The organism is Variovorax sp. LjRoot130 (genome assembly GCF_964253755.1).
GTDB lineage: Bacteria > Pseudomonadota > Gammaproteobacteria > Burkholderiales > Burkholderiaceae_C > Variovorax.
Window position 1 is genome coordinate 4,065,404 of sequence record NZ_CAXURM020000001.1, and the last position, 894,424, is coordinate 4,959,827.

841 protein-coding genes, 3 tRNA genes and 15 pseudogenes (2 of these 859 cut by a window edge) are annotated in these 894,424 nt (G+C 67.1%); 362 read left to right on the top strand and 497 right to left on the bottom strand.

Annotated features, from left to right (window positions below; all coding sequences use genetic code 11):
• Window positions 1-480 carry the 3' portion of a methylated-DNA--[protein]-cysteine S-methyltransferase gene (locus tag ACSQ86_RS20325; protein WP_436304816.1) on the top strand. The gene continues 72 nt to the left of window position 1, outside the view, so only the last 480 of its 552 coding nucleotides appear in the window; the start codon falls outside the window, past its left edge; the stop codon is at window positions 478-480.
• 20 nt (window positions 481-500) lie between these two features.
• Here ACSQ86_RS20325 and ACSQ86_RS20330 read toward each other — a convergent pair whose 3' ends face one another.
• The 4 genes from ACSQ86_RS20330 to ACSQ86_RS20345 are packed head-to-tail and all read right to left on the bottom strand — an operon-like array spanning window position 501 to window position 3,565.
• Window positions 501-1,289, bottom strand: coding sequence for a molybdate ABC transporter substrate-binding protein (locus tag ACSQ86_RS20330; RefSeq protein WP_436309490.1), 789 nt, complete (start codon window positions 1,287-1,289; stop codon window positions 501-503).
• Between the two features lie 13 nt (window positions 1,290-1,302).
• The gene (locus ACSQ86_RS20335; protein ID WP_436309491.1) at window positions 1,303-2,130 is read right to left on the bottom strand and encodes a substrate-binding domain-containing protein; all 828 of its coding nucleotides are present in this window, start codon (window positions 2,128-2,130) and stop codon (window positions 1,303-1,305) included.
• Window positions 2,127-2,819, bottom strand: a complete 693-nt coding sequence (locus ACSQ86_RS20340) for an ABC transporter ATP-binding protein (RefSeq protein WP_093102995.1) — start codon at window positions 2,817-2,819, stop codon at window positions 2,127-2,129. Before ACSQ86_RS20340 ends, ACSQ86_RS20335 begins: the two co-directional genes overlap by 4 nt.
• Window positions 2,816-3,565 (bottom strand): ABC transporter permease, encoded by a 750-nt coding sequence (locus ACSQ86_RS20345; protein ID WP_436304818.1) that lies wholly within the window; start codon window positions 3,563-3,565, stop codon window positions 2,816-2,818. The genes ACSQ86_RS20340 and ACSQ86_RS20345 overlap by 4 nt, the downstream gene beginning before the upstream one ends.
• Window positions 3,566-3,694: 129 nt before the next feature.
• Here ACSQ86_RS20345 and ACSQ86_RS20350 point away from each other — a divergent pair, with 129 nt between their 5' ends.
• From ACSQ86_RS20350 to ACSQ86_RS20375, 6 genes are all read left to right on the top strand, one after another.
• A complete protein-coding gene (locus tag ACSQ86_RS20350; protein ID WP_093102992.1) occupies window positions 3,695-4,789 on the top strand; it encodes a substrate-binding domain-containing protein in 1,095 nt (364 codons plus the stop codon).
• A 212-nt stretch (window positions 4,790-5,001) separates the two neighbouring features.
• Window positions 5,002-5,916 carry a dihydrodipicolinate synthase family protein gene (locus ACSQ86_RS20355; protein ID WP_436309492.1) on the top strand — a complete coding sequence of 305 codons (915 nt, stop codon included), beginning with the start codon at window positions 5,002-5,004 and terminating at the stop codon, window positions 5,914-5,916.
• Between the two features lie 35 nt (window positions 5,917-5,951).
• Entirely contained in the window at window positions 5,952-6,566 is a 615-nt protein-coding gene (locus ACSQ86_RS20360) for a TRAP transporter small permease (protein ID WP_093102988.1), read from the top strand.
• Window position 6,567: 1 nt separating this feature from the next.
• On the top strand, window positions 6,568-7,833 hold the full coding sequence (locus tag ACSQ86_RS20365) for a TRAP transporter large permease (protein ID WP_436309493.1): 1,266 nt from the start codon (window positions 6,568-6,570) through the stop codon (window positions 7,831-7,833).
• 32 nt (window positions 7,834-7,865) lie between these two features.
• Window positions 7,866-8,861: a TRAP transporter substrate-binding protein gene (locus ACSQ86_RS20370; protein ID WP_436309494.1), complete on the top strand. Its 996-nt coding sequence runs from the start codon at window positions 7,866-7,868 to the stop codon at window positions 8,859-8,861.
• Window positions 8,862-8,940: 79 nt separating this feature from the next.
• The gene (locus ACSQ86_RS20375; protein ID WP_093102984.1) at window positions 8,941-9,612 is read left to right on the top strand and encodes a GntR family transcriptional regulator; all 672 of its coding nucleotides are present in this window, start codon (window positions 8,941-8,943) and stop codon (window positions 9,610-9,612) included.
• On the opposite strand, the gene ACSQ86_RS20380 is transcribed toward ACSQ86_RS20375, so the two are convergent.
• Window positions 9,609-10,205 (bottom strand): hypothetical protein, encoded by a 597-nt coding sequence (locus tag ACSQ86_RS20380; protein ID WP_436309495.1) that lies wholly within the window; start codon window positions 10,203-10,205, stop codon window positions 9,609-9,611. The two genes, ACSQ86_RS20375 and ACSQ86_RS20380, sit on opposite strands and share 4 nt — an antisense overlap.
• A 211-nt stretch (window positions 10,206-10,416) precedes the next feature.
• Here ACSQ86_RS20380 and ACSQ86_RS20385 point away from each other — a divergent pair, with 211 nt between their 5' ends.
• The gene (locus ACSQ86_RS20385; protein ID WP_436304822.1) at window positions 10,417-10,887 is read left to right on the top strand and encodes a (2Fe-2S)-binding protein; all 471 of its coding nucleotides are present in this window, start codon (window positions 10,417-10,419) and stop codon (window positions 10,885-10,887) included.
• Window positions 10,888-10,901: 14 nt separating this feature from the next.
• Window positions 10,902-13,097, top strand: a complete 2,196-nt coding sequence (locus ACSQ86_RS20390) for a molybdopterin cofactor-binding domain-containing protein (protein ID WP_436309496.1) — start codon at window positions 10,902-10,904, stop codon at window positions 13,095-13,097.
• Here the strand turns inward: ACSQ86_RS20390 and ACSQ86_RS20395 are convergent.
• From ACSQ86_RS20395 to ACSQ86_RS20450, 12 genes are all read right to left on the bottom strand, one after another.
• Window positions 13,094-13,831: an ABC transporter ATP-binding protein gene (locus tag ACSQ86_RS20395; RefSeq protein ID WP_436309497.1), complete on the bottom strand. Its 738-nt coding sequence runs from the start codon at window positions 13,829-13,831 to the stop codon at window positions 13,094-13,096. The two genes, ACSQ86_RS20390 and ACSQ86_RS20395, sit on opposite strands and share 4 nt — an antisense overlap.
• Window positions 13,828-15,669 carry a branched-chain amino acid ABC transporter ATP-binding protein/permease gene (locus tag ACSQ86_RS20400; protein WP_093102979.1) on the bottom strand — a complete coding sequence of 614 codons (1,842 nt, stop codon included), beginning with the start codon at window positions 15,667-15,669 and terminating at the stop codon, window positions 13,828-13,830. Before ACSQ86_RS20400 ends, ACSQ86_RS20395 begins: the two co-directional genes overlap by 4 nt.
• On the bottom strand, window positions 15,666-16,694 hold the full coding sequence (locus ACSQ86_RS20405) for a branched-chain amino acid ABC transporter permease (RefSeq protein WP_436304825.1): 1,029 nt from the start codon (window positions 16,692-16,694) through the stop codon (window positions 15,666-15,668). Before ACSQ86_RS20405 ends, ACSQ86_RS20400 begins: the two co-directional genes overlap by 4 nt.
• 72 nt (window positions 16,695-16,766) lie before the next feature.
• Entirely contained in the window at window positions 16,767-17,918 is a 1,152-nt protein-coding gene (locus ACSQ86_RS20410; RefSeq protein ID WP_093102976.1) for an ABC transporter substrate-binding protein, read from the bottom strand.
• Window positions 17,919-17,952: 34 nt separating this feature from the next.
• Window positions 17,953-19,035 carry a 1,2-phenylacetyl-CoA epoxidase subunit PaaE gene (gene paaE, locus ACSQ86_RS20415; protein ID WP_093102974.1) on the bottom strand — a complete coding sequence of 361 codons (1,083 nt, stop codon included), beginning with the start codon at window positions 19,033-19,035 and terminating at the stop codon, window positions 17,953-17,955.
• Window positions 19,032-19,556: a 1,2-phenylacetyl-CoA epoxidase subunit PaaD gene (gene paaD / locus ACSQ86_RS20420; protein WP_436304826.1), complete on the bottom strand. Its 525-nt coding sequence runs from the start codon at window positions 19,554-19,556 to the stop codon at window positions 19,032-19,034. Before paaD ends, paaE begins: the two co-directional genes overlap by 4 nt.
• Complete coding sequence (paaC, locus tag ACSQ86_RS20425) at window positions 19,550-20,323, bottom strand: 1,2-phenylacetyl-CoA epoxidase subunit PaaC (RefSeq protein ID WP_436304827.1); 774 nt, start codon at window positions 20,321-20,323, stop codon at window positions 19,550-19,552. The genes paaD and paaC overlap by 7 nt, the downstream gene beginning before the upstream one ends.
• Window positions 20,324-20,334: 11 nt before the next feature.
• The gene (paaB, locus tag ACSQ86_RS20430) at window positions 20,335-20,625 is read right to left on the bottom strand and encodes a 1,2-phenylacetyl-CoA epoxidase subunit PaaB (protein ID WP_093102970.1); all 291 of its coding nucleotides are present in this window, start codon (window positions 20,623-20,625) and stop codon (window positions 20,335-20,337) included.
• The gene (paaA, locus tag ACSQ86_RS20435) at window positions 20,622-21,632 is read right to left on the bottom strand and encodes a 1,2-phenylacetyl-CoA epoxidase subunit PaaA (protein WP_436304828.1); all 1,011 of its coding nucleotides are present in this window, start codon (window positions 21,630-21,632) and stop codon (window positions 20,622-20,624) included. Before paaA ends, paaB begins: the two co-directional genes overlap by 4 nt.
• A gap of 12 nt (window positions 21,633-21,644) precedes the next feature.
• Window positions 21,645-22,964: a phenylacetate--CoA ligase PaaK gene (gene paaK, locus ACSQ86_RS20440; RefSeq protein WP_436304829.1), complete on the bottom strand. Its 1,320-nt coding sequence runs from the start codon at window positions 22,962-22,964 to the stop codon at window positions 21,645-21,647.
• A gap of 18 nt (window positions 22,965-22,982) precedes the next feature.
• A complete protein-coding gene (gene paaI / locus ACSQ86_RS20445; protein WP_093102965.1) occupies window positions 22,983-23,420 on the bottom strand; it encodes a hydroxyphenylacetyl-CoA thioesterase PaaI in 438 nt (145 codons plus the stop codon).
• Between the two features lie 12 nt (window positions 23,421-23,432).
• Entirely contained in the window at window positions 23,433-24,236 is an 804-nt protein-coding gene (locus tag ACSQ86_RS20450; protein WP_093103265.1) for an enoyl-CoA hydratase-related protein, read from the bottom strand.
• Between the two features lie 175 nt (window positions 24,237-24,411).
• Between ACSQ86_RS20450 and paaN the strand changes: the two genes are divergently transcribed.
• On the top strand, window positions 24,412-26,070 hold the full coding sequence (gene paaN / locus ACSQ86_RS20455; RefSeq protein ID WP_436309498.1) for a phenylacetic acid degradation protein PaaN: 1,659 nt from the start codon (window positions 24,412-24,414) through the stop codon (window positions 26,068-26,070).
• A gap of 16 nt (window positions 26,071-26,086) precedes the next feature.
• Window positions 26,087-26,689, top strand: a complete 603-nt coding sequence (locus ACSQ86_RS20460; RefSeq protein WP_436304832.1) for a phenylacetic acid degradation protein PaaY — start codon at window positions 26,087-26,089, stop codon at window positions 26,687-26,689.
• Here ACSQ86_RS20460 and guaD read toward each other — a convergent pair.
• Window positions 26,686-27,966, bottom strand: coding sequence for a guanine deaminase (gene guaD, locus ACSQ86_RS20465; RefSeq protein ID WP_093102960.1), 1,281 nt, complete (start codon window positions 27,964-27,966; stop codon window positions 26,686-26,688). The two genes, ACSQ86_RS20460 and guaD, sit on opposite strands and share 4 nt — an antisense overlap.
• A 195-nt stretch (window positions 27,967-28,161) precedes the next feature.
• Between guaD and ACSQ86_RS20470 the strand changes: the two genes are divergently transcribed.
• Both ACSQ86_RS20470 and ACSQ86_RS20475 read left to right on the top strand, forming a co-directional pair.
• Window positions 28,162-29,307, top strand: coding sequence for a glycosyltransferase family 4 protein (locus tag ACSQ86_RS20470; protein WP_436304833.1), 1,146 nt, complete (start codon window positions 28,162-28,164; stop codon window positions 29,305-29,307).
• On the top strand, window positions 29,304-29,966 hold the full coding sequence (locus ACSQ86_RS20475) for an acyltransferase (protein WP_212733616.1): 663 nt from the start codon (window positions 29,304-29,306) through the stop codon (window positions 29,964-29,966). The genes ACSQ86_RS20470 and ACSQ86_RS20475 overlap by 4 nt, the downstream gene beginning before the upstream one ends.
• A gap of 53 nt (window positions 29,967-30,019) precedes the next feature.
• On the opposite strand, the gene ACSQ86_RS20480 is transcribed toward ACSQ86_RS20475, so the two are convergent.
• Window positions 30,020-30,622: a short chain dehydrogenase gene (locus ACSQ86_RS20480; protein ID WP_436309499.1), complete on the bottom strand. Its 603-nt coding sequence runs from the start codon at window positions 30,620-30,622 to the stop codon at window positions 30,020-30,022.
• A 98-nt stretch (window positions 30,623-30,720) separates the two neighbouring features.
• On the opposite strand from ACSQ86_RS20480, the gene ACSQ86_RS20485 reads away from it, so the two are divergent.
• Window positions 30,721-31,602 carry a LysR family transcriptional regulator gene (locus ACSQ86_RS20485; protein ID WP_436309500.1) on the top strand — a complete coding sequence of 294 codons (882 nt, stop codon included), beginning with the start codon at window positions 30,721-30,723 and terminating at the stop codon, window positions 31,600-31,602.
• 20 nt (window positions 31,603-31,622) lie between these two features.
• On the opposite strand, the gene ACSQ86_RS20490 is transcribed toward ACSQ86_RS20485, so the two are convergent.
• The 3 genes from ACSQ86_RS20490 to ACSQ86_RS20500 form a co-directional block, all read right to left on the bottom strand.
• On the bottom strand, window positions 31,623-32,720 hold the full coding sequence (locus ACSQ86_RS20490; protein WP_436304836.1) for a BMP family ABC transporter substrate-binding protein: 1,098 nt from the start codon (window positions 32,718-32,720) through the stop codon (window positions 31,623-31,625).
• A 78-nt stretch (window positions 32,721-32,798) separates the two neighbouring features.
• Window positions 32,799-33,194 (bottom strand): hypothetical protein, encoded by a 396-nt coding sequence (locus ACSQ86_RS20495; protein ID WP_093102954.1) that lies wholly within the window; start codon window positions 33,192-33,194, stop codon window positions 32,799-32,801.
• A gap of 82 nt (window positions 33,195-33,276) precedes the next feature.
• Complete coding sequence (locus tag ACSQ86_RS20500) at window positions 33,277-34,164, bottom strand: LysR substrate-binding domain-containing protein (RefSeq protein ID WP_436304837.1); 888 nt, start codon at window positions 34,162-34,164, stop codon at window positions 33,277-33,279.
• Between the two features lie 79 nt (window positions 34,165-34,243).
• Between ACSQ86_RS20500 and ACSQ86_RS20505 the strand changes: the two genes are divergently transcribed.
• The gene (locus ACSQ86_RS20505) at window positions 34,244-35,401 is read left to right on the top strand and encodes an MFS transporter (RefSeq protein WP_436309501.1); all 1,158 of its coding nucleotides are present in this window, start codon (window positions 34,244-34,246) and stop codon (window positions 35,399-35,401) included.
• A 5-nt stretch (window positions 35,402-35,406) separates the two neighbouring features.
• Window positions 35,407-36,027, top strand: a complete 621-nt coding sequence (locus ACSQ86_RS20510) for a pyridoxamine 5'-phosphate oxidase family protein (RefSeq protein WP_436309502.1) — start codon at window positions 35,407-35,409, stop codon at window positions 36,025-36,027.
• 5 nt (window positions 36,028-36,032) lie between these two features.
• On the opposite strand, the gene ACSQ86_RS20515 is transcribed toward ACSQ86_RS20510, so the two are convergent.
• Window positions 36,033-36,962: a LysR substrate-binding domain-containing protein gene (locus ACSQ86_RS20515; RefSeq protein WP_436304840.1), complete on the bottom strand. Its 930-nt coding sequence runs from the start codon at window positions 36,960-36,962 to the stop codon at window positions 36,033-36,035.
• 81 nt (window positions 36,963-37,043) lie between these two features.
• Here ACSQ86_RS20515 and ACSQ86_RS20520 point away from each other — a divergent pair, with 81 nt between their 5' ends.
• On the top strand, window positions 37,044-38,315 hold the full coding sequence (locus ACSQ86_RS20520; protein WP_436309503.1) for an MFS transporter: 1,272 nt from the start codon (window positions 37,044-37,046) through the stop codon (window positions 38,313-38,315).
• Window positions 38,316-38,452: 137 nt separating this feature from the next.
• Window positions 38,453-38,800, top strand: coding sequence for a hypothetical protein (locus ACSQ86_RS20525; protein ID WP_436309504.1), 348 nt, complete (start codon window positions 38,453-38,455; stop codon window positions 38,798-38,800).
• Window positions 38,801-38,823: 23 nt separating this feature from the next.
• Here the strand turns inward: ACSQ86_RS20525 and ACSQ86_RS20530 are convergent, their stop codons facing one another.
• The 10 genes from ACSQ86_RS20530 to xdhA form a co-directional block, all read right to left on the bottom strand.
• Complete coding sequence (locus ACSQ86_RS20530) at window positions 38,824-39,864, bottom strand: adenosine deaminase (protein ID WP_436309505.1); 1,041 nt, start codon at window positions 39,862-39,864, stop codon at window positions 38,824-38,826.
• On the bottom strand, window positions 39,864-40,853 hold the full coding sequence (locus ACSQ86_RS20535; protein WP_436309506.1) for a Rieske 2Fe-2S domain-containing protein: 990 nt from the start codon (window positions 40,851-40,853) through the stop codon (window positions 39,864-39,866). Before ACSQ86_RS20535 ends, ACSQ86_RS20530 begins: the two co-directional genes overlap by 1 nt.
• 66 nt (window positions 40,854-40,919) lie before the next feature.
• Window positions 40,920-42,089 (bottom strand): BMP family ABC transporter substrate-binding protein, encoded by a 1,170-nt coding sequence (locus ACSQ86_RS20540; RefSeq protein WP_093102942.1) that lies wholly within the window; start codon window positions 42,087-42,089, stop codon window positions 40,920-40,922.
• A 51-nt stretch (window positions 42,090-42,140) separates the two neighbouring features.
• Window positions 42,141-43,061 carry an ABC transporter permease gene (locus ACSQ86_RS20545; protein ID WP_093103259.1) on the bottom strand — a complete coding sequence of 307 codons (921 nt, stop codon included), beginning with the start codon at window positions 43,059-43,061 and terminating at the stop codon, window positions 42,141-42,143.
• A gap of 85 nt (window positions 43,062-43,146) precedes the next feature.
• Window positions 43,147-44,301: an ABC transporter permease gene (locus ACSQ86_RS20550; RefSeq protein ID WP_436304845.1), complete on the bottom strand. Its 1,155-nt coding sequence runs from the start codon at window positions 44,299-44,301 to the stop codon at window positions 43,147-43,149.
• Entirely contained in the window at window positions 44,294-45,826 is a 1,533-nt protein-coding gene (locus ACSQ86_RS20555) for an ABC transporter ATP-binding protein (protein WP_436304846.1), read from the bottom strand. The genes ACSQ86_RS20550 and ACSQ86_RS20555 overlap by 8 nt, the downstream gene beginning before the upstream one ends.
• Before the next feature lie 65 nt (window positions 45,827-45,891).
• Window positions 45,892-47,238 (bottom strand): NCS2 family permease, encoded by a 1,347-nt coding sequence (locus ACSQ86_RS20560; RefSeq protein WP_093103257.1) that lies wholly within the window; start codon window positions 47,236-47,238, stop codon window positions 45,892-45,894.
• Between the two features lie 92 nt (window positions 47,239-47,330).
• Complete coding sequence (locus ACSQ86_RS20565) at window positions 47,331-48,278, bottom strand: LysR family transcriptional regulator (RefSeq protein WP_093102938.1); 948 nt, start codon at window positions 48,276-48,278, stop codon at window positions 47,331-47,333.
• A 150-nt stretch (window positions 48,279-48,428) separates the two neighbouring features.
• A complete protein-coding gene (gene xdhB / locus ACSQ86_RS20570; RefSeq protein WP_436304847.1) occupies window positions 48,429-50,855 on the bottom strand; it encodes a xanthine dehydrogenase molybdopterin binding subunit in 2,427 nt (808 codons plus the stop codon).
• A 1-nt stretch (window position 50,856) separates the two neighbouring features.
• The gene (xdhA, locus tag ACSQ86_RS20575) at window positions 50,857-52,437 is read right to left on the bottom strand and encodes a xanthine dehydrogenase small subunit (protein WP_436304848.1); all 1,581 of its coding nucleotides are present in this window, start codon (window positions 52,435-52,437) and stop codon (window positions 50,857-50,859) included.
• A 239-nt stretch (window positions 52,438-52,676) separates the two neighbouring features.
• Here xdhA and ACSQ86_RS20580 point away from each other — a divergent pair, with 239 nt between their 5' ends.
• Entirely contained in the window at window positions 52,677-53,222 is a 546-nt protein-coding gene (locus ACSQ86_RS20580; protein ID WP_436304849.1) for an Rrf2 family transcriptional regulator, read from the top strand.
• Window positions 53,223-53,374: 152 nt separating this feature from the next.
• Here the strand turns inward: ACSQ86_RS20580 and ACSQ86_RS20585 are convergent, their stop codons facing one another.
• Both ACSQ86_RS20585 and ACSQ86_RS20590 read right to left on the bottom strand, forming a co-directional pair.
• The gene (locus tag ACSQ86_RS20585; protein ID WP_436304850.1) at window positions 53,375-53,974 is read right to left on the bottom strand and encodes an ORF6N domain-containing protein; all 600 of its coding nucleotides are present in this window, start codon (window positions 53,972-53,974) and stop codon (window positions 53,375-53,377) included.
• 106 nt (window positions 53,975-54,080) lie between these two features.
• Complete coding sequence (locus tag ACSQ86_RS20590) at window positions 54,081-54,992, bottom strand: LysR family transcriptional regulator (protein WP_436304851.1); 912 nt, start codon at window positions 54,990-54,992, stop codon at window positions 54,081-54,083.
• Between the two features lie 86 nt (window positions 54,993-55,078).
• Between ACSQ86_RS20590 and ACSQ86_RS20595 the strand changes: the two genes are divergently transcribed.
• From ACSQ86_RS20595 to ACSQ86_RS20625, 7 genes are all read left to right on the top strand, one after another.
• Complete coding sequence (locus tag ACSQ86_RS20595) at window positions 55,079-56,272, top strand: PQQ-dependent sugar dehydrogenase (protein WP_212733615.1); 1,194 nt, start codon at window positions 55,079-55,081, stop codon at window positions 56,270-56,272.
• A complete protein-coding gene (locus ACSQ86_RS20600) occupies window positions 56,272-56,889 on the top strand; it encodes a c-type cytochrome (RefSeq protein ID WP_436290937.1) in 618 nt (205 codons plus the stop codon). Before ACSQ86_RS20595 ends, ACSQ86_RS20600 begins: the two co-directional genes overlap by 1 nt.
• Window positions 56,890-56,908: 19 nt before the next feature.
• Complete coding sequence (locus tag ACSQ86_RS20605; protein ID WP_436290936.1) at window positions 56,909-59,062, top strand: thiamine pyrophosphate-dependent enzyme; 2,154 nt, start codon at window positions 56,909-56,911, stop codon at window positions 59,060-59,062.
• 16 nt (window positions 59,063-59,078) lie between these two features.
• Window positions 59,079-60,686 carry an indolepyruvate oxidoreductase subunit beta family protein gene (locus ACSQ86_RS20610; protein ID WP_436304852.1) on the top strand — a complete coding sequence of 536 codons (1,608 nt, stop codon included), beginning with the start codon at window positions 59,079-59,081 and terminating at the stop codon, window positions 60,684-60,686.
• Between the two features lie 20 nt (window positions 60,687-60,706).
• Window positions 60,707-61,690, top strand: a complete 984-nt coding sequence (locus tag ACSQ86_RS20615; RefSeq protein ID WP_436290934.1) for a Bug family tripartite tricarboxylate transporter substrate binding protein — start codon at window positions 60,707-60,709, stop codon at window positions 61,688-61,690.
• A gap of 23 nt (window positions 61,691-61,713) precedes the next feature.
• Complete coding sequence (locus ACSQ86_RS20620; protein WP_093102924.1) at window positions 61,714-62,127, top strand: acyl-CoA thioesterase; 414 nt, start codon at window positions 61,714-61,716, stop codon at window positions 62,125-62,127.
• Between the two features lie 297 nt (window positions 62,128-62,424).
• Window positions 62,425-62,886 carry a hypothetical protein gene (locus ACSQ86_RS20625; RefSeq protein ID WP_436304853.1) on the top strand — a complete coding sequence of 154 codons (462 nt, stop codon included), beginning with the start codon at window positions 62,425-62,427 and terminating at the stop codon, window positions 62,884-62,886.
• A gap of 46 nt (window positions 62,887-62,932) precedes the next feature.
• Here the strand turns inward: ACSQ86_RS20625 and ACSQ86_RS20630 are convergent, their stop codons facing one another.
• The 6 genes from ACSQ86_RS20630 to ACSQ86_RS20655 all read right to left on the bottom strand — a co-directional run bounded on the left by ACSQ86_RS20630 (window position 62,933) and on the right by ACSQ86_RS20655 (window position 68,719).
• Window positions 62,933-64,432, bottom strand: coding sequence for a PhoX family protein (locus ACSQ86_RS20630; protein ID WP_436304854.1), 1,500 nt, complete (start codon window positions 64,430-64,432; stop codon window positions 62,933-62,935).
• Window positions 64,433-64,544: 112 nt separating this feature from the next.
• Window positions 64,545-65,969 (bottom strand): 8-oxoguanine deaminase, encoded by a 1,425-nt coding sequence (locus ACSQ86_RS20635; RefSeq protein ID WP_436309507.1) that lies wholly within the window; start codon window positions 65,967-65,969, stop codon window positions 64,545-64,547.
• A complete protein-coding gene (locus tag ACSQ86_RS20640; RefSeq protein WP_436309508.1) occupies window positions 65,966-66,520 on the bottom strand; it encodes an N-acetyltransferase family protein in 555 nt (184 codons plus the stop codon). The genes ACSQ86_RS20635 and ACSQ86_RS20640 overlap by 4 nt, the downstream gene beginning before the upstream one ends.
• A gap of 28 nt (window positions 66,521-66,548) precedes the next feature.
• Complete coding sequence (locus ACSQ86_RS20645) at window positions 66,549-66,725, bottom strand: hypothetical protein (protein WP_436309509.1); 177 nt, start codon at window positions 66,723-66,725, stop codon at window positions 66,549-66,551.
• Between the two features lie 95 nt (window positions 66,726-66,820).
• Window positions 66,821-68,203: an amidase family protein gene (locus ACSQ86_RS20650; RefSeq protein WP_436304858.1), complete on the bottom strand. Its 1,383-nt coding sequence runs from the start codon at window positions 68,201-68,203 to the stop codon at window positions 66,821-66,823.
• Between the two features lie 114 nt (window positions 68,204-68,317).
• A complete protein-coding gene (locus ACSQ86_RS20655) occupies window positions 68,318-68,719 on the bottom strand; it encodes a surface-adhesin E family protein (RefSeq protein WP_436306330.1) in 402 nt (133 codons plus the stop codon).
• A 225-nt stretch (window positions 68,720-68,944) separates the two neighbouring features.
• Here ACSQ86_RS20655 and ACSQ86_RS20660 point away from each other — a divergent pair, with 225 nt between their 5' ends.
• Complete coding sequence (locus ACSQ86_RS20660; protein WP_436290928.1) at window positions 68,945-69,421, top strand: DUF2147 domain-containing protein; 477 nt, start codon at window positions 68,945-68,947, stop codon at window positions 69,419-69,421.
• A gap of 3 nt (window positions 69,422-69,424) precedes the next feature.
• Here ACSQ86_RS20660 and ACSQ86_RS20665 read toward each other — a convergent pair whose 3' ends face one another.
• The 3 genes from ACSQ86_RS20665 to ACSQ86_RS20675 are packed head-to-tail and all read right to left on the bottom strand — an operon-like array spanning window position 69,425 to window position 70,920.
• Window positions 69,425-70,261 (bottom strand): class I SAM-dependent methyltransferase, encoded by an 837-nt coding sequence (locus ACSQ86_RS20665; protein ID WP_436304859.1) that lies wholly within the window; start codon window positions 70,259-70,261, stop codon window positions 69,425-69,427.
• 15 nt (window positions 70,262-70,276) lie between these two features.
• A complete protein-coding gene (locus ACSQ86_RS20670; protein WP_436304860.1) occupies window positions 70,277-70,504 on the bottom strand; it encodes a hypothetical protein in 228 nt (75 codons plus the stop codon).
• Between the two features lie 29 nt (window positions 70,505-70,533).
• Window positions 70,534-70,920 (bottom strand): RidA family protein, encoded by a 387-nt coding sequence (locus tag ACSQ86_RS20675; RefSeq protein WP_436309510.1) that lies wholly within the window; start codon window positions 70,918-70,920, stop codon window positions 70,534-70,536.
• A gap of 446 nt (window positions 70,921-71,366) precedes the next feature.
• On the opposite strand from ACSQ86_RS20675, the gene ACSQ86_RS20680 reads away from it, so the two are divergent.
• On the top strand, window positions 71,367-71,690 hold the full coding sequence (locus ACSQ86_RS20680) for a hypothetical protein (RefSeq protein ID WP_436309511.1): 324 nt from the start codon (window positions 71,367-71,369) through the stop codon (window positions 71,688-71,690).
• A gap of 144 nt (window positions 71,691-71,834) precedes the next feature.
• Here the strand turns inward: ACSQ86_RS20680 and ACSQ86_RS20685 are convergent, their stop codons facing one another.
• The 4 genes from ACSQ86_RS20685 to ACSQ86_RS20700 all read right to left on the bottom strand — a co-directional run bounded on the left by ACSQ86_RS20685 (window position 71,835) and on the right by ACSQ86_RS20700 (window position 74,006).
• Complete coding sequence (locus tag ACSQ86_RS20685; RefSeq protein WP_436304864.1) at window positions 71,835-72,242, bottom strand: hypothetical protein; 408 nt, start codon at window positions 72,240-72,242, stop codon at window positions 71,835-71,837.
• Window positions 72,243-72,460: 218 nt separating this feature from the next.
• Entirely contained in the window at window positions 72,461-73,072 is a 612-nt protein-coding gene (locus tag ACSQ86_RS20690; protein WP_436309512.1) for a GNAT family N-acetyltransferase, read from the bottom strand.
• 60 nt (window positions 73,073-73,132) lie between these two features.
• Window positions 73,133-73,522, bottom strand: coding sequence for a GFA family protein (locus ACSQ86_RS20695; RefSeq protein WP_436309513.1), 390 nt, complete (start codon window positions 73,520-73,522; stop codon window positions 73,133-73,135).
• An 88-nt stretch (window positions 73,523-73,610) separates the two neighbouring features.
• Window positions 73,611-74,006: a VOC family protein gene (locus ACSQ86_RS20700; RefSeq protein WP_436309514.1), complete on the bottom strand. Its 396-nt coding sequence runs from the start codon at window positions 74,004-74,006 to the stop codon at window positions 73,611-73,613.
• 502 nt (window positions 74,007-74,508) lie between these two features.
• On the opposite strand from ACSQ86_RS20700, the gene ACSQ86_RS20705 reads away from it, so the two are divergent.
• Together ACSQ86_RS20705 and ACSQ86_RS20710 are read left to right on the top strand one after the other, a co-directional pair.
• Window positions 74,509-74,874, top strand: a complete 366-nt coding sequence (locus tag ACSQ86_RS20705) for a bleomycin resistance protein (RefSeq protein WP_436304867.1) — start codon at window positions 74,509-74,511, stop codon at window positions 74,872-74,874.
• A gap of 119 nt (window positions 74,875-74,993) precedes the next feature.
• Window positions 74,994-75,791, top strand: coding sequence for a DUF1266 domain-containing protein (locus tag ACSQ86_RS20710; protein WP_436309515.1), 798 nt, complete (start codon window positions 74,994-74,996; stop codon window positions 75,789-75,791).
• A gap of 47 nt (window positions 75,792-75,838) precedes the next feature.
• On the opposite strand, the gene ACSQ86_RS20715 is transcribed toward ACSQ86_RS20710, so the two are convergent.
• From ACSQ86_RS20715 to ACSQ86_RS20730, 4 genes are read right to left on the bottom strand one after another with little or no spacing between them, the layout of a single operon-like run.
• Entirely contained in the window at window positions 75,839-76,807 is a 969-nt protein-coding gene (locus ACSQ86_RS20715; protein WP_436304869.1) for a Bug family tripartite tricarboxylate transporter substrate binding protein, read from the bottom strand.
• Between the two features lie 44 nt (window positions 76,808-76,851).
• Window positions 76,852-77,232, bottom strand: coding sequence for a VOC family protein (locus tag ACSQ86_RS20720; RefSeq protein WP_093102899.1), 381 nt, complete (start codon window positions 77,230-77,232; stop codon window positions 76,852-76,854).
• A complete protein-coding gene (locus tag ACSQ86_RS20725; RefSeq protein WP_436309516.1) occupies window positions 77,229-78,209 on the bottom strand; it encodes a hydroxymethylglutaryl-CoA lyase in 981 nt (326 codons plus the stop codon). Before ACSQ86_RS20725 ends, ACSQ86_RS20720 begins: the two co-directional genes overlap by 4 nt.
• Window positions 78,210-78,221: 12 nt before the next feature.
• Complete coding sequence (locus ACSQ86_RS20730) at window positions 78,222-79,379, bottom strand: CaiB/BaiF CoA transferase family protein (protein WP_093102896.1); 1,158 nt, start codon at window positions 79,377-79,379, stop codon at window positions 78,222-78,224.
• Between the two features lie 121 nt (window positions 79,380-79,500).
• On the opposite strand from ACSQ86_RS20730, the gene ACSQ86_RS20735 reads away from it, so the two are divergent.
• Window positions 79,501-80,466: a LysR substrate-binding domain-containing protein gene (locus ACSQ86_RS20735; RefSeq protein ID WP_436304872.1), complete on the top strand. Its 966-nt coding sequence runs from the start codon at window positions 79,501-79,503 to the stop codon at window positions 80,464-80,466.
• Between the two features lie 40 nt (window positions 80,467-80,506).
• On the opposite strand, the gene ACSQ86_RS20740 is transcribed toward ACSQ86_RS20735, so the two are convergent.
• Window positions 80,507-81,397 (bottom strand): LysR family transcriptional regulator, encoded by an 891-nt coding sequence (locus tag ACSQ86_RS20740; protein WP_170855484.1) that lies wholly within the window; start codon window positions 81,395-81,397, stop codon window positions 80,507-80,509.
• Between the two features lie 174 nt (window positions 81,398-81,571).
• On the opposite strand from ACSQ86_RS20740, the gene ACSQ86_RS20745 reads away from it, so the two are divergent.
• The gene (locus ACSQ86_RS20745; protein WP_436304874.1) at window positions 81,572-82,921 is read left to right on the top strand and encodes a M20 metallopeptidase family protein; all 1,350 of its coding nucleotides are present in this window, start codon (window positions 81,572-81,574) and stop codon (window positions 82,919-82,921) included.
• Between the two features lie 4 nt (window positions 82,922-82,925).
• Here ACSQ86_RS20745 and ACSQ86_RS20750 read toward each other — a convergent pair whose 3' ends face one another.
• Window positions 82,926-83,795, bottom strand: a complete 870-nt coding sequence (locus tag ACSQ86_RS20750; RefSeq protein ID WP_436304875.1) for a class I SAM-dependent methyltransferase — start codon at window positions 83,793-83,795, stop codon at window positions 82,926-82,928.
• Window positions 83,796-83,905: 110 nt separating this feature from the next.
• Here ACSQ86_RS20750 and ACSQ86_RS20755 point away from each other — a divergent pair, with 110 nt between their 5' ends.
• Window positions 83,906-84,598 (top strand): winged helix-turn-helix transcriptional regulator, encoded by a 693-nt coding sequence (locus ACSQ86_RS20755; protein ID WP_436304876.1) that lies wholly within the window; start codon window positions 83,906-83,908, stop codon window positions 84,596-84,598.
• Here the strand turns inward: ACSQ86_RS20755 and ACSQ86_RS20760 are convergent.
• The 5 genes from ACSQ86_RS20760 to ACSQ86_RS20780 are packed head-to-tail and all read right to left on the bottom strand — an operon-like array spanning window position 84,595 to window position 91,140.
• Window positions 84,595-86,079, bottom strand: a complete 1,485-nt coding sequence (locus ACSQ86_RS20760; protein WP_436309517.1) for an efflux transporter outer membrane subunit — start codon at window positions 86,077-86,079, stop codon at window positions 84,595-84,597. The two genes, ACSQ86_RS20755 and ACSQ86_RS20760, sit on opposite strands and share 4 nt — an antisense overlap.
• Before the next feature lie 13 nt (window positions 86,080-86,092).
• On the bottom strand, window positions 86,093-87,223 hold the full coding sequence (locus ACSQ86_RS20765) for an ABC transporter permease (RefSeq protein ID WP_436304878.1): 1,131 nt from the start codon (window positions 87,221-87,223) through the stop codon (window positions 86,093-86,095).
• Window positions 87,224-87,233: 10 nt separating this feature from the next.
• Window positions 87,234-88,355, bottom strand: a complete 1,122-nt coding sequence (locus ACSQ86_RS20770; protein ID WP_436304879.1) for an ABC transporter permease — start codon at window positions 88,353-88,355, stop codon at window positions 87,234-87,236.
• The gene (locus ACSQ86_RS20775; RefSeq protein WP_436304880.1) at window positions 88,352-90,112 is read right to left on the bottom strand and encodes an ATP-binding cassette domain-containing protein; all 1,761 of its coding nucleotides are present in this window, start codon (window positions 90,110-90,112) and stop codon (window positions 88,352-88,354) included. Before ACSQ86_RS20775 ends, ACSQ86_RS20770 begins: the two co-directional genes overlap by 4 nt.
• Window positions 90,112-91,140 carry an HlyD family efflux transporter periplasmic adaptor subunit gene (locus ACSQ86_RS20780; RefSeq protein WP_436304881.1) on the bottom strand — a complete coding sequence of 343 codons (1,029 nt, stop codon included), beginning with the start codon at window positions 91,138-91,140 and terminating at the stop codon, window positions 90,112-90,114. Before ACSQ86_RS20780 ends, ACSQ86_RS20775 begins: the two co-directional genes overlap by 1 nt.
• 108 nt (window positions 91,141-91,248) lie before the next feature.
• On the opposite strand from ACSQ86_RS20780, the gene ACSQ86_RS20785 reads away from it, so the two are divergent.
• The gene (locus tag ACSQ86_RS20785; RefSeq protein WP_436304882.1) at window positions 91,249-91,950 is read left to right on the top strand and encodes a TetR/AcrR family transcriptional regulator; all 702 of its coding nucleotides are present in this window, start codon (window positions 91,249-91,251) and stop codon (window positions 91,948-91,950) included.
• 19 nt (window positions 91,951-91,969) lie between these two features.
• Here the strand turns inward: ACSQ86_RS20785 and ACSQ86_RS20790 are convergent.
• Window positions 91,970-92,239: pseudogene (locus ACSQ86_RS20790) on the bottom strand (alpha/beta fold hydrolase); the annotation flags it as partial.
• A gap of 318 nt (window positions 92,240-92,557) precedes the next feature.
• Here ACSQ86_RS20790 and ACSQ86_RS20795 point away from each other — a divergent pair.
• Both ACSQ86_RS20795 and ACSQ86_RS20800 read left to right on the top strand, forming a co-directional pair.
• Window positions 92,558-93,526: a hypothetical protein gene (locus ACSQ86_RS20795; protein WP_436309518.1), complete on the top strand. Its 969-nt coding sequence runs from the start codon at window positions 92,558-92,560 to the stop codon at window positions 93,524-93,526.
• 5 nt (window positions 93,527-93,531) lie between these two features.
• Entirely contained in the window at window positions 93,532-94,125 is a 594-nt protein-coding gene (locus tag ACSQ86_RS20800) for a hypothetical protein (protein ID WP_436304884.1), read from the top strand.
• Between the two features lie 42 nt (window positions 94,126-94,167).
• On the opposite strand, the gene ACSQ86_RS20805 is transcribed toward ACSQ86_RS20800, so the two are convergent.
• The 3 genes from ACSQ86_RS20805 to xdhC all read right to left on the bottom strand — a co-directional run bounded on the left by ACSQ86_RS20805 (window position 94,168) and on the right by xdhC (window position 97,714).
• Window positions 94,168-95,496, bottom strand: a complete 1,329-nt coding sequence (locus tag ACSQ86_RS20805) for a glycerate kinase type-2 family protein (protein WP_436304885.1) — start codon at window positions 95,494-95,496, stop codon at window positions 94,168-94,170.
• A gap of 34 nt (window positions 95,497-95,530) precedes the next feature.
• Window positions 95,531-96,736 (bottom strand): urate hydroxylase PuuD, encoded by a 1,206-nt coding sequence (locus ACSQ86_RS20810; RefSeq protein ID WP_436309519.1) that lies wholly within the window; start codon window positions 96,734-96,736, stop codon window positions 95,531-95,533.
• 171 nt (window positions 96,737-96,907) lie between these two features.
• A complete protein-coding gene (gene xdhC, locus ACSQ86_RS20815) occupies window positions 96,908-97,714 on the bottom strand; it encodes a xanthine dehydrogenase accessory protein XdhC (RefSeq protein WP_436304887.1) in 807 nt (268 codons plus the stop codon).
• Window positions 97,715-97,767: 53 nt separating this feature from the next.
• On the opposite strand from xdhC, the gene ACSQ86_RS20820 reads away from it, so the two are divergent.
• Window positions 97,768-98,304, top strand: coding sequence for a hypothetical protein (locus ACSQ86_RS20820; RefSeq protein WP_436309520.1), 537 nt, complete (start codon window positions 97,768-97,770; stop codon window positions 98,302-98,304).
• On the opposite strand, the gene uraH is transcribed toward ACSQ86_RS20820, so the two are convergent.
• Window positions 98,289-98,639, bottom strand: a complete 351-nt coding sequence (gene uraH / locus ACSQ86_RS20825) for a hydroxyisourate hydrolase (RefSeq protein ID WP_093102860.1) — start codon at window positions 98,637-98,639, stop codon at window positions 98,289-98,291. The genes ACSQ86_RS20820 and uraH overlap by 16 nt on opposite strands.
• 74 nt (window positions 98,640-98,713) lie before the next feature.
• Here uraH and ACSQ86_RS20830 point away from each other — a divergent pair, with 74 nt between their 5' ends.
• The 5 genes from ACSQ86_RS20830 to ACSQ86_RS20850 all read left to right on the top strand — a co-directional run bounded on the left by ACSQ86_RS20830 (window position 98,714) and on the right by ACSQ86_RS20850 (window position 103,889).
• Window positions 98,714-99,388, top strand: a complete 675-nt coding sequence (locus ACSQ86_RS20830) for a GntR family transcriptional regulator (protein WP_093102858.1) — start codon at window positions 98,714-98,716, stop codon at window positions 99,386-99,388.
• 5 nt (window positions 99,389-99,393) lie between these two features.
• The gene (gene puuE, locus ACSQ86_RS20835) at window positions 99,394-100,329 is read left to right on the top strand and encodes an allantoinase PuuE (RefSeq protein ID WP_436304889.1); all 936 of its coding nucleotides are present in this window, start codon (window positions 99,394-99,396) and stop codon (window positions 100,327-100,329) included.
• 162 nt (window positions 100,330-100,491) lie between these two features.
• The gene (gene uraD, locus ACSQ86_RS20840; protein WP_436304890.1) at window positions 100,492-102,273 is read left to right on the top strand and encodes a 2-oxo-4-hydroxy-4-carboxy-5-ureidoimidazoline decarboxylase; all 1,782 of its coding nucleotides are present in this window, start codon (window positions 100,492-100,494) and stop codon (window positions 102,271-102,273) included.
• Complete coding sequence (locus ACSQ86_RS20845) at window positions 102,270-103,496, top strand: M20 family metallopeptidase (protein WP_436309521.1); 1,227 nt, start codon at window positions 102,270-102,272, stop codon at window positions 103,494-103,496. Before uraD ends, ACSQ86_RS20845 begins: the two co-directional genes overlap by 4 nt.
• Before the next feature lie 120 nt (window positions 103,497-103,616).
• On the top strand, window positions 103,617-103,889 hold the full coding sequence (locus tag ACSQ86_RS20850; protein WP_093102851.1) for a DUF4148 domain-containing protein: 273 nt from the start codon (window positions 103,617-103,619) through the stop codon (window positions 103,887-103,889).
• A 34-nt stretch (window positions 103,890-103,923) separates the two neighbouring features.
• Here ACSQ86_RS20850 and ACSQ86_RS20855 read toward each other — a convergent pair whose 3' ends face one another.
• Entirely contained in the window at window positions 103,924-105,573 is a 1,650-nt protein-coding gene (locus ACSQ86_RS20855; protein WP_436309522.1) for a phospholipase D-like domain-containing protein, read from the bottom strand.
• 168 nt (window positions 105,574-105,741) lie between these two features.
• Between ACSQ86_RS20855 and ACSQ86_RS20860 the strand changes: the two genes are divergently transcribed.
• The gene (locus tag ACSQ86_RS20860) at window positions 105,742-106,380 is read left to right on the top strand and encodes a Crp/Fnr family transcriptional regulator (protein WP_436304894.1); all 639 of its coding nucleotides are present in this window, start codon (window positions 105,742-105,744) and stop codon (window positions 106,378-106,380) included.
• A gap of 23 nt (window positions 106,381-106,403) precedes the next feature.
• On the opposite strand, the gene ACSQ86_RS20865 is transcribed toward ACSQ86_RS20860, so the two are convergent.
• The 3 genes from ACSQ86_RS20865 to ACSQ86_RS20875 are packed head-to-tail and all read right to left on the bottom strand — an operon-like array spanning window position 106,404 to window position 110,393.
• Window positions 106,404-107,525 carry a response regulator gene (locus ACSQ86_RS20865; protein ID WP_436290901.1) on the bottom strand — a complete coding sequence of 374 codons (1,122 nt, stop codon included), beginning with the start codon at window positions 107,523-107,525 and terminating at the stop codon, window positions 106,404-106,406.
• Complete coding sequence (locus ACSQ86_RS20870; RefSeq protein WP_093102845.1) at window positions 107,522-107,899, bottom strand: response regulator; 378 nt, start codon at window positions 107,897-107,899, stop codon at window positions 107,522-107,524. Before ACSQ86_RS20870 ends, ACSQ86_RS20865 begins: the two co-directional genes overlap by 4 nt.
• A 58-nt stretch (window positions 107,900-107,957) precedes the next feature.
• A complete protein-coding gene (locus ACSQ86_RS20875; protein WP_436309523.1) occupies window positions 107,958-110,393 on the bottom strand; it encodes an ATP-binding protein in 2,436 nt (811 codons plus the stop codon).
• 192 nt (window positions 110,394-110,585) lie between these two features.
• Here ACSQ86_RS20875 and ACSQ86_RS20880 point away from each other — a divergent pair, with 192 nt between their 5' ends.
• On the top strand, window positions 110,586-111,569 hold the full coding sequence (locus tag ACSQ86_RS20880) for an ABC transporter substrate-binding protein (RefSeq protein WP_436304897.1): 984 nt from the start codon (window positions 110,586-110,588) through the stop codon (window positions 111,567-111,569).
• Window positions 111,570-111,593: 24 nt separating this feature from the next.
• Here ACSQ86_RS20880 and ACSQ86_RS20885 read toward each other — a convergent pair whose 3' ends face one another.
• Window positions 111,594-112,604, bottom strand: a complete 1,011-nt coding sequence (locus ACSQ86_RS20885) for an aldo/keto reductase (RefSeq protein ID WP_436309524.1) — start codon at window positions 112,602-112,604, stop codon at window positions 111,594-111,596.
• A 63-nt stretch (window positions 112,605-112,667) separates the two neighbouring features.
• Complete coding sequence (locus tag ACSQ86_RS20890) at window positions 112,668-113,594, bottom strand: dihydrodipicolinate synthase family protein (protein WP_436309525.1); 927 nt, start codon at window positions 113,592-113,594, stop codon at window positions 112,668-112,670.
• A gap of 118 nt (window positions 113,595-113,712) precedes the next feature.
• Between ACSQ86_RS20890 and ACSQ86_RS20895 the strand changes: the two genes are divergently transcribed.
• Window positions 113,713-114,591, top strand: coding sequence for a LysR substrate-binding domain-containing protein (locus ACSQ86_RS20895; protein WP_436304900.1), 879 nt, complete (start codon window positions 113,713-113,715; stop codon window positions 114,589-114,591).
• Here ACSQ86_RS20895 and ACSQ86_RS20900 read toward each other — a convergent pair.
• The 3 genes from ACSQ86_RS20900 to ACSQ86_RS20910 all read right to left on the bottom strand — a co-directional run bounded on the left by ACSQ86_RS20900 (window position 114,588) and on the right by ACSQ86_RS20910 (window position 117,732).
• A complete protein-coding gene (locus ACSQ86_RS20900; RefSeq protein ID WP_436290896.1) occupies window positions 114,588-116,318 on the bottom strand; it encodes an IlvD/Edd family dehydratase in 1,731 nt (576 codons plus the stop codon). The genes ACSQ86_RS20895 and ACSQ86_RS20900 overlap by 4 nt on opposite strands.
• 13 nt (window positions 116,319-116,331) lie before the next feature.
• Complete coding sequence (locus ACSQ86_RS20905; RefSeq protein WP_436309526.1) at window positions 116,332-117,330, bottom strand: Bug family tripartite tricarboxylate transporter substrate binding protein; 999 nt, start codon at window positions 117,328-117,330, stop codon at window positions 116,332-116,334.
• A 93-nt stretch (window positions 117,331-117,423) separates the two neighbouring features.
• Entirely contained in the window at window positions 117,424-117,732 is a 309-nt protein-coding gene (locus ACSQ86_RS20910; RefSeq protein WP_093102833.1) for an acylphosphatase, read from the bottom strand.
• A 179-nt stretch (window positions 117,733-117,911) separates the two neighbouring features.
• Between ACSQ86_RS20910 and ACSQ86_RS20915 the strand changes: the two genes are divergently transcribed.
• Genes ACSQ86_RS20915 through ACSQ86_RS20925 form a run of 3 tightly spaced genes read left to right on the top strand, consistent with a single transcriptional unit; the run spans window position 117,912 to window position 120,928 of the window.
• Window positions 117,912-119,372, top strand: a complete 1,461-nt coding sequence (locus tag ACSQ86_RS20915) for an NCS1 family nucleobase:cation symporter-1 (protein ID WP_436310291.1) — start codon at window positions 117,912-117,914, stop codon at window positions 119,370-119,372.
• Between the two features lie 6 nt (window positions 119,373-119,378).
• The gene (locus ACSQ86_RS20920) at window positions 119,379-120,143 is read left to right on the top strand and encodes an aspartate/glutamate racemase family protein (protein ID WP_436309527.1); all 765 of its coding nucleotides are present in this window, start codon (window positions 119,379-119,381) and stop codon (window positions 120,141-120,143) included.
• A gap of 41 nt (window positions 120,144-120,184) precedes the next feature.
• Window positions 120,185-120,928 carry a GntR family transcriptional regulator gene (locus ACSQ86_RS20925; protein ID WP_093102828.1) on the top strand — a complete coding sequence of 248 codons (744 nt, stop codon included), beginning with the start codon at window positions 120,185-120,187 and terminating at the stop codon, window positions 120,926-120,928.
• A 10-nt stretch (window positions 120,929-120,938) separates the two neighbouring features.
• On the opposite strand, the gene ACSQ86_RS20930 is transcribed toward ACSQ86_RS20925, so the two are convergent.
• The 18 genes from ACSQ86_RS20930 to ACSQ86_RS21015 all read right to left on the bottom strand — a co-directional run bounded on the left by ACSQ86_RS20930 (window position 120,939) and on the right by ACSQ86_RS21015 (window position 136,261).
• A complete protein-coding gene (locus ACSQ86_RS20930) occupies window positions 120,939-121,460 on the bottom strand; it encodes an N-acetyltransferase family protein (protein ID WP_436309528.1) in 522 nt (173 codons plus the stop codon).
• A 23-nt stretch (window positions 121,461-121,483) separates the two neighbouring features.
• The gene (locus ACSQ86_RS20935) at window positions 121,484-121,939 is read right to left on the bottom strand and encodes an N-acetyltransferase family protein (RefSeq protein ID WP_436309529.1); all 456 of its coding nucleotides are present in this window, start codon (window positions 121,937-121,939) and stop codon (window positions 121,484-121,486) included.
• A gap of 35 nt (window positions 121,940-121,974) precedes the next feature.
• Window positions 121,975-122,832, bottom strand: a complete 858-nt coding sequence (locus tag ACSQ86_RS20940) for an aldo/keto reductase (protein ID WP_093102825.1) — start codon at window positions 122,830-122,832, stop codon at window positions 121,975-121,977.
• Window positions 122,833-122,944: 112 nt separating this feature from the next.
• A complete protein-coding gene (locus tag ACSQ86_RS20945) occupies window positions 122,945-123,601 on the bottom strand; it encodes an enoyl-CoA hydratase-related protein (protein ID WP_436304904.1) in 657 nt (218 codons plus the stop codon).
• A 47-nt stretch (window positions 123,602-123,648) separates the two neighbouring features.
• Window positions 123,649-124,266 carry a response regulator transcription factor gene (locus ACSQ86_RS20950; RefSeq protein WP_093102821.1) on the bottom strand — a complete coding sequence of 206 codons (618 nt, stop codon included), beginning with the start codon at window positions 124,264-124,266 and terminating at the stop codon, window positions 123,649-123,651.
• Between the two features lie 17 nt (window positions 124,267-124,283).
• Entirely contained in the window at window positions 124,284-124,532 is a 249-nt protein-coding gene (locus tag ACSQ86_RS20955; RefSeq protein ID WP_436309530.1) for a hypothetical protein, read from the bottom strand.
• Window positions 124,533-124,569: 37 nt separating this feature from the next.
• On the bottom strand, window positions 124,570-124,950 hold the full coding sequence (locus tag ACSQ86_RS20960) for a response regulator transcription factor (protein WP_093102820.1): 381 nt from the start codon (window positions 124,948-124,950) through the stop codon (window positions 124,570-124,572).
• 107 nt (window positions 124,951-125,057) lie between these two features.
• A complete protein-coding gene (locus ACSQ86_RS20965) occupies window positions 125,058-125,684 on the bottom strand; it encodes a response regulator transcription factor (protein ID WP_093102818.1) in 627 nt (208 codons plus the stop codon).
• Window positions 125,684-129,832 carry a PAS domain S-box protein gene (locus ACSQ86_RS20970; RefSeq protein WP_436309531.1) on the bottom strand — a complete coding sequence of 1,383 codons (4,149 nt, stop codon included), beginning with the start codon at window positions 129,830-129,832 and terminating at the stop codon, window positions 125,684-125,686. Before ACSQ86_RS20970 ends, ACSQ86_RS20965 begins: the two co-directional genes overlap by 1 nt.
• 71 nt (window positions 129,833-129,903) lie before the next feature.
• Window positions 129,904-130,287 carry a hypothetical protein gene (locus ACSQ86_RS20975; RefSeq protein WP_436304906.1) on the bottom strand — a complete coding sequence of 128 codons (384 nt, stop codon included), beginning with the start codon at window positions 130,285-130,287 and terminating at the stop codon, window positions 129,904-129,906.
• A gap of 124 nt (window positions 130,288-130,411) precedes the next feature.
• Complete coding sequence (locus ACSQ86_RS20980; RefSeq protein ID WP_436304907.1) at window positions 130,412-130,666, bottom strand: hypothetical protein; 255 nt, start codon at window positions 130,664-130,666, stop codon at window positions 130,412-130,414.
• 121 nt (window positions 130,667-130,787) lie between these two features.
• The gene (dmpG, locus tag ACSQ86_RS20985) at window positions 130,788-131,840 is read right to left on the bottom strand and encodes a 4-hydroxy-2-oxovalerate aldolase (protein ID WP_436309532.1); all 1,053 of its coding nucleotides are present in this window, start codon (window positions 131,838-131,840) and stop codon (window positions 130,788-130,790) included.
• Window positions 131,837-132,796, bottom strand: a complete 960-nt coding sequence (locus ACSQ86_RS20990) for an acetaldehyde dehydrogenase (acetylating) (protein WP_436304909.1) — start codon at window positions 132,794-132,796, stop codon at window positions 131,837-131,839. The genes dmpG and ACSQ86_RS20990 overlap by 4 nt, the downstream gene beginning before the upstream one ends.
• Before the next feature lie 10 nt (window positions 132,797-132,806).
• Window positions 132,807-133,061 (bottom strand): 4-oxalocrotonate tautomerase family protein, encoded by a 255-nt coding sequence (locus ACSQ86_RS20995; RefSeq protein WP_093102809.1) that lies wholly within the window; start codon window positions 133,059-133,061, stop codon window positions 132,807-132,809.
• 3 nt (window positions 133,062-133,064) lie between these two features.
• A complete protein-coding gene (locus tag ACSQ86_RS21000) occupies window positions 133,065-133,832 on the bottom strand; it encodes a 2-keto-4-pentenoate hydratase (protein WP_436304910.1) in 768 nt (255 codons plus the stop codon).
• Window positions 133,829-134,644 (bottom strand): 2-keto-4-pentenoate hydratase, encoded by an 816-nt coding sequence (gene mhpD / locus ACSQ86_RS21005; protein ID WP_093102806.1) that lies wholly within the window; start codon window positions 134,642-134,644, stop codon window positions 133,829-133,831. The genes ACSQ86_RS21000 and mhpD overlap by 4 nt, the downstream gene beginning before the upstream one ends.
• Window positions 134,645-134,729: 85 nt before the next feature.
• Window positions 134,730-135,254, bottom strand: a complete 525-nt coding sequence (locus ACSQ86_RS21010) for a GlcG/HbpS family heme-binding protein (protein ID WP_093102805.1) — start codon at window positions 135,252-135,254, stop codon at window positions 134,730-134,732.
• Between the two features lie 32 nt (window positions 135,255-135,286).
• Window positions 135,287-136,261, bottom strand: coding sequence for a tripartite tricarboxylate transporter substrate binding protein (locus tag ACSQ86_RS21015; RefSeq protein WP_436304912.1), 975 nt, complete (start codon window positions 136,259-136,261; stop codon window positions 135,287-135,289).
• Window positions 136,262-136,383: 122 nt separating this feature from the next.
• Between ACSQ86_RS21015 and ACSQ86_RS21020 the strand changes: the two genes are divergently transcribed.
• Window positions 136,384-137,316, top strand: a complete 933-nt coding sequence (locus ACSQ86_RS21020; RefSeq protein WP_093102801.1) for a LysR family transcriptional regulator — start codon at window positions 136,384-136,386, stop codon at window positions 137,314-137,316.
• On the opposite strand, the gene ACSQ86_RS21025 is transcribed toward ACSQ86_RS21020, so the two are convergent.
• Window positions 137,313-138,566, bottom strand: a complete 1,254-nt coding sequence (locus ACSQ86_RS21025; RefSeq protein ID WP_436306331.1) for a porin — start codon at window positions 138,564-138,566, stop codon at window positions 137,313-137,315. The two genes, ACSQ86_RS21020 and ACSQ86_RS21025, sit on opposite strands and share 4 nt — an antisense overlap.
• Before the next feature lie 289 nt (window positions 138,567-138,855).
• Between ACSQ86_RS21025 and ACSQ86_RS21030 the strand changes: the two genes are divergently transcribed.
• Complete coding sequence (locus tag ACSQ86_RS21030) at window positions 138,856-139,902, top strand: LacI family DNA-binding transcriptional regulator (protein WP_436304913.1); 1,047 nt, start codon at window positions 138,856-138,858, stop codon at window positions 139,900-139,902.
• A gap of 172 nt (window positions 139,903-140,074) precedes the next feature.
• Here the strand turns inward: ACSQ86_RS21030 and ACSQ86_RS21035 are convergent, their stop codons facing one another.
• On the bottom strand, window positions 140,075-141,385 hold the full coding sequence (locus ACSQ86_RS21035) for an IS1380 family transposase (protein ID WP_436304863.1): 1,311 nt from the start codon (window positions 141,383-141,385) through the stop codon (window positions 140,075-140,077).
• 122 nt (window positions 141,386-141,507) lie between these two features.
• On the opposite strand from ACSQ86_RS21035, the gene ACSQ86_RS21040 reads away from it, so the two are divergent.
• On the top strand, window positions 141,508-142,473 hold the full coding sequence (locus ACSQ86_RS21040; protein WP_436304914.1) for a C-terminal binding protein: 966 nt from the start codon (window positions 141,508-141,510) through the stop codon (window positions 142,471-142,473).
• A 29-nt stretch (window positions 142,474-142,502) separates the two neighbouring features.
• Here ACSQ86_RS21040 and ACSQ86_RS21045 read toward each other — a convergent pair whose 3' ends face one another.
• The 11 genes from ACSQ86_RS21045 to ACSQ86_RS21095 all read right to left on the bottom strand — a co-directional run bounded on the left by ACSQ86_RS21045 (window position 142,503) and on the right by ACSQ86_RS21095 (window position 153,340).
• A complete protein-coding gene (locus ACSQ86_RS21045) occupies window positions 142,503-143,471 on the bottom strand; it encodes a phosphotransferase family protein (RefSeq protein WP_436309533.1) in 969 nt (322 codons plus the stop codon).
• Between the two features lie 32 nt (window positions 143,472-143,503).
• On the bottom strand, window positions 143,504-144,631 hold the full coding sequence (locus tag ACSQ86_RS21050; RefSeq protein WP_093102794.1) for an alcohol dehydrogenase catalytic domain-containing protein: 1,128 nt from the start codon (window positions 144,629-144,631) through the stop codon (window positions 143,504-143,506).
• A gap of 22 nt (window positions 144,632-144,653) precedes the next feature.
• Window positions 144,654-145,874 (bottom strand): amino acid ABC transporter substrate-binding protein, encoded by a 1,221-nt coding sequence (locus ACSQ86_RS21055; protein WP_436304916.1) that lies wholly within the window; start codon window positions 145,872-145,874, stop codon window positions 144,654-144,656.
• A gap of 61 nt (window positions 145,875-145,935) precedes the next feature.
• Window positions 145,936-146,466 (bottom strand): carboxymuconolactone decarboxylase family protein, encoded by a 531-nt coding sequence (locus tag ACSQ86_RS21060; RefSeq protein WP_093102792.1) that lies wholly within the window; start codon window positions 146,464-146,466, stop codon window positions 145,936-145,938.
• A gap of 20 nt (window positions 146,467-146,486) precedes the next feature.
• The gene (locus ACSQ86_RS21065; protein WP_093102791.1) at window positions 146,487-147,491 is read right to left on the bottom strand and encodes a VOC family protein; all 1,005 of its coding nucleotides are present in this window, start codon (window positions 147,489-147,491) and stop codon (window positions 146,487-146,489) included.
• Window positions 147,492-147,536: 45 nt separating this feature from the next.
• Entirely contained in the window at window positions 147,537-148,124 is a 588-nt protein-coding gene (locus ACSQ86_RS21070) for an NADPH-dependent FMN reductase (protein WP_436304917.1), read from the bottom strand.
• Between the two features lie 15 nt (window positions 148,125-148,139).
• Window positions 148,140-149,447: a phosphopyruvate hydratase gene (gene eno, locus ACSQ86_RS21075; protein ID WP_436304918.1), complete on the bottom strand. Its 1,308-nt coding sequence runs from the start codon at window positions 149,445-149,447 to the stop codon at window positions 148,140-148,142.
• Window positions 149,440-150,051, bottom strand: a complete 612-nt coding sequence (locus ACSQ86_RS21080; protein ID WP_436304919.1) for a cupin domain-containing protein — start codon at window positions 150,049-150,051, stop codon at window positions 149,440-149,442. The genes eno and ACSQ86_RS21080 overlap by 8 nt, the downstream gene beginning before the upstream one ends.
• A complete protein-coding gene (locus ACSQ86_RS21085; RefSeq protein WP_093102785.1) occupies window positions 150,041-150,748 on the bottom strand; it encodes an ABC transporter ATP-binding protein in 708 nt (235 codons plus the stop codon). The genes ACSQ86_RS21080 and ACSQ86_RS21085 overlap by 11 nt, the downstream gene beginning before the upstream one ends.
• Complete coding sequence (locus ACSQ86_RS21090; RefSeq protein WP_436309534.1) at window positions 150,738-152,501, bottom strand: branched-chain amino acid ABC transporter ATP-binding protein/permease; 1,764 nt, start codon at window positions 152,499-152,501, stop codon at window positions 150,738-150,740. The genes ACSQ86_RS21085 and ACSQ86_RS21090 overlap by 11 nt, the downstream gene beginning before the upstream one ends.
• Complete coding sequence (locus ACSQ86_RS21095) at window positions 152,492-153,340, bottom strand: branched-chain amino acid ABC transporter permease (RefSeq protein WP_093102782.1); 849 nt, start codon at window positions 153,338-153,340, stop codon at window positions 152,492-152,494. The genes ACSQ86_RS21090 and ACSQ86_RS21095 overlap by 10 nt, the downstream gene beginning before the upstream one ends.
• Before the next feature lie 265 nt (window positions 153,341-153,605).
• On the opposite strand from ACSQ86_RS21095, the gene ACSQ86_RS21100 reads away from it, so the two are divergent.
• Complete coding sequence (locus ACSQ86_RS21100) at window positions 153,606-154,400, top strand: fumarylacetoacetate hydrolase family protein (protein ID WP_436309535.1); 795 nt, start codon at window positions 153,606-153,608, stop codon at window positions 154,398-154,400.
• A 75-nt stretch (window positions 154,401-154,475) separates the two neighbouring features.
• Here the strand turns inward: ACSQ86_RS21100 and ACSQ86_RS21105 are convergent, their stop codons facing one another.
• Window positions 154,476-155,531, bottom strand: a complete 1,056-nt coding sequence (locus tag ACSQ86_RS21105; RefSeq protein WP_436309536.1) for a lysophospholipase — start codon at window positions 155,529-155,531, stop codon at window positions 154,476-154,478.
• 127 nt (window positions 155,532-155,658) lie between these two features.
• Window positions 155,659-156,627, bottom strand: coding sequence for a LysR family transcriptional regulator (locus tag ACSQ86_RS21110; RefSeq protein WP_436309537.1), 969 nt, complete (start codon window positions 156,625-156,627; stop codon window positions 155,659-155,661).
• A gap of 114 nt (window positions 156,628-156,741) precedes the next feature.
• Between ACSQ86_RS21110 and ACSQ86_RS21115 the strand changes: the two genes are divergently transcribed.
• The 5 genes from ACSQ86_RS21115 (at window position 156,742) to ACSQ86_RS21135 (ending at window position 161,071) form a co-directional block, all read left to right on the top strand.
• Entirely contained in the window at window positions 156,742-157,488 is a 747-nt protein-coding gene (locus ACSQ86_RS21115; RefSeq protein ID WP_436304924.1) for a transporter substrate-binding domain-containing protein, read from the top strand.
• 8 nt (window positions 157,489-157,496) lie between these two features.
• On the top strand, window positions 157,497-158,222 hold the full coding sequence (locus ACSQ86_RS21120; protein WP_436309538.1) for an RraA family protein: 726 nt from the start codon (window positions 157,497-157,499) through the stop codon (window positions 158,220-158,222).
• Between the two features lie 12 nt (window positions 158,223-158,234).
• Window positions 158,235-159,215: a D-2-hydroxyacid dehydrogenase family protein gene (locus ACSQ86_RS21125; protein WP_436304926.1), complete on the top strand. Its 981-nt coding sequence runs from the start codon at window positions 158,235-158,237 to the stop codon at window positions 159,213-159,215.
• Window positions 159,216-159,301: 86 nt separating this feature from the next.
• Window positions 159,302-160,231, top strand: coding sequence for a Bug family tripartite tricarboxylate transporter substrate binding protein (locus tag ACSQ86_RS21130; RefSeq protein WP_436309539.1), 930 nt, complete (start codon window positions 159,302-159,304; stop codon window positions 160,229-160,231).
• A 51-nt stretch (window positions 160,232-160,282) separates the two neighbouring features.
• A complete protein-coding gene (locus ACSQ86_RS21135) occupies window positions 160,283-161,071 on the top strand; it encodes an SDR family oxidoreductase (RefSeq protein WP_093102767.1) in 789 nt (262 codons plus the stop codon).
• Window positions 161,072-161,112: 41 nt separating this feature from the next.
• On the opposite strand, the gene ACSQ86_RS21140 is transcribed toward ACSQ86_RS21135, so the two are convergent.
• On the bottom strand, window positions 161,113-162,942 hold the full coding sequence (locus ACSQ86_RS21140; RefSeq protein ID WP_436304928.1) for a sigma 54-interacting transcriptional regulator: 1,830 nt from the start codon (window positions 162,940-162,942) through the stop codon (window positions 161,113-161,115).
• A gap of 260 nt (window positions 162,943-163,202) precedes the next feature.
• Between ACSQ86_RS21140 and ACSQ86_RS21145 the strand changes: the two genes are divergently transcribed.
• The 7 genes from ACSQ86_RS21145 to ACSQ86_RS21175 are packed head-to-tail and all read left to right on the top strand — an operon-like array spanning window position 163,203 to window position 173,137.
• Window positions 163,203-164,678: a benzaldehyde dehydrogenase gene (locus ACSQ86_RS21145; protein WP_436304929.1), complete on the top strand. Its 1,476-nt coding sequence runs from the start codon at window positions 163,203-163,205 to the stop codon at window positions 164,676-164,678.
• A gap of 33 nt (window positions 164,679-164,711) precedes the next feature.
• Window positions 164,712-165,479 carry a coniferyl-alcohol dehydrogenase gene (locus ACSQ86_RS21150; RefSeq protein ID WP_436309540.1) on the top strand — a complete coding sequence of 256 codons (768 nt, stop codon included), beginning with the start codon at window positions 164,712-164,714 and terminating at the stop codon, window positions 165,477-165,479.
• Between the two features lie 40 nt (window positions 165,480-165,519).
• On the top strand, window positions 165,520-167,208 hold the full coding sequence (locus ACSQ86_RS21155; RefSeq protein WP_436309541.1) for a DUF1302 domain-containing protein: 1,689 nt from the start codon (window positions 165,520-165,522) through the stop codon (window positions 167,206-167,208).
• A 22-nt stretch (window positions 167,209-167,230) separates the two neighbouring features.
• Window positions 167,231-168,589, top strand: coding sequence for a DUF1329 domain-containing protein (locus tag ACSQ86_RS21160; RefSeq protein ID WP_093102759.1), 1,359 nt, complete (start codon window positions 167,231-167,233; stop codon window positions 168,587-168,589).
• On the top strand, window positions 168,589-169,677 hold the full coding sequence (locus ACSQ86_RS21165) for a WD40/YVTN/BNR-like repeat-containing protein (protein ID WP_436309542.1): 1,089 nt from the start codon (window positions 168,589-168,591) through the stop codon (window positions 169,675-169,677). The genes ACSQ86_RS21160 and ACSQ86_RS21165 overlap by 1 nt, the downstream gene beginning before the upstream one ends.
• 23 nt (window positions 169,678-169,700) lie before the next feature.
• Window positions 169,701-172,118, top strand: coding sequence for an efflux RND transporter permease subunit (locus ACSQ86_RS21170; RefSeq protein WP_436309543.1), 2,418 nt, complete (start codon window positions 169,701-169,703; stop codon window positions 172,116-172,118).
• Between the two features lie 29 nt (window positions 172,119-172,147).
• Entirely contained in the window at window positions 172,148-173,137 is a 990-nt protein-coding gene (locus ACSQ86_RS21175) for an alpha/beta hydrolase (RefSeq protein WP_436304934.1), read from the top strand.
• A 21-nt stretch (window positions 173,138-173,158) separates the two neighbouring features.
• Here ACSQ86_RS21175 and ACSQ86_RS21180 read toward each other — a convergent pair whose 3' ends face one another.
• From ACSQ86_RS21180 to ACSQ86_RS21225, 10 genes are all read right to left on the bottom strand, one after another.
• Window positions 173,159-173,320, bottom strand: a complete 162-nt coding sequence (locus ACSQ86_RS21180) for an amidohydrolase family protein (RefSeq protein ID WP_436304935.1) — start codon at window positions 173,318-173,320, stop codon at window positions 173,159-173,161.
• A 67-nt stretch (window positions 173,321-173,387) separates the two neighbouring features.
• Window positions 173,388-174,308 (bottom strand): ribokinase, encoded by a 921-nt coding sequence (locus ACSQ86_RS21185; RefSeq protein ID WP_436304936.1) that lies wholly within the window; start codon window positions 174,306-174,308, stop codon window positions 173,388-173,390.
• A 4-nt stretch (window positions 174,309-174,312) separates the two neighbouring features.
• Window positions 174,313-175,230, bottom strand: coding sequence for a dihydrodipicolinate synthase family protein (locus tag ACSQ86_RS21190; protein ID WP_436304938.1), 918 nt, complete (start codon window positions 175,228-175,230; stop codon window positions 174,313-174,315).
• A 51-nt stretch (window positions 175,231-175,281) separates the two neighbouring features.
• Window positions 175,282-176,151 (bottom strand): isocitrate lyase/PEP mutase family protein, encoded by an 870-nt coding sequence (locus tag ACSQ86_RS21195; RefSeq protein WP_436304939.1) that lies wholly within the window; start codon window positions 176,149-176,151, stop codon window positions 175,282-175,284.
• 1 nt (window position 176,152) lies between these two features.
• Window positions 176,153-176,950 (bottom strand): SDR family NAD(P)-dependent oxidoreductase, encoded by a 798-nt coding sequence (locus tag ACSQ86_RS21200; protein ID WP_436304940.1) that lies wholly within the window; start codon window positions 176,948-176,950, stop codon window positions 176,153-176,155.
• Window positions 176,950-177,729 (bottom strand): SDR family oxidoreductase, encoded by a 780-nt coding sequence (locus tag ACSQ86_RS21205; protein ID WP_436309544.1) that lies wholly within the window; start codon window positions 177,727-177,729, stop codon window positions 176,950-176,952. The genes ACSQ86_RS21200 and ACSQ86_RS21205 overlap by 1 nt, the downstream gene beginning before the upstream one ends.
• Before the next feature lie 16 nt (window positions 177,730-177,745).
• Window positions 177,746-178,765 carry a TRAP transporter substrate-binding protein gene (locus ACSQ86_RS21210; RefSeq protein WP_436304942.1) on the bottom strand — a complete coding sequence of 340 codons (1,020 nt, stop codon included), beginning with the start codon at window positions 178,763-178,765 and terminating at the stop codon, window positions 177,746-177,748.
• A gap of 26 nt (window positions 178,766-178,791) precedes the next feature.
• The gene (locus tag ACSQ86_RS21215; RefSeq protein WP_093102738.1) at window positions 178,792-180,069 is read right to left on the bottom strand and encodes a TRAP transporter large permease; all 1,278 of its coding nucleotides are present in this window, start codon (window positions 180,067-180,069) and stop codon (window positions 178,792-178,794) included.
• Window positions 180,066-180,611, bottom strand: a complete 546-nt coding sequence (locus tag ACSQ86_RS21220) for a TRAP transporter small permease (RefSeq protein ID WP_093102736.1) — start codon at window positions 180,609-180,611, stop codon at window positions 180,066-180,068. The genes ACSQ86_RS21215 and ACSQ86_RS21220 overlap by 4 nt, the downstream gene beginning before the upstream one ends.
• 2 nt (window positions 180,612-180,613) lie before the next feature.
• Entirely contained in the window at window positions 180,614-182,029 is a 1,416-nt protein-coding gene (locus tag ACSQ86_RS21225; RefSeq protein WP_436309545.1) for an FAD-binding oxidoreductase, read from the bottom strand.
• Window positions 182,030-182,173: 144 nt separating this feature from the next.
• Between ACSQ86_RS21225 and ACSQ86_RS21230 the strand changes: the two genes are divergently transcribed.
• Window positions 182,174-182,857, top strand: a complete 684-nt coding sequence (locus ACSQ86_RS21230) for a GntR family transcriptional regulator (protein WP_436304943.1) — start codon at window positions 182,174-182,176, stop codon at window positions 182,855-182,857.
• A 36-nt stretch (window positions 182,858-182,893) separates the two neighbouring features.
• Here ACSQ86_RS21230 and ACSQ86_RS21235 read toward each other — a convergent pair.
• Together ACSQ86_RS21235 and ACSQ86_RS21240 are read right to left on the bottom strand one after the other, a co-directional pair.
• Window positions 182,894-183,124 (bottom strand): annotated as a pseudogene (locus ACSQ86_RS21235) (ABC transporter substrate-binding protein); the annotation flags it as partial.
• Window positions 183,125-183,137: 13 nt separating this feature from the next.
• Window positions 183,138-185,219, bottom strand: coding sequence for an LTA synthase family protein (locus ACSQ86_RS21240; RefSeq protein WP_436309546.1), 2,082 nt, complete (start codon window positions 185,217-185,219; stop codon window positions 183,138-183,140).
• A 669-nt stretch (window positions 185,220-185,888) separates the two neighbouring features.
• Here ACSQ86_RS21240 and ACSQ86_RS21245 point away from each other — a divergent pair.
• Window positions 185,889-188,075, top strand: coding sequence for a S8 family serine peptidase (locus tag ACSQ86_RS21245; RefSeq protein WP_436304945.1), 2,187 nt, complete (start codon window positions 185,889-185,891; stop codon window positions 188,073-188,075).
• Window positions 188,076-188,982: 907 nt separating this feature from the next.
• Here ACSQ86_RS21245 and ACSQ86_RS21250 read toward each other — a convergent pair.
• The 6 genes and pseudogenes from ACSQ86_RS21250 to ACSQ86_RS21275 form a co-directional block, all read right to left on the bottom strand.
• Window positions 188,983-189,168, bottom strand: a pseudogene (locus ACSQ86_RS21250) (MFS transporter); the annotation flags it as partial.
• A 204-nt stretch (window positions 189,169-189,372) separates the two neighbouring features.
• Window positions 189,373-189,843, bottom strand: a complete 471-nt coding sequence (locus ACSQ86_RS21255) for a DM13 domain-containing protein (RefSeq protein ID WP_436309547.1) — start codon at window positions 189,841-189,843, stop codon at window positions 189,373-189,375.
• Window positions 189,844-190,091: 248 nt separating this feature from the next.
• Window positions 190,092-190,298, bottom strand: coding sequence for a hypothetical protein (locus tag ACSQ86_RS21260; protein ID WP_436309548.1), 207 nt, complete (start codon window positions 190,296-190,298; stop codon window positions 190,092-190,094).
• A gap of 42 nt (window positions 190,299-190,340) precedes the next feature.
• On the bottom strand, window positions 190,341-190,544 hold the full coding sequence (locus tag ACSQ86_RS21265; protein ID WP_436304947.1) for a hypothetical protein: 204 nt from the start codon (window positions 190,542-190,544) through the stop codon (window positions 190,341-190,343).
• Window positions 190,545-191,603: a DUF3500 domain-containing protein gene (locus tag ACSQ86_RS21270; RefSeq protein ID WP_436304948.1), complete on the bottom strand. Its 1,059-nt coding sequence runs from the start codon at window positions 191,601-191,603 to the stop codon at window positions 190,545-190,547.
• A gap of 399 nt (window positions 191,604-192,002) precedes the next feature.
• Window positions 192,003-192,470, bottom strand: coding sequence for a ferritin-like domain-containing protein (locus ACSQ86_RS21275; protein ID WP_436304949.1), 468 nt, complete (start codon window positions 192,468-192,470; stop codon window positions 192,003-192,005).
• A gap of 480 nt (window positions 192,471-192,950) precedes the next feature.
• Here ACSQ86_RS21275 and ACSQ86_RS21280 point away from each other — a divergent pair, with 480 nt between their 5' ends.
• The 6 genes and pseudogenes from ACSQ86_RS21280 to ACSQ86_RS21305 all read left to right on the top strand — a co-directional run bounded on the left by ACSQ86_RS21280 (window position 192,951) and on the right by ACSQ86_RS21305 (window position 197,409).
• Window positions 192,951-193,667: an adenylate/guanylate cyclase domain-containing protein gene (locus ACSQ86_RS21280; RefSeq protein WP_436309549.1), complete on the top strand. Its 717-nt coding sequence runs from the start codon at window positions 192,951-192,953 to the stop codon at window positions 193,665-193,667.
• Between the two features lie 161 nt (window positions 193,668-193,828).
• The gene (locus ACSQ86_RS21285; RefSeq protein WP_436304951.1) at window positions 193,829-194,212 is read left to right on the top strand and encodes a hypothetical protein; all 384 of its coding nucleotides are present in this window, start codon (window positions 193,829-193,831) and stop codon (window positions 194,210-194,212) included.
• A gap of 329 nt (window positions 194,213-194,541) precedes the next feature.
• Window positions 194,542-194,928 carry an IS66-like element accessory protein TnpA gene (gene tnpA / locus ACSQ86_RS21290; protein ID WP_436304952.1) on the top strand — a complete coding sequence of 129 codons (387 nt, stop codon included), beginning with the start codon at window positions 194,542-194,544 and terminating at the stop codon, window positions 194,926-194,928.
• Window positions 194,925-195,263, top strand: coding sequence for an IS66 family insertion sequence element accessory protein TnpB (gene tnpB / locus ACSQ86_RS21295; RefSeq protein WP_436309550.1), 339 nt, complete (start codon window positions 194,925-194,927; stop codon window positions 195,261-195,263). The genes tnpA and tnpB overlap by 4 nt, the downstream gene beginning before the upstream one ends.
• 96 nt (window positions 195,264-195,359) lie before the next feature.
• Window positions 195,360-196,532, top strand: a complete 1,173-nt coding sequence (tnpC, locus tag ACSQ86_RS21300; protein WP_436304954.1) for an IS66 family transposase — start codon at window positions 195,360-195,362, stop codon at window positions 196,530-196,532.
• Window positions 196,532-197,409 (top strand): annotated as a pseudogene (locus tag ACSQ86_RS21305) (transposase). The gene tnpC and the pseudogene ACSQ86_RS21305 overlap by 1 nt, the downstream one beginning before the upstream one ends.
• Before the next feature lie 338 nt (window positions 197,410-197,747).
• On the opposite strand, the pseudogene ACSQ86_RS21310 reads toward ACSQ86_RS21305, so the two are convergent.
• From ACSQ86_RS21310 to ACSQ86_RS21330, 5 genes and pseudogenes are all read right to left on the bottom strand, one after another.
• A pseudogene (locus ACSQ86_RS21310) lies at window positions 197,748-198,047 on the bottom strand (c-type cytochrome); the annotation flags it as partial.
• Window positions 198,047-199,252, bottom strand: coding sequence for a sulfite oxidase (locus ACSQ86_RS21315; RefSeq protein ID WP_436304955.1), 1,206 nt, complete (start codon window positions 199,250-199,252; stop codon window positions 198,047-198,049). The pseudogene ACSQ86_RS21310 and the gene ACSQ86_RS21315, both read right to left, overlap by 1 nt.
• A gap of 129 nt (window positions 199,253-199,381) precedes the next feature.
• Window positions 199,382-199,597, bottom strand: a pseudogene (locus tag ACSQ86_RS21320) (integrase); the annotation flags it as partial.
• A 445-nt stretch (window positions 199,598-200,042) separates the two neighbouring features.
• Window positions 200,043-201,368, bottom strand: coding sequence for an adenylate/guanylate cyclase domain-containing protein (locus ACSQ86_RS21325; RefSeq protein WP_436304956.1), 1,326 nt, complete (start codon window positions 201,366-201,368; stop codon window positions 200,043-200,045).
• A gap of 291 nt (window positions 201,369-201,659) precedes the next feature.
• On the bottom strand, window positions 201,660-202,664 hold the full coding sequence (locus ACSQ86_RS21330) for a helix-turn-helix transcriptional regulator (protein ID WP_436310292.1): 1,005 nt from the start codon (window positions 202,662-202,664) through the stop codon (window positions 201,660-201,662).
• Between the two features lie 121 nt (window positions 202,665-202,785).
• Between ACSQ86_RS21330 and ACSQ86_RS21335 the strand changes: the two genes are divergently transcribed.
• Entirely contained in the window at window positions 202,786-203,394 is a 609-nt protein-coding gene (locus ACSQ86_RS21335; protein ID WP_436304958.1) for a glutathione S-transferase family protein, read from the top strand.
• Here ACSQ86_RS21335 and ACSQ86_RS21340 read toward each other — a convergent pair.
• Window positions 203,391-203,693, bottom strand: coding sequence for a PepSY domain-containing protein (locus tag ACSQ86_RS21340; RefSeq protein WP_436306332.1), 303 nt, complete (start codon window positions 203,691-203,693; stop codon window positions 203,391-203,393). The genes ACSQ86_RS21335 and ACSQ86_RS21340 overlap by 4 nt on opposite strands.
• Window positions 203,694-203,897: 204 nt before the next feature.
• Between ACSQ86_RS21340 and ACSQ86_RS21345 the strand changes: the two genes are divergently transcribed.
• The 6 genes from ACSQ86_RS21345 (at window position 203,898) to ACSQ86_RS21370 (ending at window position 211,103) form a co-directional block, all read left to right on the top strand.
• Entirely contained in the window at window positions 203,898-204,443 is a 546-nt protein-coding gene (locus ACSQ86_RS21345; protein WP_436304959.1) for a hypothetical protein, read from the top strand.
• Window positions 204,444-205,460: 1,017 nt separating this feature from the next.
• The gene (locus ACSQ86_RS21350) at window positions 205,461-206,381 is read left to right on the top strand and encodes an MBL fold metallo-hydrolase (RefSeq protein ID WP_436304960.1); all 921 of its coding nucleotides are present in this window, start codon (window positions 205,461-205,463) and stop codon (window positions 206,379-206,381) included.
• A gap of 611 nt (window positions 206,382-206,992) precedes the next feature.
• Window positions 206,993-207,154 carry a hypothetical protein gene (locus ACSQ86_RS21355; protein ID WP_436309551.1) on the top strand — a complete coding sequence of 54 codons (162 nt, stop codon included), beginning with the start codon at window positions 206,993-206,995 and terminating at the stop codon, window positions 207,152-207,154.
• A gap of 244 nt (window positions 207,155-207,398) precedes the next feature.
• Window positions 207,399-209,582, top strand: a complete 2,184-nt coding sequence (gene katG, locus ACSQ86_RS21360) for a catalase/peroxidase HPI (protein WP_436309552.1) — start codon at window positions 207,399-207,401, stop codon at window positions 209,580-209,582.
• Between the two features lie 287 nt (window positions 209,583-209,869).
• Entirely contained in the window at window positions 209,870-210,064 is a 195-nt protein-coding gene (locus tag ACSQ86_RS21365) for a hypothetical protein (protein ID WP_436309553.1), read from the top strand.
• Window positions 210,065-210,125: 61 nt separating this feature from the next.
• Window positions 210,126-211,103: an IS5 family transposase gene (locus ACSQ86_RS21370; protein WP_436309264.1), complete on the top strand. Its 978-nt coding sequence runs from the start codon at window positions 210,126-210,128 to the stop codon at window positions 211,101-211,103.
• Window positions 211,104-211,771: 668 nt separating this feature from the next.
• On the opposite strand, the gene argC is transcribed toward ACSQ86_RS21370, so the two are convergent.
• Window positions 211,772-212,689 carry an N-acetyl-gamma-glutamyl-phosphate reductase gene (gene argC / locus ACSQ86_RS21375; RefSeq protein WP_436309554.1) on the bottom strand — a complete coding sequence of 306 codons (918 nt, stop codon included), beginning with the start codon at window positions 212,687-212,689 and terminating at the stop codon, window positions 211,772-211,774.
• Between the two features lie 82 nt (window positions 212,690-212,771).
• Here argC and ACSQ86_RS21380 point away from each other — a divergent pair, with 82 nt between their 5' ends.
• Complete coding sequence (locus ACSQ86_RS21380; RefSeq protein WP_436304964.1) at window positions 212,772-213,662, top strand: LysR family transcriptional regulator; 891 nt, start codon at window positions 212,772-212,774, stop codon at window positions 213,660-213,662.
• Between the two features lie 698 nt (window positions 213,663-214,360).
• On the opposite strand, the gene ACSQ86_RS21385 is transcribed toward ACSQ86_RS21380, so the two are convergent.
• The 6 genes and pseudogenes from ACSQ86_RS21385 to ACSQ86_RS21410 form a co-directional block, all read right to left on the bottom strand.
• A complete protein-coding gene (locus tag ACSQ86_RS21385; RefSeq protein ID WP_436304967.1) occupies window positions 214,361-214,498 on the bottom strand; it encodes a hypothetical protein in 138 nt (45 codons plus the stop codon).
• Window positions 214,499-214,541: 43 nt separating this feature from the next.
• The gene (locus tag ACSQ86_RS21390; RefSeq protein ID WP_436304968.1) at window positions 214,542-215,516 is read right to left on the bottom strand and encodes a tripartite tricarboxylate transporter substrate-binding protein; all 975 of its coding nucleotides are present in this window, start codon (window positions 215,514-215,516) and stop codon (window positions 214,542-214,544) included.
• A 44-nt stretch (window positions 215,517-215,560) separates the two neighbouring features.
• Window positions 215,561-215,779, bottom strand: a pseudogene (locus tag ACSQ86_RS21395) (amidase family protein); the annotation flags it as partial.
• Window positions 215,728-215,913 carry an amidase family protein gene (locus ACSQ86_RS21400; protein WP_436304969.1) on the bottom strand — a complete coding sequence of 62 codons (186 nt, stop codon included), beginning with the start codon at window positions 215,911-215,913 and terminating at the stop codon, window positions 215,728-215,730. The gene ACSQ86_RS21400 and the pseudogene ACSQ86_RS21395, both read right to left, overlap by 52 nt.
• A 24-nt stretch (window positions 215,914-215,937) precedes the next feature.
• On the bottom strand, window positions 215,938-216,981 hold the full coding sequence (locus ACSQ86_RS21405; RefSeq protein WP_436304970.1) for a Bug family tripartite tricarboxylate transporter substrate binding protein: 1,044 nt from the start codon (window positions 216,979-216,981) through the stop codon (window positions 215,938-215,940).
• 69 nt (window positions 216,982-217,050) lie between these two features.
• A complete protein-coding gene (locus tag ACSQ86_RS21410) occupies window positions 217,051-218,478 on the bottom strand; it encodes an amidase (protein WP_436309555.1) in 1,428 nt (475 codons plus the stop codon).
• Between the two features lie 63 nt (window positions 218,479-218,541).
• Here ACSQ86_RS21410 and ACSQ86_RS21415 point away from each other — a divergent pair, with 63 nt between their 5' ends.
• Window positions 218,542-219,507 (top strand): LysR family transcriptional regulator, encoded by a 966-nt coding sequence (locus ACSQ86_RS21415; RefSeq protein WP_436309556.1) that lies wholly within the window; start codon window positions 218,542-218,544, stop codon window positions 219,505-219,507.
• A gap of 431 nt (window positions 219,508-219,938) precedes the next feature.
• On the opposite strand, the pseudogene ACSQ86_RS21420 reads toward ACSQ86_RS21415, so the two are convergent.
• The 3 genes and pseudogenes from ACSQ86_RS21420 to ACSQ86_RS21430 form a co-directional block, all read right to left on the bottom strand.
• Window positions 219,939-220,046 (bottom strand): annotated as a pseudogene (locus ACSQ86_RS21420) (pyrimidine utilization protein C); the annotation flags it as partial.
• Between the two features lie 76 nt (window positions 220,047-220,122).
• Complete coding sequence (locus ACSQ86_RS21425; RefSeq protein ID WP_436304973.1) at window positions 220,123-220,806, bottom strand: DUF1028 domain-containing protein; 684 nt, start codon at window positions 220,804-220,806, stop codon at window positions 220,123-220,125.
• Between the two features lie 18 nt (window positions 220,807-220,824).
• Window positions 220,825-221,793, bottom strand: a complete 969-nt coding sequence (locus ACSQ86_RS21430; protein WP_436309557.1) for a Bug family tripartite tricarboxylate transporter substrate binding protein — start codon at window positions 221,791-221,793, stop codon at window positions 220,825-220,827.
• A gap of 121 nt (window positions 221,794-221,914) precedes the next feature.
• Here ACSQ86_RS21430 and ACSQ86_RS21435 point away from each other — a divergent pair, with 121 nt between their 5' ends.
• Both ACSQ86_RS21435 and ACSQ86_RS21440 read left to right on the top strand, forming a co-directional pair.
• A complete protein-coding gene (locus ACSQ86_RS21435) occupies window positions 221,915-222,592 on the top strand; it encodes a TetR/AcrR family transcriptional regulator (RefSeq protein WP_436309558.1) in 678 nt (225 codons plus the stop codon).
• Window positions 222,593-222,672: 80 nt separating this feature from the next.
• The gene (locus tag ACSQ86_RS21440) at window positions 222,673-224,865 is read left to right on the top strand and encodes an arylsulfatase (protein WP_436304976.1); all 2,193 of its coding nucleotides are present in this window, start codon (window positions 222,673-222,675) and stop codon (window positions 224,863-224,865) included.
• A gap of 16 nt (window positions 224,866-224,881) precedes the next feature.
• Here ACSQ86_RS21440 and ACSQ86_RS21445 read toward each other — a convergent pair.
• A pseudogene (locus tag ACSQ86_RS21445) lies at window positions 224,882-225,147 on the bottom strand (HRDC domain-containing protein); the annotation flags it as partial.
• A gap of 390 nt (window positions 225,148-225,537) precedes the next feature.
• Here ACSQ86_RS21445 and ACSQ86_RS21450 point away from each other — a divergent pair.
• From ACSQ86_RS21450 to ACSQ86_RS21465, 4 genes are all read left to right on the top strand, one after another.
• Window positions 225,538-226,638 (top strand): hypothetical protein, encoded by a 1,101-nt coding sequence (locus tag ACSQ86_RS21450; protein ID WP_436304977.1) that lies wholly within the window; start codon window positions 225,538-225,540, stop codon window positions 226,636-226,638.
• Between the two features lie 179 nt (window positions 226,639-226,817).
• The gene (locus ACSQ86_RS21455; protein WP_436304978.1) at window positions 226,818-227,114 is read left to right on the top strand and encodes an immunity protein Imm33 domain-containing protein; all 297 of its coding nucleotides are present in this window, start codon (window positions 226,818-226,820) and stop codon (window positions 227,112-227,114) included.
• Window positions 227,115-227,484: 370 nt separating this feature from the next.
• Window positions 227,485-230,667, top strand: coding sequence for an adenylate/guanylate cyclase domain-containing protein (locus ACSQ86_RS21460; protein WP_436309559.1), 3,183 nt, complete (start codon window positions 227,485-227,487; stop codon window positions 230,665-230,667).
• Window positions 230,668-231,080: 413 nt separating this feature from the next.
• Window positions 231,081-231,371, top strand: coding sequence for a DUF1330 domain-containing protein (locus ACSQ86_RS21465; protein ID WP_436304980.1), 291 nt, complete (start codon window positions 231,081-231,083; stop codon window positions 231,369-231,371).
• Window positions 231,372-231,647: 276 nt separating this feature from the next.
• Here ACSQ86_RS21465 and ACSQ86_RS21470 read toward each other — a convergent pair whose 3' ends face one another.
• Window positions 231,648-232,541, bottom strand: coding sequence for a LysR substrate-binding domain-containing protein (locus tag ACSQ86_RS21470; RefSeq protein ID WP_436304981.1), 894 nt, complete (start codon window positions 232,539-232,541; stop codon window positions 231,648-231,650).
• A gap of 33 nt (window positions 232,542-232,574) precedes the next feature.
• On the opposite strand from ACSQ86_RS21470, the gene ACSQ86_RS21475 reads away from it, so the two are divergent.
• Both ACSQ86_RS21475 and ACSQ86_RS21480 read left to right on the top strand, forming a co-directional pair.
• The gene (locus ACSQ86_RS21475; protein ID WP_436304982.1) at window positions 232,575-233,444 is read left to right on the top strand and encodes a hypothetical protein; all 870 of its coding nucleotides are present in this window, start codon (window positions 232,575-232,577) and stop codon (window positions 233,442-233,444) included.
• Entirely contained in the window at window positions 233,441-233,833 is a 393-nt protein-coding gene (locus tag ACSQ86_RS21480) for a carboxymuconolactone decarboxylase family protein (protein WP_436304984.1), read from the top strand. Before ACSQ86_RS21475 ends, ACSQ86_RS21480 begins: the two co-directional genes overlap by 4 nt.
• A 137-nt stretch (window positions 233,834-233,970) precedes the next feature.
• On the opposite strand, the gene ACSQ86_RS21485 is transcribed toward ACSQ86_RS21480, so the two are convergent.
• On the bottom strand, window positions 233,971-234,771 hold the full coding sequence (locus tag ACSQ86_RS21485; protein ID WP_436309560.1) for a transporter substrate-binding domain-containing protein: 801 nt from the start codon (window positions 234,769-234,771) through the stop codon (window positions 233,971-233,973).
• 475 nt (window positions 234,772-235,246) lie between these two features.
• Between ACSQ86_RS21485 and ACSQ86_RS21490 the strand changes: the two genes are divergently transcribed.
• The 5 genes from ACSQ86_RS21490 (at window position 235,247) to ACSQ86_RS21510 (ending at window position 240,478) form a co-directional block, all read left to right on the top strand.
• Window positions 235,247-236,590 carry a C4-dicarboxylate transporter DctA gene (locus ACSQ86_RS21490; protein WP_436304986.1) on the top strand — a complete coding sequence of 448 codons (1,344 nt, stop codon included), beginning with the start codon at window positions 235,247-235,249 and terminating at the stop codon, window positions 236,588-236,590.
• A 22-nt stretch (window positions 236,591-236,612) separates the two neighbouring features.
• Entirely contained in the window at window positions 236,613-237,311 is a 699-nt protein-coding gene (locus ACSQ86_RS21495; RefSeq protein WP_436295007.1) for a GntR family transcriptional regulator, read from the top strand.
• A gap of 37 nt (window positions 237,312-237,348) precedes the next feature.
• Complete coding sequence (locus ACSQ86_RS21500) at window positions 237,349-238,416, top strand: AI-2E family transporter (RefSeq protein ID WP_436309561.1); 1,068 nt, start codon at window positions 237,349-237,351, stop codon at window positions 238,414-238,416.
• 123 nt (window positions 238,417-238,539) lie between these two features.
• Complete coding sequence (locus tag ACSQ86_RS21505; RefSeq protein ID WP_436304989.1) at window positions 238,540-238,977, top strand: DUF2141 domain-containing protein; 438 nt, start codon at window positions 238,540-238,542, stop codon at window positions 238,975-238,977.
• A gap of 7 nt (window positions 238,978-238,984) precedes the next feature.
• A complete protein-coding gene (locus ACSQ86_RS21510) occupies window positions 238,985-240,478 on the top strand; it encodes a carotenoid oxygenase family protein (protein ID WP_436309562.1) in 1,494 nt (497 codons plus the stop codon).
• Here the strand turns inward: ACSQ86_RS21510 and ACSQ86_RS21515 are convergent.
• From ACSQ86_RS21515 to ACSQ86_RS21560, 10 genes are all read right to left on the bottom strand, one after another.
• On the bottom strand, window positions 240,446-241,627 hold the full coding sequence (locus tag ACSQ86_RS21515; protein ID WP_436309563.1) for an aromatic ring-hydroxylating oxygenase subunit alpha: 1,182 nt from the start codon (window positions 241,625-241,627) through the stop codon (window positions 240,446-240,448). The genes ACSQ86_RS21510 and ACSQ86_RS21515 overlap by 33 nt on opposite strands.
• Before the next feature lie 66 nt (window positions 241,628-241,693).
• Window positions 241,694-242,494, bottom strand: a complete 801-nt coding sequence (locus ACSQ86_RS21520; protein ID WP_436309564.1) for a siderophore ferric iron reductase — start codon at window positions 242,492-242,494, stop codon at window positions 241,694-241,696.
• Window positions 242,491-244,374 carry an IucA/IucC family protein gene (locus ACSQ86_RS21525; protein WP_436309565.1) on the bottom strand — a complete coding sequence of 628 codons (1,884 nt, stop codon included), beginning with the start codon at window positions 244,372-244,374 and terminating at the stop codon, window positions 242,491-242,493. Before ACSQ86_RS21525 ends, ACSQ86_RS21520 begins: the two co-directional genes overlap by 4 nt.
• Window positions 244,371-244,976, bottom strand: coding sequence for a GNAT family N-acetyltransferase (locus tag ACSQ86_RS21530; protein ID WP_436309566.1), 606 nt, complete (start codon window positions 244,974-244,976; stop codon window positions 244,371-244,373). Before ACSQ86_RS21530 ends, ACSQ86_RS21525 begins: the two co-directional genes overlap by 4 nt.
• Window positions 244,966-246,189, bottom strand: coding sequence for an MFS transporter (locus ACSQ86_RS21535; protein ID WP_436309567.1), 1,224 nt, complete (start codon window positions 246,187-246,189; stop codon window positions 244,966-244,968). The genes ACSQ86_RS21530 and ACSQ86_RS21535 overlap by 11 nt, the downstream gene beginning before the upstream one ends.
• Window positions 246,190-246,200: 11 nt before the next feature.
• Window positions 246,201-247,514, bottom strand: a complete 1,314-nt coding sequence (locus tag ACSQ86_RS21540) for a lysine N(6)-hydroxylase/L-ornithine N(5)-oxygenase family protein (RefSeq protein WP_436304996.1) — start codon at window positions 247,512-247,514, stop codon at window positions 246,201-246,203.
• Window positions 247,515-247,537: 23 nt separating this feature from the next.
• Complete coding sequence (locus tag ACSQ86_RS21545; protein WP_436309568.1) at window positions 247,538-249,922, bottom strand: TonB-dependent siderophore receptor; 2,385 nt, start codon at window positions 249,920-249,922, stop codon at window positions 247,538-247,540.
• A 99-nt stretch (window positions 249,923-250,021) separates the two neighbouring features.
• A complete protein-coding gene (locus tag ACSQ86_RS21550) occupies window positions 250,022-251,062 on the bottom strand; it encodes a FecR family protein (protein ID WP_436309569.1) in 1,041 nt (346 codons plus the stop codon).
• 48 nt (window positions 251,063-251,110) lie between these two features.
• Window positions 251,111-251,620, bottom strand: coding sequence for a sigma-70 family RNA polymerase sigma factor (locus tag ACSQ86_RS21555; RefSeq protein WP_093111249.1), 510 nt, complete (start codon window positions 251,618-251,620; stop codon window positions 251,111-251,113).
• An 86-nt stretch (window positions 251,621-251,706) separates the two neighbouring features.
• Window positions 251,707-252,807, bottom strand: coding sequence for a GlxA family transcriptional regulator (locus ACSQ86_RS21560; protein ID WP_436304999.1), 1,101 nt, complete (start codon window positions 252,805-252,807; stop codon window positions 251,707-251,709).
• Between the two features lie 94 nt (window positions 252,808-252,901).
• Here ACSQ86_RS21560 and ACSQ86_RS21565 point away from each other — a divergent pair, with 94 nt between their 5' ends.
• Both ACSQ86_RS21565 and ACSQ86_RS21570 read left to right on the top strand, forming a co-directional pair.
• The gene (locus tag ACSQ86_RS21565) at window positions 252,902-253,516 is read left to right on the top strand and encodes a LysE family translocator (protein ID WP_436305000.1); all 615 of its coding nucleotides are present in this window, start codon (window positions 252,902-252,904) and stop codon (window positions 253,514-253,516) included.
• A 20-nt stretch (window positions 253,517-253,536) separates the two neighbouring features.
• A complete protein-coding gene (locus tag ACSQ86_RS21570) occupies window positions 253,537-253,950 on the top strand; it encodes a GFA family protein (protein ID WP_436305001.1) in 414 nt (137 codons plus the stop codon).
• A gap of 25 nt (window positions 253,951-253,975) precedes the next feature.
• On the opposite strand, the gene ACSQ86_RS21575 is transcribed toward ACSQ86_RS21570, so the two are convergent.
• Window positions 253,976-254,878, bottom strand: a complete 903-nt coding sequence (locus ACSQ86_RS21575; protein ID WP_436305002.1) for a LysR substrate-binding domain-containing protein — start codon at window positions 254,876-254,878, stop codon at window positions 253,976-253,978.
• Between the two features lie 113 nt (window positions 254,879-254,991).
• On the opposite strand from ACSQ86_RS21575, the gene gcl reads away from it, so the two are divergent.
• The 3 genes from gcl to ACSQ86_RS21590 are packed head-to-tail and all read left to right on the top strand — an operon-like array spanning window position 254,992 to window position 258,511.
• The gene (gene gcl, locus ACSQ86_RS21580) at window positions 254,992-256,785 is read left to right on the top strand and encodes a glyoxylate carboligase (RefSeq protein WP_436309570.1); all 1,794 of its coding nucleotides are present in this window, start codon (window positions 254,992-254,994) and stop codon (window positions 256,783-256,785) included.
• A gap of 20 nt (window positions 256,786-256,805) precedes the next feature.
• Window positions 256,806-257,585: a hydroxypyruvate isomerase gene (hyi, locus tag ACSQ86_RS21585; protein WP_436309571.1), complete on the top strand. Its 780-nt coding sequence runs from the start codon at window positions 256,806-256,808 to the stop codon at window positions 257,583-257,585.
• Between the two features lie 26 nt (window positions 257,586-257,611).
• A complete protein-coding gene (locus ACSQ86_RS21590) occupies window positions 257,612-258,511 on the top strand; it encodes a 2-hydroxy-3-oxopropionate reductase (protein ID WP_436305005.1) in 900 nt (299 codons plus the stop codon).
• 4 nt (window positions 258,512-258,515) lie between these two features.
• Here ACSQ86_RS21590 and ACSQ86_RS21595 read toward each other — a convergent pair whose 3' ends face one another.
• Window positions 258,516-259,859 (bottom strand): NAD(P)/FAD-dependent oxidoreductase, encoded by a 1,344-nt coding sequence (locus tag ACSQ86_RS21595; protein ID WP_436305006.1) that lies wholly within the window; start codon window positions 259,857-259,859, stop codon window positions 258,516-258,518.
• A 181-nt stretch (window positions 259,860-260,040) separates the two neighbouring features.
• On the opposite strand from ACSQ86_RS21595, the gene ACSQ86_RS21600 reads away from it, so the two are divergent.
• From ACSQ86_RS21600 to ACSQ86_RS21620, 5 genes are all read left to right on the top strand, one after another.
• Window positions 260,041-262,341, top strand: coding sequence for an NADP-dependent malic enzyme (locus tag ACSQ86_RS21600; RefSeq protein WP_093111237.1), 2,301 nt, complete (start codon window positions 260,041-260,043; stop codon window positions 262,339-262,341).
• Window positions 262,342-262,518: 177 nt separating this feature from the next.
• A complete protein-coding gene (locus ACSQ86_RS21605) occupies window positions 262,519-263,550 on the top strand; it encodes an ABC transporter substrate-binding protein (RefSeq protein WP_093111235.1) in 1,032 nt (343 codons plus the stop codon).
• A complete protein-coding gene (locus ACSQ86_RS21610; RefSeq protein WP_436306333.1) occupies window positions 263,550-264,392 on the top strand; it encodes an ABC transporter ATP-binding protein in 843 nt (280 codons plus the stop codon). The genes ACSQ86_RS21605 and ACSQ86_RS21610 overlap by 1 nt, the downstream gene beginning before the upstream one ends.
• Window positions 264,389-265,159, top strand: coding sequence for an ABC transporter permease (locus ACSQ86_RS21615; RefSeq protein WP_093111231.1), 771 nt, complete (start codon window positions 264,389-264,391; stop codon window positions 265,157-265,159). The genes ACSQ86_RS21610 and ACSQ86_RS21615 overlap by 4 nt, the downstream gene beginning before the upstream one ends.
• Window positions 265,156-265,638 (top strand): nucleoside deaminase, encoded by a 483-nt coding sequence (locus tag ACSQ86_RS21620; protein ID WP_436305008.1) that lies wholly within the window; start codon window positions 265,156-265,158, stop codon window positions 265,636-265,638. Before ACSQ86_RS21615 ends, ACSQ86_RS21620 begins: the two co-directional genes overlap by 4 nt.
• A gap of 29 nt (window positions 265,639-265,667) precedes the next feature.
• Here the strand turns inward: ACSQ86_RS21620 and ACSQ86_RS21625 are convergent, their stop codons facing one another.
• On the bottom strand, window positions 265,668-266,546 hold the full coding sequence (locus ACSQ86_RS21625; protein WP_436305009.1) for an MBL fold metallo-hydrolase: 879 nt from the start codon (window positions 266,544-266,546) through the stop codon (window positions 265,668-265,670).
• Window positions 266,547-266,620: 74 nt separating this feature from the next.
• Here ACSQ86_RS21625 and ACSQ86_RS21630 point away from each other — a divergent pair, with 74 nt between their 5' ends.
• The 6 genes from ACSQ86_RS21630 (at window position 266,621) to ACSQ86_RS21655 (ending at window position 270,450) form a co-directional block, all read left to right on the top strand.
• Window positions 266,621-267,007: an ArsR/SmtB family transcription factor gene (locus tag ACSQ86_RS21630; protein WP_436305010.1), complete on the top strand. Its 387-nt coding sequence runs from the start codon at window positions 266,621-266,623 to the stop codon at window positions 267,005-267,007.
• Window positions 267,004-267,435, top strand: coding sequence for a YeeE/YedE family protein (locus ACSQ86_RS21635; RefSeq protein WP_436305011.1), 432 nt, complete (start codon window positions 267,004-267,006; stop codon window positions 267,433-267,435). The genes ACSQ86_RS21630 and ACSQ86_RS21635 overlap by 4 nt, the downstream gene beginning before the upstream one ends.
• A gap of 3 nt (window positions 267,436-267,438) precedes the next feature.
• Window positions 267,439-267,903 carry a DUF6691 family protein gene (locus tag ACSQ86_RS21640; protein WP_436305012.1) on the top strand — a complete coding sequence of 155 codons (465 nt, stop codon included), beginning with the start codon at window positions 267,439-267,441 and terminating at the stop codon, window positions 267,901-267,903.
• 140 nt (window positions 267,904-268,043) lie between these two features.
• Window positions 268,044-269,072 (top strand): ABC transporter substrate-binding protein, encoded by a 1,029-nt coding sequence (locus tag ACSQ86_RS21645; protein WP_436305013.1) that lies wholly within the window; start codon window positions 268,044-268,046, stop codon window positions 269,070-269,072.
• Window positions 269,073-269,091: 19 nt separating this feature from the next.
• Window positions 269,092-270,063 (top strand): isopenicillin N synthase family dioxygenase, encoded by a 972-nt coding sequence (locus ACSQ86_RS21650; protein WP_436305014.1) that lies wholly within the window; start codon window positions 269,092-269,094, stop codon window positions 270,061-270,063.
• 72 nt (window positions 270,064-270,135) lie between these two features.
• Complete coding sequence (locus tag ACSQ86_RS21655) at window positions 270,136-270,450, top strand: EthD family reductase (protein WP_093111216.1); 315 nt, start codon at window positions 270,136-270,138, stop codon at window positions 270,448-270,450.
• Here the strand turns inward: ACSQ86_RS21655 and ACSQ86_RS21660 are convergent, their stop codons facing one another.
• From ACSQ86_RS21660 to ACSQ86_RS21670, 3 genes are all read right to left on the bottom strand, one after another.
• Window positions 270,451-270,849 carry an OsmC family protein gene (locus ACSQ86_RS21660; RefSeq protein ID WP_436309572.1) on the bottom strand — a complete coding sequence of 133 codons (399 nt, stop codon included), beginning with the start codon at window positions 270,847-270,849 and terminating at the stop codon, window positions 270,451-270,453.
• A 121-nt stretch (window positions 270,850-270,970) separates the two neighbouring features.
• Window positions 270,971-271,867 carry an SDR family oxidoreductase gene (locus ACSQ86_RS21665; protein ID WP_436305015.1) on the bottom strand — a complete coding sequence of 299 codons (897 nt, stop codon included), beginning with the start codon at window positions 271,865-271,867 and terminating at the stop codon, window positions 270,971-270,973.
• 43 nt (window positions 271,868-271,910) lie between these two features.
• Window positions 271,911-272,423 carry a helix-turn-helix transcriptional regulator gene (locus tag ACSQ86_RS21670; RefSeq protein ID WP_436309573.1) on the bottom strand — a complete coding sequence of 171 codons (513 nt, stop codon included), beginning with the start codon at window positions 272,421-272,423 and terminating at the stop codon, window positions 271,911-271,913.
• A 496-nt stretch (window positions 272,424-272,919) separates the two neighbouring features.
• Between ACSQ86_RS21670 and ACSQ86_RS21675 the strand changes: the two genes are divergently transcribed.
• On the top strand, window positions 272,920-274,023 hold the full coding sequence (locus ACSQ86_RS21675; protein WP_436309574.1) for a mandelate racemase/muconate lactonizing enzyme family protein: 1,104 nt from the start codon (window positions 272,920-272,922) through the stop codon (window positions 274,021-274,023).
• Between the two features lie 37 nt (window positions 274,024-274,060).
• On the opposite strand, the gene ACSQ86_RS21680 is transcribed toward ACSQ86_RS21675, so the two are convergent.
• On the bottom strand, window positions 274,061-275,137 hold the full coding sequence (locus tag ACSQ86_RS21680) for an aromatic ring-hydroxylating dioxygenase subunit alpha (RefSeq protein WP_093111208.1): 1,077 nt from the start codon (window positions 275,135-275,137) through the stop codon (window positions 274,061-274,063).
• A gap of 280 nt (window positions 275,138-275,417) precedes the next feature.
• Here ACSQ86_RS21680 and ACSQ86_RS21685 point away from each other — a divergent pair, with 280 nt between their 5' ends.
• The 4 genes from ACSQ86_RS21685 to ACSQ86_RS21700 are packed head-to-tail and all read left to right on the top strand — an operon-like array spanning window position 275,418 to window position 277,548.
• The gene (locus tag ACSQ86_RS21685; RefSeq protein WP_436309575.1) at window positions 275,418-275,930 is read left to right on the top strand and encodes a nucleoside deaminase; all 513 of its coding nucleotides are present in this window, start codon (window positions 275,418-275,420) and stop codon (window positions 275,928-275,930) included.
• A 26-nt stretch (window positions 275,931-275,956) separates the two neighbouring features.
• Complete coding sequence (locus ACSQ86_RS21690; protein ID WP_093111204.1) at window positions 275,957-276,175, top strand: SlyX family protein; 219 nt, start codon at window positions 275,957-275,959, stop codon at window positions 276,173-276,175.
• Between the two features lie 16 nt (window positions 276,176-276,191).
• The gene (locus tag ACSQ86_RS21695) at window positions 276,192-276,713 is read left to right on the top strand and encodes an AAA family ATPase (protein WP_436309576.1); all 522 of its coding nucleotides are present in this window, start codon (window positions 276,192-276,194) and stop codon (window positions 276,711-276,713) included.
• A gap of 4 nt (window positions 276,714-276,717) precedes the next feature.
• A complete protein-coding gene (locus tag ACSQ86_RS21700) occupies window positions 276,718-277,548 on the top strand; it encodes an urease accessory protein UreD (protein ID WP_436309577.1) in 831 nt (276 codons plus the stop codon).
• A gap of 211 nt (window positions 277,549-277,759) precedes the next feature.
• Here ACSQ86_RS21700 and ACSQ86_RS21705 read toward each other — a convergent pair whose 3' ends face one another.
• Window positions 277,760-279,070: an IS1380 family transposase gene (locus ACSQ86_RS21705; protein WP_436304863.1), complete on the bottom strand. Its 1,311-nt coding sequence runs from the start codon at window positions 279,068-279,070 to the stop codon at window positions 277,760-277,762.
• Window positions 279,071-279,175: 105 nt separating this feature from the next.
• On the opposite strand from ACSQ86_RS21705, the gene ACSQ86_RS21710 reads away from it, so the two are divergent.
• A complete protein-coding gene (locus tag ACSQ86_RS21710) occupies window positions 279,176-280,651 on the top strand; it encodes an MFS transporter (protein WP_436309578.1) in 1,476 nt (491 codons plus the stop codon).
• On the opposite strand, the gene ACSQ86_RS21715 is transcribed toward ACSQ86_RS21710, so the two are convergent.
• From ACSQ86_RS21715 to ACSQ86_RS21735, 5 genes are all read right to left on the bottom strand, one after another.
• The gene (locus ACSQ86_RS21715) at window positions 280,629-281,315 is read right to left on the bottom strand and encodes a GntR family transcriptional regulator (protein ID WP_436305021.1); all 687 of its coding nucleotides are present in this window, start codon (window positions 281,313-281,315) and stop codon (window positions 280,629-280,631) included. The two genes, ACSQ86_RS21710 and ACSQ86_RS21715, sit on opposite strands and share 23 nt — an antisense overlap.
• Before the next feature lie 71 nt (window positions 281,316-281,386).
• Complete coding sequence (gene hydA, locus ACSQ86_RS21720) at window positions 281,387-282,841, bottom strand: dihydropyrimidinase (RefSeq protein ID WP_436305022.1); 1,455 nt, start codon at window positions 282,839-282,841, stop codon at window positions 281,387-281,389.
• Between the two features lie 13 nt (window positions 282,842-282,854).
• Window positions 282,855-283,574 (bottom strand): amino acid ABC transporter permease, encoded by a 720-nt coding sequence (locus ACSQ86_RS21725; protein ID WP_436309579.1) that lies wholly within the window; start codon window positions 283,572-283,574, stop codon window positions 282,855-282,857.
• Window positions 283,575-283,610: 36 nt separating this feature from the next.
• Window positions 283,611-284,453, bottom strand: a complete 843-nt coding sequence (locus ACSQ86_RS21730; protein ID WP_436305023.1) for an ABC transporter substrate-binding protein — start codon at window positions 284,451-284,453, stop codon at window positions 283,611-283,613.
• A 61-nt stretch (window positions 284,454-284,514) separates the two neighbouring features.
• Window positions 284,515-285,411, bottom strand: a complete 897-nt coding sequence (locus tag ACSQ86_RS21735; RefSeq protein WP_093111188.1) for a dihydrodipicolinate synthase family protein — start codon at window positions 285,409-285,411, stop codon at window positions 284,515-284,517.
• A gap of 100 nt (window positions 285,412-285,511) precedes the next feature.
• On the opposite strand from ACSQ86_RS21735, the gene ACSQ86_RS21740 reads away from it, so the two are divergent.
• A complete protein-coding gene (locus tag ACSQ86_RS21740) occupies window positions 285,512-288,442 on the top strand; it encodes an FAD-dependent oxidoreductase (protein WP_436305024.1) in 2,931 nt (976 codons plus the stop codon).
• 10 nt (window positions 288,443-288,452) lie between these two features.
• Complete coding sequence (locus ACSQ86_RS21745) at window positions 288,453-289,700, top strand: M20/M25/M40 family metallo-hydrolase (RefSeq protein WP_436305025.1); 1,248 nt, start codon at window positions 288,453-288,455, stop codon at window positions 289,698-289,700.
• Between the two features lie 3 nt (window positions 289,701-289,703).
• Here the strand turns inward: ACSQ86_RS21745 and ACSQ86_RS21750 are convergent, their stop codons facing one another.
• The 10 genes from ACSQ86_RS21750 to ppk2 form a co-directional block, all read right to left on the bottom strand.
• On the bottom strand, window positions 289,704-290,627 hold the full coding sequence (locus ACSQ86_RS21750; RefSeq protein ID WP_436294981.1) for a rhodanese-like domain-containing protein: 924 nt from the start codon (window positions 290,625-290,627) through the stop codon (window positions 289,704-289,706).
• Between the two features lie 66 nt (window positions 290,628-290,693).
• Window positions 290,694-291,386, bottom strand: coding sequence for an urea ABC transporter ATP-binding subunit UrtE (gene urtE, locus ACSQ86_RS21755; protein WP_436305026.1), 693 nt, complete (start codon window positions 291,384-291,386; stop codon window positions 290,694-290,696).
• Window positions 291,387-291,388: 2 nt separating this feature from the next.
• On the bottom strand, window positions 291,389-292,264 hold the full coding sequence (gene urtD / locus ACSQ86_RS21760) for an urea ABC transporter ATP-binding protein UrtD (protein WP_436305027.1): 876 nt from the start codon (window positions 292,262-292,264) through the stop codon (window positions 291,389-291,391).
• Window positions 292,261-293,475 (bottom strand): urea ABC transporter permease subunit UrtC, encoded by a 1,215-nt coding sequence (urtC, locus tag ACSQ86_RS21765; protein ID WP_436294979.1) that lies wholly within the window; start codon window positions 293,473-293,475, stop codon window positions 292,261-292,263. Before urtC ends, urtD begins: the two co-directional genes overlap by 4 nt.
• The gene (urtB, locus tag ACSQ86_RS21770) at window positions 293,472-295,016 is read right to left on the bottom strand and encodes an urea ABC transporter permease subunit UrtB (RefSeq protein ID WP_436310293.1); all 1,545 of its coding nucleotides are present in this window, start codon (window positions 295,014-295,016) and stop codon (window positions 293,472-293,474) included. Before urtB ends, urtC begins: the two co-directional genes overlap by 4 nt.
• Window positions 295,017-295,173: 157 nt before the next feature.
• Window positions 295,174-296,445 carry an urea ABC transporter substrate-binding protein gene (gene urtA, locus ACSQ86_RS21775; RefSeq protein ID WP_093111174.1) on the bottom strand — a complete coding sequence of 424 codons (1,272 nt, stop codon included), beginning with the start codon at window positions 296,443-296,445 and terminating at the stop codon, window positions 295,174-295,176.
• Between the two features lie 148 nt (window positions 296,446-296,593).
• The gene (locus tag ACSQ86_RS21780; protein WP_436309580.1) at window positions 296,594-297,223 is read right to left on the bottom strand and encodes a MarR family transcriptional regulator; all 630 of its coding nucleotides are present in this window, start codon (window positions 297,221-297,223) and stop codon (window positions 296,594-296,596) included.
• Between the two features lie 51 nt (window positions 297,224-297,274).
• A complete protein-coding gene (locus tag ACSQ86_RS21785; RefSeq protein ID WP_436305030.1) occupies window positions 297,275-298,126 on the bottom strand; it encodes a lipase family protein in 852 nt (283 codons plus the stop codon).
• Window positions 298,127-298,130: 4 nt separating this feature from the next.
• A complete protein-coding gene (locus ACSQ86_RS21790) occupies window positions 298,131-299,177 on the bottom strand; it encodes an extracellular catalytic domain type 1 short-chain-length polyhydroxyalkanoate depolymerase (RefSeq protein WP_436309581.1) in 1,047 nt (348 codons plus the stop codon).
• Window positions 299,178-299,241: 64 nt separating this feature from the next.
• Window positions 299,242-300,159: a polyphosphate kinase 2 gene (gene ppk2, locus ACSQ86_RS21795; protein ID WP_093111169.1), complete on the bottom strand. Its 918-nt coding sequence runs from the start codon at window positions 300,157-300,159 to the stop codon at window positions 299,242-299,244.
• Between the two features lie 165 nt (window positions 300,160-300,324).
• Here ppk2 and ACSQ86_RS21800 point away from each other — a divergent pair, with 165 nt between their 5' ends.
• The 8 genes from ACSQ86_RS21800 to ACSQ86_RS21835 all read left to right on the top strand — a co-directional run bounded on the left by ACSQ86_RS21800 (window position 300,325) and on the right by ACSQ86_RS21835 (window position 308,047).
• Window positions 300,325-301,353 carry a transporter gene (locus ACSQ86_RS21800; RefSeq protein ID WP_093111167.1) on the top strand — a complete coding sequence of 343 codons (1,029 nt, stop codon included), beginning with the start codon at window positions 300,325-300,327 and terminating at the stop codon, window positions 301,351-301,353.
• Between the two features lie 26 nt (window positions 301,354-301,379).
• Window positions 301,380-302,234, top strand: coding sequence for a 3',5'-nucleoside bisphosphate phosphatase (locus tag ACSQ86_RS21805; protein ID WP_436305032.1), 855 nt, complete (start codon window positions 301,380-301,382; stop codon window positions 302,232-302,234).
• Window positions 302,231-303,175: a DMT family transporter gene (locus tag ACSQ86_RS21810; protein ID WP_244504086.1), complete on the top strand. Its 945-nt coding sequence runs from the start codon at window positions 302,231-302,233 to the stop codon at window positions 303,173-303,175. The genes ACSQ86_RS21805 and ACSQ86_RS21810 overlap by 4 nt, the downstream gene beginning before the upstream one ends.
• A gap of 17 nt (window positions 303,176-303,192) precedes the next feature.
• Window positions 303,193-303,828, top strand: a complete 636-nt coding sequence (locus tag ACSQ86_RS21815) for an L-threonylcarbamoyladenylate synthase (RefSeq protein ID WP_093111282.1) — start codon at window positions 303,193-303,195, stop codon at window positions 303,826-303,828.
• Between the two features lie 36 nt (window positions 303,829-303,864).
• Complete coding sequence (locus ACSQ86_RS21820) at window positions 303,865-304,536, top strand: site-2 protease family protein (protein WP_436294974.1); 672 nt, start codon at window positions 303,865-303,867, stop codon at window positions 304,534-304,536.
• A 10-nt stretch (window positions 304,537-304,546) separates the two neighbouring features.
• Window positions 304,547-305,872, top strand: coding sequence for a tryptophan--tRNA ligase (locus tag ACSQ86_RS21825; RefSeq protein WP_436309582.1), 1,326 nt, complete (start codon window positions 304,547-304,549; stop codon window positions 305,870-305,872).
• 63 nt (window positions 305,873-305,935) lie between these two features.
• Window positions 305,936-306,538: a response regulator transcription factor gene (locus ACSQ86_RS21830; protein ID WP_093111278.1), complete on the top strand. Its 603-nt coding sequence runs from the start codon at window positions 305,936-305,938 to the stop codon at window positions 306,536-306,538.
• A gap of 324 nt (window positions 306,539-306,862) precedes the next feature.
• Window positions 306,863-308,047, top strand: coding sequence for an FAD-dependent monooxygenase (locus ACSQ86_RS21835; RefSeq protein WP_436309583.1), 1,185 nt, complete (start codon window positions 306,863-306,865; stop codon window positions 308,045-308,047).
• A 165-nt stretch (window positions 308,048-308,212) separates the two neighbouring features.
• On the opposite strand, the gene ACSQ86_RS21840 is transcribed toward ACSQ86_RS21835, so the two are convergent.
• Window positions 308,213-309,346 (bottom strand): AAA family ATPase, encoded by a 1,134-nt coding sequence (locus tag ACSQ86_RS21840; protein WP_436305035.1) that lies wholly within the window; start codon window positions 309,344-309,346, stop codon window positions 308,213-308,215.
• 429 nt (window positions 309,347-309,775) lie between these two features.
• On the opposite strand from ACSQ86_RS21840, the gene ACSQ86_RS21845 reads away from it, so the two are divergent.
• A complete protein-coding gene (locus tag ACSQ86_RS21845; RefSeq protein WP_436309584.1) occupies window positions 309,776-310,753 on the top strand; it encodes a Fic family protein in 978 nt (325 codons plus the stop codon).
• A gap of 91 nt (window positions 310,754-310,844) precedes the next feature.
• On the opposite strand, the gene ACSQ86_RS21850 is transcribed toward ACSQ86_RS21845, so the two are convergent.
• From ACSQ86_RS21850 to ACSQ86_RS21880, 7 genes are all read right to left on the bottom strand, one after another.
• Window positions 310,845-311,432: a helix-turn-helix domain-containing protein gene (locus ACSQ86_RS21850; RefSeq protein WP_436305037.1), complete on the bottom strand. Its 588-nt coding sequence runs from the start codon at window positions 311,430-311,432 to the stop codon at window positions 310,845-310,847.
• A 157-nt stretch (window positions 311,433-311,589) separates the two neighbouring features.
• Window positions 311,590-313,026 (bottom strand): surface-behavior sensor histidine kinase ShkS, encoded by a 1,437-nt coding sequence (gene shkS / locus ACSQ86_RS21855; RefSeq protein ID WP_436305039.1) that lies wholly within the window; start codon window positions 313,024-313,026, stop codon window positions 311,590-311,592.
• A 125-nt stretch (window positions 313,027-313,151) separates the two neighbouring features.
• A complete protein-coding gene (locus ACSQ86_RS21860) occupies window positions 313,152-313,355 on the bottom strand; it encodes a hypothetical protein (protein WP_436305040.1) in 204 nt (67 codons plus the stop codon).
• Between the two features lie 97 nt (window positions 313,356-313,452).
• Window positions 313,453-315,303 carry an ATP-binding protein gene (locus ACSQ86_RS21865; RefSeq protein WP_436305041.1) on the bottom strand — a complete coding sequence of 617 codons (1,851 nt, stop codon included), beginning with the start codon at window positions 315,301-315,303 and terminating at the stop codon, window positions 313,453-313,455.
• A 10-nt stretch (window positions 315,304-315,313) separates the two neighbouring features.
• Entirely contained in the window at window positions 315,314-315,994 is a 681-nt protein-coding gene (locus ACSQ86_RS21870) for a response regulator transcription factor (RefSeq protein WP_436305042.1), read from the bottom strand.
• Between the two features lie 79 nt (window positions 315,995-316,073).
• Window positions 316,074-317,027, bottom strand: a complete 954-nt coding sequence (locus ACSQ86_RS21875) for an alkaline phosphatase D family protein (RefSeq protein ID WP_093106116.1) — start codon at window positions 317,025-317,027, stop codon at window positions 316,074-316,076.
• A gap of 97 nt (window positions 317,028-317,124) precedes the next feature.
• The gene (locus ACSQ86_RS21880; protein WP_436310294.1) at window positions 317,125-321,945 is read right to left on the bottom strand and encodes an NAD-glutamate dehydrogenase; all 4,821 of its coding nucleotides are present in this window, start codon (window positions 321,943-321,945) and stop codon (window positions 317,125-317,127) included.
• Window positions 321,946-322,062: 117 nt separating this feature from the next.
• Between ACSQ86_RS21880 and ACSQ86_RS21885 the strand changes: the two genes are divergently transcribed.
• A complete protein-coding gene (locus ACSQ86_RS21885) occupies window positions 322,063-323,079 on the top strand; it encodes a class I fructose-bisphosphate aldolase (RefSeq protein WP_436305043.1) in 1,017 nt (338 codons plus the stop codon).
• Here ACSQ86_RS21885 and ACSQ86_RS21890 read toward each other — a convergent pair.
• Both ACSQ86_RS21890 and ACSQ86_RS21895 read right to left on the bottom strand, forming a co-directional pair.
• Complete coding sequence (locus ACSQ86_RS21890) at window positions 323,076-323,702, bottom strand: class I SAM-dependent methyltransferase (RefSeq protein ID WP_436305044.1); 627 nt, start codon at window positions 323,700-323,702, stop codon at window positions 323,076-323,078. The two genes, ACSQ86_RS21885 and ACSQ86_RS21890, sit on opposite strands and share 4 nt — an antisense overlap.
• Before the next feature lie 22 nt (window positions 323,703-323,724).
• Window positions 323,725-324,165 (bottom strand): CBS domain-containing protein, encoded by a 441-nt coding sequence (locus ACSQ86_RS21895; protein WP_093106108.1) that lies wholly within the window; start codon window positions 324,163-324,165, stop codon window positions 323,725-323,727.
• 70 nt (window positions 324,166-324,235) lie between these two features.
• Here ACSQ86_RS21895 and ACSQ86_RS21900 point away from each other — a divergent pair, with 70 nt between their 5' ends.
• Window positions 324,236-324,523: an SDR family NAD(P)-dependent oxidoreductase gene (locus ACSQ86_RS21900; RefSeq protein WP_436309585.1), complete on the top strand. Its 288-nt coding sequence runs from the start codon at window positions 324,236-324,238 to the stop codon at window positions 324,521-324,523.
• 17 nt (window positions 324,524-324,540) lie between these two features.
• On the opposite strand, the gene ACSQ86_RS21905 is transcribed toward ACSQ86_RS21900, so the two are convergent.
• Both ACSQ86_RS21905 and ACSQ86_RS21910 read right to left on the bottom strand, forming a co-directional pair.
• The gene (locus ACSQ86_RS21905) at window positions 324,541-324,747 is read right to left on the bottom strand and encodes a hypothetical protein (protein ID WP_093106102.1); all 207 of its coding nucleotides are present in this window, start codon (window positions 324,745-324,747) and stop codon (window positions 324,541-324,543) included.
• Between the two features lie 151 nt (window positions 324,748-324,898).
• The gene (locus ACSQ86_RS21910; protein WP_436309587.1) at window positions 324,899-325,327 is read right to left on the bottom strand and encodes a hypothetical protein; all 429 of its coding nucleotides are present in this window, start codon (window positions 325,325-325,327) and stop codon (window positions 324,899-324,901) included.
• Between the two features lie 803 nt (window positions 325,328-326,130).
• Between ACSQ86_RS21910 and ACSQ86_RS21915 the strand changes: the two genes are divergently transcribed.
• Window positions 326,131-326,466, top strand: a complete 336-nt coding sequence (locus ACSQ86_RS21915) for a hypothetical protein (protein WP_436309588.1) — start codon at window positions 326,131-326,133, stop codon at window positions 326,464-326,466.
• Here ACSQ86_RS21915 and ACSQ86_RS21920 read toward each other — a convergent pair.
• Genes ACSQ86_RS21920 through ACSQ86_RS21940 form a run of 5 tightly spaced genes read right to left on the bottom strand, consistent with a single transcriptional unit; the run spans window position 326,451 to window position 330,202 of the window.
• Entirely contained in the window at window positions 326,451-327,035 is a 585-nt protein-coding gene (locus ACSQ86_RS21920; RefSeq protein WP_436309589.1) for a hypothetical protein, read from the bottom strand. The genes ACSQ86_RS21915 and ACSQ86_RS21920 overlap by 16 nt on opposite strands.
• A 13-nt stretch (window positions 327,036-327,048) precedes the next feature.
• A complete protein-coding gene (locus ACSQ86_RS21925; protein ID WP_436305048.1) occupies window positions 327,049-327,576 on the bottom strand; it encodes a carboxymuconolactone decarboxylase family protein in 528 nt (175 codons plus the stop codon).
• Window positions 327,576-328,535: a Bug family tripartite tricarboxylate transporter substrate binding protein gene (locus ACSQ86_RS21930; protein WP_436294956.1), complete on the bottom strand. Its 960-nt coding sequence runs from the start codon at window positions 328,533-328,535 to the stop codon at window positions 327,576-327,578. Before ACSQ86_RS21930 ends, ACSQ86_RS21925 begins: the two co-directional genes overlap by 1 nt.
• Window positions 328,536-328,565: 30 nt before the next feature.
• Window positions 328,566-329,366, bottom strand: a complete 801-nt coding sequence (locus ACSQ86_RS21935; protein WP_093106084.1) for an SDR family NAD(P)-dependent oxidoreductase — start codon at window positions 329,364-329,366, stop codon at window positions 328,566-328,568.
• The gene (locus tag ACSQ86_RS21940) at window positions 329,363-330,202 is read right to left on the bottom strand and encodes an amidohydrolase family protein (RefSeq protein ID WP_436305049.1); all 840 of its coding nucleotides are present in this window, start codon (window positions 330,200-330,202) and stop codon (window positions 329,363-329,365) included. The genes ACSQ86_RS21935 and ACSQ86_RS21940 overlap by 4 nt, the downstream gene beginning before the upstream one ends.
• Before the next feature lie 70 nt (window positions 330,203-330,272).
• Here ACSQ86_RS21940 and ACSQ86_RS21945 point away from each other — a divergent pair, with 70 nt between their 5' ends.
• Both ACSQ86_RS21945 and ACSQ86_RS21950 read left to right on the top strand, forming a co-directional pair.
• Entirely contained in the window at window positions 330,273-331,157 is an 885-nt protein-coding gene (locus ACSQ86_RS21945) for a LysR substrate-binding domain-containing protein (RefSeq protein ID WP_436294953.1), read from the top strand.
• A 148-nt stretch (window positions 331,158-331,305) separates the two neighbouring features.
• Complete coding sequence (locus tag ACSQ86_RS21950; protein WP_436305050.1) at window positions 331,306-331,611, top strand: NIPSNAP family protein; 306 nt, start codon at window positions 331,306-331,308, stop codon at window positions 331,609-331,611.
• A gap of 75 nt (window positions 331,612-331,686) precedes the next feature.
• Here ACSQ86_RS21950 and ACSQ86_RS21955 read toward each other — a convergent pair.
• Together ACSQ86_RS21955 and ACSQ86_RS21960 are read right to left on the bottom strand one after the other, a co-directional pair.
• Window positions 331,687-331,851, bottom strand: a pseudogene (locus tag ACSQ86_RS21955) (transposase); the annotation flags it as partial.
• A gap of 99 nt (window positions 331,852-331,950) precedes the next feature.
• Window positions 331,951-334,011, bottom strand: a complete 2,061-nt coding sequence (locus ACSQ86_RS21960; RefSeq protein WP_436305052.1) for an FAD-dependent oxidoreductase — start codon at window positions 334,009-334,011, stop codon at window positions 331,951-331,953.
• A 107-nt stretch (window positions 334,012-334,118) separates the two neighbouring features.
• Between ACSQ86_RS21960 and ACSQ86_RS21965 the strand changes: the two genes are divergently transcribed.
• Entirely contained in the window at window positions 334,119-335,054 is a 936-nt protein-coding gene (locus tag ACSQ86_RS21965) for a LysR substrate-binding domain-containing protein (protein ID WP_436305053.1), read from the top strand.
• 54 nt (window positions 335,055-335,108) lie between these two features.
• On the opposite strand, the gene ACSQ86_RS21970 is transcribed toward ACSQ86_RS21965, so the two are convergent.
• Window positions 335,109-336,143 (bottom strand): RNA methyltransferase, encoded by a 1,035-nt coding sequence (locus tag ACSQ86_RS21970; protein WP_436305055.1) that lies wholly within the window; start codon window positions 336,141-336,143, stop codon window positions 335,109-335,111.
• 120 nt (window positions 336,144-336,263) lie between these two features.
• Entirely contained in the window at window positions 336,264-336,503 is a 240-nt protein-coding gene (locus ACSQ86_RS21975; RefSeq protein WP_436309590.1) for a hypothetical protein, read from the bottom strand.
• Between the two features lie 270 nt (window positions 336,504-336,773).
• Between ACSQ86_RS21975 and ACSQ86_RS21980 the strand changes: the two genes are divergently transcribed.
• The 5 genes from ACSQ86_RS21980 (at window position 336,774) to ACSQ86_RS22000 (ending at window position 343,014) form a co-directional block, all read left to right on the top strand.
• Window positions 336,774-337,043 (top strand): helix-turn-helix domain-containing protein, encoded by a 270-nt coding sequence (locus tag ACSQ86_RS21980; protein WP_093106066.1) that lies wholly within the window; start codon window positions 336,774-336,776, stop codon window positions 337,041-337,043.
• Between the two features lie 132 nt (window positions 337,044-337,175).
• Entirely contained in the window at window positions 337,176-338,759 is a 1,584-nt protein-coding gene (locus ACSQ86_RS21985; protein WP_436309591.1) for an MFS transporter, read from the top strand.
• A gap of 191 nt (window positions 338,760-338,950) precedes the next feature.
• Window positions 338,951-339,331 (top strand): cupin domain-containing protein, encoded by a 381-nt coding sequence (locus ACSQ86_RS21990; protein WP_214697029.1) that lies wholly within the window; start codon window positions 338,951-338,953, stop codon window positions 339,329-339,331.
• 208 nt (window positions 339,332-339,539) lie between these two features.
• Window positions 339,540-341,345 carry an adenylate/guanylate cyclase domain-containing protein gene (locus ACSQ86_RS21995; RefSeq protein ID WP_436305059.1) on the top strand — a complete coding sequence of 602 codons (1,806 nt, stop codon included), beginning with the start codon at window positions 339,540-339,542 and terminating at the stop codon, window positions 341,343-341,345.
• A gap of 376 nt (window positions 341,346-341,721) precedes the next feature.
• Window positions 341,722-343,014 (top strand): NAD(P)/FAD-dependent oxidoreductase, encoded by a 1,293-nt coding sequence (locus tag ACSQ86_RS22000; protein ID WP_436305060.1) that lies wholly within the window; start codon window positions 341,722-341,724, stop codon window positions 343,012-343,014.
• 40 nt (window positions 343,015-343,054) lie between these two features.
• On the opposite strand, the gene ACSQ86_RS22005 is transcribed toward ACSQ86_RS22000, so the two are convergent.
• Together ACSQ86_RS22005 and ACSQ86_RS22010 are read right to left on the bottom strand one after the other, a co-directional pair.
• The gene (locus tag ACSQ86_RS22005; RefSeq protein WP_436309592.1) at window positions 343,055-343,933 is read right to left on the bottom strand and encodes a hypothetical protein; all 879 of its coding nucleotides are present in this window, start codon (window positions 343,931-343,933) and stop codon (window positions 343,055-343,057) included.
• A 280-nt stretch (window positions 343,934-344,213) separates the two neighbouring features.
• Window positions 344,214-344,405, bottom strand: a complete 192-nt coding sequence (locus ACSQ86_RS22010) for a hypothetical protein (RefSeq protein WP_093106038.1) — start codon at window positions 344,403-344,405, stop codon at window positions 344,214-344,216.
• Window positions 344,406-344,562: 157 nt separating this feature from the next.
• On the opposite strand from ACSQ86_RS22010, the gene ACSQ86_RS22015 reads away from it, so the two are divergent.
• Both ACSQ86_RS22015 and ACSQ86_RS22020 read left to right on the top strand, forming a co-directional pair.
• Window positions 344,563-345,393: an FkbM family methyltransferase gene (locus tag ACSQ86_RS22015; RefSeq protein WP_436305062.1), complete on the top strand. Its 831-nt coding sequence runs from the start codon at window positions 344,563-344,565 to the stop codon at window positions 345,391-345,393.
• A 352-nt stretch (window positions 345,394-345,745) separates the two neighbouring features.
• Entirely contained in the window at window positions 345,746-347,875 is a 2,130-nt protein-coding gene (locus ACSQ86_RS22020) for an alpha/beta hydrolase domain-containing protein (protein WP_436309593.1), read from the top strand.
• 40 nt (window positions 347,876-347,915) lie between these two features.
• Here the strand turns inward: ACSQ86_RS22020 and ACSQ86_RS22025 are convergent, their stop codons facing one another.
• From ACSQ86_RS22025 to serS, 3 genes are all read right to left on the bottom strand, one after another.
• Window positions 347,916-348,845, bottom strand: a complete 930-nt coding sequence (locus tag ACSQ86_RS22025) for a LysR family transcriptional regulator (RefSeq protein WP_093106030.1) — start codon at window positions 348,843-348,845, stop codon at window positions 347,916-347,918.
• Between the two features lie 263 nt (window positions 348,846-349,108).
• Window positions 349,109-349,198: transfer RNA gene (locus ACSQ86_RS22030), tRNA-Ser, on the bottom strand.
• Window positions 349,199-349,243: 45 nt separating this feature from the next.
• Entirely contained in the window at window positions 349,244-350,575 is a 1,332-nt protein-coding gene (serS, locus tag ACSQ86_RS22035) for a serine--tRNA ligase (RefSeq protein ID WP_436305064.1), read from the bottom strand.
• A 62-nt stretch (window positions 350,576-350,637) separates the two neighbouring features.
• Here serS and ACSQ86_RS22040 point away from each other — a divergent pair, with 62 nt between their 5' ends.
• A complete protein-coding gene (locus tag ACSQ86_RS22040) occupies window positions 350,638-351,048 on the top strand; it encodes a VOC family protein (protein ID WP_093106022.1) in 411 nt (136 codons plus the stop codon).
• A gap of 15 nt (window positions 351,049-351,063) precedes the next feature.
• Here ACSQ86_RS22040 and ACSQ86_RS22045 read toward each other — a convergent pair whose 3' ends face one another.
• The 3 genes from ACSQ86_RS22045 to ACSQ86_RS22055 all read right to left on the bottom strand — a co-directional run bounded on the left by ACSQ86_RS22045 (window position 351,064) and on the right by ACSQ86_RS22055 (window position 353,524).
• On the bottom strand, window positions 351,064-352,029 hold the full coding sequence (locus tag ACSQ86_RS22045; protein ID WP_436309594.1) for a threonine/serine dehydratase: 966 nt from the start codon (window positions 352,027-352,029) through the stop codon (window positions 351,064-351,066).
• Window positions 352,026-353,003: a 4-hydroxy-3-methylbut-2-enyl diphosphate reductase gene (gene ispH, locus ACSQ86_RS22050; protein WP_436293404.1), complete on the bottom strand. Its 978-nt coding sequence runs from the start codon at window positions 353,001-353,003 to the stop codon at window positions 352,026-352,028. Before ispH ends, ACSQ86_RS22045 begins: the two co-directional genes overlap by 4 nt.
• A 68-nt stretch (window positions 353,004-353,071) precedes the next feature.
• The gene (locus ACSQ86_RS22055) at window positions 353,072-353,524 is read right to left on the bottom strand and encodes an FKBP-type peptidyl-prolyl cis-trans isomerase (protein WP_436305066.1); all 453 of its coding nucleotides are present in this window, start codon (window positions 353,522-353,524) and stop codon (window positions 353,072-353,074) included.
• Between the two features lie 63 nt (window positions 353,525-353,587).
• Between ACSQ86_RS22055 and ACSQ86_RS22060 the strand changes: the two are divergent.
• A pseudogene (locus ACSQ86_RS22060) lies at window positions 353,588-353,755 on the top strand (UPF0758 domain-containing protein); the annotation flags it as partial.
• Between the two features lie 132 nt (window positions 353,756-353,887).
• Entirely contained in the window at window positions 353,888-354,544 is a 657-nt protein-coding gene (locus tag ACSQ86_RS22065; protein ID WP_436293393.1) for a Smr/MutS family protein, read from the top strand.
• Here the strand turns inward: ACSQ86_RS22065 and ACSQ86_RS22070 are convergent.
• The gene (locus tag ACSQ86_RS22070) at window positions 354,541-354,960 is read right to left on the bottom strand and encodes a group II truncated hemoglobin (protein ID WP_093106012.1); all 420 of its coding nucleotides are present in this window, start codon (window positions 354,958-354,960) and stop codon (window positions 354,541-354,543) included. The genes ACSQ86_RS22065 and ACSQ86_RS22070 overlap by 4 nt on opposite strands.
• An 88-nt stretch (window positions 354,961-355,048) precedes the next feature.
• On the opposite strand from ACSQ86_RS22070, the gene ACSQ86_RS22075 reads away from it, so the two are divergent.
• The 5 genes from ACSQ86_RS22075 (at window position 355,049) to ACSQ86_RS22095 (ending at window position 359,114) form a co-directional block, all read left to right on the top strand.
• Window positions 355,049-355,879 (top strand): ABC transporter substrate-binding protein, encoded by an 831-nt coding sequence (locus ACSQ86_RS22075; RefSeq protein ID WP_436305067.1) that lies wholly within the window; start codon window positions 355,049-355,051, stop codon window positions 355,877-355,879.
• An 80-nt stretch (window positions 355,880-355,959) separates the two neighbouring features.
• Window positions 355,960-356,655 carry an amino acid ABC transporter permease gene (locus ACSQ86_RS22080; RefSeq protein WP_436306336.1) on the top strand — a complete coding sequence of 232 codons (696 nt, stop codon included), beginning with the start codon at window positions 355,960-355,962 and terminating at the stop codon, window positions 356,653-356,655.
• A complete protein-coding gene (locus tag ACSQ86_RS22085) occupies window positions 356,652-357,362 on the top strand; it encodes an amino acid ABC transporter permease (RefSeq protein ID WP_093106007.1) in 711 nt (236 codons plus the stop codon). Before ACSQ86_RS22080 ends, ACSQ86_RS22085 begins: the two co-directional genes overlap by 4 nt.
• Window positions 357,359-358,102: an amino acid ABC transporter ATP-binding protein gene (locus tag ACSQ86_RS22090; RefSeq protein WP_436293392.1), complete on the top strand. Its 744-nt coding sequence runs from the start codon at window positions 357,359-357,361 to the stop codon at window positions 358,100-358,102. The genes ACSQ86_RS22085 and ACSQ86_RS22090 overlap by 4 nt, the downstream gene beginning before the upstream one ends.
• Before the next feature lie 16 nt (window positions 358,103-358,118).
• Window positions 358,119-359,114: an isopenicillin N synthase family dioxygenase gene (locus ACSQ86_RS22095; RefSeq protein WP_436305068.1), complete on the top strand. Its 996-nt coding sequence runs from the start codon at window positions 358,119-358,121 to the stop codon at window positions 359,112-359,114.
• An 18-nt stretch (window positions 359,115-359,132) separates the two neighbouring features.
• Here ACSQ86_RS22095 and ACSQ86_RS22100 read toward each other — a convergent pair whose 3' ends face one another.
• The 18 genes from ACSQ86_RS22100 to ACSQ86_RS22185 all read right to left on the bottom strand — a co-directional run bounded on the left by ACSQ86_RS22100 (window position 359,133) and on the right by ACSQ86_RS22185 (window position 383,346).
• Window positions 359,133-360,320 carry a trans-sulfuration enzyme family protein gene (locus ACSQ86_RS22100; protein ID WP_093105999.1) on the bottom strand — a complete coding sequence of 396 codons (1,188 nt, stop codon included), beginning with the start codon at window positions 360,318-360,320 and terminating at the stop codon, window positions 359,133-359,135.
• Window positions 360,317-361,690, bottom strand: a complete 1,374-nt coding sequence (locus ACSQ86_RS22105) for a pyridoxal-phosphate dependent enzyme (RefSeq protein ID WP_436305069.1) — start codon at window positions 361,688-361,690, stop codon at window positions 360,317-360,319. The genes ACSQ86_RS22100 and ACSQ86_RS22105 overlap by 4 nt, the downstream gene beginning before the upstream one ends.
• Window positions 361,691-361,734: 44 nt before the next feature.
• Window positions 361,735-364,251, bottom strand: a complete 2,517-nt coding sequence (locus ACSQ86_RS22110; RefSeq protein ID WP_436305070.1) for an ABC transporter permease — start codon at window positions 364,249-364,251, stop codon at window positions 361,735-361,737.
• Window positions 364,252-364,297: 46 nt separating this feature from the next.
• Window positions 364,298-365,158 (bottom strand): formate dehydrogenase accessory sulfurtransferase FdhD, encoded by an 861-nt coding sequence (locus tag ACSQ86_RS22115; protein ID WP_436305071.1) that lies wholly within the window; start codon window positions 365,156-365,158, stop codon window positions 364,298-364,300.
• 8 nt (window positions 365,159-365,166) lie between these two features.
• Window positions 365,167-365,565, bottom strand: coding sequence for a hypothetical protein (locus tag ACSQ86_RS22120; protein WP_436309595.1), 399 nt, complete (start codon window positions 365,563-365,565; stop codon window positions 365,167-365,169).
• Window positions 365,562-366,782: a formate dehydrogenase subunit gamma gene (locus ACSQ86_RS22125; protein ID WP_436309596.1), complete on the bottom strand. Its 1,221-nt coding sequence runs from the start codon at window positions 366,780-366,782 to the stop codon at window positions 365,562-365,564. Before ACSQ86_RS22125 ends, ACSQ86_RS22120 begins: the two co-directional genes overlap by 4 nt.
• A 16-nt stretch (window positions 366,783-366,798) precedes the next feature.
• The gene (locus ACSQ86_RS22130; protein WP_436305073.1) at window positions 366,799-367,053 is read right to left on the bottom strand and encodes a hypothetical protein; all 255 of its coding nucleotides are present in this window, start codon (window positions 367,051-367,053) and stop codon (window positions 366,799-366,801) included.
• The gene (gene fdh3B, locus ACSQ86_RS22135) at window positions 367,050-367,670 is read right to left on the bottom strand and encodes a formate dehydrogenase FDH3 subunit beta (protein ID WP_436305074.1); all 621 of its coding nucleotides are present in this window, start codon (window positions 367,668-367,670) and stop codon (window positions 367,050-367,052) included. The genes ACSQ86_RS22130 and fdh3B overlap by 4 nt, the downstream gene beginning before the upstream one ends.
• 12 nt (window positions 367,671-367,682) lie before the next feature.
• Entirely contained in the window at window positions 367,683-370,676 is a 2,994-nt protein-coding gene (locus ACSQ86_RS22140) for a formate dehydrogenase subunit alpha (protein WP_436309597.1), read from the bottom strand.
• Between the two features lie 14 nt (window positions 370,677-370,690).
• Complete coding sequence (locus ACSQ86_RS22145) at window positions 370,691-370,915, bottom strand: formate dehydrogenase (RefSeq protein ID WP_093105975.1); 225 nt, start codon at window positions 370,913-370,915, stop codon at window positions 370,691-370,693.
• 104 nt (window positions 370,916-371,019) lie between these two features.
• Window positions 371,020-371,637: a TorD/DmsD family molecular chaperone gene (locus tag ACSQ86_RS22150; RefSeq protein WP_436305076.1), complete on the bottom strand. Its 618-nt coding sequence runs from the start codon at window positions 371,635-371,637 to the stop codon at window positions 371,020-371,022.
• On the bottom strand, window positions 371,634-373,712 hold the full coding sequence (locus tag ACSQ86_RS22155) for a 4Fe-4S dicluster domain-containing protein (RefSeq protein WP_436310295.1): 2,079 nt from the start codon (window positions 373,710-373,712) through the stop codon (window positions 371,634-371,636). The genes ACSQ86_RS22150 and ACSQ86_RS22155 overlap by 4 nt, the downstream gene beginning before the upstream one ends.
• Entirely contained in the window at window positions 373,672-374,274 is a 603-nt protein-coding gene (locus tag ACSQ86_RS22160; protein ID WP_436305077.1) for a DUF3306 domain-containing protein, read from the bottom strand. The genes ACSQ86_RS22155 and ACSQ86_RS22160 overlap by 41 nt, the downstream gene beginning before the upstream one ends.
• Entirely contained in the window at window positions 374,267-374,851 is a 585-nt protein-coding gene (locus ACSQ86_RS22165) for a DUF3305 domain-containing protein (RefSeq protein ID WP_436309598.1), read from the bottom strand. Before ACSQ86_RS22165 ends, ACSQ86_RS22160 begins: the two co-directional genes overlap by 8 nt.
• Window positions 374,852-374,925: 74 nt before the next feature.
• The gene (locus tag ACSQ86_RS22170; RefSeq protein WP_436309599.1) at window positions 374,926-376,062 is read right to left on the bottom strand and encodes an ABC transporter substrate-binding protein; all 1,137 of its coding nucleotides are present in this window, start codon (window positions 376,060-376,062) and stop codon (window positions 374,926-374,928) included.
• 108 nt (window positions 376,063-376,170) lie between these two features.
• Window positions 376,171-378,387, bottom strand: coding sequence for a LamG-like jellyroll fold domain-containing protein (locus tag ACSQ86_RS22175; RefSeq protein WP_436309600.1), 2,217 nt, complete (start codon window positions 378,385-378,387; stop codon window positions 376,171-376,173).
• Between the two features lie 172 nt (window positions 378,388-378,559).
• Window positions 378,560-381,541, bottom strand: coding sequence for a formate dehydrogenase subunit alpha (fdhF, locus tag ACSQ86_RS22180; RefSeq protein ID WP_436305081.1), 2,982 nt, complete (start codon window positions 381,539-381,541; stop codon window positions 378,560-378,562).
• A complete protein-coding gene (locus ACSQ86_RS22185; protein ID WP_436309601.1) occupies window positions 381,538-383,346 on the bottom strand; it encodes an NADH-ubiquinone oxidoreductase-F iron-sulfur binding region domain-containing protein in 1,809 nt (602 codons plus the stop codon). The genes fdhF and ACSQ86_RS22185 overlap by 4 nt, the downstream gene beginning before the upstream one ends.
• Window positions 383,347-383,629: 283 nt before the next feature.
• Here ACSQ86_RS22185 and ACSQ86_RS22190 point away from each other — a divergent pair, with 283 nt between their 5' ends.
• Window positions 383,630-384,760 (top strand): IS110 family transposase, encoded by a 1,131-nt coding sequence (locus tag ACSQ86_RS22190; protein WP_436305038.1) that lies wholly within the window; start codon window positions 383,630-383,632, stop codon window positions 384,758-384,760.
• Window positions 384,761-385,090: 330 nt separating this feature from the next.
• On the opposite strand, the gene ACSQ86_RS22195 is transcribed toward ACSQ86_RS22190, so the two are convergent.
• Genes ACSQ86_RS22195 through ACSQ86_RS22220 form a run of 6 tightly spaced genes read right to left on the bottom strand, consistent with a single transcriptional unit; the run spans window position 385,091 to window position 391,186 of the window.
• Window positions 385,091-386,035, bottom strand: a complete 945-nt coding sequence (locus tag ACSQ86_RS22195; RefSeq protein WP_436305083.1) for a LysR family transcriptional regulator — start codon at window positions 386,033-386,035, stop codon at window positions 385,091-385,093.
• 10 nt (window positions 386,036-386,045) lie between these two features.
• The gene (gene apbC, locus ACSQ86_RS22200) at window positions 386,046-387,137 is read right to left on the bottom strand and encodes an iron-sulfur cluster carrier protein ApbC (RefSeq protein ID WP_436305084.1); all 1,092 of its coding nucleotides are present in this window, start codon (window positions 387,135-387,137) and stop codon (window positions 386,046-386,048) included.
• A gap of 50 nt (window positions 387,138-387,187) precedes the next feature.
• Complete coding sequence (locus ACSQ86_RS22205; RefSeq protein WP_436305085.1) at window positions 387,188-388,432, bottom strand: rhodanese-like domain-containing protein; 1,245 nt, start codon at window positions 388,430-388,432, stop codon at window positions 387,188-387,190.
• Window positions 388,429-389,025 (bottom strand): cysteine dioxygenase, encoded by a 597-nt coding sequence (locus ACSQ86_RS22210; RefSeq protein ID WP_436305086.1) that lies wholly within the window; start codon window positions 389,023-389,025, stop codon window positions 388,429-388,431. The genes ACSQ86_RS22205 and ACSQ86_RS22210 overlap by 4 nt, the downstream gene beginning before the upstream one ends.
• Window positions 389,022-389,981 carry an ABC transporter substrate-binding protein gene (locus ACSQ86_RS22215; protein ID WP_436305087.1) on the bottom strand — a complete coding sequence of 320 codons (960 nt, stop codon included), beginning with the start codon at window positions 389,979-389,981 and terminating at the stop codon, window positions 389,022-389,024. Before ACSQ86_RS22215 ends, ACSQ86_RS22210 begins: the two co-directional genes overlap by 4 nt.
• On the bottom strand, window positions 389,978-391,186 hold the full coding sequence (locus ACSQ86_RS22220; protein WP_436305088.1) for an acyl-CoA dehydrogenase family protein: 1,209 nt from the start codon (window positions 391,184-391,186) through the stop codon (window positions 389,978-389,980). Before ACSQ86_RS22220 ends, ACSQ86_RS22215 begins: the two co-directional genes overlap by 4 nt.
• Before the next feature lie 138 nt (window positions 391,187-391,324).
• On the opposite strand from ACSQ86_RS22220, the gene ACSQ86_RS22225 reads away from it, so the two are divergent.
• The 10 genes and pseudogenes from ACSQ86_RS22225 to ACSQ86_RS22270 all read left to right on the top strand — a co-directional run bounded on the left by ACSQ86_RS22225 (window position 391,325) and on the right by ACSQ86_RS22270 (window position 401,581).
• Complete coding sequence (locus ACSQ86_RS22225; RefSeq protein WP_436305089.1) at window positions 391,325-392,335, top strand: ABC transporter substrate-binding protein; 1,011 nt, start codon at window positions 391,325-391,327, stop codon at window positions 392,333-392,335.
• Window positions 392,336-392,365: 30 nt separating this feature from the next.
• On the top strand, window positions 392,366-393,472 hold the full coding sequence (locus ACSQ86_RS22230; RefSeq protein WP_436305090.1) for an LLM class flavin-dependent oxidoreductase: 1,107 nt from the start codon (window positions 392,366-392,368) through the stop codon (window positions 393,470-393,472).
• 3 nt (window positions 393,473-393,475) lie between these two features.
• On the top strand, window positions 393,476-394,306 hold the full coding sequence (locus tag ACSQ86_RS22235) for a class II aldolase/adducin family protein (RefSeq protein WP_436305091.1): 831 nt from the start codon (window positions 393,476-393,478) through the stop codon (window positions 394,304-394,306).
• A gap of 16 nt (window positions 394,307-394,322) precedes the next feature.
• The gene (locus tag ACSQ86_RS22240; protein WP_436305092.1) at window positions 394,323-395,321 is read left to right on the top strand and encodes an ABC transporter substrate-binding protein; all 999 of its coding nucleotides are present in this window, start codon (window positions 394,323-394,325) and stop codon (window positions 395,319-395,321) included.
• Complete coding sequence (locus ACSQ86_RS22245; protein ID WP_436309602.1) at window positions 395,318-396,343, top strand: ABC transporter permease; 1,026 nt, start codon at window positions 395,318-395,320, stop codon at window positions 396,341-396,343. Before ACSQ86_RS22240 ends, ACSQ86_RS22245 begins: the two co-directional genes overlap by 4 nt.
• Complete coding sequence (locus ACSQ86_RS22250; protein ID WP_093105932.1) at window positions 396,337-397,116, top strand: ABC transporter ATP-binding protein; 780 nt, start codon at window positions 396,337-396,339, stop codon at window positions 397,114-397,116. The genes ACSQ86_RS22245 and ACSQ86_RS22250 overlap by 7 nt, the downstream gene beginning before the upstream one ends.
• Window positions 397,117-397,122: 6 nt before the next feature.
• The gene (locus ACSQ86_RS22255) at window positions 397,123-398,280 is read left to right on the top strand and encodes a c-type cytochrome (protein WP_436305095.1); all 1,158 of its coding nucleotides are present in this window, start codon (window positions 397,123-397,125) and stop codon (window positions 398,278-398,280) included.
• Between the two features lie 37 nt (window positions 398,281-398,317).
• Window positions 398,318-399,274, top strand: coding sequence for an ABC transporter substrate-binding protein (locus ACSQ86_RS22260; RefSeq protein WP_436309603.1), 957 nt, complete (start codon window positions 398,318-398,320; stop codon window positions 399,272-399,274).
• Window positions 399,275-399,380: 106 nt separating this feature from the next.
• Window positions 399,381-400,322 carry a CysB family HTH-type transcriptional regulator gene (locus tag ACSQ86_RS22265; RefSeq protein WP_436305098.1) on the top strand — a complete coding sequence of 314 codons (942 nt, stop codon included), beginning with the start codon at window positions 399,381-399,383 and terminating at the stop codon, window positions 400,320-400,322.
• Between the two features lie 45 nt (window positions 400,323-400,367).
• Window positions 400,368-401,581, top strand: a pseudogene (locus ACSQ86_RS22270) (patatin-like phospholipase family protein).
• Here the strand turns inward: ACSQ86_RS22270 and ACSQ86_RS22275 are convergent.
• The 4 genes from ACSQ86_RS22275 to ACSQ86_RS22290 all read right to left on the bottom strand — a co-directional run bounded on the left by ACSQ86_RS22275 (window position 401,582) and on the right by ACSQ86_RS22290 (window position 403,478).
• Window positions 401,582-402,253: a YceH family protein gene (locus ACSQ86_RS22275; protein WP_436305100.1), complete on the bottom strand. Its 672-nt coding sequence runs from the start codon at window positions 402,251-402,253 to the stop codon at window positions 401,582-401,584. It abuts the pseudogene before it with no gap.
• A 7-nt stretch (window positions 402,254-402,260) separates the two neighbouring features.
• Window positions 402,261-402,590 carry a hypothetical protein gene (locus tag ACSQ86_RS22280; protein ID WP_093105917.1) on the bottom strand — a complete coding sequence of 110 codons (330 nt, stop codon included), beginning with the start codon at window positions 402,588-402,590 and terminating at the stop codon, window positions 402,261-402,263.
• Window positions 402,577-402,870 carry a hypothetical protein gene (locus tag ACSQ86_RS22285; RefSeq protein ID WP_436305102.1) on the bottom strand — a complete coding sequence of 98 codons (294 nt, stop codon included), beginning with the start codon at window positions 402,868-402,870 and terminating at the stop codon, window positions 402,577-402,579. Before ACSQ86_RS22285 ends, ACSQ86_RS22280 begins: the two co-directional genes overlap by 14 nt.
• A 68-nt stretch (window positions 402,871-402,938) precedes the next feature.
• Window positions 402,939-403,478: a DUF1697 domain-containing protein gene (locus ACSQ86_RS22290; RefSeq protein ID WP_436305103.1), complete on the bottom strand. Its 540-nt coding sequence runs from the start codon at window positions 403,476-403,478 to the stop codon at window positions 402,939-402,941.
• A gap of 84 nt (window positions 403,479-403,562) precedes the next feature.
• Between ACSQ86_RS22290 and metG the strand changes: the two genes are divergently transcribed.
• Genes metG through ACSQ86_RS22305 form a run of 3 tightly spaced genes read left to right on the top strand, consistent with a single transcriptional unit; the run spans window position 403,563 to window position 407,567 of the window.
• Complete coding sequence (gene metG / locus ACSQ86_RS22295) at window positions 403,563-405,641, top strand: methionine--tRNA ligase (protein WP_436305104.1); 2,079 nt, start codon at window positions 403,563-403,565, stop codon at window positions 405,639-405,641.
• A gap of 8 nt (window positions 405,642-405,649) precedes the next feature.
• A complete protein-coding gene (locus tag ACSQ86_RS22300) occupies window positions 405,650-405,862 on the top strand; it encodes a hypothetical protein (protein WP_436305105.1) in 213 nt (70 codons plus the stop codon).
• 28 nt (window positions 405,863-405,890) lie between these two features.
• A complete protein-coding gene (locus ACSQ86_RS22305) occupies window positions 405,891-407,567 on the top strand; it encodes a SulP family inorganic anion transporter (RefSeq protein ID WP_436305107.1) in 1,677 nt (558 codons plus the stop codon).
• Here ACSQ86_RS22305 and ACSQ86_RS22310 read toward each other — a convergent pair.
• On the bottom strand, window positions 407,564-408,064 hold the full coding sequence (locus tag ACSQ86_RS22310) for an outer membrane protein assembly factor BamE (RefSeq protein ID WP_093105902.1): 501 nt from the start codon (window positions 408,062-408,064) through the stop codon (window positions 407,564-407,566). The genes ACSQ86_RS22305 and ACSQ86_RS22310 overlap by 4 nt on opposite strands.
• Window positions 408,065-408,730, bottom strand: a complete 666-nt coding sequence (locus tag ACSQ86_RS22315; RefSeq protein ID WP_436305109.1) for a hypothetical protein — start codon at window positions 408,728-408,730, stop codon at window positions 408,065-408,067. It abuts the gene before it with no gap.
• Between the two features lie 132 nt (window positions 408,731-408,862).
• On the opposite strand from ACSQ86_RS22315, the gene ACSQ86_RS22320 reads away from it, so the two are divergent.
• The 7 genes from ACSQ86_RS22320 to ACSQ86_RS22350 all read left to right on the top strand — a co-directional run bounded on the left by ACSQ86_RS22320 (window position 408,863) and on the right by ACSQ86_RS22350 (window position 414,641).
• Window positions 408,863-409,069, top strand: coding sequence for a DUF3460 family protein (locus ACSQ86_RS22320; RefSeq protein ID WP_093105897.1), 207 nt, complete (start codon window positions 408,863-408,865; stop codon window positions 409,067-409,069).
• A 111-nt stretch (window positions 409,070-409,180) separates the two neighbouring features.
• On the top strand, window positions 409,181-409,978 hold the full coding sequence (locus ACSQ86_RS22325) for a segregation and condensation protein A (protein ID WP_093106164.1): 798 nt from the start codon (window positions 409,181-409,183) through the stop codon (window positions 409,976-409,978).
• Window positions 409,979-410,158: 180 nt separating this feature from the next.
• A complete protein-coding gene (gene nadB, locus ACSQ86_RS22330; protein WP_436305110.1) occupies window positions 410,159-411,730 on the top strand; it encodes an L-aspartate oxidase in 1,572 nt (523 codons plus the stop codon).
• A gap of 55 nt (window positions 411,731-411,785) precedes the next feature.
• Entirely contained in the window at window positions 411,786-412,664 is an 879-nt protein-coding gene (gene panB / locus ACSQ86_RS22335; protein WP_436309604.1) for a 3-methyl-2-oxobutanoate hydroxymethyltransferase, read from the top strand.
• 13 nt (window positions 412,665-412,677) lie between these two features.
• Entirely contained in the window at window positions 412,678-413,508 is an 831-nt protein-coding gene (panC, locus tag ACSQ86_RS22340) for a pantoate--beta-alanine ligase (RefSeq protein ID WP_436309605.1), read from the top strand.
• Between the two features lie 6 nt (window positions 413,509-413,514).
• Window positions 413,515-414,153, top strand: coding sequence for a 7-carboxy-7-deazaguanine synthase (gene queE / locus ACSQ86_RS22345; protein WP_436309606.1), 639 nt, complete (start codon window positions 413,515-413,517; stop codon window positions 414,151-414,153).
• Window positions 414,154-414,266: 113 nt separating this feature from the next.
• A complete protein-coding gene (locus ACSQ86_RS22350; RefSeq protein ID WP_436309607.1) occupies window positions 414,267-414,641 on the top strand; it encodes a 6-carboxytetrahydropterin synthase in 375 nt (124 codons plus the stop codon).
• Window positions 414,642-414,656: 15 nt separating this feature from the next.
• On the opposite strand, the gene nadA is transcribed toward ACSQ86_RS22350, so the two are convergent.
• From nadA to ACSQ86_RS22380, 6 genes are all read right to left on the bottom strand, one after another.
• Entirely contained in the window at window positions 414,657-415,772 is a 1,116-nt protein-coding gene (nadA, locus tag ACSQ86_RS22355; protein ID WP_436305116.1) for a quinolinate synthase NadA, read from the bottom strand.
• 3 nt (window positions 415,773-415,775) lie between these two features.
• Entirely contained in the window at window positions 415,776-416,654 is an 879-nt protein-coding gene (nadC, locus tag ACSQ86_RS22360) for a carboxylating nicotinate-nucleotide diphosphorylase (protein WP_436309608.1), read from the bottom strand.
• Between the two features lie 32 nt (window positions 416,655-416,686).
• Window positions 416,687-417,688 (bottom strand): NAD(P)H-dependent glycerol-3-phosphate dehydrogenase, encoded by a 1,002-nt coding sequence (locus tag ACSQ86_RS22365; protein ID WP_436309609.1) that lies wholly within the window; start codon window positions 417,686-417,688, stop codon window positions 416,687-416,689.
• Between the two features lie 25 nt (window positions 417,689-417,713).
• A complete protein-coding gene (gene secB / locus ACSQ86_RS22370; protein WP_093105876.1) occupies window positions 417,714-418,178 on the bottom strand; it encodes a protein-export chaperone SecB in 465 nt (154 codons plus the stop codon).
• A gap of 109 nt (window positions 418,179-418,287) precedes the next feature.
• Window positions 418,288-418,548 carry a glutaredoxin 3 gene (grxC, locus tag ACSQ86_RS22375; protein ID WP_093105873.1) on the bottom strand — a complete coding sequence of 87 codons (261 nt, stop codon included), beginning with the start codon at window positions 418,546-418,548 and terminating at the stop codon, window positions 418,288-418,290.
• 20 nt (window positions 418,549-418,568) lie between these two features.
• The gene (locus ACSQ86_RS22380; protein WP_436293401.1) at window positions 418,569-418,976 is read right to left on the bottom strand and encodes a rhodanese-like domain-containing protein; all 408 of its coding nucleotides are present in this window, start codon (window positions 418,974-418,976) and stop codon (window positions 418,569-418,571) included.
• A 72-nt stretch (window positions 418,977-419,048) separates the two neighbouring features.
• Here ACSQ86_RS22380 and gpmA point away from each other — a divergent pair, with 72 nt between their 5' ends.
• The 3 genes from gpmA to ACSQ86_RS22395 all read left to right on the top strand — a co-directional run bounded on the left by gpmA (window position 419,049) and on the right by ACSQ86_RS22395 (window position 422,151).
• Window positions 419,049-419,792, top strand: coding sequence for a 2,3-diphosphoglycerate-dependent phosphoglycerate mutase (gene gpmA, locus ACSQ86_RS22385; protein ID WP_093105867.1), 744 nt, complete (start codon window positions 419,049-419,051; stop codon window positions 419,790-419,792).
• A 99-nt stretch (window positions 419,793-419,891) separates the two neighbouring features.
• Entirely contained in the window at window positions 419,892-421,334 is a 1,443-nt protein-coding gene (locus ACSQ86_RS22390; protein ID WP_436305119.1) for a S41 family peptidase, read from the top strand.
• A gap of 55 nt (window positions 421,335-421,389) precedes the next feature.
• A complete protein-coding gene (locus ACSQ86_RS22395; protein WP_436296432.1) occupies window positions 421,390-422,151 on the top strand; it encodes a HesA/MoeB/ThiF family protein in 762 nt (253 codons plus the stop codon).
• A gap of 7 nt (window positions 422,152-422,158) precedes the next feature.
• Here ACSQ86_RS22395 and ACSQ86_RS22400 read toward each other — a convergent pair whose 3' ends face one another.
• A complete protein-coding gene (locus tag ACSQ86_RS22400) occupies window positions 422,159-424,177 on the bottom strand; it encodes an AsmA family protein (protein WP_436309610.1) in 2,019 nt (672 codons plus the stop codon).
• Window positions 424,174-424,389 carry a hypothetical protein gene (locus ACSQ86_RS22405; protein WP_436309611.1) on the bottom strand — a complete coding sequence of 72 codons (216 nt, stop codon included), beginning with the start codon at window positions 424,387-424,389 and terminating at the stop codon, window positions 424,174-424,176. The genes ACSQ86_RS22400 and ACSQ86_RS22405 overlap by 4 nt, the downstream gene beginning before the upstream one ends.
• A gap of 286 nt (window positions 424,390-424,675) precedes the next feature.
• Here ACSQ86_RS22405 and ACSQ86_RS22410 point away from each other — a divergent pair, with 286 nt between their 5' ends.
• Window positions 424,676-425,080, top strand: a complete 405-nt coding sequence (locus ACSQ86_RS22410; RefSeq protein ID WP_436305122.1) for a response regulator — start codon at window positions 424,676-424,678, stop codon at window positions 425,078-425,080.
• Between the two features lie 72 nt (window positions 425,081-425,152).
• Here ACSQ86_RS22410 and ACSQ86_RS22415 read toward each other — a convergent pair whose 3' ends face one another.
• Window positions 425,153-425,785: a response regulator gene (locus ACSQ86_RS22415; RefSeq protein ID WP_436305124.1), complete on the bottom strand. Its 633-nt coding sequence runs from the start codon at window positions 425,783-425,785 to the stop codon at window positions 425,153-425,155.
• A 107-nt stretch (window positions 425,786-425,892) separates the two neighbouring features.
• Between ACSQ86_RS22415 and ACSQ86_RS22420 the strand changes: the two genes are divergently transcribed.
• The 6 genes from ACSQ86_RS22420 (at window position 425,893) to ACSQ86_RS22445 (ending at window position 429,418) form a co-directional block, all read left to right on the top strand.
• Complete coding sequence (locus ACSQ86_RS22420; protein WP_436305125.1) at window positions 425,893-427,251, top strand: CHASE3 domain-containing protein; 1,359 nt, start codon at window positions 425,893-425,895, stop codon at window positions 427,249-427,251.
• 175 nt (window positions 427,252-427,426) lie between these two features.
• On the top strand, window positions 427,427-427,588 hold the full coding sequence (locus ACSQ86_RS22425) for a DUF1328 domain-containing protein (RefSeq protein ID WP_093105850.1): 162 nt from the start codon (window positions 427,427-427,429) through the stop codon (window positions 427,586-427,588).
• Window positions 427,589-427,642: 54 nt separating this feature from the next.
• The gene (locus ACSQ86_RS22430; RefSeq protein ID WP_093105847.1) at window positions 427,643-428,023 is read left to right on the top strand and encodes a hypothetical protein; all 381 of its coding nucleotides are present in this window, start codon (window positions 427,643-427,645) and stop codon (window positions 428,021-428,023) included.
• 33 nt (window positions 428,024-428,056) lie between these two features.
• Complete coding sequence (locus ACSQ86_RS22435; RefSeq protein ID WP_436293353.1) at window positions 428,057-428,437, top strand: hypothetical protein; 381 nt, start codon at window positions 428,057-428,059, stop codon at window positions 428,435-428,437.
• Window positions 428,427-428,876, top strand: coding sequence for a hypothetical protein (locus tag ACSQ86_RS22440; protein ID WP_436293352.1), 450 nt, complete (start codon window positions 428,427-428,429; stop codon window positions 428,874-428,876). The genes ACSQ86_RS22435 and ACSQ86_RS22440 overlap by 11 nt, the downstream gene beginning before the upstream one ends.
• A gap of 29 nt (window positions 428,877-428,905) precedes the next feature.
• Window positions 428,906-429,418: a ferritin-like domain-containing protein gene (locus tag ACSQ86_RS22445; protein WP_436306338.1), complete on the top strand. Its 513-nt coding sequence runs from the start codon at window positions 428,906-428,908 to the stop codon at window positions 429,416-429,418.
• Between the two features lie 132 nt (window positions 429,419-429,550).
• Here ACSQ86_RS22445 and ACSQ86_RS22450 read toward each other — a convergent pair whose 3' ends face one another.
• From ACSQ86_RS22450 to serA, 17 genes are all read right to left on the bottom strand, one after another.
• Window positions 429,551-430,378 (bottom strand): DUF429 domain-containing protein, encoded by an 828-nt coding sequence (locus ACSQ86_RS22450; RefSeq protein ID WP_436309612.1) that lies wholly within the window; start codon window positions 430,376-430,378, stop codon window positions 429,551-429,553.
• 31 nt (window positions 430,379-430,409) lie between these two features.
• Complete coding sequence (locus ACSQ86_RS22455; protein ID WP_093105833.1) at window positions 430,410-430,832, bottom strand: BLUF domain-containing protein; 423 nt, start codon at window positions 430,830-430,832, stop codon at window positions 430,410-430,412.
• A gap of 5 nt (window positions 430,833-430,837) precedes the next feature.
• Window positions 430,838-431,569 (bottom strand): GTP cyclohydrolase I, encoded by a 732-nt coding sequence (folE, locus tag ACSQ86_RS22460; RefSeq protein ID WP_093105830.1) that lies wholly within the window; start codon window positions 431,567-431,569, stop codon window positions 430,838-430,840.
• A gap of 70 nt (window positions 431,570-431,639) precedes the next feature.
• On the bottom strand, window positions 431,640-432,398 hold the full coding sequence (locus ACSQ86_RS22465; protein WP_093105827.1) for an endonuclease/exonuclease/phosphatase family protein: 759 nt from the start codon (window positions 432,396-432,398) through the stop codon (window positions 431,640-431,642).
• Window positions 432,395-432,862, bottom strand: coding sequence for a dihydroneopterin triphosphate diphosphatase (nudB, locus tag ACSQ86_RS22470; RefSeq protein WP_436309613.1), 468 nt, complete (start codon window positions 432,860-432,862; stop codon window positions 432,395-432,397). Before nudB ends, ACSQ86_RS22465 begins: the two co-directional genes overlap by 4 nt.
• A 76-nt stretch (window positions 432,863-432,938) precedes the next feature.
• Complete coding sequence (aspS, locus tag ACSQ86_RS22475; RefSeq protein WP_093105823.1) at window positions 432,939-434,744, bottom strand: aspartate--tRNA ligase; 1,806 nt, start codon at window positions 434,742-434,744, stop codon at window positions 432,939-432,941.
• Between the two features lie 31 nt (window positions 434,745-434,775).
• Entirely contained in the window at window positions 434,776-435,396 is a 621-nt protein-coding gene (locus tag ACSQ86_RS22480; protein ID WP_093105821.1) for a DUF502 domain-containing protein, read from the bottom strand.
• A 16-nt stretch (window positions 435,397-435,412) separates the two neighbouring features.
• Window positions 435,413-435,757 (bottom strand): FmdB family zinc ribbon protein, encoded by a 345-nt coding sequence (locus tag ACSQ86_RS22485; RefSeq protein WP_436309614.1) that lies wholly within the window; start codon window positions 435,755-435,757, stop codon window positions 435,413-435,415.
• 72 nt (window positions 435,758-435,829) lie between these two features.
• Window positions 435,830-437,278: a sodium:solute symporter family protein gene (locus ACSQ86_RS22490; protein WP_093105815.1), complete on the bottom strand. Its 1,449-nt coding sequence runs from the start codon at window positions 437,276-437,278 to the stop codon at window positions 435,830-435,832.
• A gap of 14 nt (window positions 437,279-437,292) precedes the next feature.
• Window positions 437,293-438,858, bottom strand: coding sequence for a ubiquinone biosynthesis regulatory protein kinase UbiB (gene ubiB, locus ACSQ86_RS22495; protein WP_436305131.1), 1,566 nt, complete (start codon window positions 438,856-438,858; stop codon window positions 437,293-437,295).
• Entirely contained in the window at window positions 438,855-439,409 is a 555-nt protein-coding gene (locus tag ACSQ86_RS22500; RefSeq protein WP_093105810.1) for a ubiquinone biosynthesis accessory factor UbiJ, read from the bottom strand. Before ACSQ86_RS22500 ends, ubiB begins: the two co-directional genes overlap by 4 nt.
• Before the next feature lie 51 nt (window positions 439,410-439,460).
• The gene (locus ACSQ86_RS22505) at window positions 439,461-440,510 is read right to left on the bottom strand and encodes a Tim44 domain-containing protein (protein WP_436305132.1); all 1,050 of its coding nucleotides are present in this window, start codon (window positions 440,508-440,510) and stop codon (window positions 439,461-439,463) included.
• 32 nt (window positions 440,511-440,542) lie between these two features.
• On the bottom strand, window positions 440,543-441,274 hold the full coding sequence (gene ubiE / locus ACSQ86_RS22510; RefSeq protein ID WP_436305133.1) for a bifunctional demethylmenaquinone methyltransferase/2-methoxy-6-polyprenyl-1,4-benzoquinol methylase UbiE: 732 nt from the start codon (window positions 441,272-441,274) through the stop codon (window positions 440,543-440,545).
• 92 nt (window positions 441,275-441,366) lie between these two features.
• Window positions 441,367-441,780 (bottom strand): gamma-butyrobetaine hydroxylase-like domain-containing protein, encoded by a 414-nt coding sequence (locus tag ACSQ86_RS22515; protein WP_093105804.1) that lies wholly within the window; start codon window positions 441,778-441,780, stop codon window positions 441,367-441,369.
• Window positions 441,780-442,220 (bottom strand): HIT family protein, encoded by a 441-nt coding sequence (locus ACSQ86_RS22520; protein WP_436309615.1) that lies wholly within the window; start codon window positions 442,218-442,220, stop codon window positions 441,780-441,782. The genes ACSQ86_RS22515 and ACSQ86_RS22520 overlap by 1 nt, the downstream gene beginning before the upstream one ends.
• Window positions 442,217-446,095, bottom strand: a complete 3,879-nt coding sequence (locus ACSQ86_RS22525; RefSeq protein ID WP_436305136.1) for a DUF3683 domain-containing protein — start codon at window positions 446,093-446,095, stop codon at window positions 442,217-442,219. Before ACSQ86_RS22525 ends, ACSQ86_RS22520 begins: the two co-directional genes overlap by 4 nt.
• Window positions 446,096-446,180: 85 nt before the next feature.
• Window positions 446,181-447,410, bottom strand: coding sequence for a phosphoglycerate dehydrogenase (serA, locus tag ACSQ86_RS22530; protein ID WP_436309616.1), 1,230 nt, complete (start codon window positions 447,408-447,410; stop codon window positions 446,181-446,183).
• Window positions 447,411-447,603: 193 nt separating this feature from the next.
• On the opposite strand from serA, the gene ugpB reads away from it, so the two are divergent.
• The 6 genes from ugpB (at window position 447,604) to ACSQ86_RS22560 (ending at window position 454,942) form a co-directional block, all read left to right on the top strand.
• Window positions 447,604-448,914 carry a sn-glycerol-3-phosphate ABC transporter substrate-binding protein UgpB gene (ugpB, locus tag ACSQ86_RS22535; RefSeq protein WP_436305139.1) on the top strand — a complete coding sequence of 437 codons (1,311 nt, stop codon included), beginning with the start codon at window positions 447,604-447,606 and terminating at the stop codon, window positions 448,912-448,914.
• An 85-nt stretch (window positions 448,915-448,999) separates the two neighbouring features.
• Window positions 449,000-449,881, top strand: coding sequence for a sn-glycerol-3-phosphate ABC transporter permease UgpA (ugpA, locus tag ACSQ86_RS22540; protein WP_436309617.1), 882 nt, complete (start codon window positions 449,000-449,002; stop codon window positions 449,879-449,881).
• A gap of 1 nt (window position 449,882) precedes the next feature.
• Window positions 449,883-450,734, top strand: coding sequence for a sn-glycerol-3-phosphate ABC transporter permease UgpE (gene ugpE, locus ACSQ86_RS22545; RefSeq protein WP_436305142.1), 852 nt, complete (start codon window positions 449,883-449,885; stop codon window positions 450,732-450,734).
• 11 nt (window positions 450,735-450,745) lie between these two features.
• Window positions 450,746-451,753, top strand: a complete 1,008-nt coding sequence (gene ugpC / locus ACSQ86_RS22550; protein ID WP_436305143.1) for a sn-glycerol-3-phosphate ABC transporter ATP-binding protein UgpC — start codon at window positions 450,746-450,748, stop codon at window positions 451,751-451,753.
• On the top strand, window positions 451,750-452,496 hold the full coding sequence (gene ugpQ / locus ACSQ86_RS22555) for a glycerophosphodiester phosphodiesterase (protein WP_436305144.1): 747 nt from the start codon (window positions 451,750-451,752) through the stop codon (window positions 452,494-452,496). The genes ugpC and ugpQ overlap by 4 nt, the downstream gene beginning before the upstream one ends.
• Window positions 452,497-452,539: 43 nt before the next feature.
• Window positions 452,540-454,942, top strand: coding sequence for a DUF3772 domain-containing protein (locus ACSQ86_RS22560; protein ID WP_436309618.1), 2,403 nt, complete (start codon window positions 452,540-452,542; stop codon window positions 454,940-454,942).
• A gap of 13 nt (window positions 454,943-454,955) precedes the next feature.
• On the opposite strand, the gene ACSQ86_RS22565 is transcribed toward ACSQ86_RS22560, so the two are convergent.
• Complete coding sequence (locus ACSQ86_RS22565) at window positions 454,956-455,243, bottom strand: hypothetical protein (RefSeq protein WP_436309619.1); 288 nt, start codon at window positions 455,241-455,243, stop codon at window positions 454,956-454,958.
• Window positions 455,244-455,326: 83 nt separating this feature from the next.
• On the opposite strand from ACSQ86_RS22565, the gene hemA reads away from it, so the two are divergent.
• The 7 genes from hemA to ACSQ86_RS22600 all read left to right on the top strand — a co-directional run bounded on the left by hemA (window position 455,327) and on the right by ACSQ86_RS22600 (window position 461,958).
• Window positions 455,327-456,598: a glutamyl-tRNA reductase gene (gene hemA, locus ACSQ86_RS22570; protein ID WP_093105776.1), complete on the top strand. Its 1,272-nt coding sequence runs from the start codon at window positions 455,327-455,329 to the stop codon at window positions 456,596-456,598.
• A 95-nt stretch (window positions 456,599-456,693) separates the two neighbouring features.
• The gene (gene prfA, locus ACSQ86_RS22575) at window positions 456,694-457,782 is read left to right on the top strand and encodes a peptide chain release factor 1 (protein ID WP_436305147.1); all 1,089 of its coding nucleotides are present in this window, start codon (window positions 456,694-456,696) and stop codon (window positions 457,780-457,782) included.
• A complete protein-coding gene (gene prmC, locus ACSQ86_RS22580) occupies window positions 457,782-458,633 on the top strand; it encodes a peptide chain release factor N(5)-glutamine methyltransferase (RefSeq protein WP_436306339.1) in 852 nt (283 codons plus the stop codon). The genes prfA and prmC overlap by 1 nt, the downstream gene beginning before the upstream one ends.
• Before the next feature lie 29 nt (window positions 458,634-458,662).
• Window positions 458,663-458,989: a Grx4 family monothiol glutaredoxin gene (gene grxD / locus ACSQ86_RS22585; protein WP_126837402.1), complete on the top strand. Its 327-nt coding sequence runs from the start codon at window positions 458,663-458,665 to the stop codon at window positions 458,987-458,989.
• A 19-nt stretch (window positions 458,990-459,008) separates the two neighbouring features.
• Window positions 459,009-459,497 (top strand): cupin domain-containing protein, encoded by a 489-nt coding sequence (locus ACSQ86_RS22590; RefSeq protein WP_436305148.1) that lies wholly within the window; start codon window positions 459,009-459,011, stop codon window positions 459,495-459,497.
• A gap of 112 nt (window positions 459,498-459,609) precedes the next feature.
• Window positions 459,610-460,596, top strand: coding sequence for an AAA family ATPase (locus ACSQ86_RS22595; RefSeq protein ID WP_436305149.1), 987 nt, complete (start codon window positions 459,610-459,612; stop codon window positions 460,594-460,596).
• A 51-nt stretch (window positions 460,597-460,647) separates the two neighbouring features.
• On the top strand, window positions 460,648-461,958 hold the full coding sequence (locus tag ACSQ86_RS22600; RefSeq protein WP_436293331.1) for a hemolysin family protein: 1,311 nt from the start codon (window positions 460,648-460,650) through the stop codon (window positions 461,956-461,958).
• On the opposite strand, the gene ACSQ86_RS22605 is transcribed toward ACSQ86_RS22600, so the two are convergent.
• Both ACSQ86_RS22605 and ACSQ86_RS22610 read right to left on the bottom strand, forming a co-directional pair.
• A complete protein-coding gene (locus ACSQ86_RS22605; RefSeq protein ID WP_436305150.1) occupies window positions 461,950-462,594 on the bottom strand; it encodes a lytic transglycosylase domain-containing protein in 645 nt (214 codons plus the stop codon). The genes ACSQ86_RS22600 and ACSQ86_RS22605 overlap by 9 nt on opposite strands.
• Window positions 462,591-464,336 (bottom strand): proline--tRNA ligase, encoded by a 1,746-nt coding sequence (locus ACSQ86_RS22610; RefSeq protein WP_093105757.1) that lies wholly within the window; start codon window positions 464,334-464,336, stop codon window positions 462,591-462,593. The genes ACSQ86_RS22605 and ACSQ86_RS22610 overlap by 4 nt, the downstream gene beginning before the upstream one ends.
• Before the next feature lie 126 nt (window positions 464,337-464,462).
• Here ACSQ86_RS22610 and ACSQ86_RS22615 point away from each other — a divergent pair, with 126 nt between their 5' ends.
• Window positions 464,463-465,113, top strand: coding sequence for an RNA pyrophosphohydrolase (locus tag ACSQ86_RS22615; RefSeq protein ID WP_436293400.1), 651 nt, complete (start codon window positions 464,463-464,465; stop codon window positions 465,111-465,113).
• Between the two features lie 91 nt (window positions 465,114-465,204).
• Window positions 465,205-465,654: a CNP1-like family protein gene (locus ACSQ86_RS22620; protein ID WP_280142629.1), complete on the top strand. Its 450-nt coding sequence runs from the start codon at window positions 465,205-465,207 to the stop codon at window positions 465,652-465,654.
• A 4-nt stretch (window positions 465,655-465,658) separates the two neighbouring features.
• Here the strand turns inward: ACSQ86_RS22620 and proB are convergent, their stop codons facing one another.
• The 4 genes from proB to rplU all read right to left on the bottom strand — a co-directional run bounded on the left by proB (window position 465,659) and on the right by rplU (window position 468,514).
• Complete coding sequence (proB, locus tag ACSQ86_RS22625) at window positions 465,659-466,810, bottom strand: glutamate 5-kinase (protein ID WP_436305151.1); 1,152 nt, start codon at window positions 466,808-466,810, stop codon at window positions 465,659-465,661.
• A gap of 1 nt (window position 466,811) precedes the next feature.
• The gene (gene cgtA / locus ACSQ86_RS22630) at window positions 466,812-467,864 is read right to left on the bottom strand and encodes an Obg family GTPase CgtA (protein ID WP_093105747.1); all 1,053 of its coding nucleotides are present in this window, start codon (window positions 467,862-467,864) and stop codon (window positions 466,812-466,814) included.
• A gap of 68 nt (window positions 467,865-467,932) precedes the next feature.
• Window positions 467,933-468,190 carry a 50S ribosomal protein L27 gene (gene rpmA, locus ACSQ86_RS22635; RefSeq protein WP_436305153.1) on the bottom strand — a complete coding sequence of 86 codons (258 nt, stop codon included), beginning with the start codon at window positions 468,188-468,190 and terminating at the stop codon, window positions 467,933-467,935.
• A gap of 12 nt (window positions 468,191-468,202) precedes the next feature.
• On the bottom strand, window positions 468,203-468,514 hold the full coding sequence (rplU, locus tag ACSQ86_RS22640; RefSeq protein WP_093105742.1) for a 50S ribosomal protein L21: 312 nt from the start codon (window positions 468,512-468,514) through the stop codon (window positions 468,203-468,205).
• A gap of 186 nt (window positions 468,515-468,700) precedes the next feature.
• Between rplU and ACSQ86_RS22645 the strand changes: the two genes are divergently transcribed.
• The 3 genes from ACSQ86_RS22645 (at window position 468,701) to ACSQ86_RS22655 (ending at window position 471,362) form a co-directional block, all read left to right on the top strand.
• Complete coding sequence (locus tag ACSQ86_RS22645) at window positions 468,701-469,693, top strand: polyprenyl synthetase family protein (protein WP_436310296.1); 993 nt, start codon at window positions 468,701-468,703, stop codon at window positions 469,691-469,693.
• 48 nt (window positions 469,694-469,741) lie between these two features.
• Window positions 469,742-469,818 (top strand) — tRNA-Pro (locus tag ACSQ86_RS22650).
• Between the two features lie 116 nt (window positions 469,819-469,934).
• A complete protein-coding gene (locus tag ACSQ86_RS22655) occupies window positions 469,935-471,362 on the top strand; it encodes a DUF6538 domain-containing protein (RefSeq protein WP_436309620.1) in 1,428 nt (475 codons plus the stop codon).
• A 237-nt stretch (window positions 471,363-471,599) separates the two neighbouring features.
• Here the strand turns inward: ACSQ86_RS22655 and ACSQ86_RS22660 are convergent, their stop codons facing one another.
• Entirely contained in the window at window positions 471,600-472,292 is a 693-nt protein-coding gene (locus ACSQ86_RS22660) for a hypothetical protein (RefSeq protein ID WP_436309621.1), read from the bottom strand.
• A 794-nt stretch (window positions 472,293-473,086) separates the two neighbouring features.
• Between ACSQ86_RS22660 and ACSQ86_RS22665 the strand changes: the two genes are divergently transcribed.
• Window positions 473,087-473,827: a hypothetical protein gene (locus ACSQ86_RS22665; RefSeq protein ID WP_436309622.1), complete on the top strand. Its 741-nt coding sequence runs from the start codon at window positions 473,087-473,089 to the stop codon at window positions 473,825-473,827.
• A 70-nt stretch (window positions 473,828-473,897) separates the two neighbouring features.
• Here the strand turns inward: ACSQ86_RS22665 and ACSQ86_RS22670 are convergent, their stop codons facing one another.
• Complete coding sequence (locus ACSQ86_RS22670; RefSeq protein ID WP_436309623.1) at window positions 473,898-477,152, bottom strand: tetratricopeptide repeat protein; 3,255 nt, start codon at window positions 477,150-477,152, stop codon at window positions 473,898-473,900.
• 87 nt (window positions 477,153-477,239) lie between these two features.
• Here ACSQ86_RS22670 and ACSQ86_RS22675 point away from each other — a divergent pair, with 87 nt between their 5' ends.
• The 11 genes from ACSQ86_RS22675 to ACSQ86_RS22725 all read left to right on the top strand — a co-directional run bounded on the left by ACSQ86_RS22675 (window position 477,240) and on the right by ACSQ86_RS22725 (window position 487,754).
• The gene (locus tag ACSQ86_RS22675; RefSeq protein ID WP_436309624.1) at window positions 477,240-477,842 is read left to right on the top strand and encodes a recombinase family protein; all 603 of its coding nucleotides are present in this window, start codon (window positions 477,240-477,242) and stop codon (window positions 477,840-477,842) included.
• A gap of 354 nt (window positions 477,843-478,196) precedes the next feature.
• On the top strand, window positions 478,197-478,637 hold the full coding sequence (locus ACSQ86_RS22680) for a hypothetical protein (protein WP_436309625.1): 441 nt from the start codon (window positions 478,197-478,199) through the stop codon (window positions 478,635-478,637).
• Window positions 478,634-479,305 (top strand): hypothetical protein, encoded by a 672-nt coding sequence (locus ACSQ86_RS22685; RefSeq protein WP_436309626.1) that lies wholly within the window; start codon window positions 478,634-478,636, stop codon window positions 479,303-479,305. The genes ACSQ86_RS22680 and ACSQ86_RS22685 overlap by 4 nt, the downstream gene beginning before the upstream one ends.
• 379 nt (window positions 479,306-479,684) lie before the next feature.
• Complete coding sequence (gene pilB / locus ACSQ86_RS22690) at window positions 479,685-481,421, top strand: type IV-A pilus assembly ATPase PilB (RefSeq protein WP_436305154.1); 1,737 nt, start codon at window positions 479,685-479,687, stop codon at window positions 481,419-481,421.
• 20 nt (window positions 481,422-481,441) lie between these two features.
• Window positions 481,442-482,668, top strand: a complete 1,227-nt coding sequence (locus ACSQ86_RS22695) for a type II secretion system F family protein (RefSeq protein ID WP_436305156.1) — start codon at window positions 481,442-481,444, stop codon at window positions 482,666-482,668.
• Window positions 482,668-483,510, top strand: a complete 843-nt coding sequence (locus ACSQ86_RS22700) for a prepilin peptidase (RefSeq protein WP_436309627.1) — start codon at window positions 482,668-482,670, stop codon at window positions 483,508-483,510. Before ACSQ86_RS22695 ends, ACSQ86_RS22700 begins: the two co-directional genes overlap by 1 nt.
• Window positions 483,511-483,530: 20 nt before the next feature.
• Window positions 483,531-484,130, top strand: coding sequence for a dephospho-CoA kinase (coaE, locus tag ACSQ86_RS22705; RefSeq protein ID WP_436305158.1), 600 nt, complete (start codon window positions 483,531-483,533; stop codon window positions 484,128-484,130).
• A gap of 83 nt (window positions 484,131-484,213) precedes the next feature.
• Entirely contained in the window at window positions 484,214-485,704 is a 1,491-nt protein-coding gene (locus ACSQ86_RS22710; RefSeq protein ID WP_436305159.1) for an MBOAT family O-acyltransferase, read from the top strand.
• A gap of 1 nt (window position 485,705) precedes the next feature.
• Entirely contained in the window at window positions 485,706-486,716 is a 1,011-nt protein-coding gene (locus ACSQ86_RS22715) for a hypothetical protein (protein WP_436309628.1), read from the top strand.
• Between the two features lie 76 nt (window positions 486,717-486,792).
• Window positions 486,793-487,545, top strand: coding sequence for a cell division protein ZapD (gene zapD / locus ACSQ86_RS22720; protein WP_436305161.1), 753 nt, complete (start codon window positions 486,793-486,795; stop codon window positions 487,543-487,545).
• Window positions 487,545-487,754 carry a DNA gyrase inhibitor YacG gene (locus ACSQ86_RS22725; protein WP_093105721.1) on the top strand — a complete coding sequence of 70 codons (210 nt, stop codon included), beginning with the start codon at window positions 487,545-487,547 and terminating at the stop codon, window positions 487,752-487,754. Before zapD ends, ACSQ86_RS22725 begins: the two co-directional genes overlap by 1 nt.
• Here the strand turns inward: ACSQ86_RS22725 and mutT are convergent.
• The 4 genes from mutT to secA form a co-directional block, all read right to left on the bottom strand.
• On the bottom strand, window positions 487,748-488,167 hold the full coding sequence (gene mutT, locus ACSQ86_RS22730) for an 8-oxo-dGTP diphosphatase MutT (RefSeq protein ID WP_436305162.1): 420 nt from the start codon (window positions 488,165-488,167) through the stop codon (window positions 487,748-487,750). The two genes, ACSQ86_RS22725 and mutT, sit on opposite strands and share 7 nt — an antisense overlap.
• Window positions 488,168-488,175: 8 nt before the next feature.
• Complete coding sequence (locus tag ACSQ86_RS22735) at window positions 488,176-489,045, bottom strand: ATP-binding protein (RefSeq protein WP_093105716.1); 870 nt, start codon at window positions 489,043-489,045, stop codon at window positions 488,176-488,178.
• 126 nt (window positions 489,046-489,171) lie between these two features.
• On the bottom strand, window positions 489,172-490,401 hold the full coding sequence (argJ, locus tag ACSQ86_RS22740; RefSeq protein WP_436305164.1) for a bifunctional glutamate N-acetyltransferase/amino-acid acetyltransferase ArgJ: 1,230 nt from the start codon (window positions 490,399-490,401) through the stop codon (window positions 489,172-489,174).
• A 19-nt stretch (window positions 490,402-490,420) separates the two neighbouring features.
• A complete protein-coding gene (secA, locus tag ACSQ86_RS22745; RefSeq protein ID WP_436305165.1) occupies window positions 490,421-493,198 on the bottom strand; it encodes a preprotein translocase subunit SecA in 2,778 nt (925 codons plus the stop codon).
• A 191-nt stretch (window positions 493,199-493,389) separates the two neighbouring features.
• Here secA and ACSQ86_RS22750 point away from each other — a divergent pair, with 191 nt between their 5' ends.
• The 5 genes and pseudogenes from ACSQ86_RS22750 to ACSQ86_RS22770 all read left to right on the top strand — a co-directional run bounded on the left by ACSQ86_RS22750 (window position 493,390) and on the right by ACSQ86_RS22770 (window position 498,289).
• The gene (locus ACSQ86_RS22750; RefSeq protein WP_436305166.1) at window positions 493,390-493,695 is read left to right on the top strand and encodes a DciA family protein; all 306 of its coding nucleotides are present in this window, start codon (window positions 493,390-493,392) and stop codon (window positions 493,693-493,695) included.
• A 72-nt stretch (window positions 493,696-493,767) separates the two neighbouring features.
• Window positions 493,768-494,127, top strand: a pseudogene (locus tag ACSQ86_RS22755) (DUF2946 family protein).
• 107 nt (window positions 494,128-494,234) lie between these two features.
• Window positions 494,235-495,650, top strand: a complete 1,416-nt coding sequence (locus ACSQ86_RS22760; protein ID WP_436305168.1) for a PepSY-associated TM helix domain-containing protein — start codon at window positions 494,235-494,237, stop codon at window positions 495,648-495,650.
• Window positions 495,651-496,675: 1,025 nt separating this feature from the next.
• A complete protein-coding gene (locus ACSQ86_RS22765) occupies window positions 496,676-497,008 on the top strand; it encodes a helix-turn-helix domain-containing protein (RefSeq protein WP_436309629.1) in 333 nt (110 codons plus the stop codon).
• Window positions 497,009-497,014: 6 nt separating this feature from the next.
• Complete coding sequence (locus ACSQ86_RS22770) at window positions 497,015-498,289, top strand: type II toxin-antitoxin system HipA family toxin (protein ID WP_436309630.1); 1,275 nt, start codon at window positions 497,015-497,017, stop codon at window positions 498,287-498,289.
• Window positions 498,290-498,915: 626 nt separating this feature from the next.
• Here ACSQ86_RS22770 and ACSQ86_RS22775 read toward each other — a convergent pair.
• The 6 genes from ACSQ86_RS22775 to petA all read right to left on the bottom strand — a co-directional run bounded on the left by ACSQ86_RS22775 (window position 498,916) and on the right by petA (window position 503,150).
• Window positions 498,916-498,991: transfer RNA gene (locus ACSQ86_RS22775), tRNA-Thr, on the bottom strand.
• 49 nt (window positions 498,992-499,040) lie between these two features.
• Window positions 499,041-499,616 carry a ClpXP protease specificity-enhancing factor gene (locus ACSQ86_RS22780; protein WP_436305171.1) on the bottom strand — a complete coding sequence of 192 codons (576 nt, stop codon included), beginning with the start codon at window positions 499,614-499,616 and terminating at the stop codon, window positions 499,041-499,043.
• 20 nt (window positions 499,617-499,636) lie between these two features.
• A complete protein-coding gene (locus tag ACSQ86_RS22785; protein ID WP_093105691.1) occupies window positions 499,637-500,248 on the bottom strand; it encodes a glutathione S-transferase N-terminal domain-containing protein in 612 nt (203 codons plus the stop codon).
• 101 nt (window positions 500,249-500,349) lie between these two features.
• A complete protein-coding gene (locus ACSQ86_RS22790) occupies window positions 500,350-501,105 on the bottom strand; it encodes a cytochrome c1 (RefSeq protein WP_093105689.1) in 756 nt (251 codons plus the stop codon).
• Between the two features lie 16 nt (window positions 501,106-501,121).
• Complete coding sequence (locus tag ACSQ86_RS22795; RefSeq protein ID WP_436305172.1) at window positions 501,122-502,522, bottom strand: cytochrome b; 1,401 nt, start codon at window positions 502,520-502,522, stop codon at window positions 501,122-501,124.
• 13 nt (window positions 502,523-502,535) lie between these two features.
• Entirely contained in the window at window positions 502,536-503,150 is a 615-nt protein-coding gene (petA, locus tag ACSQ86_RS22800; protein WP_436309631.1) for a ubiquinol-cytochrome c reductase iron-sulfur subunit, read from the bottom strand.
• Between the two features lie 156 nt (window positions 503,151-503,306).
• Here petA and mscL point away from each other — a divergent pair, with 156 nt between their 5' ends.
• On the top strand, window positions 503,307-503,735 hold the full coding sequence (gene mscL, locus ACSQ86_RS22805; protein ID WP_436305174.1) for a large conductance mechanosensitive channel protein MscL: 429 nt from the start codon (window positions 503,307-503,309) through the stop codon (window positions 503,733-503,735).
• Here the strand turns inward: mscL and pdxA are convergent.
• Window positions 503,722-504,774 (bottom strand): 4-hydroxythreonine-4-phosphate dehydrogenase PdxA, encoded by a 1,053-nt coding sequence (gene pdxA / locus ACSQ86_RS22810; RefSeq protein ID WP_436305175.1) that lies wholly within the window; start codon window positions 504,772-504,774, stop codon window positions 503,722-503,724. The two genes, mscL and pdxA, sit on opposite strands and share 14 nt — an antisense overlap.
• Entirely contained in the window at window positions 504,771-505,544 is a 774-nt protein-coding gene (locus ACSQ86_RS22815; RefSeq protein WP_436293304.1) for a Nif3-like dinuclear metal center hexameric protein, read from the bottom strand. The genes pdxA and ACSQ86_RS22815 overlap by 4 nt, the downstream gene beginning before the upstream one ends.
• A 226-nt stretch (window positions 505,545-505,770) precedes the next feature.
• Between ACSQ86_RS22815 and ACSQ86_RS22820 the strand changes: the two genes are divergently transcribed.
• On the top strand, window positions 505,771-506,934 hold the full coding sequence (locus ACSQ86_RS22820) for a S1C family serine protease (protein WP_436309632.1): 1,164 nt from the start codon (window positions 505,771-505,773) through the stop codon (window positions 506,932-506,934).
• 30 nt (window positions 506,935-506,964) lie between these two features.
• Here ACSQ86_RS22820 and tatC read toward each other — a convergent pair whose 3' ends face one another.
• The 9 genes from tatC to ACSQ86_RS22865 form a co-directional block, all read right to left on the bottom strand.
• The gene (gene tatC, locus ACSQ86_RS22825) at window positions 506,965-507,768 is read right to left on the bottom strand and encodes a twin-arginine translocase subunit TatC (RefSeq protein ID WP_093106151.1); all 804 of its coding nucleotides are present in this window, start codon (window positions 507,766-507,768) and stop codon (window positions 506,965-506,967) included.
• A gap of 60 nt (window positions 507,769-507,828) precedes the next feature.
• Window positions 507,829-508,287 (bottom strand): Sec-independent protein translocase protein TatB, encoded by a 459-nt coding sequence (gene tatB, locus ACSQ86_RS22830; RefSeq protein WP_093105673.1) that lies wholly within the window; start codon window positions 508,285-508,287, stop codon window positions 507,829-507,831.
• A gap of 13 nt (window positions 508,288-508,300) precedes the next feature.
• Window positions 508,301-508,543 carry a Sec-independent protein translocase subunit TatA gene (gene tatA / locus ACSQ86_RS22835; RefSeq protein ID WP_436305176.1) on the bottom strand — a complete coding sequence of 81 codons (243 nt, stop codon included), beginning with the start codon at window positions 508,541-508,543 and terminating at the stop codon, window positions 508,301-508,303.
• Window positions 508,544-508,612: 69 nt separating this feature from the next.
• Entirely contained in the window at window positions 508,613-508,972 is a 360-nt protein-coding gene (locus ACSQ86_RS22840; protein ID WP_093105668.1) for a histidine triad nucleotide-binding protein, read from the bottom strand.
• Window positions 508,962-509,351 carry a DUF4870 family protein gene (locus tag ACSQ86_RS22845; RefSeq protein ID WP_093105665.1) on the bottom strand — a complete coding sequence of 130 codons (390 nt, stop codon included), beginning with the start codon at window positions 509,349-509,351 and terminating at the stop codon, window positions 508,962-508,964. The genes ACSQ86_RS22840 and ACSQ86_RS22845 overlap by 11 nt, the downstream gene beginning before the upstream one ends.
• 9 nt (window positions 509,352-509,360) lie before the next feature.
• Window positions 509,361-509,750, bottom strand: a complete 390-nt coding sequence (locus ACSQ86_RS22850; protein ID WP_436305177.1) for a phosphoribosyl-ATP diphosphatase — start codon at window positions 509,748-509,750, stop codon at window positions 509,361-509,363.
• Complete coding sequence (gene hisI / locus ACSQ86_RS22855) at window positions 509,747-510,148, bottom strand: phosphoribosyl-AMP cyclohydrolase (protein WP_436305178.1); 402 nt, start codon at window positions 510,146-510,148, stop codon at window positions 509,747-509,749. The genes ACSQ86_RS22850 and hisI overlap by 4 nt, the downstream gene beginning before the upstream one ends.
• A 14-nt stretch (window positions 510,149-510,162) precedes the next feature.
• Window positions 510,163-510,942, bottom strand: a complete 780-nt coding sequence (gene hisF, locus ACSQ86_RS22860; RefSeq protein ID WP_093105660.1) for an imidazole glycerol phosphate synthase subunit HisF — start codon at window positions 510,940-510,942, stop codon at window positions 510,163-510,165.
• 23 nt (window positions 510,943-510,965) lie between these two features.
• Window positions 510,966-511,808 (bottom strand): D-hexose-6-phosphate mutarotase, encoded by an 843-nt coding sequence (locus ACSQ86_RS22865; protein ID WP_436296441.1) that lies wholly within the window; start codon window positions 511,806-511,808, stop codon window positions 510,966-510,968.
• A 181-nt stretch (window positions 511,809-511,989) separates the two neighbouring features.
• On the opposite strand from ACSQ86_RS22865, the gene ACSQ86_RS22870 reads away from it, so the two are divergent.
• Together ACSQ86_RS22870 and ACSQ86_RS22875 are read left to right on the top strand one after the other, a co-directional pair.
• Window positions 511,990-513,297 carry a dicarboxylate/amino acid:cation symporter gene (locus tag ACSQ86_RS22870; protein ID WP_436305179.1) on the top strand — a complete coding sequence of 436 codons (1,308 nt, stop codon included), beginning with the start codon at window positions 511,990-511,992 and terminating at the stop codon, window positions 513,295-513,297.
• 9 nt (window positions 513,298-513,306) lie between these two features.
• A complete protein-coding gene (locus ACSQ86_RS22875; protein ID WP_093105652.1) occupies window positions 513,307-514,242 on the top strand; it encodes an amino acid ABC transporter substrate-binding protein in 936 nt (311 codons plus the stop codon).
• Window positions 514,243-514,247: 5 nt separating this feature from the next.
• Here the strand turns inward: ACSQ86_RS22875 and hisA are convergent, their stop codons facing one another.
• The 31 genes from hisA to ACSQ86_RS23030 form a co-directional block, all read right to left on the bottom strand.
• Window positions 514,248-514,991, bottom strand: a complete 744-nt coding sequence (gene hisA / locus ACSQ86_RS22880) for a 1-(5-phosphoribosyl)-5-[(5-phosphoribosylamino)methylideneamino]imidazole-4-carboxamide isomerase (protein WP_093105649.1) — start codon at window positions 514,989-514,991, stop codon at window positions 514,248-514,250.
• 47 nt (window positions 514,992-515,038) lie between these two features.
• Complete coding sequence (hisH, locus tag ACSQ86_RS22885; RefSeq protein WP_280142630.1) at window positions 515,039-515,695, bottom strand: imidazole glycerol phosphate synthase subunit HisH; 657 nt, start codon at window positions 515,693-515,695, stop codon at window positions 515,039-515,041.
• Window positions 515,686-516,315, bottom strand: a complete 630-nt coding sequence (gene hisB / locus ACSQ86_RS22890; protein ID WP_093105644.1) for an imidazoleglycerol-phosphate dehydratase HisB — start codon at window positions 516,313-516,315, stop codon at window positions 515,686-515,688. The genes hisH and hisB overlap by 10 nt, the downstream gene beginning before the upstream one ends.
• Window positions 516,312-517,406: a histidinol-phosphate transaminase gene (hisC, locus tag ACSQ86_RS22895; RefSeq protein WP_436309633.1), complete on the bottom strand. Its 1,095-nt coding sequence runs from the start codon at window positions 517,404-517,406 to the stop codon at window positions 516,312-516,314. The genes hisB and hisC overlap by 4 nt, the downstream gene beginning before the upstream one ends.
• Window positions 517,407-517,411: 5 nt before the next feature.
• Window positions 517,412-517,765 (bottom strand): hypothetical protein, encoded by a 354-nt coding sequence (locus ACSQ86_RS22900; RefSeq protein WP_436309634.1) that lies wholly within the window; start codon window positions 517,763-517,765, stop codon window positions 517,412-517,414.
• A gap of 19 nt (window positions 517,766-517,784) precedes the next feature.
• Window positions 517,785-519,101 carry a histidinol dehydrogenase gene (hisD, locus tag ACSQ86_RS22905; protein ID WP_436305182.1) on the bottom strand — a complete coding sequence of 439 codons (1,317 nt, stop codon included), beginning with the start codon at window positions 519,099-519,101 and terminating at the stop codon, window positions 517,785-517,787.
• A gap of 2 nt (window positions 519,102-519,103) precedes the next feature.
• Window positions 519,104-519,745: an ATP phosphoribosyltransferase gene (hisG, locus tag ACSQ86_RS22910; protein ID WP_093105634.1), complete on the bottom strand. Its 642-nt coding sequence runs from the start codon at window positions 519,743-519,745 to the stop codon at window positions 519,104-519,106.
• Window positions 519,742-521,028 carry a UDP-N-acetylglucosamine 1-carboxyvinyltransferase gene (gene murA / locus ACSQ86_RS22915; protein ID WP_436305183.1) on the bottom strand — a complete coding sequence of 429 codons (1,287 nt, stop codon included), beginning with the start codon at window positions 521,026-521,028 and terminating at the stop codon, window positions 519,742-519,744. The genes hisG and murA overlap by 4 nt, the downstream gene beginning before the upstream one ends.
• Window positions 521,029-521,047: 19 nt before the next feature.
• The gene (locus ACSQ86_RS22920; protein ID WP_436305184.1) at window positions 521,048-521,290 is read right to left on the bottom strand and encodes a BolA family protein; all 243 of its coding nucleotides are present in this window, start codon (window positions 521,288-521,290) and stop codon (window positions 521,048-521,050) included.
• 2 nt (window positions 521,291-521,292) lie between these two features.
• Window positions 521,293-522,057 carry an ABC transporter permease gene (locus ACSQ86_RS22925; protein WP_436306340.1) on the bottom strand — a complete coding sequence of 255 codons (765 nt, stop codon included), beginning with the start codon at window positions 522,055-522,057 and terminating at the stop codon, window positions 521,293-521,295.
• Window positions 522,057-523,004, bottom strand: coding sequence for an ABC transporter ATP-binding protein (locus tag ACSQ86_RS22930; RefSeq protein ID WP_093105627.1), 948 nt, complete (start codon window positions 523,002-523,004; stop codon window positions 522,057-522,059). Before ACSQ86_RS22930 ends, ACSQ86_RS22925 begins: the two co-directional genes overlap by 1 nt.
• A gap of 165 nt (window positions 523,005-523,169) precedes the next feature.
• Window positions 523,170-523,442, bottom strand: coding sequence for an STAS domain-containing protein (locus ACSQ86_RS22935; RefSeq protein ID WP_436305185.1), 273 nt, complete (start codon window positions 523,440-523,442; stop codon window positions 523,170-523,172).
• A gap of 16 nt (window positions 523,443-523,458) precedes the next feature.
• Window positions 523,459-524,109 (bottom strand): MlaC/ttg2D family ABC transporter substrate-binding protein, encoded by a 651-nt coding sequence (locus ACSQ86_RS22940; protein ID WP_436305186.1) that lies wholly within the window; start codon window positions 524,107-524,109, stop codon window positions 523,459-523,461.
• Window positions 524,110-524,226: 117 nt separating this feature from the next.
• Window positions 524,227-524,973 carry an MlaA family lipoprotein gene (locus ACSQ86_RS22945; protein WP_436305187.1) on the bottom strand — a complete coding sequence of 249 codons (747 nt, stop codon included), beginning with the start codon at window positions 524,971-524,973 and terminating at the stop codon, window positions 524,227-524,229.
• Complete coding sequence (gene mlaD, locus ACSQ86_RS22950) at window positions 524,970-525,458, bottom strand: outer membrane lipid asymmetry maintenance protein MlaD (RefSeq protein WP_436305188.1); 489 nt, start codon at window positions 525,456-525,458, stop codon at window positions 524,970-524,972. Before mlaD ends, ACSQ86_RS22945 begins: the two co-directional genes overlap by 4 nt.
• 20 nt (window positions 525,459-525,478) lie before the next feature.
• The gene (mlaE, locus tag ACSQ86_RS22955; RefSeq protein WP_436305189.1) at window positions 525,479-526,261 is read right to left on the bottom strand and encodes a lipid asymmetry maintenance ABC transporter permease subunit MlaE; all 783 of its coding nucleotides are present in this window, start codon (window positions 526,259-526,261) and stop codon (window positions 525,479-525,481) included.
• Window positions 526,258-527,112: an ABC transporter ATP-binding protein gene (locus ACSQ86_RS22960; RefSeq protein WP_436293290.1), complete on the bottom strand. Its 855-nt coding sequence runs from the start codon at window positions 527,110-527,112 to the stop codon at window positions 526,258-526,260. Before ACSQ86_RS22960 ends, mlaE begins: the two co-directional genes overlap by 4 nt.
• Before the next feature lie 81 nt (window positions 527,113-527,193).
• On the bottom strand, window positions 527,194-528,672 hold the full coding sequence (locus ACSQ86_RS22965) for a glutamate synthase subunit beta (RefSeq protein ID WP_436309635.1): 1,479 nt from the start codon (window positions 528,670-528,672) through the stop codon (window positions 527,194-527,196).
• Between the two features lie 166 nt (window positions 528,673-528,838).
• Window positions 528,839-533,581, bottom strand: coding sequence for a glutamate synthase-related protein (locus ACSQ86_RS22970; RefSeq protein ID WP_436309636.1), 4,743 nt, complete (start codon window positions 533,579-533,581; stop codon window positions 528,839-528,841).
• 185 nt (window positions 533,582-533,766) lie between these two features.
• Window positions 533,767-534,459, bottom strand: a complete 693-nt coding sequence (locus tag ACSQ86_RS22975) for a transposase (protein WP_436296450.1) — start codon at window positions 534,457-534,459, stop codon at window positions 533,767-533,769.
• A 21-nt stretch (window positions 534,460-534,480) separates the two neighbouring features.
• Window positions 534,481-535,347 carry a class I SAM-dependent methyltransferase gene (locus ACSQ86_RS22980; protein ID WP_436305192.1) on the bottom strand — a complete coding sequence of 289 codons (867 nt, stop codon included), beginning with the start codon at window positions 535,345-535,347 and terminating at the stop codon, window positions 534,481-534,483.
• Entirely contained in the window at window positions 535,344-535,919 is a 576-nt protein-coding gene (locus ACSQ86_RS22985; protein WP_436309637.1) for a DUF1415 domain-containing protein, read from the bottom strand. Before ACSQ86_RS22985 ends, ACSQ86_RS22980 begins: the two co-directional genes overlap by 4 nt.
• A complete protein-coding gene (locus ACSQ86_RS22990; RefSeq protein WP_436309638.1) occupies window positions 535,916-537,178 on the bottom strand; it encodes an MFS transporter in 1,263 nt (420 codons plus the stop codon). The genes ACSQ86_RS22985 and ACSQ86_RS22990 overlap by 4 nt, the downstream gene beginning before the upstream one ends.
• Window positions 537,175-538,308, bottom strand: coding sequence for a deoxyguanosinetriphosphate triphosphohydrolase (locus ACSQ86_RS22995; RefSeq protein ID WP_436309639.1), 1,134 nt, complete (start codon window positions 538,306-538,308; stop codon window positions 537,175-537,177). The genes ACSQ86_RS22990 and ACSQ86_RS22995 overlap by 4 nt, the downstream gene beginning before the upstream one ends.
• Before the next feature lie 16 nt (window positions 538,309-538,324).
• Entirely contained in the window at window positions 538,325-539,425 is a 1,101-nt protein-coding gene (gene aroB, locus ACSQ86_RS23000) for a 3-dehydroquinate synthase (protein ID WP_436309640.1), read from the bottom strand.
• Window positions 539,426-539,461: 36 nt separating this feature from the next.
• Complete coding sequence (locus tag ACSQ86_RS23005; protein ID WP_436293281.1) at window positions 539,462-540,007, bottom strand: shikimate kinase; 546 nt, start codon at window positions 540,005-540,007, stop codon at window positions 539,462-539,464.
• Window positions 540,008-540,031: 24 nt separating this feature from the next.
• The gene (gene pilQ / locus ACSQ86_RS23010) at window positions 540,032-542,182 is read right to left on the bottom strand and encodes a type IV pilus secretin PilQ (protein WP_436305197.1); all 2,151 of its coding nucleotides are present in this window, start codon (window positions 542,180-542,182) and stop codon (window positions 540,032-540,034) included.
• Complete coding sequence (locus tag ACSQ86_RS23015; RefSeq protein ID WP_436293280.1) at window positions 542,179-542,718, bottom strand: pilus assembly protein PilP; 540 nt, start codon at window positions 542,716-542,718, stop codon at window positions 542,179-542,181. The genes pilQ and ACSQ86_RS23015 overlap by 4 nt, the downstream gene beginning before the upstream one ends.
• The gene (locus ACSQ86_RS23020; protein ID WP_436309641.1) at window positions 542,715-543,389 is read right to left on the bottom strand and encodes a type 4a pilus biogenesis protein PilO; all 675 of its coding nucleotides are present in this window, start codon (window positions 543,387-543,389) and stop codon (window positions 542,715-542,717) included. Before ACSQ86_RS23020 ends, ACSQ86_RS23015 begins: the two co-directional genes overlap by 4 nt.
• Window positions 543,390-543,397: 8 nt before the next feature.
• Window positions 543,398-544,018, bottom strand: a complete 621-nt coding sequence (locus tag ACSQ86_RS23025) for a PilN domain-containing protein (RefSeq protein WP_436305199.1) — start codon at window positions 544,016-544,018, stop codon at window positions 543,398-543,400.
• Window positions 544,015-545,094, bottom strand: coding sequence for a pilus assembly protein PilM (locus tag ACSQ86_RS23030; RefSeq protein ID WP_093106143.1), 1,080 nt, complete (start codon window positions 545,092-545,094; stop codon window positions 544,015-544,017). Before ACSQ86_RS23030 ends, ACSQ86_RS23025 begins: the two co-directional genes overlap by 4 nt.
• Window positions 545,095-545,334: 240 nt before the next feature.
• Here ACSQ86_RS23030 and ACSQ86_RS23035 point away from each other — a divergent pair, with 240 nt between their 5' ends.
• Window positions 545,335-547,740, top strand: coding sequence for a penicillin-binding protein 1A (locus ACSQ86_RS23035; protein ID WP_436305200.1), 2,406 nt, complete (start codon window positions 545,335-545,337; stop codon window positions 547,738-547,740).
• Between the two features lie 3 nt (window positions 547,741-547,743).
• Here ACSQ86_RS23035 and cyaY read toward each other — a convergent pair whose 3' ends face one another.
• From cyaY to ACSQ86_RS23050, 3 genes are all read right to left on the bottom strand, one after another.
• Window positions 547,744-548,076 (bottom strand): iron donor protein CyaY, encoded by a 333-nt coding sequence (gene cyaY, locus ACSQ86_RS23040; RefSeq protein ID WP_436305201.1) that lies wholly within the window; start codon window positions 548,074-548,076, stop codon window positions 547,744-547,746.
• 174 nt (window positions 548,077-548,250) lie between these two features.
• Window positions 548,251-548,532: a BrnA antitoxin family protein gene (locus ACSQ86_RS23045; RefSeq protein WP_436293277.1), complete on the bottom strand. Its 282-nt coding sequence runs from the start codon at window positions 548,530-548,532 to the stop codon at window positions 548,251-548,253.
• On the bottom strand, window positions 548,525-548,722 hold the full coding sequence (locus ACSQ86_RS23050; RefSeq protein ID WP_436305202.1) for a hypothetical protein: 198 nt from the start codon (window positions 548,720-548,722) through the stop codon (window positions 548,525-548,527). The genes ACSQ86_RS23045 and ACSQ86_RS23050 overlap by 8 nt, the downstream gene beginning before the upstream one ends.
• 94 nt (window positions 548,723-548,816) lie before the next feature.
• On the opposite strand from ACSQ86_RS23050, the gene lptM reads away from it, so the two are divergent.
• Window positions 548,817-549,059, top strand: coding sequence for an LPS translocon maturation chaperone LptM (lptM, locus tag ACSQ86_RS23055; RefSeq protein WP_436305203.1), 243 nt, complete (start codon window positions 548,817-548,819; stop codon window positions 549,057-549,059).
• The gene (gene lysA / locus ACSQ86_RS23060; RefSeq protein ID WP_436305204.1) at window positions 549,056-550,336 is read left to right on the top strand and encodes a diaminopimelate decarboxylase; all 1,281 of its coding nucleotides are present in this window, start codon (window positions 549,056-549,058) and stop codon (window positions 550,334-550,336) included. The genes lptM and lysA overlap by 4 nt, the downstream gene beginning before the upstream one ends.
• On the opposite strand, the gene ACSQ86_RS23065 is transcribed toward lysA, so the two are convergent.
• From ACSQ86_RS23065 to ACSQ86_RS23085, 5 genes are all read right to left on the bottom strand, one after another.
• Complete coding sequence (locus ACSQ86_RS23065; protein ID WP_436306341.1) at window positions 550,326-550,964, bottom strand: sulfite oxidase heme-binding subunit YedZ; 639 nt, start codon at window positions 550,962-550,964, stop codon at window positions 550,326-550,328. The genes lysA and ACSQ86_RS23065 overlap by 11 nt on opposite strands.
• 88 nt (window positions 550,965-551,052) lie before the next feature.
• Window positions 551,053-552,051: a protein-methionine-sulfoxide reductase catalytic subunit MsrP gene (gene msrP, locus ACSQ86_RS23070; protein WP_436309642.1), complete on the bottom strand. Its 999-nt coding sequence runs from the start codon at window positions 552,049-552,051 to the stop codon at window positions 551,053-551,055.
• A gap of 115 nt (window positions 552,052-552,166) precedes the next feature.
• Complete coding sequence (ccsB, locus tag ACSQ86_RS23075) at window positions 552,167-553,483, bottom strand: c-type cytochrome biogenesis protein CcsB (protein ID WP_436305206.1); 1,317 nt, start codon at window positions 553,481-553,483, stop codon at window positions 552,167-552,169.
• The gene (locus ACSQ86_RS23080; RefSeq protein ID WP_436305207.1) at window positions 553,480-555,618 is read right to left on the bottom strand and encodes a cytochrome c biogenesis protein ResB; all 2,139 of its coding nucleotides are present in this window, start codon (window positions 555,616-555,618) and stop codon (window positions 553,480-553,482) included. The genes ccsB and ACSQ86_RS23080 overlap by 4 nt, the downstream gene beginning before the upstream one ends.
• 103 nt (window positions 555,619-555,721) lie before the next feature.
• The gene (locus tag ACSQ86_RS23085) at window positions 555,722-556,396 is read right to left on the bottom strand and encodes a c-type cytochrome (protein WP_436293271.1); all 675 of its coding nucleotides are present in this window, start codon (window positions 556,394-556,396) and stop codon (window positions 555,722-555,724) included.
• 71 nt (window positions 556,397-556,467) lie between these two features.
• Here ACSQ86_RS23085 and yihA point away from each other — a divergent pair, with 71 nt between their 5' ends.
• Window positions 556,468-557,208, top strand: a complete 741-nt coding sequence (yihA, locus tag ACSQ86_RS23090) for a ribosome biogenesis GTP-binding protein YihA/YsxC (protein WP_093105562.1) — start codon at window positions 556,468-556,470, stop codon at window positions 557,206-557,208.
• Entirely contained in the window at window positions 557,205-558,116 is a 912-nt protein-coding gene (locus tag ACSQ86_RS23095; RefSeq protein ID WP_436305208.1) for an alpha/beta fold hydrolase, read from the top strand. Before yihA ends, ACSQ86_RS23095 begins: the two co-directional genes overlap by 4 nt.
• A gap of 160 nt (window positions 558,117-558,276) precedes the next feature.
• Here the strand turns inward: ACSQ86_RS23095 and ACSQ86_RS23100 are convergent, their stop codons facing one another.
• Window positions 558,277-559,161, bottom strand: a complete 885-nt coding sequence (locus ACSQ86_RS23100) for a lysophospholipid acyltransferase family protein (RefSeq protein ID WP_436293270.1) — start codon at window positions 559,159-559,161, stop codon at window positions 558,277-558,279.
• The gene (locus tag ACSQ86_RS23105) at window positions 559,158-560,048 is read right to left on the bottom strand and encodes a lysophospholipid acyltransferase family protein (RefSeq protein WP_436305209.1); all 891 of its coding nucleotides are present in this window, start codon (window positions 560,046-560,048) and stop codon (window positions 559,158-559,160) included. The genes ACSQ86_RS23100 and ACSQ86_RS23105 overlap by 4 nt, the downstream gene beginning before the upstream one ends.
• Before the next feature lie 184 nt (window positions 560,049-560,232).
• Here ACSQ86_RS23105 and metK point away from each other — a divergent pair, with 184 nt between their 5' ends.
• Window positions 560,233-561,414, top strand: a complete 1,182-nt coding sequence (gene metK, locus ACSQ86_RS23110) for a methionine adenosyltransferase (RefSeq protein WP_093105552.1) — start codon at window positions 560,233-560,235, stop codon at window positions 561,412-561,414.
• A 3-nt stretch (window positions 561,415-561,417) separates the two neighbouring features.
• Here metK and ACSQ86_RS23115 read toward each other — a convergent pair whose 3' ends face one another.
• The 5 genes from ACSQ86_RS23115 to ACSQ86_RS23135 form a co-directional block, all read right to left on the bottom strand.
• On the bottom strand, window positions 561,418-562,050 hold the full coding sequence (locus ACSQ86_RS23115) for a phosphoribosyltransferase (RefSeq protein WP_436305211.1): 633 nt from the start codon (window positions 562,048-562,050) through the stop codon (window positions 561,418-561,420).
• Window positions 562,051-564,168: a TonB-dependent receptor family protein gene (locus ACSQ86_RS23120; RefSeq protein ID WP_436305212.1), complete on the bottom strand. Its 2,118-nt coding sequence runs from the start codon at window positions 564,166-564,168 to the stop codon at window positions 562,051-562,053.
• 73 nt (window positions 564,169-564,241) lie between these two features.
• A complete protein-coding gene (locus ACSQ86_RS23125; RefSeq protein ID WP_436305213.1) occupies window positions 564,242-564,439 on the bottom strand; it encodes a hypothetical protein in 198 nt (65 codons plus the stop codon).
• Complete coding sequence (locus ACSQ86_RS23130) at window positions 564,436-565,632, bottom strand: PepSY-associated TM helix domain-containing protein (RefSeq protein ID WP_436309643.1); 1,197 nt, start codon at window positions 565,630-565,632, stop codon at window positions 564,436-564,438. Before ACSQ86_RS23130 ends, ACSQ86_RS23125 begins: the two co-directional genes overlap by 4 nt.
• A gap of 20 nt (window positions 565,633-565,652) precedes the next feature.
• Window positions 565,653-567,755, bottom strand: coding sequence for a TonB-dependent siderophore receptor (locus tag ACSQ86_RS23135; RefSeq protein WP_436309644.1), 2,103 nt, complete (start codon window positions 567,753-567,755; stop codon window positions 565,653-565,655).
• Between the two features lie 127 nt (window positions 567,756-567,882).
• On the opposite strand from ACSQ86_RS23135, the gene ACSQ86_RS23140 reads away from it, so the two are divergent.
• Window positions 567,883-569,466 carry a phospholipase D family protein gene (locus ACSQ86_RS23140; RefSeq protein ID WP_436309645.1) on the top strand — a complete coding sequence of 528 codons (1,584 nt, stop codon included), beginning with the start codon at window positions 567,883-567,885 and terminating at the stop codon, window positions 569,464-569,466.
• Window positions 569,467-569,528: 62 nt separating this feature from the next.
• Window positions 569,529-570,992 carry a methyl-accepting chemotaxis protein gene (locus ACSQ86_RS23145; protein WP_436309646.1) on the top strand — a complete coding sequence of 488 codons (1,464 nt, stop codon included), beginning with the start codon at window positions 569,529-569,531 and terminating at the stop codon, window positions 570,990-570,992.
• Here the strand turns inward: ACSQ86_RS23145 and ACSQ86_RS23150 are convergent.
• Window positions 570,952-571,461, bottom strand: coding sequence for an Lrp/AsnC family transcriptional regulator (locus ACSQ86_RS23150; protein WP_436309647.1), 510 nt, complete (start codon window positions 571,459-571,461; stop codon window positions 570,952-570,954). The genes ACSQ86_RS23145 and ACSQ86_RS23150 overlap by 41 nt on opposite strands.
• 128 nt (window positions 571,462-571,589) lie before the next feature.
• Here ACSQ86_RS23150 and ACSQ86_RS23155 point away from each other — a divergent pair, with 128 nt between their 5' ends.
• The gene (locus ACSQ86_RS23155; RefSeq protein WP_436309648.1) at window positions 571,590-572,606 is read left to right on the top strand and encodes a 1-aminocyclopropane-1-carboxylate deaminase; all 1,017 of its coding nucleotides are present in this window, start codon (window positions 571,590-571,592) and stop codon (window positions 572,604-572,606) included.
• Between the two features lie 4 nt (window positions 572,607-572,610).
• On the opposite strand, the gene ACSQ86_RS23160 is transcribed toward ACSQ86_RS23155, so the two are convergent.
• Together ACSQ86_RS23160 and ACSQ86_RS23165 are read right to left on the bottom strand one after the other, a co-directional pair.
• Window positions 572,611-573,588, bottom strand: coding sequence for a Bug family tripartite tricarboxylate transporter substrate binding protein (locus tag ACSQ86_RS23160; protein WP_436309649.1), 978 nt, complete (start codon window positions 573,586-573,588; stop codon window positions 572,611-572,613).
• A gap of 15 nt (window positions 573,589-573,603) precedes the next feature.
• Window positions 573,604-574,209 (bottom strand): nuclear transport factor 2 family protein, encoded by a 606-nt coding sequence (locus ACSQ86_RS23165; protein WP_436309650.1) that lies wholly within the window; start codon window positions 574,207-574,209, stop codon window positions 573,604-573,606.
• A 209-nt stretch (window positions 574,210-574,418) separates the two neighbouring features.
• Between ACSQ86_RS23165 and ACSQ86_RS23170 the strand changes: the two genes are divergently transcribed.
• Window positions 574,419-574,742, top strand: a complete 324-nt coding sequence (locus tag ACSQ86_RS23170) for a hypothetical protein (RefSeq protein WP_093105525.1) — start codon at window positions 574,419-574,421, stop codon at window positions 574,740-574,742.
• A 42-nt stretch (window positions 574,743-574,784) separates the two neighbouring features.
• On the opposite strand, the gene ACSQ86_RS23175 is transcribed toward ACSQ86_RS23170, so the two are convergent.
• Window positions 574,785-575,738, bottom strand: a complete 954-nt coding sequence (locus ACSQ86_RS23175) for a LysR substrate-binding domain-containing protein (RefSeq protein ID WP_436293262.1) — start codon at window positions 575,736-575,738, stop codon at window positions 574,785-574,787.
• A gap of 106 nt (window positions 575,739-575,844) precedes the next feature.
• Between ACSQ86_RS23175 and ACSQ86_RS23180 the strand changes: the two genes are divergently transcribed.
• The 8 genes from ACSQ86_RS23180 (at window position 575,845) to ACSQ86_RS23215 (ending at window position 584,264) form a co-directional block, all read left to right on the top strand.
• Window positions 575,845-576,828: a Bug family tripartite tricarboxylate transporter substrate binding protein gene (locus ACSQ86_RS23180; protein ID WP_436305222.1), complete on the top strand. Its 984-nt coding sequence runs from the start codon at window positions 575,845-575,847 to the stop codon at window positions 576,826-576,828.
• A gap of 23 nt (window positions 576,829-576,851) precedes the next feature.
• Entirely contained in the window at window positions 576,852-578,402 is a 1,551-nt protein-coding gene (locus ACSQ86_RS23185; RefSeq protein WP_093105516.1) for a UxaA family hydrolase, read from the top strand.
• Between the two features lie 39 nt (window positions 578,403-578,441).
• The gene (locus ACSQ86_RS23190; RefSeq protein ID WP_436296455.1) at window positions 578,442-579,911 is read left to right on the top strand and encodes an NAD-dependent succinate-semialdehyde dehydrogenase; all 1,470 of its coding nucleotides are present in this window, start codon (window positions 578,442-578,444) and stop codon (window positions 579,909-579,911) included.
• Between the two features lie 15 nt (window positions 579,912-579,926).
• Complete coding sequence (hpaI, locus tag ACSQ86_RS23195; protein ID WP_093105511.1) at window positions 579,927-580,727, top strand: 4-hydroxy-2-oxoheptanedioate aldolase; 801 nt, start codon at window positions 579,927-579,929, stop codon at window positions 580,725-580,727.
• Window positions 580,728-580,750: 23 nt separating this feature from the next.
• Complete coding sequence (locus ACSQ86_RS23200) at window positions 580,751-581,815, top strand: tartrate dehydrogenase (protein WP_436305225.1); 1,065 nt, start codon at window positions 580,751-580,753, stop codon at window positions 581,813-581,815.
• 177 nt (window positions 581,816-581,992) lie between these two features.
• Complete coding sequence (locus ACSQ86_RS23205) at window positions 581,993-582,691, top strand: HAD-IA family hydrolase (protein WP_436293259.1); 699 nt, start codon at window positions 581,993-581,995, stop codon at window positions 582,689-582,691.
• Window positions 582,688-583,914 (top strand): M20 aminoacylase family protein, encoded by a 1,227-nt coding sequence (locus ACSQ86_RS23210; protein WP_436309651.1) that lies wholly within the window; start codon window positions 582,688-582,690, stop codon window positions 583,912-583,914. Before ACSQ86_RS23205 ends, ACSQ86_RS23210 begins: the two co-directional genes overlap by 4 nt.
• Window positions 583,911-584,264, top strand: a complete 354-nt coding sequence (locus ACSQ86_RS23215; protein WP_436309652.1) for a cupin domain-containing protein — start codon at window positions 583,911-583,913, stop codon at window positions 584,262-584,264. The genes ACSQ86_RS23210 and ACSQ86_RS23215 overlap by 4 nt, the downstream gene beginning before the upstream one ends.
• A 338-nt stretch (window positions 584,265-584,602) precedes the next feature.
• Here the strand turns inward: ACSQ86_RS23215 and ACSQ86_RS23220 are convergent, their stop codons facing one another.
• The 7 genes from ACSQ86_RS23220 to ACSQ86_RS23250 form a co-directional block, all read right to left on the bottom strand.
• The gene (locus ACSQ86_RS23220; RefSeq protein WP_436309653.1) at window positions 584,603-585,760 is read right to left on the bottom strand and encodes an NAD(P)/FAD-dependent oxidoreductase; all 1,158 of its coding nucleotides are present in this window, start codon (window positions 585,758-585,760) and stop codon (window positions 584,603-584,605) included.
• Window positions 585,757-587,163 carry an FAD-dependent oxidoreductase gene (locus ACSQ86_RS23225; RefSeq protein WP_436309654.1) on the bottom strand — a complete coding sequence of 469 codons (1,407 nt, stop codon included), beginning with the start codon at window positions 587,161-587,163 and terminating at the stop codon, window positions 585,757-585,759. The genes ACSQ86_RS23220 and ACSQ86_RS23225 overlap by 4 nt, the downstream gene beginning before the upstream one ends.
• Entirely contained in the window at window positions 587,160-587,540 is a 381-nt protein-coding gene (locus tag ACSQ86_RS23230; RefSeq protein WP_436305231.1) for a (2Fe-2S)-binding protein, read from the bottom strand. Before ACSQ86_RS23230 ends, ACSQ86_RS23225 begins: the two co-directional genes overlap by 4 nt.
• 19 nt (window positions 587,541-587,559) lie before the next feature.
• Window positions 587,560-588,054 (bottom strand): Lrp/AsnC family transcriptional regulator, encoded by a 495-nt coding sequence (locus ACSQ86_RS23235; protein WP_093112344.1) that lies wholly within the window; start codon window positions 588,052-588,054, stop codon window positions 587,560-587,562.
• Between the two features lie 76 nt (window positions 588,055-588,130).
• Entirely contained in the window at window positions 588,131-589,534 is a 1,404-nt protein-coding gene (locus ACSQ86_RS23240; protein WP_436309655.1) for an aspartate aminotransferase family protein, read from the bottom strand.
• Between the two features lie 268 nt (window positions 589,535-589,802).
• A complete protein-coding gene (locus ACSQ86_RS23245) occupies window positions 589,803-590,738 on the bottom strand; it encodes a 2-hydroxyacid dehydrogenase (protein ID WP_436309656.1) in 936 nt (311 codons plus the stop codon).
• A 5-nt stretch (window positions 590,739-590,743) separates the two neighbouring features.
• Window positions 590,744-591,622, bottom strand: a complete 879-nt coding sequence (locus tag ACSQ86_RS23250; protein WP_436305234.1) for a GNAT family N-acetyltransferase — start codon at window positions 591,620-591,622, stop codon at window positions 590,744-590,746.
• 238 nt (window positions 591,623-591,860) lie between these two features.
• Between ACSQ86_RS23250 and ACSQ86_RS23255 the strand changes: the two genes are divergently transcribed.
• From ACSQ86_RS23255 to ACSQ86_RS23300, 10 genes are all read left to right on the top strand, one after another.
• Window positions 591,861-593,342: an aldehyde dehydrogenase family protein gene (locus tag ACSQ86_RS23255; RefSeq protein ID WP_436305235.1), complete on the top strand. Its 1,482-nt coding sequence runs from the start codon at window positions 591,861-591,863 to the stop codon at window positions 593,340-593,342.
• Between the two features lie 174 nt (window positions 593,343-593,516).
• The gene (locus ACSQ86_RS23260; RefSeq protein ID WP_436309657.1) at window positions 593,517-594,182 is read left to right on the top strand and encodes a haloacid dehalogenase type II; all 666 of its coding nucleotides are present in this window, start codon (window positions 593,517-593,519) and stop codon (window positions 594,180-594,182) included.
• A gap of 22 nt (window positions 594,183-594,204) precedes the next feature.
• On the top strand, window positions 594,205-595,497 hold the full coding sequence (locus tag ACSQ86_RS23265) for an NAD(P)/FAD-dependent oxidoreductase (RefSeq protein ID WP_436309658.1): 1,293 nt from the start codon (window positions 594,205-594,207) through the stop codon (window positions 595,495-595,497).
• Between the two features lie 39 nt (window positions 595,498-595,536).
• Window positions 595,537-597,162 carry an ABC transporter substrate-binding protein gene (locus tag ACSQ86_RS23270; RefSeq protein ID WP_436309659.1) on the top strand — a complete coding sequence of 542 codons (1,626 nt, stop codon included), beginning with the start codon at window positions 595,537-595,539 and terminating at the stop codon, window positions 597,160-597,162.
• Between the two features lie 40 nt (window positions 597,163-597,202).
• The gene (locus ACSQ86_RS23275) at window positions 597,203-598,159 is read left to right on the top strand and encodes an ABC transporter permease (RefSeq protein ID WP_436309660.1); all 957 of its coding nucleotides are present in this window, start codon (window positions 597,203-597,205) and stop codon (window positions 598,157-598,159) included.
• A 52-nt stretch (window positions 598,160-598,211) separates the two neighbouring features.
• Window positions 598,212-599,081 (top strand): ABC transporter permease, encoded by an 870-nt coding sequence (locus tag ACSQ86_RS23280; protein WP_436306342.1) that lies wholly within the window; start codon window positions 598,212-598,214, stop codon window positions 599,079-599,081.
• Window positions 599,081-600,709: an ABC transporter ATP-binding protein gene (locus ACSQ86_RS23285; RefSeq protein WP_436307370.1), complete on the top strand. Its 1,629-nt coding sequence runs from the start codon at window positions 599,081-599,083 to the stop codon at window positions 600,707-600,709. The genes ACSQ86_RS23280 and ACSQ86_RS23285 overlap by 1 nt, the downstream gene beginning before the upstream one ends.
• Window positions 600,710-600,720: 11 nt before the next feature.
• The gene (locus ACSQ86_RS23290; protein ID WP_436309661.1) at window positions 600,721-601,809 is read left to right on the top strand and encodes a tartrate dehydrogenase; all 1,089 of its coding nucleotides are present in this window, start codon (window positions 600,721-600,723) and stop codon (window positions 601,807-601,809) included.
• A gap of 8 nt (window positions 601,810-601,817) precedes the next feature.
• A complete protein-coding gene (locus ACSQ86_RS23295) occupies window positions 601,818-603,296 on the top strand; it encodes an NAD-dependent succinate-semialdehyde dehydrogenase (protein ID WP_436309662.1) in 1,479 nt (492 codons plus the stop codon).
• A gap of 79 nt (window positions 603,297-603,375) precedes the next feature.
• The gene (locus tag ACSQ86_RS23300) at window positions 603,376-604,377 is read left to right on the top strand and encodes a cysteine synthase A (protein ID WP_436305242.1); all 1,002 of its coding nucleotides are present in this window, start codon (window positions 603,376-603,378) and stop codon (window positions 604,375-604,377) included.
• Window positions 604,378-604,385: 8 nt separating this feature from the next.
• Here ACSQ86_RS23300 and ACSQ86_RS23305 read toward each other — a convergent pair whose 3' ends face one another.
• The 8 genes from ACSQ86_RS23305 to ACSQ86_RS23340 all read right to left on the bottom strand — a co-directional run bounded on the left by ACSQ86_RS23305 (window position 604,386) and on the right by ACSQ86_RS23340 (window position 610,866).
• On the bottom strand, window positions 604,386-605,381 hold the full coding sequence (locus tag ACSQ86_RS23305) for a zinc-dependent alcohol dehydrogenase family protein (protein ID WP_436305243.1): 996 nt from the start codon (window positions 605,379-605,381) through the stop codon (window positions 604,386-604,388).
• Window positions 605,382-605,394: 13 nt separating this feature from the next.
• Window positions 605,395-605,973, bottom strand: coding sequence for an amino acid synthesis family protein (locus tag ACSQ86_RS23310; protein WP_436293567.1), 579 nt, complete (start codon window positions 605,971-605,973; stop codon window positions 605,395-605,397).
• A 7-nt stretch (window positions 605,974-605,980) separates the two neighbouring features.
• On the bottom strand, window positions 605,981-606,949 hold the full coding sequence (locus ACSQ86_RS23315; protein ID WP_436305244.1) for a tripartite tricarboxylate transporter substrate binding protein: 969 nt from the start codon (window positions 606,947-606,949) through the stop codon (window positions 605,981-605,983).
• Window positions 606,950-607,017: 68 nt separating this feature from the next.
• Window positions 607,018-607,881 (bottom strand): fumarylacetoacetate hydrolase family protein, encoded by an 864-nt coding sequence (locus ACSQ86_RS23320; RefSeq protein WP_436305245.1) that lies wholly within the window; start codon window positions 607,879-607,881, stop codon window positions 607,018-607,020.
• A gap of 49 nt (window positions 607,882-607,930) precedes the next feature.
• Window positions 607,931-608,482: a VOC family protein gene (locus ACSQ86_RS23325; protein ID WP_436305246.1), complete on the bottom strand. Its 552-nt coding sequence runs from the start codon at window positions 608,480-608,482 to the stop codon at window positions 607,931-607,933.
• Between the two features lies 1 nt (window position 608,483).
• On the bottom strand, window positions 608,484-609,197 hold the full coding sequence (locus tag ACSQ86_RS23330) for a GntR family transcriptional regulator (protein WP_436305247.1): 714 nt from the start codon (window positions 609,195-609,197) through the stop codon (window positions 608,484-608,486).
• A 3-nt stretch (window positions 609,198-609,200) separates the two neighbouring features.
• On the bottom strand, window positions 609,201-609,743 hold the full coding sequence (locus tag ACSQ86_RS23335; protein WP_436305248.1) for a cupin domain-containing protein: 543 nt from the start codon (window positions 609,741-609,743) through the stop codon (window positions 609,201-609,203).
• A gap of 13 nt (window positions 609,744-609,756) precedes the next feature.
• The gene (locus ACSQ86_RS23340) at window positions 609,757-610,866 is read right to left on the bottom strand and encodes an alcohol dehydrogenase catalytic domain-containing protein (protein ID WP_436305249.1); all 1,110 of its coding nucleotides are present in this window, start codon (window positions 610,864-610,866) and stop codon (window positions 609,757-609,759) included.
• A 140-nt stretch (window positions 610,867-611,006) separates the two neighbouring features.
• Here ACSQ86_RS23340 and ACSQ86_RS23345 point away from each other — a divergent pair, with 140 nt between their 5' ends.
• Both ACSQ86_RS23345 and ACSQ86_RS23350 read left to right on the top strand, forming a co-directional pair.
• Entirely contained in the window at window positions 611,007-612,617 is a 1,611-nt protein-coding gene (locus ACSQ86_RS23345; RefSeq protein WP_436305250.1) for a bifunctional 3-(3-hydroxy-phenyl)propionate/3-hydroxycinnamic acid hydroxylase, read from the top strand.
• Between the two features lie 2 nt (window positions 612,618-612,619).
• Window positions 612,620-613,036, top strand: a complete 417-nt coding sequence (locus tag ACSQ86_RS23350) for a nuclear transport factor 2 family protein (RefSeq protein ID WP_436305251.1) — start codon at window positions 612,620-612,622, stop codon at window positions 613,034-613,036.
• A 15-nt stretch (window positions 613,037-613,051) separates the two neighbouring features.
• Here the strand turns inward: ACSQ86_RS23350 and ACSQ86_RS23355 are convergent, their stop codons facing one another.
• The 18 genes from ACSQ86_RS23355 to ACSQ86_RS23440 all read right to left on the bottom strand — a co-directional run bounded on the left by ACSQ86_RS23355 (window position 613,052) and on the right by ACSQ86_RS23440 (window position 629,628).
• Window positions 613,052-613,807: an SDR family oxidoreductase gene (locus tag ACSQ86_RS23355; RefSeq protein WP_436309663.1), complete on the bottom strand. Its 756-nt coding sequence runs from the start codon at window positions 613,805-613,807 to the stop codon at window positions 613,052-613,054.
• Window positions 613,808-613,972: 165 nt separating this feature from the next.
• Window positions 613,973-614,947, bottom strand: a complete 975-nt coding sequence (locus ACSQ86_RS23360) for a Bug family tripartite tricarboxylate transporter substrate binding protein (protein ID WP_436305253.1) — start codon at window positions 614,945-614,947, stop codon at window positions 613,973-613,975.
• 32 nt (window positions 614,948-614,979) lie between these two features.
• Window positions 614,980-616,134, bottom strand: coding sequence for an acyl-CoA dehydrogenase family protein (locus ACSQ86_RS23365; RefSeq protein ID WP_436305255.1), 1,155 nt, complete (start codon window positions 616,132-616,134; stop codon window positions 614,980-614,982).
• A 10-nt stretch (window positions 616,135-616,144) separates the two neighbouring features.
• A complete protein-coding gene (locus tag ACSQ86_RS23370; RefSeq protein WP_436305256.1) occupies window positions 616,145-617,323 on the bottom strand; it encodes a thiolase in 1,179 nt (392 codons plus the stop codon).
• Window positions 617,320-617,724 carry a Zn-ribbon domain-containing OB-fold protein gene (locus ACSQ86_RS23375; RefSeq protein WP_436305257.1) on the bottom strand — a complete coding sequence of 135 codons (405 nt, stop codon included), beginning with the start codon at window positions 617,722-617,724 and terminating at the stop codon, window positions 617,320-617,322. The genes ACSQ86_RS23370 and ACSQ86_RS23375 overlap by 4 nt, the downstream gene beginning before the upstream one ends.
• A gap of 8 nt (window positions 617,725-617,732) precedes the next feature.
• Complete coding sequence (locus tag ACSQ86_RS23380; RefSeq protein WP_436306343.1) at window positions 617,733-618,638, bottom strand: SDR family NAD(P)-dependent oxidoreductase; 906 nt, start codon at window positions 618,636-618,638, stop codon at window positions 617,733-617,735.
• A gap of 14 nt (window positions 618,639-618,652) precedes the next feature.
• Window positions 618,653-619,453: an enoyl-CoA hydratase/isomerase family protein gene (locus tag ACSQ86_RS23385; protein WP_436305258.1), complete on the bottom strand. Its 801-nt coding sequence runs from the start codon at window positions 619,451-619,453 to the stop codon at window positions 618,653-618,655.
• On the bottom strand, window positions 619,450-621,123 hold the full coding sequence (locus tag ACSQ86_RS23390; protein ID WP_436305259.1) for a long-chain-fatty-acid--CoA ligase: 1,674 nt from the start codon (window positions 621,121-621,123) through the stop codon (window positions 619,450-619,452). The genes ACSQ86_RS23385 and ACSQ86_RS23390 overlap by 4 nt, the downstream gene beginning before the upstream one ends.
• The gene (locus ACSQ86_RS23395; RefSeq protein ID WP_436306344.1) at window positions 621,120-622,274 is read right to left on the bottom strand and encodes an acyl-CoA dehydrogenase family protein; all 1,155 of its coding nucleotides are present in this window, start codon (window positions 622,272-622,274) and stop codon (window positions 621,120-621,122) included. Before ACSQ86_RS23395 ends, ACSQ86_RS23390 begins: the two co-directional genes overlap by 4 nt.
• Window positions 622,274-623,101: an SDR family NAD(P)-dependent oxidoreductase gene (locus tag ACSQ86_RS23400; RefSeq protein WP_436293552.1), complete on the bottom strand. Its 828-nt coding sequence runs from the start codon at window positions 623,099-623,101 to the stop codon at window positions 622,274-622,276. Before ACSQ86_RS23400 ends, ACSQ86_RS23395 begins: the two co-directional genes overlap by 1 nt.
• 22 nt (window positions 623,102-623,123) lie before the next feature.
• Window positions 623,124-623,552 (bottom strand): MaoC family dehydratase, encoded by a 429-nt coding sequence (locus ACSQ86_RS23405; RefSeq protein WP_436305261.1) that lies wholly within the window; start codon window positions 623,550-623,552, stop codon window positions 623,124-623,126.
• 154 nt (window positions 623,553-623,706) lie between these two features.
• Window positions 623,707-624,150, bottom strand: coding sequence for a MaoC family dehydratase N-terminal domain-containing protein (locus ACSQ86_RS23410; protein ID WP_093111954.1), 444 nt, complete (start codon window positions 624,148-624,150; stop codon window positions 623,707-623,709).
• The gene (locus tag ACSQ86_RS23415) at window positions 624,150-625,334 is read right to left on the bottom strand and encodes a lipid-transfer protein (protein ID WP_436306345.1); all 1,185 of its coding nucleotides are present in this window, start codon (window positions 625,332-625,334) and stop codon (window positions 624,150-624,152) included. The genes ACSQ86_RS23410 and ACSQ86_RS23415 overlap by 1 nt, the downstream gene beginning before the upstream one ends.
• A gap of 108 nt (window positions 625,335-625,442) precedes the next feature.
• Window positions 625,443-625,877 carry a PaaI family thioesterase gene (locus tag ACSQ86_RS23420; protein ID WP_436305263.1) on the bottom strand — a complete coding sequence of 145 codons (435 nt, stop codon included), beginning with the start codon at window positions 625,875-625,877 and terminating at the stop codon, window positions 625,443-625,445.
• Window positions 625,874-626,689, bottom strand: a complete 816-nt coding sequence (locus ACSQ86_RS23425) for an SDR family oxidoreductase (RefSeq protein ID WP_436309664.1) — start codon at window positions 626,687-626,689, stop codon at window positions 625,874-625,876. The genes ACSQ86_RS23420 and ACSQ86_RS23425 overlap by 4 nt, the downstream gene beginning before the upstream one ends.
• 5 nt (window positions 626,690-626,694) lie before the next feature.
• On the bottom strand, window positions 626,695-627,681 hold the full coding sequence (locus ACSQ86_RS23430) for a tripartite tricarboxylate transporter substrate binding protein (protein WP_093111962.1): 987 nt from the start codon (window positions 627,679-627,681) through the stop codon (window positions 626,695-626,697).
• A gap of 28 nt (window positions 627,682-627,709) precedes the next feature.
• Window positions 627,710-628,129 carry a PaaI family thioesterase gene (locus ACSQ86_RS23435; protein ID WP_436296496.1) on the bottom strand — a complete coding sequence of 140 codons (420 nt, stop codon included), beginning with the start codon at window positions 628,127-628,129 and terminating at the stop codon, window positions 627,710-627,712.
• Complete coding sequence (locus tag ACSQ86_RS23440; protein WP_436305265.1) at window positions 628,126-629,628, bottom strand: class I adenylate-forming enzyme family protein; 1,503 nt, start codon at window positions 629,626-629,628, stop codon at window positions 628,126-628,128. Before ACSQ86_RS23440 ends, ACSQ86_RS23435 begins: the two co-directional genes overlap by 4 nt.
• Window positions 629,629-629,820: 192 nt before the next feature.
• Between ACSQ86_RS23440 and ACSQ86_RS23445 the strand changes: the two genes are divergently transcribed.
• Window positions 629,821-630,240, top strand: a complete 420-nt coding sequence (locus tag ACSQ86_RS23445; protein WP_436305266.1) for a DUF1801 domain-containing protein — start codon at window positions 629,821-629,823, stop codon at window positions 630,238-630,240.
• A gap of 18 nt (window positions 630,241-630,258) precedes the next feature.
• On the opposite strand, the pseudogene ACSQ86_RS23450 reads toward ACSQ86_RS23445, so the two are convergent.
• Window positions 630,259-630,468: pseudogene (locus ACSQ86_RS23450) on the bottom strand (Rid family hydrolase); the annotation flags it as partial.
• 369 nt (window positions 630,469-630,837) lie between these two features.
• A complete protein-coding gene (locus ACSQ86_RS23455) occupies window positions 630,838-631,179 on the bottom strand; it encodes a hypothetical protein (protein WP_436309665.1) in 342 nt (113 codons plus the stop codon).
• Between the two features lie 175 nt (window positions 631,180-631,354).
• On the opposite strand from ACSQ86_RS23455, the gene ACSQ86_RS23460 reads away from it, so the two are divergent.
• Window positions 631,355-632,350, top strand: a complete 996-nt coding sequence (locus ACSQ86_RS23460) for a hypothetical protein (protein ID WP_436305268.1) — start codon at window positions 631,355-631,357, stop codon at window positions 632,348-632,350.
• 65 nt (window positions 632,351-632,415) lie between these two features.
• A complete protein-coding gene (locus ACSQ86_RS23465; protein WP_436305269.1) occupies window positions 632,416-632,985 on the top strand; it encodes a YbhB/YbcL family Raf kinase inhibitor-like protein in 570 nt (189 codons plus the stop codon).
• A 25-nt stretch (window positions 632,986-633,010) separates the two neighbouring features.
• Here ACSQ86_RS23465 and ACSQ86_RS23470 read toward each other — a convergent pair whose 3' ends face one another.
• The 3 genes from ACSQ86_RS23470 to ACSQ86_RS23480 form a co-directional block, all read right to left on the bottom strand.
• A complete protein-coding gene (locus ACSQ86_RS23470; RefSeq protein ID WP_436305270.1) occupies window positions 633,011-634,024 on the bottom strand; it encodes an AraC family transcriptional regulator in 1,014 nt (337 codons plus the stop codon).
• Between the two features lie 46 nt (window positions 634,025-634,070).
• Window positions 634,071-635,252: a CaiB/BaiF CoA transferase family protein gene (locus tag ACSQ86_RS23475; RefSeq protein WP_436305271.1), complete on the bottom strand. Its 1,182-nt coding sequence runs from the start codon at window positions 635,250-635,252 to the stop codon at window positions 634,071-634,073.
• A gap of 82 nt (window positions 635,253-635,334) precedes the next feature.
• Window positions 635,335-636,330: a LysR family transcriptional regulator gene (locus ACSQ86_RS23480; RefSeq protein WP_436305272.1), complete on the bottom strand. Its 996-nt coding sequence runs from the start codon at window positions 636,328-636,330 to the stop codon at window positions 635,335-635,337.
• A gap of 104 nt (window positions 636,331-636,434) precedes the next feature.
• On the opposite strand from ACSQ86_RS23480, the gene ACSQ86_RS23485 reads away from it, so the two are divergent.
• Genes ACSQ86_RS23485 through ACSQ86_RS23495 form a run of 3 tightly spaced genes read left to right on the top strand, consistent with a single transcriptional unit; the run spans window position 636,435 to window position 639,372 of the window.
• Window positions 636,435-637,640, top strand: a complete 1,206-nt coding sequence (locus ACSQ86_RS23485) for a pyridoxal phosphate-dependent aminotransferase (RefSeq protein WP_436305273.1) — start codon at window positions 636,435-636,437, stop codon at window positions 637,638-637,640.
• Window positions 637,641-637,688: 48 nt separating this feature from the next.
• On the top strand, window positions 637,689-638,675 hold the full coding sequence (locus ACSQ86_RS23490; RefSeq protein WP_436305274.1) for a Bug family tripartite tricarboxylate transporter substrate binding protein: 987 nt from the start codon (window positions 637,689-637,691) through the stop codon (window positions 638,673-638,675).
• Between the two features lie 10 nt (window positions 638,676-638,685).
• Window positions 638,686-639,372: an RraA family protein gene (locus tag ACSQ86_RS23495; RefSeq protein ID WP_436305275.1), complete on the top strand. Its 687-nt coding sequence runs from the start codon at window positions 638,686-638,688 to the stop codon at window positions 639,370-639,372.
• 1,067 nt (window positions 639,373-640,439) lie between these two features.
• Here the strand turns inward: ACSQ86_RS23495 and ACSQ86_RS23500 are convergent.
• Genes ACSQ86_RS23500 through ACSQ86_RS23510 form a run of 3 tightly spaced genes read right to left on the bottom strand, consistent with a single transcriptional unit; the run spans window position 640,440 to window position 642,377 of the window.
• Window positions 640,440-641,015 (bottom strand): flavin reductase family protein, encoded by a 576-nt coding sequence (locus tag ACSQ86_RS23500; protein WP_436305276.1) that lies wholly within the window; start codon window positions 641,013-641,015, stop codon window positions 640,440-640,442.
• 13 nt (window positions 641,016-641,028) lie between these two features.
• Window positions 641,029-641,937: an amino acid ABC transporter substrate-binding protein gene (locus ACSQ86_RS23505; RefSeq protein ID WP_436305277.1), complete on the bottom strand. Its 909-nt coding sequence runs from the start codon at window positions 641,935-641,937 to the stop codon at window positions 641,029-641,031.
• Entirely contained in the window at window positions 641,934-642,377 is a 444-nt protein-coding gene (locus ACSQ86_RS23510) for a VOC family protein (RefSeq protein WP_093109622.1), read from the bottom strand. The genes ACSQ86_RS23505 and ACSQ86_RS23510 overlap by 4 nt, the downstream gene beginning before the upstream one ends.
• A 101-nt stretch (window positions 642,378-642,478) precedes the next feature.
• On the opposite strand from ACSQ86_RS23510, the gene ACSQ86_RS23515 reads away from it, so the two are divergent.
• Complete coding sequence (locus tag ACSQ86_RS23515) at window positions 642,479-643,354, top strand: LysR family transcriptional regulator (RefSeq protein WP_093109623.1); 876 nt, start codon at window positions 642,479-642,481, stop codon at window positions 643,352-643,354.
• A gap of 81 nt (window positions 643,355-643,435) precedes the next feature.
• Here ACSQ86_RS23515 and ACSQ86_RS23520 read toward each other — a convergent pair whose 3' ends face one another.
• The 7 genes from ACSQ86_RS23520 to ACSQ86_RS23550 form a co-directional block, all read right to left on the bottom strand.
• Entirely contained in the window at window positions 643,436-643,825 is a 390-nt protein-coding gene (locus ACSQ86_RS23520; RefSeq protein WP_170855696.1) for an HU family DNA-binding protein, read from the bottom strand.
• Window positions 643,826-643,892: 67 nt separating this feature from the next.
• Entirely contained in the window at window positions 643,893-645,464 is a 1,572-nt protein-coding gene (locus ACSQ86_RS23525; RefSeq protein ID WP_436305278.1) for an ABC transporter substrate-binding protein, read from the bottom strand.
• A 40-nt stretch (window positions 645,465-645,504) separates the two neighbouring features.
• Window positions 645,505-647,154, bottom strand: coding sequence for an ABC transporter ATP-binding protein (locus ACSQ86_RS23530; protein WP_093109626.1), 1,650 nt, complete (start codon window positions 647,152-647,154; stop codon window positions 645,505-645,507).
• On the bottom strand, window positions 647,151-647,981 hold the full coding sequence (locus ACSQ86_RS23535) for an ABC transporter permease (RefSeq protein ID WP_436305279.1): 831 nt from the start codon (window positions 647,979-647,981) through the stop codon (window positions 647,151-647,153). The genes ACSQ86_RS23530 and ACSQ86_RS23535 overlap by 4 nt, the downstream gene beginning before the upstream one ends.
• Window positions 647,978-648,922, bottom strand: coding sequence for an ABC transporter permease (locus ACSQ86_RS23540; RefSeq protein WP_436305280.1), 945 nt, complete (start codon window positions 648,920-648,922; stop codon window positions 647,978-647,980). The genes ACSQ86_RS23535 and ACSQ86_RS23540 overlap by 4 nt, the downstream gene beginning before the upstream one ends.
• Window positions 648,923-648,944: 22 nt before the next feature.
• Window positions 648,945-649,841 carry a hydrolase gene (locus tag ACSQ86_RS23545; protein WP_093109629.1) on the bottom strand — a complete coding sequence of 299 codons (897 nt, stop codon included), beginning with the start codon at window positions 649,839-649,841 and terminating at the stop codon, window positions 648,945-648,947.
• Window positions 649,842-649,885: 44 nt separating this feature from the next.
• Window positions 649,886-651,019: a C45 family autoproteolytic acyltransferase/hydolase gene (locus tag ACSQ86_RS23550; protein ID WP_436296518.1), complete on the bottom strand. Its 1,134-nt coding sequence runs from the start codon at window positions 651,017-651,019 to the stop codon at window positions 649,886-649,888.
• Between the two features lie 155 nt (window positions 651,020-651,174).
• Between ACSQ86_RS23550 and ACSQ86_RS23555 the strand changes: the two genes are divergently transcribed.
• Entirely contained in the window at window positions 651,175-652,092 is a 918-nt protein-coding gene (locus ACSQ86_RS23555) for a LysR substrate-binding domain-containing protein (protein ID WP_093109631.1), read from the top strand.
• A gap of 18 nt (window positions 652,093-652,110) precedes the next feature.
• Here the strand turns inward: ACSQ86_RS23555 and ACSQ86_RS23560 are convergent, their stop codons facing one another.
• A complete protein-coding gene (locus ACSQ86_RS23560; protein ID WP_436305281.1) occupies window positions 652,111-652,326 on the bottom strand; it encodes a sensor histidine kinase in 216 nt (71 codons plus the stop codon).
• Window positions 652,327-652,360: 34 nt separating this feature from the next.
• On the opposite strand from ACSQ86_RS23560, the gene ACSQ86_RS23565 reads away from it, so the two are divergent.
• A complete protein-coding gene (locus ACSQ86_RS23565; protein ID WP_436293531.1) occupies window positions 652,361-652,618 on the top strand; it encodes a hypothetical protein in 258 nt (85 codons plus the stop codon).
• 349 nt (window positions 652,619-652,967) lie between these two features.
• Window positions 652,968-653,189 (top strand): hypothetical protein, encoded by a 222-nt coding sequence (locus ACSQ86_RS23570; RefSeq protein ID WP_139191734.1) that lies wholly within the window; start codon window positions 652,968-652,970, stop codon window positions 653,187-653,189.
• Between the two features lie 16 nt (window positions 653,190-653,205).
• On the opposite strand, the gene ACSQ86_RS23575 is transcribed toward ACSQ86_RS23570, so the two are convergent.
• Complete coding sequence (locus ACSQ86_RS23575) at window positions 653,206-653,472, bottom strand: hypothetical protein (protein WP_139191735.1); 267 nt, start codon at window positions 653,470-653,472, stop codon at window positions 653,206-653,208.
• A 456-nt stretch (window positions 653,473-653,928) separates the two neighbouring features.
• Between ACSQ86_RS23575 and ACSQ86_RS23580 the strand changes: the two genes are divergently transcribed.
• The 3 genes from ACSQ86_RS23580 (at window position 653,929) to groL (ending at window position 656,745) form a co-directional block, all read left to right on the top strand.
• Window positions 653,929-654,408, top strand: coding sequence for a VOC family protein (locus ACSQ86_RS23580; RefSeq protein WP_093109634.1), 480 nt, complete (start codon window positions 653,929-653,931; stop codon window positions 654,406-654,408).
• 361 nt (window positions 654,409-654,769) lie between these two features.
• The gene (gene groES / locus ACSQ86_RS23585; RefSeq protein WP_093109638.1) at window positions 654,770-655,060 is read left to right on the top strand and encodes a co-chaperone GroES; all 291 of its coding nucleotides are present in this window, start codon (window positions 654,770-654,772) and stop codon (window positions 655,058-655,060) included.
• Between the two features lie 32 nt (window positions 655,061-655,092).
• A complete protein-coding gene (groL, locus tag ACSQ86_RS23590; protein ID WP_093109639.1) occupies window positions 655,093-656,745 on the top strand; it encodes a chaperonin GroEL in 1,653 nt (550 codons plus the stop codon).
• 79 nt (window positions 656,746-656,824) lie between these two features.
• Here groL and ACSQ86_RS23595 read toward each other — a convergent pair whose 3' ends face one another.
• The 3 genes from ACSQ86_RS23595 to tal all read right to left on the bottom strand — a co-directional run bounded on the left by ACSQ86_RS23595 (window position 656,825) and on the right by tal (window position 659,748).
• Window positions 656,825-657,163 (bottom strand): DUF805 domain-containing protein, encoded by a 339-nt coding sequence (locus ACSQ86_RS23595; protein WP_436305282.1) that lies wholly within the window; start codon window positions 657,161-657,163, stop codon window positions 656,825-656,827.
• An 84-nt stretch (window positions 657,164-657,247) separates the two neighbouring features.
• Window positions 657,248-658,798, bottom strand: coding sequence for a glucose-6-phosphate isomerase (gene pgi / locus ACSQ86_RS23600; protein WP_436305283.1), 1,551 nt, complete (start codon window positions 658,796-658,798; stop codon window positions 657,248-657,250).
• A complete protein-coding gene (gene tal, locus ACSQ86_RS23605; protein ID WP_436305284.1) occupies window positions 658,795-659,748 on the bottom strand; it encodes a transaldolase in 954 nt (317 codons plus the stop codon). Before tal ends, pgi begins: the two co-directional genes overlap by 4 nt.
• Window positions 659,749-659,853: 105 nt before the next feature.
• Between tal and ACSQ86_RS23610 the strand changes: the two genes are divergently transcribed.
• Window positions 659,854-660,528 (top strand): lipocalin family protein, encoded by a 675-nt coding sequence (locus ACSQ86_RS23610; protein WP_436293526.1) that lies wholly within the window; start codon window positions 659,854-659,856, stop codon window positions 660,526-660,528.
• Here ACSQ86_RS23610 and ACSQ86_RS23615 read toward each other — a convergent pair.
• Genes ACSQ86_RS23615 through ACSQ86_RS23630 form a run of 4 tightly spaced genes read right to left on the bottom strand, consistent with a single transcriptional unit; the run spans window position 660,474 to window position 665,431 of the window.
• A complete protein-coding gene (locus ACSQ86_RS23615; RefSeq protein ID WP_436305285.1) occupies window positions 660,474-661,136 on the bottom strand; it encodes an HAD family hydrolase in 663 nt (220 codons plus the stop codon). The genes ACSQ86_RS23610 and ACSQ86_RS23615 overlap by 55 nt on opposite strands.
• Complete coding sequence (locus ACSQ86_RS23620; protein WP_436305286.1) at window positions 661,133-662,179, bottom strand: ABC transporter ATP-binding protein; 1,047 nt, start codon at window positions 662,177-662,179, stop codon at window positions 661,133-661,135. The genes ACSQ86_RS23615 and ACSQ86_RS23620 overlap by 4 nt, the downstream gene beginning before the upstream one ends.
• A 14-nt stretch (window positions 662,180-662,193) precedes the next feature.
• Window positions 662,194-664,377, bottom strand: coding sequence for an ABC transporter permease (locus tag ACSQ86_RS23625; RefSeq protein ID WP_436306346.1), 2,184 nt, complete (start codon window positions 664,375-664,377; stop codon window positions 662,194-662,196).
• Between the two features lie 43 nt (window positions 664,378-664,420).
• A complete protein-coding gene (locus ACSQ86_RS23630; protein ID WP_093109647.1) occupies window positions 664,421-665,431 on the bottom strand; it encodes an ABC transporter substrate-binding protein in 1,011 nt (336 codons plus the stop codon).
• A 142-nt stretch (window positions 665,432-665,573) separates the two neighbouring features.
• Between ACSQ86_RS23630 and zwf the strand changes: the two genes are divergently transcribed.
• On the top strand, window positions 665,574-667,043 hold the full coding sequence (zwf, locus tag ACSQ86_RS23635; protein WP_436305287.1) for a glucose-6-phosphate dehydrogenase: 1,470 nt from the start codon (window positions 665,574-665,576) through the stop codon (window positions 667,041-667,043).
• A gap of 112 nt (window positions 667,044-667,155) precedes the next feature.
• Here zwf and ACSQ86_RS23640 read toward each other — a convergent pair whose 3' ends face one another.
• The 8 genes from ACSQ86_RS23640 to ACSQ86_RS23675 form a co-directional block, all read right to left on the bottom strand.
• A complete protein-coding gene (locus ACSQ86_RS23640) occupies window positions 667,156-668,148 on the bottom strand; it encodes an ABC transporter ATP-binding protein (RefSeq protein WP_436305288.1) in 993 nt (330 codons plus the stop codon).
• An 8-nt stretch (window positions 668,149-668,156) separates the two neighbouring features.
• Complete coding sequence (locus ACSQ86_RS23645) at window positions 668,157-669,149, bottom strand: ABC transporter ATP-binding protein (RefSeq protein ID WP_093109650.1); 993 nt, start codon at window positions 669,147-669,149, stop codon at window positions 668,157-668,159.
• 19 nt (window positions 669,150-669,168) lie between these two features.
• A complete protein-coding gene (locus ACSQ86_RS23650) occupies window positions 669,169-670,080 on the bottom strand; it encodes an ABC transporter permease (protein ID WP_093109651.1) in 912 nt (303 codons plus the stop codon).
• 128 nt (window positions 670,081-670,208) lie between these two features.
• Window positions 670,209-671,783, bottom strand: coding sequence for an ABC transporter substrate-binding protein (locus tag ACSQ86_RS23655; RefSeq protein WP_436305289.1), 1,575 nt, complete (start codon window positions 671,781-671,783; stop codon window positions 670,209-670,211).
• 26 nt (window positions 671,784-671,809) lie between these two features.
• Window positions 671,810-673,063 (bottom strand): M20 aminoacylase family protein, encoded by a 1,254-nt coding sequence (locus tag ACSQ86_RS23660; protein ID WP_436296533.1) that lies wholly within the window; start codon window positions 673,061-673,063, stop codon window positions 671,810-671,812.
• Entirely contained in the window at window positions 673,063-674,043 is a 981-nt protein-coding gene (locus ACSQ86_RS23665) for an ABC transporter permease (RefSeq protein WP_093109654.1), read from the bottom strand. The genes ACSQ86_RS23660 and ACSQ86_RS23665 overlap by 1 nt, the downstream gene beginning before the upstream one ends.
• 137 nt (window positions 674,044-674,180) lie before the next feature.
• A complete protein-coding gene (locus ACSQ86_RS23670) occupies window positions 674,181-675,761 on the bottom strand; it encodes an ABC transporter substrate-binding protein (protein ID WP_436305290.1) in 1,581 nt (526 codons plus the stop codon).
• A 186-nt stretch (window positions 675,762-675,947) separates the two neighbouring features.
• The gene (locus ACSQ86_RS23675) at window positions 675,948-677,198 is read right to left on the bottom strand and encodes a porin (RefSeq protein WP_436305291.1); all 1,251 of its coding nucleotides are present in this window, start codon (window positions 677,196-677,198) and stop codon (window positions 675,948-675,950) included.
• A 282-nt stretch (window positions 677,199-677,480) separates the two neighbouring features.
• Between ACSQ86_RS23675 and coq7 the strand changes: the two genes are divergently transcribed.
• Window positions 677,481-678,110 (top strand): 2-polyprenyl-3-methyl-6-methoxy-1,4-benzoquinone monooxygenase, encoded by a 630-nt coding sequence (gene coq7, locus ACSQ86_RS23680; protein ID WP_436309666.1) that lies wholly within the window; start codon window positions 677,481-677,483, stop codon window positions 678,108-678,110.
• Window positions 678,111-678,131: 21 nt separating this feature from the next.
• Here the strand turns inward: coq7 and ACSQ86_RS23685 are convergent, their stop codons facing one another.
• A complete protein-coding gene (locus ACSQ86_RS23685; RefSeq protein ID WP_436305292.1) occupies window positions 678,132-678,581 on the bottom strand; it encodes an OsmC family protein in 450 nt (149 codons plus the stop codon).
• A gap of 251 nt (window positions 678,582-678,832) precedes the next feature.
• Here ACSQ86_RS23685 and ilvA point away from each other — a divergent pair, with 251 nt between their 5' ends.
• Window positions 678,833-680,386 carry a threonine ammonia-lyase, biosynthetic gene (gene ilvA / locus ACSQ86_RS23690; protein WP_093109659.1) on the top strand — a complete coding sequence of 518 codons (1,554 nt, stop codon included), beginning with the start codon at window positions 678,833-678,835 and terminating at the stop codon, window positions 680,384-680,386.
• Between the two features lie 13 nt (window positions 680,387-680,399).
• On the opposite strand, the gene ACSQ86_RS23695 is transcribed toward ilvA, so the two are convergent.
• Window positions 680,400-680,918, bottom strand: a complete 519-nt coding sequence (locus ACSQ86_RS23695) for a type II secretion system protein N (RefSeq protein ID WP_436305293.1) — start codon at window positions 680,916-680,918, stop codon at window positions 680,400-680,402.
• 65 nt (window positions 680,919-680,983) lie between these two features.
• On the opposite strand from ACSQ86_RS23695, the gene gspG reads away from it, so the two are divergent.
• The 10 genes from gspG (at window position 680,984) to gspE (ending at window position 690,477) form a co-directional block, all read left to right on the top strand.
• Window positions 680,984-681,424, top strand: coding sequence for a type II secretion system major pseudopilin GspG (gene gspG, locus ACSQ86_RS23700; protein ID WP_093109661.1), 441 nt, complete (start codon window positions 680,984-680,986; stop codon window positions 681,422-681,424).
• Window positions 681,399-681,902, top strand: a complete 504-nt coding sequence (locus ACSQ86_RS23705; protein WP_436296538.1) for a prepilin-type N-terminal cleavage/methylation domain-containing protein — start codon at window positions 681,399-681,401, stop codon at window positions 681,900-681,902. The genes gspG and ACSQ86_RS23705 overlap by 26 nt, the downstream gene beginning before the upstream one ends.
• Window positions 681,899-682,255: a type II secretion system minor pseudopilin GspI gene (gene gspI, locus ACSQ86_RS23710; protein WP_244503975.1), complete on the top strand. Its 357-nt coding sequence runs from the start codon at window positions 681,899-681,901 to the stop codon at window positions 682,253-682,255. Before ACSQ86_RS23705 ends, gspI begins: the two co-directional genes overlap by 4 nt.
• Window positions 682,255-682,920: a PulJ/GspJ family protein gene (locus ACSQ86_RS23715; protein WP_436305294.1), complete on the top strand. Its 666-nt coding sequence runs from the start codon at window positions 682,255-682,257 to the stop codon at window positions 682,918-682,920. Before gspI ends, ACSQ86_RS23715 begins: the two co-directional genes overlap by 1 nt.
• A complete protein-coding gene (gspK, locus tag ACSQ86_RS23720; protein ID WP_436309667.1) occupies window positions 682,917-684,017 on the top strand; it encodes a type II secretion system minor pseudopilin GspK in 1,101 nt (366 codons plus the stop codon). The genes ACSQ86_RS23715 and gspK overlap by 4 nt, the downstream gene beginning before the upstream one ends.
• A 132-nt stretch (window positions 684,018-684,149) precedes the next feature.
• Window positions 684,150-685,358 (top strand): type II secretion system protein GspL, encoded by a 1,209-nt coding sequence (gene gspL / locus ACSQ86_RS23725; RefSeq protein ID WP_436305296.1) that lies wholly within the window; start codon window positions 684,150-684,152, stop codon window positions 685,356-685,358.
• Window positions 685,355-685,918 (top strand): type II secretion system protein GspM, encoded by a 564-nt coding sequence (gspM, locus tag ACSQ86_RS23730; RefSeq protein ID WP_436305297.1) that lies wholly within the window; start codon window positions 685,355-685,357, stop codon window positions 685,916-685,918. The genes gspL and gspM overlap by 4 nt, the downstream gene beginning before the upstream one ends.
• A 14-nt stretch (window positions 685,919-685,932) precedes the next feature.
• Window positions 685,933-686,730, top strand: a complete 798-nt coding sequence (gspN, locus tag ACSQ86_RS23735) for a type II secretion system protein N (protein ID WP_436306347.1) — start codon at window positions 685,933-685,935, stop codon at window positions 686,728-686,730.
• Between the two features lie 2 nt (window positions 686,731-686,732).
• Window positions 686,733-689,045: a type II secretion system secretin GspD gene (gspD, locus tag ACSQ86_RS23740; RefSeq protein WP_436309668.1), complete on the top strand. Its 2,313-nt coding sequence runs from the start codon at window positions 686,733-686,735 to the stop codon at window positions 689,043-689,045.
• A 10-nt stretch (window positions 689,046-689,055) separates the two neighbouring features.
• Window positions 689,056-690,477 carry a type II secretion system ATPase GspE gene (gene gspE / locus ACSQ86_RS23745; RefSeq protein ID WP_436305300.1) on the top strand — a complete coding sequence of 474 codons (1,422 nt, stop codon included), beginning with the start codon at window positions 689,056-689,058 and terminating at the stop codon, window positions 690,475-690,477.
• A 110-nt stretch (window positions 690,478-690,587) separates the two neighbouring features.
• Here the strand turns inward: gspE and ACSQ86_RS23750 are convergent, their stop codons facing one another.
• Complete coding sequence (locus tag ACSQ86_RS23750; RefSeq protein ID WP_436309669.1) at window positions 690,588-691,160, bottom strand: hypothetical protein; 573 nt, start codon at window positions 691,158-691,160, stop codon at window positions 690,588-690,590.
• A 95-nt stretch (window positions 691,161-691,255) separates the two neighbouring features.
• Between ACSQ86_RS23750 and gspF the strand changes: the two genes are divergently transcribed.
• The 3 genes from gspF to ACSQ86_RS23765 all read left to right on the top strand — a co-directional run bounded on the left by gspF (window position 691,256) and on the right by ACSQ86_RS23765 (window position 695,258).
• Window positions 691,256-692,488: a type II secretion system inner membrane protein GspF gene (gene gspF / locus ACSQ86_RS23755; RefSeq protein WP_436293509.1), complete on the top strand. Its 1,233-nt coding sequence runs from the start codon at window positions 691,256-691,258 to the stop codon at window positions 692,486-692,488.
• Window positions 692,489-692,494: 6 nt separating this feature from the next.
• Window positions 692,495-693,394 carry a 5'-nucleotidase gene (locus tag ACSQ86_RS23760; protein WP_093109670.1) on the top strand — a complete coding sequence of 300 codons (900 nt, stop codon included), beginning with the start codon at window positions 692,495-692,497 and terminating at the stop codon, window positions 693,392-693,394.
• 97 nt (window positions 693,395-693,491) lie between these two features.
• A complete protein-coding gene (locus ACSQ86_RS23765; RefSeq protein WP_436309670.1) occupies window positions 693,492-695,258 on the top strand; it encodes an ABC transporter ATP-binding protein/permease in 1,767 nt (588 codons plus the stop codon).
• On the opposite strand, the gene queC is transcribed toward ACSQ86_RS23765, so the two are convergent.
• The 3 genes from queC to ACSQ86_RS23780 form a co-directional block, all read right to left on the bottom strand.
• A complete protein-coding gene (gene queC, locus ACSQ86_RS23770) occupies window positions 695,237-695,938 on the bottom strand; it encodes a 7-cyano-7-deazaguanine synthase QueC (RefSeq protein ID WP_436309671.1) in 702 nt (233 codons plus the stop codon). The genes ACSQ86_RS23765 and queC overlap by 22 nt on opposite strands.
• 234 nt (window positions 695,939-696,172) lie before the next feature.
• Entirely contained in the window at window positions 696,173-696,637 is a 465-nt protein-coding gene (locus tag ACSQ86_RS23775; protein ID WP_436305305.1) for a DUF1854 domain-containing protein, read from the bottom strand.
• Window positions 696,634-698,910 carry an ABC transporter ATP-binding protein gene (locus tag ACSQ86_RS23780; protein ID WP_093109674.1) on the bottom strand — a complete coding sequence of 759 codons (2,277 nt, stop codon included), beginning with the start codon at window positions 698,908-698,910 and terminating at the stop codon, window positions 696,634-696,636. Before ACSQ86_RS23780 ends, ACSQ86_RS23775 begins: the two co-directional genes overlap by 4 nt.
• 127 nt (window positions 698,911-699,037) lie before the next feature.
• On the opposite strand from ACSQ86_RS23780, the gene ACSQ86_RS23785 reads away from it, so the two are divergent.
• From ACSQ86_RS23785 to ACSQ86_RS23805, 5 genes are all read left to right on the top strand, one after another.
• Window positions 699,038-701,278, top strand: a complete 2,241-nt coding sequence (locus ACSQ86_RS23785; RefSeq protein WP_244503976.1) for a cyanophycin synthetase — start codon at window positions 699,038-699,040, stop codon at window positions 701,276-701,278.
• Between the two features lie 45 nt (window positions 701,279-701,323).
• A complete protein-coding gene (cphA, locus tag ACSQ86_RS23790; protein WP_436305311.1) occupies window positions 701,324-703,891 on the top strand; it encodes a cyanophycin synthetase in 2,568 nt (855 codons plus the stop codon).
• Between the two features lie 156 nt (window positions 703,892-704,047).
• Window positions 704,048-704,554, top strand: coding sequence for a hypothetical protein (locus ACSQ86_RS23795; RefSeq protein WP_436309672.1), 507 nt, complete (start codon window positions 704,048-704,050; stop codon window positions 704,552-704,554).
• A 98-nt stretch (window positions 704,555-704,652) separates the two neighbouring features.
• Window positions 704,653-704,904: a hypothetical protein gene (locus ACSQ86_RS23800; RefSeq protein ID WP_126837645.1), complete on the top strand. Its 252-nt coding sequence runs from the start codon at window positions 704,653-704,655 to the stop codon at window positions 704,902-704,904.
• Window positions 704,905-704,914: 10 nt separating this feature from the next.
• Entirely contained in the window at window positions 704,915-706,429 is a 1,515-nt protein-coding gene (locus ACSQ86_RS23805; RefSeq protein WP_436309673.1) for a CHAD domain-containing protein, read from the top strand.
• Window positions 706,430-706,438: 9 nt separating this feature from the next.
• Here ACSQ86_RS23805 and ACSQ86_RS23810 read toward each other — a convergent pair whose 3' ends face one another.
• From ACSQ86_RS23810 to ACSQ86_RS23855, 10 genes are read right to left on the bottom strand one after another with little or no spacing between them, the layout of a single operon-like run.
• The gene (locus ACSQ86_RS23810) at window positions 706,439-707,368 is read right to left on the bottom strand and encodes a dihydrodipicolinate synthase family protein (protein ID WP_436305314.1); all 930 of its coding nucleotides are present in this window, start codon (window positions 707,366-707,368) and stop codon (window positions 706,439-706,441) included.
• A gap of 22 nt (window positions 707,369-707,390) precedes the next feature.
• Window positions 707,391-709,127, bottom strand: coding sequence for an IlvD/Edd family dehydratase (locus ACSQ86_RS23815; protein ID WP_436305315.1), 1,737 nt, complete (start codon window positions 709,125-709,127; stop codon window positions 707,391-707,393).
• A 16-nt stretch (window positions 709,128-709,143) separates the two neighbouring features.
• Window positions 709,144-710,166, bottom strand: a complete 1,023-nt coding sequence (gene yjfF, locus ACSQ86_RS23820) for a galactofuranose ABC transporter, permease protein YjfF (RefSeq protein ID WP_436305316.1) — start codon at window positions 710,164-710,166, stop codon at window positions 709,144-709,146.
• Window positions 710,163-711,230 (bottom strand): ABC transporter permease, encoded by a 1,068-nt coding sequence (locus ACSQ86_RS23825; RefSeq protein ID WP_436305317.1) that lies wholly within the window; start codon window positions 711,228-711,230, stop codon window positions 710,163-710,165. The genes yjfF and ACSQ86_RS23825 overlap by 4 nt, the downstream gene beginning before the upstream one ends.
• Window positions 711,227-712,756 (bottom strand): sugar ABC transporter ATP-binding protein, encoded by a 1,530-nt coding sequence (locus ACSQ86_RS23830; RefSeq protein WP_436305318.1) that lies wholly within the window; start codon window positions 712,754-712,756, stop codon window positions 711,227-711,229. The genes ACSQ86_RS23825 and ACSQ86_RS23830 overlap by 4 nt, the downstream gene beginning before the upstream one ends.
• Complete coding sequence (gene mmsB, locus ACSQ86_RS23835; RefSeq protein ID WP_436293495.1) at window positions 712,753-713,958, bottom strand: multiple monosaccharide ABC transporter permease; 1,206 nt, start codon at window positions 713,956-713,958, stop codon at window positions 712,753-712,755. The genes ACSQ86_RS23830 and mmsB overlap by 4 nt, the downstream gene beginning before the upstream one ends.
• Entirely contained in the window at window positions 713,948-715,471 is a 1,524-nt protein-coding gene (gene mmsA / locus ACSQ86_RS23840) for a multiple monosaccharide ABC transporter ATP-binding protein (RefSeq protein WP_436306348.1), read from the bottom strand. Before mmsA ends, mmsB begins: the two co-directional genes overlap by 11 nt.
• A gap of 56 nt (window positions 715,472-715,527) precedes the next feature.
• On the bottom strand, window positions 715,528-716,598 hold the full coding sequence (chvE, locus tag ACSQ86_RS23845; protein WP_093109687.1) for a multiple monosaccharide ABC transporter substrate-binding protein: 1,071 nt from the start codon (window positions 716,596-716,598) through the stop codon (window positions 715,528-715,530).
• Window positions 716,599-716,622: 24 nt separating this feature from the next.
• A complete protein-coding gene (locus ACSQ86_RS23850) occupies window positions 716,623-717,591 on the bottom strand; it encodes an ABC transporter substrate-binding protein (protein WP_436293494.1) in 969 nt (322 codons plus the stop codon).
• 56 nt (window positions 717,592-717,647) lie between these two features.
• Complete coding sequence (locus ACSQ86_RS23855) at window positions 717,648-719,099, bottom strand: aldehyde dehydrogenase family protein (RefSeq protein WP_436305319.1); 1,452 nt, start codon at window positions 719,097-719,099, stop codon at window positions 717,648-717,650.
• Between the two features lie 88 nt (window positions 719,100-719,187).
• Here ACSQ86_RS23855 and ACSQ86_RS23860 point away from each other — a divergent pair, with 88 nt between their 5' ends.
• Complete coding sequence (locus tag ACSQ86_RS23860; RefSeq protein WP_093109690.1) at window positions 719,188-720,147, top strand: LysR family transcriptional regulator; 960 nt, start codon at window positions 719,188-719,190, stop codon at window positions 720,145-720,147.
• A 256-nt stretch (window positions 720,148-720,403) separates the two neighbouring features.
• Here the strand turns inward: ACSQ86_RS23860 and ACSQ86_RS23865 are convergent, their stop codons facing one another.
• Window positions 720,404-721,180 carry an SDR family NAD(P)-dependent oxidoreductase gene (locus ACSQ86_RS23865; RefSeq protein ID WP_436305320.1) on the bottom strand — a complete coding sequence of 259 codons (777 nt, stop codon included), beginning with the start codon at window positions 721,178-721,180 and terminating at the stop codon, window positions 720,404-720,406.
• A gap of 121 nt (window positions 721,181-721,301) precedes the next feature.
• On the opposite strand from ACSQ86_RS23865, the gene ACSQ86_RS23870 reads away from it, so the two are divergent.
• On the top strand, window positions 721,302-722,213 hold the full coding sequence (locus ACSQ86_RS23870; protein WP_436305321.1) for an SMP-30/gluconolactonase/LRE family protein: 912 nt from the start codon (window positions 721,302-721,304) through the stop codon (window positions 722,211-722,213).
• 7 nt (window positions 722,214-722,220) lie between these two features.
• Here the strand turns inward: ACSQ86_RS23870 and ACSQ86_RS23875 are convergent, their stop codons facing one another.
• A complete protein-coding gene (locus tag ACSQ86_RS23875; protein ID WP_436309674.1) occupies window positions 722,221-723,189 on the bottom strand; it encodes an AraC family transcriptional regulator in 969 nt (322 codons plus the stop codon).
• Between the two features lie 143 nt (window positions 723,190-723,332).
• Here ACSQ86_RS23875 and ACSQ86_RS23880 point away from each other — a divergent pair, with 143 nt between their 5' ends.
• On the top strand, window positions 723,333-724,238 hold the full coding sequence (locus tag ACSQ86_RS23880; RefSeq protein ID WP_436305323.1) for an NmrA family NAD(P)-binding protein: 906 nt from the start codon (window positions 723,333-723,335) through the stop codon (window positions 724,236-724,238).
• A 21-nt stretch (window positions 724,239-724,259) separates the two neighbouring features.
• Here the strand turns inward: ACSQ86_RS23880 and ACSQ86_RS23885 are convergent, their stop codons facing one another.
• Window positions 724,260-724,520: a hypothetical protein gene (locus ACSQ86_RS23885; protein ID WP_093109694.1), complete on the bottom strand. Its 261-nt coding sequence runs from the start codon at window positions 724,518-724,520 to the stop codon at window positions 724,260-724,262.
• A 181-nt stretch (window positions 724,521-724,701) separates the two neighbouring features.
• Here ACSQ86_RS23885 and glgB point away from each other — a divergent pair, with 181 nt between their 5' ends.
• Genes glgB through ACSQ86_RS23920 form a run of 7 tightly spaced genes read left to right on the top strand, consistent with a single transcriptional unit; the run spans window position 724,702 to window position 741,866 of the window.
• The gene (glgB, locus tag ACSQ86_RS23890; RefSeq protein WP_436305324.1) at window positions 724,702-726,600 is read left to right on the top strand and encodes a 1,4-alpha-glucan branching protein GlgB; all 1,899 of its coding nucleotides are present in this window, start codon (window positions 724,702-724,704) and stop codon (window positions 726,598-726,600) included.
• On the top strand, window positions 726,593-728,635 hold the full coding sequence (locus ACSQ86_RS23895; protein ID WP_436309675.1) for an alpha-1,4-glucan--maltose-1-phosphate maltosyltransferase: 2,043 nt from the start codon (window positions 726,593-726,595) through the stop codon (window positions 728,633-728,635). The genes glgB and ACSQ86_RS23895 overlap by 8 nt, the downstream gene beginning before the upstream one ends.
• A 12-nt stretch (window positions 728,636-728,647) precedes the next feature.
• Entirely contained in the window at window positions 728,648-731,989 is a 3,342-nt protein-coding gene (gene treS / locus ACSQ86_RS23900; protein ID WP_436309676.1) for a maltose alpha-D-glucosyltransferase, read from the top strand.
• A gap of 23 nt (window positions 731,990-732,012) precedes the next feature.
• Complete coding sequence (locus ACSQ86_RS23905) at window positions 732,013-732,720, top strand: mechanosensitive ion channel family protein (protein ID WP_093109698.1); 708 nt, start codon at window positions 732,013-732,015, stop codon at window positions 732,718-732,720.
• On the top strand, window positions 732,717-734,888 hold the full coding sequence (glgX, locus tag ACSQ86_RS23910) for a glycogen debranching protein GlgX (RefSeq protein ID WP_436305327.1): 2,172 nt from the start codon (window positions 732,717-732,719) through the stop codon (window positions 734,886-734,888). The genes ACSQ86_RS23905 and glgX overlap by 4 nt, the downstream gene beginning before the upstream one ends.
• 14 nt (window positions 734,889-734,902) lie before the next feature.
• Window positions 734,903-736,726: a malto-oligosyltrehalose trehalohydrolase gene (gene treZ / locus ACSQ86_RS23915; protein ID WP_436306349.1), complete on the top strand. Its 1,824-nt coding sequence runs from the start codon at window positions 734,903-734,905 to the stop codon at window positions 736,724-736,726.
• Entirely contained in the window at window positions 736,719-741,866 is a 5,148-nt protein-coding gene (locus ACSQ86_RS23920) for a malto-oligosyltrehalose synthase (RefSeq protein ID WP_436309677.1), read from the top strand. The genes treZ and ACSQ86_RS23920 overlap by 8 nt, the downstream gene beginning before the upstream one ends.
• A gap of 2 nt (window positions 741,867-741,868) precedes the next feature.
• Here ACSQ86_RS23920 and ACSQ86_RS23925 read toward each other — a convergent pair whose 3' ends face one another.
• Genes ACSQ86_RS23925 through ACSQ86_RS23950 form a run of 6 tightly spaced genes read right to left on the bottom strand, consistent with a single transcriptional unit; the run spans window position 741,869 to window position 745,622 of the window.
• The gene (locus ACSQ86_RS23925; RefSeq protein WP_436305329.1) at window positions 741,869-743,059 is read right to left on the bottom strand and encodes an MFS transporter; all 1,191 of its coding nucleotides are present in this window, start codon (window positions 743,057-743,059) and stop codon (window positions 741,869-741,871) included.
• Window positions 743,056-743,769 (bottom strand): MIP/aquaporin family protein, encoded by a 714-nt coding sequence (locus tag ACSQ86_RS23930; RefSeq protein WP_436305330.1) that lies wholly within the window; start codon window positions 743,767-743,769, stop codon window positions 743,056-743,058. Before ACSQ86_RS23930 ends, ACSQ86_RS23925 begins: the two co-directional genes overlap by 4 nt.
• 4 nt (window positions 743,770-743,773) lie before the next feature.
• On the bottom strand, window positions 743,774-744,268 hold the full coding sequence (locus ACSQ86_RS23935) for an arsenate reductase ArsC (protein WP_436309678.1): 495 nt from the start codon (window positions 744,266-744,268) through the stop codon (window positions 743,774-743,776).
• 58 nt (window positions 744,269-744,326) lie between these two features.
• Window positions 744,327-744,839, bottom strand: coding sequence for an arsenate reductase ArsC (locus tag ACSQ86_RS23940; RefSeq protein ID WP_436305332.1), 513 nt, complete (start codon window positions 744,837-744,839; stop codon window positions 744,327-744,329).
• An 8-nt stretch (window positions 744,840-744,847) separates the two neighbouring features.
• Complete coding sequence (locus tag ACSQ86_RS23945) at window positions 744,848-745,288, bottom strand: ArsI/CadI family heavy metal resistance metalloenzyme (RefSeq protein ID WP_436305333.1); 441 nt, start codon at window positions 745,286-745,288, stop codon at window positions 744,848-744,850.
• Window positions 745,289-745,298: 10 nt separating this feature from the next.
• Window positions 745,299-745,622, bottom strand: a complete 324-nt coding sequence (locus ACSQ86_RS23950) for an ArsR/SmtB family transcription factor (protein WP_436305334.1) — start codon at window positions 745,620-745,622, stop codon at window positions 745,299-745,301.
• Window positions 745,623-745,651: 29 nt separating this feature from the next.
• Here ACSQ86_RS23950 and arsC point away from each other — a divergent pair, with 29 nt between their 5' ends.
• Together arsC and ACSQ86_RS23960 are read left to right on the top strand one after the other, a co-directional pair.
• The gene (gene arsC / locus ACSQ86_RS23955; protein ID WP_436309680.1) at window positions 745,652-746,098 is read left to right on the top strand and encodes an arsenate reductase (glutaredoxin); all 447 of its coding nucleotides are present in this window, start codon (window positions 745,652-745,654) and stop codon (window positions 746,096-746,098) included.
• A gap of 127 nt (window positions 746,099-746,225) precedes the next feature.
• Entirely contained in the window at window positions 746,226-747,017 is a 792-nt protein-coding gene (locus ACSQ86_RS23960; RefSeq protein WP_436305336.1) for a phosphodiesterase, read from the top strand.
• Between the two features lie 79 nt (window positions 747,018-747,096).
• Here ACSQ86_RS23960 and ACSQ86_RS23965 read toward each other — a convergent pair whose 3' ends face one another.
• Together ACSQ86_RS23965 and ACSQ86_RS23970 are read right to left on the bottom strand one after the other, a co-directional pair.
• A complete protein-coding gene (locus ACSQ86_RS23965) occupies window positions 747,097-747,510 on the bottom strand; it encodes a PPC domain-containing DNA-binding protein (protein WP_436309681.1) in 414 nt (137 codons plus the stop codon).
• A 449-nt stretch (window positions 747,511-747,959) separates the two neighbouring features.
• Window positions 747,960-748,541 carry a GrpB family protein gene (locus ACSQ86_RS23970; protein ID WP_436309682.1) on the bottom strand — a complete coding sequence of 194 codons (582 nt, stop codon included), beginning with the start codon at window positions 748,539-748,541 and terminating at the stop codon, window positions 747,960-747,962.
• Between the two features lie 255 nt (window positions 748,542-748,796).
• Between ACSQ86_RS23970 and ACSQ86_RS23975 the strand changes: the two genes are divergently transcribed.
• The 6 genes from ACSQ86_RS23975 (at window position 748,797) to ACSQ86_RS24000 (ending at window position 755,729) form a co-directional block, all read left to right on the top strand.
• Window positions 748,797-749,156 carry a DUF2946 family protein gene (locus ACSQ86_RS23975; protein WP_436305339.1) on the top strand — a complete coding sequence of 120 codons (360 nt, stop codon included), beginning with the start codon at window positions 748,797-748,799 and terminating at the stop codon, window positions 749,154-749,156.
• A gap of 61 nt (window positions 749,157-749,217) precedes the next feature.
• Entirely contained in the window at window positions 749,218-750,504 is a 1,287-nt protein-coding gene (locus tag ACSQ86_RS23980; protein WP_436305340.1) for a TolC family protein, read from the top strand.
• 33 nt (window positions 750,505-750,537) lie between these two features.
• The gene (locus ACSQ86_RS23985) at window positions 750,538-751,077 is read left to right on the top strand and encodes a hypothetical protein (protein ID WP_436309683.1); all 540 of its coding nucleotides are present in this window, start codon (window positions 750,538-750,540) and stop codon (window positions 751,075-751,077) included.
• Complete coding sequence (locus ACSQ86_RS23990) at window positions 751,074-752,177, top strand: efflux RND transporter periplasmic adaptor subunit (protein ID WP_436309684.1); 1,104 nt, start codon at window positions 751,074-751,076, stop codon at window positions 752,175-752,177. Before ACSQ86_RS23985 ends, ACSQ86_RS23990 begins: the two co-directional genes overlap by 4 nt.
• A gap of 12 nt (window positions 752,178-752,189) precedes the next feature.
• Window positions 752,190-755,309: an efflux RND transporter permease subunit gene (locus tag ACSQ86_RS23995; RefSeq protein WP_436309685.1), complete on the top strand. Its 3,120-nt coding sequence runs from the start codon at window positions 752,190-752,192 to the stop codon at window positions 755,307-755,309.
• 36 nt (window positions 755,310-755,345) lie between these two features.
• Window positions 755,346-755,729 carry a hypothetical protein gene (locus ACSQ86_RS24000; protein WP_436305344.1) on the top strand — a complete coding sequence of 128 codons (384 nt, stop codon included), beginning with the start codon at window positions 755,346-755,348 and terminating at the stop codon, window positions 755,727-755,729.
• Here the strand turns inward: ACSQ86_RS24000 and ACSQ86_RS24005 are convergent.
• The 4 genes from ACSQ86_RS24005 to ACSQ86_RS24020 form a co-directional block, all read right to left on the bottom strand.
• Window positions 755,716-758,892 carry an efflux RND transporter permease subunit gene (locus ACSQ86_RS24005; RefSeq protein ID WP_436309686.1) on the bottom strand — a complete coding sequence of 1,059 codons (3,177 nt, stop codon included), beginning with the start codon at window positions 758,890-758,892 and terminating at the stop codon, window positions 755,716-755,718. The genes ACSQ86_RS24000 and ACSQ86_RS24005 overlap by 14 nt on opposite strands.
• Complete coding sequence (locus tag ACSQ86_RS24010; protein WP_436309687.1) at window positions 758,889-760,400, bottom strand: efflux RND transporter periplasmic adaptor subunit; 1,512 nt, start codon at window positions 760,398-760,400, stop codon at window positions 758,889-758,891. The genes ACSQ86_RS24005 and ACSQ86_RS24010 overlap by 4 nt, the downstream gene beginning before the upstream one ends.
• The gene (locus tag ACSQ86_RS24015; RefSeq protein WP_436309688.1) at window positions 760,397-761,629 is read right to left on the bottom strand and encodes a TolC family protein; all 1,233 of its coding nucleotides are present in this window, start codon (window positions 761,627-761,629) and stop codon (window positions 760,397-760,399) included. The genes ACSQ86_RS24010 and ACSQ86_RS24015 overlap by 4 nt, the downstream gene beginning before the upstream one ends.
• A 76-nt stretch (window positions 761,630-761,705) precedes the next feature.
• A complete protein-coding gene (locus ACSQ86_RS24020) occupies window positions 761,706-762,134 on the bottom strand; it encodes a hypothetical protein (protein ID WP_436305348.1) in 429 nt (142 codons plus the stop codon).
• An 87-nt stretch (window positions 762,135-762,221) separates the two neighbouring features.
• On the opposite strand from ACSQ86_RS24020, the gene ACSQ86_RS24025 reads away from it, so the two are divergent.
• Window positions 762,222-763,919, top strand: a complete 1,698-nt coding sequence (locus tag ACSQ86_RS24025) for a methyl-accepting chemotaxis protein (RefSeq protein WP_436309689.1) — start codon at window positions 762,222-762,224, stop codon at window positions 763,917-763,919.
• A 16-nt stretch (window positions 763,920-763,935) separates the two neighbouring features.
• Here ACSQ86_RS24025 and ACSQ86_RS24030 read toward each other — a convergent pair whose 3' ends face one another.
• A complete protein-coding gene (locus tag ACSQ86_RS24030) occupies window positions 763,936-764,877 on the bottom strand; it encodes a GlxA family transcriptional regulator (RefSeq protein ID WP_436305350.1) in 942 nt (313 codons plus the stop codon).
• Window positions 764,878-764,982: 105 nt separating this feature from the next.
• On the opposite strand from ACSQ86_RS24030, the gene ACSQ86_RS24035 reads away from it, so the two are divergent.
• Window positions 764,983-765,795, top strand: a complete 813-nt coding sequence (locus ACSQ86_RS24035; protein ID WP_436305351.1) for an SDR family NAD(P)-dependent oxidoreductase — start codon at window positions 764,983-764,985, stop codon at window positions 765,793-765,795.
• A 10-nt stretch (window positions 765,796-765,805) separates the two neighbouring features.
• On the opposite strand, the gene ACSQ86_RS24040 is transcribed toward ACSQ86_RS24035, so the two are convergent.
• Window positions 765,806-766,597, bottom strand: a complete 792-nt coding sequence (locus ACSQ86_RS24040; RefSeq protein WP_436309690.1) for a fumarylacetoacetate hydrolase family protein — start codon at window positions 766,595-766,597, stop codon at window positions 765,806-765,808.
• Between the two features lie 149 nt (window positions 766,598-766,746).
• On the opposite strand from ACSQ86_RS24040, the gene ACSQ86_RS24045 reads away from it, so the two are divergent.
• Window positions 766,747-767,631, top strand: a complete 885-nt coding sequence (locus tag ACSQ86_RS24045) for a helix-turn-helix transcriptional regulator (RefSeq protein ID WP_436310297.1) — start codon at window positions 766,747-766,749, stop codon at window positions 767,629-767,631.
• Window positions 767,632-767,634: 3 nt separating this feature from the next.
• Here ACSQ86_RS24045 and ACSQ86_RS24050 read toward each other — a convergent pair whose 3' ends face one another.
• From ACSQ86_RS24050 to ACSQ86_RS24090, 9 genes are all read right to left on the bottom strand, one after another.
• On the bottom strand, window positions 767,635-767,991 hold the full coding sequence (locus ACSQ86_RS24050) for a hydroxyisourate hydrolase (RefSeq protein ID WP_093109721.1): 357 nt from the start codon (window positions 767,989-767,991) through the stop codon (window positions 767,635-767,637).
• Between the two features lie 43 nt (window positions 767,992-768,034).
• Entirely contained in the window at window positions 768,035-769,381 is a 1,347-nt protein-coding gene (locus tag ACSQ86_RS24055; protein WP_436309691.1) for a cytochrome P450, read from the bottom strand.
• Window positions 769,378-770,388: a biotin synthase BioB gene (gene bioB / locus ACSQ86_RS24060; protein WP_436309692.1), complete on the bottom strand. Its 1,011-nt coding sequence runs from the start codon at window positions 770,386-770,388 to the stop codon at window positions 769,378-769,380. Before bioB ends, ACSQ86_RS24055 begins: the two co-directional genes overlap by 4 nt.
• Before the next feature lie 113 nt (window positions 770,389-770,501).
• On the bottom strand, window positions 770,502-771,221 hold the full coding sequence (gene bioD, locus ACSQ86_RS24065) for a dethiobiotin synthase (RefSeq protein ID WP_436309693.1): 720 nt from the start codon (window positions 771,219-771,221) through the stop codon (window positions 770,502-770,504).
• Window positions 771,218-772,420: an 8-amino-7-oxononanoate synthase gene (gene bioF, locus ACSQ86_RS24070; RefSeq protein WP_436309694.1), complete on the bottom strand. Its 1,203-nt coding sequence runs from the start codon at window positions 772,418-772,420 to the stop codon at window positions 771,218-771,220. Before bioF ends, bioD begins: the two co-directional genes overlap by 4 nt.
• Window positions 772,386-773,768 (bottom strand): adenosylmethionine--8-amino-7-oxononanoate transaminase, encoded by a 1,383-nt coding sequence (gene bioA, locus ACSQ86_RS24075; protein ID WP_436309695.1) that lies wholly within the window; start codon window positions 773,766-773,768, stop codon window positions 772,386-772,388. Before bioA ends, bioF begins: the two co-directional genes overlap by 35 nt.
• Window positions 773,769-773,850: 82 nt before the next feature.
• Window positions 773,851-774,252 carry an aspartate 1-decarboxylase gene (gene panD, locus ACSQ86_RS24080; protein ID WP_436309696.1) on the bottom strand — a complete coding sequence of 134 codons (402 nt, stop codon included), beginning with the start codon at window positions 774,250-774,252 and terminating at the stop codon, window positions 773,851-773,853.
• A gap of 159 nt (window positions 774,253-774,411) precedes the next feature.
• Window positions 774,412-776,511 (bottom strand): hypothetical protein, encoded by a 2,100-nt coding sequence (locus ACSQ86_RS24085; RefSeq protein ID WP_436305360.1) that lies wholly within the window; start codon window positions 776,509-776,511, stop codon window positions 774,412-774,414.
• Window positions 776,512-776,562: 51 nt separating this feature from the next.
• Window positions 776,563-777,345, bottom strand: a complete 783-nt coding sequence (locus ACSQ86_RS24090; protein WP_436305361.1) for an IclR family transcriptional regulator — start codon at window positions 777,343-777,345, stop codon at window positions 776,563-776,565.
• A gap of 139 nt (window positions 777,346-777,484) precedes the next feature.
• Here ACSQ86_RS24090 and ACSQ86_RS24095 point away from each other — a divergent pair, with 139 nt between their 5' ends.
• Genes ACSQ86_RS24095 through ACSQ86_RS24115 form a run of 5 tightly spaced genes read left to right on the top strand, consistent with a single transcriptional unit; the run spans window position 777,485 to window position 781,850 of the window.
• Window positions 777,485-778,501 carry a TRAP transporter substrate-binding protein gene (locus ACSQ86_RS24095; RefSeq protein ID WP_436305362.1) on the top strand — a complete coding sequence of 339 codons (1,017 nt, stop codon included), beginning with the start codon at window positions 777,485-777,487 and terminating at the stop codon, window positions 778,499-778,501.
• Window positions 778,502-778,515: 14 nt separating this feature from the next.
• Window positions 778,516-778,959, top strand: coding sequence for a type II 3-dehydroquinate dehydratase (locus tag ACSQ86_RS24100; protein ID WP_093109730.1), 444 nt, complete (start codon window positions 778,516-778,518; stop codon window positions 778,957-778,959).
• Window positions 778,960-778,964: 5 nt separating this feature from the next.
• Window positions 778,965-779,549: a TRAP transporter small permease gene (locus tag ACSQ86_RS24105; protein ID WP_436305363.1), complete on the top strand. Its 585-nt coding sequence runs from the start codon at window positions 778,965-778,967 to the stop codon at window positions 779,547-779,549.
• On the top strand, window positions 779,546-780,826 hold the full coding sequence (locus tag ACSQ86_RS24110) for a TRAP transporter large permease (protein ID WP_436309697.1): 1,281 nt from the start codon (window positions 779,546-779,548) through the stop codon (window positions 780,824-780,826). The genes ACSQ86_RS24105 and ACSQ86_RS24110 overlap by 4 nt, the downstream gene beginning before the upstream one ends.
• A gap of 19 nt (window positions 780,827-780,845) precedes the next feature.
• Entirely contained in the window at window positions 780,846-781,850 is a 1,005-nt protein-coding gene (locus ACSQ86_RS24115; protein WP_093109733.1) for a TRAP transporter substrate-binding protein, read from the top strand.
• 33 nt (window positions 781,851-781,883) lie between these two features.
• On the opposite strand, the gene ACSQ86_RS24120 is transcribed toward ACSQ86_RS24115, so the two are convergent.
• The gene (locus ACSQ86_RS24120) at window positions 781,884-782,867 is read right to left on the bottom strand and encodes a JmjC domain-containing protein (RefSeq protein ID WP_436309698.1); all 984 of its coding nucleotides are present in this window, start codon (window positions 782,865-782,867) and stop codon (window positions 781,884-781,886) included.
• 348 nt (window positions 782,868-783,215) lie between these two features.
• Window positions 783,216-784,469: a branched-chain amino acid ABC transporter substrate-binding protein gene (locus ACSQ86_RS24125; protein WP_436309699.1), complete on the bottom strand. Its 1,254-nt coding sequence runs from the start codon at window positions 784,467-784,469 to the stop codon at window positions 783,216-783,218.
• 177 nt (window positions 784,470-784,646) lie between these two features.
• Here ACSQ86_RS24125 and ACSQ86_RS24130 point away from each other — a divergent pair, with 177 nt between their 5' ends.
• A complete protein-coding gene (locus tag ACSQ86_RS24130) occupies window positions 784,647-784,955 on the top strand; it encodes a hypothetical protein (protein WP_436309700.1) in 309 nt (102 codons plus the stop codon).
• A 184-nt stretch (window positions 784,956-785,139) separates the two neighbouring features.
• Here ACSQ86_RS24130 and istB read toward each other — a convergent pair whose 3' ends face one another.
• On the bottom strand, window positions 785,140-785,904 hold the full coding sequence (gene istB / locus ACSQ86_RS24135) for an IS21-like element helper ATPase IstB (RefSeq protein ID WP_436303544.1): 765 nt from the start codon (window positions 785,902-785,904) through the stop codon (window positions 785,140-785,142).
• The gene (gene istA / locus ACSQ86_RS24140; protein ID WP_436303543.1) at window positions 785,901-787,508 is read right to left on the bottom strand and encodes an IS21 family transposase; all 1,608 of its coding nucleotides are present in this window, start codon (window positions 787,506-787,508) and stop codon (window positions 785,901-785,903) included. The genes istB and istA overlap by 4 nt, the downstream gene beginning before the upstream one ends.
• Before the next feature lie 158 nt (window positions 787,509-787,666).
• Between istA and ACSQ86_RS24145 the strand changes: the two genes are divergently transcribed.
• On the top strand, window positions 787,667-788,413 hold the full coding sequence (locus ACSQ86_RS24145; protein WP_436309701.1) for an alpha/beta fold hydrolase: 747 nt from the start codon (window positions 787,667-787,669) through the stop codon (window positions 788,411-788,413).
• Between the two features lie 46 nt (window positions 788,414-788,459).
• Here ACSQ86_RS24145 and ACSQ86_RS24150 read toward each other — a convergent pair whose 3' ends face one another.
• The 3 genes from ACSQ86_RS24150 to ACSQ86_RS24160 all read right to left on the bottom strand — a co-directional run bounded on the left by ACSQ86_RS24150 (window position 788,460) and on the right by ACSQ86_RS24160 (window position 790,792).
• A complete protein-coding gene (locus tag ACSQ86_RS24150; RefSeq protein WP_139191736.1) occupies window positions 788,460-788,981 on the bottom strand; it encodes a hypothetical protein in 522 nt (173 codons plus the stop codon).
• Between the two features lie 247 nt (window positions 788,982-789,228).
• Window positions 789,229-789,966, bottom strand: coding sequence for an acetoacetyl-CoA reductase (phbB, locus tag ACSQ86_RS24155; protein ID WP_436309702.1), 738 nt, complete (start codon window positions 789,964-789,966; stop codon window positions 789,229-789,231).
• A 154-nt stretch (window positions 789,967-790,120) separates the two neighbouring features.
• Complete coding sequence (locus ACSQ86_RS24160; RefSeq protein WP_436305370.1) at window positions 790,121-790,792, bottom strand: hypothetical protein; 672 nt, start codon at window positions 790,790-790,792, stop codon at window positions 790,121-790,123.
• A gap of 115 nt (window positions 790,793-790,907) precedes the next feature.
• Between ACSQ86_RS24160 and ACSQ86_RS24165 the strand changes: the two genes are divergently transcribed.
• The gene (locus ACSQ86_RS24165) at window positions 790,908-791,288 is read left to right on the top strand and encodes a winged helix-turn-helix transcriptional regulator (protein WP_436305371.1); all 381 of its coding nucleotides are present in this window, start codon (window positions 790,908-790,910) and stop codon (window positions 791,286-791,288) included.
• A 103-nt stretch (window positions 791,289-791,391) separates the two neighbouring features.
• Here ACSQ86_RS24165 and ACSQ86_RS24170 read toward each other — a convergent pair whose 3' ends face one another.
• From ACSQ86_RS24170 to ACSQ86_RS24195, 6 genes and pseudogenes are all read right to left on the bottom strand, one after another.
• Complete coding sequence (locus tag ACSQ86_RS24170; protein ID WP_436309703.1) at window positions 791,392-794,799, bottom strand: AAA family ATPase; 3,408 nt, start codon at window positions 794,797-794,799, stop codon at window positions 791,392-791,394.
• A gap of 67 nt (window positions 794,800-794,866) precedes the next feature.
• Window positions 794,867-794,965: pseudogene (locus ACSQ86_RS24175) on the bottom strand (NAD(P)H-dependent oxidoreductase); the annotation flags it as partial.
• A gap of 118 nt (window positions 794,966-795,083) precedes the next feature.
• Complete coding sequence (locus tag ACSQ86_RS24180) at window positions 795,084-796,040, bottom strand: Bug family tripartite tricarboxylate transporter substrate binding protein (protein WP_436305373.1); 957 nt, start codon at window positions 796,038-796,040, stop codon at window positions 795,084-795,086.
• A gap of 89 nt (window positions 796,041-796,129) precedes the next feature.
• Entirely contained in the window at window positions 796,130-796,678 is a 549-nt protein-coding gene (locus tag ACSQ86_RS24185; RefSeq protein ID WP_436305374.1) for a VOC family protein, read from the bottom strand.
• A 42-nt stretch (window positions 796,679-796,720) separates the two neighbouring features.
• Entirely contained in the window at window positions 796,721-797,044 is a 324-nt protein-coding gene (locus ACSQ86_RS24190) for an NIPSNAP family protein (RefSeq protein WP_436305375.1), read from the bottom strand.
• A 6-nt stretch (window positions 797,045-797,050) separates the two neighbouring features.
• Entirely contained in the window at window positions 797,051-798,031 is a 981-nt protein-coding gene (locus tag ACSQ86_RS24195; protein WP_436305376.1) for a fumarylacetoacetate hydrolase family protein, read from the bottom strand.
• 68 nt (window positions 798,032-798,099) lie between these two features.
• Between ACSQ86_RS24195 and ACSQ86_RS24200 the strand changes: the two genes are divergently transcribed.
• From ACSQ86_RS24200 to ACSQ86_RS24240, 9 genes are all read left to right on the top strand, one after another.
• Window positions 798,100-798,954, top strand: a complete 855-nt coding sequence (locus ACSQ86_RS24200; protein ID WP_436309704.1) for an IclR family transcriptional regulator — start codon at window positions 798,100-798,102, stop codon at window positions 798,952-798,954.
• A 177-nt stretch (window positions 798,955-799,131) separates the two neighbouring features.
• A complete protein-coding gene (locus ACSQ86_RS24205; protein ID WP_436305378.1) occupies window positions 799,132-800,037 on the top strand; it encodes a LysR substrate-binding domain-containing protein in 906 nt (301 codons plus the stop codon).
• A 140-nt stretch (window positions 800,038-800,177) separates the two neighbouring features.
• A complete protein-coding gene (locus ACSQ86_RS24210) occupies window positions 800,178-800,666 on the top strand; it encodes a YybH family protein (protein ID WP_436309705.1) in 489 nt (162 codons plus the stop codon).
• A 15-nt stretch (window positions 800,667-800,681) separates the two neighbouring features.
• A complete protein-coding gene (locus tag ACSQ86_RS24215) occupies window positions 800,682-800,945 on the top strand; it encodes a hypothetical protein (RefSeq protein WP_436305380.1) in 264 nt (87 codons plus the stop codon).
• Entirely contained in the window at window positions 800,942-802,000 is a 1,059-nt protein-coding gene (locus ACSQ86_RS24220; RefSeq protein ID WP_436309706.1) for a helix-turn-helix domain-containing protein, read from the top strand. The genes ACSQ86_RS24215 and ACSQ86_RS24220 overlap by 4 nt, the downstream gene beginning before the upstream one ends.
• Window positions 802,001-802,170: 170 nt before the next feature.
• Window positions 802,171-802,917 carry an SDR family oxidoreductase gene (locus ACSQ86_RS24225; RefSeq protein ID WP_436305382.1) on the top strand — a complete coding sequence of 249 codons (747 nt, stop codon included), beginning with the start codon at window positions 802,171-802,173 and terminating at the stop codon, window positions 802,915-802,917.
• 113 nt (window positions 802,918-803,030) lie between these two features.
• Window positions 803,031-803,357 carry a hypothetical protein gene (locus ACSQ86_RS24230; RefSeq protein ID WP_436309707.1) on the top strand — a complete coding sequence of 109 codons (327 nt, stop codon included), beginning with the start codon at window positions 803,031-803,033 and terminating at the stop codon, window positions 803,355-803,357.
• 107 nt (window positions 803,358-803,464) lie between these two features.
• Window positions 803,465-804,202 (top strand): SDR family oxidoreductase, encoded by a 738-nt coding sequence (locus ACSQ86_RS24235; RefSeq protein ID WP_436309708.1) that lies wholly within the window; start codon window positions 803,465-803,467, stop codon window positions 804,200-804,202.
• A 105-nt stretch (window positions 804,203-804,307) separates the two neighbouring features.
• On the top strand, window positions 804,308-805,573 hold the full coding sequence (locus ACSQ86_RS24240) for a carboxymuconolactone decarboxylase family protein (RefSeq protein WP_436309709.1): 1,266 nt from the start codon (window positions 804,308-804,310) through the stop codon (window positions 805,571-805,573).
• A 332-nt stretch (window positions 805,574-805,905) separates the two neighbouring features.
• On the opposite strand, the gene ACSQ86_RS24245 is transcribed toward ACSQ86_RS24240, so the two are convergent.
• From ACSQ86_RS24245 to glmS, 7 genes are all read right to left on the bottom strand, one after another.
• Window positions 805,906-806,280, bottom strand: coding sequence for a VOC family protein (locus ACSQ86_RS24245; RefSeq protein WP_436305385.1), 375 nt, complete (start codon window positions 806,278-806,280; stop codon window positions 805,906-805,908).
• Between the two features lie 579 nt (window positions 806,281-806,859).
• Window positions 806,860-807,381, bottom strand: coding sequence for a RidA family protein (locus tag ACSQ86_RS24250; protein WP_436306351.1), 522 nt, complete (start codon window positions 807,379-807,381; stop codon window positions 806,860-806,862).
• 52 nt (window positions 807,382-807,433) lie between these two features.
• Entirely contained in the window at window positions 807,434-807,910 is a 477-nt protein-coding gene (locus ACSQ86_RS24255) for a c-type cytochrome (protein ID WP_436305386.1), read from the bottom strand.
• A gap of 48 nt (window positions 807,911-807,958) precedes the next feature.
• Window positions 807,959-809,557: a flavin monoamine oxidase family protein gene (locus tag ACSQ86_RS24260; RefSeq protein ID WP_436305387.1), complete on the bottom strand. Its 1,599-nt coding sequence runs from the start codon at window positions 809,555-809,557 to the stop codon at window positions 807,959-807,961.
• Between the two features lie 927 nt (window positions 809,558-810,484).
• The gene (locus ACSQ86_RS24265; RefSeq protein ID WP_436305388.1) at window positions 810,485-810,901 is read right to left on the bottom strand and encodes a TA system VapC family ribonuclease toxin; all 417 of its coding nucleotides are present in this window, start codon (window positions 810,899-810,901) and stop codon (window positions 810,485-810,487) included.
• Between the two features lie 7 nt (window positions 810,902-810,908).
• Window positions 810,909-811,148 (bottom strand): DUF6364 family protein, encoded by a 240-nt coding sequence (locus ACSQ86_RS24270; protein ID WP_436295705.1) that lies wholly within the window; start codon window positions 811,146-811,148, stop codon window positions 810,909-810,911.
• 274 nt (window positions 811,149-811,422) lie between these two features.
• Window positions 811,423-813,303, bottom strand: coding sequence for a glutamine--fructose-6-phosphate transaminase (isomerizing) (gene glmS, locus ACSQ86_RS24275; RefSeq protein ID WP_436309710.1), 1,881 nt, complete (start codon window positions 813,301-813,303; stop codon window positions 811,423-811,425).
• 139 nt (window positions 813,304-813,442) lie between these two features.
• Here glmS and ACSQ86_RS24280 point away from each other — a divergent pair, with 139 nt between their 5' ends.
• Window positions 813,443-813,958 (top strand): Lrp/AsnC family transcriptional regulator, encoded by a 516-nt coding sequence (locus tag ACSQ86_RS24280; RefSeq protein WP_436309711.1) that lies wholly within the window; start codon window positions 813,443-813,445, stop codon window positions 813,956-813,958.
• Here ACSQ86_RS24280 and glmU read toward each other — a convergent pair.
• On the bottom strand, window positions 813,912-815,348 hold the full coding sequence (glmU, locus tag ACSQ86_RS24285) for a bifunctional UDP-N-acetylglucosamine diphosphorylase/glucosamine-1-phosphate N-acetyltransferase GlmU (protein ID WP_436309712.1): 1,437 nt from the start codon (window positions 815,346-815,348) through the stop codon (window positions 813,912-813,914). The genes ACSQ86_RS24280 and glmU overlap by 47 nt on opposite strands.
• Between glmU and ACSQ86_RS24290 the strand changes: the two genes are divergently transcribed.
• Window positions 815,347-816,237: a DUF6279 family lipoprotein gene (locus tag ACSQ86_RS24290; RefSeq protein WP_436305392.1), complete on the top strand. Its 891-nt coding sequence runs from the start codon at window positions 815,347-815,349 to the stop codon at window positions 816,235-816,237. The two genes, glmU and ACSQ86_RS24290, sit on opposite strands and share 2 nt — an antisense overlap.
• Before the next feature lie 64 nt (window positions 816,238-816,301).
• Window positions 816,302-817,234 (top strand): hypothetical protein, encoded by a 933-nt coding sequence (locus ACSQ86_RS24295; protein WP_436309713.1) that lies wholly within the window; start codon window positions 816,302-816,304, stop codon window positions 817,232-817,234.
• On the opposite strand, the gene ACSQ86_RS24300 is transcribed toward ACSQ86_RS24295, so the two are convergent.
• The gene (locus ACSQ86_RS24300; protein WP_436309714.1) at window positions 817,219-818,517 is read right to left on the bottom strand and encodes a hypothetical protein; all 1,299 of its coding nucleotides are present in this window, start codon (window positions 818,515-818,517) and stop codon (window positions 817,219-817,221) included. The two genes, ACSQ86_RS24295 and ACSQ86_RS24300, sit on opposite strands and share 16 nt — an antisense overlap.
• Before the next feature lie 117 nt (window positions 818,518-818,634).
• Window positions 818,635-819,405 (bottom strand): Crp/Fnr family transcriptional regulator, encoded by a 771-nt coding sequence (locus ACSQ86_RS24305; RefSeq protein ID WP_436305395.1) that lies wholly within the window; start codon window positions 819,403-819,405, stop codon window positions 818,635-818,637.
• A 91-nt stretch (window positions 819,406-819,496) separates the two neighbouring features.
• Here ACSQ86_RS24305 and ACSQ86_RS24310 point away from each other — a divergent pair, with 91 nt between their 5' ends.
• Entirely contained in the window at window positions 819,497-819,901 is a 405-nt protein-coding gene (locus ACSQ86_RS24310; RefSeq protein ID WP_436305396.1) for a BLUF domain-containing protein, read from the top strand.
• A gap of 18 nt (window positions 819,902-819,919) precedes the next feature.
• Here ACSQ86_RS24310 and ACSQ86_RS24315 read toward each other — a convergent pair whose 3' ends face one another.
• A complete protein-coding gene (locus ACSQ86_RS24315) occupies window positions 819,920-820,240 on the bottom strand; it encodes a DUF2917 domain-containing protein (protein ID WP_436309715.1) in 321 nt (106 codons plus the stop codon).
• A gap of 138 nt (window positions 820,241-820,378) precedes the next feature.
• On the opposite strand from ACSQ86_RS24315, the gene ACSQ86_RS24320 reads away from it, so the two are divergent.
• Entirely contained in the window at window positions 820,379-821,362 is a 984-nt protein-coding gene (locus ACSQ86_RS24320) for a LysR substrate-binding domain-containing protein (RefSeq protein ID WP_436305398.1), read from the top strand.
• 1 nt (window position 821,363) lies between these two features.
• Here ACSQ86_RS24320 and ACSQ86_RS24325 read toward each other — a convergent pair whose 3' ends face one another.
• Complete coding sequence (locus tag ACSQ86_RS24325) at window positions 821,364-821,981, bottom strand: 5-formyltetrahydrofolate cyclo-ligase (RefSeq protein WP_093104122.1); 618 nt, start codon at window positions 821,979-821,981, stop codon at window positions 821,364-821,366.
• Window positions 821,982-821,990: 9 nt separating this feature from the next.
• On the opposite strand from ACSQ86_RS24325, the gene ACSQ86_RS24330 reads away from it, so the two are divergent.
• From ACSQ86_RS24330 to otsA, 7 genes are all read left to right on the top strand, one after another.
• Window positions 821,991-824,012, top strand: coding sequence for a transglycosylase SLT domain-containing protein (locus ACSQ86_RS24330; RefSeq protein ID WP_436309716.1), 2,022 nt, complete (start codon window positions 821,991-821,993; stop codon window positions 824,010-824,012).
• Complete coding sequence (locus ACSQ86_RS24335) at window positions 824,012-824,572, top strand: MgtC/SapB family protein (protein ID WP_436305401.1); 561 nt, start codon at window positions 824,012-824,014, stop codon at window positions 824,570-824,572. Before ACSQ86_RS24330 ends, ACSQ86_RS24335 begins: the two co-directional genes overlap by 1 nt.
• Window positions 824,573-824,657: 85 nt before the next feature.
• Window positions 824,658-825,341 carry a glutathione S-transferase family protein gene (locus tag ACSQ86_RS24340; protein WP_436305402.1) on the top strand — a complete coding sequence of 228 codons (684 nt, stop codon included), beginning with the start codon at window positions 824,658-824,660 and terminating at the stop codon, window positions 825,339-825,341.
• Window positions 825,342-825,382: 41 nt separating this feature from the next.
• Complete coding sequence (locus ACSQ86_RS24345; RefSeq protein ID WP_436309717.1) at window positions 825,383-826,639, top strand: multifunctional CCA addition/repair protein; 1,257 nt, start codon at window positions 825,383-825,385, stop codon at window positions 826,637-826,639.
• A 64-nt stretch (window positions 826,640-826,703) separates the two neighbouring features.
• Entirely contained in the window at window positions 826,704-827,465 is a 762-nt protein-coding gene (gene otsB / locus ACSQ86_RS24350) for a trehalose-phosphatase (RefSeq protein WP_093104113.1), read from the top strand.
• Entirely contained in the window at window positions 827,462-829,387 is a 1,926-nt protein-coding gene (locus ACSQ86_RS24355) for a glycoside hydrolase family 15 protein (protein WP_436305404.1), read from the top strand. The genes otsB and ACSQ86_RS24355 overlap by 4 nt, the downstream gene beginning before the upstream one ends.
• A gap of 25 nt (window positions 829,388-829,412) precedes the next feature.
• Window positions 829,413-830,798: an alpha,alpha-trehalose-phosphate synthase (UDP-forming) gene (otsA, locus tag ACSQ86_RS24360; RefSeq protein WP_093104110.1), complete on the top strand. Its 1,386-nt coding sequence runs from the start codon at window positions 829,413-829,415 to the stop codon at window positions 830,796-830,798.
• Here the strand turns inward: otsA and ACSQ86_RS24365 are convergent.
• Window positions 830,795-831,112 carry a hypothetical protein gene (locus ACSQ86_RS24365; RefSeq protein WP_436309718.1) on the bottom strand — a complete coding sequence of 106 codons (318 nt, stop codon included), beginning with the start codon at window positions 831,110-831,112 and terminating at the stop codon, window positions 830,795-830,797. The two genes, otsA and ACSQ86_RS24365, sit on opposite strands and share 4 nt — an antisense overlap.
• 182 nt (window positions 831,113-831,294) lie before the next feature.
• On the opposite strand from ACSQ86_RS24365, the gene ACSQ86_RS24370 reads away from it, so the two are divergent.
• On the top strand, window positions 831,295-832,827 hold the full coding sequence (locus ACSQ86_RS24370; protein WP_436305406.1) for a PLP-dependent aminotransferase family protein: 1,533 nt from the start codon (window positions 831,295-831,297) through the stop codon (window positions 832,825-832,827).
• Here the strand turns inward: ACSQ86_RS24370 and ACSQ86_RS24375 are convergent.
• Complete coding sequence (locus ACSQ86_RS24375) at window positions 832,800-833,726, bottom strand: ROK family protein (protein WP_436309719.1); 927 nt, start codon at window positions 833,724-833,726, stop codon at window positions 832,800-832,802. The two genes, ACSQ86_RS24370 and ACSQ86_RS24375, sit on opposite strands and share 28 nt — an antisense overlap.
• Before the next feature lie 4 nt (window positions 833,727-833,730).
• Window positions 833,731-833,925, bottom strand: a complete 195-nt coding sequence (locus tag ACSQ86_RS24380; RefSeq protein ID WP_093104104.1) for a DUF2905 domain-containing protein — start codon at window positions 833,923-833,925, stop codon at window positions 833,731-833,733.
• Window positions 833,926-834,040: 115 nt separating this feature from the next.
• Here ACSQ86_RS24380 and ACSQ86_RS24385 point away from each other — a divergent pair, with 115 nt between their 5' ends.
• Entirely contained in the window at window positions 834,041-834,265 is a 225-nt protein-coding gene (locus ACSQ86_RS24385) for a hypothetical protein (RefSeq protein WP_436305408.1), read from the top strand.
• Window positions 834,266-834,293: 28 nt separating this feature from the next.
• Here ACSQ86_RS24385 and ACSQ86_RS24390 read toward each other — a convergent pair whose 3' ends face one another.
• On the bottom strand, window positions 834,294-834,833 hold the full coding sequence (locus ACSQ86_RS24390; protein ID WP_436309720.1) for a helix-turn-helix transcriptional regulator: 540 nt from the start codon (window positions 834,831-834,833) through the stop codon (window positions 834,294-834,296).
• Between the two features lie 148 nt (window positions 834,834-834,981).
• On the bottom strand, window positions 834,982-835,776 hold the full coding sequence (gene hisN, locus ACSQ86_RS24395) for a histidinol-phosphatase (protein ID WP_436293587.1): 795 nt from the start codon (window positions 835,774-835,776) through the stop codon (window positions 834,982-834,984).
• 117 nt (window positions 835,777-835,893) lie between these two features.
• Between hisN and ACSQ86_RS24400 the strand changes: the two genes are divergently transcribed.
• Window positions 835,894-836,280: a DUF5329 family protein gene (locus ACSQ86_RS24400; protein WP_436305409.1), complete on the top strand. Its 387-nt coding sequence runs from the start codon at window positions 835,894-835,896 to the stop codon at window positions 836,278-836,280.
• Between the two features lie 22 nt (window positions 836,281-836,302).
• Here ACSQ86_RS24400 and ACSQ86_RS24405 read toward each other — a convergent pair whose 3' ends face one another.
• Window positions 836,303-837,193, bottom strand: a complete 891-nt coding sequence (locus ACSQ86_RS24405) for a TauD/TfdA dioxygenase family protein (RefSeq protein WP_436309721.1) — start codon at window positions 837,191-837,193, stop codon at window positions 836,303-836,305.
• A gap of 32 nt (window positions 837,194-837,225) precedes the next feature.
• A complete protein-coding gene (locus ACSQ86_RS24410; RefSeq protein WP_436305411.1) occupies window positions 837,226-838,323 on the bottom strand; it encodes a class I SAM-dependent methyltransferase in 1,098 nt (365 codons plus the stop codon).
• Between the two features lie 17 nt (window positions 838,324-838,340).
• Between ACSQ86_RS24410 and ACSQ86_RS24415 the strand changes: the two genes are divergently transcribed.
• The 10 genes from ACSQ86_RS24415 to ACSQ86_RS24460 all read left to right on the top strand — a co-directional run bounded on the left by ACSQ86_RS24415 (window position 838,341) and on the right by ACSQ86_RS24460 (window position 856,910).
• Window positions 838,341-839,141, top strand: a complete 801-nt coding sequence (locus ACSQ86_RS24415) for an SDR family oxidoreductase (protein WP_436309722.1) — start codon at window positions 838,341-838,343, stop codon at window positions 839,139-839,141.
• Window positions 839,138-839,527 carry a dihydroneopterin aldolase gene (locus ACSQ86_RS24420; RefSeq protein ID WP_436293590.1) on the top strand — a complete coding sequence of 130 codons (390 nt, stop codon included), beginning with the start codon at window positions 839,138-839,140 and terminating at the stop codon, window positions 839,525-839,527. The genes ACSQ86_RS24415 and ACSQ86_RS24420 overlap by 4 nt, the downstream gene beginning before the upstream one ends.
• A complete protein-coding gene (ttcA, locus tag ACSQ86_RS24425; RefSeq protein WP_436305414.1) occupies window positions 839,527-840,438 on the top strand; it encodes a tRNA 2-thiocytidine(32) synthetase TtcA in 912 nt (303 codons plus the stop codon). Before ACSQ86_RS24420 ends, ttcA begins: the two co-directional genes overlap by 1 nt.
• A 28-nt stretch (window positions 840,439-840,466) precedes the next feature.
• Window positions 840,467-841,093 carry a DUF4136 domain-containing protein gene (locus ACSQ86_RS24430; protein ID WP_436309723.1) on the top strand — a complete coding sequence of 209 codons (627 nt, stop codon included), beginning with the start codon at window positions 840,467-840,469 and terminating at the stop codon, window positions 841,091-841,093.
• Window positions 841,094-841,137: 44 nt separating this feature from the next.
• A complete protein-coding gene (locus ACSQ86_RS24435) occupies window positions 841,138-841,776 on the top strand; it encodes a histidine phosphatase family protein (protein WP_436305416.1) in 639 nt (212 codons plus the stop codon).
• A gap of 332 nt (window positions 841,777-842,108) precedes the next feature.
• Window positions 842,109-849,431 (top strand): amino acid adenylation domain-containing protein, encoded by a 7,323-nt coding sequence (locus ACSQ86_RS24440; protein WP_436309724.1) that lies wholly within the window; start codon window positions 842,109-842,111, stop codon window positions 849,429-849,431.
• Window positions 849,428-854,443 (top strand): amino acid adenylation domain-containing protein, encoded by a 5,016-nt coding sequence (locus ACSQ86_RS24445; protein ID WP_436309725.1) that lies wholly within the window; start codon window positions 849,428-849,430, stop codon window positions 854,441-854,443. The genes ACSQ86_RS24440 and ACSQ86_RS24445 overlap by 4 nt, the downstream gene beginning before the upstream one ends.
• 10 nt (window positions 854,444-854,453) lie before the next feature.
• Window positions 854,454-855,173, top strand: a complete 720-nt coding sequence (locus tag ACSQ86_RS24450) for a 4'-phosphopantetheinyl transferase family protein (RefSeq protein ID WP_436305419.1) — start codon at window positions 854,454-854,456, stop codon at window positions 855,171-855,173.
• Window positions 855,170-855,976 (top strand): alpha/beta fold hydrolase, encoded by an 807-nt coding sequence (locus ACSQ86_RS24455; RefSeq protein ID WP_436305420.1) that lies wholly within the window; start codon window positions 855,170-855,172, stop codon window positions 855,974-855,976. Before ACSQ86_RS24450 ends, ACSQ86_RS24455 begins: the two co-directional genes overlap by 4 nt.
• On the top strand, window positions 855,969-856,910 hold the full coding sequence (locus tag ACSQ86_RS24460) for an alpha/beta hydrolase family protein (RefSeq protein ID WP_436309726.1): 942 nt from the start codon (window positions 855,969-855,971) through the stop codon (window positions 856,908-856,910). Before ACSQ86_RS24455 ends, ACSQ86_RS24460 begins: the two co-directional genes overlap by 8 nt.
• A gap of 29 nt (window positions 856,911-856,939) precedes the next feature.
• Here the strand turns inward: ACSQ86_RS24460 and ACSQ86_RS24465 are convergent, their stop codons facing one another.
• From ACSQ86_RS24465 to ACSQ86_RS24480, 4 genes are read right to left on the bottom strand one after another with little or no spacing between them, the layout of a single operon-like run.
• Window positions 856,940-857,485: a GSU2403 family nucleotidyltransferase fold protein gene (locus ACSQ86_RS24465; RefSeq protein WP_436309727.1), complete on the bottom strand. Its 546-nt coding sequence runs from the start codon at window positions 857,483-857,485 to the stop codon at window positions 856,940-856,942.
• Window positions 857,368-857,931, bottom strand: a complete 564-nt coding sequence (locus tag ACSQ86_RS24470) for a hypothetical protein (RefSeq protein WP_436310323.1) — start codon at window positions 857,929-857,931, stop codon at window positions 857,368-857,370. Before ACSQ86_RS24470 ends, ACSQ86_RS24465 begins: the two co-directional genes overlap by 118 nt.
• Window positions 857,932-857,985: 54 nt before the next feature.
• Entirely contained in the window at window positions 857,986-861,138 is a 3,153-nt protein-coding gene (locus ACSQ86_RS24475; RefSeq protein WP_436305424.1) for an efflux RND transporter permease subunit, read from the bottom strand.
• Window positions 861,135-862,388, bottom strand: a complete 1,254-nt coding sequence (locus tag ACSQ86_RS24480; protein ID WP_436305425.1) for an efflux RND transporter periplasmic adaptor subunit — start codon at window positions 862,386-862,388, stop codon at window positions 861,135-861,137. The genes ACSQ86_RS24475 and ACSQ86_RS24480 overlap by 4 nt, the downstream gene beginning before the upstream one ends.
• Window positions 862,389-862,608: 220 nt before the next feature.
• Here ACSQ86_RS24480 and ACSQ86_RS24485 point away from each other — a divergent pair, with 220 nt between their 5' ends.
• The 6 genes from ACSQ86_RS24485 to mdoH all read left to right on the top strand — a co-directional run bounded on the left by ACSQ86_RS24485 (window position 862,609) and on the right by mdoH (window position 870,462).
• Complete coding sequence (locus ACSQ86_RS24485) at window positions 862,609-863,079, top strand: hypothetical protein (protein WP_093104079.1); 471 nt, start codon at window positions 862,609-862,611, stop codon at window positions 863,077-863,079.
• Between the two features lie 101 nt (window positions 863,080-863,180).
• Entirely contained in the window at window positions 863,181-864,551 is a 1,371-nt protein-coding gene (miaB, locus tag ACSQ86_RS24490; protein WP_436309728.1) for a tRNA (N6-isopentenyl adenosine(37)-C2)-methylthiotransferase MiaB, read from the top strand.
• Window positions 864,551-865,978 carry a sensor histidine kinase gene (locus tag ACSQ86_RS24495; protein ID WP_436293603.1) on the top strand — a complete coding sequence of 476 codons (1,428 nt, stop codon included), beginning with the start codon at window positions 864,551-864,553 and terminating at the stop codon, window positions 865,976-865,978. The genes miaB and ACSQ86_RS24495 overlap by 1 nt, the downstream gene beginning before the upstream one ends.
• 70 nt (window positions 865,979-866,048) lie before the next feature.
• Window positions 866,049-866,666 carry a hypothetical protein gene (locus ACSQ86_RS24500; protein WP_436305427.1) on the top strand — a complete coding sequence of 206 codons (618 nt, stop codon included), beginning with the start codon at window positions 866,049-866,051 and terminating at the stop codon, window positions 866,664-866,666.
• A complete protein-coding gene (locus ACSQ86_RS24505) occupies window positions 866,663-868,069 on the top strand; it encodes a sigma 54-interacting transcriptional regulator (RefSeq protein WP_093104073.1) in 1,407 nt (468 codons plus the stop codon). Before ACSQ86_RS24500 ends, ACSQ86_RS24505 begins: the two co-directional genes overlap by 4 nt.
• Window positions 868,070-868,461: 392 nt before the next feature.
• A complete protein-coding gene (gene mdoH / locus ACSQ86_RS24510) occupies window positions 868,462-870,462 on the top strand; it encodes a glucans biosynthesis glucosyltransferase MdoH (RefSeq protein ID WP_436309729.1) in 2,001 nt (666 codons plus the stop codon).
• 55 nt (window positions 870,463-870,517) lie between these two features.
• On the opposite strand, the gene ffh is transcribed toward mdoH, so the two are convergent.
• The gene (gene ffh, locus ACSQ86_RS24515) at window positions 870,518-871,900 is read right to left on the bottom strand and encodes a signal recognition particle protein (RefSeq protein WP_093104068.1); all 1,383 of its coding nucleotides are present in this window, start codon (window positions 871,898-871,900) and stop codon (window positions 870,518-870,520) included.
• A gap of 80 nt (window positions 871,901-871,980) precedes the next feature.
• Here ffh and ACSQ86_RS24520 point away from each other — a divergent pair, with 80 nt between their 5' ends.
• The 8 genes from ACSQ86_RS24520 (at window position 871,981) to ACSQ86_RS24555 (ending at window position 882,162) form a co-directional block, all read left to right on the top strand.
• A complete protein-coding gene (locus tag ACSQ86_RS24520) occupies window positions 871,981-872,790 on the top strand; it encodes a cytochrome C assembly family protein (protein WP_436293607.1) in 810 nt (269 codons plus the stop codon).
• Window positions 872,787-873,023 (top strand): PP0621 family protein, encoded by a 237-nt coding sequence (locus ACSQ86_RS24525; RefSeq protein ID WP_093104065.1) that lies wholly within the window; start codon window positions 872,787-872,789, stop codon window positions 873,021-873,023. Before ACSQ86_RS24520 ends, ACSQ86_RS24525 begins: the two co-directional genes overlap by 4 nt.
• Window positions 873,024-873,035: 12 nt before the next feature.
• Window positions 873,036-874,727 carry a two-component system sensor histidine kinase NtrB gene (locus ACSQ86_RS24530; RefSeq protein ID WP_436293610.1) on the top strand — a complete coding sequence of 564 codons (1,692 nt, stop codon included), beginning with the start codon at window positions 873,036-873,038 and terminating at the stop codon, window positions 874,725-874,727.
• A gap of 4 nt (window positions 874,728-874,731) precedes the next feature.
• Window positions 874,732-876,252: a sigma-54-dependent transcriptional regulator gene (locus tag ACSQ86_RS24535; RefSeq protein ID WP_436309730.1), complete on the top strand. Its 1,521-nt coding sequence runs from the start codon at window positions 874,732-874,734 to the stop codon at window positions 876,250-876,252.
• A complete protein-coding gene (gene ampD, locus ACSQ86_RS24540) occupies window positions 876,239-876,835 on the top strand; it encodes a 1,6-anhydro-N-acetylmuramyl-L-alanine amidase AmpD (protein WP_436309731.1) in 597 nt (198 codons plus the stop codon). The genes ACSQ86_RS24535 and ampD overlap by 14 nt, the downstream gene beginning before the upstream one ends.
• 349 nt (window positions 876,836-877,184) lie before the next feature.
• Window positions 877,185-880,112, top strand: a complete 2,928-nt coding sequence (locus ACSQ86_RS24545) for a ribonucleoside-diphosphate reductase subunit alpha (RefSeq protein WP_436305432.1) — start codon at window positions 877,185-877,187, stop codon at window positions 880,110-880,112.
• A 150-nt stretch (window positions 880,113-880,262) separates the two neighbouring features.
• Entirely contained in the window at window positions 880,263-881,489 is a 1,227-nt protein-coding gene (locus tag ACSQ86_RS24550) for a ribonucleotide-diphosphate reductase subunit beta (protein WP_436305433.1), read from the top strand.
• Between the two features lie 193 nt (window positions 881,490-881,682).
• Complete coding sequence (locus ACSQ86_RS24555) at window positions 881,683-882,162, top strand: histone H1-like DNA-binding protein (RefSeq protein ID WP_436306352.1); 480 nt, start codon at window positions 881,683-881,685, stop codon at window positions 882,160-882,162.
• Between the two features lie 104 nt (window positions 882,163-882,266).
• On the opposite strand, the gene ACSQ86_RS24560 is transcribed toward ACSQ86_RS24555, so the two are convergent.
• From ACSQ86_RS24560 to ACSQ86_RS24590, 7 genes are all read right to left on the bottom strand, one after another.
• Window positions 882,267-883,169 carry a carbohydrate kinase family protein gene (locus tag ACSQ86_RS24560; RefSeq protein WP_093104056.1) on the bottom strand — a complete coding sequence of 301 codons (903 nt, stop codon included), beginning with the start codon at window positions 883,167-883,169 and terminating at the stop codon, window positions 882,267-882,269.
• 43 nt (window positions 883,170-883,212) lie between these two features.
• A complete protein-coding gene (locus tag ACSQ86_RS24565; protein WP_436305434.1) occupies window positions 883,213-884,517 on the bottom strand; it encodes a zinc-ribbon and DUF3426 domain-containing protein in 1,305 nt (434 codons plus the stop codon).
• 42 nt (window positions 884,518-884,559) lie between these two features.
• The gene (gene prmA / locus ACSQ86_RS24570) at window positions 884,560-885,444 is read right to left on the bottom strand and encodes a 50S ribosomal protein L11 methyltransferase (RefSeq protein ID WP_436309732.1); all 885 of its coding nucleotides are present in this window, start codon (window positions 885,442-885,444) and stop codon (window positions 884,560-884,562) included.
• Window positions 885,445-885,460: 16 nt separating this feature from the next.
• Window positions 885,461-886,810: an acetyl-CoA carboxylase biotin carboxylase subunit gene (accC, locus tag ACSQ86_RS24575; RefSeq protein ID WP_436293614.1), complete on the bottom strand. Its 1,350-nt coding sequence runs from the start codon at window positions 886,808-886,810 to the stop codon at window positions 885,461-885,463.
• A gap of 2 nt (window positions 886,811-886,812) precedes the next feature.
• A complete protein-coding gene (accB, locus tag ACSQ86_RS24580; RefSeq protein WP_093104050.1) occupies window positions 886,813-887,280 on the bottom strand; it encodes an acetyl-CoA carboxylase biotin carboxyl carrier protein in 468 nt (155 codons plus the stop codon).
• 122 nt (window positions 887,281-887,402) lie between these two features.
• Window positions 887,403-887,936, bottom strand: coding sequence for a TlpA family protein disulfide reductase (locus ACSQ86_RS24585; RefSeq protein ID WP_093104048.1), 534 nt, complete (start codon window positions 887,934-887,936; stop codon window positions 887,403-887,405).
• The gene (locus ACSQ86_RS24590) at window positions 887,933-888,526 is read right to left on the bottom strand and encodes a hypothetical protein (protein ID WP_436305436.1); all 594 of its coding nucleotides are present in this window, start codon (window positions 888,524-888,526) and stop codon (window positions 887,933-887,935) included. Before ACSQ86_RS24590 ends, ACSQ86_RS24585 begins: the two co-directional genes overlap by 4 nt.
• Window positions 888,527-888,593: 67 nt before the next feature.
• Here ACSQ86_RS24590 and mpl point away from each other — a divergent pair, with 67 nt between their 5' ends.
• Both mpl and ACSQ86_RS24600 read left to right on the top strand, forming a co-directional pair.
• Window positions 888,594-889,997 carry a UDP-N-acetylmuramate:L-alanyl-gamma-D-glutamyl-meso-diaminopimelate ligase gene (gene mpl, locus ACSQ86_RS24595; protein ID WP_436309733.1) on the top strand — a complete coding sequence of 468 codons (1,404 nt, stop codon included), beginning with the start codon at window positions 888,594-888,596 and terminating at the stop codon, window positions 889,995-889,997.
• A gap of 4 nt (window positions 889,998-890,001) precedes the next feature.
• Complete coding sequence (locus ACSQ86_RS24600) at window positions 890,002-890,502, top strand: cupin domain-containing protein (RefSeq protein ID WP_436305438.1); 501 nt, start codon at window positions 890,002-890,004, stop codon at window positions 890,500-890,502.
• 16 nt (window positions 890,503-890,518) lie between these two features.
• On the opposite strand, the gene ACSQ86_RS24605 is transcribed toward ACSQ86_RS24600, so the two are convergent.
• The 3 genes from ACSQ86_RS24605 to rodA all read right to left on the bottom strand — a co-directional run.
• Window positions 890,519-891,637 carry a 3-deoxy-7-phosphoheptulonate synthase gene (locus ACSQ86_RS24605; protein WP_436309734.1) on the bottom strand — a complete coding sequence of 373 codons (1,119 nt, stop codon included), beginning with the start codon at window positions 891,635-891,637 and terminating at the stop codon, window positions 890,519-890,521.
• Window positions 891,638-891,854: 217 nt separating this feature from the next.
• Window positions 891,855-893,315, bottom strand: a complete 1,461-nt coding sequence (tldD, locus tag ACSQ86_RS24610; protein ID WP_436305440.1) for a metalloprotease TldD — start codon at window positions 893,313-893,315, stop codon at window positions 891,855-891,857.
• Window positions 893,316-893,348: 33 nt separating this feature from the next.
• Window positions 893,349-894,424, bottom strand: the 3' portion of a protein-coding gene (gene rodA / locus ACSQ86_RS24615) for a rod shape-determining protein RodA (protein ID WP_436305441.1). 79 nt of this gene lie beyond the right edge of the window; only the last 1,076 of its 1,155 coding nucleotides appear in the window; the start codon falls outside the window, past its right edge; its stop codon occupies window positions 893,349-893,351.

Sequence of the window (894,424 nt, forward strand, 5' to 3'; positions counted from 1 at the left end):
GGCAGCGCACTGATCGCTGCCAGCGCCACGGGCGTCGCCGCCATCCTGATGGGTGACGACCGGCACGTGCTGCGCCGCGAGCTGGCGAGCGCGTTTCCGGATGCGCGGCTCGTGCTCGATGAAGCCGGGCTCGAGGATTCGGCGGCGAAGGTCGTCGCCTTTCTCGAAGCGCCGGAAGAGGGCCTGGATCTGCCGCTGGACATCCGCGGCTCGGCACTGGAGCTGGCGGTCTGGCAAGCCTTGCGCGCCGTGTCTGCCGGCGAGACCATCACCTACGGCCGGATCGCCAAGGCCTTGCCCGTGACTGCGACCGCGCAGGAAGTCGGCGCCGCCTGTGCCGCCAACGTGCTCGCGGTTGCCATCCCCTGCCACCGCGTGCTCAAGGCCGATGGATCGATCTCGGGCTATCGCTGGGGCGTGCGGCGCAAGAGGAAATTGCTGAGGCTCGAAGCCACCGCGGCCGCGCACAGCCCCCTTTAGGGCAAGACCGGTTGTCGATATCAGGGCGCGAGGAAGCCGGCCTTGCGCAATGCGCCCTGCCCGGCGCCATGGACCAGGTCGTCCGCAAAAGCCTGCGCCGCCGGGGCCGCGCCGCTGCGCACGGCCAGCCCGTATTCCGCGCTCACGTTGATGGCCGCAGGCACCTCGACAAGTTGAAGCCCCGGCGCCTCGGCGATGGCCACCACCGCGTTGGTGCAATAGGTCAGGAACACATCGGCCTGCCCGCTCGCGACCAGCATGCCGTAGACATTGCGTCCCGGCGGCGGCGCCGGCGAGTTCGGGCCACCGGTCAGTTGCAGCGCCTTGGCAGCCAGCGCACGCGCCGAACCTGCAGGCGCCGCGCCCGTGCGCTCGACACGCTCGAACAGTTCGAAGGCATAGTCACCCGAGGGATCTGCCTTGGGCGTCGAGGTACCGAGCTTGATCGCCGGGTCGAGCATCGTCTTGACCAGCGTGTCGCGCGTCACCGCCAGCCCGGGTCGCGCGAGCGCGCACAGCGCATTGCGAGCGAAGGCACGGGTCGGCCCCCATGCGCCGTCGGCGCCGAGAGATTGCGGATGCGCCATGTTGGCCGAGGCGAACACATCGGCTTTTTCTCCGGCCGCGATGCGGTCGCGCAGAAGGCCCGAGGCACCGAAAGTCAGCGCGATTCGCGTGCCCGGGTTCGCCTGTTCGAAAGCTTGCGCCGCCTGCGTGATCGGCGCGCGCAGGCTGCCCGCCGCATGGACCGCGAGCGTCTGCTGCTGTGCAGCGGCCGCGCCGGCGACCAGACCCGAGGCGAGAGCCACCGCGCGCCAGGCCCTACTGGCCCGCATTGGGAAAGAACAGCTGCTCGCCGCCGATCTTGTAGCTCGCGATGGTCGACTGCCCGGCCGGCGAGATCACCCAGTCGACAAACTTCTGCGCGCCGGCGCTGTTGAGTTGCGGAAACTTCGCCGGGCTCACGACCATCACGCCGTACTGGTTGAAGAGGCGTTTGTCACCTTCCACCAGCACCGCCAGGTCGGCGCGATTCTTGAAGCTCAGCCAAGTGCCGCGGTCGGCCAGCACGTAAGCATTGCTCGAGGCCGCGATGTTGAGCGCCGGGCCCATCCCGCAGCCGCATTCCCTGTAGCCCGTGCCCTTCCTGTCGTTGGGCACTTGCGGGCCTGCGTCGGCCACGCCAGCCTGCGTCCACAGCCGGCGCTCGGCGGCATCGGTGCCGCTCTTGTCGCCGCGCGAGACGAAGGCCGCATTGCTGGTCGCGACCTTCTTGAGCGCGACGGCGATGTCCTTGCCTTTCACCACGGCCGGGTCGTTCTTCGGCCCGACCAGCACGAAGTCGTTGTACATGACCGGGAAGCGCTTCGCCGCAAAGCCCTCGGCAACGAACTTCTCCTCGGCCGCGTTGTCGTGCACGAAGAGCACGTCGGCATCGCCGCGCCTGGCCATGTCGATCGCCTGGCCCGTGCCGACCGCGACCACCTTGATGTCGATGTTGCTGGCCTGCTTGAAGGCCGGCAGCAGGTGCGAGAACAGGCCCGACTGCTCGGTCGAGGTGGTGGACGCCATGGTGATGGTCTCGGCATTCGCCGAGAAGGCGCCGGCCGAGAGGACGAGCGCGAGCGCAAGAAACTTGAATGACTTCATACCAACTCTCCTTTGACGAACAGACGGGCCTCTTCCGGCAACGGCCCATTGAAGAAATCGTGTACCGGCAGGTCGGCCAGCACGCGGCCGTGCTCCAGATAGATCACGCGGCTCGCGAGCCGCTTGACCTGGCCGAGGTTGTGACTTGCGAACACCAGCGTGCGGCCGTGCGCCGCATCGGCGATCAGGGCTTCGACCTCGCGCTTGGCGGTGGGATCCAGGCTCGCCGTCGGTTCGTCGAGCAGCAGCACGGCCGGCTTCAACGCCCAGGCGCGCGCCAGCGCCATGCGCTGCTGCTGGCCGCCCGACAGCGTGCGGGCGTTGCGGCCGGCCAGCGCGGCAAGGCCGACGCGCCCGAGCGCCGCCGTGGCCTCGCGCTGCGCGCTGCGCCATGGCGCGCCATGCAGCCAGAGCGCGAGCGCGACGTTGTTGCGCACGCTCATGCGCAGCATGTGCGGCCGCTGGAACAGCATGGCCTGCGCACGCAGCGGCACCTTGCCGACGAAGGCGCCGGACGCATGCGGCACCAGGCCGTGCAGCACGCGCAGCAGCGTGCTCTTGCCGCTGCCGTTGGCGCCGATCAGCGCGACGCGCTCGCCGGCATGGATGGACAGCGTGGCGCGGACCAGCGCCGGCACACGGCCGTAATGCACGTCGATCTCGTGCAGGCTGAAGAGCGCTTCGCTCACGACAGCACCTCCACCCGCCGAGCCGCTGCTGCATCGGCCGCGCCGCCGTCGACGCGCTCGCGCCAGCCGCGCACGGCCGAGATCGCGAGGTTGAGCAGCAGCACCACGCCCAGCAGCACCAGCCCGAGCGCAAGCGCGAGCGGCAGGTCGCCCTTGCTGGTCTCGAGCGCGATCGCGGTGGTCATCACGCGCGTGAAGCCGTCGATGTTGCCGCCGACGATCATCACGGCGCCGACTTCGGACACCGCGCGGCCGAAGGCAGCGATCAGCACCGTGATCAACGCATAGCGCTCGTCCCACACCAGGAGCAGCGCGCGCACCAGCCCGCCGGCGCCGAGCGAGCGCAGCTGCTCGCCATGTGCGCGATCGGCGTCCTCGACGGTCTGGCGCGTGAGGGCCGTGACCACCGGCAGCACCAGCAGCGCCTGTGCCAGCACCATGGCCTTGAAGGTGAACAGCCAGCCCAGGAAGCCCAGCGGCCCCGAGCGCGAGAGCAGCAGGTAGATCACCAGCCCTACCACCACCGAGGGCAGCGCCAGCAGCGTGTTGAGCAGCGTGAGCAGCAGGCCGCGGCCGGGGAAGCGGGCCACCGCGAGCCAGGCCCCCAGAAGCAGGCCGAAGCCGCAGGCCAGCGCGCAGGCGGTGCCGCTGACGGCCAGCGAGCGCCCGACGATGGCGAGCAGCACAGGATCGGCCGAGACGACGAGCTGCCAGGCCGCGGCGGCGCTGTCGGTGAAGGTGTTCATGCAGGTGGTGGAGTTCGGAAGCCGGGGCAGTATGGGCAAACGCAGGGAGCCAACTTATGCAATCGCATGCATAGGTCAGGGTCGGCCTCTGCATAATCCTTCGCGGCATCCCGCCCTCCTCTTTTCTTCGTGCAACAGATCGAACTTTCCTATGCCATCGCACCGCGCCGCAACGGCCGGACGCTGATCCGCAATCCGCTCATGGAGCTGCTGCACGCGGTGCGCGAGCACGGCTCCATCTCGGCCGCGTCACGGGTGCTGGGCCTGTCGTACCGCCATGTGTGGGGCGAGCTCAAGCGCTGGGAGCAGACGCTGGGCCATCCGCTCGTGACCGGCGCGCAGGGCCGCTCGGCGCAGCTCTCCGAGTTCGGCGACAAGCTCCTGTGGGCCGAGCGCCAGGCGCAGGCCCGGCTCGCACCGCAGATCGAGGCGCTGCATGCCGATCTCGAACGCGCCTTCGCGCTCGCCTTCGACGACAGCATCCACGTGCTGAGCCTGCATGCGAGCCATGACGATGCGCTGGTGCTGCTGCGCGCGCACGCGGCCGAGAGCGCGCACCTGCAGCTCGACATTCGCTTCACCGGCAGCGTGGACGCGATCAGCGCGCTCAATGAGGGGCGTTGCGTGATGGCGGGCTTCCACACGCTGGAGCGGCCGCCGCGCGGCTCGCTGGCGCAGCGCACCTACAAGCCGCTGCTCAAGCCCGGGCTGCACAAGATCATCGGCTTCGCGCGGCGCACGCAGGGCCTGATCGTCGCGCCGGGCAATCCGCTGGGCCTGCGCAGCCTGGCCGATGTCGCGAGCCGGCGCGCACGCTACGTGAACCGCGCGCTCGGCACCGGCACGCGCGTGCTGCTCGACGAGCTGCTCGAAGCGCAGAAGCTCGACGCCGATGCGCTCGAAGGCTATGCGCACTGCGAGCCTTCGCATGCGGCCGTCGCCCACGCGGTGGCGGCCGGCCAAGCCGACGCCGGGCTCGGGATCGAATCGGTCGCGCGCAGCGCGGGCCTGGGCTTCGTGCCGCTGGTCCACGAGCGCTATCACCTGGCCTGCCTCAAGTCGGCGCTCGACCAGCCCGCGATCCTGGCCCTGCTCACGCTGCTGCGCGGCGCAGCGTGGCAGCACCGCCTCGGCACGCTCGCCGGCTACGAGAGCGCCGGCAGCGGCGAGGTGCAGTCGCTGAACGCCCTGCTGCCCTGGTGGAGCTTCAAGCGGCCGAAGTGACGCTGCATCCCTGACGGACCAAACAAGTGCGCGCCGCGCACTTCAACGATGCGCCTTGCATCGCCATGCCGCGCCGCGGCCCTCCGTACCCGCCATTTCCATCAAAACAGCCTGGCATGCAACCTGCTAAATACCCTGACAAGATATTTCTAATATCTCCCTAATATATTTAAAAGACACTTCCAACCCCTTCCATCCCCAGGAGCAAGCACGTGAGCAACCCCCGCTGGCAAGGCATCTTCCCCGCCATCACCACCAAATTCCACGCCGACGAGCGCATCGATGCCGAAGGCACCGCGAAGCACATCGACTTCCAGATCAGGAACGGCATTCACGGCCTCGTCACTTGCGGCTCGCTCGGCGAGGCCAGCACGCTGACGCTGGAGGAAAAGCTGGAGGTCGCCAGGATCGCGCTGGAAGCCAGCGCCGGCCGTGTGCCGGTGCTGGCCAATGTCTCGGAGACCAGCACGCGCGAAGCGCTGCGCTACATCGACGGCGCCAACAAGCTCGGCGTCGCCGGCTACATGGTGATGCCCTCCGTGATCTACGTGGCCGACGCGCGAGAGGCGATGCTCAACGTGCGCACCATGGCCGAAGCCGCGCAGAAGCCGGTGATGGTCTACAACAACCCGGTCGCCTATCGCGTCGACCTGAAGCCCGAACACATGGTCGAGCTGGCCGATTGCGAATGGATCGTCGCCATCAAGGAGAGCACCGACAACATCCGCCGCATCACCGACCTGCGCAACACCGTGGGCGACCGCTACCAGCTCTTCCTGGGCGTGGACGACCTGGCCTACGAAGGCCTGGCGCTGGGTTGCGACGGCCTGCTCGCCGGCGTCGGCTGCGCCTTTCCGCGCGAGACCGTGGCGCTCTACGACCTGATGAAGGCCGGCCAGTTCGCCGAAGCGCTCAAGCTCTATCAGTGGATGACGCCGATGCTCCATCTCGACGTGTCGACCAAGCTGGTGCAGAACCTGAAGCTCATCGACCTGCTGGTCGGCGTCGGCACCGAGCACATGCGCCGCCCGCGCCTGCCGCTCGTCGGCGAGGAACGCGCAGCGATCGAAGCCATCGTTGGCAAGGCGCTCGCGACCCGCCCGTCGCAGTACCGGTCGGTCGCCTGATCCGGGCCGCAGCACCGCCAGGCCGCAAGAACGCCATGAACAACAACGCCCTCGGACCGCCGGGCATCAGCCGCTTCGTGCTCGATGCCTCGGACGCGATCCTGCGCTGCGAACGCTATCTGCTCACCGGCCTCATGGGCCTGCTCGTCGCGCTGATCCTGCTGAACGTGGTCACGCGCTACACGGGCGTACCGCTCTACTGGGTGGACGAGGCATCGGTGTACTCGGTGGTCTGGCTCACCTTCATCGGCGCCTCGGCGATGACCCGGCTGCGGCTGGACTTCGCCGTGACGCTCTTGACCGACAAGCTCGGCGCCAAGGCAGCGGCGGCCGCCAAGGCCTGCGCCTCCGGCGGCGTGCTGCTGCTCGGCTTCGGGCTGCTGGCGATGTGCTGGGTCTGGATGGACCCGGTGGGCATCGCGCGCCACGGCTTCGATGCGAAGGACTACGCGGCCGAGTCCTTCAACTTCCTCTACACCGAGACCACGCAGACGCTGAACTGGCCGACCTGGGTCGTGCAGCTGATCCTGCCGATCTTCTCGCTCACGCTCAGCGTGCATGCGCTGGCCAACCTGCTGGAAGACCTCGGCCTGCAGCCCAAGCGCGTGCACCGCGAGTTCCACGTGCTCAACGCCGACGCAGTGAACTGAGATGCTGACCTCCGCATTCTTCCTCGTCGTGATGCTGATCGGCGTGCCCATCGGCGCCTGCCTGTGCCTGGCCGGCATCGTCTACATCCTGAATTCCGGGGACACGGTGCTGTTCCTGTCCTATCCCCTGCAGATGTTCTCGGGGATCGACAGCTACGGCCTGATCGCGATTCCGCTGTTCATCCTGATCGGCGAAATCATGAACGGCGGCGGCATCACCAGGCGCCTGGTCGACCTGGCTCTGGCCTTCATCGGCTCGGTCAAGGGCGGCCTCGCCTACGTGAACATCCTCGCCAACATGCTGGTGTCCTCGATCATCGGCTCGGCCACTGCGCAGGTGGCCATCATGAGCCAGATCATGGTGCCGGAGATGGAGAAGAAGGGCTACGACAAGACCTTCGCCGCCGGCCTCACCGTGTATGGCGGCATGCTCGGCCCGATCATCCCGCCTTCGGTGATGTTCGTGGTCTACAGCGTGCTGGCGCAGGTCGCGGTCGGCGACATGCTGATCGCCGGCATCCTGCCCGGCATCGTGCTCACGCTGCTGTTCTTCGTCGTGATCGCCTGCATGGGCGTGATCTACAACTATCCGCGCACCGAGAAGCGGACCCTCCGGCAGCGGCTGCACACCATTGCGACGGCCTGCCCCACGCTCTTGATCCCGATCGTGATCGTCGGCTCCATCCTCACCGGCTTCGCCAACCCCACCGAGGCCGCGGCCGTCGGCGCGCTGGCCGCGGCCCTGGTCGGGCGTTACGTGACGAAGGAATTCAGCTTCAGGACGATGCCGGAGATCCTGCTCAAGTCGGCGATCTACTCGGCGGTCGTGCTGTTCCTGGTGGCCGCCGCGGCGGTGTTCTCCTGGCTCTTGATCTACGGCAAGGTGCCGCAGGCCATCGCGGCATGGATCCAGACCGTCGCCAAAGACCCGGTCACCTTCCTGCTGCTCGCGAACGCGATCCTGCTGGTGATCGGCACGGTGATCGACGGCATTCCCGGCCTGATCATGACGGTGCCGATCCTGCTGCCGATCGCCACCGAGATCTACGGCATCGACCCGCGCCACTTCGGCGTGGTGGTGGTGGTGAACCTCGTGCTGGGGCTGATGACGCCGCCCGTCGGCCTGAGCTTCTTCGTCGCCGCCGCGGTCACCGGCGCCAAGCCCGGAAAGATGTTCATCGTCACGCTGCCCTTCTTCCTCATCTGCTGCGTGGCGCTGGTGCTGTTGTCGATCTTCCCGAGCCTGTCGCTCGGTCTTCTCAAGTAGGCCTCTTTTCTTCCCCCCAACCGGAGCATTGCATGTCCCTCTCACGCCGACACTTCGTCCAGGCTGCGGCCGGCACCGCCGCCTCGTCCCTTCTCTTCAGTACGCCGTCGCGCGCGGCCGCGGCCAAGGATTTCCGACTCGGCCTCATCACGCCGGGGGGCCATTCGTGGAACCGCGCGGCGCTGGGCTTCGGCGAGGCGCTGAAGAAGGCCACCGACGGCCGCCTGAGCGCCACGGTGTTCCACTCGGGCCAGCTGGGCAACGAGTCGGCCATGATGCAGCAGCTGCAATCGGGCGCACTGGACATGGGCTGGATCCAGGCGGCCGAGCTGGGCTCGCGCGTCGCGAGCGTGGCAGCCATCAATGCGCCCTACCTGGTGCGTTCGACCACCAACGTCGCCACGCTGGTGCGCACGCCGGCCGCGCTGAAGCTGCTCGAGGTGCTGCCGCGCGAAACCGGGACCATCGGCCTGGGCTGGGGCATCACCGGCATGCGCGTGGTGTTCTCGACCAAGAACATCTCGACCCCGACTGAGCTCAAGGGCCTGAAGCTGCGCATCAACCCGACGCCGGTGTACCGCGACTTCTATCAGTTGCTGGGCGCGGCGCCGACGCCCATTCCCACGCCCGCCGTGTTCGATGCCATGTCCAACGGCCAGGTGGACGGCCTCGAGGCCGACATCGAGTTCTCGTGGAACCAGCGCTTCGACCGGGTGTCGAAGGTGCTGCTTCCGATGAACGCGCTCTTCATGCCCTTCGCGCCGCTGGTGTCGGGCCGGATCTGGCAGACGCTGGATGCGAAGGACAAGGAGCTGATCCGCGACCTGATCAAGCAATCGCTCGACGCGCAGATCAAGGACATCGTGACCACGGAGCTCGGGCTGATCGACAAGTTCAAGGCGAGCGGCATCGCCTTCAAGAGCGACAGCGGCTTCGACCCTGCGCCGGTCATCCGGGAGTTCGACAAGCTCTGGTTGCCCAAGGCGCCGCAGATCGCCGAACTGCGCAAGATCGGCGCCGCACTGTAAGCCAGGCCCCCTTCGCCACCCGGTCGCTGCCGATGGGAGAATGCGACCGCCTTTCCGACCCCAGCCTCAGCCCTCCACGATGCCCGTTGCAGCCACGTCTTTCCCAAGTGCCGCCGCCCCGCGGCGCGCCGCCGACATCGCCTACGACGCGATAGAGGCGTTGATATGCACGCTGCAACTCGAACCCGGCAGCCAGGTGGTCGAGGCCGAGATCGCCGAACGTACCGGGCTCGGCCGCACGCCGGTGCGGGAGGCGCTGCTGCGCATGAGCTCGATCGGCCTGATCGTGCAGCAGCCGCGGCGCGGCCTGCTGGTCTCCAGCATCGACCTGGCCGACCATCTCGATGTGCTGCAGACGCGGCGCGTGCTGGAAATACTCATCGCCTGCTGCTCGGCACGCCGGGCCACCGCCGCGCAGCGCAAGGAAATCCTGCGTTGCGCCGAAAAGATGGTCAAGGCAGCCGCACGCGGCCACCTGGACGACTACATGCAGGCCGACCACGAGCTCGACCGCGTGAATCACCAGGCCAGCCAGAACCACTCCGCCGTCAAGAGCGTGGCGCCGCTGATCGTGCAGTGCCGCCGCTTCTGGTACGCCTACCAGCACGAGGGCGAGATCGTCGAAGCCGCCAAGGCCCACATGGAACTCGCCCAGGGCATCGCCACCGGCGACGAGGCGGCAGCCGTCGCGGGCGCGAACAGGCTGCTCGACTACCTGGAACGCTTCGCCCGCAGGGTGATCGACAACTAGGTTTTTTCGCCGATGGCCGGCGTGGGCACGGCAGCGGCCTGCGCCGCGGCGAGGCCCTTGTTCAGGCGCTGGCGGATCACCAGGCCGACGATGCCCAGCAGCAAGGCAATCAGGCCGAGGACCAGCGTCACCTTGTCGCTGGCCATCGTGGCGGCCACCTTGTCCTTCGATTCCATGATCTTCTGGACGTCGGCGAGGGAGACCACGGTGCGGCCCTTGTGCTTGATCTCGTAGACCATGTTGTTGTCCGACGGATCGAGCCCGACCTCGATGGCCTCGTCGATCAGCGGTTCGAGCTTGCTGCGCCCGACCGCGTTGTCGACGCGCCATTTCTCGGTGCCGCCGTTGGCCAGCTTGGCATCGAGCACGAAGTAGCGGCGGGTCGTCGTGCCGCCGCGGCGGCGCTTGGACGTTTCGGTGACCTCGCTGCCGCCGGTGATCGAGCCGCTGCGCACGACCAGGTCTTCGACCGCGGTGCCGTGCGTGTCGGCGGAGGCCTTCCACTGTGCATAGCCGGCCCACCCGAGGATGCCGATGCCGAACAGCAGCGCGAGCCAAGCCTTGCCGGTGACCTGATAGAGCCATTCACTCATGTTGTTCGCCTTTCTTGCGAGTTGAAAAAACCGGCCGATGTTAAGGCGAGTCGATGACAAATTGGCTATCAAATCCATAGCGACAAACGCATATCTGGCGCGGCTTACGAAGGTATTAGCCTGAAAGAATTCGTCATGGACCCGATGCCGGACGTCGCTTGATGCGATGGGCACGCTGTGGCAATCTGCACCGCCGCCCAAGGAGGTCCGCATGCCCAGCATCACCCTCATCGTCAATGGCGCCTCGAAAAGCATCGAGGCCTGGGATCCGGACATGCCGCTGCTCTACGCGCTGCGCAACGACCTGGGCCTGCATGCGGCCAAGTTCGGCTGCGGGCTCGCGCAGTGCGGCGCCTGCACCGTGCTGCTCGACGACATGCCTGTGCGCTCGTGCAGCATTCGCATCGCCGATGCGGCCGGGCGCCGCGTCGTCACGGCCGAAGGGCTGGGTTCGCCCGAGAAGCCGCACGCCGTGCAGGCTGCCTTCATCGCCGAGCAGGCCGCGCAGTGCGGCTACTGCACCAACGGCATGGTGATGACGGCCGTCGCGCTGCTGCGCGCCGTGCCGCGGCCGAGCCGCGACGAGGCCAAGCAGGCGCTCGCCGGCAACCTCTGCCGCTGCGGCTCGCACGAGCGGGTGTTGCGCGCCGTGCAGCGCGCTGCCGATTCAGGGAGGGCCTGAGCATGGAGACGCTCATGCTGACACGCCGCGCCCTGCTCGAAGCCGGCGCACTGGTCGTGGGCTGCGGGCTCGTGCCCATTCAGCCCGCGCATGCACAGCCGATCGCCGGCGCGCAACGCTCGCTCGCGCTCGGCGAGGTCGATTCCTTCCTGGCGCTGCGTGCCGACGGCACCGTGGTCGTCTACTCGGGCAAGGTCGACCTCGGCACCGGCCACCGCATCGCAATGCGGCAGATGGTAGGCGAGGAACTCGGCGTGGGTGTCGAGCGCATCGAGCTCATCGAGGGCGACACGGCGCTAACGCCCAACCAGGGGCCCACGGCCGGCAGCACCGGCGTGATGCGCGGCGGCGTCGAGCTGCGCCAGGCCGCGGCGACGGCGCGCGAGGCGCTGATTGCGGCGGCGGCACAGCAGCTGCAACTGCCGCCCGAACAGCTCACGCTCGCCGACGGCGCGGTGCGCGCGGCCGACGGCCGCAGCATCGGCTGCTCCGTCCTCCTGGGCGGCCGCGGCTTCGAGCTGAAGATGAATCCGAAGGCACCGCTCAAGCGGCCTTCGCAGTACGTGCTGGTGGGCCGCTCGCTGCCGCGGCCCGACGTGCCGGCCAAGGTGACCGGCCGCCATGTCTACGTGCACGACCACGTGGTGCCCGGCATGCTGCACGGCCGCGTGCTGCGGCCGCCGGCGGTGGGCGCGAAGCTGTTGTCGGTCAACGAGGCTCCGGTGGCTCGGCTGCCCGGCGTGCGCGTGGTGCGCATCGCCGATTTCGTCGGCGTCGTGAGCCCCGACGAATGGGCCGCGGTGCGCGCGGCGCGCGAACTCGAGCTGCGATGGAGCGACAGCGCGCCGCTGATCGGCCACGCGGCGCTGGTCGACTGGGCCCGCAGCGGCCCCTTCGTGGCCGAGGAAGTCATCGCGTCGAAGGGCGACGCGCAACGCCTGGCCGGCCTGCGCGATGCGGCGGACGTGCTGCGCGCGAGCTATGCGTGGCCGATCCAGTCGCACGGCTCGATCGACCCCTCGTGCGCCGTGGCCGACGTGCGCCCCGACGGCGGCACGGTGTGGACGGCGTCGCAGGCCAGCCATCGCTTCCTCAACGTCTTCGCGGCACTGGTCGAGCTGCCGCGCGACAAGCTGCGCGTGGTCTACCTCGACGGCGCCGGCTGCTACGGCATGAACGGGCACGACGACGCGGCGGCCGATGCGGTGCTGCTGTCGAAGGCGGTCGGCCGGCCGGTGCGCGTGCAGTGGAGCCGCGAGGACGAGCTGGGCTGGGACCCGAAGGGCCCGCCGCAGCTGCTCGACATGAAGGCCACGCTGACGCCGGAGGGCCGCATCGACGCCTGGGAAACCGACATGTGGGTGCCGCGCGCCACGGCCAACCTCGAATGGATACCGCTGCTGTCGCCGCTCGCGGCCGGCCTGCGCCAGCCGGTGGGCCAGTCCGTCGGGCTGGTGTCGCAGAACGGCGATCCGCCCTACGGCGCGAACGCGGTCAAGGTCACGGCACACTGGCTGGGGCCGGCGCCGCTCAGGCCTTCCAACATCCGCGCGCCGGGCAAGGTCGCGAACTGCTTCGCGGTCGAGAGCTTCGTCGACGAACTGGCGGCGAAGGCGCGCATGGACCCGCTGGCCTTCCGCCTGCGCGACACCGCGAACCCGCGCGGCGCCGAGGTGATCCGGCGCGCGGGCCGGATGATCGGCTGGCAGGCCCGGCCCTCGCCTGCCGCCACGCGCGGCGGCGGCATCGCGAGGGGCCGCGGCATGGCCTATATCCACTACAAGAACAACGAGACCTATGTCGCCATCGCGATGGAGGTCGAGGTCGACCGCAAGAACGGCGAGATCGCGGTGCGCCGGGTCTGCTGCGCCCACGACTGCGGGCTGATGATCAACCCCGACGCCGTGCGCGCCCAGGTCGAGGGCAACATCCTGCAGACGCTATCGCGCACGCTGCACGAGGAGACCACCTTCGACCGCTCGCGCGTCACCAGCGTCGACTGGGTCAGCTACCCGCTGCTGAACTTCACCGAAGTGCCGCGGCTGGAGATCGAACTGATCGAACGGCGCGAAGAGCCGCCGCTGGGTGCCGGCGAAGCGGCTTCCAGCCCGGTGCCGGCGGCGCTGGCCAACGCGGTGTTCGACGCCACCGGCGTGCGGCTGCGCAGCGTGCCCTTCACCAGTGCGAAGCTGAAGGCGCTGCTGGCCTAGGCTTCGGCACGCGCGCCCAGCCCCAGGTAGGTGTCGATGATGCGGCGGTCGTGCAGCAGCTCCTTGGCCGGTCCCTGCAGCGCGACCGCGCCCATTTCGAGCACGTAGGCACGGTCCGCCACCTGCAGCGCGGCGCGGGCGTTCTGCTCCACCAGCAGCACCGAGACGCCATGCTGGCGCAGCGAGGACACCACCTGCAGCACCTCGCGCACGATCAGCGGCGCGAGGCCGAGCGAGGGCTCGTCGAGCATCAGCAGGCGCGGCCGCGCCATCAGCGCGCGGCCGATCGCGAGCATCTGCCGCTCGCCGCCGGACAGCGTGGACGCGAGCTGCGCGCGACGCTCCTGCAGGCGCGGGAAGATGCCGAAGACTTCCGTCATGCGCTGGCGCTGGTCGCGCTCGCCGCGCCACCAGCGCGAGAAGCCGCCCAGGAGCAGGTTGTCCTCGACCGACATCTCGCCGAAGAGCTCGCGCTTTTCCGGCACCAGGCCTACGCCACGCGCCACCATCGCTTCCACGCTGGTGCGCGCCATGCGCTCGCCGTCGAGCAGCACGCCGCCGCGCGAAGGAAGCAAGCCCATCGCGGCGCACAGCAGCGTGGTCTTGCCCGCGCCGTTGGGCCCGATCACCGTGACGATCTCGCCCGCGTCGACGCGCAGGTCGATGTGGTGCACGGCTTCCACCGCGCCGTAGGAGACGCAGAAGTCTTCGAGTTGGAGGAGTGCCTTGCTCATGCCACCTGCTCCATCAGCTTTTGCTCCGCCGGCTCGTCGACGCCACCGAGATAGGCGTCCAGCACCTTCGGATCGGCCTGCACTTCGAGCGGCGTTCCGCGTGCGATGACGGCGCCGAACTCCAGCACGGTCACGCGGTCGGCCAGGTTCATGACGAACTCCATGTCGTGCTCGACCACCAGGATCGCCAGACCCTCGGCGCGCAGCTGGTCGAGCAGGGTGGCGAGCGCGCGCTTTTCCAGGTGGCGCAGGCCCGCGGCCGGCTCGTCGAGCAGCAGCACCGCGGGATGGCCCGCCAATGCGCGTGCGATCTCGATCACGCGCTGCTGGCCCAGCGCCAGCGAGCCCGCCGGCACTTCCACGAACTCGCCGAGCCCGCAGCGCTCGAGCTGGCGCCGCGCCTGCGCGAGCAAGGCGGCCTCTTCCGCGCGATCCAGGCGCAGCATGGAGGCGATCCATCCGCGCCGCCCGCGGCGGTGCGCGCCGAGCGCGACGTTCTCGATCACCCGGCGCTGGCCCAGCAGACGCACGTGCTGGAAGGTCCGACCCAGGCCCAGCGCGGCGAAGGCGCGCGAGGGCTGGCCGGTCATCGGCCGGTCCATCAGCCGCACCTCGCCCGAGGTGGGATCGTCCACGCCCGAAATCATGTTGAAGAAGGTGCTCTTGCCGGCGCCGTTGGGACCGATCAGCGCGTGGATCTCGCCCGCCTTCACATCCATGCTGACCGCGTCGTTGGCGACCAGGCCGCCGAAGCGCTTGGTCACGGCGTCGGCCTGCAGCACGACCTGCCCGCGCGGGGGCAAGGTGGCCTCGGGCAACGTGAGGGTCTGGCGCGGAGCACGCGGCTTCACCGGCTTCAGGAAGCGCCCGCCCAGGCGCGCCACGGTCGGCCACAGGCCGTCGGCAAAGCGCTGCAGCACCACCAGCATCAGGAGGCCGAACACGATCACCTCGAAGTTGCCGCTGGAGCCCAGCAGGCGCGGCAGGATGTCCTGCAGCTGCTCTTTCAACAAGGTGATCAGCGCGGCGCCGAGCACCGCGCCCCAGAGATGGCCGGCGCCGCCGACCACCGCCATGAAGAGGTACTCGATGCCGATGTTGAGGTTGAAGGGCGTGGGGTTGATGAAGCGCTGCATGTGCGCATAGAGCCAGCCCGACACCGCCGCCAGCAGCGCTGCCAGCACGAAGACCTTGATGCGGTAGCGCGCGGTGTCCACGCCCATCGATTCGGCCATGACGCGGCCACCCTTCAGCGCGCGGATGGCACGGCCCTCGCGCGAATCCAGCAGGTTGTGCAACGCCCACAGCGCGAGCAGCAGCACGCCCCAGATCACCAGGCCCAACGAGCGCGGCGATGCGAAGGACAGGCCGGCCACCACGATCGGCGGCACGCCGGCCACGCCGGTGTGGCCGCCCAGGAATTCCAGGTTGCCGAACAGGAAGTAGAAGCTCAGGCCCCAGGCGATGGTGCACAGCGGCAAGTAGTGCCCGGAAAGGCGCAGCGTGATCGCGCCCAGCCCCCAGGCCACGAAGAAGGTCACGAGGATGCCGAACAGGAGCCCGATCCACGGCAGCAGCGCGGGGCTCACGACCGTGCCGATCGCGGCGGCGACCGCGGGCGAGGTGCAGACCCAGGCGGTCGCGTAGGCGCCGGTGCCGACGAAGGCGGCCTGGCCGAAGGAAGTCATGCCGCCCACGCCGGTCAGCATCACGAGGCCGGCCGCGACCAGCGCGTAGAGGCCGATGTAGCTGAGCACGGTGACCGAAAAGTCCGGCAGGAAACCCCACACCGCCGCGAGCAGGACGACGAAGGCGATGGCCATATGCCGGCGCGTCATTCCTCGTCCTCCACATGGCGGCTGCTCAGCGAGCGCCACCAGAGCACCGGGATGATCAGCGTGAAGACGAAGACCTCCTTGAAGGCGCTGGCCCAGAAGGACGAGAAGGCCTCGAGCTGGCCCACGATCAGCGCGCCCACCAGCGCCAGCGGATAGCTGGCCAGGCCGCCGACGATGGCAGCCACGAAGCCCTTGAGGCCGATCAGGAAGCCGGTGTCGTAGTAGATGGTGGTCAGCGGCGCGATCAGGAGGCCCGAGACCGCGCCGATCGCCGCCGCCAGCGCGAAGCTCAGGTCACCCGAGAGGCCGGTGGGAATGCCCATCAGCCGCGCGCCGACGCGGTTGATCGCGGTGGCGCGCAGCGCCTTGCCGACGATCGAGCGTTCGAAGAAAAGAAACATCAGCACCACCAGCGCGGCGGTGACCGCGACCACCACCAGCGATTGGCCCGTCAACGCCACGCCGCCGAGGTCGAGCCGCAGGTCCGAGAAGGCCGGCGTGCGCGAACCCTCGGCGCCGAAGAAGAGCAGGCCCAGGCCGACCAGCACACCGTGCAGCGCCACCGATACGATCAAGAGCGTGAGCACGGTGGCATCGGCCAGTGGCCGGTAGGCCAGCCGATAGAGCAGCGGGCCGAGCGGCACGATCACCGCGAGCGCCGTCAACGTCTGCATCACCAGCGATTCCGGGCGCAGCAGCAGCACCAGCGCGCAAGCCACCAGCGGCAGCACCACGCACCAGGCGAGGGTCGAAGCCCAGTCGACCGCGGCACCCCGCTTCCATCGCCACAGCTCCACCACCAGCGCCATCGCGGCCAGCGCCACCAGCAGCCACAGCGTGGCCGGCACGCGGCCGGCCTGCAAGGCAACCACCGACAGGGCGCTGAAGGCGACGAACTCGCCCTGGGGAATGAAGATGACGCGGGTGACCGAGAACACGAGCACCAGCGCCAGCGCCATGAGCCCGTAGATCGCCCCGTTCACGATACCGTCCTGCCCCAGTATCAGGGCGATTTGCATGTCCATGCATCCACTCCGGCGTGGCGCACGCAGGCCCCCGGCCCGCGTACGCGCTCGCACGCACGCTCCGGTTGAAGGTCAGTCTTGAGGCTGGTATTTCCAGGTACCGTTCTCGATCTTGACCATCACGCGCGCGCGCTGGTCCAGACCCAGATGGTCCGTGGGCGACATGGTGAAGATGCCATGGGCGCCGGGAACGTCCTTCACCGACTCGAGCGCGTCGCGCAAGGCGGCGCGGAAAGCCGGCGTGCCGGGCTGCGCCTTCTTGAGCGCGGCCGGAATCGCGGCGCTCATCAGCAGGCCTGCATCCCAGGCGTGGCCGCCGAAGGTCGAGACGCTGCCCTTGCCGTTGGCCGCCTCGTAGGCGTTGACGTAGGCCAGCGCCGACTTCTTCAGCGGATGCGAATCGGGCAGTTGCGCCGCCACCAGCATCGGGCCGGAGGGCAGCAGCGTGCCTTCGACGTCCTTGCCGCCGACGCGCAGGAAGTCGGCGTTCGCGACGCCGTGGGTCTGGTAGATCTTGCCGGCATAGCCGCGCTCCTTGAGCGTCTTCTGCGGCAGCGCGGCCGGCGTGCCGGAGCCGGCGATCAGCACCGCATCGGGCTTGGCAGAGATCAGCTTCAGCGTCTGGCCCGTGACCGAGGTGTCGCTGCGCGCGTAGCGCTCGTTCGCCGTCACCTGCAGCTTCTTGAGCGCGGCGGCCTTGCCGAACTCCTGGAACCAGCCTTCGCCGTAGGCGTCGGAGAAGCCGATGAAGCCGACCGTCTTGACGCCGTTGGCCGCCATGTGCTCGGCGATGGCGAGCGACATCATGATGTCGTTCTGCGGCGTCTTGAAGACCCACTTGCGCTTCTCGTCCACGGGCTCGACGATGCGCGCCGAGGCCGCCATCGAGATCATCGGCACCTTCTCCTCGGCCACCACGTCGATCATGGCCAGCGAGTTGGGCGTGACGGTCGATCCGATCACGATGTCGACCTTGTTCTCGCTGATCAGCTTGCGCGTGTTCGACACCGCCGCGGTGGTGTCGGATGCGTCGTCGAGCACGATGTAGTTGATCTTCTGGCCGCCGATGGTCTTGGGCATCAGGCCGATGGTGTTCTTCTCGGGGATGCCGAGCGAAGCGGCCGGGCCCGTCGCCGACAGCGTGACGCCGACGTTGACGTCGGCCTGCGCGGCAAAGGCCATGGCGCACAGGAGCGCCACGCCGAGGCGGGTGAATGATTTCATGAAGGTCTCCGTTGGTTAAAAGGTTGCGGCCGCTTCAGCGTTCGTCGAAGGACAACACCACGCGCTCGGTCAAGGGATGCGCCTGGCAGGTCAGGATGAAGCCGCCCGCCACCTCATTCTTGTCGAGCGCGAAGTTGCGCTCCATCCGCACTTCCCCTTCCAGCAGCTTGGCACGGCAGGTGCCGCACACGCCCGAAGTGCATGAATACGGCACCTCCAGGCCCGCCGAAGAGGCGGCGTCGAGGATACTCGGCTGGCCCTTGGCGAACGGGATTTCGCGGCTGAGTCCGTCGCGCACGATGGTGATGCGCGCCTGCTCGGCATCGCCGGGCTGCGCCTCGTGCACCACGGCGCCGACCGGCCCGGCGGGTTGGGCGATGCCGAAGCGCTCGATATGGATGCGCTCCTCGGGCACGCCGGCCGCGAGCAGTGCCGCCTCGGCCTCGTCGTTCATCTGGAAGGGCCCGCAGATGTAGACGTGGTCGATCTGCCCGGCGGGCACCAGGCCTTCGAGGAACTCGGCGATCTTCTCGCGGTTCATCACGCCCATGTTGATCGGCACGTCGGTGTGCTCGTCGGAGAACACGTGCTGCAGCGCGACCCGCGTCATGTAGCGGTTCTTGAGGTCCTCGATCTCCTCCTTGAACATCGTGGACTTGAGTGAACGGTTGCCGTAGATCAGCGTGAAGCGGGCGAAGGGCTCGCGCGCCAGCACGGTCTTCATGATCGAGAGGATGGGCGTGATGCCGCTGCCGCCCGCGATGCCCACGTGGTGGCGGTGGGCCTCGGGCTCGATCGGCACGAAGAAGCGCCCCTCCGGCGCCATGACCTGCAGCGTGTCGCCCGGCTGGAGCGCGCTGTTGATCCAGTTGGAGAAGGTGCCGCCCTGTACCTTGCGCACGCCGACGCGCAGCTCGCCGTCGTCGACGCCGGCGCAGATCGAATAGGAGCGCCGCAGGTCCTGGCCGTCGATCTCCTTGCGCAGCGTGAGGTACTGGCCCTGCGTGAAGCCGAAGACCTCGCGCAATTCCTCCGGCACGTCGAAGGAGACGATCACGGCCTCGGAGGTGTCGGGCTCGATCCTGCGCACGCGCAGGGGGTGGAAGATGACGCTCATATCGGCTTGAAGTGTTCGAACGGTTCCCGGCAGGCAAGGCAGCGATAGAGCGACTTGCAGGCGGTGGCGCCGAAGGCAGACAGGCGCTCGGTGTGCCGGCTGCCGCAGCGCGGGCAGGCAACGGCCGCGCCGGTCCCGCGTCCGAAGATGCGGATCGGGACGGCATCGCCCGGCGCCACCGGTCCGGGCGGTGCAATGCCGTATTCGGAGAGCTTGCGCCGGCCTTCCGCGCTGATCCAGTCGGTGGTCCAGGCCGGCGCGCGCTGCAGCGTGACATGGGCCGGACCGAGGCCTGCTTTCTCGATGGCTTCGAGCACGTCGCGCTCGATCACTTCGGTGGCGGGGCAGCCGGAGTAGGTCGGCGTCAGCACGACTTCGAGTGCATCGCCCCGCTCGATCACGTCGCGCACGATGCCGAGATCGCACACCGAAAGGGCCGGCACTTCGGGATCGAGCACGGTGGCGAGCACCTCCCGCGCCTGCTCGCAACGCGTCGGGGCGAAGGCGGCAACATTCACCATACACCCCCCGGATAAGCGCGCTGCAGATGCTGCATCTCGGCCAGGATGTAGCCCATGTGCTCGCTGTGCACGCCGTGCTTGCCGGTACTCAGGAAGGCCGACTCGGCCGGCGGCACGAGCAAGGCCTCGTCGAGCACGGCGCCCATCTCGGCGAACCAGGCTTCGCGCAACACCGCCCACGCCGGGCCCAGGCCGCTGGCGCTGGCTTCCTCGTCCACGGCGTCCGAGGCGAACAGTTCGGGCACGAAGCGCCACAGCTCCTTCAGCGCAGCCTCCATGCGCGCATGCGATTCGTCCGTGCCGTCGCCCAGGCGCACCACCCAGTCGGCCGAATGCTGCTGGTGGTAGCGCGCTTCCTTGATCGCCTTGCCCGCGATGGCGGCGACCTCCTCGTCGCTCGACGATGCCAGGCGCTCCCACAGCAGCTTGAGCAGCGTCGCGACCATCGCGTTGCGCAGCACGCTGAAGGCGAAGTCGCCGCGCGGCAGCTCGACCAGCGTGAGATTGAAATAGTCGCGCTCGTCGCGCAGGAAGGCGAGCTGGTCTTCGTCATGCGCGCGGCCTTCGATCTGGCCGGCCCGGGTGAGCAGCGCACGCGCCTGGCCTACGAGATCGAGCGCCATGTTGCTCATGGCGATGTCTTCTTCGAGCGCCGGCGCGTGGCCGCACCACTCGCCAAGGCGTTGGGCCAGGATCAGGCAGGTGTCGGCGATGCGCAGCAGGTACTGCACGGCGGGGCTGCGGTCGAGTTCGATGGATGCTTGCATGGGGCCTCAGTTCACATGTGGTCGACGGACTTGGGCAGCACGTAGAAGGTGGGATGGCGGTAGACCTTGTCTTCCGCCGGATCGAAGAACATGTCCTTGTCGCCCGGATCGCTGGCCACGATCTGGTCGGAGCGCACCACCCACACGCTCACGCCTTCCTGGCGCCGGGTGTAGACGTCGCGCGCCATCTGCAGCGCCATCTTGGGGTCGGGTGCGTGCAGGCTGCCGCAATGCTTGTGGTCCAGGCCCGCCTTGCTGCGCACGAACACTTCCCACAGCGGCCACTCTTGATCGGTCGTCATGCGGCCTCCTTCAGGTGATTCTGTTTTCGCGCATGCGCCAGCGCCGCTTCGCGCACCCAGGCGCCCTCTTCCCAGGCCTTCACGCGGGCGCCGAGGCGCTCGCGGTTGCACGGGCCGTCGCCGCCGATCACGCGCCAGAACTCGTTCCAGTCGATCGGCCCATGGTCGTGCGCCTGGCGCTCCTCGTTCCACTTGAGATCGGGGTCGGGCAAGGTCACGCCGAGCACCTTGGCCTGTTCGACCGCGGCATCAATGAACTTCTGGCGCAGGTCGTCGTTGGAGAAACGCTTGATGCCCCAGCGCATCGATTGCGCACTGTTGGGCGACTGCTCGTCGGGCGGGCCGAACATCATCACGGACGGCCACCACCAGCGGTTCACCGCGTCCTGCACCATGGCCTTCTGCGCCTCGGTGCCGTGCTGCATCATCGTGAGCAGCGCCTCGTAGCCCTGGCGCTGGTGAAAGCTCTCCTCGCGGCAGATGCGGATCATCGCGCGCGCATAGGGCGCGTAGGAGCAGCGACAGATCGGCACCTGGTTCATGATCGCCGCGCCGTCGACCAGCCAGCCGATGGTGCCCATGTCGGCCCAGGTCAGCGTGGGGTAGTTGAAGATCGAGCTGTACTTGGCCTTTCCCGTGTGCAGCGCATCGAGCATCTGGTCGCGGCTGGTGCCGAGCGTCTCGGCCGCGGCATAGAGGTACAGGCCGTGGCCGCCCTCGTCCTGCACCTTGGCCAAGAGGATGGCCTTGCGCTTGAGCGTGGGCGCGCGGCTGATCCAGTTGCCTTCGGGCAGCATGCCGACGATCTCGGAATGCGCATGCTGGCTGATCTGGCGCACCAGCGTCTTGCGGTAGTGCTCGGGCATCCAGTCCTTGGCCTCGATGAAGCCGCCGGCATCGATGCGTTCGTCGAAGCGCTGCTCGAGAACCATTTCCTCCGCCGACCGGACGACCTTCTTGCCGTCGCCGGATTCCTTGCCCATGGTGTCCATGGCTTGGGTGTACATGACGCTTTCCTTTCAGGTCTTGGGGCGCTCGTCGACCACGCGCCGGGCCTTGCCGGTCAGCGTGCGTTCGATCGAGTCGGGGCGTTTCACCAGCACGGTGGTCGAGATGCCGACCATGGTCTTCACGCGCTGCTGCACCCATTGCGCGATCTGCTCGCGTTCGGCGTCGCCGAGGTCGCCGGCGCCGGCCTGCACTTCGCAATGCAGCTCCACGCTGTCGAGATGGCCCTCGCGCCCGACCTTGATCAGGTACTGGCCCGAGAGCTTCTCGTGCGCGAGCACGATCTCCTCGATCTGCGTCGGGAACACGTTGACGCCGCGGATGATCAGCATGTCGTCGCTGCGCCCGACGATCTTTCCCATGCGGCGGAAGCTGCGCGAGGTGGGCGGCAAGAGGCGCGTGAGGTCGCGCGTGCGGTAGCGCACGATGGGCAGCGCTTCCTTGGTCAGCGAGGTGAAGACGAGCTCGCCCTCTTCGCCGTCCGGCAGCACCTTGCCGGTCTCGGGATCGATGATCTCGGGATAGAAATGGTCTTCCCAGACCACGGGCCCGTCCTTGCTCTCGATGCACTCGCTGGCGACGCCGGGACCCATCACTTCCGAGAGGCCGTAGATGTCGACCGCGTCCATGCCGCCCTTGGCCTCGATCTCGCGGCGCATCGCCTCGGTCCATGGTTCGGCGCCGAAGATGCCGACCTTGAGCGAGTTCTCGCGCGGGTCCAGCCCCTGGCGCTGAAACTCCTCGATGATCACCTGCATGTAGCTGGGCGTGACCATGATGATGTCGGGCCGAAGGTCGCGGATCAGCTGCACTTGCTTCTCGGTCTGGCCGCCCGACATCGGGATCACGGTGCAGCCCGCGCGCTCGGCGCCGTAGTGCGCGCCCAGTCCGCCGGTGAAGAGGCCGTAGCCGTAGGCCACGTGCACGATGTCGCCGGGCCGTCCGCCCGCCGCGCGGATCGAGCGCGCCACCAGGTCGGCCCAGTTGTCGATGTCCTTCAAGGTGTAGCCCACCACCGTCGGCTTGCCGGTGGTGCCGGAAGACGCATGGATGCGCGCGACCTGTTCTCGCGGCACGGCGAAGAGGCCGAAGGGGTAGTTGTCGCGCAAGTCCTTCTTGACGGTGAACGGAAACTTCGCGAGGTCGCTCAATTGCTTGAGGTCGCCGGGGTGCACGCCTTTTTCATCGAAGGCCTTGCGGTAGTGCGGCACCTTGTCGTAGGCGCGCTGCAGGCTGGACTGCAGGCGCTGCAGCTGCAGCGCGGCGATCTCGTCGCGACTGGCCTTCTCGATCGCCTCGAGGTCGCCGGGTGCCGGGCGTTGAACGGGCATGGGGGTGTCTCCTTCTCTTCAAGCCGCAACGACGGGCTTGCCTTTGATCGTGTAGGAGCGTCCGCGGAACACCGCGATCCGCTCGCCGCGCTGATTCAGGACCTCGGTGTCGTAGACGCCCATGCGGCCCGCCTTCGACACTTCGACGCAGCGCGCAACCAGCCGGTCGCCGTGGCGCGCCGGCGCGACGAAATCGATGCCGAAGCCCGAGGCGACGGTCACCTCGTTGTAGGAGTTGCAGGCATAGGCGAAGGCCGAATCGGCCAGGGTCGAGATGAAGCCGCCGTGGCAGATGTCGTGGCCGTTGAGCATGTCTTCGCGCACGGTCATGGCAATGTCGGCGCGGCCTGGCCCGATGGCCTCGACCTCCATGCCGAGGCCGCGCACGGCGCGGTCGTTGGCGAACATGGCATCGCGCACGCGTTCGGCGGTGTGTTGGGGATGGGTCTCGCTCATCGACGGAACTCCTCAGCGGTCGGTGAAGCGCGGCGGGCGCTTGGCGCGGAAGGCTTCGACGCCCTCGCGGTAGTCGTTGGCGGCACCGAGGCCGCCTTGCAGCCTGGCTTCCATCGCGAGCGCGGACTCCAGATCGAGCTGCTGCGCATCGGCCAGCGCCTGGCGCGTGGCGACCAGTGCGGCAATCGGCATGTCGGCCAGGCGCGTGGCCAGGGTCTCGACCGTGAGCGCCAGCTCGGCGTCTTCCACGCACTTCCAGATCAGGCCCATCTGGGCGGCCTCGGCGGCCGGCAGTTTCTCGCCCAGCAGGGCGAGGCCGAGCGCACGCGCTTGGCCCACGAGCCGCGGCAGCAGCCAGCTGCCGCCGGTGTCGGGCACCAGCCCGATCTTGGTAAAGGCCTGGATGAAGCTCGCGGAGCGCCCGGCCACGACGAGATCGCAGGCCAGCGCGAGGTTGGCGCCCGCACCGGCTGCGACGCCGTGGACCTCGGCGATCACCGGCACCGGCATCGAGCGCAGGCGCAGCACCAGCGGTGCGTAGAGCGATTCGATGACGTGGGCCAGGTCCTTGGGCGGCGCACCGGGCGTGTAGTCGGGCGCGACCATCGGGTCGGCCAGGTCCTGGCCGGCGCAGAAGGCACGCCCTGCGCCGCCGAGCACCACGCAGCGCACGGCACTGTCGGCCGCCGCCTCGTCGAGCGCCGCCATGAGCGCGGCATGCAGTTGGGAGTTGAAGCTGTTGAGCGCTTCCGGCCGGTTGAGCTGGAGCGTGCGCACGGCGCCAGACTGTGTGATGCGTACCAGGGGTTCGTCCATCGTGGTTCTGAGGTGTGAGGATTGATCGGCCAAAAGGGCGAGTTCAATAATTGACCGACCGTTCGGTTGATTATAGGATTCGCGGTCTTGCTGCCGCAAGCCTTGTCCTTTGGTACTAACCCTTAAGCCTAGCTCGCGGCACTCCTTTTTCCAACATCGCCGGAGACCTTCACCCATGACCACCCTGTTCGATCGCCATCGCACGCTGCTCGACGACGCCCTGCGCGCCCTCACCCACCGCGGCCATTGGTCCCCTTTTCCGGAAGCCCCTTCGCCCAAGGTCTATGGGGATAGCGCGCAGGCCGAGGGCCGCAACGCCGCGCTCGCGCTCTGCGGCAAGGACTACCCGCTGGACCAGCCCGGCGAACGCGCGCGCGTCGCCACCGAGCGTTCGCCCTTCGGCGCCACGCTCGACATCCGCTATCCCGAATGCGAAGGTGAAGCGCTGGTCGCCGCCGCGCTGGCGGCCGAGCCCGCCTGGCAGGCCATCGGCCCCGAAGGCCGCGTGGGCGTCGTGCTCGAAGCCTTGAAGCGCATCCATGCACGCAGCTTCGAGATCGCGCATGCCGTGATGCTGACCACAGGCCAGGGGCCGATGATGGCTTTCCAGGCCGGAGGCCCCCATGCCCAGGATCGCGCGCTCGAAGCCATCGCCACCGCCTGGAAAGCCATGGCCGACGTGCCGGCCGAGGCCACCTGGGAAAAGCCGCAGGGCAAGAACCCGCCCGCGGTGCTGAAGAAACGCTTCGAAGTCGTGGGCCGCGGCATCGCGCTGGTGATCGGCTGCGCGACCTTCCCGACCTGGAACACCTACCCCGGCCTCTTCGCGGCGCTGGCTACCGGCAACCCGGTGATCGTCAAGCCCCATCCCAACGCCGTGCTGCCTGCGGCCATCACGGTCAGCGTGCTGCGCGAGGTGCTGGCCGAAGAGGGGCTGGATCCGAACCTCGTGACGCTCGCGGTCAGCGCCGAACCGCAACTGGCGCAGATGCTGGCCACGCACCATGCGGTGGCCTCCATCGACTACACCGGCGGCAATGTCTTCGGCCGTTGGCTGCAGACGCATGCGACGCAGGCCCGCCTCTATGCCGAGATGGCCGGCGTGAACCTGCTCGTCATCAAATCGACCGATGCCTATGCCGCGATGCTGCGCAACCTCGCGCTGTCGCTCTCGCTCTACAGCGGCCAGATGTGCACCACCACGCAGAACCTGCTGGTGCCGGCTGAGGGCATCCGGACCGACCAGGGACACAAGAGCTTCGAACAGGTCGGCTCCGATCTCGCGCAGGCGATCGACCAACTGCTGGCCGATCCGAAGGTGGCGCTGACGGTGCTCGGCGCCATCGGCTCGCCCCAGACCCTCGAACGGCTGGACAAGGCCGCGAAGGTCGGCCGCACGGTGCTGGCCTCGCGCAAGCTCGAGCACCCCGAGTACCCGCAGGCCGAGGTGCGCACGCCGGCGATCGCCGCCTTGGGCGTGGACGATGCCGACATCTACGAGCAGGAGTGCTTCGGCCCGGTGTCCTATCTGGTGGCCGTGCCTTCGCGCGAGGCCGCGCTCGAAATCGCCGAGCGCAGCGTCCGCCGACATGGCGCCATGACCTTGGGTCTCTACTCCGACGACCCGGCGTACATCGACGACATGGTGAACGCCGCGCGGCGCGCACGCGTCGCGCTATCGATCAATCTCACCCAAAGCGTGATGGTCAACCAGTCGGCCGGCTTCTCCGACTTCCACGCCACCGGCGGCAATCCGGCGGCCAATGCGGCCTACACCACCCTCGCCTTCGTGGCCGACCGCTTCGTGGTCGTGCAGCACCGCCGCCACGCTTGATCAACCGGGAGCTGCCATGCCCTGCTACGCACTCGAAGGCGTCGTGCCGGTGGTCGACCCCAGCGCCTACGTCCATCCCACGGCCGTGCTGATCGGCGACGTGATCGTCGGCCCCGGCTGCTATGTCGGCCCCTGCGCGAGCCTGCGTGGCGACTTCGGCCGCATCCTGCTGGAGCGCGGCGCCAACGTGCAGGACAACTGCACGATCCACGGCTTCCCGGACCAGGACACGGTGGTCGAGGAAAACGGCCACATCGGCCACGGCGCCGTGCTCCACAGCTGCGTGGTGAAGCACGATGCGCTGGTGGGCATGAACGCGGTGGTGATGGACGAGGCCGAGATCGGCGCCTTCGCCTTCGTCGCCGCCTGCGCCTTCGTGCCGGCAGGCATGCGGGTGCCGGCGAAGAGCCTGGTGGCCGGCATTCCCGCCACGGTGCGGCGCGAGCTCGGCGACGACGAGATCGCGTGGAAGCGCGAAGGCACCGAGATCTACCAGGACCTCACGCGCCGCTGCCTGGACAGCCTGGTGGAGGCCGAGCCTTTGCGTGCGGTGGAGGCCGATCGGCCGCGGCTCAAGTCACCGGACGTGCGCTCGCTGATCGCGACCCGGCGCGGCTAGGCCTGCGAAATGACGGTCCGCTCGATCAGCCGGTCGTCGCCCAGCACGATCATCGCGAACAGCAGCTCTTCGAGGTTGTTGGCGAGCGAGGTCTTGCGCGCGAGCAAGGGCGTGGCCTTCGGATCGATCACCAGGAAGTCCGCCTCGCAGCCCGGCTGCAGGTTGCCGATGACGCCTTCGAGCCCCAGCGCGCGCGCCGCGCCTGCGGTGTGGCGCCACCAGAGCTGCGAAGGCGGGATGCTGATGCCCGGCTTGGTCTGGCCCTCGCGGCCCACGTAATAGGCGGCCATCATGGTCGAGAAGGGGCTGAAGCTGGTGCCGCCGCCGACGTCGCTGGCCAGGCCGTAGGCATAGCCGATGCGGTCGGCGCCCTCGAAGTCGAAGAAACCGCTGCCGAGGAACAAGTTGCTGGTCGGGCTCACGGCCGAAGCGGTGCCGGTGTCGCGCATCAGGCGCCGGTCGTCGTCGTCGAAGTGGATGCAGTGGGCGTAGACGGCGCGCTCGCGCATCAGGCCGAAGCCGGCATAGACGTCGAGGTAGGAGCGCGCGCCGGGGAACAGCTCGCGCGCCCACTTCACTTCGTCCTTGTTCTCGGCCACGTGCGAATGGATCCAGGTGTCCGGGTATTTCGCGGCCAGCTCGCCGGCGCCGCGCAGCTGGGCGTCGGTGCTGGTCGGCGCGAAGCGCGGCGTGATCGCATAGCCCAGGCGATCGACGTTGTGCCACTGGCGGATCAGCGACTCGGTGTCGATCAGGCTCTGTTCCGTCTGGTCGCGCACGCCGTCGGGCGAATGCCGGTCCTGCAGCACCTTGCCGGTGATCATGCGCAGCCGGCGGCGCTGCGCCGCCTCGAAGAAGGCCTGCACCGACTGCGGATGCGAGGTCGCGAAGGTCAGCGAGGTCGTGACGCCGTTGCGCAGCAGCTCGTCGAAGAAGACCTCGGCCACCTCCGCCGCGTGCGCCGGGTCGGCAAAGCGGCTCTCGGCCGGGAAGGTGTAGTTCTCGAGCCAGGGCAGAAGGCCTTCCGAGGGCGCGCCGATGATGTCGGTCTGCGGAAAGTGGACGTGCATGTCGACGAAGCCCGGCGCCAGGATGCGCCCCGGCCAGTGCGTGACGTCCACGCCCGGATGGCGGGCCGCCACCGACGCATGGGCGCCGGCGTCCAGCACGCGCTGGCGGCCGGCGGCATCGGGGCCGACCACCAACAGGCCGTCTTGATCGAAAACCGGCTGGCCGGCGGCATCGAATCGCAAAAGGGAGGCACGGTACGCTTGCATGGGCTGGGAGGGTAAGGCAGCGAAGCCGGTACGGAATGTGCGAGCGCATATGGAGGCTATATGACAGCCGCGCTCGGCAGTGGCACATCCTAGGGCCGCACCAGCCGCTCGAACATAATCCGCCTTCAATCCCAACAGGAACAGCGATGAATCCACGCGACGCCGACCGCCGCGCATGCAGGTATTGTCCCTAACATGAAAGTGCTTCTCATCGGGAACTACGTCCCCGACGGCCAGACCAGCATGCTGGCCTTCAAACGCATCCTGGAACGTGAACTCCCCCGCAACGGCTGCGAGCTGCGCGTGCTCACGCCGCCCCGGCGGGTGCAGCGGGTGCCGACCACTTCGCGCCTGTGGAAGTGGCTGGGCTACGTGGACAAGTTCATCCTGTTCATCCCCTCGATCGGGCGCCATCTGCGCTGGGCCGACGTGGTGCACGTGACCGACCACTCCAACGGCATGTACATCCCCTGGGTCAAGAAAAAGCCCAATGTCATCACCTGCCACGACGTGATCGCCGTGCAGGCCGCCAAGGGCATGGTCGAAGGCTGGAACGTGAGCTGGACCGGGCGGCTGTTCCAGCGGCTCATCGTCAAGGGGCTGGCGGCGGCCGATCTGGTCACCTGCGTATCGGATCTGACCCGGCGCGAGCTGCTGGCGCTGGGTCTCGCGCAGGAGCCCAGGGTCAGCGTGGTGCTCAACGGCTTGAACGACGATTTCCGGCCCGTGCCGCCCGAGGAGGCGCAGCCCCTCGTCGAAGGCCTCGGGATCTCGGTGCACGACAAGTACCTGATCCATGTCGGCTGGGACCTGGCGCGCAAGAACCGCCGCACGGTGCTCGAGGCCTTCATCGCGCTGCAGGAGCGCGCGGCCGCGAGCGGCGTCGAGGCGCCGGTGCGGCAGCTGCTGTTCGTCGGGCCCGAGCTGGTGCCGGAGATGGCCGAGCTGGCGCACAAGCGCGACGTGGCCGACCGCGTCAAGACAGTGCAAGGCGTCTCGCACGAGCAGCTGCGCGCCCTCTACGCCGGCGCGACGGCGCTGCTCTTCCCCTCGCTGCAGGAAGGCTTCGGCTGGCCGATCATCGAAGCCCAGGCCTGCGGCTGCCCGGTCTTCACTTCCGACCTCGCACCGATGAACGAGATCGGGGGGCCGGGCGCGGTCTACGTGAACCCCCACGATCCCGCCGCCATCGCGGCGGCCATCGAGCAGGCGGCGCCGCGCTTCGAAGAGATGCGCCGGCTCGGCATCGAAAACGCCACGCACTACAGCGCGGCGCAGATGGCATCGAACTACGTGGCGGCCTACCGGCGGGTGATCGAAGAGCGAAAGACCGCCCGGTGAAGAAGCTGCTGGCGCTGGCCGTGGTGTTCCTGCCCTGGGCGCTCAAGCGCCGGGTGCTGCGCCGCTTCTGGGGCTACCAGATCGCCGACGGCGCGCGCATCGGGATGTCCTATGTCTTTCCGGGGCAGCTGGTCATGGGCGAAGGGGCCTACATCGGCCACTTCAACGTTGCCATCCACCTGGGCCGGCTCGAATGCGGCGCGCATTCGGTGATCGACCGCTCCAACTGGATCACCGGCCATCCGCCGAAAGGCGCCCACTTCACCCATCGCGCCGATCGCGATCCGACCCTGACGCTGGGCGAGCACGCGGCCGTCACCAAGCAGCACATCATCGACTGCACCGATCGCGTCGACATCGGTGCCTTCACCACCATCGCGGGCTACCGCTCGCAGCTGATCACGCACGGCATCAACGTGGTGGACAACCGGCAGGACTGCAAGCCGATCCGCATCGGCGCCTATTGCCTGGTCGGCACGCGCGTCACGGTGCTGGGCGGCGCCGCCCTGCCCGACCGTTCGATGCTGGGCGCGGGCTCGGTGCTCAACAAGGCGCACACCGAGGAGTACGCGGTCTATGCGGGCTCGCCGGCGGTGCAGGTCAAGACGCTCGATCGCGACGCCAAGTACTTCCACCGCGAGCGCGGCTTCGTGCACTGAGCCGGCCGCCGTTGCCGTTGCCGTCTGATGAACATCGCCCATCCCGGCGCGGCTCATTGCCACACGCGGTACACGCGCCCCGTCTGCGAGCCTTCGACGCTGCGCACATAGCCCAGCGCCGCCCGCGCGGCCGGCACCGATTCGAAGCCGGGAAAGAAGGAGCCGTAGCTTGGCAGCGATTCGGTCAGCACCGTCGGGCTCACCGCATTGATGCGCAGCCCGCGCGGCAGCTCGGTGGCGGCCGCGCGCACGAAGCCTTCGACCGCCGAATTGACCGCGGTCGCGTTGGCGCCCTGGCGGATCGGCTCCTCGGCCACGATGCCGGTGGTCAGCGTGATCGAGCCGCCGTCGCACAGCACGTGCTGGCCCAGCAAGGCGAGCCGCACCTGGCCGAGCAGCTTGTCCTGCAGGCCCACATTGAAATCGGCCGGCCGCATCGAGGCCAGCGGCCCGAAGAAAAGGTTGCCGGCCGCCGAGACGATGGCATCCAGCGGGCCGACGGCGGCGAACAGCGCCTCGACACTGGCATCGCTGGTGATGTCGACGCGCCAGTCGCCGTGCTGGCGGCCTGCGCTCAGCACCTCGTGGCGTTCGGCCAGCGCCTCCACCACCGCACTGCCCACCGCGCCGTTCGCGCCCACCACAAGAATCTTCATGACCTGCTCCATCGATTGAAAGAAGCAGATTCTTCCGTGCATCGCTCGATCGATAAATGACGCTACGCTTCGTCCATTCGAAAGCAACGGTTAGCAATATGGACAAGCTGCGCGCCATGGAAGTGTTCGTCGCGACGATCGATGCCGGCAGCTTCGCGGCTGCGGCGGAAGCGCTGGACATCTCTGCCGTGATGGTCGGCAAGCACATCCGCGCGCTCGAAACCGAGCTGGGCGCGCGCCTGCTCCAACGCACCACGCGCCGCCACACGCTGACCGAGATCGGCGCCGCTTACCTCGAGCGCTGCCGCGACGTGATTGCGAGCGTGCGCACGGCCGACGGCGTGGCCGAAGCGCTCAGGGCCGTGCCGCAGGGCACGCTGCGCGTCACGGCGCCGGTGGCCTACGGCGCGCACCGCCTGACGCCGGTGATCGGCGACTACCTGGCGGCGCACCCGCAAGTGAAGGTGGAACTGAATCTCAATGACCGCATGGTCGACCTGGCCGAGGAAGGCTTCGACTGCGGCGTGCGCTCGGGCACGCCGATGGACGAACGCCTGATCGCGCGGCCGCTGGCGCGCTCGCGCATGTTCGCGGTCGCGAGCCCGGCCTTCGTCGCGCGCCATGGCATGCCGGCCCATCCGCGCGAGCTCGAGGCGCTGCCGCTGCTCGGCTTCGCCGCCTGGGGGCCCGATCATTCATGGCGCTTCACGCGCGGCGGCGAGACGGCGCACGTGCCGGTGCGCGGCCCGCTGGCCACCAACAATGGGCAGGCCTTGCTCGCGGCGGCCCTGGCCGGCGTCGGCGTGATCGTGCAGGCCGATCCGCTGCTCGCGCCGGCACTGGCCTCGGGCCAGGTGGTGCAGCTGCTGCCGGACTGGGACTTGCCGACGCGCGAGGTGCACATCGTGCGGCTGCCGGAGGCCCGGCCCAGCGCCAAGCTGCGCAGCTTCGTCGAGTTCGTGGTGGAACGCCTCGGCTGAGGGAGGGCCTGTTCAGGCGCTCAGCGCGCGATGCGCCCCTGCACGCCCTCGGCCAGCCAGTTCATCGTGAGGATCTGGTCGTCGCGCAGGCTCGTGCCCTTGGCGATGGCGAGCTTGCCCTCGTTGTCGCGCACGTCCTCGACCGCGCGAAAGACCTGCAGCTTGCCGCTGGCGATGTCCTGCTGGCGCGCCAGCACCTCCTCCTGCACCGCCTTCGGCACCTTGGGCCCGAAGTCGCCGACGCGGATCATCCCTTCCTTGACGCCGCCCCAGACGCTGGTGGCCTTCCAGCTGCCGTCGAGCACGGCCTGCGCGCGCTGCGTGTAGTAGGCGCCCCACTGGTGCGTGACGGCGACGATCTGCGCATCGGGCGCGACCTTGCGCATGTCGGAGTGGTAGGCCACGGCCATCTTGCCGCGCTCCTGCGCCGCGGCCATGACGGCGGTGGAGCCGGTGTGGAAGGCGATCACGTCCACGCCCTGGTTGAACAGCGTCATCGCGGCATCGCGCTCCTTCGGCGGGTCGAACCACGCATCGAGCCAGACGACCTTGACCTGGGCCTGCGGATCGACCGAGCGCATGCCGAGCGTGAAGGCGTTGATGCCCTGCAGCACTTCGGGGATCGCGAAGCCGGCCACGTAGCCCGCGATATGGGTCTTCGTCATGCGGCCGGCCGCGACGCCGGCGAGGTAGCGACCCTGGTAGTAGCGCGCGTTCGCGGTCGCGACGTTGGACGCGGCCTTGTAGCCGGTGATGGATTCGAACTTCACGTCCGGGAAATCGCGCGCCACCTTGAGCGTCGGCTCCATGTAGCCGAAGCTGGGCGTGAAGATGAGCTTGTTGCCCTGCTGCGCAAGATCGCGGATCACGCGCTCGGCATCGGCGCCCTCGGGCACGTTCTCGACGAAAGTGGTCTTCACCTTGCCGGGCAACGCGGCCTCGACGGCCTTGCGGCCCTCTTCATGCTGGCGCACCCAGCCGGCATCGGTGATGGGCGCGACATACACGAAGCCGATCTTGAGCGGATCGGCCGCGGGCTTCGGTTGGGAGAATGAAGGCGATAGAAAACAGGCGGCTGCGAGCGCCGCAACGGCGCTGCCCGCGAGGTTTTTGTACATGGTGTTCCTCTACATGGCCCCAGAAAGAAAAGGGCGCTGCGGGGCAGCAGCGCCGGGCGGTATTTTACCGGCGCGCGCTCAGCCGCTACGCGACCGGCTTCCGCGCGTGCTTCTCATGGCGTCGCTGCGCTGCTTCTGCAGTTCCTTCAACTGCGCCAGCTGGCTCGGGCAGTCCGAAGGCGTGGCGACCAGGACGAGCGGGCTGCGCCGCCGCGCTGCGATGGATTTCTCGACGTCCGCCGGGTCGCGGCCCTTCGAGACCAGGCCGGCAGCAACCGCGGCCCTGGAATGCAGGAAGAAGGCTTTCTCGAAGGCCGGCGTGCCGCAGCGCGCGGCGATCACGCGATAGTCCGCCTCCTGCTGTTCGTTGGGCGCCGCCAAGGCGAGTTCTCTTGCGCTCTGGGCACTGGCCGGAAGGCAGATGCCCACGACGGCTGCCGATGCGAGTGCAGCAAATTCCCAACGCGCTTTCATGTTCCGCCCCGTCTCAACACGAATGTGTTCAGCGCTTCATCGTACGTCCGCGCCGGCTTTTTGGGGGGACCGTTTGCGTGAACTATTGCGCGCGCCGCATCTCTTCTTCGAACCATTCGGCAACGCACCGCGCTTCGGGCACGGCATCGGGCGCGAGGCCGTAGTAGTAGCGCGTCAAGGGCATGCGCAGCGCAGGCAGGGCCGGCTGCAATCGCCCCGAGACGAGGTCATGCGCGAGCAGCGAGGTCGGCGCCAGCGCAATGCCCAGCCCGTCGACCGCCGCCTGCAGCACGAAATGCAGGTGGTCGAACTGCAGCCGGCCGGCCGGCTTCGTCCGCGGTGCGCCGACCTGCTTCTTCCAATCGTCCCAGTCGCTCTTGCGCGTCTTCGCCGACAGCAGCACGTGCGATGCCAGCGCGCGCAGATCGGCCAGAGGCTGCGATCTGAAGAGCGCCGGCGCGCCGACGACCAGCACCTCGTCTTCGAGGAAGGGACTCACCCGCATGGAAGGCGGCCAGCCCTCGAGTCCGCGCCGCACCGCGATGTCGAAGCCGTCGGCGGCCTGCGCCGGCGCGACCGTGCTGGTGACGACCTGGGGCTCGATGTCCGGATGGCGCTCGACGAAAGAAGGCAGCCGCGGGATCAGCCAGCGCACCGCGAAGGACGGCCGCACGTTGATCCGCACCGCGCGGACGGGCGCCTCTCTGCCGAGCGCCCGCGCCGCGGCGCCGATCTGCTCGAGCGCAGGGCCGACCTCGGCGAAGAACTGCTGTCCTTCCGCGCTCAGCGTGACCTGCCGGATGCGCCGCTCGAACAGGGCGACGCCGAGAAATTCTTCGAGGCTGCGAATCTGCCGGCTCACCGCGCCGTGCGTGACATGAAGCTCGACCGCCGCGCGCGTGAAGCTCTGGTGCCGCGCCGCCGCGACGAAAACGCGGATGGCGTTCAGTGGCGGTTCGCGGGTCGGCATGCGTGCGATTTTCTCACGCATGCCGGCGCGCGAATGTCGTTTGTCAGGGCAAGCCCGCGCAACGCACCATCGGGTCCTGATGCCTCGAACCCCGCCCGCCGCCGCCGACCTGAACTCGCGCCACGCCGCCCTCGCGCTGGCGCTTTCGCTGCCGGCGGACACCGTGCTGTACCTGCTGCTGCCCATGTACGCGGCGCAGTTCGGCCTGACACTGGCGGAAGCCGGCATGCTGCTCGCGGCGAACCGGCTGGTGCGCATCGCCGGCTATGGCCAGGTGGCGCGCCTCTATGCGCAGCGCGGCGACCGCCCGACCTGCACGCTGGCCGTGGCGACGGCGGCGCTCTGCGCGCTGGGCTACGCAACGCTCTCGGGCTTCTGGGCGCTGCTGCCGCTGCGGCTGCTGTGGGGCCTGTGCTTCGCGGGCCTCAACCTTTCGACCCAGTCGCTGGCAACGGCAGATCCGGTCGGCGCGTCTCGCCGCAGCGGACGCTCGCGCGCCTTCATCGCCATCGGGCCGGTGCTCGCGCTGCCCGTGGGCGCGCTGCTCGCGCAATCGACCGGGCCGCGGCCGATCTTCTTCGTGCTCGCTGCGGTGTCGCTCCTCGGCCTTTGCGCGGCACGCAGGCTGCCCTCTGCACCGCACCGCATTGCGACGCCGGTGCGGCGCTTCCAGCGGCCCAACAGCCTGGATGCCTGGTCCTTCATGGAAGGGTTGACGCTGGACGGGCTCTTCATCGTCGGCCTGTCCTACCTCGGCAAGGATCTTCTGCCGGGCGGCGCGGTGGTTGTGGCCGGCCTGCTGATGGCCTTGCGCTACCTGGCGGAAATCCTTCTGAGCCCGGTCGGCGGCCGCATGGCCGAGCGGCTGGGCGCCGAGCGCCTGCTGGTCATCCTGTCGCTGCTCACCGCCGTTGCGCTGGCGGGTTTCGGCGCCGGCTGGCTGTGGAGTTGCGCTGCCGCCATCGTCGTGCTGCGCGCCTTGCAACTGCCGCTGCTGCCGCCCATCGTGGCGCGGCGCACACCGGGGCCCGGGCGTGTTCAGGCGCTGGCCGCACGCTCGGTGTGGCGCGACATCGGCGCCGGCACCGGGCCCCTGCTCGCGGGGCTCCTGCTGCCGGTCGCTTCCCCGCTGTGGCTCTACGGCCTTCCGGCGCTGCTGCTGGCACTGGCCGCACTGGCGTGCGGGCGAGAGTCGAAGCCAGCCGTGTACCTCCCATCCACTGCCACGAGGAAATGATCTCCATGACCCAGCCCCATGCCATCGAAACCCTGGCCCAGCTCGAAGCGCTGTTCGGCCATGCCGGCGAGGCCTCGATCAAGAAAGAAGTGCCCTATCTGCATCCCTCTTACCAGGCGCTGATTGCGGCCTCGCCCTTCGCCGTGTTTGCCACCTGCAATCCGGGCGGCCTCGACGCTTCGCCGCGCGGCGACCCGCCGGGCTTCGTCGCAGTGCAGGACGAGAAGACGCTGCTCATGCCCGAGCGCCGCGGCAACAACCGCATCGACAGCCTGCGCAACATCGTGGCCGATCCGCGCGTGGCCTTGCTGTTCCTCATCCCGGGCGTCGGCGAAACGCTGCGCGTGAACGGCCGCGCCGGCATCACGGTCGCGCCCGATCTGTTGGAGCGCTTCGCGGTCGATGGCAAAGAGCCGCAGTGCGTGGTCGTCATCCGCGTGGAGTCGGTGTTCTTCCAGTGCGCGCGAGCCATTCAACGTTCCCGGCTGTGGGCGCCGTTGCCGGTCGATGCAAAGCGGTCGGTACCGACGCCGGGCGCCATCCTGGCCGCGCTCACCGCCGGCGAGTTCGATGGCGCGACCTACGACCGCGAACTGCCGGCGCGCCAGGAACGCACGCTGTACTGACATGCTCACGCGCCGGGCACACCCGCGCGCACTGCCTCGCGCAACAGCTCCGCCAGCCGCGCCACCGGCGCTTCGGGCTCGGCCTGCGCGCGGTACATGGCCAGCGCCATCTGCGGCAAGGCCGGCAGGCCGGTGCCGGCGCGATCGAGCACGCGCACATGCGAAGGCAATCCGAAGGGCGTTCGCGCCGACAGGCCGAGCCCCGCCGAGGTCGCGGCCCACAGCGCCGCGAGGCTGGCGCTGGTGAACGCATGCCGCCACGGGATGCCCGCGCGGTCGAGCACGGTGGTGACGATCTCGCGCAACGGACATGGCGCGTCGAGCAGCACCAGCGGCAGCGCCTCCTTCGACTTGCGCGCGCCGGGCCGCTGGCGCTCGATCCACCACGGCGCATCGAGCGCCTCGGGCGCCGCCGGGCCCACCCATTGCAGCGGAAGGCGCACCAGGCGCTCGCCGTGCGCCAGCGAGAGCCTGCCCTCCACCTCCCAGATCAGCGCCAGGTCGAGCTGGCCCAGGTCGAGCCGCTCGCGCAACTCGGCGCTGCGTGCCACGCAAGCCTCGATGCGCACCTTGGGATGCGCGCGCGAAAAACGGCCGAGCACGCCGGGCAGCAGCGTCTCGCCCAGGTCCTCCTGCAGGCCCAGGCGCACCCAGCCCTGCAGATCGACGCCGCGCATCGCAGCCGCCGCTTCGTCGTTGATCTCGAGCAGGCGGTGCGCATAGGCCAGCATGGTCTGGCCCGCGTCCGTCAGGTCGAGGCCGCGCCCGGCCTTGCGGAACAACGGCGTGCCGGCCTGCGACTCCAGCTTCTTGAGCTGCGCGCTCACGGCCGAGGTGGAGCGCCCCAGCTTGTCGGCCGCGCGCGCAAAACTGCCGAGCGCGATGCCGGTGGAGAAGCTGCGCAGCACATCGAGGTCGAACATCACCTGGGCCATGACGATCCTGTTTTTTGGGATGATTGGTTGATTATTTTCTGATTTTCAGAACTCTGGCAACAGCCGACACTGCGTCGCACGATGTCATCCGATCCTCATTTCTCTCCCCGGCACCGCTGGAAGGTGCTCGCCGCCGGCGTGGCCGCCAACGCCGCCTTCTCGGTCGCCTTCAGCGGCATTCCGATGACCGCCGTGCTCATGCGCTCGGGCTACCGGCTCGACAACGCGACGCTGGGCCTGGTGCTCGGCCTCATGGGCCTGGGCATCGCCGTCAGCGAACTGCCCTGGGGCCTGCTCACCGACCGCTGGGGCGATCGGCCCGTGCTGCTGACCGGGCTCGGCGCCACGACGGCGGCGCTCGTCGCAATGGCGCTGTTCGCCGCGCCCACGGCGCAGCAAGTGCCGGGCCTCGGCTGGCTCGGTGCGGGCCTGCTCCTTGTCGGCCTGCTCGGCGGCAGCGTCAACGGCGCCAGCGGGCGCGCCGTGATGACCTGGTTCGCGGACGGCGAGCGCGGCCTTGCGATGAGCATCCGGCAGACGGCCGTGCCGCTGGGCGGCGGCATCGGCGCGCTGGTGCTGCCCGTGGTCGCGCTGCACTTCGGTTTCGCGGCGCTGTACGGATTGCTGGCCGCGCTGTGCGCACTGAGCGCCCTGCTCTGCCGGGCCTGGGTGCATGAGCCGCCGGCCGCGCCGCGCGCAACACCCGCAGCGCACGTTGCCGCGCCACACAACGGCCCGCTGCGCGACCCGCGCGTCTGGCGCATCGTTGCCGGCATCGGCATCCTCTGTGCGCCGCAGTTCGCGGTGCTGTCCTTCGGCACCGTGTTCCTGCACGACTTCGGCCATGCCGGCCTCGCCGCGATCACCGCCACCATGGTGACGGTACAGGTGGGCGCGATGGCGATGCGCGTCTGGAGCGGCCGCTGGACCGACCGCCGCAGGAACCGGCCGGCCTACCTGCGCGCTTGCAGCATGCTCAGCGTGCTGCTGTTCGCCGCGCTCGGCGCAGTGTCGCTGGCCGGCGATGCGACGGTTGTCGATTCATCGACGCTGCGCATCGTGCTGATCGTCTTGCTGGCCGCTTGCGGCGTCTGCGTCTCGGCCTGGCACGGCGTGGCCTACACCGAGCTCGCCGTGCTCGCGGGCGCTGCGCGCGCCGGCACCGCGCTGGGCATGGCCAACACCAGCGTGTTCGCGGTCTGCTTTCTCACACCCTTGTCGATTCCGCACCTGCAGGCCTTGCAGGGCTGGCCACTGGTGTGGTTTGCGGCCAGCGCCTGCGCGTTGATGGCGCTGCCGCTGCTCGTACCAATACAGAGGACCCGGGTCGAGGCCGTGGGCGTACGACCGTAAGAGGTACAAGTGCCGCAATCAGTACAAAGGCAGAATCCGACCCACAGACATCGGCAGAATAGTGCTGTGAATTCAGGGTCAACAGGAAGCCAGAGCAAGAGCCTCCAGCTGCCGTTCATGTCAAACGCGCGAAGCCCATGGCGTACACGTATCTCTTCTTCCAACCCACGCGTCTGCCACTCGAGCCGCACGAACTTGGCGAAGCTACGGTCCTTCCGTTGAACAACGGTGTTGCAATTCGGGCAGCACTGGCACGCGCGATTCATGCCATCGATTGGGACAGTGATCATGTCGGTCGCACCCAGATCGACGGTCAATGGATTGAACTTCACGTTCCTGCGGCAAAGGGCACACTCAGCCTGCGATGCTCGCTGCGAGCGGACCACTCAGCGATCGTTCAGCGCCTGTGCGACCAGCTTGGTTGGCTGGCGTTCGACGAGCGACCTATGTGCTATCAACCGGACCGGGTCCCGATGCCCGCCTAGCGAAATCTCATCACAGCCCTGCGTCAAGCCCGCGCAAAGGCCTCGTTCAGCCGATCCATCCAGCGCCCCTTCGTCGCCGCGTCGACAAAACTCCCCTCGAAGCTGTTGGCCGCCAGCTGCCACGCATGCTGCGCCGTCAGGCCGGTCGCCGCGAAGGTCTGGACGAAGTTCTCGTTCATGTAGCCGCCGAAGTAGGCCGGGTCGTCCGAGTTCACGGTCGCGACCAGGCCGGCGTCGAGCAAGGCGCCGAGGTTGTGCTGCGCGAGATCGGGAAACACGCAGAGCTTGAGGTTGGACAGCGGGCAGACGGTGAGCGGGATGCGGTCCGCTGCCAGGCGCTTCATCAGCGCGGCGTCCTTGGTGCTCTGCACGCCGTGGTCGATGCGCTCGACCTTGAGCACGTCGAGCGCGCTCCACACGTAGGCCGGCGGACCCTCTTCGCCCGCGTGCGCGACCAGGTGGAAGCCGAGCGCGCGGCAACGCGCGAACACGCGCGCGAACTTCTCGGGCGGATGGCCGAGCTCGCTGGAATCGAGGCCAACGCCGATGAAGCGGTCGCGAAACGGCAGCGCCTGTTCGAGCGTGGCGAAGGCGTCTTCCTCGCTCAGGTGGCGCAGGAAGCACAGGATCAGCGCCGCGCTCACGCCGAGCTTGCTCTTCGCGTCGACGCAGGCGCGGTGCAGGCCGTCGATCACGGTCTGCATCGCGACGCCGCGCACCGTGTGCGTCTGCGGGTCGAAGAACATCTCGGTATGGACCACGTTGTCGGCCGCGGCACGTTCGAGGTACGCCCAGGCCATGTCGTAGAAGTCCTGCTCCGCAAGCAGCACGCTGGCGCCCGCGTAGTAGATGTCGAGGAAGCTCTGCAGGTTGGTGAAGGCGTAGGCGCGGCGCAGCTCTTCCACGCTGGCGTAGGGAATGGCCACGCTGTTGCGCTGCGCGAGCGCGAAGATCAGCTCGGGCTCGAGCGAGCCTTCGATGTGCATGTGCAGCTCGGCCTTGGGCATGGCGCGCAGCAGCGCGGGCAGGCGGTCGGCGGCAACGGGAGGAACGGTGTAGGTCATCAGCAGACTCCGAAAGTGATGCCGCGCGCCAAGAGGTGCCGGCGGTAGAAAGACGAGGCCTTGTCGGCCGCGGTGTGCAGCTCGGCGCGCAGCTCCAGCGGCAGGCGCTTGGGCTGCTGCGATTCGAGCACCGGTTTGTCCTGCAGGAAGATGGTGTCCTGGAATGCGCGCAGTTGCGCATCATCGCGCGCAAAGTCGGCGGTGGCGAGACGGAACCACACCCGGCTGCACTCCGCATCGACGGGGCAGATGAAGAGCGCGATCGATTCCTGGTAGCCGTCGATGCCCACGCTCGCCGCTTCGGGGATCTTGGTCAGCACCGCGGCATAGGGCGCGGTCACCTCGTAGCTGTACTCCACCTTCGCCGGCGCCGTGGAATTGATCGTGGACTGCGGCTGCCAGGCCTTGCAGCCGGTCGCGAGCAGGCCGTCGGGCGTGGCCTCGACGCGGTAGTCGTCGATGGCCGTCATGTCGCGCGCGCCGAGCCAGCCTTCGTGCACGAAGCCGAAGTGCGCCATGTCGAGGAAGTTCTCAACCAGGCGCGGCGCGCTGGTCTCGACGTCGTAAGGGCCGCAGTTGAGCTTGCGCAGCTGCACGTCGTGCTCGGCCGCGAAGGCCGGCAGCGCGCCACCCTCGCCTTGCAAGCGCACCCAGACCAGGCCATGGGCTTCCTGCGCCGCATGCATCGTCGCGCGGTGCGTGGCCGGCGGCTGGAAGTCTGGCAGCGCGGGCACGTGTGCGCACCGCCCACCGGTCGCGAACTGCCAGCCGTGATACGGGCACTCCAGCCTCGTGCCGCCTTCGCAGGCCACCACGCGGCCCAGCGAGAGCTGCGCGCCCCGGTGCGGACAGCGGTCGGCCCAGGCCTGCACCGCACCGGCGGCGTCGCGCCACAGCACGAGGTTTTCGCCGAGCAGGCGCGCGGCGAACGGTGCGCCAGCTACTTCATCGGTGAGCGCAACGGGATGCCAGAGTTCTTTTTCGATCATCGTGAGCGTTGGGAAACGAAAAAGGGTTGCCGATCGGCAACCCTTCAGAACGAAAACTCCGACGGCTTACTTCTTGTCGCCGCCCGGCACCTTGCCCTCGACGCCCTTGACGTAGAAGTTCACACCCGAGAGGAACTTGTCGTCGGCGACTGCGTCCTTGGCAACCAGTTCTTTGCCGTCCTGCGCGACGATCGGGCCCTTCCAGATCGAGAAGCTGCCGTCCTTCAGGCCCTTCTTGACTTCCTCGACCTTGGTCTTGATCGGGGCCGGCACGTCTTCGGCCAGCGACACGATGTCGATCGCGCCTTCCTTCACGCCCCACCAGGTCTGGCCGGTGGCCCACTTGCCGTCGAGCGCGTCCTGCACGGCCTTGGTGTAGTACGGCGTCCAGTTGATGACGGCCGAGGCCAGGTGGGCCTTGGGACCGTAGGCGGTCATGTCCGAATCCCAGCCGAAGGCGCGCTTGCCTTTTTCCTGCGCGGTCTTGAGCACGGCCGGCGAGTCGGTGTTCTGGAACAGCACGTCGGCGCCGCCGTTGATCAGCGCGGTGGCGGCCTCGGTCTCCTTCGGCGGGCTGAACCACTCGTTGACCCAAACCACCTTGGTCGTGACCTTCGGATTGACCGATTGCGCACCCAGCGTGAAGGAGTTGATGTTGCGCAGCACCTCGGGGATCGGCACCGAGCCGACCACGCCCAACGTGTTGCTCTTGGTCATCGCGCCCGCGATGATGCCGGCCATGTACGCGCCTTCGTAGGTGCGGCTGTCGTAGGTGCGCATGTTCTCGGCCGTCTTGTAGCCGGTGGCATGTTCGAACTTGACATCCTTGTTGTCGCCGGCGACCTTGAGCATCGGCTCCATGTAGCCGAAGGTGGTGCCGAAGATCAGCTTGTTGCCCTGGCCCACCATGTCGCGGAACACGCGCTCGGCGTCCGCCGACTCGGGCACGCTCTCGACGAAAGTGGTCTTGATCTTGGCGCCGAATTCCTTCTCGACCGCCTTGCGCGCGTTGTCGTGCGCAAAGGTCCAGCCGCCGTCACCCACCGGCCCGACATAGGCGAACGCGACGTTCAGTGGCGCTGCGGGCGCGGGCGCCGCGGCGCTCGGAGCCGGTGCCGGTGCAGCAGGTGCAGGCGCCGGCGCTTCTTCCTTCTTGCCGCAGCCGATGAGGGCGGCCGAAGCGACCGCAGTGACGGCAGCCAGCTTGAGCAGGGAACGCTTGTTCAGATCATTCATTGTCGAAATCCTCAAAAGGACAGGTTGGCAGAGAAACAAAACGAAACTCAATTATGAGCCGGGGTAGAAGGGTTTCCCGATCGATGCCGGCATGTTGACGCGGATGAAGGCCGGGTTGCGCGAGATCAGCGCCAGCACCACGATCGGCGCGATGTACTGCAGCATGCTGAGGAACTGGCTGGGCACGTCGACGCCCGTGCTCTGCAGGTGAAAACCCAGCATCGAGACGCCGCCGAACAGGTAGGCGCCGAGCAGCACGCGCACCGGCCGCCAGGTCGCAAAGGTGGTGAGCGCCAGCGCGATCCAGCCGCGGCCCGCCACCATGCCTTCGACCCAAAGCGGCGTGTAGACCGTCGACAAATAGGCGCCTGCAAGGCCGCACAGCGCACCGCCCGCGATCACCGCCAGGAAGCGGATGCGCCGCACCGGATAGCCCAGCGCATGCGAGGACTCGGGCGACTCGCCGACCGAGCGCAGCACCAGTCCGGCGCGGGTGCGATAGAGGAACCAGATGAGGCCGATGGTGAGCAGCACCGCGAAGTAGACCATGGGGTGGTGCCGGAACAAGGCCGACCCGATGAGCGGAATGTCGCCCAGCACCGGCAGCGCGTAGTTCGTGCTCTCGGGCAGCTTGGCCTGCACGAAGTTGATGCCCGCGAAGGCCGAGAAGCCGACGCCGAACAGGCTCAGCGCGAGCCCGGTCGCGTACTGGTTGGTGTTGAGCCAGATCACCAGCACGCCGAAGAAGGCCGCCAGCAGCGCGCCGGCCGCAGCGCCGGCAAGAAAGCCGAGCCAGGTGTTGTGCGTGACCACCACCGTGGCGAAGCCGGCGATCGCGGCGCACAGCATCATGCCCTCGGCGCCGAGGTTCACGATGCCGGCCTTTTCGTTGATCAGCAAGCCCAGCGCCGCGATCGCGAGCACGGTGCCGGCGCTGAGCGTGGAGCCCAGGAGGAGTGCGTAGCTTTCCATCATGCCTCCCGCCGGGCCGCCCCAAGGGCGGCATGCGTCCCCTCGGGGGGCAGCGAATACACGAAGTGATGAGCGTGGGGGTTCATTAAATTGCTCCTTCGGTGGCTTGGACGGCGACGGGTGCGGTCAGTGGCGTGCTGGCCTGCAGCGACGAGGTGCCGGCCGGCGCAGCCACCGCCTTGGGCGCCGACTTGCGCCGGATGCGGTAGGCGATCAGCGTGTCGCACGCCAGCAGCGTGAAGAGCAGCAGGCCCTGGAACACGCCGGTCAGCGACTTGGGCAGGCCCAGGCGCGACTGCGCGAGCTCGCCGCCGATGTAGAACATGCTCATCAGGATGGCCGAGAAGATCATGCCCACCGGATGCAGCCGGCCGACGAAGGCCACGATGATCGCGGCGAAGCCGTAGCCCGCCGGCACATAGGGCGTGAGCTGGCCGATCGGGCCCGCCACTTCGAGCGCGCCCGCGAGGCCGGCCGCGCCGCCCGAGGTGAGCAGCGCGATCCACACCGCGCGCCGCGCCGAGAAGCCGGCATAGCGCGCGGCGGCCGGCGCCAGGCCGCCGACCTGCTGCGCGAAGCCCGAGCGCGTGCGGAACAGGAACACCCACAGGGCCGCCGCGCCGATCAGCGCGATGACCAGACCGATGCTCACGCGCGAGCCCTTCATGAGCCGCGGGATCTGCGTCACCGCCTCGAAAGTCTTGGTCTGCGGGAAGTTGTAGCCCATCGGGTCTTTCCAGGGTCCGTAGACCATGTAGCCCAGGAGCAGCGTCGCGACGTAGACCAGCATCAGGCTCACGAGGATCTCGTTGGCGTTGAACTTGTCGCGCAGGAAGGCCACGATGCCGGCCCAGACCATGCCGCCGAAGATGCCGGCCACCAGGATCGCAGCCACGATCCACGAGCCCGTGGTCTTGTCGGCCAGCAGCGCCACGCCGCCGGCCGCGATCGCGCCGAACACGAACTGCCCTTCGGCACCGATGTTCCAGACGTTGGAGCGGAAGCACACGGCCAGGCCGAGCGCGATGATGAGCAAGGGCGTGGCCTTGACCATCAGCTCGCCCAGCGCATAGCCGCTCTTGATCGGCTCCCAGAAGAAGACCGCGAGGCCCTTGACCGGGTCCTTGCCCAGCAGCGCGAAGAGCACCATGCCGATCAGCACCGTGATGAGCAGGGCCAGGATCGGCGAGCCGTAGCTCCAGAAGCGCGAGAGCTGCGGGCGGGGTTCGAGCTTAAGCATGGGCCACCTCCTTCGCTGCAGCCTGGGGGGCGTTCCACAGGCCGCTCATCCATTCGCCGATCTGCGGCACGGTGGCCGCCGCGCGGTCGATCGAGGGCGAGAGCCGGCCCTTGGCGATCACGTGCAGCCGGTCGCTGATCTCGAACAGCTCGTCGAGCTCTTCGCTCACCACCAGCACCGCGCAGCCGGCGTCGCGCAGCGCCAGGATCTCGCCTCGGATCAGCGCCGCGGCGCCCACGTCCACGCCCCAGGTCGGCTGCGAGACGATGAAGATCTTCGGATTGGCGTCGATCTCGCGCCCGACGATGAACTTCTGCAGATTGCCGCCCGAGAGCGAACGCGCCGCCGCGCCGGGCCCGCCGGCCTTGACGTTGAAGCGCCGGATGATCTCGCCGGCATGCTGCTGCAGCGCACCGGTGCGGATCCAGCCGCCCTGGCCCACCGCGTTGCTGCGGGTGAGCAGCATGTTGTGCGCGAGGCTCAGCGTCGGCACCGCGCCGCGGCCCAGCCTTTCCTCGGGCACGAAATGCAGGCCCAGCGCGCGCCGCCTGCGCGGCCTGAAATGCGCGGCCGGCTGGCCGAAGACCTCGATCATCGGCGCCTCGGCGCGCGTGTCCTCGCCGGAGAGCGCGTAGAGCAGCTCTTTCTGGCCGTTGCCCGACACGCCCGCGATGCCCACCACCTCGCCGGCCCGCACGTCGAGCGAGATGCCGTCGAGGTCGACGCCGAACTGGTCTTCGCGCGCCAGCGTCAGGCCCTTGACCCGCAAGGCCACCGCGCCCGCATGCACCGGCCGGTGCTGCAGGGGCGGCGGCTCGGCGCCGATCATCAGGCGCGACAGCGATTCATTGCTTTCGTTCTGCGGGTTGCACACGCCCGTGACCTTGCCGCCGCGCAGCACCGTACAGGCGGTGCAAAGCTCGCGGATCTCGTGCAGCTTGTGGCTGATGTAGAGGATGCTGCAGCCTTCAGAGGCCAGCTTCTTGAGCACCACGAAGAGCTTGACCACTGCTTGCGGGGTCAGCACCGAGGTGGGCTCGTCGAGGATCAGGAGCTTGGGGTCGGTGAGCAGCGCGCGGATGATCTCCACCCGCTGCATCTCGCCGACCGAGAGCGTGTGCACCGGCCGCGACGGGTCGATGTCGAGCCCGTACTCGCTCGCCTTGGCCGTGATGCGGCGCGTGACCTCGGCCAGCGCCAGGCTCTTGTCGAGCCCGAGCCAGACGTTCTCGGCCACGGTGAGCGTGTCGAACAGGCTGAAGTGCTGGAACACCATGCTGATGCCCAGCGCCCTCGCCTCCTGCGGGTTGCGCACGGTGACCGGCTGGCCGTTGAAGGTCACGCTGCCTTCGTCCGGCTTCACGGAACCGTAGATGATCTTCATCAGCGTGGACTTGCCGGCGCCGTTCTCGCCGAGCACGGCATGGGTTTCGCCCGGCGCCACCGTGAGCGAGACGCCGCTGTTGGCGACCACCGCGGGATAGCGCTTCGTAATGTGCGCGAGCTGAAGTCTTTGGATTGTCATGCCTGTGCCTGGCCTTTGGGTTGTTGTTGCCCTGAACCGCCCTTGGGACGATCGCCGTATTTTCGTCAGTGTCCGCCGATATAGATGAACTTGAAAAGGAACACGCCGCCAATGAGCCACACCATCCAGTGCACCTGCCTGGCGCGGCCGGTGAACAGCTTCAGCACCGCATAGGTGATGAAGCCGAAGGCCAGGCCGTTGGCGATCGAGTACGTGAAGGGCATCGCCAGCGCCGTAACGGCGGCCGGGATCACTTCGGTCGTGTCGTCCCAGTCGAGCTCGGTGATGTCCCTAAGCATCAAACAGGCCACGAAGAAAAGCGCCGGTGCGGTCGCATAGGCCGGCACCGAGCCGGCCAGGGGCGAGATCACCAGAGCGGCCAGGAACAGCACCGCCACCGTGAGCGCCGTGAGGCCGGTGCGCCCGCCCGCCTGTACGCCGGCCGCGCTTTCCACGTAGGCCGTGGTGCTCGAGGTGCCCAGCAGCGAGCCCGCGAAGATCGCGCCGCTGTCGGCCAAGAGCGACTTGTTGAGCCGGTCCATCTTGCCCGGCACCAGGAGGCCGGCGCGCCGGGCCACGCCCATCAGCGTGCCGGTGGCGTCGAAGAGCTCGACCAGGAAGAAGACCAGGATCACGTTCAGGATGCCGCCCGAGAGCGCCGACTTGATGTCCAGCTGCAAGAAGGTGGGCGCGATCGAGGGCGGCGCCGAGAACACGCCGTGGAAGGTGTTGCCACCGAAGAAGAAGGACAGCACCGTCACCGCGATGATGCCGATCAGGATCGCGCCGGGCACCTTGAGCCGGTCGAGCACCACGATCGTGAAGAAGCCCAGCGTCGCCAGCACCACCTGCGGCGTGTGCAGGTCGCCCAGCGTGATGTAGGTGGCCTTCGACGGCGCGACGATGCCCGCGCTCTTGAGCGCGATGATCGCGAGGAAGAGGCCGATGCCGACCGTGATGGCCAGCCTTATCGACTGCGGGATGCCGCGGATGATCAGCTCTCGCAGCTTGAAGAGCGTGACCAGCAGGAACAGGCAGCCCGAGACGAAGACCGCGCCGAGCGCCGCCTGCCAGGTGAAGCCCATCTGCAGCACGACCACGTAGGCGAAGTAGGCATTGAGCCCCATGCCGGGCGCCAGCGCGATCGGGTAGTTGGCGTAGAAGGCCATGATCGCGGTGCCGAGCGCGGCGATCAGGCAGGTGGCGACGAACACCGCGTCCTTCGGCATGCCCGCATCGCCGAGGATCGACGGGTTGACGAAGATGATGTAGGCCATCGTCAGGAAGGTCGTGAGGCCTGCCACCAGCTCGGTGCGCACTGTCGTGTTGTGCTCCTTGAGCTTGAACATGCGCTCGGCCCAGCCGGTGGCCGGGCGTGCAGAGCTGGTGTCGTGCTCGCTGATGTCGAGCATCTGTTGTGTGCGGTTCATCGCGTTGTCTCCGTCTCTCTTATGTAGATGGCGTGGGTCGAAGTCGCGACGCCCGGCGCGAGTGGAAGAACTGCCTAGCCGGCAGCGGGAAGCGACGGCCTCAGCGAGGCCGCCACGGCTTTGGTTCGCTCGCGCAGCCAGCGCGCGGAGCTCGATGAATGGGTGCGCTCATGCCAGAGCTGGTAGTACATGAGGCGCGGCAGTGCGATCGGGCACTCGAGGATCGCGACCGGCAGGCGGTCGACAAAACGCTCGCAGTACTGGCGGCCGGTGGTCAGCACCAGCAGGCTCGAGGCCACCATGTCGGGGATCAGGCTGAAGTGCGCGCAGCGCGCCGTGATGTTGCGCTGCCGGCCCAGCTCGTCGAGCATCTGGTCGATGATGCCGCGCGCGCCGGGGTGCATGGGGGTCGGCGCCACGTGCTCGGCCGCGAGCCAGGTCTCGAGCTCCCAGCCGCGGCGCACGGCCGGATGGTCCTTGTTGACCAGCGAGACGATGTCGTCGGCGAAGAGCCGCGCCATGTGCAGGTCTTCCGGCGGCTTGAGCCAGTTGCCGATCACCAGGTCGACCTGGCCGAGCGACAGGTGCGCGTGATAGTCCGAATCGGACGAGAGCGAATGGATCTCGATGTGGCACAACGGCGCCTGCGCCTTGACCTGCGCCACCAGCATCGGCAGGAACAAAGGATCGAGGTAGTCGCTGGCCGCGATGCGGAAGGTAGTGGACGCGGTCTGGGGATCGAAGCCGCGCGCATCGGAGAACAGCATCTCCGCGGCGCGCAGGATGCTGGCGGCCGGATCGATCATGCGCAGCCCCGCATCGGTCGGCACCATGCCCGAGCCCGAGCGCACCAGCAATGGGTCGCCCGAGAGCTCGCGCAGGCGCTTCAGCGCTGCAGAAACTGCAGGCTGGTACATGCCCAGGCGGATGGCGGCGCGCGAGACGCTGCGGTCGGTCAACACGGTATGTAGAACCCTGATGAGATGAAGATCGATCTTGTCGAGAAGCGCCTGGTCTCTCATAAGCTGCCCGCATGTTGCTGAATGTGTGGGCAGTTATACAGCGCTGAATTCACGTTAAGTCCGTTCGGGCTGAGCTTGGCCTGTCCTGAGCTTGACGAAGGGTCGAAGCCTTGCGCGGCCCTTCGACAGGCTCAGGGCGAACGGGTTGGGTTATGCGGATGCGTTCTGCACCGCAGTGATCGCTCGGAGAATCGACTCGCTGGTGGCCGGCGCGGTCAGCGGCGGGTCCACCTTGTGCTTGCCCACGGCCGACACGGCATCGCGGATCGCGAAGAAGACCGAGAAGGGCAGCAGGAGCGGCGGCTCGCCCACCGCCTTGCTGCGATGGATCGAGTCCTCGAAGTTCTGGCCTTCGAACAGGCGCACGTTGAACACCGGCGGGCAATCGTTGGCCGTCGGGATCTTGTAGGTGCTGGGCGCGTGCGTGGTGAGCAGGCCGGTCTTCGGATGCCACACCAGCTCCTCGGTCGTGAGCCAGCCCATGCCCTGGATAAAGGCGCCTTCGACCTGGCCGATGTCGACCGCCGGGTTCAGCGACTTGCCGGCGTCGTGCAGGATGTCGGCGCGCAGCAGCTTCCACTCGCCGGTGAGCGTATCGACGATCACCTCGCTCACGGCAGCGCCGTAGGCGTAGTAGAAGAAGGGGCGGCCCTGCATCCGGTCCTTGTCCCAGCTGAGGCCCGGCGTGGCATAGAAGCCGTCGGACCAGAGCTGCACGCGGTCGAGGTAGGCCTCGCCGACGACCGTGCTGAACGACAGCGAGCGGCCGTTGACTTCGACCTGGTCGTTGGCGAAGCGCACCGCGCTCGCCTCGCCGCCGTGGCGCGCCGCCGCGCAGGCGGCCAGGCGATCGCGGATCTGGCGCGCGGCGTCCTGCGCAGCCTTGCCGTTGAGGTCGGCCCCGGTCGATGCGGCGGTGGCCGAGGTGTTGGCCACCTTCTGCGTGTCGGTGGCCGTGACGCGCACGCTCTCGAAGCTCACGCCGAGCTCGTGCGCCACCACCTGCGCCACCTTGGTGTTGAGCCCCTGCCCCATCTCGGTGCCGCCGTGGTTCACGAGGATCGAGCCGTCGGTGTAGACATGGACCAGCGCGCCGGCCTGGTTGAAGTGCTTGACGTTGAAGGAGATGCCGAATTTCAGCGGCGCCAGCGCGATGCCGCGCTTGAGCACCGGGCTCTTGGCATTGAAGCCCGCGATCTCCTCGCGCCGCGCGCGGTAGCCGCTGGTGCCTTCGAGCTCGGCCACCAGCTCGTGGATGATGTTGTCGCTGACGAGCTGGCCGTAGGGCGTGACGTTGTGCTGCGTCTTGCCGTAGAAGTTGATGCGCCGCACGTCGAGCGGGTCGCGGCTCAGCTCGCGCGCCACGGTGTCGAGGATGTTCTCGATCGCGATCGCGCCCTGCGGGCCGCCGAAGCCGCGGAACGCCGTGTTGCTCTGCGTGTTGGTGCGGCCCGAATAGCCGTGCATCGCCACGTCGGGCAGCCAGTAGGCGTTGTCGAAGTGGCACAGCGCGCGCGTCATCACCGGGCCCGAAAGATCGGCGGAGTGGCCGGCGCGCGAGACCATCGAGATTTCCGCGCCGAGGATGCGGCCCTCGTCGTCGTAGCCGACCTCGTACTCGTACCAGAAGCAGTGGCGCCGGCCGGTGATCAGGAAGTCGTCGTCGCGGTCGAGCCTGAGCTTGACCGGGCGCTGCAGCTTGTTCGCCGCCACCGCCGCCACGCAGGCGAAGAGCGCCGACTGCGACTCCTTGCCGCCGAAGCCGCCGCCCATGCGCCGGCACTCGACGTGCACTTCGTTCGCATGCAGGTGCAGCGCATGCGCCACCAGGTGCTGCATCTCGCTCGGATGCTGGGTCGAGCAGTGCACGTGCATCGTGCCGCCCTCCTTCGGGATCGCGTAGCTGATCTGGCCCTCGAGGTAGAACTGCTCCTGCCCGCCGACGTCGAGCGTGGCCTTCAGCCGGTGCGGCGCCTTCGCGATCGCGGCCTGTGCGCCGCCCTCGTTCGTGCTGCGCACGAGATGCATCGGCGGCAGCACGTACTGGCCCTTCTCATGCGCCTGCTGCGGCGTGATCACCGGCGGCTCGGCCTCGATGTCCAGCGCGTCCTTGGCGCAGGCCGCGGCGCGGCGCGCGGCGTCGCGCGTCTCGGCGATCACGGCAAACACGGGCTGGCCCAGGTAGCGGATGTCGCCGCTGCAGAGGATGGGGTCGTCGTGGATGATCGAGCCGCAGTCGTTGCTGCCCGGAATGTCGGCCGCCGTCAGCACCGCCACCACACCGGGCATGGCGCAGATGGCTTCGAGCTTCATGTTCTGGAGCCGGCCATTGGCCACCGGCGACAGCCCCAGCGCGCAGTGCAGCGTGCCCGCGAGTTCGGGGATGTCGTCGATGTAGGTGGCCTCGCCGGCCACGTGCAGGTGGGCCGATTCGTGCGGCCGGCTGATGCCGACGCGCGCACCGTCGTCGTGCGCCTTGGCCTCGGCGCGCGCATCGATGCGCGCGGCGGTGTTCTTCAGGTAGTCGGCAAAGGCCTCTGCCGATTGCAGCAGGGCGAGGTCGATGGGCTTGTTCATCTCAGACTCCTTGCAGGGCCGCATGGGGCATCACGCTCCAGACGCTGGTGGCTTCCACCGGCAGCGGGTCGGTGGTACGCGTTTCGAGCCACAGCCGCTGCAGCAGGTTCTGCGCCACCTGCAGGCGATAGTCGGCACTGGCGCGCATGTCGGTCAGCGGCTTGAAGTCCTGCGCCAGCGCAAGCTTGGCCGCGTTGACGCTGGCCTGCGTCCAGGGTTTGCCGACCAGTGCCGCCTCGGCCTGCGCGGCACGCTTGACGACCGCAGCCATGCCGCCGAAGGCCAGGCGCACCTCCTTCACCACGTCACCGTCGAGCGCGATGGAAAAACCGCCGCACAGGGCCGAGATGTCGCAGTCGAAACGCTTGCTGATCTTGTAGGCGCGCACCTGGCGCTGCATGGCTGCGAGCGGCACCACGAGCCCTTGCACGAACTCGCCGGGCTCCAGGCGGTTCTTCATGTAGTCGACATAGAAGTCGGGCAACGGCATGCGGCGCACCCGCTCGCCGCGGCGCAGCTCGATCTCGGCGTCGAGCGACATCAACACCGGCGGCGAATCGCCGATCGGCGAACCGTTGGCGACGTTGCCGCCCATGGTGCCGGCGTTGCGTATGGGCGGCGAGGCAAAGCGCAGCCAGACGTCGGTCAGGCTGGGCAGGCGTCGTGCCAGCGCGCCGAAGGCGGCCTCGAGCGAAGCGCCGGCGCCGATGTAGAGCGCATCCCCGCGCTCTTCCACCACCTTCATCTCCGCGACGTCACCGACGAAGATGATGTCGCCCAGGTCGCGGAACTGCTTGTTGACCCACAGGCCGACGTCGGTCGAGCCCGCGAGCAGCTGCGCCGCGGGCTTGGCTTCGCGCAGCGCGGCCAGGTCGGCCAACGTGGTCGGGGCGTGGAAGTGGTCCATGCGCTGGCCCAGCGGCGCGGCGTAGTCGAAGCTGTTTTCGTGCTTGAGGCTGGCGAGCGCGGTGACGACCGGCTCGGCGTCGAGCCGCACGCCGGGCAGGTCGAACATGCGCTGGCCGGCATCGAGAATCGGGCGGTAGCCGGTGCAGCGGCACAGGTTGCCCGAGAGATCGTCGGCCAGCTGCTGGCGCGTCGGCCGCGTGCCCCCGGCCTGGTGGTGTTCGTAGGTGGACCACAGCGACATCACGAAGCCCGGCGTGCAGAAGCCGCACTGCGAGCCGTGGCAGTCGACCATGGCCTGCTGCACCGGATGCAGGCGCGTCACCGCGTGCTTGTCGTGCTGCGCGGTGTCGCGGCCCTTGCTGCATTGCGCCTTGAGGTCTTCGACCGTGAACAGCGCCTTGCCGTGCAGCGTGGGCAGGAACTGGATGCAGGCATTCACCGTCGAGAGGCGCAGTCCGCCCACCGCATTCGCCTCGCCGGCTTCGGCCAGTTCGCCGATCACCACGGTGCAGGCACCGCAGTCGCCCTCGTTGCATCCTTCCTTGGTGCCGGTGCAGCGTGCGTCCTCGCGCAGCCAGTCGAGCACCGAACGCGTCGGATGCACGCCGCTCACGTCGACGATCCGGCCGCGGTGGAAGAAGCGGATGGGTTGGGTGCTCGGGGTCATGCTCATGCTCGTGGGAGGCAACTCGTGGTGGCGATCAAAAACCGTGCCTGCGAAGTTAGTCCTTTCACAAGCCGCATGCATACCATCGTGCCCATATGGCCTATGTGGGGGCCGGTATGTGACGCCCGGGAAAACCCTTGGTCGAGGCGCGAGCCAGCCGAGCCGACGGCTAAGATCCGCGCTCCACGTCCCGCCGGGACACTTCGGCCTCCAAGGGTCGAACGCAAACGAAAGAAGAACATTCGATGCGACTCACCACCCGAGGTCGTTTCGCCGTCAGCGCGATGATCGACGTGGCCCTCCACGGACAGGCGGACCCGGTCAACCTGGCCAGCATCAGCCGCCGCCAGCAGGTGTCCCTCTCCCATCTGGAACAGCTGTTCGGCAAGCTGCGCCGCCACGGTCTGGTGGTGTCGACGCGCGGGCCCGGCGGCGGCTACTCGCTCGGCCGCAAGGCTGCGGACATCAGCGTGGCGGACATCATCTTTGCGATCGACGACCCTGCCGCCGCCGAGGCGGCGAAGCAAGGGCGAGCCGCAGCTCCCGGCCACCCGAGCCGCTATGCGACGGACCAACTCTGGGCCTCGGTGAACCGTTGCGCCGTCGAGTTCCTCGATGCCGTCACACTCCAAAGCCTGGTCGACGAACAGATCGCGAGCGGCGTGCAGCCCGAAAGCAAGCAGGCCGAGCGGCGGGCCCCGGCCTCTTCCGCGCGAGCCAAGCCACTGCTTCCGGACACGCCCAACTCGGTCTTCGCGCTGGGGCGGATGCTGACGACGAAGCGTTCGTGAGACGCTCGAACACGCCTCTCCCCCCATCTGCCCGCCCTTGAGCACGATCTTCACCAACCTGCGCGACCAGCGCGAGGTGCTGGCCGGCGTGGAGCGCACGCGCAGCCCGGTGATCTTCAGGGAGAACCTGCCTTGAGGAGGCGGGTTTGGCTCTACCTCTTGCTTTTGCCTCGCGAACTCTTCGCGTTCTTCTTCTCCTGGGGCGGCACAAATCCGATGGTCCGTTTCGGCGGTTCAGGGTGGGCGGTAAGTTCGCGCAACGCATCGAAAAGCTGGCGCAGTTGAACGCGCGTGTTACGACTAAAGGCGTCATGCTGCATCGCGATCAACTCGGTTTTTTCCTCCAACGCATCGAGGCGTTTGGCCAAGTCTGCGTGACTGCGAGCCAGTTCGCGCAATTGCACAAACGCCCGCACCACATAGACCGATACGTCCACCGCACGCGGGCTGCTCAGCAAGGTCGCGGTCATGATCGCGCCGTGTTCCGTGAACGCCAGCGGCAACTTGCGCCGGCCACCCCAGCTTGATGTCGCAAATTGCGACTTCAAGCTGGTGTACTCCTCACGCGTCAGCTCGAAAATGAAATCCTTCGGGAAGCGCTCTCGATTGCGGCGCACCTGCTCATTGAGGCGGCGCGTGTCTACGCCATACAAATCGGCCAGATCGCTGTCGAGCAGCACCTTCTGCCCGCGCAAGACGAAGATGCGCTGCGTGATAGCTTCGAGCGCAAGCGACGGCCCCGCGGCGCTCATGAGGCCGCCCTGACAACGGACAAACGCTTTCCGGTGACAACAGTCATTTTTCTTTACTCCCTGCCGTCTGAAATCGCGCAGGTCCGAGCATAGCGGCAAGCCCGCCTCACCCCTCCCCGAACAACTCCCTCATCACCCCCCTGAGCCAGCTGTTCGCCGGATCCGCCTCGAAGCGCTTGCTCCAGTGCAGCGACACGGTGAAGTCGCGCAGCGGAAAGGCCGGCTCGACGATGGCGTAGCCGCCCTCTTCCGCGAAGCCGCGCGCGATGTTGCGCGGCATCACGACCGCCAGGTCGGTGGCGCGCACGATGGCCGGCAGCACCATGAAGTGCTCGGTGGTCAGGCGCACGCGGTCCTCGAGGTTGAGCAGTTGCAGGATGCGCAGCGTTTCGGCATGCGTGCGCACCGCCACGTACTCCAGCTTCTGCAGCGCCTCCAGCAGCGCTTTGCCGCTGCGCCGCCCGCGCGTGAAAGGATGGCCCTTGCGCAGCAGCACGATGTAGCGGTCCTTCAGCAGATGGACGCGCTGCGTGTCGCGCACCTTGGGCAGGAAGCCGAAGGCGAAGTCGATGCGGCCGCTGTCGAGCGCGGGCGCGATCTCGGTCGGCGCGAGCGGCAGGGTCTCCAGCCGCACGCCGGGCGCGAGCTCGCCCAGGCGCGCCATCAGCGCGGGCAGGAAGCGGCCCTCGCCGATGTCGCTCATGTGGATGCGGAAGGTCTTGCGCGAGGCCGTGGGCTCGAAGCGGTCGGGCTCGTTGAGCGCCTCCTCCAGCGTGCCGAGCGCCGACTGCACGGCGATCGCCAGCCGCTCGGCGCGCGGCGTCGGCGCCACGCCGCCGGCGGTGCGCGTGAACAGCGCGTCCTCCAGCAGCAGCCGCAGCCGGCCCAGGCCGTGGCTCGCGGCCGGCTGGGTGAGGCCGAGCGAATCGGCGGCGCGGCTCACGCTGCGCGCGCGGTAGACGGCGTCGAACAGGCGCAGCAGGTTCAGGTCGATGGTGTCGATATGCATGGCATTCATGTCGCTTAGCTCGATTATTTTATTGAACCCGGGCCGCATGCGTCCCACACTCGCCGCTTCGAACAACGTAGAAAGGAGACATCGCCATGCCGAAGACCCGCTCGTTCTGTGCAATGGCCGCGCTGCTGTGCGCCGCCCTCTCCGCCACGGCCCAGCAGCCGCCCGCCGAAGAGCCGGGTTGGGCCAAGGGCCGCCCGAAGACCGAGGCCGCCACGCGCATGGCGCCGGTGCCGGCCTTCCCGATTCCGACCCCGGCCGACAAGCTGCCGACCGCCAAGTTCAAGCTGCCGCCGGGCTTCAAGGTCGAGACCTGGGCCTCGGGCGTGCTCGACGCCCGCGAACTCCGCCAGGGCGCCAACGACACCGTGTTCGTGAGCACGCTGTTCGTCGCCAACAAGGTCTATGCGATCACTCCCAAGGGCAACGCGCGCGAGGTCAAGACCATCATCGACAAGATGGAGAAGGCCACCGGCCTCGAGTACCACAAGGGCGCGCTCTACCTGGCCACGCACAAGCAGATCCTGCGCTACGACAACATCGATTCGAAGCTGGACAACCCCGGCACGCCGGTCGTGCTCTACGACAAGCTGCCCGGCGGCGAGGACCACAGCTGGAAGTACCTGCGCATCCACAAGGACAAGCTCTACTTCGCGATCGGCGCGCCCTGCAACATCTGCGACCCCGGCGAGTACGCCAAGATCTATCGCATGAACCTCGACGGCAGCGGCATGGAGACCATCGCGAGCGGCGTGCGCAATACGGTGGGTTTCGACTTCGACCCGAAGACCGACCGGCTCTGGTTCACCGACAACGGCCGCGACTGGATGAGCGAGGACCTGCCCAACGACGAGCTCAACGTCGTCACCGGGCCGAACCAGCACTTCGGCTATCCGTTTTGCCACCAGGGCAACATCGCCGATCCGGAATTCGGCTGGGGCAAGTCCTGCGGCGACTACACGAAGCCCGCCGCGCTGCTCGGGCCGCATGCCGGTTCGCTGGGCCTCAACTTCTACCGCGGCAAGATGTTCCCGGCCAAGTACCAGGGCGCGATGTTCATCGCCCGCCACGGCCCGTGGAACCGCACGATCAAGTACGCCGACGTCGCGGTCGCCTGGCCCGACGGCAAGGGCGGCGCCAAGGTCGAGCCCTTCATGACCGGCTTCGTCGAGAACAACAGCTACCTCGGGCGCCCGGCCGATTTCCTGGTGCTGAAGGACGGCTCGCTGCTGGTGAGCGACGACCACGCGGGCGCCATCTACCGCATCAGCTACGGCAAGTGATGAGAGGAACGCGAACCTTCGCATTCACGGCAGCAGCGACAGCGTTTCTCTGGCTCGCGGCGCCGGCCGGCGCCCAGGCCCCTTCGGCGGGCGCGTACGCGCAGCGCTACGCGGCGCTGTGCGTGGCCTGCCACGGCGCCAACGGGCGCAGCGAGATGCCGGGCACGCCGGTGCTGGCCGGCCAGCACTCCTTCTACGCGATCACGCAGCTGTTCCTGTTTCGCGAAGGCCGGCGCGCGAACGAGGCCATGACCGCGGTGGCCAAGACCATGAAGGACGATGACCTGCGCGGCTTCTCCGATTTCATCGCCACGCTGCCGCCAGTGCCTGTGCCGGCACCGGCGACGCCGCCCGATGCGGCGCGCATGACCCGTGGCCAGGCCCTGGCGCAGGAACACAAATGCGTGTTCTGCCATGGTGCCGATTTCAGCGGCGGCCAGCAGGTTCCGCGCATCGCGCAGCAGCGCGAGGACTACCTGCAACTCACGCTGCGCGAATTCAAGTCCGGCAAGCGCGTCGGCTACACGATGGCCATGGCCGAGGCGGTCGGCCGCATCCCGAACGAGGACCTGGACACCCTCGCCTACTACCTGGCCCGCTTCCCGGGCCGCAAGTAATCCCCACGAGAGAAGACCTTTGGAAGTTTCATTCAGCAAAGAGATCGAGGCCCTGCGCCTCGGCGCCGGCGACACCTTTCATGGCGAGGGCATCCTCGCGATCACCAAGGGCCTGCTGCAGTCGGGCGTGGCCTACGTCGGCGGCTACCAGGGCGCGCCGGTCTCGCACCTGCTCGACGTGATGGTGCAGGCCAAGCCCTACATGGACGAGCTGGGCGTGCACGTTGAGGCCTGTTCCAACGAGGCCTCCGCCGCGGCGATGCTCGGCGCCTCCATCCACTACCCGCTGCGCGGCGCCGTAACCTGGAAGTCCATCGTCGGCACCAACGTGGCGGCCGATGCGCTGTCCAACCTGTCTTCGCCCGGCGTCAAGGGCGGCGTGCTGATCGTGGTGGGCGAGGACTACGGCGAAGGCGCCAGCGTCATTCAGGAGCGCACCCATGCCTATGCGCTCAAGTCCAGCATGTGCCTGCTCGATCCGCGGCCCGACCTGGGCGTGATGGTCAACATGGTGGAGCACGGCTTCCGGCTCTCGGAATACTCCAACATGCCCTGCATGATGGAGCTGCGCATCCGTACCTGCCACGTGCGCGGCAGCTTCGAGTGCAAGAACAACCTGCCGCCGCTGATCTCGACGCGCGCGCTGATGGAAGAGCCGGCCGGCTTCGACTACATGCGGCTCGCGCATCCGCCCGTCACCTTCCGCCACGAGAAGCTGAAGGGCGACGAGCGCTTGCCGGCCGCGCGCCGCTACATCGCCGAGAACCAGCTCAACGAGCTGATCCCCGGCACGCATGCCGACCTCGGCATCGTGGTGCAGGGCGGGCTCTACAACGCGCTGATCCGCAGCCTGCAGCAGCTCGGCCTGGCCGACGCCTTCGGCGCGACCGACATTCCCCTGCTGGTGCTCAACGTCGCCTACCCGCTGGTACCCGAACAGGTGGCCGACTTCTGCGTGGGCAAGCGCGCGGTGCTGGTGGTGGAAGAAGGCCAGCCCGAGTACATCGAGCAGGAGATCGCGACGCTCTTGCGCCGGCGCGACATCCAGACGCCGCTGCACGGCTGCGACATGCTGCCGGCCGCCGGCGAATATGGCGTCGAGGTGCTGGCGACCGGCCTCGGCCGGTTCGCGCAACGCTACCTGCCGCAGCATGCACAGGACTCGGCCCAGGGCTGGCTCATGGGCAACCGCGACCGCCGCGCCGCGGTGGCCACGCAACTCGAGGCGCCGCTGCCGGCCCGCCCGCCGAGCTTCTGCATCGGCTGCCCCGAGCGGCCCGTGTTCGCCGCGCTCAAGCTCGCGCAGCAGGACAGCGGGCCGGTGCACATCGCGGCCGACATCGGCTGCCACGCCTTCGGCACCTTCGAGCCCTTCTCGATGGGCCACTCGATCCTGGGCTACGGCATGAGCCTGGCGAGCCGCGCGGGCGTGTCGCCGATGATGCAGCGCCGGGCGCTGTCGATCATGGGCGACGGCGGCTTCTGGCACAACGGGCTGCTCACCGGCGTGCAGAGCGCGCTCTTCAACGGCGACGACGCGGTGCTCCTGATCTTCAAGAACGGCTACACCTCGGCCACCGGCACGCAGGACATCATCTCCACGCCCGATGACGAGATGAAGGCGCATGCGGTCGACAAGCAGCAGAGCCTGGTCGACAAGAACCAGACCATCGAATCGACCCTCAAGGGCCTGGGCGTGCAGTGGCTGCGCACCGTGCACACCTACCACGTCGAGAAGATGCGCAAGACGCTCAACGACGCCTTCACGAGCGACTTCAACGGCCTCAAGGTGATCATCGCCGAGGGCGAATGCCAGCTCGAGCGGCAGCGCCGCATCAAGCCCTGGATCGCCAGCCTGTTGAAGAAGGGCGAGCGCGTGGTGCGCGTGAAGTACGGCGTCGACGAGGACGTGTGCAACGGCGACCATGCCTGCATCCGGCTCTCGGGCTGCCCCACGCTCACCATCAAGGACAACCCCGATCCGCTCAAGGTCGACCCGGTCGCGGTGGTGATCGACGGCTGCGTCGGCTGCGGCCTGTGCGGCGAGAACGCGCATGCGGCCACGCTGTGTCCCAGCTTCTACCGCGCCGAGGTGGTGCAGAACCCGAAGTGGCACGAGCGGCTGCTGCACTCGCTGCGCGGTGCCATCGTTCGCGCATTGCAACCCGCGTGAGCTCCACATGACCACGATGAACCGAACCCAACCCATCACCCTGCTCGTCTGCGCCCTCGGCGGCGAAGGCGGCGGCGTGCTCACCGAATGGCTGGTCGATACGGCGCGTCATGCCGGCTACGCCGCGCAGAGCACCTCCATCCCCGGCGTCGCGCAGCGCACCGGCGCCACCACCTACTACATCGAGGTCTTTCCGGTGCCGCTGGCCGAACTCGGCGGGCGCCGGCCGGTGTTCAGCCTGAGCCCGGTGCCGGGCGCGCTCGACGCCATCGTCTCCTCGGAGCTGCTGGAGACCACGCGCCAGATCGGCAATGGCATGAGCGCACCGCAGCGCACGCTGGTCATCACCTCCTCGGGCCGCACGCTGACCACGGCCGAGCGCATGCAGCCCGGTGACGGGCGCGCCGATGCCCAGCGGCTGCTCGATGTGGTCAAGGCCTTCAGCCGCGAGCACCATGTGTTCGACATGGGCACCGCGGCGCGCGAGGCCGGCACGGTGGTCAGCGCGGTGATGCTCGGCGCGATCGCGGGCAGCGGGCTGTTCCCGTTCCCGCGCGAGGCCTACGAGCAGGTGGTGCGCGGCGGCGACACCAGCGCGCCCGAGAAGCTCAACAAGATGGCGACGGCCAGCCTGCGCGGTTTCGCGAAGGCCTTCGACATCGTCGGCATGCCGCGCGCGCAGGCCGCGCTGGTGACGCGACTGCTGTCGAGCGGAGGCGACGAAGCGCCAGTGCAGCCCACGCTGAGCGCCGAGTTGGCACGCGCCTTCCCGCCGCCGGTGCACGACATGCTCGCGCTCGGCCATGCACGGCTCGTCGACTACCAGGACGACGCCTATGCCGGGCTCTACCTCGAACGCCTGCAGCAGGTGCTGGCCGCCGAGCGCGCGTCCGACCCTGCGGGCGCCAACGGCTTCGCGGTCACGCGCGAGATGGCGCGCTGGCTCGCGCTGTGGATGGCCTTCGACGACATCGTGCGCGTGGCCGAGCTCAAGAGCCGCGCCAGCCGCACGCAGCGCGTGCGCAACGAGGTCAAGGCCGGCGAGGACGACATCGTCAAGGTGTATGACCACTTCAAGCCCGGCGCACCCGAATTCGCGGCGCTGCTGCCGGCCTCGCTGGCGCACCGCGTCGCGGCCTGGGACCGGCGAAGGAAGACGCCCTTCGCCCTGCCGCTCAAGGTCGGCAGCCACTCGGTCGCCGGCATGGCCTCGCTGCGCGTGCTGGCCTCGCTGCGCTGGCTGCGCAAGCGCGGCAGCCGCTTCGCCGAAGAACAGGCGCTGATCGAACGCTGGCTGGCTGCCGTCGTGCAGGGCACCCGCACCGATTGGCGTCTCGGCCACGACATCGCGCTGTGCGGCCGGCTCATCAAGGGCTACGGCAGCACCAACGAGCGCGGCAAGCGCAATCTGCTGCACGTGATCGATCATCTGGCCGTGGCGCCGCTGCCCGACGGCTCGCCGGCCGCGCGCGCGGCCGCGATCGCCGCGGCGCGCGAAGCGGCATTGGCCGACGAGGCCGGCACCGCGCTCGACGCCACGCTGGTGCGCCACGGCGCGCCGCCCAGGCCGGTGATCGCGCAGCCGATCCGCTGGATGAAGCGCCCGCCGGCGGCGACCCCCTGAACAACATGAGGAGACGAACGATGACAACACCAAGATCCCGGCGCGCCCTGCTCGCCCTGCTGCTGGCCACCGCCGCCGCGGCGCCCGCGGCCTACGCGCAAGGCAGCGCCTGGCCTTCGAAGCCGATCAAGATCGTCGTGAACTTCCCGCCCGGCGGCGCGGCCGACCAGATCGCACGCGCGGTATCGCTGCCGCTGCAGGAAGCGCTCGGGCAGCCGGTGCTGATCGAGAACCGCGGCGGCGCCAACGGCAACATCGGCGGCGAGGTCGCGGCGCGGGCGCCGGCCGATGGCTACACGCTGCTCATGAGTTCGGGCGGCATGGTGTCGGTCAACCCGCACATCTATCCGAAGATGGCCTTCGACCCCGCCAAGGACCTGATGCCGGTCGCCGCGGCTGCGCGCGTGCTGGTGTTCCTGGTGACCAAGCCCTCGCTGCCGCCGGAGAACATCAAGGACTTCATCGCCTACGTGAAGGAGCGCCCCGGCAAACTCTCCTACGGCTCGCCCGGCACCGGCAGCTCGCCGCACCTCGCGGGCGAGATGTTCAAGAGCCAGACGGGCCTGTACGCGGTCCATGTGCCTTACCGCGGCGCGGCGCCGGCGCTGCAGGACCTGCTGGCCGGCCAGCTCGACTACTACTTCGACCCGGGCATCGGGCTCGCCCAGGTGCGCGCCGGCAAGCTGCGCCTGCTGGCCGTGGGCAGCCCCAAGCGCTCGCCGCTGTTCCCCGATGTGCCGACGCTGGACGAAGCCGGCCTCAAGGGCTTCGATGCCGACACGGTGTTCGGCTTCTACGCGCCGGCCCGAACGCCGCCCGAGATCGTGACCCGGCTCAACCGCGAGATCAACCGCATCCTCGCGATGCCGGCAGTCAGGGAACGTATCGCCAGCCTGGGCGGCGAAGCGCTGCCCGGCACGCCGGCCGCTTTTCAGGAGCGCATCGCAGCGGATTCCACGCGCTTCGCTGCCATCATCCGCGAGCGCAAGATACTTGCGGACTAGAACCCCGCCTGAGCCTTCACCGCATGAGCCCCCAAGTCATCTACACCGTGCGCGTCGAGTTCGGGGACTGCGACCCGGCCGGCATCGTCTGGTTTCCCAATTTCTTCCGCTGGATCGATGCGGCCTCGCGCCACTTCTTTGCCGAGCGCGGCGTGCCGCGCTGGGAAGAGACGGCACAGACCCTCGGCGTGATCGGCACGCCGCTGGTCGATACCCACACGCGCTTCGTCAAGAGCGCGAGCTATGGCGACACGCTGTCGATCGCGGTGGCCATTCCCGAGTGGCGCGACAAGAGCTTCCTGCAGACCTACCGCATGAAGCGCGGCGAAGATCTGATCCTCGAATGCGAAGAGGTGCGCATCTTCGCCGCCACGCGCGAAGGCGGCGGCATCCGCGCGGTGCCGATCCCGCCGGAGATCCGACGGCTCTGCGAGTAGGCCCCGCGCCCAGCTCAAGCAGACGGATGCGCTCGGCCACTGCGCCAAGCGCATGGGCCTCGCGTAATGATTTCGTGCCAATCGGATTCATCGTTTTGGCCATTCGCTGCCGCGGATGTGCCGCCTAAACTGCAAAACGAATACCCGACAACGCCAGACTCGGCCCCTCGACGGTCAATCGCTTGGGCAGAGCGAGGGAATTCATCCCCTGGCCCCCCAGGTCTTTGGGGACGTCAATAAAATCCGTGTCGACGACCCCCGCCAAGAGCTGCGCACTTCGCCTAACTTTGATCCCCAATGCCCGAGATTGACTTGACTGCGCAAACAGCAGCGGTTCGCAGTGTTCTAGCCACCCATGGAATTCGCCGCGCATTGGCGCTGCTCAATGACAGGACGCAGTACCGATACACGGCCATCTACAAGTTGAGCGGCAATGCATTGCGGGCAGAGCACGTCTTCGATCGCTCCTCTGAATACCGCACCTGGTTGAAAGCCGTTCCCCTGGACAAGAGCTTTTGCCAACACGCGATCGAGGAGGGCGAATTCACGACCAGCCACGTCTCCAAAGACAAGTCCTTGATGAGCTACCGCCCTTATGTCGGTCTTGTCGAGTCGTACTACGGGCGGTTGCTGATACGCGATTCCGGGACGCCCTATGGCACGTTCATCCATTTCGATCTGGAGCCTCGCAGCATCGACGCGCAGGAGGTCTCGTTTCTCCAGCAAGTGACGCCGCTGTTTCTCGATTACCTCGAGTGAGTTGCGAGCAGGCGCGAACAGCTCCGCGCCAAGCCGGATAGCGGCATCAAAGCGGGCCGCGTGCCCAAGGCCCCCAGATCGCGAACGTGATACCGGGCGATTGCACGTTCACAAACAGTACCTTGCCCGCCGGATCGAAGCAGGCTCCGCAGAACTCGCTGCTGCGGTAGTCGCCCGGCGCGACCATCTTGCCGGCCGAAGCGATCTGATCGGCGCCGAGGTTCACGTTGTGGCGCGCGAACACGAAGCTGGCGCCGTCGGGCGTCAGGCCGACCAGGCGCTCGATGCGACCCTGGCCTTGGTCGTCGACGCCGCCGCCGTCCTCGCAAAGCAGCACGCCGCCGCGCGGGCTGATCGTGATGTTGTCGGGGTTGTTGGCGGCCACCGCGTCGAGCGACACGAAGACCGCCTTGAGCATGCCCGTGGCCAGGTCGTACTCCCACACCGCGCCTTCGCCGTTGCCGCCCGCGCCGGCGGCGTTCACGCCGGTGGCGGTGTCGACGATGAACAGCTTGCCGTCGCGATACCAGATGCCTTCGCCGCGCGCCATGCGCAAGCCGCCTTGCGCCCAGCCCTGCGCGAACGGGCCGGCCACCGGAGTGGTGCCCACAAAGCCGGGCAGCGCAATCGACGCCGGGTTCGCATCGGGATCGGCGATGTCCACCCATTCGAGGCTGTGCGTGTCACCGGTCGAGGCGACATTGAGGTCGGCGTTGGCCTTGCCGACCACCTTGGCCATCTGCAGCTTGCCGCCCGCTTCATAGCTGCCCGGGCGGCCGCTCGCATCGCTGGGGATGAAACGATAGAAGCCCGACTTGTTGCGGTTGTCCTCGGTGAGGTAGGCGAAGCGCGTCTTCGGGTCGACGGCGACGGCCTCGTGGCTGAACCGGCCCATCGCGACGATCGGCTTGCCCGTCGTCTCGGCCGCGTTGGCGCGCACCTCGAACACGTAGCCGTGCTTCTTGCCGCCTTGCGACTCGAGATTGCTGCCGGTCTCTTCGCAGGTGAGCCAGGTGCCCCAGGGCGTGGGGCCGCCGGCGCAGTTGGTGAGGGTGCCGCCCAGGCTCGCCTCCATGCCGAGCCACTGGCGGCCCTTGAAGCGCAGGTTGGTGGTTCCGCCGCCGGCAAATCGGCCGTTCACGCTGCTCGAGGCGGTGTCGTACATTGCCGGCGCCTGGATCAGGCTCGTCGACTGGCCGCGCTCGTGGTTGCGCACCAGCACCACGTCGACGCTGTTGCCGCGACCGTACGAGGCGATCACCGCCATGCCGTCGTGGTTGCTCGGGCAGGGCTGGCCGTTGTCCATCTGGTCGCCGGTCCAGCCGTAGGAACGGTAGGCGAAGCCTTCAGGCAGCTGCAGCAGCGGCAGGCCCGTGGCTTCGTCGAGCGCCGGCGCGACTGGACCGTACGGGCTGGCGACGAGGCCGGTGCTGCCGGTGGCGGCGTTGGCGTTTCGAGCCTGCAGCGCCTGCATGGTGCCGATGAACGAGAGGACCGCAACCGAAGTCGAGCCGCGCAGAAAACCGCGGCGGGAATTTAACGACATGAGAGCTCCTGGGGGTGTGGGGTTCCCGCATTGGAGAGTGTCGCGGTGTCAGCGCCGTTACAGCGGCTGTCGCGAGTGCAATCAGGTAACTGAAACGGCACTGAGCGCCTGCCTATGCAATATGCGGATGACGCGCACGTTCGAACAGCGCACGCGCCAGCTTGCGGTGCCGCGCCAGCAGGGGTTTCAGTTCGAGCTTCTCGAACGCCCCTTCGCGGATGACGACAAGGCCGTTGATCACGCTCAGCGCCACCGAGCCCGGCTGGCAGAACACCAGCGCCGCCACCGGATCGTGCCCCGCGCCGGCATGCCCGACGTCCTGCAGATCGAAGGCCACGATGTCGGCCGACATGCCGGGCGCCAGCGCACCGATGTCGTCGCGGCCCAGCACGCGGGCGCCGCCAAGGGTGGCGATCTCCAGCGCCTCGCGCGCCGTCATGGCTGCGGGGCCGTAGCCCACGCGCTGCAGCAGCATGGCCTGGCGCGCCTCTCCCAGCAGGTGGGCGCCGTCGTTGGAGGCGCTGCCGTCCACGCCCAGGCCCACCGGCACGTCGGCGCGGCGCATGGCGCCGATCGGCGCGATGCCCGAGGCGAGCCGCATGTTGGAACAGGGGCAGTGCGCCACGCCGGTGCCGGTGCGGCCGAAGAGCGCGATGCCCGCCTCGTCCAGCTTCACGCAGTGCGCGTGCCAGACGTCGCGGCCGACCCAGCCGAGGTCTTCGGCGTACTGGGCCGGCGTCATGCCGAACTTCTCGCGCGAGTAGGCGACGTCGTTGTCGTTCTCCGCCAGGTGCGTGTGCAGCGAGACGCCGCGCTCGCGCGCGAGTTCCGCCGACAGGCGCATCAGCTCGCGCGAGACCGAGAACGGCGAACAGGGCGCGAGCACGATGCGGCGCATCGCATGGCGCCCCGCGTCGTGGTACCGGCCGATGAGCCGTTCGCTGTCGGCGAGGATCGCCTCCTCGCTCTCGACCAGCTCGTCGGGCGGGAGGCCGCCGAGGCTCCTGCCCACGCTCATGCTGCCGCGCGCGGCATGGAAGCGCATGCCCATCGCCTCGGCCGCCGCTATCGAATCGTCGAGGCGCGAGCCGTTGGGAAAGAGATAGAGGTGGTCGCTGGTGGTGGTGCAGCCCGAGAGCATCAGCTCGGCCATCGCGGTCTGCGTGGAGACGCGGATCATCTCGGGTGTGATCCGGGCCCACAGCAGATAGAGATTCGTGAGCCAGCCGAAGAGCTCGGCGTCCTGCGCCTCGGGCACGGCGCGCGTGAGGCTCTGGTACATGTGGTGGTGCGTGTTGACCAGGCCGGGCATCACGACGTGGCCGTGCAGGTCGATGGCTTCAGCCTGGCCGCTTCGCAGCGCATCGACGTAGGCTGCGGGCAACTCGGCCGTAGCGCCCACCCAGGCGACCGCGGGGCCTTCGATCACCACCGCGCCGTCGGCGATCTCGCGCCGCGCGGCGTCCATGGTGACCAGCACCTCGGCATGGCGCAGGATCAAGGGGCGTGGGCGTGGTGGTGTCGCGGAGGTGCTCATGTCATGTTTCCATCCGGCGGCGCCGGCATCAGCGCCAGAACATAGCGCAGCTCGCTCACGCGCGCGCCGCCGATCGTGAACTCGCGCGCCGCGGCCGGGTCCGGCGTGAAGCCCGCGGCGGCATAGAAGCGCCGGGCGCGCTCGTTGCCGGCCAGCACCCACAGGCTGACCGAGGTGCAGGTCTCGGCACGCATGCGCTCCAGCGCGGCGAGCCACAGCGCACGGCCGGTGCCCTGCGACCAGCAGGCGGGCGCCAGGTAGAGCGCCCAGACCTCGGCAGTGCCGGGCGCCGCGTCCTTGTCGCGCGAAGGGCCGAAGGCGACGAAGCCCGCCACCCGGCCGTCGGCCATGGCCACGAGCAGTTGCGGCGCGCCCTTGACCACGGCCTCGCGCCAAGCGGTCTCGCGCCCGTCGACCGAGAGCCCCGCCAGATACTCGGCGGAAATCAGTCCGGCGTAGGCCTGCTGCCAGGAAAGAACGTGGACTTCCGCGATCTCGCGGCAGTGCGCCAGCGCGGCCGGTTCGATGTGCGCGGGGGCTGCGGATTTCATGGACCCATTGTGCGGGTCGCGGATCTCCCTAGGCGCCGCTCTGCATCGCCTGGTTGACGCGCTGAAGCTCCTGGGCCAGCCGCATGGCCTCGGCGCGCGCGGAGCGGACGCCGCGCTGCAGCAGGAAGAACTGCTTGGCATAGGCGTCCGTCAGGCGCGTCCACTGTTCGAAGGACGCGTCCACGCACGCCGAAGATTGATTCACGATTGGCTGCCTCACCATCACTTGGTTCTTACCGGGTTGCGGAGTGGCCGTGATTCCACCAGATGAACGTGTAACGGCCGTGACGCGATGCCGGATCAGCCCTCGAATCCCGGCGGCACAACAAAGCCGCCGAACTCGCGCTCCACCAGTTCGGCAAAGGCAAGGGTCGTGCGGTCCTCGAGGTACGGCCCGACGATCTGCATGCCGACCGGCAGGCCGTCTTCGGCCAGCCCGATCGGCATCGCGGTCGCCGGCAAGCCGGTGAGCGTGGCGACGCTGGCCCAGACCGACTGGGCGCCGTAGGGGATCGCTTGCCCGTCGACCACGATGCGCCGCTTCTCCATCTCGCCGTGGTCGTGCGCAAATGCGGTGGTGGGCAGCACGGGGCAGAGGATCACGTCGAATTCCACGAAGAACTGCCGCCACTGGTGCGCGAAGACGGCACGTGCGCGGTCGGCATGCACCCAATCGCGATGGCTGATCGAGTCGGCATCGGGCATGTCGGCGCCGACCAGGGCCTCCACCAGCGTGCCCCAGGTGGCGGCCAGCCGCGCCAGGTCCGGCAGCAGCGGACTCGTGCGCGCGATCCTGCAGCCGGCTTTGGCGAGCCGCTCCGCCATGCGGTCCAGCGCGGCGCGCACGGCCTGCGAAGCGGGCAGTTGCGGATGGGTGTCGAGCACCAGCACGCGGAAATCCGCCAGCGCGCCGTGGCGCGCGGCCGGCAGCGCGAGCCGCCAGGCCGCGGCCCGGTCATCGTCCGGGCCGGCCGTGAGGTCGAGCGCCAGCGCCAGGTCGCCCGCGCTCCGGGCCATGGGGCCGACCACGGCAAGATCGACATCGGCGCTCACCGACAGCACAGGCGTGCCCGGCGGCGCGAAGCCGCGCATCGGCACCAGGGCGTGCGTCGGCTTGTGCGCGAAGATGCCGCAGCAATGCGCCGGCACGCGCAGCGACCCGGCCAGGTCCGAACCGAATTCGAGCGACACGTAGCCTGCCGCCAGCGCCGCGGCCGAACCGCCGGACGAGCCGCCGGGCGTGCGGCCCTCGTCCCAGGGATTGCGCGTGAAGCCGTAGAGCGGGTTGTCGCTCTGCCAGTCCGCCAGATGCAGCGCGAGGTTGGTCTTGCCGATCAGCACGGCACCCGCGGCCTTGAGGCGCCGGACCACCACCGCATCCTCGGGCGCCAGCGCCTTCCCGGTGCCGGAAATGCCCCAGGTCGTCGGCAGGCCCGCGACGTTGAAGGCCTCCTTGACGGTGAACGGCACGCCCAGCAGCGGACGCCGCTCGCCGCGCGCCAGCGCCGCATCGGCCGCTTGTGCCGCGGCACGCGCGCGTTCGAAGTCGCGCACGGCGACGGCATTGATCTGGCGGTCGAAGCGCTCGATGCGCGCAATCGACCGCTCGAGCAGTTCGACGGCCGACACCTGCCGCGCCTGCAGGGCGGCGGCGGTTTCGCGAGTGCTTTGGTAGTAGTCCATGGGTCGCCTGCCGGATGAGTCGCACATGGCCCCATGGTGCGCCGGCCTTCGCTGTCCGGCTTGATCCCTCTTGCGCTGCGCTTGACGAATCTTGCGCAGTTCGGGGTGTGCTGCCTAGATGCTGGGGCGACAGGCCGCGCGGACGATGCGCTGGGTGGGATTCGGCTCGATGTTGCGAAACAGCATGGGACGCGGATTGCCCACATAGTCCACGGTCTTGTGCGACGCGCCCTGCCACAGCGGCTCCAGGTAGTAGCTCGCGTACAGGTAGCTGGCCTTGCCGGCCCGGCAATCGAAGACAACCCGCGACTCGTAGGAGCGGTAGGGAACGCCGTCCCAGTTGATCCGCGGCTCCGAGCGGCTCACGCGCACGTGCATGGTCTTGAAGTCACCCGCGGTCTTGATCGCCACCGGGTCGACCTGGACCGTGTTGACGGAGGCATCGTCCGGATTGCCTGTCACAGTGAACCAAGCGGTCTGGGCCTGCGCGGCGGCAGGAGTCAGGGCGAGCAACACAAACCACCTTCTCACACCGAATCCTTTGCTGTCGATGACCGTAACGATTCTAGGGCCGCGTGGGCTTCGGCGCAGAACACGTAGCCCTCGCGATGCGCGTTTGTATCGCTCTTTGTCTGGGGGCCGGCTGGACATGCAAGGTGACGAAACGCCTCGCGGGAGACACACGCGCGATACGACCGCACTCTCCAATAACCCTCGTCTTCCAACACTCCGGAGCCCGACATGACTCTCTTCTCCCGCCCTGCCTTTCTCGCACTGAGCCTGGCCTTGACCGTCATGCACGCAGCTGCGCAACCCGCCGCGGCTGCCGACCCGCGCGGCCGCTGGATCACCGCCAACGGCAACCTCGAAGTCGAGGTCGCGCCCTGCGGCGCCGCACTTTGCGGCACGGTCACCCAGGTGCTGGGCAACCGCTCCATGAGCCGCGAGGGCGCGGCCATGGAAGCCGCCGATGCACGCCCCGCGCTGGGCATGACGATCCTGCGCGATTTCGCGCCGGTCGACGGCGGCGATGCCGCCCGGCCGCCCACGGAATGGAGCGGCGAGATCTACAACCGCGAGAACGGCAAGACCTACCGCTGCCACATGACGGTCAGCACCGCCGAGCAGCCCGCGGGCGAACTGGTGCTGCACGCGTATGTCGGCATTCCGCTCTTCGGCAAGACGCAGCGCTGGTCGCGCGTGGTCGCCGCGCAATGACCCTCAGAAGCTGTAGCGCAGCAGCCGGCCGAGCCTGCCCAGGGGCGGGACCATGGCAAACACCCGCACCGCCATCCGCGCCGGCCACGACATCCTGGCGATCTGCTGCGGGTCATAGCCGCTCGGGCCATAGGCCGTCAGATCGGTCAGCAGTTTCATCTTGGGGATGCGGCGTTCGAGCTCGTGCGGATCGTCGATGCTCCAGCGCAGGGTGGCGCCGGTGGCTCGCACCGACCGGTGGTAGCGCACGAGTTGCAGGCCGAGCCGGCTGAAGCTGTCGAAGGCCACATGGCCGCCCGGAAAATGCCGCGTGAGCCGCGCGAGCAGTTGCGGCACCGCGTCTTCGGCGAGGTACATGAAAAGCCCTTCGGCGACGACCATGGCCGGACGGTACGAGGGCACCGAGGCCAGCCAGCCGGGCTCGGTGACCGACGCGCCGATCAGGGCGTAGTTCTCGCGCTCCGGATAGAGGCGCCGGCGCAGCGCGATGACCTCCGGATAGTCGACGTCGATCCATCGGATGGTGGGCGGCGGGTTGATCCGGAACACGCGGCTGTCCAGGCCGCAGCCCAGATGCAGCACCGTCGCTCTCGGATACTTCGCAATGAATTCGCGGGTCCAGCCATCGAGGATGTGGGCGCGCATCGCAAGCCCGATCATGTCGTCGCGACTGACCTGCAGTTTGGAAAAGTCGTAGTCGATGCGGCTCATTGCCTCGGCCGCGAAGTGGTCGTGCAGCAGCGAATCGGGCAGCCGACTCTCCTCGCCCTTGGCATAGAGCGTGATGAGGAGGGTTTCTTTCTCCCGGGTGAGAGTGACTTTCTCGGTGGTCACTGCCATCGCGCGAAGCCGGGTTCAGGCGGCCGCGGCCAGCGTCAGCACGCTCGCGTAGCCGGGCTGCGTTTCCATTCGTGCGGTCACACCCCGGCGCTCGAGCAACCGGTGCGCCACCATCGCCGCACCGATCACCGCCCAGCAGTGCGCCACCACCCACAGCCCTCTCCACGACGAGCGCGCGGTCAGCGCCTGCCATTCCTCGGTGCTGAAGAAGTCTTCCGGCTGGGCGCGGGGAGCAACGGCCACGGGTGTCTCCTGAAAGAGCGCGATACCGGCTATTTTGCAGCCATTGCCTCGATCTCGAGCTTCCAGCGCGGATCGAGCAACTGCGAACAGACCACCGTCAGCGACACGCGATGGTCGCCCAGGTATTTGACGCGCAGGCGCACGTTCGCCTCGTCGAACTCGGGCGCGGCCAGGTAGGTGCGAACGGAGACCAGGTCCCGGTAGTCCATGCCGGCCGATCGCAGGATGGTCCCCATGTGGGTCCAGATCAGATCGCCCTGCTCCTCGAAGGACTCGGGCATGGTGATCCCGTCTGCGAGGTAGCCGTTGAGTCCGCTGATGACCAGAAGGCGCGAATCGCCCCCGATCTCCATGGCATGGCTGTAGCAGCGGTAGGGAGGAAACACGCCCTCCGGGTTGTGCTGGATCACCGTCATCGGGATTCGTCCTTTCCATTCACGCGGTGCTTTCGATGTTTCTCGCCATGCGGCCGAGCTTAGCGTCGGTAGCCATGGTGATTCCGAACTGAAGCGAAAGCATCCGGCTCGGGGCCGCCCTGGGTGATCGTCCAGTATTTTGCAGGTCCGCGCTCCAACGCAAGCCCAAGATGGAGGATGTCAAGGCCGCCTTCGGGCAGGCAAACTGGCTCCGCACCCATGCGCGAGGAAGTCCATCATGAATGCCCATCGAACTCGAGCTTCTGCGGTCGCGGCAACGGCCTGCTCGCTTCAGTCCACTTCGTGTGCACGGGGCCGACTGTAGCCGCTCGAAGCTACGCATCGTCGCCCTCGACTACGGCTTTTGCGTCGCTCGCGACTCATGACTAGACTGATCGTGTGCCCGTCGGGCTATGGCCGATCTACAAAGCGCTAAGGAGGCCTCAATGACTAACGCTCGGGTTTTGTTGACGGTCGCAGTGCTGGCATTTGGGGTGCCCACGGTGAGCGCCGAGAAGCTTGAAGTGAAATGTGAGTATTGGCACAAGCGCTTGGGTCAGCTTGACGACAAAACGAACCGCATTGACCTGGACGCACGAACTTGCAACGGGCAGCCATGCACGATCTCCGACACTGAGCTCAAGTGGCAAGAGGAAGCCGGTCGTGCCGATTTGAGAATTGATCGCGTCGCAGGCGAGGGTACGGTCAGCTATCTATCGGACGTGATCGCTGATCAGAAGAACTGCAAGACCACCAAGACGGGGCCCTAGGGGGCGTTGTGCTTGCCCCTGCCTGCGCGCACGGAAGCCGTCCGATCACTGGCTGCGTTCGCAGTCCGAGGAAGTCGCTCCCGATCCAGGACGCGACCCTGGTCGTCGAGCGCGAAGTTCAGCGCCTTCTTTGGACAGTTTTTTCTACGGGATAGCCTGCGAACGCGGGCTGTGAACGTCGGGCTCTCTGCGGCGGTGGTCGTACACGCGTTCGTTGTTATCTTCGTCGCCGTCAATATATGAGACAGTGATTCCGTCGAGGTCGGCAAGTGGCTGCAGGAAGTCGACAAACTGCGATGCCGTGATGCCTTCGGCCTTGATTACGTCCCAATGCTTGAACAGGATGGACCTCAGCGCAGCTTGCTGCGCTTCTGCATCGTTTGCGGGTGACCAAGGCTTGTCGATCATGGAAGGGGGGATGTCTGCGCTACCGTTTTGGCGAAGCAAGTTCGCCGCCGCGAGCGTCGTTCGATCCTTCGGGGCGCAAGATCCCGTAGGACAGGCATCCAGATTGCGAGGCACCATCTCGAGGCCCTCATCGCGATGATCCATGGCCGAACCTCCTGGGAGTTCTCACTAGACTCCGGGCGCTATCGTAGGGTCGGCAGCGCAGGCATGCCGGCAAATCGCGGTTCGGTCCTACGCTGAAAGAGTTCGTTTCTCGCGAATCTGGGCGGTGGGGGCTGATTCACGTTCCGGTGTGCTGCAGGGCCTGAAGTCTAAAGTTTCAGGGGAGCGAGGCCGACAGGCCGATGCTCAGGACCAGCAGCTCACGGACCTGTTCGAGCAGCGGTGCGCTCAAATTCTTCGGCGCGCCCGCGCGTCCGTAGCCATGCTTCTTTGGACAAGCGATATAGGACATGCCTTGTCAGCTGGTGACCGGCAGGGACAAGTGGATGCTCGAAGTCATCGGAGGCCGTTCGCGTCATCCCGAGCTTGGACATCACCGCACGAGAACGCGCGTTGCCGGGCACGGTAAGCGCCACGATTTCCGATAGGCCAACGCTTTCGAAACCGAACTCCAGGGCTGCTCGAGCTGCCTTGGTGGCGAAGCCTTGCCCCCAGTACTGGCAACCCAAGCGCCAGCCCACTTCGACGCACGGTGCAAAAGGTGCCGTGTAGCTGGGGATCGCAATGCCGACCATTCCGATGAAGCTGGCGACGCCCGGCGCTTCGACCGCCCAGAAGCCAAAGCCTTCACGGAGGAAGTGCTCGGTGATGCGTCCGACGAGTGCGTCACTTTGCGTTCGCGTGAGCGGGCCGAGCAGGTACTGGTTCACCTGCTCGTCAGCGTTCAGTTCCGCGAAAAGAGGCAGGTCCTCGTCTCGCCACGCCCTAAGACGAAGCCGCGGTGTCTGCAGTTCTGGAATTTCACGGGTCATCTGGCACTGGGAGGAGCGAGGGAATGTCCGGTCTTGGCCCGCGAACGGTCGTCTTTGGCGCTATTTCGGTTTCGCATAAATGGCTTTCGCCGCCTCTTCCCAGTTCACGCCGTCGAATTTTCGAATCTCGAGCGACGAGAGATCCAGTGCATCGATGCACCGGAGGTTGACGGCCCATCGAGCCGGGTCCAGCCGCGGACGAGTGAACGGCGAAATGCCGCAATGCCTGCAGGAGTAGTGCTTGGCGGTCAACGTTCCGAACTGGTACAGGGTCAGATCCTGTTCACCTGAAACAATACGCAGAGTCTTGTCTGACGCGCCATGCCACAGCGCACCCTTGCGACGACAAAGGGAGCAATTACATTCCATGGCGTATGCGACCGTGGCTTGCAGTTCGAACTTGACTCTTCCGCAGTGACAGCTGCCCAAGTAAGTCTGGTGATCAGTCATGGCTGTACCTCGCTGGTTTCGCCATCATGCCATCCAGCGGCCAGCGAAGTGGTGTTGCGCGGCGCTGCTATTGCGGCAGTGATCGGCCTCAGTCCGCCGGCAGCACTTGCCCGACCATAAGTCGATGTCCGTCAGGCGTAGTGACGGCGAACTCACGCATACCCCAGTCTCGGTCGATGGGTGGATGTATCACGATAGCCCCTCGACCGACCCACTCGTCGTGCAGCGCCTGCGCATCGTCGACATGCAGGTAAGCAAAGTAGCTGTGGTCGCCTGTCGCCGAGGGCAGAAGCGCGTCTGGACAGTGACCGAGCATGACGCTGACACTCCCCCTGCAAACCAGTTGCCAGTCCGACCGGCCTCCCCACTGGACGCTGAAGCCGAGTGCATCACGGAAGTACGCCGTATTTCGCTCGAGGTCGGGCACCGCGAGCACGTACGCAAAGGGGCGCAGGTCACTGGGTACAGGCATCAGAACTCCCATGCTGAAAAATGAGCGCCTAAGACGTGTCCCGGCATCCACTTGCGACCGTCTGCTCCTGGCCGAGGGCCGTCCTACCGTGCGCCCGGCCAGAAGGGCCAGAGGCTACCAAGGAATACGGGCGGTCGGCCGGACTCTGGCGATGTCGCGAAGGGCGATTGCCCTTGGCCATTCGTGCCGAGCCGGGCCGAGGGCGAAGCCGGGATTAGCAGTTGCCCTTTTTTGCCTGTCCCGGCGGGCATTGTTTCCCGTATCCGCCACCGGGATATCCCGGACCGTCGGGGTAGACAACGCAGCCCCCGAGCATGGCTGTTGCGAGAAGTGCAGCGACTAGCTTCTTCATGGCGTGGTCCTTCTATCGTTGGCATTCGAGCATAGCTGCTGCGCTTCATGGTCGCGCCGTCGTCGATGGGATCGCCGTGTAGGACTTGGCGACGCGCCCGGACTTCAGCAGACGCCAGACCAGCCATCGCACAATTGCTTCATCAAGGAACTGGACCTCGCAATGAATCAAGCAAGCTTCGGCAAGGCAATCCCAGTACTCGCCTCACTCGATCTGGCACGCACTTTGGATTTCTACAAGAACGTGCTCGGCTTCCAAACGCGGCACTTCGAGGACTTTTCCTATGGCATGGCAATGCGCGGCGAAACGGAGTTGCACTTCTGGGCCTGCGACGACAAGCACATCGCTGAGAACACCTCGTGCTACATCCGCGTCGCGGACATCGCCGCTGTGCACACGGAGCTCAGTGCCCAGTTGCCTTCGATCCAAGGCGTGGTCCGCACGGCTTGGGGCATGGACGAGCTTTATGTGATCGATCCGGACGGCAATCTCATCAAGTTCGGCCAAGAGTCTCCTGTCGCACCGTAACGCGCGCCGCGGAGCGCGTCGCCGGTTGGCCATGGACATGTGAACCTTTTTCGATCTGGCAAGAGGCCAGTCCTGCGCATAGACTCGCGGCCGATCACTTCTTCGCAACAGGAGTACCCATGGGTTTGATGGACCAGATCGGCCATGCGCTGATGGACAACGACGAACTTCACTTCGCCACCGAGAGCCGGTGCTCGCCCGAGGAGCGATGGCTGGTGGCGTTGAGCGCGCCGCTCTCCGCCTTCAACGGCAACTTCGTCAACGCAGTCGAGACCGGCCAGAGCCCGGAGGCGCTGCGCGAAGGTGTCGCCGGCATGTGGGGCGTCCAGGACCGCAAGAGCTTCGAGCAGACGGCCCGTTGGATCGTCGACGAGGGACATCGCGAGAAATACCGGGGCGTGTGGCACGGCCTGGTCAAGCTCGACACCGCCCACCGGTCCGCCCCTCTGCTGCTGCGCTCCGTAGCCTCGCTGGTCTTCCCCGGCCTGTTCATGCTGAAACTGCGGGGCGAGCTGGACTACGAGGCCTTTGCCAACCAGACCGGCAAGAGCGTCGCCGACATCGCCACCTTGATGGGTTCCTACAGTGACTGGATGGACGATCTGCGCAAGCCGCTGGGGGTACAGCCCGCGGAGATCACCGACCTGGTCGCATGGGACGCCGTGCGGCTGGCCAGCCTGTCGCGCTGGGCGGTGGACCTGGGCTACATCGACCGCGGCGAGTTCACGGGCTTTGCCTCCGGGCTGGTCGGGCCGGTGCGCGCCGCCTACGGCAACTGGGCCCAGGTCAGCGCTGCCTATGTGGCAGCCGGCCTGATCTGGAACTATTCGGAAGCACGGCAGGAAGCGCTGGTGCGCACGAATGCGATGCTGTTCAGCGACCCGCGCAGCCCGTACAAAGACCTGCCGCTCCACTGAGCGCTCCGGCCAAGGAGATGTCGCGAGCGAGCTTCTTCGCCTGCTGCTCAGTCCGCCTTGATGTCCGCCGCCTTGATCACGCGCGACCACAGGGCCAGTTCCTGGTCGACGAACTTGCCGAGCGCCGGCGGGTCCATGTAGACCGCGAAGGCGCCCTGGTCGTCGACCTTCTTGCGGAAGGCTTCGCTTTCGACGATCTTGCGAATCTCGGTGCTGAGCCTGGCGACGATCTCGGGCGGCGTCTTGGCCGGCGCGAAGACGGCGAACCACGACTCGACCTCGTAGCCCGGGAAGCCCGCCTCGGCCGAGGTCGGCACATTGGGCATCGACGGGTGCCGCTTGCTGCCGGTGTAGGCCAGCGCCTTGAGCTTTCCGCTCGCGATGTGGCCGATGACCGAAGGCGGCGTGGTGATGAACATGTCGACGTTGCCCGCGATCAGGTCGTTGATCGCCGGACCCGAACCCTTGTAGGGCACGTGGGTCATCGGCTGCTTGGCCTGGCGCGAGAGCAGTTCGCCCGCGATGTGCTGGATCGAGCCGTTGCCCGAGGAGGCATAGAAAAGGCCGCCGCCGCCCTTCTTCTGGCCGTACTCGACGAGCTCCTTCATCGAGTTCACCGGCAGCTTGCCGCTGACGGCCACCACGTGCGGCGCGCGCATCACCAGCGCGACCGGAACGAAGTCCTTGGTCGGACTCCATTTCATCTGCTGGAACAGCGAAGGGTTGCCGACGTGGTAGCCCGAGTACTGCATCAGGAGCGTGTAGCCGTCGGGCGCGGCGCGGGCCACGGCCTCGGCGCCGATGTTGCCGCTGGCGCCCGGCTTGTTGTCGACCACCACCGGCTGGCCCAGCGCGCGCTGCAGCGGATCGGCGACCATGCGCGCCATGATGTCGGTGGAGCCGGCGGGCGCAGTCGGCACGATCATGGTGATCGGCTTCGAGGGCCAGGTGTCGGCGTGCGATGCGGCGGCGGCCAAGGCAAGGCAGGCTGCGAGAAGGCAGCGAAGAGGTTTCATGTTTGTCTCCTGTAGTGTGTGAACGTGTCGCGGCGCCCGGCCCTTCAGGGCGCGAGCTCCGAGATCTCGATGAGATTCAGGTCGGGGTCGCGCAGGTAGACGGAGCGGATGCGCGAAGTGGCGCCGGTGCGCATCACCGGCCCTTCGAGGATCGGCACCTGCTTCTCGTTCAGGCGCGCGATGACTGCGTCGAGCGGCACCGCGGCGATGAAGCACAGGTCCAGCGCGCCCGGCATCGGCACCTCTGCCTTGGGCTCGAACTCGTGCCCCTTCAGATGCAGGTTGATCTTCTGGTTGCCGAAGCGAAAGGCCTTGCGGCCGCCGCCGAAGGTCTCGAGCGACATCCCCATCACCTCGACATAGAAGCGCACGCAGGCTTCCTCGTTGGCGGTGGTGAGCACCAGGTGGTCCAGATGGTCGATCATGCTTGCTCCTTTTCTTCGCGCGCCTTCGCGCGCGCAACGATGTCGTCGAAATCCGCCGGCGGCGCATGGCGCGTCAGGCGATGGCCGGCGCGCGACACCTGGCTCGACAGTTCGTGCTGCACCAGGTCTTCGAGCTGCGCCGCGGCGCCGATCAGGCCGTCGAGGTCCATGCCGGTGTCGTAGCCCATGCACTGCAGCATGTGGACCACGTCCTCGGTCGCGACGTTGCCGGTCGCACCCGGCGCATAGGGGCAGCCGCCGACGCCGCCGAGCGACATGTCGAGGCGGCGGATGCCCGCCTCGACTGCCGCCACGGTGTTGACGAGCCCCATGCCGCGCGTGTTGTGGAAATGGGCGGTGAAGTCCAGCGCCGGGAAGCGCTCCGACGCGGCGGCGCAGACGGCCTGCACCTGGGTGGGATAAGCCATGCCGGTCGTGTCGCACAGGGTGATGCCGCGCACGTTCAGCGCGGCGAAGCGCTCGATCCAGCCCAGCACCGTGGAAAGCGCCACCTCGCCTTCCATGGGGCAGCCGAACACGCAGGACAGCGACACGTTGACCGGCACCGCGGCCTGCCGCGCCAGCGCGATCACATCCGACAGCTGCGAGAAGGACTGCTCGCGCGTCATGCGCAGATTGCTGAGGTTGTGGCTTTCGCTCGCCGACATGACGATGTTGAACTCGTCGACGTGGCTGTCGAGCGCACGCTCGGCGCCGCGCAGGTTGGGCACCAGCGCGGTGTAGACCACGCCAGGTTGGCGCGCGATGCGCATCATCACCTCCTCGCCGTCGCGCAGGGCGGGAATGGCCTTGGGCGAAGTGAATGAAGTGACCTCGATCTTCGCGTAGCCGAGGCCGCTGAGCCGATCGACCAGCGCGATCTTGTCTTCCGTAGGAATAAAGCGGCTTTCCATCTGGAAGCCGTCGCGCGTGGCGACCTCGTTGACGAGGAGGCGCGTGCCGTTGCCGGTGTTCATGTTCTTGCTCCTTCAGCGTGAACGCGCGGGCCAGCCGCCCGAGCGCAGGTCGTCGTCGTGTTCACCGAGCCGCGGCGCGGGGTACGCGATGCGGCCCGGCGTCGCGCTGAGCTTGGGCACCACGCCCGGCACCTTGAGCGTGCGGCCGTCGGAGGTGGGGGCCTCCACGATCATTTCGCGCGCCAGGTACTGCGGGTCGGTCGCGATGTCGGCCACCGAGTAGATGCGACCGACCGGCACGCCGGCCGCATCGAGCGCCGCGAGCGCCTCGTCGCGGCTGCGCCGGCTGGTCCAGGCCTCGATGGCGGCATCGAGCGCCTCGGCCTGCTGTACGCGGCCGTCGTTGTGGCGCAGGGCCGGGTCTTCCTCGAGGTCCGGCCGGCCGATGGCACGCATCAGGCGGCGGAAGATGCTGTCGCCATTGCCGGCGACCAGCACGTAGTGGCCGTCGTTGCAGCGGTAGGCGTTGGTCGGCGCGATGCCGGGCAACGCGCTGCCGGCGCGCTCGCGCACGGCACCGAAGGCGTCGTACTCGGGCACCAGGCTTTCCATCACGTTGAAGACCGACTCGTAGAGCGCCACGTCGATGAACTGGCCCTCGCCGCCGTGGGCCGTGCGGTGGTGCAGCGCGGTCAGCACGCCGATCACGCCGTGCAGCGCCGCGAGCGTGTCGCCGAGCGAGATGCCCACCCGCACCGGCACGCGGCCCGGTTCGCCGCTCAGGTAGCGCAGCCCGCCCATCGATTCGCCGAGCACACCGAAGCCCGGCTTGTCGCGGTAGGGGCCGGTCTGGCCGTAGCCCGAGATGCGCAGCATGATGAGGCGTGGGTTGAGCGCATGCAGCTGCTCCCAGCCGAGGCCCCAGCCTTCCAGCGTGCCGGGCTTGAAGTTCTCGATCAGCACATCGGCCTCGAGCGCCAGCGCGCGGGCCGCTTCCTGCCCCTCTTCGCTGCGCAGGTCCAGGCAGACCGAGCGCTTGTTGCGCGACTGCACTTCCCACCACACCGAGCTGCCGTCGCGCAGCATGCGCCACTTGCGCAGCGGATCGCCGACCTCGGCCGGTTCGACCTTGATCACGTCGGCGCCGAATTCGGCCAGCGTCTTGCCGGCGAAAGGGCCGGCAATGAGCTGGCCGAGCTCCAGGACCTTGAGGCCTTCGAGTGCATTCATGGCTTGCTTGTCTCTCTTTGCTGTTCGATGGCTGCACTGTAGAAAAACATCACGATTCGCGGAATTGCCATGACGGCAGCACCCCTTCGCGAAACGCGAAGCCCCGGCCTAGAATGGCCCGATGGCCAGCACCATCAATCCGGCCCGCGTCGACTTCGTCACGCTGCGTCTGTTCTGCGCGGTGGCCCAGTCGGGCAGCATCACCAAGGGCGCGGAGGCCTGCCACCTCGCCTTGTCGGCCGCGAGCCGGCGCCTGTCGGATTTCGAGAATGCCACCGGCTCGAAGCTGCTCGACCGCAGCCCGCAGGGCATTGCGCTGACGCCGGCCGGCCACGTCGCGATGCAGCATGCGATGCGGCTGTTCCAGGGCTTCGAGCAGTTCAGCACCGAGCTCAAGGACTATTCGAGCGGCGTGCGCGGCCATGTGCGCCTGTGGGCCAACATGTCGGCGCTCACCGAGTTCCTGCCGGCGGCACTGGCGACCTTCCTGGAGCGGCATCCCGACATCCGCGTCGAGGTCGAGGAACAGTTGAGCGGCGACATCGTCCGCGCGCTCGTCGATGGCCTCGCGGACGTCGGCGTGTTCGCCGAGAACACGCCCACCTACGGCCTGAACGTGGCGCCCTTCCAGACCGACGAGCTGGTCGTGCTGTGCGCCAAGCAGCATCCGCTGGCGCGCACGCGGCGCGCCGACTTCAAGACCTGTCTCGCGCACGAATTCGTCGGCCTGAACCGCAGCAGCTCATTGCTGGAGCTGACCTCGCGCGCCGCCGAGCAGGCCGGCATCCCGATGCGCCTGCGCGTGCAGGTGCGCAGCTTCGACGCCATGTGCCACATGATCGCGGCCAACCTCGGCATCGGCGTGGTGCCCTTCGCGGCTTGCAAGGCGCAGGTGAGCGCGCTCGATCTGCGGGTCGTGCGGCTCAAGGACGCGTGGGCGGTGCGGCGGCTGCTGATGGCGACCAAGACCGGCGAGCAGCTGTCGCCCGCAGCCGGCCTGCTGCTGCAGCATCTCGCGGCTTCGAGCCAGGCGCCGACGTCGGTTGCGGGCGCATCGTTGCCCGCGCCTCGAGACCGCCGGTCCTGACGAAGGTCGGATCCAGGCTGGATCTCGTTCGTCGAACGCGTCAGCCCGGCGCGCGCCGCCGACGCGCCGGGCCGGCCGCGGCCTCGCGCAGGCACTCGACGAAGGCCCGCGCCGCCGGCGTCAGCCGCGACCAGGCCTGCAGGCGCACCGACACCTGCACGCGCGGCAGCGGCTCCGCCAGGCGCAGGCGCACCAGGCCGCGGGAGGCGACGGGGTCCTCCGCCAGCGACGCGGCGACCAGGGTCAGCGCGTCGGCGTTGCGCACCAGCGAAAGGCCGAACTGGATCGACTGGCACACCACGGTGTTGCGCGGGGCCGCGAGCCCGGCCTGCTGCAGGGCTTGCACGCCGTAGGCCGGAACCGCCCACAGCGCTTCGGCCAGACGGCGCAGGGTGCGCACCCGCGCCAGCGGATGGCCGGCGCGCGCGATGGCCGCCAGCGGGGCCTGCAGCAGCACCTCGCGCTCCAGGCCGTCCTTTTCCGCCGTCCCCTCCAGCTCGCTCAGCACCGCCAGGTCGTGGCCCGATCCCGGGCCGGTCGCCTCGGGACTGGTGATCTCCACCAGCTCCAGCGCGACGCCGGGGCAGCGCCGGCGGAAGGCCAGCAGCGCATCGGGCAGCAGCCGTGCCGCCGCCAGCGAGCTGAACGCGGCGCGCAGGTGGCCGCCGCCGTCGCGCAGCTGCGCAATCTCGTCCTCGGTGCGCCGGACCTCGTCGAACAGCACCGCGGCGCGCCGCAGCAGGGCCTGGCCGATCTCGGTCGGCACGACGCCCCGGGCACTGCGCACGAACAGCGCAACGCCGACCGTGCGCTCCAGCTCGCGGATCGCGTAGGTCATGGCCGGCTGCGTCAGCGCAGCATCGCGCGCCGCGGCACGGATGCCGCCGGCCTCGGCCACGCGGCGGAAGATCTCCAGGTGTCGCAGGTTCATCGGGGAAGGCATCGGTTGGTTGGAATGATGGTGAACAAGAATTTTGATCGCTTGCAAGAATCCCGTGTCTTTTCTTTTATCCCGGCATGCACTACCGTCGCGCGGACCCGGCGGCCCCATGGCCTTGGGCGGCCATTCCCCTCCCTCCTCTTCGAACCATTCCAGAGAACCTGCATGAAGCGTCTGCATTCCCTCGCCACCCTGGCCGCGGCCAGCCTGTTGAGCCTGAACGCCCTGGCCCAAAGCGGCACCGCCGCGGCCCCTGACGCGCTGCAGCAGCGCGGACTGTCCCTGGCCGACGCCACCGAGGCGCAGGTGATCGCGTGGCGGCGCCACATCCACCAGAACCCCGAGCTGTCGTTCCAGGAGAAACGCACCGCTGCCTACGTGGCCGAGGCGCTGGCCCGGATGCCGGGCATCGAGGTGCAGACCGGCATCGCCAAGACCGGCATCAAGGCCGTGCTGCGCGGCGGCAAGCCCGGACCGGTGGTGGCCCTGCGCGCCGACATGGACGCGCTGCCGGTGGAGGAACGCAACGACCTGCCCTTCAAGTCCACCGCCAAGGGCGACTGGCTGGGCAAGGAAGTACCGGTCTCGCACGCCTGCGGCCACGACACCCACGTCGCGATGTTGCTGGGCGCGGCGCAGGCGCTGTGGAGCATGCGTGCCGAACTGCCAGGCACGGTGGTCTTCCTGTTCCAGCCGGCCGAGGAGCAGGGCCCCGGCCCGGTGCTCAGCGGCGCGCCCGCGATGGTGCAGGCCGGCGTTCTGGACAACCCGAAGGTGGATGTGGTGATGGGCCAGCACATCAACGCCGGCGGCCCGCTGGGCATCGGCTACCGGCGCGGCAGCCTGATGGCGAGCGGCGACGTGTTCAAGATCTCGCTCAAGGGGCAAGGCGGCCACGGCTCCTCGCCCTGGACCGCGAAGGAGCCGACGGTGGCGGCGGCCGAGATCGTGCTGGCACTGCAGAACATCGTGAGCCATCGCATCGACCCGCTGGACGGCCCCACCGTGGTCACCGTGGGCATGCTGCAGAGCGGCAACCGCGTGAACATCCTGCCCGACACCGCGGAAGTGGCCGGCACGGTGCGTTCGCTGTCGGCCAAGAACCAGAAGGTGGCGCACGAGAACATCCGCCTGAAGGCGCAGAAGATCGCCGAGCAGCACGGCCTGACGGCCAAGGTGGAGATCGACACCGGCTACGAGGTGCTGGTGAGCGACCCGGGCGCCACCCAGGTGGTGGTGAACGCGCTGGAGGCGGCGGCCGGCCCCGGCGCGCAGGCGCGCGAGATCGGGCCGCGCATGGGCTCGGAGGACTTCGGCTCCTTCGGCAAGAACCGGCCGGTGGTGTTCTGGAACCTGAATGCCTCGCCCTTCGGCGACAGGCCGGGCGCGCCCAACCATTCGTCCGAGTTCGTGATCGACGAGAAGGCCTTGCGCCTAGGCGTGCGCGCCCTGGTGGGCAGCACGCTGGCCTACATGACGACCCGGCCGAACGGGGAGCTGACGGCCTCGCGCTGAGCAGCTAGACCGTTCCTGCGCCCACCAGCATCTCGCACGGCCCGACGAAGCCATCGCCGGTTTCGAAGGCGCGCAAGGCTTCCTCGATGGCTTGCCAGGCCTGCGCGCGCTCGGTCTCGCTCAGGCCCACCATCATCTGGTGCAAGGCACCGAAGGACTCGCGCTCGAAGCGCACGCATTCCGCCGCACTCGGCAGCTTGACCGGCGATGGCACCTTGCGCACCTCGATGTCGCGCAAGCCGGCCTTGGCGAAGGCGGCTTCGAGCACGCCCTCGGCACCGAGCGAGAACGGGCCCGGCTGGCCAGGCAGCGGCGGTGGCAGCTTGGCGCGCTCGCGGATGATCTTCACGGGAATGGAGAAGAAGGCATTGCGCTCGGGTGTCGAGTAGACGATGGCCGCCACGCGCCCGCCCGGCCGCAACGCGCGGCACATGCCCGCGAGCGCGCGCTGCTGGTCGGGAAAGTAGATCAGGCCGACGCGGCTGATCGCGGCGTCGAAGGAGCCGGCGGGCAGCACGTCGAGCGCCTCGCCGTCGAGCTCGCGCGTTTCGACGTTGGAGAGCCCGGCTTCCTTGGCGTCGGCCGCCGCGCGTTCAAGCAAGGCGGGCGCAATGTCGGTGGCCAGCACATGGCCGCTCTCGCCCACGCGCCGTGCTACCGAGATCGACTGTTCGCCTGCGCCCGCGGCGATGTCGAGCACGCGGGATCCCGGGCCGATGCGGGCCAGGTCGAACATGGTCTCGGTCGCCTCGCCGAGCCAGTCGCCGAGGAAGGGGCCCCAGCGGTGCCAGGCCTCGGCGGCGGCCTGCCACTGCGCGCGTGTCGTGGTCTTGAAGGCGGCGGCATCGAATGCCGGCTGCAGAACGGTGTTCATGGTGCGTCTCCAGAGGAAAGAAGGTGCACGAAGCATCGCTGCGCGTGGCCCTGCGCGCCAGTCCAGAATTAGAACTGGCCTTGCCGGGGCGAGAGGAATAGATTCGCTCCATGATCGACTACGGCCAGTTCTGCACCGTCGCGCGCGGCGCCGAAGTGCTCTGCGAGCGCTGGACGCCCTTGGTCGTGCGCGAGCTGATGTGCGGCAGCACCCGCTTCAACGACATCCGGCGCGGCGTGCCGCGCATGTCGGGCTCGCTGCTCGCGCAGCGGCTGCGCAAGCTCGAGGAGGTCGGCGTCGTCAAGCGCGTGCAGGGCACCGGCGTGTCGGCGGAGTACCACCTCACCGGTGCCGGCGAGGAGTTGCGGCCGATCGTGATGGCGCTCGGCCACTGGGGCGCACGCTGGATCGGCAGCCGCCTGAAGCGCGGCCAGCTCGATGCCGGCTTTCTGATGTGGGACATCCGCCGCTTCGTGCGGCCCGACGAATGCCCGCGCGGGCGCTGCATCGTCGTCCACTTCCGCTTCACCGATGCGCCCGAGGGCGAGCGCCGCTGGTGGCTGGTGGTGGACAAGGGCAGCGCCGACCTGTGCCGCGACGATCCCGGCGAGGACGCCACGCTGATCGTCGAATCGACGGTGCTGGCACTGACCGAAGTCTGGACCGGTGACCGGGACGCCGACGACCTGATCCGCGAACGCCGGTTGCGCGTCACGGGCACCGCGCGCGATGCGCGCGACCTGTGGCGCTGGCTGGGCCGCAGCGCTTTCGCCGAGACGCGCGAGGCCGCCCGGAGGGCCTAGTGCGCCGCCCCGCCGAGGGCCTTGGTCAGCATCACGAGGTCCAGCGCCAGCCGCCCGCTGCTGGCGACCTCGTCGCGCTGCGCCTGCAGCAGCGTGCGCTGGGCATCGAGCTGGACCAGGAAATCGGTCAAGCCGTTGTCGTAGCGCACGCGCGCCAATTCCCAGGCGTCGCGGCTGTGGCGCTCCTTCTCCACCAATTGCAGATGGCGCTGCCGGTCTGCCGTGTAGGCGCTCAAGGCATCGTCGATCTCGTGCCAGGCCTTCAGCACCGTCTGCTGCCAGGCCACCGCGGCCTCCTGCTGCTGCAGCTCGCGCAGGGTCACGGTGCTGCGACGCCGGCCGCCGTCGAAGATCGGCAGCTGCAAGCTCGGGCCGATCGCCCACTGCCGGCTGCCCCATTCGCCGAAGCTGCGGCTTCCGACCGATTCAAAGCCGAAGTTCGCGCCCAGCGTGATGCGCGGGTACAGGTCGGCGACGGCGACGCCGATGCTGGCGGTGGCCGCATGCAGTTGCGCCTGTGCGCGCTGGATGTCGGGCCGGCGCAGCGCCGCTTCCGAGGGCAGGCCGGGCGAGAGGTCGGGCAATGCGCTCGCCCGCGCATCGGCGCGCTCGGTCAACTGCGCTTGGAGCGCGCCGGGCCGTTCGCCGACCAGCAGCGTGATCTGGTTGATGGCCTGTGCCTCCTGCGCCAGCAATTGCGGCAGCCGCGCGCGCAGATCGGCCGTTTGCGCGCGCTGGCGCGTCACGTCGAGGTCGGTCGTGAGGCCGCCGTCGGCGCGCGCCTTGACCAGCTCGAGCGTCTCCTCGGCCGCGGCGATCTCGGCGCGCGCGATGCGCAGCTGGCGCTGCGCGGTGCGCAGCTCGAAGTAGTTGCGCGCCAGCTCGGACTGCACGCTCAGTTGCACCTGCGCCAGCATCGCCTGCGAGGCCGCGAGGTTGGCATCGGCGGCCTCGATCGAGCGCCGCACGCGGCCCCAGAGATCGAGCTCCCAGGCGGCATCGAAGCCGGCTTGGTAGAGGTTGTGCGGTTCGCTCAGCACGCCGATCAGCTCCTCGCGGTTCGAAGGATTGAGCGCGTCGATCAGGCGCGTGCCCGAACCGAACTCGCTCTGCCGCTGGCGCGTCGCCGCCGCGCTGGCGTTGAGCTGCGGGCCGCGCTGGGCCTCCGCCGCTTGCCTTTGCGTTCGGCTTTGCGCGAAGCGCAGCGCTGCCGTCTGCAGATCGTGGTTGGCGGCGAGCGCCTTGGCCTGCAGCGCGTCGAGCACCGGGTCGGCGAAAACGGACCAGCCGATCGGCATGCTCGCCGTGCTTCGAAGCTGCGGGTCGGCCAGTTCCGGCGAACCGCCATGCCAGGCCGAGAAGTCGGCGGGCGCCTCGCGCATCGGGGCCTTGAAATCGGGCCCGACGGCGCAGCCGGCGAGCATCAGCGCCGCGAGCACCGTCAGCAGACGGGAAAAGCGAAGGTGTTGCGAGTTCTTCATGTCGCGTTCCGTTTCAGACAAGACGGTTGCGGAAAAGCCAGGCGGCGAGCGGCAGCGTGATGACCGCGATGACGAGCAGCGGAATGAGGTTGTGCCAGACGGTCAAGAGGCCCACGCCCTCGAGGTAGACGCGCTGCACCAGGTCGATGGCGAAACGCAGCGGATTCGCCAGCGTCGCGATCTGCAGCACCTCCGGCATGTTGCGCACCGGCGTGACCAGGCCCGACAGCAGCATCAGCGGCATGATCAGCACGAAGGTGTAGAGCATGGCCTGCTGCATGCTGGCCGACACCGCCGAGATCGACAGCCCGATGCCCACGCTTGCGATGGTGAAGCAGGCAAGGCCGGTGTAGAGCGTGACGAAGGAGCCGGCCATCGGCACCTTGAACCACAGGAGCGTGACCAAGAGCACGATGGTGGACTGCACGAGCCCAATCAGCACCGGCGGCACCGCCTTGCCGACCATGATCTCCATCGGCGACAGCGGCGTAACCAGCAGTTGGTCGAAGGTGCCCTGCTCGCGTTCGCGCGCCACCGACAGAGCCGTCAGCAGCAGCGTCTGCAGCATGCTGAGCGCGGCGATCATGCCGGGCATCAGGTTCCAGCGCGTCTCGAGGTTCGGGTTGTACCAGGCGCGCGAGGCGATGGTCACCGGCGCCTTCGCGCCGCCGTGCTGCAGCCGCCACTCGTCGTTGAAATCCGCGACCACGGAAGCGATGTAGCCGCCGGCAGAGCCCGCCGTGTTGGAGTTGCGGGCATCGATGACGAGCTGGATCGGCGCGCTCTCGCCGGCCTGCAGCTGCTCTTCGAACTGCGGGCCGATCTGGAGCACCAGCAGCGCCTGCTGCGATTCGATCACGCGCGCGATGTCGGCCTGGGTGGCGAGCGTCGCGGCGCGGCGGAAGACGCCGGTGCCGTCGAGCTTCGCGACCAGCGCCGTCGAGGCGCCGCTCCTGCTCTGGTCGAGCAGGGCATAGTCGACGTTGCTCAGGTCGTAGGTGGCCGCATAGCCGAACAGCAGGCTCTGCATGAGCGCAGGCACGACCAGGATGGCGCGGCTGGACGGGTCCTTCAGGATCGCCAGGAACTCCTTGCGGCAGAGGTTGGCGATACGGAGCAGTAGCGCGATGAACGAAGCGTGCATGGCGAAGCCTTCAGTCGAGTTTCTTGCGCGTGACGAAGCGCGCCAGGCCGAGCAGCAGCACGGCATAGACAACCAGGATCGCGCAGTTGCGCAGCACCAGCGGCCAGACGTCGCCGGCGAGGAAGAGCGTGCGGATCAGCTCCATGAAGTAGGTGGCCGGCAGCGCCTGGCCCACGATGCGCACCGCCGTCGGCACGTTGCGCAGGTCGAACAGAAAGCCCGACAGCATCAGCGAGGGCAGGAAGCTCGCGAGCAGCGCGACCTGGCTCGCGAGGAACTGGTTGCGCGTGACCGAGGAGATGACCAGCCCGATGCCGACCGCGACCAGCATGTAGAGCATGGCGGCGAGGATCAGCAGCGCGAGCGAGCCGACCATCGGCACCTCGAACAGGAAGCGCGCGGCGACCAGGCACAGCGCGAGCCCGACCATGCCGATGCCGAAGTAGGGAATGATCTTCGCCAGCAGGATCTCGACCGGCCGCACCGGCGTGACGAACAGCGCCTCCAGCGTGCCGCGCTCCCACTCACGCGCCATCACCAGCGCGGTGAGGAAGGCGCCGACCAGCGTCATGATCAGCACGATCAGGCCCGGCACCAGGTACCAGGTGCTGGTGTTGGCGCTGTTGAACCACATGCGCTGCTCGATGCTGACCGCGCCGATGCCGGTGCCGGGTTGTCCGCGGTCGGCTTGCCGCTGTGCGTTGCCCCCGAGCGCGGCCGTGGCGTAGCGCAGCACGATGCTGGCGCGGCCCGCATCGGCGCCGTGCACGATGACCTGGATGCGCGCATCGCCGGCCGCGAGACGGCGCGAGAAGTCGCCGGGCACGCGCACGATGCCGTCGACCCGGCGCTCGCGCATCAGCAGCTCGGCCTCGCGCATCGAGCTCAGCATGACGGGCGCGATGTAGGGCGTAAGCTGCAGGCCGGCCACCGCATCGGCGGCCGTGGGCGAGCTGTCCTCCATCACCACCGCGAGCGGCGCGTTCTTGACGTCGAGCGAGAGGCCGAAGCCGAAGATCAGGATCAGGATGATCGGCAGCAGGATGCCGATGGCGATGCTGCTCGGATCGCGCACGAGCTGCCGCGTTTCCTTGCGCGTGAGTGCGATGAGTCGGCGCCAGAAACCGCTCATGCCCTTGCCTCGCGTGACTGCGTGACGATGCCGATGAAAGCCTCTTCCATGTCCGGCGCGCTGCCCGCCTGCACCCGCACCTCTTGCGGCGTGCCGATGGCCAGCAGCTTGCCGGCGTCCTGGATCACGATGCGGTCGCAGTACTCGGCCTCCTCCATGAAGTGGGTGGTGATGATGACCGTCACGCCGGCTTCGGACAGCGCGGTGATGCGGCGCCAGAACTCACGCCGCGCCAGCGGATCGGTGCCGCTGGTGGGTTCGTCGAGAAACAGGATCTCCGGCTCGTGCAAGAGGCCCGTGGCCATGGCCAGGCGCTGCTTGAAGCCGCCGGGCAGGAGTCCGCTGGTGGCCTTCTCCTGGCCCAGCAGGTCGAACTGCTGCAGCACCGTCTGCATGCGATCCCGCAGGCGCTGCCCGCGCAAGCCGTAGGCGCCGCCGAAGAACTCGAGGTTCTCGGCGACGGTGAGGTTGCCGTAGAGCGCGAACTTCTGCGAGACGTAGCCGATCCGGCTGCGGGCCTGTGCACGCGCATGGCGCAGATTGACGCCCGCCACCTGCAGGAAGCCGCTGGTCGCGGGCAGCAGGCCGCAGAGCATGCGGAAGGTGGTGGTCTTGCCGGCGCCGTTGGGGCCGAGCAGGCCGAAGATCTCCCCGCGCCGCACATCGAAACTGGTGCTCGCGACAGCCGTGAAGTCGCCGAACTTGCGCACCAGCTCCTTCACTTCGATCACGACCTCGTCGGGCTCGCCCGCGACGGCAACGGTCGCGATCTGCGGTTGCGCTGCGGCAGCGCCCTTTTCCTTCTCCTTCTTCTGCTTCGCGCGCAGCAGCACCATGAAGCCGTCTTCCAGGCGCGCCGGCACCGGCTCGACGGGCGCGCCGTCGAACAGCGCGGCCAGCGCCTGCTCGTCGGCATCGGGCCGGCGGATGAAGCGCACCTCGCCGCCTTGCGGCACGGCATCGACGATCGACGCCGGCGCATCCAAGAGCTTCGCCTGCAGCGTGCGCGCCGGCACACCCTCGGGCGGCCTGGCGATGAAGCACAGATCGCGCGCGTTGTCGCGGATCTGCTCCGGTGCGCCCTGCGCGATCAGTCGGCCTTCGTGCATCACGAAGACCTGGGCGCAGCGTTCGGCCTCGTCGAGGTAGGCGGTGCTCACGATCACGGAAAGCCGCTCGTCGTCGACCAGCTGCCGCACGATCTCCCAGAGCTCGCGCCGCGACAGCGGATCGACGCCGACCGTGGGCTCGTCGAGCAGCAGCAGTTCGGGCGAGCGCACCAGCGTGCAGGCCAGGCCCAGCTTCTGCTTCATGCCGCCCGAGAGCTTGCCGGCCGGGCGCGCGGTGAAACGGCCCAGGTCGGTCATCTCCATCAGCCGCGCATAGCGCTCGCGCCGCACATTCTTCGGCACGCCGTGCAGATCGGCATAGAGGTCGAGGTTCTCCTGCACGCTCAGGTCTTCGTAGAGCCCGAAGCGCTGCGGCATGTAGCTGATGCGGTCCTGAACGGCCTGCGGATCGGCCGCCACGTCGATGCCCAGCACGTGCAGCGTTCCACGGTCGGCGCGCAGCAGTCCGGCCGCGAGGCGCAGCAGCGTGGTCTTGCCCGCGCCGTCGGGGCCGACCAGCGCGCAAAGCGTGCCGGCGGGAACCTGCAGCGACACGTCGCCGAGGGCCTGCACCAGCAGCTTGGAGCCCTTGACTTCGAAGCCCTTGTGCAGCCCCTGCCCGGCGAGCGCCGGCGCCGCGGCGTTCATCAGCGCGCGCCTCCGGCCGCCGCGAGCTTGGCGCCGTCGAGCGACAGCCGGACCGTGACCGGCATGCCCAGCCGGAGCCGGTCTTCCTTGTCGTCGGCCAGCACGCGGATCTCGTAGACCAGGCTGCTGCGCAGCTCCTCGGTCTGCACGGTCTTGGGCGTGAACTCGGCCACTGAGGAGATGTAGCCCACCTTGCCGGCGAGCGGCTGGCTGGGGTGGCTGTCGGTCGTGAGCGTGGCCGCCATGCCGGGCTTGATGCGTCCGAGATCGACCTCCGTCACGTAGGCGCGAACCCACTTGGGATCGGTGATCGCGAGCGTGAACACCGGGCGCTGCGGCGAGGCCATGTCACCCGGCTCCATCAGGCGCGCGCGCACCACGGCATCGATGGGCGCCTTGAGCTCGGCTTGCGCGAGCTGGTGGTTGAGCAGTGCGAGTTCGGCACGCGCCACTTCGAGCTGGGCCTGGGCCTGCGCGATGTCTTCCTTGCGCGGCCCGGTCACGACCAGCTGCTGCGCCTTGCGCGCATTCTCGAGCTGCGCCTCGGCCACCTTGCGGCGGGCCTGCGCGCTGTCGAGATCCTGCTGGCTCACCGCGCGGCCGGCGGTGGTCTGGCGGATGCCCTGCAGCCTGTCGAGCTGCTGTCGTGCGAGCTCGGCATCGGCCTGGGCGGCCGACACGCCGGCGCGGGCCTGCGCCACTTCCTCGGGGCGGCTGCCGGTCTTCAGGCGCTGCAGCGCCTGCTGCTGCACGCCGATCTGCGCCTGCGCCTGGGCCGCGCGCAACTCGAGCGTGCGCGTGTCCAGCATGCCCAGCACCTGGCCGGCCTTCACATGGTCGCCCTCCTGCACCTCGAGCCTGCCGATGCGCTCGCTGCCGTTGAAGGCCAGCGAGACCTGGCGCACGTCGACGTTGCCGTAGAGCACCAGGCTGTCGCTGTCCACGGGCTTGCGGTTGAAGTACCAGGCGGCCGACGCGACGGCCGCCAGCAGGACGATGGCGCCAACGATGAGGGGTTTCTTGTTCATGGGTTTGCTCTTGCTTTCTCGCCGGTGCGTCGTCGATGAAGTAGACTGGATGATAACGAATTTGAATTCACATTCAAACTAATCCCGGCCTTTCCATAGGCCTGTCATATGCCATCCACTGCGAAAAAGAAAGCTTCCATCGCGCTCGCCAGGCGCGCCCCGCGCCCCGACGGTGCCGCTACCCGATCACATCTGCTCGAGACCGCGGGCCAGGTGTTCGCCGAGCGCGGCTATGCCGATGCCACCAGCAAGGAGATCTGCGAGCGCGCCGGCACGCCGATGGCCTCGGTCAACTACCACTTCGGCAGTCGCGAGGCCTTGTATGAAGAGGTGCTGGTCGAGGCGCACCGCCAGATCGTGAGCGTGGACGAGCTGATCGAGATGACGCGCTCGCTCGGCGATCCGCGGCAGAAGCTGCGCGCGCTGCTCGCGCACATGCTGGCGCCCTCCTCGCGCGAGGCCGCGCCCTGGGGTTTTCGCGTCATGCTGCGCGAGATCATGTCGCCGGGGCCGTTGGCGCCGGCGCTGGTCGACAAGGCGGTGCGGCCCAAGGCCAAGCTGCTGCTGGGCCTGATCTCGGAAATCCTGGAACTGCCGCCGGACCATCCCGCGGTGCAGCGCGCCCTCGTGTTCTCGGTGCTGCCCTGCATCGTGATGCTGGTCGCGCCGAAGGAGATACCGAGCAAGGTCCTGCCCGCGATCGCCAAAGACAGCGAGGGGCTGCTCGAAGACCTGATGCGCTACATGTTCGCCGGGCTGGATGCGCTCGCGGGCGCGCACCGCAAGCCCGCGCGCAGCTACCGAGCCTAGCGGCCTGCCTCAGGAAGCATCATGACTTCGTTGGGGCAAGAAACTCCACCAGCGCCGGGATGACCTGATCGGGCGCCTCCTCCATTAGCCAGTGGCCCGAGCCCTTCACCACCACGCCCTTGACATCGGTGGCGACCAGCTTGCCCTGCTCGATCAGGAAGCTGCCGCCGGCCTTCTCGCCCGACAGCACCAGCATCGGCATCTTGAGCGGCGTGGCCGCGAGCTTCGCGAAATCGTCGGCGTCGCGCTCGAAGGCCTTGAAGTACTCGAAGCCCGCGCGCATGCCGCCCGATATGCCTAGGCCGAATGTGTGATGCGCACAGAAGACGCCGCGCGTATAAATGATTCAAGTAGCCCCCAGTGCGCGTCCTAAGGGCGACCAAGCATCACTGGAATCCGACGATCGGGGATTGCGCCGTCCACTGGTTGCTCGGAGTATTGCGATCGCGGCCAGTCGCCAATCCGGTCCTGGAGGAACAACATGCATGCATCAACCTCGACGTGCGCTCTTGTGCTGCTGTGCGCACTTGCTCTGGACAGCCGTGCGCAAGCAGCGCCGGCCACACACACCGGCAAGATGGCGACTGCGTCGCGAGAATTTCGTGGGATGGAGGTTGTCGGCCAGGATGGCAAACGAACGCCGATCGCGCCGTCCAAGAACTTCAAACTGGATCATGAGGCATCCAGGTCCGGCGAGTCGCTGTTGGACGTGACACGGCGCAAGGGATATGCCGTCGACCCCGGAACGGTGGAAGCTGTCCGAAAGTGGAACCCGAAGGTGGAGTCTACGATCAATCCACTCCGCGCAGGCGAGACCCTTACTTTCGTCCGCCCTGTAGAGAACGTCGAGCCCGATGCCAAGCTGGCCGTTGTCCCGGGAGCCCGCCCGCTCACTCCCCTTGTGTTCACAACCCAACGAGCCGAGATTGCAAAAGTGCGGATGGAGGTCCAAAAAACGTATGGCCAGCCGCAGCTTTCGGCCCAACAACACCAAAGACTTCAGGTTGCCACGGACAAGATTGAGCGAGCAAACGCGGTGTTCGAAGCGAGAGCAACGACGATGTCTCCACGGCAGCAAGCTCTTGCAGCCGTTCAGATTGAGGCTGCGACGGCGCAGATTCGTACAGCAGCGGTCTCAGCTTCCGTCGACCGCCCCGACGCAGTGTTGGCAAGCGCGGCGATCGCGGCAGACGCAGAGACATTCGCCAAACTTCTTTCCTCCGGGCCACGCAAGCTCAGGGTCGTGGTGCGTTCCGCCCCCTCTGGAAAAGCAGCTGAACCGTTGGCCGTCTACGTCCTGCCGCTCGGCCTCGTCAGGTACGGCCCTTCAACCGACGAGACGAAGCTGCGCAATCTCATCGGCGTACTGACTTTTTCTCAGCCCACGTCGCCCTCCTTAGGGGATGTCGAGCCTGGCGTGAAATACGCAGTATGGGTCGGCCCACGGCACTCGGTCGATCTGATGGCGAAGCTTGTCAAGAACGGCTCTGTGAAAAAGTACGTTCCGGTGGATGCAACACCCGCCAGTCTGGCTGACGTCATCTTCGACGAGGCCGATCAAATCCGGGCGCCCTGAGAGTCATGGCCATTGATCTCAAGCCGCTCGGGGCACTTCTTCTTGCCGCCGCAGGAGTCGTTGGCACTGTCTTTGGCCTGTTCGGCTCTGTCTTGCACGAATTGGTGCCGCCATCCCGGGAACTCGCCTCGACCTTGTACGCCGGCATAGCCTCGCTGGCCGCACTCCTCATACTGCTGGGCATCGTCTTGCTGATGCCTGCTCGACTGACGCTTCGACAGAGACGATGGATCGTCGCATTCACTGCGGTACTCAGCGTGGCGGCGTTCTACGCCTTGTTGAGCTACGTGGGCACCCTCAACACATTCGTGTTCAGATATCCGGACTCCAGCACGGCTGGCCAGAAGCCGCAACGATACATTCGCGGGCAATACACCGAACTTGGCGCCACCATCACCAAGGACATGAGCGTCGCTGCTGCGCTCAACAGCGTTGGCGGACTCGACATGGCCAGGAACAATCAACTCCTGTGGACAGAGCAGTCGCAGAAGGAGACGGAGATGCGGCTGGTGCGGCACTACGTCGTGTCTCTTGCACTTCTGACCGCTGCCTTGTTCAGCGTGCTCATCGCGGTGTACCAAATCGGGCGATCAAAGTGATGTCCGAGGTACGCGCGATGACGGCTCGGTCCACAAAGCGGCCTACAACACCAGCAAGGCCCGGAAGTCGTTGACGTTGGTGTGCGTCGGTCCCGTCACGCAGAGGTCGCCGATGGCATCGAAGTAGCCGTAGGCGTCGTTGCGGTCCAGGTGGTCGGCGAGCTTGCGGCCTGCGGCCTCGGCGCGCGCCAGCGTGTCGGGGGTGACGAAGGCGCCGGCATTGTCTTCGACGCCGTCGATGCCATCGGTGTCGGCGGCAAGAGCCCACACATTTTTCTGCCCGGCCAGCGCGCCCGCGAGCCCGAGGCAGAACTCGCCCGCACGGCCGCCGCGGCCCTTGGCCTGGCCCGGCTGGCGCGGCCGGATCGTGACGGTCGTCTCGCCGCCCGAAAGAATCACGCAGGGCCTGGCGAAGGGCGCACCGCGCAACGCCACCGCGCGCGCCAGCGCGCCGTGCACCTTGCCGACCTCGCGCGATTCGCCCTCCATCTCGTCGCTCAGGATGTGGGCCTCGATGCCTGCCGCACGCGCCACGGCGGCAGCGGCTTCGAGCGATTGCTGCGGCGTGGCGATCAGATGCGTGGCATGGCCCTTGAACACCGCGTCGGCGGGCTTGGGCGTCTCGAGCGCGCCGTTTTCGAGCTGCGCACGCACGGCGGCCGGCACCTCGATGCCGTAGCGGTCGAGGATGGCCAAGGCGTCGGCGCAGGTCGTCGCATCGGGCACCGTGGGCCCGCTCGCGATCACGGCCGGGTCGTCGCCCGGCACGTCGCTGATGGTGAGCGTGACCACCTGCGCCGGCGCGCAGGCCGCGGCGAGCCGGCCGCCCTTGATGCGCGAGAGATGCTTGCGCACGCAGTTCATCTCGCCGATGTGGGCACCCGATTCGAGCAGTTGCTTGTTGATGCGCTGCTTGTCGGCCAGCGTGAGTCCTTCGGCCGGCAGCGTGAGCAGGGCCGAGCCGCCGCCCGAGATCAGGCACAGCACCAGGTCGTCGGCCGTGAGGCCTTCGGTCAGCGCGAGGATGCGCTCGGCCGCCTTGAGCCCGGCCTCGTCGGGCACCGGATGCGCGGCCTCGACGATCTCGATGCGCTGCGCCAGGCCTTCGGGACGTGGCGGAATGTGGTGGTAGCGCGTGACGACCAGGCCTTCGAGCTTCGCGTCGGCCGGCCACAGCGCCTCGAGCGCCTGCGCCATCGAGCCGCCGGCCTTGCCGGCGCCGAGCACCAGCGTGCGGCCCTTCGGCGGCTTGGGCAGGTAGGGGCCCATGCTGGCGAGCGGCAGCGCGCGTTCGACCGCGGCACGGTAGAGATGTTCGAGGAATTCGCGCGGCGCGGAATGGGGATCGGGTACGGGATTTGTTGGCTTCATTGCGAGTGTCTCCAGGCCCGATTGTCCACAGGCGCTAATTCGTCTTTGCGCCGGTCTCGAACCACTTGCCGATCAGCGCGCGCTCCGCGTCGGTGATGCCGGTGGAATTGTTCATCGGCATGATCTTGGTCACCACCACCTGCTGGTAGACGCCCTGCGCATGCGCCGCCACCTGGTCGGGCGTGTCGAGCCGCACGTTCTTCATCTGCACCTGCGCGCCGTGGCACATGTAGCAGCGTTGCTCCAGCACCTTCTTGACGTCGCCGAAGGCCACCTTCGGTGCCGCGGCGCCCGCCACCGGCGCGGCCGCGGGCTCGGGCCGCATCCAGACGATGGAAAGGCCCAGCACCACGACGCCGACCATCGCATAGGGCAGCGGATTGCCCGCGTTGCCGAGCTTGAAGCGGTGCCGCACCACGAAGAACTGCCGGATCGCCGCGCCGCCGAGCATGATGAGCAGCAGCACGATCCAGTTGTACTTGTGCGTGTAGGTGAAGCTGTAGTGATTGCTCAGCATCGCGAACAGCACCGGCAGCGTGAAGTAGGTGTTGTGCACGCTGCGCTGCTTGCCGCGCTCGCCGTGGATCGGATCGACCGGCAGGCCGGCACGCAGCGCCGCCACGTTCTTGCGCTGGCCCGGGATGATCCAGAAGAACACGTTGCCGCTCATGGTCGTGGCCATCATCGCGCCCACCAGCAGGAAGGCCGCGCGGCCCGCGAACCACTGGCAGGCCAGCCAGGTCGCGAATACGATGAAGAGCGCGACCAGCACGCCGACGATGGTGTCGCCGTTCTTGCGCCGGCCGAAGAGCTGGCAGATGCCGTCGTAAACCATCCAGAAGACGACGAAGAAGGCCAGCGCCACGCCGATTGCGGCGCCGGGCTGCCAGTCCATCTTGGACTTGTCGATCAGGTAGGTGCTCGCGTTCCACAGGTAGGACATGGTGAAGAGCGCGAAGCCGGTGATCCAGGTGGAGTAGCTCTCCCAGTAGGACCAGTGCAGGTGGTCCGGCAGCTTCTTCGGCGCCAGCGCGTACTTCTGCATGTTGTAGAAGCCGCCGCCATGCACCGCCCACTGCTCGCCGCCGACGCCCTTGTCCAATGATTCCTGGTCCTGCGGCTTCTCGAGGCTGTTGTCCAGCATCACGAAGTAGAAGGACGCGCCGATCCAGGCGATGGCGGTGATGACGTGGACCCAGCGCAGCAGCAGATTGGCCCAGTCGAGGTAGTAGCTTTCCATGTGCTCAACCTTGCATTGGCCTGCTCACCACTGCGGGCGCTGTAAGCAGAGAGAGTGCCGCGAACGCAGACCCTCGTGGGGGCCTCGCTCCGCTGCGGCTTGTGGACTGGAGTGTATACACTTTTTAGCTGGAGTTCGAGGGTTTTCTTCACGCAGCCGTGCTGGAAAACCCTAGCTCAGCGATTGCAACAACTGTGCCGCCACTGCCACGGCAATGACTTCCGGCTCCTTGCCCGTGATGCCCGGCACGCCGATCGGGCAGGTGATGCGCGCCAGCTCGTCGGCCGTGAAGCCCCTCGCCTCCAGCCGATGGCTGAAGGTCGCCCACTTGGTCTTGCTGCCAATCAGGCCGACGTAAGGCAGGTCGTTGCGCGCGCGCAGGCGCTTCAAGCAGGCGATCACGATGTCCAGGTCCTCGGCATGGCTGAAGCTCATGATCAGCACCCGCGAACCCGGCGCGAGCTGCGCCACCGCGTCCTGCACCGGCTCCGAATGCTCGGTCTCGATCTGCGCCGGCAGCGCATCGGGGAACACGCCGTCGCGGCTGTCGATCCAGCGCACGGTGAAGGGCAGGGTCGACAGCAGCCGCGCCAGCGCCGCGCCCACGTGGCCGCCGCCGAACAGCGCCACCGGCTCCAGGTGCGCGAGCAGCTCGCCCTGCAGCGCCTTCGCGTCCGATGCCGCGATGCGGCGGAACGAGAGGAACACCACGCCGCCGCAGCACTGGCCCAGGCTCGGGCCCAGCGGATAGCGCCGCACGCCTTCGATGGCCGCGCCGCCGGCAAGCCAGGCGCGCGCTTCCTCGGTGGCCTGGAACTCGAGCTGGCCGCCGCCGATGGTGGCCGTGAGTCCCTCGGCCCAGACCGCCATCCAGGTGCCGGCTTCGCGCGGTGCCGAGCCTTGCGTCTTCTCGACGCGCACCAGCACGCCCTCTTCGCGCGCGAGCCGTGCGAGCAGTTCGTCGACCATGCCGTTCATGAGCGATACCCTCTGTAGTGGGAGAGCCTTGTGCGCAAGGTATAAATCCACCGATGGATCTGCAACTTTTCACGCCGCTGCGCCGCGCCCTCGCGGCCACCCTGACGACCGCACTCGGCCTGGCCGGCTGCGGCACGCCCAGCCCCACGGCGCCGATCACTTCGACGGTGCCCGGCCAATTGACCCGCGCCGTTCCCGATGGCTCGACGGCCCACGCGATGCCTAGGTCGTCGAACGCAGCCAACGCCCGCGAGTACCGCCAGGACGCCGCGCGCCACATCTATGCGCGCAACGGCGCACGCATCTACAGCGGCAAGCTGCCGCCGCTGCTCTATGCGGTCGGCACGCTGCAGGTCAGCCTCGACGCCAACGGCAAGGTCGTCTCGATGCACTGGATGCGCGCGCCGAAGCACGCGCCCGAAGTGATCGCGGAGATCGAGCGCACCGTGCTCGAAGCCTCGCCCTACCCGGCCGCCAGCCGCATCGGCAAGCTGGTCTGGACCGACACCTGGCTGTGGGACAAGGGTGGGCATTTCCAGCTCGATACGTTGACCGAAGGCCAGCTCTCTTCGTTTCAAGATCCGCGGTAGGTGGAGTAGCTCCAAGGGCTCACCAGCAGCGGCACGTGGTAGTGCTGGTCGGTGTGGGCCACGCCGAAATCCAGCGACACGCGATTGAGGAAGTTGGGCTCGGGCAGCTTCACACCCTTGGCCTTGAAGTACCCCGCCACGTCGAACACCAGCCGGTAGGTGCCGACCTTCAGCGTGCTGTTGTCGTAGAGCGGTGCGTCGCTGCGGCCATCCGAATTGAGCGTGAAGCGCTTGACGAGCGTCGCCTGCTCGCCGTCGGTGGTGAACAGCGCGACCTCCATGCCGGCCGCGGGGCCGCCGTGCATGGTGTCCAGTACGTGGGTGCTCAAGCCCATGGTTGTGCTCCTTCAAGGCATTCGGGAAATTCCGGTCGACAAAAGTGTATACAGTTCTCGGCTTTGGGTCTATCATGAAAAACATGGACTCGACCACCACCCGCGCCATCGTCGACGCACTCACCAAAGCCATTGTGGAACACCGGCTGCAGCCCGGCAGCAAGCTGGCGGAACAGAAGCTGGCCGACCACTTCGGCGTCTCGCGCACGCTGGTGCGCCAGGCGCTGTTCCAGTTGTCGCAGAACAAGCTGATCCGGCTCGAGCCCGCGCGCGGCGCCTTCGTCGCGGCGCCGGCGGTCGACGAGGCGAAGCAGGTGTTCGCGGTGCGCCGCATGCTGGAAGCCGAGATGACGCGCGCCTTCGTGCGCAGCGTGACACCGGCCAAGATCAAGGCGCTCAGGGAGCATGTGGCGCTCGAGAAAGCCGCGGTCTCGGGCGAAGACGTTTCGGGCCGCACCGAGCTGCTCGGCGACTTCCACGTGCGCATGGCGGAGCTCATGGGCAATGCGGTGCTGGCGCAGATCCTCGGCGAGCTGATCTCGCGCTGCGCCCTCATCACGCTGATGTACCAGAGCGCGAGCGCGGCCGAGCACTCGAACGACGAGCATGCCGACATCGTGAAGGCGCTGGCCGCCAAGGACGAAGAGCTCGCGGTGCAGCTCATGACCGAGCACCTGCTGAACGTCGAGGCCAACCTCGTTTTCGACCGCAAGGTCCCCACCCACGACATCAGCCTCGCATTAGCCTGAAGCGCATGAGCACTTACGACACCACCCTGCCCTACCCGCGCGACCTGGTCGGCTACGGCCGCAACCCGCCCCATGCGCAATGGCCCGGCCGCGCGCGCATCGCGGTGCAGTTCGTCCTCAACTACGAGGAAGGCGGCGAGAACTGCGTGCTGCATGGCGACGCGGGTTCCGAGCAATTTCTCTCCGAGATGTTCAACCCGGCGAGCTTCCCCGACCGGCACATCAGCATGGAGGGCATCTACGAATACGGCTCGCGCGCGGGCGTCTGGCGCATCCTGCGCGAGTTCGAGAAGCGCGGCCTGCCGCTCACCGTGTTCGGCGTCGGCATGGCGCTCGAGCGCTACCCCGAGGTCGCGGCCGCCTTCAAGGAACTGGGCCACGAGATCGCCTGCCACGGCTGGCGCTGGATCCACTACCAGAACCTCGACGAGGCCACCGAGCGCGAGCACATGCGCCTGGGCATGGAAGCGATCCAGAAGCTCACCGGCGAGCGCGCGCTCGGCTGGTACACCGGCCGCGACAGCCCGCGCACGCGCCGCCTGGTCGCCGACTATGGCGGCTTCGAATACGACAGCGACTACTACGGCGACGACCTGCCCTTCTGGATGAAGGTGCAGAAGACCGACGGCAACGTCGTGCCGCAGCTCATCGTGCCCTACACGCTGGACTGCAACGACATGCGCTTCGCGCTGCCGCAGGGCTACTCGCACGCCGACCCCTTCTTCCAGTACATGAAGGACAGCTTCGACGCGCTCTACGCCGAGGGCGACGAGGCGCCGAAGATGATGAGCATCGGCATGCACTGCCGCCTGCTCGGCCGCCCCGGCCGCATCACGGCGCTGCAGCGCTTCCTGGACCACATCGCGAAGCACGACCGCGTGTGGGTGTGCCGCCGCCTCGATATCGCGCGCCACTGGAAGGCGACGCACCCATGCACATGACTCCCCCCAGGCTTCGCGCACTTCGTGTCGCTACGCCAACCCCCTCACCGGGGGCGACACCAGCGGGCCGGCAAAGCCGGTTCCGCGGTGTCCCCCGAACGGGCCTGGCTGCGCCGGCCGCTCTTTTCATGTCCTGCGCTATGGCGCCATGGAGTCACTGATATGCAACTGACTATCGAACAGCTCAACACTGTCACGCCGGACGAGTTCACCGCCCTGCTCGACGGCACCTACGAGCATTCGCCGTGGATCGCGAAACGTGCCGCCGCCACCCGCCCCTTCCGCTCGCTCGCGCACCTCAAGCACGCGCTGGTGCAGGTCGTCGCTGGCGCCTCCGCCGACGAGCAGCTGGGCCTGATCCGCGCCCATCCCGAGCTCGCGGGCAAGGCCATGGTCAGCAAGACGCTCACCGCCGAATCCACCAACGAGCAGGGCAAGGCCGGCCTGACCGATTGCACGCCCGAGGAGTTCGCGAAGATCCAGCAGCTCAACGCCGACTACAACGCGAAGTTCGGCTTCCCCTTCATCCTCGCGGTGCGCGGGCCGCGCGGCACCGGTTTGAGCAAGCGCGAGATCATCGACACCTTCGAGCGCCGTCTGCACAACCATCCGGGCTTCGAGCTGGGCGAGGCGCTGCGCAACATCCACCGCATCGCCGAGATCCGTCTCGACGACAAGTTCGGCGCCCTACCCGCGCTCGGCAACGAGGTGTGGGACTGGCAGGAACAACTCTCGGTGCACACCGACCCGGGCTACGCCGAAAAGGGCCAGCTCACCGTGACCTACCTGACCGAGGCACACCGCGCCTGCGCGCGGCAGATCGCCGACGGGATGCGCGAAGCGGGCTTCGACACTGTGAACATCGATGCCGTCGGCAACGTGGTCGGCCGCTACGAGGGCGCCACGCCCGGCGCCAAGACGCTGCTCACCGGCTCGCACTACGACACCGTGCGCAATGGCGGCAAGTACGACGGGCGGCTGGGCATCTTCGTGCCCATGGCTTGCGTGCGTGAGCTCAAGCGCCAGAACCGCCGCCTGCCCTTTGCCTTCGAGGTGGTGGGCTTTGCCGAAGAGGAAGGCCAGCGCTACAAGGCTACCTTCCTGGGCTCGGGCGCGCTGATCGGCCATTTCGATCCCAAGTGGCTGGACCAGAAGGACGCCGACGGCATCACCATGCGCGAGGCACGGCAGATCGCCGGCCTCAAGGAAGAAGACATCGCCAAGCTGCAGCGCGATCCGGCCAAGTACCTCGGCTTCATCGAAGTGCACATCGAGCAGGGCCCGGTGCTCAACGAGCTCGACATCCCGCTCGGCATCGTGACCTCGATCAACGGCGGCGTGCGCTACGTGGGCGAGGTGATCGGCATGGCCAGCCACGCCGGCACCACGCCGATGGACCGCCGCCGCGATGCCGCCGCCGCGGTGGCCGAGCTGATCCTCTTCGCCGAGCAGCGCGCCGCGAGGGACGGCGACTCGGTCGCCACCGTCGGCATGCTCGAAGTGCCGAGCGGCTCGATCAACGTGGTGCCCGGCCTCTGCAAGTTCAGCCTGGACATGCGCGCACCGAACAACCCGCAGCGTGACGCGCTGACGGCCGATGTGCTCGCCGAGCTCAAGGCCATCTGCGAGCGCCGCGGCGTGCGCTACACGCTGGAAGAAAGCATGCGGGCCTCGGCCGCGCCGAGCGCGCCCGAATGGCAGCAGCGCTGGGAGAAGGCGGTGGACACGCTCGGCGTACCGCTGTTCCGCATGCCCAGCGGCGCCGGCCACGACGCGATGAAGCTGCACGAGGTGATGCCGCAGGCCATGCTCTTCGTGCGCGGCATCAACTCCGGCATCAGCCACAACCCGCTCGAATCGAGCACCAACGACGACATGCAGCTGGCGGTGGAAGCCTTCCAGCTGCTGCTGAACAACCTCGCCACCGAACAAGCACCCTCATGACCGACTACAACAAACTCGACGCCTGGATCGACGCCCACTTCGACGAGGAAGTGCAGTTCCTGCAACAGCTGGTGCGCGTGCCGACCGATACGCCCCCGGGCAACAACGCCCCGCACGCCGAACGCACGGCCGAGCTGCTGAAGGACTTCGGCTTCGAGGCCGAGAAGCATGCCGTGCCCGAGCAGGAGGTGAAGGACTACGGCCTCGAATCGATCACCAACCTGATCGTGCGGCGCAAGTACGGAAGCGAGGGCCGCACCGTGGCATTGAATGCCCACGGCGACGTGGTGCCGCCCGGCGAAGGCTGGACGCACGACCCCTACGGCGGCGAGATCGAGGGCGGCAGCCTCTACGGCCGCGCCGCCGCGGTCAGCAAGAGCGACTTCGCGAGCTTCACCTTTGCGCTGCGCGCGCTCGAAGCGGTGGCCAGGCCGGCGCGCGGCAGCGTCGAACTGCACTTCACCTACGACGAGGAATTCGGCGGCATCCTGGGCCCGGGCTGGCTGCTCAAGAACGGCCTCACCAAGCCCGACCTGATGATCGCGGCCGGCTTCAGCTACGAGGTGGTGACGGCGCACAACGGCTGCCTGCAGATGGAAGTCACGGTGCACGGCAAGATGGCGCATGCCGCGATCCCGACGACCGGCGTCGACGCGCTGCAGGGCGCGGTGCAGATCCTGAACGCGCTCTATGCGCAGAACACGCTCTACCGGCAGGTCACGTCCAAGGTCGAGGGCATCACGCACCCGTATCTCAACGTCGGCCGCATCGAGGGCGGCACCAACACCAATGTCGTGCCCGGCAAGGTGGTCTTCAAGCTGGATCGCCGCATGATCCCGGAAGAGAACCCGGTCGAGGTCGAGGCCACGATCCGAAAGGTGATCGCCGACGCGGCGGAAGCGCTGCCCGGCATCACGGTCGAGATCAAGCGCCTGCTGCTGGCCAATTCGATGAAGCCGCTGCCGGGCAACAAGCCGCTGGTCGAGGCGATCCAGCAGCACGGCCAGGCGATCTTCGGCGAGCCGATCAAGGCCATGGGCACGCCGCTCTATACCGACGTGCGGCTCTACGGCGAAGCCGGCATCCCGGGCGTGATCTACGGCGCCGGACCGCGCACCGTGCTCGAATCGCACGCCAAGCGCAACGACGAGCGCGTGGTGCTCGAAGACCTGCGGCGCGCGACCAAGGTGATCGCGCGCACGCTCAGCGACCTGCTGAACTGAGCCCGAGCGGGTGCGCCCCGCATGAATCCAATGCGTGCACGGCGGCGTATATCTGGCAGCCGCCGGCGATGCAGCAGCATTTCCAGGCGGCCCGACCCACCCTTTTTTTGGAGTCCCGCCATGAATACGAAGCTCATCGCCATCGCCGCCCTTGGCAGCCTCGCAGCCTTTGCTGCGCAAGCCTTCCAGGGCGAGCAAAACCCCCTGCCGCCACCGCCCTTCCAGTCGACGATGACGCGGGCCGCGGTTCAGGCGCAGGCCAGAACCCCCGTCCAGATCAGCAATGGCGGCACCGGCGTGCGGGCTCCCATCAGCGTGGCCGACCGCGCCACGGTCCGCGCGGGCGCACGGGCCATTGCGGCCAACGGCGCAGCCACCTACGGCGAGAACTGAGAACAGCGGCGCCGCTGAGGCGCCGCCGTCGTCTTCAGAGGAGCTCTTCGTCCACGAACATGGACACCACCGACAAGCGCAGCCGCATTCCCCAGTTCGAGTTCGGCTCGTCTGCGAACACGACCTTGTCCTGTCCGTCCTGCGCGACCCACTGGAGTCCCGGCTGGTCGGCGGTGCTGCGAACCTGGTAGCTCCTGGGCAGCCGTTCACCTTGCAGCAGGCTCGCCACCTGGCCGGCCAGCTCCGGGCTGTCGACGATCAGCCCCATCTCGGTGTTGGAGTGGGCCGAGCGGTGGTCCATGTTCAGCGAGCCGATGTAGAGCCAGCGCTGGTCCACCACCGCCACCTTGGCATGCAGGCGGCCGAGCGAGCCGCGCAGTTCGCCGGCGGCGCTGTCCCGCGTCTCGGCGCCGGGCATCAGCTCGAACAGCGAGACGCCCATCTGCAGCAAGGCGCCGCGGTAGCGCGCGTAGCCGAAATGCACCAGCGGCTCGTCCGTCGTGGCCAGCGAGTTGGTGATGACCGACACGCGCACCCGGTTGTCGGTGGCCTGCTTGAGGATCTCCATCGTGCGCCGACCCGGAACGAAGTAGGGCGAGGCGACGAGCACCTCGGAACGCGCCGACTGCATCAGCTCGAGCTTGCCGTTCATGACGGCGCCGTAGGCGAGCGACGCATCGCCCGGCGCGGCCTTGGCCGGCGCATCGGCGATCACGCGGGCGGCGGCGATGTGCAGTTCGAGGCGCCCATTGGCCAGCTGCGAGCCGACGCTGCTCTGGCCGAGCGGGTCGCGCGCCGCCACCGTCAGGTCGGCGGCGCCGGCTGCACGCACGGTGTCGTCGAACTGGCGCCGGGCGGCTTCCGACGAGAACTCCGGTGCCGCGAGGCTCTGGATCGGATAGGCATGCTCGCTGTTCCAGTAGCCGTCGAACACCGCCGACAGCTCACGCACCACCGATCCGGCCGCGAACATGTCCATGTCGATGAAGTTGGCGGGCTCGCTGCGGCCGAAGTACTCGTTGGCGATGTTGCGGCCGCCGGTGATCGCGAACACGTTGTCGGCGACCAACAGCTTGTTGTGCATGCGCCGGTTGACGCGCGAGAACTCGTGCAGCGAGAACAGCACGCGCGAGGCGACACTGCCGTCGCGCACCGCCAAGGGGTTGAACATGCGCACTTCGAGGTTCGGGCGGGCGGCGAGACCGGCCAGCAGCGCGTCCTGGCCGGCTGCGTGCAGGTCGTCCACCAGGAGGCGCACGCGCACGCCGCGGGCGGCGGCGTCGGCCAGCGCACGCAGGAACTGCCGCCCGGACAGGTCGTCGGCGATCTGGTAGTACTGCGCGTCGACGCTCTTCTCGGCGCCACGGGCCAGCGCGAGGCGGGCCTCGAAAGCCTGGTCGCCGGCGGGCAGCAGGCGCATGCCCGACAGCTGCCCGTTGCCGGCCGGCATCGATGCGGCGGCCACCGCGGCGAGGCGGGTGTCGGCCACGTCGATGCGGGCTTGCGAGTTCGGGCGCTGCACGCCGCTCGGCAAGCCGGCACAGGCCGTCAGCATCCCGAACAGCACCACGACGAAGGCCCACACCGCCAGGCGCGGGTCGGCCTTGGCTTGGGCGAGCGCGATCAGGCGCAGGCCGACGCAATGGGCGATCAGCAGGGGGGAGCGAGGGAAAAGGGAGGTCATGGCGGGCTCTCTCTGGTAGGCCTCTAATCTAGGCAGAGCCCCCCTTTGTCACGAGTGCGCAGTGCGCCGCACGGATGTGACATTGGTCACAGGCGGCGGCGCGCCCGATAATCGTTTGCCGCCATGCAGCCGCCTGGCCGTGCCCCTGCGCAGCACCCGGAGTGACCGATGAATTCCGCCGACGCCAATGACCGCCTGCCGCAGCCTCTGCTCGATGCCATCGCGCCGCACGGGTCGACGCGCTCGTTCGCGGCCCACGCGATCCTGATCAACGAGGGCGACGCGACCGACTCGCTCTACATCCTGCTGAGCGGACGGGTGAAGGTCTACGCCAGTTCGGAGGACGGCCGCGAGGTGGTGCTCGCCGAGTACGGTCCCGGCGAGTATTTCGGCGAACTCTCGATCGACGGCGAGAAGCGCTCGGCGTCGATCAAGGCGCTCACGGCGTGCAGCTGCCGCGTGGTCCAGGGTTCGGAGTTGCGCCAGTTCCTCGCGGAGCACCCTGACTTCGCGGTGCACCTGACCCGCAAGCTGATCCGCATGGTGCGGCGCCTGACCGAGCAGGTTCGCAGCATTGCGCTGCAGGACGTCTACGGCCGCATGGTGCGGGTGCTGATCGAGCTGTCCGAGCCGGCCGGCGAGGAGCGCGTGCTGCGCCACAAGGTGACGCAGCAGGACATCGCCGATCGCATCGGCTCCTCGCGCGAGATGGTGAACCGGGTCATGAAGGAACTCACCGCCGGCGGCTATGTCACCCAGCGCGACGGCCGCCTGGTGATCCTGCGCAAGCTGCCGGCCGCCTGGTAGCGGGGCCTGCTAACAGCCCCAGTTCAGGAATCCGGCACGACGCGCCATACGGGCACCTTGCGCTGGAAGCCTTTGAGCGCCAGTTCGCCGGCCTGCTGGATCGACCACTCGCCTTCCGGCCGCGCCTCCTGCAAGGCGGCCTGGACGCGCTGCGACAGCAGGATCTCGCCACCCTCCGCTTCTCCGCACAGCCGTGCGGCCAGGTTGGTCACGGTTCCGATGGCTCCATAGTCGATACGCCCTTCGAAACCGATGCTGCCGATCGTCGCGAAGCCCTGGGCGATGCCGATGCCCATGTGCAAGTCGTAGCCGCGCCGGAGCCACTGGCCGCTGAGGTGGCGCATCTCCTCCTGCATCCGGACGGCCATTCGCACCGCGCGCACCGGCGCATCGGGCACCGGCTGCGGATCGTTGAAGAAGATCATCATGCCGTCGCCGGAAAAGCGCTCCAGCGTCCCCTCGTGGGCCAGCACCAGCCGGCCCATCGCCGCATGGTATTGGCCCAGCACGGCCATCACCTCCTCGGGATCGGCCGTCTCGGTGAAGGCGGTGAAGCCGCGCAGGTCCAGAAAGACGACGGTGATCTCGCGCCGATGGCTCTTGAGCGGATCGTCGGCGCCGCCGGCCAGGATCGCCTGGGCCAGTTGCGGCGAGAAGAAGCGCTTGAGCTGCCCGACGCGTTCGAGCTGCTCTACGGCATCGGCCACGCGCTGTTCGAGCGTGAGGTTCCAGGCCTGCAGCTCGGCCCTCTGCCGCTGGACCTCGTCGTACAAGGCCTTGACGCGCAGCAACGAACGCACACGCGCCATCAACTCGGCCTGGTGGATGGGCTTGCTCAGAAAGTCGTCCGCGCCCGCCTCCAGCCCCTTCACGCGCTCGTGTTCCGGGTCCAGCGCGGTCACCAGCACCACCGGCAGCACCGCGCAAGCCGGATCGGCACGGATCGCGCGGCACACGTCGTAGCCGTTCATCCCCGGCATCATCACGTCCAGCAAGACCAGGTCGGGCAGGTCGGCCGCGATGCGTGCCAGCGCTTCCTCGCCGGAGGCCGCGGTGCTCGTTCGATAGCCGCGCGCCGTCAGGACGTCGGCGAGCAGCCTGACGTTCTTTTCGACATCGTCGACGACCAGGATGTGGGCACTCATCGCGGTCCCTTCTGTTTCAGGAAGCGATCGACGGTCGCGCGCAGGGTCTTCAGGGCGATCGGCTTGGTCATGAAGGCGTCGAATCCCGAGTTCACGATGCTGCGATGGTCTTCGGGCATGACCGAGGCCGACACCGCGATGACCGGCACCGCCTGCAATGCCGGCTGCTCGCGAATCTTCTGCAGGGCCGCGATGCCGCCCATGCCCGGCAGCTGCACGTCCATCAGGATCAGGTCGGGCGGGTGGTCGATGGCCAGCTGCACGCCCGCCTCCCCGGTCCTCGCCTCCAGCGTGGCGTGGCCCGCGTGCTGCAGGACATCGCGCATCAGCTTCATGTTCTTCTCGTTGTCTTCGATGATCAGGATGGTGCTCATTCGATAACCTCCGCGCCATGCGCTGCGGTGCTATTCGACTTGGGAGCGGCCCGACGTCTCATATCACAGCCTCCGGAACCTGCATCGGCAACAGGAAGCTGAAGGTCGCGCCTTCGCCGGGCCGGCTTTCGACGCGGATCGTTCCGCCGTGGAGTTCGACGAAGCGCTTGGCCAGCGCCAGGCCCAGGCCGGTACCTTCCGCCCTGCGCAAAGCGTCGCTGCCGGCCTGGCGGAACTCGTCGAACACCAGGGCCTGGTCCTCCGGGGCGATGCCCACGCCGGTGTCGGCCACGCTGACCTCGGCGACGCTTTGGCCGGCCGCATCGAGGCGCCGGGCGCAGAGGCGCACGCTGCCGCCGGCCGGCGTGAACTTCACCGCATTCGACAGCAGGTTCACGACCACCTGTTTGACCTTTCGGGCATCGGCCACCCATTCCGTCAGTCCATCGCCGATCTCGAGGGAGATCAGCACACCGTCGCGCTGCGCGCGCTCGCGCACCAGGGTCAGTGCGTCGTCCATGAGCAGGCCGAGGTCGATGCAGCTCAGGTCCAGTTCCATCCGGCCCGCCTCGATCTTCGACAGGTCGAGCACGTCGTTGATCAGCGTCAGCAGGTGCTGGCCGGACGAATGGATGTCCTGCAGGTATTCCATCTGCTTGTCGTTGACCTCGCCGAACATCCGCTCGGTCAGCACCTCCGAGAAGCCGATGATGGCGTTCAAGGGCGTGCGCAGCTCGTGCGACATGTTGGCCAGGAATTCCGACTTGTGGCGGTTGGCCACCTCGAGCTCGCGGCCCTTGTTCTCGATCTCGCGGAACAGCCGCGCGTTCTGGATCGCGATCACGGCCTGGTCGGCAAAGGTCTCGACCAGGCGGACTTCCGCATCCGAAAAGGGCTGCACTTCCTTGCGAAGGACGGCGATGATCCCGATCGACGCGCCCTCGCGCACCATCGGCACGGCAAGCACCGTGTGAACGTCGTTGCGCTTCGGCGCCTTGCGCGATGCCGGGGGCCTCCAATCGACCAACTGGGCGACATCCTCGACATGCACCGTCCGGCCTTCGACGAATGCCCGGCCGACCACCGACCTGGCGCTCATCGGCAGGGCATCGTCGCGGCCCGGCCCGGAACCGCCCTTGACCGGATAGCCGGTGACAGCCCGGAAGTGATCGCCCTCCTGCAGCCAGATCTTGCTGGCATCGGCGCGGCAGCGCAGCACGGAGCGCTCGGCGATCGCCTGCAAGGCCGGTTGCAGATCCGACGGCGTGTGGCTGAGCACCCGCAGGACTTCCGCCGCCGCGGTCTGGAATTCGAGCGACGCCGTCAGTTCCGCCGTGCGCTGTTCGACCTTGCGCTCCAGCTCTCCGTACGACTCGCGCAGCTGCGCCGACATGCGGTTGAACTGATCGGCCAAGGCTTCCAGCTCGTCGCCGGTCTTGACGACGATCTGCGCGTCCAGTTCGCCCTCGCCGATGCGCCGCGCGCCCGCGGCGAGCGTGCGGATCGGCCGCACCATGTTGCGCGCCAACACCCATGCCGCCACGGCGGAGACCATCAGGCCGGCCAGCAACAGCAGGCCGGTGCGCAGGATCGAGGCGTTCAGCTTGGCATACACCTCGGCCATCGGCCGCTCGACGAACACGTTCCAGCCCAGCGGCTCGATCGGCGCCACCGAAACCAGCACTTGCGCGCCCTGCAGGTCGTGCGTCACCATGGCCTGCGGGCCCGGCGCCTTCGCCGCCGCCGCCGCCCGGACGTGCGGCAACGATGCCAGGCTGGTCTTGCGCAGCACCAGGCCGATGTCCGGGTCCGCCACGAGCAGGCCGTTGCGGTCCACCACGTAGGCCTTGCCCGCGTCGTCGGTGCTGATGCGCGAGATCACGTCCCAGATGAACTTGAGATTGAGGTCGGCCACCGTCACGGCGCTCTTGTCGCCTTCCGACCGGATCGCCACGGTCATGTAGGGCTCGGTGTCCTTGTGGAAGTACACCGGCCCGAACCAGGGCGAGCCGGCCCGGGCATGCTGGAACGGCGCTTCCGACGAGCGATCCTTTCCGGAGCCCACCGAGTCCATGCCAAGGCGCGACACCGCAACCCGTTCGAGGCCGCTGCCATCGAGCTGCGCCACGTCGGTCACCTCGGGAACCTGGCGCAGCAACCGCAGGAACTCGATGCGGCGCGCTTCCAGGTCCGCTTCGTCGAACAGCGGAACCGACGCGAAGCTCAGCTGTTCGGTGAGCTGCTGGATGTATTGCTCGATCCGCGACGCCGCGCCGACGGCCTTGACTTGCTGCAGGCTGGCCAGCGCCGCCTTGTTTTCCTGATAGGAAAAGTAGAGACTGATCGCGCCCGACGCCAGCAGCACAGTCATGACCAAGGAGAGGATCAGCAGCAGGTACTTGCGGAACAGGTGCCCGCGGTGGATGTCGCGCGTGGACTCTGCCGGCAGAGCGACATCGGGCATGGCACGGCCATCTTCCTCGGCTGCTTTCATTTCAACTGCTGATGGCGCGTTGCCACGGAAGCCCAGCGAGGTCCACGCGGCCGGGGCTTTCATGATTCGATCACTTTGTCGTCGATTGGCTGCGCCATTCACAGCGGCGCGGCGCCGATTTTCCGCCTTTGCGGACTCGGCGAAATCCACCAATCAGCCTATGGAAGACGGAAGCTCCGAAGGAGAAACCTGATGAACGGCAAGAACCTGCGGCTTCTTCTTTGCGCGCTGATGCTTGCCGCCGGCCCCGTCGCCGAGGCCCAGCAGCCCAGGAAGGTGCCGCGCGTGGGCTATCTGGCGGCCGTTTCGGCCAGCGCGGACGCACCCCGGCTCGAGGCATTCCGGCAAGGCCTGCGCGACCTCGGCTATGTCGAAGGACAGAACATCCAGATCGACTACCGCCACGAAAGCCTGGATTTCGAGCGGCTTCCCGGCCATGCGGCCGAGCTGGTCCGACTGGACGTCGACGTCCTCGTCACGGTCACGACCAACGCAGCCCTGGCTGCCAAGAAGACGACCGGCACCATTCCCATCGTCTTCATGGGCGTCACCGACCCGATCACCACCGGCCTGGCCGAAACCCTGGCGCGGCCGGGCGGCAACAGCACGGGGATCACCAACGTGGCGGCGGTCCTGGCCGGCAAGAGGCTGGAGCTGCTGAAGGAAACCATGCCCAAGGCCAGCCGGGTCGCGGTGCTCTGGGACCGCAAGGCGCCGGGCTCCATTCCACAGTGGGAAGCCAGCCAGGCGCCCGCGGAGAAGCTGGGTCTGCAGCTTTATTCGATGGAGGTGAGCAGCGTCGACGAGTACGTGTCTGCGTTCACGCAAGCCGTCAAGGCGCGCAGCAGCGCCGTCTGGATCACGCTCAACCCGGTCGCCAATTCGAACCAGAAGCTCATTGCCGAGCTGGCCATCGCCAGCGGGTTGCCGTCGATCTGCGCACGGGGCGACTATGCGGAAAACGGATGCCTCATGGCCTACGGACCCGGCTACGGCATGGAAGGCAAGGACGGCGCCCGCTACGTCGACAGGATCCTGAAAGGCGCCAAGCCGGCGGATCTTCCCATTGAACAGCCGACAAAGTTCGAGCTGCTGATCAACCTGAAGACCGCCAAGCGCATCGGTTTCACCATCCCGCGCTCGGTGCTGAACCGGGCGGACAAGGTGATCCAGTGATGGCGTGCCCTCTTGTCTCTTGTGTCAGCGCGGCGCGTCGCCCTTGCGATAGTCGGCCGTGAGTTCGTCGAACCGCTGCTTGAGCCCCGCATCGAGCTTGTAGTCGGCCGCCGCGAGCGTGGCATCGAGCTGCTCCGGCCGGCTGGCGCCGAGCAGCGGCGCGGTGATCAGCGGATTGGCCATCACCCACGCGACGGCCAGGGTCGCGAGCGGCACGCCCGCTTCGTCGGCCAGCGCATGCAATTGCGCGACGCTCGCGAAGCTGCGCTCGTTCCAGTAGCGGTCCTGGTACATCGTGCCCGCGGTGCCGAGCGTGAAGCGCGTGTTGTCCTCGGGCTTGGCGCCGGCCTTGTACTTGCCGGTCAGCAGACCGCCCGCGAGAGGGTTGTAGGGAATCACGCCCAGGCCCTCTTCGCCGCAGAGCGGCAGCAGCTCGCGCTCGATCTCGCGGAACAAGAGGCTGTAACGCGGCTGCACCGAGACGAAGCGCGTGAGCTTGTGCAGCTCGGAGCGGCCCAGCGCACGCGCCAGCCGGTAGGCCAGGAAGTTGGAGACGCCGATGTAGCGCGCGCGTCCCGACCTGACGATGACATCGAGCGCCTCCAGGCTCTCGTCGAGCGGCGTCTCGCGGTCGTCGCTGTGGAGCTGGTACAGGTCGACATGGTCGGTCTGCAGCCGTTTGAGCGAGGCGTCGATGGCATCGAGCAAATGCTTGCGCGATGCGCCCTGGTCCCAGGGGTTCGGGCCGACCTTGCCGACCGCCTTGGTGGCGAGCACGAAGCGGCGGCGCGCGCCCGGCCCTTTAGCTTGCAGCCAGCGGCCGATGATCTCTTCGGTGCGGCCAGTGGTCTCGACCGTGCCGCCGAGCGGGTAGACGTCGGCGGTGTCCAGGAAGTTGATGCCGGCCTCGGTCGCCTTGTCGAGGATGCGCTGCGATACCGCTTCGTCGGTCTGCAGCCCGAAGGTCATGGTGCCGAGCGCGAGCCGCGACACGGTCAGGCCGGTGCGGCCCAGGCGGGTGGTGGGAATGCTCATGGGTTTGCTGTGATGCGGTGGCGGCAGGCCATCATAGTGATCGCGGCGCGAACGTGCAGAGCTTCACTGAGGGCGTCGCGGGTAGCCGGGCATGTCGAACCCGACGGCGTCCAGCCGGGCCAGGACCTCGCCGCCCGCGGCGTCGCCCAGCGCGACGAGCGGCGGACGCACCCTGCGCCATGATGGATGCGCAGCGAAGCTGGAGACCACGTGCTTCATCGCCGGGATCATCGGCGCGGCCTGGAAGATCGTGCGAATGGCGTCCGCCTTGGCTTGCAGCTTGGCGGCTTCGGGACCTTGCCAGCCTTCGAACAGGCGATGGATGCCGGCCGGATTCATGTTCACCGTCGCGCTGATGCAACCCGCGCCGCCGATCGGCAAGGCCTGGGAGAGCAAGGACTCGCTGGCCGGGAACACGTCGAAGCCTGCAGTGGCGAAGTTGTCGATCATGGCCTTGGAATTTTTCCAGTCGCCCGAGGAATCCTTGGCGCCCGCGATCGTGCCCGGGTAGCGCTCGAGAAGACGCTCGATCAGGTCGAGCGTGATGGGCACCTGGCTGAGCTGCGGGATGTGATAGAGGTAGATGGGCACGCAGCCGCTTCCCACCCGCTCGATGATCTCCGCGTAATAGGCGAACACGCCATCGTCGGACACGCCCTTGAAATAGAAGGGCGGCAGCACCAGCGCGCCCGAGGCGCCGATCCGGGTGGCGTGGCGGGTCAGTTCCACCGCGTCCGGCAATGCGCAGGCGCCCGTTCCCGGCATGAGCATCGCGGCGGGAATGCCTGCCTCCACCAGGGCCTGCGCCAACGACAGCCGCTCGCCGACGGAAAGCGATGCCGCCTCCGAATTGGTGCCGAAGATCGCCAGCCCCGCATGGTTGTCCACCAGCCAGCGGCAGTGGGCGATGAAGCGCTCGACGTCGGGCTCGAGCTTGTCGTTGAAAGGCGTGAGCACCGGCGCGATCACGCCGTGCAGCCGCTTCGTCATGTGGGAGTTCATGCGGATGAAGTATCGAATGACGGGTGTTCTCGAGGGCAAGAAGCCAGCACGGTCAAAGCAAAAGATTTTTTGGGTTTGATCGAAGGCGGCCTGTACATTCGCGCCGATGGATACACGCTACCTCCAGAGCTTTGTCGCCGTCGCCGAACTGGGCTCGATGGCCGAGGCGGCGCGCCGGCTCGACCTCACGCCCGCCGCGATCGCCGCGCGCGTCAAGGCCCTCGAGGAAGACATCGGCCTGCCGCTGGTCCAACGCTCCGGCCGCTCCGTGCGCCCCACGGAGGCGGGGCTCAAGATGCTCGATCGCGCCCGCAACGTGCTGCGCGACGTGCGCGACCTGCGGGCGGTCACCAGCGACGGCGCGTCGCTGGGCGAGTTGCGCCTGGGCGTGTTCGTCTCGGCCATGACCAGCGTGCTGCCGCTGGTGCTCAAGCGGCTGTACGCGCGCTTTCCCGATCTGTCGGTCTTCGTCGCGCCCGGCAGCTCCGTGGAACTGTGCCGGCAGGTGACGACCGGCGCGCTCGACGCCGCCATCGTGGTCGAGCCGCAATTCGCCATCGGCAAGGGCTGCACCTTCCAGGCGCTGTTCGAGGAGCGCCTGGTCGTGGTTGCGCCCAAGGCCCTGGCCCGGCGCAAGGCCCATGAGCTGCTCGCGACCGAGCCCTTCATCCGCTATGACCGCTCGGTGGTGGGCGGACAACTGGCCGACCGCTACCTGCGCGACCACGGCATCGGCGTGCGGCAGCGGCTGGAGATCGACAACCTGATGGCTGTCGCGGCACTGGTCGGCCAGGGGCTGGGCGTGGCCTTGCTGCCGGATTGGGCGCCGATGTGGAACAGCGGATTCGCGATCGCACGCGTGGCGCTGCCGGCGCGCGCGCCGGTGCGACGCGTGGGCCTGATCTGGGCCACGCACGGGCCGCGCGCCGGGCTGGCGAAGGCCCTTCTTGCCGAGGCGCAGGCCGTCTGCAAAGCGCGTGCCTAAGGTTTCGGCGCGCGAAGAAAGTCGAAGTCGACGCCCTTGTCGGCCTGCATCACGGTCTGCAGAAAGAGCCTTCGATAGCCTCGTTCGGCCGTCGGTTCGACCACCGGCGACTCCTTCGCGCGGCGCGCCAGTTCGTCGTCCGATACCAGCAGCGATATTTCGCGCTTCGCCACGCTCAGCCGGATGCGGTCGCCGTTGCGGACATGCGCGAGCGGACCGCCGATGGCCGACTCCGGCGTCACGTGCAGCACGATGGTGCCGAAGGCCGTGCCGCTCATGCGGCCGTCGGAGATGCGCACGATGTCCTTCACGCCCGCGCGCGCGAGCTTGCGCGGGATCGGGATGTAGCCTGCCTCGGGCATGCCCGGCGCGCCCTTGGGGCCGATGTTCTTGAGCACCAGCACGTCCTCGCGCGCGACGTCGAGATCGTCGCTGTCGATGCGAAGGACCAGGTCCTCGATGTTCTCGAAGACCACGGCGCGGCCTTCGTGCTCCATCAGCCCCGCATCCGCCGCGGACTGCTTGATGATGGCCCCGCCCGGCGCCAGGTTGCCGCGCAGCACCGCGATGCCGCCCTGCGGATAGATCGGGTTGTCCACGGTGCGCACCACGTCCTGCGCGAATCCCGGCCCCGCGCGTTCGATCTCTTCGCCCAGCGTCCTGCCGGTGACGGTCATGGCCTCGAGCCGCAGCAAGGGTTGGAGTTCGCGCAGCAGCGTCGCCATGCCGCCGGCCTTGTGGAAGTCTTCCATGTAGTGCTGGCCCGAGGGCTTCAGGTCCAACAGCACGGGCGTCTCGCGCCCCATGCGGTCGAGCGCGTGCAGATCGATGTCCAGGCCCATCCGGCCCGCGATCGCGGCGAGGTGCACGATGCCGTTGGTCGAGCCGCCGATCGCGAGCAGCACCCGCATCGCGTTCTCGAAGGCAGCGGGTGTGAGCACCTTGTCGATGGTCAGGCCGTCGCGCGCGATCTGAACAGCCTGCGCGCCGGTCTGCTCCGCGATGCGGATGCGGTCGGCCGTGACGGCCGGCGGCGAGGCGCCGCCCGGCATCGTCATGCCCAGCGCTTCGGCAATGCAGGCCATGGTGCTGGCCGTGCCCATGACCGAGCAGGTCCCCACGCTCGCCACCAGCTGGTTGTTCACGTCGGCGGTTTCCTCGTCGTCGATTTCGCCCGCGCGGTATTTGCCCCAGTAGCGCCGGCAGTCGGTGCATGCGCCGACGCGCTCGCCGCGATGGCTGCCCGTCAGCATGGAACCGGTAATCAGCTGGATCGAGGGAATGCCGGCCGAGGCCGCGCCCATGAGCTGCGCCGGCACCGTCTTGTCGCAGCCGCCGATCAGGACCACGGCATCCATCGGCTGTGCGCGGACCATCTCCTCGGTGTCCATCGACATGAGGTTGCGCAAGTACATGCTCGTCGGCGCCGCGAAGCTCTCATGGATCGAGATCGTCGGAAAGTCCATCGGCAGTCCGCCGGCGAGCATGACGCCGCGCTTCACCGCTTCGATGAGCTGCGGCGCATTGCCGTGGCAGGGGTTGTAGGCGCTGCCGGTGTTCGCGATGCCGACCACGGGGCGGTCGAGCGCCGCGTCGGTATAGCCGGCGCCCTTGATGAAGGCCTTGCGCAGGAAGAGCGAGAAGCCCTGGTCGCCGTAGCTGGTCAGGCCTTTGCGCATGCCCGAGGGTTCATCGGTGCCGTCGGGCTTGGAGGAGGCTTTGGACATGTTCAGTGGGCCCTCATTCGTCGGACTTGATATTGGCGTCGGCAATGACTTTTTTCCAGCGGGCAATCTCGGCCCGGATCTGCTCGTCCGACTTCGCCGGCGTCGTCGGCGCCGCCGCATAGACGCCCTGCTTGAGCAGCATCTCCCTGGCCTCGGGCGATTGCACGAGTTTCGCGAGCGCCTCGTTGAGGCGCGCCACGATGGCCGCGGGAGTGCCAGCCGGCGCCAGGACGCCGAAGGTGGAACTGACTTCGAGGTTCGGCACGCCCGCCTCGGCCGCCGAGGGCACATCGGGCAGCATCGAGATCCGCTGCGGCGTCGTGACCGCCAGCGCACGAAGCTTGGCCGAAGTGATGAAGGGAAGCGAGGCCGGCGGCGTCTCGACCATCAGGCCGACCTGGCCGCCGACCACGTCGGTCATCGCCGGACCGCTGCCCTTGTAGGCGATGTGCGTCATCTTGATGCCGGTCTCGCGCTGGAGGATTTCGGCGGCCATGCGCTGGGGCGCGCCGGCGCCGGACGAGGCGTAGTTCAACTTGTCGGGATTGGCCTTGGCGTAGGCGATGAGTTCCTTCAGCGTCTTGACCGGAACCTGCGGATTGACCACCACGACCAGCGGCACCGACCCGACGATCATGACGGGCGCAAAGTCCTTCGAGATGTCGTAGCGCAGGCGCCCTTTCTCCAGCGTCGCCATCGTCGCGTGCGAAGTCAGCGCGCCCATCAGCAGGGTGTAGCCGTCCGGCGCTGCCTTCGCGACCGCCTCGGCGCCGATGTTGCCGCCGGCGCCGCCGCGGTTGTCCACGACGACCTGCTGCCCGAGCAGTTCGCCGAGCTTGAGCGCGACGATGCGCCCGATCACGTCGGTGGCGCCGCCGGGCGGATAGGGAACGACCAGCTTGATGGGCTTGTCGGGGTAGGCGGCGATGGCCAAGGGGGCGCCGAGGGCTATGCCGCAGGCCAGGCAGGCCCGAAGAATCGCGCGACGCGCGAAGTAGTGGCTGGCTTTCATGCTTTGTCTCCTTTGGCCCGGAGTGTGGCCAGCCGGGCGCGCCGGTTGAAGCGGCTTCGACAAGGACAAAAGATAGATTCTTTTGCGTCTGCTCTACAAGCTGGGCAGCCGTTCGAAACGATCGAGGCGATCGAAAGGCGGCGGCACCTGCGTGAGCTCGAGCGCGTCGACCCATGCGCCGGGCACGCCGTCGCGCAGCCAATTGCACATGGCATCCAGTTCACGGCGAGAGCCCTGCAGCATGGCTTCGACCGACCCATCGGCGCGGTTGCGGACCCAACCGGTGATGCCCTTGGCGCGCGCGTGGTGCAGGCAGGCATCCCGGTAGCCGACGCCCTGCACTCGGCCGCGCAAGCGCACCAGCCGGCACTCGATCGCCTCGTTCTTGTCGCCAGGGTTCATGGCGCGATTGTTCCTCAAGCAAGGGTAAACACCAACCATCAGGCCGCAGATCGACCTTGATTGCACCCATTTTTTGTATACAAATATAGGGTGCAATCAACGAACCGAACATGCCGTTCGGACATCCGCCCATCCCCCACGAGGAGACACCCGTGAACACAGCCGTCAGCCCAGGAAGCATGGACCTGCCGATCGCCGGCCATGCGCCGCATACCGAATCCAACGCACTCATCAAGCCGGGCTACGACCCCGCCCTCACCAACGAAGACCTCGCGCCGCTCAGGCAGCAGACCTGGGGCCAATACAACATCTTCGCCTTCTGGATGTCCGACGTGCACAGCGTCGGCGGCTACATCACCGCGGGCAGCCTGTTCGCGCTCGGCCTGTCGAGCTGGCAGGTGCTGGTGGCGCTGCTGGTGGGCATCTGCATCGTGCAGTTCTTCTGCAACCTGGTGGCCAAGCCGAGCCAGCTGACCGGCACGCCCTACCCCGTGATCTGCCGCGCCTCCTTCGGCGTGCGCGGCGCCAACATCCCGGCCATCATCCGCGGCCTGATCGCGGTGGCCTGGTACGGCATCCAGACCTACCTGGCCTCGGCCGCCTTCATGGTGCTCGCGCTGCACCTGTTCCCCAACCTCGCGCCGTACGCCGACGTCAAGCTGCACGGCTTCGCAGGCCTGTCGGCGCTGGGCTGGCTGGCCTTCATGGTGATGTGGGTGCTGCAGGCCTTCGTGTTCTGGCACGGCATGGAAGCGATCCGCAAGTTCATCGATTGGGCCGGCCCGGGGGTCTACGTGGTGATGACGATCCTGTGCGGCTGGCTGGTATGGAAGGCCGGCTGGAGCCGCATCGACCTCAACCTGGGCGGCGTCAAGTTCCAGGGCTGGGACGCGCTGCCGGTGATGCTCTCGGCGATTGCGCTGGTGGTGAGCTACTTCAGCGGCCCGATGCTCAACTTCGGCGACTTCTCGCGCTACAGCAAGAGCTTCGACGCGGTGAAAAAGGGCAACTTCTGGGGCCTGCCGGTCAACTTCGTGTTCTTCTCGCTGCTCACCGTGATCACCACGGCCGCGACGCTGCCGGTTTTCGGCGAGCTGATCACCGACCCGGTGCACACGGTCGGCAAGATCGACAGCACCACCGCCGTCGTGCTGGGCGCGCTGACCTTCATGATCGCCACCATCGGCATCAACATCGTCGCCAACTTCGTCTCGCCGGCCTTCGACTTCTCGAACGTCGCGCCGCAGCACATCAGCTGGCGCACCGGCGGCATGATCGCCGCGGTGGGCTCGATCTTCCTCACGCCCTGGAACCTCTACAACAACCCCGAGGTGATCCACTACACACTGGACATCCTGGGCTCCTTCATCGGCCCGCTGTTCGGCATCCTGATCGCCGACTTCTACCTGGTGCGCAAGCAGCAGGTGGTGGTGGACGATCTCTACACGCTGAGCCCCAAGGGCCGCTACTGGTACAGCAAGGGCTACAACCTGAAGGCCGTGTGGACCATGATCCCTTCGGCGCTGATCCCGATCCTGTGCGTGCTGATCCCGGCCTGGCGCGGCGCCGCCAATTACGCCTGGTTCATCGGCATGGGCCTCGGCTTCGTGATCTACGCCCTCCTCAACCGCAAGCCCTGAACTTTCATGCGCATCAAGATCATCAACCCCAACACCACCTGGAGCATGACCGAGAAGATCGGCGCCTGCGCGCGCTCGGTCGCGCGGCCCGGCACCGAGATCGTGGCGGTCAGCCCCTCGATGGGCCCGGCCTCGATCGAGAGCCACTACGACGAGGCGCTGGCGGTGCCCGGCCTGCTGCAGGAGATCGCCGCCGGCGAACGCGAAGGCATCGACGGCTATGTGATCGCCTGCTTCGGCGATCCGGGCCTTGCGGCCGCGCGCGAGCTGGCGCGCGGGCCGGTGGTGGGCATCGCGCAGGCGGCCATGCACCTGGCCAGCCTGGTCGGCACTCGCTTCAGCGTGGTGACCACGCTGGGCCGCACGACGGGCCAGGCCTGGCACCTGGCCGAGGCCTACGGCATGAAGCGCTTCTGCGCCAACGTGCGGGCCTGCGAAATTCCGGTGCTCGAGCTGGAGGCGCCGGGCTCGAAGGCGCGCGAGCGCATCGTCGACGAATGCCGGCGTGCGCTCGACGAAGACGGCTCCGACACCATCGTGCTCGGCTGCGCCGGCATGGCCGACCTGTGCGCACACATCGGCCAGGTGCTGGGCGTGCCGGTGGTCGACGGCGTGGCAGCCAGTACGCAGCTGATCGAATCGCTCGTGAACCTGCGGCTTTGCACCAGCAAGCGCGGCGAGCTGGCGCAGCCGCTGCCGAAGCCGGTCGCCGGCTTGCTGGAAGGCTTCACGCTGCCGTCTCCGGCGCCGGCGCTGAAACGCGCGGCCTGAAGCCCGCGCGCGATGCGGCGCCGCTCGTCCACAATCGCGCCATGCCCCGCGTCACCAAAGCAACCACGACCACGCCGGCGGCCGTTCCCGAAGCGGCCGCCGCGCCCGACAAGAGCGCGACCATCGAAAGCATCGCGCAGGACATCGCCACCGCCATCGTCGAGAAGCGCCTGCCGCCCGGCACCTGGCTGCGCGAGGAGGCGCTGGGGCGCGTCTACGCCGTGAGCCGCACCAAGATCCGCGCGGCGCTCTTGACGCTTTCCAAGGACAAGCTGATCGAGATGATTCCGGACAAGGGCGCCTTCGTCAGCAAGCCCAGCGTGCAGGAAGCGCGCGAGGTCTTCGGCGTGCGCCGCATCCTCGAGAGCGAAGTGGTGCGCCTCTTCATCGCCAAGGCCCGGCCCGCGGACTACCGCGCGCTGGAGCAGCACATCCAGTTCGAGCGCAGCGCGCTGCGCTCCACGACCACGGGCACCGTGCGCGAAAAGCTGCTGGGCGATTTCCACGTCGCGCTCGCCGAGGCCGCGGGCAACGGCACGCTGGCCGAGCTGGTGCGCGAACTGGTCGCGCGCAGCTCGCTGATCGCGATGCTCTACCACTCCTCCAACGATCCGCACTGCTCTTCGGACGAGCATTCGGACTTCCTGCGCGTATGCCGCAGCGGCGACGTGGAGGCTGCCGTGGCCTGCATGACGGATCACCTGTCGCGCATCGAGGCGAATCTGCAGCTCACGAGCGGGGTGCCGGACCGGCAGCTCGATCTGGTGAAGGCCTTGCTGGCCTGAAGGACGCAGGCTAGCCGTCGACCGGATTCGCCGGCGTTTCGAGCACCAGCTGCCAGAAGTCCACGTCGAGCCATCGGCCGAACTTGAATCCGGCCTGCCTGATGGTTCCGGCATGCTCGAAGCCTAGCCTCTGGTGCAGGGCGATGCTGCCCTTGTTGGCCAGGTCGATGGCGCCGACCATGACGTGATAATGCTGCGCCCTGGCAGCCGCGATCAGTTCCTGCATGAGCAGCTGGCCCAGGCCTTTTCCCCGGTGGTCCTTGTGAACGTAGACCGAGTGCTCGACCGAGTACTTGTACGCGGGCCAGGCGCGGAAAGTGCCGTAACTGGCAAAGCCGAGGAGCCCGCCGTCTTCTCCGATGGCGCCGATCACGGGGAACCCGCCCGCCTCCTTGGTCTTGAACCAGCCGACCATGCTCTCCGGCGTGCGGGGCTTGTAGTCGTAGAGGGCGGTCGAGCTGACGATGGCATCGTTGAAGATCTCCAGGATCGCAACGGCGTGGGTGTCGTGCGTGCATGCGACGAACTGCATCGGATTCTCCGTGGGCATGGTGATCAAAACTCCCTCGCGTACACGATGAATCCAAGGTGCTTCGCGACCTTGTCGTAGAGCAGCCTGCCCGCGGCGTTCGATTCGTGCGTCTGCCAGTAGACCCGCGAGGCGCCGGCCGATTTCGCCTGCACGTAGACCGCCTCGATGAGCAGGCGGCCGATGCCGCGCCCGCGCCGGGATTCGAGCGTGAACAGGTCGGAGAGATAGCACACCGGCTCGACACGGGTCATGCTGCGATGGATGACGCAATGGGCCAGCCCGACGAGCTGCCCCTCGTCTTCCGCGACCAGCGCGAACATCGGCTCCTCCGGATCCAGGAAGCGCTGCCAGGTCGTCTGCGTCACGTGCTCGGCCAGCGCAGTCGCGCCATGGCGGCCGTAGAAGGCGTTGTAGCCGTCCCAAAGCGGCCGCCAGGCGGCGTGGTCGTTCTGCGTGACGGGGCGTACGGAAGGAGTCATCGGGGTTTCGGTAGTTGCGTACTGGGTCGTCGGGATCAAATCATCGAAAGCGGCTTCTTGCGCCGCGGCGGGGGATGGAGTCTATCGATCTCGGCGAGATCTTCGTCGCCGAGCTGCAGTTCGGCAGCAGCGAGGTTGTCACGCAGATGCGCCTCGCGCACCGCCTTCGGAATGGCGACGACGCCGGGCTGTGCAATGACCCAGGCCAGCGCAAGCTGCGCCGCCGTGACGCCGAGCCGCTGCGCCGTCTTCTTCAATGCCGCATCGCCCGCCAGCGCGCCCTGGTCGATCGGGCTGTAGGCCATCAGCGGCATGCCGCGGGCACGCTGCCAGGGCAGCAGGCTGAACTCGGGCCCGCGCTCGCGCACCGAGTAATAGACCTGGTTCGCCGTGCAGTCCAGCGGCTCGCCGCACACGGCGGCCAGTTCGTCCATGTCGCCGGTGTCGAAGTTGCTGACGCCCCAATGCCGGATGCGCCCGCCGTCGACCAGCGCGCGCATCGCCTCGCAGGTTTCGGCAAGCGTGTATTCGCCGCGCCAGTGCAGCAGATAGAGGTCGATCTGCTCCAGCCCCAGCCGCGCCAGGCTGCGCGCGCAAGCGGCCGGCGTGCCCTTGCGGCTCGCGTTGTGTGGATAGACCTTGCTGACGACGAAGAGCTCGCCGCGCGTCACGTCGCCGGCGCGCAGCGCCTCTGCGATCGCCTGCCCGACCACTTCTTCGGCGCCGCCCTCGCCGTACATCTCGGCGGTGTCGATGAGGCGGTAGCCCATCTCGATGGCCGCGCGCACGGCGGCGATCTCGGTGCGGCGCAGCGCGCGGTCTTCGCCCAGGCGCCAGGTGCCCAGGCCGAGCACGGGCAGCGGAGTGCCTGTTGCAAGTTGAAGCGTCTTCATTGTTTGCCGGGAACAAAGTCGTAGAAGGATGAAGATTCTCTGCGACCGGTGGCAGATCCGCCTGCGAAACCCATCTCGCTGGTCGCGCGATGGATCATCTCGCGCACGGTGATCAGCTTCGGCTGGCGCTCGCAGACGCTGCTTCCCCTGTTCCAGTTCGATGAGGCCCCATTCGGCTGAGGATCGTTTCCGCACGGGGGATGAGCTGGTCTGCATCGACAATCTCGTTGACGAGGCCGTTCCGGTGCGCTTCTGTCGCGTCGATCGTGTCCGCCGTGAGAATGAGCTGCAGCGCACGGCCCTTGCCGACGAGACGCAGGAGGCGCTGCGTCCCGCCGAAGCCGCGAACGAAACCGGGCTTCGCTTCCGGGCTGCCGAATCTCGCATGCGCCGTTGCAAGACGCAAGGTGCAAGCCATCGCCAGTTCGCACCCTTCGCCCGACGCGCAGCCATTCACAGCGGCGATGACCGGCTTGCCGAGCTGCTCGATCAGATCGAACGCAAGCCGGCCGCTGCGCGTGAACGCGTGCGCGTCGATGGCGGAAATCGACGCGCCCGCGGTGATGTCGGCCCCGGTGACGAAGGCCTTGTCGCCCGCGCCGGTCACGATCACGCCATGGACGACGGGGTCCCCTCGCGCGTCCTCCATCACCGATCTCAACTCGTCGAGCGCCGTGTGGCTCAGCGCGTTCATCGCCTGCGGGCGGTTGATCGTGACGTAGGCGATCCCCGCCCTCTTTTCATAGAGGAGGTCTTGCAGCGATTGCATGTGGGTCCTCCGGCCGTGCGGCGGGCGGAATATCGTGAAAGCTCCGGTCACCGCCAGTTCGGGTGCAATGAGCTAATGAGCTTGTTGCAGTCGCCGCGCGTGAGGAGGGCGAGCACATCCATCTCGCGTGGGGTCAGGTCCTGCAGCACGAAGGAATCGGCCAGGTCCGCCGCCATCCGCGGCGAAAGGTAGCGTTGCGAGCGGGCGGCCGCGACCAGCGCGGCGCGGATCTCGGCGGGCTGGGCCGTCTTCTCGACGAATCCGCTGGCGCCCCACCGGATCGCCTCGCGCACCATGTGCGGCGAATGCATGTCGCTGATGAGCACGACGCGCACCCTGGCAGCCATCATGCGGAGCAATTGCATGAATGCGCGCAGCCCCTGCGGACCGAGGGTCGGATCCACCAGAGCGATGCAGTCCTCGGCCTCCATGCAGCAGACGAGCAAACGGTCCAGTGTGGGCGCCGAGCGCCCGAAAGCGAGGCCCGCGGTGCCGCTCACCAGCGATTCGAGGCCGCACAGAAGCGCGGGCGAGGCTACGCCGATGATGACCTTCACTGCGCTGTCGGCCTTCGCTGCGACTCCTTCGCCGCCGAGCGACGCGTGGGGAGTCGGATCCTGGAACGGCACCTCGCCGTCCGGGATTTCGGCAGATCGATCGCTCATGGCTTTGCTCCTTCGCTTCAGCTTTGCACTTGGCACGAGGCCTGCACGCTGGGCCACCCGTAGTCGCGGCCCGTCAGTGCGCGCGCAAGAAGGTAGTTGTTCAGCGCGCGCTCGCTCAAGCTGTCCATTTGCACCGAGCCGCTGGCATCGCAGGGAAATGACAGGGCGCGGCCCGTGCCGCTGAGCGAGGGAAAGCGCAGCTCGAAGGCGGACTGTGCAGCGGATGAATGGCGCGCGGCGTGCATGGCGGTGTCCTCGTGGTTCATTTCGATGAAGCAGCTCCGGGAAGCATGGTCGTGCGCCTCACGCAGGATCGCGTCCGCGCAGGGCGGTCTGGATGCAGGCGAGGAGGTCTTCCGCACTGAAGGGCTTTGCGAGAAAGCAGATCACGCCCGTCTTCAAGGCGCGCGCGCGCTCCCGTTCGTCGGGGTAGGCGGTGATGAGGACCGTAGGAATCGGGGTGCCGGCGGCGGCCAGGCGGCCGTGCAGCTCGAGCCCGGTCATCCCCGGCATGCGCATGTCGGCGATGAGGCATTGGATGGCGCACGTGCCCTTCGATTGCAGGAAGCTCTCGGCCGAGTCGAAGGTGGCGGCGGACAGGCCGGCAGAGTCGAGCAGGTCCTTCGTGGTGTCTCGAACCGATTCATCGTCGTCCACGATCGCTACGGTCGGGTTGTTGCGCACTTGGATCTCCTTGCAGGTCTTCTTGAACGTTGACGCAAGACTAGGCCGATTGCGCGCGCAAGACCATTGCACGTGCGTCACGTGCGCTACGACTTTGGTTTAGGCGCCTAAGGCCTCGGGTTGGAGAGGCCGAGCGTGTCCGCGATGCGCACGAGCTGCGCCAGGGATTTCGCCTGCATCTTGCGCATGATCTGCCCGCGGTGGACCTTGACGGTGGCCTCGCTGATGCCCAGCTCGGCCGCGATCTGCTTGTTCACGCGCCCGGTGCTCACCAGCGCCATGACTTCGCGCTCGCGCTGGGTGAGCGCGGCGAAACGTTGCCGGAGCTCCGCGACGAGCGCCGTCTCGCGGCGCTGCGCGCGGTGCCGCTCGACCGCAGCATCGATCGCATCGAGAAGCTCCTGGTCGCGGAAGGGCTTGCTCAGGAACTCGACCGCGCCGGCCTTCATGGCGCGCACCGTCATCGGAATGTCGCCGTGCCCGGTGATGAAGATCACCGGCAGATCGACGCCCGCTCGCGGGAGTTCTTCCTGGAAGCTCAATCCGCTTGCGCCGGGCAGCCGCACGTCGAGCACCAGGCAGCCGGGCGCGTCCGGGCGCTGCGCCTGCAGGAAGTCCTGCGTCGAGGCGAAAAGGCGCACGTCCATGCCGACGGAGGCGAGGAGGTCCTGAAGCGCCTCGCGCATGGCCAGGTCGTCATCGACCACGAAGACGACGGGCCGCTCGGTTGCCATTACGGCTCCCGTTCCCCGGTCGGCAGCGAAAACCGGAACACGGCGCCGTGGGGCAGGTTCGGCGCGGTCCGGAGCTGGCCGCCATGGGCCTCGACGATCGACCGGCTGATCGAAAGCCCCATGCCGATGCCCTGCGCCTTGGAGGTATGGAAGGGCTCGAAGAGCTTGTCCGCGATCTCGGGCGCGATGCCGGGGCCCGAGTCGCGCACCTCGATGCACACGCCGCCCTCCGCTTCGCTCGCGCCGATGACCAGCTGTCGCGGGCGATTGCCGGTCGCGCTCATGGCCTCGATGGCGTTGACGATCAGATTGAGGATCACCTGCTGGAGCTGCACCCTGTCGCCCCATACGGGCGGCAGGCCGTCGGCAAGCGTCTTCTCGAGCGCAATGTCGTTGCGACGCATCTGGTCACGCGTGAGCGCAATCACGTCGAGGATGGTCTGGTTGACGTCGACGCGGTCCCGGTGCGGCGGCTGGCGCATGACCAGGGCGCGGATGCGGTCGATGACTTCGCTCGCGCGCTTGCCGTCCCTGGCAATGCGTCCGAGCGAGCGCTGGGCCTTTTCGAGCTCGGGCGGCTGGGCCGCGAGCCAGCGCGCGCAGGACCCCGCGCTTGCGACCATGGCTCCGAGCGGCTGGTTGACCTCGTGCGCGATCGAGGCCGCCAGCACGCCGAGCGTGGTCACGCGGTTCACTCGCGCAAGCGCCGCCTGCGCCTCGCGCAGGGCTTCCGACGCGAGGACGTGGTCAGTGAGATCGCGCGTGATCACAAGCGCTGCCTCCAGGCGCTCCGAATCGAGCCGCAGCGGCGAGTAGGACACCGACAGGTAGAAGCGCCCCAGTTCGGTCGTGAACCATTCTGCGACGGTGAACTGCTCTCCGGCGAGACAGCGGTCGAGACTCGGCTTCACGGTGCGCTCGAAGACGTCGGTCCCGAGGAGATCGGCGACATGCATGCCGACGATCTTCTCGGCCGGCATCCTCCAGTTGCGCTCGTAGACCGCATTGACCCTTTGATAGCGGTAATCCCGGCCGATCACGGCCACGCCATCGGAGGCACTCTCGAACATCTGCCGCGTCAAGTACTCGGCCCGCTTGCGCTCGGTGATGTCCATGATGCTCACGAGCGTGCTGCCGAACTTGGCCGGCTGAGGCGGAAACGCGATCGTGAGGAGGACGGACAACTTGTCTCCCTTCAGCGTTCCGCGCACCGTCTCGGCCGTAAAGGAAGTCCGGCCCTCTGCCAGGGCGCACAGCTCTTCTGCGAACACCTGATCGGTCTCCGGCAGGACGAGCTTGGGGAGCGACACCATGAGCTCCTCCTTGCTCCGCGCCCCGAACAGCTCGATGGTTGCGTCGTTGACGTCGAGCACCTTCACCAGGGCGAGGGCCTGCCGGACGAACTCGGGATGCGTGGCCAGGTGCCGGCGCAAGTCGCGCACGCCCTGCGCCTTGAGTCCGTCGATGGCCGCCTCGACCGCGGACAAGTCCTCTTCCCAGATCGAAACGCTCGCGCCCTGGAAAATGTGCCGGTATCGGCTTTCGCTTTCGCGCAGCTCCTCTTCCGCATGCCTGAGCTCCGTCATGTCCTGCACGATGCCGAAGAAGCGCCGAGGCCGGCCGGAGGGATCGCGCGCCACGTCGGCGCTGTTGTGGACCACGCGCACCTCACCGTCCGGACGCACCACCCGGTATTCCATGTCGAAGCGCGGACCGCCCTGCACGCCGGCCTCATTGGCCTGCTTCACCCGTTCCCGGTCGTCCGGATGGACGAGGTCCAGCAACCGGCCTTCCAATTGCCCGGACTCGGGCCGCTTAAGGCCGTGGATGCGGTAGGCTTCTTCCGAGGCGGTCACGCGACCGCTGTCCAGGTCGGCTTCCCAATGACCGAGATGCGCCATGCGCTGCGCCTCTTCGAGCTTGCGCTCGCTTTCGCGCAGGCTGCGGAAGATGAGAAGACTGGTGAGCGCGTCGGCAAGCCGATGTCCGATCTCCTCGAACAGCCGCGTTTCCTGCGCCGTCCAGGCGCGCGGGCGCGAGCACTGGTGCAGCCCGAAGAGGTAAGGTTGATCGGCCTTGGGGTACAGCGCCATGGCGAGCACGGATCTGATGCTGAAACTCTCCGCGAGCTGCGCCGGCACCTGGAGCTCGCAGCCAGGACCGAATGACACGGCTCCGCTCGCAGCGCGCGCTGTCCGGAACACCGTGGCGACATCCGCATCGAGGGGCAGCTCGGCGCCCAGGCTGAACGCGCCGGGAAACTCAGGCCGCGTCTGTTCCATGACCGCGCGCCAGCAGCCAGCTTCCGGATCGCACGGATAGGTGAGCCATGCCCGGTCGCAAGCAAAGATGTCGAGGACTGCATCGAGCACATCGCTCATCATCTTCTCGAGGTCGTTGGTTCCCTGCATGGCGCGGTTGACGCGGTTCATGCTTTCCAGGAACCACAGATGCGCGCGGCGTTCCTCTTCCGCGCGCTTCCGGTCTTCGATGTCGGTAAGGATTCCATACCACTTCAGAATCCTTCCACCTTCGCCGCGCATCGGCACGGCGCGGCTCAGGAACCAGCGGTATTCGCCGTCCGCGCGACGAACACGCGTTTCCTGCTCGAAAGGCTCGCCGGTCGCCATGTGATGCGCCCGCGCTTGCACGTAGCCGGGCAGATCTTCGGGATGAATTGCAGCCAGCCAGTTCGCCCCGGTGAGCGAGAAGCCGGTGTATTCGCTCCCGCGCCGGTTGACGAGCACACCGGAGCCATCGGCGTTGGTGACGAAGGCAATCGCCGGCATCGTCTCGAGCACCTCCCGAAGCTCCTTCTCGCTCCGGCGCAGCGCATCTTCAGCGCGCTTGCGCTCGGTGATGTCCCGCCCGACGCCCCGGTAGCCCGTGAAGCGCCCCGCCTCGTCGAACATCGGCAGCCCGGATACCGACACATGGCGTATGCCGCCGTCGGACGTCGCCCGGGCGAGCTCGAAGTCGCGGAACGGGACATGGGCATCGAGCGCTGAGCGGTGCTGGCGCCAAGCCTCCTCGTCCGGCTCCAGATAGGGCACTTCCCACCGCGTCTTGCCGATCTCCGAGCGCGGCGCCGGCGCACGGTCGAACTGGGCGGAATACTCCTGCCGGGTGAAGCGATGCTGGGCGTCGCTCTCCCAGTACACGTCGAAAGAGAATTTCACAAGCGTGCGAAAGCGCTCCTCGCTCTCGCGCAACGCCTCCTCGGCGTGCTTGCGCTCGGTAATGTCCTCGCACGCCACGAGCAGCACCGGCCCGCCCCTCAGCACGACCGCGTTCGCCGACTCCCGGACCCACAGCATCGTGCCGTCCTTGCGGACCTTGCGCGCCTTCCAGCGCATCACGCGCCCCGGCTGCCGGAAAGCCTGCTCGGCGTTTCCCTGGACGAACGCCCGATCGGCTTCGTAGAACACGTTCAGCACCGGCTGGCCGATCAGCTGGCTCACGTGCCAACCCAACTGCTCTGCGCCGACAGGATTCACCGACAGGATCGCGCCGGCCGCATCGATGATGAAGTACATCGTGGGATTGGCTTCGAAGGCCGCTCTCCATTGCTCCTCGAGATCCTGCCGGGCCTCCTCGGCCCGCTTGTGCTGCGTGATGTCGGTATTGGTCGCGAGGATCGCCACCGGCTCGCCCTGCTCGTCTCGCTGCAATGCCAGGCGGCTCGCCACGACCACCGGCGTTCCGTTTCGCCTGTGATGCACCAGCTCGCCTTCCCAGCGTCCGGTGCTCAGCACCTGCGATTCGATCTGCTCGAGCGGCACGGTGGAGACGGTCTTCAGCAGCTCGGGCGCGGACTTGCCGAGCGCCTCTTCAGCCGTCCATCCATACATCTCCTCGGCGCCGCGGTTCCAGTACTTGATCGCTGCTTCCATGTCGCGCACGAACATGGCGTCGTGCGTGAGATTCAGCAGGTCGGCGTGCTCGCGCAGCGAGGCTTCGACCTGCCGCTCGAAAGGCTGACGCGCCGGGCGCGACAGCGTTTCGTCGTCTTTACGTTTCGTCACGAGCGACTCCGATAGGCGTCGCGGCATGTGAGCCGCAGCATGTCGCGCAGCGCCGGTGGTAGGGCCGGCTCCTCCTTGGGTAGCGGCGAACGCTATTCTGAACGCCCGCGTGACCGCTGTCACGGCGCACGCCAACCCGATCTCACGGCGCAGGGGCCGATGCTTCGGTCGAAGACGCCTCGAACGACATCGCGTCAGGCGAGGGGCGGAGGTCCATCGCCTCCCGGCTTGGCGGCCATGGCTTGCAGTTCGGGGACGAAAGTCAGGAGCCGGCGAGTGAGCCAATACAGGTGGGACGCATCGATCGGGTTTGGCAACCTGAGCGTGCTGATCAACCGTTGCGGACGATCTCCCAGGGCAAGAGCGATCAACGGCTCAAGGACACCTGCCAGGTCGGCTCGTACCCGCTCGTCCACGAGATCGTGCTCGTCCAAACTGCGCCAAATCGCCAGCACGGCGCGCTCGCACAACTCGGCATCCGATGGCGGCGTCATTGCTCCGGCGTAGCTCGATGAGCTCGAGCGCATCGGGGGCGCGCCGCGCTTGTCTCTTCGTACGAAGCTTGTTGGTGAAGGCATGGATCGCTCCTTCTCGGCAGCCAAGATACGCCGCACCGAGGCGGATGGCAATCCTTGACATCAAGGACTTCCGCCCTGCGACCCAGAGGCGAACGTGCACTCACGCCGATCAGACGGACGTGCGTCAAAAGCCTCCCAAGCCACGGTGGCCCGGCTCCATCGAGGCCTCCTTGCGCTTGACGGAACCTGGGGCGTTCTGATCCCCGACCGGCTTGACCGCGTCTGCCTGGTCGGCGGCGCTGCCGCCCGTGGATTCGGTCGCGTCGGCATACTCGCTGTCACTATCGGCTTCCGCAGGGACAATGGTTGCCGGGCTCTCGGGAAGAACCTTCGATTTGTCAGTGGACCGTGGACGGGACGGTGTCTGCTGAGTGGCCATGACGTGCCTCCTTCGGTTGGAATGACAACGTACACCGCGCCTCTCGGCAATGCATGTAGGAGCGCACCGCAGTGGAGTGCCGAGCTGGGCGCACTCATCGCCTCAGCTTGCACCTCGCTGCCTAGCTCACCGCGAGTCCGGACTGCACACGGTCGTGCTCGGACCTGCGAAGCAGATCGAGCGCCACGTCGACGATCATGTCTTCCTGGCCGCCCACCATCTTGCGTGCGCCCAGCTCGACGAGGATGTCCACGGTCTTCAGGTCATACTTCTTCGCGGCCGCTTCAGCATGGCGCAGGAAGCTCGAATAGACGCCCGCATAGCCCAGTGCCAGCGTCTCGCGATCGACGCGCACCGGACGGTCCTGCAGCGGGCGCACCAGGTCGTCGGCCGCGTCCATCAGCTTGTAGAGATCGGTGCCGTGACGCCAGCCCTGGCGCTCGGCCGCCGCGATGAACACCTCGAGCGGCGCGTTGCCGGCACCGGCGCCCATGCCGGCCAGGCTGGCGTCGATGCGATCGCAGCCCTCTTCCACGGCCACGATCGAGTTCGCCACGCCAAGGCCCAGGTTGTGGTGCGCGTGGATGCCGGTCTGCGTATCGGCTCTCAGCACCTCCTTGAACGCTCGGAACCGGTCCCGCACGTCGTCCATGCCGAGCGCGCCGCCGGAGTCGACCACGTAGACGCAGCTTGCGCCATAGCTTTCCATCAGCAGCGCCTGCTCGGCCAGCTTCTTCGGCGTGGTCATGTGGCTCATCATCAGGAAACCCACCGGGTCCATGCCGAGCTCGCGCGCGTATTCCAGATGCTGGCGAGACACGTCGGCCTCGGTGCAGTGCGTTGCGACGCGCACGATGCGCGCGCCTGCATCGTAGGCGTTGCGCAGGTCGTGCGTGGTGCCGATGCCGGGCAACAGCAAGGTTGCGACCTTTGCGGTCTTGACCGTTTCGGCCGCTGCCGCGATCCATTCGACATCGGTATGCGCACCGAAGCCGTAGTTGAAACTGGAGCCTTCCAGCCCGTCGCCATGCGCGACCTCGATGCTATCGACGCCGGCAGCGTCCAGTGCCGCGGATATCGCCTTGACGTCCGCGATGCTGTACTGGTGGCGAACGGCATGGCTGCCGTCACGCAGGGTGACGTCGCTGATATAGAGCTTGTTGCCCGGCGTCATGCGATCTCCTTCAGGCCGCGAGCGATGCCGCTGGCGATGCGTCGTTGCGCCATCAGGTCGGCGCACGCGAGCGCGGCCGAGGTCATGATGTCGAGGTTGCCGGCGTAAGCCGGCAGGTAGTGCGCGGCGCCTTCGACCTCGAGGTACACCGAGGTCTTGAGCCCATGGCGCAAGCCAAGCTTGGGCAGGTTGAGCGGCCGGTCGGCGGGGATCACGTCGAACTGCACGCGCTGCTTCAGGCGGTAACCAGGCACGTAGGTCTGCACACTCGCCACCATCTGCGCGATGCTGGCTTCCACCGCCGCCTGGTCGGCCGCTTCGGACAGTACGAGCACCGTGTCGCGCATGATCAGCGGCGGCTCCGCCGGGTTCAGCACGATGATCGCCTTGCCGCGCTCTGCGCCGCCGAGCTTCTCGATCGCGGCCCGGGTGGTTTCGGTGAACTCGTCGATGTTGGCGCGCGTGCCGGGGCCGGCGCTCTTGCTCGAGATCGATGCGACGATCTCGGCATAGTGCACCTTGGCAACGCGCGACACGGCGGCCACCATGGGGATGGTCGCCTGCCCACCGCAGGTCACCATGTTCATGTTGCTGGCGTTCTCGGCATCGAGGTTGATCGCGGGGATCACGTAGGGGCCGATGGCAGCGGGTGTCAGGTCGATGACCTGCACGCCATGGGCCTGCAGCACCTCGTTGTGGCGCTTGTGGGCACCGGCCGAGGTGGCATCGAACACGATGTCGATGTCGCGGAACACGCCGAGCTGCACCAACCCTTCGATGCCCTCTGCGGTAGTGGCGATGCCGAAGCGCTCGGCGCGGGCCAGCCCATCGGACTTCGGGTCGACCCCGACCATCGCACCCATCTCGAGGTGCTTGCTGTTGCGCATGACCTTGATCATCAGGTCGGTGCCGATATTGCCCGGGCCGATGATTGCGACCTTCAGTTTGTTCGTCATGTTGCTTCTTTCAGTTCGCGAGCAGCTTGGCCGTCGCGTCGGCCACCTGTGCACTGGGTGATTCGGAGGGCGTTTTCGCCTGGATGTCGGACACCAGGCGGCCCCCGCGTCCCCAATGGCCTGACGGGTATTCGTGGAGAAGGACCCGCACTGCGTCGAGCGGCATCTCGAGGCTGTCTGCCATGGCCTGCGAAACGCTCTCTATCAGCCGGCGCTTCTTCTCGGGGCTGCGCCCCTCAATGATCTTGATCAAGGCAATGGGCACGGTTCACTCCTCGACGTGGAAGCCGGCGGTTCCGAGGCGCTCCATCTCGATCGAGATGTACTGGCCCGGCTTGATCCACTCGGCGGGCGTGGCGCCGCCAGCCATCACCACCCAGCCGGCCTGCAGCGGCTCGCCGGCCGCCGCCGAGAGGCGCGCCGCGGCGACCAAGGAGCGCAGCGGATGGCCCAGGATGGCGGCGGTGGAACCGACCTGCACCACGCGCCCGTCGATGCTCATCGTCAGGCCCAGATTGCTGAAATCCTGGTGCGGGTCGCTCCAGGCACCGATCACGAAGCCGCTCGACGATGCGTTGTCCGCGATCACGTCGGGCAGGCTGAACTTGAAGTCCTGGTAGCGCGAGTCGATGATCTCGAGCGCCGGCGCCACGGCTTCGACCGCGGCGAGCGCCTCGGCCGCGGTGACGTCGCCGGCCAGCGCTTTCTTCAGCACGAAGGCCAGTTCCGGCTCGACGCGCGGATGCACGAAGCGCGCAAACTTCACCGGCGTGCCCTCCTCCACCTGCATGCCGCTCGACAGGCGCCCCCAGATGAGGTCGTCGATGCCCATCTGAACCATCTTGGCGCGGCTGGTGAAGCCCATCTTCACGCCGACGCGGCGCTCGCCGCGCGCAACGCGTCGCTGAACGGAGGCGGATTGGATCGCGTAGGCCTCGGCCAGCGAGAGCTCGCCCTTCGGGTCGATCTGCGGCACCGCTTTGGCGTGACGGGCCGCATCGTCCAGCAGTTGCGCGAATTCGGGTGTCTGGCTCATTTGCATTCCTTCGCGGCGGCAGCGGCTTCGAATACGGCCTTGACGCCTCCGAGGCCGTTGATGTGGGTTTCGAACACGTCGCCCGGCGCGACCGGCACCATCGGGCCGAGTGCCCCCGAGAGCACCAGGTCGCCGGCGCGCAGCGGCTGGCCGAGCGCGGCCATGGTGCGGGCCAGCCAGACCACCGCATTGATCGGGTTGCCCAGGCATGCCGCACCCGCGCCGACCGACACCGGCTCGCCGCGGCGGTTCATGACCATGCCGCACAACCTGAGGTCCAGCTCCCTGAGAAGCCGCGGGCTTCCGCCCAGGACGAAGGCGCCAGACGATGCGTTGTCCGCGACCGTGTCGACGAACCGGATGTCCCAGCCCGCGATGCGGCTACCCACGATTTCGATCGCCGGAAGGACGTGGTCCACCGCCTTGATGACGTCCGCGTGCCCGGGGTTGCCCATGTCAAGGTCTCGGCCGAGCACGAAAGCAATCTCTGCCTCGACCTTCGGCTGCTGGAGCTTCTGCATGGGAATCGGCTCAGCGTCCCCGAAGCTCATGTCATCGAAGAGCACGCCGAAATCGGGCTGATCGACGCCGAGCTGCGCCTGGACGGCGCGCGCCGTCAGGCCGATCTTGCATCCGACCACGCGACGGCCTTCGGCCAGTCTGCGCTCGGTGTTCATCCGCTGGATGGCGTATGCATCGGCCGCATCCAACTCCGGGTAGGAGACTCTCAACGGCTGGATGTAGTTGCCGGTCCTGCCGGCGTTCCATAGGGCGTCGGCTGCTTCAGCCAGCACGGCGGGTTGGGAAGGCATGGGTTCTCCGTTGCCCGCGCGCGGCGGGCAGATTGAAAATTCTCGGATGGGGATACCGGGCAGACTCAGCCGCCGGCCACGGTGCTCAGAGGGCGCGGTCCTTCAGGCCCACCTTGCTGTAGATCTCGTTCACGTGCTTCTTCACGCTTTCGGGCGTGGTGTCGTCGACCGGCATGTGTGCCCAACCCACCTTCGCGCGGGCGTGCTGGCCGATCTCCTCGTCCTGGTCGCCCGTCGCACCGCTGATGCCGTAGGCGCCGACCATCTCGTTGCCCTTGAACACGGGCGCACAGCCACCGGAGGCAACCACCTGGCCGTTGGTGAAGACCGATGCGTTGGCCAGCATCTGCGGGTTGCGCTCCTTGAACCATTGTTGAATGACCAGGCCGTCGCTGAAACGCGGGCTCATCGAGCGGAAAGCGGCGACGGTGAATGCCTTCGCGCGGGCCGTGTCCGGGGTGATGAAGCCCGCGTCGTCCATGCGCTCGAGCGCGATCAGATGGCCTTCGGGCCCGACGATGGCAACGGAGATGGGCACCCCCATCTCGGCAGCCTTCTCGGTGACCGCCGCGATGAACTCGCGGCACTCGGTAGCGCGCAGTTTGGACATTTCGATATTCCTTTCTGAAGAAAATGCTTCTCTCACTCGGGCTTGATGCCCGTCTGCTGAATGAACTTCGACCACCGCGCGCCCTCGCTCTGCAGGAAGCGGGACAGCGCTTCGTCGCTGGTCTTGAGAACGTCGATCGCCTGCGCCTTGTAGATCGCCTGGATCTCGCTCGAATCGAGCGCCGCGTGGGCCGTGGTGCGCAGCTTGCCGATGACGCTGGATGGCGTCTGGGCCGGGGCCACCAGCCCCATCCACACCGAGGTGTCGAAGCCCTTCAACCCCAGCTCGTCGAGCGTGTGCAGATCCGGCGCGCTCGAGGTCCTGCGAGGGCTGGTGACGGCCAGCGCCACCAGCTTGTTCGCGCGCACGTGCGGCAGCACGGTCGAAGCCGGCGAGAACATGAGCTGCACCTGGCCGCCGAGCAAGTCGGTCACCGCGGGCGTGCTGCCCCGGTACGGAACGTGGACCATCTTGACGTCGGCCATCAGTGCGAACAGTTCGCCAGACAGGTGGGGCGAGGTGCCGACGCCGGATGATGCATAGGCCAGAGAGCCCGGCTTGGCCTTCGCGAGTGCGATGAGTTCGGCAACGGTCGCGACCTTCAGCGAGGGATGAACCACCAGGACATTGGGAACGTTCCCGATCAGCGTGATCGGCTTGAAGTCTTTCAGTGGATCGACCGCATTGGCGCCCGGGAACGCAGCGTTGATGATGTTGGCGATCGTGATCGCGAAGACGGTGTAGCCATCGGGCTGCGCCGTGGCCACGGCCTTGGCGGCGATGTTGCTGCCGGCGCCGGGCTTGTTGTCCACGACGAAGGGCTGGCCCAGGCGCCTGGACATCTGCTCCACGACGGCACGCACCGCCACGTCAGTTGCTGTGCCGGGCGGGAAACCCACCAGCACCTTGACGGGCGCGCTCGGATAAACAGGTTGCGCTGCGGTCCATGACGGCAAGGCGGTGGCAGCAAACGCTGGCACGGCGGCGAGGAGTTCACGGCGTTTCATGTCTCTGTCTTTCTGTTGAGGGTGCAGACCGGGTCTCTCCATCGGCTTGCATGGCAGTGATTAGAAGACGCGCGTGGCTATGATTCAATCGAGACTTTCCAATCGAATGATTGGCTCCGCTCATGAATGTGACTCTCCGCCAGCTCCGAGCTTTCGTGCTGGTCGCGCGGCTTGGCAACTTCACCCGTGCCGCGCAGGCCATGCACCTCACGCAATCGGCACTCAGCCTGCTTGTGCGCGAACTCGAAGGAGCCATCGACAGCCGGCTGTTCGACCGCACCACGCGAGCCGTGGCCCTGACGGCGGCGGGCAGCGACTTCTTCCCGCGCGCGGAACGGGTGCTGGCCGAGCTCGAGTCGGCGCTCGCGGGCGTGGACAAGCTCGTGGCGAGGGAACGCGGGCGCGTGGTGGTGGCGGCGCCGCTGATTCTGTCCAGCACCTATCTACCGCCGATCCTCGCCGCCTTCGGCGCGCAGTACCCGGGCATCGAAGTCGTACTGCAGGACACGCTGCCCAATCAGGTGTTGCCGCTGGTGCGCAGCGGTGCGGCCGACGTCGGTATCGGCACCTTCGCCTCGGATGAAGCCGACATCCAGCGCACGCTTCTCTTCTCGGAAGCCATGGCAGCCGCATTCCCGGCGGGGCATGCGTTCAGCCGCTTGCAGCAACTGACCTGGGCGGATGTCGCGCAGGAGCCGGTGCTCGCATTGAGCCGCGGCAGCGTGTTCCGCGACCTCACCGAAGCGGGCTTTGCGGCTGCCGGGCTGATGCTGAAGCCCGCAAGGGAGGCCAACTATGCAGGCTCGCTCATCGGGATGGTTGACGCCGGGCTCGGCGTCGCGATCCTCCCTGGCTATGCGGTGAAGCTGACGGACCCTGCGCGCATCGGCTGGCGCCGTGTAGAAAACCCCCTGATCGACCGCGAGGTCTCGCTCGTGCAACGCGCGGGCGTTTCACTCTCCCACGCGGCGCAAGGCTTCGTCGACTTCATCGTCGCGCCGCGGGCTGCGCAGCAACCAACACCGACCAAACGGGTTCGAAGCAAGGTGCGCTAGAACGCGTGGCGGATGCCGAGGTCGTACCCACTTGAAGTTCGCGGCGCAAACACGCTCGTGCTGATGAACGCCGGCCCGCCCACCGTCAGTGCAGCGCCGTTCTTGTTGCTGACGCGAGCGACAGTTGCATACAGCGCTGTGCGCTTGGACAGGTTGTGCACATAGCTGAGGCTGAACTTGCTGGCTTCCGGATTGGGCACCGGCGCTAAGGCTGTGGGCGCCGAATTCATGTCGTACCTAACGCGCGAATAGGCGGCGCGAATGAGGCCCGGACCCACGGGGACGGTGGCTCCGATCAGATAGCCCTTGAGGTCGGTATCGGGCAAAGGGACCAAGGGCGCGACTGCATAGTCGCGCGTTCTGCTGACGCGAGACAGTTCGCCGAAAAGCTTGACGATGCCGAAGTCGTACGACGCGCCCAGATTGGCCGTCTTCACATAGTCGGTGGTGCCCGCGAAATAGTCGTCGCCCGCAGTGCTGCTGCCATAGGCGAGTGCAATGTCCAAGGGGCCGTTGGCATAGCCGATGCGGCCTCCCACATAGCGGCCGGCGCGGGTGTTTGCGACAGGGCCGGCGTTCACCTGGCCGGTGAGAGGGTTCACGCCCGGCGGCGTCGCGGTGCCTGGATCGTAGGTGTTGTTCTCGTGCAGCGCATACATGAACTGGCTGTAGAACCCGCCGAGCGCGGGGGGCAGGAAGTAGCCGATCGAGTTGCTGGCACGTATGTAGTTGGCATTGCCGCCAAAACCGCCGGCACCACCGGTGGGATTGAAAAGGCTGGCTGAAGAGATCAGGTTGGCGCCGACGCCGACCGCGGCAAAAGGGTCGTACACCGTGTCGTTCCAGAAGGTCGGCGTGAAGTCGCGCCCCAAGCGAATTTCGCCGAATCCGCCCATGAGGCTCACGGTGGAACGCCGGCTGAAGTTCGCGAGGCCGGTCGCGCCGTCGTCGTTGGTGATAGGGCTTTCGAGCCAGAAGCCGGCTGCGAGCCCGCCGCCAAGATCCTCCGTTCCTCGGAAGCCCAGGCGGCTGTTGTTGTATGCCGAGTTCGCCAGCGCGGTGCGGCTGACGGAGCGCGACCCTTGGTTGACGTAGAGCGGCGACGCCGGCGTTGCGGAGTTCCGGTCCTCCGACTTGCTGGCGTAGTGGCTGATCGACGCATCGACGACGCCGAAGATCGTGACGGACGACTGGGCGCATGCAACGCCGCTCGAGCCGAGGGCGAGCATGCCAAGCAATGAGCTCTTCAATTTGTCTGCATGACGTACACAAGGGTTGCGCTTCACGTTGTTGTCTCCTGTTTTCGTTGTGATCCGGGCGGGTTGGCCGGCCGGTGGATCAGGCCGATCCGGTTTGTGCTATCGTTAGCATAAATTCTATGAAGACTGCTTCGAGAAAGTCAACGACTTCGATGTGCGTTTTCGTCAGAGATGCGACGACTTTCTGGTGAGAGCGCGCGACGTTTGGCAGGGGTGGCGCGGCTTGGCAAGCTGCCTACGCTGTGCTATCGTTAGTGCATTCCTGCATTCATCTCATTCGATGGTCACGATCAAAGACATTGCCGCCCGCCTCGAGGTTTCCGCGTCCACCGTCGGGCGGGCCTTGGCCGACGACCCGCGCATCAGCTCCGCCATGAAGCAGAAGGTGCTCGAGATCGCGAACGAGTTGGGCTATGTCGCCAACCGTGCAGCGCGCATGATGCGCGGCGTCTCCAGCAATCTGGTGGGCCTGGTCGTTCCGGATATCCGCAACAGCTTCTACTCGACCATCGCGCATGCGCTGTCGAAATGCCTGGAGAGCGCGGACCTGCAACTCACGCTGTCCGAGACTGACGACGACCGCCTGGTCGAGCTGCGCCATATCCGCGAACTCACCAGCGTCAACGTGGCCGGCATCATCATCGTGCCCACGGCCCGGCCGCATCCGGAGTCGGTGCGCCTTCTCAAGATGACGCCGCGCATCCAGTTGCTGCGCAGGCATGCCTCGCTGGGCGAGCACTGGTTCGGCATCGACGACACGCAGGCGCTCTTCCAGGCGACCCGTCACCTGGTCGAACTCGGCCATCAGCGCATCGCCTATATCGGCGGCACCACGGACCTGCCCACCGGAGCCGCGCGGCTGCAAGGCTTTCACAACGCCCTCGCCGGCAGCAAGGCGGCCACGCATGCGCGCGAGGAACTCGGAGTGCCGTCATCGACGGACTTCGGCCGTGATGCGATACGGCGCCTGCTCGCACTGCGCAGCCCGCCTACGGCGGTGGTCCTGGGTTCGGTCCAGAACACGCAGGGCGTGCTGGAGGAACTGCTGGCAAGCGGCGTACGCGTGCCCGAACAGTTGTCCGTCGTCGGGTTCGGAGACGAGTTGGGCTTCAGATGGTGGGGACCTGGTCTCACGACCATGAGCCTTCCTGTCTCCGAGTTGGCCACCGCGTGCGGGCTCTGGTTCATCCATCAGTTGAAGCAGAAGCCTGCAAGCGCGGCGCCTTACAGCTCCGTCTCACCCCCCACGCTCGTTGTGCGCGGCAGCACCCGGCCGGTGGACGCGGCAAACGCCAAGCGCGGCCAAGCACGTCAGCTCGCCGGCTAGCCCGGATATTTCACCAGCAGGCCGATGTGCCGTCGACCGAGCCTGCTGAGGGCCATTGAGCGTGGTCTTGCGTGCAGTGTGAGCTACTGGATGGAGTGGCGGCTGTTTTTGGGCACACGACCCCCTTACCCCCGTTGTTTGTCAGCGTGCCGGGGACAGCACTGGATGGATTTCAGGGGGCGAGGGCCTGCGCTGCGCTCAGGAAGACGCTGCGCAGCGGGTGGTGCGAAGCCAGCAGTACCCGCACACGGCGCGTGTTGCGCACGATGGCCGCGCCGATCTTCAGCAGGCGCACGCGGATCGTGGCCGCGGCGGCGCGTTCCAGCTCGGTGTCCTTGAGAGCGAACTCGCGCAGCCGTTGCATCAGCGTGTAGGCCAATGCGGCCAGCAGCAAGCGCAGCTGGTTGGCCGCGAAGCGGTGGCAACTTGCCCGCGTGCCAAACAGATCGAGCTGAGCCTCCTTGATGCGGTTCTCGGCCTCGCCGCGGGCGCAGTACAGCCGCTCATACAGCTGTATGGCATCGCCCTGAAGATCGGTCACCACGAAGCGCGGGTTGTTGCCCTGGCTGCCGTGCTCCAGGCGCGTGATCACGCGCCGTTCGATGTCCCAGCTGTCGGCCGCGTAGACGAACTCGTCGATCAACCGCTGCTTGGCGCCGGTGCGCGCGTACTCGTCGGCGAGCATCGCCTCGGCGTACTGCACGGTCGCCTCCAGCCGCGCGTTGCGCGCCAGCCCGATGATGTAGTTCACGCCCGAGCGCTCGCACCAGCGCAGCAATCTCTGGCGACAGAAGCCCGAGTCACCGCGCACGATGATCCGCGCGTCGGGCCACGCCTGGCGCAGCCGCTGCACCAGCAGCTTGATCACCGCCGCGGCGTTCTTGGCGCCATCGATGCGACTGCGCCGCAAGACGCATGCGAGCATGGCTTGGCCGCAGAACACGTACAGCGGCAGATAGCAGTGGTGGTCGTAGTAGGCATGGAACTCGCAGCGCTCCTGGTCGCCGTGCAAGGGCACATCCGAGGCGTCGATGTCCAGCACCAGTTCTTCGGGCGGGCTCTTGTGGCTGGCGATGAACTGCTCGATGAGCACGCCATGCAGCGCCACTGCCTGCGCTCGCGTGGCCCCGGTCTCCAAGCGGCTGAGCGTGGGCGAACTCGCCAGCGCATCGACCCGGCCCACAGCGGTCTGCATCAGCAGATCGTCTCTCAAGGTGTCGTGGTCGTTGAGGTCTTCGTAGCCGCAGCACAAGCCGTAGATGCGTTGGGCGAGCAGGTCGCGCAGGCTGTGCGTGATGCGTGCCGGATCGCGTGCATCACTGAGCACGGCCGCAGCCGCTCGGCTCAGACCGATACGTTCGTCAACGCGACGCAGCAGCAAGACCCCGCCGTCCGAACCGATGTCCCCGCCCTCGAAGTTGGCCTCGATGACCCGCCGACCCACACGCCCCAAATCAATCGTCCCATCGGTACACTTTGGCATCGGCAGTCCTCGGTTGAAATTGGCGTCAGATACCAATGTCAACGCGCTCCGGCACGAGGCTGCCGACCCTCTACTGGTGAAATTTCCGGGCTAGGCACTCCACCGTCCGATCCATCCAGACCATGAATCACACCGTCCTGCTCACCGACTACGCCTGGCCCGACGACAGCATCGAGCGGAACATTGTCGAAGCCGCCGGCATGCGCCTCGTGAGCGGTCCGGCGACGCCGTTGCCTGCGGATGGCATTGAAGTGCTGGCGCGCGAGCATCGGCCTTCGGCCATCCTCACTTGCTGGGCTCCTGTATCGGCTGGCGCCATCGCCGCTGCGCCGGATCTCAAGATCGTTGCCAGGCTTGGCGTAGGGCTCGACAACATCGCGGTCGATGCCGCGACCGCGCGGGGCATCTGGGTCACCAACGTGCCGGACTATTGCGTGGAGGAAGTGTCCGACCATGCGGTCGGCTTCGCGCTCGCGTGGACGCGCGGTCTGGTTCGCTTCGACCGCGAAGTGCGCGCCGGTCGCTGGGATCCCGCGACGGCCAGGCTGCGCCGCCTTGCCGCGCTCACGTGCGGGATCGTCGGTTTCGGGCGCATAGGCCGCGCGACCGCGCGCAAGCTCGGCGCCTTCGGCTGCAGGGTGTTGGCACACGATCCCCACCTTGCCGACGGCGGCGAGGGCGTTCAGAGCGTGGATCTCGGCACCCTGCTCTCACGCAGCGACATCGTGATCGTGCACGCGCCGCTGACGGAAACGACACGGCATCTGATCAACCGCGAGCGGATCGCGCAGATGCCTCCCGGTGGCCTGCTGATCAATGTCAGCCGCGGCGCCGTCGTCGATACGGACGCCGTGATCGAAGCACTCGGCAGCGGTCAGCTCTCCGCCGCCGCACTGGACGTTCTCGAGTCCGAACCCGATGTTCCTGCTCAGCTCCGCACCCACCCCGGCGCGATGCTCACGCCGCATGTCGCCTTCTCGTCGGACGCATCGCTGGTCGAGCTGCGCAGGCGCGCGGCCGAGGAAGTCGTGAGAGTGCTGCGCGGCGAAGCACCGCAGCAAGCACGCAACGCGCCGGCGCAACGATAGCTCCGGCGCGCCTCGCTCGCCGATGGAGATCAGCGAAGCACTGCAAAGGTCCACTCTCTTGCGATAAGCGAGAGTCGGTTCACGGGACGAAGCACCAGCGGGCGGGCGAACTCACGCACCACTTCCCGCCGGGCTTCATCGCTCACGTACTCGACCGGCGACTTGCCGTCGATGCGGGCCAGCAGCAGGGCGGGCAGCAAGCGAGCGGCACGTTCTTCCAGATCCCCGCGCGGCTCCCAGCTGGCCTGCTCGAAGTAGGCATCGGTCAGCGCCGTGAAGGCCGCAAGCAGGGCCGCGCAACGGTCCGGACGGACGAGGCACTTCAGCATGAGGTGGTTCAGGCAGAAAGCGAGGTCGAAGGCGGGGTCTCCGTACCAGGCGCACTCCGCGTCGAGCAGCACGGGCCCGCGAGGGCCGACCAGGATGTTCTTCGGACTGACGTCGCCGTGCACAAGCGCGATGTGCAGCCCGGCCGTGCGCTCCGCCAGCTCCATCAGCCGAGCGGAGAGCGCCGGATGCCGGTGCGCCGTCGCGACGAAGTAGGGCTCGATACGCAGCGCCCGGAAGTTGTCCGTGGTGTCGAACGCGGCTGCGAGCTCGGCCTTTCCCGCACTTGCCGCATGCAGCTCGCCGAGAACATGCCCGACAGCACGCGCCGTGCTCGTCGAGACATCGCCGGCCATCAGTTGTTCTTTCCAGACCGGATGTTCTTCAGGTGCGAGAAAGGACATGGCGAAGAGGCCTGCCTCGGGATCATGGGCGAGCGGACGCGGCACGCTGTCGGGCGCGTGGCATGCCGCGAACTGCAACCATGCCCATTCGTACGCGTTGCGCGACACCGGGGCGTGCCAGTCTGCTGAAACCTTGAGCTTGGCAAGCGCGCGCTTGATGCAGAGCGATCGACCAGGGAGCTCGACGCGCCAGATATCGGACGACACCCCGCCCGCAAGCGAATGCCAACGCGCCGGTTCTTGCGGACTTGCAAGGCCCTGCGACACCAGGAATGCGCCGAGCGAAGATTCCGGACTGTTCACGCCGCGTCCGAAACCTGGGGAAGCACGACGTAGTTGCTGAAGCCGCCGTCGCGGTCCTTCAGGCCGGAGATGGCCTCGTTCACGCGCGAGAGCGGGAACGTTCGGTGCTCCAGGTACGACAGGTCGATCGTGCCCGTTCGGACCATCTCCGCCATCTCCTGGCCCTGTGCCGTCGTGAACCAGTTCGATCCGATCAACTGGATCTGTTCGTCCATCAGCCACTTCACGTCGATCGGCAGGTCTTCCGCCACGCCGCCCACATTGACCACCTTGCCGCCACGGCGCACACCCTTCATCGAGTCGAGCATGGTGGCTGCAGGCGCCTTCGCGCCCAATGCGCTGATGGTGAAGTCGACGCCCTCCCCGCCCGTGAGCGACTTGGCCCATTCGCCGCTGGACCCTTCGCCGAGCTTCATCACCTGGATGCGTTCGGGCGCAAGCGCCTTGATCCTGCTCAGCAGCCGTTCGTCGCGCCCGGTGCCGAGGATCTGCGACAGGCCCATGGCCAGCCCCAGCACCGTGGCTGCGACGCCCAGGGTGCCCGTGATGCCGTCGATCAGGGCGACTTGGCCGGGGCCTGCGCCCGCATTCTTCAGGGCGCCGTAGGAAGTTCCCAGATAGCCGAACCGCCCCGCCTGCTCGAAGCTCAGGTTGTCCGGAATGTTGACGATCGCGTACTCCGGCGCCGTCATGTATTGGCTGAAGCCGCCGTACGGATACAGGTCGAAGATGCGCTGGCCGTCCCGGCTCGTGCTGAAGTAGCCATTGAGGGTGAAGTAGCGGCAGTGGCTGCGCTGGCCGGCGCGGCATGCCTTGCAGGAGCCGCAGGAACGCAGCGGACTCACGTAGACGCGGTCCCCGGGCTTGGCATTGATCACGGCTTCGCCGACTTCTTCGATGACCCCCACCGGATCCAGCCCGAAGACCGCCGGAAACCGCGGCAAGGGCTGGTGAGGGAACCAGGTCGGCCAGTTGTTGATGACGTTGGCCATGTTGGGGACGATGCCGCACGCCATCACCTTCACCAGCACGTCCGTGGGACGGGGTTTGGGAATCGGGATCGTGTCGAGCGACATCGGGGTGGCGAGCGCGTGCAGCCTTGCTGCGATCATGGTTCTGTTCATATGGATCTCTTGCGTGAAGACCTCAGGGTGCGACGAATGCCGCCCCCGGAGGGCGAAACTTGGGCGGCCAGACGGTGACCCACTTGCCGTTCTGGGCCTGCTTGACCTTGGTGTCGGCCACGCCGCTGTTGAACCTGCCGTCGAAGCGACGCGTTCCCAGCACGGTGTTGACTGCATTGGCCCTGAGCCAGGCGGCCATGGCCTTGTCTTCGAGGCGGCCCACGGCGGTCGCTGCAGCCTCCAGGATCTGCCAGGCCGCGAACTCCGCTGCGGCCTGGTAGTCGACGTGCGGCCAAGACAGCCCTGCCGCCTTCGCACGTTCGCTGTAGGAAGCGACGAACTCGGCCGCCCCCGCGTTCTGCGTGAAGGGTGCGTGGTCCTCGAACCAGGTGAGCGTGGTCAGGCCGCCCGCCTGCGGATTCGACACGGTCGGCCCCGGCGCGGGAAATAGGTGGAACTGGCGCGCAGGCTGATAGTCGATGCGCTTCATGGCGTCGAGCAACTGCGTGGCCTCCAGTCCCAGCGCTCCCGACCACAGCAGGTCCGGCTTGGCGTCCTTGATGCGGGCCGCGATGCCGCCGAAGTCGCGCGTGCCGAACTCGTACTCGAGCGACAGCACGACCTTCAAACCCCGCCTGGCCGCGACCTCCTGTCCGCCTTTGGCGAGATCGAGGGCCGACGGAAACTTGCTTGTGACGAAGGCGATGGTTCTGGGCGGCGTGGCGGTACCGGCATAGGCGTCGAGCAGCACCTCGGTATCGGCCGTCCGCGGCTCCGGCCCCAGCGGAAGCGCGGGAAACTGCATGTCGTAAGGTGCCAGGCTCGGGTCGCCGAGGCTGCTTTGGATGAATAGCTTGCCGAAGCGCTGTGCCACGCCCATCGCCGCGATGATCGAGCTGGTGCCATAGGGCCCCATCAGCAGATCGACCTTTTCGGCCGTGATGAGGCGCTCGTACAAGGTGCGCGTGTTGGCTGGCTGCGACTGATCGTCCAGCAGCATCAACTCCAGCTTGCGCCCCAGCAATCCACCCCGTTTGTTCAGCGCGTCGACGAACACCTCGCCGGCGACCTTGTGGATGCCGCCCACCGGCGCGAGCGGTCCGGTGAGAGGCAGCGTGCCGCCGACGCGGATCGGCCCGACGCCGCCCTGCTGTGCGCGCGCCGGCAGGCCATGTGCGAGCGCCAGGCTGCCTGCGACTGCAAGAAAGGCGCGACGCTGCAATTGGGATTTCGTTGTGCTCATGGTTGTCTCCTTGAACGCGGATGAACGGCTTGGACGATGCCGGCGCGGTGTGCGGCGGGCTTCATCGGTATCCGTCTTCCAGCTCGATGGAGAGCGCTCCCATGATGCGAACGCCGGAGTTGTACCAGCCGATCGTGAGGACCAGCTCCACCTGCTCGCGCTCGGACAGGAAGGCGGCGGCCTTGCGCCACGTGGGCTCGCTCACATCGACGCGCAGGGTGGACTCGCGCGCCAGCGCCATGACGGCGCGTTCCTCTTCGTCGAAGAGCGGGGAGCTTTCGAATGCGGGCACGGCCCGGAGTTGTTCGGCACTGATGCCTGCCTTCAGTCCGTGAGACTGGTGATGTGCGATCTCGTACGCCGACGAGGTGCAGTGGCCGACGGTGAGGATCGCCAGTTCGCGCAGCTTCGGGCTCAGCTTGGAGCCGCGCAGCGTGTTGGCATAGGAGATGAACCCATCCAGGATCTGCGGAGCGTGCGCCAGCGCCCTGAAGATGTTGGCGGTGGGCACCTTGCGCTCACGTTCCAGCCTGTCGAACAGGGCCTGATCGGCGTCGGTGTCCGAACGTTGGAGATATTTGACTCGCGCCATGGCTTTGACCTTTCTCGTCTTTACTTCTGAGAGGAGAGCTTCAGCGCATAGCTCTCCAGCGTTTCGGGATTGGGTTTCTCGGCTGGTTCGATGAGGGAGGCACCCGCGAAGTCGGTCGCCTCGAAGTACCAGCGAGCCGGGGCCGGCAGTCCCCAGCGCACGTTGGTGCTCAGCGAAGCGGCCTCCCACCGGACGGGCTCGATCTCGATGTCGATCGTCTGGTAGTGGCTGTTGAACAGTTCCACGCGGTGGCCATCCGGATCCCGCAGATAGACGAACAGCATCCCGCCCGGCCCATGTCGGCCCGGCCCCCGCTCCACCGAAGCGGAGTAGCCGTAGTTGCCTGCCAGATCGCAGGCGGTAAAGATCTGGTGCGACTCCGGGACGGTGTAGGCGAAGTGGTGCAAGCGAGGCCCCTCGCCCTGCACGATCGCCAGATCGAGGCAGGTGCCCTTTCGGTACATGAAAGCGCCCAGCAGCTTGTCGCCATGGGCGATGTACTCGGAGTTTCGAAAGCCCAGCCGGCTGTAGAACTCGCACAGCGCATAGGTATCCGGCGCCAGCAGCTGATAGTGATCGAGACGCTGCGCATGCGCGCCGGTGAAGCTCTCGCGCTTGAGATACATCCGCGGCAGCGTCTTCATCTGGGCGCACAGCTCGATCCTGGTCCCGATCGGATCCTCTACGTGGAGCGTTCGCCCCTGGTGCGGAACATCGACCCATTCGGCAGAGAGTCCCTCGGCCCTGAAGAACTGGTAGGCGCTGTCGAGGTCTTCCTCGAAGAAGACGCGAAAGCCGATTCGCTTGCAGGTCTGCTCGCCGCGCGACTGCACCAGCACCAGGCTGTGATGGCAGGCTTCAGCCAAGCCTCGGAGGTAGCAAATGCCTGCGCCCTCCTCCGAGACGACGAGTCCGACGATGTTGACGTAGAAGTCCCGGCTCTTTGCGAGGTCCGAGACATGGAGGACGACGTGGCTGGCACGCGTGATGTTGAACGGCGGACGAAGGTTGACGGCGGGCAGCATAAAGGACCTCGCGGATGGGTTGTTGAAGAGGGATGGACTTGTTGCTCAGGCTTCGGCGCGCTGCGTTGACAGCGCTTGTGCCGTACGAAGCAGGCCGATTTCAGCGATCAGGTCGTCGATGGCTTCGAGCGCGAATGTCAGGCTCGCGGGGTCTGTCAGTCGCCCGCCTTCGATCTTTCCGTTGACGCCGGCGATCACGACCTGCGGTCTCGAGATGACGCGCGACAGGGTGCCACCCAGCGCTTCGCGCAGCTGGGCTTGCGCGCGCACGCCGCCGGTGAATGCCGGCGAGCTGGTCATGACCAGCACCGGCTTGCCTTTCAGCGGGGAAGCAAATGCCGGTCGCGACGCCCAGTCGATCGCGTTCTTCAGGACGCCCGGCATTCCGAAGTTGTACTCCGGGGAGCACATCACGACACCGTGGCTTGAATCGATCGCCGCCTTGAATTCCCGCACGGAGTCGGGAAGCCCGGGCCCGTCGAGGTCCTGGTTGTACAGGGGAATGCCGTCGAGCGGCAGCAGCGTCATCTCCACGCCCGATGGCAGCGATGCCTGGAGCGTGCGGAGAATGGACGTGTTGCTGGAAGCTTGTCGCAGGCTGCCCGAAATGCCTGCCAGCCGGATCGTATTCATGGGAATGACTGCCTTCTAGTGTGGCTTGCGCCGTGTTGATGGAACGAGGAACGGCAATGCGGACCACCCGCTGAACACCGCGTCGCGGCCCAGCGATTCCTCGATGCGCAGGACCTCGTTCCACTTGGCCATGCGCTCCGAGCGGGAGAACGAACCCACCTTGAGCTGGCCGGCGTCCCAGCCGACGCAGAGATGCGCGATGGTCACGTCCTCGGTTTCGCCCGAGCGCGCCGAAACGATGGTTCCAAAGCCCGCCTGCTTGCCGGCGGCCAGCGCCGCGTGCGTCTCGGTGATGGTGCCGGCCTGGTTGGGTTTGATCAGCACCGCGTTCGTGCATCCTTCGGCGGCGGAGGCCGCCACGCGGGCCGCGTTCGTCACGAGAAAATCGTCGCCGATGATCTGGCAGCGGGCGCCATAGGCTTCGGTGAACTGACGGAAACCCGCCGGGTCATCCTCGGCGAGCGGGTCCTCGATCGACAGGATCGGATACGCGTCGAGCCAAGCGCCGAGCATCGCGATCATTTCGCCGGTGTCGAGGCTGCGGCCATCGAGCGCAAGCGCGTAGCGCCCGTCGCGGCCGAATTCGGAGGCTGCGATGTCGAGGGAAATGCCGACCTGCTCGCCCGGGCGCAGGCCGGCATCGGCGATGGCCTGCATCAGCATGTCCAGCGCCTGTTCGTTGCAGTCGAAGGCTGGCCAGTAGCCTCCTTCGTCGGCGACCCCCTGGAGCTTGCCTGCCTTCTTCATCAGGGCGCCGGCGGCGCGGTAGATCTCCGCGGTCCATTCGAGCGCCTCGCTGAAGCTGCCGGCAGCGGGACACATCACCATGAAGTCCTGCACATCGACGCGCCGCGCTGCATGCGCGCCACCGCCAAAGATCTGCACTTCGGGCAGCGGCATGCGCACCGGCCGTTCGCCGGCGAGATAACGCCACAAGGGCTGCCCCGCCGCCGAAGCTGCGGCGTGCAGCACCGACATCGAGGTGGCCACGATCGCGTTGCCGCCCAGGCGGCTGCGGTCCGGGGTGCCGTCGAGTGTCACCAGACGCGCGTCGATTCCGGCCTGGTCGCGTGCATCGAGCCCAACGAGGGATGCCGCGATTTCCCGGATCGAGGTGAGCGCCTTCGTCACATCCAGGCCGCCGAAGCGCGTGCCGCCGTCACGCAACTCGAGCGCCTCGCCGCTGCCGGTGGAAGCGCCAGCGGGCGCGATGGCGCGAGCCACGGTTCCGCACGCCAGGGCGACCTCCGCCTCCACCGTCGGGCGTCCGCGCGAATCCCACACGCGCCGCCCGTGCAGCCGCGTGATTCTTGTATCAGTCATGAGAATGTCCTGTGTCGAATGGCGTGTTGTCCCGTGCCGCAGCCGAAGCCCCGATCAGCACGAAGGCGAGCGTCGCGCAGCGCTCGCTCTTGTTTCGCCACGCATGGCGGGTTCCGTTCTGAACCACCACGTCATGGCGCCGAAGATGTGCCGAGCGCCCCTCGTCGAGCTCGAGCCAGATCTCGCCGTCGAGCACGATGCCGTAGTCCACGGTCTCGGTGGTGTGCATGCCATCGGGTTCGAAGCGCTCGGCCAGCCCCGGGCTGATCGCCAGGTTTTCTGCGGCAGCGGCGGCCGGATCGAAGCCCGGCGCCGAGAACACGCTGTCCGGCGGGAAGGTGACGATCAGAAAGCGCGTCGCACCGGATGCCGGAACGATGTCGGCGACGGCTGGCGTCGGGTCCGCGCCGTCGAAAGGCAAGCCGGGCACCGGCGCGGTGGCCCACACGAGCCGGGACACCATGCCCGGAATGTGCTGGAAGGCGTTGGAACGCGGGACCGTCGTGTCGAGCGTCACCGCCGACGCGCCGCCCCCATCGTGCCCGGTGACGAGCCGGCGGACGGCAAGCGGCACCCCTTCGTCATGTGAGAAATCAGACGCCAAGATAGGCCTCCCGGATGCGAGGGTTGCTGAGCAGCGTGTCGGGTTTGCCCGAGGTCACGATCCGACCTTGCTCGATGACATAGGCGTGGTGCGCCATCTCGAGCGCCTTGTGGATGTTCTGCTCGACCAGCAGCACGGCGACGCCACGCTCGTTGATCGTGCGGATGATCCGGAACATGTCGTCGACCACAGCCGGCGAGAGGCCGAGCGAGGGTTCGTCCATCAGCAACAGCCGGGGGCGCGCCATGAGCGCGCGGCCGATCGCCACCATCTGCTGCTGCCCCCCGGACATCGAGCCGGCAATCTGGTGTCTCCGCTCCTTGAGGATCGGAAAGAGCGAGAACACCTTGTCGAGCGAGCCTTCCCCCGAGGCACGCGCTTCGGCGCGATAGCTGCCGAGCTCGAGATTCTCGAGAACGGTCATGTGGGTGAACAGGCGCCTTCCTTCCGGGACGATGGCGATGCCGTGGTCGCACACGCGATGGCCCGGAATCCGCGCGATGTCCGTGCCGTCGAGCCGGACCTCACCCTGCCTCGGGCGCAGGATGCCCGCGATGGCGTTGATCAGCGTGCTCTTGCCCGCGCCGTTCGGTCCGACCACCGCGACGATCTGGCCGGCGCCGATGTCGAGGGTCGCATCCCAGAGAGCCGGCGCATCGCCGTAGGACACGTGAAGGTTTCGCACTTCAAGCAGCATGGGCGGTCCCCAGGTAGGCGCCCACGACGCGGGGATCCTGCATCGTTTCACGCGGTGGCCCCAGGGCGAGCAGCGTCCCCTGGTCGAGCACCGCGATGCGATCGGCGAGAGCGACCACGGCGCGCATCAGGTGCTCGACGAAGACGATGGTCGTGCCGCCCGCCCTGATCTTCCGGATCATCGTGATGGCCTGGTCGACTTCGGTCGGCGTCAAGCCGCAAAGCACCTCGTCCAGCAGCAGAAGCCGTGGCCGAGCCGCCAGCGCGCGGGCGAATTCGACGAACTTGCGTTCATGCAGATTAAGCGCGGGCGGCAGCGCGTCTGCCTTGGCCTCCAGTCCAGTGAATGCAAGCCAGCGACGGGCCAGCGCGTCCGGACTGCTCTCCCCTGCCGTCTCGCGCGCACCACCGAAGAAGGCGCACAGCCGCACGTTCTCCAGCACCGTCAGGTGGTCGAAGAGGCGGGGAATCTGATAGGTGCGCGCGATGCCGCGGCGCGCGATCTCATGGGGTGCCAGGCCGTCGATGGCCGCGCCCGCAAGCTGGATGGAGCCGGAGGTGAGCGAGAAGTGCCCGCTGATCATGTTGATCAGCGTCGACTTGCCGGAGCCGTTCGGCCCGACAAGCGCCAGGATCTCCCCCTCGTAGACCTGCAGATGAACACCCTGCAGCGCCCGGATGCCACCGAAGGACTTTGTGACGCCGCGGCATATCAGCAGCGGCCGTCCGGTGGCAGTCTGGATTGCAGGCGACTTCATCACAACCACGTTGCGAAGCTCTTGCGCAGCCGCAGGCGCGGCGTCCTTCCGGCGCACCAGACGACCCAGCAGGCTGGGGGCGATCCCTCGGGGCAGGACCAGAATCACCACCACGAGCGCGAGCGCGACGCCGGCACGACCCAGTTCGGCGTGCCCGCCGCCGATGAAGATGCTCAACGCGACGGTGATCAAGGTGGCGCCGATGGCGGGCCCGGCCCAATGACGGGCGCCACCGAGGATGCTCATGAGCACGACGTACAGCGGCACGGTGATCGAGAAGGTCTCCCCGACGGTGACGTAGCCCACGTAAGCGGCCTGGATCGCCCCCGCCGCACCGGCAATCGCCGAGGAGATGGCAAAGGCGATGAGCTTGTAGTGCAAGGTCGGCACGCCCTTGACTTCCGCCACGTCCTCGTCGTCATGGATCGCCAGCAGACCCGCCCCCAGGCGCGAGCGAAGGACCCGGCGCGAAACGGCGAGCGCGGCAAGCGCAAGCGCGAGCCCCAGGAGATAGATGGCGCCGGGTACCGTCGTGCCGAACTGCGGGACGGAGACGTTGCTCAGGTAGATCCCGCCGCCGCCGTCGAGCGGCGTGTTGGAGATGATCGCGGCCAGCACGAAGGTGACGGAGAGCGTCAGCAGCGCGAAGAACTCGGCGCGCAGGGTCTTGATGCGGAACACCACGAGCCCGATGCCGAGCGCCAGCGCGGCCGCGATCGCCGCCGCCGCGGGAACTGTCAGCAGAAAGGGCACGCCCCATTTGCCGGCCAGCGTGGCCGTCGTATAGACGCCGGCACCGAAGAATGCCGCGTGGCCGAAACTCCAGTACCCCGAATAGCCGCTCAAGATTCCCCAGCTCGTGGCGAGCGCAATCCAGAAGAAAACGACATAGAGGTACGACAGGTAGAAGTCGGCGACGCCCGAGTAGGGAAGCGCGACCAGAAGCGCGACGGCCGCAACTGCCGCCGTCCGGGCAGGCTGTCGGGTCAGAGCCATTTGGGCCTCCACAGCAGGAGGACGATCAGGATCGAGAAAGCGACCAGCGGCGCCCAGGCGGGATTGACCGCCGCCATGGTGACCGACTCGGACACGCCGATCAGACAGCCGGCGGCAAGAGCGCCGAGCGGCCTGGCCAGCCCGCCGATGATCACGACCGCAAAGACGACGCCGATCCAGGCCTCTATCTGAGAGGGCGCGAGCGTCGAGGTCAGCGCGATGAACACACCGGCGACGCCGGCCGAGGCGGCGCACAGGCCGGCAAGAAGGTACGACAGCCGCCTGGCGTTGATGCCGAAGGCTGCCGCGATAGCGCCATCGTGGGCGGCGGCGCGCAATGCCTTGCCGAGCAAGGTCCGGTTCAGCCCTGCCCACGCGGCGACTGCAAGGAGCGCCGCGCAAGCGAAGGCGGCGAGCTCGGGCACGGGCACGAACACTGCTCCGATCCGCAGCGATTCCTGGGCGTAGCCGGACTCGAACTTCCGGAAGTCCGCAGACCAGATCCATTGAATCAGGGACTCGATCAGGATCGTGATCCCGAAGGTGACCAGCATCGACGCGAACTCGCTGACCTGAAAGCGCACGAAGAGCGCGTGCAAGGCGAGCCCGGCGACGAAGAACGCAGGCACCACGACGAGCGCCGACAACCACGGCGCAATGCCGAACTGCGTTCCCAGCTGATAGGTGAGGTAGGCACCCAGGAAGGCCAAGGCGAAGTGGCTCAGGTTCACCAGGCGCAGCAAGCCCCAGCTCAAGCTGAGTCCGAGCGCGAGCAACCCGTAGATGCCACCGAGCAACAAGCCGCCGATGGCCGATTGTGCGAGCAGCGTCAGGCTCATGATGCGCGCGCGCCCGACTCGGGATCCCGTCCGGGCGATGCGGCGCCGACAGGGGCGAACCGCAGATGGTGTCCAACTTTGCTCATGAGCGAATGTCTCCTTGCTTGTGCTAACGTTTGCGCATATTCTTGCAAACGCGCAATCGGCTTGTCAACGATCTTTCGAAAATTATTACTTGTAGATAGCCTTCGTTGACAATCAATGCCTCTCAGGCTAACGTTAGCACTAGATATCGGTCTCAACGGAAGAAAACGGAACCACACCCATGCACATCGCCAGATACGCGTTGGACGAATGCGTCCACTACGGAGTCATCGAGAACGAGACAACGATCGTTCGACTGGAGGGTTCGCCGCTTGACGGCCTGAAGCGCAGCGGGGCCATCGATGCGCTTGCGGCTGTGTGCCTTCTCGCCCCCATCGAGCGGCCGCGCGTGTTCGGGCTCGGCTACAACTACACCGCGCATTCGAACGAGGTCGGGAAGGCGGTTCCTCAGTTGCCCGTGCTGTTCATGAAGCCGAGCACGACGGTCATTGGTCCGAACGAGTCGATCGTCTACCCCGACGATGGACAGAACATCCACTTCGAGGGCGAGCTCACTGTCGTCATCGGCAAACAAGCGCGCCACGTGTCCCCGGCGAATGCGCTGGACCATGTGCTCGGCTACACCTGCGGCAACGACGTGAGCGATCGGGTGCTGCAGCGCCGCGAAAGCGAATTCGGCTGCCTGCTGGCAGGCAAGGGTTATGACACCTTCGCGCCGATGGGGCCGGTGATCGCCACCGCACTGGACCCTTCCAGGCTCGGAATCATCACGCGGGTCAACGGCGCCGTGCGCCAGGACGGCACGACCGCGGATCTTCTCTTCTCGGTGCCTGCCATCGTCTCCTACCTCAGCAGGTACATGACCCTGCTGCCGGGCGACATGATCATGACCGGCACCCCCGCGGGCGTCGGCCCGATCCAGGTGGGCGACACCATCGAAGTCGAGATCGAGGGCATTGGCATCCTGCGCAACGATGTCGTGGCGGAGGATCGCGGCAACGCGCCGCGTTCGTAGCGAACGGCCGGTCCCGCGGTCGGACAGGAGCTGGTTCGGCCTCGTCATTGCCGTCACACAACGCCGGAGGATGACTCAGCGCACCTTGTCCGCGATCCAGCGCAGGATGAAGTCAGCCACCTCTAGGTTGTTCTTGTCCTGCATCATCATGTGCGAGTTGCCTTTGATGCCCACGTCGGGAAGCCGCACCAGGCTCGCCCTGCCTGCCTCGAGGCGATTGATCCGCTCGACCACGGCCTTGCGTGCCTCGTAGCGAGGCTGGCCCGTGAACACGGGAGCGTCGAGATGGTCGCCGAACAGTTCCAGCACGGGGACACCTCTGTAGGCCGCGATCTGCGCGTCGGTGGGAACGACCGACTGCGCACCCTCGATGTTGACGACCGCCTTGACCAGGGCGGGACGCAGACCGACCAAGGCATCGGCAAAGGGCCCCGCCAGCGAGTGCACCACGACGATCGCGGGCCCGATATCGTCCAGCAGCGCCGCGAGCGCCTGCGGGGCCGTGCCCATGCCACCTCCCTCGAGCATGGCCTCGGCAAAAGGCACGCCCTGGGAAGCGAATCGCGGGAACGCCTCGACCGGGAACTGGGTATCCGGATACGCCGTTCCGTGCGAAGGCCCGAAGCGAAAGAGAGGCCAGGCAAGTTCGGCAGTCACCATCAACACACTGGCGGGCAGCCCCGAGACGCTTCCCTCGGCCTTGGCCTCGTTGATGGCTGTCGAGTTGAAGCCGGAGCGTCCGCGCCCGGGCGTGTCGACGACGTAGACGGCATGACCCTTGCGCACGAGGTAGGTTGCCCACCCCTCCCGTCCGTCGGGAGTGGTCTCGTAGCTCATGCCGGTCAGCCCACCGCCATGCACCAGCACGATGGGGATGGCGCTGGTTCTGCTTGCGGGGACGCGGTAGTGCACGTACATCTGGTTGACGGTCACCGTCCCTGGGCGAACCGGACCGGCAGGCGAAACCCCCGCATGTTTGGAAGTGACTGCCTTCCCATTGACGAAGAACATTCCTTCGTCGGCCAGGTTCAGGGGCCCGCCGATCGAGGCCGCGGCGGCGGCCCCGATGCTCCCGCATCCGACCACAAGCGCGCAGGCCGCGGCGGCGATCTTTCCGGACATGTGAAGCATGAAGAGTCTCCGTCGTGTTCGTGGTAGTCCACGAATTAGAGGTCTTCGAATGCGACGCGTCCAACGAGGAAAGCAAATGAACTCATTGGGTCCGCTCATTGACGAGCCGTGCGCCGGCCAGGGTTGTTCAACGATCGCGCACGGTTGCGCCACAGACCTCCGCCACGAGCGAGCGGAACCATTGATGAGCAGGGTGAGCATGCAGGCGCTCGTGCCAGATCAACTTGTACAGGAGCTTCTCCACTTCGAACGGCAGGTCCCGTGTCACAAATTTGTTCTTGACCATGAGCTTGCGAGACTGGTCATGGAGAAGGTCGTTGGGAATGCAGACCAGCAAGTCACTGTCGGCCACGATCCGCAGTGCGTCGGCGAAGCGGTTGACGACCGCGACCACGCTGCGGCCGCGGCCATGCAGGCTGAGCCAGCTGTCGACGATGCCCATGTCCTGGCCCGACGGCGATACAAGCACATGCCGCGCTTCGGCAAACGCATCCAGAGACATCGCGCGACCGAGTTCGTGCCCTCGCCTCATGACGCAGACGTAGTGGTCCGCGCGAAGACTGTGCACGTGGACGCTGTGGGGCAGCGTTGGAAACATCCCGACTGCGCAGTCCAGCGTGCCGAGTTCGATCGCCTCGAGTGAACTGGCATTCGTGTGGCGGGAGAACACGACGCGTCCGAAAGGTGAGGCTTCGCTCAGCTTCAGCGTGATGCCGGAGACCGCCTGGGATGCAAGGCTGTCGGTCACCGCGATGCGAAAGGTGGTGGAGTCCGCACGAGGATCGAAGTGCTGCGGCGCGATCGAGGCGCGCAAGACGGCAAGCGACCGATGGATCTCAGGCCACATCGCCATCATCCGCGCCGTCGGCCGAACGCCATCGGGGACCTTGATGAACAAATCGTCGTTGGTCAGTCGGCGGGCGCGACGAAGCGCGTTGCTGACGGCGGGCTGGGTCATCGCGAGACTGGCCGCTGCGCGCGTGACGTTGCGTTCGAGCATGACGGCTTCCAAGATGGAAACCAGATTGAGATCCAGCCGCACGTTATTCACTGGAATGATGACGATACCGGCGAATTCTAAATTGGACGCGTGCATCCATGCGGGTGAAGATGCGTGCAAGAAATACGGCGGACGCTGAAAGCGCGATATTGCATGATCAGGCTGGCTACTTACTCTCCATTGTTTATGTCGCTGCTCGCTGGAACCGTCATGGCCGCCGAACCGGTCATGGCACCCACGGGCCAGCTGCGAGCTGCATACATCGTCGCCAACCTGGCGCAGGCGCGCCGCGATCCCGCCACCGGCGTCGTCTCGGGCGTGGTGGCCGATCTCACCCGTGAGCTGGGTCGCAGAGCGGGCGTGCCGACGGCCATTGCACCTCTCGCGACGGCGGCTGATGTCCTGGAAGCAGTGCGAAGCGGATCGGCCGACATCGGATTCGTAGCCCCGAATCCGCAGCGAAAGGGCACGGCGCTCTACTCCCAGACGTACATGCTGGTGCAACAGAGTGCACTGGTGCGCGCCGACTCGAAGATGCAGTCGGTCCGGGACCTGGACGGTGCCACACAAGCAGTTGGCGTGAACACGGACGACAGTGTGGGCGTATGGCTGCAAGAGCGGCTGGGCGCCGCGCGTGTTCGTGCAACGCCCGACTACACGCTGCGAGAGGCCGTCCAATGGCTCACGGACGGAAGCGTGATTGCCTTTGCCGGCAACCGGCAGCGACTGGCAGCCAATACGCGAGACGCATCGGGACTTCGGCTGCTGCCCGACAACTTCTATGGCGTACCGCAAGCGATCGCAGTTCCTCTAGACCGCAGTGATCGACTGAAGTGGATCAACGCGGCGCTGGACGACCTGCGCGCGAGCGGCTTCCTGGCGGATTCGGTGTTGCGCAGCGGCGTGGATGGACTCGACGTCGCACCGGCCGAGCCGCGCGGCCGCACAACCCGATAGGACGCGCAATGGCAGAACGAAAGCTCACTGGAAAGATCGCGCCCGAGCGCATCCTCATGACGGCGCTCCCGAGACCCGATCCAGATCTGATCGCCGGCTTCCTCTCGCTGGGCGACGCAAGCGGCATCCTGTCGGACATCATGGACGAACTCGGCATCACGGGCGTGCTGCCCGCCAGCTGGTTCAGGCCGACGATGGCAGGCGCGTGCATCGTCGGCCCTGCATTGACAGTGCGCAACATCGCGTTGCGCGAGCACCCGTATGAAGCTGCCCGCGCAAAGGTCAACGGGATGGCCGAGTTCGAAGCGCACAACCTGGCCGAGTCGGGCGATGTCATCGTGATTGACGGCGTGGCGGGTGTGTCGAACATGGGCGGCATCTCGGCGCAGACCGGGAAGCGCCAGGGCGAGGCTGGCGCGATCGTCAGCGGCGGCATCCGCGACGTGCCGCACTCGCGAAACGTCGGCTACCCGGTGTGGGCCACCGAAGTGACGCCGATGACAGGCAAGTGGCGCATCGAGACGGTCGAGATCAACGGCGACGTGAACATCGGCGGCGTTCGCGTTTCTCCGGGGGACATCGCATTCGCCGACGACACCGGCGTCTGCTTCATTCCTCGAGCCAGGGCGCGCGAAGTGCTGGAACTCGCCCTGAAGAAGGCCGCCGCCGAGGAGCGCAAATGCCGGCTCATCGACGAAGGCCTCCCCGTCGCGGACCTGCCGACGAACGCCTGAAGCGGATCACCCATGAACATCGCCATCCTCGACGACTACGCAGACGTTGTCCGCAAGCTGGACTGCTTCAGCCTGATCGCGGACAAGGCCGTCACCATCTACACCGACTACGTGAGCGACCTCGATGTGCTCGCCGATCGGCTCCAGGACGCGGAAGCGATCGTGCTGCTGCGCGAGAGAACGCCGGTCGGCGAGGCGCTGCTGCAACGCCTGCCGAAGCTCAAGCTGATCAGCCAGAACGGCCATGTTCCGCACATCGACCTTGCGGCATGCACGCGTCATGGCGTGCTCGTCAGTGCGACCTTGACGTCGCGGCCCTCCTACGCGGCAGCGGAGCTGACATGGGGCTTGATGATTGCGGCCCTGCGCCACATTCCGTTTGAAGTCGAAGCGCTGAAGCAGGGGCGCTGGCAGAGCACGATAGGACGGGGGCTGCGGGGCCGCACGCTGGGCATCCTCGGCTACGGCCGCATCGGAAAAGTGATCGCCGGCTACGCCAAGGCTTTCGAGATGCCGGTGCTCGTGTGGGGGCGCGAAGGCAGCCGCATCGCGGCCGAGGGCGATGGGCTCGCGATGGCAAGAGACCGCGCCGACTTCTTCCAGCGCTGCGACGTGATCTCGCTGCACTTGCGGCTCAACGACGACACGCGCGGGAGAGTCACGGCCGACGACCTGGCACGCATGAAACCCACATCGCTGCTGGTCAACACCAGCCGTGCGGAACTGATCGACCCTGGCGCGCTGGTGGCTGCATTGAAGGCAGGCAGGCCGGGGATGGCGGCGGTCGACGTGCTGGACCACGAACCAGTCCTCGGCGCCGCCGACCCGTTGCTATCGCTTCCCAATGCAGTGTGCACCCCGCACATCGGCTACGTCGAGATCGACAATCACGAGATCGCCTACGGGAACGCGTTTCGGCAAATCCTGGCCTTCGAGGCCGGCGAGCCGATCGCCGTTCACAACCCCGAGGTGCTGCGCACACTCCGGGCCTGATCGACCGGATGCTCGCCGTACGGCCGAATTGATTGGGAGACATACACATGTGCTCATGGCGCTTCTGCGCTTTCGTAGCGTTTGCCTTGTCGAGCCTCATCCCTGGGTTTGCCGTTGCGCAGCCCTATCCGAACAAGCCCGTCAAGATCGTCGTGCCGTTCACGCCAGGCGGCAGTCCCGACGTGCTCGCCCGCACCGTGGCGCAGAAGCTCCAGGAAATCTGGGGACAGCCGGTGATCGTGGAGAACCAGCCGGGCGCCGGCGGGGCGATTGCGGCCAAGGCCGTGGCGCACGCGCCCGCGGACGGCTACACCTGGCTGGTAGCCCCGAACAGCGTGCTGGTCTTCGCGCCGTTGCTCGGCGCGGTCCCTTACGACCCCGTCAAGGACTTCGCCCCCTTTGGTCTTGCGATCTCCGTGCAGAACCTGCTCGTGGTCCATCCGGCACTGCCGGCCAAGAACGTCAAGGAATTGTTGGCGCTTGCGAAGGCGCGGCCGGGACAACTCACCTACGCCTCCGGCGGACCGGGTTCGCCGCAGAACTTCTCGCTCGAGTTGCTCAAGAGCATGAGCGGAACATCGATCCAGCACGTTCCCTACAAGGGCGCACAGGCCGCGCTGCCGGACCTGCTCGCGGGGCGCGTGGATCTGTTCCTTGGCCAGGCGAATGCGTTGCTGCCGCATATCGAGTCCGGGCGCCTGCGGCTGCTTGCCGGTACGGGCGCAACGCGCTATGCGTCGCTGCCGCAGCTGCCGACGGTGGGCGAAGCCCTGCCCGGTTTTTCCGTCGACATCTGGGCGGGTTTCGTCGCGCCGGCGAAGACGCCTGCGGATGTGATCCGCAAGGCGAATGCCGATGTCATGCGCGTCCTCGCCATGCCGGACGTCCAGGCAGTGCTTGCCAAGCAAGGAATCGAGGTTCGTTCGAGCACGCCGGAAGCGATGGCGACCGTCATCGAATCCGATCTGAGAAGCTGGGCCCGGGTGGTCAAAGAGGCGAACATCAAGGCCGAGTAATAGGCGCCGCAGTGCGGTGCCGGTGCGGCGCGTTCAATGAGGAGAATCGAGATGAATCTGAATCTGCAAGGCAAGGTGGTCCTGGTGACGGGCGGCAGCAAAGGCATCGGCTTGGCATGCGCGCGGGCCTTTGCGGCCGAGGGCGCGCGCGTGGCGATCGCTTCGCGAAGCGAGGAGAACCTGCGCGCCGCCGCTGCCGAACTGGCCAGGGAAGGCTTCGACGTACTTTGCGCCGTGGCGGACTTCATCGACCCGCGCAGCGCCTTCGCGGCAGTCGCGCAGGTGGAAGAGGCGCTCGGCCCGATCGACGTGCTGGTCAACTCGGCCGGCGGCGCAAAGCGCGTCGTGCCGGCGGAACTGAACGCGCAGGCCTGGCGAACCGCGATGGACGCCAAATACTTCAGCTACGTGCACGCGATGGACGCGGCGCTGAAGTCGATGGTCGCGCGGCGCGCGGGATCGATCGTCAACATCATCGGAACGGGTGGCAAGGTCGCGAGCGCGATGCACCTGCCGGGCGGGGCGGCCAATGCGGCCTTGATGCTGGTATCCGCGGGCCTGGCCAACGCATGGGGCGGTCACGGCATTCGCGTGAACGCCATCAATCCGGGGGCGACCTATACCGACCGCGTGAAGAACTCGCTCGAGACGGAATCGCGTCTGACCGGCAAGCCCGAGGAAGAACTGCTGAAGGCCAACGAAGCCCGAATCCCGTTGGGTCGCTACGCGCATCCTCAGGAGATTGCCAACGCGGCCGTCTTTCTCGCATCGGACTGTGCCAGCTATGTGACGGGGGCGCTCATCACGATGGACGGCGCTCTGACGCCGATGGTGGTCTAGCAAGTATTCAGTGGCACAGAGCCGACAGGAGCAAGCGGTCGTCAGCTTGTTATGCCGCGCTTGCGCGCACGGTAGGCCAGTTGGGGACGCGTGACGCCCAGCACACGCGCTGCCGCGGAGAGGTTGCCCCCGCATTGTTCCAGCGCACGGCGTATCAGCGCCTCTTCCGCTTGCCCCAATGAACTGGAGCCGGCGCGGTCTGGCACGGCGTGGCCTGCAGGCGTGGCCTGCGGGGTCGGGGCACCGGCAGCGCCCACGCCCGCCAAGTGGCCATCCGGTCGTACCGACAGCACGTTCTTGTCCAGCGTCTCGCCGCTTGTGAACAGGTGGTGAACTTCGAGCAGGCCGCCCTCGGGGGCGACGATCAAGGCGCGCTCGATCAGGTTTTGCAGTTCGCGGATGTTGCCGGGGTAGTCGTAGTTCAGAAGCGCCTTGACAGCGGCTTGCGTGAAGCCAGTGACCTGCCGGTCGTGCTTGCGGCCGTAGTGCTGCAGAAAATGGCTCATCAAGAGAGGCACGTCATCGCGTCGCTCGCGCAGCGGCGGCAGGTGAATGGGAAAGACATTGAGCCGGAAGAACAGGTCGTCGCGAAACTTGCCCTCGCGCACAGCCTGGCGCAGATCGACGTTGGTGGCCGCGATGACGCGCGTGTCCACCTGTACGCTGCGCGTGCCACCCACGCGCTCGACTTCGCCCTCCTGCAGCGTGCGCAGTAGTTTGCCCTGGGCCGCGTAGCTCAGCGTGCCGATCTCGTCCAGAAACAGTGTGCCGCCGTGGGCGCGCTCGAAGCGTCCCGGCCGCGCCGCGCCGGCGCCGGTGTAAGCGCCGCGCTCCACTCCGAACAGCTCGGACTCGATCAGCGTCTCCGGAATGGCCGCGCAATTCACCGCGACGAAGGGCTTGTCGCGCCGCGGGCTGATGCTATGCAGCATGCTGGCGAACTTTTCCTTGCCGACGCCGGACTCACCGGTAAAAAGCACAGTGGCTGTGGTCGGCGCAACGCGATGCAACAGGTGGCAGGCCGCGTTGAAAGCCGATGACGCGCCCACCATCGCGTCGCTTTTGCGCGGCGGCGTGGGCAACTCCGCGGCCTGCGGCGCCGCGTCGCCGTACTGCGACACTCCGACGAAGTCGCGCGCGCGCAGGTAGCGCATGTCTTCTTCCACATCGTCCCAGCGCTCCGCCGATTTTCCGATCACGCGGCACTGGCTCTCGCCCATCGAGCGACAGGCGACTTCACGGAACACCACCAGCCGCCCGAACAGGGTGCTGACGTAGCCGGTGGCATAGCCCACCTGCATCCAGCAGGCCGGCGAGCCGCCGATGCCGTAGGCCGCGATGTGCTCGTCGTCTTCGCTCGAGTGGTGCCAGACGAATTCGCCCTCGTAGTCCGAGGTCTCGGGGTCATAGCGCGCGTGCACCAGCTCGACCTTCACCAGGCCTTCCAGGGCATGCAGGCGGGTGCCGGCCATCGCGGCCGCGGCCGGCTCGGCCTCGGGCCAATGTTCGCGCACCAGCCGCGCGTCGCGCGCGCCGCTGACGTAGCCCGCGCGCGTGAACAGGCCGCGGGCCTTCTCCTGGCCCAGGCTGTCGATCAGCTCGCGCCGCAGGGAGCCCAGCGCCTCGGTATGCAGAAGCACCATGCGCTGATCCTGCAGCCAGATGCGGCCGTCACCGGGCGAAAAGAACAGGCATTCGCTGATGTCGGCAATCGTCGGGTGCTCTTCGCTGCTCACATGCGAGGCCTCGAAGCGGCTCATCGCACGCGCCACTTCGGCGCCGTCGAAACGGCCCAGCGCGGCGCCGGTGGCGCGCGCCACCTCGGCCAGCGAGATCCGCTCCGGGACCGGTGAGGCAGTGGCTTTGGTCAATTTCGAGCTCATCGTTTGGTGAAACGCGTGACCGATTTTTCATCATTTGATGAAAGCGCTGATCAGGGTAAACCAGTTATTCAAGATAACTATCAAGACTCCGGGAATTCCCCTAATCCTCAAATGAAAAACAGCGTCGCGCAGCGGCGTCGGCCCACCCCGCCGCGGCGCCGCTGGTATGCCCGTTGCGAAAAGAAGGCAGTGCCGCGGGCATTTCCACCCGCGGCCAGCCGATCAACTTTTTTCGCAAGGGGTGAGTCATGGGTGTTTCGGAGAAGCCGGCGTTCCTGGACGCGGCGGCCTGGACCGGCAAGGTGTTCAACGGCGGGTGGGTCGCATCCGCAGGCGGTGTGCGCGACGTCGTCGAGCCGGCCACGGGCAAGGTGATGGCGGCCGTCGGCATCGCCGACGCGCAGGACGTGGGGCTGGCCACGGCCGCCGCGGCGCAAGCGCAGAAAAGCTGGACGCAGGTTGCGCCGCGTGAGAAGGCCGCGGTGTTCCAACGGGCCGCGGCGTTGTTCCAGCAGCACTTCGACGAGCTGGCGCTCTATGTCGCCCGAGAGAGCGGCGCCATCCTGCCCAAAGGACAGCATGAGGTGCGCGAGGCCATCACCCTGTGCCATCTGGCGGCGGCCATGCCCCTGCAGGCGCAGGGGCAGATCCTGCCGAGCGCGAGCGGCACCACCAGCCTGGCGCGGCGCGTGCCGCGTGGCGTGGTGGGCGTGATCTCGCCCTTCAACTTTCCGCTCATCCTCACCATTCGCGCCGTGGCGCCGGCCCTCGCGGCCGGTAACGGCGTGGTGATCAAGCCCGACTCGCGCACGCCGGTGAGCGGCGGCTTCATGATCGCCCGCGTGTTCGAAGCGGCAGGCCTGCCCGCCGGCCTGCTGCAGGTGCTGCCCGGTGACGCCGCCGCCGGTGAAGCCCTGGTGACCGATGCGCACGTGCCGATGATCGCTTTCACCGGCTCGCCCGCCGTGGGCCGGCGCATCGGCGAACTGGCGGGGCGTCATCTGAAGAAGGTCACGCTGGAGCTGGGCGGCGCCAACTCGCTGATCATTCTGGAAGACGCCGACCTCGACATCGCGGCCAGCAATGCCGCCTGGGGCGCCTACCTGCATCAGGGGCAGATCTGCATGGCGACCAATCGCATCATCGTGCACGAGAGCATCGCCGCTGCCTTGACCCAGCGGCTGGTCGCGAAGGCCCAGCACCTGCCGGTGGGCGACGGCGCCAGCGGCCAGGTGGCCCTGGGGCCGCTGATCGACGCCAGGCAGCGCGACCGCGTGCACGCCATCGTGCAGGACAGCATCGCGGCCGGCGCGCAGTTGCTGGCCGGCGGCAGCAGCGACGGCCTGTTCTACAAACCCACGGTGCTGGCGGGCGTGAGGGCCGGCATGCGCGTGTACGACGAAGAGGTGTTCGGCCCCGTCGCCAACATCATCACCTTCAAGACCGACGACGAGGCCGTGGCCCTGGCCAACAACCACCAGGGCAGCCTGGCCTCGGCGGTGATCTCGCCCTCGATCGGACGGGCCATGGCGATTGCCGCGCAGTTGAACTCCGGCATGGTCCACATCAACGACCAGACCGTCAACGACGAGTGCGTCAACCCCTTCGGCGGCCCTGGCATCGCCGGCAACGGCAGCAGCGTGGGCGGCCCGGCCGACTGGGAGGAATACACCCAGTGGCAGTGGCTGACCATCAAGCAGGCGCCGCATCCCTATCCGTTCTGAGTGTTATCGACTGAACCCCCGAGGAGACATTTCATGCAGCTTCAAGGAAAGACCATCGTCGTCACCGGCGTGTCGTCGGGCATTGGCGCCGAGGTGGTACGCGTCGCGCGCTTTGCCGGCGCCCGCGTCATCGGCATGGACCGCAACGACCCCAGCCTCACGCTCGACGGCTTCGTCAAGGCCGACTTGAGTTCTGTCGCCGCCATCGATGCGGCTGTGGCGCAATTGCCCGATCGCTTCGACGCGCTGTGCAACATCGCCGGTGTGCCCGGCACGGCGCCAGTCGAGCTGGTCGCCGACATCAACTACCTGGGGCTGCGCCATCTGACTGAACAGGCGCTGCCACGCATCCCGCGTGGTGGTTCCATCGTCAACGTGGCCTCCATCCTCGGCGCCGAATGGCCGCAGCGATTGGAGCCGCACAAGGCCCTCGCCGCCGCGCAAGGCTTCGAGGCCGGCGCCCATTGGCTGCGCGACCACCCCGTGCCGCAGGAGACCTGCTACCAGTACTTCAAGGAAGCGCTGATCGTCTGGAGCGCCACGCAGTCGCAGAAATGGTTTCTGGAACACGGCGTGCGCATGAACTGCGTCGCGCCCGGTCCGGTGTTCACGCCGATCCTGGGCGACTTCGTGAGCATGCTCGGCCAGGAGCGGGTGCAGGCCGATGCGCACCGCATGCTGCGCCCCGGCTTCACCGACGAGATCGCGCCGGTGATCGCGTGGCTGTGCTGCGACCAAGCGCGCTGGATCAGCGGCGCCAACATCCCGGTCGACGGCGGACTGGCATCGACCTACATCTGAGCCGCAATCCACACAACAAATAGAGAGACGAGGAGACACGATGACATCTGCATTCATTCCCTTCCGCCCGCGAGCGCTGGTCCTGGCAATCTCCCTGGCTTGCGCCTTGCCGGCGCTGTCGATGGAACTGGAGTCCAGCGACCCCGACGCCAAGATCCGGCTGGACTTCACGCCCAAGTACAGCCTGGCATCTCGGCTGAAGGAGCCTTCGGCCGTGCTGACCTCGCCCGCGGCGCGGGGCGACGGCGGCGTGACCAACGAGAACGATGGCGACGCCAACTTCAGGAAAGGCGTGGTCTCCAACCGCTTCGATCTGCTGACCGAGTTCGACTTCAACCACCGCAACTGGGGCGTGCGCCTGAGTCACGCGGCCTGGTACGACTCCAAGTACCTGGGCACCAACGCCAACGACGGCTCGCTGGGCGTGAGCAACCAGCTGGGCCAGGCGGCCAACGAGTTCATTCCCGCTACGCGAAGCCAGCACGGCCGGGGCCAACAGTTCCTCGATGCATTCGTCTATGCCAAGGGATCGCTCGGCGACATGCCCGCCTCCATTCGCGTGGGCAAGCACGCGCTGCAATACGGCGAGAGCCTGTTCTTCGGCCAGAACGGCATTGCAGCGGCGCAAGGGCCGGTGGACATCGCCAAGATTGCCTCGGTGCCCAACTGGCAGTTCAAGGAAGTGTTGCTGCCGGTGGAGCAGATCTCCGGCACGCTGCAGGTGGCCGAAGGCGTGACGCTGGGCGGCTACTACCAGCTCAAGTGGCGGCCCAGCAAGATCCCCGGGGTCGGCAGCTACTTCTCCAATCAGGACTACATCGGCGGCGGCCGCGTGTACTTCGGCCCGCCGCTGCCGCCGGTGCTGGTCACCGACGACAGCAAGAACCAAACGCCCGGCAACAACGGCCAGTTCGGCGCGCAGTTGCGCTGGTCGCCGACCGGCAGTGCCTTCGAGTACGGCGTCTATGCGGCGCGCTACAACGACAAGACGCCGGCCGTGCCGGTGTTCGACCTGATCAACGGCAACGCGCACACCGTTTACGCCAAGGGCATCAAGACCGTGGGCGCCAGCGTCACGTCGTCGATCGGCCAGCTGAACTGGGCGCTCGAAGGCTCGATGCGCGCCGACGCGCCGCTCACCAGCGACCCGGCCGTGCTGGGCGGCGCGCCCTTCATGCCGCCGGTCAATTGCGATGGTACGGCGGCGAACCCGTGCTATGCCATCGGCAAGACGGCCCACCTGAACCTGTCGGGCATTTACGTGCTGAAGAAGTCCGGCCTGTGGGACGGCGGCGTGGTGCTGGCCGAGCTGGCGTGGAACCGCGTGATGAGCGTCACCAAGAACCCGGGCACGACCGGCTTCGGCGGGCTGGACCCCAACACCACGCGTTCGGCCGCCGCCTTCCGCATGATCTTCGAGCCGCAGTACTTCCAGGTGCTGCCCGGCCTGGACCTGTCGATCCCGATGGGCCTGGGCTACAACTTCGGCGGCCGCTCCTCGGCGATCTTCAACTTCGCGGGCGGCGCCACCAATGCGGGCGATGTGACCCTCGGCATCAAGGGCAAGTACCAGAACACCTGGAACATCGGCCTGAGCTACACCGCCTTCTTCGGCAGCGAGAACACCTTCACGGTCGCCGACGCGCGCACGCCCACGCGCATGTTGTCCTATGGCCAGACGCTGAAGGACCGCAACTACCTGTCGTTCACCGTCTCCCGCACTTTCTGAAAAAAACTCATCGAGACACACCATGATGCACATCGCAAAACAATCATTGCTGCTGGCCGCCTTGCTGGCATCCGCCGCTTCGGCGCAGGCCGCCGTCAGCGCGGATGAGGCCGCAAAGCTCAAGTCCACGCTGACCCCGGTAGGCGCGGAGAAGGCCGGCAACAAGGCCGGCACCATCCCTACCTGGGACGGCGGCCTGGCCAAGGCGCCACCCGGCTACAAGAACGGCGACGTGCGGCCCGACCCGTTCGCGGGCGAGAAGCCCGTGCTGTCGATCAACGCCAAGAACATGGCGCAGTACGCCGACAAGTTGACCGACGGCGTGCAGGCGCTGATGAAGAAGTACCCCGACTTCCGCATCGACGTCTATCCCACGCATCGCACCGCGGCGGCTCCGCAATCGGTGTACGACAACACCTTCAAGAACGCGACGCATGCCAAGACGGTGGATGGAGGCCACGGCGTGGAGGGCGCCTGGGGCGGCATTCCGTTCCCCGTTCCGAAGGACGGCTACGAGGCGATCTGGAACCACCGCCTGGCGTGGAAGGGCGGCAACTACGCCATGCCCGTTCGCGTGTGGGTGGTGACGTCCGACGGTCGGCGTGCAATGGCTTCGGGCGGTGTGCAGACGGTGCGCCAAGCCTATTACGACAAGGACGGCAGCGCCGAGAAGTTCGACGGCTACTACCAGTTCGGCAAGTTCCTCGTGACCGAGCCCGGCTCCAAGGCCGGCGAGGCCATCCTGGCGCACGACGGCATGAACGAGTCGGTGCCGCGCGGCCTGTGGCAATACCTGGTGGGCCAGCGCCGCGTGCGCAAGGCGCCTTCGGTCGCCTACGACACGCCCGACTCGGTGACCTCGGGCATTGGCCTGTTCGACGAAGCCTTCAACCTGTTCGGCCCGATCGACAAGCACGAGCTGAAACTGGTGGGCAAGAAGGAGATCTACATCCCCTACAACAACAACCGCGCGGCCGCCGCCAAGGTGGACGAGCTGGTCACGCCCAATACGCTCAACCCGGCGCAGGTGCGCTGGGAGCTGCACCGCGTGTGGGAAGTGGAGGCCACGCTGGCTGCGGGCAAGCGCCACGTCGTGCCCAAGCGCAAGTACTACATCGACGAAGACTCCTGGCAGATCGTGCTGTTCGACGGCTGGGACGCCAACGGCCAGTTGTGGCGCACCAACTATTCGCTGATGCTCACCGCGCCGGACATCCCGGCGGTGACCAGCTTCGTGCTGTGGGGCGGCTATGACATGCAGACCGGCGCCTATTACCTGAACATGGCCTCCAACGAGCTGCGCAAGCAGTACGAGCTGTTGCCGCCGATTCCGCGCACATTCTTCAGCCCGGAAGCCCTGGCCAACGAGGGCGGACGCTGATGGCCGATGCGGCACCCATCGGGCTGACACGGCGCGCGGCCGTGGTGGGGCTGGCCGGTTGTGCGGTGCCCGCGCTGCTGCCGATGCGCGCCCGTGCCGCACCGGCCGCGCCCGCGGTGCTGTCGTTGCCGGCGGTGGTCACACCCAAGGCGCTGGGCGCCGCCATGCTGGCAGTGGGCCGTGCAGGCACGCGCCTGGTGGCGGTGGGCGAACGCGGCACGGTGCTGCTGTCGGACGACCACGGCGCGCGCTGGGCACAGGCCCGGGTGCCGCTGCAGGCCACGCTCACCAGCGTGTGCTTCGTCAATGAGCGCACCGGCTGGGCGGCGGGCCACCTGGGCACCATCCTGTGCAGCGATGACGGCGGGCAGAGCTGGCACAAGCAACTCGATGGCATGGCCGCGGCGGCACTGGTCGCCGCGGCGGCGCAGCGCACGGGCGACGCTACCGCGATCAAGCATGCGCAGCAGCTGGTGACGGAGGGCGCGGACAAGCCCTTCTTCGACCTGGAATTCACCGACGCGGAGCGCGGTTTCGCCACCGGCGCGTACGGCCTGATGTTCGCCACGGCGGACGGCGGCCAGAGTTGGGAGCCCTGGCTCGGGCGGCTGCCCAACCCCAAGAGCCTGCACCTGTACGGCGTGCGCGCGGCCGGCGGCACGCTGGTGGTGGCGGGCGAGCAGGGCCTGCTGCTGCGCTCCGTCGATGGCGGCGCCACCTTCGCGCCACTGCCTTCGCCCTACAAGGGCAGCTTCTTCGGCCTGCTGCGCACGCGTGGAGGTGCGCTGGTGGCCTACGGCCTGCGCGGTTCGGCCTTTCGCTCCAGCGACGATGGCGCGCACTGGGACAAGCTGGACAGCACCACGCCCATGACCGTGGGCGCGGGCACGGCCTTGCCGGGCGGCGGCTTCGCGCTGGTGACGCAGGCCGGCGATTTGCTGCTGGCGCGCCAGGACACGGCCGCGCTGCGCCGCATCCCCTCGCGCGAGCCCGTGCCCGTGGCCGGTATCGCCGTGGCCGCCGACGGCGCCCTCGTGCTGGCCAGCCTGCGCGGCATGCGCCGGCTGCCCGCGCCGCCGCTCGACTGAAAAAAAAACCGCTTTAACGCCTCATGCATACCGACTCTCCCTCCAGCGCGCAGGCCGTCGTGGCGCGCATCGAAGACTTCGACGCGCGCTCCGGCTCGGCCGTCGAACGCGCCTTGTTCAATCACCGCCCTTGGGTGCTGGCCCTGTGCCTGTTGCTCACCGTGACGCTGGGCTGGCAGGCGCTCAAGCTGCAGCTCAATGCCAGCTTCGAAAAGACGCTGCCCACTGGCCACCCCTACATCGTCAACTACCTGGCCCACAAGGGCGACCTGGGCGGCCAGGCCAATGCGATGCGCGTGGTCGTGCAGGCCCGCCAGGGCACCATCTTCGACAAGGTCTACCTCGACACGCTGCAGAAGATCAACGACGAGATCTTCCTGATGCCGGGCGTGGACCGGCCCTTCATGAAGTCGCTGTGGACTTCCAACACGCGCTGGGTGGCGGTGACCGAAGAGGGGCTGGATGGCGGACCGGTGATTCCCAACGCCTACGACGGCTCGCCCGCGAGCCTGGCCGAGCTGCGCGCCAACGTCGAACGCTCGGGCGAGATCGGCCAGCTGGTGGCCGCCGACTTCCAGTCCAGCATCGTGTTCGTGCCGCTGCTGGACCGTCATCCGCAGACCGGCCAGGCGCTCGACTACGGCGAGCTGTCGCGCCGAATCGAAGCGCTGCGCGGCAAATACGGCAACGATGCGCTGCAGATCCGCGTGACCGGGTTCGCCAAGGTGGTGGGCGACCTGATCGAAGGCCTGCATCAGGTGCTACTGTTCTTCCTGCTGGCGTTGGCGATCTGCAGTGCCGTGCTATACGGCTACACGCGCTGCGCGCGCAGCACGGCGCTGGTGGTGGCCTGCTCGCTGGTGGCGGTGGTGTGGCAGTTCGGGCTGCTGGCGCTGCTGGGCTACGAGCTCGATCCCTATTCGGTGCTGGTGCCTTTCCTGGTGTTCGCCATCGGCATGAGCCACGGCGCGCAGAAGATGAACGGCATCATGCAGGACGTGGGCCGCGGCACGCATCGGCTGGTGGCGGCACGCTACACCTTCCGGCGTCTGTTCGTGGCCGGCCTCACCGCGCTGCTGTGCGACGCGGTGGGCTTCGCGGTGCTGGTCATCATCCGCATCAAGGTCATCCAGGACCTCGCCTTGATCGCCAGCATCGGCGTGGCCGCGCTGATCTTCACCAATCTCGTGCTGCTGCCGGTGCTGCTGTCCTACCTGGGCGTGAGCCCCAAGGCAGCCGCGCGCAGCTTGCGCCTGGAAACCGCGTCCGATGCGCAGCGCTCGCGCCTGTGGTCGCTGCTGGAGCGCTTCACCACGAGGCGCTGGGCCGTTGGCGCAGTCGCCGTGGGAGGGCTGCTCGCCGCCGCCGGTTTCGCGATGAGCCTGCACCTGTCCATCGGTGACCTGGATCCGGGTGCGCCCGAGCTGCGGCGCGAGGCGCGCTACAACCTAGACAACGACTACCTGATCGGCCACTATGCCGCCAGCACCGACATCCTCACCGTGATGGCCACCACACCAGTGGACCAGTGCACGCGTTACGGCACGCTGGCGAAAATGGACGCACTGGCCTGGCGGCTGGAGCAATTGCCCGGCGTGGAGTCCACCAACTCGATGGCGGCGCTGTCCAAGCTGGCAATGGTGGGCTACAACGAGGGCAACCTCAAGTGGTTCGACCTGCTGCCCAACGAGGGCGCGCTGGGCGGCGTTCAGACGCGCGCGCCGCGCGAGCTGTTCAACCAGAACTGCTCGTTCCTGGCGCTGTACGTCTATCTGAAGGACCACAAGGCCGAGACGCTGTCGCGGGTGACGGCCGAAGTCGAGCGCTTTGCCGCCGCCAACAACACGCCCGAGGTCACCTTCAAGCTGGCGGCCGGCAGCGCGGGCATTGCCGCGGCCACCAACATCGTGGTGCACCAGGCGATGCGCGAGATGCTGCTGTGGGTTTACGCCGCCGTGGTGTTGCTGTGCTGGGTGACATTCCGTTCCTGGCGCGCCGTGGTGGTGGCGGTGCTGCCGCTGGTGCTGACCTCGGTGCTGTGCGAGGCACTGATGGTGGGCCTGGGCATGGGCGTGAAAGTCGCCACGCTGCCGGTGATCGCGCTGGGCGTGGGCATCGGCGTGGACTACGCGCTGTACGTGCTCAGCGTCACACTGACGCGCATGCGCGAAGGCGCGAGCCTGGCCGACGCCTATGCGCACGCGCTGCGCTTCACCGGCCGGGTGGTCATGCTCACCGGCATCACGCTGGCGCTGGCAGTGGGCACCTGGGCGTTCTCGCCCATCAAGTTCCAGGCCGACATGGGCATCCTGCTGGCTTTCATGTTCGTGTGGAACATGGTCGGCGCGTTGGTGCTGTTGCCCGCGCTGGGCTATTTCCTGTTGCAGCCCGCCGCACCGGTGCTGCGGCCTGCGGCCGAACCGGCATCCGTGCCCGCTTGAGAACCGAGATCAACACCTGGACGATCGCAATGACCCACACCTCCATCCCCACCGTGCTCGCCACGGCGCCTCTCGACCCGGCGCTGGCCGGCTTTCTGGCGCAAGCCGCCGCCCAAGGCAACCCGCCGCTCGAGACGCTGCCCCCGCTGGTGGCACGCCAGATCTACCGTGACCTGGCCGCCCAGTTGGGCCTGCAGGCACCCACCATCGCGTCGGCGAACGACTGTGCCATCGACGGACCTTGCAGCCTTTTGATGCTGCGTATCTACCAGCCCGACGCGGAGGGGCCGCTTCCCTTGCTGCTCTACGTGCACGGTGGCGGCTTCGTGATCGGCGACCTCGAAACCCACGACAAGGTTTGCCGCACTTTGTGCCATGACGTGGCCGCCGTGGTGGTGGCGGTGGACTACCGGCTAGCGCCCGAGCATCCGTTTCCAGCGGCGGTGGACGACGTGGCCTGTGCGCTGCGCTGGGTGGCCGCGCACGCGCGCGAGCTCGGCGCCGATCCGTCGCGCATCGCGCTGGCCGGCGACAGCGCGGGCGCGCAGCTCGCCACCGTGGCGGCGCTGCGTGCGGCCGGCGCGATCGCGCCGCGTGCGCTGGGCCTCATCTATCCCGTCGCCCAGCACTACAGCGAACCGAGCCCTTCGATGGTCGAGAACGGCGAGGGCAAGTTCCTCACCACCGGCGTCATGCAATGGTTTGTCGACTGCTACCTCGGCGGGCGCCAAGAGCTGGCGCGGCACTCCGATTTCGCCTTGTTGCACTCGCAGGCACTGGACACGCTGCCGCCCACCTGGCTGGCCACCATGGGCCACGACCCGCTGCGTGACGAAGGCCATGCGCTGGCGCTGCGCATCGCGCAGGCCGGCGTGCCGACCGAGCACCGCCACTACCCCGGTGCCATCCACGCCTGCATTCACTTCACCGCGGTATCGACGCTGGGCACCCAGGTGATGGCCGACCTGGCCGCGTGGTTGCGCTCGCAACTATCGCCCCACTCCCACCCCAGTCACTGAAGTGAGACTGTCATGCAAATATCAAGCTTGCAGCTTGAACGCCCGTCGCGCGTTGCCTGACAGGAACAAAGGCAGCACTTCATCTCCCAACTGAAGCGCATCGATGCCGGCGAGGCATTCGGCGGGCGTGAGCATGGGGTAGTTCGTGCCGAACAACACCTTGTGCTTGCCCGGACCACGCATGAAGTGATCGCGCGCAAGTAGGCAGCCCTTCGATCACTCGGCAATCCCGGTTCGCGCGCATACGCTTCTACGCAGTGCGCCTGGCCAGCAGTGCGTCCGATTCGTGCCGCCGAGGCATGCCATCGATCGCTCCACGGCCACTTGCCGATAGCGCCGCCGCAGCGTTGGCAAGTCGCATCGCCGAGGGCAGCAGCTCGCCGCGCGCCAGCGCGGCGGCCAATGCCCCGGTGAAGGTGTCGCCCGCGCCGATGGTGTCCACCACCGGCACGCGATGCCCCGGCTCCTGCTGCGGGGACTCACCACGCCGATAGAGACGGCAGCCGGCGCCGCCGAGCGTGACCACGATGGCGCCCACGCCGCGTGCCAGCAGCAGCGCCGCCGCCTCGTCGACGGAGGCCGCGGCCGGACCGGCCAGCGCGGCCAGCTCGCCTTCATTGGGCGTGAGCACGTCGACCAGCGGCAGCAGTTCGTCGGGCAAGGGCATGGCCGGCGCCGGATTGAGCAGCGTCAGTGCACCGAGGCTGCGCGCCTGCCGGAAGGCCTGGAGCGTGCAGCCGAGCGGCACCTCGCACGAGGCCATCACCACCCGGCAGACCGCCATGGTGCCGGCCGCGGCCCGTGCATGCGCCGCGCCGAGGCCGGCACCGGCGCCGCGAAACACGGAGATCGCGTTGTCGCCGTCGTCGAAAACGTGGATCTGCGCGACACCACTGCGCTCGCCGGCGGCGCGCTCCACGTGACGCACGTCGATGCCTTCGGCCTGCCACAGCTCGAGCGCCATGCGGCCGAAATCGTCGTCGCCGATGCGGGCCACGACGGCCACGGCAGCGCCCTGGCGCGCCGCCGCGACCGCGGCGTTCGAGCCCTTGCCGCCGGGGCTGATCTCGAAGCTGTCCGCCATCAGCGTCTCGCCGCGCGCCAACGGCCGCGGGATGCGCGACACGAGGTCGGCATTCCAGCTCGCGATGCAGACTACCGTGGCAGCCATGCGCTCAGTCCCGGTCGCGGTCGATGCCGAAGGCGCGCAACTGCGCCGCCAGCCGCTCGTATTCGGCCGCGTCCAGCGCCACCAGCGGCGCACGCACGCGCATCCAGCCCGGCGCATCGCCCTGCAGCGCCATCACACCCTTGAAGGCCGCCGTCAGGCCGTAGCCGCCGAGGATCTGGAGCAGCGCGAGCACGCGCTGCTGATCGGCGGCCGGCTCGCCGGAGCCCTTCACCAGGCGTTGCACGAGGCGCGGCATGACGTTGGCGATGCCGCTGACGGCGCCGACGCTGCCGCGTGCGGCCAGGGTCTGGAGATCGGGCTCGTTGCCCACCCACACCTGCATCGGCGGCATGAACGCCTCGGCGTAGGCCAGCGAATCCTCGCGCCGGCAGCCGCTGTCCTTGAGACCCACGATCGTGTCCGGGTACAGCGTCTTCAGCGTGCGGATCACGTGGTGGCTCAACCCCACGCCCGATACTTGCGGGATGTGATAGAGCACGATGCGCAGCCGTGCATCGCCGACGCCGTCGATGATCCACCGGTAGGCGTCGATCACGCCCTGGTCGGACACGCCCTTCAGAAAGAAGGGCGGCAGCAGCAGGCAGCCATAGGCACCCAGCTCGACCGCGTGCCGGGTCAGCGCCAGCGCATCCGGCAGTGCGGCGCAGCTGGTGGAGACCAGGATGCGCCCCGCCGGTACGCCCCGCGCCACCAGGCCAGCCAATGCATCCATGCGCTCGGCCACGCTGAAGGAAGGCCCTTCGCCGGTGGTGCCGAAGGGCGTGACGCCGGTGCAGCCGGCGTCGATCAGGCGCAGCGCGTGCGAGGCGAAGCGCGGAATGTCGATGTCGAGCTTCGCATCGAGCGGGGTCAGCAGCGCGGGCCAGATGCCGGCATAGGGAATGGGAGAGGCGGTGTTCAAGGTCGGGACTTTCGCAAATGGGAAGAGACAAGGCCAGGGAAGAAATGCGTTTCAGCCATCGGCACCGAACTGCTCGTCGAGCCGCTGGTGGGCCGCGAGGCCGACGATGCGGGTGAAGTCGGCATAGGCCAGCGAGGGAACATCGCGCGGCGTGCCGTCCTGCCGCAGGCGGGCCAGCGCCTGCTCGACGGCCAGCGCCGCGCTGAAGAGCGCGGTCACGGCGTACAGCACCACGGCAAAGCCCATGGCCTGCAGATCGGACGCGCTCAGCGCAGTGGTCTCGTTGCCGTCGACGATGGAGACGATCTTCGGCCCGGGCAGCTGCCGCGCCACGGCCTCCACCTCGGCGATCTTCTTGATGCCGTCGACGAAGACCAGGTCGACGCCGGCGTCCTGCCAGCGCCGGGCGCGCGCCAGCGCTTCGTCGATGCCGGCGGCGGGCAGCGCATCGGTGCGCCCGATGATCAGCATGGGATCGCTGCCGCGCGCAGCGACCGCGCAGCGCAGCCGACGCTCGTTCTCGCGCGCATCGATCAGGCGGATGCCGGCCATCTGGCCGCAGCGCTTCGGCGCCACCTGGTCCTCGAGGTGGATGGCGGCCACGCCGGACTGGACGTACTCGCGCACCGTGCGCTCGATGTTCGACGGGCCGCCGTAACCGGTGTCGGCGTCGGCGATCACCGGCACGCCGACGGCGCGCACCATGTCGCGCGCGTGGCCGGTCATTTCGGTCTGGGTTAAGAGGCCGATGTCGGGCTGGCCCAGCCGCGACGCGGTGGCGCCGAAGCCGGTCATGTAGATGGCCGGGAAGCCGGCGCGCTCGATCTGCCGCGCGCTCAGCGCGTCGTAGGCGCCGGGCGCCTGGACGATGGAGCCGCCGGCAAGCAGCGCCTTGAGGGACAGTGCGGGATGTGGGGTCATCTCAATTCATCATCAGGCCGCCGTCGATGTTGATCGACTGGCCCGTCATGTAGTCGGCTGCCTGCGAAGCGAGAAACGTCGCCAGGTCGGCCACATCCTCGGGGGTCTGCGCCCGGCCCATGGGCACGGCCGCCACGCGCTGCTGCCACGCCTGGCCCCGGGGCACGCCCTGCAGCGCGGTCCAGTCGCGGTCCATGCGCTGCCACATGTCGGTCTCCACCAGCCCGGGGCAGATCGCGTTGACGGTGATCTGCGGCGCGAAGGCGATGGCCGCCGACTGGGTGAGGCTGATCACCGCCGCCTTGCTGGCGCGGTAGTGCGGGATCACCGCCGCGATCGCGCCGGCGCCGCTGCGGCCGGCGATCGACGCCATCAGCAGGATCTTGCCGCGCGGCCTGCCTTCGGCCAGCGGCGGCTGCGCCAGCATCTGCCGCGCCGCCGCCTGCAGCGTGAGGAAGCTGCCCTTCACGTTGACGCCGAGCATGCGGTCCCAGTCGCTGCCATCCAGTTCGAGCAGCGGCTTGAGCTGCATGATGCCGGCGTTGCAGACCATCACGTCGAGGCGGCCGAATGCGTCGACCGCGCGCCCGACCAGTGCCGCGCAATCCTCGGCACGCGTCACGTCGGCCGGCACGCCGAGCGTGTCGAGTTCGGCCGCCGCGTCAGCGCAGGAGCCGACGTCGATATCGGAAACCACGACCCGTGCACCCTGTCCTGCGAAAGCCCGCGCCAGCGCACGGCCGATGCCCTGCCCGGCGCCGGTGACGGCCACCACCGGCCCGCCGCTCGCGGCCTGCATCACGGCGCCACCTTGCGCTGCAGCGCTTCGCCGGCAACGTAGGTGCGGTTCCACACCGGAGAGATCACCAGCTCGTTGATGCAGACGTGCGGCGGCATCTCGGCGATGAAGCGGATCGTGCGCCCCAGGTCCGCCTCCTGGAGCATGCGCGCCTTCTCCGCGTCGGTCGGCTGCACCGGCCGCTTCTTCAGGATCGGCGTGGCGACTTCGCCCGGGCACAGCGCGGTGGCGCGCAGGCCGTTGACGCACTCCTCAATGTTGAAGGAATGCGTGAGCGCCATCAGCGCGGCCTTGCTGGCGGTGTAGGCCGGTCCGGTCAGGTACTCGTAGTGCCAGCCCGCGAAGGAGGCGACGTTGATCACCGTGCCCTCGCGGCGCGCGCGCATGCCCTTGGCCGCCGCCAGCGTGCAGTAGGTGGCGCCGTTCAGGTTGACGGCGACCACCTGCTCGAAGGTGGCCGCGTCGGTTTCGCACCAGTAGCGCTTGGGGAAGTTGATGCCGGCGCTGTTGACGAGGATGTCGATGCGGCCTAGCTCGGCCTCGATCGTCCGCGCCACCACCGCGACGGCCGTCGCATCCGCCACGTCCAGCGGCGCGGCCGTGATGGCGCCACGCGGCGCGCCGAGGCGCTCGGCGGCCTCGACGCCCGCGTCGAGCTTGGGCGCCTCGCGCCCGGAGATGACGACCCGGCAACCGGCAAGGGCCAGTTCGGTCGCGCCGGCCCATCCGATGCCGCTGCCGCCGCCCGTGACCCAGGCGACCTTTCCGGAAAGACTCATCGTCGACACCCTCGCCTCAGTTGCCGCGGATGCGCTTGAGCTCGGAGGTGACCATGGTGATCGCCTCGCCGCCGATGGCCTTGGCGTGGCGCTCGTAGATCACGCTCGAGCGATCGCGGATGCGCTGCATCTCGGCCGGCGCGATCTCGTTGACCGCCATGCCCTTCGCCTTGAGGTTGTCCACGCTGCGCGCTTCCATGGCGCGGTTGGCGCGGCGCTGCTCGTCGCGGCCTTGCAGCGCGCATTCGCGCAGCGTGGTCTGCTCCTGCGGCGAGAGCGTGTCCCAGATCTTGCGGGAGAACAGCACCAGCGTCGGGCTGTAGGCGTGCTTGGTCAGCGTGAGGTACTTCTGCACCTCGTAGAACTTCATGTTCTCGATGTTGGTGAAGGGGTTCTCCTGGCCGTCCACCGTCTTGGTCTCGAGCGCCGAGTAGACCTCGGTGAAGGCCATCGGCACCGCGTTGCTGCCCAGGGTCTTGAAGGTGTCGAGGAAGATGGTGTTCTGCATCACGCGCATCTTCACGCCGTCGAAATCCTCGACCTTGTTGATCGGCCGCTTCGAGTTGGTCGTGTGGCGAAAGCCGTTCTCCCACCAGGCGAGATTGACCAGGCCGACCGCCGGCAGCTTGGCAGCGAACCAGTCGCCGACCTTGCCGTCGAGCAGCTTGTCGGCCTCGCTGGAAGTGTTGAAGAGGAAGGGCAGATCGAACACGCCCAGCTCCGGCACGATCGAGACCACCGGCGCGGTCGAGGTGATCACCATCTCGAGCGAGCCCGTGCGCACGCTCTGCGTGCCGGTGAGGTCGTTGCCCAATGCGCCGTCCCAGAAGGGCTGGATCTTCATCTTGCCGCCGCTCTTCTCGAGCGTGCAGGCGCCCATCTTGGCGAGGCCGTTGCCCATCGGGTGCTCCTTGCTCACGCCGTTGGAGACGCGGAAGTTGCGCTCCTTGAACTGGGCCTGTGCGGCCCCGGCTGCAACACCGGCGGCCAGGGCCACGGCAACGAATCGGGAAAGGCGGGAAGAACGGATCGTCATCGTATGTCTCCTTTATGTGTGAAAAATCAGCTCAGCCACTTGAGCGGCACCAGCACCAGCGCCGGAAACAGCACCAGCAGCAGCAGCACGATGAGTTCGGCCCAGAGGAAGGGCCACAGGCCGCGCATCAGGTCCCGCATCGAGATCTTGGCCACGCCGCACATCACGTTGAGCACGATGCCCACCGGCGGCGTGATCAGGCCGATGGCGTTGTTCATGATGAACAGCACGCCGAAGTACACCGGATCGATGCCCGCCTGCTTCACCACCGGCATCAGCACGGGCGTGAGGATCATCAGCGTGGGCGCGAAGTCGAGCGCGGTGCCGACGATCACCACGATGACCATGATCACCAGCATCAGGAGGATCTTGTTGCCCATGAAGGGTTCGAGCATCGCTGCCACCTGCGCCGGCACCTCGGAGGTGGTGATCAGCCAGGCCGACACCAGCGCCGCTGCGATCAGGAACACCACCACGGCGGTGCTCTTCGCGGCCGCCACGAGCAGGCCGTAGCACTGGCGCGCGCTCAGTTCGCGATAGACAAAGGCGCCGAGCACGAAGGCGTAGACGCAGGCCGCCACGCCGGCTTCGGTGGGCGTGAAGATGCCGAACTTGAGCCCCCCGATGATCCCCAGCGGCATCAGCAGCGCCCAGATGCCGTCGACCGCGGCGCGGCCGCGCGCGGCCATCGACTGGCGCGGCTGCACCGCCACCTTGTCGCGCCGCGCCACCCACTGCCAGGCGATGACCAGCGACAGGCCCATCATCAGCCCCGGCACGATGCCGGCGAGGAACAGCTTGCCGATCGACACGTTGGCGATGACGCCGAACACGATCAGTCCGATCGACGGCGGAATCACCGGCGCGATCACGCCGCCGGCGGCGATCAGCCCGGCCGAGCGCGGCACGTCGTAGCCGGCCTGTCGCATCATCGGAATCAGCATCGCCCCGATGGCCGCGGCGTCGGCGGCGGCGCTGCCGGAGATCGCCGCCATCACCACCGAGGCGAAGATCGCCACCAGCCCGAGGCCGCCGCGCAGGTGGCCGACCCAGGCCAGCGCGAAGTTGACGATGCGCCGCGAGATGCCGCCGGCGTTCATCAGCTCGCCGGCCAGTATGAAGAAGGGGATCGCCAGCAGCGGGAAACTGTCCGCGCCCTCCACCAGCTTCTGCGACAGGATGGTGGTGTCGATCTGGCCCTGGGCGACCATCAGGGCGCCGCCGCAGATCAGCAGCGCGAAGGCAATCGGCGCGCCCAGCATCATGGCGCCGAGCAGCGAGATGGTGAAGACGGCGATCGTCATGGCCGGGCTCCCGGATGAGCGACCTCGTGCGGGATTTCCTCGCTCTCCGTCACCTGCACCAGTTCGTCGTCGCGCAGTCGGCCGGTGGCGATGCGCCACAGCGCGTGCAGCGCGTGGGCGCCGATCGCCACGCTGGTCAGGTAGCCGACGCCGAAGACCCAGATCATCGAGATCTCGGTGACCGGCGCCTTGGTGGTGGCATTGACCTCGTGCTGCTGCCAGGTGCCCCAGAACAGCATCACGCAGCAAATCAGCACGATCGCCTGGCTGGCCGCCAGGCAGGCCAGCTTGCCGCGCCGCGACAGGCGGCTGACGAAGCCGTCCATGCCCAGGTGGGCGCCGTCGCGCATCGCGACGATGGCGCCGATGAAGGTGAGCCAGACGAAGAAGAAGCGCGACAGCTCCTCGGACACCTGGATGCCGGAGTTGAACGCGTAGCGCAGCACCACGTTGCCGAACACCATCAGCACCATGCCCAGCAGCAAGGCCGCAAGCACCGCCTCGATGCCCTTGAACAGGCGGTCGACCCAGACGCGGCCCATGCTCACACCACCTTGCCGGGGTTGAGCAGGCCCGCGGGGTCGAGGGCCGCCTTCAGCGTCTTCATCAGCGCGATCTCCACGGCGCTGCGCGCGTGGCCGAGCCAGCGCTTCTTCGCCGTGCCGATGCCATGCTCGGCCGATACCGTGCCGCCGAACTCGCGCACCAGGCCGTAGATCACCTCGTCCATCGCATCCTTGGGCTGCTGCTCGATCGACAGGCCGCGAACCCACGCCACCAGGTGCAGGTTGCCGTCGCCGATGTGCCCGTAATAGACGCTCTCGCAGCCGGGGATGCGCGCGGCCAGCGCCGCCTTGCAGGCACGCACGTAGGCATCCATCGACTTCACCGCCAGGCCGACGTCGTAGGAGACGTGCGGGCCCAAGGTGGGGAAGAACTCGGCGCAGGCATCGCGCAGCGCCCAGAACGACTGCGTATCGGCCATCGACTGCGCAACCACCGCGTCGGCCAGCACGCCCTCTTCCATCAGGCGCTCGAGCCAGCGCTGGAAACGCGGGCCGTCGATCGCCTCGTCGGTGCCCTGGGCCTCCACCAGCACATAGTGTCCGTGCGGTGCGCCGCCGGTCAGCGGATCGCGCACGCCCACCCGCTCGGTCACCACCTGCCAGTAGTCGGGCCACATGACCTCGAAGGCCGAAAGCAACGGCCCCAGTCCGCCGCGCGCGGCGCCCAGCAGGCGCACCACGCTGTCGTAGTCAGGCACGGCGCACAGCGCCGACAGCGTGCAGCCCGGCTGCGGGTGCAGACGCAGCACGATGCGGGTGATGATGCCCAGCGTCCCCTCGCTGCCAATGAACAGGTGTTTGAGGTCGTAGCCGGCGTTGTTCTTCAGCATCTTGTTGAGGCTGGTCATCACCGTGCCGTCGGGCAGCACCACCTCCAGGCCGAGCACCAGCTCGCGTGCCATGCCGTAGCGGATCACGCGGTTGCCGCCCGCGTTGGTCGACAGGTTGCCGCCGATGGCGCAGGAGCCGCGCGCGCCGAGGTCGAGCGCGAAATAGAAGCCGGCTTCGGCGGCTGCGCGCTGCACCAGTTCGAGCGGCGTTCCGGCCCACACCGTCATGGTGGCGCTCGCGGGGTCGATCTCCTCGACGCCGACCATGCGCTCCAGTGACAGTGCCACCCAGCCGTCTTCCGGCCGCGCACCGCCGCACAGGCCGGTCAAGCCGCCTTGCGGCACCACCGGCACGCCGGCTTCGCGGCAGGCGACCAGGGCAGCCGAGACGCCCGCCGCATCCACCGGCCGCACCACCGCCAGCGGGCGCGTCGGCGGCTGGGTGCTCCAGTCGTTGCGGTTGCGCTGCGGCACCTCGTCGCCAAAGAGCACGGCGGAGGCGCCGAGCACCTCGCGCAGCGCGAGCAAGGACGGCGGCACGGCGGTCGAAAGCGTGAGCGTCATGGGCATCCGTTCGAAAGAGATGAGCGCATCATCTTGTATGTAAGGCACTAGGGCATTAGTATTTCCCCGGGCTACTCCCTGCGCCCGCAGGTCGGCTATAAGCCCCTGGGTGCCCTGCCCGACTCCATCAGCCTCCATCGCACCGTGTCTGCATCCAACCGATTCAAGATCGAAGCTCCCAAATCACTCGCGGCCCTCGTGGCACAGCGCCTGCGCGAAGCCATCATCGACGGCGAGTTCGCGCTGGGGGAGATGATTCCGGAGGAGTCGCTGGCGAGCTCCTTCGGCGTCAGCCGCACCCCGGTGCGCGAAGCGCTGAACCAACTGCAGCTGGCCGGCCTGGTGGTGATCCGGCCGCAACGTGGCAGCTATGTGTTCGAGCCCAGCGAGGCCGACATCGCCGCGATCTGCGAATTCCGTTGCCTGCTGGAGCCGCGCGCGGCCGAGCTCGCCTACCAGAACGGGCGCGAAGCCACCGCCGCGGCGCTGCAGGCGGCGATCGACGAGATGGAGGAGGCGCGCGCCGCGCGCGACGCAGTGCGCTACGGCCGCGCTGACACGCGGCTGCACGAGGCCTTCTTCGAGCATTGCGGCAACCCGTACATGCAGGCCGCCTACGCCACCGCCGCGACCAAGATCGCGGCGCTGCGCACGCACCTGTCGGCGCCGGCCGACGTGCTGCACACGGCCGGCTTCGAGCAGCACTCGAATCTGCTGGCGCTGTTTCGTGCCGGCGACTTCGCCGCCTTCGAAGCGCTGATGCGCGCCCACGTCACCGGCACGCGCAACAGCTACGTCGCCAACCTCAAGGCGCGCACCGCCGCGTGAAGCGGCAACATGACGCCGCGGACGGCAAGCCTTGACCTATGCCTCATTCGGCGCAACTGAGGCGCCCTCAATGCCGTGACGTTGCAATGCGTCGGCGACGAACCCGCTGTCCTTCATCTCTTCGACGAAAACGTGAAGTGCACGCGCGGCGCCCGCTCCTCTTGTTTTTGGCACCCCCATGGCTTGCTGGATCACCACGAAGCGACCGGGCAGTAGACGGAGTCCGGCGTGCTTGCGGCAATCTGACTCAAGCGGTCTCAAGCCGCCCAGGACCAATCCATCATTGGCGAAGCCAAGGACTCAACGGATCGGCGCCATCGCTGGGACGGGCAAGCATCGACAGTTCCGCATGCATGCGCCACTCGAGCATGTCCTGCTTCGTGCTCGCCAACTCTTGAGCGTCGACATCGGCGAGCGCGACCAGTTCCTTGGGATCCTTGTCGAGGTCGAACACCTCCATCGGCTGGCGGTCGAAGCTGTAGATGTATTTGCGCTGACCGCGTCGGGCGCTCAGAAACGACCAGTCGATGCTGCTCGTGTAAAAAAGCTTCCGACTCGCATCGACCGCATGCAGAAGCGACTGGCCAGGCAGCTCCGCGCCTTCGACGCGATAACCGAGCAGTTCGACGATGGTCGGGAGGATGTCGATCTGCTGGCGGGGACCGCGTACCGTACCGGGCTGCAGTGCCATCCCGGGCGCGTAGATCAGCGCCGGGACATGCAGGCCCTCTTGATAAATGGCGTTGTGAATCTGCCTGGCGCCATGTTCGTCGAACATCTGTCCGTGATCGCCTACGATGATGAGGATGGTGTCGTCGAGCACCCCCAGGCGCCGGTAGCCCTCGATGAGGGTCGAGAGCACGCCATCGATATAACGCAGGCAGTTGTAGTAGGCCTCCAGCTTGGGATTGGAAACACCTTCGAACCTCATCTTCAGCCACGTCGAGGGCGTCTCGAAATTGTGGTGGCCCACGTTGGTCATGATGGCGGTAAAGAACGGACGCTTGGCCCTGGATTGAGCAGCTGTCCAGTCAAGGATGGGCTGGACCATCCACTCGTCCGCGATGCCGAAATAGGTGACGCGTTCGGCCTCTGGGTGAATGAGCTCCTGTTCGGTCTGGATGAACTCGAAGTTGAAAGTGTCGATGACGTCGAGGTCATTCTGGAATCGCAAATCCGTGGGGGTGAAGAAGCTGGTCGCATAGCCCACGTCGCGCAGAACGGAGGGCAGCGAGCGAATGCGAGGTTGCTTGCGGTTCTCGTTGGCCCAGCTTTGGGTGCCCTCGTTGGCCAACGGATACTGGCCGCCGAGCACAGCCATCCACGCCGCCGCGGTGCGCGGAATGACTGCGGTCATGTCCTCGACCACGAGGCTCTTGCTGGCCAGATTCCATAGAAACGGCGTCGTCTGCAGCGCCGGCGTGTGCAGAGTCGTCGACTCCGCGCGCACAGACTCCAGCATCACGATCACAACGTTGCGGCGATTCGTCTTCTCGGTCTCCTTGAGCGCCATGTGGGCGCTGTGCCAGCGCGGCTTGTGCGTCCGTTCGAACTCTTGTGCCACTTTCACTTGAACATCGTGGGCGAGCGTAGGGGCGGCGGTCATGGCCAACGTGATGAGCGTGCCCTCGGTGTGCCGCAGCAGCGGCAGCACGCCATGGGCCGGGGTCGGCAGCACGATCGCCAACGAGAGCGCCAGCGCTACCGCGCCACCCAAGAACGCGCGCGGCCCACCGAACAAGGGCGTGCTGGCCAGCGCACGTTGGCGCCAAGCCCAGGCCGCGGCGACGAGGATGCCACCCGCGATGGCCAGCACCCGGAAGGGAGTCGCTTCCGACGCAACAAGCGGCGCCAGTTCCTTGGCGTTCAAAACGGCGAACAACAGAACCCTCAAACTGCCGGGCTGCCCGGTGGCGAGCTGATAGGCCAGGTCGATGCCGACCAAAGCGCACAGCAGCAGCACGAGCAACTGCAGCAAGTGCACGATGCCGCGCTGAGCCCGCCTCGGCGTGAGTGCGAGCACCAGCCCCATCGCGAGCGCCGTCAAGCCGATGGAGATGGCGTCGCGCCACAAGCAGGCGGCCAGGCCCGTCACCTGGCCGGCCGCGATGATTGCCCACACGCGCAACGTCCGGTCCAGGGTCTCGTCGGGACTTGTTTGCGGAAACGCGAGCGCGAGTGTGACCGAGATAGCGGCGGCGATCGGCAAGAACACCCATCGGTGTCGCGGCATCACCAGTCTCTGGATCGCATAGCCCGCGAGCAACGCGAGCAGGAAGCGCAGGGAAACGAACCACCAGAGCCATTTCAACAGCGCCACCCATCCGGCGCCATCTTCCGGCGCCGCGAGCAGTGCATCCATGACCAATGCGGTCTTGGCGAGACCCAACCAAAGTGCCAAGGGAACGAGCAACACCCAAGCGACTTGCCAGGGACCCTTGCCAGCCGTTCCGAGTGGCTCGCCCGCCGGGACTGTGTGTCGATCGCGATGCGCATCGGACACCCCCCCAGAATGCCTGTTCGGTGCTGGAGTTCGACGCCTGCGACGCGTCAGCGCCGGAGTCTTTGGGGAGGACAACTTTAGTTCCCGTTGGTTCCGCATCGTACTCCCGCCGGATGCAGTCTTAAGGTCCACTGATTCAGCACGCGAACTCGCCGAGATCCGGATCAGCAGCCACATTCCTATGGAACCCCAGGGCTTGCTGAAGCCGGCGGTTGGCGCGCACGAGGCCAGCGCAAGCCCGTCTGAATTTCTTGCCCGATTGTTCGAAGTCACTCCGGAGATGCGCGACCGGGCTGCAGCCAGAGGTCAATAGGCGACCATCAAGGAGTTTCCCCCAACCTCGCTGCATACCTATTCCAAACTTTCACAGAGTCGCTCATCAGGACGGCTCCCTCCGACCTTCTGCCGCTGGGCGGGCTCCGCCAACTTGTTCGACATGCATAGGTCACGGTCTATTGCTTACTGGGGATGTCGAGATCACCGACCCCTATGTACGATGCGCCGGTCCGCATTCTCGAAAGGGATCCCATGTCCAAGACTGACACGGTCAATCGCAGACCCGGCTATGCCGTCGAACTTCAAGCTGGCGAGGTGGTGCCGCGCGGACGAGCGATCGTGATTAGCGCTGACGCTGCAGTCTCGCCCGAGGCTTGGCGCGGCGTCGCGGTAGCAGGCCAACGTGTCAACGTCAAAGCGCAGGCCGACGGCCGCGGTGCAGCGATCGACACGTCGACACTCACGCCAGGCTCGCACATGCTGCGGGTGGAGGAACTGTGGTCCAAACGCTCAGGCAAGAGCTTGCCGGACTCCGAGATCCCATTTGTCGTGGTCGACACAAGCGCCCCGCTGCCGCGCGACGCCGTGATCCGCCATGCGGTACGTCTGCGCTTTGACGATCTCAAGGTCAGCCGCAGCCCACTGATCGGCCCCTGTGCGGCGGGCATGGTCGAAGTCTTCAAGTCCGAGGACCGCAAGTCGCGCAAGCCCGCGCAACTGGCTTTCGATGCACAAGGCAAGCGCATCGACATCGACCGCGAGTTTGCCGAGCTTGCACGGCGTCAGCACAAGGTCTACGGCAAGCTGCACCCCGCACTGCACGCGCGCATCGAGGCTCAGCCGGCACGCAAAGTACCCGTGGCGGTTTGGCTGGACAGTCCGGAGGCCGAACTTCCGGACAAGCCAGCGCGGGGCGTGGTCCGCCGCCGCCTCCCTGCAGAGGCCAAGGCACTAGAGGAAGGGCAGGCTGCGGCTGCCCGCTTCACGAAGGTAGCGGAGCGACAAGGCATGAAGATAGACCGCATCGACAGCGCTGCGCCGGTGGTCTTCGGTACCGTCGCCGCCGACCGCGTGGCCGAGCTCGCTACTTTGCCCGAGGTGGCCGCGGTGTTCCTGCACCAGACAGAAGGTATTGATGATCTCGGTACTTCCATAGGCATCGCCAACGCCGACGATGCGCATGCCTTGGGCTTCACCGGCACCGGCATCAACGTGGCCGTCTACGAGCTGGGCCCCGACGACACCAGCCTCCTGGATATCACCGATCAATTCGACAGCAGCCCGGCGACGAGCCAGCATTCGCGACATACACACGGCATCATCAAGAACGTCGAGCGCAACGCGCCCCATGGCCACGCACCCGACTGCAACCTGCATTCCGCCAACAGCCGCGACCTTGACGCGCTCCGCTGGGCAGTGCAGGACCGCGAGTGCACGGTGATCAGCCAGAGCTTCCATCGTCCCGACGAGCAGACTTCTGCCGGCCTGTCGTTCGATGACGTCTACAAGGACCATCTGGCGCTCCACTGGCCCTATCCGACCATTTGCGAAGCGGCTGGCAACGGCGCGGACACCGAGTTCGTCAACCACAAAGGCTTCAACCGCCTGGCCGTGGGTAACCACAACGACGCGGCCGGCGGAATGGCCTCGGATTCGGTGTTCCGCAACCCCGGTTCTTCGCACGGTGACCGCGAGTTGCCCGAGATCGCCGCCAACGGCACCGGTGTCACTGCCGTAGAGCTGACCCTCGGCGGCACGAGCATGGCAGCCCCGGCCGTGGCCGGCGGCGTGGCACTGATTCAGCAAGCGAACGCGACCCTGCGCTCGTGGCCCGAAGGCTGCCGCGCCATCATGATGGCCGCCGCCTGGCGCAACCCCGCCGGGAGCACGTGGCGAAACGATGTGGTGGCTGGCGTCGACGCGTCCGACGGCGCCGGAGCCATCGACACGAACGCCGCTGTGCAGATCGCTCGCGCCCGCCGCGGCCGCAACAATACGCCGGCGCGCCGCGGCTTTGACGTCGGCACGGTAGTGTCGGCTGATGTCGGCGCCGACGGCTTCCTGACCTATGTTTACCGCATCAGCGTGCCCCGCGTGCTGCTGTCGCCCACCGTCAAGGTCGCACTGGCATGGGATTCGAAGATCACGATGCTCAGCATCCTTGGCATCAAATTGCCGATCGCATCGGTCCTGGCGGTCGACCTTGATCTGCACGTGCGGGATTCAACCGGCGCGACGGTGGCCTCGAGCGATACGTGGGACAACAGCTATGAGATCGCCGAGTTCGCGGCGCGACGTGGCGAGACCTACGAAATCCGAATTCGGCGCTGGTCGGGGACCGACAACGTGTGGTTCGGTGTGGCATGGGAGGTGCGCGGAATCGACTTCGTCATCGATCGATTCGCCGAGGCGTCACAGGTTGTCCTGGGTCGACGCTAAAGTTCGCGAATCCCGGCTACGGCCCGAACCACGCCGTTTCACTATCCCCCTTCAAAGCCCGCCTCGCGCAGGCCTTTTTCTCGACGCTGCCCTGCCCTACCCTGCGAAGTGCCTTGTGCGGGCCTGGCGCCCATTTCCGCCGATCCGCCTTGCATCGCGCCAACGGCTGTCTTTGCGGGTGCGCCGCAGCTATTTCTTCGTTGATGCAGCTGAGGGGGTTGCCGGCGTTGCCGGCGTTGCCGGTGTCGCAGGGGTGGCGGGTGCAGCTGGGGAAGTTGCCGTCGCAGGAGTCGCCGGGGTCGCAGGGGTCGCTGGGGTGGCCGGTGTCGCCGCGTTGGCTGATCCGGTGGCACTCGCATTGGAGGTCGATGAGTTGCCGGGGCCGCTTCCGGAGGCCGAGGCCGCTCCAGACCCGCCGCCAGATGCGCCCCCGCCGGAGCCTCCACCGCCGCCAGCCCCGCTGCCGGCCCCACCGCCGGAGCCACCCCCGCCTCCACCTCCGCCCCCGGCTGCGTAGATCGAGGGCGCGATGCTAGCGCCAAGAGCAAGGGCAATGAGAGCAGGTGCAATGGCCCGTCGCTTCAGTTTCATCTGAGATCCTTTGAGAATGATCGGGCGTCAAATGTCACTGCCCAGTTCACCGTAGGCAGTGGGTCAGAGCAGCGGGAGCCCGTAAGAAAAACGCCAATCAACAGGGCTCTTGCCCCGACCCGAAACGACCGCGGCCTTTTTCGATCGTCCGCTGAAATTGAAGCGGAAATGCCGGGTCAGGCATGTCAGCGCTGGCTGAGCACCCCCGGCGCCAGCTCAGAAGCCGCTCATCATCGATCCCCCTTCTTGTGGGAGCGCGCAGGCGCGTCTCAAGGGTGAGACGCCTTGTTCGGCCAAGTCCTCCCGCTTGGGTTCGACCGGGACAGCAGCATGCCGCAGCGCCAAGGGAATGCGCCATCGCGGCCAACCGCGCCGACAGCAGCGCATGGAAACGCTGCAACACGCTGAACTCCAGCACGCGCCCCGCTACCTGCGCCGGTCCCACCAGGGCCGCAACGGATACTGCCAGCGCGAAGCCCACGCCGGTCGCCTGCAGCGCCCGGCCGCGCAAGCGAATGACGGCGCCAACATCGCATTACGCAGTGTCATGAACTCGAGACCGCCGCACGTCGATGTGCTGGAGAGCCTGTTGGCGAAGGACCCGGCGCCACGACGCTTACGGTGTCCATGCATGCAGCGGCGAGGGATTCGTCGGACTTTCAGACAGGCGGCCTTCACGCCACTCTCGCGCGTTGGCGCATCCGCGTCATCGGTACTGGGCCGCAGTGATGAACTGGCCGAACGATTCGCACCAGACGATGACTGTGTTGTAGGCCGTCGGATCGGCAGATGCCGGCATCGGCACGATGAAGTTCTCGAAGGTTTTCACATCGCCTACGCGCAGCATCTTCGGCTTCAGCCGCAGGAAGTCGGCTTCGGTCTGAACGAACTCCGGAGCGAGATAGAGCTTGTAGTCAGGCCCGGGCGCGATCTTGCCTTGCAACGATACCGCGCTGCGGCTCACCGCCACCGTGCCCTCACCCCAGTGCAGGGCATCGCTGTCTGTCAGGTCGCGCCTGAACCGGCCGGTGAACTGCGCTTGCGCGGCCAGTGCCGCGACCTCGGCCTGCGCAGGCGCGGGCGGAGCCGTGAGAATGGGTAAGGCATAGATACCCACGCCGAAGCCCGTAGCGGCCACGACAGCGTGCGAAACGATGAGAAGGAGAATCTTCTTCATGAGTCTCCTTCGAATGCGTCGCAGTCCACGGGTTTGAGAAAGACGTCGACATGGGGCGCGCGCCCAAGGCGTCGTTAGGGTCAGCCCATTCTGATCCACCATGGCGCTCTCGAAAAGATAGCGATTGCCGCCTTGCGCGAAGTTCCAGCGCGTTGCCGCCTTGGGTGCATCGACTCCGCGTCCGATCCAACGCATGCGCTGACACAAGCCAGCGTGAAATGAAGCAACGCCCCATCCCCTTCGCCAGACTAGGGTGCTGCGTCAAGCGCCTTGATCGCCGCGATTGCCTCGTGCCTGGCCTCGATGAGCGCCTGTTCCTCCGAGTGCGTACCGGTTTGAACATTCTCAACCGGCAATCGATCATCGATCTGGAACGACCACCCCCAACGCGATTCAGTTTGCCAGACTTTGATATCGACCTGGTGCCCGTGGTGTTCGAAGCTCGTGTCCGCCATGTCGTGCCTCCTGCAGTTGGAGTCACAGTATGAAGCAGCGGCCTATTCGCTTCTCCCGCTCCCATGGTCCATGACCATGACGGGTTCGAACGGCAGGAAGGTCAGGCCCCCGCCGCGATGCTCCAGAGCGGTGATGGGATCGACCAGCGACACGCTGAGGCCGGCGGCCACCATGGCGCAGACGCCGACCGACACCTGCGTTTCGACCTGCAGCCTGCGTTCGATGCCGTTGGCAGAACGCGACATTCAGTGCCGTTGGCTGCTTGCACGCGCGCGGCGGTAGTGTTCGCCGAGCACGTCGCGCCCCCAGTCACCCTGGAAGTCGCGCCACACGCTGTGGATGTGGTTGCCGCCCGAGTTGTCCCATTCGATCAAAAAGCGCGCGCCCTGGATGCGCCAGTAGTGCGGCTGGCCGCGCTCGGTGGCGCCGGCCCATCCGAAGCGGATGCCGTCCAGGCCGCCCGCACGCACGCGTTCCAGTCGCTGCTGCGCCAACGACGATTCGGCCACCGAGGCCTGCGACTCGATGATGCGCAGCAGCAAGGCTTGCTGCGCTGCGTCCATGGCGCTGAAGGCCACACCCACAGGTGCCAACGGGTCCGGCTGGGCGGCATTGCGCGTGACGATGTCACCGAACGGCCGGGCACTGAAGATGGCCTGCTGGCGCTGCGCCGGCGAGAGCACGGCCAGCAGCGCAAAGGCGCGGTCTTCCTCCTCGCCCAGCGCGCGCTGGCCCTTGCGCGGGCCCTTGTTGGCGATGTCGCGCGGCACCTGCGCCGGATTGGCACCCAAAAACTGCGGCAGCGTGGCCACTACCTGGCCGTCGGCCAGCGTGAAGTGCAGCGAGAGATGGTGCCCTTCAATACGCCAGCCCCAGGGCGAAGTGGAGTCCGGCGTGCCGAACAACGCGATGGCGTAGTTCTCCGGATCGCGCGAGAGGCCGAAGGATTCGATCTCGCGCAGCGCGATCTCCAAGGCGATGATGGCCTGCACCTTGACCAGCCCCGGCTCCGACAAGGCCGCGGCCAGCAACTGCTGCGCTGCCTGGCGCTGTGCATCCTCCATGGTCTTGAACGCAATGCCGGGCCGGCTACGCGGCGTGTAGTTCCAATCGCCGCGCGCCTCCAGCGTGAACGGCCGCAGCAGCTCTGGCCGCTGTCCCGCCGGCGTCGCCTCCAGCAGCGCCCGCGCCGCGGCCGTCATCGCCTGCGCCGCGCGGCTGGTGTCGGCCGCGGCGGCGGCAAGGGGCACCACGGCGAACAAGGTCCAGCAGGTCATCCAGGCGGAGAGAGTGCGCAGCAGCATGGTTGGTCTTCTACCTGAAATGACCAATGAACAGGTGCAAGAATGCCTGAGTTGGGGTGGCGAGTCGAGTTGGGGGTCATAGCACTTGCGACTCACGCGGCACAAAGGCGGGTGCGGCAGTGAGGATCCGATATGCAGCGGAGGCTGTCATTGAGATAGGCACCGCGAACCCTTCTCTGTGCTCGCCATGATGCTTGCCTTCATGTGCTGGATGCGCTCGATGCGGTCAGCCACATACTCGGGCTCGATGAACGGATGAGCTTCTTGCACACGCCCGGATGGCCCAAGCGTTTCGCAAGGCAGTCCACCGGCCGAAACGCTGGGGAGGGTCGCGCCTGCTTCGGCTCCGGCGCGGGGCCAGTACGCCATTCATGCTGCCGACTGCGGGCGGCAGAACGCTCAGGGCACCGGCTTCGACGAGAACGCCGCCACGTCGCCTGGCTTGCGCAGCATCTTGTCGACGTCCGCGGCGTGCAACTCCTCGGCGTGGATCATCTGCCGCGCGAACTCCTCCAGCGCCACCGAGCGGCCTTCCACATGCGACAGCAGCTCGCGGTACAGGGCCAGCGCGCGCGCCTCGGTGTCGAGCGATTCGCGCAGCATGGCGGCGATGTCGTGCTGGTGCGAATCGAGCAGTGGCCCGATCGCGAGCGAGGGGTAGTCGCCGAGCGTGGTGATCCACTCGCCGACCTGCTGCGCGTGCAGCAGCGATTCGCTGGCCTGTTCGCGCAGCCACGAGACGATGGGAATGCGGCCGAAGCCGAACACCAAGAAGGAGTAGTGCGTGTAGCGCACCACGCCGGCCAGCTCGGCTTCAAGTAGCCGGTTGAGCACGGAGACGACCTTCGCTTGATCGAACTGTTCCATGTCAGCGCTTCCGGATGGAGGGGGAGCAAATTATGCGCCGCGCGCCGCACTGCTGCGAGGTGAGCGTAGTCGCGGCACACGGCGAAAGACAACGGATCCAACGGCGTCTTGACGAGTCCGACCCGCATCACGTTTTGCGTCGACCAAGAAGCACGGGGGATCATTTGCCACTCATAGAAGCTTGTCGACACGGTTGTGCGTGTATTTAGCAATCCCTTCCATTCCGAGCGCCAAAGCAGCATGCGGCCCTGGCCAGAATGATCAGATTGCATCCCAACTGCCAATGCGACTTCATCAGGATGCGGTATCACTTGCCCCAGCCTGCGCCGCCGCTGTCCGCCATCACAAGCGCGAGCGGGATGATCATCAAGTCTTCGACGACCATGCAGGGCGCTAAAGCCACGGTGCTCATTTGGCGTTTCGGCGCTCGGGCTTGACAATGGCGCAGACGCAGTAAGGGTTGCTTAGACGCAAGCTGCCATGCAAAACGGCATCCGACATCGACTCCTGGCGATCCTGGCAGCGGATGCGGTCGGCTATTCGCAATCGATGTCTTTCGACGACTTGGGCACGTTGAGCGCGCTGGATGAGGCCCGCCAGGTCTTTCGAAGCCATGTCGAGGCGGCCAGCGGACGAGTGGTCGACACATCCGGAGATTCGGTGCTGGCTGTGTTCGACACGGCGATTGGCGCAGTGCGGGCGGCCGTTGAGATCCAGGAAGATCTCGCGACACGGGCCGACGCTGCGCCCGAGCACCTTCGATTGCTGTTTCGCATCGGCATCCACGTCGGCGACCTGATCGAGAAGCCGGACGGCACGGTCTATGGCGATGGCGTCAACATCGCGTCGCGCCTGCAGGCGGTGGCGGAGCCGGGAGGCGTTGTCGTCTCCCACGCTGTGCAGGAGTTCGCCTCAGACCGCACAGGCGCTGCCTTCGAGGACATCGGCCAACAGAAGGTAAAGAACATCGCAAAGCCCATCAGCGCGTTGCGGCTGCTGCGGGCACCCCGGGCGGCTAGGACTGACGAACTGGCGAGGGCTCCGTTGGTAGAGCAGGCAAGAATCACCCACCGACACTTCGCGCCAAACGCAGTGGACGTGACCGTTCGGACATCCCGGCGCGCGCGCCGTTGGCGCTTGTCCAGCGCTTCCCTGATACGGTGGATCGGCTCGCATCCGTTTGAGTCTTGTCGATAAACGATGGCTGATGTCCGTCGCCGGCCAGAAGCAGGTATTGGCGACAGTCCGTTCTCCGGCAGCAGAAATTCACTGCCGCAAGGGCGAAGCCACACAAATCGATTGGCAGGACGCGGCGCACTGGCCTACATTGGTCTTCCACCCACCATGAGGATCGCAACATGCCCATCCGCATCGCATCGCTGACCCACCGCATCGCGAAGAACGGCGCGATGCTTCACCAGGCGAAGATGGACCGCGTCCACTCGCTGGGGGCAGACCATGAGCCGTCCGAAGCCGAACAGGCGCTGGCCGAGGAGCGCCGCCTGCTCAAGGAGGAGCGTGCGAAGCGCCAAGCGCAAGCGCAGCAGCCGAGGGCGAAGGCCGTCGACAAGCTGGTGAGGACGCACCACCCGCAGGCCAAGGAGAAGCCCAAGGAAAAAAAGGAGCCCAAGGAGGCCAAGGCTGGCAAGGCCCACAGGCCCTCGCGTGCCGAGAAGCACGCTGCGCAGGCGGCGGCCCTGCAGGCCGCGAGTAGAGCGCCGAAGAAGTCGGCGAAGACCTGAGAAGGCTCTCAGGCACCGCGCGGAGCGCGGACGCGCTCTTCCGAGTACAGGCGGAGTACGAATCGCCCTGCTTCGGTGTCGCGCGGGCCCCGAACCTCCTCGCGCACGGCAGGCGGCACTTCGTCGAGCACAGGGTAAGCGGCACCGCATCCTGCAGGAAGCAGCATCGGTGACGCGAGCGCGGCAAACGTGAGATCCGCAGCCCTGAACCGATCGCCGACCAAGTACCGTCGCCCCTCGCGCATGCGTTGTAAGCGGCCGGCCGCCCCACCTTGAGATCTGAAGCCAAGCCGGAGACCATGCTGTCCATCTAAGTTAGCTGGACATCTATGGACGTCAATCCGAAGCAACGCCGGCGTCACAGCGCAGCGTTCAAGGCGCAGGTTCTGGCGGCATGCGCCGAACCTGGTGCCTCAGTCGCTGCGGTTGCGCTGTCGTTCGGGCTGAACGACAACCTCGTGCATCAATGGCGTCGCGGTCGCGGGGCCAGTCCCGTACGATCGGCAGCATCGACGACGGTTGCCGAGTCTGCGCCCGAGTTCGTTGCGCTGTCGTTGCCGGCGCCGCCTCCTTCACCGGCGTCATCACGTGCGGCGGCCGTACCCGCCGAGACGATCCGGCTCGAGCTCAAGCGCGGCGCTCTCGGCGTGAGCGTCGTGTGGCCGATCTCAGCGGCAGCCGACTGCGCAGCGTGGCTTCGCGAAGTGTTGCGATGATCCGCATCGACGCTCTGTGGCTGTGCACCCAGCCACTGGACATGCGTGCCGGCGCCGAGCGCTTGATGGCTCATGTCGTGCACGCCCTCGGCAGCGCTCGTGCGCACCACGGCTATTTGTTTGCCAACGTGCGGGCCACTCGCATCAAGCTGCTCGTGCACGACGGCTTCGGCGTGTGGTGTGCGGCCAGGAGGCTCAACGCCGGCCGCTTCGTGTGGCCCAGCGAAAGCTGCGCTGCGACCCCACTGTCGTTGACGCAGGCGCAGTTCGATGCGCTGGTGGTGGGACTGCCCTGGGAGCGACTACCGGAGATGAGTGCGATCACGCGGCTGTAGGCTCGCAGCGGTGAAGGAAGCCTGCATCGGCATGCCGCGCGTTGACAGCGCAACTCCCAATGACGCGAAGCCGCCGGACCTGCACGATGCGTACCCATGCAGGACCTGCGCGACCTCAAGGATGAAGACCTTCAAGATCTGACGCCCGAAGCGGTCACGGCGCTCGCCCAGCAGATGCTGCAGCACATCCAGCGCCAGGCGCAGGACATTCGCCTGAAGGACGCCAAGCTCGAGAAGCTCACGTTCGAACTGGCACGTCACAAGGCATGGAAGTTCGGTGTGAAGTCCGAGGCGATGAGCGCCGAGCAGCGCCGGCTGTTCGAGGAGACGCTGGCCGAAGACGAGGCCGCTCTGCAGGCTTTACTGGAGCAGGCGAAGGGCACGCCTCCGCCGGACGACAACGCCTCGTCCAAGCGCAAGCCACGACGCCAGCCTCTGCCGGGCCATCTGCGCCGCGTGCAGCACAACCACGAGCCCGAAGACACCGCCTGCCCAAGCCCGGGCTGCGGCAAGCCAATGGTGCGCGTGGGCGAGGACATCAGCGAGAAGCTGGACATCGTGCCGGCGGAGTTCTTCGTGCACCGGCGCGTCTACGGCAAGTGGGCGTGCCGCTGCTGTCAGCGCCTGGTGCAGGAAGCCGTCGAGCCGCAGCTCATTGATGGCGGCATGCCCGCGGCTGGCCTGGTGGCGCATACGCTGATCAGCCGCTTCGTTGATCACCTGCCTTACTACCGCCAGGAGGCCATCAACGCACGCTCGGGCGTGCACACGCCGCGCTCGACATTGGCGGCCTGGTCCGGCCGCGGCGGCGCGGCATTGGAGCCGCTGTACGACGCACACAAGCGCTTCGTACTCTCGGCCCGGGTGCTGCATGCCGACGAGACGCCGGTGGCCCTGCTCGACCCGGGCCGGGGCAAGACTAGGAAGGCCTACGTCTGGGCCTACGCACGCGGAGCCTTCGATCCGGTGCCGGGCGTGATTTACGACTTCTGCGTGGGGCGTGGCGCGCGCCTGCGCGACGGATCCGGCTCGTCGTCACGGGCCGCACCTGTACCTGAAGTTCACGGCCGACGGCAAGGCGAATTCGGTCTACGTGCCCCCGGGGCAAGCGCAGTCGCTCAAGGACGCGCACCGCGCGTGGGTGCGATTCCAGGAGGTCGCCACCGAAGTGGCGGCGGACAACCGCGAGCAGTTCTTGCGTGCGTTGGCACGCGAGAAGGACAAGAGCCGGGCGCGCCGGGCCAAGGCATCCAAGAAGGCCTGACGTGATCGAACGGCACCGTCGCCCGTCCAGCACCGCCGATGACTGGATCGCTGAGCAGGCCGCCGGGCTGTGGGAAGATTGGATGCGCCAGGTCGACCAGGTGCTTGCCGACGCGCGGCTGGTGCAACTGGTCTACGAGGTGCTGGCGCGCCGCTGGACGCACAGCCTCACGCGCGGGCGCAAGGGCACGCCCGCGGAGGTGGTGCTGCGACTGCTGCTGCTCAAGCACATGCGCAACTGGAGTTACGCCGTTCTCGAGCGCGAGGTGCGGGCCAATCTCGTGTACCGCCACTTCACCCGGGTTGGTGCGTGCAAAGTCCCTGACGCGAAGACCCTGGGCAAGCTGGGGGTGGCGCTGGGGCCAGATGTGGTCGAGCAGATACATCGGCGTGTAGTGGCCATCGCTCAGGAGCACAAGATCGTCCAGGGCCGGCGCATGCGCGTGGACACCACCGTCGTGGAGACCAACATCCACTACCCGACGGACGGCTCGCTGCTGGGCGACGGCGTGCGCGTGCTCACGCGCACCATGAAGTAGATCGAACGGCTGACCGCCGCGATTGGTCACCGCCGACGCCGGCTTCTTCTCGCTGCGCAATGAGGTTGTCGCGCGCGAGCGCGGCGTCAAGCGCGTGGCGATCCCCAACCTCGTGCACCAAGAGCGCCGACCGTCGCAGGCTGCACAAAAAGCGTTGGTTCCGCAGCGCGCAGAAGTGGCGCACCGGCTGCGAGGGGCGCATCAGCCTGCTCAAGCGCCGCCACGGCTTGAACCGATGTCGCTACAAGGGGGCCGCCGGCATCAAGCGATGGGTCGGACTTGGCGTCATCGCCGACAACCTGATCAATATCGGCATCGCTCTGGCATCGCCGGCCGCGCCATAGACGGCCGTCATCGCACCGGCCCCCAACCATCCCGACTCCCGATCCAGCCCTCCGATGGCTGCCTTCACCTGTCCCCGCTCAGCCCCTCAGCGACCGCTCGGATTTTTGCGCCGCAAAGTAGCTAAGGATGGTCTGCAGAACTTGATCCCACCCGAGGTGGGCCGTTCAACTGAAGTGTCGAAGATGGCCGCCTGCTTCTTCTTAGCGGTGCATGGATATGGCAGGGAGGGCAATGCGGCGCATCCGCGTTGCCCTGGATTTCGACAATGACTCCCGATGTCATCGGTCATCTTCTGATGCGGTCGCCGATGCTCGCCCGCCGTCGGGGCCGATGACCTGGTCGCTTCTTCGACGTAACGGGCCAGTGCCTGAACCTGCGCTTCCGTGAGCTGGGGAAAAGCAGGCATCTGGCCGATGCCGTTGCGTACGGCTTTTGCAACCCTCTGTGCGTCGGGCTTCAACTCATCCAGCGAAGGCCCCACCGCGCCAGTCGCACCGGCGTCCTTCAGGGTGTGACAGAGGGCGCATGCCGGCACGACCGAGATGAACAGTTGGCGACCTTCCTCGTCCGCATGGGCTGCCAGCGCGACACCTGCCAAATACGCGCTGAGCGTCAAGTGCCACAGTGCGGGTCGCATCACACGACGGTGATGGGCAAGGCATGTACGCGCCACCCACTGTTCAAGTATCCGCCGCCGTTCGACGGCGTGGCTTCGACCTGCCAGTTGAACTGGACGTCTTGAGCACGCGACGCGAGCAGATACTGCCCCGGCTGGAGACGCACCGGCAGAACGAACTGCCTCCACGCAAATGGGCCCAGGTCGGGGCCCACCAAGCGCGCCTCCCGCCAGGTTTGCCCGCCATCTAGTGAAACATCCACCCGCCGCAACGCGCGAGTCGCGCCCATGGCCACACCATGGATCTGGATCCATCCGGCCCTGACGGGCCCCGTCTCGGGCCCCGGCCCATTGATCCAGGACTTGACGTCCATCTCCCAGACCGAAGGATGGCTGGGATCTCCCTTCGCGCCAGGTGGAGAGATGCGGTAACCTGTCTTCTGGATCGCCGCCTCGGTCTGCGCCTGAGTGAATGCGAGCCGCTTGATGTACTTGATGTTGTTCACGCCGCTGTAGCCGGGCACAACCAGGCGCAACGGTCCACCATGGGCGTGTGGAACCGGCTCGCCGTTCATCTCCCAGGCCAGCAGCGCGTCTTCGAAGGCGCGCAGCGGCACGGAACGCTCGACGATGATGGAATTCGGATCCAGGCCCGCAGGCAGCATCTCGCCACCTGTGCCGGTCATGAACTGCGCTCCTTCCGCAATACCGCCCAGCGCGGCCACCACGTCTCGCACCGGCACCCCGCTCCAGATCACGCAGCCGGCGGCTCCAATGGTCCACTTCGTGCCGCTCGGCTTGTCGGCAAAGTAGCCGCGTCCGTTACCGGAGCATTGCAGCACCGCGGCCACGGTCTCCAACCCCACAATCTTCAGTTCCGCAACCGTCAGCGTGCGCGGCTGCCTGACTCCTTCAACCGATACCGACCAGGCGTCGCGATTGGCGACGATGGAGGCGTCCGGCGCCGGCAAGTTGTTCCGGATGTACAGCCGGTCCGCCGGGGTGATGATGCTCGTGCCGTAGGCGGATCGCTTCGTCTCGATCGTCGTAGCGGTATGTACGATCAGGTGGTCGGCATTCTTCCAGGCGACGTACGGCGGCAGGCTGGCGCGCGCAGATGCCGGACCAGACTGCGCTTGCGCCAGCCTTGGGAAGCTAGCTGCAGCCAAAGCGCTCGCGGTCCCGGCAAGCAAGCTGCGACGGGCGAGATCTGGATGGGACTTCATGGTCGGGCCCCTGTCGGCAAGGATGTTCAAACATAGTGCCCAGACAAGAAGCTCACATCCGGGTAGTTACTGACAGGACATCTTCGGGGCTCTTGCACCGACGGAACGATTACCCCAGCTTGCAGGCATTCAATCTTCGTCAAGCATCCGGCTGACCCTGCTGCCCAGTGCGCTCTCGGCCCGGAAGTACCCCATGACGGTCGCGACGCTCTGGTGGCCCGTCATCGCCATCGTCTCGGGCAGCGGCATGTTCTGTCGGCCGGCTTCCGTCACGAAGCCCGCTCTTAGCGAGTGCGCGCTAAAACCCGCGTCCAGCTCCGCCATCACACACCGCTCCTTTACCATGCGTTCGTCGACTTCCTCGAAGATCTCGCGCACGCGCAGCCTGGAACGTTCCGCGCTGTCTGGGGTGATCCGGAGTGTCCGCCTGCAGCAGACCCGCAGCTTAGCTGTGTGCGCCGAACAGCCGCATTCGCGGCGCCTGACGTTCGATCTTGGGTCGGCAGTATGCCTAGTTCGTAAGGCGCAAGCCGGCCATGACCAGCCAATCAATGTGGATGCCAGAAAGCAGCCGCTCGGCGCCGCTCTCAACCCGTTCCAGCCTTTCGCACACCCGAATTCGCCGCTCCAAGCAGTCGTTGGTGGTTAACTCATGACATGAGCGGTGTACGCAGCAGCACCATCCGATGTGCCTGTCCGCGCGCGTCCAGGTCGAGCAGCTCATCGAGCAACGAGCTCAGGCGCGGTCAGTGGTGGCGGTCCGGGAGCCTCATTGGTTTTGCCAGGCGCCTCAGTGCTCTACCGCGAACAGCCGCCACTCGCCAGGGATACCCTTGAGGCTTTGCACTCCTCGATCCTGAAACACGAGCCCGGAACCTGCGACAAGATCCTTGACCGTGCCGGAGACCAGCACTTCGCCGGCGCGCGCCTGTGCAGCAACGCGTGCGCCGGTGTGCACAGCGATGCCGCCGACCTTGCCTCCCATCCATTCGCACTCGCCGGTGTGTAACCCGGCGCGGATCTCGAGCCCGAGCGCACGCACCTCCTCGGAGATCGCACAGGCGCAACGCACGGCGCGCGCCGGCCCATCGAAGGCGGCGAGGAAGCCGTCGCCGGCGGTGTCGATCTCGCGGCCGCGAAAGTGCTCCAGCTCGTGGCGAATCAATGCGTGGTGGCTGTCGAGCAAATCGTGCCAGCGGCGGTCGCCGAGGCTGGCGGCGCGCTCGGTGGCGCCGACGATGTCGGTGAATAGGACGGTGGCCAGGAGCCGGTCAGGTTCCGCGTCGTGCCGAGCGCCGGTGAGGAATTCTTCGATCTCGTCGACGATAGCGTCGCAGTCGCAGCCCCAGGGAACGTGATCGATGCCGTGCAGTTCGACCAGCTTGGCTCCGGGGATGTGATCGGCCATGTAGCGGCTTGCGCCGAATTCGATCGTGCGGTCGTTGCTGCTGTGCAGCAGCAGCGTGGGCACGCGCACGGCCGGCAGGACATGCCGGATATCGATCTCCATGTTCATGCGCACCAGCGTTGCCGCGGCCGCCGGGCTGGCGCTGGCGCGCAACCAGCGGGCCCACCACCGTCGGTAGCGCTCGTCTTGGGCCAGACTAGGGCACCGGGCATCGATGCCTACCGGTCCGCCCCAGTCTCGTTCGATCTGGTTGGCAAATGCCAGGTGCTGCTCGGCCGTCGGCCCCCAGGGGTAGTCGGGCGCCCGTGTGCGTCGCGCGAAAGCGCCGCCCATGATGAGCGCCGAAGACCGTTCCGGATACGTGGCGGCGAACAGAGCGCACATCGCGCCCCCCTCGGAATAGCCGAACAAGGCCGCACGCTGCGAGCCGACCGCATCCATCACCGCGCGCACGTCGTCCATGCGAACCTCGAGGCTTGGCATGTCGTTGACGCGGTCGGACAGGCCGGTGCCCCGCTTGTCGAACAGGATCAGGCGGGAGAACGAGGCCAGCCGCGTCAGCAGCCGGGCCAGCGTCGGCTCCTCCCAGAAGACGTCGATATTCGACACCCAGCCGGGAACCAGCACCAGATCACGCGGACCGTTGCCGATCGCCTGGTAGGCGATGTTGACGCCACCGCTCCTCGCATATCGGGTTTCGGGAACCATAGAAGGTTGAGCCTCCGCACGCCGGTCCACTTGCACTTGTCCACGAGCGGGAGCTTGCCACAAAACGAGGGGCTAAGACGCCCATAGCCACGCATCAGGTTCCGTCCGCTGGCCCTCCGGCGAGGGCGATCGTCTAGCAGCAGAAGTCCGCGCCTCGAACATTGAGCGACCGCTTTGTGGCCTACGAACGCCTGGGATTCCAGATGGAGGGCGTCAAGCGCAGGCCTTTCCGGGTCGATGGCACCGTACCACGATGCCTACGCGATGGCGCTGCTGCGAGAAGCCTGACGCTCAGGCGGGCCCTGCCATCTTCCTGTTCTTCTTCCTCGGCTTCTCGCCGGCCGCAAGGCAGCGCGCGAGACGCTCGCTCGCGACGCGCAGCCGCTGCTTCAGCGCGGCGGGCTCCAGCACCTCGTAGTCCACGTCGAGCGCCATCAGCCAGTAGACCAGCGAATCGAGCCCGTTCGCGCCGCACTGGAGGAGGCATCGCTTCGCATCGATCTCCTCCAGCAAGCCGGCCGATGGCGGAATGCGCCGCGCCATCGCCGCGCGCGGCGCGTGGAGCACCACGCGCGCCTGCTCGGAGTAGGGGTTGACCGCGAGCGAGCGCGACACATAGGCGCGCAAGTCGCCGCCCTCGGGTGCGGGGCGCGGCGCGAAATGGGCGCCGATGGCGAGCGTGCCCGCGATGCGATCGATGCGGAAGGTGCGCCAGTCCTGGCGCGCCGGGTCCCAGGCCACGAGGTACCAGCGCTGGCCGGTGTGCACCACGCCTTGCGGCTCCACGGTGCGGGCGCTGGCGCGGCCCTGGCTGTCGGCGTAGTCGAAGGACAGGCGCAACTGCTCGCGGCAGGCGGCCGCTAGTTGCGCGAGCTGGGCCGCGTCGACCACCGGCCCGGCCCGATCGAGCGGGACGATGGCGGAGCGCAGCGCGTCGATCCGGCGGTGCAGGCGCGACGGCATCACCTGCTCGAGCTTGACGAGCGCGCGCAGCGACGCCTCCTCGATGCCGGTGACGGCCCCGGCCGTCGCGGTGCGCAGCGCGATCGCAGTGGCGAGCGCCTCCTCGTCATCGAGCAGCAGCGGCGGCAGCGCGTGGCCCGGGCGGAACGCGTAGCCGCCCGCCACGCCGCTGCTGGCATGCACGGGGTAGCCCAGTTCGCGCAGGCGGTCGATGTCCCGGCGCAGCGTGCGCGGGTGGATCTCCAGCCGCTCGGCGAGCTCGGCGCCGGCCCAGTGGCGGCGGGTCTGCAGCAGGGAGAGCAGGCGAAGAAGACGCGAGGAGGCGGTCAGCATGGCAGCAGGACTGTAGCTCGCATCGAGGGCGGAATCTGTCCGCAATGACATCTAGAGTTCACGACATCGCAGCTGCGGCCGCGACAGTCCCCCGAAACCCCAACCCAACCAGGAGCCCACCATGTCCCTCGTCCTCTACTGGCACCCCATGTCCAGCGCCACCCCCATCGCTTGCGCCCTCGCCGAGCTCGGCGTGCCGCACGAGCGCGTCAAGATCGACATCCGCAACGGCGAGCAGCGCAAGCCCGACTACCTCGCGCTCAATCCCAACGGCAAGGTGCCCACGCTCACGGTAGACGGCGCGTCGATGTTCGAGGCGCTCGCGATCCACCTGTGGCTAGGCGAGCGCTACGGCGTGGCGCGTGGCCTGTGGCCGAAGGCGGACACGGCTGAGCGGCTGCAGGCGACGTCCTGGTGCGCATGGTCCTACGTCACCTACGGCGCGGTGCTGGTGCGCCTGCAGGTCGCGGCGCATGGCGAGGAAGCGCTGCGCAGCGCGGCCCATGAGGAAGCCGCGCGCGAAGGGCTGAGCCAGTTGCTTGCGCTGCTCGACGCACGCCTGGCGAAGCAGCCCTGGATGCTGGGCGCGGACTACTCGCTCGTGGACCTCGTGGTCGGCTCGGTGATCGGCTACAGCGTCTACATCGGTGCGCCGGTGTCCTCGCACCCGCACGTGCAGGCGTGGCTGCAGAAGGTGCAGGCGCGGCCCTCGATGCAGATCGAAGCCTAGGGAGGCGACATCGCCCGCGCACCGCGCTGCAGCCGGCTCGCCTCGGCCTGCGCGCAGCGCTTGCGCCGCCAGATGACCACGCCGGAGACGCTGAGCATCGTGACCACCAGGCCCATGGCCGAGATCAGGATGCGGACGGGCAGCCCGAGGAGGCGGCCCGAATGGATCGGGAACTGGGCCTGCACGAAGAGGTCGGCGGCCGTGCCCTTCCACGGTTCGCGCTCGCCGAGTACACGGGCGTCGAGGCTGTCGACGTAGAGCGTGCGGTGGCCGACGCCGCCGCTGCCGTGCCAGCGCAGCTTGCGTCATCTTGCTGGGTCGCTTCTCGATTGGGGCTTGGGTTGAACGTCCGGTCCTGGCCCGCATTCTGCCCTTCCCGCTGAACCGGAGGGGAGTAGGCGGCCTCCCGAGAGGACCCATGCGTTGCAACGCCCGGTAGCGCCAGCCGATACTGCACAACTCGGACGATGGCAGGCTAGACCGCCCTCAGTACATTGCGCAGCATGACATCGCATACCCAACGAGCTACCGAGGAAAAGGCCTTCCAGCGCGCCGACGGCATTGACGAGGACGTTCATCACCGCAGCTCGCGACGACCGCCTGCCTGGTTCAAGCTCTTGGTGCTCGGGTTCCACGTGCTCGCAGCCCCTGTTCTGCGCGGCCGCAGTTACCGCCGTCGCGGTGCTGCCAGCAGGGTGGAGGCGCTGGACGAGCTCGATGAAGTGGACTGGGGCTGCGCGTCGGCTAGCAAAAGCGAGCGGCAGACGCCCGGTGATTGGGTCTTTCCGAGCTTCTTCCTGTGCATGGCGGTAACCGCTCTGCCGTTGATAGGCACTCGCTGGACCACGCCGGAGGGTATGGCGACATGGTCTTCCTTCGCGGACGCCCTGGTGTTTTCACTTCCAGTCATTGTCCCGCTGCCATTCCTCTTCCTGGGCTGCCTGGGAACGCTGGCCCTACAGCCCGCGTCGCGAACGCCGGCAGCGCTCGGCTTCCTTGGCACGGCCATGCTCCTCGGGCTTGCGGGGATACACGCCTTGCTGGCGTAGATGTCGGTGCCTTCAGCCGCGATAACGAGTCCACCCAGCCTCAAGCGAACTTCCTCCAGCACCTCGTAAATGTCTTGGCGCCGCAACTGGCCTAACGAAGGGCCGGTTGTGGCCGACAGCAGGCCTTGATAGTAGGCTGTGCGGAGGTCAGCAACCAGTCAAGTCTTTTTCGGCGCTTCGGAGCCGACTGCCAAGCGAGACTATGCGAGCCTCCTGACGCCCTTTCATCGCCCGCCGGCAACCAGCCGCCAGTGTCCTTTTGGCCTTGAGCGGCTGTCTGCGGATCTATTGGCGTTGTCTGCGGATTTATTGGTTTGTTCTCGAATTTATTGACTTAGAACACAACATCGTCGGCGGTATTCCGGGCAAATAAATGCACAGACTGCGACCCAGGCAGCGCGGGGCACGCCAGGCCTCTCGAGCTTGAAGGTAGGCGAAACAAATTCACAAACAACATCCGCCCGGGCAGGAACGGAAGGCGCGCATAAGCAAATAATTGCTCGAACGAGGCGCGTCCCGTCGCCGATCGTGTCGGCCGCATATTGGAGCGATCCGGCCCTGCAGCCCCCTCGGGTGGAGGCCCCGTTCTCGGCGTCGGTGGGTTCCGGCTATCTGCGCGAAGCGTGCGACAGACGTGTCGGTTCCTCCTGGGACCCCAAACAACACGAAGCGGCGGGTCTGGCCATAAACGAGTTGCGTCGGATGGCGCGCTCGGTGATCAGCGCGAACGATCGCTCAACCTGGTTGAGCCAGGAACTGTAGGTCGGCGTGAATTGGATGATCTCTGCGGCCTTCGGGCTCAGTCCTCCTTCATGGTGCTGATTGGTGCGTCTCAGGCACCACTGTGCGCCCGCTTGCAGGCCTACCGCTCGTGCCCCCTCCCTATCTACGATGGAACACATACGGCCTTCTGCCGTGATCCGTGCCCGACAACCCTGAGGTGTTGAACGGAGACTTGCTGCCAGTCGTCCGACTGGTTTGGCCCGGGCAATCGGGCCGTCTATTGGAGATTTCATTATGTTTTCTGTAGATGACACCTTGCGCCCCGGTAGCCAGAGGCCCGACGAGCTGGTTCCGTCCCGTTACGCGCTGCGGGTCGGCGAGATTGACGTGCTGGTGATCAGCGATGGGGTGTTTCCGCTGCCAGCCACGACGTTGGCCACCAATGCCGCCCCGGCCGACCTGGCGGCCTGGCTGGACGACAGGCTCCAGCCGTCGGACGTGTACAAGTGGCCGCTGAACGTGGTCGTGGTGCGTAGCGGCGGCCGGACCGTACTCATCGACGCCGGGATGGGGGCGGAGTACCCGGACTTCCCGCGGGCCGGGGGGCTTCTGGCCATGCGACTGGAGGCCGCCGGCATCGATCCCGCATCCGTGACCGACGTGGTGCTTACCCACCTGCACGTGGACCACGTTGGCGGGCTGCTCGCCGACGGGCTGAAGGGCAGGCTGCGTCCGGACGTGCCGATCCACCTGGCGGCCGCCGAGGCCGAGTTCTGGGCGTCGCCCGATTTCTCCCGCAACTCTTTTCCGCCGCGGATGCCGGACGTGCTTCGGTCGGCCGCCGGGCGGGTCATGGACGAGTACCGCAGCCAGCTGCGGCTGTTCGAGGCGGAGTACGAGGTGGCGCCGGGGGTGGTCGTCTGTCGCACCGGCGGCCACACCCCCGGGCACAGCGTGGTCCGCCTCGCGTCCGGCGGCGACCGGCTGACGTTCCTCGGCGATGCCGTGTTCCCGGACCATTTCGACCGACCCGACTGGTACAACGCTTTCGACCACGACCCCGAGGAGGCGGTCCGCGTCCGGGTCCGTCTCTTGCGGGAGCTGGCGGCGACCCGCGAGCCGCTGGTGGCCGCTCACCTGTCGTTCCCGTCCGTCGGCCGGGTGGCGGTCGCCGGCGACGTCTTTCGTTGGATACCCGTCAACTGGGATTACTGACCGCTTGTCAAGGAAATAGGCCGAAAGAGGCCTGCTTTAGGGAGCTTCGCCCCCCGGGAAAGAACAGCACCCTCGACCAATTCATGGCCCATCGCCGAGGCGCGCGCGGACCGACCAGACAACCTTCTTTGGCACCTACTGCACCGGATGCAACCGATCGGTCGGCAGGCCTCGGCAGAAGTTGTTCAGTCGCGCAGCTCGAGGACACGGCTGCTGGCGTTCCTCTTCATCGTGGCCATCAGCCTTGTAGCCAGTGTCCTGACGTGGGAGGGCTGGACCTCCGTGTACGCAGCTGCCGGCTCCTTGGTGGGTACCTAGGCCATGCATCGCTGAGGGCCTTGAGATCGATGAGGCATATCAAGCCCGCAGCGCCGCCCGTGCGAGGCACCGTGCAACCGCCATCTCGGCCGCCTGGGAGGCCCCAGGCGCTGCCAAGATCGAGCCCCCAGCCTCCACAGCCGGAATGGCAAAGGCTCCGCCGCCCTGGATTTCCAAGGCGCAGGGCGCTCGCGGCCCGCCGGCCGCACCCACCCGCCTGCTGCGCGTTCGAGATCCGAAGCGCGCCCCCTGCTTCGACGGAGTGATGCTGATGGCATTGAACAGAAGGAAGCGTGGAAGCGAAGCGGGCGCTTCTCTCAGCGGCTATGCAGCGATTGCCGAGAATCGACATCGCCGGCATCGAAGCCATGCACATGGTCAACATGGGGCAGTTGGCGTATCCCAAAGGCCAAGTCACGGCCGCTGCCAACCAGTTCTGCAGCCTGGCGTTTTGAGCCCAGTGCCTCGCAGCCGCCTTCGCTCGTTACAACCTCCTCGTTGCGACAGACGTGATTTCACCGCCAGCACCCAAAATCCGTCCACCGCCTTCTGAGTCCCCACCCCGCCTACCTGCCATGGTTGCGACCGCGGTCCGTCAACGTGGCAATGGGCTATCACCGTCATAGGCAAAGCGTTTGACCTATTCGTCCGTGCGGATCCAGAATGCTTACGTCTCAATCAAAAAACTGGAGACTCCCCATGAGCCAGAATCAAGCGGAAGCCAAGTGCCCGTTCCACCATGCGGTGGCCCGCGGCACTGTCAATCGTGACTGGTGGCCCAACCAGTTGCGGGTGGACCTGCTTCACCAACATTCCTCCAAGTCCGATCCGATGGGCAAGGACTTCGACTACGCGAAGGAGTTCAAGAGCCTCGACTACGAGTCGCTGAAGAAGGATCTGCGTGCGCTGATGACGGACTCACAGGACTGGTGGCCGGCGGACTTCGGCCACTACGGGCCTCTGTTCATTCGGATGGCCTGGCACAGCGCCGGTACCTACCGTACCGGCGACGGGCGTGGTGGCGGCGGCCGGGGCCAGCAGCGCTTTGCGCCGCTCAACAGCTGGCCTGACAACGTCAACCTCGACAAGGCGCGCCGACTGCTGTGGCCGATCAAGCAGAAGTACGGCCGCAAGATCTCCTGGGCCGACCTGATGATTCTGACCGGCAACGTGGCCCTGGAATCGATGGGCTTCAAGACCTTCGGCTTCGGCGGCGGCCGTCCGGACACCTGGGAGCCCGACCAGGACGTCTACTGGGGCAAAGAGACGACGTGGCTGGAGGACAAGCGCTACACCGGCGACCGCGACCTGGAAAACCCGCTCGCTGCGGTGCAGATGGGCCTGATCTACGTCAACCCGGAAGGCCCGAACGGCAACGCGGACCCGGTCTCGGCGGCCAGGGACATCCGCGAAACCTTCGCCCGCATGGCTATGAACGACGAGGAAACCGTCGCCCTGATCGCCGGCGGCCACACCTTCGGCAAGACCCACGGCGCCGGCCCGGCAGACCTCGTCGGCTCGACCCCGGAAGCGGCCGACCTGGAGGAGATGGGCATGGGCTGGAAGAGCACTCACGCCAGCGGCATCGCCGGCGATGCGATCAGCAGCGGCCTGGAAGTCACCTGGTCACAGACGCCGACGCAGTGGAGCAACCACTTCTTCGAGAACCTGTTCAAGTTCGAGTGGGAACCGGTCAAGAGCCCGGCCGGCGCGGGACAGTGGCAGGCCAAGGGCGCTGCGGCGGACATTCCGGATGCCCACGACAAGTCGAAGAAGCGCGTGCCCACCATGCTGACCACCGATCTTTCACTGCGCATCGACCCTGCCTACGAAAAGATCTCGCGGCGCTTCCTCGAGCACCCCGAGCAGCTTGCCGACGCGTTTGCGCGTGCCTGGTTCAAGCTGACGCATCGCGACATGGGCCCGCGCTCGCGCTACCTCGGCCCGGAAGTGCCCGCCGAAGAGCTGATCTGGCAAGACCCGATTCCGAAGGTCGACCATCCCCTCATCGACGACAAGGACATCGCGGCGCTCAAGACCAAGGTGCTGGCCTCGGGCCTGTCGGTGTCCGACCTGGTGCTGACGGCCTGGGCCTCGGCCTCCACCTTCCGCGGCTCCGACATGCGGGGCGGCTCCGACGGCGGCCGCATCCGCCTCGCGCCTCAAAAGGACTGGGAAGTCAACGAGCCGACGAAGCTGGCCAAGGTGCTCAAGACGCTGGAAGGAATCCAGGGCGAGTTCAACAAGGCGCAATCGGGCGGCAAGAAGGTCTCGATGGCCGACCTGATCGTCCTGGCCGGCTGCGCCGGCGTCGAGCAGGGGGCCAAGAACACCGGTCACAACGTGACGGTGCCCTTCACCCCGGGCCGCATGGACGCGTCGCAGGAGCAGACCGATGTGCAAGCCATGGCGGTGCTCGAGCCGGTGGCTGACGGCTTCCGCAACTACCTGAAGAAGGACTATGCGGTTCCCGCCGACGCGCTACTGATCGACAAGGCCCAACTGCTGACGCTGACAGCGCCCGAGATGACGGTGCTGGTGGGCGGCATGCGCGCGCTGGGCGCCAACGTCGGTGCCACCAAGCACGGCATCTTCAGCCAGAAGGAGCACGCGCTGACCAACGAGTTCTTCGTGCGCCTGCTCGACCTGAACACGACCTGGAAGGCTGTGCCCGGCGAGTACAACCTGTACGAGGGAGTTGAACGCAAGACAGGCGAGCGCAAGGGAACCGCGACTCGCGTGGACCTGGCGATCGGCTCCAATTCAGTGCTGCGCGCCCTGGCCGAGGTCTACGGCAGTTCGGACGCGCAGGAGAAGTTCGTGAAGGACTTCATCGCGGCGTGGACCAAGGTGATGAACCTTGGCCGGTTCGACATGGTCTAGACAATCCTCATGGTTGCCGATTCGACGTAGCTTCAAGGCAGTCGCCGTTGCGAGCGCCCGGCGACGCCATCGCATGCAACGCCGTGGTGCTGGACCTTCGCCAACTGGAGCTTGCAGGAGGCCAACGAACGATGGCCTCCTCAAGCGCGGCCTGCCGATCGCCAGGCGGAAGCTATGTCTGGTCGCGATTTTCACGAACAAAATGGTCTTGCCCCGTATGTCCGGACACGGCCTATTCGCAAATTAACGCCGCTACGCCTATGCAGCCAAGTGCGCAGGAGACAACGATGACGGCCAGCTACGTAGAAATACAAGGCGCCCAGGCGGATATTGACCTCTGGGATGGGTTGATCACGGATCAAAACGCCCTCATCGGCGTCATGATGCAGAAGATGTCCCAAGTCGGATGCACGGATGCAGCATGGCTCGACGAGCGAATCACGGAGGCGGAAAGTATCGAGAATCGCTTAGGGCAAGACTGATCAAGTCCCCTGGCCCGGCGATTGCTGTGTCGAAGGCACAGTCACAGCGTGAGTGCCGAAAATGAAGCAGCAGACATTGGCGATGGCGGCGGACCAGGGTGCGGGATTCGAGCGATTTCGCCGTCGCACCAAGCGTGAAGACTTTCTGGATGCGATGGACGCGATCGTGCCGTGGGCTGCGTTGTGCGCAGTGATCGAGCCGCACTATCCCAAGGCCGGCAATGGGCGTCGTCCGATCGGACTGGAGCGCATGCTGCGCATTCATCTGCTGCAGCACTGGTTCAATCTGGCCGACAACGCGGTAGAGGAGGCGTTGTACGACATTGCCAGCCTGCGTAGCTTCGTGGGCATCGACCTGGGTGTGGAGCGGGTGCCTGACGAGACCACGGTGCTGAAGTTTCGCCATCTGCTGGAAAAGCACGACCTGGGCAAGCAGCTGTTTGCCGAGGTCGGCAAGGTGCTGCAGTCCAGCGGCTTCCAAATCAAGACCGGGACCATCGTGGACGCTACGCTGATTGGCGCACCGAGCTCGACCAAGAACGCCGACAAGGCGCGAGACCCCGAGATGCACCAGACGCGCAAGGGCAAGCAATGGTATTTCGGCATGAAGCTGCACATCGGCGTGGACAGTCAGAGCGGGCTGGTGCACAGCGCCGTGGTGACGGCGGCCAACATGCACGACAAACACCCGCTGCCTGACCTGCTGCACGGCAACGAGCGCCGCGTCTACGGCGACAGCGCGTATGCGAGCCAGAAGAACCTGATTCGAGGCAAGGCGCCGAACGCACTGGACTTCACCAACCAGCGCACGCGCAAGGCGGGGTGCGAAGTCGATGAGGTGAAGAAGGCGAAGAACCGCAACAAGTCCAGGATTCGCGCCCGGGTCGAACATGTCTTCGCGGTGGTCAAGCGGTTGTGGGGCTTCGACAAGGTTCGGTATCGCGGACTGGCGAAGAACGCGACCCGGGCGTTCGTGACGCTGGCGATGGCCAACATCTATCTCACGAGGCGACCACTGTTGGCACAAATGCGTGCATAGCGAACCAGGAGCGGGCCAATGGCCCGCAGTCAGAGCCCGAACGGGCTGATTTGCCTTCGATTGCGCCCCACAATCGATCACAGTCCCATGAAATCGACGGAATTCATGTCGCCGGCAAGCCAGTACCACTGTTCAACAAAAAGAGTGGCTTGATCAGCCTTGCCTTAGTCGTCGGACTCGACCGCGCCCAGCGCCGACTGCGGGCATTGATCTAGACATCCCGAGTGCTCGACTCAAGCGGACCAACGTCCGGGAATGATGCGGTGCAAAGGTCGGAATGCGGCCAGACTGAGGCGCGAGACGAGTATTAAAGCTACCTGTAGCGGGTTGGAATCCGAATCCTTCCGGCTCGCAATCAGCGAGCTCTTCGACTCACATTCGAAGCGACTGCCGAAGCAACCAACCGGTCCGACTGCATGCAAGGTAGGACGGACGGAGAGCACCCGCCCGCGACAGCCGTCTGCAACGTTCTTCTGGCCCGACATGCCGTTGGCGCAGGTGCTGATGAGGATCGTCGGACGGCCGCTTGTCGAATTCAAGAAGCAGAGCCGCCGGTGGACAACATGCCCAAGGTTCGCTTATGCAGCGGAAGCTCGCCACGCCAAGGTTGGGCTTTAACTTCAGAAAAGTGCCCTCTCCCCATCAACGCTTCGGATTCACAACGTGGGCTACGAAGCCCTCGTCATCAGGCGCAGGTTCTGCACGGCCGCGCCTGCGGCACCTTTGCCCAGATTGTCGAGAACCGCGCTCAAGACGATCTGACCTGTGCGTTCATTGCATGCAACGGCCAGACTCATGTCGTTTGAGCCGTTGTGGACTTGCGGGTCCAGTTCGGTCATCGGCGCGGCGGAAGACATCGGCATTACACGCACATGCGCCGCATCGCGGTATCGTTCCCTGAGGCATTCGTGGATGCGCACGCCAGAAACATCGGCGGGAAGCATTCGCGTGTGCAGTCCAATGGTGAGCACAATGCCCTGCCGGTAGCTGCCATAGGCCGGCACGAAGATAGGCCGGTCCGCCAAGCCGGCGTAGGCCTCAATTTCCGGCACGTGCTTGTGCTCGAGTGCAAGGCCATAGACCTTCAGTGAATGCGCCCCCGCCTTGGCCTCGTGCGCTTCCGCCCCCGCCCTGCCCTGACCCGAATAGCCTGAGACGGCGTGGATGACAAGCGGATAGTCGGCGGGCAACAGGCCCGCATCCGTCAGCGGTCGCAGCAGGGCGACCGCGGCCGAGGGATAACAGCCCGGATTTGTGACCCGCAGTGCCGAGGCGATACGTTCGCCTTGCCGTGCATCGAGCTCCGGCAGGCCGTAGACCCAACCCGGGCTGGTGCGGTGCGCCGAGCTGGCATCGATGACACGCACCGAAGGGTTCTCGATCATCGCCACCGCATCTCGCGCCGCGGCATCGGGCAGGCAAAGGATTGCGATGTCGCTCTCGTTGAGAGCGGCCCGGCGGGCAGCCGCATCCTTGCGCAGGCTTGTCGGTAATGTGCGGATGCGAAATTCCCCACCCCGGAGTCGGTTCTGCAGGTCAAGGCCGGTGGTGCCCTGGTCGCCGTCGATGAAAATATTGAGGTCCATGGAGCGCAATCGTAGGGATACGACTTCCATGGCTCCAGCTAAATATACGGAACGCAGGATTAAGAAAAGTTAAATTAGCGAGATGCGGGAATTGAGCCTTGACCATCTGCGCACCCTCGTCGCCATCGCCGACCTTGGGTCCCTGGCCAATGCCGCACGCGCCCTTCACCTGGCGGCACCCACCGTCACCGTTCAGATCGCGGAACTGGAGTCGCGATTGGGTGGCCGCTTGCTCGTTCGTGGGCGGGGGCCCGCGCAAGCGACCGCCTTGGGTGAGCGCTTCATCGTGCGTGCCCGCAGGCTGCTGGCGGACGCGGACGACGCAGTGGAGGACGTTCGACGTCAGCTCGCAGGCCAAACGGGCCGCGTGCGGGTGGGTGCCTCGACAGGCGCCATTGCGCACCTGCTGCCGCCCGCGCTCGAACGTCTTGCCCGGAACCATCCCGGCATCGACGTGAACGTGCAGGTGCTGACGTCCAACGACAGCATGGCCCGGCTCGCCGCAGGTAGCCTGGACCTGGCGGTCGTGGCGCTGCCGCAGGCGCCTGTGCGCGGCGTTCATGTCACTGCCCTGCGGCGCGAGGCTGTCGTCGCCTTTCTGCCGGCGGCCTGGAAAGCACCCAAGCGGCTTACCCCGCAGTGGCTGGCCCAGCGACCGCTGATCATGAACGACTCCACTACACGTCTTTACCGGCTGACCGCGGAATGGTTCTCTACGGCTGGCGTCCATTGCCGGCCGTGCGTCGAGCTCAACTACAACGATGCGATCAGGACACTGGTCGCCGCCGGCTACGGAGCGGCCTTGCTGCCGGAGGAATCGCACGAGCCCGCGCGTGATCCTCGCATCGCCGTCCGCCCGCTCAGCCCGGCTCTATGGCGGCAGCTGGGTCTCGCGGTCAGTGACCGAGGCGCCAGCGGCCCGACACGTTTCGTCTTGGAGGCGTTGCTGCCTGAGAGGGATTCGGCTACTTGAGTCGGCGCTGGGCGGCTGCATAGGGCCGACTGTACGCATTCGCCCAAGCAAGTTCAAAGTCCGCAACCAGTCTGACCCCGACCTACACATGATGGGCAGCCGGCGAGGTCCGAGCCCCTCGGCTGTTTGCGCATCTATTGGCTTTGTTTGCGCATTTATTGACCTAGAACACCACTTCACTGATCGGTCTACTTCTGTTCCGGCTCAAAACAAGCGCAAACGGCCACCCAGGCCAGGCAAGGCCCGCCAAGGACGTTTTCAAGGCAGCAAGGCGCGAGAAATCCCGAACAACGCCAGCATGAGCACGGACGGAGCGCTCCCGTGCGCCAACAATTGCTTGAACAAGGCCCCCTGCTCTGCTGGAATGAACGGCCCAGCGCGAGCTGGCTGTAAAGCGCCAGCACCACCAGCGGTCCTTGCTGGGCCAGCGCCACGGCGAAGGTGCTGGCGTAGACGCCCCAACGTGCCTGAACCCAGCGAAGAGAGCGGCCTGGCCCCCCGCCTGCCTACGGCCGGCCAGCGTCAGCCCCCAGCAAAGGGCCCCCAGCGCCACGCGGCACAGCAGCGCGCCGAAAGCGTCAAAGGTGGTGTCCTGGGTCGCGGACGGGCGTCGTCGGCGTAGGCATGGGCCACCATCGTGGCCGTATTGGCGAAGATGGCGGCGGCCGCCACGCCCTGCAGCGCCCGCAGGATCAGCATCAGCGGCGCATTCGGCCCATGGCCGTGGCACTGAAGAAGCACAGCGCCACGGCCAGGCAGGAGCTGATCAGCACGCGCCAGGGCGCGACGCCCGCCGGCTGGCCGGGCATCGCCTGCGCCGAAGAAGAGTCGCTCATTGCGCCGTCACGTAGCTGGTCATGGCCAGCCGCTGCCCGCCGCTCACGGCGCTACTTTGAAGCCCGAGGCCTTCACCACGGGCGTCCAGTAGCTGCGCTCCTCATCCATGGTGCGGCTCAGTTCGGCACTGCCCAGGCCGGTGGCCTCCAGGCCCACATGGTCCAGGCGCTTCTTCACGCTGTCGGTCTTCATCGCGGCGATGAAGGCCGCTTCCAGCTTCTGCACAGCGGCCTTGGGCGTGCCGGCCGGCACATAGGCGCCGTAGGTGGTCACGGCCTTGTCGAAGGCCGCGAAGCCGGCCTCCTTGGCCGTCGGCACATCGGGCAGCCAAGCGGTGCGCTGTGTCCCCGTCACGGCCAGGATGCGCAGCTTGCCCGAGCGGTGCAGCTCCAGCTGACTGGCCACGGCGTCGATGCTCAGCGGAATGTGGCCGCCCATGATGTCGGTGGCCAGCGGGGCGCCGCCCTTGTAGACCACAGGCTGCAAGTCCACGCCGGTTTCCTGCGCCAGCTTCAGCAAAGCGAAGTGCAGGGTGCCGCCCAAATTGGCCATGCCCACGCTGGCCTGGGCCGGGTTGGTCTTGACCCACTGCACATACTCGGGCAGTGTCTTGTAGGGCGTGGCCGGCCCGGTGGACAGGGCGCTGGGCACATTGGCCAGATGGGCGACCGGGACGAAGTCCTTCTGCGGCTCATAGCTCAGCCGCGCAAAGGTCATGGGAAAGAGGACGAAGGCCGGCGTGTGCGCCAGCAGGATGGTGCGGCCATCCGGCTTGGCGTTCTTGACGGTGACGATGGCGATCTGCGTTGAGGCACCGGGCTTGTTCTCCACCAGCACGGGGGCCTTGAGCGTGTGCTTCATCTCTTCGGCCACCGAGCGGGCCAGCACGTCCAGTGCGCCGCCGGCCGGGAAACCCAGCACCAGCCTGTAGGGCATGTGCTCTTCGTCGGCATGGGCGGGCACCAGCGCGCAGGCGGCGGCCAGGGCCACCAGGAAGGAACAGATGGGGAAGCGCATAGGAAGGGGGTCCAGAATGGAGTGAGAGATGGGCGCGGACCGGATCAGTCCGCGATGAGGGGCAGCGACCGGCTGGGTGTGTGCGCGGCCATGAACTGCGTGGCTGCCTGCAGCAGGGGCAGGTCCTGCTTGAAGCGGCCCACCAGCTGCAGGCCGATGGGCAGGGCGTCGCTGGCCGCACCGCTGGGCAGGCTGATGGCCGGGTGGCCCGTCAGGTTGAAGGGCATGGTCCAGGGGAACCAGTTGGGCCGTACCTCAGAGTGACGCCCGCGGCCACCGAGGCCGCGGCACCGCCGCTGGAGCCGCCCGAGGTCCGCGTGGCATCCCAGGCGTTGGCGGTGCTGCCGAACAGTGGTGCATCCGTCAGGCACTTGGCGCTGGTGGTCTTGCCGATCACGATTCGCTCCGTCCGGGGCCCATCTCACTTCTTGGCCTGCTGCGAGTCGGCCTCGCCGAAGTTGGCCATCATCGCGGTCCATCGAGCGATGTCAGACTTGACGAAGTCCATCGTCTCTGCCGGCGGGCTCGGTTGGATCAGCAAGCCGATCTCTTTCATCTCAGCCTGGATCTGTGGCGCCTTCAGGACCTCCCCCAGTGTCCTTGAAAGCGTGTTCACGATGTCGGGCGGCAGGTTGGCAGGCCCCAGCAGTGCAAACCAGTTCGAGATGCCAAGCTCGGGCATGCCGAGCTCGTGCACTGTCGGTACGCCGGGCAGTGATGGCGAGCGCGTCTGGGAAGTCACGGCAATGGCCGTCATCTTTCCGGCTTGCACGTTCGGTAACACCAGCGGCAGCGTCACGGCCGCGATGTTCAGGTCTCCGCGCATCAGGTCGATCATCACGTCGGGTTGCCCGCGGTAGCTGACGTGCGTGAGAGCAATGCCTTGCTGCTTCTTGAGCAGTTCGAGCGTGAAGAAGGGAGTGGTCCCGGTGCCCGGCGATCCGTAATTGAAGTGCGCAGCCTCAGCCTTCGCAGACTTGACGAAATCGCGCAGGTCACGTGACGGGGTCTTGGGAGGGACCACAAAGGCTTGCGGGATGGTGCCGATCATCCCAATCGCGCTGAAGCCAGTCATCGGGTTCCAGGTCGAGGACGTCGCGCCGGGCGGCACCATCGTCGTCGGTCCACTTGCGAGCACCAGGGTGTAGCCATCTGCCTTGGCGCGCGAGGCATAGGAATAGCCAATGCTGCCTGCCGCGCCTGTGCGGTTCTCAACCACAAAGGCGGTGTTGAGGCGATCGGACATGCCTTGTGCGATTCGCCTCGCGATGACGTCAACGATGCCGCCTGCGGGAAACGCCGAGACGATTGTCACAGGCCGGTCCGGATAGGTGGCGGCGCCTGCTGATTGCAATGGCGCCATTGCAAGGGCCAGGGTCGCGAAGGCCGCGCCTGCGACGAGTGAGCGCCGTAGCGGGAACAGCGCGGGAACCTCAAGGTCGAGGCAGGAAGATGATTTGGTCATGATCGGGCGAAAGGATGGAACGAACGGAGAGTGAAATTCGATAGGCGCGCGCAGCGGCTGGTCGGTGAATCAGCCGATCGCTGGCCTGCGGTCCACCAGGCCCTGTGATCGCTCCAGCAACGCCGCGCAGCGCAGCAGTTCGGCATCCTTACGGAGGCGGCCGACAAGCTGGATGCCGATGGGCAGACCGAAGGCGCCGAAGCCGTTCGACAGGCTGATAGCTGGATGCCCGGTCAGGTTGAAGGGCATGGTCCAGGGGAACCAGTTGCGGCGGACATCTGGAAACACCTGACCGTCGATCTCGAGGCTGCCGAACAAGTCCTGCTCGATGGGCAGGGCCGTGCGCGTCAAGGTCGGCATCGCGAGGAGGTCGTTGCCATCCAAGAGCGACTGGACGAAGCGGAACAGGCGAGTCCGCTCGATCATGGCTTTCTGGTAGTCGACGCCGCTCACGGAAGTGACCAAGGCCATCTGCTTCTGGAAGGTTGTGCTCAGCATCTGCGGATGCTCTCGCGCCATGTCGGCATAGCAGGTTCGCCAGACTGTGTGGTTGATCACGCGCCAAATCGGCTCGATGTCGAACCCATTTCCAGGCATCTCGATCAGGTTCGCGCCCAGGCCCTGCAAGTGAGCGAGCGATGTGCGGAAGGCTTTTTCCACCTCGGCCGACACAATGCGCCCTTCGGGTGCCAAGCAGTACAGCACGCGCTTGCCGCGCAAGTCGCCCTGCGGTGCGGAAGCCTTTGCGTAGTCTGGCACCTCGACGCCGGTGGACCATGGCTCGCCCGCATCCTCGCCGGCCATGGCCTGCAGCATAAGTGCGGTGTCGGCCACCGTGCGGGACATCGGAGTGACGAAGGTCACGTTGCCGTAGACGTCGTCGGCCTGGCTGTGGGGCACCAGTCCGCTGCTCTGCTTGAGACCGACGATGCTGTTGCAGGCGGCTGGGATGCGCGTGGAGCCACCGCCATCGGTTGCGGCACCGATGGGCGCGATCGATGCCGCGACCGCGACGGCTGTGCCGCCGCTCGACCCGCCGCTTGAATGTGCGGCGCTCCAGGCGTTGCGCGTGCGACCGAAAAGCGGCGCGTCGGTCAGGCACTTGGCGGCGAATTCGGGGGTCGTGGTCTTACCCACAAGAACCGCACCTTGTCGGCGCAGCCGTGCTACCACCTCCGCATCTTGTGCGGGAACGTGCTGTGCGTGCAGCAGCGAACCATAGGTGGTGCGAATGCCCTGCGTATCGATCACGTCCTTGCAGGTGTAGGGCACGCCGTGCAGCAGGCCCAGCGGTTCGCCTCGCATGAGAGCTTTTTCGGCGTCTTTGGCCTGTGCCAGGGCCTCGTCGGCACAGATGGTGATGAAGCAGTTGAGCCCGGGTTGCAGCCGCTCGGCTCGCTCGAGCACCGCCCTCGTCACCTCGACCGGGGACAGCTCTCTGTGCGCGATATGCCTGCGCAGTTCAGTCGCTGTCATGAAACACAACTCGTCGCTCATGTCCTCGATTCCCTTCGTCTCTGCTGCCACCTGGCAGGCGATGCATGAAGGTTGGCATGGAGGGTGCTTGCCGTCCAATACCGAGACACAACACAGCCATATGAGAGTCGTATGAGCAGGATCGACCTGCGAAGCCTTCGCTACTTCGTCGCCGTGGCCGATGCGCAGAGCGTCGGCAAAGCGGCGCTGCGGCTGCACATGGCGCAGCCGCCGCTGTCGGTGCAGATCCGTGCACTGGAGACCCAACTTGGGGCGCAGCTGTTTCGCCGCTTGTCAGGCGGCATGCAGCTGACTGATGCCGGCCAGGCGATGCTGGTGCGGGCGCGATCGGCGCTCGCGCTCGCGCAGGACGGCTTTGAGGCGGCGCGTGCCGTGGCCGCAGGCCGGAGCGGCCGTCTCACGGTCGGCTACATGTTCGCGCTGGGCTATTCGCTCTTGCCGAAGCTCGTGCCGCAGCTGCGGGCCGAAATGCCGGACGTCGAACTCCAGCTCGTGGAGATGAGCGCGGCCAATTACGAAGCCATGATCTCTGAACTCAAGGTCACAGTCGCTGTGTGCATGCCACCGGCGATCCGCGACGGCATCGCGACCTCGATAGTCGCATCCGAGCCCTTGTGCGTGGCAATGGCAGCAGACTCGCCGCTCGCGCAGCTTCGCCACATCCCTCTCGCGACTTTGTGTGGCCACAGTCTCATTAGTCTGCCGGGGCCGGTGGAAGGCGTCGACCACTCTCTGGTAGCCAGACTTCTACGGCGCGAGCACATCAGCATGACGATCGCGCACCGCGTCGAGACCATCCATGCGGCCTACCCCCTGATCATGGCCGGCGAAGGTGTGGCGATCCTGCCTGCCTGCGCGGCCTACGGCAGTCCGCCCGGCCTGGAGTTCAGGCCGCTGGCAGGTGTCGAGGACCAGTTCGATGTCGCAGTCTGCTGGAGAAGCGACCTCCCAAGTCCCTTGATCGAGCCCTTCGTGGACGCGGTGCGCTCTGCCCTCGCGGGGACGCCTCGCATCAAGGCAACCTTGTGATTGCTACGGCCGATTCGGAGCGTACCAACTGGTCGCCTTGGTCTAGGGTCGTCTGATACCTGTCCGTGCGACACGACAGCGCCGAGCGCGAGAACGGCCCGAGGGCAGGAGTTGGACAAGTCTCCATGGAGGAAACCGCGGAAAGCGCCACCGAGGACCGAGAAGGCTACGAAGCTATGGGGATTCGGTCGGTGTGAATCAAGCTCGTGCCGGTGACGCGACGCAAGAATTCTGGCGATGGCCTCGTTGATGCGCAGTGGATCGCACTCGGCTATCGCTCACCCAACGAATTCGAATCCCATCTCGCTCAGCAGGCGGCTTAGTTCTGATGGCCCCAGTGGTCCAGTCCGATGGGGTTCAGTCCACCCGGTGGCTCAGTTTTACTTCGGCGCGGACACCGACTCGTTCCTTCACGACTGCGTTCCGGGCCATCAGGCAGGCAGATGGGCGATCGATGCGATCTCGACCAGTGCGTCCGGCCTGACCAGCCCGCACTGAATGCAGAAGCGCGCGGGCTTCTCGCCGGGAAAGAATTCCGCGCGCCGAGGGAACGAGAATTTCTTTGGGCATGGCGATCAGGTGTGGAGTGACAGACTCGCAGGGCTGCTTCGTGATTCAAGCCGCCCGGGCCTTGAGCCAATCGTCCGCGCGAGGCAGCCCTCGCGGATTCGATCGATGCAGCTCGTAGTAAGGGACCAGTGGATTGAAGATCTCGTACAGACGAACCAGCTCGGCGACGGGGTCTTCGTTCAGGTCGATGCGCAGGTCGATCAGCGGCCCTTCGCGGTCGCCGAACACCGCCATGTCCGAAGACCTTTGTCCGCCGTGCTGGCCTCCTGCATCCCGGCCTGCCTCCAGGCTTGCGAGCAGCCTCCGCGCGAACGGCAGGCCATTGGAATCCTTATAGGCGGCCGCCATGGCCTCGACGGTCGCGGAACTGGTGAGGACGTTGCCGAGCACGGCAAAGTTGTCGCCGACGATGTGACCCGCGTAGGGGAGACAGCTCTCGCCGGTGAATGCGGCGATCCGTCCCTTGTTGTCGATCGCGGCGAGTTGGCGATTCGCGAAGAATTCGTCGCTGCCGATCATGGCCTTCATGGCCGCCTCGGCATCCAGCCCGTTCTGAATCATTAGCGCGCCGACCTTCTGGCATCGGCCGACGGTGCTGATGCCCAGGCAGAACCCCATCATGGGCACATGGCGGTAGAGATCGAGCCCTCCCGCCGCGATCGTTCGGGTTGTCTTTGCGATTCCGAAGTGACCTGTCTGCGGGTCACGCGCAACGATGGCGAATGTCATGCACTTGTTCCTGGGTGTTCACTCACCGAATTTCACCGGCGTCGTTTCGAGCGTCTTGCGGATGGTTTCCACGTCGCGAGCCGTGATCCGCGCGATTTCCTCGGCACCTGCCGGCTGAAGGCTGAGCCCGAAAACCGCAAGTCGCTCCCTCATTCCGGGCTCGGCCAGAACGGTCGTCAGCGTGCTGCCGAACCGGGTGGCCGCTTCCGCCGGAATCCCGGGAGGCGCGAAAAATCCAAAGTTGATGTCCTGGACATAGCCCGGGATGAACCTGGCGATCGGTTCCACCCCTGGAATCAGATGGGATGCGGTTGCCGAGGTCACGGCGATGGCCCTGAGCTTTCCTGCCTTGATGCTCTCGGCAATCACGGGCGACGGCGTGCTGAAGAAGGCCTTGATGTCGCCGGCCAGCGCGGCCTGGACCACCGGTGCGGTTCCCCGAAATGGCACATACACGAGCTTCGTGTTCGCGCTTCGCGCAAGCACGGCCGTTGCGATCTCGACGATGGGGCCACCCCCTCCGATGTCCAGCCCGGCCGCTTGCTTTCGTGCCCAATCGAGGAAACTGGGGAAATCGGTGGCCGGACTGCCGGCATGAACGAATAGTCCCATGGGTGTGCTTCCCACACCCATGACCGGGATCACGGATCTCAAGGGATCGAATGTCTGATCCTTGGTTATCAGCGGCACCTGGACCACGCCAGTGACCGTTGTGTACAGGAAAGTGTAGCCGTCGGCCTGCGCGTTCGCGACGGCGAGTATGCCGACCGCGCCGGCACCGCCACTTCGGTTTTCGACGATCACTTGTTGGCCAAGGAGGGCGCTCATTCGCTGGGCAACATAGCGGGTCACCACGTCGCCGGGCCCGCCGGCAGGAAAGTTCAGGATGACCCGGACGGGTTTGCGAGGCCATCCCTCTGCCCACGCAGCGGGCCAAAAGGCGGCGCCGGTGACCGCGATCAGTATGCTGCGACGGTTGTACAACATGGTTTCTCCGACAAGTGCATCACCATTAAGGAAGTAGAATTCTTATTCTGTTTTCTATCCATGTCAACGCCTCTCCTTTGGCCGTTATGCAGGGCGACGGCTGATACAACAATAATTACCGATGGTCAACACCATGCGAACCCAAGTTTCTTTTGCCGAGGTTGAAGCCTGGGCTTGCGGGGGCTACCTGCCGGAGATGAAGCCGTCGCGCCAAAAACGCAGTGCAAGTACCGCTGCCGCATTGATAGAAGCGGGGCGAAGGTTGCTTCACGATCGCTCGCTGGAGGACCTCTCCATCGAAGCGATTTGCGCAGACGCCAAGACGACCGTAGGGGCGTTCTATGGTCGATTCGAGAACAAGCAGCACTTCTTCCTGACGCTGCAGCGCGTTCAGACGATGCGCACAGAACAATCGATCCGGGAATTCGTCGCGCGGCACCCTCCGGATGCGTCCTCGATCGATGCACTTTGCCGCGACATCGTGGACGAGGCCATCGGAAACTTCCGCTCAAACCTCGGCGTTATGCGTGCTTCCTTGCAGCACAGCAAGGAGGGCATGTGGGAAGTGATCAAGAAGTCCGGGGATCGGTACCGCGTGATGCTCGTCGATCTCATTGGCCCGTACCTGTCCTCGGTGCCGCTGGACCAGCGGCGCCTGCGGATCCTGTTCGCCTACCAGGCGCTCGCGGGGGTGCTGGTGCATGCGGTGCTCAACAACCCGGGGCCCCTGGCACTTGAGGACGACCAGATACGCGATGAGCTCGTTCGCCTGATGAAGGCCTATCTGATTGCTCCCTAGACAGAAGCGGCAGCCGCAACGCGGCTACCTTGCCATTTTTAGAATTAGAATTTGCATTCCAAATTATTGGGGATGCGAACATGAATCACAAAACCGGCAAATGGCCTGCCCTGGGAAGGGCCATGAAGGGCGCCCCCAACATCATCGTGTTTCTGACCGATGACGTCGGATATGGGGCATGCAGCACTTTCGGCGGCCCGATCGACACGCAGAACCTGGACAGCCTGGCGATGGGCGGGTTGCGATTCACCCAGTTCCATACCACCGCCATGTGCTCGCCAACACGCGCGGCGCTCCTCACGGGCCGCAACCCGCATCGGGTGGGCATGGGCAGGGTGACCGCCCGCCCCTCGAGTTACGACGGCTATACCAGCGTGATCCCAAAGTCCGCGGGAACCATGGCTGACGTGCTTCGGGCCAACGGCTATGCCACCGCCATGTTCGGGAAGGGTCACATCACGCCGGAATGGGAGATGAGCCCGTTGGGGCCATTCGACAGATGGCCGACCGGCATGGGATTCGATTACTTCTACGGATTCCTCGGTTTCGACACGAACATGTGGTCACCGGACCTAGTGGAGAACACGTCGCATGTGCGCCCTCCGGAGGGTGGCCGCCACTTCGATGGAATCATGGCGGACCGCACCATCGACTGGATCGCGCAGCAGAAGGCCGTCGCTGCGGATAAGCCATTCTTCATCTACTACGCGACCGGCACGGCGCACTCACCCCATCACGCGCCGCATGAATGGCTCCAGAAATACCGCGGCAGATTCGACGAGGGGTGGGATGCCATCCGTTCGCAGACCTTCGAGCGGCAGAAGGTCGCGGGACTGATCCCCAGGGACACTGTCCTCACGCCGCGGCCCGGCAACTTGCCTGCATGGACCTCCATCTCAGCCGATCACAGGACGCTCGCCGCCCGGCTGATGGAGGCATACGCTGCCGCGTTGGATCATTTCGACCACCAGGCGGGTCGCATCATCAATGCGCTGAAAGATTGGGACGAATTCGACAACACATTGATCCTGTTCATCCAGGGCGATAACGGTGGCAGCGCGGAAGGAGGATTCAATGGCCTGCTGTTCGAGCAATCCTGGGCGAACGGGTTCGAGGAGAAGCTCGAAGACCAGATCAAGATCATCGACAGGATCGGGGGGCCGGCTGCATACAACCATTTCCCCGCGGCCTGGGGATGGGCTATCAACAGCCCGTTCCAGTACTACAAGCAGGTGGCATCCCACTTTGGCGGTACGCGAAACGGCCTCGTGGTCTCATGGCCAGACCGACTGCGCGAGCGCGCGGAAGTCCGGACACAGTTCCACCACGTCGTCGACATTTTCCCGACGGTTCTCGATGCGGCCGGCATCGAGGCGCCCGCAGTGGTCAACGGCATCGCCCAGGACCCTGTGGACGGGGTGAGCATGCTCTACGCCTTCGACAGCACACAGGCAGCCTCCAATCGAAGAACCCAGGTCTTCGAATCGATGCAGAACTTCGGCATCTATCACGAAGGCTGGATGGCATGCACCACGCCCGAGAATGATCCATGGGAAAGCTTTGCACTCAGAAAAGCGAGCATTCCCGAGGGGCGGCGATGGGAACTCTATGAATTGCACAACGACTTCAGCCAGTCAATCGATCTGGCCGAGCAGCAGCCCCAAAAACTCCAGGCGCTCAAGGAGCTTTTCTGGAAGCTGGCGTCGGACGGAAAGATTCTCCCCATTCATCCACCCGGAGAAGCGGCCGCGGGACGACCCAGCCATGGCGCGGCGCGCAACTCGTTCCAATATCGCCGCCGCTTGCGGAATCTGCACTCCGACGCCGCACCGCACACCGTGGGCCGCTCCTTCCGCATCAGTTGCGAAGTGGTCGTCGGCCCCAACGGGGGGCATGGCGTGCTTGCCTCCCACGGCAGTTGCATCAATGGCTACGCCTTCTATCTCCTGGAGGGTGTCCCGGTCCTCTACTACAACGCCATCCATCCGGTAAGTTGCCGCATCGCGGGAGCCGCGCTTTCACCTGGCCGGCACCTACTGGTCGCGAAAGTCGATCTGGAAGAAAGAAGACCGGGCTCGGCTGCGTCACTGTCCATCGAAGCCGATGGACATGTCGTCGCAAGGGGGCGCATTGACAGGACCCTGAAGACATTCCTGAACCAGAATGGCTTCAACGTCGGAGGGGACGCCGTGAGTCCCGTGTCTCCCGACTACGGCCTCGATGACTGCGAGTTCGACGGCGAGCTCCCTCGCCTCCACGTCGACCTCGAATAGCCCCGGCGAACCAGGTGGCTACCACCCACAACACCCCGCTGCCGTACTTCTCCAGCTTGGCCGCGCCGATTCCGCTGATGCCTTGAAGGTCGCTGAGCGATTGCGGCGCCACTGCCGCCACCGTCCCCAGCGTCGCATCATGGAAAATGACATAGGCCGGGAGGTTGTGGCACGCGCCACTTCGGCGCGCCAAGCTTTCAGGGCCGCGAACCTCGCTTCGGCCGGTCCCGTCAATCCCGCTGCGACCGCCGGGGCCGCCTTGACTCCAGCCTTGCGACGCCGGGCGTCCGATCTTCTTTGTTCGTGGACAAAATATTCGCAAACAGACCTCTGCGCTCTGGGCGGCTAGGCAAATGCCTTGCTGCTGCCGACAGGAATGCGAATCCGCAAACGAGGCGCGATGCGTTTTCGCCAGAGGCCGCCAAAGTGTCAAAAGTTCCGAAGACTGAATCCCCAAGCCTTGCTTTTCCATTCAGCTGCGCACACAACGCTCGGCGGTAAGCATCATTTGACGGCTCGCCACCCACGCCAGCGTGTCGACTCTTGCATGCAGATCCCGAGCACGGCGATCGTCGACGCCGACGGGTACTGATCGATGTCATCGGCGCGTCACCGAGTGAAGCCCAAGATGCGCCCCGGCGATCCTGCCGGCCCGCTGAGGGAGAACACCCGATGACCCGCTCGCTGCTTCGACGCCTGCACAGCTCCGCCACGCAGCTGGGTGCGGGACTGGTCACCCTCGGCCTCGTCGCCTGCATCCAGCTGCCAGCCCACGCCGACCAGGGCGAGGCGAACGCGGCGTATGCGATCGGGCTCTGGGGCGACCTCCCCTACTCCCCAGTCCAGGAAGCCGTCGGATTGCCCAACCTGCTGGCCGACATGAACGCGCAGAAGCTCACGTTCACCGTGCATAACGGCGACCTCAAGCAGGGCTCGGGAAGCCTGTGCGACGACGGCCTCTACCACCGTGCCGTGGGCTGGTTCAATGCGCTGCAGGGCGCGGCCATGTTCACGCCGGGCGACAACGACTGGACCGATTGCGACCGGCCGGCCAACGGCGGTTTCAGCTCGCGCGAACGGCTCGACCGCGAGCGCCAGGTGTTCTTCTCTACGCCGCTCTCGATGGGCCGCGATCCGACCGTGCAGGAAGTCCAGACCGAAGTCCTGTGCCTCGGCCAGGCCGGCGCCGTGCCATGCGTCGAGAATCGACGCTGGAAAGTGGGTCGGGTCACCTACGTCACGCTGAACATCCCAGGCTCCTGCAACAACCTGTGCGACACGGCCCCGGACCCGGCGGAGTTCCAGGCACGCAATGCGGCGAACATCAAGTGGCTGCGCGAGTCCTTCGCGGCGGCGGCGCAAACGGGCTCGGTGGCGCTCATGATCATTGCCCAGGCCAACCCCGGCTGGGACAAGAGCGACCCCACGCGCGCGCCGCTGCGGGACCCGCTGACGCTGGAACAGACCGACGGAGCACCCGACGGCTACAAGGAATACCTTCTGGCCCTGCGCGAACACGTGATCGCGTTCCGGCGCCCGGTGGCGTACGTGCATGGCGATTCGCACTACTTCCGCATCGACAAGCCCTTCCTGGACGCCCGCGGCCGCCGTCTCGAGAACTTCACCCGCGTCGAGACTTTCGGCGACAACGCGGCCAACGGCAACAATGACGTCCAGTGGCTGAAGGTCGTGGTGGATCCGAAGAGCCGCGATGTCTTCTCTTACCAGCCGATGATCGTGCCCGGCAACCGCGAGGCGGTGCCGGCGCCCTAACCCGACTGCAGCTGCAAGGGGTGTTTGGTCTTGTAATCGTTGCTTCACCGTCGCACCTCAGAATGCATCCTGACAGCCGACAGGCGCTGGTAGAGGTTGCTTCGGTGCTCGCCCATACCGGGTGGTTCTTCGATGCCTGCGGCTGTCTCGCATCCCTGGTACCACGCTCACGATAGCGAGTGGCCAGTCAGAACAGCAGCCACAAGACCGACCTTGAACGTGTCGCCCTCCCTACGCTCTCTCGATTGCCGCTCAACGCGCTTCGTCACCCACGAGAAGGCGGCACATGCGGTTGGTACATCTGGGGTGGCGAACTGTCCGGCAACCCGAGGTTCTTTCAGCCGCTCCACGTAAGCCATCTCGGTTTACATGCCCCAGTCCTCCTGCCGTACCTCGCGCTGGCGCGCGGTTGGCGCGTGCTACTTGCCACTGGGCAGGCTGAGGTCTGGTATGACCCGGGGCTCTTGGCCGTTTAGACGGGCCGCTGGCCATGGCAACATGCGGCCATCACCGGTCCTTGGGCCGCGCCAATCGGGCGGCAGCTCAAGACTTGGGAGCTGTCATTCAGCGGCGCTGGGCCGACCACCGACTACCGACTCTTGGCAGTTCGCTGCCGATAAGATGCTGACCGTCAATGCTCGGCATGCGAGCGCTTCGCCGCGCTGGGCATCAAGCACACCGGTGGATGCGGCAGATCGTATCCTTTGCAGGTTCGTGCAGACAGCACGGGCTTGCAGCCGGTATCGAGACGGCCGACACTGGGTCAAGTCGCGCACGAAAGGCAACTTGGGCTCCTGTTTCCCAAGGAAATCAAGGAGCGCTTACGAACCGTCGTGAGGTCCTCGAATGTCAGACATCAGCTCGTGGCTCCAAGGTCTTGGCCTTGAGAGGTATTGCGAAGTCTTCGCCAGCAACGACATCGACGTGACGGTCGTGCCGGACCTGACCGAACAGGACCTTGAAAAGCTGGGGCTGTCGCTCGGCCACCGCCGCAAGCTCCTCGCCGCAGCGTCCAAGCTGCGGCAAGCCACCACCATGCCTGCCGGCCCCGTTGCGCCTGCTCCGGCCGCCAAGGAGGTCGAACGCCGCCAGGTCACCGTGGTGTTCACGGACCTGGTGGGCTCGACCGCGATCGCCAGCCAGCTCGACCCCGAGGACCTCGACCAGTTGTTGCGCAGGTATCGCGATGCCTGCGCCCGCGTGATTGAGAGCTTCGACGGCCACATCGCCCAATACCTGGGGGACGGCGTACTGGCCTACTTCGGCTATCCGCAGGCACAGGAACAGTCGACTGAGCGCGCGATCCGATCGGCACTCGAGATGGTGATGGCGGTCGCTCGTCTGCAGCGCCCCGATGGCCAGGCGCTGCAGGCCCGCGTCGGCGTCGCCACGGGCCTGGTCGTCGGGCACGCTGCCGGTGACGGACGCGAACAGACAGTGGTCGGCGATACGCCGAATTTGGCAGCCCGTCTGCAAGCGCTTGCCGAACCCGGCAGCGTGCTGGTGAGCCCGATGACACGGCAACTCAGTGGCGAATTCTTCGAGTACGTGTCCGCCGGCGAACACGCGCTGAAGGGCTTTGACAAGCCTGTCCCCGTCTGGAAGGTGGTGCGCGAACGCAGCGTGGAGAGTCGGTTCGCCGCGTCGCGCGGCAGACTTGCCGGGCCGATCGTTGCGCGAGAGCGGGAACAGGTCCTTCTTCTCGATTCATGGCAACGTGCGGTCCAGGGCAACGGCCACCTCGTGTTGCTCGGCGGCGATGCAGGAATGGGCAAGTCGCGGTTGGTCGAGGCGCTCGCCGAGCGAATACGCGACACGCCGCATCGGCTGCTGCGCTGCCATTGCTCTCCCTATCACAGCAACAGCGCGTTGTACCCGCTGACCCAGTTGCTGCGGCACGAAGCGGCGATTCAGACCGAGCGCGCAACAGAAGAGAACCTGGGCAAGCTCGAAGCCCTGCTGCCGCGCCTCGGCCGGACATCGCGCCGGGACCTGCTTTTGATCGCGGAGTTGCTCGACCTTCCCACGCCCGACCGCCTGTCGCCGATGGAGATGACCACGGCACAGCGCAACCTGGAAATACTCGCCATCCTCGAAGACTTCGTGCTCGCCACGCCCGACGATGTGCCGGTGCTGTTGTTGTTGGAGGACGCGCACTGGAGCGACCCCACGACACAAAGCCTGGTGGAACGGCTGCTGTCGCGCATCGGGTCGCGCAAGGTGCTCGCCCTTGTCAGCCACCGGCCCGAATTCCGCAAACCCTGGAGCGAGCACATGAACGCCACGGCCATTTCATGCAAGCCGCTGGGACACGACCAAAGTGCTGCCATAGCCCGCCGCGCCGCTGGAGATTGGCCGATCGATGAGGCGCTGATCCAGCAGATCGTGGAGCGCAGCGACGGCGTACCGTTGTATGTCGAAGAACTCACCAAGGCGGTGATCGACATGCAGGCTGCGCACGCCGTTGTCGTGCCTTCGACGCTGCAGGATTCCCTGATGTCCCGGCTGGATCGTCTGGGCGAAGCCGAGGACATTGCGCTGGTAGCCTCCGTGATCGGGCGCCATTTCTCCTACCCGCTCCTGGCGGCCATTGCCGGCGTGCAGGAGGCCACGCTGCGCGCGGGCTTGGATCGGCTGCTCGGTGCAGGCCTCGTATTCGCCACCGAGGACTCGCAACAGGATGGCTACAGCTTCAACCATTCTCTGGTGCAGGAGGCGGCGTATGAAAGCCTGTCGCGCAGCCGTCGCCAGGCCTTGCACCTGAGAATTGCCGAACTGCTGGCATCGCAGCAGGACACCTCGGCCGCCAGCGCGCCCGAGATTGTTGCCCACCATTTCGACCGCGCGGCGCAGCCAGAGCGATCGTGCGCGTATTGGATGCTTGCCGCGGAAAGGTCGGGGTGGCGCTCGGCCCATGCCGAGGCGATCGCCAACCTGAATGCCGCGCTTGCGCAAGCAGAACGAATCACCGACGCCGCGACGCGTGCGCGCTGCACGATCGAAGCAAAGCTCAAACTGGGTGCGACCTTCAACATCCAGTCCGGGCCGCTGAGCCATGACATGGCAGCGGCGCTGACGCAGGCCTATGCGCTGGCCAAGAAGGCCGACTCCGAACGGCAACTGTTCCAGGCGACATGGGGGCTGTACATCACCAAGGTCAACTCGCGCCAGTTCGACGATGCCCGCATCTTGGGCGATGAACTGACAGCGATCAGCCGCAAGCTCGGCGATGACGATCTGCAGATGGAAGGCCTGCATCACCGCTGGGGCATCTGGTACTTCACGGGCCAGACCGCGAAGATGCTGGAGGCGTCTCGTGAAGGCGTTCGCCGCTACGATGCGCAGCGCCACCACCGCCTGTCCCAGGTGTATGCGGGCCATGACCTGGGTGTCTGTGCCCATTGCTGCACTGCCATCGGGCTGGGCCTGGGGGGTCTGGCGCAAGATGCCGCCACCAGCCTCGACTCCGCGCTGGCGCTTGCGGAGTCGGTGCAGCATCCGCTCAGCCTGACGTTCGCACTGGGGGTCGGAAGCGTCGCCCTGCAACTGGCCGGCGACATCGAAGCCTGCCAGAACATGGCTGAGCGCGAGATGCAGGTGGCAATGAAGTACGACTTGCCGCTGCAGCGCGGGCTCGGGCAGTTCATGCTCGGCCTGGCGCGCGCACGGCAAGGGGACATCGCCGCCGGGCTGGTCATGATGGAGGCGAACTACGACACGGCGGTCAGGCACAGTTTCCTCGGCGTGTATCCGCATTTGGTCATGATCGAAGCGCTGAGGTGGGGCGGCCGCGGCAAGGAGGCGTTGGCGCTCGTCACGCGCACCTTCGACACGCTGATTTCGCCGGAAGTCGGCATCCATGTTCCGGAGATGTGGCGGCTGCGTGCAGAGCTTGCGCTGGCGGACTCGGCGGTGAACGCGGCACTCGCCGAAGGTTGGCTGCGTACCGCCGTGCGCATCGCCTCGGAGCAGGGTGCGACGGTCTACCAGACAAGAGCTGAGTCGGCGCTGGCTCAGTTGGTCGATTGAAGGCAAGTTGGTCCGCGCGATTGCAGGCGAGCGGCTTGCGAGGTCTGGAGCGATCACCTGATCGCCGGAGCAGCCGTGCCCGCACTGCATATCTGCCGTTGAGCGATCGAGGGCGACGGATCGCAAGGGGCATCAGCGCCACACCAAACCGTGGTGCCCGAACTCACCGCTAAGCGCAGCGCATCTTTCAGGCCATCGGGGGTGATTGCGAGGAAGACCACGTTCGCTCCTGTTGTGATTTTGCGGCGATGGCTGAGTGGCTGGTTCTGGCCGCATTCTGCCGCACGTGCACCGGCGTCGGCAGTCCCAATGCCGTCCTTCGCAGCGGAGATGCTCGACGGGGCTTGCTGCAAATCAAGGCACGCGGCACAGTCACACGTTTACGTGTTCAGTCGCACCGAAGAGAAAATCAGATGCCAAAAGCCTACTGGGTAAGCGCGTATCGCGCGGTCAACGATTCCGACAAGCTTGCCGCGTATGCGAAGCTGGCCGGCCCGGCACTCACTGCCAACGGTGCACGCTTCCTGGCGCGTGGCGAACCGTCCAAGGTCTATGAACTCGGCCTGATGCAACGCACTGTACTGATTGAGTTTGACAGCGTTGAACAAGCAATCGCCGCGCACGACAGCCCGGCGTACCAGGCAGCACTGGCTGCGCTGGGCGACGGAGCCGACCGCGAGATTCGCATCATCGAAGGTGTTTGAGCGGCAGCTGCGGGACGCGCCCTCTTTCCCTCTTTAGTACCCGCGGACAAGACAAGCTCGCGCCAGTGCGCGATTGGGAGACAGGGAAGGAAGACGCGCAATGGGGGTGCTCAGAACGAAGGGCTGCTCTTGGCCGCATTCTGCCGTAGAGCGCTGGCCTCGATGCGAAGTCCGGATGTCCAAGTGCGAACGCCAGTGCTCTTGAAGCGACAAGTTGGTCTCGGGGCCGTTGTCAATCCTCGAACTTGGCCAGAAGGCCCATGGCGCCCTTGGGGGCTAGTGCGAGGCGCTAGTTATGCCTGCCACTACGGTCAGCATGTCGCGCATTGCTTGCCGGTCCCTGAGCGTAGCCAGCCCGATGCCGACAGCCAGTTCGTCGCCCTCGACTAGAGACCGGTAGGCAACGCCCGCCCGTCTTAAGCCAGTGAACGATTTGGGCAGTAGGGCCACACCACGTCCACTAGCCACTTCACCCAACAGAACGTGGTGGTCGGTCGGTTCCCTCAGCTTTGGCGGGGCAAAGCCATGGCGCGAGAAGACCTTCTGGCAGTGGTCGTAAAACGCGGGCTGCCGCGCGCGCTCGAACCAAAAGACCGATTCACGCGCCAGGTCCGCGAGACGAACCGCCTTGCGCTTCGCCAACTGATGGGAAGACTGCATCGCGACCACCATCGGCAGGCGGTCGAGTTCCAAGACATCCAACCCATGTGCATCTGTAGGGAGTGCTACGAACGCCGCATCCAATTTGCCGGCGCGAAGCTGGCGTACAAGCCTCGGCGAGGTATCGGAAAAGGTTGACACGGCCGTTCCGGGATGAGTTGCTTGCACTCGTTGTGCCAGCCCACGGAACCAGGTCGGCTCCACTGCGCTAGTCAGGCCTAGCCGAAGCGTGGCCGGCAAGCCCTGGGTCGCGAGCTCCGCTTCGGCCTCGCGAAGCAACTTCCCGATGCTGCGCGCATAGGGCAGCAGTCTGTGCCCAGCGTCGGTGAGGTTCACGCCCTTCGTGTTGCGATCGAACAGCCGTGTTCCCAACCGCTCCTCGAGTTCCCGAATCGCCCGGCTCAGCGGCGGCTGCGACAGGTGCAATGTCTCGGCCGCCTGACGAAAGCTCAGCGCATCCGCGACGGCAAGGAAGAACGCGAGTGAGCGGGAATCCAGGCGGGTTGACATATCAAAAAGGTATCACGAACTTGGTCATTCCGCATGCTGCAGGTCATCTCTACAGTGACCTACGTCGACTTCTTGGAGGACTTCATGACCCTTTCTCGCCACGTTGCAGCGGCCGGCCTCGCCGCCCTCGCCGCGGTATCTGCTATCGCCGGGCAGCCAGTGAAACCATGGAGCGCCGAATCCATACCAGGTACGTTTTCAGCGCCGACCGGCCTCGCGTATGACGCCAGCGGCAGCCTGTACGTGACCGAATGGTCGGCCCATCGGGTGACCCACATCGACAGGACTGGCGCAAGAAAGCTCGTAACCGACTTGGTCCGTTCGCCCTCGGGCATCGCAGTAGGGCGCGACGGCGTCGTCTACGTGTCGTCCTACTCGGACGGAGTGGTCCATCGCCTTTCCCCCGACGGCAGACCCCAGGTGTTTGTACGCGGTTTGCGCACTCCGGCAGGTCTCTCCATCGACAGGGATGGCAACCTGCTCATTGCCGACCGGGGCCTCAATCAGGTCTTGCGGGCAGACACATCTGGCACGACGCGAGTATTGGCGGATGGGCTTCCGACACCCGTCGGTGCAGTCGAGCTCGCTGATGGGACGCTGGTCATTTCGAACTTTGCCGGCAGCGTTGTCGAGGTTCGGCCCGACGGCACGCAGAGTGAGCTGACTAGAAAACTCGGTGCACCAGCGGTCGGCATCGTGGCGGATGGGGCCGACGCGGTACTGGTGTCCGACTATGCAGGCACTTCGGTATGGCGCGTGACCCGCAGCGGCTCAGCCTCGACAGTGATTCAAGACCTCCGAAGCCCTGTGGCCATGGCCCGGTCCGCCGACGGCTCGGAAGTCGCCGTGGGCAACTGGGGCGACGGCACTGTGCGGCGGTACCGCAAAGGAGATGGTCAATGAGCTCCGAACGTTACGAACGCGGTTCGCGCATGTTGACTGCCGTGGATGGCCCTGCGGGCCTGGCGGTGGTCGAAGGGCTCGCGAAGTCGTTCCCGGACTTCGCGCGCTATGTGCTTGAATTCCCGTTTGGCGACATCTACGCACGGAACGGGCTGGGCTTGCGTGAACGCGAACTGGCGACGGTGGCAGCGTTGTGCGCACTTGGCCATGCGTCGCCCCAACTGCGTGTGCACGTGCATGCTGCATTGCACGTCGGCTGCAAACCGGAGGAGGTGGTCGAGGTCGTGATGCAGATGGCGGTCTACGCGGGTTTTCCGGCGGCGCTGAACGGACTGTTCGTCGTGCGGGAGGTTTTCGCAGAGACAGGAATTCAGCTCCCACTGGCCTGAGGGCACACCGTCGGACGAACGACCGGTCCTGGGGTTATGGCCGACTGTAGCCGGTTGCGCCCCTCTGGCGCTTCGGGGCCGATCCGGACTTCCTGCGACTCACATTCGACCTCCGGGAAGCCGCCGTTAGAGAGCATCTACTTGGGTGGAGCAACGGCGACTCCGCGCAGCCCAGCCCCCTTGATCGCGGCCGCCACCAGGTTCGCTGACTTCGCCTCCTCGACGTATTTGGCGACGTACATGGCCGCGGCAGCATTGCGCCCCTTGGGCACGCCCATGCCGATCGGCTCGACGACGATCCGGCCGTCGAGAACTCGCGAGCCTGGCCGGCTCATCGCTCCGGCGAAGAGGGCCGTCTTGGTGGCGGCAATCACTTCGACCTTTCCGGTATCCAGCAAGGCTAAGTTTTCAGCAGGGCTATTGACTCGGACCAGCTCGGCGTGTTTCAAGGTCTTCGACAGGTGGAGCTCTGCGCCGGATTTTTCGAGCACTCCGATCCGGATCCCCGCCTTGTCCACGTCCGCGGCCGTGGCGACAGGGACACCGGCGCGGACGAGGTAACCCTGTTCGACTTCCATGTAAGGCGCTGAGAAATCCATCGCCGCCGCCCGCTCGGCATTGATTCCGGCCAGTGCGACGTCCCATTCGCCGGACTTCGCACCGCCGATCAGCGCGGGAGGGTTGGAATACACGACCGCTTGGAATGGCACGCCAACGCGGCGCGCGAGCTCCTTTCCGAGATCGACTGCAACGCCTTTGAGTTCGCCGGTCGCTGAATCCTTGGTCGCATAAATCGGCCCCAGGAGAAATGCGACTCGAAGCGTGCCCGTTGGTGCCACGGCGGCTCTCGTCTCCTGGTTCACTCCCCCCTGCATTCCCGCACAGCCGCCGATGCACAGCCCGACCACCGCTGCCCGTATCCAGTCACGTATTTGCATGGTGTGCTCCTCTGAAATCACGGTTCTCTGACGCAAGCCGCGCATCGCGGCGGGCAGCCGTCAAATCACATCATCCAGGACTCCAGTTTCCGAGAGCGGCCAGCCGCGACGGTCCGCTCCTGGCCGGAAGCAGGCATACGGTTAAGCGACAGCGTGCCCCCGGCCTGCAGCAAGTGACTCGGCACAGCGCTGGTCCCGTCCGACCTCCGACTACTTTCGATGTCCATGACGCGGCTCATCGTCATGTTCGCTGCTCTCGCCTCAGGCCGGCTAGGTCCGGGCCCCGACTGTTTGCGCATTTATTAGCTTGTTTGCGCATTTATTGACCTGTTCGTGCATTTATTGACCTAGAACAACTTCTTCAGGTGCACCCCAACCCCGGGAATACCCCCACAGAAAAACGCCGGATCTTGCCTACATTGCTTGTATGCAAGATTACTGATCTCTTGCATGCAACCAAACACGGAGATCCCCCATGCCCCGTTTCGCCAAATCGCTCTTCGGTCAGGTGGTCATCGCGCTGGTGCTCGGCGTGCTGGCGGGCCTGTTCTTTCCCGACTTCGCCGTCAAGCTCAAGCCGCTGGGCGACGGCTTCATCAAGCTGATCAAGATGATCATCCCGGTGCTGGTGTTCTGCGTGGTGGTGCACGGCATCGCCGGCGCAGGCGACCTGAAGCGCGTGGGCCGGGTCGGCGTCAAGTCGCTGATCTACTTCGAGGTGCTGACCACCATCGCGCTGGCCATGGGCCTGGTGCTGGCCTTCGTGTTCAAGCCCGGCGTGGGCATGAACGTGGACCCCGGCGCGCTCGACGCCGCGGCCATGAGCGCCTATGCCTCGAACGCCGACAAGCTCACCAGCGGCGGCACGGTCGACTTCCTCATGAAGCTGATCCCGACCACGGTGGTCAACGCCTTCGCCACCGGCGACGTGCTGCAGGTGCTGCTGTTCGCGGTGCTGTTCGGCTGCGCGCTGGCGCTCCTGGGCCCGCGCGGCAAGCCGGTCGGCGATTTCGTCGACACGCTCTCGCTGGTGCTGTTCAAGATCATGGGCATCATCATCAAGCTGGCACCGCTGGGCGTGCTGGGCGCCATCGCCTTCACGGTGGGCAAGTACGGCATCGGCTCGCTCAAGCAGCTGGGCATGCTGGTGGCGCTGTTCTACGCTTCCGTCATCGTCTTCGTGTTCGTGGTGCTGGGCTTCGTGATGCGGCTCTCGGGCTTCAGCCTCGTCAAGCTGCTGCGCTACCTGCGCGAGGAACTGACCATCGTGTTCGCTACCACCTCGTCGGACAGCGTGCTGCCGCAGATCATGGCCAAGCTGCGCCACATGGGCATCCGCGACTCGACCGTCGGCTTGGTGATCCCGACCGGCTACTCCTTCAACCTCGACGCCTTCTCGATCTACATCACGCTGGCGGCCGTGTTTATTGCGCAGGCGACCAACACGCCGGTCTCGATGACCGACCTCTTGACCATCCTGGCGATCGCGCTGGTCACATCCAAGGGCGCGCACGGCGTGCCGGGTTCAGCGATCGTGGTGCTGGCCGCCACGCTGCATGCGATTCCCGCCATCCCGGCCATCGGGCTGGTGCTGGTGCTCTCGGTCGACTGGTTCATGGGCATCGCACGCGCCCTGGGCAACCTGATCGGCAACTGTGTCGCCACCGTCGCGATCGCGGCCTGGGAAGGCGACATCGACCGCGAGCGCGCCCATGCGGTGCTGAACGGCACCCACTCGCCCGAGGACGAGCCGCTGGCAGAGCCCGACTCCCCGGTCGCCGCGGCGCACGCCGCCCACGCGGCACACGCGGCACACTAGGGCTCATTCACAAGCCCTCGCCATGACCGACGTCACGCCCACCACCATCGCCGAGCGCGTGGTCGAAGCCATCCTGGCGCAGAAGCTCGCGCCCGGCGAGCGCCTCGGCGAGCAGGACCTGGCGGAGAACTTCGGCGTCAGCCGCACCATGGTGCGCGAGGCGCTGATGCAGCTGCAGGCGCGCGGCTTCGTCGAGGTGCAGTCGCGCCGCGGCTGGTACGTGGTGCAGCCTTCGGCCGAAGAGGCGCGCGATGCCTTCGCCGCGCGCCGCATCGTCGAGGCCGGCATCCTGGCCGAGGCGGGACGGCCGCTCTCGAAGGTGATCCGCAAGCTGCGCGAGCACATCGCCGACGAGAAGCGCGCCATCGCCGGCGCGGATGCCGCGACGCGCGCCTTCCTCTTGGCCGACTTCCATGTCTGCCTGGCCGACCAGATGGGCCACCGCCTGCTGGTCGACGTACTGCGCGACCTCACGGCCCGCACCACGCTCGCGGCCACGCTGTTCCAGTCGAAGCACGAGGCCGGGCAATCGTGCGCCGAGCATGCGGCGATCGTGGCCGCGCTGGAGGCTGGCGACACGAAGCGCGCGCGGCAGCTGATGCTCGACCACATCGGCAACGTCGAGCAGGCGCTGCAGGTCGAAGCCGAGGCCGCACCGGGCGCCGACGAGCGCCTGCGCGCCACGCTGGCGCCGGTGGCGCTCCCAAGGGCGTCGCGCTGAGGGAGCGGCAAACCCGGTCGGCTACAGTAGCCGGCGTATGAATTCACCCCAACTCCAGCGCGGCGTCTTCCTGCTCCTGCTGGCGTCCGTCACGGCCGCCTTCCTCGCGATCCTGGCCCCCTTCTCCGGCGCGGTGCTCTGGGGCGTGGCGCTGGCCATCCTGTTCACGCCGCTCTACAAGCGGCTGCTCAGGAAGATGCCCACGCGGCGCAACCTCGCGGCGCTCGCCACGCTCACGATCTGCCTGGTGATCGTGATCATCCCGCTCTCGATGGTCACCGCCTCGCTGGTGCAGGAGGTGTCGCTGGTGGCGCAGAAGATCCGCTCGGGCGAGATCAACTTCGTGCGCTACCTGCAGCAGATCGCGGCCGCCTTGCCGCAATGGCTGCTCAACCTGCTGGATCGATTCGGCCTCGGCAACATCGAAGCGCTGCTGGCCAAGCTCTCGCAGGGCGCGGCCCAGGGCACCCAGCAGATCGCGACACAGGCGGTCAACATCGGGCAGAACACCTTCGAGTTCCTGGTCAGCTTCGCGGTCATGCTGTACCTGCTGTACTTCCTGCTGCGCGACGGCACCGAGCTGTCGAAGTCGGTGCGCGAGGCGCTGCCGCTGGCGCGGCCGCACACGCACTACCTGCTCAACAAGTTCACCACCGTGATCCGCGCCACCATCAAGGGCAACGTGGCGGTCGCGGCCGTGCAGGGCGCGCTGGGCGGCCTCGCGTTCTGGTTCCTGGACGTGCAGGGCGCGCTGCTGTGGGCCGTGCTGATGGCCTTTCTCTCGCTGCTGCCGGCGGTGGGCGCGGCGCTGATCTGGCTGCCCGTGGCGCTCTACTTCCTGGCCACCGGCGAGATCTGGCAGGGCGTGTTCCTGATCGTCTTCGGCGTGGTCGTGATCGGGCTGGTTGACAACATCTTGCGGCCGCTCCTGGTCGGCAAGGACACCCAGATGCCCGACTACATCGTGCTGCTCTCCACCATCGGCGGCATGGCACTCTTCGGCATCAACGGCTTCGTGATCGGGCCGGTGATCGCCGCGCTGTTCCTGGCCGCCTGGGACCTGTTCTCCTCGTCGAACGAGGAGCAGGACGAGCCGCCGACCTGAATCCGGACGCGCTTCGCCCGCCGCTCGCGCATTTGGCGCGCGCATTTTGCATTCCGTCGCATGGCGCTGGGCAGCAGCCGGCGGCCGCGCGATCTTCGGGCCTCCACTTCCGACGAGGCCCTCATGAATCCTTCTGCTCCCCTGCCCCGCCGCGGCACGCGCGCCCTGTGCGCCGCCGCCCTGCTCGCCCCGCTGGGCGCGCTCGCCGCCGACCTGACCCTGAGCGTCGTGGACGGTCCGGCGACCGAAGCCACGCTCTATGTCGCGCTCTTCGACAGCGCCGAAGGCTACGCCGGCAACAAGGCGCTGGCGGCCCAGACCGTGCCGCTGCGCGCCGGCGCGGCCCGGCTCGCTTTCCCTGGCCTGGCGCCCGGACGCTATGCGCTGCGAGTGTTCGCGGACGAGAACGGAAACGGCAAGCTCGACACCAACCCCATGGGCATGCCGACCGAACGCTACGGCTTCTCGAACGACGCCAAGGGCAACCGCGCTGCGCCGGGCTTCGATGCCGCGTCGTTCAGCGTCGATGCCGATCTCAAGACCGTCATCCACCTGCGCTGAGGCGGAGATGCTAAGACGCGAACTCCTGCGCCTGCTCGCATCGGCCGGCGCCACTCCCCTGCTGACCTCTATCGTGCATGCCGGCACCGACAGCTGGCAAGCCGACTTCGAAGCCTCCGATGCGCCTTGGAAGATCGGCTTCGCCACGCCACCGGCCGACCTGCCGCTCGCCCGCACCGCGGTGCGCGGACGCTTTCCCGACGCGGTCGCGGGCACGCTCTTTCGCATCGGTCCGACGGGCCACGACCTGGGCGGTGAGCGCTACCACCACTGGTTCGACGGCGACGGCATGGTGCATCGCTTCGTCATCGAAGGCACGCAGGTCCATCACCAGGGCCGCTACGTCCAGACGCCCAAGCGCGTGGCCGAAGTGCGCGCTGGCCGCCGGCTGACCGAGGCCTTCGGCACGATCCCGCCGGGCGTCGAGCCGCCGGCCTCGGCCGACAGCATCAATGTCGCCAACACCAGCGTGCTGCCGCTCGCGGGCGAAGTGCTCGCGCTGTGGGAAGGCGGATCGGCCACGCGCATCGACGCACGCACGCTCGACACCCTGGGCCTGAAGACCTGGCGCCCCGACCTCGCCGGCATGCCCTTCTCGGCCCATCCCAGGGTGGACCCGGACGGCACGATCTGGAACTTCGGCGTCGGCTCCGGCCAGGGGCTGCTGGCGCTCTACGAGATCGCACCCGACGGCGCGCTGCGCCGAGCGGCCGTGGTGCCGGTGACCGACCTGCCGATGGTCCACGACTTCGCCGTCACCGAGCAGCACCTGGTCTTCCTGATGCCGCCGCTGGTCTACGACGTCAAGCGCAAGGAGGCCGGCGCGAACTTTCTCGATGCGCACGTGTGGCGCCCGGAGCTCGGCATGCGCGCGCTGGTGATCGACAAGAAGAATTGGGACCGGCGCCAGCTGCTCACGCTGCCGGCGGGTTTTCTGTTCCACGTCGGCAATGCGTGGGAAGAGAACACGCCGCGCGGCACGCGGATCCACATCGACTACGTGCGCTCGGAGAACGCCAGCTCGGTGTTCACCACCAACCGCGAGCTGATGCGCGCTCGCCGAGTGAAGAGCACCGATGCGTACCTGACCGTGGCCACGCTGAATCTCGCCACCGGACAGGCCACGCAAGAGGCGCTGCCGCTGGACGCCGAGTTCCCGCGCATCGACCCGCGCCGCGTCGGCCTGCGCCATCGCAGCGTGGTGCATGCGACGCAGGGCAAGCGCGAGCAGCCCGGCTTCGGCGCCGTCGCGCGCACCGATGTCGAAACCGGCCGCAGCCAGCGCTTCGCCTACGGCCCGCAGGCGATGGTGGAGGAACACCTGTTCGTGCCCGACGGCACGGGCCCGGGCTGGATCCTCGGCACCGTGCTCGACGTCGCGCAGAAGCGAACGCTGTTGTCGTGCTTTGCGGCCGATCGGCTGGCTGCCGGGCCGGTGGCGCAGGCGACGCTGCCCTATGCGTTGCCGCTAGGCTTGCACGGGGCTTTCGTGCCGGCCTGAAGGAAGGCGGGGCCCCATCATCTGCCGATACCAGGCATGGAAGTGCCACATGCCGTCCTCCAAAGGCGACTGGTAGGGCCCCACCTCCGAGACGCCGCGCTCGAGCAGCGCGCGGCGGCCCGCGTCCATGCGCTCGCCGATCTCGTCGTCTTCCCTGGCGGTTTCCATGTAGGCGGCGCGTTGCGCCTCGACGAACTCGCGTTCGAAGGCAGCGATCTCCTCCGGGTAGTAGAACTCGACGACATTGACCGTGTCCTGCGGCCCCTTCGGATAGAGCGTCGACAGCACCAGCACGTGCGGATAGAGCTCGATCATGTGGGTCGGGAAATAGGTCACCCACACGGCGCCGAAATCGGGCGCGGCGCCGGTGCGATAGTCCAGCAGGCGCTCGTGCCAGGTGCGATAGACCTCCGTGCCGGGCTGGCTCAGCGATTGATGCACGCCGACGCGCTGCATGCTGTACCAGTCGGCGAAATCCCAGTGCAGCTCGCTGCAGCTGACGAAAGCGCCGAGGCCGGGATGGAAAGGCGCGACGTGGTAGTCCTCCAGGTACACCTCGATGAAGGTCTTCCAGTTGTAGTTGCACTGATGAACCTCGACATGGTCGAGCACGTAGTCCGAGAAGTCGAACTCGGGCCGCGCGAACAGCGCCGCCATGTCCTGCGCCGGATCGCGTGCGCCTTCGAACAGCAGGCCCTGGCAGTTGCGCAAGCCGAAGCGCTGCAGGTTCTTGCAGGGTTTGGGCTCGAACTGCGGCGCGCCCAGCAGCTCGCCGCGGTCGTCGTAGGTCCATCGGTGCAGCGGGCAGACGATGTGGCCGCCGGTCGCGCCCAGGTTGCCGCTGGGGTTGGCGAGCCCGCGCACGTCGCCGGTCTCGCCGCCGAGGATCAGCGCCTGCCGGTGCCGGCAGACGTTGGACATCAGCGTCACCCCCTCGGCGTTGCGCACCAGCACGCGGCCGCCGCCCTCCTGCGCGAGCCGGCGCCAGTCGCCGACCTGCGGGACGGTCTTCTCGTGCCCGACATAGCGGGCCGATCGATCGAAGATCAGTTCCTGCTCGCGTGCGAACAGGGCTGGGTCGAAGTAGGCATCGACGGGCAGCTGCGTGGACGCCGGCAGAACATGCGTGAGGCGTGCGACATCGTTCATCGGAATCTCCAAGGCGTGACGGGATGCACCGGGCCTTTGCCGGCGGCGGCGCATCGCGGGAATGGATCAGGAATCGGCCAGCAGGCGGGCGATTCGCGTGTCGAGCGGGAGCTTGGGACAGGTGCTGCACTGCTCGCCGTCGCGGCGGCGGAAGTGGTGGCAGCACACCTTGCGGTCGAGCGCAAGCGCGGGCGTGCCGTCGCGCGCCCGGTAGGCGAAGAAACCGCAGCCGCCGGCGATGCCGAGGCGCGCAAGCCAGGCCGCGCCGAGTGCGGCGAGCTCGCTGTCGCTGCAGGCCGGCGCGTGGCGATGCACCAGCAGCAAGGCGCCGAGCACGCATTCGGCCCGCAGGCGATCGGCCGCGCGCGCATGCAGCGCCACCGAGGGTGCCAGCGCCGCGCGCATCGAATCGCAGAACACGCGCAGCTCGGCGGCCGCGGCATCCATGCGCGCCGATGCGCTCCCTGTGACCGGCGCATGGACGGGCAGCTGGAAGCCGCGCGGAAAACCCTCGGCCACCGGCTGCGCGAGACCGGCGAGCCGCGGCACGTGCGTGTCCAGGTGCGCGGCGATCACGCTCAGATAGACCGGCTGCCAGATCGCCAGCCCCCAGCAGCGCAGCGCCCGGTAGTGCGCGCCGGCCTCCGGATAGGCCTCGGCCCAGTGGCGGCACAGCGCGCGCAGGCTTGTCTGGTCGGCTTCGCGCAGCGCGCCGGGCAAGGCTTCGCAGCCCTGCGTGCCGCACAGCCCGGGAACGATGCGCTGCGCCAGCCGCAGCATGCGGGCGAGATCCGGATCGGGCCGCGCGGCCGGCATCGCGCCGGCAACGACGGAACCGCTCACGCTCGCCTGCATGCCGAGGGTCACGCCACGCTTTCCGCCAGCGCGGCCGATGACGCCTGCGCCGCCGGGCGGCGGCGGAACTTGGCGATGGGGTTCGCGAGGTTGCCCGCCATCTTCAGGCTGGAGGCCGGGTCGGACAGGTTCACCATCTGCACGTTGTTGCCGAGCTGCAGGCGGTTCAGACAGGAATGCAGGAACTCGGGCACGAACATGTCGTAGTGCGCGTACTTGGCGGCGCGCTCCGGGTGCGCATCCTGATAGTCGTGCACGCAGTCGGCCACGGCGCGCCAGAACTCGTCTTCGCTGCAGCAGTCGTTTTCCACCAGCACCTGGTTGATATGGCGCAGCACGCCGTCGAACACGTCGATGAAGATGGCGAGCAGCTTGAAATGGTCCGGCACATCCACCGCGATGCGATCGACGCGCTCCGGCAGGCCTGCCTTGGCCGCGATGTCGAGGATGGCGCATTCCTCGGCGATGTCCTTCATGATGGCACGCACCGGCACTTGGCCGGAGAGCACCAGTATCAGGTTCTCGCCGTGCGGCATGAAGGTCAGGTCGTGCGCATAGAAGCAATGCAGCAGCGGCGTCAGGTAGGCCTGCAGATAGCGGCCCAGCCAGGCCACGGTGGGGAGGCCGGAGCGGCGAATCAGCTCGGGCAGCAGCGCATGGCCGTCCTTGTCGACATGCAGCAGCGCGGCCATGGTCATCAGGCGCTCGCCCGGCTGCAGCAGCGGCAGCGGGCTCTCGCGCCACAGCGCCGAGAACATCTTCTTGTAGGGCGTATCGAGCGGGATCGCGGCCTCGTAGTAGTGGTTGCGGAAGCCCATCGAGGCGACCTCCTGCAGGATGGTGAATCCGTTCGCGCGCAGGAACTCGTCGTCCGTCACCAGCTTCTTGATGAACTCGTTGATGGCCGGCGTGCCCGACATGTAGTAAGGCGAGAGGCCGCGCATGAAGCCCATGTTCAGGATCGACAGCGAGGTCTTCACATAGCGCTTGGAACGGTCGCTGGTGTTGAAGAAGGTGCGGATCGACTGCTGGGCGATGTAGCGGTCGTCGCCGTAGTCCAGGCAGATGATCTTGCGCCGCGCCACGTAGCCGGCAAAGGCGATCGACAGCTTGTTGAACCACTGCCACGGATGCGCGGGCATCAGGTAGTAGTCGGCCGGGTCGACCTCCAGTTCGTGCAGCCGGGCGGTGAAGCGCCCGACCGTCTCGGCACCCAGTTCCTCGGCCAGCAGCTGCTCGTAGCTCAGCGTGGAGATGCTGGCGAAGGCGGCGTTGTCCTTGTGCACGGCCAGCCAGATCACGCGGATGTCGGAGCCGGCCTCCGGCGCATAGGCGCGGTAGTCGACCGCATTGAAGCCCAGCCGCCCGTTGTTGGCGACGAAGCCCGGGTGACCTTCGGTCATGCCGACCTCGATGGTCTGGAAGTCCGTGGCGTCGGCGAGCTCGGCGCTGCTGGGCGCATCGGCCTTCATGCGCTTGAAGGCGCTGCCGAACAGCGTGCTGCTGATCTCGTCGAGGTAGATCGGCAGCAGGTCCTCGCGGATACCCAGGCGCTGGCGGCATTCGATGATGAACCGCAACGCATCGAGCGGCTCGTCGACGTCGCCCACCAGCTTGCGGATCGACTCCGGCTTGATATGCCAATGGCGCAGTGCCAGGCATTGCGCCTCGAACAGATAGCGCACGGCGCCGTCGTCCGACAGCAGCTCGTAGAGCGCGAAGCCGCCGGTGGTCGGCTTCAGCTGCTCCGGCTCGACGATCAGCTCGTGCGCGTATTCGGCGATCGCCTTGCGCAGCAGCAGGCGATTGGCCTGGGCCCACACCTCCGGCGTCAGGTGTGCGGCGGCCTCGGCCGGGCGTTGCGAGAGTTGGTTCACGAGGGTGAGGTTCATGGATGGATTTCCTCCAGGGTGGCGGCCGTGGCCTGTTCAAAATCTCGCCGGGTGCAGAAGGCGAGGCTGGCGATCTTCTCGGTGAAGACAACGTCGCGGTCGTAGACGAAGCCTGCCGACCGGTTCAGTGCGTGGATCTTTTGGTTGGTGGCGTCCGGCTCCACCACGATGCGCTCGGCGCCCAGGTGGGCGAACATGAAGCGCATCAGCGCGTGGAAAACGGCGCGCGTGAAGCCGCGAATGCGCACATCCGACGGCCCGACGAAGATGTGCATGCCCAGGTCGCCGGGCCGCACCTCGTAGAAGCTGCGGATGCGGTCGTGCGCGGGGTCGTAGCATTCGGCCAGGAAGGCGGGCCGGCCCTCGTGCAGGCCGATGTAGGCGGTGGCGGTGCCGGAATCCATCAAGGCCTGGTAGGCCTCGCGGACTTCGTCTTCGGTCTTGTCCTGCATCAACCAGAAGGCGGCGCGTTCCTGCGTGAACCAGCGGTGCAGCATCGGCACGTCCTGCGGAATGCGCAGCGCTCGGAACACGAAGCCCTCCGCATCGCGGTACGACGCCAGCGCGGCCTCGGCGCGGCGGTGGACGCTGTCAATTCGCATGGGCCGGCACCTCCAGCTTGGCCACATGATCGGCGCTGGGCACGTTGAGGATCAGGCGATCCAGCAGCGCGGTCAGCACGAAGCCACCCGCCGCCAGCAGGAAGGGCAGGTGCAGCCCGTAGCGATCGACGATGGCGCCGGCCGCGAACGAGGACAGCAGCACCCCCAGGTTCTGGAAGAAGTTGGTGATGCTGTAGTCGTGCGCATAGCGCTCAGGCGTCGACAGGCGAAACAGGTTGACTTCGAGCTTGACGATGATCTGGAACAGCGCCCAGCCGTACAGCACGCGCCCCAGCACGATCCACACCGGGTCCGGCGCGGCATGCAGCAGCAGGCCGACCATGCCCAGCAGCAGGTTGCCCACGGTGTGGTCGGGCAGCCGGCCTCCGCGCGCGCGGATGCGGGCATGCAGGCGCAGCGCGACGATGGCGACCACGCCGGGGATGGCGAAGGCCATGCCGGAGATCAGCTCGCTGTCGTAGCCGGTCGTCTTCTGCCAGTAGACCGAGAAGAAGGGGCGGATCAGGTAGGCGCTGAAGTCGAACAGCAGCATCACCAGCGCCAGCCGCAGGATCGGCAGCCGGGCACGCCAGTCGAAGCGGCGCGGCGCGGCAGCAGCAGCGGCGGCGGCCGCCTGCGCATGCTCGCCGCTGTTGACGCGCACGATCTTGCCGCTCCGGATCAGGTACATGCAGACCGCCATCTGGAAGAAGTCGCCGGCGGCCATCGCATAGATGCTGGCGCGCGGCCCCCAGGCCTCCAGCACCAGGCCGCCCACCACGGCGCCGAAGATGGCGCCGAAGTGCACCACCACCGACAGCACGCCGATGGTGGCCGCGTGCTCGTCCTTGGGCGTGAGGCGCATCATGTACGGGTACATCAGCAGGTAGCTGCTCTTGCACATGAACATCAGCATCGACAGCATCCAGTACGTCTCGACGTCGGGCGCCCAGTCGCAGAGCAGGCTGAAAGTGCCGGCGGCGAACTGCGTGTAGACCAGCAGGTACAGAGGCTCGACGCGGCGCGCCACGCGCGCCCAGATCGGCAGCGTGCACATCACGGCGATCGAGATGGCCGCCACGTAGGCGCCCACGTGGACCGCGCTGTCCAGCCCGTAGCGTTCACTGAAGAACTGCGGATAGAAGGGAATCAGGATGGCGTCGCTGATGACGGCCAGCACCGTCATCGCGATGATGTGAAATCTGAGGCTCATGGTGTTCCGCTTCAGAGCCTGACGAAGTCCGCGCTCGCGGGAATCGAAAAATCCTGGATCGCGATGCGCCGCTCGATGCGGTAGTGCTCCACGCCCGTCAGCTCGCGCAGGATGAGCGAGTTGCGCCAGCAGCTCATGCCGAGGTCCTGGTTGGTCATGCCGTGGGTGTGCTGGCCGGCGTTCTGCACGAAGATCTCGTTGCCGTTGAAGTCCGCCGCGTAGTTGCGCGCCAGCCGGTAACGGCCCTTCTCGTCCCAGCGCAGGCGATGGCGGATGCCCTCGATGAAGGGCGGGATGTTCTCGCGGTAGCCGGTGGCGAAGACCAGGCCCTCGGTGCGGTGCGCATAGCGCGCCTCGCAATCGAGCTGGCGGAATTCGATCTCGTAGCTGCCGCCGGCGGCGTCGTAGCGGCAGTCCTGCAGCTCGCAGTTGGTGATGAGGTGCGTGCGGAGCCGCCCGCGCGTGCGGCGGTCGTCGAGCAGGTCGTAGATCTGGTTGATCAGGCTGGCGTTGACGCCCTTGTAGAGGCTGTCCTGCGTGCGGACGATGCGCTCCTTCTTCTCTTCGTCGAGGTTGTAGAAGTAGTCGATGTAGTCCGGCGAGAACATCTCCAGCGTGAGCTTGGTGGTCTCCATCTGGAAGAAGCGCGGCGAGCGCGTGATCCAGGTCAGGCTGTAGTCGTGCGCCTCGGCTTCCTTGAGCAGGTCGTGATAGACCTCGGCCGCGCTCTGGCCGCTGCCGACGATGGTGATGGAGCGCTTCTGCTGCAGCTGCGCCTTGCTCTCGATGTAGTCGGCGGTGTGCAGATAGCGGTGCTCGCTCGGCTTGCAGCAGGCGGGGAACAGCGGCTTGGAACCCACGCCCAGCACCAGCTTGCGGCCGCGCAGGACGAAAGGCTCGCGCTTCGGCCCGCGCACGCCGGTCACGACATAGCAGTTGCGCTCGGCGTCGTGGACGACTTCCTGCACCTCGTACTCGAAGCGCACGTTGCTCAACTGCGCCGCGGCCCATCGGCAGTAGCGGTTGTACTCGGCGCGCGTCAGGTAGAAGCTCTCGCGGAAGTAGTACGAGTAGATCTTGCCCTCTTCCTTGCAGTAGTTGAGGAAGCTGAAGCGGCTCTTCGGGTCCGCCAGGCTCACCAGGTCGGCCAGAAAGGGGTTCTGCAGCGTGGTGTTGTCGATCAGCATCCCCGGATGCCAGCTGAACTCCGAGTTGCGCTCGAGGAAGATGCCGTTCAGATCGGCAATGGGCTGCGCCAGGCAGGCCAGGCTCAGATTGAAGGGCCCGAGCCCGATTCCGATGAATTCATGAATGTCTTGTCTCATTGCACGCCATCTCCTTGTTTCCCCTACCACTGGTAGGTGAAGGTTGCAGTCACGTTGCGGGTGTCGCCCCAGTAGCAGTAGTCCTGGTTCATGCACGACGCCACATACGACTTGTTGAAAAGGTTGTTCGCGGCCAGGCGCAGGTTGGAGCCCTTGAGCGACGGGTTCAGGCGACCGAGATCGATGCGCAGCATCAGGTCCACCAGCAGGTACGAGGGCACCTTGAAGCTGTTGGCGTTGTCGACCCAGCTGGTGCCCACATAGCGCACGCCGCCGCCCACCGTGTAGCCCGGCGCGAAGCTCCAGTCGCCCCACACCGAAGCCATGTGGCGCGGCGCCTGGTAGGGCGTCTTGCCCGTGAAGCCGTCCGGCGACTCGATGTACTTCATGTCGGTGTAGGTGTAGGTCGCCAGCACCGACAGGTCGCGCGTCAGCTGCGAGCGCGCTTCCAGCTCCAGTCCGCGCGAGCGCACCTTGCCGGCAGCCTCGAAGTAGGCGGCGCCCACCGGGCGCGTGGCGACGTTCTTCTGCTCCAGGTCGTACACGGCCGCCGAGAGCAGCGTGTTCGAATCCTTGGGCTGCCAGCGGACGCCGGCCTCCACCTGCTCGGTTTCGGCCGGCGGCAGGATGTTGCCCTGCCGGTCGTTGCGCAGGCTCGGATTGAAGCCGTCCGAATAGCCGACGTAGGGCGCGACGCCGTTGTCGAACAGGTAGACGGCGCCAACGCGCTTGGTGAACTTGGAGCCGCTCCATTGCGCCGGGGCGCCGGCGCCCATCTGGTTCGACGCCTTCGCCCGGTCCTCGCGGCCGCCCAGCGTGAGGCGCCAGCGGCCCAGTGCCATCTGGTCCTGCAGGTAGAAGCCGGTCTGCTCGAAGCGGCGGTCGATCGGGAAGCTCGTCACGTCGCTCAGGCCGGGGAAGCCATAGACGGGGGCGAACACGTTGATCGGCAACGCGCCTCCCGACTCCCAACTGCCGTCGACCTGGCGCTTCTGGTAGTCCAGGCCCGCGAGCAGCGTGTGCTCGACCGCGCCCGTCTGGAAGCGGCCTTCGAGCTGGTTGTCGATCGTGTGGCCGCGCGTCGATTCGCGGGCGCCGGAGTAGAAGCGCGTCAACTCGTCGGCGCTCGCCCAGCCGTAGCCGTAGACCTGGCGCAGCGTGGTGTCCGCCGTGACGTAGCGGAAGTTCTGCCGGAACTTCAGCTGCTCGCTGAAAGCATGCTCGAACTGGTAGCCGACGAAACGCTGGGTGCGATGGTATTTCTCGATGCTCGGATCGCCATCGAAGAAGTAGCGCGAGATCCGGCGGCCGTTGTGGTGGGCGTTGATGCTGCCGTCCGCCGGCACGCCGCTGTGGTAGCTGCCATCCGGATCGTCCTGGAGGTAGGCCTGCAGCAAGAGGCGCGTGTCCTTCGAGGGTTTGATCAAGAGCGAAGGCGCGATGGCGCGCCGCTCCTCCTTCACGTGGTCGAACTGCGAGTCCAGCTTGCGCGCCAGCGCCGTCACGCGAAACGCAGCCACGCCGTTGGAATCGACAGGCCCCGTGACGTCGACCGCACCCTCCAGGCGATTGCGGTTGCCGACGGTGAGCTGGACTTCGCGGTGGGGCTCGAATTGCGGCGTCATGCTGGTCAGGGCCACCACACCGCCCGGCGACGCGCGCCCGTAGAGCACCGAGGCCGGCCCGCGCACGACGTCGATGCGCTCCAGGAAATAGGGGTCGACCTGCATCGAGGTGTAGCTGCCCTGATCGCTCAGCATGCGCAGCCCGTCGAGCAGGGTGCTGTCGACGCTGCTGTCCTTGAAGCCGCGCAGGGCCACGTAGTCGTAGCGGTTGGAGGAGCCCACGAGGCCGGTGAAGGCGCCCGGCGTGTAGTTGAGCGCCTCGTTGATGGCGCGCGGCTTCTGGTCTTCCAGCTGCTGCTTGGTCACCACGGAGATGGACTGCGGCGTCTCGATGATGGGCGTATCGGTCTTGGAGCCCGAAGCGCTGCGCCTGGCGACGTAGCCGTTCACGCCGGTGGCGCTGTCCTGCTCCGCGTTGGCGCTGACCGTCACCACCGGCAAGCCCGCGGCATCCGATGTCGGCGGCGCTGCCTTGACGACCACGGCATTGCCGTCGACAGACGCCGTCAGCCCGCTGCCGGCCAGCACGCGGTCCAGCGCCTGCCGGGGCGTCAGCCGGCCCGAGACGGCCGGCGCCGTCTTGCCCGCCACCAGCGCGGGCGGCACCATCAGTTCAAGCCCGGTCTGGCGCGCCACGTCGTTGAGCGCCTGCGCCAGCGGCTGCGCCGCGATGCTGATCGGCACCGGGGTGGAGGCTTGGCTGTGCGCGGCGGTAGCGGCAAAGACGAATGCCGCGAACAGAGCCAGCGGCGCGGCGTGGAAGCGGGGGCGGGGGCGGGGCATGCGTTCGTTTACGGGAAAGGTAAATAAGAATCCTTCCCATGTAGACGCACCGGCTTTGCGAAACCCCAGGTGGGCCGCAAAGTTTTTTTCGCTTCGCGATTACTTGGCCGAAACGATCTCCGTCATGCCGTCGTGCTCGCGCAGCCGCACCGGCAGCACCTGCGGCAGTGCGCGCGAGAAGTTGTCGAGCCGGCGCGGATCGAAAGTGCCGGTGACCCGCAGCGCAGCCACAGCCCGGTCGCGCACGATCAGCTTCGCGGGGCCATAGCGCTCGAATTCGGCCAGCGCCTGCGCCACCGACGCGTTGTCGAAGCTCACGCGGCTGTCGCGCCAGGGGGCGATGCCGGCGGCCGGCACGGCAGTCACAGCGCCGAGCCGGCCTGCCGCATCGCTGACGATCTGCTGGCCGCCCCTCAGTTCTACGGCGGCGCCATCGCCGGCCACGCGCACGCGGCCCTCCTCCACCGCCACGCGCACGTTCTGGTTGCCCGCGATGCCGGGTGTGTGGCGCACCGAGAAACGGGTGCCGACGACCGTGATGCGCAGCGGCCCCGCCCACACGTCGAAAGGACGCGAGGGATCGGACTTGACCTGAAGCTCGGTCTGGCCCTCGGGCAAACGCAGCTCGCGGCGCCGGCGATGGAAGATCACCTCGGCACGGCTCGCGGTGTCGAGCCGCAGGTGGGTGGCGTCAGGCAATGTCAGCTCGAGCTGCTGGCCGCGCGCGGTGGCAAAGCTCTGGGCGAACACCGGCTGCTGCCAGTGGTTCCAGGCCAGGTAGCCGCCGCAGCACACCACGAGCGCCGCTGCGGCGACGGCCCCTTGCGGCGCCAGGGCAGTCAGCTGGTGCCACCAGGCGCGGCGATGCGATCGCGCCTGCGCCGCGGCCTTGTCCCCGGCCAGCTTCTTCCGCAGGCTGCGCACGCCCTCCGCCGGCAGCGCATCGAGCGCATCCCAGTCGCGCTGCCAGCGCGCGAAGGCCTTGCCGTGGGCCTCATCCGCAGCCAGCCAGGCCTGGAGCGCGGCTTCGTCGGCGGCACCGAAGCCCCCGCCCCTTTGGCGCACGAGCCAATCCAGAGCCGTGCTCTCGGGCTCTGGGGATGACGCGGCTGGCGGTTCGGCTGGCGGCTGTGTGGTCATGGCGCAGTATTCGGCTCCTTCATGTAGACGCACGAGCGGCCTGAAACCCTATGCCGTGCCATCGAGCGCGTTCTTGCAGCGCCGGCAGGCCTGCATGGCCAGTTGAATGTGCTGCTCGACCATCTTGCGCGAAATGCCCATGCGCTCGGCCACCTCTACATGCGGCAGGCCGTCGAACTTGTGCAGGATGAAAGCCTCGCGGCAGCGCAGCGGCAGCGCGTCGATGGTGGCGAGCATGGCGCTCACCGCCTGGCCCGAGGCGGCGGCCATGTCGGGCTCGAAGGCCCGCGGCGCGGCCAGTTCGTCGAGATCGAGGGCGGCCTCCTCGGCATCCGGCTGCAGCGCCTCGCCGCGCACTTCGCTGCGGCGGTACTGGTCGATCTGCAGGTTGCGCGCCGTGCGATAGAGCAGCGCGCGCGGCTCGGGCACCGCCTGGCCCGAGCGCTGCACCGCGAGGACGCGCGCATAGCTTTCCTGCACCAGATCGGCCGCGGCATCGCGGCTGCGCGCCGTGCGGGAGCAGAAATTCAGCAGTTCCTGGTAGTAGCGCTCGAGCACAAATCGACTTTGGCAATGGAGAGCAAATGAGAGTCATTCTCATTATGGACGATCCGTATGACCGATCCGCGAAGGGCCTGCAGGCCTCAGCGCTGCCTCACGCGTCGCGAATGCGCAGGCGATGCATTCGCCGCCTCGACTCTTTGCCTCTCGGCCTCTTTCCTGAAGTCCCCCGTGCTCATGCCGAAGCGACGCCTGAAAAGCTTGCCGGCATAGCTTGCGTCTCGCACGCCGATTTCGTCGGCCAGCGCGGCAAGACTGCTATCGGCGTTGAGCAAGCGCCAGCGAAGGTGCTGCAGCCGCATCTCCTGCCAGTACGCTTGCGCGGTCTGCTCGAACTGCTGCAGGAAGCGGCGGTCGAGCTGGCGCCGGCTGATGCCCACGCTGCTCGCGATATCAGCGACCGAACACGTGCTGGCGAGCCTTTTGCGCATCAGGCCGATGGCGCGACCGACGTAGCGGCCGACCTGCGGCTCGGCACTTTGCGACTTGAGCAGATGGCGGCTTGCGCGCGGCTCGTCAACCAGCATGTCAGCCAGGCCCTTGAGCGCGCGTGCGCGGCCGCAGTGCTGCACCAGCAGCTCCACGGCCACGTCGATCGCGGCGCTGCCGCCTGCGCAGGTGATGCGCTTGCCATCAAAGAGATAGAGCTGCTCGGTTTTGATGGGGATGCGCGGGAATGCGGCCTCGAATTCCAGTGCGTGCCGCGGATGCAGCGCGACCTTGTGCCCGTCCAACAGCCCAAGCTCTGCGAGCAGGAAGCAGCCGTTGTCCATGCTCAGGAGCGTGAGCCCATGCCGCACCGCGCCCTTGACAAGCGACGCGTAGGCCCGCGCCCGGCGCCGCGTGTCGGTGGCGCTGCGGCCGCCAAAGACGACGAGGTAGTCGTAGTCGGACCAGCGCACCTGCTGCGGCGTGAGCTGGATCGAGATCTCCACGCCGCTGTTCGAAGTGACAGTGCCGGCCTTGAGGCCCACGATGTCCCAGCGGCAATGGCGCTGCCGGCTGTAGTCCTCATCGTCGGCCGAGAAGCGCAGCTTGTCGAGAAAGCCGCCAAAGGGCAGCAGCGCGAAATCCGGCAGCGGAAGGATGAGCACGCGCACGTCCGGCGCGATGGGCTTCACCTGCGCAGGCGGCAGCACGACGCGGCCGGGTCGCTTGCGAACCGCGGTTCTGGCGATGTCCAAATCGGCTGGTAACACGTCCAAATCTTACTTCGGTGTTTGACCCACGGTGTGTGACAGTGCATCCACTTTCCTTCACTCGTACGGATTCGCAATCATGGCGCTCGGCACTTGGTTGATCTATCTGGCAGCGGCCACCGGCCTGGCCTTGATGCCCGGCCCCAACGGCTTGCTCGCGCTGACGCACGGCGCGCTCTACGGGCGGCGCATCACCCTGTTCACGATTTGCGGAGGCGTGCTCGGCTTCGTGCTCGTGCTCGCGCTGTCGATGTTCGGCATCGGTGCCGTGCTGGGCGCTTCGGCACAGGCGCTCACGGTGATGAAGTGGATGGGCGGTGCCTACCTCGTGTGGCTGGGTATCCAGGTGTGGCGTTCACCGCCGCCTGCACTCGAGGTCGCTTCGCAGCGGCAGCGGCCGCGCCACGGATGGAGCCTCTTCAGCCAGGGCTTCCTGTCTGCGGTGACCAACCCCAAGGCGGTTCTGTTTTTCGTCGCGTTCCTGCCGCCCTTCATCGACCCGCATCGCGACCTCGGGACGCAGTTCGTCGTGATGGCCGCGACATTCGCAGTGATCGAGTTCTTTGTCGAACTTCTGATGACCTTGCTGGCCAGCAGCATGCGCGGCTGGCTGCACCGCAGCGGCAAGCGCTTCAACCAGATCTTCGGCGCGGTGTTCGTGCTGATCGGCGCCGGCGTGACGTTGGGCCCCTGATCACTTGAAGGAGAGAAAGCATGACCGAGGCATATACCGGCGGATGCGCCTGCGGGGCGATCCGTTATGAAATCTCCGGCGAGCCGGTGGTGACGAACGACTGCCAGTGTCGCGACTGTCAGCGCGAGAGCGGCACCGGGCACGGATCCCATCTGACCTTCGTGCGCACGGGCGTGAAACTCAAGGGCGAAGCGAGCCACTGGGACATGGTTGGCGATAGCGGCAATGTGAAGACTCGTGCCTTCTGCCCCGCCTGCGGATCACCGGTGTATATGACGTTCGCGGCGATGCCTGATTTTTTCACCGTGCGCGCTGCGAGCCTCGACGATCCAAGCCGATACAAGCCGCAAATGGTGACTTATGGCGTGCGCGGTTACGTTTGGGACCACCTCGATCCGGCCCTGCCGAAATTCGACAAGATGCCACCGATGTGAAACATTGCTGCACAGCGACGTCGCCCTACCGTTCCCACCACCCTTCCTCAAAGCGCCCCTGCAGAAAGGCCACGAAGCTCGACACCTTCCCCGGCACCAGCTTGGGCGAAGGGAACACGGCGTGGATCTCCTGCTCGGGCAGTGCATGGCCCGGCAGCACCTCGACCACCTTGCCCGCGGCCAGCGAATCGCTCGCCACGTAGCGCGGCATCAGCGCGATGCCGAGCCCCTCGCGTGCCGCGGCGAGTACGGCCGAAAGATTGTTGGAGCGCAGCCGGCCCGTGACCGGCACCGTGACCGGCTCCCCCTTGGGCGTGTGCATGCGCCAGACGTCGTCGCCCACCACGCTGCTGTAGATCAGCGCCACGTGCGCACTCAGGTCCTGCGCACGCTTCGGCGTGCCGTGCTTCTTCAAGTAGCCCGGCGCCGCCACCATGACCCACGGGTTCATGCCGAGAAAGCGCGCGCCCAGCGAGGAATCGGCCAGCTTGCCCATGCGCACCGCGACGTCGATGCCCTGCGCTATCAGGTCGACGTAGCGGTCCTCGAAGCTGAGATCCACCTGCACCTGCGGGTTGCGCGCCATGTACTCCAGCGCCAGCGGCACCACGACGCGCCGGCCGAAGGCGACCGAGGTGCCGACACGCAACAGCCCCTGCGCCTGCGATTCGCGCCGCCGCACCACGCTCTCGGCCTCCTCGGTCTCGCGCACGATGGACTTGCACTTCTCGTAGTAGAGCGCGCCCGATTCGGTGAGGCTCACGCCGCGCGTGTTGCGGTTGAGCAGGCGTACCTTGAGCCGCGCCTCGGTGGCCGCGACCTGCTTGGTCACGGTGGGCTGGGTGGTGTTGAACTCGCGCGCCGCCTTGGAGAAGCTGCCGGTCTCCACCACGCGCACGAACATCTCCATTGCCAACAGTCGATCCATGCCCTGGATCGTAGCCAGTTATTCCGCCCTGGAATAGCTTTTATGGTCCGGCGCCGCCTTCTGCACGAGGCCTCGAATTCCTACAGTCGAGGCCTCTGAAGGAGACAAGCAACATGGCAAAGATGACCGCGGCCCAGGCCGCCGTTCTGGTGATGGAAAAAGAAGGCGTGACCCAGGCCTTCGGCGTGCCCGGCGCCGCCATCAATCCGCTCTACTCGGCGCTGCGCAAGCACGGCAGCATCGCCCACATCCTGGCGCGCCACGTCGAAGGCGCCTCGCACATGGCCGAGGGCTACACCCGCGCCATCGCCGGCAACATCGGCGTGTGCATCGGCACCTCGGGGCCGGCCGGCACCGACATGATCACCGGCCTCTACTCGGCGTGGGCCGATTCGATCCCGATCCTGTGCATCACCGGCCAGGCGCCGCGCGCGCGGCTCTACAAGGAAGACTTCCAGGCGGTGGACATCGAGTCGATCTCCAAGCCGGTCACCAAGTGGTCGGTCACGGTGCGCGAGCCGGGCCAGGTGCCGCAGGTGTTCCAGCAGGCCTTCCACCTGATGCGCTCGGGCCGCCCGGGCCCGGTGCTGATCGACCTGCCGTTCGACGTGCAGATGGCGCAGATCGAATTCGACATCGACACCTACCAGCCGCTCACCCCCTACAAGCCGGCCGCCACGCGCGCGCAGATCGAGAAGGCGATCGCGATGTTGAACGCGGCCGAGCGCCCGCTGATCGTGGCCGGCGGCGGCATCATCAATGCCGACGCCAGCGACTTGCTGGTGCGCTTCGCCGAGGCCACCGGCGTGCCGGTGATCCCGACCCTGATGGGCTGGGGCACCATCCCCGACGACCACCCGCTGATGGCCGGCATGTGCGGCCTGCAGACCAGCCACCGCTACGGCAACGCGACCATGCTCGCCTCCGACTTCGTGCTCGGCATCGGCAACCGCTGGGCGAATCGCCACACCGGCTCGGTCGAGGTCTACACCAAGGGCCGCACCTTCGTGCACGTCGACATCGAGCCGACGCAGATCGGCCGCGTCTTCACGCCCGACCTCGGCATCGTGTCGGACGCCAAGGCCGCGCTCGAGCTCTTCGTCGAGGTCGCAGAGGCCATGAAGGCCAAGGGCCAGCTGCCGAACCGCGGCACGTGGGCCGGCGAATGCCTGGAGCGCAAGAAGACGATGCTGCGCAAGACCAACTTCGGCGACGTGCCGATGAAGCCGCAGCGCGTCTACCAGTGCATGAACCGCAACTTCAGCCGCGACACCTGCTACGTGAGCACCATCGGGCTTTCGCAGATCGCCGGCGCGCAGTTCCTGCACGTCTACAACCCGCGCAACTGGATCAACTGCGGCCAGGCCGGCCCGCTGGGCTGGACCATTCCCGCCGCGCTCGGCGTGCGCGCCGCGGACCCGACGCGCAAGATCGTCGCGCTCTCGGGCGACTACGACTTCCAGTTCATGATCGAGGAGCTGGCCGTGGGCGCACAGTTCAAGCTGCCCTACATCCACATCGTGGTCAACAACTCCTACCTCGGCCTGATCCGCCAGGCGCAGCGCGGTTTCGAGATGGACTACTGCGTGCAGCTCGGCTTCGAAAACATCAACGCGGGCGTTGACAGCGGCGTCGAGCGCAGCTACGGCGTGGACCATCTCAAGGTGATCGAGGGCCTGGGCTGCAAGGCGATCCGCGTCTACAAGCAGGAAGAGATGAAGCCCGCCATCCAGCGCGCCGAAGCGTTGATGGCCGAGTTCAGCGTACCGGTGGTGATCGAGGTGATGCTGGAGCGCGTGACCAACATCTCGATGGGCACCGAGATCGACGCCATCAACGAATTCGAGCCGCTGGCCGAAAACCGCGAAGACGCGCCCACGGCCGTTGGCGTGGCAATGCTCGACTGATTCCCGAGGAGACAACACAGATGCCCCGATTCGCAGCGAATCTCACGATGCTCTTCACCGAGCTGCCGTTCATGGAACGCTTCGAGGCCGCCGCCAAGGCCGGCTTCAAGGCGGTCGAATACCTGTTCCCCTATGCCTACGACAAGAAGGAACTGACCGCCGCCCTGCGTGCCAACGGCCTGCAGCAGGTGCTGCACAACCTGCCCGCCGGCAACTGGGACGGCGGCGAGCGCGGCATCGGCTGCCATCCCGACCGGGTGAGCGAGTTCCGCGAAGGCGTGGGCATGGCGATCGACTACGCAACGGCGCTGGGCTGCCCCAAGCTCAACTGCCTGCTGGGCAAGCTGCCGCAAGGGGTGGGCGCGGAAGAAGCACGCAAGGTCGCGGTAGAGAATCTGCGTTTCGCGGCCCGCGAGCTGCAGGCGGCCGGCATCATGCTGCTGATCGAGCCGATCAACCACTTCGACATTCCCGGCTTCTTCCTGACCCGCACCGACCAGGCGCTGGCGCTGATCGAGGAAGTCGGCTCGGCCAACCTGCTGCTGCAGTACGACATCTACCACGCGCAGCGCATGGAAGGCGAACTGGGCGCGACGATCGCGAAGAACATGGCCAAGATCGGCCACATCCAGCTGGCCGACAACCCGGGCCGCGGCGAGCCCGGCACCGGCGAGATCAACTACCCGTGGCTCTTCAAGCACATCGATGCCGCCGGCTACACGGGCTGGATCGGCTGCGAATACAAGCCGAAGAGCGACACCGTCAACGGCCTCGGCTGGCGCACCGCCCTCACGCAATAAATACACACAGACAAGGAACTCAGCGAATGTCCAACACGGCACCCCAGAAGATCGGTTTCATCGGCCTCGGCATCATGGGCGCGCCCATGGCCGGCCACCTGCTCGATGCCGGCCACCAGCTCTTCGTCAACACCCAAGGCCCGGTGCCTGAGCTCTTCGTTTCCAAGGCCACGGTATGCGCCTCGGCGGCCGAGGTGACGAAGCAGGCCGACATCGTCTTCATCATGGTGCCGGACACACCCGACGTGGAGAAAGTGCTGTTCGGCGAGAACGGCGTCGCGGGCGCACTGACCAAGGGCAAGACGGTGGTCGACTGCAGCTCCATCGATCCGATCGCGACCAAGGGCTTCGCGCAGAAAATCGTCGACCTCGGCTGCGGCTACATCGACGCGCCGGTCTCGGGCGGCGAAGTGGGTGCCAAGGCGGCCAGCCTGACCATCATGTGCGGCGGCGACGAGGGCACCTTCGGCCGCGTGCGGCCGCTGCTCGAGAAGATGGGCAAGAACGTCACGCTGGTCGGCGGCGCGGGCGACGGCCAGGTCTGCAAGGTGGCCAACCAGATCATCGTGGCGCTCAACATCGCGGCCGTCGGCGAGGCGCTGGTGTTCGCCAGCAAGGCCGGCGCCGACCCGGCCAAGGTGCGGCAGGCGCTGATGGGCGGCTTCGCGTCCTCGCGCATCCTCGAAGTGCACGGCGAGCGCATGATCAAGCGCACCTTCGCGCCGGGCTTCCGCATCGCGCTGCACCAGAAGGACCTGAACCTTGCGATGCAGAGCGCACGTTCTCTGGGCGTGGCGTTGCCGCAGACGGCGGGTGCTGCGCAACTGATGAACGCCTGCGCCGCCCTGGGCCATGGCCAGTCCGACCATTCGGCGCTGGTGAAGGCTCTGGAAGCGCTGGCGCAGCATCCGGTTCAGCCGGACTGAGCGATCAGCCGCGAATGTTGAGGTTCTCCGCCGGGTTCTGACCAGCGGTTGCCAGCGCCTCCTTCAGGTTCCGGCGCCGCCAGGCCCAGGTCTTGAAGGCCTGCGGCAGGATCGTGATGCACGAGAGGTAGTAGATCACCTTGAAGCCCAGCAGCCGCGGGCCGACCGGCGTGCCGCGGAACAGGTCGCCCGCCAGGATCGACAGCAGCGCTTCCCGCATGCGCCAGACGTTGTTCTCCGGCTGCATGAAGAGCCGGCGGATGGCCGGCGAGGTGATGCGGTAGATGAACCACGAGAACATCCGGGGCCCGTGCTTCATGACCTTCTCGAAGCGGCGGAAGGCCCGCTCCGCCTGGCTGGCCTCGCCCCTGAGCCAGTGATCGACCGCCGTGGCGCTCTCGAAGGCGCTGTTCATCGCCAGGTAGACGCCGGACGAAAACATCGGGTCGACGAAGGCATAGGCGTCGCCGATCATGGCAAAGCGGTCGCCGCGGCAGAACTTCGAGTCGTAGGCATAGTTGCCGGTGGTCGTCGCGCCCTCGATCAGGGTGGCATCCTTCAACCGCTCGGCCAGCTTGGGCGCGAGCGCGATGGTTTCCATCAGGAAGCTGGTGAGATCGCCCTTGCGCTGCTTGAAGTAGGCCGGCGAGGCGACCGCGCCCACGCTGGTGGTGCCATCGAGCAAGGGGATGAACCAGAACCAGCCGTGGTCGAACCAGAACAGCGTGATGTTGCCTTCGTAGCGGCCGGGCGTACGCCGGGCGTTCGCGAAGTGGCCGAACAGCGCGGCGCTCGCGTGCCTGCGGTTGCGCTGCTTGGCGTCGAAGCGGTTCGACAGCACGGTGTCGCGTCCGCTGGCATCGATCACGAAACGCGGGCGCCAGGCGGTCTCGGTGCCGTCTTCAGCTTTCACCGCCACCAGCGCACGGCGGTCGCTGCCCTTGCCGGCGTCCATGTCAACCTGCGTGACCTTGTGGCCTTCGAAGGTGCGCGTGCCGCGCTTGGCGGCGTGGCGGAACAGCAGCTCGTCGAACTCCGAACGGCGCACGTGCACGGCGTACGGAAAGGACTTGTCCATCGCCTCGCCGAAGAAGAACAGGCTGGTGTGGTCGTGCCAGGGCGAGACGAACTCGGCGCCGTGCTTGGCGATGCCGATGGCTTCGACCTCGGTGCGCACGCCCAGCCGGTCGAAGAGCGGCATGTTCATCGGCAACAGCGATTCACCGATGTGAAAGCGCGGGTGATGTGCCTTTTCGAGAAGCACCACGTCGTGGCCCTTGTCCGCGAGCAGTGCGGCGACGGTCGAGCCGGCAGGCCCGCCGCCGATGACGACGACATCTGGATCCATGGTTGTGAATTGCTGAACTGCCATGAATGGCGGGCCCTCGGTCGTGGTTATGTGCTCGGTTGGAGCGCGAATGCGGCCCGAGTGTAGCGATCGCGCCATGGCCCCCTCGTGGTTCCCACTACACGAAGGGCACGCGCTTTTGGAGTAGCCTCATTGGTCGTCAGAAACAAGGAGATTTTTCATGGCCGACACCCTGTCACCGGCAGAAGAAGCATTGCGCGAAGCCGCCCGCGAATACCACCGCAGCCCCGTCCGGGGCAAGATTTCCATCTCGCCGACCAAACCGCTGCTGAACCAGCGCGACCTCTCGCTGGCCTACTCGCCGGGCGTCGCCTACCCCTGCCTCGACATCGAGGCCGACCCGTCGAAGGCGGCCGAATACACCTCGCGCGGCAACCTGGTCGGCGTGGTCACCAACGGCACCGCGGTGCTGGGCCTGGGCAACATCGGCCCGCTGGCCGCCAAGCCGGTGATGGAAGGCAAGGGCTGCCTGTTCAAGAAGTTCGCCGGCATCGACGTGTTCGACATCGAACTCGCCGAAACCGACCCCGACAAGCTGGTCGAGATCATCGCCGCGCTCGAGCCCACGCTGGGCGGCATCAACCTCGAGGACATCAAGGCGCCCGAGTGCTTCTACATCGAGAAGAAGCTGCGCGAGCGCATGAACATCCCGGTGTTCCACGACGACCAGCACGGCACGGCCATCATCTCGGCAGCGGCGCTGATCAACGGGCTCGAACTGGTCGGCAAGAAGATCGAGGAAGTGAAAATCGCCGTCTCGGGCGCCGGCGCCGCCGCGATCGCCTGCCTGGACGTGATGATCGGCCTCGGTGCGAAAGCGGCCAACATCTACGCGGTCGACTCCAAGGGCCTGATCTACATCGGCCGCCCGGGCGGCTTCGACGACTCGAAATCGCGCTACGCGCAGAAGGACACCGGCGCGCGCACGCTGGCCGACGTGATGAAGAACGCCGACGTGTTCCTCGGCTGCTCGGCGCCCGGCGTGGTCACGCAGGACATGGTCAAGAGCATGGGCAGCCAGCCGATCATCCTGGCGCTGGCCAATCCCGAGCCCGAGATCCGGCCCGAGCTCGCCAAGGCAGTCCGCCCCGACTGCATCATCGCGACCGGCCGCTCGGACTACCCGAACCAGGTCAACAACGTCCTCTGCTTCCCCTACATCTTCCGCGGCGCGCTCGACTGCGGCGCAAGCAAGATCACGGAAGAAATGAAGCTGGCCTGCGTGCACGAGATCGCCGACCTCACCAAGGCCGACATCAGCGAGGAGGTGGCCACCGCCTATGCGGGCCAGGAGCTCGCCTTCGGCCCCGACTACATCATCCCCAAGCCCTTCGACTCGCGCCTGATCCTGCGCATCGCGCCGGCGGTGGCCAAGGCCGCGGCCGCCTCGGGCGTGGCCGCGCGCCCGATCGAGGATCTCGAGGCCTACCGCCAGAACCTGGCACGCTTCGTCTACCAGACCGGCATGTTCATGCGCCCGGTGTTCAGCGCCGCCAAGCTCGCGAGCGCCAAGCGCGTGGCCTACTGCGAGGGCGAGGACGACCGCGTGCTGCGCGCCGCGCAACTGGCGGTGGACGAAGGCCTGGCCAAGCCCATCCTGATCGGGCGCCCGGCGGTGATCGAGACGCGCATCAAGAAGGCCGGCCTGCGCATCAAGCCCGGCGTGGACGTGGACGTGGTCGACCCCGAGGACGACCCGCGCTTTCGCACCTACTGGGAGGCCTACCACCGGATCATGGGCCGGCGCGGCATCACGCCCGAGGCCTCGAAGGCGATGGTGCGGCGCTCCAACACCACCATCGGCTCGCTGATGGTCCAGCTGGGCGACGCCGACGCGATGCTGTGCGGCCTGGTGGGCCGCTTCGACAGCCACCTGCGCATCCTGCACAACGTGCTGGGCCTGAAGCGCGGCGCCCCGGGCTTCGCCACCCTCAACGCGCTCACGCTCGAGAAGTACACCCTCTTCATCGCCGACACCAACGTGCACGAAGACCCGAGCGCCGAGACGCTGGCCGAGATCGCGGTCATGGCGGCCGAGGAAGTGCGCCGCTTCGGCCTGCCGCCCAAGGTGGCCTTCCTGTCGCACTCCAACTTCGGCTCCTCCGAGCGCGCTTCGGCGCGCAAGATGCGGGTGGCGCGCGACCTGTTCGCCAAGATGGCGCCCGACATCGAATGCGACGGCGAGATGCACGGCGATGCCGCGCTGTCGGACACGGTGCGGCACAACGCCCTGCCGGAGACCTCGCTGAACGGCGAGGCCAACCTGCTGATCTGCCCGAACCTCGATGCCGCCAACATCCTGTTCAACGTGCTGAAGATGACCGGCGGCAACGGCGTGACGGTGGGTCCGATCCTGATGGGCGCGGCCGGCTCGGCCCACATCCTGACCCCCTCGGCCACCGTGCGCCGCGTGCTCAACATGACGGCGCTCGCCGTGGCCAACGCCACCTCGTCCAAGTAGGCAGCGCACCACGATCGACGCCCCGCCGCAGTGCATGCGACGGGGCGTTTTCACGCCCGCTCCGAGTGGCAATGGCCATCGGCCATGCACCCCATTGGCTCATCGGGAGGGTTCGCACCAAGTGCGTGCCGGCACCGTTTTTGCTTGAATCCCGTGCATCACCTTTCACGGACTCCCATGAACAAGCGCCAACTGCTCCAGACCTTTCTTGCCACTTCGGCGCTCAGCTTCGGCCTAGTCACCGCCCACGCCCAAGCGCTCACGCCGATCAAGTTCCAGCTCGACTGGCGCTTCGAAGGTCCGGCGGCGCTGTTCCTCCATCCGGCCGCCAAGGGCTACTTCAAGGATGCCAAGCTCGACGTGACGATCGACGCCGGCAACGGTTCGGGCGGCACGGTCACGCGGGTGGCCTCGGGCGCCTACGACATGGGCTTCGCCGACCTGGCCGCGCTGATGGAGTTCCATGCCAACAACCCCGACAGCCCGAACAAGCCGGTCGCGGTGATGATGGTCTACAACAACACGCCGGCCTCGGTCATGGCGCTCAAGAAGAGCGGCATCGCCAAGCCGGCCGACCTGGCCGGCAAGAAGCTCGGCGCACCCGTGTTCGACGCCGGCCGCCGCGCCTTCCCGATCTTCGCCAAGGCCAACAACATCGGCGCGGTCAACTGGACCGCGATGGACCCGACGCTGCGCGAGACCATGCTGATCCGCGGCGACATCGACGCCATCACCGGCTTCACCTTCACCTCGCTGCTCAACCTCGAGGCGCGCGGCGCCAAGGCGGCCGATATCGTGGTGCTGCCCTACCCCGACTACGGCGTGAAGCTCTACGGCAACGTGATCATCGCCTCGCCCAAGCTGATCAAGGAGAACCCGGCGGCGGTCAAGGCCTTCCTCTCGGCCTTCGCCAAGGGCGCGAAGGAAGTGATCGCCAATCCGACCGTGGCCATCGAATCGGTCAAGAAGCGCGACGGCATCATCGACAGCGCGCTCGAGACGCGCCGCCTCAAGCTGGCGATCGACACCGTGATCAACAGCCCCGACGCGCGCGCCGAAGGCTTCGGCGCGGTGAACGCGGGCCGGCTCTCGCTGATGGCCTCGCAGGTGTCGGACGCCTTCAACACCAAGACGCGCGTGAGCCCCGACGCGGTGTGGACCGCCGCGCTGCTGCCCCCTACGGCCGAACTGAACATCCTGAAGAAGTGATGGCGGTCGCGGAGACCACGCCCTTCGTCGACTTCCAGGACGTCTGGCTCGCCTACAACGAGGAGCTGCTCGCCGCCAACCACTTCGCGGTCGAGGCCATCGACCTGAAGGTGAAGCGCGGCGAGTTCATCGCCATCGTCGGGCCCTCGGGCTGCGGCAAGTCCACCTTCATGAAGCTCACCACAGGCCTGAAGATGCCCTCGATGGGCAAGATCCGCATCGACGGCCAGCCCGTGAACGGCCCGCTCAAGATCTCGGGCATGGCCTTCCAGGCGCCCTCGCTCTTGCCCTGGCGCACCACGGTCGACAACGTGCTCTTGCCGCTGGAGATCGTCGAGCCCTACCGCTCCACCTTCAAGGCCAAGCGCCGCGAATACGTGCAGCGCGCGCGCAAGCTCTTGCAGAAGGTGGGCCTCGCCGGCTATGAAGACAAGTTCCCGTGGCAGCTCTCGGGCGGCATGCAGCAGCGCGCCAGCATCTGCCGCGCGCTGATCCACGAGCCCAAGATGCTGCTGCTCGACGAGCCCTTCGGCGCGCTCGACGCCTTCACGCGCGAGGAGCTCTGGTGCATCCTGCGCGACCTCTGGACCGAGCAGCAGTTCAACGTGATCCTGGTCACGCACGACCTGCGCGAATCGGTGTTCCTGGCCGACACGGTCTACGTGATGAGCAAGAGCCCGGGCCGCTTCGTGGTCAAGCGCGAGATCGAGCTGCCGCGGCCGCGCGAGCTGGAACTGACCTACACCAAGGAATTCACCGACATCGTGCTGGAGCTGCGCGGCCACATCGGTGCCATCCGAAGCAATGCCATCGCGGCCGCCGCCGCAGCGAGCCCGGCATGAAGAACGGCAAACAGATCGAACGCTGGTCGCCCTGGCTGCTGCTGGTCGCGGTGCTCGTGCTGTGGCAGATCATCTGCGCGGGCTTCGGCGTCTCGGATTTCATCTTCCCGAGCCCGTGGCGCATCTGGACCCAGTTCTGGGAGTTCAAGGAAATCATCGCGGGCCACGCCTGGCGCACCTTCTGGGTCACGATGGCGGGCTTCGGCCTGGCGATCGTGGTCGGCGTGCTGCTGGGCTTCGTGATCGGCAGCTCGCGCCTGGCCTACGCGGCGGTGTATCCGCTGATGACCGCCTTCAACGCGCTGCCCAAGGCGGCCTTCGTGCCCATCCTCGTGGTGTGGTTCGGCATCGGCATCGGGCCGGCGATCCTCACGGCCTTCCTGATCAGCTTCTTCCCGATCATGGTCAACATCGCGACCGGCCTGGCCACGCTCGAGCCCGAGCTCGAGGACGTGCTGCGCGTGCTGGGCGCCAAGCGCTGGGACGTGCTCGTCAAGATAGGCCTGCCGCGCTCCATGCCCTACTTCTACGGCTCGCTCAAGGTCGCGATCACGCTGGCTTTCGTCGGCACCACGGTGAGCGAGATGACGGCCGCCAACGAAGGCATCGGCTACCTGCTGATCTCGGCCGGCTCGGCCATGCAGATGGGCCTGGCCTTCGCGGGCCTGATGGTGGTGGGCGCGATGGCGATGGGGATGTACGAGCTCTTCAGTGCGATCGAGAAGCACACGACCGGCTGGGCGCATCGAGGCTCTCAAAACGAATGACCCCTGAGCAGATCGTCAAGGCTCTGCGCCGCGCCGACGAGGTCGCGCGGCGCGCGATGGCCATGGGCCGCCATCCCTTCGGCGCGGTGCTCGTCGCGCCGGACGGCGAAACGGTGTTGGCCGAGCAGGGCAACATCGACACCGTGCAGCACGCCGAGGCCACGCTGGCGCGAAACGCCTCGCTCAACTACCCCGCCGAGTACCTCGCGCAGTGCACGCTGGTCACGACCTTCGAACCCTGCGCGATGTGCGCCGGCACCATCTACTGGGCCCATATCGGCCGCGTGGTCTACGGCGCCGAAGAAAGCGCGCTGCTCGCGCTGACCGGCGACCACCCCGAGAACCCGACGCTCTCGCTGCCCTGCCGCGAAGTCTTCGCGCGCGGGCAGAAGCAGATCGAGGTCGTTGGGCCGGTACCGGAAGTGGCCGACGAGATGATCGCCACGCACCGCGGCTTCTGGCAAAGCCGGGGCGCCTGAGCCGCCGGCCAAATGAACCGGCCGCCGCACTACAACGTGTTCACCGGAATCTTCAGGTAGCGCACGCCATTGGATTCCGACGGCGGCAGCTCGCCGGCTCGGATGTTGACCTGGATCGCGGGCAGGATCAGCGCCGGCATGGCCAGGGTGGCATCGCGCTTCTCGCGCATGGCGACGAAGGCCTCTTCGTCGACGCCGTCGTGCAGATGGATGTTCTTCTCGCGCTGCGCTGCCACCGTGGTCTCCCAGTTCGGTGCGCGCCCGTCGGGCGGATAGTCGTGGCACATGAAAAGACGGGTCTGCGCCGGCAAGGCCAGCAGCTTCTGCACCGAGCGGTACAGCGCGCGGGCGTCGCCGCCCGGAAAGTCGCAGCGCGCACTGCCCACGTCGGGCATGAACAAGGTGTCGCCGACGAAAGCGAGCCGGGTCTCCCCCGCCTCGCTCTCCAGCACGTAGGCCATGTCGGCCGGCGTGTGGCCCGGCACATGCAGGGCCCTCATGCGCAGGCGGCCGACATGGAACACCTCGTCGGGCGCGAACAGGTGGCCGAACTGCGAGCCATCGAGCCGGAATTCGGGTTCGAGGTTGAACACGGTCTTGAACACACCCTGCACGGCGCGGATCGCCCCGCCGATGGCGATGGTGCCGCCGAGTCGCTGACGCAGATAGGGCGCCGCCGACAGGTGGTCGGCATGGGCATGTGTCTCCAGCAGCCACGACAGCTTCAGGCCATGGGCCTGCACGAAGGCGATCACCCGGTCGGCCGACACGGTGGAGGTGCGGCCGGACCCGGGGTCGTAGTCGAGCACCGGGTCGACGACGGCGCATTCGCCGCCATCGGCCTCGAACACCACGTAGGTGATGGTCGACGTGTCGTCGTCGAAAAAGGCCTGTACCTGCGCGTCCATGGGATGCATCGCTCCAACGTTCTATATTTTAACATTCTATTGATATACATTATGTTTTTCAATAAACTGTAAGCATGGAATTCGACTCCGTCCTCCCCGCGCCGCCATCCACCGAGGCGATGGCGCAGTTGCATTCGGCCGCCACCGAGGCCTGTTCGCTGCTCAGGGCCATGGCGAACGAGACGCGCCTGCTGCTGCTGTGCCAGCTGATCGGCGGCGAGCGCAACGTCGGCGAGCTGCAGGCGCTCTCCGGCATCGTGCAGCCCTCGCTGTCGCAGCAGCTCGGCGTGCTGCGCGACGAGGGGCTGCTGACCGCGCGCCGCGAGGGCAAGTTCGTCTACTACAGCCTCGCCAGCGCAGAGGTCATGGCAGTGATGCAAACGCTCTACGGCATCTTCTGCGCCAAGCCCGCCCGCACGAAGAAGGCGCCCGCGCGCAAGACCGCGGCGAAGTCGCGATGAGCATCGACTGGTCCCACTTCACGCCGTGGAGCGCTCTGGCCGGCGGCCTGTTGATCGGGCTCGCGGCCGCGCTGTTCCTGCTGCTCAACGGCCGCGTCGCCGGCATCAGCGGCATCGTCGGGGGCCTGCTGCAACGAGGCGGCGGCCGGGGCTGGCGGCTGGCTTTCGTCGCCGGCTTGCTGGCGGCACCGTGGGTCTGGCAGCTCGCAGGCGCACTGCCGCCGGTCGCCATCGCCGCGAGCACGCCGGTGCTGATCGCGGCCGGGCTGCTGGTCGGCGTCGGCACGCGCTACGCGAGCGGTTGCACCAGCGGCCACGGCGTCTGCGGCCTGTCGCGTGGCTCGCCGCGTTCGCTGGTGGCCACGGCCGCCTTCATGGGCGCGGGCTTCGCAACCGTCTACCTCGTGCGTCACCTGCTGGGAGCCTGAACGATGTTGAATGCAAGCGCAGCGCTGGCCGGACTTCTGTTCGGCCTGGGCCTGATGCTCTCGGGCATGACCGACCCGGCGAAGGTACTCGGCTTCCTCGATCTTGCGGGCAGCTGGGATCCGTCGCTCGCCCTCGTGATGGGCGGTGCGGTCGCGCTCGGCGCGGGCGCCTTCGCGCTGGCGAAACGGCGCCGCCGGAGTTGGCTTGGGCAAGCGATGCAACTGCCCGCCGCCACCCGCATCGACCGGCGGCTCCTGCTCGGCAGCCTGGCCTTCGGCGCCGGCTGGGGTCTGGCCGGCTTCTGCCCGGGACCGGCGCTCGTGAGCGCGGCCGGCGGCAGTGCGCAGGCGCTGATCTTCGTGGCGGCCATGCTGGCCGGGATGCTCGCATTCAGTCTGGTCGAGGGCCTCCGCCGCAGGCGCTCGAGCGCTACTGGCACGGAACCTGCACCAGACTCCGCGGAGTAGAAGCGTTCACCGTTTCGCCGTGAAGACGCCCAACGACGGTGCGGCTTCTGCGGCGTGTCGGCCGGAAATTGCTCCGAAGGCAGCGCACGCCAGCGCTGCCTCCGGTGTCCTGTTTCCAACCGCCCACGGAGTTTTCATCCATGCAACGTCGTTCTCTTCTGCGCGCCGCCGGCGCCAGCGCCCTCGTCACCGCCGCGCCCTTCGTACGCGCCCAGGGCTCGCTCCAGAAGTTCAAGTTCAACCTCGGCTGGAAGGTCGAGGCTTCCGGTGCCGGCTTCCTGCTCGCGCAGCAGCGCGGCTACTACAAGGATGTGGGTCTCGAGGTGGCGATCGACACCGGCAACGGCTCGGCGTCGGCGATCAGCCTGGTCGGCAGCGGCGCCTACGACTGCGCCTCGGCCGACCTCGCGACGATGATCGAGTTCAACGTGAACAACCCCACTGCCGGGCTCAAGGCCGTCGCGATCCAGTACGACCTGAATCCCAACGCGATCCTGGTGCGCAAGGGCGGCCCGATCGCCAAGCCGGCCGACCTGGCCGGCAAGAGCATCCTGGGCCAGCCCTTCAACGCCTCGCGCAAGCTCTTTCCCGCCTTCGCCAAGGCCCAGGGCTTCGACCCCTCGGGCGTCAAGTGGGAGAACGTCGCGCCCGACATCGGCGACACGCGCTTCGTCAAGGGCGACTTCGACGCCTCGGCCTACTTCTTCTTCACCGGCCTGCTCAACCTCAAGGCCCGCGGCATGGGGCCGGAGCAGATCACCGTGTTCCGCTTTTCCGATCACGGCATGAAGTCCTATGGCAACGGCCTGGTGGTCAACGCGAAGAGCATGCAGGAACAGGGCGATGCCATGAAGGCTTTCGTCAAGGCATCGACGCGCGGCTGGATCGAGGCGATCGCCGACCCGAAGGCAGGCGCCGGCGCCATCAAGACGCGCGAGCCGCTCGCCAACGAGGAGATCGAGTTCGAGCGCCTGAAGCTGATCGTCGACGGCACCATGAAGACACCCGACACGCGCAGCAACGGCTGGGGCGCCGCCACGACCGCGCGGCTGCAGGCCACGATCGACGAGACGGTGGGAGCCTTCGGCCTGAAGAGCAGTCCGGCGGTCGCGGACCTCTGGACCGAGCGCTTCCTGCCGCTGGCGGCAGACCGCAAGCTCAAGGCCTGACGAGACACAAGGGCGCGCCGTGGCGATCCCCGTCATCGACCTGCAGCACGCGCTGGCGCCCGGCGGCGCGCGCAGCGCGGAGGCCGCTGCGCAACTGCGCGCCGCTGCCATGGCCTCCGGCTTCTTCTATGTGCGCAACCATGGCGTCGACGCCGAGCTCGTGGCACGCCAATTCGACGTCGCGCACCGGCTGATGGCGCTTCCGGAGGAGACACGGGAGGCGTTGTCGATGCAGCACTCGCCAACGATGCGCGGCTTCGAGAACATCGGCGCGCAGACGCTCGACGCCGAGGCTCGCCCCGACCTGAAGGAGAGCTTCTATTGCGGGATGGCCTATCCCGACGAACACCCCTACGTGCGAGCCGGCTACCAGACCTACGGCCACAACCAGTGGCCGAGCGAACTGCCCGATGCGCCGGCGCAGTGCGAGCGCTACATCCGCACGATGCTCGCACTCGCGACGCGACTCATGCAGCTCATGGCGCTGTCGCTGGGCCTGCCCGAGGGCTACTTCGACGCAAGCAGCGAAAGCCCGATGCTCACGCTGCGCATGATCCGCTACCCCGCCCATCCGGCCGATGCCGACGAGCGCACCTTCGGCGCCGGCGCGCACACCGACTGGGGCGCCGTCACGATCCTTGCGCAGGACGCCCACGGCGGCCTGGAAGTCTGCATGCCCGACGGCAGCTGGGTGCCCGCGACACCCATCGAGGGCTGCTTCGTCGTCAACCTCGGCGACATGGTCCCGCGCTGGACCAACGGCCTCTACCACTCCAACCCGCACCGCGTGCGCAACCTGCATTCGGGCGGCGCGCCGCGCTATTCGATCCCCTTCTTCTACGAGCCCGACTACTTCGCACGCATCGAAGCTGTGCCGGGCACGGTGCCGGCCGGCGAGGCGCCGCGCTACGCTCCGTGCACGGCCGGGGAGCACCTGCGCGAGATGTACCGCAAGACCTACGGACTGAAATCCGGCGCGGCGGTTGCATAGCCGGCCATACGGCCGGTTGTTTCCCGCTGCGCCTTCTCCTATGCTGGCGGCCCCCCAACAAGGAGATAAGCAATGATCAAGGTCAGCGTGATGTACCCCCATACGCCCGGAGCGCGATTCGACCACGACTACTACCGCGACAAGCACATGCCGCTGCTCAAGAGCAGGATGGGCGACGCCTGCAAGTCCTACACGATCGATAAAGGGCTGGCCGGCGGGGCACCTGGCGAACCGCCCACCTACGTCGCGTCTTGCCACATCTTCTGCGACTCGGCGGAGGCTTTCCAGACGGCATTCGGCCCGCACGCCAAGGAGATCCTTGGCGACATCCGGAACTACACCGACCTGAAGCCGGTGATGCAGATCAGCGAGGTGGTGGTGGGCTGATCACACCAGCCGCGTCTCGATCTCCGTCTTGACCTCGGTCATCAGCCGATGCAGCGGGCACTTGCCCGCCACCCGCAGCAGCGAGGCGCGCTGTTCGTCGCTGAGCGGGCCGGTGACGCGCAGGGTGGAGTCGAGCCTGTAGACGCCTTTGCGTTCCTCGCTGTCGTCGCGGTTCACCACGACTTCGATGTCTTCCACCGGAATGCCCTTGTGCTGGGCATAGACCAGCACGGTCAGCGCCTTGCAGGCGGCCAGCGCGGAATCGTAGAGGTCGTGCGGCGAGGGGCCCGCGTCGGTGCCGCCTGCATTGGGCGAGGTGTCGACCGCGATCTCGTGGGCACGAACCTTGAGGATGTGGCGGGTGCCGGTGGTGCCGTCGCGGCGGACCGTGATGCTCATGGAATTTCCTTTGAAGGGTGAGAGATTCGGCCGGCGCCGCCTGTGAATCCAGGCGTTGCCATCGGGCGCTCCTGCTGGTGACAGCGCCCGATGGTAGTCGCTGAGGGCCTGTTAACAGGCCCTACATCTCGAAGGCCTCGACCTGGCGGCCGTCGATGTCGGTGAAGCCGTATTCGCGCGCCAGGTCCGCCACGCGATGCACCGCGCCGCTCTTGTCCAGCACCTTCGGGTCGCCCGCCAGCGCGGCCACCGCGCGGCCCAGGTAGCGCGGCGACTCGGTACGCGCCAGTGCCGGGCGCTCGGTCCAATGCGCCTCGTCGGTCTTGTGCCCGGTCAGAACGAATTCGGTGCGCATCCAGCCTGGTGACACGGCCAGCGAAGCGACGCCGTGCGGGCGCAGCTCCTGCGCCATGCCGAAGGCCAGGCGGCTCATCGCGGCTTTTGCCAGGTCGTAGAAGAGATTGCCGCGCAGGTAGCGATCGCGGTCCCAGAAGGTGGTGGTCACGATCAGCCCCCGGCCCTGGCCGACCATCATCGGCGCGGCAAAGCGGCTGGCCAGCAGGTGGTTGCGCACGCCGCGGTCGAACATCGAATCCCATTGCGCGAGCGAGTGCTCCCAGAAGGGCGCCTCGAACACGCCGTTGAAGGTCTCGTGGCCGCCCCAGGCGTTGTTCACGAGCAGGTCGAGCTTGCCTTCGTCGCGCTGCACCTGTGCGAACAGCTTCGCCACCTCGTCTTCGCGCGTGTGATCGCATCGCACCGCGATGCCGTGGCCGCCGCCTGCCGTGACCTCCTCGGCCGTCGCATCGATGCTGCCCGGCACCGCGGCGAGCCCCGACAGCGCGAGGATGTCTCCGTAGGTGTCGGCGGGTTGCGCCCGCGTGCTGCGCCCGGTGACGTACACCGTGGCCCCGGCGGCGCCCAGCTCGACGGCGATGCCGCGCCCGGCGCCCCGGCTGGCACCCGTCACGATGGCGACGCTTCCCTTCAGTGGCCGGTCCGTGTTCTTGTCCTGCATTCGTTCTCCTTTCGTTGGCTTTAGGGCCTACGGTAGTGCGGACTCAAGCCGCCGTCTTGGAAGAACCCGAAATGCGGTGGCCGAGGAACTCGGTCGGCGTGATGCCGCAGAGCGCCCGGAACTCGTTCACCAAATGCGATTGATCGTAGAAGCCGCCATCGAGCGCGAGCTCCGCCCAGGCCGGCGTCTGCTGTTGGCGAAGCGCGCGCAGGCAGGCGTGAAGCCGCGCCAGCCGGCTCCAGGCGCGCGGCGAGAGTCCCACGTGTTCGTGGAAGAGCTGCTGCAATCGACGCTCGCCGATGCCCAGTGCGGCGGCCACTTCGCGCAGCGGAAGCCGGCCGCCCGAAGCGGCGATGCGCTGTGCCGCATGCATGGCGGCCGAAAGCTGCGGCGATGCCTCGCTCGCGAGCAGGCGGCGTTGCAGCGCGGCGCCGAGCAGCGCGATCCGCGCGGCATCGTCGCGCGCCTCGGCGATGCGCTCCAGCAGCTCGGCACCCTCGCCACGCCACAACGCGTCCAGATGCACGGCCGTGCCGCCGATCTCGCCGGCCGGCATGCCCAGCAGGGCCGCCGCCGCGCCGGGGCGCGCACCATGGCCGGCGCCGTGGATGCGCCTATCGCCTCGACGGGCTCGCCGGCGCCCTCGCTCGCCGACGGCGCATCGCCCAGGTTGAAGATGAGGCGCACCGCGCCGTCGGGCAGCACGCGCTCCAACACCTCGTGCCCCTCGGGAATGGTCTCGCGGCACAGGAGGATGTGCGAAACGTGCCGGCGCAGCGGCGCGGCCACGTCGAAGGACTGCAGCGTGCCGGCGGGAGCGCTCGCTTCCGGCCCGTGCAAGGGGTCGTCGTCGAGGCGGAGATAGAGGCGCTCGCTCATGGGGGTGAATCCATCGGCTCCGCGCGGGCGCGCGGCGAACCGGTCGATCCGGGCAGTTTGTAGCACTTCCGGCACGGGCTGCGGTCGAGAACGCCGTAGACTCGTTCTCCCCAAGGGATGACATCGATGGCCGGCCGCCAAAGCGGCGGCCACCGCCTTCAGGAGCGCTTTGAATGAAGATTCAGCACATCGAGGCGATTCCCTTGCGCATCCCGTTCACGGTGGGCGGCAAGTCCGATGCAGGCGCCTGGGGCGGCAAAGACCTGAAGACCGTGGATTCGCTCCTGCTCAAGGTCAGCACCGACGACGGGCTGGTCGGCTGGGGCGAGAGCTTCGGCTTCACGGCCGTTCCGATCGTCAAGGCGGCCATCGACGCCGTCGTCGCGCCGCTGTGCATCGGCCGCGATCCGGCGCTGATCGAGAAGTTGATGCAGGAGCTGCAGCGCACCTTGCACATCTTCGGGCGCAGCGGCGCCCTCATGTTCGGCCTTTCGGCCCTCGACATCGCGCTCTGGGACATTGCCGGCAAGGCTGCCGGGCAACCCGTGCACCGGCTGCTCGGCGGCAGCGACGCGAGCGCGCTGTCCTGCTACGCCAGCCTGATCCGCTACACCGATCCGGAACTGGTTGCCGACAACGTGAGGCGCGCCCTGGACCTCGGGTACCGGCGTCTCAAGCTTCACGAGATCGACCCGGCCTGCGTGCGCGCCGCGCGCGAAGCGGCCGGCGACGAGGTAGAAATCACGCTGGACGTCAATTGCCCGTGGTCCGTGCGCGAGGCACTGGACATGGCCCGACGGCTGCAACAGTACAACCTGCGGTGGCTGGAAGAGCCGGTGTGGCCGCCGGAGAACCACGCGGGCCTGGCGCGATTGCGCCGCGAGGGCGGCATTCCGATCGCCGCGGGAGAGAACGCATCGACCCTGATGGACTTCGCGCACATGCTGCAGGCGCAGGCGGTGGATTTCATTCAGCCCAGCCCCGCCAAGATGGGCGGGATCACGGAACTGCGCAAGGTCTTCGCGCTGGCGAATGCGAACAACACGACGGTCATGGTGCACGCGTTCTACGACGGGCCCGGGCTTCTGGCCAGCATTCACGGCAGCGCAGCGCTGGGCGGCGCCAATGCGTTGGTCGAGTGGCGTTTCTTCGATCTGGAAGCGCAGCTCTATGGCGACGCCATCGTTCCGAAGAACGGGATGATGGCCGTGCCTCAGGGCCCCGGGCTCGGCATCGAGCCGAGCGCTGATGTGATCCGCGACTACCGGCTGCATTGACGGCCGGCGGGCGCCACCGGTCGGCAGACAGCAAACCTCAGGCCGCTCGCACCAGCGGCTCGACGCGCATCCCGCGGTGCACCTCCGATTCGCCATGCTTCGCGAGCAGCTGCATCAAGTGCTTGCGGATCAGCATGCCGGGCCGGTCGGACTCCATCGAGTACTCGACACCGCGGCGGCGCGTGTCGACCAGCGCATCAGGGTCGGTCGATTCGAGGATGTCCTTGTCCTCGCGCGTGATCTCCGCGTCGAAGTCGATCAGCATCTGCGCCGCGCAGTCGGCCTCGGTGTCGTTGCGAAACAGCCATTGGCACAGCTGCATGCGACCATCGTCGATGGGCGTGAAGCAGTTGATGATGATGTGTCGGATGCCCGAGGGATATTCGATGTCGAGCCGGCGCGAGAAGGGCAGGAAGTAGGCGTTGCGCATGTGGCGCGTGGTGATCGGGTCGACGACGCCGCTGATGGCGTGGAACTTGGCCGGGTTGGTCGCCTCGATCACGGTCTCGGCATGGAAGCCGCTCTCGTTCTCGACCAGCTCGTACTTGCTCGGCTTCGGACTCGCGGCCACGCCGAAGGTCGCGCGGTGCACGAAGCTGAAGTGCGAGTTGTCGAAGGAGTTCTCGAGCGCGCGCATCGGGCTGGTCTGCCACTCTTCGTGGAACTGGAAGATGGTGCGGTAGCCAGGGTCGTCGAACTCGGGAATCTGCGGGATCTCCGCGATGGGGTCTTCCAGCGCGACCCAGGCATAGCCGTAGCGCGCCGTGCAGTGGTAGGCCGTGGTTCGATATTCGGGCGAGATCCTGCGCTCGGCCTCGTACTGCGGGATGCGGATCACCTGGCCGCTGCGGTCGTAGGTCCAGCCGTGGTAGCCGCACTGGATGGCGCCCTGGGCGCAGGCCTTGCCTTCGGCATCGACGCACCAGCCCTTCGACAACCGGGCGGTGCGGTGGCAGCAGCGGTCGCGCAAAGCGGCGGGCTGGCCTTTTGCATCGAGAAAAAGAACGATGTTCTCGCCCAGCAGCGTGAAGGGCCTGGGCCCCTGCTGCAGATCGGCCAGCGGCATGACGGCATGCCAGAACTTGCGGAAAACGGGTTGCTGCGTGACGAGCATGAAAGAACTCCTTCGGTTGCGTGGGAACACATGAAAGAGCAATTTCCCGCCGCGGCTCCCGTCGAAATCAGGACGCCGGACTGAACGCTTCTACTCTGCGCAGATCTCATGCAAGTTGCGCGCCCGGATTGTCTCGCAGACGCCGGCATGCGTCATGCATTTGTCATACCAAACCATTAGGCATTTCACAGTGCGCGCACCGCCGCAGTGCATCGCACGAGGGCCTGTTAACGCTATTTGCGGGGTCGAAAATGGCGTTAACAGGCCCTAACATCCCAGCATGAGCCCCCTTTCCCTTTCCAGCGAAATCGAACTCGACGAGCGCGACGGCCGCTACCTGCGCAAGGCCATCGTCTGGTCGCATGCAGCACGTCGCCGCGGCAACCGGCCCTTCGGCGCCATCGTGGTGTCGGCCGCCGGCGAGGTGCTGGCCGAGACCTACTGCAACACGGCCGAGACCGGCGACGTCACCGGCCATGCCGAAACCAATGCCGTGCGCGCGCTCGGCGAGCGCGGGCTGTCGCGCGAAGAGCTGGCGGGCGCCACCCTCTATTCGTCCGCCGAACCCTGCGTGATGTGCGCCGGCGCGATCTTCTGGTCCAACATCGGCCGCGTGGTGTTCGGCATCGACGCCGAGCGGCTGCGCATGTTCCGCGGCGAGCGCCCCGAGCAGCGCGATGCCGAGCTCTCGTGCCGCGATGTGTTCCAAGCCTCGTCGCATCCCATCGAATGCATCGGCCCGGCGCTGCTCGACGAAGCCATTGCGGCGCACGTGGGGGCGTGGAAGGACTGAGCCTGCTCTTGCTGTCCAATAGCGGCATGCAAAGCCCGCACGACACAGAACGCCGCCTCAACGAACTGGAGATCAAGGCCAGTTTCACCGAAGACCTGCTGGACCAGTTGAACCTGGCCATCTACAGACAACAGCAGCAGATCGACAGCCTGGCCCTTCAGGTCACACAGCTTCGGCAGCAGAGTCCCGACCCCGGAGCCGGCGCGACGCGCAACCTGCGCGACGAGCTGCCGCCTCACTACTGAAGGCGACGGAGAACCGATGCTGGTCGTATTCGGGGGATTGCCGGGGGTCGGCAAGTCGACCATCGCACGCGAGCTCGTGCGCCGGTGCCAGGCCGCCTACCTGCGGATCGATGCGATCGAGCAGGCCATCAGGGATTCGAAGGTGCTGGCCGCGGACATCGGCCCGGCCGGCTACATGGTGGCCTATTCACTCGCCAGATCGAATCTCGAGCTGGGCCGGATGGTGGTCGCCGACTGCGTCAACCCGCTGCCGATCACGCGCGCGGCCTGGCAGTCGGTGGCGCGCGAGGTCGGAGTGGCGCTGGTCGAGGTCGAAGTGATCTGCTCGGACGCGAACGAGCATCGGCGCCGCGTCGAAGGCCGCATCGGCGACATCGACGGACTGGCCCTGCCGACATGGTCGTCGGTGACGAGGCACGACTATGTACGCTGGACCAGCGACCACCTGATCATCGATACCGCACTGCTGAGCCCGCAGAGCGCGGTGGACGCCGTGGTCGACGCGATGGATCGCGTCCGATCCGCATCCCTACACTAGCCCCATGCCATGGCACGCGCGACTAGCCCTCGCCTACAACCTAGAAAACCAGCGCAGCGTCGCCCGCTTTCGCCATGAAGGCCCGCTGCGCATCCTGCAAAGCCTCTACCCCGAAGGCGACGCCGTCTGCCACAACGTGCTGGTGCATCCGCCCGGCGGGCTGGTCGGCGGCGACACACTGGACATCGCGGTGCGCGCCGCGGCGGGCAGCCACGGCCTCATCACCACGCCGGGCGCCACGCGCTTCTACCGCTCCGAAGGCGAGCTGGCGCTGCAGCGCACCGAGCTCACGCTCGAGGCTGGCGCGCGGCTCGAATGGCTGCCGCTCGAAGCCATCTGCTACAGCGGCTGCCGCGCCGAGAATCGGCTGACACTGCGCGCGGCCGAGGGCGCCGAGCTGATCGGCTGGGACGTGACGGCGTTGGGCCTGCCCGGCGCCGGCAAGCCCTTCGAGCTCGGCAGCCTGCAGCAGCACATCGAGGTGCCGGGCGTGTGGCTGGAACGCGGGCGCATCGATGCCGCGGACACGCGCCTGCTGCAAAGCCCGATCGGCCTGGCCGGACACCGCTGCCTCGCCTCGATCTTCTTCGTCGCGGGCTCGCCGATCGCGCGTGCGCGGCGCGACGCGGCGCTCGAGGTCGCGCGCGCGCTGATCGATGCGCACGGCCTGCGCGAGAGCGCCGGCGCGACCAGCCCGCATGCCGGGATCATCGTGCTGCGCGCGCTCGCACCGGTGGTCGAGCCGGCCATGCAGCTGCTGCGGCAGGTGTGGAAGGCATGGCGGGCCGAGCTCTGGCACATGACGGGTACGCCGCCGCGCATCTGGGCGATGTAGGGGCCTCGTCCGACGAGGCGGCCCGGCGGGTCTGCCTAGCCCGGATATTTCACCAGCAGGCCGATGTGCCGTCGACCGAGCCTGCTGAGGGCCATTGAGCGTGGTCTTGCGTGCAGTGTGAGCTACTGGATGGAGTGGCGGCTGTTTTTGGGCACACGACCCCCTTACCCCCGTTGTTTGTCAGCGTGCCGGGGACAGCACTGGATGGATTTCAGGGGGCGAGGGCCTGCGCTGCGCTCAGGAAGACGCTGCGCAGGGGGTGGTGCGAAGCCAGCAGTACCCGCACACGGCGCGTGTTGCGCACGATGGCCGCGCCGATCTTCAGCAGGCGCACGCGGATCGTGGCCGCGGCGGCGCGTTCCAGCTCGGTGTCCTTGAGAGCGAACTCGCGCAGCCGTTGCATCAGCGTGTAGGCCAATGCGGCCAGCAGCAAGCGCAGCTGGTTGGCCGCGAAGCGGTGGCAACTTGCCCGCGTGCCAAACAGATCGAGCTGAGCCTCCTTGATGCGGTTCTCGGCCTCGCCGCGGGCGCAGTACAGCCGCTCATACAGCTGTATGGCATCGCCCTGAAGATCGGTCACCACGAAGCGCGGGTTGTTGCCCTGGCTGCCGTGCTCCAGGCGCGTGATCACGCGCCGTTCGATGTCCCAGCTGTCGGCCGCGTAGACGAACTCGTCGATCAACCGCTGCTTGGCGCCGGTGCGCGCGTACTCGTCGGCGAGCATCGCCTCGGCGTACTGCACGGTCGCCTCCAGCCGCGCGTTGCGCGCCAGCCCGATGATGTAGTTCACGCCCGAGCGCTCGCACCAGCGCAGCAATCTCTGGCGACAGAAGCCCGAGTCACCGCGCACGATGATCCGCGCGTCGGGCCACGCCTGGCGCAGCCGCTGCACCAGCAGCTTGATCACCGCCGCGGCGTTCTTGGCGCCATCGATGCGGCTGCGCCGCAAGACGCATGCGAGCATGGCTTGGCCGCAGAACACGTACAGCGGCAGATAGCAGTGGTGGTCGTAGTAGGCATGGAACTCGCAGCGCTCCTGGTCGCCGTGCAAGGGCACATCCGAGGCGTCGATGTCCAGCACCAGTTCTTCGGGCGGGCTCTTGTGGCTGGCGATGAACTGCTCGATGAGCACGCCATGCAGCGCCACTGCCTGCGCTCGCGTGGCCCCGGTCTCCAAGCGGCTGAGCGTGGGCGAACTCGCCAGCGCATCGACCCGGCCCACAGCGGTCTGCATCAGCAGATCGTCTCTCAAGGTGTCGTGGTCGTTGAGGTCTTCGTAGCCGCAGCACAAGCCGTAGATGCGTTGGGCGAGCAGGTCGCGCAGGCTGTGCGTGATGCGTGCCGGATCGCGTGCATCACTGAGCACGGCCGCAGCCGCTCGGCTCAGACCGATACGTTCGTCAACGCGACGCAGCAGCAAGACCCCGCCGTCCGAACCGATGTCCCCGCCCTCGAAGTTGGCCTCGATGACCCGCCGACCCACACGCCCCAAATCAATCGTCCCATCGGTACACTTTGGCATCGGCAGTCCTCGGTTGAAATTGGCGTCAGATACCAATGTCAACGCGCTCCGGCACGAGGCTGCCGACCCTCTACTGGTGAAATTTCCGGGCTAGACTGCCGGGCGATGCAACAACAAAGCACGACCCCGGCCGGCAGCGACATCCCGGCCCGCCTCGACCGCCTGCCCTGGTCGCGCTGGCATTGGCGGGTGGTGATCGCGCTCGGCGTGGCCTGGGTGCTCGACGGTCTCGAGGTCACGCTGGTGGGCTCGATCGGCGGCGTGCTGGAGCGGCCCGACACGCTGGGCTTGAGCGCGGCGCAGATCGGCTGGTCGGGCTCGCTCTACGTCGGCGGCGCGGTGATCGGCGCGCTGCTCTTCGGCAGGCTCACCGACCGCCTGGGCCGCAAGAAGCTGTTCCTGATCACGCTGGCGGTCTATGCGCTGGCCACGCTGGCGACCGCCTTCTCGCCCGACTTCGCCTTCTTCGCGCTGTGCCGCTTTCTCACCGGCCTGGGCATCGGCGGCGAGTACGCGGCCATCAATTCGGCCATCGACGAGCTGATCCCGGCGCGCGTGCGCGGGCGCGTGAACCTGGCCATCAACGGCAGCTTCTGGGTCGGCGCGGCGCTCGGCGCCGGGTTGAGCCTGTGGCTGCTCGATCCGGGGGTGCTGGGCCCCGTGTGGGGCTGGCGCGCGGGCTTCGGGCTCGGCGCGCTGCTGGCCGTGGCGATCCTGCTGGTGCGGCGCAACGTGCCCGAGAGCCCGCGCTGGCTGATGGCGCATGGCCGGGCCGAAGAGGCCAAGCTCATCGTTGCGGGCATCGAGGCCGAGATCGTTGCGCAGCAGGGCGCACTGCCTTCGGCTTCCGGCCGGGTGCACTATGGCGACCGCGCGAGCCCCGGCTGGCGCGAGGTCGCGCAGGTGCTGCTCTCGCGCTACCCGCAGCGCAGCATGGTGGCGCTGGCGCTGATGATTTCGCAGGCCTTCTTCTACAACGCGATCTTCTTCACCTACGCGCTGGTGCTGACGCGCTTCCACGGCGTGGCCGAGGGCAAGGTGGCGCTCTACATCTTTCCGTTCGCGCTCGGCAACGTGCTGGGGCCGCTGCTCCTGGGTCCGCTGTTCGACCACGTGGGCCGGCGCCGCATGATCGCGCTGACCTACGTGCTCTCGGGCGTGGGCCTGGCGCTGACCGGCTGGGCCTTCATGCAGGGCTGGCTCGATGCGCGCAGCCAGGCGCTGTGCTGGTCGGCGGTGTTCTTTCTCGCATCGGCCGCGGCCAGCTCGGCCTACCTCACGGTGAGCGAGGTGTTTCCGCTGGAGATGCGCGCGATCGCGATCGCGATCTTCTATGCCGTGGGCACCGGGGCCGGCGGCTTCGTGGCGCCGGTGCTGTTCGGCGCCTTGATCGAAACCGGCAACCGCGGCGCCGTGGCCATCGGCTATGCGATCGGCGCCGCGCTGGTCATCGTGGCCGGACTGCTCGCGCTGCGCTGGGCGGTGGATGCGGAGCGCAGGCCGCTCGAGGACGTGGCGCCGCCGCTCGGATTGCATACGGACGGCGACGCCTCCGCCATCACTCGACAAGAGCGCGCTTGACGTCTTCCTGCAAGCTGCGCAGGTGCTCGCGCATCGCCGCCCTCGCCCGCTCCGGATCCCGGGCGCGCAGCGCGCGGACGATCTCGCCGTGCTCGTCGTGGTTCTCGCGCTGCCGATGCAGCGGACTGTGCAGGCGGAACAGCCGCGCATTCACGCGCAGTTCCTCCACCAGCCGCGGGAACACCACGTTGCCGCTGGCGGTGGCGATCAGCAAATGGAAGCGGTCGTCGAAGTGCCAGTGCTCGGTTTCGTTGTGCTCGCCGCTGTCGAGCGCGCGGATGTCCGCCTCGAGCGTGTCGATCTCCGCATCCGTGATCTTGCCGACGGCGAGCGCGATGGCCTCGCACTCGATCACCTCGCGCGCACGCATGCAGTCGAAGTATTCCTTGGTGCCCAGCGCGCGCACGGCATAGGAGCGCGCGTCGCGCCGCACCAGCAGCCCCTCGCCGGCCAGGCGCACCAGCGCTTCGCGCATCGGCGTGCGCGAGATGCGCAGGTCTTCAGCCAGGCGCGCTTCCTGCAGCGGGCTGCCGGCCGAGATCTGGCGGTCGAGGATCAGCGTGCGCAACCGTTCGTAGGCCTGCTCGGCAAGGCTGGCAGAGCGCACCTCGAGCGGTGCGATCGTGATGGTGGCGGGTTGCGCCGGACTGGGGAGGCTTGGCATGCGAGGGGAGGCGATTTCCACGAGGGGGCGGGGAAAAGCTTATCAGGCCGGCATTGCGAGGGCGGTGATCTTCACAGCCACTTGTCCAACGGGTTGCCGTCGTTCGGCGCGCGCGGCCGCAGGCAGGGCTGGAAGCGGCCCGAGCCGGCCTCGGCCGAGAACACGCCGTCCTGCCAGACCACGCGCCCGCGCGAAACGGTGACGCCGGGCCAGGCGCGCAGCGCCATGCCCTCGTAGGGCGTGTAGTCGGCCGCGTGATGGAGCATGTCGTTGGAGATCCGCTTCTCCTGCCCCGAGGCGAAGACGTCCCACACCACGAAGTCGGCATCGCTGCCGACCGCGATCGTTCCCTTCTTCGGGTACAGACCGTAGAGGCGCGCCGGGTTGGTGGCGGTGAGTTCGACGAAGCGATGGATGTCGATGCGGCCCGCGAGCACGCCTTCGCTCATCAGCAGCGGCAGGCGCGTCTCCACGCCCGGAATGCCGTTGGGGATGCGGTCGAAGGAAGGCTGGTCGCCGGCCACGCGCTTGCCGTCGGCGCCGTTCATGTTGAAGGGTGCGTGGTCGGACGAGAAGATCGTGAAAAGCCCGCTCGCGAGCCCGTTCCAGATGAACTGCTGATTGGCCTTGTCGCGCGGCGGCGGGCTGCAGATGCAGCGCGCGCCGTGCATCGGGTCGTCGGGATCGATGCCCAGATCCTCGGCGCTCAGGAACAGGTACTGCGGGCAGGTCTCCGCGTGGATCGGCAGGCCGCGCCCGCGCGCCCAGTGGATCTGCTCGACCGCTTCGCGGCCCGACACGTGCACGATCAGGATCGGCGTGTCGACCAGCTCGGCCAACGCGATGGCCCGGTGCGTGGCCTCGCGCTCCACCGCCATCGGCCGCGAGCTGCCGTGGTAGCGCGGGGCCGTGAGGCCGGCATCGAGCAGCTGCTCGGTGAGCCAGGCGATGCAGTCGCTGTTCTCGGCATGGATCATGGTCATCGCGCCATGCCGGCGCGCGGCCGCGAGCACCTCGATGATCTGCCGGTCGTTCAGCTTCAGATCGTCGTAGGTCATGTAGATCTTGAAGGAGGTGTAGCCCTTCTCGATCAACGCGGGGAGTTCGCGCTGCGTCACGTCCTTGGTGGCGTCGGCGACGATCAGGTGGAAGGCGTAGTCGATCACCGCCTTGCCCTCGGCGCGCCGGTGGTAGTCGTCGACCGCTTCCTGGATGCTGCGCCCCTTCTGCTGGGCCGCGAAGGGCAGCACGGTGGTGGTGCCGCCGCAGGCCGCGGAGCGCGTGCCGGTGAAGAAGTCGTCGGCGAAGCGCGAGCCGTCGCTGGTCGGCTGGTCGAAGTGGCAATGGCCGTCGACGCCGCCGGGCGTGACCAGGCGGCCGGCCGCGTCGATCTCGCGTGCGGCCGAGGCATCGAGCCCTTGCGCGATGGCGCAGATGCGGCCGTCGCGCACGCCGATGTCGGCGCGGTAGCGGTCGCCGACGGTGGCGATGTCGGCGTTGCGAAGGATCAGGTCGTAGCTGCTCATGATGAATCTCCGGCTAGCGCTGCTCGAGCACGACGTCCGCAGCCACGACCGGCGCGCTCGCGTTGCCGTAGGCGCGGCCGTAGTGGCGCTCGATGCGGCGCTGCACGAAGTCCCAGGCGGTGGTCATCAGCAGGTAGTAGATGGCGGCGACGAGGAAGAGCTCGAGCACCATGAACTTCTCCTGGATCAGCACCTGCGTGCGGCGCAGCAGCTCCTCCATCGAGATCACCGAGGTGATCGAGGTGGTCTTGAGCAGGCCGTTGATGCTGTTGCCCAGCGTCGGGATGATGAGCCGCATGGCCTGCGGCATGACGATGTAGCGCATGGTCTGCGCGTTGCTGAAACCGACCGCGCGCGCCGCGTTGGTCTGGCCCACCGGCACCGACTGGATGCCGCCGCGAATGATCTCCGCGAGATAGGCCGCTTCGTTGAGGATCAGCCCGAGCAGCGCCGACTCGATCACCGAAAGCTTGAGCCCGAGCTGCGGCAGGCCGGTGTAGATGATGATCAGCTGCACCAGGAGCGGCGTGCCGCGGAACACCCAGATGTAGAAGTGCGCCGGCCCGGCCAGCCAGCGCTGGCTGGAGAGCCTGGCCAAGGCCAGCGCGCATCCGACGACCAGCCCGCCGGCGATCGCCGCGAGCGTGAGCCACAGCGTGGTCACGGCGCCGCTCAGGATGTACGGATTGAACAGGTAGTCGGCGAACCCCGACCAGTTCCAGCCTTGTCCCATGGACTTTCCTTCGTGTACTCAGGGACCGCGGCGCGATCAGCTCGCGGGCCCCTTGACGGTCACGGCGCCGTCGATCGCCTTCACGCCGTACTGGTCGAAGAGCTTCTGGAAGCTGCCGTCGGCCTTCATGTCGTTGAGCGCCTTGGCCATCGCGACCGCAAGTTCCTTGTTGCGCGTGGCCAGCGCCACCGGCGTCGGGAACAGGCCATTGAGCACGCGGTCGAAATCGCCGCGCTTCTGGTACTCGGCGCCGGTGGAGTCGATCGACAGCGCCACCTCGACCTGGCCCGCGCGCAGCGCCTGGAAGGCCATCGCGAAGTTCTCGAAGGTGCGGATGGTCATGCCCTTCATGCCCTTGTCGGTGAGCTGCTTGTCGAGCTCGCGCGCCTTGCGCTCCTCGAAGCCGCCGATCTCCACGCCGATGCTCTTGCCGGAGAGGTCGTCGGGCTTGGCGATCTTCAGCGGGTTGCCCTTGGCCGTGCTGATGCTGATGGCCTGGTCTTCGTACTGCAGCATCTGCATCAGCTTGGCGCGCTCCTCGGTGTAGAAGATGCCGGTGTTGATGACGTCCCAGCGGCCGGCCTGCAGGCCCGGGATCATGGCCGAGAACTCGATGCGTACGTATTCGGGCGTGAGGCACAGGCGCTTGGCGATGGCTTCGCCGAGCTCCACGCGCATGCCCTTGAGCGCGCCGGACTGGTCGACGAACTGCATCGGCGGCAAGGTCGGGTTGACCGACATCACCAGCGTGCCTTTCTTGACCAGCGCCGAGTCGGGCACCGGCGACTTGCAGGCCTGGGCCTGGGCTTGAGCTTGAACCCCGCCCATGCCGAAGACGAAGAGAGCCGTTGCCGATGCGAGAGCGGGAAGCAATTTCATGATGGATTCCTTCAGGAGATGGACGAGACGAGAAAGGGGAACGGGGGGGCGGCGAAGGCGCTCAGGCGCGGATCGAGTCGAGCAGGCCGAGCTGGTCGAGCGCGCGCCGTAGGTCGACCGCGTCGGCCTCGGGCAGCGGCAGGCGCGGCGCGCGGGGCTTGCCGACCGGCAGGCCCATCATCGAGAGGCCGTCCTTGGAGGCGGCGACGTAGCGGTGGCCACCGACCCAGCGCACGATCGGCAGCATCTTCTTGTAGAGCGCAAGCGCGGCAGGCATGTCGCTCTCGTCGGCGACCAGCTCGAACAGGCGCGCCGACATCTTCGGGATCAGGTTGGAGCACACCGCCACCCAACCCTGCGCGCCAAGCCAGAAGGACTCGTAGCCGAGGATGCCGGCGAACACCGTCATGCGATCGCCGCAGAGTTCGATGATGTCGCGCACGCGCGTGACCTCGAGCGTCGACTCCTTGATGTACTTGCAGTTGTCGATGCGCGAGAGCCGCGCCACCAGCTCGGGCTTGAGGTCGACGTTGGCCGTGGCCGGATTGTTGTAGACCATGATCGGAATGCCGATCGCCTCGCCCACCTTGCGGTAGTGCGCGAACAGCTCGTCGTCGGTGGGCGTGCTGTAGAAGGGCGGAATGATCATGACGCCGTCGGCGCCCATGGTCTCGGCCTCGCGGCTCAGCCGCACGCACTCGTCGGTCCACTCCGCGCCGGTGCCGATCAGCACGGGCACGCGTTTTGCTGCCGTGCTCACGCAGGTTTCGATCACCAGCTGCCGCTCTTCGGCCGTCAGCGACAGGAATTCGCCGGTGCTTCCCAAGGGGATGAGCCCGTGGATGCCCTCCTCGATCTGCCAGTCGACCAGCTTCTTCAGTGCCGGCACGTCCACGTGCTTGCCGTCGGCGGTCATGGGGGTGATGAGCACCGTATAGGTGCCTCGGAACGCTGTCATTGCTCGGTCCTCGGTGAAAATCGAATGACGAAGTATATGTATACGTGTAGTATACGTATACATTGAATCGCGTCAATGCGGTTTTTTGCTTCGATCTGCAATGAGCGCCAGACTGACCCACCCCTCCATCACCGCCAGCGGGCGCCCCGTGCGCTTTTGGTACGACGGCCGGCCCATCGACGGCCTGGAGGGCGAAACGATCGCCGCCGCCCTGGCCGCCGGCGGCATCCGGCAGCTGCGCCATACCCGCGGCGGCGAGCGCCGCGGCCTGTACTGCGGCATGGGCGCTTGCTTCGATTGCCTGGTGACGGTGGATGGCCAAGCCAGCCAGCGCGCCTGCCTCACCAAGGTGGCCAAGGGCCAGCAGGTGCGCTCCGCCATGCCGGCGGGAACGCCGGCGGATCCGCTGCGCCCGCTCGCGCCCGAAGCAGCCGCCGAGCCGGCAAGCCGGCAGGTCGACCTGCTGGTGATCGGCGCCGGGCCGGCGGGCCTGTCGGCGGCGCTCGCGGCGCGGCGCGCCGGGGCCGAGGTGCTGGTGCTCGACGAGCGCCTTCAGTCAGGCGGCCAGTTCTACAAGCCGCTGGCGCCCTCCCACCAGGTGGCCGCGCCGATCGATCGCCAGTTCGCGGATGGCCGCGCGCTCGAACAGCAGGTGCGGGCGGCCGGCGTCACGGTGCAGCAAGGCGCGCAGGTATGGGCGGCGTTCTCGCCGCAGCAGGTCGGCGCGCTGATCGACGGGCACGCGACCGTCATCGGCTGCAGGCAGCTCGTGATCGCACCCGGCGCCTACGAGCGCCCGGTGCCTTTTCCCGGCTGGACGCTGCCGGGCGTGATGAGCACCGGCGCCGCCCAGACGCTGGCGCGGGCCTACCGCGTGGCGCCGGGCCAGCGGGTGGTGATTGCGGGCAACGGGCCGCTCAACCTGCAGCTGGCCGCGGAGCTGCTGGCCGGCGGCGCCGAGGTCGTCGCGGTGCTCGAATCGGCCATGCGCCCTTCCCTGGCCCAATGGCGGCAACTGTGGACGGCCGCGCGCACCGCACCCGATCTGCTGCGCGATGGCTGGCGCTACATGCGGCAACTGCGCGCCCATCGCGTTCCATTGTTGTGGGGCCACGCGGTGGTCTCAGCCGAAGGCGAGGACGAACTGCGCGCCGTGCAGGCCGCGGCGATCGATGGGCAATCGGCGACGCTGCGCTTCGAGGCCGACACGCTGTGCCTGGGCTACGGCTTCATTCCCTCCACCGAGCTCGCACGCATGCTGGGCTGCGAACACCGCGCGGTGGATCGCCATCTCGGCTACCTCGCCACGGTGACGCGCGAAGACGGCGCCACCAGCCTGCCCGGCGTGTTCGTCGTGGGCGACGGCGCCGACACGGGCGGCTCGCGCGTCGCTCTGGCACGCGGCACCCTGGCCGGCACGGCGGCAGCACGCAACCTCAACCTGCCCGCGCCTGAGCCGCGCAAGGAGCTCGGCCAATTGCGGAAGGCCGAGCGCTTCCAGCAGGCGCTGTGGTCGCTCTACCAGGCACCACCGGTCTCGCTGTCCACGACACCCGACGACACGCTGCTGTGCCGCTGCGAGGAAATCACTTTCGGCTCGGTGCGCGAACAAATCCGCGCCGGCCGCGACACACTGGCCGCACTCAAGCGCAACACGCGCCTGGGCATGGGCCGCTGCCAGGGCCGCTACTGCGCAGTGACCGCCGCGAAGCTCGTGAGCGAGCTGACGGGGCGGCCGCCCGAGGTCGAGCAGTACTTCGCGCCACGCCCGCCGGCCAAGCCGGTGCCGGCCGGTGCGCTGGGCTTCGAGAAGCCCGAATGGGGCGGCCATAAGCCTGCCATCACCCCCAACCTCGCCCGGCCCGTGGAGCACGCGCCATTCGCGCCGCTGCACACCGAGGTGCTGGTGATCGGCGCCGGCGTGCTCGGATCGTGCCTCGGCTACTACCTGTCGAAGGCCGGCCGGGACGTGACGGTGGTGGAGCGCGACGACATCAACCTGCAGGCCTCCGGCGCCAACGCGGGCAGCCTGCACGTGCAGCTGCTGTCCTTCGACTTCGGCGCCAAGGCACAGGAAGGTGGCGGCCCGGCCGCGGCCACGTTGCCGCTCGGGCCGATGTCGGTGCGCCTCTGGCAGCAGATCGAGGCCGACTGCGGCGAGGACCTCGAGATCAAGATCACCGGCGGCCTGATGGTGGCCGACAGCGTGGCCGGCATGCGCTTCATCGAGGCCAAGGCCGCGCTGGAGCGCAGCCATGGCATCGATGCGCAGGTGATCGACGGCGCCGAACTGCGGCGGCTCTCGCCCGCGCTTTCGGAACAGCTGCTGGGTGCGGAACTGTGCCCGATGGAAGGCAAGATCAACCCGCTGCGCGCGACCTATGCGGTGGCGACGCGCGCGCAACAGCAAGGCGCGCGCATGCTGCGCGGCTGCAACGTGCAGGACATCGAGCGCCTGCCCGGCGATGGCGCCGGCTTCACGGTCCACACCTCGCGCGGCACCATTCATGCGGGCCGCATCGTCAACGCGAGCGGCGCCTGGTCGAGCACCGTCGGCGACATGCTGGGCGTGAAGATCCCCGTCAAGGGCGCGCCGCTGCAGATGATCGTCACCGAGCCGGCGCCGCCGCTGGTGGACCACCTGATCGCGCATGCCGACCGGCACCTGAGCCTCAAGCAGGCGGCCAGCGGCGGACTCATCATCGGCGGCGGCTGGACCGCTGCCTTCCACGAAGGCATGCGCCTGAACCGCGCCGAGCGCGCCAGCATCGAGGGCAGCCTGTGGGTGGCGCGCCGGGTGCTGCCCGCCGTGAGCGGTCTGCACATGGTGCGCTGCTGGGCCGGCATGAACGTCAACATCGACGGCGCGCCGATCCTCGGCGAGGTGCCCGGCGTGCCCGGCTTCTACAACGCCGTCAGCTCCAACGGCTACACGCTGGCGCCCGTCGTTGCGCGCCTCGTCACCGAGCTGATCGTGCTCGGCCGCACCGAGATCGACATCACCCCGTTTCGCATCGACCGTTTTCTCTGACCTCCCCACCATGACCGACTCTTCTTCCGCGCGCGACACACTGCGCCAGTTCATCGACACGCATTTCGACGGGCAGGTGCGCATGCTCGCGCAACTGGTGCAATGCCCTTCCGACAATCCGCCCGGCGACTGCGCGCCGCATGCGGAGCTCACGGCCCGCCTGCTCGAGGCCATGGATTTCGAGGTCGAAAGGCATGCGGTGCCGGCCGAATTCGCAGCGGCGCACGGCATGCGAAGCATCACCAACCTGATCGTGCGCGAACGCTTCGGCGACGGTCCCGTGGTGGCGCTCAACGCCCACGGCGACGTCGTGCCGCCGGGCTCGGGCTGGAGCGTCGACCCTTATGGCGGCGAAGTGCGGGACGGCTGGCTCTACGGCCGCGGTGCAGCGGTATCGAAGTCCGACTTCACGACCTATGCCTTTGCCCTGCGCGCGCTGAAGCAGCTGCACGCATCCGGCATGCCGCTGGCCGGCACGGTCGAACTGCACTTCACCTACGACGAGGAAACTGGCGGCATGACCGGGCCGGGCTGGATTCTTTCGCAAGGCCTGAGTCGTCCCGACTACGTGCTCTCGGCAGCCTTCTCGCACCACGTGGTGGTGGCCCACAACGGCTGCCTGCACCTCGAGGTGACGGTGCGCGGCAAGTCGGCCCATGCCGCGCGCCCCGACACCGGCCACGATGCCATCGAGGCCGCGGCGACGCTCCTGCCCGCGCTCTACCGCTACCGCGATGCACTCGCCGGCCGGCCTTCGCAAACACCCGGCATCACGCATCCGACGATGGTGGTCGGCCTCATCGACGGCGGCATCAACACCAACGTGGTCGCCGACACGCTGAGCTTGCGAATCGACCGGCGCATCGTTCCGGAGGAAGTGCCTGAAGCCGCGGAGGCCGAGCTGCGCAGCGTGATCGAGGACGCCTGCCGCGCGCTGCCGGGCATCTCGGTCGAGATCAGGCAGATCCTGCTGGCCCGGCCGTTCGCACCGGCGCCCGGCGCCCAGGCGCTGGCCGATCTCGTGTGCCGCGAGGCCGGCGCCGTGATGGGCAAGCCGGTGACGCCGATCGGCGTGCCGCTCTATACCGATGCGCGCCTCTACAGCGAGGCCGGCATCCCCACCGTGATGTACGGCGCCGGCCCGCAGACGCTGCTCGAAGCCAACGGCCACCGCGCCGACGAGCGCGTTCCGCTGGACGAACTGCACAAGGCGACGCTGGTGGTCGCCAACACCCTGCTGCGGCTGCTGGCCCCCTGAATTTCAGTGCTGCGTGGTCGGCCGCCCGGCCTCCACCCAGGCTTCGAGTCCGCCGGCCAGCGGCCGCGCGCGCACGAAGCCGCGCGCCATCAAGGCCTGCGCGGCCAACGCGGCCGACACCTCGTTGGGGCAGCTGCAGTACAGGATGATCTCGCGCCCCCTGTCCTCGAAGGGCAGGTCCGCTCGCCGCTGCTGCAGCGCCTTCAGCGGGATCGGCAGCGCGCCCGGGATGCGTCGCGGATCGACCTGGACGCCGGCCTCGCCGCGCACGTCGACCACGATCGGCGGCGCCTCGCCTTCCATCAGGGCAAACAGTTCGTCGATGGTGGCGCGCGGCATGCTGGTGATGCGCAGCATGGCGCGACGGCGCCACCAGCGCAGCGCCAGCATGGCGGCCAGCACGATCACCAGCGCCGCGGTCGCGACGCTGCCGGCATTGGCCAGGGCATCGAGCACCGCCTGGATCTGCTCGCGAAACAGCCAGCCCAGGCCCAGGAACACGCCGGCCCACAGCAGCGCGGCCGCCGTCTCGAAGGCGAGGAAGCGCGGCGTCGACATGCCCAGCGCACCCGCCATCGGCGGCGCCACCACCGAGACGCCGGGCACGAACTTGGCAGCCACCAACGACATGCCACCCCAGCGGCCGATCAGCGTTTCGCTGCGCCGCACGCAGGAGTCCGGCGAGATCGAGATCTTGCAGAGCAGGCGCATGAAGCGGTAGCCGTAGGTGCGGCCGGTATAGAACCAGACGCCGTCGCCCAGCACGTTGGCGAGCACCGCGGCCAGCACCATGGTTGCGAGGAGGGCCGGCTCCGCCACGGCCGCCAATCCGCCGGCCACCACCAGCACCGGCGCTGCCGGCACCGGCAGCCCGACGCGGGCCGCGAAGCTCACGAGGAACACCACGGCGATCGCGTGGTCGACCATCAGAGCTATCAATTCCTGCATGCCCGGAGCGTACCGCCAACGGGCGCGGCCGGCCCGCGGGCGCACTCAGATCGCGACCAGCTGGCGCACGCCCTGCGCTTCCATGTCCTTGCCGAGACCGCGCGCGATCACTTCGCCGCGCTCCATCACGAGGTAGTCGTCGGCCAGGTCCTGCGCGAAGTCGTAGTACTGCTCGCACAGCACGATGGCCATGTCGCCGCGCTGGGCCAGCATGCGGATCACGCGGCCGATGTCCTTGATGATGCTGGGCTGGATGCCTTCGGTCGGCTCATCGAGGATCAGGAGCTTCGGGTTGGGCGCGAGCGCGCGCGCGATCGCGAGCTGCTGCTGCTGCCCGCCCGAGAGATCGCCGCCGCGGCGGTTGAGCATCTGCTTGAGCACCGGGAAGACTTCGTAGAGTTCGGGCGGCACCGGCGTCGAGCCCGGCCTGTAGGCCAGGCCCATGCGCAGGTTCTCCTCGACCGTGAGCCGCGCGAAGATCTCGCGGCCCTGCGGCACGAAGCCCATGCCGGCACGGGCGCGGTCGTAGGGCGTCTTCTTGTGGATAGGCGCGCCGTCGAACTCGATGCTGCCGCTCTTGATCGGGACCAGGCCCATCAGCGACTTGAGCAGCGTGGTCTTGCCGACGCCGTTGCGGCCGAGCAGCACGGTGACCTTGCCGGCGTGGGCTTCGAAGCTCACATCGCGAAGGATGTGGGAGCCGCCGTAGTACTGGTGGATATTCTTGACTGAAAGCATGGTCACCTTCCCAGATAGACCTCAATGACGCGCTCGTCCGCCTGCACCTCGTCCAGCGTCCCCTGCGCCAGCACCGAGCCGTCGCACAGCACGGTCACGATCTCGGAGATGGTGCGGATGAAGCTCATGTCGTGCTCCACCACCATCAGCGAGTGCTGGCCCTTGAGCTTGAGGAAGAGCTCGGCGGTGCGCGCGGTCTCCTCGTCGGTCATGCCCGCCACCGGCTCATCCAGCAGCAGCAGCTTCGGATCCTGCATCAGCAGCATGCCGATCTCGAGCCACTGCTTCTGCCCGTGGCTCAGGTTGCCCGCCAGGCGCAGCACGCTGCCTTCGAGATGGATGGTGTGCAGCACCTCGGCCAGCCGGTCGCTCTGCGCCGAATCGAGCTTGAACAGCATCGAGGCCTTCACGCCCTTGTCGGTCTTGAGCGCAAGCTCGAGGTTCTCGAACACGGTGAGGTGTTCGAACACGGTCGGCTTCTGGAACTTGCGGCCGATGCCGAGCTGCGCGATCTCGGCTTCCTTGTGGCGCAGCAGGTCGATGGTGCTGCCGAAGAAGACGGTGCCTTCGTCGGGCCGGGTCTTGCCGGTGACGATGTCCATCATCGTGGTCTTGCCGGCGCCGTTGGGGCCGATGATGCAGCGCAGCTCGCCCGGCGCGATGTCGAGCGAGAGCTTGTTGATGGCCTTGAAGCCGTCGAAGCTCACGCTCACGTCCTCGAGGTAGAGGATGCGGCCGTGCGTGATGTCGACCTCGCCCGCCGTCGCATGGCGACCGTAGCCGGCTTCGCGGCCGCCCGATTCGGTCAGGCTGGCGCGGTCGCCGTGGCCGTGCCGCGCGATGCGCTCCGCGCCCGCTTCCATCAGATCGGGCGTCATGCGCGGGCTCCCTTCGCTTCCACCACCAGCGGCGCGAGCGCAGAGGGCTCGACGCCCTGCTCCGCAGCCATGGCACGTTGCGCCTCGCGCCGGCCTTCGCTCGCCGGCGCCTTCTCCCTGGCCGCCCATTTCTTGACCAAGCCCACGATGCCGTTCGGCAGGAACAGCGTGACAGCAATGAAAAGTGCACCCAGGAAATAGAGCCAGTATTCCGGGTAGGCCACCGTGAGCCAGCTCTTGGCGCCGTTGACGATGAAGGCGCCGAGGATCGGGCCGATCAGCGTGGCGCGGCCGCCGACCGCGGCCCAGATCGCGATCTCGATCGAGTTGGCGGCGCTCATTTCGCCGGGATTGATGATGCCCACCTGCGGCACATAGAGCGCACCGGCCACGCCGCACATGATGGCCGAGATGACCCAGATCGTGAGCTTGTAGGGCAGCGGGTTGTAGCCCGAGAACATCACGCGCGACTCGGCATCGCGAATCGCCTGCAGCACGCGGCCGAACTTGCTGCCGATCAGCCACCTGGCGAACAGGAAGAAGCCGAGCAGCGTGAGGCCGGTGAGCGCGAAGAGCGTCATGCGCATCTCCTGCGTCGCGATCGGCACGCCGAGGATGCGCTTGAAATCGGTGAAGCCGTTGTTGCCGCCGAAGCCGGTCTCGTTGCGGAAGAACAGCAGCATCGCCGCGAAAGTCATGGCCTGCGTGATGATCGAGAAGTACACGCCCTTGATGCGCGAGCGGAAGGCGAAGAAGCCGAACACGAAGGCGATCAGGCCCGGCACCGCGACGATCAGGATCAGCGTGGCGACGAAGCTGTCGCTCAAGCTCCAGTGCCAGGGCAGCGTCTTCCAGTCGAGGAAGACCATGAAGTCCGGCAGCTCGCTCTTGTAGTTGCCGTCGCGGCCGATCTGGCGCATGAGGTACATGCCCATCATGTAGCCGCCCAATGCGAAGAAAAGGCCGTGGCCCAGCGAGAGGATGCCGGTGTAGCCCCAGATCAGGTCCATGGCCAGCGCACAGATGGCGTAGCACATGATCTTGCCGACCAGCGCCACCGCGTAGTCGCTCATGTGCAGCGGGCTGCCCGCGGGCACCAGCAGGTTGAGCACCGGCGCCAGCGCGCAGACGGCGATCAATGCGATGAAGAAGGCGGTCCAGCCCTTGCCGCTCAGGAGCGGGCCCTTGGAAGGAAGTGCGACTCGGGTCATGCCTCGGCGCTCCGGCCTTTGACTGCGAAGATGCCCTGCGGCCGCTTCTGGATGAAGATGATGATGAAGACCAGCACCGCGATCTTCGCGAGCACCGCGCCGGCCCAGCCTTCGATGAACTTGTTGAGCACGCCCAGCCCCATGGCCGCATACACGGTGCCGGCGAGCTGGCCGACGCCGCCCATCACCACCACCATGAAGGAATCGACGATGTAGCTCTGGCCGAGGTCGGGGCCGACGTTGCCGATCTGCGAGAGCGCGCAACCCGCGAGCCCCGCGATGCCGGAGCCGAGCGCGAAGGCATAGGTGTCGATGCGCGCCGTGTTCACGCCCATGCAGGAGGCGATCGGCCGGTTCTGGGTGACGCCGCGCACGAAGAGGCCCAGGCGCGTCTTGCCGATGAGCCAGCCCATCGCCAGCAGCACCAACCCCGCGAAGATGACGATGCAGATACGGTTCCACGGCAGCGTGACGTTGCTCAGCATCGTGAAGCCGCCGCTCATCCAGGCCGGGTTCTCGACACCGACGTTCTGGGCGCCGAAGAGCGAGCGCACCAGCTGCTGCAGCATCAGGCTGATGCCCCAGGTGGCGAGCAGGGTCTCGAGCGGCCGGCCGTAGAGGAAGCGGATCACGCCGCGTTCCAGCACCGCGCCGACCAGCGCCGAGGCGAGAAAGGCGACCGGAATCGCAGCCACCAGGTACCAGCCGAAGGCCGCCTCGGGCATGTAGCGCTGGAAGATGCCCTGCATCACGTAGGTGGCGTAGGCGCCGATCATCATCAGCTCGCCGTGCGCCATGTTGATCACGCCCATCAGCCCGTAGGTGATGGCGAGGCCCAGCGCGGCGAGCAGCAGCACCGAACCGAGGCTGATGCCGCTGAAGATCGCGTTGATGCGGTCGCCCCAGACCAGCGCGCCGTCGATGCTGCGGATGGACGCGTCGATGACGGCCTTGACCTCGGGGTCGGTCTCGTCAGCAAGGCGCTGGTTGAGCAGCAGCTTGGTGTCGGGGTTGCGGCTCTCGCCGAGCGCCTTGGCCGCGGCGATGCGCTTGGCCTTGTCGGCGCTGCTCAGCATGCTGGCGGCGCGCACCAGTTCGAGCTGGGCCTTGATCTTGGCGTTGGTCTCGGCGGCCAGCGCCTTCTCGACCAATGGGAGGCGCGACTCGTCGGGCTCCTTGAAGAGGGCCTGCGCCGCTTCGGCACGCACCGCTTCGTCCTTGCTGGTGAGCTTGAGTGCGGCCTGCGCGGCATCGAGCGCGCCGCGCATCAGGTTGTTGTTGACCACGTCCTCGGCGTTGTCGGGCAGCTTCTGCTCGGCGCCGGTGACAGGGTCGAAGGCCTTGTCGTTCCTGATGAGGAACACGCGGTTTTCGGTGTACTTGACCGCATCGTCGGCCATGGCCTGAATGAAGGCCGAAGTCTTCTCGTCGGCCGTGGCGACGGCCTTGTTGAGCGCGGCAATGCGGTTTTCGGAATCGCCCGAAGCGATGGCCTTCGCCTCGTCGGCGGTCAGCGCGTGGGCAGGAGCGGCGGCGAGCAGCGCGAGCGCCGCCGCGCAGCAGTAGATGGAGCGCAAGAATGTGTACACGGCGTTCTCTGTTCCAGGAACACCGCGGATCCGGCTCCGCCGGTCCGCTGGTGTTGCCCCCTGCAAGGGGGTTGGCGTAGCGACACGAAGTGCGCGCAGCCTGAGGGTGTTACAAGGATTTCCCTGCCGGCTGGTCCGGCTTCTTGTCGTTGCCTTCGATGTACGGGCTCCACGGCTTGGCCTTGACCGGACCCGGCGTCTTCCACACCACGCCGAACTGGCCGTCGGCCTTGATCTCGCCGATGAACACGCTCTTGTGCAGGTGGTGGTTCTTCTCGTCCATCTTCGAGACGATGCCCGAAGGCGCGGTGAAGGTCTGGCCGGCCATCGCCGCGATCACCTTGTCGGTGTCGGTGCTCTTGGCCTTCTCGACCGCCTGCTTCCACATGTGGATGCCGATGTAGGTGGCTTCCATCGGGTCGTTGGTGAGCGGCTTGTCCTTGTGGCCGGCGATGTTCTTGGCCTTGGCGTAGTCGCTCCACTGCTTGATGAAGGCGGTGTTGGTCGGGTTCTTGATCGACATGAAGTAGTTCCATGCGGCCAGGTGGCCGACCAGCGGCTTGGTGTCGACGCCGCGCAGCTCTTCCTCGCCGACCGAGAAGGCGACCACCGGCACGTCCTTGGCCTTCAGGCCGGCGTTGCCGAGTTCCTTGTAGAAGGGCACGTTGGAGTCGCCGTTGATGGTCGACACCACGGCCGTCTTGCCGCCGGAAGAAAACTTCTTGATGTCGGCCACGATGGTCTGGTAGTCGCTGTGGCCGAAGGGCGTGTACTTCTCGTCGATGTCGGTGTCCTTCACGCCCTTGCTCTTCAGGTAGGCGCGCAGGATCTTGTTGGTGGTGCGCGGATAGACGTAGTCGGTGCCCAGTAGCACCCAGCGCTTGGCGCCGCCGCCGTCCTTGCTCATCAGGTAGTCGACCGCGGGAATGGCCTGCTGGTTGGGCGCGGCGCCGGTATAGAACACGTTCTTGCTGAGCTCTTCACCCTCGTACTGCACGGGGTAGAACAGGAGGCCGTTCATTTCCTCGACCACCGGCAGCACCGACTTGCGCGACACCGAGGTCCAGCAGCCGAAGATCACCGAGACCTTGTCCTGGCCGAGCAGCTGCTTGGTCTTCTCGGCGAAGAGTGGCCAGTTGGAGGCCGGATCGACCACCACGGGCTCGAGCTTCTTGCCGAGCACGCCGCCCTTGGCGTTGATCTCGTCGATCGCCATGAGCACGGTGTCCTTGAGCACGGTTTCCGAGATCGCCATCGTGCCCGACAGCGAGTGCAGCACGCCGACCTTGATGGTGTCGGCCGCGAAGGCCGGCACGGCGGACAGGCTGGCAAGCGCCACGGCGGCGGTGAGCGCCTTGAGGGTGAAACGACGTTGTTGCATGAAGACTCCTTCTCCTGGTGGTTTGAACGATGGAGGGGAGTCTGCGGAATCGGTCACGGAGCGGGAATACGCCGGGTGGCGTACGAGGCCTCAGCCGCGCAGAAGATCCGGATGATTTCTTTTCGGATGCTTCTTCAGGGACACCATCTCAAGCGCGGTGGCGACGTGCGCCTTGAGCCTCCCGATGCTCAACAAGTTCTGCAAAGTCATTTTCTTTCCCCTTCAGCCATATCTTGGGGCCGGCGGCGACGTTGACCGCGAAGCTCTGCCCTTCCTTCAGCTTCCTTGCGAAATCCGCCACGCTCATGGGCGTGGGATTCACCTCTCGGCCCAATGTCGCCTGGGCTTCGGTCAAGGCCAACGCGACATCCGCGAATCGTGCGCTTCCCAGCACCATCACGTCGACGTCGCTGCGTGGGCTCTCCGTGCCCGAGGCCATCGAACCGTAGACGAAGGCCAGCGACACGGATTCGCCTAGAGGAAAAAGTGCGTCACGCAGTACGTCGGCGACCCCGACCGTCTTCCGAAGCAAACCGGCGAGGTCATTGAACACCGGGCTTTGCGTGTTCGCCTGGTAGTGAACCTGGCGGCCGACCTCGCTGCGCAGTAACAGCCCGGCGTCGCTCAGGCCGCGCAACTCTCGATGCAGCGAGCCGGCCGATGCGCCTGTCAGGCGTGCCAGCTCTCGCACGTGCAGCGCCTTCTCCGGGTGCAGTAACAGGGCGGCCAACACGCGCGAGCGTGTCTGGCCCAGCAGATATTCGGCAATACCGGGCATGTTCTCAATTTTGCTTCAATTGTAGCAATTATGAGAACGAATTTTCCAGCATCACGCGAAGAACGCCCTCGCATAGTTGATCGGCGCATGATCCGCCAGGTCGCGCAGCAGCACGGCGCCGCGGCGCCATGCATGGTCGATCACGTAGCGGGCGCGGCCCTGGGTGCGGTCGGCCTCGATGAAGCTGGCGTCGGGGTTGTGCAGGCACTCGCCGGCGCAGGTGATATAGCTGGTGGCCCCCGCATGCGCATAGAGCGAGAAGGCAGGCGGCAGCTGCGTCACGAGATCGCAGCCGTCGACCAGGCGCACGATCTCGACCCCGGCGAGGGCCGCGACGAACTCGGTGTTGCCCACGCGCGGCGAGCCCAGCGTGACCAGCAGGGTCGGCGGCAGAAGGGTCGCGATCAGCGTCGCGAGCGCCCCGCCGAGGCTGTGGCCGGTCATGATCAAGGCGCTGCGGCCGGCGGCCTCGCCTTCCGCCCACTCGCGCACCGCGGGCCACAGGGCGCGCGCCGAACGCGCGAAGCCCGCGTGCACACGGCCGCCGGCTTCGGCCCAGTCGACCTGGTGCGCCTGCAGGTTGGTCGCGTGATCGCGAATCTCGTCGGGCTGCGTGCCGCGGAATGCGAGCAGCGCGCTGCCGTCGGCATGCAGGGCGGCAAAGGCGAAGCCGTGGGTCTCGGCGTGCACGATGAGCTTCGGCGCGCCGAAGCCGGCGTGGCGCAGCGCCTCGGTCAAACGCAGCCGCTCGGCCTCCGAAGTCTCGGCGCGGTAGTAGGCCAGCCGTGCGGACTCGACGGCCCACTGCGCGGGCGTGTAGCTCTGGCCGGGCTCGAACAGCGTCTCGTGCCGCTCGGGCGAGTAGAGCGCGGTGCGACTGGGGTCGTACGGAACGCCAGGCATGGCCTCAGACCGCCGCGGCCACCTTGAACTGCTTGGCCGCGAAGGCCCAGATCAGGCGCGTGGCGCTCGGCCCGGCTGCATCGCTGAAGGGCAGCCGCGGCGCCCCGCCGCTCCATGCATGGCCCAGGCCGGCCACTTCGCACAGCATCACGAAGGTGCGGCCGCCGCGCTTGAATTCGGTCACGCGCATCGCATGCCGCTTGCCGCGCTGCAGCGTACGCTCCGCGCCGGGCTTGGCGCCGGTGGCCGTGGCCCAGACCTCCGCCGTGCTGCCCGCATTGCTGGCCGAGACCACGACGTCGGCATCGCCGTGAAGCACCAGCAGGGGCGGCAGCGTGGTGAAGACGGCGGCGGCGCCCATGGCCTTGCCGACGGCGGTCGCCGGCATGGGCGGCACGTGGCGCCCGCGCATGGCGCCCAGCGCGGTGGCCGGCGATCTGGCGGCGCCGGGCGCCACGCCGGAGTGCATGGCTACCGCCTTGAAGCGCACCGGGTAGCGCGTGGCCAGCAAGGCGGCCATGCTGGCGCCGGCGGAGAGGCCGGCCACGGCGACACGCTCGCCGTCCACCGGATAGAGCGTGCAGGCCTGGTCGAGCGCGGACATCAGGGTCGCGGCTTCCGCGTCGGCCTTGCCGGAACGCCGGTCGTACCAGTTCCAGCAGCCCTGCGGATGAGCGAGCCGGTCCTGCTCGGGGTAGAGCACGAAGAAGCGCTCGCGCGCCGCGAGCACGTTCATGCGCGTGCTGACCGCGAAGTCGCGCCCGGTCTGCCCGCAGCCGTGCAGCATCACCAGCAGCGGCAGGCGTTCACCGGGCTGGATATCAGGCGGCCGGTACAGGTGATAGCGGCGCGCGCCACCGGGGCCGATGGCCATGCCGGACAGCCAGTCGCCGGGGCCGCGCGGCGGCTTGAGCTGCTTGGCGGCGGCGCGCGTCACCTCGCCCGCGATGCGCGTGCCGCTGCGCAGCGTGGCATTGGTGAGCGCTTTCAGGCCGCGCTGGTAGGCGCGCGTGAATGCCGAAGCAGCGAAGGTCGGGGGACGACGGGCCATGGTGAATGCGTGGGCCGGATTCACCGGCCCGGTACACCTTAGCAGCTTCCGCGCCCGGCCTGGGCTAGTACACCTCGGGCACGTACATCGACTCCGGCACCGGCTGGCGCAGGTAGTCGGCATTGCGCACCCGAGCCGGCAGTTCGATGGGCGGGTGCGGCACCTCGTGATAGGGCAGCTGGCCCAGCAGGTGGCTGATGCAGTTCAGGCGCGCCTTCTTCTTGTCGACCGCCTGCACCACCCACCAGGGCGCCTCCTCGATATGGGTGCGCTCGAGCATGGTTTCCTTGGCCTTGGTGTATTCCTCCCAGCGGCGGCGGGATTCCAGGTCCATCGGGCTCAGTTTCCACTGCTTGAGCGGGTCGTGGATGCGGCCCAGGAAGCGCATGTGCTGCTCTTCGTCGGTAATCGAGAACCAGTACTTGATGAGCTTGATGCCCGAACGCACCAGCATGCGCTCGAAGTCCGGGACGGTGCGGAAGAACTCCTCGTACTCGTCGTCGGTGCAGAAGCCCATCACGCGCTCGACGCCGGCGCGGTTGTACCAGCTGCGGTCGAACAGCACGATCTCGCCCGCGGCCGGCAGATGGGCCACATAGCGCTGGAAGTACCACTGCGTGCGCTCGCGGTCGTTGGGCGCCGGCAGCGCCGCCACGCGGGCCACGCGCGGATTGAGCCGCTGGGTGATGCGCTTGATCACGCCGCCCTTGCCCGCCGCGTCGCGGCCCTCGAACAGGATCACCACCTTCTGCCGGCTGTGCTGCACCCAGTCCTGCAGCTTGACCAGTTCGCCCTGCAGGCGGAAGAGCTCCTTGAAATAGGCTTGGCGCTCAGCCTTGTCGGCGGTGCGGCCCGATTCGAGCTCCTCGAGATTGCGATCCTCGATCTCGAGCTCGAACTCCTCGTCGTAGCTGTCGACCAGGTCGCGCGCGATGCGCTCCATCAGGTCGTTGTGGTCGCTGAGGGTGCTGGGCAGCGTCATGGTCGGCTCGAATCAGGGGAAAAGACCATGCTGCCCCGCCTGCATGACGAACATGTGACAGAAAAGGCGCTTTCGGCGTGTCGTCACGATACTGACATAAGAGACGCACAGCATTGGCGGGATTCGCCTGCCTTCCGACCCTCTGACGTTCTGAACCGCTCCGCCTTGCCCTCACCCCGGGATATCGCCACCGCATCGTATGGCGGGGACGAAGCAGGCCTGATCTGCGGCTATCTCTTCGACGCAGCGGCCGAAGAGCCGGCGAGCGCCATCGATTCCGCCGCTGCGGCCGATTGGCTGCAGCAGGCCGAGCCGCCGGCCGGCGCCTTCCTGTGGCTGCACTTCAACCTGAGCCACGCGCAGGCCGAGCGCTGGCTGCAGCGGCATGCGGACCTGTCCGACACCTTCTTCGAGACGCTGAAGGAAGGCCTGCATTCGACCCGCATCGAGCGCGCCGACGATTCGCTGATCGCGGTCATCAACGACGTGCATTTCGAGTTCAGCTTCGAGCCCTCGGACATCTCCACCCTGTGGATCAGCGTCGGCCCGCGCCTGGTGGTGACGGCGCGCGCCAAGCCGCTGCGCTCGGTCGACGCGCTGCGCACGGCGGTGAAGGCCGGCGATGCGCCGCGCTCCACCACCGAGCTGCTCGAACACCTGCTGCGCGCGCAGGCCGAGGTGCTGGTGAACATCGTGCGCGGCGTGACGGCGCGCATCGACACGATCGAGGACGAACTCCTGGCCGGCCGACTCGACCACAAGCGCGCCCGGCTCGGCGCGATGCGCCGCCTGCTGGTGCGGCTGCAGCGCCTGCTGGCGCCCGAACCGGCGGCGCTGTTCCGGCTGCTGCAGCGCCCGCCCTCCTGGATGGCCGAAGCCGATGCCCAGGAACTGCGCGGCTCGACCGAGGAGTTCTCGGTGGTGCTGCGCGACATGGGTGCGCTGCAGGAGCGCATCAAGCTGCTGCAGGAAGAGATCGCGGCCAACGTCAACGAGGACAACAACCGCAGCCTGTTCGTGCTGACGGTGGTGACCGTGCTGGCGCTGCCGATCAACATCCTGGCCGGCCTGTTCGGCATGAACGTGGGCGGCATCCCGCTGGCCGAGGACAAGCACGGCTTCTGGGTGGTGGTGGCGATCGTGCTGAGCTTCACCGCGATCGCGGCCTGGGTGGCATTCCGCAAGAAACGCTGAAAAGACGAAAAGAATAAGATCGTGGCGTGTCTTCCATCCTCAATGCAGACCTGCACTGTCACTCCGTGGTGTCCGACGGCACCCTGACCCCCGAAGAGCTGGCCGCCCGGGCCGCCGCCAACGGCGTCGAACTCTGGGCCCTGACCGACCATGACGAAATCGGCGGCCAGCACCGCGCAGCCGCGGCGGCCCGCGAGCAGGGCATGAAGTACCTCACGGGCACCGAGATCTCGGTCACTTTCGCCAATGAAACGGTGCACATCGTGGGCCTGGGCTTCGACCCCGAGGACGCGGCGATAACCGAGGGCCTCTACGACACGCGCGGCGGCCGCGGCAAACGCGCCATGGAGATGTCCGAAGGCCTGGCCAAGGTCGGCATCCATGGCGCCTACGAAGGTGCGCTCAAGTTCGTCGGCAATCCCGAGCTCATCTCGCGCACGCATTTCGCACGCTTCCTGGTCGAGCAGGGCCACTGCCGCGACACCAACGAGGTGTTCCGCAAGTTCCTCACCGAAGGCAAGCCCGGCTACGTGCCGCACCGCTGGGCCGCGCTGAAGGACGCGGTGCGATGGATTACCGGCGCCAAGGGGCTGGCCGTGATCGCGCACCCCGGCCGCTACCGGTTCACTGCCAACGAGGAGTACGCCCTGTTCCTCGAATTCAAGGAGCACGGCGGCCGGGCGATCGAGGTCGTCACCGGCAGCCACTCGCCGGCCGAATACGAGGAGTACGCCGACAAGGCGCTGGAGTTCGGCTTCGCCGCCTCGCGCGGCAGCGACTTCCACAGCCCCGACGAGAGTCACTGCGACCTGGGCAAACTTCCCTGGCTCCCCGGCAAACTGACACCGGTGTGGGAGCTGCTGGAGCACCGCATCCAGTGACCGGGCCGTCGACGAGCGGCGGCCTGGCCGTCCGGAAGAGCACGCGCGACATCGCATCCGAGCGCATCCTGGCCGGCATCGGCCTGGTGCTCTTGGCCGTCGCCTGCTTCGCAACGCTGGACACCGCCACCAAGCTCTCGACCGCCGGCGTGCCGATCCTGATGGGCGTGTGGTTCCGCTATGCCTTCCAGGCGGTCGCGACCACGGTCGTGCTGCTGCCCAAGCACGGCCCCGCGCTGCTGCGCACCCAGCATCCCAAGTACCAGCTGCTGCGCGGCGCCCTGCTGCTCGCGTCGAGCACGCTGGCCTTCCTCAGCCTGCGCTACATGCCGCTGGCCGAATTCACCTCGGTGGTACTGATCGCGCCGCTGGTCATCACGCTCCTGGCCGCGACCACGCTCAAGGAACAGGTGTCGCCACTGCGCTGGGCGCTGGTGGCGGGCGGCTTCGCCGGCACGCTGGTCATCCTGCGCCCGGGTGGCGAAGCCTTCAGCTGGGCCGTGCTGCTGCCGATCGGACTGGTGCTCACCAACGCCTGGTTCCAGGTGCTGACCAGCAAGCTGGCGCAGACCGAGAACCCGCTCACGATGCACTTCTATACCGGCTGGGTCGGCACGCTGATCGCCTCGCTCACCCTGCCCTTCGCGTGGGCGGCACTGCCGGGATGGCACTGGTGGGCCTTGCTGTGCCTGATGGGCTTCATGGGCACGGTCGGCCATTTCATCCTGATCCTGGCCTACCAGCGCGCGCCAGCCTCCACCCTCACGCCCTACCTCTACGCGCAGATCGCCTTTGCGATGCTGGGCGGCTGGCTCATGTTCTCGCAGGTGCCGGACCGGCTCTCGCTGATCGGCATCGCGACGATCGCGATCTGCGGCGCGGCCGGCGCCTGGCTCACGGTGCGCGAGCGCCGCGTGCCGATCGAGCCGGCCGAATCCTAGGCAGAATGCGCAAGGCCATGGCCCAGTACTTCGAACTCCACCCCGACAACCCGCAGCAGCGCCTTCTCAAGCAGGCCGCCGCCCTGCTGGCGCGCGGCGAGATCGTCGCGGTGCCGACCGATTCGAGCTATGCGCTGGCCTGTCACCTGGACGACAAGGATGCGGTGGACCAGCTGCGTCGCATCCGCCAGGTCGACGAGAAGCACCACCTGACGCTGATCTGCCGCGACCTGAGCGAGCTCGCCGCCTATGCGCGGGTCGACAACAAGCAGTACCGGCTGCTCAAGGCGGCCACGCCCGGGCCCTACACCTTCCTGCTCGAAGCCACCAAGGAAGTGCCGCGGCGCGTCAGCCATCCGCAGCGCAAGACCATCGGCCTGCGCGTGCCCGACCACAGGGTGCTGGGTGAACTGCTCATGCTGCACGGCGAGCCGCTCCTGGCCACCACGCTGATCCCGCCCGGCGAGACCGAGGCGCTCAACGATGCGCAGCTGATCCGCGAACGCTTCGAAAAGCAGATCGGCGCCGTGATCGACGCCGGCGCCTGCCCTTCGGAGCCGACCACGGTGGTCGACCTCACGCCGATGGGCATGGGCGGCGATCCGGTCCTGGTGCGGCAGGGCCGCGGCGCGCTGGCGGTGCTCGGCCTTTGAGCCCGGCCTCCCTGGCCGGTCTGAGACAATGGGTTGGTGGATATTTCAAACCTGATTCAAACCGTGCTGATCTACGCACTGCCCGTGGTCTTCGCGATCACGGTGCACGAGGCGGCCCACGGTTACGTGGCACGCTACCTCGGCGACAACACGGCCTACGTGCTGGGGCGCGTGACGCTCAACCCGGTCAAGCACATCGACCCCATCGGCACCATCCTGATGCCGCTCCTGCTGTACTTCGCGACCTCCGGCGCCTTCCTGTTCGGCTATGCCAAGCCGGTGCCGGTCAATTTCGGCCAGTTGCGCAATCCGAAGCGCGACATGATCTGGGTGGCGCTGGCGGGGCCGGTCTCGAATTTCATCCAGGCCATCCTGTGGGCGCTCTTGCTGGTCGGCCTGGTCGCCGCGGGCGTCGACGAAACCTTTTTCATCAAGATGGCCCAAGGCGGCGTGCTGGTCAATCTCGTGATGTGGGCCTTCAATCTGTTTCCGCTGCCCCCGCTCGACGGCGGCCGGGTGCTGGCCGGCCTCCTGCCGCGCGGCGGCGCGCAGGAGTTCCTCGCGCGCATCGAACCCTACGGCTTCTTCATCGTGATGGGCCTGGTCATCGCCGGCATCGTCAGCACCTGGTGGCTGCGCCCGCTGATGAGCTTCGGCTACCAGGCGATCAACCTGCTGATCTCCCCCCTCACGGCCCTGCTGCGCTGAGTTTTCCCCCATGGCAACGTCCTCCACCGCTCCCGTCCGCTTCCTCACCGGCATCACCACCAGCGGCACGCCGCATCTGGGCAACTACGTCGGCTCGGTGCGGCATTCGGTGCGCTTCAGCCGCCAGGCCCATGTGCAGAGCTTCTACTTCCTGGCCGACTACCACGCGCTGATCAAGGTCGACGAGCCGGCGCGCATCCAGCGCTCGACCCTCGAGATCGCCGCCACCTGGCTGGCCTGCGGGCTCGATCCGGAGCGCGTCACCTTCTACCGCCAGTCCGACATTGTCGAGATTCCCGAGCTCACCTGGCTCCTGACCTGCGTCACCGGCAAGGGCATGCTGAACCGCGCCCATGCCTACAAGGCGCAGATGGACAAGAACATCGCGCGCGGCGAGGACCCGGACGCCGACGTGAGCGCCGGCCTCTTCATGTACCCGGTGCTGATGGGCGCCGACATCCTGTTGTTCAACGCCCACAAGGTGCCGGTGGGCCGCGACCAGGTGCAGCACATCGAGATGGCGCGCGACATGGCGCAGCGCTTCAACCATCTCTATGGCGAGCACTTCACGCTGCCCGAGGCCGAGATCGACGACGCGGTGGCCACGCTGCCGGGCCTCGACGGCCGCAAGATGAGCAAGAGCTACGACAACACGATCCCGCTCTTCACCCCGCGCGCCCAGCTGCAGAAGCTGATTGCCGGCATCGTGACCGACTCGCGCGCACCCGGCGAGCCCAAGGACACCGAGGGCTCGGCGCTGTTCCAGATCTACCAGGCCTTCGCCGACGGCGAGGAAACCGAAGCGTTGCGCAAAGCCTACGCCGACGGCATCGGCTGGGGCGATGCCAAGCAGATCCTGTTCGAGCGCATCGACCGCGAGGTCGCGCCGATGCGCGAACACTACGATGCCCTGCTCAATGACCCGGCGCAGATCGAGCAGATCCTCCTGGCCGGCGCCGACAAGGCGCGAGCGCTCTCCCGCCCCTTCATGGCCGAGCTGCGCCATGCCGTCGGCCTGCGCAATCTGGGGACCGGGAGCCAGGGCACGGCCCGCAAGGCAGCCAAGGCCGCGCGTCCGAGTTTCAAGCAATACCGCGAAAAAGACGGGCTTTTTTATTTCAAGCTGCTCGACGCGAACGGTGCACAACTGATACAAAGTCTAGGTTTCGCGTCGCCGCAGGAGGCGGGCCGGGCCATCGCCACGCTGCGCGAGCAGCGCGGCGCCGGACTGACCCTGATCGCCGCGCAACTCGAACCCATCGACAATGCGGGCATGCGAACGACAACGGAGGCCCTGGAAGCGCTTGCATCCGAGGCTGCAAACGAGAAGAACTAGGGAAGATTCCGCGCGATGACGACCGGCACCGCCGGCCAGCGCGCACACAGTGAGAAAAAAGTTATGAGTATTTATGTCATCGACGATCACCCCTTGATGCGCGACGCCATCGTGATGGTGCTGCGGCGCCTGCGGCCGGCCGAGAACATCGTGGAGCTGGAACGGCTCGACAAGCTGGCCAGCGCCGTCAAGCAGCACGGTGCGCCGGGGCTGTTCTGCCTCGACCTGAAACTGCCCGATGTGACAGGCGTTTCAGGCGTGATCGCGGTGAAGCAGATCTACCCCGACGTTCCGGTTGCGGTCTACTCGGCCTCGCCGGCAGCCGATATGGAAGAGGCCTGCATCGAGGCCGGTGCCGACACCTACATCGAGAAGTCGGCCAGTTCCGCCGAACTCACCGCCGCGCTGCGCGGCCTCCTGATGGCCGACACCGAGGCCGAGGAGCCGGTGGCCGCCGCCAACAGCAAGCTGTCGAAGCGCCAGACCCAGCTGATCGCCATGCTCGACCAGGGCATGAGCAACCGCGACATCGCGACCGAGCTCGACATCAGCGAGCACACGGTGAAAGTGCACCTGTGGCGCCTGTTCCGGCGCCTCGGCGTGAAGAGCCGGACGCAGGCGCTGCACCACGCCCGCACGAACGGATTGCTCTCCAGCAACCCCTAAAAAAACCGGGCTCGTGGCCCTAGGGGTTGGCTTAAAGTGTTGACGCCAAAGCCCAAGACGCCAAACGACCTCCGAGTCACTTGCTGCCGGGGGTCGTTCCTTTTTGTGCAAGAGCCGTAGGCCCGCAATGGAGCAAAGGGGAACAGCCGGTTAGGGCCCAAAACAGTCAAGGGCGGCGGATCAGAGCGGCCATTCGCGATCTTCCCGACCCACCTCAGTCGCGCTCACCCGGCATAGCGAGAATCAGCTCCTCGTCAATTGCCGTTGCCCTCTGCCCGTCACGCTCGCACAATGCCCTGTTGAAGGATTTTCGATTGGGTTGAAATGGCATCTCGACCAAACGTCCTGATCATCGGAGGCGGAATTGGCGGCTTGTTCGCCGCCAATGCGCTGATCGGACAGGGGCTGCGTGTTTCGGTTTATGAACAGGCGTCCGCACTGGGCGAGATCGGCGCTGGTGTGTTTGTGACACCGAATGCGGTGCGCCACTTGGAGCGTTTGGGCCTCGGGCCCGCCGTCGAGAGATGGGGTGCGCGAGTCGGTCCCGGCTCCTACTACTTTCGCCACGACGGTACGCCGATCGCCCCGGTGCAGGTGTCGGATGCCTCCGGCTGGAACGCGACCTTTGGCATGCACCGCGCCGACGTTGTCGATTTCCTCGCTGCCAACCTGCCCGCCGGGATCGTCCATACCAGCCATCGTGCTATCGCCTTCGAGCAGACCGACGACGTAGCCCGCGTCGAATTTGCCAACGGCGCCATCGCCGAGGCCGACGTTGTGGTTGCCGCCGACGGAATACATTCCGAACTGCGTTCCTACGTCTTTCCGCCCTCGAAGCCCGTCTTTCACGGCACCATTTCTTATCGAGGTCTGGTCTCGCGGGAGCGCCTGCCGAACTGGCCGATGGACCGCTGGCAAATGTGGGCCGGTCCGTCCAGGCATTTCCTGGTCTTCCCTGTTCGTCACGGAACGATGGTCAACTACGTCGGGTTCGTGCCGACCGATGAGGAAATGAAGGAATCGTGGTCCGCGCCCGGCGATCCAGCGGTGCTGCGCCGCGAGTTCGAAGGCTGGGACCCGCGCATCGCCAATGTCCTTAAGCAGGTCGACAAGACATTTCGCTGGGCACTCTACGACCGCGAGCCGTTACCGACCTGGACCAAGGGCCGGTTGACGCTGCTCGGCGACGCGGCACATCCGATGCTTCCGCATCTGGGTCAGGGGGCCAACCAGGCAATCGAGGACGGCATGGCGCTCGCCACGATCCTGGCCCAGGTGGACACATCGGGAGTACCGGCGTCGCTACTTGCCTACGAGCGATTGCGTCGCAAGCGCGTGGCGGAGATTCAGCTTGGTGCCCGACAGAATGGACTGCGTCTCGACTCGACCGACATCGATCTCAGTGCCCGTGACGCGGCGCTCGCCGCACACGCCGAATTCCGCAAGCGCCTCTATGCCTACGACGTGGTGGCGGATGCGCGCGCCGCCGCGGCCGCGCTGCTGCAATAGATTTCTTTCGGCGCCTGCGGGATGCGATGCTGATCTGCCGATGACGGCCGCTCTGTGGTATCTGTTGAGTGGCCATGTACCCGTTCACTGACCGCTTTAGAGCAGCTGGCCCAACTACCGCTTCTGGCCGGATGCTGCCACACGCCACAGCCGGTTTGGCGCCGGTTAGGGATTAACGGGCGCCAACGTTCTGACCCAGCGCTCGAACGCCGCGCTTTCGAACGTGTGCACACCGCCTGGCGCCTTCGAGATGATGGTCTTGGACTTCAAGTTGTTGAGCGAATACTGCACGTCGGACGGCGCGAGCGAAGGAACGCCGAGAGCTTTGGCAAGCTTCGCAAGCGCCGCCTTTCCGAATGGTTTGGCATGCGGGTCGTTGACGAAGAGCAAAAGGAGCTGGCGCTGCATCGCATCGAGCGACGCCCAGGTTCCTTCGTGGTTTTCCTCCTTGTCCTGCTCTGCCTTTTCGGTTGCCACTGCGCGCTCTAAGGTGAGCGATGGGTCCATGAGCATGGCCACGACCACCGAGAGGAATGGCTCGGGCTGCTGGTGGAATTCTTGGAAGGCCGTCCACCCTGCGGCGACGTCCAGGGTTCGTCCGCTGGCGACCTGGAACTTCTTTGCGACGAATTCGACTAGTTCTCTGCCAAGCAGCGGGAACTCTTGAACAGCGGCGCCCACCGAGAAGAGTGGCGCGGTGCTGTTGGAGAAGACGTTGGCGAGCTGCGTGCGCGATGAGCCGGTGAATACGACTCGCAGCTTGTCGCTATTTTTGGTGATGGCGGTGCGCAGTGCCATTGCCATCAGCTCATTCTCCTTGTTTCGTGCAAGTTCCTGAGCTTCATCGACCAAGAGCAGAAGCTTCTTCTTGGAAACAAGCTTGACAACGAGTTCTTCGATACGCAGGGCGAGTTCAGTGGCTTCCTTTTTCGCGTCGCCCAACTCAACCTCGATGGCGCCCTTCAACTCACCCGCGCTGCCGGATGCCTTGACCTTCTTGACCGGCTCATGCAGCTTGTGGAGCGCCTTTTGTGCCAACGTCCTCGGCGTGAGCGCTTCCTCCAGTCCCCGAACAATCGCGATGCCGGGGTTCAACCTCGTCTGCCAAAGGTCCACGTACGCGACGGTGAAGCCGGCAGCGTCGGCTGCTGGCGTCAGGTCTTTGCGCAGAAACACCGTCTTCCCAGTGCGCCGGGGCGCGAAAATGGTCGTGCTCACAACCGGCCCGGCTTGCAGCAGGGCTAGGTAGCGCTTTGCGAGCTCCGGTCGGGGGCAGTGCCAAATCTGGTTCAGCTCCATACGAAAAATTATAGTCAACTTTCATAATTATTGAAAGGTAGTTTAATTTTTCACAATACTCGCTCTGCCTTCGTCATAGGACGGGACATGTCCGATGGGTGATTCGTTTGCCGATACGTTGCGGATGTCCGGTTCTGGCCGCCTTCAGGCATCCGGCAGAGGTTCCCGTGCGGACTTCGGTTGCTCGCTCGCCAGCGCTGAACGTGGCGAACTACGCGGAGGGGTTTCAGGACCGCTTGCAGGGCGGCGCCGCTCAGAAGGCCGAAGGGGGAAGTGTCTGTCATTTCTGGAACGCTGGCCTTGTAGATTGTTTTCTGGTTGATGGCCAAAAAGTAGATATCACACCAACAAACGTAGACAAATTTGGGCCCTCTGATTCGGCGTACTGAAAGGCTCGACGCGCTACTCGCTGAGGACCTCGGCGCAAAGGTGGCGAACGCCCTGAGCAACCTCGAGCCGGAAATGTTGGCACGAGCCGTGGACTTCCTGTACCTATCGGAGACGCGCTCGACCTACAACATCGAGGACGAAATTCCCGACAACAATCGCTCGGCCAAGTTCCGACGCCTGCTGGAACAGGCCGGCGAGCCCGGCGCGCTCAGCGAAGAGCAGCTGGTGCAATGGCAGTCACAGATTGTTGGCCCCTTGTCCATTGAAGCGTCTTATCGCAATAGTCAGAACTGGCTTTCGCGCCCCGGAGGACGCCTGCGGAACATCGCTGACTTCATACCTCCGCCGCCGACGCTCGTGGACTCGATGATGGACTCAGTGGCCGAGGTCGCTGCGTTGGCCGCGGGGCGGGGCCTTCATCCGGTACTGGCTGCTGCTTGTTCCTCGTTCGGCCTGGTCTACGTGCATCCGTTTCTAGATGGCAATGGGCGGCTACATCGTTTCTTGCTGCACCATGTGCTGCGACAGGCCGGCTTCACGCCTGCCGGTGTGGTACTGCCACTGTCTGCGCGCATGCTCAAGGACTTGCCTCGCTACTCCGCCCTGCTCAAGAGCTACTCGCGGCCGCGCACGGAGCTTCTCGACTACCTGTTGGATGCAGAAAGCGCCACCATCTTGGTACGGTCTCCGCAACCGGCATGGCTGTACGCCTACTTCGACGCCACCGAGATGTGCGAGTTCATCCTCGAGTGTGTGAAGCTATGCGTCGAAGAGGACCTGCTGGACGAGGTGGCCTACCTTCGCGCCCATGACCTTACCGTGCGCGAGTTGGGAAACTGGCTCGACATGCGCCAGTCGCAGCTCAACACACTCATCGACGTTATCGTCCAAGGACACGGCAAGTTGTCCAGGAACAAGCGCAAGCTGGCTGAAAGACTGAGCGATGCCGAGGTCGAACGCATGGAGGCGACCGTCAACAGCCGCTTTGCAGAGTACTTCGAACGGCACGCGCCCTGAGCGGGCAACGATATTGCCTCGATTGGGCTCGGGCGTCGAACGACCGGTGTTGGGCCGGCGACGGACATCAGCCATCGTTTATCGACAAGACTCAAACGGATGCGAGCCGATCCACCGTATCAGGGAAGCGCTGGACAAGACGGATCAAAAGTGCAGCCTGCGCATTCGGCCTGGCGCGGCCCTGTTCCCAGTTCTCCAGCGTCCTCGGATTGGTTCGCAAGTAGCGGGCGAATACAGGACGGGACAAATGGCGGCTTTCGCGCAGGGCGATCAACTCGCTCGCCGGGATCGCTGGCGCCGGCATGTCCTGAACTTCATGCGTGCGCAGCGTGCGCTTGCCGCCGCGATGCTCTGCGAGGGCCTCGAAGCCCTCAGAAATCTCGGCAGGCAGCGAGGCATTGGAGGCGAACTTCGCTGGGACGACTGACCCAAAAGACGCCCACGTTGCACAACGCATTTCCCGCTTCATCAGTTCAACAAGCAGTTCGTCTTGGGCCAGACCTGGGCGCACCTCCGCCTCCGCCTTTAGGCGATCACGAGCCAGCTTGACCGCGGCCTCCTTGTCGTGGATGGTGGTTTCCTTGAGCACCGACACGTACCAGCCATCAGCGGTTCGCTCTTTGATCCGGTCGACAAAGGCTGCCAGGAAGGCCGCCCGGATGCCACTGTCTTGGTCCATGTAGACCCGCAACGGCCTCGGGAAACCGAAAACCTGACAGAGAAATCCTGGCCAGAAAAATCCCTCCGAGCCCGAACGGGCAGGGAGGGCAGTCTACGAGACCAAGTCGTCGGGATCAGCACTTTAAGCCAACGGCTAGGCTCGTGGCCCGGTTTTTTTATCCTACGGCGCCCGAAATACGCGTCTGCGCCTGGGATTCGTCGGCGTCGTGCAAGGCGACTCGGAACACGCTCCCCCGGCCCAGCCTGGAGCGCACGCTGACCGGATGCCCGAGCGCATGCGACAGCCGCGCCACGATCGCCAGGCCCAGGCCGAAGCCATCGGACGTGCCGGCATGGTCGGCCACCTTGTAGAACTCCAGGAACACGTCGCGCAAGTGTTCGCGCGCGATGCCGATGCCGGTGTCCCACACTTCCACGCGCAGACCGTCGCGCGTGTGCCGCGAGGCCAGCAGGACGCCGCCCTCGGCGGTGTACTTGATCGCGTTGGCCAGCAGGTTGCCGATCATGCGGCGCACGCGGATCGGGTCGGTCAGCACGGTGCCGGAGCTCACGTGCATGCGAAAGGTCAATCCCTTGGCCTCGGCCACCGGCCGGTACTGCAGTTCGAGATCGTGCAGCAGCTGGGCGACATCCACCCGCTCGATGTGCAGCCGCACCTGGCCGGAATCGATGCGCGCGAGGTCGAACAGCGAGTCGAACAGCGCATTGACTGCATGCGTCGCGCGCACGATCTTCGGCGCGATCTCGGCCACCAGCTCGGGCTCGTTGCGCAGCCAGTCGGCGTAGAGCGAGAGCGCCAGCACGGGCTGGCGCATGTCGTGCGCGGCACTGGCGAGAAAGCGGTTCTTCATGGCCACCGCCGACACCGCCGCCTGCCGTTGCTGCGTGAGCGAGTTGATCAGAATGTGGTTGTGGAACAGCAGTTCGAAGCTGTTGCGCGCCGTCTCGTGGATGCGCCGCCCCGCGCGCAGCAGCAGCCACCAGTGCAGCCCCGGCAAGAGCAGGAAACCGTAGTGGAAATGCGGCCGTTCGAACTTGAGTTCGATCACGCGGAAGACGACCGCCAGCAGCATGGTGACGAACAGCGTGTTGACGTAGCGCTTGAGCAGCGGCGGATGCAGCGCCAGCCCGTTGAGCGGAAAGGTCGCCACGCCGGCGACGATCAGCCAGCTCATGAACTGGTTCACCAGCGGCGTGCGCTCGAAGAAGATCAGGATCGACAGGCCCCAGGCGAAGGCGCTGGCGCTCCAGAGAAAGCGGTAGCGCTCGACGAAGTACTGCTGGGCGGCCGAGTCGCGGTCGGCGTAGTGCCGCCCGTAGAGCTGCTCGCCCCAGATGCGGCAGGCGGTGGCGCCGATGCCGATGGCGAGCCAGGCGAACAGCTGCCAGGGCGGCACATGGCCCCAGCTCAGGCCGACCATGGCCGGCATCAGCGCCGCGGCCAGCAGGTAGGAGCCGCGGGACGCCCGCATCAGGCTGCGGATCAACTCGCCGCGCACCCACGGTTCGGCTTCGTCGGCGGATGCCGGTGCCGGCGTGAGGCTCGCGAATGACGAGTTGCCCAACCCTGCGAATGACGAATTACCCATCATGGCTCACTGCCCTCTCCCACTGTCAGTCCGGCCATTAAAAAGCCCCTCGCGAGGGGCCCTGCATCCCACCGCCTGCGGCGGTCGGCGGTGACAAGCGATCTTAACTGCGCACGAAGGAGGATCCGCTATCCGCCGCCGAAGTAGCGCAGCGCCGTGCGACCGAGCGGCGTGACCGCGTTGACGACCGCGGCCGCCCCGTCGTCCATCGGGATGTCTGCCTTGACGTAGCCCGCGTCGCGCAGGATGCGCAGGTGTTCGATGTCCTCCGCGTGCGTGACCGTCATCGGCAGCCCGCCCGCGATGATCCTCCTCAGCAGCTCGTACGCCATCTCTCCTCCTTACCCGCTGTTGTTTCTCTTCTTGACGGGATTGTGCGGCATCGGAATGCGTGAAGCCGCAAGCGGTGATCGGGCCTTACCCTGATCGTCAGGCCGGGTGGCAAGGCCAGTCGAGGACCACCGACGTGCCGCCGTCGGCACCCGCTTCGATTTGCAGCGTGGCGCCGATCGCCATCGCTCGCGCCCGCATGTTCGCCGTGCCGTGGCCCGTGGCGCCGAGCATTGCCGGCGCGCCCTGGATGCCCACGCCGTTGTCCGTGAGCACGATGCGCACGCGGGGCGGCGCGCCGTCGCGCCAGCTCGCATGCATGAAGATCCGCGAGGCCCGCGCGTGCTTCAGCACGTTGGTGAAGGCTTCCAGCAGAATGCGCTGGAACTGAAGCGCCACCTGGGCCGTGAACGAGGCGACCGGTGGAATCGCCGCGACATCCCAGTCCAGTGCAATGCCAGCCGCGTCGAGGCGGGGCTGCAACCGGTAGCGCAGCGTGGCCAGCATCGTCGCGAGGTCGTCGTGCGTGGGTTGCAGGGAATCGACGGCCATGCGCATCTCGTCCAGCGCCAGCTTCACGTGCTCCTCCAGCACCGCCGTGCTGGAGCCGCGCTGCGTCACCATGTTGAGCAGGCCGACCAGTTGCGAGCCGACGCCGTCGTGGATCTCCCGCATGATGCGCTGCCGCTCGATCAACACCGCCTGCTCCTGCTGCTGCGCACGCAGCTTGTCGAACGCACCCCGCAACTGCTGCTCGCGCTCGGCCACGCGTTCCGCCAGGTTGGCGTTCAGCGCCCGGTAGTCGGTCACGGAGCGGCTGTAACGCTCGATCACCACGCCAGCCAGGATCAGCACGAAGAAGAACATGGCGTGCGAGGTCAGCGTGAATTCGGCGCCACCGAAGAGGCCGATGCGCACGGCGAGCAGATCGTGGGCACCCGCCGTGACGGCCAGGGTGCCGGCCGCCACCAGCACCCACGCGATGCGCCGGCGCGCGACGAAGGCCTCGCGCAGCACCAGCGGCAGACAGGCCATGCTGGTGAGCTGGAGCAGGATGAGGCTGGCGGTCCAGAGGGCCGGCCGCGCGAGCCCGAAGGAAGCGCAGGCCAGCACGACGGCGGTGCCCAGCACCGTGTGGATGGTCCTGACGAGCCAGGGCGGATTGCGGTCCAGGACCAGCAGCACGAAGCGGGCGATGAAGCCGATGTGGCACGCATAGCCCACCGCCACCATCGCGCCCCAGAGCGGCCAAGGCACGGGAACGTCGAGCCAGGCGCGATCGAGGTTGCGGATCACGCCCGAGAAGGCCGCCAGGCTGAAGCAGCCGTAGAGTGCATCGCGCTGCCGCCACCAGAGGCCCGCCGCCAGCCCGCCCATGAGCAGCAGGCTCACGGCGTAGACGATGGACGAGGTGTGCCGCCATCGCCGCTGCGCCGCCTCGAGGGGCTCGATCGCGGCTTCGGAGCCGTACCTGACCGCGCTCAGCCCGGCGCCCCGCTGGCGCTGTACCGTCGCCTCGATCAGCAACTCGTCGGGCTGGCCGGCATGCAGCAGCGCCGCGGGAATCCGGATCAGGTGGCTCGCCTTGGAGGCGTCGTACCCGCGCTCGCCGAGGATGCCGAGGCGGGCGACGACGGTCCCGTTCAGGGAGATGGCAGCCTGGTTGCCGACACCGGACAGCAGCAGTGCCAGCGGCCCGCCGTCCAGCGTGGCGCCGGGAGGCAGCGTGATCCGGTAGCTGACCGTTCCACCGCGCCCCGGGTATTCGCGGTCCCAGCGAAACGGAAGCTCGACCTCCCGACTGGCGGACGGCAGTCCCTCGGGCCGGAGGGTCGCCGTGGCCGCGCTCACGCTGTGGATCTCGGCGGCGGCGGGGCCGGCAGCGACCGCCGTCAGCGCGGCGATCGCCAAGGCGAGGCAGCGCGTCACGGCGCGGATGGCGCCCTGCATGGCGCCGCGGCTACGGAAGCCAGCCCAGGCTTCGCGCCTCGAACACTGCTTCCGACTTGTTGTGGACATCCAGCTTTCCATAGATGTTGCGGATGTGGGTCTGCACGGTGGAGACCGATACGCCCATGCGCACCGCCACTTCCGCATAGGGAAAGCCTCGGGACACCAGGTCGAGCACCTCGAACTCCCGCGGCGACAGGCGCTCGTGCGGAGAGGAGGCTGCGGCGGCCTGGGGCGCGACGGCCGCCGGCCGCTCCTGCTGCTGATGGGCCTGCCAGCGGCGCAGCAGCTGCCGCGCGATGACGGGCGACATCGGCGATCCGCCGGCGCGCAGGTTGCGGATGTGGGTGGCAAGATCGGCTTCGGTGCCGTCCTTCAGCAGGTAGCCGCTCGCGCCGGCCTCGAAGGCCTGAACCATGTTGCCCTCGTCGCCGAAGATCGAGACCACCATCACCGCGCAAGCGGGCTGCGTGCGCCGGCAGTCGCGGATCACGTCGAGGCCGGATCGATCCGGAAGGCCCAGGTCCACCAGCAGCACGTCGACCGGATTCTCGGCCAGCCATTCGAAGATCTCCCGCGCCGTGCCGGCACTGTGGGCCAGCTCGAGGGACGGGTCGGCCCTGACCACGCGCGCAATGCGCTCGCGCATGCTGAAGTCGTCTTCGACGAGGGCAATTCGTGTCTGGGGCATGGTGGGCGGAACGCTCGATGCGGCGGATTGTTGCATCAGAAATGGCATGACACCCGTACGCCGGCACCGGGCGGCAAGACTAGGTCCACGTGGCGCGGTCGATGCTGCCGGCGTACTGAGTCACGCCCGATTTGAAGATCTCGATGCCCACGCGATTCGCGTCGACGTTCAGCAAGCCCCAGTTGCGCTGCTCGGCGCCGACGGTGACGGCCGTGCACACCGCGGCGCCCGACGAGGTGGCCTCGAATAGGAACCGCCCGTTGGTCAGGCGATAGGAGGCCAGGTTGTTGTCGTGAATGTCGCCGCTCAGGATGAGGATGCGATGGTTCATGGCCAGCGCCTGCATCCGCCCGTACTCGTCCTTGCAGTCGAGCCAGGTTTCGCCATTGCGCGCATCGAACACGATGCCCGATGCGATGAGGTGAACGGTGGACGGATCGGCGGCGTTGCAGGCCGCCTCGATCGCACTCATCTGGGCGGCACCCAGCAAGGCCTTGCGGCCGCGCCGCGTCTTGTAGCTGCGTCCGTCGGTGAGGTGCAGCAGCACGTTCTGGCCGAGCGCGACATTGCTGTAGCCGGGCTCGGGGGTCGTGGCATCCCATATGAATGGCGCGGGCGGGAAGCTGCCCGGGGCCAGGCGTGCCGCCAGCGCCTTGCGGTAGGCCGCGAACACGGCCCGGCTCGGCGGGATCAGGTGGCTGAGGTGCGGCTGGCCAGCGATCTCGGCGCCGCAGGCGCCGTTCCAGAGAAAGTCGTGGTCGTCCCAGATCGCGTGGGTCGTGAGCTGGGGTTGGGCAACGAGCGCCTGAAAGCTGGGCCGCGCGATTTGCCGCGCGAGCCGCCCATGAGCGTGCACGGCGAAATCGTGCGCGCTCATGCTCTTCACCTGCGACATGCTGGCGCCGTCGGCATCGTAGTAGGCGGAGTCGCCCAGGAGCACCAGCACGTCCGGCTGGCGCGCCGCGATCTCGTCCCATGCAGATTGATCGGGGAAGCGGAAAGAAGTCATGCAGGAGGCGAAGGCGATGCGCATGGATGCTCCTTGGATGGGGCCGGCGGTCGAAGCTTAGGCCGCCGACAGGATGGCTGCCATCCTGCGTTTGGGGGACCCCCTCGCCTGGCGTGCCCTGCTATCCCAGCGCCCGCAGCTCCCGCAACGCCACCGCCAGCATCGCCGCATCGGGCGCCGCCACGGCGCGCAGTTCGCCCAGCAGCTGCGCCGCGCGCTCGAGCGTGCGCCCGTTGCTGGCCTGCCAGGCCTCAACCAGCGCCGCCGGCGACTCGCCCTCGCCGCCGCCGGCCAGCACCGCGCCGGTGATCGAGCGCTGCAGGCCCGACAGATCGTCCTGCATCGCGCCCTTGGCCAAGGCCTGCCAGTGCTGGTCGCCCGGGAGCGCCGCAATCCGGTCGCGCAGCCAGGGCATGCCCAACCGGTTGGCAAGATCGAAGTAGATCGCCGCCACCAGTTCCACCGGCCAGCGCGCGCTGCCGGCGATCTCGGCGATGTCGAGCGTGGCGTAGAGCGTGCCGAAGGTGACCACGCGCTCGGCCAGTTCGCGCGGCACGCCCTTGGCAACGTAGTGCGCCATCGCCGCATCGACGCGGCTGCGTTCGTCGGCGTCGAGCAGCTGCGGCAGCCGCGCCGACAGCGCCTCGACGTTGGGCTTGAAGTGCTCGATGGTCGCGGACATGTCCTCGGCCAGGCGCCGCGAGCGCAGGAACCACATGGTGCCGCGTTCGAGCTGCCGGCTGGTGTCGATCAGCATGCTCGACTGCACCTCGTCGTCGACCTGGTTGTCCAGCGCCTCGATCGCCAGCCACAGCGGCACCATGCCGAAGATCTCGCGGTTCATCAGGTAGGCGCGCACGATCTCGAAGGCGCGCGCGCCGGTGGTCTCGGCCAGCCGGTGCACGAAGGTGCTGCCGACGCGGTTAACCGTGCTGTTGGTCACGTGGGTGGCGATGATCTCGCGCTTGAGCGGATGGCGCGGCATGTAGCCGGCGAACTTGGTCGCCAGCAGCGCCGGGAAGTAGCGTTCGAGTGCCGTCGCGACCCAGGGGTCGTCGGGCAGCGTCGAGGCCAGCAGCTCGTCGTAGAGCCAGATCTTGCTGTAGGCCAGCAGCACCGCGCGCTCGGGGCTGGTCAGGCCCTGGCCTTGGGCGCGGCGCTCGGCCAGTTCCTCGTCGGAGGGCAGGTACTCGATCGCGCGGTTCAAGCGCCCGCCCTTCTCGAGGTACTGCATGAAACGCGTCTGCGCATCGAGCAGCTGCGGCGCGATGCGGCCGGTGACCGACAGCACCTGGGTCTGGAAGATGTTGTCGCGCAGCACCAGCGCGGCGACATCGTCGGTCATCTCCGGCAACAGCGTGTTGCGCTGCTTCTCGGTGAGCTCGCCCTCGGTGACCGGCAGGCCGAGCAGGATCTTGATGTTGACCTCGTGGTCGGAGGTGTCGACGCCGGCCGAGTTGTCGATCGCGTCGGTGTTGATGCGTCCGCCGGCAAGCGCGTACTCGATGCGCCCGAGCTGCGTGCAGCCGAGGTTGCCGCCCTCGGCGAAGACCTTGCAGCGCAGCTCGCGGCCGTTGACGCGCAGCGCGTCGTTGGCACGGTCGCCGACCTGCGCGTGGCTCTCGCTCGTCGCCTTCACGTAGGTGCCGATGCCGCCGTTGTAGATCAGCGCCACCGGCGCTTTCAGGATCGCATTGACGAGCTCGGTGGGCGTGAGCGCATCGGCCGTGATGCCGAGCACCTGTTTCACCTCGCGCGTGATCGGAATCGACTTGGCGCTGCGCGCATGGATGCCGCCGCCCTCGGAGATCAGCTTGGCGTCGTAGTCAGCCCACGAAGAGCGCGGCAGCTTGAACAGGCGCTCGCGCTCGGCGAAGCTCTTGGCCGCGTCGGGGCTCGGGTCGAGAAAGATGTGCCGGTGGTCGAAAGCCGCCACCAGCAGGATGTGCGGCGACAGCAGCATGCCGTTGCCGAACACGTCGCCCGACATGTCGCCGATGCCGGCGACCGTGAACTCGGTCGATTGCGTGTCGATGCCCATCTCGCGGAAGTGCCGCTTCACCGACTCCCAGGCGCCACGCGCGGTGATGCCCATGACCTTGTGGTCGTAGCCCACCGAGCCGCCGGAGGCGAAGGCGTCGCCGAGCCAGAAGCCGTATTCCTTGCTGATGCCGTTGGCGTAGTCGCTGAAGGTGGCCGTGCCCTTGTCGGCCGCGACCACGAGGTAGGGGTCGTCCTCGTCGTGCCGGCGCACCTGCGGCGGCGGCACGATCGCGTCGCCGACCCGGTTGTCGGTGATGTCGAGCAGGCCGCGCAGGTAGTCCTGGTAGCAGGCCACGCCTTCGCGCATGAAGGCATCGCGGTCGCCCGCAGCGGGCGCGCGCTTGAGCACGAAGCCGCCCTTGGAGCCCACCGGCACGATCACCGTGTTCTTGACCATCTGCGCCTTGACCAGGCCCAGCACCTCGGTGCGGAAGTCTTCCGGCCGGTCCGACCAGCGCAGCCCGCCGCGCGCGACGCGGCCGCCGCGCAGATGCACGCCTTCGAAGCGCGTCGAGTAGGCGAAGATCTCGAACATGGGCTTCGGCGCCGGCAGGTCGGGCACCTTCGACGAATCGAACTTGAACGAGACGAAGCTGCGCCGCTTCCCTGCCGCATCGCGGCGCCAGAAGTTGGTGCGCGTGGTGGCCAGGATCAGCGCCAGGTACTGGCGCAGCACGCGGTCTTCCGAGAGGTTGGCCACCTGCTCGAGCGCGGCCTCGATCTCGCGCACCTTGTCATCGGCGCCGTCGGCCTGCGCCGGATCGAAGCGCAGCTTGAACAGCTCGACCAGCGCGCGCGCGATCGGCCCATTGGCGACCAGCGTGCCTTCGATGAAGGACTGCGAGAGCGCGAAGCCGATCTGCCGCATGTACTTGGCATAGGCGCGCAGCACCACGATCTCGTGCGCCGGCAGACGCGCCGCGAGCACCAGGCGGTTGAAATCGTCGTTCTCGACCTCGCCGCCCAGCACCGCGCCGAAGGCTTCCTCGAACACCGGGCGCAGCGCGTCGATCTCGATGTCGGCATCGCCGATCGTGCTCTGCAGGCCGAAATCGTGGATCCAGATCGGCGCTGCGCCCTGCGGCGCGAGCCGGTGCGGATGCTCGTCGAGCACCTTCATGCCCAGGTGCTCGAGCATCGGCAGGCTGGCCGAGAGCGTGAGCGGCTCGCCGCGCCGCAGCAGCTTGAAGCGCAGCGTGCCGGGCGGCGCCTCGAGCGGCCGGTAGAGGTTCATGCCGAGCGGCTGCGCGTCGCTCAGCTGCGCCATCAGCTCGATGTCGTACACCGCGGCGCGCGCCGCGAACTCGTCGCGGTAGCCGGCGGGGAAGGCGCCGCCGAAGCGGCGCAGCAATTCGTTGCCGCGCGCCTCGCCGGCCGATTCGATCAAGGCCGACTTCAGGTCGTCGTCCCAGCGCCGCGCCGCGGCCACCAAGCGCTGCTCGACCTCGCGCACATCGAAGGGCGGGATGCTGCCGGGCTTGGTGCGCACGGTGATGTGGATGCGCGCCAGCACCGACTCGGACAAGTGCACGTTGAACTCGGAGCCGATGCCGTTGAACTCGCGCATCAGGATGTCCTGCCACTTCTGACGCAGCTCGGTGGTGTAGTTCTCGCGCGGCGCGTAGATCAGGCAGGAGAGGAAGCGCTCGAAGGGATCGCGCCGCACGAACAGACGGAAGCGCTGGCGCTCGCCCAGGTGCAGGATGCCGGTCGCGGTGTGCAGCAAATCGTCGTCGCTGGTCTGGAACAGCTCGTCGCGCGGATAGGTCTCGAGGATATTGATCAGCGCCTTGCCCGAGTGGCTGCCCGCGGCCAGGCCGGCGCGCTCGACCACGTCGGCGACCTTGCGCCGCAAGAGCGGAATCTCGGCCGGGTTGGCGCTGTAGGCGGTGGAGGTGAAGAGGCCCAGGAAGCGGTCTTCGCCGCACACCTGGCCCGCGTCGTCGAAGCGCTTGACGGCCACGTAGTCGAGGTGGCCGGGGCGATGCACGGTGGAGCGCGAGGTGGATTTGGTCACCACCAGCAGGTCGGGACGGCGCGCATGGGCGCGCACCTCGGGCGGCAGCGCGGCGAAGGCGGCGTTGGCGCTCGGCGTCGGGCCGTCGCGCAGGATGCCCAGGCTCGAATCGGGCACGATCTTCAGCACGTCCTCGCCATCGATCTTGTCCAGCTCATGGCTGCGGCAGCCGAGAAAGGTGAAGTGGTTGTCGGCCAGCCAGCGCAGGAAGGCCTGGCCTTCGGCAAGCTCCTGCGGCGGAATCGGCGGCGCGCGCTCGTCGAGGCCGCGGACGATGTCCAGCACGCGCTCCTGCATCTTCTTCCAGTCGACCACGGCCAGGCGAACGTCGCCGAGCACGCGCGCCAGGTCGGCGGCCAGCGCCTCGAGTCGGGCCGGCTCGGGCACGCGGTCGACCTCGACATGGATGAAGGATTCGCGCCGCGCATCGGGCGACGCGCCCTCGCCTGCCAGCCCCTGAAGCGTACCGTCGCTGCCGCGGTTCACGGCCACCAGCGGATGAATGATCAGGTGCAGCGTCAGCCCGTTTCGGTTGACTTCCATCGTCACCGAATCGACGAGAAAAGGCATGTCGTCGTTGACGATCTCGATGATGGTGTGCGTGGACTGCCACCCATGCTCCGCGATCGTCGGGTTGAACACCCGAAGCTTCGCGCGCCCCGGCTCGCGCTTTCGCGCGAAGCTCCAATGCGAGAGCGCCGCGCCGTACAGATCGGCCACCTGGCGCTCGGCCAGGTCCTCGGGATCGACCTGGCCGAAGTACTGGCGCGCGAAGGCGGCGAGTTCGTCCGCCGCCTCGGCCGGGACCTTGGCCCGAATCAGTTGCACCACTTCTTCGAGGCGCTCGTCCCTGCGCCCTGATTCGACTGTCTGGGTGGTCATCAGCATGCTTGTCTCCGGGTTGGCGTCGTAAATCTACATCGCAATGCGGGCAAAAGAATGACTTGCGCTGCCGCGGCCGGCGTTGGAGACTGGAAAACTCGAACGGAGGGCCACGCCATGAGCACCGAACTTCAAGCCACTGTGGACGCGCTGGTTCAGAAGGGCAAGGGCATTCTTGCCGCCGACGAAAGCGGGCCGACGATCGCCAAGCGCTTCAAAGCGATCGGCGTCGAGTCGACGGAGGAGAACCGGCGCGCCTGGCGCGGCCTGATCCTGGCGGCGCCGGGGCTGGGCCAGTACATCAGCGGCGTCATCCTCTACGAGGAGACGCTGACCCAGCGCAGCGGCGAAGGCGAAGCGCTGCCGCAGCTGGCCGCCCGGCAAGGGATCGTGCCGGGCATCAAGGTCGATGCCGGCAAGATTCCATTGGCGCTGGCGCCGGGCGACGAGATCACGCAGGGCCTGGACGGGCTCGCGCAGCGCCTCGACGGCTACAAGCAGCACGGCGCGCGCTTCGCCAAATGGCGCGCGGTCTACAACGTCTCCGACGTGCTGCCGAGCCGGGCGGCGATCGAGGCCAATGCCGAAGCGCTCGCGCGCTACGCGGCGATCTGCCAGGCCCAGGACGTGGTCCCGATCGTCGAACCCGAAGTGCTGATCGACGGCGATCACACGCTGGCGCGCTGCGCCGAGGTTACGCAGGCCGTGCTGCTCGAGGTCTTCCACGCGCTCTACCGCCACCGGGTGGCGCTCGAGCACATGCTGCTGAAGCCGAGCATGGTGGTGCCGGGCAAGGCCCATGCGCAGCAGGCTGCGCCGGATGAAGTTGCGGCCGAGACGCTCCGCGTCCTGCGGCGCACGGTGCCGGCGGCGGTGCCGGGCATCAACTTTCTTTCCGGGGGCCAGTCGCCGGCCGAAGCGACGGCCAACCTGGACGCGATGAACCGCATGGGCGCCCAGCCTTGGCATCTGAGCTTCTCATACGGACGTGCATTGCAGGACACCGCGATGCAGGCCTGGCAAGGACAGCCGGCCAATGAACGCCGGGCTCAGGATGCGCTGCAGAAGCGCGCGCGATTGAACGCCGCGGCATCCATGGGAAAGTACAGCGCTTCGATGGAAAGCACCGACTAGGGCTTGCGCCAAACGCTCGCCAGCCACGGCTGCTGTTCGATCGGCAGGCCGGCGGGACGGTAGTAGTGAGCGACTTCGGCGAATCCGGCGACCGACATGTGGCTACGCCACGCCTCCAGATCATGAAAGGCGCTGTAGCGCGCACCGCTCCAGCCTTCCTCGCCAACGCCGCGCGGGTTCGAGCTGAACAGCACGCCGCCCGGCTTCAGCGTCGCGTGCAACTCCCGCAGCACGCGCGGCAACTCCTGCGTGGGGACATGGAACAGCGCTGCATTCGCGAACACGCCGTCGAAGCGGCCTGGCGGCAAATCCAGCGCAAGAAAATTCTGCTGCAGCACCTCGCAGCCGCTGTAGGCGCGTGCCATCTCCGCCAACCGCGGCGCTCCCTCCAGCCCGGTCGCGAGATGCCCGAGCCGCTTGAAGGCCAGCAGATCGCGCCCAGGCCCGCAGCCGAAGTCGAGTATCTCGAACGGCGGCGGCGCCTCGATCGCCCCGAGCAGCGCCGCGATGTTCTGGCTCACGTCGTGATCGCGCGTGGCGGCCCAGAAATCTTCGGCCCGCCGGTCGTAGTGCGAGAGCGTCGACGCGGCGATCCGTTCGAGGTCTTCGGCCGTCAGGGTCACAGCGTCGCAACGCGGCCGGAGATCAGGCGCGCTCCCCGGTGATGTAGTGCTGCAGCTGTTCGATGATGAACTTCTGCTCCGAGATGATGCCCTTCACCAGGTCGCCGATCGAGATCAGACCGGCAAGCTTCCCCTCGTCGATGACCGGCAGGTGGCGCACACGGCTCTGGGTCATCAGGGCCATGCACTCCTCGCTGGTCTGGTCGGGGCGCACGTAGATGACCGAGGTCGTCATGATCTCGCGCAGCGGCGTGTCCTTGGACGAGCGCGCCATCAGCACGACCTTGCGCGCATAGTCGCGCTCGGTCAGCATGCCGACGATGCGGCCCTGCTCCAGGACCAGCAGCGCCCCGATGTTCTTCTGCGCCATCCGCTCGACGGCTTCGAACACCGAGGCCGTGGGTTCGATGGTGTGAACCGTCCGGTCGCCTTTTTCCTTGAGGATTTCTGCCACGGTCTTCATAGGTCATTTCTCCGCAAAGGGCGTTGCGCCTCAGACTACTCCAAGCTCGAAATCAATGCACGGAGGCTTCATGGATCTTCAATTGAACGGCAAGCATGTACGCATCACCGGCGGCGACCGCGGCATCGGCCTGGCCTGCGCGCGCGAGTTCCTTCGCGAGGGTGCGAAGGTCAGCCTGGTCGGCCGCACCGCGGCCGATCTGGACGACGCGGTGGCCCAGCTGCGAACGGAAGGGCACACCGAGGTTCGCGGCCACAGCGCGAATCTGAGCGACGCAGGCGCCGCGCTGGCCATGCTCGACGCTGCGGAAGCGGAGCTCGGCCCGATGGATGGCGCTGCGACGCCGATGGTGGTTTGAAGGAAGAGCCGAGGCGGCTAACGCAACCCCTGGAACGATCCGGCGTCCTTGGTCGCGGGCCGTGTTTCGATGAGCCAGTCGACCGGCTCGCCGGCCTTCCGCGTGTCTGCGAAATCAGCCATCGGCACCGCCGGCCATCCGGGGCTCCGACTCATCAGACGACGGTGCTCGAACATGGAGAGCAGGTACTTGACGCGTGCCGCGCCCAGATAGGGGAATCGCATGTGTATCTCCGTCCTGGCTTTTCGACGCTTGCGTACACGACAACCCGGTGAGGCGGGCTGCGGGACTGGGATCTCCCTGGCGAGGCGCAACAATAGCGGAACGCGGCTCGAACGCCAAGTCGGAAGATGTGACTAATTGGAGAGCCGCCCTTCATCTGCCGGAGAGGTGGCCGTGAAGGTCGTGCAAGTGGCCGACGGTCCGGGAGGCCCTGCCACCCGGCCAATTGGCGACGCGCGCTGCGGCCAGCCTGTCGATCCGGTCCTGCCGCTTCAGCGCGGACTCGATTGCGGCCCGCGTGCGCTCTCTTCGAATTTCGAGCCAAGCCAGCGGCGTCGCGATGACGAGGCCCGCGAAGGACGCGAGCGCCGCCACCAGCGCGGCAACCACCACCAGCAGTTGCAGGTCGTGCAGGTCGAAAGCGCTGGGATTCACGGTCCCCGCCGGAACAGCGGGCGGAACAGGCGGGGGCGGGAAGGCAAGCTCTACCCAGAACATGCCAAGCGCCAGCATCGTCGCGAACACGAACGTCCAGGCGAAAAATCGCTGGTACCTCTTGCGCACCACCACGGGTGAATCCATTGCGCGCTCTGCTCGACGGAAGCTCGATGGTGCGAGGTGGCGAGGTGGATGTCAGACAAAGTAAGCACCAACCGCCGGACTGTGTCGAATCACAATATCGCGATAGTCGCCGGCATCGCGCGGCGGCTCTGCTAGAATCCCGCCTCCCCGAAACGCCCTGGCCTCTTTCGGGATCGCCTGCGCAGGCAACGCCGAATCTCACGGCGGCACGTCGAACCAGAGCCACCACGACGAAAAAAACAAACGGTGACTCCTGCATGTGAATGTGCCGTAACGTGGGCCGCGTAAGTGCCCACGGCCAACATCCAAAGCCCGCCTCCGCGCGGGCTTTTTCATGCCCTGAGAACAGGCCGCCGCTCGGACCGTGCGCGCACACGCCGCATGTACTACGAAATGTGTACAACTTTGCCGCGCGTTGTGTTGGTTGCGTCAAAAACCGAGTGGAAGATTCTCCACCGCGGCAGTGGACAAGACTGTGGAAAAGGATGTGCGCATCGCTGCAGACCGTTGCCACGCGGGCGTCACGATGCTGTGCCTGCAAAAGCAACACGTGGCCCTTGGCCTCCCTCCCAAATTACTCCCAAATTACTCCCAACTCGGGGCCTACATTGACACCTGTCAGCCCTGGTTCCTCCAAACCCTCCTTTCATCTGTGAAGGGCTGACCTTGGCCCGCTTCGGCGGGCTTTTTTTTGCCTCAGCGCCAACCGACTCGGCTGCAGGCATGTGAAATATTCACATTTCTTAACCACTTCTTGTATATTGATACGCCGCTGTACGCCAAAGCCATTAAGGAGCCACGCGATGGACTCGGATTTTCATCTTCGCAAGGTACAAACGCTCAGCCCGAAGGCAGCAAAGATCGCATTGCGGATACTGGACGCTGACCCCAACATTCCTGCCGAATCAATCCTGGCGCTGCGCCCTGCCCTGGTTGAGCGATGCAGCGAATCGCAGTCTTTCGGAACCACCGATTGGATGACGATCGCTGCGATCGAGCGCCCCGCCATCCGTCGCTTCACCGAACGCTTCGAAAGCCGCGAGCAACGCCATGCTCGACTTTGGGTGACGAGTCTTCGCCAGGAGGCGCGGAAAGCCCCTCGTCCGTCGCTTGCCGACAGCGCCTACGGCTCACTTTGACGGGGCATGGCGCAGAAATGCAAAACGGGCCGCGAGGGGGCCTGCGCTGCCGCCGCCCGGCGAAACATGGTTCGCCTTGTGTTCCGGAAAGCGGGTCGAACCCGCGAGCTCCAGGGCGTCGCACGCACGGCCAGCCACTCGGGGCTGCCCAAGGTTTCAGCGCCCGCGAGGTCGTAGCAGGCGTAATAGCGCGGCGAGCCTGCGGCGTCGATATACCGGGCCGCTCGGACGGTCCCCGGCACGGCAGCCAGTCCGGGCAGATGTTCCTGCGCGTACCAGGCATTGAGGTCGTCCTCGAACTCGGGAAGCACGTCCGTCTCCACAACGTAGTGGTGCGAGGCGACTTGGCCGGCAGAGGCACCCCGCACCTCTTGCAGGCAGGCGAGCCGTCTCCATTCGCTGGCACCACCTGGGGTGAGCGTCGGCGACGCACTCCCCGATCCGTAGAAGTAGATCAAAGGGCCATCCATCGCGTGCCACGTCTGAACTTCAGGCGGCAGCGCGTGGACCGGCGCGAGCGGCTGATCGACCACGGATGCGTCGTACTTGAGAAGCCATAAATCTTGCATTCGCGGCTCCCCGTCAATGTGCGACGTTCAGGGCAACCAGCAGGCGCGACACCATGTTGTAGGCCGCCACGGTCGCCACGACTTCCACCACGCCCTTGGGGTCGAAGTGCTGCTGGATCCGATCCATGAGCTCTTCCGGAACCACGACCTGACGGGTCATGGCATCGGTCAGCTCCAGCACCAGGCGCTCCGGCGGCGCAAACACGTCGGACAATCCGTCCTGCCGGACGGCGTCGATCTTCTCGGCGCCGACGCCGGCCTTCTGCGCATGCGGCACGTGCGCGTCGTACTCGAATCCGGCGCCGTTGAGGACAGCGACCCGAAGGATCATCAGCTCGCGAAGATCGGCGGGTACGCCGGTCTGGTTGCGAACCGCCGTGAGCATGCGCTCCCAGCCTGAGGCGATCGGCCCGCTGTTGAGGAGCACCTGGTAGAGCAGCGACACGCGGCCGCGCTGCGCCATGATGCGGGACTCGACTTCGGCCAGCTCGGGGCGTGTGCCGGGCTGCACGAGGGGTACGCGGATACGGGCAGTCGTCATCACTCGGCCTTGATGTTCTTGGCGCGGATCAGCTTCGCCCACTTCTCGGTGTCCCGCTTCTGGATGGTCGCCAGTTCCAGGGGCGTGGATCCGGCAGGCTCGGTGCCCGTCTTCAACAACTTCTCGCGCACGCCTGGGTTGGCCAATGTGTTGCGCACCGCCCTGTTGAGCGCCTCGATGATCTCGGGCGGCGTCTTGGCAGGCGCAAACAGCGCGTACCAGTTGTTGGTGTCGACGCCCTTGATGCCTTGCTCTTCCAGCGTCTTCACGTCCGGCAGCGAAGGATGTCGCTTGCTCGACGCCACGCCCAGCGCCTTGAGCCGTCCACCTTGCAGGTGCCCGAGCAACCCGGGCACATCACCGAAGAATCCGCTGATCTGGCCTCCCATCAGGTCCGTGATGGCCGGCGCTGCGCCTTTGTAGGGGACATGAAGCAGCTTGGCGCCGCTCGAATCGGCCAACTGCTCGATCGCCAGATGCGGAATGCTTCCTGTGCCGGAGGAGCCCATCGGCGTTGGCTCGGCGCGTTTCTTCGTCGCCGCCACGAAGTCGGCCGCATCCTTGGCCGGGCTGGTCTGCTGGGTCACCAGCAACTCGACGTTGTTGACGACCAGCGAGACCGGCGCGAAGTCACGCTGCATATCGTAGGGGAGCTTCTCGTACAGCGAAGAATTGATCGCAGCCGCGCCGACGCTGGTGAACCATAGCGTGCCGCCGTCCGGGGCCGACTTCATGACATCGACGGCACCGATCGCGCCGTTGGCGCCCGGCTTGTTGTCGACGATGACCGTACGGCCCAGCTCCTTGCCGAGCTGCTCGGACAGGGTCCGGGCGACCGAGTCGACAGGTCCCCCGGAGGTGAAGGAAACGACGATCCGCGTCGTCTTCGGCTGTGCGTGGACTGCGGGCATCAGCGCGATGGCGAACGCGGCCGTGAGCAGGATGCGTTGAATGGTCATGAATGTCTCCGTCTTGCAATAACTCGAATCTCAGTCGCAGCGCGCGGTCATGCCGCCGTCGACGATCAGTTCGGTGCCGGTGATGAACCGCGCCTCGTCGCTGGCCAGGAACAGCACCGCGCTCGCCGTGTCGCGGCCGTCGCCCATGAAACCGAGTGGAATGCGTTTCTGGCGCTGGGCCAGCAGTGCGTCGACGTCGCCGCCCGCGCGCTGCTTCGCCAGGCGTGTTTCGACCATCGGCGTGTGCAGCTGTCCCGGCACGACGCTATTGACCCTGACCCCCTTGGCCGCGTGCTGCACCGCGATCACGCGCGACATCTGGATGACGCCAGCCTTGGTCGCGGCGTACGCCACCTGCGCACTGCCGGTCCAGCGCAGGCCCGATGTCGAAGAGATGTTGACGATTGAACCCCCGCCCTTCGCCAGCATCGTGGGAAGCACATGCTTGCAGGTCAGAAACACGCTCTTGAGGTTGATGTCGATCTGCAAATCCCATGTCTCTTCGGCCAGCTCCACCGGCCCGCCCGCCGCGGACCCCCCCACGTTGTTGACGAGGATGTCGATCGTCCCGTAGGCGTTCAGGCAGGCAGCCGCCATGGCCGCCACGCTCTCGCTGTTCGTGACGTCGCAGACCCACGGCGTGATCGACGCGCGGGCGGCACCGGCCAGCTCGAGTGTCTCGTCGAGTCGGGCGCCATCGCGATCGACCGCCAAGACCCTGGCGCCCTCCTCGGCGAGGCGCACGGCGATGGCGCGGCCATTCCCCCAGCCGGCGCCGACGCAACCGGCGCCGGTCACGATGGCTACCTTGTTCTCGAATCGCAGGCTCATGTCCTGTCTCCAAATTGATAAAGACGCTCCGGGTTGCCGACCAGCAGCGCATGGCGCGCGGATTCCGTGGGTGCGATCTCGGCAATGAGGTCGACGAGCTGCTGCTCGTCGGGTACGGGTCCGGCGTGGTTCGGGTGGGGCCAGTCGTTGCCCCATACGACCCGGTCGCCGAACTCGGCGACCAGCGTTCGAGCGAAGGGTTGGGCGTCGGTGTAGGGCGGGCCCAGCCGCGTGATGCGGTCCATTCCGCTCACCTTGACCCAGAAGCGCTCGTCCGCCATCAGCCGGAGCAGCGCCTGGAAGTCCGGCTGGTCAAGACCCAGCGCTGCATCGATGCGACCGATGTGGTCGATCACCACCGGCGTGGGCGAGCGACGCAGCGCGGGCGCCAGGTCCGTGAGCAGCGCGGGATCGCCGTGAATCTGCAGATGCCAGCCGAGCGGCGCGAAGCGGCCCGCCAACGACAGGACCTCCTCGATGGGTGCGTGCCGGCCGAGGTGGCCCATGAAGTTGAAGCGGACGCCACGGAAGCCCGCGGCGTCGAGCCGCTTGAGTTCTGCGTCGCCGACGTCGGTCGGCAGCAGGGCGATCGCGCGGTAGCTCGAGGGCCGCGGCGCGACGGCGTCCTCGGTGGCGCGGTTGTCGAAGCCATGGCAGGCCGACTGCACGACCACGCAGCGTTGCAAGCCGAGTCGGTCGTTCAACGCGTACAGGGCCTCCTTCGGCGCATCTGCTTGGGGAACGAAGGTGGCGTCAGGGGCGTACGGGAAGCGCATGCCGGGCCCGAACACATGGCAGTGGGCGTTGCAGGCCCCCGGGGGAAGGGTTGAGGTCATGAAGGCAGTGTCCCCATCGCAGCTGCCCTCCGTAATGACATTATTCCTATATCAGCTATGCTTATTGGCTATGGAATTGCGACAACTCCTGTACTTCGTCACCGTGGTCGATGCGGGAAGCTTCAGTCGCGGTGCCGTGGCGCTGGATCTGGCGCAACCCAGTCTGAGCAGGCAGATCGCCTTGCTGGAGGCGGATCTCGGGCAACGGTTGCTGGTGAGAACCGGACGCGGCGTGACCACGACGGACGCAGGGGAAGCCCTGCTCGTTCATGCGCGCGCGATGCTGGAGATCTCCCGTCGCGCCCGGGACGAATTGCGAGAGATGGACGAAAGTCCCGGCGGGCGGATCGTGGTCGGCATGCCGCCGCGGGTGGCGCTGGGCTTGAGCACGGCCCTCATCCAGCGGTTCAGGGAAAAGTTTCCGCGCGCCGTCATCACGGTCCTCGAAGGCCTGAGCGTCGCACTGCGCGAATCCCTGATCGCGGGGCGGCTGGATCTGGCGCTGCTCTTCGATCCTGCAGCCTCTCCCCAGCTGGCCTTTCAGCCTCTGATGCGGGAAAAGCTGCTGCTGGTGGCGCCGCCGAAGAGCAAGCTACCAGCCCGTGTCGGATTGTCGGCGCTTGCGAACTACCCCATGGTGCTGCCGAGTGCGCCAAATGCGATTCGCCACTTGCTCGACTCCGTCCTGGGGCCGCGTCACATTGAACTCCAGGTGCTCGCAGAGGTGGGCGCCGTCCACACCGTGCTCGCGCTCGTGGCGACCGGGATCGGATGCACGATCCTTCCGGAGAGCGCCCTGGGCGCGACCGGCGACGAAGCCCTGCCACGCGCACCGATCGGGCCGCCCAGCATCTGGAATGTGCTGGTGCTTGCGACACCGATGGCACGTCCGGCAACGCGTCTGATCCGGGGTACTGCGCAAATCCTGCAAGAGCTGGACTTCCGGCGTCGCTAAACGCCATCTCACTTTGGCGCCAAAGCAAATGAAGCGGCGGCTGGGCCGCTAGCAGCCGCTCGCGGTCGGCTAAAGTTTGCCCGCAAGCAGACAGAACGGACTGGCCTGGCCAGCCCTCATGTCAAACGCTCAGACTCTCGGAACTACCATGGTCACCTGCTACCTGCGCTATGTCATCGATCCGTTCAAGCTCAAGGAGTTCGAGCACTACGGAAAGATCTGGATTCCTCTCGTCGAAAGGTTTGGAGGGCAGCACCATGGCTACTTTTTGCCCTCGGAAGGCGCGAACAACATTGCGCTGGCTATGTTCACGTTCCCAAGTCTTGCGGCATACGAGGAATATCGCGCGTTGTCTGCCACAGACCCAGAGTGCCAAGCTGCGTTCAAGTATGCGCAGGACACTCGCTGCATCCTCAGCTATGAACGCAGCTTTTTCAGGCCTGTATTCAAATGAATCGGCCTAACCAAGCGTTGCAGTGGACCGCCTTTGGCTTCCGCTGGACTCATTCGTTGAGCAACCACTTTTGCCCTTCCATTTGAATCCACGATAGGCACCGCGTTCATCCAACGCGATCAGGCGACTGTTGGAGATCGCCACGCGATGGGTGTAGCGAGACAGGTAGGCCAGCACCGCCTCGGGTCCGGCGAAGGGGCGCTTCGCATGGACGACCCATTCCACTCGACCTATCGTTTCGCCCAGCAAGGCGACTTGTGGTCCCCACGTGTCCGAAAGCGCAAATCCATCAGCACCGCTGAGGTTCATGGCGATTTCCTCGAGAGGCGGGGTTGCGAATCAAAAGAGCCGGCACAAGCGGAATGCCTCGTAGATGGAGGCGTGGATGTCGCGCGAAGCATGCGCATCGCCGATCCGATAGAGCTCGAAGCGCTTGCCGGGTCCGGCCGCGGGCCAAGCCTGCGGAACACCCTTGGCGAACTTGTCCAGATCCAGTTCCCCGTCATTGACCGATGCGGGCTTCAGGTCATCGTAGACATCGCACACCGGGAGCACGCCCAGTTCCACCACCACGTGGTCCGCCTCGAGCGCAATGGTTGCGCCGGTCAACTCGTGCACGAATGCTGCGCGGCGCCGACCCGATACGGCCGACACACTGATCAGCCTGAGATCGTGGCGGACATGAACGCCCAGCTCGGTCAGCTTGCGGCGCCACACGATGTCGTCTCCTCGTCCGCCCAGTTCCATGCCGAGCTGGCCATCCAGGGTGACCAGGGTCACTTGACGGCCGGCGAGCGCATGGCGTTCGGCGCAGACATAGGCGTTGTGGCGTCCGGTCCCGTCATAGACCAGTACCTCGCCGCCGGAAGGTGGCTGCTGGGTCAGCGCGTCCACCACCGAAAGACCGTGCTCATGGCCCTCAAGTTCATCGAGCCACGGGATGCCTCCCGTCGCGACAATCACGGTGTCGGGCTCCAGCCCGGTAACATCGGCAGCGTCCGCGTAGCTGTTGAGTCTGATGTCCACGCCGAGGCGAGTCAGGGCGTCCACCCGCCACTGGATCACGCCGAGGATGTCCTTGCGCCATGACGCAAGCGCCGCCAGCAGCACCTGGCCGCCAGGCCGCGATCCGGCCTCGAGCAGGACGACCTCGTGTCCGCGCAGTGCGGCCACCCGGGCCGCCTCCAGTCCCGCGGGACCCGCGCCCACGACAACCACTTTCCTGCATGGACCGGGCGAGCGATCGACTTCGTGAGGCAGCCAGGTCTCCCGCCCCGTGGACGGGTTGTGGATGCATGCGGTCTCATGACTGCGGCAGAACGAGGCACCCACACAGGGGCGCACTTCGTGCTCCCGGCCTTCCATCAGCTTTCGAACCAGGTGCGGGTCGGCCATGTGGGCGCGCGTCATCCCAACCAGGTCGAGCAGACCTTCGCTGATCGCATAGCGCGCGGTGGCCAGATCGGCGATCTTGGCCGCATGAAAGACCGGCAGCCTCACCTCCTTCTTGAACGCGGCCGCCTTTTGCAGCCAGGGCGACGAGGGCATCGACATGGTCGGCATGTTGTCGGTGATCAGGGCTTGGGCAGTGTCCATGCGCCCGTAGACCACATTGAAGAAATCGAAGAGCCCGGAGCGTTCGAGAATGCCGGCGGCGCGAACGCTCTCCTCGAAATCCAGTCCGTCCTCGATGGCATAGCGGATCCCGACGACGAAATCCTCGCCGACCTGTTTTCGGATCTCCTCGTGCACCATCAGGATGAACCGGCAGCGGTTTTCCAGCGAACCGCCGTATCTGTCGGTTCGCACGTTGACCGATGGGCTCAGGAACTGGCCAAGCAGATGGCCGCCCGCCAGCGTTTCCAGCCCGTCCAGGCCTGCCTGCCGGCAGCGCGATGCCGCCTGCCCGAAATAGCGGATCACCCGGTGGATGTCCCGCTCCGTCATTTCACGCGGAATGCTGCGATGCAATGTTTCGCGCCTGGCAGATGGCGCGATGGTCGGCAACCAGGCGCCTTCATACGGGCTCCCGCGTCGGCCCATGTGAGTGAGCTGGCACATGAGTGCCGTGCCATGGGCGTGCATCCGCGCGGAAAACTGCTGGAGATGGGGAACCACCTCGTCGACGCCCATGTTGATCTGCCGGAAGACACTCGGGCTGTCGATGCCGACGTTGGACGAGCCGCCGAACATGCTCATCGCGATCCCGCCAATGGCTTTTTCTTCGTGGTACCGCTGATAGCGTTCCCGGGGAAAGTCACCCTCCGTCAGGCCGCTGGCGTGGCTGGTGCTGATGATGCGGTTCTTGAGGATGACCCTCTTGATGGCGAACGGGGTCAGCAGCGGGTCCTGTCGCCGCACCGATTTCTCATCATCAACGGAGTGGGCAAACCGCTGCACATCCTCTCCTTAACGCGCTCGGTTGAGTCCGGCCTGCATGGACATTGTGTAATCGAACACGAGGCCGGTCCATTTACATCTTAGGCAGAGATCGCTAACATGATGTTATGGAAGCGCAGCAGACGATACGCTCCGCCAATGCCTTGCGCGTGTTTGAAGCCGCCGCACGCTGTGCGAACTTCACGCTGGCCGCCTCCGAGCTCCACGTGACGCCCGTGGCGGTCAGTCGCATGGTGAGCCGGCTCGAAGACACCTTGGGCATTCGTTTGTTCACGCGCTCTCGGCTGGGCGTTCAACTCACTGAAGAAGGTGAGGTCTTGCATTCGGCGGTGTCGGCCGGCTTCAGCCAGATGGAGGCGGCGCTGCGCGAGATCAGGCGCCGCCGTGCAGATCGGGGCACCGTCACGCTGTCGTTGTCGAGCGCGTTCATCTCGCACTGGTTGATGCCGCGGTACGCACGTTTTCAACAGGCCGTCCCGCACATCAACCTGCGCTTCGAGGTGATCAGCGGCGTTCTCCGTGGCGATGTCGACGAGGTGGACCTGGGATTGCGCTTGTACGACCCCACGAGGAAGTGGCAGAGCTGGGAGTTCTTTCCGGAAGTGGTGCTCCCGGTCTGCAGCCCGGAATACCTGCATCGGGTGGGTGCCGTCGGTGAATCTGCCGATGTGAGCCAGCACACCCTGATCCATCTGACCACGACGACCATGGATTGGGAAGAATACGGGGCTCGCACCGGCCTGGACTGCCGGCGCCCCGGCAACTCCCTCAGCTTCTCCGATTCGGCACTCGTGCTGCAGGCCGCCTTGCTCGGTCAAGGGATTGCGCTCGGTTGGGTGTCGGCGGTATCCGGTGCGCTGCGCGAGGGCCTTCTGGTGCCGGCCTCCAGCCGCCTGATCCGCACCGAAAAGGAGTACCGGCTGGTGGCAAGGCCCGGGTCGATTCGACAAGAAGTGCGCCGCGTGCTGGATTGGCTCGTCAGCGAAATGCGCGAAGACGTTGCGACCATCACGCAGCAGTACGCATTGTTCCGGGACATTTGACCGACGTGTGCATCGCCCCCCCACTGCTGCCTGCCAGCAGGTGTCGAATGTGACCTAACGCCAGTCTTCGGCCCTTCGAAGCGGCACCTGTACTTCGGCTGCGCGCGCCCTCAACTGACCGCACCCGCCGTCGACATCCTGGCCGGCTGAATAGCGCAGCTTCGTCAGAATGCCCCGCTGGTGCAGCGTGCGAGCAATCTGTTCGCAGCGCTCCCACGACGGGCGACTGAACGCCACGCCATCCACCGCGTTGAAGGGGATCATGTTCAGCACGCCGTACCTGCCGGAGAGCAGTCTGACGATGCCTTCAATCTCCTCTTCCCCGTCGTTCACACCTTCCAGCAGCGTCCACTGGTACTGAATCGGGTAGCCGGTGGCCCGGGCATAGCGTTCGCATGCGGTGACCAGTTCCTCGGGGGTCATGTTCGGCGCGCGCGGAAGGAGCTTTCTGCGCAGCTCAGCCTTGGTCGTGTGCAACGAGAGTGCCAGCGCAGGTCTGACGCTTCCCTGGTGCAGCCTCTCGAACACGCGTGGATCGCCCACGGTGGAGAACACCAGGTTCTTGTGGCCGATGTTGCCCGCCGTGCCGAGCAGGTCGATCGCCTCCATCACGTTGTCCAGGTTATGGGCCGGTTCGCCCATGCCCATGAACACGACCTTGCGTACCGGCCGACGCAGGCGCGCGAGGGCGACCTGGGCAATGATTTCGGCGCTTCCCAGTTGGCGCAGCAATCCCTCGCGGCCCGTCATGCAGAACTGGCACCCGACGGCGCACCCGACCTGCGACGAGATGCACAGACCGTCCCGAGGCAGCAACACGCTCTCCACGGTCTGACCGTCCGCGAGGGCAACGAGCAGCCGCTCGGAACCATCGGCGCCGCGATGGACCGCGTGGATGCGCGCCAGTCCCGCAAGCTCAGCTTCAATGGACGGCAGGGCAGCCAGCAGCGACGACGGAAAAAAGCTCTCTGGTCGACGCTTGCCGCTGTTTCGGGGTAGAGCATGGGACCACAGCCGCAAGATCCGGTGCTCGTGGATGGGGCCCGCTCCGGCTTCCCGCAGTCGCCGTTTTAGTTCGTGGATTCGCATGCACTGCCTAGGGCAAATGGACTCCTGGACACATCAGTGATCCAGTCGTGCTGGCGTCCAGGACGTACAGAGAGTGATGGTCGACATGCGACAGATTGTGCACGGCAGCTCGAGTGGGGTTCATGCGGCGCGGGTCGCCCGCGTCGCGCTCAGCAGCAATAGGAATCCGGCCACGGCGGCCAGCCCATGGACGACGACAAGCCATTTCGACAGCGGCAACTGCTTCCAGTGGTAGTTCAGGTTGAGGACGGCACCCCCCGCTGCCGCCAGGAGAAAGAGAACAAGCGCGCCGAGGGCGGTCGCAGGCAAGCCTACGGTCGCTGCCGCGTAGAGCAGCAAGGTCACGGCCGCGGCGGCCAAGAACCTACTCTGACCCACCGTTGAAACGAAAAAGCCCTGGCTGTTTCCAGTCAGGGCAAGAAGGTCGGTGGTCGACCTTGGAGAACGGTATCTCCCTTAGGCTTTCTAACTGAGCCCAAGTTCCCAACGTCTCCCTGGCCGGACGCTTGTTGCTCGACGCCATGGCCCTGGCAAGTCTGCACAACGAAGAAGCGAAAGTCGAAGGTTCTTCATGGTGACCAGCTGGCCACACCTGGACCGGGAGTTCGATTGTGCAGCGACAATCCGCGGATGGCCCAAGGCAAGCGCATCTCGGCAGACATTGGTGGCGACGCCCTGCAGGCGATCAAGGACATGGGTGCCGCGGCCAAGCTGGCCCGCACCAGTGCCGGCGACGGCCAAGCCGCCGCTGCCGCCCGATTGGGCGTGCACGTCCAGACGATCGCCCGGATTGAATCAGGTGAACCAGGCGTCGCGATCGGGCACGTGCTGGGCATGCTTGCGCTCTACGGCATCGCAACGAAGTTGCAGCCGCCAGACAGCGGCCAGCTCGCATCCTGAGTTGTTCCAACTGCTGAGCGAGGGTACGTAACGTCTGCGGGCCTCTCTCGCGGCCCTCAACCTCGCAGCGCGCCAGTTGCCCCCATGGAAGACGTGCGAACGCCCCGACCATAATCGGGCAAAGCTTCCTTCGTGTCCTCCGCATCCCACTCCCTTTGGTCCCCGTTGCGTCTGCCCGCATTCCGGGGCCTGTGGACCGGCAGCGCGATCTATTTCACCGGAAACGCCATGCAGGTCATGGCGGCTTCATGGCTCATGGTGGAGCTCACGGGCTCCTCTTTCCTCGCAGCGTTGGTGCAGACCGCCGTGTTCCTGCCAATGTTCCTGCTGGCACTGCCGGCCGGCGTGCTGGCCGACACCACGGACCGGCGGCGGCTGATCCTGAATGCGCTGGCCGTTCAGGTGGCCGTCGTCGTTGTCCTGTCCCTGCTCGCATTGGGGGGGTGGGCGGGACCGGCGACCTTGCTGCTGTTCACCTTTGCCGCCGGCTGCTGCACGGCGCTGCTGTCACCAGCCTGGAACACCAGCGTGGCGGACACGGTGCCGCGCGAAGACATGCCACAGGCCATCACGGCGATGTCGATCGCCTGGAACAGCGCGCGGGCATTGGGGCCGTCAGTCGCGGGCTTCGTGTTCGCATGGCTCGGTGCAGGCTGGGTCTTCGTGGTCGCGGTGGTGAGCGCACTGGTGATGATGCAAGCGGTGCGGCGCTGGCCCCCTGCCCCACATGCGAAGTCGCCCCTGCCGGCGGAGCGCCTCTGGAGCGGCACCGTCGCGGGCCTGCGCTATGCAAGGCACTCGCCGATGATCCTGGCTCAGTTACTGCGCACCGTCGCCTACAGCGGCGCGGGCTCGGCGCTGTGGGCGCTGTTGCCGGCCATCGCGGCGCAACAACTGAAGTTGGGCGCCGCCGGATTCGGTTTTCTCATGGGATGCCTGGGCACAGGCGCGGTTGCTGCGGGCCTGGTACTGGGCAAGTTGCGTGCGCACCTGGGGCTTGAGCGCCTCGTCGCCCTGGGGTGCATGGTCTTCGCCGCTGTGATGCTTATCGCTGCGTTCGTGCGCATTCCCACCGTGGTATTCGTGGCGCTTGCCATCGGCGGCGCCGCCTGGATGGCGGTCATGGCCACCTTCAACACGGCCACGCAGTCCAGCGCGCCGCCCTGGGTCCGTTCGCGCGCCGTGGCACTGCACACGGTCAGCGCGCTGGGCTCGTTCGCCATCGGCTCGGCATTTTGGGGCGCGGTTTCCGGCATCACCGGGCTGCCGATTGCTTTGAGCATCGCAGCTCTCACCATGACAGGAGGCATCTTTCTCGCCCGCTGGCTGCCGCTGCGGATGGGCGCTTCGCCGGAGGTCACGCCCGTCGCGCTCTGGGAAGATCTTTTCATCAAGGATCAGCCGCTTCAGGACGATGGCCCGGTGTCGGTGGAGATCGGCTATCGCATTCGCGTTGGCGAAGCCGAGGAGTTCTTGAACGCCGTGACCCAGCTGCGCGCCTCGCGGCGCCGCGACGGCGCCACCCTATGGCGCGTCTATCGAGACCTCGGCGATCCGTCGCGCTATGTCGAGCGATTCATCGTCGCCTCCTGGGCCGACTACCTGCACCAGCGCGCCCGGGCCACGCTGGCCGACCAGGAGGTGGAGGCTCGTGTACGGGTATTCTTGCGCGACGGCGAGGCGGTGACGACCCAGCACTACATCGCTGAGCGGTGAAATCGTATTCTCGAGCGGCTGGCTTGCAGCGTGAGCGGACATTTTCCAGGCTCGCACCCAGTTGATCTTTTGGATCGGGCGAAAAATGGGTCGCCGGAAGCGTGGCCCGGGACTAATATTCAATCGTCCGACGCGCGGCTTAACACGAGGCTGCCGCGGACTAATTGCTCACTCGTTCAAGGAGAGTAGTGATGGCAAGCCCGATGAATGTCACCAAGCTCCAGACGAAATCCCATGACGAACCGGATGAGGTTCGGGAGCCGGAAAAGACTCGGGTCGAAGTGGTCCGCCTCGAGGGGTACACGCTTGGACGCTTCAAGTTTCAGCCCGGGTGGCGCTGGTCGAAGTGCATCAAGCCGGTCGTCGGCACGGATAGTTGCCAAGTAGCTCACGTTGGGTATGCGGTTTCCGGTCGAATCACCGTGCAAATGAATGACGGCTCGAAGACCGCAATTGAGGAAGGCATGTCGTACACCATTCCTCCGGGCCACGACGCATGGGTCGAAGGCAACGACCCGTTCGTTGGCTTCGAGATGATGAGCGCAGAGGAATACGCAAAGCCCAAGAGCTGACCCCGACTGGTCTGACCCCCTTCAGTGATGAGCGGATGGAGCCGCGAGCCACTTGAGCCGGCGGCGGCTCGCACGGCTACTGGGCCTAACAAGCCGGTCCCAACCCTGGACTGAAGGCATCGAAGGTCCAGCCGCGTCATAGATCCGGAACGCCCGCATGTGCGCACGTCCTTCAGGCGAAGCCAGGGCTGCCCAATCGAGCCGCTGATTGCCCGCGAGAAGCGTAATATGCACCGGCCATCCTTCCCCTATGGAGTCGGCGCAGGTGAACTCGGCTGATCTCAGGCAGCACTTGGTGGCGATCCTCGCAGCGGACGCCGCGGGCTATTCGCGCCTGATGGCCGTAGACGACCGCGCTACCGTGGCCGCCCTCGACGCGGCTCGTGCCGTGTTCCGCAGCCGCATCGAGGCCAATCATGGCCGCGTGATCGACATGGCCGGGGACTCAGTACTCGCCGTATTCGGAACGGCGACCGGCGCGGTGGCGGCGGCGATCGTCGTCCAGCGGGAGCTGGGCGCGTCCATCGACGTCCTGCCGCAGGACCGGCGAATGCTCTTTCGCATCGGCATCCACATGGGCGACGTGATCGAGAAGGCGGACGGCACGGTGTACGGCGATGGCGTGAACATCGCCTCCCGGCTGTGCGGCGTGGCCGAGCCGGGCGGCATCTTCGTGTCCGACGCGGTGTACGGCGCCGTGCGGGACAGGATCGGCGCGAGCTTCGTCGACCAGGGCGAGCAGCCGATGAAGAACATTTCGCACCCGGTCCACGCCTTCAAGCTGACGCCCGCCGCGCCGTTGTCCTCGCGAACGCCGGCACTGCGCTTGCCGGATCGGCCTTCGCTGGCGGTGCTGCCGTTCACCAACATGAGTGGAGACCCAGAGCAGGAGTACTTCGCGGACGGCATCACCGAGGACATCATCACCGACTGCTCCAAGATTTCGGGCCTGTTCGTGATCGCGCGCAACTCGACATTTACTTTCAAGAAGCAGAACGTCGACATCCAGGAGGTCGGGCGCAAGTTGGGCGTGCGGCACGTGCTTGAGGGCAGCGTGCGGCGCGCCGGCATGAGAGTGCGCATCAACGTGCAGCTCATCGATGCCGAATCCGGCGGGCATGTCTGGGCCGACCGCTATGACCGCGAGCTCGAGGACATCTTCCTGGTACAGGACGAGGTCACTCGCAAGATCGTGGAGACGCTCGAGGTAAGGCTCACCGGCAACGAGGAGGAGCGCCGGCAGGAACGCGGCAAGGTCAACGGCGAGGCCTACGACTATCTAATTCGCGCGAAGAGCTGCATCGTGCAATTCACGGCGCCAGCCCTGACCGAGACACGCGAGATGCTGGAGCGCGCACTGGCGATCGATCCGGGCATGGCGCTGGCCTATGCCTACCTGGCGATCGCCGGCGGCGTCGAGTACGCCAACGCCTGGAACGGCCGGACAGCCGACGATCTGCAAGAGAACCTGGCGTTGGCGCGCAAGGCGTGCGAGTGCGACCCTCTTGAGCCCATGGCACACCATGCGCTTTCCAACGCGCTGATGTGGCTACGCAGGCTGGACGATGCCGAGCGCGCCGCACGGCGCTCGGTCGCGCTCGACCCGAATTCCTCCCAGAGCTATGGGACGCTGGGCATCATCCTGGATTTCGCCGGGCGCCACGAGGAGGCGATCGAATCGCTCTCGAAGGCGTTGCGCCTCGACCCGCAATTCAGCCTGTGGCGGCATGCGCAGGGGCGGGCCCAATTCGTCCTCGCACGCTATGCAGAGGCCGAAGCGAGCTTTAAGCGTCGCCTCATCCACATGCCGGGTTCGGACGTCACGCGCGCCTACCTGGCCTCGCTCTACGGTCATACCGGTCGCCATGAGGAGGCGCGCCAAATCTGGAGCGAGCTGATGGACATCCATCCCGAATATGCAATCGAACTCACGCTGCGCGTTCTGCCCTACAGCAGCCCGGCGCCTCTTGAGCAGTTCGTGGCGGGCCTGCGCAAGGCCGGGTTGGCGGCCTGAACGCACGAGCCCCCGCTCCTCTGTCGCTGCCACCTCTCCCGAGGGGTTTCACCCAGGACCTTCGCCACCGGCCCTCGTCGGCACAAAGCGTTGAATGTGGCTGGTTGCGGATCCAAGCGCGGCCAAATCTTCACGCATGGCAGCCCCGCCTGCGTCGCAGGCGGAGGCGACCGCCCTCGTCTTTCACTACGAGTCCCGGGCTCCCGCGGCAAGGATCGCTTCGAGGACATCTTCGGGCGCCTTTCCGCTTGTATCCACCACATGATCGCGAACTCCTCGCTCATTGCAGGACCGTCTCTTCAGCAGCGAACGCCGTCTTTGCCGGCAGAATGCTGAACTTCACCAATCGCGCCCAGTAGCAATGCGGAGGTTCCCAATGAACGGCGATCGGCTTTCGCACGGCCTGTGGGAGGCCTCGGCGCCGCTGGCGCCGAGGACGCAACCGCTGACGGAGCGGATAACGGTCGACGTCGCGATCATCGGCGGGGGGTATACCGGATCATCGGCGGCACTTCACCTCGCCGAGGGCGGCGCGAGCGCCGCGGTGCTCGAGGCGTTCGACATCGGCTTTGGCGCCTCCGGCAGGAACGTGGGCCTCGTGAATGCCGGCATGTGGGTCATGCCATCCGTGCTGCTGGGTGAGCTCGGCAAGTCGCACGGCCAGCGCCTGCTGGACATCCTGGGCAATGGGCCTTCCATCGTTTTCGATCTGATTGCCCGCCATGGCATCGAGTGCGAGGCCGTCCACAACGGAACGTTGCATTGCGCAGCGGGTAAACGCGGCCTCGCCGAGATTGCCGAGCGCGCGCGCCAGTGGCTGGAACTCGGCGCCCCGGTGGAAGTCCTCGATGCGCAGCGGACCCTGGAACTCACCGGAACTCGGGCCTATCCGGCTTCGTTGCTGGACCGCCGGGCCGGCACCGTCCAACCGCTCGCCTATGTGCGAGGCCTCGCCGATGCCGCACTGCGTGCGGGTGCGCGCATCCACACGCAGACGCGCGTGACAGCGGCCGAGCGTGTCGGGTCCCGGTGGCAATTGGCAACGAGCAGCGGCGGAATGGTGTCCGCGAGATGGGTCATCGTTGCCACCGATGCTTACACCGGGAGCGACGGGCTGTGGCCCGGCATCCAGGCAGAGCAGGTGCGATTGCCCTATTTCAACTTCGCCACGGCGCCGCTGCCGCGGGCAAGCGCAGAAAGCATCCTGCCCGAACGCCAAGGCGCATGGGATACACGCCAGGTTCTGTCCTCGTTCCGTCTCGACGCCGCGGGGCGGCTCGTCTTCGGCAGCGTCGGCGCTTTGCGGGGGATGGGACGGGAGATCCACCACGACTGGGCGCGACGCGCGCTCGCCAGGATCTTTCCGCAGCTGAAGGACGTGCCGTTCGAGCATGAGTGGTATGGAACGATCGGCATGACGAGCAACGCCCTCCCCCGATTTCACGAGCTTGACCACAACGTGGTTTCGTTCAACGGTTTCAATGGCCGGGGTATCGCACCGGGAACGGTGTTCGGCAGGGAACTCGCGAAGCTCGTGCTGGGCGCGGTCCGCCGCGATGACCTGCCGTTGCCGGTGACACAAGTGGCCCCCACGCTGTGGCGCAACGCGAAGGCGCTGGGCTATGAGGCGGGCGCCCGCGCATTCCACTTGGTAGACGCGCGGATCTAAGGATCACCCAGGAGTTCGTGCAGGCTGCTGTTGAGACGGGCTAGGCCGCCTGCACGGCAGCGAGCCAGAGCTGCGCTCCTTGCTGCGGCGTCGACGCCCAGGTCACGTTGTAGGTACCGGCCACGCTCACCTGCCTGACGGCAACGGCGCACTGCACCAATGCACCAGAAGCCAGTACCGAATCGACCACCGTGAAGCCGCTGTCGGGCACGGCCGTCTTGTCCAGGTCGACACCTGCATCGCCCCACCACCATGCGACGAGCAGCGCAGGGCCGGTGGTGGTGACACTGGCGCTGGTCAAGGGCTGGCCAGACAGCACCTCGCGCCACTGCACATCGCGCACGAAGCCGCCTCCGGTGATCTCGACAACGCTCAGGGTCGTTTCGTCGGTGACTTTAGGCTTCACCACGGTGACCGCGTGGCTGACCATGCCCCGGGCCTGCTCGCAGGCATACAAAGCCGTCCCTGAGTTTGGCCAGAGGGTGTAGGTGTGCGCCACATCGAGCTGAACGAAGGCATTGCCCACGTTGTCCGTCGGCGCGATGGCAGAAAGCAAACCCCGCCCGACGCAGGCCAACAGGGTGCTTCCGGTCGTGCGCGTGGACATGCCGGAAGTGGACAGCGATGAGGACGACACGCCGTCACGGTTGAAGTCGAGCGCGTGGGCGCCCAGGGCTGGCGCCGTTGGAGCAGGAGCAGGAGCAGGAGCAGGTGCAGGTGCAGGTGCAGGTGCAGGAGCAGGAGCGGCTGCAATTGCAGCTGCAGCTACTGTTGTCTGGGCGCCGGAGCCTCCGCCGCAGGCCGTGAGCGCCGCACTTCCAGATGCCATGCTGACCATCGCAAGCGCCCACATACGGCGCAACAGGTCGCGGCGCTCGTTCAGCAGTGCAAGTGCCTCACTGTCGGAGGGTTCATTCATGGAGGCACCCCGTTCTCTTCGGCCTCCGATTGTGAAACACCGCGGTCTGCGAACCAACCCACATCCGCCGCCCAGGTGTTACCGACAGTCAGTTGCCGACGAATTCGAACCTGAGCTTCTCAAGCTTCGCGTCCCTTCAGGCGAATGCCCTGTGCCTGGCGTTCGATGTATTGGTCGCTGGAGCGCGTGCTTGCTGGCGAGGTTGAGCTGAGCGGCGCGCGTTCACTTCAGCAGGTGGCCGAGGCCGCGGAGTTTGGTGGGCAACGCCGCGGTGCGCTTCCTATGGGCACTTGGGCGCACAGACGAGATGGTTCTTGCCGAGAAAGCGCCGCGAAGTCATCCCGGTGCGAAGAACGAACTTCCCGCACTTGAAGCAGGACATCATGGCTTCGGCGCGCGGCGTGGTGATGATGGAGCCTGGCGCCTTCTTGACGTAGCGCAGGCCATCCTGCGTGAGTTGGGTGTTGGACATGCGGCATTTTACCCGGACGCAATTTGACACAGGTGCCTTGAGAGAACCAGGTTTCCCCCGGAAAAGGAGCCTTCACCAGTCACCACGACAGGCGGAGAAGGACATGTTGAACTTCGGAAGGCGTTATGCCGCATCGCGGATCTTGAAGAGCCTGATCATGAACAAGGTGCTGGTGCCGGAGTTCTCACAGCGTGCTGCGGCGAACCATCCCCAGATGGTGGTCTTCTCGTCGGACCTGATCGGCCAGGGCATCAATATGTACGGCTACTGGGAGTTTGAGGAACTCGAGGTCCTCGCGCAGTGGCTCAAGGCGAACGGCCACGTAGGCGGTGCGATGCTCGACGTCGGCGCGAACATTGGCAACCACAGCATCTTCATGTCGCGGTACTTCGAAGCCGTTCACGCGATCGAGCCGAACCCCAGGTCGTACGAGGTCCTTGCCCTCAACTCAAACTTGGCAGAGAACATTCACTGCCACCAGGTTGCAGCATCGGACACAAACGGGACGCTGCGCTTCGAGCAGGAGGCGGGAAATATTGGAGGCACGTACGTGCTTCCAGAGGGCTGGCAGCCCACAGGAAAGGCGATGGAGTTGCCCTGCCGCCGGCTTGACGAGGAAGTGGCGGACGTGCGCGACATTCGGCTCGTCAAGATCGACGTCGAAGGCCACGAATATGCAGCAATCCAGGGAATGAAGGGCATTCTGGACCGCGACTCGCCCATATTGGTCTTCGAGCAGCACTTCGGCGAGTTCGTGGATGGCAAGTCGAAGGTAGTGGAACTGCTGCGCAGCTATGGCTACACGGAGTTCCATTCCATCGATCGCATACCCTCAACGCACAATGCGGGGAAGCTCGGGAAGCTCTGGTTCTTCGCATGCTCGCTGGTGCGGGGCATGCGCATTGAAGTTCGCCCCCTCGATGAGGTGCCGCCCGGGTTCTACGAGATGCTGATCGCGCGCAAGCCGTTGCTTGCGGAGAAGACATAGGCTCAGCCTATGGACATATCCACATTTCGCATTTTTCAGCCACCGCGGCAACCAGGAAACTTGCGTCACAGGGTCGGTCAAGGGCCCCGAACGCATTCCATCAGAAACAAGTCCGCTCATGTCCGACCGCGACAACACCCCTGGCGCATGGCACGAATCACCGACGGACTACCTTGCGGGATGGCGTAGCGTCATTGCTGGATGCATGCGTGCGAGTTGATCCTAGTGAGACTGTCACCCTTAACCATCAGTTAAGACCGACTAAACAAGATGCGAATTGTCGGCGTGCCTCCGAATCGTGAGGATGCAAGGCGCCGACGCCGTCGGACCACCACAAAAAGCAGGAGACAGCATGCACCCCAGAAGCCTGATCGGGCGTCAGTCGCGCCTGCCCTGGCTCGCGGCTGCGGCCACGGCGGCGACCGTTGCTGCCGCGCCGGCCGAGGCCCGTGTCACTCGCATCGTGATCGACAGTGTCACGCCACTCACGGGGCAGGCGATCCTGTACGAGCAAATCCGCGGCCGCGCCTTCGGCGAGCTCGACCCGAACGATCCGCACAACAGCGTCATCACCGACATCAAGCTGGGAACGGACGCCGATGGCAAGGTGCGCTACGAGACCACATTCAATCTGGTGAAGCCGGTCGACATGAACCGCTCCAGTGGCTTCCTCTGGCATGACGTGCCCAACCGTGGCGGCGCCGGCACCATCGTCGTCGACGAACGCGAGCTGGGCGATATCGGCTTGCGCAGCGGCTGGCAGGCCGACAACGCCGGCAATACAGGCATTGCCGCCAATCGCGCGGCGGGTACCAATCACTGGGTGGCAGTGCCCATCGCGAAGATCGACGGCACGGCGGTCACCGGCAACGTCTTCGCGCGCATCGTCAACCAGAGCGGTGCGGACTCCAAGCCGCTGACGGTGCAATCGAACCCTATGCCCTACCTTCCAGCAACGCTGGACACGACCAAGGCGACACTGAAGACGCACACCAAGGAAACCGTCGACGGCGTCATCACCGAGGGTCCGAGCATCGCCGCGGGCGACTGGGCGTTCGCGAAATGCGACGCCAGCAATCCGTTCCCCGGTACTCCGATCGACAACAACCCCGCCAACGCGCCCGGCAATCTGCCCGTGCACATCTGTTTGCGGAACGGCTTCGATCCCAACCTGCTGTACCAGGTGGTGTACCCGGCGCAAAACGCTTACATCCTGGGCGTGGGCATGGCGGCATTCCGCGACGTCGGGACCTTCTTCCGCTACGAGACCGCCGACGACTTCGGCACGCGAAATCCGATCGCCGGCTTCGTCAAGGGCACGGCGGTGCGGGGCGTGTCGCAGTCCGGAAACATGGTGCGGCAGTTCATCTCCATGGGCCTGAACCAGGACGAACGCAAGCGCAAGGTCTACGACGGGGCCTGGCCGATCATCGCGGGCCGCCGGGTGGCCGCCAACTCGCGCTGGGCCCAGCCGGACGGCGTGCTGGAACTCTACCAGCAGGGCAGCGAAGGCCCGCAGTGGTGGGTGGACTGGGCGGACCCGGTGCGCAACCAGCCCGCCGGCAGCATCTTCTCGCGTTGCAACACGAACAACACCTGCCCGAAGGTGATCGAGCATTTCGGGTCGGCCGAGGTGTACGCACTGAAGCTGACGCCCGAGTGGATCGGCACGGCCGGCGACGCGGACATCCCGCTGACTCGCAACGTTCGCCGCTACTACGTGCCGAGCACCAACCACGGCGGCGGCGCAGGCAGCTTCACGCACATCCCGACGACCACCACCGGCCCCACCTGTCCCGGCAACAACTTTGGTCGCGCCACGTTGGCGGCGAACCCGGTGCCGCACACGGAGATCACCAACGTGCTGCGCCTGGCCATGCGCGACTGGGTGCTTAAGGGTACGCCGCCGCCGCCGAGCCGGTGGCCCACGCTCGCGGGCAAGACGCTGGTCGAGGCGAACAAGGAGGCGATGGGCTTCCCGGACGGCGTGCCCGGCATCCCGGATTCGATCTTCCTGCCGGAGAACTTTGCGTTTCCGGTGTTCGACTACGACTGGGGCCCGCAATTCAACCACGCGGAAGCTTCCGGCGTGCCCACCAACGTGCCGCCGCCCATCAAGAAGGTCATCCCGATGAAGGTACCGAAGGTCGACGCCGACGGCAACGAGATCGCGGGCGTACCCACCGTGCTCGTGATGGCTCCGCTGGGCACCTACCTGGGCTTCAACATCACCGCTGCGGGTTTCCATCAGGGGCAGGTGTGCAACTATGTGGGCGGCTATGTGCCGTTCGCCCGGACGCGTGCCGAGCGGATCGCCCGTGGCGACCCGCGCCTCTCGCTCGAGGAGCGCTACGGCAATCACGAGGGCTACGTGGCCGCGGTGCGAGCCGCCGCCGAGAAGGCGTTCGCCGAGGGCTTCCTTCTCCCCGCGGACCGTGAGCGTCTCATCCGTCAGGCGTCCGACAGCGCTGTGCTCCGCTGACGAGGAGAGAAATGCGCTACCAGCATCGCCTTCTCAGGATTCATGAAGTGCTGGCGGAGACGCTGCTGAGCGAAGCCGCGCTCTCGATCATTTCCACGAGCGCGGCTGCGGACGTCGACAGTTCCGGGCGGCTCCGCATTGCCAGCAGCAGCACGCGTTCCATCTCGATGCCTTCGAGGCCGACCTGCACGAGGTTGAGAGCTTGGGCATAGAGAGCGGCAGCCGCGCGTGGCAGGATCGCCAGGCCGAGCCCGCATGCGACCATGCGGCACATCGAATCGAAGCTGCGCACCTGCACCCGGATGCGTGGTGTGCGCTTCACCGCGTCGGCCGCCGCCATCACCTTGCGCGTGAGCGATGCGCTTCGCGCCAGAGTGACCAGGTCATAGTCGAACACGTTCACTGTGGAGGCGTTCTGCTGACTGCCCAGCGCGTGACCTGCCGGCACGAGCAGGACCAGCTGGTCGACATTGCAGACGATTGTCTCGAGGCCTTCGTGCGGCACGTTGTCGCCAATGACGGCAAGCTCCGCCAAACCTTTCTGCACGGCGCGGATACCGTCCTCGCTCAGGGCATCTTCCATGTCGATCACGACATGGGGGTAGCGACGGGCGTACTCTGCCAGCACGCTTGGCAGGAAGCCTCCGAAAGCGGAAGGATTGGCGCACAACCGCAGGTGACCGGTGGCACCCGAGCGGAAATCGTCGACGGCCTGCACGAGCTGTTCCAGGCGCGCGATCACCTCGATCGCGTGTCGGTGCAGGGTCTGTCCCTCCGGCGTAGCGGTCACGCCGCGCTGCCCCCGCTGGAGCAGGGCGATGCCGCAATGCCGTTCGAGATCGGCGATGCGCTTGCTGGCCGCTGGGAGCGAAACGCCGAAGCGATCTGCGCCCGCGGTCAGGCTTCCTGCATCGACGACCGCGACGAAAAGGCGCAGGGAGACGAGATCGAAACGATTCAGGTTGATCATGACGAGTGGATTTGACCACTGCGGTTGCCTGCGGCCGCGAGAGACAACGCATGAAAACTGAACCGACGAACCGCTTGCACAACCCAACTCGGCAAGGCAATGCCGATCATCAGCATCTGTTTCCCACGCCCGCTTTCCAAGAAATCGAGGTTCCAAGAAACCGAGTGGGACCGCCCGGGCAAGAAAAAACCCCGGAAACCTAGGCTTGACGCGGGGTTTGCGGGGTTTTCTGAAGCTTCCTGAGACAGCTTGAAATCCGTCACTGGAGGAGAGGGAGGGATTCGAACCCTCGGTCCGTTCGCACGGACGCCTGATTTCGAGTCAGGTACATTCGACCACTCTGCCACCTCTCCGGTGTCTGTCGAGCCCGCGATTCTAGCAGAGGCTTTGGGCGCTTTTCAGGCCCGCAGCACGCCCAATCCGCCCAGATAGGGTCGAAGCGCCTCGGGCACGGTGATCGAGCCATCCGCGTTCTGGTGGTTCTCCAGCACCGCAACCAGCGTGCGGCCGACCGCCAGGCCCGAGCCGTTGAGGGTGTGCACCAGCTCGTTCTTGCCCTGTGCGTTCTTGAAGCGGGCCTGCAGGCGGCGGGCCTGGAAGGCCTCGCAGTTCGAGACCGAGCTGATCTCGCGGTAGGTGTTCTGCGCCGGCAGCCAGACCTCGAGGTCGTAGGTCTTGGTGGAACCGAAACTCATGTCGCCGGTGCACAGCAGCACCACCCGATAGGGCAGTTCCAGCGCCTGCAGCACGGCCTCGGCATGGCCGGTCATGGTTTCGAGCGCCTCGTAGCTTTTTTCGGGATGCGTGATCTGCACCATCTCGACCTTGTCGAACTGGTGCTGGCGGATCATGCCGCGCGTGTCGCGGCCCGCGCTGCCGGCCTCGGAGCGAAAGCACGGCGTGTGCGCGGTGAGCTTGATGGGCAGTTGCGACTCGGCCACGATCTCGTCGCGCACGAAATTCGTGAGCGGCACTTCGCTGGTCGGGATGAGATAGAGCGCCGAATGATCGGGCGCCGGCTCGCCGTCCTGCCCGCCCTTCTTGGCGGCGAACAGGTCGCCTTCGAACTTGGGCAGCTGGCCGGTGCCGCGCAGCGTTTCGGCGTTGACGATGTAGGGCACGTAGCACTCGGTGTAGCCGTGCTGCTCGGTCTGGATGTCGAGCATGAACTGGGCGAGCGCCCGGTGCAGGCGCGCGATCGGCCCCTTCATCACGGTGAAGCGCGAACCTGCGAGCTTGACGCCGGTCTCGAAGTCCAGTCCCAGCGGCGTGCCGAGGTCCACATGGTCCCTGGCCTCGAAGCCGAGCGCGGGCGCATCGGCGCCGCCGCCGCCCTTCGGGCTCCAGCGCCGGACCTCGAGATTCGCCGTTTCGTCATCTCCGACCGGCACACTCGGATGCGGCAGATTCGGGACCGCGAGCAGCAGAGCCTGAAGTTCGGGCTGGATGGCATCGAGCCGCACCGCCGACGACTCCTGTTCGGCCTTGAGCGCATTGACCTCGGTCATCAGCGCATCGACCGATTCGCCCTTGGCCTTCAGGGGCCCGATCTGCTTGTTGAGCGCGTTGCGGCGCGCCTGCAGCTCCTCGGTGCGGGTCTGCAGGGTCTTGCGCTCGGCCTCGAGTGCGCTGAAGCTGGCCACGTCGAGAAAGGTCTGGTTCTTCTTGCGGGTTTCGAGGCGGGCAACGACCGAGGCGAGGTCCTTGCGTAACAGAGTGATATCGAGCATCGGGCGATTTTAGGCGGGGCGTAGGATCGCTCTCCCCCTTTCAACTGACTCAAGGAGATTCGATGGAAGCCTATCTGTCCTTCAACGGAAATGCGGCCGAGGCACTGGCCTTCTACGCCAAGAGCCTGGGCGGAAAGATCCTCTTCAGCATGAGCTTCGGCGAAAGCCCGATGGGCGCCGAAACGCCGGCCGACCACAAGAACAAGATCATGCATGCCACCCTCGAAGCCCGCGGCAAGCAGATCATGGCCTCGGACTTGCCGCCCGGCATGGCCTTCGACGGCTACAAGGGCTTTTCGCTCTCGGTGCAGGCCAAGGATGTGAAAGAAGGCGAACAGCTCTTCAAGGCGCTGTCCGAGGGCGGGAAAGTCACCATGCCCTACGCCGCCACTTTCTGGTCCCCCGGCTTCGGCATGCTGGAAGACAAGTTCGGCGTGCCGTGGATGGTCAACGTCGACCAGCCGCCGGCCTGAGGGCCTGTTCAGTCCCTAAGCCAGGCTCGCCGGGTCCACGTTCGCGCCGCAGACGATCAGGCAGAGCTTCTCGCCTTCGCGCGGTACATAGGCGCCGCTTTGCAGCGCGGCCAGCGGCAAGGCGGCCGCCGGCTCGACGGCCAGCTTGAGCTCCTTCCAGAGCCACAGCTGCGCCGCGCGGATCGCCTCGTCGGGCAGGAGCAGCGCATCGCGCACATGGCGCTGCGTGATGTCCCAGGCGATCGCGCCGATGCGCCTTGCGCCGAGCGAATCGGCCGCGACGCCGCCGACCTCGACATCGACCGGCTCGCCCGCTTCGCGCGCCCGATACAGCGTCGGCGCGCGCTCCGGCTCGAGCGCGACCACGCGGCTGCGCTGCTCGAACCAGGCCGCCAGCCCGCCGATCAGCCCGCCGCCGCCGACGCTGACCAGCACCGCGTCCGGCAGGCCGCCCTGCTGCTCGATCTCGCGACCGAGCGTACCGGCGCCGGCCACCACCTCGGGCTGGTCGTAGGCATGGGTGAGCAGCGCACCGCTTTCGCGCTGCCGTTCGAGGCAGGCGGCCAGCGCATCGCCGTACATCTCGCCGCCCACCACCACCGTCGCGCCCAGCGCACGCAGGCGCGCGCGCTTGGCTTCGGGCGACACCGTGGGCAGGAACACCTCGCAATGCACGCCGAGCGCGTGCGCGGCCGCCGCTGTGGCAATGCCGGCATTGCCGCCAGAAGCCACGATCGCGCCGCTTTCCGGAATCTCGTTGGCCAGCAAACGATTCATCATGCCGCGCGCCTTGAAGCTGCCGCTGGCCTGCAGATGCTCGAGCTTGAGCCAGACTTCGACGCCCGGCACTTCCACACCCAGCGCACGGCCTGACAGCTTCCACAGCGGCGTCTCGCGCAAAAAATGCGGCGCGCGCTCGTGCAGGCGGCGGGCGGCGGCCTCGATGTCGCAGCGCCAGTCGATGGTTGCGGCGCCGCTCACGAGATATGACCCGGTGCGGGAATGTCGTCGAGCTTCAGGCCCTTGGGCAGCGGGAACTTGAGCGTCTCCTCGATGCCGTCCATCTTGCGCACCGACACCGCCCCCAGCGCCTTGACGCGCTCGATCACCTCGCGCACCAGCACCTCGGGCGCCGAAGCGCCGGCCGTCAAGCCGACACGGCTCTTGCCCTCGAACCATTCGGGCTGGAGCTCAGCGGCCGAATCGACCATGTAGCTCTCGGTGCCCAGCCGTTGCGCCAGCTCGCGCAGCCGGTTGCTGTTGGAGCTGGTCGGGCTGCCCACCACGATCACCAGGTCAACCTGCGGGCTCAGCAGCTTCACGGCGTCCTGCCGGTTCTGGGTGGCATAGCAGATGTCCTGCTGCTTGGGCTCGCGCACGTTCGGAAAACGCGCGCGCACCGCGGCCGAGATCTCGGCCGCATCGTCGACCGACAGCGTGGTCTGCGTGACGACGGCCAGCTTGTCGGTCTGCGCGGGCGATACGTGCGCGACGTCATCCACGTCTTCCACCAGGTGGATGCCGCTCGACAGCTGCCCCATCGTGCCTTCGACCTCGGGGTGGCCCTTGTGGCCGATCATGATGAACTCGTAGCCTTCCTTCGCGAGCTTGGCGACCTCGACGTGCACCTTGGTCACCAGCGGGCAGGTGGCATCGAAGACCTCGAAGCCGCGCTCGCGCGCCTCGGCCTGCACCGCCTTGCTGACGCCGTGCGCGCTGAACACCAGCGTAGAGCCCGGCGGCACCTCGGCCAGGTCCTCGATGAAGATCGCGCCCTTGGCCTTGAGCTCGTTGACCACGTAGGTGTTGTGCACGATCTCGTGGCGCACGTAGATCGGCGCGCCGAACTTGGCGAGCGCGCGCTCGACGATCTCGATCGCGCGGTCGACGCCGGCGCAGAAGCCGCGCGGTTCGGCCAGGATGACCTCTTGCACGCCGGTTGAACTGGCCCCCACGCTCGGCACTGGCGTGTCCTCGCTGCCCCCCGAGGGGGCCTTCGCACCTTGGGGCGGCCCGGCGGTGCTCACAACACGCCGATCAGTCGGACCTCGAAGGTCACGGGCTGACCTGCGAGCGGATGGTTGAAGTCGAAGCGCACCGCGGTCTCGTTCGACTCGATCACCGCGCCGGCGTAGCTGCCGCTGCCATCGGGCGTGGGGAACTGCACCACGTCGCCGACCGCGTACTGCTCGTCGGGGTCGCCCATCTGAGCGAGCAGCTTGCGCGCCACCCACTGCTGCATCTCGGGGTTGCGCTCGCCGAAGGCGTCGCCGGCCGGCAGCTCGAAGGTGGCGTGCGTGCCTTCTTCCAGCCCCAGCAGCCGCTGCTCGACCGCGGGCGAGAGCTCGCCGGTGCCCAGCGACAGCGTGGCGGGCTTGTCGTTGAAAGTGTTGATGATGTCGCCCGCCGGCCCGGCCAGCCGGTAGTGCAGCGTGAGAAAGGAGCCGGGCGTGACGACGGTGGTGGTGGAGGACAAGATGGGGGATCGCTAGAGACTGGGCCTGTATTTTAAGGAGGGGCCCTTGAGCCCGCATAAATCATGTCTTTCAAGGATCTGCCGGCCGCGGCGCGCCCGCGCGAAAAGCTCATCGCGCAGGGCGCCGCTGCGCTCGGCGATGCCGAGTTGCTGGCCCTGCTGCTGCGCACCGGCGTGGCGGGCAAGAACGTGCTGCAGCTCGCCCAGGAGCTGCGCGACAGCTTCGGCGGGCTGGCCGGGCTCCTCCATGCCGGGCTCGACGACCTCAAACGCATCAAGGGCCTGGGCCCGTGGCCAGACCCTGTCGATGGCCGAGCGCGGCCTGGTCTGAGCAAGAGACGACGAAGCCTTATCCTGAGCCCCATGCCTCTCCCACCCAAAGCCATCAAGAGCCTCGCCGACCTGAAAACGCTGCAGCACAAGCTGGCCGAACAGCGCGAGCGCGAAGCCGCCGCGGCCGCTGCGCGCGCGGCCGCCGAGAAGAAGCGCCTGGCCGAACAGGACCTGTTCGCCCGCGCGATCGGCGCCACCCAGCCGCTGCGCCGCAAGGCCGCCGTGCCGCTGGCGCCCGAGCCGCCGGCGCCGATCCCGGTGCAGCATCAACTGGACGAAGAGCGCGTGCTGCGCGAATCGCTGTCCGACGAGTTCGACGTCACCACGCTGCTCGATGCCGACGATGCGATGAGCTTTCGCCGCCCGGGCATCCACACCGACGTGACGCGCAAATTGCGCGCGGGCGAATGGTCGATCCAGCGCCAGATCGACCTGCACGGCATGCGCAGCGACGAGGCCCGCGAGGCGCTCGGTGCCTTCATCCGCGATGCCTACAAGCAGGGCCTGCGCTGCGTGCGCGTGGTGCACGGCAAGGGGCTGGGCTCGCCGGGACGCCAGCCGGTCCTCAAGGCCAAGGTGCAGCGCTGGCTGATCCAGAAGAGCGAGACGCTGGCTTTCGTGCAGGCCAAGCCGGCCGAGGGTGGAGCCGGCGCGCTGCTGGTGCTGCTGGCGCCGGCGCGGCGCTAGCCGCTTCTGTTTCGCATCCAGTCGGCGGTCTGGAAGAAAGAGTCACGAAGCCGGGCACGCAAGGCTTCCGGCACCCCTGTCTCCCCCATCGCCTGGTCCATGCAGGCCAGCCACTGGTCGCGCTCCTTGATGCCGATCGAATGCCCGCCGATGCTCTGCGGCAGGTGCCGCGCGCGCAGCATCGGATGGCCGAATCGGTCGGTGTAGTGCTGCGGGCCGCCGAGCCAGCCGCAGAGAAACCAGAACAGCCGCTGGCGCGCGTTGTCGAGCGTCGTGCCATGCACGGCGCGCAGTTGCGCATAGGCCGGTTCCAGCTCCATCAGGTCGTAGAAGCGCTCGACCAGCGCGTGGACCTTGGCTTCGCCGCCGATCCATTCGAAGGGCGTGTCGAAGGGCGGCTTGTCTTGAATCTGCATGCCGGCAGTATGCATATGCGAAAGAGCTATTTCTCGGCGCAGGCTTTTGTTGCTATGGTGCGGGCCGACTTCCACTGGAGATAACAACATGCGTTTCCGAATCGCCGCTTCCGCCTTCGCCGCGGCCGCCCTGCTCCTGGGCACCGCCGTCCATGCCGACCAACTCGCCGATATCAAGAAAAAGGGCCAACTGGTCGTCGGCGTGCTCGGCACCGACGAGCCCGCCACCTTCATCGATCCCAAGACGCGCGAGATCATCGGCTACGAGGTCGATCTGGTGAACGCGATCGCCAAGAAGATCGGCGTCAAGCCGGTGCTGAAGCAGATCGCCGTCGCGGCGCGCATTCCCGAGCTGCAGCAGGGCCATGTCGACCTGGTGGCCGCCGGCCTCACGCACAACAAGGAGCGCGAGGCGCAGATCGACTTCTCGCTCACCACCTTCGTCACCGGCCAGAAGGCCATCGTCAAGAAGGACAGCGGCATCACCGCGGTGCCGCAGCTCTCGGGCAAGAAGGTGCTGACCATCCGCGGCGGCACGCAGGAGCCCAATATCAAGAAGGCCGTGCCCGGCGCCGAGGTCGTGACCTTCGACACCAGCCAGCAGGCCTTCCAGGCGCTGCAGCAGGGCAAGGGCGTGGGCTATGTCGACGACGAGGCCGCGCTGCTCAACAGCTACGCCAAGCTCGGCCCGCAGAAGGCGCAGTACGTGGTGCTGCCGCAGAACCTCAGCACCGAGGCGCTGGCCATCGGCATCAGGAAGGGCGAGACCGGCCTCAAGGCGGTGGTCGACGACACGCTGCGCGAGCTCGAGAAATCGGGCGAGGCCGAGAAGATCTTCTTCAAGTGGTACGGCCCGAAGACCAAGTCGGGCTTCGACAAGCGCAGCTTCAAGATCGAGACCGACAAGATCGACAGCTGAGCCCGCGCCGGGCATCCGCGGCGCCGGATGCGTAGGATGTGCCCCGCGCCCGTACGACGCGGGCGCCGACGTATCCGTTCATGCTGCCCTTCGACTACTCCCTGCTCATCACGGGGAAGTACCACGACATGCTCGTCGCGGGCTTCCTGCTGTCGCTGCAACTGCTGGCCGCCTCGCTGATGCTGGCGCTGCCCATCGCGCTGGTGGTGGCGCTGCTGCGCCTGGCGCCGGCCGCGCCGCTGCGCTGGCTGGGCTTCGCCTATGTCGAGTCGATACGCAACATCCCGCTGCTCGCGCATATGCTCTTCTGGTACTTCGGTGCGCCCGAGCTCCTGCCCGAGGACATCAAGCAGCGCCTCTACGCCGGCCGCATCGAGGCGATGAGCGCGGTGGTCGCGCTGGGCCTCTACGCCGCGGCCTACATGGCCGAAGACATCCGCAGCGGCATCCGCGCGATCCCCGCGGTGCAGATGGAAGCCGGCCGGGCGCTCGGCTTCGGCTTTCTCGCGACCATGCGCCGCATCATCCTGCCGCAGGCGCTGCGCGTCACGATCCCGCCCCTCATCTCGCAGACGCTCAATCTCTGGAAAGGCACCAGCATCGCGACCGTGATCGGCGTGGCCGAGCTCATGTACCAGGCCGGGCAGGTCGAGAGCGCGACCTTCCGCAGCGCCGAATCCTTCGCCTTCGCCACGGCGGCCTATCTCACGGTGTCGATGATCATCACCGGCGCGGCCAGCTGGTACCAGCACCGCTTTCCGCCGAGGGCCGCATGATCGAGCTGGTCCAGACCTACTGGATCTACTTCCTGATCGGCCAATACCCCAACGGCCCGCTGGGCGGCCTCGCACTCACCGTGCTGCTGGCCGCGCTGGGGCTGGTGCTCGCCCTGCCCTTCGGCCTGCTGCTGGGCCTGGCGCGCGTCGCCCCCTGGCGCTGGCTGCGCTGGCCGGTCACCACCGTGGCCTTCGTGGTGCGCGGCACGCCGCTGCTCATGGTGGTGTTCTGGGCCTACTTCTTCCTGCCCAGCGTGACCGGCGTCAAGACCGACCAGTTCAGCACCATGCTGATCGCGCTGGTGGTGTTCGACGGCATCTACATCGGCGAGATCGTGCGCGCCGGCATCCTGGGCGTGCCGCGCGGCCAGGTCGAGAGCGCGCGTTCGCTGGGCCTGGGCTACGGCCGCGCGATGCGCTTCGTGGTGCTGCCGCAGGCGCTGCGCAGCATGCTGCCATCGCTGGTGAACCAGTTCGTCTCCACCATCAAGGAGACCTCGCTGGGCTACATCATCGGGCTGGCGGAGGTGTCCTTCATCGCCTCGCAGATCAACACCCAGGTCTTCACCAAGCCGGTACAGGTCTACCTGGTGCTCGGCTTCACGTACTTCGTCATGTGCTTCGGCCTCTCGCGCTTCGCCTACTGGCTGGAGGCGCGCACCAGCCGGCGCACGCTCGTCCGCTCTGCACCGAAAGCACCCGCATGATCCAGTTCGACAACGTCAACAAGTGGTACGGCGACTACCAGGCGCTGGTCGAGGTGAACGAGACCATCGCCCGCGGCGAGGTCGTGGTGGTCTGCGGGCCTTCGGGCTCGGGCAAGTCCACGCTGATCCGCACCATCAACCGGCTCGAGCCGATCCAGTCGGGCCACATCACGGTCGATGGCCGCGACATCCATGCGCGCGGCATCGACCTCAACGACTTCCGCTCGCACATCGGCTTCGTGTTCCAGCAGTTCAACCTGTTCCCGCATCTCACGGTGCTCGGCAACTGCACGCTGGCGCCGATCCAGCTGCGCGGCCTTTCGCGCGCCGAGGCGACGGAACGCGCGATGGCCCTGCTCGATCGCGTCGGCCTGGCCCACAAGGCGAGCGCCTTTCCGTCCGAACTCTCGGGCGGCCAGCAGCAGCGCGTGGCGATCGCACGCGCGCTGGCCATGCAACCGCCGCTGATGCTCTTCGACGAGCCCACCAGCGCGCTCGACCCCGAGATGGTCGGCGAGGTGCTGCTGGTGATGCGCGACCTCACGCGCGAAGGCATGACCATGGTGGTCGTGACGCACGAGATGGGCTTCGCGCGCGACGTGGCCGATCGCGTGCTCTTCATGGACGCCGGCCGCGTGCTCGAACGCGCGACGCCCGACGACTTCTTCAACCGGCCGCAACACCCGCGCGCCCAGCAGTTTCTTGCCGACATCCGCACGCCCTTCGCGCATGCCGTTTGATACCCTGGACATCGCCATGACTTCGCTGCCCCTGATCGACATCGCGCCGCTCACCGCATCGACGCGCGAGCGCGCCGCGGTCGCCGCGCAGATCGGTGAGGCCTGCCGCGCGCACGGCTTCTTCTACATCACCGGCCACGGCATCGACCCCGCGCTGACGCAGCGGCTCGAAGACCTGAGCCGCGCCTTCTTCGCGCGGGGCGAAGCAACCAAGATGCAATGGCGCATGGAACTCGGCGGCCGTGCCTGGCGCGGCTACTTTCCAGTCGCGGGAGAACTCACCTCGGGCCGGCCCGACTGGAAGGAAGGGCTCTACCTCGGCACCGAGCTGCCCGACGACGATCCGCTGGTGCTGGCGCGCACGCCGGTGCACGGGCGCAACGTGTTCCCCGACCTGCCGGGCTTCAAGCAGACCATCCTCGACTACATGGCGGCAGCCACAAGGCTCGGCCACACGCTGATGGAAGGCATCGCGTTGAGCCTGGGTCTGCCCGCCTCCTACTTCGCCGAGCGCTACACGGCCGACCCGCTGATCCTGTTCCGCATCTTCAACTACCCGACGCAGCCGGTGCCAGCGAACCTCGACGTGCAATGGGGCGTGGGCGAGCACACCGACTACGGCCTGCTCACCATCTTGCGGCAGGACGACATCGGCGGACTGCAGGTGCGCACGGGCCAGGGCTGGATCGATGCCGCGCCGGTGCCCGATGCCTTCGTCATCAACATCGGCGACATGCTCGACCGCATGACCGGCGGCCTCTACCGCTCGACGCCGCATCGCGTGATCCGCAACACCTCGGGACGCGACCGGCTTTCGTTCCCTCTCTTCTTCGACCCCAACTTCCATGCGCGCGTGCGGCCGATCGAAGGCCTGCCGAAGCCCGCCGTGGTCGACGACAGCGCCACGCGCTGGGACCGCGCCAACGTGCATGCCTTCAACGGCATCTATGGCGACTACCTGCTCGACAAGGTGTCGAAGGTGTTCCCGCAACTGCGCAGCGCGGTGCTGTAGGCGCGCGGCAGTCCGGACTCAGATCTTCGCCAGCGCCTGCTGCAGATCGGTGCGCAGATCGTCCAGGTCTTCCACGCCCACCGACAGCCGCACCAGCCCATCGCCGATACCCAGCCGCGCGCGCGTCTCGGCTGGAATGGTGGCGTGGGTCATGATGGCCGGGTGCTCGATCAGGCTCTCGACGCCGCCCAGGCTTTCGGCCAGCGAGAAGATCTGCACCGCCTCGAGAAAGCGCCGCGTGCCGGCCAGGTCGCAGCGCAGGTCGATCGAGATCATGCCGCCGAAGCCCTCCATCTGGCGCCGCGCCAGCTCGTGCTGCGGATGCGAAGGCAGGCCCGGGTAGTGCACCCGCGCGACCTGCGCCTGCCGTTCGAGCCACTGCGCCAGCACCAGCGCGCTGCTGCAATGGCGCTCCATGCGCAGCGCCAGCGTCTTCACGCCGCGCAGCGTGAGGAAGCTGTCGAAGGGCCCGGCGATCGCACCCACCGAGTTCTGCAGGAAGCCCAGGCGCTCGCGCAGCGCCTCGTGCCGCGCTTCCCGGCCGACGATGGCAACGCCGCCGATCACATCCGAATGGCCGTTGAGGTACTTGGTGGTCGAGTGCACCACGACGTCGAAGCCCGCCTCCAGCGGACGCTGCACCCACGGGCTCGCGAAGGTGTTGTCGGCCACGCTCAAGATCCCGCGTTCGCGGCAGATCTCGGCGATGGCGCGCAGGTCGGCCAGGCGCAAGAGCGGGTTGGTCGGCGTTTCGACCCAGACCATGCGCGTGTCCGGCCGCAGCGCGGCGACGAGCCTGGCGGGATCGGTGAGGTCGACGAAGCTGAAGCGATGCCCCGCGCTGCGCGCCCGTACGCGCTCGAACAGGCGAAAGGTGCCGCCGTAGACGTCGTCGCCCGAGACGATGTGCGAATTGGCGTCCAGCAATTCGAGCGTGGTCGAGATCGCGGCCAGGCCGGAGGCGAAGGCGAAGGCCGCCGAGCCGCCTTCGAGGTCGGCGATGCAGCGCTCCAGCGCCCAGCGCGTGGGGTTGTGCGAGCGGCCGTAGTCCAGCCCCTTGTGCACGCCGGGGCTCTGCTGCACATAGGTCGAGGTCGCATAGATGGGTTGCATGATCGCGCCGGTCGAGGGGTCGGGCGACTGGCCGGCATGGATCACGCGGGTGGCGAAACCCTTCTTCGGGGTGTTGGGTGGGTCCTGGGTCATTTCAAGCTTCTCCGCAGGTGATTCAACAGGTCGACGCGGGTGATGAGGCCGTGGAATCCGGACTCGTCCGCGATCATCGCCACCAGGCCGCGGTCGAGCACGGCCTCGAGCTCGGCCAGGCTGGCGCCGGACGGCAGAGTCTCGGGCACGTCGGTCATCGCGCTCTTCACGCTCGAACGGAAGCGGCCGGCGTCCGCATGCACGGCCAGCAGCAGATCGGATTCGTCGATCACGCCGACCAGTTGCGCGCCTTCGAGCACCGGCAGCTGCGACACGTCGGCCAGCCGCATGCGCTGGAAGGCGGTGAGCAGCGTGTCCTCGGGGCCGACGCTGATCACGCTGCCGTCCTCGAAGCGGCGCGAGACCACGTCGCGCAGATCGCCATGGTGCTCGCGCACGAGCAGGCCCTGGTCGAGCATCCACTGGTCGTTGTAGACCTTCGAGAGATAGCGCGTGCCGGTGTCGCAGACGAAGGTGACGACGCGCAGCGGCCGCGTCTGCGCGCGGCAGAAGCGCAGCGCTGCAGCCAGCAGCGTGCCGGTGGAGGAGCCGGCGAGGATGCCCTCGGCACGCAGCAGCTCGCGCGCGGTGCCGAAGCTTTCCAGGTCGGAGATCGAATACGCATGCTTCACGCCCGACAGATCGGCGATGCCCGGGATGAAGTCCTCGCCGATGCCCTCGACCGCCCACGATCCGGCTTCGCCCACCGTGCCGCTTCGCGTGTACTCCGCGACCACCGAGCCCGCCGGATCGGCCAGCACGAAGAAGAGCTGCGGCTGCAGTTCGCGGAAGTAGCGCGTGAGCCCGGTGATGGTGCCACCCGAGCCGACGCCGACCACGATCGCATCCACGTCGTGCCCGCATTGCTGCCAGATCTCGGGGCCGGTGCTGGACTGGTGCGCGAGCGGGTTGTCGGGGTTGTTGAACTGGTCGGCGAAAAAGGCGCCGGGGATCTCCTTCGCGAGCCGCGCGGCGTAATCCTGGTAGTAGTCGGGATGGCCCTTGCCCACGTCCGAGCGCGTGGTGTGCACCTCGGCGCCGAGCGCCTTGAGGTGCAGCACCTTCTCGGTCGACATCTTGTCGGGCACCACCAGCACCACGCGATAGCCCTTGGCGCGCGCCACCAGCGCCAGGCCCAGGCCGGTGTTGCCGGCCGTCGCCTCGACCACGGTGCCGCCGGGTTGGAGGCGGCCGTCGCGCTCGGCCGCATCGATCATCGAGAGGCCGACGCGGTCCTTGATCGAGCCGCCGGGATTCTGCGACTCGAGCTTGAGGAACAGCGTGCAGGGGCCGGTGTCCAGCCGCGTGACCTGCACCAGCGGCGTGTTGCCGATCAGGTCCAGCACCGCGGGTCGGGTTTCAGTCGTCATGTCGTCCACCTTGTGCAGTCGACATGATCGTAGTCGCCCTGCGCCTACTCCGCTGCCCGCCGCAGCGTGTCGACCACCGGCCGGCGCAGCACTTCGCGCAGGCCCCACCAGCCAGCCGCGAGCGCGAGCACGGCGCCGGCCAGCGAGCCGGCGATGGGCACCAGCGGCGAAGCGGTCCAGGTGAAGTCGAACACATAGCGCGCCAGGCCCCAGCCGATCAGCGAGGCGACGATGCTCGCGAGGAAGCCGGCCAGCAGGCCCACGCCCACGAGTTCGGCGCGCTGCACCTGGCGCAGCAGGCTGCCGCGCGCGCCGACCGCGCGCATCACGGCGAATTCGCGCGCGCGCTCCTCGCGCGTGGCGGTGACCGCCGCGAACAGCACCACGAGGCCGGCCGCGAGCGTGAAGCCGAACAGGAACTCCACCGCGCGGATCACCTGGTCGAGCACGCGCTGCACCTGGCCGATGGTGGCGCTCATGTCGACGTTGGTCACGTTGGGGTAGCTGCGCACCAGCGCGTTGTCGAAGCCCTTCACGTCCGGCGCGCGGAACGCGCCCATGTAGGTGAGGGGCACCTCGGGCAGCGCATCCACGGTGTACATGACGAAGAAGTTGGCATGCAGCGAACCCCAGTCGACCTTGCGCAGGGAGGTGATGCGCGCATCGTTCTGCATTCCACCGATGTCGAAGCGCAGGCTGTCGCCGAGCTTCATCCCCAGGGTCTCGGCCAGCCCTTCCTCGACGCTCAGCTCGCCGGCGGCGCCGGGCTTCCATGCGCCGGCCGTGACGACGTTGTGCGCCGGCGCCTCGGCGCTGGTGCTCAGGTTGAACTCGCGGTCGACCAGCCGCTTCGCGCGGTCGTCCGCGTAGTCGTCGGGCGAGACCGACTTGCCGTTGATGGCGACGAGGCGCCCGCGGATCATGGGATACCAGTCGAACTTCCTCACGCCGTTGTCGCGCAGGGTCTTCTGGAAGCCCTCGCTCTGGTCGGGCATGACGTTGATCACGAAGCGGTTCGGCGCGTCGGGCGGCGTCGCCTTGCGCCAGCTGGCCACGAGATCGGTGCGCAGCAGCACCAGCAGCACCAGCGCCAGCAGGCCCACCGCCAGCGCGCTGACCTGCACCACCGCATAGGCCGGCCGCGCCGAGATCTGGCGCGTCGCCAGCACCAGCCAGCGCGGCGCCGTCGTTTCGTTGACGCTGCGGCGCAAGAGCAGCACCGCGATCCAGCTCAGGAGCGCGAACACCGCCACCGCCGCCGCGAAGCCGCCGACCGCGATCAGCCCCAGCTTCAGGTCGCTGCTGGCCGCCACCAGCAAGGCGGCAAAGCCGGCCACGCCGAGCGCCAGCACCGCGATCGAGGCCGGCTTCAGGTTGCCGACGTCACGCCGGATCACGCGCAGCGGCGGCACCTGCGCGAGCTGCAGCACCGGCGGCAGCCCGAAGGCGAACAGCAGCGTGAGTCCCATGCCAAGGCCGAAGGCCACGGGCCAGAGGGTGGCCGCGGGCAATGCGGTCTCGACCAGGCCCGCGAGCAGCAGCACGAAGACATAGTGCACGCTGTAGCCGATGGCCACGCCGAGCGCGCTGGCAAAGAGGCCGATGGCGGCGAACTCGAAGGCATAGGCCTGCGCGATGGTGCGCTGGCTCTGGCCCAGCACGCGCAGCATGGCGCAATCGTCCAGGTGGCTGGCCGCGAAGCCGCGCGCGGCCAGCGCCACCGCCACGGCCGACAGCAGCGCCGCCAGCAGCGCCACCAGGTTGAGGAATTTCTCGGCCCGGTCCAGCGTCTGGCGCATCTCGGGGCGGCCGCTTTCGAAGGAGTCGAGGCGCAGGCCACGCAGCTCGCCCTTCTTGATCGCCGCGTCGGCCCAGTCGCTGAAGGTCTTGACGGCGCGCGCCTCGCCGGCCACGGCAAAGCGGTAGCTGACGCGGCTGGCCGGTTGCACGAGGCCGGTGCGCGGCACGTCGGCCTGGTTGAGCATCACGCGCGGCGCGAAGCTCATGAAGCCAGCGCCGCGGTCGGGCTCGAGCGTGATCACGCGCGCGATGCGCAGGCCGGCATCGCCCAAAAGCAGCGTGTCGCCCACCTTGAGCGCCAGCGATTCGAGCAGCGACGCATCGACCCAGGCGTCGCCCGGCGCCGGCACGTCCCGCGTCGGCCGGCCCGGCACGCCGGGCTCGGTGCTCACCTGCAGGCTGCCGCGCAGCGGATAGCCGTCCTCCACCGCCTTGAGCGCGACCAGCTTGCTGGCGCCGCCCTGCTCCTCGCCGGCGCGTGCCATGGTCGGAAAACCGTAGGTGCTCGCGTCCTGCAGCCCGAGCGCACGTGCACGCTCGACGAAAGCCTTCGGCGTCGGGTTGTCGCTCGCGAGCACCGCATCGCCGCCGAGCAGCTGGCGCGCATCGCGCTGCAGTCCGCCCTTGAGCCGGTCGGCGAAGAAACCGACCGCGGTGAGCGCCGCCACGGCAAGCAGCACGGCCACGATGAGGAGCCGCAGTTCGCCGGCGCGCAAGTCGCGCCAGAGGGTGCGCCAGCCTAGGCGAAGAGAAGCATTCATGGGCGAGACGATAGCCGAGCCGCAAGGCCCGGCCAAACCGAAGGGCTTAGGCGGCGCTCGTGACGCGGGCGCCCGCGAGCTCAGGCTGCAACACCAGCCGCTCGGCACCGGCATAACAGACGAAGCGCTTGTTGGTCGCGCGCCCGATCGCGCACAAGCCCACGCGCATCGCGACCTCATGACCCATCTGCGTGATGCCGCTGCGCGAGACCACGATGGCCACGCCCATCTGGGCCGACTTGATCACCATCTCGCTCGTGAGGCGCCCGGTGGTGTAGAACACGCGGCCGCCCGTAAGCCTTTCTGCGGGCTGCATCGCGATCCAGCCGGCGATGGTGTCGATCGCGTTGTGGCGCCCCACGTCCTCGACGAAGCACTGCATGTGCGCTTCATCACCCTGGCCGAGCGTGAACAGCGCGCAGCCATGCACCGAGCCGGCCGACTTGTAGGTGCTCTCCTGGAGCCGGATGACGTTGACGAGCGCATAGAGCTGCGCCTGCCGCATGCGCGTGCCGGGCAGCTCGAGCTTGTCGATGCCGGCCATCAGCTCGCCGAACACGCTGCCCTGGCCGCAGCCCGTGGTCACCACCTTCTTGGCGGTGCGCTCCTCGATGCGGTCGATGCCGGCATGGGTCTTCACGGCCGCCGCACCCACCTCCCAGTCGACCGTGATCGATTCGACGTCGGCCGCGGACTCGATGAGCCGCTGGTTCAGCAGGTAGCCCAGCACCAGCAGCTCGGGCTGGGCGCCGAGCGTCATCAGCGTGACCAGTTCGCGGCGGTCGACGTAGACCGTCAGGTCGCGTTCGGCCGGGATCGAGACGACGCCGCGTTCGCCGTGCTCGTCGACGATCTCCACTTCGCGCGTGAGTTCGGCGCGGGCCGAAGTCAGGCGCGGAAGCGGCAAGGCAGTCGTCACTGTTTCGGCGTGGGATTCGTCGCCGCCGCTGGCTGGGCGGTGCTCGGCGGCGCAGCTGCCGTGGCGGCCGGCGAATGGGCACCAGCGGCCTCGATCGGCTTCTGCTCGGCCGGCGGCACGAAGGCGAAGGGGCCGGGGTCGGTGCAGGCGGGCGTCGCCGGCGCCGGTGGCAACTGCTTGCCGGCCGCTGCCGCGCTGGCGCGGTATTTGGCCGTCACCTTGTCCTGCGCCTGGCAGAGCTGGTAGGCATCGACCTTGCCTGTCCATGCGGTCTTGGCCGCGGTCTCCGCGGCCTTGAGCTTGGCCTCGGGCGTGGAAGGCGGCGCCGGCAGCTTGGCGAAAGCGGTGGAGGCCAGGCCCAGGGCCAGGCCGCAGACGATCAGCATCTTCTTCATGAGGGGCTTCCTTCGACCCGGACGGTCTTCGCGGGCGCGGCGCCCGAGACCTCGGCGCTGCGCTGGACGGGAATCTTGCCGGCAGCGATGTCGTCGTACCAGAGCTCGTGATGTTCGCGGGCCCAGGTCTCGTCGACATAGCCGTGGCGCATGGCGCTGAAGGCGCCCTTCATGCCCAGCGTGCCGATGTAGATGTGACCCATGATCATCGCCATCATGAGCAGCGTGGCCACCGCGTGGACCATGTGCGCGATCTGCATCTCGCCGCGCGTGTAGACGAAGCCCGGCAGCAGCTTGTCGAGGAACAGGCCCGAGCCGGCCACGATGCTGCCGAGCACGAGGATGCCGCCCCAGAACACCACCTTCTCGCCGGCGTTGAAGCGGTGCGAAGGCACTTCCTTGCCGCCGAACAAGCCGCCGAAGTGGGCTAGCCACTTGAGGTCCATCCTCGTCGGGAAGTTGTCGCGCACGAAGGTGATGAACATCAGGATGAGCGTGACGACGAACAGCGGGCCGACGAAGTTGTGCACGGTCTTCAGCGCATAGGTCAGCCAGCCGAACAACGCGGCGCCGATGATGGGCAGCAGCAAGAACTTGCCGAAGGCCATCACCAGACCCGAGACGGCCAGCGTGACGAAGGCGATCGCGTTCGACCAGTGGGTGGCGCGCTCGAAGGGCGTGAAGCGCTCGATCTTGCGGCCGGTTTCGGTGCCGTGCAGGCCGATCGCGCCGCGCGTGAAATAGAAGATCGCGATCGCCAGCAGCATCACGAAGAGCAGCGCCGCACCGTAGGGAATGATCCAGTCGTTGCGCACCTGGCGCCAGGCCTCGCCGGCGTTGGTATAGCGCGAGCCCGGGTACTGCACGAAGCGCTGGATCAGGTTGCCGGCTTCGGGCGCCTGAGACTTCGGCAGGCTGCTGTAGCCCGTCACGCCTTCGCCCACCTGGCGCCACATCGGCGCGTTGTTGCCGGGCTGCACCTTCGCGCGCTCGGCATTGCTTTGCTGCAGGTAGTTGGGATCGGCGCTCGCCTCGGGCTTGACCTCGAAGATGTTCTGGCTTTTGATGCCGCCGGCCTGCTGCTGCTGCGGCGCCGCAGCGGCGGCAGGCGGCTCGGCGACCGCGCCGCCGGCAGCCGGGTTCGGCGCCTGGGCCAGGGCCGGGCCGGCGGCCAGCGCGGCGATGAGCACCAGGGCGTTCAGAAGAGCCTTGTTCATGCAGCCTTCCTTCCGCTCAGTTGTCTCGGACGTAGTCGTTCTGGCCGTTCTGCGCGCGCGTCTTGAGCTGCTGCTGCCAGGCGTTCTTGTCGCCGACCTGCCAACCCGACGCGGTGAATGCCGTGCCCGCGTTCTGCTGCGTGCCGGTGCCGGTCCAGGGCGCGGCATCGAGCTTGACGCCCTCGGCGTTGGTCTGCGGCTTCTCGCCACAGGCCGCCAGCAGCACCGCGGCCGAGCCGAGCGCCATCGTCAATGCCAGTGCGCGCCTCATTTCGTGCCTCCGTTGGTCGGCGTGCCGGCCTGCTTCGAGCCGTAGGCCGTGCCCCAGCCCCAGACTTCGGCGCCCTTGCCGCGATGCAGCACGCGGGTGCGGAAGATGTCGGCCACCACGTCGCCGTCGCCGGCCAGCAGCGCCTTGGTCGAGCACATCTCGGCGCAGGCCGGAAGCTTCCCTTCGGCCAGGCGGTTGCGCCCGTACTTCTCGAACTCGGCCTGCGAGCCGTTGGCCTCGGGGCCGCCGGCGCAGAAAGTGCACTTGTCCATCTTGCCGCGCGCACCGAAGGTGCCTTGCGAGGGGAACTGCGGCGCGCCGAAGGGGCAGGCGTAGGAGCAGTAGCCGCAGCCGATGCAGACATCCTTGTCGTGCAGCACCACGCCTTCTTCGGTGCGGTAGAAGCATTGCACCGGGCACACCGCCATGCAGGGCGCGTCGGAGCAGTGCATGCAGGCCACCGAGATCGACTTCTCGCCCGGCACGCCGTCGTTGAGCGTCACCACGCGGCGGCGGTTCACGCCCCACGGCACCTCGTTCTCGTTCTTGCAGGCCGTGACGCAACCGTTGCACTCGATGCAGCGCTCGGAATCGCAGACGAACTTCATTCTTGCCATATCGATTCCTCTTTATGCTTTCTCGATGTTGCAGACCGTGGTCTTGGTCTCTTGCATCATGGTCACGCTGTCGTAGCCGTAGGTGGTCGAGGTGTTGATCGCCTCGCCGCGCACCACCGGCGCCGCGCCCTTGGGGTAATAGGCGAGCATGTCCGCCCCCTGCCAGTGGCCGGAGAAGTGGAAGGGCATGAACACGGTGTCGGGACCCACGCGCTCGGTGACCAGCGCCTGCACGTTGAGCTTGGCGCCGGTGGGCGTGTGCACCCAGGCGCGCTCGCCGTTGCGGATGTTCTTCTCGGCCGCTACCTTGGGGTTGATCTCGATGAACATCTCCTGCTGCAGCTCGGCGAGCCAGGGGTTGGAGCGGGTTTCCTCGCCGCCGCCCTCGTACTCGACCAGCCGGCCCGAGGTCATGATGAAGGGGAACTTCTCGGCCACCTTGTCGGCGATGTTCTTCTGCTGCACGCTCTTGTAGAGCGTGGGCAGGCGCCAGAAGGCCATCTTGTCGTCGTGCGTCGGGTACTTGGCCATCAGGTCCGGCCGCGTGCCGTAGAGCGGCTCGCGGTGCTGCGGGATGGCATCGGGGAAGTTCCACACCAGCGCGCGCGCCTTGGCGTTGCCGAAGGGGTGGCAGCCATGGTTCTTCATGGTCACGCGGATGATGCCGCCCGAGCTGTCGGTCTTCCAGTTCTTGCCCTCGGCCTTGGCCTTCTCGGCCGCGGTGAGCTCGTCCCACCAGCCGAGCTTCTTGAGCAGCAGGTGGTCGAATTCCGGATAACCGGTGGTGATCTCGGCGCCCAGCGAATGCGAGCCGTCCTCGGCCAGCAGGTTCTTGCCGTTGCGCTCGACGCCGAAGTTCGCGCGGAAGTTGCCGCCGCCGTCCATCACGTGCCGCGTGGTGTCGTAGAGGTTCGCGCTGCCCGGATGCTTGAGCTCGGGGGTGCCATAGCAGGGCCACGGCAGCCCGAAGTAGTCGCCCGAGAGGTCGTAGCCGTTGACCTTGTCCTTGCCCGACTTGGCCCTGAGCGTGCGCACGTCGAAGGCGCCCATGTTGCGCATGTGGGCCTGCAGCCGCTCGGGGCTCTGCCCGGTGTAGCCGATGGTCCAGACGCACTTGTTGATCTCGCGCAGGATGTCGTCCGGCACGGGCTCGTCCATGCCCTTGACCTTCTGCATCTTGTAGTTCTTGCTGAGCTCCTTGCCGAAGCCGAGCCGGTCGGCGAACTGCTGCATGATCATGTGGTCGCTGCGGCTTTCCCACAGCGGCTCGATCACTTTTTCGCGCCATTGCAGCGAGCGGTTCGAGGCGGTGACGGAGCCGCTGGTTTCGAACTGCGTGCAGGCCGGCAGCAGATACACCGCGCGATTCGGATTCAGGTCTTCCGAGCGGCCCGGCATCGCCGCCATCGCCGCGGTGGCCGAGGGGTACGGGTCCACCACCACCAGCAGGTCCAGCTTGTCCATGGCCCGCTTCATCTCGAGGCCGCGGGTCTGCGAATTGGGCGCATGGCCCCAGTAGAAGACGCCGCGCAGATTCGAATCCTGGTCGATCAGCTCGTTCTTCTCGAGCACGCCGTCGATCCAGCGCGAGACCGTGAGGCCCGGCTTGGCCATCATCGCGGGCGAAGCGAAGCGGCCCTTGATCCACTCGAAGTCCACGCCCCAGGTGGCGGCGAAATGCTTCCACGAGCCTTCGGCCAGGCCGTAGTAACCGGGCAGCGAATCGGGGTTGGGGCCGACGTCGGTAGCGCCCTGCACGTTGTCGTGGCCGCGGAAGATGTTGGTGCCGCCGCCCGACTTGCCCACGTTGCCCAGCGCCAGCTGCAGGATGCAGGAGGCGCGCACGATCGCGTTGCCGATGGTGTGCTGGGTCTGGCCCATGCACCAGACGATGGTGCCGGGGCGGTTCTCGTTGAGCCAGGTTGCGACCTTCAGCACCTGGGCTTCCTTGACGCCGCAGGCTTCCTCGACCTTGTCGGGCGTCCACTTGGCCATCACGTCGGCGCGCACCTCGTCCATGCCGAAGACGCGATCGTTGATGTACTTCTTGTCTTCCCAGCCGTTCTTGAAGATGTGGTACAGGATGCCGAAGAGGAAGGGAATATCCGAACCCGAACGGATGCGCACGTACTCGTCGGCCTTGGCCGCGGTGCGGGTGAAGCGCGGGTCGACCACGATCATCTTGCAGCCGTTTTCCTTGGCATGCAGCATGTGCAGCATGCTCACCGGATGGGCCTCGGCCGCGTTCGAGCCGATGTAGAGCGCAACCTTCGAATTGCGCATGTCGTTGTACGAGTTCGTCATGGCGCCGTAGCCCCATGTGTTCGCCACGCCGGCGACCGTGGTCGAGTGGCAGATGCGCGCCTGGTGGTCGCAGTTGTTGCTGCCGAAGAAGCTCACGAACTTGCGCAGCAGATAGGCCTGCTCGTTGTTGTGCTTGCTGGAGCCGATCCAGTAGATCGAATCGGGGCCGCTGGCCTTGGTCAGCTCCTTGAGCCTGGCGCTGATCTCGTCGAGCGCCGTGTCCCAGCTGATGCGTTCGTACTTGCCGTTCACCAGCTTCATCGGATAGCGCAGCCGGTACTCGCCGTGGCCGTGCTCGCGCAGCGCCGCGCCCTTGGCGCAGTGCGCACCCAGGTTGAGCGGCGAATCGAACACCGGCTCCTGCCGCACCCAGACGCCGTTCTCGACCACCGCGTCCGAGGCGCAGCCGACCGAGCAGTGCGTGCAGACCGTGCGCTTGATCTCGATCTTGCCGGCGCCGACCGCAGCCGGCTTGCCATCCCCGGCGGCTTCGGCCTTGCGCATCAGCGTGAGCTGGCCCGCGGCCAGACCCACGCCGACACCCAGCCCGGAGCGCCGCAGGAAGGCGCGCCGGTCCATGGTCGGCAACGCATTGGCGAGGCCGCGCCGCAGGCTGTGGACGAAGGGCGAGGAGGAGGAAGAAGAGGAACGGGAAGAGGCACTGTCGAGCGCAGCGCCGGTCGCTTTCCGGGTCAACAACATGGTGGTGTTCGTCCTCAGGCCGAAGTGGTCTTGTAGTAGTGCTTGACGTGCTCGCTCAGCGTGTAGCCGCCGCCCTTCTCGGGCGCAGGCTTCGGAACGGGTGTGGCGGCGGAAACAGGCTCCGGCGCGACTTTGGGCAGCACCGTGACGGCTGCTGCAGCTGCGCCGACCGAGGCGGCGCCGAAAAAGAACCCGCGGCGGGACGCCGGCTTGGGACCGGCGGATTGGCTGTCCTGCATTAACAACTCCAGGAGTGGCTGGGTGGAACTAGATATGAAACCAGTTACATATATTTGGATACTAGTCGAGACCCTGATATTTCGTAAATCTATTTCCCTCAGACTCAGTTCAGCATGTCGAAGCCCTGCGCTTCGACCTCTGCGAATGCGCGCGTCAGCACCGCCAACGCGGCATAGAAGTTCGCCTTCGGATGCTGCGCCACCGCATCGCACATGGCGGGCAGCCAAGACTGAACATGGGTCGAGAAGAAGGCCTGCTGCTGCGTGAGATTGGCGACCGCGACGTCCTCGCCCGCGATCAGGTAGCGCATCACTTCGAACAGGCAGGCGATGTGGTCCTCGGTCTCGGAGACCGCCTGCTCGCGCGCCAGGCCGAGCCGGTCGAGGTCGGTACGCAGCTGGGCCAGCGGCTTGTCGTTGAGAAAGCCGCTCAGGTAGTGCGAACCGAACAGGTAGACCTCGGGCTTGCCGATGCCGCCGAAGAGCGCGTCGTACTCGCTCTTCGCCGCGGCGGCGTCGAGGCCGCGCGCCACGCCCACGAGCTGGCGCCAGGGCTCCTCGAGAAAGGCGCCCGCGGCCGGCGCCTCGGTCGGCGCGACCTGGAAGACGCCGAGCAACTCGGCATCGGGCGCCGCATACCAGAGCCGCGCCAGCAGGCCGTAGAGCTCGGCGCGCGCAAGCTCCTCGTCGAGCGCGGAGGAAACCGGAAAACTATCGCTCATAACTGCGTGATCTTCATTTCGTTCTGCGCGCTGTACAGGTCGATGACCCGGCAGTCGCTGCACATCTTGAGCCGCTCGAGCGCCTCGCCCTGGAACATCGCATGGCCCGCGAGCTTGCCGAGCATGGCCTCGATCGCCTTCTGCGTGCCGAAGGGCTTGCCGCAGCGGATGCAGCTCCAAGGCTTGGCTTCGTTGAGCACCACCGGCTGCTTGCGCTCGGCCGCGACCAGCAGCCGCGGCACCAGCGAGATCGCGTCCTCGGGGCAGGTGGTTTCGCAAAGACCGCACTGCACGCAGTTCTTCTCGACGAAGCGCAGCTGCGGCGCGTTCGGGTTGTCCTGCAGCGCACTGGCCGGGCAGGCGCTGACGCAGGCCAAGCACATCGTGCACTTGTTCTTGTCGACCTCGATCGTGCCGAAGGGCGAGCCTGCCGGCAGCGGAATCGCGAGTGGCGCTTCGGGCGCCGCCTTCAGCGCCGGCGCCGCGTCGATCAGGTGGTCGAGCGCGAGTTCGAGCGTGCTGCGTTTCTCGGTGCCGACCGCGAAGCGCGCCGCCGTGGCCGGCCGCTGCTGGCGCGTGTCGCGCAAGGCGGCCAGCGCGGCATCCAGGGCCGCGGGCGTCGCCGCCTCGATCAACCGGAAGTGAGTTCCCGTGTAGCCCAGCCCCAGCAGCAGCGCCTGCGCGATCGCCATCTGCTTGCGCAGCGCATCGAGGTAGGCCGGCGCCTCCTCACCGGTCGCGAGCACGGCCACCTGCGAAGCGCCGAAGGCGACCGCGCTGAGCCAGAGGTCGATGCCGGTGCTTGCGGCATGCCAGAGGCCAACCGGGATCACGTTCGCGGGCACGCCCTGCGCGCGGCCGAGCTGCGCGTCGCGCCCGAGCCGTTCGACCAGCGCCTGCCCGCCTTCCTGGCTGTGCAGCAGCAGCACGGCATCGCGCCCGCCCGCGCCTGCATAGGTGGAAAGCAGCGTGCGCAGCTTCAGGCCTTGGTCGGGCGTGCGCGGATAGGTGTAGCCGAGCGCTCCGGTCGGGCAGACGGTGGTGCAGGCGCCGCAGCCGACGCAGAGGTTCGGGTTGACGACGATGCGCTGGCGTTCCTTGTCGCTCGCCACCGCGTGCGCGGAGCAGACCTCGATGCAGGCATTGCAGCCGACCACTTCGTTGCGGCTGTGCGCGCAAAGCTTCTGCTTGTAGTCGAAGAACTTCGGCTTCTCGAACTCGCCGACCAGCTCGCGCAAGCGCAGCAGGGTTTGCAGGCCCTGCGCATGCGCGAGGCCGCCGGCCAGGTGGAAATAGCCCTGCGGCGGCGCATGCCAGTCGATGAGCGGCGCGGCGCCGAGATCGAGCACCAGGTCGAAGGCGCCGTCGAGTTGCGCGGGCGCGCGGCTGAAATCGATCGCGCCGGCCACCGTACAGGCGCGTTCGCAGTCGCGGTGCGAGGTGCACTTGGCGTTGTCGATCTGGTAGTCGAAGCCGATGGCCTGTTCCGGGCAGACCGCGAGGCAGGCGTTGCAGCGCGTGCAGAGATCGAGGTCGATCGCGTTGTCGCGCGTCCACTGCAGCTTGAAGGCGCCGAGCCAGCCGGCGAGCGAATCGATGCGGCCCGCGATCACCGGCCAGCGGCGCTCCTGCGCACCGCCGAACATGCCGGGGCCCTGCGAAAAGATCGTGACGTCCAGCGCGTCGCCCACCAGCGCAGCCGCCTTCTCCGCTTCGTCGAGCGCACCGACGATCAGCAAGCGGCCCTGGCTCGCATAGCTGACCGTCGACACGGGATCAGGCTCGGGCAGGCTGGCGGCGGCGAGCAGCGCGGCGATCTTCGGCATCGCGCTCTTCGCGTCGCGGCTCCAGCCGCCGGTTTCGCGGATGTTGACGAAGCGGATCGGAGACACCGCATCCGGGGTCTGTTGCGCGAGCTCGCCGAACAAGCGCTTCTCCTGCGTACAGGCCACCACCACCTCGTCGCCGGACTGGATCGCGCGCTGGAAGGCCGGCGCCTCGCGCCGGCACAGTGCCGAATGGAGAGGCAGGGTCTCAGCCAGTGCCGTCCCGAGCGTCTTCGGCTCGAGGGGCATCGTCTTGTTGCAGTCGCAGATCAGCGTGGTGGTCATCGGTCTCTTGGCTGGCGGGTTGCGCATCGGCAACCGGCGGGCTGGGAACTTCCTCGGGAGGCATCGACTGTGCCACGTCCGGGGGTGCGTGGGCCTCAGGGTCTTCTTTCGATTCTTCTTCCTCGAACAGGTTCAGGAACTTCGCGCTCGCCATCTGGCGCAGCACGCTCTCGGGCACCGGGGTCGACTGGGAGTAGTCGTCGATGTAGGTGTCCAGCCCGTCCATCACATTGAAATGCGGATCGGCGAACAGCTTCTTGAAGGCCGCGTTCTTGACCTCGGGCGCGACGTTCTTCGCGACGAAGGGCTTGAAGTCGGAGTCGATGGTCAACGCTTCGGCATCAGCCAGCGTGGGCGGCGGTATTTCTCCTTCCCCCTCTGGCGGAAGGCCGGGATGGGGGCTGGGCGTCTCGACCAGCGCAGCCGGTTCAACCGGAACGGCCGCCACCGGCTCCGGCGGCGGCACCTCCCCTTCGCGCACCTGCTGCTTGCGCCGCGACCAGCGATCGAAGAAGCCCTCAGACATCGCCCGCTCCCCGGCCGCGCTTCTTCTCGGTCGACACGCTGGCCGCATTGCCGAAGCGGTCGACCAGCGGCTTGAAGCTCTCCGGCCGCTTGCGGCGCTTGGGCTCGACCACGTAGTGTTCTTCGACGAAGGCGCGCAGCCACGCCACCACCTCCTCGGGCGCCGGCACCTGCTCGACGTTCTCCTGCGCATCGAGCCAGCGGCCCGCTTCGTTGTAGCTCAGCGTCACCGTCAGCGGCCGCGCGATCGGCTCCGGCGCGAGGGTCGCCTCTTCTTCCATGCGCCACATCACGAACCAGCAGGGCGCGGGCGTTGTTGCGTTGAGCTGGTAACCCTCTGCTTCATCGCGAAACAGTTCGACCTGGAAGCCCGGGTGCAGCCAGCGCTGCGCGCCCTCGTCGTCGCGCAAGAGCCGCGGCGCGTCGCCGAAGCCCGGCTCGTCGGGCACCACCTCGTCGAGCGTCCAGCGCCAGGGCTGCCAATGGCTCGACGGGCCATGGAGCCGCTCGCGCCGCATCACGACCGCCACGGCGAGACAAGGGTGTGCGCCCCCGGATGGAGTTTCGGATGGGACCATGCGGCGGACGATAGCCGATGCACCGCCGGCGACACGCAAGCGGGGTTTCGCGCCGGCGCAGCCGCTTCCCAAGCTCAAAGGCGAACCTTGCCGTCCTGCGTCAGCATCGACAGATCGACGTAGCTCGATGCCGCGTGATTGCGGGCACTGAAGTCGACGCGGAAGCCGCCGAAGTCGGCGTTCTGGATCGACTCCAGGCCGGCGACCAGCGAATCGCGCGTCGGCGCGCGGCCCGCGCGGCGAAGTCCCTCGGCCAGCACCTTGGCGGCCACGTAGCCTTCCATGCTCGAATAGTTGGGCTTGGCCTCAGGGCCGGCCTTGCGCGTGGCCTCCAGGTATTCGCGCGAGATCGGCGTGTTGGTCGAGAACGGAGAGGGCATCACCTGGCTGACCATGATGCCGCGGGCGTCCTTGCCGAGCTCGTCGCCCAGCGCCTCGGTGCCGACGAAGGACACGTTGAAGAAGGTGCCGCCGTAGCCGGCCTTGCGCGCTTCGCGGATGAAGGCCGCGCAGGCCTTGTAGGCGCCGATCTGCACCACGGCCGTGGGGCCGGCGGCAGTGATGTCTTTTACCGCCTGCGCGACGTTCACCGAATTGCGCTCGACCTTGCCCACGGCCACCGGGTCCAGGGCGAGCGGCTTGAGCGCACGCTTCACGCCCTCCAGCCCGGCCTGGCCGTAGGCATCGTTCTGGTGGAACACCGCGATCTTCCTGAGACCCAGCGAGGTGAGCTGCTTCACGATCAGCGCGGTCTCGTCGTAGTACGAGGCACGGACATGGAACACCGTCTTGCGCAACGGCTCGCGCAGGGCCTCGGCACCGGTGAACGGGCCGAAGAACGGAATCTTCGCCGCGTCGACCAGCGGCATCGCCGCCAGGCAGGTGGGCGTGCCCACGTAGCCGAAGAGCGCGAAGACCTCGTCCTTGATGAGCTTGTCGGTGTTCGCCTTGCAGCGTTCGGGCTCGTAGCCGTCATCGAGCGTGCGCAGTTCGACGCTGCGGCCGTTGATGCCGCCCGAGGCATTGAGCGCATCGAAGAAGATGCGCGCGCCCTTGTTCATCTGAATGCCCAGCTGCTCGGCCGGGCCGCTGAATGCGGCCGATTGCCCGAGCACGATGCGCGCCGGTTGGGCCCAAGCCGGAAGTGCCAGCGCGGCGCTCGCGGCGGCAAGGCGTTGGATCGCGTGCCGGCGTTGAATCGGTTTTTCCATCGAGTAAGTGAGTCAGGCGCTCATGTAACTAGTAGTGACTTACTGTAACTTAAAATCGATGAGACCTAGGGGTTAACCCTAGATCAACGGCAGGCGTCGTCCGACGCCTCAGGCCGCGAGCGCCGCGATCTCGGCTGCGCTCAACGCGCCGCTATAGATGCGAAGGTCCTGCATGCGCCCGTTGAAGCAAGGGTCGGCCGGGTACTGCGAGCGGCCGAGCCAGTTCTGGGTGGTGTCGCCGAGCTGGAAGGGCGCGAGCGCAATCGCGTTGTTGCTGCCGGCAGCCACGCCGTCAACGTACAGCGTGCCGGTGGTGCCCGACAGGGTGACCGCCAGGTGCACCCAGCGGCCGGTGGGCAACGCGCTCGCCACGATGCTCTGCTCACCGTACCAGGTGGTGCCGGTCACCGTGAAGCGCATCGAGCCGCCGGCATCGCGCGGCAGCAGTGCGAGGTAGGCGATGTCGCTGGAGCCGAAGTCGAACACGCGTGTGTTGGTGACGGCGGCGTTCCAGTACACCCATACCGCGATCGTGAAGTCGCCCAGGCTGGAGAGCACACCGGCGGGCAGCGCGAGGTGGCCGCTGCTGCCGTCGAGCGCCAGCGCGCGGCCGCCGCTGCGGCCTTCGCCCCAGCTGGCGCCGCCCTGCAGCGTGCCGCTTTGGCCGTTGCCGCTGCCATCGGTGGCCGTGGTTCCGCTCGCCGCATCCAGCGGCAGTTGCGCGCGCAGCTCGCCGGGCAAGGCCACGCGCGCCACGTTGGAGACGCTGCTCTCGCCGCTTGCGCTCACCGCGGTGACGACGTAGTGCCAGATGCCGTTGCCCGGCGTGTCGGTGTAGGTGCGAGGGTCGGTGACGCTGGCGACGGTGGCGAAAGGCCCGTTCGCCGAAGTGCCTCGCTTGACCTTGTAGCTCGTCGCGCCTGCGCTGCCCCACCACGACAGCAGTACCTGGCCAGCAGTGACGTAGGCCGTGAGGCCGCTCGGCGGCGTGCCCGCGGCTACGGGATCGCGGCTGTAGGTCAGCGTGCCGAAGCTCGGCTGGTCGCCGCCCCATTCGCTGCGCTCGGGGCGTAGCTGGGCGGCGATGGTCGCCACCCAGGGCGCCGCAAGCCCCTTGCGATTGACGTAGTGGTTGTAGATCGACTCCCAGCACGGGCGCAGGTTGGGCTGCCCGGCCGTCGACACCACGGTGAAAGTCCCCTGCCTGTTGACATAGGTCGAGAACGGCGGCGAGTAGTACTGGCCGTTGCCGTCCTGCAGGTTCGACATGGCCACGTACTCGGCGGCGGCGAGGAAGCGGTTGTTGCCGTAGCCGTAGAGGTCCTCGCCCTGGCTCCAGGCCATTTCGCACAGCAGGCCGGTGAGCGCCATGCCGAGCGTGGAGTGTCCCTGGTCCCGGCCGCTTTCCTGCCATTGCCCCAGGTAGCCGGGGTGGAGCATGTAGACGTTGTGTGCCGCCGCCCCGTTGCCGCGGCCGGTCTTGTAGTAGGCGATGGCCTCGTCATAAAGATCGGTGCGATCGCAGAAGATGCCGATGGCCAGGATGGCGCAGATGTTGCACAGATCCCAGTTGGCCCAGTAGTTGGTGATGTTCGCGTCGTTGTGCCTGATCAGGAAACTGTGGCTGAGCGGATAGAACACCTCCAGCAGCAGCTTCTGGAAGCGCGCGATGCCTTCGGACGACCAGCCCGGATAGCTGCGCATCATCTCGGCCGCATTGGCCCATTGGTAGCCGTAGATGCCGGCGGCCAGGAAGCGGTCGGAGTTGCCATTGAGTGCCGTCATCGTCGACGACCATGCGTCGAGGTATTGCACCGCCAGGTCCGCGTAGGCGGTGTTGCCGGAGACCTTCCAGCGCAGCGCGAACTGGTAGGCGCGCTCCATGTCCTCGACCATGGTGCGGTGGTTCTCGCCGTCGCCGCCGCGCACCACCGTTGCCAGCGGCACGGGCGCGCGGCCGAGCTGGGCACGGCTGCTGGAGGTGAGCGCATTCCAGCCGTCGACCCAGGGTTGGGCGCCGGCCGCGATCTTGGTTCGCATGCGCTCGAAATCGGCCTCGGTGTGCAGCAGACCGGGATGCGTGAACTTTCGCGCTTGCGACGTCAAGGTGGAGTTGGTGACAGGCTCGGTCGCAGCGACTTCGGTGGACGTGGCCGTCGAAGTCGCCGCATTCTGTTGCGTGGTGCCGAGCGCACCGGCGCTGCCGAAGCCGCTGCTTCCACCGTCTCCGCAGGCCGCGGTTCCCAGGGCTGCGAAGCTCACTGCGCCCACGCAGAAGAGGCGGCGATCCAATGAAATGTCGTTGTCGTTTTTTGGCTGGTCCACGTTTGACTTGGCGTTGTGATGTGCTGGATAAGTTACGGCCAGCAACATATATGCCAGTCACTCGAGCCAGGTCCTCGCGCAGGGCCGCGCCTGGCATGCGTGCCCGCAGTGCGACGTCCGGCGTCAGAAAGACGCTCGCTATGCCAAAAATGTCACATCACGATGCCGCTTTTCAATGCGCCGTCGCCGTTTCCACCGTTGCCACCGCCCCGGTTCCATAGCCCGCGGCCGCCACCGGCACGCCGCCGCGCAGCACCTGCACCGCGCAGTACTTGAACTCCGGGATCTTGCCCATGGGATCGAGCGCCGCATTGGTCATCAGGTTGGCTGCCGCCTCGTAGTAGGCGAAGGGCACGAACACCGCGCCGTTCGGCGTGCCGTCGTCGCGGCGCACGTGGATCGCCACCTCGCCGCGGCGCGAGCGGATCGTGACCACGTCGCCCGCCTGGAGGCCCAGGGTCTCCAGGTCGCTCTGGTTCATCGACGCCGTGGCCATCGGCTCCAGCGCATCGAGCACGGTGGCGCGGCGCGTCATGCTGCCGGTGTGCCAGTGCTCGAGCTGGCGCCCGGTGATCAGCACGAAGGGGTACTTGGCATCGGGCCGCTCGTCGGCCGGGATGATGTCGGCCGGCACCAGCTTCACGCGGCCGTCGGCGGTCGGGAAGTCGTCGATGAAGACAGTCGGCTGGCCCGGATCGTCCGCGTCCAGGCAGGGGTAGGTCACGCTGGATTCGCGCTGCAGCCGCTCCCAGGTGATGCCACTGATGGCCGCATGCATGGCCTGGCGCATCTCTTCGTAGACGGCGGCCACGCCGGACTCCTCGCCCTCGTAGTTCCAGGCCAAGCCCATGCGTTTTGCGATCTGCTGGATGATCCAGAGATCGGGCTTCGCCTCGCCGGGCGGGTTGAGCGCCTTCTTGCCAAGCTGCACCATGCGATCGGTGTTGCTCACGGTGCCGGTCTTCTCGGGCCAGGCAGTGGCCGGCAGCACCACGTCGGCCAGCCACGCGGTCTCGGTCATGAAGATGTCCTGCACCACCAGGTGTTCCAGGCTCGCGAGCGCATGGCGCGCATGGTTGAGGTCCGGGTCGCTCATCGCGGGGTTCTCGCCCATGATGTACATGCCGCGGATCTTGTGCGGATCGCTGTCCGGCGCCAGCGCCTTGTGCATGATCTCGACCACCGTGTAGCCCGGCTTCTCGTCGAGCGGCATGCCCCAGAAGTTCTCGAACCAAGCGTGCACGCCCGGGTTGTCGACGCGCTGGTAGTTGGGGAACATCATCGGGATCAGCCCCGCATCGCTCGCGCCCTGCACGTTGTTCTGCCCGCGCAGCGGATGCAGGCCCGAGCCGGGCTTGCCGATCTGGCCGGTGACCGTGACCAGCGCGATCAGGCAGCGCGCGTTGTCGGTGCCGTGCACGTGCTGGCTGATGCCCATGCCCCACAACACCATCGCGCCCTTGGCCTTGGCGAAGGCCCGCGCCACTTCGCGCAGCGTCTCGGCCGGAATGCCGCAGATCGGCGCCATCGCCTCGGGGCTGTAGCCCTTGACGTTCTCGCGCAGCGCCTCGAAGTTGCTGGCGCGGTCGCGCACGAAGGCCTCGTCGACCAGGCCCTCGTCGATCACCGCGTGGATCAGCGCATTGAGCATCGCGACGTCGGTGTCGGCCTTGAACTGCAGCGTGCGCCAGGCGTGTCGGCCGATGTCGGTGACGCGCGGGTCGGCCAGCACGATCTTCGCGCCGCGCTTGGCGGCGTTCTTCATCCAGGTGGCGGCCACCGGATGGTTGGCGGTCGGGTTGGAGCCGATGATGAAGATCAGGTCCGCATGCTCCACGTCGTTGACCTGGTTGCTCACCGCGCCCGAACCCACGCCTTCGAGCAGCGCCGCCACGCTGGAGGCATGGCACAGCCGCGTGCAATGGTCGACGTTGTTGCTGCCGAAGCCGGTGCGCACCAGCTTCTGGAACAGGTAGGCCTCTTCGTTGCTGCCCTTGGCCGAGCCGAAGCCGGCCAGCGCCTTCTTGCCGTGCGTGTCGCGCAGGCTCTTGAGCTTGCCCGCGGTGAGCGCGAGCGCCTCTTCCCAGCTGGCCTCGCGGAAGGCGTCGTGCCAGTCGCCGGGCCGCGGTGCGTCGTTGAAGTCCTTGGGCACGCCGGGCTTGCGGATCAGCGGCTTGGTCAGGCGCTGCGGATGGTGCGCATAGTCGAAGCCGAAGCGGCCCTTGACGCAGAGTCGGCTGTGGTTGGCCGGGCCGTCGCGGCCGTCGACGCTGACGATCTTCTCGTCCTTGACGTTGTAGGTGATCAGGCAACCCACGCCGCAGAAGGGGCAGACCGAATCGACCTTGCGGTCGACCTGCTGCGAGCCGATCTGGCTCTTGGGCATCAAGGCGCCGGTCGGGCAGGCCTGCACGCATTCGCCGCAGGCCACGCAGGTGCTGTCGCCCATCGGGTCGTCGAGGTCGAACACGATCTTCGAATCCCCGCCGCGCATCGCGTAGCCGATCACGTCGTTGACCTGCTCCTCGCGGCAGGCACGCACGCAGCGGTTGCACTGGATGCAGGCGTCGAGGTTGACGGCCATCGCGGGGTGCGAGACATCGGCCTTCGGTTGCTCGCGGCGCAGGGCCTTGAGCTCGGGGCGGACGGAGATTCCGAGGCGTTCGGCCCATTCGCTGAGCTCGCCGTGCTGGCCGACGGGGAAGCCCCCACCCTCCCCCAGAGGGGAAGGGAGCAACTCCGGACTCGCCCCCTCCCCCTTTGGGGGAGGGTTGGGGTGGGGGCTCGCAGCCTTCGCCGCCGCCTCGTCGTTCCACTTGTACCCGCGGTCCGGCATATCGGACAAGAGCATCTCGACCACCATCTTCTGGCTCTTCAGCGCCCGCTCGCTGCGGGCCTGCACCTCCATGCCCGCCGTCGCATTGCGGCAGCAGCTCGGCGCGAGCGTGCGCTCGCCCTTCACCTCGACCACGCAGGCGCGGCAGTTGCCGTCGGGGCGCAGGCCCTCCTTGTAGCAAAGGTGCGGGATATCGACGCCGTGGCGCTGCGCGGCCTGAAGAATGGTTTCGCCTTCGAAGGCCTGGACGGCGCGGCCGTCGAGCTTGAACTCGATGGTCTGCGGAATCACTTCGGCAAGTCGTGTGGGAGCGTTCACGCGATCTCCTCGGGGAAGTACTTCTGGATGCAGCGGATCGGATTGGGCGCGGCCTGCCCCAGCCCGCAGATCGATGCATCTCCCATGACCTGCGCGAGGTCTTCCAGCGTGGCGTTGTCCCACACCGGCGCCTGCATCAGCGCCGCCGCCTTGGCGGTGCCGACGCGGCAGGGCGTGCACTGGCCGCAGCTCTCGTGTTCGAAGAAGCGCATCATGTTCAGCGCCGCATCGCGCGCGCGATCGTGCTGGCTCAGCACCATCACGGCGGCCGAGCCGATGAAGCAGCCGTAAGGCTGCAGCGTGTCGAAATCCAGCGGGATGTCGTTCATGCGCGCCGGCAGGATGCCGCCCGAGGCGCCGCCGGGCAGATAGCCGTAAAGCGTGTGGCCGTGCAGCATGCCACCGCAGTATTCGTCGATCAGCTCCTGCACCGTGATGCCCGCCGGTGCGAGCTTGACGCCGGGGTTCTTGACGCGCCCGCTCACGCTGAAGCTGCGCAGCCCCTTGCGCCCGTGGCGGCCGAAGCCGCTGAACCACTGCGGGCCTTTCTCGACGATGTCGCGCACCCAGTAGAGCGTCTCGAAGTTGTGCTCCAGCGTCGGCCGGCCGAACAGGCCGACCTGCGCGATGTAGGGCGGGCGCATGCGCGGCTCACCACGCTTGCCTTCGATGCTCTCGATCATCGCGGACTCCTCGCCGCAGATGTAGGCGCCGGCGCCGCGCCGCAGCTCGATGCGCGGCAGCGTGCAGGGCGGGTCGGCCTTGAGCTTGGCCAGCTCGGCCTCGAGCAGCCGGCGGCAGTCGTGGTATTCGTCGCGCAGGTAGATGTAGCAGGCCTCGGTGCCCACGACCTGCGCGGCCACCAGCAGCCCTTCGAGGAAGCGATGCGGATCGCGCTCGAGGTAGGTACGGTCCTTGAAGGTACCGGGCTCGCCCTCGTCGATGTTCACCGCCATGAGTTTCGGCGCCGGCTGCTCGCGCACGATGCGCCACTTGCGCCCGGCCGGAAAGCCCGCGCCGCCGAGGCCGCGCAGGCCCGAGTCTTCCATCGCGCGGAGCACGGCCTCGGCGTCCTCTTCGCCGTTGACCAGCGCGGCCGCGAGCGCATAGCCGCCGTTGGCGCGGTAGGTGGCGTAGTCCGTGAAGGCGGGGATCTCCGCGATCCCTTCGGGCGGCGGCGAGACGCTTTTCTCGGCCAGCGCCGCCGGCACGAAGTTGAAGGTCTCGGGCGCTGACGGCCTGGCGTCCAGCGCCTGCAGCAGCCGGTCGGTGGTCGCCAGCGGCACGGCGCGCTGGTGCACCGCCGCGGCCGGCGCCTGCTCGCAGCGGCCGATGCAGGGCGCGGAGATCACGCGCACGTCGTCGCGGCCCGCCGCGCCCAGCAGCGCAGGCAGCCGCGCGAGCAGGTCCTGTGCGCCGGCCAGCTCGCAGGCCAGGCCATCGCACACGCGGATCGTGAGCCCGGGTGCCTGCTCGTCGCCGCGCAGCACTTCGAAGTGGTGATAGAAGGTCGCAACCTCGTAGACCTCGGCCATCGGAACGTTGATGAGCGAGGCCAGCGCCACCAGGTGGCGGTCGTGCAGCCCGCCGTGCGCATCGTTGAGCAGGTGCAGCTGCTCGATCAGCAGGTCGCGCCGCCAGCCGTCATCGGGCCGCGGGCCGATGAGTGCGCGCACCTCCGCCAGCGCTTCGGTCTCGGGCTGCCGGCCCTTGAGCTTGCTCTTGCGGCGGATGCGCTCGCGCAGTTGATCGGGGGTCGCGAGCGGGATCGCCTGGACGGCGTTGTGGGTGCCTGGGTAGTTCATTGCCTCGGCCGTTGTTGCGGACTGTCCGGCCGCGCGAAGGCACGGCCTGCCCGACTGTCGCCCCGCTTGCGGTTTTCGGCAAATTGAATCCGCACATGGGGCGATTCAATAAAGAAATGATGCGGCGCACCTAAGCACCTAACTACTTAACTAGACAGAATGGCTTGAGCCGTTGAGGTGGCCCGTCTCCAGGACTACCGTGGGTTGCGCACCGTGGGTGCGCCGAGCCACAACGCTGCACCCCGAGGGGCGGACAGCGTGTCAACGAGCAAGGAGACGGGCCATGAGTCAATCTACCACCACTGCGGCCACCGTTTACGTTGGCCTAGACGTCCACAAGGACAGTATCGACATCGCCCTGGCCGAGGCCGGCCGTGACGGCGAAGTGCGCCATTTGGGCGCGGTCGCCGGCGGCGTCGGTGCCGTCACCAAGGCCCTGCGCCGCCTGGTCAGCCGGGGCCATTGCCTACATGTCGTCTACGAAGCGGGCCCCTGCGGCTTCGTGCTGCAGCGCCACCTCGCCGCACTGGGCTACCACTGCGAGGTGGTGGCGCCCTCGTCCATCCCCAAGCGCTCGGGTGATCGGGTGAAGACCGACCGCCGCGACGCCTTGATGCTGGCGCGCCTGGCACGCGCAGGTGAACTCAGTGCCGTGCGCGTGCCGGACGCCGTGGACGAGGCGCTGCGCGATCTGGTGCGCGCCCGCGAGGACGCGGTGCGGGAACAGCGCAACGCGCGCCACCGCCTGAAGGCGCTGCTGTTGCGCAGCGGCGTGGTGTACGCGGGCAAGAGCGCCTGGACGGCGGCGCATCTGCGCTGGCTGGCCAGCATGGCGCTGCCGCACGCCGCGCAGCAGATCGCCTTCCAGGAGTACCTGCACGCGGTGAGCGAGTCGGGGGCGCGCATCGCACGCCTGGAGCAGTCGCTGCGCGATGCGCTGGCGGGCTGGTCGCTGGCGCCGGTGGTGGCCGCGCTGCAGGCGCTGCGCGGTGTGCAGCTCATCGCCGCGATCACGCTGGTGGCCGAGATCCAGGACTTCCACCGCTTCGCCAACCCGCGCCTGTTGATGGCCTACCTGGGCCTGGTGCCCAGCGAGAGTTCCAGCGGCCAGCGCCGCCGACAGGGTGCCATCACCAAGGCCGGCAACTCGGCGGCGCGGCGCATGCTGGTGGAAGTGGCGCACCAGTACCGCTACCCGGCGCGGGTCAGTGCGGTCATCGCCAGGCGCCAGTCGGAGTTGCCCAAGGCCGTGACCGACATCGCCTGGACGGCGCAGTTGCGGCTGTGCGCGCGCTTCAAGCGGCTGGCCGCGCGGCGCATGCCGCACAACAAGATCGTGGTGGCCATCGCGCGCGAACTCTCGGGCTTCGTGTGGGCCATTGCGCGCGAGGTGACGCCGCCTGCCTCGACGTGAACCCGCGATGACATGGCAAGCAACGCGAAGGAGGCGCCTATCGAACAACCTCTTTGAGGCCGGATCGGGAACGCGGCGCAGCCACGGCCACAGGGGAATCCTCGGCGCGGCTATTGCGCAGCCACGCAAGTGACCAACCGCAGACCCTAGAAAGCAGGCAGCCCCGCGACGAATACATGAACTGTCGGTAGCCAATCCACGCATATCAGCATGATCAACCGTCGCTCACGCACCCGGCTCCGTCGCGTTCCCCATCCGGCATTCGCGAACGAATTCTGCAATCCGGAACCCGGAGAGATGGGCTTGCGCTCTTGACAGGATCAAGCCATATCAGCCGCGCAGTGCTCCGCTGTGCGCCGCGACTTCCTGCTGCCAGGCCGGGCTCTGGACCAGCGCCAGCGCCGCATCGAGGGCGCGCGAGGGCCGCACGGCCGTCTGCGTCATGAAGCCGATCGGCGTGCGCACCTCCGGCGCCACCAGCGGCAGCGCCTCCAGTTCGCCGTGGCTGCGCACGGCATCGACCATGCCGCCGGGCAGCACGGCGCAAACGTCCCCGGCGCTCACGCTGAGCGCCAGCGTCAGCACCGAATTGGTCTCGATGGCCGGCTTCACGGTGACGCCGGCATCGGCGAAGGCCTGGTCGACGATGGAGCGGTTGTGCATTTCCGGCGTCAGCAGGCACAGGGGCAGCCGCCCCGCTTCTGCCCAGGCGATGGGCGCGCCGAACTGCAGCGCCGGCTGGTCGGCGCTCGCCGACCGGCGCACCAGGTAATAGTGCTCGATGCTCTGCGGCCAGGCCGTGAGCTTGACCTCGCCGCTTCGCATGCGCTCGGTGTAGCCGAGGGCCAGGTCGAGCGACAGGTTTTCCAGCCCGGTTTCGAGCTCGAGCGAACTCATCGACAGCACCGTCGGCACGATGCCCGGATGGCGCGCCCGCAGCCGTCCCGCGAAGCGCGCCAGCATCGGCATCGCGGTCGGCACCGCGGCCATGCGCAGGTTGCCGCGCGGACGGTCTTCTTCGCTCTTGAGCAGCTGCTGCAACACCTCGTTCTCGTGCAGCATGCGGTGGGCCGCGGCCAGCACGGCCTCGCCCTCGTGCGTCAGCCCGGAATAGGTGCGCCCGCGCTTGACGATCACCACGCCGAACTCGGCCTCCAGCGCACGCAGCGCGTTCGACAAGGCCGGCTGCGTGATGTGGCAGGCCTGCGCGGCGCGGCCGAAGTGGCGGTGCTCGTGCAGCGCGCTGAGGTAGCGCATGGACGCGAGCAGGTTCATGAGCGCTTGATCAGGTGTTCTTGCTGACCGTGATGGTCGGGAACTTGGCCGAGAAATCCTTCGCCTTTTCGGCAATGCCGACCGCCACGCGGCGCGCCACCGACTTGTAGATGCCCGCCACCTCGCCGTCGGGATCGGCCACCACCGTCGGCTTGCCGCTGTCGGCCTGCAGGCGGATGTTGATGTCCAGCGGCAGCGCGCCGAGGTACTCCATGTTGTATTGCGCGGCCATCTTCTTGCCGCCCTCGGCGCCGAAGATGTGCTCGACGTGGCCGCAGTTCGAGCACACGTGCACCGCCATGTTCTCGACGATGCCGAGGATCGGCACGCCGACCTTCTCGAACATCTTGATGCCCTTCTTGGCGTCGAGCAGCGCGATGTCCTGCGGCGTGGTCACGATCACTGCGCCGGTCATCGGCACGCGCTGCGAGAGCGTCAGCTGGATGTCGCCGGTGCCGGGCGGCAGGTCGACGATCAGGTAGTCGAGCTCTTTCCAGTTGGTCTGGCGCAGGAGCTGCTCCAGCGCCTGGGTGGCCATCGGGCCGCGCCAGATCATGGCCTCGTCCTGGTCGACCAGGAAGCCGATCGACATCACCTGCACGCCGTGGTTTTCCAGCGGCTCCATGGTCTTGCCGTCCTCGCTCTCGGGACGGCGGTCGATGCCCAGCATCATGGGCAGGCTCGGGCCGTAGATGTCGGCATCGAGCAGGCCGACGCTGGCCCCCTCGGCCGCCAGCGCCAGCGCCAGGTTGGCCGCGGTGGTGCTCTTGCCCACGCCGCCCTTGCCCGAAGCCACGGCGATGATGTTCTTGACGTTGGGCATCAGCTGCACGCCGCGCTGCACGGCATGGCTGATGACCTTGGTCGCGATGTTGACCGACACGTTCTCCACGCCGGCCACGCCCTTGGCCGCGGCCACCAGCGCCTTGCGCATCGCCGGCATCTGGCTCTTGGCCGGGTAGCCGAGCTCGATGTCGAAGGAGACGTCGCCCTCCTGGATCTGCAGGTTTTTCAGCGCCTTGGTGCTGACGAAGTCCTTGCCCGTGTTGGGGTCGAGGACGGTCTTGAGCGCTTCGGTGAGCGCCGCCTGGGTAACTGCCATTGGTAACTCCTAATGACAGATAGTCTAGTCCGCCGCGTCGCGGCGCCTATTCAGAGCACGCGAAAGCCGTGCGTGCCGTCGGACTCCAGCTGCGCCACCAGGCCGAACTCCCAGTCGAGGTAGGCCTGCATCGCCTCGGGCGGCGCGTCGGTGCCTTCGTAGGGCCGGCGGTAGCGGCCGGTCGCAGGCGTCGCGGCCTTGGCCGGTGCCGGACCCTTGTCACGGCGCGCCGACGCGGCCTGCGGCGCCAGCACATGCACCTCCCACCCCATCTGCGCCAGCCACGAGGCCGTCATCGGCGCCCGCACGCCGTCGTCATCGGCCAGCACGATGCGCGCGCCGCGCACCGGCACGTGGTGATCGGTCTCCTGCACCAGCTGCCCGCCCGGCGCGCTCGCGAAGCCGGGCAGGTGGCCGGCCTCGTACTCCTCGGGCGTGCGCACGTCGAAGCGGTAGAGCGTGCGGCCAGGCGCTTCGAGGGTGGCGAGCGCGTGGAGATCGACCCAACGCACGCCGGCACGCCGTGCCACGTCTTTCGCCGAAGCCCGCGCCGCGGCACGGTTCGCTTCACCTGCTTCGGGCGCCCGGCGCGTGGCGCCGTGGTCGAGCACCTGCCCTGCCAGCTTCCAGCCAATCGTCCCGTTGCGCAGCGCCGCCACCGGATTGGGGATGCCCGCATTCACCAGCGACTGGGTGCCGATGATGCTGCGCGTGCGGCCCGCGCAGTTGACGATCACGCGCGTGGCCGGATCGGGGGCGAGCTCGCGCACGCGCAGCACGAGTTCGGCGCCGGGCACGCTGGTCGCGGTGGGGATGCTCATGGTCTGGTATTCGTCGAAGCGGCGCGCGTCCAGCACCACCACGTCGGCCTTGGCATCGATCAGCGCCTTCACCTCCTCGGCCGCGAGCGAGGGCGTATGGCGCTCATGCTCGACCAGTTCGCCGAAGGCCTTGCTCGGCACGTTGACGTCGCGGAACAGCTCGCCGCCGGCTTGGCGCCAACCCTCGAGTCCGCCTTCAAGCAAATGCACGCGCGTGTAGCCGAGCGCTTGCAGTCGCTCGTCCGCGAGCGGCGCGAGGTCGATGCCCTCGTGCTCGCCATAGACCACGATCAGCGTGTCGCGGCGCGGAATGCGGCGCCAGGCATCGAGCTCGATGCGCGACAGCGGCAGGTTCGCGGCCCACAGCGGATGGGCCTGTGCGAAGGGGTCTTCCTCGCGCACGTCGAGCAAGGCGATCTCGTCGCCCGCAAGCAGGTGGGCGCGCACGGCGACAAAGGACAGCGTGGCAGTCATGGATGGTGAAGTTCGGCGGATCGGTCCCAGAGATTGGGCAGTTGCGTATTCGAGTAGCCGGAGACGAAGGGCTTGCGCCCGCCGCCCGCAGGGTAAGTATGGCGCCGCACCGCACCGATGTTGGCGCCGTAGACATGGATGCTGATCGACACGCGGTCGTCGTAGGCGTTGTGCACGCGGTGCACGTCGCCGATGCGAGGCGACACGGCCTCCACGTCGCCCGGCGCAAGCCACGAGGGCTCGCCCTCGGGGCGCAGCTCGCCATGTCGCTCGCGGTAGGCCTGGCTGTACTCGGCCCCGCGCAGCATGCCGATCAGCCCCCACACCGTGTGGTCGTGCACCGGCGTGGCCTGGCCCGGGCCCCAGACGAAGCTGACGACCGAGAAGCGCTCGGTCGAGTCGGCATGCAGCAGGAACTGCTGGTAGCGCTCGGGGTGCGGCCGGGCATAGGCATCGGGCAGCCAGTCGTCGCGCGCCACCAGCCGGCGCAGCAGCGCACCGCCCTCCTCCAGGATGCGCGGTTCGCCGGGATGCGTATCGAGCAGGCGGCCGAAATCGACCACGAACTCGCGCAGCGGCGCCAGCGCGCTCACGCTGCCGGCTTCCAGACCCGCGTGTCGGTGATGGCCCGCACGTCCACGCGCAGCGGCAGGATGCCGTCGCGCGCCGAGCGGTCGGCCACGGCCTGCAGCGCGACGATGTCGGCCTCGCTGACGGGCCGGCCCGTCACGGCCGCGCGCGCGGTGATGGTGCGCGAGGTCTCCAGCGGCAGCCGCGTGAGTTCCGCATAGACCTTGGCATAGGCCTCGGCGTTGGCCTTGGCCCATTCGCCGGCGCGGCCCAGCCGCTGCAGGAAATCGGCGATGGCCGCGCGCTTGGCGGCGTCGGCCAGCGCCGACTCGCTCGCGGTGATGAAGGCCAGCGCGGTGTTGATGCCGCGGCCGTCGCGCAGGATGCGCCCGCCCTGCTGCAGCGCGATCGCGTAGTAGGGATCGAAGATGGCCCAGGCGTCGATCTGGCGCGAGGCGAAGGCGGCCGCCGCATCGGTCGGCAGCACGAAGCGCAGGTTGGCCTCCTCGCGCTTCACGCCCGCCTCTTCGAGTGCGCCGTAGAGCTGGTACTGCGAGATGCTGCCGCGCGCGGACGACACCACCACGCTCTGGCCGCGCAGGTCGGCCACGCGGCGCAGCGGCGAGTCGGGCTGCACCACGATCCCCAGCGCCTCGGGCTTGCCGACGCGCGTGGCGACGATCTTGAGCGGCGTCCTGCCCACAGCCGCGGCGAGCACCGGCAGGTCGCCCGCGACCGCCGTGTCGACGGCCGCGCTGCGCTGGGCTTCGAACAGCGGCGCGGCGCCCTGGAAGTTGGCCCAGCGGTACTGGAAGGGTGCGCCTTCGAGTGCACGCGAAGCTTCGAACAAGGCACGCAGGCCGCCGGCCTGGTCGCCGAGCACCAGGGTCGTGGGCGCGCTGCCTTGCGCCAGCGCGCTCAGCGGGCCGGCCAGCGAGAGTGCGACGCCCTGCTTGAGCAAGTGACGGCGCGAGCTCATGAACGCACTCCCAGCGCCGCCTTGCCCGCGCCCACCAGGATCGCATCGTTCTGCGGCGTATGGATGCGGCTGCACAGCACGTCGCGGTAGTGGCGCTCCAGCGGGTTCTGCCGCGCCAGGCCGTGGTTGCCGGTGAGCTGCAGCGCCAGCTCGACGGCGCGGATGGCGTTGTTCGTGACCGTGTACTTCAAGAGGCCGCTGTCGGTGGCGGCCGGCGCATGGCCGGCGTCGACCTCGGCCGTGGCCTGATCAAGCAGCACGCGGTTGCTGCGCAGCAGGGCCTCGATCTCGCCCACGTGTTCCTGCACGCGCGGCAGGCTGGCGAGCGAGGCGCCCAGCGAGCTCGGCGCGCGCCGGTTCAGGAAGCCGACGAGCCAGTCGCGCGCGGCACGCGCCGCGGCGTCGTAGAGCGTGCCCAAGAGCACCACCATCCAGGCGTGCTGCGTGGCATGAGCGTCGATGTCGGTCTGGCTGCCGGCATCGGGCGCCCACTCGGCCGGCGCGCGCAGATCGACCGCGTGATCGAGCGGGATCGCGACCTCCTCGAACAGCACCTCGTGGCTGCCCGAGGCGCGCAGGCCCAGGTGGTCCCAGCTGGCCACCACGCGAATGCCGGGCGCGCCGCGCGGCACCAGGAAGAAGCCGGTGCGCGGCGCCGCCTCGTCGTCGGTGCGGGCCCAGACGGCGAGCCACGTCAGCCCCTCGATGCCGGTGGTGTAGAGCTTGTGGCCGTTGATCTTCCACTGGGCGCCTTCGCGCCGCGCCGTGGTGGCGGGCAGGCCGCCGCGTGCCGGCGACCCGAGTACAGGCTCCACGCGCAAGGCATTGATCAGCGCGCCCTCACGCACCGCATCGCGCAGCACGCGCTCGCGCAGGCGGGCCGGCCAGCGGCTGTCGGTGCGGCCGATCGCATGCTGCTGCAGCCAGCTCATGGTGAGGATCAGCGCGGTCGCGGGCTCGCCCCAGGCCACGGCCGCGAGCACGCGGCGCGCCGCCGCCAGCGAGGCGCCGCCGCCGCCATGCGCCTGCGGCGCGACCAGGCCGATCAGCCCCTGCGCCTGCAACTCGGCGAAGTTCTCGCGCGGGAAGGCGCCGCTCCTATCGTGGTCGGCCGCGGTCTCGGCAAACAGGGCGGACAGGCGGGCCAGCAGCGCGGCGTCCGTTGCGGGGTCGGCCGGCAGGCGGCGCAGGACTTGAGAACTCATGGTGCGGCACCTTAAAGGCCGCGCCGCGTGCGGGGAACGACGAATCCCGCATATCCAAACTCGCATTTCTGCGTTCTCTTCGGCCGCGGCGCGCATTACGGTCACGCCTCCCCAAGGTCCACGAGAAGAGCGCTTTCCATGACATCCATCCTTTCTGCCTGGTCGCGCCGGCAATGGCTGCAAGCCGCCGGCACGGCCGCGGCCTTCGGCGCCGCCGGCCCGTGGGCACAGGCCGCCGCGCCCACCGATCTCTCCGGCCTCACGCTGCGCATCGGCACCTACAAGGGCCTGTGGCGCCCGCTGCTCGAGGCATCGGGCCAGGGCAAGACACCCTACAGGATCGACTGGCGCGAACTCAACAACGGCGTGCTCCACATCGAGGCCATCCAGGGCGATGCGCTGGATCTGGGCTCGGGCAGCGAGATCCCGGCCACCTTCGCGGCGCGCCAGAAGGCCAAGGTGCGCTTCGTCGCCGTGATCCATGAAGACCTGAACAACCAGGCGACGCTGGCGCGCAAGGACGCACCGATCAAGACCATCGCCGACTTCAAGGGCAAGCGCGTCGGCTACGTGCGCGCCACCACCGCGCACTACTACCTGAGCAAACAGCTGGCCGAGGTCGGGCTCAGCTTCAACGACATCCAGCCCATCAACCTGAGTCCGGCGGACGGCCTCTCGGCCTTCGCGCGCGGCGACCTCGATGCCTGGGCCATCTACGGCTACAACGGGCAGCTGGCCCGCACCCAGTACGGCGCGCGCACCATCAAGACCGGCAAGGGCTATCTCTCGGGCAACTTCCCGGTCTATGCCAATCCGCGCGCGGTGGACGAGCCGCTGCGCCATGCCGCCATCACCGACTTCCTGCTGCGGCTGCAGCGCGCCTACGCCTGGGCCAACGGCAACTACCTCGAGTACGCGAAGGCGCAGTCGGCAGAGACGCGGGTGCCGGTGGGCGACCTGATCGAGCTCTTCAACGGCCGCAGCAACGACTACGCGCTGGGCCCGGTCACCAGCGCCGCGGTGCGCAGCCACCAGGAGGTGGCCGACACCTTCCAGAAGCTCGGCGTGCTCGACGGCCCGGCCGAGGTGGCGCCGCTGTGGGACCGCAGCTTCGGCGCCGCCCTCTCGCGCAACAACAACCCGGCCTGACCACTTTTTGCATCGAAGGAAGAAACACCCATGAGCGACAGCATCGAATTCATCGGCATGATCCAGGCCCAGAAGGTCTCGGAAATCCATCCCGCGCGCGGCCCGGCGATCGACCGCGACTACGTGCGCGCCTTCGCGCAGGCGCACGAAGCGGCCGGCTTCGACCGCGTGCTGGTGCCGCACCACTCGACCAGCCCCGACGCCACGCTGACCGTGGCCTATGCGGCCTCGGTCACCGAGCGTATCCACTTCATGCTGGCGCACCGCCCCGGCTTCGTGGCGCCGACGCTGGCGGCGCGCCAGTTCGCCTCGCTCGACCAGTTCAGCGGCGGACGGCTTGGCGTGCACTACATCTCGGGCGGCTCCGACGAAGAGCAGAAGCGCGACGGCGACTGGCTCGACCACGACCAGCGCTATGCGCGCACCGACGAGTACCTCGAGCTGCTGCGCAAGGTGTGGACCAGCGACAAGCCTTTCGACCATGAGGGCGCGCACTACCGCTTCAAGGATGCGTTCTCCGAAGTGAAGCCGGTGCAGACACTGAACGGCCGGCCGCACGTGCCGGTGTATTTCGGCGGCGCCTCGGAAGCCGCGATCCCGGTGGCCGGCAAGCATGCCGACGTCTATGCGCTGTGGGGCGAATCGCTGGCCCAGGCGGCCGAGCTCACGGGCCGCGTGCGCGCCGAGGCCGCGAAGCAGGGGCGCAACGTGCGCTTCTCGGTCTCGTTCCGGCCGATCCTGGCCGAGACCGAAGCCAAGGCCTGGGAGCGCGCCGACAACATCCTGACCGAAACCCGGCGGCTGCGCGTGGTGCAGGGCTTCGGCCGCGGCGGTCCGCAGCAGAGCGAGGGTGCGAAGCGCCTCTTGGCCGCGGCCGAGCATGGCACGCGGCTCGACAAGCGGCTGTGGACCGCGGTCGCGCAGGAGATCGGCGGACGCTCGAACAGCACCGCGCTGGTCGGCACGCCGGAGCAGGTGGCCGATGCGCTACTCGACTATCACGCGCTCGGCGTCACCACCTTCCTGATCCGCGGCTTCGATCCGCTCGAGGACGCGATCGACTACGGCCGCGAATTGATTCCGCGCACGCGCGAACTGGTGGCGCAGCGTGTGGCCGCGCAGCGCAAGGCGGCCTGAGCCATGAGCGCCGTTCTTTCCATCGACCGCCCGGCCGCCAGGTCGCAGCAACTTCAACTCAATCCGAACCCGCAGCAGAAATACTGGTTCGATCCGCCTGCGCAACGCCCCAGCATCGAAGCCGAGCGCCGCCATCGCCAGGAGCGGCTGGCCGGCGCCTTCCGCCTGTTCGCGCGCTTCGGCTTTGCGCAGGGGCTGGCAGGCCACATCACGGCACGCGACCCGCAGCTCACGGACCATTTCTGGGTCAACCCGCTGGGCGTGCACTTCTCGCGCATCAAGGTGTCGGACCTGCTGCTGGTCAATTCGAAGGGCGAGACAGTGATCGGCGAGCGCCCGCTCAACAAGGCGGCCTTCGCGATCCATGCGGCGATCCACGAATACAACCCGAAGATCATCGCGGCCGCGCACACGCATTCGACCTACGGCAAGGCCTGGTCGACGCTGGGCCGCAAGCTGGACACGCTGACGCAGGACAGTTGCGTCTTCCATGACGACCATGCGCTCTTCGACGATTTCACCGGCATGGTGGTCGACGAGAGCGAGGGGCTGCGCATCGCGAAGGCGCTGGGCGATCGCAAGGGCGCGATCCTCAAGAACCACGGCATCCTGACGGCCGGCCCGACCGTCGAGGCCGCGGCCTGGTGGTACATCGCGCTCGACAACGCCTGCCACACGCAGCTCCTGGCCGAGGCCGCCGGCACGCCGCATCCCATCGACGAAGCGGTCGCGCGCCACACGCACGGCCAGATCGGCGGGCCCGAAGGCGCGCTGCATGCCTTCGAAAGCCTCTACGAAGGGCTGGTCGAGGCCGAGCCTGAACTTCTTCTTTGATCCGAGGCCCTTCGCCATGAACACATCCTTTTCGCGCCGCCGCGTGCTGCGCGCCGGCGGCGCCGCTGCCGCCATCGCATCCAGCGGCCTGCTCGCCTCGCGCGCCTGGTCGCAGCCGCGCAAGCTCAGCTTCGCCTGGAACGCCACCGCCTTCTGCCTCTCGCCGGTGGTGGTGGCGCAGGAGCGCGGCTTCTTCGAGAAGAACGGCCTGCAGGTGGACCTGGTCAACTACACCGGCTCCACCGACCAGCTGCTCGAATCGCTCGCCACCGCCAAGGCCGACGCCGCGGTGGGCATGATCCATCGCTGGCTGAAGCCGCTCGAGTCGGGCTTCGACGTCAAGATCGTCGGCAGCTCGCACGGCGGCTGCGTGCGCCTGGTGGGCGTCAAGGAAGCCGGCATCACCGACCTGCAGAAGCTCAAGGGCAAGACCATCGGCGTCTCGGACATCGCGAGCCCGGGCAAGAACTTCTTCTCGATCCTGCTGAAGAAGAACGGCATCGATGCGGACCGCGATGTGACCTGGCGCCAGTACCCGGCCGACCTGCTCGACATCGCGGTCAACAAGGGCGAGATCCAGGCGATCGCCGACGGCGACCCGACGCTCTACCTGATCGAGAAGCGCAACAAGGACCGCTACGTCCAGCTGGCCTCCAACCTCTCGGGCGAATACAAGGACAAGGTCTGCTGCATCGTCGGCGCGCGCGGCGAGCTGGTGCGCAAGGAGAAGCCGGTGGTCGCGGCATTGGTGCGTGCGATCGTGCAGGCCTCGGACTTCGTGGCCGAGAACCCGAACGAGTCGGCCAAGCTCTTCGCCAAGTACTCGCCCAAGGTGCCGCTCGAGGATCTGCAGGCGTTGCTGGGGACGCTGACGCACGGGCACCACCCCGTGGGCAAAAGCCTGCGCGACGAGGTCGAGTTCTATGCGCGCGACTTCCGCTCGGTCGGCGTGCTGAAGCAGAACACCGATCCGGCGCGGCTCGCGAACCACGTGTCGGTGGATGTGCTCGCATGACCACGGCCGAGCAGGTACTGGACGCGCCGCCGGCGCAGCCGCGTGCGTTGCGCGAACCGGTACTCGCCGGCGTTTGGCGCATCGGCACCGTCGCGGCGGCCGCGTGGCTCGCGCTCGGTGCAGTCACGCTGATCTGGCCCAACAAGGAGGTCGGCTTCAGCGACTGGAATTTCACCACCGAATTCGGCGGCGCCGCGATCGCGGTGGCGCTGCTGCTGCTCGCGATCGCGCTGCTCGGCGCGCGCGCCGGCCGCATCGGACGCGTGCTTCGCCCGGCCGGCCAGTGGCTGGTCGCGGCCCCGCTGCTGCTCGCGCTGTGGGAGGTGGCGACCGCCAAGCTGGGCCTGCTGCCACCGCCCTTCTTCGCCCCGCCGCAAAGCCTGATCGACGTCGCCTACGAGGACTGGCGCCGGCTCGGCCTCTCGACCGCGCATTCGGCGCGCCTGCTGGCGCACGGCTTCGTGCTCGGCGCGGGGGTCGGCTTCGCGACCGGCGTCTGGATCGGCTGGTCGCGCATCGCCGGCTACTGGGTGCATCCGCTGCTGCGCTTTCTCGGGCCGGTGCCGGCCTCGGCGCTGCTGCCGCTGGCCTTCTTCTTCGCGCCCTCGAGCTATGCGGCCGCGGTGTTCCTGATCGGGCTCGCGACCTTCTTCCCGGTGGCGGTGCTGAGCTGGTCGGGCGTGGCCTCGGTCAACAAGAGCTACTACGACGTGGCGCGCACGCTGGGCGCGCCCGAATGGTTCCTGGTGCTGCGCGTGGCGGTGCCGGCTGCCCTGCCGCAGGTCTTCGTCGGCCTCTTCATGGGGCTCGGCGCTTCGTTCTCGGTGCTGGTCACGGCCGAGATGATGGGCGTGAAGGCCGGCCTCGGCTGGTACCTGCAGTGGGCCCAGGGCTGGGCCGCCTACGCCAACATGTATGCGGCGCTGCTGCTGATGGCGGTGCTGTGCTCGGGCCTCATCACGCTGCTGTTCGCGGTGCGCGACCGCGCGCTCTCGTGGCAGAAGGGGACGGTCAAGTGGTAGCCGCAGCGACGACAACCGCCGGCGCACGCATCGAGGTGCGCAACGTCGGCCACTGGTTCCAGCTGTCGGCCGGCGTGCTGCAGGTGCTAGACGGCATCGACCTCACGGTGCAGCCGGGCGAGTTCGTCGCGCTGCTGGGGCCCAGCGGCTGCGGCAAGTCGACGCTGCTGCGGCTGGTGGCCGGGCTGGAGCCAGCCACCACCGGCAGCATCACGCAGGACGGCGAGCGCATCGCGCGACCCGGTCCCTCGCGCATCGTGGTGTTCCAAGACCCGACGCTCTATCCGTGGCGCAACGTGTGGGACAACGTGGCGCTCGGGCTGCAGGCGCGCGGCCTGCTGAAGACGCAGCGTTCGCGCGTCGACGATGCGCTCAGGCTCGTGGGCCTTGCCGACTTCGCGAAGAGCTTTCCCCATCAGCTCTCGGGGGGCATGGCGCAACGCGTCGCGCTGGCGCGGGCGCTGGTCAACGATCCGCAGCTGCTGGTGCTCGACGAGCCGCTGGGCAAGCTCGACTCGCTGACGCGCATCGCGATGCAGAGCGAGCTGGTCAACCTGTGGCAGCGGACGGGCTTCTCGGCGCTGCTGGTCACGCACGACGTCGAAGAGGCGTTGTTCCTCGCCAATCGGGTGATCGTGCTGAGCGACCGGCCGGCGCGCATCACGGCGCAGCTCGAAGTCGACCTGCCCTACCCGCGTCATCGCGGCCATCCGAGGCTGGCCGAACTCCGGCACGAAGCACTGCGTCATCTAGGTTTGGATGCGACCTGGTAGATCCCGATGACACCGCTGGCCGAGGCCGATGGGCTCAACGCGCTGATCGGTTTTCTGCAGGCTGCGCAACTCGGCCTGCTGCGGCTGCTCGCGTGGCTCGGACTCGCGGGCACCAGCCATGGCCAGCCGGCTTGGCCATGGGCGTTGCGCCTGTCGGGCGAGAACCTGTTGATCGATCTCGGCCAGGCACGGCGGCTCGCGCTCACGCTGCTGGTGCTCGCGGCTGCGCTGCTTGCCTTGTTGCTCGCGCTGGTCTGGCGCCGGCGGCGGATCGTGCTCGTCGCGATGGTTCCGCTGCTGCTGGCCGTCGCACCCTGGCCCGAGGCCCATGTGGTGCTGGTGCCGGCCTATCCCGCGAGCTTCCATCGCTCGCCCACCGGCTTCAGCGCGGCCTCCATCGCGCAGGGACGCGCGCTCTATGCGCAGCACTGCATCGGCTGCCATGGCGCGGACGGCCGCGGCCAGGGTCCGCTGGCAGCCGCACAGCCCGTGTGGCCGCCGAACCTCAGCGGCCCGCTCCTGTGGCGGCGCGCCGATGGCGACCTGCTGTGGCGCGTGCTCCACGGCATGCAGGACAGGCGCGGCGCGCCCACCATGCCGGCCTTCGACGGGCTGTTCGGTGCGCGCGAGGCCTGGGCGCTGATCGATTTCATGAAGGCCCAGGGCGCGGGACAGAGCCTGCGCGCGACCGGCCTCTGGGCCCAGCCCATCGGTCTGCCCGATGTCGCGGTGCGCTGCGAAGGCCGCACACCGCGCACGCTCGCGAGCTGGCGCGGCCAGCGCCTGCGCATCGTGGCTTCGGCCGCGGCGGCGCCTTTGCTCGAAGACCCGCGGTTGGTGACCGTGCTGTTGCGACCTCCGGGCGACACCTCCTCGCAGTCCGGCATCGACTGCATCGCCGACCCAAATGCCTGGGACGCCTTTGCACTGGTCGCAGGCACGGAACAACTGGCCGGCACGCAACTGCTGGCGGACCGCGGCGGCTGGCTGCGTGCTCGCAGCGCGCCGGGCCAGGCCGGCTGGTCGGAGGACGACCTGCTGTGCCGCACCGAGGCGGTGCCGCATGACGCGCAAGACGCTTCGCTCACCGACGGCCTCGGCGCCCTGATCGCGCGCATGGACGCCGAGCCGGTGCGCTTCGTCAAGGGCGGCTTCGTGCACTGAGCCCGCCCTCTTTCATCACATTCAAGGAGTCTTCTTCATGACCCAAGCATCCCGCCGTCGCTTCATCACCCACACGCTCGCCGGCGCCACCAGCCTCGCGCTGCCGGCCCCCGCGCTGCATGCGCAATCGCGCCCCGTGCTCAAGGCCGGCGACCAGAAAGGCGGCCTGCGCGCGCTGCTCGAAGCGGCCGGCAGCCTCGAAGGCCTGAGCTACGACATCCAGTGGTCCGAGTTCCCGGCCGCCGCGCCGCTGGCCGAAGCGCTCAATGCAGAAGCCGTGGACTCGGGGCCGATCGGCGATGCGCCGCTGATCTTCGCGCTCGCGGCCGGCACGCGCGTCAAGGCGATCGGCGCCAACCGTTCCGATGCCTACGGCACGGCCGTGCTGGTGCGGCCCGACTCGCAGCTGAAGACCGCCGCCGACCTCAAGGGCAAGAGCATCGCGACCAACCGCGGCTCGATCGGCCACTACATCACGCTGAAGGCCATCACGACGGCCGGCCTCAAGCCGGAGGACGTGAACCTGCGCTTCCTCGCCCCGGCCGATGCCAAGCTCGCGCTGACGCAAGGCTCGGTCGACGCCTGGGCCACCTGGGAGCCCTACACCGCGCAGGCCGAAACCAGCGGGCATGCGCGGGTGCTGGCGAGCGGCCGCGGCCTGCTGCCGGGCCTGAGCTACCTGGCCGCCACCGATGCAGCGATCGCCGCCAAGCGGCCGGTGCTGCAGGACTTCCTGCAGCGCGTGGTGCGCGCGCAGCGCTGGTCGTACCGCAATGTCGATGCCTTCTCGGCCACGCTGGCACGCATCATCGGCATCCCGGCCGACGCCGCGAAGCTGCAGTTCGAGCGTCGCCAGCAGAAATGGGTGGCCATCGATGCGCGGGTGATTGCCGACCAGCAGGGCACCGCCGATTTCTACAGCCAGGTCGGGCTCATCAAGCAGCCGCTGGATGTACGTTCCACCTTCGACCTGTCCTTCTCTGCGAACGGTTAGATGAGTTGATTATTTGGAATCAACGAATCGGTCGTTCCCAGATCCGAGGCCCCTGCGGACAATGGCGCGCCACGCCCTTTGCGGCGCCGTTCTCCGTTCGAGCCCTATGAATTTCCAACAACTGCGCTCGGTGCGCGAAGCCGTGCGCTGCGGCTTCAACCTCACCGAAGTCGCTCACACGCTCCACACCTCCCAGCCCGGCGTGAGCCGGCAGATCCGCGAACTCGAGGAAGAACTCGGCATCGAGCTCTTCGTGCGCGCCGGCAAGCGCCTGACCGGCCTGACCGAACCCGGCGGCCATGTGCTGCCGATCATCGAGCGCATGCTGATGGAGAGCAGCAACCTGCGGCATGCGGGGCAGGAATTCGTCGCGCGGCAAAGCGGCCTGCTCTCCATCGCAGCCACGCATTCGCAGGCGCGCTATGCGCTGCCGGTGGCGGTGCAGGAGTTCCGCAGCCACTTCCCCGACGTCAAGCTCCATCTGCACCAGGGCTCGCCCAAGCAGATCGCGCAAATGCTGATCGACGGCGAGGCGGACGTCGGCATCGCGACCGAGGCGCTGGGCGACTATCCACAGCTCGTGGCCCTGCCCTGCTACCGCTGGACGCATTCGGTGATCGTGCCGCCGGGGCATGCGCTGCTCGATGCAGCGCTCACGCTGGAGGCGCTGGCCCGTTATCCGCTGATCACCTACGACACCGGCTTCACCGGCCGCACGAAGATCGACGACGCTTTCGAGGAACAGGGCCTCGCGCCCGGCATCGTGCTGACCGCGATGGACGCCGACGTGATCAAGACCTATGTGCAGCTCGGCATGGGCGTGGGCATCGTCGCCGGCATTGCCTACGAGGCCGAGCGCGACACGCAGCTGCGCGCGCTGGATGCCGGCCCGCTGTTCGGCATCAACCTCACCAAGCTCGCGGTGCGGCGCGGCAGCTACCTGCGCGGCTATGTGCATGCCTTCATCGAATCCTTTGCGCCGACGCTGACGCGCGAGGTGGTGGAGCAGGCGCTGGCTTCGGATTCGCCGGTGCTCGACGAAGCCTAGGACCGTGCGGAAGGGCCGAAGGGCGGGTACGCTTGGGCGCCCTTCATGCCACCACCGCCCGAATCCGCCCCCCTGCCCGCCACCGGCCTGCTGCTGACCGGCGGCGGCGCCCGCGCCGCCTACCAGGTCGGCGTGCTCGAAGCCATTGCCGACCTGCGGCTCGCTGCGGGTGCGGGGACGCAGGGCAATCCCTTCGCCGTGATCACCGGCACCTCGGCCGGCGCCATCAACGCCGCGGCGCTGGCCTGCGGCAGCGACGACTTCGACGCCACCGTGCGGCGCATCGCCGACGTGTGGCAGGGCTTTCGCACCGAGCAGGTGTACCGCGCCGATTCGCTGGCCATGCTCGATGCCGGCGCGCGCTGGCGCCTGCTGCTGGGCGTGGGCCAGTTGCTGCGCAAGTGGCTGCGCCTCGCGCCGCGCTCGCTGCTGGACAACGCGCCGCTGGCCGAGCTGCTCGAGCGCATGGTGCCGCTCGAGCGCCTGCCGCAACTGATGCGCGACGGCCACCTGCAGGCACTGGCCGTGACCGCGTCGAGCTACAGCTCGGGCGAGCACGTCACCTTCTTCGACGCGGCCGCACCGATGGAACCCTGGGTGCGCTCGCAGCGCATCGCGGTGCCGGGGCGCATCACGCACGCGCATCTGCTGGCCTCCTCGGCCATTCCCTTCGTATTCCCGTCCACCGGCCTGGACCTGGGCGGCCATACCGAGTACTTCGGCGACGGCTCGATGCGCCAGTCGGCGCCGATCGCGGCCGCCATCCACCTGGGCGCGCAGCGCATCCTCGCCGTGGGCGCCGGCCGCATGAGCGAGCCGCGCGAAGCACCCGCACCCAACACCTTCAAGGCTATCCGACCATGGCGCAGATCGCGGGCCATGCACTGTCGAGCATCTTCCTTGATGCGCTGGCGGTCGACGTCGAGCGCCTGCGGCGCATCAACCAGACGCTCGCGCTGATCCCGCCCGATGCGCGGCAGAGCACGAGCCTGCGGCCGGTCGAGCTGCTGCTGATCTCGCCCTCGGAGCGCATCGACGCAATCGCCGCGCGCCATGTGGGCGCCTTGCCCGGCGCGGTGCGCCGCCTGTTCGGCGGCCGCGACGCGCTCTCGGGCCACAACGAGGTCAAGGGTGCGGCGCTCGCGAGCTACCTGCTCTTCGATCAGGGCTTCACGCGCGAGCTGATGGCGCTCGGGCGGGCCGATACGCTGAAGCAGCGCAACGAAGTGCGTCGCTTCTTCGGCTGGGCGCCGGCCTGATCAGCCGTCGTTGGCGATGCCGAGCTCGGAGCAGATCCGCGCCGTCAGGGTCTTGAGCGCGGCAACCTCCGCCTCGAGCCGCGCCACGTTGAGTTTCAGCGCCGCCACTTCACCGAGCGAGGCATCCTGAGGACCGCTCGCGGTGCGGGTCTCCGGCGTGCTCTCGGGCGGCTCGCCGGCGAGCAGATGGGCCCAGCGGCTCTCGCGTGCTCCGGGCAGGCGCGACATCTTCAGCACCAGCGCGCCGGCCGGCCGGGCCGCGAGCTCGTCGAGGAAAGCCTCGACCGAGGAGATGTCGGCGAAGTTGTGCATGCGCTCGCAGGCGATGCGCAGCTCGCCGGCGGTCTGCGGGCCGCGCAGCATCAGCACCGTCAGCAGGATGGCCGACTGCGAGGGCACGCGCAGCACCCGCTCGATGTTGTGCTCGTAGCGCGAAACGCGCCCGCCGCTCGTCTCCATCACCAGGCTGTAGCCCTTGAGGCTGTCGAGCGCGGCCTGCACGTCGGTGTCCGAGGCCTCCATCAGCGGATTGCGGCTGGTCTTCTGGTTGCAGCCGGCCACCAGCGCATTCAAGGTCAGCGGATAGCTGTCGGGCACGGTGCGCTGCTTCTCGGCCAGCACGCCGAGCACGCGGGTTTCGATCAGGGAGAGGGTGGGGAGGGTCGGAGTCATGACCGAGTCAACTCGCGGAGCTGGGACGCCGCTTGCGCGCGGCGGCGCGCGGCGAGGGAGTGGTGCGTTCGGGCTGCTCTGCCAGGCGGCCCGTGACGTACTTGTGAAGCACGCTGGCAATCAAGGTTTGATAGGGCATGCCTTCTTCGAGGGCCTTGACCTGGATGTCGTTCAAGTCGCCGGAGGAAAGGCGGATATTGACGCGCCGATCCTTGATGGCGGTGGCCCGCGCCACCGCCTTGAACTTGGCAAGCTCGCTCTTGGTGGCGACCGACTTGAGTTTTCCCTTGTCGTAGGCGCTGGAAATTTCGCTTTCGTTGTCGTCAATGTTCTGCATCTGATTCACCCGTATTCAAATAGTCGCGTGTCGCTTTGCGGCTCGGGATGACGGTCTTCAAGAAGAAATAGTCTTCCTCTTCGACAAACGGCACCAAATACGCATAGCCGTCATAAGCCACGACGAGTACTCGCCGCCTCGGATATTTCACCTGATCGGGGTGGGCCAGGATATCCAGCAAGCCGCCCGATTCGATAGCGACAACAACGCTCTCGAAAGAGACTCCTCGATCTGCCCTGAGCATGTCGTTTTTCTCCGGGCTCCACCGAAAAGACTTCATGCCGGCATCCTAACCTGCTGTGTGCCTTTTGTCACCACACCGCACCCACGGTTGGTTTGCTAGGCGGCTCAGCAATGCTTCTCGACCAGCCGCACGACCGTGTTCCAGGCCCGCGTGCTCGCCGGTGCGCCCAGCAGTTTTTCGAGGAAGGCGTTCGGGCTGCCCGGCGTGTTGCCGACCACGCGGCTGATGCTGAAGGCCTCGCCCTCGGTGGCGTGAAGGACTTCGACGTCCTGGCGCTTCGAGACCAGCGGCAGCGCGGGCAGCGCCCCGCGCCTGGCGCCGAGGAAGGACACGCAGACTTCGTAGACGCTGCCGCGATCGACGGCTGCGAAGGGATCGAGAGCCACGAGCTCGGCCAGGCGGTCCACGCTGCGCAGGAAGGCCGGCTCGCGCAATCCGCACTCGGCCGCAAGCGCTTCGCAGGCCTGCGCCAGCACCTTGCGCGCCTCGGTCTTGTTTCGCGCTTCGAAGACCAGCGTGCCGTTGGTGAGGAAGGAGGAAGCCGACCCGGCACCAGCCGCCAGGAAGGCGGCCTCGAACTGCGCCCGGGTCGGGCAGTTCGGCCGGCCCAGGTTGAGGTTGCGGAAGAAGACGGCGTGCTTCATGTCCCGCGGAATCTATCAGTCGCGCCCGGCGCCTAAAATGCCCCTCCCGCCGGCTCCTCCGTTCCCCCAGAAAGCGCCTCCCCGATGTCCCAGCGCAAGCTTTTCGTCACCACCGCCCTGCCGTATGCCAACGGCAAGTTCCACGTCGGCCACATCATGGAATACATCCAGGCCGACATCTGGGTGCGGTTCCAGCGCATGCAGGGCCACATGGTGCACTTCGTGGGCGCCGACGACGCGCATGGCGCGCCGATCATGATCGCGGCCGAAAAGGCCGGCAAGACGCCGCAGGAATTCGTCGGCGAGATCGCCGCGGGCCGCAAGGAATACCTCGACGGCTTCCACATCCGCTTCGACAACTGGCACTCGACCGACAGCGCCGAGAACACCGAGCTGGCGCAGGGCATCTACAGGAAGCTCAAGGCGGGCGGCATGATCGCCACGCGCACCATCGAGCAGTTCTACGACCCGGTGAAGGGCATGTTCCTGCCCGATCGCTACATCAAGGGCGAATGCCCGGTGTGCCACGCCAAGGACCAGTACGGCGACGCCTGCGAGGTCTGCAGCAGCGTCTATGCACCGACCGAGCTGATCAACCCCTATTCGACGCTCACCGGCGCAACGCCCGAGCTGCGCAGCTCCGAGCACTTCTTCTTCAAGCTCTCCGACCCGAAGGTGGTCGACTTCCTGAAGACGTGGACGCAGGACGGCAAGCTGCAGCCCGAGATGGCGAAGAAGGCCAGCGAGTGGTTCGAGGCCGGCATGGCCGACTGGGACATCTCGCGCGAGGCGCCCTACTTCGGCATCGAGATTCCCGATGCGCCGGGCAAGTACTTCTACGTCTGGCTCGATGCGCCCGTGGGCTACCTCGCGAGCCTGAAGAACCACTTCGACAAGGGCCAGGCCGCCGCCCACTGGCACGAGGCTTCGCGCACATCGCAAAGCTTCGACGAATTCGTCGCCGATCCGGCGGTGGAGCAGGTGCACTTCATCGGCAAGGACATCGTCTACTTCCACACGCTCTTCTGGCCCGCGATGCTGCAGTTCAGCGGCCGCAAGACGCCGAGCCAGGTCAACGTGCACGGCTTCATCACGGTCTCGGGCGAGAAGATGAGCAAGAGCCGCGGCACCGGCATCGACCCGCTCAAGTACCTCTCGATCGGCATGAACCCCGAATGGCTGCGCTACTACATCGCGGCCAAGCTCAACGCCAAGGTGGAAGACGTCGACTTCAATCCCGACGACTTCATCGCACGCGTGAACGCCGACCTGATCGGCAAGTACATCAACATCGCCAGCCGTGCGGCCGGCTTCGTCGCCAAGCGCTTCGGCGGCCATCTGGGGCAGGTCAGCAGCGACGGCCTGCATGTGCTGGAGGTGCTGCGCCTCGAAGCGGAGAACATCCGCGCCCTCTACGACAGCCGCGACTTCGCACGCGCGCTGCGCGAGATCATGGCGCTGGCCGACCATGTGAACGCGTACGTCGACGCCAACAAGCCGTGGGAGCTCGCGAAGCAGGCAGGCCAGGAGGCGCGGCTGCACGACGTGTGCTCGGCCTGCATCGAGGCCTTCCGCCTGCTGACGCTCTACCTCAAGCCCGTCTTGCCGACGCTCGCAAGCAAGGTCGAAGAATTCCTGAAGATCGATCCGCTGGCGTGGAGCGACGTTCATGCACCCTTGCCTTCAGGCCACCCGATCGGCGAATACAAGCACCTGATGCAGCGCGTCGACGCCAAGCAGCTCGACCAGCTGTTCGAGCCGCCCGAGCCGGCCCCGGAAGCCGCTCCCGCCACCGCCCTCCCCGGCGGCGAAGGCATCGCCCCGACCATCACCATCGACGACTTCGCAAAGATCGACCTGCGCATCGCGAAGATCGTGGCCTGCCAGAAGGTCGAAGGCTCGACCAAGCTGCTGCACCTGACGCTCGATGCCGGCGAGGGCAAGACCCGCAACGTCTTCTCCGGCATCGCCTCGGCCTACGAGCCCGAGCAGCTGGTCGGCAAGCTCACGGTGCTGGTCGCCAACCTGGCGCCGCGCAAGATGAAGTTCGGCATCTCCGAAGGCATGGTGCTGGCCGCCAGCCATGCCGACGAGAAGGCCCAGCCCGGCATCTACGTGCTCGAGCCGACGAGTGGCGCAACGCCCGGCATGCGGGTACGCTAGCGCCGCTCATGAACCGCTGCGCCCTCATCGCCGCTCTGACCCTGGCCCTCGGCCTGCCGCTTGGCGGCTGCGCGGTGGTCACGGTCGCCAGCACGGTGGTGAGCGTGGGCGCCGGCGCGGTCGGCCTGGCGGCCGATGCCGCGATCGGCACCGCCCGCATCACGGGCAAGGCAGTAGGCGCCGCGGCCGATGCCGTGCTGCCCGACAGCGAAGACCGTTGAGCGAAAAAGGCGCATCCACAATAGCGTCATGACCTCGCCATTGAAGCTTGCGCCCTTCCGCCCCCGACTGATCGACGCGCTGGCCGGCTACGACAGGGAACGCTTCTTCAAGGACCTCGGCGCCGGCGCCACGGTGGGCATCGTGGCGCTGCCGCTCGCAATGGCTTTCGCGATCGCCTCCGGCCTCAAGCCCGAGGCCGGCATCTGGACCGCGATCATCGCCGGCTTCCTGATCTCGGCCCTGGGCGGCTCGGCGGTGCAGATCGGCGGGCCGGCCGGCGCCTTCATCGTGATCGTCTACGGCATCGTCGAGCGCTACGGCGTGGCGAACCTGTTGATCGCCACCGCTTGCGCGGGCCTGCTGCTGCTGCTGATGGGGCTGTTCCGGCTCGGCAACCTGATCCGCTACGTGCCGGTGTCGATCGTGATCGGCTTCACCAACGGCATCGCGGCGCTGATCCTGATCTCGCAGCTCAAGGACTGGCTCGGCCTCTCGATCGCCAAGATGCCGGCCGACATGTTCTCCCAGCTGCACACGCTGGCCAAGAACCTCGGCAGCTTCAATCCCTACGCCTTCGGGCTCGGCCTGGTCTGCCTCATCGGCCTGTTCGCCTGGCCGAAGCTCCTGCACGACAAGACGCGCTTCGGCTACGCGGTGCACCTGGTGCTGGGCCGCATGACCGAGCTGCGCGCCGTGCGCGCCGGCTCGCGCATGCCGGGGCCGATCGTCGCGCTGGTCACGCTGACGCTGGTGTCCTGGGGCTTCAGCCTGCCGGTGGAGACCATCGGCACGCGCTTCGGCGGCATTCCCGAGGGCGCGCCGGGCTTCGCACTGCCCGATTTCTCGTGGGAAACCGTCAAGCAGTTGGTGACGCCCACGATCACCATCGCGCTGCTCGGCGCGATCGAGTCGCTGCTGTGCGCGCGCGTGGCCGACCAGGCCAGCGGCCAGCCGCGCCACGATCCCAACCAGGAACTGATGGCGCAGGGCATCGCCAACCTGGTCACGCCTTTCTTCGGCGGCATGCCGGCCACCGGCACCATCGCGCGCACCGTGACCAACGTGCGCGCCGGCGCCAGCTCGCCCATCGCCGGCATCGTGCACGCGCTCACGCTGCTGGTGGTGGTGCTGGTGGCAGCGCCGCTCGCGCAGCACGTGCCGCTGGCGGTGCTGGCCGGCATCCTGGTCTTCGTGGCCTGGAACATGGGCGAATGGCACGAGTTCTCCCCCTACATGCTGCGCCGCTTCAGCCAGCATTACCGGTTCCTGATGCTCGGCACCTTCTTCCTCACCGTGGTGTTCGACCTCACGGTGGCGGTGCAGGCGGGCATCGTGCTGGCCTGTGCCTTGTTCATCCGGCGCATGAGCACGCTGTTCAGCATCGAGATGGTGTCGCTGCAGCCGCCGGTGCTGACCTTCAGGCTCTACGGTGCGCTGTTCTTCGGCGCCGCAGCCAAGCTGGACCCGACCGTGCAGGCCGTCGAGCGGGCCCCGCGCGGCATGACGGTGGTGCTCGATGCGATGCAGCTGATTTCGCTCGACGCCACCGGCCTGGACGCGCTGCGCCAGCTGCACAAGGCGGTGCTGGCGCGCGACGGCGTGCTGCGCATCGAGTCGCTGCAGCCGCAACCGCTCGAAGTGATCGTGCGCTCGGGCTTCGCGGACGAGATCACCTCGGGCGCGCCGGGCCAGGCCGCGCACTAGTTCGAATTGGCTTCGGTGCTGCGGTCGGGCGAAGAACCGGTGCGCACCACGCGCTGGTCGTCATTGAGCGTGGCGACGAACACCATCGGCGAATTCGGCGGCTGGAGCCAGCGCCATTCCCAGGCGGTCTCGTTCTTGAGCGGGTACGGCGTGCGCCTGGCCGGCTTGCCCAGCAGCCGGCGCAGATCTTCCATCGCCATGCCGGGCTGCACCCGGGCGAAGTTCTCGGGCGTGAGCACCTGGCGCAGCGCGCTCATCTTGCCGTCGGGGCCGATAGTGATCATGTAGTTCTTCTGGCCCTGGGGCTGGCGGTTGTACTCGAAGACACGGCCGCCCGGCGCGTCCCAGATGTTTTCCGGCTGGCCGAAGCGGGTCCGCACATCGGCCTCGGTCGAGACACCTTCTTCAAGCTCACTGATGCGCTGTCGATCGCAGCCCCCCAGGCACAGCACCGCCGCCAAAGCGGCGAAGTGGGCAAGCCTGGGGGTGAGCCTCATTTATTGTGCGAAGCAATACATCAAGCCGCCGCCGCCGGTTGACTTGAGAGCGTCCAGGCTGCAGCCGCGGGTGGGGTGCGAGGAGTTCCAGGACTTCGCGGGCGCACTGTCGTCCAGCCCCCTGCGGTCGTGGTGACCCACGATGGCCGAGCCCTCGCCACCCTTGGTCCAGTTGCCGCAAGTGTTGTCCTTGCCGTCGCTCACGGCACGGCCGTCGGGCGAGGAGCCGGTCAGGATGTCGTGCAGGGTGACCGCGTCGCCGCTTCCGCTGATGGTTTCGCCCTTTTCGGTCAGCGCCGTCTGCTTGTTGAGCTTGTTGTCGGGACCGTGCAGCCCGTCGACATTGCTGGCGATCAACTCGCCCTTGGCGTTGAGCCACGGGCCGCTGCCGATCCGGTCGCGCGCATTCACCGCCGGGCTGCCGGCCAAGGCGCTGTTGCTCAGGTAGGCGCGCCAGGTCCGGCCGCCGGCGCCCGCGCTCGCCGCCAGGCTCTGGCAGTAGCGGTCGGCGCCCGCGAGGCCGCCGAAGTCGGCGCCCTTGCCGGGGTTCGTGCTGGTCAGGAAGAAGCTCATCTTGCTTTGCGGCGTACCGGTCATGCCGCTGCAGGCCGCCAGTGCAATGGCCGTCGCGGCCATCGAAGCGAGGTACAGCGAAAGTCGGCGCATGAGCAGTCTCCTTGTGGTGTTTGGGAGCCGCCACGCTAGCGCATGGCGACCCCTCCAACAATGAGGAATCCACCGGTGCCGGATGGCCGGGATTGAGCCCCGGTAAAATTCGCCGCAAAGGTCCAAACCCCCATGTCCATCTTCGCCCGCCCTCACTACACCTCCGAGATCACGAACTTCATCGAAGAGATGAAGGAAAAGAAGCCGACGCTCGAAGCCGAACAGCGCGCCGGCCGCGCACTCCTGTGGGACAAGCACCTCGACCGCGACGCGCTCGAGGAGTACGGCCAGGCCAATGTGCCGCAGCAGCCCTACGTCTACCAGACGCGCGTGAAGTAACAAGTGCCCATCCGGCCTGTAGCGCACTCCCGGGCCACCATGGCGGGCGACGATGCCCGTGCCCTGGAGGCAGAGGACGTCGTCGACGACGACGCGCCGCCGATCGCGGCCATGCCCGAGGTGATCGACCAGGTCGCGCTCGCGCGGCTCTACGGCGAGCCGCTGTTCGCGCTGCCCAACGACCTCTACATCCCGCCCGAGGCGCTGCAGGTCTTCCTCGAAGCCTTCGAAGGGCCGCTGGACCTGCTGCTCTACCTGATCCGCAAGCAGAACTTCAACATCCTCGACATCCCGATGGCAGGACTGACGCGGCAGTACCTGACCTATGTGGACCAGGTGCGCCAGACCAACCTCGAGCTCGCGGCCGAGTACCTGCTGATGGCCGCGATGCTGATCGAGATCAAGTCGCGCATGCTGCTGCCACCCAAGAAGACGGCCGAGGGCGAGGAGGTCGAGGACCCGCGCGCGGAACTGGTGCGCCGCCTGCTCGAGTACGAGCAGGCCAAGCTGCAGGCCGCTTCGATCAGCGCGATGCCGCAGGCCGGGCGCGATTTCTGGAAGGCGCAGGTCTACATCGAGCAGTCGCTCAAGCCGCGCTTTCCCGACGTGAACGTGGTCGACCTGCGCGAGGCCTGGGCCGACATCCTGAAGCGCGCCAAGCTCGTGCAGCACCACAAGATCTCGCGCGAGGAGCTCAGCGTGCGCGAGCACATGAGCATCGTGCTGCGCCACCTGCAGGGGCGGCAGTTCGTCGAGTTCGAGAAGCTGTTCGACGTCACGCGCGGCGTGCCGGTGCTGATCGTCACCTTCATCGCGATGCTCGAACTCGCGAAGGAAACGCTGATCGACATCACGCAGGCCGAGGCCTTCGCGCCGATCTACGTGCGGCTGGCCTACGCCCCGGCATGATGTTGCTCTATTCAGCGCGCCGGCCGGCCGTTGCCCGACGCGTGGTCATCAATTCGAGGCCGGCGAAGCCAGGCCCATTCGGGAGACACCGCGGAACCGGCTTCGCCGGGCCGCTGGTGGCGCCCCCGGTGAGGGCGGTGGCGGCCACACGAAGTGGGCAAGCCTGGGGGTGAGCGATATATGCATGAGTTCGACGTCCTCATCGTCGGCAGCGGTCTGGCCGGCCTCAGTGCCGCGCTGCACCTGGCGCCCACGCACCGCGTGGCCGTGCTCACCAAGCGCGCGCTGAACGACGGTTCCAGCCAGTGGGCGCAGGGCGGGATCGCGGCGGTGCTGGGCGAAGACGACAGCCTGCAGTCCCACGTGGACGACACGCTGGTCGCCGGCGCCGGGCTCTGCGACCTGGCCGCCACCCGCTTCGTGGTCGAGCACGCGCCCGAGGCCATCGCCTGGCTGCGCGAACTCGGCGTGCCCTTCTCGCTCGAGAACGGCGAACTGCACCTGACGCGCGAAGGCGGCCACAGCCAGCGCCGCATCGTGCACGTGACCGACGCCACCGGCGCCGCAGTGCAGCGCACGTTGATCGAGGTCGTGCGCCGCACGCCCGGCATCACACTGTTCGAAGAACACACGCTGGTCGACGTCATCACGGGCCGCAAGCTCGGACTGGCCGACCCGGCCTGCCTGGGCCTCTATGCGCTGAACGCAGCGACCGACGAGGTGGTCACCTTCCGCGCGCCCCACACCATCCTGGCCACCGGCGGCGCCGGCAAGGTCTATCTCTACACCACCAACCCCGACACGGCCACCGGCGACGGCATCGCCGCGGCCTGGCGCGCGGGCTGCCAGGTGGCGAACATGGAGTTCATCCAGTTCCACCCAACCTGCCTCTACCACCCGCATGCCAAGTCCTTCCTCATCAGCGAGGCGGTGCGCGGCGAGGGCGGACTGCTCAAGCTGCCCGACGGGACCCGCTTCATGCCCGCGCACGATGCGCGCGCCGAGCTGGCGCCGCGCGACGTGGTGGCGCGCGCCATCGACTTCGAGATGAAGAAGCACGGGCTGGACTGCGTGCACCTGGACATCTCGCACCAGAGCCCGGCCTTCCTGCAGGAACACTTTCCCAACATCCTCGCGCGCTGCGCCGAACTGGGCATCGACATCACGCGCGAGCCCATTCCCGTGGTGCCGGCCGCGCACTACACCTGCGGCGGCGTGCTGAGCGACCTCGCCGGCCGCACCGACGTGCCGGGCCTCTACGCCATCGGCGAGACCGCCTGCACCGGCCTGCACGGCGCCAACCGCCTGGCCAGCAACTCATTGGTCGAATGCATGGTGTTCGCACGCGCGGCCGCACAGGCCATCGCGGAGGCGCCGGCGCACGCCGGCGCCGAGCTGCCGCCCTGGGACGACAGCCGCGTCACCGATGCCGACGAGACCGTGGTCATCTCGCACAACTGGGACGAGCTGCGCCGCTTCATGTGGGACTACGTGGGCATCGTGCGCACCAACAAGCGGCTGGAGCGCGCCGCCCATCGCATCGCGCTGCTGAACAGCGAGATCCAGGAGTTCTACGCCCACTTCCACGTCACGCGCGACCTGCTGGAGCTGCGCAACCTGGTGCAGGTGGCCGAGCTCATCGTGCGCTCGGCGCAGGCGCGGCGCGAGAGCCGCGGCCTGCATTTCAGCCGCGACTATCCATCGCTCGCCGCGCCCGCGGCACCGACCATCCTGGTACCGCCGGCCGCCTGAGGCGCCGCCCGGTTCGAACCTACGGCGCGCTGCGCCACTGTTGAAGAAGCCCACCATGTCGAACGCCGCCGGCTCCGCCACTCCCTACGGCACCCTGCCGCCCACCTCCCCGCCCTCGCTGCGCAAGCCGCTCAGCCTGCCGCGCCTGGCGGACCTGCATGCGCGCGGCGAGAAGATCACCATGCTGACCGCCTACGACGCCACCTTCGCCGCCATGGCCGATGCGGCGGGCGTCGAATGCCTCCTGGTCGGCGACTCCGTGGGCATGGTCTGCCAGGGCCTTCACAGCACCGTGGGCGTGACGTTGGACACGATGCGCTACCACACCGAGAGCGTCTTTCGGGGGCTGCACCGCGTGCAGGGCACGGCCTGGCTGGTCGCCGACCTGCCCTTCGCCAGCTACCAGGAATCGCGCGAGCAGGCGCTCGCCAGCGCCGCGGTACTGATGCAGGCCGGCGCCCACATGGTCAAGCTCGAAGGCGGGGGCTGGACCACCGAGACCGTGCGCTTCCTGGTCGAGCGCGGCATCCCGGTGTGCGCGCACCTCGGCCTCACGCCGCAGACGGTGCATGCGCTGGGCGGCTACCGCGTGCAGGGCAAGGGCGAGCAAGCGGCGGCCCTGCTGAAACAGCAGGCCCATGCGCTGCAGGATGCGGGCGCGGCGATGCTGGTGCTGGAGATGGTGCCGGCCGCCCTGGCCGCCGAGCTCACAGGCGAGCTGAAGCACTGCGCCACCATCGGCATCGGCGCCGGCCGCGGCACCGCCGGCCAGGTGCTGGTGTTGCACGACATGCTGGGCATCAACCTCGGCAAGATGCCGAAGTTCGTGCGCAACTTCATGGCCGATGCGCCCGGCATCGCAGAGGCTCTTGCAGCTTATGTGCGTGCGGTGAAGGACGGCAGCTTCCCCGACGACCAACTCCACGCCTGGTAGGCAGATCACGACCATGCACATCGCCCGCACCCTCCCCGAACTGCGCGAACACCTGAGCCACTTCCAGCGCCCGGCCTTCGTTCCCACCATGGGCAACCTGCACGAGGGCCACCTGGCCCTGGTGCGCCAGGCCAAGCCGCTGGGCGACGTCACGGTGGCCAGCATCTTCGTCAACCGGCTGCAGTTCCTGCCGCACGAGGACTTCGACACCTATCCGCGCACCTGGGACAGCGACTGCGAGAAGCTGCGCTCGGCCGGTTGCGACCTTCTGTTCGCGCCCGACGAAAAGGCGCTCTACCCCGAGCCGCAGACCTGCAAGGTGCATCCGGACCCGGTGCTGGCCGACATCCTCGAAGGCCATTTCCGGCCCGGCTTCTTCGTCGGCGTCTGCACCGTGGTGATGAAGCTCTTCAGCTGCGTGCAGCCGCGCGTCGCGGTGTTCGGCAAGAAGGACTACCAGCAGCTGATGGTCATCCGCCACATGGTGCGGCAGTTCGCGCTGCCGATCGAGATCGTGGGCAGCGAGACCCGGCGCGCCGAAGACGGCCTCGCGCTGTCCTCGCGCAACGGCTACCTGAGCGAGACCGAGCGCGCGGAAGCGGTGCAGCTGTCGAAGGCGTTGCAAGCCATGGACAGCGCGCTGCGTTCGGGCGAGCGCGACTTGGCTGCGATCGAAGCGCGCGCGATGCAGTCATTGAAAGAGCGCGGCTGGCAGCCCGACTACCTGGTACTGCGCCGCCGCGCCGACCTGCAGGCGCCGGCGCCCGGCGAGCCGCTGGTTGCGCTGGCCGCGGCGCGCCTGGGTGCCACGCGGCTGATCGACAACCTGGAAATCGACCTCTGAGTCTTCATGAGTTACAGCGTCAAGGAAATCTTCTACACCCTGCAAGGCGAAGGCGCCCAGGCCGGCATGCCGGCCGTGTTCTGCCGCTTTGCCGGCTGCAACCTGTGGAGCGGCCGCGAGAGCGACCGCGAGAGCGCCATCTGCCGCTTCTGCGACACCGATTTCGTCGGCACCGACGGCACGCTGGGCGGCAAGTTCGCCAACGCCGAGCTGCTTGCCGACACCATCGCCGCGCAATGGCCGGCCGGCGACGCCAAGCACCGGATGGTCGTGCTCACCGGCGGCGAACCGCTGCTGCAAGTGGATGCGGCGCTCATCGCCGCGCTGCATGCGTGCCGCTTCCGGATCGCGGTGGAAAGCAACGGCACTGTCCTTGCGCCCGAAGGCATCGACTGGCTTTGCATCAGCCCGAAGGCCGGCGCGCCCTGGGTCCAGCGCACGGGGCAGGAGCTCAAGGTGGTGTGGCCGCAGCCCGGCCTCGACCTGGACGCGCTGCAGGCCGACAGCCACTTCGCGCACCGCTTCCTGCAGCCGATGGACGGTCCGGCACAGACCGAGAACACGGCCCTGTGCATCGACACCTGCATGCACCGCCCCGGCTGGCGGCTCAGCCTGCAGACCCACAAACTGACCGGGATCCGCTGAAATTTAGCTCTCCCCCAGGCTCCCCCACTTCGTGTGGTCCGCCAACCCTCTCTCCGGGGGCAACACCAGCGGCCCGGCAAAGCCGGTTCCGCGGTGTTCCCCGACTGACGCCAATGTCCACCCAACTCACCATCAGCCAGCGCTTCTTTTTCGACGCTGCCCACACCCTGCGGCGCGAGATCGACGCCGAAGGCAGCCGCCGCATCCACGGCCACACCTACCACGCGGAGGTCGCCGTACGCGGCCCGCTCAATGTCGAAACCGGCATGGTCATCGACCTCGGCGTGTTGCGCGGACATCTGAATGCCGTACGCGAGCGACTCGACCATCACCTGCTCGACGATGTGCCGGGCCTGGGCATCCCCACGCTGGAAAATCTTTGCCTGTTCATCGCCAAGGCCCTGGCCGGCATGCGGCCGCTGCCCTCGCGGGTGCGCGTCTGGCGCGATGCGCTGGGCGACGAGTGCGTGCTGGAGCTCGGCGCCTGACGCCGGAGGCTCGGCTCAGGCCGCGCCGATGCCGGCGACCAAGCTGCCGGCCGGCTGGCCGTTTTTCAGCCCCGCCGTGAAAGCCAGCATGCGATCGATCGGCACGCGTGCGCGAAGGCCCAGCGCCGGGTCGACATGGATCTCGCCGGCGCCCGTTTCGAGCACGCGCGCCAGGTCGGCCAGGCCGTTCATGGCCATCCAGGGGCAGTGCGCGCAGCTCTTGCAGGTGGCGCCGTTGCCGGCCGTGGGCGCCTCGATGAAGATCTTGCCGGGATTGAGCGTGCGCAGCTTGTGCAGCATGCCGCTGTCGGTGGCGACGATGAACTCGGCAGCATCCATGCGCTGCGCCGCATTCAGGATGCCGGAGGTCGAGCCCACCGCATCGGCCAGCGCAATCACGTCGGCCGGCGCTTCCGGGTGCACCAGTACCTTGGCCCGCGGATGGGCCTCTTTCAGCAGTTCCAGCTCGAGCGCCTTGAATTCGTCGTGCACGATGCAGGCGCCTTCCCAGCTCACCATGTCGGCGCCGGTTTCGCGCCGGATGTAGTCGCCCAGGTGCCGGTCGGGCGCCCAGAGGATCTTGCGGCCCTGCGCCGCCAGCGCACGCACCACGTCGAGCGCGCAGCTTGAAGTCACCAGCCAGTCGGCGCGCGCCTTCACGGCCGCGCTGGTGTTGGCGTAGACGACCACCGTGCGGTCCGGATGCCGGTCGCAGAAGGCGCTGAAGGCATCGGCCGGGCAGCCGAGATCGAGCGAACAGGTGGCGTCGAGATCGGGCATCAGCACACGCTTTTCGGGCGACAGGATCTTGGCGGTCTCGCCCATGAAGCGCACGCCCGAAACCACCAGCGTCCTTGCCGCATGGTCGCGGCCGAAGCGTGCCATCTCGAGCGAATCGCTCACCAGGCCGCCGGTTTCCTCGGCCAGGTCCTGCAGGTCGGGATGCACGTAGTAGTGCGACACCATCACCGCATCGCGCTCGCGCAGCAGGCGGCGGATACGCTGCTTCAGCGCTGCGCGTTCGGTTGGCGACGGCTCGGGCGGGACGCGCGCCCAGGCATGGCGCGTGTCGCAGGCGGCACCGGCTTCGGCCGGCTGCTCGTAGTCGACGCTGATGACGGAAGTCGCCACGGCTCAGCCCTCCTGGAAGCGCATCGAAAAATCGATGGCCTTGATGTCCTTGGTCAGCGCGCCCACCGAGACGCGATCGACGCCGGTCTCGGCCAGGGCACGCACGCTCTCGAGTGTGACGCCGCCGGAGATCTCCAACACCGCGCGGGTCTTTCCGGCCGCCTCGTTGCGGCGCACGGCTTCGCGCAAGGTCGGCAGGTCCATGTTGTCCAGCAGCACCATCCGCGCGCCCTGGGCCAGCGCCTCGTCGAGCTGGTCCAGCGTCTCGACTTCGATTTCGACGAACTTTGCCTGGCCGGCCACGCGCGCGGCGGCTTGCAGCGCGGCGCTGACGCCACCCGCGGCGGCGATGTGGTTCTCCTTGATCAGGATGGCGTCGTACAAGCCGATGCGGTGGTTGGTACCGCCGCCGACGCGCACCGCGTATTTCTGCGCCAGACGCAGGCCCGGCAGGGTCTTGCGGGTGTCGACGATGGCGGCGCGCGTGCCGCGGACCGCTTCGACGTAGGCGGCGGTGCGCGTCGCGACGGCGCTCAGCAGCTGCAGGAAGTTGAGCGCGGTGCGTTCGGCAGTGAGCAGGGCCCGCGCATCGCCCGAAATTTCGAGCACGGTCTGCTCGGCCGCGCACTGTGTGCCTTCTGCACCATGCCACACGATGCGGGCCTGCGGATCGAGCTGCCGCACGACCGCCTCCACCCACGGTGCGCCGCACAGCACGGCGGGCTCGCGCAGCAGCACTCGCGCCGTGGCGCGCCCGCCGGCGGGCACCAGGCCGGCCGTGAGGTCGCCGTCGCCGGCGTCCTCGCGCAACGCCCGCGCGGCATCGGTCTGCGCGAGCTCGGCCACGCGGGCCGGGGAAAAATCGAAAAAGTTGTCGTCCATTGTTCTGTTTGCTTAGCGGGGTCACATGGGTTTCATCCGGATTCCACGCCCGGCTCGCGCCCCATCAGTTCAGCGACCGCCTCCGCAGGCCGCACGCGGCCGTCAAGCAGCGCCACCACGCTGTCGGCGATCGGCATTTCGACGCCCAGATGGCGCGCGCGCTGCACCACGGTGCGCGCGCAGTAGACGCCCTCGGCCACGTGGCCCAGCGAATCCACCGCCTGGGCCAGCGTCCGGCCCTGGGCCAGCAGCAGGCCGACCTTGCGGTTGCGCGAGAGATCGCCGGTGGCCGTGAGCACGAGGTCGCCGAGGCCGGAGAGCCCCATGAAGGTATCGGCCCGGGCGCCGAGGGCGACGCCGAGGCGCGTCATTTCGGCCAGGCCGCGCGTGATCAGCGCGGCGCGCGCATTGAGGCCGAGCGCCAGGCCGTCGGCCAGGCCGGTCGCGATCGCCAGCACGTTCTTGACGGCGCCGCCGACCTCGACGCCCACGATGTCGTCGTTGGCATAAACGCGCAGGGTCGGGCCGTGGAAGGCCGCGACCAGCGCATCGCGCAGCTGCGTATGGAGACTGGCGGCAACCAGCGCCGTGGGCCGGCCTTGCGCGACTTCCTGCGCAAAGCTCGGGCCGCTCAGCACGCCGGCCATCAGATCGGGCGCGACGACGGCCTGGATCTCGTGGCCCAGCAGCCCCACGGCGCCCGGGTCCGCGCGCGCCGGCTCGACGCCTTTGCAAAGCCAGGCCACCGGGTAGGCGGCGTCGCGCAAAAGAACGAGCTGTTCGCGCAAGGCCGCCATCGGCGTCGCGACGATCGCGAGATCGGCGCCCTCGAGCGCGGCGAGCGCATCGCCGGCGCGAATGGTGAGTGAGGGCGGCAGCGCAATGCCGGGCAGATAGCGCTGGTTCTCGCGCGCCGCCGACATGGCCTCGGCCTGGGCTGCATCGCGCGCCCACAGGGTGACCGGATGGCGGCCGGCCGCATTGACCGCCAGCGCCGTGCCCCAGGCACCGGCGCCGAGCACGCAGATCTTCATCGGCGGCGGCGCAGTTGCGTTGCGCTTACTGCGTGACGATCGGCGAGGGCTGGCCCGCCGCCTGGGCCTGCTGCTGTTCGAACATGGCCTGGAAGTTGATTTCGGCCAGGTGAACCGGCGGGAAACCGCCGCGCTGGATCACGTCGGCCACGTTGCCGCGCAGGTAGGGGTAGACGATCTGCGGGCAGGCGATGCCCAGGATCGGGCCCATCTGGTCTTCGGGCAGGTTGCGGATCTCGAAGATGCCGGCCTGCTTGGCCTCGACCAGGAACACGGTCTTGTCCTGGATCTTGGTCTGCACGGTGGCCGAGACGGTGATCTCGAAGATGCCGTCGGTCACGGGCTGGGCATCGACGCCGAGTTGGATGTCGACGGTCGGCTGCTCCTGCTCCAGCAGGATGGCAGGCGAATTGGGCTGCTCGAGCGACAGGTCTTTCAGATAGACGCGCTGGATCTGGAAGACGGGATCTTGGGCTTGCTGGTCGGCCATGGCTGAACTTTCGAGGGTCAAAACAACGCCCGCCGGGGAGAAGGTCCCGAGAGCGGGCTGGAGGATGGGTCTGCGAGGATGCGAAAGGGGCGATTATCGCCCCGCGGCTTCAGGCGCCCTGCAGCAGCGGGATGAGGCCGCCGCGGCCGTCGAGCGCGATCAGGTCATCGCAGCCGCCGACGTGGGTGTCGCCGATGAAGATCTGCGGCACGGTGCGCCGCTGGGTGGTGTTCATCATCGCGACGCGGGCCTGGGGGTCGCTGTCGACGCGGATCTCCTCGATCTGATCGACGCCCTTGGCCTTGAGGATTTGCTTGGCTCGAATGCAATAGGGGCAAACGGCGGTGGTGTACATCTTGACGGCTTGCATCATGCGTATATCCGGGAAGTTCAGGCTTTTTCAATCGGCAGGTTAGCCTCTTTCCAGGATTTGAGTCCGCCGGCCACCGCTTGCGCTTGCTCGTAGCCGAGTTTCTTGGCCGTGGCCACCGCGCGCTGGGCCCGCGCACCGGTGGCGCAGATCAGAAGCAGCGGCACCGATTTGTTCTTGACCGCGGCAGCGAGTTTTTCGTCGAGCTGGTTGAGCGGCACGTTCTTCGCGCCGGTCACATGACCGGCTGCATACTCCTCGGGTTCGCGCACGTCGACCACCACCGCGCGTTCGCGGTTGATGAGCTGCACCGCGCCCTGCGCCGTGAGCGATCCGGCGTTGGCCCCGCGCAGCAGCGGCCAGGCCAGCATGCCGCCCGAGCTGAGCGCGATCAGGATCAGCATCCAGTTGTCGACGATGAATTTCACGGTGTTCCTTGAGTAGCAAACCCCGGATTTTAGAATGTCGACTTTTCGCTTGCGTTCCAAAGGCCTTCCCCCATGCACAAACTGGTACTGATCCGCCACGGCGAATCGACCTGGAATCTCGAAAACCGCTTCACCGGCTGGACCGACGTCGACCTGACGGCCACCGGCATCGAGCAGGCCAAGCAGTCCGGGCGGCTCCTGAAGGCCGAGGGTTACGACTTCGACGTCGCCTACACCAGCGTGCTCAAGCGCGCCACCCGCACGCTCTGGCATACGCTGGACGAACTCGACCGCACCTGGCTGCCGGTGGTGCACTCCTGGCGCCTCAACGAGCGCCACTACGGCGCGCTGCAGGGCCTCAACAAGGCCGAAACCGCCAAGAAGTACGGCGACGAGCAGGTGCTGGTCTGGCGCCGCAGCTACAGCACCCCGCCGCCGCCGCTGGAGCCGAACGATCCGCGCTGCGAACGCGCCGACGTGCGCTACGCCAAGCTGCCGCCGGAGCAGGTACCGCTGACCGAATGCCTCAAGGACACCGTGGCGCGCGTGCTGCCCTTCTGGAACGAATCGATGGCGCCGGCGATCCGCGCCGGGCGCCGGCTGGTGGTGTCGGCGCACGGGAATTCGATCCGGGCGCTGGTGAAATACCTCGACGGCATCTCCGACGACGACATCGTGGGCCTCAATATCCCGAACGGCATTCCGCTGGTCTACGAGCTGGACGACGAGCTCAAGCCGCTGCGGCACTACTACCTCGGCGACGCCGCGGCGGCCGAAAAAGCCGTGGCCGCGGTGGCTGCGCAAGGCAAGGCATGACGAAAACCGCTCCAGCTTCGACGGGTACGCGGAACCCCGGCAGACAACTTGCTTCCAAGCTGTGTATATTGGATTGACAGGCGACAAGGACGTTTACACATGGGCCAGAAATTGAAAATCACCGGCTGGGTTGCAGCCGGCGCCGTGGCCGGCGCGCTGACCACCGTCTCGTTGCAAACCGTTGCACGAGGCTCCCTGGCCCCTCTCCCTCTCGAAGAACTGCAGCAGCTCGCTGCGGTGTTCGGCATGGTGAAGAGCGACTATGTCGAGCCGGTCGACGAGAAAAAGCTCATCTCGGATGCGATTTCGGGCATGGTCGCCGGGCTCGATCCGCATTCGCAGTATTTCGACAAGAAGTCCTTCAAGGAATTTCGCGAGGGCACCACCGGCCGCTTCGTCGGCGTGGGCATCGAGATTTCGCAGGAGGACAACCTGATCAAGGTGGTGTCGCCGATCGAGGGCTCCCCCGCCTTCCGCGCCGGCCTCAAGCCGAACGACCTGATCACTAAGATCGACGACACCGCGGTGCGCGGCCTCTCGCTCAACGAGGCCGTCAAGCGCATGCGCGGCGAGGCCAACACCAAGGTGCTGCTCACGATCTTCCGCAAGGACGAGAACCGCACCTTCCCGGTGACCATCACGCGCGAGGAGATTCGCACGCAGTCGGTGCGCGGCAAGGTGATGGAGCCGGGCTACGGCTGGATCCGCCTGTCGCAGTTCCAGGAACGCACGGTCGACGACTTCGTCAAGAAGGTCGACGAGATCTACAAGCAGGAACCCAACCTGAAGGGCCTGGTGCTCGACCTGCGCAACGATCCGGGCGGCCTGCTCGATGCGGCGGTGGCCATCTCGGCCGCCTTCCTGCCCGAGAACGTCACCGTCGTCTCCACCGACGGCCAGCTGTCCGAGAGCAAGTCGGTCTACAAGGCCGCGCCCGAGTTCTACCAGCGGCGCGCGGGCAGCGATCCGCTGCGCACCCTCCCTGCGGCGCTCAAGACGGTGCCGCTGGTGGTGCTCGTGAACGAAGGCTCGGCTTCCGCCAGCGAAATCGTGGCCGGCGCCCTGCAGGACCACAAGCGTGCCGTCGTGATGGGCAGCCAGACCTTCGGCAAGGGTTCGGTGCAGACGGTGCGCCCGCTCGGCCCCGACACCGGCCTCAAGATCACGACGGCGCGCTACTACACGCCGAGCGGCACCTCGATCCAGGCCAAGGGCATCGTGCCGAACGTGCTGGTCGACGAAAGCGCCGAGGGCAGCCCCTTCGCCGCGCTGCGCATGCGCGAGGCCGACCTCGAAAAGCACCTGGCGAGCGGCCAGGGCCCGGAGAGCAAGGACCCCGAGCGCGAAAAAGCCCGCGACGAGGCCCGTAAGCGGCTCGAGGAAGAAGCCAAGAAGCCGCCGCAGGACCGCAAGGTGCCCGAGTTCGGCACCGACAAGGACTTCCCGCTCATGCAGGCCTTCAACCGGCTCAAGGGTCAGCCCGTGCTGGTGAGCAAGACGCAGGTGATCGTCGAGAACAAGGAAGAAAAGAAGGAAAACTGATCCCGGGCGGCTCCCCGCGGGAGCCACCGCCCCCCGGCGATCGACCGCGCAGCGCATGGAAGACCAAGACCTGCTGCGCTATTCGCGCCACATCCTGCTCGAAGAGTTCGGCATCGACGGCCAGGCGCGCGTCAGTGCGGGCCATGCGCTGGTGATCGGTGCCGGCGGGCTCGGCTCTCCGGTGCTGCTCTATCTCGCCGCGGCCGGCGTCGGCCGCATCACGCTGGTCGACGACGACGAGGTCGATCTCACCAACCTTCAGCGCCAGATCGCCCACGGCACGGAGCGGGTGGGCATGGCCAAGGTCGAATCGGCCGCCGAGGCGATGCGCGGCATCAATCCGGACATCCGCATCGAGACGCACCGCCTGCGCGCCGACGATGCGCTGCTCGCGCGGCTGGTCGCCGAGGCCGACGTGGTGATCGATTGCAGCGACAACTTCAGCACCCGGCATGCGGTGAACCGGGCCTGCGTCGCCCATGCCAGGCCGCTGGTGGCCGGCGCGGCGATCCGCTTCGACGGCCAGCTGAGCGTGTACGACGCGCGAGATCCGGCCTCGCCCTGCTATGCCTGCCTGTTTCCGCCCGATGCCCACTTCGAGGAAACGCGCTGCGCCGTGCTCGGCGTGTTCGCGCCGGTGGTCGGCACCATTGGCACCTTGCAGGCCGGCGAGGCACTGAAGCTGCTGGCCGGCATCGGCCCCTCGCTGGCCGGCAGCCTGCTGATGTTCGACGGGCGCCGGACGGCTTTCGACACCCTGCGCGTCGCCCGCGATCCGGGCTGCAGCGTGTGCGGGCACCGGCCGGGTGCCGGCTGAAGAAAAGCTACTGCTTCTTTGCCTTGGCAGCGCCAGCGGCTGCCTCCCGGGATACCGGCCGCTTCGCCTGGGCCAGCACCTCCTGGCAATCGGCATCGACGCCGGGGCCGGTTTCGACGGTCGCGGCGAGCGCGAGCAAGGGGTTGATCGCGCCCAGCGCCAGCGCAGCGATGCCGCGCGTCGCCAACGGGCCGGCCTGGACGCCCGCCGACGGCGATGCAAAGGTGCCGCCGACAACCAGCGGACCGCGCAGCGAGAGGATGCTCTTGTCCTTGGGTTGCGGCCGGATCACGAAATCCAGCGTCTCGTTCGCGAGGCTGGCATGGCCACTCACGTTGAAGACCGTGTCTTCGGTGTCGAACACCAGGCTGCGGCCGTTCATCGTGCCCTTGTCGACATCGAAGGCGAGCGCCGCGCAGCGCAACACGACGTTCCGGTCGCCGCGCAGCAAGAACTTGATGATCTCGCCGCCGTCCAGGCCCATGAATTCCAGCAGCAGGTTGCTGAACTCCCCGCGGCCCGTGAGAGCGGCCACATCCCCGGAGGCGCTGCCCAGCCAGCCCGCGACCGAGTTTCCGCGCCCGGACAGGTTGATCCGCCCATCGAGTTTTCCGAAGCTGGTGCGCAGGGTCTCGACCTTGGGAATCAGGCGGTTGAGCTGCATGGCGCGCACGTCCAGCGCCGCTCGGATGTCGGCCGGATTCTGGGTGGCATCGATGCGGATCGCGCCGGCCAGCCTGCCGTTGGCGACGCCCACATCAAGCGGGTCGAGCGTCAGCACGCCATCCTTCAGCTTCACCTGCACGCTGCCCTTGTCGAGCGGCAGCTCGCGCACGTTCCGGATGCGCTCGGCCACGTACTTCACCTCGGCATTCATGGCGCGCAGGCGCTCGAAGTCCAGCGTGGCGGTGGGCAGCACCTTGCGCCCGGGATCGCGCCGCGCGCGCTTGACTTGGGCAACGCTGGGCGGCGGCGCCACACCTTCGACTGCATTGGCCGAACGGGCCGTCGGCGGCAAGCCGATCAGCGGGCCGAGGTCGTCCATGTCCATCACGCGCGAGCGGAGGCTGCCCGCGAGATAAGGCGGCTTCTGCGACTGGTCGAACCGCATGTCGCCGCCGATGTCGGAGAGGCCCAGCTTGCCCTTGAGGCCTTGCACCTCCCACAGCTTCGCGCGCTTTTTCAGCTCGCCGCTGAGGGCGTAAGGGGAAGTCTGGGGCAGCGCGATGCCCAGCAACCGGTACAGATCGCCGAGGTTCTGGCCCTTGAGTTCGAAGCGGGCGTCAACGCCATCCAGGCTGGCGAGTTCGGTCACCGTGCCTTGCGCCTTCAGCCGGGTGTGACCCGCGGCCGCACTGATCTCGAGCGGGAACGGCGGCTGGCCCGCCGCGTTGAGCTGCAGCACGTTGCCGGTACGGCCCTCCGCCGTGAGCGGCTGGCGCTGGTAGCGGCCCTTGATGCGGTAGCTGAGCGGCATGTCGCCGCGGCTGGTGTCGAAGCTGAAATCGGCGTGCAGGTCCACGCCCCAATGCTCCGCAAGGAAGTCGAGCCCGCCGCCGTCGATCTGCAGGAGGCCGATCGTCGGCACTGTCGCTTCGTCCGAAGTGTCCTTGCCCAGCGCCCAGGTGCGCCGCCCGTCCTCTTCCATCTGAAGGCCCAGCGACGGCGAAACCAGGGCCAGGCGCGGAATCACGACCTTGCGCGCCAGGAGCGGCCACAGCCGGAGGTCCAGTTCGGCGCTCTGCGCACGCACGAGATAGGGGTCGCGGGCCCAGGAAGGATTCGCGAATTCGATGCCGTCGAGCTTGACGGTGGCGCCGCGCCAGCCGAGGTCGACATCCAGCCGCCGCGTGATCTCGAACTTGCGGCCGGTCTTGTCGCTGACGTAGCGGTTGATCGGCTCCCGCAGCGCGTCCCAGGGAAAGAAAGCCAGCACCAGCAGGAGGGCCACGAACAGCCCCAGCAGCACCGCGCCGAGCTTGATCCAGATCGAGCGGCGCGGCGTGTGGGCGGTGGTCGGGGTCACGGTGCCGGCATCTTCTTGTCCGGCGTCGAGGTGATGGATGCAGGGGATGCAGGGGATGCGAGGAAGCAGATGGCGGTGATGCCGACCGCGGCCGCGTTTTTCGCCGCTTCGGCGAGCTTCAGCTCGGCGTTCGCGGACTCGCCGATCACCACGACTGCGGCGGCCGCCAAGGTCAAGAGGCCGACGGCCACGTAGTTCCACACGATGTTCATCTCGGCGCCTTCCGTTGGAGAAAGGATGCGAAGGCATGGAGCGATCCGCATCGGGATCGAGGGTAAGGGGGCGCATCCGGCGCCAGGGTCGGCGCTCGACCGCAGCCGCTGTGGGGCAAAGCCTACGGCCGCAAATCGTTCACTGTCGTAAGAACAAACCTACAGCCGCAGGGCGTCGAACGCTGCATGATGCGGGGCTGTTGATTTGTAGCATTTTGCGAAACGGCTTTCGCGGGGACCCACGGTCCACGGAGCTCGATCGCCAGAGAGACGCGCCGGTTCTCCAATGGACCCCAGATTGAACACTTACATCGTCGAAGACAACGTCACGATCCGCGAGAATCTCGTCGGTACTCTGGAGGAGCTCACCTGCATCTCAGCCGTCGGTTTCGCCGAAACCGAGACGGAAGCCGTCCGCTGGCTGACCGAGAACAGCGACCAGTGGGAACTGGCCATCGTCGATCTGTTCCTGAAACAAGGCAGCGGCCTGGGCGTGCTGCAGGCTTGCGTGGCGCGCCGGCCCGACCAGAAAGTGGTGGTGCTCAGCAACTACGCCACCCCCGACATACGCAAACGCTGCGCCCAGTTCGGTGTCGATGCCGTGTTCGACAAATCGAACGAGATCGACGCGCTGATCGACTTCTGCATCGGGCAGTCCTCCGCGCTTCGCCAGCCGTCCAGCTCGAGCTGACGCCCCGCATCGCGAACGATGGTCTTTTCCAGCATGCGGCAGCCCCGCAGGGATGGAGCCGCCGCCGGAATCTCAATCGATCAACTTGTTCTTCAGCGCGTAGTACGTCAGGTCGCTGTTGGAAGAGAGATTCATCTTCTCCATCAGGCGCGTGCGGTAAGTACTGACGGTCTTGACCGAAAGCGAAAGCGTCTTGGCAATATCGCCCGCCGTCTCACCCTTGGCCAGCTTGAGAAACACCTGAAACTCGCGCTCGGACAATTGCTCGTGCGGCGCCGCGTCGTCCTTGCGGTCGAGCTGGCGCGCCAGCAGCTCGGCCACCGCCGGCGTGATGTAGCGGCGGCCCAGCGAGATGGTGCGGATCGCGTTCACGATCTCCATCGGCTCGCACTCCTTGTTGAGATAGCCGCTCGCGCCCTGGCGGATCAGGTTCATCGCGTAGTGCTCCTCGGGGTAGCCGCTCAAGATGAGGATGCCCACGTCCGGCGCTTTGGCGCGGATCATCGCCAGCGCATCGATCCCGCTCTGTCCGGGCATCGAGAGATCCATCACGAGCACATCCAGCTCCGTGGTGCGCACCAGCTCGATCGCTTCGCGTCCGCTGGCCGCCTCGCCCGCCACGCGCAGGTCGACGTGTTCCGAGAAGAACTGGCGCAAGCCGGAGCGCACGATGGCGTGGTCGTCCACAATTCCGATCTTGATCATCTGGTACCTTCTTTGTCGTATCGCGGTTTCTTGCGTCGCGGCATGCCGCCCCCTGATCCACGTCGATTATTCCCGAATTTGAACTGCCCGCATCCCGCGGAGACCCCATGCGCTGGTTAGCTTTCCCGAAGATGGCCCTCGGCCTCACGCTCGCGACGCTCGCCGCGCTCGTGCTCGTGGGCATCAACGAGGCCGGCTACCGCCAGTCCACCCGGGCCCTGACCGAAGTCGGCGAGGCGCAGCGCGTGCGCCTGGTGCTCAACATGCTGCTGCAGAACATCATCGATGCCGAAACGGGTCAGCGCGGCTATCTGTTGACGGGCGAGGCGCGCTACCGCGAGCCGTATGACGTTGCCGTGAAGCAGGTGGATGGTCAACTGGCCGCCCTGCAGGTGCTCTATGCCGGAAAGCCCGTCGAGACGGCGCGCCTGACCCAGCTCTCGAAGCACGTCTCGCGCAAGCTCGCGGAGATGGACATGAGCGTGCGGCTGCGACGCGACGGCAACGACGACGCCTGGAAGTTCGTGATCACGACCGACGTCGGCCGCGAGGAGATGGAGGCCATCCGCCAGCAGGCCGGCGAACTGATTTCGATCAGCAACGAGGCGCTGATGCTGGGCCAGGTCCAGATCGCGAAGTCGCTGCGCTTTGCGCGCATCGGCATCGGGCTGGTGGCATTGGCGGGCCTGCTGGCCTTCTACCTGTATTTGCGCCAGGCCCATGTGCTGCGCTCGGCCGGCGAGCGGCAGCAGGAGGCGCTGCAACGCGAACGCAATGCCCTGGAGGACGAGGTCCGCGAACGCACCGCGACGCTGGCCGAGCTCGCCACCCACCTGCAGCAGGTGCGGGAAAGCGAGCGCGGCTTCCTGGCGCGCGAGCTGCACGACGAGCTGGGCTCGCTGCTGACCGCGGCCAAGCTGGACGTCGCACGCCTGAAGTCGCGCCTCATCGATTCGCCGGACGCGATCCAGCGGCTGCAGCATCTGAACGAGCTCCTCAACAGCGGCATCGCGCTCAAGCGCCGCATCATCGAAGACCTGAGGCCCTCGTCGCTGGCCAACCTCGGGCTCATCGCTTCGCTCGAAATCCTCGGCCGCGAATTCGCCGAGCGCTCGGGAATGGAAATCGAGATGGTGCTCGAGCCGGTGGCGCTCAACGAAGCCGACCAGCTCACCATCTATCGCATGGTCCAGGAAAGCCTGACCAACATCAGCAAGTACGCGCAGGCGACCGAAGCCAGCATCGTCATGAAGAACTACGGCAACCACGTGATCGTGGAAGTCGCCGACAACGGCAAGGGCTTCGACGCCCGCAGCACCCGGCCTTCATCCCATGGCCTGGCAGGCATGCGGCATCGCGTGGAAGCCGCCAAGGGCAAGCTCACCATTTCGTCGGCGCCCGGCCAGGGAACGCGCCTGAGCGCGATGCTCCCCGCCTCCCCGCCTCCCTCCTCCAAAGCAGCCTGAATACGCGGCTCGGGAGCGGCCCGACCGTGATTCGACCCTCTCCTACGCCCCCAGGCCGCTGCTGCTGACAGGGCTTCGGCGCCCCCCCACTTAACGTGAATCCCACGCGGTTTCACCCTCTGAACCGGCCGGCCGCCATTCACAACGACGAGACCATCCTCCAAAGGAGTTCAGCATGTTGTATTACGCAGTCGTATTCCTGGTCATCGCCCTGATCGCCGCGCTGTTCGGCTTCGGCGGCATCGCGGCCAGCGCCGTCGGCATCGCGAAAATACTTTTCGTGATCTTCATCGTGCTGGCCCTCGCCAGCTTCATCGCGGGCTTGATGCGACGATGACAGCCTCGTTACGATGAGCAGGTTCTCACAACAATCTCCGGAAGGACTATTTTCATGAACACGACCACCAAGACCCCTTCGCAGATCGCCGAAGAGGCGCGCCAGACCGCCGCTGACGCGATCGACACCACGCGCGCCTACGCGCAGAACGCAGTGAACGCCGCCGGAGAGAAGGTTCGTGACCTGCGCCGCGACGCGGAGCCCGCCGTGGAGCAGATCGCGGCACGTGTGCAGCAGGCGGTACAGCGCGGCCTGGATGCCGCCTCGACGACCAGCGCGCGTGCGCAACGCCGCTTCGAGCAGGCTGCCGACGTCACGGGCAAGTACATCGCCGACCAGCCGGTTCGCTCCGTGCTCGTCGCCGCCGCGGCCGGTGCCGCCATCACGGCGCTGATCGTCCTCGCCAGCCGTCGCAGCAGCCGCGACGACTATTGATCTGAAATTCCGCTTCCCGCTGCCTGCCGCACCATGCTTCATCCCATTTTCTCCACGGTGCTCGGGCATCCGGAGCTGATCGCGGATCACGTCGCCAACTACGCTGCGCTGGCCAGGCTGGAAACGGCGCAGGCGAGCCGGGGCCTGATCGCGCGGGTCGTGGCAGGCGCGCTCGCAGCCGCCAGCGCGATGCTCGCCCTGGGGCTGATCGGCGTCGCCGCCATGCTCGGCGCGCTGCACGGAAGCTTTCACTGGGTGCTGGTCGTCGTTCCGGGCATCGCGGTACTGGTCGCGCTCGTCTCGGCCTATGTTGCTTCGCGCCCGAGCGAATTTCATGCTTTCAGCGATATCCGCGCCCAGCTCGACGCGGACGTCCAGGCGCTGCATCTGGCGGGAGAAGGTCGTGGCCATTGAGCGCCAGGACCTGACGCCGCAGCAACGGCTCGCGATCTCCCGCCGGGCGCTGGTGCAGCAGCTGCGAGGGAGCGAAGCCGCAGCCGATGCACCACGGCCAGCCTCGGGGCGGCGCCCGGCGCAGCGCGAAAGCGTGCTCGACCGGGTCGACTGGGCGTCGGTCGCGCGCAATGCGACCCGGCGCTGGTGGCGCAGGCACCCCGCCAACGCCGTCGGCCAATTGGCGCGACCGCTGCTCGACCGCTATGCGCGCGAACAGCCCGCCAAGCTGATGGCGGCGGCAGCGGCGGCGGGTGCGCTGGTCGTGCTGGTCAAGCCCTGGCGATTGCTGTCGATCACGGCAGTGCTCGCCGCGGCCCTCAAGACATCGGACGTGGCCGATCTCGTGACCACGCTGATGCACAAGAACCCCAGCCCCTCACGAAAGGATTCCCCATGAATACCGCAGTCAAGGAGCGCCCGTAACATCTGACGCTCGACCAGACCGCCATCGACGCGGCGTCCAAGCACCTCGACGACGGCGCCGTGACGCCCAGCTACGGGCCGTGGCGCGACGACATCGTCAAGCTGCTCAATGACGCGCTGGCCACCGAGCTGGTCTGCGTGCTGCGCTACAAGCGCCACTACTTCACCGCCAACGGCGTGGCCTCGCCGGCGATCGCCGACGAGTTCCTCGTGCATGCGAACGAAGAGTCCGCCCATTCCGACAAGATCGCGGAACGCATCGTGCAGCTCGGAGGCCAGCCCGACTTCAATCCGAAGACATTGCTCGACCGCAGTCATGCGGACTACGACGAGGCGACGCAGCTGCAGGCCATGGTGCGCGCCAACCTCGTGGCCGAACGCATTGCCATCGAGACCTACCGGCAGATGATCTCGCTCATCGGCGACAAGGACCCAACGACGCGCCGCATGCTCGAAGAAATCCTCACCGACGAGGAAGAGCACGCCGACGAGTTGAAGGACTGGCTCGGCCATTGAACGAAGTCCAACTACCCAAAGAAAAAGCCCGGCTAGCCTCAATACTGGTGGTTCGACCGAACCACTGAAAACCAATCTAGCGAGCCCGCATAGGCCCCGCGTGCCGAAGCCGGTTTGATCTGCTGCAGGACTTCAGGCGGTGAGAATCCAGCCCTCCATCGGGTCCATCGCCGCCGGCAGGCCATAGCCCGGACCGGCGCTCGACTTGCGGGCCGCACCCCAGGCGGCCTGCACGAGGCAGAGCACCGCGTCGATGCAATCGCCCTTGGCATCGGCCAGCAGCTGATCGCGCTCGGCATCGCCGAGAAAGAAACGCAGGCCGAGACGCGTGGAACCTCTTTCGAGCGCGGCGAGCAGATCGATCCTCGCCGCGCGCCGCTGCGCGCTCTGGGCAGCGGCATCGTCGCTCTTGTAGCTGCGCCGCCCGATCAGCTCGCGCGCAAGAAGCCCCGGATAGCCTTCCAGCGCAACACGCGCCATGCCGCCGCCGGCCGGCGCGTGCAGTCCCGGCAATGCGGCACCTGCCGCGAGCAGCCGCGGCACGCCGGCGTGCAGCATGAAGGCGACCGGTGGGTTGATCCATTTCATCGAGGGACTGGAGCCCGCCGGGCCGTCCGTTGCGCGGTGCGCGAACTTCCCGCCGGCGGGGCGCGCCGCGCAGAAGGCAGCGAAAGTCTCGCGGATGCTGTCGCGGCTCAAGCCGGCATAGTGCGCGATGAGCGCCCGCCATTGCGGCGGCCATCCGAGCTGTGCGACCAGTTCGCGCGGCAAGCCGAAGGGGAAGTCGAAGGCGCCGACCCATTCGGGCGTATCCGCCAGCCATTGGCGCCAGGCGTCGAGAGTCGCGAAGCGTTCGAGCCGCGAGAGCCGGACGCCGCCCTCCTGCGCGGCCCCGAGCGCGAGCACGATGGGCTTGCGCGAAGTCGGCGCGCTCGAGAAATCGCAGCCCAGCAGCAGCATGGCCGATGCAGCCTCGGCCGCCGCGCGCGACTCAGTGCCGGCCGACGATGGCGGCGGTGGCCATCAGTTCCTCGAGCAGCGCGAGCGATACCTTCCCGGAGACCGAATACGGATCGAGCTCCGGCTTCTCCGAGTACTTGAGCAAGGTCGAGATATTGAGCTTGGACAGATTGACCTGCCCCATCGTCCAGCCGCCGAAGCGGCGCTCGGAGATTTCTTCGTAGTGCAGCAGCACCACGTCCTTGTGGCGGGGATCCCGCTGGATGTGGCCGTACAGCTCGCTGATCGCCGTGCGGCCGCCTTCGATGGCCTGGAGGAACACGCCTGCGCCATAGCAAAGGATGCCGGTGATGCCGCACGCAGTGTTGTGCGAGCGCGATTGCGCGAGGATCGCTTCGATGGCGTCAGAGCTGGTATCGACGGCGCGGCTCACATAGAGAAGTCGTACGAGCATGGCGTTCAACTCCGGCGGGGAAGAAGGGAAAGGAATTCGCGGCGCAGGTTGGAGTCTTTCAGGAACGCGCCGCGCATCACCGAATTGATCATCTTGCTGTCCATCTCCTTGACGCCGCGCCACTGCATGCAGAAATGCTCGGCCTCGACCACCAGCGCCAGGCCGTCGGGCTGCGTGCGCTCCTGAATCAGGTCGGCCAGCTGAACCACGGCTTCTTCCTGGATCTGGGGCCGGCTCATCACCCACTCGGCCAGCCGCGCGTACTTCGACAGGCCGATCACGTTGGTCTGCTCGTTGGGCATGACGCCGATCCAGAGCTTGCCGATGATCGGGCAGAAATGGTGCGAGCAGGCGCTGCGCACCGTGATCGGGCCGACGATCATGAGCTCGTTGAGGTGCTCGGCGTTCGGGAATTCGGTGAGCGAGGGCTGGGCCACGTAACGCCCCTTGAACACCTCGTTGACGTACATCTTCGCGACGCGGCGGGCCGTGTTGTCGGTGTTGTGGTCGTTGTCCAGGTCGATCACCAGGCTCTCGAGCACATGCTTCATCTTGCCTTCGACCTCGTCGAGCAGGCGCTCGAGTTCGCCGGGCTCGATGAACTCCGCGATATTGTCGTTGGCATGGAAGCGCTTGCGGGCGGCCAGAAGGCGCTCGCGGATCTTCACGGACACCGGCGTGCCCTCGTCCTCGGCCCCTTCGTCGGGGCGCTCTACGGCGTCGGTTTTCCTTAGCATGAGAGCATCCTAACAGTGAATGTATTCAGGGCGAATGACCCTGCAGCGCGCTTCCCGCCTGCGCGCAAAGCTATTGTTTTGATAGCACGAAATCCGTCACCAGCGGCAGGTGATCGGACATGCGCGCCCAGATCGGACCGCGCGGCACCGTGGTGGCGACCGGCTCGACCTGGCGGCCGTAGATGAAGTCGAGCTGGGTCACCGGCAGGCGCGAGGGATAGGTCAGCGTGCGCGGTCCGCGCAGGTCGCCGGTGTCGCGCAGCCCCATGGCGTTCATCGCGTAGCGCATGCGCGCGCCCCAGTCGTTGAAATCGCCGGCCACAACCAGCGCCTCGCCGGGCGGGATCTCGCGCTCGATGAATTCCCGCAGCAGCGCGACCTGGCGCACACGGCTGCCCTTGATGAGGCCCAGGTGCACCACGATCGCATGCACCGGCTGGCCCTCGACGTCGATCGCCACGTGCAGCAGCCCCCGCTGCTCGAAGCGATGGTCGGAGATGTCCTGATGAGTCTTGCGCAGCACCGGCCAGCGCGTGAGCAGCGCGTTGCCATGCTCGCCGTGCCGCGTGATGGCGTTGGTCTCGTAGACGGCCGTGTAGCCCTCGGGCGCGAGAAAGTCGGCCTGCGGCAGCTCGGGCCAGTGCCTGAAGCGGGCGGCGGCCTGCCGATTCATCTTGCGCACTTCCTGCAGGCAGACGATGTCGGCATCGAGCTGCTCGATGGCATGGCCCAGGTTGTGGATTTCGAGGCGCCGTGCGGGGCCGATGCCTTGCACACCCTTGTGGATGTTGTAGGTCGCCACCCGGATGCTGTTGGTCGGCGCGTTCATTGCGCAAATTGTGGCAGCAGCAGGATCGCTTCGGCGTTCGAAGGGGAAAAGCAGGCGTCGGCCGCCTCGCGGTAGGGCAGCCAGCGCCAGGCCGTGTGTTCGCGCGGGTCCAGGCGCGGCGTCAGGCGCTCGGGCACGCAGAGGCCGAACAGGTGCTCGGTGTTGTGGGTGACGCCCGGCGCATAGCGGGCGCGCCAGCGGGGGTAGATCTCGTAGATGTTCTGCAGGCCCCAGTCGCGCAGCCAGCAGGCCAGCGCGCTGCCCTCGCGGCAGTCGATGCCGGTCTCCTCCGCGACCTCGCGCGCCGCGGTCAGCGCCAGCGGTTCGTCGATGTCATCCTTGCTGCCGGTGACCGACTGCCAGAAGTCCTCGGCATCGGCACGCCGGATCAGCAGCACGTCGAGCGCCGGCGTGTGGATCACGACCAGCACCGACTCGGGAATCTTCCAGGGCCGCCCGCTCACTAACCAACCTTCGCGCCGCGCGCTTCGGTATTCGCCTTGGGGGCGGCCCGGCGGCTCATGCTTGGCCCCGGCCCGCTCAGGCGGCCAGCTGGGCGTTGCGCAACCGGATGTGCAGCTCGCGCAGCTGCTTCTCGTCGACCGGGCTCGGCGCCTGCGTCAGCAGGTCCTGCGCGCGCTGGGTCTTGGGGAAGGCGATCACGTCGCGGATCGACTCCGCACCGCTCAGGAGCATCACCAGCCGGTCCAGGCCGATCGCGATGCCGCCGTGCGGCGGTGCGCCGTACTGCAGCGCGTCGAGCAGGAAGCCGAACTTGTTCTGGGCGTCCTCGGCACTGATCTTGAGCGCGCGGAACACCTTGCTCTGCACCTCCTCGCGGTGGATACGCACCGAGCCGCCGCCCATCTCGATGCCGTTGAGCACCATGTCGTAGGCCTTGGCGATGCACTTCTCGGGCGCGGTGTCCATGAGGTCTTCATGGCCGTCCTTGGGCGCGGTGAAGGGATGGTGCACGGCCGACCAGCGCTGGCCTTCCTCGTCGAACTCGAACATCGGGAAGTCGACGACCCAGAGCGGCGCCCAGCGGTCCTCGAACAGGCCGTTCTTGCGGCCGAAGGCGCTGTGGCCGATCTTCACGCGCAGCGCGCCGATGGCGTCGTTGACGATCTTTTCCTTGTCGGCGCCGAAGAACAGGATGTCGCCGTTGCGCGCACCGGTGCGCGCAATGATTTCCGCCAGCGAGGCATCGTTGAGGTTCTTGACGATCGGGCTCTGCAGGCCCTCGCGCCCCTGCGCCGCGTCGTTGACCTTGATGTAGGCCAAGCCCTTGGCGCCGTAGATCTTGACGAACTCGGTGTAGGCATCGATGTCGCCGCGCGACAGGCCGCCTTCGGCGCCGCCGCCGGGCACGCGCAGCGCCACCACGCGGCCGCCGGGGGTGCTGGCGGCCTGCGCGAAGACCTTGAACTCGACGTTGCGCATCACGTCGGTCAGTTCGGTGAACTCGAGCTTGACGCGCAGGTCGGGCTTGTCGGAGCCGTACTTGAACATCGCGTCCGCATAGCTCATGACCGGGAACGGCGGCAGCTCGACTGCGGCCGCCGCGCGAAACACCTTGCGGATCATGCCTTCGAACATCTCGCGAATCTCTTCCTCGGCCATGAACGAGGTTTCGATGTCGATCTGCGTGAACTCGGGCTGGCGGTCGGCGCGCAGGTCCTCGTCGCGGAAGCACTTGACGATCTGGTAGTAGCGGTCGTAGCCGGCCACCATCAGCAGCTGCTTGAAGAGCTGGGGCGACTGCGGCAGCGCGAAGAAGCAGCCGTCGTGCACGCGGCTCGGCACCAGGTAGTCGCGCGCGCCTTCGGGCGTGGACTTGCCGAGCATCGGCGTCTCGATGTCGATGAAGCCGTTGGCGTCGAGGAACTTGCGCACCTCCATCGTGACCTTGTAGCGCAGCATCATGTTGCGCTGCATCGCGGGGCGGCGCAGGTCCAGCACGCGGTGCGTGAGGCGGGTGGTTTCCGAGAGGTTGTCGTCGTCCAGCAGAAAGGGCGGCGTGACGGAAGGATTGAGCACCTTCATCTCCTGGCACAGCACTTCGACCTTGCCGCTCTTCAGGTTCTCGTTGACCGTGCCCTCGGGCCGCGCGCGAACCAGGCCGGTGACCTGTACGCAGAACTCGTTGCGCAGGCCCTCGGCCGTGGCAAAGGTGGCGGCGCGATCGGGATCGCACACCACCTGCACGTACCCTTCGCGGTCGCGCAGGTCGATGAAGATCACGCCGCCATGGTCGCGGCGGCGGTTGACCCACCCGCACAGGGTGACGGTTTGGCCCAGCAGGGCTTCGGTCACGAGACCGCTGTAGTGAGAACGCATGGCCATAGGTGGATTCCGGCGCCGACAGTGGCGCGTTTTATTTGATCGCGATGGTTGCGGGGCCGCCGGGAACGACCACGCCCATCGACACGATGTACTTGAGCGCGTCGTCCACGCTCATCTTGAGTTCGATGCAGTCGCTGCGCTTGAGCATCACGAAATAGCCGCCCGTCGGGTTGGGCGTGGTCGGCACGTAGACGCTGAGGTAGTCGCCGCCGCCGAGGTGCTCCACCACGTCGCTGCCGGGCGCACCGGTCACGAACGCGATGGTCCACACGCCTTCGCGCGGCCACTCGACCAGCACCGCGGTGCGGAACGCATTGCCGTTCTCGGAGAACAGCGTGTCCGACACCTGCTTGACGCTGGAGTAGATCGAGCGGACCACCGGAATGCGGCGCACCACGGCATCGCCCCATCCCAGCAGGCGCTTGCCGACGAAATTGCTGGCGATCGCGCCGACCGCCAGCAGGATCGCCAGCGTCAAGAGCACGCCCAGCCCGCGCACCCTGTGGTCGTTGAGCCACTTCTGCCAATCTTCCGGCAGCAGCCACAGCGTCTGGTCGAGCGTGCCGATGATCCAGTTCAGCACGCCCAGCGTGATGACCAGCGGCACGATGACCAGCAAGCCGGAAAGCACCCATTTGCGCAGCGCGAGCATGGCGTGTGCGGCTCGATCAGTCGTTCTTGGCCGCGGCAGCGGCAGGCGCCGGCGCGGGGGATGCGGCAGGCGCAGCGGACGGTGCCGGCGCGCCCGCAGTTTCGGCCGGCTTCGCGGCAGTTCCGTCGGCCGGCGCGCCCGCACCGTCAGCGCCCTTTTCAGCGCCCTTCTTGCCGCCGCCGTCGCGGAAATCGGTCACGTACCAGCCCGATCCCTTGAGCTGGAAGCCGGCGGCGGTGAGCTGCTTGCTGAACGCACCCACGCCGCAGCTCGGGCACTCGGTCAAGGGCGCATCGGACAATTTCTGCAGCACGTCCTTGGCAAAGCCGCAGGCGCTGCACTTGTAGGCGTAGATAGGCATGGGGTCGGGGGGCGGATGAGCGGCCGGCGGCCGCTCGCAAAGCTCTCGATTATAAGCGCCGCCCCACCCCGCTCAGGCGGGGTCGACGGCCAGCGGACGATGCGGCGTGCGGGTGTTGGAGACCCACTGTGGCGCCAGCGAGCCGGCGAACATGCCGGCGAAGGCCGCCAGCACACCGGCCAGTTGTGCCGGGAACTGCTCGCCCCAAGGCATGGCCAGGAACAGCAGCCAGACCCCGATGCCCAGCACGACCGCCGCAATGGCGCCCTGGGTCGTCGCGCGCTGCCAGTACAGGCCGCAGACCAGCGGCACGAAGGCGCCCACCAGCGGCACCTGGTAGGCGCCCGAGACCAGCTCGTAGATCGGCGTGCCCTGCATGCGGATCGCATAGGCGAGCACGGCGACGCTGAAGAGCAGCACCGTGATGCGCATCGTCATCAGGTTGGATTTGTCGCTGCCGGCCGGCCGGAACTGGCGCCAGATGTTCTCGGTGAAGGTCACGCTCGGCGCCAGCAGCGTGGCCGAGGCCGTCGACTTGATGGCCGACAGCAGCGCGCCGAAGAAGAACACCTGCATCACGAAGGGCATCTTCTCGAGCACCAGCATGGGCAGCACCTTTTGCGGGTCTTCCTTCAGCAGCGTCGCAGTCTGCTCCGGCATGATCAGGAGCGCGCTCGCCACCAGGAACATCGGCACGGCGGCGAACAGGATGTACGCGACGCCGCCGATCACGGGCCCGCGCGTCGAGGCCTTCACGCTGTTGGCCGACATGACGCGCTGAAACACGTCCTGCTGCGGGATCGAGCCGAGCATCATGGTGATCGCGGCGGCGAAGAAGAAGATGATGTCCTTGAAGTTCGGCTCCGGCCAGAACCGGAACAGGTCCTTGCTGGCGGCGAATGCGATCACCTTGTCGGCGCCGCCGGCCATGTTGCCCGCGAACATCGCGATCACCGCCAGGCCCAGCACCAGGATGATCATCTGGATGAAATCGGTCACCGCCACCGACCACATGCCGCCGAACAGCGTGTAGGCCAGGATCGAGACCACGCCGATCACCATGCCGATCGGGATGCTGATGACGCCGCCCGACAGCAGGTTGAACACCAGCCCGAGCGCCGTGACCTGAGCCGACACCCAGCCGAGGTAGCTCAGCATGATGATCAGCGAGCAGGCGATCTCGATGGTGCGGCCGAAGCGCTCCCGGTAATAGTCGCTGATGGTGAGCAGCGTCATGCGGTACAGCTTGCCGGCGAAGAAGAGCCCGACCAGGATCAGGCAGGTGCCGGCGCCGAAAGGATCCTCGACCACGCCGTTCAGGCCCCCTTCGATGAACTTGGCCGGGATGCCGAGCACCGTTTCGGAGCCGAACCAGGTGGCGAAAGTGGTCGTCACGATCATGTAGAGCGGCAGATGGCGCCCGGCGATTGCGAAATCGGTGGTGTTCTTCACGCGCTTGGCCGCGTACAGGCCGACGGCGATCGTGAGCAGCAGGTAGATGATGACCAGGGTCAGCAGCACGACGAAATCTCCTTTCAGAAAAGACGCACGCGCACCAGCACCTGCATCGCGATCAACCCCAATACAAAACCTATGCCACCGTAGATGATGGACTGCAGGAGCCGGTTGGTCCGCTTTTGAGCGGCCAGCAGTTCCATCAGTTCGCGCCGGTGGTCGGCCGGCCGATTTTCGAGGAAATCGTGCAGAAGCCGAGGCAATTGGGGCAGCAGCTTGGCGTAGCGCGGCGCCTCGGCGCGCAGCTGCTCCAGCAGCTTGCGCGGGCCGATCTGGTCGCTCATCCACTTCTCGAGGAAAGGCTTGGCCGTGTGCCAGAGGTCGAGTTCGGGATCGAGTTGGCGGCCCAGACCCTCGATGTTGAGCAGGGTCTTCTGCAACAGCACCAGCTGCGGCTGGATCTCGACGTGGAAACGGCGCGAGGTCTGGAACAGGCGCATCAGGACCATGCCGAGCGAGATCTCCTTCAGCGGCCGGTCGAAGTAAGGCTCGCACACGGTGCGGATCGCGCCCTCGAGCTCGTCGATGCGCGTGCCTTCGGGAACCCAGCCGCTTTCGAGGTGCAGCTCGGCCACGCGCTTGTAGTCGCGCCTGAAGAAGGCGGCGAAGTTCTGCGCCAGGTACTCCTTGTCGGACTCGGTCAGCGTGCCGATGATGCCGAAGTCCAGCGAGATGTAGCGCCCGAAAGTGGCCGGGTCCAGGCTGACCTGGATGTTGCCCGGATGCATGTCGGCATGGAAGAAGCCGTCGCGAAACACCTGCGTGAAGAAGATGGTGACGCCGTCGCGCGCCAGCTTCGGGATGTCGACCCCGGCCGCCCGCAGGCGGTCGAGCTGGGCGATGGGCACGCCCTTCATGCGCTCCATCACGATCACCTCGGGATGGCAGAAGTCCCAGAGCATCTCGGGGATCATCACCAGTTCGAGCTTGCTCATGTTGCGCCGCAACTGGGCGGCGTTGGCGGCCTCGCGCACCAGGTCGAGCTCGTCGTGCAGGTACTTGTCGAACTCGGCCACCACCTCGCGCGGCTTGAGCCGCTTGGCATCGGTCGACAATCCCTCCACCCAGGCGGCCATCATGGCCATGAGTTCCAGGTCCTTCTCGATCACGCCGCGCATGCCGGGCCGCAGTACCTTGACCGCGACCTCGCGCACGGCGCCGCCGGGGTCGCGGATGGTCGCGAAATGCACCTGCGCGATCGACGCGCTGGCCACCGGCGTCTCGTCGAACTGCACGAAGATCTCGCCCACCGGCCGGCGGAAGGCGCGCTCGATGGTCGCGATCGCGACCTTCGAATCGAAGGGCGGCACGCGGTCCTGCAGCCAGGCCAGCTCGTCCGCGATGTCGGCAGGCAGCAGGTCGCGCCGCGTCGACAGCACCTGCCCGAACTTCACGAAGATCGGCCCCAGGCTCTCCAGTGCTTCGCGCAGGCGCTGGCCGCGCGGCGCGTCGAGATTGCGGCCGATCGAGACGACGCGCGCCACCACGCGCAGCCAGGGCTTTTGGAAGCTCGTGAGCACGAGCTCGTCGAGGCCGTAGCGCAGCGCGACCAGGACGATGACGATGCCGCGGTAGAAACGCCTCATTCGGGGCCTGCGGGCCCGGCGGCCTTGCCGCCGCGCTCACCGACGAACTGCCGCAGTGCCGCCACCACGCGCCGGGCGCCGGTGGCAATGGTGTGGGCGGGAACATCGCCGATCACGCGCGCCAAGTCATCCTCGACGTCCCAGCGCACGTGGTCGACCAGCCAGTTGACCTCGGCCGCCAGTTGCACGTCGCCTTCGATGCGCACCGGCGGCTTGTCGCCGCGGAACGCGGCCCGCGCGAGGCCGAACGGGGATTCCTCGGTCACCGCGAGCGTGAGCTCGGAGAGGGCGTCCTCGGGCGCCAGGTCGAGCAGGCCGGCCGGCGTGGCCACGAACTTCATCGTGACGAAGCGCCATTCGAACTGGACCACCCGCCCCTGCTGGCGCATCAGCCGCTGCTGGGCCTCGGGTTCCTGCTGCAGCACGTGGTTGAGAAACAGCACGGCGCGGTGCTGGACCTCGTGGACGACCCAATCGGGCGGCTGCAGGCGGCTGCCGACGCGGTTGACGAAGTCGTCGAGAAAAGAAAATGGGGACGATGGTGTGACCATGTCCCCATTATTCCTGAGCCGTCGGCCTCCCGGCCGCGGCGCTGCGTGCTTTTACTGCAGAGCTTGCACGCCGGCCACCAGCCAGCCGCTCGTGCCGCTGGTCGGCTTGGTCATGTTCCAGACTTCGCGGAAGGGGCTCGGGCCGGAGGACACGTCCTCGCGGATCATGCCGGAAAACTCGACGCTGGCCAGGTAGGCATCGGGCAGTTCCTCGATGCCCAGCAGCTTGGCATCCAGCATCACGACCTCGGTCTTGTTCGGCTGGCCGCCGGTGTGGTTCTCGCGCTCGGCCAGCTGCTGGCGGATCTCGCCGACCATGCCGTCGGTCATCATCGAACGCAGGGTGCCGATGTCGGCGCGGTCCCAGGCGTCCTGCAGGGTCACGAAGTTGCGCTTGGCAGCGGCGAGGAAACCGTCGACATCGAAGCCGGCCGGGATGCCCCAGGACTGCGAGCCGCCCAAGGCCGAACCGATCAGGCTGCCACCGGCCGCTGCCGCGCCCGCCATCGACGAACCGCCGGTGCTGCGCTCGGCCGGGTGATCGGGCTGCTGCGCCGGGCTGGCGTCGAAGGCCGCGGTGTTGCGCTCCCACGGACGGGCCGAGGCGTCGTTGCCGACGTTGTTCGGGCTGTACTGCGAAGGCGCCGTGGCGTCAGCGGGATGGCCTGCGCCCTGGAACGCGAAGCCGCCGCTGCGGGACGCGCCGTTGGCGCGCGAACGCGCCGCGAAGATGCGCCACACGACCACGGCCGCGACCACCAGCAGGAGGATCAGCAGGATGTTGCCGAAGGCTGCGCCGAGGCCGAGCGAATGCGCAAGCCAGGCCAGGCCGAGGCCCGCGGCCAGGCCGCCGAGCATGCCGGCCCACGGACGCTTGGGCGCCGCCGCAGCGGGCGCGGCCGCGGCCGGCTTGGCCGCAGCGCTGTTCACGTTCTGTGCGGGGGCGCCGGGCGCGGCCGGCGCAGTGGGCGTTGCCTCGCGCTGCGTCACGTTGCCCGACTGCTTGCCGATCGACGTTCCGCCGCCCAGGCGGCGTGCGTCGGCGTCGATGCTCACAGCGGCCAGCGCGCACACCAGCAAAACGGACCAAAAACTCTTCATGACGTCTCCTCTTTCGGCAAAAAATTTCTTCATCAGCACTTGATTCCAACATGCAGGGCGACAACGCCACCGGTCATGTTGTGATAGTCCACATGTCCGAAACCGCCCTCTTTCATGAGGGTCTTGAGCTCCTCTTGCGAGGGATGCATCCGGATCGACTCGGCCAGGTAGCGATAGCTCGCATCGTCGCCCGCCACCACCTTGCCGAGCATCGGCAGCACCTTGAACGAATACCAGTCGTAGACCTTGGAAAGCGGCTTGGCGACCTTGGAGAACTCGAGCACCAGGAGCTTGCCGCGCGGCTTCAGCACGCGGTTCATTTCCTTCAGTGCGAGGTCCTTGTGCGTCATGTTGCGCAGGCCGAAGGCGACGCACACGACATCGAAGTGATCATCCGGGAAGGGCAGCTTCTCGGCATCGCACACCAGCGTGGGCAGCGCGACGCCGCCATCGAGCAGCCGGTCGCGGCCGGTGCGCAGCATGGCTTCGTTGATGTCCGTATGCACCACCTCGCCGCTTGCGCCCACCTTCTTCGCGAAGGCCAGTGCGAGGTCGCCCGTGCCGCCCGCGATGTCGAGCACCTTCGAGCCCTCGCCCACGTTGGCGACCATCACCGTGTAGGCCTTCCAGGCACGATGCAGGCCCGCCGACATCAGGTCGTTCATGAGGTCGTAGCGTGTTGCGACCGAGTCGAACACGCCGCGCACGCGCCGTGCCTTGTCGCTTTCCTCGACCGATTCGAAACCGAAATGGGTACTGCTCATGCACCCGATGTTAGGCCGGAAGCGTTCACATCAAGCCGACGACCCCGCAGGGACGGCGGTCATTCGTTGCTTTGGGCCAAAGAACGCGGCGCTCAGTGGCTGCCACAGGCGTGGCCGCCCTTCTCGGCCATCGGCGCATCGCGGTCGACGCCCGCAGCGGCCAGGCGCCGCTCGTACTCGGCCCAGAGTTCGTCCTGCTTGGCGCCGAGTTCGTACAGCAGGTCCCACGAGAAGATGCCGGTATCGTGGCCGTCGGAGAAGCTCGGTTGAACCGCGTAGTTGCCGACCGGCTGCAGGTCCAGCAGACCGACGTTGCGCTTGCCGGTCTGCAGCACTTCCTGGCCCGGCCCGTGTCCCTGCACCTCCGCCGAGGGCGAATAGATGCGCATCAGCTCGAAGGGGATGCGGAAGGTGGCACCGTCGGAAAAGCCCACTTCGAGCACGCGCGACTGGTTGTGCACGGTGATCGATTGCGGCGTCGGCGCGCCGGCTTGCAAACCTGCCATCAGAAACTCCTAGTCGCCAGACGCTGGATCATCTCGCGTTCCAGCGATGGCAGTTTGACCTCGATCCCGGCCTCGCGTTCCGGATCGCGCTCGCGCTGCACTTCGGCCCAGACCGACCCCGGGAAACGCGGGTCCCAATCGAAGCGCGCGATCACGTGCCAGTGCAGGTGGGGAACCATGTTGCCCAGCGCCGCGAGGTTGATCTTGGCCGGCGCCAGGGCGTTGCGCAGGCTTTGCTCCACGGCGACCACCGCATCCATGCACAACGCGCGGTCTTCCGGCCCCAGATCGGACCACTCGGCCACGTGGTCTTTCCAGACGACGCGATAGAACGCGGGAAAGCCCGTTTCCGCCGCATGGATGACGCGAAACTTCGCAGCCTCGAAGACCAGACGTCCGCCAGGCTCGTCGCACAAAGGGCAGCCAGCCGCGCGCGTCATACCAGCACGCGTTCGATGCCGCCCTGATTGGCCGCGGCCACGTACTCGGGCATCCAGTCGTCGCCGAGGATCTTGTTCGCCATCTCGACCACGATGTAGTCGGCTTCGAGCAGGCCGTTGTTCAGGTCGTTGCCGTAGCGGCTCAGGCCCTGCAGGCAGCTCGGGCAGCTGGTGAGGATCTTGACGTTGGCCTTGGGCCCCACCATGCCGCTGTCGCGCAGCGCGGCCTCGCCCTTCTTCAGCTCCTCTTCCTTGCGGAAGCGGATCTGCGTCGAGATGTCCGGGCGCGTCACGCCCAGCGTGCCGGACTCGCCGCAGCAGCGGTCGTTCTTGAGCACGTTGTCGCCGACCAGCGCCTTGACGGTCTTCATCGGATCCTGCAGCTTCATCGGGCTGTGGCAGGGGTCGTGGTACAGGTAGCCGCCACCAGCGGCGTCACCTAGCGTGATGCCCTTCTCGAGCAGGTACTCGTGGATGTCGATGATCCTGCAGCCCGGGAAGATCTTGTCGAACTGATAGCCCTGCAGCTGGTCGTAGCAGGTGCCGCAGCTCACCACCACCGTCTTGATGTCGAGGTAGTTCAGCGTGTTGGCCACGCGGTGGAACAGCACGCGGTTGTCGGTGATCATCTTCTCCGCCTTGTCGTACTGGCCGCTGCCGCGCTGCGGGTAGCCGCAGCACAGATAGCCGGGCGGCAGCACGGTCTGCACGCCCGCATGCCACAGCATCGCCTGCGTGGCCAGGCCCACCTGCGAAAAGAGACGCTCCGAGCCGCAGCCCGGGAAATAGAACACGGCCTCGGTCTCGGAGGTGGTCGCCTTCGGGTTGCGGATGATCGGCACGTAGTCGGCATCCTCGATGTCCAGCAGCGCGCGCGCGGTCTGCTTGGGCAGCCCGCCCGGCATCTTCTTGTTGATGAAGTGGATCACCTGCTCCTTGACCGGCGCCGGGCCCAGCGTGGCCGGCGGGGCCGCGGTCTGCTTCTTCGCCAGGCCCCGCAGCAGGTCGTTGGCCAGGCGTTGGGCCTTGAAGCCGATATCGACCATGCCGGTGCGCATCATCTTGATGGTCTGCGGATTGGTGGCGTTGAGGAAGAACATCGCCGCCGCATTGCCGGGCCGGAAGGACTTCTGGCCCATCTTGCGCAGCAGGTTGCGCATGTTCATCGACACGTCGCCGAAGTCGATGTCGACCGGGCAAGGCGTCAGGCACTTGTGGCACACCGTGCAGTGGTCGGCCACGTCCTCAAACTCTTCCCAGTGCTTAATGCTGACGCCGCGCCGGGTCTGCTCCTCGTAGAGGAAAGCCTCCACCAGGAGCGAGGTCGCGAGGATCTTGTTGCGCGGCGAGTAGAGCAGGTTGGCGCGCGGCACGTGCGTCGCGCACACCGGCTTGCACTTGCCGCAGCGCAGGCAGTCCTTCACGCTGTCGGCAATGGCGCCGATGTCGCTCTGCTGCATGATCAGCGATTCGTGGCCCATGAGGCCGAAGCTGGGCGTGTAGGCGTTGGTCAAGTCGGCATGCAGCGGGCCGCCATCGCCGAGCACGGGACGCAGCAGCTTGCCCTTGTTGAAGCGCCCTTCCGGGTCGACCCGCTTCTTGTAGTCGGTGAAGGGCTGCAGCTCCGCGTCGGAAAGGAATTCGAGCTTGGTGATGCCGATGCCGTGCTCGCCCGAGATCACGCCGTCGAGGCTGCGTGCCAGCACCATGATGCGTGCCACCGCGGCATGCGCGGTCTGCAGCATCTCGTAGTTGTCGCTGTTGACCGGGATGTTGGTGTGCACGTTGCCGTCGCCCGCGTGCATGTGCAGCGCGATCCAGACGCGGCCCTTGAGCACGCGCTGGTGGATGGCATTGCACTCGGCCAGGATCGGCGCGAACTCGGCGCCGCTGAAGATGGCCGCAAGCGGCGCACGGATCTGCGTCTTCCAGCTCGCGCGCAGCGAGTGGTCCTGCAGCTGCGGGAACAGCGCTTCGATGTCATCGAGCCAGCCCTGCCACATCGCCCGCACCTCGCGCACCAGCGCCGCGGCCTGGGCGGCGCGGTCTTCCAGCAGCTCGGCCGACGCAATCTCGCTGGCATCGTCGCTTCTGCCCAGCGGCAGATTGCCGCGCACGAAGAAGGCTTCGAGCTCGTCGGCGAGCGCAAGCTTGTTCTGAAGCGAGAGCTCGATGTTGATGCGCTCGATGCCGTCGGTGTACTCGGCCATGCGCGGCAGCGGGATCACCACGTCCTCGTTGATCTTGAAGGCGTTGGTGTGTTTGCTGATGGCGGCCGTGCGCTTGCGGTCGAGCCAGAACTTCTTGCGCGCCTCGGGGCTGATCGCGATGAAGCCTTCGCCGCTGCGCGAGTTGGCGATGCGCACCACCTCGGAGGTCACGCGCGCGACCGCATCGGCATCGTCGCCGGCGATGTCGCCGAACAGCACCATCTTCGGCAGGCCACCGTGCTTCTTGGACTTGGTCGCGTAGCCCACTGCCTTCAGGTAGCGGTCGTCCAGATGTTCGAGACCGGCCAGCAGCACCCCGGAGCGCTTCTGCTCCGCGAACATGAAATCCTTGATCTCGACGATGCTGGGCACCGCGTCCTTGGCATTGCCGAAGAACTCCAGGCAGACAGTGCGCGTGTGCGCCGGCATGCGATGCACCACCCAGCGCGCGCTGGTGATGAGGCCGTCGCAACCCTCCTTCTGGATGCCGGGCAGACCCGAGAGGAACTTGTCGGTCACGTCCTTGCCGAGGCCTTCCTTGCGGAAGGTCTTGCCGACGATCTCGAGCCGCTCGTTGCGCAGCTTGGTCTTCCCGTCGGCCGCGAAGTACTGCAGATCGAAGACCGCGCTGTCGGCGTCGTGGATCTTGCCGAGGTTGTGGCCGATGCGCGTGACTTCGAGCCACTCGGCCTCGGGCGTCACCATGCGCCAGGAGGCCAGGTTGTCGAGCGCGGTGCCCCAGAGCACCGCCTTCTTGCCGCCCGCGTTCATCGCGACGTTGCCGCCGACGCAGGAGGCTTCGGCCGAGGTGGGGTCGACCGCGAACACGAAGCCCGCGCGCTCGGCCGCATCGGCCACGCGCTGGGTGACCACGCCGGCTTCGGTCCAGACGGTGGGCACCGGCGCATCCAGCCCGGGCAGCGAGACCATTTCGACCTCGGTCATCGCCTCGAGCTTCTCGGTGTTGATGACGGCGCTGTTCCAGGTCAGCGGGATCGCGCCGCCGGTGTAGCCGGTGCCGCCGCCGCGCGGAATGATGGTGAGCCCCAGCTCGATGCAGCCCTTGACCAGCCCGGCCATCTCGACCTCGGTGTCGGGCGTGAGCACGACGAAGGGGTATTCGACCCGCCAGTCGGTCGCATCCGTCACGTGCGACACGCGCGAGAGGCCGTCGAACTTGATGTTGTCCTTGGCCGTGAGCCGGCCCAGCGCCCGCGTGGCCTTGCGCCGGAGCGCCGCCACATCGCGGAACATGGTGTCGAAGGCCTGCACCGCCTGGGCCACCAGCGCGGTCAGCTCGCCGACCAGCGCGTCGCGCTGCGCGGCCGCGTCCGGCGTGCGGCGCTTCTGCACCTCGGACAGGCGGTGGTTGAGCGCATCGACCAGCTGGCCGCGCCGGCGCGGGTTGTCCAGCAGATCGTCGACCAGGTAGGGATTGCGCTGCACCACCCAGATGTCGCCCAGCACCTCGTAGAGCATGCGCGCCGAACGACCGGTGCGGCGCTCGGCCCGGAGCGTCTGCAGCAGTTCCCAGCCGCGCTCGCCCAGGAGGCGGATCACGATCTCACGATCGGAAAAACTCGTGTAGTTGTAAGGGATCTCACGCAATCGCGCGGGCTCTTCGGCCTGCGACAACAACGCCGTCAACGCGGTCGGAGCATTCATCGGGGAGTGGCCTCGGTCGGGCGCTGCGCGCCCATGAACCAGGGGCATGAATTTTAAGTCAGCCCCGCGCACCTTGCCCGGGAGTCTAGAAGAGGACCCGGCTGCGAATGGTGCCGGGCACCTTCGCCAGCTTTTCGAGCGCGAGATCGGAGTACGCGGCATCGATGTCGGTCACCACGTAGCCCACCTTCTCGTTGGTCTGCAGGAACTGCGAGGCGATGTTGATGTTGTTCTCGGCGAACACGCGGTTGATGTCGGACAGCACGCCCGGCACGTTGCGGTGGATGTGCAGCAGCCGGTGCTTGCCCGGGTGCGCCGGCAGCGCCACCTCGGGGAAGTTGACCGAGGAGGTCGAGGTGCCGTTGTCGCTGTACTTCACCAGTTTCTCGGCCACTTCGACGCCGATGTTGGCCTGCGCCTCCATCGTCGAGCCGCCGATGTGCGGCGTGAGGATCACGTTGTCCAGCCCGCGCAGCGGCGACTGGAATTCGTCCTTGTTGCTGCGCGGCTCGACCGGGAACACGTCGATCGCGGCGCCCAGCAGCTTCTTTTGCTTGAGCGATTCGGCCAGCGCATCGATCTCGACCACGGTGCCGCGCGAGGCGTTGATCAGGATCGCGCCCGGCTTCATGGCCGCGAGTTCGGCCGCGCCGATCATCCACTGCGTGGCCTGGGTCTCCGGAACGTGCAGGCTCACGATGTCGCTTTGCGCCAGCAGATCGTGCAGCTCGCGCACCTGGCGCGCGTTGCCCAGCGGCAGCTTGGTGACGACGTCGAAGAAAGCCACCTGCATGCCGAGCGCCTCGGCCAGCACCGACAGCTGCGCGCCGATGGAGCCGTAGCCCACGATGCCCAGCGTCTTGCCGCGGATCTCGAAGGCGTTCTCGGCCGACTTGAGCCAGCCGCCGCGATGCGCCACCGCACTCTTCTCGGGCACGCCGCGCAAGAGCAGGATGGCCTCGGCCAGTACCAGCTCGGCCACCGAGCGCGTGTTGGAGTAAGGCGCGTTGAAGACCGCCACGCCGTGCTCGCGCGCCGCATCCAGATCGACCTGGTTGGTGCCGATGCAGAAGGCGCCGACTGCGACCAGCTTCTGCGCAGCGGCAAACACGTCGGCCGTCAGCTGCGTGCGCGAGCGGATGCCCAGGAAGTGCACGTCGGCGACGCGGGCCTTGAGCTCCGCCTCCGGCAGCGCGCCGGCGAGCGTCTCGATGCTCGTGTAGCCCGCGGCCCGCAGCACCTCGACCGCCGAGGGGTGGATGCCTTCGAGCAGAAGGAACTTGATCTTGCTTTTGTCGAGGGAGGTCTTGCTCATGGAAGCCCCGGCGACGGGCTGAAAAATCGGAGGGCGATGCTAGCATGGTGCGGCGCAGCAAGCGGGGTGTGCGGCCATGCGCCAAAAGGGTTTCCCCGGTTGGACGAGCCCCCTCGCCGTGCGACAAATGTGACGCAGCCGTGTCATACGCGCCGCCTAGCATCCGCGCTTTTCTTTCCCCTCAGGAGTCTTCATGCGATTCAATACGCTCGCCTTGGCCTCGGCCCTTGCCGCAACGCTCTTCACACCGGCGATGGCACAGACCGAGATCCAGTGGTGGCATTCCATGACCGCCGTCAACGGCGAATGGGTCAACGACCTGGCCAAGCAGTTCAACGAGAGCCAGAAGGAATACAAGGTGGTACCCACCTACAAGGGCACCTACGACGAATCGATGACGGCGTCGATCGCGGCCTTCCGCGCCGGCAATGCGCCCCACATCCTGCAGGTGTTCGAAGTGGGCACCGCCACCATGATGGCCAGCAAGGGCGCGATCATCCCGGTGGCCCAGGTCATGAAGGACGCGGGCGCCAAGTTCGACCCGAGCGCCTACATCTCCGCCGTGGCCGGCTACTACACGGCGCCGAACGGCCAGATGCTGAGCTTCCCCTTCAACAGCTCGACCACCATCTTCTACTTCAACAAGGACGCCTTCAAGGCCGCCGGCCTCGACACCGAGAAGGCGCCGAGCACCTGGCCCGAGGTGGTCGCCGCCGCCGCCAAGCTGAAGGCGGCCGGCCACAAGTGTCCGTTCACGACCGCCTGGCAGGGCTGGACCCAGCTCGAGAGCTTCTCCGCCTGGCACAACGTCGAGTTCGCGACCAAGAACAACGGCCTGTCGGGCCTGGACGCGCGCATGAAGATCAACTCGCCGCTGCACGTGCGCCACATCGAGAACCTCTCGAACATGTCCAAGCAGGGCCTGTTCATCTACAAGGGCCGCGGTAACGTGCCCGAAGCGAGCTTCGTCTCCGGCGAGTGCGCGATGATCAACACCTCCTCGGGCTTCTACGGCAACGTGGCCAAGAACGCCAAGTTCAGCTACGGTCTGGCACCGCTGCCCTACTACCCTGACGTACAGGGCGCGCCGCAGAACACGGTGATCGGCGGCGCCAGCCTCTGGGTGATGTCGGGCAAGAAGCCGGCCGAGTACAAGGGCGTGGCCGAGTTCTTCAAGTTCGTTTCGACGCCTGAAGTCCAGTCCGCCAGCCACAAGCGCACCGGCTATCTGCCGGTGACCACCGCGGCCTACCAGCTCACCGAGAAGTCGGGCTTCTACAAGCAGAACCCCGGAACCGACGTGGCCGTGACCCAGATGATCCGCAAGGTGACCGACAAGAGCCGCGGCATCCGCCTGGGCAACTACGTGCAGATCCGTGCCATCGAGGACGAGGAGCTCGAACAGGTCTGGTCCGGCAAGAAGGCGCCGAAGGAAGCGCTCGATTCGATCGTGAAGCGGGGGGACGAACTGCTGGAGCGGTTCCAGAAGGCAAACAAGAGCTGACGCGCTTGTTGTCGCGTCTGAGCGGCTAACATCCACCGCCCCGCCTGCCGTGCAGCCGGGGCGGAACTTTTATCAGGTATCGCTCATGGAAAAACGCGTCGTCTTTCGATCGGGCTGGCTGCCGTGGGCGCTGCTCGCGCCGCAGCTGGTCGTCATCGCCGTGTTCTTCTTCTGGCCGGCCAGCCAGGCGCTGATGCAATCGATGCAGGTGCAGGATGCCTTCGGCAGTTCGACCGAGTGGGTCGGCCTGCAGAACTTCAGGCAGCTGTTCGACGACCCGAGCTATGTGGAGTCCTTCAAGACCACTGCCCTCTTCTCTGTGCTGGTGGCGGTGATCGGCATCAGCCTCTCGTTGCTCTTGGCCGTCTTCGCGGACCGCATCGTGCGCGGCGCGATGCTCTACAAGACCCTCTTGATCCTTCCTTACGCCGTGGCGCCGGCGGTGGCTGCCGTGCTGTGGGTCTTCATGTTCTCGCCGGCGCTGGGCGTGGTGTCCTATGCGCTCGGCAAGATCGGCATCGACTGGAACCACCTGCTCAATTCGACGCACGCGATGACACTGATCGTGATGGCCTCAGTCTGGAAGCAGATCTCCTACAACTTCCTGTTCTTCCTGGCCGGCCTGCAGTCGATCCCGAAGTCGCTGATCGAGGCGGCCGCGATCGACGGGGCGCGGCCCTGGCGCCGCTTCTGGACGGTGCAGTTCCCACTGCTCTCGCCCACCACCTTCTTCCTGCTCGTGATCAACGTGGTCTACGCCTTCTTCGACACCTTCGCGATCGTCGATGCGGCGACCCAGGGCGGGCCGGGCAAGGACACGGCGATCCTGGTCTACAAGGTGTACTACGACGGCTTCAAGGCCATGGACCTGGGCGGCTCGGCCGCGCAGTCCGTGGTGCTGATGGTGATCGTCATCGCGTTGACGGTGATTCAGTTCCGCTATGTAGAGAAAAAAGTGAACTACTGACATGGTTGAAAGAAGCCCGACCCTCGGCATCCTGGCGCACGCCGTGATGATCTTCGGCGTCCTGATCGTCGCCTTTCCGCTCTACCTCGCATTCGTGGCTTCCAGCCACACCGCGCAGGAGATCGTGCAGGCACCGATGCCGCTCCTTCCCGGCTCGCACCTGTGGGAAACCTACAAGGCCGCCTTGTTCGGCCGCGATGCCGGCGCCGGCTCCACTGCGCCGGTGGCCCGCATGATGTGGGTGAGCCTGGTCTCGGCGCTGGTTATCACCTTCGGCAAGATCGCAATCTCGCTGCTCTCGGCCTTCGCGGTCGTGTACTTCCGTTTTCCCTTGAAGGGCCTGTGCTTCTGGGCGATCTTCGTCACGCTGATGCTGCCCGTGGAAGTGCGGATCGGCCCGACCTACCAGGTGGTGTCGGACCTCGGCATGCTCAACAGCTACGCTGGCCTCACGGTGCCGCTGATCGCCTCGGCAACCGCCACCTTCCTGTTTCGCCAGTTCTTCCTGACGGTGCCCGATGAACTGATCGAAGCTGCGCGCATGGACGGCGCCGGGCCCATGCGCTTCTTCAAGGACGTGCTGGTGCCGCTGTCGAAGACCTCGATCGCGGCGCTGTTCGTGATCCAGTTCATCTACGGATGGAACCAGTACCTCTGGCCGCTGCTCGCGACCACCAGCGAGGACATGTACCCGGTGGTGATCGGCATCAAGCGGATGATCGCCGGCGGCGATGCCGCCAACGAATGGAATGTCGTGATGGCCACGGCCATCCTCGCCATGCTGCCGCCGGCCATCGTCGTGGTGCTGATGCAGAAGTGGTTCGTCAAGGGCCTCGTGGACACCGAGAAATAAAGAAACAAGACATGGCAGCTCTATCCATTCGCAACGTCATCAAGCGCTACGGCCACGGGCCGAAGTCGAACCAGGTCATCCACGGCGTTAGTGCCGAGATCGGTGACCACGAATTCATCGTCATCGTCGGGCCCTCGGGCTGCGGCAAATCCACGCTGCTGCGCATGGTCGCGGGCCTCGAGGAGATCAGCGCCGGCGAAATCTCCATCGGCAATCGCGTGGTGAACAACCTCGAGCCGGCCGAGCGCGACATCGCGATGGTGTTCCAGAACTACGCGCTCTACCCGCACATGTCGGTGTTCGACAACATGGCCTACGGCCTGAAGATCGCCAAGGTGCCGGTTCCCGAGATCAAGACGCGAGTCGACAAGGCGGCCAAGATCCTCGAGCTCGGCCACCTGCTCGCGCGCAAGCCGCGCGAACTCTCCGGCGGTCAGCGCCAGCGCGTGGCCATGGGCCGCGCGATCGTGCGGCAGCCGCAGGTGTTCCTGTTCGACGAGCCGCTGTCCAACCTCGACGCCAAGCTGCGCGCGCAGACCCGCATCGAGATCCAGAAGCTGCACCGCGAGCTCGGCATCACCTCGCTGTTCGTCACCCACGACCAGGTCGAGGCCATGACGCTCGCGCAACGCATCATCGTGATGAACGCCGGCGTGATGGACCAGTTCGCCACGCCCGAAGAGGTCTATTCGCGCCCGGCCACCACCTTCGTCGCGAGCTTCATCGGTTCGCCGCCGATGAATCTGCTGAAGCACGCACCGGGCGTGCGGCCGGGCACCATCCTCGGCATTCGGCCCGAGCACCTGGTCCTCGATGCGGAGGGCTGGTCGGTGCAGGTCGAGCATGTCGAACTGCTGGGCGCCGAGCGGCTGATCTACGGCCGCATCGGCGACGAGCAGTTGATCATGCGCGTCGACGAGGGCAACACCCCGCCGACCACCGGCGACACCGTGAAAATCGCCGCGCGCCAGGACAAACTCCACTGGTTCGACTCCGGTTCCGGCAAGCGCACCGAATGAGCATGCAGGATTGGCCCTATCCCCGCTGGATCGCCCACCGCGGCGCCGGCAAGCTGGCCCCCGAGAACACGCTCGCCGCCTTCCGCCTCGGTGCCGAGTACGGCTACCGCATGTTCGAGTGCGATGCGAAGCTCAGCGCCGACGGCGTCCCTTTTCTGTTGCACGACAGCACGCTGCAACGCACCAGCAACGGTCATGGCGTCGCCGGTGAGCGTGCGTGGTCGGAGCTGACTCAGCTCGACGCCGGCGCCTGGCATTCGCGCCGCTACGCCGGCGAGCCGCTTGCCAGCCTCGAAGCCCTGATCCGCTTCTGCCTCGCCAACGGCTACGCGCTCAACATCGAGATCAAGCCGACGCCGGGCGTCGAACTGAACACCGGCGGACGCGTCGCGCAGCTCGCCGCTCGGCTGTGGGCCGGCTCGGCCGTCGCGCCGCCCCTCCTGACCTCCTTCGCGCCCGAATCCCTGGAGGGTGCGCGGTCGGCCCAGCCCGAACTGCCGCGCGGCTTGCTGCTCGACACGCTGCGGGAGGGCTGGCTCGACACCGCGCGCCGACTCGATTGCGCGGCGATCGTCTGCAACTATGCGCTGTGGGACGCTGCCACCGTGGCGCTGGTGCATGCCGCCGGCTTGCGCGCGCTGAGCTATACCGTCAACGACGAGTGGTTGGCGAAGCGGCTGATCGGGCTCGGCACCGACGGCATCATCACCGACCGCGTCGATCGATTCAGTCCTGCGGCCTGAGTCCGTGCGCGGGGCGGATGCGAAGCCCTTCTATGATGAAGCCATGAGTTGGATGCACCGCCTCGCGGCCCTGCTGCTGGCCGCCGTCCTCTGCGGCGGCGCCTTTGCACAGAGCACCGCCGCCCCGCCGGAAGCCACGGTGGCCGATCTGCGGGCCCAGCTCGACCGCATTCCCGACTCCGTCGAGAGCAACGCCGAGGTGCGCGAGCTCATCGCCCGCATCAACGCCATCGGTGTCCAGGCCGACAAGTTCATCGCCTCGCGCACCGGGCAGCTCAACGACCTCAACGCGCGCCTGGGCGAGCTGGGCAACCCGCCGGCCGAAGGCGCCGCGGCCGAAGATCCCGACATCACGCGCCAGCGCGCGGCGCTGCTGAAGGATCGCAACGCGCTCGACGCCGACATCCGCCTGGCGCGCCTGGTCACGGTCGATGCGCAGCAGCGCGGCAGCGAGCTACTGGCCAAGCGCCGCGCGCTGTTCGAGGCTCAGCTCACCGAGCGCGCGCCCTCGCCGCTCGGCCGCCAGTTCTGGTTCGACATCAGCGACGCCTGGCCTGCCGACGTGGAACGCCTGGCCACGCTCGGCGACGAGCTCCGAGCCAGCTTCGACACCGCGCTGGAGCCGGCGCACCGAACGGCAGCGCTGGCGAGCATGACCGTGGCGCTGCTGCTCGTGCTGCTGGGCAACTGGGCCGCCGAGCGCGGGCTGGCGCAACTGGCGGCGCGCGTGCTGCCGGCCGGGCGGCTGCGCCGCTCGCTGCTGGTGCTCGCGATCGTGGCCGTCAACGTGCTGCTGGTGGCGCTGGCGGCGCAGGGCGTGTTCGCCACGCTCGACCGCCACGGCATATGGGGACCACAGATCCGCAAGCTGGCCCAGGCGGTGGTGCAGTCCATCATCTTCATCGCCTTCGTGGTCGGCCTGGGCCGCGCGCTGCTGTCCAACGGCCGGCCCTCCTGGCGGCTGCCGCCGATCCCCGACGAGATGGCCCGGCGCCTGGCGCCCTTCCCCTGGCTCACCGCGCTGATCGCCGTGCTGGTCTGGGCACCGACCCAGATCAATGCGGTGGTGGACGCCAGCTTCGCGGCGGTGGTCGCGACGCACGTGGTCACCGCGCTGGCACTGACCGCGCTGATCGGCACGATGCTCTGGCGCCTGCGCGAGCCGCAGGCTGCGCCCGCGGCCGCCCCCACGACGGAGGCGGCCCAGCCGCCGCCCGCCGAGCCCGAACGACCGATGTGGATCAGCTTCCTGCTGAGCGCCGTGGCGCTGGCGGTGATCGTGATCTGGATCCTGGTGGCGGTCGGCTACGTCGCGATGGCGAGTTTCCTCGCCAGCCAGCTCACCTGGACCGGCATCGTCGCATCGGCCTTCTACGTGCTGTTCAAGCTCGCCGACGACCTGTTCATGGCGCTGGTGTCTTCGCGCAGCGACTTCGGCCAGAAGCTGCAGAAGAGCTTCGGCTTCGCGCCGCGCACGCTGGACCAGGCGGCCGTGGTGCTCTCGGGCCTCAGCCGCGTCGCATTGTTCTTCTACATGGTGATCGCGCTGGCCACGCCGCTGGGCACCAGCCCGGGCGAGGTGTTCCAGCGCAGCGGCAAGTTCGGCACCGGCGTGAAGATCGGCGAGTTCGAGCTCGTCCCGGGCGCGATCTTCAGCGCGGTCGCGGTGCTGGCGGTCGGCTTCGTCGCGCTGCGCGTGATCAAGAAGTGGCTGGAGGCCCACTACCTGCCGCAGACCGCGCTCGAGCCCGGCATGCAGAGCTCGATCACGACGCTGCTCGGCTATGTGGGCGGCATCCTGGTGGTCGCCTTCGCGCTGTCGGCGCTGGGCATCGGCATCGAACGCATCGCCTGGGTGGCGAGCGCGCTGTCGGTCGGCATCGGCTTCGGGCTGCAGGCGATCGTCCAGAATTTCATCTCCGGGTTGATTCTGCTGGCCGAGCGCCCGGTCAAGGTCGGCGACTGGGTGGTGCTGGGCAATGCCGAAGGAGATGTGCGGCGCATCAACGTGCGCGCCACCGAAATCCAGCTGGGCGACCGCTCCACGCTGATCGTGCCGAACTCGGAGTTCATCACCAAGACCGTGCGCAACATGACGCTGGCCAACGCCGAGGGCCGCGTGCTGATCCGCCTGCCGATGCCGCTCAACACCGACGCCCAGCGCACGCGCGAGCTGATGCTGGCGGCCTGCGCCGATCATGCCGGCGTGCTGCTCTCGCCCGCGCCCACGGTCACGCTCGAAGGCATCGAGAACGGCATGCTGATCTTCCAGGCGATCGCCTACGTGCAGAGCCCGCGCCTCGCCGGCGGGGTACGCAGCGACCTGCTCTTCGCCATTCTCGACCTGCTCAAGGAGGCCGGGCTGCCGCTGGCGGTGCCCACCATGGTGATGTCGCCGACAGAGCCGCCGGCGCCGCCCGCGCCGACGCCGCCCTTGCCGGTTTGAGCCAAAGGCCGGTTCAGCCGCGCCAGCCGCGCCAGCCGCGCAGGAGCCACCACTGGACGGTGCCGCAGACCGCCACCAGCGCGGCATAGGTCGCGATCTGCCCGTCACGGCCGAAGAAGATCAGGCCGGCGATCAGCACGGCCAGACCGGCAGCGAAGTTGACGGCAAGCTGCGTCCACAGCCCGGTCGCGGCGCTGCGCTTGTGCATGGCAAGCCGAAACAGCAACGCGAGCAGGAGCGCGACGAAGAAGGCCGGCGCCGCGAAGTTGAGCAGGTGAATCAGGAAATCGAGCGCGGGCATGGAAGGCAAAGGCGCCGCGGGTTTTGAGGGCCATCCGCAAATGCGGCGGCCCATGGCGGCGGCGGATTTTATAATCAGCCGTTATGACAGTCTGGGCTCTCGGCTTGAACCACACGACCGCGCCGCTCGACCTGCGCGGTCGGTTCGCGTTCGCGATCGACCAGATAGCCCCCACGCTGCAGAGCCTGCGGCATTCCTTCGGCTCCCACCGGCATCCCGACGTGGAGGCCGCCATCATCTCGACCTGCAACCGCACCGAGATCTACTGCGCGGCCGAGCACCCGGCGCTCGACCACACGGTCGAATGGCTGGCCGAGAGCGGCGGCGTCGCCCCGGCCCTGCTGCGCTCGCATGCCTACACGCTGCACGACGACCAGGCTGCCCGCCACGCCTTCCGCGTCGCTGCCGGCCTCGATTCGATGGTGCTGGGCGAGGCCCAGATCCTCGGCCAGATGAAGGACGCCGTGCGCGCCGCCGAGACGGCCGGCTCGCTGGGCAGCACGTTGAACCAGCTGTTCCAGCGCTCCTTCGCCGTCGCCAAGGAAGTGCGCACCGCCACCGAGATCGGTGCCCATTCGATCAGCATGGCGGCCGCGGCCGTCCGGCTGGCCGCGCAGCTGTTCGAGGATCTGAAGCAGACGCGCGTGCTGTTCGTGGGCGCCGGCGAAATGATCGACTTGGCGGTGACGCATTTCGCGGCCAAGGAGCCGAAATCCATCGTCATCGCCAACCGCACGCTGGAGCGCGGCGAAAAGCTGGCCTCGCGCTTCGGCGGCGAAGCCATGCGGCTGGCCGATCTGCCCGCGCGCCTGGCCGAATTCGACATCGTCGTGAGCTGCACCGCGAGCACCTTGCCGCTGATCGGGCTCGGCGCGGTCGAACGCGCGCTGAAGCTGCGCAAGCACCGCCCGATGTTCATGGTCGACCTCGCGGTGCCGCGCGACATCGAGCCCGAGGTCAAGGCGCTCGAAGACATCTATCTCTACACGGTCGACGACCTGGCGCAGGTCGTGCAGCAAGGCCACGCCAGCCGCCAGGCCGCGGTGGCGGAGGCCGAAGTCATCATCGACGCCGGCGTGCGCAGCTTCATGCACTGGCTGGATCAGCGCGGCACCGTGCCGCTGATCCAGCAGCTCAATGCCCAGACGGACGAATGGCGCGCCATGGAACTGGCCCGCGCGCGCAAGCTGCTGGCCAAGGGCGAGCCGGTCGAGGCCGTGCTGGAGGCGCTGTCGCGCGGCCTCACGCAAAAGATGCTGCACGGCGCGATGGCCGAGCTGCATGCCGGCGACGCCAGCGCCCGCGAGCACACGGCGCAGGCCATTTCGCGGCTGTTCCTGCGCAAAGAGCGTTAGCGACGCCGGCCGTGCCCGGTTGCGCACGCCGCAACCCACGCCCCGTCGCCGTGCGCATCGCGCGGCCTGTTCTTCCCGCTTTCCGCCCGCCTCCCTTGAAACCCTTTCTCCGCCACCAACTCGAGCGCTACGCGCAACGCCTCGGCGAACTCGACTTCCTGCTCTCGCGCGAAGACATCATGTCCGACATGGCACAGTACCGGACCATCTCGCGCGAGCACGCCGAGGTGACGCAGATCGCGGGCCGCTACGCGCGCTACCTGCAGCGCGAGTCGGACCTGGCTGGCGCGCGCGAGATGCAGGACGATCCCGACATGGCCGAGATGGCGCAGGAGGAGATCGCGAGCGCCGAAGCCGAGCTGCGGCAGCTCGAGGACGAACTCCAGCGCCTGCTGCTTCCCAAGGACCCTGACGACGCGCGCAACGCCTTCCTCGAAATCCGCGCCGGCACCGGCGGCGACGAGTCGGCGCTGTTCGCCGGCGACCTGCTGCGCATGTACACACGCTACGCCGAGCGCACCGGCTGGCGCTGCGAGATCGTGAGCGAAAGCGAGAGCGAGCTCGGCGGCTACAAGGAGGTGGTGGTGCGCATCGCGGGCGACGAGGTCTTCGGCAAGCTGCGCTTCGAGTCCGGCGGTCATCGCGTGCAGCGCGTGCCCGCGACCGAGACCCAGGGCCGCATCCACACCAGCGCCTGCACGGTCGCCGTGCTGGCCGAGCCCGACGAAACGCAGGCCGTGCAGATCAACCCCGCCGACCTGCGCATCGACACCTACCGCGCCAGCGGCGCCGGCGGCCAGCACATCAACAAGACCGATTCAGCGGTGCGCATCACGCACATCCCCACCGGCATCGTCGCCGAGTGCCAGGACGACCGCAGCCAGCATCGCAACAAGGCCAAGGCGCTGCAGGTGCTGTCGGCCCGCATCCAGGAAAAAGACCGCAGCGAGCGCGCGGCCAAGGACGCCGCGCTGCGCAAGGGCCTGATCGGCAGCGGCGACCGCTCCGACCGCATCCGCACCTACAACTTCCCGCAGGGCCGGCTCACCGACCACCGCATCAACCTCACGCTCTACAAGCTGCAGGCGATCATGGAAGGCGACCTGGGCGACGTGCTGGCAGCGCTGCAGTCGGCGCGCGAGGCCGAACAGCTGGCGGAGCTGGAAGCGAGCCTGCCCGCGTGATGCCGCCGGTCCCGAATTCGCCCTCCACCGCGGCAGAGATGCTCGCCGCGGCCGCGGCGCTGGGCGTGGAGCGGCTCGATGCCCAGCTGCTGCTGCTGCATGTGCTGGGCCGGCCCTTGGACGACCGTGCCTGGCTGCTGGCGCACGACACGGATGCGCTGCCGGAAAGCGCCTGGCTGCGCTTCGCCGAACTCTGTGCCCGCCGCGTGGCCGGCGAACCGGTCGCCTACCTGGTCGGCGAGAAGGAGTTCCACGGGCTCGGCCTGCAGGTCGACGCGCGCGTCCTGGTGCCGCGGCCGGACACCGAAACCCTGGTCGACTGGGCACTGCAATGCCTGGAAGGCCGCGCAGCGCCGTCGGTGATCGACCTCGGCACGGGCAGCGGCGCGATCGCGCTGGCCATCCGGCACGCCCGCCCCGATGCGCAGGTCACGGCGGTCGACGCCAGCGCGGATGCCCTGGCCGTTGCCCGCGCCAACGCGCAGCGGCTCGACTTGGCCGTCCGCTTCGTCGAAGCCGACTGGCTGGACGGCGCCGGCACCAGCTACGACCTGGTGGTTTCGAACCCGCCCTACGTCGCGGCCGATGATGCCCATCTGGCCGCCCTGCGCCACGAACCGCAGGGCGCCCTGGTTTCGGGGCCGGACGGTCTAGCCGACATCCGCCGCATCGTCCAGGCGGCGCCCGAGCACCTGCGCGACGGCGGCTGGCTGCTGCTCGAGCACGGCTACGACCAGCCCGCCCCGGTCCGGGAACTGCTGGCAGTCCGCGGTTTCGCCGAAGTTCAAAGCCGCGACGACCTCGCCGGCATCGCGCGCTGCTCCGGCGGGATCTGGCGCACGGTGAAATAATCCGCCCAGCTTACTTTTTGGAGTCCCCCATGACCGACGCCCAGCAACGTATCGACGATCTCGTCAAGACCAACGATCTTGTGCTCTTCATGAAGGGCAACGCCAGTTTTCCCATGTGCGGCTTCTCCGGCCGCGCGATCCAGATTCTCAAGGCCGTGGGCGTCGACACGCGCACGCTCAAGACCGTCAACGTGCTCGAGGACGACGCCATTCGCCAGGGCATCAAGGAATACAGCAACTGGCCGACGATTCCGCAGCTGTACGTGAAGGGTGAATTCGTCGGCGGCTCGGACATCCTGATGGAGATGTACGAGTCGGGCGAACTGCAGCAGATGCTCAACGGCAGCCCGGCCTGAGCTCTTTCTCGACCGGTCCATGAGCCACGATCACGCCGATCACGGCGATCCCGCCTGGAAGCACGACGGCGTACGCGTGATTCCAGGCAACCAGCTCGATACCAATACGGCCCAGACGCCCGGCATGAACCGGGCCGCAGCGATCAACTTCGCGCGCGTCGGCGCCCAGAAGCTCTGGGCCGGCACGGTGACCATCCATGCCAATGCGAAGACCGGCGCCCACCACCACGGGCACCTCGAATCCGTGATCTACGTCGTGCGCGGGCGCGCGCGCATGCGCTGGGGCGAGCACCTCGAATTCACGGCCGAGGCCGGGCCGGGCGATTTCATCTACGTGCCGCCCTACGTGCCGCATCAGGAAATCAACGCCAGCACGACCGAGGCGCTCGAATGCGTGCTCTGCCGCAGCGATGGCGAGGCGGTGGCGGTCAATCTCGACATCGAACCGGTCGAGAAGCCCGAGTCGGTGCTGTGGGTCGACCCGACACACCCGCACGGTGGCGTCTGAAGTCCCGGCCACAAAACCCCAAAAGCGAGAAAACGTAGACACGCACGGACATCGGGCACGGCTTATGCTGTACCCGAGTGTTCGAAGTCGGAGGTGTCCCATGGATTCCCGCATGTCTCGCGATCTGGTTCCCGCGTCCTTCCAGCTGCCGGTGGCCCACCTGCGCAGCGTCTTCCGCACGCACGACGTCGAGCGCAAACTCGCCAAGCTCCCCGAGCGCGACCACGAACACCTGCGGACCACCTACGAGCGCATGCTCGAACGCGGCCCCGAACGCTTCCAGGTCAAGCCCAGCGGCGTCCCCGAGATGGCTGCGCTCTACGCCCAGTTGCCCAACTTCACCGAAGTGCTCGACGACGTGCGCCGCCATGTCGCGCTGGCCCAGGACAGCCGCGACGGGCTCGAAGTCACGCCGATGCTGCTGCTCGGCCCGCCCGGCATCGGCAAGACCCACTTCGCGAAGAAGCTGGCCGAACTGCTAGGCACCGGCATGTCGCTGGTGCCGATGAACTCGATGACCGCCGGCTGGCTGCTCTCCGGCGCATCGTCCCAATGGAAGGGTTCCAAGCCGGGCAAGGTGTTCGAGACGCTGGTCGACGGGCAGTACGCCAACCCGGTGATGGTGATCGACGAGATCGACAAGGCCGGCGCCGACGCCCAGTACGACCCGCTGGGCGCGCTCTACAGCCTGCTCGAGCACGACACCGCCCATGCCTTCGTCGACGAGTTCGCCGAAGTGCCGATCGATGCCAGCCAGGTGATCTGGATCACGACGGCGAACGACTTGCGCGGCATCCCCGAGCCCATCCTCAACCGCATGAACGTGTTCGAGGTCGATGCGCCCTCACCCGAGGCGGCGCGGCAGATCGCGCGCCAGCTCTATGCCTCGATCCGCAAGGAGCACGACTGGGGCCGGCTCCTGGCCGAAGAGCCTTCCGGCGACGTGCTCGACCACCTGGCGACGCTCGCGCCGCGCGAGATGCGCCGCGCGCTGATGACCGGCTTCGGCAACGCCCGGCTGGCCGGCCGCGACGAGGTGCGCATCGACGACCTGCCGCGTGCGAGCGCCGGGCGCAGCCGGATCGGCTTCGTCCAGTAAGTCCTGCGGTCATGGCACCATGGCGGTCCTCGTCGACCGATCCATGATTCTGTGACCCTGACCCAAAGCCTGCTTGTCATCGTCGCCCTGATTGCGACGAGCGCTTTCTTTTCCCTGGCCGAGATCGCGCTGGCCGCCTCGCGCCGCCTGCGCCTGCGCCAGATGGCCGACGAGGGCGACGCACGTGCCGACCGCGTGATGCGCATGCAGGAGCAGCCCGGCCCCTACTTCACGGTGGTGCAGATCGGACTCAATGCGGTCGCGATCCTCGGCGGCGTGGTCGGCGAAGGTTCGCTGAGTCCCTACTACGCACGGCTGTTCGAGCTGTGGCTCGGATCCGAGGCCGCGCAGACCATGGCCTTCCTGGCCTCCTTCATCACGATCATCGCGGTATTCCTGGTGTTCGCCGACCTGTTTCCCAAGCGGCTGGGCATGAACGATCCGGAGCGGCTCGCGGTGCGCATGGTCGGGCCGATGCAGGTGCTCATCACCACCTTCAAGCCGCTGGTCTGGCTGTTCACGCACTGCACCGACCTGCTCTTCAAGCTGCTGCGCATGCCGATGCAGCGCGACGACAAGATCACCTCGGCCGACATCCTCGCCATGACCGAGGCCGGTGCGCGCGCCGGCGTGCTCGCGGTGCGCGAGCAGCAGGTGATCGCCAACGTGTTCGAGCTCGACACGCGGCTGGTCAGCAGCGTGATGACCTCGCGCGACCGCATCGCCTGGTTCCTGAAAGACGATTCCGAGGCGGTGCTGCGCGCACGCATCGTGGCGGAGCCCTTTTCGGCCTATCCGGTGTGCGAGGGCGACATCGACCACGTGCTGGGCTACGTCGACGCGAAAGACATGTTTCAGCGCGTACTGAGTGGCCAGCCGCTCTCCTTCGACCAGGGGCTGCCGCTGCACAAGGCGCTGGTCATCCCCGACCGGCTCTCGCTCACCGAGGTGCTCGAGCAGTTCCAGCAGGCGCACGAGGACTTCGCGATCATCGTCAACGAATACAGCCTGGTGGTCGGCGTGATCACGCTCAACGATGTGATGAGCACGGTGATGGGCGACCTGGTCGGGCCGCAGGACGAAGAGCAGCAGATCGTCAGGCGCGACGAGAACTCCTGGCTGATCGACGGCGTGACGCCGATCCAGGACGTGCAGCGCGCGCTCGATATCGATGCGCTGCCGCACGCCGACGAGTACGAAACGCTGGCCGGCTTCCTGATGGTGATGCTGCGCCGCGTGCCCAAGCGTACCGACAGCGTGAGCTGGAGCGGTTACACCTTCGAGGTGATGGACGTCGACAGCCACCGCATCGACCAGGTGATGGTCACCCGCGCCGGCGCAGGCGCGGCGGCCTCAGGCTGAAGCCGAGTCCGAACGCCGGTCGTCGAAGGCCCAGAGCCGCTGGTTGGCGAACACCGCATTCGGGTACGGCGCCCTGCCCCGGCTGCCGTTGTAGCGGCCCAGCGTCATGAACAGGTCGCCGGCCTCGCGGTCGAGGTAGTGGCGCAGGATCACGCATCCGAAGCGCAGGTTGGTCTGCATGTGGAACAGCTTGGCCGGGTCGCTGTCGCCGATCACGCGCGTCCAGAAGGGCATCACCTGCATGTAGCCGCGCGCACCGGCGCTCGAAACCGCGTACTTGCGAAAATTGCTCTCGACCTGGACCAGGCCCAGCACCAGGCTGACGTCGAGGCCGGCGCGGCGCGATTCGTACCAGACCGTCTGGAGGAATTCCTTGCGCGTCGGCCAGTCGACCAGCTTCTTCTTGAGGCGTTCGCTCATGGCGCCGAGCCAGCGCAGGTAGGCGAGTCGCGCCTCGGTGTTGCTGAACTCGGGGATCGGCGGCGCCTTGTTGTGAATGGCCGAGCTCAGCGCGGTGCGCACCGAATCGATCAAGGGCTCTTCGATCTGCGCGCCCGCCAGCGCCGGCTGCGGCAGCACCAGCGACAGGGTTCCGGCGGCGGCGCCGCACAGGTACGCGCGGCGCGACAAGCTCATATCGCGAGCTTGCCTTTGATGAACTCCGCGATGCCGGCCGCCGGCACCTTGGTCGCGGCCGTGTCGCGGCGATGCTGGTATTCGAGCTGGCCTTCCTTCAGGCCGCGGTCGGAAATGACGACGCGGTGCGGCACGCCGATCAGCTCCCAGTCGGCAAACATCGCGCCGGGGCGCTCGCCGCGGTCGTCGAGCAATACGTCGACGCCGGCCGCGAGCAGTTCCTCGTAGAGCGCTTCGGCAGCCGTCTTGACCTCGGCGCTGCGGTCCATGCCGATCGGGCAGACCACCACGGTGAAAGGGGCGATGGCATCGGGCCAGATGATCCCGCGCTCGTCGTTGTTCTGCTCGATGGCCGCCGCGGGCAGCCGCGTGATGCCGATGCCGTAGCAGCCCATCTCGAGGAACTGCGGCTTGCCGGCCTCGTCGAGGAAGGTGGCGTTCATCGGCTTGCTGTACTTGGTGCCGAGCACGAACACGTGGCCGACCTCGATGCCGCGCTCGATCGCCAGCACGCCCTTGCCGTCGGGCGAGGCGTCGCCGGCGACCACGTTGCGGATGTCGGCCACCGCGTCGGGCTCGGGCAGGTCGCGGCCCCAATTGACGCCGGTCATGTGAAAGTCGACTTCGTTGGCGCCGGTGATCCAGTCGGCCATCACCGCCACTTCGCGGTCGGCGACGATCTTCACCGGCTGCTTCAGCGCGAGCGGCCCGAGGTAGCCGGGCTTGCAGCCGAAGTGATCCTCGATCTCGGCATTCGTCGCGAAGCGGAAGCCGTTGTCCAGCCCCGGCACCTTGCTCACCTTGATCTCGTTCATGTCGTGATCGCCGCGCACCAGCAGCAGCCAGACCTGGGAACCCTTGGGATTGCCGGCAGCATCGACGATGTCGGTCGCGAGCACCAGCGACTTCACCGTGGTCGAAAGCGGTACGCCCAGCAGCAGCGCCACATCCTCGCAGGTGCTCTTGCCCGGCGTGGGCGTCTTGGCGAGCGGCTCGGTCGCCGGACCGCGCGGCACGGCGGGCGCGAGCGCCTCGGCCTTCTCCATGTTGGCCGCGTAGTCGCTGTCGGGGCAATAGACGATCGCATCTTCCCCGGTCGCCGCGATGACCTGGAACTCCTGGCTCACGTCGCCGCCGATCGCGCCGCTGTCGGCCGCAACGGCACGGTAGCGCAGGCCGAAGCGGTCGAAGATCTTGCGGTAGGCGTCCGCCATCACCTGGTAGCTGGCCTTCGCGCCTTCGAGGTCGCGGTCGAAGCTGTAGGCGTCCTTCATGACGAACTCGCGCCCGCGCATCAGGCCGAAGCGCGGCCGGCGCTCGTCGCGGAACTTGGTCTGGATCTGGTAGAGGTTCTTCGGCAGCTGCTTGTAGCTGCGGATTTCCTGCCGCGCGATGTCGGTCACGACCTCTTCGCTGGTCGGCTGCACGACGAAGCCGCGCTCATGGCGGTCCTTGATACGCAGCAGCTCGGGCCCGTAGCCCTGGAAGCGGCCGCTCTCCTCCCAGAGTTCTGCCGGCTGCACCACCGGCATTGCGAGCTCGACGGCACCGGCGCGGTTCATCTCCTCGCGCACGATCGCCTCGACCTTGCGGATCACGCGCAGGCCCATCGGCATGTAGGTGTAGATGCCCGTGCCGAGCTTCTTGATCATGCCGGCGCGCATCATGAGCCGGTGGCTCGCGACCTCGGCATCGGCCGGCGCTTCCTTGAGGGTGGAGATAAAGAATCGGGAAGCTTTCATCGGTCGCGAGAGAGGGTTCCAGGTACAGGGGCAAGGGGCGAGCCACGAGAGGGCCCGGAACCGGTCGCTTGCCGAGTGCAACCCGGCATGCATAATCGACTCAGTTCAAAAAATTGGGGTTTGATTATGCTCGACCGGGACGGCTTCAGGCCCAACGTCGGCATCATCTTGCTCAACCAGAGAAACCAGGTTTTCTGGGGCAAACGCATCCGCACCCATTCCTGGCAGTTCCCGCAAGGCGGCATCGATCGCGGCGAGAGTCCCGAACAGGCCATGTTCCGGGAACTGCACGAAGAGGTGGGTCTCCAGCCGGAGCATGTGCGCATCGTGGCCCGTACCCGCGACTGGTTGCGCTACGAGGTGCCGGATCGGTTCATCCGCCGTGACGCACGGGGCCACTACAAGGGCCAGAAGCAGATCTGGTACCTGCTGCAGCTGATCGGCCACGACTGGGATCTCAATCTTCGCGCCACCGACCATCCGGAGTTCGACGCCTGGCGCTGGCACGACTACTGGGTCCCGCTGGACGTGGTGGTCGAATTCAAGCGCGGCGTCTATGAAATGGCGCTGACCGAACTCGCACGCTACCTGCCTCGGCAGGATTTCCGCAACCGCTTCCTGCGCAGCAATGTGCGCGCTCGCGAATTCGAGCGCCACCCGCCCGCTGCAGGCCATGAACCCAACTTCGAACTGCCCCCCGGGGCGAGTTTCGACCCGAATCCCAATGCCCCTCATCAAGCGCCCGACCCAACCGATCCTCTTCATGTGCCGCGCTAGGCACGTTCTTGCCTTCACCTTCGCATGCGTGCTCACCGCATGCGGCTCGGGTCCGAGAGACACCGACAATCCGGACTGGGCACAAGCCGGCATGCCGCCGCCGCCAAAGGTGACGGCTCAGGCTGACGAGTGGAAGGAAGGCGAAGTGCCGCCACCCCCCGCTTTCGACGAAAAGCGGCTGCTCCCGATCGAGATGCCGCCCTACCTGAGCCTCAAGTACGGCGTCGATCCGGCCACCATCACCCTGGGCGGCGACGGCATGGTGCGCTACGTGGTCGTGGCCAGCAACAAGGCTGGGGGGGCCACCAATGCCTTCTACGAAGGCGTGCGCTGTGCGTCCGAGGAGGTGAAGCAGTACGCCCGCTACAACCAGGGCGCCTGGCACCACGTGCCCAAACCGGAATGGAAGCGCATCGACGATCGCAACTCGCGTTATGCCAAGGAGCTGTCTGCGCAGGCCCTGTGCCGCGGCCACGCGCCGCGTGCCTCTGTGAGGGAGATGGTTCAGCAGATCAAGAACCCGCTGCGCGAGCTCCCCTGAGGCCTCAGCGGCTGTCGGGCATCAGCACCATGTTATCGCGGTGCACCATCTCCGGCTCCGCCACGTAGCCCAGCAGCCGCTCGAACTCGATTGAGGGCTTGCGGCACAGCAGCCTGGCTTCGGCGCTCGAGTAGTTGGCCAGCCCGCGCGCCAGTTCGATGCCCTGCGCGTCCCGCACGGCGATGACGTCGCCGCGCGAGAACTCGCCCTCGACGCTGGTCATGCCGATCGGCAGCAGGCTCTTGCCCTCGCCCCGCACCTTGGCGGCGGCACCGGCGTCCACCGTGACCGCGCCGCGCAACTGCAGGTGATCGGCCATCCAGCGCTTGCGCGCCTGGTGCTTGGCGGTCTGCGCCAGCAGCAGCGTGCCGATCGCTTCGCCGTGCGCAAGGCGCAGCAATGCGTCGTGCTCGCGGCCCCAAGCGATCACTGTCGAGGCACCGGAACCTGCGGCGCGCTTGGCCGCCAGGATCTTCGTGATCATGCCGCCGCGGCCGATGCTGCTGCCGGCGCCGCCGGCCATGGCTTCGAGCGCGGGATCGCCCGCGGCCGCCTCGTGCACGAAGCGCGCGTCGGGATTCTTGCGCGGATCGGCGGTGTAGAGGCCCTTCTGGTCGGTCAGGATCACCAGCGCGTCGGCTTCCACCAGGTTGGCGACCAGCGCGCCCAGCGTATCGTTGTCGCCGAACTTGATCTCGTCGTTGACCACCGTGTCGTTCTCGTTGATGACCGGCACCACGCCGAGCGCGAGCAGGGTCACCAGCGTCGAGCGCGCATTCAGGTAGCGCTCGCGGTCGGCCAGGTCGGCGTGTGTCAGCAGCACCTGAGCACTGCCCATGCCGTTCTCGCGCAGCTTGGTCTCGTAGATCTGCGCCAAGCCCATCTGCCCGACCGCCGCGGCGGCCTGCAGTTCGTGGATCTCGTGCGGGCGCGTGCGCCAGCCGAGCCGCTTCATGCCTTCGGCGATGGCACCGCTGGACACCATCACGACCTCGCGGCCGTCGCGCACCAGCGTCGCGAGCTGCCGGCACCATTCACCGATGGCGTTTTCATCCAGGCCCCGGCCCTCGTTGGTGACGAGGCTGGAGCCCACCTTGACGACGATGCGGCGCGCGTCGCGCAGGGCGGTGGAACCGGTGGTCGAGCTTGAAGTCATGTCAGGCAAAACGCGGATCGATCTCGGTCGGCGGTTGCTCGGCGACCTGTTGCGCCTTGACGTGCTGGTAGATCGCCTGCACCAAGGGCTCGCAGCCTTCGCGCGTGAGCGCGGAGATCTCGAATACCGGACCCTTGAAGCGCAGCCGCTTGACGAAGTCCTTCACACGCGCGGCGCGCTCGTCGTCCTGCACCATGTCGAGCTTGTTCAGCACCAGCCAGCGCGGCTTTTCGTACAAGGCTGCATCGTATTTCTTGAGCTCACCGACGATCGCCTTGGCCTGCGCGACCGGATCGGCGTCGTCGAAGGGCGCGATGTCGACCACGTGCAGCAGCAGCCGGGTGCGCTGCAGGTGGCGCAGGAACAGATGGCCGAGGCCGGCGCCTTCGGAGGCACCCTCGATCAGGCCCGGGAGATCGGCGACGACGAAACTCTGCTCCGGACCGACGCGCACCACGCCGAGGTTCGGATGCAGCGTGGTGAAGGGGTAGTCGGCGATGCGCGGGCGCGCATTGGAAATCGCACTGATGAGGGTGGACTTGCCGGCGTTCGGCATGCCCAGCAGCCCCACGTCGGCCAGCACCTTCAGTTCGAGCTTGAGGCTCTTCTTCTCGCCGGGCCAGCCGGGTGTCTTCTGGCGCGGTGCGCGGTTGATGGCGCTCTTGAAGCGCATGTTGCCGAAACCGCCGTCGCCGCCCTTGGCGATAGTGATCACCTCGCCCGGCGTCAGCAGTTCGTACAGCACCTCGCCAGTTTCGGCGTCGGTGATGATGGTGCCGACCGGCATCTTGAGCGTGATGTCGTCGCCGGCGGCACCGAACATGTCCGAGCCCATGCCGTGCTGCCCGCGCTTGGCATCGTGGCGGCGCGAAAAGCGGAAATCCACCAGGGTGTTCAGGCTCGGATCGGCCACGGCGAACACATGGCCGCCGCGCCCGCCGTCGCCGCCGTTCGGGCCGCCGAACTCCTTGTACTTCTCATGCCGGAACGACACGCAGCCGTTGCCGCCATCGCCGGCGGCGATGTCGATGAAGGCTTCGTCCACGAACTTCATGAGATGTCCAGTTTACAAATGAAGAAGCCCCGGCAAAGCGGGGCTTCGAGCAGATCGAAGTGACTGGCTTACGCCGGGGTCACGTTGACCGTGTGCTTGTTGAGCGCGCCCTTGGTGCCGAAGGACACTTGGCCGTCGACCAGGGCGAACAGCGTGTGGTCCTTGCCCACGCCGACGTTGACGCCGGGGTGGAACTGGGTGCCGCGCTGGCGCACGATGATCGAACCGGCGCTGATCAGTTCGCCGCCGAAAGCCTTCACGCCGAGCATCTTGGGCTTGGAATCGCGCCCGTTTCGCGTTGAGCCGCCGCCTTTTTTCTGTGCCATGGTGTTCGCTCCTTAGCCGGCGATCGCACCGATTTGCAGCTCTGTGAACTGCTGGCGATGGCCTTGACGTTTCTGATAGTGCTTGCGACGGCGCATCTTGAAGATGCGAACCTTGTCGTGCTTGCCGTGCGACAGCACAGTGGCTGTCACAGATGCGCCGGACACCAGGGGCGTACCGACCTTGATTGCGCTGCCGTCGCCGACTGCGAGCACTTGGTCGATCACGATTTCCTGGCCTACGTCCGCAGCAATCTGTTCTACTTTAATTTTCTCGCCGGAAGCAACGCGATACTGCTTGCCACCGGTTTTTATGACCGCGTACATGTGGACCTCTTGGAATAAGATGGTTCTACGGCGAATTCCGCAGAGCCCAAGATTCTAGCACGGAGGCCACCTGCCGGCATAGAGCGACGCCGCGCCGCATTGTCTGGGCACCCGGCTCCCTATAATCTGCGCCTTCCGGCCCTGCGCCATCGTCGTCCCTCACGCAGCGCACAAAGCGCCCCTGCCTTGTCAGTCCCCCCCGCCGACACCTCCCCCGCTGCCGCCGTACTCAGCCTGATTGCAGAGGACATGGCAGGGGTCGACCTCGTGATCGCCCGCCGCCTCGATACCGGCGTCCCGCTGGTGCGCCAAGTCTCCAAGTACATCATCTCGGCCGGCGGCAAGAGGCTGCGCCCCGCGCTGCTGCTGCTCATGGCCGGCGCTTTGGGCTATCGCGGAGAACAGCGCTTCAACCTGGCCGCCGTGGTGGAATTCATCCACACCGCGACCTTGCTGCACGACGACGTCGTCGACGAATCCACGCTCCGGCGCGGCCGCCCGACGGCCAACGAGTCCTTCGGCAATCCGGCCAGCGTGCTGGTCGGCGACTTCCTCTACTCTCGCGCATTCCAGATGATGTTGGATGCCAACAACGTCCGGGTCATGGAAATCCTGGCCGAGGCGACCAACGTGATCGCCGAGGGGGAGGTACTGCAGCTCATGAACATGCACGACGCCTCGCTCGATGAGGAGGCTTACCTTCGGGTGATCCGCTCGAAGACGGCCAAGCTGTTCGAAGCCAGCACCCGGCTCGCCGCGGTATTGGCGGGCGCGACGCCGGAGGTGGAAGCAGCATGTGCCGCCTATGGACAGGCGCTGGGCACCGCCTTCCAGGTGATCGACGACGTGCTCGACTATGCAGGCGATGCGAACGAGACCGGCAAGAACGTCGGCGACGACTTGCGCGAAGGCAAGACGACGCTGCCGCTGATTCTGGCCATGCAGCGCGGCACCCCGGCACAGCGCGAACTCATTCGCGCCGCCATCGAGGCGGGCGATACGGCGCAACTGCCGCAGATCGTCGCCATCGTGCGAGAGACGGGTGCGTTGGACGCTACGCGGGCAGCAGCAGCGGCCGAAGCGCAACGCGCGATGGATGCGCTTGCCGGCTTTCCCACGAATTCGCACTCTGCCGGTTTGCTACAATTGGCGGCTCAGTTGCTTGAGCGACGCGCCTAGACACCTCACGACAGGGGCACCCGGGACGAATCTTTTTCTTGCAACCATCGGGGTGTAGCTTAGCCTGGTAGAGCGCTACGTTCGGGACGTAGAGGCCGGAGGTTCGAATCCTCTCACCCCGACCAGTTTTAGGCCCGCTTTCTCCTCTAAAGCCGGGTTCTCCAAGTGAGAACCGGCCACGAGCCCGAGAGCCTGCGGCAATTCACTGTGTCAATTTGACGATTTGACGGACCCCTTCGAGATGAAGGACGACGAGTTGCCATTGCCCACCGGCTGCCACCTTCGCGGCGGCGTGTACCACCTCCGAATCGGCTTGCCCGATGACCTGAAGCCCCACTACCCACGGACCAAGTCAGGCAAGCTGGCGACCGATGCGTTCCGGGAAAGCCTGAAGACCAGCGAACGCACAACGGCGGTCAGACTTGCCCATGCCAAGATCGCAGAGGTCCAAGCTGACTTCGAGCGCGTAAGGCGTGAGCTGAAGCCCCAGAAGCTCTCCCCTACGTCCCAGTTGGTGGCGGAGTTATGCGAGCGCATCAGACACACCGTGCTGTATGAGGACGACGAGCGCCGCGCTGCGGGGCAAGTGCTCGCTGGAATTCCCGTATTGCCGGACGACTTCGGTGAACTGAGCGATGACCCATACGAACGAGCTGACCAGATCGCCGATGCCTGCGAAGTCTGGGCCGGGGCCTTGACGCAGTTGAATGTCATCGGCGATTTCCGTATGGCAGAGCAGTTCGCCAAGTTCGAGACGGACGCGATGGGCCTGCCTCCCGTGGACTGGGCCGGCCGAGGTCCCGAGCTATCGCGCGTGGCCCGAGAGCTGGCGAGAGCTTATGCAGATGTGGCGCGGCGCAGCCGTGGCGAAGACGTTGAGACGCCGCCGACCCCCAAGACCTCAGAGCAGTTCAAGCCGGCGCCGGCGCTCTCCGAGGAACCTCCGCTGTTCCTTGAGGACGTTGTGCCGACCTGGACGGCGCGGAACCGCCCAAAGGAGGACGCCATCAAGCGGACCAGGAAGGCCCTTACGCACTTCGAAGCCGCGGTGGGTAGGGTGGGTTTAAGAAGACTCACGAAGGCCCACGGGAGCGCGTTTGTGACCTACCTGCTTGACAGGAAGGCCAGAGGCTTCGGGGACAGCACTGCGGCGAACCACGCGGCAGCCATCAATGCGCTGCTGAATGCAGCGGTCAAGGCGGACCTGATCGAACGCAACCCCTTCGATCTGAAGTTCGAGGTCCGCGACGCCCAAGAGCGCGAAGAGTGGACCAATGAGGAGTTGACGCGCCTCTATGGGTCCGCGCTGTTCAAGGACCCTGGCGAGTTCCCGGTCCTCCGATCAACAGATCCGACCGAGGCTTACTTCGCTCTCTTGATCCTCCTATTCACCGGCGCCCGTATCGGCGAAGTCGCGCAGTTGGAGGTTGCGGATGTCATCGTCCGCAACGGGATTCACGCGCTGTCTATTCACCGCAAGGCCGGCACGGTCAAGACCGCCGCCAGCGTGCGGAATGTGCCGATCGCGGGTGACTTGGTCGCACTGGGACTCGTCGAATTTGCGGAGGCCCAGCGACAGGCCGGAGCGATCAAGTTGTTCCCATCGCTGCACCGAGGCAAGACAAGCCCGGGCGATGTGCTCGGCAAGTGGTTCAGACAGCCGGCTTGATTTTTCCCGAAAGATTCGCGCCGCGTACCGCGCCGCCCATCAACTGACTTCCCCCCTGCCGGGGGCCCACTGGGCGACAAAGCGGCGCCGGCCGCAACGGCGCGTGTAAGTCAACCAAAGCAGACCATAGCGGAACGGGAGTCCACTCTCGTTGATCTATTGAGACGGCGAGAGTCCGTCCCCCGGGCGAACACAAACTTCACCTGCTGCTCTTACCTAGATTCCCAGACTAGCTGTTCAGAGGCCGGCCAGTTGTCGAAGCCGTTCGATGATCAAAGGCACCCGTCCCTGGCTTGCCTCATCTCCGGGCAGGTGACCCGGCAACTGCTCGGTGAACGCTTCGTCGGCCAGCAAGCGGTCAAATTCGTCTTCGAGGAACTCTCGGACATCAGAAGGACATCGCCGCACCTCGTCGATCAGCTCTGGCCGCCCGTCTATCACGTTGATGATGTCCTCCATGTCTGTGCTTCCCAGATAGTCCCCATTCCCCCGGCTGTGGAATGCTTCCAGCTTAGTTGACAGGAACATGGGCGCAGAGACGACTAGGATTTCCAGGCCACTCGGCAGCGTCTGCTTTTGGGCACTCTCGACGGCGACTTCATACCAGCGATTCACGGAATGCCCAAGAATCTCTTTGGTCGGCATCACGTCGATGATTAGGCCCCCCTTAGTCCAGCGGCACATGTGATCTCCGTTTTCAAGGAACCCACAGGCCCGTAGCCGAGGCGAAAGTCCCTCGTAGTAGTCACCAAGTGAAGCAACCTCGGCCACAAGATCCACATCGACTGTCTGCCGAACCGCCGGCCGAGCGCGATCGGTAATAAGAAGCCCCACTGAGCACCCACCAACTAACACCAGCTCGGATCGAAGATCGCCGAGCGCCTCAGCTACCAACTCCACGATCGAGACGTTTGGATCGCGTGTGTTCATGACAGCCGCCCCTCAAGCTCTTCAGACGCGATCTTGCGTTCGCGAGCGGCTCCCACGCGCAATGCATCGACCAAGGTCAAGACTTCATAGAGCGCCGCGTCATTTCTCGACGCCTCCAGCACGCATGGGTAAAGGGGCTGCAATCCTGGTCCTCGCACCTTGCCCTCGGGATCCGGCCAAACCGGGGTTTCAACCGACTCTTCAAAGTGAGGGCGCAGGACTGGTCCGCCTATAGCTGTCGGCATCCCCCTTGTCATCGGGCCAAGTTGGGCGGGGTAGGCATACCTCGCTCCGTGCAGCGCAAATTCGAGGACAGCCGATCGAAGGGCCCGCACGCTGCCTGCGGAGCGACTCAATAATCTCGCTTGCTCCGCCCGCGTCACCGCGCCGTGAACAGATGAGAGCGCCATGCCCAGTTCCCCGGCTAGGTCAGCAAGCACAAAGTCTCGGCTACGGTTGACAGCCAGCTTGAGGGCAACAACTAGGTCCTGAGGTTTAAGAGTCATTTGCCCCACTACAAGAGCCATTTTCAAGTTTCCTGAAAGTCGAATTTATGCCTAGGATACCCGCTTAGGCCTTAGTTTCAGATTTCATGAATGTGAAGACTAGCCGTAACCTGCGCAAGGGATCGGATCCGAGCAAGGGCAGCCGAACTTGCGACAGCAAACACCTTAGCCTCATGGTCTGAAAGTATAAGAAAAACTCCAGCGCGTACAATCTAAACCCATCAATTCATCGCCTAGGAGTAGACCATGGCTGAAGCGCCGCGCAAGAAGAGTCCCCGAGCCCCTTCCATGGACCTCCAGGAAGCCCTAGAGCGTACGGGGAAAGCCTATGACAAGGAACGCCTTCACCCTGCGCCTACAGACGTGGTAGCCCAGAACATTGGCTACAGAGGGGCAAACAACGGCTCTGCGCTTGCCGCGTTGGCATCGCTTCGCTACTACGGACTGATGGAGCGACCTCGCGAGGGCGTGCTTGCGGTGTCCAAAGACTTTGAAAACTACCGGTTCGCACCAAATGAAGGCGTCAAACGCGCGTTGGTTCAAAAGTTCTTTCAGACGCCCCCGCTCTTCAGAGAACTTCTAGAGCAGTACGATAGCGGCTTTCCCTCGGACGCCACGCTTAAGTACGAACTAATTCAGCGTGGCTTTCTGCCCCAACCGGCCGCGGCCCTCGTGGCAGTACTAAAGCGCTCAGCTGAGTTCGCGGACACGCAGCAGGCCCCCCCATCGGCACCGGCTGTAGCAGATGCACCGGAAGCCATGAACGACGCCGCCGCACCGGGGATTCAGAACCATCAATCACCTCCTCCGGCCGTTCAAAGTGCCAGCCCAGTTGCACCAGTTCCCCCAGTTGGTCCCCCTTCAATCGAGGTTGAAGCAACACACGATCGCATACCCGTTCGCCTATCGGGAAATAGGCGAGCTTGGTTGGTTATTCCGGAGCCGTTCTTCGAAGCGGACAAGAAGCGACTCAAGGCGCAGATAGACCTCTTGCTGACGGAAGACGATGAAGCGGACGATGACCTCTAGTCGCCACCCGGGTGGAACGGCCAACCGCGCCCAAAGAGCGGCCGGGGCGAGCAAAGAATTCATGAGGGCTTTATCGGCGGCTTTCCGCCAAGGCCACTTGGGCTTCACCCAACTCTGGTGATCGGAGCTCAGTGAACATCTTCACCGCGCGTTCGGCGTAGCTGCGGCCCTCGCTGGCGCGGTTTTGGCGAGCCAAGGCCCGAGCCAAACTCAAACAGCTTCTTGCGATTAGTACCTTGCGACCGACATTCTCGGCTAGCTCTAAGGAGCGGCGGGCAATCTCTTCGGCTTCGGGCCACTGCTCTCGTTTCAAGGCCGAAATGGCGAGATTTGCGGTGCAGATTGCGACTACGTGTTCCGCTTCAGGCTCCCGAGAGGTCGTGGCAATCGCGAGCGCCTCATGGAAGCACGTGTCCGCCTCTGAAGCATCGGACGCCATCAGCGCAATGCCAAGGGATAGTATGTAGTTCGCCGTCCGCACGCTCTTAGGTGACAGACTACGGCACATCCGTATCGATTCGCGGTGAGCGGTGACAGCGGCGGCGTAGTCCCCTCCCAACTCATGCCCCCAACCGCGCAGTTGAAAGGCTAAAGCCTGTGTGCACGGATCAGCGCGGGCTGCTTTCCAATGGGCGGCGGCCCTGTCGGCGCAGGCGAGCACCTCGACAGCCTCGCCGCGGGCGCGATGACAATAGCCCACCCTAAAGGCACGCCAACCAGCATTTGTGAAGTCCTGGGCCAGTACAGCCTTTGCTTCAGCCTCGGATTCGAGTGCGAGAAGCTCATCCCACCGTCCGGTGAAATCGAGGAAGTCATTCAACGCTGCGCACACGTGCTGCAGACGCCTAGTGTCACCCGCGACCAGCACTGGCAGCGCGGCGGCGACCTGCGGCCAAGTCGCCTCCAGAACGGGAAAACGGGCGTAGTTTTGGAAGCCGTTCTGGACCACTTGAGCGTACGCCCAGCTCGCGAGGCGGTCGCCACTGATCGCTATCGCCGCAGGTGAGGCCCGACGTAAAAACAGCGCGGCTAACGGCGGCAGCATCCACGTCCCAGCCACTTCATCTTCTTCCAGCAGAGAACGATCGCGTAGACCGTCAAGCGCCGTTTCCACCGCCTTGGAGCTGAGATCGGTCATGGGAATCAACCAGTCAAGTTTTGCCGGCTGCGTGAAGTGCACCAAAGCGGCCAACACCGCGGATTCACTAGTCGAGAAGGTCTCTAGCAAGTCACCAAAGATGAAGTCAAGTGGATCGTTTTTTTGATCGAGGGACTGGACCCGATGTGCCTCCTGAAGCCGCGAGATCGCTGCGGCCACTGTCCGGCATCTGCCGGTGGTGAGGCCCAGTTGACCGACCGTCCAAGTCAACAGAAGCGGATTCCCCCCTGTCTCGCTATAAAGTTGATCGCGCTCTGCGGGGGTAAGGCGGGCGGCCGGCTCCCAACGTTGCCCCAACTCGTTCAGCAGTTCGTCAGCCGCATCGCGTTCCAACATGTCTAGGCGCATCACGTGCGAAGCCAAAGAGCCGTCAGTGCGGCGGCGGCTCGTCACGATGGCACGGCAGCCGGCAGGCAGGCTGTCCAGCAACTCAAACAATCTCCGCCGCTCCGCAGGGCTGAAGGTCTCTAAGTTATCCAGCACAAGCAGCGCCCGATGGTTCGCCAAGGCATGGCGGAACAGATCCGGGCGGTCGAGCGGACTAGCGCGTGGGATGTCATCTCGGCCGAGCGCCAGAGCAAGCTCATTGAGGACATCGTGGAAGTCTCCGACACGGTGATCCGTCAGCGTATGTAGGCCGTTGGGTAGCAGTTCCCGGCCCTTCGCTGTGACCCAGAGCTTTAGCGGATAGTGTTCCGCCGGTGCGCGATGAGCTGCTTCCAATGCCAACGAAGTCTTGCCGACGCCGCCAGGACCATCCAGGACCACGCCCCAACCGCGATGCTCCGGCGACAAACACTTAGCAATCTTTTCCAGATCCGGCTTCCGCCCGAAGAACGGCCGACGCGAAGGCAGTGTGGAATGCGGCACAAATTTCGTGGAGCCAAGCTGCGGAACATCGGCGAGATCTTCATCGGTCTTCAAGGGCGATCGATTCGCACTCGACGTGTCTTTCTGCGCGACAACCCGCTCCGGGGAGGTCCCGCCGTCATCGGTCAACTCGGCATGCTCGTGATCGGGCACGAATCGCCAAGGGCCAGTTTTGTTAGTCGCGACGCGCGGCCAGATTCGAAGCGTCGTTGCCTCGCTGTCGAATTCAATTCGGCCGGCTGAGTAGCCATGCGAGCGCTGAATTGTGGGTGGCTCACCGTAGCGATCCATGCCGAAGACGGAACAGCCCTGGCAGAGCAGGATGGGGTTGGCGCCCCCGCCTTTACGCGTGTATTGGATCTCAAGCTCGTGCTGGTGCCCGAAGAGTTGCACGGCGAACCGCCCCGCCGGGACAATCTCGGATTCGCCATCCTTACGCGCTTCCGGCGTCAACCAGTCCGGCCCTTGATGCGTCAGCATCAGGCAAACATCGTGCTGCTTCGCCCAAACATCGACGCCCCCCTCGCAAAGGGCATGAACCTGCCGCGAGTCCCAAACCAATCTCCCTTTATAGTCGCCACCCGCGAGTTGCAGGAACGCCGTGTTCAACCCGACGATCCCTATCCGCCGCGAGCCACACTGCAGCGTGGTCGAGAAGTCACCGGGCAAGATCCCCTCTCTGATTGAGTCAGGGCGATGCTGAGTTCCCTTCCACCATCCGCTGTATGCGGCGAAGGCGTTGTTGATCACGCGGCGGTAGGAGCCGTCAGGTTGGTCCCAGAATTTCTGCTGGATGCGCTGGAAGCCGCCTTCCTCCAAGAGTCGCTCCGCCGCCGGGTCGTCGTCGTCGGGGTTGGGACGAAAAAGATCGTGATTGCCGGGCACCGCCAACAGCACGGCGTTGCTCGATCCGAGATCCCCTAGCTTGCGCCACAGCGGTTCCAGCACCTCGGCCTGCATTCTGGTGAACTCGTCCGCTTTGCCTCCCTGCACCAAGTCGCCCGTGAACAGCACCGCATCCCACGGACCACACTTTTCATGTAGTGAGGCTAGGCTGTCAAGAAATGGGCCTCGCAGCGTGGGCCACAGATGGCCCTGCCCCTTCAATCCGTAGTGCAGGTCAGTCAGATGCAGCCAAGAGAAGGGCTTATTTGGCATAGGGCGTCTCGCGCAGGAGAACAAGGAGGTTGGGCGGCAAATTCCATTCTTACCGACATCTGAAATCTTCGGCCCCGATGCGGGAGGAAGTGTTGCAGTCAGGTATACCGTGGCTGCACAGTGCCGGCATAGCCCCATTGCCAGTTCAGATGAAGTGTGAATTATTTCACTTGAACACTACTTAATACATGTCTAGACTCCAAATGAACACATTCGGAGCGTCCCATGCCAACCATCGCCTACCTGCGCGTCAGCAGCGAAGACCAGAACGAAGCCCGCCAGCGCGAGGCAATCGCGCAAGCCACCAACATCGAGGAAGACCACCACTGGTTTACCGATAAGGCCAGCGGCAAGAACACGGATCGCCCAGCCTTCGAGGCGATGATGAAGTTCGTCCGACGGGGCGACGTGCTTGTGGTGCACAGCACTGACCGACTCGCCCGCTCCCTTGTCGATCTTGAGCGGATCGTCTCGACCCTGACGGCTCGCGGCGTGGCGGTGCGTTTCCTGAGGGAAGGCCAGGAATACACCGGGGACGACGCACCGACAGCGGTCCTCATGCGCCAGATGATGGCGGCGTTCGCCCAGTTTGAGCGTGCCATGATCCGCGAGCGCCAGCGCGAAGGCATCGCACTCGCCAAGGCTGCCGGGAAGTACCGGGGCAGTGAACCCAAGCTGTCAGACGAGCAGGCATCAGAACTTCGCCGACTGGTCGCGGAGGGCGTGCCCAAGGCCCGCGTCGCCGACCGGCTGGGCGTGTCGCGTGGCAGTGTGTACTCCTACCTGCGCCGCTCCGAGGCTCAGGCGCCTTCCGCAGTCGCCCCCTGATCGCCATCCCCAGTAGCCCCGACCCACCTGCGTGCACCTGCGCACCTGTGGTTTCTGTACAACAGACTTCTTCCCATGCCACGACCCGAGGCGATCCAACAGGATCCCGACCCGCGCTGCCGGCGCTTTCACCCTGACGCCTTGCCCACGCACAGGCGCTGCCCCACCTGCAAACCCGGGGCAGATGTGCACCCCTTGGATGTAGCGAACTTCTACGAGCGCAAGACCCGCTTCCCATGGAACCTCAGCCGCTTCACAAGCCAATGCCGTGATTGCCATCGAGAGTTTGCCGCCGCCGGGTACGCGGCGAACGCTGAGGCCCGCAACGCCCGCAGCGTGGCGAGGCGCCGCATCGTGAAGCTGAGCAAGCTACACGCGGCGATCTTCTACACACCGCCTCAGGTCGCGATCCGCGAGCGCAAGGCAGCGGAGCAGCGAGACCGCAAGGAGCGGATTGCGCTCTACCGGCGGCAGAACGTCCGAGCGCGTGGCGGATACAGCCCCGAGCGGGACGGCATCAAGTTGATGATCCGGGAGAGGTCAGCCATGTACCGACAGCGAAGACAGCAGGCCAGCAGGAGCGGCTCCCTGGACGCCATGAGGGGGCAGGCAGACCATGGAACCCGCGAAGAGCCCCAGGACTCCACGGGCCACTTGGAGGCAACGGGACTCGCAGAGACCGGGCGAGAAGCAAGAGCGAGCGAATCAGCACAGATGCTTGCACGCCTTCGGGCACAGCACGCCGCCGAGGCGGCTCAGCGCAACCAAAGATCGAAAGAGGAAGACAGCGAGTGACAAGCAAGGCAGACCAGAGCGACACCTTTGACGACGAAGCACCTGAGAAGGCAATTGACCCGCATGCGCTGGCCGAAACAACGAGGGCTGCGGCCGAGCGCCTTCGAGAGATCGCGGCGGAAGCCCGGGAACTGTTCGACGTGGTCGGCAAGGGGTACACGTACTCCAAGGGAATCCTGCCGATCCCCAAGCGATACGAGTGGCGCGAGAAGGCCGGGCTGCCCTTGTTAGGGGACAACGACGATCAGCGTATGGCTGCCAGATGGACAGCCGGGCGGGCAGAGATCGAGTCCAAGATGGGAGTGGCGCCCATGATGTTCAGCCCCCGCTCCCTGCTGAGCGCCTATGGGGCTTGGCAGAAACGCAAGGGTAAGCGGATCAGCCCAGCGAAAAGGGAATGGACCGAGACGCTCGCGGAGTTGCCCGAGCTTTATGACCTCAAGGAGGTCGAACAGTCCCACGCCGCCCTGTTTGGGAAGGTCATGGCTGAGACAACCAAAGCGACCTCCAAGGTCAACAAGGGGACACCGGATTGGCGGCTGGAGCTTGCAGTACTTAAGGGCGCCTATCACCAAGTGCTGAGGCGGGCGGCCGTCGAGCACAACATGGGCCAATCGGAGGGCAACACGATCGACCTGACCAAGCTCGAAAGCGAGCACGACTTCTAAAGCGGTCTTTCGACCGTCTGGCGAGAAATTCCCGACAGGTGTCTATTAAGGGCATCGAGCACCGCCGAAAACATGGCCTTGGGGCCGGGCCTGTTGCCCCGGCACACGCATGTGACGAGCAGCCTCAGAACGATAGAGCGCCTCGGTGTAGACTGGGCGCTCGCGCGTCAATTTGGCGCAGTGATCCCGGTTGACGCATAGATCGCGCGCCCTCGGGAGGAGTAGGTAGCGGAGGAGGTTCGAATCCTCTCACCCCGACCAGCCTTTTCGGCTGTAAATGCAAAATGCTCCGCGGTCTGTTGCTGCGAAGCGATTTACAGCCCTTGGGGGATCAGCGATGATCGTGAAGCAATTTTTCACGTCTTGTTACATTCGTTGAATGGCCGCTGCTGAACCCCTCGTCAAAGAAAGCTCGTCGATCGCCCTGCCGGGACTCGCGCGGGCCTTGATTTCGGCCGGCAAGCTTCCGGCAAAAGCAGCCGAAGACATCTATCAGAAGTCGCTCAGCGGGCGGACCAGCTTCATCGCGGAGCTGACCGGCACGGGCGCCGTCTCGGCCGCCGACCTCGCGCACACCCTGTCGAGCGCCTTCGGTGCGCCGCTGCTCGACCTCGATGCGATCGACCCGCAGCGCCTTCCCAAGGACCTGCTCGATCCCAAGCTGTGCCAGGCCTATCGGGTCGTCGTCCTGAGCAAGCGCAACAATCGTCTCATTGTTGCAACAGCCGATCCTTCGGATCAGCAGGCAGCCGAAAAGATCAAGTTCGCGTCCCAGATGGGCGTGGACTGGGTCATCGCCGAGTACGACAAGCTCTCGCGCATGATCGAGGCGGCCGCAGTGAGCGCGTCCGAAACCATCGACAGCATCGTCGGTGCCGAGTTCGAATTCGACGAAATTTCGGCGGATACCTCGAGCGACAACAACGACCCGGCGGTGGCCGAGGTCGAAGACGCGCCGGTCGTTCGCTTTCTGCACAAGATGCTGCTCGACGCATTCAGCATGCGCGCGTCGGACATCCACTTCGAACCCTACGAGCATCAATACCGCGTGCGCTTCCGCGTCGACGGCGAACTGCGCGAAATCGCAAGCCCGCCCACGGTCATCAAGGACAAGCTGGCGTCGCGCATCAAGGTGATTTCGCGGCTGGACATCTCCGAAAAGCGGGTGCCGCAGGACGGCCGCATGAAGCTCAAGATCGGTCCCGACCGCGTGATCGATTTCCGCGTGAGCACCTTGCCCACCCTGTTCGGCGAAAAGATCGTGATCCGTATTCTCGATCCGAGCAGTGCACGCCTGGGCATCGACGCACTGGGTTACGACGCGGATGAAAAGGAACGATTGCTCACTGCCATCGGGCGTCCCTACGGCATGGTGCTGGTCACGGGCCCGACCGGCTCCGGCAAGACGGTGTCGCTCTACACCTGCCTGAACCTGCTCAACAAGGCCGGCGTCAACATCGCCACGGCGGAAGACCCGTCGGAAATCAACCTGCCCGGCGTGAACCAGGTCAACGTCAACGAAAAGGCGGGGCTGACCTTCGCGACCGCGCTGCGCGCCTTCCTGCGCCAGGATCCGGACATCATCATGGTCGGCGAAATCCGCGACCTCGAAACCGCCGACATCTCGATCAAGGCTGCGCAGACGGGCCACCTGGTCTTGTCGACCCTGCACACCAACGACGCCCCCACGACACTCACGCGCATGCGCAACATGGGCATCGCGCCGTTCAACATCGCGTCGAGCGTCATCCTGATCACCGCGCAGCGGCTTGCGCGCCGCCTCTGCACGGTTTGCAAGGTGCCGGCCATGGATGTGCCGAAGGAGGCGCTGCTCGATGCCGGCTTCAAGGAAAGCGATGTGGACGGTACCTGGAAGCCCTATCGCCCGGTCGGCTGCTCGGCCTGCAACGGCGGATACAAGGGGCGCGTTGGCATCTACCAGGTGATGCCGATCTCCGAAGAGATCCAGAAGATCATTCTGCGCGATGGCAGCGCCCTCGATATCGCGAAGCAGTCCGAAGCCGAAGGCGTGCGCTCGCTACGTCAATCGGGACTGAAGAAGGTCATGCAGGGCCTGACCTCACTTGAAGAAGTGCTCGCGGTCACCAACGAATAGCATTGAGAAGCGGAGCTCGAATGGCAACGGCAGCAGCAGCATCAACCCGAACCCTCAAGGAATTCGTTTTCGAGTGGGAAGGCAAGGATCGCAACGGCAAGGCGGTACGCGGCGAGGTCCGCGCTGCCGGCGAAAACCAGGTCCAGGCGGCGCTGCGGCGCCAGGGCGTGCTCGCCACGAAGATCAAGAAGCGGCGCATGCGCTCCGGCAAGGCCATCAAGCCAAAGGACATCGCCATCTTCACGCGCCAGCTGGCGACGATGATGAAGGCCGGCGTTCCGCTGTTGCAGGCCTTCGACATCGTGGGCCGCGGCAACGCGAATCCGAGCGTGGCCAAGCTGCTCAACGACGTTCGCAGCGACGTGGAAACGGGTACCTCGCTGTCCGCCGCTTTCCGCAAGTTTCCCAAGTACTTCGACAACCTCTACTGCAACCTGGTCGAAGCCGGCGAAGCCGCAGGTATCCTGGAAGAACTGCTCGATCGCCTGGCCACCTACATGGAAAAGACCGAGGCGATCAAGTCGAAGATCAAGTCGGCGCTGATGTACCCGACCTCCGTGGTCGTCGTCGCGTTCGTCGTGGTGGCGATCATCATGATCTTCGTGATTCCGGCCTTCAAGCAGGTGTTCACCTCCTTCGGCGCCGACCTGCCGGCCCCGACGCTGATCGTCATGGCCATCAGCGAATTCTTCGTCGCGTACTGGTGGCTGATCTTCGGCGTGATCGGCGGCGGCCTCTACTTCTTCATGCAGGCCTGGAAGCGCAACGAGCGCGTTCAGCGGGTCATGGACCGGCTGCTGCTGCGCCTGCCGATCTTCGGCACGCTGATCGACAAGTCCTGCGTCGCGCGCTGGACCCGCACCTTGGCCACCATGTTTGCCGCCGGCGTGCCGCTGGTCGAGGCGCTCGACTCGGTCGGCGGCGCATCCGGCAATTCGGTGTACGCCGACGCCACGGCCAAGATCCAGCAGGAGGTCTCGACCGGCACCAGCCTGACGTCGGCCATGACCAACGCCAACCTGTTCCCCTCCATGGTCCTGCAGATGACCGCGATCGGCGAGGAGTCCGGGTCGATCGACCACATGCTGGGCAAGGCCGCCGATTTCTACGAGTCGGAAGTCGACGACATGGTGGCCGGCCTCTCGAGCCTGATGGAGCCCATCATCATCGTGTTCCTCGGCGTGATCATCGGCGGCATCGTGGTCTCGATGTATCTGCCCATCTTCAAGCTCGGCCAGGTCGTCTGATGCTGGTTTCGCAGGGGGTGGACGCCGCATTGGCCGGCGTGCTGGGGTTGTTGATCGGCAGCTTCCTCAACGTCGTGATCTATCGCCTGCCGAAAATGCTGGAGCGCCAATGGGCCGCCGAATGCGCGAGCCTCAACGGCGCGGAACCCGCTGCTGCCGAGGCCTTCAATCTGATGGTGCCGCATTCGCGCTGCCAGCAGTGCGGCCACGCGATCCGCTGGTACGAGAACGTGCCCATCTTGAGCTACCTGTTTCTTCGCGGCAAGTGCTCGGCGTGCAAGACGCCGATCAGCCTGCGCTATCCGCTGGTCGAGCTGGCGACCGGCGCCCTGTTCGCCTGGTGCGTATGGCGCATGCCGGGCCAGTTCGGCGGCCTGGCCTGGTGCGGCTTCGCGGCCGCGCTGATCGCGCTCGCGCTGATCGACTGGGACACCACCCTCTTGCCCGACGACATCACGCTGCCCTTGCTTTGGGCCGGCCTGCTCGCTGCCCTCGCGGGTTTCACGGGCGTGAGCCTGACCAACGCCGTCTGGGGCACCGTGGCGGGCTATGTCTCGCTGTGGGCGGTCTATTGGCTGTTCAAGCTGAGCACCGGCAAGGAAGGCATGGGTTACGGCGACTTCAAGCTGTTCGCCGCCTTCGGCGCATGGTTCGGATGGCAAGCACTGGTGCCCATCATCCTGATGGCATCGGTGATCGGTGTGATCGTCGGCATTGCACTCAAGCTCAACAGCGGATTGCGCGAAGGCGGCTACGTGCCCTTCGGCCCTTTCCTCGCGGGTGCGGGCTTCACGGCCATGCTCTTCGGCCCGGACGCGATCCTTCGCGTGGCCGGCCTCTGACAAGCAAAGGCGCGCGTGCCATGCGCATCGGACTGACCGGCGGCATCGGCAGCGGCAAGAGCACTGTCGCGTCCATACTGGTCAGCGCCGGCGCCACGCTGATCGACACCGACGCCATTGCACGTGCGATCGCCCAGCCTCATGGGGCCGCCATGCCCGCAATCGAAGCCGAATTCGGCCCCGCAGTCATCGCTGCGGATGGCGGTCTGGACCGGGCGCGCATGCGGGACCTGGTGTTTGCCGACACCGGCGCCAGGAAACGGCTCGAGGCAATCCTGCATCCCTTGATCAGCGCGGAGTGCGAACGCCAGGCGTCGGCCGCGGCCGGGCAGTTAATCGTCTTCGATGTGCCGCTGTTGGTCGAATCGAAGCGTTGGCGCGCCCTGGTCGATCGCGTGCTGGTCGTCGACGCGACCGAAGAAACCCAGGTGCAGCGCGTGGTGGCGCGTTCGGGCTGGACGCCCGAAGCCGTTCGCGCCGTAATTGCTCAGCAGGCCGACCGCGCGCAGCGCCGCGCCGCAGCCGATGCGGTGATCTTCAACGAGAAAATGTCGCTGGCGGAACTCTCCGCCGACGTCCGAAATCTGTGGGAACGGTGGACCGGCGCAGGCACGCGATAATCCCGGGCTGACTGCCGCCACACGCGCGAAACAACAACAAGGCGGCGCGCTCGAATGGGCCATGCGACGCAGCCCTCCCCAAGATGCTTTTCAATTCGTACGCATTCATCTTTCTCTATTTCCCGATAGTTCTTGTCGGGTTCTTCCTGATCGCAAAGCGCAACGCGCGTGCGGCCGCCGGCTTTCTTGCGCTCGCATCGCTGTTCTTCTATGGCTGGTGGAGCGTCATGGCCTTGCCGCTGCTGGTGGGCTCGATCTGCGTCAACTACTGGTTCGGACTGCGCCTCACGCCGAACCCGGGACGCGACGACCGTCAGCGCAAGCGCATGCTGATCGCTGCGCTCGTCGTCAACCTCGGGGTGCTGGCGGTCTTCAAGTACGCCAACTTCTTCGTCTCGAACGTGAACGAGGGGCTGGCTGCCGCAGGACTGGCGCCGATTCCGCTGCTCCATATCGCACTGCCGATCGGGATTTCGTTCTATACCTTCACGCAAATTGCCTTCCTGGTCGACTGCTGGCAGGGCAAAGTTCACGAGCGCAGCTTCATTCACTATGTGCTGTTCGTCACCTACTTCCCGCATCTGATCGCGGGTCCGGTGCTGCATCACGCGCAGATGATGCCGCAGTTCGCCAACCCAGCCATCTACCGGATCGATGCGAACAAGCTCGCGCTCGGCATTGCGATCTTTAGCTTCGGTCTCGCGAAGAAGCTGCTGATCGGCGACAAGATGGGACAGTACGCCGACCTGATGTTCAACGGCGTGCACAACGGCATCGCGCCCTCGCTCTACACGGCATGGTTCGGTGTGCTGGCCTACACGCTGCAGATCTACTTCGACTTCTCGGGCTATTCGGACATGGCGGTGGGGCTGTCCTTGTGCCTGGGCGTGCAGTTGCCGCTCAATTTCCGATCGCCCTACAAGTCGACCAACATCATCGAGTTCTGGCGGCGCTGGCACATTTCGCTGTCGACCTTCCTGCGCGACTACCTGTACGTGCCGCTGGGCGGCAACCGCAAGGGTGAGGCGCGCCGCTACCTCAATCTGTTTCTCACCATGCTGCTCGGCGGCCTCTGGCATGGCGCGGCGTGGACCTTCGTGATCTGGGGTGCGTTGCACGGCGCATTCCTGATGATCAACCACCTGTGGAACGCCAAGGTGCTGCGCAATGCCACACCGAGCCGCTTGAGGCGCGCGGCCGGCTGGTTGCTGACCTTCCTGTGCGTGATGATCGCCTGGGTCGTGTTCCGCGCCGAGAGCGTCGCCACGGCGCTCGAAATCTACAAGGGCATGCTCGGCATGCACGGAACGCCGCCGAGCGCATTCGGCGAATTCGCGGTCCCGTATCGCAAGCCCGAGTTCTTCCAGACCTTGCTGCTCGGCCTGTTCATCTGCCTGGCATTGCCTCCCACGATCGCGTTGGAGCGCTGGGTGCCTGGTCCGATCGCGCTGGCGGGGCGTCCGCGCTCGATGCGGGCGGTCACGGCACTGATCGCCGCTTTCGTGGTCGTGCTGTTCGGCATGTGCGTGTCCCAACTGGGCGTCTACAGTCCCTTCCTTTATTTCCAGTTCTGACATGACCCCAGCGAAACTCTGGCTGCGGATCTTTTTCGCGGGCTTTGCGGTGATCGTGGCCCTGCTGCTGGTCACCCTGTTCACACCGGTTCCCTACGGCGACCTGTCGCGCATCGGGCGGGTATCCGATCACGAATTCGGGTGGCGCAAACCGCCACCTCCTCTTCCGCTCGAGTCCATGCGCAGTGTCCCGATGGACCAGGCCGACATCCTCGTCATCGGCGACAGCTTCTCGATGACCTTCACATGGCAGAGCGTGCTGGTGAAGGCCGGCTACCGCGTCACGACGATCTACTGGGGACAACTTCCCTTCATCTGCAAGAATTTCAGCCAATGGGTCGAGGGCACCGGCTTCCGCGGCAAGCTGATCGTGATCGAGAGCATCGAGCGCCTGCTTGCCGAGCGCCTCGACGACAGCGAGAACTGCAGCGCGATGTCGAAGAAGCCCCTGTCGGTCAAGAAGGAGCCCTTCGTGCCGCCCCTCGCCCAGGTTCCGGGCTTCGAACTCAACACCAACGCCAAGCTGACCGCCGGCCTGAACACCTATCGCAACACGCAGCGTGCGATCGCATCGCCCGACGTCCAGTTCGGCGAGCGCGCGCGGGTGCGCACCGTGCCCGACGGCTGCGCCTATTTCAGCCACAGGCTCTGCGACAAGGCGCTGTTTTTTCCCGATGACACCAAGGCGGCCGAATTGTCCGAGCGGACGCTCAGGCAGATGGAAGCGATCAACCAGGCGCACCCGTCGTTGCCGATCCTATGGATGGTGTTGCCCGACAAGACGACGACCTACGTGGAACCGAAGCACTCGGCCAGTTTCGTGGCCGCGCTCAACAAGACCAAACTCGGCCCCGACTTGTTCACCGCGGCGAGGGAGGCCCGCACGACCGTGCGCGATCTGTATTTCCCCAACGACACGCACCTGTCGATGCACGGTCAGCTGTGGGTCGGCGACCTGATGCTGACGCAGGTGCGCGAGTTCCTCTCTCCCGGTCGACACAACGCGCCGTAGGACGGATGCCAGTTCCCATCCGCTGCGGCGCGGCAGCGAGTCTTCCGGCTATCATCGTGCGACTGGAAGCCGACGCGTGATTCTGTACGAGTACCCCTTCAACGAGCGCATCCGGACCTACCTGCGGCTGGAGCACCTGTTTCGCCGTCTCGGCGAATTGGTGCCTGCCGATTCGGCGCTCTCCCACCACTACGCCCTCGTCACGATCTTCGAGATCATGGACGTGGCGGCGCGCGCCGACCTCAAGGCCGACGTGATGCGGGACCTCGACAAGCACAAGAATGTCTTCAACAGCTATCGCGGCAATCCGGCCATCTCCGAAGCCGTGCTCGACCAGGTCGTCGGCAAGCTCGAAAGCAATTTCACGACCCTCAACACGGTGCCTGGCAAAGCCGGCCAGGCATTGACCGAGAACGAGTGGCTGATGAGCATCCGCAGCCGCGCGGGCATTCCCGGCGGCACCTGCGAATTCGACCTGCCGGCCTACTACGCCTGGCAGAACGGCAGGGCCTCCGATCGGCGCGCCGACCTGGAACGCTGGTCCTCCACGCTCGCGCCGCTGGCCGAATCGATCTACCTGCTGCTGAAGCTGTTGCGCGACGCCGACGTGCCTTACAAGGTCATGGCCGCGGGCGGCCAGTTCCAGCAGAACCTGCCCCAGGGCCGCAGCTTCCAGCTGCTGCGCCTGCGCATCGACCCGAAACTCGGACTCATTCCCGAGATCAGCGGCAATCGGCTCATGGTGTCGGTGCGGCTGATGCGGCAGGAGGCCGATCGCCTGCACCAGAGCGCAGACGACACGCCGTTCGAGCTGACCCTCTGCGCATGATGACCAAGGTCAATGCAGCCGGCGAGCGCATCGTCCGGTGTCCGGCGTGCGGGAAAGACAGCGTCTACGCGCCCAGCAACCCGTACCGGCCCTTCTGCAGCGCGCGCTGCAAGGGCATCGACCTCGGCGCCTGGGCCAGCGAAGAATTCAGGATGCCGGCCGAGGCGCCGCCCGACGACGAGCCTTTCGGCGACCCGAAGCTTCAGTGACCGTCCGGCTGGCCGCGCTCTTCGGCCAGCCATCCGAGCACCGGCAGCGCGCCCGGCAGCACCGGCGTCACATCGAGCGGCAGCTGCTGCCAGCGCATGGACTGGCCTTCGCGCATTTCGAACTCGCCCCGCCACGCTCGGACCTTGCACCAGTGCAGGCGCACCAGCGCATGCGGGTAGTCGTGTTCGGTGGTCTTCCAGACTTCGGCGCCGGCGATCGTGATGCCGAGCTCCTCGTGCAGTTCGCGCCGGAGCGCTTCCTCCACCGTCTCGCCGGTCTCGATCTTGCCGCCCGGAAACTCCCAATAGCCCGCGTAAGGCTTGCCCTCGGGCCGCGTCGAGAGAAGCAGGGCGTCGTCTTCGCGGATCAGGATGCCGACCGCCACCTCGGTGTGTTTGCGCGTGTCCGTCATGGCCGGGTTCAGCTGCGGCCCGCGTAGTCGCGCGCGAACTGGTAGGCCACGCGGCCGCTGCGCGAACCCCGCTCGAGCGCCCACACCAGCGCCGCGGGGCGCGCCGCCTCGATCGCCTTCGCATCGACGCCGAAGGACGAGAGCCATTGCGCGACGATCGTCAGGTATTCGTTCTGGCTGAAGGGATAGAAGCTGACCCAGAGGCCGAAGCGCTCCGACAGCGAAGTCTTCTCCTCGATCACCTCGCCGGGATGCACCTCGCCGTCCTCGGTGTGGGTGTAGCTCAGGTTGTCCTTCATGTACTCGGGCAGCAGATGGCGCCGGTTGCTGGTCGCGTAGATCAGCACATTGGGTGTCGCCGCGGCGATCGACCCGTCGAGGATCGACTTGAGCGCCTTGTAACCCGGCTCGCCCTCGTCGAAACTCAGGTCGTCGCTGAACACGATGAACTTCTCGGGCCGCTGTGAAACCACCTCGACGATGTCCGGCAGGTCGGTCAGCTCCGCCTTGTCGACCTCGATCAGGCGCAAGCCCTGCGGCGCATAGGCCTGCAGGCAGGCACGGATCAGCGAGGACTTGCCGGTGCCACGGGCCCCGGTCAAGAGCACGTTGTTGGCCGGCTTGCCCTCGACGAACTGGCGCGTGTTGCGCTCGATCTTTTCCTTCTGGAGGTCGATTTCCTTCAATGCGTCCAGCGACATGCCCGCCACATGGCGCACCGGCTCTAGCGTGCCGTGCCCCGAACTGCGACGGCGGTAGCGCCAGGCGATCGAGGCGTTCCAGTCGGCGGGCGCCGCCAGCGGCTGGGGAAGGATCGACTCGATGCGGCCGATCAGCTGTTCGGCACGCTCGATCAGCCTTTCAAACTTCTCGTTCATATCGATTAGCTATGAAGCTTGTCTGTTCGGGGGGACACCGCGGAACCGGCCTTGCCGGGCCGCTGGTGTCGCCCCCCGCTGAGGGGGTTGGCGAAGCGACACGAAGTGCGCGAAGCCTGGGGGAGGTCAAGATCTGTAGTCGGCGTTGATGGAAACGTAGTCGTGGCTCAGGTCGCAGGTCCACACCGTATCCGCGGCCTCGCCGCGGCCGAGGCCGATGCGCACCATGATCTCGCTCTGCTTCATCACGCGCTGGCCGTCTTCTTCGCGGTAGCTCGGATTGCGCCCGCCCTTGACCGCGACGTGCACGTCGTCGAGATGGAGGTCGATGCCGGTCTGGTCGAGGTCGGCGATGCCCGCGTAGCCGACTGCCGCGAGGATGCGCCCGAGGTTGGGGTCGCTCGCGTAGAACGCGGTCTTGACCAGCGGCGAATGCGCGACCGCATAAGCCACCTGGCGGCACTCGGCGGCGTCGCGCCCGCCTTCGACGCGGATGGTGATGAACTTGGTCGCGCCCTCGCCGTCGCGCACGATGGCCTGGGCCAGCTGGAGCGCGACCGCCTGCATCGCGTCCAGCAAGGCGCGGCCTTCCACGGAATCGAGTGAGGTGACGGTGCCGTGCTCGGCTTTCTGCGTGGCAATCACCACGAAGGAATCGTTGGTCGAGGTGTCGCCGTCGATGGTCACCCGGTTGAACGAGGCCTCGGCCAGGGCCTTGGCCAGCGGCTGGATCAGCGACGGATCGATCTTCGCGTCGGTCGCCATGAAGCCGAGCATGGTCGCCATGTTCGGCCGGATCATGCCGGCGCCCTTGCTGATGCCGGTGACGGTGACCGTGACGCCGCCGATCTGCAGCTGCCGGCTGAAGGCCTTGGGCACGGTGTCGGTGGTCATGATGCCTTCGGCCGCGCGCGCCCAGTTGGCGGGCGCCGCGTCGGCCAGCGCGGCCGGCAGCCCGGCCTCGATGCGGTCGATCGGCAGCGGCTCCATGATCACGCCGGTGGAAAAGGGCAGGATCTGCTCGGGCGCGAGGTTCAGCTTGCGCGCCAGCGCGATGCAGGTCGCGCGCGTGCGCGCCAGGCCGTCCTCGCCGGTACCGGCATTCGCATTGCCGGTGTTGATCAGCATGGCGCGAATGCCGAAGTCCCGGGCCAGGTGCTCGCGGCACACCTGCACGGGTGCAGCACAGAAGCGGTTCTGCGTGAACACGCCGCCGACGGCGGCGCCTTCGTCGATCAGCACGACCGTCAGGTCCTTGCGGTTGGCCTTGCGCACGCCCGCCTCGGCCACGCCGATGCGGATGCCGGGCACCGCATGCAGCTCGGCGGGATCGGGAGCGGAGAGATTCACTGGCATGGCGAGGTCCTGCTGTGCATCAATTGAGTTTGCCGTGGCAATGCTTGAACTTCTTGCCGCTGCCGCAGGGGCAGGGGTCGTTGCGGCCGACGCGCGCAAAGGCGGCGGCACCAACGCTCAGGCCCGAGGTGGCCTGGCGGCGCAGGCTTTCTTCGTCGACCCGCACTTCGACCTCGCCGGTCTCGGTCGGCGCGGTGTAGGTGATGTTGGACAGGTTCTCGCCGCGGCTTCCCAGCTCCTCCGCCGCTTCCTCGAACTGCTCGCCGGTCTGCACGCGCACCGTCATGAGCTGGCGCGTGACCTCGTTCTTCACCGAGTCGAGCAACTGGCCGAAGAGCTCGAAGGCCTCGCGCTTGTATTCCTGCTTGGGCTGCTTCTGCGCGTAGCCGCGCAGGTGGATGCCCTGGCGCAGGTAATCCAGCGAAGCCAGGTGCTCGCGCCAATGCGTGTCGATGCTCTGCAGCAGCACCATGCGCTCGAACTGGGTGAAGTTCTCCTGGCCGATCAGCGCCACCTTGGCGTTGAAGGCTTCGTTGGCCGCGGCGACCACCTTCTCGACGATGTCCTCATCGCCTATGGCACTCGAAGCCTCCACGTCTTTCTGCAGCGGGATGTCGATGCCCCACTCGGCCGCCAGCACCTTCTCGAGGCCGGCGAGGTCCCATTGCTCTTCGACCGATTCGGCCGGCACGTACTGGCGAACCAGGTCGCTGAAGCAGCCTTCGCGCAGCGCCTCGATCTGCGCCGTGAGATCGCCCGCGTCGAGGATGTCGTTGCGCTGCTGGTAGATCACCTTGCGCTGGTCGTTGGAGACGTCGTCGTACTCCAGCAGCTGCTTGCGGATGTCGAAATTGCGCGCCTCGACCTTGCGCTGCGCGCTCTCGATGCTGCGCGTGACGATGCCGGCTTCGATGGCTTCGCCGTCCGGCATCTTGAGGCGGTCCATGATCGCCTTGACGCGGTCGCCCGCGAAGATGCGCATCAGCGGATCGTCCAGGCTCAGGTAGAAGCGCGAAGAGCCCGTGTCGCCCTGCCGGCCCGAGCGGCCGCGCAGCTGGTTGTCGATGCGCCGCGACTCGTGCCGCTCGGTGGCGATGATGCGCAGGCCACCGACCGACTTCACGAACTCGTGGTCCTTGTCCCACTCGGTGCGCAGGCGTGCAATTTCGGCCGCCTTGGCCGAAGGATCGAGCGCCTCGTCGGCCTCCACCGCCTCGATCGCCTTCTCGACGTTGCCGCCGAGCACGATGTCGGTACCGCGACCCGCCATGTTGGTCGCGATCGTGATCATCTTGGTCCGGCCCGCCTGCGCGACGATCTCGGCCTCGCGCGCATGCTGTTTGGCGTTGAGCACCTGGTGCGGCAGGTCGACCTTGGCGAGCAGGCCGTCGATGATTTCGGAGTTCTCGATCGACGAGGTACCGACCAGCACCGGCTGGCCGCGCTCGTAGCACTCGCGGATGTCCTCGATGGCCGCGTCGTACTTCTCGCGCGTGGTCTTGTAGACGCGGTCCAGCTGGTCCTCGCGCCGGCTCGGGCGGTTGGGCGGAATGATCGTGGTCTCCAGACCGTAGATCTCCTGGAACTCGTAGGCCTCGGTGTCGGCCGTGCCCGTCATGCCCGCCAGCTTGGCGTAGAGGCGGAAATAGTTCTGGAAGGTGATCGAGGCGAGCGTCTGGTTTTCGGCCTGGATCTCCACGCCTTCCTTGGCTTCGACGGCCTGGTGCAGGCCGTCGCTCCAGCGCCGGCCGGTCATCAGGCGGCCTGTGAACTCGTCGACGATCACCACTTCGCCCTGCTGCACCACGTAGTGCTGGTCGCGGTGGTAGAGATGCCGCGCACGCAGCGCGGCATTGAGGTGATGCATCAGCGTGATGTTGGCCGGATCGTAGAGCGAAGCGCCCTCGGGCAGCAGCTTGAATTCGGAGAGGATTTGCTCCGCCTTCTCGTGGCCGTCTTCGGTCATGAACACCTGGTGCGTCTTCTCGTCGACCGTGAAGTCGCCCGGCTTCGTGACGCCCTCGCCGGTGCGCGGATCGGCCTCGCCCTCTTGCTTGGTCAAGAGCGGCACGACCTTGTTGATCGCGAGGTACAGCTCGGTATGGTCCTCGGCCTGGCCGCTGATGATGAGCGGCGTGCGCGCCTCGTCGATCAGGATCGAGTCCACCTCGTCGACGATGGCGTAGTTCAGCCCGCGCTGCACCCGGTCCTGCGTCTCGTAGACCATGTTGTCGCGCAGGTAGTCGAAGCCGTACTCGTTGTTGGTGCCGTAGGTGATGTCGCTGCCGTAGGCCTGCTGCTTCTCCTCGCGCGGCATCTGCGGCAGGTTGATGCCGACCGAGAGCCCGAGGAAGTTGTAGAGGCGGCCCATCCAGCGGGCGTCGCGGTTGGCGAGGTAGTCGTTCACCGTCACCACGTGCACGCCCTTGCCGGTCAGCGCATTCAGGTACACCGGCAACGTCGCGGTGAGCGTCTTGCCCTCGCCGGTGCGCATTTCGGAGATCTTGCCGTTGTGAAGCGCCATGCCGCCGAGCAGCTGCACGTCGAAGTGGCGCATCTTCATGACGCGCTTGGAGCCTTCGCGCACCGTCGCAAAAGCCTCGGGCAGCAGGTCGTCCAGCGTCTCGCCGCGCCCCAGCCGGTCCTTGAACTCCTGGGTCTTGGCACGCAGCGCATCGTCGCTGAGCTTCTCGAAGTCGGGTTCGAGCGCATTGATGCGTTCGACCGTCTTGCGATACTGCTTGAGGAGCCGGTCGTTGCGACTGCCGAAAATCTGGGTCAGGAAGTTGGTGGCCATGCGAGCAGGGTCGACAGGAACCCCAACGCATGCGGGCACCGCGACCGAAATTCCTAAGATAGGTGAAAGCAGGTGGGCGCGCCTGGCGCAAAATCAACACGCCAAGGCAAACGGACCCCGCCGGCGCGAACGCCGGCAAACCGGGCATTTTAGCCGCGTTGCCACTCTGAGGCTCCCCCCCTTCTTCCCCGATGAACCGCCGTTTCAATCCCGTCAGTTTGCAGCAGGCCGCACAGGATTCGCCCACCCTGGCCAGCCTCGCCGCGCGCGCGCGCGACGCGAGCGAGCGATTGCAGGCGGTGCAGGAACTGATTCCGCCCGAGCTGCGCCCCGCCGTGCAGGCCGGTCCCGTCGAAGGCGGCACCTGGTGCCTGCTGGTGCAGGGCAGCGCCGCCGCGGCCAAACTGCGCCAGCTGGTGCCTTTGCTTCAGACGCGGCTGAAATCCAGAGGCTGGGACGACGTGACGCTTCGCATCAAGGTGCTCGCGCGCCGCTGAAAGCAAGAGCGTCAGCCGCCGCCACTCGCGCGTGTCGTCGACGCCGTGCTCCAACGGAGCATCGCGCCTCCCATGTCCTGCGTACCCCGGATCCGCCTGCTCAAGCTCGGCCGCTTCGTGCTGCTGTGGTTCGCGCTGTCGCTGGGCGTGGCGGTCGCCTCGCCGATCGTGAATCCGTAGGCGGTGGAGCTGGTCTGTTCCAGTGCCGGCGCCGTCAAGATGGTTGTGCAGACCGACGACGGCGCGCAGGAGCTGGGCATGAGCCACATGGACTGCCCGCTGTGCGTGTTGACCGGCGCGCCGCCACCCGCAGCAGCGGTTGCGCTGCCGAGTCCTCTCCCGCTGGCCCATGCGGTCCAGCCCATTCCGGCCGCACGCATCGCCGCGGCCACCGCCGCGCCGCTGCCCGCGCGCGGGCCGCCAGCGCTCTGAGCCTGCCTTCGAACCGGTAGCGCACCGCGCCCCGCAGGACGGGCGCTGGCGCCCGGACTTCCTTGCTTGCCATGCATCGGCGCTCCACGGCGCCGAAGAGCCCTTCCATGAATTCAATGACCCATGAGGCACCCGCGCGCGCCGGTGCTGCCGACGGCCTCTATCGCGCCGTATGGCGCTGGCACTTCTATGCCGGCCTGCTGGTGCTGCCCTTTCTGATCTGGCTGACCATCACAGGCGGCCTGTACGTCTTCAAGGCAGAGGTCGATGGCTTCTTTCATCGCGAGCTGAAGACCGTGCCGGTCGCCAGGGGGTCCATGCGGCCCCATGGGGAGGTGGTCGCCGCAGCCTTGGCGGCACATCCCGGGCGGCTGCTCAAGTACACGCCCGCAAGCGCAGCGACCGACTCGGCGGAAGTCGGCATCGCGACCGCCCAGGGCGAACAGCTCGCGGTGTTCGTCGACCCTTATCGCGCCGCGGTGCTGGGCGCCTTGCCCGATCGCGCGACGGTGGCCTGGACCATCCGCCGACTCCACAGCCTGAAGTACTTCGGGCCGGTGGCGCGCGGGGCGATCGAGATCGCGGGCGGCTGGGCCATCCTGCTGGTGCTCACCGGCATCTATCTCTGGTGGCCGCGCGGGCGCAGCGGCGGGGTGCTCTCTGTGCGCGGCCGGCCGCGCCAACGCGTGTTCTGGCGCGACCTGCATGCCGTGACGGGCCTGGTGGTCGGCAGCGCGCTGGCCTTTCTGGCCTTCACCGGCATGCCCTGGTCGGTGCTGTGGGGCGCGAAGGTCAACCAGTGGGCCAACGGGCACAACTTCGGCTATCCCGCCGGCGTGCGCGTGCAGGTGCCGATGTCCACGCAGCGGCTCGGCGACCAAGCGCCCACCGCCTGGTCGCTCGAGCAGGCCCGCCTGCCTCGGTCCGCACCGGACGGACATGAGGATCACGCAGGGCATGGCGCGCCGCCGCAGCCGGCTGCGACGGCGGCTTCGCCCCAGGCCATCGGCCTCGACGCTGCCATCGCGATCGTCGAAGGGCTGGGCATCGCCCGCGGCTACACCATCAGCCCGCCGCGCGGGCCCACCGGCATCTACACGGCTTCGGTCTATCCCGACGATCTGTCGCAGCAGCGCGTCATCCACCTCGACCAGTACAGCGGCCGGCGGCTCATCGACATGCGCTATGCCGACTACGGGCCGCTGGGCCGCAGGCTGGAGTGGGGCATCAACGTCCACATGGGCCGGGAGTTCGGCGTGCCCAACAAGGTCGTGCTGGTGGTGGTCTGCCTGGCGATCGTGCTGCTGTGCGTGAGCGCCGGCTTGATGTGGTGGAAGCGCCGGCCGGCCGGTGGCCTGGGCGTACCTCCGATGCCCGCCGACCGCCGCGCGTTGCGCGCCGTCGTGGCATTGCTGGCTGTGGGCGGCGTCGTGTTTCCGCTGGTCGGCGCTTCGCTGCTGATGATGCTGCTGCTCGATGCCTTGCTCGTGCAAGGACACCAGCGTCCTGCGGGCGCTGCCTGAAGCAGCAATGACTTTGCATCTCCGGACACGGCGCGCAGCGCAGCACCTCCGGACTGTCTGGTGGTGCCGCTTGTCGGCATCAAATTTGGGCGTTTTGGCGGTTCTTGCGAAGCCGGACGTCGGGATCGAACATGCCGGGGGATGGCGGAAAGTCAAGCTCTCTTCCCAGCGAGGGCGGCGAAGTTCATTTAAACGGGCTCGACGATAAAGGTGCAACGCCCCCTTCTGCCCCCTTTCTGCCCCCCTTTCCCGTTCCGTGGGCATAGGTCCACAGCCAGGAGAGCGCTGAGCCGGACGGTATTCGATGGACCCACGGCGGCCGACCAGTATCAGCCCTCAAGCTGCGAGCGTCACCGACGAACCGCGTAACGCGTTCGCGTGAACTCCTCCATCTTGGGGTTCTGAAATACCCGTTTTCAGAACTACATCCGCGCAGGGGCACACGCTTAGGGGACGCCCGACTCGAAAACGAGGCGACGCCTCGGCCGCTTTGACGCCGAACCGCCGTGCGTGCGCACCGGCATGCAGGCCGCCCTTCCCTTGCCGGCTGGTGTTACTGCCAGTCCATTCGATGACCACCTGCGTAACTCAGCCCATCGCGATCGTGGACGGCACTTCAGATAAACGTGGTCCGCGCGCATCGTCGACTACTACCACTCACGAAGGACGGCCGGCGCCCCACCCTTCGCTGCGCTCCCAGCATTTCCGCAAGCGAACACATTTCCGTCATCGGATGATGTTCGGTAGCGGGGCTCGGTTCCGGTGCCGGATGCATCCCCGGGCCCCCCGCGGCCGACGCGGATCCCCCCGCGGGCGGCGGCTTTATGGCGCAGGGGCTGGTGGCCCTCTTGGCGTGGGCACTTGATCGGCGAATCCGCAGCCGCCCCAGCCCACGGCCATTGCCTAATTGGGTAAAGTGATACCCAATATACTGTATAACGGGTGCTTAATGAGCTAAGCAGCCTCGACATCAGTCCTCGGTACGGGTAATATGCTGCTCATTAAGCTGGATAGTGAGTTTCTAAATGAACACACAAAGCGCCCCACCTCTCGAAGTCTCTCAGGCCGCACGCACCTTCGGTGAGCGTCTGCGCACTGCTCGCATGCGCCGACGCATGACCCAGGACGAGCTTGCGAGCGCCAGCGGCATCACTCGCAAGACCCTCTACGCGCTCGAGAACGGCTCAACCGCAGCCTCGCTTGGTACCGTGTTGTCGGTGCTATGGAAGCTTGGCCTTCTGGGGACGGCGGCGGGCTTGGCCGATCCCGACCAGGACGAGCACGGCAAAGTGCTTGAGGCGGCTCGACGGCCGACCAGGGTTCGCCACAGCACGGCGAATCTGGACAACGACTTCTGATCCCTTATGGCCACCCCTGACCAGCACTGCTACATCTACATCCAGCTTCCAGGCACCTTCGAGACGGTGCCCTGTGCGTCTTTGCGCGTTCGCGAGGTTGGCTCTGGCTCCTACGAGGGCACCTTTACCTACGGGCGGCGCTACTTGGATCGCAAGGATGTTGTCGCGCTAGACCAATACCACCTTTCGCTCGGCCCACGCCCGCATCGATTTACGAAACTGAAAGGAATTCCTGGCGCCGTGCGAGACGCCAGCCCCGACGCTTGGGGCCGCCGTGTCATACAGGCGAAGCTCCAGCGCAAGGAGGAGGATCTGCAGGAGATGGACTACCTGCTTAATGGTCCGGACGACGGTGGCGGCAACCTGAGCTTCGGCAGGACTATTGAGCCTCCAGCCACTCGCCGTCCGTTCAATCGCACTCACCAGCTCGAGGCTCTCTGCGAGGCCGCGGAGAAGCTAGAGGAGGATGGTCGGCTTCCCCACGAAGTGCTGGAAGAGCTTGAACCAGGCACCAGCATGGGCGGAGCCAGGCCGAAGGTGACTATCGAGGATGGCAAAAAAATCTGGCTGGCCAAGCTCCCCGAGAAAAACGACCCGGTCAACATGCAGCGAATTGAGTTCGCAACCCTCCGCCTTGCCGATGCGGCAGGAATTCGAGTGTGCGGCACGCGACTGGAACCAATCGGCGGAAAGGATGCCCTGATGCTGGAGCGTTTCGACAGGGAGTGGCGAGAAGACAAGGGCGCCTACCTTCGCTACGGGCTTATCTCGGGCTTGACGGTGCTTGACGCAGAAGATGGTTATGCAGGTCGTGCGCGCTGGTCTTACCCTCTGCTCGCCGATGAACTGCGCCGCTGGTCTGTTCGAAGTGAAGACGATCGGCGCGAGCTCTTCAAGCGAATGGTCTTCAATGCAATGGTCACCAACAACGACGATCACCCGCGCAATCACGCGGTGCTTCATCGACCCGGAGGATGGCGGTTATCACCGGCCTACGACATCGTGCCGAAGCCACTGGTGTCTCAGGAACGTCGGGATCTTGCACTGGAGGTTGGGAGATTTGGCCGGGCAGCGAGCCGCTACAACCTGCTGTCGCAATGCGACGTGTTTGGGCTCTCGCCTGCGGAAGCAGAACACGAAATCGACTCCATGCTGAAGGTTGTCAGCGGCTGGCGAGAGTTCTTTGAACGCGCCGGGGTCGACCGCGCTGCGCTTGAATACCTCGAGGGCGCGATGCTGCCGCCGTCGTTCTTTCTGGAGCAGCCGCCTCAGCCAATCTGACGTCCGCAGACGTCCAGGACGTCGACGCTCACCGACCGTCAGCCGCCTGGCGCGTAAGCGGAGAGGCTCCGACTACGGAGCCGCGAGCCGGGCCAGGTGCTGGACGCTCCAGGCGCCGGGGCTGCGGCGCGGGAGCTCTGTTCGCGTTACGGATTCCGCCAAGGGACAGACACCTTCGCAAAATGCGTCCAGGAAAAGGGAAGATCCAAATGCGCACTTGAAGCGGGCTGCGCAACCGCGTGGCCTGACGTGCCGCAGGAACTTCGACGGCAGCGTAAGCTGCGACCCTGACTGAAACACGTCGCTTGTTCAGTTCCGAACATGGCGAAGCCGGTTTCTGCCTACTGCAAAGGGCAACTTCGCCGCTCCACCCGCCTGCCCTACTCTGTCTTCCACAAGGCAGACCCGCGCAGCAGCAGCAGACGTGCTTCGCAATCCTTCGCACGCGACATTCCGCGCCGCCCACATGCAGCAGCCTCTTCGCTTGCATATCGCAGGGCCATGTCCCCAAATGTCTCCGAGCGCCGTGCAGATGTCTTCTTTGATCCGCTGGCCAGCGACAATTATCTTGAGCAATCGTGTCGCGTGCTCGGATTTGCCCTGCCCGCTGGAGAATCGAGTGGAAGTGGTGCCGCTTGTCGGAATCGAACTGACGACCTACCGCTTACAAGGCGGTTGCTCTACCAACTGAGCTAAAGCGGCGTGGGGGTACGGATGGATTTTAGCGGTGCGGCGCCTGCCGCTCGGCCCGCTACTTGATGCGCTTGAGCGAGGGCCGGGCGCCGCCGTTGGTCGGGGGCCTCGGCGGGTCTTCGGGGTCCGAAGGCGTGGCGCCCGCCGTCGTCGTTGCCGCCGCGTCATCCGCGGAAGCCTCGCCGCCGACCAGATGGACGACCTTGCTCGCATCGCCTTCGGTGCCGCGGGACGCGTCTCGCAAGGGCGTGCGCGCCGCGGGCGACGTCGTGGCCGTGCTGTGGTCCTCGATGGCCGGCACTGCGGCGGGTGCGGGCGCCGGAAAAGCCATGCCCTGCCCGTTCTCGCGCGCATAGATCGCGATCACGCGGCCCACCGGCACGCTGATCTCGCGCGCGGTGCCGGCGAAGCGGGCCTTGAACTCGATGAAGTCGTTGCCCAGCTTGAGTGAACTGGTCGCATCGAAGCTGATGTTCAGCACAATCTCGCCGTTCTTCACGTACTCGCGCGGCACCTGCACGGTATCGTCGACCTGCACCGCCACGTAGGGGGTGAAACCGTTGTCGGTGCACCACTCGTACAGGGCCCGTATCAGGTAGGGGCGGGTGGAAGAAGACTCGAGCGCGTTGATCATGAGAAACGAAGCTGCAGGTACTACTTGCGCATCACCTTTTCGGACGGCGTCAGCGCTTCGATGTAGGCCGGGCGCGAGAAGATGCGTTCAGCGTACTTCAGGAGCGGCGCGGCGTTCTTGCTGAGGTCGATGCCATAGTAGTCCAGGCGCCAGAGCAGCGGCGCGATCGCGACGTCGAGCATCGAGAAATTGTCGCCAAGCATGTATTTGTTCTTGAGAAACACGGGCGCGAGCTGCGTGAGCCGGTCGCGGATGTGCGAGCGCGCCTTCTCGATCGCCTTCTCGTTGCCCTTGGCGGTGCGGTTTTCCAGCGTGGAGACGTGCACAAACAGTTCCTTCTCGAAATTGAGCAGGAACAGGCGCACGCGCGCGCGGTCGACCGGGTCGCCGGGCATCAATTGCGGATGCGGGAAGCGCTCGTCGATGTACTCGTTGATGATGTTCGACTCGTACAGGATCAGGTCGCGCTCGACCAGGATCGGCACCTGGCCGTACGGGTTCATCACGCTGATGTCTTCGGGCTTGTTGTAGAGATCGACGTCGCGGATCTCGAAATCCATGCCCTTTTCGAACAGCACGAAGCGGCAGCGATGGGAAAAGGGGCAGGTCGTTCCTGAATACAAAACCATCATGGCGAAAGACTCCTAAAAATTAAAAAGAGTGGGCATGCCGGGCGGCAACCCACTCCACAAGGACGCGCGCCCGGCGAAGCCGGACCGCGTTCTCAGCTTCGTTACTTCACGTCTTTCCAGTACGAGGCGTTCAAGCGCCATACGAAGACCAACGCCATGACGAGAAACAGCAGCACCCAGACGCCGACGCGGATGCGGGTGTTCTGCGCGGGTTCGGCCATCCATTGAAGGTAGCTCACGAGGTCGCCGATCGCCTGGTCGTACTGCAGCGGCGTCATCGTCCCGGGCGCGACCTGCTCCCAGCCCTTGAATACCTCGGCGGCGTGGCCGTGCGATTCGATCTTGTCGAACACCGGCCGGCGGTCACCCTGCAGCTCCCACATCACGTGCGGCATGCCGACACTCGGGAACACGAGATTGTTCCAGCCGGTCGCCTTGGTGTCGTCGCGGTAGAAGGTGCGCAGGTAGGTGTAGAGGTAGTCGGCCCCCGTGCCGCCGTGGCCGGCGCGCGAACGGGCGACCAGCGTGAGGTCGGGCGGAATGCCGCCGAACCATTCCTTGGCCTGGCGCGGATCGAGGTTGGCCTTCATCGTCTCGCCGACCTTGTCGGTCGTGAACAGGAGGTTGTCCTTGATCTGCTGCTCGGTGATGCCGATGTCCTGCAGCCGGTTGTAGCGCATGAACGCCGCCGAATGGCAGTTGAGGCAGTAGTTGACGAACAGCTTGGCGCCGTTCTGCAGCGCGGCCAGGTCGTTGGTCTTGTTCGGTGCCTTGTCCCAGGCGATGCCGCCCTCGGCGGCATGTGCACCGGCCACGAAGCCGAGCGCTGCAATCAACGTGAGGATCAGTTTCTTCATTCTTGTGTGCTCCCGGTCAGTGCGCGCTGAAGGTCACGCGCTCGGGGACCGGCTTGAATTCGCCGAGGCGGCTCCACCACGGCATCAGGAGGAAGAAACCGAAATAGAAGAGCGTTCCGACCTGCGACACGCGCTCGCCGATCGGCGACGGCGGCTGCACGCCGAGGTAGGCGAGGATCACGAAGTTGACGACGAACACGCCGTACACGAACCAGTGCCAGCCCGGACGGTAGCGGATCGACTTGACCGGGCTGTTGTCCAGCCAGGGCAGGAAGAACAGGATGATGACGGCGCCGCCCATCACGAGAACGCCCCAGAACTTGGCGTCGACGCGCAGCATCATCACCGCGACGATGACCGCCGCGATCACGATCGCGCCCTTGATCAAGGCGATGACGCGCGCCTTCCAGACGCCGAAGACGGCGCCGGCCACGACGCAGGCGATCAGCACATACATCATCTCGCTGGTGATCGCGCGCAGCATCGAATAGTAGGGCGTGAAGTACCAGACCGGTGCGATGTGGTTCGGCGTCTTCAGCGAATCGGCCGGGATGAAGTTGTTGTACTCGAGGAAGTAGCCGCCGGCTTCGGGCGCGAAGAAGATCACGGCCGAGAAGATCGTGAGGAACACCACCACGCCGAAGATGTCGTGCACCGTGTAGTACGGATGCGACGGAATGCCGTCCAGCGGATGGCCGTCGGCGTCGAGCTTGGCCTTGATCTCGATGCCGTCGGGGTTGTTCGAACCCACTTCGTGCAGCGCGATCAGGTGGGCGACCACCAGGCCCAGCAGCACCAGCGGCACCGCGATCACGTGGAAGCTGAAGAAGCGGTTGAGGGTGGCGTCGCTCACCACGTAGTCGCCGCGGATCAGGAGCGCGAGATCAGGGCCGACGAAGGGGATCGCCGCGAACAGGTTCACGATCACCTGCGCGCCCCAGTAGCTCATCTGGCCCCAGGGCAGCAGGTAGCCCATGAAGGCTTCGGCCATCAGGCACAGGAAGATCGCGCAGCCGAAGATCCAGATCAGCTCGCGCGGCTTGCGGTAGCTGCCGTAGATGAGGCCGCGGAACATGTGCAGGTACACCACGATGAAGAAGGCCGAGGCGCCCGTCGAGTGCATGTAGCGGATCAGCCAGCCCCAGGGCACGTCGCGCATGATGTACTCGACCGACGCGAAGGCCTGCGCTGCGTCGGGCTTGTAGTGCATCGTCAGGAAGATGCCGGTCACGATCTGGATCACGAGCACCAGCATCGCGAGCGAGCCGAAGATGTACCAGATGTTGAAGTTTTTCGGCGCGTAGTACTTGCCCCACTGGTCGTTCCAGAGCTTGGTCAGCGGGAAGCGGTTGTCGACCCAGTTGAGCAGCTTCTCGCCGGTGGGGGCATTGGGCGAGATTTCCTTGAATTCAGCCATGTTCTTGTTCCTCTCAGGCCTTCTTGTCTTCGCCGATCAGCAGGCGCGTGTCGGAGAGGTACATGTGCGGCGGTACCGGGAGGTTGTCGGGCGCGGGCTTGTTCTTGAAGACGCGACCGGCCAGGTCGAAGGTCGAGCCGTGGCAGGGGCAGAGGAAGCCGCCTTCCCAGTTGTCGGGCAGCGAGGGCTGCGGACCGGCCTGCAGCTTGTCGATCGGCGAGCAGCCGAGATGGGTGCAGATGCCGACGACCACCAGCACTTCGGGCTTGATCGAGCGGCCTTCGTTGCGCGCGTATTCCGGGGTGAACTCGTCAGGGTTGCGTTTGGATTGCGGATCGGCGAGCTGGCCGTCGAGCTTGGGCAGTTCGGCGATCTGGGCCGGTGTGCGCTTGAGGATCCATACCGGCTTGCCGCGCCATTCGACGGTAAGCTTCTCGCCGGGCTGCAAGCCACCGATATCGACCTCGACCGGCGCACCGGCCGCCTTGGCTTTCTCCGAGGGCTGGAAAGTGCTCACGAACGGGATGGCGGTTGCCACGCCTCCCACTGCGCCGGCACAGCCGGATGCGATCAACCACGTCCGCTTGCTGCTGTCGATCCGTTGTTGGCCGACGGGGATGTCACTCATGGGGGTCCTCAAATCTTCTTCGCTGGGGGCTTGGAGTCAACCGGCGATTGTAGCGGAGCGTCACAAGCGAATTCAACGCGAGCGAAGGCCCCGCATGCAGGGCAACGCGGCCTCTATACTGCCGCGGTCCAACAACAAAGACGCGAGGTAAGCGACATGAGCGTTCTGAAGGAATTTCGCGAGTTCGCGGTCAAGGGCAACGTGATCGACCTCGCGGTCGGCGTGATCATCGGCGCGGCCTTCGGCAAGATCGTCGACTCGCTGGTCGCAGACGTCATCATGCCGCTGGTCGGCATCGTGTTCGGCAAGCTCGACTTCTCGAACCTCTACATCGTGCTGGGCACCGCGCCGGCCGGCGTGGCCAGCAACCTGGCCGAGCTCAAGAAGGCCGGCGTGCCGGTGCTGGCGTATGGCAACTTCATCACCATCGCGGTCAACTTCGTGATCCTGGCCTTCATCATCTTCATGATGGTCAAGCAGATCAACAAGCTGCGCAAAACGCAGGAAGCAGCACCCGCTGAAGCCGCGCCGCCGGAGGACATCGCGCTCCTGCGCGAGATCCGCGACAGCCTCAAGCGCTCCTGAACGCCAGCGCGCGCGCCATCCGGATCGCCTCGATCAGGCTGGAGGCATCGGCCATGCCCTGGCCCGCGATGTCGAACGCCGTGCCGTGATCGGGACTGGTGCGCACCAGCGGCAGGCCCAGCGTCACGTTCACCCCCTTCTCCACGCCCAGGTACTTGACCGGGATCAGGCCCTGGTCGTGGTACATCGCGATCACCACGTCGAACTCGCCCGCCCCTTGGCGCTTTGCGCGGGCGCGCATGAAGACGGTGTCTGGCGCATGGGGTCCGTCGGCATCGATGCCTTCGGCGCGCGCGGCCGCGATGGCCGGCGCGATGATCTCGCGCTCTTCCGAGCCGAACAGGCCGCCCTCCCCCGCATGCGGGTTGAGCCCCGCGACGCCGATCTTCGGCGCGCGCCCCAGCACCGCCGCCAGTGCGCGGTGCGCGATGCGCAGCGTCTGCAGCACGCTGTCGACCGTCACCGCCTCGATCGCATCGCGCAGCGACATGTGGATGCTCACGAGCACCGTGCGCAGCTCGTCGTTGGCCAACATCATGCGCACCGGCAGCTCGGCCGGCGACCGGCCCAGATGGGCCGCGGCTTCGGCCTGCAGCAGTTCGGTGTGGCCGGGAAAGGCGAAGCCGGCCGCTGCCAGCGCCTCCTTGTGCAGCGGCGCGGTGACGATGGCCGCGAGTTCGCCGCGCAGCGCGGCGCGCGCCGCCCACAGCACACAGTCGCCGGCGATGCGGCCGGCGGCGGCGCTGATCTCGCCGAGCGCGATGGGCGACGGCGGCGGGCTCGCAGCCTGCAACACGGGGATGCAGCGCGGCGGCATCGCGGCCAGGTCTGCCGGCGCATCGATCAGCGCCACGGGCAGCGCCGGGCTGCCCGGCGCTGCGAGCGCCTGCGCTGCGCGGCGCACGGTGTCCACGTCGCCTGCGACGAAGCAGCCCTGCGTGATGCCGGGCGCATCGCGAAAAGACTTGACGATGATCTCGGGCCCGATGCCCGCGGGATCGCCGAGCGTGATCGCGATCGGGGCGGTGTCGCGCTTCACGCCGGGTTGTCGATGTCGATGAACTGGTGCGCCAGGCCCAGCTGCGCGGCCACGTGCGCCGCCACCGCGGGTGCGCCGTAGCGCTCGGTGGCATGGTGGCCGCAGGCGAGGAAGGCGACGCCCATTTCTCTCGCGTAGTGCGCCTGCGGCTCCGAGATCTCGCCGGTGATGAAGGCATCGGCGCCGGCCGCGATGGCCGCCTCGAAATAGCCCTGCGCGCCGCCCGTGCACCAGGCGATGTTGCGGATCGGGCGATGCGCCGTGTCGAGCAGGACGACCGGCTTGCCGAGCGCCTTCTCGACGTGGGCGGCCAGCGCCTTCGCGCTCGCGAAGCTCTCGCCGTTGTCGCGCGCGCCCAGGAAGCCGATCTCCTGCTCGCCGAAGCGCCCGGTCGAACCGGCGTGCGCGACCAGGCCCAGCTTGAGACCGAGCTGCGCGTTGTTGCCGAGCTCCGGATGCGCATCGAGCGGCAGGTGATAGGCGAACAGGCTCACGTCGTCCCCGAGCAGCAGGCTGAGCCGCTGCTTCATCCAGCCGGTCACGCGGCCGTCCTGGCCACGCCAGAACAGGCCATGGTGCACGAAGATCGCATCGGCCTCGGCGTGGATCGCGGCCTCGATCAGCGCGCGGCTCGCGGTGACGCCCGAGACGATCTTGCGCACCGTGGTGCGGCCTTCGACCTGCAAGCCGTTGGGGCCGTAGTCCTTGAAACGCTCGGGCGCGAGCAGGAGATCGAACGCATGCAGCAGCTCGTGGCGGGTCGTACTCATCGCGCCATTGTGGACCCGAGCGGCGCCGGCCGTCTCGCACAGCTGCGCCCGGAGAGCCCGGTCAAGGTCGCAGGCCTCAGGGTTTTCACCATATAGACGGAAACAGTCCGATTCACTCAGGCGCGAGTCTGCGGAACGAGGCAGCAGATCCATTGAGGGACAATGCAGTCTTCGGCGCCAGCCGCGCTGCCCCCCCCACTTCAACGTCCTTCTTTTCTTGTTTTTCATGAAACGCACCTGGCTGCTGTTCGCCCAGACCGTGACCGTCATGCTCGCGGCCTATTTCGTCGTCGCGACGCTCAAGCCCGAGTGGGTCGGCCAGCGCACCACCTCGCTCGGCGGCGTGGTCTCGGTGATCGAGGCGCCAGCCGCCAATCCGACGGCGATCGCGCCCGGGAGCCTGAGCGCCGCCGCCAAGAAGGCCTCGCCGGCGGTGGTCAGCATCAACACCAGCAAGGCGGCGCGGCGCAGTCCGCGCAGCGACGACCCGTGGTTCCGCTTCTTCTTCGGCGACCAGGGCGTCGACCAGCCCCAGGTCGGCCTGGGCAGCGGCGTCATCGTCAGCACGGACGGCTACATCCTCACCAACAACCATGTGGTGGAGGGGGCGGACGAAATCGACGTCACGCTCAACGACAGCCGTCACGCGCGCGGCAAGGTGATCGGCACCGACCCCGACACCGACCTCGCCGTGCTCAAGATCGAGCTCGACAAGCTGCCGGTGGTCGTGCTGGGCAACTCCGACAACCTGCAGGTCGGCGACCAGGTGCTTGCCATCGGCAATCCCTTCGGCGTCGGCCAGACCGTCACCAGCGGCATCGTCTCGGCGCTGGGGCGCAACCAGCTCGGCATCAACACCTTCGAGAACTTCATCCAGACCGATGCGGCCATCAATCCCGGCAATTCGGGCGGTGCGCTGGTCGACGTCAACGGCAACCTCGAAGGGATCAACACCGCGATCTACTCGCGCTCCGGCGGCAGTCTGGGCATCGGCTTCGCGATTCCGGTTTCGACCGCCAAGCAGGTGCTGGAAGACATCGTCAAGGAAGGCAAGGTCACGCGCGGCTGGATCGGCGTGGAACCCAACAACCTCTCGCCCGAACTGGCGGAGACCTTCGGCATCAAGGCGAACAAGGGGGTCATCATCACGGGCGTGCTGCAGAACGGCCCGGCCGCCCAGGCCGGCATCCGCCCCGGCGACGTGATCACCGGCGTCGGCGACCAGAGCATCGACAACGTGCAGGAACTGCTGACCGCGGTGGCGGGGCTCAAGCCCGGCAATGCGGCGCGATTTGCGCTTCAGCGCGGCAGGGACAAGATGGAACTCAACGTCACGCCGGGCCCGCGGCCGCGGAGCCCGATCCGCCGCGCCCCGGGCGAGCCCGAATAGGCGGCGAGCTGCTGCTGTCGCGCCGCCCGCTCAGGGCTGCGCGGAATCGGCGCTCTCGTTTTCCTCGGGCGCCTTGCTGTGTTTCACGAAGTAGCGCGCGGCCACGATGCCGACTTCGTAGAGCAGGCACATCGGTATCGCCAGCGCGAGCTGCGAGACCACGTCGGGCGGCGTGAGCACCGCCGCCACGACGAAGGCCAGCACGATGAAATAGCCGCGGAAGCTCTTCAGCTTCTCGATCGTGACCATCTCGAAGCGCACCAGCAGCATCACGACGATCGGCACCTGGAAGGCGACGCCGAAGGCGAGATAGAGCGACAGGATCGCCTCGACGTAGGACGCGATGTCGGGCGTCGCCGCCACCGCTTCGGGCGTGAACTTCTGGATGAAGCCGAACATCTTGTCGAGCACGAAAAACTGCACGAAGGCGATGCCCGCGTAGGCCAGGAAGCTGCCGAAGATGATGAGCGGCAGCGCGAACTTCTTCTCGTGGCTGTAGAGGCCGGGCGCCACGAACATCCAGCACTGGTACATGAGCCAGGGCAGGGTCAGCAGCACGGCGGCCATCATCAGCGCCTTCAGCGGCACGAAGAAAGGCGAGAACACGCCGACCGCGATCAGCTTGGCATCGGGAGGCATGTGGGCGCGGATCGGCACCGCGATCAGGTCGATCAGCCCGCTCGGGCCGGGCCAGATCGCCAGCAGGATGCCCGCCACCGCGAGGCCGTAGACGCAATAGAGCAGGCGGTCGCGCAGCTCCATCAGGTGCTGAACGAAAGGCTGCTCGGTGCCGGCCAGTTCGTCTTCTTTGTTCTTGTCGGGGGAATCGGCCATGTGGGAGCGCTGCGGGCGGGCGTCCGGCATGCGCTGCGCGCGGCCGGATCGGCGTTGCGGCTAGTTGATTTTGTGGGGACGGTAGCGGGCCACGCGCGCTGCGCCCGAAAGCGCCCGGGTGCGAACGCCGTTGCGCGCCTTGTACCACTGCGGCGTAGCGCCCTGCTTCAGGCGCCAGTTCTTGCCGGGATGCTTGTACTCGGGGTAGGACGGTGTGGGCTCGGCCAGTTCCGACAGGGTCTGGCCGCTTTCGGAGAACTGCTTCTCGAACTCGCTCGCGCCGGTCTGGATGCTGTGCTCGACGTCGCGGGCGGCTTCCTGCACCGTGTCCTTCATCTTGCGCAGTTCGTCCAGGTCCATCGACCGGTTGACCTCGGCCTTGACGTCGTTCACATAGCGCTGCGCCTTGCCCAGCAGGGTGCCGACGGTGCGTGCCACGCGCGGCAGCTTCTCAGGGCCGATGACGATCAGCGCCACCGCGCCAATCAGCGCGATTTTCGAGATGCCGAGGTCGATCACGGACGGATGCGTCTCAAGACTTTTGACGCGCTTCGACGTCGATCGTCGACTTGTCAGCGGCGGTGGTGTTGCCGGTCACCTGCGGATTCGGGGCGGCGGGCGATTCGGCGGTTGCCGAACCGTCCTTCATGCCGTCCTTGAAGCCCTTGACGGCGCCGCCGAGGTCGGAGCCCATGTTGCGGAGCTTCTTGGTGCCGAAGATCATCACGACGACGAGCAGCACGATCAGCCAGTGCCAGATGGAAAGTGAACCCATGGATTACTCCTGAAGAATGTGTTTGATTTTAGTCGGCGCAGATGTCACAACCCGCGGCAATGGCGAATATCAACCCTTGAGCCAGGGCCGGGGGCCACCCATGACGTGGACATGGAGATGGTGGACCTCCTGCCCGCCCTCGGCACCGGTGTTGACGACGATGCGGAAGCCGCCCCGCGGATAGGGCCGGCAGCCCTGCTCGATGGCCAGCCTGGGCGCCAGCGTCATGATTTTTCCCAGGAGCGCCGCGTCGTCCGGCGTGACCTGCGCCATCGACGGGATGTGGCGCTTGGGCACCAGCATGAAATGCACGGGCGCCCAGGGCGCGATGTCGTGGAAGCCGAAAAGATCGTCGTCCTCGTACATCTTTCGCGAGGGAATCTTGCCCTCGATGATCTTGCAGAAGATGCAGTTCGGATCAGAGGACATTCGCAGGCTCCATCGGTCGTCCGGCATTCATGCGCACCATCCCCTTGACGATGCGATAGAGGAACCAGAGGGAAATCAGCGCCCAGGCGATCCAGCCCGGCAGGAGCAGCAGCAGCCAGAGCCAGGAGGTCAGCAGGTACAACACGCCGGCCCACAGCACCGAGCGGATGCGCCAGCTGAAATGCGTCGCCTGCCAGGTGCCGGCGGCATCGTCGCGCTTGACCAGATCGATCACCAGCGCGATCAGGAGCAGCGCGATGGAAGCCTGCGCGCCGGGCAACACGGCGCCGACGGCCACCACCAGATGCAGGATGTAACTGATCCAGCCCCAGGTCTTGAGCGAGCTGTCGGGCTCCACGGTCACGATGTCGTTGGGCATGGCGTCCTCTCAGTCGTTGGAAGCTTCGCGATCCTGCGCCTTGCGCAGGGCCTTTTCCTCGATGCCGCTCAAGCCTTCGCGACGCTCGAGCTCGGCCACCACGTCGCGCGGCGAAAAGCCGTAGTGGGCCAGCGCCACCATGCTGTGGAACCAGAGATCGGCCACTTCGTTCACTATTTTCGTGCGCTCGCCGCCATGGTCGGCGTCCTTCGCGGCCATCACCACCTCGGTCGCTTCCTCGCCGATCTTCTTGAGAAAGGCGTCGGGGCCGCGGTGCAGCAAGCGTGCCACGTAGCTCTTCTCGGGGTCGCCGCCGCGCGCGGGCAGCCGGCTTTCGATCACGGCGGCCAGTCGCGCGAGCGCGTCTTCGGCATTGCGTTCGGGGGCGTCGGCGCTCATCTTGGGGACGATGTGTAGATCGATTCGGGGTCTTTCAAGACCGGCTCGGTCACGGTCCACTGGCCGTTCTCGTACTTGCTGAAAAAGCAGCTGTGGCGCCCGGTATGGCAGGCGATGCCGGGCTCGTGGCCGAGCTGGGTGACCTGGAGCAGCACCACGTCGTTGTCGCAGTCGAGCCGGATCTCGTGCACGGTCTGCACGTGGCCCGATTCCTCGCCCTTGAACCAGAGCTTGCCGCGCGAGCGGCTGAAATACACAGCGCGGCCCAGCTCGGCCGTCCTGGCCAGCGCCTCGCGGTTCATCCAGGCGAACATCAGCACGTCCTTGCTGCCCTGTTCCTGCGCGATCACGGGCACCAGGCCGTTCGCATCCCACTTCACTTCGTCGAGCCAGTTCATCGGGGTATTGTCGGTCACAGGCGCACAGGAATGCCGCGCGCCGCCATGCAGGCCTTGGCCTCGCCGACGGTGTATTCGCCGTAGTGGAAGATGCTGGCCGCCAGCACGGCATCGGCGCCGCCGGCCTGGATGCCGTCGGCCAGGTGCTCGAGATTGCCGACACCGCCGGAGGCGATCACCGGCACGCTGACCGCATCGCTGACAGCTCGCGTGAGCTCGAGGTCGAAGCCGCTCTTGGTGCCATCCCGGTCCATGCTGGTCAAGAGAATCTCGCCGGCGCCGCGGCGCGCCATTTCGACAGCCCATCGCACCGCGTCGAGCCCCGTGTTCTTGCGGCCGCCATGGCTGTAGACGTCCCAGCCGGGCCCGCGCAAGGCCGCATCCTCGGCCGAGCGCCGCTTGGCGTCGATCGCGACCACGATGCACTGGGCACCGTACTTGCGCGACGCGTCGTCGATCACCTGCGGGTTCGCGATGGCGGCCGAGTTGAAGCTGGTCTTGTCGGCGCCCGCGTTGAGCAGGCGGCGCACGTCCTCGACGGTGCGCACGCCGCCGCCGACGGTCAGCGGAATGAAGACCTGCGAGGCCACCGCCTCGATGATCGGCAGGATCAGGTCGCGGCCGTCGCTGGTGGCCGTGATGTCGAGAAAGGTCAGCTCGTCGGCGCCCTGCGCGTTGTAGCGCGCCGCGATCTCGACCGGATCGCCGGCATCGCGCAGCTCGACGAAGTTGACGCCTTTGACGACGCGGCCGCCGGTGACGTCGAGACAGGGAATGATGCGTTTGGCGAGCATGGCGGGTTCAGGGTTTGCGGGATTCAAAGGATGGTGAGCTGCTGCCAGCCCTGCCATGCGGCACCCGGCGCGAGCAGCACGGGCTCGTCGATGCGCGCCGCCTCGACGCAGAGCATGTGGCGCCAGCCGTCGTCGGGCAGGTCGGCCAGCTGGGCGCTCAGCGCCGGGCCGGGGTTCCACACCACCGTTTCGGTGCAGCTCGCGCTTTGCGCGATCTCGAGCGTGCCGGAAGGCTGTACCAGCCGCAGCGGCCGCGCGGGCGCCGTGTAGACGCTGTCGAATTCGGTGCCGAAGCGCAGCGCGGGCGCCAGGTCGACATGCCGGTCGTCGCGCACCGCGTCCCAGCGATTGGCGCCCTGCAGCCCTTCCAGCGAGGCGGCGGCAATGTCGTCCACGCGCAGGTAGCTGTGCAGCGCGGCCGCAAAGGACCAGGGCCCGCGGCCGGTGTTGTCGATCGACAGCGCGATGCGCAGCGAATGCGGCGCCAGCGTCACAGCCAGCCGTGCGTGAAAGGCGTGCGGCCAGATGGCGCGGGTGGCCTCGTTGTCATGCAGCGAGAGAACGAGCGTGTCCCCCTTGCCGCCGGCGGTGGGCGCCTCGGCCTGCCATGCGAGGTTGCGCACGAAACCGTGCTTGGGCAGCGGCCCGCGCTGGTTGAACTGCGGCCAGCAGATCGGCACGCCGCCGCGGATCGCGCTCTGGCCGTCGAAGCGCGCCTCGGGGCTCAGGTAGAGACGCTCGACGCCGTCGGCCGTGGTCCACGACAGCAGGTGGGCGCCGTGCCTCGCCACGGTGCAGGCGCTGCCCCCCGGCAGGGCGAGGTGCAGTGCAGGCTGGCCGCGGAAGACGATCTCTTTGAAGGACATGACCCGATTCTAGGTTTGGCCCGTGTCACCCCAGGCCGCAACGGCATGGCCGCAGGCCGAATTCGCATTGCAGCCGGCATGGTTTTGGCATGAAATCGCGACAACCGGCGGCCGCGGCATGCGGATTGGCGGTGAGGGACGTCATCTCCACATCACTTGTTCGACAAGAAGGGGCTCGCACATGAAAAGGAAATTGCCGCCGGCAGCCTGGATCCTGATCGCGATGGTGATCGGCATCTTGATCGGCTACATGATCTTCATCAACTTTCCCGACAAGAAGGTGGCCACGCAGATCGCAGGCTACATCTCGATCATGTCGGACGTGTTCCTGCGGCTGATCAAGATGCTCATCGGCCCGCTGGTGTTCTCCACCCTGGTGGTGGGCATCGCCCACATGGGCGACGCGGCCTCGGTGGGGCGCGTCTTCGGCAAGGCGCTGGGCTGGTTCATCACCGCGTCCCTGGTCTCGCTGGTGCTGGGCCTGATCATGGCCAATCTGCTGCAGCCGGGCCTCAACCTGGGCCTGCCGCTGCCCGACATCGGCGCCTCGGCCAACCTCGCGACCTCCAAGTTCACCCTGAAGGACTTCGTCAGCCACCTGGTGCCCAAGTCCTTCGCCGAGGCCATGGCCAACAACGAGATCCTGCAGATCGTGGTGTTCTCCATGTTCTTCGGCGTCGCGCTCGCCTCGCTCGGTGACAAGGCCAAGACCCTGGTCAACGCGATCGACGAGCTCTCCCACGCCATGCTGAAGATCACCGGCTACGTCATGAAGCTGGCGCCGCTGGCCGTGATGGCCGCCATGGCCGCCACCGTGGCGGTGAACGGGCTGGAGATCCTGCTCAAGTTCGCGGTCTTCATGGGCGACTTCTACATCGGCCTGTTCCTGCTGTGGGGCGTCCTGATCTTCGCCGGCTTCGCCTTCCTCGGCCCGCGCGTGTTCAAGCTGCTGGTGCTGATCAAGGAGGCCTTCCTGCTGTCCTTTGCGACGGCGAGCTCGGAAGCGGCCTATCCGAAGATCCTGGACGCGCTCGACCGCTTCGGCGTCAAGCGCAAGATCTCGAGCTTCGTGATGCCCATGGGCTACTCCTTCAACCTCGACGGCTCGATGATGTACTGCACCTTCGCCGTGCTTTTCATCGCCCAGGCCTACGGCATCGAGCTGTCGCTGGGCACCCAGATCACGATGCTGCTGATCCTGATGCTCACCTCCAAGGGCATGGCCGGCGTGCCGCGCGCCTCGCTGGTGGTGATCGCCGCCACACTGAACCAGTTCAACATCCCCGAGGCCGGGCTGCTGCTGATCCTGGGCGTGGACACTTTCCTCGACATGGGCCGCTCGGCCACCAACGCGGTGGGCAACTCGATCGCCACGGCGGTGGTGGCCAAGTGGGAGGGCGAGCTGCTTTCGGAGAGCGATGCCGCGGCCAACGCCAGCAAGATCGACGAGGAATTGAAGGCCACGCTGGCCCACCCGGTTCATGCCTGAGGCACGGCCATGAAGCCCACCTGGAAATCGTCGCTCGCTGTTGCGCTGTTCGCGGCAGCACTCGGCATGTCTGCAATGGCCCGCGCGCAACCCGAGCCCGCCCCGGCGGCGCCCGCAGCGCTGACGGGCACGCTGGCCAAGGTGCGCGACACCGGCGCCATCACGATCGGCTACCGCGAATCGTCGATCCCGTTCTCCTACCTGTCGCCGCGCAACGAACCGATCGGCTACTCGATCGAGCTGTGCCGCGCGCTGGTGGCCGCGATCGAGGAGGCGGTGCACAAGAGCCTGGAGATCAAGTGGGCGCCCGTCACCTCCGAGTCGCGCATCGATGCGGTGGAAAAGGGCCAGGTCGATCTCGAATGCGGCTCCACCACCAACAACCTCGAGCGCCAGAAGCGCGTGGCCTTCTCACCCACGATCTTCGTTTCGGGCACCAAGGTGCTGGTGAAGAAAGGTTCGCCGATCAAGGGATTTCGCGACCTGGCCGGCAAAAAAGTGGCCGTGACGCGCGGCACGACCAACGAGAAGACGATGCAGGACCTGTCGCAGAAATTCAAGCTCAACCTGAACCTGATCGTGATGCGCGACCATGCGGAGTCTTTCGCGCAGGTGGTGGCCGGCCAGGCCGATGCCTTTGCGACCGACGACGTGCTGCTCTATGGCCTGATCGCGCAGAACAAGGGCAAGGTGCAGGGCGAGTACCAGGTGGTCGGCGACTTCCTCTCCTACGACCCCTACGGCATCATGTACCGCAAGGGCGATGCGCAGCTGGCCAAGGTGGTGAACGACAGCTTCCAGGCGCTGGCCATCGACGGCGAGATCGAGCGCCAGTACAAGCGCTGGTTCCTGCAGAAGCTGCCTCTTTCGAGCACCAGCATCAATCTGCCGATGAGCCCGCAGCTGGAGACCATCATCCAGACGCTGGCGGTAAAAACAGAATAGGCGAGCTATTGCTCTGCGAGTTCGTCGGCGCGCGCTTGCGCAGCGGCGAAATCGAGGTCGCCCGAGTAGATGGCCCGACCGCAGATCACGCCCTCGATGCCGTCCGATTCGACCGCGCAGAGCTTGTCGATGTCGGCCATGTTCGAGAGCCCGCCCGATGCGATCACCGGGATGGTGAGCGCCTGGGCCAGCTTCACCGTGGCCTCGATGTTGATGCCCGAGAGCATGCCGTCGCGGCCGATGTCGGTGTAGATGATCGATTCGACGCCGTAGTCCTCGAACTTCTTGCCCAGGTCGGCCACCTCATGGCCCGTGAGCTTGCTCCAGCCGTCGGTCGCGACCTTGCCGTCCTTGGCGTCGAGGCCGACGATGATGTGGCCGCCGAAGGCACTGCAGGCATCCTTGAGGAAGCCGGGGTTCTTGACCGCAGCCGTGCCGATGATCACGTAGCGCAGGCCGTCGTCGATGTAGCGCTCGATGGTGTCGAGGTCGCGGATGCCGCCACCGAGCTGCACCGGGATGTCGTCGCCGACCTCCTTCAGGATCGCCTTGATCGCCGCATGGTTCTGCGGCTTGCCGGCAAAAGCGCCGTTCAGGTCGACCAGGTGCAGCCGCCGTGCGCCGGCTTCGATCCATCTGCGCGCCATCGCGGCCGGGTCTTCGCTGAAGGTGGTGGACTGGTCCATGTCGCCTTGCTTGAGGCGAACACAATGGCCGTCCTTGAGATCGATCGCAGGAATAAGGAGCATGGTGCGGGATTGCGTGGAACGAGCGATGAAGCGCAGGAACTGCTTCTTCAGGGATTCCAGTGGAGAAAGTTTCTATAGAGCTGCAGCCCGTGGTCCGCACTCTTCTCGGGGTGGAACTGGGTCGCAAAAATATTATCGCGTGCAATGGCGGCGGTAAAGCGCTCGCCGTATTCCGCTTCGCCCGCGCTGTGGCGGGCATCCGCCGGCCGCGCGTAGAAGCTGTGCACGAAGTAGAAATAGCTCTGGTCCGGCACGCCGGCCCATACCGGGTGCGGCCGCATCTGCATGACCTGGTTCCAGCCCATCTGCGGCACCTTGTAGCGGCTGCCGTCCGGCTGGAGACGGCCCGCCAGCTCGAACTTGCGCACTTCGCCGGGAATCAGGCCCAGGCCCTCGGTCGGCCCCTCGTCGCTCGTCGACAGCAGCATCTGCATGCCGACGCAGACGCCGAAGAGCGGCTTGGCGGCGGCCGCTTCGAGCACCGATTCCTGCAGGCCCGAGTCGCGCAGTTCGCGCATGCAGTCGGGCATGGCGCCCTGCCCCGGCAGCACGACGCGCGTGGCGCGGCGCACCACTTCCGGGTCGGAGGTCACGAAAACCTCGACCCCGACCTGGTCGGCCGCGTGCTGGACGGCCTGCGATACCGAGCGCAGGTTGCCCATGCCGTAGTCGACGACGGCGACGGTATTCTTGGTCAGAGCGATCCCTTCGTCGAGGGAATGACGCCGGCCGAGCGCGGATCGAGTTCGAGCGCCGCGCGCAGCGCGCGCGCGAAGGCCTTGAACACGGTTTCGCACTGGTGGTGGGCGTTGACGCCCTTGAGGTTGTCGATGTGCAGGGTCACGAAGGCGTGGTTGACGAAGCCCTGGAAGAACTCGTAGGTGAGCTGGCTGTCGAAAGTGCCGATCATGCCGCTGGTGAAGGGCACGTGCATGACCAGGCCCGGACGGCCCGAGAAATCGATCACGACGCGGCTCAGCGCCTCGTCGAGCGGCACGTAGGCGTGGCCATAGCGCCGGATGCCCTTCTTGTCGCCGACCGCTTTCGCGACCGCCTGGCCGAGGGTGATGCCCACGTCTTCCACCGTGTGGTGGCCGTCGATGTGCAGGTCGCCCTGGCAATCGATGTCGAGGTCGATCAGGCCGTGGCGGGCGATCTGGTCGAGCATGTGGTCGAAGAAGCCGATGCCGGTGGACAGCTTCGAGCGGCCGCTGCCGTCGAGGTCGACGCGGACCGTGATCTTCGTCTCCGCGGTGTTGCGCGTGACGGTGGCGGTGCGCGCGCCGGCGGCGACGACTGCTTCGGGTGCCGAGGGGGTGTTCATAGGGATGCTTCGAGGGCCGCAAGCATCTGCGCATTCTCGTCGATGGTTCCGACGGTCAGGCGCAGGCAGTTCGCGAGCAATGGGTGCATTTTAGAAACGTTCTTGACCAGCACGCCGCGCGCCTTCATTCCCTCGAAGGTCCGGGTGGCATCGGGCACGCGCACCAGGATCATGTTGGCGTCGCTGGGCCAGCTCTTCACCGCAGGCAGCCGGGCCAGCGCCTCGAAGATGCGCTGGCGCTGGGCGCGGATCTCCGCCGCCTGCCCGGCAAACACCTCGGCGTGCTCCAGCGCGAACAGCGCGCACTCGCAATTCAGCACGCTGATGTTGTAGGGCGGCCGCACCTTGTCGATCTCGGCGATCAGGGCCTGGGGGCCGATCAGGTAGCCCAGCCGGACGCCCGCCAGGCCGAACTTGCTGAGCGTGCGCATCAGGAGCACGTGGCCGTGGCGCGCGATGCGGCCGATCCAGCTGCGGCCGGCGAAGGGCTGGTAGGCCTCGTCGATCACCACCAGGCCGCCCTGCGCGCCCTGGGCCTCGATGATCTTTTCGATCACGGCATCGTCCCAGAGGTTGGCGGTCGGGTTGTTGGGATAGGCGAGGTAGACGATGGCCGGCTTCTCGCGCGCGATGGCCTCGAGCATGGCGGCCTCGTCGAGCTCGAAATCGGCCGTCAGCGGCACGCCGGCGAAGCGCAGGCCCTGCAGTTGGGCGCTGATCGCGTACATCACGAAGCCGGGCACCGGCGCCAGGATGGCCGCCCCCGGCAGGTCGCAGGCCATGGCGAGCAGCGAGATCAGTTCGTCCGAACCGTTGCCGAGCATCAGCCCGAAGCCCTCGGGTATGGCGGCATAGGCCGCCAGCGCGCGCTGCAGGTCGGCGCCGCGCGCCCCGGGATAGCGGTTCAGCGCGAGTGCGCCCAGCCGCTGGCCCAGCGCGGCCTGCAGCGCGGGCGGCAGGCCGAAGGGGTTCTCCATGGCGTCGAGCTTGATCAGCCCGCGCGCATCCTGCACGGCGTAGGCATGCATGGACTGGACGTCGGTGCGGATGCGGCCCAATGCGCGGGCTGTGGTGGCGGTCGAAGAGGTCATTCGGTTCAAGGCGCGCAGCGGTAGCTGTTGCGCAACGCAGCCGAAAGCACGAGTTGCACCGGCATATCGGCCTCATAGCTGTCGGCATTGCGCGTCAGTTCGGTTTGGTAGAGCGAGCGCGCCATCGCGGGCTCGAGACGGCGGCCGTTGATGCAGAACGGTGGCTTCTGGCCCGCGCGCTGGGCCATGTCGCCGGCCTCGCGCAGGCCCTCGACCACGCCGACGAGATAGTAGTTGGCGTAGAGCTTGCCGTCCTTTTCATTGGCTTCCAGCGTGCGCAGCTCGCGGATGCTCATGGCCTGGCAGGCGGCGCCGAAGGTCAGCAGCGCGAGGGCCAGGCCAGGCCCGAACGATAGCATTCGCATCGCTTCGCCCCCTTCAGCGCAGGCGCAGGCGGGCCGCTTCGGCGTGCGCGGGCAAGCCCTCGCCTTCGGCCAAGGTCACGGCGATGCGGCCCAGGGCTTGCGCCCCCTCTTCGCTGACCTCGATCAGGCTCGAGCGCTTCTGGAAATCGTAGACTCCCAGCGGCGAGCTGAAACGCGCGGTGCCGCTGGTGGGCAGCACGTGGTTGGGACCGGCGCAGTAATCGCCCAGGCTTTCGCTGGTGTAGGCGCCGAGAAAGATCGCGCCGGCATGCTTGAGCAGCGGCTCCCAGCGCTGCGGTTCGCGGCTGCTGACTTCCAGGTGTTCCGGCGCGATGCGGTTGCTGATTTCGCAGGCCTCTTCCATGCTGCGCGTGTGGATCAGCGCGCCGCGGCCGTTGAGCGAGGCCGCGATGATCTCGGCGCGCGGCATCGAGGGCAGCAGGCGGTCGATTTCCTGCTGCACGCGATCGATGTAGGCCGCGTCGGGGCTGAGCAGGATGCTCTGCGCGAGTTCGTCGTGCTCGGCCTGGCTGAAGAGGTCCATCGCCACCCAGTCGGCCGGCGTGCTGCCGTCGGCCAGCACCAGGATCTCGCTCGGGCCGGCGATCATGTCGATGCCGACGGTGCCGAAGACGCGCTTCTTGGCACTGGCGACATAGGCATTGCCGGGGCCGGTGATCTTGTCGACCTTCGGGATGGTTTCCGTGCCATAGGCCAGTGCGGCCACCGCCTGCGCGCCGCCGATGGTGAAGGCGCGCGTCACGCCGGCCACGTGCGCCGCAGCCAGCACCAGCGGATTCTTCTCGCCGCCGGGCGTGGGCACGACCATGATGATTTCGCCGACTCCCGCCACGTGCGCGGGAATGGCGTTCATGAGCACGCTCGACGGGTAGGCGGCCTTGCCGCCCGGCACGTAGATGCCGACGCGATCCAGTGGCGTGACCTTCTGGCCCAGCAGCGTGCCGTCGGCATCGCGGTAGCTCCAGCTTTCGCCGCTGGCCTTCTTCTGCGCCTCGTGGTAGCTGCGCACGCGGCGGGCCGCGGCTTCGAGCGCTTCGCGCTGCACTGCGGGCAATGCATCGAAGGCGGCGCGCAATTCGTCGGCCTTGAGTTCCAGCGTTTCCATGCCGGCCACGTCGAGCCGGTCGAAGCGGCGCGTGTACTCGAGCACCGCCGTGTCGCCGCGCCGCTGGACGTCGGCCAGGATGTCCGCGACCACCTGCTCGATGGCGGCATCCGCTTCGGCCGACCAGTGCAGCCGCGCCTTGAAATCGGCTTCGAAGCCGGCCGAGGCGGTCGACAGGCGTGCGGGAGAGGCTTTCAGGTTCATCGTCAGGCGGAAGGAATGGCCGAGGCGAAGGCGTCGATGATGCGGCGGATCGGCGCTTGCTTGAGCTTGAGCGCGGCCTGGTTGACCACCAGACGCGCGCTGATGTCCATGATGCGCTCGACCTCCACCAGATGGTTGGCCTTGAGCGTGTTGCCGGTCGACACCAGGTCGACGATGGCGTCGGCCAGGCCGGTGAGCGGCGCGAGCTCCATGCTGCCGTAGAGCTTGATCAGGTCGACGTGCACGCCCTTGCTGGCGAAGAACTCGCGCGCCAGGCCGACGTACTTGGTCGCGACCTTGATGCGCGAGCCCTGCTTGACGGCCGATTCGTAGTCGTAGTCGGCGCGCACGGCCACGCTCAGGCGGCAGGCCGCGATGCGCAGGTCGAGCGGCTGGTAGAGGCCCTGGTTGCCGTGCTCGAGCAGCACGTCGAGCCCGGTCACGCCGAGATCGGCGCCGCCGTACTGCACGTAGGTCGGCACGTCCGAGGCGCGCACCAGCACCACGCGCACGTCGGGCCGCGTGGTCGCGAGAATCAGCTTGCGCGATTTCTCGGGGTCCTCGGTCACCTCGATGCCGGCCGCGGCCAGGAGCGGCAGCGTTTCCTCGAAGATGCGGCCCTTGGACAGGGCGAGCGTGATCACGGCTGCATCTCCGCCGGCCCGGCCACGCGCTCGATGTCGGCGCCGAGGCCGCGCAGCTTGCTTTCCATGCGGTCATAGCCGCGGTCCAGGTGGTAGATGCGGTCGACCAGCGTTTCGCCGTCGGCCACCAGCCCGGCGATCACGAGGCTGGCCGAGGCGCGCAGGTCGGTCGCCATCACGGTCGCGCCCGAGAGCTGCGCAACGCCTTCGATCACGGCCACCTTGCCGTCGGTCTGGATCTTGGCGCCCAGGCGCAGCATCTCGTCGACGTGCATGAAGCGGTTCTCGAAGATCGTCTCGGTCACGGTCGAGGTGCCTTCGGCGATCACGTTGAGCGCCATGAACTGGGCCTGCATGTCGGTCGGAAAACCCGGGTATTCGGTGGTGCGGAAGCTCTGCGCCTTGAGGCGGCCCTGGCTCTGGACGCGGATGCCGCCGTCCACCGCAGCCACCTGGGCACCCGCCTCGCGCAGTTTCTCGATCACCGCATCGAGGTGGTCGGCGCGGCCATGCTTCAGCACGACATCGCCACCGGTGGCCGCGACGGCGCACAGGAAAGTGCCGGCCTCGATGCGGTCGGCCACCACCTGGTGCGTGCAGCCGTTGAGCTTGTCGACGCCCTGGATGCGGATGCGGCTGGTGCCGTGCCCTTCGATCTTCGCGCCCATCTCGATCAGCATCTCGGCCAGGTCGGAGATCTCGGGCTCCTGGGCCGCGTTTTCCAGCACGGTCTCGCCGTCGGCCAGCGCGGCGGCCATGAGGAAGTTCTCGGTGCCAGTGACGGTCACCATGTCCGTCGTGATGCGCGCGCCGTGCAGGCGCTTGGCGCCGCCCGCGAGGCTGGCCACCATATAGCCGTGCTCGACCACGATCTCGGCACCCATGGCCTGCAGGCCCTTGATGTGCTGATCGACCGGCCGCGAACCGATGGCACAGCCGCCCGGCAGCGACACCCTGGCCTTGCCGAAGCGCGTCAGGAGCGGTCCGAGCGCGAGCACCGACGCGCGCATGGTCTTCACGAGCTCGTAAGGCGCCTCGGCCGTGTGCAGCGGTCCGGCGTCGATGCGCACGGTGCCTTTGTCGTCGCGCTCGGCCGCCACGCCCATGTTGCGGATCAGCTTGAGCATGGTCGTGACGTCGTTCAGGCGCGGCACGTTGTGCAGCGTGACGGGCCGGTCGGTCAGGAGGGCGGCGCAGAGTTCGGGCAGCGCAGCATTCTTCGCGCCGGAAATGAGCACCTCGCCGCGAAGCGTGCGCCCGCCGCGAATCAGAAGTTTGTCCATGAAAGATCCAGCGAGAGAACTAGGAGTTTTGGTCCGCCCATTCGGCGGGCGTGTAGGTCTTCATCGAAAGCGCATGCACTTCGTCGGTGTGCATTTTGGCACCGAGGGTGGCGTAGACCCGCTGATGTCGCTGGATCGCGCGCTTGCCCTCGAACTCGGTAGAAACGATGGTGGCGTACCAATGGCGACCATCGCCCTCGAGCGCGATGTGCTGGCAGGGCAGGCCGGCCTGGATGATTGATTGGAGCTCTTCGGCAGTCATGGTCATCCTCGGATCTTGTAGCCGATGCGAAGCAAGTGAACGGCGATGGCGCTGACGACGAGCCAGGCGCTGCCGACGATCGCCAGGCTCAGCCAGGGCGAGGCGTCGCTGACGCCGAAGAAGCCGTAGCGGAAGCCGTCGATCATGTAGAAGAAGGGATTCAGGTGGCTCACGGTCTGCCAGAACGGCGGCAGCGAGTTGATCGAATAGAACACGCCGGAGAGAAAAGTCATCGGCATGATCAGGAAGTTCTGGAAAACGGCCATCTGGTCGAACTTCTCGGCCCAGAGCCCGGCGATCAGGCCCAGCGTGCCGAGCATGGCGGCACCCAGGAAGGCGAACACGAGGATCCACAGCGGGGCGACGAAGCTCGGCATGGCAAACAGTGCGGTCACCGAGAACACGCCCACACCCACCGCCAGGCCGCGCAGGATCGAGGAACCCACGTAGGCGAAGAACCAGCCCCAATGCGACAACGGCGTCAGCAGCACGAACACCAGGCTGCCCATGATCTTGCTCTGGATGATGGACGAGGAGCTGTTGGCAAATGCGTTCTGAAGCACGCTCATCATCACGAGGCCGGGCACCAGGAAGGCGGTGTAGCTCACCGTCCCGTAGACCTTGACGTGGTCTTCGAGCACATGGCCGAACACCATCAGGTAGAGCACCGCGGTCAGCACCGGGGCACCGACGGTCTGGAAGCCGACCTTCCAGAAGCGCAGCGTTTCCTTGTAGAGCAAGGCACGCCAGCCGAGCGCACCGACCATCATCGCGCCACCTCCAAGGGAGTCTGCTCGCCGGCCATCAGGTCGATGAACACGTCTTCGAGATCGGCCTTGCGCATCTCGACGTCTTCCACGTCGAGCCCGGCCTCGCGAATGGCGGCGAGCATCTGTTCGACCTCGCGGGCGTTCTGCGCCGGCAGTTGCACGATGCGGCCGGTGATGCGGGCGTGCTGCGCGAGAGCCCAGGGCAGCATGCCGTCGGTCTTGAAGCGCAGCACGTTGCTGGCGGCCGAACGCAGCAGCTCGCTCGTGCGGTCCAGCGCGATCACGCGGCCCTGCTTGAGCATCGCGATGCGATGGCACAGCGCCTCGGCTTCTTCGAGGTAGTGGGTGGTCAGCAGCACCGTGCTGCCCTGCTTGTTGAGCTTGGCGACAAACTGCCACAGGGTCTGGCGCAGCTCGACATCGACGCCGGCGGTCGGCTCGTCGAGCACGATCACGGGCGGCTTGTGCACCAGCGCCTGCGCCACCAGTACGCGGCGCTTCATGCCGCCGGAGAGCTGGCGCATGTTGGCGCCGGCCTTGTCGGCGAGGCCGAGGCTGTGCAGGAGTTCGTCAATCCAGTCGTCGTTGTTCTTGATGCCGAAGTAACCCGACTGGATGCGCAGCGACTCGCGAACGTTGAAGAAAGGGTCGAACACCAGTTCCTGCGGCACCACGCCGAGCTGGCGGCGCGCTTGGGCGTAGTCGCGCTGGACGTCGAAACCATGGACGCTGATGGCGCCCGAGCTCGGCCGCGAGAGGCCGGCGAGCATGCTGATCAAGGTGGTCTTGCCGGCACCGTTGGGGCCCAGCAGGCCGAAGAACTCGCCCTCTTCGATCTGGAACGTGACCTCGTCGACCGCGCGCAAGCCGGGCTTTCCCTGGGCGCGTTGCTGGCGTGAGGCAGGATAGGTCTTGGAGACCGATTGGAAGGAGATCGCGGGCATGGGAACCCGCGATTTTACGGGGCGACGTCGCAAGCTGCCTCGCAACGGTCTTATTGCCGGATGCGGCCGCCGCCGGGCCGCCCCAGGGCGAGCCGCGCCTCCCCCTCGGGGGGTGGCGAATTACACGCAGCGAAGCGGAGTGAAAAGCCGAGGGGCTGACATCTTCTACGGTGCGGCCGGCAAAAGGCCTGCCACACCGTACAGCGACGCGAGCTCGCGCAGGCGCGACGGCAAGCCCTTCACCGCGAAGCCGCGACCGAGCGCACTCGACTCGCGCCGGCATTCGAGCAGCACCGCGAGTGCCGACGAATCGAACTGCGCCAGCGCGGTGGCATCGACCACGGTGGACGAACCCGTCTGCCCTGCGAGCCCCTGCCGGAGCATAAGCACGCACGCGGGCGCGTCGTCGTGCGTCAGCTTGGGCGGCAGGACCAGCATCGGGCGCTCTTTCCTGTCACTTCTTGCCGTTGAGCTTGTTGCGCTCCACCAGCTTGGCGATCAGGCCGTCGATGCCCTTGGCGTTGATTTCCTGCGCGAACTGGCTGCGGTAGGTATCGACCAGCCACACGCCGAGCACGTTCAGGTTGTAGATCTTCCAGCCGCCGGCCTCGCCGGGCGTCTTCTCGAGCCGGTAATCGAGTTGCACCGGGTCGCCGCTGCCGCGGACCTCGCTGCGCACCAGCACTTCCTTGTCGTCGGGCGAGCCGCGGAAGGGGCGCACGGTCACGGTCTGGTCGCTCACCTGGTCGAGCGCGCCCGCATAGGTGCGCACCAGCAGCTTCTTGAATTCTTCCTGGAGGCGCTGTTGCTGCTCGGGCGTGGCCTGGCGCCAGGCCGGGCCCACCGCCGAAGCGGTCATGCGCTGGAAGTTCACGTTCGGCATGATCTTGGTGTCGACCAGGACCATGATCTTGTTGACGTCGCCCGCCTTGATCGTCTTGTCGGCCTTGATGGTATCGAGCACATCGGTCGAGAGGCGCTTCACCAGCGCGTCGGGCGCTTCGTCGGCAGCGTGGACAGGCCGCACGAAGGCGGCGGCGCCCGCGAGCAGCAGGCCGGCCAGCATCAGGCGTCCGAAGGAGCGGCGTTGCAGGATCTGGTTCATCGATAAGTCCCTTGTTTGAAGTTTCAGGTCAGACGACCGTGGCAAATTGGAGAAACGGTTCGCCTGCACGGTTCCCGCTCGGAGGTAAAGGGCCGCAACGGGATGCAAGCGCCGGACTCACTCGTTGCCATCATTCGGCAGGTTGCCGTCGTGCACTTCGTTGCGCCGGCGCTGCAGGAAGGCATCGCGGGTGAACGAATACTTGTCGAGCGCGGCATCATCGAGCAGCTGGCCTGCACGAAGCAGGTTGGCCCGGCCATCGATCACGCGCAGCACATACAGCGAGTTGCGCACCGGAATGTCGTTCAACGCGCGCAGCAGATCGCCCCGCCGATCGATCGGCCACGCCGCCGTGTCGCGCAAGGTCGACGATCCGAACAGCGGCAGCACCACGTAAGGACCGCTCGGCACACCCCAGCGGCCCAGGGTCTGGCCGAAGTCTTCGCTGTGGCGGTCGATGCCGACCTCGGTGGCGATGTCGAGCAGGCCGCCCAGTCCGAAGACGGTGTTGACGTTCACGCGCATGAAGGTCTCGGCGCTGTTCTGCAGCTTCAGCTGCAGCACGCTGTTGACGAAGCTCCAGACGTCGGACAGGTTGCCAAAGAAGTTGTTGACGCCCGTGCGCACCGGCGAGGGCAGCACTTCGCGGTAGGCCGTCGCGGCGGGACGCAGCACTGCGTCGTCGACGACGTCGTTGAAGCGTGAAACCCCGCGATTGAAAGGCTCGAAGGGATCGGCCGGATTGGGGTGGGGACCGGTCGCGCAGCCGCTCGCGATGGCGAGAAGGGCAAGCGCGCCGAGGCGGCGCAGAACAGAAGCGCCGCGGATCGCGGACGAAAAGTTGGAAGTGGATCGCGGTTTCATTTCTTGTTGGCGTTGCCCGATGGCGTGCTGCCCTCGGACGCCTTGTTGTAGAGAAACTGACCGATCAGGTTCTCCAGCACGACGGCCGATTGCGTTGCGGTGATGGTGTCACCGGCTTGAAGGTTCTTCTCCTCAGCCCCAGCTTCGATCCCGATGTACTGCTCGCCGAGCAAGCCGCTGGTCAGGATCTTGAGGGAGCTGTCCTTGGGGAAACTGTAACGGCTTTGCAAAGCGAGCGTGACGCTGGCCTGAAAGTTCTTGTCGTCGAACGTGATCGATTCGACACGCCCGACCACCACGCCCGCGCTCTTGACCGCGGTTTGCGGCTTGAGTCCGCCGATGTTGTCGAAGCGCGCAGTGACGGGATAGGTCCTCTGGAAGCTGAGGCTCAGCAGGTTGGCTGATTGCAGCGCAAGAAAGAGCAGCGCCGCCGCGCCGATCAGCACGAACAGGCCGACCCAGATGTCGTTGTTGGAACGTTGCATGTATGTGCCTTCCGTCTTAGCTAGATACTGAACATCATTGCGGTCAGCAGGAAATCGAGCCCGAGCACTGCGAGCGAGGCGGCGACCACAGTGCGGGTGGTGGCGCGAGACACGCCCTCGGGCGTCGGCTGGGATTCGTAACCCTGCAGCAGTGCGATGAAGGTCACCGTGAAGCCGAAGACGATGCTCTTGACCACGCCGTTGCCGACGTCGCGCCAGACATCGACGCCGCCTTGCATCTGACCCCAGAAGGCGCCCGGATCGACGCCGAGCATCAGCACGCCGACCACGTAGCCGCCGCTCACGCCGACTGCGCTGAACACGGCCGCCAGCAGGGGCATGGTGATCACGCCGGCCCAGAAGCGCGGCGCGAGGATGCGCTGCACGGGATCGACCGCCATCATCTCCATCGCGCTTAGTTGTTCGCCGGCCTTCATGAGGCCGATCTCCGCCGTCAACGAGGTGCCCGCGCGGCCCGCGAACAGCAAGGCCGCGACCACCGGACCGAGTTCGCGCACCAGGCTCAGCGCGACCAGCAGGCCGAGCGCTTCCGAAGAGCCGTAGCGCTGCAGCGTGTAGTACCCCTGCAGCCCGAGCACGAAGCCCACGAACAGCCCCGAGACCGCAATGATCGCGAGCGAGTAGTTGCCGAGGAAGTGGATCTGGTCGCGCACCAGGCCGAAGCGGCGCAGGCTGCGCGCGCCCCGGAACACCAGGCGCAGGAACAGGTGGGCGCCCAGCCCCAGGTCGGCGAGCTTGGAGCGCACGGCAAAACCCACGTCGGCGGGCCGGTACCAGCTCATTCGCGCTCTCCGTGGGTGTTGCCGAAATCGTCCTCGACGCCGACGCCGGGATAGTGGAAATGCACCGGCCCGTCGGGCAGCGCGTTGACGAACTGGTGCACCAGAGGATCGCCGCTCTGGCGCACCTCCTGCGGCGTACCCTGGGCGGCAATGCCGCCGTTGGCCAGGATGATCACGTGGTCGGCGATGCGAAAGGTCTCTTCGAGATCGTGCGAGACCACGACGCTGGTCAGCCCCAGCGTGTCGTTGAGCTGGCGGATCAGGCGCGCCGCGGTGCCGAGCGAGATCGGATCGAGACCGGCGAAGGGCTCGTCGTACATCACGAGATCCGGGTCGAGCGCGATCGCACGGGCCAGCGCCACGCGCCGCGCCATGCCGCCCGAGACCTCGCTGGGCATCAGGTGCCGCGCGCCGCGCAAGCCCACCGCATCGAGCTTCATGAGCACGATGTCGCGCACCAGGGCTTCGGGCAACTGCGTGTGCTCGCGCAGCGGAAAGGCGACGTTGTCGAACACGCTCATGTCGGTGAACAGCGCGCCGAACTGGAACAGCATGCCCATGCGGCGCCGCGCGGCGTAGAGCGCATCGGTCCCGAGCTTGCCGACATCCTGTCCGTCCACCAGCACCTCGCCGCGCTGCGCACGCAGCTGGCCGCCGATCAGCCGCAGCACGGTGGTCTTGCCGCCGCCGGAGGCCCCCATCAGCGCCGTCACCTTTCCGCGCGGCACCGAGAACGAGACGCCATCGAGGATGGGCCGCTCGCCGTAGCCGAAGCCGAGGTCGCGAAATTCAACGAGGGAGGTGGTGGATGGGTCCATATCAAACAGAAAAGCCGGGGCGCCTTCAGGCATCCCGGCTCGCGGTTGCACCCATGATAAATGAAGCACGGGTCATGCCCATGCCCCGAAGTGGGGGCCTAATCCAGGCCTAATTCAGCGCGGCAGATCGCTGAATCCCATCAGGAATTCGTCGACGGAGCGCGCCGCCTGGCGCCCTTCGCGGATCGCCCACACCACCAGCGACTGGCCACGGCGGATGTCGCCCGCGGCAAACACCTTGGGCACGTTGGTTGCGTAGCCGCCGACGAAGTCGACGCTGGCCCTGGCATTGCCGCGCGCATCTTTCTCCACGCCGAAGGCATCGAGCACGTTGCCGACCGGGCTCACGAAGCCCATGGCCAGGAGCACCAGATCGGCCTTCAGCACTTCTTCGGTGCCGGGGACCTCGACCATCTTGCCGTCCTTCCACTCCACGCGAACGGTCTTGAGGCCGGTGAGCTTGCCCTTCTCGCCGATAAACTCCTTGGTCGAGATCGCGAACTCGCGCTCGCAGCCCTCTTCGTGGCTGGAGCTGGTGCGCAGCTTGTAGGGCCAGTAGGGCCAGGTCAGCGGGCGGTTTTCTTCCTCGGGCGGCTGCGGCATCAGTTCGAACTGCGTGACGCTGGCGGCGCCGTGGCGGTTGCTGGTGCCCACGCAGTCGGAGCCGGTGTCGCCGCCGCCGATCACGATCACGTGCTTGCCGGAGGCAGAGATCTGGCCCTTCACCTTGTCGCCGGCGTTGACCTTGTTCTGCTGCGGCAGGAACTCCATGGCGAAATAGATGCCATCGAGATCGCGGCCCGGCACCGGCAGGTCGCGCGACTGCTCGGCGCCACCGGTCAAGATAACCGCATCGAACTCGCGGTCGAGCTGCTCGGGCGTGACGATTTCCTTGGCCCAGTTCGTGACCTTGGAGCCCTTGCCGAGCGGATCCTTGGCGGCGCCGACCATCACGCCGGTGCGGAAGACCACGCCTTCGGCCTTCATCTGCTCGACACGGCGATCGATGTGCACCTTCTCCATCTTGAAGTCGGGGATGCCGTAGCGCAGCAGGCCACCGATGCGGTCGTTCTTCTCGAACAAGGTGACGTCGTGGCCGACGCGCGCGAGCTGCTGCGCGGCCGCCATGCCGGCCGGGCCGGAGCCGACCACCGCGACCTTCTTGCCGGTCTTGTGCTTGGCCGGCCGCGGTGCGACCCATTTTTCTTCCCACGCGCGATCGATGATTGCGTGCTCGATCGACTTGATGCCCACCGGGTCGTCGTTCACATTGAGCACGCAGGCGGCCTCGCAGGGCGCGGGGCAGATGCGGCCGGTGAACTCCGGGAAGTTGTTGGTCGAATCGAGCACCACGAAGGCGCTCTGCCAGTCGCTTTGGTAGACCAGGTCGTTGAAGTCCGGAATGATGTTGTTGACCGGGCAACCGCTGTTGCAGAAGGGCGTGCCGCAGTCCATGCAGCGCGCACCCTGCACCTTGGCCTGGGCCTCGTCGAGCCCGACAACGAATTCCTTGTGATGCTTGACGCGCTCCTTGACGGGCTTGTAGCCCTCCTCGATGCGCTCATGCTCCATGAAGCCGGTGATTTTTCCCATCGTGATTCCTTTGCTCACCCCCGTTGCTTGCTCACTTCGTGTAGCCTCCTGCCCCCTTCAGGGGGCAGCACCAGCGGCCCGGCAAAGCCGGATCCGCGGTGCTCCCCGAAGGGTTGAGATGGCACACCTAAAGAAGCTGCACGGCGTATGAAGAGTTGTTGCTTGATCAGGCCGTGACCGGTTTGTTGACGACCGCGTGCGGCTCCATGCCCACGTGGGCGTTGTTGCCGCTGCTCGTGAGCTCGACCTGGCGGTCGTGGATCTCGGCCAGCGCGCGCTTGTATTCGTTCGGGAAGACCTTGACGAACTTGGTGCGCGAGACCGCCCAGGTGTCGAGCAGTTCGCGCGCGCGCTTGCTGCCGGTCCAGCGATGGTGGTCTTCCAGGAGCTTCCTGAGCTGCGCCTCGTCGGTCTCGCCGTCGTGCCAGATCTTGCGGTGCACGCTCGCGATCTGCTCGGCGGAGGTCAGCACCTTGTCGAGCGAGACCATCGAGAGGTTGCAGCGCGACGCGAACTGGCCGTCCTCGTCATAGACGAAGGCGACACCGCCGCTCATGCCGGCCGCGAAGTTGCGCCCGGTCTTGCCGAGCACCGCGACCGTGCCGCCGGTCATGTATTCGCAGCCGTGATCGCCGGTGCCTTCGACCACCGCGGTGGCGCCCGACAGGCGCACCGCGAAGCGCTCGCCGGCCACGCCGCACAAGTAGGCCTCGCCGGTGGTCGCGCCGTAGAGCGCGGTGTTGCCGACGATGGTGTTGCGTATCGCTTCACCGCGGAAGTCGAGGCTGGGACGCACCACCACGCGGCCGCCCGAGAGGCCCTTGCCGGTGTAGTCGTTGGCATCGCCGATCAGGTAGAGCGTGATGCCGCGCGCCAGGAAGGCGCCGAAGGACTGGCCGCCCGTGCCTTCGAGCTGGATGCGGATCGAATCGTCAGGCAGGCCTTGCGGATGCACCTTGGTCAGCGCGCCCGAGAGCATGGCGCCGACCGATCGGTTGACGTTGCGCGCCACCTCGATGAACTGCACCTTCTCGCCCTTCTCGATCGCCGGGCGCGACTTCTCGATCAGCTTGTTGTCGAGGCTCTTCGCGAGGCCGTGGTCCTGCGCCTCGACGTGGTAGCGCGGCACGTCGGCCGGCACGTTCGGCTGCGCGAACAGGCGGCTGAAGTCCAGGCCGCGGGCCTTCCAGTGCTCGATGCCCTTCTTGGTGTCGAGCAGGTCGGCGCGGCCGATCAGCTCGTCGAACTTGCGGATGCCCAGCTGCGCCATGATCTGGCGCACTTCCTCGGCAACGAAGAAGAAGTAGTTCACCACGTGCTCGGGCTTGCCGGTGAACTTCTTGCGCAGCACCGGGTCCTGCGTGGCCACGCCGACCGGGCAGGTGTTGAGGTGGCACTTGCGCATCATGATGCAGCCCTCGACCACCAGCGGCGCGGTCGCGAAGCCGAACTCATCGGCGCCAAGCAGTGCGCCGATGGCGACGTCGCGGCCGGTCTTCATCTGGCCGTCGGCCTGCACGCGGATGCGCCCGCGCAGGCGGTTGAGCACCAGGGTCTGCTGGGTCTCGGCCAGGCCGATCTCCCACGGGCTGCCCGCGTGCTTGATCGACGACCATGGCGACGCGCCGGTGCCGCCGTCATGGCCCGCGATCACGACGTGGTCGCTCTTGCACTTGGCGACGCCGGCCGCGATCGTGCCGACGCCGACTTCGCTCACCAGCTTGACGCTCACGCTCGCGTGCGGCGCGACGTTCTTCAGGTCGTGGATCAGCTGCGCCAGATCCTCGATCGAATAGATGTCGTGGTGCGGGGGGGGAGAAATGAGGCCCACGCCCGGCACCGAGTAGCGCAGCGCGCCGATGTAGTTGGACACCTTGCCGCCCGGCAGCTGGCCGCCTTCGCCAGGCTTCGCGCCCTGCGCCATCTTGATCTGCAGCTGGTCGGCCGACGAGAGGTACTCGGCGGTGACGCCGAAGCGGCCCGAGGCGACCTGCTTGATCTTCGAACGCAGCGAGTCGCCGTCCTGCAGAGGCAGGTCGACCTCGACGTTGGCTTCGCCGATCACGCTCTTGAGCGTGTCGCCCACCTTGATCGGGATGCCCTTGAGCTCGTTGCGATAGCGCGCCGGGTCTTCACCGCCCTCGCCGGTATTGCTCTTGCCGCCGATGCGGTTCATCGCGACGGCGAGCGTCGAATGCGCTTCGGTGCTGATCGAGCCCAGCGACATGGCGCCGGTCGCGAAGCGCTTGACGATCTCGCTCGCCGGCTCGACCTCGTCCACGGAAATCGCCTTGGCCGGATCTATCCTGAACTCGAACAGCCCGCGCAGCGTGAGATGGCGGCGGTTCTGGTCGTTGATGAGCTGCGCGTATTCCTTGTAGGTGTTGAAGTTGTTGGCGCGCGTGCTGTGCTGCAGCTTGGCGATCGCGTCGGGCGTCCACATGTGCTCCTCGCCGCGCGTGCGCCAGGCGTATTCGCCGCCGGCGTCCAGCATGTGGGCGAGCACCGGGTCGTCGCTGAAGGCCGCCTTGTGCATGCGGATGGCTTCCTGCGCGATCTCGAACACGCCGATGCCCTCGACGCGGCTGGCAGTGCCGGTGAAGTACTTGACGATCGTTTCGCTGTTGAGCCCGATGGCTTCGAAGAGCTGCGCGCCGCAGTAGCTCATGTAGGTGCTGACGCCCATCTTCGACATGATCTTGGACAGACCCTTGCCGATCGCCTTGACGTAGTTGTAGATCGCCTTCTCGGCGCTCAGGTCGCCCGACAGGTCTTCATGCATCGCGGCCAGGGTTTCCATCGCGAGGTACGGGTGCACGGCCTCGGCGCCATAGCCCGCCAGCACGCCGAAGTGATGCACCTCGCGCGCCGAGCCGGTCTCGACCACCAGGCCGGCGGTGGTCCGCAGGCCTTCGCGCACCAGGTACTGGTGGATGGCCGACAGCGCCAGCAGCGCGGGGATCGCGATCTGGGTCGGGCTCACCGCGCGGTCGCTCACGATCAGGATGTTGTGGCCGCCCTTGATCGCATCGACCGCTTCGGCGCACAGCGAGGCCAGCTTGGCCTCGACGCCCTCCTCGCCCCAAGCGAGCGGATAGGTGATGTCGAGCGTGTAGCTCTTGAACTTGCCCTGCGTGTATTTGCCGATGTCGCGCAGCTTCGCCATGTCGCCGAAGTCGAGGATCGGCTGGCTCACCTCGAGCCGCATCGGCGGGTTGACCTGGTTGATGTCGAGCAGGTTCGGCTTCGGACCGATGAAGGACACCAGCGACATCACGATCGCCTCGCGGATCGGATCGATCGGCGGGTTCGTGACCTGCGCGAACAGCTGCTTGAAGTAGTTGTAGAGCGGCTTGTTCTTGTTGGACAGCACGGCCAGCGGGCTGTCGTTGCCCATGGAGCCGATGCCCTCCTCGCCGGCCGCAGCCATCGGGCTCATGAGGAACTTGATGTCTTCCTGCGTGTAGCCGAAGGCCTGCTGGCGATCGAGCAGCGCGACCTGGCTCACCGGCGCCTGCACGGCCTCGGCCTCGACGCTGTCGAGCTTGATGCGCAGGTTCTCGATCCACTGCTTGTAGGGCTTGCTGTTCGCGAGGGTGGCCTTGACCTCCTCGTCGTCGATCATGCGGCCTTGTTCCAGGTCGATCAAGAACATCTTGCCGGGCTGCAGGCGCCACTTGCGCACGATCTTCTGCTCGGGCACGGGGAGCACGCCGGATTCGGAGGCCATGATCACCAGGTCGTCGTCGGTCACGCAGTAACGCGAGGGCCGCAGGCCGTTGCGGTCGAGCGTGGCGCCGATCTGGCGGCCGTCGGTGAAGACGATCGAGGCCGGGCCGTCCCAGGGCTCCAGCATCGCGGCGTGGTATTCGTAGAAGGCGCGGCGACGCGTGTCCATGGTCGCGTGCTGCTCCCAGGGCTCGGGAATCATCATCATCACGGCCTGGCTGATCGGGTAGCCGGCCATCGTGAGCAGTTCGAGGCAGTTGTCGAAAGTAGCGGTGTCGGACTGGTCGGCGAAGCTGATCGGATAGAGCTTCTGCAGATCTGCACCCAGCACCGGCGAGGACATCACGCCTTCGCGCGCCTTCATCCAGTTGTAGTTGCCCTTGACCGTATTGATCTCGCCGTTGTGCGCGACATAGCGGTACGGGTGGGCCAGCGGCCACTCGGGGAAGGTGTTGGTCGAGAAGCGCTGGTGCACCAGGCCCAGGGCCGAGATGCAGCGCTTGTCCTGCAGGTCGAGGTAGTAGGTGCCGACCTGATCGGCCAAGAGCAGACCCTTGTAGACCACCGTGCGGCTCGACATGCTCGGAACGTAGTACTCCTTGCTGTGCTTGAGCTTCAGGCGCTGGATGCTGGCACTGGCGGTCTTGCGGATCACGTAGAGCTTGCGCTCCAGCGCGTCCTGCACGATCACGTCGTTGCCGCGGCCGATGAAGACCTGGCGCAGGAGCGGTTCCTTCTTGCGCACGGTCGGCGACATCGGCATCTCGCGATTCACCGGCACGTCGCGCCAGCCCAGGAGCACCTGGCCTTCGGCCTTGATGGCGCGTTCCATCTCCTGCTCGCAGGCCTCGCGGGAAGCATGCTCCTTGGGCAGGAAGATCATGCCGACGCCGTACTCGCCGGGCGGCGGCAGCGTGACGCCCTGCTTGGCCATCTCTTCGCGGTACAACAGATCGGGCAGCTGGATCAGGATGCCGGCGCCGTCGCCCATCAGCTTGTCAGCGCCCACTGCGCCGCGATGGTCCAGATTCTCGAGAGTCTTCAAGCCCTGCAGCACGATGGCATGGCTCTTTTCGCCCTTGATGTGGGCCACGAAGCCGACGCCGCAGGCGTCGTGCTCGTCGGCACCGGAGTAAAGGCCGTGTTGTTGGAGATGCTCGATCTCGGCAGCCGTTGTCATGGGCGTGCTCCTTCAATTTTTCGCAGGGAAAAGGAGCATATTGCGTTGCACAAATAATGCCAAACACTTTATTTGGGGTCAGATTCCAATTTCATTCCATACCCATAGGAACAACTTAATTAAGGGACACATCAAAATTGATAGCAAATGGACTGTATCCTGCGCGGGCACCGGCATTTTTTCGATCAGCTCTGGGCGGCCGGCGGGCGGCCAGGGCGGGCCTTGAGCACACGCCGCGGCGTGGCTTTTTGTAACGACTCCAGAAAGTCGCGATCCCCCACAGCCCAGCCATGCAGCGTGGCCTCGGTCAACTCCGCTTGATCGGTGGCCGGAACGCCCGCGCGCACCAAATCGGCATACGCGGCTTCGCGGGCGAACGGCGTGTTGCCCAGCGCCCAGTACAAAGGATGCGGCGTCAGCAGCTTGTCGTGTCGCAGCCCGGCATAGTGCGCATGGCTCGACCACGGGTAGTCGCGCGCCTCCGCGGCGATGCCGGCCCGCACCGGGTTCAGGTCGATGTAGGCCATGCAGGCCAGCAAGTAGCGATCGGTCTGGATCAGCGTCGACTTGTAGCGCCCTTCCCACAAGGTACCGCTGCGTCCATGCCGGTCGTTGAAGTAGCGCACGTAGCGCCGCCCGATCGCCTGCATCCACTGCGGCAGTCCGTCGGCGCTCGAAGGCGTGGCGAGCAGGTGGAAATGGTTGTCCATCAGCACATAGGCGTGCAAGGCGATGCCGAAGCGCGCGGCGTTCTCGCCCAGCAGGCCCAGCAGCATCTCGCGGTCGGCGCGGTCGATGAAGACGGCTTGGCGGTTGTTCCCGCGCTGGATCACGTGGTGCGGCTGGTCGGCCAGCGTGAGGCGGGGCAGGCGTGCCATGGCGCGGATTCAGCGCATCGATCAGGGCAGGCGAAAGCGCGTCGCCAGCAAGGACTCGAGCCCGAACTGCTCCAGCAGCTCGCGCAGCCGCGCCGCGGCGCTGGCTTTGCGCTGGCCGGTATGGCGCGCGATGATCAGCTCGTTCTTCATGCTGTGCTCCCAGCCCACCAGCTCGGTCACCGTGACCTGGTAGCCGTTCGCCTCCAGGTAGAGGCAGCGCAGCACGTTGGTGAGCTGGCTGCCGATTTCGCGCGTGTGCAGCGGGTGGCGCCAGAGCTCGGCCAGCGGTGTGCGCGACAGCGCCAGCGCCTTGGTCTGCCGCAGGCAGGCGGCAATCTCGGCCTGGCAGCAGGGAACCAGCACCATGAAACGCGCTTCTTTCGCGAGGCCGAAAGCGATCGCGTCGTCGGTGGCGGTATCGCAGGCATGCAGCGCGGTCACGATGTCGATCCGCGCCGGCAGTTCGCTGGCGCCGGCAGATTCGGCCACGGTGAGATTGAGGAAGGACATGCGCTCGAAACCGAGCCGTGCAGCAAGCGCGCGCGACCGGTCGACCAGTTCGGCCCGGGTTTCGATGCCGTATACGTGCCCACCGCCGCACTGGTTGAAGAACAGGTCGTAGATGATGAAACCGAGGTAGGACTTGCCCGCGCCATGGTCGGCCAGCGTGGCCTGGGCGCCCTCGTTCGGCAATTCGTACAGCAGCTTCTCGATGAACTGGAACAGGTGATAGACCTGCTTGAGCTTGCGGCGCGAATCCTGGTTGAGCCGGCCTTCGCGCGTGAGGATGTGTAGTTCCTTCAACAGCTCGACCGACTGGCCCGGACGCAACTCGCTTTGCAGGTCGGCTTCGGCTTTCGACGCGCGGGCGACGGTCTTGCTGCTCATCGCGCCGCTCCGCCCGGACCGACGTCCAGCGCCGCCCATCCTTGCGCACCAAGCGCTTCGAGCGTCTGGATGTTGCGCCCGAAAATGGCCTCGGCATCCGGGAAGGCTTCGACGGCGCGGCTCACGCTGTCTTCGCGCAGCAGGTGCAGCGTGGGGTACGGCGCACGATTGGTCGCGTTGGTGATGTCCTCGGCCTCCGTGCCGGCGAACTGGTAGTGCGGATGGAAGCTCGCCAGTTGGAACTGGCCGTCGAAACCCGCGCGCATCAGCCGACGCTCAGCGCGCGCCGTGAAATCGTTGAAGTCCAGAAAGTCGGCCAAGGTGTTCGGTGCGATCAAGAGTGTGGTGTCGCGTTCGGAAGGGTCCCGGGCCGCGAGCTCGTGCGCTTCAAGAAGCAGCGTATCGATCAGGTCGGCCTCTGCGCCCGGCAGATAGACGGCATAGTGAATCTGTCCTCGCACATGCACCGCCTTCGCAAAGGGGCATAGGTTGAGACCGATGACCGCGCGCTCGAGCCAGCGTTGCGTGTCGGCCTGCGCCTGTGCTGCCGAAATTGTGGCACCTGTGTTCATGCCGTGCCCGTGCGGGGACTTGAAGGCGACACGCGGGATACGAGGGCCATCCCCGCCAGCGAGCAGGCCAAGGTCACGACCCAGGTCCATTGCCAGCCCCCGGCGCGGTGGGCGATCCAGGCGACGACCGGCGGCGCGATGAACTGCCCGAGCGACGAGGCCTGCTGCATCATCCCCACCGTCGTTGACACGGTGGAAGGCCCGGGCGCCAGCCGGACCGCGAGCATGAAGAGCGTGGCCGGCACCACCCCGCCGCCGAGCGAGAACATGCAGATCGCGAGATAGCGCAGCGCGGGCGGCAGGCTGGCGGCATCGGCGGCCTGGCCGATCTGCGCAAAGGCCGCGACGCCGCCGAGCGCCATCACGACGAAGCCCACGCGCAGCAGGCGTTCGGGCGCGATGCCGTGCTGCAGGAAGCGGCCGCCGGCGACGTTGCCGACGATGTTCATCGCCGCCGCGAGCGCTGTCAGCGCTGCGCTCCAGGCATCCGGGACGCCAGCGTCGGTGTAGATGGCGGGCAGGAAGCCGATCACCGCCATCCATTGCGCCGAGTACACCGCGAACGCCAGCGCGAGCGTCCAGGGTCCGCCTGCGCGCACGGTATCGAGCAGGCGTCCCGACCAGTTCTCCGGCGAGATGGCGGCAGGCGATGCCATGCGCTTGTTGTCCGCGGGCACGCCGAGCACGACCCACGCCGCCGCGGCCGCCGACACCAGCGACAGCGCCCACCACCAGCCCGGCCAGCCCGCCCACGCGATGAACGCGGGTCCGAGCAGTAGCGCCAAGGCGACGCCGAGCGGCATGTAGGCGCCCCAAAGACCCATCGCCGCCTTCTCGGTGCTCGGTTGCGACATGGCACGGATCAGCCCGGGCCCCGGCATCACCACCAGGAGAAAGCCGACGCCTTCGAGCGCACGCAGCACCAGCAGCAGGTGAATGGCCTTCGCCCCGCCCTCGCCCGAGCTCCCGACCAGCCCGCCGAGCACGCTCGCGCCTGTGATCACGGCCAGGCCCGCGAGCATGCTGCGGCGCAGGCCGATCGTGTCCGCCGCGAGGCCGACCACGAGGCCGAGGGTCATGCCGGCGACCTGCACCAACGACAGCAGAAAGCCTGCTTCGACCAAGCCGATGCCCAGAGAGGCCTGCAAGGCCGGGACGGCCGGCGCCAGCTTGCCGAGATGCAAGGCGGCCGCGACGCCCGCCACGACCACGGCGAGCGCAGCGGCGGGTATGCGTGCATGCGCTTGGCTGCGGCTCATTCTTCGGTCCACCGCCGTCCAGTGAGGCGCTCGTGTTCCCGCATCGCGAAGCGATCGGTCATGCCGGCGATGTAGTCGGCCACCGCGCGATGCCGGCCCGCACGCTGCGCATAGGAGTCGGGCATCTCTTCGGCGCGGGCCAGATAGGCGGCGAACAGCTCGCGCACGACCTGCTGCGCCCGGTCGGTGGTCTGCGTGACGCGCGGATGCCGGTAGAGATTGCGAAAAAGGAACTGCTTGAGCTCGATGGATTGCGCGCGCATGGCCTCGCTGAAGAGCACCAGCGGCCCGGCCCTGCGCGCGGCGTCGGCATCGGCCGGCGCGGCCGCCTCGAGCGCGGCGCGGGTGGCATCGATCACGTCGTAGACCTGCGCGCTCAGCATCCGGCGGATCGCCTCATAGAGCACGCGCCGCCCCTGCAGTTGCGGATACTCGGCCAGCGCTTCGCGGCGATAGCGGTCGAACAGGCCGACCTCGCTCACGCGCTCGATGCTGATCAGCCCCGACCTCACGCCGTCGTCGATGTCGTGGGCGTTGTAGGCGATCTCGTCCGCGAGGTTGCACAGCTGCGCTTCGAGCGAAGGCTGCGTGCCGTCGCAGAAACGCCGCGCCACGCCGCCCGGCTCGCTCGCCTCGATGCGCTTCGCATTCGTTCGGGAGCAGTGCTTGAGGATGCCTTCACGGGTCTCGAAGCTCAGGTTGAGGCCGTCGTACTGCGGATAGCGGTGTTCGAGTTCGTCCACGACACGCAGGCTCTGCAGGTTGTGCTCGAAGCCCCCGTGCTCCGTCATGCAGGCATTGAGCGCGTCCTGGCCCGCATGGCCGAAAGGCGTGTGGCCGAGGTCGTGCGCCAGCGCGACGGCTTCCACCAGGTCTTCGTTGAGCCGCAGCGCGCGGGCGATGGAACGACCGAGCTGCGCGACCTCGAGCGAATGGGTCAGGCGGGTGCGAAACAGGTCGCCCTCGTGGTTCAGGAATACCTGGGTCTTGTAGACCAGGCGCCGGAACGCGGTCGAATGCACGATGCGGTCGCGGTCGCGCTGAAAGGCATCGCGCGTGGGCGCAGGCGGCTCGGGATGCCGCCGCCCGCGCGAGCGCGCCGGATCGCTGGCATGGCGCGCCAGGCTCATCGCCAAGCCTTCCGATTCAGGCCGCGCAGCATTGCGCCAGCACCTCGCGCACCATCGCCTCGGGTGCGCTGCGCATGACGGCCGAGCCGGGCTTGTCGATCACGACGAAGCGGATCTCGCCCGCCTCCGACTTCTTGTCGATACGCATCAGTTCGAGATAGCGCTCCGCGCCGAGCGCAGGCGCGACCACGGGCAGGCCCGCGCGCTCGATCAAGGCCGTGAGACGCTGCACGAAGGCAGCGTCGACGCCACCCAGGCGCTGCGACAGATGCGCGGCCAGGACCATGCCGAAGCCGACTGCCTCGCCATGCAGCCACTTGCCGTAGCCCAGGCCCGACTCGATCGCGTGCCCGAAGGTGTGGCCGAAATTGAGGATCGCCCGCAGGCCGGTTTCGCGCTCGTCCTGCCCCACCACCGCGGCTTTGATCTCGCAGCTGCGCTTGACGGCGTATGCCAGCGCACCCGGTTCTCTGGCCACCAGCGCGTCGATGTTCGACTCGATCCAGTCGAGGAAGCGCATGTCGTAGATGGGGCCGTACTTGATGACCTCGGCCAGGCCGGCGCTGAGTTCGCGCGGCGCCAGCGTACCGAGCGTGGCGAGGTCGCACAGCACCAGTTGCGGCTGATAGAAGGCGCCGATCATGTTCTTGCCGAGCGGGTGATTGATCGCGGTCTTGCCGCCCACCGACGAGTCGACCTGGGCCAGCAAGGTGGTCGGCACCTGCACGAAGGGCACGCCGCGCATGTAGCTCGCTGCGGCGAAGCCGGTCATGTCGCCCACCACCCCGCCGCCGAGCGCGAACAGCACCGTCTTGCGGTCGCAGCCATGGCCGAGCAGGGCATCGAAGATCAGGTTCAGCGTCTGCCAGTCCTTGTGCGCTTCGCCGTCGGGCAGTTCGAGCACGTGCACGGCATGGAAGCGTCCGGCCAGCGTCCGGCGCAATGCAGCCGCATAGAGCGGCGCCACGGTGGTGTTGGTGACGATCAGGGCCGTGGCGGCTGCGGGTACCGCTGCAAAATTCTTCGGTTCGCCGAGCAGGTCGCTGCCGATCAGGATCGGATAGCTGCGTTCGCCGAGCTGGATCTCGACGGATTCGGGGGAGGCAGGCAATCGCATGGCCCCGAGTTTAGGCGCATGCCGCAAGGGCTTGCCTCAGTCCGGTGGGTGGCTCCGGGTTTCGGCGGAGACCGCGCCGGCAAGTTCGAGCTGCATCACGATGATGTTCACCAGCATCGCGACCGAGGGCCGGCCGGTCTCGACCACGTCGTGGGCCGTCTCGCGATAGAACGGGTCGCGCGCACTGTAAAGCTCATGCAGGCGACCCAGGGGATCGGCCACCTGCAGCAGGGGGCGCTTGACGTCGTGGCGCAGCCGCCGGAACAGATCCTCGGGCGAGGATCGCAGGTAGATCACGTGGAAGTGCGTGCGCAGCTGGATCCGGTTGGCCTCCCGCAGTACGGCGCCGCCGCCGGTCGCCACGACGCCATGGGCCGTCGCCGCGAGATCGGCGATCACGGCTTCTTCGACATTGCGGAAGCTTTCTTCGCCTTCGCGTTCGAAGTAGTCGCGGATGGAGCAGCCGATCCGGCGCTCGACCACCTCGTCGCTGTCGATGAAGGGAAGCTGCAGGCGCTGGCCAAGGCGCCGGCCCACTGCTGATTTTCCGGCGCCGGGCAAGCCGACGAGCGCGACCGCCACGCGGTGCTACGAACGCCCGCGCGTTCAGCGCGCGGCGTTGCGGTCGGTAATCATCTTCGGGGTGATAAAGACGAGCATTTCGGTCTTGTTGGCAACGCGATTGCGCGTACGGAACAGCGCCCCGACATAGGGCACTTCACCGAGCACCGGCACGCGCGATTCATCGTTGGTTTCGGTGAGCTCGAAGATACCACCGATGACCACCGTGCCGCCGTTTTCGACCAGCACCTCGGTTTGCACGTGCTTGGTGTTGATCGCGAAACCGGCCGTGGTGGCCTGGCCGACCGTGTCCTTGTTGACGTCGAGCGTCAGGATGATGTTGCCCTCGGGCGTGATCTGCGGCGTGACCTCGAGCTTGAGGTTGGCCTTGCGGAACGCGATCGAGGTGGCGCCGCTGGAGGTGGCGACCTGGTAGGGCAGTTCAGTGCCCTGCTCGATCAATGCCTTGGTCTGGTCTGCAGTCACCACGCGCGGGCTCGACACCACCTTGCCCTTGCCGTCGGCTTCGAGCGCGGAGATTTCCAGGTTCAGCATGCGCGAGAAGCTGGAGTTGAAGAGCGAGATCGCGAAAGTGCCCGGCGCATTGCCGTTGCCGGAAACGCCGGTCGACGGCAGGTTCACGAAGTTCGAATTGGTGAAAGTCGTCAACGCGCTGCCCGTCGTGGTTGCCGTTGCCGGCGTGACGACCGGCATGACGCCGACGTTGCCGAAAATCGGGCGGCCGCTGTTCGAGCCCACCGTGCCGCCGGCGACGCCGCCGCCGAGCCGCACGCCCAGGGATTTGCCGAAGGTGTCCGAAGCCTCGACGATGCGCGCCTCGATCAGCACCTGGCGAACCGGCACGTCGAGCTTCTGGATCAGCTCGGCCACCTGCGCAAGGCGCGAGGGGATGTCCGAAACGAAGAGCTGGTTGGTGCGCGATTCGGCGATCACGCTGCCGCGCGGGCTCAGGATGCGCGTCGTCGTTCCCGAACCGCCGCCACCGCCGCTCGATGCGCCCGTGCCGGTCAGGCCCTGTGCGATGGCAATGGCCTTGGTGTAGTTCAGCTGGAACGATTGGGTCCGCAGAGGCTCCAGGTTCTGGATGGCAGCCTGGGCTTCGAATTCGAGCTTTTCCTTGGCGTTGATTTCGTCCTTGGGTGCGATCCACAGAACGCTGCCGTTCTTGCGCATGCCCAGGTTCTTCGCCTGCATGATGATGTCCAGTGCCTGGTCCCAGGGCACATCCTTCAGGCGCAGGGTCAGCGCGCCGGTCACCGAGTCCGAGGTCACGATGTTGAAATTCGTGAAGTCGGCGATCACCTGCAGCAGCGAGCGGATTTCGATGTTCTGGAAGTTCAGCGAGAGCTTCTCGCCGCTGTAGCCGGCGCCTTGGGTGAGCTTGGTCGGGTCGACCTTGCGCGGGCGCACTTCGACGACGAACTGGTTCTCGCTCTGGTAGGCGCTGTGCTCCCAGTCGCCCTTGGGCTCGATGGTCATGCGCACGCGGTCGCCGGACTGCTGCGTCGTCACCAACTGGACGGGCGTGCCGAAATCCGAAACGTCCAGACGGCGGCGCAGGCCCTCGGGCAGGGTCGACTTGGTGAATTCGACCACCAGGTTCTTGCCTTGCTGGCGAATGTCGACGCCCACCTGGTTGTTGGCCAGGTCGACGATCACGCGGCCGGTGTTGTCCGAGCCCAGGCGGAAATCGACGTCGCGCAAGGGCAAGGTGTCCCGGTTGCGGTTCTCGGCAAATGCGGAAGGCGTGGAAGCAACCAATGCGGCGCCCGGAACGGGCTCCAGCGAAATCAACAAGGACTTGCCCTGGATCTCAGCCTTGTACGCGGTCGCCTGCTTCAGGTTCAGGACCAGGCGCGTGCGTTCACCGGCCTGCACCACGTTGACCGAGCGCAGATTGCCCTGGTTGACATCGATCGCCGAACGGCCGATGGCATTCGTCACACCCGGGAAATCGAGCGCGATGCGCGCCGGTGTCTGAATCGCGAAGCCGGTTGGCACGGCAGACAGCGGTTGCGTCAGGTCGACCCGAATGACTTCGGCGCCGGATTGCATCGAACTCGTCACCGATTCGATGGCGTTCTGCGCCTGCGCGACGGCGATCGTGCCGAATGCAAGCAGGCTCACGCCAACAGCGCGCAGCCACTGCGCGAACATTGTTTTCTTGGAATTCATTTCGACCTCTCTTGCAACTGCAGCGTCGCCACGCGTTCGATCCATTCACCGGCGGCGTCCTGCACGATTTCACGCAAGCCGAGTTCGGTTTCACTGATACGGGTGATGCGCCCGTAGTTGAGTCCCAGATAGTTGCCGACGCGCACTTGGTACAGCAGCTTGTCGACCGTGACCAGGGCCACCGGCTCGCCCTTGCGGTTCATGCTGCCGACCATGGCCATCGAATCGAGCGGGAAAGCCTCGAGGGCCTCCTTGCGGCGAGCCAATTCGGGCGCGATGAGCCCCGACGTGCTCGGCTGGTTCGAGTCGCGCCGCAGAGCCTGCGTCAGCTTCTGCATGTTGAAGGGCTCGAAGGCACTGGCCTCGGTGTAGGCCTGGGGCGTGAACTTCTTCGGCTCCGTGATGGGCGGAACGTTGGGGCGCACTTGCGCCCTCTGCTCCGCCATCCAGCGCTGAAGGTCCTCCTGCTCCGACCCCATGCAACCGCTGAGGCCGACGGCAGCAATGCCGAGCCACAGAAAACCGAGCGTTCTCATTTCTTCTTCGCCCCCGCCGCGGCGCGTTTCTGCGCCGCCTGCTCTTCATCGTCCAGATAGCGGAAGGTCCGCGCCGTGGCATCCAAGGTCAGAGCGCCATCCTTTTGCGGCGTCACCGACAAGTTGTTCAAGGTCACGATGCGGGAAAGGTTGGCGACGTCCGCGGCGAAGGCGCCCATGTCGTGGTAGCGACCCGTCACCCGCACGGCGATCGGCAGCTCGGCGTAATAGTCCTTCACCGAAACCTGCCCCGGACGGAACAATTCGAACTGGAGACTGCGGCCCAGCCCGGCCTGGTTGATGTCGGAGAGCAATGCGTCCATTTCCGCTTTGCTCGGCAGCTGCTTTTCGAGCAGGGTCACATACTGCTGCACCTGCTCGCGCTGCTTCTTCAGCAAGTCGAGGTTGGCGGCCTGCGCAACCTTCTTCTGATAGTCCGCTTTGAGCGTGACTTCCTTCGCGCGCTCGGCTTCGAGTTCGTCGTTCGAATTGGTGAGCCACACGAACCACAGTGCCACCAGCACAATGGCCGTGACGGCGACGCACAAGGCGTAGCGCGGCACCGGCGGCCAGACGGATGGGTCGTTCGGATTGAGACCCCGGAACTGATCCCCGAAGCGCTGCGCGGCGGCAGCGATGTCGATCTTTTGGGAAGCGCGCGTTGTTGCCATGATGACGCCTATCCCTTGACTGCAGCCGATGCCGCCGTGGCCGCACCGGCCGCGGCCTTCTGAGCATCCGTGGGCCGCTTGAGGCCGATGCGCATGGTGAAGTTCGCAACCCGGCGCTGGTCACGCGGACTCAGATTGATATTCGCGGACGTGATTTCGACCAGTTCCGGCTTGACCAGCCACGGGCTGTTGTTGCCAAGATTGCGCAGCAGTTCCGACACGCGTTCGTTGGACTGCGCCATGCCTTGAAGCGTGACCGTCTGGTTGTCCTGTTTCATGCTCGTCAGATAGACACCGTCCGGCAGCTGGCGAACGAGCTCGTTGAGCAGATGCACCGGCAGATTCCGATCGCCCTGCAGGTCTTCGACCGCCTGTTGCCGTGCACGCAAGGCCGCAATTTCGGCCTGCAAGGTCGAGATTTCCTTGATCTCCGCTTCGAGCTTGGTGATCTCGGACTGCAGAAAGCTGTTCTTCGCTTGCTGGCCGGAAATCTGGGCCTGGTACCAGAGGAATGCCGCACCTGCGATCAGGCAGCCGAGGACCGCCGAGGCGCCCAAAGTCGCATAGAAGGCCTCTCGCCTGCGCTTGCGCGAAGCCTCCCTGTGCGGGAGCAGATTGATCAGAATCACTGCAGAAACCTCCGCATCGCCAAGCCGCACGATGTCAGATAGGACGGGGCCTCACGGCGCACCTTCTTCTCCCGGATTCCACTGCCGATCTCCATCCCGTCGAAGGGATTGACGAGCGAACAGGCAAATGAAGTCTGCCGCGTCACGGCGCTGGTCAGCCCCGGGAGCGATGCCGAGCCGCCCGCCAGCAACACGTAGTCGACGCGGTTGTGCGGCGTGCTGGTAAAGAAGAACTGCAGCGCCCTGGCGATCTCCTGGGCGATGCTTGCCACGAAGGGCTTCAGCACACCCGAACCGTAGTCGTCGGGCAAATCGCCGCTGCGCTTCTTGGCTTCCGCCTCTTCCGCGGAAAAGCCGTACTGCCGAACGATCAGCTGGGTGAGCTGGGCGCCGCCAAAAGCCTGGTCGCGGTCGTAAAGCACTTCCTGGTTGCGCAAGACCTGCATGCTCGTGGTGAACGCTCCCACCTCGAACAGCGCGACCACGGCATCGCGGCCTTGGCCGGGGAGTTGCTCGATGAGCCGCGCCGTGGCCAAGCGCGAAGCATAGGATTCGACATCGAGAATCATGGCCTTCAGCCCTGCCGCCTCGGCCAAACCTTGGCGGTCCTGCACCTTTTCCTTGCGCGACGCGGCGATCAGAACCTCGACATCGCCTGCCGAATTGGCGCTCTGCCCGATGACGCAAAAGTCCAGGCTCACTTCGTCCAGCGAAAAGGGGATGTATTGATTGGCCTCGGACTCGACCTGGATCTCGAGCTCCTGCTCGCTCATGCCGCCCGGCAGAACGATCTTCTTGGTGATGACGGCCGAAGGCGGCAACGCCAAAGCGGCGTTTTTGGTGCGGGTGCCGCTCTTGCGGACAACGCGCCGCACCGCTTCGGCGACCTCGTCGAATTTCTCGACGTTGCCGTCGGTGATCCATCCCCGTTCCAGAGGCTCGATCGCACAACGCTCCAATACCAGCTTGCCGCTGGCATCGCGGCCGAGCTCGACCAGCTTCACACTGGACGAACTGACGTCCAACCCGAGCAGTGGCGCGGGCTGACGGCGAAACAACGATCCCAAAGCAGTCAAGTTCGATCCCATCCGTTTGTAACGATTGGAAATATTTGCGAGTGGTTGCATGCTAGCAGGAGGTGCACGGGCAACCAAGCGGCGAATCCTCACTCCAGCGACAAGCGTTGTCAAAAGGGGACGTAACAGTACGGTTCTGCAACTTTGGTCACAAATGCGAGTACTTGGGTTTTATGCGCGCCCCGAGAGCCGTCCGAAGGGGTCGCCTTTTTATAATGAGCGCTGACTTCTCCACCTTTCATGCCCGAAAAAACTCGCCCCAACGGGCCCGCCAGAACCCCTCCTCCCACGCGCCCGGCCTGGCTTTCATGGCTCATGCGCATCGTGCTGTGGGGCTTGGGTATCGCTGCGGCCGGGGCGGCATCCCTGGTCTGTGTGATTGCCGTCGCGCTGGCCGTCGCCTATCCGAACCTGCCGGACATCTCCGAGCTCGCCGACTATCGCCCCAAGCTGCCACTGCGGGTTTTTTCCTCGGAAGGCACTCTGATCGGCGAATTCGGCGAAGAGCGCCGCAACCTCACCCCGATCGCGACCATCCCGAAGGTGATGAAGGACGCCGTGCTGGCGGCGGAGGATGCGCGCTTCTACGACCACGGCGGGGTTGATTACAAGGGCCTGGTCCGCGCCGGCCTGGCCAATATGAATCGCGTCAAGAGCCAGGGCGCCTCCACCATCACCATGCAGGTGGCGCGCAATGTCTACCTGAGCTCGGAAAAAACGCTGACCCGCAAGATCTACGAGGTGCTGCTGACCTTCAAGCTCGAGCACCTGCTCTCCAAGGACCAGATCTTCGAGATCTATCTGAACCAGATCTATCTCGGCAACCGGGCCTACGGTTTCGCGGCGGCATCCGAAGCCTATTTCGGCAAGCCCCTCAAGGACATCACGATCGCCCAGGCGGCGATGCTGGCCGGGCTGCCGAAGGCGCCCGGCGCCAACAACCCGGTCAACAACCCTGCTCGTGCACGAGGGCGCCAGCTCTATGTGATCGACCGCATGCAGGAAGCCGGCTTCATCACGGCCGAACAGGCAGCAGAAGCCAAGAAGGAAGAGCTGCACCTGCGCGACGCCGCGGATCCGACGCGGCTGCATGCCGAATACGTGGCCGAAACCGTGCGCCAGCTGATGTACGCACAGTATGGCGACAGCACCTACACGCGCGGCCTCAAGGTCTACACCACGCTGGTGGCCGCCGACCAGGCCGCCGCGTATCGCGCTTTGCGCAAAGGCATCATGGACTACGAGCGCCGCCAGATCTATCGCGGCCCCGAGAAGTTCGTCGACCTGCCGAGCGACCCCAAGGAGCTCGACGAGGCAGTCGACGACGCCCTGGCCGATCATCCGGACAATGGCGATGTGATGTCAGCCGTGGTGCTCAGGGCCAGCGCCAAGGAAATCAACGCCGTGCGCGGCAACGGCGACACGCTGCAGATCATCGGCGACGGCTTGCGGCCCGCGCAGTCCGGGCTCTCGGACAAGGCGCCGCCCAACATCAGGATCCGCCGCGGCGCGGTGATCCGTGTCGTGAAGACCCCGAAAAATACCTGGGAGATCACCCAGCTGCCCGAGGTCGAGGGTGCTTTCATCGCGCTCGACCCGCGCGACGGCGCGGTCAAGGCCATGGTCGGCGGCTTCGACTTCGACAAGAACAAGTTCAACCACGTCACGCAGGCCTGGCGCCAGCCGGGTTCGAGCTTCAAGCCCTTCATCTACTCGGCCGCGCTCGAAAAGGGCTTCACGCCCGGCACGGTCGTCAACGATGCGCCGCTCTTCTTCGACGCCGGCACCACCGGCGGACAACCGTGGGAGCCCAAGAACTACGACGGCACTTTCGAAGGACCGATGTCGCTGCGCCGCGCGCTCGCCCGCTCCAAGAACATGGTGTCGATCCGCGTGCTGCAGTCGATCGGCACGCGCTACGCGCAGGACTGGATCAGCAACTTCGGCTTCGAGCGCGAGAAGCATCCCGCCTACCTGCCGATGGCGTTGGGCGCCGGATCGGTCACGCCGATGCAGATGGCCACCGCCTACTCGGTGTTCGCCAATGGCGGCTACCGCGTCAATCCCTACCTCGTGACGCGCATCACCGATCACAAGGACAAGGTCCTGGTGGAGACGCAGCCTCCGCTGCTCAACGAAGCCATGCGCGCGATTCCCCAGCGCAATGCCTTCATCATGGACAGCCTGCTGCAGGAGGTGGCGCGCAGCGGCACGGCCGCCAAGGCGCAAGCCACGCTGAAGCGCCCCGACCTCTACGGCAAGACCGGCACCACCAACGACTCGCTGGACGCATGGTTCGCCGGCTTCCAGCCCACGATGGCCGCGGTGGCGTGGATGGGCTACGACACACCGCGCAAGCTCGGCGATCGCGAGACCGGCGGCGGCCTGAGCCTGCCCATCTGGATCAGCTTCATGGAGACCGCCATCAAGGGCGTGCCGGTGGCCGAATTGAACACGGCGCCGTCCGGCGTGGTCAACGTCGGCGGCGAGTGGTACTACGACGACTATGCACCGGGCCGAGGCGTCGCGACCCTGGGCGTCGAGGCCGGCCCGACGCCGCCGGCCGAAGCGATCTCGGGCGTGCCAGTCAGTCCGGCACCTCCGCCGGAAGAGCGCAACCGCATCCTCGAGCTCTTCCGCAACTGATCGTCAGCCGGCCACGAACTGCAAGGGCTGCCCGGCTTGCGCAGTCGCTTCGCGCGACAGGTTGCCGAAGAGCTCTTCCCCGGTCTTGGTGTCGACCCACGCACGGCCGTCGTGCCGGTAGTGGTAGCCGCCGGACTTGGCCGCCAGCCAGATTTCACGCAACGGCGGCTGCAGGTTGACGACCAACTGGCTACGGTTGCGAAAGGTGATCGTGATCATGCCGCCCACGCGCTGGTTGTCGATATCGGCGTCGGTCGCGTCGTTGATGCGGTCGCAGCTGCGCTCGATGGCGGCCAGCGCCGCTTCCGCGCGGTCCATGTACTCGGGGTCGGCCATTACAGTTCTTGTACCTTCGCGCTCAGGCGCTTGATGAGGGGTCTCGTAGCGGGCTTTCCGGCACCGCTTCCAAGCACGATATTGCCGTGAATCCGAATCCGTCGTGCAGCAGTGGGCTTGGCGATCGCAACTCGACGGTGACCAAGCCATGCCACCGGGCCTGACGAGCGGGCGTTACAGCCGGCCCGCCTGGATGTCTGCTCGTAGGGCGTCGTTCGCTCGCGTCTGCCAGCCCGGGCCGGAGGCCTTGAGCGCCTCCAGCACGTCCGCATCGAAGCGGATGGTGGTGGACACCTTGACATCCGCCTTCACGCTGCCTGCCGGTCGGCCACGCTTGCGCGCAGCGATCTGTGCCGGCGTATGCACAGCGGCATGTTCGCCGCGCTTCATTTCGTCGATGGACTTGAGCAGATCTTGCTCGAACTGCATCACGTCGGGGTCTTTGATCTTAGGCATTGATCGCCTCCTTCAGTTTCACCAGAAAGGCCGGTGCAATGTTGTCGAGCTTGGCCTTCGTATAGACCAGCAACAACACCAGATCACCCTGGTCGTTGCGGTTGAAATAGATCACGCGGACGCCGCCGCGCTTCCCCATGCCGGGACGGGTCCAACGGACCTTGCGCAGACCGTCAGTGCCCTTGCGCAAGGATTATTTGTTACTACAAAAAATATGCTCAACCGCCACTTGACCCGGTGCACTGGTTGGAACCCCGAAGGTCAGGAGGTCCGCCAAGCGACCAATGGTCGAAAAGTACAATTTCACCATGTTGAATGTTCATCAAATTCTAGTGAGCGCGATTGGCCTCGCAATCGTTGGGGTCGCGCTGACCGGCTGCGGCCAGAAGGGCCCGCTCTATCTTCCGACCGATCCGGCCGCAAAGAATCGCGCCACGCTGCCGGGTTTGCTGATTCCCGAATCGTCGCGCAACGAGCCCGCCAATTCGCCCCCACAGGCGCCGGCAACGACCGAAGGAACGAAGTGAGCAGCGACCCGCGCCTTCCGGGACATCCCCACATCGCACGCAAGAACGGCACCTTGCACGTCGAAGGCGTGCCGCTTTCGACCCTGGCGCGCGAGCATGGCACGCCGCTGTTCGTCTATTCGAAGCAATGGATGCTCGATGCGCTCGGCGCCTACCAGCGCGGCTTCGACGGCCGCGACGCGCTGGTCTGCTATGCCATCAAGGCCAACTCCTCGCTGGGCGTGCTGCGCGTCTTTGCCGAAGCGGGCTGCGGCTTCGACATCGTCTCCGGCGGCGAGCTCGCGCGCGTGCTCGCCGCGGGCGCCGACCCTGCCAAGGTGATCTTCTCCGGCGTCGGCAAGACGAAGAGCGAAATGCGCCAGGCGCTCGCGGCCGGCATCGGCTGCTTCAATGTGGAAAGCGAGGCCGAGATCGATGTGCTCAACGCCGTCGCGCTCGAAGAAGGCCGGCGCGCATCGATCAGCGTGCGCATCAATCCCAACGTCGACCCGAAGACGCATCCCTACATCTCGACCGGCCTCAAGGGCAACAAGTTCGGCGTGGCGCACGACCGCGCGGTCGCGATCTACCAGCACGCCGCGTCGTTGAAGGGGCTGCAGATCGTCGGCATCGACTGCCACATCGGTTCGCAGATCACCGACGCCTCGCCCTACCTCGAAGCGCTGGAGCGCGTGCTCGACCTGGTCGAGGCGATCGAGAAGGCCGGCATTGCACTGCATCACCTCGACTTCGGAGGCGGGCTGGGCATCGACTACAACGGCGACACGCCGCCGGCGGCCGATGCGCTGTGGCAGCAGCTGCTCGCGCGCCTCGATGCGCGCGGCTTCGGACGGCGCCGGCTCATCGTCGAGCCCGGACGTTCGCTGGTCGGCAACGCCGGGGTTTGCGTGACGGAAGTGCTCTACACCAAGCCAGGCGAGGACAAGAACTTCTGCATCGTCGATGCGGCGATGAACGATCTGCCGCGGCCCGCGATGTACCAGGCTTTTCACCGAATCGTTCCGGTGGCTGAGCGCCAGGGCGAGACGGTCAGCTACGACGTCGTGGGCCCGGTCTGCGAGAGCGGCGACTGGATCGGCCGCGACCGCGCGCTCGCGGTGGAAGCAGGCGACCTGCTGGCCGTGCTTTCGGCCGGCGCCTACTCCATGGCCATGGCGAGCAACTACAACACGCGCGGGCGTGCCGCCGAAGTGCTGGTCAGCGGTGAGCGTGCCGCCTTGATCCGCCGGCGTGAAAGCATCGAGGACCAGCTGCGCAGCGAACAGCTCAGCGACTGACCGGGCGCAGCGCAGGGCGCTGCACCCTCTTCTTGCCGCTCGCGAAGTTCCAGGCGCGCCAGCCCAGCAGCAGCGCGATGATCGCGGCATAGACGAACACTTCCGCGAAGTCGTTCTTGCCCGCGCGCATCCAGAAGAAGTGCAGCAGGCCCAGCCCGGCGATCACATAGACCAGCTTGTGCAGCGTCTGCCAGCGCTTCGCGCCCAGCGCCTTGATGGCCCGGTTGAACGAGGTCGCGGCCAGCGGCGTGAGCAGCACGAAGGCCGAGAAGCCCACCAGGATGAACGGGCGCTTCGCGATGTCCTTGGCGATCTCCGGAACGTCGAAGCCCATGTCGAACCAGCTGTAGCTCAGCAGATGGACCACGACATAGAAATAGGCGAACAAGCCCAGCATGCGGCGAAAGCGCGCCAGCGCATTGGTCTTGGTGATCACCCGCAGCGGCGTCACGGCGAGCACGATGCAGATGAAGCGCAGCGTCCAGTCGCCGGTCGAGCGGATCAGGTACTCGGCGGGATTGGCGCCCAGGCCATCGGTGAACGCACCATAGACCAGCCATGCGAAGGGCAGCAATGAGAGCACGAACACCAGCGGCTTGACCGCCGGGTGCATCAGAAGCTTGTTCACGAAGCCGCCGCCGGGCCGCCCCAAGGCGGCTCGCGCCCCCTTCGGGGGCAGCGAGGACACGTCAGTGCCGAGCATGGGGGCAGCCATTTCAATAGAGCTTCTTGAGGTCCATGCCAGCATAGAGCTGGCCGACCTGGGGCTCGTAGCCGTTGAAGATCTGCGTCTTGTGGCGCTTGGCGAACAAGCCCCCGCCGTCGCCGATGCGCCGCTCGGTCGCCTGGCTCCAGCGCGGATGATCGACGTTCGGGTTCACGTTCGAATAGAAGCCGTATTCCTGCGCCGCGGCCTTGTTCCAGGCCGTGCCGGGCTCCTTCTCGACAAAGCGGATCTTGACGATCGACTTGCCGCTCTTGAAGCCGTACTTCCAGGGCACGACGATGCGAACCGGCGCGCCGTTCTGGTTGGGCAGCACTTCGCCGTACATGCCTAAAGTCAGCAGCGTGAGCGGGTGCATTGCTTCGTCCATGCGCAAGCCCTCGACGTAGGGCCAGTCGAGCACGCGCGAGCCGACGAAGGGCATGGTCTTGGGATCGGCCAGCGTGACGAATTCCACGTACCTGGCGTTGCCCTGCGGCTCGACCTTCTTGATGAGTTCGGCCAGCGAGTAACCGACCCACGGAATCACCATCGACCAGCCTTCGACGCAGCGCAAGCGGTAGATGCGTTCTTCCTGCGCGCTGAGCTTGATCAGGTCCTCGATGTCGTACTTGCCCGGCTTCTTGACCAGGCCTTCGACCTCCACGGTCCAGGGCCGGGTCTTCAGGGTGCCGGCGTTCTTGGCCGGATCTGCCTTGTCGGTGCCGAACTCGTAGTAGTTGTTGTAGCTCGTCGCGTCCTTGTAGTCGGTGAGCTTTTCCATGGTCTGCGCACCCGGCACCGCCGACTTCGCGCCCTTCAGCGCCGCCAGCTTGCCCGGCGCGGTGGCCTGCGCCAGGGCGTCGCGCGCGGCCCACGAGGCCAGGGCCGCTCCGGCGACGCCGCTCGCCAGCAGCTTGAGCATGTCGCGCCGCCCTTCGTAGACGCTGCGCGGCGTGATCTCGCTGGAATGCGGGTGAATGAAGCCCTTGTCGCGGGAGTGAATCAACATGGATCGCCTTTCGCCTGGATGGTTGTGCTTGAGGGAGTTCGTTCCCAATGCTGATTCGGTTACGCGCCAGGCGTTCATCCGGTTTCACTTCACCGCGAAAACCCGCGGGTCGCTCCTACAAGGTGCCGTAGCTGTGCAATCCGCTCAGGAACATGTTGACCCCCAGGAAGGCGAAGGTCGTCACCGCCAGCCCGCCCAGCGCCCACCAGGCTGCCACCGTGCCTCGCAGGCCCTTGACCAGCCGCATGTGCAGCCAGGCCGCGTAGTTGAGCCAGACGATCAGCGCCCAGGTTTCCTTCGGGTCCCAGCTCCAGTAGCCGCCCCAGGCGTCGGCCGCCCACAGGGCGCCGAGCACGGTGGCGATGGTGAAGAAGGCAAAGCCGACCGTGATGGACTTGTACATCACGTCGTCCAACACCTCGTTGGCCGGCAGCCGCGCGGCGATGCGCTTGCGGCCCAGCAGGATGCCGGCGGCGATCAATGCCGAGATGGCCGCATAGGCGAACCAGTAGCTGCCGCCGGCTTCCTGCACGCGCTGGCGGAACGCCACGGGCACGAAGCACAGCGCCACGCCAAGCAGCCACATCGGCGTGAGCTTGTACCAGCGGGTCTCCTGCGCCTGCTCCTTGATGAGGTAGGCGAAGGCCACCATCGCCGCCAGCGCAAAGGTGCCGTAGCCGATGAAATTGGCCGGCACATGCAGCTTCATCCACCAGCTCTGCAAAGCCGGCACCAGCGGCTGGATTTCGTGGGCTTCACGCACCAGCGTGTACCAGAGCAGGAAGCCGACCGCGGCGCTGACCACCAGCATCACGAAGGCACCCAAGGCTCGCGTGCCGTAGCGCGATTCGAAGTAGAGATAGAAGGTCGCCGTCAGCCAGCAGAACAGCACGAACACCTCGTAGAGGTTGCTGACCGGGATATGGCCGATGTCCGGCCCGAGCTGGTGGCTTTCGTACCAGCGCACCATGGAGCCGATCAGCGCCATCGTGACGGCCGCCCATGCGAGGCGCGAGCCGATGAGGTCCATGGTGTCGGCCTGCTTGGCCGCAAAGAAGCCGATCCAGTAGAACAACGTGCTCATGAAGAAGAGCACGCTCATCCACAGGATGGCCGACTGGCTGGACAGCAAGTACTTGAGCCAGAACACCGTGTCGGCACGCGCCAGGTCGCCCTGGTAGGAGGCGATGCCCAGCAGCGCGGCTGCCGCCACCACGATCGCCAGCACGCGCAGCGGCCGCCAGAACCAGCCGAGCCAGATGGCGGCGGGCATCGCCGCCAGCAGGATGATCTTCTCGTAGATGTCCATCGCGCCGACATAGCGCGAGAACGCGAACAGTCCGCCGGCCAGTACCAGCGCGGCAAACACCCAGTCGAAGGCGTTGCGGCGCGAAAGCCAGCCGTCGTTCAGTGTGAGGGTGGTGGTGCTCATGGGGCGGTGTCTTTCCTGCTGGCGAGCAGCTTGTCTTTGAGACGCTCGAATTCGCGATCGCTGTCGATGGTCTTGCGGTTGACCGAAAAAGCCATGGTGGCCGCCGTGCCACTGGCGCTCGCGTCCTTGGCGAGCCACACCCACAGCCTGCGCTCGCGCACGTACAGCATCGCAAAAATGCCCACGATCAGCAACAGGCAACCCAGATAGACCACGTTCTTGCCCGGCGCGCGAGCGACCTGGAACACGCTGGCCTGCACCTGCTTGAAGTCGGTCATCATCATCGCCACCGGCGCGGGGTAGAAATACGCGTCGCTGATGGCGAGCACCGCCTGGGTCAGGAAGGCTTGCGACTTCTCGTCGGCCGGCAAGGCCGTCAACCCCGCCTTCTCGCGGCTCAGATTGAGCACCTCGAACAGCACGTCGTTGAGGATGCGCACCAGCACCGCGCCGGCGCGCTCCCGGTCGGCCTCGGGCACGTTCGCTTCCATGAATTCGGCGATCGCCTGCCAGCCGCCGGCGCTCACCGCGTCGGCCTTGGCCCGCTCGGTGCCCGCGAACAGCGCCAGCGCGCGGCCGGCCGAGATGCGCAGCTGCTCGGCCAGCTCGGGCCGCTTGGAATCGGCCGCGCGCGCGATGTAGCGCTCGATGGCGCGCGTGCGCGTGTCGGCATCGGCCAACGCGGCGCGCATGCGCACGAAGCCGTCCATCGAGCCCTGGTCGTCGGCCGGTACGCGCAAATAGCGGAAGGGCTCCTCCGGCCGCTCGCGCATGCCGAGCAAAAAGACCGGCTGGCCGTCGCCGGTATCGACCGGCACCATGTAGTTCTGGTACTCGCGCGCCTGCCCCGCCGCGTCGCGCAGCTTGTAGCCGATGCTCGGGCCGATGTTGCGCAGCACCTTGGGCTTGTTGGTCTTGTTGGCCGCGCCCAGGCGCGATTCGATGCCGCTCGTCAGGTCGACCTTGCGCACGTCGGCGCCGCTGGTCATCGCACCGCCGGCGCTCTCGCCGAAGTTCTCGACGTTGATCACGCGCAGCGCCGTGTACTCGAGCGTCAGCCGGTCGGTGCCGTTGGTGATCTCCGAGCTGTTGCCGATGATGCCCTCCACTTCGAAAGGCTTGGCCGCAGCCGCCATCGGCACCGCCTTGAGCTTCACGCTGGAGCCGCCGTCGTCGAAACTCGACTGGTAGATCTCGATGCCCTTGTAGCTGGCCGGGTGGTTCACCTCGATGCGCGCCGGCACCTGCGCGCCGGTCTCGCGGTCGTGCAGCACCACCTCGCTGGCGAACAGCTTGGGCATGCCGGTCGAGTAATAGTCGACGATGAATTTCTTGAGCTCGATCGAGAACGGAAGGTCCTGCAGCAGCACGCCGTCGGCCTGGTTCAGGATCGCGACGCTGCCCTGTCCGCCTTCGGGCACCAGGATGTTGCCGCGAAAGGTCGGGTTGCTGGGCGACAGGCGGTGCCGTGGCGCAACGTCCGCGATCAGGCCGCCGCCGGTGTAGACGCTCTTGCCGTTGAACCAGGTCTGGGCGCGCACGATCAGGTCGCCGTCGAGCAGGCCGCCGAGGCACACCAGCACGATCGCACTGTGCGCCGCGATGTAGCCGAGCTTGTGGGCGCCGCCTGCGCGCGCGGCCACCATCCAGCCGTCGCCGTCGCGGTGCTGCAGCTTGACCTTCCAGCCGCCGCCCGCCAGCAACTGGCCGATGCGGTTGGCCGCGGCGTCCGGGCTTTCGTCGAGAACCGTTTCGGCCCGCTGGCCGAAAGCCTTGAGGCTTTGCGCGCGGATGCCTTCCTTGAGAGTCCTCAGGTCCTTGAAGATGTGCGGCGTATTGCGCGCGATGCACAGCGAGGTGCTGATCACCAGAAAGGCCAGGATCAGCAGGAACCACCAGGCGCTGTAGATCGAATCGAGCCTGGCCGCGCGGAACACCTCGGCCCAGAAAGGCCCGAACTGGTTGACGTAGTTGTTGATCGGCTCGTGCTGCTTGAGCACGGTGCCGATGATCGATGCAATGCAGATGACCGTGAGCAGCGCGATCGCGAAGCGCATCGACGACATGAGCTCCACCGCCGCGCGGACCACGTGGGGGCCGCGCCGGACTCGAAGGCCGTGGGTGGAAACTGACATGAAGGGGAATCGTGGAAAGCAAAAAGGCGGGCCATCCTCGCTGGATCGGCCCGCCTTGTTTGGGTTTGTTATCGGCGGTTAGTTCACGCTTGCGCGCCGGAAATCAACGCAGCCCGGCAATGTAGTCGGCCACAGCCTTGATCTCGCGGTCGTTGAGCTTGGCGGCCACACCGGTCATCTGCGCAGCATTCAGGCGCCCGCCGTCGCGGAACAGGGTGAGCTGCTGCACGATGTAGTCGGCATGCTGGCCACCCAGGCGCGGGTACTGGGCCGGGATGCCGGCACCGTTGGGGCTGTGGCAGCCGGCGCAGGCCGGGATCTGGCGATCGCCCAGGCCGCCGCGGTAGATCTTCTCGCCGAGCGACACCAGGTCCTTCTCCTTCGAGAAACCGGTCTTGACCTTCTTGGAACCGACGAACCAGGCGATGTTGCGCATGTCTTCGTCGGACAGCGCCGAAGCCAGCGGCTTCATGATGGCGCTCTTGCGCTTGCCGGACTTGAAGTCCTGCAACTGCTTGAGGATGTATTCGGGGTGCTGCTGCGCCAGCTTGGGATTGGCCGGGATGGCCGAGTTGCCGTCCGCGTTGTGGCACGAGGCGCAGCTTTGGCTGTTGGCCGGCGCGGCATTGAAGATGGTGTCGCCCTTGGCGGGATCGGGCTTGGGCGCCTTGGCAGGCGCCTCGGCAGCCGGCTTGGCCCCGGGCTCATCGGCCGCGAAGCTGGTACTGGCGGCGGCGCCCATGAGGGCTGCGAGCAGAAAATGAGCGAACAACTTCATAGCGGGGGGCTTGGATTTATGGCGCAAAACCGCGCGATTCTACAATGGCGCCCCGTTCCGAAAGCTCATCGATGACCACCCCGCGGCGCCTGCCGGCCACTCCCCCTTCCCGCAAGGCCCCTGTCGTCGATGCCGCGGCCGCCGAACGCATCCGCGTCGCACGCGGTTGGCTGCACACTGCGCACTTCCTCACGAGTGCGCCCCAGCTGGAACACCTGCCGGCCTTCGACCTGCCGGAGATTGCCTTCGTCGGGCGCTCGAACGCCGGCAAGTCGACCGCCATCAACACGCTCACCCAGCAGACGCGCCTGGCCTTCGCCTCCAAGACGCCAGGCCGTACCCAGCACATCAACCTGTTCGGCGTCGGCAAGCAGAAGGTCGACGACGCCGTGCTGGCCGACCTGCCCGGCTACGGCTACGCAGCCGTGCCGCGCGAGGCCAAGCTGCGCTGGCAGCGCGTCATGGGCAACTACCTGATGACGCGCGAGAACCTGCGCGGCGTGGTGCTGATGTGCGACCCGCGCCACGGCCTCACCGAGCTCGACGACATCCTGCTGGAAGTCATCCGCCCGCGGGTCGAGCAAGGCCTCAAGTTCCTGGTGCTCCTGACCAAGGCCGACAAGCTCACGCGCTCCGAAGGCGCCAAGGCGCTGTCGATTGCGCGACTGCAGGCCGGCGGCGGCGAGGTCAAACTGTTCTCGGCCTTGAAGCAACAGGGAGTCGACGAGGCGGCCGAACTGCTGTGGCGCTGGGCCCATCCGCAGAACGAGCAGCCCGCAGAACCGACAGAAGAAGGAGACAACGAGCCATGATCGAAACCTTTGCGCGCGCGCTGCCCAACGGCACCACGCTCAGCTGCCGCGCCGCGGGCGCACCCGGCCGCCCCCTGATGATGTTCCTGCACGGCTTTCCCGAGGCCGCCTTCATCTGGGACGAGCTGCTCGAATACTTCGCGAGCCCCGAGCACGGCGGCTACCGCTGCGTGGCGCCGAACCTGCGCGGCTTCGAGAAATCGAGCTCGCCCACCGAGGTATCGGCCTACCGCGCGCACCTGCTGGTGCAGGACATCGAGCAGCTCGCCCAAAGCGAAAACGCGGACGGTCGCATCGAGGCCCTGGTGGCGCACGACTGGGGCGGCGCCTTCGGCTGGGGCTATGCCAACCAGCACCCGGACAAGCTCGGCCGCCTGGTCATCATCAATTCGCCGCATCCGGGCACCTTCACGCGCGAGCTGCTGAACAATCCCGCGCAGCAGGCCGCGAGCGCCTACATGAACTTCCTCGCGCGGCCCGATGCCGAAGCGCTGCTTTCTGCCGACGACTACAAGCGCATGTGGCTCTCCTTCACGCAGATGAAGGCCGGTGCCGACGGTTTCGGCTGGCTGACCGAAGAAGTCAAGAACAAGTACCGCGAGGTGTGGGACGCGGGCCTCACCGGCGCCTGCAACCTCTATCGGGTCACGCCGATGAAGCCGGCCTTGCCCGGCAAGCCGTCCGAGATTCCGACGCTGCCACGTGAGCGCCTCGTTGTGGAGGTGCCCACTTTCGTCTTCTGGGCACTCGATGACGCCGCGCTATTGCCGGGACTGCTCGAAGGACTCGAAGAGTACGTGCCGAAGCTCGAGATCAAGAAGGTGCCCGGCGCCACGCACTGGATCGTGCACGAGCAGCCGCAGTACGTCGCGAGCGAGATCGAGGCCTTCCTGCAGCGCAATCAATAGACTGCGGCCGCCGCCGGGCCGCCCCAAGGCGGGCCGCGCCCCGAGTCGCCGCCAGAGGCAGCACCCCTTCAGCCCGTCCAAGCCTGCGCAGGCAGGCTTGGAGCCGCGGGCTTCAGCCCCTCGGGGGGTGGCGAAGCACACGAAGTGGCAAGCCGGGGGCTCAGTACACCGGCGCCGCACCATCCGGCCGCGTCTTGAAGCGGCGGTGCACCCAGTAGTACTGCGAGGGCATCGTGTCGATGTAGCCTTGCAGGCGCTCGTTCATCAAGGCGGTGTCGGCCACCACGTCCTCGCTCGGGAAGTCCTGCCAGGCCGGCAGCACCTCGATCTCGTAGCCGTCCCTGGTGAGCTTCGAGACCACCGGCACGACCTTGGCCCGGCCCAGGCGGGCGAAGCGCGACAGCGAGGGCACGGTGGAGGCCGGCACGCCGTAGAAGGGCACGAAGACCGTCTGGTCGCGGCCGAAGTCCATGTCGGGCAGCAGGTACAGCAAGCCGCCCTTGCGCAGCCCGGCCACGATCGGCTTGATGCCGTCGACCCGGTTCAGCGCGACCACGTTGCCGAAGCGTTTGCGCCCCTCGCGAATCCACTCGTCCACCATCGGATCGCGCTGCGTGGTGTAGATGGTGGTCGAGGGCCGGGCCGTGTGCATGGTCAACGCGGTGGCCGCCGCATCGAGGCCGTAGAAGTGCGGCGCGAACAGGATCATCGGCTCGCTCCCGTTGGCGATCTCGTCGATCTCCCGGGCCGATCCCTTCACCGTGAGCCGGGCGGCCACCGTTGCTTCCGGCGCATGCCAGAGCCAGCTGCGGTCGAGCCAGGACTGCGCCACATAGACGAAGGTTTCGCGTGCGATGCGGCGTCGCTCCTCGGGCGACTTGTCCGGGAAGCACAGCGCGAGGTTGGTATCGACCACGCGCCGGCGCCGCGCTGCGACGGTATGCAGCACCCGGCCCAGAAAAGCCCCGAAGCCGCGCGCCAGAGGCAGCGGCACATGGGCCAGCGTGCGCATGAAGCCGATGCCGAGCTGGGACGACAGGCTCATGGTGCCGCCTCCACTGCCGCCCCCGGTGCCGCCTCGCCGCGCGGCTGCTTGTAGCGCGCATAGTCCCAGACGTACTGGCCCGGCAGCCGGCGGATGAGCCGTTCGATGCCTTCGTTCATGGCGGTGGCGGCGGCTTCGGGCGTGGCCTTCGGATCGTTCAGCGCGGTGCCATCGAAGGCTTCGATGCGGATCGCATAGCCCGCGCCCCGCGGCAGCCGCTCGCAGACGGCAAGGAACACGCGCGAACCGGTCTGCTGCGCGAGACGCGGCAGCAAGGTCATCGTGTAGGCGGGCCGGCCGAAGAAAGGCGCCCACACGCCCTGCCCCAGCGGCGGCACCTGGTCCGGCAGGATGCCGGTGTAGCCGCCGGCGCGCAGCGTGCGCATCAACCCGCGCACGCCGCCCACGCTGGTCGGCAGCGTCTGCAGACCGCGCCGGTCGCGCGAACCGGCGATCAGTTCGGCCATCCATTTCTTGCGGGCCGGCCTGAACAAGGCCGTGATCGGCCCGTAGGCATCGACGAAGCGTTCGCCGACCGCCTGCCCCAGGGTCTCCCAGCTGCCGATGTGCGGCGAGACCAGGATCACGCCCTTGCGCGCGTCCAATGCGGCCTCCAATTCGGCGACGCCATCCCACCGGACGATGCGCGGCAGCACGCTCTCGCCCTGCGGCCGCGCCCACAGCCACGGCAACTCGGCCGCCATGGCGCCTGCCGCGGCAATGGCAGGCCGGTATTGCGCAGGGCTGAAGCCGGCGCTCTCGGCGTTGTCCTTGAAGCGCTTTCGGTAGGTCGGCGCCAGCCACCAGACCAGCCAGCCCAGCCAGCCGCCGACCGCATGCATCAAGGGCAGCGGCACACGGGCGAGCAATCGAAACAAAGCAATCATCGACACGGAGGGGGGGTGAAAACCAGGACGCGCGCGCAGGGTAACGCGGCTCGAATAGAATGCAAATTGTCGCTGAGTTATGGAACTACTTGCAGGGCGACGTTAAACATCACTGCTAAAGCGTTCGCCAAAGCTCCTGATGGGTTGGCAACGCGCCAATTCACTTGCATGGAGTTTTACCGAAATGGCGAACGACTTTCTCTTCACTTCCGAATCGGTTTCCGAAGGCCACCCCGACAAGGTGGCGGACCAGATCTCGGACGCAATTCTGGACGCGATCTTCGCGCAGGACCCGCGCAGCCGCGTGGCCGCCGAGACGCTGACCAACACCGGCCTCGTGGTGCTCGCCGGCGAGATCACGACCAATGCGCACGTCGACTACATCCAGGTGGCGCGCGACACCATCAAGCGCATCGGCTACGACAACACCGACTACGGCATCGACTACAAGGGTTGCGCCGTGATGGTCTGCTATGACAAGCAGTCCAACGACATCGCGCAGGGCGTGGACCATGCGAGCGACGACCACCTCAACACCGGTGCCGGCGACCAGGGCCTGATGTTCGGCTATGCCTGCGACGAAACGCCCGAGCTGATGCCCGCGCCGATCTACTACGCCCACCGCCTGGTGGAGCGCCAGGCCCAGCTGCGCAAGGACGGCCGCCTGCCCTTCCTGCGCCCGGACGCCAAGAGCCAGGTCACGATGCGCTACGTGGACGGCAAGCCGCACAGCATCGACACCGTCGTGCTCTCCACGCAGCACCACCCCGACCAGAGCGAAACGCCGACCAAGATGAAGGGCAGCTTCATCGAGGCCGTGATCGAGGAGATCATCAAGCCGGTGCTCCCCAAGGAGTGGTTGAAGGAAACCAAGTACCTGATCAACCCGACCGGCCGCTTCGTCATCGGCGGCCCGCAGGGCGACTGCGGCCTCACGGGCCGCAAGATCATCGTCGACACCTACGGCGGCGCCTGCCCGCACGGCGGCGGCGCATTCTCGGGCAAGGACCCGAGCAAGGTGGACCGCTCGGCCGCCTACGCGGCGCGCTACGTGGCCAAGAACATCGTCGCCGCCGGCCTCGCGCGCCAGTGCCAGATCCAGGTCGCCTATGCGATCGGCGTGGCCAAGCCGATGAACGTGACGGTCTACACCGAAGGCACGGGCGTGATCTCCGACGAGAAGATCGCCGCGCTGGTGCAGGAGCACTTCGACCTGCGCCCCAAGGGCATCATCCAGATGCTCGATCTGCTGCGCCCGATCTACGGCAAGACCGCTGCCTACGGCCACTTCGGCCGCGAAGAGCCCGAGTTCACCTGGGAGAACACGAGCCAGGCAGCGGCGCTGCGCGCGGCCGCCGGACTCTGAGCGTCAGCGCCGCTGGCGCAACAGTTCTCTAACCTCTTCGTCGCTGGTCTGCGCGAAGTCCGCATACCAGAGGCCGACCGCCCGGAAATGCTCGGGCGTGAACACGCTCAGCACCTCGTCGGCCACGGTGCTCAGCAACTGGACCGCCTCGCGCGAGGCCACCGGCACGGCCACGATGATGCGCTGCGGCTCTGCGGCACGGGCCGCCAGCACGGCTGCATGCATGGTGGCGCCGGTGGCGAGGCCGTCGTCGACCAGGATGACGACATGCCCCGCGAGTGCGAGCGGCGCGCGCTGGCCGCGGTAGAGCTGCTCGCGCCGTGCCAGCTCTACCGTTTCGCGCGCGACCACAGCTTCCATGGCCCGCTCCGACACCGGCCAGAAGCCGGGCAGCTCCGACATCACGCGCACGCCGCCCGATGCGATGGCGCCCATCGCGAATTCTTCCTGGCCCGGAAAGCCGAGCTTGCGCACCACCAGCACATCGAGCGGCGCGTGCAGGAAATGCGCAACCTCCCAGGCCACCGGCACGCCGCCGCGCGGCAGCGCGAGCACAACGACATCGGGGCGCCCACGCCACGCGTCCAGTGCCTTGGCGAGCTTGCGGCCCGCATCGCGTCGGTCCCTGAAATCCATTCAGAAACGATACGCCGCTCCCATGCCGATCGTCCAGTTGCGGCCCGGGGAGGGTTCGAAATAGCGCATGTTCGACTCGTTGACGATCACCGAGCCGATGTAGCGCCGGTCGAAGACGTTGTCCACGCGCGCGAAGGCGTTGAACTCCCAACGCTCCCAGCGCTTGAGGTAGCCCGCATAGAGCGCCACCACCGCGTAGCCGGGTGCTGCAGCGTCGTTGCGGTCGTTGGCCTGGATGCGCCCAAGTGCGCGCAGCTCGGTACCGGCGCGCCAGCCTTCGGGCGGCACCCAGCCGAAGGACGCGAAAAGCGCATGCTCCGCGATCCCAGGGATGCGGTTGCCCGCCGGCACCGTGCTGATCGCGCTGCAAGGCGTCGGCGAGCAGAAGCCGTCGCGGTAGCGCGCATCGAGCCAGGTGTAGGCGAGCTGGGTGCGCCAATGGTTCGCCGTCTCGTGCTGCCAGGAGAGCTCGAAGCCGTCGCGCTGGGTGCGGCCGGCGTTCTGAAAGGTGGCGCGGCCTCCGAAGTTGGTGTTGGTCACGATCTCGTCGCGCGTCCGTGTCTGGAACAGCGCCGCTGTGAGCAGGCCGCCACCCAGGCGCGCCTTGGCGCCGACCTCGACGCTGGTGTTCACCGAAGGCTGCAGAGCGAAGTTGAGCCCGCCGATGCCGTCCGCGCGGTAGGAGAGCTCGTTGAGCGTCGGCGTCTCGAAGCCGCGGCCGACGGAGGCGTAGAGCGCCAGATCGGGCGTGGCCTCGTAGCGCAGCGAAGCCATCGGCAGGGTCTTGCGGTAGCGCGCGCTGCCGCTGTCGTCGCGGTTCGGGCCGACGATGTAGAGATCGTGCGAGGAGAAGCGCACGTTGCTGCGTCGCACGCCGGCTTCGAGCGTCCATCGATCGGCGAAGCGCCAGCTGCCCTGCACGTAGGGATCGAGGTTGCGCACCTCGTTGCGCTCGTTGCGGCGCAAGCGGCCCAGCACGCCCAGGGCCAGTGGCGCACTGGACCGGCCGACGAAGTTCTCCCAGCCGCGGCGGCGCTCGCGCAGGCCGTCGTAGGCCAGGCCGGCGACCAGGTCGAAGGGCCTATCGGCCAGCTGCAGCCTGGCGCTCCAGCGCAGGTCCACGCCGCCGTAGTCGCGCGCCAGGTCGATCACGCCGCCGGCATGCAGCGGGTTCTGCTGCACCGCGGGCGGGATCGCCTGGAACTGGACGGTGCTGCGCTGGCCGCCGTAGACCATCAGGCGCAGCGTGTTCGCGGCATCGATGCGGCGCTCGTAGCTCAGGCCGAGCTGCTGCTGGTCCACGGTCTTGCGCGTATCGAACTGCGTGGCGACCGGATCGACGCCGCGCGGGTTCAGCGCGTACTGGCTGGCCGACAGCCCCAGGGGGTCCTGCGCATAAAGATGCACGCTGTTGAAGACCAGCGTGAGCTTGCTGCCGTCGTCGAGCCGGAAGCCCAGCTTGCCGTTCTGGATCTCGCGATCCGCCGCGCTGTGCTCGCGCCAGCCGTCGGTGTGGAAGCGGCTGGCGCTCAGCAGGTAGTCGATAGCGCCCGAGGAACCGCTGAGCTTGCTGCCGACGCGCGCAGTGCCGAAGCTGCCACCGGCGAGCGAGAAGCCGAGCAGCGGCGGCCCCTGCCCGTCCTCGGTGAAGACCTGCACCACGCCGCCCGACGAATTGCCGTAGAGCGCCGAGAAAGGCCCGCGCAGGATCTCGACACGGTCGGCCGAGCCGATGTCGATGTTGGAGGTCTGGCCCTGGCCGTCGGGCAGCGTGGCCGGGATGCCGTCGACATAGAGCCGCACGCCGCGCACGCCGAAGGTGGAGCGCGCGCCGAAGCCGCGTATCGACAACTGCAGATCCTGCGCGTAGTTCTGGCGGTTCTGGATCTGCAGCCCGGGCACGCTACCCAGGCCTTCGGACAGGTTCACCTGCAGGCGCGCGTCGCGCATCTCATTGCCTTCCACGCGGTCGACCGAACCGGGCACATCGAAGGGCCGCGCCGCGCCGCGCGGCGTGGAGACCGTGATCTCGCGCAGCGTGGGTGCGGACTCGGCATCCTGCGCCGAGGCGGAAGACGCGGCAAGCAGCAGGCAGGCCGTGGCGACGGAGGATTTCATCGCGGCGATTCTGCGGCCAGCCGCCGCGCCGCCACGACGGGCAAGACCCTATGGCGCCGGATCGAGGCCGCGTCTACGAACGCCGAGGCCGGCGCCAGCCGTACCAGGCGCCCACCGCGCACGGAATGCCGAGCGCGACCCATGCCAGCGCATCGCCGGCACCGCCGTCGCTGAAGAGCGCGGACACCAGCCCGATGCAGGTGAGCACGCCCAGCACGATCGGCCAGCCCCACATGGGCCAGAAGCGGGGGCGATGGTGGTGCTTCGTCATGAGCCCGCCTTCGCCGTCGCCGTCGCCGTCGCCGTGGGCTGCGCCAGCGGAACGGCCGCCTGATGTGCCGCTTCGTCGGCACGCGCTGTGGCCGGCACGGCGTTGCCGCGCTTGAGCCACAGATAGAGCCCGCTGCCCAGCACGATGATGGTCGCGATGTCGAGCAGCGCCCAGAGGATCTGCATCGGCATGCCGCCGTAGTCGCCGAAGTGAAGCGGCTGCGAGACCAGGAGTCCTGTCAGGTACCAGGGCAGCTCGGGGCTGGCCGTGATCGCATTGGTCTTGGCGTCGACCAGCACCGGCTGCAGCAGGCGCGAAGTGAAGGGTTCGCTGCCGCGCAGGAACACGGTGTTGTGATGCGGGCTCGAGAAGGCCGTGCCCGGGAAGGCGATGAAGGAAACCTTGTTGCCCGGCGCACGCTCGAGCGCCACGTCCAGCGAGCGCTGCACCGAGCCGCGCTCGGCCTTCGGCACTTCGGGCTGCCCCTGGTAGGGCGCGAGCAGCGTGCTCAGCTGGTCGTACTGCCAGTACTTGATGATCAGGTCGGCCCAGGTGTTGATCATGCCGGTGGCGCCGACCGTGAAGGCCCACACCAGCGTCACGATGCCCAGCAGGTTGTGCAGGTCCAGCCACTTGAGACGCGGCCGGCGCTCGCGCCGCACGGTGCCGAAGTCCAGCTTGCGCATGAAGGGTGAATAGAGCACCACGCCGGAGACGATCGCCACCAGCAGCAGCAAGCCCATGAAGCCGAGGAACAGCTTGCCGGGCAGGCCGGCGAACAGGTCGACGTGCAGCTTGAACATCACGTACATGAAGCCCTCGTCGAACTTGGGCTGCGCCAGCACCTTGGCCGTGCGCGCATCGACCGCAACCGACTTGAAGTCCTCGGTCGGCGCCGGCGTGGGCGTGAGCGTGACGAACCACAGGCCGTCGTCATCCTCCGGCTGCGAGACGAACTGCACCACGCGCTCCGGATGCAGCGCATGCGCGACCTCGATCACGCGGTCCAGGCTTGCGCGCGGCGTGCCGGCGGGCATCTTCGGCGCATCGACCTCGGTGCCCAGCAAGTGGCCGATCTCGTGATGGAAGATCAGCGGCAGCCCGGTGATGCACAGGAGCAGCATGAACACGGTGCAGACCAGGCTGCTCCACTTGTGCACCCAGGCCCAGGCCTTGATTCGTCGGCTGTTCATCGCGGTTTTTTCTCAGGGGTTCAGAAGCGGTAGGTGGCGCTGGCCACCACGTTGCGGCGCGTACCCCACCAGCAGTCGCCGCGCGCGAGGCAGGTGCTGAAGTACTCCTTGTCCGTCGCGTTGTTGATGTTCAGCGCATAGCGCCACTTCGCGGTCTCGTAGGCGAACACGAGGTCCAGCAGCGCGACGCTGGGGATGCGCGGGCCGTAGCCGCCGAAGGAGACATCGCGGAAGGCGCCCATGTAGCGCACGCCCGCGCCGGCCGAGAAGCCCGGCGTGCCAGCGATGGCGAAGCGGTACTTGGCCCAGAGCGCCGCCTGGTGGCGTGGCAGGCCCTCGAGCTGCGGGTCGAGGTCGGTGTAGTTGTAGTGCGCCGTGACATCCAGGTTCGGCGTGATCGAGCCCTTGGCCTCGAGCTCGACGCCGCGCGTCTTGGTCTGGCCGATCTGCGCGTAGACGTTGGGCAGCGGTTGGGCGATCTGGTTCTTCTCGCGCAGGTCGTAGACCGCGGCATTGAAGGCGAGGCTGCGGCCCGCGGGCTCGTACTTGACGCCGACTTCCCACTGCTCGCCGCGCAGCGGCTTGAACACCTGACCGTCACGCGGCGACTGCGGCGTGAAGGACTCGGCATAGCTCACGTACGGCGACCAGCCCGACGCGAAGGCATACAGCACGCCGAAGCGCTTGCTGGTGGCGCTGTCCCTCGAATCCTCGCTGCCCTCGGCGCCGGCGACGACGCGGTCGTGCCGCAAGCCGGCGATGAAGTTCCAGTTTCCCAGCTTGATCTGGTCCTGCAGGTAGACGCCGGCGGCGCGCTGCGTGGTGCGCGGCCGCGCCGTGCGTTCCGGTTCCAGCCGATTGCCGTAGACCGGGGCATAGGCGTCGATCTCGCTGGTGGAGATCCCGCCCCACACGTTCTCGCGATGGCGCTGGTAGTCGGCGCCGACCAGCAGCGTGTGCTTGAGCGCGCCGGTGTCGAAGTGGCTCTCGAGATGGTTGTCCAGCGTGTCGATGCGATTGCGCGTGAGCGAGCTGTCGAGCGAGCGCGACAGGCGCCTCTTGCCGACCGGATCGGCGCCCCAGCCGCCGGTGATGGTGAAGAAGTCGCCCCAGTGGTAGCTGTTGTCGTTCTCGTTTTGCGCGTGGCGGAAGTTCTGGCGGAAAGTGAAGTTCTCGTTGAACTTGTGCTCGAACAGCCAGCCGAAGGTCTTGCGCTCGCTGTTGTAGTAGTCGCCCGGCTCGCCGATGAAGCGGCTGGTCGGCAGGCGCCCGTTCGGGTTCGGGAGGATCGTGCCTTCCCACGGGAAGAATTGCGAGCTCGAGCCGCTCTTGTCCTTCTGGTAGAGGCCCTGCAGCGTGAGCGAGGTCGCCGCGCTCGGGCGCCAGGTCAGCGAGGGCGCGATCAGGCTGCGGTCGTCGGGCACGAAATCGACCTGCGTGTCGGCCTTGCGCTGCACCGCGATCAGCCGGTAGGACCACTGGCCGTCCTCGGTCAGCGGCCCGGTCAGGTCGGCCTGGATCTGCTTTCGGTTCCAGCTGCCGTACTGGATGCCCACTTCGCGCTGGGTTTCGAGCAAGGGTCGCTTGCTCACCATGTTGACGATGCCGGCCGCGGTACCGGATCCGAACAGCATGCCCGAGGGCCCGCGCAGCACCTCGAGGCGCTCGAGCGTGTAGGGCTCGGTGCGCGTGGTGCTGGTGTAGTAGCCGTAGGCCTGGCGCAGGCCGTCGAGGTAGACGTCGGGATACGCGCCGCGAACGCGAAAAGAATCGGTGCGCGCGTCGAGGCCGTAGGCGTCGGAACGCACGCCGGCCGCGTAGCCCAGCGCATCCTGCAGGTTGGTCGCGCCCTGGTCCACGATCTGGTCGCGCGTGATCACCGTCACCGCCTGCGGCGTTTCGGAAAGCGGCGTGTCGGTCTTGGTCGCCGTGGCGGCGTTCTTCGCGCGATAGCCGATCACCGGACTGGTGGCGGATTCGGTTTCGGCGCTGGCGTCGACCCGCACCTCCGGCAGAACGGCGCCGCTGCCCGCTTGGGCAAAAACCTGCGATTGCGCAGACACGGCCAGGCATCCGGCCAGGAGCGATGCGGCCTTGCGCCGCGCGGAAAAACTGGAGTTCAAACCCTCATCCCGAAATCTTGTTAAGAGTGATTCGCATTCTATTGGTGAATTAAATGAAAACTCAACAATCCCGTAGACAGGCCGCTCCTTCGAGGCAGGGTCGCGCGGCTACCATCCGTCCCGCGCCATGCCAGACCTTTTCGCCCGTCTTCTTCCGTTGCTGCGGCGTGCCGCCATGGGCCTGGCATGTCTTGCGGCGGGCTGTGCCGGCCTGCCGCCGCGGGAGCCCCAGCCGCCCGAGCTGGCGATACCCGTCTCCGCGCAGACCGAGCTCGGCCGCATCGTCGCCCCCTTCAACACCCAGCCCGATGAGCTGTCGGCCGTGCGGCCCCTGCCGCAGGCCAGCTTCGCGCTGGACGCCAGGCTCGAACTGATCCGCCGCGCGCAGGCTTCGCTGGACGTGCAGACCTACCAGCTCGGCAAGGACAAGACCGGCCTCCTGATCCTGCGCGAGCTGCGCGATGCCGCGCGGCGCGGCGTGCGGGTGCGCCTGTTGCTCGACGACTTCTATACGGGCGGGCTCGACCGCCTACTGCTGGCGCTGGCCGCCGAGCCGAAGGCCGAGGTGCGCCTGTTCAACCCTTTCGTGAACGGGCGCGAGCACACGGCCACGCGCTGGCTGGATTTCTTCACCGACTTCAAGCGGCTCAACCACCGCATGCACAACAAGCTCTTCATCGCGGACGGCGCCATCGCGATCGCGGGCGGGCGCAACCTCGCAGACGAGTACTTCCTGCGCAGCGAAGGCGCGAACTTCATCGACTTCGAGCTGCTGATGGCCGGCCCGGTGGTGCCGCAGTCCGCGCGCATCTTCGACGACTACTGGAACAGCGACGTGGTCTACCCCTTGCAGCGCATGGTGCGCGCGGCCGACCCGACCGAACAACTGGTGGCGGAGTTCGACCTCGCCACCTCGGAGGCCCATGCGCCCTGGCCCGATGCGCCGCCGGAGAGCGACATCCTCAGCGAGCCGCGCCTCGCCGAGCAGCTCGCGCGCGGCGAGCTGCTCTGGATGCGCGCCGAGGCCCAAGCCCTGGCCGACAGCCCGAACAAGGCGCTCGGCACCCGGCCGCCCGGCATGGAGACGCTGGCGCGCCGCTGGTACGCCACGATGGCGACTGCCAAGTCGCAAGTGCTGGTGATCTCGCCCTACTTCATCCCCGGCGACGAGGGCATGGAGCGGATCCGCGCCGCCCGCGCGCGCGGCCTGCGCATCACCATCATCACCAACTCGCTGGCCGACAGCGACGAACCGCTGGTCAACGTCAACTACAACCGCTTTCGCGTCGCGCTGCTTCAGACCGGCGTGGAACTGCTCGAGGTCAGCACGCAGCAGTTGAAGCGCAACACGCAGATCCGCCGCCTGCTGCGCCAGGCCCGCGGCCGCCTGCATGCCAAGCTGGCCCTGATCGACCGCGAGTGGGTGCTGCTCGGCTCGATGAACCTCGATCCGCGCTCCGAGCGGCTCAACACCGAGTTCGGCGTGCGCGTGCACAGCTTCGAGCTCACGCAGGCGCTGCTCTATGCCTACCTGCTGGACGACATCGAGGGCGTCTACCGCGTGGTCCTCAAGCCCGACGGCCAGAGCGTGCAATGGGTGGGCACCGGAGACGAGACCAACGAGGTGCTCGACGACGAGCCCGACTCGAGCATGCTGACGCGGCTGCAGTTGCTGCTGTTCTCGTGGTTTGTACCGACCGACCAGCTCTAAACAAAGCCCCTTCTCCTGCCGATATTCATCCGTACTCCCTCCACCAACTGCGGAGATCAAAGATGAATACATCGCTCGCCGGGGCCTCGGCCTCGCTGGACCTGGCCAGCCTGAGACGACAGGCCGACTCGTGGATGATGGGCGCGCTGACCCTGGGGTGCCTGATGGCCGCAGGCCTCGGTTTCGTCCAGGGGAGCTTCGGACCGGCGCTGGGCGCCGCTGGCCTGCTCATGGCGGTCGGCCTCGCGCTCCATGCGCTCGCGCGCGGCACCCTGTTGGCGCGCTGCACGTTCCCGGTGCTGCTGATGGCCACCGTGGCGCTGCAGATCCAGCTCGGCATGGGGCGCGTCGAATACCACTTCGGCGTCTTCGTCACGCTGGCCTTTCTCCTCCTCTACCGCGACTGGAAGCCGCTGGTCATCGGCGCCGGCGCGATCGCCGTGCACCACGTGGCCTTCGACCGCCTGCAGGCGCTGGGCTTTCCGGTCTACTGCACGACCGAGCCGGACTTCGCGATCGTGCTGCTGCACGCCGGCTACGTGGTGGTGCAGACCGGCTTCGAGATCCTGATCGGCGAGCGCATGCGCCGCGATGCGGTCCAGGGGCACGAGCTGCACCAGCTGGTCAGTCGGCTGGAACAGGGCGAACGCCTCGCGCTCGACGGCGTGAACATCGAAGCGCGTTCGCCGGCCGCGCGCCTGCTGCAATCGGCGCTGCAACGCATCGCCGGCGCGATCGGCCATGTGGACCATGCGTCGAGCACCATCGGCACCGCCGCGCTCGAGATCGCAAGCGGGCAGCAGGATTTGTCGAAGCGAACCGAGTCCACCGCCTCCAGCCTGCAGCAGACCTCGGCCTCGATGCACCAGCTCACCGAGACCGTGCAGCAGAACGCCGATGCCGTGCGCCAGGCCCACGCGCTCGTGGGCTCCGCCGCGCAGGCCGCCACGCGCGGCGGCGCGGTGGTGGGCCAGGTGGTCGCCAACATGGACGAGATCACGGCCGCGTCGAAGAAGATCGGCGACATCATCGGCGTGATTGACGGCATCGCCTTCCAGACCAACATCCTCGCGCTCAATGCCGCGGTCGAGGCGGCGCGCGCGGGCGAACAGGGCCGCGGCTTCGCGGTGGTGGCGGCGGAGGTGCGCAACCTCGCGCAGCGCAGCGCGCAGGCCGCGCGCGAGATCAAGGGCCTGATCGGCGACTCGGTGCTGCGCGTGGCCTCGGGCGCTCAGCTGGTCGAGGATGCGGGACGCACGATGGCCGAGATCGTCGCCGCCGTGGAACGCGTGACGGGCCTGATGGCCGAGCTCAATGCCTCCACGGCCGAGCAAAGCGACAGCATCGGCCAGGTGACCCAGGCCATCTCCCAGCTCGACCAGATGACGCAGCAGAACGCCAGCCTGGTCGAGCAATCGGCCGCAGCCTCGCGGTCGCTGCGCGAGCAGGCGACGGGGCTGGCCGAAGTGGTGAAGGTGTTCATGCTCAGGCCAGCGGGATCTGCGTCGTCGACAGCACCTGCTTGATCACAATGAAGGACCGGATCTGCCGCACGCCTGGCAGGTAGAGCAGCTGCTCGGCGTGCAGCCGGTTGAAGCTCTCGCTGTCGGCGGTGCGCACCAGCATGAAGTAGTCGAACTCGCCGGTCACGACGTGGCACTCCATGCAGCCGGAGATCTTCACCGCGGCCTTCTCGAAGTCGTTGAAGGATTCGGGCGTCGAGCGGTCGAGCACCACACCGATCATCACCAGCATGCCGGCGCCGAGCGCCTGCGGATTCAGGAGCGCGACCGTGGCGCCGATCATTCCCGAGCGCTTCAGACGCTCGACGCGGCGCAGGCAGGCCGGCGGGCTCAGATGGACCTTGGCGGCCAGCGCCACGTTGGAGATCGAGGCATCGCGCTGCAGTGCCCGAAGAATCGATTTGTCGGTGCGATCGAGCAGAGACGCCGCTTCCGGCGCGCTACGAACTTTTGTTGCTTGATTTCTGGCCATCGTGAAATGAAACGCTGACGAACTGATCAGCAGGATGCTCATGGTGCGTTGAAAGCCAAGTTTTCACAACCCTGTGAACCGCACTTCTTCCTACGATGGCCCCATCGCCGCACCCAAGGAGCATCGCCATGAACCTGAGCCGCTACCCCCGTTATCCGCTGACCTTCGGCCCCACGCCGATCCACCCGCTCAAGCGCCTGAGCGCACACCTGGGCGGCAAGGTCGATCTCTATGCCAAGCGCGAGGACTGCAACAGCGGCCTGGCCTTCGGCGGCAACAAGACGCGCAAGCTCGAGTACCTGATTCCCGAGGCGCTGGCCCAGGGCTGCGACACGCTGGTGTCCATCGGCGGCATCCAGTCGAACCAGACGCGCCAGGTCGCCGCCGTGGCCGCGCACCTGGGGCTCAAGTGCGTGCTGGTGCAGGAGAACTGGGTCAACTATTCGGATGCCGTCTACGACCGCGTGGGCAACATCGAGATGTCGCGCATCCTCGGTGCCGATGTGCGCCTGGACGCGGCCGGCTTCGACATCGGCATCCGCCCGAGCTGGGAGCAGGCCATGGACGATGTGCGCAAGGCCGGCGGCAAGCCCTTCCCGATTCCGGCCGGCTGCTCCGAGCATCCTTTCGGCGGGCTGGGCTTCGTCGGCTTCGCCGAAGAGGTGCGCGCACAGGAGGCCGAACTGGGCTTCAAGTTCGACTACATCGTGGTCTGCTCGGTCACCGGCAGCACGCAGGCCGGCATGGTGGTCGGCTTCGCGGCCGACGGCCGCGCCGACCGCGTCATCGGCATCGACGCATCGGCCAAGCCCGAGCAGACGCGGGCGCAGATCCTGCGCATCGCGCGCAGCACCGCCGAGCTCGTCGGGCTGGGCCGCGACATCACCGAACAGGACGTGATTCTCGACACGCGCTACGGCGGCCCCGAATACGGGCTTCCCAACGAAGGCACGCTGGAAGCCATCCGTCTCTGCGCGCGGCAGGAAGGCATGCTGACCGACCCGGTGTACGAGGGCAAGTCGATGCACGGAATGATCGACAGGGTGCGCCGTGGAGAGTTCGCACCGGGCTCGAAGGTGCTCTATGCCCACCTGGGCGGCGTGCCGGCGCTCAATGCCTACAGCTTCCTGTTCCGCAACGGCTGAGCGCTCACTCGGGCCGGATGTCGAGCTCGCGCACGGTCCGGCTCCAGCGCTCCACGTCCTTCTGCACCAGCGCACGCGTGTCGGCGACCGAAAGCGCGAGCGGCTTGCCGCCGGCCTTGCGGAAGGTCTCGGTCACCTCCGGCATCGCGATCACGCGTGCGAGTTCGGTTCGCAAGCGCTCCAGGATGGCGGGCGGCGTCTTCGCCGGCGCGAACAGGCCGAACCACGATTCCAGTTCCAGCGGCGCCGCGCCGGTCTGCGCGATGGTCGGGATGTCCGGCTGCGTCGGGATGCGCGCCGCACCGGAAACCGCGAGCGCGCGCACCGTGCCGGCATCGATCTGGGTGCGCGCGGTCGACGAGAGATCGAAGAACAGATCGACGCGGCCGCCGATCAGGTCCTGGTAGGCCGCCTGTGCGCCGCGGTAGGGCACGTGGGTCAGCTCCACGCCCGCCGCATGCCACAGCGCCGCGGCAATCACGTGCTGGCCCGAGCCGTTGCCGGCCGATGCGTAGTTGAGCTTCTTCGGGTTGGCCTTGGCGTAGCCGATCACTTCCTTCAGCGTGGCTTGCGGCAGGTCCTTGCGCGCCATCAGCGTGTAGCTGTAGGCCACGGCCAGGCCCAGCGGCTCGAAGTCGCGCAGGCTGTCATAGGGCAGGTTGCGATACATGCCCATGTTCAAGGCCAGGTTCGATACCGAGCCCAGCAGCAGCGTGTAGCCGTCGGCCGACGCCTTGGCGACCAGGTCGGTGCCGACGACCGTGCCCGAGCCCGGCCGGTTCTCGACCACCACCGGCTGGCCCAGTTGCTTGCCCAGGCGGTCGGCCAGCGTGCGGGCGACGAAGTCGAAGCCGCCGCCTGCCGGCTGGGGCACGACGATGCGCAGCGGATGGTCGGGGTAGCCGCCCTGCGCGATGGCAGCGCATGCGGTGAAGGCCAGCGCGGCGCCGAGCGCCGCGCGGCGGGTGAGGCAATGGTCCATGGCGCGCTGCCGGGCTCAGCGCTCGAGCGCACCGCCGGCCAGCCACGCGGTGCCGCGACGGTACAGCGCCTCGACCGCCTCGCCCTTCAGCATCGGCATGTCGAGCTTGACCGTGTAACCGATGCGGGTCTGGATGTAGGCGAGATGGCGATAGCCCTCGGGAAACTTCGCCAGCGCTTCGGCATCGAGCTCGACGGTTGCGGCCGGGTCGACGGGATCGATGCGGTCCTTCTCATAGATCGGCTGCCGATGCAGCAGCTTCCATTCGCCTTCGTGCCTGACGATGAAGTCGTAGAAGCGGCCGGTGCACACCACGTCGCAGAGCACGCCCTCGACCATGCCGCGCTGCGAGATGGTCATCTTGGTCTGCGCGATGGCGCGCTCGCCCGCCACCTCGATGGCCGAGCCGCCCAGGAAGTGCAGGATGCTCACGCCCTTGGCCCAACCCTCCTGCGTGACGCGGATGAACTCGCGGAACGGGCCCTGGAACCAGGTGGCCATCATCACGCCCTCGGGATGCCACACGGTGGCGAAGCGCTCCCAGTCGCCGGCGTCGCGCCAGACCGCCCAGCGCTCGACCAGCCGGCGGATCAGGAGTTCCTGCTGCAGTGTCTCGTCCATGTCGTCTCCTTGGTGGCGCCGGAGTTTGCGCAAGGCGGCCGGCCGGCGCAAGGACGCGAGCGGAAATCAGTTTTCCGGGCCTGCACAGCCGTGGCGCGTGCAAGGCCGACGCCGGATAACGCAAGCCGCCTACAGCCAATTTCGCTGGCGCTGGCAGCATCCCCCGGCCAACTTTGGAGGTCTGCGTGCATCTGGATGAATGTTTTGCAATGATCGCCCGGCTGAGTCCCAACGCCGCGAAGCTCGCGGCGCGCATGCTGCGCAAGGATCCAGCGGCGCCGGCGGAATGGGCCTTCGCGCTCGAGGTCGGCCTGGCGGACCGCGCCCAAGGCTCGGATCCATTGACGACGGACGATCTGCTGCTGATCGCCATGGACAAGGATCCGAAGCATTTCCCGGCCGGCCCCGCGGCCGAGTACAGCGCGCAGCAGGTGCAGGCCATGGAGTTCGTCCGGGCAGTGCGGCGCAAAGGCCCTTATCCCGTTTCGGCCGCCTCCGCCCTGGGGGGCGATCTGCTCGCCGCTCCTCGATGAAGTCGATGCAGGCGCTCGACGGGAAGAAGCGCTGACAGGCCGCTACAGGGCAGCTTCGGTCGACATGCGCTCGGCCGCGGCGGCCCGCAGGCATCGCATCAGTTGCTCGGTAGCCGGCGTCGGGTTGCGCCCGTGCATCGTGATCATGCCAACCGGCGGCAGCTCGATCGGGACCGGCAGCCTGAGCGCCTTGACGAGGCCCTCGCCTTCGAAATGCCGCGCCACGCCGAGCGCAAGAAAGCCGGCCGCGGATCGCTCCCGGATGCAGCTGAGCGTCACGAGAAAGGATGCCGTCTCGACGATGTCCACAGGCGGCACCAGGCGATGCTTGTAGAACATCTGCTCGAGCTTCATGCGCGACGACGCCCAGGGCGGAGGCACCACCCACGGCAGTTGGACAAGCTGGCGCCAGGTCGGCCTGGCGGCGGACGCCAGTTCATGGTCGGGCCGCACCACGACGCACATGGGCTCGGCGTACAAGGCTTCGGTTTTCAGGTCCGGCGCCGCATACCCCGGCTCGAGCCGCCCGACGAAGAGATCCAGCTCGCCGACGCGCAAGCGCGGCAGCAGGCGGGTGAGATCTCCCTCCTCGATCATGACGGTGGTCTGTGTCGAACGCTCCTTCAGCAACGCGACGGCACGCATCAGCAAGGAGGGCGTGGCGACCACCATGGCGCCGACGCTGGTCCGGCCTGCCGCGCCGCTCGCCACGGCAGCGATCTCGTCGCGCGTGCGGCCGTAGTCGGCCAGCACCGACCGCGCGAATCGCACCACGGCCGATCCGTAGGCGGTCGGTTCCGTCCCGCGTGTCGAACGCACGAAGAGTTCGAGGTCGAACATGCGTTCGATCTCCGCCAGCGTCTTCGATACCGCCGGCTGAGTGACCGACAGGAATTCGGCCGCACGGCCGAGATGGCGGAACTCGTCGAGCGACACCAGCAACTGCAGATGCCGCAGCTTCAGGTTGGAGCGAAGCACGCGATCGATGGCAGGCATCGTTCATAACCCAATAGGAAAGAAGAGAGTCGGTAACTTCATTGGATTGTAATGATGAGACCCTGAACAATCGGCGCTTCCCACGATGCAATCAGGAGACAAGACAATGCGATCCAATCGCCGCCAGTTCATGCTGGGCAGCCTCGGCGCCGCCATGCTTCCATTCGCCGCCACGCACGCTGTCGCGGCCGGCTACCCCGATCGTCCCGTCACCTTCATCTGCCCCTGGCCCGCCGGCGGCACTGCGGACGTGACCATGCGCGCGCTGTGCACCGCCGCGGCCAGGGAGCTCGGGCAGTCGGTCGTGGTGGACAACAAGGCCGGCGCCTCCGGGATGATCGGCCTGAAGGCGCTGGCGAGCGCCAAGCCCGACGGCTACACGATCGGCCAGATCCCGATCTCGGTGACGCGCTTTTCGCAGCTCGGCATGGTGCAGGTCGATCCCCTCAAGGACCTCAGCTACATCGCGCGCGTTTCGGGCCAGACCTTCGGCATCGCGGTGCGTGCCGAAGCGCCCTGGAAGACGCTCAAGGACCTGGTGGCCGACGCCAAGGCCAACCCCGACAAGATCACCTACGGCACCGCCGGCCTGGGCGGCGCGACGCATGTCGGCATGGAGGAGTTCGCCATCGCCGCCGGCGTGAAGTTCAACGCCATTCCCTTCAAGGGCGGTGCGGAGGCGCTGCAGGCGCTGATGGGCGGCCACGTCGATGTGCTGGCCGATTCCAGCTCCTGGGCGCCGCATGTCAAGTCGGGCAAGCTGCGCCTCCTGGCCACGTGGGGCGAGCAGCGCACGACGGAGTTCAAGGACGCGCCCACTTTGAAAGAGGCCGGCTACAACGTCGTGGTGGATGCACCCAACGGCATCGGCGCGCCGAAGGGCCTGCCCGCGGACGTCGCCGCCCGGCTGCGCGCGGCCTTCAAGGTCGCCGTCGCGAGTCCGGAATTCGCCGCCGCCTGCGCCAGGATCGACGCGCCGCTCATGTACCTCGACGCGCCGGACTACGAGAAATACGTGAGCGCCAGCGTGGCCAAGGAAAAGTTGCTCATCGAGAGGCTCAAGCTCAAGGAGCTGATGAGCAAGAACTGAGGCGAACCCGCCAGGAGATCTGCATGACCGCTGTTGCCACCGCTGCCGTCGCCGCCCCTTCGCCGCTCATCCGGCTGCACGAGAACGACAACGTGCTGATCGCCCGCGCCCCCATCGCGCTGGGCCAGGCATTGCCGGAGCTGGGCCTGCGCGTGCGCGCGCAGGTGCCTGCCGGCCACAAGATCGCGGCGAGCCGGATCGCCGCCGGCGAGAAGGTCAGGAAGTACGACACCGTCATCGGCGCAGCCATGCGCGACATCGAGCCCGGCGAGCACGTGCACACGCACAACCTCGAGCTGGTCGACTTCGACCGCGACCCGGGCTTCTGCGAGGACGTGCGCCCCGTCGACTACGTCCCGGAGGCCGAGCGCGCCACGTTCATGGGCATCGTGCGCCCGGACGGCAGCGTCGCCACGCGCAACTTCGTCGGCCTGATCTCGTCGGTCAATTGCTCGGCCACCGTCATCAAGCAGATCGCCGCCCACTTCACGCCGGAGCGCCTGGCGCCGTACCCGAATGTCGACGGCGTGGTGGCCTTCGCGCAGACCAGCGGCTGCGGCATGTCGTCGCCGAGCGAGCACTTCGACGTGCTGCGCCGGACCATTGCCGGCTATGCGCGCCATCCGAACCTCGCCGGCGTGCTGATCGTCGGCCTCGGCTGCGAACGCAACCAGGTCGCCGACCTCGTGGCATCGCAGGGTCTCGTGCCCGGCCCGCATGTGCGAACCTTCGTGATGCAGGACACCGGCGGCACCCGCGCCACCATCGCCGCGGGCATTGCGGCCATCGAGTCCATGCTGCCCGCCGCGAACGACGTGAAGCGCCAGCCGGTCAGCGCGGCGCACCTGAAGATCGGCCTGGAATGCGGCGGCTCGGACGGCTTCTCCGGCATCACCGCCAATCCGGCGCTGGGCGCGGCGATGGACATCCTGGTGCGCCACGGCGGCACCGCCATCCTCTCGGAGACCCCGGAAATCCATGGCGTGGAGTTCATGCTCACGCGCCGCGCCGTGAGCCCGGCAGTGGGGCAAAAACTGCTCGACCGCCTCGCCTGGTGGGAGGAGTACACACGCGGCCACAACGGGCAGTTCAATGGCGTTGTGGGCCCCGGCAACCAGGCCGGCGGGCTGGCCAACATCTTCGAGAAGTCCCTCGGGTCTGCGATGAAGGGCGGCACCACGCCGCTGCAGGCGGTGTACGAATATGCCGAGACTATCGACAAGTCCGGCTTCGTGTTCATGGACTCGCCCGGCTACGACCCGGTGGCCTCGACCGGCCAGATCGCCAGCGGCGCAAACCTGATCTGCTTCACGACCGGCCGCGGCTCGATGTTCGGCTCCAAGCCGTCGCCGACCATCAAGCTCGCGAGCAACACGGCCATGTTCACCCGTCTCGAGGACGACATGGACATCAACTGCGGCCTGATCCTGGACGGCGAACTCGACGTGCAGCAGATGGGCGAGCGCATCTTCCAGCACATCCTGCGCGCCGCTTCGGGTGAACCGACCAAGAGCGAGTTGCTGGGCCTGGGCGATCACGAGTTCGTGCCCTGGCACATGGGCATCGTGAGCTGAGCCTTCCTTCGTTAGCCGAACCCACCGATTCCCGGAACCATGCCCCTGACGCTTTCCCAACCCGGCCTGCTGCGCAGCGCCAATTTCATTGCCGGCGAGTGGCGCGCCGCCACCGGCCGCACGCTCGACGTGACGGATCCCGCCACCGGAGGACGGATCGCCCAGGTGCCGGACAGCGGCGCCGATGAGGCGCGCGCCGCCGTCGACGCCGCGCACAGCGCGTTCGCCGCCTGGCGCAAGGTTCCCGCCAAGCAGCGCTCGCAGATCATCAAGCGCTGGAACGACCTCGTGATGGCGAACCAGGACGACCTGGGGCGCCTGGTCTCGCGCGAGCAGGGCAAGCCGCTGGCGGAGGGAAAGGGCGAGATCGCCTACGCCGCCAGCTACATCGAGTGGTTCGCCGAAGAGGCCGTGCGCGCCAACGGCGACGTCATTCCCGCCCCGCTGCCGGGGCGCCGCATGTTCGCGCTCAGGGAGCCGGTGGGCGTGGTCGCTGCGATCACGCCGTGGAATTTTCCCGCCGCGATGATCGCGCGCAAGATCGCCCCGGCGCTGGCCGCCGGCTGCACCGTGGTCTGCAAGCCGGCCGAGGACACGCCGCTGACCTCGCTGGCGCTGGTTGCGCTGGCCGAACAGGCCGGCGTGCCGCCCGGTGTGCTCAACATCGTCACCGCCTCGCGCGAACGCACGCCCGAGGTGGTGGACGTCTGGCTGGACGACCCGCGCGTGCGCAAGATCACCTTCACCGGCTCCACGCCGGTGGGCAAGCACCTCGCCCGTCGTTCGGCCGACACGCTGAAGAAGCTGTCCCTGGAGCTGGGCGGCAACGCGCCCTTCATCGTGTTCGAGGATGCCGACCTCGATGCTGCGGTCGAAGGGCTGATGGCCGCTAAGTTCCGCAACGGCGGACAGACCTGCGTGTGCCCCAACCGCGTGTTCGTGCACAGCAGCGTGCACGACGCCTTCGCCGACAAGCTCGGCGCGCGCGTCGCGGCGCTCAAGGTCGGGCCCGCCACCGATGCCGCCTCGCAGATCGGCCCGATGATCAATGTCCGCGCGGTCGAGAAGATCGAGCGCCATGTCCGCGACGCCGTCGCCCGGGGCGCGCGCGTGCTCGCCGGCGGCGAGCGCCTGGCGGCGCTGGGACCCCACTACTACGCGCCCACGGTGCTCGTCGACGTCGACGCGACGATGGCCTGCGCCTGCGAGGAAACCTTCGGGCCCGTGGCACCGATCACGCGCTTCGACACCGAGGCGGACGTGATCGCGCAGGCCAACGACACGCCGTTCGGATTGGCCGCGTACTTCTACTCGCAAGACCTGCGTCGCATCTGGCGCGTGGCCGATGCGCTGGAGTCGGGCATCGTCGGCATCAACGAAGGCGCATTGGCCGCCGAGGCCGCGCCCTTCGGCGGCGTGAAGGAGTCGGGCTATGGCCGCGAGGGCTCGGTCCACGGCCTGGACGACTACCTGCACACCAAGTACGTGTGCCAGGGCGGGCTGGACTGAATGGAAGCAACGGTCATGAATAATTCCTTCAAGCACGCACTGCTCGCCAAACAGCCGCAGATCGGTCTCTGGCTGTCGATGGCGCAGCCCTACAGCGCGGAAGTCTGCGCAACCGCCGGCTTCCAGTGGCTGCTGATCGACGGCGAGCATGCACCCAACGATGTGCGCAGCACCCTGGCGCAGCTGCAGGCGGTCGCGGCCTATCCCGGCCAGCCGGTCGTGCGCGCCGTCAGCGGCGACACCGCGCTGATCAAGCAGTTGCTCGACATCGGGGTGCAGAACCTGCTGGTGCCCATGGTCGACACGGCTGCACAGGCGCGCGCGCTGGTGGCGGCCACCCGCTATCCGCCGGAGGGCGTGCGCGGCGTCGGCGCTGCCGTGGCGCGGGCCTCGCGCTGGGGTGCCCGGCGCGACTACCTGGGCGCTGCCAACGACGAGGTCTGCCTGCTGCTGCAGGCCGAGACCGTCACCGCCCTCGACAACCTCGAAGAGATCTGCGCCGTCGACGGGGTGCACGGCGTGTTCATCGGCCCCGCCGACCTGGCGGCGTCGATGGGCCACCGCGGCGCACCGGGGCATCCCGAGGTCCAGGCCGCCATCGACCGCGCCATCCGCACCATCGTCGCGAGCGGCAAGGCGGCCGGCACGCTGACCGCGGACCTCGCGCTGGCACGCAAGTACCTCGAGCTCGGTGCCACCTTCGTGGCGGTCGGCATCGACGTCACGCTGCTCGCACAGGCCGCGCGTCGCCTGGCCGGCGAGTTCGGCCTCGGCACCGAGAGCGCCATGAGCGCCGCCGGCGCATCCGCGTACTGAACATCGACAAGAAGGCAGACACCATGAGCAAGACGCTTCGCATCGCCGCCATTCCGGGCGACGGTATCGGCAAGGAAGTGATGCCCGAGGGCCTGCGCGCCCTCGAGAAGGCCGCGCGCCGCTTCGGCATCGAACTGGCCGTGACGCACATCGACTGGGCCAGTTGCGACTACTACGTCAAGACCGGGCAGATGATGCCCGACGACTGGAAGTCCCGGCTCGAAGGCATGGACGCCGTCTACTTCGGCGCGGTCGGCTGGCCGGACACGGTGCCGGATCACATTTCGTTGTGGGGCTCGTTGCTGAAGTTCCGGCGCGAGTTCGACCAGTACGTGAACCTGCGGCCGGTGCGTCTGTTCGAAGGGGTGCCCGGGCCGCTGGCCGGCCGCAAGCCCGGCGACATCGACTTCTACATCGTGCGCGAGAACACCGAGGGCGAATACACCAATCTCGGTGGCGTGATGTTCGAGGGAACGGAGCGCGAAGTGGTCGTGCAGGAATCGGTGTTCAGCCGCTTCGGCGCCGACCGGGTGCTGAAGTACGCGTTCGACCTCGCGCAGTCCCGGCCGCGCAAGCAGCTCACGGTGGCGACCAAGAGCAACGGCATCGCGATCAGCATGCCGTGGTGGGACGGTCGCGCGGACGCGGTCGGCAGCGGCTATCCCGAAGTGAAGGTGGACAAGCAGCATATCGACATCCTGTCGGCGCGCTTCGTGCTGCAGCCGCAGCGCTTCGACGTGGTGGTGGCCAGCAACCTGTTCGGCGACATCCTGTCCGACCTGGGACCGGCCTGCACCGGCACGATCGGCCTGGCGCCGTCGGCCAATCTCAATCCGGACCGCAAGTTTCCTTCGTTGTTCGAGCCGGTTCACGGGTCTGCGCCCGACATCTACGGCAAGGGCATTGCCAACCCGGTGGCGATGATCTGGTCGGGCGCGCTGATGCTCGATTTCCTCGGACATCGCGAAGCGCACGATGCGATCGTGCGAGCCATCGAGCAAGTGCTGGCGGCGGGCCCGCGCACGGGCGACTTGGGCGGCAAGGCGACGACGATCGAGATGGGTGAGGCGATCAGCGCGCTGATCTGAAGGCCCTCGTCGCGGCCTGCCGGCGTCGGCGGGTCGCACGCGGCAGAAGAAGATGCCGGCAAGGCGCGGACAACGAAATCCTGTGCCGCGGCGCAGACCCAGTTCGGTTCGGCCATGCAGAAAGCGGCCCCTATGCTCATGGCAACCGGCATTGCCGTCATCACTGGAGCTTTCACCATGTCCCTGCAAGATTTCAAGGTGCTCACCTTCGACGTCGTCGGCACGCTGATCGATTTCGAGGGCGGCATGCTCGCCTACCTGCGCTCTGCCGTGCCCGAGGCCCGCGTGACGGACGAGGACTTCCTCGCCGCCTACCGCTATGCGCGCGCCGACGGCAAGGCCGGCTGGTACCCCGACGATCTGGAGCGCTGCTGGCACGCCATCGCGCCGAAACTCGGCCTGCCCGACACCGACGCGCTCGCGCAGGGCCTGCGCGATTCGGTGGCGCAGTGGCCGGCGTTCCCCGATTCGGTGGAAGCACTGAAGCGGCTCGGCAAGCGCTTCAAGCTGGTGACCATGACCAACGCGCAGCAGTGGGCGCTGGCCCATTTCGACAAGACGCTGGGCTCTCCCTTCGACATGCTGCTGAGCTGCGACGACGCGTTGTGCGAGAAGCCCGATGCACGCTACTTCGCCTACGCCCGCGGCCGCTTCGAAGGCGCCTGGGGTTACAAGCAGGCGGACAACCTGCACGTGGCGCAAAGCCAGTACCACGACATCGGCATCTCCAAGCAGCTGGGCATCACCACCTGCTGGATCGAACGGCGCCATGGGCAGAAGGGTTCGGGCGGCACGCTCGAGTCCAAGCACACCCAGCCCGACTACCACTTCCACACGCTGGCCGAGCTGGCCGATGCCGTCGAGGCCGGGCGTTGACGCTGCAGGCGATCGCCGCGCCGGTCGCCGACCTGCTGCCAGAACTGGTCGCGCTGCGGCGCGACCTGCATGCGCATCCGGAACTCGCGTTCGAGGAAAGGCGCACGGCCGGCGTGGTGGCTGCGGCCTTGCGGCTCCTCGGCCTCGAAGTGCATGAAGGGGTCGGAGGCACCGGCGTGGTCGGCACGCTGCGCTGCGGCAGCGGCGTGCGCAGCGTGGGCCTGCGCGCCGACATGGACGCGCTGCCGATGGTCGAGCTCGGGCGCGCCGCCCACGCCAGCCGCACGCCGGGCGTGCACCACGGCTGCGGGCACGACGGCCACACCAGCATGCTGATCGGCGCCGCGCGCCAGCTGGCGCGCTCGCGCCGCTTCGACGGCACGGTGCACTTCATCTTCCAGCCGGCCGAAGAGGGCAAGGGCGGTGCGCGCGCGATGATCGATGACGGCCTGTTCGAGCGCTTCCCCTGCGACAGCGTCTATGCGCTGCACAACTGGCCCGACCTGCCGCTGGGCCACGCGCAGACGCGGGCCGGCCCGATCATGGCCGCGGCCGACCGCTTCGACATCGTGCTGCGCGGCCGCGGCGGCCATGCGGCGCAGCCGCATCACACGCCCGACGCGATCCTCGCCGCGAGCCAGCTCGTCGCCCAGTTGCACACCATCGTCTCGCGCCGCATCGACCCCGGCGAATCGGCGGTGCTGTCGGTGACACGCATCGAAGGCGGCCACAGCCACAACGTGCTGCCCGCGCAGGTGTCGATCACCGGCACCGTGCGCAGCTTCGACGCCGCATCGCAGGACCGCATCGAGGCGGCGCTGCGCGCCACCGTCGACGGTGTGGCGCTGGCCAGCGGCACCCAGGCCGAAGTCAACTACGTGCGCTACTACCCGGCCACGGTCAATACCAGCGACGAGGCCGCCCTCGCGCTCGCCGCGGCCAACGCCATCGGCCTGCAAGCCGACACGGCGCCGCGCGCGGCCTTCACCTCGGAGGACTTCGCCTTCATGCTGAAGCGCCGGCCCGGCGCCTACCTGTGGCTGGGCCAGGGCCGCGCCGATCCGGGCCCGGAGGGCGATCGCGCGCTGCACCACCCCTGCTACGACTTCAACGACGATGCGCTGCCGCTGGGCGTGCGCTGGTTCTGCGAGGTGGCCGAGCGCGCCCTTGCCCCGGCAGCCGAACCCGCATCCCCTCCTCCTCTTTCCTCTTCATCCTCATGAGCATCACCGTTCTGCACCAATCGGCCACCATCGGCGGCCTGCAAGACCAGGGCACGCCCGCGCGCCCGCTGAGCCAGCCGCCGTGCCGCCTGCGCGGCATCGACGTCGAGCTGGCAGGCGCCGGCGGCAACAACAGCGGCATCTGGGAATGCGAACCGGGCCGCTTCGAGCGCCAGCTGCCCAACGCCGAGGTCATGCACATCCTCGCGGGCGCCTGCACCTTCACGCCGACCGGCGGCGAGCCGCTTCGGATCCGCGCGGGTGACACGCTGTTCTTTCCGCAGCACACCACTGGCGAATGGCATGTGCATGAGACCCTGCGCAAGGTGTTTGTCGTGATGGCGATGTAGGGCCCGCCAGGCCCGGAGTGCATAGGATCTTGGCTCTGGACGCACGCCCGGTACGCGGTACGGGCCGTGCGACCCCAACCCAGCCCTCTCCCGGAGGGAGAGGGAGCAAGGCAGCAGCGTGTCCACGGTGGTGGGCGGTATGCCCTGTGCCGGCCGTTGAGGCACTGCCGAGCAGCGCAGCGGCAGGCGGATCAGGGCTCGCGGCTGTTTGAGCGAAGCGAGTTTGAGCGAGACCCCGCCCGGCGCGAGCAGCGCAGGGAAGCCCGAAGGGCCGGTGACGTCGGCCGGCACAGGGCACACCGCTCACCACCGCACCCGGACGCTCCAGCCAAGCCGCTTCAGGCCACCTGCTTCGCCAACTCGGAAGCGAACCTGCCGATCGAGAAGCTCTCGATCGGCGTCGAAGTGTGCCCGGTCGCGATCAGCTCGGCCATCGTCTCGCCCACGCCCGGGCTGATCGCGAAACCCTCGCCATTGAAGCCGAAGGCGTAGTGCAGGCCCGGCACGCGGGCGCTGGGGCCGATCACCGGCTGCCAGTCGCCGGTGTAGCCCTCGATGCCGCTCCACACGCGGATCAGCTGCACGTGCTCGAAGGCCGGCACCAGGCGTCGCAGCTCGCGCAGCTGGCGCAGCACGTTGTCCGGTTTCACGTAGGCCCGGATCAGGTCGGCATGGGCCGGCCCCTTGAGCCCGCCGCCGAAGACGATGTTGCCGCGCGCGATCTGGCGGAAGTACAGGCCTTCGTGCTCGATGGGCGATGAGACGCCGATCGACGGGCCGATGGCATAGGGCAGCGGCTCCGTCACGCCCATCTGCGGGCCGCGCGCGTCCATCGGCACGGCTTCGCCGAACTGCTCGGCCATGCGGTTCGACCAGGCACCGCAGGCCACCAGCAGTTGCGGCGCGCGAAAGCGCCGGCCGTCTGCCGTGTGCGCGACGAAGCCGGTGCCGTCGCGCTCGACGTGCATCACCTCGGCATGCTCGACGATGTTCGCGCCGGCGCGCCGCGCCGCGCGCGCGAAGGCCGGGCCGGCCAGACGCGGGTTGGCATGGCCATCGTTCGGCGAGAGCGAACCGCTCACCACCTCGGGCGCGAAGATGCCCCAGCGCCGGCGCAGCTGCCCGGCACTGAAGAGCTCCAGGTCGAGGCCCAGCGGCTTCACGTCCTTCGCATGCTGCTCCAGCACCGCGGCCTGCTTCTCGGTGTAGCAGACGCGCAGATGGCCGTAGGGCACGAACTCCAGGTCCTCGCCCAGCAGTTCCTTCACGCGGCCCCAGACGGCGCGCGCGCGATTGGCCAGCGGCATCTGCGCCAGCGCGCGGCCCTGGCGCCGCACATTGCCGAAGTTGGTGCCGCTGGCCTGGCGGCCCACCAGCTCGCGCTCGAGCAGCGTGACCGACAGGCCGTGCTCGCGGCGCAGGAAGAAGGCGGCGGTGGTGCCCATCAGGCCGCCGCCCAGTATCAGCACGTCGGTGTCATGTGTTCCCGGGCTCATGCCTGCACCTCGCGCGTATTCATCATCAGGGGCTTGACCGGCGCCTGCGTGCGCAGCCGTCCCACTTGCTCGACAGGAATACCGCAGGCCTGCGCCACGATCTCGGCCGACGCATGGCCGCAGAAGCGGCCCTGGCAGCGGCCCATGCCGACGCGGCTGAAGGCCTTGGCGCGGTTGACTTCGCGGCTGTCCATCTCGTTGACGCAACGCCGCAGTTCGCCGGCCGTCACGGCTTCGCAGCGGCACACCACCGCATCGTCGGGCAGTGCCGCGGCCTGCGCGTGCGGCCAGGGAAAGGCGCGCGCCAGGCCTTCGCGGAAGCGGTCCATCTGCGCCAGCGTGCGGCGCAGCGCGGCGGACTCGGCGTCGTACAGCACGCGGCCCGGCGCGTGACTCAGGTCGGCGAGCGCCGCCAGCGCGGCCAGCCGGCCGGCGGCCTCGGCGCCGTCGGCCCCGAGGATGCGGGCGCCGTCGCCGGCGAGGAAGACGCCCGGCGTGCTGCTGCGTCCGTCGGCATCGATGCGCGGCAGCCACTGCCGGCTCAGCGGCTCGAAGTCGAACTCGCAGCGCGCGAGATCGGCCAGTTGCGTCTCGGCGCGCAGATGCCAGCCCAGACCGACCGCATCGCATTCGAAGCGCTGCTCGCGTCCTTGGGCATCTCGCACGGCCACGGCCTGCACGCCGAGGTCATCGTCGCCGTCGATGCGAAGCGGCGTCACGCCCTGCAGCACCGGCACGCCGGCACGGCGCAGGCCGCGGATCAGCGCGAGGCCGCGCAGCGCGAGCCGTGGCCGCGCGAAGAGGCCGGCCACGGCGCCCCAGGGCTTGGCGGCCGGCGCAGTGTCGAGCACCGCCGCCACCTGCGCACCGGCCTGCACGTACTGCGACGCGACCAGGTACAGCAGCGGTCCGCTGCCGAGGAAGACGACGCGCGCGCCGATCGCGCAGGCCTGCGCCTTCAGTGCGATCTGCGAGGCGCCCAGGCTGTAGCAGCCGGCGCGCTGCCAGCCGGGCACGGGCATCAGGCGGTCGGTGGCGCCGGAACACACCAGCAGCGCATCGAAGGGCAGCGTCTGCGGCTCGCCCTCGCGCACCACGTGCAGCGCGCCTTCGCTCACATTCCAGGCCAGCGTATCGCTGCGGTAGTCGATTTGTCCGCGCAGCGCATCGAAATCGCGATGCAAGGCCTGCGCCTTCTCGGCTTCGGTGCCGTAGAGCTTGGCGTAGGGGCGCTTGAAGCCTTCGGGCTGGCGGCGGTAGATCTGGCCGCCGTCGCGCCGGCCTTCGTCGATGACGATGGGCCGCAGCCCGGCCTGCACAAGGGCCTGCGCCGCGCGCACGCCGGCGGGGCCGGCGCCGACCACGACGATGCGTGCGAGATGAGCGAGCGATGCAGGGCTCATGCTGCCGCCCCCGGGGCATGGCGCTGCAGGGATTGCAGCAGGTCCGGCGTCGCCGGCCAGTGCTGCGCGGGCGGCCGCGTGCACACCGACATGCCCGCCGTCACGGGGGTGGAGCAGGCGCGCAGGCGCTCGCCGGCCGGCGTCCACACCCAGCAGTCCTGGCAGGCGCCCATCAGGCAGAAGCCGGCCCGCGCCCCGTCGCCGAACTCGCTGTCGCGCACGCGCCGGCCGTGGGCGAGCAGCGCCACCAGCAGGGTATCGCCGGCCAGCGCGGTGGCCGGCTGGCCGTCGATCTGCAGCATCAGCGTGGGTCTGTCGGTTTCGGCCAGCCGCACGAAGCGGGCGGGCGGATAAAAGCGAGGCGGGGTGTCGGGCATGGACGAAACGGAAGCGCCGTCAGCGCTGGTTGGGAAACAGCCGTTCGATCGGACAGTGCGTCTTGATGAACGGCGACTTGATGACGATGTAGCTGAAGTACTTCGCAATGCCGATGTTGCGTTCGAGCAGTTCCTCGATCACTTCCTGGTAGTGGTTGACGCCGCGCGTCAGGAAGCGCAGCAGGTAGTCGTAGCCGCCGCTCACCAGGTGGCATTCGAGCACCTCGTCGACCTCGCGGATGGCGGCCTCGAAGCGCACGAAGTCCTCGCGGTGGTGGTCGGACAGCGTGACCTCGGTGAACACGGTCAGCGTATCGCCGAGCTTCTCGAGCCGCAGGTGCGCTCCGTAGCCGGCGATGTAGCCGGCCTGCTCCAGCCGCTTCACGCGGATCAGGCAGGGGCTGGGCGAGAGGCCCACCGCGTCCGCCAGGTCCACGTTGGTCATGCGCCCGTTCTTTTGCAACTGCGCCAGGATGCGCAGGTCGAGTCGGTCGATCTTGAAGGCTTCTGACATGGCGGCGCCGAAAAACGAAGAGAGCCCGATTCTGCGTCTGTCTCGATGGGTTGCGGGGCGGCGCGCGGGCTTTCGCTCAGGCCGTCAATGCAGCGCGAACGTCGGGCGCGTCGAGCACCTCGTCGAGCGTCTTCTTCAGGCGCGCGAACATCTGCGCGAACTCGTCCTCGGTGAAGGTGAGCGCCGGCGCAAAACCGAGGATGTGGTCGCCGAAGGAGCGGAACACCAGGCCGTTGCGATAGCCGGCGGCGAAGATGCGCTCGGACAGGCCCAGCCCGGCATCGAAGCCGCGCTTGCTCGCCTTGTCGCTTACCAGCTCCAGGGCACCCAGCAGACCGCGGTGGCGCGCATCGCCCACCAGCGGGTGCGCGGAGAGCGCGTCGAGCCCGGCCGCGAAATGGGCCGCGCCGCGCTGGCCATTGGCGAGCACGCCACCTTCCTCGTAAAGGCGCAGCACCTCCAGCGCGACCGCGGCGCCGACCGGATGCGCCGAGTATGTGGCGCCATGGCCGACCGACGCGCCCGCGGGCGCGCCGTCGGCGATGCCGGCATAGACCTGCTCCGACATCATCGTCGCGCCCATCGGCACGTAGCCCGCGGTCAGGCCCTTGGCCATGGTCATCAGGTCGGGCTCCACGCCCTCGGCCTCGCACGCGAACATCGGGCCGGTGCGGCCGAAGCCGGTGATGACCTCGTCCACGACGAAGAGGATGCCGAGCTCGCGCGTGGCCTCGCGCATCGCCCTCAGCCAGCCCTTGGGCGGCACGATGACGCCGCCCGAACCCTGGATCGGCTCGCAGAAGAAGGCGGCCACGTTGTCGGCGCCCAGCTCGGCCACCTTGGCGCGCAATGCGGCAACCGATGCTGCGATCAGCGCCTGCGGGTCGGCGCCGTCCGCATGGCGATACGCGTAGGGCGACGGGATGTAGTGCTGCGTGGGCAGCGGCAGGTCGAAGCCGCGGTGGAAGGCCGGCAATGCGGTCAGGCCGGCGCCGGTGGACGAAGAGCCGTGGTAGCCGCGCTCCAGCGAGATGAACTGCTTCTTCGCCGGTTTGCCGATCGCGTTGTGGTACTGCACGATGAAGCGCACCGCGGCATCGATCGCCTCGGAGCCGCCGAGCGTCAGGTACACGCGGGTCAGCGATGCCGGCGTGATCTGCACCAGCTTCTCGGCCAGGCGGATGGCCGGCTCGCTGCTGAAGTGGAAGTAGCCCGTCGCATAGGGAAGGCGGCGCATCTGCTCGGCCGCAGCCTGCACCACGCTCTCCTGCCCGTAGCCCACGTTCACGCACCACAGGCCGGCGAAGGCGTCGAGCAGTTCGTGGCCGTCGGCATCGGTGAGCCACGCGCCGCGGCCCGAGGCGAGCACGGTGGGGCCGCGCTGCTCGTGCACGCGCCAGGGCGAGACGGGATGGATCAGATGCGCGCGGTCGATCGCGTCGAGCGCGGCGTGGTGGGGCAATGCGGTGGGATGCGTCATGTCGGTGTCGGATGGAGCGAGAGCGAAGAGGCTTTCGATGGCCATCAGCTTAGGCGGCGCACCGCATCGGGTGGTGCTGCTTTGGGGTCCTCGCGCAAAGCAGGCTGCGGTTGTGCGAGTTGCTACAGCAGATCCTGCGGTGCGCACCGAGAACCGTTCGGGCTGAGCTTGTCGAAGCCGGTTCAACGCAAGCCCTTCGACAAGCTCAGGGCGAGCGGTGTGGGTGGATCTCAGGGCGAACGTGCATCTCGAACGGTGCGGGTGAATCTCAATACCCGCGAGCCCGATCGACCAGGCCGAGCATCGGTTCGCCTGCCTCGAAGCGCTGCAGGTTGTCGAGCACCACCTCTGCCGCACTCAGCGGCTGCGTCATGCTCGCGATGTGCGGCGTGAGCTGGATGTTCGGATGGCGCCAGAAAGCATGCTCCGGCGGCAGCGGCTCGGGGTCGGTCACGTCGAGCACGGCATCGCCGATCTGCCCGTTGGCCAATGCGGCCAGCAGATCGGCATCGATCAGCTGCGGCCCGCGGCCCACGTGCACCAGCCCTGCGCCTTCAGGCAGCATCGAGAACAGCCGGGCATCGAGAAAACCGCGCGTCGAATCGGTGAGCGGCAGCAGGCACACGAGGATCTCGGTGCGCGCGAGGAAGGACTGCAGCTCGTCGGTGCCCGCATGGCAGCGTACGCCGTCGAGCGCATGCCGCGAGCGGCTCCATCCCGCGCAATCGAAACCCAGGCCGACGAGCTGCGCCAGCACGGCCTGGCCGAGCGAGCCGAGCCCGAGCACGCCGATGCGCCGCTCGCCAGCGGGCCGCACTGGCAGCGGGCGCCACTGGGCCTCCTGCTGCTGGCGACGGTAGCGCGGCATGTCGCGATGCAGGCCGAGCACCGCATGCGTGACGTACTCCACCATGCCGCGCAGGATGCCGGGCTCCACCATGCGCACCACCGGCAGTGCGGCCGGCAATGCCGCGAAGTCGAACTGGTCGACGCCTGCGCTGGAGGAGAACAGCACCTCGAGATTCGGAAAGCGCTCGGCCAGATCCTCCGGCGGCTCCCAGGCCGCAAGAAAGCGCACCTGCGCGGGTTCGCCGATGTCGGGCCAGATGCGGAAGTCGATCTCGGGTGCGCGGCGCCGGAACACCTCGGCCCACTGGCGGCCGCGCACCGGGTCGGACTTGTAGAGGAAGGTGGTCGCGCCCATCGCCATCAACCGACGGCTTGGGTCACGATCGCGAACAGCGCCGGCCCGCCCGGCGGCGTGGCGAGCGGCGCACCGCGCACCATCGTCGTCGGCGCGTCCACGCGCAAGAGGCCGATGCTCTCGAGCCATTCGGCCAGCCCGCTCGCGAAGTCGATGTCGATGCGCGTGAAGTGGCCGGCGTTCAGGCCGGCGAGATGCGCGATCAGCGCCTTCGCGCCTTCGGCATCGGGCGCGACCACGGGGCCGATCGCATGCCCGCGCCCGAAGCGGCGCAGCATCGCGAAGCCGCGCGGCTCGTTGTCATGGTCGAGCACCACGCAGGCGTCGGCGCTGGCCAGCAGATCGGCGATCAGCGCATCCCGCGGCATGCCGCGTGCCGCTGCGTCGAGCGCCTGCAAGGCCGGCGCCTCGTGCAGGCCGGCGGGCCGCAGGCGCCAGCCGGGCGGCAGCGCGACCAGCGGCGCCGGCTGCGCTGTGCCCTGGTGCTGGCGCAGCTCGCCGGTGCGCACGAAGCCCAGCCGTTCGTACAGGCCGCGCCCGTCGGCGGTCGCATGCAGCAGCACCGTGTGCGCGTCCAGGCCTTCGAGCAGCGCGCTCATGAGCCGGTGGCCGAGGCGGCGACCCTGGCAGGCCGGCGCCACGATCACGAGGCCGATGGTGGCGTGACGCTCGCCCCAGCGCCAGCGCAGCGCGGTGGCGACGAGCTCGCCGTCGCGCTCGGCGACGATGCCCTCGGCATGCGCGAACACCTGCTCCCAGTCCGCGGGGCGGTGCGGCCAGCGCAGCTCCGCCGTCAGTGCATGTGCGAGCGGCAGGTCCGCGGCGGTCATTGGTCTCAGCACCACGCCGTCGAGAGCAGGTGCATTCGGTGTCTGGGCAGGCATCGGGAAGGTCTTTTTGCAGCGAAAAGGCAGGTCATCTTGGACGACATCCGCGCCTTTCGCCAGACCCAATTCGCGCTTCGCCGCAACTTGCAAGCTTCGCCTGTCGCGGCCCCGGGTTTCGCAATTCGATGCGGCAGCGCGCGCGCTTACGCACACAAATGCCGCGCCAACCTGCCTAGCATCGAGCGCCGTTTCGCGACCTCGCGTTTCGGCAACAGATTGCCATCGAAAGTCCACCATGCAAGTCTTCGACCCGCGACAGATCCACCTGCCCTCGGGCCATTTCATCGGCGGACGCCTGGTCCCCGATGGCGGCCGCATGGTCGTGCAGCGGCCCTCCGACGGCCAGCCGCATGCCGAGCTTCCGCTGGCCGATGCGGCCACCGTGGACGCTGCCGTGCACGATGCCTGGAGCGCGTGGCGCGCGAGCGACTGGGCACGCCGCGCGCCGCGCGAACGCGCGCGCGTGCTGCGCCGCTGGGCCGATCTGATCGAAGCCGACGCGGCGCGGCTCGGGCCGCTGGAGGCCGTGTGCTCCACGCGGCCGGTGCGCGACGCCATCGCCTGGGACGTACCGTTCACGGCCGAAGGCCTGCGCTTCTTCGCCGAGTACGCGGACAAGCTCGGCGGCGAGGTCGCGGCCACGCGCCACGATCATCTGGGGATGGTGGTGGCCGAACCCTATGGTGTGGTCGGCGCCATCACGCCGTGGAATTTCCCGCTGGTCATGGTGTCGTGGAAGGTCGGCGCCGCGCTGGCCGCCGGCAACGCGGTGGTGCTCAAGCCCTCGGAACTGACGCCCTTCTCCGCTCTGCGGCTGGCCGAGCTGGCCGTCGAGGCCGGCGTGCCGCCCGGCCTCTTCAACGTCGTGCAGGGCGATGGCCGCACCACGGGCGACGCGCTCTCGCGGCATCCGCTGATCTCGAAAATGACCTTCACCGGCTCCACCCGCACGGGCGCCGCCATCATGGCCGCCTGCGCCCTGACCGGCCCCAAGCCGGTGACGCTGGAGCTGGGCGGCAAGAGCCCGCAGCTGGTGTTCGACGATGCGCCCGATGTGGACCGCCTGGCCGGCATGATCGCCGGCGCGATCACCGGCAACGCGGGCCAGGTGTGCGTGGCCGGTTCGCGGCTGATCGTGCAGCGCGGCATCGCCGATGCGCTGGTCGAAGGCATCGCCGCGCGCTTCGAAGCGCTGCGCCCGGGCGCGACCTGGGACGACGCGGCCACGCTGCCGCCCATCATCTCGGCGCTGCAGGCCGGGCGCATCCAGGACGTCGTCGATCGCTCGCGCGAGGCCGGCGGCCGCATGCGCTGCGGCGGCGGCCTGTTCGACGGCGGCCCCGGCGGCGCCTACTTCCGGCCCACGCTGATCGAGGGCGTGGACGCGGCCAACCCGGCCGTGCAGGAAGAGATCTTCGGGCCGGTGCTCACGGTGCAGACCTTCGGCGACGAAGAGGAAGGCCTGGCGCTGGCCGCCCACGAACACTACGGCCTGGCGGCCGGCGTGCACACCGCCGACATCGGCCGCGCGCTGCGCGCGATGCGCGGCATCTCCGCCGGCACCGTCTGGATCAACCGCTACGGGCGCAGCGCCGACTTCGTCATCCCCACCGGCGGCTACCACCAGTCGGGCATCGGCAAGGACCTGGGCCGCCAGGCGGTCGAGGCCAACCTCCGCTTCAAAAGCGTGCTGATCGACTTCGCCGCGACGCACTGAGGTGCGCGGCTGCACACGCGAGGGGCAGACCGCACGGCATGCCGCCGCACCCCCTCCAAACCGCAGCTTTCGTGCGCCTGGCGCCCCATTTCCCTACAACCCGAGCGCTTGTGCGTGCTGCAATCGCTTCGTAATGAGTTTGTCGCATTTGCCATCCAAGGAACCGAGACCATCATGAGCTTCCGTCCCAAGTACATCACCTTCGACTGCTACGGCACCCTCACGCGCTTTCGCATGGGCGAACTTACGCGCGACATCTTTGCTGACCGCATTCCGGCCGAACAGATGGAGCAGTTCATCGCCGACTTCACCGCCTACCGTTTCGACGAGGTGCTGGGCGACTGGCAGCCCTACGAGGTGGTGCTGAAGAACGCGGTGCGGCGGCTGTGCAAGAAGTGGAAGATCCAGTACTTCGACCACGAAGCGCAGAAGTACTACGACGCGGTGCCGACCTGGACTCCGCACGAGGACGTACCCGCCGGCCTGGCCAAGATTGCCAAGGAGATCCCGCTGGTGATCCTGTCGAACGCATCGGACAACCAGATCCAGAAGAACGTGGCCATGCTCGGCGCGCCCTTCCATCGCGTCTACACCGCGCAGCAGGCCCAGGCCTACAAGCCGCGCCTGCAGGCCTTCGAATACATGCTCGACTCGCTGGGCTGCAACCCCGAAGACGTGCTGCACGTGTCCTCCAGCCTGCGCTACGACCTGATGTCGGCGGACGACCTGGGCATCGTCAACAAGGTGTTCGTCAACCGCGGCCACGGCCCGGGCAATCCGGCCTACCGCTACGTCGAGATCAAGGACATCGGCGGCCTGCCCGGCGTCGTGGGTCTCTGATCTTCTCCAGCCGCCGCACGCCATGAAGCTCGACTCCTACTGGACCGATTCGGCGCCCGCCTTCGTTCCGCGCTCGTGCGAGCTGCCGGCGCAGGTCGACGTTGCGATCGTGGGCGGCGGCTTCACGGGCCTGTCGGCGGCGCTGGCGCTGGCCAAGCGCGGCGCCACCGTGGCGGTGCTGGAGGCCGGCGAGCGCGTGGCGGCCGAAGCCTCGGGCCGCAATGGCGGGCATGTCAACAACGGACTGGCGGTGGACTACGCCGATGTCGCCGCCAAGGTCGGCGTCGAGCGCGCCCGTGCCTGGTACCGCGCCTACGACGACGCGGTGGACACGGTGGCGCGGCTGGTGCGCGACGAGGCCATAGCCTGCGACTTCCTGCGAAACGGCAAGCTCAAGCTCGCGACGCGGCCGAACCAGATGGCCGCGCTCGAACGCAGTGCCGAGCGCCTCATCGCCGACGGCGTGGACAGCGAGGTCGAGATCCTCGGCGCGGCGCGCGTGCACGCCGAGGTGCAGAGCGAGCGCTTCCACGGCGGCCTGCTCTACAAACGCAGCGGCCAGATGCACATGGGCCGCTTCGCCCAGGGCCTGGCCGCGGCGGCCGAGCGCAGCGGCGCGCAGATCCACACCGGCACCAGCGTGCGCCGCCTCGAGCGCCTGGGCCAAGGCCATGCGCACCGGCTGCACACCGAGCGCGGCACCGTCAGCGCGCAGCAGGTGCTGCTGGCCACGGGCGCCACGCGCCACGGCGGCTATGGCAGCTTCGGCTGGCTGCGCCGCCGCATCGTGCCGATCGGCAGCTTCATCGTCGTCACCGAGCCGCTCGGCGCCGACCGCGCGCAGGCCCTGCTCTCGGCCCGGCGCACCTACGTGACGGTGGCCAACATCCACCACTATTTCCGGCTCACCGCCGACCACCGGCTGGTGTTCGGCGGGCGCGCGCGCTTCGCGGTCTCGAGCCCGCAGACCGATGCCGCAAGCGGCGAGATCCTGCGCGCGGGACTGGCCGAGACCTTCCCGCAGCTCGGCGCCGTGAGGCTCGACTACTGCTGGGGCGGCCTGGTCGACATGACGCAGGACCGCCTGCCCCACGCCGGCGAGCGCAACGGCCTCTACTACGCGATGGGCTACAGCGGCCACGGCACGCAGATGTCGGTCCACATGGGCGAGCGCATGGCCGCCGTGATGGGCGGCGACGCGCTCGCCAACCCCTGGCGGGGCCGCGACTGGCCCGCCATTCCCGGCCACTTCGGCCCGCCGTGGTTCCTGCCGGCGATCGGCCTCTACTACACGCTCAAGGACAGGTTGGCCTGAGCGCCTTTTCTTCATCGACAACCAGAGGAGTACCCCACCATGAGCGACAGCAGCAGCAACAAAAGCTTCGAAAACCTCGTCGGTCCCAGCGAAAGCCTTCGCGTGATGGAGTCGCTGAAGCGCGGCGCCTCGCGGCGCGACATCCTCGCGATGCTGATGGCCGGCGGCATGCAGGCCACGCTGGCCGGCGGCATTGCGGGCGCGGCGATGTCCGCGCATGCGCAGACGCCCAGGAAGGGCGGGCGCATCCGCGTGGCCGGCGCGACCGCCGCCGCGACCGACACGCTCGATCCGGCCAAGCAGTCGAACCAGACCGACTACTCGCGCGGCAACATGATCTACAACGGCCTGACCTCGCTGGACGGCAGCCTGACGCCGCAGCCCGCGCTGGCCGAATCGTTCACGACCAAGGACGCCAAGACCTGGGTCTTCACGCTGCGCAAGGGCGTGACCTTCCACGACGGCAAGCCGCTCTCGCCGGCCGACGTGGTGTTCTCGGTCATGCGCCACAAGGACCCGGCCACGGCGTCGAAGGCCAAGGTGCTCGCCGACCAGATCGACAGCGCCAAGGCCACCGGCCCGAACGAAGTGACCTTCGTGCTCAGCGCGCCGAACGCGGACCTGCCGGTGATCCTGGGCACCTTCCACTTCCACATCGTCAAGGAAGGCACCACCGACTTCAACGCCGGCATCGGCACCGGCCCCTACAAGCTCAAGGAGTTCAAGCCCGGCGTGCGTTCGCTGGTGGTGCGCAACGACGCCTACTGGAAGCCCGGAAAGCCTTATCTGGACGAGATCGAGTTCGTTGGCATCGGCGACGAGAGCGCGCGCGTCAACGCGCTGCTGTCGGGCGGCATGGACCTTGTGGGCTCAGTCAATCCGCGCTCGGTCGAGCGCGTGAAGGGCACGCCCGGCTTCGGCATCTTCGTCACCCAGTCCGGCCAGTACTCCGATCTCGTGATGCGCAAGGACGTGGGGCCCGGCACCAATGCGGACTTCGTGCTTGGGATGAAGCACCTGTTCGACCGCGAGCAAATGAAGAAGACCATTGCGCTCGACTACGCGGTGGTTGCCAACGACCAGCCGATCGACCCGACCAACCGGTTCCATTTTGCCGGCCTGCCGCAGCGTCCTTTCGATCTTGACAAGGCCAAGTTCCACCTGCAGAAGTCCGGCGTCACCGGCAAGGTGCCGATGGTGGCATCGCCAGCCGCGCTCTACTCGGTGGAGATGGCCTTGTTGCTGCAGCAGACGGCGCAGCGCGCGGGGTTGGAGATCGACATCAAGCGAATGCCGGCCGACGGCTACTGGTCGAACCACTGGCTCAACAGCCATGTGGGCTTCGGCAACGTCAACCCGCGCCCGAGCGCCGACGTGCTGCTGACGCAGTTCTTCCAGTCGGGCGCGGCCTGGAACGAGTCGCGCTGGAAGAACGAGAAGTTCGACCAGCTGCTCTTGGCTTCGCGCGCCGAGACCGACCTGGCCAAGCGCAAGCAGATGTACGCCGACATGCAGACCATGATCCACCAGGATGCCGGCATCGGCATCCCGCTGTTCCTCGCCAGCATCGACGGCCACACGTCCAAGCTCAAGGGCCTGTCGCCCATCCCTCTGGGCGGCCTGATGGGCTACAACTTCGCCGAGAACGTATGGCTGGAGGCATGACGCCTCCCCGGCCGTTCGCCTCGCCCCACGGAGCACCGAGATGAACCATGTAATCCTCAAGCTTCTTGCCCAGCGCATCGCGCTGGCGCTGCTGTCGTTGCTGGCGGTGTCGGTGATCGTCTTCTCGATCACCGCGGTGCTGCCCGGCGATGCCGCGCAGGAACAGCTCGGGCAGGACGCCACGCCCGAGGCCGTCGCCGCGCTGCGCGCGCAGATGGGCCTGGACGTGCCGGCGCCCCAACGCTACGCGAAGTGGCTGCTCGGTATGGTGACGGGTGACCCAGGCCGTTCGACGGCCACGCAGATGCCGGTGGCCGAGCTGGTCGCCAGCCGGCTGCCCAACTCGCTGCTGCTCGCAGCGGTCGCCGCCCTCTTTTCGGTGCCGATCGCGCTCGCGCTCGGCATCGCCTCGGCGATGTGGCGCGGCTCATGGTTCGACCGCGTGGCCTCGACCTCGGCGGTCGGCGTGGTGTCGGTGCCGGAGTTCCTGGTCGCGACGCTGGCGGTGCTGGTGTTCGCGGTCCAGCTGCGCTGGCTGCCGGCGCTCTCCTTCGTCAACGACATCGAGTCGGTCGGGCAGATGCTGCGCGCCTTCGCCATGCCAGTGCTGGTGCTGTGCTGCGTGATCGTCGCGCAGATGATGCGCATGACCCGCGCCGCGGTGATCGACCAGCTCGAGGCGCCCTACATCGAGATGGTGCGGCTCAAGGGCGCCTCGCCGATGCGCATGGTGCTGGCGCATGCGCTGCCCAATGCGGTAGGGCCGATCGCCAACGCCGTGGCGCTGAGCCTGTCGTACCTGCTCGGCGGCGTGATCATCGTCGAGACCATCTTCAACTACCCGGGCATCGCCAAGCTGATGGTCGACGGCGTCTCGCAGCGCGACATGCCGCTGGTGCAGACCTGCGCCATGATCTTCTGCTGCGCCTACCTGATCCTGGTGACGACGGCCGACATCTGCGGCATCCTCGCCAACCCGCGGCTGCGGCACCGTTGAGGCCAGTTCCATGGAAACCTCCACCTCCACCTCCACCTCGGCCGTGAACGCCATGGCTTCCGTCGCGGCCCCGCCACCCGAGCGTCGAAGCAACCCGCTGCGCCGGCTCGGCGGCTTCGGCCCCTCCGGCCTGCTCGGCCTCGCGGTACTGCTGTTCTGGCTGCTCGCAGCGCTGCTCGGCCCCTGGCTGCTCTCGCACAGCACGGCGGCCATGGGCACCTCGAACGTCTTCGCGCCGATCAGCGCGAAGCACTGGCTCGGCACCGACTACCTGGGCCGCGACATGCTGGCACTCATCATCGAGGGGGCGCGCTACACGATCGGCGTCGCGCTGTTTGCCACGCTGCTGGCCAGCGGCACCGGCACCACGCTGGCGCTGCTGGCCGCCGCCAGCGGCCGCTGGATCGACGCGGTGCTCAGCCGCGGCCTGGACACGCTGACCGCGATCCCGAGCAAGATGTTCGCGCTCATCATGGTGGCGGGCTTCGGCTCCTCGGTGCCGATGCTGGTCGTCACGGCGGGCATCATCTACGTGCCGGGCGCCTACCGCATGGCGCGCTCGCTGGCCGTCAACATCAATGCGCTCGACTACGTGACCGTGGCGCGCACGCGCGGCGAAGGCACGCTCTACATCATGCTGCGCGAGATCCTGCCCAACATCGTCGGACCGATGCTGGCCGACCTGGGCCTGCGCTTCGTCTACGTCGTGCTGCTGCTGGCGAGCCTGAGCTTCCTCGGCCTGGGCATCCAGCCGCCGGCGGCCGACTGGGGCTCGCTGGTGCGCGAGAACATCGGCGCGCTGGCCATGGGCGGCGCCTCGGTGATCGTGCCGGCACTGGCCATCGCGAGCCTGACCATCGCGGTCAACCTCGTCATCGACAACCTGCCGGGGCGCACCGCCCGCGAAAGAGGAGCACGCTGATGGGCGCACCACTCACCGTCCAGGGCTTGAGCATCTGCGCCGGCGCGAACACGCTGGTCGACAGCCTGAGCTTCTCCGTGCAGCCCGGCGAGGTGCTGGCGCTGATCGGCGAGTCGGGCTCCGGCAAGACCACCACCGCGCTGGCGCTGATGGGCTATGCGCGCCACGGCTGCCGCATCTCGGCCGGCCGCGTGCAGATCGGCGACACCGACGTGCTGGCGCTCGATGCGGCGCAGCAGCGCGCGCTGCGCGGCCGCACCGTCTCCTACATCGCGCAGAGCGCGGCCGCCTCCTTCAATCCCTCGCGCACGATCATGGACCAGGTGGTCGAGCCGACCGTCATCCACGGCCTGTGCAAGCGGGCCGAGGCCGAGGCGAAGGCGGTGCAGCTCTTCCGCGAGCTGGCGCTGCCCGATCCGGAAACCATCGGCGCGCGCTACCCGCACCAGGTCTCCGGCGGCCAGCTGCAGCGGCTGATGGCCGCGATGGCGCTGATCGGCGACCCCGAGCTCGTGATCCTCGACGAGCCGACCACCGCGCTCGACGTGACCACGCAGATCGAGGTGCTGCGCGCCTTCCGCCGCGTGGTGCGCGAGCGCCGCGCCACCGCGGTGTACGTGAGCCACGATCTCGCTGTGGTGGCGCAGATGGCGGACCACATCCTGGTGCTGCGCAACGGCCACATGCGCGAGCTGAATGCGACCGGAGCCATCCTCACGGCGCCGGCCGACGAGTACACGAAGTGCCTGCTGGCCGCGGCGCGGCCGGCAACGCGCGAATCGGGCAAGGCGGCGAACGACGACCCCGAGCTGCTGCTCCATGTGCAGCAGCTCTCGGCCGGCTACGGCCCGGTGGATGCGCAGGGGCGTCCGGCCATGCCGATCCTGCAGGACATCGACCTCAAGCTCCACCGCGGCCAGGCGATCGGCGTGATCGGCGAGTCGGGCTCGGGCAAAACCACGCTGGCGCGGGCCGTCGCCGGCCTCTTGAAGCCCAGCCATGGCAGCGTGCTGTTCCGCGGCCGCGAGCTCAAGCCGACGCTGCAGCAGCGCGACCGCGACGAGCTGCGCCGCATCCAGATCGTGTTCCAGATGGCCGACACGGCGCTCAACCCGTCGCAGACCATCGAGCGCATCCTGGCGCGCCCGCTCGAGTTCTACAAGGGCATGCGCGGCGAGCCGCTGAAACGCCGCATCCGCGAACTGCTGGAGCTCGTGCAGCTGCCGCACTCGGTGGCCGGCCGCCTGCCGGGCGGCCTCTCGGGCGGGCAGAAGCAGCGCGTCAACCTCGCACGCGCGCTCGCGGCCGAGCCGGACCTGATCCTGTGCGACGAGGTGACCTCCGCGCTCGACACGGTGGTCGCCGCGGCGGTGCTCGACCTGATGGCGGAGCTCAGGCGCGAGCTCGGCGTGTCCTACCTGTTCATCAGCCACGACCTGCACACGGTGCGCGCGGTGTGCGACGAGATCGTCGTGATGCAGCACGGCCGCAAGCTCGCGCAGGTGGCGCGCTGCGACTACGAGCGCGGGCCGCACCACCCCTACTACGAACTGCTGGCCCGTTCGGTGCCCGAGCTGCGCCAGGGCTGGCTGGACGACATGGACCGCAAGACGGCCCTCGCAACATGAAAGAGACAGACATGACACCCACATTCCGCATCGCACTGATCGCCGGCGACGGCATCGGCAAGGAAGTGATGCCCGAAGGCCTGCGCGTGGTGCAGGCCGCGGCGGAGCGCTTCGGCTTCGAGCTCGACTGCCGCACCATCGACTGGGCCAGCTGCGACTACTACGCCGCGCACGGCCAGATGATGCCGGACGACTGGAAGGAGCAACTGAAGGGCGTCGACGCGCTGTACTTCGGCGCCGTCGGCTGGCCCGCCACCGTGCCGGACCACGTCTCGCTGTGGGGGTCGCTTCTGAAGTTCCGCCGCGAATTCGACCAGTACATCAACCTGCGCCCGGTGCGCCTGTTCGAAGGCGTGCCCTGCCCGCTGGCCGGCCGCAAGCCCGGCGACATCGACTACCTCGTGGTGCGCGAGAACACCGAGGGCGAATACACCTCGCTCGGCGGCGTGATGTACGAGGGCACCGAGCGCGAGATCGTGATCCAGGAATCGGTCTTCTCGCGCCACGGCACCGACCGCGTGCTGAGGTACGCCTACGAGCTCGCCCAGGCGCGCAAGAGAAAGCACCTGACGGTGGCCACCAAGAGCAACGGCATCGCGATCAGCATGCCCTGGTGGGACGGCCGCGCCGACGCGATCGGCCGCGACTACCCCGAGGTGACGGTCGACAAGCAGCACATCGACATCCTGTCCGCGCGCTTCGTGCTGCAGCCCACGCGCTTCGACGTGGTGGTGGCGAGCAACCTGTTCGGCGACATCCTCTCCGACCTCGGCCCCGCGACCACCGGCACCATCGGCCTCGCGCCTTCGGCCAACCTCAACCCGGACCGCAGGTTCCCGTCGCTGTTCGAGCCGGTGCACGGCTCGGCGCCCGACATCTACGGCCAGAACATCGCCAACCCGATCGCGATGATCTGGTCGGGGGCGCTGATGCTGGACTTCCTCACCCAAGGCCAGGGCGCGGGCCGCGCCGCCCACGATGCGATCCTCGGCGCCATCGAGGCGGTGCTGCGCGAGGGCCCGCGCACGCGCGACCTCGGCGGCACGGCATCCACCACCGAGCTCGGCATGGCGATCGCCGAGCGTGTTTCAGCTTCCTGATCATGACCATGACACTGACCCTCGAACGCCAGGACCTGATGCCCGGCACCCACCTCATCGGCGCCGAATGGCGCGCGGCGAGCGATGGACGCCGCCTCGACGTGACGGACCCCGCCACCGATGCCGTCTTCGCCAGCGTGCCCGACGGCACCGCCGCCGACGCGCGCGCCGCGGTCGATGCCGCGCATGCCGCCTTCCCCGCCTGGCGCGCGGTGCCGGCGAAGCAGCGCGCCCAGATCCTCAAGCGCTGGAACGACCTCATGCTGGCGCACCAGGAAGACCTGGGCCGCCTGGTCTCGCGCGAACAGGGCAAGCCGCTGGCCGAGGGGCGCGGCGAAGTGGCGTATGCGGCCAGCTATGTCGAATGGTTCGCCGAGGAGGCCACGCGCGCCAACGGCGATGTGATCCCCGCGCCGGTGACGGGCCGCCGCATGCTCGCGCTGAAGGAGCCAGTCGGCGTGGTCGCCGCGATCACGCCGTGGAACTTTCCGGCCGCGATGATCGCCCGCAAGATCGCCCCCGCGCTCGCGGCCGGCTGCACCGTGGTGTGCAAGCCCGCCGAGGACACGCCGCTCACCTCGCTCGCGCTCGTCAAGCTGGCCGAGGAGGCCGGCGTGCCGGCGGGCGTGCTCAACATCGTCACCGCCTCGCGCGAACGCACGCCCGAGGTGGTGGACGTGTGGCTGGCCGATGCGCGCGTGCGCAAGATCAGCTTCACCGGCTCCACGCCGGTGGGCAAGCATCTCGCGCGCGCCTCGGCCGACACGCTGAAGAAGCTGTCGCTCGAGCTCGGCGGCAATGCGCCCTTCATCGTCTTCGAAGACGCCGACATCGATGCCGCCGTCGAAGGCCTGATGGCGGCCAAGTTCCGCAACGGCGGCCAGACCTGCGTCTGCCCGAACCGCGTGTTCGTGCAAGCCAAGGTGCATGACGCCTTCGTCGACAAGCTGGCCGCACGGGTCGGCGCACTCAAGGTCGGCCCGGCCACCGAGCCCGATTCGCAGATCGGCCCGATGATCAACGCGCGTGCGGTCGAGAAGATCGAGCGCCATGTGCGCGATGCCGTCGAGAAGGGCGCGCGCGTCGTCGTCGGCGGCAAGCGGCTGCGCTCGGCGCGCTGCGACGGCCCCAACTATTTCGCCCCCACCGTGCTGGTGAACGCCGACGCATCCATGGAATGCAGCTGCGAAGAGACCTTCGGACCGGTGGTGCCGGTCACGCGCTTCGACAGCGAAGCCGAGGTGATCGCCGCCGCCAACGACACGCCCTTCGGGCTCGCGGCCTACTTCTACTCGACCGACGTGCGCCGCATCTGGCGCGTGGCCGAGGCGCTGGAATCAGGCATCGTCGGCATCAACGAAGGCGCCCTGGCGGCAGAGGCCGCGCCCTTCGGCGGCGTGAAGGAGTCCGGCTACGGCCGCGAGGGCTCGGTGCACGGGCTGGACGACTACATGCACATCAAGTACCTGTGCCAGGGGCAGCTCTAGCGAAAGACCTTTCTGCACGTAGTCCGATGCAGGCCGCGCGAACCGGAAAGGCCGGAAGCGCGGAATATCCTCGTTCATCATGGACGTGCGTGAAAGCTTCACCCACGCGGTGGGCCATACACCGCTCATCAGGTTGCGCAAGGCCTCCGAGCTGACCGGCTGCGAGATCCTCGGCAAGGCCGAGTTCATGAATCCCGGCGGATCGGTGAAGGATCGCGCGGCGCTCTATATCGTGCTCGATGCCGAGGCGCGCGGCGACCTGCAGCCGGGCGGCGTGATCGTCGAGGGCACGGCCGGCAACACCGGCATCGGCCTCGCGCTGGTGGGCAACGCGCGCGGCTACCGCACGGTGATCGTGATCCCGCAGACACAGAGCCAGGAAAAGAAGGATGCGCTTCGCCTGTACGGCGCCGAGCTGCGCGAGGTGCCCGCGGTGCCCTACAGCGATCCGAACAACTACGTGCACGTGGCCGAACGCCTCGCCGCCGAGCTCGCGCGCAGCGAGCCCCGTGGCGTGCTCTATGCGAACCAGTGGGACAACCTGTCCAACCGCGACGGCCACTTCCGCTCGACCGGCCCCGAGATCTGGCAGCAGACGGACGGCCGTATCGACGGCTTCATCTGCTCCATCGGCACCGGCGGCACGCTGGCCGGCGTCGGCCAGTACCTGAAGGAACGCAAGCCGGGTGTGGTGATCGCCGCCGCCGATCCGATGGGCGCGGCGATGTACCACTACATCAAGCACGGCGAATTGCGCAGCACCGGCAGCTCGATCACCGAAGGCATCGGCCAGAACCGCATCACGGGCAACCTGGAAGGCACCTCGTTCGACGACGCCTACCAGATCGAGGACCAGGAGGCGCTGCCCGTGCTGTTCGACCTGCTGCGCGAGGAAGGCCTGTGCCTGGGCGGTTCCAGCGGCATCAACGTGGCCGGCGCGATCCGCCTGGCACGCGAGCTCGGGCCGGGGCACACGATCGTGACGATCCTGGCCGACTCCGGTTCGCGCTACCAGTCGAAGCTGTACAACCCGGCCTTCCTGCGCGAGAAGAATCTTCCGGTTCCGGCCTGGCTTGCGTGAGCCGGGGCCTATCGCGGCGCGAGCACCAGCTTGCCCAGCGACTCGCCGGCATCGAGCATGCGATGCACTTTTTGAACCTCGCCCATCGGGAACACGCGAGTCGGCGGAGCCCGCACCGCCCCCTGGCTCATGAGCCCGATGGCCTTGTCCATCAGCGCGCGCCGCTGCTGCCGGTCGGCGTCGAAGGTGTGGATGGAGAAGGTCCTGACCGCCAGGCTCTTGCTCAACAGCGAGCGCAGTTCCATGAACACATCGCGCGCCGGCGGCCCGCCCGCGATGTTGTAGGAGATCGCGGTGCCCAGCGGCGCCAGCGAGCGGATGCAGGCGATCAGCAGCTCGCCGCCCACGTGGTCGAAAGCCAAGTCCACGCCACGCCCCTCGGTCCGCTCGAAGACGCGATCGGGCAGCCCTGCCGGATCGCCGTCGACGATGGCGCTGGCGCCGTGCGCCAGCGCATGCGCCCGCTTCTCGGGCGTGGAGGCGGTGCCGATCACGGTCATGCCGTGGTGCGCCGCGAGTTGAACGAGCGCGGTGGCCACGCCGCCGGCCGCGCCCGGCACGAGGATCGAGCGCACCGGCAGGCCGCCGTTGCAGGCCAATAGCATCGCCTGCGCCAGTTGCACATTGCCGAGGCTGACCGCGTCCTGGAACGCGATGCTGTCCGGCAGGACGAAAGGCGCTTCCTCGGGCACGCAGATGAACTCCGCATAGCAGCCGCCGCGCTGCGGCAGCTCGCGCGAACTGACCAGCACGCGCTGGCCGACCTGCAGCGTCGTCACGCCGGGGCCCAGCGCCTCGACGGTACCGGCCATCTCGTTGCCGGGAATGGCCGGCAGCGGCGGCATCCACTTGTAGGTGCCGTTGCGGATCAGCACGTCGGGTCCGCCGGCGCCGATCGCCTCGGCGCGGACTCTCACCTCGCCGGGCTTGCACACCGGCATCGGCAGCTCGACCAGTTCCAGCGCCTCCGGACCGCCGGGGTTTCTGACTTGCACGGCGCGCATGAGGCTTTGCATCTCAGCGTTGGCCGTCGTGCACGGTCACGGTTTCCTTGCTCAGGCCGCCCAGCCGGGCATGCACCCGGCCACCCGTGCCCATCACCAGCGCGAACAGGATCTCGTTGGGCCGCGGCGCATCCTGGATGCCGACTTCCATGCTGTTGTAGTGGCTGCGCACATAGGCCGCGTGGATGTAGTGCAGCGGCACCATCAGCCGGTAGCCGGTGGCGGCCACCGCCTTGGCCGAGGGCACGATCGCCTTCGGCTCGCCCAGCACCGAGCGCATGGCCCAGCCACCCGCCTCATGCCACACGGCGCCATGCTCCAGCTCGCCGTTGACACCCACGATGGCGGCCTTGCTGTAGACCTCCACCTTGTCGCGGCCCAGCACCTCGACCAGCTCCGTCGCCAGCGAAGTCCCCAGCGTGCGGAGCTCGGCCATGAAGGGCATCAGGTCGGGCTCATAGCGCCCGGCGTAGGGGTTGCGGATCACCGCGCAGGCCGCGGCCAGTTTCAGCGGCTCGTCGACCGGCGGGCCGCCCTCGTGATGGATGGTCTCGATGGTGAGACTGCGCTTGCGGATTTCGATCAGGGACATACGAACCTCACTGCTTGGGAATCTGTGCTTCGTTGACGACGGCGGTCCATTTCTTGAGTTCGGAACTCACCATCGCCGTCATTTCTTCCGGCGTGCTTGCGCGCGCCTCGCCGCCCATGTCTTCCAGGCGCGCGCGAACGCCCGGGACCTGCAGCGCCTTGAGGGTCTCGGCGCGCAGGCGCTCGACCACCGGGCGCGGCGTGCCGGCGGGCGCCATGAAGCCGGCCCACGAGCGCACGTCGTAGCCGGCGACGCCCTGCTCCGCCGCCGTGGGCAGCTCCGGCATCGCGGCCCAGCGCTGCGCACCGGTGGTCGCCAGCGCCCTCAGCTTGCCGGCTTTGATATTGGCCATCACGGCCGTCGGCGGCGCGACGATGAGCGGCACTTCACCGCCGAGCAGCGCGGTCACCGAGGCGGCGTCGCCGCGGTAGGGCACGTGCAGCAGCTCGACCTTCGCGCTCTTGACCAGCAGCTCCCCCGCCAGGTGGTGCGTCGAGCCGATGCCGGCAGAGCCGTACGACAGGCTGCGCGCGTCGGCACGCGCGGCGGCGAGCAGCTCCGTGAGGCTGCGATACGGCGAATCGGCGCGCACCACCAGCAGGAAGGGAAAGTAGGTGATGGTGGAGATCATCTGGAAATCGGACACGGTCTGGTAGCCCAGCTTGCCGTAGAGTGCCCCCGCCACCGCATGTCCGCCGGTGGCCAGCAGCAGCGTGTAGCCATCGGGCTTGGCGCGCGCGACGGTGGCCGCCGCGATGGTGCCGCCGGCCCCTGTCTGCGCGTCCACGACGAAGGGCTGGCCCAGGCCCTTGCTCATCTCCGTGCTGACCACGCGGGCGATGGTGTCGGCATTGCCGCCGGCTGCGAAGCCCTGGACGATCTTGATCGGCCGATCCGGGAAGTCCTGCGAGTGAACCGTGAAAGGTGCCGCGCAGGCCAAGGCAAGGCCCGCGCCGACCAGCTGTCTGCGCCGCATGGGTGTGTCTCCGTCTTGTTGTGGGGTCGCTGCCGTGCTTGGCGGTAGCAGTGGTCGGACGCCGCGCGTCAGTCTTGGTCGACGATCGGGTTGCGCAGCACGCCGATGCCCTCGATCTCGACCTCGCAGACGTCGCCGGCCTTCATGAAGCGCGGCGGCTTCTTGCTCCAGCCGACGCCGGCCGGCGTGCCGGTCGCGATCACGTCGCCGGGCGTGAGGGTGAAGATCGTCGAGGCGTAGTTGATCAGCCTCGGGATGCTGAAGATCATGTGCCCCGTGTGGCTGGACTGCACCACCTCGCCGTTGAGCCGCGTCTCGAGCTTGAGCTGGCGGCCGGGCTCGATCTCGTCCGCGGTCACCATCCAGGGGCCGAAGCCGCCGGTGGATTCGAAGTTCTTGCCCGAGGCGATCTGCTTGGCGTGGAACTGCCATTCGCGAACGCTGCCGTCGTTGTAGCAGGCATAGCCGGCCACATGGTCGAAGGCGTCCGCTTCGGCGATGTCGCGCCCACCCTTGCCGATGATGACCGCGAGCTCGCCTTCCCAATCGAGCGACTCCGACACCCGCGGCCGCACGATGGGCTCGTTGTGCGCGCACTGCGATCGCCACACGCGCAGGAAGATGGGCGGCTGCTCGGAGAGTTCGCGCTGCATGCCCGCGGCCAGCACCTCTTGGTGATGGTCCATGTAGTTGCGCACGGCGCAGATGATCTTCTCGGAGCGCGGGATCACCGGCAGGAAGCGGATGTCGGCCAGCTTCGCGGCCGGGGCCAGGCCCTCGACATGCTGCGAGGCCTGCGTGTATTCGCCCGAGGCGATGTAGTCGGCGAGGCTCGCATGCTGCGGCATCGCCCGGCCCAGGTCGACGACGCTGTCGCCGACGACGGCGCCCCAGGTTTCGCGGCCTTGCAGAACAAAGGACAAAAGCTTCATAGGAACTCCAAGAAGAAGAGAGGAAAAAAAGAGAGGTGGAACGGCGCGCTCAGGCCGCGGCCGGCGCCTTCGCCTGGAACTGCGCCTGCCATTGCGCCAGCGGCATGAAGCTGGGGTCGCGGCGGCAGATCGCTTCGGTCTCGCTCATCAGCGTCTCGTCGTCCTTGGACAGGTCCAGCGGATCGCCATGCGGCTGCGAGACGTAGAACGGCGTGTCGATGTAGATCTCGACCGTGTTGCCTTCGGGATCGAGCATGTACACCGACAGCGCATTGCCGTGGTTGAGGCCGCGGATCTGGGTCGCGCCCCGCGCTTCGGCACGCGCAGAGATGTCGCGCAGATGCTGGATGCTCGGCACCACGAAGGAGATCTGCATCACGGTGCTGAAGGTCGCTTCCGCGGGGCGGCCGGAGGCGAGCACCAGCTGGTGGTGCTGGTCGGGGCTGGCACTGGTGAAGACCAGCTCGTTCTTGAACGTCCTGCCTACGCCGCGATCCGTGATCGTGAGCTCGAAGGTCTCGGTATAGAAGGCCACCATCCGTTCCAGGTCGGTAACGAAGATGCCGAAATGCGAGGGCGTGGGCCGGCTGACCTTGAGCATCCTAGGCCTCGGCTTCCGCCGCCTTCAGGGCGGCCTGCACGTTGCGTTGCGTGCTGAGGATGTGTTCCTCCAGCATCGCGCAGGCGGTGTCGGCGTCGCGCCGCAGGGTCGCGTCCATGATCTTGCGGTGCTCGTTCGACTTGCGGCGCGCCGTCTTGCGAAAGCGCGCGGAGAAGCGCCTGTAGCGCTCGGCCTGGTCGAACAGGCTGGCGCTCCAGCTGAGCTGGCGCTCCGAGGGGCAGGCGGCGACCAGCGCGAGATGGAAGGCGCGGTGCAGCTCGCTCCATGCGTCGTCGAGCACCACCGGGCCATCGCCGAGGCGCGACTCCACCTTCTCCAGGCGGTGGAAGGCGGCCAGGATGCTGGCTTCCCACGCATCGTCGCCGTGCGCGATCGCTTCGCGCAGCGCCGGCACGTCCAGCATCACGCGCATGCGGGTGATGTCGGCCAGGTCCTCGGCGGATATCGCCGCGACGCGGAAGCCCCGGCGCTCGTCGGCGCGCACCAGGCCCTCCTGCGCGAGGCGGCTGAGCGCTTCGCGCAAGGGGCTGCTCGAGAAGCCGTAGACGGTCTGCAGCTCGTCGAGCTTGAGCTTGGCGCCCGCGGCGAAGGTTCCCGTAAGCACGTCCTGGCGCAAGCGCCCGAAGGCCTGTTCGACGAGGGTGGGGGTGTAGTCCATGGATTCGTTTTTGTGCATGGCGGCGATGTTATGCATAGATCACTCCTTGCGCCGCGTGCCGATCAGCACGAAGAGCATCGTCGCCGGCCGGTCGCCGGGATTGCGCCACGCATGCCGGTTGCCGTGCTGCACGACCACGTCGTGCCGGCGCAGCGGCACCTGCACGCCGTCGTCGAGTTCCAGCGTGATCTCGCCTTCCAGCACCACGTCGTAGTCGATGCTGTCGGTGGTGTGCATGCCGGGATGCTCGGGCTCGAAGGTTTCGGCCAGGCCCGGCACGCGCGCCGCGAACTCGGCGCCGAAGGCCGCCGCATCGAAGTCCGCGCGCATCATGACCGCGTCGGGCGGAAAGGTGACGAACATCAGCCGCGTCCCGCCCTCCGCAGGAACGAAGCCGACCTGCGGACTGCGATCGGCGGCAACGCCCAGGCCCACCGTGTCGCCCGCCTCGGTGGACCACAGCAGTGCCGCCGCAAAGCCTGGAACCGAATCGAACTCGAAGCTGCGCGGCGCCGCCGCGTCCGAGAACAGCTGGGACTTGCCGCCGGCGCCGGTGCCGGCCACTACGCGTCTGATCTTCATGGTGCGCCGCCGTTCAGGGGTTGATGACGAAGTTGCTGAAGCCGCCGTTGCGCGTCGCGATGCCCGAGATCGCCTCGTTGATGCGGTCCAGCGGATAGCAGACATGCTCGAACACCGAGAGGTCGAGCGTTCCGGCTTCGGCCATGTCGGCCATGTCCTGGCCTTCGCCGGCCGTGAACCAGGCCGAACCCTCGATGCTCTGCTGCTCGTCCATCATGGTGTGCAGGTCCATGCCCACCATGCCCGCGATGGCACCGATGTTGAAGGCGCGACCGCCCCGCTTGAGCGCGCGAATGCCCTGCTGCAGGGTCTCGTGTGGCGCGCCCGGGCCCAGCGCGTCGATGAAGGTGTCCACGCCCAGGCCGTCGGTGCGCGCCTTGGCCCACGTGTCGATGGCCTCGCCGTCGGCGTTCGAGAAGACCTCGATGCGGTCCGGCGCCAGCGCCTTCACGCGCTCGAGCAGTTCCTTGTTGCGGCCGGTGCCGAGGATGCGCGTGGCGCCCATCGCCAGGCCGAACAGCGCGCCGCCGATGCCCAGCGTGCCGCTGATGCCGTTGATCAGCACGCTGCGGCCGGGCCCCACCTTCGCCTTGCGCATCGCCGAGTACATGGTGCCCAGGTAGCCGAAGCGCGCGGCCTGGTTGAAGCTCACGTTGTCGGGCAGCTTCACCAGCGCGTACTGGGGCGCGATCATGTACTCGCACAGGCCGCCATAGGGATAGTTCTTGTAGAGCTTGAGCGAGTTCTGCGAAAAGCCGAAGTAGCCGCTGAAGGCGTAGTGCGTGCAGTTGATCAGGTCGCCGTTGCGGCAGGCGCGGCAGCCGCCGCAGTACAGGCTCGGGTTCACGTACACGCGGTCGCCCGGCTTCCAGGTATGGACGTGGGAGCCGACGGCCGTCACCTCGCCGGCAGGATCCAGCCCGAACACGGCGGGCAGCGGCGGCAGCGGCAGCTCGGGGAACCAGGTGGTCCAGTTCGCCAGGATGTTGCCCAAGTTCGGCACGATGCCGCAGGCATGCACCCTCACCTGCACGTCGTTGGCGGCGGGCTGTGGAATGGGCAGTTGCTCGATCTCCATCGGTGCGCCGACCTTGTGAAGTCGGGCGGCTTTCATCATCGACATTGGCGTCTCCTTGTTGAATGCACAAATCTGGTTTTGTGCATTTTTCTGCGTCGCGATGACGAATGCCATCCGGGAGAACCCTCGGTGCATAATATCTATTTTTATGCACAATTTTGTCTTCCTGCATTTGGAGACAACGAGTGAATCAATCCTTCGGCGAGCCCGTCGATGTCGCCGTCATCGGCTTCGGCCCGGTCGGCGCATCGCTGGCCGCGCTGCTCGGCCGGCGTGGCCGGCGCGTGGCCGTCTTCGACAAGTCCGATCAGATCTATCCGCTGCCGCGCGCCTTCGCGCTGGACCACGAGGCGCTGCGCACCTTCCAGGAGATCGGCATCGCGGGCGCGCTGGCGCCCCACATGACGCCCTATCGCCCCACGATTTATCAGGGCGCGGATGGCAAGCCGATCCAGCATTTCGACATGGGCCCCTCGCCCTACCCCTTGGCCTGGGCGCCTTCGTACACCTTCAACCAGCCGGCGCTCGAAGCCTCCTTGCGCCGCGCCGTGGGCGAGATGCCGTCGGTGTCGGTCCACCTGGGCCATGAAGTCACGTCGGTGCAGGAAGAAGGCGGGTACGCGATGCTGTCCGCGCGGGCGCCGGACGGCACGCCGGCACAGCTGCGGGCGCGCTACGTGGTCGCCTGCGACGGCGGCACCAGCCCCATGCGCAAGCAGCTCGGCCTCGGCCTGAAGAGCCTGGAGTTCGACGAGCCCTGGATCGTGGTCGACATGCACGTCAACGAGGACACGCTCGATCGCCTGCCGGCCACCAACATCCAGTACTGCGACCCGGCTCGCCCCTGCACCTACGTGGTGGGGCCGGGCACGCACCGGCGCTGGGAATTCCTGCTGCTGCCGCACGAGGCGGGGCAGCGCGAGATGCCGCACGACGCGATCTGGACCCTGCTCTCGCCCTGGCTCGCGCCGCACGAGGCGCGCATCTGGCGGGCCGCGACCTACCGCTTCCACGCGGTCGTCCTCGAGCAGTGGCGGCAGGGACGCGTGCTGCTGGCCGGCGACGCGGCGCACCAGATGCCGCCCTTCCTGGCGCAGGGCATGTGCCAAGGCCTGCGCGACGCCGTCAACCTGGCGTGGAAGCTCGACTGGGTGCTGCAGGGCGATGCGCCTGACACGCTGCTGGACAGCTACGGCACGGAGCGCGGCCCGCAGGTCGAGGAAACCACCCGGACGGTCAAGCGCCTGGGCCAGATCATCTGCGAGCGCGACGCCGAACGCGCCGCCCAGCGCGATCGCGGCCTGCGCGAGCAGCAAGGCGGCCAGGTCAGGATGCAGTTGCGCCAGAGCCTTCTGCCCGGCGTGCGCCACGGCCTGATCGACGGCGAACACGGCGCCGCAGGCACGCCTTTCCCTCAGGCGGTGGGACGGCTCGGCCCGCAGGGCGCCGCGCAGATGATGGACGACCTGCTGCCCCGCGGCTTCCTGCTGTTCCTGCGCGATGCGCCTTCCCACGAACAGTTCGACCGCCTGGCCGCCGGTCTCCGGGCCCTGCATGCGAAAGCGGTCTGCCTGTGCGATGCCGACGATGTCGAGGGCCTGGTTGGCCTCGCAGAGGCCGATGGCGTCATCGCGCGTTGGTTCGAAACGCAGGACTGCGGCGCGGCGCTCGTGCGCCCGGACCACATCGTCTACGGCGTCGCCGCCGATCTCGACGGCGCGCAGGCGCTGCTCGAACGCGCCCGCATCGCGCTAGCAATCGCTTCGACCGCCACCCACGCCTTGATGCTGGATTGACCATGACCCAGAACCCACTCACGCCCTCCGATACCGCGTCGCTGCTGCTGGATCTCGAAACCCAGCGCTGCGAGGCGATGAAGCGAGCCGACTTCGCACGGCTGCGCGAGATCCTTCATCCTGGACTCACGCACGTCCACGCCAAGGGCCAGACCGACAGCTACGAAAGCTATTTCCGCGCCGGCGGCACGCACGTCGACTACCGGCAGATCGACCGGTCGGAGCTCAAGGTCCAGGTGCTGGGCAGCACCGCCCTGATGACGGGCCGCCAACTGCTGGTCGCTGTGCGCAAGGATGGCAGCGGTACCGTGCGCATCGACTCGCGCGTGATGCAGGTCTGGGTCCAGGAGGACGGCCAGTGGCGGCAGCTGGCATTCCAGACCACGCCGCTCGAGATGAGCATCACACAAGAAACGTGATCGCCGTCGGCCGCCCTATCGCGCTTCCTTGGGCCGGCTGAGCCAGTCCGCGAAGGTGGTCTTGCCGAGGCGCGGGCTCTTGCCCGGGGTGAGCGATCGATCGTCCAGCGCCGTGCCGAAGTAGAGCGCGGCGGGATCGGTGACCACCTTGCGAGCCTCTCCGGTGGCGCTCAGGAACTGGCCGACGAATTTGTCCAGGCCCAACGGCGCAGGCCCGGCGATCTCGAGCATGCCGTTGATCGGCGCTTCGAGCGCAACCTCCGACAGCGCCTCTGCAACGTCCTCCGCCGCCATGGGCTGCACGAGCGCCGGCGAGAGCCGGACCGTCTCTCCTTCGGCGCTCGTGTGGGCGATGCTTCCGGCGAACTCGAAGAACTGCGTCGCACGCACGATGGTGTAGGGGACAGGCGACGCCTTGATCAGGTTCTCTTGCGCCATCTTGGCGCGGAAGTAGCCGCTTTCAAGCAGCCGTTCGGTGCCCACGACCGACAGCGCAACGTGGTGGCCGACGCCGGCCGCCTCTTCCGCAGCAAGGAGGTTGCGGCCCGAGGTCTCGAAGAAGTTCAGGACCGCGGCGTCCTCGAACGAGGGCGAGTTCGCCACATCCACGACAACTTGCGCGCCTGCCAGGGCCTGGGCCAAGCCCTCTCCGGTCAGGGTATTGACGCCTTCCGAGGGCGAGGCGGCGACTGCCTCGTGGCCTCGCTCGCGCAGCTTTTTCACCAGCTTTGTTCCGATGAGCCCGCTGCCGCCGATGACTGCGATTTTCATGATGAAGTCCTTTCCGTTCATCTTGTCTGTCAACCCACTGGACGGTCGCCCCATGCGGCCGTCCATGTTTATAAGACGTCTCGCAGCGCGGGTTTGTGACACTCGCAGTCGTATGCGTTCTTCATGCGGGCAGATCGTAGGCGCCTCGGCGCCGCGCGCGCAGGCTTAGGGCGCGAGCCGGATATTGGCGTCCTTGATGATCTTGGCGTAGATGGCGGCATCCGTGCGCACGAGCTTCTGGAACTCTTCCGGCTTGCCACCGCCCACCTGCAGGCCCAGCGCCTCGATCTTGGCCGTGACCTCCGGCAGGCGCAGGATGCGGTCGATCTCGTCCGAGAGCTTGTGCACCACCGGCGCCGGCGTCGCGGCCGGCAGGAACACGCCGAACCAGCCGTAGGGATCGAAGGAGTGGTAGCCCAGCTCGGCGAAGGTGGGCACCTCCGGCAGCCCGGGCATGCGCTGCGTGCCGGTCACTGCCAGCGGGCGCATGGATTTGAGGTGCGGCCGGGCGCTGGCGCTGTCGATGAAGGCCGAGGCCAGCTGGCCGCCGACCAGGTTGGTCGCCAGCGGTGCGGCGCCCTGGAAGGGCACGTGCACCAGGTCGATGCCGGCCTGCATGTTCAGGAGCGCACCCTGGATATGCGAGGAGGTGCCGGCGCCGTAGCTGCCGAAGTTGTACTTGCCGGGGCTGGCCTTCACCATCGCGATGAAGTCCTTCAGGTTCTTGGCGGGCGAGTCCAGCGGCACGGCCAGCATGCTCGGGCTGCGCGCGATCATGGTGACGGGCGCCAGGTCCTTCAGCGGATCGTAGGGGAGCTTCTCCATCAGCATCGGCTGCTGGATCAGCGCGGTGATGGCGATGAGCAGGGTGTGGCCGTCGGCCGGCGCCTTGGCGACAAAAGCGTTGCCGATGGTGCCGCCGGCGCCGGGCCGGTTCTCCACCAGCGTGGGCTGTCCCCATGCTTCCTGCAGCTTCTGCCCGATGGTGCGCGCCAGCGTGTCGGTGGCGCCGCCGGCGGGGTACGGCACGATCAGCTTCAGCGGCTGGCTCGGATAGGCCGTTTGCGCCACGGCCGGCGCGGCCAGCAGCGCGGCCAGGCCGGCGGCAATGCAGAGTCTTCGCATCTTCGATGTCTTCATGGTCTTGTCTCCTCGGGTGGGTGGGGAAAAACTCAACGCATCGCTTCGCGCACCAGGTTGCGGGCGATGACGATCTGCTGGATCTGCGTCGTGCCTTCGTACAGGCGGAACAGGCGCACATCGCGGTAGAAGCGCTCGATGCCGTAGTCGGCGATGTAGCCGGCGCCGCCGAAGATCTGCACCGCGCGGTCCGCGACGCGGCCGCACATCTCGGAGGCGAACAGCTTGCAGCAGGAGGCCTCGGTCGAGACGTTGCGGCCCTCGTCGCGCCGGCGCGCCGCATCGATCACCATGCAGCGCGCGGCGTAAATCTCGGCCTGGCTGTCGGCCAGCATCGCCTGCACCAACTGGAACTCGGCAATGGGCTGGCCGAACTGCTTGCGCTCGATGGCGTAGTTCAGCGCGTCGCGCAGCATGCGCTCGGCCACGCCGACGCAGATGGCGGCGATGTGGATGCGGCCCTTCTCCAGCACCTTCATCGCGGTCTTGAAGCCCTGGCCTTCGCGGCCGCCGATCAGCTGCCCGGCAGGCACCTTGCAGTTCTCGAAGATGACGTCGGCCGTGTGGGCGCCGCGCTGGCCCATCTTGCGGTCCTTGCGGCCGATGCTGATGCCCGGTGTGTTCGCCTCCACGATGAAGGCCGAGACGCCGCCCGCGCCCTTGTCTTGCGGATCGGTGCGCGCCATCAGCGTGAAGATGCCGGCATGCGGCGCGTTGGTGATGAAGCGCTTGGTGCCGTTGACGATGTAGTGGTCGCCCTCGCGGATGGCCGTGGTGCGCAGCGAGGCCGCGTCGGAGCCGGCATCGGGCTCGGTCAGCGCGAAGGAGGCGATCAGCTCGCCGGTCGCGAGCAGCGGCAGGTACTTCTTCTTCTGCGCCTCGGTGCCGTCCAACAGAATGCCCTGCGAGCCGATGCCCACCGTGGTGCCGAAGAGCGAACGGAAGCAGGGCGAGGTCTGGCCCATGGCCAGCATCACCATCACCTCCTCTTCCATCGTCACGCCGAGGCCGCCGAACTCCTCGGGCACGGTCAGGCCGAACAGGCCGAGCGCCTTCATCTCGCGCACGATGTCGTCGGGGATCTCGTCGGTCTCGGCCACCTGCGCTTCGGCCGGCACCAGCCGTTCGCGCACGAAGCGCTCGACGGCGTCGAGCAGGGCTTGCAGGGTTTGCGGGTCGCGAATCATGGTCGGTTCCTCAGAGCGCTTCGGCCGTGCCGAGAACGGCGGTGGCCTGGCTGGACAACATGCCGCCGTTGCCATGGGCGATGGCGGTGTGCGCGTTCTTCACCTGGCGCTCGCCGCATTCGCCGCGCAGCTGCCGCACGGCTTCGATCAGCGCGAAGATGCCGTACATGCCGGGGTGCACGCAGGACAGGCCGCCGCCGTTGGTGTTGACCGGCAGGCGGCCGCCCGGCGCGATGGCGCCGCCGGCAACGAAGCGGCCGCCCTCGCCCTTGGGACAGAAGCCCAGGTCTTCCAGGAACAGCAGCGTGTTGATGGTGAAGGCGTCGTAGAGCTGCACGACGTCGATGTTCTTGGGCGCGAGCCCCGCCATCGCGAAGGCCTCGCGGCCCGACTGGCTGGCCGCGGTGACGGTGAGATCCGCCATCGAGGAGATCTGCCGGTTCCACACCGCGGTCGCATTGCCCAGCACGTAGACCGGCTTCTTCGACAGGTCGCGCGCGCGCTCGGCGCTCACCAGCACGCAGGCGCCGCCGCCGTCGGTGACCAGGCAGCAGTCGCGCACGGTCAGCGGATCCGACACCATGCGGGCGCCCAGCACCTCCTCGCGCGTGAGCGGCTCGCGCATGAAGGCCTCGGGGTTGAGCCGGGCCCACGCACGCGCCGCCACGGCCACGTCGGCGAGCTGCTCGCGCGTGGTGCCGAACTCGTGCATGTGGCGCGAGGCGGCCAGCGCATAGGCCGACACCGGCAGCATCGGCTCGTAGGGATGCTCGTAGGGCTGCGGGTCGAGGAAGCGGCGTGCCGCCACGATCTCGCGCCGGCCGAAGGCGGCGCTGCGCTGGGCGCTGCCATAGCAGATGAGCACTGCGCTGCACTGGCCGGAGCGGATCGCCTGCATCGCAGGCAGCAGGTGCGCGATGAAGCTGCTGCCGCCCAGCATGGTGCCGTCGATGTAGCGCGGGTTGAGGCCGAGGTATTCGACCACCGGCAGGGCCCACATCGCGGCCGACGCGCTCGCGGTGCACAGGCCGTCGATATCGCTCATTGCGAGACCCGCATCCGCCACGGCCGCGCGTGCCGAGCGCGCCAGCAGTTCCATGTCGGTGAAGCCGGGCGTCTCGCCGCAGCCGAAGGTGGCGACGCCGGCGATCGCGGCGCTGCCGCGCAGGGCTTTGAGTCCGACGCTCATGCAGCGGCTCCTTCGACGACGTCGAACAGCACCAGCCCGCGGCCGTCCTTCACCTGCACCCGCGCCCTGACGCGCTGGCCGATGCGCACCGCTTCGGGCGCAAGGTTGTCCACGCGGCTCATGAGCCGCACGCCTTCGTCGAGATCGATCAGGCTGACGTTGAGGTCGCCTCCATCCGCGGGTTTGCGCCGCACGGTGGTGACGGCATGCACGGTGCCGAGGCCGCTGGGCATCTTCCATTCCAGCGCCGCGCTGCCGCAGTGCGGGCAGCTCGCGCGCGGGTAGTACACATGGCGGCTGCACTCGCTGCAGCGCTGCACGAGGAAGCGGCCGGCGTCCAGTTCGCCCTGGTGGAAGGCCTGCACGCTGCCGGCGCCTTCTTCGATGGTCGGTGTCGTCATGCGCGTCCTCAGATCGGGTCCCAGCTGAACACGTCGGCCGAACGCTCCAGCTCGTAGAAGCTCGCCTTCAGCGCCGGCAACGCCTGGCTGGCCACCGTCTGCGGGGTCCAGCCCTCGCTGCGGTGCACCGAGCGCACCGGCCGCGGCTGGCTCATGAGGAAGATCTCGTTGTTGCGAACGGCGAAGATCTGGCCGTTGACATCCTTGGCGGCGTCGCTGGCCAGGCAGACGGCCAGCGGCGCGATCTTGGCGGGCGTCATCTGCTTCAGGCGATCGACGCGCGCCTGCTCCTCGGGCGTCTCGGTCGGGATGGAGCCGATCATCCGGCTCCAGGCAAAGGGCGAGATGCAGTTGGAGCGCACATGGAACTTCTGCATGTCGAGCGCGATGGACTTCGACAGCGCGGCAATGCCGAGCTTCGCCGCGCTGTAGTTGGCCTGGCCGAAGTTGCCGACCAACCCGGAGGTGGAGGTCATGTGCACGTAGCAGCCGCTCTCCTGCTCCTTGAAGTGCGTGGCCGCAGCCCGGCTCACATAGAAGCTGCCGTACAGGTGCACCTTGATGACCGCATCCCACTCTTCCGCGCTCATCTTGTGGAAGAAGCGGTCGCGCAGGATGCCGGCGTTGTTGACGACAACATCGATGCGGCCGAAGGCCTCCACCGCCGTGCCGACGATGCGTGCCGCGGCGGCCGGCTCCGACACGCTGTCGGTGTTGGCCACCGCCTGGCCGCCGAAGGCCCTGATCTCGTTGACCACGGCTTGCGCCGGGCCCGCGTCCTGGCCCTCGCCGCCCACCGAGGCGCCGATGTCGTTGACCACCACCCGGGCGCCTTCGCGTGCCATGGCCAGCGCGATGTCGCGGCCGATGCCGCCGCCGGCACCGGTGACCACGACGACCTTGTTCTCCACCATCCTGTTCATGCGTTTCACTCCTTGTCCGTGCGCGCCGGCCACTGGAAGGCCGGCGGCTCCTTGTCGAAAAACCGCTGCAGGGCCTTACGATGCAGCGTGGTCTGGAAGCACAGCGCCTGGCCGTCGGCCTCGGCCTCGAAGGCGGCTTCCATGGCGCCCGCGTCGAGCGCGATGCGCTTGACCAGGCCCACGGCCAGCGGCGAGGCGCCGGCAAAGCTGTCCGCCAGGGCCAGCGCCCGCGGCAGCAGCGCGGCCTGCTCGTGCTGCTCCATGGCGATGCCGAGCGCCAGCGCCTCCCGCGCGTCCACCTCCCTGGCCGAGAGGAACAGCTCGCGGGCGCGCTGCGCGCCGACGATGCGCGGCAGCGTGTAGGTGGCGCCGCAGTCCGGGATGACCCCGACCCGCATGAAGACCATGCAGAAGCGGGCACGCGGCGTCACCAGCACGAAGTCCGCCGCCAGCGCCAGGCTGAAGCCGGCACCGTAGGCCGCACCGTCCACCGCGGCGATGACGGGGCGGTCCAGGGACAGCAGCTCGCGGAAGATCGCGTGCGCGCCGTGCATGCGGGCTCGCAAGCCGTCGCTTTCGAGCGCGCCGGCGGCGGCGATGCCGCGCAGGTCGCCGCCCGCGCAGAAGGCGCCGTTGGCGCCGGTGATCACCACGGCGCGGATGCCGCTGTCCGCCTTGACCCGCGCGATGGCGGCCGCCAGGCCCTCCTTCAGGTCGGGGGTGAGCGAGTTGCGGGTGGCGGCGTCGTCGAGGGTCACCACGGCCGTGGTGCCGCGGCGTTCGTAGCGAACGGGGTTGTCGCTCATTCGGATTCCTTCCTTGCCGCGGCGCGATGCTGCTGCTGCAGCTCGCGCCAGAGGATCTTGCCGGTGCCCGACTTGGGCAAGGCGTCCACGAATTCCACGAGACGGGGCGCCTTGTAGACCGCCATGCGGCCGCGTGCCCAATCGACGATGTCCTGCTCGGTCACCTCGCCGCGGAAGGCGGGCTTGAGCGAGACGATCGCCTTCACTGCCTCGCCCTGCCTGGCGTCGGGCACGCCGATGATGCAGGCCTCGTGGATCGCCGGGTGCTCGTACATCATGTTCTCCACCTCGGCCGGCCAGACCTTGTAGCCCGAGGTGTTGATCATCCGTTTGAGGCGGTCGCGCATGAAGAAGTAGCCTTCCTCGTCCATGTAGGCCAGGTCGCCGGTACGGAAGAAGCGCTTGCCCTCCAGCTCGAAGAAGGCTTCGCGGTCGGCCTGCGGGTTGCGCCAGTAGCCGACGGTGTTCTGCGGCGCGTGGGTGACCAGCTCGCCCAGCTCGCCCTGCGGAAGTTCCTTCAGCGTCTCCGGGTCCACGATGCGGGTGTCCACCCCCTGCGCCGGGATGCCCAGGCACTGGCGCTTGCCGCGCGCGAGCGGGTTGGCCTGCAGGAAGGAGGCCGTCTCGGTCAGGCCGTAGCCCTCGTTGTAGGTGATGCCGTGGCGCTGCTGCATCATCGTCGCCACCGCTTCCGGCATCGCCGCAGCGCCGCCGGAGAGCAGGGTCAGGCTGGAGATGTCGCGCTGCGCCACCTCGGGATTCGAGAAGAAGTCCAGGATCATCGCCGGCGGGGCCGTCCACGCGCTGACGCGGTGGCGCTCGATCAGCCGGGCGGCCAGGGCCGGATTCCAGCGTGGGAGCATCACCGAGGTGCCGCCCAGGAAGATCGGCATGTTCATGCCGTTCTGCAGGCCGAGCATGTGGAACAGCGGTGCGACCGCGAGCACCACCGTCTCGCAATGCAGGCCCTTCCAGACGTGCGAGGCGGCCAGCGAGGCGATCACCGTTCGGTGGGTGTGCATGCAGCCCTTGGGATGGCCGGTGGTGCCCGAGGTGTAGGGAAGGATGGCGAGGTCCGCGGGGCGCACACCCGGGTCGGCGCCATCGCCGGCGGCGGGCACGCAAGCCCAGCCTTCGCAATCCGGGCGCGAGATCGGACGCAGCGGAGCAAGCACCCAGTCCGGGATCTCGTCGGGGGTGTCCCCCACGGCCTCGGCGTACGCGTGCACGACAATCCGGTCGAACAAGCCCGGCTCGAAGTGCTCCAGCAGCTCCTGCGCCACGAACGCGATGCGCGCGCCGCTGTTCTCGGCGTAGTAGCGGACCTCCCGGGCCTTGCTCATGGGATTCACGGGCACCACGACGCCGCCCGCGCGCAGGATTGCGTAGCAGGCGACCACGAACTGCGGGCAGTTCTGGCTGGCCACCAGCACGCGGTCGCCGCGCTGCAGCTTGAGCGTGTCGCGCAGCCACGCTGCCATCGCAGCCACGCGCTGCTGGAGCTCGGCATAGCGGATGACGCTGCCGCAGTAGACGATCGCGGCCTTCTCCGGATACCGCCGCGCCGCGACCTCGAGGTACTCCGGCAGCGTCGCCTGCGGCACGACCAGCTCGCGCGCGACGCCCTTCGGCCAGAAGCGGAAGTGCGGACCTTCGCCCTGGGCCATCATTGCTTCTCCATGGCCCGGGCGATGATCTCCTTCATCACCTCGTTGGCGCCGCCATAGATGCGGCCGACGCGCACGTCGGCATAGAGCCGCGCGATAGCGTATTCGTTCATGAAGCCGTAGCCGCCGTGCAGCTGCAGGCATTCGTCGACGATGCGGCAGCAGGCGTCGGTGGTCCACCACTTGGCCATCGCTGCGGTCGGCACGTCCAAGTCGTTGCGCATCAAGCGGGCGATGCAGTCGTCGACGAAGGCGCGCGCCACCTGCGCCTGCGTCTCGCACTCGGCCAGCGTGAAGCGGGTGTTCTGCATCTTCAGCAGTGGTTCGCCGAACACCTGGCGGTCGCGCACGTATTCCAGCGTCTCGCCGATCGCGCGCTGCATGCTCGCCACCGCACCGACGGCGATCAGCATGCGCTCGCGCGGCAGCTGCGCCATCAGCTGCGGGAAGCCGCGGCCCTCCTCGGCGCCGAGCAGATTCTCGGCGGGCACGCGCACGTCGTCGAAGAAGAGCTCGGTGGTGTCCAGCGTCTTCTGGCCCATCTTGTCCAAGAGCGGCCCGCGGCGAAAGCCCGCCGTGCCTTCGGTCTCCACCATCAGCAGCGAGATGCCCTTGGCGCCACCCGCGGCATCCGTCTTCGCTGCGACGCAGACGAGGCCGGCATGCATGCCGTTGGTGATGAAGGTCTTGCTGCCGCTGATGCGCCAATGGTCGCCATCGCGCCGCGCCTGCGTCTTGATGCGCTGCAGGTCGGTGCCCGCGCCGGGCTCGGTCATCGCGATGGCGGCCACCAGTTCGCCGCTGGCCATGCGCGGCAGCCAGCGGCGCTTCTGTTCCTCGGTGCCGTAGGCCAGCAGGTAGTGGGCGACGATGCCGCTGTGCACGTTGTTGCTGAAGCTCTGCGCCATGGCGCGCATCTGCTCCTCGCAGATCACCGCCTCGTGCAGGAAGCTGCCACCGCCGCCGCCGTATTCCTCCGGGATGCTGGCGCACAGCAGCCCGGCGGCACCGGCCTTGGTCCAGATGTCGCGGTCGGCGTGGTGCTGCGCGCGCCAGCGTGTTTCGTTGGGAACGCATTCACGCTCGAAGAAGCGGCGCGCGCTGTCGCGCAGCATCTCCAGCTCCTCTGTCATCCACGGCCGGGTGGGGTTCATCACGGCCGGCCGCCTCCGCAAACCAGCACCTGCCCGCTGAGGTAGTTGGACTCCGGGATGCAGAACAGGTAGACCGCGCCGGCCGCTTCCTGCGGCGTGCCGCCGCGGCCCAGCGGGATCATGGCTTCCGCGTTCTTCAGGATCTGCGGATTGACGCCGACCTTGATCTGCCGGCCCTCGATGTCGATGCTGGCGCCGGCGCTGGCATCCGCTTCGGTCAGGCGGGTCTTGATCAGGCCGAAGGCGACGCTGTTGACGTTGACCTTGTAGCGGCCCCATTCCTTGGCCATGGCCTTGGTCAGGCCGTTGATGCCGGCCTTGGCGGCCGCGTAGTTGGCCTGTCCAGCGTTGCCGTAGACGCCGGAGGTGGAGGAAATGTTGACCACCTTGCGGAACACTTCGCGGCCTTCGTCGGCCTCGCGCTTGGCGGCATCGCGGATGAAGTTGGAGGCCGCGCGCAGGATGCGGAAGGGCGCGGTCAGGTGCACGGCGAGCATGGCTTCCCACTGCTCGTCGGTCATCTTCTGCACCACGTTGTCCCAGGTGTAGCCGGCGTTGTTGACGATGATGTCCAGGCCGCCGTAGCTGTCGACGGCGGTGCGCACGAAGCGGTCGGCAAAGCCGCTGTCCGTCACGCTGCCGGCGCAGGCGATTGCGCTGCCGCCCGCGGCCACGATGTCGGCGACGGTCTGCGCGGCCGGTTCGGCGTCGAGGTCGTTGATGACGACGCTGGCCCCTTCGCTCGCCAGCTTGAGCGCGATCTCGCGTCCGATGCCACGGCCGGAGCCGGAGACGATGGCGACTTTGCCTTCGAGTTTGCGGTTCATGTGTTGTCTCCTTGTTCCTGTGTCAGTGCCAGGCGACCAGCGCCTCGCCACTCAATTTCGTGATGCCGTCCTGGTTGGCGGTCGCGATGTGCAGCCGCACGCAGCGCCGGCCCTCGTGTTCGAACTTCTCGGCGATCCTGCCGGTGCAGCGGATGCGCTCGCCCACATGGGTGATGGCGGCGAAGCGCACATCGAGCGAACGGATCGCCGACTGCGGCACCCAGTTCGTCAACAGCCGTCCCAGCCAGGCGGCCGACAGCATGCCGTGCGCGAACACGTCCGGCATGCCGGCGGACTTAGCGAAGTCGGTGTCCACGTGGATCGGGTTGTGGTCGCCGGAAGCACCGCAGTACAGCGCCAGCGCGAGGCGGGTGATCGGTGGCAGCTCCAGCACGGGGAGCGTGTCGCCCGGTTGCAGGGTGTCCCAGGCGGGGAGGGTTGGGGTCGTCATTGCTGAAGGCCTTTGGGTTGAGTGCGGGGGGCGGGCCGAGGGCGGCGGGTGGGGCGCGCTGCGGAGCGAAGTAAAGGAGGAGGCGGCCGCAGGCCGCCGGGGGACATGAGCGGAGCAGCGCGCCCCGCCGGCCTGATCCCGCCCCGGAACCCGGTCAGCCATTGCGCACCACCGTCACGCAACGCAGTTCCGCCACCAGTTCGTCGCGCTGATTGCTCACACGCGTCTTGCGCACCACGAACTCCAGCGCGCCGCCCTTCTTGTCGTAGATGTCGTCGATGCGCTGCGAGAAGCGCAGCGTGTCGCCTGCATAAGCCATCGCGTGGTAGCCGAAGCCTTGCTCTCCGTGCAACAGGCTGCGGTAGTCCATGCCCAGCAGCTCGCGGATGGCGGCCGGGTTGGGCGATTCCATCTCCAGGCAGAAGAGGAAGGTGGGCGGCACCGGCAGGCCCGGATGCCCCGCGTCGCGGGCCGCGGCTTCGTCGATGTAGACGGGATCGGTCTGGCCGGTGGCCTTGGCGAAGAAGCGCAAGCGGCCCGCTTCCACTTCCACCTTGAAAGGTGGCAGCGTGTGGCCGATGTGGCGGCGATCGATCATCACTGTCTCTGATAGAGCGTGACGACGCAGGCGCCACCGAGGCCCAGGTTGTGCTGCAGCGCGAGGCGCGCGCCTTCCACCTGGCGCTGCTCGGCCCGGCCGCGCAGTTGCCACACCAGCTCCGCGCATTGCGCGAGGCCGGTGGCGCCGAGCGGATGGCCCTTTGAGAGCAGGCCGCCGGACGGGTTGGTCACCACGCGGCCGCCGTAGGTGTTCTCGCCCTCGACGATGAAGCGCTCCGCCGTGCCCTCGGGCGTGAGGCCCAGCGCCTCATAGGTGATCAGCTCGTTGGCGGTGAAGCAGTCATGCAGTTCCACCACGTCCAGTTCCTCGGGGCCGATGCCGGCGGCTTCGTACACCTGCTTCGCCGCGGCCGCGCTCATGTCGTAGCCCACCAGCTTGCGCATGTCCTGGCTCTCGAAGGTGGATGGCGTGTCGGTGGTCATCGCCTGCGCCGCGATCACGACGCGCATGTCCAGTCCGTGCTTCTTCGCGAACTCGGCCGAGCAGACGATCGCCGCGGCCGCGCCGCAGGTGGGCGGGCAGCACTGGAAACGGGTGAGCGGATCGAACACCAGGGGCGCGGCCATCACCTCGTCCAGCGTCAGCGTCTGGCGGAACACCGCCAGCGGATTGCGGGCCGCGTGCTGGCGCGCCTTCACCGAGATGCGGCCGAAGGTGTCGCGGCGGATGCCGTGCTGCGCCATGTAGTCGCGGCCGGCGCCGCCGAAGAACTGCGCGGCGCGCGGCGCTTCGGGGACGAAACCCTGCTTCTGCGTCATCACCTCGGCGAAGCGCGCCATCGGCGAGGGCCGGTCGTCGTAGGCGCCCTTGAGCGCGCCGGGCTGCATCTGCTCGAAGCCGAGCGCGATGGCGCATTCGACCACGCCGCTTTCGACCGCCTGGCGCGCGAGGAACAGCGCGCTCGAACCGGTGGAGCAGTTGTTGTTGAGGTTGAAGACCGGGATGCCGGTGAGCCCAACGCCGTAGAGGGCCGCCTGGCCCGCGGTGGAGTCGCCGTAGACGTAGCCCACGTAGGCCTGCTGCACCAGTTGGTAGTCGACGCCGGCGTCGTCGAGTGCGAGCTTCGCGGCGCGCGCACCCATCACGGTGTACGGGTCGCTGGCGCCGGGCTTGGTGAAGGGGATCATGCCCACGCCGACCACATGGACGGGGCGCTGCATACGTGTCATGAAAACTCCTGGATGAGATGTGTGACGATGGAGAGAAGTCTCGGCCGCCGCGTGCAATTCAACAATCGCCGATCGGCCCAAAACGATTGGCCGAAACGCTCAAGCAGGGTCGCGGTAGCGGAAGGTGCCCATGGCGCGTGCCGCCACCTCGCCGCTCGCGTCGGTGACGGTGGCTTCGCAGAAGCACACCGAGCGGCCGCCGCCGGTGGCGCGCCCCTCTGCCTGCAGCCGCCCGCTGGTGGGCCGCATGAAGGCGATGTGCATGTCGACGGTGACGACCTCGCGCGCGTAAGCCATGCGCGAGAGCGCGGCATGCGCCATCGCGCTGTCGAGCAGGGTCATCAGCACGCCACCGTGGCCGCTCGCGTGGTTGTTCAGCAGCTCGGGGCGCAGTTCCACCGACACCACGGATTCGCCGCCCTCGGCGCGTTCGACCCGCAGGCCCAGATGCTCGGAAAAGGGGACGTAGCGCTGCGGGCCGCTGCGCGGCCTGTCGCCCTCCTCACGCTGCGCGCTTGCCAGGTGCAGACTCATGCCTTCTCCCGCTTCGATGCCGCAGCCGCCGCGGTGAAGTCGCGCGGGCCGGTCAACGCGAGGCCGCCATCGACCGGAATGACCGCGCCCGTGATGTACGAGCCCCAGTCGCTGGCCAGCAGCATGGCCATGCGGCTGATGTCCTCGATGCGGCCCAGGCGCTTGAGCGGCACGCGCTGCGCCATGGCGACCATCGTCTCGTCGGTGGGCGCGAGGCGCTTCAGGCCCTCGGTGTCGGCGATCGGTCCGGGCACGATGGAGTTGATGCGGATGCCCTGCGCCCCCCACTCCAGCGCCAGCACCTGCGTCAGCATGTCCACGCCCGCCTTGGCCGCGCACACGTGGGCCTGGAAGGGCGTGGGAATGAAGGCCTGCCCGGCGGAGATCTGGATCACGCAGGCGCCGGGTTGGCGCAGATGCGCGTACGCCAGCCGGGCGACATTGAAGCTGCCCAGCAGGTCGATGTCGACCACCGTCTTGAAGGCGTTGGGCGACATGTCGAGCGCGCTCGCGAGGAAGTTGCCCGCGGCGCCCGAGACCAGCACGTCGATCGGGCCGAAACGCTCCGCCGCCTGCGCGAAGGCACGTTCCAGCGCCTCGGGCTGGCGCACGTCCGCCGGGATGCCGAGCGCCTCGGTGCCGAGGGCTTCGAGCTGCTGCGCGGCCGTCGCCACCTTGTAGTCCGAGCGGCTGAGCACCGTGATGCGCGCACCGGCGCGCGCGAAGGCCTGCGCGATGCCGAAGTTGATGCCGCTGGAGCCGCCGGCGGCGAACACGTGGCGGCCCTTGAAGTCGAAGGCGGAAAAATCCATGGCGTTCATTCCGGCTTGAAGCCGAGCTCGGTCAGCATCTTCGTATCGCGCTCGAACTGCGCCTTCGCATAAGCGGCGTAGGCCTCGCCATCGATCCATTTCGGCTGCATGTCGAACTGCTCCAGCTGACTCTGGTAGACCGGATCGGCAGCGGCCTTGCGGAAGGCAGCGGCCAGGCGGGCAGCGATCTTCGGGTCCAGGTTCTTCGGCGCGGCGAGTCCGACCGGCGAATCGATGACGAGGTCGTAGCCGAGCTCCTTCACCGTCGGCACGCCGGGATAGCGCGGGAGGCGCTCGGCGGTGAAGGTGGCCAAGAGCCGCACCTTGCCGCCCTGCACCTGCGCGCCGAAGCCGGGGTCGCCGTAGACGTCGAGGTGGCGGCCGACCACGGCGGTGAAGGCTTCGCCGCCGCCCTTGAAGGGAACCATGTTGAAGGTGGTGCCGTTCATGCGCGCGAGCCGCTCGCCGTAGATGCGGTTGATGCTGGTGGCGCCCACGGTGCCCCAGCTGATCGCGCCGGGGCGCTTCTTCGCATCGGCAAGCAGCTCGTCCAGCGTCTTCCACGGCGCGTCGTGGGCGACGACGATGCCGGTGACCATGCCGAACAGGCCGGCGAGGTACGTGAAGTCGCGCAGCGGATGCCAATTGATCTTGTGCAAGAGCGGTGCGCGGATCACGGAGTTGTGGATCACGGCCAGCGTGTAGCCGTCGGATTCGTTCATCACCGCCACCGAGCCCGGGCCGTTGATGCCGCCTGCGCCCGGCCGGTGCATCAGCACGATCGGCTGCCCGAGCTCGCGCGAAGCGGCGTCGGCCAGCGGGCGGAAGATCGGGTCGAAGGAGCCGCCCGGCGGGAACGGCATCACCAGCGTGATCGGCTTGGCGGGAAACGGGTCGGCGGCGAGCGCGGGACCGGCCGCGGCTGCGGCGCCGAGCGCGAACAAGGCGCCGAGGGCCGAGCGCCTGTGCAGGGAGCGGGTGAGCATGTTCATGGTGTCTCCTTTGTGTGGGATTGGCGGTTCAGGAAGCCTGCGGCAGCGGCAGGTAGCGGAACGTTCCCTGGGCCTGCGCGACGATGCGCCCACCGGCATCGGTAATCGAGGCGCGGCACCAGGCCACGCCGGCGTCGTGCTGCACGACCTCGCCGTCGGCCGTGAGCCGGCCGCGGCCCGGTTCGAGAAAACTGGTGTTGAGGTTGAGCGTGACCGCCGTGCGGGCGAAGTCGAACAGCGACACGGCGGCGCTGGCCATGACCACGTCGAGCAGCGTGACCAGCACCCCGCCATGCACCGCGCCGACGACGTTGCCGAGCTCCGGCCGCTCGTCGATGACGACGCGCGCGCGTCCCGCTTCGGCGAACTCGCGCCGCGCGTCCAGCAGCCGCATGAAGGGCACGCGGCCGAACAGGTTGCGGCGGTCCCCGCCCACGACCGGCTTCATCCGCGCAACTGCTCGCGCAGCACGTTCTTCAGCACTTTGCCGGCGGCCGACAGCGGCAGCTCGCGCAGGAAGCTGATGCCGCGCGGGCACTTGTAGCCGGCCAGGCGCTCGCGGCACCAGGCGCGGAGTTCGTCGGCGCTGGCGCCGGCATCGCCGGCCATCACCACCGCCGCATGCACCGCCTCGCCCCAGCGCGCGTCCGGCAGGCCGATGACCGCCGCGTGCAGGACCTGCGGATGGTTGCGCAGCGCGGCCTCCACCTCGGCGCAGTACACGTTCTCGCCGCCGGTGATGATCATGTCCTTCAGGCGATCGACGATGAAGAGATGGCCGTCGGGCAGCATGCGGCCCGCATCGCCGGTGTGCAGCCAGCCGTCGCGCAAGGCGTTGGCCGTCGCCTCGGGATTGCGCCAGTAGCCCTGCATGATCATCGGCCCGCGCGCCAGCACCTCGCCCACTTCGCCACGCGGCAGCTCGCGGCCGCTCTCGTCCGCAACGATGATCTCGGCGCCGAGACCGGCGCGGCCGACGGAGTTCAGGCGGCCGAGCGCGCGCGCCTCGGGCCGGTGGTTCGCCGGCAGGTTGATGCACACGGCGCCCGCGGTTTCGGTGAGGCCATAGGCCTGGAAGAACTCGGCGTGCGGCCAGGCGGCCAGGGCGCGATCCAGCAGGTCGGGCGGCATCGGCGCGGCACCGAAGGCGATGCGATTCAGGCTGCGCACGCGCTCGGGCGCGAACGAGGGATCCTCGAGCAGCGCCTGCAGCATGGTCGGCACGACGATGATGTCGCCGATGCGGTGCTCCGCGATCGCCTCGATCACCGAAGCGGGACGGAACTGCGCCATCGTCACGCAGTGGCCGCCGGCGATCAGCTGGCCCACCAGGCGGCCGAGCCCGGCGACGTGGAACAGCGGTGCCACCAGCAGCGACACCGAGTCCGGCGCATTGTTCAACTCGGCGGCTCTCGCGATCGATGCGGTCCAGAAGTTCGCATGACTCAGCATCACGCCCTTGGACCGGCCGGTGGTCCCGCCGGTGTAGAGGATGGCGGCGAGCGCGTCGCCGCCGGTGCGCGTGTCGGCCAGCGGATCCAGCCTGGCGCCCTCTTCTTCCAGTGCGCCCAGTGGCACCAGCGCAGGCCCGCCCTGGGGCGCGTGCGCCAGCAGCGTTTCGTCGACGAGCAGCAGCGAGGTTTCGCTGTCCTGCAGCGCGTGCGCCAGTTCGGGTGTGCTCCAGCGGATGTTCAGCGGGCAGGCGACGGCGCCCAGCCACCAGCAGGCGAGGATGGCGCGCACCAGCCGGTCGCTGTTGGGCGCGAGCAGCGCCACGCGGTCGCCGCGCCCGATGCCGCGCTTCGCCAGCGCGGCCGCATGCAGGGCCACGCCCTTCACCAGTTGCGCATGGGTGTGGCGGCGAGTACCAGCCTCGCCCAGGTGGGTGAGCGTGGTCTTGTCCGGGTCGCGCTGCAGCGCGCGATGCAGGCCTTGGGTGAGGTACACGATGGAGCCGCTTGCTTGATGAACGATGCGGCAAAGCTTAGGACGGGCCGCGGCCCGGACCCATGGCGAGAAGCGCCAAAGGGCTTGGCGAAACCGCTCAGCTGGAGGGAGTCACAGTTATTGAGCGAGCTGCGCACGTTCGCAAGACCGCGCGTACCCAGAGCGGTCCACGATTGGAACTAGGATGAAAGCATGAATAAGTCGGGCGCGAGCCAAGGCCATTCGGCATCGGAGCTCATCTCGAAAAGAATCGCCGAACTCGGGGACTGGCGCGGGGAAACCCTTGGCAGAATGCGCAAGCTCATCAAGGAAGCAGACCCGGACGTCGTCGAGGAGTGGAAGTGGATGGGCACTCCGATTTGGTCGCACGACGGCATCATCTGCACTGGCGAGCCCTACAAGAATGTCGTGAAGCTCACCTTCGCCAAGGGCGCGTCTCTGATGGATCCGGCCCGTCTCTTCAACTCGAGTCTCGACGGAAACGTACGCCGCGCGATCGACATCCACGAAGGAGAAGAAGTTGACGAGTCCGCCTTCAAGGCGCTCGTTGGCCAAGCGATCGCCCTCAACAGTTCTGGCAAGTCGAAACCTTCGAAGAAAGCGAAGTCCTAGGGGATTCCGCCGGTCAGATCAGCCATCACTGGTCTCTGGAAGCTTCGCGATCACCTTGATCTCGAACTGGAAGCCATAGAGCCACGTCACGCCGACGCGAGTCAGCGTCGGGTGCGGCGCGTTGCCCCAATACTCCGGCACCACCTTCCAGATCGTTTCGAACTTCGATTCGGGATCGACGATGAAGACGGTTACGTCGATCTCGTCGTCGAACGTGCAGCCTGCAGCCACGTCTGCGCGATTAGATTGATAACGTGCAGGAGCGCGACGACTGGGGGGCGCTCATGATCGTGCGAAGCACGGCCGCAGGGGTACAGAAAGGGTACACAAAAGATGCAGTTGGGCTACACCCCTGGACGCATGCGCGTCGTGATGTGACGCTCTCGAAGCGATCGTGCCGATCGCTCGAACGGGGTGCTCGAAGGCGCGGCGCCGAATGCGTTTGCTTAATTGTTAAGCAGCCCAACCCCCATACGCCATACGCACCTACCAGGTGCCCGGCAACCCGCACGGTTGCTCGATTGTTCGGTGTTACTTGCTCGGCAAGAGGTCACACCGATCGGGCGCAAGGCCGCATGCAGCCTTGACCCTGAGGTGTTACCGGCTTCCTGGGGGCGTTCGTCGGTACTCACGGCTGCAGCTGCCAGCGCGGGGACTGCGGTGCATCGTGTGCGCGCTATGGCTGTTGCGCCAGTTGCTCCATGGCTGGCGCACGGTCAGGATGGCGATGCCCTGAAACTGCCCGAGCGTGAGCAAATGCCGATCGCCCGAGACGATGAGCCGGGCGCGTGCGGCCACGGCGGCGGCCAGCACGGCATCGTCGTCGGGGTCATCCTTGATGGTGGGCGCGATCTTGGCCGGGCGCACCAGGCTGGCCAGCGTGGCGTAGCCATGCACGAGCTGCTCAAGCGTTGGGTCGCTGAGCTGATGGCACAACATGCGCCTGTCACCGGCCGAGGTGATTCGTGACTTGAGCGTTGAATGCGTAGTTCGGCGACCTGGTCCAGCTCGCGCACTCGCGCCCGATCCAGCGTCGCGTCGCCAAGGCGCGGCGAACCTTGCCAGCGACGGCTTTGGTCGGCATCATCGCGAGCGCTGAAGAAGGAGCCTGCTGATGAAACCGTGGATTCGCTATGCCGCCGCTCTCGCCACCTTCGTGACCGCGGCCGCCGCCGCGCAGGCAGCGGGCCTCGTGGGCAACACGCTGCCACCGGGCCTTCCTTCGATCGAAGACACCTCGCTCGCCCGGCCGCTCATTGGCTTCGGCGCCGCCGGGCCGGTGACGCGAACGCCGGTCATCTTCATTCACGGCAACAACGACACGCCGTTCCCCACCGCCTGCAACCCCTACGGGCGCGTTCAGGCGATGGCGCAATACTTCGCCGACAACGGCTATTCCACCAGCGAACTCTGGGGCGTGGGCTACCAGGGCGACCAGTGCGACCTGGCCGCGGACCAGACACGCCGTTCGAGCATCGCCCACACCAATGCGGCCAACGTGCCCGACCTGCGCCGCTTCGTGCGCGCGGTGATGGACTTCACGGGCGCCAAGCGGGTGGACATCGTCGGGCACAGCCTGGGCGTCACGCTCGCGCGTGAATGGATGCGGCAGGACGAGGTGCAACACATGGTGCGCCGCTTCGTCGCGATCGACGGGCCCAACCACGGCATCATCAACTGCTCGCCCGACCCCGCCAACTACTGGCAGGTCCCGGCGGCGGGCGGCTTCACGCCTGCGAGCGACGTGTGCCAGGAACTGGGCTCGCCCGACTCGCCCTTCCTGCGCCTGCTCAATGGCCGCAACGGGCGCAACGAGAACGACGGGCCCACGCGCGTGCTGGTGATCCGCAACGGCGATGCCAGCTTCGTCTACTTCCCGGTGCAGGACGGCTCGGTTGCGCCGGTGCCCGCCGTGGATTCGTTCGGCAGGCCGACGGACTTCTCCAGGAGCGCCAGCCTGCGCGGCGCGCGCGAGATCGTGCTCACGGGCCAGGGCGCCTACGATCCCATCCTGCGCACCGGGCACCTCGGCATCCTGAACTCGCCGCAGACCTGGCAGGCCGCGTTCGAGTTCCTGGACGACCGCATCTCCAGGGGCAAGGACGACTGAGACGAGCTCATACTTCAAGACTCCTCGGCTGCATGAAGCTGCTTTGCTCGAGAAAAGGAAAAATGATGATGCATTCGACGTTGCGTTCGACCTCTCTTGCCGCCGTGTTGGCAATGTGCGTATCGCTCGCGCACGGTGCCGGCTTTGTGTTGACCAGTCCGAGCATCAAGCCCGGCAGCATGCTCACCGAGGCCCAGGTCTTCAACGGCTTCGGCTGCACGGGCAAGAACGTGTCGCCCGCGCTGAAGTGGAGCGGCGCGCCCAAGGACACCAAGAGCTTCGCGGTGACGGTGTACGACCCGGATGCACCCACCGGGTCGGGTTGGTGGCATTGGGTGGTCTACAACATCCCGGCGACGGCTGTCGAGTTGCCGGAAGGAGCCGGGTTGCCCGACGGTAAACAACTGCCTGCCGGAAGCGTGCAGGGACGTACCGACTTCGGGGCACCGGGATTCGGCGGTGCGTGTCCGCCGAAGGGCGACAAGCCGCACCGCTATGTCTTTACGGTCTACGCGCTGAAGACTGACAAGCTCGACATTCCACCCGACGGTACCGCGGCGCTGGTGGGCTACATGATCAACGCCAACAAGCTTGCCGCGGCCACTTTCACAGCGAAGTACGGGCGCGCGAAATAGGCGTTGGCAACTGTGCTTGCCTCCATCAGCGTTCCGGCCCGTGCACCAGGCGGTACTCGCCCGGGGCCACGCCGGTCCACTGCTTGAAGGCGCGATGGAAGGTGCTGGCTTCTGAGAAGCCCACGCGGTTGGCGATGTCCAGGAGCGGCAGCGGCGTGTGCAGCAGGTATTCGATGGCGGCATCGCGGCGCAGCTCGTCCTTGATCTGCTGGAAGCCGCGGCCCTCCTCGCGCAGCCGGCGGCGCAGCGTCTGCGGCGTCACCGCGAGCGCCTCGCCCACCTCCTCCAGCGACGGCAGCTCGTTGCCCAGCTGCTTGCGCAGCAGCCGGCGAATGCGTTCGGTGAGGCTGCTGGTGTCGCGGTACTTCACGATCAGGTTGGCGGGCGAGCCGGCGAGGAATTCGCGCAGGCTCTGCGGCGACTGCACGACCGGCAGCGCCAGCCAGCGCGCATCGAACCACAGGCCGACGTGGGGCTGGCCATAGCGGATCGGCACCTGGTAGACGCGTGAGGTGTCGGTGCTCGTCTGCTCCGCCGTGTAGTCCACTTCCAGCAGCGGGATGCGGCGCGCCACCAGCCAGGAGAAGGCGTTGAAGGCGAGCAGCATGAAGGCCTTGACCGCATAGTCCAGCCGCGCGTCGGAGGCGCACCGCAGCACGAACTGAACGTGTGCGCTGCCCTCGCGGACCGTGAGGCGCGGCACGAAGTCATGCAGGAGCAGGTGATACATGGCGAAGCCGTCGCGCAACGCATCGCCGAGCGTGGCGCAGCGCACCAGTTGGCGCATGCACTGGCCGAAGCTTCCGGGCGGCAGCGGGTGGCTCAGCAGGCCCCAGATCTCGTCGCGCAGTTCGCGCCGCAAGGCGCGGATCAGCAGCGCGTACTGGCGCTGCGAGATGCGCGCCAGCGGCGACTCCAGCAGCGAGGGGGCGATGCCCGCCCGTGCCAGCAGGGGTGCCGCATCGAGCCCGCGATGGCGCGCGCCCATCAGGATGCTGTGCACCTGCTGGATGGCAACGGTGTGGTGGGTGAGCGTCATCGATGGCGGCCGCCGCGGCTCGGCCGACGATTGTAGGCAGCGCCATTCAGTCAACGGCGCCTGCCGCCCGCAGCGCAGCCACGGCCGAGGCGTCCAGTCCTGCCTCGCGCAGGATCTCCTCGGTGTGCTCCCCGGCGTGCGGGGCCGGCCGCGGAGCGGACGGCTCGAAGCCGGTCATCTTGACGGGACAGCCGAGCTGCGGCGCTGCCGCATCGCCGCCCGCAACGCGCATGCCGCGCGCGCGGAAGTGCGGATGGGCGAGGGCCTCGTCGATGCGCAGCACCGGCGTCACGCAGCCGGCGCCGTCGTGGAACAGGCTGCGCCAGTGCGCGAGCGGCCGCGCACCGAAGATGGCGGCCAGCTCGGCGCGCAGGCCTTCCTCGGTCGCGGGGTCGCCGCTGCGGTGCAGCGGCGCGAGATCGGGGCGCTCCAGCGTGCGGCAGAGCTCCTCCCAGAACTTCGGTTCCAGCGCGCCGACCGCGAGCTGCCGGTCGTCGGCGGTGCGATAGAAGCCGTAGCAGGCGAGCGCACCCGTCAGCGCGCTGTGGCCGGTCTGCGGCACCTGGCCGTGCTGGTGCAGGCCGGCCAGCGGCAGCACCGCGTGGGCGAGCACGCCATCGGCCATGGCGATGTCCACATGCCGTCCGCGGCCGCTGCGTGCGGCATCGAACAGCGCGGCGAGAATCCCTGCCACCGCCGTCATGGTGCCTCCCAGCAGATCGGCCACCGGCAGGTTCGAAAGGGCCGGCCCCGCGGCGTTGCCGATCTGGTCGGCCACGCCGGCCAGCGCCGCGTAGTTCAGGTCGTGTCCCGGCGTGTCGCGCAACGGCCCGGTCTGGCCGAAGCCGCTGATGCTGCAGTAGACGATGCGCGGGTTGACGGCCGCCACCGCTTCGTAGCCCACTCCCAGCCGCTGCATCACGCCGGGCCGGAAGCCTTCCACCAGCACGTCGGCATCGCGGCACAGGCGCAGCAGCGTGGCCACGCCATCGGCGTGCTTGAGGTCGATGCGGATCGCGCGCTTGTTGCGGTTGACGAGCGCGCGCACGGCGGGGCTGGCGTAGTCGCCGGCGCCGGTGTCCTCGATCTTGACGACGTCGGCGCCGAGGTCGGCGAGGTGCATCGCGCCGAGCGGGCCCGGCAGCAGCCGGGTCAGGTCCAGCACGCGCACGCCTGCCAGCGGTGCGCCGCCGGGTGCGCGCGCCGGGGATTCAGGGGAAGAGCTCATGAGGTCTGCAATCTAAACGGCGCCCAACACCCCGGCAATGGCGGCACCGGTCGCGTCGATTGGCGAAAAGCGTCAGGAGCGGCTATCTCCTGGCAGGCTTCTTCGCGCCTCGGCGCACCGAGCGTTGCCGCACGGTTGAGCCCGAGCCGCGCAACGCACGTGCCGGGGCCACATCGTGCTGGCTGGCCCGCAGCTTGAAATCGCAGGTCTCGACGGCCAACTCGACAATGCGCGCCAGTGCAGGGCTGGCATCGTCGCTTCGATAGACCGCGCTGTAGACCAGCGGCGGCGGCATGGGGTCGCTCTTGACGACGCGCAGCAAACCGCTCTTGATGTCCGGCCGCACATAGTCGAGCGCCTGTTGGCTGATGCCGAAGCCGCTGATGGTCAGTTCGCGCAAGACGGTCGTACTGTTGGTCAGCAGAACCTTGCCGAAGCGGAAGCCGTGCTCCGCGCGCCAGGCCTCATAGAACTTGTTCTTCGAGGCGCCGGCGGGCTGCTCGATCACGGGGTAGTCGGCAAACTCGTGCGGCTTCAGGGCCCGGTTCGGGATGCCGAGTCGCGGACTCGCGATCCAGGCCTGGTCGACCTGCCCGACCTTGATCGTCTCGAAGGCCTGGCCCCAGAAGGTGCCGGGCATGATGGACAGATCGAGCTTGTTGGCTTCGAGGCGTTCGAACAGCGTCAGGCCCGCATCCACCACCGGCTCGAGCGTCACATGGGGATGCAGCTTCTGAAGAAGCTGGATCAGGCGCGTGAGCCATGTCATCGCGATCAGCTCCGTCACGCCCACGCGGAAGGTGCCGCGCAGCGTCTTGTCCACGCTGATGTCATGTTGAATGCGCTGCCACAGGCGCTGGGCTTCTTCCGCGAGCGGCAGCAACTCTCGGCCGGCCTGGGCCAGCTCCAGCCCGTGGGAGGTGCGGTGCAGCAAGGGCCCACCCAGCGACGCCTCGAGTTCCGCCAACCTCTTGGAGATGGCCGACTGCGTGGTGTGCAGCTTCACCGCCGCGGCGCTGAAGCTCTGAAGCTTGGCGCTGAAGAGAAAGGCCTCCAGCTGCTTGAAGGTGAAGTTCATTCCAGCGGAATGTACGCCCAAGGTCCATCGCAGGAATAAAAGGAATAGCCGGATCCTCCGATTTCTCGTTTGTCCTGCGGCGCATGGCCTTTGATACTGCGTCCATGCTCCACATCGCGCCACGCCTGAATCGAATCAAGCCGTCTCCCAGTTCCATGGCCGGCCAGAGAGCGCGCGAGCTGCGCGCGATGGGCCGGGACATCCTGGGCTTGACTGCGGGCGAACCCGATTTCGAGACACCCCAGCACATCAAGGAGGCGGCCATCCGTGCCATGGCTGCCGGCCAGACCCGGTATACGGATGTGGGCGGCACGCCGGCGCTGAAGGAGGCGATCGCCGGCAAGTTCCGAAACGAGAACAGGCTGGCTTACGCGCCGAGCGAGATCATCGTCGGCAGCGGCGCCAAGCAGGTGATCTTCAACGCCCTCATGTGCACGGTGGCGGCGGGCGACGAGGTCATCGTGCCGGCGCCCTACTGGGTGTCGTACCCGGACATCGCGCTGCTGGCCGGTGGCGTTCCGGTGTTCGTCGACTGTTCGGCCGAAAACGGCTTCAAGCTCCGGCCCGCGGATCTCGAGCGTGCCATCACCGGCCAGACACGGTGGCTGATGCTCAACTCGCCGAACAATCCGAGCGGAGCGACCTACACGCGCGCCGAGCTTCAGGCGCTGGCCGAGGTGCTCCGGCGCCATCCCCACGTCTGGATACTGACCGACGACATCTACGAGCACCTCATCTACGGCGATGTCGAGTTCGCCACCATGGCCCAGGCGGCGCCCGATCTCAAGGACCGCACCCTCACGGTGAATGGCGTTTCCAAGGCCTATGCGATGACGGGTTGGCGCATCGGCTACGGCGCCGGGCCTTCGGAGCTGATCAAGGCGATGGTCAAGCTCCAGTCGCAGAGCACCTCCGGCCCAAACTCGATCGCCCAGGCTGCGGCCGTCGCAGCACTCACGGGACCGCAGGACATCGTGGCCACGAATCGGCGCGAATATCAGAAGCGACGCGACACGGTGGTGGCGGCGCTCAACGCCATCGACGGCATCCATTGCGAAGTGCCCGATGGCGCGTTCTACGTCTTCGCTTCATGCAGCGCGCTGTTCGGCCTTCGCACGCGCAAGGGGGCAACGATCGACAGCAGCGACGACTGGGTGATGCACCTGCTCGATTCGCAGGATCTGGCGGCGCTGCAAGGCAGCGCCTACGGCGTGCCGACGCACTTCCGCCTCTCCTTTGCCGCCAGCACCGAACAGCTGCTGGAGGGTTGCCGGCGCATTGCACGGGCGCGCGACGAACTCTCGGGCTAAGCCATCACCTCATCCTTGCCTCCATGTCGAATTGAACCAGGAACCGCCATGAAACTCCGATCGCTTCTGAAGCTCTTGCCGGCCCTCGCCGCAAGCATCGCCTGGCTGGGCGCCACCCGGGCGTGGGCGACCGATCCTTTCCCGTCGAAGCCGGTGAAGATCCTGGTCGGCTTCTCGCCCGGCGGCTCCAACGACGTCGTCGCACGCCTGATCGCGCCGAAGCTGGCGGAAGGGCTCGGCGCGCAAGTCGTGGTCGACAACCGGCCCGGCGCCGGCGGCAACATCGCGGCATCGGCGATGCTCGCCGCACCCGCGGACGGACACACGCTGCTGATGTGCACCACGGGGACCCTGTCGATCCAGCCGCATGTGCTCAAGAGCATGCCCTTCGATCCAGAGAAGGACATCGTGCCGGTCACGCAGGTCACCAACGCGCCCTACATGCTGATGGTCAACGCGACCCTGCCCGTGAAGAGCGTCAAGGAACTCGTCGCCTACGCCAAGCAGAAGCCCGGCGAAATCAACTTCGCTTCTTCGGGAACGGCAACCGGGGGCCACTTGGCAGGCGAGATGCTGAAGACGCGCGCAGGCATCGACATCGTCCACGTGGCCTACAAAGGCACCGGCCAGGCGATGACGGATCTGCTGGCAGGCCAGGTCTCGATGATCTTCGACCAGCCCGTCAGCTCGATGCAGTACGCGCGCTCGGGCAAGCTCCGCGCCTTGGCGGTGGCCAGTGCGCGCCGGTTGACGGCCTTCCCTGACATTCCGACCGTGATGGAAGCCGGCGTTCCGGACTTCGAACCCGTGACGTGGGCAGGCATTTGCGCGGCCAGGAACACGCCGCCCGCCATCGTCGAGCGCATCCAGCGCGAAGTCGCCAAGGTGCTCGCGATGCCCGAGATCGCCAAGCGGCTCGCCGCCGACGGCCTGGAACCGGTTGGGAGCACCCCCGAGCAGTTTCGTGCGTTCCTGGTTGCCGACAAGCGCAAATGGGGCCGCGTGGTGAAGGACGCCGACGTCAAGGCCGAGTGAGAACAAGACGATGAGCCATCTCCCCGATATCGTTCGCGACTTCCAGCGCGTTCCGCCTGATCTGGTCCAGCAGGCTTCGGCCTTCCAGCCCGCCATCCTGGCCGACGTTGCAGGCCGCCGAGGTGCCCTGCACGGCCGCATCCAGGCCTTGCGTCACCGGATGAAGCTGGCCGGCAGCGCGCTCACGGTGGAAGTGCGGCCGGGCGACAACCTGATGATCCACGCCGCCATCGCGCTGGCCAAGCCCGGCGACGTGCTGGTGATCGACGGCAAGGGCGACCAGAGCGCTGCCCTGATGGGCACCATCATGATGAACGCCTGCAGGCAGGTCGGCATCGCCGGCGTGGTGATCGACGGCGCGGTGCGCGACAGCGTCGAGATCGAAGAGATGGACTTTCCCGTTTTCTCGGTCGGCACCAATCCCAATGGCCCGACGAAGCTGGCGTCGGGGCGGATCGGACATCCAGTGTCCGTCGGCGGCGTGGCCGTCCGTCCGGGTGATCTTGTTGTTGGCGATGCCGACGGCGTGGTCGTGGTCGAGCGGGAGAAGGTAGAGGCGCTTCTTCAGGCGGCAAGAAGGAAAGTTGCGGACGAAGCCGCGCGCATCGATGCCATCAAGAAAGGAGATACGGCTGCCAAGTGGCTGGACTCCGCGCTGCGCAACGCGGGTGTGCTCAAGGAAAACGAGAAGCTGTAGGTCGAGCGCCTGCAGTCTGTTCCGCATCCATCAACCAGGCGGCTTCGTGCAGCAGCCCGCGCAGCCAGACCAGTCCCGGGTCGTGGGTGCGGTACTTGTGCCATTGCATCGCCTGCTCCATCCTGGGCATCGGTACGGGCAACGCATGCAGCTTCAAGGGCTGAGCGGACCGCGCCGGTCAGCTTCGGGACGATCGGCAGTTCCGTCTCGCGCGGCAGGATCGACTCGGGATGCACCTCCAGCACGCCTGCCCTGCGCAAGGCTTGCAAGAACCCGACGCATCGAGAAAACGACTGCTGACTCAGATCAGCCAGCTCGCTCGCGTTCAATTCGCACCGCGAAAGCAGGCTCGCCATCCGAACATTGCCGGAGTCGTTGCCCCGCAGCGCGGCTGGAGGCCAGCGGCGAAGCATGAAGCGGACCGAATCGGAGACTTCCATCTCCATTGCAGTCTGCTCATCCGTGGTCGGGAGCGCCGGTTGCGCTGCGAGCAGCTCACGTTCGGTGTTCTTCAACCATTGCTGAAGCTTTTCGGCGCGAATCGGCCGTTCGAGCGTATTCGGCAGATCGCCTGAACTCATGCGAGTGAGCGTGAGCACCGCTCTTGCCATGGCAGCGGCCTCGGGACACCCGCCTTCGGTCGTGGTCCCGTCGACCAGCAGCGCGTCGTACGGCGGCACATCGACCAGCTTCCATGGGAAGGCGCCGTCGTGCGCAGACAGCCGCACGATCGTTTGAATCACGACGACTTCGGCGGCGGGCAGCCGATGGACGCCAAGCCTCAGCGTGGACATGCGTTGCCCTCGAGGCCGCACTGCGCTGGGTTGAAGCGGAATGCGGGGTCAGGCAAGTGTGGGACGAATACAAAACAAGGACACGGCGCGAGAAGTCATATGACTCGGGTGACTCGAAGAAGCGGTGGAGCCTATGAGCGCCGAGCCCACTAGTAAAATTGATTGTGTCGAATGCGACATATCGATGCCGCCGATACTTGTGGGGCTATCCGCAAGGAAGGCCGTGAAGACGACGGCGCGACCAAGTCTTCGTCGGCCCGCCGCACCGCTGCGCTACAGCGGTTCAGCCCGCAGCATGCCGCCGGCACGCACGAAGTTGCCTCCGCCGAGGTGATGGATGGTCTGCAAGTCGGCGTTGTCCTCGTGAAACAACCAATGCCCGCCGGCGAAGATGCGCGCGTCGGCCGCCGCGGCGACCACCTCGCCGAAGCAGGTGTCGTAGGCATCTTCGGTATGCGGCTCGCGGATCAGCCTGCATTCCAGCCAGGCGGCGCAGCCCGCCTCGAGCAGGGGCATGCCCAGCACGGGCCCGCGGCTCGCCGCGATGCCGTGGCGCTCGAACTTGTCGAGCGTGCGGCCGCTCGTGTTGCCGAGCGCGTAGGTGAGGTCGACCAGCGCCGTGCCGGGCAGGCAGATGCCGAACGCGCCACTGGCGGCGACGAGCTCGCGCGTGTAGGTCCGCTTGTCGATCACCACCGCGATACGCGGCGGCGTGAACTCTACCGGCATCGACCAGGCGGCGGCCATGACGTTGCGGCGGGCGCCGTCGGCACTCGTCACCAGCACGGTCGGGCCATGGTTGACGAGGCGGCTCGCGTGTTCGAGCGCGACAGGCTGAAAATGATTCATGACAGGCATCCAGTTACTTGCGGGCCCCGGCGCTCGTCAGCGTGAACTCTTCCGTGGGCTTGTCGTTCGGGATCGCCCAGACAGCCTTCGTCGCCTCCGATGCCGGCAAGTTGACGATCGCGCCGGCAGGGGGAATGGGCTTCATGAACCACTTGTCGTAGAGCTGCGCGATCTCGCCGGACTTCATCATCCCCCGCAGCGTGTTGTCGATGCTTTGCTTGAAGGCAGGGTCGTCCTTGCGAAGCATGATGGCGATCGGCTCCACGCCAAGAACCTCGCCCACGATCTTGTAGTCCGCAGGATTGCGCGCCTTGGCGATATTGCCGGCCAGTACCTGGCTGTCCATCACAAAGGCGTCCGCCCGGCCCGAGTCGAGGTTGAGCATGCTGTCGGTGTGGTCCTTGCCGAAGATTTCCTGGAAGTCGACTCCCGCGGCCTTCTCATGCTTGCGCAGCAATTGCACACTCGTCGTTCCGGTCGTTGTTGCCACTCCGCGGCCACGCAGCTGGTTGATCGACTGGATGCCCGAGCTGGCCTTGACTGCCATGCGGACTTCTTCGACGAATGTCGTGAGGGCGAACGCCACCTGCTGCTGCCGCGCGGCATTGTTCGTCGTCGAGCCACACTCGATATCGATCGTGCCGTTCTGCAGCAGCGGGATGCGATTCGAAGACGACACCGGCGCGTACTTGATATCGAGCTGGGGCAGACCCAGCTGCTTCTGAATGTCGGCCAGGGCACGCTGGCACAGGTCGATATGGAAGCCGACGTACTTTCCGTAGCCGGTCGTGTACGACAGCGCACCCGACGACTCGCGAACGCCCATCCTGACAACCCCCGTCTCCCTGATCTTCTGCAACGTATCGGCCTGGGCTGCGCAGGCGCACGCGGCGGCAACGATGGCGAGTATCGCTTTCTTCATTTGGCGAAGAGCATTTCGATGTTGGCGAAGGCCTTGAGCTCCAGCGCATTGCCGGAGGGATCGAGGAAGAACATCGTGGCCTGCTCGCCGGGCTCGCCCTTGAAGCGGATGTACGGCTCGATCACGAACTCGACGCCCTGCGCCCTCAGGCGAGCCGCCATCGCTTCCCATTCGGACATCGGCAGCACGATGCCGAAGTGGCGTACCGGCACGCCATGGCCGTCGACTGCGTTGCGCTGCGCCACACCCGTCTCGTCGGGCGCCAGGTGGGCGACGATCTGGTGGCCGTAGAAGTTGAAGTCGACCCAGTCGTCCGCGCTGCGGCCTTCGGGGCAGCCCAGCAGCTCGCCGTAGAACTTGCGGGCCAGCGCGATGTCGTGCACCGGAAAGGCCAGGTGAAAGGGGGACATCATGGCCGGGTTGGTGGTCGGAGTCAGCATGGTGGTGGGGCTTGGTGTGGATGAGGATGCGTGATCCTAGGGTCGGATGAGGAAAAGAAAAATCAATATATATTTGACAGATGCATCAATGGAATTTGTGAATGATCCGCGAGCTGAAGACCTTCGTCGCCGTGGCCCGGGAAGGCACCTTCGCCGCTGCCGGCCAAAAGATCGGCCTGACGCAAGCGGCGGTCAGCGCGCAGATGCAGCGGCTGGAGGCCGAACTTGGTTTCGCGCTTTTCGACCGCACCGGCCGTTCGGCCCGCCTGAACGCCATGGGCCAGGAGACCCTGGAGCAGGCCACGGAGCTGATTCGCCTCTACGCCAATCTGGGTTCGCGCCATGCCGGCCCGCGCGCGACTGTGCCCGTCAGCATCGGCGCGATCGCGTCGGCGCAGCGCCTGCTGTTGGCCGAGGCGCTGACCAGCCTCCACAAGCAGTCGCCGGACTGCCGCACGCGCGTGATTCCCGGCCTGTCGATGGCGCTGCTGAACCTGGTCGATGCAGGCGAGATCGACATGGCCATCGTCATCCGTCCACCGTTCGCCCTGCAAAGCGACCTGCGCTGGACCACGCTGGCGCATGAACCATTCCGCCTGCTGGTGCCGCGACATGTCGAGGGGAGCGACTGGGCGGAACTGCTGTCCAGCCAGCCCTTCGTGCGCTACGACCGCGCTTCTTTCGGCGGTCGGCAGGTCGACCGCTTTCTGCGCGCCGCGCACTTGAGCGTGCAGGAGATCTGCGAGCTCGATGAGTTGGACGCGATCGTGCGGCTGGTGGCCAACGGCCTGGGGGTGGCCTTGGTGCCGCAGACCGCTACGCACCGGCGCTGGCCTGCCGCGGTACGCGCCATCGATCTCGGCCGCCACACATTCCACCGCGACATCGGGCTGGTGCATCGCTCGAGCCGCAATCTGACCGGGTCCGCGAGCCTGCTGGCGCAGTTGGTCTGCGCGGCCTACAGCGGCAGCCTGTAGCTCACCGCTAACCCGTTGCACCAAACGAAACGGCCCCTCGGGGCCGTTGTCCGTGAGAGCCGCGGCGCCGCCGCGGGGCACTTACTTCTTGGTCTTCTTGGTAGGTGCAGCTTTCTTGGCGACCGGCTTCGCTGCAGCCTTGTCAGCCTTGCGTTTTGCTGCCTTGGGGTCGATGGCGGCTTTGAACGCGGAGCCGGGAACGAACTTCGGAAGCTTTGCCGCAGCAATCTTGATTTTTTCGCCAGTGCTGGGATTCAAGCCCGTGCGGGCTGCACGAGCGACTTGCTTGAACGTTCCAAAACCAACGAGTTGGACGGGATCACCCTTCTTGACAGCCGCGACGATGGAGCCAGTGACGGTCTCAAGAATGCGCGCAGCCTCGGCCTTGCTGACGGTGTGTGCGGTCGCGATTTTCTCGACCAGTTCAATACGATTCACAGATTTCCTTGGAGTAGTTCGCCTTGTTGCCAAAGGCGGCGCAGCCAACCAGACTGGCTGCAAGCGGCGCGGAGTGTAGCCGAGGTCTGCAAACCCTTGGTCAGCCGGCCTTCGATGCGCTCGTGGCAACCGATGCGCCCCATAGGCGCGGCTTGCCTTCCCAGACCGAGAAGCCGCTGATGCGCTTGCGCACCGCCCAGGCGTCGAGGCCGTTGTACAGCATGATCAGCGGCACCTGCCGGATCATCTGCGCGTGGATCTGATCGAACAGTGCCTGGCGCTTCTTTGGGTCGGCTTCGGCAAAGCTCTCGTCGATCAGCTTGAGCGCCTGCGGATCTTCCCAGACCTTGCGCGACTGCTTGTCCTTGGGGCCCGCGAACTGCTCGTAGCTCAGCGCCGGATCGAGGCGCGACGAGTACGTGAACGAGCTGATCTGGTAGTTGCCACTGTTGTAGCGGTCGAGCTGCGTGGCCCACTCCAGCACCTCGATCTGCGCGTTGATGCCGACAGACTGCATCATGGCCTGCGCGAGCACCGCCACGGTGTAGCTCGGCACGTGAGCGCGCTTGTTGGTCTGGATGGTGATCTTCTCGCCCTTGTAGCCTGCTTCGCGCAGCAGCTTCGCCGCCAGCGCCGGGTCGTAGCGGTAGCCCTTCTTCTGCGCCGCGCCGTAAAAGGCCGACCCCTTGTGGATCGCCGAGTTGTTGACCGAGCCGAGGCCCTCGGAAGCCGCCGCCACGATCTGCTCCATGTCGAAGGAGGCGGCGATGGCCTGGCGCAGTTTCTCGTTCTTCAGTAGCGGGTCGCGGGTCTGGATCAGCAGCACGTTCTTGGTGGCCTGGCCGGGCGTCTGCACGGCGAGCTTGCTGTCGGTCTTGAGTTCCTGCACGTCGCTCGCGGTGATCTGGCCCGCATCGATGGCGCCGGACTTCAAACCTGCGGTGGCAGTGGACCCATCGGGCACGACGAGGAAGCGCACCGTGTCCACCAGCGGCGCCTTCAGGCCAACGTAGCCGTCGGCCTTGCTGCCGGGCGGCGAGGTGTAGCCCTTGAAGGCCGTGACGGTGACGTACTCGCCGCGTTTCCATTCGCCGAGCTTGAAGGGGCCGGTGCCCACCGGCTTGTCCCAGCTGCCGTCGGCCTTGACCGAGCTGCGATGAAGAATGGCCGTCATGCCGCAATCGGTGCGCGACAGCGTGTCGAGAAAGATCGCCGAGGGCTTGTTGATCTTCATGACGAAGGTGGCGGCGTCGGGTGTCGAGGTTTCGACCACTTTGAGGCCACCGCGGCCGTCGAACTCGCTGAGGCAGCGCCAGTCGGTCTTCGGGTCCATGTAGCGCTTCCAGCTCCAGTCCACGTCGGCCGAGGTGAGCGGCGCGTCGTTGTGGAACTTCACGCCCTTGCGCAGGCGAAAGGTGTAGGTCAGGCCGTCCTTCGACATCTCCACCGACTGCGCGAGCAGCGGGCCCACGCTGCCGTCCTGGCGGTAGCCCACCAGCCCCTCGACCATGTGCAGCACGATGCCGTCGGTGGTGTTGTCGCGGTTGACGCCGGGGTTGGTGGAGCGGATGTCGGCCGGCTGCGCGACCGTCACGGAGGTCTGGGCGAAGGCGGTGGCGCAGGCGATGGATGCGCCGCCGATGGCAGCGAGACGGATGAGAAGACGGGGCATGGTGGCGTACTCCTGCGAAGTCAGTATGGGAAAAGGGCTCTCAGGCCGCAACGGCGGCGCCGAAGCGCCAGCGCAGCCGCACGCCGCCGCTGTCGGTGGACTCGAGTGCCGGAATGGCCGAGAGCAGCTTGCGCGTGTAGTCCTGCTGCGGATGGTCGAACACCGCGTCGCGCGTGCCCTGCTCGACGATGCGTCCGTCCTGCATCACGATCACCCGGTCGGCCACCTGCTCCACCACGCCGAGGTCGTGGCTGATGAAGAGGCACGAGAAGCCGTGGCGCTTCTGCAGTTCGGCGAACAGTGCGAGCACCTGCGCGCGCACCGTCACGTCGAGCGCCGAGACCGGCTCGTCGGCGATCACGAATTCGGGCCGGCGCACGACCGCGCGCGCGATCGCCACGCGCTGCCGCTGGCCACCCGAGAGCTCGTGCGCGTGGCGCGGCGCGAAGCCCGATCCGAGGCCCACCTCGTCGAGCACTTCCTGCACGCGCCGCCCCTTGTCGACGGCAGACATGTTCCGCAGCAACCGCAGGCCTTCGCCCACCAGCTGGCCGATGGTCATGCGCGGGTCGAGCGAGGCGTACGGGTCCTGGAAAACCATCTGGCACTGCAGCCGGTAGTCGAACCAGCGGGGGTCCGAGCGCGCGATCTGCCGGCCGCGGAACAGGATCTCGCCGCCGCTGGGCCGCAGCAGCCCGGCGATGGCGCGCCCCAGCGTGGTCTTGCCCGAGCCCGAGCCGCCGACGACCGCCACCACCTCGCGCGGGCGCACCGCCAGGTCGATGCCGTGCAGCGCGCGCTTGGGTACCGCCTTGGCGAAGAGCCGGCGATGACCGGGATAGTCGACGACGAGGTTGCGCACCTCGACCACCGGCGCTTCCTCCGCCACCGGCCGCGCGGGTAGGCGCCGCGGCATGGCCTCGAGCAGCTCGCGCGTGTAGGGGTGTTGCGGGCGCGCAAGCAGGTCGTCGGTGTTGCCGATCTCCTTCACCTCGCCGTGCCGCATCACGACCACGCGCTGGGTGAAGCGGGCCACCATCGGCAGGTCGTGGCTGATCATCAGCACGGCGGTGCGGTGCTCGCGCGTGAGGCCGACCATCAGCTCCAGCACGTCGCGCTGCACCACGGCGTCGAGCGCGGTGGTGGGCTCGTCGGCGATCAGCAGCGCGGGCTGCAGCAGCATCACCGAGGCCAGCATCATCCGCTGTCGCATGCCGCCCGAGAACTCGTGCGGCCACGCACCGAGCGCGGCCTGCGGATCGCGAATGCCGACGCGCGCGAGCATGTCGAGGATCAGCGCGCGGCGCGCATCCGGCGGCAGCTCGCGCCGGTGCAGCGCCAGCGCCTCGCCGAGCTGGCGGCCGATGGTCATCGACGGGTTGAGCGAGGTCATGGGCTCCTGGAACACCATGCCGACCCGCAGGCCGCGCAGCTCGCGCAACCGCTGCGGCCTTGCCTGCGCAAGGTCTTCACCCTCGAAGAGGATGCGGCCTGCGGTGCGCACCAGCGGCGGCGGCGTGAGGCCCATGATGGCGCGCGCGGCCTGCGTCTTGCCGCTGCCGGATTCGCCGACGATGCCGACCATCTCGCCGGGCGCGATGTCGAACGAGACCTTGCGCACGATCTCGCGGCCGCCCGCGCCGACGGCGAGCGTGAGGCCCTCCACGCTGACCAGAGGTGTCGTCGTCATTGCACGCCTTTCATGCGCGGATCGAGCCAGTCGCGCACCGCATCGCCTAGCAGGTTGATGCCGAGCAGCGTCAGCGCGATGCACAGGCCGGGAAGAATCGAAAGATGGCTGGCCTGCGCCATGAAGGGCCGCGCCGAGGAGAGCATGTTGCCCCATGTGGGCGCCGGCGGCGGCACGCCGAGGCCCAGGAACGAGAGAGCGCTCTCGGCCAGGATCACCCAGCCGAACATCGAGGTGGCCAGCACCGTCAGCGGCGCGGTGCAGTTGGGCAGCACGTGCCGGAACATGGTGTAGAGCTCGGAGTTGCCGAGCACGCGCGAGGATTCGATGAACTCCTTCTCGCGCAGCGACAGCACCGTGCCGCGCACGATGCGGGTGACCGAGGGCGTGTAGGCCAGGCCCAGCGCGAGGATGATGCCGTACTGGTTGGCGCCGACCACCGCGAGCAGGCCCAGCGCCAGCAGCAGGCCGGGGAAGGCCAGCAGCGCATTGTTGAAGGCCATCACGATGCGGTCGGTCCAGCCGCGCAGGAAGCCGGTCAGCACGCCGACGATGCTGCCCGCGACGATGGAGAAGCTCACCGTCAGCAGGCTGATCCAGACGCTCGTCGAGGCGCCGGCCATGAGGCGCGAGAATTCGTCGCGGCCGAATTCGTCGGTGCCCAGCAGGTAGCTGCCGCCCGGCGGCCTGAGGCGGGAACCGAAGTTGATTCGCAGCGGATCGTGCGGCGTCCAGAACTGACTCAATACCGCCGCGAGTGCGACGGCGCCGACGATCAGGATGCCCACCAGGGCATTGAGGGGAATGCGTTGCTTGCGGAATTTCATTCGACAGCCACCCGTGGGTCGAAGATCGGATAGCAAAGGTCGATGACGAGGTTCACCGACACGTAGACCGCGGCGACGAACAGCAGGCAGCCCTGGATCACCGGGTAGTCGCGCGCGAAGATCGCGTCCACCAGCAGCCGGCCGAGGCCGGGAATGGTGAACACCGTCTCGACCACCGCGATGCCGCCGAGCAGGTTGCCGAGCACGAGCCCGATCAGCGTCCAGGTCGGGCCGAATGCGTTCTTGAAGGCATGGCGCATCAGCACCGCACGCTCCGACAGGCCCTTGGCGCGCGCGTGGGTGATGTAGTCGAGGCGCAGCACCTCGAGCGTGCTGGCGCGCGCCATGCGCATCAGCACGCCGATCTCATGCAGGAAAAGCGTGAGCACTGGCAGCACCAGGTAAAGCAGGCCGGCCCTCCAGTCTTCGGCGAGCGACACGTAGCCGACCACCGGCAGCCAGCCCAGCTTGAGGCCGAACAGCAGCAACAGCAGCAGGCCGAGCCAGAACGTCGGGATCGACACCAGCAGCGTGGCCGAGCCGACGAGCAGCAGGTCGGGTGCGCGGTTCTGCTTCCAGGCGGCGATCATGCCGGCGGGCACCGCCACCAGCGCGGCCAGCGCCACCGCGGCCAGCACGATGCGGCCGCTGATGAGGAAGCGCTCGGCCACCAGCGGCAGCACGTCCTGGCCGCTGTTGATCGAGGTGCCGAGGTCGCCCTGTAGCACGCGGCCGAACCAGATGCCGAACTGGGCCGGCACCGAGCGGTCCAGACCCAGACGGGCGCGCAGGTCCGCAAGGCTGGCGGGCGTGGCCAGGTCGCCGAGCAGCAATTGCGCGGGGTCGCCGGGAATGAGCCGTATCAGGATGAAGACCGACACCGCCACGATGAGCAGTGTGGGAATCGCCATCGCGATGCGGGCCGCAGCGAAACGGAACATGGGCCTGTCTCCTTGCGCGTTCTCAGCCCGGGATCGACGATGGCGACGGGGACGGCGTGGCGCGAAGCTCGCGCAGCACGCGGGCGAGGAAGTCCTGCACCCGCCCGACGCAGGCCAGGCCGTTGTGCGGCACGTTGTCCAGCAGGTCGAAGACGACCTGCACGCCGGCCGCTTCGAAGGAGCGGCGCAGGGTTTGCAGCCGCTCGGGTCGCGTGGGGCCCGCGTCGTTGGCGCCCGGCATGAAGTGCTTTCCGCCGGGCCTGTGGGTGATCTCCCAGGTCTCGATGTCGGCCTTGCCGGCCACCATGTGGACCGGCACGCGGCGCAGCGCCTCGAGGTCGAGCGGCTTGCCGAAGCGGGTGTCGAAATCCTGCGTGCCGACCCACCAGCCCTGCTGCGGATCGATCTGCGTCACCGAACCGGGTGCGCCGATGGACACGGCCCACAGGCGCTCCGGGTGCAGCAGCGCGAAGCGGTTGGCGAACTGCCCGCCGCCCGAGTAGCCGAAGAGCGCGAAGCGGTTGAAGTCGCAATCGAACTTCTCGCCCACCTCGGCCACCATGTCGAGCAGGATCCGGTCGTAGCGGATGTCGGCCTCGATCAGCTGCTTGAAGCCGTCGCGGTTGCCGTCGCCGCGCACGCCGACCGGAAACAGCGGGCACAGCACGATGCAGTCGTTCCACTTGGCGAAGCCGCTGAAGGCCTCCCGGTAGTTGACGAAGGCGCGGCCGGTGCCGTGCATCACGACGATCAGTTGCATGGGCCGCGTGCCGGCGCTGCCGATGTGGTGCGGCACGTAGGTGCAGTACGAGAAGCGCGGATCGCTGCGCGAGGCGTAGATGGTGCTGGGACCCAGGTCGTAGATGGCGCGTGCGCGCTGTTCGGCCTGAACGAAAGAAGCCTCGGGGGTTTCGAGCATGGCGGTGTGTAGGTGCGTATGAAAGGGTATGCGCCGGCGGCGGGCTACAACGTGTATTCCTGGAAGTTGCGTGCCTCGTAGGGCTTGCGCGCGATCCACATCGTCTTGTTGCCGGCGTCGATCAGGGTGGTCGCCACGGTGGCGGAGATGCTGGCGAAGCTCGCGGGTTTGGGCGAGCGCAGCACGCCGTCGGGCTTGCCGAATTCATCGGCGAGGATCGCCTTCACATGGTCCCAGCCGATCGGGCCCGAGACGCGGCGCAGCGCGTTCTCGACCCGGTGCTGGCGGTAGAGGCTGTCGACCCGCTCGCCCATGTACGGGTCGCGCAGCTTGACGCGCGCGGCCGGGCAGAGCCAGTGGTTGGTATGCACCAGCAGGTCGTCCTCGGGCATGACCCAGAAGATCTCGCCCGGCGAGGTTTCGAGGCTCATGCCTGCGCCGTCGCCGGCACCGGCCTGCGCCAGGATCATGTTGTTGGCGCAATAGCGCCGCGAGTCCCAGATCGCCCGCATGGCCTGCGCCAGGTTGGCGGCTTCGAGCACGCGACGGCGCAGCAGCACCAGCGGCACGCCGGCGCCCTTGCGGAAGTCTTCGTCGCTGGAGAGGGAGTTGCCGGTCAGCGAGACGCCATTGGCATTGAAGCCATGGCGCGCAAGCGCGCCGGCCTCGGTGAAGCTCAGGATGTCGGGACCCTCTTCTCGGCGGATGCGCAACACGATGCCGGTGTCCACGCATTCTTCGCGCCAGTCCCAGTTATGGGCATGCATGAGGCGGCCGGTGGCTGAGCGGCCGGGCAGCACGAGCAGGCCGGTGCAGTCGCCGTCTTCCGACGACGGGGCCTTGGCCGGTGCTTCGAGCGACTGCTGGAGGTCGGCATGGCCGAACATCATCTCGGTGCGGCAGTTGATCGTGATGACGTCCTCCAGCGTCGCACCCGCGCCTTCGGCGATGCCGCGCAGTTCCTCGAGATAGGTGGCGTCATAGGCCTCGATGACCTGGGCCATCGATTGCGCGAGGCGCCGCAGCGTGGCCTCGTCGACGCCGCGTTTGCCGAGCTGCGACTTGTAGAGCGCGATGCTGCGCGCCACGCGCTCAGGCACGGCGCGGCCATGCTGCACGCCACGCGCATGCGGCGTGCCGGAAACATCGACAAGGGGAAAGTATCGGGGGGTTGTCATGTTGCTTGAGCCACTTTGTCATTCGCTTGTCGCCGCGAGCGGGTAGCGATGGGGGTGGATTGTTTTGCAAGAACAGAAAAAGATAAATTTAAAAATCATTTAGCATCAATAAAGAAATTGTTTATCTTGAAGCTGTCTTCATCCGTGCCTCGGCCATGAGCACCATCCGCTTTCTTCGCACCTTCGTGGCCGCAGCGCGAGGCGGTTCCTTTGCCGCGGCAGCCGATCAGGTCGCGTTGACGCAGGCGGCCGTCGGCCAGCAGATGCGCGCGCTGGAGGCGGAGCTGAAGAAAACGCTCTTCGACAAGACCGGCCGCACCATGACGCTGAGCCCTGCGGGCCATCTGCTGCTGCCACGGGCCGAGGCACTGCTCGCGCACTACGAGGCGATGCGGCAGGACCTGCAGGACCAGCGGCAGATCGCCGGAACCATCAAGCTCGGCTCGCTGATCTCGGCCATGGGATTGCTCTCGAGCACGCTGGCAACGCTCAAATCGCTCCATCCCAACCTCGAGGTCGAGCTCAGAGTCCGGGAGCAGTCGCGACTGGCGGAGGACGTGATGAGTGGAGAACTCGATGCCGCGGTGGTCGTTGAGCGCCCATGGCCGGACAAGCCCGGCTTGCTGTGGACGCCCTGCTACGAAGAGACGCTCACTGTGATCGCGAATTCGAGCATCGCCGCGCTCGACACCCCCATTGCGGGCTTGTTCGCAAACCATCCCTTCATCCGCTTCGACCGGCGCACGCCGACGGGTGCACGCATCGACCGGATCCTGCGCCGGCTGCAGTTGGTTCCCAGGGAGTTCCTGGAGCTCAATTCGCTGCTCTCGATCGTCGAACTGGTGCGAAAGAACGTGGGCTTCACCATGGCGCCGCTGCTCAATAACTTCGATTGGGAAAGCGACCCCGGACTGCGCGTGCTGCAGCTGCCCGGCCGGCCGATTGCCCGTCGCCTGGGCATGCTGGAGAGCGGCCGGCGCAGCCACATCACGGGCGTGGTTCGCGAGGAGCTATTGGCGCACCTCCGCCGGGCGAAGCCCGGCGGCCGATCCATCGCCAGCGTCTCATCGTGAAAGCACCGTCAAGAACTTTCAAGCGCGGGGCAACACGAGCCGAAAGGCACTGCCGCGCCCCAGTGCGCTGTCGAGCAGCGCCTTGCCGCCGTGCCGCTGGGCCACGGTCTTGACAAAGGCCAACCCGAGCCCGGCCCCGTCGATGTTTGCTGTGGCGCTGCCTCGAACGAAGGGCTCGAACACCTGCGTCCGGAGTTCTTCGGCGATGCCGGGTCCTTCGTCCTTCACCAGCACGGCCCATGCACGCGGAAGCGATTCGACCGCGCAGGTGATCGACGAGCCCGCCGGCGAACAAGGCGAGATCGAACTCCTTCTGCGTCAGCGCAACAGGCCTGCCGTCGATCTCCAGTTGCCGGGTCGCAAGCACGAAGCGGTAGCGTCCCCAGACCTGCTCTTCGGGCTGCGTGTCCAGGTAGGCGCGCCGCAGCAGCGCGCGCACGCGAGCGGCCAGCTCGCCTACCCGCATGGGTTTGACCATGAAGTCGTCCGCCCCCGCTGCATCGGCTTGAACCACAAAAAGCGGTGAGCCTAGGCCCGGTCAAAAGATCACTTGCGCGCTCCCCAAATCGTCCACGATCACGCTGAAATCGCGTCCACGATCAGCCTGAAACGCCGTCCACGATGCCCTGAAATACGCAGTCCCCGCGAGCCGTGCACGACCATGGAGCCTTGAGCGGCCCGGCCTTGCCTTCGGGAGGCAGATCACTTCGCCTAGGTCCGCTAAGGGCGCTGAGGGCATCTTCGATCGGGGTCAGGGACTTGGTGGCACTGCACACTCAGGATCGAACGACTTAGGAAGCGCGGCGAGCTTTCCTTCCATCAAACGAAGGCGCCGGCTTACGGCAAGGGCAATGCACACGCCCAGCATTGCTTGCATGAGCCGCTTCCGCTTTCTTGTATCGATGGTTGAAGCACTCCGGTCTGGAGCGTTCGAATGGGTGCTGTTCGAATCCTTCGATGACGTGCCTGGCTTTGAGCCCTTGGCACGCTCAGATCTCAGCTTCCCAACATACAAGAGCGCCTGGGAAGCCGGGTGCGTGGCACTTCAATCCCGCATGGACGATCCAAAACTGGACCTACTCGACGACGAGGACTGAGCAGCGGCTGACCAGCTCAGTTGCCTTGGGACGAAGCGCCAGATTGCTGTTCTCGGATCAGGAACTCGTCGATCCAGGCGCGCGCCTTGGCCGCAAGCAGCTTCCTTGCTTTTGCCTCTTCGGATACGCCGCCAACTCCGATTCGGAACATCACTTTCCCGGCCCGCTTTACATCGGCAAAAAAATAATTGCCTTCGCCTACGGGCTCAGATCCAAACTCGATCGTCCAGTCTGGCGGAGCAGCAGGCGGATCGGCGTGGTCGCGCGCCGGGGAAATGTTCATCGGTGGTCAATGGTGAGACTTCTGCAGCCCAGTATGCGCCACTCCTGCTCGGACGCAACGGGGGCAATGTCATGGGTTTGACGGCTGATCCCGCAGCAGAAGACGGCCCCCCGGCCGGGCGCCTCCTCCCCCACTGGGGGCGCGGCGAGTTCAAACTAAGCTGCAAAAAATTCAGGCTAAAGTTGAAAACCGCCGACTGTGGAACGCCACTGGAGATTGAGCACCAAGACGGCTTAAGTCATTGATCCGAAAGGGCGCACCGGGGAACTGCGCCGTTGATCGTTCAGCTCATGCGCCGCTAGACATTCGATCCTGTGGTCTTCACGCCTCCGAACATTGAATTTTTCGCTCCGGCCCGGAGCCATAGGGGCAGAATTTGGCGGCTACGTGCTTGCCGACGAATCACTTCTTCGGCGGCTTGAATGCACGTACCTGTCCCAATCTAGGAGAACCAAGATGGTCAGCAAGAACACGATTTGTCTCTGGTACGACGGCACCGCGTTGGACGCCGCGAAGTTCTACGCCGAGACGTTCCCGGACAGCGCGGTGGGAGCTGTCCATCGCGCGCCTGGCGACTATCCCGCGGGCAAGCAGGGCGATGTCTTGACGGTCGAGTTCACGGTGATGGGCATCCCTTGTCTCGGACTGAACGGGGGCCCGGCGTTCAAGCACAACGAGGCTTTCTCGTTCCAGGTTGCGACCGACAACCAGGCCGAAACGGACCGCTTGTGGAACGCGATTGTCGGAAACGGCGGCCAGGAAAGCGCATGCGGCTGGTGCAAGGACAAGTGGGGACTGTCGTGGCAGATCACGCCACGCGCCCTGACGGCCGCGATCGCCGATCCTGATCGAGCGGCGGCCAAGCGCACGTTCGAAGCCATGATGGGGATGAGAAAGATCGACATCGCTGCGATCGAAGCGGCTCGGCGCGGCTGACGCTCCCGATGCCGGCCCAGCCCCCGTCGCCGCGACAGCACGCACGCGGAACGCCACGATTTTTTACGGCTAGAACTCCGCCGCATCAAGGGGCGGTGCGCCCTCCTTCCCTCTCAGTGTTGGCCTAGGTTGGCCCTCGAAAGGTGTGCCGCCAGCGTGTGTGCAGTTCGCGCGAGCGTCACCTGAGCATGGCTTCGTTCTCGACTCTCCTTGGACCGCCGGGCCTTGAAACCCCGCCAAATGCCCTTATGATTAGCACTCGCTGAAGAGGAGTGCTAACAACCCCCCGCTTCCAGTGGCTGGGCAGCCGGCAACCATGCCAGCGCCCGAACCAAACCCCGTTTCTTATCCAGGAGATGCAATGAAACTTCGTCCTTTGCACGATCGCGTGATCGTCAAGCGCATTGAAAGCGAAACCAAGACCGCCTCGGGCATCGTGATCCCCGACAACGCCGCCGAGAAGCCCGACCAGGGCGAAGTGCTGGCCGTCGGCCCTGGCAAGAAGAACGACAAGGGCGAACTCGGCGCGATGAGCGTCAAGGTCGGCGACCGCGTCCTGTTCGGCAAGTACAGCGGCCAGACCGTCAAGGTCGATGGCGACGAGCTGCTGGTCATGAAGGAAGACGACCTGTTCGCGGTCGTCGAGAAGTAATCAACCCCTCTATCTGAATTCGGAGAAATCTCATGGCAGCAAAAGACGTAGTCTTCGGCGGTGAAGCCCGCGCACGCATGGTCGAGGGTGTCAACATCCTGGCCAACGCAGTCAAAGTGACCCTGGGCCCCAAGGGCCGCAACGTGGTGCTCGAGCGCTCCTTCGGCGCCCCGACCGTGACCAAGGACGGCGTGTCCGTGGCCAAGGAAATCGAACTCAAGGACAAGCTCCAGAACATGGGCGCCCAGCTCGTGAAGGAAGTGGCTTCCAAGACTTCGGACAACGCCGGCGACGGCACCACCACCGCGACCGTGCTGGCCCAGGCCATCGTTCGCGAAGGCTTCAAGTACGTGGCCGCCGGCATCAACCCGATGGACCTGAAGCGCGGCATCGACAAGGCGGTCACTGCCCTGGTCGAAGAGCTGAAGAAGGCTTCCAAGGCCACCACCACCTCGAAGGAAATCGCGCAAGTCGGCTCGATCTCGGCCAACAGCGACGACACCATCGGCAAGCTCATCGCCGACGCGATGGACAAGGTCGGCAAGGAAGGCGTTATCACCGTCGAAGACGGCAAGTCGCTCGACAGCGAACTCGACGTCGTTGAAGGCATGCAGTTCGACCGCGGCTACCTGTCGCCCTACTTCATCAACAACCCCGAGAAGCAATCGGCGTTGCTGGAAAACCCCTTCGTGCTGCTGTTCGACAAGAAGATCAGCAACATCCGCGACCTGCTGCCCACGCTGGAGCAAGTCGCCAAGGCCGGCCGTCCGCTCTTGATCATTGCCGAAGAAGTCGAGGGCGAAGCCCTGGCGACGCTGGTGGTCAACACCATCCGCGGCATCCTGAAGGTCGTGGCCGTCAAGGCACCGGGCTTCGGCGACCGCCGCAAGGCCATGCTGGAAGACATCGCCATCCTGACGGGCGGCAAGGTCATCGCTGAAGAAGTGGGCCTGACGCTCGAGAAGGTGACGCTGGCCGACCTGGGCCAAGCCAAGCGCATCGAAGTGGGCAAGGAAAACACCATCATCATCGACGGCGCCGGCGCTCCCGCCGACATCGAAGCCCGCGTGAAGCAAGTGCGCGTGCAGATCGAGGAAGCCACCAGCGACTACGACCGCGAGAAGCTGCAAGAGCGCGTGGCCAAGCTGGCCGGCGGCGTGGCCGTGATCAAGGTCGGCGCTGCCACCGAAGTCGAAATGAAGGAAAAGAAGGCTCGCGTCGAAGACGCCCTGCACGCCACCCGCGCTGCTGTGGAAGAAGGCGTGGTGGCCGGCGGCGGCGTGGCGCTGCTGCGCGCCAAGCAAGCCGTGGGCGACAAGCTCAAGGGCGACAACGCCGACCAGGACGCCGGCATCAAGCTGGTGCTGCGCGCCATCGAAGCGCCGCTGCGCGAGATCGTCAACAACGCCGGCGGCGAAGCCAGCGTGGTGGTGAACGCCGTGTTGGCCGGCAAGGGCAACTACGGCTTCAATGCCCAGAACGACACCTACGGCGACATGCTCGAGCTGGGCATCCTGGACCCGACCAAGGTGACCCGCACCGCGCTGCAGAACGCAGCCTCGGTCGCTTCCCTGCTGCTGACGACCGAAGCGATGGTCGCCGACGCACCGAAGGACGAGTCCGGCGCCGGCGGCGGCATGCCCGACATGGGCGGCATGGGTGGAATGGGCGGCATGGGCATGTAATGTCTGCCCGGCCTCCGGCCAAATAGAAAAACCCCGCAGCGCAAGCCGCGGGGTTTTTTTTACGCTTGCGAGGCTGGACTCAGGCAGCGGCGAGCGGCGGCGCGCCGTACTCGTTGCCCTCGGGCTGGCTGGGCTGGACCATGAAGTACAGCAGCACCAGGCCCACCAGCGGAATCAGGCCGATCAGCAGCCACCAGCCACTCTTGCCAATGTCGTGCAGGCGGCGCGCGCCGGCCGACAGCAGCGGCAGCAGGAAGGCCAGGATGACGACGAAATAGACGATCTCGTGAATGAAGCCTGCCACGACGGCCACGATGACGTAGGCGAGCACGAACCACCAGTACTCGGAGCGTGATCCGCGACCCGAAAAGTCGACGTACTTGCTGAAGCAGGTCTGAATGGCTTGTTGAAAATTCATCGAACAACTCCTCTCGATAGTTCCCCGGGAAAACTCCCGCGGCCATCATAAAGGGCGGTTCGCCGGCTTTGGTGACCTTCTTCGCTAGCGCAGGCGGGCGAGCAAGCCGGCCGTGGAAGCGTCCAGACCCTGCGTGTCGCCCGAGGCCAGGCGGGGTTCGATGTCCCGCGCCAGCACCTTGCCGAGCTCGACGCCCCATTGGTCGAAGCTGTTGATGCCCCAAAGCGCGCCGCTGGTGAACACCCGGTGCTCGTAGAGTGCGAGGAAGGCGCCGAGTGCCTCGGGCGCGAGCTGGTCGAAGACGAAGAAGCTGCTCGGCCGATTGCCCGGGAAATTGCGATGCCCGCCCTCGTCGCGCTGCCCCACCATGAGCGCCTGCGCCTGCGCCAGTGCATTGGCCAGCAGCTTGGGATGATGGCCCTCGAGCTCGTGCGCCGCATCGCGCACGGCGATGAATTCCAGCGGGATCACGTCCGTGCCCTGGTGCAGCATCTGGAAATAGGCGTGCTGCCCGTTGGTGCCGGGCTCGCCCCACAGCACGGGCGAGGTGCCGAAGGGCAACGCCTGGCCGCCGGCATCGACACGCTTGCCGTTGCTTTCCATCTCGAGCTGCTGCAGGTAGGCCGGCAGCCGCTGCAGCGCGCTGTGGTAGGGGGCGATGCTGCGGCTTGCGAAGCGGTGGAAGTTGCGGTACCAGACATCGAGCAGGCCGAGACGCACCGGCAGGTTCTGCGCCAGCGGGGCGGTGCGGAAATGCTCGTCCATCGCGTGGGCCCCGGCCAGCAGGCGGCGGAAGCCGTCGGCGCCGATCGCCAGCGCGATCGGCAGCCCGATGGCCGACCACAGCGAATAGCGCCCGCCGACCCAGTCCCAGAAGCCGAAAGTCGTCTCGATGCCGAAGGCGCGCGCGGCCTCGACGTTGGTGGTGAGCGCCGCGAAATGACGCGCGATGTCGACGCTGCCCGACTGCTCGAACCAGCGCTTGGCCGACTGCGCGTTGGCCATGGTCTCGGCCGTGGTGAAGGTCTTCGAGGCGACGAGGAACAGCGTGTGCTCGGGCGCCAGGTCGCGCAGCACGCGCGCGAGTTCGTGGCCGTCCACGTTGGAGACGAAATGGAAGCGCTTGCCCGGCGCCACGAACTGGTCGAGGGCGCGCACCGCCATCTGCGGGCCGAGATCGGAGCCGCCGATGCCGATGTTGACCACGTCGGTGATCGTGTGGTCGGCGCGGACCGCTTCGGCGTAGGCCAGCATCGCGGCCAGCGTGGCATGGACATCGGCCAGCGCGCCGGCGAGCTGCTCGGGCGCCGGTGCGGAGGCGGGACTTCTCAGCAGGGTGTGGAGTACGGCGCGGTCTTCGGTCGCATTGATGTGCGCGCCGGCGAACATCGCGTCGCGGTGCGCTTCCAGTCCAGCCTCCTGCGCAAGTGCCAGCAGCAGTTCCTCGGTCTTCGCGTCGATCAGGTTCTTCGACAGGTCGGCGAAGAGATGGGGCGCCGATTGGCTGAACGCGCCGAAACGCTGCGGATCGGCGGCAAAAGCCTGCCGCAGGTCGAAGTCGCGGCCGCCAGCGTCGTAATGCGCCTGCAGCCGGCCCCAGGCCGCCGTGCGATCGCAACGTGTCTTCATCGTCATGCGACCTCCTCCATCAGTTTCTCCAGCTTCACCGCATCGGCCGCGAAGGCGCGAATGCCTTCGGCCAGCTTCTCGGTGGCCATGGCGTCCTCGTTGAGGGCGAAGCGGAACGCCGGCTCGTCGAGCCTGAGCTGGGGAATGTCGAGCGCCTTCGCGGCCTCGGCGTCGAGCGCATGCGCGAGCGGCGCTTCGCTGGCCGCGAGCTCGGCCAGCAACTCGGGGCTGATGGTCAGGAGGTCGCAGCCTGCGAGTGCGGCGATCTGCCCCACGTTGCGGAAGCTCGCGCCCATCACCTCGGTCGCGATGCCGTGCTTCTTGTAGTAGTCGAAGATCTGGCGCACCGATTGCACGCCCGGATCGTTGGCGCCCGAACGCGCCGCTTCGTCCCAGCTGCCGCCGGCCGCTTTCTTGTGCCAGTCGTAGATGCGCCCGACGAAGGGCGAGATCAGCTTGACGCCCGCCGCGCCGCAGGCCACCGCCTGGGCGAACGAGAACAGCAAGGTCAGGTTGGTGTGGATGCCCTTCGCTTCGAGCCGGCGCGCGGCTTCGATGCCTTCCCAGGTGGCGGCGATCTTGATCAGAACGCGCTTCTCGACCTCGACGTCCTCGGCCCGGTAGAGCGCCACGATGCGCTCAGCGCGCTCGATGGTGGCGGCCGTGTCGAAGCTCAGGCGCGCATCGACCTCGGTCGAGACGCGGCCCGGGATGAGGGAGAGGATCTCGGTGCCGAAGCGCACCAGCATCCGGTCGATCACCTCGTCGACGGGCAGGCTGCCGTGCTTCTTCACCGCTTCGTCGAGCAGCGGCCGGTACTCGGCCTTCTGCACGGCCTTGAGGATCAGCGAGGGGTTGGTGGTGGCGTCCTGGGGCTTGAACTGCGCCAGCTGGCGGAAATCGCCGGTGTCGGCCACCACGGTGGTCCATTGACGGAGGGCATCGAGTTGGTTCATGCGGCCATTATCCCGCCGCAAAACTACAGTCCGTGTGGTCCTCGGCTGACGGGGCCTGGCGAGGGCCGCGACTAGCCTTCGCTGATCGCCTCCGGAGGAATTCCCATGCCTTTTCGCAGACACCACCATGCGTCGCCATCAGCCGCTGCGTTCGATGACCGCGCGCACAGCGCGTCGATCGGCACGCTGGCCACGGCTTTTTGCGTGGGCGGTGTGCTGACCCTGCTCGCGCTCGCGACCGCCCGGGCGACCCGCACCGAACGCGTGGGCGGCCCCGCCGATGGCGCGCCGCTGATGCGCGCGCCGCTCCAGGTGGTGGCGCCAGTCGACCTGCAGCGCTACGCCGGCCTGTGGCACGAACAGGCCCGCCTGCCCAACCGCTTCCAGAAGCAGTGCGCGGGCCCGGCCACGGCCGAGTACACGCTGCTGGGTGATGGCCAGATGGAGGTTCGCAACCGCTGCATCCTGGACGACGGCAGCTTCGACGAAGCGGTCGGCGTGGCGCGCGTGGCACCGGTTGCCGGCCAGCCGGGCGCAGGCCGCCTCGAAGTGCGCTTCGCGCCTGAATGGCTCGGCTGGCTGCCCGCAGTCTGGGGCGACTACTGGATCCTGAAGCTCGACCGCGACTACCAGGTGGCGCTGGTCGGTACGCCGGACCGCAAGTACCTCTGGGTGCTGTCGCGTGCGCCGCGGCTGGACGACGCCGCGCTCGATGCCGAGCTCGACTACGCGCGCTCGCTGGGCTTCGACGTCGACAAGGTCGAGTTGACCGGCAGGTAGGCCGCGAGCTGCGCCGGCAAGGCGCTGGGCCGCTCGCAATGGATGGCCTGCCACCCGAGTTCGCGCGCCGCCACCACATTGGCCAGCGAGTCGTCGATGAAGACGGTGTCCGCAGCCGCCAGGCGGTAGCGCGCGGTCAGCAGCTCGTAGATCTCGCGCTGCGGCTTGATCATGCGCACGTCGCCCGAAAAGATGCCGCCGTCAAACCAACGGAAAAAGGCGTGGCGCTCTTCGAGCACGCGCGCATAGGGCACCGGCATGTTGGAGAGGTAGTAGAGCCGCAGCTCCTCCCCCGCATCGCGGCGCGCACGCAGCCCGTCGAGCAGATCGATGGTGACGGCAATCGGCTCCAGGCGCTCGCCCATGGGCGCCAGCGCCTCGTTGAGCCGGCCGACCGGCAGCGACAGCCGCAGCGCCATCCGCCCGATGGCGTCGTCGAGGCTGTGCGTGCCGCGGTCGAAACCCAGCCAGTCCTCGTGGTGGAACATCTCGCGCGCGAGCGCATGTGCGGCTTCGGCGGTGGGCGCGTGACGCATGAACTGGGACTGGACGAGCAGCACCGGCTCCCAGGTCAGTAATACAGCGCCCAGATCGAAGACCACGTTCATGCGGCGGCCGGTACGACGGAAACGCCATGCATGGCGAGGGACAGCGTCGTATGGGCGCCGGCGGTCAGCGGACGGGACAGATCCGCGGAAACCACGAACACAGAACCGAGCGCAGTGTCGAAGGCGTATTCGTAGACGCTGCCCAGATAGGCAGCCTTGCGCAAGGTCGCAGGCAGGCCGACGGCAGCGCCGATCTGCCACGCTTCGGGCCTGACGGCGACCTTCACGACGCCCGGCGCGATGTCATAGCGCAATGGCAGCGTCAGCGGCCCGAGCTCGACGCGGCCTTCGGGCTGTGCCACGGCGGGAAACACCATGGCCTCGCCCATGAAACCAGCCACGAACTCGCTTTCCGGATGGCCGTAAAGCTGCTGGGGGGTGCCGCGCTGCGCGATCACGCCATGATCCATCACGATGATCTGGTCGCTGACCGCGAGGGCCTCGCTCTGGTCGTGCGTGACATAAGCGACCGTCAAGCCGAGCCGCTGCTGCAGGCTGCGAATTTCCTCGCGCATCTCGCGCCGCAGCCGCGCGTCGAGGTTCGACAAGGGTTCGTCGAAAAGCAGCACCGCGGGTTCCAGCACCAGCGCACGCGCGAGCGCCACGCGCTGCTGCTGGCCGCCGGAAAGCTCGCTCGGCAGCCGTTCGTCGAAACCGACCAGGCCGACTCCCTTGAGCGCGTCACGTGCGCGCGCCATCGCCTCGTTTTTCCTGACGCCGCTCATCTTCAGGCCGTAGCTCACGTTCTCGATCACGTTCATGTGAGGGAACAGCGCGTAGCTCTGGAACATCATGCTCACATTCCGATCGGCCGGACCGAGCGTGGTGACATCGCGGCCGCCCATGATGATCGAGCCAAAACTCGGCGACTCCAGCCCGGCGATCATGCGCAGAGTCGTCGTCTTGCCGCAGCCGGAGGGGCCGAGGATGGTGGTCAGGGTGCCTTCGGGCACTTCGAAGCTGATGCCCTTCACGGCGAGCGGCGCGTTCGCGTCGCTGCCATAGCGCTTGGTGACGTTGTGGAGTTCGATGCCGTTGCTCATGTGTCGGTCCGTGTTCAAGGCGCCGCGACCGCGATGGTCGGCACGCCCGCCTTGCGCCGCCCCAGTTTGCGCTCGCCGACGACGAACTGCACGAGCGCAATCGCGAGCGACATCAGGATCATCAGCACCGTGCAGTAGGCCAGGGCAATGCCGTAATCGCCGTTGCCGACGCGGCCGATGATGTACGTGGTGGCGAGTTCGTTCTCGGCCGTGACGAGGAAGATGACCGCGCTCACGGTCGTCATCGCGCGGACGAAGCTGTAAATCAGCGCAGCAACCAGCGCCGGCTTCAACAGCGGCAGCACGACCTTGATGAGGGTCTGCGACGTGGACGCGCGCAGCATCAGCGACGCCTCGTCGAGCGAGCGATCGAGCTGCTTGAAAGCCGCCGTGCCCGCACGCACGCCGACGGGAAGGTTCCTGAACATGAAGCACAGCACGATGATGAGACCGGTGCCGGTCAGCTCGAGCGGCGGCACGTTGAAGGCGAGAATGTAGCTCACGCCGAGCACCGTGCCCGGAATGGCGAAAGCGAGCAAGGCTGCGAACTCGAAGGCACCCTGTCCCCGGAATTCGTTGCGTGCCAGCAGCCACGCGATCAGCAGTCCAAGGCCCGCCGTCAACGGCGCCGAGATGCCCGCGAGCTTGAGCGTCGTGAGCAACGAGTTCCAGGCCGTACCTGCCCAGACGAGACCGAACTGCCCCCACTCCAGCGCAAACGCGGTCTTGAAGTGAACGAGTGTGAAGGTGTAGTCGCGCCCCCAGGTCTGGACGAAGCCGCCCGCGAAGGCGAACAGGTAGACGACCACCGTGAAAGCGATCCACGGCAGCGCGATGCAATAGATCGTGCGACGCACGCCATCGGGCAGTGCCATGGCGATCCCGGCGTCGCCCTTGCCGCTCACGGTGGTGTAGTTCTGCTTGCCGAGCACGCCGCGCTGGATCGCGAACACGCCGAGCGCGAAGATCGTGAGTACCCAGGCCAGCGAGGCGGCGCGGCCCTGGTCATACTGTGCGCCGACGATCGCGAAGAAAATGTCGGTCGACAGCACCGAGAATTGCCCGCCCACCACCACCGGGTTGCCGAAATCCGCAATGCTCTCGATGAAACCCACGAGAAATGCGTTGGCCAGTCCCGGCTTGAGCAAAGGCAGCGTGACGGTGAAGAAGGTGCGCCGGCGGTTGGCGCGCAGCATCTGCGCGGCCTCTTCCAGGCTCGGCGCCACGCCCTGCACCACGCCCCGCATGATCATGAATGCGATCGGGGTGAAGGCAAACAGCTGGGCCACGAGCACGCCCGGCATGCCGTAGAACCAGCGCGTCGGCTCGATGCCGAAGCTGCTCTCGAGCGCCTGATTCACGACACCTGCACGACCGAACAGCAGGATCAGGCCGAGCCCGACGACGAAGGGCGGCGTGATGATGGGCAACAGGGCCAGCACGCGCAACGGACCCTGCCAGCGCTTGCCGCCGCGCTCGGCCATCAACGCCATCAAGGTCCCGAGAAAAGTGGTGCCGGCGGCCGTGAGCAGCGCAAGGACCAGCGTGTTCCACGCCACGCCGCAGCGCACGCCGCCGGAGAGGCAGTTCAACCCCCAGACGCGCTCGGTGCCGATGCGAGCGCCGAATGCGGCCAGCGACCAGCGGCCGTCTTCGTCGAAGAAAGCGCCTGCAAGCGCCTTGCTCACGGGGTACGCGATGAAGAGCGCCATCAGCACGCCGCAGCCGATTACCGACGCCGAGACGAACAGATCGCCCTTGAAGAAGCCCAGCCGCGCCAGCCCGAAGGCGAAAAGCATTGCCAGCGCCGCCAAGGCGATGAAGCCGCCCGCGCCGATACCGAACTGGTTGATCGGCAGCTCACCAAGGTAGGTGTTGAGGGCGGCGAAGCTCCAGCCGCGCGCGCCGATCAAAAAGCCGCTCGCCACCAAGCCGACCGCACCCGTGAACCCGCCCACGATCAGCAAACGGCCCTGGGCTCGGCCGGGACGCAGCAAGCCGCCCAAGACGCACACGCCGAGCCCGAAGAGGCCAACAAGGAGCCAGCTGCGGCCCTGCAGCCAGGCATGCATCACACCGTTCGCGCCCTCGGCTTGGCCGAAGATCTGCCCAAGAGCCTCGTACCAAGCGGTGTCCTGGATCGCGTACCAAGGCAACGCAAGGTAGCCGACCAACCCCACCGCAATGCATGCCCAGATAGGCGCGTTCGGCCGGCGCCCCGCCGTGGAAGCGGACTGCACGCTAGCGCGGCAGCGAGTTGACGTCCTTTTCCCAGCGCGCTATTAGGCGCCGGCGCTCGGCGCTCGCGCCGTACTTCGCATAGTCGTAGTCGATGAACTTGATCTTCTTGAAGTCAGGAATCCGCGGGTCGAGCTTCGCGTTCATGTTGCTCGGCAACTGAAACTGCTTGTTCGCGGCGCCGAGCTCCTGCGCGGAAGGCGTCAGCGCCCATTCGTAGAACTTCTTGGCTGCATCGAGGTTTCGCGAGCCCTTGATGATGCTCATCGAGCCGATCTCGGCGCCGGTGCCATCGGACGGGGTGATGGTTTCCACTGGAAAGCCCTGCATCTTCTCGCCGGGGCCGTCATGCACGAAGCTGATGGAGACCGCCGTTTCGCCGCGCGCCACGGCCTTGATGGGACCAGTGCCCGAGCGCGTGTATTGACCCACGTTCCTGTGCAGCGCCTTGAGGTATTCATAGGCCTTGTCTTCGCCCATCAGTTGCACGAGCGTCGCGATCATGGTGTAGGCGGTGCCGCTGGAAGCCGGATTGGCCACCTGGATGTCGCCCTTGTATTCAGGCTTGAGCAGATCGGCCCAGGTCTTGGGCACCGGCAGCTTCTTCTTGGCCAGGAGTTCCGGGTTGTAGCCGAATCCCAGAGGCCCGGAATAGATCCCGACGGTCTTGTAGCCGGACTGCTTGGCCTGCTGCTGTGCCCAGGGATGCAGCTGCGCCAGCGTGGGCGATTTGTATTCGAGCGTAAGGCCTTGTTCGGCCGCCTGCAGGTGCGGATCACCAGTGCCGCCGAACCAGATGTCGGTCTTGGGGTTGTCCTTTTCCGCGATGAGCTGCGCGAGCGCTTCACCCGAACCCTTGAGCGCCATGTTGATCTTGACGCCCGTCGTGCGCGCATAGACCGTCGAGATCACGTTGCACCACTCGGCCTGGACCGAGCAGATGACGTTGACGGTCTGTGCCGACACCGCGGCCGACAGGCCCATCAATGCCGCGACGGCGAAAAGCTTTTTCATGGGAACCTCGCTCGAAAAACAAAAAAGGGCCCCGCGGGCCGACCTTCAGCTTAGCGCGCCGGTGCCGTTGTCGGATCGGTACAAGTACCATTCGAGGTCAAGCTTCGTGCTCGGCATTTCACGCAACAACACGGATGTATCCATGAGTTTTGACCTCGTCCTCTTCGGCGGTACCGGCGACCTTGCATGGCGCAAGCTGATGCCGGCGCTGTTCCAGGCCTTCCGGCACGGCAGCCTGCCCGAAGACGGCCGCATCATCGGCGTCGCGCGCGACGATCTTTCCGACGACGGCTATCGCGAGCTGATCCAGTCGCGCTTCGAGGCGGTCGAGGGTGCCAAGCGGCCGTCGCCCGAGGAGTTCAAGAAGTTCGCCTCGATGCTGTACTACCTGCGCATGGACCTGTCGAAGGCCGAGGACTACGCCAAGCTCGCCGACCTGCTGAAGACCCGCGACGCCACCACCGTCGTGATGTATCTCGCGACGGCTCCGGCGCTCTTCACGCAGGTGGTGCAACAGATCGCCGCGGCCGGGCTCAACGGCCCGCAGACGCGCGTCGTGCTCGAAAAGCCGCTGGGCCACGACCTGGCGTCGAACCGGGCCATCAACAAGGCGGTGTGCAAGGTGCTGGACGAGCACCAGGTGTTCCGCATCGACCACTACCTGGGCAAGCCCTCGGTGCAGAACCTGTTCGCGATGCGCTTCGGCAACGCGCTGTTCGAGCCGATCTGGCGCCGCGAGCACATCGCCAACATCCAGATCACGATCGCCGAAGACCTCGGCGTCGAGAAGCGCGGCGCCTTCTACGACCAGACCGGCGCGTTGCGCGACATGGTGCAGAACCACGCGCTGCAGCTGGTCTGCGCGATCGGCATGGAGCCGCCGATCAATGCGCACGCCGACGCGATCCGCGACGAAAAACTGAAGGTGCTGCGCGCGCTGAAGCCGTGGACCGCGGAGTCGATCGGCCTGCACGCGATCCGCGGGCAATACACCTCGGGCACGGCCTACGGCGAGCGCGTGCCGGGCTACCGCGACGAGCCTGGCGTGGACCCCGAGAGCCGCACCGAGACCTTCGTCGCGCTGCGCACCGAGATCGCCAACTGGCGCTGGGCCGGCGTGCCGCTCTACATCCGCACCGGCAAGCGGCTGGCCTCGCGCGATGCGCGCATCGAGGTCAACTTCAGGCCGACGCCGCATGCGATCTTTCGCGCGCCGCCCAGCGCGGTCAACAAGCTCGTGATCAACCTCCAGCCCAAGGACGGCCTGGAGCTGCACATGCTCGCGCAGGCGCAGGACAACCGCCAGCGCAACGGCAACCGCCGCGCCGGCCCACAGCTGGCGCCGGTGCAACTGGACCTCGACTTCGACAAGCGCTTCGGCGCCGAGCGCGTGGGTGCCTACGAACGCCTGCTGCTCGACGTGATCGACGGCCGGCTCAACCTGTTCGTGCGCAGCGACGAGCAGGAAGAGGCGTGGCGCTGGGTCGAGCCGCTGATCGACAGCTGGGCCTCGGACGGCGTGCCGCGCCCTTACGCAGCGGGCACTTGGGGGCCGAGTGCATCGAGCGCGATGATCGCGCGCGACGGCTTCGCCTGGAGCGAAGAGCAGTAGCTGAGCACACCCCCAGGCTGCGCGCACTTCGTGTCGCTTCGCCAACCCCCTTGCAGGGGGCAACACCAGCGACCCGGCGCAGCCGGTTCCGCGGTGTTTCTGGAATGGGGCGCTAGATCCGGCCTTCTTCGACGGCGTGGCAGGCCACCTGCACGCCACGCAGCATCTGCAGCGGCGGCCGCTCGGCCTTGCAGCGCGCGTTGGCATGCGGACAGCGCGGATGGAAGGTGCAGCCGGTGGGCGGATTGAGCGGGTTCGGCACCTCGCCCTGCACCGGCGTGCGCCGCTCGCCGGCGTGCTTCATCTTCGGAATCGCCTCCAGCAGCATGCGCGTGTAGGGGTGCTGCGGGTCGCTGAAGAGCTTGGCCTTGTCCGCCACCTCGACCAGCCGGCCCAGGTACATCACGCCGACCTGGTCGGCCACGTGGCGCACCACCGCGAGGTTATGCGAGATGAAGAGGTAGGTCAGGCCGCGCTCGCGCTGCAGGTCCTTCATGATGTTGAGCACCTGGGCCTGCACGCTCACGTCCAGCGCCGAGGTGGGCTCGTCGCACACCAGGAATTCGGGCTGGGTGGCGAGCGCCCGCGCGATCGAGATGCGCTGGCGCTGGCCGCCGGAGAACTGGTGCGGGTACTTCACCATGTCCAGCGGGCTCAGGCCGACCGACTGCAGCAGTTCGCCCACGCGCGCCTTGAGCGCCGGGCCTTCCTTGAGGATCTCGTGCTCGCGCAGCGGCTCGCCGACGATGTCCTCGACGATCCAGCGCGGGTTGAGGCTCGCGTAGGGATCCTGGAAGATCATCTGGATGCGCCGGCGCAGCTTGCGCCCCTCGGCGGTCTTGAAGGCGGCATGCGCGTCCTGGCCGTCGAAGTGCATGCCGCCGCGGGTGGGCTCGTACAGGCCCACCAGCAGGCGCGCGACGGTGCTCTTGCCGCAGCCCGATTCGCCCACCAGCGCGAGCGTCTTGCCGCGCTCGATGGAGAAGCTCACGCCGTCGACGGCGTTGAGCAGCACCCGCGGCTTGCGTTCGAGCACGCGGTTGAGCCAGGGCGGCGAGACGTCGAAGCTCTTGGCGAGATCGTTCGCCTGGACCAGTGCGCTCATCGGGGCGCTCATGCCGCAATCCCGTCGATCGGCGCCGCGCTGTGCGCAGCGTGCAGCCAGCAGGCAGCGCGGGTCGCGCCCGCGTTGAGCAGGTCGGGCCGCTCTTGCAGGCAGCGGTCGAAGACGCGCGGGCAGCGCGGGTTGTAGGCGCATCCGCGCGGGATGGCATTGAGGCGGGGCATGGCGCCGTCGATCTGGTTGAGGCGTTCGCGGTCCATCGTCATGTCGGGGATGGCGGCCATGAGGCCCGAGGTGTAGGGATGCGCGGGCTGGTGGATCACCTCCTGCACCGGTCCTATCTCGGCCACGCGGCCGGCGTACATCACCGCCACGCGATCGCAGGTCTCGGCGATCACGCCCATGTCGTGGGTGATCAGCATGACGGCGGCGCCGCGGTCCTTGCAGATCTTCTTGAGCAACTGGATGATCTGCGCCTGGATCGACACGTCCAGCGCGGTGGTGGGCTCGTCGGCGACGATCAGCTTCGGCTCGGCCGCCAGCGCGAGCGCAATCACCACGCGCTGGCGCATTCCGCCGGAGAACTGGTGCGGATAGTGGTCGATGCGCTGCTCGGCACCCGGGATGCCGGTGTCCTGCAAGAGGCCGATGGCGCGCCGGCGCGCTTCTTGCTCGCTCACGGGCAGGTGGGTGCGGATGGTCTCCGTCAATTGCCGCCCGATGGTGTAGAGCGGGTTCAGCGAGGTCAGCGGGTCCTGGAAGATGGCGCCGATCTTGCGGCCGCGGATGTGGCGCATGGCCTCGTGGCCCAGGTTGTCGATGCGCTGCCCTTCGAGCCGGATCTCGCCGCTGGCGATGCGCCCCGGCGGCTCGAGCAGGCCGATGATGGCCGCGCCGGTGAGCGATTTTCCGGCGCCGGATTCGCCGACCACGCCGAGGATTTCGCCGGGTGCGATCTCGAAGGAGATGTCGTCCAGCGCGCGCAGCGTGCCGCGCCGGTGCGGGAATTCGACGACCAGATGGTTGACTTGCAGAAGGCTCATGTGCGGTGCTCCACCTTCTTCAGCGCAAGCGTGGGTTGAGGGCGTCGCGCAACCAGTCGCCCAGCAGGTTCACGCTGAGCGCGATCAGGACCAGCATCGCGCCCGGGAACACGGTGATCCACCATTCGCCCGAGAACAGGTAGTCGTTGCCGACGCGGATCAGCGTGCCCAGCGAGGGCGAAGTCGGCGGTACGCCGACGCCCAGGAAGGACAGCGTGGCCTCGGTGATGATGGCCGTGGCGACCTGGATGGTCGCCAGCACCAGCACCGGGCCCATCACGTTCGGCAGCACGTGGCGCACCATGATGCGCCAGGGGGACACGCCGGTCACGCGGGCCGCCTGCACGTATTCCTTGTTGCGCTCGACCAGCGTGGAACCGCGCACGGTGCGCGCGTACTGCACCCAGCCGGTGAGCGAGATCGAAATGATCAGGACGCCGAAGGCCACCGAGTCGTGCGCATTCGGAAACAAGGCACGGCCGACGCCGGCGATCAGCAAGGCGACCAGGATCGGCGGGAAGGACAGCATCACGTCGCACACCCGCATCAGGAAGGCGTCGAGCCAGCCGCCCCAGAAGCCGGCCAGGAGTCCGAACAGCACGCCGACGATGACCGAGAGCATCACCGACACGAGGCCGACGACCAGCGAGATGCGCGCACCGTAGATCAGCGCAGAAAGGATGTCGCGGCCCTGGTCGTCGGTGCCGAGCAGGTACTTGCGTGTGCCCTCGGACTCCCAGGCGGGCGGAAGGCGCGCATCGCCGAGCTCGAGCGCGGCCAGGTCGAAGGGGTTGTGCGGCGACACCCAGCCGGCGAACACCGAGCAGAAGATGCAGACGAAGGCGATCGCGGCGGCCAGCATCGCGACCGGCGAGCTGCGAAAGCTGTGGCCGACATCACTGTCCAGCCAGCGGGCTAAGGTTTTTTTCATCGGGTTGTGGGAGCGAATTCCGCGGGGCGCAGACTAGGCCGCCGCCGGGCCGCCCCAAGGCGGCCGAGCCTCCCCCTCGGGCGGTGGCGAAGCACACGAAGTGGCAAGCCGGGGGGGCCGTCATTTTTTCAGGGCTTGATGCTCATCCACTTGAAGAACATGAAGTTGTCGGCCAGCTGGGTGAGCTCGACCTTCTTGCTCACGCCCCAGGCGAGCGACTGCTGGTGCAGCGGAAGGTGGCCAATGTCGTCCGAATGGATCTTGAAAGCCTCCTTGATCAGTTCGTTGCGCTTGGCCTTGTCGGTCTCGGACTGGATCTTCTTGGTGACCTCGTCGAGCTTCGGATTGCAGTAGGCGCCGAGGTTGAACTGCCCGGTGCCCTTGTCGTCGGGACAGGCCGTCAACGAACTCAAGGCGTTGTGGGCATCGTAGGTGGTCGGCGTCCAGCCCAGCAGGTAGAAGCTGGTGTCGCGGCGCAGGATCTTGGGGAAGTAGGTGCCCTTGGTTTCGGTGGCGAGGTTGATCTTGACGCCGATGCGCGCCAGGCTCGCAGCCACGCTCTGGCAGATCTGGCCGTCGTTCACGTAGCGGTCGTTCGGGCAGTTCATCGTGACCTCGAAGCCGTTCGGGTAGCCGGCATCGGCCAGGAGCTTCTTGGCTGCCTCTGTGTCGTAGGGCAGGCGCTTGTCCTGCTCGGCGGTCCAGCCGTTGACGCCGGGGCCGACCATCAGCCCGGTGGGACGCGAAGCGCCGCGCATCACGGTGCGCTGGATGCCATTGATGTCGATGGCCTCGTAGAAAGCCTGGCGCACGCGCTTGTCCTTGAACGGGTTCTTGCCCTTGACGCTGGAGTACTGCAACTCGTCGCGCTTCTGGTCCATACCCAGGAAGATGGTGCGCAGTTCCGGGCCCGCGATCACGCGGGCACTGGGGCTGCTGTTGATGCGCGCCACGTCCTGAACCGGCACCGGCTCCATCACGTCGACCTCGCCCGAGACCAGCGCCGCAACGCGCGTTGCGGGGTTGGCGATGGGCGTGAAGACGATCTCCTGCGCGTTGCCGTCGATCTTGCCCCAGTAGCTTGCGTTGCGAACGAAGACGGTGCGCACGTTCGGCTGGCGCTCGCGCACGCGGAACGGGCCGGTTCCGTTGGCCTTGAACGAGGCCGTGTTCTCGATGCCCTTGCGGCGATCGACCGGGTTGGTCGCCTGGTTGGTCTCGCACCACTTCTTGCTCATGATCATGATATTGGTGATCACGTCGGGCAGGATCGGAAACGCTCCCATGGTCTCGATCTCGATGGCGGAGTCGCCCGCCTTGCGGACTTCCTTGATCTCGCTCACGTGGGCCTTCATGTCGGAGCCTTCGCCCGCGGCGCGGCGGAAGCTGAACACCACGTCGTCGGCGGTGAACGGCGTGCCGTCGTGGAACTGCACGCCCTTGCGCAGCTCGAAACGCCAGACGGTCGGCGAGCTCTGCTTCCAGGACGTGGCCAGCAAGGGCGCCAGGCTCAGGTCCTTGTTGCGTCCGACCAGGGTCTCGTAGACGTTGGAAGTGACGGAGAGCTGCAACGATTCGTTGAGCGAATGCGGATCGAGCGAGAGCGCGTCGCCTTGGTTCGCGATCCGGATGGTCTGTGCGCTGGCCACCAGGCTCAAGGCGCTCAGCACGGCCGCTGCGGCCAGTTGTTTCTTCAGATTCATGAGAAGCACTCCTCGGGTTGAAGGGATCAGGACGCCGTCGAGGCGACTTTGTTCTTGGTGGATTTGCCGGCAGCGGCCAGTGGCATGCCCTGCTCGATCAGGCCGGCATGCAATGCGGCACCGAGCGGCAGGATCTCGTCGTTGAAATCGTATTTGCTGTTGTGCAGGAAAGCGCCGCCGCGGGCGTCCTGCCCGATGCGCATGTAGGCGCCCGCCTTCTTCTGCAACATGAAGGAGAAATCTTCGGCGCCCATGCTGGGCTCCATGTTGCGCTCGACGTTGTGCGCGCCCACCAGCGATTGCGCGACGTCGCCGGCGAACATCGCTTCGGGCGCCGTGTTGATGGTGGCGGGATAGATGCGTTCGAACTTCACCTGCGCCGTGGCACCGAAGCCGGAAGCGACCGCGGCGCACAGCTCCACGAGCCTTTGCTCGACCTGCGCCTGCACCCGGGCGCTGAAGGTCCGCACGGTGCCCACCAGCATGGCCTTGCCCGGCACCACGCTCATGGCGCCGAGGTCGCCGGCCTGGACGGCGCAGATGCTGATCACTGCCGCGTCGATCGGGCGCACGTTGCGCGACACGATGCTCTGCACCGCGGTGATGATGTGTGCGGACACCAGCACCGGATCGACCGTGAGATAGGCATGCGCGCCGTGGCCGCCCTTGCCGGCGATTTCGATCGTGATGCGATCGGCGGCCGCCATCATCGCGCCGCGGTTGATGCCCACCGTGCCGGCCGGCAGGCCGGGCCAGTTGTGCATCGCATAGACCGACTGCACGGGGAAACGGTCGAACAGGCCCTCTTCGATCATTGCGCGCGCGCCGGCAAAGCCCTCCTCGCCCGGCTGGAAGATCAGGATCGCGGTGCCGTCGAAGTCGCGAGTTTCGGCGAGGTAGCGCGCTGCCCCGACCAACATGGCGGTGTGGCCGTCATGCCCGCAGCCGTGCATCAAGCCCTGCTTGGCCGACGCCCAAGCGAAGTCGTTTTCCTCCCGCATCGGCAAGGCGTCCATGTCTGCGCGAAGGCCGATCATGCGGCGGCTGGCCGTGGACCGGCCGCGGATCACGCCGACCACGCCGGTCTTCCCGATGCCGGGATGGATCTCGTCGACGCCGCAGGCCCGAAGCGCTTCCTGGACGCGGCCGGCCGTGTAGACCTCCTCGAAGCCGAGTTCGGGATGCGCATGCAGGTCGCGCCGGAAGGCGGTGATCTCCGGATAGAAGCGCGCGATGTGCGCGAACGCCCTGCCGTTCGCCTGCAGACGTGCCTCGCTCATCAGTGGCCTCCCGCGCGGCCGATGCGCAGGCGCGGATCGACCACGAAATAGAGCAGGTCGACCACCAGGTTGATGACGACGAAAATCAGCGCGATCAGACACAGGTAGGCGGCCATCACCGGAATGTCGGCGAAGGTCACGGCTTGGATGAACAGCAGCCCCATGCCGGGCCATTGGAAGACGGACTCGGTGATGATCGCGAAAGCGATCAGACCGCCCAGTTGGAGGCCCGTGATGGTCATCACCGGCACCAGCGTGTTCTTGAGCGCGTGGCCGAAATGGATGACCCGATCCGACAGGCCGCGGGCGCGTGCGAACTTGATGTAGTCGGTGCGCAGCACCTCGAGCATTTCGGCGCGCACCAGCCGCATGATCAGGGTGAGCTGGAAGATGGCGAGCGTGACCGCCGGCAGCACGATGTGGTGCCAGCCGTCGACTCGCAGAAGGCCTGTGCTCCACCAGCCGATCTGCACCGTTTCTCCGCGCCCGAAGCTCGGGAACCAGCCGAGCAGGACGGCAAAGACAAGAATCAGCAGGATGCCGATCAGGAAGGTGGGCAGCGAGACGCCAAGCAGGGAGATCGTCATGAACACCTGGCTCATGAAGGTGCCGCGGCGCAGCGCCGTATAGACCCCCATCGGGATACCGATCAGCAAGGCCAGGAAGGCCGCAGCCAGCGCCAGTTCGAGCGTGGCCGGGAAGCGTTCGCCGATCAGCCGCGAGACCTTGCTGCCTTGCCGCAGGCTCAACCCGAATTCGCCTTGCGCGGCATTGACGAGGAAATGCCAGAACTGCACGAAAAAGGGCTTGTCGAGCCCGAGGCCAATACGCAGTTCACGAACCTGCTCGGGCGTTGCGTCCTGACCGAGCAGGAACACCACGGGATCGCCCACGTACTGGAAAAGGAGGAAGGCGAAGAAGGCGACCGTGATCATGACGATCACGGCCTGGATCAGGCGGCGCAGTACGAAAGCAATCATTCAGCAAAGCATGTGTTCAACGATGCTAGCAGAGCAAGGTGCGTGCCCAAGAGGTGGTTCCCCGGGTTGCGCCTTGCTCGAAGCCGAGCCAAAAACGAGGCGCGACGAGGCGCCTGCAGCAAACGCTTTGGAGCGCGTCAGTTCACCTTGATGACGCGCCAGTCGAGCCGGTTGTCGGCGCGATGGATCACGTCGATGTTCTTCTTCATGGCCCAGGGAATGATCTGGTTGTGCAGCGGAATGTGGGACACGTCGTCGTTCTGCAACTGCAGCGCCTCGGTCAGCAGCCGGTCGCGCACCGGGAGATCGGTTTCCGTCTTCACGCGATCGATGATCTGGTCCATCTTCGGATTGCTGTAGCGGCCGACGTTGTAGTTGCCGTCGCCTCCGCTGCCCACGGTGCGCGTGAGCGACTGCAGGCTGTAGAGAGCATCGAAGGTCGGCACGCCCCAGCCCAGCATGTAGATGCTGGCTTCGTAGCGCTGGATCATCGGGAAATAGGTCACCAGCGGCAGCGTGCGGAGCTTCGCCTTGACGCCCACGCGCGCCCACATCGCGGTCACGGCCTGGCAGATTTCCTCATCGTTGATGTAGCGGTTGTTGGGGCAGGCGAAATCGACCTCGAAGCCGTTGGGGTACCCCGCATCGGCCAGCAGCTTCTTGGCGGCCTCCACATCGTAGGGATGGCGCTTGTGCACGCCTTCGCTCCAGCCGTTGACCTGCGGCGCCACCAGCCCGCCGGTAGGCTGGCTCAGGCCCCGCATCGTCACGCGATTGAGGCTCGCGCTGTCGATAGCCTGGTAGAGCGCCTTGCGGACGCGCTGGTCTTTCAGTGGATTCTTGCCCTTCACGTTGGAGCCGGGCAACTCGTCGCGGAACTGGTCCATGCCGAAGAAGATGGTGCGGTTTTCGACGCCATCGATGACCTTCAGGTTGCCGCTCTGGCGCAGGCGCCCCAGATCCTGCGGGCTCGGATCCAGTACGAAGTCGATCTCGCCCGAAAGCAGCGCCGCGACACGCGTGGCCTCGGACTTGATCGGGCTGTAGATCACCTCTGTCACGTTCGTATCGTTCTTGCCCCAGTAGTTGGGGTTCTGCACAAGAACCAGGCGCTGGTCCGGCTGCCATTCCTTGACCATGTACGGGCCGGTGCCCATGGCGTTGCGGTGGGCGTAGCTTTCCTCAGGCGTCTTGATGTCCTTCGGCTCGACCGACTTGTTCTTCTCCGCCCAGGCCTTGCTCATGATGCGAAGCTCCGTCAGCTGATTCAGCAGCACGGGATTGGGGCCCTTGAGGAGGACATCGACCGTATTCGCATCGATCTTGACCACCTTGTCGATGCCCTGGGCGTAGACCGCGTAGTTGGAAGTCTTGGCCATCGCGCGGGTCAGCGAATACACCACGTCCTCGGGCGTCAGCGTCGAGCCGTCGCTGAACTTGACGCCGCTGCGCAGGGTGAAGCGCATCTGGGTCGGTGTCACGAGCTTCCAGCTGGACGCGAGTTGGGGCTCAGGTTTGAATGTCTTGCTGTTGTAGTAGACCAGCGAGTCGTAGATGGCGGCATGGACGCCATTGCCCAGTGCGTTGTTCTGAGAATGGATGTCGAGCGTCGGAATGTCGCTCGCGCTCGTCCATTTGAAAGTCTTTGCCTGCTGTGCGGGCGCTGCCAACACAAAGGCCGCGAGGGCGACGGGAATCAATACGCGCTTGGAATCCATGGTTAACCATCCGTCACAAAGTCAAAACGCGGACTATGCAACAGCCGGGCCAGCTTCGGACACGGGAGAACGCCGACCCAAGGGATATCCCTGTTCGAGAAAGCCCGAGCAATGAAAAAAGCCACCCGACTTGCGTCGGGTGGCCTTTAAGACTTCCCATCAAAGCTGGCTTGCGCCAGCGTCAAATCAGAAAGCGTGACGAATACCGACGTCGTAGCCGGTCGAGGTCTTCGGCAGGAAGGCCTGACCCGGGAGCAGGGTCGTGGTGGTCACGAACGACGGGCCACCCAAGGTCAAAGCTGCGCCATCCTTGTTGCGGATGCGAGCCACCGTCGCGTACAGAGCCGTGCGCTTCGACAGGTTGTGCACGTAGCCGATGGCGAACTTGTTGGCCTTCGGGTCTTCGAGCGCCGAGAACGGCACGTTCAGGTCGTACTTGACAGCCGAGTAGGCCGCGCGGATGAGGCCAGCGCCCACCGGCACGGTCACGCCGATCAGGTAACCCTTGAGGTCGATGTCGTTGCCGATGGTGCCAGTGACGAACGGCGTATCGACGTCGATTTCGTTCTTGGCGCGCGACACTTCACCGAAGAGCTTCACGACGCCGAAGTCGTACGAGGCGCCGAGGTTGAAGGTCTTCACCGAGGTGGTGGTGCCGACATAGTAGTTGTCACCGATCGTGCTGTTGCCATACGAGGTAGCGACGTCCAGCGGGCCATTGGCATAGCCGACGCGGCCGCCGACGTAACGACCAGTGCGCGAGTTGTTCAGCGCGGTCGGCGTGACGGTACCCGGATCGAACTTGTTCTGCTCGTGGAAGCCGTACTGCACCTGGCCATAGAAGCCACCGAGGTTCGGGGGCAGGAAGTAGCCGATGGTGTTGCTGGCGCGAACGTAGTTGTTGCCGCCAACGTTGGGGACGCCGGCGACCACCGGGGGAGCAGCGCCGTTGAAGGTACCGAACGCGTCGTTGGCGGTCGAAACCAGGTTGGTACCCACGCCGTTGGTGCCGAACGGATCGAACACGGTGTCGTTCCAGAAGGTCGGGGTGTAGTCGCGACCCAGGCGGACTTCACCGAAACCACCCGACAGGCTCACGGTCGAACGACGACGGAACGTCGAGATACCGGTTTGGCCGTCGTCATTGCTGATCGGGGCTTCGAGCCAGAAGCTGGCAGCCAGGCCGCCACCGAGGTCTTCCGTACCACGGAAGCCGATACGGCTGGAGTTGTAGCCCGAGTTCGTCAGCGCGGTGCGGCTGGCCTTGATGCTATCAACGAAGAAGGGATTGGCGAGGGTCGGGAAGCCGACGTTCTCCGACTTATTCGAATAGCCGCTGATGGCAGCGTCAACCACACCGAACAGCGTGACCGACGACTGAGCCGAGGCAACACCGGCAACAGCCAGGGCAGCCAGAGCAACTAGAGATTTTTTCATTGCAAGTTTCTCCAAGGTTAAACATAGGGCTCCGGTGCGAAGGGCTCACCGTGACTGGCACATTTGTGCTCCTACCGGACCCCGGGCCAACCTCCTTTTGGGAAGTTGTCGCTATTGCACCAGAGCCGCCTCACCAGGGCAAAACAAATCGCCCGAAATCGCGGCCGGGCTCGGCGTTTCGTTGCAGCAGTGCAACAAAGCTTTAGCAGTCATCACGACACCACCATGCGAAACAAGACCTGCCCTGCATGAGCTCTATTTCGGATCGGTTCCAATCGCCCCATGAATCCTTCGCTCGACTCCGCCCTGGCCGTCGCAGACGCGGCCTTGCGTACCTTGTTCGCCAAGCCGCATGCAACGCGGGCCGCCCCGCCACCGGCGGATCCCGCAGGCGAGCTCAGCGAGGCCGAGCGCCGGGAAGCGGGCGCGTTGATGCGCGTGAATCATGTCGGGGAAGTGTGCGCCCAGGCCTTGTATACAGCGCAGGCTGCCGTTGCGCGGGATCCGGTGCTGCGGGCGCATTTCGACGCGGCAGCGCGCGAAGAAGCCGACCACCTCGCCTGGACGCGACAGCGCCTCGACGAATTGGGAGCCCACCCCTCGGTGCTGAATCCCGTCTGGTATCTGGGCGCATTCGGCCTGGGCCTCATTGCCGGCCGGCTCGGCGATCCGCTGAGCCTGGGCTTCGTGGCCGAAACCGAGCGCCAGGTGGAGGCGCACCTGGACGGGCACCTCGACCGCCTGCCGGCGGGTGACACCGCATCGCGGGCCGTGATCAACCAAATGAAGCTGGACGAAGCGCGCCACGCAGCGCAGGCATGGAGCGCCGGCGCCCAGGAATTGCCGGCACCGACCAAGGCCCTGATGCGCCTGGCCTCCCGGGTGATGACGACAGTTGCCCACCGCATCTGAGCGGGCGGGCCCGGGCTGCATTCAAGTTTCGATCAGATCGAAGCTGGTCGTGATCTCGGCGGTCTTCGCCAGCATGATGGTGGCCGAGCAATAGGTGTCGTGGCTCAGCGCGATCGCGCGTTCCACGGCGGCCGCCGGGATTGCCTTGCCCGCCACCGTGAAGTGCATGTGGATCCTGGTGAAAACCTTGGGATCCTTTTCCGCCCTCTCGCTGGTCAGCTTGACGCTGCAGCGCTCGACCTGGTGCCGCCCGCGCTTCAGGATCAGCACCACGTCGTAGGCGGTGCAGCCGCCGGTGCCGGCGAGCACGGTTTCCATCGGCCGGGCTGCGAGGTTCTGTCCGCCGTTCTCCGGCTTGGCCGCATCCGGCGCCCCGTCCATCATCAGGACGTGGCCGCTACCGGTCTCGGCAACGAAGCCCATCGCCGATCGCGCACCCGCGTTGCCGGTCCAGCTCACTGTGCATTCCATTTTTTTGCAGACTCCAGGGTCACGACGGGGCAAAAAATCACGCCGGCGTGGATTTGTGTTGGAAAAGCGTCACCCGCTTGTTGCAATGCAACAAACAACCGATATACTTTATTTCATCGCACACGAACGCGTGTGCACCGGTTGTCTCCTCCACCCTCCCAATTGGTGGATTTAGCCCCGGGCCGCAAGGCCCGGGGCTTTTTTCTTGGGGCTGCCTGGCGCGGTGCCCGCAGGCCTATGATCGCGGCCCTATGCCCAAGCCGACAGCGCCGCTCACCCCCGCCGATTACCTGAAGAAGATCCTCACCGCCCGCGTCTACGACGTCGCGGTCGAGTCCGCGCTCGAGCCGGCGCGCGCCTTGAGCGCGCGGCTGGGCAACACGGTGCTGCTCAAGCGAGAAGACCAGCAACCCGTCTTCAGCTTCAAGCTGCGCGGCGCCTACAACAAGCTGGCGCACTTGAGCGCCGAGCAGCTCGCCAAGGGCGTGATCTGCGCATCGGCCGGCAACCATGCCCAGGGCGTGGCGCTCGGCGCCCACAAGCTGGGCACGCGGGCCGTGGTGGTGATGCCGGTGACCACGCCTCAGCTCAAGATCGATGCGGTGCGCGCGCTCGGCGGCGAAGTGCAATTGCACGGCGACAGCTATTCCGATGCCTACGTGTACGCGCTCGAACAGCAGAAGATGCACGGGCTGACCTTCGTGCACCCCTTCGACGACCCCGACGTGATCGCCGGCCAGGGCACGATCGCGATGGAGATCCTGCGCCAGCACCAGGGCCCGCTCGATGCCGTGTTCGTCGCCATCGGCGGCGGCGGGTTGATCGCGGGCGTCGCCAACTACATCAAGGCCGTGCGGCCCGAGATCAAGGTGATCGGCGTCCAGATGAACGACTCGGACGCGATGATGCAATCGGTCGCGGCCCGTCAACGCGTGACGCTCCCCGACGTCGGCCTGTTTTCCGACGGCACCGCGGTCAAGCTGGTCGGCGAAGAAACCTTCCGGGTCGCCAGCGACCTGGTGGACGAGTTCATCACGGTCGACACCGATGCCGTATGCGCCGGCATCAAGGACGTGTTCATCGACACGCGCAGCATCGTCGAGCCTGCCGGCGCGCTCGCGGTAGCCGCGATCAAGCAGTATGTCGAGGCGCACGGCACGCGCGGCGAGACCTACGCGGCCATCCTCTGCGGCGCCAACATGAACTTCGACCGGCTGCGCTTCGTGGCCGAGCGCGCCGAGGTGGGCGAGGAGCGCGAAGCGCTGTTCGCGGTGACGATTCCCGAGGAACGCGGCAGCTTCCGCCGCTTCTGCGAATTGGTCGGCCAGCTGCCGGGCGCATCGCGCAGCGTGACCGAGTTCAACTACCGCATCAGCGACGCCAGGGAGGCGCACGTGTTCGTGGGACTGACCACGACGGCGCGCGGCGAATCGAAGACGATCGCCGACACCTTCGTTGCGCACGGTTTCGGCGCGATCGACCTCACGCACGACGAGCTCGCGAAGGAGCACATCCGCCACATGGTCGGCGGCCGCACCGGCCTGGCGCACGACGAAAGGCTGCTGCGCTTCGTGTTCCCCGAACGGCCCGGCGCGCTGCTGAAATTCCTGAGCCTCATGGGGCCGACCTGGAACATCAGCCTCTTCCACTACCGCAACCAGGGTGCCGATTACGGCCGCATCCTGGTCGGGCTGCAGGTGCCGGCGGCCGACCATGCAGCGTTCGACGAGTTCCTGCGGACGCTCGGCTATCCCTTCGTGGAAGAAACCGCCAACCCGGTCTATCGATTGTTCCTGCAGGCCTGAAGCGGCCGACGCCTCAGCGCGGCGGGGGCGGCGCCACCACCGGCGGCGGAGCGCCGGGCACGGCAGGCGGCGGATTCGCGGCGAGCGGTCGCACCGGCAGCTGCAGCGTGAAGGCCGGCGCCGAGTCGAGGCTCGCGCCCAGTGATGCGGCGCGCGTGCTCACGGACTGCAGCACATAGCCGTCCGCCACCTTGGCCCCGACACGGAACGGCCGCGCCGGCTTGCCGTCGACGGCAATCAGTGCTGCGCCCTGCTGCTCGGTGTCGGCCACCACCCCCTGCAGCACGAAGCGGCTTGCCGCATCGGGCGTTGCCGCGACCACGGCCTGGCTGGGCACCGCACCCAGCATTTGCGCCACCGCTGTCGAGTCCACGGTCACGGTCGCGCCGCTGTTCACCGCGGGCGGCGCGACCGCGTCGGACGGCGACATCAGCCGCAGCCCCCAGAACACGATGCTCGCAGCCGCAAGCGCCCAAAGGCCGGTCGTCGCAGTGGCCGAGGGCCAGCGGGCGGGTGCGTAGGGAACTGACATGGGGCCGGATTATCATTCAGTGAATGCCGCAAGGCCCGCTTCTTTTGATCTCCTCCCCACCTTTCATGCCCCTTTCCCACCGCCCTCTTGTGCGCGCCCTGCAACGCGGCTTCACGCTGATCGAGCTGATGGTCGTGCTGGTCATCATCGGCGTGCTGGCTGCCTTGATCGTGCCGAACGTGATCGAGCGTGCCGACGATGCACGCGTCACCGCCGCCAAGACCGACGTCAACAACCTGATGCAGGCGCTCAAGCTCTACCGGCTCGACAACCAGCGCTACCCCACGTCCGAGCAAGGCCTGCAGGCGCTGCTCGCCCGTCCCACCAGCGGCCCTGCCGCACCCAACTGGAAACCCTACGTCGAGAAGCTGCCGAACGACCCCTGGGGCCGGCCCTACCAGTACATGAACCCGGGCCTCAAGGGCGAGATCGACGTGCTTTCGCTCGGCGCCGACGGCCAGCCCGGTGGCGAAGGCAAAAATGCCGACATCGGCAGCTGGCAATAGGCGCTGCGGCCCCCGCTCCGATCGCGCCCGCCGCCGCACCGGCGGTTTCACGCTGCTCGAACTGCTGGTGGTGATCGCGATCATCGCGCTCGCCACGGCCGGCGTCGGGCTCGCGCTGCGCGATTCGGGCCAGGCCACGCTCGACCGCGAAGCCGAGCGGCTCGCGGCGCTCTTCGAATCGGCACGCGCGCAATCCCGTGCCAGCGGCATCGCGGTGCGCTGGCGTCCGACGCCGCAAGGCCCCGGGAACTTCATCTTCGACGGCCTGCAGCCCGGCACCTTGCCGATCGCCTGGCTTGCCGACGGCATCGCCGCGCAACCGCTGGCCGCCGACGGCTCGGCGATCCCGGCGCTGCAGCTGGGGCCCGAACCGATCATCGCGGCGCAGCAGGTGCTGCTCACCATGGATGGCCCGCCGGCACGCAGCCTGCGCATCGGCACCGACGGGCTGCGGCCTTTCGCGGTGGTTGCGCCGTGAAGCAGGCAGGTTTCACGCTGATCGAAGTGCTGGTCGCGCTGGGCATCGTCGCGATCGCATTGATGGCCGGCTCGCAGGCCACGATGGCGCTCACGCGCAACGCGCAACGCCAATCGGACATGTTGCTGGCGCAGCTCTGCGCCGAGAACGAACTGATCAAGGCCCGGCTCGCGCGTCAGTTGCCGGCGGTCGGCGATGCAGGCCTGGTCTGCACCCAGGCCAACGTGAGCTTCGCCGTCACCGTCTCGACCACGCCCACGCTGAACCCGAACTTCCGCCGCGTCGACGTCCAGGTGCGCGATGCGGCCGAGGCGCCGGTGCTGCGCTTGTCCACTGTCGTGGGACGCTATTGATGCGCAGGTCCAGAGGCTTCACGCTGATCGAGCTGCTGGTCGCGATCGCGGTGATGGCGCTGCTCGCGCTGTTGAGCTGGCGCGGCCTGGAGAGCATGGCGCGCGCGCAGGCCCTGAACCGCGAACGAGGCGATGCCATGCTCACGCTGCAGGCTGCGCTGTCGCAATGGAACGCGGATCTCGATGCCACGACGGCGCTGGCGCAGATCCGGCCCATGGACTGGGACGGCCGCGTGCTGCGCCTCACGCGGCGCAGCACCGACAGCGCCCAGTCGGTGGTCTATGTGGTCGCCTGGACCCTGCGCGCCGATGCCGCCGTGGGTGCGCGCTGGCAGCGCTGGCAATCGCCCGGCATCACCACCCGCGCCGATTGGCAACAAGCCTGGGACCGCGCCGCCGCATGGGGCCAGGACGGCAGCGCCAGCACGAGTTCCAGCAGCGAGTTGCGCGGCGCCGAGCTCGGGCTGATGCCGGTCGAGGCCTGGCAGCTCTACTACTTCCGCAACGACAGCTGGAGCCCGGCGGTCGGCGCCGAGGTGCTCGGCACAAGCACGCCCTTGCCCGAAGGCGTGCGCCTGGTGCTGAGCCTGCCGCCCGGCCCGGCGCTCGCGGGGCTGCTGACCCGCGACTGGGTGCGGCCCACCGCAACGGTGCCCAAGTCATGAAGAAGACGCGATCGAAGTCCGCCAGAGACACGCGCGGCGCCGCATTGCTGGCCGCCATGCTGACCGTCACGCTGGTCGCCACCTTCGCCGCCGCGGCGCTCTGGCAGCAGTGGCGCGCGGTCGAAGTCGAGGCGGCCGAGCGGGCGCGGGTGCAGTCGGCCTGGGTGCTGATCGGCGCGCTCGACTGGTCGCGCCTGATCCTGCGCGAGGACGCTCGCGCCGGCGGCGGCACCGGCGTGGACCACCTGGCCGAGCCCTGGGCCGTGCCGCTGGAGGAAGCCAAGCTGACGAGCTTTCTCTCGGCCGAGAAGAACATCGCCAGCGATGTGCTCGAAGGCCTGCCCGATGCCTTTCTTTCGGGCCGCATCGTCGATGCCCAGTCCAAGCTCAACGTGCTGAACCTGGTGGAGGGCGGCAAGCCCGTGGCCGCATCGGTCGCCGCCTTCACCAAGCTGTTCGAGTTGCTGGGCCTGCCCGCGCAGGAACTGGCGGCGCTGACCGCCAACCTGCAACGCGCCCTGCCGGCCGCCGCGACGACCGGCACAGGCACAGGCACAGGCACAGGCACAGGCACAGGCACAGGCACAGGCACAGGCACAGGCACAGGAACTGGCACAGGAACTGGCACCACGCCCCCCGCCGTGACCCCCGACACCTCGGCCACCGGCCCGCTGATGCCGCAGCGCACTTCCCAGCTGGTCTGGCTCGGCCTCTCGCCCACCACGGTGGCCGCGCTGCAGCCCTACGTCACCGTGCTGCCGGCGGGCACGAAGCTCAACATCAACACCGCCAGCGCCGAAGCCTTGTTCGCCAGTGTTTCCGCGCTCGATCTGGCGGGTGCCAAGCGTCTGGTGGCGCAGCGCACACGCAGCCACTTCCGCTCCCTGAGCGACGCGAACCGTCTCTTGCAGGACAGCTCGACGCAGTTCGGCGAACAGCACAGCGTGGGCAGCAACTACTTCGAAGTGCATGGGCGGCTGCGGCTGGACCGCACCTGGGTCGAGGAGCAGTCGCTGCTGCGCCGCGACGGCATCGAGGTGCGCATCGTGTGGCGCGAACGTGGTGCGGGCGCCACGCCGGCGGCACCGAAGCCCTGAAGCGGAAACTTTTAGTCACGCTTATAGGATAAAAAGCACTGGAGCGCCCACGCCACGTGCGAAAGACGCTATCAAATCTGTAGCGGCGGATGTGAACCATCCTCCTACAATGACGACCCCTCATCGATTGCCATGGCCCTACTGCTCGTCACCGTCCCGCTCCCGCCCGTTCCCGCCGGCGGCGAATACGGTTGGGCGGTCTGGTCCAGCGACGGCCGCAAGCTGCGCTCTCAGGGAAGCGCGCCGCCGGCCCTGCTGCCGAGCGGGGACGAAGTGATCCTGGGCGTGCCCGCGGCCGCCCTCTCCTGGCACCAGGTCACGATGCCGCAGGGCAGCATGAGCGGCGCCGTGCGCGTGCGCTCGGTGCTCAACGGCCTGCTCGAAGACCGGCTGCTCGACGACCCGGAGCTGCTGCACTTCGCGCTGGAGCCCGGCGCCCGCGCCGGTGCGCCCGCGTGGGTGGCGGCCTGCAACCGGATCTGGCTGCGCAGCGCGGTGCAGGCCCTCGAAGCCGCGGGCCGTCGCGTCACGCGGATCATTCCCGAATTCGCGCCGCAGCCGGCCGGTGCCGCTCCGATGGTCCTCGCGATCGGCGAGCCGGACGCCGCGCGGCTCGTGATCTGCGACACCCAGGGTGTGACCGCACTCCCCCTCGACAGCGCCGGCATCGCGCTGCTCGGCACGCCGCCCGAAGGCACGACGATGCTGGCCGAGCCCGCAGTGGCCGAACTGGCGGAAAGCCTGCTCGGGCGCCGCGTGCCGATCGTCAAGCCGGCCGCGCGCTGGCTGCAAGCGAGCCGATCGCCCTGGGATCTTGCGCAGTTCGACCTCGCGTCCACCGGCCGTGCCCGCGCGAGCAAGAAGCTCGCGGCGATCTGGCGCGCCGTGTGGCACGGGCCCGAGTGGCGCGCGGCACGCTGGGGCGCGCTGATCCTGGTGCTGGCCCAGCTCATCGGCCTCAATGCCTGGGCCTGGAAGGAGCGCGGCGCGCTCGACAGCAAGCGGGCCGCGGTGAACAGCATCCTCAAGCAGACTTTTCCCTCGGTGCAACTGGTGGTCGATGCCCCGGTGCAGATGGCACGCGAAGTCGCCTCGCTGCAGCAGGCCACCGGCGGCGTCGCCGCGGCCGATTTCGAACCCATGCTGGGCGTGCTCGCAAGCAGCCTGCCGCCCGGCCGTCTGCCCAGCGCCATCGACTACAGCGCCGGCCAATTGCGGTTGCGCGGCCTGGGCTTGCAGCCCGCCGAGGCAGACAGCGTCGCGGCCACGCTGTCCGCGCGCGGCTACAGCGCGCGCAGCGAAGGCGATCTGTTGCTGGTTCAGGCGGAGACCGCGCGATGAACAACTGGCTCGAATCCCTCGAAGCACGCTGGCAGGCCTGGTGGCCCGAACTCGAACCGCGCGAGCAGCGCATGATCGTGATCGCCGCCGCGCTGGTGGTGCTGGCGCTGCTCTGGTGGGTGATGCTGGCGCCCGCGCTGCGCACGCTGTCGTCGGCGCCGGCCGAGCACGCCAGGCTCGATACGCAGCTGCAGCAAATGACCAGCCTGCAGACGCAAGCCAAGGCCCTGCAGTCCCAGCCACGCGCCAGCCGCGACGACGCCATGCGTGCACTCGAAGCCGCGGTGCGCCAGAGCCTCGGACCCAATGCCCAGATGCAACCCGCTGCTGCCGGCGAAGGCGTGACGATCGCCATGCGCGCCACTCCCGCCGACACGCTCGCCCAATGGCTGGCACAGGCGCGCAGCAATGCGCGCGCCGTGCCGCGCGAAGCGCATCTGACGCGTACCGCGCAAGGCGCGCCGGCCGCCTCTTCCCCCGCCGCCGCAGCCGCCAGAGGTGCCGAGCCTTCCGCCGTGCGCTGGGACGGCACGCTGGTCATGAGCCTGCCGGCACGTTGAGCACCGTCACTGCCATGGCCACCCGAAGCTCTCCCGTCCTCGGCACATCGACCGGCCGGCGCTGGGCCGCTCTTGGCGCGCTGATCGGCGCGGTGCTGGCGCTCTCGGTGTACGCGCCGGCACGCTGGCTGGCCGCCTGGCTGGCGCAGCAGAGCGATGGCCACCTGCAACTGGTCAATGCGCGCGGAACGGTCTGGAACGGCAGCGCGGGTGTCGTGTTCTCCAGCGGCGGGAGCGGTGCCGAATCGATTTCGCTGCCTGGCACACTGGGCTGGACATTGCGCCCGCGCTGGGACGGCATCGTCGCCGCGCTCGACATCCCTTGCTGCGCGCCGCAAGCGCTGCAGTTCAAGGCGCGCCCGCGGCCCAGCGGAATGCAGCTCGAATGGCGCGACGGCCAGTCCCGCTGGCCCGCCGCGCTGCTCAGCGGTTTCGGCGCGCCCTGGAACACGCTCAAGCCCGAAGGCGTGCTCGACATCTCCCTGCAGGCCTTCGCGATGCAATGGAACGGCCCGCAACTGGGGCTCGCCGGCCGCGCCACGCTCGACGCGACCGACATCTCGTCCAGCCTCTCGACGCTCAAGCCGATGGGCAGCTACCGCATCACGCTCGAGGGCGGGCCGACGCCGACCCTCCTGCTGACAACCCGCGAAGGCAGTCTCCAGCTCAGCGGCAGCGGCCGATGGAACGGAAGTGCGCTGCGCTTCGACGGCGAAGCCAGCGCCGCCCCGGGGCGCGAAGATGCGCTCTCGAATTTGTTGAATATCATTGGGCGACGCGAAGGCGCGCGCTCACTCATCACACTGGGTTGACCATGAAGCAACAGTCTTCGTACGCGACACGCATCGGCACCGTCGCCCTCGCGGCACAGATGCTGATCACCGCCTGCATTCCGGCCGCGTTCGCGCAGGAAGCCGCAGCGCCGCCGCGACGCGGCGAGCCGATCACGCTGAACTTCACCAATGCCGAGATCGAATCCGTCGCGCGCACCATGGCGGTCGTGACCGGTCGCGACGTGGTGGTCGACCCGCGCGTGAAGGGCACGATGAACCTGCAGACCGACCGTCCGATCTCCCCGGCCGCGGCCTTCAACCAGTTCGCCGCGGCGCTGCGCCTGCAGGGCTTCGCGGTCGTGCAATCCGAAGGGCTCTACAAGGTGGTGCCGGAGGCCGACGCCAAGCTGCAGAGCAGCGCGGTCAGCACCTCGACGCCCGCCACCGCGACGCTGAGCGGCAACCAGATCGTGACCCAGGTCTTCAAGCTCAACTACGAGTCGGCCAACAACCTGCTGCCGGTGCTGCGCCCGCTGATCGCGCCCAACAACACGATCAACGTGAACCCGGGCAACAACTCGCTGGTGATCACCGACTATGCCGAGAACATGCGGCGGCTGGCGCGCATCATTGCCGCGCTCGACGTGCCGAACGCCTCCGACATCGAGGTCATCCCGTTGAAGCACTCGGTCGCCACCGACCTGGTGCCGGTGCTCACGCGCCTGGTCGAAGGCGGATCCGCCACCGGGCCGGTGCCGGGCGCCGCGCCCGGCACCACCGACGCCTCGTTCCGCACCACGCTCCTGGCCGAGCCGCGCAGCAACGCCGTTATCCTGCGCGCGGCCAATCCGGCACGTTCGCAGCTGGTCCGCACGCTGATCGACCGCCTCGACCGCGCGCCGATCGACAGCGGCAATGGCGCGGCCGGCAATATCTACGTCGTCTACCTCAAGAACGCCGACGCGGTGCGGATGGCGGTCACTTTGCGCGCCGCGCTCGCGAGCTCGCAGCCGAGCACCACCGGCGCGCTGGGCGGCGCGGCCGGCGCCCTCAGTACCGCCGGAACCACGCCCGCCGCCCAGCAGCAGCAGCAACAGTTCAGCCAGCTCGGCGCGAGTGCGCAAGGCGGAATGAGCGCCGCCACGGCGCCGATCAGCGGGACGGCGCAGCCCTCCACCGGCGGACAGATCCAGGCCGACCCGGCGACCAACTCGCTGATCATCAGCGCGGCCGAGCCGCTTTACCGGCAGCTGCGCGCGGTGATCGACCGTCTCGACAGCCGCCGCGCGCAGGTGCTGATCGAAAGCCTGATCGTCGAGGTCAACGCCGACAAGGCGGCCGAGTTCGGCATCCAATGGCAAGCCGGCATCGGCAGCAGCGGCGACCGCAACGTCGGCGTGCTCGGCACCAACTCGAGCCTGGGCGGCGCCAACATCATCGACCTGGCCGTCGGCCTGGCGACCGGCAACGCCGCGACGCGGCCCTCGACCGGCTTCAACTTCGGCATCGGCCACCGCTACGGCAGCGACGGCCAGTACGTGCTGGGCTTCCTGGCCCGCTTCCTGGCCAGCAACGGCGAGGGCAACGTGCTGTCCACCCCCAATCTGCTGACGCTCGACAACGAGGAAGCCAAGATCGTCGTGGGCCAGAACGTGCCCTTCGTCACTGGCCAGTACACCAGCGCCGGCGGCAATACCAACACCGTCAACCCGTTCCAGACCATCGAGCGCAAGGACGTCGGCCTGACGCTGCGCGTGCGCCCGCAGATCAGCGAGACCGGCACGGTCAAGATGCAGATCTTCCAGGAGGTCTCCAGCGTCGTCGCATCCACGGTGAACAACCTGAACGGCCCCACCACGAGCAAGCGATCGATCGAATCGAACGTGCTGGTCGACGACGGCAACATCATCGTGCTCGGCGGCCTGCTGTCCGACGAGTATTCGACCTCCGAGGAAAAAGTGCCCGGGCTCGGCGACATCCCGGTGCTCGGCAACCTGTTCAAGAGCGAGGTCCGCAGCCGCCGCAAGACCAACCTCATGGTGTTTCTGCGGCCGACCATCGTGCGCGACCAGCTCTCCGGCGACACGATCACGGCCGACCGCTACGATGCGCTGCGCGCGATGCAGCAGAACATCCAGCCTTCGACCGACAACCCGATGCTCAATTCGGTGCGCGGGGCGCCGGTGCTGCCACCGCTGAGCGACACCGTGCGCGGCGACCCGTCGCGCCGCATCGACGGCACGCGCCTGATCCCGCCGCCGCTGCCGCCGCAGCACGCACCGCTGCCGCCGGGCCCGATGAAGGGCGCGCTGCCGCCGACCGCCGACCCGTCCACGGCGCGCGAACTGCCTTAAGGATCCTGCCGTGCGCTATCCCCTGCCCTACGCCTTCGCACGCAGCCAGCAACTGCTGCTCGAAGAAACGGACGAAGGCGCCTTCACGCTCTGGATGCCCCAGGTGCCGCCGCGCAGCGCGCTCGGCGAGGTGGCCCGCAAGTACCCGGTCAAGGCCTTCGAGGCGCTGGCACCCAATGAGCTGGCGCAGCGCATCAGCGCCGCCTATGCGCAAGGCGAATCGAACGCCGCCGCGGTCGTGAGCGAGGTCCAGGGCGACGCCGACCTCTCGCGCATGATGCAGGAGCTGCCGGCGGTCGAAGACCTGCTGGAAAGCGCCGGCGATGCGCCCATCATCCGCATGCTCAACGCGCTGCTCACGCAGGCCGCGCGCGACGGCGCCAGCGACATCCACATCGAGCCCTACGAGCGGACCTCCTCGGTGCGCTTTCGCATCGACGGCACGCTGCGCGAAGTGGTGCAGCCCAACCGGGCGCTGCATGCGGCGCTGATCTCGCGCCTGAAGATCATGGCCGACCTCGACATCGCCGAGAAGCGGCTGCCGCAGGACGGGCGCATCAGCCTGCGCATCGGCACGCGCGCGGTCGACGTGCGGGTCTCGACCCTGCCCTCGGCGCACGGCGAGCGCGCGGTGCTGCGCCTGCTCGACAAGTCCGAAAGCAAGCTCACGCTCGAATCCGTCGGCATGCAGGGCGACACGCTGGCGCGCTTCGAGCACCTCATCAGCCAGCCGCACGGCATCATCCTGGTCACCGGGCCGACCGGCTCGGGCAAGACCACCACGCTCTACGCCGCGCTCAGCCGGCTCGACGCCAGCAGCAGCAACATCATGACGGTCGAGGATCCGATCGAGTACGAGCTGCCGGGCGTCGGCCAGACCCAGGTCAACGCCAAGATCGAGCTGACCTTCGCGAAGGCGCTGCGCGCGATCCTGCGGCAGGACCCGGACGTGATCATGATCGGCGAGATCCGCGATTTCGAGACCGCGCAGATCGCGATCCAGGCTTCGCTCACCGGCCACCTGGTGCTGGCCACGCTGCACACCAACGATTCGGTCAGCGCCGTGACGCGCCTGACCGATATGGGCGTGGAGCCCTTCCTGCTGAGCTCCTCGTTGCTCGGCGTGCTGGCGCAGCGCCTGGTGCGCAGGCTCTGCCCGGTCTGCGCCGTGCCCTCGGCCGCCGGCGACGAGGCCGAGCCCGTGGGCTGCGACGCCTGCGGCCAGACCGGCTACCAGGGCCGCACCGGCATCTTCGAGCTGCTGGTGGCCGACGACACGGTGCAATCGCTGATCCACAACCGCGCACCCGAAAGCCAGCTCTTCGTGGCGGCCGAACGCGGCGGCCTGCGTTCGATGCGCGAGGACGGCGAGCGGCTGGTCAAGACCGGCGTGACCTCGCGGGCCGAGCTGCTGCGCGTGACGAGAGACTGATCGGCTAATCGGCCGCCGCCGGGCCGCCCCAAGGCGGCCGAGCCGCCCCCTCGGGGGGGTGGAGTTACGCGCGGCGAAGCGGAGTGAAAAGCCGGGGGGGGCCAAGACAGTCAATCCATCACCACCAGGTTGCGCGTCTGCGGATCGGTCTCCACCTGGCGCACGCGGCCGGCATTGTCGAACAGCACCTGGAACTCGCTGAAGCTGCTGAGCCACATGCGCCAGATCGGTGCGTCGAGGTTCGGGTTCTCGCTGCTCATCGGATAGCCCACCGCCATCGCCACCTGCTCGCGCGTCATGCCCTTGGCGACGCGCGCCGACTTGATCGCGTCGCGGATCTTGGGTGGATAGCCGGCGATCTTGCGCGCCGGGTCTTCGCTGACCACATAGCGCTTGGCGAAAGTGCCGAGGTCGAGGTCGCGGCTGTAGTCGTTGCCGAGGGCCTGCTTGCCGCCATTGAGTTCGACCAGCACGCGCATGCGGCCATAGCCCGTGACGCGGGTCGGCGTGCCGGCCGGGATGATCCGCTTACCGCTTTCGGCATAGTTGGCGTCGCTGATCCAGCTGCCGTCGGTGCGCATGTTGCAGCACAGAAAGCCGTCGAAAGTGGGCTGGGCCGCGGCGGGAAGAGACAGCGCGCCCAAGAGGGCGGCAACAGCAACAGCAGTGGTGCGAGCCGACATGAAGACTCCTCTGTGTGGTGTTGTGGAAGCCGCACGACGAAAAGGCAACGCCAAACGCCGACAATGCGGGCTCGCGCATTTTGTCGCCACTCCCCATGCCCGCCTATTCCTTTGAAGCCATAGACCAATCGGGCCAGCCTCGCAAGGGCGTGCTCGAAGCCGACACCGCGCGCAGCGCCCGCGGGCTGCTGCGTGCGCAAGCGCTGATTCCGCTGTCGGTGACCGCCGTCGGCAGCGTCGAGAGCGGCGCCGCCCCGGACCGGAGCTTGCGCCGCCTGCTCGGCGGCAAGCGCGTCTTCAATTCGACCACCCTCGCGGTCTGGACGCGGCAGATCGCCGGCCTCGTGTCCTCCGGCCTGCCGCTCGAACGCGCGCTCACTGCGCTGACCGACGAGGCCGAGACCGAGCAGCAGCGCAACCTCGTCGCATCCCTGCGCGCCGAGGTCAATGCGGGCTCGCCCTTCGGGCGTGCGCTGGCCCAGCATCCGCGCGAGTTCTCGCCCATCTACACCGCGGTGATCGGCGCCGGCGAGCAGAGCGGCAATCTTGGCCTGGTGCTCGAGCGCCTGGCCGACGACCTCGAACAGCGGCAAGCGCTGCAGCAGAAACTGGTCGGTGCGGCCCTGTACCCGGCGATCGTGACCCTGGTCGCGATCGTGATCGTGATCTTCCTCGTCAGCTACGTGGTGCCGCAGGTGGCCAACGTGTTCGCGGGCACGAAACGGGCGCTGCCCATCCTCACCGTGGCGATGCTGGGCTTAAGCGACTTCGTGCGCAACTACGGCTGGCTGATGCTCGGCGCCATCGTGCTGGCGACCCTCGGCGCGCGCATGGCGTTGGCACGTGCCGCCGTGCGCGAGCGCTTCGACGCCGCCTGGCTCGAATTGCCGCTGGTCGGCCGGCTGTCCCGCGGCTACAACGCGGCGCGCTTCGCGAGCACGCTCGCGATGCTGGCCACGGCCGGCGTGCCCATCCTGCGCGCGCTGCAGGCCGCGTCCGAAACGCTGAGCAACCGCGCCATGCGCGCCGACGCGCTCGATGCGCTGGTGCTGGTGCGCGAAGGCGCACCGCTCGCTTCCGCGCTGGCACAAAAGAAAAGATTCCCCGGCATCGTCGCGATGTTCGCGCGCCTCGGCGAACAGACCGGCACCCTGCCGCTGATGCTGCAGCGCGCGGCGTCCCAGCTGGGCGCCGAGGTGCAACGCCGCGCGATGCACCTGGCGACCATCCTCGAGCCTCTGCTGATCGTGGCGATGGGCGGCGTCGTCATGCTGATCGTGCTGGCGGTGCTGATGCCGATCATCCAACTCAATCAGTTCGTGAAGTAGCCGCCTATGCCCGTGTCCTTGGACGACAAGCTGGTAGTCGCCATCTCGTCCCGCGCCCTCTTCAACCTCGAAGAGGAAAACCGGATCTTCGAATCCGGCGACGACGCGGGCTACATGAAGCTCCAGCTCGAACGGCTCGACGTACCGGCCCAGCCCGGCATCGCCTACTCGCTGGTGCGCAAGCTGCTGCGCTTCAACGACGACGGCATGCAGCGCGTCGAGGTCGTGATCCTCTCGCGCAACGATCCGGTCTCGGGGATGCGCGTGTTCCGCTCGGGCGTGGCCAACGGCATCTCGCTGCAGCGCGGCGTGTTCACGCAGGGCCGCCCGCCCTTCGGCTATCTGCGGCCGCTGCGCGCGCACCTGTTCCTCTCGGTCAATGCCGAGGACGTGCGCGAAGCGCTCAACGCGGGCTTCCCGGCCGCGCGCGTGCTGGTCGAGTCGGTGCATGCGAGCGATGCCTATCCCAACGAGGTGCGCATCGCCTTCGACGGCGACGCGGTGCTCTTCAGCGACGAGGCCGAGCGCGTGTACCAGGCCGAGGGGCTCGACGCCTTCCAGCTGCACGAATCCAGCAAGGCCCAGCTGCCGCTGCCCGAGGGGCCGTTCAAGCCGCTGCTCACCGCACTGCATCGGCTTCAGCTCGCGAGCAATCCCAGCATGCGCATCCGTACCGCGCTGGTCACGGCACGCAGCGCGCCGGCGCACGAGCGCGCGATCCGCACGCTGATGAACTGGAACATCAAGGTCGACGAAGCCATGTTCCTCGGCGGCCTGCCCAAGGGCGAATTCCTGCGCGAATTCGAACCCGACTTCTTCTTCGACGACCAGACCGGCCACGTGGACGCGGCTGCACGCCATGTGCCTTCGGGTCACGTGGCGAGCGGCATCAGCAACCTGCGCTGATCGGGCGCTTCAGCGCCGTTTAAGAATGCGGCGCGCCCGGGCGCTACGATGAGCGCAAAGGCGCCGCTTCGCGCGCCAGCCAACCCACGCTCATCCCATGACCACTCCCAACGGTTCCACGAGCCTGCTCTCGACGCTGCGCCGCATCGGCGCGCTGGCAGCGCCCTACTTCCACTCCGAAGAAAAATGGAGGGCGCGCGGGCTTCTTGCGACGATCGTGGCGCTCAATCTCGGCACGGTCTACATGCTGGTGCTGAACAACCAGTGGTTCGCACGCTTCTACGACGCGCTGCAGAACAAGGACCAGGTGGTGTTCTGGAGGGAGATCGTCTTTTTCTGCTGGATCGCGGCCGGCTATATCGTGATCGCCATCTTCAAGTTCTATCTGACGCAGCTCCTGCAGCTGCGCTGGCGCGCCTGGATGACGCGCAGCTATCTCGCGCGCTGGATGGCCGACCGGACCTTCTACCGCCTCGAACTCGCGCGCTACGGGCAACAGGACGGCCAGACGCCCGACAACCCCGACCAGCGCATCCAGGAAGACATGCAGCTCTTCACCGACTACACGATGACGCTGTCGATGGGCCTGCTCAATGCGGTGGTGACCCTGGTGAGCTTCATCGGCATCCTCTGGGCGCTCAGCGGCGTGGTCAGCGTCCCGTTCTTCGGCAGCAGCTATACGGTGCCGGGCTCGATGGTCTGGATTGCGCTGGCCTACTGCGCAGCCGGTACCGTGATCACGCACTTCATCGGGCGCCCGCTGATCGGCCTGAACTTCCAGCAGCAGCGCTACGAGGCCGACTTCCGGCACCATCTGATGCGGGTTCGCGAATACAGCGAGGCCATTGCGCTCGACCGCGGCGAACAGGTCGAACACGGCCAGCTCCAGCTGCGCTTCGGCTCGGTGCTGAAGAACTACCTGAAGTTGATCGGCAAGCAGAAGAACCTGGTTGCCTTCACGGCCTCCTTTGGGCAAGCCTCGGTGATCTTCGCCTTCATCGTGCAGGCGCCGCGCTTCTTCAGCGGCGCCATCCAGCTCGGTCAGCTGATGCAGGTCAATTCGGCCTTCGGACGCGTGCAGGATTCGCTCAGCTGGTTCGTCGACAACTACGACCGCGTCGCCGTCTGGCGCGCCACCGCGGACCGGCTCACCTCCTTCGAGACCGCGATGCGAGCCCATGCCGGCGCGGCCAGCGCGGTGGAGCGCGCGCCCGCCGGCGGCGACGAAGGCTTGCGCGTCGACGACCTCACGGTTGCGCTGCCGGGCGGAACGTCGTTGATCCAGAATGCCGCGCTCATGGTCAAGCCCGGCGACAGCGTGCTCCTGCAAGGCCCCTCGGGCAGCGGCAAGTCGACGCTGTTCCGCGCCTTCGCCGGTATCTGGCCCTTTGCCCGCGGCCGCGTGTCGATGCCCGAGAACGCGATGTTCATCCCGCAGCGGCCTTATGTGCCCGACGGCCGCCTGCGCGACGCGCTGGCCTATCCGCAGCCGGCGAGCGAATACAGCGACGCGCAGCTGAAGCAGGCGCTCGAGGATGCCCTGCTGCCGGACCTGGGCGACCGCCTGGACGACAGCGATGCATGGACACAGAAGCTTTCCGGCGGCGAACAGCAACGCCTGGCGATCGCGCGCGTGCTGCTCAAGAAGCCGGCCTGGCTGTTTGCCGACGAGGCCACAAGCGCGCTCGATGCGCAGGCCGAGGAGACGCTCTACAAGCGCCTGGCAGAAGGCGTGCGCTCGGCGGGCGGGGCGATGGTGTCGATCGCGCACCGCGCCTCGGCGGCGGCTTTCCACGACAAGCGCTGGACCCTGGTGCCGGCGCCCGAAGGCGCAGGCGCGCGCTACCGGCTCGAGGCGGCGTAGCGCTCCCATCCCCGCGCGCGCAGCCCGCAGGCCGGGCAGCTGCCGCAGCCATAGCCCCAGGCATGGCGCTGCGTGCGGTCGCCGAGGTAGCAGGTGTGCGTGTCCTCGACGATCAGCTCGATAAGCGGCTCGCCGCCCAGCCGGTGCGCCATGGCCCAGGTCGCGGCCTTGTCGATCCACATCAACGGCGTCTCGATCAGGAAACGCCGATCCATGCCGAGCGAGAGCGCGAGCTGCATCGCCTTCATGGTGTCGTCGCGGCAATCGGGATAGCCCGAGAAATCGGTCTCGCACACGCCGGTGACGATCACCTCCAGCCCGCGCCGGTAGGCCAGCGCGCCGGCCAGCGTGAGGAACAGCAGGTTGCGGCCGGGCACGAAGGTGTTGGGCAAGCCGTTGGCCTGCATCTCGAAGGCGATGTCCTGCGTGAGCGATGAACTGCTGACCTGGCCCAGCACGTCGACGCTCAACAGGTGGTCTTCACCCAGCCGCGGCGCCCAATGCGGGAAGCGCGCGCGCAGGTGCGCAAGCACGGTGGTGCGCGCCTCGAGCTCGACGCGGTGGCGCTGCCCGTAGTCGAAGCCGATGGTCTCGACGCGCTCGTATTTGGCCAGCGCCTCGGCCAGGCAGGTGGTGGAGTCCTGGCCGCCGGAGAAGAGGACTAGGGCGGTGGTGTGCATGGGGGTGGTCGGCGTGTCGGGCGAGGGTTCAAGTTTGTCAGGGCCGGCCTTCCAGCAAGTTCTTGACCTGGCGAGACGTCACGTGTGGCGTGTGGGACGGCAAGACGAAGATCCAGAAACCCGCCTTCTTTCGCATCAGCAAGTGCCGCCCATCATCAGAGACCGGTCCTGAAGCCCCGGGCGGCAGGGGGCGCGCACGCGTTCGGCTTATTGCTGCAGAAGGGGCATCGAACTTCATAGAAAACGCTCCAGCAACTTGCGCGACCCCCGGTCCAGCGCCCTCACATCGGGAATGCGGAACTGCACGCCGTGCGCGCTCGCGATCAGCAACGCACCGCCTTCGAGCCGGCGGATGTCTTCTTCGGCCTTGAGCACGAAACTGGTTTCGCCGCGGTCGGTGCTCACCTGCCAGGTGCTGGGCACGCCGAAGCTCGACACCTTGTGCAGCTTCCGCAAGGTGGGCGCGAAGTCGCGCGCGGCCAAGTCCTGCGCGAGCAAGGCACGTACTTCTTCGGGCAAGTCATCGACGCGGTCGATCCACAGCAGCTCGCGGCCGTCGCCGCCGACCAGCGACAGGCCATCGCCCGGCGCGCTGAGCGGGAAGGCGCGCACCGGCACCACGCCGGCATGGCGGACGCCCTCGGCGTCGACCACCACCAATCGGCCGAAGCCGTCACGTTCCAATTGGCAATCGTTCATGCCTCACCCGCCGGATGCGCCGCATGGCCGCCAAGCACCAGCGCGACCGAGGCGCGCTCGGCCGCGAAGCCTGGGCTTTCGTCGTCGGCCTGGCGCAGCTGCGCCTGGTAGAGCCGCCAGTAGGCGCCCTGCTTTTCCATCAGCGCGTCGTGCGGGCCGACCTCGACGATCTCGCCGCGGTCCATCACGACCAGCCGGTCGGCCTTGCGCAGCGTGGAAAGCCGGTGCGCGATGGCGATGGTGGTGCGGCCCTGCACCAGGTTGTCGAGCGCCTTCTGGATTTCCTTCTCGGTTTCGGTGTCGACCGCCGAGGTGGCCTCGTCGAGGATCAGGATGCGCGGGTCGATCAGCAAGGCGCGCGCAATGCTGATGCGCTGCCGCTCGCCGCCCGACAAACCCTGCCCGCGCTCGCCGACCAGCGAGTCGTAGCCGTGCGCGAGCCGCAGGATGAAGTCGTGCGCATGGGCGGCGCGCGCGGCGGCCACGATCTCCTCGCGCGTGGCTTCGGGCTTGCCGTAGGCGATGTTCTGGGCGATGGTGCCGAAGAACAGGAAGGGCTCCTGCAGCACCAGCCCGACGTGGCGCCGGTAGTCGGCCACCGCGAAGCGGCGGATGTCGGTGCCGTCGACCAGGATGGCGCCGTCGGTCACGTCGTAGAAGCGGCAGATCAGGTTGACCAGCGTGCTCTTGCCCGAGCCGCTGTGGCCGACGAGGCCGATCATCTCGCCCGGCTCGATCACGAGGTCGAGGTCGCGGATCACGGCCCGGCTGCCGTAGCGGAAGCCGACGTCGGCCATCTCGATGCGCCCCTGCACGCGCTCGACCTTCACCGGGTTCGCCGGCTCCGGCACGTTGCTCACATGGTCGAGGATGTCGAAGATGCGCTTGGCGCCAGCCGCCGCCTTCTGCGTGACCGAGACGATGCGGCTCATCGAATCGAGCCGCGTGTAGAAGCGCCCGATGTAGGCGATGAAGGCGGTGAGCACGCCGACCGTGATGCGGCCGCGTGCCACCTGCCAGATGCCGAAGCCCCAGACCACCAGCAGGCCGATTTCGGTGAGCAGCGACACGCTGGGCGTGAACAGCGACCAGGTCTTGTTGAGCTTGTCGTTGACCTGCAGGTTGTAGGCATTGGCGGCGTGGAAGCGGCTGGCCTCGCGCTTTTCCTGCGCGAAGGCCTTGACCACGCGGATGCCGGGGATGGTGTCGGCCAGCACGTTGGTCACCTCGCTCCAGACGCGGTCGATCTTCTCGAAGCCGGTGCGCAGCCGGTCGCGCACCACGTGGATCATCCAGGCGATGAAAGGCAGCGGCACCAGCGTGACCACGGCCAAGAGCGGATTGATCGAGACCAGGATCACGGCGGTCATGGCGATCATCAGCACGTCGGTCAGGAAGTCCAGCGCATGCAACGAGAGGAAAACGTTGATGCGATCGGTCTCCGAGCCGATGCGCGCCATCAGGTCGCCGGTGCGCTTGCCGCCGAAGTAATCGAGCGGCAAGGTGAGCAAGTGTTCGTAAGTGGTGGTGCGCAGGTCGGCGCCGATGCGCTCCGAAACCAGCGCCAGCAGGTAGGTGCGGGCCCAGCCCAGCGCCCAGCCGGCCAGCGCCGCGGCCAGCAGCGCGCCAAGGAACATCGCGACCTTGCCGAAGGCGATCTGCTGCCCGTTCTGGAACGGGATCAGGATGTCGTCCATCAGCGGAATGGTCAGGTACGGCGGCACCAGCGTGGCGGCGGTCGAGGCCAGGGTGAGCAGGAAGCCGGCGATCAGCTGCTTGCGGTAGGGCTTGGCGAAGCGGCCCAGCCGCAGCAGGACCCAGGTCGAGGGCGGGGTCTGGAGCTCGGGCTCGGCGAGCGCCGCCTCGTCCGCCTCGGCGGCCACCGCTGTCGCCTGCGCGACTCCGGCCGCCTGCTGGCCGAACAGCTTCTGCAGCCGCAGCGCGGCCGCCTGGTGGCGCAGGGTGTAGCGCCAGCGCGCCAGCCGCCCGCGGGCGTCCAGCAGGTCGAGGGTGCCGATGCCGGCATGGTCGGCCAGTTGCAGGTCCAGCCCCGGCGCGCCGAGCGGCCATTCGGCCCAGGCGCCTTCGGAATTGCGCGCCAGCAGGCGCCGATCGGTCAGCGCCAGCAGGCCGGAAGCAAACCGAAGTTCGCCATCGAGGTCAACCGGCACGGTCGCCAGAACGTTTTCCGCGGCTCTGAGCCGGCTTTTCAGAGCCTCTGAAGCCTCCTCTTCTTCGCCCCCCGGGGTGCCGACTGGATCGTGATGTTGCATTGTGTTTCTGTGTCTCTGGCCCGCGAAGGGGCCCTTCATGGCGCCTGCCGGGCGCCGATTCTGACCGATGACCATGGGCGCGCTTGAAGTCAGCCCCGTGCTCGGCCAAAGCACAACGAACGTTCTCATGACCCGTTTCGACGACATCCGCCTGCTGCGCGTCAACTATTTGCGCGGTCCCAACCTCTGGACCTACCGGCCCGTGCTGGAAGTCTGGCTCGACCTCGGCGCGCTCGAGGACTACCCCTCCAACAAGATCGACGGCTTCACCGACCGCCTGACCACGCTGCTGCCGGCCCTGATCGAGCACCACTGCGGCGTCGGCGAGCGCGGCGGCTTCATCCAGCGCCTGACCGAGGGCACCTGGTCGGGCCACGTGCTGGAGCACGTCGTGATCGAGCTGCTCAACCTGGCCGGCATGCCGACCGGTTTCGGCCAGACGCGCAGCACCTCCAAGTACGGCGTCTACCGCATGGTGTTTCGCGCCCGCGACGAGCAGGTCGCCCGCGTCGCCCTGGCCGAGGGCCACCGACTCCTGATGGCCGCCATCAACAACGACCCCTTCGACGCCGCTGGCGTGCAGCGCGCGGTCGATGCGGTCAAGGCCAAGGTCGAGGACTGCTACCTCGGCCCGAGCACTGCGTGCATCGTCGGCGCCGCCACCGACCGCGGCATTCCGCACATGCGGCTCAACAGCGGCAACCTGGTGCAGCTCGGCTACGGCGCCAACCAGCAGCGCATCTGGACCGCCGAGACCGACTACACCAGCGCGATCGGCGAATCGATCGCCAGCGACAAGGAGCTCACCAAGTCGCTCCTGGCCGGCTGCGGCGTGCCGGTGCCCGAAGGCCAGGTGGTGGCCAACGCGCAAGAAGCCTGGGAAGCCGCCGAAGACATCGGCCTGCCGGTGGTGGTCAAGCCCTCGGACGCCAACCACGGCCGCGGCGTCTCGCTGGAGTTGAATACCCGCGAGGAAGTGGAAGCCGCCTTCGCCGTCGCCGAGCCCGAGGGCAGCGATGTGATGGTCGAGCGCTTCATCCGCGGCCACGAGCACCGCCTGCTGGTGGTCGGCGGCCAGGTGGTCGCTGCCGCGCGCGGCGAGATCATCACGGTGACCGGCGACGGCACGTCGACCGTGGCCCAGCTGATCGAGAGCCAGCTCAACAGCGATCCGCGGCGCGGCGCCGAAGAAGAATTCCCGCTCGACGTGATCGACATCGCGACCGACGCCAAGCTGCAGCTCGAACTCAAGCGCCAGGAGCTGGACGCGGCCGCCGTGCCCGCCGCTAGCCGAGTCGTCACAATCCAGCGCAACGGCAACATGGCCATCGACTGCACCGATCATGTGCATCCCGAAGTCGCGCATGCGGCCGTGCTGGCGGCCCGCGTGGTCGGCCTCGACATCGCCGGCGTCGACCTGGTGGCCCAGGACATCGGCCGCCCCCTGGCGCAGCAAGGCGGCGCCATCGTCGAAGTCAACGCCGGCCCCGGCTTGCTGATGCACCTGAAGCCGGCCGTCGGCTCGCCGCGGCCGGTGGGCCGCGCGATCTGCGACCACCTCTTTCCCGACGACGCGCCGGGCCGCATCCCCGTGGTCGGCGTGGCCGGCTCGCGCGGCACCGCCGTGCTCTCGCGCCTGGTCGCCTGGCTCGTCGGGCTGGGCGGGCGCCACACCGGCCTGGCCTGCCGCGACGGCCTGTTCCTCGAACGCCGCCGCGTCGATGCGCGCGACAGCGCCACCTGGGAAGCCGGCCGCCGCCTGCTGGTGAACCGCGCCGTGCAGGCAGTCGTGATCGAGAACGGCGCCCAGACCATCCTGCGCGACGGCCTGGCCTACGACCGCTGCGAGGTCGGCATCGTGACCGATCTCGATGGCGCCGAAGACCTGGCGGAGTTCGACATCACCGAGAGCGACCAGATGGTCAGGGTGCTGCGCACCCAGGTCGATGTGGTGCTGCCCGAAGGCACTGCGGTGCTGAATGCGGCGGACATGCGCGTCGCCGGCCTCGCGCCGCTGTGCGATGGCGATGTGATCCTCTATTCGGTCGACCCGCAAGCCGAGGCGCTGGCCAAGCACCAGAGCGCCGGCGGCAAGGCCGTGCTGGTGCGGCAGGACCGCGTGGTGCTGGCCAACGGCAGCAGCGAGTCCTTCCTGCCCGGCCTCGGCCGGCTGACCATCTGGCGCGCCACGCATGCGGGCGTCGGCCTCGAGAGCCTGCTGGCCGCGGTTGCCGCGGCCTGGGCCCTGGGCATTCCGCTGAGCCTGATCGGCGCCGGCGTCGAAGCCTTCGAAGCCGATCTGCAGGCGGCGCTCGCCTCGCTGCAGCTGTCCCAAACCCTGCTTTCGCCCGAACCCCAACTGGCCTGACCGGCGCAACCCTCAGGTTCGCCGGCACCCTACTGCATCACCGCCATGGAAGTCACCCGCATCCGCGCCCTGCGCGGGCCCAATCTCTGGAGCCGCCACACCTGCATCGAGGCAATCGTCACCTGCACGGGCGACGAGAACGCGATCAGGCGGCTGCCCGGCTTCGAAGCCCGGCTGCGCGCGCTGTTCCCGAACATCGGCGAACTGCACCCGATCGTGCTCGGCCAGCCGCTCGCGCTGGCGCATGTGCTCGAGAACGCGGCCGTGGCGCTGCAGGCGCAGGCCGGCTGCGCGGTGAACTTCGGCCACACCGCGCGCACGGTCGATGAAGGCGTCTACCAGGTCACCTTCCAGTACAGCGAAGAACCGGTCGGCCGGCGCGCGCTCGAACTGGCCGAGCAGCTGATCGCGGCCGCACAGGCCGGCACCGAATTCGATGCGCACGCCGCCATCACCGAACTGCGCGACCTCGACGAATCCGAACGCCTGGGCCCGAGCACCGGCTCGATCGTCGACGCCGCCGTGGCGCGCGGCATCCCTTACCGCCGTCTCACCAGCGGCAGCCTGGTGCAGTTCGGCTGGGGTTCGAAGCAGCGCCGCATCCAGGCCGCCGAGGTCGACAGCACCAGCGGCGTGGCCGAATCGATCGCGCAGGACAAGGAGCTCACCAAGCAGCTGCTCAACGCCGCCGGCGTGCCGGTGCCGCTGGGCCGCCCGGTCAGCGATGCCGACGACGGCTGGGCCGCGGCCCACGAGATCGGCCTGCCGGTGGTCGTGAAGCCGCAGGACGGCAACCAGGGCAAGGGCGTCACGGTCAACATCACGACGCGCGAGCAGCTGCTCGCCGCCTACGACTCGGCTGCAGCCTACGGCGAAGTGATGGTCGAGAAATTCCTGCCGGGCTTCGACTTCCGCCTGCTGGTGGTGGGCGACAAGCTGGTGGCGGCGGCGCGGCGCGATCCGCCCCAGGTGATCGGCGACGGCAGACAGACCGTGCGCCAGCTGGTCGACCTGGTGAACCAGGACCCGCGCCGGGGCGTTGGCCACGCGACCTCGCTCACCAAGATCCGGCTCGACGACATCGCCATCGGCCGCCTCGAATCGCAGGGCCTCGCGCCCGACAGCGTGCCCGCGCTCGGCCAGCGCGTGGTGCTGCGCAACAACGCCAACCTCTCGACCGGCGGCACCGCCACCGACGTGACCGACACCGTGCATCCCGAAGTCGCGGCGCGCGCGGTCGACGCGGCCCAGATGGTCGGCCTGCACATCTGCGGCGTCGACATGGTCTGCGAGAACGTGCTGCGCCCGCTCGAGGAGCAGCACGGCGGCGTGGTCGAGGTCAATGCCGCGCCGGGCCTGCGCATGCACATCTCGCCCTCCTTCGGCCGCGGCCGCGCGGTCGGCGAGGCAGTGATGGACACGCTGTTCGCGCACGGCGACGACGGCCGCATCCCGGTGGTGGCCGTGACCGGCACCAATGGCAAGACCACCACCGCGCGCCTCATCAACCACCTGCTCGCCTCCAGCGGCCTGCGCACCGGCATGACCAACACCGACGGCGTCTACGTCGACGGCCGCCAGACCGACAGCGGCGACTGCAGCGGCCCCAAGAGCGCGCGCAATGTGCTGCTGCACCCGGACGTCGACGCGGCCGTGTTCGAAGTGGCGCGCGGCGGCGTGCTGCGCGAGGGCCTGGGCTTCGACCGCTGCCAGGTGGCGGTGGTCACCAACATCGGCAGCGGCGACCACCTGGGCCTCAACTACATCACCACGGTCGAAGACCTCGCGGTGCTCAAGCGCGTGATCGTGCGCAACGTGGCGCCCGGCGGCTATGCAGTGCTCAACGCGGCCGACCCCAACGTGGCCGCGATGGCCGCCACCTGCCCCGGAAGCGTGATCTTCTTCACCGCCGACCGCCAGCATCCAGTGATGGCCACGCACCGCGCGCAAGGCAAGCGCACCGTCTACGTCGACCAGGACACGCTGGTCGCCGCCGAGGGCTCGTGGCGCGAGCGCATTGCGCTGCGCGACGTGCAGATCACGCGCAACGGCACCATCGGCTTCCAGGTCGACAACGTGATGGCCTCGGTCGCGGCCGCCTGGGCCGTGGGCCTGGACTGGGACACCATCCGCAGCGGTCTCGCGAGCTTCAACAACGATGCCGCGGGCGTGCCGGGCCGCTTCAACGTGATGGACTACCGCGGCGCCACCGTGATCGCCGACTATGGCCACAACACCGACGCCATGCGCGCGCTGGTGGCCGCGGTCGACACCATGCCGGCGAAGAAGCGCTCGGTGGTGATCAGCGGCGCCGGCGACCGCCGCGACTGCGACATCCGCGACCAGACCGCGATCCTCGGCCAGGCCTTCGACGACGTGATCCTCTACCAGGACGCGGCCCAGCGCGGCCGCGCCGACGGCGAAGTCATGGCGCTGCTGCGGCAGGGGCTCGAAGGCGCGCAGCGCACCCGCACCATCGACGAGATCCGCGGCGAATTCATCGCCATCGACACCGCACTCGATCGGCTCCAGCCGGGCGACCTCTCGCTGATCCTGGTCGACCAGGTTGAGGAAGCGCTCGCTCACCTGGCGAAGCGCATCGCCGCTGGCTGAAAGCGCGGCGCCGCAGCCGCCGTGACAGACCTGTCCCACACGAAGCTGCGGCGCCTGCGCCAGATCGCGGCCACGCTGTCCCACAGCCTGCGGTGCTGAGCGCCAACACACTGCCTGACCGGCAGCGCGAACTGCGCTGCCCGAAAGGAGTGATTCATGAAAACAGTCATTCGTTCGAGCCTTGCCATCCTGCTCGCCGCGGGCGGCCTGATCGGCGCCTCGTCGGCCATGGCCCAGGCAGCCGGCTCCGATGCCACCCTGATGCGCGAGCGCGCTGTCTGCGACGGCGTTCTGCAGGATCGCACCGCCTGTCTTCGAGAAGCCGGAGCGGCACGCTACGAGGCGCGGCGAGGCGGATTGACCAGCGCCGCGCCCATCAACTACGAACAGAACGCATTGGCACGCTGCAGCCTGCAGCCGCCGGCCGACCGGGCCGACTGCGAGGCGCGCGTGCTCGGCACCGGCAGGACCACCATGGAAGGCAGCGTGCTGGGTGGCGGCGTGATCCGCGAAACCGTGACGCCGATCGTGGCGCCGATGCCGATGACCGCGCCGCCGCCAGCGCCGATGACCCGGCCGGAGCCGATGACCGCGCCGGCGCCGATGACCGCGCCGGCGCCGATGACAGCGCCGGCACCGATGGCGCCACTCCCGCTTCGTTGAGACGAAGACCAAAGCCCTACATTGTCACGCGGCTGTCATAAAAGGCCCCGGGGGTGCTGGCTATAGTCGTGGGCCCGTCAACTCCGAAGCCCACCCCCATGAACGCCATCAAGGTCGCACGCCGATTCATCGAAACGGACCCGGCCAACGAGTCGGCCCAGATTCTGGCCCGGCTCGTCCTGGCTCTCGAATCGGAGCGCAGCTTCGAGCTGGTCACGCTCTACGACCTCGACTACAAGAGCTTCCAGCTGGCCATGGACATCCTGAAGGAATGGCGGCTCGACCGCTACTACGCCAGCAAGTCCAAGCTGTTCGACCTGTCGCTGCAGATCAGCGAGCTGCCGGGTTGACGCCCCCGCAGTGACCGAGTTCGAACTCAAGTTCCAGGTCGACGCCCAGCATCGGGCTGCCGTGGAAGCGGCCGTGGCGCGCGGCCGCTCTCGCCGCACCCAACTCCAAGCCCGCTATTTCGACACTGCCGACGGTGCGCTAGCCGCGCAGCGTCTCGTGCTGCGCGTGCGCAAGGAAGGCAAGAACTGGGTACAGACCGCCAAGGCCCCGGCAGATGGGCCCCTGCAGCGCCACGAGGACAACGTCGAATTGAGCACCGAGCGCGCGAGCGAGGTGCCCCTTCCGCGCATCGAGCGCCATGAAGGCACGCCCGTCGGCGAGCTGATCGCGAAGGCCTTGCGAGCGGCCGGGCATGAACCGGCCGATGCCGTGCTGGTGCCGCTCTACCTCACCGACATCCGCCGCACCACGCGCGAAATGCGCACCGGCGATGCGCTGGTCGAGCTCGCTTTCGACCGCGGCGAAGTGCGCGCCGGCGAGCATTCGCACGCGGTGTGCGAACTCGAGATCGAGCTGAAGAGCGGCAGCCCGCGGTCGATGCTGGAGCTCGCACGGCGCTGGCGCATGCGCTACGGCCTGTGGCTCGACACCGTCTCCAAATCGGCGCGCGGAGAGCGGCTGGCCAAGGGCATCGAATACGGCGAGCCGGTCAAGGCCGAAGCGCCGAAGCTGGGCGACGATCCGAGCGGTGTGCAGGTTTTTCGCGCGGTGCTGAACAGCTGCCTGGCGCAAATCCTGCCCAATGCCAGCGAGGTCGCGGCCGGCAGCACCGATCCCGAGCACGTGCATCAACTGCGCGTCGGCATCCGTCGCCTGCGGACCGCTTTGCGCGAGATGGCCGAGCTCGCGCCTTCGATCGACCCGGCATGGGAGCCCGCGCTGGTGGACGCATTCCGCGCCCTGGGCCGCCAGCGCGATCGCGAGCACCTGCAGCAGACCGTGCAGCCGCAGATCGAAGCCGTCGGCGGGCCGTCGGTGGATTGGCACGAGGGCGCGTCGGAGGGTTCATCGCCGGCTCCGGCCGAGGTGGTGCGTTCGGCGGCCTTCCAGCTCGTGCTGATGAGCCTGATCGAGGCCTCGCTGCCCGAAGAAGAGCCCTCCGGCGAGCAGCTGGAACCAGGCGTTCCGGCCCGCAAGCCGCTGCGCGCTCGTCTGTCCAAGCTGCACCGGCAAGTGGTTCGCGACGGCCGGCGCTTCGATGCGCTGGAGGTCGAGGAACAACATCGCGTGCGCAAGCGCCTCAAGCGGCTGCGCTACCTGGGCGAGTTCGTCGCCCCCTTGTTCGACCAGGGCGCAAAGCGCTACCTGAAGGAACTGCGCCCGGCGCAGGACGCGCTCGGCACGCACAACGATGCCGCCATGGCCATCGCCGCCTACCGCGACGCGGCCAACCGTGACGGACGGGCATGGTTCGCGGTCGGCTGGCTTTCCGCGCGCCAGCCCGCAAGCGCGCTGGAATGCCGCGACGCGCTCGGCAAGATCGCGGACGTGCACCCGTTCTGGAAGAAGCGCTCGAAGCGCTGAGCCGCGCCCTCAGCGGCCCCAGCGCAGCACGAGCGGATCGAGGCGCCGCGCCGTTTCGATCAGGCCGGCGCGCGTGTCGGGGTGCATCGCCGGCAAGGGATGGCGCGGGGCCTCGCAGTTGATCACCCCGCCCTCCTTCATCAGCGCCTTGCAGGCGAGCAGGCCGGCCTGCCGGTTCTCGTAGTTGATCAGCGGCAGCCATTGCTGGTAGCGCGCGAAGGCCGCCTCGCGGCGGCCGGCCAGGTGGTCCATGATGATCGGCCGCAAGCCGTCGGCGTAGGCGCCGCCCGTCATCGAGCCGGTGGCGCCGGCGTCGAGATCGGGCATCAAGGTGATCGCTTCCTCGCCATCCCACGGACCTTCGATTGCGTCGCCGCCCAGGCGGATGAGTTCGCGCAGCTTCGATGCGGCGCCCGCGGTCTCGATCTTGAAGTAGGCGACGTGCTCGATCTCCGTCGCCATGCAGGCGAGAAAGGGCGCCGACAGCACGGTGCCGCTGGCCGGCGCGTCCTGGACCATGATCGGGATGTCCACCGCGTCGGACAGCCGCGCATAGAAGTCGTAGATCTGCGACTCGGGCACGCGAAAGGTGGCGCCGTGGTAGGGCGGCATCACCATCAGCATCGCGGCGCCCATGTCCTGCGCACGACGGCTGCGCTCGGCGCAGACCTTGGTACTGAAATGGGTGGTGGTCACGATCACCGGCACGCGCCCGGCCACGTGTTCGAGGATGGTGCGGGTCAGGAGCTCGCGCTCGTCGTCCGCGAGCACGAACTGCTCGGAAAAATTCGCCAGGATGCAGATGCCGTCCGAGCCCGACTCGATCATGAAATCGATGCAGCGCTTCTGGCTCGCGAGGTCCAGCTCGCCCGATTCGGTGAAGGTGGTGGGCGCTACCGGGAAGATGCCCTGGTAGCGGCGTTGCTTGGAAGAGGTCATGCGGGCTCCAGGTTTCAATGGATCAATGCGAATGGCGCGGCACCGCGGCGCCGCGGCAGCCGACGAGGAAGTCGAAGTCGCAGCCCTCGTCCGCCTGCAGCACGTGCTCGACGTAAAGGCGCCGGTAGCCGCCGCCCTTCTCGGGCGCTTCCTGCACGGCGACGGCACGCAGGCGCTCGGCCAGCTCGGCATCGCTGATGTCCAGGTGAAGGCGGCCCTGCTCGCAGTCGAGCTCGATCCAGTCGCCGTCGCGCACGGCTGCCAGCGGGCCGCCGTCGGCGGCTTCCGGCGCCACGTGCAGCACCACGGTGCCGTAGGCGGTGCCGCTCATGCGCGCGTCGGAAATGCGCACCATGTCCTTGATGCCCTGGCGCAGCAACTTGGGCGGCAGGCCCATGTTGCCGACCTCGGCCATGCCGGGATAGCCCTTGGGGCCGCAGTTTTTCATCACCAGCACGGAGCTCGCGTCCACCTCCAGCGCCTCGTCGACGATGCGTTCCTTGTAGTGCTCCAGGTTCTCGAACACCACGGCGCGGCCGCGGTGCTTGAGCAGTTCCGGCGAGGCGGCCGAAGGCTTCAGCACCGCGCCGCGCGGCGACAGGTTGCCGCGCAGGATGCAGATGCCGCCGTCTTCGACCAGCGGCCGATCGAGCGGGCGGATCACCTCGTCGTCGTAGCCGGGCGCATCGCGCACGTTCTCCCACAGCGACTTGCCGTTGACCGTGAGCGCATCGGGATGCGGCAGCAGGCCGTTCTCGCCGAGCCGGCGCAGCACGGCCGGCAGGCCGCCCGCGTAGTAGAACTCCTCCATCAGGAAACGGCCCGAGGGCATCAGGTCGACCAGCGTCGGCGTGCCGCGGCCGATGCGCGTCCAGTCCTCGAGTTCGAGCGGCACGCCCATCCGCCCTGCGATGGCTTTCAGATGGATCACGGCATTGGTCGAGCCGCCGATCGCCGCGTTGGTGCGGATCGCGTTCTCGAAGGCCTCGCGCGTGAGGATCTTCGACAGCGTCAGGCCTTCGCGTGCCATCTCGACCGCCCGCATGCCCGACATCTGCGCCAGCACATAGCGGCGCGCGTCGACCGCGGGGATGGCGGCGTTGTGCGGCAGCGAAGTGCCGAGCGCTTCGGCCATACAGGCCATCGTGGACGCCGTGCCCATGGTGTTGCAGGTGCCGGCGGAGCGCGACATGCCGGCCTCGGCCGACAGGAACTGGTGCACGTCGATCTCGCCGGCCTTCATCGCCTCGTGCAGCCGCCATACGGCCGTGCCGGATCCGATGTCGCGGCCTTCCAGCTTGCCGTTGAGCATCGGCCCGCCCGTGACCACGATCGCCGGGATGTCGCAGCTCGCCGCGCCCATCAGCAGCGCGGGCGTGGTCTTGTCGCAGCCGGTGAGCAGCACCACCGCATCGATCGGGTTGCCGCGGATCGCCTCCTCCACGTCCATGCTCGCGAGGTTGCGCGTGAGCATCGCGGTCGGGCGCAGGTTCGACTCGCCGTTGGAGAACACCGGGAACTCGACCGGAAATCCGCCCGCTTCCGACACGCCGCGTTTCACGTGCTCGGCGATCTTGCGGAAGTGCGCGTTGCAGGGCGTCAGCTCCGACCAGGTGTTGCAGATGCCGATGATCGGCCGGCCGTCGAACTCGTGGTCCGGGATGCCCTGGTTCTTCATCCAGCTTCGGTACATGAAGCCGTTCTTGTCGGCCGAACCGAACCATTCGGTCGAGCGCAGTTTCTTGGGGATCTGGGGCATGCGGGGGCTTTCGGGACTAGGGCCTGCGCGCGGCGAACAGGCGTTGCAGGAGACAGAAGACGAACAGGAGCGCGCCGACCACGATGCGCGTCCACCAGGAGCTCAGCGTGCCGTCGAAGGAGATGAGGGTCTGGATGATGCCCAGCATCAGCACGCCGAACATCGTGCCGACGACGTAGCCGACGCCGCCGGTCAGCAGCGTGCCGCCGATCACCACCGCCGCGATGGCATCCAGCTCGAGCCCGACCGCGTGCAGACCGTAGCCCGACAGCATGTAGAAGGTGAACACCACGCCGGCCAGCGCCGAGCAGAAGCCCGACAGCGTATAGACGCCGATCACCGTGGAGCGCACCGGCAGCCCCATCAGCAGGGCCGACTGCTCGTTGCCGCCGATCGCGTAGACCGTCCGGCCGAAGGGCGTGTAGTGCGCGACGAAGACCGCGAGCGCGACCACCGCCAGCGCGATCAGGGCGCTTGCCGAGATCGAGGCCTCGCCCCAGACCGGCATGCGCCACTGCGACACCTCGGAGTAGAACGCGTTGGTGATGCTGATCGAGTCGATGCTGATCAGGTAGCAGAGGCCGCGTGCGAGGAACATGCCGGCCAGCGTCACGATGAAAGGCTGGAGCCGGAAGCGCTCGATCAGCAGGCCCATGCCGGCACCGAACAGCGTGCCCATGACGAGCGCCAGCGGGATCACGACGCCCGGGCTCCATCCATGCTTCTCGACCAGCGAGGCCGAGACCATGGTGGTCAGCGCGATCACCGATCCCACCGACAGGTCGATGCCGCCCGACAGGATCACGAAGGTCATGCCGACGGCGACGATGCACAGGAAGGCGTTGTCGATCAGCAGGTTCAGGAACACCTGCGGCGAGAAGAAGCCGTCGTAGAACACCGAGCCCAGCGTCGCCATCAGCATGAAGAGCGAGATGGTCGCGGCCAGCGGCAGGTACTTGGGGTTCAGGCGCGTGCGCGGGGGCCTGGGCACCGCCGCAGGCGCAGCGGCTTCGGGCGGGCGCGAGACGACGGCGCTCATCGCGCAACCTCGCCGCTCGGCGCGCGCCGCACCAGTTGCCGCATGCTGGCGCGGAATTCCGCCGACTGCAGCAGCATGACCGCGAACACCACCACCGCCTTCACCACCAGGTTGATCTCCGGCGGCACGCCCAGCGAATAGATGGCATAGGTCAGGGTCTGGATGATCAGCGCGCCGATCACGCTGCCGACCAGGCTGAAGCGCCCGCCGGTGAGCGCGGTGCCGCCGAGCGTGACCGCCAGGATCGCGTCGAGCTCCAGCAGCTGGCCCGCGTTGTTGCCATCGGCGCTCTTGACGTTGGAGCTGATAAGGAGCCCCGCGACACCCGCGCAGAAGCCGCAGAACATGTAGGCGCAGACGATGATGCGGCGGGCGCGCACGCCGGCCACGCGCGCCGCGCTCGGGTTGATGCCCACCGCCTGGATGAAGAGGCCCAGCGCGCTGCGCGTGATGCCGAAATAGACCACCGCCAGCACCAGCGCCGCGATGTACACCGAGAAGGGCAGCCCGAACAGGTAGCCGCTGCCGATGAAGAAGAAGGGGGCGTAGTAGATCGTGATGATCTGGCCACCCGTGATCAGCTGCGCGATGCCGCGCCCCGCCACCATGAGGATCAGCGTCGCGATGATCGGCTGCATGCCGACGCGCGCCACCAGGAGGCCGTTCCACAGCCCGCACGCCGCGGCCGCGCCGAGCGCCACGAGAATGGCCAGCCACATCGGGAAGCGGCTGACCTCCGCGGCGGCGCCGTTCGCGACCACCAGCGATCCGCCGATCAGCCAGGCCGCCAGCGCCGCTGCGATCGCCACGACCGCGCCGACCGAGATGTCGATGCCGCGCGTCGCGATCACCAGCGTCATGCCGAGCGACACCAGCACCAGCGGCGCCGCGCGGTTGAGGATGTCGATCAGGCTGCCGTAGAGATGGCCGTCGCGCCATTCCAGGTGCAGGAAGCTCGGATTGAAGGCCGCGTTGACGGCCAGCAGCAGAAGCAGCGTGACCACCGGCCATGCGAGGCGGTGACTGAACACCCGCCTCAAGGATTCGGGAAACGATGCGCTCATGATTCCGCCGCGATCAGTTCGTAGACCGCGTCCTCGCTGCTGCCCGCGGGCAGCTCGCCCACCTTGCGCCGCTCGCGCAGCACCGCGATGCGGTGCGACACGCGCACCACCTCGTTCATCTCGGAAGAGATGAACAGCACCGCCATCCCCTCGCGCGCGAGCCGCAGGATCTCGTCCATGATTTCCTGCTTGGCCGCGACGTCGATGCCGCGCGTCGGCTCGTCGAGGATCAAGAGGCGCGGCCGGGTCGCCAGCCAGCGCGCGAGCACCGCCTTCTGCTGGTTGCCGCCCGACAGCAGGCCGATCGGCGTGTCGATGCTCGCGGTCTTGATGCCCAGCGCCTGGACGAAGCGCTCCGCCAGCGCCGTCTGCTCGGCGCGCGAGAGCGTGCGGCGCAGCCCCATCCGCGCCTGCAGCGCCAGCGCGATGTTCTCGCGCAGCGAGAGCTCGGCCACGATGCCGTCGGTCTTGCGCTCCTCGGGGCACAGCGCGAGCCCGTGCTTCACCGCATCGGCCGGGCTCGTCAGGTCGACGGCGACGCCATCCACGCGCAGGCGGCCGCAATCCGGCTTCGCCAGGCCGAACAGCAGCCGCGCCAGCTCGGTACGGCCGGCGCCCAGCAGGCCGGCCAGCCCCACCACCTCGCCCGCGCGCACGCTGAGGTCGATCGGCTGCAGCTGCCCGCGCTGGCCCAGGCCCTCGGCCTGCAGCACCGCGGGCGCGAACTCCTCGAGGGCGGGCAGCTCTGCATGGCCCGCGGCCTGCGCCGCGAACTCGCGCCCCACCATAGCGGAAATGAGCGCCTGCGGACCGAGCTCGCTCGCGCGCCACTCGCCCACCCAGCTGCCGTTGCGCAGCACGGTGATGCGGTCCGACACCGCATAGACCTGGTTCAGGAAATGCGTGATGAACAGGATGGCCAGGCCCTCGCTGCGCAGCCGTCGCAGCACCGCGAACAGGCTCTTCACTTCCTCGTCGTCGAGGCTCGAGGTCGGCTCGTCGAGGATCAGCACGCGGGACGAGAGGCCGAGGGCGCGCGCGATCGCCACCATCTGCTGCACCGCCACCGAGTAGCTCGACAGCAGCTGCGAGACATCGATGTCCACATCCAGCCGCGCCAGCAGCGCGCGCGCATCGCGGTTCACCTTCGCCCAGTCGATGCGAAAGCCCTGCGCCGCGCCGCAGCGCGGATAGCGCCCCGAGAACATGTTCTCGGCCACCGACAGGTTGGGGCAGAGATTGACTTCCTGGTAGACCGTGCTGATGCCCATGCGCTGTGCCTCGAGCGGCGAGCCCGGCCGGATCGGCTCCCCCGCGAGCCGCATCTCGCCGGCGTCGGCGGCATGCACGCCGGTCAGCACCTTGATGAGCGTCGACTTGCCCGCGCCGTTCTGCCCCATCAGCGCATGGATCTCGCCCGGCCGGAGCCGGAGCGCCACACCGCGCAGCGCCGGCACGCCGTTGAACTGCTTGTCGATGCCGGTGAGCTCGAGCACCGGCATCTCGGACGATGCGGCGGGGTTCATTTGTTCTTGTTGTAGACGTCCACGAACACCGCGGCCAGCAGCACCAGGCCCTTGATCACCTGCTGGTAGTCGATGCCGATGCCGAGGATCGACATGCCGTTGTTCATCACGCCCATGACGAAGGCGCCGATGACCGCACCCATCACCTTGCCGACGCCGCCCGAGGCCGAAGCGCCGCCGATGAAGCAGGCCGCGATCACGTCGAGCTCGAAGCCGAGCCCCGCCTTCGGCGTGGCCGTATTGAGCCGGGCCGCGAACACCAGCCCGGCCAGCGCCGCCAGCACGCCCATGTTGACGAAGGTCAGGAAGGCGAGCCGCTGCGTCTTGATGCCCGACAGCCGCGCCGCCTTCTCGTTGCCGCCCAGCGCGTAGATGCGGCGGCCGACCGTGGTGCGGCTGGTCACGAAGTCGTAGGCCACGATCAGCACCGCCATCACGATCAGCACGTTCGGCAGGCCCTTGTAGGTCGCCAGCAGGTAGCTCAGCAGCAGGATGACCGCGGCGAAGAACAGGTTCTTGACCAGGAAGAAGGCGTAGGGCTCCTGCTCCATGCCGTGCTGCGCCAGCTTGGCGCGGCCGCGCAGCTTGAAGAACACCAGCGCCGCGGCGGCCAGCGCGCCGAGCACGAGCGAGCTCAGGTGCAGGCTGCCGCCGCCCGCCAGGTCGGGCACGAAGCCCGAGCTCAGCTTCTGGAAGGCCTCGGGAAAGGGTCCCACCGACTGCCCCGCGAGTAGCGCCAGCGTCAGCCCCTTGAACACCAGCATGCCGGCCAGCGTGACGATGAAGGACGGAATCCGGAAGAAGGCCACGAACCAGCCCTGCGATGCGCCGATCAGTCCGCCGGCGAGCAGGCAGACGATGAAGGTGGGCACGAAATGCCATTCATATTCCACCATCAGCACCGCGGCCAGCGCGCCGATGAAGCCGCACACCGAGCCGACCGACAGATCGATGTGCCCGGCCACGATCACCAGCAGCATGCCGAGCGCCATGATCACGATGTAGCTGTTCTGCAGCAGCAGGTTGGTGAGGTTCAGCGGCCGCATCAGCGTGCCGTCGGTCAGCACCTGGAACAGCACCATGATCGCGACCAGCGAGATCAGCATGCCGTATTCGCGCAGGTTGTTCTTGAGGAAGCCCGCGTACTCCGCGAGCGGCGCGACGGGCTGCGCCGGCGTGACGGTATCGACTTCAGGCGGCATGGACGCTGCTCCCCGAGGCCACGATGGCCCGCATGATCTTTTCCTGCGAAGCCTCGGCGGCAGGAAACTCGGCGACGAATCGCCCTTCGTTCATCACATAGATGCGGTCGCACATGCCCAGCAGTTCGGGCAGTTCGGAAGAAATCATGAGAATGCCTTTGCCCTGGCTCGCAAGCTGGTCGATGATGGTGTAGATCTCATACTTGGCGCCGACGTCGATGCCGCGCGTGGGCTCGTCGAGGATCAGCAGTTCGGGCTTCGCGAACAGCCACTTGGCGAGCACCACCTTCTGCTGGTTGCCGCCCGAAAGGTTGAGCACCTGCTGGCCGACGCCGGCGCAGCGGATGCCGAGCGCGCGGCGGTACTCGTTCGCCACCTTGAATTCGCGCCCGTCGTCGATCACGCCGCGGTCCGAGACGGCGGCCAGGTTGGCCAGGCTCAGGTTCTTGCGGATGTCTTCTTCCAGCACCAAGCCCGCGCCCTTGCGGTCCTCGGTGACGTAGGCGATGCCGTGGTCGATCGCCCGGCCGATGGTGGAAACGTCCACTTCCTTGCCGTGCATGAAAACCGAGCCGCTGATGCGCTGGCCGTAGGCGCGCCCGAACACGCTCATCGCGAACTCGGTGCGGCCGGCGCCCATGAGCCCGGCGATGCCGACGATCTCGCCGCGCCGCACGTGCAGGTTGACGCCCTTGATCTGCTCGCGCTCGGCATGCAGCGCGTGGTGCACGCGCCAGTCGCGCACCTCGAACACGGTCTCGCCGATGCGCGGCGAGCGCTCGGGATAGCGGTGCGCCATGTCGCGCCCCACCATGCCGCGGATGATCCGGTCCTCGCTGATCGGCGCGGTGCGGCAGTCCATGGTCTCGACCGTGGCGCCGTCGCGCAGCACGGTGATCGAATCGGCCACCTTGGCGATCTCGTTGAGCTTGTGCGAGATGAGGATCGAGGAGATGCCCTGCTTCTTGAGCCCGAGCAAGAGCGCCAGCAGCGCATCGCTGTCGCTCTCGTTCAGGCTCGCCGTCGGCTCGTCGAGGATCAGCAGCTTGACCTCCTTCGAGAGCGCCTTCGCGATCTCGACCAGCTGCTGCTTGCCGACGCCGAGGTCGGTGATCAGGGCAGTCGGCGGCTCCTTCAAGCCGACCTTGGCCAGCAGCTCGCGCGTCTGGGCATAGGCCGCGAACCAGTCGATCACGCCGCCGCGCGCCGTCTCATTGCCGAGAAAGATGTTCTCGGCGATCGACAACAGCGGCACCAGCGCGAGCTCCTGGTGGATGATGATGATGCCGAGCTTCTCGCTGTCGGCAATGTCCCGGAAGCGGCGCAGCTCGCCCTCGAAGCGGATCTCGCCGGTGTAGGAGTCGCAGGGATAGACCCCGCTGAGCACCTTCATCAGCGTCGACTTGCCCGCGCCGTTCTCGCCCACCACTGCGTGGATCTCGCCCGCGCGCACCGCGAGGTTGACGTTGTCCAGCGCGTTCACCCCCGGAAAGGTCTTGGTGATGCCGCGCATCTCCAGAATCACATCGTTCACCCTGTCTCCTTCGAACCTCCGCCCCACCATCGCGACTACTTGATCTGGCTTTCCTTGTAGTAGCCGCTGTCGACCAGTGCCTGCTTCCAGTTCGATGCGTCGACGCTGATCGGCTTGAGCAGGTAGGAGGGCACGACCTTGACGCCGTTGTTGTAGGTCTTGGTGTCGTTCACTTCCGGCGTCTTGCCCGCGAGCATCGCGTCCACCATGTTCACCGTCACCTTGGCCAGCTCGCGCGTGTCCTTGAACACGGTCGCCGTCTGCTCCTTGCGCAGGATCGACTTGACCGAGGGCACTTCGGCATCCTGCCCCGTCACCACCGGCATCGGCTGCTGGGCCGAGCCGTAGCCCACGCCCTTGAGCGAGGAGATGATGCCGATCGACAGGCCGTCGTAGGGCGACAGCACCGCATCGACCCGGTCCTTGGTGTAGTAGGCCGACAGCAGGTTGTCCATGCGCGCCTGCGCCACCGCGCCGTCCCAGCGCAGCGTGGAGACCTTGTCCATGCCCAGCTGCTTGCTGCGCACCACCAGCTTGCCGCTGTCGATGTAGGGCTTCAGCACCGACATCGCGCCGTTGTAGAAGAAGAAGGCGTTGTTGTCGTCCGGCGAGCCGCCGAAGAGCTCGATGTTGTACGGGCCCTTGCCTTCCTTCAGCTTGAGCGCCTGCTCGATGTAGCCCGCCTGCAGCACGCCGACCTGGAAGTTGTCGAAGGTCGCGTAGTAGTCGACGTTCTTCGAGCCCTTGATGAGCCGGTCGTAGGCAATCACCTTGACGCCCTTGTCGGCCGCCTTCTGCAACACGTCCGACAAGGTGCTGCCGTCGATCGCGGCGATCACCAGCACCTTGGAGCCCTTGGTCACCATGTTCTCGATCTGCGCGAGCTGGTTCGGGATGTCGTCGTCGGCGTACTGGAGATCGGTCTTGTAGCCCTTCTCCTTGAAGTACTTGACCATGTTGGCGCCGTCGGCGATCCAGCGCGCCGACGACTTGGTCGGCATCGAGATCGCGATCGGGCCCTTGTCCTGCGCCTGGGCCAGCGAAGTGATGCCGATCAGGCCCATGGCGGCGCCGGCGAGCAGGGTCTTGAGAAAAATGCGTTTCATTGGGATATCTCCTTCGTTGTGCGCTCAGTATTTGCGCTTGGGGAATTCGGTCTTGGCTACTTCCATCGGGAAGATCCCCTCCTCGGTCACGATGCGCTTCGGAATCGTCTTGCCGGCCTTGATGTCCTTCACGGCCGTCATCAGTTGCGGACCCAGGAGCGGGCTGCATTCGACCGACACGTTGAGCTTGCCGGCCATCATGGCCTCGAAGGCGCCCTTGACCGCGTCGATCGAGATGATCGTGATGTCCTTGGCCGGCTTCAGGCCCGCTTCCTCGATGGCCTGGATCGCGCCGATCGCCATGTCGTCGTTGTGCGCATAGAGCACGTTGATCTTCTTGCCCTCGGCCTTGAGGAAGGCTTCCATCACTTCCTTGCCCTTGGCGCGCGTGAAGTCGCCGGTCTGCGAGCGGATGATCTTGAACTTCGGGTCGGCCTTGATGATTTCCTCGAAACCCTTCTTGCGGTCGATCGCCGGCGCCGAGCCCACGGTGCCCTGCAGCTCGACGATGTTGACCTCGCCCTTCTGGTCCTTCATCTTCTCGACCAGCCAGCGCCCGGCCTTGCGGCCTTCCTCGACGAAGTCGGAGCCCATGAAGGTGACGTAGAGCGAGTCGTCCTTGGTGTTGACGGAGCGGTCGGTCAGCACCACCGGGATCTTGGCGGCCTTGGCTTCGCGCAGCACCGTCTCCCAGCCCGACTCGACCACCGGCGAGAACGCGATGACGTCGACCTTCTGCGCGATGTAGGAGCGGATCGCCTTGATCTGGTTCTCCTGCTTCTGCTGCCCGTCGGAGAACTTGAGCTCGATGCCGGACTCCTTGGCGGCCGACTTGATCGACTCGGTGTTGGCGGTGCGCCACTCGCTTTCGGCGCCGACCTGGGCGAAGCCGAGAACGATCTTCTTCTGCGCCAGCGCCGTGCCCGGCAGCAGCGAAGCCAGCGACGCGGCTGCGAGAGCAAGGGTGGTGAGCGTGCGACGGTTCAGTTTCATGGTCTGTCTCCTGTGGTTGTCGTGGTGAAAAAACTTGAGGCCCCGGGGTGCGTGCGTCAGGCCATCACGTACCCCGTCTTGACCGTGGTGTAGAACTCGGCCGCGTAGCGCCCCTGCTCCCGCGGCCCGTAGCTCGAGGCCTTGCGGCCGCCGAAGGGCACGTGGTAGTCGACGCCGGCGGTCGGCAGGTTGACCATGGTCATGCCCACCTTGGCATGGCGCTTGAAATGCATGGCGCGCTGCAGCGAGCCGGTGCAGATGCCGGCACACAGGCCGAAGGGCGTGTCGTTGGCCAGCACCAGCGCATGCTCGTAGTCGTCGGCGCGCAGCACGCAGGCGACCGGCCCGAAGATCTCCTCGCGCGCCACGCGCTGATGGGGCCGGGCCAAGAAGAGCGCCGGGCTCATGTAGTGGCCGGCGGTCGGCCGCTCCAGCAGCTCGCCGCCCCACACGTGCTCGGCGCCCTCCTCGATCGCGGCCGCGATCGAGGCCATGTTCTGCCCGAGCTGGCGGCGGTCGACCACCGGACCGATGTCGATGCCGCGCTCCAGCGCATGCCCGACCTGGAGCGCGGCCATGCGGCGGCGCAGGCGCGCGACGAAGGCATCGTGCACCGGCGCTTCGACGATCAGCCGGCTCGACGCGGTGCAACGCTGCCCGGTCGAGAAATAGGCGCCCTGCACCGCGCAGTCGACGGCAAGCTCGAGGTCGGCGTCGGCCAGCACCACGAGCGGATTCTTGCCGCCCATCTCGAGCTGCACCTTGGCATGGCGCGCCGATGCGGCCCGCAGGATGCGCTCGCCGGTCTCGACCGAGCCGGTGAAGCTGATCGCATCGACCAGGGGGCTGTCGACGATCGTCTGGCCGACCTCGCGGCCGCTGCCCATCACGAGGTTGAAGGTGCCGGCCGGCAGCGCCGCGCGGCTGATGATCTCGCTCAAGGCCCAGCCGCAGGCCGGCACCAGTTCGGCCGGCTTGAACACCACGCTGTTGCCGCAGGCGAGTGCGGGCGCGATCTTCCAGGCGGGAATCGCGAGCGGAAAGTTCCAGGGCGCGATCAGCCCGACCACCCCCACGGGCTCGCGCGTGACGTCGACCTGCACGCCGGGCCGCATCGAGGACATCGTTTCGCCCCCGGCGCGCAGCGCCTCGCCGGCGAAGAACTTGAAGATCTGGCCCGCGCGCGTCGCTTCGGCGATGGCCTCGGCCAGGGTCTTGCCTTCCTCGCGCGCCAGCAGCACGCCGAGCTCTTCGCGGCGCGCCAGCAGCTCGCTGCCGATCTGGTCGAGCACGTCGGCGCGGCGCTGCGGCGTGGTCCGGCTCCAGTGCGGGAAGGCATCGACCGCCGCCCGGATCGCCGATTCGGTCTGGCTGCGGTCGGCGCGGGCGTACTCGGCGACCACCTCGCGCGTGTCGGACGGGTTTTCGCTCAGGCCGCTGGTCACGCCGGTCTCCCAGCGGCCGTTGATGTACTGCCTGGCGTTCTGTTGGAGGTGGCTGCGCTTCAAGGTGCGGCGAGTTTAGGAATCACACCAATATCTTTCCAATCAATATTTGGATTGAATCGATATCAGAAGAAGCATTCAGGAAAACCCCATGACCAACTACACGCACTGGTTCATCCGTGCGCGCCTCAAGACCCGCCAGCTGCTGTTGCTCGTGGCCCTGGCCGAGGAAGGCAACATCCATCGCGCAGCCCAGGTGCTCAACATGACGCAGCCCGCGGCCTCGAAGCTGCTCAAGGATCTGGAGGACGTGCTGGAGGTCTCGCTGTTCGAGCGCCTGCCGCGCGGCATGCGGCCGACCTGGTACGGCGAGACCATGATCCGCCACGCGCGCGAAGCGCTGGCGAGCCTCAACCAGGCGCACGACGAGCTCGTCGCGCTCAAGGCCGGCAGCTTCGGCCAGGTCGGCATCGGCGCGGTCACCTCGCCCGGCCTGGTTCTGCTGCCGCCGGCGATGGCGGCCGTGAAGCGCGAGCAGCCGAACCTGCGCATCTCGCTCGATATCGAGACCAGCCCGGTGCTGTTCGAACGGCTCGAGCAGGGCAAGCTCGACATCCTGGTCGCGCGCCTTTTCGCGGAGCACGACAAGTCGAACCTGCGCTACGAGGCGCTGGTCGAGGAGCCGGTGTGCGCGCTCGTGCGCCCCGGGCATCCGCTGCTCGGCATGACCGGCCTCGGCCTGCGCGACCTGGTGTCCGCCGGCTGGATCGTGCCGCCCGCGGGCAGCGTGCTGCGCCACCGCTTCGACCTGATGTTCCAGGAGGAAGGCCTCGCGCCGCCGCTCAACGTGATCGAGACCGCGGCACTGCTCTTCATCACGCGCATGCTGCAGCAGAGCGACATGGTGGCCGTGCTCGCGACCGACGTGGCCCGCTACTACGCCGCGCACGGCATCGGGGCCGTGCTGCCGGTCGACATGCCCTGCCACATGGACGCCTTCGGCCTCATCACGCGCACCGACCGGCTGCCCTCTCCGGCGGCCAAGGTGATGATGAAGGCGTTGAAGGCGCAATGCCTGGCGGTGTACGGGCGGCGGCTGGAGGCGGATTAGTCCGGGGGGCGCGCACGCAAGTCTCGATCACCCATCAAGCCCGGTATGCGCTGCGGGTCGGGCGATCCCCTCTGCGTCGCCGAAGCGCGCAGCCTTTCGCGGATCAGGGCTCGCGATTGTCTGAGCCGAAGGCGAGTTCGAGCGAGACCCCGCGAAAGGCGAGCACTGCAGGGAAGCCCGAAGGGCCGGCGCAGTGGGGTCGACCGGCCCGCAGCGCATGCCGGGTGGGCGTCCAAACCAACGGTACGTCGACCCCCTACACCCAGCCCGCATCCACCTTGAACTCCTGCGCCGTGCACATCGCCGCATCGTCCGAGGCAAGGAACAGCACCATGCGCGCGATGTCCTGCGGCTGCAGCTTGTCGGGCAGGCACTGGTTGCGCTTGATCTCGCGCTCGCCCTCAGCGTCGAGCCAGAGCTTGATCTGGCGCTCGGTCATCACCCAACCCGGCGACACCGTGTTGATGCGGATGCGGTCCTCGCCCAGCGGCTTGGCGAGCCCGCGCGTGAGGCCGTTGACCGACGACTTCGCGATCGCATAGCAGGGGTAGGCGCCGCCCTTGCCCTGCCAGCCGGTCGAGCCGAGATTGACGATCGAGCCAAAGCCCAGGCGCCGCATGCCCGGCACCACCGACTGGATGGCGAAGAAGGCGGGCCGCTCGTTGATCGCCATGCGCTCCTCGTAGTAGGCCGGTGTCACAGATTCCAGCGTATGGCGATCGTCGCTCGCGACGTTGTTGACCAGCACCGCGAAATCGCCCAGCGCCGCCGCGGCCTCGGCGATGCACGACTGCAGCGCCGCCACGTCGCGCACGTCGCACACGCGCCACCACGGGGCGGCATGGCCCGCCTCCGCCAGTTGCCGCGCGAGCGCCTGGCTCGCGCCCTCGGCGATGTCGACGAAAGCCACGCGCGCGCCTTGTTCGACGAAGGCGCTCACCATTGCGGCGCCAATGCCGCTGCCGCCGCCGGTGATGAAAACCGGCCTTCCCTTCAGGCTCGGATAGGTGGAAAGTGCGGGGGCGGGATTCATCAGGTGTCTCCAAAATATGAGATTGCAATTTGCGTATCAATCAATAAGAAAATAATTGATTTCTAATATCAATATGCCTTGATACGATCCGCCGCGTCAAGGGACACCGCATGAGACAAGCTTGAACAAGACATCCCCGCCCACGGTCCTCGAAGCCCCCCGCTGCGTCTGGCCGGCCGGTGCCACACTCGGCGAAGGCACGCTGTGGTCGGTGCGCGAACAGGCGCTCTACTGGGTCGACATCGTCGAGCGCCGGCTGCATCGCTTCGACCCCGCCGGCGGCGAGCGCAAGAGTTGGGATTTCGACGAGGAGATCTCGGCGCTGGCCGAGCGGGCCAACACGCCGGGCCTGATCGTCACGCTGCGCCGCGGCTTCGCGCTCTTCGATCCGGCGGCGAGCGAGGTGCCGCCCAAATACCTGCACCAGCCCGAGCCGGAACTGCCCGCCAACCGTTTCAACGATGGCAAATGCGATGCAGAAGGCCGCTTCTGGGGCGGCACCATGGACTTCGCCTGCGAGGCGCCGACCGGTGCGCTCTACCGCTTCGACCCCGACGGCCGCTGCAGCCGCCACGACCAGGGCTTCGCCGTGACCAACGGCCCGACCTGGTCGCAGGGCGGAGGGACGATGTACTTCAACGACACCGTCACCGGCCGCATCTACGCCTACGACTTCGACATGGCCGCCGGAACGCTCGCCAACAAGCGCCAGTGGCTGCGTTTCGCGCGCGGCGACGGCCTGCCCGACGGCATGACCACCGACGCCGCCGGCCGGCTCTGGATCGCGCACTGGGGCGGCGCCTGCGTGAGCTGCCACGACCCGCTCAGCGCCGAAGAACTCTGCCGCGTGAAGCTGCCCACCAGCCACATCACCAACTGCGCTTTCGGCGATGCGGACCTGTGCACGCTCTACATCACGAGCGCAACCAGCGGCCTGACACCCGCGCAGCGCGAAGCCGAGCCCGAGGCCGGCGCACTGTTCGCGGTGCGCATCGACAGCCCCGGCCTGCCGGCGCCGCTGTTCGGCGGCTGATCAGAAGTCAGAAGTCGGGCAGCACGATGTCGCGCTGGCGCCGCGCCGCCCCCGGCGACACGCCGATGAAGCGCTTGAAGGAACGGCTGAAGGCCGCCTCGGACTGGTAGCCGAGCTGGCTCGCGAGTTCGACCGGCCGCGCGTTCTTCTCCTGCAGCAGGGTCAGCGCGACATGCATGCGCCAACGCGCCACGTAATGCATCGCCGGCTCGCCGACCAGCGCCGTGAAGCGTGCCGCGAAGGCCGAGCGCGACATCGCGACCTCGGCCGCCAGCGAGGCCACCGTCCACCGCCGCGCGGGATCGCGGTGGATGAGCGAGATGGCGCGGCCGATCTGCCGGTCCTGCAGCGCGCCCAGCCATCCCGTGCGGGCCGCGGGATCGCGCGCCATCCACGAGCGGATCGCCTGGATTACGAGGATGTCGGCCAGCCGCGTGATGATAGTTTCGCCGCCCGGCTGCATGGCATGCGCTTCGGCGGCCATGAAGCGCAGCGTGCTGCCGAGCCAGTCGGCCTCGGGCGACGCCGAAGCATCGATGCGGATCACGCTGGGCAGCAGCTTGGCCAGCCGGTGCGCGGCCGGGTGATCGAAGCGCACCGCGCCGCAGACCAGGCTGGTGGCCGCGCCGCCGCCGCCGTGCCGCAGCACCTCGTAGCGGTCGCTCTGCTGCTCGCGCGGAAGATCGAAAAGCCCGGGCGCCTCGGCGCCCGGTTCGCTCACCAGCCGATGACCCGCACCATGTGGCACCAGCGCGAAATCGCCCGGCTGCAGCAATTGCGGCTCGCTGCCCTCGACCTCGAGCCAACAGGGGCCGGAGGTCACGGCATGGAACATCAAGCTGTCCGCCATCGGCGGCAGCGTCAAGCCCCAGGGCGCGGTGAACTCGGAGCGGCAATAGAAGATGCCGCTCATCCGCAGGAAGTGCAGCGCCTCGCCGAGCGGATCCACGGGCACCAGGACGTCTTTGAGCTTCATGCGGGCAGTATGCGAAGCCTGGATGCGATCGTCCAGCTCGCCTGGACGAATGAGCAAGAAAAATCGATCTTCTGGCATTGATAAGCCTGTTCTCGCCGACGATAGTAGACGCCATGTCAACCCCAACCCAAGGAGCAACGGACATGAGCAACACCATCCCCACCATCACCGTCATGGGCGCCACCGGCCACACCGGCGGCAAGATTGCCAGGCGTCTGCTGGCCGCCGGCGCCAAGGTGCGCGCCCTCGGCCGCAACCCGGCCAAGCTGGCCGCGCTCGAACGCGCCGGCGCCGAAGTGCTGGCGGGCGACACCTGCGACCCGGCTTTTCTCGCGCAGGCCTTTCGCGGTGCCGATGCCGTCTACACGCTGCTGGCCACCGATCGCCGCGCGCCCGACTACCGGGCCCGGCAGGACCAGGAAGGCGAGGCCATCGCCGAAGCCCTGCGCGCGAGCGGCGTGCGCCATGTCGTCGCGCTCAGCAGCCTGGGCGCGGACCAGGGCGAAGGCACGGGCGTGATCGCCGGCCTGCACGCGCAGGAAGAGCGGCTGAAGCGGATCGCCGGCGTCCACCTGCTGCTGCTGCGCCCGGTCTCCTTCTTCGAGAATTTTTACGACGCGCTGGGGCAGATCAAGGAAGCGGGCCTGATGGCGGACACCGTCGAGGCGGACATCGCCGTGCCCATGATCGCAGCCGATGACATCGCCGCGGTCGCGGCCCAGGCGCTGCTGGCGCGCGACTGGAGCGGCGTCGCCGTGCGCGAGCTGCTCGGCCAGCGCGATCTGAGCCACACCGAGGTGGCACGCATCCTCGGCGAGCGCATTGGCAAGCGGGAGCTCGCCTATGTGCAGCTCTCCGAGGCCGACATGACCGGCGCCATGGTCGATGCCGGTCTGTCGCCGAGCTTTGCCGGGCTGTACATCGAGATGACGCGCGCCTTCAACGAAGGCCGGGTCGGCCCGAGCGCGGGGCGAAACGCCGCCAACACCACGGCCACGCGCTTCGAGGACTTCGCCGAGGAGTTCGCCGGCGCCTACGCGGCAATGTAAGCCGGGCGCTTCTTCGTTGCGCTAGCGTCGCCAGGAAGACCACCAGATGTCTGCGCTGCGAATGGTGATTTCGCTGCAGCGGCTGCCTCCCGCCAGTTGCATCGCAAGGGCGCGCAGCCGCGGCATGTGGCGTTCGAGGGTGGCCGACAGGCTCTCTTCGTCGGGCGTTGCGCCGAGCGCGATCAAGGCTTCGTTGTTCACGCGAACCGTCACCTTTCCCTGCGAGTTCTCGATCACGAAGTGATGGCCGGGAAGCTTGAGATCGGAAGAGCTGACGGGCATCGCGCGTCTCCTGCAGAGTTTTCCCGAACTTCGCGAAGACCGCCACCAGCCGGCGTAGGAGCAGCACCCGCTCCTGTTCCCGAAAAGACTTACAGGGACCGACGAACGAGTTGCTGTCCGACATCCTGAAGCGCATGCGCCGCGCTTGCGCACGGCCCGGCCAGCACTTCAATGGCGGGCTGTGCATACCCAAAAGCAAAACCAATTCATCGGTCCACAAGACGGCTACCTGTTCGCGGAAGGCACCCACTCGCGGCTCTACGAGCGCCTCGGCTGCCACCTCCGGGCGACGGGAGGCGCGGACTTTGCGGTCTGGGCGCCGAACGCCGAATCCGTGAGCGTGATCGGGGACTGGAACGGCTGGTCGGCCGAAGTCGACCTGCTCGAGTCGCGCGGCGAGCTCGGCATCTGGCAGGGCCACGCCCCCGATGCCGCGCCAGGGCAGGCCTACAAGTACCGCATCCGGTCACGCCATGGCGGCTGGCAGGTCGACAAGGCCGACCCCTTCGCCTTCTGCGCCGAGCTGCCGCCGGCCACGGCCTCCCGCATCTGGACACTCGACTACGCGTGGAGCGACCGCGAATGGATGTCCGCGCGTGCACCGAAGAATGCGCTGGATGCGCCGATGTCCGTCTACGAGTTGCACCTCGGCTCCTGGCGGCGCAAGGAGGGCCACTTTTTCGGCTACCGCGAACTCGCGCACGAGCTGGCCAACTATGTGACCGAGATGGGCTTCACCCATGTCGAGCTCATGCCGGTGACCGAGCATCCGTTCTACGGCTCCTGGGGCTACCAGACCACCGGCTACTTCGCCCCCACCGCGCGCTTCGGCACGCCGCAGGATTTCATGTATTTCGTCGACCACCTGCACCAGCGCGGCATCGGTGTGCTGCTGGACTGGGTGCCCTCGCACTTCCCGACCGACGAGCACGGCCTCGGCTACTTCGACGGCACCCATCTCTACGAGCATGCCGATCCGCGACAGGGCTTCCATCCTGAATGGAACTCGAGCATCTTCAACTACGGCCGCAACGAGGTTCGCAGCTTCCTCATTTCGTCGGCCCTGTTCTGGCTCGACAAATACCACCTGGACGGCCTGCGCGTCGACGCGGTCGCTTCGATGCTCTACCTCGACTACGCGCGTCAGCACGGCGGCTGGATTCCCAACCGCTACGGCGGCCGCGAGAACCTGGAAGCCGTCGAGTTCCTGCAGACCCTGAACCGGGCCGTGTACCGCGAGCATCCCGACACGCTCACCATCGCCGAGGAATCGACCGCCTGGCCGCGCGTCTCGCGCCCGACCGACATGGACGGCCTGGGCTTCGGCATGAAATGGAACATGGGCTGGATGCACGACAGCCTGGCCTACATGAAGGAAGACGCGGTCCATCGCAAGTACCACCACCACAAGCTCACCTTCTCGCTGGTGTATGCCTTCAACGAGAACTTCGTGCTGCCGCTGTCGCACGATGAGGTGGTGCATGGCAAGGGCTCGCTGCTCAACAAGATGCCGGGCGATGCATGGCAGCAGTTCGCCAACCTGCGCGCGCTGCTCGGCTTCATGTGGGGGCATCCGGGCAAGAAGCTGCTGTTCATGGGCGGCGAGTTCGGCCAGCGGCGCGAATGGAACCATGACGACGAACTCGAATGGTGGGTCGCCGCGCTCGAGGGCCATGCAGGCCTGCAGCGTTTCGTGAAGGAACTCAACCGCGTCTACCGCGCCACGCCCGCGCTGCACCAGCTCGACTTCTCCGCCACCGGCTTCGAATGGGTCGCGGCCGACGACGCGGACCGCAGCGTGTTCGCCTTCCTGCGCAAGCCGCGCGACGGCGGCGCGCCGCTCCTGGTCGTCAGCAACATGACACCGGTGCCGCGCACCAACTACCTGCTCGGCGTGCCGGCACCCGGCTTCTGGCGCGAGCTCGTCAACAGCGACGCCGGCGAGTTCGGCGGCGCGGGCTGGGGCAACCTCGGCGGCATCGAGTCGGCGCCGGTGCGCGCCCATGGCCGCATGCACTCCGTGTGCCTCACCTTGCCGCCGCTTTCGACCCTGTTCCTCGAGCACCCCCCCCATGGCTGAGAAAAATACCCCGGTCCGCCCCCCCACCCATCCGGACGGCGCGGACGGCCGCGTACGCGCCGTCATCGACGCCGTCCTGCCCATCGTGGACGGCGGGCGCTTTCCCGTGAAGCGCGTGGCCGGGGAAGCGCTGCGCGTTCAGGCCCACTGCTTCGCCGACGGGCACGACATGCTGCGGGTCATGCTGCGCTGGCGCAGCGAGGACGACGCCCACGGCGCCGAGCTGCCGATGAAGCCGCTGGGCAACGACGTTTGGCAGGCCGAGTTCACGCCGCCCGCGATCGGCCGCTACCGCTACACCGTCGCGGCCTGGGTCGATGCCTTCGAGTCCTGGCGCCACGACATGGCGCGCCGCGTCGAGCTCGACGACATCCGCATCGCATCGCAGATCGGCGCGCTCGAGATCGCGGCGGCCGCCGAACGCGCCAATGGCGTGGAGCGCAAGACGCTGGCCCGCTGGGGCATGGAACTGCACAGCGCCGCCGTCGCCGACGCGGCCGATGCGACGGTGCTCAAGGCGCTGGCGCTGGACGAAGCCCTGGCCGCGCTCGCAGCCCGCTACCCGGACCGCCGCCTCGCGGCGCAGTATCCGTTGGAGCTGCCGCTGGTGGCCGATCGCGATCGCGCCCGCTTCAGTAGCTGGTACGAGCTGTTCCCGCGCTCGACGGCGACCGAGACCGGACGCCACGGCAGCTTCAAGGACGTGGCAGCGCGCCTGCCCGCGATCGCGGCCATGGGCTTCGACGTGCTGTACTTCCCGCCGATCCATCCGATCGGCCGCGTGCAGCGCAAGGGCAAGAACAATGCGCTGGTCGCCAAGGCGGACGACGTCGGCAGCCCGTGGGCCATCGGCGCGGCCGAAGGCGGCCACAAGTCCATCCTGCCCGAACTCGGCACGGCCGAGGACTTCCGGCATCTGATCGCGCAGGCGGCCGGCCACGGGCTCGAGATCGCACTCGACATCGCCTTCCAGTGCGCGCCGGACCATCCGTACGTGAAGGCGCATCCCAGCTGGTTCCGCTGGCGGCCGGACGGCAGCGTGCAGTACGCCGAGAACCCGCCGAAGAAATACCAGGACATCTATCCCTTCAACTTCGAGAGCGAGGACTGGCCCGCGCTGTGGGCCGAGCTCAAGAGCGTCTTCGACCACTGGATCGCCGAGGGCGTCAAGATCTTCCGGGTCGACAACCCGCACACCAAGGCATTTCCTTTCTGGGAATGGGCGATCGGCGAGATCAAGCGCCAGCATCCCGAGGTCATCTTCCTGGCCGAAGCCTTCACGCGGCCCAAGGTGATGCACCGGCTGGCCAAGCTGGGCTTCACGCAGTCCTACACCTACTTCACCTGGCGCAACGACAAGCAGGAACTGATCGAGTACTTCACCGAACTCTCGGCGGGACCGGGCAGCGAATATTTCCGCCCCAACGTCTGGCCCAACACGCCCGACATCCTGCACGAGCGCTTGCAGGGCGGCGAGCCCGCGGTCTTCATGGCGCGCCTGGTTCTCGCCGCGACGCTGGCCGCCAACTACGGCATCTACGGCCCCGCCTTCGAACTGCGCGAGCACCTGCCGCGCGAGCCGGGCAGCGAGGAGTACCTGCATTCCGAGAAGTACCAGCTGCGCGCCTGGAACCACGACGATCCGGGAAGCCTCGCGCCCTTCATCGCCCGCGTCAACGGCATCCGGCGCGACAACCCCGCGCTCCATGCCGACCGCGGCCTGCGCTTCCTCGCGATCGACAACGACCAGCTGCTGGCCTACGCCAAGCGCTCGGACGACGGCGTCAACGTGGTGGTGACGGTGGTGAACCTCGACCCGCACAACGTGCAGTCCGGCTGGCTCGCGCTCGATCCCGCGTCCATCGATTGCGAGGCCGGGCATCCGTTCCAGATGCACGACCTGCTGAGCAACCAGCGCTTCGTGTGGCAGGGAGATCGCCACTTCGTCCGGCTCGATCCGCACAGCGTGCCGGCCCACATCTTCCGGGTGCGGCGCCGGGTTCGCGACGAGCGCGAGTTCGACTATTTCCAGTGAGGTCTTGCGCCCATGAACGCTCCGGTACCGCACATTGCTCTCGAAACCGTCGAGATCGACAGCAGCGACGATCCGCTGTGGTACCGCGATGCGGTCATCTACCAGCTCAACGTCAAGGCCTTCTTCGATTCCAACGATGACGGCGTCGGCGACTTCAAGGGCGTCACGGCCAAGCTCGACTACGTGAAGGACCTCGGCGTCAACACCATCTGGCTGATGCCCTTCTACCCCTCGCCCTTGCGCGACGACGGCTACGACATCGCCGAGTACGAGAACGTGCACCCCCAGTACGGCACGCTGGACGATTTCCGCGAGATGCTGGATGCGGCGCACCGCCGCGGCCTGCGCGTGATCACCGAGCTCGTCATCAACCACACCTCGAGCGACCACCCGTGGTTCCAGGCCGCACGCCGCGCGCCGCCCGGCTCGCCGGAGCGCGACTTCTACGTCTGGAGCGACAGCGACCAGCTCTACCAGGGCACGCGCATCATCTTCACCGACACCGAGACCTCCAACTGGAGCTGGGACCCGCTCGCAAAGGCCTACTACTGGCACCGCTTCTTCAGCCACCAGCCGGACCTGAACTTCGACAATCCTCAGGTGCTGGAGGCCGTGTTCAAGACCATGCGCTTCTGGCTCGACATGGGCGTCGACGGCTTCCGGCTGGACGCGATTCCCTACCTGGTCGAGCGCGACGGCACCAGCAACGAGAACCTGCCGGAGACGCACGCGGTGATCAAGAAGCTGCGCGCCGCCATCGACGCGCGCTACAAGAACCGCTTCCTGCTGGCCGAGGCCAACATGTGGCCCGAGGACGTGCGCGAGTACTTCGGCGAGGGCAACGAGTGCCACATGGCCTACCACTTCCCCTTGATGCCGCGCATGTACATGGCGATCGCACAGGAAGACCGCCATCCGATCGTCGAGATCATCCAGCAGACGCCCGAGATTCCCGAAGGTTGCCAATGGGCCATCTTCCTGCGCAACCATGACGAGCTGACGCTGGAGATGGTGACCAGCAAGGAACGCGACTACATGTACCTCATGTATGCCGCCGACCTGCGCGCGCGCATCAACGTCGGCATCCGGCGCCGGCTCGCGCCGCTGATGGAGAACGACCTCGACCGCGTCAAGCTCATGAACGGCATGCTGCTGTCGATGCCGGGCTCGCCGATCATCTACTACGGCGACGAGATCGGCATGGGCGACAACGTGTTCGTCGGCGACCGCAACGGCGTGCGCACGCCGATGCAGTGGAGCCCCGATCGCAACGCCGGCTTCTCGCGCGCCGACCCGCAGCGCCTCTATCTGCAGCCGATCATGGACCCGATGTACGGCTTCGAGGCGCTCAACGTGGAGGCGCAGGCGCGCGACGCCAGCTCGCTGCTCAACTGGACGCGACGCATGCTGGCCGTGCGCAAGACCAGCCACGCCTTCGGGCGCGGCAAGCGCATCTTCCTGAAGCCCGGCAACCGCAAGATCCTGGCCTACCTGAGCGAGTACGACGAGGACACCATCCTCACGGTCTTCAACCTCTCGCGCGCGGCGCAGCCGGTGGAGCTCAACCTGTCGGCCTACAAGGGCAAGGTGCCGGTCGAGATGCTGGGCCGCACCTCCTTCCCGCCCATCGGCGAGCTGCCCTACCTGCTGACCTTGCCCTCGTACGGCTTCTATTGGTTCCGCCTCGCGGCCGATGCCGAGATGCCGAGCTGGCACCAGGAAGGCGTCGGGCTGCAGGACCGGCCGACGCTGGTGCTGTTCGACGGCTGGACCAGCTTTTTCCGCGACCGCGTGATGCCGTGGCGCATCGGCATGGCCGAACGGATGCTGACGCAGTTCGAGACCGACACGCTGCCGCGCTTTCTGGAGATCCAGCGCTGGTACGCCTCCAAGGGCACGCCGATCGAGCGCGCGCGGCTGGTCGACCATGCGGTGTGGGACGCCGGCGAATTCAGCTGGATGCTGCCGTTGCTGCAGCTCGACGGCCCGCCCGAAGCGTCGACCTACTTCGTGCCGCTGGCGCTGGCATGGGAAGAGCAGGACGAGGAGCGCTTCAACCGCCTCACGCCGGCCGCGCTGGCCAAGGTGCGGCAGCAGTCCAACGTGGGCGTGATGGCCGACGCCTTCTATGACGAGGCCTTCTGCCGCGCGGTGGTCGAGGCCATCCGCGCCGGCGAGGAGATCGCCACCAACGCCGGCCGGTTGCGCTTCACGGCCACCGACGCATTCAGCGACCTTCCCGTAGCCCTCGCTGCGCTGCCCGTGGCCCGCCCCAGCGCGGTGAGCAGCAACACCGTCGTCACCTTCGACGAGACCCTGTTCCTCAAGGGCTATCGCAACCTGCGCGACGGCGTGAATCCCGAGCTCGAGATGGGTTGGTTCCTGACCAGCGTCGCACGCTTTCCGCATTGCGTTCCGGTCCTGGGCGCACTCGAATACCTCGGCGACGACGGCCGCGTGGTGACGCTGGCGATGGTCCAGGCCTACGTGACCAACCAGGGCGACGGCTGGGTCTACACGCTCGGCTATCTGGAGCGCTTCCTCGAAGAGCTGCGTACGGCGGGCGCCGATACCTTCGCCGCGGCCGCACCGGCCCAGGCCCACGGCGGCTTCCTCGCGCTGATGGTGGTGCTCGGCCGGCGCACCGCCGAGCTCCATTTGGCGCTGGCCGCACGCACGGGCGACGCGGCCTTCGATCCCGAGCCGTTCGAGCCGGGCGACGTCGAGGCGATGCGCGAGCGCGCACTCGATGACGCCACCGCCACGCTGGCCTTGCTGCGCGATCGCCTGCTGCTGCTTCCCCCGGCCGCGCAAGAGGACGCGCAAGCCCTTCTGTCGCGCCACGAGGCGCTGCAAAGGCGCATCAGCGCGGCAGCCGGGAACGTCGAAGGCGGCATCAAGACCCGCTACCACGGCGACTACCACCTGGGCCAAGTGCTGGTGGCCGACAACGATTTCGTCATCATCGATTTCGAAGGCGAACCCACGCGCAGCTTCGAGGAGCGCCGCGCCAAGGGCTCGCCGCTGCGCGACGTCGCGGGCATGCTGCGCTCGTTCAACTACGCGCGCTGGTCGGCTTTGCGGCGCGTGGCGCAGAACGCCGACGAGCTCCAGCGGCTCGACGCACCGGCGCGCGACTGGGAGCTTGCCGCGCGGGATGCCTTCCTCTCGGCCTATCGGGCGACGATGGCTTCGGCTGGAACGGCGGCACCGATCGACGCGAATCTTCTCGAATTGTTCGAACTTGAAAAGGCGCTGTACGAGCTGCGCTACGAACTCAACAATCGCACCGACTGGGTCCAGGTCCCGCTGCAGGGCCTGCTGGCATTGAACGGTGCCGGCTCATCGCGCTGATCGAGCGACTGGAGAAACGCATCATGGAAAGCTTCGGAATCCACCTGGAGCCCTTGCGGGCCATCCTGTTCCAGATCGGCGCATTCCTGCCGCGTCTTCTGATCGCGCTGATCGTGGTGCTCGGCGGCTGGCTGCTCGCCAAGCTGGCGCGCTTCACGGTCGTCAAGGCCCTGCGCGCGATCAACTTCAACGTGCTCACCGAACGCGCCGGCCTCGACAACTTCCTGCGGCAGGGCGGAATGCCCGGCGACACCACCAGCCTGTTCGGCGTGCTGGTGTACTGGCTGGTGATCCTCGCCGCGCTCCTGATCGCCTTCAACGGCCTCGGCCTGACCTACATCACCGACCTGCTGGGCCGCGTGGTCTGGTTCGTTCCCAACATCTTCGTGGCCCTGCTGGTGCTGGCCTTCGGCTCCTACTTTGCGCGCTTCGTCGGCGACAGCGTCGCCACCTATGGCCGCAACATCAAGCTGCAGGACGCCGTGTTCCTCGGCAAGCTCGCGCAGTACGCGATCATGGTGTTCGTGGTGCTGATCGCGCTCGACCAGATCAAGGTTGGCGGCGACATCGTTCGCGAAAGCTTTCTCGTGATCCTGGCCGGCGTGGTCTTCGCGCTGGCGCTCGCCTTCGGTCTGGGCGGCAAGGACTGGGCCGCGGAGCGCATCGAGCAATGGTGGCCGCGCGAGCGCAAGAACCCCGGCGACGGCCCGGACGACAAGCTCCCTAGATGAAGACCAACGATCAGATCACCGCAGTCTGGCCCGGCCGCCCCTATCCGCCCGGCGCCCACTGGGACGGCCAGGGCGTCAACTTCGCGCTCTTCTCGCAGCATGCGCACAAGGTCGAACTCTGCCTCTTCGACGAGAAGGGCCGCCACGAGCGGCTGCGCATCGCGATGCGCGAGCGAACCGACGACATCTGGCACTGCTACCTGCCCGAGGCGCGCCCGGGGCTGGCCTACGGCTACCGCGTGCACGGGCCCTACAAGCCCGAGGAGGGGCATCGCTTCAATCCGCACAAGCTGGTGCTCGACCCCTATGCCAAGGACACGATCGGGCAACTGCGCTGGGGCGACGCGCTGTACGGCTACACCGTCGGGAGCAAGCGCGAGGACCTCTCCTTCGACCGCCGCGACAGCGCGCCGCTGATGCCCAAGGGGCGCGTGCTCGAGCCCGCATTCACCTGGGGCGACGACCGCCGCCCGCACATCTCGTGGCAGGACATGGTGATCTACGAACTGCACGTGCGCGGCTTCACGATGACCCACCCCGAGGTGCCACCGGAGCTGCGCGGCACCTATGCGGCACTCGGTTCGGCGCCGGTGGTCGACTACCTGAAGCGCCTCGGCGTGACCACCGTCGAGCTGCTGCCGGTGCACAGCTTCCTGAACGACCACCACCTGGCGGAGAAAGGGCTGCAGAACTACTGGGGCTACAACACCCTGGCCTACTTCGCGCCCGAGATGCGCTATTGCGCCTCGCTCAAGGTCAAGGAGTTCAAGACCATGGTGAAGACGCTGCACTCGGCAGGCATCGAGGTCATCCTCGACGTGGTCTACAACCACAGCTGCGAGGGCAACCATCTGGGGCCGACGCTGTCCATGCGCGGCGTCGACAACGCCTCCTACTACATCACCACCGCCGACAACCGCCGCTTCTACGACGACTTCACCGGCTGCGGCAACACCGTGAACCTGGAGCATCCGCGCGCGCTGCAGCTGGTGATGGACTCGCTGCGCTACTGGGTCGAGGAGATGCACGTGGACGGCTTCCGCTTCGACCTCGCCGCGGCGCTGGCGCGCGAATCCGGCAAGGTCGAAAATCTCGGCGGCTTCTTCGATGCGATCCGCCAGGACCCCACGCTCAACCGCGTGAAGCTGATCGCCGAACCCTGGGACCTCGGCCACGGGGGCTACCGGGTCGGCAACTTCCCCTACGGCTGGGCCGAGTGGAACGACCGCTTCCGCGACGGCGTGCGCGGCTACTGGAAGGGCGACGACGGCGTGATGGGCGATCTTGCGCAACGCCTCACGGGCTCGCAGGACCTGTACGGCTGGTCGGGCCGGCGGCCGCATGCCAGCATCAACTTCGTCACCGCGCACGACGGCTTCACGCTGCAGGACCTGGTCTCCTACAACGAGAAGCACAACGAGGCCAACGGCGAGGACAACCGCGACGGCAACAACCACAACCTGTCTTGGAACTGCGGCGTCGAAGGGCCGAGCGGCGATCCGGAGATCCAGGCGCTGCGCGAGCGGCAGAAGCGCAACCTCATCGCCACGCTGCTGCTGTCCCAGGGCGTGCCGATGATCCTGGCCGGCGACGAGCGCGGCCACACCCAGAACGGCAACAACAACGTCTACTGCCAGGACAACGAAACGGCCTGGCTGGACTGGAATCCGACGCCGGAGGGCGACGCGCTGTTCGCCTTCATGCAGCGCGTGATCGCGCTGCGGCGCGCGCATCCCTCCTTTCGCCGCCGCAATTTTTTTCATGGCAAGCCGCTGGAAGGCAGCGCGGTCAAGGACGTGTGCTGGCTCAAGCCGGACGGCCTCGAAATGACGCCGGAAGACTGGAACGATGCCCATGCGAGATGCTTCGCGATGCTGATCTCCGGCAACGGCATCACCGAGCGTGGACCGCGCGGCGAGGCGCTGCGCGACGACGACTTCCTGCTGCTCTTCAACGCCCACCACGACGAGATCGCGTTCACGCTGCCGTCCGGGGGCCAGGGCGCATGGCGCCTCATGCTCGACACCGCGACGCAGGCCCTGCCGCCCGACGAGAACGAGGCCGCCCGCGGCGAAGCACCGGCCTGGACCTCGCCGAGCTACCCGCTGCAAGGACGGTCCTTCGTGCTGCTGAGCCGCGCCGCGCGCCCTGCGGAGAACACCGAGTGAAGCGCGTGCATCCCATGCCCTTCGGCGCCGGCGTCTTGCCCGAGGGCGGCGTACGCTTCGCACTGTGGGCGCCGGCCGTCGAACTGGTGATGCTGGAGCACGGGCCCGACGCCGGCGCGCGCACGCATCGCATGCTGCACGACGCGGAAGGCTGGCACCGCCTCGACCTGGACGAGGCGCGGCCCGGCGACAGCTATCGCTTCCGCTTGCCGGACGGCCTGCGCGTGCCGGACCCGGCCTCGCGCTTCAACCCGGAGGACGTGCACGGCGCGAGCCGCATCGTCGACCCGGCGGCCTATGCATGGCAGCACCGGGCCTGGCGCGGCCGGCCGTGGGAGGAGGCGGTGGTCTACGAACTGCACGTCGGCACCTTCACGGCCGAAGGCACTTTCGCGGCCGCGCGGCAACGCCTTCACGCGTTGGCCGAGCTGGGCATCACCGCGGTCGAGCTCATGCCGCTGGCCGACTTTCCGGGCCAGCGCAACTGGGGCTACGACGGCGTGCTGCCCTTCGCGCCGGACGCCGCCTACGGCACGCCGGACGAGCTCAAGGCGCTGGTCGACGACGCCCACGGGCTCGGCCTGATGGTGCTGATCGACGTGGTCTACAACCACTTCGGCCCCGAGGGCAACTACCTGCACGCCTACTGCCCGCAGTTCTTCAACCCCGCGCACCAGACGCCGTGGGGTTCGGCCATCAACTACGACGGCGAGGCGTCCCGCACGGTGCGCGATTTCTTCATCCACAACGCGCTCTACTGGGTCGAGGAGTTCGGCTTCGACGGCCTGCGGATGGACGCGATCCACGCCATACGTGACGATTCCGGCAAGCACATCGTGCGCGAGATTTGCGAGGCGCTGCACGACGGGCCGGGCAGCGAGCGGCATGTGCACGTGGTGCTGGAGAACGATGCGAACCAGGCTTCGCTGCTCGAGCGCGACGCCCGCGGCGTTCCACTCGCGGGCACGGCCCAATGGAACGACGACCTCCACCATGCGGCCCACGTGCTGGTCACCGGCGAGGCCGACGGCTACTACACCGACTATGCCGATGCGCCGGTGGCGCGCTTCGGGCGCGCGCTGGCCGAAGGCTTCATCTACCAGGGCCAGCCTTCGCACTTTCGCAACGGCGAGCCGCGCGGCGAGCCGTCCACGCACCTGCCGCTCGCCGCTTTCGTTTCCTTCTTGCAAACGCACGACCAGGTCGGCAACCGCGCCTTCGGCGAACGCATCCACAGGCTGGGCGACGCGGCGATGCTGCGCGCGGCCATGGCCTGCGTGCTGCTGTCGCCGCATGTGCCGATGCTGTTCATGGGCGAGGAATTCGCGGCGTCGACGCCGTTCCAGTACTTCTGCGACTTCGGACCCGAGCTCGCCGCCGCCGTCTCGCGCGGCCGGCGCGAGGAGTTCGGCCGCTTCGCCGCCTTCAAGGACGAGGCGGCGCGCTCGCGCATTCCCGATCCCAATGCCGAGTCCACCTTCATGGCCTCCAAGCTGCGCTGGGAGGAGCGGGATGTCCCCCATCACAGCGCCCGCCTCGCCGAGCTGCGCGAACTGCTGGCCCTGCGCCAGCAGCGCCTGGTGCCCCTGCTGGCCGGCCAGCGCGGCGCTGGCCGTTTCCACTGCGAGGGCGCGTTGCTGCAGGTCGACTGGACGCTCGGGTCGGCGGCAGCGCTGCATCTGCTCGCGAACTTCGGCCTCGAGGAAATGGCATGCGCGGCGCCGCCCGGCGACCTGCTCTGGTCCATCGGTGCGGCGCAGACCACGAATGCCACGCCGCTGAACCTGGCGCCCGGCGCGGTGCATGCGACACTGCAGGAGGAGGTCCGCCTTGACTGAGCCCGCGCGCATCGTCGACGACGACGAAGCGCTGGGCCCGCTGTGTGCACACTTCGGCATCGCCACCGACTACGAGGACGTCTGGCGAACGCGCCGTCCGGTGCCGCGCAACAGCCTGGTCGCCTTGCTGGCAGAGCTCGACGTCCGCATCGATGCCACCACGACGGCCGAGGACGCGCTCGCCGCGGCCCGCCGCGCCGCATGGACGCAAGGCCTGCCGCCGGTGCATGCGATCCAAGCTGCGGCGCCGACGTGGCAACTGCACTTGCGCCTTCCCGCAACGACAGGCCGGCTGCGCTGGCAGCTGGACGAGGAATCCGGCCCGCGGCACCAGGGCGAACTCGACGCGCTGGCCCTGCCCGAGCTTGCGCACGCCGAGCTCGATGGCGTGCGCTGGTGCGAGCGCGAGCTCTCGTTTTCGCTTGCGCTGCCGGCCGGCTACCACCGCCTCAGCATCGAGGGCCTGGCCGGCCCGGTCGGCGAGATGCTGATCGTGAGCGCCCCCGCACGCTGCTGGCGCCCGGCGGCATTGCAGGACGGCGGCCGCATCTGGGGGCCTGCGGTGCAGCTGTATGCGCTGCGTTCTGCGCGCAACTGGGGCATCGGCGACTTCGGCGATCTTGAGCAGCTGGTCACGCAGATGGTCGCGCGCGGCGCCGACATCGTCGGACTCAATCCGCTGCACGCCCTCTTCCCGCACAACCCGGCCCATGCGAGTCCCTACAGCCCGTCCTCGCGCCGGCATCTCAATGTGCTCTACATCGACGTCGAGGCGGTCGATGGCTTCGCTGCCTGCGACGCGGCCCGGCAGCTCGTGCACTCGCTCGAATTCCAGACCCGGCTCGCGCGCCTGCGCGAAGCGCCGCTGGTCGACTACGCGGCCGTGGCCGCAGCGAAGTTCGAGGTGCTGAAGCTTCTTTACGCGCAGTTTCGCGAACAGCATCTGTCGGCCGACGGCCGCAACGCGCGCGACGATGCGGGCCGCGCCTTCCTGGCCTTCGTGGCCGAAGGCGGCGAAGCGCTGCACGGCCACGCCCTGTTCGAGGCGCTGCAGGCCCACTTCCACGCGGCCGACGACGCGGTCTGGGGCTGGCCGGCATGGCCCGAGGCTTACCGCAATCCGGCCGGCGCCGAGGTCGCCGCCTTCGCACAGCAGCATGCCGAGCGCGTGCAGTACCACCAGTACCTGCAATGGCTGGCCGAATGCCAGCTCGAGCGCGCCAACGCGCGCTGCAAGGAGCTGGGGCTGGGCGTCGGCCTGTACCTCGATCTGGCGGTGTCGGTGGACCGCGCGGGCTCCGAGGTCTGGAGCGAACGCACTTGCTTTGCTGCCGAAGCCAGCGTGGGCGCGCCGCCGGACGAGTTCAATCCCGGTGGCCAGGGCTGGGGCCTGCCGCCGCTCCGGCCGGATCGCCTGCGCGCCGATCACTACCGCCTCTTCATCGACACGCTGCGCGCCAATATGAAGAGCGCCGGCGCGCTGCGCATCGACCACGTGATGGGGCTGATGCGCCTGTTCTGGATACCGCCCGGACGAAGCGCCACCGATGGCGCTTACGTGCACTACGCGCTGGCCGAGCTGCTCGCGATCGTCGCGCTGGAGAGCCGGCGCAACCGCTGCATGGTGATCGGCGAGGACCTGGGCACGGTGGCGCCGGAGATGCGCGAGGCGCTGGCGCGCGTGGACGTGCTGTCCTACCGCGTGCTGTTCTTCGAACGCACCGACGACGGCGAATTCAAGTCCGCGGCCGACTACCCGCCCGACGCGCTGGCCGCGATCGGCACGCACGATCTGCCGACCCTCGCCGGATGGTGGAGCGGAGAGGACCTGCGGTTGCGGCTGCAGCTCGGCCTGTTTCCCGAGCTGGCGCTGTTCGAGAAGCAGCTCCGCGATCGCGCGCGGGAGCGCGTGGGGCTGCTTCTGCAGCTCGAGCACGCGGGTCTGCTGTCGGCCGAGGAAGTCGCCGAGGCCACGGGCCGCCCAACGCCGGCGCCGCGCACGGTGGAGGCGATCCACGCCTTTCTTGCCGCCGCACCCTCGGCGATCATGATGGTCCAGTTCGAGGACGCGCTCGGCGTCTGCGACCAGGTCAACATGCCCGGCACCACCGCGGAGCAGCCGAACTGGCAGCGCAAGCTGCCGCTGGATCTGCAGGCGCTGGCGGCGAGCGATGAAGTCTCGGGCCTGTGCACCACCATGGCCGCATCGCGGCCGCGCCGCGCGCCCGACATCGAGCGCCGCGGCACCGCCCGCACATTGGTGCCGCGCGCCACCTACCGGCTCCAGTTCCACAAGGACTTCGGCTTCGACGATGCCATTCGCATCCTCCCCTACCTCGCCCGCCTGGGCGTGAGCCACATCTACTGCTCGCCGATCCAGCGCGCCCGCGCCGGCAGCATGCATGGCTACGACGTCGTCGCGCACGACGAGATCAACCCCGAACTCGGCGGGCGCGAAGGCTTCGATCGCTTCGTCGCGGCCTTGCGCGAACACGGCATGGGCCAGCTGCTGGACCTGGTGCCCAACCACATGGGCGTGATGGGCGCCGACAATGCATGGTGGATGGACGTGCTGGAGAACGGACCCGCCTCGCTGTTCGCGCAGCACTTCGACATCGACTGGCAGCCGCTCAATCCCGAGCTCGCGGGCAAGGTGCTGGTGCCGGTGCTGGGCGACCACTATGGCGACGTGCTCACCAGCGGCGATCTGGTGCTGCGCTTCGACGAGGAAGCCGGAAGCCTGGCGCTGCACTACTTCGAACACCGCTTTCCGCTGGCGCCGGAGAGCTATCCGCGCGTGCTCGCGGGCGCCGAGACGCAGCAGGGCGATGCGGAGCTCGCGGCGCGCCTGGCCAGCACGGCCTCCGCCTTCGGCCGGCTGCCGGGCCGCGATGCCGAGGATCCCGTCGCCCGCGCCGAGCGCGCACGCGACAAGGAACTGCTCAAGGCCGATCTGTCCCTTCTTGCCGCCCGCAATCCGGACGTGGCACGCGCGATCACGGCGCGGGTGGCCGAGCTCAACCTGCCGGTCATGCGCGACGAGCTGCATGCGCTGATCGAAACGCAGGCCTGGCGGCTCGCCTATTGGCGCGTGGCCGCGGACGAGATCAACTACCGCCGCTTCTTCGACATCAATTCACTCGCCGGGCTGCGCATGGAACGCGACGAGGTGTTCGAGGCCACGCAGTCCTTCGCGCTCGATCTGGCCGCGTCCGGCCGCGTGGAGGGCTTGCGCATCGATCATCCGGACGGCCTCTACGATCCGGCGCGCTACTTCCGCCAGCTCCAGGAAGGCTATGCGCGGCGCGCTGGCCTGCTGCTGACAGCGCACGATGAGGCAGGCCGGCCCGCGCGCCCGCTCTACGTGGTGGCGGAAAAGATCGTCGCCGAAGACGAGGAGGTGCCCGAAGACTGGCATGTGCACGGCACCACCGGCTACCGCTTCGCCAACGTGGCCAACGGCCTGTTCGTCGACACTGCCGCGGCCACGAAGTTCGAGAAGATCTGGCGCAATTTCACCGGCGTCGAGAAAGACTTCGAGGCCCTGGCGCGCGACGGCAAGCGCGACATCATGCAGAGCGCGCTGGCCTCGGAGCTCACCGTGCTGGCCACCGAACTGCTGCGCATCGCGCGGGCCGATCGGCGCACGCGCGACTACACCTTCAATGCGCTGCGCCGTGCGCTCGGCGAGATCGCGGCCTGCCTCCCGGTCTACCGGACCTACATCATCGATGCGCCCTCCGCGCAGGACGAGCGCTTCATCGCCTGGGCCCGGCGCGAGGCGGAGCGCGGCAGCCAGGATGCCGATCTCACGATCTATGACTTCGTGCAGCAGATGCTGCTCGGACGCGCGGTATCCGGCGCCGATGACGAACTCCAGCAGCGCGTGCTGCGCCTGGCGATCCGTTTCCAGCAGTTCACTTCACCGGTCACGGCCAAGGGCGTGGAGGACACCGCCTTCTATCGCTACTTTCCCTTGAGCTCGCTCAACGAAGTCGGCGGCGAGCCGGCGCGCTTCGGCAGGACGGTTGCCGAGTTCCACGAGGCCAGCGCCGATCGCGGCCGGCGCTGGCCGCACACCATGCTGGCCACCTCCACGCACGACAACAAGCGCTCCGAGGACGTGCGCTGCCGCATCGACGTGCTGTCGGAGATGCCGGCCGCCTGGCGCCTGGCGCTGCGACGCTGGCACGGCTTCACCCGGCCGGTACGCAGGCGGCTGGAAGCCCGGGGCGCACCCGCCGGCGCGCCTTCGGCCGCCGACGAGTACCTGCTCTACCAAACGCTGCTGGGCACGCTGCCACCGGGCGGACTGGACGACGCGGCGCGCGAGCCTTATGTCGAACGCATCGTGCGCTACATGCAGAAGGCGGCACGCGAGTCCAAGCTCAACACCCGATGGACCTATCCCAACGAAGGCTACGAGCGCGCCCTCGAGGGCTTCGTGCGCGCGCTGTTCAGGCCTGGAGCCGACAACCGTTTTCTCGACGAGCTGAAGATCATGGGCGCCAGGCTCGCCTGGTTCGGCGCGTTGAACAGCCTCTCGCTCGCCCTGCTGAAGTACGGGTCGCCCGGCGTGCCCGACCTGTACCAGGGCAATGAACTGATGGACCTGAGCCTGGTCGATCCCGACAACCGCCGTCCGGTGGATTTCCGCCTTCGCGAGCAGCGCCTGAACGAGCTCGAGGCGCTGGCGAAGGCGCCCGACATGCCGGCGCGCGTGAATGCGCTCGCGCGCGAGCCCCACGACGGCCGGGCCAAGCTCTGGCTCGTCTGGCGCATGCTGTCGCTTCGGCGCGCACAGCCTGTGCTGTTCCGGGAGGGACGCTACGAGCCCCTGGGCGCCAGCGGCGTGCAGGCCGCGCATGTGGTCGCTTTCGCGCGCCGTCACGAAGAGCAGACGCTGGTTGTGATCGCAGGGCGGCTTTTCACCGGCCTCGACAGCGCCGAGGGCGAACCGCCGCTCGGCGAGGTGTGGCAGGACACGAGCGTGCGCCTGCCGGACGCGGCCGACGGTGCTGCTTTCGCGAACGTGCTGACCGGCGAGACGATCGTCGTGCAGGGCGGAGCCATCCGCCTCTCTGCCGCCCTGGGCCGCTTTCCGGGTGCAGCGCTGTGGAAGCTTTCCACAGCGGGTTGAACTCAGCGCGCACCGCCGGCCGGGCTGCTCCGCGCTCCCGCCGGCATCCACCACAGCGCAGCACAGGCCGAGAGCCCCAGCAAGGCCGACAGCCACAGCGCACCGGCGCCCCAGCGGTCCAGGCTCAGGCCGAAGAGAAAGGGTGCGCCTGCCTGCACCAGGCGCGCGGGCACCATGAGCAGCCCCTGCCGCCGGCCGTAGCCCTGCGAACCGAACAACAGCAGCGGCAAGGTGCCGATCGCGATCGTGAGGATGCCGTTGCCCGCACCATGCAGCGCCGTGAACACCGCCGCGGCCGGCGCGCCCGCGAGCCCGATCGCCACTGCGCCGAGCGGATGCGCCATGGCAGCCAGGCGCGCCGACAGCAGCGGATGAAAGCGCTGCAGCACCGTGAACTCCAGCACGCGTCCCGCCACCTGCGCCGGCCCGACCAGCGCGGCGAAGGACACGGCCAGCGCGAAGCCCACACCGGCCGCTTGCAGCACGCTCGGCAGGTGCGCGGCCATCGCGGTGCTGATGAACCAGGTGACGGCAAACACGTAGGCCATCAGGAAAGCGGCGCGCCGCGCCTCGGCTTCTGAAAGCGGCGCAGCGGGCTCCGGCTTCGCCGGTGCAGCCGCATCCGCCGCGTTCGCGCGCGGCAGCCTGGGCAGGCAGGCATTGAGCGGCAAGCCGATCAGCAGGTGCAGCCCGGCCCAGGCCATGCAGGCGCCGCGCCAGCCGAAGTGCGATTCGAGCGCCGCCGACACGGGCCAGCCGACGGTACTCGCGAAGCCGGCGAACAAGGTGATGCCGGTGATGGCGCTGCGCGCCTCCTGGCCGTGCAGGCGCACCACGGTGGCGAAGGCGGCTTCGTAGAGCCCGCTGCCCATCGCGATGCCCATGAGCGCCCAGGCCAGGAACAGCTGCGGCGTGCTGTCGGCCCATCCCAGCGCAGCCAGGCCGGCAGCGAACACGAGATTGCTCGCGATCAACACCGGTCGCCCGCCGAAGCGGTCGATCGCGCGGCCCGCATAGGGCCCGAGCGCGGCAGAGACGATCAGCGCCACCGAGAACGCGGCGAAGACCGTCGAGGGGGCCATGCCCAGATCGAGCGCCATGGGCACCGCCAGCATGGCGGGCAGGTAGTACGACGAAGCCCAGGCCAGCGTCTGCGCGGTGCCCAAGGCTGCCACTGTCGTGAGCCGGCTCATTCAGCGATCTGATTCTTCTGCTGGCCCGAGGATTCGATCACGTTGGGGTGGCCGGCAGGATGCAGGCGCGGCTCGAAGGCGTTGTGGACGGCCAGGCCGATGAGCGCCCCGATCAACTCTGCGAGCACGAAGCCCGGCGCGCTGGCGGGCGCGATGCCGGCAAAGCTGTCGCTGAACATCCGGCCGAACACCGCCGCCGGATTGGCGAACGAAGTTGACGCGGTGAACCAGTAGGCAGCGCCGATGTAGGCCGCGACCATGGCCGGCGCACGGCCTGCCGGGGCGCGCAGGATGACCAGCAGCAGCCCCGCCGTGGCCACGGCTTCGGCGATCCATTGCCCCGTTCCGCTTCGCAGCTTGGTCGAGAACTGCAGGATGCTCATGTCGAACATCGCGTGGGCCAGCCAGGCGCCGAGCATCGCGCCCACGAGCTGCGCTGCCACGTAGGGCACCAGGCTCGATGCGGGAAGCTCGCGGCGCATGGCCATCACTGCGCTGACGGCCGGATTGAAGTGCGCGCCGCTGATCGGGCCGAAGACCTCGATCAGGATGTACAGGCCGCCGACGGTGGCCAGGGTATTGGCCAGCAAGGCCACGGCGGTGTTTCCGCCGGACAGGCGCTCGGCCATGATGCCGGAGCCGATCACCACGGCGAGCAGGAGCGCCGTCCCCAGCATCTCGGCCAGCAGCTTGCGAGGAAGATCCGTCATGTCGTCACCTCTGCGAGATCGCGGTGAGAGCCTGCTGCAGATCTGCGTTGCTCATGGATTCCAGCGGCAGGGCCAGCAGTTGGGTCATGCGGTAGGCGATGGCCTGCCGTGTCAGCTCGAAGGCCACGCGTTTGCCCTCGTCGTCGCCGAGCGCGTTGGAAGGATCGGGATACCCCCAGTGCACCTTGACGGGGCTACCGGGCCAGTACGGGCAGGTCTCCTGCGCCGCGCTGTCGCACACCGTGATGACGATGCGCATCGCCGGCTTGTCGTCGCCGACGAATTCGTCCCAGCTCTTGCTGCGATAGGACGACACATCCACATCGACATGGGTCAACGCTTCCAGCGCGAACGGATTGAGCCGACCACTCGGAGCGCTGCCGGCGCTGAACGCCCGCACGTCCTTGCCGGCCTTCTTGGCCAAGTGGTTGAGCATGCCCTCGGCAAGCACGCTGCGCGCCGAGTTGTGCGTGCAGAGGATCAGCACGTTGGTGGTCATTGGCTAACCTCCGTGCTGCGCACTGCGGTGCGAGCGCCTTCGGGCGGCCGGGCGGCGCTCATGCTGCGGCGGTCTTTCCGGTCTTGCCGATTTCGCGCATTTCATGCTGGAGCGACATTGCATCGAGCCGCGCCAGCGGCAGCGCGAGCATCAGCTCGATGCGCCGCTTGAGCGTGAGCGCCGCATCGTGGAAATGCCGCAGCCTCTCCTCTTCCGAGCCTTCGACGGCGGCGGGATCGGGCACACCCCAATGGGCGCTCATCGGCTGGCCCGGCCATACCGGGCACAGCTCGCCGGCAGCGTTGTCGCAGACGGTGAGCACGAAGTCGAGCCGCGGCGAGTCGGGCTGGGCGAACTCGTCCCAGCTCTTGCTGCGATAGCCTTCGGTCGGCAGGTGCAGCCACGTGAGCGCCTGCAGCGCCAGCCGGTTCACCTTGCCCGTCGGATGGCTGCCGGCAGAGAAGGCCTTGAAGCGGCCGCCGCCGGCACGGTTCATCAGGGCCTCGGCCATGATGGAACGCGCCGAATTGCCCGTGCAGATGAAGAGCACGTTGTAGATCTTTTCAGTCATGGATGGCCTCAGCAGCAGGAGGAAGAAGAGGTCGAAGCGCAGCACGCGGCGGCGGTTGTTTCCGTCGCTTTTGCCTCCCGGAACACGGGGATGTTGCCGAGCGTATGGAACTGCTCCCAAGCCACGCCTTGCGGATCGGTGACCCAGTGCTTCTCGCTGCGCGCATAGCAGCAGGTGGTGGCCCCTTCGTCGAGGAGCTGCGTGTCCGCGGCTTGCGCGCGGGCCTTCAGCTCGGCCAACTCTTCCGGGCTCTCCGCCTGAAGGCCCAGATGATCGACGCCCAACGCGCCGCCGCGGGTCGAGACCGCGAAATTCAGCGGCGGATCCGCGAGCATCCATTTCGCATAGTCGCTTTCGACGCGCGCCGGTTCGGACGCGAACAGCCTGGAATAGAAGGCGATGCTCGCCTCGAGGTCTTGCACGTTGAGGTGCACATGGAATCGCTTCATGGGGTCTCCTTCAACACGAACAGTCCTGTTCCGCCGGAGTGAGGCACTGCTCGCCCTGGCAGCAGTTCTCGGTGAGATAGCCGAGCAGCGCATTCATCTGCTGGAAGGAAGCGCGATAGATCAGGTTGCGACCGTTGCGCTCCTGCGAGACCAGCCCCGAATGCATCAGCTCCTTGAGATGGAAGGACAGGCTGGTCGCCGCCACGTTCAGGCTTTCGACCAGCGTGCCGGGCGTCATTCCCCCGGGGCCCGCCACGACCAGCGCGCGGAAAACCTGCAAACGCACCGGCTGGGCCAGCGCAGCCAGGGACCTGACGACATCATTCTCTTCCATAGTTCAATAATATTTGCATAATCGCATACATGCAATCCCAAGACCCTGAAATCACCATCTTTCACAACCCGTCCTGCGGCACCTCGCGCAACGCGCTGGCCCTGATCCGCAACAGCGGCGCCGAGCCGCACGTCGTCGAATATCTCAAGACGCCGCCGAGCCGCGATACCCTGATCGGCCTGATCAAGGCGATGGGGATCACGCCACGCGAACTGCTGCGCCAGAAAGGAACGCCCTACGGCGAGCTCGGCCTCGACGACCCGAAATGGACCGACGAGCAGCTGATCGAGCTGATGTTGGAGCACCCGATCCTCATCAACCGCCCGATCGTCGTGACGCCGCTGGGCACCAGGCTGTGCCGGCCGTCGGAACTCGTGCTGGACATTCTTCCGTCGCCGCAACGCGGTGCGTTCACGAAGGAAGACGGAGAAGCAGTCATCGATGCGCAGGGCCAGCGCGTGCGTCGCGACGCCTGATGTCGATCGGCGGCCAGGATCGAAGGCCGGGGCGTTGCGCATCAAGGACTTGGACGTTCTGACAGACTCAAACGCTGGTTCGTCCGTAGGGCGATAGGATGACCAATCTGCAGCAACAAGGCCCCCGATGCTGATCGCCCAACTGTCTGATGTGCATGTGCGCCGAAAGGGCGAGCTTTACAAAGGCCTCGTGGACTCCAATCGGATGTTCGCCGAAGCCATCGAGCACCTGCGAGGCCTGGATCGCCGTCCCGACCTCGTGCTGCTGACCGGGGATCTCGTGGACGAGGGGCACGCCGACGAGTACGCGAACGTGTGCGAGTTGCTCAAGGCGCTGGACTTGCCCTACCTGATTGTTCCTGGGAACCATGATGAACGGGTGAACTTCACCACGGCGTTCTACAACCACGCCTACCTGCCTGCGGAAGGTCCACTGCACTACTGTGTTGACGAGTTTCCGGTGCGAATCGTTGCACTGGACTCATGCCCACCGGGCGAGCACCACGGGGACGTGACAGCCGATGGGCTGGAATGGCTTCGGGCCACGCTGGATGCCGACCTGGAAAAGCCGACGCTGGTGCTGATGCACCACCCGCCGTTCACTTCCGGCATCCCCTATCTGGACGACTATCGATACTTCGAGGGCGGTCTACTGGCTTCGGTCATCGAGGGACGAAAAAACATCGAAGCTGTGCTTTGCGGCCACGTTCACCGCTCTATGGTTCGTCGATGGGCCGGCACGGTTGTAATGGCGTGCCCAAGCACCACGACGCAAATTGCCTTGCGCTTGGCCCCTGGCGCAGAGCCGTGTTCATATGCTGGCCCTCCGGCGTGCCTCCTCCATCTGTGGACGGCAGAGGGTCTGGTCAGCCACATCAGTTACATCGGTGAGTTCGAGGGGCCGTACCCGTTTTTCTGAAGACTCCTCACGGAGCCATCGCATGAACTCTGCAGTTGACTCGGTCACGACGCGCAATTGAACGAATGACACCGACTGGTCAAGGCTTGTCCTTGACTTGCCGACGACTCGCAACCAGTTCGAGGAATCCAGTCGCCGCATCACGCTCGCGCAGCAACTCCCATTCCGGTGCCTGCACAAGAAGCAGTTCGGCGGTGGTCCTCACCACGTTGCCATACACGACGTGTCCGCCCCTCACATGTCCTTCTGAAGACGCGATGCTCATGTGCAGATGGGCGCCCTGACGAGTCACTGTGCCAGACAGCGTGAGGATCTCGAATGGCCCCTCGTAACGAGCCTCCTCGCTCTCTCCGGCGAGTCGAAGTCTTGGATCGATGAGACTGCCGATCCCGCAAAGGACGAAGGCACCATCCTGAAATTGATCACGACCCAGTGACTCCAGGGCGAGCCTGAGATCGCAGCCGGGCGGAAGGCGGACGGGCAGCTGGTGCATGCGCGAAGCGTGCACCGGCGCCCAGTCATCGCGACGAATCCGTCCCACGGGCCGATCGCTGTTCATCGCGGATAGCCCACTTGTCAACCAGTCTGTTCCGCAGTTTGCATACGTCCGCCAAACTGCGTTGTTGAAAGGCGTTCGAGACTCTGCGGCTAGTGAGGGGTACTTCTTCCCGAGACTAGCGTTGCGTCGCGCGCAGCCTCGAGAACTGGCGGCATGCGTCGAGCATTGCTTCTGGCGGGGCAAGCCGCTCTCGGGCCCAGACACCGCCAATGCGCCTTGCAGTTCACCAGTCACTCCAAAGACAGGCGCGACAGCCGATGCAGTCCCAGGGTCTCGCTCTGCTTGCGGGCAAACCGAACGTTGAGCGCGAATGACGGCTACTGGCTGCGGATTCTGCCGCACGAACTCGAAGCAGATCTCCCGGAGCGCTCGCACCCGTCTCCCTATTGGGTTGGAATCTGCGCCTCGATCTCCTTGATCACAGTCTCTTTCTCTCGGTTGTAGACCTGAGGGTTGGCGGGGTCCGCAGCGTGAGCTCGATCCTTGGCTTCCTCGTACTTCCTGCGCAAATCCGGGCGGCGATTGAGGACGTCCATAAAGGCCACAGAGTCCTTGTGAACTGGATCGCCTCGATGGCAGATGTGAATGTTGATGTTGAAACGCCGCCCATCATGCAAGACCGACGCGCAGACGTACGGCTTCTCATCCCTGTCCACCCACACCGACCGACGGTGAAAACCAGCATGCTCGAACGCCTTCTGCTCCTCCCGAAGATCCTCGCGGGCCGTGATCGCCGCAACGTCGATCATGGGCTTTCCGCGTAGCCCGGCCACGGCCGTACTACCGATATGAACGAATTCAACACCTGCTAGGCGCACCCGCGCGTACCCCTGCACCTTGGTAAAGATTTCGGCGTAGGCGGGGTCATACGGCACGATGTTCCGATGCTCAAGTCCTTCGTCGAATCGCTCAATCTGCATGTGGCGTTCTGGTGTGAAGTACGAAAACCCCGTATGACGGCTCATGGCCCGATTCCGGCTGTTGCCCGCATTCTGCCCTTCCATGCTGCCGCCGAGCCCTCACGCCGACTCCATTGGCCACTCCTCCTAGCGTTCACTGCCGGAGGCCATGGCGCGCCCGCGTGGGCGCCAGTTCAAACCAAGCTGAAAAAATTCAGGTTAGGTTGAAAACCGACACCTGATCCGCCCCACGTCGATCGAAGCTGACCACAACCCTTCGCGACCGGCGCTATCAGCTGCTTTGCTAGACTCGCGCCCTTCATGCGCCGCATCCTCTACATCGTGTTGATGCTCTTGCTGCCGCTCCAGTGGTCCTGGGCCTCGGCGGCGAGCGTCTGCGCGCATGAAGAGCAGGGTCAAGCTACCCACTTCGGCCATCATGAGCACGCCCATCAGGGGGCGGCACATGCCGATGAGCCAACAGGTGACAGTCAGGCCGGCTCGCTCGCGGACCACCCCGATTGCGGCGTCTGCCACGGGTTGACCTCCGCCGTTGTCCCCGCCTCGGACAGTGGCCCGGGACCTTCTGCCCATCGCACCTTCTATGTGCCTTATGCGTCAGCAGTGCCTGACCGCTTCGTCGAAACGCTCCTCAGACCGCCATTGACGCTCGTCAGCTGACAGGCTGACGAGGCGGTGCTTCCTTCGGCGCCCTCTGGGTGCGCCGCCCCTCGTCGGGTTCATGAACCAGCGGGCCCATGCGCCCGTCATCGCGACGAGATTTCACATGAAAAGAAGACGCTGGGATATTCCCGGTGCGCTGGCAGCTGCCTTTCTGGCCTACGGCTTGCCCGCGCAAGCGCAACTGCCCCCGACGGGTGGTGAAACCATCAAGCAAGGCTTTGAAGCCGCATGGGCGCGTCAGCCCGAACAGCGCGCCGCAGCGTTGCGCCGCGACGCTGCAGTCGCCGGCGAGCGTGCGGCGCAGCGCTGGAGCCCAGAGCCGCCTGCCTTGGACTTGACCGCCAAGAGCGACCGAACAACGAACAACAGCGGTGCCCGCGAGTACGAAGCCACTGTCGCTATGCCACTATGGTTGCCGCGCGAACGCTCGCGTTCACTGGCCGCTGCCTCGGCCGAATCCGTGGCAGTGGAGGCGCGGCTGCTCGCAACGCAGTGGCGACTGGCCGCAGAGGTTCGCGAAGCCCACTGGGCCCATCAACGCGCTCGCCTTGAGCGTTCGCTGGCACAGCAGCGACTGGAGAATGCGCAGCAGCTTGCTGCGGACGTCGCTCGGCGCGTCAAGGCGGGCGACCTGGCGCGCTCCGATGGCCACCAGGCGGAGGGCGCGGTGGCTGCGGCCGACAGCGCGGTCGCCGAAGCGACCGTCGCGTTGTCGCAGGCGGCCCAACGCTGGACTTCCCTGACCGGCAAGGCGGCGCCCGCCAGGGATGAGGTCATATCTGAAGTAGCCCCGCCGGCGGCAATGCCCGATGCCACGCATCCAACCCTGCGGGAACTGGCGGCACGGGCCGACGTCGCACGACGACAGGCTGAACTCGCCGGCGCACAGACACGCGCCAATCCCGAGTTGAGGCTCGGCGTCTCCAGGGAACGCGCAGAGCTCGGAGAGCGATACGCCCAAGCGCTCGTCGTCGGTGTGCGCATTCCGCTCGGTTCTCACAGCCGCAGCGAATCGAAGATCGCGACCGCCGGTGCCGAACAGCTCGAAGCCGAGACCCAGCTTTCATTGGAGCAAGCGCGCATCGAGGCGGAGGTCCAAGCCGCAAGAGAGCGCGTCGCTGCGCTCACGACAGCGGTCGCGGCGGCGGAGCGTCGCAGTCGGCTTGCCGGCGAATCACGCGCCTTCTTCGCGAAGTCCTTCCGCCTCGGCGAAACGGACCTGCCAACCCGCCTGCGTGTCGAACAGGAGGCCACCGACGCCGAACGCCAGGCGACTCGCAGCCGCATCGAACTCGCAGCAGCCATCTCGCAATGGCGCCAATCGCTCGGCCTGTTGCCCGAGTAAGTCATGAAAGAACAAGCAATGAATCCAAGAAACATGCTGGCGGGCCTGGGCCTTGTGGCCGCCGTGTGCGCCATGCCGGCCCCGGCAGCCGACGAACACGGGCACGACCATGGCGCGCCAACCGCACCCAGCGGCCCGGCCTTGCCGCGCTTTTCGGCCGTCTCCGAAGTCTTCGAACTGGTGGGCGTGGTCAACGGCAAGCAGCTGACCGTCTACCTCGACAGCTTCGAGAACAACGCTCCCGTGAAAGATGCAAAGGTCGAGCTTGAAATCGGTGGCGCGAAAGTCGCGCTCCAACAGCACGCCGAAGGCCAGTACGAGGGCGCTCTTGCGCAAGAACTCAAGCCTGGCGTCATCGCGGTCACCGCCTCCATCGTGGCAGGCAAGGACGCCGACCTTCTGGCGGGAGAGTTGGGCTTGCACGAGGAGGCTGCCGCTCACGACGCGCGCAAGCGCGGATGGCCACAGTACGCGGCGTGGGCCACCGGCGCCGTTCTGGTACTCGCAGCGCTTGCCTGGCTCGGGCAACGCGCCGCCGGCGCTCAACGTGCGCGCGTGGGAGGTGAAGCGTGATTGCAAAGTTCATATTCGCTGCCCTTGTCGGCTGCGCCGCGTCCGCCTGGGCTGCAGACGAACATGGCCACAATCACGGTGAGTCCTCTCCGGCGGCAAGCTCGAACGGCCCCAGCCGGCAACCCGACGGCAGCGTCTTCCTTCCGAAGTCGGCGCAGCGGCAGCTCTCCGTGCGAACCGCAGTGGCCAAAACCGAGGAACTGGCGCGCACCGTCGAACTGGCTGGCAAGGTCACGATGGACCCGAACGCCGGGGGCAAGGTGCAAGCAACGACGGCCGGCCGCGTCGAGCCGGGTCCGCAAGGCTTGCCCACGGCCGGTCAGCCGGTTCGCAAAGGCGAGGTTCTGTCATACGTGGTTCCGTCCACGGCCCCGCTGGAGCGCTCGGTCCAATCCGCTCAACTGGCGGAACTGCGGTCCTCTCGGGCACTTGCTGAAAAGCGCCTGGCCAGGCTCAAGGAGCTGTCGGACACAGTCCCACGAAAGGAAATCGAAGCAGCCGAGGCAGAACTCGCCAGCCTGGGTGCGCGAGCCAGCGCCGTGAGTGCTGGCCTGACCGGACGGGAAGCACTGGTTGCACCGGTGGCCGGCGTCATTGCCTCGTCCCACGTGGTCGCAGGCCAGGTGGTCGATGCGAGAGAGCTCATCTATGACATCGTCGACCCCGGTCGGCTGAGCATCGAGGCGCTCTCCTTCGACGCTGAGCTCGGGGCGAATGTCGGAGGTGCAACGCTCGCCATCGGCAACGAGCGCGTACCGCTTCAGTTCCTCGGCGCCGCTCGCACGCTGCGCGAACAGGCGCTGCCGCTGAGTTTCACGGCCCGCGGCGCGGCGCTGGCCAAGCTGGCGGTCGGGCAACCCGTCAAGGTCTATGTGCAGACGCGGTCGAAGGTGGAAGGCATTGCCGTTCCGGCGGCCTCGCTGATGAAGAACCCGTCGAACCAGACCATCGTGTGGGTCAAGACCGCGCCGGAGAAGTTCGAGCCGCGCGTCGTGAGCGCCCTGCCGCTCGACGGCGTGTCGGTAGCGGTCACTTCAGGCCTGAAGGCAGGCGACCGTGTGGCGACGCAAGGCGCAAGCCTCATCAACCAAGTCCGCTGACGGGAGCCACGCATGTTCAAGTGGCTACTGAGTAGCAGCCTGTCCAATCGGCTGCTGGTGCTGATCACGAGCGTCGTGTTGATGGCCTATGGTGCGTGGACCCTGTCGCGCACACCGGTGGATGTGTTTCCCGACCTCAACAAGCCGACGGTCACCATCATGACCGAGGCGGGCGGCATGGCCGCCGAGGAGGTGGAACAGCTCATCACCTTCCCGCTCGAGACAACGATGAACGGGCTGCCCGGTGTCGAGACCGTTCGCTCGGTGTCCTCGGCCGGGCTGTCGTTCCTCTATGTGACCTTTGGCTGGGACACCGAGATATTCCGCGCCAGGCAGATGGTGTCGGAGCGCCTGGCGTCGATGGAAGAAGGCTTGGCGGAGGGTGTGGTGCCCCGGATGGGACCCATCAGTTCCATCATGGGCGAGATCATGCAGATCGCGATCCCGGTGGACACCGGGAAGATCTCGCCGATGGCGGTGCGCGAGTACGCGGACTGGATACTCCGGCCTCGGTTGATGGCGATTCCCGGCGTTGCTCAGGTGATTCCCATCGGCGGCGAGGTACGGCAGTTCCAGGTACAGCCCAACACCACGCGCATGGCAGAGCTGGGCATCACGCACGATCAGCTGGAGGCCGCGCTCAAGGGCTTTTCATCCAACACCTCGGGCGGCTTCCTGGAGCTCAACGGCCGCGAGTACCTCATCCGGCATCTGGGCCGCACCTCGCTGCTCGACGACCTCAAGAACCTGGCACTCACGTCGCGCAATGGCCAGGCCATCCTGCTGCGCCAGATTGCAGACGTCAGCTTCGCTGCCGCGCTCAAGCGCGGCGACGCGGGCTTCGAGGGCAAGCCCGCCGTGATCCTGGGCATCCAGAAGCAGCCCACGGCGGACACCATTTCGCTCACCCAATCCATCGAGGCCGCCCTGGACGGCATGAAGGCGTCCCTGCCCGCAGGCATGGACGCGCCGAGAGTGACCTTCAGACAGGCCAGTTTCATCGAGGCTTCGATCGACAACCTCCAGTGGAAGCTCGTCGGGGCGTCGGTGTTCGTCGCGGTGATTCTGTACTTCTTCCTGGGCACGCTGCGGCCGACCGTCATCGCTCTCACCGCCATCCCGGTCTCGATCCTGATGGCGGCGCTGGTGTTCAGGTACTTCGGCCTCTCCATCAACACCATGACGCTGGGAGGCCTGGCCGTCGCGGTCGGCGGCCTGGTCGACGACGCGGTGGTCGGGCTGGAGAACGCCATCCGTCGCTTGAGGGAAGACCGGGCCAGGCATCCGGATCATCGTCTCAATCCAGTCGAAGTCGTTGCGCGAGCGACCATGGAAGTTCGCTCATCCATCCTCTACGCCACCATCATCATCGTTCTCGTCTTTGTGCCGCTGTTCGCCTTGCCGGGCATGGAAGGCAGGCTGTTCGTTCCGCTGGGCGTCGCGTTCATCGTCTCGACGCTCGCCAGCCTCGTCGTGTCGGTGACCGTGACGCCGGTGCTGTCGTACTACCTGCTGCCACGGATGAAGTCGCTCGACCATGGCGACACGAAGCTGTTGGCCTGGTTGAAGACGCGGTATGCGCGCGGCCTGCAGAAGGTGCTCGGCCAACCCAAGGGCGCCATCGCTGCCGGCTGCATCGCGGTGCTGGTGTCGCTCGCGGCGGTGCCCTTCTTCCCGACGACATTCCTGCCTCCCTTCAACGAGGGGACCTTGCTTGTCGGAATGCGCTTGAACCCGGGCGTCACGCTGGCCGAGACCGCGGCGCTGGCACGCCGGGCCGAAGTGCTGATCAAGCAGGTGCCTGAGGTGACGCACGTCGGGCGCCGAAGCGGGCGCGCCGAACTCGACGAGCATGCCGAGGGTGTGCACGTCAGCGAACTGGACGTGGGACTGAAGCCGCCGGGCGAGCTGACACGGTCGATGGGGGACATATCCGCCGATATTCGCGCTCGGCTTGTGAACCTGCCGGCCGCGATCGGCATCGGGCAGCCCATCTCGCACCGCATCGACCACATGCTTTCGGGCGTGCGCTCGCAGATTGCCATCAAGATCTTTGGTGAAGACCTGGACACGCTTCGCGGCCAGGCCGATGTGTTGCGCGCCAAGCTGGCGGCCATCCCGGGAATCGCTGACCTGGAGATCGAGAAGCAGGTCCTGGCGCCCCAGATCAAGGTCCGGGTGGACTATGCGGCCGCGGCGCAGTATGGCGTCCCGGCGCCCCAGGTACTGAAGGCGCTGCAAAGCCTGGTGGAGGGCGAGAAGGTCACGCAGATCGTCGAGGGCGGCCGCCGTTTCGCGCTGGTCGTGAAGCTGCCGGAATCCGCACGCTCCGCAGAAGGGCTGCAGCACATCCTCATCGAGACGCCGTCCGGCCGTGTTCCGCTGTCGAAGCTTGCCTCCATCGAAGAAGGCGACGGTCCGAATCAAATCAGCCGCGACGACGGCAAGCGGCGCATCGTCCTGTCGGCCAACGCGCAGGGACGTGCGCTTTCCGACATCGTGACGGACATGCGGCGCGTCGTGGCGCAGACCCGGCTGCCCGAAGGCTACTTCGTGACGCTCGGCGGCCAGTTCCAGGCGCAGGAAGAAGCTTCCCGGCTGGTCGGCCTGCTGTCGCTGGTTTCCCTGACCTTGATGTTCGTGGTGCTCTACAGCCGCTACCAGTCGACCAAGCTCTCGCTGCTCATCATGGCGAACATTCCGTTGGCCCTTGTGGGTGCGGTCGTGGGCTTGTGGCTCTCGGGTCAGCCGCTTTCCGTGGCGGCACTTGTGGGCTTCATCACGCTGGCTGGCATTTCGGTCCGCAACGGCATCCTGAAAGTCAGCCACTACGTCAATCTGATGCGTTTCGAAGGTGAAAGCTTCGACCAGAAGATGATTGTTCGCGGCTCGCTCGAGCGGCTGGCGCCGGTGCTGATGACTGCGCTCGTGACTGCATTTGCGCTGGCTCCGCTGCTGTTCGAAGCCGAGCAGCCGGGCACCGAGGTTCTTCATCCGGTCGCTGTCGTCATCTTTTCCGGCCTGATCAGTTCGACGCTTCTGGACACCTTCCTGACGCCGGCGATGTTCTGGCTCTTCGGCCGCAATGCTGCAGAGCGGCTTGCGGAGACCAAGGGTCAGGATGCTCTGTAACCGTCTTTATTCAACCAACCAAGAAAAGGATTCTTCATGAAAAAGCAAGCATGGATGGCCGCCCTGGCCCTGGCTGTTGCCGGCGGCGCTTTTGCTGCGGGCGACCACAAACACGACGACCACACGCCGCGGCATGGAGGCCTGGTCGCTCCGGGGAAAGAAGCGGACTTCGAGCTGGTGGCCAAGCCCGACACGCTGCAGCTGTACCTCAGCGACCACGGCAAGCCGATGGACCTTTCCAAGGCCTCGGCCAAAGTCACCTTGCTCGAAGACGCCGAGAAGACGGAGGTCGAGCTCAAGCCCGCCGGCGACAAGCTGGAAGCCAAAGGCAGCTTCAAGGTGGCTGCCGGCACGAAGGCGGTGGCCGTGGTGACGAACTCGGGCAAGACCTTGGGGACAGCGCGCTTCACTCTGAAGTGATGGCGTTCTGCGCGGGATGGCTCGCGAACGCGGTCTCACGGCCGCCGGCTCGGCGCCGGTGCGCCAGGTACCAGGCAGCTGGAATCACCAGCATGCTCAGCAGGGGAGCCGTCACCATGCCTCCCACCATGGGCGCAGCGATTCGAGTCATGACTTCCGAGCCGGTTCCGCTTCCCCACATGATGGGTAGCAGACCTGCCATGACCACGGCCACTGTCATCGCCTTGGGACGAACGCGCAGCACCGCTCCCTCGCGGATGGCGGCAAGCAAGGTCTCGTCGTTCATCGGCGCTCCAGCCTCGATGCGTCGTGCAAGGGAATTCTTGAGGTAGATGAGCATGACGACGCCGAACTCGGCGGCCACGCCGGCGAGCGCGATGAATCCGACGGCCGTGGCTACCGAGATGGAGTGATCCAGCGCCCAGACCAGCCAGAACCCACCGATGAGCGAGAACGGCACCGCCGCCATGACCAGCGCAGCATCACCGAAGGACCTGAACAGCAAGTACAGCAACATGAAGATTACCGCCAAGGTGGCGGGCACCACGAGTTTGAGCCGCTGCGTGGCGCGCTCCAGATACTCGAACTGCCCGGACCAGGACACTGCGTAGCCGGCAGGCATCGTCACCGATCTGGCCACTGCAACCTGCATGTCATTGACGACCGACCTGAGGTCTCGGCCCCGGACATCCACATAGACCCAACCGGACAGGCGCGCGTTCTCGCTCCGCAGCATCGGCGGGCCTTCCTCGATGCTGACCTTCGCCACGTCCTGCAGGAGCAACTGCGCACCCTTGTCTGTCACGAAGGGCAGCTCTCGCAGGCGCTGCAGCGAGTCGCGAATCTCTCGGGGGTAGCGGACATTGATGGGATAGCGTTCCCGGCCCTGGATCACTTCGCCGACGTTGTCGCCGCCGACAGCGGTCGAGACGATGGCCTGAACGTCCGCCACGGACAGTCCGTAGCGAGCTGCGGCGAGCCGGTCCACGTCGACATCGATGTACCGGCCGCCAGTCAGTCGCTCGGCCAATGCCGAGGACACGCCCGAGACGCCCCCGACTGCGGCTTCAATTTCCGTCGTCAGGCGGTCGATGGTGGCCAGGTCCGCACCGGCCACCTTGATGCCGACAGGGCTCTTGATGCCGGTTGCCAGCATGTCGATGCGGTTGCGGATGGGTGGCACCCAGACATTGGTCAGTCCGGGCACCTTCACGACGCGGTCCAGTTCTTCGACCAGCTTGTCGGGCGTCATGCCGGGTCGCCACTGTTCGCGCGGCTTGAACTGGATGGTCGTCTCGAACATCTCGAGCGGAGCCGGGTCGGTCGCGGTGTCGGCGCGACCGGCCTTCCCGAAGACGCGTTCGACCTCAGGCACCGTCTTGATGAGGCGGTCCGTCTGCTGCAGGAGTTCCGACGCTTTGGAAACTGAAAGTCCCGGGAAGGCCGATGGCATGTAGAGCAGGTCCCCCTCGTCCAGCGGCGGCATGAACTCGCCGCCGAGGCGCATGGCGGGTATGGCCGTCAGGGCCAGCAACAGCGCCGCGACCATCAGCGTGGCTTTGGGAAAGCGAAGCACAGCTTCAAGCGCGGGTCGATATGCCGCCATGAGGAAGCGGTTCACAGGATTCGCCGACTCGTGAGGGATGCGCCCGCGGATCAGGTAGCCCATCAGCACAGGTACCAGCGTCACCGACAAGCCGGCCGCCGCCGCCATCGCATAGGTCTTCGTGAACGCCAATGGCGAGAAGAGGCGGCCCTCCTGCGCTTCGAGTGAGAACACGGGCACGAAGGAAAGCGCGATGACCACCAGCGAAAAGAAGAGAGCCGGACCGACCTCGATGGACGCCGAGCCGACCAGTTGCCATCGCTCAGGCGTTGTCGGATTCCTGCCATGCTTCGACTCGAATGCCTCAAGGTGCTTGTGGACGTTCTCGACCATCACGATGGCTCCGTCGACCATCGCCCCGATGCTGATGGCGATGCCCCCGAGCGACATGATGTTCGCGTTGACACCTTGCCAATGCATGACGATGAACGCGGCGAGCACGCCAATCGGAAGCGCGACCACCGCTACGAGCGCCGAGCGCAGGTGGAACAGGAAGATGGCACAGACCAGCGCGACCACGGCGAACTCTTCCAGCAGCTTGAAGCGCAGGTTCTCGACGGCGCGGTCGATGAGCAGGGACCGGTCGTACGTCGGCACCACCTCGACGCCGGCCGGGAGACTCGGCTTGAGCGTCTCGAGCTTCGCCTTGACGGCCTCGATGGTCGTGCGCGCGTTCTTGCCCGAGCGCATGACGACCACACCGCCTGTGACCTCCCCCTGGCCGTCCAGCTCGGCAATGCCGCGGCGCATCTCCGGGCCGATCTGCACCGTGGCCACGTCGCGCAAGAGCACCGGAGTCGTGCCCGAAACTGCGAGCGGAATCGTGCGGAAGTCGCTCAGCGACTTCAGGTAGCCGCGCGAGCGCACCATGTACTCGGCTTCTGCAAGCTCCACGACCGAGCCGCCCGACGCCTGGTTGGCTTTCTGCAAGGCAGCGACGACCGTCGCTTGCGTGATGCCAAGGGCACGCATGCGGTCGGGGTCGAGCACCACTTGGTACTGCCGCACCATGCCACCGATGCTCGCGACCTCGGCCACGTCCGGGATGGTCTTCAGCTCGAACTTCAGGAACCAGTCGTTGAACGCACGCAGCTGTCCGATGTCATGCTTGCCCGAGCGGTCCACGAGCGCGTATTCGTAAACCCATCCGACCCCCGTTGCATCGGGTCCCAGAGATGCATTCGCCCCTGCGGGCAACCTGCTCTGTACCTGGTTGAGGTACTCCACGACGCGCGAGCGGGCCCAGTACGGGTCCGTCTTGTCGTCGAAGAGCACGTAGACGAACGAGTCCCCGAAGAAGGAGTAGCCGCGAACGGTCCTGGCGCCCGGCACGCTGAGCATCGTCGTCGTCAGCGGATAGGTGACGATGTCCTCCACCACCTGTGGCGCCTTGCCGGGAAATGGCGTCCGGATGATGACCTGTACGTCCGACAGGTCCGGCAATGCGTCCACCGGTATGCGGGCAGCCGACCAGACACCGGCGACCGTCAGGAACAGCGTGGCGATGAGCACCAGGAATCGATTGCCGATCGACCATCGAATGAGCGCGGCAATCATTTCTTCATGCCCGGTTGCACGCGCTGCACCGAGAGCAGCTCATAGCCCATGGGCCCGCCCTCCTTGAACTCGAATCGGACGGCATCGCCTCGCCTCACGTCCGCGAACGCCTGGGGATTCGGCTTGGAGAAGCCCATCGTCATGGCCGGCCAGTTGAGGGACGGCACGGGGCCATGGGAGATCGTGATGCCGTCCGGTTCAACGCTCTCGACCTTGCCGTCCGCCACGTGGGTCTGGGATGCTTTCCCACCCGGCGATGGGGTGGTGGATGCGGGCGGCGCGGCAGGTGCCGACATGCTCCCCAGCACCGAGCGCAGCCGGGCCTCGGAGTCGATCAGGAACTGACCGCTCGCGACCACCTGGTCCCCTTCGTTCAGTCCTTGGACGACCTCGACATCGTCACCCAGGTCCAAGCCGAGTGCTACATCACGCGGTTCGAATGCGCCGTCGTCCTTGCGGACGATGACCACCGCGCGCTTGCCGGTGCGGATGACCGCCTCGGCCGGTACGACCCGCCGGATGCTCGTCGGTCCCGCCACCTGCAGACGCAGCAGCATGCCGGGCGTGAGCTTGCCGTCCTTGTTGTCGACCTCGAAGCGCGCCTTCAGCGTGCGCGTGTTCGCATTGAGCTCTGGAAGTATTTCCTTGAGCTCGCCCTCGAAGGTTTGAGTGGCATCCGCCTGAAGCGCCGCCTTGACCTTCTGACCACGGCTCAAGCGCACCGCCTGAGCTTCCGGAACCTCGGCCACGGCCCAGACCTTCTCAAGGCCGGCGATGCGAAACAAGGTCATGCCGGGCGTGACGGCAACGCCTTCCCGGACACCCAGTTCGGCGACGACCCCGCCTGTTGGCGCGCTCAGGGTGAAGCGCGCCTGCGCGGCCCCGATCTCTTCGCTCTGGCGAATGAGTTCGGCCGGAATCGACATGGCACGCATCCGTTCGCGCGCTGCAGCGATGAGGTCGGGCGCGACCCCGGCGCGCTTGAGCGCAAGCAGCTCGTTCTGCGGCCCGAGCCAGTCCGGCGCGAAGATGGTGGCCAAGGCCTGGCCTTTGCGTACGCGCTCCATCGGCGCACGTACAGCCAGGCGTTCGACGTATCCCGCGACCCGCGTCTGGACGGCCACGTTCAAGCGCTCGTCGAACTGCACCGCACCTATGGCGTCGAACGAGCTCGAGGTCTCTGCACGTCGCACGGTGGCGTAGCGGATGCCCAGGTTCTGTTGCACAGTGGGGCTCACTTTGACACCAGAGGTGCTTTGGTCACTGTCGGCGTAGACCGGAACGAGCTGCATGTTCATGAACGGCGACTTGCCCGGCTTGTCGAAGCGCGGGCCCGGAACCATCGGGTCGTGCCAGTAGAGGACCTTGCGGCCGTCCGGAGACGAAGCGGCGCCGCTTGCTTCGGCACTCAGGCCTTCGTTGCCGGTGTGCCGTCCCAGGAAGAAGCCGGCGCCGGCGAGGACCGCACCGGCGACGATGAGAAGCGCGGTGACGCGAGTGCCTTTCATTGGTCGGCTCCTTGTGCGAGTGGCTTGAATGCAAGCTGCGCTTGAGCCTTGGCGAGGTCGCGTTGAAGTGCCAGGAGCTTCCGCTGCGCGTCCACTTCGGCGTGCCTCGCCTCGAACAGCGTCATGAGCGTGCCCTGATTCGATCGATATGCGGCAGTGGCCACGGTGGTCCGTTGCCGGGCTGGGGTCACGACGCCGGTGCGATATCGCTCGATGCGTTCGAGCAGCCGTTGGGCATCGCTGGCAAGCGTTCGGTATTCGGCGGTGGCTGCGCGGGTGGCCTCGGATAGCTCTGCCTCGGCCTTGTCGGCCAGCGCGAGCTTCGCTGCGGTCTCTCGGTCCTGGCGCTCCGAAGGGGCCACTCGAAGCGGAATGCTCACTCCGAACGACACCATGTCCGAGTAGCCGGTGCGCTGTCCATAGGAAAGCTCCCAAGTCCAGTTGGGCTTGCGCTCCGAGGCGGCGACGGCGGCAACCTGCTTGGCCACTTCGATGTCGAGCTGCTTCGTCACGACAGTCGGATGCCCTGCGACGTACGCTTGCTCCGTAAGCAATGACAGCGCGCTCACGGGTGCCAACTCGTCGGCCTGGGTGCCGACCCAACGCTGCAACGACAGCTTGGCCACGCCTTGCTGCTGGCGCACTTCGGCCGATTCGTCCTCCGCCGTACCTCGCGCGCCGGTCAGAGCAAGCACTTCCTGGCTGCTGCCCGCTGAGGACGCCAAGCGGGCACGCGCCGCCTCCAACTCCTCACGCGCGTGATGCTCCATGAGCGTCGTCAGCTTCTGCGCCTCGCCGGCGTAGAAAGCGTCGAGGTAGGCGAGCGCGGTGTTCAGCCGGGTTTCGGCGACTGCTGTCCGAGACTGGATTCCTTCGCGGGCGACGGCGGCCTCGGCCGCCGCCTGGCGAGCGGCTCGCTTGTCGCTCGACAGCCATTCCTGACTGATGCCGACGCGCTTCATCGTCATCGAATCGCGCGCAGTGCTGAACCGGTCGCCCCCGGTCACCGGCAGGTTGTCGACGCCGGCGCGCAGCATCGGGTCCGGAAGCTGGCCGGCCGCTCGGGCGGCCTCCGACGCGCTCGTCACCCCAGCTCGCGCGGCGCGAGCGGATTCGGAGCGTTTGACGGCCAGGTCGATCGCCGTCTCGAGGGTCAGGGGTGCTGCCGCTACCAGGCAGGGAAGCAGTGCGGCGGCCAAGGCGGCTGCACGCAGGAGGTGGGATGGCATGAAAACTCCGAAGACGAATGAGGCATCAGCTGGCGAGCGGACGAGCCGCGCCAGCGCCGGTCAGTCGACGGAGATTTCAGACTCGGAGTCTGCGAGTGGAAAGAAAAACGGGGTCGGGCGGAGGTCGGACCTCCGGCGTCGCTGCGACGGGAATCGCCGCCGCGAGCTGTGCCTCCATCACAACAGGCACGACCAGCACCTGCACGATGGCCGGGAGCGACGGGGTGGCCAGCTTCACCGGCTCGAACGACAGCGACATGTCGGCTGCGTGCTGGTGGCAGAGCACCGGCTGCGCCGAATCCATGCCTTCACAGGGTTCGCCTGCGGCCATCATTTCCGCCATCGCGACTGCGTCCGCGGCGCCAGGGCAGACGTAGTTCGCGAGCGCCAGCTGTGAGAACAGCAGTGACAGGACCACGAAGAACGCGGTCATGCGGCGATGGAGCGAGCGGCGGCACATAACTGCAGAGAGTTTAGCGATCTGGCTTTGGTCGCGCTCGAACATGCGGGTCTTCCCTTAATTTTTCGGACCGACTGCCGATATAGGTCTGTCTTTTCTCTTTTTTGACCTTCTCGTCTTCCGGAGCCTCCCATGTTTCTGAGCACTATCTCGATAGCCAAGCGATTGGCCATCGTGCTGGGCGTGATCCTCGCCCTTTTCCTGGCAAGCAGCGTGATTGCGGCATTGAAGCTGCGGCAGCTGGGCGTCGAGATCACCGGCATGGTCCAGGACAACGTCAGAACCGAACGCGCCGGCGCCGACTGGCTGCGCCACACCACATCGGGCGTGCAGCGGGCTGCTGCCATCGCCAAGAGCAGCGACGCCAGCCTGATCGCCTACTTCGCACCCGCCACGGCGGCGTCGATCAAGGAAACCAACGAGCTGCAGAAGTTCATCGAAGGACAGATGGTTAAGTCCGAGGAACGCGAGCTGTTCCAGAAGGTGGGCGAACTGCGCAAGGACTACCTCGCGGCGCGCGAGGAAGTCAGCAAGCTCAAGCTGGCCGGCGACCTCGAAGGTGCCGGCCGCGTCTTCAGCGCGCGCTTCGAACCGACTTCGGTCAGCTACCTGGCGGGCGTGAAGCAGATGGTCGACCTGCAGCGTGCAGGGCTCGATGCCGCGGCGCAACGTGCCGAGGGCCTGCGCGCCCAGACCACGATGCTGCTGATCGTCTGCTCCACGCTGTCGCTGATCTTCGGCACCCTGCTGGCCTGGTTCCTGGCGCGCAGCATCACGCATCCGCTGCGCCGGGCGGAGACCATGGCGCAGTCGATCGCCGACATGGACCTGACCGGTGCGCCGCAGGCAAGCTATGCCAACGACGAGACCGGCCGTCTTCTGCGCGCCATCGACCTGATGCGCACGGCATTGCAGAAGTCGCTGCAGCAGGTGCAAGGCGTGGTGGTGAATGTCTCGACGGCCTCGAGCCAGATTGCTTCGGGCAACCAGGATCTTTCTTCGCGCACCGAGGAGCAAGCCAGCTCGCTGGAGCAGACCGCGGCGTCGATGGAAGAACTCACCAGCACGGTGAAGCAGAACGCCGACAACGCACGCCAAGCCAATCAGCTGGCGCTCTCGGCCTCCGAGGTGGCGGTCAAGGGCGGCGACGTGGTCAGCCAGGTGGTCCACACCATGGCCTCGATCAATGCCTCCTCCAAGAAGATCGTCGACATCATCGGCGTGATCGACGGCATCGCCTTCCAGACCAACATCCTCGCGTTGAATGCAGCGGTCGAAGCCGCGCGTGCCGGCGAGCAGGGCAGGGGCTTTGCGGTGGTGGCTTCCGAAGTGCGCAACCTGGCGCAACGCTCGGCCGCCGCGGCCAAGGAAATCAAGGGCCTGATCGACGACTCGGTGGGCAAGGTCGATGCCGGTAGCCAACTGGTCGGCGAAGCCGGCAGGACCATGGAAGAGATCGTGGGCAGCGTGAAGCGGGTGACCGACATCATCGGCGAGATCACGGCGGCGAGCCACGAGCAGACGCAGGGCATCGAGCAGATCAACCAGGCGATCACGCAGATGGACCAGGTGACGCAGCAGAATGCGGCGCTGGTGGAAGAGGCCGCGGCTGCGGCGCAGTCGCTTCAGGAGCAGGCCGGCAGCCTGTCGCAGGCCGTCAGCGTGTTCAAGCTCGACGGGCAGCAGCAAGTCATCCGGCCCGTGGTTCCCCTCCCGCGCAAGGCAGCAGCGCAACCGGCCCGGGCCCGACAAGCCATCGCCGCGCCGCAACGCAAGCAGCTCGCCGCAGCGGGCACGGCCACCGGTGGCGGAGACTGGGAAACGTTCTGAGTTTTGCCCCAGGCCGTCAGGCCGCCACCTGCAGCCGCGCCGCCCGCTTGAGCGCCTGCGGCGGCTGCCCGAAGGCGCGATGGAATGCGCGGCGCATGCGTTCCGGGTCGGCGAATCCCGCCTTTTCCGCGACCCGGTCGATCGAGTGCCCGTCCTCGATCAGCGCGCGGGCAGTTTCCACGCGCAGCTTCTCGACCGCGCGGGCCGGCGACTGGCCCGTCTCGGCGAGGAAGGCGCGGCTGAACTGCCGCGGGCTCAGATGGGCCACGTCCGCCAGCTGTTCGACCGACAGCGCGAGATGCAGGTTCTTCTTGGCGTAGTTCAACGCGTCGTGGATGCGCTCCGATCTCGGCTCGAGTTCGAGGAAGGCGGAGAACTGCGACTGCCCGCCGGTGCGGTGCGAGTGGACGACGAGCTTGCGCGCCACCGCGCGTGAGACCTCGGTGCCGAGATCGCCTTCGACCAGCGCCAGCGAGAGATCAATGCAGGCCGTCATGCCGGCCGATGTCCACACCGTGCCGTCGATGATGTAGATGCAGTCCTCCTCCACTTTCACGTGCGGGAAATTTCGCTGCAGCTCCCGCGCGAAGTGCCAGTGCGTGGTCGCGCGCCGGCCGTTGAGCAGCCCGGCCTCGGCCAGCACGAAGGCGCCGGTGCAGATGCTGCCGACGCGGCGCGACTTCTTCGCCGCGTCGCGCAGGAAGGCCAGCAGTGCCGGCGATGAGGGCGCGATGTCCATGGTGCCGGCGACCAGCAACGTGTCGAACTTCGCGCTGCCGAAGGCACGGGTCTCGACCTGCACGCCGGAGGAGCTCTTCACCGGCCCGCCCTCTTCCGACACCACCTCCAAGGCGTACGCAGGCCTGGTCGCGGCCGCGTTGGCGAGCTCGAAGACCGAGACCACCACCATGTCCAGGATCTGGAAGCCCGGAAAAACCAGCAATCCGACGCGTTTCATCACTTTGTCCTAAAACGAGGGAAACATGACTTTTAAGTCGCAAGTCTGCGACCTAATGTTCGTCTTGTCAATCCGCCGTTTTTTCGAACCCCAAGGACACACATCATGAGCAAGCAGGCATCCCAAAGCACCGCGCTGATCACCGGCGCGTCATCCGGCATCGGCGCGGTCTACGCCGACAGGCTCGCGCGGCGCGGCCACGACCTCATCCTCGTGGCGCGCAACCGCTCGCGGCTCGACGCGCTCGCCGAAAGGCTGGGGCGCGAGACCGGGCGCCGCGTCGAGGTCATGGTCGCCGACCTGGGCGCAGCGGCCGACCAGCGGCGTGTCGAGGAACGCCTGCGCACCGATCCCTCGATCACCATGCTGATCAACAACGCCGGCATCGGCGCCACCGCATCTCTGATCGAGTCCGACCCGGACGAGCTGGAGATGATGATCCGGTTGAACGTGATTGCGCTCACCCGCCTGGCGCGCGCCGCCGCGCCCGCGTTCGTTGCGCGCGGCAGCGGCACGGTGATCAACATCGCGTCGATCGTCGCGCTGTCGCCGGAGCTGCTGAACGGCAGCTACAGCGGGACCAAGGCCTACGTGCTCAACCTCAGCCAGTCCCTGCACCACGAGCTGGGCGACAAGGGCGTGCAGGTGCAGGCCGTCCTGCCCGGCGCGATCCGCACCGAGTTCTGGGACGTGGCGGGCATGCCGGTGTCGAACCTGCCGCAGGAGATGGTGATGTCGGCCGACGACCTGGTCGATGCGGCACTGGCCGGCCTCGATGCGCGCGAGCTGGTGACGATCCCCTCGCTGCCGGATGCCGGCGACTGGCAGCGCTTCGAGGCGGCGCGGCGCGAAATGGTGCCGAAGCTCTCGCGCGCGCGGCCGGCCGAACGCTACACCGCCGGCCAGACGGCAGCGTGAGCGAAGTCACTCAGACCACGCGCACCGAGAGGTTGGGCAAGCCGTCGATGTGAATCTCGATCAGGTCGCCGCGCACCACGGGACCGACGTTTTCCGGCGTGCCCGAATAGATGATGTCGCCGGGCATCAGCTCGAAGGCCTGCGACAGGCGGCTGATCTGCTCCGCGACCGACCAGATCATGTGCTTGAGCGTCGCGCTCTGCTTGGTCTGGCCGTTGACCTTGAGCCAGATCGCCCCATCGGCGAAGTGGCCGACTTTCGCGACGGGATGGATCGGGCCGACCGGCGCGGAGTGATCGAAGCTCTTGCCGATCTCCCAGGGCTTCTTCTGGTCGCCCATCTCGCGCTGCAGGTCGCGCCGCGTCATGTCCAGGCCGAGGGAATAGCCGTACACGTGAGCCAGCGCCTTGTCGATCGCGATGTTGCTGCCGCCCCTGGACAAGGCGACGACCAGTTCCACTTCGTAGTGGTAGTTCTTCGTCAGGCTCGGATAGGGATGGTCGGCCACGGCGCCGGGCATGACGACCTGGATCGCGTCGGCCGGCTTCTGGAAGAAGAAGGGCGGCTCGCGGGTCGGATCGGATCCCATCTCGCGCGCATGGGCGGCGTAGTTGCGGCCGATGCAATAGATGCGCCGCACCGGGAACACCTGTTCGCTGCCGACGATCGGAATCGACGACGAGGCGATATCGAATGGCGTGCTCGGGGAGCGCGTGGCGCCGGCCGGCAGGGCACAGCCGGCGATGGCCCCGCTGGCCATGGCGGCGGAGCTTGCCAACAGGTTGCGACGTGAACTGGACATGGTTTGTTCTCCTTCATAGTTTGAGCGCGAGCCATTCTTGGCCGGGATGCCGCCATCATTCCGCACGCATCTACGCAGAACGAGGACGCGTCTACGATGGCGCGATGCCGACCACCTCGCCCCGCCCTTCCAGCCTCCGCCTCTACGGCATGCAGGAGCGCGCCGACCACCTCGACTTCGACATCCGCTTCGAGGGTGCGCGCGATGTCCTCGCGCAGCCCCATCGGCACGAGTACTTCCAGATCCAGGTGGGCATCGAAGGCGGCTCGCAGCAGCTCATCGGCGGCGCGGTGCGGCCGTTCGGCGCCGGGTACTTGAGCTTCGTGCTGCCCTACCGCGTGCACGTGGTTCCCCATCCCGTCGGCGCGCGCTATGCCATCGTCAATTTCGACCAGGGCTTTCTCTGGCCGGAGCTCGATGTGGAGCCACTCGACCTGGAAGAAGTCTCGATCGCCCGCCAGCCCGAGCTGGCTCCGTTTCTCTTTCAGGAGTACGTCGACTTCCACTTCGACGATGCGGATTTCACCCGCATCCTCGGCTGGCTGGACGAGATGTCGGCGCTGAACCGGGCGCGGCGCCTCGCAACGCGAAGCGCGATCCGCGGCATCGTGCTGCAACTGCTGGGGCTGGCCTGCCAGCGGCACGAGGCGCGGCTGCAGGAGCAGGCGGGGCGGCACAGCAGCGGCGGCAGCTCGCGGCACGATGCGCTGCAGCGCGTGATGCGCTACGTGCGCGAACACCTGCACGAGGAGATGTCGCTCAACGATGCGGCCGCCACGGCCATGTTGTCGCCGAACTACCTCGCGCACCTGCTGAAGAAGCAGACCGACCGCACATTCACCGAGCTCGTGACCGAGCGGCGCCTCGAACACGCCAAGGAACTGCTCCTCAGCTCCGGCATTCGCATCGGCGACGTCGCGCACCAATGCGGCTTCGGCGATGCGGTCTACTTCAGCCGCCGGTTCCGGCAATGGACCGGCATGACGCCGCGGCAGTTTCGCGACGAAGCGCGGGCCTTGCGCGCGCCGGCGTGAATCCTAGGCGCCGCCGCGGAAGCAGGACAGGCCCCACGGCGTCAGCTTCACGGGCAGGTGGTAGTGCTGCGACATATCGGCCAGGCCGAAGCGGAAGACCTGCACGCCCATGAACGCGGGCTCGGGCAGCTTGACGCCTCTTGCGCGGTAGTACTCGGCCACGTGCAGGCGCAGCTCGTAGAAACCGATCTCGAACAAGGACTCGCGGCTTTCGATGCCGTCGACCACGCCATTGCTGCCGACCTTGCCCGACGCCACATCCGTCCAGCCTTCGCCCTCGAACCGGGCGATGTCGACCCGCATGCCTTGAGCGACAACGCCATGGGCTACATCGACGACGTGGATGGAAACGGCCTGCATTTGAAAGCTCCTGAGAAGATCGATGGCCGGCAGTATGACGCCATCAACCGTCAAGGCCATCGACACTCGCCGGGCGTCCCTGCACCCTCTGCTCAAGGTCTCGATCATGCGAACCCCTTTGGCCACCGTCTCCCCCCACTCGGCTGCGGGCTTGCACCGGCAGCACGCTCAGGCCGCGGTACACCGCATTGCCGCTCCAGCGCGGTTGCGCATCGAGCCGCTGCAGGGCCGGGAATCGGCGCAGCAGCCGGCCGAAGACGATCTCGGCCTCCATCAGCGTCAGGCTCGCGCCGATGCACACATGCGCTCCGGCGCCGAAGGACAGCAGGCCGCCGGGGCGGCGCGCGACGTCCAGGCGATCGGGTTCGGCGTGGCGCGCCGGATCCCGGTTGGCAGAGGCGATGAGCGCAACGACCAGCTCGCCGCGGCGCAGTGGCTGGCCATGCAGCACGAGATCGGCCGCCACGCGACGGCCGGTGTACTGCACCGGGCTGTCGAAGCGAAGCAGTTCGCGCACCGCGCCCGGCAACAGCGCGGGCTCGCGCTGCAGGCGCTGCCACGACGCCGCATCGGCAAGCAGCGCCTGCAGGCCGTTGCCCAGCAGGTTGCGCGTGGTCTCGTGGCCGGCGAACAGCAGCATCGCGCATTGGGCGAGCAGCTCGGCGCCGGGCTGGATGTCGCCCGCCGCCTCGGCTCGCAGCAGCCGGCTCACGAGGTCGTCGCCCAGCGCGCGCCTGCGCTGCGGCACGAGCTGCTCGAAGTAGCCGCTCATCGCCAGCAGGCTGGTGCGCGCGCGCCGTGCCTCATCGAGCGAGGGCATCGGCGCACCGATGAAAGCCGCCAGATCGTCCGACCAGGCGATGAAGTCGCCACGATCGGCCGCGGGGATGTCCATCAGCATCGCCATCACCTCGGCCGGCAGCGGCCGCGCCAGCGCCTGCATGAAATCGAAGCCCGCGTCGGCGTCCACCGCATCGAGCAAGGCATCGACGCGCTGCGCGATGGCCGGCACGAACTGCTGCAGGACGTCATTGCGAAAGCCCGCGTTGAGCACGCTGCGAATGCGCGTGTGGTCCGGCGCATCGACGAACAGCATCGCGCGCGCGAAGAGCTGCTGGAAGTCTTTCAGCTCACCGCGCGCGGCACGGCTTTGCATGACCCAGCCGCCGGTGCGCTGCGCCGAAAAGCGTACGGAATCGCGAAGCACCGCCTCCACGTCGGCATGGCGGGTCAGGAGCCACGCACCACCGAAGAACTCCTCGCTCCAGTGGATCGGCCCGGCCTCGCGCAGCGCGGCATAGGCCGGATAGGGATCGGCGCGGAACGCCGCGTCGATGATCGGGCGGCCGAGCGGGCTCGGCGCAGCCGCCGGCATCGGCAGCGCACTCATTGCCTGCGCTGCGCCTTCAGGCCCAGGCGCTCGAACAGCGCCCGGTCGCGCTCGGCCTGCGGGTTGCTCGTGGTCAGCAGCTTGTCGCCGTAGAAGATCGAATTGGCGCCGGCGGCGAAGCACAGCGCCTGCAGCGCCTCATCCATCTGCTCGCGCCCGGCCGACAGCCGCACCATGGTCGTCGGCATCGTGATGCGCGCGACCGCGATGGTGCGCACGAACTCGAAGGGGTCGATCGGCTCGGTGCCGGCCAGCGGCGTGCCCGCGACCTGCACCAGGTTGTTGATCGGCACCGACTCGGGGTACGGATCGAGGTTGGCCAGCTGCGCGATCAGCCCGGCGCGCTGCGTGCGGTTTTCGCCCATGCCGACAATGCCGCCGCAGCAGACATGGATGCCCACGTCCCGCACATGGGCCAGCGTGTCGAGCCGGTCCTGGTAGGTGCGGGTGCTGATGATGCTTCCGTAGAACGCGGGAGCGCTGTCGAGGTTGTGGTTGTAGTAGTCCAGCCCCGCGTCCTTCAGCGCCTGGGCCTGCTCGGCTTCGAGCATGCCCAGCGTCATGCAGGTTTCCAGGCCCAGCGCCCGGACCTCGCGCACCATGTCGGTCACGCGCTCCATGTCGCGCGCCTTGGGGCTGCGCCAGGCGGCGCCCATGCAGAAGCGCGTGGCGCCCTGGGCCTTCGCCGCCTGTGCGGCTTCGACCACCTCTTGCAGCGGCATGAGCTTGCTCGCCTCCACACCGGTGTCGAAATGCGAGGACTGCGGGCAGTAGCCGCAGTCCTCCGCGCAGCCGCCGGTCTTGATCGAGAGCAGCGTGGACAGCTGGACCTCGTTGGCATCGAAGTGCTGGCGGTGCACCTGCTGGGCGCGAAACAGCAGGTCCATGAACGGAAGCGCGAACAGGGCTTCGACGTCGGCGACGCCCCAGCGCTGATCCGGGCGAGGCTCGGGGCGCGACGTCTTGGTGCGCAAAGATGACAGGGAAACGGTGGCTGTGGTGGTCATGTCGTCCTTCGGGTGGGATGGCCATCCGAGTCAGGATAGCCAGGAGCCAGTCACAAGGGCAGCCAATCTGGTTGCAAATTGCGCCATGCGGGGGATCGGAGTGAAAGCTTGTCTTATGCCAGCCCGAACAGCGCGCGCAACGCCGCATCGTCGAAGCAGGCTGCGACAGCCGCCGGGTCAGGGCTGCTCATACGGGGAACCATGCCCAGGCAAGGCGCCTGGTGGCGCCGCCCCAGTTCATCGCGCAGGGTGGCGAGATTGGCATCGCGGTGCGGCATTCCCGTGTCGACGGTGTTCGCGATCCAGCCCGCAAGCCGCAGGCCGCGCGCGCGGATCGCCTCGGCACTCAGCAGCGCATGGTTAATGCATCCCAGGCGCAGTCCGACCACCAGCACCACCGGCAACTGCAGCTCCACGGCGAAGTCGGCGCTGTCGAAGTCCGCGCCGAGCGGCACGCAGAACCCGCCGACGCCTTCGACGATCAGGTACTCGGCGCGCGCCGCGAGCGTCCTGGCTCCTTGCAGCAGGACGGCACGCTCGATGGTGCGGCCTTCGAGCGCTGCCGCGATGTGCGGGGCGCAGGCGGCTTCGAACTGACAGGGGCCGACCTCGGCATCGGTCATCACCACCGAGCTCGCGTCGCGCAATGCGCGCACATCCTCGTTGACGTTCTCGCCATCGATCGTCTCGATGCCGGCGGCCACCGGCTTGTAGCCGGCGCAACGCAGGCCCCGCTCGCCGAGCCAGTGCAGCAAGGCGGCGCTGACGCGCGTCTTGCCGACCTCGGTGTCGGTGCCGGTGACGAAGCAGCCGTGCATCGCTGCGGCCCTCATCGCAGGCTCCCGGCGGCCCGCGCCAGGCCATCGATCAGGGTCTGCACGTCCTGCGGCGTGTGCGCTGCGCTCAGCGTGATGCGCAGCCGCGCGGTGCCCGCAGGCACGGTCGGCGGTCGGATCGCCGGCACCCACAGGCCTTGTGCATCGAGCGCGGCGGACAAGGCCAGCGCCGCCGCGTTGTCGCCGACGATCAAGGGCTGGATCGCGGTGGCGGAATCGGCCAGGCGCCAGCCGAGCCGGGGGTTGTGCTGCATCAGTGCGCCCAGCCGATCGCGCAGCATGCCGATCAGTTGCCGCAGTCGCGCACGCCGCGCTTCGCCCTCGTCGCCGCCGATCAGGCGCAGGCTCGCGCACAGCGCATGCGCGATCGCCGGCGGCGCCGCGGTCGTGTAGATGTAGCTGCGCGCCGACTGCACCAGCCACTCGATGATGCTCGGGTGCGCGGCCACGAAGGCGCCGCCCAGGCCTGCGGCCTTGCCGAGCGTGCCCATGTAGATCAGGCGCTCGCTGCGCAGGCCGAAGTGCGACAGGCTGCCGCGGCCGCCTTCGCCGAGCGCGCCGAAACCATGGGCATCGTCGACCACCAGCCAGGCGTCGTGCGCCTCGGCGAGCGCCAGCAGCGCGGGCAGGTCGGCCAGGTCGCCGTCCATGCTGAAGACGGCATCGCTCACGATCAGCTTGATCAGCGTGCTGCAACGCCCGAGCTGGCTCGCCAGCAGGTCGAGCCGGCCGTGCGGGTAGCGCTGCAGCGGCGCCTTGGCCAGCAGCGCGCCGTCAACCAGCGAGGCATGGTTGAGCTTGTCGGCAAAGATCGTCGCGCTCGCATCGCCCAGCGCGGTGAGCAACGCCAGGTTGGCCATGTAGCCGGTGCAGAAGCTCAGCACGCGCGCGTCGGGGATGGAGGGCGACATCCACCGCGCGAGCTCGTCCTCGAGCAGTGCATGGGCGCGCGAATGGCCGCTGATCAGATGCGATGCGCCGCTGCCGGCGCCATGGAGGCGCGCCCCTTTGGCCAGCGCCTCGATCAGCGCCGGATGGTTCGCGAGCCCCAGGTAGTCGTTGCTGCAGAAGGCCAGCATGTCGCGCCCGGACACCCGCTGGTGCGGCGCGCAGGGCGACTCGGCCGTGCGCCGCTGCCGGCGCAGCGCCTCGGCCTCGAGCTCACGCAGTCGGTGGTTCAGGTGTTCGATCAGCATGGGCGCTTTCTGCAAAGGCCACGTCATCCAGCGTTTGCATCACCCGCTGCGCGAGCCAGGCTGCGAGCCCGTCGTCCAGCACGTAGGGCGGCATCAGGTAGACGGTGCGGCCGATCGGCCGAATGAGCAGTTCGCGCTCGCGGCCGGCGAGATGAAAGCGTTCGGCGAAGCGCTCGCCGACGAAGGCCTCGCGCACATCGAAGGCCCAGATCATCCCGCGCTGGCGGAAGTGCTCGATGCGCGGGTCGGCCTGCAATGGCGCGAGCGCCGCGCTCAGTGCGGCGGCGCGCTGCCGGTTGTGCTGCAGCACGTCGTCCTCTTCGAAGCGGTCCAGCACCGCCAGCGCGGCGCGGCAGGCCAGCGCGTTGCCGGTGTAGGAATGCGAATGCAGGAAGCCACGCGCCACGTCGTCGTCGAGAAAGGCCTCGTAGATCGCGTCGCGCGTCATCACCAGCGACAGCGGCAGCGTGCCGCCGCTGATGCCCTTGGACAGGCAGACGAAGTCCGGCCAGATGCCGGCCTGCTCGCAGGCGAAGAAGGTGCCGGTGCGCCCGCAGCCGACCGCGATCTCGTCGGCGATCAGGCTCACCTCGTAGCGCTCGCACAGCGCACGCACGGTGCGCAGGTAAGCCGCATCGTGCATCGCCATGCCGGCAGCGCCCTGCACCAGCGGCTCGATGATCAGCGCCGCGATGTGTTCATGGCGCGACTCGAACAGCGCCTGCAAGTCGGCCGCGGCCCGCGCAGCGACGTCCACCGCGGTCTCCCCGGCTGCGGCCTGGCGCGCGTCGGGCGACATCACCTGGTGCGCGCGCATCAGCAGCGGGTCGTAGGCATCGCGGAACACCGCCACGTCGGTGACCGCCAGGGCACCCAGCGTTTCGCCGTGGTAGCCCTGGCGCAGGCAGACGAACTCCCGCTTGTTCGGGCGCCCGCGGTTGCGCCAATGATGGAAGCTCATCTTCAGCGCGATCTCGACCGCCGAGGCGCCGTCACTGGCGAAGAAGCAATGGCCGAGCACGCCGCCGGTCAAGGCCGACAGGCGTTCGGCCAGTTCCACGGCCGGTGCGTGCGTGCAGCCGGCGAGCATCACGTGCGGCAGGCGGTCGAGCTGGTCCCTCAGTGCTGCGTTGATGCGCGCATCGGCGTGGCCGAACAGGTTGACCCACCAGGAACTCGTGGCGTCGAAGTAGCGCTGTCCTTCGTGGTCGAAAAGCCACGGGCCAACGCCCCGCGCGATCGGCAGCGGCGGCACCGCGGCCGCGCGCTGCATCTGCGTGCAGGGGTGCCAGACGCTGCGCAGGCTGCGCTGCTGCCAGGAATGGTTGGCGCCGACGGATGTGTGCATGCGATGGATGTGGAGAGTGCTGCGCGTGGCGCCCCGATCGGTCGGCCTGCCCGAAGCGGGCCAGTGCAGGAACCGCCAGCGCTCAGGCCGCAGCGGCGGCTATCGAAGCGGTCTGCACGGGGATATGGGCGCGCTCTTCCTTGATGCGGTTGGCGTCGTCCACGAACACCAGCTTCGGCCGAAAGCCGCTGACCCGATCCTCGGGGACGAGGCCGAAGGCGGCGATGATGATCAGGTCGCCCACCGACGCCCGACGCGCGGCAGAACCGTTGACCGAGATGATGCCGGTGCCGCGCTGGCCTCGGATCGCATAGGTCACGAAGCGTTCGCCGTTGTTGATGTTCCAGATGTGAACCTGTTCGTTCTCGCCCAGATTGGCGGCATCCAGCAGGTCTTCATCGATGGCACATGAGCCTTCGTAATGCAATTCGCAATCGGTGACGGTTGCGCGGTGGATCTTGGACTTGAGCAGGGTACGAAACATGGTCGGAAGTGCCGTCTGCAAAAAAGATGGGGGCTTGTAGCGGCGGAAGATAACCTAGTTCTAACGAACGCCCCTGTGCATTTCACGTGCTCCGCTTTCGTCATCGGGGCACATGGGTTGCCCGCCGCTGGCGGCCATCGCCCTCGAAGTCAGCGGCGCTCAGGGCACGTTCGAGGTGTTGATCTGGTAAGGCCGCCCCTGCATCTTGAAGCCGCCTCCGAATTCGATGTCCACATCGCCCGTGGGCTTCACCGGGCAGCCGCGCGGCGGCTGGCAGGCCCATTCCGCGCCGCGGTCGGCGAACACCACCGGGCCGTAGCGGTAGTTGAGCACCGCACGGCCGCCGTAGTCCGCCACGCTGAGCGTCAGGCCGAGGTTGGCGAAGTTGTCGATGTCCTCGGTCGCGACCGGGTCGACGATGCGGCTGTCCTGCAGCGTACGCACCACGCGGGCGCTCTTCCCGTCTTCCGAGAAACGGACCCACTGGATCTTGCGATCGCCGCGCGAAGTCACGATCACCTGGCTGTTGAGCGCATCCAGCCGCCGGTCGGGGTCGTCCTTCGAATGCGCGAGCGAACTCGGGTTGCGGCCGACGGCGACCCTGCCCTCTGCCGCGATCCCGTTCGGCGATCCCGACCGGAGCTCGGCACCCGGCGCGTAGCCGCCCAGGCTGAAGATGCGCAGGCTGCCCTCCTGCGTCGCGATCCAGGCGCGGGCATCCTTCGTGCGGGTGACGGTCGTCTTGACCGCCGTGGGCCGCGCATCGAGCGCGATCGTCTTCACCACCACCGGCCGCGCCTGCGGCTTGAAGCTGAAGGCATGCGGCCACTGGCGCTCGTCCTGCCCCACCGGGCCGATGCTGCCGACGGCCTCGCTGAAGTAGACGCCGTTGATGTAGCCGAAGAGCGGCTTCAGATCGATGAAGGCCGCCTTCTGCTCGGACTTGGACACGACCACCGCCACGCCGCCCTTGGCATAGCGCTTGTAGTTGCTGCCCGACGGGGTGAAGGACTGCCAGTGCCTGCTGAGCGGCGAGTGGGTTTGGCCCATGAAGAGGCCGCCGCCCAGCACCGTGTTGAAAGGATGCATGCCGGTGGTGACCGCGATCTCGGTCGGCGCCTTCATGTCGGCCGGCAGGTCCACGTAGCCCAGCACTTTCATGAAGGCGATGTTGCCCATGTTCGGCAAGCCCGGGTAGACGCCCTGCCATTCGGACCACCACTCGTAGTACGGCCCTTCGAGCTTGCAGCCATCGCACAAGCCGGCCAGCGCGACCACCGCCACCTGGCCCTTCAGCTCGGCCGTGTCCCAGACGGTCACGAAGGCGAACTCGCTGTTGCTCGTCATGGCGACGGCGGTCGGCACCTTGTTCGGCGCCAGCCGCGCGGTGGCGAGGTTGTGGGCGGTGTTGCTGCCGGTGGTGGCGAGCAGGCCGTTCTGGAAAGCGATGACGGAGGTCGGGCAGTTGCCCGCCGGGCCGCTGCAGCGCCCGGCCGCGACGGGGCGGGCGCTGCCGTCGTTCGGCAGCAGGCCGGCGGAGCGGTACTGCACGACATTCACGCTGTCGAGGCCGCCGCCCCCGAGCTGCCAGGGCAATTGCGGCTTCTGTGCATAGGTGTTGACCTCGAAGGCCGATGCCTGCAGGTCGCCGACACCGGCGCGCTGGACCGGATCGTCGGCCAGGAAGACGACGCTGGACTGGTTGGTCGAGTAGGAAAAATCAACCTCCTTGCGCGGACCGCCGACCTGCCATGAGGTGATGCAGACGCCCTTTTCGTTGCAACGCGCGAGATGGTCCTCGCGCTCGTACAGGGTGGGAAGCTTCGCGTTGGCGCTGCCGTAGTGCGCGGCGTCCGGGCCGTAGCGGTAGGCGATGCCCTCGGCCTCGCTCATGGCCGCAGCCATGGCCCGGTAGGCCGCGGGAACGATCTTGCCTGCGCGATCCACCACGTCGGCGATGCCGCTCGCCGCGGGCTTCGACGAAGCCTCCATCGACCTGGCCGCCGCCGCAGGGGCGGGACCGATGATGGTGCATGACTTGCGCACATGCGGTGCCGGATCGGTGCCGAAGAACTCGTTGGTGCAGCTTGCCGGACCGCGAACGATCTTCTCTACCCAGCGATCGCCGGCGCCATAGCGAACCCGCGCCGACGCGGGGACGACGAAGTTCTCGCCCTCCTGCGCCTGGACCGCCGCGGCGGCAGGGCTCTTGCCGGAAAGGAGCACCAGGGAAGCGATCAGGGCGAGTGCGAGTTTCATCCTGCTCATTGTCCCGAAGCTCGTCTTGCTTTGCGAGCGAGCGCCGGCCGGTCAAGCTCTCCGTTTGAACATCGCCGACGCCCCGCTCGCATAGGCCACCTCTTCGGCGGTCGCGAGAAGCGTGGGCCCCAAGGCCAGCATGCGCTCTTCCGTCAGTCGCACGAGCGGGCCTGCGATGGTGATGACGCCGATGACGGCGCCGTTGCCGATGCGCACCGGTGCCGCCATCGCAGTCATGGCCGGCGCGAAGACCTCGTTGATCATCGCGAAGCCGCGCTTGCGCGCCGCGCGCAGATAGGCCAGCAGCGATTTCACCGAGGTCACGGCCTTGGGCCCGAAATCGGCAGGCGTGCCGAACCCCTGTTTCGCAACCAGCTGGAGCGCCTGCTCCTCCGGCATGGTGGACAGCCACGCGTGCCCAGCCGAACTGCAGGACAGGTTCACCGACAAGCCCATGTCGGGGTCGTAGCGCAGGCCCCGGGTCGCGCCCTGTGCCTTGGCCACGAAGGTGAGCTCGTCGCCGTCGACGACCGCCAGCCGGACGAGCTCCCCCGATTCGGCCGCCAGGCGATCGAGCAGCGGCTGGGCCACGTCGACGACGCCGCTGTTGCTCAGGAAGCTCAAGCCCAGCGAGACCAGCTTGATCGTCAGCATGTAGTTGCCGTGGCTCTGATCCTGGCGCACGTAACCGCAGCGGATCAGTTCGGAAAGCAGTCGATGCGTCGCGCTCAGCGGCATCTGGAGATCGGAGGCGAGTGCAGAAAGTGCTCGCCCTTCCGGGTAGGCGACAAGGTGTTCGAGCACCTTGAAGCTGCGTTCGAGTATGGCGGTCATGGCAGAGCAACTCTACCCGAGTTTTGCCAAGTGCTTTCCCTAGTGGAAATGTTTTCCACTTTCTACCTATGATGCGGCGCGTCTTGCGTCGCCTGCCAGACCTGCGGGCGCATCGGCCCTCATCCACCGGAGTCCCAACTTGAGAACCCTCTACCGAACGCTCGCCCTTCTCGGCGCGACATTGGCCCTGACGCTGCCGGCCCTGGCCCAGGACGTGCAGGAGCGCGTCATCCGCTTCGGCCACCTGAACAACCCGGACCATCCCGTGAGCTTCGGCGTCAAGCGCTTCGGCGAACTGCTCGCGGCGAAGAGCAGCGGCAAGCTCAAGGTGCAGGAGTTCCCTGCGTCGCAGCTCGGCAACGAGATGCAGCAGCAGTCGGCGCTGCAAGGCGGCGTGCAGCAGATGTCGGCGCCCGCCACCACCTCCCTGGCCGGCATCGTGAAGGAGTTCGGCCTGGTCGACTTCCCGTTTGCCGTGAGCTCTTTCGCGCAGGCCGATGCCCTCCTCGACGGGCCGCTCGGCCAGGCGCTCATCGCCAAGCTGCCCGAGAAGGGCCTGGTCGCGCTGGGCTACTGGGATCTGGGCTTTCGCAACGTCACGAACAGCAAGCGCCCGATCGCGAAACCCGAGGACCTCGAGGGCCTAAAGATCCGCGTCATTCCCAACCCGGTGTTCCTCGACACCTTCAAGGCCTTCAAGGCCAATCCGGTGCCCATGCCCTTCGCCGAGCTCTATGGGGCGCTCGAATCGAAGGCCGTCGACGGCCAGGAGAATCCCTACGCGGTGATCCTGTCGAACAAGTTCTTCGAGGTGCAGAAGTTCGTGAGCGCCACCAACCACGTCTATGCCGCGAACATCATGCTGGTGAGCAAGAAGTTCTGGGACTCGCTGAGCGCGGCAGAACAGAAGATGATGCGCGAAGCGGCCGACGAAGCCCGCGGCTACCAGCGCCAGGTCAGCCGCGCGGCGGCGCAGAAATCCATCGGCGATCTCCAGGCCAAGGGCATCCAGTTCAACGAGCTCGCGCCGCCCGAGCAGGCGCGCATGCGCCAGATCGCCAAGCCGGTCACCGAGCGTTTCGCCGCCAGCTACGACCCGGGCATCGTCAAGCTCTACAACGACGAGCTGGCACGCGTGCGCAAGTCCCATCCTTGAATCGAAGCGGCACCATGAAGATCCTCGTCCTGCACGGCCCGAACCTCAACCTGTTCGGCCGCCGAGAACCCCACATCTACGGCTCGACCACCCTGGCCGAGATCAACGAACGCCTCGGCAAGCTCGCGGCCGAGCTCGGCGTCGAGCTGGAGACCATCCAGTCGAACCACGAAGGCGAGCTGATCGACTTCCTCCACCAGCACATCGACGAGGCGCAAGGCGCACTGGTCAACCCTGCCGGCCTGACCCAGCACGGCGTTCCCTTGCACGACGCCATCAAGGCCATGCCGTTCCCGGTCTTCGAGGTCCACATGTCGAACATCGCGGCGCGGGAAAGCTGGCGCGCGCACTCGATCATCTCGCCGGCGGTCAAGGGCACGATCCAGGGGCTCGGTCCGCATTCGTACCTGGCCGGCCTGCGTGCGCTGGTCGAGATGCAGCGCGCGCAGGCGGCCTGATCAACATGAATCGATGGATCGACCGCTGCTGCGCCTGCATTGAGGCGCTGATCGCCGCGGCGCTGGCATTGATGGTGGTGCTGGTCTTCGGCAACGTGGTGCTTCGCTACGGCTTCAACTCGGGCATCACGGTGTCGGAGGAGGTCTCGCGCTGGCTCTTCATCTGGATGACCTTTCTGGGCGCCGTCGTCGCGCTGAAGGAGCACGGGCACCTCGGCGTCGACATGGTGGTCCGGAGGCTGCCGCCTTCGGCCAAGAAGTTCTGCCTGGCGGTGGGGCATGTCGTGATGCTCTACATCGTGTGGCTGCTGTTCCAGGGCAGCGTGGCCCAAACGAAGATCAACTGGGACGTCGTCGCACCGGTCACGGGCGCATCCATGGCCGTGGTCTACCTGTCGGGCGTGGTCTTCGCCGTGCTTGCCGCATTCCTTCTTGCGCTCGACCTGCTTCGCCTGGTGTCCGGTCGCATCGCCGACGAGGACCTGGTCATGATCCAGGAATCCGAGGAAGCCGTGCAGCTGAAGCAGATCCTGGGCGAGCAGGCCGATGCCGCGCCGGCGGACCGCCCGCAAGCTGGAGCGCGGCCATGACGATCTTCGTCTTCGTCGGCTCCCTGCTCGCCGCGATGGCGATGGGCATCCCGATCGCGTTCGCGTTGCTCGCCAGCGGCGTGGCGCTGATGTGGCACCTCGACCTCTTCGATGCGCAGATCCTGGCGCAGAACGTCATCGGCGGCGCCGACAGCTTTCCGCTGCTGGCCGTACCCTTCTTCATGCTGGCCGGCGAGATCATGAACGCCGGCGGCTTGTCCAGGCGCATCGTCGACTTTGCGCTCGCGCTCGTCGGCCACGTGAAGGGCGGGCTGGGCTACGTGACGATCATGGCCGGCTGCCTGCTGTCGGCGCTCTCGGGGTCGGCGGTTGCCGATGCGGCCGCGCTGACTGCGCTGCTCCTGCCGATGATGGTGAGCGCCGGCCACGACAAGGCGCGCGCCGGCGGGCTGATCGCCGCCACCGGCGTCATCGGGCCGGTGATTCCGCCGAGCATCGGGCTCGTCATCTTCGGCGTCGCAGCCAACGTCTCGATCTCCAAGCTCTTCCTTGCGGCGATCGTGCCGGGCCTCCTGATCGGCGGCGCGCTCTGGCTCACCTGGGCCTGGCTCGTGCGGCGCGAGAAGATCGTGCCGCCACCTGCCAGGTCGACCGCGGAAATGCTCGCGACCTTTCGCCAGGCACTGTGGGCGCTGATGCTGCCGGTGATCATCCTGGTCGGGCTGCGCATGGGTGTCTTCACGCCCACCGAGGCGGCGGTGGTGGCCGCGGTGTATGCGCTCTTCGTCTCGATGGCGATCTACCGCGAGCTCAGCTGGAAGGATCTCTACGCGGTGTTCGTGAACGCCGCGAAGACCAGTGCGATCGTGATGTTCCTGATCGCGGCCGCGATGGTGAGCGCCTGGCTCATCACCGTGGCCGACCTGCCGTCGAAGGTGGTCGGCCTGCTGCAGCCCTTCATGGACAACAAGATCCTGCTGATGTTCGCGATCATGGTGCTGGTGATGATCGTCGGCACCGCGATGGACATGACGCCGACCATCCTGATCCTGACCCCGGTGCTGATGCCGATCGTCAAGGCCGCCGGCATCGACCCGGTCTACTTCGGCGTGATGTTCATCATCAACAACTCGATCGGCCTGATCACCCCGCCGGTGGGCACCGTGCTCAACGTGGTGGCGGGCGTGGGCCGGATCTCGATGGACGACGTCACCAAGGGCGTGGTGCCTTTCATGATCGCGGAGTTCGCGATTCTGTTCCTCATGGTGCTGTTCCCCTGGCTCGTCACCTGGCCCGCGAAGTTTTTCCACGGTTGATCACAAGGAGACACGAACCATGAAGCTATCGATGCACAAGGTCCTGCTCGCCGCGGTGGCGGCGCTGGCCGTCACCGGCGCCGCGGCGCAGATCAAGGAGCGCACGCTCAAATTCGCGTTCCAGAACCAGAGCGGCCATCCGCAGGCCCAGGGCGCGCAGAAGTTCGCCGATCTCGTGGCCGAGAAGTCCGGCAAGAAGATCACGGTGAAGCTGTTCCCGGGCGGCACGCTCGGCGGCGATCTGCAGACCGTCTCCGCGCTGCAGGGAGGCACGGTCGAGATGACGGTGCTGAACGCCGGCATCCTCGCGGCGCAGGTGAAGGAGTTCGCCGTGCTCGACTTCCCCTTTCTCTTCGGCAACACGCAGGAAGCCGATGCAGTGACGGACGGCCCCTTCGGCCGGAAGCTGTTGGCCAGGCTCGACGAGAAGGGACTGCACGGCCTCGGCTACTGGGACCTGGGCTTTCGCAACCTCACCAACAGCAAGCGGCCGATCGCCAAGGCCGAGGACATCGCGGGCCTGAAGATCCGCGTGATCCAGTCGCCGATCTACATTGACCTGTTCAGCGCGCTGGGCGCGAACGCGGTGCCGCTGCCCTTTCCCGAGCTCTATTCGGCGCTGGACCAGAAGGCGGTCGACGGCCAGGAGAATCCGAACACGACGATTCTTGCTTCCAAGTTCGCCGAGGTGCAGAAGCACCTCACCGAAACGCGGCACATCTACAACCCGCAGGCGCTCATCATCAGCAAGAAGACCTGGGACGGCTTGAGCGCAGAGGAGAAGAAGATCGTTGCAGACGCGGCTGTGGAGGCGACGGCTTTCCAGCGCCAGGCCTCGCGCGGCGCCGCCGACAGCGCGCTGCAGGCGCTCAAGCAGGCCGGCATGACGGTCACCGAGCTGCCTGCGGCCGAACTGGCCAAGCTGCGCGAGAAGGTGAAGCCGGTGATCGAGAAGCAAACGGCAGCTGTGGGCGAGGCAACGGTCAAGGAGCTGCAGTCGGAGATTGCCAAGGTCAGAAAGTGAGGGCCGTTTTCCGAGTTCATGCGCCGCCTGGGTTCAATAGGAGCCCGGCGGCGGTGTCGTCACCGGCTTGAAGCGCCGCGCCGATGCGGTCATGTCGACGAGGCAGGATCGCGTCGCGCCGACCAGCCCGCCCACCGACGCCTTGAGTGCGTCCGCCGCGGGCGACTCGCCGGGGTAGGCGGGCGACAACCCACATTTGCGCAAGACCCGGTTCACCTGGTAGACGCGAGCGGTCCTGCGCGTGACGGAGGTGTAGAAGGTCACTCCGATCGAGATCGACACGCGATCGCCGGGGGCCGTCCAATCAGGCTCGGAACGCGTCATGTGCGGCGAGGTGCTCGGGAAATAGACGCCGTCTCCCGGACGGGCGTTGAACTCGTGGCTGAGAGGCCTGAACTCCTCCTTGAAGCGCACCTTCCTGAGCGACTGGGTGACGATGAAATCCTCCACCGCCTCGGCCGGCACGATGCTGCGATCCGCATGGTCCCAGACGCTCAGGATCTTGCGCCCGTGCAACTGCAGCCAGAAGTTGTTCTCGCGATCGATGTGGAAGGGCGTCACCGAAGGCGGTGCCGAGATGAAGACGAAACCGTTCACCCGAAAGATGCCCGGCTGCTCGCGTTCGACATCCGCGCGCATGGTGCCGACGATGTCGAACAGCAAGGCCTGGTAGCGCGGAATGGCTTCGATGTTGTAGAGGGCCACCGACGAACCCGGCTCCTCCATGCGCTCGAAGTGTTCGTCGATGCTGCGCCCGTCCGGATGCCGGCTGTCGTGCGCGATGGTGGAAGCGACTGTGAGGCCAGGCCTCATGAATCGACACTGCCCCAGGGGAGCGAGCTCCTTGCCGAGCTTCACGAGTTCAGGCACCTGGAAGAGCGGATGCTCGTGAAAGTTGTGATGCAGGGCGGTGATCCGGTGCGTGGAGAAGTTCGCAGGATCGTCTGCCCTCACGTGATACGTCGCCGGCGGCGGCTCGGTCCGCCAGCCGATATTTATGTCTTGTGTGTCTCTCATGACCGAAATCTTCGGTCACATGTAGTACTTTTGTACTTCTTGTAACGCATCACGCAGTCACAAAATGTGAAAAATTCCCATTTTTGTACTATTGTTTTATAGTGCCCGCACCTTTGAGACAAGCCACTGGCTGAGGAGCGCCAACCATGCAAATGATCGGACAGGGGTTAGGGAGCGAGGACGCAGCTCAGAACGATGTTCGGCCTGAACCGGCTAGTACACCCGGGACGAACGCTCCCTTGCGCGAGCTCTTGATAGAAGCCGGATTCGTCGGGGGCGTTTTCTTGGCGCTGGCCCTCTTGATCGTCGCTTCGGTTGGACGCTAAGCCGCAAGACGAGACCAAGCGCTCAGGCCGGAGGCCGATTCATCTGGCAAGTCGTGGGCTGCGTGCTCTCGGCCGGGCTCCACACCACCTCGGAGCGAAAGCCGTAGCCGGTGTTCTCGGCGTCATATTTGACGCCTGGGCTGCCCTTCTTGGCCCATACGCCAAGGTAGATCGGCGCTTGCAACTGGTGGTCGGTCGAGCGCATCTCGACCTCGCCCAACGGGCTCTGGTACTTCATGCCTTCGAGCGCGTAGGCGACCTTCTTGGGGTCGGTCGACTTCGCCTTCTGCATCGCCGCACGCAGCATGTTCATCGTGTTCCAGTGCGCGGCGAAGATGAAGTCCTCGCCCGACTTCTGCTTGTAGCCGACCGCGATCTTCTCCAGCGCCGGTGTCGGCGCATTGCTGCCCCAGTTCCAGATCACGCTCACTTTGTCGGCGCCCCAGGAGCCCATCTGCGCCGGCACGCCCGGGTTGTTGGCGTTCATCGTGTAGAAGTTGATGTTCAGGCCGAAATCGCGCGCCGCCTTCAGGAACAGCCCGAGATCGCTGCCCCAGTTCGAGGTAATGACCGTGTCCGCGCCCGACGACGCGATCTTCGCCACGTAGGGCGCGAAGTCACGCGTCGAGGCGATCGGTATGTAGTCCTCGCCGACCACCTCGATATCCGGACGCTTCTTCGCGAGATAGGCGCGCGAGGCCTTGGCCACCTGCTGGCCGTGCGTGTAGTTCTGGTTGAACAGGAACACCTTCTTCACATCCGGCTTCGTCTTCAGGTAGGTCGTCAGGGCTTCGATCTTCATCTCGCTCGACGGATAGAACCGGAAGTGCCAGAAGCTGCAGCGGTCGTTCGTGAGGCCCGGGTCCATCGCCGAATAGTTCAGGTACACCATTGCTCCGTTCACATCGCGCTGGGCCTGCTTGTTGATGGCGTCGACCAGGGCGAAGGCGACTCCCGAGCCGCCGCCCTGCGTCACGTAGCGAATGTTCTGGTCGAACGCCGCCTTCAGCACGTTCGTGCTCTCCTGCGGCGTGCCCTTGCCGTCGAAGGGGACGACCTCGAACTTCGGATCAGCCGCGCCCGCCGTGGAATTGAGCTGGCTCACCACCTCGCGCAGTTGGTTGAGCGAGCCTTGGCCACTGAGCGCGAAGGGTCCCGACAACACATCGATGAATGCGATCTTCACCGTCTCCGCAGCGTGGGTCGCGAGACCGGCCGCGAGGGCGCTGACGCAAAGGGATGCGCGGGCGGCGCGCACGAATCCGGACCTGTGCATGAATGTCTCCGCTCGATGGTTTATGCAACGCACTCTAGGCCCGGCACGGTGTCCGCTCGGTCACGGATGGGACAGTCGAAGCGCGAGGCGCGAATTGCAGAGCGAGGACCACGCGAGTTACCTCTGGCGCCAGGCGACTACAAAGTGACACCGGGTGAGCGCTGGACCGTGACATCGTTGAAGACCGGCGATACCGTCTACAGCGGGATCGGGCCGGTGGAGATCGTGCGATCGCCGGCACCTTTTGACGAACTGCGCTTTGGAATGACTGCAATCTGGAAACCTGAACAACCCGTCGTCATCGCCGGCTACACCCTCACGCCAGCGGAAGCTTGGCTGCGTTGCTTCACACAGGAGTTCTCCAGCCTCGCGAAGGGCGAGATCACACTCGAGCAACTGGCAGACCGGGGTATCGAGCTATACGACGCCAACGCTCGCCGCGATCCCATCGAGGTCGCGCTCGAAGAGTTCGAGAAGTCCGCTTAGCGCCACCTTGCACCGGCCTGCTGCGCATGTCTGAAGGTGTTCGCAGCCCCCGCTGCAGGGGCGCTGTCGAGTAATCTTGCGCCATCGAAGTTGCGATGGAGGCAGTGGACATGTACATCCCCGATGGCCACCCCAAACTGCTCCACTTATGGCCGGTCAAACTGCTCCAGGCAGGACGGTCGGATTATGACGATTCGGGTGTGATGGCGATGCGCGCGGCGGCCTCCTTCAGACGGTAGCTCTTGCCCTCGAACTCCAGCATTGCGCAGCGGTGCATGAGCCGGTCCAGGATGGTGGTGGCCATGGTGGCGTCGGCGAGGTACTTGCCCCAGTCCTGCACCACCCGGTTGGAGGTGATGACGATGGCGCGGCGCAGCTTGTAGCGCTGGTGCACGATGGCCTGCAGCAGTTCGGCGCTCACGTCGGCAATGCGCCGGGCCAGGAACATGTCATCAAGGACCAACAGGTCTGGCTCGATCCAGCCCTTGAGCTGTTCGGCCTGTTCCGCCGTGCTGGCCAGCCCGTAGCGGGCGAACTCGGAGTCGGCCTCCACGTAGCGCACGTCATAGCCCTGCAACGTGGCCTGGTAGGCCACCGCCTTGGCCACGTGGCTCTTTCCGGTGCCGGGCTTGCCGACGATCAATGCGTTGGCCCCCTCGCCGATGAACTTCAGGGTGTGCAGCTCGAAGCAGGCGTTGCGCGGCAGCTTGGGATTGAAGCGCCAGTCGAAGTCCGCCAGCGTCAGGCGCTCGGCCAGGCCTGAGCGCTTGAAGCGGCGCTCCATCAATCGTGAGCGGCGCCGGTCGAGCTCGTCTTGCAGCATGGCGGCCAACGTCTCCAGGAAGGGCTGCTGGGCGGCCTGGGCCTGCATCACGCGGGTGGACAGGGTGTCGGCGATGCCGGACAGGCGCAGCTCGCGCAGGGCGCGTTCGATCTCGGTCATGTTCATGGCTGGGCGATCTCAGTGGGGTGGGAGGTTGTGCCGCCCGAGGTGGCGGTGGCGGCGTGGGCGAACAGATCGCCGTATTCGTCGGCGCTGCGAATGAGCTCGTGCTGCTGGGTGAGCGTTGACGCCGACTGTGTCGGCGTGCCGGCCTGCAGGGCGGCCAGCGCGTCGGCCACCAGCCGCTCGGTGAGTGCCTTGACGTGGCGGTAGCTGTGTACGCCTTGCTCCATGGCGGCAGCGCAGGCCGCGTCGATGAAGTGATTGGGGTAGCGCTTGGCCAGATTGACGATGCCCCAGAGCTTGCGCTGGCCCACGCGCCCCTCGATGGCGAACAGCATCTGGCACAGCCGAGAGGCCTGCGGCCCGATGGCTCGGGCCTGGGCCAGGATGAAGCGCGTCTCGCGAGAGGGGTTGAACACCCGCTCGGCCATGGGCAACACCACGGTGCCGGGGCGATCAACCCGGGCGTGGGTGCGCAGCAAGGCCTGGGTGCGCAGCTCGCGGATCTCGATGCGCCGCTCGAACAGCCGCACCAGCACCTTGGTGCCAATCGGGGCCGGGCGCGCGGCGTAGCTGCTGTGGTCGATGCGCACGCAGCTGTCGTCGCAGACCGTGCGCTGCACCTCGGTGAAGTACTGCATGCGCGTGGCTGGCAGCGGCTGCAGGTGGGCGCGCTCCTCCTCGAACATGGCCTGCACCTGACGCCGCTCGGCGCCGTGGATGCGCGAGGCGGCCCACTTGGACTCCCAGTGTTCCAGGAAGGCGTTCTGCTCTTCGATGGTCTCGAAGCGCCGCCCCTTGAGCGCGGTGGACTGGGTATGTTGGATCGCGTTCTCGACCGTCCCCTTGCGATTCGGATCCCGGACCCGAGCCGGGTCGGCCACCACCTCGTAGTGGGCCAGTGTGGCGGCGTAGACCGGATTGAGCGCAGGCTCGTACAGGTCGGGCTTCAAGACGCCCTCCTTCAAATTGTCCAGCACGACGTAGTGGGTCGACCCGCCAAAGTAGGCCCAGGCCTGCTCGTGCAACTCAGCCCAGACTTGCTGGCTGGACTTCCAGATCACGCGGCGGAAGCTGCGCCGCGAGTAGCGCAGCGTGGCCACGAACAGGCGGGGTTTGCGCCAGCGCTCGGTGCTCGGCACCCGGGTGGGGGCGCCTTCACCGTAGTCGACCTGCATCTCCTCGCCGGGCGCAAAGCTCAGACGATCGAACTGCTCGGGCTCCTTGTGGCGAAGCTGGGCGCAGAAGCGCTTGACGGAGTTGTAGGCGCCGTCAAAGCCATGTTGGTCGACCAGGTCCTGGTAGATGGCCGTGGCGTTGCGGCCCAGGCGCAACTGGGCGTCGATGAAAGCGCGGTGGGGTTCGCACTTGGAGGTGGCCAGCGGCGGCGCTACCGACCTGGAAGTCGGTGGCCAGGGTGGAGCAGTTTGACCACCGGAGTCGGTGGCCACCCCGGGGCAGTTTGCCGGATCGGCGGCGAAGCGCTGCTGATACGCCCGGATGGTGTGGCGCGAGATGCCGGTGATTCGCGCGATCTCGCGCTGGGTGGCGCCGCCCTTGAGCAGCGTCCAGATGGTGGTTTGCAGATGTGGCTTCAAGACGTTCACTCCGTTGTTCCCCTCGCTCAGAGGGGGTGGAAAGTAACGTCCTGCCTGTCGAGCTTCGCGGCGCCCGACGCACCGTGTTCAATGCGTCAGATCACCGTGGCCAGGGTGGAGCAGTTTGGGTGGCCATAAGTGGGGCACTTTGGGTGGCCGCCGGGGACATGGAACAAGGCGGCGAAGGCCCGGACCTGCTCCTCATGCTGCATGGGATGGGCGCGACGGGGGCCGTGTGGTCGCCCATGTGCGCAGGGGCCGGCATTCGCTGGGCCGGCCGCTGGGTCGTCCTGGACTTGCCCGGCCACGGCCAATCCGGCCGACAAGACTCCTATGCCATCGGGCAGTACGCCGCAACCGTTGGACGCGCCGCGCTGCCGCACGTCAATCCCGCAGGCCGGCTCGTGGTTCTCGGACACTCGCTGGGCGGGGTGATCGGTCTCGCCCTGGCGACGGGTTGGTTCGGTGTCACACCGCATCAGGTCTTCGGGGCCGGCATCAAGATCGCGTGGAGTGACGATGAACTCCGCCGCATGGACACGCTGGCTTCCCAGCCCGCCAAAACGTTTTCCACGGAAGAAGACGCGTGGGAGCGGTACCTGAAGGTCTCCGGCCTTGGCGGGATCGCCAACGCAGCGACACCTGTCGTCACGCGGGGCATCCAGCGCGGCGCCGATGGGTGGCGTCTCGCGATGGATCCTCGAGCCAATGCCGTCGGCAAGCCGCCGCTGTCCGAATTGGCGGCTCTGGCTCGCTGCCCCGTCCATCTCGGCCGCGGGCGCGATGACGCGCTGGTGACGATGGGGCAGATCCGTGCGCTCGATCCCAATGCCTCGGACCTTGGGCCGCATGGTCACAATGTGATGGTCGAGGCACCCGCGCGGGTCTGGGACTGGGTCGCCTCGTTCACATGAGCCGGTGGCTGACTCCTCGGAGCTGGCCGGCCGGAATCTCGAACGCCTACGTCAGGTCGCTGAGCTCGATGAAGTTGCTCTCGATCCAGACGCGTCCCTCTTCATTCAGCGCGAAGGTCAGTGCCTTCTCTTTGGATAGCTTCTTTTCCTGAATTGCTCGGGAAAGCGGATTCGCACTCCCGAGCTCACCGCGCCTGTGGTTGTAGACGTGCTCCGTGCCATCTTCATCGCTGTAGGTGTACGAGACCGTGATGCCGTCCAGGTCGGCGAGAGGCTGCAAGAACGCGATGAACTGCGATGCCGTGATGCCTTCGGCCCTGATTGCATCCCAGTGCTTGAAGAGATTCGACTTCGCGCCCGTCTGCTCGCGCCGGACGATCTCCGATGCCGACCCGAATGGCTGGACCTTGGCGACCATTGACTCTGGAGCGTCCGCGCTGCCATTTCTGCGGAAGAAGTTGGCCACGGTGCTTGCGAACGGCCGGGAGTCCCCTTGGGCTCTAGGCCGTGACGGCCAGGCATCCAGGCAATGGGGCACCGTCTCGATTTCATCGCTGCGTTTGCTCATGGTTCAAGTCCTTCACTTCCTCGTTGAGCACGGCGATATCGTACGTTTGCGAGCGGTGGCGGATCCGTATTCCGGGGTGCGGTCCTACGAAGGAAACGTGCATTTCTGACGAAGTCGGCATTGCTAGTTTTCGTGCAGTGGAGGGACTCGTGGCGGCATGAAGTCCAAAGTTTTCATGTCGCGCAGGGTCGCTCCGCGTCCGAGTGCCTCGATCCCCGAGCGCCGCACGTCGAGGGCGCGAGCGCCCTCAGCGCATGTGCAAGCCGCCGTTGACCGAGAAATCGGCCCCGGTGGAGTAGCCGCTTTCGTCGGTCGCGAGCCAGGCGACGATCGAGGCGATTTCGCTCGGCTCGCCGAGCCGCTTGACGGGGATGGTGCCCACGATCTTGTCGAGCACTTCCTGGCGGATCGCCTTGACCATGTCGGTGCCGATGTAGCCCGGGCTCACGGTGTTCACCGTCACGCCCTTGGCCGCCAGCTCCTGCGCCAGCGCCATCGTGAAGCCGTGCATGCCGGCCTTGGCGGCCGAGTAGTTGGTCTGGCCGGCCTGGCCCTTGGCGCCGTTGACCGAGCTGATGTTGATGATGCGGCCCCAGCCCTTTTCGACCATGTCCGCGACCACCTGCTTGGTGACGTTGAACATGCTGTTGAGGTTGGTCTCGATCACCGCGCTCCAGTCCTCGGGCGTCATCTTGAGGAACATGCGGTCCCGCGTGATGCCCGCGTTGTTGACCAACACGTCGATGCTGCCGTGTTCGGCCTTGGCCTTGGTGAAGGCCTCGACCGTCGACTGCCAGTCGCCGACATTGCCGACCGACGCGTGGAATTCGTAGCCCAAGGCTTTCTGCTCGGCCAGCCACTTGGCATGGTCCCGCGTGGGACCGCAGCCGGCGATGACCGTGAAACCATCCTTGTGCAGGCGCTGGCAGATGGCGGTTCCGATGCCTCCCATGCCCCCGGTGACGTATGCGACTTTCTTGCTCATGCGCGTTCCTTGAAGTGGACGAACCTGAACCGGCGCTGTTCACTGTAGCGAGCTTTCTCATCACCCCCGCTCAGGAAAACACTGAGCCCGGATTGCAACGGGGCTACTTTTCTGCCGACACCATGCACAGGTCCGAGTGGTCCGGCGCACTTGATCAGGCTTGCTCTCTCAGGTATCCCGCAAGATGTCGCGCCTGAAAGAGCGCTGCCATATGGAGCATGATGAAAATGGGCACAAAGTAAGCGGGGATGAGCACGAGCGGCAACAGTGCCATCGGGCCGGTCGTGATCTCCCCGGCGACGCCGACGGCGAGGGCCGAACTGAGTGCCCCGGTACCGAGGGCCACAACGAGGTCCAACACCCCGAGCGCATTCCACACCACGAAGGTCTTGCTGGCAGCGAAGCTTGGCCGGTGTATCAGGGCAACCAGTAGCCAAGGCGCGGTCACTCCGATCGCGATGTCGCCAAGTCCTGCGGGCCAGGCGAAGCTGCCAGGCAAGACGCCGTGGGCGTACAGCGCCAAAAAGCCCAGCCCCGCAAATCTCCATGCCTGTATCGCCATCATGAGGCGGAGGTCAGCCGTCAGAACAAGTTCGCGGAATAGGCGCGACATCCAGAAAGCGGCGAGAAACACGATGATGGGCGCCGTGACCCCGATCAGGATCGGCAGCGGCGACGTCCCGGGCGGCGTGACGAACGCTCCACTCGCGCCCTGCAGAATGACGAGCGTGAACCAGACGGCAAGCACGACTGCGGCGACTAGCTTTGTGCCCCGAAGGGCTGGCGACCTCGGCTGAGCGGATTGCGACAGGACAGGGTTCGACATGGCGTCTCCTTTGCACAGTCGCTTGCACTTTGCAAGTTACTGATAACCGTAGCATACTTACTTGCATTTTGCAAGTTTCTCGCGCGGTCGACACCCGCGACTGATGGAAGCGAAGATGAACAAGCCTGAAGGTTTTCGAAGATCCGCCTGCCCTATTGCAAATACGCTTGACCTGGTGGGTGACAAATGGTCGTTGCTCGTCATTCGGGACATGCTCCACGGGAAACGCACCTTTGGGGAACTGCTGGACTCGCCCGAAGGAATCCCAACCAACACACTCGCCGATCGCCTGAAGCGCCTCGAAGAGGCTGGGATTGTCGTGAGCGCCGCGTACCAGGAGCGTCCGATTCGTTACGCCTATGCGCTCAGCAAGAAAGGAACTGCCATGGGTGACGTTCTGCTCGCGCTGGTGCGATGGGGCAAGAGACACATACCAGGTACGCAGACCTTGCGCCGCTCAACTCGGACGCGCGCAAAGGCGGCGCGCGCCGGTTAGCGGCATCGGCCATTGTTGAGACTCGGCGATCAATTTTGACTTCCGCAACCTCCCTCGAAGAGAAAGGTCATGCGCTGAACATGGCGCTGACATGACGCACCCTTCAGTGGAGCTCGGCAAGCAGCGACCTGGCCTCCTGCAGGTCCGCAGTGTCGAAGCCCTCGGTGAACCAGCCATAGCTCTCGGCCAACATCTGGCGGGCCTCCGCCGACTTGCCCTGCTGCCGCCACAGCCGGCTCAAGGCCATCACCGCGCGCAGCTCCAGCGATCGGGCGCTCTGCCGGCGAGCGATGGTGATCGCCTGCAGGAAGCAGGCCTCGACCTCGCCGCCGGCCTCCTCGCCCTCGCGGCCCGGCTGCAGCAACATCAGCTCGCCCTTGAGTCGATAAAGCTCCGCCTCGTAAACACGCTCCTGCGTGAGCTCCACCAAGGCCAAGGCCTCGGCCAGTGTCTTCAGCCCTGCCTCGGCCTGCCCCGCTCTTCCGTAGGCTTCGGCCAGCAAGGCCAGGAAGCGCGTGCGCCATAGCCCCGCGCCCGTGGTCTGGTAGGCGCTCAAGCCCTGTTGCATCCTTTCCATCCCTTCTGCTGCACGTCCCTGCTCGACCAGCGCCCAGCCCGAGAGGATGGTTCCCCAACCCAGCCAGAACGGGAAGCCGTGCTCGGTCGCGAGCGCAAGGACGGCCTCCGTCAGCTCGCGGGCGGGCTGCGCCTCGCGGCGGAACAAATGGAGCTCGGCGGCGAAGGTCAAGGCGCTGGCGGAGTCCGGAGGATGGGACAGGGTCTGAGCCCGGGCGAGCATCGCCTGGCTGCGTGCGAGGGCTTGGTCCGGATAGCCCAGAAGCCACAGGTCCATGGCGACGAAGGCCAGCCCCAGCACGCCGGGCTCGAAGACAAAGAAGTAGGCCGGCGACGGGTGCCGCGCAGGGTCGTGAAGGGCCAAGGCCTGTTCCAGATGCGCGCGAGCAGGGTCGAGCTCGCCGAGACCGAACAGGGCAGTTCCCAACGCCCGATGGGCGTGCACGAGCAAGGCCGGGTCTTGCGCCTTCTGGGCCAGCGTGACGAGCTGCTCCGCCAGCTCGCGCGCGGTCGGCAGTTCCCCCCGGACCATGTAGAAGGTCCGCAGCCCCATCAGCGCGGGGAAGAGATGGACCGTCTCCCCGAGCTGTCGGCACAGCATCAGCGCCCGGGTATAGGTCGCCTCCACTTCCGGTGCAGCGAGCCCCTTGGCGGCCATCCAGGCCGGACCGAGGGTGATCTGGAGCGCGAGTTCCTGCCGTGCGCGCTCGGGCGCATCGGGCAGGGTCTCGAGCAGCGCCAGGGCCGTGGTGAGGTGCGCGATTGCCTCTGCATCGGCGGAGCGCTGCAGCGCCTGGCGCGCGGCGCAGTGCAGGTATTCCACCGCCTTCGGCGCGTTGCCGCTGCGGCTGAAATGATGCGCCAGCTCGCTGCAGTGCTCCTCGAGCTGGGAGGCGAACAGGGCCTCGATCGCCTGCGCCGTGCGCTCATGCAGTGCGCGGCGCCGCTCGCTCAGCAGCGAGCCGTAGCTCACCTCCTGGGTCAGCCCATGCACGAAGCTGTACTCCACCTCCGGAAATGCCGGCTGCTGGTAAATGAACTCCCCTGCCTGCAGCCGCGCCAGCAGGCTCTTCAGCATGTCTTCGGGCTGATCGACGACGCGTGCGAGCAGGCTCCATGCAAATGACTTGCCGATCACCGCCAAGGTCTGCAGCAGCGCCTTCTCGGCCGGCTCCAAGCGGTCGATGCGGGCGGCGAGCACGCCTTGCACGGTGGTCGGGATATGCAGCGTGGTCGGAACCTGCTCGAGGCGGTAGTGCCCGCGCTCGCCGCGCAGTACCTGCTCCTCGACCAGCGTCTGCACCACTTCCTCCATGAAGAATGGGTTGCCTTCGGTCTGCTCCAGGATCAGCTCCTCGAGCGGGCCGAGCCCGGCGGCGTCGCCCAGCAGGCCCCGAAGCAGTTCCCGGGCTTCGGCTTCGCCCAGGGGATCCAGCCGCAACTGGGTGTAGTAGCCCTTGCGACTCCAGTCGTGCTGGTACTCGGGCCTGTAATTGACCAGCAGAAGGATGCGGGCGTCGGCCACGCTCTCGGCGAGAACGCCGAGGAAGGCGTCGGTCTCGCTGTCGAGCCATTGCAGATCCTCTACGATCAGCTCCAGCGGCTGCGCCTGGCTCTCGCGCACCAGGAGTCGCTGGATCGCCTCGAAAGTGCGCTGCCGGCGGATCTGAGGGTTCGTCTGCGCCAGCGCCGAGCTCGGCTCGGTCGCCCCCAGCAGGTGGAACAGATAGGGCAGGCTGTCTTCCAGCGCGCGGTCGAGGGTCAGCACCTTGCCGGTGAGCTTCTCGCGCCGCCGGCGCTCATCGTCCTGCGCAGTGATCTGGCAGTAGTTCTCCAGCAGTTCGATCAGCGGCAGATAAGGATAGGCCTTGCCGTGCGAGACCGAGAAGGTCTCCAGCACCAGGCCATCGCGCGGCGCGCCTAGCTTGAACTCGTGGCACAGCCGCGACTTGCCGACCCCCGGCTCGCCGACCACGCCGACGATCTGCCCATGCCCGGCCTGCGCCTGCGCCCGCGCTTCTCGCATTTGCTCGAGCTCGCGGGCACGGCCGACAAAGCGCGCCACCCCGCGGCTGGCAGCCACCTGCAACCGGGTGCGCAGCGGGCCGAGGCCGAGCACTTCGAAGACGGCGAGCGGCTCGGGCAGCCCCTTGATCGGCGTCGCGCCGAGCGCCTTGAATGCGAAATAGCCCTCGCTCAGCTTGCGCGTGCGTTCGCTTGCGACGATCGAACCGGGCACCGCAATGCCTTCCATGCGCGAGGCGATGTGGATAGAGTTCCCCACCGGGTCGTAGTCGGTGTGCAAGTCCTCGGTGCGGATCGCGCGCACCACGACTTCGCCGGAGTTCACGCCGACGCGCAGCTGCAGCGCGATCCCCTGTGCCAGACGCACACGGTCGGCGTAGCGGCGCATCTCGTCTTGCATGCGCAGTGCAGCATAGAGGGCGCGCTGCGAATGGTCTTCGTGCGCGATCGGCGCGCCGAACAGCGCCAGGATGCCATCGCCCATCGACCTGGCCACATAGCCTTCGTAGTGATGCACGGCCTCCATCATCAACGCCAGCACCGGGTCGATCAGGCGGCGGGCGTCTTCGGGATCGAGGTCGTGGATCAGCGCGGTCGAACCGGCCATGTCGGCGAACAACGCGGTGATCGTCTTGCGCTCGCCGTCCGCCGCGCCGCGGGCTTCCATATCCACCTGCGCCGCGCGGATGCGCTCGGCCAGATAGGGGGGCGTGTAGTCGATGGGGGCGCCGGCCGCAAGCGCCGCGCCCGCGGGCGGCCCGCTCAATGGAGCGCCGCATTCGCTGCAGAAACTGGCGCTCGCGCTTGCCTCGTGCCCACAGGCCGGGCAGACGCGTACCAGCTTGGCGCCGCATTCCTCGCAGAACTTGGCGCCTGCCGGATTCTCGAACCCGCAGCTTGCGCAGCGCATAAGGCTTAGCCTCGCTCACGGGGCTTTCAAGGCCCAACAACTCCCAAATCTTATCAAGGCGCGCAGTGCGCCGGGCTCCGGTAGATGCCGACATCATCGCCACGGGCTTGTAGGCGAAGGGCTGGGCATCAACGCGCGACAGCCAGTCGAGCATGTTCTTGAGCATGCCTCCATCCCCGCAGGCATTACCTGGCCAGCCAGGTCGAGAGCCATGCGATTGATGGAGGCGGCGCGCAGGCCGCCACACAGACCAACGACGTCAATGAAGCTGTTGTTCATGCTGGCTATTGCATGGGAATGTTCGCATCCTTCACCACCTTGGACCACCTACTGACTTGCGCCTGAACAAAAGTCTTCATCTCAGCACCGCTCGACGAAGGGCTGGCGACACCGCCAGTCGCCTCGAGCTGCTTGACGACATCTGGCTGAGCCAACACCTTGACCAAGGCCTCGTGCAGGCGCTGCGCCACTGCAGGCGGAAGGCCCCTCGGTGCGGCAACACCGGTCCAGGATGTCACTTCGAAACCTGGCACCGAGTCTTTCATCGGAGGCACACTCGGCAGCTGCGGAGCGCTGTTAGTCGATGTCACGCCGAGGCCACGGAGCTTGCCCGACTCGATATGGGTCCGGGTCACCGTCACGGAGTCGAACATCAGGTCAACACGCCCACCCAATACATCCTGGAGCGGGGCCGCCCCTCCTTTGTAGGGGATGTGGATGAGCTCGATGCCTGCGGCGGCCTGGAACAGTTCACCTGATAGGTGCTGAGTCGAGCCGATGCCCACGGAGCTGAACGAGATGGTGCCAGGCGCGGCCTTCGCAGCAACAAGTACATCCTTTATGTTCTTGAACCTGCTCTCCGCATTGACCGCCAGCACCAATGGGAACTTGGTGACCACGGAGACCCAGTCGAAGCTCTCCAACGGGTCAAAAGGCTGCTTCTTCATCATCGCGGCCGACACTGCATGTCCGCCCGTCTGCAGGATGAGCGTGTAGCCATCGGCGGGGGCCTTGGCGACCTGTCCCGATGCCAGGTTGCCGCCCGCACCGGCCTTGGGGTCGACGAGGACTGACTGCCCCAACTCCTTGGACAGCGGCAGCGCGATGATGCGTGCGACCACGTCCGCGTTGCCGCCGGCGTTGAACCCGTGGACAAGCGTGATGGGCCGGTCGGGGTAGCCCGCAGCTTGAGCGACGAGCGGGGCGGCAAGAATGGCTGCGAATAGTTGGCGTCGAATCATGGCTTGTCTCGTGCTTGTAGTTGGAAAGGATGTCGCGTCACACCTCGGAAGGGATGTCACGTCACACCTCGGTGTGAGGGGCTGGTCGCTCAGGAGCGCTGGTAGCCGGAACTGCTGCCGAACAGTTTGGCGCGTTGCGACCAGTCATGGGTCTCGGACCAAAGCGCAAGAACCTCCGGTGCCTCGTCGGCGAAGCTCTGCAGCCGAGCTGGGTCGTGGCACGTGCGTGCGGTCAGCTCTAGTCGGTGCCCTGAGGGATCGAAGAAGTAGATCGAGGTGATGAAGTCATCATGATTTGTCGGCCCTACGACCTTCAACCCCTTCGCCTGCAAATCCTCCTTTGCACGCATCAGGACCTCCACGCTCTCTACCTCGAAGGCGAAGTGCTGAATCCAGTCTGGGGAAGCCATGTCCTTGATCTCACCCGGGTCCTTAGGGCACTCAAAGAAAGCGATGGAACTGCCATCCTCGAGCTCGAAGAAGATGTGCACGTGGGGGCTGTATTTCCCCGTTGACGGCACATGGTCCTCACCCATGGCATGGGCGAACTTCAGACCCAGCATCTCGGTGTAGAACTTGGTGGTCTCGTCCGCGTCCTTGCAACGGTAGGCGGCGTGGTGCAGTTTCTTGCAAAGCATGTTTGAACTCCTGATGACGGAGGCTGGAAGAGCTTCAGTGGCTCAGTCCTGCCATGTGGGGGTGAAGAAGGAGGCGGGAATGAGAAGTCGCGACTCTTGGCGCACGAGCAGTGGCAGCATCTTCTGTACGTAGGCTTTGAACTGTGGGTCTGCAAGCAGCGCGGCGCGGCGCTGCCCGCGTTCCGACAGATCGACATAGGCCCACAGGTGAACCACCTGATTCAGTTCACCGATTTCGGAGCGGTAATAGCCCACCATGCGCCCGAGGATGCGGCGCTGCACGGCGAGGCCTTCCGTCTCATACAGCGCAAGATACTCCCGTACCTTGCCGGGATGCGTTGTGTAGGTGCGTTGCTCGACCAGCATGGCGCGTCAGGCCTTCTGGATGCGCTGTTCGATGGCGCCGAAGATCGTTTGGCCCGCGCCATCCAACATCTCGATGCGCACCGTGTCGCCAAACCTGAACCAGGGTGTGCTGGCCTGCCCGTGCCTGAGCTCCTCGTCAGCGCGCGCTTCAGCGATGCATGCGTACCCGGCTTCTGGATCGAGGTTCGATACGGCACCGGCCCCGATGATGGTGCCGGCGCTCAGCGAGCGCGTGCGCGCCGCATGGGCGATCAGCTGCGGATAGTCGAAAAACATATCTCGCCCGGTGTTGGCACGACCCATCGCGCGTCCGTTGATGAAGGACAGGATTGGGAGGCTGAGCTTTCGCCCATCCCAAGCGTCGCCCAGCTCCTCCGGCGTCACGGCAACAGGCGAGAACGAGCTCGTGGGCTTGGCTTGCACGAAGCCGAACTGCTTCGGCAACTCGCTTCGTGTCAGGGTGCGAAGGGTGAAGTCGTTGAGCAGCATCACCAGCTTGATGTGGGACGCGCCTTCGTCAGCGGTCGTCCCCATGGGCACGTCATCAACCACCACCGCGACCTCGGCCTCGTAGTCAATGCCCAGGCTTTCATCGGGTAGGCGCATCGGGTCGCGCGGGCCGTCGAAGCGGTCCGACAGGCCCTGATACATCAGCGGATCGGTCTTGTAGTTCGGCGGCATGTCAGCGCCGCGCGCTTTGCGCGCCTTCTCCATGTGATGGAGGTACACGGACCCGTCCAGGAACTGATAGCTCCGAGGAAGTGGGCTGGCCAGCGCGTCGATGTTCAGATCGAACACATCGGTGAGCTCCCCCTGCTCAAGGCGCTCATGCAACTCCTGCAGCTGAGGCGCAACGGTCGCCCAACGCTCAAGGGCGTACTGAAGCGTTGGGGCAATCTCCCGCGCCGACGCGGCTCGGGTCAGGGCCTTGTTGACGACGATCAGGGTGCCGTCGCGGCCTCCGCGCTTCAGGGTGGCGAGTTTCATGTTTGACGCTCCATGTCTTTCCTAGGGCCGCCAGCAAGGCGGTTTGCATTGACGTCAATTCTTGGACTTTGATCGACGCTTCCGCCTTGAATTTCCATTCAATGGAAATGCATGATGTGAAGGCCGGCGCGGCAGGAGCGGCAGGAGCGGCAGGAGCGGGATTGCTACAGCGCTCTGTCGCACTGCTGCGTGTGCTGGCTACAGCGGGCCGGCGGGGTGCGGCGCTGACCGCATTGGCACGCGACACCGGACTCTCCAACAGCACGGTTCACCGGCTGCTCGCCCAACTGATCGCCGAGCGTTTGGCAATGAAGATGGAGGACTCGAAGCGGTACGCGCTGGGTCCATTGGCCTATGAGCTGGGGCTTGCGGCTACCCACCAGTTCGACATTCGGAGCCTATGCCGTCCCTTGATCGAGCAGTTGGCGAGTGAAACCGCAGAGACGGTCTATCTGATCCAGCGCAGTGGAATCGAGGCCGTTTGCATCGACCTGGTCGAAGGGCCTACGCCGGTCAGAGTTGTCACGCTGCATGTGGGCAGCCGCCGTCCGCTCGGCTTAGGGGCCGGCGGACTGGCCATCCTTGCAGCACTGGACGATGACGAGCAGCAGGCCACCTTGGCGCAGGTGCAAGAACGCATCGCCAAGGAGTGGGACTTCCCCGAGCACATCCTGCGCGAATCGCTGCAGACGGCGCGAGAGACTGGGTGCTCCCTGATTCGCAACCGCATTACCCCAGGGGTCACGGCGGTTGGCCGAAGTTTCAGAGACAGTCTTGGCCACGTGCTGGGCGCCATCAGCGTGGCAGGGGTCAATGCCCGTATGACGAAGGCGCGGCAGACTACCCTCATGCAGAGCCTGACGGTAGCGACGCGCGACATCGAGCGCGTACTCAGGGGGCAAAGCTGGGCCCGGTATGTCTAGACTCTCCGAGCGACCAGTATCGGTAGACAAACTCCGTCCCGATGCGCGGCCGGCGCGACACCTGCCACTGAATTCACGAGCGTTGGCGTAGTTGAGTTCGCCGTCGCGTCTCGGCATGGTAGCGACGACTACCGCCTCAAACCGGTACGCTGATCGTACGAAACTGCAAGAAGGCCGATGAACACTGACAAGAACGCGATGGCCCTCTACGTGCGGGTGGTCGAAGCGGGGAGCTTCTCCAAAGCGGCGGCGCGTGAGGGCGTGCCGGTGTCCACGGTCAGTCGCAAGATTGCCGAGTTGGAAAAGGCGCTGGGCGTTCGTTTGCTCGAGCGCTCGACGCGGCAACTGCGCATGACCGAGATCGGCCAGGGCTACTTCGAGTCCTGCCGCCGCGGCCTGACCGAGTTCGAGGCGGCCGATTCGCTGGTGACGCAGCGCCAAGCCGAAATCTCGGGCCGGCTGCGAATCTCGATCCCGCCGAGCATGTCCGACTTGGCGGTCGTTCCGTTGGTCAGCGCCTTCCAGCAGCGCTATCCCAAGGTGACGGTGCATTGCCTGGTCACCGAGCGCTACATCGACTACATCGCCGACGGCATCGACCTGTCGATCCGCGGCGGTCAGCCGAGCAATCGCGACAGCAGCGTCGTCGCCAGCACCGTCGCCGTCCAGCGACCGCGGCTGCTGGCCTCGCCGGACTACCTGGCGCGCATCGAGCCGGTGACGCGACCGGAAGACGTGGCTTCGCATGTACAGCTCGCGTTCGCCCGCTGGGAGCGGCCGCTGGCGTGGACGCTGAGCCGCGAGCACGAGTCGGTGCGCATCGAGCCCGAGCCGCGGCTGGTGATCAACGACTATGCGGGCGTGCTGCAGGGCCTGGTCGGCGGGCGGGGCATCTCGGAGTTGCCCAGCTTTCTGTGCCAGGCGGCGCTGCAGCAAGGCCGGTTGGTGGAGCTGCTGCCCGAGTGGCAGTTCGCCAGCGCCAAGCTGAGCGTCGCGTTCCCCAGCAATAGAAACCTGTCGCCGCTGGTGCGTGCCTTCAAGGACTTTTGCGTGAGCTACTTCGAAGCCCATCCCCTGGCGTGAAGGCAAGCCCGGCACGGCGACCCGGCTGCCAGCTTCTCACTGGCGAGAAAGTGATTTGAGCTCGCACCGGCTAGTGCGACCGAGGCTAGATCCCTATTGTTCATTCCGCGCGAATCGCCGCGTCAACACAAGGATTGAACATGATGAAGACCTCTTGGGCTGTCGCAGCCGCTTGCCTTGCTCTTCAAGCCGTGGCGCCCAGCGCCCAGGCCCAGCCGTCGAGCACGGCGCAGGCCGGCCAGCGGGCCGAAATCGAGCAGTTGCTGAACAGGTACGAGCACGCGCTGAACACCGGCGATGTGAATGCTGCCGTGCAGCTCTACACGGACGATGGCGTGTTCATGGCGCCGGAGAGCCCGACGGCCATCGGCACCAAGGTGCTGCGCGAGGCCTATGCCGGCGTCTTCCAGGCGATCGCGCTGAAGCTGAAGTTCCAGATCGCCGAGGCGAAGCTGCTGTCGCCGGAGTGGGCCATGCTGCGCACGACCTCGAGCGGTACCGTCAAGATCGTTGCCAACGGCGCCGAGATTCCGGGCAGCAACCAGGAGCTGTTCCTGCTGCGCAAGACGGGCGGGCAATGGAAGATCGCCCGCTACAGCTTCTCGTCAGTTCTGCCGCGCGCGAAGTGATCTCGGTTGACCACCATGACCAACGACGCAAGCAAGAAGATTCGCGTCGGCATCATCGGCGCCAGTCCGGTTCGCGGATGGGCGGCGCAGGCGCACATCCCGGCCTTGAAGTCGCTCGCGGACGACTTCGAGATCACCGCGCTGTCCACCAGCCAGCGCGGATCGGCCGATGCGGCCGGCAGGCTCTTCGGTGTATCCGTTCCACGCGCTTCGAGCCGGTACGTTCGGACAGATCGACATCACGCGATACCCGCTGTCAGAGGCGGCCCGCGCGCATGAAGACATTGCCGCTCGTCGTCGCTCGGGCTCGGCCATTCTGGTGCCGTAGCTCACCGCTCATTCGGCGCTCGGAAGTAGCATTCGCCTATTCCCGGCGCGCCTGGCCGATTCGAAGGGCGCTGGCAGCACTCACCCTTCACCGAACGATGCCCCTGCAGGAACGATCCTCCGCCGAAGCGCTCGACGAACGCGTCCCCGGCGAGCTGCTCGCCAGCAGCAAGGGGCGGCCGTGGAAAGACCTGTTGGTGCAGGTCTTCCTTCGCCGGCCCGTCCAGGAGAGCCTGATCATCCCGGCGGTTCCCGAGCCGCTGATCGTGTGGGTGCTGTCGGGAAGCGCTGTCGTCGAGGAGCGCGAACTCGGGGGGCGGTGGATGGCCAGCCGGGTGCGCGCCGGAGACTTCTTCCTGACCACCTCGCCGAAGCCTTGCGAGCTGCGATGGACGACCGAAGGAAAGGAGCCCTTCCAGGTGATGCACATCTACCTGGGATTGGACGTCATGAAACGCGCAGTGCGCGACGTCCACGGCGCAGACCAAGTTGAGCTTGCCCTGAGGGAGGTGTCCGGGGCGAACGATCCAACACTCTCGATGTTTCTCGGGCAGATTCGCAGCGAGCTCATGGCCCACCGTCAGCCGAGCACGCTGATGGTCCAGGGCCTGGCGCAGGGCCTGGCCGTGCACCTGGTTCGCGCCTATCCCGACGCCGGCCGGCGCCCATCCGCCCCACGCGGCGGGCTGCCCGCATTCAAGCTCCATCGCATCATCGCCATGCTCGAAGAGCACCTGGACGAGGAATTCCGCCTGCAGCCCCTGGCACGCGCCGCAGGGCTGAGCGAGTTCCACTTCTGCAGAGCGTTCAAGAAGACCACTGGTTTCTCCCCCTCCCGATACTTCATTCGCCTGCGCGTCGACAGGGCACGCCGCCTTCTTCGCGAGACCGGCAAGCCGGTGATCGAGGTGGGACTCGATGTGGGCTACGCCAGTCCGAGCCACTTCGCACAGGTATTCAAGCGCGAAGTCGGCGTCGCGCCGAGCGAGTACCGCGGGCAAGCCTGACTGCCGCTGCTCCGACAGCAAAACCCCGACAGGGTCCGCAACGCAGCGAGCGCTCGAAAAGCGCATCGCCGCGACCATTCATCCCGTGCCCGGCGAAGTTCAACGCTTCTCAACAGCTTGATCGTTGAGGCACGCAAACCTCAACTTTGATGAATGGAAAAGGAACTGTCATGGAACTCAATGGAAAAGTTGCACTGGTGTCTGGCGCCTCGAGCGGCATCGGCGCCGCAACCGCGCGCAAGCTGGCGGCCAACGGCGTGAAGGTGGGCGTTGCCGCTCGCCGTCTGGACCGTCTGGAGCAACTCGTTGCCGAGATCCGCGCTGCAGGTGGCGAGGCCGTGGCGATCGCCATGGACGTCACCGATCCTGCGGCAGTCGCCGCCGGCGTCAAGAAGCTGGCCGACACCTATGGTGCGATCGACATCGCGTTCAACAACGCCGGCCTGATGCCGATCTCGGACGTCGAGAGCCTGAAGACGGACGAATGGCACCGCATGATGGACGTCAACGTCAAGGGCCTGCTGAACACGACGGCAGAGGTCCTGCCGTACATGAAGAAGCAGGGTGGCGGGCACATCGTCAACACCTCGTCGATCGCCGGGCGCAAGGTGTTCCCGGGCCTGTCGGTGTACTGCTCCAGCAAGCACGCGGTGACCGCGTTCTCGGAGGGTCTGCGGCTGGAGGTTGCGCCCAAGCACAACATCCGCGTCACCTGCATTCAACCGGGCGCGGTCGAGTCCGAGCTGTTCGAGCACATCTCCGACGAGAAGTACCGCGAGCAGATGGAGCAGCTGAAGGACCAGATGACCTTCCTCAAGGCCGAGGACATCGCCGACACGATCCTGTTCGCGCTGAAGGCGCCGAAGCACGTGAATGTGGCGGAGGTCTTCGTGCTGCCCACCACGCAACCCTGGTAAGCCCGCCGGCCAGCCCTGCCACCGCTGGATTCATCCGCGGCAGCAGGCTGGCCGACAGCAATCCACCCCTGCGGTGCTCGCAACACCGGGCATTCCGCCACTGAGGACGAACCGTGAAGATCACCGGCTACATCAACCTTTATCGCAGCGGCTGGTTTCACCGCCAAGGAAAACCGGGCGCCTTCGATCTGCATGCGGGCGACGTCTATCCGACGCTCGAATCCGCACTGCGCGACATCGAACCGCGCACGCACTATCTCGCCACGGTGCCCGTGTGCTGGCAATCCGACCAGGACATGGCCCCAACCCCGCCACCTCGGCGCCAGTCCCGCTTTCGGTCAGCCGAGCCGCATTCCGGGCTGCCAAGACCACCGCTTCGATGCGCGGCAAGGCCGCTGTCGCCGGCTTTCACGGGCGAGGCTCGCACTGGCGAGGATTAGGCAAGGATGCGCCCGAATTGGCATACCACTCCCCCGCCCCTCGTTCCTAGACTTCATCTCATCCCTGCAACAGCGCAAGGATTCAACCCACCACCCTAGGAGCAGTCATGTCTGGAATTGAAGGAAAAGTCGTCGTCATCACGGGCGCCAGCAGCGGAATCGGCGAGGCCACCGCGCGTTTGCTGTCCGAGCGCGGCGCTCGCGTCGTGCTGGGCGCTCGCCGAACCGAAAAGCTGGAATCCATCGCCGGGGCGATCACCCGCGAAGGCGGACAGGCCCGCTTTCGCGCTGTCGACGTGACGAAGCGCGAGGACGTCGATTCGTTCGTTGAATTCGCCGCGCGCGAATTCGGCCGCGTCGATGTCATCGTGAACAACGCGGGGGTCATGCCGCTGTCGCCCCTGGAAGAGACCAAGGTCAACGAATGGGACCGGATGATCGACGTGAACATCCGCGGCGTCCTGCATGGCATCGCCGCGGGCCTGCCCCGGATGCGGGCGCAAGGCAGCGGACAGTTCATCAACATGGCTTCGATCGGGGCGCACACGGTGTCTCCGACGGCCGCGGTGTACTGCGCGACCAAGTTCGCCGTGCGGGCGATCTCGGAGGGCCTTCGCCAGGAGGTCGGTGGTGACATCCGCGTGACGGTGGTATCTCCCGGCGTCACCGAGTCGGAGCTTGCCGAAAGTATCTCCGACGCGAGCGCGCGCGAAGTCATGCGCGGCTACAGGCAGATCTCGATCTCGCCCTATGCGATCGCGAGAGCCGTGGCCTTCGCCATCGAGCAACCCGATGACGTCGACACCAGCGAGATCATCGTTCGGCCAACGGCAAGTCCCTATTGAACTTGCTCGGCCGCCCGCCGCATTTCAACTTGCTCCGCCATTGTTGCGTTGACATCTGTTCGGATGCTCGAAGGCAAGTGACGAGCTGATCACAAAGGAATCTCGATGACCAACGACAACGGCAAGACCGCATCGGACAACGATGCGCCGCGTTCCGATGATGCAGAAGCGCGCCACGCGCGGGGCCTGGCCATTCTTCGGCAGATCGGCGGGCCCGAGTACGACGGCCCCATCGGCCGCCTTGGACGCGTGTCGCCGGACATGGCGCGCTTCACTGTCGACTATCCCTACGGCGACGTTCTCTCGCGCCCCGGGCTCGATCTTCGGCTTCGACAGCTCTGCAACGTGGGCTCGCTCATCGCCCAGGGATCCGCTCAGCCTCAGCTGCGATTTCACATGGAAGGTCTGCTGAACGTCGGAGGCAGCGCTCAGGATCTCGTGGAAGTCATGTTCATCGCCACGGCGATCCTTGGTTTTCCGGCGGCGATCAACACGATCGGGATCGTTTGCCAGATCCTTGCGGATCGGTCCATCCCGTTCTCTCCGATGCTGCCGGAACCCGATGCGGGCAGCAGCCGGTACGCGCGCGGTCTCAAGGCGTTCGGCGAGCTCATGCAAGGTCCGCCCTCGGACTATCTTGCGTCGTTCGAGGCCATCTCGCCCGAACTGGCGCAATGGTCGATCGAGTTCGCCTTTGGAGATGTGCTGGCGCGCGGCGGGCTCGAGAACAAGACCAAGCATCTCGTTATCGCGACCATGCTGGCAACGGTCGGCAACCGCCAGGATGCGTTGCGCCTCCATCTCGAGAGCGCCCTCAAGGTCGGCACCACAAAGGACGAAATCATCGAAGCGCTGATCCAGGTCAGCGTCTATGCCGGCTTCCCTGCCGCGCTGAACGCATTCGGTGTCGCCGCACAAGCATTCGAGGAGCGTGATGAGCTGCCCGCTGTCGATTCTGCCGTCCGGAGTTCGAAGCCCGGTTCGGAGAGCGGCACCCGCAGAAGGGAGCGCGGGCTTGCCGCGCTCGCCGCGACCTCGGGTGGATCAGGCGAAGCCGTTGTCCGCAGCTTCGAGGACGTGGCGCCCGAGATCGGCCAGATGATCGTCGAGCATTCCTATGGCGACATCTTCTGTCGTCCCGCACTCGACCCCAAGACGCGTGAGCTGACGGCCTGCGCCGCGCTGGCAGGTCGCGCGACCCAGACGACGGAAACGCCCTTGCGTGTGCACATCAATGCTGCGCTCAACGTCGGCGCCAGCCGCGAGGAAATCGTCGAGACGCTCCTGAACATGGTGGCTTACTTCGGCTTTCCGGCGGTGCAAGGCGCGATGCGGATTGCGGGCGAGGAATTCCAGAAGCGTGGACTGTGACCATGGATGAGCGAGCCGCATTCCTGTGAAAGAATCCAGTTCTCATCCGCGAACTTCAGCCTCACGTTGAAATCTGCCCTCCTGTTCCGCGCCAATGAAGTCTGAGACACGGACGTGGGGCAGTGCCGGGCCAGGTTTCGCTGCGAAAGTCTGGGACAGGCTTTGCCATTCGACGCCCCGGATGCCGAGGTGTGCACCAATGTTTGAGACAAGCCGAGCCAGAGAGCGGATTGTCCGCAGGCTGGAAGCAGACTTTCAACGTTTGACATGAGGGGACGTCCACAAGTGGGCGATGAACGAAGCCCGCTTGTGGACGTCCCCTCGATAAAGGGTTAGGCCTCGGGTTCGTTGCAAACCACTTCGATGTTGTGCCCGTCCGGACCAATGACGAAAGCTGCAAAGTAGTTCGCGTGGTAGTGCGGGCGCAGACCAGGCGCACCATGGTCCTTGCCACCCGCCTCCAGAGCCGCGCGATAGAAAGCTTCGACTTGCTGGCGATTCTCGGCCGTGAACGCCAGGTGAAGATGCGCCGGCTTCTCCTCGGTTTGGTACAGGCACAATGAAGCCTTACCCTTTGGGCTAAGCTCGACACCGTACGTCGGGGGCCCCTCCGAGACAACAGCTACGCCGAGCGGTTCGAGTGCCTTGAGGAAGAACGCTTTGCTCGCTGCATAATCGCTGACTCCGAATTTGACGTGGTCAAACATGAGTTCTCCTGAAGTGTGTGGGCCTGCCTGACGGAGAGGCAACCGGAGCATGCCGCCAGCAAAGCGGTCCTTCGCTGCGGCTCGATGTCTCAGACTTTAATGCCGCGTCTCAGACTTTAATGGCATGTCTCAGACATTAATGGCAAGGAACACACAGCAGCAGCAGCAGCAGCAGCAGCAGTTGAAGGCTTGGAATAAAGATCGTCGAGACCCGTCCCGACACGTACTTTGACCGAAAGTTCGTCGAGAACTACGCGAGGCGCGGGAGATCGATGGTTGTCAATCCTGGAAAGTCAGTCGGGGATAGTGGTAGCTTGTCGAGGTTCGCACATGCATCTAGTCTCGCTTAAAGACATGGCGACAACCAAAGCCTTGCCAGATGAAGTAGCGGCGGGGCACGCTCGGCGATGTACCCGGACTTCGAAGGCCCGGCGGAATTCGCCCAGCGCGTGCAGGCCGACGTGACACGCCTGCGCGAGGTGATCCGGCAAGAAGGCATCAAGGCCGATTGATCGGGGCCGGCCCCGGCACCCCCCGCGCGCGAGCATGGAGCCGCCGGCGGCCAGCGGACGGCGACTGCTACTTGGCCGGGCGCACGGCCTCGACCTCAATCTCGACCAGGTAGGCCGGGTTGGCCAGCGCCGCCACCTGGAAGGCCGAGCGCACGGGCAAGTTAGGCTGCGCCGCCGTGCCGAAGAACTGGGTGTAGCCCTCCATGAAACCGGCGAAGTCCATCTTGCCGCCCTTGGCCGGATCGCCCACGAGGAACACCTGCATCTTCACCACGTCCCTGAGCGACAGACCCATGTCGGTCAGCTGCGCCTCGATGGCCTTGAGCACCCCGACGGTCTGGGCTCGCGTGTCGCCGCCATAGGCTGCCGGGTCGGTCGTGGCCTTGGTCTTGTCGACCACTGGCGGCACCTTACCCGACAGGTACACGCGCGTGGCGCCCGCGGGCACTTCGACTGCGGCCGAGATCGGGAAGTTGGAGCCCGGGATCTTGTGGCGGACCACGCTGGCGGAGGAACCCGCCATCGAAGAGGCGCAGCCGGTCAGGGCCACCAGGGCGGCCGCGCCGAGACAGGCAGCGAGCGAATTCATGGGCGACGAAGTCAAGATCTGTTCCTTTCCTTGGGACATGGGTTCAGCGAGGCTACTTGGCAACCGGCCGCATGGCAGTCACGGACTGGGCGGTGACTGCATCGGCGTACTGGTTGCCGAAATGGGTCCGCACGTAGTTGACCACATCAGCGATCTGTTGATCGTTGAGTTGGTGGCCGAAGGGCGGCATGCCGTTCAGGCCATTCATCACCACCAGCACCGGGTAGGCGCCCGCGGCAAATTTCTGGTTGCTGCGCAGGTCGGGGAAGAAGCCGGCGCCGGCGTTGGCGCCCTGGCCGCCCGGCATGTGGCAGCCCTGGCAGATGGAGCGATATAGCGTCTCGCCGCCCTGCTGGGTAAAGCGGGCGGGGTTGGTGGAGAAGCTGGCCACGAGCTGCGCGTTGGACAGGGCCGGCGCGGCGTCGGGTGCGGCGGCTGTGCCCTGCGGTGCCGGCCGCTGCTGCGCGCAGGCCGCGAGCATCAGGACGGCCACCGCGCCGACGGCGCCGATCAATGCGGGTTTGATCATGAGTTACTCCGTGAATCTGGACGATGGGATAAGGTTCGCCGTTGGGGGTCAGGCCGCCAGCGCCTTGCGGTGCAGGCGCTGGATGGCATCGAGCGAGGACAGGATCGCGCCTTCCATCCACGCCGGGATGTACGAGGCATGCTCGCCGGCCAGCACGATGCGGTCATCGATCTCGCACAGGTTCTTGTAGTGCTGCGCCCGCAGGGCGTCGGTCCACCGGCCGTAGCAGCCGTTGATGAACGGCACGCGGTTCCAGGCCACCGCCACGCCGGTCTTGAACTCCTGCTTGTACTGCGGGTGGATCTGCGACCCCATCTCCAGCGCGGCGCGCACGCGCTCCTCCGGCGACAGGCCCGTCATGCGAAAGGCGTGCACGTTGTCGAACATGTAGCAGCCCAGCAGCACACCCGGGCCCTTGGAAAGGAAGCCGTTGGACGGATAGGAAATGTTGCGGATCGGCAGGTTGGTCTGCGTGATGCCGCCGAAGATCTGCTCGTCCTCTTCCCAGAAGCGGCGTTTGAACTCCAGGCCCACCTTGACCGACGCGCCGTAGGGCACGGCTGAGATGGCCTGCTTCATCGCGTCGCCGACCTGCACCTCGATCTGGCTTAGGATCGACAGCGGGATCGTGCACACGCACCAGTCGGCGCTCGCCTGGCGCGCAGCGCCGCCTCCCTTGGCGTCGACATAGGTGACGGTGACCTTGCTCGCCGACTGCTCGATCTTCGTGATCTTGGTGTTGTAGCGGATCAGCGACTTGAGCTCGCGCTCGAAGGCCTTGCCGATGTTGTCCATGCCGCCCACCGGCTGGAAGATCGCGCTGTGGAACTCGTAGATGTTGCCCAGCGCGACCTGGCCCCACATCTCGGAGCTCAGCACGTCCTTCAGGCCCATGGGCTGCGAGGGCTTGGCCAGCGGCATCAGGCCGCCGCCCGGGTCAATGTCGTAGCCGCGCCGGTCGCTGGAGATCGTGCCGGCAGCGAAGCGGTAGTCCTTGTCCAGCGCACCCCAAGCCTTCAGGCCTTCGAGCAGGCGCTGGCGGTCCTCGCGCGTGACGGACTGGTCCAACGCGCCCTGGTTGGCTGCCTTGGCCAGCAGCTCGGCCACATGGCCATGCACATCGGTCTGGATGTGACGGAAGCGCTGCGGCTTGCCGCCGAAGGCATTGGTGTTGTGGACGTAGGCGTTGTAATTGATCTGGATGAACGGCTCCAGCGCCACGCCCAGCCGCTTGCAGTAGTCCAGAACCGCGTAGTGGTGGTAGGGAATGCGCCAGGGGCCGGGGTTGATGTAGTTGCCTGGGGCGAAGTCCACGTTCTGCGTGAAGCCGCCCAGCTCGGTGTAGCGGTCGCCGCCGCGCAGCGTCCAGTTGCGCCCGCCCGCGCGGTCGTTGAACTCGAGAATCTGCACCTGGTAGCCGGCCGCGCGCAGCTCATAGGCCGCCGTCATGCCCGCCAGGCCCGCACCCAGCACCAGGACCGTGGCGCCCGGCTTGGCCGGTGACAGTTTCACCGGCCCTCGATAGTCCGATTCGGCGGCGTAGCCCATGGAGCTCATGGCCTGGTACATGGCCGCGCCGCCGGCCACTTTGCCAATCGTCGCGAGCAGGGCCCGCCGACTGAGAAAACTCTGTTCTTCTGGATGCATGGTGAAGTGCTTGGTTGAAGTTGTGATGAGTTTTGAAACCCGCGAAGTCAAAAGCATCTTTCGGGCCTGACACAAGCCGCGTCACCGCGCGGTCAAGAAGACTGCCAAATGGAACAGTGCCGGTACCGGCGCCGGCGCAGGCTGCCTTCAGGCCTTTCGCTGCGCGGACGATGAGTCGCGAAACGGGGCCGATTCCCGGCACCCGACGCATCAGGTCCTCGAAGAGAACGTCGCTGCGGCCGGAATCAATCTCACGCGGGAAGACTTGAAGATGCTGGACGATGCTGCCCCAATGGGCGCCGCGGTCGGCGATCGCTATTCGGCTGGCATGATGGAACAGGTGGGGTACTGGCGACCGCGCGACCAGGGCAAGCGACGATAGACGTCCGCTTTGGGACGTCGAGTTCGGGAGGCACGCCGAACTTGAACCGGCGCCCTATTCCGGGCTCCGATATCGAGCACGAAGACGAGCGTCAGATGATGGCTGGATCCTGCCATCCGTTTCGTTCGTCTGGCCTGGCGCACCCTTTCTGTCGTATTGGCGCAAACCCGTCGTGCGGAACTCCAATCGAGTTCTCTCAAAATGACCACAACTCATTGTTTTGGTAAATCTGGGGGGTCTCACGGGGAGAAATTGACCACAACTCTAGTAAACCTGCGACGCTCAGCGTGCCCTGTCTGCGCCTTTGGCAAGTGTTCCGCCGTTTCTCAAACGGTGACCGGCTCGTAGAAGTTGCTGGCCAGATTTAGGCCTTTCCCGACCACTTTATGGTCATCGACGAACTTTATTCTTCCCAGTCACAGTCGTAATTTTCCTAAGGTTGCGGATATTTTTGACTAAGCAACAGCAGGTTGTGGATATTTTCGAGCCTGCACATAGAAGCATCCTCGCTCCTCCGACATAGCAAGATTGGCTTGGCGGCCACGCTACGCCGCGAGTCGTGTGAACTGCGCTCTCGATAGCAGCCGCTTGAAGTCGCCGTCGAACGTGACCAAATGCTCGCCTTGATGGATGACCGCAGCAGCCAGCCACGCATCCGGTATGTCGTTCGCACCGAGTGCCTTGTCAGCGCACAGCTTGCGGAGCGCAGTCCACTCGGCGCCGAGTGCGGATTGCTCGACACCCGGTGCGGCCAACAGCACGTCCACGAAGCGCAAGGCTTCGGTCGTCGGCGTCGGGTTCACGAATATCTTCGGATGCGTCACAAGCCGCAGAAAGCTCGCGATCACCATCGGCTGCAGCTTCAGTGGCTTTCCTTGAGTTGCGCTGGCGACGGCTGCTTCCAACCAGCTGCGGGCCACTGCATGGTGCGGATGATCGCTACGCGATGCAGCGACCAGCACGTTAACGTCAGGCGTCACTGTCGGCGGCGTCCAACATTGCCTTGTTGCTCAATCCGTCGAGCCCTGAGGCCAGGCCGCCCTTTCCTCGGTAGACGGGAAGGCGCACGGATTTCTTTTGAGGCGGGCATGAGCGCAGGCGCAGTTGGAGCCCTTCTTCAATCAGGCGCGTCAGACTCGTACGCTGCTGCACCGCCAGCGCCTTGGCTTCAGTCAGCAATGTGTCGTTGAGGTTGAGCGTGGTCTTCATGGGCTGGCGAGTCGCAGGACGCGAGTACAGATTTCTGTATTGTAGTGCCGACCCTGGACGATGCCAAGGTCCTTGCCAAAACTGCCCCAGCAAGGGCACCGCCAAAGCCAGCGAAGGCGAAGCCCGCACGAAAGCCGCCGGCGCATGCACGCGCGTCCTGAGCTCGCCCTGGGACAGAGCGCGCGCCCATCACGCTGTTTCCATGGAGACAGTCGCCGGCATCGAGGAACCGCGGCGACTACTACCTACTCAGTACCGGGCGCCACGTCCGCCCCTACTCCACCGTCACACTCTTCGCCAGATTCCGCGGCTTGTCGACATCGGTCCCGCGCGCGCAGGCCGTGTGATAGGCCAGCAGCTGCAGCGGCACCACGTGCAGCATCGGTGACAGCGCGCCGTAGTGCTCGGGCATGCGGATCACGTGCAGGTCTTCGCCGCTCTCGATGTGCGTGTCGCCGTCGGCCAGCACGTAGAGCACGCCGCCGCGCGCGCGCACTTCCTGCAGGTTGCTCTTGAGTTTTTCCAGCAGCGCATCGTTGGGCGCCACGGCCACCACCGGCATCTCGCTGGTGACCAGCGCGAGCGGGCCGTGCTTGAGCTCGCCGGCGGCATAGGCCTCGGCGTGGATGTAGGTCACTTCCTTGAGCTTGAGCGCGCCTTCGAGCGCGATCGGATAGTGCAGCCCGCGGCCGAGGAAGAGCGCGTTCTCCTTGCGCGCAAAGTCTTCGGCCCAGCTGATGATCTGCGGCTCCAGCGCCAGCACCGACTGCAGCGCCACCGGCATGTGCCGCATCTCCTTCAGGTAGCGCGCTTCCTCCGCTTCGCTCAAACGACCCTTGGCTTGCGCCAGTGCGAGCGTGAGCAGGAAGAGCCCCGCCAGTTGCGTCGTGAAGGCCTTGGTCGAAGCCACGCCGATCTCGACGCCGGCGCGCGTGATGTAGGCCAGCTTGCATTCGCGCACCATCGCGCTGGTCGCGACGTTGCAGATGGTCAGGGTCTGCTCCATGCCCAGTGAGCGCGCGTGCTTCAGTGCCGCCAGCGTGTCGGCGGTTTCGCCCGACTGGCTGATGGTGACGACCAGCGTCTTCGGGTCCGGTACGGAATCGCGGTAGCGGTACTCGCTCGCGATTTCGACCTGGGTCGGGATCTTCGCGATGCTTTCGAGCCAGTACTTGGCGACGCAACCGCTGTAGTAGCTGGTGCCGCAAGCCAGGATCAACAGCTTGTCGATGTCCTGGAATACGCGCCAGGCAGCGGCGCCCGGCGCGCCATCGCTGCCGGCGCCGTCGAAGAGTTCGGGCACGATGCCCTCGATGCCTTCGAGCGTGTCCGAAATTGCGCGCGGCTGCTCGAAGATTTCCTTCTGCATGTAGTGGCGGTACGGGCCCAGCTCCGCGGCGCCGCTGTGCGCGAGCACGGTGCGCACCGGCCGCGTGACCGGCTTGTGGGCACGGTCGACGATCCAGTACTTGCCCGGCTGGATGTCGACCACATCGCCCTCCTCGAGATAGACGATCTGGTCGGTTACGCCGGCCAGCGCCATCGCGTCACTGGCGAGGAAGTTCTCGCCGTCTTCCTTGCCGGCGCCGAGGATCAGCGGCGAACCGGCGCGCGCGCCGACCACGCGATGCGGCTCGTCGCGGCAGATCGCCGCGATCGCATAGGCGCCCTGCAGTTGCCGCACGCTGGTCTTGACGGCCTCGAACAGATCGCCGTCGTAGTGGCTGTCGATCAGGTGCGCGATGGCCTCGGTGTCGGTCTGGCTTGCGAACACATAGCCCTTGGCCTGCAGGGCCGCGCGCAGCGCCTCGTGGTTCTCGATGATGCCGTTGTGCACCAGCGCCACGCGGCCGGGCCGCGCGGATTCCGCGTCGGCGCCGGGCCCATGGCTGAAATGCGGATGCGCGTTATGCACCACCGGCGCACCGTGCGTGGCCCAGCGCGTGTGGGCGATGCCGGTCGTGCCCTCGATATGGTCGTCGCGCACCTGGGCCAGCAGGTCGGCCACGCGCGCCGTGGTGCGGGCGCGCTGCAGGCCCTTCGCATGCACGGCCACGCCGCAGGAGTCGTAGCCGCGGTATTCAAGGCGCTGCAAGCCTTGCACGAGGACGGGAACGATGTTGCGAGCAGAAACGGCGCCGACGATGCCACACATGGAGAAGCTCCTACGGAATTGAAGTCGGGTGGGATCGTAGGCGTCTTGTAGCGAAACTTGAGATCAATATTCAATTGAATTTGACTGAATATTTCACCACCATTCACGGACAAACTATTATTTCATTATTATCGTCAATGTGAAATCAATCGACATAGATCAAATCGACCTGCAGCTTCTGGATGCCCAGCAGCAGGATGCCTCCCAAAGCAACCAGTCGCTGGCCGAGCGCTTCAACATCTCCGCCCCCACCTGCCTCCGGCGCGTGCGGCGGCTGCGCGAGGCTGGCTGGATCGAGCGCGAGGTCGCGATCCTCAGCACAGAGCGCGTCGGCGCACTGCTCACCGCCGTGATCGAGGTCTCGCTGGATCGCCAGGACGCCGCTGCCCTCGACGCGTTCGAAGCGCGCGTGACGCCGGACGATGCCGTGCAGCAGTGCTACCGGGTTTCGCCGGGGCCGGATTTCGTGTTGATTGCCACCGTGCGCGACATGCCCGGCTACCAGGCGCTCGCGCAGCGCCTCTTCACCATCGATGCCAATGTGCGCAACGTGAAGGCCTTCTTCAGCTTGAAGCGGGCGAAATTCACTTCGCGCGTGCCTCTGCCGATCAGTCCTTCGGCGGCTTCGTCGGGCGCTGCCAGTTCGCGAAGCTGACCTGCCGCGCGCGCGCCACCGTCAAGGCGCCCGGCTCGGTGCTCTTGGTCACGGTCGAGCCGCCGCCCACCGTGCCGCCGGCGCCGATCGTGACCGGCGCCACCAGCACGCAGTTGCTCCCCACGTGCACGTCGTCACCGATCACCGTGCGGTGCTTGTTGGCGCCGTCGTAGTTGGCCGTGATGCTGCCGGCACCGTAGTTGACGCGCGCGCCGACCGTGGCGTCGCCCAGGTAGGCCAGGTGGTTGGCCTTGGCACCGGCAGCCAGGGTCGAGTTCTTCACTTCGACGAAGTTGCCGATGTGCACTTCGGCGCCCAGGCGGGCCCCGGGCCGCAGCCGCGCGAAGGGGCCGATGCGCGAACCCTCGCCGACCGTCACGCCGGCCTTCTCGCCGTCGATGTGGGTGAAGGGATGGATCACCGCGCCGGTCTCGACGCGCGCGTTGGCGATCACGCAATTGGCACCCACGCGCACGCCCGCCCCCAGCGACACCGCGCCTTCGAAGACGCAGTTGACGTCGATCTCCACATCCGACTCGCAAGCCAGGGTGCCGCGCAGGTCGAAGCGCGCCGGGTCCGCGAGCCGCACGCCCTGCGCCATCAGCGCATCGGCCTGGCGAAGCTGATAGGCCCGCTCGAGCGCGGCAAGCTGCGCCGGGCTGTTGACACCGGCCACCTGCAACGCGTCGTCGGTACGGTGCGCGACCACGGGCACGCCATCGATGGTGGCGAAGCCGACCACGTCGGTCAGGTAGTACTCCCCCTGCGCGTTCTTGTTGTCCAGGCGTGCGAGCCAGGTCTTCAGCAGCTGGGCCGGCACCGCCATCACGCCGCTGTAGATCTCGCGGATCGCGCGCTGCGCCTCGTTCGCGTCCTTCTCTTCGACGATCGCCAGGACTTCGCCGTCGCCGTCCTGGGCCGCAGGGGCCCGCACGATGCGGCCGTAGCCGGTCGGATCGTCGACCCGGATCGTGAGCAGCGCGAGCCGGCGCCCGCCGCTTTGCGCCACCAGCGCGCGCAGGGTGGCCTCGCCGATCAGCGGCACGTCGCCCGACAGCACCACCACCGTGCCGTCGTCGGGCAGGAGCGGTGCGGCCTGCTGCATCGCGTGGCCGGTGCCGAGCTGCGGCACCTGGCGCGCGAACAGGGGCACCCTGCCGCTCGCGCCGCTTTCTAGCGCGGCTTCGACATCGGTCGCGCCATGCCCCGTCACGACCACCACGTGGCGCGCGCCGATGCGCTGGGCGGTGTCGACCACGTGCGAGACGAGTGCGCGCCCGCCCAATCGATGCAACACTTTGGGCAAGCTGCTCTTCATGCGCGTGCCCTTTCCGGCCGCCATGATGACGACGTCGACCGGTTCCTGGTTGTCCTGCGGAGTCTTGTTCATGCCTCTTTCCCGAATGCGGATGCGTTGCGCAAAGCTGGCGCGAATTATCGGCGTGCTGCTCGTCGCCTCCGCGCTGGCCGCCTGCAGCGCGATCAAGCTGGCCTACAACAACCTGCCCGCATTCAGCTACTGGTGGCTCGACGGCTACCTCGACTTCGACGGCGCGCAGTCGCCGCGCGTGCGCGACGAGCTCGTGCAGCTCCTGGCCTGGCATCGCCAAAACGAGTTGCCGAAGATCGTCGCGCTGCTGCAGAAGGCCCAGGCCCTCGCGCCCGGCGATTTCACGCCGGCGCAGGCCTGCGAGATGGGCGATGAGGTCCGAGCGCGCATGGTGGCAGTAGCGGAGCATGCCGAGCCCGCCGGCGCCGATCTCGCCCTGCGCCTGGGCGACGCGCAGTTGCAGCAGCTCGAGCGCAAGTACGCCAAGATCAATGCCGACTACGGCAAGGACTGGCTCGAACGCAGCCCCGCCCGCTGGCAGGAGAAGCGCTACGAGCTGCTTCTGGATCGCAACGAGGACTTCTATGGCCGGCTCGATCCGTCCCAGCGCGAGCTGCTGAGGCAGCAGGTGGCGCAGTCGGCGTTCGATCCGCGCTTCATCGACAGCCAGCGCAGGAAGCGCCAGCAGGAGACGCTTGCCCTGTTGCGCCGCTTCCAGGCCGAGAAGACGCCGCCGGCCGAAGCGCGCGCAGCCATCCATGCCTACGTGCAGCGCATCGCCGACCCACCGCCCGGGCCGGCTCGCGACCGGCAACGGGCGCTGCTGCAGGAGGGCTGCCGCAACATGGCGGCGCTGCACGAGCGCACCAGCGCGTCCCAGCGCGAGCAGGCGGCACGGCGGCTCAAGGCCTACGAACGCGACCTGGTCGAGCTGATGGCCGCGCCGTGATGTCTTGCCGCATCGACCTATAGAACATTTGTTTACACTCGAGCGCGATCAACTGCGACCCTCCATGAACATCACGCTCTGCACGCTTTTCGAACGGAACTACCACTTCGGCGTCGCGGCGCTGGCGAATTCGCTGATCGCCGCGGGCTACACCGGCGAGCTGTGGGTCGGCTACCGCGGTGCCCTGCCGGGCTGGATCGTCGATTCGCCGGCCTTCGACCGCGCCACCGGCCGCCTGCAGGCAGCGCCCGGGCTGGTGCTGTGCATGCTGGAGCTCGACACCCCGCTGCACTTCACCTACTACAAGCCGACCTTCATCCGCGAGATGCTGGAGAAGCATGCGCCGCAATCGGATGTCGTGGCCTACATCGATCCGGACATCGTCGTGAAGTGCGACTGGCCCGCGCTGACCGGCTGGTTCACCGAAGACGGGATCTCGCTGGCCGAAGACGTCAACTGGTGCCTCCCTGCGCGGCATCCCAAGCGGCTGCTGTGGGCGCGCTTCTTCGAACCGCACGGCGCCACGCCGCGGCGCGGGCTCGACCGCTACTACAACGCGGGCTTCATCGCGGTCTCGCGCGCGCATCTCGAGTTCCTGGACCTGTGGCGCCGCCTGTGCGACCTGGTGGTGGCCTACAACGAGCATGCCAAGGAGCTCAAGGCCGGCGGTTCCGCCGCCCTGTTCCATTCGACCGACCAGGACGCGCTGAACTTCGCCCTCACCGTCTGCGAGGCGCCGCTGAACACGGCCGGGCCGGAAGCCATGGATTTCGCGCCCGGCGGCTACTACCTTTCGCACGCGGTCGGCTCGGTCAAGCCCTGGCATGGCGGCCACATCCGCCAGGCCCTGCGCGGAATGCCGCCCTCGGCCGCGAGCAAGTGGTACTACCGCTTCGCCAACGCGCCGATCAAGGCGTATTCGGACGGCGAGCTCGCCAAGCGCCAGCTCTCGCTGAAGATCGCCGCCGCCATCGGCCGGGTCTACAAGCGCGCCTGAGCCTCGTCGACGGCGTCCTTGCGCCACTCCAGCCAGCGCACGGCCAGGAGGAAGTACTGGTAGCCGAAATTAGCCAGGCTGGTGGCAATGCCGAAGCCGAGCACCGAGCGCAGATCGCTCACGCCCACCAGCCACAGATAGAGGATCTGGGTGATCAGCGTCACCGCGATGCTGTAGGTCTGGCCCGCGGTCGCGCCGCGGACCGACAGGGTGCGGAAGGCAAAACCCGAGGCGTTCATCAGGATCGAGGCCAGGAACACCATCCACACCAGCGGCGTCATGCTGGTGTACTGCTTGCCCAGGAGCAGGATCCAGTACTGCGGGAAGAAGAAGGAAGTCAGCAGGACCAGGGCGCCCATGGCGAAATAGGCCACATGGGCCTGTGCCACGATCGCGCCGAGGCGCGCGCCCACCGGCGCCCGCGCGATGGCCGGGAACAGCAGGGTGTTGGTCACCCGGTCGACCACGATCAGCACCATGGCCAAGCGGCCGAAGGCGCCGACCTCGGCCATCATGCTGGCGGTGCCGAACAAGGACACCAGGAACACGGTGATCACGCCCTGCACCTGGTAGAAGATGGCCGGCAGCACCAGCGGCTTCGCGATCCGCAGCACCTGGGCGTCCACCTTCTTCGTGTCGGCCGCATCGAGATGGGCATCCGGCAACTGCTGTGTCCTGAAGGCCTTGCGGTACAGCATCACGCTGACGAAGCTCGCCGCGGCGGTCGCCGCCACGATGCCGGTCACCGACCAGGACGTCGCGGGCAGCAGGAGCACCACGCCGACGAAAGCGATGCGCACGCAATGGGACGAGAAGGCGATCCGGTTCAGGGTCGGGATCTGGCCAAGGATCAGCAGCACCGTGTTGGCGTAGTGCTCCCTGAGCGCCAGCAGGACGACGGCGACCATGAGCAGCGACGCTGTGAGATAGGCCCACCCGGCCCACGCATGCTGCTGCGAGGTGTAGAACCAGTAGGGCCCGATCACGGCCAGGCCCAGCGCCAGCAACAGCCAGCGCTTGCGGAACACCTGGTGGCAGACGCCCACGACCCACGGCACTTCGCCCGCGCGCTGGCCGACGATGGGCAGGGTGCAATGGGCGAGCCCGAGGTCGGTGATGCCCAGGATCAGCGTCATGCACGCGACCAGGAAGGTGTAGGCCGCGTACTGGTCCTTCGGCATCACGTTGACGATGAGCAGGCCGGCAATGCCGCCGATGGCCACCCCGAAAGTTTCGACGCCGCCAACCATGGCGACCTGGCGCAGACGGGACAGGAGTTTCACAGAGGCAGCGCAGTCAGGGGGTTGGCCGGCGGCTGCCGGGTCGGGGCTCGTGCCCGGGATTTCCGGGCGGGGCCTCTACGATACGCGATGGCCGTGACCAAGGCCTGTTAACAGGCCCTAGATCAGCGGCGTGGGCCGCAGCGGCCGCTCGAAATAGTCGCCCAGCGTCTCGAGCACTTGCGGCTCGAGGATGCGCAGCCATCCGCTGTCGAGCTTGTAGAGCCCGAGCTGCTGCAGCCGCCGCAAAGTCTTGTTGGTGTGCACCAGCGACAGGCCCAGTGCATCGGCGATGTGCTGCTGGTTGAACGGAAACACGACCCAGCCCTCGCGGGCCATGTCGACGCGTTCGGCGCGGCGGTAAAGATGCATCAGCAGCATCGCGACCCGCTCGGCCGCGTTGCGCCGGCCGGCGGTCACGAGGTTGTCGTCCACCATCTTTTCCTCGCGCGCCGCCAGCCACGTGATGTCGTAGCCCAGCTTGGGCTGGCTGTGAAACAGGTCCCAGAGCTGGTCGCGCGCAAAGACGCACAGCGTGACCGCGGTCACCGCCTCGACGCCGTGCGTGTGACTCTCGGCAAACTCGTCCTGCAGCCCGATGAAGTCGCCCGGCAGCAGGAAGCTCAGGATCTGCCGCCGGCCGTCGCTGAGCGTCTTGAAGCGAAAGGCCCAACCGGAATAGAGCGTGAACAGCTGCGCGCTGGGTCGGTCTTCCTCGACCACGGGCCGGCCGGCATCGACGACGCGCGTGCCCGTGCGGAAGGACTGGATGGCATGCAGTTCCTCGGGTGATACGGGCAGGAAAGCGGGGTTGCGGCGCAGGCCGCACTCCTCGCACGGATGGGCGCAGCGCGGCGGATGGACAGGGGCCGGATAGTCCTCGAATTTCACCGACCCACTATAGGCCTTGCGCCTATGTCTTTTCACATTTCGCGCGCTGTTCGGCGCACCTACACTGCGCTCGCTTCCAACCCGCGACCGAATGACCGAACTCCACGAGATCCTCTATTGCAGCCTGCTGGCACCCGGCCAACCCACCGAAGTCGTGGGCCAAATCGTGACTCGGGCGCGAGCCCGCAACGCAACGGAGGGAATCACGGGACTGCTGGTGTTCGACGGCATGCGCTTCTGCCAGCATTTCGAAGGCCCGCGAAAGCAGGTGCTGGGCCTGCTGAACCGCCTGGAGGCCGACCCGCGGCACATCGAGATGCGCGTGGTCTATGAAGGCGGACTCTCGAAACGCCGCTACCAGCGCTTCGAGATGGGCCTGGCCCAGACCGAGGACGATGAGGAAGGCGAAGACCTCGCCATCCTTCAGCAACTCGACGGGGCCGAGGCGCTGGAGCGCTTTCTGGCGCTGCGCCCCCGCCTCGACATTGCTGGATAGCCGGCAAACCCCGACGGGCTAGGCCGTCGCGACATCCCAGCTGTAAGTGGCGCCGCGGCTGTCCCAGGGCTCCATCACGATGCGCTCGCCGGCGGCGACGGCCAGCGTTTCGCCCGGTGCGAGCACCAGGTCTTCGCTGCCCCAGACATCGGTGGCATCGCGCGTGACCCACACCCGGCCTTGCCGGATGCGCAGGATGCTCGCGCTGGAGGCTCTGAGACTGGTCGCCTCGCCCGCGGACAGCTGCCATGCACCCCGGCGCACGGCCGGCGGTACGGCAGCCGGACGTGCCAGGGCCGGGGACGGGAACGTAGAGGTGGTGGTGCAAGCGGCGGACATGTGAGACTCCTGTAGAGGGTTTTCTCCGAAACGCAATTGCGCGCTTCGGGAATGAATGATCGGCGCTTCCCCGTTGGCGGTCCAATGAAAACGCGGTAGCCTACTGATTCCGCTTTCGCATCAATCCAGCCCCACCCCATGCAGCATTCCCAGACCCATCTGCGCTCCCGCCCGATCTCGGCCGGTCACCTGCGCGCCTTCGAGGCCGTGGCGCGGCACCTGAACTTCCGCGCCGCGGCGGAAGAAATGGCGCTGACCCAGTCGGCCGTGAGCCGGCAGATCCAGTCGCTGGAAGAAGAGGTGGGCGTGAGCCTGTTCCTGCGCCATACGCGCGCGGTCGAGCTCACGAGCGCCGGCGCCCAGTTGCTGCTGGCGGTGCAGCAGTCGCTGCCACGCATCGACGGCGCGGTGCGCCAAATCCGGCAGAGCGCGGGCCGCAAGAGCGTGTCGCTCACGACTTTTGCCTCCTTCGCCTCGATGTGGCTGATCCCGCGGCTCGAGGCCTTCCAGCGCGACAACCCCGAGATCGACATCCGCATCGACGCCACCGACACGGCGCTGGACATGGACCTCGCGGACATCGACATCGCGCTGCGCTACGGCCCCGGCGAGAGCATGCCGGCCGGCGCGGTGCGGCTCTTCGGCGAAACGCTGACGCCGGTGGCGAGCCCCTGGCTGATCAAGAGCAACCCCGCGATCAAGGCGCCGGCCGACATCGCGCGTTTCGCGCTGATCGAGGCCGGCGATGCGCACCGCACGCACCTCGAATGGCTCACCTGGCGCCGCTGGTTCGAAGTCAACGACCTGCATCGGGCGCAGCCCAAGCGCTGGCTCTATTTCAACTACGCCTACCAGATGGTGCAGGCCGCGCTCACCGGCCAGGGCCTGGTGCTGGCACGCAGCTCGCTGATCGCCGAGAGCCTGGCCAACGGCGACCTGGTCGAGGTGCTGCCGCAGCACCGCATGGATTCACCGATGGCCTACTGGCTGATCGTCGGTCCGCGCAACGCGCAGCGGCCCGAGATCAGGGACTTCTGCGACTGGCTGCAATCGCAGGCCGCGGTCACGCGCGAGACCATCGGCGAAGTGCCAGACCCCGACACCGTCGATCAGCTGGACTGAATCAGCCCGCCGGCCAGACTACGCCGTTGTCGTTGAGGATGGCGTCGAGCGGCAGATCGTGCGCCTCAGGCTCGAACTCCTCGATGTAGCCGTTCGTGAAGCCGAGCCCCACGGTGAAAGGCCGCGGCTCCAGCGCCGCCAGCGTGCGGTCGTAGAAGCCGCCGCCGTAGCCCAGGCGGTAGCCGCCGGCGCTGTAGCCCAGACAGGGCACGAACAGCAGCGTGGGCACGATCAGCTCGGTGTCCTTCGGCTTCGGAATGTTGAAGGCGTCGTTCTCCATCGGGCAGCCCGGATACCACGCGCGAAAGGTCAGGATCTTGTGGACGCGGTCGACCACCGGCAGGCCGATGCGCCGGCGGTGCGGCTCGTCCAGCAATTCCCCGTCTTCCTTCCAGCGGTGCAGCGCGGGCAAGGGATCGAACTCGCCCTTGATCGGCCAGTAGGCGCCGATCACGGTGTCGGGCCGGCCGACCAGCCAGATCCGCATCACGCGCTGCAGCAGGTCGGCGCGCGCGAGGCGGTCGGGCATGGCGAGGCGCTGCTCGATCAGCGCTTTTCGCAGCTGTTGCTTGAGAAAGTTGGCAGTTGCCGAGGTGTCGGCACCCTTTGACTTGTCCATAATCGCCCGATGCAGTTTGCAAGCATTTTGGCACCCGCGCCCCGCCGGCCCCGCGCGCCCTTCTCCACCCTCGTTCTTTCGCTCGTCCTCGCCACCGCGGCACTGCTGCAGCCGGCCTGCGCGCAAAACCGCGACGACGACGTGCTGGTGCAAATGAAGCAGGCCTTCCAGCGCGGCGACAAGGCGCGTCTCGCGGCCCTGCTGCCGCAGGCAAGAGGCCACGCGCTGGAACCCTGGGCCGCCTACTGGGAGCTCAAGGCGCGCCTTCAGGAAGCGAGCGCCTCCGAGGTGCAGGACTTCTTCTCGCGCTACGCCGGCACCTACCAGGAAGACCGCCTGCGCAACGACTGGCTGATGCTGCTCGGCCAGCGCCGCGACTGGGACGGCTTCGCCACGCTGCACCCGGCCTACCGCATGAACGACGATGCCCAGGTGCGCTGCTACGCCATCCTTGTCGAAACGCTGCGCGGCGGCAACGCCACCAAGGCGCAGGCCGACGAAGTCCGCCGCAACTGGCTGGGCCAGCGCGAGCTCGACGACGGCTGCCTGACCGCGGCCGACCGCATGATCGCGGCCGGCCAGATGTCGCCCAACGACGCATGGAAAAAGGCGCGCCTTTCCATCGAGGCCAACCGGCCGCAGGCGGCCCGCGCCGCGATCCTCCTTGCCGCGCCCGATGCCGTCGCGCAGTTCGACGAGCTGAATGCCAGCATGGCCAAGTTCCTGACCGGCCGCGCCTTCGTCGCCACCAAGGCGCGCAAGGAACTCGTGGTGCTCGCGCTGATCAAGATGACCATCGCCGACCCGGACATGGCGGCCTCCCAGCTCGAGAGCAAGTGGGGCCCGATGCTGACGTCGGAGGAGCGCAACTGGCTCTGGGGCGCGATCGGCCGCCAGTACGCCGTCAAGCTCTCGCCGGCGGCGGGCGGCGCCTTCGCGAACGTCACGAAGAACGGCGACCTCTCCGACGACATGCTGGCCTGGAAGACGCGCGCCGCGCTGCGCAGCGGCCACTGGAAGAACGTGCAGGCCGCGATCGATGCCATGAGCGAATCGACGCAGCAGGATCCGACCTGGATCTACTGGAAGGCGCGCGCCCTCCACGCCCAGGGCGGTGACGAGCGCCGCGCCCAGGCGCGCGCGCTGTTCGAAAGCATTGCCGGCACGCGCGGCTTCTACGAACTGCTGGCACTCGAAGAGCTGGGCGAGCGCGCCACCGTGCCGACCCGCCCGGCGCCGCTCACGGCCGAAGAAAAGGACGCGGCACGCAACAACCCGGCGCTCAACCGCGCTCTCAACGCGATCGCGATCGGCCTGCGCCCCGAGGGCACGCGCGAGTGGAACTACGCGACCAACCTGCACGACAAGGGCGGCATGGGCGACCGCGAACTGCTGGCCGCGGCCGACCTCGCCTGCCAGCGCGAAGTGTGGGACCGCTGCATCAACACCAGCGAGCGCACCAAGGGCATGATCGATGTCGAGCAGCGCTACCCGATGCCCTTTCGCGACACCGTGGTGCGCAAGAGCGAGGAAATCGGCCTCGACCCGGCCTACGTCTACGGCCTGATCCGGCAGGAAAGCCGCTTCATCATGGACGCGCGCTCGGGCGTCGGCGCCTCGGGCCTGATGCAGGTGATGCCCGCCACTGCGCGCTGGACTGCCAACAAGATCGGCCTCGCGGGCTTCACGCCCGGCCAGATCAACGACCGAGACACCAACATCACCATCGGCACCAACTACCTCAAGCTCGCGCTCGACGACTTCGACGGCTCGATGGCGCTGGCCGCCGCGGCCTACAACGCCGGCCCGGGCCGGCCGCGCAACTGGCGCAACGGGCCGGTGATGGAAGCGGCCATCTGGGCCGAGAACGTGCCCTTCAACGAGACCCGCGACTACGTCAAGAAGGTGCTCGCCAACGCCACCAACTACGCGGCCCTGATCACCGGCCGGCCGCAATCGATCAAGGACCGCCTCGGCAACGTGGGCCCACGCGACGCCGCCGAGCCCGAGCCCAACAAGGACCTGCCCTGATGGCCTGGTGGGACGAAGCCGCGAGCACCATCGCGGCCGAGTTCTCGGACGTCGGCGACGTCGCCCAGTTCACGCGCATCCTGGTGCGCCTCTTTCTCGCGGCGGTGCTGGGCTTCGCGCTCGGTTTCGAGCGCGAACAGCACGGCAAGGCCGCCGGGGTGCGCACCCACATGCTGGTGGCGATCGGCTCCGCGCTCTTCGTGCTCGTGCCTCAGCAGACCGGCATCGTGCCGGCCGACATGAGCCGCGTGATCCAGGGTCTGGTGGCGGGCGTGGGTTTTCTCTGCGCCGGGACCATTCTCAAGCAGGGCCGGGACGAACGGCACGTGGAGGGCCTCACCACCGCGGCCGGCCTCTGGATGACGGCCGCCATCGGCATGGCCAGCGGACTCGGACGCGAGGTGACCGCGATACTCAGCGCCCTGCTGGCGCTGGCCGTGCTTGCGCTGGTGCCGCGACTGGTGGAGCTGATCGAGCGGATGATCGGCCCGCCTCCCGGCGGCGGTGCGAACGGGAAACCCCGCGTGATCGCCTCGCCCGACGACGAAACCAGGCGCTGAGCATCAATGGCGCACGCCTTCGGCATCAATCGCGCGCTGCCCAGCCGCTAGCATCGAGGGCTTTGCAGCAACCTGGAGGACCGCGATGCCCAAGCTCTACATCGGCAACAAGAACTACTCGTCCTGGTCGATGCGGCCCTGGGTGCTCATGAAGCAGGCCGGCATCGCGTTCGAGGAAGTCATGGTGCCCTTCGACGACTTCGATGCCGACTCGCACTTCAAGAAGACCATCCACGCGATCAACCCGACCGGCCGCGTGCCAGTGCTCGTGGACGGCGCCACCATCGTCTACGACACGCTGGCGATCTGCGAATACCTCGCCGAGAGCCATCCCGACAAGGCCCTCTGGCCGCGCGACATGGCCCAGCGCGCGCATGCGCGCAGCATCTGCGCCGAGATGCACGCAGGTTTCGGCGCACTGCGCACCCACTGCGGAATGAACATCGAGGCGGACCTGCGTGAGCAGGGCCGGATCATCCTGCGCGACAAGCCGGAGGTGGGTGTCGACCTCGCGCGCATCGTGCAGATGTGGAGCGGCCTCCTGGAAACCCATGGCGGGCCGATGCTGTTCGGCGAGTTCGGCATCGCGGATGCGTACTTCGCGCCGGTCGGCGTGCGCATCAGGACCTTCGGCCTGCCGGTGCCTGCCGCGATCACAGCCTATATCGAGCGCGTACAGCAGCTTCCCGGCGTGAAGGCCTGGATCGATGAGGCGCTGGTCGAGAAGCGCTTCGTCGTCATCGACGAACCCTACCGAATCGAGCGCTGAGCGAGATCCGGCATGAGGGGCCAGCACCTAAACTGCGTCCCATGCAAACCTATCTCGTCGGCGGCGCGATCCGCGATGCGCTGCTGGGTCGGCCCGGCAGCGATCGCGACTGGGTCGTGGTCGGCGCCACGCCCGAAGAGATGGTGGCCAAGGGCTTTCTGCCGGTGGGCCGCGACTTCCCGGTGTTCCTGCACCCCAAGACGCGCGAGGAATACGCGCTGGCGCGCACCGAACGCAAGAGCGCGCCCGGCTATCGCGGCTTCACCATCCATGCCGCGCCCGACGTCACGCTCGAGCAGGACCTGGCCCGGCGCGACCTGACGGTCAACGCGATCGCGCTGCCGGCAAACAAGGCCGCCAGCGCCATCGACACAGCGCACCTGATCGACCCCTTCCACGGCCGGCACGACCTTGCGCAGAAGCTGCTGCGCCACGTGACCGATGCCTTCCGCGAGGACCCGGTGCGCATCCTGCGCGTCGCACGCTTCGCGGCCCGCTTCACCGACTTCGAGGTCGCCCCCGAGACCATGGCGCTGATGCGCGAGATGGTCGCGGCCGGCGAAGTCGATGCGCTGGTGCCCGAGCGCGTCTGGCAGGAGCTCGCGCGCGGGCTGATGGAAGCCAGGCCCTCGCGCATGTTCGAGCTGTTGCGCGATTGCGGGGCATTGGCCGTGCTGCTGCCCGAGCTCGACCGGCTGTGGGGCGTGCCGCAGCCCGAAGCCCATCACCCCGAGGTCGACACCGGCCTGCACCTCATGATGGTGCTCGACATGGCGGCGCGGCTCGAGGCGCCGCTGGCGGTGCGCTTCGCCTGCCTGGTGCACGACCTCGGCAAGGGCAGCACGCCGCCCGAGGTACTGCCGCGCCACATCGGCCACGAGCAGCGCGGCGCGGCGCTGCTGCAGGCTGTGTGCGAGCGCTGGCGCGTGCCGGTCGAGCTGCGCGAACTGGCCGAGGTGGTGGCGCGCGAGCACGGCAACATCCATCGCAGCGGCGAACTCAATGCGACGGCGCTGGTGCGGCTGCTCGAACGCTGCGATGCATTTCGCAAGCCGGAGCGCTTCGAACAGGCGCTGCTGGCCTGCGAATGCGACGCGCGCGGGCGGCTCGGGCTCGAGGACAGCGCCTACCCGCAGCGCGAGCGCCTGCTGGCGGCACTCGGCGCGGCGCAATCGGTCGAAACGGAGCCCATTGCACGCGACGCACAGCTGGCGGGTGCAGCGGGCCCGAAAATCGGCGAGGCAATCGCCCGTGCGCGGGTTGCCGCCGTTGCAGCTGCGCTTCCGCCGCGCGCCTAGAAGACCGATTTGCGGTCTTGGCCGACGCCCCCCACTGCCCGAGTCTGCTATGGTTTTCCCCTAAATGCAGACGCCCCCCCGCCTCACGCCAGACGCTGCCCTGTTCCTCGATTTCGACGGCACGCTCGTGGCCATTGCCGAGACGCCCGAAGCGATCGAGGTGCCGACCTCCCTGGTCGCTCTGCTCGACGACCTGCACGACCTGCTGGGCGGCGCGCTGGCGGTCGTGTCTGGCCGGCAGATCGACGTGCTCGACCGCTTCCTTGCACCGCTGCGCCTGCCGGCCGCCGGCGAGCACGGCGTGCAGCGCCGCGATGCCGAGGGCCGGATGCAGGAGCAGCGCGCACCCGACCTCAGGATGGTGCTGGACGTCGTCAACGAGCTCGCGCGCGTCTACGAAGGCCTGCTGGTGGAACGCAAGCATGCCGCGATCGCCCTGCACTACCGGCTCGCGCCCCAGCTCGAAGCCGTCTGCCGCGACGCGCTGCTGCGCGCGATCGACGGCCAGCCGCAGCTGGAGCTGCTGCACGGCAAGTTCGTGTTCGAGGTCAAGCCCGCGGGCATCAACAAGGGCGTCGCGATCGACGCCTTCCTGCGCGAAGCGCCCTTCGCCGGCCGCATGCCGGTCTTCGCCGGCGACGACACCACCGACGAAAGCGGCTTCGCCATCGTGCAGCCGCGCGGCGGCGTGGCGATCAAGGTCGGATCGGGCCCCAGCCTGGCGCTGCACCGGCTGGATTCCCCGCGCGCCGTGTTCGAATGGCTGGTCCAGGCACGCGATCTGCTCGCGGGACCGGAATCCGACACGGAAGGAAAACCTGCATGACGACGAATCTGAAAGAGGTCGCCGCGCCCGAAGACCGCGCCGGCGAGTCGATTGCCGGCGCCGCCGGCGCGAGCGACAAGGCAGCGCCGCATCCCGAGGTGCTGGACGCACCCGCTGCCCGCCGCGGCTTCGTTGCGCCGGCCAACCCCTCGCTGAAGCTGGGCGTGATCGGCAACTGCGCCTTCAGCGCGCTGGTCGACGAGCGCGGGCGCATCGTCTGGTGCTGCCTGCCGCGTTTCGACGGCGAGCCGGTGTTCAACGCGCTGCTGCATCCGGCCGAGGATGCGAGCGCATGGGCCATCGAAATCGAGGACTTCGCATCGGCCAAGCAGTGGTACGAGCCGAACACCGCCGTGCTGCGCACCCAGCTCTTCGACAGTGCGGGCCAGGGCCTCGAGATCACCGACCTGGCGCCGCGCTTTCACAGCCGCTCGCGTTATTTCAGGCCGCTCACAATCGTTCGCCGCGTCAGGCCGATCCAGGGCACACCGCGCATCCGCGTCTCGCTGGCCCCTCGCTTCCAGTGGGGCGCGACGGCGCCGACCATGACGCGCGGCAGCAACCACATCCGCTATGTGGGGCCCGACTTCGCGTTGCGTCTCAACACCGACGCCCCGGTCTCGCACGTGCTCTCGCGCCAGCCCTTCGTGCTGTCGCGCGAGCACAACTTCGTGTTCGGCGCCGACGAGACGCTGACCGACGGCATCGCCGACACGGCGCGCCATTTCGAGCAGGAAACCATCGCCTACTGGCGCACCTGGAGCAAGCGGCTCGCGATCCCCTTCGAGTGGCAGGACGCGGTGATCCGCGCCGCGATCACGCTCAAGCTCTCGCTCTACGAGGACACCGGCGCCATCGTCGCCGCCATGACCACCAGCATTCCCGAGGCGCCGGGCAGCCAGCGCAATTGGGACTACCGCTTCTGCTGGCTGCGCGACGCCTTCTTCGTGGTGCGCGCGCTCAACAGCCTGTCCGAGGTCGGCACCATGGAGGACTACCTGCGCTGGCTCAGCAACGTCGTGATCGGCTCGCACGGCCAGCACATCCAGCCGCTCTACGGCATCGGCCTGGAGCGCGAACTGCCCGAGTCCTTCGTCGAAGGGCTGGCCGGCTACCGCGGCATGGGGCCGGTGCGCGTGGGCAACCAGGCGCAGGAGCACTTCCAGCACGACGTCTACGGCAACATCGTGCTCGGCGCCTCGCAGGCCTTCCACGACCACCGGCTGCTCAGCCGCGCCGGCGTGGCCGAGTTCCCCCACCTCGAAGCCGTGGGCGAGCAGGCCATCCGCGTCTACGGTACGCCCGATGCCGGCATGTGGGAGCTGCGCACGCGCGCGCGCGTGCACACCAGCTCGGCGCTGATGAGCTGGGCCGCCTGCGACCGGCTCGCGAAGGTGGCGCGCGCGCTCGGCCTGCCGGAGCGCGCGGCCTACTGGCACGGCCACTCCTCGCGCATGCACGAGGAGATCCTCACCAAGTCCTGGTGCGAGGAGCGCCAGGCCTTCGCCGAGAGCTTCGGCGGCCACGAGCTCGATGCGAGCATCCTGCTGATGGCCGAGGTCGGCCTGATCGATGCGCGCGACCCGCGCTTCATCTCGACCGTCGAGGCCATGGAGAAGTCGCTCTGCGACGGTCCCTACATGCGCCGCTACGAGGCGGCCGACGATTTCGGCAAGCCCGAGACGGCCTTCAACATCTGCACTTTCTGGCGCATCGACGCCCTGGCCAAGATCGGCCGCAAGGCCGAGGCGCGGCAGATCTTCGAGACCATGCTGGCGGCACGCAATCCACTGGGCCTGCTGTCGGAAGACACGCACCCGGTCACGGGCGAGATGTGGGGCAACTTCCCGCAGACCTATTCGATGGTCGGCATCATCAATGCGGCGGTGCGGCTGTCGGCTCCCTGGGATTCGTGCATTTGAAACCGGCCGCGATCACAAGGAGCCCATGAGCCGTCTCGTCGTCATTTCCAATCGCGTTGCCGATCCGCGCAAGCCCGCGGCCGGCGGGCTGGCCGTGGCGCTCGGCGAAAGCCTGCAGCTGACCGGCGGCCTGTGGTTCGGCTGGAGCGGCACCATTGTCGAGAACGGCCCGACCGGCGAAGGCGATATGCACCGGCAGCAGGCCGGCAAGGTCACGCTCGCCACCCTCGACCTCGGCCGCGAAGACCACGACAGCTACTACCTCGGCTACAGCAACGACGTGCTGTGGCCGGTGTTCCACGACCGGCTGGACCTGGCCAACTTCGAGGCCAGCTTCATCGGCGGCTACCGGCGTGTGAACCAGCTGTTCGCGCGCAAGCTGCTGCCGCTGCTGCAGGACGACGACATCATCTGGGTGCACGACTATCACCTGATCCCGCTCGCGGCCGAGCTGCGCGCGATGGGGTGCAGGCAGCGCATCGGCTTCTTCCTGCACATCCCGCTGCCGCCGCACATCATCATGGCGGCGGTCCCGCAGCACGAATGGCTCATGCGCTCGCTCTTCGCTTACGACCTGATCGGCTTCCAGGCCCAGCAGGACGTGCAGCATTTCGAGCAGTACGTGCGCAACGAGGCCAACGGCGCCTTCATGGGCAACAGCATCTACCGTGCGTACGGCCAGACCGTGCGCTGCGGCGCCTTCCCGATCGGCATCGACGTCGACGAGTTCGCCGCGCTCACGCATGCCAAGGAATCGCGCGACATGTACGAGACCATGAAGCGCGAGTACTCGAGCCGGCGCCTGCTGCTGGGCATCGACCGGCTCGACTATTCCAAGGGCATCCCGAACCGCGTGCGCTCCTTCCGCGAACTGCTGGCCAACTACCCCGAGAACCGCCGCAGCGCGACCCTGATCCAGATCGCCTCGCCCACGCGCGAGACGGTCGACGCCTACGCCGACATCCGGCGCGAGCTCGAATCGCTGTGCGGCGCCATCAACGGCGACTACGGCGAGCTCGACTGGATGCCGGTGCGCTACATCCACCGCATGGTGGCGCGCAAGCGCGTGCCGGGGCTGTGCCGTGCGGCCGCGGTCGGACTGGTGACGCCGCTGCGCGACGGCATGAACCTGGTGGCCAAGGAATACATCGCCGCGCAGGACCCGGCCGATCCGGGCGTGCTGGTGCTCTCGCGCTTCGCCGGTGCGGCCGAACAGTTGAAGGAAGCGCTGCTGGTGAACCCCTACGACACGCACGGCACCGCCGAGACCGTGCAACAGGCGCTGCAGATGCCGCTGGAAGAGCGCCGCGAACGCCACCAGAAGCTGCTGGCGCGCATCCGCGAGCAGGACGTGCACTGGTGGCGGCGCAGCTTTCTCGAGGCGCTGCGCGCGGCCGAGAGCGTGCGCTAGCTCGCGAAGAGCAACTGCACCAGCCGCGCGACGCGCGAACTCACGGCCGGCACCGCGGGCGCCGCTTGCGGCACGCCCCTGAGGCGCGCCGGCGCCAGCGCGGTGACCTCGATCCAGCCGCCGCGCCCGGCAAGGTAGGCCTCGCCTTCGTCGAAGCTGTTCTCCACGCTGAACACGGTGTCGCCGAACCAGGACGGCGGCGACACGATGCGCACGCGGCCTTCCATGACCAGCAGCGAGGCGCCCGCATCGACCGCCAAGCGCAGCGATTGGCCGGGCTCGAGCCGCGTGGTTTCGGAAAGATCGCTGGTCATGGCTGGCCTCTTTCGATGCAGAGTGGGGATGGCTGAATCGTAGGCAGCGGGCTGCCGCAAAAACAGGCACAGCCAAGGGCAATCGGAAGCGCAACAGTGGCGCTCCGAACCCATCTGTTATGGTCGTTTTCCCCCGCATCTGCATCTGTTTTCCCTGCCCTCATTGCCGGAGCATCGAAGCCATGGACTCACCCCCGCTCTACCGGCAGCTGGCCACGCACTACCTCGACGCGATCCGCGCCGGCTCGCTCAAGCCCGGCGACAAGCTGCCCTCGCTGCGGCGCCTGATGCGCCAGCACGACATCAGCCTCTCGACCGCGCTGCAGCTGTGCCGCGCGATGGAGAGCGAAGGCTGGGTCGAGGCGCGCGAGCGCTCGGGCTACTTCGTGCGGCGCCCGCGGCGCCTGTCGATCGCGGCCATGGACGAGCCCGCGGCCGACCGGGCGCCCGACCCGGCGCAGTACGTCGGCATCCACGCCAAGGTGTCGGACTTCGTGGCGCGCCGCCGGCAGATCCCCGAGAAGCTCAACCTCTCCATCGCGCGCGGCGCGCCGGAGCTCTATCCGGCCGAGGCGCTGCGCAGCGCCATGACGCGCATGCTGCGCCAGCACCCCGGCATGCTGGCGGTCGCCGCGCCGCTGAAGGGCCATCGCCAGTTCCGGGAGGTGCTCGCCCAGCGCAGCCTGCGCGTGGGCATGACGATCTCGCCGGAGGACATCCTGGTGACCAACGGCTGCATCGAGGCGCTCAACCTCGCGCTGCGTGCCGTGGCGCAGCCGGGCGACACGGTGGCCGTGGAGTCGCCCACCTTCTACGGCCTGCTGCAGGTGCTCGAGAGCCTGGGCATGCGCGCGCTGGAGATCCCGACCAGCCCGCAGACCGGCATCTCGATCGAGGCGCTGGAACTCGCGATCCGCACCTACGACAACATCAAGGCCGTGGTGGTGGTGCCTCACCTGCAGAACCCGCTGGGCAGCGTGATGCCCGATGCCCACAAGGCGCGGCTCGCGCAGCTGTGCGAGCAGCACGCGATTCCCTTGATCGAGGACGACACCTACAGCGAGCTCATCGATGCGCAGATGCCGCCGCGCGCGCTCAAGTCCTGGGATGCCAGCGGCAACGTGATCCATTGCGCCTCGCTGCACAAGATCCTCGCGCCCGGCCTGCGGCTGGGCTGGATCGCGGCCGGGCGCTGGCAGGCGCGCGTGGAGATGCTCAAGTTCGCGCAGACGCGCAACAACGAGGGACTCTCGCAAGGCGCGGCCGGCCTGTTCATGGCCACCGGCGCCTACGATCGCCACCTGCGCCATCTGCGCAACTGCCTGAAGACGCAGCGCGAGCAGACCGCCGATGCGATCGCGGGCTACTTTCCTGCAGGGACCCGCATCAACCTGCCACCCGGCGGGCTGCAGCTGTGGGTCGAGCTGCCCGAGCGCCTCTCCTCGTCGCGGGTCTTCGATGCGGCGCTGGCCGAGCGGATCGTGGTGGCGCCCGGCACGCTGTTCTCGAACTCCTCGCGCTTCGACCACTACATGCGCATCAACTGCGGTTGGCCCTACGGCGAGACGGTCGATGCCGCCCTGCGCCGCCTGGGCCAGATCGTCGAGACGTTGAGCCGGGGCGCAGGGAAGGCACAGACGACTCGGCCATCGCCTGCACCCGCCTGGTCGCCTGAGGCGCGCCGGCTTCAGTCGAGCAGCGCCAGCGCCGCGTAATCACCCACCTTGTCGCCCAGCCCCGCGGGCACCAGCACTGCACCGCGCGTCAAAGCGACCAGCTTGCCGTCGACCTGCGCCTGCAGGCGCGGCAGCAGGAAATCGCGGTTGTTCCAGAACACGCTGCCGCCCAGGCTGATGCGCTGCAGATCGAGCGTGGCGACCAGGTTGTAGAGCATGCGGCCCATCACACGGCACAGCGCATCGGTGGTGGCCAGCGCCTGCGGATCGCCCGCGGCCGCCGCGGCGAAGAGCTCGAGGGCCGAATGCGCGAAGCGGCGCGCGATCGAGTTGCCGGCGGCCAGGCCCTCGACGTCGCCGACATTGCCGCAGCCGCACAGCGCGTTGCTGTCGTCGTCGACCACGAAACTGTGGCCCGCATGGCCCGCATTGCCGTTCTTGCCGTGCAGGATGCGGCCGTCGACGCACAGGCCGACGCCGACGCCGGTGCTCCAGGTGACGTAGGCGCAATGATCGGCGCCCTGCAGCGCGCCCCAGCGGCGCTCGGCCTCGAGCGCGGCCACCGCGTCGTTCTCGACCCGCACGTGGTCGAAGCGCCGCTTGAGCGGCGCCTCGACGATCGCCGTCATCCATTGGTTGGGCAGGCCGCGCGCCGGACCCGCGATGCCGCCGCAGATATTGGGCGTGGCGAGTTCGACCATGCCGTCGCGCAGCACGAAGGGACCGGCCGAGGACACGCCCACGCGGTCGATCGAATCGGCGGCGATGCCCTGCTCGGCGCAGATCTCGTCGATGAGCCGCAGGATCTGCAGCGCCACCGCATCGTTGTCGCCGGTCTTGGCGGTCGGTTCGCTGCGCCGGCCGATCAGCGGGGATGCGCTGTCGGCCGACAGGCTCACGGCCACCTTGGTGCCGCCGATATCGACACAAGCTCTCATCGAATCAAATCCACTTTGCGATCAAGGCTGCGATCGTGCTGAGCACCACCGTGCTTCCGATCGGCAGCTGCCATTCGCGCCCGAAGGCGCGGAACTCGAAGTCGCCGGGCAGGCGCCCGAAGCCGTAGCGCCGCAGCCACTCGGTGAGCCCGCTCATCAGGACCAGTGCAAGCACGACGACGATCAGCCAGCGAATCATACGAAGAGTCTAGCTCTGCCAGCGACAGGCCGCCCGAACGCATGACGCAAAACTCCAAGACCGCGGGGCCGCGTCTGCGGATCATCGAAGCTCTTTCCAATTCGAGGAGCACATCATGTTCGACCCCACCCCCCGCGCCGGGCTGGCCGGCCTGCTGTGCGTGCTGGCCGCCGGCATCGGCGGTTGCGATGCGCGGGGCGCCATTCATTCGGCAGCCCAGGCCACCGAGGCCTGGAGCGACCACGGCAAGGTCATCGTCTGGCAGGGCATGGAGGAGCCGCGCGAACGCACATCCGCCGCGCGGACCGAAGGCGCGGGTGGCCCTGTCAACGATCTGTGAGGAAGGCGCGGTGGCCGCAGCCGGCTTCTCAGGCCGCCAGCCGCAAGGCCGGCGGCATGACCGTGCGATGCGCGAACGCCGAACGCAGCGCGGCCGCAGCCCCGTCGCCGTCGCGCAGATGGCGCGGCGTCACGCCGGCGGTTTCGCCGAAAACGCGCGTCATGTGCGCCTGGTCCGCAAAGCCGTGTTCCGCGGCCACCTGCGCCAGCGGCATGCCGTCGGCGATCGCGCAGGCCGCGCGCTGGAAGCGCACCAGGCGCGCGTAGGTGCGCGGCGCCACGCCGAGACAACGCCGGAAATCGCGCTCGAGCTGGCGCCGGCTCACGCGGTGCCGGCGCGCCAGCTCGTCGATCGGCGTGTCGGCCGCGTCGAGCAGCGACATCGCCGCGGCGGCCGCGCGCTCGACCTGCCAGCCCAGCGGGCGGCGTTCGCCAAAGCGGGTTTCGAGCCAGCGTCCGAGGACCGCACCGCGCTCCTCGCCGGACGTCGCATCGATCAGCGCAATCAGGCCCAGCAAGGCCGGATGCCGCGAGGGCGCGATCGCCGCGTGGATGGCGTGAACTGACATCGAAAGAACTTCCGCGAGACAGTGAGGGGAGCATCGATTGTTCGGATCACGGTGCGGGTTGTCGTGGGGCGACTGTCCCGGTTCGAGCGCTGCGGGTGCGCCGGACGGGTGATCGGGCGGGACAAAGGTCCCGCGTCGACTGCTTGCTTCAGCGGCCGCCTGCCGCGCCCAGCACCGCGAGCGCCTCCCGGTGCAGCGCCGGCGTGGCCGCGGCGATCACGCGGCCGTCGGACTGCAGGCCCAGCGGCTGGCCCTGCCAGTCGGTGATCACGCCGCCGGCCGCCTCGATCAGCCCGGCGGGGCCCAGGTAGTCGTAGGGCTGCAGGCCGGTCTCGACCACCAGGTCGATGGTGCCGCCCGCGAGCTGCGCGTAGCCGTAGCAGTCGCCGCCGAAGCGGCGCATCGCGCAGCGGCGGCTCAGCGTGTCGAAGGCCTGCCAGTCGGCGGCATTGAAGATGTCGGGCGAGGTGGTGACGATGCGCGCCTCGGCAACAGCGCTGCAGCTGCTCGCGCGCACCGCCTGCCCATTGCGCTCGGCACCGAGGCTGTGCAGGCCGACCCAGCGTTCGCCGAGCACCGGCATGTCGATCATGCCGAGCTCGACGCGGCCGCCGCGCACCAGCGCGATCAGCGTGCCCCAGAGCGGCGAACCGGTGATGAAGCTGCGCGTGCCGTCGATCGGGTCCAGCACCCAGACGCTCGCGGCATCCACGCGCTCCAGGCCGTGCTCCTCGCCGAAGATGCCGTCGGCCGGGCGCTCCCGGCCGAGGATCTCGCGCATCGCGGTCTCGGCCGCGCGGTCGGCCTGGGTGACCGGACTCTCGTCGGCCTTGGCAATGATGTCGAGCGGCGTGCGGAACAGGCGCAGCGAATGCGCGGCCGCGGCGTCGGCCAGCGCGTTGGCGATGCGCAGATCGTCTTGCGAAGGGAGGTGGGAGCTCATGGCGCGAGAAGGCAAAAAAATAGATTAAACCTGACAGCAGGCTGCTTTGACGCCCCACGCCCAGCGCCGCTAGCATCGGCTGGACTTGCGTGACCCGCTCTTTGGAGTCCGATGCCAATGAACACACTTCGATTCCTGCAAGCCCTGCTGGCCGCGATGGCTTTTGGGCTGTGTGCGGCCAGCCCGACCCACGCCACCCCCTCGGCCTCTGAGCAGAGGGTGATCGAGACCCTGATCCAGCGCGTTGCCAGCCAAAAATCGATGAAGTTCATGCGCAATGGCGAGGAGCACGATGCCACGGAAGCGGCGCAGCACCTGCGCGCCAAGTACGACCACTTCAAGGACAAGATCGTGACCGCCGAGGACTTCATCCGGCTGTGCGGCACGCGCTCCGAAGTGACGAAGGTGCCCTACAAGGTCCGAACGGCGGACAAGCGCACGCGCAACTCGAGCGATTTCCTGAAGGACGAGCTTCGCCTGGTGAGACGTCAGGCCAAGGCCTGAAGCGCTTCGTCGCGGCCAGGCTTCAGAACGGCAGATCGCCCTCGATGGTCGTTCGGTAGAGCTTGCGTCGCAGTTCGTCGGGCGTGCCCGCGGCCAGGTGCATCAGCGAGCGGTTGTCCCAGAACACCAGGTCGTGCGGCGCCCAGCGGTGGCGGTACACGTACTCGGGCTTCACGCTGTGCGCGAACAGCTCGGCCAGCAACGCATCGCTTTCCTCCTGCGGCAAGCCGACGATGCGGGTCGTGAAATGTTCGCTGACGAACAGCGCCTTGCGGCCGGTTTCGGGATGGGTGCGCACCACGGGCTGAACCGCGGGCGCGACCTTGTCGATCTGGGCCTGCGAGAGCTTGGGGCGCCACGGATTCTTGGCGCGCAGTTCCTCGTACTTGGCGAGGTAGCTGTGCTCGGCCTTCAACGGCAGGATGCGTTGCTGCATCCCGAGGCTCAGGCCCTCCCAGGCGAGATGCTGGTCGGCGAAGAGCGTGTCGCCGCCTTCGCTCGGCAGTTCCTGCGCGTGCAGCAGCGAGCCGAGGCTGGGATGGGGCTTGTAGGAAATGTCGGAATGCCAATAGGCGCCTGCGTCGCCGAGGCCGAGCGGCTCGCCGTCTGCCTTCTTGATGTTGGAGACGATCAGGATCTCGGGATGGCCCTCGAGATGAAACTGGTGCAGCACATGGATCTCGAGCGGGCCGAAGCGGCGGCTGAAGGCGATGTGCTGGTCCGGCGTGATCTGCTGGTCGCGGAACACGAGCACGTGGTGGTCCAGGTGCGCGCGGTGGATGCGCCTGAAATCGGCTTCGTTGATTGGCCTTCCGATGTCGAGGCCGACGATCTCGGCGCCGACCGGTGCATCGAAGGGGCGCACCTCGAAGTCCTGATGCGGCGCGGTATCTGCGGTCGGGGCGGCAGTCATGCGGCCCATTCTCGACGAATTGTCCAACCGCTTCAGAGCGTGTGGCTGCGGTCGCCCTCGGCAAAGCCCAGGGCGTCCCAGGGCTCGCCGGCCGCGAAGCCGATCACCTTGAACAGCTCGCCCATCTCGTGCTCGTGGATCAGGCGCGCGGCCAGCGTGCGCTCCGCCAGGGACGCCTGCTCCATCATCGGCAGGATGCCCGCGTTGAGCAGAAACCTCGCCTGGCTCGTGTAGCCCAGCACCTCGAGGCCGGCCTCCTGGCCCGCGAGCGCCACACCGGTGAAGTCGACGTGGGCCGTGATGTCCTTCTCCCCCACCTCCGCCAGCGGATCGCCGTCCGCCTGGTGGCCGCGGTGGCACATCACGGTGCCCATGTGGCGCTGCGGGTGGTAGTACTCGGCTTCGGGAAAGCCATAGTCGATGAAGAAGGCCGCGCCCTCTTTCAGCCTGTCGGCCAGCGTGGCAATGAAGGCCTGGGCCTGCGGATGGATTTCGGTCAGGTAGTCGTGCGCGCCCTCCACCTCCACCGGCGGCCGCAGTTCGGTCGGACGGTCTTCCCAGACGAAGCCCTCGCCCCGGCGCACCACGCCGCGTTCGAACCACGCACCGCCGCTGCGCGCCAGCAGCTGCACCGGCATCGCATCGAGCACCTCGTTGCCGACCACCACGCCGCGCATCGTCTCCGGCAGCTCGGCCAGCCACTCGACCTTGCCGGCGTGGCGCGCCAGCGCCTGCTGCTGGCGCTCACGCAGCGTGCCGGACAGGTCGACGATGCGATAGCGCTCGACGCGATCGCCCAAAGCGTCGAGCAGCTGCAGCGCGAGCGCGCCCGAGCCGGCGCCGAACTCCCAGAGCTCGTCGGTGCCGGTCTTCGCCAGCGCCTCGGCCACCTGCACGGCCAGGGCGCGGCCGAACAGCGGCGTGAGCTCGGGCGCGGTCACGAAGTCGCTGCCCGAGGCGGGCATCTGGCCGAACTTGCGGCTCGCGTTGGCGTAGTAGCCCAGGCCCGGCGCATAAAGAGCCAGGGCCATGAAACGGTCAAATGGCAGCCAGCCTCCGGCGCGCTGCAGGGTGGCATCGATAATCCGGGTCAAGGGGGTGGCGCGTTGCGCGCTGTGCTCCTGGTTCATACGGGAAATCTATCAGGATGGCTGAATCGACCCCACGCCCCGGCGTGCTCGTGACCGGCGGCGGCCAGCGGCTCGGCGCCGCGGTCTGCGAGGCCTTCGCGCGCACGGGCTGGACGGTGTGGTGCCAGTACCGCGCCTCGCGCGCGCAGGCCGAGGCACTGTGCGCGCGCCTGCGCGACGAGGGACACCGTACCACGGCCATCGAAGCCGACATCGCGAGCGAAGAGGGACGGCGCGCGCTGATCGCCAAGGTCACGGCCGACGGCCCGCTGGGCTGCATCGTCAACAACGCCTCGGCCTTCGAGCCCGACACCGGCCTGGATTTCGACGCCGATGCCGCGCTGCGCCAGCTCGGCGTGAACCTGGTCGCGCCGCTGTCCCTGGCACGGCTGCTCGCGAAGAGCGCCGCGCCCGGCGACGGCATCGACCGTTCGGCCATCCACATCCTGGACCAGAAGGTCTACAACCTGAACCCCGATTACTTCTCCTACACGGTGTCCAAGCTGGCGCTGGAGCGCGCCGTGGCGTTGCAGGCCCAGTCGCTGGCGCCCGCGGTGCGGGTGTGCGGCGTGGCGCCCGGCATCCTCTACACCAGCGGGCCGCAGAACCAGGCCAACTTCGAAAAGGCCTCGCGCGCCAACCTGCTGCGCCGGCCCATCGATCCGGCCGACGTCGCCCGCGCCTGCGTCTTCCTCGCCGGCACGCCCAGCGTGACCGGCACCACCCTTTGCGTCGACAACGGCCAGCACCTGGTGCCGCTGGCACGCGACATCATGTTCGTCGTCGACGAGCTGCTGAAAAAAGGCTCCACACCATGACCACTGCCGCCCTCGACCCTCTTCTGCTCTCGTGCCGGCGCGTCTTCCTGCGCAACTACGAGGTCTGGATCAACATCGGCGTGCACGAGTTCGAGAAGCGCGCCGAGCAGCGCGTCATCATCAATGTCGATCTCTACGTGCCGCTGGACGTCTCGACGCCGAAGTCGGACGATCTCGACGAAGTGGTCGACTACGACTTCATCCGCCGCACCGTCGCCACGCGCCTCTCCAAGGGCCACATCCACTTGCAGGAAACGCTGTGCGACGACATCCTGACGCAGGTGCTCGCGCATCCCAAGGTGCAGGCCGCGCGGGTGTCGACGGCCAAGCCGGATGTGTACCCCGACTGCGAGGCCGTCGGCGTTGAAGTTTTCAGGAGCAAATGATGAGTGCGGTATGGATCGACGAAGCCCCTTCGTCCACCAACAACAACGTGAAGATCGAGCGCGAGACCCACAAGCTCGAAAAGCGCCTGTGCCGCGAGGTCGGCCGCGCGATCGTCGACTACAACATGATCGAGGAAGGCGACAAGGTCATGGTCTGCGTCTCGGGCGGCAAGGACAGCTACGCGCTGCTCGACATCCTGCTCAAGTTGCGGGCCCGCGCGCCGATCCACTTCGACATCGTCGCGGTCAACCTCGACCAGAAGCAGCCCGGCTTTCCCGAAGATGTGCTGCCGGGCTACCTCACTGCGCTCGGCGTGCCCTTCCACATCGAGGAGCAGGACACGTACTCGATCGTGAAGCGCGTGATCCCCGAGGGCAAGACCACCTGCGGCCTGTGCAGCCGTCTGCGCCGCGGCATCCTGTACCGCGTGGCCGACGAGCTCGGCGCCACCAAGGTCGCGCTGGGCCACCACCGCGACGACATGCTGCAGACCTTCTTTCTCAACATGTTCTTCGCGGGCAAGCTCAAGTCGATGCCGCCCAAGCTGGTGAGCGACGACGGCCGCCACATCGTGATCCGGCCGCTGGCCTATGTGGCCGAGAAGGACCTGGTTCGCTGGGCCCAGCACCGCGAGTTCCCGATCATTCCGTGCACGCTCTGCGGCAGCCAGGAGAACCTGCAGCGCAAGCAGGTGGGCGAGATGCTGCGCGAATGGGACCGCAAGCACCCGGGGCGCGTCGAGAACATGTTCAATGCGCTGCAGAACGTGGTGCCTTCGCATCTGCTGGACGGAACGTCCTTCGATTTCAAGGGTCTCAAGGCCACCGGCGTGGCCGATGCCGAAGGCGACAAGGCATTCGACGCACCCGAGTTCCCGGCGCCGTCTGCGCTGCGCATCGTGCAACTTTGAGGGACGGCGCTTCCACGAGGAGATCCGCATGAAACTTGCGCTCACCGCCCTGGTGCTGACCGTCGGCCTCACCGGCTGCGCCACCCGCTGGGTGGTCGACAGCGAGGTGAAAAGTTTCTCCACCATCAGCGCGGTTCCGGCCGGTGCCAACTACCGCTTCGAGCGCCTGCCCTCGCAGCAGGCCAGCGAGGCTTCGCAGCAACAGCTCGAAGCGATGGCGGGCGCCGCGCTCGAACGCGTCGGCCTGCGCCGCGACGACGCCACCCCCCGCTACACGGCACAGATCGGCGCCCGCGTGACAGCCGAGCTCTCGCCCTGGGCCGACCCCTGGTTCTACGGCGGCGGGCCATGGGGGCCCTACCGCTACGGCCGCTACGGCTCGCCCTGGTACGGCCGGGGCTGGTATGGCGGCGGCTGGTACGGACCGGCCTTCCCGCCCGCCTCGAACCCCTGGTATGCGCGCGAGGTCAGCATCGTGCTGCGCGAACTGCCGTCCAACCGCGTGGTGTACGAAACCCATGCGCGCAACGACGGCCCCTACACGGCCAGCGCGACGGTGCTGCCGGTGATGTTCCAGGCTGCCTTGCAGGGCTTTCCGAATCCGCCGAAGGGCGAACGCCGGGTGGACATCGAGGTCTCGACCGCCAAGAACTAGAGTCTGTTAGCAGGCCCTAGGGTTCACCCCTAGAATCGCCTCGGATGGAGGTCACCCGCCTGATTGCCGTGCGCCACGGCGAAACCGCATGGAATGTCGACACCCGCATCCAGGGGCATCTCGACATCGCCCTCAACGACACGGGCCTTTGGCAGGCCCGGCGCGTCGGGCAGGCGCTCGCGGAAGAACCCATCGCCGCCATCTATGCCAGCGACCTCGCGCGCGCATGGCAAACCGCGCTCGAAATCGCAGCGCCGCGCGGCATCGAGGTGAAGGCGGAGCCGGGGCTGCGCGAGCGGGCCTTCGGTCACTTCGAAGGCCGCACCTTCGCCGACATCGATGCCACCCTCCCCGACCAGGCCCGGCTCTGGCGCACTCGCGATCCGGCCTTCGCGCCGAATGGCGGTGAATCACTGCTGACCTTCAGGGAGCGCGTGACCGGCGTGGCGGCGGGGCTCGCAGCGCGGCACCCGGGCGAACTGGTGGTGATGGTGGCGCACGGCGGCGTGATGGACGTTCTCTACCGCGCGGCCACCGGGCAGGAACTGCAGGCTCCGCGCACCTGGCACCTGGGCAATGCCGCCATCAACCGCCTGCTCTGGACGCCCCAAGGCTTCACGCTCGTGGGCTGGGGCGATACCGGACACCTGAGCGAGGGGTCGCTCGACGAAGCCGCGGCCTGAACCAGGCCTGATCCGTTAAAAATAGAACTTTTCTATGAGTTCTCGCCGTCTACGCGGCGTTTCTTGTACTTCCTTTGTATTCAAAATGTAAAAAGGGAGGCAGAATCGTGTCCACGCCGTCCTACAGCAGTCGCAACCAAATGCGTCGAATGTTGCAGAGCATCCAAACGACATAGGCTGGGCACATAGCCTTTTGTACGGTGGCGCGACGCATCGTCAAGGGGCAATATCCGGCACATGGAGTGAATGCTTTGTAGTTACTCTTAATAGATACATATAGGCCGGCGTACGAGGCAAGGAAGCAACAGCGCTAACAGCGGAGCCACCAGTTCATGGAACAAGGACCTCAACCCAATTCCTCGACCGACGCGACGGCGCTTTCGCTGGGGGACCTGTTCGTACCCCGTGCCGGCGCAGCGGGGCAAGCCGCGGTGCAAGTCTCAAGCCTCGATATCCCGCCGGCACTCGCGACCCGGTGGGCCGCGCAGGCGCAGGCGTCCGGCTTTCTGCCGGACACGCTCTTCGCCGCTTCATGGATCCTGCTTCAATCCCGCTGGCTGGGCCTGGCGGCGGTGGAGTTTCACGAGGCACCGGGTGCCGGCGTCGCGGTGAACTGCGACGACACCACGACAGCGCAGCAATGGCTGGCCGCGATCGACAGCGCACGTCGCAACAGCGTCGTCGCATCGACGGCCGGATCGCCGCCCCCTTTTGCGCTCTGGCTCCGTGATGGCGTGAGCGCCGGCCAGGCCGACGCGCCTTCGCTTCAGCTGGAATTCCATGCGCCCGCGGGCCGGCCGGCGACGCTCCGACTGGCCGCCACCGCTTCGCTGATGGACAGCGCGATCGAAGTCGGCCTGCTGCTGGCCATCGCCGACACCGCCTCGGATCTGCTCGATCGCCCCGCCGCGAGCCTGCGCGAGATCCGCACGCTGCCGGCCCTCGACAGCCAGCGCCAATTGGAAACATGGAACAGCGCCGCCTCGGCCTATGACGCGGCGCTGACCGTCCACGCCATGTTCGACCGCCAGGTCGCCCGCCGGCCCGATGCGATCGCGCTCGTCGGCGACGCAGGCGCGCTGAGCTACCGCGAGCTGGCCGAGCGCGCCGAACGGATGGCGCGCCGCCTGCAGGCGCACGGCATCCGTGCCGGCGACACCGTGGGCGTGATGCTCGACCGCTCGAGCGCGGCCGTGATCGTGATGCTCGGCATCCTGAAGGCAGGCGCCGTCTATGTGCCGGTCCAGCCGGATTTCCCGGTCGAGCGCATCGCCTTCATGTTCTCGCATTCCGACGTCGGCCTGGTCGTGACGCAGGCCGCGTACCGGCAGCTGGTGCCGAGCGAGCGGGCGCTGCTGTCCATCGACGACGATGCCGGCCAAGATGCCGCGCTGCCGCCGCTCGCACCGGCTGCGGCCGACGGCGAATCGGTGGCCTACGTGATGTACACCTCCGGCTCGACCGGCACGCCCAAGGGCATCGAGATCTGCCATCGCTCGATCCTGCGCCTCGTGGTCGACGCGCACTATGTCGAACTCCGTCCGGGCGAGGCCATGCTGCATGCGGCGCCGCTGGGCTTCGATGCCTCGACGCTGGAGATCTGGGGCCCGTTGCTCAATGGTGGCATCTGCGTGGTGCATGACGAGAAGGTGCCCACGGGCGCCGGCCTCGCACGCACCATCGCCCAACACTCGGTGAAGACCGCCTGGCTCACCGCCGGCCTGTTCAATGCGGTGGTCGACGACGATCCCGCGCAGCTCGCAGGCCTGCGCCAGCTGCTCACGGGCGGCGAGGCGCTGTCGGTGCCGCACGTGCGGCGCGCGCTCGCGGCGTTGCCCGGGCTCACGCTGATCAACGGTTACGGACCGACCGAGTGCACCACCTTCGCGGCCACCCACCGGATTGCGCAGGACCTCGCGGCCGACGCGCGCTCGGTGCCCATCGGCCGCCCGATCAACGACACCGTGCTGCGCGTGCTGAGCCCCTCGATGGCGATGTTGCCCGCCGGCCTGGTCGGCGAGCTCTGCATCGGCGGGCGCGGCCTGGCGCGCGGCTACCTGCAGCGCCCCGACCTGAGCGCCGAACGCTTCGTGGCCGATCCCTTCGGCGGGCCCAGCGAGCGCCTCTACCGCACCGGCGACCAGGCGCGCTGGCTGCCCGACGGCAGCATCGAATACATCGGCCGCATCGACGGCCAGGTGAAGATCCGCGGCCATCGCATCGAGATCGGCGAGGTCGAGGCCGCGCTGCTCGCCCATCCCGGCATCAAGTCCTGTGCGGTCGTGCCGCGCGCGGAAGCGGCAGGCCGGCTGCGTCTCGTCGCCTACCTCGTGGCGCGCGGCGCCGAGCTGCCCTGGACCACGCTGCGCCAGCATCTCGCCGATCGCCTGCCCGAAGCCATGCTGCCCGCGGCCCAGGTCTGGCTCGAACAGCTGCCGGTCACGACCAACGGCAAGCTGGACCGCCGCGCACTGCCCGAGCCGCCGCGGCAACGGCCCGAGCTCGCACAGCCCTTCGAGGAAGCGCGCAGCGACACGGAGCGCCGCGTCTGCGCCGCCTTCGCGCGCGCCCTGGGCCTCGACCAGGTCGGCCGCAGCGACAACTTCTTCGACCTCGGCGGCGATTCGCTCTTGGTGCTCAGGGTGTTGCGCGATCTGCAGCAGGGCAGCGAACGCCGCCTCTCGAGCAACCTGTTCTTCCGCCAGCCGACGCCCGCGGCCCTGGCCGCCGACATGCAGGCGCAGGACGACGAGCCCGCACCGCCGCAGCGCGAGCGCACACCGGCAGCAAAGCCTGCCACCGGCAGCGACATGGAGCCGGTGGCGCTGATCGCCATGGCCGGCCGCTTCCCGGGCGCCGCCGATGTCGAACAGTTCTGGGACAACCTGATGGCCGGCCGCGAGTCGATCAGCTTCTTCGACGATGCGACGCTGGACGCCGGCGTCAGCGCCGCGCTGCGCGCCGACCCGCTCTACGTGCGCGCCCGCGGCGTGATCGACGACATCGATCAGTTCGACGCTGCCTTCTTCGGCATCAACCCGAAGGAAGCGGAGCTGATGGACCCGCAGCAGCGCGTGTTCCTCGAGATCTGCTGGGAATGCCTGGAACGCGGCGGCTACGTGCCCGACCAGGCGCCCGGCCCGGTCGGCGTGTACGGCGGCATGTACAACGCCAGCTACTTCCAGCGCCACGTCTCGACGCGGCCCGACCTGGTCGAGATGATCGGCGAGTTCCAGGTGATGCTGGCCAACGAGAAGGACTACATCACCACCCGCGTGGCGAACAAGCTCAACCTGACCGGCCCGGCCGTGAGCGTGCACACCGCCTGCTCGACCTCGCTGGTGGCGATCGCCCAGGCCTTCTTCGCGCTGCGCACCGGCCAGTGCCGCATGGCGCTGGCGGGCGGCGCCTCCGTTACCTGCCCGCCGAAGAGCGGCTATCTCTACAACGAAGGCTCGATGCTGTCGCCCGACGGCCATACGCGCAGCTTCGACGCCAAGGCCAAAGGCACGGTGTTCAGCGACGGCGCGACGGTCGTGCTGCTCAAGCGTCTCTCCGACGCGATCGCCGACGGCGACACCATCTACGCGGTGCTGCGCGGCGCCGGCATCAACAACGACGGCGGCGCCAAGGCCAGCTTCACCGCGCCCAGCGTGGACGGCCAGGCCGCGGTGGTCGAAGCGGCGCTCGCCTCGGCCGGCGTCGAGGCGCGCAGCATCTCCTATGTCGAGACGCACGGCACGGCGACGCCGATGGGCGATCCGATCGAGGTCGAAGGCTTGACGCGCGCCTTTGCCGCGCACACCGCCGACATCGACTTCTGCACCATCGGCTCGCTGAAGAGCAATGTCGGCCACATGGTCACCGCTGCGGGTGCGGCCGGCCTCATCAAGACCGCCCTCGCGCTGCACTGCGAGGCGATCCCGGCCAGCCTGCACTACGACGCGCCGAACCCGGCCATCGATTTCGAGGCCACGCCCTTCCGCGTGAACAGCCAGCTTCGCCCCTGGCCGCGCGAGGCCGCGCCGCGACGTGCCGGCGTCAGCAGCTTCGGCGTCGGCGGCACGAATGCGCACGTGATCGTCGAGGAAGCGCCGCTCGCCGCGCCTTCCGATCCGGCGAACGGCCCGCAACTGCTCACGCTCTCTGCGCGGACGCCGGCGGCGCTCGCCGCCGCCGCCGCCCGGCTGGCCGATCACCTCGATGCGCACCGCGAACTCTCGTTGGCCGACGTCGCCCACACGCTGCGCGTGGGACGCAAGCAGTTCGCGCAGCGCGCCTGCGTGGTCGCCGAATCCATCGACGAAGCCGTGACGGCCTTGCGCAGCGCCGACTCGGCCGCCCGCGCCGGCGCCGCGGTCAATGCCTGGGTGCCGCAGCCGGTCTTCATGTTCCCCGGCCAAGGTGCGCAATACGCCGGCATGGGTCGCACGCTGTATGCCGGCGATGCCGTCTTCCGCGCCGCCTTCGACGAATGCCTGCAGGCCTTCGAGGGCGTGCTCGGCTTCGACCTGCGCGAGCGCATGTTCTCGGACGATGCAGCCGCGCTGGCGCCGACCTCGGTCACGCAGCCGGCGACCTTCGCGCTCGAATACGCGCTGGCGCGCCAGCTCATGGCGCTCGATGTGAAGCCGGCCGCGATGATCGGCCACAGCGTCGGCGAGTTCGCCGCCGCCGTGCTGGCCGGCGTGATGCGTCTCGAGGATGCGGCCCGCCTGGTCGCGCGGCGCGGCGCGCTGATGCAGGCATTGCCCGCCGGCACCATGCTCTCGGTGCGCCTGCCGGCCGCCGAGCTGCAGCCGCTCCTGCCCGAAGGGATTTCGCTCGCGGCCGACAACGGCCCGGCGGTCTGCGTGGCCGCGGGCCCGAGCGAGGCCATCGAGAAGCTGCGCGCCGAGCTCGAAGCCAGGGGCATCGTCGCCAAGACGCTGCAGACCTCGCATGCCTTCCACTCGGCGATGATGGACGCGGCGGTCGCGCCCTTCGAGGCGCTGGTGCGCGAGACGCCGCTCGCCCTGCCCCGCCTCCCGATCTACTCGACCCTCACCGGCCGCCTCCTGAGCGCCGAGGAAGCGACCGACCCGCACTATTGGGCGCGCCACCTGCGCGAGACGGTGCGCTTCTCGCCCGCCGTGCGCGAAGTGCTGGCCCAGCTCGCGCATCCGCTCTTCGTCGAGATCGGCCCGCGCAACACGCTGGCCACCCTGGTGCGCCAGCACGCGAGCAAGGCCTTGCCCGCGCCGGCGGCCTCGCTGCTTGCCGACCAGACGAGCAGCGAGAGCGCCGCCTGGCGGCTCGGCGCCGGCCGGCTCTGGGCCCAGGGCGTGGAGATAGACCTGGCCGCCCTCGATACGCGCGCACGCAAGCAGCGCGTGCGCCTGCCCACCTATCCCTTCGAACGCAAGCGCTTCTGGGTCGACATCGCGTCGGCGCCGGCCGCCGTTGCACTGCCCGCCGAAATTCCTGCCCCATACGTGCCCCTGACCCCATCGATTCCGGAGTTGACAATGACCGTCGCCACTTCCGCGCTACCCGCGCGCCGCGCCTCCCTCGTCACGCGCCTGCGCGAGCTGTTCGAGAACCTCTCGGGCGCCGACATGGCCGACGTCGACGGCGCCGCGCCCTTCGTCGAGATCGGCCTCGACTCGCTCACGCTCACGCAGGCCGCGCTGCAGGTCAAGAAGACCTTCAAGGTCAACCTGACTTTCCGGCAGCTGATGGAGAGCTATCGCAGCTTCGACGCGCTGGCCGAGTTCCTCGACGCCACGTTGCCGCCGGATGCTGCAGCAGCGGTGGTGCCACAGGCCGCGCCGGCGATGCCCGCCGCCGTGCCGCAGCAGCCGGTGCTTGCGGCGCTGCCGGCAGCGCTGCCGGCCATGCAGCCCGCGGCGGCCATGGCGGGCGGCAACAGCAGCCTGGTGCAGCAGGTCATCGCGCAACAGATGCAATTGATGCAACAGCAACTCGCATTGCTGTCGGCGGCGCCGACGGTTCCGGCCAGCCCCGTGCTGCCGGCCCCGGCGGTGGAGCAACCCACGCCCATGGCCACCGCCGCGGCCACGGCGTCCAACACCCCCGAGCCGGCTGCCGAGGAGCCGCCCGTCGCGCCGAAGTACGACGTCAAGAAAGCCTTCGGCGCCATCGCGCGCATCCACACGCAGAGCAAGGAGCCGACCGAGCGCCAGAAGGCGCGGCTCGCGGCCTTCATGCGCCGCTACGTCGAGCGCACGCAGAAGAGCAAGGCCTTCACCGAGCGCAACCGCCCGCACATGGCCGACCCGCGCGTGGTCAACGGCTTCCGGCCCGCGACCAAGGAGATCACCTACCAGATCGTGATCGAGCGCTCCAAGGGCTCGCGCATGTGGGACATCGACGGCAACGAGTACGTCGACACGCTCAACGGCTTCGGCATGAACCTCTTCGGCTGGACACCCGACTTCATCAACGAGGCGGTGAAGAAGCAGCTCGAGCTCGGCTACGAGATCGGCCCGCAGCATCCGCTGGCCGCCGACGTGACCCGGCTGCTGTGCGAGCTCACCGGCTTCGACCGCGCGGGCCTGTGCAACACCGGTTCCGAGGCGGTGATGGCGGCGCTGCGCATCGCGCGCACCGTCACCGGCCGCAGCACCGTGGTGCTCTTCACCGGCTCCTACCACGGCACCTTCGACGAAGTGCTGGTGCGCGCGGGCCGCAACGCCAAGGGCATGTCGGCCGCGCCCGGCGTGCTGCAAGGCATGTTCGGCGACGTGCGCGTGCTGGACTACGGCACGCCCGAGGCGCTCGAATTCATCCGCGCCAACGCCGAGGACCTGGCCGCCGTGCTGGTCGAGCCGGTGCAGAGCCGCCGGCCCGACTTCCAGCCGCGCGAGTTCCTGCGCGAGGTGCGCGCGATCACCGAAAAATCCGACACCTGCCTGATCTTCGACGAGGTCATCACCGGCTTCCGCTGCGACCTGGGCGGTGCGCAGGCGCTGTTCGGCATCCGCGCCGATCTCGCCACCTACGGCAAGGTGCTGGGCGGCGGCTTCCCCGTCGGCGTGATCGCCGGCAGGCGGCAGTACATGGATGCGCTCGACGGCGGCCCCTGGCAGTACGGCGACGATTCGGTGCCCACCGTGGGCGTGACCTACTTCGCCGGCACCTTCGTGCGGCATCCGCTTGCGCTGGCCGCGGCCAAGGCCGCGCTCGAGCACCTGAAGGCAGACAACAACAAGCTGCAGACCCAGCTCAACCTGCACACCGCGGCCATGGCCGATGAGCTCTCGGCCTTCTGCCGCGAGGTCGGCGCGCCGGTCGAGATCCGCTACTTCTCCTCGCTGTGGCGCGTGAGCTGGCTGGAAGACCATCCGCTGCAGGACCTGCTGTTCGCGATGATGCGCAGCCGCGGCGTGCACATCCTCGACAACTTCCCCTGCTTCATGACGGCCGCGCATTCGCAGCAGGACATCGCGACCATCAAGTCCGCCTTCAAGGAATCGATCGCCGAGATGCAGGAAGCCGAGCTGCTGCCGCGCCGCGCCGCGCCCAAGACGGTGCTCGACCCCTCGCATCCGCCCGCACCCGATGCGCGGCTGGGCCGCGACAAGGATGGCCAACCCGCCTGGTTCGTGCCCGATCCGAACGCCCAAGGCAAATTCACGAAGTACAAAGCATGATCGACGCAGTCGCCACCCTGTCCGCCGAGGACGCCACCGAGGATTTCGATCCCTTCGCCTCGGGCCAGATCGAGCGGGTCGTCTCGACCACCGAGGCGCAACGCGAAGTCTGGCTCGGCGATCGCCTGAGTCCGGAAGCCTCGCTCGCCTACAACGAGACGCTCCGGCTGCGGCTCAAGGGCACGCTGGACACGCGTGCACTCGCCAGCGCACTCGACCGGCTGGTCGCGCGCCACGAATCGCTGCGCGCCACCATCTCGCCCGATGGCACGCAGTTGCTGATCGGCGAGGCCGCTCCGGTCCACATGGCCGAACACGACCTCGGCGCGCTCGATGCGGCGGCGCAGAAGCGCAGGCTCGAGGAAGACGGCGTGGCCGCCGTGCTCGAGCCCTTCCAGCTCGAACAGGGTCCGCTCTTCAGGGCCGCGCTCTACCGGCTGTCGCCGATCGACCATGTGCTCGTGATGAGCGCGCACCACGCGGTCTGCGACGGCTGGTCCTGGGGCGTGATCAGCCAAGACCTCGGCAGTCTCTATGCGGAGCAGATCGGCGCCGGTCCGGCATTGGAGCCGGCGGCCCAGTACTCCGACTACGCCACCTGGGAGGCGCAAGAGGCGAACAGCCCCGAGATGGATGCCCACGTCGGCTACTGGCTCTCGCGCTTCGCCGGCGGCAGCCTGCCGGTGCTGGAGCTGCCGCTGGACCGCCCGCGGCCTGCCGTGCGCACCTTCAATGCCTACCGCATCGACCACGTGCTGAGCCAGGACCTGATCGACGGTCTGCGCAAGGTCGGCGCCGTCTCGGGCACCAGCCTGTTCGCGACCATGTTCGGCGCCTTCGCCGCGACCCTGCACCGCCTCACGGCGCAGGACGACCTGGTGATCGGCATCGCCGCCGCGGGCCAGATGCCCAGCGACATGCCCTCGCTGGTGGGCCACTGCGTCAACCTGCTGCCGATCCGCGTGGCGGTCGACGCCCAGGCTCGCTTCGATGCGCTGGCGCGCCAGTCGGGCAGCGCCCTGCTCGACGCCTTCGAACACCAGACCCTGACCTACGGCGCGCTGCTCAAGAAGCTGCCCGTGCCGCGCGACCCCAGCCGGCTGCCGCTGGTGAACGTGCTGTTCAACGTGGACCGCGATGCCGCGCCCAACGAAGGCAACTTTCCCGACCTGCAGGTCGAGCAGAGCACCATCGCGCGCCGCTACGAGAACTTCGAGCTCTTCCTCAACGTGACGCCCGTGGTGGGCGGCATGCAGATGGAGGCGCAGTACAACGCCGACCTCTACGACGACGCGACCGTGCGCCGCTGGCTCGGCATGTATGAATCCCTGCTGCGCGCCGTGGTGCGCGATCCGACGCGGCCGGTCGGCCGGCTCGACCTCCTGTCGCCCGCCGAAGCGCATGCTCTCGCGGCTCTGCAGCCGGCGCCGACGCCGCTGGAAGGCGCGCCGCTGATGCATGCGGGCTTCATGACGCATGCAGCGACACAGCCCGCACAGCCGGCCTTGCGCGATGGCGCCCAGCGCATGAGCTACCGCGAACTCGACGAACGCTCGAACCAATTGGCCCATGCGCTGCGTGCGCGCGGCATGGGCCGCGGCGAACGCGTCGGCCTGTGCCTGGACCGTGGCTTCGACATGTTCGTGGCCCTGCTCGCGGTGCTCAAGAGCGGCGCCGCCTATGTGCCGCTCGACCCCGCCTTCCCGCAGGCGCGGCTGGACTACTACGCCGAAGACGCGAAGCTCGGGCTGCTGCTGACCAGCTCCTCGATCGCCGCGGCGCCGAAGATGTGGCGCGAAGACGCGGCTGACCGCGTGCTGCTGCTCGACTTGGACACCAGCTGGCAGAACGAAGCGCCCACGCCGCTCGTGCCCGGCGCGCAGGATGCACAGGGCGAAGACACGGCCTATGTGATCTACACCTCCGGCTCGACCGGCAAGCCCAAGGGCGTTTGCGTGCCGCACCGCGCGGCGGCGAACCTGATGCAGACCATGCAGCGCGAGCCGGGCATCGGCGCGAGCGATCGCATGGCCGCAGTGACCACGCTGTCCTTCGACATGGCGGTGCCCGAGGTGATGCTGCCGCTGGCGGCGGGCGCCGAGATCGTGATCGTGCAGCGCGAGGTCGCGATGGACGGCAACCGGCTGCGCGCGCTGCTCGAGTCCGAAGCCATCACCATCCTGCAGGCCACGCCCGGCATGTGGCGGTTGCTGCTCGATGCAGAGTGGTCGGGTCCGCGCGGCTTCCGCGCCTGGATCGGCGCGGAGCCGGTGCCGGCGGATCTCTCGCTCGAATTGATGGGCCGCACGAGCGAGCTCTGGAACCTCTACGGACCGACGGAAACCACCGTGTGGTCGACCGTCTGGCGCATGGAGCGCCCGATCGTCGCGGCGCGCGGCGTCTCGATCGGCCGCCCGATGGCGAACACCGGCGTCTGGATCCTCGACAGCAACCTGCAGCCCTGCCCGATCGGCGTGCCGGGCGAGATCTGCATCAGCGGCATGGGCGTGACACTGGGCTACCTCGACCGGCCCGAGCTCACGGCCGAGCGCTTCGTGACGACCGCCATCGACGGCGTTCACACGCTGATCTACCGCAGCGGCGACCGCGGCCGCTGGCGCAACGACGGCCTCTTGGAACACTTGGGCCGCTTCGACTTCCAGGTCAAGGTGCGCGGCTACCGCATCGAGCTCGGCGAGATCGAGGCGCGCTGCAACGAGGCGCCGGGCGTGGCGCGCAGCGTGGTCGTCACGCGCGAAGACCAGCCGGGCGACGTGCGCCTGGTGGCCTACCTCGCGGCCTCGCCGGGCGCCACGGTCGACCTGGCCGCGCTCGACCGCCATCTGCGCAGCCGCCTGCCGCAGTACATGGTGCCGCAGCATGTGGTCGGCCTCGACGCCATTCCGCTCTTGCCCAACGGCAAGGTGGACCGCAAGGCGCTGCCCAAGCCCAGCGCGACGCGGCAGGAGACGAGCGAGCGGCTGGCGCCGCGCAACGAGCGCGAACGCATCGTGATGGAAACGATGGAGCGCGTGCTCAACCTGCCAGGCCTCGGCATCCGCGACGACTTCTTCTCGCTGGGCGGCCATTCGCTGCTGGCGGCGCGCCTGGCGACCCTGCTGAGCCGCGAGTTCGAGCTCACGGTGCCGCTGCGCATGCTGTTCGAGGCGCCGACGGCCGAACGGCTGGCCGCGGCGATCGAAGGCCTCGACGGCAGCAACGCGCCGCGCAGCGCACCCATCGCGCATGTCGCGGACCGCAGGAGCGCACCGCTCACGCCGATGCAGGAGCGCATCCGCTTCGTGGAGGAGCTGCATCCGGGGCGTTCGACCTACAACGCCCCGTCCGCGCACCGGCTCGGCGGGCCGCTGGACATCGAGAAGTTCAAGGCGGCGCTGCGCGTGATGATCGAGCGGCAACCATCGCTGCGCACCGCTATCGGTGCCGATGCGGCCACCGGCGCACCGGCCGCGCTGATCGCGAAGGAGCTGGCCTACGAGCTGCCGGTGATCGACCTCGGCCACCTGCCCGAAGACCAGCGCGAAGCCGAGCTGATCGAGCGCATGCACGAAATGGCCGACCAGCCGATCGACATCCATCGCGCACCGATGTTCCACGCGGCGCTCTACAAGATCGCAGCCGACGATCATGCCTTCGTGTTCGTGCCGCACCACCTGATCTGGGACGGCTGGTCCTTCGACATCCTGCAGAGCGAGCTGTCGGCCATCTACGGCGCGCTGGTGCGCGGCGAGGCGCACGGCCTGCCCGAACTGGCCGTGACCCACGGCGACTATGCCGACTGGTATGCGCGCTGGCTCACCGAGCCCGAGGCCGAACTCCAGCTGCGCTACTGGAAGGACCGCTTCGCGAACTCGCCGACGCCGAAGGCGCCGCGCACCGACATGCCGCGCCGCGCCGGCATGAGCGGTCAGGGTGGCGCGCACTGGATCAATGTCGACAAGGCGCTCACCGAGCGGCTGCGCGAGACCGGCCAGCGCCACGACGTCACGCTCAACATGCTGACCCTGGGCGTCTATATTCTCATGATGAGCAGCATCATCGACAGCCGCTCGATCGTCATCGCCACGCCGGTGCGCGGCCGCGAGGCGCCCGAGCTCGAGCCGGTGATGGGCTTCTTCAACAACGTGCTGCCGCTGTCCTTCCAGATCGACCGCTCGCTGCGCTTCGGCGAGTTCATGCGCTATGTCAAGCAGGAGCTGATCGCGGTGATGAGCCACCAGCAGATCCCCTTCGAGCGCCTGGTCAGCGAGCCGGAGTTCGTGGAGCGCGCGCAGGGCGTGGGGCTCTACCAGGCCCTGTTCTCGTTCCAGGATGCGCGCGAGCGGCCGCGCGACATCGGCGGCCTCCAGCACCGCCAGATGCACCTGCCGCAGCGCGGCGCGACCGACGATCTCGGCATCTGGCTGATGGACAAGCCCGACGGCCTCGAAGGCGCGGTGGTCTACAACGCCGACATCTACAAGCGCGAGACCGGCGCCGCCTTCAAGGAGCGCTACCTCGAGCTGCTGCGCCTGGTCGCGCAGCAGCCGGACGCCACGCTGGAAACCATCGCGGCGCCGGCCGGCTCGAACAGCGCGAGCTACCTGCAGCGGCTCGCGGCCGACGCGGCGCCGGCGCCCACCGCAGCGCAAACCGTGGCCGCGCGACCGCGGCAGGCGCAGCCGCAGGTGCTGCTGTTGCCCGAACAGGCGAAGCTGGCCCAGATCTGGGCCAGCGCGCTCAGCATCGACGTCAACGACATCCATGCCCACGACAACTTCTTCGACCTGGGCGGCGACTCGCTGCTCGCGATGCGCGTGATCCAGCAGGCCGAACAGGTGATGGGCTTCCGCGTGGAACCGCGCCGCTATGTGTTCGAAGGCCTGGGGCAGCTGGCGTCGGCCGCTGCCGGCATCGCGCTCGACGCCTTGGCCGCGGCGCCGGCGGAGGGCGAGTCGCGGCGCGGCGGCCTGCTCGGCCGCGTATTCTCCGGCTGGAGCCGCAAGAGCTGACGAGGCCACCATGACGATCACACAACTCCCCTCCTCGGCACATTGCCGCCTCTGGCAGGTCGACCTGGACGCCACGCCGGCGCCGCAGGCGGTGGCTTCCTTGTCGGAGGCCGAGTGGGAGCGCGCCCGGCGCTTCGTCTTCCGGCGTGACCGCAACCGTTTCGTCGCCGCCCATGCAGCCCTGCGCGAGACGCTGTCCGCGCAATGCGGCATTCCCGCGAGCCTGCTGGAGTTCGACCACGGCGCCTTCGGCAAGCCCACGCTGGTCGAGCATGCGCAGCTGCGCTTCAACCTGAGCCACAGCCAGTCGGTGGCCTTGATCGCGGTCTGCGACGAGGCCGAAGTGGGCGTCGATGTCGAACTGCTGCGCCCGATGCCGGACGCAGCGGCGCTGGCCGCCAGCTACTTCACCGAGGCCGAGCGGCATGCGCTGGCCCAGCTCGAACCCAGCGCGCGCGACCGCGCCTTCCTCGCTTGCTGGACCCGCAAGGAGGCCTGCCTGAAGGCCACCGGCATGGGCCTCTCGGTCGACACGCGCAGCTTCGACGTGGGCGTGGTGCCCGATTCGCGCGAAGTGAAGATCACCTCCGCCGATGGCGTGGTGCGCCTGGCGCTGTCTTCCTTCCATGATGTCCAGGGCGCCCTGTGTGCAGTGGCACGGGTGCTGATATGCGAAGAGGCGGTTGTCGTACAGCGCCTGCCCGCCGTCGAAAGCGAGACTTACGCATGACTCCGATGCTCTTCGGCCCAGCCTCGCGGCAGCTCTTCGGGCTCTTCCATTCGCCTGAGCGCGAGAGCGGCATCGCGGTGCTGATCTGCCCGCCCCTCGGGCAGGAGGCGGTCCGCGCGCATCGCCTGTTCCGCGTGCTGTCCGACCGGCTCGCGCGTTCCGGCGTGGCGGTGCTGCGCTTCGACTACCACGGCAGCGGCGATTCGCCCGGCGAGGACACCGACGGCGATCTCGAAGGCTGGCGGCGCGACGTCTGCACCGCGCACGAGGAGTTGCGGCGCCGCGCCGGCAGCCGGCGCATCGTTTGGCTCGGCGCGCGCCTGGGCGCCGCGCTGGCGGTGCTGGCGGCCAAGAGTGGGCGCTGCGATCCGGCCCGGCTGATCCTGTGGGACCCGATCGTCGACGGTGCGCGCTACGTCGAGGAGCTGCGCGCCGGCCACGTGGATGCGCTCGAACGTTCCTTCTGCGTGCCTGACCCGGCATGGCGGCGCCGGCTGGCGAAGGACGGCGATTCCTTCACCGACGAGATCTTCGGCTTCGGCGTGTCGCCGATCCTGCGCCAGCAGTTGCGTGCGCTCGGCCCGGAAGCCCTGCAGCTCACGGCGCTGCACGAAACGGTGGTGCTCGCCGATGCCGATGACCATATTGCCCATCAATGGGCGGGCAAGGAGACGGCCCGCCACATGCCGCTGCGCGTCACGCCGTTCCAGCATCCCCTGATCTGGACCTCCGATCCGCATCCCAATAACGCGATGGTCCCCACCGAGGCCCTGCAACGCTTGCTGGCAGAAGTCCATGAATGACTACAAGGAAATCCCCGTCCAGTTCGGGCCCGACGGCTCGCTGATCGGCGTCATCACGACGCCCTCAGAGGGCTCGCTGGCGCCCGTCGCCTGCCTCATGCTCAACATGGGCGCGAACCACCGGATCGGGCCTCGGCGCATCAACGTGAAGCTGGCGCGGCAGATGGCCGCACGCGGCATCAGCAGCATCCGCTTCGACCTCGCGGGCCTGGGCGACAGCGGCCCGGCCGGCGGCTCCGAGCATTTCCTCACGCAGGCGGTGTTCGATCTGCAGGCGGCGATGAACCTGATCCAGACCATGCTCGGCATCCGACGCTTCATTGCGATCGGCCTGTGCTCGGGCGCCACCAACGGGCTTTCGCTCGCCGTTGCCGATGCGCGCGTGATCGGGCTCCTGATGTTCGACGGCTACGCCTTCCCCGGCCGCCGCGCGCGCTGGGAGCGCACCTTGCACCGCGCGCTGGCGGTGCCGACCAATCCGGCCGTGATCGGCAAGACGGTGCGCTGGCTGCAGCGCAAGTTCTCGGCCAGCGCCGCGGCCGCCGCCTCGCCCAGCATCTTCGAGCCCGAACCGCCGGAGGTCACGGCCGCGCTGTTCCGCCGCTCGATGACGCAGCTGGCGGAGCGCAACGTGGCGGTGCTGCTTTTCTACACCGGCACCATGCACGTGACGGACCGCCACCGCGACCAGTTGGGGCCCTTTGCCGACGAGCCCTTCATGCAGCAGTTCGAATACGAGTTCATCGGCGAGATCGACCACAGCCTCACCTCGATGGCCTCGCAGCAGATCTTCATGAAGGTGGTGTGCGATTGGGCGCTGCGCGTGACGCATGGCGGTACGGCCTCGGCCCATTCCGCTGCAACGGGTCGCGCCGGCACGCATGCGGGCGCAGCGCGCAGCGCCGCGGCCTGGCAGCGCGATCCGGTGCATTGAACGCCCCCTTCTTCGTCCGTTTCCGGTGCTCAGACCACCAGCAGTCCTTGGTCCAGCAAGTCCTGCACGATGTCCGCCTGCAATCGGTCGCGGCGGCGCTTGGCGACCTCGCGCTGCAGAGCCGCTTCTGCCAGCCAGCGCTTGAACTCCACGAAGGTCGCCGGCGCGATAGTGCTCATGAGCGCCATGCGGCCAGTGGGCGAAATGACCACGTGCTCGAAGCGCGGTGCGCTCGTGAGTACCGACGCGCGGACAGCCTGGACCGGCCACAGGTCGCCTTCGTCGGCAGAGAACCGGAAAGGGTGAGGGTCATCCTCCACGGGTTGGCGACGCAGGAAGTCGACTTCGAAGCCACGGGCGTTGATGGCCGTTTTGTTGTGCCCTTCCTTGCGCTCGAAGCTCGGGTCGGCTCTCTTGAGCACCTTCAGTACCGAGGAGTCCGACTGCTCGAGGTCAGTCATGAATTGCACCCTGCGCGCATCCCACAACAGGTCGACGTCTTGCGTGGCCAGTGCGCCCGGCGCGACGCGAACACTCGCGGCCGTTTCGTAGGCATACAAGGCGTATGTGCCCACGACGGTAAAGTGCTTGAACAGCCCTGCATCTCAAGCGCCTGAAGCAGCCGAACGACCAGATCAGGGGTACGGCCCGTCTTCAGCGCCTTGTTCATGGGCTCAGCCTCGGTGAGCGCTTCACGCAGCGATTGCAAGCGCGACTCGAGCGCCTTCTTACGCGATATGTACTCCATGAAGGTGCGTTCGGTTTGCTCCGAGCGGGCGCCCAGCCGCTCTTGGATGCGGCGGCGCGGCTTGGTCTTCACCAAGTACTCATACGCTCCCTCCCGCTTCCAATACATGCTGCCGGCGTAGGCCTCGACCTGGCGCTTGACGCGTCGAAACTCGCCGAAGACGGTCATCGAGTCGATGACCTGGCGGCCGCGTTGTCGGGAAGGGGGAGGTAGTTCATCACCGCAAAAATACAGAAATCTGAATTGATGCGGTGAATCGATATAAATCAACAACTTAGATGGCGGCTACGAGACTGGGCCGGCCAGGGCGGATGGCTCCCCGCGGCGCTATCCAGCCGCCCCCGGCGCCACGTGCGCCAGCTTTTCCTCAGGCAGCTCCTGCATCGGCCCGCTGCCGCTGTAGCGGTCCAGCGCGAGGTAGATCGCCGGCGTGATGTAGAGCGTGATCACCTGCGAGAAGATCAGCCCGCCGACCACCGCCACGCCCAGCGGCTGGCGCAGTTCGGCGCCGGCGCCCAGGCCCAGCGCGAGCGGCAGTGCACCCATCATGGCCGCCAGCGTGGTCATCATGATCGGGCGGAAGCGCAGCCGGCAGGCCTCGCGGATCGCATCGACCGGCTGCATGCCCTGGGTGCGCTGCGCATCGAGCGCGAAGTCGATCATCATGATCGCGTTCTTCTTGACGATGCCGATCAGAAGCAGGATGCCGATGGTCGCGATCAGCGTCAGGTCGAAGCCGAAGAGCTTGAGCGACAACAGCGCCCCGACCGCCGCCGAAGGCAGGCCGGCCAGGATGGTCAGCGGATGGATGTAGCTCTCGTAGAGCACGCCCAGGAGCACGTAGATCACCAGCACGGCCAGGATCAGCAGCACCGCCTGGCTGGCCTGCGAGCTCTGGAACACCGCAGCGTCGCCGCCGTAGCTCGTGATGATCGAGGCCGGCATCTTGAGCTCGGCCTTGAACTGGTCGACCTTGGCGGTCGCATTGCCCAGCGGCACGTCGGGCGCGAGGTTGAAGGACACCGTCACGGCCTGCAGCTGCCCCTGGTGGTTGACCGAGGTCGGGCCGACGGTGCGCTTGACCGTCGAAAAGGCCGACAGCGGCACCAGCTGCCCGGCCTTGTTGCGCACCGAGAGGCGTGTCATGTCCTCCTCGAACTGGCGGTCGTCGTCGGCCGCCGAGAGGATCACCTGGTAGGTGTTGCTGGGGCCGTAGATGCTGCCGATCTGCCGGTCGCCATAGGCGTTGTAGAGCGCGGTGCGCAGGTCGCCGACCTCGACGCCGAGCACGCCGGCCTTGTCGCGGTCGATGTCGATGGTGGCCTGAAGGCCGCGGTTCTGCGAATCGCTGGTCACGTCGCGGAAGGCCGGGTCGGCGCGCATGCGCTCCATCAGCCGGTCGGCCCAGACGTTCATGGTGCCGGCGCTCACGCTTTGCAGCGTGTACTGGAAGCGCGCCTTGCTCTGCCGGCCGCCCAGGCGCAGGTTCTGCAGCGGCTGCATGTAGGCGGTGATGCCCGCGATCTCGCGAAAGCGCGTGCGCAGGGACTCCATCACCTGCGCCATGGCGGCGCGTTCTTTGCGCGGCTTGAGCACCACGAACAATCGGCCGGCATTCTGCGTGGAGCTCGAACCGCCGACGCCGACGAAGGAGTTGACATAGGCCACGTTCGGATCGGCCTGTACGGCCTCGGCCACGCGATCCTGCAAGACCTTCATCGCCGGGAACGAGATGTCCTCGGCGGCTTCGGTCGTGATGAAGATCTGCCCGATATCTTCCTCCGGGAAGAAGCCCTTCGGGATGACGATGAACAGCCACGCCGTCAGCGCGAAGGTCGATGCGGCGACGACCAGCATGAGCTTGCGATGATGCAGTGTCCAGTCGAGCGAGCGCAGGTAGCTGCCGTGGACCCAGCGGTAGCCCCGCTCGAAGCCGCGCCCGATTGCAGTGCCCGGCTCCGGGTGGCCTTCCTCATGGTCCAGGGCGCCGTGGGCACGCGGCGTATGCCGGAGCAGCCGGCTCGCGAGCATCGGCACCAGCGTGAGCGACACCACGGCCGAGACCATGACCGCGAGGCCCACCACCACCGCGAACTCGTGGAACAGCAGGCCGATCACGCCCGGCATGAAGAAGATCGGGATGAACACCGCCACCAGCGAGATCGAGATCGAGATGATGGTGAAGCCCACCTCGCGCGCGCCGCGCAGCGCGGCGGCCATCGGCTCCATGCCCTTCTCGACGTAGCGCATGATGTTCTCGAGCACCACGATCGCGTCGTCCACCACCAGCCCGACCGCCAGCGTGATGCCCAGCAGCGACACGTTGTCCAGGCTGTAGCCGAAGGCGGCGAGCAGCGCCACCGCGCCGATCAGCGAGATCGGGATCGTGGCGGCCGGAATCAGCGTGGCCACCACGCGGTGCAGGAACAGGAAGATCACCAGCACCACCAGCAGCACGGTGCCGAGCAGCGTCAGCTGCACGTCGTGCACGGCCTCGCGGATCGAGATCGAGCGGTCGTTGACCATGTTGATCTCGACCGACTGCGGCAGCTCTTCCTTGAAGCGCGGCATCAGCGCGCGCACTGCGTCCACCACCTGCACCGTGTTGGCGTTGGGCTGCCGCTGCACCGCCAGCGAGATCGAGTTCTGGCCGTTGAAGCTGCTCCCGGTCTTGACCGACTCGAAGCTGTCTTCGACGGTTGCGACCTCGTCCAGACGCACCGGCGCCCCATTGCGCTGGCCGACGATCAGCTTGGCGAAGTCGGCGGCCTTCATCAGTTGCTCGTTGGCCTGGATCGTGAGCGTCTGGCGCGGGCCGTCGAGCACGCCGACCGGGGTATTGGCATTGGCCGAGCGCACCGCGTCGGCCAGCTCGTCGAGCGTGATGTTGCGCGCGTTGAGCAGGTCGGCGTTGGCCTTGACGCGCACCGCGAAGGCCTTGCGCCCGTAGACCACGACCTGGGCCACGCCGTCGATGGTCGACAGCGTCGGCGAGATCAGGTTCTCGGCATAGTCGTTGAGCTCGGCCGGGCTCATCGACTGCGACACCATCGCGATGAACAGCACCGGCGCGTCGGCCGGGTTGACCTTGCGATAGGACGGCAGCTGGGTGAGTTCGATCGGCAGCTGCCGCTGCGCGCGCAGCAGCGCAGCCTGGACGTCGACCGCGGCCGCATCGATGTCGCGGCTGCTCACGAACTCGAGCGTGATCGAGGTCACGCCCTGGGTGTTGACCGAGCTGATGATCTGCAGCCCGGGGATGGTGGAGAACTGTTTTTCGAGCGGCAGCGCGACCGAGGAAGCCATGGTGTCCGGACTGGCGCCCGGCAGCTGCGCGTTGACGTTGATGACCGGCGTGTTGTAGCTCGGCAGCGCCGCGACCGGGATCTGGAAATAGGCAAAGATGCCGGCCACCACCGCGGCGGCAGAGAGCAGCACCGTCATCGCCGGACGACGGATGCAAAGCTCGGAGATGTTCATGAGCGCTCCCGCTCCGCGACCAGGCTGGCGTTGGAGGGCGCGACCGAGGCCGCGCTGCCGGGCGTGGCCTCGGGCGTCGTGCCGCCGGGCCGCTGCTGTTGCTGTGGCGTGGCCGCTGCGTCGAGGCGCACCTTGCCGCCGGGACGCACGTTCTGCTTGCCTTCGATGACCACCTGCTCGCCCGGCTCGACGCCGCGCACCGCGACCTGCGTGCCGAAGCTGTGGAGCGTCTCGACCTTGCGGCGCGCGGCCGTCTTGTTGGCATCGACCACGTAGACCGAGCTGCCCTCGGTCAGCATCATGATCGCGGCCGCCGGCACCACCGTCGCGCCCTCGATGGTGCGCACGGTGACGCGGGTCTCGACGAACTGGCCGGGCCAGAGGCCCTGGTCGGCGTTGTCGAACACCGCCTTGGCGCGCACCGTACCGATCAGCGGGTCGACCGTGTTGTCGACGAAATTCAGCGCGCCCTTCATCGGCGCCTTGCGCCCGGTCACGAGCGCCTCGACCGGCGTGTGCGAACGGGCCGCGGCCAGCAGGTCCTGCAGCTTTCCTTCGGGCACCGGGAAGCTCACCGCGATCGGGTCGAGCTGCGTGATCGTGACCAGCGACAGGCTGGGCTGCACCAGCGTGCCCGGATAGATGTTGACGGCGCCGATGCGCCCGGCGATCGGGGCGCGCAGCGTCGCATAGCCCAGCGCCACCTGCGCCGATTGCACCGCCGCGCGATCGGCCGCCACCGCGGCGCGCTGCGCCTCGAGCTGCGACAGCGTCGCGTCGGCCGCAGCCTTGGCGATGAAGTTCTGCGCCACGAGCTCCTGGCTGCGCTTGTGCTGGCGCTCGAGATCGGCCATCGTGGCCTCGTCCCTCTGCTGCTGCGCCCGCGCCTTGGCGAGGTTGGCCTGGTCGGGACGGTCGTCGAGCGTGAAGAGCAATTGGCCCTCCTTCACGAACTGCCCTTCCTTCACATGCACCTCGCGCACCGTGTTGGTCACCTGCGGGCGCAGGTCCACACTGTTGAGAGAAACCACGCTGCCGTTGACCTGCACCGTGACCGGCACGTCCTGCCGCTGCGCGGCGGCCAGCGTGACCAGCGCCACCGCGCCCCCGTTGGGCGCCGCACCCTTGCCCGCGGTCGGCGCGCCGGCCTCTGGCGCGCTGCGCGTCTTGGCGCCGGACCACCACCAGGTGCCGGCTGCGGCGGCGACGATCAACACGCCCGCAAAGGTGAGGACGAGGTTCTTCTTCATGGGGCGTATACGTTGGATCGTGGGCGGATCGCAGGCGCAGTGGGTGCACTTTTACCTGACAGCAACCATTGGAGCAGGGGTGCACTGCAAGAGTCCATCACCCCCGTAAAGATAAGTAAAGCGACCATGAGGGACCGCACGCCATGGACGCGGCTCCGGCGTGGGCCGACAGGGAACGGGCCGCTAGAATCCCCGCTCCCACAGCCTCTGGATGAACACCATGAACCGCTGCATCACCCCCTGGAATGCTCTCATTTTAGTAGCGCTCGGCGCAGTAATGGCGCCCGCCTGGGCCCAGGACGCGCCCGTGCCGCAAACCCAGAACGAAGCCGCCGCAGGCGGCCGCAATTTCCCCGTCGGCACGCTGCGCGGCAAATTCATGGTGGTGAACCCGCCCGAGATCCAGCTCGACGGCCAGCCCGAGCGGCTCTCGCCGGGCGCGCGCATCCGCAGCGCCCAGCACATGCTGGTGATGCCGGCCTCCATCACCGGCCAGAACCTGCTGGTCAACTACACGCGCGATGCCGCCGGCCTGGTGCGCGAAGTCTGGATCCTCACGCCCGAGGAGGCGCAGGCCAAGCGCGAATCGGCAGAGAAGCCGCTTCTGAACTTCTGGCCCTTCGTGGCCGACACCGGCCCGCGCGACGACGGCAAGACGCCGTTTGACCAGCTGCCCCGCTACGGGCAGTAGAAAAGCGCCCGCCTTCGACGCCAGGGCCCGGCCGCCTTGCCGCCGGCCAGGCGCGCCATGACGAAAGAGCAAGGCCAACCGGACCTCACCGGGAGCACCCCATGACCCCCAAAGTTTTCATCAAGACCTTCGGCTGCCAAATGAACGAGTACGACTCGGACAAGATGGCCGACGTGCTGCACGCCGCCCAGGGCTACGAGCCGACCACCAACGTGGACGAGGCCGACCTGATCCTCTTCAACACCTGCTCGGTGCGCGAGAAGGCGCAGGAGAAGGTGTTCTCCGACCTGGGCCGCGTCAAGCATCTCAAGGCCCGCGGCGTGAAGATCGGCGTCGGCGGCTGCGTGGCGAGCCAGGAGGGCGCGGCCATCATCGCGCGTGCGCCCTACGTCGACGTGGTCTTCGGCCCGCAGACCCTGCACCGCCTGCCCGAGATGCTGAACCAGCGCGAGCGCGAAGGCCGGCCGCAGGTCGACATCAGCTTCCCCGAGATCGAGAAGTTCGACCACCTGCCGCCGGCGCGGGTCGAGGGCGTGACCGCCTTCGTCTCGATCATGGAAGGCTGCTCCAAGTACTGCAGCTACTGCGTGGTGCCCTACACGCGCGGCGAGGAAGTGAACCGCCCGCTCGACGACGTGCTGGTCGAGGTCGCGGGCCTGGCCGACCAGGGCGTGCGCGAAGTCACGCTGCTGGGCCAGAACGTCAATGCCTACCGCGGCAGGATGGGCGGCACAGCGGAGATCGCCGACTTCGCCCTGCTCATCGAATACATCGCGGAGATTCCCGGCATCGAGCGCATCCGCTACACCACCAGCCACCCGAACGAGTTCACGCCGCGGCTGATCGAGGCCTATGCCCGCGTGCCGCAGCTCGTGAGCCACCTGCACCTGCCGGTGCAGCACGGCAGCGACCGCATCCTGATGGCGATGAAGCGCGGCTACACGGCGATGGAATACAAGAGCACGGTGCGCAAGCTGCGCGCCATCCGCCCCGGCCTTTCGCTCAGCAGCGACTTCATCGTCGGCTTCCCGGGCGAGACCGATGCCGATTTCGACAAGATGATGAAGCTGATCGACGATCTCGAGTTCGACAACAGCTTCAGCTTCATCTTCAGCCCGCGCCCCGGCACGCCGGCGGCCGCCCTGCCCGACGACACGCCGCATGCGGTCAAGCTCGCACGGCTGCAGCGGCTGCAGGCCGTGATCGACGGCAACGTCAAGCGCTTCGGCGAAAGCCACGTCGGCACGCTGCAGCGCGTGCTGGTCGAAGGACCTTCGCGCAAGGATGCGCACGAGCTGATGGGCCGCACCGAGTGCAACCGGGTGGTCAATTTCGAAGGCGATGCGCGGCTGGTCGGCCGCATGATCGACGTGCGCATCACCCGCTCGCTGGCCTACACGCTGCGCGGCGAGGTCCCGACCGCCGAATCGCCCCAGGCATCGGCCCGCGAAGCCGCGGTGCCGGCGGCCTGATGGCGAAACTGAAGTCGGCGCGCGGCTCGTTCCGGCAGCTGCTGCTGTTCGCGTTCCTGCTGATCACGGCGCTGCTCGTGGGCGTCGCGCTGCGTTCGGTGTTCCAGTACGACGCGCTGGTGACGCAGAGCCGCGACGCGGCCGCGCGCGCCCTCACGCTGTCGGGCGCGGCGCAGTCCCTGGCCGAGCGCAGCGCCGCGATGGAGCGCGCGGGGCGCCAGTCGCTGGTGCTCAACGATGCGGTGCTGCGCCGCCGTTTCGACGAGGCCGCGCGCGACGCCCGCCACGTGCTCGATCGCCTCGGCGTCAACGGCCTGCCGTCCGCCGGCCCCGACCAGTGGCGGGCCCAGATGAGCGTGATCGAGGGCCTGATGGGCGGCGCTCCCGAGACCGCGCTTGCGCGCGAGAGCTCGATGGCGATGCAATTCCGAGACCTCGACGCGCTGAACACCAACATCGCGCAGCAGGTCCAGTTCCTGATCGAGACGCAGAACAACGCGCTCGCGCAGCGCATCGAGAACGCGCGCCGGCGGCTGATGCGCGAGGTGCTGGCCGCCAGCGCGCTGGCGGTATCGCTCGCGCTCGCCTTCGGCATCTGGCTGGCGCGGCCCTTCAAGCGGTTGGAGCACGCCATCGTCGGGCTCGGGGAAAATCGGCTCGACGAGCCGATCGATATCCGCGGCCCGGCCGACGTGCGCCGCGTATCGCAGCAACTCGAATGGCTGCGGCTGCGGCTCACCGAGCTGGACGCCGACAAGGCACGCTTCCTGCGTCACGTGTCGCATGAACTCAAGACACCGCTGGCCGCGCTGCGCGAAGGCGTCTCGCTGCTGGAAGACGGCGTGACCGGCGCCTTGAACCCGGCGCAGCGCGAGGTCGCGCAGATCCTGCAGCAGAACACCATCGCGCTGCAGGGACAGATCGAGGCCTTGCTGCGCTTCAACGCGGCGGCCTTCGAGGCGCGCGAGCTGCGCCGCCAGCGCACGCCGCTGTTGCCGCTGATCGAGGAACAGATCGAGGCCCAGCGCCTGCAGTGGCAGGCCAACGGCCTCACGGTGCGGGCGGAAGGCGAGCCGATCGCAGTGGTGGTGGACCCGGTGAAGCTGGGCACCGCGCTGGCCAACCTGCTGTCGAACGCGATCCGTTTTTCGACTCGCGGAGGCACCATCGCGATCGCCGTCTCGAGCACGGCCGACACCGCGCGCATCGACATCGAGGACGCCGGCCCCGGCATCGCCGAGGGCGATCGCGACCGCATCTTCGAACCTTTCTTCCGCGGCGAGCGGCAACCCCAGCATTCGGTCAAGGGCACCGGGATCGGGCTGTCGATCGTGCAGGAGTACATTGCGGCTCATGGCGGCCGCATCACGCTGCTGCCGGAGGGGCCCGGCGCACGCTTCCGCATCGAACTGCCGCGCTCCGCCTGAACTCTGCCGCTCCACGCGCTACTTCCGACCCATGCTTTTTTCTCCGATCGTCCGCAGATCCGCTTTCGTCATGACGCTCGTCGTGCCGATGCTGCTCGCCGCGTGCAGCGCACCTCCCAAGCCGCCGGCCGAAGCCGTCGCCGTGGTGCCCGCGCCGCCGCCGCCCCCGCCCGTCATGCCGGTCGAAGCCGAGCCGATGGCTCCGGCCACGCAGCCGGCCCTGGTGTTCACGCAGCTCACGCAGGGCCCGGTGGCCGCCCTGCTCGCCTACGCCGACAGGGTGCGGCCGCTCGGCGGCAACGAACTCGCGGGCGAACTCGCGCGCCTCGGCGAGCCCGGCGACGTCCCCCTGACGCAGATGCAGGTCGCGCTGGTTCTGGCGCAGACCCGCGTTCCGGCCGACCTCGTACGCGCCATCGGCCTGATGCAGCGCGTGGCCGCCAACCCCTCGGCCGATGCCCAGCCCTTGCAGCCGCTGGCCCGCGCGCTCGCTGCCCGCTACCAGGAGCAGCGCCGCGTCGAGGACGACCGCGAACGGCAGGCCCAACAGCTGCGCGACAGCCAGCGGCGCATCGACCAGTTGAACGACCGCATCGAGGCGCTGCGCGCGATCGAGCGCAGCTTTTCACGGCCCAACAGCCCGCCACCGGCGGCCCCGGTGCCGAGCACGCCCAAGCCCGCACCATGAGCAACAGCAGCAGCGGCGCCCGCCTCCTCGTCGTCGACGACGACGCGGACATGCTGCGGCTGCTGTCGATGCGGCTCACCGGGGCCGGCTACCAGGTCACGGCCGTGACCTCGGCGGAATCGGCGCTGACGCAGCTCGAGATCGAGCATCCGCAGCTGGTCCTGAGCGACGTGCGGCTGCCGGGCCGCGACGGCCTGGCGCTGTTCGACGAGATCCGCAAGCGCCATCCGACGCTGCCGGTGATCCTGTTGACCGCGCACGGCACCATTCCCGACGCGGTCGAGGCCACGGCGCGCGGCGTCTTCACCTACCTGACCAAGCCCTACGACGCGCGCGAGCTGCTCGACAAGATCGCCCAGGCGCTGGCGCTCGGCGCGCCGACGACCGGCAGCGGCAAGGGCGGCGACGAAAGCTGGCGCTCGGAGATCGTGAGCCGGAGCAACCGCATGTCCGAGCTGCTGGCCGAGGCCCGCATGGTGGCCAAGTCGGACGCCAGCGTGCTGCTGCGCGGCGACAGCGGCGCCGGCAAGGAGCTGCTGGCGCGTGCCATCCACCGCGCCAGCGCGCGTGCCGACAAGCCCTTCGTGGCGGTCAATTGCGGGGCCATCCCCGAGGCGCTGCTGGAGTCGGAGCTCTTCGGCCACATGAAGGGCGCTTTCACCGACGCGGTCGCCAACCACAAGGGCCTGTTCCAGCAGGCCGACGGCGGTACGCTGCTGCTCGACGAGATCGGCGACATGCCGCCGGCCCTGCAGGTCAAGCTGCTGCGGGTGCTGCAGGAGCGCGCGGTGCGGCCGGTGGGCGCAACCCAGTCGATCACGGTCGATGTGCGGATCATCTCCGCCACCCACCGCGATCTCGATGCGGCCATGGAAGCCGGGCAGTTCCGGGAAGATCTCTATTACCGGCTCAATGTCGTCACGCTGAACCTGCCGACGCTCGCGGCGCGGCGCGAAGACATTCCGCTTCTGGCCAACCATTTCCTCCAGCGGCTCTCGACCAAGTACGGCAAGCGCCTCTCCGGCTTCGCGCCCGAGGCGCTGAAGGCGCTGACCACCGCCTCGTGGCCGGGCAATGTGCGGCAGCTGTTCAACGTGGTCGAGCAGGTCTGCGCGCTTTCGAGCTCGCCGCTGATCCCGCTGGCGCTGGTGCAGCGCGCACTGCGCGTGCCGAGCGTCGAGGTCCAGACCTACGCCGAAGCCAAGCAGCGTTTCGAGCGCGATTACCTGGTCGGCCTGCTCAAGCTGACCGACGGCAACGTGGCCGACGCGGCGCGCCTGGCCGACCGCAACCGCACCGAGTTCTACCGGCTGCTGCAGAAGCACGAACTCACGCCCGGCCACTTCAAGGCCGACGCGGCGTCGCCCGGCGGCGATCCTGTCGCCGACGAGCGACGCAGCTAAGTCGTTGATTCGATTGAACATCCTCAGTGCTACTCCAGAGCTTGTCGGGATTCGGCGACAAATTCGGGGGTTTTGGAGCCCTCGCGGGGTTCACGGTCAGTCGAAAGGCCACCGAAGCGATCTAAGCGCTTGATCTGAAAGCGTTTTTCCATGCTGGCACAGGGTTTGCCCCTGTAGAGGCATGACAGCACACAACAGCCCATCTTTCGCACTGCGTCCGCAGCGCGACGGCCTGCGTCAAAAGCAGTTTTCCCTCTCGCGGCCCCGTGCCGCGGGTCATTCAGCGGCCGCGCTGGCAAACGCCGGCGGTGCCGCACCGGACTGCGTGTTCAAGCGCTTTCCGGCAATCGGCGACACGCCATCCGTCCAGAAGCAACGGTGGTGAGTCGCATATGAAGCCCAACGATTTCTCCCAACTGAAAGTGCTGACGGCCGCGGATTTTTCGCACCGCAGCCCGATCCGCGAAGAGCGCCATCCCAATTCGGTGACGGCGCCCCCGATCAACCGCGGTTCGATGGCGCCCCGCCCCTGGCGCGGCTTCTGGAACAGCATCGGCACGGCCCTCTTGGTCAAGCTCGGCGCCGGCAGCGCAGCCCAGGCGGCGCGCAGCGCGGCGCCGGCCCGGGCGGCCAAGCAGCCCTGGCAGCGTGCCGCCACGCAGCGGCGCCTGGCCTTCATGGCGCTCACCGTCTTCAGCACGCTGATCGCCTCGACGCTGTTCGCCCGCGTGCAGCCCGACTACGACAATCTCTGGCTCGAGTACAGCCAGATCGCCCTCTACGGCCTGCTCTCGGGCTGGGTCGTGACCGGTTTCGTGACCGCGCTGATGGGCTTCTACGTCTCGGTGCGCGGCGACAAGCACGCGCTCTCGGCCAAGCAGGTGGCCGACCACCCGATGAATCCGGAAGCGCGCACGGCGATCATCATGCCGATCTGCAACGAGGACGTGGCCACGGTGTTCGCCGGCCTGCGCGCGACCTGCGAATCGGTGGCCGCGACCGGCCATGCGCGGCAGTTCGACGTGTTCGTGCTGTCCGACAGCTACACGCCCGAGGTTGCCGCCGCCGAACGCGCCGCCTGGGAAGAGCTGCGCGCCGCGCTGGCCGAGAGCCCGAACCAGCCGCAGGTCGAGGTCTACTACCGCCTGCGCAAGCGCCGCACCCATCGCAAGGCCGGCAACGTGGCCGACTTCTGCCGCCGCTGGGGCAAGGACTACCGCTACATGGTGGTCCTCGATGCCGACAGCGTGATGAGCGGCGACTGCCTGACCTCGATGGTCAAGCTGATGGAAGCCAACCCGACGGCCGGCATCATCCAGACAGCGACGCAGGCCATCGGCCACGTCACGCTGCATGCCCGCGCCCAGCAGTTCGCATCGCGCATGACGGGCCGGCTGTTCACGCTCGGCATGCAGTTCTGGCAGCTCGGCGAATCGCACTACTGGGGCCACAACGCGATCCTCCGCGTCGAGCCCTTCATGGAACACTGCGCGCTGGCGCCGATCAAGGGCACCGGAGGCATGTCGGGCGGCATCATGTCGCACGACTTCGTCGAGGCCGCGCTGATGCGCCGCGCCGGCTACCACGTGTGGCTGGTGGCCGACCTGGTCGGCAGCTACGAGCAGCAGCCGCCGGACCTCCTGGCCGAACTGCAGCGCGACCGCCGCTGGTGCCAGGGCAACCTGCAGAACGCGCGCCTGATGGCCGAACCGGGCCTGCATTCCGTGCACCGCGCGATGTTCGTCACCGGCACCATGGCCTATGTCTCGGCGCCGCTGTGGCTCGCCTTCCTGACGCTGGGCACGGCCCTGTGGCTCACCGGCTCCAGCGTGGTCGCCCACTGGCTGGTGATGCCGATGGAACTGGCCGGCCTCTGGCTGTGGACGCTGTGCCTCTTGTTCCTGCCCCGCATCCTGGGCATCGCGGCCGTGCTGATGCGCGGCGAGCAGCGCCAGTACGGCGGCATCGGCAGCCTGCTCAAGAGCGCCGCGCTCGAAAGCGCGCTGGCCATCGTGCAAGCGCCGGTCCGCATGCTGGCCCACTCGCTGTTCGTGATCGTGGCGCTCACCGGCATCAAGCTGGACTGGAAGTCGCCTCCGCGCGAAGCGGCCGCTGTGCCGTGGCGCATCGCCGCCGCCCAGCTGGCGCCGATGACCCTGGTGATCGCGGCGCTGGCGGTCGGTATCGCGCTGATCGACGCCGGTGCGCTGGCCTGGCTGATGCCGGTCGGCCTGCCGCTGCTGCTGGCGATCCCGCTGACCGTGCTGACCAGCCAGATTGCACTGGGCAACTCGCTGCGCGATCGCGGCTTCCTGCTGATTCCCGAAGAGTCGCGCTCGCCGGCCGTGCTGCGCAGGGCGTGGATGCATGCAGTAAGACTGGCACGCGTGTGACGCGCTGATCTCGCCGAAAAAAAAGCCCGCTGTCAGCGGGCTTTTTTTATTGCGGTCAGAAGCGCGGCATCCCGCCTCCGCCCATTCCGGGCATCCCCTTCATGCCGCCCATACGCTTCATCATCTTCATGAGGCCGCCGCCCTTCATCTTCTTCATCATCCCTTGCATCTGCTCGAACTCGTTGAGCAGTCGGTTCACTTCCTGAACCTGCACACCGGCGCCGGCCGCGATGCGGCGCTTGCGCGTGGCCTTGAGCAGCTCGGGTTTGCGCCGTTCCAGCGGCGTCATGCTGTTGATGATCCCTTCCTTGCGCCGGATGTCGCGCTCGGCGCGCGTCATGTCGGCCTCGGTGGCCTTGGCCGCCATCTGCGCGGGCAGCTTGTCCATGATGCTGGAGAGGCCACCCATCTGCTTCATCTGCTGCAGCTGGCCGAGGAAGTCGTTGAGGTCGAAGCCAGCGCCGCTCTTGACCTTGGCCGCCAGCTTCTGCGCGGCCGCGACGTCAACGCCGGCCGTGACCTGCTCGACCAGCGCGACGATGTCGCCCATGCCGAGGATGCGTCCGGCATGGCGCTCGGCATCGAACACCTCCAGCCCGTCGATCTTCTCGCTGACACCGGCGAACTTGATCGGCACGCCCGTCACCTGCCGCACCGACAGCGCCGCGCCGCCGCGCGAATCGCCGTCGGTCTTGGTCAGGATGATGCCGGTCAGCGGCAGCGCTTCCTTGAAGGCCTTGGCCGTATTGATCGCATCCTGGCCTTGCATCGCATCGACCACGAACAGGGTTTCGACCGGGTTCAGTGCGGTGTGCAGCTGCTGGATCTCGGTCATCAGCACCTCGTCGATCGCGAGACGGCCGGCCGTGTCGACCAGCAGCACGTCGAAGAAATGGCGCTTGGCATGGTCGAGCGCGGCGCGTGCGATGTCGAGCGGCTTCTGGTCGGGCGTGCTCGGGAACCATTCGGCCCCGGCCTGCTTCGTGACCGTCTTGAGCTGCTCGATGGCCGCCGGACGGTAGACGTCGCCCGACACGGTCAGCACCTTCTTCTTGCGCTTTTCGATCAGGTGCTTGGCCAGTTTGGCGGTGGTGGTGGTCTTGCCGGCGCCCTGCAGGCCAGCCATCAGGATCACGGCCGGCGGCTGGGCCACCAGGTTGATGTCGGCCACGCCTTCGCCCATGGTCGCGGCGAGTTCGCGGTTGACGATGCCGACCAGCGCCTGGCCGGGTTTCAGCGAGCCGAGCACCTCCTGGCCAAGCGCTTTTTCTTTCACGCGGGCGACGAAATCGCGCACCACGGGCAGAGCGACGTCGGCTTCGAGCAAGGCCATGCGCACTTCGCGCAGCATGTCCTGCACATTGCTTTCGGTGATGCGGGCCTGGCCGCTGACCTGCTTGACGAGGCGGGAGAATTTTTCGGTGAGGGCGGTGGCCATGGTGCTTCCCGCTCGGCGGGACCGGTATATAGACGGGAGCGAGAGGCGTCTCGCCAAGGCGAGACGCTAAACTCCGACCGATGATTTTAGCGATCCCCTCCCCACTCGGCGTGGCGCTGGGCATCGCCACCGCCGCCGCCTATGGCACGACCGCCGCTGCCTCTTCCTGGCTGGGCCGCCCCTCCATGCAATGGCTGCTCGGGCTGGCCTGGCTGCTGCACGCCTGCGCACTGGGCGTCGGGCTGGTCGGCGGCGATCCGCGCTTCGGCTTCGCGCCGGCGCTGTCGGTCACGGCCTGGCTGGTGCTGACGGTGTACGCGATCGAAAGCCGCATGTACCCGCAGCTCAAGGTGCGGCGCGTGCTTGCGGCGCTGGGCGCGGCGGCGGTGCTGCTCGCCGTGCTGTTCCCCGGCACGCCGCTGCATGTGTCGGCCTCGCCCTGGCTGCCGCTGCACCTGGCGCTCGGCATCGCCTCATACGGCCTGTTCGCCGCGGCGGTGGTGCATGCCTGGCTCATGACCCGTGCCGAAAAGCAGATCCGGCTCGCGGCCGAGCCGCAGGGCGGTGTGCCGCTGCTGACGATGGAGCGCCTCACCTTCCGCTTCGTCACCGCCGGCTTCGTGCTGCTGTCGGCCACGCTGCTCGCCGGCCTGCTGTTCAGCGAGACGCTGTACGGCGCCAGTGCGCGGGCCTGGAAATGGGACCACAAGACCGTGTTCTCGGTGCTGGCCTGGCTCAGTTTCGCGGTGCTGCTGATCGGGCGCGCTCGCTTCGGCTGGCGCGGCCGCACGGCCCGGCGCGTGCTCTACGCGGGCTCCGCCCTGCTGCTGCTGGCCTACGTCGGATCGCGCTTCGTGCTCGAAGTGGTGCTGGCGCGCGCGACACCATGAAATACCTGCTCGTCCTCGCCGTGGTCTTCGTGGCGATCTGGCTCTGGCGCAAGAATCGGCGCGACGAGATGCGCTCGCGCCCGCCGCCGCCCGCCACGCCGGCCGTCGGGGCGCCGCAGGCCATGGTGCGCTGCGCCCATTGCGGGCTGCATCTGCCGGCAGCGGATGCCATCAGCGGACCCGACGGCGCGGTGTATTGCAGCGCTGCGCACCGCCAGGCGGCTGCGCACTGAGGCGCATTGCCGATGAGCACATTCCTCTGGTCGCGTGGCGAGCCGGCGACGGACTGGAGCCTGCTCGATCAGTTCGGCCGCGAAAGCTCGGCGCTGCTGCGCCTGTGGCGCGGCTTCATGACCGCGCGCTGCTTCGTCGCCGTCGTGCTGCTGCTGTTGCAGGCGGTGACCTTCGCGCTCGGGCAGCCGCTGGAGCCGGCGGCGATCGCGCTGTCCGTCGGCTACCTGGGGGCGGCCTTGCTGGCGGCACGCTATGCGCTCTTCCAGCTGCCGGTGCGCGGCTTCGGCGCCGCCTGGCTTTCGACCATCGGCATCGACCTGATCACCTTCACCGCGCTGCAACTGCTGCAGATCGGCAGCATCAACTACACGCCGCTCTTTGCCTTGCCGGTGCTGATGGGCGCGGTGCTGGGCTCGGGCATGGTGGGCCTGGGCACCACCGCGGCCGTCACGCTGCTGCTGCTGGTGCATGCGGGCTGGTACTGGCTGCAGCAGCCGGGCGACGCATCGCCGCGTTTCGTGCAGGCGGCGCTGACCGGCACCGGCTTGTTCGTGGTGGCGCTGCTCGCGCACGAGCTGGCGCGGCGGCTCACGCGCGAAGAAGCGCTGGCGCAGCGCAATCGAAGCACCGCCCAGATGCACGCGCTGGTGAACGACCTCGTGATCGAGACCCTCAGCGAAGGCGTGCTCGTGATCGACGAGCGAGGGCAGGTGCATGCCGCCAACCCCGCCGCCAACGCGATTCTCGGGCAGGGGCTGGCAGAACTCGCACTGCCCTTCGCGCTGAGCACCTATCCGGCCTGGGCCGCCCTGGCCGCGATTGCGCGCCAGACCTTCGCGCGGCGCACGCCGCAATCGAAGGAAATTCCGGTCGCGCAGGCGCAGGGCGCGCCGCGCGAAGTGCGGGTCCGCACGCGGCTCACGCCGGGCACCGACCGCCACACCGAGAGCCTGTGCGTGATGTTCCTGCAGGACCTGCGCGAGCTCCAGGCGCGCATCCGCACCGAGAAGCTGGCGGCCATGGGCCGCATGTCGGCGGCCGTCGCGCACGAGATCCGCAACCCGCTGGCCGCCATCACCCAGGCCAGCGCGCTGCTGGGCGAGGACCTGGTCGACCCGGCGCACCGCCAATTGACGACGATGGTGCAGCAGAACGCACAGCGGCTCTCGCGCATCGTCGACGAAGTGCTCGATGTCGCGCGGGCCCGCCAGCAGCGGGTGCTGCCGCTGGGCGAACAGCTGGCCCTCGATTCGACCGTGCGCACGCTCGCCGAGGAGTGGGTGCGGCACTCGCAGCGCCAGGGCGTGCTGCTGGTTCTCGAAGCGGCCGGCAGCGTGGTGCGCTTCGACATCGAACATCTGCGGCGCATCCTCGTGAACCTGCTCGACAACGCCGCGCGCTATGCCGGCGATCGCGAAGGCTCGATCCAGGTGACGACGCGCCAGAACGCGGCCGGCCGCGCCAGCCTGCAGGTGTGGAGCGACGGCGCACCGCTCGAACCTGCGGTGCAGCGCCATCTGTTCGAACCCTTCTTCTCCTCCGAAAGCCGCTCCAGCGGCCTCGGCCTCTTCCTCTGCCGCGAGCTGTGCGAGCGGCACGGCGCGACGATCGGCTACGAGCGCCGCGCCCTTTACGCCGCGGGGCCGGAAGGCAACGAATTCTTCGTCTCCTTCGCTGCGGGCGAGACCCGGCTGACACAATAGCGCCGTGAGCACCCCCACCTCCTCAGCACCTCGGCCCCCTGCCCAGATCCTGGTCGTCGACGACGAGCCCGACCTGCGCACGCTCTATGAACTCACGCTGCTGCGCGAGGGCTACCGGGTCGAGGCGGCCGGCAGCGTGTCGGAAGCCCGCGAGCACCTGGACGCGGGCCGCTTCGATGCCGTGATCACCGACATGCGCCTGCCCGACGGGCTCGGCATGGAGATCCTGCAGCGCATCCAGCAGGACCAGCGCAGCGAGCGCTGCGTGGTGATGACGGCCTACGGCTCGGCCGAGAACGCGGTCGAGGCCCTCAAGGCCGGCGCCTTCGACTACCTCACCAAGCCGGTGGACCTCAAGCAGTTCCGCGCCGTCGTCGCCTCTGCCGTGCAGGCCCAGGCTGCGCCTGCACGGCCCATGCGCCAGGCCGACGAGGGCAGCAGCAAGGTCGCGGCGACGACCAGCAACGCCGGCTTGGCTGCGCTCGAACGGCTGGTTGGCGCTTCCGAGCCGATGCGCCTCGTCAAGTCCCGCATCGCCAAGGTGGCGCGCGGCATGGCGCCGGTGCTGGTGCGCGGCGAGTCCGGCACCGGCAAGGAACTGGTGGCACGCGCGGTGCATGCCTGCAGCCAGCGCAGCGACGGTCCTTTCGTCGCCGTCAACTGCGGCGCGATTCCCGAGAATCTGCTCGAGGCCGAATTCTTCGGTGCGAGAAAAGGCTCCTACACCGGCTCCTCGCAGGACCGCGACGGCTACTTCCAGGCCGCCCGCGGCGGCACGCTGTTCCTCGACGAGATCGGCGACCTGCCGCTTCCGATGCAATCCAAGTTGCTGCGCGCGATCCAGGAGCGCAGCGTGCGCCCGATCGGTTCGACCCAGGAAGATGCGGTCGACGTGCGCATCGTGAGCGCGACCCACAAGGATCTGCAGGCCGAGGTGCAAGCCGGCCGCTTCCGCCAGGACCTGTTCTATCGCCTCAACGTGATCGAGATCGCGGTGCCGGCCTTGCGCGAGCGGCGCGAAGACCTGCCCGCACTCTGCGAGGCCCTGCTCGCACGCATCGCGCGCGATGCCGGCATGCCGGTGCCCGTTCTTTCGCCCGAGGTGCTGCAGCGCCTCGCGGAGCATCCGCTGCACGGCAACGTGCGTGAGCTCGAAAACCTTTTGCATCGCGCCGTGGCCTTGAGCGATGGCGACGTGCTCCATCTCGATTTCGTGGGCAGCGCCAGCATGGCACTGCCTGTGGCCCCGGCGCCGGCAACTCCGGAACAGCAGCCCGCAGCCAGCACGACAGCAGCGCCCTCCGAAGCAAAGCCGGCACCCGCGGTACCGAGCGACCTGCAGAGTTATCTCGACCAGCAGGAGCGCGAGATCCTCGTGCGTGCGCTGCAGGAGAGCGGCTTCAACCGGACCGCTGCCGCGGCGCGGCTCGGCCTGAGCCTCAGGCAGATTCGCTACCGGATCGCGCGCCTGGGCATCGCGACCCCCAGCGGCGACGAGGCGAGTGGCAACGGTGCCGACGACTGAAGACAACGCAGGCCTTTGGCAGGCCGGCTGGTACCGCTTCGCCCGGCAACTGCGCTCGCCGAATTTCGGGCCGCGCCCCGAGGGCGCGCAGATCGATCTGATCGTGCTGCATTCGATCAGCCTGCCGCCGGGACGCTATGGCGGCGACGAGGTCCAGCAGCTTTTCACGAACCAGCTGGACTGGGATGCGCATCCCTACTTCCAGACCATCCGCGGCATCGAGGTCTCGGCCCATTTCTATGTGCGCCGCAGCGGCGAGCTGTGGCAGTTCGTGAGTTGCGACGACCGCGCCTGGCATGCCGGTCCTTCATCGTGGCGCGGCCGCGCCAACTGCAACGACGACTCGATCGGCATCGAGCTGGAAGGCCTGGAGGGCGAAGGCTTCGAGCCCGCCCAATACGAGACCCTCGCGAGCCTTTGCCCGGCGCTCGCGCAGCGCCATGCGATCGCGTTCATCGCGGGCCATGAACATATAGCGCCGGGCCGCAAGGCGGACCCAGGCAGCGGCTTCGACTGGCGCCTGCTGCAGGAGCAACTGGGCTGGGACCGCGCGATGTTCCCCGACGACGTCGCGGTGAGCTGAAATTTTTCAATCGCGATGCATCCCGCGATGCGCAGCGGATGCAGCGCAACAACGCCGATCGCGCAACCCCGGCGGCGCAGCAACCATGCGCCTTTCAGGCCCAAAAACGCCTGCAAGGCCCATGGACAGCGGCAGGCGCTAAGGTGGGTCAGCAACGGCGCGGCATAGCTCTTCATCTGAGAGCTCTTCGCTGTGAACTTGTTCCTTGAACCATTGGGAAAACACTACATCTAGTGGGTTGTAGACCCGCGAGACCCTAGATATAGTGTGCCCTGCCCCGTGCTTCATGCCGAGCAACCGGCCGCAAGCGGCACCACCGCCCCAACAAGAATTGCCAACAGAGGAACGAATGCAAACTGCCCTGAACACCCCCGCCACACCTCGCGCCGTACCCTCGACGCCGCAAAAAAACGATGTCGCAGGCTCGCCCGCCAGCAACGCGCTCGCCCACTACCAGATCATTCGCCGCAACGGCGCGGTCGTGCCCTTCGAGCCCAACAAGATCGCGATCGCGATGATGAAGGCCTTCCTCGCGGTGCACGGCACCCAGGGCGCGGCTTCCGCCAGCGTGCGCGAGACGGTCGACAACCTGACCCAGGGCGTGGTCCGCGCTATGGTGCGCTCGCGTCCGGGCGGCGGCACCTTCCACATCGAGGACGTGCAGGACCAGGTCGAACTCGGCCTGATGCGCGGCGGCCACCACGAGATCGCGCGCGCCTACGTGCTGTACCGCGAGCGCCGCTCGCAGGAACGCTCGAAGTCGGGCGAACAGGACGCGCAGATCGCCGTTTCGACGCTGCACGTGCTCGACCGCGGCGAGCGCGTCGCGCTCGACCTCAACGAACTCAAGGGCCTGATCGAATCCGCCTGCGAAGGCCTGGGCGACAGCATCACGGCCGGCCCGATCGTGGCCGAAACGATGCGCAACCTCTACGACGGCGTGCCGCTCGACGAGGTCTACAAGGCGTCGATCCTGGCGGCTCGCACGCTGATCGAGAAGGACCCCGACTACACCTTCGCCACCGCGCGCCTGCTGCTGCACACGATCTTCAAGGAGATCATCGGCCGCGAGGTGATGCCGGCCGAACGTGCCCAGGCCTACGCCGACTACTTCCCGCAGTTCGTCAAGAAGGGCGTCGACAACGAGCTGCTCGACGAGAAGCTGCTGCAGTACGACCTGAACCGCCTCGGCGCCGCGCTCAAGCCCCAGCGCGACCTGCAGTTCGACTACCTCGGCCTGCAGACCCTCTACGACCGCTACTTCCTGCACGTGCGCAAGACCCGCATCGAACTGCCGCAGGCTTTCTTCATGCGCGTGGCGATGGGGCTGGCCCTCAATGAAATCGACCGCGAAGCCCGCGCGATCGAGTTCTACGAAGTGCTGTCCTCCTTCGACTTCATGTCGAGCACGCCCACCCTGTTCAACAGCGGCACGCTGCGCTCGCAGCTCTCGAGCTGCTACCTGACCACGGTGCCCGACGACCTCGACGGCATCTACGAGTCGATCAAGGAAAACGCCCTGCTGTCCAAGTTCGCGGGCGGCCTGGGCAACGACTGGACCCGTGTGCGCGCGCTCGGCAGCCACATCAAGGGCACCAACGGCGAGTCGCAGGGCGTGGTGCCCTTCCTCAAGGTGGTGAACGACACCGCGGTGGCGGTCAACCAGGGCGGCAAGCGCAAGGGCGCGGTCTGCACCTACCTGGAAAGCTGGCACCTCGACATCGAGGAGTTCCTCGAACTGCGCAAGAACACCGGCGACGACCGCCGCCGCACGCACGACATGAACACGGCGAACTGGATTCCCGACCTGTTCATGCGCCGCGTGATGGAAAAGGGCAGCTGGACGCTGTTCTCGCCCTCCAACGTGCCCGACCTGCACGACAAGTTCGGCACCGACTTCGAGACCGCCTACGCCGCCTACGAAGAGAAGGCCGCGCGCGGCGAAATCAAGCCGAGCCGCACGGTCCAGGCCACCGATCTCTGGCGCAAGATGCTCACGATGCTGTTCGAGACCGGGCATCCGTGGATCACCTTCAAGGATGCCTGCAACGTGCGCTCGCCCCAGCAGCATGCCGGCGTGGTCCATTCGTCGAACCTGTGCACCGAGATCACGCTCAACACCAGCGACACCGAAACCGCGGTCTGCAACCTCGGCTCGGTCAACCTGCTGCAGCATCTGAAGGACGGCAAGGTCGACCAGGAAAAGCTCCAGCGCACGATCTCGACCGCGATGCGCATGCTCGACAACGTGATCGACATCAACTACTACGCGGTCAAGAAGGCGCGCGACTCCAACCTGCGCCATCGCCCGGTCGGCCTCGGCGTGATGGGTTTCCAGGACGCGCTGTACGAGCTGCGCATTCCCTACGCCTCGCAGGAAGCGGTGCAGTTCGCCGACGAGTCGATGGAAGCGATCTGCTACCACGCCTACTGGGCCTCGACCGAACTGGCGCGCGAGCGCGGCAAGTATTCGAGCTACAAGGGCTCGCTGTGGGACAAGGGAGTGCTTCCGCCGGACACGCTCGACCTGCTCGAGAAGGCGCGCGGCGGCTACGTCGACGTCGACCGCTCGTCCACGCTCGACTGGAATGCGCTGCGCCAGAAGATCAAGGCCGACGGCATGCGCAACTCGAACTGCGTCGCCATCGCGCCGACGGCGACCATCTCGAACATCATCGGCGTCGACGCCTCGATCGAGCCCTGCTTCGGCAACCTGTCGGTCAAGTCGAACCTCTCCGGCGAGTTCACCGTCATCAACCACTACCTGGTGCGAGACCTCAAGCGCCTGGGCCTGTGGGACGACGTGATGGTGATGGACCTCAAGCACTTCGACGGCTCGCTGCGCCCGATCGACCGCGTACCGCAGGACGTCAAGGCGCTCTATGCCACCGCGTTCGAGGTCGAAACCACCTGGCTGGTGGAAGCCGCCGCGCGTCGCCAGAAGTGGATCGACCAGGCGCAGTCGCTCAACATCTACATGGCCGGCGCGTCGGGCAAGAAGCTCGACGACACCTACAAGCTCGCGTGGCTGCGCGGCCTGAAGACCACTTACTACCTGCGCACGCAGAGCGCGACGCACGCCGAGAAATCGACGGTGCAATCGGGCCGGCTCAACGCGGTGTCCTCGGGAAGCAATGGCAGTGGCGACGCATCTTCGTCGGGCATGAGCGCGCTCGAAGCGGCTGCGCTCGCAGCGCAAGCGCAGCTGAGTGCGATGCCGGCGACCGACATCGCGTTCTGCGGCGTCGACGATCCGACGTGCGAAGCGTGCCAGTGATGTCAGCGTGAAGTTGCCGTGATTCGCGGCATCGCCTGACAAATGGCGATGCATGCGAACAACATAACGGCAACATAATTGGAGCGCGATGTGAAGCAGCACTTTGCAACTCACATCGTTGCTCACATAATTTGAGCATTGGATTTTTCTATGTTGACCTGGGACGAAGAAGTCAAGCCCTCCTTGCCAAAGGATCTGCAACAAGGATTGCGGCACTCATCAAACAACGACGCGACCGTCGGTCGCTCGTCGGAGTTCCCGACTTCGCAAATTGCTCCTATCGCCCCGACTTTCCGCACACTCGATGATGGCGTCGCACTGCGGCCTGCTCCGGCTTCCATGCCGCAAGCGCAGGCCGCGCGCCGCGTGAAGGCCGCCGACAAGCGCATCATCAACGGCCAGACCGACGTCAACCAGTTGGTTCCGTTCAAGTACAAGTGGGCCTGGGAGAAGTACCTCGCCACCTGCGCCAATCACTGGATGCCGCAGGAAGTGAACATGACGCGCGACATCGCGCTCTGGAAAGACCCGAACGGCCTGACCGAAGACGAGCGCCGCATCGTCAAGCGCAACCTCGGCTTCTTCGTGACCGCCGATTCGCTGGCCGCCAACAACATCGTGCTGGGCACCTACCGCCACATCACGGCCCCCGAGTGCCGCCAGTTCCTGCTGCGCCAGGCCTTCGAGGAAGCGATCCACACGCACGCCTACCAGTACATCGTCGAGTCGCTCGGCCTGGATGAGAGCGAGATCTTCAACGCCTACAACGAGGTGCCGTCGATCCGCGAGAAGGACCAGTTCCTGATCCCCTTCATCGAAGCCATCAGCGACCCGCACTTCCACACCGGCACGCACGAGAACGACCAGACCCTGCTCAAGTCGCTGATCGTCTTCGCCTGCCTGATGGAGGGGCTGTTCTTCTACGTCGGCTTCACCCAGATCCTCGCGCTGGGCCGCCAGAACAAGATGACCGGCGCCGCCGAGCAGTACCAGTACATCCTGCGCGACGAGTCGATGCACTGCAACTTCGGCATCGACCTGATCAACCAACTGAAACTCGAGAATCCGCACCTCTGGACCGCGGAGTTCAAGGCCGAGATCAAGGCCCTCTTCCTGAAGGCCGTCGAGCTCGAGTACCGCTACGCCGAAGACACCATGCCTCGCGGCGTGCTCGGCATGAATGCCTCCATGTTCAAGGGCTACCTGCGCTACATCGCCAACCGGCGCGCGCAGCAGATCGGCCTGGAAACGCTCTTCCCGAACGAGGAAAACCCGTTCCCCTGGATGAGCGAAATGATTGACCTGAAGAAGGAGCGCAACTTCTTCGAAACCCGCGTGATCGAGTATCAGTCGGGTGGTGCGCTCTCCTGGGATTGAATCGTTCCGACAAATAAAGTGAGTTCAAGAATTGCTTTCGCCGGCTACACGCACCGAAGAGTGCGGCGGTGAAAAGCTCAGGTGTTCATGGTGCTGGGGCTTGCTCCAACGCCATGAATCGCTTCACGCTACCAACATGCGTGGAGTGCTTCAAAAGGTTGATTTTTTCAACTTGATCAAGGAGAAAATAGAAATGGCAACTGCAAAGAAAGCGCCGGCCAAGAAAGCCGCTGCAAAGAAGGCTCCGGCTAAGAAGGTCGCCGCCAAGAAGGCACCGGCCAAGAAGGTCGCTGCGAAGAAGGCTCCTGCCAAGAAGGTAGCAGCCAAGAAGGCACCGGCGAAGAAGGCCGCTGCGAAGAAGGCTCCTGCCAAGAAGGTAGCAGCGAAGAAGGCGCCGGCGAAGAAGGCCGCCGCGAAAAAGGCGCCTGCGAAGAAGGCAGCAGCCAAGAAGGCGCCGGCGAAGAAGGCCGCCGCGAAAAAGGCGCCTGCCAAGAAAGCGCCTGCGAAAAAGGCTGCAGCCAAGAAGCCTGCTGCCAAGAAAGCAGCGAAAAAGCCTGCTGCCAAGAAGGCCGCGAAAGCGCCCGCCAAGGCAGCCGTAGTGCCTGCTCCTGCAGCGCAAACGACGCTGAACCCCCAGGCAGCCTGGCCGTTTCCGACGGCCAGCAAGCCCTGAGTCGTTCAGCGGCCTTGAAGGCACAAAGCCCGGCACCGCAAGGTGCTGGGCTTTTTTTATGGTTGGCCCGGCACCGAAGACAGGTGCTGGGCTTTTTTATGGGCTCAGAGGCCGAGCGCCTTCCGATCCACCTGGTAATTCTGCGGCCCGCGTTGCGCGATCTTGAGCGCGCCGATGCGGTTGCCCAACGCAGCGCAACGCGCGAGCGGCCAGCCCTGCTCCAGCCCGAACAGCAGCGCGCCGCGCCATGCATCGCCGCAACCCGTCGGCTCGACCACGGCCGTCGGCTTCACGCCGGGCACGTGCTCGCGCTCGCCTTCGGTCCACACTTCGCAGCCTTCGGCAGCCAGCGTCACAACCAGTCCGCGCACACGCTTCGAGATCTCAGCAAGGCTCCAGCCCGTGCGCTGCGAGAGCATCTTTCCCTCGTAGTCGTTGACCACCACCCAGCTGGCCAAGTCGACGAAATGCGCGAGTTCCTTGCCGTCGAACATCGGCAGGCCCTGGCCGGGATCGAACACGAAAGGGATGTCCGCAGCCTTGAGCTGCTCGGCATGCTGCAGCATCGCCTCGCGGCCGTCGGGCGCGATGATGCCGAGCCGGATGTCCTCGCGCGCCGCGATGCGCGTGATGTGCGCCTGCTGCATCGCGCCCGGGTGGAAGGCCGTGATCTGGTTGTTGTCGCGGTCGTTCATGATCATGGCCTGCGCGGTGAAGCTGTCGTCCACCTGCCGCACGAACTCGGTGCTGATGCCCAGCGTTCGCAGCCGCTCCAGGTAGTCGACGCCGTCGCTGCCGACCGTCGCCATCGGCAGTGCCGTGCCGCCTAGCGCGTTGAGGCTGTAGGCGATGTTGCCCGCACAACCGCCGAAGTCGCGCCTGAGGCCGGGCACGAGAAAGGACACGTTGAGGATGTGCAACTGGTCCGGAAGGATCTGATCGGCGAACCGTCCCTCGAAAGTCATGATGGTGTCGAACGCGAGGGAACCGCAAATCACTGCTGCCATGGATGAACCGTTGGTTGATTGAAAAAAGAAAAGAGCGCGCGGCTCAAGGATAGAAGGCCAGCACCCGGTAGCCTGCGATCGGCGCCAGTGCCGCGGCCTCGGGCCCGGTCAGCGCCAGCGGCAACGACGCCGCGCGCTCGGCACGGGCGGGCAGGACGGGCGGCGCGCCGAACTCGGCCGGCATGAGCACGCGCCGGATCACGGCACGCTCCTGCATGTCGAGCAAGGACAACTCGACCGCGGGCATCGCGAGCGGCACGGTGGCGGCATTGCGCAAGGTGAAGCTGAGGCGGTAGGCATCGCCGCTTTTCTCGCGCGCGAAGGAGGCGCCATCGATCGTGATGTCGCCGATCTGGCGCAGCGCCGAGAGCTCGCAGCCCGTCAGGCTGCACAGCGCCGCGAGCGCGGGACGCAGCCCCGGCTGGCGAGCGGCGATGAGGTCGCGCTCCTGATGCAATACCTGCACGAGCAGAAGAAGCGCAGCCAGCGCGGCCACGACGATCAGGGAGCGCCGCACCGCTGGCCGCTGCCAGAATGCCGATCCCTCGGCGGCGGCGCCCAAAAACCGAGGGCTGCGCCGAGCGAGCTCGATAGCAGGCTCAGGCTCGCTAGCGGCCAGCACCACGGGCGCCGATTCGCGCGCCGCCCGCTCTTCTCCGCGCGCCTTCGCCCTGGCGATCTTGGCGGACTTGGCACGCGCACGGCGCAGCGCCTTCTGCAGTTGCGCGTTGCCGGTGTCTTCTTCAGCCGCCGGCGGAGGTGGCGGCGACGGCCGTGGCGGTGGCGGCTCGCGGCCGATGGGCGGGGCGGCCGGCAGGTTCAGGTCGATGTTCGGGAATGGCGGAAGCGAGGGATAAGGCGGAATCACTTGCGCTTCGGCTGCACGCATCGGCTGCGAGCGCTGGGGCCAGGGCTCGTCCGCAACGACGCCGACAGCGAACGACAGCGGATCGGATGGCGCCGAGGTCTTGGACGCAGGCGGCGGCGGCACGGCGACGGGCGGCTCGGCGACCGGTGGTTCGATCTCTTGTTCGTCGTCGAGGAAGTCCGCCTCCTCGAGGTTCCGCACGGGTTCCTCGTCCGCGGGCCACTCTGCCACTTCGTCCAGCTCAGTTTCGATCGGCGGATCGGCGTCGGGCGGCACGCTGCTGGTGCCTTCGTCGGGCGCCGACGTCGGTGCGACTGCCGCGGGTCCAGGCGCCGAATCGGGCGCTTCATGCAGATCGACGGTCGCGTCGAACACCTCGCTGCACCGGCCGCAGCGCACCCACCCGTCGGAGATGCGAAGCTGGTCCCTCACCACCTTGAAAGTGGTGGCGCAGGCGGGGCAGCGAGTGACCAGGCTCATGAGGCGCCGATTGTAGGGTCGACCTCCAGCGTCGAGGACGATCTAGAGGGCCGCGGTCATCAGAATCCAGCCGTCCTCGCTGTCGCTCACTTCCAGCGCTGCATAGGGCGCATAGGCGAGCTTCAGTTCGTCGGCCTGGCGCTCGAGGATGCCCGCCAGCACCAGCGAACCGCCCGCTGCGACGTGCTCGCACAGCAAAGGCGCAAGCACCTTCAGCGGCGTGGCGAGGATGTTGGCGAGCACGATGTCGTAGCGGCCAGTTGCCAAGTCGGACAGGCCGGCCTTCAGTTGCACCTCGTTCGCCTCAGCGTTGAGCCGCGTCGAATCCACGGCGGCTTCGTCGATGTCGACGGCGTCGATGTCGGTCGCGCCGAACTTGGCCGCGCCGATCGCCAGGATGCCGGAGCCGCAACCGTAGTCGAGCACGCGCTTCCCACGGAGCTCCCCGCGCGTTGCGATCCAGCGCAGGCACATGCGCGTGGTCGGGTGCGTGCCGGTGCCGAAGGCAAGACCCGGGTCCAGCCGGATGACCTGCTGCGCTTGCGCCGGCGGATCGTGCCAGGTGGGCACGATCCAGAACTCGGGGGTGATTTCGACCGGTGCGAACTGGGACTGCGTCAGCCGCACCCAGTCCTGCTCGGGCACCTCGGTCAATCCAAGCACCTCGCAATCCACAAAGAAGTCCTGCGCGGCCAGCACCGCAGCAGCCTCCCGCGCCTGCGCCTCGGCGGCAAACAAGGCGATCACCCGGGAGCGCTGCCAGCCTCCCTTGGGCGGCGGCATGCCCGGCTCGCCGAACAGGGCCTGCTCGGCATCGGTCTGGGCATCCGCGTCCTCGACCGAAACGCTCAGCGCGTCGAGCGCCTCGAGCGCATCGCTGACGGTTTCGACGCGATCTTCCGGCGCGAGCAGGCGGAGTTCGAACACGGTGCCGCGGTCCCGCTCAGCGCTTGTGGGCCGCGAGCCACTCTTCGAGGTAGTGGATGTTGGTGCCGCCGCTCATGAACTTGGCGTCGACCATCAACTCGCGGTGCAGCGGGATGTTGGTCTGGATACCCTCGATCACCGTTTCGCTCAACGCCGTGCGCATGCGCGCCAAGGCCTGGTCGCGGGTATCGCCGTGAACGATGATCTTGCCAACCATCGAGTCGTAGTTCGGCGGCACGAAGTAGTTGGTGTAGACGTGCGAATCCACGCGCACCCCCGGCCCGCCCGGCGGATGCCACATCGTGATGCGGCCCGGCGAGGGCGTGAACTTGTAGGCGTCTTCGGCATTGATGCGGCACTCGATCGAGTGGCCGCGCATCTCGATCTGGCGCTGCGTGAACGGCAGCTTCTCGCCGGCGGCGACCATGATCTGCGTCTTCACGATGTCGATGCCGGTCGTGAATTCGGTGACCGGGTGCTCCACCTGCACGCGCGTGTTCATCTCGATGAAGTAGAACTCGCCGTTTTCGTAGAGAAACTCGAAGGTTCCGGCGCCGCGGTAGCCGATCTTCTTGCAGGCGGCCGCGCAGCGCTCGCCGATCTTCTCGATCAACTTGCGCGGGATGCCCGGTGCGGGCGATTCCTCGATCACCTTCTGGTGGCGCCGCTGCATCGAGCAGTCGCGCTCGCCCAGGTAGACCGCGTTCTTGTGCTTGTCGGCGAGGATCTGGATCTCGATGTGGCGCGGGTTCTGGAGAAACTTCTCCATGTAGACCGATGGATTGTTGAAGGCCGCGCCGGCCTCCGCCTTGGTCATCTGGATCGCATTGACCAGCGCCGCCTCGGTGTGCACCACGCGCATGCCGCGCCCGCCGCCGCCGCCCGCCGCCTTGATGATGACCGGATAGCCGATCGCCCGGGCGATGCGCTTGTTGGTCGAGGAATCGTCGGACAGTTCGCCCTCCGAGCCGGGCACGCAGGGGACGCCAGCCTTGATCATGGCCTGCTTGGCCGAGACCTTGTCGCCCATGATGCGGATCGATTCGGGCGTGGGGCCGATGAATTGAAAACCGCTCTGCTCCACGCGTTCGGCGAAGTTGGCGTTCTCGCTCAGAAAGCCGTAACCCGGGTGGATCGCCTCGGAGTCCGTCACTTCGGCCGCCGAGATGATCGCCGGCATGTTCAGATAGCTCTGCGAGGAAGGGGCCGGGCCGATGCATACCGCTTCCTCGGCCAGCTTCACGTATTTGGCATCGCGATCGGCCTCGGAATAGACCATCACGGCCTTGATACCCAACTCGCTGCAGGCGCGCTGGATGCGCAGCGCGATTTCGCCGCGGTTGGCGACCAGTATCTTCTTGAACATGGTCACTCGATGATGAACAGCGGCTGGCCGTATTCGACCGCCTGACCGTTTTCGCCGAGGATCTGTGTGATGGTGCCGGCCTTGTCGGCCTCGATCTCGTTGAGGATCTTCATCGCCTCGATGATGCAGACCGTGTCGCCTTCCTTGACCTGGCTGCCGATCTCGACGAATGCGGGTGCACCGGGGCTGGAGGAGCGGTAGAAGGTGCCGACCATCGGCGACTTGATGGCATGGCCGACGGGCGCCGCCTCTGCGGCCGGCGCCGCCGCGACTGGCGCGGCGATGGCACCGGCCGGTGCTGCAGCGCCGATGGCCGGAGCCGGCGCGGCGACGGTTTGAATGTATTGAACCGGTGCGGCGACGCCGCCCTTGACGATGCGGACCTTGCCTTCGGTTTCAGTGATTTCCAGTTCGGAAATATTCGATTCGGACACCAGATCGATCAGTGTCTTGAGCTTGCGCAGATCCATGGGACTCCAGCGCCGGCTTTGCCGGCTATTAGGATTTAACTCGCCTAAAAATCGGTGTTTTTCGGCGTATTTCGGCGTTTCGCCATCAACTGCCCGAACGGGCGAGCGATTCTAGCCGTGAACTAGGCCCGTCGCCATGCCTGGAGATCACCCGGCTCGAGCTTGCCCATTTTACGCGCCGCCACTGCGCCACCCGCATCGAGCACCAAGGTGAAGGGCAGACCGCCGGCCGTGTTGCCCAGATTCTTGACCAGTTCCGTGCCTTGCAGCCCCGCCAGACCGATGGGGTAGCTGACCGGCGTCTTGGTCAGGAACTTGCGAACCGCGGTGGGCTGATCGATCGCCAGACCGACAACTTGCCAGCCGTTGGCCGCATTTTCGCGAAAGAACGCATCGAGCATGGGCATCTCCTCGACGCAAGGAGGACACCAGGTGGCCCAGAAGTTGAGCAACAGCGGCTTGCCCCGCAGACTCTCGAACACCAGTTCGCCACCTTCGGGCCGATCGAAGCGCTGCGCCCAGAATGCGGCGTCCAGCTGCTCGCCGCCGGCCGCGCCGCCCCGGCGGTGCCACAGAGCACCGCCCAGACCGGCAACGGCCGCCACCGCGGCGACGCCGCCATAGAGCCAGGCCCGGCGCGTGGGGCTCGAAGTCATCCACTGTCCTTTTCTATCAGCCGCCTGAGCGCGGCCAGGTTGCCACGCGGGATGCGGCCCTGCGCGTCAGGCTTGAGCGCGCCTCGCAGATCGTCGAGGTCGTACACCAGCAGGTGCACGCCAATCTCCTCGCCGAGTGCCCGGCTCGCCACATGAACGCTGAGGGCTTCGACCTGCTCGCCATGGAAGCCGGTGACCATGCGCGGCTCGTAATCGACATGGTGGTCGATGAGCGCGATCTCGGCGGACTTCGGGTCGTCGCAGAAGAGCTGGATGTAGATGTCCGACAGGCGCGTCGCCGTGCCGTGCCACACGGCGCCACCGATGTGAGGCCGGAACTGCGCCATCCGCTCCATCCATTCGAGCGCCAGCTGGCGCAGCGCGTGCAATTCCTTGGGCTGGGTGTCCGCGCAATAGAGCCGGATGTAATCCCGCACCTCGGCCTCGATCTCGTCGTTGTTCGGCAGCGGCGTACGCACAGGCAGACCCAGGTCGCGCAGCGCGCGGCGCTTGGCGGGGCCGTACTCCAGCCCTTCCTCGACGACGAGGCGGGCCGCAGCGGCGGCAATTTCCTGCTTGGACGTGTCCATCGGCCCATTTTGCCCGCAGTAAGGCACCGGCAGAAGACCGGCCGCCCTGCGTCCCTAGAATCGACCGATGCATATTCACATCCTCGGCATCTGCGGCACCTTCATGGGCGGTGTCGCCGCATTGGCGCGCGAAGCCGGCCATCGGGTGACCGGTTGCGATGCCGGCGTCTATCCGCCGATGAGCGACCAACTGCGCTCGCTCGGCATCGAGCTGATCGAAGGCTACGACGCCGACCAGATGGCGCTGCGGCCCGATGTCTTCGTCATCGGCAACGTGGTGTCCCGCGCCCGGCTCGCCGACGGCACACCCAAGTTCCCGCTGATGGAAGCCATCCTCGACGCCGGCGCCAGCTACACCAGCGGCCCGCAATGGCTGGCAGAACACGTGCTGCAGGGCCGGCATGTGATGGCGGTGGCCGGCACGCACGGCAAGACCACCACCACTTCGATGTTGGCCTGGATCCTCGAACGCGCCGGCCTGGCGCCGGGTTTCCTGGTGGGCGGTGTGCCGCTCGACTTCGGCGTCTCGGCCCGGCTCGGCAAGAACAAGTTCGTGATCGAAGCCGACGAATATGACACGGCCTTCTTCGACAAGCGCAGCAAGTTCGTCCATTACCGCCCGCGCACCGCGATCCTGAACAACCTGGAGTTCGACCACGCCGACATCTTCGACGACCTGGGGGCGATCGAACGGCAATTCCACCACCTCGTCCGCATCGTGCCGGGGACGGGCCGTGTGGTCGTCAACGCCACCGAGGAAAGTCTGCAGCGCGTGCTGGCCCAGGGCTGCTGGAGCGAACTGGCCCGCTTCGGCGCCGGCGGCGAATGGCAGGCCCATGGGCCGCACGACGCGTTCGAGGTGCTGCGCCAAGGCGAGCGGGTCGGCCGCGTCGAATGGGCGCTGTCCGGTCTGCACAACCAGATGAATGCGCTCGCCGCGATCGCCGCCGCGGAGCACGTGGGCGTGGCGCCGGCCGAAGCGGCCGGCTTTCTGGCCAGCTTCCGCAACGTGCGCCGCCGCATGGAGCTGCGCGGCACCGTCGCGCGCGCGGGCGCAGCGATCACGGTCTACGACGACTTCGCGCACCACCCGACGGCGATCCGCACCACGCTCGACGGCCTGCGAAAGAAGCTCGACGCCGACGGCCACCAGGGCGAGCGCATCCTGGCCGCCTTCGAACCGCGCAGCAACACCATGAAGCTGGGCACCATGGCGGCCCAGCTGCCCTGGAGCCTCGAAGCGGCCGACCTCGCTTTCTGCCATAGCGGCGGACTGGAATGGGACGCTGCCGCAGCGCTCGCGCCGATGGGCGACCGGGCGCAGGTGGCCGGCGCAATCGAGCCGCTGGTGGCGCAGATCGTCGCGGCAGCGCGGCCGGGCGATCACATCGTCTGCATGAGCAACGGCGGTTTCGGAGGCGTGCACGAGAAGCTTCTTTCCGCCTTGCGCGCGACAGGCGCGGCAGAATAGGCTCATGCGCGCACAGGAGCTCATCGATACCCTGAATCTGCAGCCTCATCCCGAGGGCGGCTGGTTCCGCGAGGTGTTCCGCTCGACAGCGCAGGTCATGCCCGCCGATGGGCGGCCGGCCCGCCAGGCGCTCACTACCATCTATTTCCTGCTGGAAGCCCACCAGCATTCGCGCTGGCACCGTGTGGCGTCCGACGAAGTGTGGATCCATCTCGAAGGGGTTCCGCTCGCGCTCTGGACCAGCGATGGGGCGCTGCGCACGCCGCCGGTCCACCTGCGGCTGGGCCCGGTCGATGTCCACGGCACGCGACCGCAGCACACCGTTCCGGCAGGCCAGTGGCAAGCAGCCCGGCCCATCGTGTCGCAGGCCACCGACGACTACACGCTGGTCAGTTGCACCGTGGGACCCGGTTTCGACTTCAGCGATTTCTCGTTCATGCAACCCGAGGGCGACGAGGCGGCGCTGCTGCGCCACCACTGGCCGGAGCTGGCGGCGCTGATCTGAGCGCCGTCGCACCGATTCAGCCGCGGCGCTGTTTCACCGCTTGCGACAGCAGCTCCAGCACCTGGGCCGAATCGTCCCAGCCCAGGCAGGCATCGGTGATGCTCTTGCCGTATTCCAGATCGGCCACGCGGTCCTTGCCGGCGCTGAACTTCTGGGCGCCCGCGCTCAGGTGGCTCTCGACCATCAGGCCGAACACCCTCTTGCTGCCGCCCGCAATCTGCGCGGCGATGTCCTTCGCCACGTCGATCTGCTTCTGGTGCTGCTTGCTGCTGTTGGCGTGGCTGCAGTCGACCATCAGCGTCGGCGGCAGCTTGGCGGCTTCGAGGTCCTCGCAGGCGGCGGCCACGCTCGCGGCGTCGTAGTTGGGCGCCTTGCCGCCGCGCAGAATCACGTGGCAGTCCTTGTTGCCGTTGGTCTGCACGATCGCCACCTGTCCGTTCTTGTGCACCGAGAGGAAGTGGTGCCCGCGCGCCGCCGCCTGGATGGCGTCGGTCGCAATGCGGATGTTGCCGTCGGTGCCGTTCTTGAAGCCGATCGGCGCCGACAGGCCAGAAGCCAGTTCGCGGTGCACCTGGCTCTCGGTGGTGCGGGCGCCGATCGCGCCCCAGGAGATCAGGTCGCCGATGTACTGCGGCGAGATCACGTCGAGGAACTCGCTGCCGGCCGGCAGCCCCAGCCGGTTGATGTCGATGAGCAGTTGGCGCGCGATGCGCAGGCCCTCGTCGATGCGGAAGCTCTCGTCGAGGTAGGGGTCGTTGATGAGCCCCTTCCAGCCCACCGTCGTGCGCGGCTTTTCGAAGTAGACCCGCATCACGATCTCCAGTGTGCCGGCGTACTTCTCGCGCTCGGCCTTCAGGCGCCTTGCGTATTCGAGCGCGGCGGCCGGGTCGTGGATCGAGCACGGGCCCATCACGACCAGTAGCCGGTCGTCCTTGCCGGCCATGATGTTGTGGATGGCGCGGCGGGTGCCGGTGATCAGCGATTCGACCGGCGTGCCGCGGATCGGGAAGAAACGGATCAGATGTTCGGGAGGGGGCAGCACGGTGATGTCCTTGATGCGTTCGTCGTCGGTTCGGCTGGTTTTCTCGACGCTCGCATACCAGTTCTCGGTGGCCGGGGCAGTGTTCGTGCTCATCGCTTCTTCCTTCACTTTGAAAATCATCGGGGCATAAAAAAACCGCCGGGGCTCGAGGCGCCGGCGGTTCTGGGAGGGTGTGTCAGTGTGCTTTACGCGCTCGCCTCTCGTCCGCCGGAAACCGGGAACCAAAAGTACGAAAAGAAAAACGCGACGCGCGAAGACATAGGGGCCGAATGTAGCACAGGGTTTTGGGCTCGGCTGTTGTTTGCGGGCGTCAGGCGGTGCCGCCGACGGTCAGGCCGTCGATGCGCAGCGTGGGCTGGCCGACGCCGACCGGCACGCTCTGGCCTTCCTTGCCGCAGGTGCCGACGCCCGTATCGAGCGCCATGTCGTTGCCGATCATCGTCACGCGCGTCAGCGCATCGGGACCGTTGCCGACCAGGGTGGCGCCCTTCACCGGATACTGGATCTTGCCGTTCTCGACCCAGTAGGCTTCGCTGGCCGAGAACACGAACTTGCCGCTCGTGATGTCGACCTGGCCGCCGCCGAAGTTGGTGGCGTAGAGGCCTTTCTTGATGCTGGCGACGATTTCTTCCGGCACCCTGTCGCCGCCCAGCATGTAGGTGTTGGTCATGCGCGGCATCGGTACGTGCGCGTAGCTCTCGCGGCGGCCGTTGCCGGTGGGCGGGACCTTCATCAGGCGCGCATTGAGCGAATCCTGGATGTAGCCCTTCAGGATGCCGTCCTCGATCAGCACATTGCGCTGCGTCGCGTTGCCTTCGTCGTCGACGTTGAGCGAGCCGCGGCGGTCGGCGATGGTGCCGTCGTCCAGCACGGTCACGCCCTTGGCCGCCACGCGCTCGCCGATGCGGCCCGAGAAGGCGCTCGACCCCTTGCGGTTGAAGTCGCCTTCCAGCCCGTGGCCGATGGCCTCGTGCAGCAGGATGCCGGGCCAGCCCGGGCCGAGCACCACGGTCATCTCGCCCGCGGGCGCGGGACGCGATTCCAGGTTGGTGAGCGCCTGCTGGACGGCCTGGTCGACGTACTCGGCAATCTGCGCATCGTCGAAATAGGCGAGGCCGAAGCGGCCGCCGCCGCCGCCCGAGCCCATCTCGCGGCGGCCGTTCTGCTCGGCGATCACCGTGACCGACAGCCGCACCAGCGGCCGCACGTCGGCCGCCAGCGTGCCGTCGGCGCGCGCGACCAGCACCACGTCGTATTCGCTCGCGAGGCCGGCCATCACCTGCGCGACGCGCGGATCCCTGGAACGCGCGAGCTTCTCGACCTTGCCGAGCAACTCGACCTTGGCGGTGCTGTCAAGCGTCGAGATCGGGTCCACGCCGCCATAGAGCGAACGGCTCGTTGCAACCTTGCGCACCGGAGCCTTCACCCGCCCGTTGCGCCCGGCAGCGGAAATGGTGCGCACGGTGCGCGCCGCATCGAGCAGCGAGGCCTCGGAGATGTCGTCCGAATAGGCGAAGGCCGTCTTCTCGCCGCTGACCGCGCGAACGCCGACGCCCTGGTCGATGCTGAAGCTGCCGGTCTTGACGATGCCCTCCTCCAGGCTCCAGCCCTCGCTGCGCGTGTACTGGAAGTAGAGGTCGGCGTCGTCCACCTTGTGGGCGGTGATTTCGGCCAGGGCGCGCGACAGGTGCGACTCGTCGAGGCCGAAGGGCGTGAGCAGGAGCTGCTGCGCCGTGGCGAGGCGCTCGATGGTGGGTTCGCGTGAAATCATCGAAGGATTCTAGGCTCGCACCCCGAATGGCGCTCAGGACTGCATCAGCCGCTTGGCGCGCGAAATGGACATCAGGATGCCGAGCCCCAGGCCGAGCGTCACCATCGCGGTGCCGCCATAGCTGATGAAGGGCAAAGGCACGCCGACCACGGGCAGGATGCCGCTCACCATGCCCATGTTCACGAAGGCGTAGGTGAAGAAGATCATCGTCATCGCGCCGGCCAGCAGGCGGGAGAACAGCGTCGGCGCATCCAGCGCGATCGCGAGGCCGCGAAAGATCAGGAAGACGAAGGCCGCGATCAGCGCCAGATTGCCGATGAGACCGAATTCCTCGGAATAAGCCGCGAAGATGAAGTCGGTGGTGCGCTCGGGAATGAACTCCAGGTGCGTCTGCGTGCCCTGCATGAAACCCTTGCCGCCGACGCCGCCGGAGCCGATGGCGATCATGCCCTGGATGATGTGGAAGCCCTTGCCCAGCGGGTCTTTGGTCGGGTCGAGCAGCGTGCAGATGCGCTGCTTCTGGTAGTCGTGCAGCACGCGCCAGTCGACGCCGTCGGCGCACAGCTGCGACTCGAAGCCGACGATCAGCGCCACCGCGACCAGCCCGATCACCACCGGCGGCACGATCAGTTTCCACGAGAGCCCGGCGAAGAAGATCACCGACAGGCCGGCCGCCAGCACCAGCAGCGAGGTGCCCAGGTCGGGCTGCTTCATGATCAGGCCGATCGGCACCGCCAAGAGCACGGTGGCGACCACGAAGTCGAGCGTGCGCAACTGGCCCTCGCGGCGCTGGAACCACCAGGCCAGCATCAGGGGCATCGCGATCTTCAGGATTTCGCTCGGCTGGATCACCATGCCGACATTGATCCAGCGCGTGGCGCCCTTCTTGGTGATGCCGAACAGCGCCACCGCGATCAGCAGCCCCACGCCCAGGGCGTAGAGCGGCACGGCAAAGAACATCAGGCGCTGCGGCGGCACCTGCGCCACCACGAACATGATGAAGCCGGCCAGGAGCATGTTGCGGCCGTGGTCCGCGAAGCGCGAGCCGTGGTCGAAACCCGACGAATACATGGTCAGCATGCCGGCGCAGGCCAGCAGCAGCACGGCGA

Coding starts and splice junctions, on each gene's coding strand:
- ACSQ86_RS20335 (WP_436309491.1), bottom strand. CDS start 2,130: ATGAAGTCATTCAAGTTTCTTGCGCTCGCGCTCGTCCTCTCGGCCGGC.
- ACSQ86_RS20345 (WP_436304818.1), bottom strand. CDS start 3,565: ATGAACACCTTCACCGACAGCGCCGCCGCGGCCTGGCAGCTCGTCGTC.
- ACSQ86_RS20360 (WP_093102988.1), top strand. CDS start 5,952: ATGAACAACAACGCCCTCGGACCGCCGGGCATCAGCCGCTTCGTGCTC.
- ACSQ86_RS20365 (WP_436309493.1), top strand. CDS start 6,568: ATGCTGACCTCCGCATTCTTCCTCGTCGTGATGCTGATCGGCGTGCCC.
- ACSQ86_RS20370 (WP_436309494.1), top strand. CDS start 7,866: ATGTCCCTCTCACGCCGACACTTCGTCCAGGCTGCGGCCGGCACCGCC.
- ACSQ86_RS20375 (WP_093102984.1), top strand. CDS start 8,941: ATGCCCGTTGCAGCCACGTCTTTCCCAAGTGCCGCCGCCCCGCGGCGC.
- ACSQ86_RS20380 (WP_436309495.1), bottom strand. CDS start 10,205: ATGAGTGAATGGCTCTATCAGGTCACCGGCAAGGCTTGGCTCGCGCTG.
- ACSQ86_RS20385 (WP_436304822.1), top strand. CDS start 10,417: ATGCCCAGCATCACCCTCATCGTCAATGGCGCCTCGAAAAGCATCGAG.
- ACSQ86_RS20390 (WP_436309496.1), top strand. CDS start 10,902: ATGCTGACACGCCGCGCCCTGCTCGAAGCCGGCGCACTGGTCGTGGGC.
- ACSQ86_RS20395 (WP_436309497.1), bottom strand. CDS start 13,831: ATGAGCAAGGCACTCCTCCAACTCGAAGACTTCTGCGTCTCCTACGGC.
- ACSQ86_RS20400 (WP_093102979.1), bottom strand. CDS start 15,669: ATGACGCGCCGGCATATGGCCATCGCCTTCGTCGTCCTGCTCGCGGCG.
- ACSQ86_RS20405 (WP_436304825.1), bottom strand. CDS start 16,694: ATGGACATGCAAATCGCCCTGATACTGGGGCAGGACGGTATCGTGAAC.
- ACSQ86_RS20410 (WP_093102976.1), bottom strand. CDS start 17,918: ATGAAATCATTCACCCGCCTCGGCGTGGCGCTCCTGTGCGCCATGGCC.
- paaE (WP_093102974.1), bottom strand. CDS start 19,035: ATGAGCGTCATCTTCCACCCCCTGCGCGTGCGCAGGATCGAGCCCGAC.
- paaD (WP_436304826.1), bottom strand. CDS start 19,556: ATGGTGAATGTTGCCGCCTTCGCCCCGACGCGTTGCGAGCAGGCGCGG.
- paaC (WP_436304827.1), bottom strand. CDS start 20,323: ATGCAAGCATCCATCGAACTCGACCGCAGCCCCGCCGTGCAGTACCTG.
- paaB (WP_093102970.1), bottom strand. CDS start 20,625: ATGACGACCGATCAAGAGTGGCCGCTGTGGGAAGTGTTCGTGCGCAGC.
- paaA (WP_436304828.1), bottom strand. CDS start 21,632: ATGTACACCCAAGCCATGGACACCATGGGCAAGGAATCCGGCGACGGC.
- paaK (WP_436304829.1), bottom strand. CDS start 22,964: ATGCCCGTTCAACGCCCGGCACCCGGCGACCTCGAGGCGATCGAGAAG.
- paaI (WP_093102965.1), bottom strand. CDS start 23,420: ATGAGCGAGACCCATCCCCAACACACCGCCGAACGCGTGCGCGATGCC.
- ACSQ86_RS20450 (WP_093103265.1), bottom strand. CDS start 24,236: ATGGACGAACCCCTGGTACGCATCACACAGTCTGGCGCCGTGCGCACG.
- paaN (WP_436309498.1), top strand. CDS start 24,412: ATGACCACCCTGTTCGATCGCCATCGCACGCTGCTCGACGACGCCCTG.
- ACSQ86_RS20460 (WP_436304832.1), top strand. CDS start 26,087: ATGCCCTGCTACGCACTCGAAGGCGTCGTGCCGGTGGTCGACCCCAGC.
- guaD (WP_093102960.1), bottom strand. CDS start 27,966: ATGCAAGCGTACCGTGCCTCCCTTTTGCGATTCGATGCCGCCGGCCAG.
- ACSQ86_RS20470 (WP_436304833.1), top strand. CDS start 28,162: ATGAAAGTGCTTCTCATCGGGAACTACGTCCCCGACGGCCAGACCAGC.
- ACSQ86_RS20480 (WP_436309499.1), bottom strand. CDS start 30,622: ATGAAGATTCTTGTGGTGGGCGCGAACGGCGCGGTGGGCAGTGCGGTG.
- ACSQ86_RS20485 (WP_436309500.1), top strand. CDS start 30,721: ATGGACAAGCTGCGCGCCATGGAAGTGTTCGTCGCGACGATCGATGCC.
- ACSQ86_RS20490 (WP_436304836.1), bottom strand. CDS start 32,720: ATGTACAAAAACCTCGCGGGCAGCGCCGTTGCGGCGCTCGCAGCCGCC.
- ACSQ86_RS20495 (WP_093102954.1), bottom strand. CDS start 33,194: ATGAAAGCGCGTTGGGAATTTGCTGCACTCGCATCGGCAGCCGTCGTG.
- ACSQ86_RS20500 (WP_436304837.1), bottom strand. CDS start 34,164: ATGCCGACCCGCGAACCGCCACTGAACGCCATCCGCGTTTTCGTCGCG.
- ACSQ86_RS20505 (WP_436309501.1), top strand. CDS start 34,244: ATGCCTCGAACCCCGCCCGCCGCCGCCGACCTGAACTCGCGCCACGCC.
- ACSQ86_RS20510 (WP_436309502.1), top strand. CDS start 35,407: ATGACCCAGCCCCATGCCATCGAAACCCTGGCCCAGCTCGAAGCGCTG.
- ACSQ86_RS20515 (WP_436304840.1), bottom strand. CDS start 36,962: ATGGCCCAGGTGATGTTCGACCTCGATGTGCTGCGCAGCTTCTCCACC.
- ACSQ86_RS20520 (WP_436309503.1), top strand. CDS start 37,044: ATGTCATCCGATCCTCATTTCTCTCCCCGGCACCGCTGGAAGGTGCTC.
- ACSQ86_RS20525 (WP_436309504.1), top strand. CDS start 38,453: ATGGCGTACACGTATCTCTTCTTCCAACCCACGCGTCTGCCACTCGAG.
- ACSQ86_RS20530 (WP_436309505.1), bottom strand. CDS start 39,864: ATGACCTACACCGTTCCTCCCGTTGCCGCCGACCGCCTGCCCGCGCTG.
- ACSQ86_RS20535 (WP_436309506.1), bottom strand. CDS start 40,853: ATGATCGAAAAAGAACTCTGGCATCCCGTTGCGCTCACCGATGAAGTA.
- ACSQ86_RS20540 (WP_093102942.1), bottom strand. CDS start 42,089: ATGAATGATCTGAACAAGCGTTCCCTGCTCAAGCTGGCTGCCGTCACT.
- ACSQ86_RS20545 (WP_093103259.1), bottom strand. CDS start 43,061: ATGGAAAGCTACGCACTCCTCCTGGGCTCCACGCTCAGCGCCGGCACC.
- ACSQ86_RS20550 (WP_436304845.1), bottom strand. CDS start 44,301: ATGCTTAAGCTCGAACCCCGCCCGCAGCTCTCGCGCTTCTGGAGCTAC.
- ACSQ86_RS20555 (WP_436304846.1), bottom strand. CDS start 45,826: ATGACAATCCAAAGACTTCAGCTCGCGCACATTACGAAGCGCTATCCC.
- ACSQ86_RS20560 (WP_093103257.1), bottom strand. CDS start 47,238: ATGCTCGACATCAGCGAGCACGACACCAGCTCTGCACGCCCGGCCACC.
- ACSQ86_RS20565 (WP_093102938.1), bottom strand. CDS start 48,278: ATGAGAGACCAGGCGCTTCTCGACAAGATCGATCTTCATCTCATCAGG.
- xdhB (WP_436304847.1), bottom strand. CDS start 50,855: ATGAACAAGCCCATCGACCTCGCCCTGCTGCAATCGGCAGAGGCCTTT.
- xdhA (WP_436304848.1), bottom strand. CDS start 52,437: ATGAGCATGACCCCGAGCACCCAACCCATCCGCTTCTTCCACCGCGGC.
- ACSQ86_RS20580 (WP_436304849.1), top strand. CDS start 52,677: ATGCGACTCACCACCCGAGGTCGTTTCGCCGTCAGCGCGATGATCGAC.
- ACSQ86_RS20585 (WP_436304850.1), bottom strand. CDS start 53,974: ATGAGCGCCGCGGGGCCGTCGCTTGCGCTCGAAGCTATCACGCAGCGC.
- ACSQ86_RS20590 (WP_436304851.1), bottom strand. CDS start 54,992: ATGAATGCCATGCATATCGACACCATCGACCTGAACCTGCTGCGCCTG.
- ACSQ86_RS20595 (WP_212733615.1), top strand. CDS start 55,079: ATGCCGAAGACCCGCTCGTTCTGTGCAATGGCCGCGCTGCTGTGCGCC.
- ACSQ86_RS20600 (WP_436290937.1), top strand. CDS start 56,272: ATGAGAGGAACGCGAACCTTCGCATTCACGGCAGCAGCGACAGCGTTT.
- ACSQ86_RS20610 (WP_436304852.1), top strand. CDS start 59,079: ATGAACCGAACCCAACCCATCACCCTGCTCGTCTGCGCCCTCGGCGGC.
- ACSQ86_RS20615 (WP_436290934.1), top strand. CDS start 60,707: ATGACAACACCAAGATCCCGGCGCGCCCTGCTCGCCCTGCTGCTGGCC.
- ACSQ86_RS20620 (WP_093102924.1), top strand. CDS start 61,714: ATGAGCCCCCAAGTCATCTACACCGTGCGCGTCGAGTTCGGGGACTGC.
- ACSQ86_RS20625 (WP_436304853.1), top strand. CDS start 62,425: ATGCCCGAGATTGACTTGACTGCGCAAACAGCAGCGGTTCGCAGTGTT.
- ACSQ86_RS20630 (WP_436304854.1), bottom strand. CDS start 64,432: ATGTCGTTAAATTCCCGCCGCGGTTTTCTGCGCGGCTCGACTTCGGTT.
- ACSQ86_RS20635 (WP_436309507.1), bottom strand. CDS start 65,969: ATGAGCACCTCCGCGACACCACCACGCCCACGCCCCTTGATCCTGCGC.
- ACSQ86_RS20640 (WP_436309508.1), bottom strand. CDS start 66,520: ATGAAATCCGCAGCCCCCGCGCACATCGAACCGGCCGCGCTGGCGCAC.
- ACSQ86_RS20650 (WP_436304858.1), bottom strand. CDS start 68,203: ATGGACTACTACCAAAGCACTCGCGAAACCGCCGCCGCCCTGCAGGCG.
- ACSQ86_RS20660 (WP_436290928.1), top strand. CDS start 68,945: ATGACTCTCTTCTCCCGCCCTGCCTTTCTCGCACTGAGCCTGGCCTTG.
- ACSQ86_RS20665 (WP_436304859.1), bottom strand. CDS start 70,261: ATGGCAGTGACCACCGAGAAAGTCACTCTCACCCGGGAGAAAGAAACC.
- ACSQ86_RS20675 (WP_436309510.1), bottom strand. CDS start 70,920: ATGACGGTGATCCAGCACAACCCGGAGGGCGTGTTTCCTCCCTACCGC.
- ACSQ86_RS20680 (WP_436309511.1), top strand. CDS start 71,367: ATGACTAACGCTCGGGTTTTGTTGACGGTCGCAGTGCTGGCATTTGGG.
- ACSQ86_RS20685 (WP_436304864.1), bottom strand. CDS start 72,242: ATGGATCATCGCGATGAGGGCCTCGAGATGGTGCCTCGCAATCTGGAT.
- ACSQ86_RS20690 (WP_436309512.1), bottom strand. CDS start 73,072: ATGACCCGTGAAATTCCAGAACTGCAGACACCGCGGCTTCGTCTTAGG.
- ACSQ86_RS20695 (WP_436309513.1), bottom strand. CDS start 73,522: ATGACTGATCACCAGACTTACTTGGGCAGCTGTCACTGCGGAAGAGTC.
- ACSQ86_RS20700 (WP_436309514.1), bottom strand. CDS start 74,006: ATGGGAGTTCTGATGCCTGTACCCAGTGACCTGCGCCCCTTTGCGTAC.
- ACSQ86_RS20705 (WP_436304867.1), top strand. CDS start 74,509: ATGAATCAAGCAAGCTTCGGCAAGGCAATCCCAGTACTCGCCTCACTC.
- ACSQ86_RS20710 (WP_436309515.1), top strand. CDS start 74,994: ATGGGTTTGATGGACCAGATCGGCCATGCGCTGATGGACAACGACGAA.
- ACSQ86_RS20715 (WP_436304869.1), bottom strand. CDS start 76,807: ATGAAACCTCTTCGCTGCCTTCTCGCAGCCTGCCTTGCCTTGGCCGCC.
- ACSQ86_RS20720 (WP_093102899.1), bottom strand. CDS start 77,232: ATGATCGACCATCTGGACCACCTGGTGCTCACCACCGCCAACGAGGAA.
- ACSQ86_RS20725 (WP_436309516.1), bottom strand. CDS start 78,209: ATGAACACCGGCAACGGCACGCGCCTCCTCGTCAACGAGGTCGCCACG.
- ACSQ86_RS20730 (WP_093102896.1), bottom strand. CDS start 79,379: ATGAATGCACTCGAAGGCCTCAAGGTCCTGGAGCTCGGCCAGCTCATT.
- ACSQ86_RS20735 (WP_436304872.1), top strand. CDS start 79,501: ATGGCCAGCACCATCAATCCGGCCCGCGTCGACTTCGTCACGCTGCGT.
- ACSQ86_RS20740 (WP_170855484.1), bottom strand. CDS start 81,397: ATGAACCTGCGACACCTGGAGATCTTCCGCCGCGTGGCCGAGGCCGGC.
- ACSQ86_RS20745 (WP_436304874.1), top strand. CDS start 81,572: ATGAAGCGTCTGCATTCCCTCGCCACCCTGGCCGCGGCCAGCCTGTTG.
- ACSQ86_RS20750 (WP_436304875.1), bottom strand. CDS start 83,795: ATGAACACCGTTCTGCAGCCGGCATTCGATGCCGCCGCCTTCAAGACC.
- ACSQ86_RS20755 (WP_436304876.1), top strand. CDS start 83,906: ATGATCGACTACGGCCAGTTCTGCACCGTCGCGCGCGGCGCCGAAGTG.
- ACSQ86_RS20760 (WP_436309517.1), bottom strand. CDS start 86,079: ATGAAGAACTCGCAACACCTTCGCTTTTCCCGTCTGCTGACGGTGCTC.
- ACSQ86_RS20765 (WP_436304878.1), bottom strand. CDS start 87,223: ATGCACGCTTCGTTCATCGCGCTACTGCTCCGTATCGCCAACCTCTGC.
- ACSQ86_RS20770 (WP_436304879.1), bottom strand. CDS start 88,355: ATGAGCGGTTTCTGGCGCCGACTCATCGCACTCACGCGCAAGGAAACG.
- ACSQ86_RS20775 (WP_436304880.1), bottom strand. CDS start 90,112: ATGAACGCCGCGGCGCCGGCGCTCGCCGGGCAGGGGCTGCACAAGGGC.
- ACSQ86_RS20780 (WP_436304881.1), bottom strand. CDS start 91,140: ATGAACAAGAAACCCCTCATCGTTGGCGCCATCGTCCTGCTGGCGGCC.
- ACSQ86_RS20785 (WP_436304882.1), top strand. CDS start 91,249: ATGCCATCCACTGCGAAAAAGAAAGCTTCCATCGCGCTCGCCAGGCGC.
- ACSQ86_RS20795 (WP_436309518.1), top strand. CDS start 92,558: ATGGAGGTTGTCGGCCAGGATGGCAAACGAACGCCGATCGCGCCGTCC.
- ACSQ86_RS20800 (WP_436304884.1), top strand. CDS start 93,532: ATGGCCATTGATCTCAAGCCGCTCGGGGCACTTCTTCTTGCCGCCGCA.
- ACSQ86_RS20805 (WP_436304885.1), bottom strand. CDS start 95,496: ATGAAGCCAACAAATCCCGTACCCGATCCCCATTCCGCGCCGCGCGAA.
- ACSQ86_RS20810 (WP_436309519.1), bottom strand. CDS start 96,736: ATGGAAAGCTACTACCTCGACTGGGCCAATCTGCTGCTGCGCTGGGTC.
- xdhC (WP_436304887.1), bottom strand. CDS start 97,714: ATGAACGGCATGGTCGACGAACTGCTCGCACGGCTCGCGCGCGAAGAG.
- ACSQ86_RS20820 (WP_436309520.1), top strand. CDS start 97,768: ATGGATCTGCAACTTTTCACGCCGCTGCGCCGCGCCCTCGCGGCCACC.
- uraH (WP_093102860.1), bottom strand. CDS start 98,639: ATGGGCTTGAGCACCCACGTACTGGACACCATGCACGGCGGCCCCGCG.
- ACSQ86_RS20830 (WP_093102858.1), top strand. CDS start 98,714: ATGAAAAACATGGACTCGACCACCACCCGCGCCATCGTCGACGCACTC.
- puuE (WP_436304889.1), top strand. CDS start 99,394: ATGAGCACTTACGACACCACCCTGCCCTACCCGCGCGACCTGGTCGGC.
- uraD (WP_436304890.1), top strand. CDS start 100,492: ATGCAACTGACTATCGAACAGCTCAACACTGTCACGCCGGACGAGTTC.
- ACSQ86_RS20845 (WP_436309521.1), top strand. CDS start 102,270: ATGACCGACTACAACAAACTCGACGCCTGGATCGACGCCCACTTCGAC.
- ACSQ86_RS20850 (WP_093102851.1), top strand. CDS start 103,617: ATGAATACGAAGCTCATCGCCATCGCCGCCCTTGGCAGCCTCGCAGCC.
- ACSQ86_RS20855 (WP_436309522.1), bottom strand. CDS start 105,573: ATGACCTCCCTTTTCCCTCGCTCCCCCCTGCTGATCGCCCATTGCGTC.
- ACSQ86_RS20860 (WP_436304894.1), top strand. CDS start 105,742: ATGAATTCCGCCGACGCCAATGACCGCCTGCCGCAGCCTCTGCTCGAT.
- ACSQ86_RS20865 (WP_436290901.1), bottom strand. CDS start 107,525: ATGAGTGCCCACATCCTGGTCGTCGACGATGTCGAAAAGAACGTCAGG.
- ACSQ86_RS20870 (WP_093102845.1), bottom strand. CDS start 107,899: ATGAGCACCATCCTGATCATCGAAGACAACGAGAAGAACATGAAGCTG.
- ACSQ86_RS20875 (WP_436309523.1), bottom strand. CDS start 110,393: ATGAAAGCAGCCGAGGAAGATGGCCGTGCCATGCCCGATGTCGCTCTG.
- ACSQ86_RS20880 (WP_436304897.1), top strand. CDS start 110,586: ATGAACGGCAAGAACCTGCGGCTTCTTCTTTGCGCGCTGATGCTTGCC.
- ACSQ86_RS20885 (WP_436309524.1), bottom strand. CDS start 112,604: ATGAGCATTCCCACCACCCGCCTGGGCCGCACCGGCCTGACCGTGTCG.
- ACSQ86_RS20890 (WP_436309525.1), bottom strand. CDS start 113,594: ATGACGAAGCGGCTGCACGGCGTGATCGCGCCGGTGCTCACGCCTTTC.
- ACSQ86_RS20895 (WP_436304900.1), top strand. CDS start 113,713: ATGGATACACGCTACCTCCAGAGCTTTGTCGCCGTCGCCGAACTGGGC.
- ACSQ86_RS20900 (WP_436290896.1), bottom strand. CDS start 116,318: ATGTCCAAAGCCTCCTCCAAGCCCGACGGCACCGATGAACCCTCGGGC.
- ACSQ86_RS20905 (WP_436309526.1), bottom strand. CDS start 117,330: ATGAAAGCCAGCCACTACTTCGCGCGTCGCGCGATTCTTCGGGCCTGC.
- ACSQ86_RS20910 (WP_093102833.1), bottom strand. CDS start 117,732: ATGAACCCTGGCGACAAGAACGAGGCGATCGAGTGCCGGCTGGTGCGC.
- ACSQ86_RS20915 (WP_436310291.1), top strand. CDS start 117,912: ATGGACCTGCCGATCGCCGGCCATGCGCCGCATACCGAATCCAACGCA.
- ACSQ86_RS20920 (WP_436309527.1), top strand. CDS start 119,379: ATGCGCATCAAGATCATCAACCCCAACACCACCTGGAGCATGACCGAG.
- ACSQ86_RS20925 (WP_093102828.1), top strand. CDS start 120,185: ATGCCCCGCGTCACCAAAGCAACCACGACCACGCCGGCGGCCGTTCCC.
- ACSQ86_RS20930 (WP_436309528.1), bottom strand. CDS start 121,460: ATGCAGTTCGTCGCATGCACGCACGACACCCACGCCGTTGCGATCCTG.
- ACSQ86_RS20935 (WP_436309529.1), bottom strand. CDS start 121,939: ATGACTCCTTCCGTACGCCCCGTCACGCAGAACGACCACGCCGCCTGG.
- ACSQ86_RS20940 (WP_093102825.1), bottom strand. CDS start 122,832: ATGAAGACGCTTCAACTTGCAACAGGCACTCCGCTGCCCGTGCTCGGC.
- ACSQ86_RS20945 (WP_436304904.1), bottom strand. CDS start 123,601: ATGCAATCGCTGCAAGACCTCCTCTATGAAAAGAGGGCGGGGATCGCC.
- ACSQ86_RS20950 (WP_093102821.1), bottom strand. CDS start 124,266: ATGAGCGATCGATCTGCCGAAATCCCGGACGGCGAGGTGCCGTTCCAG.
- ACSQ86_RS20955 (WP_436309530.1), bottom strand. CDS start 124,532: ATGAACCACGAGGACACCGCCATGCACGCCGCGCGCCATTCATCCGCT.
- ACSQ86_RS20965 (WP_093102818.1), bottom strand. CDS start 125,684: ATGGCAACCGAGCGGCCCGTCGTCTTCGTGGTCGATGACGACCTGGCC.
- ACSQ86_RS20975 (WP_436304906.1), bottom strand. CDS start 130,287: ATGCCTTCACCAACAAGCTTCGTACGAAGAGACAAGCGCGGCGCGCCC.
- ACSQ86_RS20980 (WP_436304907.1), bottom strand. CDS start 130,666: ATGGCCACTCAGCAGACACCGTCCCGTCCACGGTCCACTGACAAATCG.
- dmpG (WP_436309532.1), bottom strand. CDS start 131,840: ATGACGCCGGGCAACAAGCTCTATATCAGCGACGTCACCCTGCGTGAC.
- ACSQ86_RS20990 (WP_436304909.1), bottom strand. CDS start 132,796: ATGACGAACAAACTGAAGGTCGCAATCATCGGCCCGGGCAATATCGGC.
- ACSQ86_RS21000 (WP_436304910.1), bottom strand. CDS start 133,832: ATGAGCCAGACACCCGAATTCGCGCAACTGCTGGACGATGCGGCCCGT.
- mhpD (WP_093102806.1), bottom strand. CDS start 134,644: ATGCCTTCCCAACCCGCCGTGCTGGCTGAAGCAGCCGACGCCCTATGG.
- ACSQ86_RS21010 (WP_093102805.1), bottom strand. CDS start 135,254: ATGTCCAAACTGCGCGCTACCGAGTGCCGCGAGTTCATCGCGGCGGTC.
- ACSQ86_RS21015 (WP_436304912.1), bottom strand. CDS start 136,261: ATGAAACGCCGTGAACTCCTCGCCGCCGTGCCAGCGTTTGCTGCCACC.
- ACSQ86_RS21020 (WP_093102801.1), top strand. CDS start 136,384: ATGAATGTGACTCTCCGCCAGCTCCGAGCTTTCGTGCTGGTCGCGCGG.
- ACSQ86_RS21030 (WP_436304913.1), top strand. CDS start 138,856: ATGGTCACGATCAAAGACATTGCCGCCCGCCTCGAGGTTTCCGCGTCC.
- ACSQ86_RS21035 (WP_436304863.1), bottom strand. CDS start 141,385: ATGCCAAAGTGTACCGATGGGACGATTGATTTGGGGCGTGTGGGTCGG.
- ACSQ86_RS21040 (WP_436304914.1), top strand. CDS start 141,508: ATGAATCACACCGTCCTGCTCACCGACTACGCCTGGCCCGACGACAGC.
- ACSQ86_RS21050 (WP_093102794.1), bottom strand. CDS start 144,631: ATGAACAGAACCATGATCGCAGCAAGGCTGCACGCGCTCGCCACCCCG.
- ACSQ86_RS21055 (WP_436304916.1), bottom strand. CDS start 145,874: ATGAGCACAACGAAATCCCAATTGCAGCGTCGCGCCTTTCTTGCAGTC.
- ACSQ86_RS21060 (WP_093102792.1), bottom strand. CDS start 146,466: ATGGCGCGAGTCAAATATCTCCAACGTTCGGACACCGACGCCGATCAG.
- ACSQ86_RS21065 (WP_093102791.1), bottom strand. CDS start 147,491: ATGCTGCCCGCCGTCAACCTTCGTCCGCCGTTCAACATCACGCGTGCC.
- ACSQ86_RS21070 (WP_436304917.1), bottom strand. CDS start 148,124: ATGAATACGATCCGGCTGGCAGGCATTTCGGGCAGCCTGCGACAAGCT.
- eno (WP_436304918.1), bottom strand. CDS start 149,447: ATGACTGATACAAGAATCACGCGGCTGCACGGGCGGCGCGTGTGGGAT.
- ACSQ86_RS21085 (WP_093102785.1), bottom strand. CDS start 150,748: ATGCTGCTTGAAGTGCGAAACCTTCACGTGTCCTACGGCGATGCGCCG.
- ACSQ86_RS21090 (WP_436309534.1), bottom strand. CDS start 152,501: ATGGCTCTGACCCGACAGCCTGCCCGGACGGCGGCAGTTGCGGCCGTC.
- ACSQ86_RS21095 (WP_093102782.1), bottom strand. CDS start 153,340: ATGAGCCTGACGCTGCTCGCACAATCGGCCATCGGCGGCTTGTTGCTC.
- ACSQ86_RS21100 (WP_436309535.1), top strand. CDS start 153,606: ATGCACATCGCCAGATACGCGTTGGACGAATGCGTCCACTACGGAGTC.
- ACSQ86_RS21105 (WP_436309536.1), bottom strand. CDS start 155,531: ATGCTTCACATGTCCGGAAAGATCGCCGCCGCGGCCTGCGCGCTTGTG.
- ACSQ86_RS21110 (WP_436309537.1), bottom strand. CDS start 156,627: ATGCACGCGTCCAATTTAGAATTCGCCGGTATCGTCATCATTCCAGTG.
- ACSQ86_RS21115 (WP_436304924.1), top strand. CDS start 156,742: ATGGCCGCCGAACCGGTCATGGCACCCACGGGCCAGCTGCGAGCTGCA.
- ACSQ86_RS21120 (WP_436309538.1), top strand. CDS start 157,497: ATGGCAGAACGAAAGCTCACTGGAAAGATCGCGCCCGAGCGCATCCTC.
- ACSQ86_RS21125 (WP_436304926.1), top strand. CDS start 158,235: ATGAACATCGCCATCCTCGACGACTACGCAGACGTTGTCCGCAAGCTG.
- ACSQ86_RS21135 (WP_093102767.1), top strand. CDS start 160,283: ATGAATCTGAATCTGCAAGGCAAGGTGGTCCTGGTGACGGGCGGCAGC.
- ACSQ86_RS21145 (WP_436304929.1), top strand. CDS start 163,203: ATGGGTGTTTCGGAGAAGCCGGCGTTCCTGGACGCGGCGGCCTGGACC.
- ACSQ86_RS21150 (WP_436309540.1), top strand. CDS start 164,712: ATGCAGCTTCAAGGAAAGACCATCGTCGTCACCGGCGTGTCGTCGGGC.
- ACSQ86_RS21155 (WP_436309541.1), top strand. CDS start 165,520: ATGACATCTGCATTCATTCCCTTCCGCCCGCGAGCGCTGGTCCTGGCA.
- ACSQ86_RS21160 (WP_093102759.1), top strand. CDS start 167,231: ATGATGCACATCGCAAAACAATCATTGCTGCTGGCCGCCTTGCTGGCA.
- ACSQ86_RS21165 (WP_436309542.1), top strand. CDS start 168,589: ATGGCCGATGCGGCACCCATCGGGCTGACACGGCGCGCGGCCGTGGTG.
- ACSQ86_RS21170 (WP_436309543.1), top strand. CDS start 169,701: ATGCATACCGACTCTCCCTCCAGCGCGCAGGCCGTCGTGGCGCGCATC.
- ACSQ86_RS21175 (WP_436304934.1), top strand. CDS start 172,148: ATGACCCACACCTCCATCCCCACCGTGCTCGCCACGGCGCCTCTCGAC.
- ACSQ86_RS21180 (WP_436304935.1), bottom strand. CDS start 173,320: ATGCGTGGTCCGGGCAAGCACAAGGTGTTGTTCGGCACGAACTACCCC.
- ACSQ86_RS21185 (WP_436304936.1), bottom strand. CDS start 174,308: ATGGCTGCCACGGTAGTCTGCATCGCGAGCTGGAATGCCGACCTCGTG.
- ACSQ86_RS21195 (WP_436304939.1), bottom strand. CDS start 176,151: ATGACCCCACATCCCGCACTGTCCCTCAAGGCGCTGCTTGCCGGCGGC.
- ACSQ86_RS21200 (WP_436304940.1), bottom strand. CDS start 176,950: ATGCAGGCCGCGAGCGGCGGGCCGGTGGTGGCCGTCACCGGCGCCGGG.
- ACSQ86_RS21205 (WP_436309544.1), bottom strand. CDS start 177,729: ATGAGTCTTTCCGGAAAGGTCGCCTGGGTCACGGGCGGCGGCAGCGGC.
- ACSQ86_RS21210 (WP_436304942.1), bottom strand. CDS start 178,765: ATGACGATCCGTTCTTCCCGCCTTTCCCGATTCGTTGCCGTGGCCCTG.
- ACSQ86_RS21215 (WP_093102738.1), bottom strand. CDS start 180,069: ATGACGATCGCCGTCTTCACCATCTCGCTGCTCGGCGCCATGATGCTG.
- ACSQ86_RS21220 (WP_093102736.1), bottom strand. CDS start 180,611: ATGGGCCGCGTCTGGGTCGACCGCCTGTTCAAGGGCATCGAGGCGGTG.
- ACSQ86_RS21225 (WP_436309545.1), bottom strand. CDS start 182,029: ATGACGCTCACGCTTTCGACCGCCGTGCCGCCGTCCTTGCTCGCGCTG.
- ACSQ86_RS21240 (WP_436309546.1), bottom strand. CDS start 185,219: ATGGATGCACTGCTCGCGGCGCCGGAAGATGGCGCCGGATGGGTGGCG.
- ACSQ86_RS21245 (WP_436304945.1), top strand. CDS start 185,889: ATGTCCAAGACTGACACGGTCAATCGCAGACCCGGCTATGCCGTCGAA.
- ACSQ86_RS21255 (WP_436309547.1), bottom strand. CDS start 189,843: ATGAAGAAGATTCTCCTTCTCATCGTTTCGCACGCTGTCGTGGCCGCT.
- ACSQ86_RS21260 (WP_436309548.1), bottom strand. CDS start 190,298: ATGGCGGACACGAGCTTCGAACACCACGGGCACCAGGTCGATATCAAA.
- ACSQ86_RS21265 (WP_436304947.1), bottom strand. CDS start 190,544: ATGTCGCGTTCTGCCAACGGCATCGAACGCAGGCTGCAGGTCGAAACG.
- ACSQ86_RS21270 (WP_436304948.1), bottom strand. CDS start 191,603: ATGCTGCTGCGCACTCTCTCCGCCTGGATGACCTGCTGGACCTTGTTC.
- ACSQ86_RS21275 (WP_436304949.1), bottom strand. CDS start 192,470: ATGGAACAGTTCGATCAAGCGAAGGTCGTCTCCGTGCTCAACCGGCTA.
- ACSQ86_RS21280 (WP_436309549.1), top strand. CDS start 192,951: ATGCAAAACGGCATCCGACATCGACTCCTGGCGATCCTGGCAGCGGAT.
- ACSQ86_RS21285 (WP_436304951.1), top strand. CDS start 193,829: ATGCCCATCCGCATCGCATCGCTGACCCACCGCATCGCGAAGAACGGC.
- tnpA (WP_436304952.1), top strand. CDS start 194,542: ATGGACGTCAATCCGAAGCAACGCCGGCGTCACAGCGCAGCGTTCAAG.
- tnpB (WP_436309550.1), top strand. CDS start 194,925: ATGATCCGCATCGACGCTCTGTGGCTGTGCACCCAGCCACTGGACATG.
- tnpC (WP_436304954.1), top strand. CDS start 195,360: ATGCAGGACCTGCGCGACCTCAAGGATGAAGACCTTCAAGATCTGACG.
- ACSQ86_RS21315 (WP_436304955.1), bottom strand. CDS start 199,252: ATGAAGTCCCATCCAGATCTCGCCCGTCGCAGCTTGCTTGCCGGGACC.
- ACSQ86_RS21325 (WP_436304956.1), bottom strand. CDS start 201,368: ATGGTTCCCGAAACCCGATATGCGAGGAGCGGTGGCGTCAACATCGCC.
- ACSQ86_RS21330 (WP_436310292.1), bottom strand. CDS start 202,664: ATGCTGACCGCCTCCTCGCGTCTTCTTCGCCTGCTCTCCCTGCTGCAG.
- ACSQ86_RS21335 (WP_436304958.1), top strand. CDS start 202,786: ATGTCCCTCGTCCTCTACTGGCACCCCATGTCCAGCGCCACCCCCATC.
- ACSQ86_RS21345 (WP_436304959.1), top strand. CDS start 203,898: ATGACATCGCATACCCAACGAGCTACCGAGGAAAAGGCCTTCCAGCGC.
- ACSQ86_RS21350 (WP_436304960.1), top strand. CDS start 205,461: ATGTTTTCTGTAGATGACACCTTGCGCCCCGGTAGCCAGAGGCCCGAC.
- katG (WP_436309552.1), top strand. CDS start 207,399: ATGAGCCAGAATCAAGCGGAAGCCAAGTGCCCGTTCCACCATGCGGTG.
- ACSQ86_RS21365 (WP_436309553.1), top strand. CDS start 209,870: ATGACGGCCAGCTACGTAGAAATACAAGGCGCCCAGGCGGATATTGAC.
- ACSQ86_RS21370 (WP_436309264.1), top strand. CDS start 210,126: ATGAAGCAGCAGACATTGGCGATGGCGGCGGACCAGGGTGCGGGATTC.
- argC (WP_436309554.1), bottom strand. CDS start 212,689: ATGGACCTCAATATTTTCATCGACGGCGACCAGGGCACCACCGGCCTT.
- ACSQ86_RS21380 (WP_436304964.1), top strand. CDS start 212,772: ATGCGGGAATTGAGCCTTGACCATCTGCGCACCCTCGTCGCCATCGCC.
- ACSQ86_RS21385 (WP_436304967.1), bottom strand. CDS start 214,498: ATGAGCGACTCTTCTTCGGCGCAGGCGATGCCCGGCCAGCCGGCGGGC.
- ACSQ86_RS21390 (WP_436304968.1), bottom strand. CDS start 215,516: ATGCGCTTCCCCATCTGTTCCTTCCTGGTGGCCCTGGCCGCCGCCTGC.
- ACSQ86_RS21405 (WP_436304970.1), bottom strand. CDS start 216,981: ATGACCAAATCATCTTCCTGCCTCGACCTTGAGGTTCCCGCGCTGTTC.
- ACSQ86_RS21410 (WP_436309555.1), bottom strand. CDS start 218,478: ATGAGCGACGAGTTGTGTTTCATGACAGCGACTGAACTGCGCAGGCAT.
- ACSQ86_RS21425 (WP_436304973.1), bottom strand. CDS start 220,806: ATGACATTCGCCATCGTTGCGCGTGACCCGCAGACAGGTCACTTCGGA.
- ACSQ86_RS21430 (WP_436309557.1), bottom strand. CDS start 221,793: ATGTTGTACAACCGTCGCAGCATACTGATCGCGGTCACCGGCGCCGCC.
- ACSQ86_RS21435 (WP_436309558.1), top strand. CDS start 221,915: ATGGTCAACACCATGCGAACCCAAGTTTCTTTTGCCGAGGTTGAAGCC.
- ACSQ86_RS21440 (WP_436304976.1), top strand. CDS start 222,673: ATGAATCACAAAACCGGCAAATGGCCTGCCCTGGGAAGGGCCATGAAG.
- ACSQ86_RS21450 (WP_436304977.1), top strand. CDS start 225,538: ATGACCCGCTCGCTGCTTCGACGCCTGCACAGCTCCGCCACGCAGCTG.
- ACSQ86_RS21460 (WP_436309559.1), top strand. CDS start 227,485: ATGTCAGACATCAGCTCGTGGCTCCAAGGTCTTGGCCTTGAGAGGTAT.
- ACSQ86_RS21465 (WP_436304980.1), top strand. CDS start 231,081: ATGCCAAAAGCCTACTGGGTAAGCGCGTATCGCGCGGTCAACGATTCC.
- ACSQ86_RS21470 (WP_436304981.1), bottom strand. CDS start 232,541: ATGTCAACCCGCCTGGATTCCCGCTCACTCGCGTTCTTCCTTGCCGTC.
- ACSQ86_RS21475 (WP_436304982.1), top strand. CDS start 232,575: ATGCTGCAGGTCATCTCTACAGTGACCTACGTCGACTTCTTGGAGGAC.
- ACSQ86_RS21480 (WP_436304984.1), top strand. CDS start 233,441: ATGAGCTCCGAACGTTACGAACGCGGTTCGCGCATGTTGACTGCCGTG.
- ACSQ86_RS21485 (WP_436309560.1), bottom strand. CDS start 234,771: ATGCAAATACGTGACTGGATACGGGCAGCGGTGGTCGGGCTGTGCATC.
- ACSQ86_RS21490 (WP_436304986.1), top strand. CDS start 235,247: ATGCCCCGTTTCGCCAAATCGCTCTTCGGTCAGGTGGTCATCGCGCTG.
- ACSQ86_RS21495 (WP_436295007.1), top strand. CDS start 236,613: ATGACCGACGTCACGCCCACCACCATCGCCGAGCGCGTGGTCGAAGCC.
- ACSQ86_RS21500 (WP_436309561.1), top strand. CDS start 237,349: ATGAATTCACCCCAACTCCAGCGCGGCGTCTTCCTGCTCCTGCTGGCG.
- ACSQ86_RS21505 (WP_436304989.1), top strand. CDS start 238,540: ATGAATCCTTCTGCTCCCCTGCCCCGCCGCGGCACGCGCGCCCTGTGC.
- ACSQ86_RS21510 (WP_436309562.1), top strand. CDS start 238,985: ATGCTAAGACGCGAACTCCTGCGCCTGCTCGCATCGGCCGGCGCCACT.
- ACSQ86_RS21515 (WP_436309563.1), bottom strand. CDS start 241,627: ATGAACGATGTCGCACGCCTCACGCATGTTCTGCCGGCGTCCACGCAG.
- ACSQ86_RS21525 (WP_436309565.1), bottom strand. CDS start 244,374: ATGAACCTCACCCTCGTGAACCAACTCTCGCAACGCCCGGCCGAGGCC.
- ACSQ86_RS21530 (WP_436309566.1), bottom strand. CDS start 244,976: ATGCGAATTGACAGCGTCCACCGCCGCGCCGAGGCCGCGCTGGCGTCG.
- ACSQ86_RS21535 (WP_436309567.1), bottom strand. CDS start 246,189: ATGAGCCTCAGATTTCACATCATCGCGATGACGGTGCTGGCCGTCATC.
- ACSQ86_RS21540 (WP_436304996.1), bottom strand. CDS start 247,514: ATGAGACAAGACATTCATGAATTCATCGGAATCGGGCTCGGGCCCTTC.
- ACSQ86_RS21545 (WP_436309568.1), bottom strand. CDS start 249,922: ATGCCCCGCCCCCGCCCCCGCTTCCACGCCGCGCCGCTGGCTCTGTTC.
- ACSQ86_RS21550 (WP_436309569.1), bottom strand. CDS start 251,062: ATGACCACACAGCCGCCAGCCGAACCGCCAGCCGCGTCATCCCCAGAG.
- ACSQ86_RS21565 (WP_436305000.1), top strand. CDS start 252,902: ATGGCGCTCGGCACTTGGTTGATCTATCTGGCAGCGGCCACCGGCCTG.
- ACSQ86_RS21570 (WP_436305001.1), top strand. CDS start 253,537: ATGACCGAGGCATATACCGGCGGATGCGCCTGCGGGGCGATCCGTTAT.
- ACSQ86_RS21575 (WP_436305002.1), bottom strand. CDS start 254,878: ATGGATCGACTGTTGGCAATGGAGATGTTCGTGCGCGTGGTGGAGACC.
- gcl (WP_436309570.1), top strand. CDS start 254,992: ATGGCAAAGATGACCGCGGCCCAGGCCGCCGTTCTGGTGATGGAAAAA.
- hyi (WP_436309571.1), top strand. CDS start 256,806: ATGCCCCGATTCGCAGCGAATCTCACGATGCTCTTCACCGAGCTGCCG.
- ACSQ86_RS21590 (WP_436305005.1), top strand. CDS start 257,612: ATGTCCAACACGGCACCCCAGAAGATCGGTTTCATCGGCCTCGGCATC.
- ACSQ86_RS21595 (WP_436305006.1), bottom strand. CDS start 259,859: ATGGATCCAGATGTCGTCGTCATCGGCGGCGGGCCTGCCGGCTCGACC.
- ACSQ86_RS21600 (WP_093111237.1), top strand. CDS start 260,041: ATGGCCGACACCCTGTCACCGGCAGAAGAAGCATTGCGCGAAGCCGCC.
- ACSQ86_RS21605 (WP_093111235.1), top strand. CDS start 262,519: ATGAACAAGCGCCAACTGCTCCAGACCTTTCTTGCCACTTCGGCGCTC.
- ACSQ86_RS21610 (WP_436306333.1), top strand. CDS start 263,550: ATGGCGGTCGCGGAGACCACGCCCTTCGTCGACTTCCAGGACGTCTGG.
- ACSQ86_RS21615 (WP_093111231.1), top strand. CDS start 264,389: ATGAAGAACGGCAAACAGATCGAACGCTGGTCGCCCTGGCTGCTGCTG.
- ACSQ86_RS21620 (WP_436305008.1), top strand. CDS start 265,156: ATGACCCCTGAGCAGATCGTCAAGGCTCTGCGCCGCGCCGACGAGGTC.
- ACSQ86_RS21625 (WP_436305009.1), bottom strand. CDS start 266,546: ATGGACGCGCAGGTACAGGCCTTTTTCGACGACGACACGTCGACCATC.
- ACSQ86_RS21630 (WP_436305010.1), top strand. CDS start 266,621: ATGGAATTCGACTCCGTCCTCCCCGCGCCGCCATCCACCGAGGCGATG.
- ACSQ86_RS21635 (WP_436305011.1), top strand. CDS start 267,004: ATGAGCATCGACTGGTCCCACTTCACGCCGTGGAGCGCTCTGGCCGGC.
- ACSQ86_RS21640 (WP_436305012.1), top strand. CDS start 267,439: ATGTTGAATGCAAGCGCAGCGCTGGCCGGACTTCTGTTCGGCCTGGGC.
- ACSQ86_RS21645 (WP_436305013.1), top strand. CDS start 268,044: ATGCAACGTCGTTCTCTTCTGCGCGCCGCCGGCGCCAGCGCCCTCGTC.
- ACSQ86_RS21655 (WP_093111216.1), top strand. CDS start 270,136: ATGATCAAGGTCAGCGTGATGTACCCCCATACGCCCGGAGCGCGATTC.
- ACSQ86_RS21660 (WP_436309572.1), bottom strand. CDS start 270,849: ATGAGCATCACGGTCCGCCGCGACGGCACCACCGGCACCCGCCACATC.
- ACSQ86_RS21665 (WP_436305015.1), bottom strand. CDS start 271,867: ATGCAGGACAAGAACACGGACCGGCCACTGAAGGGAAGCGTCGCCATC.
- ACSQ86_RS21670 (WP_436309573.1), bottom strand. CDS start 272,423: ATGCCGGCCGGCGAGATCGGCGGCACGGCCGTGCATCTGGACGCGTTG.
- ACSQ86_RS21675 (WP_436309574.1), top strand. CDS start 272,920: ATGAAGATTCAGCACATCGAGGCGATTCCCTTGCGCATCCCGTTCACG.
- ACSQ86_RS21680 (WP_093111208.1), bottom strand. CDS start 275,137: ATGCTCGTCACGCAGCAACCCGTTTTCCGCAAGTTCTGGCATGCCGTC.
- ACSQ86_RS21685 (WP_436309575.1), top strand. CDS start 275,418: ATGAGCCCCCTTTCCCTTTCCAGCGAAATCGAACTCGACGAGCGCGAC.
- ACSQ86_RS21690 (WP_093111204.1), top strand. CDS start 275,957: ATGCAAAGCCCGCACGACACAGAACGCCGCCTCAACGAACTGGAGATC.
- ACSQ86_RS21695 (WP_436309576.1), top strand. CDS start 276,192: ATGCTGGTCGTATTCGGGGGATTGCCGGGGGTCGGCAAGTCGACCATC.
- ACSQ86_RS21700 (WP_436309577.1), top strand. CDS start 276,718: ATGCCATGGCACGCGCGACTAGCCCTCGCCTACAACCTAGAAAACCAG.
- ACSQ86_RS21705 (WP_436304863.1), bottom strand. CDS start 279,070: ATGCCAAAGTGTACCGATGGGACGATTGATTTGGGGCGTGTGGGTCGG.
- ACSQ86_RS21710 (WP_436309578.1), top strand. CDS start 279,176: ATGCAACAACAAAGCACGACCCCGGCCGGCAGCGACATCCCGGCCCGC.
- ACSQ86_RS21715 (WP_436305021.1), bottom strand. CDS start 281,315: ATGCCAAGCCTCCCCAGTCCGGCGCAACCCGCCACCATCACGATCGCA.
- hydA (WP_436305022.1), bottom strand. CDS start 282,841: ATGAGCAGCTACGACCTGATCCTTCGCAACGCCGACATCGCCACCGTC.
- ACSQ86_RS21725 (WP_436309579.1), bottom strand. CDS start 283,574: ATGGGACAAGGCTGGAACTGGTCGGGGTTCGCCGACTACCTGTTCAAT.
- ACSQ86_RS21730 (WP_436305023.1), bottom strand. CDS start 284,453: ATGAAATTGCTTCCCGCTCTCGCATCGGCAACGGCTCTCTTCGTCTTC.
- ACSQ86_RS21735 (WP_093111188.1), bottom strand. CDS start 285,411: ATGACAGCGTTCCGAGGCACCTATACGGTGCTCATCACCCCCATGACC.
- ACSQ86_RS21740 (WP_436305024.1), top strand. CDS start 285,512: ATGAGCGCCAGACTGACCCACCCCTCCATCACCGCCAGCGGGCGCCCC.
- ACSQ86_RS21745 (WP_436305025.1), top strand. CDS start 288,453: ATGACCGACTCTTCTTCCGCGCGCGACACACTGCGCCAGTTCATCGAC.
- ACSQ86_RS21750 (WP_436294981.1), bottom strand. CDS start 290,627: ATGGTCGACCACGCGATCGCCGTGGTGTTCCTCGTGAGCTTCGCGGCC.
- urtE (WP_436305026.1), bottom strand. CDS start 291,386: ATGCTTTCAGTCAAGAATATCCACCAGTACTACGGCGGCTCCCACATC.
- urtD (WP_436305027.1), bottom strand. CDS start 292,264: ATGACGCCCGATCTGATGGAAGCGGGCGCGGAGCGCATCGCGCGGCAC.
- urtC (WP_436294979.1), bottom strand. CDS start 293,475: ATGACCCGAGTCGCACTTCCTTCCAAGGGCCCGCTCCTGAGCGGCAAG.
- urtA (WP_093111174.1), bottom strand. CDS start 296,445: ATGCAACAACGTCGTTTCACCCTCAAGGCGCTCACCGCCGCCGTGGCG.
- ACSQ86_RS21780 (WP_436309580.1), bottom strand. CDS start 297,223: ATGCCCGGTATTGCCGAATATCTGCTGGGCCAGACACGCTCGCGCGTG.
- ACSQ86_RS21785 (WP_436305030.1), bottom strand. CDS start 298,126: ATGCCTGGCGTTCCGTACGACCCCAGTCGCACCGCGCTCTACTCGCCC.
- ACSQ86_RS21790 (WP_436309581.1), bottom strand. CDS start 299,177: ATGGCCCGTCGTCCCCCGACCTTCGCTGCTTCGGCATTCACGCGCGCC.
- ppk2 (WP_093111169.1), bottom strand. CDS start 300,159: ATGACGCTGCCCAGCACCCTCAGCGACCACAACGACCTGATGGAGCGC.
- ACSQ86_RS21815 (WP_093111282.1), top strand. CDS start 303,193: ATGGCCCAGTACTTCGAACTCCACCCCGACAACCCGCAGCAGCGCCTT.
- ACSQ86_RS21825 (WP_436309582.1), top strand. CDS start 304,547: ATGGCAACGTCCTCCACCGCTCCCGTCCGCTTCCTCACCGGCATCACC.
- ACSQ86_RS21830 (WP_093111278.1), top strand. CDS start 305,936: ATGAGTATTTATGTCATCGACGATCACCCCTTGATGCGCGACGCCATC.
- ACSQ86_RS21835 (WP_436309583.1), top strand. CDS start 306,863: ATGGCATCTCGACCAAACGTCCTGATCATCGGAGGCGGAATTGGCGGC.
- ACSQ86_RS21840 (WP_436305035.1), bottom strand. CDS start 309,346: ATGGAGCTGAACCAGATTTGGCACTGCCCCCGACCGGAGCTCGCAAAG.
- ACSQ86_RS21850 (WP_436305037.1), bottom strand. CDS start 311,432: ATGGACCAAGACAGTGGCATCCGGGCGGCCTTCCTGGCAGCCTTTGTC.
- shkS (WP_436305039.1), bottom strand. CDS start 313,026: ATGATGGGTAATTCGTCATTCGCAGGGTTGGGCAACTCGTCATTCGCG.
- ACSQ86_RS21860 (WP_436305040.1), bottom strand. CDS start 313,355: ATGGCGTACGAGCTGCTGAGGAGGATCATCGCGGGCGGGCTGCCGATG.
- ACSQ86_RS21865 (WP_436305041.1), bottom strand. CDS start 315,303: ATGCAGGGCGCCATCCGCGCCGTGACGCGCTGCCTCGCCTTGGCGATC.
- ACSQ86_RS21870 (WP_436305042.1), bottom strand. CDS start 315,994: ATGCCCCAGACACGAATTGCCCTCGTCGAAGACGACTTCAGCATGCGC.
- ACSQ86_RS21875 (WP_093106116.1), bottom strand. CDS start 317,027: ATGCGCATCGCCTTCGCCTCCTGCATGACTTCTTTCCGCTTCCCCGAT.
- ACSQ86_RS21880 (WP_436310294.1), bottom strand. CDS start 321,945: ATGACCACCCAGACAGTCGAATCAGGGCGCAGGGACGAGCGCCTCGAA.
- ACSQ86_RS21885 (WP_436305043.1), top strand. CDS start 322,063: ATGAGCACCGAACTTCAAGCCACTGTGGACGCGCTGGTTCAGAAGGGC.
- ACSQ86_RS21895 (WP_093106108.1), bottom strand. CDS start 324,165: ATGAAGACCGTGGCAGAAATCCTCAAGGAAAAAGGCGACCGGACGGTT.
- ACSQ86_RS21900 (WP_436309585.1), top strand. CDS start 324,236: ATGGATCTTCAATTGAACGGCAAGCATGTACGCATCACCGGCGGCGAC.
- ACSQ86_RS21905 (WP_093106102.1), bottom strand. CDS start 324,747: ATGCGATTCCCCTATCTGGGCGCGGCACGCGTCAAGTACCTGCTCTCC.
- ACSQ86_RS21910 (WP_436309587.1), bottom strand. CDS start 325,327: ATGGATTCACCCGTGGTGGTGCGCAAGAGGTACCAGCGATTTTTCGCC.
- ACSQ86_RS21915 (WP_436309588.1), top strand. CDS start 326,131: ATGGACTCGGATTTTCATCTTCGCAAGGTACAAACGCTCAGCCCGAAG.
- ACSQ86_RS21920 (WP_436309589.1), bottom strand. CDS start 327,035: ATGCAAGATTTATGGCTTCTCAAGTACGACGCATCCGTGGTCGATCAG.
- ACSQ86_RS21925 (WP_436305048.1), bottom strand. CDS start 327,576: ATGACGACTGCCCGTATCCGCGTACCCCTCGTGCAGCCCGGCACACGC.
- ACSQ86_RS21930 (WP_436294956.1), bottom strand. CDS start 328,535: ATGACCATTCAACGCATCCTGCTCACGGCCGCGTTCGCCATCGCGCTG.
- ACSQ86_RS21935 (WP_093106084.1), bottom strand. CDS start 329,366: ATGAGCCTGCGATTCGAGAACAAGGTAGCCATCGTGACCGGCGCCGGT.
- ACSQ86_RS21940 (WP_436305049.1), bottom strand. CDS start 330,202: ATGACCTCAACCCTTCCCCCGGGGGCCTGCAACGCCCACTGCCATGTG.
- ACSQ86_RS21945 (WP_436294953.1), top strand. CDS start 330,273: ATGGAATTGCGACAACTCCTGTACTTCGTCACCGTGGTCGATGCGGGA.
- ACSQ86_RS21950 (WP_436305050.1), top strand. CDS start 331,306: ATGGTCACCTGCTACCTGCGCTATGTCATCGATCCGTTCAAGCTCAAG.
- ACSQ86_RS21965 (WP_436305053.1), top strand. CDS start 334,119: ATGGAAGCGCAGCAGACGATACGCTCCGCCAATGCCTTGCGCGTGTTT.
- ACSQ86_RS21970 (WP_436305055.1), bottom strand. CDS start 336,143: ATGCGAATCCACGAACTAAAACGGCGACTGCGGGAAGCCGGAGCGGGC.
- ACSQ86_RS21980 (WP_093106066.1), top strand. CDS start 336,774: ATGGCCCAAGGCAAGCGCATCTCGGCAGACATTGGTGGCGACGCCCTG.
- ACSQ86_RS21990 (WP_214697029.1), top strand. CDS start 338,951: ATGGCAAGCCCGATGAATGTCACCAAGCTCCAGACGAAATCCCATGAC.
- ACSQ86_RS22000 (WP_436305060.1), top strand. CDS start 341,722: ATGAACGGCGATCGGCTTTCGCACGGCCTGTGGGAGGCCTCGGCGCCG.
- ACSQ86_RS22005 (WP_436309592.1), bottom strand. CDS start 343,933: ATGAATGAACCCTCCGACAGTGAGGCACTTGCACTGCTGAACGAGCGC.
- ACSQ86_RS22010 (WP_093106038.1), bottom strand. CDS start 344,405: ATGTCCAACACCCAACTCACGCAGGATGGCCTGCGCTACGTCAAGAAG.
- ACSQ86_RS22015 (WP_436305062.1), top strand. CDS start 344,563: ATGAACAAGGTGCTGGTGCCGGAGTTCTCACAGCGTGCTGCGGCGAAC.
- ACSQ86_RS22020 (WP_436309593.1), top strand. CDS start 345,746: ATGCACCCCAGAAGCCTGATCGGGCGTCAGTCGCGCCTGCCCTGGCTC.
- ACSQ86_RS22025 (WP_093106030.1), bottom strand. CDS start 348,845: ATGATCAACCTGAATCGTTTCGATCTCGTCTCCCTGCGCCTTTTCGTC.
- serS (WP_436305064.1), bottom strand. CDS start 350,575: ATGCTCGATATCACTCTGTTACGCAAGGACCTCGCCTCGGTCGTTGCC.
- ACSQ86_RS22040 (WP_093106022.1), top strand. CDS start 350,638: ATGGAAGCCTATCTGTCCTTCAACGGAAATGCGGCCGAGGCACTGGCC.
- ACSQ86_RS22065 (WP_436293393.1), top strand. CDS start 353,888: ATGCCTCTCCCACCCAAAGCCATCAAGAGCCTCGCCGACCTGAAAACG.
- ACSQ86_RS22070 (WP_093106012.1), bottom strand. CDS start 354,960: ATGCAGATTCAAGACAAGCCGCCCTTCGACACGCCCTTCGAATGGATC.
- ACSQ86_RS22075 (WP_436305067.1), top strand. CDS start 355,049: ATGCGTTTCCGAATCGCCGCTTCCGCCTTCGCCGCGGCCGCCCTGCTC.
- ACSQ86_RS22080 (WP_436306336.1), top strand. CDS start 355,960: ATGCTGCCCTTCGACTACTCCCTGCTCATCACGGGGAAGTACCACGAC.
- ACSQ86_RS22085 (WP_093106007.1), top strand. CDS start 356,652: ATGATCGAGCTGGTCCAGACCTACTGGATCTACTTCCTGATCGGCCAA.
- ACSQ86_RS22090 (WP_436293392.1), top strand. CDS start 357,359: ATGATCCAGTTCGACAACGTCAACAAGTGGTACGGCGACTACCAGGCG.
- ACSQ86_RS22095 (WP_436305068.1), top strand. CDS start 358,119: ATGACTTCGCTGCCCCTGATCGACATCGCGCCGCTCACCGCATCGACG.
- ACSQ86_RS22100 (WP_093105999.1), bottom strand. CDS start 360,320: ATGACCCAGGACCCACCCAACACCCCGAAGAAGGGTTTCGCCACCCGC.
- ACSQ86_RS22105 (WP_436305069.1), bottom strand. CDS start 361,690: ATGACGACTGAAACCCGACCCGCGGTGCTGGACCTGATCGGCAACACG.
- ACSQ86_RS22110 (WP_436305070.1), bottom strand. CDS start 364,251: ATGAATGCTTCTCTTCGCCTAGGCTGGCGCACCCTCTGGCGCGACTTG.
- ACSQ86_RS22120 (WP_436309595.1), bottom strand. CDS start 365,565: ATGAAGAAGATGCTGATCGTCTGCGGCCTGGCCCTGGGCCTGGCCTCC.
- ACSQ86_RS22125 (WP_436309596.1), bottom strand. CDS start 366,782: ATGAACAAGGCTCTTCTGAACGCCCTGGTGCTCATCGCCGCGCTGGCC.
- ACSQ86_RS22130 (WP_436305073.1), bottom strand. CDS start 367,053: ATGAGGCGCGCACTGGCATTGACGATGGCGCTCGGCTCGGCCGCGGTG.
- fdh3B (WP_436305074.1), bottom strand. CDS start 367,670: ATGGCAAGAATGAAGTTCGTCTGCGATTCCGAGCGCTGCATCGAGTGC.
- ACSQ86_RS22140 (WP_436309597.1), bottom strand. CDS start 370,676: ATGTTGTTGACCCGGAAAGCGACCGGCGCTGCGCTCGACAGTGCCTCT.
- ACSQ86_RS22145 (WP_093105975.1), bottom strand. CDS start 370,915: ATGCAGGACAGCCAATCCGCCGGTCCCAAGCCGGCGTCCCGCCGCGGG.
- ACSQ86_RS22150 (WP_436305076.1), bottom strand. CDS start 371,637: ATGAGCGATAGTTTTCCGGTTTCCTCCGCGCTCGACGAGGAGCTTGCG.
- ACSQ86_RS22155 (WP_436310295.1), bottom strand. CDS start 373,712: ATGCCCCTCGAGCCGAAGACGCTCGGGACGGCACTGGCTGAGACCCTG.
- ACSQ86_RS22160 (WP_436305077.1), bottom strand. CDS start 374,274: ATGTCTGAGGGCTTCTTCGATCGCTGGTCGCGGCGCAAGCAGCAGGTG.
- ACSQ86_RS22165 (WP_436309598.1), bottom strand. CDS start 374,851: ATGGTCCCATCCGAAACTCCATCCGGGGGCGCACACCCTTGTCTCGCC.
- ACSQ86_RS22170 (WP_436309599.1), bottom strand. CDS start 376,062: ATGGAAAAACCGATTCAACGCCGGCACGCGATCCAACGCCTTGCCGCC.
- ACSQ86_RS22185 (WP_436309601.1), bottom strand. CDS start 383,346: ATGAACTACCCAGGCACCCACAACGCCGTCCAGGCGATCCCGCTCGCG.
- ACSQ86_RS22190 (WP_436305038.1), top strand. CDS start 383,630: ATGAGTCAATCTACCACCACTGCGGCCACCGTTTACGTTGGCCTAGAC.
- ACSQ86_RS22195 (WP_436305083.1), bottom strand. CDS start 386,035: ATGAACCTGCTCGCGTCCATGCGCTACCTCAGCGCGCTGCACGAGCAC.
- apbC (WP_436305084.1), bottom strand. CDS start 387,137: ATGGCAGTTACCCAGGCGGCGCTCACCGAAGCGCTCAAGACCGTCCTC.
- ACSQ86_RS22205 (WP_436305085.1), bottom strand. CDS start 388,432: ATGACTGCCACGCTGTCCTTTGTCGCCGTGCGCGCCCACCTGCTTGCG.
- ACSQ86_RS22215 (WP_436305087.1), bottom strand. CDS start 389,981: ATGAGCTCGCGCCGTCACTTGCTCAAGCAGGGCGTCGCACTCTCGCTG.
- ACSQ86_RS22220 (WP_436305088.1), bottom strand. CDS start 391,186: ATGAGTTCTCAAGTCCTGCGCCGCCTGCCGGCCGACCCCGCAACGGAC.
- ACSQ86_RS22225 (WP_436305089.1), top strand. CDS start 391,325: ATGACATCCATCCTTTCTGCCTGGTCGCGCCGGCAATGGCTGCAAGCC.
- ACSQ86_RS22230 (WP_436305090.1), top strand. CDS start 392,366: ATGAGCGACAGCATCGAATTCATCGGCATGATCCAGGCCCAGAAGGTC.
- ACSQ86_RS22235 (WP_436305091.1), top strand. CDS start 393,476: ATGAGCGCCGTTCTTTCCATCGACCGCCCGGCCGCCAGGTCGCAGCAA.
- ACSQ86_RS22240 (WP_436305092.1), top strand. CDS start 394,323: ATGAACACATCCTTTTCGCGCCGCCGCGTGCTGCGCGCCGGCGGCGCC.
- ACSQ86_RS22245 (WP_436309602.1), top strand. CDS start 395,318: ATGACCACGGCCGAGCAGGTACTGGACGCGCCGCCGGCGCAGCCGCGT.
- ACSQ86_RS22255 (WP_436305095.1), top strand. CDS start 397,123: ATGACACCGCTGGCCGAGGCCGATGGGCTCAACGCGCTGATCGGTTTT.
- ACSQ86_RS22260 (WP_436309603.1), top strand. CDS start 398,318: ATGACCCAAGCATCCCGCCGTCGCTTCATCACCCACACGCTCGCCGGC.
- ACSQ86_RS22265 (WP_436305098.1), top strand. CDS start 399,381: ATGAATTTCCAACAACTGCGCTCGGTGCGCGAAGCCGTGCGCTGCGGC.
- ACSQ86_RS22275 (WP_436305100.1), bottom strand. CDS start 402,253: ATGACTCCGACCCTCCCCACCCTCTCCCTGATCGAAACCCGCGTGCTC.
- ACSQ86_RS22280 (WP_093105917.1), bottom strand. CDS start 402,590: ATGCAGAACATTGACGACAACGAAAGCGAAATTTCCAGCGCCTACGAC.
- ACSQ86_RS22285 (WP_436305102.1), bottom strand. CDS start 402,870: ATGAAGTCTTTTCGGTGGAGCCCGGAGAAAAACGACATGCTCAGGGCA.
- ACSQ86_RS22290 (WP_436305103.1), bottom strand. CDS start 403,478: ATGAAGCACGCCGTCTTCTTCCGCAACCTCAACCTGGGCCGGCCGAAC.
- metG (WP_436305104.1), top strand. CDS start 403,563: ATGTCCCAGCGCAAGCTTTTCGTCACCACCGCCCTGCCGTATGCCAAC.
- ACSQ86_RS22300 (WP_436305105.1), top strand. CDS start 405,650: ATGAACCGCTGCGCCCTCATCGCCGCTCTGACCCTGGCCCTCGGCCTG.
- ACSQ86_RS22305 (WP_436305107.1), top strand. CDS start 405,891: ATGACCTCGCCATTGAAGCTTGCGCCCTTCCGCCCCCGACTGATCGAC.
- ACSQ86_RS22310 (WP_093105902.1), bottom strand. CDS start 408,064: ATGAGGCTCACCCCCAGGCTTGCCCACTTCGCCGCTTTGGCGGCGGTG.
- ACSQ86_RS22315 (WP_436305109.1), bottom strand. CDS start 408,730: ATGCGCCGACTTTCGCTGTACCTCGCTTCGATGGCCGCGACGGCCATT.
- ACSQ86_RS22320 (WP_093105897.1), top strand. CDS start 408,863: ATGTCCATCTTCGCCCGCCCTCACTACACCTCCGAGATCACGAACTTC.
- ACSQ86_RS22325 (WP_093106164.1), top strand. CDS start 409,181: ATGCCCGAGGTGATCGACCAGGTCGCGCTCGCGCGGCTCTACGGCGAG.
- nadB (WP_436305110.1), top strand. CDS start 410,159: ATGCATGAGTTCGACGTCCTCATCGTCGGCAGCGGTCTGGCCGGCCTC.
- panB (WP_436309604.1), top strand. CDS start 411,786: ATGTCGAACGCCGCCGGCTCCGCCACTCCCTACGGCACCCTGCCGCCC.
- panC (WP_436309605.1), top strand. CDS start 412,678: ATGCACATCGCCCGCACCCTCCCCGAACTGCGCGAACACCTGAGCCAC.
- queE (WP_436309606.1), top strand. CDS start 413,515: ATGAGTTACAGCGTCAAGGAAATCTTCTACACCCTGCAAGGCGAAGGC.
- ACSQ86_RS22350 (WP_436309607.1), top strand. CDS start 414,267: ATGTCCACCCAACTCACCATCAGCCAGCGCTTCTTTTTCGACGCTGCC.
- nadC (WP_436309608.1), bottom strand. CDS start 416,654: ATGGACGACAACTTTTTCGATTTTTCCCCGGCCCGCGTGGCCGAGCTC.
- ACSQ86_RS22365 (WP_436309609.1), bottom strand. CDS start 417,688: ATGAAGATCTGCGTGCTCGGCGCCGGTGCCTGGGGCACGGCGCTGGCG.
- secB (WP_093105876.1), bottom strand. CDS start 418,178: ATGGCCGACCAGCAAGCCCAAGATCCCGTCTTCCAGATCCAGCGCGTC.
- grxC (WP_093105873.1), bottom strand. CDS start 418,548: ATGCAAGCCGTCAAGATGTACACCACCGCCGTTTGCCCCTATTGCATT.
- gpmA (WP_093105867.1), top strand. CDS start 419,049: ATGCACAAACTGGTACTGATCCGCCACGGCGAATCGACCTGGAATCTC.
- ACSQ86_RS22390 (WP_436305119.1), top strand. CDS start 419,892: ATGGGCCAGAAATTGAAAATCACCGGCTGGGTTGCAGCCGGCGCCGTG.
- ACSQ86_RS22395 (WP_436296432.1), top strand. CDS start 421,390: ATGGAAGACCAAGACCTGCTGCGCTATTCGCGCCACATCCTGCTCGAA.
- ACSQ86_RS22405 (WP_436309611.1), bottom strand. CDS start 424,389: ATGAACATCGTGTGGAACTACGTGGCCGTCGGCCTCTTGACCTTGGCG.
- ACSQ86_RS22410 (WP_436305122.1), top strand. CDS start 424,676: ATGGACCCCAGATTGAACACTTACATCGTCGAAGACAACGTCACGATC.
- ACSQ86_RS22415 (WP_436305124.1), bottom strand. CDS start 425,785: ATGATCAAGATCGGAATTGTGGACGACCACGCCATCGTGCGCTCCGGC.
- ACSQ86_RS22420 (WP_436305125.1), top strand. CDS start 425,893: ATGCGCTGGTTAGCTTTCCCGAAGATGGCCCTCGGCCTCACGCTCGCG.
- ACSQ86_RS22425 (WP_093105850.1), top strand. CDS start 427,427: ATGTTGTATTACGCAGTCGTATTCCTGGTCATCGCCCTGATCGCCGCG.
- ACSQ86_RS22430 (WP_093105847.1), top strand. CDS start 427,643: ATGAACACGACCACCAAGACCCCTTCGCAGATCGCCGAAGAGGCGCGC.
- ACSQ86_RS22435 (WP_436293353.1), top strand. CDS start 428,057: ATGCTTCATCCCATTTTCTCCACGGTGCTCGGGCATCCGGAGCTGATC.
- ACSQ86_RS22450 (WP_436309612.1), bottom strand. CDS start 430,378: ATGCTGCTGCTGGGCTGCGATTTCTCGAGCGCGCCGACTTCGCGCAAG.
- ACSQ86_RS22455 (WP_093105833.1), bottom strand. CDS start 430,832: ATGCTCGTACGACTTCTCTATGTGAGCCGCGCCGTCGATACCAGCTCT.
- folE (WP_093105830.1), bottom strand. CDS start 431,569: ATGCTAAGGAAAACCGACGCCGTAGAGCGCCCCGACGAAGGGGCCGAG.
- ACSQ86_RS22465 (WP_093105827.1), bottom strand. CDS start 432,398: ATGAACGCGCCGACCAACAGCATCCGGGTGGCGACCTACAACATCCAC.
- aspS (WP_093105823.1), bottom strand. CDS start 434,744: ATGGCCATGCGTTCTCACTACAGCGGTCTCGTGACCGAAGCCCTGCTG.
- ACSQ86_RS22480 (WP_093105821.1), bottom strand. CDS start 435,396: ATGCTCGCGCTGCGCAAATGGGTGCTTTCCGGCTTGCTGGTCATCGTG.
- ACSQ86_RS22485 (WP_436309614.1), bottom strand. CDS start 435,757: ATGCCTATCTACGCCTACAAGTGCAGCGCCTGCGGCTTTGCCAAGGAC.
- ubiB (WP_436305131.1), bottom strand. CDS start 438,858: ATGAGGCGTTTCTACCGCGGCATCGTCATCGTCCTGGTCGCGCTGCGC.
- ACSQ86_RS22500 (WP_093105810.1), bottom strand. CDS start 439,409: ATGGTCACACCATCGTCCCCATTTTCTTTTCTCGACGACTTCGTCAAC.
- ACSQ86_RS22505 (WP_436305132.1), bottom strand. CDS start 440,510: ATGAAGAGTTTTTGGTCCGTTTTGCTGGTGTGCGCGCTGGCCGCTGTG.
- ubiE (WP_436305133.1), bottom strand. CDS start 441,274: ATGAGCAGTACCCATTTCGGTTTCGAATCGGTCGAGGAAAGCGACAAG.
- ACSQ86_RS22515 (WP_093105804.1), bottom strand. CDS start 441,780: ATGGCAGGTTTGCAAGCCGGCGCGCCGACGCCGCAATCGATCACCGTG.
- ACSQ86_RS22520 (WP_436309615.1), bottom strand. CDS start 442,220: ATGACGCGCGCGGCTGGCTGCCCTTTGTGCGACGAGCCTGGCGGACGT.
- ACSQ86_RS22525 (WP_436305136.1), bottom strand. CDS start 446,095: ATGAATGCTCCGACCGCGTTGACGGCGTTGTTGTCGCAGGCCGAAGAG.
- serA (WP_436309616.1), bottom strand. CDS start 447,410: ATGAGCAAGACCTCCCTCGACAAAAGCAAGATCAAGTTCCTTCTGCTC.
- ugpB (WP_436305139.1), top strand. CDS start 447,604: ATGCGATTCAATACGCTCGCCTTGGCCTCGGCCCTTGCCGCAACGCTC.
- ugpA (WP_436309617.1), top strand. CDS start 449,000: ATGGAAAAACGCGTCGTCTTTCGATCGGGCTGGCTGCCGTGGGCGCTG.
- ugpE (WP_436305142.1), top strand. CDS start 449,883: ATGGTTGAAAGAAGCCCGACCCTCGGCATCCTGGCGCACGCCGTGATG.
- ugpC (WP_436305143.1), top strand. CDS start 450,746: ATGGCAGCTCTATCCATTCGCAACGTCATCAAGCGCTACGGCCACGGG.
- ugpQ (WP_436305144.1), top strand. CDS start 451,750: ATGAGCATGCAGGATTGGCCCTATCCCCGCTGGATCGCCCACCGCGGC.
- ACSQ86_RS22560 (WP_436309618.1), top strand. CDS start 452,540: ATGAGTTGGATGCACCGCCTCGCGGCCCTGCTGCTGGCCGCCGTCCTC.
- ACSQ86_RS22565 (WP_436309619.1), bottom strand. CDS start 455,243: ATGCCCGCGCTCGATTTCCTGATTCACCTGCTCAACTTCGCGGCGCCG.
- hemA (WP_093105776.1), top strand. CDS start 455,327: ATGACAGTCTGGGCTCTCGGCTTGAACCACACGACCGCGCCGCTCGAC.
- prmC (WP_436306339.1), top strand. CDS start 457,782: ATGCCGCCGGTCCCGAATTCGCCCTCCACCGCGGCAGAGATGCTCGCC.
- grxD (WP_126837402.1), top strand. CDS start 458,663: ATGACCGACGCCCAGCAACGTATCGACGATCTCGTCAAGACCAACGAT.
- ACSQ86_RS22590 (WP_436305148.1), top strand. CDS start 459,009: ATGAGCCACGATCACGCCGATCACGGCGATCCCGCCTGGAAGCACGAC.
- ACSQ86_RS22595 (WP_436305149.1), top strand. CDS start 459,610: ATGTCTCGCGATCTGGTTCCCGCGTCCTTCCAGCTGCCGGTGGCCCAC.
- ACSQ86_RS22605 (WP_436305150.1), bottom strand. CDS start 462,594: ATGAGCTTGTCGCGCCGCGCGTACCTGTGCGGCGCCGCCGCCGGAACC.
- ACSQ86_RS22610 (WP_093105757.1), bottom strand. CDS start 464,336: ATGAAAGCTTCCCGATTCTTTATCTCCACCCTCAAGGAAGCGCCGGCC.
- ACSQ86_RS22615 (WP_436293400.1), top strand. CDS start 464,463: ATGCTCGACCGGGACGGCTTCAGGCCCAACGTCGGCATCATCTTGCTC.
- ACSQ86_RS22620 (WP_280142629.1), top strand. CDS start 465,205: ATGCCGCCGCCGCCAAAGGTGACGGCTCAGGCTGACGAGTGGAAGGAA.
- proB (WP_436305151.1), bottom strand. CDS start 466,810: ATGACTTCAAGCTCGACCACCGGTTCCACCGCCCTGCGCGACGCGCGC.
- cgtA (WP_093105747.1), bottom strand. CDS start 467,864: ATGAAGTTCGTGGACGAAGCCTTCATCGACATCGCCGCCGGCGATGGC.
- rpmA (WP_436305153.1), bottom strand. CDS start 468,190: ATGGCACAGAAAAAAGGCGGCGGCTCAACGCGAAACGGGCGCGATTCC.
- rplU (WP_093105742.1), bottom strand. CDS start 468,514: ATGTACGCGGTCATAAAAACCGGTGGCAAGCAGTATCGCGTTGCTTCC.
- ACSQ86_RS22655 (WP_436309620.1), top strand. CDS start 469,935: ATGAAGGACGACGAGTTGCCATTGCCCACCGGCTGCCACCTTCGCGGC.
- ACSQ86_RS22660 (WP_436309621.1), bottom strand. CDS start 472,292: ATGAACACACGCGATCCAAACGTCTCGATCGTGGAGTTGGTAGCTGAG.
- ACSQ86_RS22665 (WP_436309622.1), top strand. CDS start 473,087: ATGGACCTCCAGGAAGCCCTAGAGCGTACGGGGAAAGCCTATGACAAG.
- ACSQ86_RS22670 (WP_436309623.1), bottom strand. CDS start 477,152: ATGGGGCTATGCCGGCACTGTGCAGCCACGGTATACCTGACTGCAACA.
- ACSQ86_RS22675 (WP_436309624.1), top strand. CDS start 477,240: ATGCCAACCATCGCCTACCTGCGCGTCAGCAGCGAAGACCAGAACGAA.
- pilB (WP_436305154.1), top strand. CDS start 479,685: ATGGCCGCTGCTGAACCCCTCGTCAAAGAAAGCTCGTCGATCGCCCTG.
- ACSQ86_RS22695 (WP_436305156.1), top strand. CDS start 481,442: ATGGCAACGGCAGCAGCAGCATCAACCCGAACCCTCAAGGAATTCGTT.
- ACSQ86_RS22700 (WP_436309627.1), top strand. CDS start 482,668: ATGCTGGTTTCGCAGGGGGTGGACGCCGCATTGGCCGGCGTGCTGGGG.
- coaE (WP_436305158.1), top strand. CDS start 483,531: ATGCGCATCGGACTGACCGGCGGCATCGGCAGCGGCAAGAGCACTGTC.
- ACSQ86_RS22710 (WP_436305159.1), top strand. CDS start 484,214: ATGCTTTTCAATTCGTACGCATTCATCTTTCTCTATTTCCCGATAGTT.
- ACSQ86_RS22715 (WP_436309628.1), top strand. CDS start 485,706: ATGACCCCAGCGAAACTCTGGCTGCGGATCTTTTTCGCGGGCTTTGCG.
- ACSQ86_RS22725 (WP_093105721.1), top strand. CDS start 487,545: ATGACCAAGGTCAATGCAGCCGGCGAGCGCATCGTCCGGTGTCCGGCG.
- mutT (WP_436305162.1), bottom strand. CDS start 488,167: ATGACGGACACGCGCAAACACACCGAGGTGGCGGTCGGCATCCTGATC.
- ACSQ86_RS22735 (WP_093105716.1), bottom strand. CDS start 489,045: ATGAACGAGAAGTTTGAAAGGCTGATCGAGCGTGCCGAACAGCTGATC.
- argJ (WP_436305164.1), bottom strand. CDS start 490,401: ATGCCAGTGAATCTCTCCGCTCCCGATCCCGCCGAGCTGCATGCGGTG.
- secA (WP_436305165.1), bottom strand. CDS start 493,198: ATGGCCACCAACTTCCTGACCCAGATTTTCGGCAGTCGCAACGACCGG.
- ACSQ86_RS22750 (WP_436305166.1), top strand. CDS start 493,390: ATGAACCGCCGTTTCAATCCCGTCAGTTTGCAGCAGGCCGCACAGGAT.
- ACSQ86_RS22760 (WP_436305168.1), top strand. CDS start 494,235: ATGAATTCAATGACCCATGAGGCACCCGCGCGCGCCGGTGCTGCCGAC.
- ACSQ86_RS22765 (WP_436309629.1), top strand. CDS start 496,676: ATGAACACACAAAGCGCCCCACCTCTCGAAGTCTCTCAGGCCGCACGC.
- ACSQ86_RS22770 (WP_436309630.1), top strand. CDS start 497,015: ATGGCCACCCCTGACCAGCACTGCTACATCTACATCCAGCTTCCAGGC.
- ACSQ86_RS22780 (WP_436305171.1), bottom strand. CDS start 499,616: ATGATCAACGCGCTCGAGTCTTCTTCCACCCGCCCCTACCTGATACGG.
- ACSQ86_RS22785 (WP_093105691.1), bottom strand. CDS start 500,248: ATGATGGTTTTGTATTCAGGAACGACCTGCCCCTTTTCCCATCGCTGC.
- ACSQ86_RS22790 (WP_093105689.1), bottom strand. CDS start 501,105: ATGAAGAAACTGATCCTCACGTTGATTGCAGCGCTCGGCTTCGTGGCC.
- ACSQ86_RS22795 (WP_436305172.1), bottom strand. CDS start 502,522: ATGGCTGAATTCAAGGAAATCTCGCCCAATGCCCCCACCGGCGAGAAG.
- petA (WP_436309631.1), bottom strand. CDS start 503,150: ATGAGTGACATCCCCGTCGGCCAACAACGGATCGACAGCAGCAAGCGG.
- mscL (WP_436305174.1), top strand. CDS start 503,307: ATGAGCGTTCTGAAGGAATTTCGCGAGTTCGCGGTCAAGGGCAACGTG.
- ACSQ86_RS22815 (WP_436293304.1), bottom strand. CDS start 505,544: ATGAGTACGACCCGCCACGAGCTGCTGCATGCGTTCGATCTCCTGCTC.
- ACSQ86_RS22820 (WP_436309632.1), top strand. CDS start 505,771: ATGAAACGCACCTGGCTGCTGTTCGCCCAGACCGTGACCGTCATGCTC.
- tatC (WP_093106151.1), bottom strand. CDS start 507,768: ATGGCCGATTCCCCCGACAAGAACAAAGAAGACGAACTGGCCGGCACC.
- tatA (WP_436305176.1), bottom strand. CDS start 508,543: ATGGGTTCACTTTCCATCTGGCACTGGCTGATCGTGCTGCTCGTCGTC.
- ACSQ86_RS22840 (WP_093105668.1), bottom strand. CDS start 508,972: ATGTCCTCTGATCCGAACTGCATCTTCTGCAAGATCATCGAGGGCAAG.
- ACSQ86_RS22845 (WP_093105665.1), bottom strand. CDS start 509,351: ATGCCCAACGACATCGTGACCGTGGAGCCCGACAGCTCGCTCAAGACC.
- ACSQ86_RS22850 (WP_436305177.1), bottom strand. CDS start 509,750: ATGAGCGCCGACGCCCCCGAACGCAATGCCGAAGACGCGCTCGCGCGA.
- hisI (WP_436305178.1), bottom strand. CDS start 510,148: ATGAACTGGCTCGACGAAGTGAAGTGGGATGCGAACGGCCTGGTGCCC.
- hisF (WP_093105660.1), bottom strand. CDS start 510,942: ATGCTCGCCAAACGCATCATTCCCTGTCTCGACGTCACCGGCGGCCGC.
- ACSQ86_RS22865 (WP_436296441.1), bottom strand. CDS start 511,808: ATGTCCTTCAAAGAGATCGTCTTCCGCGGCCAGCCTGCACTGCACCTC.
- ACSQ86_RS22870 (WP_436305179.1), top strand. CDS start 511,990: ATGAAAAGGAAATTGCCGCCGGCAGCCTGGATCCTGATCGCGATGGTG.
- ACSQ86_RS22875 (WP_093105652.1), top strand. CDS start 513,307: ATGAAGCCCACCTGGAAATCGTCGCTCGCTGTTGCGCTGTTCGCGGCA.
- hisA (WP_093105649.1), bottom strand. CDS start 514,991: ATGCTCCTTATTCCTGCGATCGATCTCAAGGACGGCCATTGTGTTCGC.
- hisB (WP_093105644.1), bottom strand. CDS start 516,315: ATGAACACCCCCTCGGCACCCGAAGCAGTCGTCGCCGCCGGCGCGCGC.
- hisC (WP_436309633.1), bottom strand. CDS start 517,406: ATGACCTCTTCGACCGCCACCACAGCCCGCGCATTGGGCCGCATCCGC.
- ACSQ86_RS22900 (WP_436309634.1), bottom strand. CDS start 517,765: ATGCTATCGTTCGGGCCTGGCCTGGCCCTCGCGCTGCTGACCTTCGGC.
- hisD (WP_436305182.1), bottom strand. CDS start 519,101: ATGAACCTGAAAGCCTCTCCCGCACGCCTGTCGACCGCCTCGGCCGGC.
- murA (WP_436305183.1), bottom strand. CDS start 521,028: ATGGACAAACTTCTGATTCGCGGCGGGCGCACGCTTCGCGGCGAGGTG.
- ACSQ86_RS22920 (WP_436305184.1), bottom strand. CDS start 521,290: ATGACTGCCGAAGAGCTCCAATCAATCATCCAGGCCGGCCTGCCCTGC.
- ACSQ86_RS22925 (WP_436306340.1), bottom strand. CDS start 522,057: ATGGTCGGTGCGCTCGGCTGGCGTGCCTTGCTCTACAAGGAAACGCTG.
- ACSQ86_RS22930 (WP_093105627.1), bottom strand. CDS start 523,004: ATGCCCGCGATCTCCTTCCAATCGGTCTCCAAGACCTATCCTGCCTCA.
- ACSQ86_RS22935 (WP_436305185.1), bottom strand. CDS start 523,442: ATGCTGGTCCTGCCGCCCAAGCTGACGCACGACGACGCGCCCGCGTGC.
- ACSQ86_RS22940 (WP_436305186.1), bottom strand. CDS start 524,109: ATGAACCAGATCCTGCAACGCCGCTCCTTCGGACGCCTGATGCTGGCC.
- ACSQ86_RS22945 (WP_436305187.1), bottom strand. CDS start 524,973: ATGAAACCGCGATCCACTTCCAACTTTTCGTCCGCGATCCGCGGCGCT.
- mlaD (WP_436305188.1), bottom strand. CDS start 525,458: ATGCAACGTTCCAACAACGACATCTGGGTCGGCCTGTTCGTGCTGATC.
- mlaE (WP_436305189.1), bottom strand. CDS start 526,261: ATGAGCTGGTACCGGCCCGCCGACGTGGGTTTTGCCGTGCGCTCCAAG.
- ACSQ86_RS22960 (WP_436293290.1), bottom strand. CDS start 527,112: ATGCCTGAAGGCGCCCCGGCTTTTCTGTTTGATATGGACCCATCCACC.
- ACSQ86_RS22965 (WP_436309635.1), bottom strand. CDS start 528,672: ATGGGAAAAATCACCGGCTTCATGGAGCATGAGCGCATCGAGGAGGGC.
- ACSQ86_RS22970 (WP_436309636.1), bottom strand. CDS start 533,581: ATGACAACGGCTGCCGAGATCGAGCATCTCCAACAACACGGCCTTTAC.
- ACSQ86_RS22975 (WP_436296450.1), bottom strand. CDS start 534,459: ATGGCACGCCTGCCCCGCCTCACGCTGGCCGACCAGCCGCACCACGTG.
- ACSQ86_RS22980 (WP_436305192.1), bottom strand. CDS start 535,347: ATGAGCAGCAAGACCGTCGCCCGCGCGTCGAAAGCCGAAGCCGACCTG.
- ACSQ86_RS22985 (WP_436309637.1), bottom strand. CDS start 535,919: ATGAACACAGGTGCCACAATTTCGGCAGCACAGGCGCAGGCCGACACG.
- ACSQ86_RS22990 (WP_436309638.1), bottom strand. CDS start 537,178: ATGAGCCGCAGCCAAGCGCATGCACGCATACCCGCCGCTGCGCTCGCC.
- ACSQ86_RS22995 (WP_436309639.1), bottom strand. CDS start 538,308: ATGAGCCTGGCGCGCCATGCCAGCGATCCGGCGCGCTCGCGCGGGCGG.
- aroB (WP_436309640.1), bottom strand. CDS start 539,425: ATGCGATTGCCTGCCTCCCCCGAATCCGTCGAGATCCAGCTCGGCGAA.
- pilQ (WP_436305197.1), bottom strand. CDS start 542,182: ATGAATTCCAAGAAAACAATGTTCGCGCAGTGGCTGCGCGCTGTTGGC.
- ACSQ86_RS23015 (WP_436293280.1), bottom strand. CDS start 542,718: ATGAGAACGCTCGGTTTTCTGTGGCTCGGCATTGCTGCCGTCGGCCTC.
- ACSQ86_RS23020 (WP_436309641.1), bottom strand. CDS start 543,389: ATGGCAACAACGCGCGCTTCCCAAAAGATCGACATCGCTGCCGCCGCG.
- ACSQ86_RS23035 (WP_436305200.1), top strand. CDS start 545,335: ATGCCCGAAAAAACTCGCCCCAACGGGCCCGCCAGAACCCCTCCTCCC.
- cyaY (WP_436305201.1), bottom strand. CDS start 548,076: ATGGCCGACCCCGAGTACATGGACCGCGCGGAAGCGGCGCTGGCCGCC.
- ACSQ86_RS23045 (WP_436293277.1), bottom strand. CDS start 548,532: ATGCCTAAGATCAAAGACCCCGACGTGATGCAGTTCGAGCAAGATCTG.
- lptM (WP_436305203.1), top strand. CDS start 548,817: ATGGTCGAAAAGTACAATTTCACCATGTTGAATGTTCATCAAATTCTA.
- msrP (WP_436309642.1), bottom strand. CDS start 552,051: ATGTTGATTCACTCCCGCGACAAGGGCTTCATTCACCCGCATTCCAGC.
- ccsB (WP_436305206.1), bottom strand. CDS start 553,483: ATGAGCACCACCACCCTCACACTGAACGACGGCTGGCTTTCGCGCCGC.
- ACSQ86_RS23080 (WP_436305207.1), bottom strand. CDS start 555,618: ATGTCAGTTTCCACCCACGGCCTTCGAGTCCGGCGCGGCCCCCACGTG.
- ACSQ86_RS23085 (WP_436293271.1), bottom strand. CDS start 556,396: ATGAAGTTGTTCGCTCATTTTCTGCTCGCAGCCCTCATGGGCGCCGCC.
- yihA (WP_093105562.1), top strand. CDS start 556,468: ATGACCACCCCGCGGCGCCTGCCGGCCACTCCCCCTTCCCGCAAGGCC.
- ACSQ86_RS23095 (WP_436305208.1), top strand. CDS start 557,205: ATGATCGAAACCTTTGCGCGCGCGCTGCCCAACGGCACCACGCTCAGC.
- ACSQ86_RS23100 (WP_436293270.1), bottom strand. CDS start 559,161: ATGAGCCTGTCGTCCCAGCTCGGCATCGGCTTCATGCGCACGCTGGCC.
- ACSQ86_RS23105 (WP_436305209.1), bottom strand. CDS start 560,048: ATGATTGCTTTGTTTCGATTGCTCGCCCGTGTGCCGCTGCCCTTGATG.
- metK (WP_093105552.1), top strand. CDS start 560,233: ATGGCGAACGACTTTCTCTTCACTTCCGAATCGGTTTCCGAAGGCCAC.
- ACSQ86_RS23115 (WP_436305211.1), bottom strand. CDS start 562,050: ATGGATTTCAGGGACCGACGCGATGCGGGCCGCAAGCTCGCCAAGGCA.
- ACSQ86_RS23120 (WP_436305212.1), bottom strand. CDS start 564,168: ATGAAATCCTCCGTCGCCACGGCCTGCCTGCTGCTTGCCGCGTCTTCC.
- ACSQ86_RS23125 (WP_436305213.1), bottom strand. CDS start 564,439: ATGACGAAGCACCACCATCGCCCCCGCTTCTGGCCCATGTGGGGCTGG.
- ACSQ86_RS23130 (WP_436309643.1), bottom strand. CDS start 565,632: ATGAACAGCCGACGAATCAAGGCCTGGGCCTGGGTGCACAAGTGGAGC.
- ACSQ86_RS23140 (WP_436309645.1), top strand. CDS start 567,883: ATGCCAGACCTTTTCGCCCGTCTTCTTCCGTTGCTGCGGCGTGCCGCC.
- ACSQ86_RS23145 (WP_436309646.1), top strand. CDS start 569,529: ATGAATACATCGCTCGCCGGGGCCTCGGCCTCGCTGGACCTGGCCAGC.
- ACSQ86_RS23150 (WP_436309647.1), bottom strand. CDS start 571,461: ATGGCCAGAAATCAAGCAACAAAAGTTCGTAGCGCGCCGGAAGCGGCG.
- ACSQ86_RS23155 (WP_436309648.1), top strand. CDS start 571,590: ATGAACCTGAGCCGCTACCCCCGTTATCCGCTGACCTTCGGCCCCACG.
- ACSQ86_RS23160 (WP_436309649.1), bottom strand. CDS start 573,588: ATGGACCATTGCCTCACCCGCCGCGCGGCGCTCGGCGCCGCGCTGGCC.
- ACSQ86_RS23165 (WP_436309650.1), bottom strand. CDS start 574,209: ATGGACGAGACACTGCAGCAGGAACTCCTGATCCGCCGGCTGGTCGAG.
- ACSQ86_RS23170 (WP_093105525.1), top strand. CDS start 574,419: ATGATCGCCCGGCTGAGTCCCAACGCCGCGAAGCTCGCGGCGCGCATG.
- ACSQ86_RS23175 (WP_436293262.1), bottom strand. CDS start 575,738: ATGCCTGCCATCGATCGCGTGCTTCGCTCCAACCTGAAGCTGCGGCAT.
- ACSQ86_RS23180 (WP_436305222.1), top strand. CDS start 575,845: ATGCGATCCAATCGCCGCCAGTTCATGCTGGGCAGCCTCGGCGCCGCC.
- ACSQ86_RS23185 (WP_093105516.1), top strand. CDS start 576,852: ATGACCGCTGTTGCCACCGCTGCCGTCGCCGCCCCTTCGCCGCTCATC.
- ACSQ86_RS23190 (WP_436296455.1), top strand. CDS start 578,442: ATGCCCCTGACGCTTTCCCAACCCGGCCTGCTGCGCAGCGCCAATTTC.
- hpaI (WP_093105511.1), top strand. CDS start 579,927: ATGAATAATTCCTTCAAGCACGCACTGCTCGCCAAACAGCCGCAGATC.
- ACSQ86_RS23200 (WP_436305225.1), top strand. CDS start 580,751: ATGAGCAAGACGCTTCGCATCGCCGCCATTCCGGGCGACGGTATCGGC.
- ACSQ86_RS23205 (WP_436293259.1), top strand. CDS start 581,993: ATGTCCCTGCAAGATTTCAAGGTGCTCACCTTCGACGTCGTCGGCACG.
- ACSQ86_RS23215 (WP_436309652.1), top strand. CDS start 583,911: ATGAGCATCACCGTTCTGCACCAATCGGCCACCATCGGCGGCCTGCAA.
- ACSQ86_RS23220 (WP_436309653.1), bottom strand. CDS start 585,760: ATGAGCCCGGGAACACATGACACCGACGTGCTGATACTGGGCGGCGGC.
- ACSQ86_RS23225 (WP_436309654.1), bottom strand. CDS start 587,163: ATGAGCCCTGCATCGCTCGCTCATCTCGCACGCATCGTCGTGGTCGGC.
- ACSQ86_RS23230 (WP_436305231.1), bottom strand. CDS start 587,540: ATGCCCGACACCCCGCCTCGCTTTTATCCGCCCGCCCGCTTCGTGCGG.
- ACSQ86_RS23235 (WP_093112344.1), bottom strand. CDS start 588,054: ATGTCAGAAGCCTTCAAGATCGACCGACTCGACCTGCGCATCCTGGCG.
- ACSQ86_RS23240 (WP_436309655.1), bottom strand. CDS start 589,534: ATGACGCATCCCACCGCATTGCCCCACCACGCCGCGCTCGACGCGATC.
- ACSQ86_RS23245 (WP_436309656.1), bottom strand. CDS start 590,738: ATGGGCGCGACCACCTTCCTCTACAAGTCCGACCCGGTGCGCGGCCGC.
- ACSQ86_RS23250 (WP_436305234.1), bottom strand. CDS start 591,622: ATGCCTGCCCAGACACCGAATGCACCTGCTCTCGACGGCGTGGTGCTG.
- ACSQ86_RS23255 (WP_436305235.1), top strand. CDS start 591,861: ATGCAAGTCTTCGACCCGCGACAGATCCACCTGCCCTCGGGCCATTTC.
- ACSQ86_RS23260 (WP_436309657.1), top strand. CDS start 593,517: ATGAGCTTCCGTCCCAAGTACATCACCTTCGACTGCTACGGCACCCTC.
- ACSQ86_RS23265 (WP_436309658.1), top strand. CDS start 594,205: ATGAAGCTCGACTCCTACTGGACCGATTCGGCGCCCGCCTTCGTTCCG.
- ACSQ86_RS23270 (WP_436309659.1), top strand. CDS start 595,537: ATGAGCGACAGCAGCAGCAACAAAAGCTTCGAAAACCTCGTCGGTCCC.
- ACSQ86_RS23275 (WP_436309660.1), top strand. CDS start 597,203: ATGAACCATGTAATCCTCAAGCTTCTTGCCCAGCGCATCGCGCTGGCG.
- ACSQ86_RS23280 (WP_436306342.1), top strand. CDS start 598,212: ATGGCTTCCGTCGCGGCCCCGCCACCCGAGCGTCGAAGCAACCCGCTG.
- ACSQ86_RS23285 (WP_436307370.1), top strand. CDS start 599,081: ATGGGCGCACCACTCACCGTCCAGGGCTTGAGCATCTGCGCCGGCGCG.
- ACSQ86_RS23290 (WP_436309661.1), top strand. CDS start 600,721: ATGACACCCACATTCCGCATCGCACTGATCGCCGGCGACGGCATCGGC.
- ACSQ86_RS23295 (WP_436309662.1), top strand. CDS start 601,818: ATGACACTGACCCTCGAACGCCAGGACCTGATGCCCGGCACCCACCTC.
- ACSQ86_RS23300 (WP_436305242.1), top strand. CDS start 603,376: ATGGACGTGCGTGAAAGCTTCACCCACGCGGTGGGCCATACACCGCTC.
- ACSQ86_RS23305 (WP_436305243.1), bottom strand. CDS start 605,381: ATGCGCGCCGTGCAAGTCAGAAACCCCGGCGGTCCGGAGGCGCTGGAA.
- ACSQ86_RS23310 (WP_436293567.1), bottom strand. CDS start 605,973: ATGTCCCTGATCGAAATCCGCAAGCGCAGTCTCACCATCGAGACCATC.
- ACSQ86_RS23315 (WP_436305244.1), bottom strand. CDS start 606,949: ATGCGGCGCAGACAGCTGGTCGGCGCGGGCCTTGCCTTGGCCTGCGCG.
- ACSQ86_RS23320 (WP_436305245.1), bottom strand. CDS start 607,881: ATGAAGCTTTTGTCCTTTGTTCTGCAAGGCCGCGAAACCTGGGGCGCC.
- ACSQ86_RS23325 (WP_436305246.1), bottom strand. CDS start 608,482: ATGCTCAAGGTCAGCCGGCCCACGCCCTCGCATTTCGGCATCTTCGTT.
- ACSQ86_RS23330 (WP_436305247.1), bottom strand. CDS start 609,197: ATGCATAACATCGCCGCCATGCACAAAAACGAATCCATGGACTACACC.
- ACSQ86_RS23335 (WP_436305248.1), bottom strand. CDS start 609,743: ATGAAGATCAGACGCGTAGTGGCCGGCACCGGCGCCGGCGGCAAGTCC.
- ACSQ86_RS23340 (WP_436305249.1), bottom strand. CDS start 610,866: ATGTCGATGATGAAAGCCGCCCGACTTCACAAGGTCGGCGCACCGATG.
- ACSQ86_RS23350 (WP_436305251.1), top strand. CDS start 612,620: ATGACCCAGAACCCACTCACGCCCTCCGATACCGCGTCGCTGCTGCTG.
- ACSQ86_RS23355 (WP_436309663.1), bottom strand. CDS start 613,807: ATGAAAATCGCAGTCATCGGCGGCAGCGGGCTCATCGGAACAAAGCTG.
- ACSQ86_RS23360 (WP_436305253.1), bottom strand. CDS start 614,947: ATGAAGACATCGAAGATGCGAAGACTCTGCATTGCCGCCGGCCTGGCC.
- ACSQ86_RS23365 (WP_436305255.1), bottom strand. CDS start 616,134: ATGATTCGCGACCCGCAAACCCTGCAAGCCCTGCTCGACGCCGTCGAG.
- ACSQ86_RS23370 (WP_436305256.1), bottom strand. CDS start 617,323: ATGAGCGTCGGACTCAAAGCCCTGCGCGGCAGCGCCGCGATCGCCGGC.
- ACSQ86_RS23375 (WP_436305257.1), bottom strand. CDS start 617,724: ATGACGACACCGACCATCGAAGAAGGCGCCGGCAGCGTGCAGGCCTTC.
- ACSQ86_RS23380 (WP_436306343.1), bottom strand. CDS start 618,638: ATGGTGGAGAACAAGGTCGTCGTGGTCACCGGTGCCGGCGGCGGCATC.
- ACSQ86_RS23385 (WP_436305258.1), bottom strand. CDS start 619,453: ATGAGCGACAACCCCGTTCGCTACGAACGCCGCGGCACCACGGCCGTG.
- ACSQ86_RS23390 (WP_436305259.1), bottom strand. CDS start 621,123: ATGATGGCCCAGGGCGAAGGTCCGCACTTCCGCTTCTGGCCGAAGGGC.
- ACSQ86_RS23395 (WP_436306344.1), bottom strand. CDS start 622,274: ATGAACCCCACCCGGCCGTGGATGACAGAGGAGCTGGAGATGCTGCGC.
- ACSQ86_RS23400 (WP_436293552.1), bottom strand. CDS start 623,101: ATGAACCGCAAACTCGAAGGCAAAGTCGCCATCGTCTCCGGCTCCGGC.
- ACSQ86_RS23405 (WP_436305261.1), bottom strand. CDS start 623,552: ATGACGACCCCAACCCTCCCCGCCTGGGACACCCTGCAACCGGGCGAC.
- ACSQ86_RS23410 (WP_093111954.1), bottom strand. CDS start 624,150: ATGATCGATCGCCGCCACATCGGCCACACGCTGCCACCTTTCAAGGTG.
- ACSQ86_RS23415 (WP_436306345.1), bottom strand. CDS start 625,334: ATGCAGCGCCCCGTCCATGTGGTCGGCGTGGGCATGATCCCCTTCACC.
- ACSQ86_RS23420 (WP_436305263.1), bottom strand. CDS start 625,877: ATGAGTCTGCACCTGGCAAGCGCGCAGCGTGAGGAGGGCGACAGGCCG.
- ACSQ86_RS23425 (WP_436309664.1), bottom strand. CDS start 626,689: ATGGATTTTTCCGCCTTCGACTTCAAGGGCCGCCACGTGTTCGCCGCC.
- ACSQ86_RS23430 (WP_093111962.1), bottom strand. CDS start 627,681: ATGAACATGCTCACCCGCTCCCTGCACAGGCGCTCGGCCCTCGGCGCC.
- ACSQ86_RS23435 (WP_436296496.1), bottom strand. CDS start 628,129: ATGAAGCCGGTCGTGGGCGGGGACCGCCGCAACCTGTTCGGCCGCGTG.
- ACSQ86_RS23445 (WP_436305266.1), top strand. CDS start 629,821: ATGAATAAGTCGGGCGCGAGCCAAGGCCATTCGGCATCGGAGCTCATC.
- ACSQ86_RS23455 (WP_436309665.1), bottom strand. CDS start 631,179: ATGTTGTGCCATCAGCTCAGCGACCCAACGCTTGAGCAGCTCGTGCAT.
- ACSQ86_RS23460 (WP_436305268.1), top strand. CDS start 631,355: ATGAAACCGTGGATTCGCTATGCCGCCGCTCTCGCCACCTTCGTGACC.
- ACSQ86_RS23465 (WP_436305269.1), top strand. CDS start 632,416: ATGATGCATTCGACGTTGCGTTCGACCTCTCTTGCCGCCGTGTTGGCA.
- ACSQ86_RS23470 (WP_436305270.1), bottom strand. CDS start 634,024: ATGACGCTCACCCACCACACCGTTGCCATCCAGCAGGTGCACAGCATC.
- ACSQ86_RS23475 (WP_436305271.1), bottom strand. CDS start 635,252: ATGAGCTCTTCCCCTGAATCCCCGGCGCGCGCACCCGGCGGCGCACCG.
- ACSQ86_RS23480 (WP_436305272.1), bottom strand. CDS start 636,330: ATGAACTTCACCTTCAAGCAGCTGGAGGCCTTTCTCTTCAGCGCCAAG.
- ACSQ86_RS23485 (WP_436305273.1), top strand. CDS start 636,435: ATGCTCCACATCGCGCCACGCCTGAATCGAATCAAGCCGTCTCCCAGT.
- ACSQ86_RS23490 (WP_436305274.1), top strand. CDS start 637,689: ATGAAACTCCGATCGCTTCTGAAGCTCTTGCCGGCCCTCGCCGCAAGC.
- ACSQ86_RS23495 (WP_436305275.1), top strand. CDS start 638,686: ATGAGCCATCTCCCCGATATCGTTCGCGACTTCCAGCGCGTTCCGCCT.
- ACSQ86_RS23500 (WP_436305276.1), bottom strand. CDS start 641,015: ATGAATCATTTTCAGCCTGTCGCGCTCGAACACGCGAGCCGCCTCGTC.
- ACSQ86_RS23505 (WP_436305277.1), bottom strand. CDS start 641,937: ATGAAGAAAGCGATACTCGCCATCGTTGCCGCCGCGTGCGCCTGCGCA.
- ACSQ86_RS23510 (WP_093109622.1), bottom strand. CDS start 642,377: ATGCTGACTCCGACCACCAACCCGGCCATGATGTCCCCCTTTCACCTG.
- ACSQ86_RS23515 (WP_093109623.1), top strand. CDS start 642,479: ATGATCCGCGAGCTGAAGACCTTCGTCGCCGTGGCCCGGGAAGGCACC.
- ACSQ86_RS23525 (WP_436305278.1), bottom strand. CDS start 645,464: ATGCCCCGTCTTCTCATCCGTCTCGCTGCCATCGGCGGCGCATCCATC.
- ACSQ86_RS23530 (WP_093109626.1), bottom strand. CDS start 647,154: ATGACGACGACACCTCTGGTCAGCGTGGAGGGCCTCACGCTCGCCGTC.
- ACSQ86_RS23535 (WP_436305279.1), bottom strand. CDS start 647,981: ATGAAATTCCGCAAGCAACGCATTCCCCTCAATGCCCTGGTGGGCATC.
- ACSQ86_RS23540 (WP_436305280.1), bottom strand. CDS start 648,922: ATGTTCCGTTTCGCTGCGGCCCGCATCGCGATGGCGATTCCCACACTG.
- ACSQ86_RS23545 (WP_093109629.1), bottom strand. CDS start 649,841: ATGCTCGAAACCCCCGAGGCTTCTTTCGTTCAGGCCGAACAGCGCGCA.
- ACSQ86_RS23550 (WP_436296518.1), bottom strand. CDS start 651,019: ATGACAACCCCCCGATACTTTCCCCTTGTCGATGTTTCCGGCACGCCG.
- ACSQ86_RS23555 (WP_093109631.1), top strand. CDS start 651,175: ATGAGCACCATCCGCTTTCTTCGCACCTTCGTGGCCGCAGCGCGAGGC.
- ACSQ86_RS23570 (WP_139191734.1), top strand. CDS start 652,968: ATGAGCCGCTTCCGCTTTCTTGTATCGATGGTTGAAGCACTCCGGTCT.
- ACSQ86_RS23575 (WP_139191735.1), bottom strand. CDS start 653,472: ATGAACATTTCCCCGGCGCGCGACCACGCCGATCCGCCTGCTGCTCCG.
- ACSQ86_RS23580 (WP_093109634.1), top strand. CDS start 653,929: ATGGTCAGCAAGAACACGATTTGTCTCTGGTACGACGGCACCGCGTTG.
- groES (WP_093109638.1), top strand. CDS start 654,770: ATGAAACTTCGTCCTTTGCACGATCGCGTGATCGTCAAGCGCATTGAA.
- groL (WP_093109639.1), top strand. CDS start 655,093: ATGGCAGCAAAAGACGTAGTCTTCGGCGGTGAAGCCCGCGCACGCATG.
- ACSQ86_RS23595 (WP_436305282.1), bottom strand. CDS start 657,163: ATGAATTTTCAACAAGCCATTCAGACCTGCTTCAGCAAGTACGTCGAC.
- pgi (WP_436305283.1), bottom strand. CDS start 658,798: ATGACGATGAAGACACGTTGCGATCGCACGGCGGCCTGGGGCCGGCTG.
- tal (WP_436305284.1), bottom strand. CDS start 659,748: ATGAACCAACTCGATGCCCTCCGTCAATGGACCACCGTGGTGGCCGAC.
- ACSQ86_RS23610 (WP_436293526.1), top strand. CDS start 659,854: ATGCCTTTTCGCAGACACCACCATGCGTCGCCATCAGCCGCTGCGTTC.
- ACSQ86_RS23615 (WP_436305285.1), bottom strand. CDS start 661,136: ATGAACGTGGTCTTCGATCTGGGCGCTGTATTACTGACCTGGGAGCCG.
- ACSQ86_RS23620 (WP_436305286.1), bottom strand. CDS start 662,179: ATGAGCAACGGCATCGAACTCCACAACGTCACCAAGCGCTATGGCAGC.
- ACSQ86_RS23630 (WP_093109647.1), bottom strand. CDS start 665,431: ATGAAAAAGCTTTTCGCCGTCGCGGCATTGATGGGCCTGTCGGCCGCG.
- zwf (WP_436305287.1), top strand. CDS start 665,574: ATGAGTTTTGACCTCGTCCTCTTCGGCGGTACCGGCGACCTTGCATGG.
- ACSQ86_RS23640 (WP_436305288.1), bottom strand. CDS start 668,148: ATGAGCGCACTGGTCCAGGCGAACGATCTCGCCAAGAGCTTCGACGTC.
- ACSQ86_RS23645 (WP_093109650.1), bottom strand. CDS start 669,149: ATGAGCCTTCTGCAAGTCAACCATCTGGTCGTCGAATTCCCGCACCGG.
- ACSQ86_RS23650 (WP_093109651.1), bottom strand. CDS start 670,080: ATGAAAAAAACCTTAGCCCGCTGGCTGGACAGTGATGTCGGCCACAGC.
- ACSQ86_RS23655 (WP_436305289.1), bottom strand. CDS start 671,783: ATGAATCTGAAGAAACAACTGGCCGCAGCGGCCGTGCTGAGCGCCTTG.
- ACSQ86_RS23660 (WP_436296533.1), bottom strand. CDS start 673,063: ATGAGCGAGGCACGTCTGCAGGCGAACGGCAGGGCGTTCGCGCACATC.
- ACSQ86_RS23665 (WP_093109654.1), bottom strand. CDS start 674,043: ATGATTGCTTTCGTACTGCGCCGCCTGATCCAGGCCGTGATCGTCATG.
- ACSQ86_RS23670 (WP_436305290.1), bottom strand. CDS start 675,761: ATGGATTCCAAGCGCGTATTGATTCCCGTCGCCCTCGCGGCCTTTGTG.
- ACSQ86_RS23675 (WP_436305291.1), bottom strand. CDS start 677,198: ATGAAAAAATCTCTAGTTGCTCTGGCTGCCCTGGCTGTTGCCGGTGTT.
- coq7 (WP_436309666.1), top strand. CDS start 677,481: ATGAATCCTTCGCTCGACTCCGCCCTGGCCGTCGCAGACGCGGCCTTG.
- ACSQ86_RS23685 (WP_436305292.1), bottom strand. CDS start 678,581: ATGGAATGCACAGTGAGCTGGACCGGCAACGCGGGTGCGCGATCGGCG.
- ilvA (WP_093109659.1), top strand. CDS start 678,833: ATGCCCAAGCCGACAGCGCCGCTCACCCCCGCCGATTACCTGAAGAAG.
- ACSQ86_RS23695 (WP_436305293.1), bottom strand. CDS start 680,918: ATGTCAGTTCCCTACGCACCCGCCCGCTGGCCCTCGGCCACTGCGACG.
- gspG (WP_093109661.1), top strand. CDS start 680,984: ATGCCCCTTTCCCACCGCCCTCTTGTGCGCGCCCTGCAACGCGGCTTC.
- ACSQ86_RS23705 (WP_436296538.1), top strand. CDS start 681,399: ATGCCGACATCGGCAGCTGGCAATAGGCGCTGCGGCCCCCGCTCCGAT.
- ACSQ86_RS23715 (WP_436305294.1), top strand. CDS start 682,255: ATGCGCAGGTCCAGAGGCTTCACGCTGATCGAGCTGCTGGTCGCGATC.
- gspK (WP_436309667.1), top strand. CDS start 682,917: ATGAAGAAGACGCGATCGAAGTCCGCCAGAGACACGCGCGGCGCCGCA.
- gspL (WP_436305296.1), top strand. CDS start 684,150: ATGGCCCTACTGCTCGTCACCGTCCCGCTCCCGCCCGTTCCCGCCGGC.
- gspM (WP_436305297.1), top strand. CDS start 685,355: ATGAACAACTGGCTCGAATCCCTCGAAGCACGCTGGCAGGCCTGGTGG.
- gspN (WP_436306347.1), top strand. CDS start 685,933: ATGGCCACCCGAAGCTCTCCCGTCCTCGGCACATCGACCGGCCGGCGC.
- gspD (WP_436309668.1), top strand. CDS start 686,733: ATGAAGCAACAGTCTTCGTACGCGACACGCATCGGCACCGTCGCCCTC.
- ACSQ86_RS23750 (WP_436309669.1), bottom strand. CDS start 691,160: ATGTCGGCTCGCACCACTGCTGTTGCTGTTGCCGCCCTCTTGGGCGCG.
- gspF (WP_436293509.1), top strand. CDS start 691,256: ATGCCCGCCTATTCCTTTGAAGCCATAGACCAATCGGGCCAGCCTCGC.
- ACSQ86_RS23760 (WP_093109670.1), top strand. CDS start 692,495: ATGCCCGTGTCCTTGGACGACAAGCTGGTAGTCGCCATCTCGTCCCGC.
- ACSQ86_RS23765 (WP_436309670.1), top strand. CDS start 693,492: ATGACCACTCCCAACGGTTCCACGAGCCTGCTCTCGACGCTGCGCCGC.
- queC (WP_436309671.1), bottom strand. CDS start 695,938: ATGCACACCACCGCCCTAGTCCTCTTCTCCGGCGGCCAGGACTCCACC.
- ACSQ86_RS23775 (WP_436305305.1), bottom strand. CDS start 696,637: ATGAACGATTGCCAATTGGAACGTGACGGCTTCGGCCGATTGGTGGTG.
- ACSQ86_RS23780 (WP_093109674.1), bottom strand. CDS start 698,910: ATGCAACATCACGATCCAGTCGGCACCCCGGGGGGCGAAGAAGAGGAG.
- ACSQ86_RS23785 (WP_244503976.1), top strand. CDS start 699,038: ATGACCCGTTTCGACGACATCCGCCTGCTGCGCGTCAACTATTTGCGC.
- cphA (WP_436305311.1), top strand. CDS start 701,324: ATGGAAGTCACCCGCATCCGCGCCCTGCGCGGGCCCAATCTCTGGAGC.
- ACSQ86_RS23795 (WP_436309672.1), top strand. CDS start 704,048: ATGAAAACAGTCATTCGTTCGAGCCTTGCCATCCTGCTCGCCGCGGGC.
- ACSQ86_RS23800 (WP_126837645.1), top strand. CDS start 704,653: ATGAACGCCATCAAGGTCGCACGCCGATTCATCGAAACGGACCCGGCC.
- ACSQ86_RS23810 (WP_436305314.1), bottom strand. CDS start 707,368: ATGACCTCTTCCAAGCAACGCCGCTACCAGGGCATCTTCCCGGTAGCG.
- ACSQ86_RS23815 (WP_436305315.1), bottom strand. CDS start 709,127: ATGCCCCAGATCCCCAAGAAACTGCGCTCGACCGAATGGTTCGGTTCG.
- yjfF (WP_436305316.1), bottom strand. CDS start 710,166: ATGAGCGCCGTCGTCTCGCGCCCGCCCGAAGCCGCTGCGCCTGCGGCG.
- ACSQ86_RS23825 (WP_436305317.1), bottom strand. CDS start 711,230: ATGAGCGCATCGTTTCCCGAATCCTTGAGGCGGGTGTTCAGTCACCGC.
- ACSQ86_RS23830 (WP_436305318.1), bottom strand. CDS start 712,756: ATGAACCCCGCCGCATCGTCCGAGATGCCGGTGCTCGAGCTCACCGGC.
- mmsB (WP_436293495.1), bottom strand. CDS start 713,958: ATGCCGCCTGAAGTCGATACCGTCACGCCGGCGCAGCCCGTCGCGCCG.
- mmsA (WP_436306348.1), bottom strand. CDS start 715,471: ATGCGCGGCATCACCAAGACCTTTCCGGGGGTGAACGCGCTGGACAAC.
- chvE (WP_093109687.1), bottom strand. CDS start 716,598: ATGAAACGCATTTTTCTCAAGACCCTGCTCGCCGGCGCCGCCATGGGC.
- ACSQ86_RS23850 (WP_436293494.1), bottom strand. CDS start 717,591: ATGAAACTGAACCGTCGCACGCTCACCACCCTTGCTCTCGCAGCCGCG.
- ACSQ86_RS23860 (WP_093109690.1), top strand. CDS start 719,188: ATGACCAACTACACGCACTGGTTCATCCGTGCGCGCCTCAAGACCCGC.
- ACSQ86_RS23865 (WP_436305320.1), bottom strand. CDS start 721,180: ATGAATCCCGCCCCCGCACTTTCCACCTATCCGAGCCTGAAGGGAAGG.
- ACSQ86_RS23875 (WP_436309674.1), bottom strand. CDS start 723,189: ATGAAGCTCAAAGACGTCCTGGTGCCCGTGGATCCGCTCGGCGAGGCG.
- ACSQ86_RS23880 (WP_436305323.1), top strand. CDS start 723,333: ATGAGCAACACCATCCCCACCATCACCGTCATGGGCGCCACCGGCCAC.
- ACSQ86_RS23885 (WP_093109694.1), bottom strand. CDS start 724,520: ATGCCCGTCAGCTCTTCCGATCTCAAGCTTCCCGGCCATCACTTCGTG.
- ACSQ86_RS23895 (WP_436309675.1), top strand. CDS start 726,593: ATGGCTGAGAAAAATACCCCGGTCCGCCCCCCCACCCATCCGGACGGC.
- treS (WP_436309676.1), top strand. CDS start 728,648: ATGAACGCTCCGGTACCGCACATTGCTCTCGAAACCGTCGAGATCGAC.
- ACSQ86_RS23905 (WP_093109698.1), top strand. CDS start 732,013: ATGGAAAGCTTCGGAATCCACCTGGAGCCCTTGCGGGCCATCCTGTTC.
- glgX (WP_436305327.1), top strand. CDS start 732,717: ATGAAGACCAACGATCAGATCACCGCAGTCTGGCCCGGCCGCCCCTAT.
- treZ (WP_436306349.1), top strand. CDS start 734,903: ATGCCCTTCGGCGCCGGCGTCTTGCCCGAGGGCGGCGTACGCTTCGCA.
- ACSQ86_RS23925 (WP_436305329.1), bottom strand. CDS start 743,059: ATGAGCCGGCTCACGACAGTGGCAGCCTTGGGCACCGCGCAGACGCTG.
- ACSQ86_RS23930 (WP_436305330.1), bottom strand. CDS start 743,769: ATGACGGATCTTCCTCGCAAGCTGCTGGCCGAGATGCTGGGGACGGCG.
- ACSQ86_RS23935 (WP_436309678.1), bottom strand. CDS start 744,268: ATGACCACCAACGTGCTGATCCTCTGCACGCACAACTCGGCGCGCAGC.
- ACSQ86_RS23940 (WP_436305332.1), bottom strand. CDS start 744,839: ATGACTGAAAAGATCTACAACGTGCTCTTCATCTGCACGGGCAATTCG.
- ACSQ86_RS23945 (WP_436305333.1), bottom strand. CDS start 745,288: ATGAAGCGATTCCATGTGCACCTCAACGTGCAAGACCTCGAGGCGAGC.
- ACSQ86_RS23950 (WP_436305334.1), bottom strand. CDS start 745,622: ATGGAAGAGAATGATGTCGTCAGGTCCCTGGCTGCGCTGGCCCAGCCG.
- arsC (WP_436309680.1), top strand. CDS start 745,652: ATGCAATCCCAAGACCCTGAAATCACCATCTTTCACAACCCGTCCTGC.
- ACSQ86_RS23960 (WP_436305336.1), top strand. CDS start 746,226: ATGCTGATCGCCCAACTGTCTGATGTGCATGTGCGCCGAAAGGGCGAG.
- ACSQ86_RS23965 (WP_436309681.1), bottom strand. CDS start 747,510: ATGCACCAGCTGCCCGTCCGCCTTCCGCCCGGCTGCGATCTCAGGCTC.
- ACSQ86_RS23970 (WP_436309682.1), bottom strand. CDS start 748,541: ATGAGCCGTCATACGGGGTTTTCGTACTTCACACCAGAACGCCACATG.
- ACSQ86_RS23975 (WP_436305339.1), top strand. CDS start 748,797: ATGCGCCGCATCCTCTACATCGTGTTGATGCTCTTGCTGCCGCTCCAG.
- ACSQ86_RS23980 (WP_436305340.1), top strand. CDS start 749,218: ATGAACCAGCGGGCCCATGCGCCCGTCATCGCGACGAGATTTCACATG.
- ACSQ86_RS23985 (WP_436309683.1), top strand. CDS start 750,538: ATGCTGGCGGGCCTGGGCCTTGTGGCCGCCGTGTGCGCCATGCCGGCC.
- ACSQ86_RS23995 (WP_436309685.1), top strand. CDS start 752,190: ATGTTCAAGTGGCTACTGAGTAGCAGCCTGTCCAATCGGCTGCTGGTG.
- ACSQ86_RS24000 (WP_436305344.1), top strand. CDS start 755,346: ATGAAAAAGCAAGCATGGATGGCCGCCCTGGCCCTGGCTGTTGCCGGC.
- ACSQ86_RS24005 (WP_436309686.1), bottom strand. CDS start 758,892: ATGATTGCCGCGCTCATTCGATGGTCGATCGGCAATCGATTCCTGGTG.
- ACSQ86_RS24010 (WP_436309687.1), bottom strand. CDS start 760,400: ATGAAAGGCACTCGCGTCACCGCGCTTCTCATCGTCGCCGGTGCGGTC.
- ACSQ86_RS24015 (WP_436309688.1), bottom strand. CDS start 761,629: ATGCCATCCCACCTCCTGCGTGCAGCCGCCTTGGCCGCCGCACTGCTT.
- ACSQ86_RS24020 (WP_436305348.1), bottom strand. CDS start 762,134: ATGTTCGAGCGCGACCAAAGCCAGATCGCTAAACTCTCTGCAGTTATG.
- ACSQ86_RS24025 (WP_436309689.1), top strand. CDS start 762,222: ATGTTTCTGAGCACTATCTCGATAGCCAAGCGATTGGCCATCGTGCTG.
- ACSQ86_RS24030 (WP_436305350.1), bottom strand. CDS start 764,877: ATGAAACGCGTCGGATTGCTGGTTTTTCCGGGCTTCCAGATCCTGGAC.
- ACSQ86_RS24035 (WP_436305351.1), top strand. CDS start 764,983: ATGAGCAAGCAGGCATCCCAAAGCACCGCGCTGATCACCGGCGCGTCA.
- ACSQ86_RS24040 (WP_436309690.1), bottom strand. CDS start 766,597: ATGTCCAGTTCACGTCGCAACCTGTTGGCAAGCTCCGCCGCCATGGCC.
- ACSQ86_RS24045 (WP_436310297.1), top strand. CDS start 766,747: ATGCAGGAGCGCGCCGACCACCTCGACTTCGACATCCGCTTCGAGGGT.
- ACSQ86_RS24050 (WP_093109721.1), bottom strand. CDS start 767,991: ATGCAGGCCGTTTCCATCCACGTCGTCGATGTAGCCCATGGCGTTGTC.
- ACSQ86_RS24055 (WP_436309691.1), bottom strand. CDS start 769,381: ATGAGTGCGCTGCCGATGCCGGCGGCTGCGCCGAGCCCGCTCGGCCGC.
- bioB (WP_436309692.1), bottom strand. CDS start 770,388: ATGACCACCACAGCCACCGTTTCCCTGTCATCTTTGCGCACCAAGACG.
- bioD (WP_436309693.1), bottom strand. CDS start 771,221: ATGAGGGCCGCAGCGATGCACGGCTGCTTCGTCACCGGCACCGACACC.
- bioF (WP_436309694.1), bottom strand. CDS start 772,420: ATGCTGATCGAACACCTGAACCACCGACTGCGTGAGCTCGAGGCCGAG.
- bioA (WP_436309695.1), bottom strand. CDS start 773,768: ATGCACACATCCGTCGGCGCCAACCATTCCTGGCAGCAGCGCAGCCTG.
- panD (WP_436309696.1), bottom strand. CDS start 774,252: ATGTTTCGTACCCTGCTCAAGTCCAAGATCCACCGCGCAACCGTCACC.
- ACSQ86_RS24085 (WP_436305360.1), bottom strand. CDS start 776,511: ATGAAACTCGCACTCGCCCTGATCGCTTCCCTGGTGCTCCTTTCCGGC.
- ACSQ86_RS24090 (WP_436305361.1), bottom strand. CDS start 777,345: ATGACCGCCATACTCGAACGCAGCTTCAAGGTGCTCGAACACCTTGTC.
- ACSQ86_RS24100 (WP_093109730.1), top strand. CDS start 778,516: ATGAAGATCCTCGTCCTGCACGGCCCGAACCTCAACCTGTTCGGCCGC.
- ACSQ86_RS24105 (WP_436305363.1), top strand. CDS start 778,965: ATGAATCGATGGATCGACCGCTGCTGCGCCTGCATTGAGGCGCTGATC.
- ACSQ86_RS24110 (WP_436309697.1), top strand. CDS start 779,546: ATGACGATCTTCGTCTTCGTCGGCTCCCTGCTCGCCGCGATGGCGATG.
- ACSQ86_RS24115 (WP_093109733.1), top strand. CDS start 780,846: ATGAAGCTATCGATGCACAAGGTCCTGCTCGCCGCGGTGGCGGCGCTG.
- ACSQ86_RS24120 (WP_436309698.1), bottom strand. CDS start 782,867: ATGAGAGACACACAAGACATAAATATCGGCTGGCGGACCGAGCCGCCG.
- ACSQ86_RS24125 (WP_436309699.1), bottom strand. CDS start 784,469: ATGCACAGGTCCGGATTCGTGCGCGCCGCCCGCGCATCCCTTTGCGTC.
- istB (WP_436303544.1), bottom strand. CDS start 785,904: ATGAACATGACCGAGATCGAACGCGCCCTGCGCGAGCTGCGCCTGTCC.
- ACSQ86_RS24145 (WP_436309701.1), top strand. CDS start 787,667: ATGGAACAAGGCGGCGAAGGCCCGGACCTGCTCCTCATGCTGCATGGG.
- ACSQ86_RS24150 (WP_139191736.1), bottom strand. CDS start 788,981: ATGAGCAAACGCAGCGATGAAATCGAGACGGTGCCCCATTGCCTGGAT.
- phbB (WP_436309702.1), bottom strand. CDS start 789,966: ATGAGCAAGAAAGTCGCATACGTCACCGGGGGCATGGGAGGCATCGGA.
- ACSQ86_RS24160 (WP_436305370.1), bottom strand. CDS start 790,792: ATGTCGAACCCTGTCCTGTCGCAATCCGCTCAGCCGAGGTCGCCAGCC.
- ACSQ86_RS24165 (WP_436305371.1), top strand. CDS start 790,908: ATGAACAAGCCTGAAGGTTTTCGAAGATCCGCCTGCCCTATTGCAAAT.
- ACSQ86_RS24170 (WP_436309703.1), bottom strand. CDS start 794,799: ATGCGCTGCGCAAGCTGCGGGTTCGAGAATCCGGCAGGCGCCAAGTTC.
- ACSQ86_RS24180 (WP_436305373.1), bottom strand. CDS start 796,040: ATGATTCGACGCCAACTATTCGCAGCCATTCTTGCCGCCCCGCTCGTC.
- ACSQ86_RS24185 (WP_436305374.1), bottom strand. CDS start 796,678: ATGCTTTGCAAGAAACTGCACCACGCCGCCTACCGTTGCAAGGACGCG.
- ACSQ86_RS24190 (WP_436305375.1), bottom strand. CDS start 797,044: ATGCTGGTCGAGCAACGCACCTACACAACGCATCCCGGCAAGGTACGG.
- ACSQ86_RS24195 (WP_436305376.1), bottom strand. CDS start 798,031: ATGAAACTCGCCACCCTGAAGCGCGGAGGCCGCGACGGCACCCTGATC.
- ACSQ86_RS24205 (WP_436305378.1), top strand. CDS start 799,132: ATGAACACTGACAAGAACGCGATGGCCCTCTACGTGCGGGTGGTCGAA.
- ACSQ86_RS24210 (WP_436309705.1), top strand. CDS start 800,178: ATGATGAAGACCTCTTGGGCTGTCGCAGCCGCTTGCCTTGCTCTTCAA.
- ACSQ86_RS24215 (WP_436305380.1), top strand. CDS start 800,682: ATGACCAACGACGCAAGCAAGAAGATTCGCGTCGGCATCATCGGCGCC.
- ACSQ86_RS24220 (WP_436309706.1), top strand. CDS start 800,942: ATGAAGACATTGCCGCTCGTCGTCGCTCGGGCTCGGCCATTCTGGTGC.
- ACSQ86_RS24225 (WP_436305382.1), top strand. CDS start 802,171: ATGGAACTCAATGGAAAAGTTGCACTGGTGTCTGGCGCCTCGAGCGGC.
- ACSQ86_RS24235 (WP_436309708.1), top strand. CDS start 803,465: ATGTCTGGAATTGAAGGAAAAGTCGTCGTCATCACGGGCGCCAGCAGC.
- ACSQ86_RS24240 (WP_436309709.1), top strand. CDS start 804,308: ATGACCAACGACAACGGCAAGACCGCATCGGACAACGATGCGCCGCGT.
- ACSQ86_RS24245 (WP_436305385.1), bottom strand. CDS start 806,280: ATGTTTGACCACGTCAAATTCGGAGTCAGCGATTATGCAGCGAGCAAA.
- ACSQ86_RS24250 (WP_436306351.1), bottom strand. CDS start 807,381: ATGAATTCGCTCGCTGCCTGTCTCGGCGCGGCCGCCCTGGTGGCCCTG.
- ACSQ86_RS24255 (WP_436305386.1), bottom strand. CDS start 807,910: ATGATCAAACCCGCATTGATCGGCGCCGTCGGCGCGGTGGCCGTCCTG.
- ACSQ86_RS24260 (WP_436305387.1), bottom strand. CDS start 809,557: ATGCATCCAGAAGAACAGAGTTTTCTCAGTCGGCGGGCCCTGCTCGCG.
- ACSQ86_RS24270 (WP_436295705.1), bottom strand. CDS start 811,148: ATGAAGACCACGCTCAACCTCAACGACACATTGCTGACTGAAGCCAAG.
- glmS (WP_436309710.1), bottom strand. CDS start 813,303: ATGTGTGGCATCGTCGGCGCCGTTTCTGCTCGCAACATCGTTCCCGTC.
- ACSQ86_RS24290 (WP_436305392.1), top strand. CDS start 815,347: ATGCCTCTTTCCCGAATGCGGATGCGTTGCGCAAAGCTGGCGCGAATT.
- glmU (WP_436309712.1), bottom strand. CDS start 815,348: ATGAACAAGACTCCGCAGGACAACCAGGAACCGGTCGACGTCGTCATC.
- ACSQ86_RS24295 (WP_436309713.1), top strand. CDS start 816,302: ATGAACATCACGCTCTGCACGCTTTTCGAACGGAACTACCACTTCGGC.
- ACSQ86_RS24310 (WP_436305396.1), top strand. CDS start 819,497: ATGACCGAACTCCACGAGATCCTCTATTGCAGCCTGCTGGCACCCGGC.
- ACSQ86_RS24315 (WP_436309715.1), bottom strand. CDS start 820,240: ATGTCCGCCGCTTGCACCACCACCTCTACGTTCCCGTCCCCGGCCCTG.
- ACSQ86_RS24320 (WP_436305398.1), top strand. CDS start 820,379: ATGCAGCATTCCCAGACCCATCTGCGCTCCCGCCCGATCTCGGCCGGT.
- ACSQ86_RS24325 (WP_093104122.1), bottom strand. CDS start 821,981: ATGGACAAGTCAAAGGGTGCCGACACCTCGGCAACTGCCAACTTTCTC.
- ACSQ86_RS24330 (WP_436309716.1), top strand. CDS start 821,991: ATGCAGTTTGCAAGCATTTTGGCACCCGCGCCCCGCCGGCCCCGCGCG.
- ACSQ86_RS24335 (WP_436305401.1), top strand. CDS start 824,012: ATGGCCTGGTGGGACGAAGCCGCGAGCACCATCGCGGCCGAGTTCTCG.
- ACSQ86_RS24340 (WP_436305402.1), top strand. CDS start 824,658: ATGCCCAAGCTCTACATCGGCAACAAGAACTACTCGTCCTGGTCGATG.
- ACSQ86_RS24345 (WP_436309717.1), top strand. CDS start 825,383: ATGCAAACCTATCTCGTCGGCGGCGCGATCCGCGATGCGCTGCTGGGT.
- otsB (WP_093104113.1), top strand. CDS start 826,704: ATGCAGACGCCCCCCCGCCTCACGCCAGACGCTGCCCTGTTCCTCGAT.
- ACSQ86_RS24355 (WP_436305404.1), top strand. CDS start 827,462: ATGACGACGAATCTGAAAGAGGTCGCCGCGCCCGAAGACCGCGCCGGC.
- otsA (WP_093104110.1), top strand. CDS start 829,413: ATGAGCCGTCTCGTCGTCATTTCCAATCGCGTTGCCGATCCGCGCAAG.
- ACSQ86_RS24365 (WP_436309718.1), bottom strand. CDS start 831,112: ATGACCAGCGATCTTTCCGAAACCACGCGGCTCGAGCCCGGCCAATCG.
- ACSQ86_RS24370 (WP_436305406.1), top strand. CDS start 831,295: ATGGACTCACCCCCGCTCTACCGGCAGCTGGCCACGCACTACCTCGAC.
- ACSQ86_RS24375 (WP_436309719.1), bottom strand. CDS start 833,726: ATGAGAGCTTGTGTCGATATCGGCGGCACCAAGGTGGCCGTGAGCCTG.
- ACSQ86_RS24380 (WP_093104104.1), bottom strand. CDS start 833,925: ATGATTCGCTGGCTGATCGTCGTCGTGCTTGCACTGGTCCTGATGAGC.
- ACSQ86_RS24385 (WP_436305408.1), top strand. CDS start 834,041: ATGTTCGACCCCACCCCCCGCGCCGGGCTGGCCGGCCTGCTGTGCGTG.
- ACSQ86_RS24390 (WP_436309720.1), bottom strand. CDS start 834,833: ATGTCAGTTCACGCCATCCACGCGGCGATCGCGCCCTCGCGGCATCCG.
- hisN (WP_436293587.1), bottom strand. CDS start 835,776: ATGAGCTCCCACCTCCCTTCGCAAGACGATCTGCGCATCGCCAACGCG.
- ACSQ86_RS24400 (WP_436305409.1), top strand. CDS start 835,894: ATGAACACACTTCGATTCCTGCAAGCCCTGCTGGCCGCGATGGCTTTT.
- ACSQ86_RS24405 (WP_436309721.1), bottom strand. CDS start 837,193: ATGACTGCCGCCCCGACCGCAGATACCGCGCCGCATCAGGACTTCGAG.
- ACSQ86_RS24410 (WP_436305411.1), bottom strand. CDS start 838,323: ATGAACCAGGAGCACAGCGCGCAACGCGCCACCCCCTTGACCCGGATT.
- ACSQ86_RS24415 (WP_436309722.1), top strand. CDS start 838,341: ATGGCTGAATCGACCCCACGCCCCGGCGTGCTCGTGACCGGCGGCGGC.
- ACSQ86_RS24420 (WP_436293590.1), top strand. CDS start 839,138: ATGACCACTGCCGCCCTCGACCCTCTTCTGCTCTCGTGCCGGCGCGTC.
- ttcA (WP_436305414.1), top strand. CDS start 839,527: ATGAGTGCGGTATGGATCGACGAAGCCCCTTCGTCCACCAACAACAAC.
- ACSQ86_RS24430 (WP_436309723.1), top strand. CDS start 840,467: ATGAAACTTGCGCTCACCGCCCTGGTGCTGACCGTCGGCCTCACCGGC.
- ACSQ86_RS24435 (WP_436305416.1), top strand. CDS start 841,138: ATGGAGGTCACCCGCCTGATTGCCGTGCGCCACGGCGAAACCGCATGG.
- ACSQ86_RS24440 (WP_436309724.1), top strand. CDS start 842,109: ATGGAACAAGGACCTCAACCCAATTCCTCGACCGACGCGACGGCGCTT.
- ACSQ86_RS24445 (WP_436309725.1), top strand. CDS start 849,428: ATGATCGACGCAGTCGCCACCCTGTCCGCCGAGGACGCCACCGAGGAT.
- ACSQ86_RS24450 (WP_436305419.1), top strand. CDS start 854,454: ATGACGATCACACAACTCCCCTCCTCGGCACATTGCCGCCTCTGGCAG.
- ACSQ86_RS24455 (WP_436305420.1), top strand. CDS start 855,170: ATGACTCCGATGCTCTTCGGCCCAGCCTCGCGGCAGCTCTTCGGGCTC.
- ACSQ86_RS24460 (WP_436309726.1), top strand. CDS start 855,969: ATGAATGACTACAAGGAAATCCCCGTCCAGTTCGGGCCCGACGGCTCG.
- ACSQ86_RS24475 (WP_436305424.1), bottom strand. CDS start 861,138: ATGAACATCTCCGAGCTTTGCATCCGTCGTCCGGCGATGACGGTGCTG.
- ACSQ86_RS24480 (WP_436305425.1), bottom strand. CDS start 862,388: ATGAAGAAGAACCTCGTCCTCACCTTTGCGGGCGTGTTGATCGTCGCC.
- ACSQ86_RS24485 (WP_093104079.1), top strand. CDS start 862,609: ATGAACCGCTGCATCACCCCCTGGAATGCTCTCATTTTAGTAGCGCTC.
- miaB (WP_436309728.1), top strand. CDS start 863,181: ATGACCCCCAAAGTTTTCATCAAGACCTTCGGCTGCCAAATGAACGAG.
- ACSQ86_RS24495 (WP_436293603.1), top strand. CDS start 864,551: ATGGCGAAACTGAAGTCGGCGCGCGGCTCGTTCCGGCAGCTGCTGCTG.
- ACSQ86_RS24500 (WP_436305427.1), top strand. CDS start 866,049: ATGACGCTCGTCGTGCCGATGCTGCTCGCCGCGTGCAGCGCACCTCCC.
- ACSQ86_RS24505 (WP_093104073.1), top strand. CDS start 866,663: ATGAGCAACAGCAGCAGCGGCGCCCGCCTCCTCGTCGTCGACGACGAC.
- mdoH (WP_436309729.1), top strand. CDS start 868,462: ATGAAGCCCAACGATTTCTCCCAACTGAAAGTGCTGACGGCCGCGGAT.
- ffh (WP_093104068.1), bottom strand. CDS start 871,900: ATGGCCACCGCCCTCACCGAAAAATTCTCCCGCCTCGTCAAGCAGGTC.
- ACSQ86_RS24520 (WP_436293607.1), top strand. CDS start 871,981: ATGATTTTAGCGATCCCCTCCCCACTCGGCGTGGCGCTGGGCATCGCC.
- ACSQ86_RS24525 (WP_093104065.1), top strand. CDS start 872,787: ATGAAATACCTGCTCGTCCTCGCCGTGGTCTTCGTGGCGATCTGGCTC.
- ACSQ86_RS24530 (WP_436293610.1), top strand. CDS start 873,036: ATGAGCACATTCCTCTGGTCGCGTGGCGAGCCGGCGACGGACTGGAGC.
- ACSQ86_RS24545 (WP_436305432.1), top strand. CDS start 877,185: ATGCAAACTGCCCTGAACACCCCCGCCACACCTCGCGCCGTACCCTCG.
- ACSQ86_RS24550 (WP_436305433.1), top strand. CDS start 880,263: ATGTTGACCTGGGACGAAGAAGTCAAGCCCTCCTTGCCAAAGGATCTG.
- ACSQ86_RS24555 (WP_436306352.1), top strand. CDS start 881,683: ATGGCAACTGCAAAGAAAGCGCCGGCCAAGAAAGCCGCTGCAAAGAAG.
- ACSQ86_RS24560 (WP_093104056.1), bottom strand. CDS start 883,169: ATGGCAGCAGTGATTTGCGGTTCCCTCGCGTTCGACACCATCATGACT.
- ACSQ86_RS24565 (WP_436305434.1), bottom strand. CDS start 884,517: ATGAGCCTGGTCACTCGCTGCCCCGCCTGCGCCACCACTTTCAAGGTG.
- accC (WP_436293614.1), bottom strand. CDS start 886,810: ATGTTCAAGAAGATACTGGTCGCCAACCGCGGCGAAATCGCGCTGCGC.
- accB (WP_093104050.1), bottom strand. CDS start 887,280: ATGGATCTGCGCAAGCTCAAGACACTGATCGATCTGGTGTCCGAATCG.
- ACSQ86_RS24585 (WP_093104048.1), bottom strand. CDS start 887,936: ATGACTTCGAGCCCCACGCGCCGGGCCTGGCTCTATGGCGGCGTCGCC.
- ACSQ86_RS24590 (WP_436305436.1), bottom strand. CDS start 888,526: ATGGACACGTCCAAGCAGGAAATTGCCGCCGCTGCGGCCCGCCTCGTC.
- mpl (WP_436309733.1), top strand. CDS start 888,594: ATGCATATTCACATCCTCGGCATCTGCGGCACCTTCATGGGCGGTGTC.
- ACSQ86_RS24600 (WP_436305438.1), top strand. CDS start 890,002: ATGCGCGCACAGGAGCTCATCGATACCCTGAATCTGCAGCCTCATCCC.
- ACSQ86_RS24605 (WP_436309734.1), bottom strand. CDS start 891,637: ATGAGCACGAACACTGCCCCGGCCACCGAGAACTGGTATGCGAGCGTC.
- tldD (WP_436305440.1), bottom strand. CDS start 893,315: ATGATTTCACGCGAACCCACCATCGAGCGCCTCGCCACGGCGCAGCAG.